At 69.3% G+C, this 922,746-nt stretch carries 800 protein-coding genes, 21 tRNA genes, 3 rRNA genes, 1 other RNA gene, 11 pseudogenes, 10 riboswitches and 2 other annotated features (2 of these 848 running past the window's edge); of the genes and pseudogenes, 412 read left to right on the top strand and 424 right to left on the bottom strand.

From position 1 onward, the window contains the following. The 10 genes from EDC82_RS08915 to EDC82_RS08875 all read left to right on the top strand — a co-directional run. Nucleotides 1-2,712, top strand: partial view of an Rne/Rng family ribonuclease gene (locus tag EDC82_RS08915; protein ID WP_370448851.1) — the 3' portion only. The gene continues 594 nt to the left of window position 1, outside the view; the window shows 2,712 of its 3,306 coding nt (coding positions 595-3,306); the start codon falls outside the window, past its left edge; it ends in the stop codon at nucleotides 2,710-2,712. A gap of 342 nt (nucleotides 2,713-3,054) precedes the next feature. Further along, entirely contained in the window at nucleotides 3,055-3,360 is a 306-nt protein-coding gene (gene rplU / locus EDC82_RS08910) for a 50S ribosomal protein L21 (protein WP_006944318.1), read from the top strand. Nucleotides 3,361-3,409: 49 nt separating this feature from the next. Then, nucleotides 3,410-3,676: a 50S ribosomal protein L27 gene (gene rpmA, locus EDC82_RS08905; RefSeq protein ID WP_006944241.1), complete on the top strand. Its 267-nt coding sequence runs from the start codon at nucleotides 3,410-3,412 to the stop codon at nucleotides 3,674-3,676. Between the two features lie 196 nt (nucleotides 3,677-3,872). Then, the gene (gene obgE, locus EDC82_RS08900; RefSeq protein ID WP_062257584.1) at nucleotides 3,873-5,399 is read left to right on the top strand and encodes a GTPase ObgE; all 1,527 of its coding nucleotides are present in this window, start codon (nucleotides 3,873-3,875) and stop codon (nucleotides 5,397-5,399) included. Nucleotides 5,400-5,435: 36 nt separating this feature from the next. Next, entirely contained in the window at nucleotides 5,436-6,677 is a 1,242-nt protein-coding gene (gene proB, locus EDC82_RS08895; protein WP_171969908.1) for a glutamate 5-kinase, read from the top strand. 88 nt (nucleotides 6,678-6,765) lie between these two features. Further along, the gene (locus EDC82_RS08890; protein ID WP_235006176.1) at nucleotides 6,766-7,002 is read left to right on the top strand and encodes a FeoA family protein; all 237 of its coding nucleotides are present in this window, start codon (nucleotides 6,766-6,768) and stop codon (nucleotides 7,000-7,002) included. Next, nucleotides 6,999-8,366 carry a ferrous iron transporter B gene (locus EDC82_RS08885; protein WP_235006174.1) on the top strand — a complete coding sequence of 456 codons (1,368 nt, stop codon included), beginning with the start codon at nucleotides 6,999-7,001 and terminating at the stop codon, nucleotides 8,364-8,366. The genes EDC82_RS08890 and EDC82_RS08885 overlap by 4 nt, the downstream gene beginning before the upstream one ends. 12 nt (nucleotides 8,367-8,378) lie before the next feature. Next, nucleotides 8,379-8,918 (top strand): nucleoside recognition domain-containing protein, encoded by a 540-nt coding sequence (locus tag EDC82_RS14945; RefSeq protein ID WP_235006172.1) that lies wholly within the window; start codon nucleotides 8,379-8,381, stop codon nucleotides 8,916-8,918. Beyond that, nucleotides 8,915-9,574, top strand: coding sequence for a NifU family protein (locus tag EDC82_RS08880; RefSeq protein ID WP_074045578.1), 660 nt, complete (start codon nucleotides 8,915-8,917; stop codon nucleotides 9,572-9,574). The genes EDC82_RS14945 and EDC82_RS08880 overlap by 4 nt, the downstream gene beginning before the upstream one ends. Next, nucleotides 9,558-10,829 (top strand): glutamate-5-semialdehyde dehydrogenase, encoded by a 1,272-nt coding sequence (locus EDC82_RS08875; RefSeq protein ID WP_040014386.1) that lies wholly within the window; start codon nucleotides 9,558-9,560, stop codon nucleotides 10,827-10,829. The genes EDC82_RS08880 and EDC82_RS08875 overlap by 17 nt, the downstream gene beginning before the upstream one ends. A gap of 107 nt (nucleotides 10,830-10,936) precedes the next feature. On the opposite strand, the gene EDC82_RS08870 is transcribed toward EDC82_RS08875, so the two are convergent. Beyond that, nucleotides 10,937-12,019: a glycosyltransferase family 2 protein gene (locus EDC82_RS08870; RefSeq protein ID WP_074045627.1), complete on the bottom strand. Its 1,083-nt coding sequence runs from the start codon at nucleotides 12,017-12,019 to the stop codon at nucleotides 10,937-10,939. 106 nt (nucleotides 12,020-12,125) lie between these two features. Here EDC82_RS08870 and EDC82_RS08865 point away from each other — a divergent pair, with 106 nt between their 5' ends. The 8 genes from EDC82_RS08865 to EDC82_RS08830 all read left to right on the top strand — a co-directional run bounded on the left by EDC82_RS08865 (nucleotide 12,126) and on the right by EDC82_RS08830 (nucleotide 15,519). Beyond that, on the top strand, nucleotides 12,126-12,353 hold the full coding sequence (locus EDC82_RS08865) for a hypothetical protein (protein ID WP_006944208.1): 228 nt from the start codon (nucleotides 12,126-12,128) through the stop codon (nucleotides 12,351-12,353). Between the two features lie 17 nt (nucleotides 12,354-12,370). Continuing rightward, the gene (nadD, locus tag EDC82_RS08860) at nucleotides 12,371-12,958 is read left to right on the top strand and encodes a nicotinate-nucleotide adenylyltransferase (RefSeq protein ID WP_006944269.1); all 588 of its coding nucleotides are present in this window, start codon (nucleotides 12,371-12,373) and stop codon (nucleotides 12,956-12,958) included. Then, on the top strand, nucleotides 12,959-13,333 hold the full coding sequence (gene rsfS, locus EDC82_RS08855) for a ribosome silencing factor (protein ID WP_006944260.1): 375 nt from the start codon (nucleotides 12,959-12,961) through the stop codon (nucleotides 13,331-13,333). It abuts the gene before it with no gap. Then, on the top strand, nucleotides 13,330-13,986 hold the full coding sequence (locus EDC82_RS08850; RefSeq protein ID WP_006944190.1) for a histidine phosphatase family protein: 657 nt from the start codon (nucleotides 13,330-13,332) through the stop codon (nucleotides 13,984-13,986). Before rsfS ends, EDC82_RS08850 begins: the two co-directional genes overlap by 4 nt. 192 nt (nucleotides 13,987-14,178) lie before the next feature. Then, nucleotides 14,179-14,496: a hypothetical protein gene (locus EDC82_RS08845; RefSeq protein WP_131941200.1), complete on the top strand. Its 318-nt coding sequence runs from the start codon at nucleotides 14,179-14,181 to the stop codon at nucleotides 14,494-14,496. Then, nucleotides 14,493-14,981 carry a DUF4442 domain-containing protein gene (locus tag EDC82_RS08840; protein WP_131941198.1) on the top strand — a complete coding sequence of 163 codons (489 nt, stop codon included), beginning with the start codon at nucleotides 14,493-14,495 and terminating at the stop codon, nucleotides 14,979-14,981. Before EDC82_RS08845 ends, EDC82_RS08840 begins: the two co-directional genes overlap by 4 nt. 96 nt (nucleotides 14,982-15,077) lie before the next feature. Continuing rightward, nucleotides 15,078-15,150, top strand: a tRNA-Ala gene (locus EDC82_RS08835). A 296-nt stretch (nucleotides 15,151-15,446) separates the two neighbouring features. Further along, nucleotides 15,447-15,519 (top strand) — tRNA-Ala (locus EDC82_RS08830). A gap of 217 nt (nucleotides 15,520-15,736) precedes the next feature. Here the strand turns inward: EDC82_RS08830 and EDC82_RS08825 are convergent. Beyond that, entirely contained in the window at nucleotides 15,737-16,258 is a 522-nt protein-coding gene (locus EDC82_RS08825) for a hypothetical protein (RefSeq protein ID WP_131941196.1), read from the bottom strand. Nucleotides 16,259-16,302: 44 nt separating this feature from the next. On the opposite strand from EDC82_RS08825, the gene EDC82_RS08820 reads away from it, so the two are divergent. Together EDC82_RS08820 and EDC82_RS08815 are read left to right on the top strand one after the other, a co-directional pair. Then, the gene (locus EDC82_RS08820; RefSeq protein WP_131941194.1) at nucleotides 16,303-16,482 is read left to right on the top strand and encodes a hypothetical protein; all 180 of its coding nucleotides are present in this window, start codon (nucleotides 16,303-16,305) and stop codon (nucleotides 16,480-16,482) included. A 6-nt stretch (nucleotides 16,483-16,488) separates the two neighbouring features. Continuing rightward, entirely contained in the window at nucleotides 16,489-16,686 is a 198-nt protein-coding gene (locus EDC82_RS08815) for a hypothetical protein (RefSeq protein ID WP_131941192.1), read from the top strand. Between the two features lie 175 nt (nucleotides 16,687-16,861). Here EDC82_RS08815 and EDC82_RS08810 read toward each other — a convergent pair whose 3' ends face one another. After that, complete coding sequence (locus EDC82_RS08810; RefSeq protein WP_131941190.1) at nucleotides 16,862-18,145, bottom strand: acyl-CoA dehydrogenase family protein; 1,284 nt, start codon at nucleotides 18,143-18,145, stop codon at nucleotides 16,862-16,864. A 64-nt stretch (nucleotides 18,146-18,209) separates the two neighbouring features. After that, nucleotides 18,210-19,547, bottom strand: a complete 1,338-nt coding sequence (locus EDC82_RS08805) for an acyl-CoA dehydrogenase family protein (RefSeq protein ID WP_083607193.1) — start codon at nucleotides 19,545-19,547, stop codon at nucleotides 18,210-18,212. Nucleotides 19,548-19,724: 177 nt separating this feature from the next. On the opposite strand from EDC82_RS08805, the gene EDC82_RS08800 reads away from it, so the two are divergent. Beyond that, nucleotides 19,725-20,201 carry a GNAT family N-acetyltransferase gene (locus tag EDC82_RS08800; protein ID WP_006944311.1) on the top strand — a complete coding sequence of 159 codons (477 nt, stop codon included), beginning with the start codon at nucleotides 19,725-19,727 and terminating at the stop codon, nucleotides 20,199-20,201. A 106-nt stretch (nucleotides 20,202-20,307) separates the two neighbouring features. Here the strand turns inward: EDC82_RS08800 and EDC82_RS08795 are convergent, their stop codons facing one another. Further along, nucleotides 20,308-20,937 carry a type II toxin-antitoxin system PemK/MazF family toxin gene (locus EDC82_RS08795; RefSeq protein ID WP_006944316.1) on the bottom strand — a complete coding sequence of 210 codons (630 nt, stop codon included), beginning with the start codon at nucleotides 20,935-20,937 and terminating at the stop codon, nucleotides 20,308-20,310. Nucleotides 20,938-21,107: 170 nt separating this feature from the next. On the opposite strand from EDC82_RS08795, the gene EDC82_RS08790 reads away from it, so the two are divergent. Beyond that, entirely contained in the window at nucleotides 21,108-22,352 is a 1,245-nt protein-coding gene (locus EDC82_RS08790) for an MFS transporter (RefSeq protein ID WP_006944205.1), read from the top strand. An 80-nt stretch (nucleotides 22,353-22,432) separates the two neighbouring features. On the opposite strand, the gene EDC82_RS08785 is transcribed toward EDC82_RS08790, so the two are convergent. Then, complete coding sequence (locus tag EDC82_RS08785; RefSeq protein WP_074045583.1) at nucleotides 22,433-23,026, bottom strand: rhomboid family intramembrane serine protease; 594 nt, start codon at nucleotides 23,024-23,026, stop codon at nucleotides 22,433-22,435. Between the two features lie 338 nt (nucleotides 23,027-23,364). Here EDC82_RS08785 and lepA point away from each other — a divergent pair, with 338 nt between their 5' ends. The 3 genes from lepA to EDC82_RS08770 all read left to right on the top strand — a co-directional run bounded on the left by lepA (nucleotide 23,365) and on the right by EDC82_RS08770 (nucleotide 26,612). Continuing rightward, complete coding sequence (gene lepA, locus EDC82_RS08780) at nucleotides 23,365-25,206, top strand: translation elongation factor 4 (RefSeq protein WP_131941188.1); 1,842 nt, start codon at nucleotides 23,365-23,367, stop codon at nucleotides 25,204-25,206. Beyond that, nucleotides 25,203-26,039, top strand: a complete 837-nt coding sequence (trmB, locus tag EDC82_RS08775; RefSeq protein ID WP_074045584.1) for a tRNA (guanosine(46)-N7)-methyltransferase TrmB — start codon at nucleotides 25,203-25,205, stop codon at nucleotides 26,037-26,039. Before lepA ends, trmB begins: the two co-directional genes overlap by 4 nt. A gap of 93 nt (nucleotides 26,040-26,132) precedes the next feature. Next, nucleotides 26,133-26,612 carry a hotdog fold domain-containing protein gene (locus tag EDC82_RS08770; protein WP_074045585.1) on the top strand — a complete coding sequence of 160 codons (480 nt, stop codon included), beginning with the start codon at nucleotides 26,133-26,135 and terminating at the stop codon, nucleotides 26,610-26,612. A 3-nt stretch (nucleotides 26,613-26,615) separates the two neighbouring features. Here the strand turns inward: EDC82_RS08770 and EDC82_RS08765 are convergent, their stop codons facing one another. After that, nucleotides 26,616-27,551, bottom strand: a complete 936-nt coding sequence (locus EDC82_RS08765) for a LysR family transcriptional regulator (protein ID WP_074045586.1) — start codon at nucleotides 27,549-27,551, stop codon at nucleotides 26,616-26,618. 84 nt (nucleotides 27,552-27,635) lie between these two features. Here EDC82_RS08765 and EDC82_RS08760 point away from each other — a divergent pair, with 84 nt between their 5' ends. The 3 genes from EDC82_RS08760 to EDC82_RS14535 all read left to right on the top strand — a co-directional run bounded on the left by EDC82_RS08760 (nucleotide 27,636) and on the right by EDC82_RS14535 (nucleotide 30,326). Further along, nucleotides 27,636-28,754: a TDT family transporter gene (locus EDC82_RS08760; RefSeq protein ID WP_083607200.1), complete on the top strand. Its 1,119-nt coding sequence runs from the start codon at nucleotides 27,636-27,638 to the stop codon at nucleotides 28,752-28,754. A 72-nt stretch (nucleotides 28,755-28,826) separates the two neighbouring features. Further along, nucleotides 28,827-30,059, top strand: a complete 1,233-nt coding sequence (gene hemW, locus EDC82_RS08755) for a radical SAM family heme chaperone HemW (protein WP_131941184.1) — start codon at nucleotides 28,827-28,829, stop codon at nucleotides 30,057-30,059. A 108-nt stretch (nucleotides 30,060-30,167) separates the two neighbouring features. Then, nucleotides 30,168-30,326, top strand: coding sequence for a hypothetical protein (locus EDC82_RS14535; protein ID WP_160126212.1), 159 nt, complete (start codon nucleotides 30,168-30,170; stop codon nucleotides 30,324-30,326). Here EDC82_RS14535 and EDC82_RS08750 read toward each other — a convergent pair. From EDC82_RS08750 to EDC82_RS08740, 3 genes are all read right to left on the bottom strand, one after another. Next, nucleotides 30,277-30,741 (bottom strand): hypothetical protein, encoded by a 465-nt coding sequence (locus tag EDC82_RS08750; RefSeq protein ID WP_131941182.1) that lies wholly within the window; start codon nucleotides 30,739-30,741, stop codon nucleotides 30,277-30,279. The two genes, EDC82_RS14535 and EDC82_RS08750, sit on opposite strands and share 50 nt — an antisense overlap. Before the next feature lie 244 nt (nucleotides 30,742-30,985). Continuing rightward, nucleotides 30,986-31,456, bottom strand: a complete 471-nt coding sequence (locus EDC82_RS08745; protein ID WP_006944228.1) for a DUF4870 domain-containing protein — start codon at nucleotides 31,454-31,456, stop codon at nucleotides 30,986-30,988. A gap of 151 nt (nucleotides 31,457-31,607) precedes the next feature. Continuing rightward, nucleotides 31,608-32,489, bottom strand: a complete 882-nt coding sequence (locus EDC82_RS08740) for a DUF3097 domain-containing protein (RefSeq protein WP_040014389.1) — start codon at nucleotides 32,487-32,489, stop codon at nucleotides 31,608-31,610. Nucleotides 32,490-32,760: 271 nt separating this feature from the next. On the opposite strand from EDC82_RS08740, the gene hrcA reads away from it, so the two are divergent. The 8 genes from hrcA (at nucleotide 32,761) to EDC82_RS08700 (ending at nucleotide 40,390) form a co-directional block, all read left to right on the top strand. Then, on the top strand, nucleotides 32,761-33,783 hold the full coding sequence (gene hrcA, locus EDC82_RS08735) for a heat-inducible transcriptional repressor HrcA (RefSeq protein WP_062257786.1): 1,023 nt from the start codon (nucleotides 32,761-32,763) through the stop codon (nucleotides 33,781-33,783). 64 nt (nucleotides 33,784-33,847) lie between these two features. Then, nucleotides 33,848-34,960: a molecular chaperone DnaJ gene (gene dnaJ, locus EDC82_RS08730; protein ID WP_062257843.1), complete on the top strand. Its 1,113-nt coding sequence runs from the start codon at nucleotides 33,848-33,850 to the stop codon at nucleotides 34,958-34,960. 3 nt (nucleotides 34,961-34,963) lie between these two features. Then, a complete protein-coding gene (locus EDC82_RS08725; RefSeq protein WP_074045590.1) occupies nucleotides 34,964-35,722 on the top strand; it encodes a 16S rRNA (uracil(1498)-N(3))-methyltransferase in 759 nt (252 codons plus the stop codon). 31 nt (nucleotides 35,723-35,753) lie between these two features. Further along, on the top strand, nucleotides 35,754-36,836 hold the full coding sequence (locus EDC82_RS08720) for a PhoH family protein (protein WP_074039888.1): 1,083 nt from the start codon (nucleotides 35,754-35,756) through the stop codon (nucleotides 36,834-36,836). Next, a complete protein-coding gene (ybeY, locus tag EDC82_RS08715; protein WP_006944324.1) occupies nucleotides 36,833-37,339 on the top strand; it encodes an rRNA maturation RNase YbeY in 507 nt (168 codons plus the stop codon). The genes EDC82_RS08720 and ybeY overlap by 4 nt, the downstream gene beginning before the upstream one ends. Before the next feature lie 28 nt (nucleotides 37,340-37,367). Next, nucleotides 37,368-38,693, top strand: a complete 1,326-nt coding sequence (locus EDC82_RS08710; protein ID WP_062257790.1) for a hemolysin family protein — start codon at nucleotides 37,368-37,370, stop codon at nucleotides 38,691-38,693. Continuing rightward, nucleotides 38,690-39,634: a GTPase Era gene (era, locus tag EDC82_RS08705; protein WP_006944283.1), complete on the top strand. Its 945-nt coding sequence runs from the start codon at nucleotides 38,690-38,692 to the stop codon at nucleotides 39,632-39,634. Before EDC82_RS08710 ends, era begins: the two co-directional genes overlap by 4 nt. Nucleotides 39,635-39,643: 9 nt before the next feature. Beyond that, nucleotides 39,644-40,390, top strand: coding sequence for a trans-aconitate 2-methyltransferase (locus EDC82_RS08700; RefSeq protein ID WP_235006170.1), 747 nt, complete (start codon nucleotides 39,644-39,646; stop codon nucleotides 40,388-40,390). 145 nt (nucleotides 40,391-40,535) lie between these two features. Here EDC82_RS08700 and EDC82_RS08695 read toward each other — a convergent pair whose 3' ends face one another. Next, nucleotides 40,536-40,940, bottom strand: coding sequence for an ABC transporter permease (locus EDC82_RS08695; protein ID WP_160126211.1), 405 nt, complete (start codon nucleotides 40,938-40,940; stop codon nucleotides 40,536-40,538). 45 nt (nucleotides 40,941-40,985) lie between these two features. Then, nucleotides 40,986-41,525: a hypothetical protein gene (locus EDC82_RS08690; protein WP_131941176.1), complete on the bottom strand. Its 540-nt coding sequence runs from the start codon at nucleotides 41,523-41,525 to the stop codon at nucleotides 40,986-40,988. Nucleotides 41,526-41,830: 305 nt separating this feature from the next. Between EDC82_RS08690 and leuA the strand changes: the two genes are divergently transcribed. After that, complete coding sequence (gene leuA / locus EDC82_RS08685; RefSeq protein ID WP_074039893.1) at nucleotides 41,831-43,582, top strand: 2-isopropylmalate synthase; 1,752 nt, start codon at nucleotides 41,831-41,833, stop codon at nucleotides 43,580-43,582. Nucleotides 43,583-43,789: 207 nt separating this feature from the next. Here the strand turns inward: leuA and EDC82_RS08680 are convergent, their stop codons facing one another. Beyond that, on the bottom strand, nucleotides 43,790-44,278 hold the full coding sequence (locus EDC82_RS08680) for a DUF4186 domain-containing protein (RefSeq protein ID WP_074039895.1): 489 nt from the start codon (nucleotides 44,276-44,278) through the stop codon (nucleotides 43,790-43,792). Between the two features lie 103 nt (nucleotides 44,279-44,381). After that, on the bottom strand, nucleotides 44,382-45,023 hold the full coding sequence (locus tag EDC82_RS08675; protein WP_131941174.1) for an alpha-ketoglutarate-dependent dioxygenase AlkB: 642 nt from the start codon (nucleotides 45,021-45,023) through the stop codon (nucleotides 44,382-44,384). Between the two features lie 227 nt (nucleotides 45,024-45,250). Here EDC82_RS08675 and recO point away from each other — a divergent pair, with 227 nt between their 5' ends. After that, the gene (gene recO / locus EDC82_RS08670) at nucleotides 45,251-46,060 is read left to right on the top strand and encodes a DNA repair protein RecO (protein WP_038568662.1); all 810 of its coding nucleotides are present in this window, start codon (nucleotides 45,251-45,253) and stop codon (nucleotides 46,058-46,060) included. A gap of 56 nt (nucleotides 46,061-46,116) precedes the next feature. Beyond that, nucleotides 46,117-47,046 carry an isoprenyl transferase gene (locus tag EDC82_RS08665; RefSeq protein ID WP_370448850.1) on the top strand — a complete coding sequence of 310 codons (930 nt, stop codon included), beginning with the start codon at nucleotides 46,117-46,119 and terminating at the stop codon, nucleotides 47,044-47,046. Nucleotides 47,047-47,332: 286 nt separating this feature from the next. On the opposite strand, the gene EDC82_RS08660 is transcribed toward EDC82_RS08665, so the two are convergent. The 5 genes from EDC82_RS08660 to EDC82_RS08640 form a co-directional block, all read right to left on the bottom strand. Next, nucleotides 47,333-47,764, bottom strand: a complete 432-nt coding sequence (locus tag EDC82_RS08660; protein WP_006944276.1) for a Fur family transcriptional regulator — start codon at nucleotides 47,762-47,764, stop codon at nucleotides 47,333-47,335. A gap of 45 nt (nucleotides 47,765-47,809) precedes the next feature. Beyond that, complete coding sequence (locus EDC82_RS08655; RefSeq protein ID WP_006944160.1) at nucleotides 47,810-48,811, bottom strand: metal ABC transporter permease; 1,002 nt, start codon at nucleotides 48,809-48,811, stop codon at nucleotides 47,810-47,812. 74 nt (nucleotides 48,812-48,885) lie between these two features. Next, nucleotides 48,886-49,734 carry a metal ABC transporter ATP-binding protein gene (locus tag EDC82_RS08650; RefSeq protein WP_006944281.1) on the bottom strand — a complete coding sequence of 283 codons (849 nt, stop codon included), beginning with the start codon at nucleotides 49,732-49,734 and terminating at the stop codon, nucleotides 48,886-48,888. Next, nucleotides 49,731-50,672: a metal ABC transporter substrate-binding protein gene (locus tag EDC82_RS08645; RefSeq protein WP_040014392.1), complete on the bottom strand. Its 942-nt coding sequence runs from the start codon at nucleotides 50,670-50,672 to the stop codon at nucleotides 49,731-49,733. The genes EDC82_RS08650 and EDC82_RS08645 overlap by 4 nt, the downstream gene beginning before the upstream one ends. Before the next feature lie 46 nt (nucleotides 50,673-50,718). Further along, nucleotides 50,719-51,036, bottom strand: a complete 318-nt coding sequence (locus EDC82_RS08640) for a DUF6703 family protein (RefSeq protein ID WP_131941172.1) — start codon at nucleotides 51,034-51,036, stop codon at nucleotides 50,719-50,721. Between the two features lie 84 nt (nucleotides 51,037-51,120). Here EDC82_RS08640 and dusB point away from each other — a divergent pair, with 84 nt between their 5' ends. Both dusB and mqo read left to right on the top strand, forming a co-directional pair. Next, nucleotides 51,121-52,353 (top strand): tRNA dihydrouridine synthase DusB, encoded by a 1,233-nt coding sequence (gene dusB, locus EDC82_RS08635; protein ID WP_006944180.1) that lies wholly within the window; start codon nucleotides 51,121-51,123, stop codon nucleotides 52,351-52,353. A gap of 154 nt (nucleotides 52,354-52,507) precedes the next feature. Beyond that, nucleotides 52,508-54,004 (top strand): malate dehydrogenase (quinone), encoded by a 1,497-nt coding sequence (gene mqo / locus EDC82_RS08630; RefSeq protein WP_131942039.1) that lies wholly within the window; start codon nucleotides 52,508-52,510, stop codon nucleotides 54,002-54,004. Between the two features lie 115 nt (nucleotides 54,005-54,119). On the opposite strand, the gene EDC82_RS08625 is transcribed toward mqo, so the two are convergent. Beyond that, the gene (locus EDC82_RS08625) at nucleotides 54,120-54,974 is read right to left on the bottom strand and encodes a sulfurtransferase (RefSeq protein ID WP_006944323.1); all 855 of its coding nucleotides are present in this window, start codon (nucleotides 54,972-54,974) and stop codon (nucleotides 54,120-54,122) included. 80 nt (nucleotides 54,975-55,054) lie between these two features. On the opposite strand from EDC82_RS08625, the gene EDC82_RS08620 reads away from it, so the two are divergent. The 5 genes from EDC82_RS08620 (at nucleotide 55,055) to EDC82_RS08600 (ending at nucleotide 59,229) form a co-directional block, all read left to right on the top strand. Beyond that, nucleotides 55,055-55,333: a DUF2277 domain-containing protein gene (locus EDC82_RS08620; RefSeq protein ID WP_040014394.1), complete on the top strand. Its 279-nt coding sequence runs from the start codon at nucleotides 55,055-55,057 to the stop codon at nucleotides 55,331-55,333. Continuing rightward, entirely contained in the window at nucleotides 55,333-55,746 is a 414-nt protein-coding gene (locus EDC82_RS14940) for a DUF3806 domain-containing protein (protein WP_006944331.1), read from the top strand. The genes EDC82_RS08620 and EDC82_RS14940 overlap by 1 nt, the downstream gene beginning before the upstream one ends. Continuing rightward, on the top strand, nucleotides 55,704-56,969 hold the full coding sequence (locus EDC82_RS08610; RefSeq protein ID WP_369815077.1) for a deoxyguanosinetriphosphate triphosphohydrolase: 1,266 nt from the start codon (nucleotides 55,704-55,706) through the stop codon (nucleotides 56,967-56,969). The genes EDC82_RS14940 and EDC82_RS08610 overlap by 43 nt, the downstream gene beginning before the upstream one ends. 93 nt (nucleotides 56,970-57,062) lie before the next feature. Next, nucleotides 57,063-59,048, top strand: coding sequence for a DNA primase (dnaG, locus tag EDC82_RS08605; RefSeq protein ID WP_131941170.1), 1,986 nt, complete (start codon nucleotides 57,063-57,065; stop codon nucleotides 59,046-59,048). Between the two features lie 108 nt (nucleotides 59,049-59,156). Further along, a tRNA-Asn gene (locus EDC82_RS08600) sits at nucleotides 59,157-59,229 on the top strand. A 149-nt stretch (nucleotides 59,230-59,378) separates the two neighbouring features. On the opposite strand, the gene EDC82_RS08595 is transcribed toward EDC82_RS08600, so the two are convergent. The 5 genes from EDC82_RS08595 to EDC82_RS08575 all read right to left on the bottom strand — a co-directional run bounded on the left by EDC82_RS08595 (nucleotide 59,379) and on the right by EDC82_RS08575 (nucleotide 63,538). Further along, nucleotides 59,379-60,293 carry an amino acid ABC transporter permease gene (locus EDC82_RS08595; RefSeq protein ID WP_038568648.1) on the bottom strand — a complete coding sequence of 305 codons (915 nt, stop codon included), beginning with the start codon at nucleotides 60,291-60,293 and terminating at the stop codon, nucleotides 59,379-59,381. Further along, a complete protein-coding gene (locus tag EDC82_RS08590) occupies nucleotides 60,290-60,970 on the bottom strand; it encodes an amino acid ABC transporter permease (RefSeq protein ID WP_038568646.1) in 681 nt (226 codons plus the stop codon). Before EDC82_RS08590 ends, EDC82_RS08595 begins: the two co-directional genes overlap by 4 nt. A 65-nt stretch (nucleotides 60,971-61,035) precedes the next feature. Beyond that, entirely contained in the window at nucleotides 61,036-61,857 is an 822-nt protein-coding gene (locus EDC82_RS08585) for a glutamate ABC transporter substrate-binding protein (RefSeq protein ID WP_006944204.1), read from the bottom strand. Between the two features lie 34 nt (nucleotides 61,858-61,891). Then, nucleotides 61,892-62,680 carry an amino acid ABC transporter ATP-binding protein gene (locus EDC82_RS08580; protein WP_006944163.1) on the bottom strand — a complete coding sequence of 263 codons (789 nt, stop codon included), beginning with the start codon at nucleotides 62,678-62,680 and terminating at the stop codon, nucleotides 61,892-61,894. A gap of 204 nt (nucleotides 62,681-62,884) precedes the next feature. After that, nucleotides 62,885-63,538: a hypothetical protein gene (locus EDC82_RS08575; RefSeq protein WP_131941168.1), complete on the bottom strand. Its 654-nt coding sequence runs from the start codon at nucleotides 63,536-63,538 to the stop codon at nucleotides 62,885-62,887. 142 nt (nucleotides 63,539-63,680) lie between these two features. On the opposite strand from EDC82_RS08575, the gene EDC82_RS08570 reads away from it, so the two are divergent. The 4 genes from EDC82_RS08570 (at nucleotide 63,681) to EDC82_RS08555 (ending at nucleotide 66,404) form a co-directional block, all read left to right on the top strand. Further along, nucleotides 63,681-64,601, top strand: coding sequence for a MerR family transcriptional regulator (locus tag EDC82_RS08570; RefSeq protein WP_115297167.1), 921 nt, complete (start codon nucleotides 63,681-63,683; stop codon nucleotides 64,599-64,601). A 64-nt stretch (nucleotides 64,602-64,665) separates the two neighbouring features. Then, nucleotides 64,666-64,739, top strand: a tRNA-Ile gene (locus tag EDC82_RS08565). 121 nt (nucleotides 64,740-64,860) lie between these two features. Continuing rightward, nucleotides 64,861-65,676 (top strand): potassium channel family protein, encoded by an 816-nt coding sequence (locus EDC82_RS08560; protein ID WP_051805963.1) that lies wholly within the window; start codon nucleotides 64,861-64,863, stop codon nucleotides 65,674-65,676. A 218-nt stretch (nucleotides 65,677-65,894) separates the two neighbouring features. After that, nucleotides 65,895-66,404 (top strand): DUF3145 domain-containing protein, encoded by a 510-nt coding sequence (locus EDC82_RS08555; RefSeq protein ID WP_006944212.1) that lies wholly within the window; start codon nucleotides 65,895-65,897, stop codon nucleotides 66,402-66,404. A gap of 74 nt (nucleotides 66,405-66,478) precedes the next feature. Here the strand turns inward: EDC82_RS08555 and EDC82_RS08550 are convergent, their stop codons facing one another. The 7 genes from EDC82_RS08550 to aceE all read right to left on the bottom strand — a co-directional run bounded on the left by EDC82_RS08550 (nucleotide 66,479) and on the right by aceE (nucleotide 76,213). Then, the gene (locus EDC82_RS08550; protein WP_006944206.1) at nucleotides 66,479-67,897 is read right to left on the bottom strand and encodes an acyl-CoA carboxylase subunit beta; all 1,419 of its coding nucleotides are present in this window, start codon (nucleotides 67,895-67,897) and stop codon (nucleotides 66,479-66,481) included. Continuing rightward, a complete protein-coding gene (gene fabF, locus EDC82_RS08545; protein WP_006944307.1) occupies nucleotides 67,894-69,147 on the bottom strand; it encodes a beta-ketoacyl-ACP synthase II in 1,254 nt (417 codons plus the stop codon). The genes EDC82_RS08550 and fabF overlap by 4 nt, the downstream gene beginning before the upstream one ends. An 89-nt stretch (nucleotides 69,148-69,236) precedes the next feature. Further along, a complete protein-coding gene (locus EDC82_RS08540; RefSeq protein WP_006944284.1) occupies nucleotides 69,237-69,485 on the bottom strand; it encodes an acyl carrier protein in 249 nt (82 codons plus the stop codon). Between the two features lie 116 nt (nucleotides 69,486-69,601). Beyond that, nucleotides 69,602-70,585: a beta-ketoacyl-ACP synthase III gene (locus tag EDC82_RS08535; RefSeq protein WP_006944239.1), complete on the bottom strand. Its 984-nt coding sequence runs from the start codon at nucleotides 70,583-70,585 to the stop codon at nucleotides 69,602-69,604. After that, the gene (locus EDC82_RS08530; protein WP_311200828.1) at nucleotides 70,582-71,748 is read right to left on the bottom strand and encodes an acyltransferase domain-containing protein; all 1,167 of its coding nucleotides are present in this window, start codon (nucleotides 71,746-71,748) and stop codon (nucleotides 70,582-70,584) included. Before EDC82_RS08530 ends, EDC82_RS08535 begins: the two co-directional genes overlap by 4 nt. Before the next feature lie 96 nt (nucleotides 71,749-71,844). Further along, on the bottom strand, nucleotides 71,845-73,143 hold the full coding sequence (locus EDC82_RS08525) for a CdaR family transcriptional regulator (RefSeq protein WP_074040720.1): 1,299 nt from the start codon (nucleotides 73,141-73,143) through the stop codon (nucleotides 71,845-71,847). A gap of 307 nt (nucleotides 73,144-73,450) precedes the next feature. After that, on the bottom strand, nucleotides 73,451-76,213 hold the full coding sequence (aceE, locus tag EDC82_RS08520; RefSeq protein WP_115296095.1) for a pyruvate dehydrogenase (acetyl-transferring), homodimeric type: 2,763 nt from the start codon (nucleotides 76,211-76,213) through the stop codon (nucleotides 73,451-73,453). Nucleotides 76,214-76,512: 299 nt separating this feature from the next. Here aceE and EDC82_RS08515 point away from each other — a divergent pair, with 299 nt between their 5' ends. The 7 genes from EDC82_RS08515 to EDC82_RS08485 all read left to right on the top strand — a co-directional run bounded on the left by EDC82_RS08515 (nucleotide 76,513) and on the right by EDC82_RS08485 (nucleotide 81,859). Continuing rightward, nucleotides 76,513-76,932 (top strand): DUF3052 domain-containing protein, encoded by a 420-nt coding sequence (locus EDC82_RS08515; RefSeq protein ID WP_006944308.1) that lies wholly within the window; start codon nucleotides 76,513-76,515, stop codon nucleotides 76,930-76,932. Nucleotides 76,933-76,966: 34 nt separating this feature from the next. After that, nucleotides 76,967-77,428 carry a peroxiredoxin gene (locus tag EDC82_RS08510; protein WP_038568635.1) on the top strand — a complete coding sequence of 154 codons (462 nt, stop codon included), beginning with the start codon at nucleotides 76,967-76,969 and terminating at the stop codon, nucleotides 77,426-77,428. Between the two features lie 103 nt (nucleotides 77,429-77,531). Then, a tRNA-Val gene (locus EDC82_RS08505) sits at nucleotides 77,532-77,604 on the top strand. A 1-nt stretch (nucleotide 77,605) separates the two neighbouring features. After that, nucleotides 77,606-78,457 carry a Nif3-like dinuclear metal center hexameric protein gene (locus EDC82_RS08500; protein ID WP_115296096.1) on the top strand — a complete coding sequence of 284 codons (852 nt, stop codon included), beginning with the start codon at nucleotides 77,606-77,608 and terminating at the stop codon, nucleotides 78,455-78,457. Continuing rightward, complete coding sequence (locus EDC82_RS08495; RefSeq protein WP_006944179.1) at nucleotides 78,454-79,191, top strand: zinc ribbon domain-containing protein; 738 nt, start codon at nucleotides 78,454-78,456, stop codon at nucleotides 79,189-79,191. The genes EDC82_RS08500 and EDC82_RS08495 overlap by 4 nt, the downstream gene beginning before the upstream one ends. Before the next feature lie 96 nt (nucleotides 79,192-79,287). Continuing rightward, nucleotides 79,288-80,532: a bifunctional RNase H/acid phosphatase gene (locus tag EDC82_RS08490; protein ID WP_131941164.1), complete on the top strand. Its 1,245-nt coding sequence runs from the start codon at nucleotides 79,288-79,290 to the stop codon at nucleotides 80,530-80,532. Between the two features lie 127 nt (nucleotides 80,533-80,659). Beyond that, nucleotides 80,660-81,859 (top strand): O-succinylhomoserine sulfhydrylase, encoded by a 1,200-nt coding sequence (locus tag EDC82_RS08485; RefSeq protein ID WP_115296098.1) that lies wholly within the window; start codon nucleotides 80,660-80,662, stop codon nucleotides 81,857-81,859. Between the two features lie 67 nt (nucleotides 81,860-81,926). On the opposite strand, the gene EDC82_RS08480 is transcribed toward EDC82_RS08485, so the two are convergent. Next, complete coding sequence (locus EDC82_RS08480; RefSeq protein ID WP_131941162.1) at nucleotides 81,927-83,045, bottom strand: SLC13 family permease; 1,119 nt, start codon at nucleotides 83,043-83,045, stop codon at nucleotides 81,927-81,929. Nucleotides 83,046-83,081: 36 nt separating this feature from the next. Further along, complete coding sequence (locus tag EDC82_RS08475; RefSeq protein ID WP_062257848.1) at nucleotides 83,082-83,828, bottom strand: YaaA family protein; 747 nt, start codon at nucleotides 83,826-83,828, stop codon at nucleotides 83,082-83,084. A gap of 137 nt (nucleotides 83,829-83,965) precedes the next feature. Between EDC82_RS08475 and EDC82_RS08470 the strand changes: the two genes are divergently transcribed. Both EDC82_RS08470 and rnpB read left to right on the top strand, forming a co-directional pair. After that, nucleotides 83,966-85,447, top strand: coding sequence for an RNB domain-containing ribonuclease (locus EDC82_RS08470; RefSeq protein ID WP_038568631.1), 1,482 nt, complete (start codon nucleotides 83,966-83,968; stop codon nucleotides 85,445-85,447). Between the two features lie 148 nt (nucleotides 85,448-85,595). Then, an RNA gene (gene rnpB / locus EDC82_RS08465) (RNase P RNA component class A) lies at nucleotides 85,596-85,966 on the top strand. A gap of 92 nt (nucleotides 85,967-86,058) precedes the next feature. Here rnpB and EDC82_RS14725 read toward each other — a convergent pair. Continuing rightward, nucleotides 86,059-86,196 (bottom strand): hypothetical protein, encoded by a 138-nt coding sequence (locus EDC82_RS14725; protein ID WP_006944181.1) that lies wholly within the window; start codon nucleotides 86,194-86,196, stop codon nucleotides 86,059-86,061. Between the two features lie 96 nt (nucleotides 86,197-86,292). Here EDC82_RS14725 and EDC82_RS08460 point away from each other — a divergent pair, with 96 nt between their 5' ends. Next, entirely contained in the window at nucleotides 86,293-87,537 is a 1,245-nt protein-coding gene (locus EDC82_RS08460; protein WP_131941160.1) for an MFS transporter, read from the top strand. 54 nt (nucleotides 87,538-87,591) lie between these two features. Here EDC82_RS08460 and EDC82_RS08455 read toward each other — a convergent pair whose 3' ends face one another. Continuing rightward, nucleotides 87,592-89,052, bottom strand: coding sequence for a GuaB1 family IMP dehydrogenase-related protein (locus EDC82_RS08455; protein ID WP_006944164.1), 1,461 nt, complete (start codon nucleotides 89,050-89,052; stop codon nucleotides 87,592-87,594). 187 nt (nucleotides 89,053-89,239) lie between these two features. Between EDC82_RS08455 and EDC82_RS08450 the strand changes: the two genes are divergently transcribed. Both EDC82_RS08450 and EDC82_RS08445 read left to right on the top strand, forming a co-directional pair. Beyond that, nucleotides 89,240-89,896 (top strand): MBL fold metallo-hydrolase, encoded by a 657-nt coding sequence (locus tag EDC82_RS08450; RefSeq protein ID WP_006944258.1) that lies wholly within the window; start codon nucleotides 89,240-89,242, stop codon nucleotides 89,894-89,896. A gap of 284 nt (nucleotides 89,897-90,180) precedes the next feature. Next, complete coding sequence (locus EDC82_RS08445; protein WP_040014395.1) at nucleotides 90,181-91,374, top strand: peptidoglycan bridge formation glycyltransferase FemA/FemB family protein; 1,194 nt, start codon at nucleotides 90,181-90,183, stop codon at nucleotides 91,372-91,374. Nucleotides 91,375-91,883: 509 nt separating this feature from the next. On the opposite strand, the gene EDC82_RS08440 is transcribed toward EDC82_RS08445, so the two are convergent. The 7 genes from EDC82_RS08440 to map all read right to left on the bottom strand — a co-directional run bounded on the left by EDC82_RS08440 (nucleotide 91,884) and on the right by map (nucleotide 97,747). Beyond that, complete coding sequence (locus EDC82_RS08440) at nucleotides 91,884-92,363, bottom strand: hypothetical protein (RefSeq protein WP_131941158.1); 480 nt, start codon at nucleotides 92,361-92,363, stop codon at nucleotides 91,884-91,886. Nucleotides 92,364-92,370: 7 nt separating this feature from the next. After that, nucleotides 92,371-92,850 carry a hypothetical protein gene (locus EDC82_RS08435; RefSeq protein ID WP_062257828.1) on the bottom strand — a complete coding sequence of 160 codons (480 nt, stop codon included), beginning with the start codon at nucleotides 92,848-92,850 and terminating at the stop codon, nucleotides 92,371-92,373. A 288-nt stretch (nucleotides 92,851-93,138) separates the two neighbouring features. Continuing rightward, nucleotides 93,139-93,933, bottom strand: coding sequence for a class I SAM-dependent methyltransferase (locus EDC82_RS08430; RefSeq protein WP_115296115.1), 795 nt, complete (start codon nucleotides 93,931-93,933; stop codon nucleotides 93,139-93,141). Further along, a complete protein-coding gene (locus tag EDC82_RS08425; RefSeq protein WP_083607195.1) occupies nucleotides 93,930-94,658 on the bottom strand; it encodes a 4a-hydroxytetrahydrobiopterin dehydratase in 729 nt (242 codons plus the stop codon). The genes EDC82_RS08430 and EDC82_RS08425 overlap by 4 nt, the downstream gene beginning before the upstream one ends. A 214-nt stretch (nucleotides 94,659-94,872) precedes the next feature. Next, entirely contained in the window at nucleotides 94,873-95,484 is a 612-nt protein-coding gene (locus tag EDC82_RS08420; protein ID WP_006944270.1) for an Lrp/AsnC family transcriptional regulator, read from the bottom strand. Nucleotides 95,485-95,951: 467 nt separating this feature from the next. Then, nucleotides 95,952-96,716 (bottom strand): polyphosphate--glucose phosphotransferase, encoded by a 765-nt coding sequence (gene ppgK, locus EDC82_RS08415; protein ID WP_006944296.1) that lies wholly within the window; start codon nucleotides 96,714-96,716, stop codon nucleotides 95,952-95,954. A gap of 143 nt (nucleotides 96,717-96,859) precedes the next feature. Continuing rightward, entirely contained in the window at nucleotides 96,860-97,747 is an 888-nt protein-coding gene (map, locus tag EDC82_RS08410; RefSeq protein WP_006944215.1) for a type I methionyl aminopeptidase, read from the bottom strand. An 81-nt stretch (nucleotides 97,748-97,828) separates the two neighbouring features. Between map and EDC82_RS08405 the strand changes: the two genes are divergently transcribed. Next, a complete protein-coding gene (locus tag EDC82_RS08405; protein ID WP_006944217.1) occupies nucleotides 97,829-98,008 on the top strand; it encodes a hypothetical protein in 180 nt (59 codons plus the stop codon). A gap of 193 nt (nucleotides 98,009-98,201) precedes the next feature. Then, nucleotides 98,202-99,464: an MFS transporter gene (locus EDC82_RS08400; RefSeq protein ID WP_006944312.1), complete on the top strand. Its 1,263-nt coding sequence runs from the start codon at nucleotides 98,202-98,204 to the stop codon at nucleotides 99,462-99,464. 45 nt (nucleotides 99,465-99,509) lie between these two features. Here EDC82_RS08400 and panB read toward each other — a convergent pair whose 3' ends face one another. After that, nucleotides 99,510-100,346 (bottom strand): 3-methyl-2-oxobutanoate hydroxymethyltransferase, encoded by an 837-nt coding sequence (gene panB, locus EDC82_RS08395; RefSeq protein WP_050786456.1) that lies wholly within the window; start codon nucleotides 100,344-100,346, stop codon nucleotides 99,510-99,512. Between the two features lie 179 nt (nucleotides 100,347-100,525). Between panB and EDC82_RS08390 the strand changes: the two genes are divergently transcribed. The 10 genes from EDC82_RS08390 (at nucleotide 100,526) to EDC82_RS08345 (ending at nucleotide 113,236) form a co-directional block, all read left to right on the top strand. Beyond that, nucleotides 100,526-102,847, top strand: coding sequence for an immune inhibitor A domain-containing protein (locus EDC82_RS08390; RefSeq protein ID WP_006944302.1), 2,322 nt, complete (start codon nucleotides 100,526-100,528; stop codon nucleotides 102,845-102,847). Nucleotides 102,848-102,946: 99 nt separating this feature from the next. After that, on the top strand, nucleotides 102,947-104,281 hold the full coding sequence (gene glnA / locus EDC82_RS08385) for a type I glutamate--ammonia ligase (RefSeq protein WP_006944201.1): 1,335 nt from the start codon (nucleotides 102,947-102,949) through the stop codon (nucleotides 104,279-104,281). Continuing rightward, complete coding sequence (locus EDC82_RS08380) at nucleotides 104,278-107,268, top strand: bifunctional [glutamine synthetase] adenylyltransferase/[glutamine synthetase]-adenylyl-L-tyrosine phosphorylase (protein WP_062257836.1); 2,991 nt, start codon at nucleotides 104,278-104,280, stop codon at nucleotides 107,266-107,268. The genes glnA (EDC82_RS08385) and EDC82_RS08380 overlap by 4 nt, the downstream gene beginning before the upstream one ends. A 43-nt stretch (nucleotides 107,269-107,311) precedes the next feature. Further along, nucleotides 107,312-108,691, top strand: a complete 1,380-nt coding sequence (gene hisD / locus EDC82_RS08375; RefSeq protein ID WP_074040715.1) for a histidinol dehydrogenase — start codon at nucleotides 107,312-107,314, stop codon at nucleotides 108,689-108,691. Beyond that, a complete protein-coding gene (locus EDC82_RS08370; protein WP_062256417.1) occupies nucleotides 108,688-109,818 on the top strand; it encodes a histidinol-phosphate transaminase in 1,131 nt (376 codons plus the stop codon). Before hisD ends, EDC82_RS08370 begins: the two co-directional genes overlap by 4 nt. Beyond that, a complete protein-coding gene (gene hisB, locus EDC82_RS08365) occupies nucleotides 109,815-110,456 on the top strand; it encodes an imidazoleglycerol-phosphate dehydratase HisB (RefSeq protein WP_006944159.1) in 642 nt (213 codons plus the stop codon). The genes EDC82_RS08370 and hisB overlap by 4 nt, the downstream gene beginning before the upstream one ends. A 3-nt stretch (nucleotides 110,457-110,459) precedes the next feature. After that, nucleotides 110,460-111,113 carry a hypothetical protein gene (locus EDC82_RS08360; protein WP_131941156.1) on the top strand — a complete coding sequence of 218 codons (654 nt, stop codon included), beginning with the start codon at nucleotides 110,460-110,462 and terminating at the stop codon, nucleotides 111,111-111,113. Beyond that, nucleotides 111,110-111,730 (top strand): imidazole glycerol phosphate synthase subunit HisH, encoded by a 621-nt coding sequence (hisH, locus tag EDC82_RS08355; RefSeq protein WP_006944195.1) that lies wholly within the window; start codon nucleotides 111,110-111,112, stop codon nucleotides 111,728-111,730. Before EDC82_RS08360 ends, hisH begins: the two co-directional genes overlap by 4 nt. A gap of 43 nt (nucleotides 111,731-111,773) precedes the next feature. Continuing rightward, a complete protein-coding gene (gene priA, locus EDC82_RS08350; protein WP_006944303.1) occupies nucleotides 111,774-112,514 on the top strand; it encodes a bifunctional 1-(5-phosphoribosyl)-5-((5-phosphoribosylamino)methylideneamino)imidazole-4-carboxamide isomerase/phosphoribosylanthranilate isomerase PriA in 741 nt (246 codons plus the stop codon). Continuing rightward, the gene (locus tag EDC82_RS08345; protein WP_131941154.1) at nucleotides 112,511-113,236 is read left to right on the top strand and encodes an SseB family protein; all 726 of its coding nucleotides are present in this window, start codon (nucleotides 112,511-112,513) and stop codon (nucleotides 113,234-113,236) included. The genes priA and EDC82_RS08345 overlap by 4 nt, the downstream gene beginning before the upstream one ends. Nucleotides 113,237-113,370: 134 nt before the next feature. Here EDC82_RS08345 and EDC82_RS08340 read toward each other — a convergent pair whose 3' ends face one another. The 5 genes from EDC82_RS08340 to EDC82_RS08320 all read right to left on the bottom strand — a co-directional run bounded on the left by EDC82_RS08340 (nucleotide 113,371) and on the right by EDC82_RS08320 (nucleotide 118,007). Then, the gene (locus tag EDC82_RS08340) at nucleotides 113,371-113,664 is read right to left on the bottom strand and encodes a DUF3349 domain-containing protein (protein ID WP_062256422.1); all 294 of its coding nucleotides are present in this window, start codon (nucleotides 113,662-113,664) and stop codon (nucleotides 113,371-113,373) included. 4 nt (nucleotides 113,665-113,668) lie between these two features. Further along, nucleotides 113,669-113,962 carry a hypothetical protein gene (locus EDC82_RS08335; RefSeq protein WP_062256424.1) on the bottom strand — a complete coding sequence of 98 codons (294 nt, stop codon included), beginning with the start codon at nucleotides 113,960-113,962 and terminating at the stop codon, nucleotides 113,669-113,671. After that, complete coding sequence (locus EDC82_RS08330; RefSeq protein ID WP_131941152.1) at nucleotides 113,959-115,227, bottom strand: inorganic phosphate transporter; 1,269 nt, start codon at nucleotides 115,225-115,227, stop codon at nucleotides 113,959-113,961. The genes EDC82_RS08335 and EDC82_RS08330 overlap by 4 nt, the downstream gene beginning before the upstream one ends. Nucleotides 115,228-115,525: 298 nt before the next feature. Then, nucleotides 115,526-116,926 carry a dihydrolipoyl dehydrogenase gene (lpdA, locus tag EDC82_RS08325; RefSeq protein ID WP_062256428.1) on the bottom strand — a complete coding sequence of 467 codons (1,401 nt, stop codon included), beginning with the start codon at nucleotides 116,924-116,926 and terminating at the stop codon, nucleotides 115,526-115,528. 115 nt (nucleotides 116,927-117,041) lie between these two features. After that, a complete protein-coding gene (locus EDC82_RS08320) occupies nucleotides 117,042-118,007 on the bottom strand; it encodes a sugar-binding transcriptional regulator (RefSeq protein WP_062256429.1) in 966 nt (321 codons plus the stop codon). Between the two features lie 132 nt (nucleotides 118,008-118,139). On the opposite strand from EDC82_RS08320, the gene EDC82_RS08315 reads away from it, so the two are divergent. From EDC82_RS08315 to EDC82_RS08150, 34 genes are all read left to right on the top strand, one after another. Beyond that, nucleotides 118,140-119,513 carry a sugar ABC transporter substrate-binding protein gene (locus tag EDC82_RS08315; RefSeq protein ID WP_062256431.1) on the top strand — a complete coding sequence of 458 codons (1,374 nt, stop codon included), beginning with the start codon at nucleotides 118,140-118,142 and terminating at the stop codon, nucleotides 119,511-119,513. A 104-nt stretch (nucleotides 119,514-119,617) separates the two neighbouring features. Continuing rightward, nucleotides 119,618-120,496, top strand: coding sequence for a carbohydrate ABC transporter permease (locus tag EDC82_RS08310; protein WP_231729381.1), 879 nt, complete (start codon nucleotides 119,618-119,620; stop codon nucleotides 120,494-120,496). After that, entirely contained in the window at nucleotides 120,496-121,383 is an 888-nt protein-coding gene (locus EDC82_RS08305) for a carbohydrate ABC transporter permease (protein WP_062256434.1), read from the top strand. The genes EDC82_RS08310 and EDC82_RS08305 overlap by 1 nt, the downstream gene beginning before the upstream one ends. Next, nucleotides 121,383-122,879, top strand: coding sequence for a mannitol dehydrogenase family protein (locus tag EDC82_RS08300; RefSeq protein ID WP_062256437.1), 1,497 nt, complete (start codon nucleotides 121,383-121,385; stop codon nucleotides 122,877-122,879). The genes EDC82_RS08305 and EDC82_RS08300 overlap by 1 nt, the downstream gene beginning before the upstream one ends. Before the next feature lie 126 nt (nucleotides 122,880-123,005). After that, nucleotides 123,006-124,046 (top strand): NAD(P)-dependent alcohol dehydrogenase, encoded by a 1,041-nt coding sequence (locus EDC82_RS08295; protein ID WP_006944326.1) that lies wholly within the window; start codon nucleotides 123,006-123,008, stop codon nucleotides 124,044-124,046. A 66-nt stretch (nucleotides 124,047-124,112) separates the two neighbouring features. Beyond that, a complete protein-coding gene (locus EDC82_RS08290) occupies nucleotides 124,113-125,525 on the top strand; it encodes a xylulokinase (protein ID WP_115296128.1) in 1,413 nt (470 codons plus the stop codon). A 72-nt stretch (nucleotides 125,526-125,597) separates the two neighbouring features. Beyond that, nucleotides 125,598-126,842: an MFS transporter gene (locus EDC82_RS08285; protein ID WP_131941148.1), complete on the top strand. Its 1,245-nt coding sequence runs from the start codon at nucleotides 125,598-125,600 to the stop codon at nucleotides 126,840-126,842. Nucleotides 126,843-127,123: 281 nt separating this feature from the next. Then, a complete protein-coding gene (gene infC, locus EDC82_RS08280; RefSeq protein ID WP_337905398.1) occupies nucleotides 127,124-127,807 on the top strand; it encodes a translation initiation factor IF-3 in 684 nt (227 codons plus the stop codon). A gap of 106 nt (nucleotides 127,808-127,913) precedes the next feature. Then, nucleotides 127,914-128,108: a 50S ribosomal protein L35 gene (rpmI, locus tag EDC82_RS08275; protein WP_006944255.1), complete on the top strand. Its 195-nt coding sequence runs from the start codon at nucleotides 127,914-127,916 to the stop codon at nucleotides 128,106-128,108. A gap of 70 nt (nucleotides 128,109-128,178) precedes the next feature. Beyond that, on the top strand, nucleotides 128,179-128,553 hold the full coding sequence (gene rplT / locus EDC82_RS08270; protein WP_006944285.1) for a 50S ribosomal protein L20: 375 nt from the start codon (nucleotides 128,179-128,181) through the stop codon (nucleotides 128,551-128,553). Nucleotides 128,554-128,608: 55 nt separating this feature from the next. Then, complete coding sequence (locus EDC82_RS08265) at nucleotides 128,609-129,421, top strand: RNA methyltransferase (protein ID WP_006944167.1); 813 nt, start codon at nucleotides 128,609-128,611, stop codon at nucleotides 129,419-129,421. 62 nt (nucleotides 129,422-129,483) lie between these two features. Next, entirely contained in the window at nucleotides 129,484-130,581 is a 1,098-nt protein-coding gene (pheS, locus tag EDC82_RS08260; protein WP_131941146.1) for a phenylalanine--tRNA ligase subunit alpha, read from the top strand. Nucleotides 130,582-130,585: 4 nt separating this feature from the next. After that, a complete protein-coding gene (gene pheT / locus EDC82_RS08255; protein ID WP_131941144.1) occupies nucleotides 130,586-133,117 on the top strand; it encodes a phenylalanine--tRNA ligase subunit beta in 2,532 nt (843 codons plus the stop codon). Between the two features lie 107 nt (nucleotides 133,118-133,224). Continuing rightward, on the top strand, nucleotides 133,225-134,271 hold the full coding sequence (gene argC / locus EDC82_RS08250) for an N-acetyl-gamma-glutamyl-phosphate reductase (RefSeq protein WP_006944230.1): 1,047 nt from the start codon (nucleotides 133,225-133,227) through the stop codon (nucleotides 134,269-134,271). After that, the gene (locus EDC82_RS08245; protein ID WP_006944305.1) at nucleotides 134,271-134,681 is read left to right on the top strand and encodes an ACT domain-containing protein; all 411 of its coding nucleotides are present in this window, start codon (nucleotides 134,271-134,273) and stop codon (nucleotides 134,679-134,681) included. Before argC ends, EDC82_RS08245 begins: the two co-directional genes overlap by 1 nt. Beyond that, nucleotides 134,678-135,829, top strand: a complete 1,152-nt coding sequence (gene argJ, locus EDC82_RS08240) for a bifunctional glutamate N-acetyltransferase/amino-acid acetyltransferase ArgJ (RefSeq protein ID WP_115296130.1) — start codon at nucleotides 134,678-134,680, stop codon at nucleotides 135,827-135,829. The genes EDC82_RS08245 and argJ overlap by 4 nt, the downstream gene beginning before the upstream one ends. Continuing rightward, a complete protein-coding gene (argB, locus tag EDC82_RS08235; protein WP_131941142.1) occupies nucleotides 135,826-136,758 on the top strand; it encodes an acetylglutamate kinase in 933 nt (310 codons plus the stop codon). Before argJ ends, argB begins: the two co-directional genes overlap by 4 nt. Further along, complete coding sequence (locus EDC82_RS08230) at nucleotides 136,755-137,996, top strand: acetylornithine transaminase (protein ID WP_131941140.1); 1,242 nt, start codon at nucleotides 136,755-136,757, stop codon at nucleotides 137,994-137,996. The genes argB and EDC82_RS08230 overlap by 4 nt, the downstream gene beginning before the upstream one ends. Beyond that, nucleotides 137,993-138,925 carry an ornithine carbamoyltransferase gene (gene argF / locus EDC82_RS08225; protein ID WP_006944188.1) on the top strand — a complete coding sequence of 311 codons (933 nt, stop codon included), beginning with the start codon at nucleotides 137,993-137,995 and terminating at the stop codon, nucleotides 138,923-138,925. The genes EDC82_RS08230 and argF overlap by 4 nt, the downstream gene beginning before the upstream one ends. Next, nucleotides 138,922-139,503: an arginine repressor gene (locus EDC82_RS08220; RefSeq protein ID WP_006944242.1), complete on the top strand. Its 582-nt coding sequence runs from the start codon at nucleotides 138,922-138,924 to the stop codon at nucleotides 139,501-139,503. The genes argF and EDC82_RS08220 overlap by 4 nt, the downstream gene beginning before the upstream one ends. An 80-nt stretch (nucleotides 139,504-139,583) precedes the next feature. Next, nucleotides 139,584-141,017 carry an argininosuccinate lyase gene (argH, locus tag EDC82_RS08215; RefSeq protein WP_062256455.1) on the top strand — a complete coding sequence of 478 codons (1,434 nt, stop codon included), beginning with the start codon at nucleotides 139,584-139,586 and terminating at the stop codon, nucleotides 141,015-141,017. Nucleotides 141,018-141,157: 140 nt separating this feature from the next. Continuing rightward, nucleotides 141,158-141,796 carry a DNA-3-methyladenine glycosylase gene (locus EDC82_RS08210; RefSeq protein ID WP_062256457.1) on the top strand — a complete coding sequence of 213 codons (639 nt, stop codon included), beginning with the start codon at nucleotides 141,158-141,160 and terminating at the stop codon, nucleotides 141,794-141,796. Nucleotides 141,797-141,913: 117 nt separating this feature from the next. Further along, nucleotides 141,914-143,176 carry a tyrosine--tRNA ligase gene (gene tyrS, locus EDC82_RS08205; protein ID WP_062256459.1) on the top strand — a complete coding sequence of 421 codons (1,263 nt, stop codon included), beginning with the start codon at nucleotides 141,914-141,916 and terminating at the stop codon, nucleotides 143,174-143,176. A 487-nt stretch (nucleotides 143,177-143,663) separates the two neighbouring features. Further along, a 16S ribosomal RNA gene (locus EDC82_RS08200) occupies nucleotides 143,664-145,185 on the top strand. 373 nt (nucleotides 145,186-145,558) lie between these two features. Then, a 23S ribosomal RNA gene (locus tag EDC82_RS08195) occupies nucleotides 145,559-148,659 on the top strand. 89 nt (nucleotides 148,660-148,748) lie between these two features. Beyond that, nucleotides 148,749-148,866, top strand: a 5S ribosomal RNA gene (gene rrf, locus EDC82_RS08190). Together the 16S, 23S and 5S rRNA genes form the textbook arrangement of a ribosomal RNA operon. Nucleotides 148,867-149,727: 861 nt before the next feature. Then, a complete protein-coding gene (locus EDC82_RS08185) occupies nucleotides 149,728-150,552 on the top strand; it encodes a lipopolysaccharide assembly protein LapB (RefSeq protein WP_131941138.1) in 825 nt (274 codons plus the stop codon). Beyond that, nucleotides 150,545-151,510, top strand: a complete 966-nt coding sequence (locus tag EDC82_RS08180; RefSeq protein WP_062258109.1) for an HAD-IIA family hydrolase — start codon at nucleotides 150,545-150,547, stop codon at nucleotides 151,508-151,510. Before EDC82_RS08185 ends, EDC82_RS08180 begins: the two co-directional genes overlap by 8 nt. Further along, nucleotides 151,507-151,803 carry a hypothetical protein gene (locus tag EDC82_RS08175; RefSeq protein WP_062258110.1) on the top strand — a complete coding sequence of 99 codons (297 nt, stop codon included), beginning with the start codon at nucleotides 151,507-151,509 and terminating at the stop codon, nucleotides 151,801-151,803. The genes EDC82_RS08180 and EDC82_RS08175 overlap by 4 nt, the downstream gene beginning before the upstream one ends. Next, the gene (locus EDC82_RS08170; RefSeq protein WP_062258112.1) at nucleotides 151,800-152,618 is read left to right on the top strand and encodes a TlyA family RNA methyltransferase; all 819 of its coding nucleotides are present in this window, start codon (nucleotides 151,800-151,802) and stop codon (nucleotides 152,616-152,618) included. Before EDC82_RS08175 ends, EDC82_RS08170 begins: the two co-directional genes overlap by 4 nt. Further along, nucleotides 152,618-153,526, top strand: coding sequence for an NAD kinase (locus EDC82_RS08165; RefSeq protein WP_062258114.1), 909 nt, complete (start codon nucleotides 152,618-152,620; stop codon nucleotides 153,524-153,526). Before EDC82_RS08170 ends, EDC82_RS08165 begins: the two co-directional genes overlap by 1 nt. Before the next feature lie 58 nt (nucleotides 153,527-153,584). Next, nucleotides 153,585-155,336 carry a DNA repair protein RecN gene (gene recN, locus EDC82_RS08160; RefSeq protein ID WP_131941136.1) on the top strand — a complete coding sequence of 584 codons (1,752 nt, stop codon included), beginning with the start codon at nucleotides 153,585-153,587 and terminating at the stop codon, nucleotides 155,334-155,336. Between the two features lie 79 nt (nucleotides 155,337-155,415). Next, entirely contained in the window at nucleotides 155,416-157,053 is a 1,638-nt protein-coding gene (locus tag EDC82_RS08155; RefSeq protein ID WP_131942035.1) for a CTP synthase, read from the top strand. A 153-nt stretch (nucleotides 157,054-157,206) separates the two neighbouring features. After that, nucleotides 157,207-157,881 (top strand): NUDIX hydrolase, encoded by a 675-nt coding sequence (locus EDC82_RS08150; RefSeq protein WP_115296136.1) that lies wholly within the window; start codon nucleotides 157,207-157,209, stop codon nucleotides 157,879-157,881. 4 nt (nucleotides 157,882-157,885) lie between these two features. Here the strand turns inward: EDC82_RS08150 and EDC82_RS08145 are convergent, their stop codons facing one another. Further along, nucleotides 157,886-158,866, bottom strand: a complete 981-nt coding sequence (locus EDC82_RS08145) for an asparaginase (RefSeq protein ID WP_131941133.1) — start codon at nucleotides 158,864-158,866, stop codon at nucleotides 157,886-157,888. A gap of 74 nt (nucleotides 158,867-158,940) precedes the next feature. On the opposite strand from EDC82_RS08145, the gene EDC82_RS08140 reads away from it, so the two are divergent. The 3 genes from EDC82_RS08140 (at nucleotide 158,941) to EDC82_RS08130 (ending at nucleotide 162,232) form a co-directional block, all read left to right on the top strand. Further along, nucleotides 158,941-159,375: a YchJ family protein gene (locus EDC82_RS08140; protein WP_006943881.1), complete on the top strand. Its 435-nt coding sequence runs from the start codon at nucleotides 158,941-158,943 to the stop codon at nucleotides 159,373-159,375. Nucleotides 159,376-159,659: 284 nt separating this feature from the next. Beyond that, nucleotides 159,660-161,495, top strand: coding sequence for an aspartate--tRNA ligase (aspS, locus tag EDC82_RS08135; RefSeq protein WP_131941131.1), 1,836 nt, complete (start codon nucleotides 159,660-159,662; stop codon nucleotides 161,493-161,495). Between the two features lie 143 nt (nucleotides 161,496-161,638). Beyond that, nucleotides 161,639-162,232, top strand: coding sequence for an HAD family hydrolase (locus tag EDC82_RS08130; RefSeq protein WP_006943900.1), 594 nt, complete (start codon nucleotides 161,639-161,641; stop codon nucleotides 162,230-162,232). A 56-nt stretch (nucleotides 162,233-162,288) separates the two neighbouring features. Here EDC82_RS08130 and EDC82_RS08125 read toward each other — a convergent pair whose 3' ends face one another. Both EDC82_RS08125 and EDC82_RS08120 read right to left on the bottom strand, forming a co-directional pair. Beyond that, nucleotides 162,289-164,421, bottom strand: coding sequence for an MMPL family transporter (locus tag EDC82_RS08125; RefSeq protein WP_050786440.1), 2,133 nt, complete (start codon nucleotides 164,419-164,421; stop codon nucleotides 162,289-162,291). Nucleotides 164,422-164,570: 149 nt separating this feature from the next. Further along, nucleotides 164,571-165,155: a hypothetical protein gene (locus tag EDC82_RS08120; protein WP_006943866.1), complete on the bottom strand. Its 585-nt coding sequence runs from the start codon at nucleotides 165,153-165,155 to the stop codon at nucleotides 164,571-164,573. Nucleotides 165,156-165,237: 82 nt separating this feature from the next. Here EDC82_RS08120 and EDC82_RS08115 point away from each other — a divergent pair, with 82 nt between their 5' ends. The 19 genes from EDC82_RS08115 (at nucleotide 165,238) to aroB (ending at nucleotide 190,281) form a co-directional block, all read left to right on the top strand. Beyond that, entirely contained in the window at nucleotides 165,238-166,611 is a 1,374-nt protein-coding gene (locus tag EDC82_RS08115) for a replication-associated recombination protein A (protein WP_131941129.1), read from the top strand. Nucleotides 166,612-166,845: 234 nt separating this feature from the next. Beyond that, the gene (locus EDC82_RS08110; protein WP_006943869.1) at nucleotides 166,846-167,853 is read left to right on the top strand and encodes an ABC transporter permease; all 1,008 of its coding nucleotides are present in this window, start codon (nucleotides 166,846-166,848) and stop codon (nucleotides 167,851-167,853) included. 112 nt (nucleotides 167,854-167,965) lie between these two features. Next, nucleotides 167,966-169,684: an ABC transporter substrate-binding protein gene (locus EDC82_RS08105; RefSeq protein WP_231729546.1), complete on the top strand. Its 1,719-nt coding sequence runs from the start codon at nucleotides 167,966-167,968 to the stop codon at nucleotides 169,682-169,684. A 127-nt stretch (nucleotides 169,685-169,811) separates the two neighbouring features. Further along, nucleotides 169,812-170,828, top strand: a complete 1,017-nt coding sequence (locus EDC82_RS08100) for an ABC transporter permease (protein ID WP_006943892.1) — start codon at nucleotides 169,812-169,814, stop codon at nucleotides 170,826-170,828. An 11-nt stretch (nucleotides 170,829-170,839) separates the two neighbouring features. Further along, nucleotides 170,840-172,147, top strand: coding sequence for an ABC transporter ATP-binding protein (locus EDC82_RS08095; RefSeq protein WP_006943876.1), 1,308 nt, complete (start codon nucleotides 170,840-170,842; stop codon nucleotides 172,145-172,147). A gap of 2 nt (nucleotides 172,148-172,149) precedes the next feature. Continuing rightward, on the top strand, nucleotides 172,150-173,223 hold the full coding sequence (locus tag EDC82_RS08090) for an ABC transporter ATP-binding protein (RefSeq protein ID WP_006943884.1): 1,074 nt from the start codon (nucleotides 172,150-172,152) through the stop codon (nucleotides 173,221-173,223). Between the two features lie 112 nt (nucleotides 173,224-173,335). Then, on the top strand, nucleotides 173,336-173,710 hold the full coding sequence (locus EDC82_RS08085) for a DUF948 domain-containing protein (RefSeq protein WP_006943870.1): 375 nt from the start codon (nucleotides 173,336-173,338) through the stop codon (nucleotides 173,708-173,710). A gap of 24 nt (nucleotides 173,711-173,734) precedes the next feature. Next, the gene (locus EDC82_RS08080) at nucleotides 173,735-175,813 is read left to right on the top strand and encodes a M3 family metallopeptidase (protein WP_006943871.1); all 2,079 of its coding nucleotides are present in this window, start codon (nucleotides 173,735-173,737) and stop codon (nucleotides 175,811-175,813) included. A gap of 160 nt (nucleotides 175,814-175,973) precedes the next feature. After that, the gene (locus EDC82_RS08075; protein ID WP_006943893.1) at nucleotides 175,974-176,957 is read left to right on the top strand and encodes an ABC transporter permease; all 984 of its coding nucleotides are present in this window, start codon (nucleotides 175,974-175,976) and stop codon (nucleotides 176,955-176,957) included. 3 nt (nucleotides 176,958-176,960) lie between these two features. Next, nucleotides 176,961-177,962, top strand: coding sequence for an ABC transporter permease (locus EDC82_RS08070; RefSeq protein ID WP_006943903.1), 1,002 nt, complete (start codon nucleotides 176,961-176,963; stop codon nucleotides 177,960-177,962). Then, a complete protein-coding gene (locus EDC82_RS08065; RefSeq protein WP_006943905.1) occupies nucleotides 177,959-180,085 on the top strand; it encodes a dipeptide ABC transporter ATP-binding protein in 2,127 nt (708 codons plus the stop codon). Before EDC82_RS08070 ends, EDC82_RS08065 begins: the two co-directional genes overlap by 4 nt. Continuing rightward, on the top strand, nucleotides 180,085-181,761 hold the full coding sequence (locus tag EDC82_RS08060; RefSeq protein ID WP_074045232.1) for an ABC transporter family substrate-binding protein: 1,677 nt from the start codon (nucleotides 180,085-180,087) through the stop codon (nucleotides 181,759-181,761). Before EDC82_RS08065 ends, EDC82_RS08060 begins: the two co-directional genes overlap by 1 nt. 201 nt (nucleotides 181,762-181,962) lie before the next feature. Continuing rightward, the gene (alaS, locus tag EDC82_RS08055; RefSeq protein ID WP_131941127.1) at nucleotides 181,963-184,677 is read left to right on the top strand and encodes an alanine--tRNA ligase; all 2,715 of its coding nucleotides are present in this window, start codon (nucleotides 181,963-181,965) and stop codon (nucleotides 184,675-184,677) included. An 18-nt stretch (nucleotides 184,678-184,695) separates the two neighbouring features. After that, nucleotides 184,696-185,208, top strand: a complete 513-nt coding sequence (ruvX, locus tag EDC82_RS08050; protein ID WP_006943878.1) for a Holliday junction resolvase RuvX — start codon at nucleotides 184,696-184,698, stop codon at nucleotides 185,206-185,208. Further along, entirely contained in the window at nucleotides 185,201-186,466 is a 1,266-nt protein-coding gene (gene mltG / locus EDC82_RS08045) for an endolytic transglycosylase MltG (protein ID WP_006943867.1), read from the top strand. The genes ruvX and mltG overlap by 8 nt, the downstream gene beginning before the upstream one ends. Next, nucleotides 186,466-187,305 (top strand): shikimate dehydrogenase, encoded by an 840-nt coding sequence (locus EDC82_RS08040; protein WP_131941125.1) that lies wholly within the window; start codon nucleotides 186,466-186,468, stop codon nucleotides 187,303-187,305. Before mltG ends, EDC82_RS08040 begins: the two co-directional genes overlap by 1 nt. Before the next feature lie 8 nt (nucleotides 187,306-187,313). Further along, a complete protein-coding gene (aroC, locus tag EDC82_RS08035) occupies nucleotides 187,314-188,540 on the top strand; it encodes a chorismate synthase (RefSeq protein WP_006943800.1) in 1,227 nt (408 codons plus the stop codon). Then, nucleotides 188,537-189,220, top strand: coding sequence for a shikimate kinase (locus tag EDC82_RS08030; protein WP_131941123.1), 684 nt, complete (start codon nucleotides 188,537-188,539; stop codon nucleotides 189,218-189,220). Before aroC ends, EDC82_RS08030 begins: the two co-directional genes overlap by 4 nt. Further along, nucleotides 189,217-190,281, top strand: coding sequence for a 3-dehydroquinate synthase (gene aroB, locus EDC82_RS08025; protein WP_006943801.1), 1,065 nt, complete (start codon nucleotides 189,217-189,219; stop codon nucleotides 190,279-190,281). The genes EDC82_RS08030 and aroB overlap by 4 nt, the downstream gene beginning before the upstream one ends. Nucleotides 190,282-190,291: 10 nt before the next feature. Here the strand turns inward: aroB and EDC82_RS08020 are convergent, their stop codons facing one another. Beyond that, nucleotides 190,292-191,884 (bottom strand): FMN-binding glutamate synthase family protein, encoded by a 1,593-nt coding sequence (locus EDC82_RS08020; protein ID WP_006943752.1) that lies wholly within the window; start codon nucleotides 191,882-191,884, stop codon nucleotides 190,292-190,294. Between the two features lie 224 nt (nucleotides 191,885-192,108). On the opposite strand from EDC82_RS08020, the gene efp reads away from it, so the two are divergent. The 29 genes from efp (at nucleotide 192,109) to EDC82_RS07880 (ending at nucleotide 221,148) form a co-directional block, all read left to right on the top strand. Then, on the top strand, nucleotides 192,109-192,669 hold the full coding sequence (efp, locus tag EDC82_RS08015) for an elongation factor P (protein WP_131941121.1): 561 nt from the start codon (nucleotides 192,109-192,111) through the stop codon (nucleotides 192,667-192,669). Nucleotides 192,670-192,672: 3 nt separating this feature from the next. Continuing rightward, nucleotides 192,673-193,089, top strand: a complete 417-nt coding sequence (gene nusB / locus EDC82_RS08010; protein WP_006943739.1) for a transcription antitermination factor NusB — start codon at nucleotides 192,673-192,675, stop codon at nucleotides 193,087-193,089. A gap of 100 nt (nucleotides 193,090-193,189) precedes the next feature. Then, complete coding sequence (locus tag EDC82_RS08005; RefSeq protein ID WP_006943811.1) at nucleotides 193,190-193,846, top strand: hypothetical protein; 657 nt, start codon at nucleotides 193,190-193,192, stop codon at nucleotides 193,844-193,846. A gap of 173 nt (nucleotides 193,847-194,019) precedes the next feature. Then, the gene (gene pyrR, locus EDC82_RS08000; RefSeq protein WP_074039463.1) at nucleotides 194,020-194,646 is read left to right on the top strand and encodes a bifunctional pyr operon transcriptional regulator/uracil phosphoribosyltransferase PyrR; all 627 of its coding nucleotides are present in this window, start codon (nucleotides 194,020-194,022) and stop codon (nucleotides 194,644-194,646) included. Further along, nucleotides 194,643-195,584, top strand: coding sequence for an aspartate carbamoyltransferase catalytic subunit (locus tag EDC82_RS07995; RefSeq protein ID WP_074039461.1), 942 nt, complete (start codon nucleotides 194,643-194,645; stop codon nucleotides 195,582-195,584). The genes pyrR and EDC82_RS07995 overlap by 4 nt, the downstream gene beginning before the upstream one ends. Next, a complete protein-coding gene (locus EDC82_RS07990; RefSeq protein WP_074045234.1) occupies nucleotides 195,581-196,885 on the top strand; it encodes a dihydroorotase in 1,305 nt (434 codons plus the stop codon). Before EDC82_RS07995 ends, EDC82_RS07990 begins: the two co-directional genes overlap by 4 nt. Next, complete coding sequence (gene carA, locus EDC82_RS07985) at nucleotides 196,882-198,081, top strand: glutamine-hydrolyzing carbamoyl-phosphate synthase small subunit (protein WP_074039459.1); 1,200 nt, start codon at nucleotides 196,882-196,884, stop codon at nucleotides 198,079-198,081. The genes EDC82_RS07990 and carA overlap by 4 nt, the downstream gene beginning before the upstream one ends. Continuing rightward, nucleotides 198,081-201,389, top strand: a complete 3,309-nt coding sequence (carB, locus tag EDC82_RS07980; RefSeq protein WP_006943748.1) for a carbamoyl-phosphate synthase large subunit — start codon at nucleotides 198,081-198,083, stop codon at nucleotides 201,387-201,389. The genes carA and carB overlap by 1 nt, the downstream gene beginning before the upstream one ends. A gap of 65 nt (nucleotides 201,390-201,454) precedes the next feature. Next, a complete protein-coding gene (locus EDC82_RS07975) occupies nucleotides 201,455-202,312 on the top strand; it encodes a hypothetical protein (protein ID WP_131941119.1) in 858 nt (285 codons plus the stop codon). Then, nucleotides 202,309-203,247 (top strand): dihydroorotate dehydrogenase, encoded by a 939-nt coding sequence (locus EDC82_RS07970; protein WP_074039455.1) that lies wholly within the window; start codon nucleotides 202,309-202,311, stop codon nucleotides 203,245-203,247. The genes EDC82_RS07975 and EDC82_RS07970 overlap by 4 nt, the downstream gene beginning before the upstream one ends. Before the next feature lie 226 nt (nucleotides 203,248-203,473). Further along, a complete protein-coding gene (gene pyrF / locus EDC82_RS07965) occupies nucleotides 203,474-204,358 on the top strand; it encodes an orotidine-5'-phosphate decarboxylase (protein ID WP_074039454.1) in 885 nt (294 codons plus the stop codon). A gap of 182 nt (nucleotides 204,359-204,540) precedes the next feature. Beyond that, entirely contained in the window at nucleotides 204,541-205,107 is a 567-nt protein-coding gene (gene gmk, locus EDC82_RS07960) for a guanylate kinase (RefSeq protein WP_074039452.1), read from the top strand. Nucleotides 205,108-205,183: 76 nt separating this feature from the next. Then, the gene (gene rpoZ, locus EDC82_RS07955) at nucleotides 205,184-205,447 is read left to right on the top strand and encodes a DNA-directed RNA polymerase subunit omega (protein WP_006943764.1); all 264 of its coding nucleotides are present in this window, start codon (nucleotides 205,184-205,186) and stop codon (nucleotides 205,445-205,447) included. 13 nt (nucleotides 205,448-205,460) lie between these two features. Continuing rightward, the gene (locus tag EDC82_RS07950; protein WP_006943768.1) at nucleotides 205,461-206,774 is read left to right on the top strand and encodes a phosphopantothenate--cysteine ligase family flavoprotein; all 1,314 of its coding nucleotides are present in this window, start codon (nucleotides 205,461-205,463) and stop codon (nucleotides 206,772-206,774) included. A 58-nt stretch (nucleotides 206,775-206,832) separates the two neighbouring features. Then, entirely contained in the window at nucleotides 206,833-208,050 is a 1,218-nt protein-coding gene (gene metK, locus EDC82_RS07945) for a methionine adenosyltransferase (RefSeq protein ID WP_006943816.1), read from the top strand. Nucleotides 208,051-208,162: 112 nt separating this feature from the next. Then, nucleotides 208,163-210,595: a hypothetical protein gene (locus EDC82_RS07940; protein ID WP_040014292.1), complete on the top strand. Its 2,433-nt coding sequence runs from the start codon at nucleotides 208,163-208,165 to the stop codon at nucleotides 210,593-210,595. 35 nt (nucleotides 210,596-210,630) lie between these two features. Further along, nucleotides 210,631-211,476 carry an HAD family phosphatase gene (locus EDC82_RS07935; protein ID WP_235006162.1) on the top strand — a complete coding sequence of 282 codons (846 nt, stop codon included), beginning with the start codon at nucleotides 210,631-210,633 and terminating at the stop codon, nucleotides 211,474-211,476. Between the two features lie 75 nt (nucleotides 211,477-211,551). Beyond that, entirely contained in the window at nucleotides 211,552-212,487 is a 936-nt protein-coding gene (fmt, locus tag EDC82_RS07930; RefSeq protein WP_074039446.1) for a methionyl-tRNA formyltransferase, read from the top strand. A gap of 181 nt (nucleotides 212,488-212,668) precedes the next feature. Next, nucleotides 212,669-214,138 carry an RsmB/NOP family class I SAM-dependent RNA methyltransferase gene (locus EDC82_RS07925; protein WP_006943819.1) on the top strand — a complete coding sequence of 490 codons (1,470 nt, stop codon included), beginning with the start codon at nucleotides 212,669-212,671 and terminating at the stop codon, nucleotides 214,136-214,138. Nucleotides 214,139-214,143: 5 nt separating this feature from the next. Next, nucleotides 214,144-214,818: a ribulose-phosphate 3-epimerase gene (rpe, locus tag EDC82_RS07920; RefSeq protein ID WP_074039444.1), complete on the top strand. Its 675-nt coding sequence runs from the start codon at nucleotides 214,144-214,146 to the stop codon at nucleotides 214,816-214,818. A 92-nt stretch (nucleotides 214,819-214,910) separates the two neighbouring features. Further along, a riboswitch (FMN riboswitch) is annotated at nucleotides 214,911-215,041 on the top strand. 43 nt (nucleotides 215,042-215,084) lie between these two features. Next, entirely contained in the window at nucleotides 215,085-215,210 is a 126-nt protein-coding gene (locus EDC82_RS15130; protein WP_255569619.1) for a hypothetical protein, read from the top strand. 20 nt (nucleotides 215,211-215,230) lie between these two features. After that, nucleotides 215,231-216,253, top strand: a complete 1,023-nt coding sequence (gene ribD / locus EDC82_RS07915) for a bifunctional diaminohydroxyphosphoribosylaminopyrimidine deaminase/5-amino-6-(5-phosphoribosylamino)uracil reductase RibD (protein WP_074039442.1) — start codon at nucleotides 215,231-215,233, stop codon at nucleotides 216,251-216,253. Beyond that, complete coding sequence (locus EDC82_RS07910; protein WP_131941115.1) at nucleotides 216,253-216,909, top strand: riboflavin synthase; 657 nt, start codon at nucleotides 216,253-216,255, stop codon at nucleotides 216,907-216,909. Before ribD ends, EDC82_RS07910 begins: the two co-directional genes overlap by 1 nt. Further along, on the top strand, nucleotides 216,906-217,598 hold the full coding sequence (locus EDC82_RS07905; protein ID WP_074039436.1) for a nicotinamide mononucleotide transporter family protein: 693 nt from the start codon (nucleotides 216,906-216,908) through the stop codon (nucleotides 217,596-217,598). Before EDC82_RS07910 ends, EDC82_RS07905 begins: the two co-directional genes overlap by 4 nt. A gap of 60 nt (nucleotides 217,599-217,658) precedes the next feature. Further along, nucleotides 217,659-218,894, top strand: a complete 1,236-nt coding sequence (gene ribA / locus EDC82_RS07900; RefSeq protein WP_131941112.1) for a GTP cyclohydrolase II — start codon at nucleotides 217,659-217,661, stop codon at nucleotides 218,892-218,894. Between the two features lie 84 nt (nucleotides 218,895-218,978). After that, on the top strand, nucleotides 218,979-219,470 hold the full coding sequence (ribH, locus tag EDC82_RS07895; RefSeq protein ID WP_006943795.1) for a 6,7-dimethyl-8-ribityllumazine synthase: 492 nt from the start codon (nucleotides 218,979-218,981) through the stop codon (nucleotides 219,468-219,470). Between the two features lie 59 nt (nucleotides 219,471-219,529). Next, nucleotides 219,530-219,793, top strand: a complete 264-nt coding sequence (locus EDC82_RS07890; protein WP_006943831.1) for a phosphoribosyl-ATP diphosphatase — start codon at nucleotides 219,530-219,532, stop codon at nucleotides 219,791-219,793. 14 nt (nucleotides 219,794-219,807) lie between these two features. After that, on the top strand, nucleotides 219,808-220,653 hold the full coding sequence (gene hisG, locus EDC82_RS07885) for an ATP phosphoribosyltransferase (RefSeq protein WP_006943808.1): 846 nt from the start codon (nucleotides 219,808-219,810) through the stop codon (nucleotides 220,651-220,653). 21 nt (nucleotides 220,654-220,674) lie between these two features. Beyond that, the gene (locus tag EDC82_RS07880) at nucleotides 220,675-221,148 is read left to right on the top strand and encodes a PH domain-containing protein (protein ID WP_006943810.1); all 474 of its coding nucleotides are present in this window, start codon (nucleotides 220,675-220,677) and stop codon (nucleotides 221,146-221,148) included. Nucleotides 221,149-221,155: 7 nt separating this feature from the next. Here the strand turns inward: EDC82_RS07880 and EDC82_RS07875 are convergent, their stop codons facing one another. Further along, a complete protein-coding gene (locus tag EDC82_RS07875) occupies nucleotides 221,156-221,770 on the bottom strand; it encodes an AAA family ATPase (protein ID WP_083607117.1) in 615 nt (204 codons plus the stop codon). 49 nt (nucleotides 221,771-221,819) lie between these two features. Between EDC82_RS07875 and hisF the strand changes: the two genes are divergently transcribed. Next, the gene (gene hisF / locus EDC82_RS07870; protein WP_006943747.1) at nucleotides 221,820-222,572 is read left to right on the top strand and encodes an imidazole glycerol phosphate synthase subunit HisF; all 753 of its coding nucleotides are present in this window, start codon (nucleotides 221,820-221,822) and stop codon (nucleotides 222,570-222,572) included. Between the two features lie 21 nt (nucleotides 222,573-222,593). On the opposite strand, the gene EDC82_RS07865 is transcribed toward hisF, so the two are convergent. Further along, on the bottom strand, nucleotides 222,594-223,238 hold the full coding sequence (locus EDC82_RS07865) for a TIGR03085 family metal-binding protein (RefSeq protein ID WP_006943812.1): 645 nt from the start codon (nucleotides 223,236-223,238) through the stop codon (nucleotides 222,594-222,596). 77 nt (nucleotides 223,239-223,315) lie between these two features. Then, entirely contained in the window at nucleotides 223,316-223,477 is a 162-nt protein-coding gene (locus EDC82_RS14530; RefSeq protein WP_160126210.1) for a hypothetical protein, read from the bottom strand. A gap of 151 nt (nucleotides 223,478-223,628) precedes the next feature. On the opposite strand from EDC82_RS14530, the gene EDC82_RS07860 reads away from it, so the two are divergent. After that, on the top strand, nucleotides 223,629-225,365 hold the full coding sequence (locus EDC82_RS07860; RefSeq protein ID WP_370448849.1) for an ABC transporter ATP-binding protein: 1,737 nt from the start codon (nucleotides 223,629-223,631) through the stop codon (nucleotides 225,363-225,365). Beyond that, nucleotides 225,362-227,182 carry an ABC transporter ATP-binding protein gene (locus EDC82_RS07855; RefSeq protein WP_131941108.1) on the top strand — a complete coding sequence of 607 codons (1,821 nt, stop codon included), beginning with the start codon at nucleotides 225,362-225,364 and terminating at the stop codon, nucleotides 227,180-227,182. Before EDC82_RS07860 ends, EDC82_RS07855 begins: the two co-directional genes overlap by 4 nt. A gap of 99 nt (nucleotides 227,183-227,281) precedes the next feature. On the opposite strand, the gene EDC82_RS14930 is transcribed toward EDC82_RS07855, so the two are convergent. After that, a complete protein-coding gene (locus tag EDC82_RS14930) occupies nucleotides 227,282-227,569 on the bottom strand; it encodes a WYL domain-containing protein (RefSeq protein ID WP_050786432.1) in 288 nt (95 codons plus the stop codon). Between the two features lie 634 nt (nucleotides 227,570-228,203). On the opposite strand from EDC82_RS14930, the gene EDC82_RS07845 reads away from it, so the two are divergent. The 18 genes and pseudogenes from EDC82_RS07845 to EDC82_RS07760 all read left to right on the top strand — a co-directional run bounded on the left by EDC82_RS07845 (nucleotide 228,204) and on the right by EDC82_RS07760 (nucleotide 249,051). After that, nucleotides 228,204-228,902 carry an SDR family oxidoreductase gene (locus tag EDC82_RS07845; protein WP_006943784.1) on the top strand — a complete coding sequence of 233 codons (699 nt, stop codon included), beginning with the start codon at nucleotides 228,204-228,206 and terminating at the stop codon, nucleotides 228,900-228,902. A 320-nt stretch (nucleotides 228,903-229,222) separates the two neighbouring features. After that, nucleotides 229,223-230,803 (top strand): HNH endonuclease signature motif containing protein, encoded by a 1,581-nt coding sequence (locus EDC82_RS07840; protein ID WP_131941106.1) that lies wholly within the window; start codon nucleotides 229,223-229,225, stop codon nucleotides 230,801-230,803. 574 nt (nucleotides 230,804-231,377) lie between these two features. Then, nucleotides 231,378-231,740, top strand: a pseudogene (gene hisI / locus EDC82_RS07835) (phosphoribosyl-AMP cyclohydrolase); the annotation flags it as partial. 161 nt (nucleotides 231,741-231,901) lie between these two features. Then, on the top strand, nucleotides 231,902-233,461 hold the full coding sequence (locus EDC82_RS07830) for an anthranilate synthase component I (protein WP_131941104.1): 1,560 nt from the start codon (nucleotides 231,902-231,904) through the stop codon (nucleotides 233,459-233,461). Continuing rightward, complete coding sequence (locus tag EDC82_RS07825; protein WP_131941102.1) at nucleotides 233,458-234,138, top strand: Trp biosynthesis-associated membrane protein; 681 nt, start codon at nucleotides 233,458-233,460, stop codon at nucleotides 234,136-234,138. The genes EDC82_RS07830 and EDC82_RS07825 overlap by 4 nt, the downstream gene beginning before the upstream one ends. Before the next feature lie 2 nt (nucleotides 234,139-234,140). Then, complete coding sequence (locus tag EDC82_RS07820) at nucleotides 234,141-234,383, top strand: HGxxPAAW family protein (protein WP_074039567.1); 243 nt, start codon at nucleotides 234,141-234,143, stop codon at nucleotides 234,381-234,383. Nucleotides 234,384-234,474: 91 nt separating this feature from the next. Further along, on the top strand, nucleotides 234,475-235,311 hold the full coding sequence (gene trpC / locus EDC82_RS07815; RefSeq protein WP_074039565.1) for an indole-3-glycerol phosphate synthase TrpC: 837 nt from the start codon (nucleotides 234,475-234,477) through the stop codon (nucleotides 235,309-235,311). Continuing rightward, nucleotides 235,308-236,585, top strand: a complete 1,278-nt coding sequence (gene trpB / locus EDC82_RS07810; RefSeq protein ID WP_074039431.1) for a tryptophan synthase subunit beta — start codon at nucleotides 235,308-235,310, stop codon at nucleotides 236,583-236,585. The genes trpC and trpB overlap by 4 nt, the downstream gene beginning before the upstream one ends. Further along, the gene (trpA, locus tag EDC82_RS07805) at nucleotides 236,582-237,382 is read left to right on the top strand and encodes a tryptophan synthase subunit alpha (protein ID WP_006943817.1); all 801 of its coding nucleotides are present in this window, start codon (nucleotides 236,582-236,584) and stop codon (nucleotides 237,380-237,382) included. Before trpB ends, trpA begins: the two co-directional genes overlap by 4 nt. Next, nucleotides 237,379-237,882, top strand: a complete 504-nt coding sequence (locus EDC82_RS07800; RefSeq protein WP_231729550.1) for a MauE/DoxX family redox-associated membrane protein — start codon at nucleotides 237,379-237,381, stop codon at nucleotides 237,880-237,882. Before trpA ends, EDC82_RS07800 begins: the two co-directional genes overlap by 4 nt. A gap of 48 nt (nucleotides 237,883-237,930) precedes the next feature. Then, on the top strand, nucleotides 237,931-238,683 hold the full coding sequence (locus tag EDC82_RS07795) for a thioredoxin domain-containing protein (protein ID WP_006943804.1): 753 nt from the start codon (nucleotides 237,931-237,933) through the stop codon (nucleotides 238,681-238,683). After that, nucleotides 238,683-239,582: a prolipoprotein diacylglyceryl transferase gene (lgt, locus tag EDC82_RS07790; protein WP_006943814.1), complete on the top strand. Its 900-nt coding sequence runs from the start codon at nucleotides 238,683-238,685 to the stop codon at nucleotides 239,580-239,582. The genes EDC82_RS07795 and lgt overlap by 1 nt, the downstream gene beginning before the upstream one ends. A 168-nt stretch (nucleotides 239,583-239,750) precedes the next feature. Beyond that, on the top strand, nucleotides 239,751-244,286 hold the full coding sequence (gene gltB, locus EDC82_RS07785) for a glutamate synthase large subunit (RefSeq protein ID WP_006943749.1): 4,536 nt from the start codon (nucleotides 239,751-239,753) through the stop codon (nucleotides 244,284-244,286). Between the two features lies 1 nt (nucleotide 244,287). Next, entirely contained in the window at nucleotides 244,288-245,745 is a 1,458-nt protein-coding gene (locus tag EDC82_RS07780; protein WP_006943774.1) for a glutamate synthase subunit beta, read from the top strand. Between the two features lie 170 nt (nucleotides 245,746-245,915). Continuing rightward, nucleotides 245,916-247,391 carry a pyruvate kinase gene (gene pyk, locus EDC82_RS07775; protein WP_062258185.1) on the top strand — a complete coding sequence of 492 codons (1,476 nt, stop codon included), beginning with the start codon at nucleotides 245,916-245,918 and terminating at the stop codon, nucleotides 247,389-247,391. Between the two features lie 86 nt (nucleotides 247,392-247,477). Further along, nucleotides 247,478-247,558 (top strand) — tRNA-Leu (locus tag EDC82_RS07770). A gap of 70 nt (nucleotides 247,559-247,628) precedes the next feature. Then, nucleotides 247,629-248,441 (top strand): shikimate 5-dehydrogenase, encoded by an 813-nt coding sequence (locus EDC82_RS07765; RefSeq protein WP_006943807.1) that lies wholly within the window; start codon nucleotides 247,629-247,631, stop codon nucleotides 248,439-248,441. Nucleotides 248,442-248,451: 10 nt separating this feature from the next. Beyond that, nucleotides 248,452-249,051 (top strand): ANTAR domain-containing response regulator, encoded by a 600-nt coding sequence (locus EDC82_RS07760; protein WP_006943731.1) that lies wholly within the window; start codon nucleotides 248,452-248,454, stop codon nucleotides 249,049-249,051. Between the two features lie 75 nt (nucleotides 249,052-249,126). Here the strand turns inward: EDC82_RS07760 and EDC82_RS07755 are convergent, their stop codons facing one another. Next, the gene (locus tag EDC82_RS07755) at nucleotides 249,127-249,588 is read right to left on the bottom strand and encodes a PaaI family thioesterase (protein WP_006943746.1); all 462 of its coding nucleotides are present in this window, start codon (nucleotides 249,586-249,588) and stop codon (nucleotides 249,127-249,129) included. 46 nt (nucleotides 249,589-249,634) lie between these two features. Here EDC82_RS07755 and polA point away from each other — a divergent pair, with 46 nt between their 5' ends. Next, nucleotides 249,635-252,304, top strand: a complete 2,670-nt coding sequence (gene polA / locus EDC82_RS07750; protein WP_200829291.1) for a DNA polymerase I — start codon at nucleotides 249,635-249,637, stop codon at nucleotides 252,302-252,304. Between the two features lie 210 nt (nucleotides 252,305-252,514). Here the strand turns inward: polA and EDC82_RS07745 are convergent, their stop codons facing one another. Further along, nucleotides 252,515-253,516, bottom strand: coding sequence for a sugar phosphate nucleotidyltransferase (locus EDC82_RS07745; protein WP_131941098.1), 1,002 nt, complete (start codon nucleotides 253,514-253,516; stop codon nucleotides 252,515-252,517). Next, on the bottom strand, nucleotides 253,513-255,498 hold the full coding sequence (locus EDC82_RS07740; protein WP_160126209.1) for an acyltransferase: 1,986 nt from the start codon (nucleotides 255,496-255,498) through the stop codon (nucleotides 253,513-253,515). The genes EDC82_RS07745 and EDC82_RS07740 overlap by 4 nt, the downstream gene beginning before the upstream one ends. 94 nt (nucleotides 255,499-255,592) lie before the next feature. Here EDC82_RS07740 and EDC82_RS07735 point away from each other — a divergent pair, with 94 nt between their 5' ends. The 4 genes from EDC82_RS07735 to EDC82_RS07720 all read left to right on the top strand — a co-directional run bounded on the left by EDC82_RS07735 (nucleotide 255,593) and on the right by EDC82_RS07720 (nucleotide 261,237). After that, nucleotides 255,593-256,183, top strand: coding sequence for a hypothetical protein (locus EDC82_RS07735; RefSeq protein ID WP_131941094.1), 591 nt, complete (start codon nucleotides 255,593-255,595; stop codon nucleotides 256,181-256,183). A 45-nt stretch (nucleotides 256,184-256,228) separates the two neighbouring features. Beyond that, nucleotides 256,229-258,223: an acyltransferase gene (locus EDC82_RS07730; RefSeq protein ID WP_131941092.1), complete on the top strand. Its 1,995-nt coding sequence runs from the start codon at nucleotides 256,229-256,231 to the stop codon at nucleotides 258,221-258,223. A gap of 33 nt (nucleotides 258,224-258,256) precedes the next feature. Then, nucleotides 258,257-260,215: an acyltransferase family protein gene (locus tag EDC82_RS07725; RefSeq protein WP_131941090.1), complete on the top strand. Its 1,959-nt coding sequence runs from the start codon at nucleotides 258,257-258,259 to the stop codon at nucleotides 260,213-260,215. A gap of 134 nt (nucleotides 260,216-260,349) precedes the next feature. Then, on the top strand, nucleotides 260,350-261,237 hold the full coding sequence (locus EDC82_RS07720) for a class I SAM-dependent methyltransferase (RefSeq protein WP_074039414.1): 888 nt from the start codon (nucleotides 260,350-260,352) through the stop codon (nucleotides 261,235-261,237). Between the two features lie 127 nt (nucleotides 261,238-261,364). Here EDC82_RS07720 and EDC82_RS07715 read toward each other — a convergent pair whose 3' ends face one another. Next, the gene (locus EDC82_RS07715; RefSeq protein WP_131941088.1) at nucleotides 261,365-262,726 is read right to left on the bottom strand and encodes a lipopolysaccharide biosynthesis protein; all 1,362 of its coding nucleotides are present in this window, start codon (nucleotides 262,724-262,726) and stop codon (nucleotides 261,365-261,367) included. Between the two features lie 114 nt (nucleotides 262,727-262,840). Here EDC82_RS07715 and EDC82_RS07710 point away from each other — a divergent pair, with 114 nt between their 5' ends. From EDC82_RS07710 to EDC82_RS14525, 5 genes are all read left to right on the top strand, one after another. Beyond that, on the top strand, nucleotides 262,841-267,091 hold the full coding sequence (locus tag EDC82_RS07710; RefSeq protein ID WP_131941085.1) for an alpha-(1->3)-arabinofuranosyltransferase family protein: 4,251 nt from the start codon (nucleotides 262,841-262,843) through the stop codon (nucleotides 267,089-267,091). Nucleotides 267,092-267,093: 2 nt separating this feature from the next. After that, nucleotides 267,094-267,936 carry a glycosyltransferase family 2 protein gene (locus EDC82_RS07705; protein ID WP_062258203.1) on the top strand — a complete coding sequence of 281 codons (843 nt, stop codon included), beginning with the start codon at nucleotides 267,094-267,096 and terminating at the stop codon, nucleotides 267,934-267,936. Then, complete coding sequence (locus EDC82_RS07700; RefSeq protein WP_062258205.1) at nucleotides 267,933-269,006, top strand: glycosyltransferase family 4 protein; 1,074 nt, start codon at nucleotides 267,933-267,935, stop codon at nucleotides 269,004-269,006. The genes EDC82_RS07705 and EDC82_RS07700 overlap by 4 nt, the downstream gene beginning before the upstream one ends. Further along, nucleotides 268,990-270,945, top strand: coding sequence for a hypothetical protein (locus EDC82_RS07695; RefSeq protein WP_115296175.1), 1,956 nt, complete (start codon nucleotides 268,990-268,992; stop codon nucleotides 270,943-270,945). Before EDC82_RS07700 ends, EDC82_RS07695 begins: the two co-directional genes overlap by 17 nt. Before the next feature lie 87 nt (nucleotides 270,946-271,032). Then, a complete protein-coding gene (locus tag EDC82_RS14525) occupies nucleotides 271,033-271,182 on the top strand; it encodes a hypothetical protein (RefSeq protein ID WP_156444985.1) in 150 nt (49 codons plus the stop codon). A gap of 113 nt (nucleotides 271,183-271,295) precedes the next feature. Here the strand turns inward: EDC82_RS14525 and EDC82_RS07690 are convergent, their stop codons facing one another. Further along, nucleotides 271,296-272,531, bottom strand: a complete 1,236-nt coding sequence (locus tag EDC82_RS07690) for a glycosyltransferase family 4 protein (protein WP_131941083.1) — start codon at nucleotides 272,529-272,531, stop codon at nucleotides 271,296-271,298. Between the two features lie 86 nt (nucleotides 272,532-272,617). Here EDC82_RS07690 and EDC82_RS07685 point away from each other — a divergent pair, with 86 nt between their 5' ends. The 3 genes from EDC82_RS07685 to EDC82_RS07675 are packed head-to-tail and all read left to right on the top strand — an operon-like array spanning nucleotide 272,618 to nucleotide 277,736. Beyond that, on the top strand, nucleotides 272,618-273,460 hold the full coding sequence (locus EDC82_RS07685; protein WP_074039408.1) for a class I SAM-dependent methyltransferase: 843 nt from the start codon (nucleotides 272,618-272,620) through the stop codon (nucleotides 273,458-273,460). After that, complete coding sequence (locus tag EDC82_RS07680) at nucleotides 273,457-274,194, top strand: bifunctional 2-polyprenyl-6-hydroxyphenol methylase/3-demethylubiquinol 3-O-methyltransferase UbiG (RefSeq protein WP_006943303.1); 738 nt, start codon at nucleotides 273,457-273,459, stop codon at nucleotides 274,192-274,194. Before EDC82_RS07685 ends, EDC82_RS07680 begins: the two co-directional genes overlap by 4 nt. Continuing rightward, nucleotides 274,191-277,736 carry an alpha-(1->3)-arabinofuranosyltransferase family protein gene (locus EDC82_RS07675; RefSeq protein WP_131941081.1) on the top strand — a complete coding sequence of 1,182 codons (3,546 nt, stop codon included), beginning with the start codon at nucleotides 274,191-274,193 and terminating at the stop codon, nucleotides 277,734-277,736. The genes EDC82_RS07680 and EDC82_RS07675 overlap by 4 nt, the downstream gene beginning before the upstream one ends. Here EDC82_RS07675 and EDC82_RS07670 read toward each other — a convergent pair. Beyond that, nucleotides 277,675-278,790: an acyltransferase gene (locus tag EDC82_RS07670; RefSeq protein WP_062258378.1), complete on the bottom strand. Its 1,116-nt coding sequence runs from the start codon at nucleotides 278,788-278,790 to the stop codon at nucleotides 277,675-277,677. The genes EDC82_RS07675 and EDC82_RS07670 overlap by 62 nt on opposite strands. Before the next feature lie 71 nt (nucleotides 278,791-278,861). Here EDC82_RS07670 and EDC82_RS07665 point away from each other — a divergent pair, with 71 nt between their 5' ends. From EDC82_RS07665 to EDC82_RS07645, 5 genes are all read left to right on the top strand, one after another. Further along, on the top strand, nucleotides 278,862-279,971 hold the full coding sequence (locus tag EDC82_RS07665; RefSeq protein ID WP_006943302.1) for a GHMP kinase: 1,110 nt from the start codon (nucleotides 278,862-278,864) through the stop codon (nucleotides 279,969-279,971). Next, nucleotides 279,971-280,597, top strand: a complete 627-nt coding sequence (locus EDC82_RS07660) for an SIS domain-containing protein (protein WP_115296177.1) — start codon at nucleotides 279,971-279,973, stop codon at nucleotides 280,595-280,597. The genes EDC82_RS07665 and EDC82_RS07660 overlap by 1 nt, the downstream gene beginning before the upstream one ends. Next, the gene (locus EDC82_RS07655; RefSeq protein ID WP_006943304.1) at nucleotides 280,594-281,163 is read left to right on the top strand and encodes an HAD-IIIA family hydrolase; all 570 of its coding nucleotides are present in this window, start codon (nucleotides 280,594-280,596) and stop codon (nucleotides 281,161-281,163) included. Before EDC82_RS07660 ends, EDC82_RS07655 begins: the two co-directional genes overlap by 4 nt. A 72-nt stretch (nucleotides 281,164-281,235) precedes the next feature. Next, entirely contained in the window at nucleotides 281,236-282,309 is a 1,074-nt protein-coding gene (locus tag EDC82_RS07650; protein ID WP_074039404.1) for a DUF3068 domain-containing protein, read from the top strand. Between the two features lie 2 nt (nucleotides 282,310-282,311). Then, nucleotides 282,312-283,295: a UDP-glucuronic acid decarboxylase family protein gene (locus EDC82_RS07645; protein WP_131941079.1), complete on the top strand. Its 984-nt coding sequence runs from the start codon at nucleotides 282,312-282,314 to the stop codon at nucleotides 283,293-283,295. Between the two features lie 52 nt (nucleotides 283,296-283,347). Here EDC82_RS07645 and EDC82_RS07640 read toward each other — a convergent pair whose 3' ends face one another. Then, nucleotides 283,348-284,157, bottom strand: a complete 810-nt coding sequence (locus EDC82_RS07640) for a class I SAM-dependent methyltransferase (protein ID WP_131941077.1) — start codon at nucleotides 284,155-284,157, stop codon at nucleotides 283,348-283,350. 220 nt (nucleotides 284,158-284,377) lie between these two features. Here EDC82_RS07640 and rpsA point away from each other — a divergent pair, with 220 nt between their 5' ends. Both rpsA and EDC82_RS07630 read left to right on the top strand, forming a co-directional pair. Then, entirely contained in the window at nucleotides 284,378-285,877 is a 1,500-nt protein-coding gene (rpsA, locus tag EDC82_RS07635; protein ID WP_006943310.1) for a 30S ribosomal protein S1, read from the top strand. A 111-nt stretch (nucleotides 285,878-285,988) separates the two neighbouring features. Continuing rightward, a complete protein-coding gene (locus EDC82_RS07630; protein WP_115296181.1) occupies nucleotides 285,989-286,732 on the top strand; it encodes a cobalt-precorrin-6A reductase in 744 nt (247 codons plus the stop codon). A 65-nt stretch (nucleotides 286,733-286,797) separates the two neighbouring features. On the opposite strand, the gene EDC82_RS07625 is transcribed toward EDC82_RS07630, so the two are convergent. From EDC82_RS07625 to EDC82_RS07595, 7 genes are read right to left on the bottom strand one after another with little or no spacing between them, the layout of a single operon-like run. Then, nucleotides 286,798-287,847 (bottom strand): CobD/CbiB family cobalamin biosynthesis protein, encoded by a 1,050-nt coding sequence (locus EDC82_RS07625; protein ID WP_131941075.1) that lies wholly within the window; start codon nucleotides 287,845-287,847, stop codon nucleotides 286,798-286,800. Between the two features lie 20 nt (nucleotides 287,848-287,867). Further along, nucleotides 287,868-288,491, bottom strand: a complete 624-nt coding sequence (locus tag EDC82_RS07620) for a bifunctional adenosylcobinamide kinase/adenosylcobinamide-phosphate guanylyltransferase (RefSeq protein ID WP_074045279.1) — start codon at nucleotides 288,489-288,491, stop codon at nucleotides 287,868-287,870. Continuing rightward, the gene (locus EDC82_RS07615; protein ID WP_074045280.1) at nucleotides 288,488-289,309 is read right to left on the bottom strand and encodes an adenosylcobinamide-GDP ribazoletransferase; all 822 of its coding nucleotides are present in this window, start codon (nucleotides 289,307-289,309) and stop codon (nucleotides 288,488-288,490) included. Before EDC82_RS07615 ends, EDC82_RS07620 begins: the two co-directional genes overlap by 4 nt. Next, nucleotides 289,309-290,394, bottom strand: a complete 1,086-nt coding sequence (gene cobA, locus EDC82_RS07610) for a uroporphyrinogen-III C-methyltransferase (protein WP_131941073.1) — start codon at nucleotides 290,392-290,394, stop codon at nucleotides 289,309-289,311. Before cobA ends, EDC82_RS07615 begins: the two co-directional genes overlap by 1 nt. Continuing rightward, the gene (locus EDC82_RS07605) at nucleotides 290,391-292,910 is read right to left on the bottom strand and encodes a cobyrinate a,c-diamide synthase (protein WP_171969902.1); all 2,520 of its coding nucleotides are present in this window, start codon (nucleotides 292,908-292,910) and stop codon (nucleotides 290,391-290,393) included. Before EDC82_RS07605 ends, cobA begins: the two co-directional genes overlap by 4 nt. Next, the gene (cobO, locus tag EDC82_RS07600) at nucleotides 292,904-293,518 is read right to left on the bottom strand and encodes a cob(I)yrinic acid a,c-diamide adenosyltransferase (protein ID WP_006945423.1); all 615 of its coding nucleotides are present in this window, start codon (nucleotides 293,516-293,518) and stop codon (nucleotides 292,904-292,906) included. The genes EDC82_RS07605 and cobO overlap by 7 nt, the downstream gene beginning before the upstream one ends. Next, nucleotides 293,518-295,641: a VWA domain-containing protein gene (locus tag EDC82_RS07595; RefSeq protein ID WP_131941071.1), complete on the bottom strand. Its 2,124-nt coding sequence runs from the start codon at nucleotides 295,639-295,641 to the stop codon at nucleotides 293,518-293,520. The genes cobO and EDC82_RS07595 overlap by 1 nt, the downstream gene beginning before the upstream one ends. A 78-nt stretch (nucleotides 295,642-295,719) precedes the next feature. Further along, nucleotides 295,720-295,783, bottom strand: a riboswitch (cobalamin riboswitch). A gap of 72 nt (nucleotides 295,784-295,855) precedes the next feature. On the opposite strand from EDC82_RS07595, the gene EDC82_RS07590 reads away from it, so the two are divergent. Beyond that, nucleotides 295,856-297,217: a bifunctional cobalt-precorrin-7 (C(5))-methyltransferase/cobalt-precorrin-6B (C(15))-methyltransferase gene (locus tag EDC82_RS07590; protein ID WP_074039390.1), complete on the top strand. Its 1,362-nt coding sequence runs from the start codon at nucleotides 295,856-295,858 to the stop codon at nucleotides 297,215-297,217. Further along, a complete protein-coding gene (cobM, locus tag EDC82_RS07585) occupies nucleotides 297,214-297,957 on the top strand; it encodes a precorrin-4 C(11)-methyltransferase (protein ID WP_074039389.1) in 744 nt (247 codons plus the stop codon). Before EDC82_RS07590 ends, cobM begins: the two co-directional genes overlap by 4 nt. A gap of 73 nt (nucleotides 297,958-298,030) precedes the next feature. On the opposite strand, the gene EDC82_RS07580 is transcribed toward cobM, so the two are convergent. From EDC82_RS07580 to EDC82_RS07560, 5 genes are all read right to left on the bottom strand, one after another. Continuing rightward, the gene (locus tag EDC82_RS07580; RefSeq protein WP_131941069.1) at nucleotides 298,031-298,555 is read right to left on the bottom strand and encodes a hypothetical protein; all 525 of its coding nucleotides are present in this window, start codon (nucleotides 298,553-298,555) and stop codon (nucleotides 298,031-298,033) included. Nucleotides 298,556-298,678: 123 nt separating this feature from the next. Beyond that, nucleotides 298,679-298,969: a hypothetical protein gene (locus EDC82_RS07575; RefSeq protein ID WP_074039385.1), complete on the bottom strand. Its 291-nt coding sequence runs from the start codon at nucleotides 298,967-298,969 to the stop codon at nucleotides 298,679-298,681. 73 nt (nucleotides 298,970-299,042) lie between these two features. Further along, entirely contained in the window at nucleotides 299,043-300,620 is a 1,578-nt protein-coding gene (locus EDC82_RS07570; protein ID WP_074039384.1) for a precorrin-2 C(20)-methyltransferase, read from the bottom strand. Beyond that, nucleotides 300,620-301,291, bottom strand: coding sequence for a precorrin-8X methylmutase (locus tag EDC82_RS07565; RefSeq protein WP_074039381.1), 672 nt, complete (start codon nucleotides 301,289-301,291; stop codon nucleotides 300,620-300,622). Before EDC82_RS07565 ends, EDC82_RS07570 begins: the two co-directional genes overlap by 1 nt. After that, nucleotides 301,288-302,586 (bottom strand): hypothetical protein, encoded by a 1,299-nt coding sequence (locus tag EDC82_RS07560; RefSeq protein ID WP_074039379.1) that lies wholly within the window; start codon nucleotides 302,584-302,586, stop codon nucleotides 301,288-301,290. The genes EDC82_RS07565 and EDC82_RS07560 overlap by 4 nt, the downstream gene beginning before the upstream one ends. Before the next feature lie 10 nt (nucleotides 302,587-302,596). After that, a riboswitch (cobalamin riboswitch) is annotated at nucleotides 302,597-302,718 on the top strand. Between the two features lie 58 nt (nucleotides 302,719-302,776). Here EDC82_RS07560 and cobN point away from each other — a divergent pair. The 3 genes from cobN to EDC82_RS07545 are packed head-to-tail and all read left to right on the top strand — an operon-like array spanning nucleotide 302,777 to nucleotide 308,873. Next, a complete protein-coding gene (gene cobN, locus EDC82_RS07555) occupies nucleotides 302,777-306,457 on the top strand; it encodes a cobaltochelatase subunit CobN (protein WP_074039377.1) in 3,681 nt (1,226 codons plus the stop codon). Next, on the top strand, nucleotides 306,454-308,514 hold the full coding sequence (gene bluB / locus EDC82_RS07550; protein WP_200829290.1) for a 5,6-dimethylbenzimidazole synthase: 2,061 nt from the start codon (nucleotides 306,454-306,456) through the stop codon (nucleotides 308,512-308,514). The genes cobN and bluB overlap by 4 nt, the downstream gene beginning before the upstream one ends. Beyond that, nucleotides 308,514-308,873, top strand: a complete 360-nt coding sequence (locus tag EDC82_RS07545) for a VOC family protein (protein WP_074039374.1) — start codon at nucleotides 308,514-308,516, stop codon at nucleotides 308,871-308,873. The genes bluB and EDC82_RS07545 overlap by 1 nt, the downstream gene beginning before the upstream one ends. A gap of 97 nt (nucleotides 308,874-308,970) precedes the next feature. On the opposite strand, the gene cobF is transcribed toward EDC82_RS07545, so the two are convergent. Continuing rightward, the gene (gene cobF / locus EDC82_RS07540; protein ID WP_074039370.1) at nucleotides 308,971-309,759 is read right to left on the bottom strand and encodes a precorrin-6A synthase (deacetylating); all 789 of its coding nucleotides are present in this window, start codon (nucleotides 309,757-309,759) and stop codon (nucleotides 308,971-308,973) included. Nucleotides 309,760-309,762: 3 nt separating this feature from the next. Continuing rightward, nucleotides 309,763-311,214 (bottom strand): cobyric acid synthase, encoded by a 1,452-nt coding sequence (locus EDC82_RS07535; protein ID WP_074039368.1) that lies wholly within the window; start codon nucleotides 311,212-311,214, stop codon nucleotides 309,763-309,765. Between the two features lie 98 nt (nucleotides 311,215-311,312). Between EDC82_RS07535 and EDC82_RS07530 the strand changes: the two genes are divergently transcribed. The 4 genes from EDC82_RS07530 (at nucleotide 311,313) to uvrB (ending at nucleotide 317,715) form a co-directional block, all read left to right on the top strand. Then, entirely contained in the window at nucleotides 311,313-312,473 is a 1,161-nt protein-coding gene (locus EDC82_RS07530) for an aminotransferase class I/II-fold pyridoxal phosphate-dependent enzyme (protein ID WP_083603767.1), read from the top strand. Between the two features lie 126 nt (nucleotides 312,474-312,599). Then, nucleotides 312,600-314,963 (top strand): dephospho-CoA kinase, encoded by a 2,364-nt coding sequence (gene coaE / locus EDC82_RS07525; protein ID WP_074039366.1) that lies wholly within the window; start codon nucleotides 312,600-312,602, stop codon nucleotides 314,961-314,963. Nucleotides 314,964-314,973: 10 nt separating this feature from the next. Further along, complete coding sequence (coaE, locus tag EDC82_RS07520) at nucleotides 314,974-315,561, top strand: dephospho-CoA kinase (RefSeq protein ID WP_074039559.1); 588 nt, start codon at nucleotides 314,974-314,976, stop codon at nucleotides 315,559-315,561. Between the two features lie 48 nt (nucleotides 315,562-315,609). Next, entirely contained in the window at nucleotides 315,610-317,715 is a 2,106-nt protein-coding gene (gene uvrB, locus EDC82_RS07515; RefSeq protein WP_074039365.1) for an excinuclease ABC subunit UvrB, read from the top strand. Between the two features lie 48 nt (nucleotides 317,716-317,763). On the opposite strand, the gene EDC82_RS07510 is transcribed toward uvrB, so the two are convergent. Next, on the bottom strand, nucleotides 317,764-317,985 hold the full coding sequence (locus tag EDC82_RS07510; RefSeq protein ID WP_038570941.1) for a hypothetical protein: 222 nt from the start codon (nucleotides 317,983-317,985) through the stop codon (nucleotides 317,764-317,766). 69 nt (nucleotides 317,986-318,054) lie between these two features. Next, nucleotides 318,055-318,465, bottom strand: a complete 411-nt coding sequence (locus EDC82_RS07505) for an NUDIX hydrolase (protein WP_074039363.1) — start codon at nucleotides 318,463-318,465, stop codon at nucleotides 318,055-318,057. 215 nt (nucleotides 318,466-318,680) lie between these two features. Between EDC82_RS07505 and EDC82_RS07500 the strand changes: the two genes are divergently transcribed. Both EDC82_RS07500 and EDC82_RS07495 read left to right on the top strand, forming a co-directional pair. Beyond that, complete coding sequence (locus EDC82_RS07500) at nucleotides 318,681-320,285, top strand: HNH endonuclease signature motif containing protein (protein WP_131941067.1); 1,605 nt, start codon at nucleotides 318,681-318,683, stop codon at nucleotides 320,283-320,285. Nucleotides 320,286-320,343: 58 nt separating this feature from the next. Next, nucleotides 320,344-320,661 (top strand): DUF3817 domain-containing protein, encoded by a 318-nt coding sequence (locus EDC82_RS07495; protein WP_006945470.1) that lies wholly within the window; start codon nucleotides 320,344-320,346, stop codon nucleotides 320,659-320,661. Nucleotides 320,662-321,124: 463 nt separating this feature from the next. On the opposite strand, the gene EDC82_RS07490 is transcribed toward EDC82_RS07495, so the two are convergent. Together EDC82_RS07490 and EDC82_RS07485 are read right to left on the bottom strand one after the other, a co-directional pair. Further along, on the bottom strand, nucleotides 321,125-321,808 hold the full coding sequence (locus EDC82_RS07490; protein ID WP_074039360.1) for an MBL fold metallo-hydrolase: 684 nt from the start codon (nucleotides 321,806-321,808) through the stop codon (nucleotides 321,125-321,127). A gap of 176 nt (nucleotides 321,809-321,984) precedes the next feature. After that, the gene (locus EDC82_RS07485; protein ID WP_074039359.1) at nucleotides 321,985-323,817 is read right to left on the bottom strand and encodes a glycoside hydrolase family 15 protein; all 1,833 of its coding nucleotides are present in this window, start codon (nucleotides 323,815-323,817) and stop codon (nucleotides 321,985-321,987) included. A 119-nt stretch (nucleotides 323,818-323,936) separates the two neighbouring features. Between EDC82_RS07485 and uvrA the strand changes: the two genes are divergently transcribed. The 10 genes from uvrA (at nucleotide 323,937) to secG (ending at nucleotide 335,956) form a co-directional block, all read left to right on the top strand. Then, on the top strand, nucleotides 323,937-327,035 hold the full coding sequence (gene uvrA / locus EDC82_RS07480; protein ID WP_040014659.1) for an excinuclease ABC subunit UvrA: 3,099 nt from the start codon (nucleotides 323,937-323,939) through the stop codon (nucleotides 327,033-327,035). Continuing rightward, complete coding sequence (locus EDC82_RS07475; protein ID WP_040014672.1) at nucleotides 327,035-327,445, top strand: Rieske (2Fe-2S) protein; 411 nt, start codon at nucleotides 327,035-327,037, stop codon at nucleotides 327,443-327,445. Before uvrA ends, EDC82_RS07475 begins: the two co-directional genes overlap by 1 nt. Beyond that, nucleotides 327,445-329,448, top strand: coding sequence for an excinuclease ABC subunit UvrC (gene uvrC / locus EDC82_RS07470; RefSeq protein WP_006945374.1), 2,004 nt, complete (start codon nucleotides 327,445-327,447; stop codon nucleotides 329,446-329,448). Before EDC82_RS07475 ends, uvrC begins: the two co-directional genes overlap by 1 nt. A 17-nt stretch (nucleotides 329,449-329,465) precedes the next feature. Then, on the top strand, nucleotides 329,466-330,338 hold the full coding sequence (gene rapZ / locus EDC82_RS07465; RefSeq protein WP_040014671.1) for an RNase adapter RapZ: 873 nt from the start codon (nucleotides 329,466-329,468) through the stop codon (nucleotides 330,336-330,338). Further along, complete coding sequence (yvcK, locus tag EDC82_RS07460) at nucleotides 330,335-331,318, top strand: uridine diphosphate-N-acetylglucosamine-binding protein YvcK (protein ID WP_006945440.1); 984 nt, start codon at nucleotides 330,335-330,337, stop codon at nucleotides 331,316-331,318. The genes rapZ and yvcK overlap by 4 nt, the downstream gene beginning before the upstream one ends. A gap of 85 nt (nucleotides 331,319-331,403) precedes the next feature. After that, nucleotides 331,404-332,381 carry a DNA-binding protein WhiA gene (whiA, locus tag EDC82_RS07455; protein WP_038570925.1) on the top strand — a complete coding sequence of 326 codons (978 nt, stop codon included), beginning with the start codon at nucleotides 331,404-331,406 and terminating at the stop codon, nucleotides 332,379-332,381. Nucleotides 332,382-332,536: 155 nt separating this feature from the next. Continuing rightward, nucleotides 332,537-333,544, top strand: a complete 1,008-nt coding sequence (gene gap / locus EDC82_RS07450) for a type I glyceraldehyde-3-phosphate dehydrogenase (protein WP_040014658.1) — start codon at nucleotides 332,537-332,539, stop codon at nucleotides 333,542-333,544. 12 nt (nucleotides 333,545-333,556) lie between these two features. Beyond that, the gene (pgk, locus tag EDC82_RS07445; protein ID WP_006945461.1) at nucleotides 333,557-334,753 is read left to right on the top strand and encodes a phosphoglycerate kinase; all 1,197 of its coding nucleotides are present in this window, start codon (nucleotides 333,557-333,559) and stop codon (nucleotides 334,751-334,753) included. An 89-nt stretch (nucleotides 334,754-334,842) separates the two neighbouring features. Beyond that, nucleotides 334,843-335,637 (top strand): triose-phosphate isomerase, encoded by a 795-nt coding sequence (gene tpiA, locus EDC82_RS07440; protein WP_006945363.1) that lies wholly within the window; start codon nucleotides 334,843-334,845, stop codon nucleotides 335,635-335,637. A gap of 76 nt (nucleotides 335,638-335,713) precedes the next feature. Beyond that, on the top strand, nucleotides 335,714-335,956 hold the full coding sequence (gene secG, locus EDC82_RS07435; RefSeq protein ID WP_006945467.1) for a preprotein translocase subunit SecG: 243 nt from the start codon (nucleotides 335,714-335,716) through the stop codon (nucleotides 335,954-335,956). A gap of 90 nt (nucleotides 335,957-336,046) precedes the next feature. On the opposite strand, the gene pgl is transcribed toward secG, so the two are convergent. Genes pgl through tkt form a run of 6 tightly spaced genes read right to left on the bottom strand, consistent with a single transcriptional unit; the run spans nucleotide 336,047 to nucleotide 344,152 of the window. After that, a complete protein-coding gene (pgl, locus tag EDC82_RS07430) occupies nucleotides 336,047-336,775 on the bottom strand; it encodes a 6-phosphogluconolactonase (protein ID WP_006945379.1) in 729 nt (242 codons plus the stop codon). Beyond that, the gene (locus EDC82_RS07425; RefSeq protein WP_006945474.1) at nucleotides 336,772-337,698 is read right to left on the bottom strand and encodes a glucose-6-phosphate dehydrogenase assembly protein OpcA; all 927 of its coding nucleotides are present in this window, start codon (nucleotides 337,696-337,698) and stop codon (nucleotides 336,772-336,774) included. Before EDC82_RS07425 ends, pgl begins: the two co-directional genes overlap by 4 nt. After that, on the bottom strand, nucleotides 337,695-339,251 hold the full coding sequence (gene zwf, locus EDC82_RS07420; RefSeq protein ID WP_200829289.1) for a glucose-6-phosphate dehydrogenase: 1,557 nt from the start codon (nucleotides 339,249-339,251) through the stop codon (nucleotides 337,695-337,697). The genes EDC82_RS07425 and zwf overlap by 4 nt, the downstream gene beginning before the upstream one ends. Then, complete coding sequence (locus tag EDC82_RS07415; protein ID WP_131941065.1) at nucleotides 339,248-340,879, bottom strand: glucose-6-phosphate isomerase; 1,632 nt, start codon at nucleotides 340,877-340,879, stop codon at nucleotides 339,248-339,250. Before EDC82_RS07415 ends, zwf begins: the two co-directional genes overlap by 4 nt. Beyond that, entirely contained in the window at nucleotides 340,876-341,997 is a 1,122-nt protein-coding gene (gene tal, locus EDC82_RS07410) for a transaldolase (protein WP_074039352.1), read from the bottom strand. Before tal ends, EDC82_RS07415 begins: the two co-directional genes overlap by 4 nt. A gap of 7 nt (nucleotides 341,998-342,004) precedes the next feature. Next, nucleotides 342,005-344,152 (bottom strand): transketolase, encoded by a 2,148-nt coding sequence (gene tkt, locus EDC82_RS07405; RefSeq protein ID WP_074045297.1) that lies wholly within the window; start codon nucleotides 344,150-344,152, stop codon nucleotides 342,005-342,007. A 121-nt stretch (nucleotides 344,153-344,273) separates the two neighbouring features. Between tkt and EDC82_RS07400 the strand changes: the two genes are divergently transcribed. Next, entirely contained in the window at nucleotides 344,274-345,251 is a 978-nt protein-coding gene (locus EDC82_RS07400) for a heme o synthase (protein WP_074045298.1), read from the top strand. 212 nt (nucleotides 345,252-345,463) lie between these two features. Here EDC82_RS07400 and EDC82_RS07395 read toward each other — a convergent pair whose 3' ends face one another. The 3 genes from EDC82_RS07395 to EDC82_RS07385 all read right to left on the bottom strand — a co-directional run bounded on the left by EDC82_RS07395 (nucleotide 345,464) and on the right by EDC82_RS07385 (nucleotide 348,125). Next, nucleotides 345,464-346,411 carry a heme A synthase gene (locus EDC82_RS07395; protein ID WP_235006156.1) on the bottom strand — a complete coding sequence of 316 codons (948 nt, stop codon included), beginning with the start codon at nucleotides 346,409-346,411 and terminating at the stop codon, nucleotides 345,464-345,466. A gap of 134 nt (nucleotides 346,412-346,545) precedes the next feature. Beyond that, a complete protein-coding gene (locus EDC82_RS07390; protein WP_083607145.1) occupies nucleotides 346,546-347,385 on the bottom strand; it encodes an ABC transporter permease in 840 nt (279 codons plus the stop codon). Beyond that, nucleotides 347,382-348,125, bottom strand: a complete 744-nt coding sequence (locus tag EDC82_RS07385; protein WP_115296206.1) for an ABC transporter ATP-binding protein — start codon at nucleotides 348,123-348,125, stop codon at nucleotides 347,382-347,384. Before EDC82_RS07385 ends, EDC82_RS07390 begins: the two co-directional genes overlap by 4 nt. Before the next feature lie 151 nt (nucleotides 348,126-348,276). On the opposite strand from EDC82_RS07385, the gene EDC82_RS07380 reads away from it, so the two are divergent. Genes EDC82_RS07380 through EDC82_RS07345 form a run of 8 tightly spaced genes read left to right on the top strand, consistent with a single transcriptional unit; the run spans nucleotide 348,277 to nucleotide 355,008 of the window. Beyond that, the gene (locus EDC82_RS07380) at nucleotides 348,277-349,092 is read left to right on the top strand and encodes a metalloregulator ArsR/SmtB family transcription factor (RefSeq protein ID WP_074045300.1); all 816 of its coding nucleotides are present in this window, start codon (nucleotides 348,277-348,279) and stop codon (nucleotides 349,090-349,092) included. After that, nucleotides 349,089-350,507: a Fe-S cluster assembly protein SufB gene (gene sufB, locus EDC82_RS07375; protein WP_006945377.1), complete on the top strand. Its 1,419-nt coding sequence runs from the start codon at nucleotides 349,089-349,091 to the stop codon at nucleotides 350,505-350,507. Before EDC82_RS07380 ends, sufB begins: the two co-directional genes overlap by 4 nt. Then, complete coding sequence (sufD, locus tag EDC82_RS07370; protein WP_131941061.1) at nucleotides 350,507-351,718, top strand: Fe-S cluster assembly protein SufD; 1,212 nt, start codon at nucleotides 350,507-350,509, stop codon at nucleotides 351,716-351,718. Before sufB ends, sufD begins: the two co-directional genes overlap by 1 nt. Beyond that, on the top strand, nucleotides 351,715-352,041 hold the full coding sequence (locus tag EDC82_RS07365; protein ID WP_006945472.1) for a non-heme iron oxygenase ferredoxin subunit: 327 nt from the start codon (nucleotides 351,715-351,717) through the stop codon (nucleotides 352,039-352,041). Before sufD ends, EDC82_RS07365 begins: the two co-directional genes overlap by 4 nt. Nucleotides 352,042-352,090: 49 nt before the next feature. Continuing rightward, nucleotides 352,091-352,867 carry a Fe-S cluster assembly ATPase SufC gene (sufC, locus tag EDC82_RS07360; protein ID WP_038568278.1) on the top strand — a complete coding sequence of 259 codons (777 nt, stop codon included), beginning with the start codon at nucleotides 352,091-352,093 and terminating at the stop codon, nucleotides 352,865-352,867. 2 nt (nucleotides 352,868-352,869) lie between these two features. Beyond that, nucleotides 352,870-354,165: an aminotransferase class V-fold PLP-dependent enzyme gene (locus EDC82_RS07355; RefSeq protein ID WP_115296208.1), complete on the top strand. Its 1,296-nt coding sequence runs from the start codon at nucleotides 352,870-352,872 to the stop codon at nucleotides 354,163-354,165. Nucleotide 354,166: 1 nt separating this feature from the next. Next, on the top strand, nucleotides 354,167-354,676 hold the full coding sequence (gene sufU, locus EDC82_RS07350) for a Fe-S cluster assembly sulfur transfer protein SufU (RefSeq protein WP_074045302.1): 510 nt from the start codon (nucleotides 354,167-354,169) through the stop codon (nucleotides 354,674-354,676). Continuing rightward, entirely contained in the window at nucleotides 354,673-355,008 is a 336-nt protein-coding gene (locus tag EDC82_RS07345) for a metal-sulfur cluster assembly factor (RefSeq protein WP_006945372.1), read from the top strand. The genes sufU and EDC82_RS07345 overlap by 4 nt, the downstream gene beginning before the upstream one ends. Nucleotides 355,009-355,096: 88 nt before the next feature. On the opposite strand, the gene EDC82_RS07340 is transcribed toward EDC82_RS07345, so the two are convergent. Continuing rightward, nucleotides 355,097-355,573 (bottom strand): C40 family peptidase, encoded by a 477-nt coding sequence (locus EDC82_RS07340; RefSeq protein ID WP_083603764.1) that lies wholly within the window; start codon nucleotides 355,571-355,573, stop codon nucleotides 355,097-355,099. Between the two features lie 3 nt (nucleotides 355,574-355,576). Then, a riboswitch (cyclic di-AMP (ydaO/yuaA leader) is annotated at nucleotides 355,577-355,762 on the bottom strand. Between the two features lie 115 nt (nucleotides 355,763-355,877). Continuing rightward, nucleotides 355,878-356,867 (bottom strand): neutral zinc metallopeptidase, encoded by a 990-nt coding sequence (locus tag EDC82_RS07335; RefSeq protein WP_131941059.1) that lies wholly within the window; start codon nucleotides 356,865-356,867, stop codon nucleotides 355,878-355,880. 173 nt (nucleotides 356,868-357,040) lie between these two features. On the opposite strand from EDC82_RS07335, the gene EDC82_RS07330 reads away from it, so the two are divergent. Beyond that, on the top strand, nucleotides 357,041-358,639 hold the full coding sequence (locus EDC82_RS07330) for an ABC-F family ATP-binding cassette domain-containing protein (protein ID WP_006945441.1): 1,599 nt from the start codon (nucleotides 357,041-357,043) through the stop codon (nucleotides 358,637-358,639). Nucleotides 358,640-358,648: 9 nt separating this feature from the next. Continuing rightward, the gene (locus tag EDC82_RS07325) at nucleotides 358,649-360,511 is read left to right on the top strand and encodes an ABC transporter ATP-binding protein (protein ID WP_200829288.1); all 1,863 of its coding nucleotides are present in this window, start codon (nucleotides 358,649-358,651) and stop codon (nucleotides 360,509-360,511) included. 7 nt (nucleotides 360,512-360,518) lie between these two features. On the opposite strand, the gene EDC82_RS07320 is transcribed toward EDC82_RS07325, so the two are convergent. From EDC82_RS07320 to EDC82_RS07305, 4 genes are all read right to left on the bottom strand, one after another. Then, nucleotides 360,519-361,289: an SDR family oxidoreductase gene (locus tag EDC82_RS07320; protein ID WP_131941057.1), complete on the bottom strand. Its 771-nt coding sequence runs from the start codon at nucleotides 361,287-361,289 to the stop codon at nucleotides 360,519-360,521. Nucleotides 361,290-361,356: 67 nt separating this feature from the next. Further along, nucleotides 361,357-362,259: an SURF1 family protein gene (locus EDC82_RS07315; RefSeq protein ID WP_131941054.1), complete on the bottom strand. Its 903-nt coding sequence runs from the start codon at nucleotides 362,257-362,259 to the stop codon at nucleotides 361,357-361,359. Nucleotides 362,260-362,305: 46 nt separating this feature from the next. Next, nucleotides 362,306-362,572 carry a hypothetical protein gene (locus EDC82_RS07310; RefSeq protein WP_006945337.1) on the bottom strand — a complete coding sequence of 89 codons (267 nt, stop codon included), beginning with the start codon at nucleotides 362,570-362,572 and terminating at the stop codon, nucleotides 362,306-362,308. Further along, nucleotides 362,547-362,861, bottom strand: a complete 315-nt coding sequence (locus EDC82_RS07305) for a DUF3099 domain-containing protein (protein WP_006945365.1) — start codon at nucleotides 362,859-362,861, stop codon at nucleotides 362,547-362,549. The genes EDC82_RS07310 and EDC82_RS07305 overlap by 26 nt, the downstream gene beginning before the upstream one ends. Before the next feature lie 113 nt (nucleotides 362,862-362,974). On the opposite strand from EDC82_RS07305, the gene fabG reads away from it, so the two are divergent. The 3 genes from fabG (at nucleotide 362,975) to EDC82_RS07290 (ending at nucleotide 366,499) form a co-directional block, all read left to right on the top strand. Next, on the top strand, nucleotides 362,975-363,718 hold the full coding sequence (gene fabG, locus EDC82_RS07300) for a 3-oxoacyl-ACP reductase FabG (protein ID WP_131941052.1): 744 nt from the start codon (nucleotides 362,975-362,977) through the stop codon (nucleotides 363,716-363,718). 69 nt (nucleotides 363,719-363,787) lie between these two features. Continuing rightward, nucleotides 363,788-364,549: an enoyl-ACP reductase FabI gene (fabI, locus tag EDC82_RS07295; RefSeq protein WP_131941050.1), complete on the top strand. Its 762-nt coding sequence runs from the start codon at nucleotides 363,788-363,790 to the stop codon at nucleotides 364,547-364,549. Between the two features lie 72 nt (nucleotides 364,550-364,621). Beyond that, on the top strand, nucleotides 364,622-366,499 hold the full coding sequence (locus tag EDC82_RS07290) for a Mur ligase family protein (protein WP_235006154.1): 1,878 nt from the start codon (nucleotides 364,622-364,624) through the stop codon (nucleotides 366,497-366,499). A gap of 105 nt (nucleotides 366,500-366,604) precedes the next feature. Here EDC82_RS07290 and cphA read toward each other — a convergent pair whose 3' ends face one another. The 4 genes from cphA to glgC all read right to left on the bottom strand — a co-directional run bounded on the left by cphA (nucleotide 366,605) and on the right by glgC (nucleotide 373,007). After that, nucleotides 366,605-369,439 carry a cyanophycin synthetase gene (cphA, locus tag EDC82_RS07285; RefSeq protein WP_115296214.1) on the bottom strand — a complete coding sequence of 945 codons (2,835 nt, stop codon included), beginning with the start codon at nucleotides 369,437-369,439 and terminating at the stop codon, nucleotides 366,605-366,607. Between the two features lie 35 nt (nucleotides 369,440-369,474). Continuing rightward, nucleotides 369,475-370,365 (bottom strand): cyanophycinase, encoded by an 891-nt coding sequence (locus EDC82_RS07280; protein ID WP_074039330.1) that lies wholly within the window; start codon nucleotides 370,363-370,365, stop codon nucleotides 369,475-369,477. A gap of 10 nt (nucleotides 370,366-370,375) precedes the next feature. Further along, on the bottom strand, nucleotides 370,376-371,647 hold the full coding sequence (gene serB, locus EDC82_RS07275; RefSeq protein ID WP_115296216.1) for a phosphoserine phosphatase SerB: 1,272 nt from the start codon (nucleotides 371,645-371,647) through the stop codon (nucleotides 370,376-370,378). A gap of 106 nt (nucleotides 371,648-371,753) precedes the next feature. Then, complete coding sequence (gene glgC, locus EDC82_RS07270; RefSeq protein ID WP_131941048.1) at nucleotides 371,754-373,007, bottom strand: glucose-1-phosphate adenylyltransferase; 1,254 nt, start codon at nucleotides 373,005-373,007, stop codon at nucleotides 371,754-371,756. 62 nt (nucleotides 373,008-373,069) lie between these two features. On the opposite strand from glgC, the gene glgA reads away from it, so the two are divergent. Continuing rightward, nucleotides 373,070-374,281, top strand: a complete 1,212-nt coding sequence (gene glgA / locus EDC82_RS07265; RefSeq protein ID WP_074039327.1) for a glycogen synthase — start codon at nucleotides 373,070-373,072, stop codon at nucleotides 374,279-374,281. 64 nt (nucleotides 374,282-374,345) lie between these two features. On the opposite strand, the gene EDC82_RS07260 is transcribed toward glgA, so the two are convergent. From EDC82_RS07260 to EDC82_RS07250, 3 genes are read right to left on the bottom strand one after another with little or no spacing between them, the layout of a single operon-like run. Then, nucleotides 374,346-375,107, bottom strand: a complete 762-nt coding sequence (locus EDC82_RS07260; RefSeq protein WP_074039325.1) for a hypothetical protein — start codon at nucleotides 375,105-375,107, stop codon at nucleotides 374,346-374,348. 25 nt (nucleotides 375,108-375,132) lie between these two features. Continuing rightward, the gene (locus tag EDC82_RS07255) at nucleotides 375,133-376,419 is read right to left on the bottom strand and encodes an MFS transporter (protein WP_115296219.1); all 1,287 of its coding nucleotides are present in this window, start codon (nucleotides 376,417-376,419) and stop codon (nucleotides 375,133-375,135) included. Nucleotides 376,420-376,475: 56 nt separating this feature from the next. Further along, complete coding sequence (locus EDC82_RS07250; RefSeq protein WP_006945364.1) at nucleotides 376,476-377,117, bottom strand: GntR family transcriptional regulator; 642 nt, start codon at nucleotides 377,115-377,117, stop codon at nucleotides 376,476-376,478. A gap of 172 nt (nucleotides 377,118-377,289) precedes the next feature. On the opposite strand from EDC82_RS07250, the gene EDC82_RS07245 reads away from it, so the two are divergent. Continuing rightward, complete coding sequence (locus tag EDC82_RS07245) at nucleotides 377,290-378,078, top strand: ABC transporter ATP-binding protein (protein WP_115296220.1); 789 nt, start codon at nucleotides 377,290-377,292, stop codon at nucleotides 378,076-378,078. Nucleotides 378,079-378,084: 6 nt separating this feature from the next. Beyond that, nucleotides 378,085-378,891, top strand: a complete 807-nt coding sequence (locus EDC82_RS07240) for an RNA methyltransferase (RefSeq protein ID WP_006945348.1) — start codon at nucleotides 378,085-378,087, stop codon at nucleotides 378,889-378,891. Nucleotides 378,892-378,992: 101 nt separating this feature from the next. Here the strand turns inward: EDC82_RS07240 and EDC82_RS07235 are convergent, their stop codons facing one another. Genes EDC82_RS07235 through EDC82_RS07225 form a run of 3 tightly spaced genes read right to left on the bottom strand, consistent with a single transcriptional unit; the run spans nucleotide 378,993 to nucleotide 380,753 of the window. Next, nucleotides 378,993-379,535: a YbhB/YbcL family Raf kinase inhibitor-like protein gene (locus tag EDC82_RS07235; protein ID WP_006945378.1), complete on the bottom strand. Its 543-nt coding sequence runs from the start codon at nucleotides 379,533-379,535 to the stop codon at nucleotides 378,993-378,995. Between the two features lie 55 nt (nucleotides 379,536-379,590). Beyond that, on the bottom strand, nucleotides 379,591-379,968 hold the full coding sequence (locus tag EDC82_RS07230) for a DUF3037 domain-containing protein (protein WP_131941046.1): 378 nt from the start codon (nucleotides 379,966-379,968) through the stop codon (nucleotides 379,591-379,593). Next, on the bottom strand, nucleotides 379,965-380,753 hold the full coding sequence (locus EDC82_RS07225; RefSeq protein ID WP_006945433.1) for a HipA family kinase: 789 nt from the start codon (nucleotides 380,751-380,753) through the stop codon (nucleotides 379,965-379,967). Before EDC82_RS07225 ends, EDC82_RS07230 begins: the two co-directional genes overlap by 4 nt. Before the next feature lie 32 nt (nucleotides 380,754-380,785). On the opposite strand from EDC82_RS07225, the gene EDC82_RS07220 reads away from it, so the two are divergent. The 8 genes from EDC82_RS07220 to EDC82_RS07185 all read left to right on the top strand — a co-directional run bounded on the left by EDC82_RS07220 (nucleotide 380,786) and on the right by EDC82_RS07185 (nucleotide 389,663). After that, complete coding sequence (locus tag EDC82_RS07220; RefSeq protein ID WP_131941044.1) at nucleotides 380,786-381,568, top strand: 1-acyl-sn-glycerol-3-phosphate acyltransferase; 783 nt, start codon at nucleotides 380,786-380,788, stop codon at nucleotides 381,566-381,568. A 48-nt stretch (nucleotides 381,569-381,616) separates the two neighbouring features. Next, nucleotides 381,617-383,728, top strand: a complete 2,112-nt coding sequence (locus EDC82_RS07215; RefSeq protein WP_131941042.1) for an ATP-dependent DNA helicase RecQ — start codon at nucleotides 381,617-381,619, stop codon at nucleotides 383,726-383,728. 29 nt (nucleotides 383,729-383,757) lie between these two features. Then, nucleotides 383,758-384,804: a glucose 1-dehydrogenase gene (locus EDC82_RS07210; protein ID WP_131941040.1), complete on the top strand. Its 1,047-nt coding sequence runs from the start codon at nucleotides 383,758-383,760 to the stop codon at nucleotides 384,802-384,804. Further along, nucleotides 384,801-386,231, top strand: coding sequence for a DNA polymerase IV (locus EDC82_RS07205; RefSeq protein ID WP_006945471.1), 1,431 nt, complete (start codon nucleotides 384,801-384,803; stop codon nucleotides 386,229-386,231). Before EDC82_RS07210 ends, EDC82_RS07205 begins: the two co-directional genes overlap by 4 nt. An 89-nt stretch (nucleotides 386,232-386,320) precedes the next feature. Continuing rightward, nucleotides 386,321-386,770, top strand: coding sequence for an NfeD family protein (locus EDC82_RS07200; RefSeq protein WP_006945462.1), 450 nt, complete (start codon nucleotides 386,321-386,323; stop codon nucleotides 386,768-386,770). 61 nt (nucleotides 386,771-386,831) lie between these two features. Continuing rightward, on the top strand, nucleotides 386,832-388,088 hold the full coding sequence (locus EDC82_RS07195) for an SPFH domain-containing protein (RefSeq protein ID WP_006945464.1): 1,257 nt from the start codon (nucleotides 386,832-386,834) through the stop codon (nucleotides 388,086-388,088). Nucleotides 388,089-388,173: 85 nt separating this feature from the next. Beyond that, a tRNA-Leu gene (locus EDC82_RS07190) sits at nucleotides 388,174-388,258 on the top strand. A gap of 79 nt (nucleotides 388,259-388,337) precedes the next feature. Next, on the top strand, nucleotides 388,338-389,663 hold the full coding sequence (locus EDC82_RS07185) for a M20/M25/M40 family metallo-hydrolase (RefSeq protein WP_006945438.1): 1,326 nt from the start codon (nucleotides 388,338-388,340) through the stop codon (nucleotides 389,661-389,663). On the opposite strand, the gene EDC82_RS07180 is transcribed toward EDC82_RS07185, so the two are convergent. After that, nucleotides 389,664-389,864 carry a DUF5703 family protein gene (locus tag EDC82_RS07180; RefSeq protein WP_038568187.1) on the bottom strand — a complete coding sequence of 67 codons (201 nt, stop codon included), beginning with the start codon at nucleotides 389,862-389,864 and terminating at the stop codon, nucleotides 389,664-389,666. 37 nt (nucleotides 389,865-389,901) lie between these two features. Here EDC82_RS07180 and EDC82_RS14520 point away from each other — a divergent pair, with 37 nt between their 5' ends. Continuing rightward, nucleotides 389,902-390,240, top strand: a complete 339-nt coding sequence (locus EDC82_RS14520) for a primosomal protein (RefSeq protein ID WP_160126208.1) — start codon at nucleotides 389,902-389,904, stop codon at nucleotides 390,238-390,240. Between the two features lie 71 nt (nucleotides 390,241-390,311). Here EDC82_RS14520 and EDC82_RS07170 read toward each other — a convergent pair whose 3' ends face one another. Together EDC82_RS07170 and EDC82_RS07165 are read right to left on the bottom strand one after the other, a co-directional pair. Next, a complete protein-coding gene (locus EDC82_RS07170) occupies nucleotides 390,312-391,286 on the bottom strand; it encodes an aldo/keto reductase (RefSeq protein WP_131941036.1) in 975 nt (324 codons plus the stop codon). After that, a complete protein-coding gene (locus EDC82_RS07165; RefSeq protein WP_131941034.1) occupies nucleotides 391,277-392,281 on the bottom strand; it encodes a magnesium and cobalt transport protein CorA in 1,005 nt (334 codons plus the stop codon). Before EDC82_RS07165 ends, EDC82_RS07170 begins: the two co-directional genes overlap by 10 nt. Nucleotides 392,282-392,360: 79 nt before the next feature. Here EDC82_RS07165 and EDC82_RS07160 point away from each other — a divergent pair, with 79 nt between their 5' ends. From EDC82_RS07160 to EDC82_RS07140, 5 genes are all read left to right on the top strand, one after another. Continuing rightward, nucleotides 392,361-393,080 carry an MSMEG_4193 family putative phosphomutase gene (locus EDC82_RS07160; RefSeq protein ID WP_131941032.1) on the top strand — a complete coding sequence of 240 codons (720 nt, stop codon included), beginning with the start codon at nucleotides 392,361-392,363 and terminating at the stop codon, nucleotides 393,078-393,080. Between the two features lie 10 nt (nucleotides 393,081-393,090). Next, nucleotides 393,091-393,618, top strand: a complete 528-nt coding sequence (locus tag EDC82_RS07155; protein WP_131941030.1) for a DUF3090 family protein — start codon at nucleotides 393,091-393,093, stop codon at nucleotides 393,616-393,618. After that, nucleotides 393,615-394,436, top strand: coding sequence for an SCO1664 family protein (locus EDC82_RS07150; protein WP_160126207.1), 822 nt, complete (start codon nucleotides 393,615-393,617; stop codon nucleotides 394,434-394,436). The genes EDC82_RS07155 and EDC82_RS07150 overlap by 4 nt, the downstream gene beginning before the upstream one ends. A gap of 71 nt (nucleotides 394,437-394,507) precedes the next feature. Then, a complete protein-coding gene (mshC, locus tag EDC82_RS07145) occupies nucleotides 394,508-395,770 on the top strand; it encodes a cysteine--1-D-myo-inosityl 2-amino-2-deoxy-alpha-D-glucopyranoside ligase (protein ID WP_131941026.1) in 1,263 nt (420 codons plus the stop codon). Beyond that, on the top strand, nucleotides 395,767-396,348 hold the full coding sequence (locus tag EDC82_RS07140) for a hypothetical protein (RefSeq protein ID WP_131941024.1): 582 nt from the start codon (nucleotides 395,767-395,769) through the stop codon (nucleotides 396,346-396,348). The genes mshC and EDC82_RS07140 overlap by 4 nt, the downstream gene beginning before the upstream one ends. On the opposite strand, the gene EDC82_RS07135 is transcribed toward EDC82_RS07140, so the two are convergent. Together EDC82_RS07135 and EDC82_RS07130 are read right to left on the bottom strand one after the other, a co-directional pair. Further along, complete coding sequence (locus EDC82_RS07135) at nucleotides 396,335-396,541, bottom strand: hypothetical protein (protein WP_160126206.1); 207 nt, start codon at nucleotides 396,539-396,541, stop codon at nucleotides 396,335-396,337. The genes EDC82_RS07140 and EDC82_RS07135 overlap by 14 nt on opposite strands. Then, on the bottom strand, nucleotides 396,541-396,765 hold the full coding sequence (locus EDC82_RS07130; protein WP_131941019.1) for a hypothetical protein: 225 nt from the start codon (nucleotides 396,763-396,765) through the stop codon (nucleotides 396,541-396,543). The genes EDC82_RS07135 and EDC82_RS07130 overlap by 1 nt, the downstream gene beginning before the upstream one ends. A gap of 295 nt (nucleotides 396,766-397,060) precedes the next feature. On the opposite strand from EDC82_RS07130, the pseudogene EDC82_RS07125 reads away from it, so the two are divergent. After that, nucleotides 397,061-397,729 (top strand): annotated as a pseudogene (locus tag EDC82_RS07125) (PLP-dependent aspartate aminotransferase family protein); the annotation flags it as partial. A 28-nt stretch (nucleotides 397,730-397,757) separates the two neighbouring features. On the opposite strand, the gene EDC82_RS14515 reads toward EDC82_RS07125, so the two are convergent. The 3 genes from EDC82_RS14515 to EDC82_RS07115 all read right to left on the bottom strand — a co-directional run bounded on the left by EDC82_RS14515 (nucleotide 397,758) and on the right by EDC82_RS07115 (nucleotide 399,187). Then, nucleotides 397,758-397,907: a hypothetical protein gene (locus tag EDC82_RS14515; RefSeq protein ID WP_160126205.1), complete on the bottom strand. Its 150-nt coding sequence runs from the start codon at nucleotides 397,905-397,907 to the stop codon at nucleotides 397,758-397,760. Continuing rightward, entirely contained in the window at nucleotides 397,904-398,113 is a 210-nt protein-coding gene (locus EDC82_RS07120; protein WP_235006152.1) for a helix-turn-helix domain-containing protein, read from the bottom strand. The genes EDC82_RS14515 and EDC82_RS07120 overlap by 4 nt, the downstream gene beginning before the upstream one ends. A 195-nt stretch (nucleotides 398,114-398,308) precedes the next feature. Continuing rightward, on the bottom strand, nucleotides 398,309-399,187 hold the full coding sequence (locus tag EDC82_RS07115) for a proteasome assembly chaperone family protein (protein WP_006947266.1): 879 nt from the start codon (nucleotides 399,185-399,187) through the stop codon (nucleotides 398,309-398,311). Nucleotides 399,188-399,447: 260 nt separating this feature from the next. On the opposite strand from EDC82_RS07115, the gene metH reads away from it, so the two are divergent. Beyond that, a complete protein-coding gene (gene metH / locus EDC82_RS07110; protein ID WP_050786620.1) occupies nucleotides 399,448-403,140 on the top strand; it encodes a methionine synthase in 3,693 nt (1,230 codons plus the stop codon). A gap of 3 nt (nucleotides 403,141-403,143) precedes the next feature. After that, a complete protein-coding gene (locus tag EDC82_RS07105) occupies nucleotides 403,144-403,896 on the top strand; it encodes an HAD family phosphatase (protein WP_006947276.1) in 753 nt (250 codons plus the stop codon). A 171-nt stretch (nucleotides 403,897-404,067) separates the two neighbouring features. Here the strand turns inward: EDC82_RS07105 and thiC are convergent, their stop codons facing one another. The 4 genes from thiC to EDC82_RS07085 form a co-directional block, all read right to left on the bottom strand. Beyond that, the gene (thiC, locus tag EDC82_RS07100; protein ID WP_006947230.1) at nucleotides 404,068-405,933 is read right to left on the bottom strand and encodes a phosphomethylpyrimidine synthase ThiC; all 1,866 of its coding nucleotides are present in this window, start codon (nucleotides 405,931-405,933) and stop codon (nucleotides 404,068-404,070) included. A gap of 89 nt (nucleotides 405,934-406,022) precedes the next feature. Further along, a riboswitch (TPP riboswitch) is annotated at nucleotides 406,023-406,137 on the bottom strand. A gap of 93 nt (nucleotides 406,138-406,230) precedes the next feature. Then, nucleotides 406,231-406,941 (bottom strand): CE1759 family FMN reductase, encoded by a 711-nt coding sequence (locus tag EDC82_RS07095; RefSeq protein ID WP_006947233.1) that lies wholly within the window; start codon nucleotides 406,939-406,941, stop codon nucleotides 406,231-406,233. 103 nt (nucleotides 406,942-407,044) lie between these two features. Then, nucleotides 407,045-408,235, bottom strand: coding sequence for a CE1758 family FMN-dependent luciferase-like monooxygenase (locus EDC82_RS07090; RefSeq protein WP_006947212.1), 1,191 nt, complete (start codon nucleotides 408,233-408,235; stop codon nucleotides 407,045-407,047). Nucleotides 408,236-408,527: 292 nt separating this feature from the next. Continuing rightward, nucleotides 408,528-409,373 (bottom strand): PD-(D/E)XK nuclease family protein, encoded by an 846-nt coding sequence (locus tag EDC82_RS07085; protein WP_006947250.1) that lies wholly within the window; start codon nucleotides 409,371-409,373, stop codon nucleotides 408,528-408,530. Between the two features lie 49 nt (nucleotides 409,374-409,422). Here EDC82_RS07085 and EDC82_RS07080 point away from each other — a divergent pair, with 49 nt between their 5' ends. The 3 genes from EDC82_RS07080 to arc all read left to right on the top strand — a co-directional run bounded on the left by EDC82_RS07080 (nucleotide 409,423) and on the right by arc (nucleotide 413,660). After that, nucleotides 409,423-410,598 carry a site-2 protease family protein gene (locus tag EDC82_RS07080; RefSeq protein WP_006947279.1) on the top strand — a complete coding sequence of 392 codons (1,176 nt, stop codon included), beginning with the start codon at nucleotides 409,423-409,425 and terminating at the stop codon, nucleotides 410,596-410,598. Nucleotides 410,599-410,609: 11 nt separating this feature from the next. Then, nucleotides 410,610-411,818: a tRNA (adenine-N1)-methyltransferase gene (locus tag EDC82_RS07075; RefSeq protein ID WP_006947211.1), complete on the top strand. Its 1,209-nt coding sequence runs from the start codon at nucleotides 410,610-410,612 to the stop codon at nucleotides 411,816-411,818. Nucleotides 411,819-412,028: 210 nt separating this feature from the next. Beyond that, the gene (gene arc, locus EDC82_RS07070) at nucleotides 412,029-413,660 is read left to right on the top strand and encodes a proteasome ATPase (protein ID WP_006947264.1); all 1,632 of its coding nucleotides are present in this window, start codon (nucleotides 412,029-412,031) and stop codon (nucleotides 413,658-413,660) included. A 148-nt stretch (nucleotides 413,661-413,808) separates the two neighbouring features. On the opposite strand, the gene EDC82_RS07065 is transcribed toward arc, so the two are convergent. After that, a complete protein-coding gene (locus EDC82_RS07065; protein WP_006947215.1) occupies nucleotides 413,809-414,165 on the bottom strand; it encodes a DUF3054 domain-containing protein in 357 nt (118 codons plus the stop codon). Between the two features lie 113 nt (nucleotides 414,166-414,278). Between EDC82_RS07065 and EDC82_RS07060 the strand changes: the two genes are divergently transcribed. From EDC82_RS07060 to EDC82_RS07005, 12 genes are all read left to right on the top strand, one after another. After that, nucleotides 414,279-416,291: an MFS transporter gene (locus EDC82_RS07060; RefSeq protein ID WP_074045328.1), complete on the top strand. Its 2,013-nt coding sequence runs from the start codon at nucleotides 414,279-414,281 to the stop codon at nucleotides 416,289-416,291. Nucleotides 416,292-416,361: 70 nt separating this feature from the next. After that, the gene (dop, locus tag EDC82_RS07055) at nucleotides 416,362-417,879 is read left to right on the top strand and encodes a depupylase/deamidase Dop (protein ID WP_074045329.1); all 1,518 of its coding nucleotides are present in this window, start codon (nucleotides 416,362-416,364) and stop codon (nucleotides 417,877-417,879) included. A 180-nt stretch (nucleotides 417,880-418,059) separates the two neighbouring features. Further along, a complete protein-coding gene (locus tag EDC82_RS07050; RefSeq protein ID WP_074045330.1) occupies nucleotides 418,060-418,251 on the top strand; it encodes a ubiquitin-like protein Pup in 192 nt (63 codons plus the stop codon). 125 nt (nucleotides 418,252-418,376) lie between these two features. Then, nucleotides 418,377-419,750: a Pup--protein ligase gene (gene pafA, locus EDC82_RS07045; protein WP_006947220.1), complete on the top strand. Its 1,374-nt coding sequence runs from the start codon at nucleotides 418,377-418,379 to the stop codon at nucleotides 419,748-419,750. 104 nt (nucleotides 419,751-419,854) lie between these two features. Continuing rightward, nucleotides 419,855-420,904 (top strand): FKBP-type peptidyl-prolyl cis-trans isomerase, encoded by a 1,050-nt coding sequence (locus EDC82_RS07040; RefSeq protein WP_074039273.1) that lies wholly within the window; start codon nucleotides 419,855-419,857, stop codon nucleotides 420,902-420,904. Between the two features lie 41 nt (nucleotides 420,905-420,945). After that, nucleotides 420,946-421,365 carry an FKBP-type peptidyl-prolyl cis-trans isomerase gene (locus EDC82_RS07035; RefSeq protein WP_006947303.1) on the top strand — a complete coding sequence of 140 codons (420 nt, stop codon included), beginning with the start codon at nucleotides 420,946-420,948 and terminating at the stop codon, nucleotides 421,363-421,365. Between the two features lie 206 nt (nucleotides 421,366-421,571). Further along, the gene (locus EDC82_RS07030) at nucleotides 421,572-422,564 is read left to right on the top strand and encodes a YafY family protein (RefSeq protein ID WP_006947232.1); all 993 of its coding nucleotides are present in this window, start codon (nucleotides 421,572-421,574) and stop codon (nucleotides 422,562-422,564) included. Beyond that, nucleotides 422,561-423,637 (top strand): YafY family protein, encoded by a 1,077-nt coding sequence (locus tag EDC82_RS07025; RefSeq protein WP_006947310.1) that lies wholly within the window; start codon nucleotides 422,561-422,563, stop codon nucleotides 423,635-423,637. Before EDC82_RS07030 ends, EDC82_RS07025 begins: the two co-directional genes overlap by 4 nt. After that, nucleotides 423,634-423,975, top strand: a complete 342-nt coding sequence (locus EDC82_RS07020) for a hypothetical protein (RefSeq protein WP_006947226.1) — start codon at nucleotides 423,634-423,636, stop codon at nucleotides 423,973-423,975. Before EDC82_RS07025 ends, EDC82_RS07020 begins: the two co-directional genes overlap by 4 nt. Nucleotides 423,976-424,031: 56 nt before the next feature. Beyond that, nucleotides 424,032-424,316 carry a Sec-independent protein translocase subunit TatA gene (gene tatA / locus EDC82_RS07015; RefSeq protein ID WP_006947258.1) on the top strand — a complete coding sequence of 95 codons (285 nt, stop codon included), beginning with the start codon at nucleotides 424,032-424,034 and terminating at the stop codon, nucleotides 424,314-424,316. Nucleotides 424,317-424,333: 17 nt separating this feature from the next. After that, entirely contained in the window at nucleotides 424,334-425,158 is an 825-nt protein-coding gene (gene tatC, locus EDC82_RS07010) for a twin-arginine translocase subunit TatC (RefSeq protein ID WP_038568108.1), read from the top strand. 82 nt (nucleotides 425,159-425,240) lie between these two features. Then, on the top strand, nucleotides 425,241-428,030 hold the full coding sequence (locus EDC82_RS07005) for an RNA helicase (protein ID WP_131941017.1): 2,790 nt from the start codon (nucleotides 425,241-425,243) through the stop codon (nucleotides 428,028-428,030). Nucleotides 428,031-428,033: 3 nt separating this feature from the next. Here the strand turns inward: EDC82_RS07005 and EDC82_RS07000 are convergent, their stop codons facing one another. Together EDC82_RS07000 and ybaK are read right to left on the bottom strand one after the other, a co-directional pair. Then, complete coding sequence (locus EDC82_RS07000) at nucleotides 428,034-428,960, bottom strand: 5'-3' exonuclease (protein WP_074039545.1); 927 nt, start codon at nucleotides 428,958-428,960, stop codon at nucleotides 428,034-428,036. Between the two features lie 33 nt (nucleotides 428,961-428,993). Continuing rightward, complete coding sequence (gene ybaK / locus EDC82_RS06995; protein WP_200829287.1) at nucleotides 428,994-429,509, bottom strand: Cys-tRNA(Pro) deacylase; 516 nt, start codon at nucleotides 429,507-429,509, stop codon at nucleotides 428,994-428,996. A 283-nt stretch (nucleotides 429,510-429,792) separates the two neighbouring features. Between ybaK and lnt the strand changes: the two genes are divergently transcribed. Together lnt and EDC82_RS06985 are read left to right on the top strand one after the other, a co-directional pair. Then, nucleotides 429,793-431,490: an apolipoprotein N-acyltransferase gene (lnt, locus tag EDC82_RS06990; protein WP_074039265.1), complete on the top strand. Its 1,698-nt coding sequence runs from the start codon at nucleotides 429,793-429,795 to the stop codon at nucleotides 431,488-431,490. Nucleotides 431,491-431,593: 103 nt separating this feature from the next. Then, nucleotides 431,594-432,226 carry an FxsA family protein gene (locus tag EDC82_RS06985; RefSeq protein WP_235006151.1) on the top strand — a complete coding sequence of 211 codons (633 nt, stop codon included), beginning with the start codon at nucleotides 431,594-431,596 and terminating at the stop codon, nucleotides 432,224-432,226. A 132-nt stretch (nucleotides 432,227-432,358) separates the two neighbouring features. Here EDC82_RS06985 and EDC82_RS06980 read toward each other — a convergent pair whose 3' ends face one another. From EDC82_RS06980 to EDC82_RS06945, 8 genes are all read right to left on the bottom strand, one after another. Then, on the bottom strand, nucleotides 432,359-432,727 hold the full coding sequence (locus EDC82_RS06980; RefSeq protein WP_006947299.1) for an RNA polymerase-binding protein RbpA: 369 nt from the start codon (nucleotides 432,725-432,727) through the stop codon (nucleotides 432,359-432,361). Nucleotides 432,728-432,945: 218 nt separating this feature from the next. Further along, nucleotides 432,946-434,313 (bottom strand): MFS transporter, encoded by a 1,368-nt coding sequence (locus EDC82_RS06975; RefSeq protein WP_074039264.1) that lies wholly within the window; start codon nucleotides 434,311-434,313, stop codon nucleotides 432,946-432,948. A 56-nt stretch (nucleotides 434,314-434,369) separates the two neighbouring features. Further along, nucleotides 434,370-434,573: an antitoxin gene (locus EDC82_RS06970; protein WP_131941015.1), complete on the bottom strand. Its 204-nt coding sequence runs from the start codon at nucleotides 434,571-434,573 to the stop codon at nucleotides 434,370-434,372. Between the two features lie 11 nt (nucleotides 434,574-434,584). Next, nucleotides 434,585-435,322, bottom strand: a complete 738-nt coding sequence (locus EDC82_RS06965; RefSeq protein WP_051805878.1) for an HAD hydrolase-like protein — start codon at nucleotides 435,320-435,322, stop codon at nucleotides 434,585-434,587. Further along, nucleotides 435,319-436,131 (bottom strand): gamma-glutamyl-gamma-aminobutyrate hydrolase family protein, encoded by an 813-nt coding sequence (locus EDC82_RS06960; protein ID WP_074039262.1) that lies wholly within the window; start codon nucleotides 436,129-436,131, stop codon nucleotides 435,319-435,321. Before EDC82_RS06960 ends, EDC82_RS06965 begins: the two co-directional genes overlap by 4 nt. A gap of 126 nt (nucleotides 436,132-436,257) precedes the next feature. Continuing rightward, a complete protein-coding gene (locus tag EDC82_RS06955) occupies nucleotides 436,258-437,592 on the bottom strand; it encodes an APC family permease (protein ID WP_235006291.1) in 1,335 nt (444 codons plus the stop codon). 371 nt (nucleotides 437,593-437,963) lie between these two features. Next, on the bottom strand, nucleotides 437,964-438,824 hold the full coding sequence (locus EDC82_RS06950) for a pseudouridine synthase (protein ID WP_006947219.1): 861 nt from the start codon (nucleotides 438,822-438,824) through the stop codon (nucleotides 437,964-437,966). Nucleotides 438,825-438,927: 103 nt separating this feature from the next. Then, nucleotides 438,928-439,404: an SRPBCC family protein gene (locus tag EDC82_RS06945; protein ID WP_160126204.1), complete on the bottom strand. Its 477-nt coding sequence runs from the start codon at nucleotides 439,402-439,404 to the stop codon at nucleotides 438,928-438,930. A 201-nt stretch (nucleotides 439,405-439,605) separates the two neighbouring features. On the opposite strand from EDC82_RS06945, the gene EDC82_RS06940 reads away from it, so the two are divergent. The 6 genes from EDC82_RS06940 (at nucleotide 439,606) to EDC82_RS06915 (ending at nucleotide 445,765) form a co-directional block, all read left to right on the top strand. Next, nucleotides 439,606-440,034: a PH domain-containing protein gene (locus EDC82_RS06940; RefSeq protein WP_006947257.1), complete on the top strand. Its 429-nt coding sequence runs from the start codon at nucleotides 439,606-439,608 to the stop codon at nucleotides 440,032-440,034. Nucleotides 440,035-440,146: 112 nt separating this feature from the next. Further along, entirely contained in the window at nucleotides 440,147-441,091 is a 945-nt protein-coding gene (locus tag EDC82_RS06935) for an aminoglycoside phosphotransferase family protein (protein ID WP_131941013.1), read from the top strand. 262 nt (nucleotides 441,092-441,353) lie between these two features. Next, nucleotides 441,354-442,274 carry a formate transporter FocA gene (locus EDC82_RS06930; protein ID WP_115296240.1) on the top strand — a complete coding sequence of 307 codons (921 nt, stop codon included), beginning with the start codon at nucleotides 441,354-441,356 and terminating at the stop codon, nucleotides 442,272-442,274. A gap of 66 nt (nucleotides 442,275-442,340) precedes the next feature. Continuing rightward, complete coding sequence (locus EDC82_RS06925; protein ID WP_131941011.1) at nucleotides 442,341-442,790, top strand: hypothetical protein; 450 nt, start codon at nucleotides 442,341-442,343, stop codon at nucleotides 442,788-442,790. Nucleotides 442,791-443,351: 561 nt separating this feature from the next. Continuing rightward, nucleotides 443,352-444,740 carry a hemolysin family protein gene (locus EDC82_RS06920; protein WP_115296241.1) on the top strand — a complete coding sequence of 463 codons (1,389 nt, stop codon included), beginning with the start codon at nucleotides 443,352-443,354 and terminating at the stop codon, nucleotides 444,738-444,740. Next, nucleotides 444,737-445,765, top strand: coding sequence for a CNNM domain-containing protein (locus EDC82_RS06915; RefSeq protein ID WP_115296242.1), 1,029 nt, complete (start codon nucleotides 444,737-444,739; stop codon nucleotides 445,763-445,765). Before EDC82_RS06920 ends, EDC82_RS06915 begins: the two co-directional genes overlap by 4 nt. A 210-nt stretch (nucleotides 445,766-445,975) precedes the next feature. Here EDC82_RS06915 and EDC82_RS06910 read toward each other — a convergent pair. Then, a protein-coding gene (locus EDC82_RS06910; RefSeq protein WP_131940674.1) for an IS3 family transposase occupies nucleotides 445,976-447,162 on the bottom strand; the annotation gives its coding sequence in 2 pieces (ribosomal slippage) (nucleotides 445,976-446,875 and nucleotides 446,878-447,162; 1,185 coding nt in all). On the opposite strand from EDC82_RS06910, the gene EDC82_RS06905 reads away from it, so the two are divergent. Together EDC82_RS06905 and EDC82_RS06900 are read left to right on the top strand one after the other, a co-directional pair. Continuing rightward, nucleotides 447,161-447,580, top strand: coding sequence for a DJ-1/PfpI family protein (locus EDC82_RS06905; RefSeq protein ID WP_131941009.1), 420 nt, complete (start codon nucleotides 447,161-447,163; stop codon nucleotides 447,578-447,580). The two genes, EDC82_RS06910 and EDC82_RS06905, sit on opposite strands and share 2 nt — an antisense overlap. 117 nt (nucleotides 447,581-447,697) lie before the next feature. Then, nucleotides 447,698-448,141 carry a nuclear transport factor 2 family protein gene (locus EDC82_RS06900; protein WP_074045341.1) on the top strand — a complete coding sequence of 148 codons (444 nt, stop codon included), beginning with the start codon at nucleotides 447,698-447,700 and terminating at the stop codon, nucleotides 448,139-448,141. Between the two features lie 104 nt (nucleotides 448,142-448,245). Here the strand turns inward: EDC82_RS06900 and EDC82_RS06895 are convergent, their stop codons facing one another. After that, on the bottom strand, nucleotides 448,246-448,566 hold the full coding sequence (locus tag EDC82_RS06895) for a helix-turn-helix transcriptional regulator (RefSeq protein ID WP_074045342.1): 321 nt from the start codon (nucleotides 448,564-448,566) through the stop codon (nucleotides 448,246-448,248). A gap of 140 nt (nucleotides 448,567-448,706) precedes the next feature. Between EDC82_RS06895 and arsB the strand changes: the two genes are divergently transcribed. Both arsB and EDC82_RS06885 read left to right on the top strand, forming a co-directional pair. Beyond that, nucleotides 448,707-449,789: an ACR3 family arsenite efflux transporter gene (arsB, locus tag EDC82_RS06890; protein WP_074045343.1), complete on the top strand. Its 1,083-nt coding sequence runs from the start codon at nucleotides 448,707-448,709 to the stop codon at nucleotides 449,787-449,789. Next, nucleotides 449,776-450,252: a low molecular weight phosphatase family protein gene (locus EDC82_RS06885; protein ID WP_131941007.1), complete on the top strand. Its 477-nt coding sequence runs from the start codon at nucleotides 449,776-449,778 to the stop codon at nucleotides 450,250-450,252. Before arsB ends, EDC82_RS06885 begins: the two co-directional genes overlap by 14 nt. Before the next feature lie 196 nt (nucleotides 450,253-450,448). On the opposite strand, the gene EDC82_RS06880 is transcribed toward EDC82_RS06885, so the two are convergent. Next, a complete protein-coding gene (locus EDC82_RS06880) occupies nucleotides 450,449-451,513 on the bottom strand; it encodes an alcohol dehydrogenase catalytic domain-containing protein (protein WP_131942020.1) in 1,065 nt (354 codons plus the stop codon). 70 nt (nucleotides 451,514-451,583) lie between these two features. Further along, nucleotides 451,584-452,153 (bottom strand): YetF domain-containing protein, encoded by a 570-nt coding sequence (locus EDC82_RS06875; RefSeq protein ID WP_160126203.1) that lies wholly within the window; start codon nucleotides 452,151-452,153, stop codon nucleotides 451,584-451,586. Nucleotides 452,154-452,527: 374 nt separating this feature from the next. Between EDC82_RS06875 and EDC82_RS06870 the strand changes: the two genes are divergently transcribed. Together EDC82_RS06870 and EDC82_RS14510 are read left to right on the top strand one after the other, a co-directional pair. Beyond that, nucleotides 452,528-453,316, top strand: a complete 789-nt coding sequence (locus tag EDC82_RS06870; protein ID WP_131941003.1) for a S1C family serine protease — start codon at nucleotides 452,528-452,530, stop codon at nucleotides 453,314-453,316. 171 nt (nucleotides 453,317-453,487) lie between these two features. Beyond that, nucleotides 453,488-453,760, top strand: coding sequence for a PDZ domain-containing protein (locus tag EDC82_RS14510; RefSeq protein WP_160126202.1), 273 nt, complete (start codon nucleotides 453,488-453,490; stop codon nucleotides 453,758-453,760). A 128-nt stretch (nucleotides 453,761-453,888) separates the two neighbouring features. Here EDC82_RS14510 and EDC82_RS06860 read toward each other — a convergent pair whose 3' ends face one another. Together EDC82_RS06860 and EDC82_RS06855 are read right to left on the bottom strand one after the other, a co-directional pair. Beyond that, entirely contained in the window at nucleotides 453,889-455,253 is a 1,365-nt protein-coding gene (locus EDC82_RS06860; RefSeq protein ID WP_115296247.1) for an FAD-dependent oxidoreductase, read from the bottom strand. A 243-nt stretch (nucleotides 455,254-455,496) separates the two neighbouring features. Next, complete coding sequence (locus EDC82_RS06855; RefSeq protein ID WP_131940998.1) at nucleotides 455,497-457,035, bottom strand: sugar porter family MFS transporter; 1,539 nt, start codon at nucleotides 457,033-457,035, stop codon at nucleotides 455,497-455,499. 178 nt (nucleotides 457,036-457,213) lie between these two features. Between EDC82_RS06855 and EDC82_RS06850 the strand changes: the two genes are divergently transcribed. The 14 genes and pseudogenes from EDC82_RS06850 to EDC82_RS06785 all read left to right on the top strand — a co-directional run. Then, the gene (locus EDC82_RS06850) at nucleotides 457,214-457,501 is read left to right on the top strand and encodes an acylphosphatase (RefSeq protein ID WP_131940996.1); all 288 of its coding nucleotides are present in this window, start codon (nucleotides 457,214-457,216) and stop codon (nucleotides 457,499-457,501) included. 4 nt (nucleotides 457,502-457,505) lie between these two features. Beyond that, nucleotides 457,506-458,639, top strand: coding sequence for a methyltransferase domain-containing protein (locus EDC82_RS06845; protein WP_006944341.1), 1,134 nt, complete (start codon nucleotides 457,506-457,508; stop codon nucleotides 458,637-458,639). Nucleotides 458,640-458,811: 172 nt separating this feature from the next. Further along, nucleotides 458,812-459,861: pseudogene (locus EDC82_RS14925) on the top strand (cation:dicarboxylate symporter family transporter); the annotation flags it as partial. Nucleotides 459,862-459,878: 17 nt separating this feature from the next. After that, nucleotides 459,879-461,432 (top strand): recombinase family protein, encoded by a 1,554-nt coding sequence (locus tag EDC82_RS06835; protein WP_131940992.1) that lies wholly within the window; start codon nucleotides 459,879-459,881, stop codon nucleotides 461,430-461,432. Between the two features lie 873 nt (nucleotides 461,433-462,305). Beyond that, a complete protein-coding gene (locus tag EDC82_RS06830) occupies nucleotides 462,306-463,613 on the top strand; it encodes an ISL3 family transposase (protein WP_083604063.1) in 1,308 nt (435 codons plus the stop codon). A 1,031-nt stretch (nucleotides 463,614-464,644) separates the two neighbouring features. Continuing rightward, nucleotides 464,645-465,106: a hypothetical protein gene (locus EDC82_RS06825; protein ID WP_160126201.1), complete on the top strand. Its 462-nt coding sequence runs from the start codon at nucleotides 464,645-464,647 to the stop codon at nucleotides 465,104-465,106. A gap of 716 nt (nucleotides 465,107-465,822) precedes the next feature. Beyond that, complete coding sequence (locus EDC82_RS06820) at nucleotides 465,823-466,200, top strand: hypothetical protein (RefSeq protein WP_131940988.1); 378 nt, start codon at nucleotides 465,823-465,825, stop codon at nucleotides 466,198-466,200. A gap of 168 nt (nucleotides 466,201-466,368) precedes the next feature. Next, nucleotides 466,369-467,853, top strand: a complete 1,485-nt coding sequence (locus EDC82_RS06815) for a terminase TerL endonuclease subunit (RefSeq protein WP_131940986.1) — start codon at nucleotides 466,369-466,371, stop codon at nucleotides 467,851-467,853. Further along, complete coding sequence (locus EDC82_RS06810) at nucleotides 467,850-469,175, top strand: phage portal protein (protein ID WP_131940984.1); 1,326 nt, start codon at nucleotides 467,850-467,852, stop codon at nucleotides 469,173-469,175. The genes EDC82_RS06815 and EDC82_RS06810 overlap by 4 nt, the downstream gene beginning before the upstream one ends. Then, nucleotides 469,172-469,660 (top strand): hypothetical protein, encoded by a 489-nt coding sequence (locus tag EDC82_RS06805; protein WP_131940982.1) that lies wholly within the window; start codon nucleotides 469,172-469,174, stop codon nucleotides 469,658-469,660. Before EDC82_RS06810 ends, EDC82_RS06805 begins: the two co-directional genes overlap by 4 nt. After that, a complete protein-coding gene (locus EDC82_RS06800) occupies nucleotides 469,657-470,052 on the top strand; it encodes a hypothetical protein (RefSeq protein WP_131940980.1) in 396 nt (131 codons plus the stop codon). Before EDC82_RS06805 ends, EDC82_RS06800 begins: the two co-directional genes overlap by 4 nt. A 9-nt stretch (nucleotides 470,053-470,061) precedes the next feature. Next, nucleotides 470,062-470,706: a hypothetical protein gene (locus tag EDC82_RS06795; RefSeq protein WP_131940978.1), complete on the top strand. Its 645-nt coding sequence runs from the start codon at nucleotides 470,062-470,064 to the stop codon at nucleotides 470,704-470,706. A gap of 72 nt (nucleotides 470,707-470,778) precedes the next feature. Continuing rightward, nucleotides 470,779-471,690, top strand: a complete 912-nt coding sequence (locus tag EDC82_RS06790) for a phage major capsid protein (protein ID WP_235006150.1) — start codon at nucleotides 470,779-470,781, stop codon at nucleotides 471,688-471,690. A 554-nt stretch (nucleotides 471,691-472,244) separates the two neighbouring features. Beyond that, a pseudogene (locus tag EDC82_RS06785) lies at nucleotides 472,245-472,640 on the top strand (cation:dicarboxylate symporter family transporter); the annotation flags it as partial. Between the two features lie 153 nt (nucleotides 472,641-472,793). Here the strand turns inward: EDC82_RS06785 and EDC82_RS06780 are convergent. Then, entirely contained in the window at nucleotides 472,794-473,213 is a 420-nt protein-coding gene (locus EDC82_RS06780; RefSeq protein ID WP_040014430.1) for an organic hydroperoxide resistance protein, read from the bottom strand. 211 nt (nucleotides 473,214-473,424) lie between these two features. On the opposite strand from EDC82_RS06780, the gene EDC82_RS06775 reads away from it, so the two are divergent. The 3 genes from EDC82_RS06775 to EDC82_RS06765 all read left to right on the top strand — a co-directional run bounded on the left by EDC82_RS06775 (nucleotide 473,425) and on the right by EDC82_RS06765 (nucleotide 476,650). After that, nucleotides 473,425-474,888, top strand: a complete 1,464-nt coding sequence (locus tag EDC82_RS06775; protein WP_131940976.1) for an amino acid permease — start codon at nucleotides 473,425-473,427, stop codon at nucleotides 474,886-474,888. Nucleotides 474,889-475,056: 168 nt separating this feature from the next. Further along, nucleotides 475,057-475,464, top strand: coding sequence for a hypothetical protein (locus EDC82_RS06770; RefSeq protein ID WP_038568045.1), 408 nt, complete (start codon nucleotides 475,057-475,059; stop codon nucleotides 475,462-475,464). Nucleotides 475,465-475,540: 76 nt separating this feature from the next. Beyond that, nucleotides 475,541-476,650, top strand: a complete 1,110-nt coding sequence (locus tag EDC82_RS06765; RefSeq protein WP_131940974.1) for a malate/lactate/ureidoglycolate dehydrogenase — start codon at nucleotides 475,541-475,543, stop codon at nucleotides 476,648-476,650. A gap of 23 nt (nucleotides 476,651-476,673) precedes the next feature. On the opposite strand, the gene EDC82_RS06760 is transcribed toward EDC82_RS06765, so the two are convergent. Next, nucleotides 476,674-477,993, bottom strand: coding sequence for a serine protease (locus tag EDC82_RS06760; RefSeq protein WP_131940972.1), 1,320 nt, complete (start codon nucleotides 477,991-477,993; stop codon nucleotides 476,674-476,676). Between the two features lie 155 nt (nucleotides 477,994-478,148). Between EDC82_RS06760 and EDC82_RS06755 the strand changes: the two genes are divergently transcribed. From EDC82_RS06755 to EDC82_RS15265, 3 genes are all read left to right on the top strand, one after another. Further along, the gene (locus EDC82_RS06755; protein WP_074039241.1) at nucleotides 478,149-479,540 is read left to right on the top strand and encodes a cystathionine beta-synthase; all 1,392 of its coding nucleotides are present in this window, start codon (nucleotides 478,149-478,151) and stop codon (nucleotides 479,538-479,540) included. A gap of 135 nt (nucleotides 479,541-479,675) precedes the next feature. Further along, nucleotides 479,676-479,804: a hypothetical protein gene (locus tag EDC82_RS15125; RefSeq protein WP_006944370.1), complete on the top strand. Its 129-nt coding sequence runs from the start codon at nucleotides 479,676-479,678 to the stop codon at nucleotides 479,802-479,804. Nucleotides 479,805-480,243: 439 nt separating this feature from the next. Next, entirely contained in the window at nucleotides 480,244-480,453 is a 210-nt protein-coding gene (locus EDC82_RS15265; protein WP_370448847.1) for an EamA family transporter, read from the top strand. 41 nt (nucleotides 480,454-480,494) lie between these two features. Here EDC82_RS15265 and fdhD read toward each other — a convergent pair whose 3' ends face one another. Next, complete coding sequence (gene fdhD, locus EDC82_RS06745) at nucleotides 480,495-481,268, bottom strand: formate dehydrogenase accessory sulfurtransferase FdhD (RefSeq protein WP_131942016.1); 774 nt, start codon at nucleotides 481,266-481,268, stop codon at nucleotides 480,495-480,497. 31 nt (nucleotides 481,269-481,299) lie between these two features. Here fdhD and EDC82_RS06740 point away from each other — a divergent pair, with 31 nt between their 5' ends. Then, a complete protein-coding gene (locus EDC82_RS06740; protein ID WP_131940970.1) occupies nucleotides 481,300-482,112 on the top strand; it encodes a fructosamine kinase family protein in 813 nt (270 codons plus the stop codon). A gap of 179 nt (nucleotides 482,113-482,291) precedes the next feature. Here the strand turns inward: EDC82_RS06740 and EDC82_RS06735 are convergent, their stop codons facing one another. From EDC82_RS06735 to EDC82_RS06715, 5 genes are all read right to left on the bottom strand, one after another. Continuing rightward, complete coding sequence (locus EDC82_RS06735) at nucleotides 482,292-482,855, bottom strand: nucleosidase (protein WP_131940968.1); 564 nt, start codon at nucleotides 482,853-482,855, stop codon at nucleotides 482,292-482,294. After that, nucleotides 482,852-483,322 (bottom strand): YbjQ family protein, encoded by a 471-nt coding sequence (locus EDC82_RS06730; RefSeq protein ID WP_006944389.1) that lies wholly within the window; start codon nucleotides 483,320-483,322, stop codon nucleotides 482,852-482,854. The genes EDC82_RS06735 and EDC82_RS06730 overlap by 4 nt, the downstream gene beginning before the upstream one ends. A gap of 95 nt (nucleotides 483,323-483,417) precedes the next feature. Next, nucleotides 483,418-484,041: an L-threonylcarbamoyladenylate synthase gene (locus EDC82_RS06725; RefSeq protein WP_074039237.1), complete on the bottom strand. Its 624-nt coding sequence runs from the start codon at nucleotides 484,039-484,041 to the stop codon at nucleotides 483,418-483,420. A 3-nt stretch (nucleotides 484,042-484,044) separates the two neighbouring features. Continuing rightward, on the bottom strand, nucleotides 484,045-484,512 hold the full coding sequence (locus EDC82_RS06720) for an SRPBCC domain-containing protein (RefSeq protein ID WP_160126199.1): 468 nt from the start codon (nucleotides 484,510-484,512) through the stop codon (nucleotides 484,045-484,047). A 178-nt stretch (nucleotides 484,513-484,690) separates the two neighbouring features. Beyond that, the gene (locus EDC82_RS06715; RefSeq protein WP_131940964.1) at nucleotides 484,691-485,119 is read right to left on the bottom strand and encodes an OsmC family protein; all 429 of its coding nucleotides are present in this window, start codon (nucleotides 485,117-485,119) and stop codon (nucleotides 484,691-484,693) included. Nucleotides 485,120-485,148: 29 nt separating this feature from the next. Between EDC82_RS06715 and EDC82_RS06710 the strand changes: the two genes are divergently transcribed. The 4 genes from EDC82_RS06710 (at nucleotide 485,149) to EDC82_RS06695 (ending at nucleotide 491,961) form a co-directional block, all read left to right on the top strand. Beyond that, nucleotides 485,149-485,784 carry a histidine phosphatase family protein gene (locus EDC82_RS06710; RefSeq protein ID WP_115296254.1) on the top strand — a complete coding sequence of 212 codons (636 nt, stop codon included), beginning with the start codon at nucleotides 485,149-485,151 and terminating at the stop codon, nucleotides 485,782-485,784. A 110-nt stretch (nucleotides 485,785-485,894) separates the two neighbouring features. Next, entirely contained in the window at nucleotides 485,895-487,088 is a 1,194-nt protein-coding gene (locus EDC82_RS06705) for an exonuclease SbcCD subunit D (RefSeq protein ID WP_131940962.1), read from the top strand. Then, entirely contained in the window at nucleotides 487,085-490,681 is a 3,597-nt protein-coding gene (locus tag EDC82_RS06700; protein WP_131940960.1) for an AAA family ATPase, read from the top strand. The genes EDC82_RS06705 and EDC82_RS06700 overlap by 4 nt, the downstream gene beginning before the upstream one ends. Nucleotides 490,682-490,707: 26 nt before the next feature. Beyond that, nucleotides 490,708-491,961, top strand: a complete 1,254-nt coding sequence (locus tag EDC82_RS06695; RefSeq protein WP_074039533.1) for a pyridoxal phosphate-dependent aminotransferase — start codon at nucleotides 490,708-490,710, stop codon at nucleotides 491,959-491,961. A gap of 86 nt (nucleotides 491,962-492,047) precedes the next feature. Here EDC82_RS06695 and gcvP read toward each other — a convergent pair whose 3' ends face one another. The 10 genes from gcvP to EDC82_RS06645 all read right to left on the bottom strand — a co-directional run bounded on the left by gcvP (nucleotide 492,048) and on the right by EDC82_RS06645 (nucleotide 500,906). After that, nucleotides 492,048-494,915, bottom strand: coding sequence for an aminomethyl-transferring glycine dehydrogenase (gene gcvP, locus EDC82_RS06690; protein ID WP_131940958.1), 2,868 nt, complete (start codon nucleotides 494,913-494,915; stop codon nucleotides 492,048-492,050). Nucleotides 494,916-495,001: 86 nt separating this feature from the next. Then, nucleotides 495,002-495,098: riboswitch (glycine riboswitch) on the bottom strand. Nucleotides 495,099-495,166: 68 nt separating this feature from the next. Further along, nucleotides 495,167-495,748: a MerR family transcriptional regulator gene (locus EDC82_RS06685; protein ID WP_006943345.1), complete on the bottom strand. Its 582-nt coding sequence runs from the start codon at nucleotides 495,746-495,748 to the stop codon at nucleotides 495,167-495,169. Nucleotides 495,749-495,971: 223 nt separating this feature from the next. Then, nucleotides 495,972-496,475, bottom strand: coding sequence for a bifunctional nuclease family protein (locus EDC82_RS06680; protein ID WP_050786398.1), 504 nt, complete (start codon nucleotides 496,473-496,475; stop codon nucleotides 495,972-495,974). A 43-nt stretch (nucleotides 496,476-496,518) separates the two neighbouring features. Continuing rightward, nucleotides 496,519-497,196, bottom strand: a complete 678-nt coding sequence (locus EDC82_RS06675) for a MerR family transcriptional regulator (protein WP_131940956.1) — start codon at nucleotides 497,194-497,196, stop codon at nucleotides 496,519-496,521. A gap of 11 nt (nucleotides 497,197-497,207) precedes the next feature. Continuing rightward, on the bottom strand, nucleotides 497,208-497,654 hold the full coding sequence (locus EDC82_RS06670) for an FHA domain-containing protein (RefSeq protein ID WP_040014173.1): 447 nt from the start codon (nucleotides 497,652-497,654) through the stop codon (nucleotides 497,208-497,210). A gap of 142 nt (nucleotides 497,655-497,796) precedes the next feature. Then, nucleotides 497,797-498,186, bottom strand: a complete 390-nt coding sequence (gcvH, locus tag EDC82_RS06665; RefSeq protein WP_006943367.1) for a glycine cleavage system protein GcvH — start codon at nucleotides 498,184-498,186, stop codon at nucleotides 497,797-497,799. 46 nt (nucleotides 498,187-498,232) lie between these two features. Next, the gene (locus EDC82_RS06660) at nucleotides 498,233-499,069 is read right to left on the bottom strand and encodes a DUF881 domain-containing protein (RefSeq protein WP_131940954.1); all 837 of its coding nucleotides are present in this window, start codon (nucleotides 499,067-499,069) and stop codon (nucleotides 498,233-498,235) included. Continuing rightward, nucleotides 499,066-499,398, bottom strand: coding sequence for a small basic family protein (locus tag EDC82_RS06655; RefSeq protein ID WP_006943348.1), 333 nt, complete (start codon nucleotides 499,396-499,398; stop codon nucleotides 499,066-499,068). Before EDC82_RS06655 ends, EDC82_RS06660 begins: the two co-directional genes overlap by 4 nt. 24 nt (nucleotides 499,399-499,422) lie before the next feature. Beyond that, a complete protein-coding gene (locus EDC82_RS06650) occupies nucleotides 499,423-500,316 on the bottom strand; it encodes a DUF881 domain-containing protein (RefSeq protein WP_131940952.1) in 894 nt (297 codons plus the stop codon). Next, nucleotides 500,313-500,906 (bottom strand): CDP-alcohol phosphatidyltransferase family protein, encoded by a 594-nt coding sequence (locus EDC82_RS06645; RefSeq protein ID WP_038568009.1) that lies wholly within the window; start codon nucleotides 500,904-500,906, stop codon nucleotides 500,313-500,315. Before EDC82_RS06645 ends, EDC82_RS06650 begins: the two co-directional genes overlap by 4 nt. Nucleotides 500,907-501,074: 168 nt before the next feature. Between EDC82_RS06645 and EDC82_RS06640 the strand changes: the two genes are divergently transcribed. After that, complete coding sequence (locus EDC82_RS06640) at nucleotides 501,075-502,109, top strand: G1 family glutamic endopeptidase (RefSeq protein WP_131940950.1); 1,035 nt, start codon at nucleotides 501,075-501,077, stop codon at nucleotides 502,107-502,109. Nucleotides 502,110-502,135: 26 nt separating this feature from the next. On the opposite strand, the gene EDC82_RS14715 is transcribed toward EDC82_RS06640, so the two are convergent. Both EDC82_RS14715 and EDC82_RS06635 read right to left on the bottom strand, forming a co-directional pair. After that, on the bottom strand, nucleotides 502,136-502,510 hold the full coding sequence (locus EDC82_RS14715; protein WP_200829284.1) for a hypothetical protein: 375 nt from the start codon (nucleotides 502,508-502,510) through the stop codon (nucleotides 502,136-502,138). Between the two features lie 12 nt (nucleotides 502,511-502,522). Continuing rightward, the gene (locus tag EDC82_RS06635; protein ID WP_200829283.1) at nucleotides 502,523-503,632 is read right to left on the bottom strand and encodes an MFS transporter; all 1,110 of its coding nucleotides are present in this window, start codon (nucleotides 503,630-503,632) and stop codon (nucleotides 502,523-502,525) included. Nucleotides 503,633-503,681: 49 nt separating this feature from the next. Between EDC82_RS06635 and EDC82_RS06630 the strand changes: the two genes are divergently transcribed. Next, nucleotides 503,682-504,194: a DinB family protein gene (locus EDC82_RS06630; RefSeq protein WP_131940948.1), complete on the top strand. Its 513-nt coding sequence runs from the start codon at nucleotides 503,682-503,684 to the stop codon at nucleotides 504,192-504,194. Between the two features lie 106 nt (nucleotides 504,195-504,300). Here the strand turns inward: EDC82_RS06630 and EDC82_RS06625 are convergent. The 13 genes from EDC82_RS06625 to EDC82_RS06565 form a co-directional block, all read right to left on the bottom strand. Further along, a tRNA-Pro gene (locus EDC82_RS06625) sits at nucleotides 504,301-504,374 on the bottom strand. A gap of 142 nt (nucleotides 504,375-504,516) precedes the next feature. Next, nucleotides 504,517-505,500, bottom strand: a complete 984-nt coding sequence (locus EDC82_RS06620; protein WP_006943346.1) for a DUF2207 domain-containing protein — start codon at nucleotides 505,498-505,500, stop codon at nucleotides 504,517-504,519. Between the two features lie 180 nt (nucleotides 505,501-505,680). Further along, entirely contained in the window at nucleotides 505,681-507,141 is a 1,461-nt protein-coding gene (gene der / locus EDC82_RS06615; RefSeq protein WP_038570816.1) for a ribosome biogenesis GTPase Der, read from the bottom strand. 291 nt (nucleotides 507,142-507,432) lie between these two features. Beyond that, on the bottom strand, nucleotides 507,433-508,110 hold the full coding sequence (locus EDC82_RS06610) for a 1-acyl-sn-glycerol-3-phosphate acyltransferase (protein ID WP_131940946.1): 678 nt from the start codon (nucleotides 508,108-508,110) through the stop codon (nucleotides 507,433-507,435). After that, nucleotides 508,110-508,805, bottom strand: a complete 696-nt coding sequence (gene cmk, locus EDC82_RS06605) for a (d)CMP kinase (RefSeq protein ID WP_115296258.1) — start codon at nucleotides 508,803-508,805, stop codon at nucleotides 508,110-508,112. Before cmk ends, EDC82_RS06610 begins: the two co-directional genes overlap by 1 nt. Before the next feature lie 11 nt (nucleotides 508,806-508,816). Next, a complete protein-coding gene (locus tag EDC82_RS06600) occupies nucleotides 508,817-510,049 on the bottom strand; it encodes a prephenate dehydrogenase (RefSeq protein WP_115296259.1) in 1,233 nt (410 codons plus the stop codon). Next, entirely contained in the window at nucleotides 510,046-510,957 is a 912-nt protein-coding gene (locus EDC82_RS06595) for a pseudouridine synthase (protein ID WP_074039227.1), read from the bottom strand. Before EDC82_RS06595 ends, EDC82_RS06600 begins: the two co-directional genes overlap by 4 nt. Continuing rightward, nucleotides 510,954-511,577: an SMC-Scp complex subunit ScpB gene (gene scpB, locus EDC82_RS06590; protein ID WP_038567975.1), complete on the bottom strand. Its 624-nt coding sequence runs from the start codon at nucleotides 511,575-511,577 to the stop codon at nucleotides 510,954-510,956. The genes EDC82_RS06595 and scpB overlap by 4 nt, the downstream gene beginning before the upstream one ends. A gap of 111 nt (nucleotides 511,578-511,688) precedes the next feature. After that, nucleotides 511,689-512,645, bottom strand: coding sequence for a ScpA family protein (locus EDC82_RS06585; RefSeq protein WP_131940944.1), 957 nt, complete (start codon nucleotides 512,643-512,645; stop codon nucleotides 511,689-511,691). Between the two features lie 11 nt (nucleotides 512,646-512,656). Then, the gene (locus EDC82_RS06580; protein ID WP_207623213.1) at nucleotides 512,657-513,520 is read right to left on the bottom strand and encodes a ParA family protein; all 864 of its coding nucleotides are present in this window, start codon (nucleotides 513,518-513,520) and stop codon (nucleotides 512,657-512,659) included. A gap of 154 nt (nucleotides 513,521-513,674) precedes the next feature. Further along, on the bottom strand, nucleotides 513,675-514,610 hold the full coding sequence (locus EDC82_RS06575) for a tyrosine recombinase (RefSeq protein ID WP_131940942.1): 936 nt from the start codon (nucleotides 514,608-514,610) through the stop codon (nucleotides 513,675-513,677). Further along, entirely contained in the window at nucleotides 514,607-515,953 is a 1,347-nt protein-coding gene (gene hisS, locus EDC82_RS06570) for a histidine--tRNA ligase (protein ID WP_131940940.1), read from the bottom strand. The genes EDC82_RS06575 and hisS overlap by 4 nt, the downstream gene beginning before the upstream one ends. Next, nucleotides 515,950-516,666, bottom strand: a complete 717-nt coding sequence (locus EDC82_RS06565) for an MBL fold metallo-hydrolase (protein ID WP_038567970.1) — start codon at nucleotides 516,664-516,666, stop codon at nucleotides 515,950-515,952. The genes hisS and EDC82_RS06565 overlap by 4 nt, the downstream gene beginning before the upstream one ends. A gap of 157 nt (nucleotides 516,667-516,823) precedes the next feature. On the opposite strand from EDC82_RS06565, the gene EDC82_RS06560 reads away from it, so the two are divergent. Together EDC82_RS06560 and EDC82_RS06555 are read left to right on the top strand one after the other, a co-directional pair. Further along, complete coding sequence (locus EDC82_RS06560) at nucleotides 516,824-518,290, top strand: DUF349 domain-containing protein (RefSeq protein ID WP_370448815.1); 1,467 nt, start codon at nucleotides 516,824-516,826, stop codon at nucleotides 518,288-518,290. A gap of 8 nt (nucleotides 518,291-518,298) precedes the next feature. After that, on the top strand, nucleotides 518,299-519,678 hold the full coding sequence (locus EDC82_RS06555) for a M18 family aminopeptidase (RefSeq protein ID WP_074039223.1): 1,380 nt from the start codon (nucleotides 518,299-518,301) through the stop codon (nucleotides 519,676-519,678). Between the two features lie 136 nt (nucleotides 519,679-519,814). Here the strand turns inward: EDC82_RS06555 and malQ are convergent, their stop codons facing one another. The 11 genes from malQ to pdxT all read right to left on the bottom strand — a co-directional run bounded on the left by malQ (nucleotide 519,815) and on the right by pdxT (nucleotide 532,432). Further along, nucleotides 519,815-522,058, bottom strand: coding sequence for a 4-alpha-glucanotransferase (malQ, locus tag EDC82_RS06550; RefSeq protein ID WP_131940938.1), 2,244 nt, complete (start codon nucleotides 522,056-522,058; stop codon nucleotides 519,815-519,817). An 86-nt stretch (nucleotides 522,059-522,144) separates the two neighbouring features. After that, nucleotides 522,145-524,499 carry a bifunctional (p)ppGpp synthetase/guanosine-3',5'-bis(diphosphate) 3'-pyrophosphohydrolase gene (locus EDC82_RS06545; protein WP_006944833.1) on the bottom strand — a complete coding sequence of 785 codons (2,355 nt, stop codon included), beginning with the start codon at nucleotides 524,497-524,499 and terminating at the stop codon, nucleotides 522,145-522,147. Between the two features lie 24 nt (nucleotides 524,500-524,523). Continuing rightward, complete coding sequence (locus tag EDC82_RS06540; RefSeq protein ID WP_038567957.1) at nucleotides 524,524-525,054, bottom strand: adenine phosphoribosyltransferase; 531 nt, start codon at nucleotides 525,052-525,054, stop codon at nucleotides 524,524-524,526. A gap of 10 nt (nucleotides 525,055-525,064) precedes the next feature. Then, on the bottom strand, nucleotides 525,065-526,192 hold the full coding sequence (secF, locus tag EDC82_RS06535) for a protein translocase subunit SecF (RefSeq protein WP_006944836.1): 1,128 nt from the start codon (nucleotides 526,190-526,192) through the stop codon (nucleotides 525,065-525,067). Next, on the bottom strand, nucleotides 526,192-528,033 hold the full coding sequence (gene secD / locus EDC82_RS06530) for a protein translocase subunit SecD (RefSeq protein ID WP_131940936.1): 1,842 nt from the start codon (nucleotides 528,031-528,033) through the stop codon (nucleotides 526,192-526,194). The genes secF and secD overlap by 1 nt, the downstream gene beginning before the upstream one ends. After that, nucleotides 528,030-528,335, bottom strand: coding sequence for a preprotein translocase subunit YajC (gene yajC / locus EDC82_RS06525; RefSeq protein WP_006944834.1), 306 nt, complete (start codon nucleotides 528,333-528,335; stop codon nucleotides 528,030-528,032). Before yajC ends, secD begins: the two co-directional genes overlap by 4 nt. Before the next feature lie 84 nt (nucleotides 528,336-528,419). Beyond that, nucleotides 528,420-529,514, bottom strand: coding sequence for a Holliday junction branch migration DNA helicase RuvB (gene ruvB / locus EDC82_RS06520; protein WP_131940934.1), 1,095 nt, complete (start codon nucleotides 529,512-529,514; stop codon nucleotides 528,420-528,422). Continuing rightward, nucleotides 529,511-530,116 (bottom strand): Holliday junction branch migration protein RuvA, encoded by a 606-nt coding sequence (gene ruvA, locus EDC82_RS06515; protein WP_131940932.1) that lies wholly within the window; start codon nucleotides 530,114-530,116, stop codon nucleotides 529,511-529,513. Before ruvA ends, ruvB begins: the two co-directional genes overlap by 4 nt. Then, nucleotides 530,113-530,772, bottom strand: coding sequence for a crossover junction endodeoxyribonuclease RuvC (gene ruvC / locus EDC82_RS06510; protein ID WP_051805844.1), 660 nt, complete (start codon nucleotides 530,770-530,772; stop codon nucleotides 530,113-530,115). Before ruvC ends, ruvA begins: the two co-directional genes overlap by 4 nt. A gap of 132 nt (nucleotides 530,773-530,904) precedes the next feature. Beyond that, a complete protein-coding gene (locus EDC82_RS06505) occupies nucleotides 530,905-531,678 on the bottom strand; it encodes a YebC/PmpR family DNA-binding transcriptional regulator (protein WP_038570805.1) in 774 nt (257 codons plus the stop codon). Between the two features lie 136 nt (nucleotides 531,679-531,814). Next, the gene (gene pdxT / locus EDC82_RS06500; protein WP_074045388.1) at nucleotides 531,815-532,432 is read right to left on the bottom strand and encodes a pyridoxal 5'-phosphate synthase glutaminase subunit PdxT; all 618 of its coding nucleotides are present in this window, start codon (nucleotides 532,430-532,432) and stop codon (nucleotides 531,815-531,817) included. A gap of 76 nt (nucleotides 532,433-532,508) precedes the next feature. Between pdxT and EDC82_RS06495 the strand changes: the two genes are divergently transcribed. Next, on the top strand, nucleotides 532,509-534,449 hold the full coding sequence (locus EDC82_RS06495; RefSeq protein WP_235006148.1) for a potassium transporter Kup: 1,941 nt from the start codon (nucleotides 532,509-532,511) through the stop codon (nucleotides 534,447-534,449). A 126-nt stretch (nucleotides 534,450-534,575) separates the two neighbouring features. Here EDC82_RS06495 and pdxS read toward each other — a convergent pair whose 3' ends face one another. The 8 genes from pdxS to EDC82_RS06455 form a co-directional block, all read right to left on the bottom strand. Continuing rightward, nucleotides 534,576-535,484: a pyridoxal 5'-phosphate synthase lyase subunit PdxS gene (pdxS, locus tag EDC82_RS06490; RefSeq protein ID WP_006946845.1), complete on the bottom strand. Its 909-nt coding sequence runs from the start codon at nucleotides 535,482-535,484 to the stop codon at nucleotides 534,576-534,578. A gap of 161 nt (nucleotides 535,485-535,645) precedes the next feature. Then, entirely contained in the window at nucleotides 535,646-536,305 is a 660-nt protein-coding gene (locus tag EDC82_RS06485) for a hypothetical protein (protein ID WP_062257619.1), read from the bottom strand. Further along, entirely contained in the window at nucleotides 536,302-537,447 is a 1,146-nt protein-coding gene (locus EDC82_RS06480) for a glycosyltransferase family 4 protein (RefSeq protein WP_062257618.1), read from the bottom strand. Before EDC82_RS06480 ends, EDC82_RS06485 begins: the two co-directional genes overlap by 4 nt. Before the next feature lie 3 nt (nucleotides 537,448-537,450). Further along, the gene (locus tag EDC82_RS06475; protein WP_062257616.1) at nucleotides 537,451-538,395 is read right to left on the bottom strand and encodes a phosphatidylinositol mannoside acyltransferase; all 945 of its coding nucleotides are present in this window, start codon (nucleotides 538,393-538,395) and stop codon (nucleotides 537,451-537,453) included. Between the two features lie 4 nt (nucleotides 538,396-538,399). Next, nucleotides 538,400-539,020 (bottom strand): phosphatidylinositol phosphate synthase, encoded by a 621-nt coding sequence (pgsA, locus tag EDC82_RS06470; RefSeq protein WP_062257612.1) that lies wholly within the window; start codon nucleotides 539,018-539,020, stop codon nucleotides 538,400-538,402. A 65-nt stretch (nucleotides 539,021-539,085) separates the two neighbouring features. After that, entirely contained in the window at nucleotides 539,086-539,661 is a 576-nt protein-coding gene (locus EDC82_RS06465) for an HIT domain-containing protein (RefSeq protein WP_051805843.1), read from the bottom strand. Nucleotides 539,662-539,743: 82 nt separating this feature from the next. Then, nucleotides 539,744-540,133, bottom strand: a complete 390-nt coding sequence (locus tag EDC82_RS06460; RefSeq protein WP_038567939.1) for a hypothetical protein — start codon at nucleotides 540,131-540,133, stop codon at nucleotides 539,744-539,746. After that, nucleotides 540,130-540,624 carry a GNAT family N-acetyltransferase gene (locus EDC82_RS06455; RefSeq protein WP_160126198.1) on the bottom strand — a complete coding sequence of 165 codons (495 nt, stop codon included), beginning with the start codon at nucleotides 540,622-540,624 and terminating at the stop codon, nucleotides 540,130-540,132. Before EDC82_RS06455 ends, EDC82_RS06460 begins: the two co-directional genes overlap by 4 nt. Before the next feature lie 123 nt (nucleotides 540,625-540,747). Then, nucleotides 540,748-540,863, top strand: a riboswitch (SAM riboswitch). A gap of 72 nt (nucleotides 540,864-540,935) precedes the next feature. On the opposite strand from EDC82_RS06455, the gene EDC82_RS06450 reads away from it, so the two are divergent. Next, on the top strand, nucleotides 540,936-542,249 hold the full coding sequence (locus EDC82_RS06450) for a bifunctional o-acetylhomoserine/o-acetylserine sulfhydrylase (protein WP_006944529.1): 1,314 nt from the start codon (nucleotides 540,936-540,938) through the stop codon (nucleotides 542,247-542,249). Nucleotides 542,250-542,415: 166 nt separating this feature from the next. Here the strand turns inward: EDC82_RS06450 and thrS are convergent, their stop codons facing one another. The 11 genes from thrS to EDC82_RS06395 all read right to left on the bottom strand — a co-directional run bounded on the left by thrS (nucleotide 542,416) and on the right by EDC82_RS06395 (nucleotide 552,333). Continuing rightward, complete coding sequence (thrS, locus tag EDC82_RS06445; protein ID WP_006944552.1) at nucleotides 542,416-544,413, bottom strand: threonine--tRNA ligase; 1,998 nt, start codon at nucleotides 544,411-544,413, stop codon at nucleotides 542,416-542,418. Between the two features lie 493 nt (nucleotides 544,414-544,906). Next, complete coding sequence (argG, locus tag EDC82_RS06440) at nucleotides 544,907-546,325, bottom strand: argininosuccinate synthase (RefSeq protein WP_131940928.1); 1,419 nt, start codon at nucleotides 546,323-546,325, stop codon at nucleotides 544,907-544,909. A 162-nt stretch (nucleotides 546,326-546,487) separates the two neighbouring features. Further along, a complete protein-coding gene (moaA, locus tag EDC82_RS06435; protein ID WP_235006147.1) occupies nucleotides 546,488-547,558 on the bottom strand; it encodes a GTP 3',8-cyclase MoaA in 1,071 nt (356 codons plus the stop codon). Further along, the gene (locus EDC82_RS06430; RefSeq protein WP_131940926.1) at nucleotides 547,555-547,992 is read right to left on the bottom strand and encodes a molybdenum cofactor biosynthesis protein MoaE; all 438 of its coding nucleotides are present in this window, start codon (nucleotides 547,990-547,992) and stop codon (nucleotides 547,555-547,557) included. Before EDC82_RS06430 ends, moaA begins: the two co-directional genes overlap by 4 nt. A gap of 77 nt (nucleotides 547,993-548,069) precedes the next feature. Next, nucleotides 548,070-548,146: transfer RNA gene (locus EDC82_RS06425), tRNA-Val, on the bottom strand. A 60-nt stretch (nucleotides 548,147-548,206) separates the two neighbouring features. Further along, nucleotides 548,207-548,674, bottom strand: coding sequence for a TIGR02611 family protein (locus EDC82_RS06420; protein WP_131940924.1), 468 nt, complete (start codon nucleotides 548,672-548,674; stop codon nucleotides 548,207-548,209). A 178-nt stretch (nucleotides 548,675-548,852) separates the two neighbouring features. Continuing rightward, the gene (locus EDC82_RS06415; RefSeq protein ID WP_200829282.1) at nucleotides 548,853-549,695 is read right to left on the bottom strand and encodes an aminotransferase class IV; all 843 of its coding nucleotides are present in this window, start codon (nucleotides 549,693-549,695) and stop codon (nucleotides 548,853-548,855) included. After that, nucleotides 549,692-550,786 carry a chorismate-binding protein gene (locus EDC82_RS06410; RefSeq protein WP_131940922.1) on the bottom strand — a complete coding sequence of 365 codons (1,095 nt, stop codon included), beginning with the start codon at nucleotides 550,784-550,786 and terminating at the stop codon, nucleotides 549,692-549,694. Before EDC82_RS06410 ends, EDC82_RS06415 begins: the two co-directional genes overlap by 4 nt. A 118-nt stretch (nucleotides 550,787-550,904) precedes the next feature. Beyond that, nucleotides 550,905-552,023 (bottom strand): calcium:proton antiporter, encoded by a 1,119-nt coding sequence (locus EDC82_RS06405; protein WP_131940920.1) that lies wholly within the window; start codon nucleotides 552,021-552,023, stop codon nucleotides 550,905-550,907. Between the two features lie 147 nt (nucleotides 552,024-552,170). Then, nucleotides 552,171-552,245: transfer RNA gene (locus tag EDC82_RS06400), tRNA-Val, on the bottom strand. Nucleotides 552,246-552,257: 12 nt separating this feature from the next. After that, nucleotides 552,258-552,333, bottom strand: a tRNA-Gly gene (locus EDC82_RS06395). Nucleotides 552,334-552,659: 326 nt separating this feature from the next. On the opposite strand from EDC82_RS06395, the gene EDC82_RS06390 reads away from it, so the two are divergent. Then, nucleotides 552,660-552,884 (top strand): hypothetical protein, encoded by a 225-nt coding sequence (locus EDC82_RS06390; protein ID WP_131940918.1) that lies wholly within the window; start codon nucleotides 552,660-552,662, stop codon nucleotides 552,882-552,884. A 299-nt stretch (nucleotides 552,885-553,183) separates the two neighbouring features. Beyond that, a pseudogene (locus EDC82_RS06385) lies at nucleotides 553,184-553,876 on the top strand (alpha/beta fold hydrolase); the annotation flags it as partial. Between the two features lie 50 nt (nucleotides 553,877-553,926). On the opposite strand, the gene EDC82_RS06380 reads toward EDC82_RS06385, so the two are convergent. The 5 genes from EDC82_RS06380 to EDC82_RS06360 form a co-directional block, all read right to left on the bottom strand. Further along, nucleotides 553,927-554,379: a DUF5709 domain-containing protein gene (locus EDC82_RS06380; RefSeq protein ID WP_115296279.1), complete on the bottom strand. Its 453-nt coding sequence runs from the start codon at nucleotides 554,377-554,379 to the stop codon at nucleotides 553,927-553,929. A gap of 274 nt (nucleotides 554,380-554,653) precedes the next feature. After that, nucleotides 554,654-554,728 (bottom strand) — tRNA-Val (locus EDC82_RS06375). Nucleotide 554,729: 1 nt separating this feature from the next. Further along, nucleotides 554,730-554,800 (bottom strand) — tRNA-Cys (locus EDC82_RS06370). 38 nt (nucleotides 554,801-554,838) lie between these two features. Continuing rightward, nucleotides 554,839-554,911: transfer RNA gene (locus EDC82_RS06365), tRNA-Gly, on the bottom strand. Between the two features lie 86 nt (nucleotides 554,912-554,997). Next, nucleotides 554,998-556,167, bottom strand: coding sequence for a YihY/virulence factor BrkB family protein (locus EDC82_RS06360; protein WP_131940914.1), 1,170 nt, complete (start codon nucleotides 556,165-556,167; stop codon nucleotides 554,998-555,000). A 112-nt stretch (nucleotides 556,168-556,279) separates the two neighbouring features. Between EDC82_RS06360 and glgX the strand changes: the two genes are divergently transcribed. Further along, entirely contained in the window at nucleotides 556,280-558,400 is a 2,121-nt protein-coding gene (gene glgX, locus EDC82_RS06355; RefSeq protein ID WP_131940912.1) for a glycogen debranching protein GlgX, read from the top strand. A 119-nt stretch (nucleotides 558,401-558,519) separates the two neighbouring features. Here glgX and EDC82_RS15260 read toward each other — a convergent pair whose 3' ends face one another. Continuing rightward, entirely contained in the window at nucleotides 558,520-559,914 is a 1,395-nt protein-coding gene (locus EDC82_RS15260; RefSeq protein ID WP_131940910.1) for a PPK2 family polyphosphate kinase, read from the bottom strand. Between the two features lie 186 nt (nucleotides 559,915-560,100). After that, entirely contained in the window at nucleotides 560,101-561,279 is a 1,179-nt protein-coding gene (locus tag EDC82_RS06345) for an alpha/beta hydrolase (protein WP_115296283.1), read from the bottom strand. A 277-nt stretch (nucleotides 561,280-561,556) separates the two neighbouring features. Here EDC82_RS06345 and EDC82_RS06340 point away from each other — a divergent pair, with 277 nt between their 5' ends. Then, nucleotides 561,557-562,609, top strand: coding sequence for an ATP-dependent DNA ligase (locus tag EDC82_RS06340; protein ID WP_200829281.1), 1,053 nt, complete (start codon nucleotides 561,557-561,559; stop codon nucleotides 562,607-562,609). A 258-nt stretch (nucleotides 562,610-562,867) separates the two neighbouring features. Here EDC82_RS06340 and EDC82_RS06335 read toward each other — a convergent pair whose 3' ends face one another. The 3 genes and pseudogenes from EDC82_RS06335 to ligD all read right to left on the bottom strand — a co-directional run bounded on the left by EDC82_RS06335 (nucleotide 562,868) and on the right by ligD (nucleotide 564,911). Further along, a complete protein-coding gene (locus EDC82_RS06335; RefSeq protein WP_038567925.1) occupies nucleotides 562,868-563,188 on the bottom strand; it encodes a hypothetical protein in 321 nt (106 codons plus the stop codon). A gap of 236 nt (nucleotides 563,189-563,424) precedes the next feature. Further along, nucleotides 563,425-563,841 (bottom strand): annotated as a pseudogene (locus tag EDC82_RS15255) (GNAT family N-acetyltransferase). A 26-nt stretch (nucleotides 563,842-563,867) separates the two neighbouring features. After that, nucleotides 563,868-564,911, bottom strand: a complete 1,044-nt coding sequence (ligD, locus tag EDC82_RS06320) for a non-homologous end-joining DNA ligase (protein WP_074045403.1) — start codon at nucleotides 564,909-564,911, stop codon at nucleotides 563,868-563,870. Nucleotides 564,912-564,980: 69 nt separating this feature from the next. On the opposite strand from ligD, the gene EDC82_RS06315 reads away from it, so the two are divergent. Together EDC82_RS06315 and msrB are read left to right on the top strand one after the other, a co-directional pair. Continuing rightward, complete coding sequence (locus EDC82_RS06315) at nucleotides 564,981-565,787, top strand: (2Fe-2S)-binding protein (protein ID WP_006945304.1); 807 nt, start codon at nucleotides 564,981-564,983, stop codon at nucleotides 565,785-565,787. Between the two features lie 153 nt (nucleotides 565,788-565,940). Next, entirely contained in the window at nucleotides 565,941-566,351 is a 411-nt protein-coding gene (msrB, locus tag EDC82_RS06310) for a peptide-methionine (R)-S-oxide reductase MsrB (RefSeq protein ID WP_006945288.1), read from the top strand. A gap of 180 nt (nucleotides 566,352-566,531) precedes the next feature. On the opposite strand, the gene EDC82_RS06305 is transcribed toward msrB, so the two are convergent. Beyond that, on the bottom strand, nucleotides 566,532-567,119 hold the full coding sequence (locus EDC82_RS06305) for a TetR/AcrR family transcriptional regulator (RefSeq protein WP_006945215.1): 588 nt from the start codon (nucleotides 567,117-567,119) through the stop codon (nucleotides 566,532-566,534). A gap of 178 nt (nucleotides 567,120-567,297) precedes the next feature. Between EDC82_RS06305 and EDC82_RS06300 the strand changes: the two genes are divergently transcribed. The 3 genes from EDC82_RS06300 to betT are packed head-to-tail and all read left to right on the top strand — an operon-like array spanning nucleotide 567,298 to nucleotide 572,619. Continuing rightward, nucleotides 567,298-568,794, top strand: coding sequence for an aldehyde dehydrogenase family protein (locus tag EDC82_RS06300; protein ID WP_131940906.1), 1,497 nt, complete (start codon nucleotides 567,298-567,300; stop codon nucleotides 568,792-568,794). A gap of 46 nt (nucleotides 568,795-568,840) precedes the next feature. Next, a complete protein-coding gene (gene betA, locus EDC82_RS06295; protein WP_038567914.1) occupies nucleotides 568,841-570,583 on the top strand; it encodes a choline dehydrogenase in 1,743 nt (580 codons plus the stop codon). Beyond that, nucleotides 570,580-572,619 carry a choline BCCT transporter BetT gene (gene betT, locus EDC82_RS06290; protein WP_131940904.1) on the top strand — a complete coding sequence of 680 codons (2,040 nt, stop codon included), beginning with the start codon at nucleotides 570,580-570,582 and terminating at the stop codon, nucleotides 572,617-572,619. Before betA ends, betT begins: the two co-directional genes overlap by 4 nt. A gap of 157 nt (nucleotides 572,620-572,776) precedes the next feature. Here betT and hemQ read toward each other — a convergent pair whose 3' ends face one another. Then, a complete protein-coding gene (hemQ, locus tag EDC82_RS06285; RefSeq protein ID WP_200829320.1) occupies nucleotides 572,777-573,454 on the bottom strand; it encodes a hydrogen peroxide-dependent heme synthase in 678 nt (225 codons plus the stop codon). Between the two features lie 106 nt (nucleotides 573,455-573,560). Then, on the bottom strand, nucleotides 573,561-574,970 hold the full coding sequence (gene hemG, locus EDC82_RS06280) for a protoporphyrinogen oxidase (protein ID WP_235006145.1): 1,410 nt from the start codon (nucleotides 574,968-574,970) through the stop codon (nucleotides 573,561-573,563). A 206-nt stretch (nucleotides 574,971-575,176) separates the two neighbouring features. Between hemG and EDC82_RS06275 the strand changes: the two genes are divergently transcribed. Next, complete coding sequence (locus EDC82_RS06275) at nucleotides 575,177-575,905, top strand: YitT family protein (protein WP_115297062.1); 729 nt, start codon at nucleotides 575,177-575,179, stop codon at nucleotides 575,903-575,905. 136 nt (nucleotides 575,906-576,041) lie between these two features. Here EDC82_RS06275 and mptB read toward each other — a convergent pair whose 3' ends face one another. Beyond that, nucleotides 576,042-577,535: a polyprenol phosphomannose-dependent alpha 1,6 mannosyltransferase MptB gene (gene mptB / locus EDC82_RS06270; RefSeq protein ID WP_115296288.1), complete on the bottom strand. Its 1,494-nt coding sequence runs from the start codon at nucleotides 577,533-577,535 to the stop codon at nucleotides 576,042-576,044. Then, the gene (hemE, locus tag EDC82_RS06265; RefSeq protein ID WP_115296289.1) at nucleotides 577,510-578,607 is read right to left on the bottom strand and encodes a uroporphyrinogen decarboxylase; all 1,098 of its coding nucleotides are present in this window, start codon (nucleotides 578,605-578,607) and stop codon (nucleotides 577,510-577,512) included. Before hemE ends, mptB begins: the two co-directional genes overlap by 26 nt. A 111-nt stretch (nucleotides 578,608-578,718) precedes the next feature. On the opposite strand from hemE, the gene EDC82_RS06260 reads away from it, so the two are divergent. After that, nucleotides 578,719-579,033 carry a GNAT family N-acetyltransferase gene (locus tag EDC82_RS06260; protein WP_074039207.1) on the top strand — a complete coding sequence of 105 codons (315 nt, stop codon included), beginning with the start codon at nucleotides 578,719-578,721 and terminating at the stop codon, nucleotides 579,031-579,033. Nucleotides 579,034-579,084: 51 nt separating this feature from the next. Here the strand turns inward: EDC82_RS06260 and EDC82_RS06255 are convergent, their stop codons facing one another. Then, the gene (locus EDC82_RS06255; protein ID WP_160126197.1) at nucleotides 579,085-579,936 is read right to left on the bottom strand and encodes a DMT family transporter; all 852 of its coding nucleotides are present in this window, start codon (nucleotides 579,934-579,936) and stop codon (nucleotides 579,085-579,087) included. Nucleotides 579,937-580,143: 207 nt separating this feature from the next. Between EDC82_RS06255 and EDC82_RS06250 the strand changes: the two genes are divergently transcribed. The 5 genes and pseudogenes from EDC82_RS06250 to EDC82_RS06230 form a co-directional block, all read left to right on the top strand. After that, on the top strand, nucleotides 580,144-580,725 hold the full coding sequence (locus tag EDC82_RS06250; protein ID WP_006945278.1) for a DUF3000 domain-containing protein: 582 nt from the start codon (nucleotides 580,144-580,146) through the stop codon (nucleotides 580,723-580,725). 3 nt (nucleotides 580,726-580,728) lie between these two features. Then, nucleotides 580,729-582,108: an HRDC domain-containing protein gene (locus tag EDC82_RS06245; RefSeq protein WP_006945306.1), complete on the top strand. Its 1,380-nt coding sequence runs from the start codon at nucleotides 580,729-580,731 to the stop codon at nucleotides 582,106-582,108. Nucleotides 582,109-582,335: 227 nt separating this feature from the next. Beyond that, nucleotides 582,336-583,553, top strand: coding sequence for a thiolase family protein (locus EDC82_RS06240; protein ID WP_006945282.1), 1,218 nt, complete (start codon nucleotides 582,336-582,338; stop codon nucleotides 583,551-583,553). Then, nucleotides 583,553-585,682: a 3-hydroxyacyl-CoA dehydrogenase NAD-binding domain-containing protein gene (locus EDC82_RS06235; RefSeq protein WP_074039205.1), complete on the top strand. Its 2,130-nt coding sequence runs from the start codon at nucleotides 583,553-583,555 to the stop codon at nucleotides 585,680-585,682. The genes EDC82_RS06240 and EDC82_RS06235 overlap by 1 nt, the downstream gene beginning before the upstream one ends. 306 nt (nucleotides 585,683-585,988) lie before the next feature. After that, nucleotides 585,989-587,335, top strand: a pseudogene (locus EDC82_RS06230) (UDP-N-acetylglucosamine 1-carboxyvinyltransferase); the annotation flags it as partial. Between the two features lie 89 nt (nucleotides 587,336-587,424). Here the strand turns inward: EDC82_RS06230 and hutI are convergent. The 5 genes from hutI to hutH all read right to left on the bottom strand — a co-directional run bounded on the left by hutI (nucleotide 587,425) and on the right by hutH (nucleotide 594,671). After that, on the bottom strand, nucleotides 587,425-588,600 hold the full coding sequence (gene hutI, locus EDC82_RS06225) for an imidazolonepropionase (RefSeq protein ID WP_074039203.1): 1,176 nt from the start codon (nucleotides 588,598-588,600) through the stop codon (nucleotides 587,425-587,427). Then, on the bottom strand, nucleotides 588,597-590,012 hold the full coding sequence (locus tag EDC82_RS06220; RefSeq protein WP_131940896.1) for a formimidoylglutamate deiminase: 1,416 nt from the start codon (nucleotides 590,010-590,012) through the stop codon (nucleotides 588,597-588,599). Before EDC82_RS06220 ends, hutI begins: the two co-directional genes overlap by 4 nt. Beyond that, nucleotides 590,009-591,250 carry an allantoate amidohydrolase gene (locus EDC82_RS06215; RefSeq protein ID WP_038567882.1) on the bottom strand — a complete coding sequence of 414 codons (1,242 nt, stop codon included), beginning with the start codon at nucleotides 591,248-591,250 and terminating at the stop codon, nucleotides 590,009-590,011. The genes EDC82_RS06220 and EDC82_RS06215 overlap by 4 nt, the downstream gene beginning before the upstream one ends. Before the next feature lie 100 nt (nucleotides 591,251-591,350). After that, the gene (gene hutU, locus EDC82_RS06210; RefSeq protein ID WP_074039200.1) at nucleotides 591,351-593,006 is read right to left on the bottom strand and encodes a urocanate hydratase; all 1,656 of its coding nucleotides are present in this window, start codon (nucleotides 593,004-593,006) and stop codon (nucleotides 591,351-591,353) included. A 102-nt stretch (nucleotides 593,007-593,108) separates the two neighbouring features. Then, nucleotides 593,109-594,671 (bottom strand): histidine ammonia-lyase, encoded by a 1,563-nt coding sequence (gene hutH, locus EDC82_RS06205; RefSeq protein ID WP_074039514.1) that lies wholly within the window; start codon nucleotides 594,669-594,671, stop codon nucleotides 593,109-593,111. A gap of 153 nt (nucleotides 594,672-594,824) precedes the next feature. Here hutH and EDC82_RS06200 point away from each other — a divergent pair, with 153 nt between their 5' ends. Further along, nucleotides 594,825-595,607 carry an IclR family transcriptional regulator gene (locus EDC82_RS06200; protein WP_074039199.1) on the top strand — a complete coding sequence of 261 codons (783 nt, stop codon included), beginning with the start codon at nucleotides 594,825-594,827 and terminating at the stop codon, nucleotides 595,605-595,607. 76 nt (nucleotides 595,608-595,683) lie between these two features. On the opposite strand, the gene EDC82_RS06195 is transcribed toward EDC82_RS06200, so the two are convergent. Further along, on the bottom strand, nucleotides 595,684-597,612 hold the full coding sequence (locus tag EDC82_RS06195) for a BCCT family transporter (protein ID WP_074039198.1): 1,929 nt from the start codon (nucleotides 597,610-597,612) through the stop codon (nucleotides 595,684-595,686). 276 nt (nucleotides 597,613-597,888) lie between these two features. On the opposite strand from EDC82_RS06195, the gene EDC82_RS06190 reads away from it, so the two are divergent. Next, entirely contained in the window at nucleotides 597,889-598,674 is a 786-nt protein-coding gene (locus EDC82_RS06190; RefSeq protein WP_074039197.1) for a glycerophosphodiester phosphodiesterase, read from the top strand. A gap of 231 nt (nucleotides 598,675-598,905) precedes the next feature. After that, nucleotides 598,906-599,298 (top strand): VOC family protein, encoded by a 393-nt coding sequence (locus tag EDC82_RS06185; protein ID WP_074039196.1) that lies wholly within the window; start codon nucleotides 598,906-598,908, stop codon nucleotides 599,296-599,298. Nucleotides 599,299-599,318: 20 nt separating this feature from the next. Here EDC82_RS06185 and EDC82_RS06180 read toward each other — a convergent pair whose 3' ends face one another. The 3 genes from EDC82_RS06180 to EDC82_RS06170 all read right to left on the bottom strand — a co-directional run bounded on the left by EDC82_RS06180 (nucleotide 599,319) and on the right by EDC82_RS06170 (nucleotide 602,941). Then, the gene (locus EDC82_RS06180; protein WP_235006143.1) at nucleotides 599,319-600,338 is read right to left on the bottom strand and encodes an aminoglycoside phosphotransferase family protein; all 1,020 of its coding nucleotides are present in this window, start codon (nucleotides 600,336-600,338) and stop codon (nucleotides 599,319-599,321) included. 16 nt (nucleotides 600,339-600,354) lie between these two features. Next, complete coding sequence (gene dxs / locus EDC82_RS06175) at nucleotides 600,355-602,391, bottom strand: 1-deoxy-D-xylulose-5-phosphate synthase (RefSeq protein ID WP_074039194.1); 2,037 nt, start codon at nucleotides 602,389-602,391, stop codon at nucleotides 600,355-600,357. A 172-nt stretch (nucleotides 602,392-602,563) separates the two neighbouring features. Continuing rightward, nucleotides 602,564-602,941, bottom strand: a complete 378-nt coding sequence (locus EDC82_RS06170) for a hypothetical protein (protein ID WP_074039193.1) — start codon at nucleotides 602,939-602,941, stop codon at nucleotides 602,564-602,566. A 111-nt stretch (nucleotides 602,942-603,052) separates the two neighbouring features. After that, nucleotides 603,053-603,158: riboswitch (TPP riboswitch) on the top strand. Here EDC82_RS06170 and EDC82_RS06165 point away from each other — a divergent pair. After that, complete coding sequence (locus EDC82_RS06165; protein ID WP_131940892.1) at nucleotides 603,152-604,480, top strand: MFS transporter; 1,329 nt, start codon at nucleotides 603,152-603,154, stop codon at nucleotides 604,478-604,480. It overlaps the preceding riboswitch by 7 nt. A gap of 83 nt (nucleotides 604,481-604,563) precedes the next feature. Beyond that, nucleotides 604,564-605,202 carry a hypothetical protein gene (locus EDC82_RS06160; RefSeq protein WP_038567868.1) on the top strand — a complete coding sequence of 213 codons (639 nt, stop codon included), beginning with the start codon at nucleotides 604,564-604,566 and terminating at the stop codon, nucleotides 605,200-605,202. A 222-nt stretch (nucleotides 605,203-605,424) separates the two neighbouring features. On the opposite strand, the gene EDC82_RS06155 is transcribed toward EDC82_RS06160, so the two are convergent. Further along, complete coding sequence (locus EDC82_RS06155) at nucleotides 605,425-606,078, bottom strand: D-alanyl-D-alanine carboxypeptidase family protein (RefSeq protein WP_160126196.1); 654 nt, start codon at nucleotides 606,076-606,078, stop codon at nucleotides 605,425-605,427. Nucleotides 606,079-606,431: 353 nt separating this feature from the next. On the opposite strand from EDC82_RS06155, the gene EDC82_RS06150 reads away from it, so the two are divergent. The 3 genes from EDC82_RS06150 to EDC82_RS06140 all read left to right on the top strand — a co-directional run bounded on the left by EDC82_RS06150 (nucleotide 606,432) and on the right by EDC82_RS06140 (nucleotide 609,774). Then, entirely contained in the window at nucleotides 606,432-607,139 is a 708-nt protein-coding gene (locus EDC82_RS06150; RefSeq protein ID WP_131940888.1) for a B3/4 domain-containing protein, read from the top strand. Between the two features lie 179 nt (nucleotides 607,140-607,318). Then, nucleotides 607,319-608,818: an AMP-binding protein gene (locus EDC82_RS06145; protein WP_131940886.1), complete on the top strand. Its 1,500-nt coding sequence runs from the start codon at nucleotides 607,319-607,321 to the stop codon at nucleotides 608,816-608,818. Then, nucleotides 608,815-609,774: a phosphotriesterase gene (locus EDC82_RS06140; RefSeq protein ID WP_131940884.1), complete on the top strand. Its 960-nt coding sequence runs from the start codon at nucleotides 608,815-608,817 to the stop codon at nucleotides 609,772-609,774. Before EDC82_RS06145 ends, EDC82_RS06140 begins: the two co-directional genes overlap by 4 nt. Nucleotides 609,775-609,954: 180 nt before the next feature. On the opposite strand, the gene EDC82_RS06135 is transcribed toward EDC82_RS06140, so the two are convergent. The 4 genes from EDC82_RS06135 to EDC82_RS06120 all read right to left on the bottom strand — a co-directional run bounded on the left by EDC82_RS06135 (nucleotide 609,955) and on the right by EDC82_RS06120 (nucleotide 615,021). Beyond that, on the bottom strand, nucleotides 609,955-610,284 hold the full coding sequence (locus tag EDC82_RS06135; RefSeq protein WP_131940882.1) for a VOC family protein: 330 nt from the start codon (nucleotides 610,282-610,284) through the stop codon (nucleotides 609,955-609,957). Between the two features lie 100 nt (nucleotides 610,285-610,384). After that, nucleotides 610,385-610,537, bottom strand: a complete 153-nt coding sequence (locus EDC82_RS06130; protein WP_131940880.1) for a CopG family transcriptional regulator — start codon at nucleotides 610,535-610,537, stop codon at nucleotides 610,385-610,387. A gap of 142 nt (nucleotides 610,538-610,679) precedes the next feature. Next, on the bottom strand, nucleotides 610,680-613,532 hold the full coding sequence (gene acnA / locus EDC82_RS06125; RefSeq protein ID WP_186316809.1) for an aconitate hydratase AcnA: 2,853 nt from the start codon (nucleotides 613,530-613,532) through the stop codon (nucleotides 610,680-610,682). A gap of 205 nt (nucleotides 613,533-613,737) precedes the next feature. Then, nucleotides 613,738-615,021, bottom strand: a complete 1,284-nt coding sequence (locus EDC82_RS06120; RefSeq protein ID WP_131940876.1) for a class I SAM-dependent RNA methyltransferase — start codon at nucleotides 615,019-615,021, stop codon at nucleotides 613,738-613,740. Between the two features lie 84 nt (nucleotides 615,022-615,105). Between EDC82_RS06120 and EDC82_RS06115 the strand changes: the two genes are divergently transcribed. Further along, a complete protein-coding gene (locus EDC82_RS06115; protein ID WP_006945206.1) occupies nucleotides 615,106-615,846 on the top strand; it encodes a TrkA family potassium uptake protein in 741 nt (246 codons plus the stop codon). A 41-nt stretch (nucleotides 615,847-615,887) separates the two neighbouring features. Then, on the top strand, nucleotides 615,888-616,589 hold the full coding sequence (locus tag EDC82_RS06110) for a TrkA family potassium uptake protein (RefSeq protein WP_062255865.1): 702 nt from the start codon (nucleotides 615,888-615,890) through the stop codon (nucleotides 616,587-616,589). Between the two features lie 31 nt (nucleotides 616,590-616,620). Here EDC82_RS06110 and EDC82_RS06105 read toward each other — a convergent pair whose 3' ends face one another. From EDC82_RS06105 to EDC82_RS06070, 8 genes are all read right to left on the bottom strand, one after another. Continuing rightward, entirely contained in the window at nucleotides 616,621-617,394 is a 774-nt protein-coding gene (locus EDC82_RS06105; RefSeq protein ID WP_062255867.1) for a DUF3159 domain-containing protein, read from the bottom strand. Beyond that, the gene (locus EDC82_RS06100) at nucleotides 617,391-617,789 is read right to left on the bottom strand and encodes an OB-fold nucleic acid binding domain-containing protein (protein WP_051805820.1); all 399 of its coding nucleotides are present in this window, start codon (nucleotides 617,787-617,789) and stop codon (nucleotides 617,391-617,393) included. The genes EDC82_RS06105 and EDC82_RS06100 overlap by 4 nt, the downstream gene beginning before the upstream one ends. Then, nucleotides 617,789-618,655 carry a DUF3710 domain-containing protein gene (locus EDC82_RS06095; RefSeq protein ID WP_131940874.1) on the bottom strand — a complete coding sequence of 289 codons (867 nt, stop codon included), beginning with the start codon at nucleotides 618,653-618,655 and terminating at the stop codon, nucleotides 617,789-617,791. Before EDC82_RS06095 ends, EDC82_RS06100 begins: the two co-directional genes overlap by 1 nt. A 2-nt stretch (nucleotides 618,656-618,657) precedes the next feature. Continuing rightward, a complete protein-coding gene (dut, locus tag EDC82_RS06090; RefSeq protein ID WP_038567848.1) occupies nucleotides 618,658-619,143 on the bottom strand; it encodes a dUTP diphosphatase in 486 nt (161 codons plus the stop codon). Between the two features lie 2 nt (nucleotides 619,144-619,145). Further along, on the bottom strand, nucleotides 619,146-619,442 hold the full coding sequence (locus tag EDC82_RS06085) for a DUF4193 domain-containing protein (RefSeq protein ID WP_006945221.1): 297 nt from the start codon (nucleotides 619,440-619,442) through the stop codon (nucleotides 619,146-619,148). A gap of 99 nt (nucleotides 619,443-619,541) precedes the next feature. Beyond that, nucleotides 619,542-620,420: an inositol monophosphatase family protein gene (locus tag EDC82_RS06080; protein WP_115296314.1), complete on the bottom strand. Its 879-nt coding sequence runs from the start codon at nucleotides 620,418-620,420 to the stop codon at nucleotides 619,542-619,544. Between the two features lie 4 nt (nucleotides 620,421-620,424). Beyond that, on the bottom strand, nucleotides 620,425-621,543 hold the full coding sequence (locus tag EDC82_RS06075) for a ferrochelatase (RefSeq protein WP_074039178.1): 1,119 nt from the start codon (nucleotides 621,541-621,543) through the stop codon (nucleotides 620,425-620,427). Next, nucleotides 621,540-622,178: a trimeric intracellular cation channel family protein gene (locus tag EDC82_RS06070; RefSeq protein WP_006945303.1), complete on the bottom strand. Its 639-nt coding sequence runs from the start codon at nucleotides 622,176-622,178 to the stop codon at nucleotides 621,540-621,542. The genes EDC82_RS06075 and EDC82_RS06070 overlap by 4 nt, the downstream gene beginning before the upstream one ends. A gap of 87 nt (nucleotides 622,179-622,265) precedes the next feature. Between EDC82_RS06070 and sepH the strand changes: the two genes are divergently transcribed. Beyond that, nucleotides 622,266-623,981, top strand: a complete 1,716-nt coding sequence (gene sepH / locus EDC82_RS06065; protein WP_131940872.1) for a septation protein SepH — start codon at nucleotides 622,266-622,268, stop codon at nucleotides 623,979-623,981. Here the strand turns inward: sepH and EDC82_RS06060 are convergent. The 10 genes from EDC82_RS06060 to EDC82_RS06015 form a co-directional block, all read right to left on the bottom strand. After that, entirely contained in the window at nucleotides 623,950-625,569 is a 1,620-nt protein-coding gene (locus EDC82_RS06060) for an MFS transporter (protein ID WP_006946905.1), read from the bottom strand. The two genes, sepH and EDC82_RS06060, sit on opposite strands and share 32 nt — an antisense overlap. Nucleotides 625,570-625,575: 6 nt before the next feature. Further along, on the bottom strand, nucleotides 625,576-626,301 hold the full coding sequence (locus EDC82_RS06055) for a thymidine kinase (protein ID WP_006946889.1): 726 nt from the start codon (nucleotides 626,299-626,301) through the stop codon (nucleotides 625,576-625,578). Between the two features lie 11 nt (nucleotides 626,302-626,312). Further along, nucleotides 626,313-627,431 carry an alkaline phosphatase family protein gene (locus EDC82_RS06050; RefSeq protein ID WP_131940870.1) on the bottom strand — a complete coding sequence of 373 codons (1,119 nt, stop codon included), beginning with the start codon at nucleotides 627,429-627,431 and terminating at the stop codon, nucleotides 626,313-626,315. A gap of 8 nt (nucleotides 627,432-627,439) precedes the next feature. Then, entirely contained in the window at nucleotides 627,440-628,042 is a 603-nt protein-coding gene (locus EDC82_RS06045; protein WP_006946865.1) for a DUF5998 family protein, read from the bottom strand. Nucleotides 628,043-628,083: 41 nt separating this feature from the next. Then, nucleotides 628,084-630,756, bottom strand: coding sequence for a bifunctional GNAT family N-acetyltransferase/acetate--CoA ligase family protein (locus tag EDC82_RS06040; protein ID WP_200829279.1), 2,673 nt, complete (start codon nucleotides 630,754-630,756; stop codon nucleotides 628,084-628,086). A gap of 12 nt (nucleotides 630,757-630,768) precedes the next feature. Then, entirely contained in the window at nucleotides 630,769-632,118 is a 1,350-nt protein-coding gene (locus EDC82_RS06035) for a sialidase family protein (RefSeq protein WP_160126195.1), read from the bottom strand. Next, nucleotides 632,115-635,123: a type I restriction endonuclease subunit R gene (locus EDC82_RS06030; RefSeq protein WP_131940864.1), complete on the bottom strand. Its 3,009-nt coding sequence runs from the start codon at nucleotides 635,121-635,123 to the stop codon at nucleotides 632,115-632,117. Before EDC82_RS06030 ends, EDC82_RS06035 begins: the two co-directional genes overlap by 4 nt. After that, nucleotides 635,120-636,085 (bottom strand): restriction endonuclease subunit S, encoded by a 966-nt coding sequence (locus EDC82_RS06025; protein WP_255569628.1) that lies wholly within the window; start codon nucleotides 636,083-636,085, stop codon nucleotides 635,120-635,122. The genes EDC82_RS06030 and EDC82_RS06025 overlap by 4 nt, the downstream gene beginning before the upstream one ends. A gap of 268 nt (nucleotides 636,086-636,353) precedes the next feature. Next, the gene (locus tag EDC82_RS06020) at nucleotides 636,354-638,306 is read right to left on the bottom strand and encodes a class I SAM-dependent DNA methyltransferase (protein WP_131940860.1); all 1,953 of its coding nucleotides are present in this window, start codon (nucleotides 638,304-638,306) and stop codon (nucleotides 636,354-636,356) included. Nucleotides 638,307-638,543: 237 nt separating this feature from the next. Beyond that, nucleotides 638,544-639,698 carry a Fic family protein gene (locus EDC82_RS06015; protein WP_074039171.1) on the bottom strand — a complete coding sequence of 385 codons (1,155 nt, stop codon included), beginning with the start codon at nucleotides 639,696-639,698 and terminating at the stop codon, nucleotides 638,544-638,546. A gap of 231 nt (nucleotides 639,699-639,929) precedes the next feature. On the opposite strand from EDC82_RS06015, the gene EDC82_RS06010 reads away from it, so the two are divergent. Then, nucleotides 639,930-642,530, top strand: coding sequence for a DNA topoisomerase (ATP-hydrolyzing) subunit A (locus tag EDC82_RS06010; RefSeq protein ID WP_074039170.1), 2,601 nt, complete (start codon nucleotides 639,930-639,932; stop codon nucleotides 642,528-642,530). 250 nt (nucleotides 642,531-642,780) lie between these two features. Beyond that, on the top strand, nucleotides 642,781-643,662 hold the full coding sequence (locus EDC82_RS06005) for a sucrase ferredoxin (RefSeq protein WP_074039169.1): 882 nt from the start codon (nucleotides 642,781-642,783) through the stop codon (nucleotides 643,660-643,662). Nucleotides 643,663-643,689: 27 nt separating this feature from the next. Here the strand turns inward: EDC82_RS06005 and EDC82_RS06000 are convergent, their stop codons facing one another. Beyond that, nucleotides 643,690-644,961, bottom strand: a complete 1,272-nt coding sequence (locus EDC82_RS06000; RefSeq protein WP_074039168.1) for an AI-2E family transporter — start codon at nucleotides 644,959-644,961, stop codon at nucleotides 643,690-643,692. Nucleotides 644,962-645,059: 98 nt separating this feature from the next. Here EDC82_RS06000 and EDC82_RS14910 point away from each other — a divergent pair, with 98 nt between their 5' ends. After that, nucleotides 645,060-645,251, top strand: a complete 192-nt coding sequence (locus tag EDC82_RS14910) for a hypothetical protein (RefSeq protein ID WP_235006139.1) — start codon at nucleotides 645,060-645,062, stop codon at nucleotides 645,249-645,251. Between the two features lie 52 nt (nucleotides 645,252-645,303). Next, nucleotides 645,304-645,462, top strand: coding sequence for a hypothetical protein (locus EDC82_RS14905; RefSeq protein WP_235006138.1), 159 nt, complete (start codon nucleotides 645,304-645,306; stop codon nucleotides 645,460-645,462). Between the two features lie 60 nt (nucleotides 645,463-645,522). Here EDC82_RS14905 and EDC82_RS05990 read toward each other — a convergent pair whose 3' ends face one another. The 4 genes from EDC82_RS05990 to EDC82_RS05975 form a co-directional block, all read right to left on the bottom strand. After that, nucleotides 645,523-645,921: a hypothetical protein gene (locus EDC82_RS05990; RefSeq protein WP_235006136.1), complete on the bottom strand. Its 399-nt coding sequence runs from the start codon at nucleotides 645,919-645,921 to the stop codon at nucleotides 645,523-645,525. Nucleotides 645,922-646,064: 143 nt separating this feature from the next. Continuing rightward, the gene (locus EDC82_RS05985; protein ID WP_040015027.1) at nucleotides 646,065-646,724 is read right to left on the bottom strand and encodes a hypothetical protein; all 660 of its coding nucleotides are present in this window, start codon (nucleotides 646,722-646,724) and stop codon (nucleotides 646,065-646,067) included. Between the two features lie 213 nt (nucleotides 646,725-646,937). Then, on the bottom strand, nucleotides 646,938-648,218 hold the full coding sequence (locus EDC82_RS05980; RefSeq protein WP_131940858.1) for an MFS transporter: 1,281 nt from the start codon (nucleotides 648,216-648,218) through the stop codon (nucleotides 646,938-646,940). Beyond that, nucleotides 648,215-650,386 carry a type IIA DNA topoisomerase subunit B gene (locus EDC82_RS05975; protein WP_006946863.1) on the bottom strand — a complete coding sequence of 724 codons (2,172 nt, stop codon included), beginning with the start codon at nucleotides 650,384-650,386 and terminating at the stop codon, nucleotides 648,215-648,217. Before EDC82_RS05975 ends, EDC82_RS05980 begins: the two co-directional genes overlap by 4 nt. Before the next feature lie 282 nt (nucleotides 650,387-650,668). Here EDC82_RS05975 and EDC82_RS05970 point away from each other — a divergent pair, with 282 nt between their 5' ends. Together EDC82_RS05970 and EDC82_RS05965 are read left to right on the top strand one after the other, a co-directional pair. Continuing rightward, the gene (locus EDC82_RS05970) at nucleotides 650,669-650,866 is read left to right on the top strand and encodes a hypothetical protein (protein ID WP_006946873.1); all 198 of its coding nucleotides are present in this window, start codon (nucleotides 650,669-650,671) and stop codon (nucleotides 650,864-650,866) included. A 212-nt stretch (nucleotides 650,867-651,078) separates the two neighbouring features. After that, a complete protein-coding gene (locus EDC82_RS05965; RefSeq protein WP_131940856.1) occupies nucleotides 651,079-651,579 on the top strand; it encodes a DUF456 domain-containing protein in 501 nt (166 codons plus the stop codon). Nucleotides 651,580-651,648: 69 nt separating this feature from the next. On the opposite strand, the gene EDC82_RS05960 is transcribed toward EDC82_RS05965, so the two are convergent. From EDC82_RS05960 to EDC82_RS05940, 5 genes are all read right to left on the bottom strand, one after another. Beyond that, entirely contained in the window at nucleotides 651,649-652,116 is a 468-nt protein-coding gene (locus EDC82_RS05960) for a DUF3040 domain-containing protein (RefSeq protein WP_006946879.1), read from the bottom strand. Nucleotides 652,117-652,278: 162 nt separating this feature from the next. After that, nucleotides 652,279-653,427: a DNA polymerase IV gene (gene dinB / locus EDC82_RS05955; protein ID WP_131940854.1), complete on the bottom strand. Its 1,149-nt coding sequence runs from the start codon at nucleotides 653,425-653,427 to the stop codon at nucleotides 652,279-652,281. Then, a complete protein-coding gene (locus tag EDC82_RS05950; protein ID WP_131940852.1) occupies nucleotides 653,424-657,170 on the bottom strand; it encodes a DNA polymerase III subunit alpha in 3,747 nt (1,248 codons plus the stop codon). The genes dinB and EDC82_RS05950 overlap by 4 nt, the downstream gene beginning before the upstream one ends. Nucleotides 657,171-657,173: 3 nt before the next feature. After that, nucleotides 657,174-657,650, bottom strand: coding sequence for an SAV_6107 family HEPN domain-containing protein (locus tag EDC82_RS05945; RefSeq protein WP_006946864.1), 477 nt, complete (start codon nucleotides 657,648-657,650; stop codon nucleotides 657,174-657,176). 51 nt (nucleotides 657,651-657,701) lie between these two features. Further along, on the bottom strand, nucleotides 657,702-658,007 hold the full coding sequence (locus EDC82_RS05940) for a DUF6504 family protein (protein WP_131940850.1): 306 nt from the start codon (nucleotides 658,005-658,007) through the stop codon (nucleotides 657,702-657,704). Between the two features lie 165 nt (nucleotides 658,008-658,172). Here EDC82_RS05940 and EDC82_RS05935 point away from each other — a divergent pair, with 165 nt between their 5' ends. Beyond that, the gene (locus EDC82_RS05935; RefSeq protein ID WP_006946859.1) at nucleotides 658,173-659,267 is read left to right on the top strand and encodes a polyprenyl synthetase family protein; all 1,095 of its coding nucleotides are present in this window, start codon (nucleotides 658,173-658,175) and stop codon (nucleotides 659,265-659,267) included. A gap of 15 nt (nucleotides 659,268-659,282) precedes the next feature. On the opposite strand, the gene EDC82_RS05930 is transcribed toward EDC82_RS05935, so the two are convergent. Beyond that, nucleotides 659,283-659,657 (bottom strand): Rv2175c family DNA-binding protein, encoded by a 375-nt coding sequence (locus EDC82_RS05930; RefSeq protein WP_006946890.1) that lies wholly within the window; start codon nucleotides 659,655-659,657, stop codon nucleotides 659,283-659,285. Nucleotides 659,658-659,743: 86 nt separating this feature from the next. On the opposite strand from EDC82_RS05930, the gene EDC82_RS05925 reads away from it, so the two are divergent. Both EDC82_RS05925 and pknB read left to right on the top strand, forming a co-directional pair. After that, a complete protein-coding gene (locus EDC82_RS05925; protein WP_006946870.1) occupies nucleotides 659,744-660,637 on the top strand; it encodes a transglycosylase SLT domain-containing protein in 894 nt (297 codons plus the stop codon). A gap of 49 nt (nucleotides 660,638-660,686) precedes the next feature. After that, nucleotides 660,687-662,708, top strand: a complete 2,022-nt coding sequence (gene pknB, locus EDC82_RS05920; protein WP_131940848.1) for a Stk1 family PASTA domain-containing Ser/Thr kinase — start codon at nucleotides 660,687-660,689, stop codon at nucleotides 662,706-662,708. Between the two features lie 77 nt (nucleotides 662,709-662,785). Here the strand turns inward: pknB and EDC82_RS05915 are convergent, their stop codons facing one another. Continuing rightward, complete coding sequence (locus EDC82_RS05915) at nucleotides 662,786-664,126, bottom strand: class II 3-deoxy-7-phosphoheptulonate synthase (protein ID WP_131942003.1); 1,341 nt, start codon at nucleotides 664,124-664,126, stop codon at nucleotides 662,786-662,788. Between the two features lie 191 nt (nucleotides 664,127-664,317). Then, the gene (locus EDC82_RS05910; RefSeq protein ID WP_006946530.1) at nucleotides 664,318-665,334 is read right to left on the bottom strand and encodes a 1-acyl-sn-glycerol-3-phosphate acyltransferase; all 1,017 of its coding nucleotides are present in this window, start codon (nucleotides 665,332-665,334) and stop codon (nucleotides 664,318-664,320) included. A 175-nt stretch (nucleotides 665,335-665,509) separates the two neighbouring features. Here EDC82_RS05910 and EDC82_RS05905 point away from each other — a divergent pair, with 175 nt between their 5' ends. Continuing rightward, nucleotides 665,510-666,070 (top strand): hypothetical protein, encoded by a 561-nt coding sequence (locus EDC82_RS05905; protein WP_006946580.1) that lies wholly within the window; start codon nucleotides 665,510-665,512, stop codon nucleotides 666,068-666,070. 71 nt (nucleotides 666,071-666,141) lie between these two features. Here the strand turns inward: EDC82_RS05905 and EDC82_RS05900 are convergent, their stop codons facing one another. From EDC82_RS05900 to EDC82_RS05885, 4 genes are all read right to left on the bottom strand, one after another. After that, on the bottom strand, nucleotides 666,142-666,822 hold the full coding sequence (locus EDC82_RS05900; protein WP_074039157.1) for an endonuclease/exonuclease/phosphatase family protein: 681 nt from the start codon (nucleotides 666,820-666,822) through the stop codon (nucleotides 666,142-666,144). Then, complete coding sequence (locus EDC82_RS05895; RefSeq protein WP_074039156.1) at nucleotides 666,819-667,805, bottom strand: ROK family glucokinase; 987 nt, start codon at nucleotides 667,803-667,805, stop codon at nucleotides 666,819-666,821. The genes EDC82_RS05900 and EDC82_RS05895 overlap by 4 nt, the downstream gene beginning before the upstream one ends. Continuing rightward, nucleotides 667,802-668,767: an ROK family glucokinase gene (locus tag EDC82_RS05890; protein ID WP_074039155.1), complete on the bottom strand. Its 966-nt coding sequence runs from the start codon at nucleotides 668,765-668,767 to the stop codon at nucleotides 667,802-667,804. Before EDC82_RS05890 ends, EDC82_RS05895 begins: the two co-directional genes overlap by 4 nt. Nucleotides 668,768-668,888: 121 nt before the next feature. After that, on the bottom strand, nucleotides 668,889-669,377 hold the full coding sequence (locus EDC82_RS05885; RefSeq protein WP_006946556.1) for an SRPBCC family protein: 489 nt from the start codon (nucleotides 669,375-669,377) through the stop codon (nucleotides 668,889-668,891). A gap of 107 nt (nucleotides 669,378-669,484) precedes the next feature. On the opposite strand from EDC82_RS05885, the gene EDC82_RS05880 reads away from it, so the two are divergent. Further along, on the top strand, nucleotides 669,485-671,290 hold the full coding sequence (locus tag EDC82_RS05880) for a long-chain fatty acid--CoA ligase (protein WP_074039154.1): 1,806 nt from the start codon (nucleotides 669,485-669,487) through the stop codon (nucleotides 671,288-671,290). Between the two features lie 35 nt (nucleotides 671,291-671,325). Here EDC82_RS05880 and EDC82_RS05875 read toward each other — a convergent pair whose 3' ends face one another. Together EDC82_RS05875 and EDC82_RS05870 are read right to left on the bottom strand one after the other, a co-directional pair. Further along, nucleotides 671,326-672,180, bottom strand: coding sequence for a hypothetical protein (locus tag EDC82_RS05875; protein WP_006946609.1), 855 nt, complete (start codon nucleotides 672,178-672,180; stop codon nucleotides 671,326-671,328). Between the two features lie 20 nt (nucleotides 672,181-672,200). Then, a complete protein-coding gene (locus EDC82_RS05870; protein WP_006946593.1) occupies nucleotides 672,201-672,368 on the bottom strand; it encodes a hypothetical protein in 168 nt (55 codons plus the stop codon). A gap of 332 nt (nucleotides 672,369-672,700) precedes the next feature. Here EDC82_RS05870 and EDC82_RS05865 point away from each other — a divergent pair, with 332 nt between their 5' ends. Beyond that, on the top strand, nucleotides 672,701-674,527 hold the full coding sequence (locus tag EDC82_RS05865; protein WP_062258765.1) for a DEDD exonuclease domain-containing protein: 1,827 nt from the start codon (nucleotides 672,701-672,703) through the stop codon (nucleotides 674,525-674,527). Here EDC82_RS05865 and EDC82_RS05860 read toward each other — a convergent pair. Together EDC82_RS05860 and trpD are read right to left on the bottom strand one after the other, a co-directional pair. After that, complete coding sequence (locus EDC82_RS05860; RefSeq protein ID WP_074039153.1) at nucleotides 674,476-674,757, bottom strand: Lrp/AsnC family transcriptional regulator; 282 nt, start codon at nucleotides 674,755-674,757, stop codon at nucleotides 674,476-674,478. The two genes, EDC82_RS05865 and EDC82_RS05860, sit on opposite strands and share 52 nt — an antisense overlap. After that, entirely contained in the window at nucleotides 674,754-675,839 is a 1,086-nt protein-coding gene (gene trpD, locus EDC82_RS05855) for an anthranilate phosphoribosyltransferase (RefSeq protein WP_006946543.1), read from the bottom strand. Before trpD ends, EDC82_RS05860 begins: the two co-directional genes overlap by 4 nt. 246 nt (nucleotides 675,840-676,085) lie before the next feature. Here trpD and EDC82_RS05850 point away from each other — a divergent pair, with 246 nt between their 5' ends. The 5 genes and pseudogenes from EDC82_RS05850 to EDC82_RS15120 all read left to right on the top strand — a co-directional run bounded on the left by EDC82_RS05850 (nucleotide 676,086) and on the right by EDC82_RS15120 (nucleotide 682,358). Continuing rightward, nucleotides 676,086-676,739, top strand: coding sequence for a heme-copper oxidase subunit III (locus EDC82_RS05850; RefSeq protein ID WP_006946553.1), 654 nt, complete (start codon nucleotides 676,086-676,088; stop codon nucleotides 676,737-676,739). Between the two features lie 61 nt (nucleotides 676,740-676,800). Beyond that, the gene (locus EDC82_RS05845; protein WP_006946652.1) at nucleotides 676,801-677,580 is read left to right on the top strand and encodes a c-type cytochrome; all 780 of its coding nucleotides are present in this window, start codon (nucleotides 676,801-676,803) and stop codon (nucleotides 677,578-677,580) included. Between the two features lie 50 nt (nucleotides 677,581-677,630). Next, nucleotides 677,631-678,740, top strand: coding sequence for a ubiquinol-cytochrome c reductase iron-sulfur subunit (locus tag EDC82_RS05840; RefSeq protein ID WP_006946571.1), 1,110 nt, complete (start codon nucleotides 677,631-677,633; stop codon nucleotides 678,738-678,740). Next, a complete protein-coding gene (locus tag EDC82_RS05835) occupies nucleotides 678,737-680,398 on the top strand; it encodes a ubiquinol-cytochrome c reductase cytochrome b subunit (RefSeq protein ID WP_006946606.1) in 1,662 nt (553 codons plus the stop codon). Before EDC82_RS05840 ends, EDC82_RS05835 begins: the two co-directional genes overlap by 4 nt. 940 nt (nucleotides 680,399-681,338) lie before the next feature. Continuing rightward, nucleotides 681,339-682,358 (top strand): annotated as a pseudogene (locus EDC82_RS15120) (transposase). Nucleotides 682,359-682,763: 405 nt separating this feature from the next. On the opposite strand, the gene EDC82_RS05825 reads toward EDC82_RS15120, so the two are convergent. The 11 genes from EDC82_RS05825 to EDC82_RS05775 form a co-directional block, all read right to left on the bottom strand. Continuing rightward, nucleotides 682,764-683,962, bottom strand: a protein-coding gene (locus EDC82_RS05825; protein ID WP_235006284.1) for an IS3 family transposase whose coding sequence is annotated in 2 segments (ribosomal slippage) — nucleotides 682,764-683,734 and nucleotides 683,734-683,962 — 1,200 coding nt in all. Because the reading frame shifts where the segments join, the coding sequence is not laid out codon by codon here. Continuing rightward, nucleotides 683,604-683,738, bottom strand: a sequence feature (AL1L pseudoknot). (Overlaps the previous gene by 135 nt.) Continuing rightward, the gene (locus EDC82_RS14890; protein WP_160126194.1) at nucleotides 683,880-684,875 is read right to left on the bottom strand and encodes a DDE-type integrase/transposase/recombinase; all 996 of its coding nucleotides are present in this window, start codon (nucleotides 684,873-684,875) and stop codon (nucleotides 683,880-683,882) included. Before EDC82_RS14890 ends, EDC82_RS05825 begins: the two co-directional genes overlap by 83 nt. Nucleotides 684,876-684,970: 95 nt before the next feature. Continuing rightward, complete coding sequence (locus EDC82_RS05815) at nucleotides 684,971-685,348, bottom strand: hypothetical protein (RefSeq protein WP_006947059.1); 378 nt, start codon at nucleotides 685,346-685,348, stop codon at nucleotides 684,971-684,973. Nucleotides 685,349-685,578: 230 nt separating this feature from the next. Continuing rightward, entirely contained in the window at nucleotides 685,579-685,980 is a 402-nt protein-coding gene (locus tag EDC82_RS05810; RefSeq protein WP_062258761.1) for a cytochrome c oxidase subunit 4, read from the bottom strand. Continuing rightward, the gene (gene ctaD / locus EDC82_RS05805) at nucleotides 685,977-687,701 is read right to left on the bottom strand and encodes a cytochrome c oxidase subunit I (protein WP_062258759.1); all 1,725 of its coding nucleotides are present in this window, start codon (nucleotides 687,699-687,701) and stop codon (nucleotides 685,977-685,979) included. Before ctaD ends, EDC82_RS05810 begins: the two co-directional genes overlap by 4 nt. Then, on the bottom strand, nucleotides 687,701-688,630 hold the full coding sequence (gene coxB, locus EDC82_RS05800; RefSeq protein WP_006946600.1) for a cytochrome c oxidase subunit II: 930 nt from the start codon (nucleotides 688,628-688,630) through the stop codon (nucleotides 687,701-687,703). The genes ctaD and coxB overlap by 1 nt, the downstream gene beginning before the upstream one ends. A 66-nt stretch (nucleotides 688,631-688,696) precedes the next feature. Continuing rightward, on the bottom strand, nucleotides 688,697-689,398 hold the full coding sequence (gene aat / locus EDC82_RS05795; protein ID WP_006946588.1) for a leucyl/phenylalanyl-tRNA--protein transferase: 702 nt from the start codon (nucleotides 689,396-689,398) through the stop codon (nucleotides 688,697-688,699). Then, nucleotides 689,395-690,381 carry a carbohydrate kinase family protein gene (locus EDC82_RS05790; RefSeq protein ID WP_074041243.1) on the bottom strand — a complete coding sequence of 329 codons (987 nt, stop codon included), beginning with the start codon at nucleotides 690,379-690,381 and terminating at the stop codon, nucleotides 689,395-689,397. The genes aat and EDC82_RS05790 overlap by 4 nt, the downstream gene beginning before the upstream one ends. A gap of 78 nt (nucleotides 690,382-690,459) precedes the next feature. After that, nucleotides 690,460-690,822, bottom strand: coding sequence for an iron-sulfur cluster assembly accessory protein (locus tag EDC82_RS05785; protein ID WP_006946562.1), 363 nt, complete (start codon nucleotides 690,820-690,822; stop codon nucleotides 690,460-690,462). Nucleotides 690,823-690,916: 94 nt separating this feature from the next. Beyond that, nucleotides 690,917-691,600, bottom strand: coding sequence for a M50 family metallopeptidase (locus EDC82_RS05780; RefSeq protein WP_006946591.1), 684 nt, complete (start codon nucleotides 691,598-691,600; stop codon nucleotides 690,917-690,919). Between the two features lie 125 nt (nucleotides 691,601-691,725). Further along, a complete protein-coding gene (locus EDC82_RS05775) occupies nucleotides 691,726-693,093 on the bottom strand; it encodes a dipeptidase (RefSeq protein ID WP_006946573.1) in 1,368 nt (455 codons plus the stop codon). A gap of 72 nt (nucleotides 693,094-693,165) precedes the next feature. Here EDC82_RS05775 and EDC82_RS05770 point away from each other — a divergent pair, with 72 nt between their 5' ends. Further along, nucleotides 693,166-693,795: a DUF3043 domain-containing protein gene (locus tag EDC82_RS05770; RefSeq protein ID WP_006946565.1), complete on the top strand. Its 630-nt coding sequence runs from the start codon at nucleotides 693,166-693,168 to the stop codon at nucleotides 693,793-693,795. Between the two features lie 121 nt (nucleotides 693,796-693,916). On the opposite strand, the gene gcvT is transcribed toward EDC82_RS05770, so the two are convergent. Continuing rightward, nucleotides 693,917-695,020, bottom strand: coding sequence for a glycine cleavage system aminomethyltransferase GcvT (gene gcvT, locus EDC82_RS05765; protein ID WP_062258756.1), 1,104 nt, complete (start codon nucleotides 695,018-695,020; stop codon nucleotides 693,917-693,919). Nucleotides 695,021-695,122: 102 nt separating this feature from the next. Between gcvT and EDC82_RS05760 the strand changes: the two genes are divergently transcribed. From EDC82_RS05760 to EDC82_RS05750, 3 genes are all read left to right on the top strand, one after another. After that, nucleotides 695,123-696,607, top strand: a complete 1,485-nt coding sequence (locus EDC82_RS05760) for a leucyl aminopeptidase (RefSeq protein WP_074041242.1) — start codon at nucleotides 695,123-695,125, stop codon at nucleotides 696,605-696,607. Between the two features lie 188 nt (nucleotides 696,608-696,795). After that, entirely contained in the window at nucleotides 696,796-698,646 is a 1,851-nt protein-coding gene (gene sucB, locus EDC82_RS05755; RefSeq protein WP_131940844.1) for a 2-oxoglutarate dehydrogenase, E2 component, dihydrolipoamide succinyltransferase, read from the top strand. Between the two features lie 23 nt (nucleotides 698,647-698,669). Next, the gene (locus EDC82_RS05750) at nucleotides 698,670-699,578 is read left to right on the top strand and encodes a TIGR01777 family oxidoreductase (RefSeq protein ID WP_006946521.1); all 909 of its coding nucleotides are present in this window, start codon (nucleotides 698,670-698,672) and stop codon (nucleotides 699,576-699,578) included. Between the two features lie 68 nt (nucleotides 699,579-699,646). Here the strand turns inward: EDC82_RS05750 and EDC82_RS05745 are convergent, their stop codons facing one another. Beyond that, nucleotides 699,647-701,332 (bottom strand): serine/threonine-protein kinase, encoded by a 1,686-nt coding sequence (locus EDC82_RS05745; protein ID WP_074045454.1) that lies wholly within the window; start codon nucleotides 701,330-701,332, stop codon nucleotides 699,647-699,649. 143 nt (nucleotides 701,333-701,475) lie between these two features. Here EDC82_RS05745 and lipB point away from each other — a divergent pair, with 143 nt between their 5' ends. The 3 genes from lipB (at nucleotide 701,476) to EDC82_RS05730 (ending at nucleotide 704,072) form a co-directional block, all read left to right on the top strand. After that, nucleotides 701,476-702,117, top strand: coding sequence for a lipoyl(octanoyl) transferase LipB (lipB, locus tag EDC82_RS05740; RefSeq protein ID WP_006946636.1), 642 nt, complete (start codon nucleotides 701,476-701,478; stop codon nucleotides 702,115-702,117). Nucleotides 702,118-702,232: 115 nt separating this feature from the next. Beyond that, complete coding sequence (gene lipA / locus EDC82_RS05735; RefSeq protein WP_074045455.1) at nucleotides 702,233-703,258, top strand: lipoyl synthase; 1,026 nt, start codon at nucleotides 702,233-702,235, stop codon at nucleotides 703,256-703,258. 4 nt (nucleotides 703,259-703,262) lie between these two features. Further along, complete coding sequence (locus EDC82_RS05730) at nucleotides 703,263-704,072, top strand: DUF4191 domain-containing protein (RefSeq protein ID WP_006946616.1); 810 nt, start codon at nucleotides 703,263-703,265, stop codon at nucleotides 704,070-704,072. A 220-nt stretch (nucleotides 704,073-704,292) separates the two neighbouring features. On the opposite strand, the gene EDC82_RS05725 is transcribed toward EDC82_RS05730, so the two are convergent. Continuing rightward, the gene (locus tag EDC82_RS05725) at nucleotides 704,293-704,718 is read right to left on the bottom strand and encodes an RDD family protein (RefSeq protein WP_006946587.1); all 426 of its coding nucleotides are present in this window, start codon (nucleotides 704,716-704,718) and stop codon (nucleotides 704,293-704,295) included. 246 nt (nucleotides 704,719-704,964) lie between these two features. Between EDC82_RS05725 and glnA (EDC82_RS05720) the strand changes: the two genes are divergently transcribed. Both glnA (EDC82_RS05720) and EDC82_RS05715 read left to right on the top strand, forming a co-directional pair. After that, nucleotides 704,965-706,389: a type I glutamate--ammonia ligase gene (gene glnA / locus EDC82_RS05720; RefSeq protein WP_006946569.1), complete on the top strand. Its 1,425-nt coding sequence runs from the start codon at nucleotides 704,965-704,967 to the stop codon at nucleotides 706,387-706,389. 250 nt (nucleotides 706,390-706,639) lie between these two features. Then, nucleotides 706,640-707,107: an SRPBCC family protein gene (locus EDC82_RS05715; protein ID WP_062258770.1), complete on the top strand. Its 468-nt coding sequence runs from the start codon at nucleotides 706,640-706,642 to the stop codon at nucleotides 707,105-707,107. 165 nt (nucleotides 707,108-707,272) lie between these two features. Here the strand turns inward: EDC82_RS05715 and EDC82_RS05710 are convergent, their stop codons facing one another. The 21 genes from EDC82_RS05710 to mraZ all read right to left on the bottom strand — a co-directional run bounded on the left by EDC82_RS05710 (nucleotide 707,273) and on the right by mraZ (nucleotide 732,527). Continuing rightward, the gene (locus EDC82_RS05710) at nucleotides 707,273-709,420 is read right to left on the bottom strand and encodes a S9 family peptidase (protein WP_131940842.1); all 2,148 of its coding nucleotides are present in this window, start codon (nucleotides 709,418-709,420) and stop codon (nucleotides 707,273-707,275) included. Nucleotides 709,421-709,449: 29 nt separating this feature from the next. Continuing rightward, nucleotides 709,450-712,998 (bottom strand): DNA polymerase III subunit alpha, encoded by a 3,549-nt coding sequence (gene dnaE, locus EDC82_RS05705; protein ID WP_131940840.1) that lies wholly within the window; start codon nucleotides 712,996-712,998, stop codon nucleotides 709,450-709,452. Between the two features lie 102 nt (nucleotides 712,999-713,100). Further along, nucleotides 713,101-714,030, bottom strand: a complete 930-nt coding sequence (locus tag EDC82_RS05700; RefSeq protein ID WP_006946614.1) for an RluA family pseudouridine synthase — start codon at nucleotides 714,028-714,030, stop codon at nucleotides 713,101-713,103. After that, nucleotides 714,027-714,629: a signal peptidase II gene (gene lspA / locus EDC82_RS05695; RefSeq protein ID WP_082740965.1), complete on the bottom strand. Its 603-nt coding sequence runs from the start codon at nucleotides 714,627-714,629 to the stop codon at nucleotides 714,027-714,029. The genes EDC82_RS05700 and lspA overlap by 4 nt, the downstream gene beginning before the upstream one ends. After that, a complete protein-coding gene (locus tag EDC82_RS05690; RefSeq protein WP_040014933.1) occupies nucleotides 714,602-715,018 on the bottom strand; it encodes a TraR/DksA C4-type zinc finger protein in 417 nt (138 codons plus the stop codon). The genes lspA and EDC82_RS05690 overlap by 28 nt, the downstream gene beginning before the upstream one ends. Before the next feature lie 213 nt (nucleotides 715,019-715,231). After that, on the bottom strand, nucleotides 715,232-716,359 hold the full coding sequence (locus tag EDC82_RS05685; protein WP_131940835.1) for a DivIVA domain-containing protein: 1,128 nt from the start codon (nucleotides 716,357-716,359) through the stop codon (nucleotides 715,232-715,234). Nucleotides 716,360-716,452: 93 nt separating this feature from the next. Beyond that, a complete protein-coding gene (locus tag EDC82_RS05680; RefSeq protein WP_006946604.1) occupies nucleotides 716,453-716,731 on the bottom strand; it encodes a YggT family protein in 279 nt (92 codons plus the stop codon). A gap of 101 nt (nucleotides 716,732-716,832) precedes the next feature. After that, nucleotides 716,833-717,333, bottom strand: coding sequence for a cell division protein SepF (locus tag EDC82_RS05675; RefSeq protein WP_006946575.1), 501 nt, complete (start codon nucleotides 717,331-717,333; stop codon nucleotides 716,833-716,835). A 73-nt stretch (nucleotides 717,334-717,406) separates the two neighbouring features. Then, nucleotides 717,407-718,186 (bottom strand): YggS family pyridoxal phosphate-dependent enzyme, encoded by a 780-nt coding sequence (locus EDC82_RS05670; protein ID WP_200829278.1) that lies wholly within the window; start codon nucleotides 718,184-718,186, stop codon nucleotides 717,407-717,409. Next, on the bottom strand, nucleotides 718,183-718,926 hold the full coding sequence (gene pgeF / locus EDC82_RS05665) for a peptidoglycan editing factor PgeF (RefSeq protein WP_006946611.1): 744 nt from the start codon (nucleotides 718,924-718,926) through the stop codon (nucleotides 718,183-718,185). The genes EDC82_RS05670 and pgeF overlap by 4 nt, the downstream gene beginning before the upstream one ends. A gap of 15 nt (nucleotides 718,927-718,941) precedes the next feature. Continuing rightward, nucleotides 718,942-720,264, bottom strand: a complete 1,323-nt coding sequence (gene ftsZ, locus EDC82_RS05660) for a cell division protein FtsZ (RefSeq protein ID WP_006946559.1) — start codon at nucleotides 720,262-720,264, stop codon at nucleotides 718,942-718,944. Between the two features lie 223 nt (nucleotides 720,265-720,487). Next, nucleotides 720,488-721,939 (bottom strand): UDP-N-acetylmuramate--L-alanine ligase, encoded by a 1,452-nt coding sequence (murC, locus tag EDC82_RS05655; RefSeq protein ID WP_040014934.1) that lies wholly within the window; start codon nucleotides 721,937-721,939, stop codon nucleotides 720,488-720,490. Beyond that, nucleotides 721,936-723,036 (bottom strand): undecaprenyldiphospho-muramoylpentapeptide beta-N-acetylglucosaminyltransferase, encoded by a 1,101-nt coding sequence (gene murG, locus EDC82_RS05650; protein WP_006946518.1) that lies wholly within the window; start codon nucleotides 723,034-723,036, stop codon nucleotides 721,936-721,938. Before murG ends, murC begins: the two co-directional genes overlap by 4 nt. Before the next feature lie 5 nt (nucleotides 723,037-723,041). Beyond that, nucleotides 723,042-724,295: a putative lipid II flippase FtsW gene (gene ftsW / locus EDC82_RS05645; RefSeq protein WP_006946534.1), complete on the bottom strand. Its 1,254-nt coding sequence runs from the start codon at nucleotides 724,293-724,295 to the stop codon at nucleotides 723,042-723,044. Next, nucleotides 724,292-725,812: a UDP-N-acetylmuramoyl-L-alanine--D-glutamate ligase gene (murD, locus tag EDC82_RS05640; RefSeq protein ID WP_170957185.1), complete on the bottom strand. Its 1,521-nt coding sequence runs from the start codon at nucleotides 725,810-725,812 to the stop codon at nucleotides 724,292-724,294. Before murD ends, ftsW begins: the two co-directional genes overlap by 4 nt. Further along, a complete protein-coding gene (gene mraY / locus EDC82_RS05635; protein WP_006946613.1) occupies nucleotides 725,794-726,885 on the bottom strand; it encodes a phospho-N-acetylmuramoyl-pentapeptide-transferase in 1,092 nt (363 codons plus the stop codon). Before mraY ends, murD begins: the two co-directional genes overlap by 19 nt. Continuing rightward, entirely contained in the window at nucleotides 726,882-728,294 is a 1,413-nt protein-coding gene (murF, locus tag EDC82_RS05630; RefSeq protein WP_062258725.1) for a UDP-N-acetylmuramoyl-tripeptide--D-alanyl-D-alanine ligase, read from the bottom strand. The genes mraY and murF overlap by 4 nt, the downstream gene beginning before the upstream one ends. Then, on the bottom strand, nucleotides 728,291-730,030 hold the full coding sequence (locus EDC82_RS05625; RefSeq protein WP_235006129.1) for a penicillin-binding protein 2: 1,740 nt from the start codon (nucleotides 730,028-730,030) through the stop codon (nucleotides 728,291-728,293). Before EDC82_RS05625 ends, murF begins: the two co-directional genes overlap by 4 nt. A 326-nt stretch (nucleotides 730,031-730,356) precedes the next feature. Continuing rightward, on the bottom strand, nucleotides 730,357-730,989 hold the full coding sequence (locus EDC82_RS05620; protein ID WP_131940831.1) for a hypothetical protein: 633 nt from the start codon (nucleotides 730,987-730,989) through the stop codon (nucleotides 730,357-730,359). After that, complete coding sequence (gene rsmH, locus EDC82_RS05615; protein WP_131940829.1) at nucleotides 730,986-731,957, bottom strand: 16S rRNA (cytosine(1402)-N(4))-methyltransferase RsmH; 972 nt, start codon at nucleotides 731,955-731,957, stop codon at nucleotides 730,986-730,988. The genes EDC82_RS05620 and rsmH overlap by 4 nt, the downstream gene beginning before the upstream one ends. Before the next feature lie 138 nt (nucleotides 731,958-732,095). Further along, the gene (gene mraZ / locus EDC82_RS05610) at nucleotides 732,096-732,527 is read right to left on the bottom strand and encodes a division/cell wall cluster transcriptional repressor MraZ (RefSeq protein ID WP_006946550.1); all 432 of its coding nucleotides are present in this window, start codon (nucleotides 732,525-732,527) and stop codon (nucleotides 732,096-732,098) included. Nucleotides 732,528-732,922: 395 nt separating this feature from the next. On the opposite strand from mraZ, the gene EDC82_RS05605 reads away from it, so the two are divergent. The 5 genes from EDC82_RS05605 (at nucleotide 732,923) to EDC82_RS05585 (ending at nucleotide 738,427) form a co-directional block, all read left to right on the top strand. Further along, nucleotides 732,923-733,894 carry a MoxR family ATPase gene (locus EDC82_RS05605; RefSeq protein ID WP_074045462.1) on the top strand — a complete coding sequence of 324 codons (972 nt, stop codon included), beginning with the start codon at nucleotides 732,923-732,925 and terminating at the stop codon, nucleotides 733,892-733,894. Next, nucleotides 733,891-734,991 (top strand): DUF58 domain-containing protein, encoded by a 1,101-nt coding sequence (locus EDC82_RS05600; RefSeq protein ID WP_131940827.1) that lies wholly within the window; start codon nucleotides 733,891-733,893, stop codon nucleotides 734,989-734,991. Before EDC82_RS05605 ends, EDC82_RS05600 begins: the two co-directional genes overlap by 4 nt. Then, nucleotides 734,988-737,183, top strand: a complete 2,196-nt coding sequence (locus EDC82_RS05595; RefSeq protein WP_131940824.1) for a DUF3488 and transglutaminase-like domain-containing protein — start codon at nucleotides 734,988-734,990, stop codon at nucleotides 737,181-737,183. The genes EDC82_RS05600 and EDC82_RS05595 overlap by 4 nt, the downstream gene beginning before the upstream one ends. 692 nt (nucleotides 737,184-737,875) lie before the next feature. Beyond that, a complete protein-coding gene (locus EDC82_RS05590) occupies nucleotides 737,876-738,151 on the top strand; it encodes a hypothetical protein (protein ID WP_062256358.1) in 276 nt (91 codons plus the stop codon). Nucleotides 738,152-738,208: 57 nt separating this feature from the next. Further along, nucleotides 738,209-738,427 carry a hypothetical protein gene (locus EDC82_RS05585; protein WP_062256361.1) on the top strand — a complete coding sequence of 73 codons (219 nt, stop codon included), beginning with the start codon at nucleotides 738,209-738,211 and terminating at the stop codon, nucleotides 738,425-738,427. Here the strand turns inward: EDC82_RS05585 and EDC82_RS05580 are convergent. The 3 genes and pseudogenes from EDC82_RS05580 to EDC82_RS05570 all read right to left on the bottom strand — a co-directional run. Next, a pseudogene (locus tag EDC82_RS05580) lies at nucleotides 738,417-738,716 on the bottom strand (integrase core domain-containing protein); the annotation flags it as partial. The gene EDC82_RS05585 and the pseudogene EDC82_RS05580 overlap by 11 nt on opposite strands. A gap of 7 nt (nucleotides 738,717-738,723) precedes the next feature. Further along, nucleotides 738,724-740,124, bottom strand: a complete 1,401-nt coding sequence (locus EDC82_RS05575) for an IS30 family transposase (protein ID WP_131942001.1) — start codon at nucleotides 740,122-740,124, stop codon at nucleotides 738,724-738,726. Nucleotides 740,125-740,201: 77 nt separating this feature from the next. Continuing rightward, a pseudogene (locus EDC82_RS05570) lies at nucleotides 740,202-740,807 on the bottom strand (IS3 family transposase); the annotation flags it as partial. A 53-nt stretch (nucleotides 740,808-740,860) separates the two neighbouring features. Here EDC82_RS05570 and EDC82_RS05565 point away from each other — a divergent pair. Further along, nucleotides 740,861-742,110 (top strand): IS3 family transposase gene (locus EDC82_RS05565; RefSeq protein WP_235006127.1). Its coding sequence is split into 2 segments (ribosomal slippage): nucleotides 740,861-741,140 and nucleotides 741,140-742,110, totalling 1,251 coding nucleotides; the frame shifts between segments, so codons are not numbered across the junction. Beyond that, nucleotides 741,139-741,267, top strand: a sequence feature (AL1L pseudoknot). Its footprint overlaps the gene before it by 129 nt. Nucleotides 742,111-742,162: 52 nt before the next feature. On the opposite strand, the gene EDC82_RS05560 is transcribed toward EDC82_RS05565, so the two are convergent. The 19 genes from EDC82_RS05560 to EDC82_RS05470 form a co-directional block, all read right to left on the bottom strand. Further along, entirely contained in the window at nucleotides 742,163-742,486 is a 324-nt protein-coding gene (locus tag EDC82_RS05560) for a transposase (RefSeq protein WP_062257854.1), read from the bottom strand. 106 nt (nucleotides 742,487-742,592) lie between these two features. Then, the gene (locus EDC82_RS05555; protein WP_131940820.1) at nucleotides 742,593-743,183 is read right to left on the bottom strand and encodes a hypothetical protein; all 591 of its coding nucleotides are present in this window, start codon (nucleotides 743,181-743,183) and stop codon (nucleotides 742,593-742,595) included. Nucleotides 743,184-743,919: 736 nt separating this feature from the next. Then, nucleotides 743,920-744,483 carry a hypothetical protein gene (locus EDC82_RS05550; protein WP_131940818.1) on the bottom strand — a complete coding sequence of 188 codons (564 nt, stop codon included), beginning with the start codon at nucleotides 744,481-744,483 and terminating at the stop codon, nucleotides 743,920-743,922. Nucleotides 744,484-744,488: 5 nt separating this feature from the next. Beyond that, nucleotides 744,489-745,412, bottom strand: coding sequence for a tyrosine-type recombinase/integrase (locus EDC82_RS05545; RefSeq protein WP_082740962.1), 924 nt, complete (start codon nucleotides 745,410-745,412; stop codon nucleotides 744,489-744,491). Between the two features lie 113 nt (nucleotides 745,413-745,525). Continuing rightward, a complete protein-coding gene (locus EDC82_RS05540) occupies nucleotides 745,526-747,187 on the bottom strand; it encodes an RNA polymerase sigma factor (RefSeq protein WP_369815087.1) in 1,662 nt (553 codons plus the stop codon). A 294-nt stretch (nucleotides 747,188-747,481) separates the two neighbouring features. After that, nucleotides 747,482-747,844 (bottom strand): universal stress protein, encoded by a 363-nt coding sequence (locus tag EDC82_RS05535; protein WP_006946612.1) that lies wholly within the window; start codon nucleotides 747,842-747,844, stop codon nucleotides 747,482-747,484. Nucleotides 747,845-747,913: 69 nt separating this feature from the next. Continuing rightward, nucleotides 747,914-749,086 (bottom strand): homoserine O-acetyltransferase, encoded by a 1,173-nt coding sequence (locus tag EDC82_RS05530; RefSeq protein WP_082740961.1) that lies wholly within the window; start codon nucleotides 749,084-749,086, stop codon nucleotides 747,914-747,916. 34 nt (nucleotides 749,087-749,120) lie between these two features. Continuing rightward, nucleotides 749,121-749,229, bottom strand: a riboswitch (SAM riboswitch). 89 nt (nucleotides 749,230-749,318) lie between these two features. Next, entirely contained in the window at nucleotides 749,319-750,257 is a 939-nt protein-coding gene (locus tag EDC82_RS05525; RefSeq protein ID WP_131940816.1) for a hypothetical protein, read from the bottom strand. Nucleotides 750,258-750,528: 271 nt separating this feature from the next. Next, nucleotides 750,529-751,215 (bottom strand): EcsC family protein, encoded by a 687-nt coding sequence (locus tag EDC82_RS05520; RefSeq protein WP_062258704.1) that lies wholly within the window; start codon nucleotides 751,213-751,215, stop codon nucleotides 750,529-750,531. A gap of 127 nt (nucleotides 751,216-751,342) precedes the next feature. Next, nucleotides 751,343-752,272, bottom strand: a complete 930-nt coding sequence (locus tag EDC82_RS05515) for a PAC2 family protein (RefSeq protein ID WP_062258718.1) — start codon at nucleotides 752,270-752,272, stop codon at nucleotides 751,343-751,345. Nucleotides 752,273-752,345: 73 nt separating this feature from the next. Further along, nucleotides 752,346-752,789: an HIT family protein gene (locus tag EDC82_RS05510; protein ID WP_006946632.1), complete on the bottom strand. Its 444-nt coding sequence runs from the start codon at nucleotides 752,787-752,789 to the stop codon at nucleotides 752,346-752,348. A 20-nt stretch (nucleotides 752,790-752,809) separates the two neighbouring features. Then, nucleotides 752,810-756,724: an ATP-dependent RNA helicase HrpA gene (hrpA, locus tag EDC82_RS05505; RefSeq protein WP_231729605.1), complete on the bottom strand. Its 3,915-nt coding sequence runs from the start codon at nucleotides 756,722-756,724 to the stop codon at nucleotides 752,810-752,812. A gap of 119 nt (nucleotides 756,725-756,843) precedes the next feature. Continuing rightward, nucleotides 756,844-758,097 (bottom strand): DUF445 domain-containing protein, encoded by a 1,254-nt coding sequence (locus tag EDC82_RS05500; protein WP_082740963.1) that lies wholly within the window; start codon nucleotides 758,095-758,097, stop codon nucleotides 756,844-756,846. Between the two features lie 167 nt (nucleotides 758,098-758,264). Further along, a complete protein-coding gene (locus EDC82_RS05495) occupies nucleotides 758,265-759,575 on the bottom strand; it encodes an McrC family protein (protein WP_062258701.1) in 1,311 nt (436 codons plus the stop codon). Further along, nucleotides 759,572-762,412 (bottom strand): AAA family ATPase, encoded by a 2,841-nt coding sequence (locus EDC82_RS05490; RefSeq protein WP_062258699.1) that lies wholly within the window; start codon nucleotides 762,410-762,412, stop codon nucleotides 759,572-759,574. Before EDC82_RS05490 ends, EDC82_RS05495 begins: the two co-directional genes overlap by 4 nt. Nucleotides 762,413-762,710: 298 nt before the next feature. Further along, nucleotides 762,711-763,907: a phosphoglycerate dehydrogenase gene (gene serA, locus EDC82_RS05485; RefSeq protein ID WP_040014956.1), complete on the bottom strand. Its 1,197-nt coding sequence runs from the start codon at nucleotides 763,905-763,907 to the stop codon at nucleotides 762,711-762,713. Between the two features lie 163 nt (nucleotides 763,908-764,070). Further along, the gene (locus EDC82_RS05480; RefSeq protein WP_131940812.1) at nucleotides 764,071-766,998 is read right to left on the bottom strand and encodes a vitamin B12-dependent ribonucleotide reductase; all 2,928 of its coding nucleotides are present in this window, start codon (nucleotides 766,996-766,998) and stop codon (nucleotides 764,071-764,073) included. Between the two features lie 80 nt (nucleotides 766,999-767,078). After that, nucleotides 767,079-767,537, bottom strand: coding sequence for a transcriptional regulator NrdR (gene nrdR / locus EDC82_RS05475; RefSeq protein ID WP_062258695.1), 459 nt, complete (start codon nucleotides 767,535-767,537; stop codon nucleotides 767,079-767,081). Between the two features lie 313 nt (nucleotides 767,538-767,850). Further along, on the bottom strand, nucleotides 767,851-768,279 hold the full coding sequence (locus EDC82_RS05470) for a LysM peptidoglycan-binding domain-containing protein (RefSeq protein WP_131940810.1): 429 nt from the start codon (nucleotides 768,277-768,279) through the stop codon (nucleotides 767,851-767,853). A gap of 337 nt (nucleotides 768,280-768,616) precedes the next feature. On the opposite strand from EDC82_RS05470, the gene lexA reads away from it, so the two are divergent. Beyond that, nucleotides 768,617-769,333: a transcriptional repressor LexA gene (gene lexA / locus EDC82_RS05465; protein ID WP_006946650.1), complete on the top strand. Its 717-nt coding sequence runs from the start codon at nucleotides 768,617-768,619 to the stop codon at nucleotides 769,331-769,333. Nucleotides 769,334-769,423: 90 nt separating this feature from the next. Here lexA and EDC82_RS05460 read toward each other — a convergent pair whose 3' ends face one another. Further along, nucleotides 769,424-770,257 carry a Sir2 family NAD-dependent protein deacetylase gene (locus EDC82_RS05460; protein ID WP_197418913.1) on the bottom strand — a complete coding sequence of 278 codons (834 nt, stop codon included), beginning with the start codon at nucleotides 770,255-770,257 and terminating at the stop codon, nucleotides 769,424-769,426. Between the two features lie 70 nt (nucleotides 770,258-770,327). Between EDC82_RS05460 and EDC82_RS05455 the strand changes: the two genes are divergently transcribed. After that, nucleotides 770,328-771,260, top strand: coding sequence for a LysR family transcriptional regulator (locus EDC82_RS05455; protein WP_062258691.1), 933 nt, complete (start codon nucleotides 770,328-770,330; stop codon nucleotides 771,258-771,260). On the opposite strand, the gene EDC82_RS05450 is transcribed toward EDC82_RS05455, so the two are convergent. The 9 genes from EDC82_RS05450 to hflX all read right to left on the bottom strand — a co-directional run bounded on the left by EDC82_RS05450 (nucleotide 771,251) and on the right by hflX (nucleotide 787,423). Beyond that, the gene (locus EDC82_RS05450) at nucleotides 771,251-773,737 is read right to left on the bottom strand and encodes a ComEC/Rec2 family competence protein (RefSeq protein WP_115296362.1); all 2,487 of its coding nucleotides are present in this window, start codon (nucleotides 773,735-773,737) and stop codon (nucleotides 771,251-771,253) included. The two genes, EDC82_RS05455 and EDC82_RS05450, sit on opposite strands and share 10 nt — an antisense overlap. Continuing rightward, entirely contained in the window at nucleotides 773,734-774,624 is an 891-nt protein-coding gene (locus tag EDC82_RS05445; RefSeq protein ID WP_082740959.1) for a ComEA family DNA-binding protein, read from the bottom strand. The genes EDC82_RS05450 and EDC82_RS05445 overlap by 4 nt, the downstream gene beginning before the upstream one ends. Nucleotides 774,625-774,768: 144 nt before the next feature. Beyond that, a complete protein-coding gene (locus tag EDC82_RS05440; protein ID WP_062258686.1) occupies nucleotides 774,769-775,953 on the bottom strand; it encodes a DegV family protein in 1,185 nt (394 codons plus the stop codon). Next, complete coding sequence (gene leuS / locus EDC82_RS05435) at nucleotides 775,953-778,823, bottom strand: leucine--tRNA ligase (protein WP_062258681.1); 2,871 nt, start codon at nucleotides 778,821-778,823, stop codon at nucleotides 775,953-775,955. The genes EDC82_RS05440 and leuS overlap by 1 nt, the downstream gene beginning before the upstream one ends. Before the next feature lie 225 nt (nucleotides 778,824-779,048). Then, nucleotides 779,049-779,309: a 30S ribosomal protein S20 gene (gene rpsT / locus EDC82_RS05430; RefSeq protein ID WP_006944584.1), complete on the bottom strand. Its 261-nt coding sequence runs from the start codon at nucleotides 779,307-779,309 to the stop codon at nucleotides 779,049-779,051. 201 nt (nucleotides 779,310-779,510) lie between these two features. Beyond that, nucleotides 779,511-780,482: a DNA polymerase III subunit delta gene (gene holA, locus EDC82_RS05425; protein ID WP_062258679.1), complete on the bottom strand. Its 972-nt coding sequence runs from the start codon at nucleotides 780,480-780,482 to the stop codon at nucleotides 779,511-779,513. Between the two features lie 63 nt (nucleotides 780,483-780,545). Then, nucleotides 780,546-782,894, bottom strand: coding sequence for an ATP-dependent DNA helicase (locus EDC82_RS05420; protein WP_062258678.1), 2,349 nt, complete (start codon nucleotides 782,892-782,894; stop codon nucleotides 780,546-780,548). Between the two features lie 117 nt (nucleotides 782,895-783,011). Then, a complete protein-coding gene (locus EDC82_RS05415) occupies nucleotides 783,012-785,744 on the bottom strand; it encodes a glucosidase (RefSeq protein WP_006944583.1) in 2,733 nt (910 codons plus the stop codon). A gap of 152 nt (nucleotides 785,745-785,896) precedes the next feature. Next, complete coding sequence (gene hflX, locus EDC82_RS05410; protein ID WP_006944588.1) at nucleotides 785,897-787,423, bottom strand: GTPase HflX; 1,527 nt, start codon at nucleotides 787,421-787,423, stop codon at nucleotides 785,897-785,899. 173 nt (nucleotides 787,424-787,596) lie between these two features. Between hflX and EDC82_RS05405 the strand changes: the two genes are divergently transcribed. Further along, nucleotides 787,597-788,262 (top strand): class I SAM-dependent methyltransferase, encoded by a 666-nt coding sequence (locus EDC82_RS05405; RefSeq protein WP_006944580.1) that lies wholly within the window; start codon nucleotides 787,597-787,599, stop codon nucleotides 788,260-788,262. 23 nt (nucleotides 788,263-788,285) lie between these two features. Here the strand turns inward: EDC82_RS05405 and dapF are convergent, their stop codons facing one another. The 7 genes from dapF to EDC82_RS05370 form a co-directional block, all read right to left on the bottom strand. Next, the gene (gene dapF / locus EDC82_RS05400) at nucleotides 788,286-789,158 is read right to left on the bottom strand and encodes a diaminopimelate epimerase (RefSeq protein WP_062258675.1); all 873 of its coding nucleotides are present in this window, start codon (nucleotides 789,156-789,158) and stop codon (nucleotides 788,286-788,288) included. Between the two features lie 12 nt (nucleotides 789,159-789,170). Then, a complete protein-coding gene (gene miaA, locus EDC82_RS05395) occupies nucleotides 789,171-790,148 on the bottom strand; it encodes a tRNA (adenosine(37)-N6)-dimethylallyltransferase MiaA (RefSeq protein ID WP_062258673.1) in 978 nt (325 codons plus the stop codon). Between the two features lie 17 nt (nucleotides 790,149-790,165). Beyond that, nucleotides 790,166-791,464, bottom strand: a complete 1,299-nt coding sequence (locus EDC82_RS05390) for an MFS transporter (protein WP_200829277.1) — start codon at nucleotides 791,462-791,464, stop codon at nucleotides 790,166-790,168. Between the two features lie 46 nt (nucleotides 791,465-791,510). Continuing rightward, a complete protein-coding gene (miaB, locus tag EDC82_RS05385; RefSeq protein ID WP_131940805.1) occupies nucleotides 791,511-793,049 on the bottom strand; it encodes a tRNA (N6-isopentenyl adenosine(37)-C2)-methylthiotransferase MiaB in 1,539 nt (512 codons plus the stop codon). Nucleotides 793,050-793,112: 63 nt separating this feature from the next. Then, on the bottom strand, nucleotides 793,113-794,045 hold the full coding sequence (locus EDC82_RS14885; protein ID WP_235006124.1) for a RecX family transcriptional regulator: 933 nt from the start codon (nucleotides 794,043-794,045) through the stop codon (nucleotides 793,113-793,115). An 82-nt stretch (nucleotides 794,046-794,127) separates the two neighbouring features. Beyond that, nucleotides 794,128-795,153, bottom strand: a complete 1,026-nt coding sequence (recA, locus tag EDC82_RS05375) for a recombinase RecA (protein WP_369815079.1) — start codon at nucleotides 795,151-795,153, stop codon at nucleotides 794,128-794,130. A 407-nt stretch (nucleotides 795,154-795,560) separates the two neighbouring features. Further along, a complete protein-coding gene (locus EDC82_RS05370; protein WP_038567672.1) occupies nucleotides 795,561-795,794 on the bottom strand; it encodes a DUF3046 domain-containing protein in 234 nt (77 codons plus the stop codon). A 98-nt stretch (nucleotides 795,795-795,892) separates the two neighbouring features. Here EDC82_RS05370 and EDC82_RS05365 point away from each other — a divergent pair, with 98 nt between their 5' ends. Next, nucleotides 795,893-801,286 carry a DEAD/DEAH box helicase gene (locus tag EDC82_RS05365; RefSeq protein ID WP_131940803.1) on the top strand — a complete coding sequence of 1,798 codons (5,394 nt, stop codon included), beginning with the start codon at nucleotides 795,893-795,895 and terminating at the stop codon, nucleotides 801,284-801,286. Between the two features lie 49 nt (nucleotides 801,287-801,335). Here the strand turns inward: EDC82_RS05365 and EDC82_RS05360 are convergent, their stop codons facing one another. From EDC82_RS05360 to rimO, 4 genes are all read right to left on the bottom strand, one after another. Continuing rightward, complete coding sequence (locus tag EDC82_RS05360; protein WP_006944575.1) at nucleotides 801,336-801,629, bottom strand: helix-turn-helix domain-containing protein; 294 nt, start codon at nucleotides 801,627-801,629, stop codon at nucleotides 801,336-801,338. 150 nt (nucleotides 801,630-801,779) lie between these two features. Next, a complete protein-coding gene (locus EDC82_RS05355; RefSeq protein ID WP_131940801.1) occupies nucleotides 801,780-802,280 on the bottom strand; it encodes a CinA family protein in 501 nt (166 codons plus the stop codon). Beyond that, nucleotides 802,277-802,969: a CDP-diacylglycerol--glycerol-3-phosphate 3-phosphatidyltransferase gene (pgsA, locus tag EDC82_RS05350; RefSeq protein WP_131940799.1), complete on the bottom strand. Its 693-nt coding sequence runs from the start codon at nucleotides 802,967-802,969 to the stop codon at nucleotides 802,277-802,279. The genes EDC82_RS05355 and pgsA (EDC82_RS05350) overlap by 4 nt, the downstream gene beginning before the upstream one ends. Before the next feature lies 1 nt (nucleotide 802,970). Then, nucleotides 802,971-804,452, bottom strand: coding sequence for a 30S ribosomal protein S12 methylthiotransferase RimO (rimO, locus tag EDC82_RS05345; protein ID WP_131940796.1), 1,482 nt, complete (start codon nucleotides 804,450-804,452; stop codon nucleotides 802,971-802,973). Between the two features lie 68 nt (nucleotides 804,453-804,520). On the opposite strand from rimO, the gene EDC82_RS05340 reads away from it, so the two are divergent. After that, nucleotides 804,521-806,278, top strand: a complete 1,758-nt coding sequence (locus EDC82_RS05340; RefSeq protein ID WP_131940794.1) for a MauE/DoxX family redox-associated membrane protein — start codon at nucleotides 804,521-804,523, stop codon at nucleotides 806,276-806,278. Nucleotides 806,279-806,544: 266 nt separating this feature from the next. Here the strand turns inward: EDC82_RS05340 and EDC82_RS05335 are convergent, their stop codons facing one another. Then, nucleotides 806,545-809,505 (bottom strand): DNA translocase FtsK, encoded by a 2,961-nt coding sequence (locus EDC82_RS05335; RefSeq protein WP_131940792.1) that lies wholly within the window; start codon nucleotides 809,503-809,505, stop codon nucleotides 806,545-806,547. A gap of 578 nt (nucleotides 809,506-810,083) precedes the next feature. Beyond that, a riboswitch (SAM riboswitch) is annotated at nucleotides 810,084-810,198 on the top strand. A gap of 43 nt (nucleotides 810,199-810,241) precedes the next feature. Here EDC82_RS05335 and EDC82_RS05325 point away from each other — a divergent pair. Next, entirely contained in the window at nucleotides 810,242-811,807 is a 1,566-nt protein-coding gene (locus EDC82_RS05325) for an aminotransferase class V-fold PLP-dependent enzyme (protein WP_131940790.1), read from the top strand. A gap of 283 nt (nucleotides 811,808-812,090) precedes the next feature. Here the strand turns inward: EDC82_RS05325 and EDC82_RS05320 are convergent, their stop codons facing one another. Together EDC82_RS05320 and dapA are read right to left on the bottom strand one after the other, a co-directional pair. Beyond that, nucleotides 812,091-813,770 carry a ribonuclease J gene (locus tag EDC82_RS05320; RefSeq protein WP_062258077.1) on the bottom strand — a complete coding sequence of 560 codons (1,680 nt, stop codon included), beginning with the start codon at nucleotides 813,768-813,770 and terminating at the stop codon, nucleotides 812,091-812,093. Then, on the bottom strand, nucleotides 813,770-814,660 hold the full coding sequence (gene dapA, locus EDC82_RS05315) for a 4-hydroxy-tetrahydrodipicolinate synthase (RefSeq protein WP_062258078.1): 891 nt from the start codon (nucleotides 814,658-814,660) through the stop codon (nucleotides 813,770-813,772). Before dapA ends, EDC82_RS05320 begins: the two co-directional genes overlap by 1 nt. Before the next feature lie 130 nt (nucleotides 814,661-814,790). Between dapA and EDC82_RS05310 the strand changes: the two genes are divergently transcribed. The 4 genes from EDC82_RS05310 to EDC82_RS05295 are packed head-to-tail and all read left to right on the top strand — an operon-like array spanning nucleotide 814,791 to nucleotide 817,286. Then, entirely contained in the window at nucleotides 814,791-815,585 is a 795-nt protein-coding gene (locus EDC82_RS05310) for a thymidylate synthase (RefSeq protein WP_062258080.1), read from the top strand. Beyond that, nucleotides 815,582-816,079, top strand: a complete 498-nt coding sequence (locus EDC82_RS05305) for a dihydrofolate reductase (protein WP_062258083.1) — start codon at nucleotides 815,582-815,584, stop codon at nucleotides 816,077-816,079. Before EDC82_RS05310 ends, EDC82_RS05305 begins: the two co-directional genes overlap by 4 nt. Further along, entirely contained in the window at nucleotides 816,076-816,984 is a 909-nt protein-coding gene (locus tag EDC82_RS05300; RefSeq protein ID WP_062258085.1) for an AzlC family ABC transporter permease, read from the top strand. Before EDC82_RS05305 ends, EDC82_RS05300 begins: the two co-directional genes overlap by 4 nt. Further along, nucleotides 816,981-817,286 carry an AzlD domain-containing protein gene (locus EDC82_RS05295; RefSeq protein WP_038567630.1) on the top strand — a complete coding sequence of 102 codons (306 nt, stop codon included), beginning with the start codon at nucleotides 816,981-816,983 and terminating at the stop codon, nucleotides 817,284-817,286. Before EDC82_RS05300 ends, EDC82_RS05295 begins: the two co-directional genes overlap by 4 nt. Nucleotides 817,287-817,334: 48 nt before the next feature. Here EDC82_RS05295 and EDC82_RS15115 read toward each other — a convergent pair whose 3' ends face one another. The 3 genes from EDC82_RS15115 to EDC82_RS05285 all read right to left on the bottom strand — a co-directional run bounded on the left by EDC82_RS15115 (nucleotide 817,335) and on the right by EDC82_RS05285 (nucleotide 820,162). Continuing rightward, entirely contained in the window at nucleotides 817,335-817,466 is a 132-nt protein-coding gene (locus EDC82_RS15115) for a type II toxin-antitoxin system VapC family toxin (protein WP_144693322.1), read from the bottom strand. Nucleotides 817,467-817,735: 269 nt separating this feature from the next. Further along, complete coding sequence (locus EDC82_RS05290) at nucleotides 817,736-818,899, bottom strand: acyl-CoA desaturase (protein WP_038570627.1); 1,164 nt, start codon at nucleotides 818,897-818,899, stop codon at nucleotides 817,736-817,738. Nucleotides 818,900-819,013: 114 nt separating this feature from the next. Next, nucleotides 819,014-820,162 carry a ferredoxin reductase gene (locus EDC82_RS05285; RefSeq protein WP_074040533.1) on the bottom strand — a complete coding sequence of 383 codons (1,149 nt, stop codon included), beginning with the start codon at nucleotides 820,160-820,162 and terminating at the stop codon, nucleotides 819,014-819,016. Nucleotides 820,163-820,247: 85 nt separating this feature from the next. Between EDC82_RS05285 and EDC82_RS05280 the strand changes: the two genes are divergently transcribed. After that, on the top strand, nucleotides 820,248-821,396 hold the full coding sequence (locus EDC82_RS05280) for a helix-turn-helix domain-containing protein (protein WP_062257527.1): 1,149 nt from the start codon (nucleotides 820,248-820,250) through the stop codon (nucleotides 821,394-821,396). Then, nucleotides 821,393-822,217, top strand: coding sequence for a hemolysin III family protein (locus EDC82_RS05275; protein WP_062257525.1), 825 nt, complete (start codon nucleotides 821,393-821,395; stop codon nucleotides 822,215-822,217). Before EDC82_RS05280 ends, EDC82_RS05275 begins: the two co-directional genes overlap by 4 nt. A 110-nt stretch (nucleotides 822,218-822,327) precedes the next feature. On the opposite strand, the gene EDC82_RS05270 is transcribed toward EDC82_RS05275, so the two are convergent. Next, on the bottom strand, nucleotides 822,328-823,224 hold the full coding sequence (locus tag EDC82_RS05270) for a FadR/GntR family transcriptional regulator (RefSeq protein WP_082740689.1): 897 nt from the start codon (nucleotides 823,222-823,224) through the stop codon (nucleotides 822,328-822,330). 60 nt (nucleotides 823,225-823,284) lie between these two features. Between EDC82_RS05270 and EDC82_RS05265 the strand changes: the two genes are divergently transcribed. From EDC82_RS05265 to EDC82_RS05255, 3 genes are read left to right on the top strand one after another with little or no spacing between them, the layout of a single operon-like run. Further along, entirely contained in the window at nucleotides 823,285-824,082 is a 798-nt protein-coding gene (locus EDC82_RS05265) for a (Fe-S)-binding protein (protein ID WP_062257523.1), read from the top strand. Next, the gene (locus tag EDC82_RS05260; RefSeq protein ID WP_006946361.1) at nucleotides 824,079-825,719 is read left to right on the top strand and encodes a LutB/LldF family L-lactate oxidation iron-sulfur protein; all 1,641 of its coding nucleotides are present in this window, start codon (nucleotides 824,079-824,081) and stop codon (nucleotides 825,717-825,719) included. The genes EDC82_RS05265 and EDC82_RS05260 overlap by 4 nt, the downstream gene beginning before the upstream one ends. Then, nucleotides 825,716-826,435, top strand: a complete 720-nt coding sequence (locus EDC82_RS05255) for an LUD domain-containing protein (RefSeq protein ID WP_006946357.1) — start codon at nucleotides 825,716-825,718, stop codon at nucleotides 826,433-826,435. The genes EDC82_RS05260 and EDC82_RS05255 overlap by 4 nt, the downstream gene beginning before the upstream one ends. Here EDC82_RS05255 and EDC82_RS05250 read toward each other — a convergent pair. The 11 genes from EDC82_RS05250 to EDC82_RS05200 form a co-directional block, all read right to left on the bottom strand. Further along, nucleotides 826,422-827,099, bottom strand: a complete 678-nt coding sequence (locus tag EDC82_RS05250) for a DedA family protein (protein ID WP_006946364.1) — start codon at nucleotides 827,097-827,099, stop codon at nucleotides 826,422-826,424. The two genes, EDC82_RS05255 and EDC82_RS05250, sit on opposite strands and share 14 nt — an antisense overlap. A 155-nt stretch (nucleotides 827,100-827,254) precedes the next feature. After that, nucleotides 827,255-828,001 (bottom strand): 4-hydroxy-tetrahydrodipicolinate reductase, encoded by a 747-nt coding sequence (gene dapB / locus EDC82_RS05245; protein WP_006946352.1) that lies wholly within the window; start codon nucleotides 827,999-828,001, stop codon nucleotides 827,255-827,257. A 10-nt stretch (nucleotides 828,002-828,011) separates the two neighbouring features. Beyond that, nucleotides 828,012-829,796, bottom strand: coding sequence for an alkaline phosphatase D family protein (locus tag EDC82_RS05240; RefSeq protein ID WP_235006122.1), 1,785 nt, complete (start codon nucleotides 829,794-829,796; stop codon nucleotides 828,012-828,014). Beyond that, nucleotides 829,796-830,902, bottom strand: a complete 1,107-nt coding sequence (locus EDC82_RS05235; protein ID WP_062257533.1) for a YihY/virulence factor BrkB family protein — start codon at nucleotides 830,900-830,902, stop codon at nucleotides 829,796-829,798. The genes EDC82_RS05240 and EDC82_RS05235 overlap by 1 nt, the downstream gene beginning before the upstream one ends. Nucleotides 830,903-831,037: 135 nt before the next feature. Beyond that, a complete protein-coding gene (locus EDC82_RS05230; RefSeq protein WP_062257521.1) occupies nucleotides 831,038-833,518 on the bottom strand; it encodes a polyribonucleotide nucleotidyltransferase in 2,481 nt (826 codons plus the stop codon). Between the two features lie 170 nt (nucleotides 833,519-833,688). Then, on the bottom strand, nucleotides 833,689-833,958 hold the full coding sequence (gene rpsO / locus EDC82_RS05225; RefSeq protein ID WP_006946370.1) for a 30S ribosomal protein S15: 270 nt from the start codon (nucleotides 833,956-833,958) through the stop codon (nucleotides 833,689-833,691). 181 nt (nucleotides 833,959-834,139) lie between these two features. After that, the gene (locus EDC82_RS05220) at nucleotides 834,140-834,571 is read right to left on the bottom strand and encodes a hypothetical protein (RefSeq protein ID WP_062257519.1); all 432 of its coding nucleotides are present in this window, start codon (nucleotides 834,569-834,571) and stop codon (nucleotides 834,140-834,142) included. Next, the gene (locus tag EDC82_RS05215) at nucleotides 834,546-836,714 is read right to left on the bottom strand and encodes a penicillin-binding transpeptidase domain-containing protein (RefSeq protein WP_062257517.1); all 2,169 of its coding nucleotides are present in this window, start codon (nucleotides 836,712-836,714) and stop codon (nucleotides 834,546-834,548) included. The genes EDC82_RS05220 and EDC82_RS05215 overlap by 26 nt, the downstream gene beginning before the upstream one ends. Next, nucleotides 836,711-837,274 carry a hypothetical protein gene (locus tag EDC82_RS05210; RefSeq protein WP_062257515.1) on the bottom strand — a complete coding sequence of 188 codons (564 nt, stop codon included), beginning with the start codon at nucleotides 837,272-837,274 and terminating at the stop codon, nucleotides 836,711-836,713. The genes EDC82_RS05215 and EDC82_RS05210 overlap by 4 nt, the downstream gene beginning before the upstream one ends. Continuing rightward, the gene (gene mreC, locus EDC82_RS05205; protein ID WP_062257513.1) at nucleotides 837,271-838,029 is read right to left on the bottom strand and encodes a rod shape-determining protein MreC; all 759 of its coding nucleotides are present in this window, start codon (nucleotides 838,027-838,029) and stop codon (nucleotides 837,271-837,273) included. The genes EDC82_RS05210 and mreC overlap by 4 nt, the downstream gene beginning before the upstream one ends. Before the next feature lie 146 nt (nucleotides 838,030-838,175). Continuing rightward, nucleotides 838,176-839,201, bottom strand: coding sequence for a rod shape-determining protein (locus EDC82_RS05200; protein ID WP_074040534.1), 1,026 nt, complete (start codon nucleotides 839,199-839,201; stop codon nucleotides 838,176-838,178). Between the two features lie 549 nt (nucleotides 839,202-839,750). Between EDC82_RS05200 and EDC82_RS15250 the strand changes: the two are divergent. Together EDC82_RS15250 and EDC82_RS05190 are read left to right on the top strand one after the other, a co-directional pair. Next, nucleotides 839,751-840,227, top strand: a pseudogene (locus EDC82_RS15250) (DUF2087 domain-containing protein); the annotation flags it as partial. Then, nucleotides 840,151-840,498 (top strand): TraR/DksA family transcriptional regulator, encoded by a 348-nt coding sequence (locus EDC82_RS05190; protein ID WP_062257508.1) that lies wholly within the window; start codon nucleotides 840,151-840,153, stop codon nucleotides 840,496-840,498. The pseudogene EDC82_RS15250 and the gene EDC82_RS05190, both read left to right, overlap by 77 nt. Before the next feature lie 298 nt (nucleotides 840,499-840,796). Here EDC82_RS05190 and ndk read toward each other — a convergent pair whose 3' ends face one another. The 5 genes from ndk to ileS form a co-directional block, all read right to left on the bottom strand. Then, nucleotides 840,797-841,216: a nucleoside-diphosphate kinase gene (ndk, locus tag EDC82_RS05185; RefSeq protein ID WP_062257506.1), complete on the bottom strand. Its 420-nt coding sequence runs from the start codon at nucleotides 841,214-841,216 to the stop codon at nucleotides 840,797-840,799. 97 nt (nucleotides 841,217-841,313) lie between these two features. Then, nucleotides 841,314-842,177, bottom strand: a complete 864-nt coding sequence (locus tag EDC82_RS05180; protein ID WP_006944409.1) for an undecaprenyl-diphosphate phosphatase — start codon at nucleotides 842,175-842,177, stop codon at nucleotides 841,314-841,316. Continuing rightward, nucleotides 842,174-842,584 carry a DUF4233 domain-containing protein gene (locus EDC82_RS05175; protein ID WP_006944394.1) on the bottom strand — a complete coding sequence of 137 codons (411 nt, stop codon included), beginning with the start codon at nucleotides 842,582-842,584 and terminating at the stop codon, nucleotides 842,174-842,176. The genes EDC82_RS05180 and EDC82_RS05175 overlap by 4 nt, the downstream gene beginning before the upstream one ends. Next, entirely contained in the window at nucleotides 842,581-844,272 is a 1,692-nt protein-coding gene (locus EDC82_RS05170; RefSeq protein ID WP_082740687.1) for a folylpolyglutamate synthase/dihydrofolate synthase family protein, read from the bottom strand. The genes EDC82_RS05175 and EDC82_RS05170 overlap by 4 nt, the downstream gene beginning before the upstream one ends. Next, on the bottom strand, nucleotides 844,269-847,685 hold the full coding sequence (ileS, locus tag EDC82_RS05165; RefSeq protein WP_082740685.1) for an isoleucine--tRNA ligase: 3,417 nt from the start codon (nucleotides 847,683-847,685) through the stop codon (nucleotides 844,269-844,271). The genes EDC82_RS05170 and ileS overlap by 4 nt, the downstream gene beginning before the upstream one ends. A gap of 631 nt (nucleotides 847,686-848,316) precedes the next feature. Between ileS and EDC82_RS05160 the strand changes: the two genes are divergently transcribed. Further along, on the top strand, nucleotides 848,317-849,012 hold the full coding sequence (locus EDC82_RS05160; RefSeq protein WP_006944403.1) for an SDR family oxidoreductase: 696 nt from the start codon (nucleotides 848,317-848,319) through the stop codon (nucleotides 849,010-849,012). A gap of 37 nt (nucleotides 849,013-849,049) precedes the next feature. Here the strand turns inward: EDC82_RS05160 and EDC82_RS05155 are convergent, their stop codons facing one another. Beyond that, complete coding sequence (locus EDC82_RS05155; RefSeq protein ID WP_040014439.1) at nucleotides 849,050-849,544, bottom strand: DUF6584 family protein; 495 nt, start codon at nucleotides 849,542-849,544, stop codon at nucleotides 849,050-849,052. A 264-nt stretch (nucleotides 849,545-849,808) separates the two neighbouring features. Then, nucleotides 849,809-850,396 carry a GAD-like domain-containing protein gene (locus EDC82_RS05150; protein WP_006944396.1) on the bottom strand — a complete coding sequence of 196 codons (588 nt, stop codon included), beginning with the start codon at nucleotides 850,394-850,396 and terminating at the stop codon, nucleotides 849,809-849,811. A gap of 176 nt (nucleotides 850,397-850,572) precedes the next feature. Between EDC82_RS05150 and valS the strand changes: the two genes are divergently transcribed. Beyond that, nucleotides 850,573-853,287 carry a valine--tRNA ligase gene (gene valS, locus EDC82_RS05145; RefSeq protein ID WP_062257505.1) on the top strand — a complete coding sequence of 905 codons (2,715 nt, stop codon included), beginning with the start codon at nucleotides 850,573-850,575 and terminating at the stop codon, nucleotides 853,285-853,287. Between the two features lie 66 nt (nucleotides 853,288-853,353). Here valS and clpX read toward each other — a convergent pair whose 3' ends face one another. After that, nucleotides 853,354-854,595: an ATP-dependent Clp protease ATP-binding subunit ClpX gene (gene clpX, locus EDC82_RS05140; protein ID WP_038567554.1), complete on the bottom strand. Its 1,242-nt coding sequence runs from the start codon at nucleotides 854,593-854,595 to the stop codon at nucleotides 853,354-853,356. Between the two features lie 243 nt (nucleotides 854,596-854,838). Between clpX and EDC82_RS05135 the strand changes: the two genes are divergently transcribed. Genes EDC82_RS05135 through EDC82_RS05120 form a run of 4 tightly spaced genes read left to right on the top strand, consistent with a single transcriptional unit; the run spans nucleotide 854,839 to nucleotide 859,161 of the window. Next, entirely contained in the window at nucleotides 854,839-855,789 is a 951-nt protein-coding gene (locus EDC82_RS05135) for a carbohydrate ABC transporter permease (protein WP_170957207.1), read from the top strand. Further along, nucleotides 855,786-856,724 (top strand): carbohydrate ABC transporter permease, encoded by a 939-nt coding sequence (locus tag EDC82_RS05130; protein ID WP_006944415.1) that lies wholly within the window; start codon nucleotides 855,786-855,788, stop codon nucleotides 856,722-856,724. The genes EDC82_RS05135 and EDC82_RS05130 overlap by 4 nt, the downstream gene beginning before the upstream one ends. 40 nt (nucleotides 856,725-856,764) lie before the next feature. Next, on the top strand, nucleotides 856,765-858,081 hold the full coding sequence (locus EDC82_RS05125; RefSeq protein ID WP_062258279.1) for an ABC transporter substrate-binding protein: 1,317 nt from the start codon (nucleotides 856,765-856,767) through the stop codon (nucleotides 858,079-858,081). 3 nt (nucleotides 858,082-858,084) lie between these two features. After that, the gene (locus tag EDC82_RS05120) at nucleotides 858,085-859,161 is read left to right on the top strand and encodes an ABC transporter ATP-binding protein (RefSeq protein ID WP_038567545.1); all 1,077 of its coding nucleotides are present in this window, start codon (nucleotides 858,085-858,087) and stop codon (nucleotides 859,159-859,161) included. A 118-nt stretch (nucleotides 859,162-859,279) separates the two neighbouring features. On the opposite strand, the gene EDC82_RS05115 is transcribed toward EDC82_RS05120, so the two are convergent. The 5 genes from EDC82_RS05115 to EDC82_RS05095 form a co-directional block, all read right to left on the bottom strand. Then, on the bottom strand, nucleotides 859,280-859,945 hold the full coding sequence (locus EDC82_RS05115) for an ATP-dependent Clp protease proteolytic subunit (RefSeq protein WP_006944395.1): 666 nt from the start codon (nucleotides 859,943-859,945) through the stop codon (nucleotides 859,280-859,282). Nucleotides 859,946-859,968: 23 nt separating this feature from the next. Next, a complete protein-coding gene (locus EDC82_RS05110) occupies nucleotides 859,969-860,592 on the bottom strand; it encodes an ATP-dependent Clp protease proteolytic subunit (RefSeq protein WP_038567538.1) in 624 nt (207 codons plus the stop codon). Between the two features lie 238 nt (nucleotides 860,593-860,830). Beyond that, entirely contained in the window at nucleotides 860,831-862,435 is a 1,605-nt protein-coding gene (gene tig, locus EDC82_RS05105) for a trigger factor (protein ID WP_074041098.1), read from the bottom strand. A 113-nt stretch (nucleotides 862,436-862,548) separates the two neighbouring features. Then, nucleotides 862,549-862,622, bottom strand: a tRNA-Pro gene (locus tag EDC82_RS05100). Between the two features lie 120 nt (nucleotides 862,623-862,742). After that, a tRNA-Gly gene (locus EDC82_RS05095) sits at nucleotides 862,743-862,816 on the bottom strand. A gap of 231 nt (nucleotides 862,817-863,047) precedes the next feature. Here EDC82_RS05095 and EDC82_RS05090 point away from each other — a divergent pair. Then, the gene (locus EDC82_RS05090; protein ID WP_006945905.1) at nucleotides 863,048-863,239 is read left to right on the top strand and encodes an antitoxin; all 192 of its coding nucleotides are present in this window, start codon (nucleotides 863,048-863,050) and stop codon (nucleotides 863,237-863,239) included. Nucleotides 863,240-863,353: 114 nt separating this feature from the next. Here EDC82_RS05090 and EDC82_RS05085 read toward each other — a convergent pair whose 3' ends face one another. The 3 genes from EDC82_RS05085 to EDC82_RS05075 form a co-directional block, all read right to left on the bottom strand. Beyond that, nucleotides 863,354-864,502, bottom strand: coding sequence for a PP2C family protein-serine/threonine phosphatase (locus EDC82_RS05085; RefSeq protein ID WP_062258277.1), 1,149 nt, complete (start codon nucleotides 864,500-864,502; stop codon nucleotides 863,354-863,356). A 140-nt stretch (nucleotides 864,503-864,642) separates the two neighbouring features. Next, on the bottom strand, nucleotides 864,643-865,110 hold the full coding sequence (locus EDC82_RS05080; RefSeq protein WP_038567531.1) for a ribose-5-phosphate isomerase: 468 nt from the start codon (nucleotides 865,108-865,110) through the stop codon (nucleotides 864,643-864,645). A 56-nt stretch (nucleotides 865,111-865,166) separates the two neighbouring features. Next, a complete protein-coding gene (locus EDC82_RS05075; protein ID WP_082740853.1) occupies nucleotides 865,167-865,817 on the bottom strand; it encodes a DsbA family protein in 651 nt (216 codons plus the stop codon). 119 nt (nucleotides 865,818-865,936) lie between these two features. On the opposite strand from EDC82_RS05075, the gene pepN reads away from it, so the two are divergent. From pepN to EDC82_RS05055, 4 genes are all read left to right on the top strand, one after another. Further along, nucleotides 865,937-868,522, top strand: coding sequence for an aminopeptidase N (gene pepN, locus EDC82_RS05070; RefSeq protein ID WP_062258273.1), 2,586 nt, complete (start codon nucleotides 865,937-865,939; stop codon nucleotides 868,520-868,522). Nucleotides 868,523-868,786: 264 nt separating this feature from the next. Beyond that, nucleotides 868,787-869,893, top strand: a complete 1,107-nt coding sequence (locus tag EDC82_RS14880) for a mechanosensitive ion channel family protein (protein ID WP_062258271.1) — start codon at nucleotides 868,787-868,789, stop codon at nucleotides 869,891-869,893. 73 nt (nucleotides 869,894-869,966) lie between these two features. After that, complete coding sequence (locus EDC82_RS05060; protein WP_006945874.1) at nucleotides 869,967-870,371, top strand: globin; 405 nt, start codon at nucleotides 869,967-869,969, stop codon at nucleotides 870,369-870,371. Nucleotides 870,372-870,487: 116 nt separating this feature from the next. Beyond that, nucleotides 870,488-872,224 carry a glycoside hydrolase family 13 protein gene (locus EDC82_RS05055; RefSeq protein WP_082740849.1) on the top strand — a complete coding sequence of 579 codons (1,737 nt, stop codon included), beginning with the start codon at nucleotides 870,488-870,490 and terminating at the stop codon, nucleotides 872,222-872,224. Between the two features lie 158 nt (nucleotides 872,225-872,382). Here EDC82_RS05055 and EDC82_RS05050 read toward each other — a convergent pair whose 3' ends face one another. From EDC82_RS05050 to EDC82_RS05040, 3 genes are all read right to left on the bottom strand, one after another. Further along, on the bottom strand, nucleotides 872,383-873,420 hold the full coding sequence (locus EDC82_RS05050; RefSeq protein ID WP_062258281.1) for a Gfo/Idh/MocA family protein: 1,038 nt from the start codon (nucleotides 873,418-873,420) through the stop codon (nucleotides 872,383-872,385). A 273-nt stretch (nucleotides 873,421-873,693) separates the two neighbouring features. Then, a complete protein-coding gene (locus EDC82_RS05045; protein ID WP_062258270.1) occupies nucleotides 873,694-874,407 on the bottom strand; it encodes a hypothetical protein in 714 nt (237 codons plus the stop codon). After that, complete coding sequence (locus tag EDC82_RS05040; RefSeq protein ID WP_038567517.1) at nucleotides 874,404-874,883, bottom strand: thioesterase family protein; 480 nt, start codon at nucleotides 874,881-874,883, stop codon at nucleotides 874,404-874,406. Before EDC82_RS05040 ends, EDC82_RS05045 begins: the two co-directional genes overlap by 4 nt. Before the next feature lie 102 nt (nucleotides 874,884-874,985). Between EDC82_RS05040 and EDC82_RS05035 the strand changes: the two genes are divergently transcribed. Both EDC82_RS05035 and EDC82_RS05030 read left to right on the top strand, forming a co-directional pair. Continuing rightward, nucleotides 874,986-875,957, top strand: coding sequence for an acyl-CoA thioesterase II (locus EDC82_RS05035; RefSeq protein WP_006945875.1), 972 nt, complete (start codon nucleotides 874,986-874,988; stop codon nucleotides 875,955-875,957). 122 nt (nucleotides 875,958-876,079) lie between these two features. Continuing rightward, nucleotides 876,080-876,676: a GNAT family N-acetyltransferase gene (locus tag EDC82_RS05030; protein WP_115296393.1), complete on the top strand. Its 597-nt coding sequence runs from the start codon at nucleotides 876,080-876,082 to the stop codon at nucleotides 876,674-876,676. A 614-nt stretch (nucleotides 876,677-877,290) separates the two neighbouring features. On the opposite strand, the gene ettA is transcribed toward EDC82_RS05030, so the two are convergent. The 10 genes from ettA to orn form a co-directional block, all read right to left on the bottom strand. Continuing rightward, nucleotides 877,291-878,973 carry an energy-dependent translational throttle protein EttA gene (gene ettA, locus EDC82_RS05025; RefSeq protein ID WP_006945958.1) on the bottom strand — a complete coding sequence of 561 codons (1,683 nt, stop codon included), beginning with the start codon at nucleotides 878,971-878,973 and terminating at the stop codon, nucleotides 877,291-877,293. A gap of 115 nt (nucleotides 878,974-879,088) precedes the next feature. Continuing rightward, nucleotides 879,089-879,595, bottom strand: coding sequence for a single-stranded DNA-binding protein (locus EDC82_RS05020; RefSeq protein ID WP_006945968.1), 507 nt, complete (start codon nucleotides 879,593-879,595; stop codon nucleotides 879,089-879,091). A gap of 306 nt (nucleotides 879,596-879,901) precedes the next feature. After that, nucleotides 879,902-881,575, bottom strand: a complete 1,674-nt coding sequence (locus EDC82_RS05015; protein WP_006945916.1) for a GTPase family protein — start codon at nucleotides 881,573-881,575, stop codon at nucleotides 879,902-879,904. Next, nucleotides 881,572-883,287: a dynamin family protein gene (locus EDC82_RS05010; RefSeq protein ID WP_006945985.1), complete on the bottom strand. Its 1,716-nt coding sequence runs from the start codon at nucleotides 883,285-883,287 to the stop codon at nucleotides 881,572-881,574. The genes EDC82_RS05015 and EDC82_RS05010 overlap by 4 nt, the downstream gene beginning before the upstream one ends. Nucleotides 883,288-883,475: 188 nt before the next feature. After that, on the bottom strand, nucleotides 883,476-884,747 hold the full coding sequence (gene efeB, locus EDC82_RS05005; protein WP_186318467.1) for an iron uptake transporter deferrochelatase/peroxidase subunit: 1,272 nt from the start codon (nucleotides 884,745-884,747) through the stop codon (nucleotides 883,476-883,478). Between the two features lie 109 nt (nucleotides 884,748-884,856). Further along, entirely contained in the window at nucleotides 884,857-886,035 is a 1,179-nt protein-coding gene (gene efeO / locus EDC82_RS05000) for an iron uptake system protein EfeO (RefSeq protein ID WP_131940777.1), read from the bottom strand. Further along, nucleotides 886,032-886,901, bottom strand: coding sequence for an iron uptake transporter permease EfeU (gene efeU / locus EDC82_RS04995; RefSeq protein WP_131940775.1), 870 nt, complete (start codon nucleotides 886,899-886,901; stop codon nucleotides 886,032-886,034). Before efeU ends, efeO begins: the two co-directional genes overlap by 4 nt. A 276-nt stretch (nucleotides 886,902-887,177) precedes the next feature. Further along, a tRNA-Arg gene (locus tag EDC82_RS04990) sits at nucleotides 887,178-887,251 on the bottom strand. Between the two features lie 59 nt (nucleotides 887,252-887,310). Beyond that, nucleotides 887,311-887,386: transfer RNA gene (locus EDC82_RS04985), tRNA-His, on the bottom strand. 88 nt (nucleotides 887,387-887,474) lie between these two features. Beyond that, a complete protein-coding gene (gene orn, locus EDC82_RS04980; protein ID WP_074041093.1) occupies nucleotides 887,475-888,104 on the bottom strand; it encodes an oligoribonuclease in 630 nt (209 codons plus the stop codon). Nucleotides 888,105-888,232: 128 nt separating this feature from the next. On the opposite strand from orn, the gene EDC82_RS04975 reads away from it, so the two are divergent. After that, nucleotides 888,233-889,243: an IS481 family transposase gene (locus EDC82_RS04975; RefSeq protein WP_131940773.1), complete on the top strand. Its 1,011-nt coding sequence runs from the start codon at nucleotides 888,233-888,235 to the stop codon at nucleotides 889,241-889,243. A 93-nt stretch (nucleotides 889,244-889,336) separates the two neighbouring features. On the opposite strand, the gene EDC82_RS04970 is transcribed toward EDC82_RS04975, so the two are convergent. Continuing rightward, nucleotides 889,337-890,929, bottom strand: coding sequence for a YihY/virulence factor BrkB family protein (locus EDC82_RS04970; RefSeq protein WP_083603953.1), 1,593 nt, complete (start codon nucleotides 890,927-890,929; stop codon nucleotides 889,337-889,339). Between the two features lie 174 nt (nucleotides 890,930-891,103). On the opposite strand from EDC82_RS04970, the gene EDC82_RS04965 reads away from it, so the two are divergent. Then, nucleotides 891,104-891,179: transfer RNA gene (locus EDC82_RS04965), tRNA-Lys, on the top strand. Nucleotides 891,180-891,329: 150 nt separating this feature from the next. Here the strand turns inward: EDC82_RS04965 and EDC82_RS14505 are convergent. The 3 genes from EDC82_RS14505 to EDC82_RS04955 all read right to left on the bottom strand — a co-directional run bounded on the left by EDC82_RS14505 (nucleotide 891,330) and on the right by EDC82_RS04955 (nucleotide 892,143). Continuing rightward, nucleotides 891,330-891,479 (bottom strand): hypothetical protein, encoded by a 150-nt coding sequence (locus tag EDC82_RS14505; protein ID WP_156444976.1) that lies wholly within the window; start codon nucleotides 891,477-891,479, stop codon nucleotides 891,330-891,332. 174 nt (nucleotides 891,480-891,653) lie between these two features. Further along, nucleotides 891,654-891,729, bottom strand: a tRNA-Lys gene (locus tag EDC82_RS04960). 153 nt (nucleotides 891,730-891,882) lie between these two features. Next, the gene (locus EDC82_RS04955) at nucleotides 891,883-892,143 is read right to left on the bottom strand and encodes a DUF3618 domain-containing protein (RefSeq protein WP_006946019.1); all 261 of its coding nucleotides are present in this window, start codon (nucleotides 892,141-892,143) and stop codon (nucleotides 891,883-891,885) included. An 87-nt stretch (nucleotides 892,144-892,230) separates the two neighbouring features. Between EDC82_RS04955 and bcp the strand changes: the two genes are divergently transcribed. Further along, a complete protein-coding gene (gene bcp / locus EDC82_RS04950; protein WP_006945970.1) occupies nucleotides 892,231-892,701 on the top strand; it encodes a thioredoxin-dependent thiol peroxidase in 471 nt (156 codons plus the stop codon). 174 nt (nucleotides 892,702-892,875) lie between these two features. Then, nucleotides 892,876-892,956, top strand: a tRNA-Leu gene (locus EDC82_RS04945). Nucleotides 892,957-893,188: 232 nt separating this feature from the next. Here EDC82_RS04945 and EDC82_RS04940 read toward each other — a convergent pair. Beyond that, on the bottom strand, nucleotides 893,189-893,512 hold the full coding sequence (locus tag EDC82_RS04940; RefSeq protein ID WP_006945929.1) for a hypothetical protein: 324 nt from the start codon (nucleotides 893,510-893,512) through the stop codon (nucleotides 893,189-893,191). Nucleotides 893,513-893,579: 67 nt separating this feature from the next. Here EDC82_RS04940 and EDC82_RS04935 point away from each other — a divergent pair, with 67 nt between their 5' ends. Then, nucleotides 893,580-893,861, top strand: coding sequence for a hypothetical protein (locus EDC82_RS04935; RefSeq protein WP_006945861.1), 282 nt, complete (start codon nucleotides 893,580-893,582; stop codon nucleotides 893,859-893,861). Further along, on the top strand, nucleotides 893,858-894,841 hold the full coding sequence (locus EDC82_RS04930; RefSeq protein WP_006945933.1) for a hypothetical protein: 984 nt from the start codon (nucleotides 893,858-893,860) through the stop codon (nucleotides 894,839-894,841). The genes EDC82_RS04935 and EDC82_RS04930 overlap by 4 nt, the downstream gene beginning before the upstream one ends. 12 nt (nucleotides 894,842-894,853) lie before the next feature. Here EDC82_RS04930 and rdgB read toward each other — a convergent pair whose 3' ends face one another. From rdgB to EDC82_RS04900, 6 genes are all read right to left on the bottom strand, one after another. Further along, entirely contained in the window at nucleotides 894,854-895,477 is a 624-nt protein-coding gene (gene rdgB / locus EDC82_RS04925; protein WP_006946027.1) for an RdgB/HAM1 family non-canonical purine NTP pyrophosphatase, read from the bottom strand. Beyond that, entirely contained in the window at nucleotides 895,474-896,241 is a 768-nt protein-coding gene (gene rph, locus EDC82_RS04920) for a ribonuclease PH (RefSeq protein WP_006945987.1), read from the bottom strand. The genes rdgB and rph overlap by 4 nt, the downstream gene beginning before the upstream one ends. A 227-nt stretch (nucleotides 896,242-896,468) precedes the next feature. Next, the gene (locus EDC82_RS04915; RefSeq protein ID WP_040014800.1) at nucleotides 896,469-897,500 is read right to left on the bottom strand and encodes a S66 peptidase family protein; all 1,032 of its coding nucleotides are present in this window, start codon (nucleotides 897,498-897,500) and stop codon (nucleotides 896,469-896,471) included. A gap of 216 nt (nucleotides 897,501-897,716) precedes the next feature. Continuing rightward, entirely contained in the window at nucleotides 897,717-898,484 is a 768-nt protein-coding gene (locus EDC82_RS04910; RefSeq protein WP_006945863.1) for an MBL fold metallo-hydrolase, read from the bottom strand. Continuing rightward, the gene (murI, locus tag EDC82_RS04905; protein WP_006945967.1) at nucleotides 898,481-899,281 is read right to left on the bottom strand and encodes a glutamate racemase; all 801 of its coding nucleotides are present in this window, start codon (nucleotides 899,279-899,281) and stop codon (nucleotides 898,481-898,483) included. The genes EDC82_RS04910 and murI overlap by 4 nt, the downstream gene beginning before the upstream one ends. 106 nt (nucleotides 899,282-899,387) lie before the next feature. Beyond that, on the bottom strand, nucleotides 899,388-900,170 hold the full coding sequence (locus tag EDC82_RS04900; protein ID WP_006945908.1) for a fumarylacetoacetate hydrolase family protein: 783 nt from the start codon (nucleotides 900,168-900,170) through the stop codon (nucleotides 899,388-899,390). Between the two features lie 105 nt (nucleotides 900,171-900,275). Here EDC82_RS04900 and EDC82_RS04895 point away from each other — a divergent pair, with 105 nt between their 5' ends. Continuing rightward, entirely contained in the window at nucleotides 900,276-901,172 is an 897-nt protein-coding gene (locus EDC82_RS04895) for a hypothetical protein (protein WP_006946017.1), read from the top strand. Nucleotides 901,173-901,295: 123 nt separating this feature from the next. Here EDC82_RS04895 and EDC82_RS04890 read toward each other — a convergent pair whose 3' ends face one another. From EDC82_RS04890 to EDC82_RS14500, 10 genes are all read right to left on the bottom strand, one after another. Then, nucleotides 901,296-902,204 (bottom strand): HAD family hydrolase, encoded by a 909-nt coding sequence (locus EDC82_RS04890; protein WP_235006119.1) that lies wholly within the window; start codon nucleotides 902,202-902,204, stop codon nucleotides 901,296-901,298. 16 nt (nucleotides 902,205-902,220) lie between these two features. Continuing rightward, the gene (locus tag EDC82_RS04885) at nucleotides 902,221-903,315 is read right to left on the bottom strand and encodes a branched-chain amino acid aminotransferase (RefSeq protein ID WP_006945941.1); all 1,095 of its coding nucleotides are present in this window, start codon (nucleotides 903,313-903,315) and stop codon (nucleotides 902,221-902,223) included. A 170-nt stretch (nucleotides 903,316-903,485) separates the two neighbouring features. Next, nucleotides 903,486-904,520, bottom strand: coding sequence for a 3-isopropylmalate dehydrogenase (locus EDC82_RS04880; RefSeq protein ID WP_006945931.1), 1,035 nt, complete (start codon nucleotides 904,518-904,520; stop codon nucleotides 903,486-903,488). Nucleotides 904,521-904,597: 77 nt separating this feature from the next. Beyond that, on the bottom strand, nucleotides 904,598-905,458 hold the full coding sequence (locus EDC82_RS04875) for an EamA family transporter (RefSeq protein ID WP_131940771.1): 861 nt from the start codon (nucleotides 905,456-905,458) through the stop codon (nucleotides 904,598-904,600). 117 nt (nucleotides 905,459-905,575) lie between these two features. Next, the gene (gene ilvD / locus EDC82_RS04870; RefSeq protein ID WP_074040772.1) at nucleotides 905,576-907,417 is read right to left on the bottom strand and encodes a dihydroxy-acid dehydratase; all 1,842 of its coding nucleotides are present in this window, start codon (nucleotides 907,415-907,417) and stop codon (nucleotides 905,576-905,578) included. A gap of 204 nt (nucleotides 907,418-907,621) precedes the next feature. Then, nucleotides 907,622-908,656 carry a ketol-acid reductoisomerase gene (ilvC, locus tag EDC82_RS04865; RefSeq protein ID WP_006945953.1) on the bottom strand — a complete coding sequence of 345 codons (1,035 nt, stop codon included), beginning with the start codon at nucleotides 908,654-908,656 and terminating at the stop codon, nucleotides 907,622-907,624. Nucleotides 908,657-908,745: 89 nt separating this feature from the next. Then, nucleotides 908,746-909,264, bottom strand: a complete 519-nt coding sequence (gene ilvN, locus EDC82_RS04860; protein ID WP_006946034.1) for an acetolactate synthase small subunit — start codon at nucleotides 909,262-909,264, stop codon at nucleotides 908,746-908,748. Beyond that, a complete protein-coding gene (locus EDC82_RS04855) occupies nucleotides 909,261-911,177 on the bottom strand; it encodes an acetolactate synthase large subunit (RefSeq protein WP_131940769.1) in 1,917 nt (638 codons plus the stop codon). Before EDC82_RS04855 ends, ilvN begins: the two co-directional genes overlap by 4 nt. 243 nt (nucleotides 911,178-911,420) lie before the next feature. Next, nucleotides 911,421-911,945: a histidine phosphatase family protein gene (locus tag EDC82_RS04850; RefSeq protein ID WP_062257701.1), complete on the bottom strand. Its 525-nt coding sequence runs from the start codon at nucleotides 911,943-911,945 to the stop codon at nucleotides 911,421-911,423. 161 nt (nucleotides 911,946-912,106) lie between these two features. Beyond that, nucleotides 912,107-912,523 carry a class F sortase gene (locus tag EDC82_RS14500; protein WP_255569627.1) on the bottom strand — a complete coding sequence of 139 codons (417 nt, stop codon included), beginning with the start codon at nucleotides 912,521-912,523 and terminating at the stop codon, nucleotides 912,107-912,109. Between the two features lie 178 nt (nucleotides 912,524-912,701). Between EDC82_RS14500 and EDC82_RS14495 the strand changes: the two genes are divergently transcribed. Further along, nucleotides 912,702-912,902, top strand: coding sequence for a hypothetical protein (locus tag EDC82_RS14495; protein ID WP_050786539.1), 201 nt, complete (start codon nucleotides 912,702-912,704; stop codon nucleotides 912,900-912,902). A gap of 70 nt (nucleotides 912,903-912,972) precedes the next feature. On the opposite strand, the gene EDC82_RS14710 is transcribed toward EDC82_RS14495, so the two are convergent. The 10 genes from EDC82_RS14710 to EDC82_RS04795 form a co-directional block, all read right to left on the bottom strand. Then, the gene (locus tag EDC82_RS14710) at nucleotides 912,973-913,656 is read right to left on the bottom strand and encodes a hypothetical protein (RefSeq protein ID WP_200829276.1); all 684 of its coding nucleotides are present in this window, start codon (nucleotides 913,654-913,656) and stop codon (nucleotides 912,973-912,975) included. Between the two features lie 158 nt (nucleotides 913,657-913,814). Next, complete coding sequence (locus tag EDC82_RS04835) at nucleotides 913,815-914,408, bottom strand: class F sortase (protein ID WP_062257705.1); 594 nt, start codon at nucleotides 914,406-914,408, stop codon at nucleotides 913,815-913,817. Between the two features lie 35 nt (nucleotides 914,409-914,443). Continuing rightward, on the bottom strand, nucleotides 914,444-915,955 hold the full coding sequence (gatB, locus tag EDC82_RS04830; RefSeq protein WP_131940766.1) for an Asp-tRNA(Asn)/Glu-tRNA(Gln) amidotransferase subunit GatB: 1,512 nt from the start codon (nucleotides 915,953-915,955) through the stop codon (nucleotides 914,444-914,446). Beyond that, nucleotides 915,955-917,508: an Asp-tRNA(Asn)/Glu-tRNA(Gln) amidotransferase subunit GatA gene (gene gatA / locus EDC82_RS04825; RefSeq protein WP_131940764.1), complete on the bottom strand. Its 1,554-nt coding sequence runs from the start codon at nucleotides 917,506-917,508 to the stop codon at nucleotides 915,955-915,957. The genes gatB and gatA overlap by 1 nt, the downstream gene beginning before the upstream one ends. 3 nt (nucleotides 917,509-917,511) lie before the next feature. Next, entirely contained in the window at nucleotides 917,512-917,808 is a 297-nt protein-coding gene (gene gatC, locus EDC82_RS04820; RefSeq protein WP_006946031.1) for an Asp-tRNA(Asn)/Glu-tRNA(Gln) amidotransferase subunit GatC, read from the bottom strand. A gap of 47 nt (nucleotides 917,809-917,855) precedes the next feature. After that, nucleotides 917,856-918,092 carry a glutaredoxin domain-containing protein gene (locus EDC82_RS04815; RefSeq protein ID WP_006945997.1) on the bottom strand — a complete coding sequence of 79 codons (237 nt, stop codon included), beginning with the start codon at nucleotides 918,090-918,092 and terminating at the stop codon, nucleotides 917,856-917,858. Next, nucleotides 918,085-920,406, bottom strand: coding sequence for an NAD-dependent DNA ligase LigA (gene ligA, locus EDC82_RS04810; protein ID WP_235006117.1), 2,322 nt, complete (start codon nucleotides 920,404-920,406; stop codon nucleotides 918,085-918,087). Before ligA ends, EDC82_RS04815 begins: the two co-directional genes overlap by 8 nt. Nucleotides 920,407-920,533: 127 nt before the next feature. Beyond that, on the bottom strand, nucleotides 920,534-921,562 hold the full coding sequence (locus EDC82_RS04805; protein WP_131940757.1) for a methionine synthase: 1,029 nt from the start codon (nucleotides 921,560-921,562) through the stop codon (nucleotides 920,534-920,536). 3 nt (nucleotides 921,563-921,565) lie between these two features. Continuing rightward, on the bottom strand, nucleotides 921,566-922,723 hold the full coding sequence (gene mnmA / locus EDC82_RS04800; protein WP_131941997.1) for a tRNA 2-thiouridine(34) synthase MnmA: 1,158 nt from the start codon (nucleotides 922,721-922,723) through the stop codon (nucleotides 921,566-921,568). After that, nucleotides 922,723-922,746, bottom strand: partial view of a cysteine desulfurase family protein gene (locus EDC82_RS04795; RefSeq protein WP_235006282.1) — the 3' portion only. Its footprint extends 1,119 nt past the window's final position; only the last 24 of its 1,143 coding nucleotides appear in the window; its start codon lies off the right edge, out of view — the gene reads right to left on this strand; the stop codon is at nucleotides 922,723-922,725. Before EDC82_RS04795 ends, mnmA begins: the two co-directional genes overlap by 1 nt.

The following is a 922,746-nucleotide window of genomic DNA, read 5'->3' as shown; positions in this document are numbered from 1 at the left end:
GACGACGCCCAGGACGACGCGGGGTCGCGCAAGCGCACGCGCCGTCGCCGTCGCAGCGGCTCGGGTCAGGGCTCGGACGGCGACGACGCGAACACCGTGACGAAGGTGCGCGAGCCGCGTCGCGCGAAGGACGAGATCACGTCCATCAAGGGCTCGGTGCGCCTCGAGGCGAAGAAGCAGCGCCGCCGCGAGGGCCGTGAGGCGGGACGCCGCCGCACCGTCATCACCGAGGCCGAGTTCCTCGCACGCCGCGAGAGCGTCGAGCGCGTCATGGTCGTGCGCGAGCAGGAGGGGCGCACTCAGATCGGCGTCCTCGAGGACGGGGTGCTCGCCGAGCACTATGTCTCGCGTCAGGAGCAGGCGAGCTCGATGGCGGGCAACGTCTACCTCGGCCGGGTGCAGAACGTGCTGCCGTCGATGGAGGCGGCGTTCGTCGACATCGGCCGCGGGCGCAACGCCGTCCTGTACGCCGGCGAGGTCAACTGGGACGCCGCCGGTCTCGACAACCAGCCCAAGCGCATCGAGCACGCCCTCAAGGCGGGCGAGAGCGTCCTCGTCCAGGTGACGAAGGACCCGATCGGCCACAAGGGCGCCCGCCTGACGTCGCAGATCTCGCTACCGGGACGCTTCGTCGTCTTCGTGCCGGGCAACTCGATGACGGGCATCAGCCGCAAGCTGCCCGACACCGAGCGCGCGCGCCTCAAGCGCATCCTCAAGGAGGTCGTGCCGGCCGACGCGGGCGTCATCGTCCGCACCGCCGCCGAGGGTGCTTCCGAGGAGGAGTTGCGCGCCGACGTCGAGCGCCTCATGAAGATGTGGGAGCGCATCCAGGCGAAGGCCGAGACGGCCAACGCGCCGTCGCTGCTGCACGGCGAACCGGATCTGACGGTCCGCGTCATCCGCGACGTGTTCAACGAGGACTTCGCGAAGATGGTCGTCTCCGGCGAGCGTGCCTGGAACGAGGTGCACACCTACATCTCCGAGGTCGCGCCCGACCTCGTCGAGCGCCTCGAGAAGTGGGAGGGCGACGAAGACGTCTTCGCCGAGCACCGCATCGACGAGCAGCTAGCCAAGGCCATGGACCGCAAGGTGTGGTTGCCGTCGGGCGGTTCGCTCGTCATCGACCGCACCGAGGCGATGACGGTCGTCGACGTCAACACCGGCAAGTTCGTCGGCTCCGGGGGCAACCTCGAGGAGACCGTGACGAAGAACAACATCGAGGCGGCCGAGGAAATCGTGCGTCAGCTGCGCCTGCGCGACATCGGCGGCATCATCGTCGTCGACTTCATCGACATGGTGCTCGAGGCGAACCGCGAGCTCGTCGTGCGTCGCCTGCTCGAGTGCCTGGGCCGCGACCGCACGAAGCACCAGGTCGCCGAGGTCACCTCGCTCGGCCTCGTGCAGATGACGCGCAAGCGCGTCGGCGCGGGCCTCGTCGAGGTCTTCTCCGAGACGTGCGAGTCGTGCCAGGGGCGCGGCATCGTCATCCACGACCACCCGGTCGAGAACCGCGACATCAACGGCAACGACACGAACCGCAAGGGTCGTGGCGGGCGCGGTGGTCGTGGTGGCCGTGACACCCCGGGCAACGGTTCGCACGGTTCGACCGGCGGCTCGAACGGCGGTCAGCACCAGGGTCGTCAGGACGAGGCCGGCGAGTCGAAGGCGGAGCGCGACAACGGTTTCGCGCAGATCGCCGCGGCCGCGCACGCCGCAGCGATCTCCGCGGGCGACAAGTCGGCGACGTCGAAGCCCGTCTCCACCGCGTCTGACGACGACGCCGTCATGACGGTGTCGCCGCAGGACGGCGCTGGCTCGGCTGAGGCTGCTCCCGAGACAAGTGCGCCCAAGAAGTCGGGCACGCGCCGCTCCGGTCGCGTCAAGCCGCGCTCGGAGCGCGTCGCCCAGGCTGCTGCCGACGCCTCGACGGACGCGGGCGACGTGACGAGCGCGCCTGCGGCGAACGAGGGTGCCGCTGCCGACATCGCGACGAACGGCACGACGGTGAGCGGTTCGGCTCCTGCCGACGCGGGCAGCGCTGCCACTGCGACGGCGTCGACGGCGCAGGCCCCGACGGCGCGTCGTCGCGGTTCGCGTCGCGCGGCGGCGTCGACGGGTGCGCCCGCACGAGCCGGTGAGGCGAGCGTCATGACGGTGCCGGCGGCATCGGCGTCGGCATCGACCGCACCGTCCGAGGCATTTGAGTCGGGCACGTCGACCTCGGCTACGCCGTCGACTTCGGCGGCACTGGCGAGCTCCGGCACGGACACGGCATCGACCGACGGCCCGACGCTGGGTGCCGCATCGACGTCGGATGCTCCGGCGAACGCCACGTCATCGGCAGTCGTCACCTCGTCGGCCGGCACGACGCCGGCGCCGATGAAGCGTCCGCGTCGCCGCGCCGGTTCGAGCGCGGGTGCGCCCGTCACTCTGCAGCCGGTCGACCTCAGCGCGCCGGCGTCGTCGTCGGCCCCGTTGACGAAGGTCGCAGGGGAGGACGGCTCGGCGTCGAACTCGACGGGTTCGACCACGACGAGCGACGCGACCACCGCGAACGACACGGCCACGGCCCACAACACGGCTACGGCGAGCAACACGTCTGACGCGGCGTCGGCTGCCGTTGGCGAGCAGAAGGCTCCGGCACGCAAGAAGCGTGCTCGCGTCAGCTCGCCCGCCGGGGCACCCGCGCCGAAGGCAGCGAGCGACGACTGATCGATCGCGCGGGGCGCGCACCACGTCGTCCCGACGATCTTGGGGGCCGAAACTCCGCATGGCGGATTTTCGGCCCCCAACCGTCGTCGTGAAGACTTCAATCCGGCACCGCGGAGTTTCAGACCTCAAGCGTCCTGGCGAGGCGAGGCACCGACAGCCGGCGGGCCATCAGGACGATTTGGGCCCCGCACCCGCCGCCAGGTATTCTTTACGTTTGGTGCGCCCACCGCGCCCGATGTCCCGTCACCGCCAGCCTGCGCCTCGTGCGTGTGCGCGGCGAAACCGGGGTAGCTATCGGCCGGTCAGACAGAGCGAGCGTGCCATGACGAAAGAGAGTCCAACGTGTACGCGATTGTTCGCGCGGGTGGTCGCCAGGAGAAGGTCTCCGTCGGCGATGTCCTCCTCATCGACAAGGTCTCGGCGCAGCCGGGCGAGAGCATCGAGCTGAAGCCGCTCATGCTCGTCGACGGTGCCGACATCACGGTCGAGGCCGACAAGCTGGCCGGTGTCAAGGTGGCCGCCGAGGTCGTCAAGGCCGCCAAGGGCCCGAAGATCACCATCATGAAGTACAAGAACAAGACGGGTTACCGCAAGCGCCAGGGCCACCGTCAGCCGCTGACGCAGATCAAGGTCACCAAGATCGGCTGAGCCTCGCGCTCACCCCTGATCTTCCACAGATTTCGAAAGAGGCTCTGACATGGCACACAAGAAGGGTGCATCCTCGACCCGCAACGGTCGTGACTCCAATGCACAGCGACTCGGCGTGAAGCGCTTCGGCGGCCAGGTCGTCGGCACGGGCGAGATCATCGTCCGCCAGCGCGGCACGCACTTCCACCCCGGCGAGAACGTCGGCCGTGGCGGCGACGACACGCTTTTCGCCCTCGCCCCGGGCGCCGTCAAGTTCGGCGAGCGCAAGGGCCGCAAGGTCGTCGACATCGTCGTCGAGCCGGAGATCACGGCCTGATCGCTCACGCGATCATCTGATCACCCCGCGTGAGGGGGTGAGCCCGCGCGTCGCGGCTCACCCCCTCACGTGCGTCTCGGAACGCTCATAGAATCAACGTGGTGACGCATCGACGCGGCACCGCATCACGGCGGCACCACGGGCCTCACGGGCCCGGCCGCGCCACGCGCCTCGCGCGCGCCGAAAGGAATCACCCATGGCAACCAACTTCGTCGACCGCGTCGTCCTCAACGTGACGGCCGGCAACGGTGGGCACGGCGTCGCCTCCGTGCATCGTGAGAAGTTCAAGCCGCTCGGTGGCCCGGACGGCGGCAACGGCGGGCACGGCGGTGACGTCGTCCTCGAGGTCGACCCGCAGGTGACGACGCTGCTCGAGTACCACAAGAGCCCGCACCGCAGCGCGCAGAACGGCAAGCCGGGTGCCGGTGACGAACGCAACGGCGCCGACGGCGACGACCTCGTCCTGCCCGTGCCGGAGGGCACCGTCGTCAAGGATCGCGACGGCACGATCCTCGCCGACCTCGTCGGTTTCGGCAGCCGTTACGTCGCGGCCGCCGGTGGCCGCGGCGGCCTCGGCAACAAGGCCCTCGCGAGCCAGCGGCGCAAGGCGCCCGGTTTCGCGCTGCTCGGCGAGCCGGGGGAGAGCAACGACATCGTGCTCGAGCTGAAGACGCTCGCCGACGTCGCCCTCATCGGTTTCCCGAGCGCCGGCAAGAGCTCGCTCGTTTCCGTCGTCAGCGCCGCGAAGCCGAAGATCGCCGACTACCCGTTCACGACGCTCGTGCCCAATCTCGGTGTCGTGACGGCTGGTTCGCAGCGTTTCACGATCGCCGACGTGCCCGGTCTCATCCCCGGCGCGAGCCAGGGCAAGGGCCTCGGCCTGGAGTTCCTGCGTCACGTCGAGCGCTGCTCGGTCCTCGTCCACGTCATCGACTGCGCGACGCTCGAGCCGGGCCGTGACCCGATGAGCGACCTCGACACGATCGAGCACGAACTGAGCGAGTACGTCGCCGACGAATCCCTCGGCGGCAAGCCCCTTTCCGAGCGCACCCGCATCGTCGTGCTCAACAAGGCCGACGTGCCGGACGCCCGCGAACTCGCCGAGATGGTCAAGCCCGACCTCGAAGCACGCGGCCTCGAGGTGTTCATCGTCTCCGCCGTTGCGCACCAGGGCCTCAAGGAGCTGACGTTCGCGCTCGCCAAGCACGTCGAGCAGGCGCGTCAGGAGGTCGAGTCGGCCGTGCCGGCGCGCGTCATCGTGCGTCCGAAGGCCATGGACGACGCCGGGTTCCGCATCGTGAAGGAGGGTGGCACGCACGGCACGCTGTTCCGTATCGTCGGGGATCGCCCGACGCGCTGGGTGCGCCAGACCGACTTCAGCAACGACGAGGCCGTCGGCTACCTCGCCGATCGTCTCAACCGACTCGGTATCGAGGAGGAGTTGTTCAAGGCGGGCGCGGTGCCCGGCTCGACCGTCCTCATCGGTCCCGGCGACAACGCTGTCGTCTTCGACTGGGAGCCCACCCTGCAGGCCGGCGCCGAACTGCTCGGCGCCCGCGGCACCGACCTACGCCTCGAGGAGGCGTCGCGTCCGTCGCGCGCCGAGAAGCGCGACGAGTTCCACAACCGCAAGGACGGTCAGCGTCTGGCGCGCGAAGAGCTCGCGGCCGAACGTCAGGCCGGAGTCTGGACCGAGCACGAGAGCTACCGCACCGAGGAGTGACGCGCCCCGCGCGTCGGTGCAGCAAGGAGTCGCCCGATGAACGCAGACGCCACGACGACCATGCCCGACGAGCACGCCACGCGTGCGGCTGACGTGCGCGACGAGCACGATCATGCCGAGCACGCCCCGCAGACGCCCCCGACGACCCCTGCCGTCGACGGCGACGCGGTGCGCGCGCAGGTCCGCGAAGCCAAGCGCGTCGTCGTCAAGGTGGGGTCGAGTTCGATCACCCACACGAGCGGCGGCATCAACCACGAGGCGCTGACGGAGCTCGTCGGGGTGCTGGCCGAGCGTCGGCACGCGGGCAAGGAGGTGCTGCTCGTCTCCTCCGGAGCCATCTCTGCGGGGATGGGCCAGCTCGGCATGCCGACGCGCCCGACGGAGCTGCCGCAGGCGCAGGCCGCAGCTGCCGTCGGGCAGGGACAGCTCATGTCCGCGTACTCGCTGCTGTTCCAGGGTCTCGGGCTGACGATGGGGCAGGTGCTGCTGACGACGGAGGACGTCACCCGCCGCGCCACGTACCTCAACGGCCGCTCGACGCTGCAGACGCTGCTCGAGTTCGGCGCGGTGCCCGTCATCAACGAGAACGACACGGTCGCGACGCAGGAGATCCGCTTCGGTGACAACGACCGGCTCGCGGCGCTCGTCGCACACCTCGTCGACGCCGACGCGCTCATCCTGCTCTCGGACGTCGACGCCCTCTATGACGGTCCGCCGAGCCGCGAGGGCACCTCGCGGATCCCGTTCGTCGCGGACGTCGCCGCGATGGATGACGTCGAGATCGGCGGCACCGGATCCGGTGTCGGCACCGGGGGCATGCGGACGAAGGTCGACGCGGCGCGCATCGCGACCGCAGCCGACATCCCGACGATGCTGACGTCGATGCCGAACGCGCGCCACGCGCTGCTCGGCGAGCAGGTGGGCACGGCATTTGCGCCGACAGGTCGTCGTCGCAGCGCGCGACGCCTGTGGCTCGCGCACGCGACGCACCCGGCCGGGCGCCTCGTGCTCGACGATGGCGCAGTCGAGGCCGTGCGGACGAAGGGGCGCTCGCTGCTTCACGCGGGTGTCATCGAGGCGCAGGGGCGATTCCTCGCAGGCGACGCCGTCGACCTCGCCGACCGTCACGGCCACGTGTTCGCGCGCGGGCTCGTCAACTACGACGTCGCCGACGTGCACCGTGCCATGGGGCGCACGACTCGCGATCTGAGCGACGCCATCGGCCCGGCTTTCGAGCGCAGCCTCGTCCACCGCGATCATCTGGTGCTGCTGCCCTGAGCCACTTGTTCGGCCCGGGGGAGTAAAGTGAGCCTTGCCTATGATCGCCGCGTCCCGCGACGATGCGAGTGCTCCGAAGGTGAGGCCCATGACGACTCTCGACCTGCTGCGGCCCGGCTCCCACGCCACCGTCGTCGGATTCGATGCGTCCCGGTGCGCCGACGCCGTCCTGTGTCGCCTGCGCGAGCTCGGCTTCCGCGAGGGTGAACAGATCGAGGTCGTGCGCCGTGCGCCGATGGGCGATCCGATGGTCTTCCGTGTCTGCGAATACGAACTCTGCCTGCGTCGGCGTGACGCGGGTGCCATCCGCGTCGACGTCCTGTGAGCTGCCACGCCCCCGATGACGTCGCGACAGCGGACGCCGCGACGAGCACCCGCGTCGCGCTGCTGGGCGCGCCGAACGCCGGCAAGTCAAGCCTCTTCAACCGACTCACCGGTCTGCGCGCGAAGACGGGCAACTACCCGGGCGTGACGGTGTCGCGTTCGTTCGGAGACGTGCGCGCAGGCGAGACGAACCTCGTCCTCGAGGATCTGCCGGGCACCTACAGCCTCGAGGCCGTGAGCCCCGACGAGCAGGTCGTCGTCGATGCCCTCGCCGGCCGACTCGACGGCGTGCCGGCACCCGACGCGCTCATCGTCGTCGCCGACGCCACGACGTTGCGACGCTCGCTGCCCTTCCTCGCGCGCGCGATCGCGTTGGGCAAGCCGACGATGCTGGCCCTCACGATGATCGACGAACTGCACGCGCGCGGCGGCCGCCTCGACGTCGCAGCCCTCGAGCGGGCCCTCGGCGTGCCGGTGCGGGCCGTCATGGCGGCGACGGGCGCGGGGGTCGACGACATCCGCGCCCTGCTCGCCGACGTCCCCGCCTGGACGCGGCCCGTCGTCAGCCCGCCGACGCAGGATGCGCAGCTCGCGCCATGGTCGCGTTCGGTGCTCGCGGCCGCCGAGTACACGCCCGCCGGGCAGGACACGCGCTCGCGGCGCATCGACGCGGTGCTGCTGCACCCGGTCGCCGGTCTCGCCGTGTTCTTCGCGACGATGTTCCTGTTCTTCCAGGCCATCTTCACCGTCGCCGCGCCGCTGCAGGATCTCGTCGAGCAGGGGTTCGCGTGGCTCGGCGCCCAGGCGCAACACATCCCGAACGACACGCTCGCCTCACTCGTCGGCAACGGCATCATCGGTGGTGTCGGCGCGACGCTCGTCTTCGTGCCGCAGATCATGCTGCTGTTCCTCGTCCTGTCACTGCTCGAGAACGTCGGGTACTTGTCGCGCGCGGCGTTCCTCATGGACCGGATCATGGCCGCCACGGGGCTGGAGGGCCGCGCGTTCGTCGCGATGCTCAGCTCGTTCGCATGCGCGGTGCCAGGCATCATGGCGACGCGCACCATCCCTTCGTCACGCAACCGCATCGCGACGATCATCACTGCGCCGCTCATGACGTGCTCGGCGCGCCTGCCTGTCTACGTGTTGCTGACGTCGCTGCTCGTCGAACCGGGGCAGCGGTACGGGCCGTTCAACGCGCAGGGCCTCGTGCTCTTCGGGTTGTACGTGCTCGGCGGGCTGTCGGCCCTCGTCGCGGTCGCCGTGTTCAAGGCGACGGCGCTGCGCGATGCGTCGCTGCCGTTCTACATGGAGATGCCGCCGTACCGCTTCCCGTCGATCCGCAACGTCGTGACGACGATGTAACACTCGGTGCGTATGTTCCTGCGCAAGGCCGGCGGCATCATCCTGACGACGACGGTCGCGCTGTGGGTGCTGCTCAACTTCCCGGCCCGCGGCGCCGAGACCGCCGGGATGGGCGACACCGAGAAGGCCGCGTACGTCATCGACCACTCGTATGCCGCCTCGATCGGGCGGTTCATCGAGCCGATCTTCGCGCCGCTCGGGTTCGACTGGCACATCTGCGTCGGGCTGCTCGGCGCGACGAGTGCGCGCGAGGTCTTCGTCGCGACGCTCGGGCAGGTGGCGAGCGCGACCGACCCCGAGGACCCGCGCGCGGCGCTCATGAAGATGACGTTCAGCGACGGCCCGCACGCCGGGCAGCTCGTCTTCACGACGGCGACGGTCGTCGCGCTGCTCGTGTTCTTCGTCTACGCCCTGCAGTGCGTCTCGACCATCGCGATCATGCGTCGCGAGACGAACACGTGGCGCTGGCCGGCGATCGCGTGGGCGTACATGTTCGTCCTCGCATGGGGCATGGCGTTCCTCGCTCGCCACATCGTGCTCGCGCTCACATGAGCGACCTCGCCCTGCACCCGGAGGCAACACCCGATCCAGACGTCGTGCGGTGGCGCTTCTCCGGAGCGCGGTGCGACGTCCCGCTCGGAGCGCTCGCGGCGTGGCCCGAGGCGCTGACGCGCGCGGGCGCCGGCGACATGGTCAGCGAACCGGGCGCGCTCGTCGTCAGGCTGCGCGCGCCGCACACGTGGGCGAGTGACGGAGCAGCCGTGCGCGACGCGCTGAGCGACGTGCTTGCTGACACGTCGAGCCGATTCGTTGCGCGTGAGCCCGGCGGCGTCGAGCCGAGCGATGCCTCGAGCAACGCCGACGGGGACGCCGTGGGCGAATTCGACGAGGGCGCTGCCGACGACACCGAGATCGCCGAGCAGGCCCGAGTGGTCGTCGCGGACGTCGCCGAGCAAGTGGCGCACTCGCACGGCGGCGACATCACGCTGATCGGCGTCGAGCGCGGCGTCGTCACCGTCAGCCTCACGGGCGCGTGCGACGGCTGCCCCGCGGCGGCGATGACGCTGCACCGGCGCATCGAGGACGAGCTGCGCGCGCGGGTCGGCGTGGTGCGCGAGGTGCGTGCCCACACCGTGAAGAAGCGCTCGGGCGGACTGGAGCGAGGCGGGCGTGCGCTCCTACAGTGGGCGCATGAGCGACGTCGCTGAAGAAACCCGTCACCGCATCGAGACCGCCGGTCGCGCGGCGCGCGCCGCGTCGAAACGCCTCGCGCTGCTCTCGCGCGCCGAGAAGGATACCGCGCTGCTGACGCTCGCCGACGCCGTCGAGGCCGCGTCCGCGACGATCGTCGCGGCGAACGAGGAGGACCTGGCGCGGGGCGCTGCGGGCGGCATGAGCGAGAGCCTGCAGGATCGGCTGCGGATGACGCCCGAACGCGTCACCCAGGTCGCGCAGGCGCTGCGCGACGTCGCGGCGCTGCCCGACCCCGTCGGCGAGGTGACGCGCGGCAACACTCTCGCCAACGGCTTGCAGATCAAGCAGGTGCGCGTGCCGATGGGGGTCGTCGGCATGATCTACGAGGCGCGCCCCAACGTCACCGTCGACGCAGCGGGGCTCGGATTGAAGAGCGGCAACGCGATGATCCTGCGCGGCGGCTCGGCCGCGGCGGCGACGAACGCCGCGATCGTCGAGGCACTGCGCGCCTCGTACGAACAGCAGGGACTCCCCGCCGATGCGGTGCAGTTGCTCGACGGCGGCCACGACGACGTGACGGCGCTCATCACCGCGCGCGGTCTCGTCGATCTCGTCATCCCGCGCGGTGGGGCCGCGCTCATCGAGGCGGTCGTCACCGGTTCGAGCGTGCCGGTCATCGAGACGGGCACGGGCAACGTCCATGTCTACGTCGATCGCGCGGCGGATCTCGACATGGCGCTCGACATCACCGTGAACTCCAAGACGCACCGGCCGAGCGTGTGCAACGCGGCCGAGAGTCTGCTCGTGCACGCCGACGTCGCCGAGACGTTTCTGCCCCGCGTGCTCACCGAGCTCGCCCAGCGCGGTGTCGTCCTGCACGCCGACGAACGCGCCGCTGCCCTCGCCGGTGGCGTCGCGACCCAGCCCGTCACGGATGAGGCGTGGGGCACCGAGTTCCACGGCCTCGAGATGTCGGTCGGTGTCGTGGACAGCCTCGAGGGGGCGATCGCCCACATCGATGGCTACTCGACGCATCACACCGACTGCATCGTCACCGAGGACCGCGCGGCAGCGCGCACGTTCGCCGCGCAGGTCGACTCGGCCGTCGTCATGATCAACGCCTCGACGCGTTTCACCGACGGCGGCGAGTTCGGCTTCGGCGCCGAGATCGGCATCTCGACGCAGAAGCTGCACGCACGCGGCCCGATGGCGCTCGCGGAGCTGACGACGACGAAGTGGATCGTCGACGGCGACGGCCAGATCCGCTGACGTCACTCGCGCCGCATCCTGACGACGGTCCCGACGTTTCGGGGTGACGCTCGGCGCCTGAAGCGCGTTCGTCGCGGCCCGGCGCCCACCGCCCGGCGCCCGGAGCGTCATGACGCCTGGGCGAGCACCTCGAACCCGGGTTCGGCGACGGGGTGTGTTCCGTCTGCGCGGGAACCACTCTGTGTCTCGACGCCGGAGCGAGCATCATCGCCCGTGCCCTGGCCCCCGGCCTCGAACGAGTCGTAGGCGACGTAGTGGGTCGGGCGTGCCTGGGCCGTTTGGAACAGGCGGCCCACGTACTCGCCGAGCACGCCGAGGCACAGCAGCTGCAGCGCGCCGAAGCCGCTGACGACGACGATCGTGGACGCCCATCCGGTGATCGAGTGACCCGTCAGCTTCGAGACGACGGCGAATGCGGCCACCGCGAAGGCGAGGACGAAGCCGGCGAGACCGAACCACGTCGCGAGGCGCAGCGGAGCGCTGGAGACGCCCGTGACGGAGTCGAGCGTCAGCCTGATCATCTTGCTCAACGGGTACTTCGACTCGCCGGCGGCCCGCTCGTCGCGGCGGTAGCCGACGTCGGCCGACGGAAAGCCCAGGGCCGGCACGACGAGGCGCAGCACCCGGTTGGTCTCCGGCAGCGCGAGGACGGCGTCGACGGTCGTGCGCGACATGAGTCGGAAGTCGCCGGCGTTCATTGCCCCACGCGCGCCGAGGCGATGCATGAGTGCGTAGAACGCCTCGGCGGTGACGCGCTTGAAGGCGGTGTCGGTGCTGCGGTCGGTGCGCACGCCGTAGACGACGTCGACGTGTTCTCGCTCGGCCACCTCGAGCATCTGGGCGATCACCTCGGGTGGATCCTGCAGATCGGCGTCGATCGTCACCATCCAGCGTCCCCGGGCTCGGGCGAGGCCCGCGCTGATCGCCGCCTGGTGCCCGGAGTTCGCGCGCAGCTGGATGAGACGCACCTGCGGCCACGTCCGACGCATCGCGTGCAGGAGCGACGCGGTCGCGTCGCGGGATCCGTCGTCGACGCACACGACCTCGTACGGCACCTCGAGCCCGTCGAGGACGGGGCGCAGGCGTTCGGCGAACAGGGGCAGGACCTCTTGCTCGTCGTACATCGGGACGACGACGGACAGGTGGGGTGCGCCGTTGGGGAGGGTGTCGAGGCTGGGGTGGGAGGTCATGGCTACCTTCTCGGCGGATCGGCTCGTGCGCGGTGGCACCGTGTCGATCGAGACGTTAGGAAGGGTCGCTGTCATCGGGCTGTGCTGAGGCAGTATCCTTGCTTTCATGACGTCGTTCGTTTCGCTTGTCGCCGCTGTGGATGTTCCGGAGCTCGAGGAGAACCACATCGCCATGCCGCCGTGGGCCTTCGGTCTGATGGCCCTGTGCATCTTCGGCCTGTTGTTCGCGCTGCTGTGGGCCTTCCGCAACACCGCGGCCCGCTACGGTGCCCCCAAGGGCCACGGCCCCGCCGGTGTGCGAGGTGGGGGTCAGAACCAGGGTGTGAACCACTGACATCACGAATCGGGGTCATGGGCGGCACGTTCGACCCCATTCACCACGGTCACCTCGTCGCGGCGAGTGAGGTTCAAAGCCTCCTCGACCTCGACGAGGTGATCTTCGTGCCCACGGGTCAGCCGTGGCAGAAGGCCGGACGAGATGTCGCGCCGGCCGAGCACCGTTATCTCATGACGGTCATCGCGACGGCGTCTAACCCGCGCTTCAGCGTGAGCCGCGTCGACGTCGACCGTCAGGGCCCGACGTATACGCGCGACACGTTGACGGACCTCAAGCGGCTGCGTCCCGATTCGGAGTTGTTCTTCATCACAGGGGCCGACGCGCTCGCGCAGATCCTGTCGTGGAAGGGCGTCGACGAGCTGTGGGAGCTGGCGCACTTCATCGGCGTCACGCGCCCCGGGCACGAGCTCAGTGACGCGGGGCTGCCGCACGATCGCGTCACCCTGCTCGAGATCCCGGCCATGGCGATCAGCTCGACCGACTGCCGTGACCGGGTGCGTGCGAGCAAACCCGTGTGGTACCTCGTGCCCGACGGCGTCGTGCAGTACATCCACAAGTACCAGCTTTACGGGCCCCGAGCGGGCTCCCTCCAGGAGGACTGAGTGTCCGCAACAGACCGTTCCCTCGAGCTGACGCGAGCTGCCGCCCAGGCCGCCGCGGACAAGCTCGCCACGTCGATCACCGCGATCGACGTGAGTGATCAGCTCGCCATCACCGACACGTTCGTGATCGCCTCCGCGGAGAGCGAGCGTCAGGTCAACGCCATCGTCGACGCCGTCGAGGAGGCGCTGCTGCCGCTCGGCGCGAAGCCTCAGCGACGTGAGGGCCGCGCCTCCGGGCGTTGGGTGCTCATCGACTTCGGTGACATCGTCCTGCAGGCCTTCCACGAGGAGGACCGCGAGTTCTACGACCTCGAGCGCCTGTGGCAGGACTGCCCCGTCATCGAACTCGAGCTCGACGAGCCCGCCGACGCGTGACGCCGACGTCCCCCGAGAATGACCCGCTGCGGCGGGTCATTCTCTTGCGTCATGGGCGCACGGCGTGGAACGAGCAGGGGCGCTGGCAGGGCCGCCTGGACGTGCCGATCGACGACGTGGGGCTCCGCCAGGCCGAGCGTGCCGCGGCGCTGCTCGTGCGCGACGGTTCGATCACGCGCCTCGTGACGTCGCCGGCGCGGCGCGCGGCGCAGACCACGTCCGTGCTCAAGGGTGCATTCGACCTGGCCGGTCGGCCGCTCGTGCGCACCGAGGACGCTCGGCTCGTCGAGATCGACATGGGTGCGTGGGCCGGTCTGACGCACGCCGAGGTCGCTGCGAGCTGGCCCGACGCGTCGGCCGCGATCGCGCGTGGCGACGACGTCCGGCGCGGTGACGGCGGCGAGACGCTCGCCGAGGCGACGGCACGCGTCGAGGCGGGCGTGCGTGATGCCGTGTCGTCGGCAACCCCGGGGGAGAGTGTGCTCGTCGTGACGCACGGCGCCGTCATCCGCGGGGTGGCGGGTGCGTTGGCGGGGCTGACGCCGCAGACCGTGCGCACGTCGTTCCGGAGCATCGACAACTGCCACTGGGTGACGCTCGTCGAGCGTCGCGATGGTGGTTGGGCCATCGAACGCTGGAACGCGGGGGAGTGAGCCTGCGGGCTCGTGGGCTCTGTGGTGCGGCCGCGTCTTGCCGTGTCGGCGGATCGGCATTCATGTCTCGGTTTCCGGGCTTGGTGCTCGCGGCGGAGTGGGGGTGGGGCAACCTCGTGAAGGGGCCGTCGGCGCCGCGTCAGGCGTGGCATGATCAGGGCGGATCGCACGCGGACGAGGAGAGAGGCTCAAGTGAGCGAGCACGGCAGCAGCACGTCGATGGAGCGATGGTTGGGGATCGAGGGTGGTTCTCGACCGATGGGGCGCCCGGAGTGGCTTCGCGTTCTCGCGGCTCTCGCGCTCGGGTTGGTGGCCTTCGTCGCCGTCATTCTCGTGGCGCGGTCCCTCCTTCCTGACAGCGTCCTCGACGACGCGTTCGGGGCGTGGTTGCCGCCGATCCTCGGTGGTGTCGGGATGGGCTTGGCCTCACCGGCGATCAACCGTCTCGTGGGTGTGCCCGTCGCGGGCCGTGCGGACGAGGCCCGTCGCGGGGACGAGGTGCGGCGATGAGTCGGCACGCGGGGCGCGAGCGCAAGCGGATGTCGCCGCGCACGTTCGGGCGGCTCATGAACTTCTACCCGCCGCTGGTGGGCATGGGATTGCGGGTGAAGTCGTTCTCGGACGACTGGAGCGAAGCGCGCGTCGAACTCAAGCTCAATCGGCTGAATCGCAACCAGAACGGCACGGCGTTCGGTGGGTCGATCAACGCGATGACGGATGCCTTCTTCCCGTTGCTGCTCATGCATCAGTTGGGTCCGGAGTATCTCGTGTGGGATCAGGCGTGTGAGATCGAGTTCCGTTCGCCGGGCACATCGACGGTGTACGGCGTGTACGAGATGCCCAAGGACGTCGTCGAGGAGATCCGTGCGCAGGCCGCTGACGGGTCGAAGGTATTGCGCTGGTTCGTGTGTGATCTGACGTTGGTTGACGGCACGGTCGTCGCGCATGCGAGGCGTCTCGTGTACGTGCGCAAGAAGCGTCCGAAGGCGGCGTGACCGTTCGTGGGTCGAGGTTCGCGGCGTGCGTGCGGGTGATTTGCTTCGTGGGTGACCGGCCGGTTAAGGTACACGGGTTGCTCACGAGCTGAGTGCGGGGCTATGGCGCAGTTGGTAGCGCGCTTCCATGGCATGGAAGAGGTCTGGGGTTCGAATCCCCATAGCTCCACAAGACAGAGACAGAGGACCACCCAGACACGCTTTTCGTCTGGGTGGTCCTCTGTTTCTGTCTTTGATCGAACTCTGTGATTCGAGGAGCAGGGCGAGCGTCAGCGAGCCCGACAGAGTCCCCATAGGTCCGACGCGCGAAGCCCGTGTGCCTGCGCGACGCTGGGACGCGCGACGCCCCAGCGGTGCACGCACGCAGCGCGTGACCCTGAGGAGTCGTCGCATCGGGGTGAACTCGAGTTGGACTTGCTGCGTCGAGGAGGTAACGTTCTGCGAGTTCCCACGCGAGTGGGTCTCGGGGCTATGGCGCAGTTGGTAGCGCGCTTCCATGGCATGGAAGAGGTCTGGGGTTCGAATCCCCATAGCTCCACCGAGACAGATAAAGACCCTCACCGTACACGGTTTTCGTTCGGTGAGGGTCTTTCTCTATCTCTGTTGAACTCTGTGACTCGAGGAGGAGGGCGAGCGCTAGCGAGCCCGACGGAGTCCCCATAGCTCCACGACGCGCGAAGCGCTTGGACCTCGCGCCGCCACGCCACGACGCGCGAAGCGCGTGAACCTCGCCGCCACGCCGCGTGAGCCCATCGTCACGCCATCGCCACGGCTTTGTCATCGGCAGGCATCGTCCCGCGCAGCGCCGGCATGAGTATCAGCGACGTGATGATGGCGAGCACAGGGGCGATCGTCATGGCGGCAGCGGCTCCGACAACACCGGCGATGCCTCCGATGAGCAGCGCGCCGGCGGCTTGGTCGACCATGGTGCCTGTGCTGAGCAGGCCGAAGGCTTGGCCCTTGGTGGCGAGGTCGATGGATACGACGAGGCGTTCTTGCAGGGGCAGGGCGGCCGCGTAGCCGATGGCGGCGAGGCCGCCCAAAAGCGCGGCGAGCACGATCGGCGGGTGGAGGGCGAACACGAGGAACGGTGCGGCGAGCAGCAGGCGCAGCGGCAGCAGGAGTCGTTGGCCGGTAGTCCTGCAGGCCGATGCGGGTGCCGATGACGGCGACGACGGCCGCCCCGGCGGAGATGAGGAACAGGTTCGTGGGGGCCAACCACTCAGCAGGATGGCGCCGAGGGCGTTGCCGACGACCTGGACGGTGCTCACCGTCATGTTGAGCGTTTGCGCGCCCGAGGACGAACGCTTCCTTGGGCACGATGTCCGACAGCAGCGCGATGGTCGCGGCGAGGGCGGAGTGCATGACGGCGACGAGCACGAAGCGCATCCACCACGGCAGTGACGGGATGACCTGGATGCTGTCGACGCAGGCGGCGACGACGCCCGTCATCATCATGGCGGTGCGCGGGCGCAGGAGGTCGCTCGAGGCGAGCAGGTAGCGCGACGTGACGAGCTGGACCAGTGGCCGGCCGAACATGACCAGCGCGGTCAACAAGGGGGAGCGGGTCTGGTCGAACATCACGACGCCCAGCGCGAACGTCCCCCATGACGGCACTGACCATGAGCAGCATCCGAGAGATGAACAGCGCGCGGCACTTGGCGTTCGCGAAGAGGCTGCATCAGGTGGTCACACCACAATCTGACCCATGTCTCGTATGGCTGTGACACCGGGGGTCACTTCACGATTCAACTTCACGAGCGATGCTTCTGGTGAGAAGGCCGCCGCCCCGCGCGCAGTGCGCCCCGCCGAACGATCATCGCCCGCAAACGCGTCAGGGACGAGGCGTTTCCGGGCGATGATCGACAAGGGGAGCGAGATTACTTCAGCTGCCCACTTGTCAGACCCAGCAGGCGACGAGCGACGACGAGCAACTGGATCTGCTGCGTGCCTTCGAAGATGTCGAGGATCTTCGCGTCACGCGCCCACTTCTCGAGCAGCTCGCTCTCGGCGTAGCCGTCGACTCCGACGAGTTCGACGCACTGCAGCGCGACGTTGACGCACGTGCGGCCCGCCTTCGCCTTCGCCATCGACGCCTCCATCGAGTTGGGCTTGCCGTTGTCGGCCATCCACGCGGCACGCAACGTCAGCAGTAGCGCCGACTCGTAGTCGGCCTCCATCTGCACGAGGCGCGCCGAGGCGTACGTCTGGGCGGCGACGGGTGCGTCCCAGTCCTGGCCGTGGCCGGCCTTCTCGAGGGCGGTGCGGGTGAAGTCGAGGCAGGCGCGCGTCAGACCGACGGCCATCGCCGCGACGAGGGGGCGCGTGTTGTCGAACGTCTGCATCGCGCCACCGAAGCCGCCCTCGGTGCGGATCTCGGGGTCACCGAGCAGATCGTTCGCGGGCACACGGCAGTCCTCGAGGACGAACGCCGCCGTGTCGGAGGCGCGGATGCCGAGCTTGTGCTCGAGACGCACGAGTTTGAGGCCAGGGTTGGAGCGCTCGACGACGAACGACTTGATCGCCTTCTTGCCGAGCGAACGCTCGAGCGTCGCCCATACGACGACGAGTTCGGCGCGCTCACCGGAGGTGACGAAGATCTTCTCGCCGTTGAGGACGTACTCGTCGCCGTCCTTCGTCGCGGTCGTACGGATGTTGCCCGAATCCGAGCCGGTGTCGGGCTCGGTGATCGCCATGGCAGCCCAGCGGTTGCCGTAGCGCTCCTTCTGCTCGTCGTTCGCGACGGCGGCGATGGCGGCGTTGCCGAGGCCCTGACGCGGGATCGACAGCGTCAGCCCGACGTCACCACGGCACGTCTGCATGATCGACAGCGCCGAGCTCATGTTGGCGCCGTTCTTGTTGACCTTGCCGGCCTTCGTGCCGGACGCGGGCTTCGTCACGCCCGTCGCCTCGTCGGCGTCAGTGCTGGCCGGGGCCTGGTCGGTGCCGTCCTTGGCGCGCGTGGAACCGGCGGCGCCCGCGCCGTTGTTCGCACCCGAGTCGGTCATGCCGTCGATGAGGGCGGAGACGAGGTCGAGCTCGGCGGGGTAGGTGTGCTCGGCGAGGTCGTACTTGCGGCTGACGGGGCGGAAGACCTCGTCGGCCATCGAGCCGGCCTGCTTGACAAGGGGGACGAACTTCTTCGGGATCTCGAGGTCGATCATCACTGGGTCCTTTGCTGAAAAGACGCGGAAAGAGGAGGGCTGGTGGCGCAGCGGAGCGGCGAGCTCAGACGCTGACGCCACCTTCGAGGACGCCGGCGCCGCGCAGGTCGCGGTACCAACGCTCGTTGTCGAACTCCTTGACGAAGCCGTGTCCGCCGAGCAGTTGCACGGCGTCGGAGCCGATCTGCGTGGCGTGCATCCCGACGAGCGCACGGGCGTGAGCGATGGTCTCGGCGGCACCGGCGTCGTCTCCGGCGTCGAGACGCGCCGCGGCGCGCAGGGTGACGAGGCGCAGCCCATCGAGTTCGATCGCGATGTTCGACACGGTGAACGCGACGGCCTGACGGTGACCGATCGGCTCACCGAACGCCTTGCGCTCGACGACGTACTGCCTGACCTGATCGAGCACGGCGCGGCCGGTGCCGCACGCGAGGGCGGCCCACGCGAGGCGCGAGCGGCGGATGGCATCGAGGGTGTCGTCAGCCTTGCCGAGCAGGTTCTCGGCGGGCACGCGCACCCCGGCGAGGTGCAGGCGCCCGGTGTGCGCAGCGCGCACGCCCATCGCCGGCTCGTCGCTCGTCGTCAGGCCCTCGGTGCCGGCTTCGACGATGACGAGGCGCGCGGCGCCGTCGAGCATGACGCTGATGACGAACAGTTCGGCGGCATCGGCGCACGGCACGAGCGCCTTCTCGCCGGTGATGACGAGGTCGGCGCCGTCCCGGGTGGCCGTCGTCGCGGGGGTGCGCGGGTCGGCGAGCGGGCCCGCTTCGGCGAGCGCGAGCGCGGCGACGGCGGGCTTCTTCTCGTCGGTGAAGGCGGGCAGGTAGGTCTCCTGCTGCGCGGACGTGCCGTAGCCCGCGATGGCGGTCGCGACGGCGGCCGGTGCCATGATCGCAACGGCGAGGCCCATGTCGCCGCGGGCGAGCTGCTCGAGAACGAGGGCCGTCATCACGGCGCTGCGCTCCTCGGCGATGCCGCCGAGCTCGGCCGGGACGCCGACGAGCGTCAGGCCCATCTCGGTGGCCTGCGCACGGATCTCGTCGGGCAGGGCGCGCTCCGCGTCGGCCTTCGCCGCGGCGGGACGCAGCAGTTCGTCGGCCAGTTCGGCGGCGACGGCGGCGATCGTCTCCTGATCCTCGGTGGGCGTCAGGTCGAACTCGCGGCGCGGCTTCGTCGGGGCGGTGCGTGCCGCGTCGCCCGAGCCGGCCTTCTTGGTGAAGGCGCGCCCGGCCACCGTCTGAGCCTTGAAACCGGACTTGCTGCCCTGGTAGAGGGCACGCTCGACCTTGGAGCGGATCGCCGGGTTCTTGAGCAGATCGTGCCCGCCGGCCTTGGCGAGAAGGCGCAGTGCGATGGCCTGGCCCTTGTCGGCGAGGGAGGCCTGGTTGGTGGTCGAAGTCATCTCGGCCCTTTCCGTGAGTGGCGGTGCGTCGGGGTGTGCGAGCGCCGTTCGAGGCGGCGTGACACGCGGCTGAAGCCGAGGTTACCTGAACGTAGGTACGCGCGGTATCGGTAACCGGGGACTGGCGTGCGGGCGAGGACGACCCGCTCCGGGGCGTGCCGCGCTAGGGTGCGGATCGTGAACATTCGCCGCGCCACCCAGGATGACGTCCCCGAGATCGTGCGCCTCAAGGCGCTGCTCATGATCGACGGGTGGCCCTTCGACATCGAACTCGACGACGCGTGGCGCGAACGGTGCGCCCGCGTCGCGCGCCAGCTGCTCGCCTCCGACGGGTACGCGTGCTTCGTCATCGACCGCGTCGAGGGCGCGGGCCCCGGCTCGCCGCTCGCGTCGTGCGTGACGGCGACCGTCGAACAGCACCTGCCCGGCCCCGACGGCTCGGGTCGCTCGGCGTACGTCGGCGACATGTGCACCGACGCCGAGTTCCGCGGCCGCGGCTGCGGCACGGCACTGCTCGACGCCGCACTGCAGTGGTGTCGCGAGCAGGAGGCCGGCTGGGTCTCGCTGTTCTCCACCGAGAGCGGCGACGCGCTCTACCGCAAGGCCGGTTTCAGCGACGAAGGGCCGTTCCAGCACCTGTCGATGGCGTTGTGACTCTCGGCCGCCCGCTGCGTCGATGACGTCGCGCGAATGTGACCGAGCTTCGCAGAGGTGGACGACAATCGCCGATGTGGACGGGATTCGCCGTTGGGGCGGGTGCTCAGCGGCCCAGGGAGCGGGTGCGGGCGGCGGCGACGACGGCGTCGAACGTCTGCTCGTCGATGTGTGAACCCTCGCGTCGCACCCTGGTGACGTCGAGTTGCAGGACTCGGTCGAGGCGCACCTCGCTGCGTCGTCCGCGGTTGTCCCAGGCGCCGGAGCCGACGTCCATCCAGTGACGCCCCGCCTGAGCTTCCTGCGCGGCGTCACGGTCGTGATCCTTGCTCGTCAGTGGAAGCGCGAGGACGACGTCTTCCAGCTCCGGGTGCCGGGCGATGACGAGAACCGGACGATCCTTGCCCTGCGAGTGGTCCTCCTCGTACGGCACCCACGCCCACACGACCTCACCCGGATCGGGATGCCCGTCGTCATGCGGCGCATAGGCCGTCGCGGGTAGCGGGGCCGTCCAGTCGCCACCATACGGGTGCGCAGAGCCGGCCGGACGAGCGTTGGGCGCGTCGTCGTGACGGTGCGACGTCGGTGCACCCGCGCGGCGTCCGTCGGGCCCGACCGTGGCGTCGGCGCGGCGCCGCGTGGACGACGTTCCACGGCGTTCGGGGTCGAGGAGCGCATTCATGCCCCCACGTGCGAGGGCGCGGGAGAGGCGGACGGCGACGGTGCGCAGGTTCATGGTCCGAACGTAGCCCGTCCGGGCGAGCGCCGGGTGCGGGGCACGCGCCGGCCGCCCGGTTGCGCTCTCACACGAACGACGGACGCAGGTGACGACGGGTGATGAAACGCACGCCGTGCGCACCCCCTCAGCGGCTCGGGGTAGGGGTACGGGTGCGGAAGAATGGATCGGTGACCGAAGCAACCGCGCTGCATGACATCTGCGACGACGAGGCCGTCGACGCCGAACGCTCGAACCGCCACGGCAGCTACCCGCGAGCCGGTCTGGCGATCCTGGCGCTGGCGCTCGGCGGTTTCGCCATCGGCACGACGGAGTTCGTCACGATGGGTCTGCTGCCGCAGATCGCGCGGGGTCTCGGCATCTCGATTCCGAGCGCCGGTCACGCGGTGTCGGCGTACGCGCTCGGCGTGGTCGTCGGTGCGCCTCTCGTCACGATGCTGTTCGCGAAGGTGCCGCGCAAGAACGTCCTGCTCGGACTCATGGTCGCGTTCTTCGTCGGCAACATCGGCTCGGCGCTCGCCTCGAGCTACCCGATGCTGCTGCTCGCGCGCTTCGTCGCGGGCATGCCGCACGGCGCGTTCTTCGGCATCGGCGCCGTCGTCGCGGCCACCCTCGTCGAGAAGCACCGGCGCACCTGGGCCGTGTCGATGATGCTCGCTGGCCTGACGGTGGCGAACATCGTCGGCGTGCCCGTCTCGACGTGGCTCGGGCAGCATCTGGGCTGGCAGTGGCCGTACGCCCTCGTCGCCGTCATCGCGTTGCTCACCGTCGTTGCGGTGTGGTTGTGGATCCCGCACCAGGGCTCCCTGGGCGTCACGTCCGTCACCGGTGAACTGAAGGCGTTGACGCGCCCGCAGGTGTGGTTCGCGCTCGCGATCGGTGTCGTCGGCTTCGGCGGCATGTTCTCGACGTTCAGCTACATCGCGCCGACGATGACGGAGCTCACCGGCTTCTCGGACGCCGTCGTGCCGGTCATCCTGGTCATCTACGGCATCGGCATGACGGCGGGTGCGTTCCTGTCCGAACGCGTCGCCATGCGCGGGCTCATGCGCGGCATCTTCGGCTGCCTCGTGACGATCGCGATCATCCTGTCGCTCTTCGGCTTCGCCGCGCACAACAAGGTCAGCGCGGTCGTGTTCGTGTTCCTGCTCGGCTGCGTGCCGACGATCATGGTGCCGATGATCCAGACGCGGCTCATGGACGTCGCCCACGAGGGCCAGTCGCTCGCGGCCGCTCTCAACCACGCGACGCTCAACGCCGCCAACGCCCTCGGCGCCTGGCTCGGCGGCGTCGTCCTCGACGCGGGGCTCGGGTACGAGTGGTGCTCGCGCGTCGGTGCCGTGCTCGCGGCGGCGGGCGCCGTCATCACGCTGGTCTCGGCATGGACGTCGCGCCGCGCCGCCGTCGCAGGCTGAGCGCGCCCCTGGTGGCGCGAGGTGGCCGCGCTGATTCGCCCAGCTCTGCCGTCATCGTGGGCACGCTCGGGCCGTGCGGATCAGCCTGAGGACGCCGTCCGATCGCTGACGAGCTTCGCGGCGAGAACACCGCCGATCGCGCCACCGAGGTGACCCTGCCACGAAACGTGGGTGCTCTGCGGAAGCACACCCCACAGCACGCTGCCGTAGACGACGGCGAGGACGAGCCCCACGACGACCTCGGGCCAGCGGCGCGTCCAGAATCCTCGGACCATGAGGTACGTCAGCCACCCGAAGACGACGCCCGAGGCACCAGCGACGGCCGTGTACGGCGGGCTGAGCAGCCACGCGGCGAGCCCCGACGTGCACGTGACGATGAACGTCACACGCGCGAGGACGGCCAGGCCGCTGAGGGCGAGGACGAACCCGAGCGGCAGCAGCAACGCACTGTTCGCCTCGAGATGAGCCCACCCGTAGTGTGCGAACGGCATGGTGAAGATCGACCACAGGTCGCTCACCTCCCAGGCCTTCAGGGAGGCGGCGGCGTCGATGGCGTGGTGCGTCAGCACGTCGAGGGCCTCGATGATCCACAGCGCGGCGACGATCAGTGCGGAGACGACGGCGGATTGCTTGACGCGCTCTGCCGCGGGGCGAAGGGTGTGGTCGAGATCCATGGGCTGGCCTCCTGTGGGGAGTGGCTCGTCGGGTCCACCGGTATGGCGTGGGTGATGCGTCGTCGGTTCGACAACGCGTGCTCGACGACACCCGATCGACGCGTATCTGTCTCGCATCGTAGTGGGGCTCTCTTCGCGTGCGCTGGATGCACGTGTCGCGTCGGCCGTCGTACGTGACGCGTGCGGCAGGGGTGTCGGGGCGTGAAAGAATGAAGGGTCGCCGGTGTGCTCCTCGCGGGGCGCGACGGGCGGCCGCAGATCGATGCGTCATCGCCGCCTCCAGGGCGCGCGGCGGCGAACACCGACCCGACGAACTTCGAGGTATCACGTTGTCACCCATGGCCCGCAAGGCACTCGAGCCCGCCGCGACGCCGCCGGAGCAGATCCGCAACTTCTGCATCATCGCGCACATCGACCACGGCAAGTCGACGCTCGCCGACCGGATGCTGAGCAAGACGGGCGTCGTCGAGGATCGGGCCATGCGTGCGCAGTACCTCGACCGCATGGACATCGAGCGCGAGCGCGGCATCACGATCAAGAGCCAGGCTGTGCGCATGCCGTGGGAGCTCGACGGTACGACCTACTGCCTCAACATGATCGACACGCCGGGGCACGTCGACTTCACCTACGAGGTGTCGCGTTCGCTCGCCGCGTGCGAGGGCGCCGTCCTGCTCGTCGACGCCGCGCAGGGCATCGAGGCGCAGACGCTCGCCAACCTGTACCTGGCGATGGAGAACGACCTCACGATCATCCCGGTACTCAACAAGATCGACCTGCCGGCCGCGCAGCCCGAGAAGTACGCCGCGGAGATCGCCGGCCTCATCGGCTGCGAACCGGAGGACGTACTCAAGGTCTCCGGCAAGACGGGCGTCGGTGTCGAGGAACTGCTCGACGTCATCGTCGAGAAGCTGCCTGCCCCCGTCGGTGACGCCGACGCGCCGGCCCGCGCCATGATCTTCGACTCCGTCTACGACACCTACCGCGGCGTCGTTACCTACGTCCGCGTCGTCGACGGACGGCTCAGCCCGCGCGAGAAGATCGAGATGATGTCGACGCGCGCGACGCACGAGCTGCTCGAGATCGGCGTCAACTCGCCCGAGCCGATCCCGACGAAGGGCCTGTCCGTCGGCGAAGTCGGCTACCTCATCACCGGCGTGAAGGACGTGCGCCAGTCGAAGGTCGGTGACACGGTCACGAACGCCGCGAAGCCCGCGTCCGAGGCGATCGGCGGCTACTCCGACCCGAAGCCGATGGTGTTCTCGGGTCTGTATCCGATCGACGGTTCCGACTACCCGATCCTGCGTGACGCCCTCGACAAGCTGAAGCTCAACGACGCGGCGCTCGTCTACGAACCGGAGACGTCGGCAGCGCTCGGGTTCGGTTTCCGCGTCGGCTTCCTCGGCATGCTGCACCTGGAGATCACGCGTGAACGCCTCGAGCGAGAGTTCAACCTCGACCTCATCTCGACCCTGCCGAACGTCGTCTACCGGGTGACGACGGACGACGGCGTCGTCAGCGAGGTGACGAACCCGAGCGAGTTCCCCGAGGGCAAGATCGCCGACATCACCGAACCCGTCGTGCGTTCGACGATCCTCGTGCCGAGCGAGTACATCGGCGCCGTCATGGAGCTGTGCCAGGCCCGTCGCGGCAACCTGCTCGGCATGGACTACCTGTCCGAGGAGCGCGTCGAGATGCGCTACACGCTGCCGCTCGCGGAGATCGTGTTCGACTTCTTCGACGCCCTCAAGTCGAAGACGCGCGGATATGCCTCGCTCGACTACGAACCCGCGGGGGAGCAGAGCGCCAACCTCGTCAAGGTCGACATCCTGCTGCAGGGCGACACCGTCGACGCGTTCAGCGCCATCGTGCACCGCGACGAGGCGTACGCCTACGGCACGATGATGGCGACGAAGCTCAAGGAGCTCATCCCGCGTCAGCAGTTCGAGGTGCCGATCCAGGCGGCCATCGGCACGCGCGTCATCGCCCGTGAGAACATCCGCGCCATCCGCAAGGACGTGCTCGCCAAGTGCTACGGCGGCGACATCAGCCGCAAGCGCAAGCTGCTCGAGAAGCAGAAGGAGGGCAAGAAGCGCATGAAGATGGTCGGTTCCGTCGAGGTGCCGCAGGAGGCCTTCATCGCCGCGCTCAGCCAGGGCGAGTCGGCGGAGAAGAAGAAGTGAGCAAGCCCGGTTACGTTCCGGGTGCGACGTCCGGCCAGCCGTCGGAGGGCGCGGGGGAGCACCCGCAGGTCGGGCCGCGCCCGCTCGCACGCACGCGCTCGTTCACGCGCCGCGGCGGCCGGATGCCGGAGCGTCACCATCGTGCGCTGAGTGACAACGGTGAGCAGTACGTCCTCGACGTTCCCCGCAAGCCGGGGACGACCGAGCCCGTCGATGGTTTCCGGCTCGACATCGCCGAGGTGTTCGGACGCCGGGCGAAGCTCGTCGTCGAGATCGGTTCGGGCGCGGGGGATCAGATCGTCCATGCAGCGCTCGAGCACCCCGAGACGGATTTCATCGCTCTGGAGGTGTGGCGTCCCGGCATCGCGCAGACGATCTCGAAGGCCGTCCACGCGGGCGTGACGAACGTGCGTCTCATCGAGATCGACGCCTCCGAAGCGCTCGATCGGCTCTTCGCGCCGGGCAGCGTCGACGAGGTGTGGACGTTCTTCCCCGACCCGTGGCCGAAGACGAAGCACCACAAGCGTCGTCTCGTGCAGCTCGGCTTCGCCGACGTCGTCGCCGACGTCCTCGTGCCCGGCGGCACCTGGCGCCTCGCGACCGACTGGGCCGACTATGCCTGGCACATGCGTGACGTCGCCGAGGCGTCGCCGCGCTTCACCAACCCGTGGACCGGGCGCCTCGCGGACGCCGGGGACGCCCACGTCGATCCCGAGGGCGCGCGCGGAGGGTTCGCGCCGCGCTTCGAGGGCCGCACGACGACCCGCTTCGAGACGAAGGGTCTCAAGGTCGAGCGCATCGTGCGCGACCTCGAGGTGAAGCGAGCCAACTGAGCGGTGCCGCGCGGCCCCCACGGCGTTCGGGCTCGGTGTCCCCGGCGCGGCTGATCGGGCGCGAACGCGATACTCGCGGGTAACCTTGGGGCCATGAATCAGGTCTACGGCATGTACAAGAAGCTCACAGCGAAGAACGACAAGGCGGGGCGCGCAGCGTTCTCGGCCGCGTTCGCGCTCAAGGCGCCCTACTTCCGCACGGTCGCCCCGATGATCCAGACGATGGAGCCGCACCGCGGCGTCGTGAAGATCAAGAAGTGGTGGGGTGTGCAGAACCACATCGGCACCGTGCACGCCATCGCCATCGCCAACGGCATGGAGTGCGCCATGGGGCTGCTCGCGGAGGCGACGACGCCCGACGACATGCGCTGGATCCCCAAGGGCATCACGCTCGACTACGTCGCGAAGACGCCCGGCGACATCGAGTGCATCGCCGAGACGACGCCGGAGGACTGGGACAAGGAGCCGCCGTTCCAGGTCGACGTCAAGGTGACGGGGCGCCTCGTCGAGGACGGCACGGTCGCCGTCGAGGGCATCATCCCGATCTACGTCTCGGCCAAGAAGAAGAAGTGACGTTCACCCCGCCGCCGTGGCCAGAAGCGCCGCGGCGGCGGGGTTCGTCAACCGCCGTGGGCCGGCCCAGACGGCCCTCAGGTTGCGGGTGAGGTCGACGCCGTCGACGCCGACCTCCACGAGGGTGCCCGCACGCAGCGCGTCGTCGACAGCGAGCCGGCTGAGGACGGCGGGAGCCGTCCCGGCCGCGGCGGAAACCCGCACGGCGGCGTTGCTCGCCAGCTCGAGCGCCGGGGGAGCGACATCGAGCGGCGCGAGGGCGCGGCGCAAGGCCACCCGCGTGCCCGAGCCCGACTCGCGCGCGACGAGCGGTGTGGCCGCCAGTTCCTCGGCGCGGACACGTGAGCGCGCGGCCCACGGATGCTGCGGCGCGACGACGAGGACGAGGTCGTCATGCGCGACGACGACGGAGTTCAACCCTGGCGGAGCGCCGGGGCCCTCGATGAACCCCAGATCCACCTCACCGCCGCGTGCCGCGGCGAGCACCTCCGTCGTGTTGCCGACGGCTACCGAGATGCCGCGCGTCTCGCCAAGCGATGGGTCGTGAGGGGAAGCGCCACCGGCGCCCGCGCCACCCGCGGCGTGCTGCCACCCCGCGATCCATCCCGGTAACAGGTGTTCGGCGACCGTCTGGCTCGCCATGACGACGAGGGGCGCCTGCGTACGAGCGCGCAGTGCCGCGACTCCCGTCTCGAGGGCGCGCGCCGCCTCGAGCGTCGCGCGCGCCCATTCGACGACGAGCAGGCCGTCGGTCGTGACGCGGGCACCGGTCGTCGCGCGATGGATGAGCGACAGGCCGAGCCCGCGCTCCAGCCGGGCGATGCTGCGACTCGCGTTGGGTTGCGCCACCCCGCAGCGTCGGGCGGCCGCACTGAGCGAGCCCTCATCGGCGAGTGCCACGAGCAGTTCGAGCGTCGCGAGGTCGGGCCAGGTCGTCACCACTCCAGCCTATATGCGAAACGCATACCCCCATGCCGGATATAGGGCTACCGGGCGAGCCGACACGGCGGGAGCATGGAACCCATGAGCACAGCCACCGCCACCGACGTCATGCCTCACCGCACCACCGGCTCGTTCTTCGCGAACACGACGGTGCCCGCGGCGTCGCCGGCTTGGTACGGCAGTGTCATGGGCAGCGCCATCCTGGCGACGCTGAGCGAACTGCGCACCGACGTCATCCCGTTCGGTCACCTGCTCGCCGTGGTGTTCTGGCTCATCGCCTGTACGTTGCTCGTCGCCCTCACCGCCGCGTTCGTCGTCCGTATCGCTCGTGACCGCGACGCGTTGCGTGCGAGCATCGCGAACCCCGTCGCGATGGCGCAGTGGGGCATGGTCTCGATGGGCGTCCTCGCCGTCGGTTCGGCGACATCGGCGGTGCTCCCGACAATCTCCGCGGGCCTGAGGGACGCAGCCTGGCGGGCCGACCTCGTCCTGTGGGTCATCGGCACCGTCATCGGCCTCGCCACCGCCGTCGCCGTGCCGGCCCGTCTGCTCGTCGCCGACCCGAGCACACCGACGACCGCGTGGGGTCTGGCGGTCGTGCCGCCGATGGTCTCGGCGACCGCCGGCGCCGGCATCGTCGGTTGGCTGAGCGACCCGCAGGCGCGCGTATGGGTGCTGCTCGCGAGCGCGGCCTGCTTCTTCGTCGCGCTCGTGCTCGGGGTCATCATCTTCGCGATCGCCTACCGCCACCACTGGCTCGTCGAGCCGCTGCCGCTCGCGGCGTCGATCACCGCGTGGCTGCCGCTCGGCGTCGTCGGTCAGTCGACGGCGGCTGCGCAGGCCATCGCGAGGCAATCGGCGTCGATGCTGCAGGGCCCGATCGCGACGACGGTGACCCAGGCCGGGCACGTCTACGGCTACGTCATGCTGACGATCGGGGTGCCGCTCGTCGCGTGGGCGCTCGCCATGACGGTGCGTGGCTTCACGAAGCGCATGCCGTTCAGCCCAGGCTGGTGGGGCATGACGTTCCCCGTCGGCACGCTCGTGCTTGGCTCGTCGATGCTGGGGCTCAGCTCGCACCACGCGATCTTCACCTGGGCCGGTGCGGCGCTGTATCTCTTCCTGCTCGGCACCTGGAGCGTCTGCGCGATCAGCTCGCTGCTCGCGGTGTGTCACCAGCGCGCTCTGCGTCACGCCTGAACGCGGCGATGAGCTGGGCGCGGCAGGGATGGACGGCAACGGTGCGACGCCGAGCGGTGCGACAATGACCAGATGCCGCAGATGCCCGACGGAATCCCCGCCCCTGACGACGGTGCCCTCCCGTCCGCTGCGCTCGCGACGCTGGCGGGCGGTGCGTTCGGGCTGTACGTCCACGTGCCGTTCTGCGTGACGCGCTGCGGTTACTGCGACTTCAACACCTACACGCTCACCGAGCTCGGTGAGCCGGGCGCGAGTGTCAGCACATACGCGGACGCCGCGCTGCGCGAGCTGGATCTCGCGGCACGTGAGCTGGGCGAGGCGCCCAGCGGCGTCCCCGTCATCGAGACCGTCTTCATCGGCGGCGGCACCCCGACGATGCTGCCCGCCGACGACCTCGTCCGCATCCTCGCGAAGGCGCGCGAGCTGTTCGGTCTCGCCGAGGGGTGCGAGGTCACGACGGAGGCCAACCCCGATTCGGTCGACGAGACCTACCTGCGCACCCTCGCCGACGGTGGTTTCACGCGCGTCAGCATCGGCATGCAGTCGGCCGTCCCGCACGTGCTCGCGACGCTCGAGCGCACGCACGACCCGGCCAACGTCGAACGCGCCGTGCGCGCCGCGAAGGACGTCGGGCTGCAGGTCAGCATCGATCTCATCTACGGCGCGCCGGGTGAGAGTCTCGACGACTGGCGCACCTCGCTCGACGCGGCGATCGCGCTGGAGCCCGACCACATCAGCGCCTACGCCCTCGTCGTCGAGGAGGGCACGAAGATGGGGGCGCAGGTGCGTCGCGGCGAGCTGCCCCTGCCCGATGACGACGACGAGGCCGACAAGTACGAGCTCGCCGACGCCTTGCTCGCGGATGCCGGGTACGACTGGTACGAGGTGTCGAACTGGGCGCGCTCGCCGCAGACGCAGTGCCGCCACAACCTCGCGTACTGGCGCGACGAGCCGTGGTGGGGTGTCGGCCCCGGCGCGCACAGCCACGTCGGCGGCGTGCGCTGGTGGAACGTCAAGCATCCGCGCGCCTACGCCCAACGCGTCAACGCGGGGCTCTCGCCGGCGCTGGCACGCGAACTGCTCGACGAGCGCCAGCGCTATGAGGAACGCGTCCTACTCCAGGTGCGCCTCGCCGAGGGACTTCCTCTCGACATTCTCGACGAGGACGGGCGACGCGCCGTCGCCGGCCTCGTCGCCTCGGGGCTGATCGACGGCCCGTCAGCGGTGCGCGACAAACGAGTTCGTCTGACGCTGCGCGGTCGCCTGCTCACCGACACCGTCGTGCGGGCGCTGCTCGCGATCTGAGCCGCGCGCACCGAGACGCCCGCCTCCCGGGGCTGGCCTGCCTCAGGGGCGATCCCCGGGCCCCTGCGTGCCCGCCTGCGCCGACCCCGACGACCGAAGGGGGCGCCGATGAACGGCTCCGACTACTCGACGACGACGCTGCCGCTCCTGTTCGTCTTCATCTCCTTCGTCGTCACCTTCCTCGTGACGCGCCTCATCCGCGCCGGCAAGGGTCCGTTCAAGGACAACGTCTCCCAGGACGGCGTCCACGTTCACCCCGCCGTCTAAGGCATCTTCGCGCTGCTTGGCCGGCGCGGTCATGAACACGGCGGCCGAGAGTTCGGTCTTCCGCGTCCTGGGGGCGATCCTCATCGGCGCGGGCGCCTCGCTCATCCTGGGCGAGTTCGCGTTTTCCGGAGGCGGTGATCTTGGGCGAGAAGTCGACGCCCCCGAGCAGGTGGTTGGCGCCCCAGACGATGGTGATGGCGGCGATGCCGCCCCGTGCGCCGACGAGCCAGGAACCCAGCGCGCCCTCCTTGACGAAGCCGAGGTCGCGTGAGGTGATGTGCCAGGCCCGGCGGAAGACGAAGGCCGCGATCGCGAGCTGCAGCGCCATCGTCACGACGCCGATCGGCGTCACGAGGCCGTTCTCGCTGTCGCCGAACAGATCACCGACGGCGGCGACGAGACTGCCAGCGAACATGGCGAGCAGCAGGAGGCCGAGGGCACCGAGGACGTTCTTGAGCGCCGAACGCTTGTCGACGGCGGCGACGCCCTCGCGCTAACGGGGGGCCGGGGTCAGGGCAGGGATGATGATTCTTTTCTTAAATCGGGTAGCACGAAGCGCCGCGGCACGGGGTGCCGAGGGAACGTTGTCAGGGGTGGGGGCGAGCCCAGCGCTCACACGAGGTGCGCTGTTGGGGCGGGGCGTCGCGACGTGGGCCGCATCAGTTGAGGATGCGGATCTGGAACGGGTAGTCGTAGCTCTCGCCACGCGCCGAGCGCAGCGCTCCCTTGACGTGGCACCACGCGGCGACGAGGAAGATGACGGCCCAGAGCACGAGCGCGACGGGAATGCCGACGAGGGTTAAGACCAGAACCCAACCGACGATGTAGAGAATCGAGAACGCAACGTTGAAGTTGAACGCCCCGGCCGCTGCGCGGCGCACCGCGGCGGAGCGGTTTCTGTAGATGAACCACACGATGAGCGGGCCGAGGAAGCTCACCCATCCCGCAGACAGGATCGCGGCGGCCGGCGCCGACAGGTGCGCGACGATCGAGGCGGCGCGCTCGTCATCGCTGAGGTGACCCTGGCCGGTGACGGGCGGCTCGGCGCCGTACGGAGCGCCGGCCAGCCGTCCGGCTCCCTGGCCCTGCGTGCGCTCGTCGGGGTAGGGGTACGGCTGGGAGTTGCTCACGACGTCTCCTGGTGTCGAAGGGTGAATCTCTCGTTCACTGACCATGATTCCGTGTCTGCGTCCCGAGCGCATCCCCCGCGGGATCGATATTCGCGGGCCCCGGCGTCCATCCCGGGGATGATGTCGGCGCACGCCGCGCCATCCCGGCGTCTCACTGCTGCGCGGGGTCGGTGACGAAGTCGATGAGCTCCTCGACGCGTCCGAGCAGTTCGGGTTGCAGGTCGGCGTACGTGCGCACGGTGCCGAGGATCTGCTTCCATCCGCGCGCGACGTCCGCCTGCGTCGCGTGCGGCCAGCCGAGCTCGGCGAGGATGCCGTGCTTCCACGACTGCCCCTTGGGGATGACGGGCCACTTCGACCAGCCGAGCCGCTCGGGTCGTACGGACTGCCACACGTCGACGTAGGGGTGGCCGACGATGAGCACGTGGTCGCGTGCCTGCGGCAGGGCGCGTGCCTTCTCGACGATTCGTGCCTCCTTCGTGCCGGGCACGAGGTGGTCGACGAGGATGCCGAGGCGGCGTCCCTTCTCGGGTCGGAAGTCGCGGATGACGGCCGCGAGATCGTCGACGCCCTCGAGGTATTCGACGACGACGCCCTCGATGCGCAGGTCGTCACCCCACACCTTCTCGACGAGTTCGGCGTCGTGCCGTCCCTCGACGAAAATTCGCGAACCCAGCGCGACGCGCGCCTTCGCCCCGGGGACGGCGAGCGAACCGGACGCCGTCCGCCCGGCCTGCGTCTGCTGCTCGGCGAGGCGCGCGGCGGTGGCGGGTCGGGGCGCAACGAGTGTCACGGGTTCGCCGTCGACGAGGAAGCCGGCGCCGAGCGGAAATCCGCGGGCCTTGCCGAAGCGGTCCTCGAGGAAGACGACGTGCTGCCCGCCCGACTTCTCGACGCGCACGACGGCGCCGACGTAACCGCTCTGGGCGTCCTCGACGACGACGTCGAGCTCAGCGGGCACCTCGCGCGAACGCCCACGTCGAGGCGCGCGCCAATCGCCGGAGAGGACGTCGGAGCCGTAACGGTCGGTCATGGCGATCAGGGTAGAACCGCCCACCGACAACCGCCGTCGCGGCGCGCCGAGAACGATGGCCGCGGGCGCAGCCAGGCGCCCGTCGCGGCGTCGCCGAGGGCCGGGGAGCGCGCGCCTGCCGACCGACGGACGATGGACGACGGCGCGAGGGAATCGCCCGCGACGCTGTGGGCGAACACACCCCGCATGATTTGGCACTCGCTCGGCGTGAGTGCCAATCTTGGACGGACTGCAGATCGAAGGACGGTATCGAGGCGCGGGAGGTGAGCGCATGAGCGACGAACGGCGGCTCGAGGTGCTGCGCGCCATCGTGCAGGACTATGTCGCGACGTCCGAACCGGTGGGTTCGAAGGCGTTGCTCGAACGTCATCAGCTCGGCGTCTCCGCCGCGACGATCCGCAATGACATGGCCGCCCTCGAGGACGCCGGTCTCATCTCCGCGCCGCACACCTCGGCCGGTCGCGTGCCCACCGATGCCGGCTACCGAATCTTCGTCGACCGCCTCAGCCAGGTGCGGCCGCTGAGCGCGACACAGCGTCGAGCGATCGAGACGTTCTTGCGTCAGAGCGTCGACCTCGACGACATCGTCGAGCGCACCGCCCGGCTGCTCGCCACGCTGACGAACCAGGCGGCCGTCATGCAGTACCCGTCGCTGCGGCGCTCACGGGTGCGGCACATCGAGCTCGTGCCGGCCGCCGAGGGGCGCCTGTCGCTCGTCGTCATCCTCGACTCAGGTCGCATCGAGCAGCGTCTCGTCTCCGTCGCCTCCGCCGACGACGAGCGCCTCGTCCAGACGCTGCGAGCGCGCGTCAACGAGGTCTCCGGCGCGCGGTTGCTCACCGAGGCCGCCGCGGCCATGACCGAGCTGGGCGCGGAGTTCGAGCCGGGGCAGCGTGCGGACGTCGACACGATCGTCGCGACGATCGCCGCGGTGTTCGCCGAGGACCGGGAGGAGCGCGTCGTGCTCGCGGGGACGGCGAACCTCGCGCGTGCCGGGCTGCGCGACGACGCGGGCCTCAGCGTCAGCCGTGTTCTCGAGGCGCTGGAGGAGCACGTCGTCCTCATGCGCCTCATCAGCACACGCGACGACGATCCGACGCACGAGGTGACCGTCCGCATCGGCGCCGAGAACGACTTCGCAGGCCTCGAGTCGACCTCGCTCGTGACGACGGCCTACGGCAGCGACGCCGTCGCGACGCTCGGCGTGCTCGGCCCGACCCGCATGGACTACCCGCAGACGATGGCGAACGTGCGCGCGGTCGCCCGCTACGTCTCCGAACTTCTCGAGCAGTGATGGCTCGGGCGCACCACGACCACATGAGTGATGAAATCTTCACCCGTCGAAAGCAAGGATGCTCGTGAACGACTACTACGCCGAACTCGGTGTCACGCGTGAGGCCTCCGTCGAGGAGATCAAGCGCGCCTACCGCAAGAAGGCCCGCAAGCTGCACCCCGACGTCAACCCCTCCCCGGAGGCGGCCGAGGAGTTCAAGCGCGTCGGGCAGGCCTACGACGTGCTCGGCGATCCGCAGAAGAAGGCGGCCTACGACCAGGGCGTCGACCCCTACGCGCCCGGCGGTGGCGCCGGGTTCAGCTTCAGCGACATCATGGACGCGTTCTTCACGGGGGGTGCCGCAGGGGGAGGCGGCGGCCCGCGCAGCCGCGTCCAGCACGGCCAGGACGCGTTGCTGCCGCTCGACATCCAACTCGCCACGGCCGTCTTCGGCGGCGAGCAGGAGCTGACGTTCGACACGGCCGTCGTCTGCTCGACCTGTCATGGCGACGGTTCGCGTCCCGGCACGGGCAAGCACACGTGTGACGTGTGCGGCGGTGCGGGGCAGACGCAGCAGGTGCAGCGCAGCTTCCTCGGCCAGGTGTTGACGTCGCGTCCGTGCACCGCGTGCCAGGGGTACGGCGACATCATCGACAGCCCGTGTTTCGAGTGCGACGGCAACGGCCGCAAGCGCGACACGCGCACCATCACGATCAAGGTACCCGCCGGCGTCGACACCGGCACGCGCATCCAGCTGCGTGGTGAAGGCGAGGTCGGCCCCGGCGGCGGCCCCGCCGGTGACCTGTACGTCGAGGTACGCGTCGAGAAGCACCCGATGTTCCAGCGTCAGGGCGACGATCTGCACTGCTCGCTCGAGCTGCCGATGTCGGCCGCGGCGCTCGGCGCCACGGTGCCGTTCGAGACGCTCGACGGCTCGCGCGACATCGACATCAAGGCCGGCACGCAGCCCGGCGACGTCATCACCCTCAAGGGCCTCGGCGTCACGCGGCTGCGCACCGACAACCGCGGCGACCTGCTCGTGCACGCCAACGTGCGCACCCCGAGCAAGCTGACGGCCGAGCAGGCCGACCTGCTGCGTCAGTTCGCCGAGTCGCGCGGAGAGGACTCGCCGGCGCCGAAGTTCCAGCCCGTCAACCAGGGCCTGCTCGGCAAGCTGCGTCAGGCCTGGAAGGGCTGAGGCGTGACCGCGCACCTCTACTTCGTCGCACCCGGCGCTCTGTCCGACGACATGGCGCCGGGTGCACCCGTCGTGCTCGCGGGTGACGAGGGACGCCACGCCGTCACCGTCAAGCGGATGGGTGTCGGTGAGCAGATCCTGCTCGCCGACGGCGAGGGCCTCGTCGCGCACGCCGTGGTCGCAGAGACCACGAAGGGCGAGCTGACGGCGCACGTGAGCGAGGTGACGCGCGAGACGCCGCCGGCGGTGACGTTCACGCTCGTCCAGGCGCTCGCTAAGGGTGATCGCGACCTGCAGGCGGTGGAGGCGGCGACGGAGCTCGGCGTCGACGCCGTCGTGCCGTGGCAGGCGGAGCGTTCCATCGTGCAGTGGAGGGGTGAGCGCGCCGAGAAGGCCCGCCGTAAATGGGTGGCGCAGGCCGAGGCGGCCACGAAACAATCACGACGGGCGACGCCCCCGCGCATCAGTGACCTCGTGACGAAGAACGCTGCGGCGCAGGCGATCTCGGCCACCGTCGCGGAGGGCGGCCTCGCGCTCGTCCTGCACGAGGACGCCGAGGCGAGTCTCGCGCAGGTCGAGCTGCCGTCGGCCGGTGACGTGATGCTCGTCGTCGGCCCCGAGGGCGGCATCACGCCCGCCGAGCTCGACGCGTTCGTCGCGGCCGGTGCCACGCCGGTGCGGATGGGCGCCACCGTGCTGCGTTCGTCGTCGGCCGGCCCGGCGGCGCTCGCCGCCCTGCTCGCGCGCTCGCGCTGGGTCTGAGCGCCCGAGCGACCACTAGACTGGAGACACGATGACTGACGCTTCCGCGCCCTCCGAGCGCACCCCTCACGACCCTGACGGCCAGGCTGCCTCGCAGCAGACGCGCATCGTCATCCCGCCCGACGTCGCGATGGTGCAGTTGCTCGGGCCGCAGGATCAGCTGATGCGCACGATCGAGCGCGCCTTCCCGCGCCTGTTCGTCTTTGCGCGCGGCAATGAGCTGACGATCGACGGCCCGCGCGAGGACGCGGCGATCGTCGAGACCCTCGTCGGTGAGCTGCTCACGATGATCGATGCGGGCCACCAGATCAACCGTGACGCCGTCGAGCGCTCTATCGGCATGCTGCGCGGCAAGAACGCGCAGCGCCCCGCCGACGTGCTGACGACGAACATCATCTCCAGCCGCGGGCGCACGATCCGCCCGAAGACACTGGGGCAGAAGGAGTACGTCGACGCGATCGACCGCAACACGATCGTCTTCGGCATCGGCCCGGCCGGTACGGGCAAGACGTATCTGGCGATGGCGAAGGCCGTCGCGGCGCTGCAGGCCAAACAGGTCAACCGCATCATCCTGACGCGCCCTGCCGTCGAGGCCGGTGAGCGCCTCGGCTTCCTGCCCGGCACGCTCAACGACAAGATCGACCCGTATCTGCGTCCGCTCTACGACGCGCTGCACGACATGATCGACCCCGACTCGATCCCGAAGCTCATGGCCGCAGGCACGATCGAGGTCGCGCCGCTCGCGTACATGCGCGGGCGCACGCTCAACGACTCGTTCATCATCCTCGACGAGGCGCAGAACACGAGCAGCGAGCAGATGCGCATGTTCCTCACGCGCCTCGGCTTCGGTTCGAAGATCGTCGTGACGGGTGACGTCACGCAGGTCGACCTGCCGGGTGGCACGACGTCGGGCCTGCGGGTCATCGAGGACGTGCTCACCGGAATCGACGACGTCCACTTCGCCCACCTCGACTCGAGCGACGTCGTGCGTCACCGCCTCGTCTCCGACATCGTCGACGCCTACGGCCGCTACGACGCGGCAGCCGAACGTCGCCGCGCCGAGGCGAAGAAGCGCCGCGAGGCGCGCGCCGGCGGCGAGGGGCAGCCGGCATGACGATCGACATCGCCAACGAGACCGACGTCGACGTCGAGCTGGACGAGATCCACGACTGCGCGCGCTACGCGATGGACGCGATGTTCGTCCACCCCAACGTCGAGCTGAGCATCCGCATCATCGACGAGGCAGCGATGGAGACGCTGCACGTGCAGTGGATGGATCTGCCGGGCCCGACGGACGTCATGAGCTTCCCGATGGACGAGCTGACGCCCGGCAGCGAGCGCGAGCCGTCCCAGGAGGGCATGCTCGGCGACATCGTCCTGTGCCCGAGCGTCGCCGCCGCGCAGGCGGCCGCAGCCGGGCACGACACGATGGAGGAGCTGCTGCTGCTCACCGTCCACGGTGTGCTGCACCTGCTCGGCTACGACCACGCCGAACCGGACGAGCGCGTCGAGATGTTCGAACTGCAGCGCACGATCCTGCTCACCTACCTCGCGAGCCGCGGGCGCAGCACGGAGGCGGGCACCATCCGCATCGCGCCGCCGTCCGGGCGCGAGTGACCCCGCAGACCTTGGGAGTGAACCGCACGTGACCATCGTGCTGATCGCCGCGCTCGTCAGCGTGGTCATGGGCTTCGTCTTCGCCCTCGTCGAGTCGGCGCTCGGGCGCGTGACGCGTCACCGCGTCGTCGCGCTCGCCGAGGAGGGCCACGCCGGCGCCTCGGCGCTCGGACGCATCGTCGACAACCACGCGACGGCGCTCATGGTGCTGACATTCCTGCGCGTCGGCGCCGAGATGACGGCCGCCGTCCTCGTCACCGTCGCCGCGACACGCGCGTTCGACGGCGCGTTCTGGCCGAGCCTCGCGACGGCCGTCGCCGTCATGGCGATCGCCTCGTTCGTGCTCGTCGGCGTCTCGCCGCGCACGCTGGGCCACCAGCACGCCGACAAGGTGGCGCTCGCGACGGCGCGGCCCGTCCTCGTCGCGCTCACGGTGCTCTCACCGCTCGCGCGGCTGCTCGTGACGCTGGGCAACGCGGTCACCCCGGGTGAGGGCTACAAGGACGGCCCATTCGACTCCGAGGCGGAGTTGCGCGAGTTCGTCGACCTCGCTGAGGATTCCGACCTCATCGAGGCCGACGAGCGGCGCATGATCCACAGCGTGTTCGAGCTCGGCGACACGATCGTGCGCGAGGTCATGGTGCCGCGCACCGACATGATCACGATCGACGGCTACAAGAGCCTGCACCAGGCGATGAACCTGTTCGTGCGCTCCGGCTACTCGCGCGTGCCCGTCATCGGCGAGAACTCCGACGACCTCGTCGGCCTGCTGTACTTCAAAGACGTCGTGCGGCGCACGCTCACCGGCGACGCGGACGCCATCGCCATCTCCGAGGTGATGCGCGATCTCGCGTTCGTGCCCGAGTCGAAGCCCGTCGACGCGTTGCTCAAGGAGATGCAGCGCGACCGCGTCCACTTCGCCGTCGTCATCGACGAGTACGGCGGCACCGCCGGCATCGTGACGATGGAGGACATCGTCGAGGAGATCGTCGGCGAGATCGACGACGAGTACGACCGCGTGACGCCCGGCGTCGAGGAACTGGGGGACGGCCGCACGCGCGTTCCGGCTCGCATGTCGATCGACGACCTGAGCGAGATGTACGGCGTCAGCATCGACGAGGACGACATCGACACCGTCGGTGGTCTGCTCGCCAAGCTCGTCGGGCGCGTGCCGCTCGTCGGCGCGAGCGGCGAGATCGACGGGCTGCGCCTCACGGCTGAGAAGATGGCAGGACGACGCCACCAGCTCGCGACGTTGATCGTCGAGCGTGTGGAACCCGAAGATCCCACCGACCCGGACGGGCGTGGGGACGAGCGCAGCGCCGAGACGCGCGGCGAGGAGACGGATCGATGACCGAGCACGACACGACCCACGACGGCGAGATCTACCGCGCCGGTTTCGCCTGCCTCGTCGGGCGGCCCAACGCGGGCAAGTCGACGCTGACGAACGCGCTCGTCGGCGACAAGGTGGCGATCACCTCGAGCAAGCCGCAGACGACGCGTCACACGATCCGTGGGATCGTGACGCGCCCCGACGGCCAGATCGTCCTCGTCGACACCCCCGGCCTGCACAAGCCGCGCACGCTGCTCGGTGAGCGCCTCAACGACGTCGTGCGCGAGACGCTGCTCGACGTCGACGTCATCGGGTTCTGCCTGCCCGCCGACCAGAAGATCGGCCCGGGCGATCAGTTCATCGCGAAGGACCTCGCCGAGCTGCAGCGCGTGCGCAAGCGCCCCGTCGTCGCGCTCGTGACGAAGACCGACACCGTCGATCGGGAGCGACTCGCCGAGCACCTCATCGAGGTCGACCGTCTCGGGGAGTGGGCCGCGATCGTTCCGTGTTCGGCAGTTTCGGGCAAGCAGGTCGATGATGTGGCGAACGTGCTGCTGGGTTACCTGCCCGAGTCGCCTCAGCTGTACCCCGACGACGTGCTGACCGACGAGTCGGACACCGTCATGATCGCCGAGCTCATCCGCGAGGCCGCGCTCGAGGGCGTGCGTGACGAGTTGCCGCACTCGTTGGCCGTCGTCGTCGAGGAGATGGTGCCGCGTGAGGATCGCCCGGCCGACAAGCCGCTCATGGACGTGCGCGTCAACATCTTCGTCGAGCGTCCCAGCCAGAAGGCCATCATCATCGGCCGCGGCGGTTCGCGGCTGCGCGAGGTCGGCACCACGGCGCGCGAGGGCATCGAGAAGCTGCTCGGGCAGCGGGTCTACCTCGACCTGCACGTCAAGGTGGCGAAGGACTGGCAGCGCGACCCGAAGCAGCTGGGCAAGCTGGGATTCAACTTCTGAGGTTTTCGTATGAGTGAGCACATGAAGGACCACGAGGCGTGGGCCGAGTTCGGTGACGTGCTGCGGTTGCCGATCAACCCCGAGACCGACTATGTCGGCGGGATTCCCTGGGAGGGAGCCGGGTTCAAGCCTGAGTTGCCGCTCGTCGACATCGGCCCCGGCTCGGGCCTGACGACGGTCGCGCTCGCCGAGCAGTTCCCCGACGCCGAGATCATCGCCGTCGAACCCGACCCGTGGATGCGCTCGATGCTCATGATGCGCATCGCCGAGCGCGACTCGCTGCGTGCACGCGCCACCGTCGTGCCGAACTCGATCCTCGACGCGTGGATGCCCGAGCAGATCGGTGGCGCGCTGCTGTTCAACGTCATCTACTTCCTCGGCGGACGCGCGCGCCTCGCGTTCTGGGATCGCATGGCGCAGGTGCTGCCCGAGGGCGCACCGATCCTCATGAGCCGCGCGTACGGCGTCGTCGACACGGGTGAGGAGCTCGTGCGCACGGCGAGTTCGACGATGGGGCGCAACACCTACGAGCGGTGGCGTCAGACGGTTCCGGTCAAGGACGGGCGCGTCGAGATCACCAACACGTACAAGACGATCCGCGGCGGCGAGGTCGTGCGTGAGGTGACGACGAAGATCGCGCCGTTCTCGCTCGACGAGGAACTCGTCGTCTCCGAGATCCCGATCGGCAAGTTCGCCATCGAGGAACTGAGCGAGAAGTACCTCGTCATCCGCCGCGCGCCCGACATCCGACGCTGAGCGCTCGTCGCCGACCGCTTGCCTGAGGTCTGAAAGTCCGCAATTCGTGATTGCAGTCCTCACGAGATGAGTTGAGGTCCGAAACCCTGCAGTGCAGAGTGTCGGACCTCAACTCGTCTGGGCCGGGTTCGCACAGCGTGGGAGGTCACACGACGCGCAGGGCCTCTCCGGGCGTCACCGTCGTGGCGCGACGCGCGGGCGGCAGGGCCGCGACGAGGACCAGCGCGAGAGCTGCGACGACGATGACGGCGAGCACCTCGAACGGTAGACCCCAGACGAAGCCGTCGTTGCCGGCCCCGATGAGCGACTGCGCGCCGAGCGAACCGAGCAGCACGCCGAGGGCGATGCCGACGAGCACGGCCGTCAACCCGAGCGCGAGCGACTCGCGCGTCACCATGCCGCGGATCTGACGCGCCGTGAAGCCCATGGCGCGCAGCATGCCGATCTCGCGGCGGCGCTGGATGACGACGAGCGACATCGTGCTGACGAAGCCGACGCCCGCGATGATCGAGGCGATGACGACGAGCGACATCATGAGGATCGAGACCATGTGCATGACGTCGAGCGCTTGTGCCCTCTCAGCGGCGCTCAGATCTCACGTCGTGATCGACTCCGACAGCGCGGCGCTGCCGGAGGCGAACGTCGTGACGAGGCCGACGCCGATGACGAGGCCGAGCGTGGCGCGCGTCGTGCGCATCGGGTCAGCGACGGCGTTGCGGCGTGCGATGCGCGCGTCGGGGCCGGCTCCGAGCAGGCGTCCGAAGATGGCGACCAGGCGCGGCAGGACGAAGGGCGCGCCCGTGATGAGGCCGAGACGGCGCACGCGCGCGTCGCGGTGCACGCCGAGCTCGGCGCAGATCGGGGCGTAGAGAAAGTCACCGAAGATGATGAAGGCGTGCGGGTCGACGAGCTGCATGGCGCCGCCTGCTGCCGCCAGGTCGAACATCAGGCGCAGGGTGTGACGGCGGACAAGGAACGCAATGAAGATCGCGACGCTCGCCGCCACGCCCCACCCGGAGCCGTTGCGGCCCGACATGACGCTGAGCGACAGCCCTGTCAGGGCAAGTGCAAAGAGCCCCTCGGCCGCCATGATCCAGCGTCGCGCACGTGGCCCGCGGCTCCAGATGTCGTTCACCCGCCCAGCTATTCACGCCGCGCGCCGGGCCGTCGTCATCCTGTGGTGGGATGAGCGCGCGGTAACGACGCACCGCCGGCGAGGAAGCTTGCGGCAGCCCGCCGCCGTCCGCCTGCTGGACGACGGCGACGTGCGGGTGGTGGTGTGGGGCGCGTCACCCCTAGGTTGGTGGCATGCGCACGGTTCGGGGAGTGAGTCTCCTTCTTCGTTGCCGCGGTGGGGCCAACTAGTCGGCCATCCTCACCGCGGGGTTGAATGGTGCTCGGCCGGCACCCGCAACGAACGCAGTGAGGCGAACACCACCCATGCACGGATCTCAGCAGCCGACGACGATGCCGATCGGCAAGTACGTCCCCTTCCACGAGCAGATCAAGGTCGACCTGCCCGACCGCACGTGGCCCGACAAGATCATCGAGAAGGCGCCGCGTTGGTGCGCCGTCGATCTGCGTGACGGCAACCAGGCGCTCATCGACCCGATGGATTCCGAGCGCAAGATGCGCATGTTCAAGCTGCTCGTGCAGATGGGCTACAAGGACATCGAGGTCGGTTTCCCGTCGGCGTCCGACACGGACTTCAACTTCGTCCGCGAACTGATCGACGGCGGCCACATCCCCGACGACGTGACGATCCAGGTGCTGACGCAGTGCCGCGACCACCTCATCGAGAAGACGTTCGACGCCATCAAGGGTGCGCCGAGCGCGATCGTCCACTTCTACAACTCGACGTCGGTGCTGCAGCGTCGCGTGGTGTTCAACCTCGACGAGGACGGCATCGTCGACATCGCCCTGCAGGGGGCGCGGTTGTGCAAGAAGCTCGCCGAGACGATCCCCGAGACGAAGGTGTACTTCGAGTACTCGCCCGAGTCGTACACGGGAACCGAGCTCGAATTCGCGGCGCGCATCTGCAACGAGGTCATCGGCGTCATCGAGCCGACGCCCGATCACAAGATGATCATCAACCTGCCGGCGACCGTCGAGATGGCGACGCCGAACGTGTACGCCGACTCGGTCGAGTGGATGTCGCGTCACCTCGACAGTCGCGAGTCCGTCGTGCTGTCGCTGCACCCGCACAACGACCGCGGCGAGGGTGTCGCGGCTGCGGAGCTGGGCTACATGGCGGGCGCCGACCGCATCGAGGGCTGCCTGTTCGGCAACGGTGAGCGCACCGGCAACGTCTGCCTCGTCACCCTGGGCATGAACCTGTTCGGTCAGGGCATCGACCCGATGATCGACTTCTCCGACATCCAGACGATCCGTTCGACGGTCGAGTACTGCAACCAGCTGCCCGTCGGCGAACGTCACCCGTACGGCGGCGACCTCGTCTTCACGGCGTTCTCCGGTTCGCACCAGGACGCCATCAAGAAGGGCTTCGACGACATGGAGCGTCAGTCGAAGGAGACGGGCAAGTCGATCGACGAGCTCGTCTGGGGTGTGCCGTATCTGCCCGTCGACCCGCACGACGTCGGGCGCTCGTACGAGGCCGTCGTGCGCGTCAACAGCCAGAGCGGCAAGGGTGGCGTGTCGTACCTGCTGAAGAGCGAGTACAACCTCGACCTGCCGCGCCGCCTGCAGATCGAGTTCGCTGGCGTCGTGCAGCAGTGGACGGACACAGCCGGCGGCGAGGTGACGCCGCAGTGGCTGTGGTCGACCTTCTCCGACGAGTACCTGCCCGGCACCGGTGAGGGCGAGCGCGCCTGGGGTCGTTTCAAGCCGGTCGGCAGCCAGCTCGACTCGACGGACGACGGCCGCGACAAGATCACCGTCCGTCTGCTCGATCGCGGCGAGCCCGTGACGATCTCGGGTGAGGGTAACGGACCCATCGACGCCTTCTTCGACGCGCTGAGCACCATTGACGTCGACGTGCGCCTCCTCGACTACACGGAGCACACGCTCTCGTCCGGCGAGGATTCGAAGGCTGCGGCGTACGTCGAGTGCGCCATCGGCGACCGCGTGCTGTGGGGCGTCGGCATCCACGAATCGACGGTGCGTGCGTCGCTCATGGCGATCCTGTCGGCCGTCAACCGTGCCGAGCGTGACGCGGAGGCGGCTGCGGCCTGACGGCTGGGCCAAGGGTTGTGGAGGTTCGCGCTCTGGGTAGCGCGAACTTCCACAACTATTTCGGTGTTCCGCGACGCATGAGGCACTCGGTGCAACACGGCATAATGGGACGAGCGGGTGGAACCCAGCGACCGGGGAAGGTGCTGGGCTCCACCCGCTTCGTCGTGTCAGGGTGACGGGCGTTGTGCGACATACCGCGGGGAGCGCTCAGAAGAGCGCCGCATCCGATGACATGCCCGGTCGCCGATGCTTGGACGGGGGCAGCGGAGCGCGACAGGAATCGTGGGGGAGGCGTCGCAACTCTCGCTCGATCCAGCGCATGATGACGGCGACGACGTAGACCTGATGCTCGTCTGTCAGCGGGTGGTGCTTGACGATGCCGTGGTGCTTCGCGAGGCATCCGCGGCAACAGGTCGCCGTCGCGTGTTGAGCCAGGAAGACCGGATGGCCGCGCATCGGGGTCTGCCGGCCGTCGTTGTCGGGATTGGCAGCGGCGAGGCGCTCGCCGATGAAGCGCGCGGCATGGGTTTCGATCTCGCGACGCCCCCGATCGCGCGCGTACCGCGCATCGGCCGGGCTGAGATGGAACTTCGCCCTGAACGATGATCGCCCGATCCGGTCGAGCACGCCGTCAAGGGTTTCGACACTGCGGGTCGCAAGAGTGGGCGTCGAAGAACGGGGCCGTGGGTCGGGCATGGCTACTGCTCCCCAGGTCGTCGAGGCGCGGGCGCCGTGGGCGCGTCCTGTGGTCCCACGCCCCTCGGCTGCAGGCTGACGGCATGCGTCACGGGGTTGAATCTCATCTCACGTCGTAGGGCCGGAACTGGATGCTGATGCGAGGCCCGACGGACTTCGTCGTCTTCGGAACGGCATGCTCCCAGGTCCGTTGACAAGAGCCACCCATGACGAGCAGGTCGCCGTGGCCGATCTGGAAGCGCAGGCTCTGCCCGCCACCGACGGGGCGAAGCGCCAGTGTGCGCGGCGAGCCGATCGAGACGATGGCGATCATCGTGTCCTTCGTGCTCGAGCGGCCCTCCTTGTCGCCGTGCCACGCGACGGAATCACGGCCGTCACGGTAGAGGCACATGCCGGCGGTGGTGAATGGCTCGCCGAGTTCGGGGGCGTAATGGTCGCTCAGCGCGCGTTGGGCGTCGCGCATCACGGGGTCGGGCCAGCGTTCGTCGCCGCGGTAGAAGCGCAGCAAGCGGGGCGTGGTGACCTCCTTGTCCCACATGACGCGACGCTCGCCCCGCCAGTCGACGCCCGCGCTGCCACCGAGCATGAGGCGGCCGAACAACTCGTCAGCGCCGGTGATGAAGCCGGGGCGCAGGTCGACCCAGGCCCCGCGCGTCAGCTGGGTGCGACGGACGGCGCCTACGAGCGGACGCACGCCGACCTCCTCGACCTGGTCGAGCAGCGACCCCTGCAACCCTGCGAACATGTGTTCGATTATGCGCCTCTTGTCCTGACTCGTCCAGCCCCGCCCTTTACGCCCAGATGCACCCGGGTGCAGTTGGACGCAGGGGGAAACGGCGGGGGTGGGGGAGCAGAACGCATGTCGGCGGCTGAGGCATGCCTGGGGACGCATCCGCCCGACGAGTTGCGCCGTCAGCGGACGAGACGCGGGCCCGCTATCGCTGACGCAGGCAACCGCGAGACAATGGAGACATGCCTCCCCTCTACCGTGACGCCGCCATCGTGCTGCGCACCCACAAGCTGGGGGAGGCCGATCGCATCATCACGATGCTGACGCGCAATCACGGCAAGAAGCGCGCCGTCGCGAAGGGCGTGCGCAAGACGAAGTCGAAGTTCGGGGCGCGTCTCGAGCCGGGCATGGTCGTCGACATCCAGCTGCACGAGGGGCGCAACCTCGACGTCGTCACTCAGGTCGACCTCCTCGCCTCCTACGGCGACGCCATCGCGCAGGACTATCCCTCCTACACCGCGTGTGCCGCGATGCTCGAGACGGCAGACCGGCTCTGCGAGGATTCCGACCGCGTCGTGGCCCACTTCAACCTTCTCGCCGGGGCGCTCGCAGCGCTCGCGCAGCGTCAGATCCCCGCGCATCTCGTACTCGACGCCTACCTCGTGCGTTCCGTCGCGACGGCCGGGTGGACGCCGAGCTTCATCGACTGCGCCGGCTGCGGCGACCCCGGCCCGCAGCGTGCGTTCAACCTCGCCGTCGGTGGCGCCGTCTGCCCGCAGTGCCGCCCGCCCGGATCGACCGCGCCGATGCCCGAGACGTTCGTCCTCATGGACGCCCTGCTGCGCGGCCACTGGAACGCCGTCGCCGCGACGAGCGACGACGCGCGTCGACAGTCGAGCAACCTCATCGCCGCATACGTCCAATGGCACCTCGAACACGGCGTGCGCTCGCTCAGGCACGTCGATCGCGGCGACTACACCGTCGTCGCTCGCTCGACCCCACCCGCGACACCCGCCGAGCCTGCGACGCACGACGCGCACCCGGCGTCCTGAGAGACTGTCCTCACCGAGACGTCGGGACACCTACGTCACGCAGCACGACGACAAGAATCACGACCCGAAGGACGACGCCCGTGCCGATCTCACCCGACCCGCACCCCAGCGGCGCCACGCCGCCCGCGATTCCTGCTGAGCTGGTGCCGCAGCACATCGCGATGGTCATGGACGGCAACGGGCGTTGGGCCAACGAGCGCGGTCTGCCGCGCACGAAGGGCCACGAGGCGGGTGAGGCGATGCTGATCGACGTCGTCGCCGGCTGCATCCAACTCGGCGTCAAGAACATCAGCGCCTACGCGTTCTCGACGGAGAACTGGCGCCGTTCGCCGGAGGAGGTGCGCTTCCTCATGGGCTTCAACCGCGACACGATCCGTCGTCGCGTCGACCTGCTCGACTCGTGGGGCGTGCGCGTCATCTGGTCGGGGCGCAAGCCGCGGCTGTGGCGTTCTGTCGTGCGCGAGCTCGAAGTCGCCCAGGAGCGCACGAAGAACAACACCGTCTGCACCCTGCAGATGTGCGTCAACTACGGCGGGCGCGCAGAGCTCGTCGATGCCACACGCTCGCTCGCTGACGACGTCGCGGCCGGCCGGTTGAACCCGAAGAAGATCACCGAGAAGACGATCCAGAGCTACCTCTACGCGCCGGGCCTGCCGGACGTCGACCTGTTCGTGCGCAGCTCCGGCGAGCAGCGGACGAGCAACTTCCAGCTATGGCAGAGCGCCTACGCCGAGATGGTCTTCCTCGACACGCTGTGGCCCGACTTCGACCGTCGCAAGCTGTGGGAGGCCGTCGACATCTACGCCCGGCGCGACCGTCGCTATGGCGGAGCCGTCGACGCCGTCGCCGCTCAGCAGGCTGCGGACGACGCTGCGGCGGCAGCTCGTGCGCCGTCGAAGCCCAAGCCGTCCTACGACCCGGTGCTCATGGGGGACCCCGACGCTGACGGCGGCGGCATCTACGAGGACGACGGCCTCATCGACTGACCCGGCCCCCCTGCGATTTACGAAGGTCGACGAAAAGCGCACAGAGGGACGCAGTTCGCAGTGGTGTCAGATGCCGGCCGCGTCGCCTGATTCACCCCTCGAGACCGGAGTCCGGGGCAGTGCCGTCATGGTATTCAGTGCCGCCGTGACGCGTCAGCGCCGCCGTGACACGGTGGAGACGGCGCCTTCGTGAGGTGTTTGCGCCGTCGCCATGCGGCAGGGTCAGTGCCGTCGAGACATTCGGTGCGGTCCTGACGGGAGAACCCGCCGCAACGCTTCGGGCGACTCAAGGCCCCGCGTCAGAGGGGGCGGAAGCAGAGGCAGCGGCGGCGTCCTGACTGCACGCGCGACACAGCCCGAAGATCTCGAGCTGGTGGCTGACGGCGGTGAAGCCGTGCTCGGCGGCGATGCCGGAGGCCCAGCGTTCGACCGTCGGGCCCTCGACCTCGACGGTGCGTCCGCACCGTCGGCACACGAGGTGGTGGTGGTGCGTGGGGGAGCAGCTGCGGTAGACGGCTTCACCGTCGTCGGTGCGCAGCACGTCGACGGTGCCGTCCCCGGCGAGCGCCTGCAGGGTGCGGTACACCGTTGCGAGGCCGATCGTCTCACCGTCGGCGCGCAGCTTCGCGTGCAGATCCTGCGCGGAGCAGAACTCGCCGCAGCCGTCGAGCCTCTCGGCGACGGCGCGCTGCTGGCGTGTCGGTTTGCGCGCACTCATCGGACATCCGTCCAGACTCGTCGAAGCTCGAAGCGTCCTGCGCTGTCACACCGCATCATGCGTGCCTTTCGAGGTCTCGACGGCGGGTCGGTGGGCGTCCCAGTGGTCGCCGTGCGGCGCGTGGAACTCACCGTCGTGAAGGTAGTCGACGTGGTCGCCGTGAGGGACGGACGGGTGCCCGCAGCCCTGCCGGTGCTCGTGCGCGTGGTGCGCCACCCGTCGCGCCTGACGAGCGCGCACGGCGTGCACGGTCATCGCCACGAACGACGCGAGCAGGAACAGCGCGATCGCCGCGAGCACGACGGTACCGCCGGGCGGGGTGTCGAGGTAGTACGCGCTGGTGACGCCCAGCGCACCGCTGAGGCAGCCCACGACGACGGCTGCGGCCGTCGTCTGACGGAAGCTACGACCGATCAGCTGGCCCGTCGCGTTGGGCAGGATCATGAGCGCCGAGATGAGCAACAGGCCGATGACGCGCATCGACAACACGACCGTCACCGACGTCAGAATCGACAGCAGCAGATTGAGCGGCACGACGGGCAGCCCCACGGCCCGCGCGTACTCCTCGTCGTTGGCGACGGCGAACAGGCGCTTGCGCAGCACCGTCGTCGCGCCGACGGCGACGAGGGCGAGCGCGCCGAACTGCCACAGCTGGTCGCTCGTCGTCGTGAGGATCGAGCCGAACAGGTACTGACTGATCGACGTCTGCCCCGCGTTGTCGGCGCGTGAGAGCAGTACGACGCCCGCCGCGATACCGCCGTAGAACATGACGGCGAGGGCGACGTCGGCGTTCGTCGTCCCGCGCAGGCGGATGAACTCGATGATGCACGCCGCGACGACGGCCGCGATGAGCGCCGTCAGGATCGGCGAGGCGTGCAGGAGCACCCCGATCGCGACGCCGGCGAGCGCGACGTGGCCGATGCCGTCACCGATGAGCGACAGCCGTCGTTGCACGAGGAACACCCCGACGGACGGCGCGGCCGCCCCGACGAGCAGCGCGGCGACGAACGCGTATCGCATCGCCTCGAGGACGAACAGGTCACCCACGGTGGCCTCCGATCAGAGCGTGGAAGGGAGCGACGGGACGCACGGGCGCCCCATCAGAACACGTAGCGAGCGACTCAGCCACGACGATCCCCCTCCCTGAATCGCCCGTGATCGGGCGCGAACCTGGCGTCGTCGAAGGGTCCGCGCGCGTAGCCCGGCGCGTGGTGCGGCAGGTCCTCGGCGTGGTGGTCGTGGCCGCCGAGCGACGCCCCACCGAGCGACGCGCTGACGCGCTCGCCGTAGCGCGCGGGCGGTCCGTCGAACGTCACGGCGCCGTGCGCGACCTCGACGATGCGCGTGACGATGCCGTGCAGCGCCTCGATCTCGTGCGTGACGATGATCATCGTCACGCCACTCGCGGCGAGGCGCTCGAGCACCTCGGCGAGTACCTCCTGACTGGCGGTGTCGACGCCGGCCGTCGGCTCGTCCATGACGAGGATGTCGGGCTGCGCGGCCAGCGCGCGGGCGATGAGGACGCGTCGGTGCTGACCCCCGGAGAGGGTGGCGACGTCGTCGCGGGAGCGATCGGCGAGCCCGACCTCGGCGAGGGCCGCGGTGACGAGCCGGCGATCCACGGCGTCCGCGCGTCGGTACCAGGGCCGGTGCGGCAGGCGACCCACCTCGACGACCTCTTCCACCGTCGCGCGCACCGACGCCGACAGCGTGTGCCGCTGCGGCACGTAGCCGATGCGCGTGCGCGCCTTGAACGAAGATGCGGGCGTGCCGAACAGCTCGACCTGCCCGCTGACGTGGTCGTTGAGGCCGAGGATGCCGCGCATCAGCGTCGACTTGCCGGAGCCGTTCGGCCCGAGAACCGCGATGATCTCGCCGGGGTTCACCTCGAGCGAGACACCGCTGACGACCGCGCGGCCGTCGTAGCCGAACGCGGCGTCGCGCAGTCGCAGGATGGGGGAGACGCTCACGAGCAGCCCTGGCCCTTCTTCAATGTGGCGAGGTTGGATCTCATCACGGCGAGGTAGTCGCTGCCCTTGCTCGCGTCCGTCAACCCTTCGATCGGGTCGAGGACGTCGACGCGGGCGCCGGTCTGGGAGGCGATGGTCTGAGCCACCTTCGGCGAGACGAGGGTCTCAGCGTAGATCGTCGTCACCTTGTTCTTCTTCACGTAATCGCTGATCGACGACAGCTGCGCCGGCGTCGGCTCGGCCTCGGGGGAGACACCCGACGCGCCGCGCTGCGTCAGCCCATATCGTGCCGCGAGGTAGGCGAACGCCTCGTGGCCGGTCACGATCGTCCGGTTCGTGCAGTGAGCGAGGCCGCCACGGTACTCGGCATCGAGGGCATCGAGATCCTTGACGAGTGACGCGGTGCGCGTGTGGTATCCGTCGGCGTGCTCGGGGTCGTCCTTGGCGAGCCGGTCACCGATCGCCTGGACGACGGCCTTGTAGCGCACCGGGTCGAGCCAGAAGTGCGGGTCGGAACCGCCGGCATGGGAAGCGTGCTCGTGCTCGCTCTCGTCATGGTGGCCCTCCTCTTCGGCTGTGAGGTCGAGGTCGGCCTGCGGCGAGACGTCGAGTGCGCGCCCGGCCTTGGCGCTCGAGGCGACGGCGTCGTCGACGCTGGCCTGGAAGCCCTTCGCGTAGACGATGAGGCCGGCGTCCGCGACGGAGGCGACCTGGCGGGGCGTGAGCTCGACGTCGTGCGGCTCCTGGCCGGCCTTCGTCAGGTTCTTGACGGTGACGTCTGGTCCGCCGATGCGTTCGAGCGCGTACTGCATCGGATAGAAGCTCGCCAGTGTCTGGACGCGGCCGTCGTCGGTGCGCCCGTTCTCGGAGCCGCAGGCGGTGACGCCGAGCCCCAGGGCGGCGGTGAGAGCAACGGTGAACGAGCGACGCATGAACATGACAATGATTCTCACTCAAAGTGAGAATCATTGTCAAAACATGGGGTTACCTCGGGAACGCCAGCACGATCGTCACGCCCAGCGTCAGCACGATGACGGCGGCGCGCGCGAGGCGGTCGAGCGGGCGCAGCTGCTGCCACGACAGGTACAGCAGCCAGGTGAGGAAGGCGGTGACGAGGCCGAACGCGACGGCTCCGACGACGCCGCGCACCGCGATGCCGACGATCATGAGGACGGCGAGGACAGCGAGGATGACCCACTGCGGCAGGCGCGCCAGCGCCCCGATCGCCGGGTCGGAGGCGTGCATGGCCTTCGCGCGGCTCGTGCTGACGGAGACTTCGGGTCGTGGTTCGTTGCGTGACACGGCACCAGGGTAGTGGGCGCGGGCCGGGTGCTGCTCCAGTCGTCATGTCGCCCGCCTTGCGCGCGAGTGGGACACTGGAAGGCGATGACTGTTCTCGAAGCCCCTCCCGCACCCGGTGCGCTCGTGCGCGACCCGTCGGCGCTGCCGCCGCTGCAGATCGGACGGCACACCATCACCTCGCCCGTCGTACTCGCGCCGATGGCGGGCATCACCAACCGTGCGTTCCGGCGCCTGTGTCGTCAGTACGGCGATGACGGCTCCGTCGCCGCGGGTGCGAGCGGCGCGACGTCGCTCTACGTCAGCGAGATGATCACCTCGCGCGCTCTCGTCGAGCGCGTTCCGCTCACGATGAAGCTCATCGAGACCGACCCCGACGAGAACCCGCGCTCCATCCAGCTCTACTGCACCGACCCGCTCAACGCCGGCAAGGCGGCGCGCATCCTCGCCTCGGAGGGCCGTGCGGACCACATCGACCTCAACTTCGGCTGCCCGGTGCCCAAGGTGACGCGCAAGGGCGGCGGTTCCGCGCTGCCATGGAAGACCGAGCTGTTCCGCGGCATCGTCAGCGCCGTCGTGCGCGAGGCGAGCCCGTACGACATCCCCGTCACCGTCAAGATGCGCAAGGGCATCGACACCGATCACCTCACCTACCTCGAGGCGGCGCGCATCGCCGAGGGTGAGGGCGTCGCGGCCGTCGCGCTGCACGCCCGCACGGCCGCACAGGCGTACTCGGGCCACGCGGACTGGTCGGCGATCCGCACCCTCAAGGAGACCGTGACGAGCATCCCGGTGCTCGGAAACGGTGACATCTGGTCGGCCGAGGACGCCATGCGCATGGTCGCCGAGACAGGCTGCGACGGCGTCGTCGTCGGGCGCGGCTGCCTCGGACGGCCCTGGCTGTTCACCGACCTCGCCGCGGCCTTCGCCGGTTCCGACGCCCGCGTCGACCCGACGCTCGGTGAGGTCTGCGCGACGTTGCGCCGCCACGCGGAGTACCTCGTCGAGTTCTACGACGACGAGCTCAAGGGCTGCCGCGACATCCGCAAGCACATCGCCTGGTACTTCAAGGGCTTTCCGGTCGGCTCGCAGCTGCGTCATCAGCTCGCGCTCGTCGACTCCCTCGCCGCGCTCGACGACCTCGTCGCCGGGCTCGACCTCGACGCCCCGTGGCCCGGCGCTGCGGCGGACGGGCCGCGCGGTCGCGCGGGCAGCGAGCGACGCGTCGTCCTGCCCGACGGGTGGCTCGACACGCAGGAGCTCACCGCCGAACAGGCCGCCTGGGTGGCCGAGGCGGAGGCGGAGAACTCCGGGGGCTGACACGCCAGGCGTGTCACGGATCACATCACCCCGGTAGTTCATCGCCCCGTTGCACGCTCGGCATCCAGGAGGACTACCGTGGAGAACAAAGCGTCGCGATGCGGCGCGCCAGCAACACGACACATCAGCGCGTAAGGGGCATGTGGTGAACAACGTGGAGGGCGCGAAGAGCGCATCCGATTCCGTCGACGTCCTGCTCGTCGGCGGCGGCATCGTCAGCGCGACGCTCGGTGCCATGATCCAGCGGGTGCACCCCGAGTGGTCGCTCACCGTCTTCGAACGTCTCGACGAGGTCGCCCTCGAGAGCTCGAACGGCTGGAACAACGCGGGCACCGGCCACGCCGCGCTGTGCGAGCTCAACTACACGCCCGAGGCGGCCGACGGCAGCGTCAACATCTCGAAGGCCATTGCGATCAACGGCCAGTTCCTCACGACGAAGACGTTCTGGGGTTCCCTCGTCACCGAGGGCGCGATGCGTGAGCCGTCGACGTTCATCAACAACACGCCGCACATGGCGTTCGTGCGCGGCGATGCGAACCAGAAGTTCCTGCGCGAGCGCTTCCGCCTCATGAGCGAGCACCCGTTCTTCCACGACATGGAGCACTCGGAGGACTACGGCCAGATCGAGCAGTGGTCGCCGCTGCTCATCGAGGGCCGCCCGGCCGGTGAGAAGATCGCCGCGACCTACGCCCCGAGCGGCACCGACGTCGACTTCGGCGCCGTCACCCGTCAGCTGTTCGAGGACTTCGTCGCCCGCGGCGGCGCACTCGAGCTCAAGCACGAGGTCACCGACATCGAGCGCAATGCCGACGGCTCGTGGAACGTCACCGTCAAGAACCTGCGGGACGGCGCGACGCGCGTCGTGCGCACGAAGGTGCTCATGCTCGGCGCGGGCGGTTACACGCTCAAGCTGCTGCGCAAGGCCGGGGTGCCCGAGGTGAAGGGCTACGGTTTGTTCCCCGTCTCCGGCACGTTCCTGTCGACCGAGAACCCGGCCGTCACCGCCAAGCACCAGACGAAGGTGTACGGCAAGGCCGCCGAGGGCGCGCCGCCCATGTCGATGCCGCACCTCGATGCACGCATCATCGACGGCCAGCGCACCGCGCTGTTCGGCCCGTTCGCCGGTCTCGTGCCGAAGTTCCTCAAGGAGGGCTCGGTTCTCGACCTCTTCCAGTCGCTGCGCACCGACAACGTGCTGCCGATCGCGACCGCCGGCCTTGAGAACCTCGGCCTGACGAAAGTGCTCGCGCAGGATCTGCTCGCGAACCAGGCCAAGCGCATCGAGGCGCTGCACGACTTCGCGCCGACGGCCGTCTCGGACGACTGGAAGCTGTTCACCGCCGGCCAGCGCGCGCAGATCATCAAGCCCATCTCGGGCACGAAGGGCACGCTGCAGTTCGGCACCGAGGTGATCACCTCCGCGAACGGCACGATCGCGGGTGTGCTAGGCGCGTCGCCGGGTGCGTCGACCGCCGTCCCGATCGCGCTCGACATCCTGCGTTCGTCGTTCAAGGACGAATGGGAGCGTTGGGAGAACGAGCTGCGCAGCGTCATCCCGATGCTCGGCACCGACGTTGCGAGCGACCCCCACCGCGCGCTCGAACTCGAGGCCGAGGCTGACACGAAGCTGGGTCTGCCCAAGCGCGGCTGACCCACGCTGACACGACGAACGGCCGGCCCCTGCACGAGCGGGGGCCGGCCGTTCGCGTCTGTCACGGGTGGGGCAGCGAAGGGTGCGAGATCGCCGAGGGGCGCGACGGCTCGGTTCAGTCGCGTTCGACGGGTCGTTCGGGGTCGCTGATCCAGTCCGACCACGACCCGATGTAGACCGCCGGGTCGTCGAACACGCCGCTCACCTCGAGCGCGAGCGCGAGATGCGCGGCCTGCACGCCGGAGCCGCAGTAGACCCCGACGCGTTCATGACGTGGGATGCCACGCGCGGTGAAGCGCGTGGCGAGGTCGTCGCTCGTGAGAAAGCAGCCGTCGGCGCCGATGTTGCTCAGCGCCGGGATGTTGACGGCGCCGGGGATGTGCCCGGCGACCGGGTCGATCGTCTCGTTCTGGCCGGCGAAGCGGTCGGCGGGGCGGGCGTCGACGAGCAGGTGACGCGCGGCGAGCTCCTCCGCGCCGTCGGCATCGACGAGAGTGAGGTGGCGGGGCGTCGCGATGAAGTCACCGCGTTGCGTTGGCGTCGGATCGCCCCCCTCGAGCGCCCCGCCGGCCTGCTTCCACGCGGCGAGACCGCCGTCGAGCACCTGCACGTCGAGCTTGCCGAAATAGCGCAGCAACCACCAGCAGCGGGCCGCGGCGAGGCCGTTCGCGGCGTCGTAGACAACGACGGGCACATCGTTGCGGACGCCGGCGGCGCGCATCGCGTCCTGGAACCGATCGAGCGACGGCATCGGATGACGCCCGCCCGCGCCGTCGTCGCTGACCGCGTCGCTGAGGGCGTCCTCGAACTCAACCCAGCAGGCGCCGGGCAGGTGTGCGTGCAGGTACGCCTCGTGCATCGAGGGCTGCCCGAGCGCCCACCGCACGTCGAGCAGGTGGAAGCGTTCGCCGGCTTCTAGGCGTGCGGCGAGTCGGTGAGCTGACACGAGCGGGTGCGGCAGGTGCGTCATGCTGTCAGCGTAGCGAGCCGGGGCCCGGCGTGGCGCCCGATGCGACGGCTGTTGTCGGCGTCGTGTGGCACGCTTTAGGCATGTGCCGCAACATCCGCCCGCTCAACAACTTCGCGCCCCCCGCGACTGACGAGGAGGTGCGTGCCGCAGCCCTGCAGTACGTGCGCAAGATCGGCGGCTCGGCCAAGCCGTCGAGCGCCAACGAAGCCGCCTACGAGCGCGCCGTCGACGTCATCGCGCAGGCCTCGCGCGAGCTGATCGACTCTCTCGTGACGAGCGCGCCGCCCAAGGACCGCGAGGTCGAGGCGAGCAAGGCGCGCGCCCGCGCGGCGCAGCGCTACGCGGCGGTGGCGAGCTGATGGCCGACATCATCGTCGAACCCGTCGGCGAGGCCGAGCAGACCGTTCTCGACGGCTGGCTCGATGACGCGGCGCGCTGGAACATAGACGTCACCGACGTCGCGACGATCGACGCGGCGTACGAGAGTTACGTCGACCGGGTCATCGCGCAGGACGAGACCGAGCGCGAGGATCCGACGCCGTTCGTCGCGATGATCGGCTTCGCGCTGGGGCAGTGGTTGACCCTGGAGACGGTGCTCGAGTGGCGGGTCATCACGGACGCCGAGGGCCGCGACATCGGGCTGTCGCTGCCGGACGAGTCGAGCATCATGTTCCCGAGCGACTTCGTCGCCGATGCCTGGAACGAGATGCAGCGCGACTGGCTCGCCGACTGGGCACGCGACCTACGCACGCAGCTCGAGGTGCTTCGCTGAGCACGTACGCGGCGCGCGATCGGGAGCGCTTCGTCGCGGAGGATCGCACCCGCAAGCGCAGTGATCGTGACGACTTCGCGCGCGATCGAGCGCGCATCGTGCACAGCGCCTCGCTGCGGAGGCTGTCGACGAAGACGCAGGTGTGGCAGGCCGGGACGGACGACTTCGTGCGCAACCGGTTGACGCACTCGCTCGAGGTCGCGCAGATCGGGCGCGAACTCGCGGACGCGCTCGGTTGCAACTCGGACGTCGTCGACGCCGCATGTCTCGCGCACGACATCGGCCACCCGCCGTTCGGGCACTTCGGCGAGAGCGTGCTCGACGCGCTCGCGGCCGACATCGGCGGGTTCGAGGGCAACGCGCAGACCTTCCGGCTGCTGACGCGCCTCGAGGCGAAGCGGCACACCTCGGGAGGGCGCTCCGTCGGGCTCAATCTCACGCGCGCGACGCTGGATGCGGCGACGAAGTACCCGTGGCGCCGTGGCGAGGGCCCGGCGGGCACCACGAAGTTCGGTGTCTACGAAGACGACGCGGACGTCTTCGCGTTCGTGCGCACCGAGGCGCCGGCACGCACGTGCCTCGAGGCGCAGGTCATGGACTGGGCCGACGACGTCGCCTACAGCGTCCATGACATCGAGGACGCCGTCGCGGCCGGTGCGCTGGAGTTGCGGGCGTTGCGCTCGCCGGCTGAGCGTGCCGGCGTCATCGCCGCGGCGCGCGCCCGGTACGCGCCCGATCTGAGTGATGACGCGCTCGCGGAGGCCTTCGACGCCCTGCTGCACGACGACCTGCCGGCATCGTTCGTCGGTTCGCGCCGCGATCTGGCGGCGTTGAAGGACATGACGAGCAAGCTCATCGGCCGTTTCGCAGCGGCACCCGAGGACGCCACGCGCGCCGCGTACGGCCACCAGCCGCTCGCGCGGTACGACGCTGTGCTCGTCGTGCCCGACGACGTGCGTGCACAGGTCGCGGTCCTCAAGGGAATGTCGGCGCACTTCGTCATGTTCACGCAGGCACGCGAGGCGCAGCACCGGGTGCAGCGCGAGGTCGTCGAGTCACTCGTCGCCCGTCTCGTCGCTGATCCCGAGCGCATGGACGTACCTTTTCTCGACGACGCGCGCGCCGCGGCCGACGATGCCGGCGTGCTCCGCGTCGTCATCGACCAGGTCGCGTCGTTGACGGACGGGCGAGCGCTCGCGGAGGCGGCGCACGCCCCGTCGTGACGATCGGATGGGGTTGTCGGTGGCCGCGCCTACACTTACGGTGCGTGCCGAGCCGGCCGTGGCCGGGCATCGCGTGAGGTGGGAAGGAGTGACGTGGCGGGGCTGATCAAGGCAGAGGACATCGCTGCCGTGAAGGATCGCGTCAACATCGAGGACGTCGTCTCCGAGCACGTGACGCTGCGGCGCGCGGGCGCCGGTTCGCTCAAGGGGTTGTGCCCGTTCCACGACGAGAAGACGCCGAGCTTCACCGTGCGTCCCGCCGTCGGTGTCTATCACTGTTTCGGGTGCGGTCAGTCGGGTGACGTCATCTCGTTCGTCATGGAGACCGAGCACCTGTCGTTCACCGAGTCCGTCGAGCGCCTCGCCGCGAAGGCCGGGATGGTGCTGCGTTACGAGGAGGGCGAGCGGCCCGACCGTGAGCCGCCGGGGCGGCGCATGCGGCTCGTCGAGGCGCACCGCGTGGCGGAGGAGTTCTACACCGAGGCGCTGCTTCGCGACCCGTCTGCCCGCGCCGGGCGGGATTTCCTGCGCGCCAAGGGTTTCGACGGCAAGGCCGCGCAGCACTTCGGCGTCGGCTTCGCGCCACGCACCGGCGACGCGCTGACGGCGCACCTGCGCGCCAAGGGTTTCAGCCCCGAGGAGATGACGACTGCCGGGCTCGTCGGTCAGTCGTCGCGGGGCCTCTACGACCGGTTCCGTGGCCGCGTCGTCTGGCCGATCCGCGACATCACGGGCGACACCGTCGGCTTCGGCGCGCGCCGCATCTTCGAAGACGACCGCATCGAGGCGAAGTACCTCAACACGAGCGAGACGCCGGTCTACAAGAAGACCCACGTCCTGTACGGGTTGGACCTCGCGAAGAAGACGATCGCGCGCGAGCGACGCGCTGTCGTCGTCGAGGGCTACACCGACGTCATGGCCGCGCACCTCGCGGGCGTCGACAATGCCGTCGCGACGTGTGGCACGGCGTTCGGCGTGGATCACATCAAGTCGTTGCGTCGCATCATGCGTGACGAGGCCGGGGGCACCCCCGCGCGCGTCATCTTCACGTTCGACGGTGACGCCGCCGGCCAGAAGGCGGCGATGAAGGCGTTCGACGAGGATCAGCGCTGGGCGAGCCAGTCGTTCGTCGCCGTCGCGAAGGACGGGATGGACCCGTGCGACCTGCGCCTGCGCCAGGGCGATGAGGCGGTGCGCGGTCTCATCGAAGACGCGGTGCCGATGTTCGAGTTCGCCGTGCGCACGACGATCGCGGGGTTCGACCTCGACCACGCGGAGGGGCGCGTCGCCGCCATGCGCGCGGTGGCCCCCATCATCGCCGGCATCCGTGACCAGACGCTGCGGCCCGAGTACGTGCGCACGGTCGCCGGGTGGATCGGAGTCGAGATCGAGCAGCTCAGCGCAGCCGTGCGCACCGCGCCGCGCGGCAAGCTGAGCGAGCGACGCCCGCCGCGGCGGGAGGAGTCGCCGGCCGCATCGCGGCAGGGTTCTCAGCAGCCATCGTCGGGCCCCGGCGGTGGGCAGCGCGAGGGCCAGAGCGTGTCGGAGGCCGCTGAGCCGCAGCGTCCGAGCATCCCGAAGCCGAACCCGCGTGATCCGTCGATCGCGGGGGAGCGGCAGCTGTTGCAGGTGATGCTGCAGTACCCGGAGTCGTTGAAGGGCACCGTGTTCGATCAGCTCGTACCGGGGGACTTCAGCGCGCCGGCGCACCAGCTCATCCTGGCGGCGGCGATCGTGGCCGGCGGACCGGGTTCCGTGGCGTCGATCGGGGCGTGGAACGAGGCCGTGCGGCGCGGCACCGACCCGCAGCTGCATGACGTGCTCAACGAGCTCGTCGTCCGTGACCTGCCGACGAAACTCGACGAGGCGACGGGCCGCCCGGATGAGCGTTATGTCGCGGCGCTCATCCAGAACGTGCAGGAGGGCGCGCTCAGCTCGGCGATCGCCGATGCCATGGGGCAGCTTCGCCGGCTCGACCCGAACGCGCCGGGTTACGCAGACGCCTCCCGTGCAGCGAGTGCGCACCTGTTCCAGTTGCAGACGCAGCTCAACGCGCTGCGCGAGGCCGGTCTGAGATAGGTGCCCCGGGCGAGCGCAAGGCTGCGATTGTGAACGCGCGTCTAACCTTTGCTATAGTTACGGCGCGCCAAACGTTCGGGTGAGAGCCTGAACCGCTGGGTCGAGCATTCCCCTATAGCTCAATTGGCAGAGCATTCGACTGTTAATCGGAGGGTTCTTGGTTCGAGTCCAAGTGGGGGAGCATCACCGAGAACCGCCTCGTATCACCATGATACGGGGCGGTTCTCGCATGCTGTGGCGGCTCGTGCGCCGCTGAGCGCGTCCTGACGCAACACGACGCGGGGGCCTCGACCGATCATGGTCGAGGCCCCCGCGTCGTGTGCGCGAACGTCAGGTCGTGTGTTGCTCGCCGAAGTTGACGCCCGGGGCGCCGGTGACGGCGACCCCGGCGGTCACGCCCGCGCCCGGCCCGTCGCCGTGTTCGCCCGCGCCGGCTGCCTGCCCGCGGTTCTGCAGGCGCTTCTCGACGAGGACGGCGATCTTCGAGATCGTGTAGTTGAGCGCGATGTAGATGAGCGCCACGACGAAGATCATCGGCACGATGTTCGCCGACGAGACCGCGGCGTTCTTGGCCTTGTAGAGCATCTCGCCGTAGAGCACGTTGTACCCCAGCGCGGTGTCCTTGAGCACGACGACGAGCTGGCTGATGAGCGTCGGCATCATCGCGGTGATCGCCTGCGGCAGCAGGATCGAGCGCAGGGTCTGCGTCTGTGTCAGACCGACGGACAGACCCCCCTCACGCTGCCCGTTCGGCAGCTGGTCGACGCCGGAGCGGATGACCTCGGCGACGACCGCACCGTTGTAGATGACGAGGGCGACGACCGTCGCGATGAACGGGTTGTTGTCGTTGTCACCGCGGGTCGAGAGCCAGCCGTAGACGAACAGCATCATGAGCAACACGGGCACGGCGCGGCCCAGCTCGACGATGACGCCGGCGACCCACCGCAGGGGCCGCACATGCGACATGCGGGCCATCGCGAAGACGATGCCGAAGACGGCGGCGCCGATCATGGCGGTGCCGGCGGCCTTCAACGTGCCGAGCAGGCCCGGCAGGATGTAGTCCTGCCACGTCGAGGCCTCGAGGAACGGCTTCCACATGGCCGAGGTGAGCTGGCCCTTGTCGTCGAGACGGCGGTAGACGAGCCACAGCAGGCCGAGAAGGACGAGGGCGCCGAGCACCGTCAGGACGGCGTGTCGCCGGCGGGCCTTCGGGCCCGGGGCGTCGAAGAGAACTCCGCTACTCATCGCTTCACCGCCAGTTTCTTGCCGAGGTAGCCGACGAGCAGACCCGTCGGCAGGGTCAGTGCCACGAAGGCGAGGGCCGAGGCGGAGAACGCCTGGTTGAGCAGGCCCGGGTCGTCCTCGGTCACCTTCGCCAGCATCGCGGCCATCTCCATGACGCCGATGACGACGGCGACCGTGGTGTTCTTCGTCAGCGCGATGAGCGCGTTGCCGAGGGGGACGATCGCGCCGCGGAACGCCTGCGGCAGGATGACCTCACGCAGTGACTGGCTGAACGTGAGCCCGATCGAACGCGCGGCCTCGGCCTGCCCGAGCGGGATCGTGTTGACGCCGGAACGCAGCGCCTCGCAGACGTAGGCGGCGTGGTACACCGTCAGGCCGAGCACCGCCAGGCGGAAGTTGTTCGTCGTGAAGAAGTCGGGGCTCTTGCTGTCCGCGAGCTCGACGCCGAGCTTGGCCCACAGCACGAGGTTGCACGACAGGATGATGAGCGTCAGGGGAGTGTTGCGGAAGATGTTGATGTAGGACGTGCCGAGGAAGCGCAGCATCGGCACCGGCGACATGCGCAGGACGGCGACGAGCGTGCCGAGGACGAGGGAGCCCACGGCAGCCACGAGGGTCAGCTTGATCGTCATCCACAACGCGTCGAGCAGATGATAATCGCTGAAAAGCGTTGACATGCAAGGCCTTTCAATGGGTGACGGTGACGGGCGCGGCGGGTGCCGCGCCCGACACCGCGCGTGGATCAGGAGCAGGCTGCCGGCTTCGGCGGGTTGAGCTTCGTGTCGTAGCGGAAGTCGGCGCCGAGGTTCGACTCGACGGCCTTCTTCCACTCACCGGAGTCGACCATCTTCGTGATGGCCTTGTTGACCTTCTCGCAGGTGTCCTTGTCGCCCTTCTTGAGGCCGACGCCGTACTTCTCCTCGGTGAAGGCATCGCCGACGAGCTTGAACTTGCCCTTGTAGGCATCCTGGTTGGCGTAGCCGGCGAGGATCGTGTTGTCCGTCGTCATCGCGTCGATGGCGCCGGAGGCGAGCGCGTCCGCGCACTCGGAGTACTTGTCGTACTGCTGGGGGACGAGGTTCGGCTGCTGCTTCTTCAGGTTGTCGACCGACGTCGAGCCGGTGACGGAGCAGACCTTCTTGCCCGCGAGGTCCTTGACGCTCTTGATGTCGCTGTCCGCCTTCGTCAGGACCGACTGGCCGGCGACGAAGTAGGGGCCGCCGAAGGAGACCTGCTGCTTGCGCTTGTCGGTGATCGAGTACGTGGCGAAGATCATCTTGACGGTGCCCGCCTCGAGCATCTTCTCGCGCTGCTTGGAGGGCGACTCGACGAAGTCGATCTTGTCCTCGCCGTAGCCCATCTCCTTCGCGACGTACTTGGCGACGTCGACGTCGAGGCCCTTGTAGTCCGAGCCGGCCTTGAGTCCGAGGCCGGGCTGGTCGTACTTGATGCCGATCTTGATCTTGTCGCCCGAGCCGGACGAGCTCTTGTCGTCGCTGCCGCCACAGGCCGTCAGGCCGAGGGCGAGGGCGGCGACACCTGCGGTGGCGATGGCACGCTTCATGTCTGTTTCCTCCTGGGTTTGCTGACGGCCTGCGTCAGTGGGTGAGAATCTTGCCGAGGAAGTCCCGGGCACGATCGGTCGTCGGGTTGCTGAAGAACTGTTCGGGGGCCGCCTGCTCGAGGATGGCGCCGTCCGCCATGAAGATCACGCGGTCGGCGGCGCGGCGGGCGAAGCCCATCTCGTGGGTGACGCAGATCATCGTCATGCCGTCGGCGGCGAGCTGCGCCATGACGTCGAGGACCTCGTTGATCATCTCGGGGTCGAGCGCTGACGTCGGCTCGTCGAAGAGCATCACCTTCGGTTCCATCGCGAGGGAGCGGGCGATGGCGACGCGTTGCTGCTGGCCGCCGGAGAGCTGGGCCGGGAACTTCTTCGCCTGGTGGGCGACACCGACGCGTTCGAGCAGCTCCATCGCCTTCGCCTCCGCGTCGGCCTTGCTCTGCTTGCGGACCTTGATGGGGCCGAGGGTGACATTGTCGAGAATCGTCTTGTGGGCGAACAGGTTGAACGACTGGAACACCATGCCGACGTCGGCGCGCAGCTTCGCCAGCGCCGCGCCCTCCTCGGGCAGCGCCTTGCCGTCGATCGTGATCGTTCCGGACTCGATCGTCTCGAGCCGGTTGATCGTGCGGCACAGCGTCGACTTGCCGGATCCCGAGGGGCCGAGCACGACGACGACCTCACCGCGATTGACGCTCAGGTCGATGTCCTTGAGGACGTGCAGGTCGCCGAAGTGCTTGTTCACTCCGTCGAGCACGACGAGGGGTTCGCCTCGCTGGGCGGTGATGTCACTGTGCGCTGGGGCAGTGGTGGCTCCGGTCATGGCAGTGATCGTAGTCACGCCCACAGGCCGCTACGGCGCCGCCGCGCTCATTCGTGACCTAATTGCTACACATGAGCGTGGATAGGTTGTCGATATCTACTGACCCGTCAGATCCCGCAGCACCCGCGCTCGTCTCACGCTGTTGACGACTCACGACCCCGGCTCCACCTGGTGGCCGGGGTCGCGAGCGAATCTGTGAGTGTCTCAGGCGGCGAGGACGCGTTGTGACGCTGCCGCGCGCTGCGCCGACTGGATCAGGGCGCGCGACGAACCCGACGTGAGCGTGCCGGTGAGCGACATCGTCAGCACCGGGGAACCGTCGACGCTCGTGAGCTGGAGGCCGACGCGCACACCGTCAACGTCGAGGTGGGCGCGCAGCTGCCCGACCGTCTCGGTCGGGATGCCGTCGATGACGAGCCGCCCCTGGACGTGCCTGCCCTCGGCGCCGGTGACGAACATGCCGAGGCGCTCGCCGTCATGGACGATCTCGGCGATGTGCGCGACGGGGGTGTCGTCCTCCTCGAGGACCCAGTAGATACGGGGCGCGACGGCGTCGCGGGCCGGCTGCGCGAGCATGAGGACGCGGCCGTCCGTGCGGCCACAGGCGGCGAGAACGTCACGCTTACGCGCGGCGAACTCATCCGCGGTGAACGCGCCGAGGTCGTACGAGCGGAAGCCATGCGCCCACCGGGAGAGGCGTACGGGCAGGGCGAGGTCGGCGAGCCACAGTTCAGCTGCCTGGGTAGAGCTGACGGGCAGCGGCGCCGTCCAGGTCTGGTGCAGCCGCAGGCGGGCCAGTGCGGGCAGGCTCAGACCAAGGTCACTGAAAGATGTGTCGGTCTCGAGTGCCGTGCTCATGGTCGCCCCCTTCTGGTCGGCAGCTGCGGCGGGCGCCGACGAATGGGAACTCGCTGTGTGCGGCGTTCCTTTGAACGTAAGGCGGGGTGACAGGCGCCGACAAACCTTTGTCTAACGTTCTCAAGGTCGCTAATCTCTGCGTATGTCAACGCATGTCGAGGGGCTGCAGATCGGCGAACTCGCCGAACGCGTCGGGGTGTCGACTCACACCCTTCGCGCCTGGGAGCGCCGTTACGGCATCCTCAAACCGTCGCGCACGACGGGCGGCTACCGCGTCTACAGCGAACTCGACGTCCGTCGCGTCTCTGCGGTGCTGGGCCTACGCGAGCAAGGTGTGTCCATCGCGGAGGCCGCGCGCCGCGTCAACGCGAACGTCGTCGCCCAGATCCCGGCCGGCCGACGTATCGATGCCGCAGCCATCGTCTACGAGATGCACCGCGCTGTCGACCGGTTCGACGAGTTCGCCCTGAGTGCCGCGCTGGATCGGCTGCTGTCGTCGCATCGGCTCGAGGAAGCCTTGCGTGACGGCCTCATGCCGTTCCTCGTGCAGTTGGGCGGGCGTTGGGAGCGGGGTGAGGTGTCCGTCGCGCACGAGCACTTCGCGACGCAACTCATCCGCCGTCGCCTCGACAGCTACAGCCTCATGTGGGCCGATGGTGACGGGCCCCTCGTCGTCCTCGCCTGCCCGCCGGGGGAGCAGCACGACTTTCCACTGCTCGTGCTCGGGGTGCTTCTCGCGCGCTCGGGGTGGCGTATTCGCTACATCGGCCAGGAGACGCCTGTCGCTGATCTTGCGCAGGCGTGCTCGATCCTGCAGCCCGATCTCGTCGTCATGGCTGCGACGCGTGACACGACGTTCCGTCGCTCGCTCGACGAGCTGCGTGACCTCGCGCGCTCCTACCGCCTCCTCATCGGCGGGCGCGGCGCCACCGAAACCATCTGCGCCGACCTCGGCGTCGAGGCGATGTCGCAGGACGTCGTCGCCGCAGCTTCTGCACTCATCGACGAATCGGGGCGCACCGGACGATCCGACTCCGACGCCGCCGCACAGTTGGTCGGCTGACGCCACGTGGGTAACCCCACGTCACGGGGGTTAAACTCTCTTGCGGCCCGCGACGAGCGGGCGAGGGGCGGTAGCTCAGCTGGTCAGAGCAGGGGACTCATAATCCCTGGGTCGCGGGTTCAAGCCCCGCCCGCCCTACTCGGACGTCGTCACGCCGTCACGCCGAGGACGTCGTCATCTCGAGGCGAGCCGCCTTCTCGCAGGGCGTATGTCGGCGGCCGTCGGTGCGCGAGGGCGCGCCTCCCCCTACGATGGGCGCATGAGCAACGCGCCGTGGGTGAGCACCGGCCCGGCATCATCCGGTGAAGGCGCGCGGGAGAAGTGGCAGGAGACGACGCGCGTCCCTCTCGGCATCCTGGCGCTCGTCTTCATCGCCTCGTATGCCGCACCCATTCTCCGGCCGAGCCTGCCGACCGATGTCATCCTGACGTTCCATGCACTCAACGTCATCACCTACCTCGCGTTCGTCGGTGACTACTTCGCGCGCCTCCACCTCTCCCGCGACCGTCGCGGCTTCCTGCGCCACTCCGGGCTTGACGTGCTCGTCCTCGTCCTGCCCGCGCTGCAACCGCTGCGCACGATGCAGCTCATCGCCCTGCTGCGGCTGCTCGACAAGCGCCTCGGACGCACCCTGCGCGGCCGCATCGTCGCCTACCTCGGGTTCGCGACGCTGACGGTGCTGTTGCTCGGCGCACTCGCCGTCCTCGACGCCGAACGCAAGGCGCCGGGCGCCAACATCCACACCTTCGGCGACGCCCTGTGGTGGGCGACGACGACGATCACGACGGTCGGCTACGGCGAGCACCACCCCGTGACACCGAGCGGACGTGTCGTCGCCGCCTGCCTCATGTTCAGCGGCATCGCGCTGTTCAGTGTCGTCACGGGTTCGGTGGCGTCATGGATCCTCGATCGCGTCCGCGAGGAGGACGGCGAGGTCGCCGCCGACGACCGCATGCGCGACGAGGTCGAAGCACTCACCCATGAGATCCGAGCCCTGCGCGCCGACGTCGCGGAACTACGGGGCCGGACGGCGTCGCACCGGGCCGCAGCGCCCGAGAGCGACGACATCCTCTGAGCGGGCACTGCGAGACAGCTCGCCAGGACACGCGGGCGTGTCGCTCCCACGGGGTGAGCACCGCATGCGCCAGAGTGACAGGTTGATTCTTAGCCACGCCGCACGGGTGCTGGCCTGCAGCGTCGCCATCGTGCAGAATGGCGGCACACATCATCGGATTCCTGGGTGTGGCTGAGGTCGTTGGGGAAGACGTCCCTCGCGAACACCAGGAGGTTCGGATGTCGATGACTCGCGTCATGACGCGCGGGGTGGTTTTCGTGCACTCCACCCCCGCTGCGCTGTGCCCTCACATCGAGTGGGCGCTCGAGAGCGTCCTCGGCGCCGACGTCAACCTCGAGTGGACGCAGCAGCCCGTCGCGCCGGGCCTCGTGCGCAGCGAGTTCAGCTGGAGCGGCGAACCAGGCAGCGGCGCAAAGCTCGCGAGCGCGCTGCGCGGCTGGGATCACGTGCGCTACGAAGTCACCGAAGAACCCTCACCCGGCAACGACGGCTCACGCTGGTCGCACACCCCGAACCTCGGCATCCACCACACGTGGACGTCGGCGAGCGGCGACGCCGTCGTCAGCGAGGACCGCCTGCGCAGCGCCCTCGTCGCGAGCCAGGGCGACCCTGAGGAGTTCCGGGCCGAGATGGCCGAGCTGCTCGGCACCGCCTGGGACCAGGAGCTCGAGCCCTTCCGCTACGCCGGCGACGGCGCTCCCGTGCGCTGGCTGCACCGCGTCGGCTGACGCACCACACACGTCGAAGGCCGCTTGCTCTCTGGGGGAGCAAGCGGCCTTCGTCATGCCGGGTGGGCGTCAGATCACAGTGGGATGTTGCCGTGCTGCCCGCGACGCGCGGGTGCGGCGGCCAGTGCCGAAGCGAGCGCTCCGCGCGTCTCGGCCGGCTCGACGACCTCGTCGACGACACCGATCTCCTGGGCGCGTTCCAGTCCACCCGCGAGCACGGCATGCTCGGCGGCTAGTTCCTCCTCGACCCGGGGACGCGCGGCCTCGTCGACCTCCGCGAGCCGGCGACGGTGCAGGATGCGCACGGCAGCGACGTGACCCATGACGGCGACCTCCGCGCTCGGCCACGCGAACACGCGCGTCGCGCCGAGGGAGCGGCTGTTCATCGCGATGTACGCGCCGCCGTACGTCTTGCGCGTCACGAGCGTCACGCGCGGCACGACCGCCTCGGCGAACGCGTGCAGCAGCTTCGCGCCGCGGCGCACCACGCCGTCCCACTCCTGACCGACGCCAGGCAGGTAGCCGGGGACGTCGACGAGCACGACGAGGGGGATGCCGAACGCGTCGCACATGCGCACGAAACGGGACGTCTTCTCCGCGGCGGGGGAGTCGAGGCACCCGCCGAGACGCATCGGGTTGTTCGCGATGACGCCGACGGTGCGCCCGCCGAGGCGCCCGAGCGAGGTGACGATGTTGGGCGCCCACTTCGCGTGCAGCTCGACCTGCTCACCCGCATCGTCGAACAGGTCGTCGACGAGGGGGTGCACGTCGTAGGCGCGCTTCGGGTTCTCGGGGAACGTGGCGCCGAGGTCGCGCTCTTCGAGCGATCCGAGGTCGAACTCGCCCTGATTCGCCATGAGCGAGGCGAGCAGACGGCCTCGCTCGAAGGCCTCATCCTCTGTGGCCGTGACGACGTGGACCACGCCCGAGCGTCGACCGTGCGGTTCGGGCCCGCCGAGGCGTGCGGCGTCGACGTTCTCGCCCGTCACCGAGCGCACGACGTCGGGGCCCGTCACGAAGATGCGGCCCTGATCGGCCATGATGACCACGTCCGTCAGCGCCGGCCCGTAGGCGGCACCACCGGCGGCGGCGCCGATGACCACGGAGATCTGCGGGATCTTGCCCGACGCCCGCGTCATGATGGCGAACACCTCGCCGACGGCATGCAGGCTGACGACGCCCTCGGCCAGTCGCGCACCGCCGGAGTGCCACAGCCCGATGACGGGCAGGTTCTCGGCGAGGGCGATCTCGTAGGCCTCGACGATCGCCTTGCACCCCTCGACACCCATCGCGCCGCCCTGCACCCGCGCGTCGGAGCAGAACACGACGACGGGCGTGCCGTCGGCGGTGCCGCGAGCGGAGACGAAGCCGGAGCGCTCGACCTCGGCGATGACGTCGACGCTGCCGGCGTCGAGGAAGTTCTCGAGGCGGCGATACGGGTCGCGCGGGTCGACGTCGGCCTCGGCCGGCGCGGTGGCGGTGAGGGCGTTCATGAGGCGCTCCGAATCGTGAGGGCGACGTTGTGGCCGCCGAAGCCGAACGAGTTGTTGAGGGCCGCGATGTCGCCCTCGGGCAGCGTGCGGGCCTCGCTGCGCACGACGTCGAGGTCGATGGCGGGGTCGAGGTCGTCGATGTTGATGGCCGCCGGAACGAGGCGGTGGTGCACCGACAGCACCGTGATGACGGCCTCCAGCGCGCCCGCAGCGCCGAGCAGGTGACCCGTCATCGACTTCGTCGCGGCCACCGCCATGTGGTCGGCGTCGGCGCCGAACGCGGCGCGGATCGCGTTCGCCTCGGCGACGTCACCGACGGGCGTCGAGGTTGCGTGGGCGTTGATGTGGCAGATGTCGGCGGGCGTCAGACCGGCGGCATCGACGGCCTGACGCATCGCCCGCTTGGCACCGGCACCCTCGGGTTCGGGCGCGGTGATGTGGTGGGCGTCGGCGGACATGCCGATGCTCGCGAGCTCGGCGTAGATCCGCGTGCCGCGCGCCTTCGCGTGCTCCTCGGACTCGAGCACGACGACCGCAGCACCCTCGCCCATGACGAAGCCGTCACGGCCAGTGTCGTACGGGCGGGAGGCGGCCTGCGGGTCGTCGTTGCGCGTCGAGAGGGCCTTCATCGCCGCGAACCCGGCGAACGGCAGCGGGTGCATCGGCGCCTCGGTGCCGCCGGCGATGACGACGTCGGCGCGGCCCGAGCGGATGATGTCGATCGCGAGACCCATCGCCTCGGCGCCGGAGGCGCACGCGGAGACGGTCGTGTGGGCGCCTGCGCGCGCACCGAACTCGAGCGACAGGTTGCCCGCAGAGGTGTTGGGCATGAGCATCGGCACCGTCAGCGGGTACACGCGACGCGGGCCCTTCTCGCGCATGACATCCCACTGGTCGAGCAGCGTCGTCACCCCGCCGATGCCGGTGCCGAACGCGACTGCGAGTCGCTCCGGCTCCACCTCGGGGCTGCCCGCGTCTGCCCACGCCTCGCGCCCTGCGATGAGCGCGTACTGGGCGCTGCGGTCCATGCGGCGCGTCTCGACCTTCGTCAGCACCTCGGCCGGGTCCTGGGCGATGGACGCGGCGAACGTCACGGGCAGCTCGAACTGCTCCAGCCATTCGGCGGGCAGCGCGCGAGCACCGGAACGACCGGCGAGCAGGGCGTCCCACGTCTCGGGTGCGGTGCCGCCGAGCGGGGTCGTCGCACCGATGCCGGTGACGACGATGCGGGCGTCGCGGTTCGGGGTCATGCTGGCTCCTTGGTGGGGCACGAAAGAATGGGGTGCGACGCGCCGCCCGGGCGGGCGAGGTGCCGGGGCGGCGCGTCGACGGGGGCCGTTCAGGCCTGGGCGTTCTTGATGTAGCTGACGGCGTCGCCGACGGTGACGAGGTTCTTGACCTCTTCGTCGGGGATGCGGACGCCGAACTTCTCCTCGGCGTTGACGACGATCGTCATCATCGACAGCGAGTCGATGTCGAGGTCGTCGGTGAACGACTTGTCGCTCTGCACGGAGGCGGCGTCGATGCCGGTCTCCTCGTTGACGATCTCGGCGAGGCCGGCGAGGATCTCCTGCTCGGAAGCAGCCATGGTGTTTCTCCTTGTCGTGACGTCGACCGTTCGTCGATCGACTCCGTCTGCGGTTCTTTCCTTGCCCCGGATGGCCCGCCGAGGCGCGGGAGCTGAATGCTGAGTCGCGGTGCGGCTCAGGGGATCTCGACGACCTGCGCCGCGTAGGCGAGGCCCGCGCCGAAACCGATCTGCAGCGCGAGATCGCCGCTCTTGGCCTGCCCCTCGCGCACGAGTCGTTCGGCGGCGAGCGGCACCGACGCGGCGGACGTGTTGGCCGTGTCGACGATGTCGCGCGCGATGACGACGCGTTCGGGTAGCTTCATCTGCTTGGCCATGGCGTCGATGATGCGGACGTTCGCCTGATGCGGGATGAACACGTCGATGTCGTCGACGCTCAGGCCCGCGGCGTCGATGGCGCGCAGCGCGACGGGAGCCATGCTCCACACCGCCCAGCGGAAGACGCTCTGACCTTGCATCGTGATCGTCGGGCCGGGCGAGCCGTCCTCGAGCACGTTGGGGCGGATGGCCTCCCACGCCGCTCCGTCACTGCCCCAGATCGTCGGGCCGATGCCGACGTGGTCGCTCGCGCCGACGATCGCCGCGCCCGCGCCGTCACCGAAGATGAAGGCGGTGCCGCGGTCGCTCGGATCGAGCACGGACGTCAGGCGCTCGGCGCCGAGGACGAGGACAGTGCTCGCGCTACCGGCCCGCACGAGGTCGGAGGCGACACCGATGCCGTGGCAGTACCCGGCGCAGGCGGCGGACAGGTCGAACGCGACGGGGGAGTCCAGCCCCAGTCGATCCGCGAGCATCGGCGCAGCGGCGGGCGTGAACATGTCGTGCGTGACCGAGCCGAGGATGACGCCGTCGATCGTCGCCGGGTCGACACCGGAGCGTGCGATCGCGTCGCGCGCCGCCGACTCGGCCATGTCGAGCATCGTCTCGTCGTCGCGCGCGAAATGACGCGTGCGGACACCGGAGCGCTCCTGGATCCACTCGTCGGAGGAGTCGATGGCCTCGACGATCTCGCTGTTCGGCACGAGCCGCTGCGGGCGGTAACCGCCGAAACCGAGGATGCGGGTGTACTGCGCGCCGGTGCGCTGCGCGAGGGCCTTCACTGCGCCTCCTTCGGATGAAGACGCACGAGGGGCTGGCCGGGAGAGACAGGGTCGCCCTCACTGACGAGCCACTCGATGATGCGCCCGCCGTGCGGCGCGACGACGTTGTACGCGTCGCGCGCCGTGACGACCTGTCCGATCGTCTCGCCGGGGGTGATGGTGTCGCCCTCGTCGAGGGGCGCGCGCTCGATCGTCCCCTTGGCCGGCGCGATGACGAGTCGCCACGCGGGTTCGAGATCGGTGTCGACCTGGCCGTGCTCGCGCACCATGCGGTGCGCCGCGTCGAGGTCGTCGGGGGTCTTGAGCGCCAGGGTCTCGACACCAGGCAGGGCACGCTTGGCGAGGCCCGTCAGGGTGCCGGCCGGCGGCACCTCGATGAGGCCCGTCACGCCCATCGCCTTGAACGTCTCCATCGTCAGATCCCAGCGCACCGGGTTGCTCACCTGGCTGACGAGGCGGCGCAGCACCCGCGTGCCGTCGTGGACGACGAGCCCGTCCTTGTTCGACACGAGGGGGATGCGAGGGTCGTGCGTCGAGATGGCCCGCGCGAAGACACTGAGCCGCTCCACGGCCGGCGTCATGTGCTCGGTGTGGAAGGCACCCGCGACCTGGAGCGGGATCACGCGTGCCTTCGCCGGCGGCTCGGCCTTGAGCCGCTCGATCTGCTCGAGGGTGCCGGCCGCGACGATCTGACCGGAACCGTTCATGTTGGCCGGCGTGAGGCCGAGGGCTTCGAGGTGGCTGACGACGTCCTTCGCCTCGCCGCCGACGACGGCGGCCATGCCGGTCGGCGTGACGGCCGAGGCCTGCGCCATGCCCGCACCGCGCTCGCGGACGAAGACCATGGCCTGCTCGGCGCTCAGGACGCCGGCCGAGGCCGCGGCAGTGATCTCACCGACGCTGTGGCCGGCGCCGACACCGACGGAACGGAATCCGTCGACGGGGTGGGCGAACAGCGCGAGCATCGAGACGAGGCCGCTCCCGACGATGAGGGGCTGTGCGACGGCGGTGTCCTTGATGGTCTCCGCGTCACCCTCGGTGCCGAGGTGGACGAGATCCATCCCGGCGCAGGCCGACAGCCACGCCATGCGGGAGTGAAACTCTGGCAGCTCGAGCCAAGGGCGGAGGAAACCGGGGGTCTGAGAGCCCTGTCCGGGGCACACGATCGCTAGCACCCCTCAACCTTGCCCTGGAGGTGGTGGGCGAGGCGACGAGCGGGCCGACGAACTTCGCCGGTGTGATTTGTAGGAAACCTCCAATCACACCTGGCTGGGTTGCTCCCGTGCGGCGCGGGAGGCGTCCGGCCGGGTGCGCGGGCGGGACCGAGCTGCGTCGAGGTCGGCGTACATGAGGCCCAGTCGGATGGCGAAGGCGTCCTCGGGGCAGGTGAGGTCGTAACCGGTGAGGTCGTGGGTGCGCCCCAGGCGGTAGCGCACGGTGTTCGCATGGACGAACAACTCGCGCGCCGTGGCCTCCAGCGAGCCGAGACGGATGTAGGCGCGCGCCGTCTCGCGCATGACCGAATCGGGCTGGAGCGCGGCCGTCACCCGTGCGGCGAGCGCGCGGCGTGCCTTGTCGTCACCGGAGACGGCGCGTGCGGCGAGCAGGTCGTCGCTGTGCACCGGGCGGCGGCAGGAGGTGGCCGCCGGCGCGGCGTCGTAGCCGCGCAGCGCGTCCCGTGCAGAGCGGCCCGCCGCATAGAGGTGCGGCACGCGGGGCCCGCACACGAGGGGGCCGTCGCCGAAGTGGTCGGCGAGCAGTCGCGCCGCGGCGAGCGGGTCGGCGTGCGGGGCGGCCTGAGACGACGTGCTTGCTGCATTGCCTGACGATGTGCCGCTGCGTGGCGTCGCGAGGGTGGCCGCGTCGAGCCCGCCGACGACGGCGATCATCCGCCGTCCTTCGACGGAGACGAGGATCTCGAGCCCGGCATGACGCGCGGCGCGTCGTAGTGGGTCGACGACGCTCGTCTGGCTGCCGAGAGGGCTCGCGCCGACGACGACGGTGACGCCGCGCACCTCGGCCCAGCCGAGGGCATTGACGCGGGAGCCGAGCGTCTCGTCGGGTTCGCCGCGCACGACGGCGTCGACGACGAGCGACTCGAGGCGTGCATCCCACGCGCCGCGCGATTCCGCGGCGCGCGCGTAGACGTGGGCGGCGCCGAACGCGACCTCACGGGAGTAGCGCAGGACAGCTTCGCGCACGGCCGCGCGTTCGTCGGCCCGCGCGAGGGCGGGTGCTTCGTCCTCGACGATCTCGATGACGGTGCGCAGCAGGTCGAGGGTCTGTTCGAGGCTGATACTGCGCGTCAGTTCGCTTGGTGCGTCGGCGAACACGTCGATGGCGCCGGCGCCTTCGACGTGCGGGTTCTCGAGCCACGACAGGAACGACGTGATGCCGCCGTGCGCGATGACGCCGATCCAGCTGCGATCCTCGGCGCTGAGCGCGGCGAACCAGGCGTGGTCGGCTTCGACGCGCGCCGCGGCCGACGTCGCCATCGCCCCGACGCCGCGGCGCATCGCCGTCAGAGATTCACGCGAGGGCACCCTGGGTTCCGCCATGCCCGTCACCGTAACCGAGCCTTGTGGGAACCCACGAGTAGCAACGACACCGGTCGGCCGACCGACCCCGGAAAGCACGAAGCCGTGCGCACTCACGGACGGTGAGTGCGCACGGCCAACGTGCGATGCAGGGGACGTGGACGCGCCCCCGTGGCGGTGTCGCACCTCGGGCCGGGAGAGCTTGCGACTCCGGACCGATGGAAGACGCCGCGAGGGAATCGTCAGGCTTCTCCGCGCACCATTTGGCGCAGAAGCCCGACGGGCAGAACCGTCGCCCAGTTCTGCCCGTCGCTGTTCGCATTGCCCGTCAGGCTTCTCCGCCGGCGTTGCCGGAGGTGCCGGCCTTGACGTTGAGCAGCTCGTACTTCTCGGCTGCCTGACGCGGGATCGACGGGTCGAGTTCGCCGCGGTCGGCGAGCGACTGCAGGGCGCGCACCGCCATCGACGGGCCGTCGATGTGGAGGAAGCGTCGTGCTGCAGCTCGCGTGTCGGAGAAGCCGAATCCGTCGGCGCCCAGCGAGTGGAATTCGCCGGGCACGTACTGGCGGATCTGGTCGTGCACCTGGCGCATCGAGTCGCTCGTCGCGATGACGGGACCGGGTGCGTCCTTGAGGCGCGACGTGATGAACGGCTCGCGGCGCTCGTCCTCGGGGTGGAGGAAGTTGTGCTCGTCGGCCTCGAGGCCGTCACGGCGCAATTCGTTCCACGACGTCACGGACCAGACGTCGGCGACGACGCCCCAGTCCTCCTTGAGTAGTTCCTGTGCCTCGAGGGCCCAGGCGACTCCGACGCCGGAGGCGAGCAGCTGCACGCGGCGCGCGTCGTCGCCGAGGCCGTCGAACGAGCCGTCCTTGAGCTTGTAGATGCCGCGCTTGATACCTTCGACGTCGACGTTCTCGGGCTCGGCCGGCTGCACGATCGGCTCGTTGTAGACGGTCAGGTAGTAGATGACGTTCTCGGCGTTCTCGCCGTACATCTTCTCCAGGCCGTCCTGCACGATGTGCGCGATCTCGTAGCCGTAGGCCGGGTCGTAGGAGCGGATGGCGGGGTTCGTCGCGGCGAGCACGTGGCTGTGACCGTCGGCGTGCTGCAGACCCTCACCCGTCAGCGTCGTACGGCCCGCGGTGGCGCCGATGAGGAAACCCTTGGCCATCTGGTCGGCGGCCGCCCAGATCGAGTCACCAGTGCGCTGGAAGCCGAACATCGAGTAGAAGACGTAGACCGGCACCATCGGGATGTCGTTCGTCTCGTACGCGGCGCCGACGGCGGTGAACGCCGCGACGGAGCCGGCCTCGTTGATGCCGAGGTGCAACAGCTGGCCCTGCGGGCTCTCCTTGTACGCGAGCATGAGCTCGGCATCGACGGAGCGGTAGTGCTGCCCGTGCGGGTTGTAGATCTTCGCCGTCGGGAAGAACGCGTCCATGCCGAACGTGCGCGCCTCGTCGGGGATGATCGGCACGATGTGCTTGCCGAACTCCTTGTCGCGCATCAGCTCCTTGAGGATGCGGACGAACGCCATCGTCGTCGCGACCTCCTGCTTGCCGGAGCCCTTCTTCGCGATCTTGTACGCCTCGTCACCGGGCAACGGCAGCTGCGAGCTGCGGCCCTTGCGCGACGGCAGCCCACCGCCGAGCTTCGCGCGACGCTCGAGCAGGTACTTGATCGCCGGGTCGTCGTTGCCGGGGTGGTAGTACGGCGGACGGTACGGGTCCTTCTCGAGCTGCTCGTCGCTGATCGGGATGTCGAGCGAGTCGCGGAACTGCTTGAGGTCCTCGAGCGTCATCTTCTTCATCTGGTGCGTCGCGTTGCGGCCCGCGAAGTGCGTGCCGAGGCTGTAGCCCTTGATGGTGTGCGCGAGGATGACCGTCGGCTGGCCCGTGTGCTCCATCGCAGCCTTGTAGGCGGCGTACACCTTGCGGTAGTCGTGGCCACCTCGCTTGAGCTTCCACCACAGGTCGTCGTCGGACCAGTTCTCGACCATCTTCGCCGTGCGCGGGTCCTGACCGAAGAAGTACTCGCGGACGTAGGCACCGTCATTGGCGCGGATCGTCTGGTAGTCGCCGTCACGCGTCTTGTTCATGATGTTCACGAGCGCACCGTCACGATCCTGGGCGAGCAGAGGATCCCAGCCGCGGCCCCACAGCACCTTGATGACGTTCCAGCCGGCGCCGCGGAAGAATGCCTCGAGCTCCTGCACGATCTTGCCGTTGCCGCGCACGGGGCCGTCGAGACGCTGCAGGTTGCAGTTGACGACGAACGTGAGGTTGTCGAGGCCCTCGTTGGCGGCCCACTGCAGGGCGCCACGCGACTCGACCTCGTCCATCTCGCCGTCACCGAGGAAGGCCCAGACGTGCTGGTCGGACGTGTCCTTGAGGCCGCGGTCGTTGAGGTAGCGGTTGACCATCGCCTGGTAGATGGCGTTCATCGGGCCGATGCCCATGGAGACGGTCGGGAACTCCCAGAACTCCGGCATGTTGCGCGGGTGCGGGTAGCTCGGCAGGCCGGCGGACTCACCGTCGATGAAGTGGCTCTTCTCCTGACGGAAGCCGTCGAGCTGCTCCTCGGTCAGGCGGCCCTCGAGGTAGGCGCGCGAGTAGATGCCGGGGGAGGCGTGGCCCTGGATGAAGACCTGGTCACCGCCGCCCGGGTGGTCCTTGCCGCGGAAGAAGTGGTTGAAGCCGACCTCGTAGAGCGTCGCGGCGGAGGCGTACGTCGAGATGTGGCCGCCCACGCCGATGTCGGGGCGTTGCGCGCGGTGCACCATGACGGCGGCGTTCCAGCGGATCCAGGCGCGGTACTTGCGCTCCATCTCCTCATCGCCGGGGAACCACGGCTCGGCCTCGGGGCCGATCGTGTTGATGTAGTCGGTCGCAGTCAGCGACGGCACGCCGATCTGCTGCTCGCGGGCGCGCTCCAGCAGCTTGAGCATGACGTAGCGGGCACGGTTGCGTCCGGCTTCGTCGACGAGGCCGTCGAGCGAGTCGAGCCACTCCTGCGTCTCGTCGGGATCGATGTCCGGCAACTGACTGGGAATGCCATTCAGGATCGGGCCGGCTTCCTCAAGCGACACTTAGGTCACGTCCTCTCGTCCACTGCGTCGGCGCTACCTGGCACGCGCCACATGCTCCCATCCTGCCCCCCGTGAGCACCCTGCGCGAAACCGGGACGGGGTTACTCGTGGGTACTCGGTTTGGCGGGCGGGACGAGGGGTTTCGAGGCTCATCAGGCCAGGGCGACCGGGCCCACGAGACGGTCGTCATGAGGGCGCCTTCTTGCAATGCGCGAGACAACCTTGTGGACTACCCTTCGAACAAGGCTGCATCCACCCGGCGTGGTCGCAGCGTCCAGAACAGAAAGTGAGCACAGCACGTGAACCAGACCGCAGGGGCACATCCGGCGGCCAAGATCGGCTTCTCCGCGGACGACATCGTCATGGAGATCGGTTGGGACGACGACGTCGACGAGTCGTGGCGCGAAGCCATTGAGGAGATCGTCGGCTCCGAGATCGAGGACGAGACGTACGACGGCGTCGTCGACTCCGTCCTCGTGTGGTTCCGTGACGGCGACGGCGACCTCACCGACGACGTCGTCGACGCGCTCGCCACGCTGGAGGACAAGGGGTTCGTCCTCCTCATGACGCCGAAGGCCGGCTCGGATCTTGCGATCGACGCCGCGGACGTGCAGGAAGCTGCGACGACCGCCGGTCTCAAGGCCAGCTCGACCTTCAAGGTCGGCGACGACTGGATCGGCACGAAGCTCGTCCAGGGTGGCGCGGCGAAGCAGCGCTGAGCGCGGCCGCCGCACGAGACGAAGAGGGAGTGACATGAGCGGTCTCGAGGTGGGTGCTGCGGCGCCCGATTTCACGCTCAGGAACCAGTTCGGTGAGGACGTGACATTGTCCGGCCTCGTCGCCGAGCGCCCGACGCTGCTCGTCTTCTACCCCTTCGCGTTCTCCGGCATCTGCACGGGGGAGCTGTGCCACATCCGCGACAACCTGCCCCGCTACGACGGTGACGCGATGCAGGTCGTCGGCATCAGCTGCGATGCGATGTTCACGCAGCGCGCGTGGGCGGACGCCGAGGGCTTCGACTTCCCACTGCTCAGCGACTTCTGGCCGCACGGCGCGATCGCGCGCGCCTACGGCGTCTTCGACGACGAGCGCGGGTTCGCCGTGCGCGGCACCTTCCTCATCGACGCGTCGATGACGGTGCTCTGGTCGCTCATCAACGGCCCCGGCGAGGCGCGCGACTTCTCGCCCGCCCTCGAGGTGGCCGAGAACCTGTGACGCGGCGCGGCGTCGTGGCGCCGCCCCTCGATGACGCCGAACTCGACGTGGCCACGCGGCGGGTAGGATTCAGCTGCATCCGCGCCGTCTCGGCGCGCGCTCAGGGCCTCTAGCTCAGCTGGTAGAGCAACGCGTTTACACCGCGTCGGTCGTCGGTTCGATCCCGGCGGGGCCCACATGAACAACTCCACCACGACCCTCGCGGACGTCACGCGAATCCTCGACGGCTTCTACCCGCCGTCGACGGCTCAGTCGTGGGATGCCGTCGGCCTCGTCACCGGCGACCCGGAGCAGCCGATCGAACGTGTCCTGTTCGCCGTCGACCCGGCGATGAGCGTCATCGACGAAGCCGTCACCGGCGGTTACGACCTGCTCGTCACGCATCACCCGCTGCTCATGCGTGGGGTCAAGTCGGTCGCGACGACGTCAGGCAAGGGGCGCGCGGTGACAGCGCTCGTCGTCGGCGACGTCGCCCTGTACGCGGCGCATACGAACGCCGACGTGGCCACACCCGGCGTCAACGACGCGCTCGCGGCCGCATGCGGCCTGCAGGACGTCGAACCCCTGGTCGAGAGCGAGGGGCAGCCGCTGGGCCGCGTCGGTGAGCTGCCTCAGAGCATGACGCTGCGCGCCTTCTGCGAAAGCCTCGCCGCGGCGCTACCACCCGCCCCCGTCGGCCTGCGCGTCAGCGGAGAGGCCGAGGCGAGCGTCCAGCGCGTCGCGGTGCTCGGCGGCGCCGGTGACGGCGAGTTCGGCGCGGCACGACGCGCGGGGGCGGACGTCTACGTCACCGCCGACCTGCGTCATCATCCCGCCATCGAGGCGCGCGAGGAGGACGACCCGGCGGCGCCGATGTTCCTCGTCGACGCCGGACACTGGGCTACCGAATGGTTGTGGCTGCAGCACGCCTGCGAGCGTCTCGTGAAGGCCGTGCGCGAGAGCGGCGGCGACATCGAGGTGCACGTCTCGACGACGTGCACCGACCCCTGGAATTTCCTCGTGCCCACCAATGAAGGAGAGATGCAGTGAAGGCAGAACTTCAGCAGCAGTGGAGGCTGCTCGACCTGCAGAAGCTCGACACCCGCCTCGACCAGATCGATCACCGTCTCGCGAACCTGCCGCAGGCGAAGGAGCTCGCGGAGCTGACGAAGAAGGCGGACACCGCGACGGAGGAGATGATTCTCGCGCAGACGGCCGTCATGGACGTCGAGCGTGAGATCGCGCGCAGCGAGGCCGACGTGCAGCAGGTGCGCGACCGCATGGCCCGCAACGAGAAGCGCCTCGCCTCGGGTGAGGGCAGCGCGAAGGATCTGCAGGCGCTGCAGCACGAGACGGACACGCTCGCTCGCCGTCAGGTCGTCCTCGAGGACGCCGAGCTCGAGATCATGGAGCGCGCCGAGGGCCTGCGCGAGCGGCTGACCGCGTTCACGACGGTCGCTGACGAGGCCGAGGCCAAGGTCAAGCAGCTCAAGGCGGAGATGGGCGAGGCAGCCAAGGAGCTCGAGACCGAGCGCGCCGAGGTGCAGCGCAAGCGCGACGACATGGCCCCGTCGTTCGCCGCCGACCTGCTCGCGGAATACGACGGCATCCGGGCCCGCAGCGGTGTCGCCGCGGCGGCGCTGCACGGTCGTCGCTGCCTCGGTTGCGGCCTCGAACTCAACCACTCGGATCTGCAGCGCATTCGCTCGAGCGCCGCCGACCAGGTCGTCTACTGCGACGAGTGCGGACGCATCCTCGTGCGCACGGCCGAATCCGACCTCTGACCGGGCAGAGAGTACAGCGCTCGGCGCGTCGCCTCGCGGTGACGGCGCCGGGCGCTGTTCGTCGTCCGAAATGCCTGTGGGCGAAGGAGATTCATCATGACGCGACGTCTCATCGTCGAAGCTGACGGCGGTTCGCGCGGCAACCCCGGCGTCGCCGGGTACGGCAGCCTCGTGCGCGACGCGGACACCGGTGCGCTGCTCGCCGAACGCGCCGCGCCGCTCGGCAAGGAGTCGAACAACGTCGCCGAGTACACCGGCCTCATCGAGGGGCTGCGGGCCGTCGTCGATCATGCCCCGGGCGCTGCCGTGACGGTGCGGATGGATTCGAAGCTCGTCGTCGAGCAGATGTCGGGCCGCTGGAAGATCAAGCATGAGGACATGAAACGCCTCGCCGCCGAGGCCCAGGCGCTCGCGGCGGAGATCTCGAGCGCGGGCGGCGCCGTCACGTACGAGTGGATCCCGCGTGCCAAGAACAAGGACGCCGACAAGCTGTCCAACGACGGCATGGACGGCGTCACCGTGCGACGCGACACATGGGGTGACGACGTCGAGCGCGCGTCGCAGGGTGGTGGTGGCGAGCGCACTGACGGTGCTGGTGCTGACGTGGACGGCGCCAGTAGCGCGGGCGCGGGTGCGGGCGACCCGAACGGTGGGGGCGAAGTGGGCGGCGAGGCCGTCGTTGAGCCCGACGAGAAGCCGAGGGGGCCGGCGGATCTCGGACGGCCGACGCGCATCGTCCTCGTGCGCCACGGCGTCACCGACTTCACGACGAGGGGGCTGCTCGACGGTCGCGGTGGCGCGGACCCGTCGCTCAGCACCGAGGGTCGCGATCAGGCACGCGGCGTCGCGGGCGCGCTCGACGGGCTCGTCGGTGACAGCGACGTGCACGTCGTGACGTCGTCGCTCGCCCGTGGGGTCGAGACAGGCACGCTGATCGCCGAACGTCTCGGGGTGACGCCGCGGGTCGACGCCGACTGGGACGAGCAGGCCTTCGGCGAGTGGGACGGGTTGTCGTTCAAGGAGATCCGCGCCAAGGACGCGGCGGGACTGTCGAAGCTGCGTCACGAACCGACTCACCGCGCGCCGGGCGGCGAGACGCGCGACGAGCTCGACGAGCGCGTCGCTGCAGCCCTCGGTCGGGCGGTGGAACGCGGCGGTGTCGTCATCATCGTGACGCACCGCATCGTCATCATGTCGGTGCTCGCCAAGGTGCTCGATCTGAGCATGGACGGCGCGTGGCGCGTTGCGGCGGCCCCGGCGTCGCTGACCGGCATCGAGGTGTGGCGCGACGGCAACGCGCAGGTCGCGTTCACGAACGACACGCATCACCTGCGGGGCTGACAGAGCCTCAGAGCCTCCGATGCAGGCGTCAAGGGGCGTGCGCCGGCGTCCAAGGCGGGTCGTCCGGTGCGCGGACGATCATCCATCCTGTGTGGCGAGCGGCGCCGAAGATCCATAAGTTGCAGTTATGGATATTCAGCGCGGGCAAGAAGACTGGCGACCCGACACCCTCGCGGTGCGCAGCGGCCTCGCGCGCAGCGGTTTCGAGGAGACGGCGGAGGCGCTGTACCTGACGTCGGGGTTCGTCTACGACTCCGCCGAGGCCGCCGAGGCCGCGTTCTCGGGTGAGAGCGACCGGTTCGTCTACAGCCGATACGGCAACCCGACAACGGCGATGCTGCAGGAGCGGCTCGCCGCTCTCGAGGGAGCCGAGGCGTGCACGGCGACGGCGTCCGGCATGTCGGCGGTGTTCACGGCCCTGGCCGCGCTGCTGGGGGCGGGCGACCGCGTCGTCGCCTCACGCGGGTTGTTCGGCTCGTGCTTCGTCATCCTCGACGAGATCCTGCCGCGCTGGGGCGTCGAGACGGTCTTCGTCGACGGGCCTGACCTCGAGCAGTGGCGCCAGGCGCTGTCGCAGCCGACGACGGCGGTGTTCTTCGAGTCGCCGAGCAACCCGATGCAGGAACTCGTCGACATGCGCGCCGTCAGCGACCTCGCCCATGCGGCCGGGGCGCAGGTCGTCGTCGACAACGTCTTCGGCACGCCTGTGTTCAGCCGGCCGCTCGACCACGGCGCCGACGTCGTCGTCTACTCCGCGACCAAGCACATCGACGGGCAGGGACGCGTGCTCGGTGGCGCCATCCTCGGCAGGCGCGAGTTCATCGACGGGCCGGTGCAGAACCTCGTGCGCCACACCGGCCCGACGATGTCGGCGTTCAACGCGTGGGTGCTGCTCAAGGGCCTGGAGACGCTGCGGCTACGCGTCGAGGCGCAGGCGGCGACAGCGCTGAAGCTGGCCGAGGTGCTCGAGGCGCATCCGAAGGTGTCACGTGTCGTGCATCCGTTCCTCGTCTCGCACCCGCAGCACGAGCTCGCGAAACGGCAGATGAGCGGTGGCGGCTCGGTCGTGACGTTCCAGATCGACGGTGACAAGGCGGAGGCATTTGCCCTGATGAACGCGCTGCGCATCGTCGACATCTCCAACAATCTCGGCGATTCGAAGTCGATGATCACCCACCCCGCGACGACGACGCATCGTCGGATGAGTGCCGACGCGCGGGCCGCGATCGGCATCACGGACGGCACTCTGCGCCTGTCGGTCGGGCTCGAGGATGCGGGTGATCTGGTCGACGACGTCCGTCAGGCGCTGCAGGTCGCTCTCGGCTGACGGGGGTCGCCGGCGCCATGCGTCATGCTTTTGGGGCCAGCAGGTCAAGCAGCTACGGACCAGTAGCTCATCGCGTCAGGGCGAGGACGGCAAGAGCCGCGGCGGTCGTGATGAACGTCGTCGATCCGGTGAGCAGCAGGTGACGGCGCCAGGACACGGTGACGCCCTCGCGGCGCAGGCGCTCGCGCCACAGCAGCGTCGCCACCGACCCCCACCACGTCAGCCCACTTGCGACGTTGACGCCGATGAGCAGGGCGAGCACACGCGTCGCGTCGTGGGCGGCGGGTTCGAGGGCGAGGTAGGCGGGCAGGTTGTTCGTCGCGTTGGCGAGGCCCGCGCCACTGAGCGTGAGGGCCCAGGCGGGCGCGTCGTCGAGCGTCCGGACGAGCGGGTCGAGCGCGCCGGACCCATGCAGCACCGCGACGGCGACGAACAGGGCCGTCGTGATGAGCAGGCTGCGCCACGGCAGGGTGATCTCGCGGAGACGCTCAGGGGTGAGCAGTGCGAGAGCGAGGACGCAGCACAGCGCCGCGACGCCGGCCGTCATCCACGGTTCGACGACGAGGATCGCCGCGCACATGAGCAGGGTGATGACGGCGACGCTTCGACGCGCGGATCTTTGCTGCGGCAGTGGTGCTGACGCCGATGTGTCATCGGGCGCCGTGGTGCACGGTGATTGCCGCCCGGGGCGATCGTGCCAGTCGAATGGCCGGAATGCGGGGCGCCAGATGACGGCGGCGCACAGGAGCGGCACGAGCGTCGTCGTCAGTGCGACGGGCCACGCCAGCGCGAGGAAGCCGAGGCTGCTCGTGGTGTCCAGGTGCCCGCGCGCCAGCAGGTTGGTGAGATTGGAGACGGGCAGCCACAGCGAGGCCATGTTCGCGAGCCACAGCGTCGGGAAGGCGAACATCGCGACCGGCGCCCGCAGTCGACGCGCGACGACGACGGCCGCGCTCGTCATGAGCACGGCAGTCGTGTCGAGGCCGAGCAGGGCGGTGACGACGCCGGTGGTGAGCAGGAACAGCAGCCACGTCGCGGGCACGTGACCGCGCCCTACAGTGACGAGACGCCGGGCCAGGTCGTCGAAGACGCCTGCGGCGGAGCAGCATTCGGCGACGATCGTCAGCGCCAGAAGAAACGCGAGAACGCCCGGCACCCGGGCGAGCAAGTCGAGCGCTTCATGCATGAGAACACCGCGTCGTGCACCTGGTGTGGGCAGTCGTCATCGGGCCGTGGCGTCGAGGATCCACGGTTTCGTCGCGCTCTTGGGCGCGGTGAGGGCGACGTCGAACGTCTCGGCGAGCTGCTCGGCGAGGGCTGCCGGCGTGCGCGGGTCACGCGGGTCGGTGACGAGGGCGCGCGTGACGAGGCCACGCGTGTGCTTCGCCATGTGAGTCGCCCCGGGCACCCGGATGTGCACCCAGCGTTTCGCAAGGTCGCCGGATGGCGCCCACGACGCGGCGTACGTCGATGATCGACAGTCGATGACGAGGCCGCGCCCGGCGGCCTCGGTCAAGGGCGCGTCGAGCAGTGGCTTCCAGAAGCTCGCGAGCGGGCCGATGCCCGGCAGGTTGACGGCCATCGACAGCCGGTATGGAGCGACCGCATCGCGCAGACGCACGGCTCCGTAGAGGGCGGAGGAGATGACGACGCGCCGCCCGGCACGTGTCTTGTCCGCCCCGGTGAGCGAGGCGAGATCGAGCGCGTCGTAGAGCACGCCGGTGTAGAGGCCCGACGCGGGCAGGGCGGGTGCCGTCGTCAGGCGCGTGTTGCGGGCGATGTCGTCGGTGAGGTTGGGGGAGACGTTGAGGGCGGACGCAGCGTCGGGGCGAGCGCTCACCGCCGTCAGGGCGTTGATGACATTGCGGCGCGCGTCGTTCAGTTCGGGGTTGCTCAGCGAGTCGAGGTTCATGGCGCGACCGCGGGCACGCGTCGCTTTGGTCTCCGACGGCGGCAGAAGGATGATCACCGGCACAGGGTAGTGGGCGAGGCGCTCGGTCACCCGCCGGCGCTGAGTCGCTCGCCTTCGCGCGCGGTGGGGGCAGCCGCGTCGCGTGCCGGTGTGGAACGGGCCATGCCGAGGCGCTCGCCGCGTAGGCTCGGGCCATGCCGAGCACACGCATCCTGCTGCAGAACACCGACGCCTCCGGCGAGCTCGCGCGCTCGTTCGAGGCCCTGCGCGCCGAGAACGAGCTGGCCACCGACTACCCGGCCGACGCCGTGGCCGACGCTCTCGACGCGCTCGCGCACGTCGAGAAACCGGAGCGCGACGAGACGTCCGTGCCGTTCTTCACGATCGACCCGGCCGGTTCGATGGACCTAGATCAGGCCATGCACCTGGAGCGTGACGGCGAGGGTTTCCACGTGCGCTACGCCATCGCCGATGTGCCGCTGTACGTGCGTCCCGGCGGCGCTCTCGACGCCGAGACGCGCCGTCGCGGGCAGACGATCTACATGCCCGACATGCGGATTCCGTTGCACCCCGAGGAACTCAGTGAAGGTGCGGCGAGCCTGCTCGAGGGGCAGATCTGCTCGGCGTTCGTGTGGGACATGCATCTCGACGCACGCGGCGAGGTGACGTCGGCGAGTTTGTACCGCGCGCAGGTCCGCAGCGTCGAACGGCTCGACTACACGCAGGTGCAGGGGAATGTCGACGGCGGGGGCGCGATGGGCGGCGCCGTCGACGAGCGCTTCGCGCTGCTGCGTCAGATCGGTGAGTTACGCGCGCAGCTGGAGATCGAGCGTGGTGGCGCGTCGCTGCCGATGCCCGAGCAGGAGGTGAGCGAGCCGAGCCCCGGCGACTACGAGGTGCACTTCCGCCCACCCGTACCGAGCGAGGACTGGAACGCGCAGATTTCCCTCATGACGGGCATGGTGGCGGCGCGGATGATGCTCGACGCCGGCATCGGCATCCTGCGCACGATGCCGAAGGCCGACGAGCGCGACGTCGCGCGGTTCCGCCTGCAGGCGAAAGCGCTCGGCGTGGCATGGGCCGAGGACCAGACGTACGGCGCGTTCCTGCGCTCCCTCGATCGTGATGACCCGCACCATCTCGCGCTCGTCCACGAGGCCGTCGGGCTGTTCCGCGGTGCCGCGTACACGCCGTTCGACCGCGACAACCCGGCCATCGCGACGCCCGAGATCACCGAGCAGGCCGCCGTCGCGGCGCCGTACGCGCACGTCACCGCGCCGCTGCGGCGGCTCGTCGACCGCTTCGGGCTCGTCATCTGCGAGGCCGTCTCCAACGGACGCGAGGTACCGGCTTGGGCGCGCGAGGCGCTCGTCGAGCTGCCCGAGATCATGAAGCGCACCGACTCGCTGGCGCGCAAGATCGACCGCGCGTGCGTCGACCGCGTCGAGGCGGCCGCGCTGTCGTCCGACGTCGGGGAGACGTTCGCGGCGTTCGTCGTCGAGGACGGAGACCACGGCCACGGCAAGGGCGAGCCGACGATCCAGCTCGTCGACCACGCCGTTGTCGCGACGGTGAAGGTCGGTGACGCTGCGGCCCCTGCGCTCGGTGAGGCGTGTGAGGTGACGTTGACGGGCGCCGACATCGCGACGGGGAAGCTGACGTTCGCCCTCGCGTGAGGTACTGACGCCTCGCTGCGTCACATCGTGCTGGGTGCGTCAGGCGTGACCGACTCGGGCGGCATCATGTGACGCAGCTGGGTCGTCGCCCGTCATGGGCCGGTCGGATGCGTCGGCACCCGCAGGCAAAGGTAAGCTTGCGCGCGGATGAGTCGGCCGGGCGGTCGCGTCGAGAGTTCGCTCTCGCCGAGGAAAGTCCGGGCTCCACAGGGCAGGGTGATGGCTAACAGCCACCCGGGGCGACCCGCGGGAAAGTGCCACAGAGAACAGACCGCCACGCTCATGAGCGCGGCAAGGGTGAAACGGTGGTGCAAGAGACCACCAGCGCCCCAGGCGACTGGGGCGGCTCGGTAAACCCCACCCGGAGCAAGATCAGACAGCATGCGTCGAAGCGGCCCGCTGAGCATGTGGGTAGATCGCTCGAGCCCTGCAGCAATGCAGGGCCTAGATGGATGATCGCCGAAGCGATGCCAGCAATGGCGCGCGGAACACAACCCGGCTTATAGGCCGACTCATCCCCCGAACATCGCGGGCGCCAGCCCGCAACAGCAGGCGGGAAGGCGCCATCCGGCAGGAGTGGCGCCTTCCTGCCTGTCGCGATCGTGGGGCCGTCAGTGCGTCGCCGCGCTGCTGCACATGTTGAGCAGCAGCGTGAGCACGATCGAGGCGATGACCGAGAACAGGATCATGCCGAGACACCCGGGCAGGCCCCCGACGGGACGGATCTGGACGCGAGGACGTTCGTTCATGGCCTGAAAAGTACACGGTGAGCGCACGGGGCGCTCCCACCCCCAGGGGTGCCCCGTTTGCTTCACCGCCCGTCCCACATCGACGATACTGGCGCGATGACGACACGCATGACGGCCGTGCTCACCGGGCAGGTGCTCAGCTGGCTGGGTGATGCCTTCCAGGTGGTGGCATTGCCCGTGGCGATCGTCGTGGCGGGCGGTAGCGCCGGGCAGATGGCCGCGGCCATCACCGCGACGACGGTGGCACGCCTCGTGTTCACGTTGTTCGGTGGGGTCTGGGCGGATCGGGTGCAGCCACGCATCGTCATGGCCGCCTCGGACGCGGTGCGCGCAGCGTGCGGGCTCGTCCTCGCCTGCTGCTTCTGGGCCGGCGCATGGTCGACGCCGGTCATCGTCGGATGCGCCTTCGTCACCGCGGCTGCCGGTGCGTTCTACGGGCCTGCGTTCATGACGTGGCGGCGCGCCGTGGTGCCGGCGGGGGCGCGTCGGCGCACGAACGGGACCATCACGAGCCTGCGTCAGCTCATGCTCATGTTGGGCCCGGTGCTCGGGGGAGCCGTCGTCGGGTTCGCCGGCGCGGGAGTCGGCTTCGCCGTCAACGCGGCGACGTTCGTCGTCTCCCTGGGGGCGGTGCTCGTCTGGGCGGGTCAGGTCGACACGACGGCGAGCGAGCTCACGGAAGCGGGCGAGGGCACCGAAGTGGATGAGAGCTTCGGCGAGCAACTCGTCGCCGGGTGGCGCGCGGTGCGCTCGCGCTCGTGGCTGCTCTTCGGCTTGCTCGCGGCCGGTTTCTACCACATCGGCAACGGCGCGATCCTCGTGCTGGCACCCTTGCTCGTCGCCAGAGAGGCGGGTGGCGCCCACGCCGTCGGCATCGTCGCCGCCGCCGAGGGGCTCGGTGGGTTTGTCGGCGCAGCTCTCGGGTCGCGCATCCACCTGCGACGTCCGCTCTTCAGCGGGTGGGCGCCGCTGCTGCTCATGCCGTTGTGGGCCTTCAGCTTCGCGGTCTTTCACTCGGTGTGGCCGATCGCGGTGCTCGCCGCCGTCGGATACGCGGGTCTGCTCTTCTACGACGTGCATTGGGAGACGGCCATTCAGCAGGCTGTGCCCGGCGAGCTGCAGGGCCGCGTGCATTCCTGGGACATCCTCATGTCCTTCGTCGCGCTACCGCTCGGTTCGATGCTCGCCGCACCCCTTGCCCAGACGTTCGGCGCCCGCCAGGTCATTGCCGTCGCCGCGTGCTTCCTTCTCATCGCGAGTGTCGTGCCCTTGTTCATCCGCAGCATGCGCGAGTTCACCCTCGAACCGTCGCAGACGGACCAGCCCGCCCCATCCCGGTGACGCATCGTGTGCTCGATGCGGCCCGGGTGAGGCCGGCCTGCGTAGGCTCCGCCGTCACCAACTCGTGTGGCGCGGGCGCCCTTCGTCGTAGCCCGAGGCGCTCTGCACACCCACGCGGGCACGTTCGTGGAACTCGTCGATCGTCTTGGCGCCCGCGTAGGTGAACGAGCTGCGCACGCCGGCGATGATCGAGTCCATGAGGTCTTCGACACCCGGCCGCTGCGGGTCGAGGTACATGCGCGAGGACGAGATGCCCTCCTCGAACAGCGCCGAACGTGCACGCTCGAACGCACCCTGCGATGACGTGCGGCCACGCACGGCACGAGCCGACGCCATGCCGAACGACTCCTTGTAGAGGCGCCCGTCGGCGTCGCGGTTGAGGTCGCCGGGCGACTCCCAGGTGCCAGCGAACCACGACCCGATCATGACGCTCGCGCCCCCGGCCGCGAGGGCGAGCGCGACGTCACGCGGATACTTGACGCCGCCGTCAGCCCAGACGTGAGCGCCGAGTTCGCGCGCGGCGGCTGCGCATTCGAGCACCGCGCTGAACTGCGGGCGCCCGACACCCGTCATCATGCGGGTCGTGCACATCGCTCCCGGCCCGACGCCGACCTTCACGATATCGGCGCCCGCTTCGACGAGGTCACGGGCACCGTCGGCAGTGACGACGTTGCCCGCCGCGATGGGGATGCGGCGCCCCGAGGACGTCTCGTGAGCGTCACGGGCTGCCCGCACGACGCCGAGCGCGTCGATCATCTTCTCCTGATGCCCGTGGGCGGTGTCGACGACGAGGACGTCGGCACCCGATTCGAGCATCGTCGTCGCCTTGCCCTCGACGTCACCGTTGATGCCGATGGCGACGCCGATCGACAGCTTGCCGTCGGGGTCGAGCGCGGGGGAGTAGATCGTGGAGCGCAGGATGCCGCGTTTCGTCAGGACACCGACGAGGGCGCCGCCCGCCTCGACGACGACGGCGATGTCGCGGTGCGTACGCTCGAGCAGGTCGAACGTGTCGTGCAGGTCGGCTCCGGATTCCACGGTCGTGATGTCGCGCGTCATGACGTCGGCGATGACGCTGAAGCGGTCGACCTCGAGGCAGTGCGCCTCGCTCACGAGGCCGAGGGGGCGGCGGTCGTCGTCGATGACGACGGCGACGCGGTGTGCGCGTTTGCCGAGCAGCGCGAGCACGTCGCTGACGGGGGCGTCCGGCGCGATCGTCACCGGCGTCTCGTAGGTCGGGTGGCTCGCCTTCACTTGCCGGATGGTCTCCTGAACGGCTGCGATCGGAATGTCCTGCGGCAGGACGGCGACCGCGCCGCGCCGGGCGACCGTCTCGGCCATGCGGCGACCCGAGATCGCCGTCATGTTTGCGACGACGAGCGGGATCGTCGTGCCGACCCCGTCGTTCGTCGTGAGGTCGACATCGAGACGGCTCGTGACGCGCGAGCGCGACGGCACCATGAAGACGTCGTTGTACGTGAGGTCGTAGGCCGTTTTTCCGGTGATGAGTTCCACGTCACTCACCCTAGGCTGACGCGCCGACAACCGCGGAATTGCGGGGTCTTTCTTGTTCGAGGCGGCCTTCGCCCGAATGCCCGAACGGATGCCTGCCCGGCGTCGTGTGGGGCCGGCAGCTGGCCACACGGCCCGCCGCGACCGTCCCGAGCAGACGCGGGGGCGGCGGCGGGCCTACGGTTGAGGCATGAAGCTCACGCATCACGGTCACTCCTGTATCGAACTCGACGCCGGCGGCGTTCGCGTGCTGTTCGACCCCGGCACGTTCAGCTCGTTCGACGACGTCAAGGGCGTCGACGCGATCGTCGTCACGCACCAGCACGCCGACCATCTCGACCCCGACGCCATCGACAGCCTGCGGGCCGAGAACCCTGATGCGGTGTGGTTCGCCGAGCCGCAGACGGCACAGTTGCTCGCGGACAAGGGCGTCGAGGCCACCGCGACGAAGGCCGGCGAGACGTACGACGTCGCGGGCGTCACGCTCGAGGGCGTCGGTTCGACGCACGCCGAGATCCACCCCTACATCCCGCGCGTCGGCAACGTAGGCATCGTCGTGAGCGCGCCGGGTGAGCCGCGCGTCTTCCATCCCGGTGACTCGCTCGAGGGGCGCCCCGAGAACATCGATCTTCTGTGTGTGCCGCTCGCCGCGCCGTGGTCGGCCGTCAAGGAGACCATTGCCTTCGTCCGCGCGGTCGCGCCGCAGCACGTCGTGCCGATCCACGACCAGATCATCGCCCCCGCCGCGCGCGGCATCTTCCTGAACCACGTCGCCGACTTCGGCCGCGACGGCGGCGTCGACGTCATCGATGTGCCCGTCGGCGACAGCGTCGAATTGTCCGCTTGACCCGCCCGGGATGACGCGGGTGGTGCGATCGGCGGCAGGCCGCTTCAGTGCTGCCAATGACGCCGTGTGCGGACACGTGCTGAATGAATGGGAGCCGCTAGCTGGGCTCCCGGCAGCGCTGGGCGGGGGGATCAGGCTGTCGTCGCACGAGAGTGCAGCCGACGGCGCCCGCTCGGTGGGATAGTCCCCGGCGAGTGCCCGACAGGCGTGGCCGCCGACGCGACGTGTCGCGGCCGGGGCGTCGGGCTTTGTGGGGTGTTGGCGCCTGCCGATAACCTGGGCGCATGACGCTCTCGGTGACTTCGTGCCACGACCGCGACGAGTGGGATGCCCTCGTCAACTCCTCCGGCGGCCACCCGCTGCAGTTGTGGGGTTGGGGCGAGCTGAAGTCGCAGTACGAGTGGTCGGCCGACCGCGTCGTCGTGCGTGACGGTGACGACGTCGTCGGCTCGGCGCAGGTGTTGCTGCGCCGCCTACCGGCCCCGTTCAAGTCGCTCGCCTACGTGCCGCGTGGCCCGCAGGCCGCCGAGGCAGACCGCGCGCGTGTCGTCGCGGCGCTCGCGCAGCACGTCAAGAACACGCACGGCCCGATCGGCCTGACGATCGAGCCCGACTGGGAGGCGCCGTTCGCGCCGCTCGAGAAGGGCGCGTCCGACGACGAGATCGCGTCCCTCGTCGCGCGGCCGACGTCCGGGTGGCTCGCCGACGTCGAGGCTGCGGGGTACGTGCGCAGTGACAACACGGGGCTCATCCCGCACACGCTGATCGTCGACGTCACTCGTGACGAGGACACGATCATGAAGGAGCTGAGCAGCTCCACCCGTCAGAACGTGCGCAAGTCGTTCAAGGCCGAGAACGTCCGGTTCGGTCTCGTCACCGAGCAGGCCGATCTCGATCAGGTGCTCGCGATCAACAAGGAGACGGCGAAGCGCGCGAACTTCGCAGTCCACTCCGACCTCTACCACGAGCAGATCCGCGACTTCATGGGCCCCGCCTCGCAGCTCATCGCGGCGTGGGAGGGCGACGAGGTCGTCGCGTTCGTGTGGCTCGTGGTCTCCGGCAAGACCGCGTTCGAGCTGTACGGCGGCGTCAGCCCGCGTGGCATGAAGCTGCGCCTCAACTATGGCCTCAAGTTCTGGGCGATGACGCACGTCAAGGCGCAGGGCGTCGAACGTTATGACTTCAACGGGCTCCTCAATGACGGCATCAGCGACTTCAAGCGCCAGTTCGCCAAGCACGAGGACATGCTCGTCGGCACGTACGACAAGTCGCTCTCGCCGATGTTCCCCGTTTTCGCGACGGCCCTGCCCGTGGTGCGCTCGACGCTCAAGCGCGGCGTGCCCGCGGCGAAGAAGACGGCTGTGTCGCTCAAGAACGACCCGAAGGGGACGCTCGTCGGCGCCGCAGCGGGCGCCCGCTCCAAGGCATCTGACGTTCGCGCCAAGCGCGCTGACGCAGCGTGGCACCGCCTCGACTGACGCCGACCTGACCCGCGACGACCCGCCTGATGTCCCATCGGGCGGGTCGTCGGTTATTCGACGTGTGGCGAGCCGGAGTTTGCGCGGCGGTCGACTGCCTGTTCTGCGCATGCCTTGTCCTGCGCGGCCGAACGCCGCCGCTCCTTGCCGGTCGTCGGGGCTGGCCGCGGCGGGGGCCAGCTGGCTGACCCTCGCGTCGGACGGCGAGGAGCGCTCGTTCGGCTCAGTTCACTGATTCGGCGCCTGCCGGCGATCGTCATCACGGCAACCGGCATTGGCTGACTGACTTCCTCGGCGCGTACGACGGCGGTTGCCACCGAGCGACTTGTCGACTCGTGTGCCCTGCCACGTCGCTTCCGCTCGACCCACCTCGAGGCCGAACGGCGACGTCGCCATCGGCTGCCCAGAAGCCTCAAGATCGCCTGCCGGGCGTTGCCGCTGATTTCGCGAGGCCGTCCGCCACGATGCGGGAAGCAACGAAGCCTCGCGCGCGTGATTTCCGCGGCCCACTATGCCGCGTGGAAGCGCGGCGCGGCCTTTTCGATGTGACAGCCCGGGTAGGTGAGCCACAGGTGGAGTGTCGTGCTGACGCGGCTGTTCTCCAGTGCGAGGTCGAGAAGCGCCTTGACGCGCAGCGATCCGGCCGGGGGAGCCGCTCCGGGCGGGCTGTTCTCGCGCAACGACTGCGCGTGTTCCTCGATGACGGCGTCGAGCGCCACCGCGTCGCCCGTGTCGAGGGTGACGTGCAGTTGCGTCAACGCGTCGAAATCGAGGTGCGGAGTGAACCAGACGGCGTGTTCACGTGCGGTCTCATCAGGGTCGCGCGGTTTCGCGAGACCCTGCCGGTGGAGCAGGGTGAGCGCCCGCGCACGTGCCGCGTCGGCTCCGAGGCGGTGGGCGCCGGCCTTCGTCAGGTCGGCCTCGATGCCGGACGCGACCTCGGGCTCGAGGTGCTGCAGCTCGTGCAGGATGGCGCGCACCGCAGGCATGCGCGCGTCACCGTGTGCAGCTGCTCGAGCGACCGCGGGTGCGGCTGCGCAGTGCGGCGACGTCATCGGACATCGCCGCGACCGTACCGGGTTGCATCCCGGGCACCGCAGCGAGGTGGGCGGGGGCGAACTCGCCTGGCCCGAGCGGGTACGACTCGTCAGCACGTGCGAAGCGTTCGAACTCAAGATGATCCTGAGCCCGCACCGTGTCGTGATGAGCATGTGCGGTGAGGTCGACGACGGTCTGCGCCATCCGGGTGACCATGCGCGCCGCCTCTGCCGCTCGCTCGAGGTCGCGGCGGGTCGCCGCGAGGGTTGCGCACTGGTCGTCGAGGGTCACGCCGTCGTCCGCATCGGACGTCAGCGCGGAACCGCTCGCGAGCGCCCGGTCTGCCGCCACGCGCGTCAGTGCCTGCCATGTCTCGACGAGTTCGTCGCCGGGCAGGCAGGTGAGCGCCTCGAGGCTCTCCCGCACGATGCTGTCCATGCTGCATTATCGCACATATGTTCGAATGACGGAAGATTGTTGCACGCCGGGTTGACCGGTCGAAGCCGGGCTGGTCCGTACCTTTGCGAGAAACCCCCAGCGGATCGGCTGCCCCTCGCCAGCTATGGTGCCGTGCAGCGACCCCAGCGATGCCGAGCGCAGCGGGCCTGTGACTGAGTCAACGTCCGCTGTCGCGCACCGTCGGTCACGGGATGGCCCGTCCCGCCGCCGACCCCATTGCGCCGAGGAAACGCCACGCGTCATCGCACGGTCAGGCCCACCGGAGGTTCACGAAATGCGCCCGGTCGCCAGCACGGCGCGAGCATCGAAGGTCAGCGTCCCCTCGGCACTCATCGTGCGGGCCGTCTCGAAGAAGAGCTCCCGCATCCGGGCCCTCACCTCGGGTGATTGAGCAAGGTACGTCATGCCCGGCGTCGCCACGCCGGCCGTGATGCCCGCCCACAGGTCCTCGGGCGTCACCGTCCACGTCCAGCTGATGTCGGTGGATCGGACATCGTCGAGCCCCGCCGCGGCGAAGAGGGAACCGAGGCCCCGGCGGGTTCGCTCGAAGTCCTGATCGGCAGGTAGGGACTGGTCAGGCAGCGGCGTCAGATCGGGGCAGGAGAGCACCTCGCGGAGCAAGGGGCCGAACCCTGCGCCACCGGCGGGCCAGATCGTCGCCGCCACGATCCCGTCACGACGGCAGACGCGGGACAGCTCGCGCATCGACGCGCACGGTGCCTCGACGTGATTGATGACGAAATTGGCCGTCACGATGTCGAAGCTGCCGGAGCAGAAAGGGAGTTCAGGCAGCGCTGCTTTCAGAGTGGCCACGTGGGGTGCCGAAGAGCGGGTGAGTTCGCACATCGTCGCGTCCGCGTCGCACGCGACGACCGCACGACCGGTCTCTGACGCGGCAGCGGCCAAGCGACCGTCGCCGCACCCGACGTCGAGATGGCGCACGACGTCGTCGCTGTGGCCGCGCTGGTCATTCGTTGCGGCCAGGAGCGGCCCGGTGGCGCCCGCGCAAGCCCGTGCAAACGATCGGCGGTAGCCCTCCGCGACGTCGGCCCAGTCCCTCATCGCCCGGCGGGCGTGCAGATGCAGTGACGGTTGCCGTCGGCGTCCTCGACGACCCAGAACGACGGGGCGTGGGCGTCGCTGACGAGGCGGCCGCCGGCATCGAGAACGGCTGCCAGCCGCTGCTCGGCGGCCTCCGCCGCCACCCAGACGTCGAAGTGCCAACGCTGCTCGTGATCCGCCGGCGGGAGCTGGGAATCGTCGGCCGCATCGCCATCGGGGGAGTCTGCATCATCCGGGGCCTGCCACCACACCGTCGGCGTCTGGCCGCTCGGGTCGACGGGCTCACCGTCACGCAGCGGCGCAGCGAAGAGCGCCGAGTAGAACGGAGCGACCTCGTCCGCGTGTGCAGTGTCGAGCCCCGGATCGATCTGGGTGAGACCGGCCACGTCCGGTTCGAGGCCCAGGTGCGCCGCGTGCTCGGCGCTCAACCTCGCCATCCGTAGATCGCGGCTCGTGATGCCGCGGACGTCATGGCTGACGAGGCTGACGATGACGTCCCCGTACGTCAGGGTGACGTCGGGATGGTGATCCCACCGTTCCGCCGACTCGCCGATGAGGTTCACGAGCCGCAACCCCGTCGCGAAGTCGCCAGTGCGGTAGCGCGCCCGCAGTGACCCCATGATCTGCGTCCACCCGGCCGGGGCCTGCGCGGCCACCTCCGCCGCCGTCAGGGTGCGCATCGGATCGGGCCGCCCGCCGGGACGCTGCGTCATGTCGTCGCTCATGGCTCCAGTCGACCACACCCGCGCCCGTGCTGGGAGCGTGTCGGTCGCCTCGGTTCCGCCGTGCCCAGCACCGCGGGCGACTGCGTGAGGTGCAGCGTCGGCTCCCACGCTTGACCGCCGGAACTGCTAGCAGCTCCTCGAGCACGTGGCTCGGTTCCACACCGCGATGCGCCTCACGCACCCACGACGTCGTCGCCCGCCCCGTCCCGCCGCCTCACCCCCGCCGGTCGCGCGCAGACGTCGGTTCGTCGATGCCTTCGCGCAACAGCGGGTCGATACGGTAGGGGATGACGCGGCGCAGGTAGACGCTCGTGCGGGTTCGAGTGACGCCGGGGCACAGGCGGATCTCCTCGCTGACGCGATAGAGGTCGTCAGGGTCGCGCGCGACGACGCGCACGAGCAGGTCCGTCTCGCCGGCCGGCGCGAAGCACTCGAGCACCTCGGGGATTTGCGCCAACCCGTCGATCGCGCCCGAGATGTCGTGCTGATCCAGCTCGACCGCCACCATCGCGCTCATGGGCCGTCCGAGCGTCGCCGGGTCGACGCGCGCACTGTTGAGTCGCAGGATGCCGCGCTCGCGAAACCGCTCCAGCCGCGCGTGCACCGTGCCGCGCGCCAGGCCGCAACGCTGCGCGAGCGCCATCGTCGTCATACGCGGGTCCTCGTCGAGAGCGAGCAGGAGCAGCCGATCCGTCTCGTCGAGCTGCGGCGGTGAGGTCGGGCGCGGCGACCCAGATGACGTCGCGGTCGCGGACGTCGTCGCCGTGCGTGGCCCCGTGTCTGTTTGTCGAGCTGCGCCGCGTCGGGCGTGGGAGCGTCGATCCATGATCATCCTCGTTCCAGTCGTGACGCGTGCTCAGCGCACCGCATCCATGGCCTGAAGCACAGTGCAGTGCGCTGCCCCGCGCAGGTCGCACGAGCAGTTCACGCCCACCCGAGCCTGACGCTGGAAGGGCCCGGTGCCTGCCGACCTGGGCGTCGTGGCCAAGCAACGACGCATGACGCCCCGCCACCTTGATCATAATGACCAATCAAGGCGGTGGGTGTTGCGCAGCATGATCGACATTGCAAGAGTTGAGGCATCGCGTTCGACGCGCTCACCACCCCGAGTGCGCGAACCGGCAGGTGACTCGGAGCCCCACCACGGCCCGAACAGCCGCGCACCACCACCCTGGGTGAGCACGCCACGAAGCGACCGAGGCCGGCTCCCGAACACTGCGGGAAGCCGGCCTCGTCGTCATCGGGCGAGTTCTCGGGCGCGCCTGGTCGCAGGTGACGGCCGAGCAGTGGCCGCTACTTCACGTGCCGATCGTGCGCGAGGCGCGCTGCACCGACGATGCCGGCGGCGTTCTCGAGCTTGGCGGGCACGATGGGCGTGCGGATGTCGAGCAGTGGCAGGAACTTCTCGGCCTTCTTCGACACGCCACCGCCGACGACGAACAGGTCGGGCCACAGCAGGTTCTCCAGCGAGGTGTAGTACTTCGTGAGTCGCTTGGCCCACTTGCCGTACGACAGTTCCTCGCGCTCCTTCGCCGAGTGAGCGGCCCGCGTCTCGGCGTCGTGGCCCTCGACCTCGATGTGGCCGAGCTCAGAGTTCGGTACGAGCACACCGTCGTTGATGACGGCGGTGCCGATGCCGGTGCCGAGCGTCGTGACGAGCACGAGCCCGTCCGTGTCCTTCGCCGCGCCGTAGAAGTTCTCTGCAATGCCGGCCGCGTCGGCGTCGTTGACCACGAGCACGTCGCGCCCGATATGCGCCGAGATGAGCTCTTCGGCGTTCGTCCCGATCCACGCCTTGTCGATGTTCGCGGCCGTACGCACGACGCCGTGCTGCACGACGCCGGGAATCGTCACGCCGATCGGTTCGTCGCCGATCATGTCGGCGAAGTGCTCGACGATCTGGGCGATGACGTCCGCGACAGCGTCAGGCGAGGCACCCGCGGGCGTCTCGAAACGGATGCGCTCCGAAGCGAACGCGCCCTTGTCGAGGTCGACGGGGGCACCCTTGATGCCGGTTCCGCCGACGTCGATGCCGAGGGGATAGGACGTGCGGGTCATGCTCGGGCTCCTTGATCAACTGCAGGGGAATCGCACTGCACGGGACGGGGCCACCGACATCTCGCGTGCGGCGACGAACTCGTCGACAGCCTAACCGCGCCGCCCGTCAGCCCTCGTGCGCAGGCGCTGGGCCTGCGGCAACGTCAGTCGACGCTGGTGAGGATCTGCGGGCCCGTCTCGGTGATGACGAGGGTGTTCTCGAACTGCGCCGAACGCGAGCCGTCGGCCGTCACGACCGTCCAGCCGTCGTCCCATGTCGGGGCCGACTCGCCCGAACCCAGGTTGAGCATGGGCTCGACCGTGAAGACCATGCCCACCTCGATGACGTCGTCGTAGTGGGGCGCCGCGTCGTAATGCGGGATGATGAGGCCGTTGTGGAACTCGGTGCCGATGCCGTGGCCCGTGTAGTCACGCACGACGCCGTAGCCGAACCGCTTCGCGTACTGCTCGATGACACGGCCGATGATGTTGACCTGCCGCCCCGGCTTCGCGGCGCGGATGCCGCGCATCATCGCCTCCTTCGTGCGTTCGACGAGCAGGCGCGACTCGTCGTCGACGTCGCCGCACAGGTATGTCGCGCAGTTGTCGCCGTGCACGCCGTCCTTGTAGGCCGTGACGTCGAGCTTCACGATGTCGCCGTCCTCGAGCACCGTCGAGTCGGGGATGCCGTGGCAGATGACCTCGTTGACGCTCGTGCACAGCGACTTCGGGAAGCCGAGGTAGTCGAGCGTCGAGGGGTAGGCGCCGTGGTCGAGCATGTACTCGTGGGCGATGCGGTCGAGCTCGTCGGTCGTGACACCGGGGGCGACGGCCTTGCCCGCCTCCTCCATCGCGCCCGCGGCGATGCGCCCGGCGACGCGCAGGCGTTCGATCGTCTCCGCGTCCTTGACGTACGACTCGAAGCCCTCGCGCGCCTCGTCGCGCCCGACGTACTCGGGGCGGGCGATCTTCTGAGGCACGCTGCGGCGCGGGCTGATCGTGCCCGCGGTGATCGTGCGGCCGGACGTGGTCGTGGAGCGCGTCGTCGTCATAGGGTTGAGTCTAGAGGCCGGGTCCGACAGGGCTCGGCGCCCGCACAAGACGCGCCCGCAGGCGCGAGGAGGTGAGCCGTCATGGCCTACTGGTACAACGTCAACACCGGTGCCGTGGAGCAGGGGGAGGAGACCAACGCCAAGAGCGACATGCTCGGCCCCTACGCCACCGAGGCCGCGGCGCGCGACGCCATCGAATCCGCGCACAAGCGCAGCGAGGAGTGGGACGCTGAAGAGCGTCGTTTCAACGGCGACGACTGACGCACCCATCCACGCGCGACGGGCCGCATCCCACGAGGGATGCGGCCCGTCGTCATGATCTGGCGCGGCGTGATGCGGCTGATCCGACGCGCGCATCTGGCCAGGAATGTCACCGTTGCCTGCCGGGTAGGGCCGCCCATGAGCCCCACGTGAGACGCTGACGCGCCCCACGCCATCGACGCATAGCATCGCAATGCAACGACGGGTGCGAAGAAGGGGAGCACAGGTGAGCGAGCTCGGGTTCGATCTGCGGCGGCTCGCGATCCCCGCCTATGGCCCGACGCTGCTGTTCGGTGCCGCTGAGGGCGCCATCCTGCCCGTCATCCCCTCGACGGCCGTGGCGCGCGGCGCGTCGGTGGCGCTCGCGGCTTTCGTCGCGATGCTCATCGGGCTCGGCTCGCTCGTGTCGAACATCCCCGCCTCACTCATCACGCAGCGCCTCGGCGAACGTCGCGCGCTCGTGCTCGCGGGCGTCGTCACGGCCGCGGGATGCCTGCTGTGCCTCGCGCCGAGCCTCGTCGCGCTCATGCTCGGTGTCGTCATCATCGGCATGGCGTCGTCGGTCTACATGCTCGCGCGCCAGAAGTACCTGACGGAGGCCGTCCCGCCCACGCACCGGGCGCGCGCGTTGTCGCTGCTCGGCGGCGTGGGTCGCATCGGCATGTTCGTCGGCCCCCTCGTCGGCGCCGCCCTCATCGGAGTGTTCGGCGGGCGTTCCGTCTTCGTCCTCGCCATCGTCTTCCTCGCGCTCGCGACGTGGTGCGCGCTGCTCATGGAGGATGTCGAGCGGGCCGGAACCGGGCCCGTCGAACGGGTCTCCACCCGCACCGTCGCACGCTCGTTCGCGCGCGTGCTGCTGACGGCCGGGCTCGGCGTCCTGCTCGTGTCGGCCGTGCGCGCGACACGGCAGGTCGTCATCCCGCTGTGGTGCACGCACATCGGCCTCGACGAGCAGTCGACGAGCGCCATCTACGGGATCGCGGGCGGCATCGACATGCTCGTGTTCTACCCGGCCGGCAAGGTCATGGACGTGCGGGGGCGCGCCGCCGTCGCCGTACCGTCGATGCTCATCATGGCCGCAGCCCTCGTCGCGCTGCCGTTCGCCCACACCTTCGCCGCGGTGCTCGCCGCGAGCTGCGCGCTCGGGTTCGGCAACGGCATCGGCTCTGGCATGGTGATGACGCTCGGCGCCGACTTCTCGCCCGACGTCGGACGCGCGCCGTTCCTCGGCCTGTGGCGCCAGCTCAGTGACACCGGTTCGACGATCGGGCCGCTCGCCCTGTCCGGCATGACGGCGCTGGCCGGCCTGAGCGCCGCCGTCGTCGTGAACGCGATCTTCGGCGTCCTCGCCGCCGCGATGCTCGCCTACTGGCCCGCCAAGCTCATGCGCGCCGGATGGGGTGCCGCCCGGCCCGAACCTGACGCCGCCGACTCAGCACCCTCACACCAGCGCTGACATACCCGATCCTCTCGCGTCCCGCGCGAACGACGAGCGCGGGCGTCAGCTCTCGAAGCTGTGCTCGGGCGCCGGGAACGTGCCGGAGGCGACGTCTTCGCGGTAGGTGCGCGCCGCGTCGAGCAGCACGCTGCGCACGTCGGCGAACTTCTTGGCGAAGCGCGGATAGCGGCCGTCACGCAGGCCGGCGAAGTCGGTCCACACGAGCACCTGACCGTCGCATCCGGCGCCGGCGCCGATGCCGATCGTCGGCACGCGCAGCGCGTCCGTCACCTGCTGCGCGACGGGCGCCGGCACCATCTCCATGAGCACGCAGAAAGCCCCCGCGTCCTGCAGCGCCCGCGCCTCGGCGACCATGCGCTCGGCGTCGTCGCCGCGGCCCTGGACTCGGTACCCGCCGAGCGTGTGCTCGCTCTGCGGCGTGAACCCGATGTGCGCGATGACGGGGATGCCGCCGCGCACGAGATGCTCGACGGTGGGCGCCATGTGCGCCCCGCCCTCGAGCTTGACCGCGTGAGCGCGCCCTTCCTTCATGAGTCGCGCGGCGCTCGCGAACGCCTGCTGCGGCGATTCCTGGTAGCTGCCGAACGGCAGATCCGCGACGACGAGGGCGTGCTGCGCAGCGCCGCTGACGGCACGCACGAGGGGGATGAGTTCGTCGAGGGTGACGGGCAGCGTCGTGTCGTAACCGAGCACGTTGTTGCCCGCCGAGTCGCCGACGAGGAGCGTCTCGATGCCGGCCTCGTCGAAGATCTCGGCCGTGTACATGTCGTAGGAGGTGAGCATCGAGAAACGCTCACCGCGCTCCTTCAACTGCTGCAGCGTGACGGTGCGGATGCGCTTGCGTTCGGCGGTGCGGTACGGGGCGGCCTCTTCACTCATGGCTCCAGCGTAATCAGCAGCCGTTGGAGCCGTTCCCATCCGCTGGCGGGGGCGGATCGTGATAGCACCCTTCGTTACGCAAATGTTGTAAGCGACATCACCGTTCGCTGAGGGGAGGCTGGGTATCTTCACAGTGTTCACGTGCTGGACGTGGGCGCCCTTCTGCTCCTGGAGTACTCATGACACATCGTCGTTCGAACACGCCGCGCATGGCCGCGGCTCTCGTCGGCACGGTGACGGCCTTCGGTCTCATCGCAGCCCCGGTCGCCTCCGCCAACAACGCCCCGCCCGCAGGCGAGGGCCAGACCCGCGTCGGCAAGTCCGACGACCGTCCGAACCCGCTCGCGGAGAAGAAGGCCGACCTGCGTGACGCCGCCGTCAGCGCTCTCGTCACGGGCAAGGCGGCCACGAAGAAGGTCAACGGCAAGCGCGTCATCGAGGTCAAGGGCAAGGACAAGAAGGGCAAGACGAAGCCGCGTTACGTCCAGTACGACGTCAACCAGAAGGCGAACATCCTGAGCTTCCTCGTCGAGTTCGGTGACCAGACGAAGCCCGCCGCCGGTGGCGCGCCCGGCCCGCTGCACAACAAGATCGCCCAGCCCGACCGCAAGATGGACGGCGGCGCGACCGACAACAACAGCACGATCTGGAAGGCCGACTTCAACCGTCAGCACTACTTCGACATGATGTTCGGCAGCTCGGAGTCGTTCAAGGACTTCTACTCCAAGCAGTCGAACGGCCGCTTCGACGTCGAGGGCGACGTGAGCGACTGGGTCAAGGTGCCTTTCAACGAGGCGCGCTACGGCCACAACCCCGTCTCGGGTGATGGCACGAGCGAGGCCGAGGGCTCCTGGTCCTTCATCGCCGACAGCGCCACGGCGTGGGTCAACGCGCAGAAGGCAGCGGGCAAGAGCGACGCCCAGATCAAGGCGTACCTGCAGAGCTTCGACAAGTGGGACCGTTACGACTACGACGGCGACGGCAACTTCGACGAGCCCGACGGCTACATCGACCACTTCCAGGCCATCCACGCCGGCGAGGGCGAAGAGGCCGGCGGTGGCGCCCAGGGTGATGACGCCATCTGGAGCCACCGCTGGTACGCGTACCAGAACCTCGCGGGCAAGGCCGGCCCGTCGCAGAACAAGCTCGGTGGTGTGCCGCTCGGCGACACGGGCCTGTGGATCGGTGACTACACGACCGAGCCGGAGAACGGTGGTCTCGGTGTCTTCACGCACGAGTTCGGTCACGACCTCGGCCTGCCGGACCTGTACGACACGACGAACAAGGCTCAGAACGACGTCTCGTACTGGTCGCTCATGAGCGCCGGTTCGTGGCTCGGCGACGGCAAGACCGACATCGGTTCGCGCCCGGGCTACATGGGTCCGTGGGAGAAGCTGCAGCTCGGCTGGCTCGACGCCACGAAGGTGAGCTACGGCAAGAGCAAGAAGGTCCAGATCGGTCCGAGCGACCGTGACTCGGCGACGCTCGGCCAGGCGGCCCTGATCAACCTGCCAGACAAGACGATCACGACGACGTACAACAAGCCCCAGTCGGGGGCCAACGAGTGGTGGGGCGGCAGCGCCGACAACCTCAACTCGACGTTGACGCGTTCGATCGACCTCACGGGCAAGAAGTCCGCGAGCGTGACGACGGCCGCCTGGTACGACACCGAGGAGGGCTACGACTTCTTCTACGGCGAGGTCAGCACCGACGGTGGCGCCACCTGGGCGCAGGTCGGCAAGGAGGTCTCCGGTGAGAAGAAGAACTGGAGCGACCTCACGTACGACCTGAGCGCTTACGCGGGCAAGAAGGTCGACTTCCGCTTCCGCTACGCGAGTGACGGCGGCGTCCACGGGGCGGGCCCGTTCCTCGACGACATCCGCATCGTCGCCGACGGCGCGACACTGCTGTCGGACGACGTCGAGAAGGGCACGAACGGCTGGGTCGCGAAGGGCTTCACCCTCTCATCGGGCACGACGAGCGAGAAGAAGACGCACTACTACCTCGCAGAGAACCGTCAGTACAACGGCTACGACCGCTACCTCAAGACGGGTCCGTACAACTTCGGTTATCTCAAGCAGCAGGCAGAGCGTGTCGAGCACTTCGCCTTCCAGCCCGGTGTTCTCATGTGGTACGTCGACAACGAGTACGCGAACAACAACGTCTCCGAGCACCCCGGCCACGGCCAGGTGTTGCCCATCGACTCGCACGCGCAGGCGATGAAGTGGAAGGACGGCACGCTCGTGTCGAACAAGCTGCAGCCCTGGGACGCGGTGTTCGGCTCGTCCTCGATGCCGTCGCTGACGCTGCACCGCAACGGTGACGCCACGACGTTCCCGAAGAGCAAGGGCGTGTCGACGTTCGACGACACGAAGGCGACGAACTACTACGACGCCTCCAACCCGACGGGTTCGACGCTGACGGCAGGCAGCGGCGTCCAGGTCACCGTCAGGGGTGTGAGCAAGGACAAGGCGCACCTCGACGTGCTTTTCCGCCGCTGACGCGCTGAGGCGAGCGGCTGAGTCCGACATGTGAGCGGCCCCGGGGATCATCCCCGGGGCCGCTCGTCGTCGGGTGACGCGGTGAGGCAGGATGGCGTCATGAACCGTCAGCAAGAGTTCGTGCTCCGCACGATCGAGGAACGTGACATCCGATTCGTGCGTCTGTGGTTCACGGACGTGCTCGGAACCCTCAAGTCGGTCGCCGTGGCGCCGGCGGAACTCGAGGGGGCGTTCGCCGAGGGCATCGGCTTCGACGGTTCGTCGATCGACGGTCTCGCGCGGGTCTACGAGGCCGACATGCTGCTGCGCCCGGACGCCTCGACGTTCCAGGTGCTGCCGTGGCGCGGCGAGAACCCCGGCACTGCGCGCATGTTCGCCGACATCCTGCTGCCCGACGGCACCCCGAGCCTCGCCGACCCGCGTGACGTGCTGCGCCGCTCGCTGACGAAGGCCGCCGACCTGGGGTTCACCTTCTACACCCATCCCGAGATCGAGTTCTACTTGTTCGAGCAGGACCTTGACCACGGCCGTCCCGTGCCGGTCGACTCGGCCGGGTTCTTCGACCACGTGCCGCACGGCACGGGCCACGACTTCCGGCGCGCCGCCATCACGATGCTCGAGAACATGGGCATCTCCGTGGAGTTCAGTCACCACGAGGGCGGGCCGGGGCAGAACGAGATCGACCTGCGCTACGCCGACGCGTTGTCGATGGCCGACAACATCCAGACGTTCAAGGCCGTCATCAAGGAGGTCGCGCTCGAGCAGGGCATCTTCGCGAGCTTCATGCCGAAGCCGATGGCAGGCCAGCCCGGCAGCGGCATGCACACGCACCTGTCGCTGTTCGAGGGTGACACGAACGCGTTCCACGAGCCGGGTTCGCCGTATCAGCTCTCGCGCACGGGCCGCCAGTTCGTCGCCGGCCTGCTCCACCACGCGCCGGAGTTCACGGCGATCACGAACCAGTTCGTCAACAGCTACAAGCGCATCTGGGGCGGTTCCGAGGCGCCGGCGCACATCTGCTGGGGGCACAACAACCGCAGCGCGATGATCCGCATCCCCATGTACAAGCCCGACAAGGGCCAGAGCACGCGCATCGAGGTGCGCACCCTCGACGCAGCGTGCAACCCCTACCTCGCGTACGCCGTCATGCTGGGCGCAGGCCTCAAGGGCATCGAGCAGGGCATGGAGCTGCCGCCCGAGGCCGAGGACGACGTGTGGACGCTCACCGAGCGCGAGCGTCGCGCCATGGGCATCCGACCGTTGCCGGCCTCGCTCGACGAGGCGATCCGCACGATGGAGGAGAGCGATTTCGTCGCCGAGGTGCTCGGCGAGCACGTCTTCGACTTCGTGCTGCGCAACAAGCACAACGAGTGGGCCGCCTACCGCGACCAGGTGACCGAGTTCGAGATCAAGCAGGATCTGCGCCGGTTGTGAGTCGTACGCAGCAGACCAAGAGTTCCGCGGCCTGGCGCAAGGCGGGCTACACCGACACCGAACGCGCCGGCTCGATGGCCCAGGAGGTCGCCGACCTCGTCCCGACCGACGTCCTGCTCGACGTCACGGGCGCGGTCGCCGACCCCGACCAGGCGCTGCTCGCGTTCGTTCGGTTGCGCGAGGCGCTCGATGCTCCCGGCCGGCGCGCGCTGACGGAGGCGCTGACGCAGCCGCTCGCACGAGCGCGCTTGTTCGGCGTGCTCGGCGCCTCGAGCGCCCTCGGTGATCACCTCGTCGCCAAGCCCGAGCAGTGGCGCGACGTGGTCGCCGCGGAGCGTCGCGACCAGGCGGCGTTCGCTCAGGCGCTCATCGCCGAGATCGACGGGCGGGACGACGACGTCAGCGCCTACGACGCGCTGCGCGTGGCCTACCGTCGTCAGCTCGTGCAGATCGCGGCGCTCGACGTCACCGACGTCCCCGCCAATGTCCTGCCCGCGACGGCAGCGTCACTCGCCGACCTCGCGGGTGCCGCGCTCGAGGCGGGGCTGCACATCGCGACGCAGAGCGTCGAGGGCGCCGAGCAGGCTCGACTCGCCGTCATCGGCATGGGCAAGACGGGCGGGCGCGAGCTCAACTACATCTCCGACGTCGACGTCATCTTCGTCGCGCAGCCCGCGGACGGGGTCGACGAGGACGTCGCCCTGCGCTTCGCTACGGAGCTCGCGACCGAGCTGATGCGCGCTTGCTCGGCGAGCACGGGGGAGGGTTCGCTGTGGCAGGTCGACGCCGCGCTGCGCCCGGAGGGCAAGCAGGGCCCCCTCGTGCGCACCGTCGCGAGCCACCGCAACTACTACGAGCGCTGGGCGAAGGGCTGGGAGTTCCAGGCGCTCCTCAAGGCGCGCCCCATCGCGGGCGACCGTGAGGTCGGCGAGGCCTACATCGCCGCGATGCGGCCGATGGTGTGGCAGGCCAGCAAGCGCGAGAACTTCGTGGAGGACGCGCAGGCGATGCGCCGTCGCGTCGAGTCGCACGTGCCCGTCAGCGAGCAGGCACGCCAGATCAAGCTCGGCCCGGGCGGTCTGCGCGACATCGAGTTCTCCGTGCAACTGCTGCAGCTCGTCCACGGACGCACCGACGAGCGGGTGCGCGCCCGCTCGACGCTCGACGCCCTCGAGGCGCTCAGTTCGTGGGGTTACGTCGGGCGCACGGATGCCTCGGCGCTCGACCGCTCCTACCGTCAGCTGCGCGTGCTCGAGCACCGCATCCAGCTGAGCAAGATGCGTCGCACCCACCTCATGCCGACGTCGAGCGCAGACCTGCGCCGCCTCGGACGCGGCGTCGGGTTGATGCGCGACCCCGACGAGGCCGTCACCGCCCACTGGCAGGAGCTCGCGCGCTCGGTGCGCCGCCTGCACGAGAAGCTGTTCTACCGGCCGCTGCTGTCGGCCGTCGCGCGTCTCGACGACGATGAGGCGAAGTTGTCGGACGAGGGCGCGCGCGATCGTCTCGCCGCGCTCGGTTACGCCGACCCGAGCGGCGCGCTGCGCCACCTGCAGGCGCTGACGTCGGGGCTGTCGCGGCGTGCGCAGATCCAGCGCACGCTCATGCCCGTCATCCTGCAGTGGCTCGCCGACGGCCCGACCCCCGACGCCGGGCTGCTCGCCTACCGCCGCATCAGTGACGAGCTCGGCACCTCGCACTGGTACCTCAACACACTGCGCGAGGGCAGCACCGCGGAACTGTTCGCCGAGGTGCTGTCGAAGTCGCGCTACGTCTCGGAACTGCTCGAACGCGCGCCCGAGAGCGTCAAGCTGTTCGCCGACCCTGCGCTGCGCGTGCCGCGTGACGAGAAGGCGATCAGCGCGACGATGACGTCCGTCGCCGGTCGCCACGACGACGTCGACAAGGCGATGCTCGCGGCGCGCACCGTCCGCCGCACCGAGCTGACGCGCATCGCCATCGCCGACGTGCTCGGCGAACTCGACCTCGAGGGCGTCGAGAAGGCCCTCACCGACGTCATGGCCGCGATGCTGCAGACCGGGCTCGACCTCGCATGGCGCGCCGTCTGCGATGACTCGGACGCACGCCTCACCGACGTCACGATCATCGGTATGGGACGCTTCGGCGGGCGTGAGCTCGGCTACAGCTCCGACGCCGACGTCATGTACGTCCACCGCCCGCGCGACGGCGCCGACGCCGGTGCTGCGCAGGACCAGGCGCTCGCCGTCGTCACCGAGTTGCGACGCCTCGCGGCGCTCGCCGGGCCAGATCCGAAGCTCGAGATCGACGCGGCGCTGCGTCCCGAGGGCAAGCAGGGCCCCCTGGTGCGTTCCCTCGACTCCTACGCCTCGTACTACGAGCGCTGGTCGGAGGGCTGGGAGGCCCAGGCGTTGCTGCGCGCCTACCCGCTCGCCGGTGACGCCGACCTGGGCCGCGCCTTCGTCGACCTCGTCGATCCGCTGCGCTGGCCCGAGGGCGGCATCAGTGACGCCGCGGTGCGTCGCATCCGCACGCTCAAGGCGCGGATGGAGGCCGAGCGCATTCCCCGCGGGGCCGATCCGCGCACCCACTTCAAGCTGGGGCGCGGCGGGTTGTCCGACGTCGAGTGGTGCGTGCAACTGCACCAGTTGCAGCACGCCCACGCCCACCCACAGTTGCGTCGGACCGGCACGATCTCGACGCTGCGGCTGCTCGCCGAGCTCGAGCTCATGGACGCCCACGACGCCGAGGTACTCGCCGACGCGTGGACCTTCGCCTCCCGGGTGCGCAACGCCTCGGTGCTGTGGCGCGGCCGCCCCGTCGAGTCGCTGCCGAGCGACCTGCGCGACGCGGAGGGCATCGCGACGCTGCTCGGACTGCCCGCCGGTGACGGTCGTCAGCTCGGCGAGGAGTACCGCAAGGTCTCGCGGCGCGCCCGGCTCGTCGTCGACCGCGTGTTCTACGGTGAGGATCCTCACAACAGCACCGGACCGAGCTTCCGACGCTGAGACGGGCGGGCAGGCGCTCGGTGCCGCCGCCTAGAATGGAGCGGTGATTTCGCGTCGTGACCTTCGTGGTTCAGCCCTGACCTCCCTCGATGCACGCGGCCTGCGCGATGCGCTGCCGCGCGCACAGTTCGACATTGAGGCGGCCCTCGACGTCGTGCGTCCGCTGTGCGAGCAGGTGCGCCATGACGGGGCCGACGCGCTGCGCGAGCTGGGGGAGCGATTCGACAAGGTGCGTCCGACGCACCTGCGGGTGCCCGCGGAGGTGCTCGCAGCCGCCGAAGCGCAGCTCGACCCCGCGATCAAGGACGCCCTCGTCGAAGCCATCCGCCGCGTGCGGATCGTCCACGCCGCGCAGGCGCGCGAGGACGTCACGACGCAGGTGAGCGACGGCGGCAGCGTCACCGAACGTTGGATCCCCGTCGAGCGCGTCGGGCTCTACGTGCCCGGCGGCCTCGCCGTGTACCCTAGCTCGGTCGTCATGAACGTCGTGCCCGCGCAGGTCGCGGGCGTCGACTCGGTCGCCGTCGCGAGCCCGCCGCAGGCGCAGAACACCGGCGAGTTCGCCGGTTACCCGCACCCGACGATCCTCGCCGCGTGCTCCCTGCTCGGCGTCGACGAGGTGTACGCCGTCGGCGGCGCGCAGGCCGTCGCGATGTTCGCCTACGGCGCACGGGAGAAGGATGGCACGAGCGTGTGCGAGCCCGTCGACCTCGTCACCGGCCCGGGCAACATCTACGTCGCAGCCGCGAAGCGCCTGCTCAAGGGCCTCATCGGCATCGACGCCGAGGCGGGCCCGACGGAGATCGGCATCCTCGCCGACGACACCGCGGACGCCGAGCACGTCGCCGCAGACCTCATCAGCCAGGCCGAGCACGACAACCTCGCGGCCTCCGTCCTCGTCACCGACTCGACGCGCCTCGCCGACGACGTCGAGGCAGCCCTCGAGCGCCGCGCCCGCGCGACGAAGCACAGCGAGCGCGTGCTCACGGCCCTCGGCGGTCCGCAGTCGGCCATCGTCCTCGTCGACGACGTCACGGCCGGGCTGCGCGTCGTCGACGCCTACGGCGCCGAGCACCTCGAGATCCACACCGCCAGCTCGCGCGAGGACGCGCTGCGCGTGCGCAACGCGGGTGCTATCTTCGTCGGCACCTACTCGCCCGTCAGCCTCGGCGACTACGCCGCCGGGTCGAACCACGTCCTGCCGACCGGCGGGTGCGCCTGCCACTCGAGCGGGCTGTCGGTGCAGTCGTTCCTCAAGGGCGTCCACATCGTCGACTATTCGCGCGAGGCCCTCGCGGAGGTCGCGGACGTCGTCGTCACGCTCGCGAACGCGGAGGACCTGCCGGCGCACGGCGAGGCCGTGACGGCGCGCTTCGAGCGTCGGGACGAGGCAGAGGCCGGGACGGAGAACGCGCCCGCATGAGCGAACCCACGATCACGCAGCTGCTGCGCGAAGACCTGCGAAACCAGAGCGCGTACGGCGCGCCGCAGCTCGACGTGCCCATCGCGCTCAACACGAACGAGTCGTCCTACGACGTGCCGGAGACGGTCGTGCGCAGCATCGTCGAGCGAGTCGAGAAGGCCGCGGGCGGGCTGAACCGCTACCCGGATCGCGAGTTCACCGAACTGCGCGCGGCCCTCGCCGACTACCTCGATCGCGTGACGGGCGTCCGGTTGCCCGTCGAGCAGATCTGGGCCGCCAACGGCAGCAACGAGGTGCTCAGCCACATCGTGCAGGCCTTCGGGGGCCCGGGCCGCGTCGCGCTCGGCTTCACGCCGAGCTACTCGATGCACCCGATCATCGCGCGCGGCGCGGGAACGACATGGGTCGACGGCCTGCGCGATCGTCGTGAGGGCGTCTATGACCTCGACGTCGACCTCGCAGTCGAGCAGGTGCGCGAGCACCGTCCGAACGTCGTGTTCGTCTGCACGCCGAACAATCCGACGGGCACCGCGGTGAGCAACGACGTCGTGCGCGCCATCTACGACGCGGCGCCGAACGCCGTCGTCATCGTCGACGAGGCGTACGTCGAGTTCGCGCGCCCGGGCACGCCGAGCGCCCTCGAGCTGCTCGCCGATCACCCGCGCCTGATCGTCAGCCGCACGATGAGCAAGGCGTTCGCGTTCGCCGGCGCGCGCGTCGGTTACATGGCCGCCTCGCGCGAGATCTGCGACGCGATGCGTCTCGTGCGTCTGCCCTACCACCTGTCGTCGGTGACGCAGGCGACCGCGCTGGCGGCCCTCGACCACGCCGAAGAGATGCTCGCCATGGTCGATGCGATCAAGGCCCAGCGCGACCGCATCGTCGAGGCCGCGCGAGTGGCGGGGCTCACGCCGACGCCGAGCGATGCGAACTTCGTTCTCATCGGTGGTCTCACCGACGCGCACGCCACGTGGCAGGCCCTGCTCGATCGCGGCATCCTCGTGCGCGACGTCGGCATCGCGCACCACCTGCGCATCACGGCCGGCACGCCCGCCGAGACGGACGCCGTCATCGCGGCCCTCACCGACCTCGCCCCCACGCACGCCCTCCAGGAGGAGAAAGCATGAGCGACGCGACCGACTTCGTCATCCCCGACGTGCCCGCCGACCACCGGACAGCGCTCATCGAGCGCACGACGAAGGAAGCCTCGATCAGGCTGTGGCTCGACCTCGACGGTACGGGCACGTCCGACATCCGCACCGGGGTGCGCTTCTACGACCACATGCTCGACTCGCTGAGCAAGCACAGCCTCATCGACCTGCGCATCCGCGCCAGCGGCGACCTCGACGTGGACGCCCACCACACGGTCGAGGACACCGCGATCGTGCTCGGCCAGGCCCTGCGCGAAGCGCTCGGCGACAAGTCGGGCATCTCGCGTTTCGGGGACGCGAAGGTGCCGCTCGACGAGGCGCTCGTCGAGGCGGTCGTCGACGTCGCGGGCCGCCCGTACGTCGTCCACACCGGTGAACCGGACGGCCAGATCTACGCGGTCATCGGGGGCAACTACATCGGCTCCCTGACGCAGCACGTCATCGAATCGCTCGGCTACAACGCGGGCATCGCGCTGCACGTCAACGTCATCTCCGGGCGCGACCCGCACCACATCGTCGAGGCCCAGTTCAAGGCGATCGCCCGCGCGCTGCGCGCCGCGGTGGCGAAGGACCCGCGCGTGCAGGGAATCCCGAGCGCGAAGGGTGCTCTCTGAGTCATGCCGAGACTAGGTCGGCAGTCGAACTTCACCGGCGCGCTCGACGCCGTCGTCGTCATACGCGGCGATGCCGAGCGTGTGGCTCGCTGGGTCGAACAGGGCACCGTGCCGGCGTACGTCGTCGACCTCGACGGGCCGTGGTGCGCCGTCGTCGCGGCGGGCCCTGGGCATGCGGCCGCGCCCTTTGACGACGCCGCGACGGTGCTCGTCGCCCGCCCCGTTCCGCAGATGATGCGCCCGGCCGCCGGGTTCTTCGTCCACGGCGACGACGCCGTCGTCCTCGTCCAGCCGCGACGGTGGCGCTCCCTGCCGCGTTGGTTCGTCGTCCGCCGCGGTTTCGGGGTCGTGCGCGCGGTGCTGCCGCAGGCGAGCCTCGCGGATCTGCTCGCGGTGGGGGAGAACTCGCACCCGGAGACCCTCGAACGCGTCCTCGCGCAGCGCGGCGCCGAGCCGATCGAGGTGCTGCGTGGCGTCATGGTCGCCCTCGGCATCCGCGCCGGGCATCTGCTCGCGCTGCATCCGCGCGCGGCGATCGAGGCCGATCTCGTCGAACCTGATGCGAAGGCAGTACGACGCTTCGACAAGCACACCCGCGAGGAACGGGAAGAACGGCGAGAGATCGAAGGGCACGCCCTGATGGAGGAGAAGCGATGAAGAAGGTCGTCGTGCTCGACTACGGCAGCGGCAACATCCACTCCGCCGTGCGCATGCTCGAACGCATCGGCGCCGACGTCGAACTCACCGCCGATCCCACGTCCGTGGCGCGCGCAGACGGGCTGTTCGTGCCCGGCGTCGGCAACTTCCACGCGTGCGCCGCGGGGCTCGTCGCCGCGGGCGGGCGTGAGCTCATCGCAGAGCGACTGACACGTCAGGCCCCCGTGCTCGGTATCTGCGTCGGCATGCAGGTCATGTTCGACGGCTCGAGCGAGCCGTCGCCGTCGCCGGTCGACGGGCTGGGGCTGTGGCATGGTCGAGTCGAGCGTCTCGACGCCCCGGTCGTACCGCACATGGGCTGGTCGCAGCTCGAACCGGCGCCCGGCAGCCGACTGTTCGCCGGTGTCGAGGACGAACGGTTCTACTTCGTCCACTCGTTCGCGGCCCCCGCGACCGTCGCCGACCTCAACTCGGGCGCGCGCGTCACGCTCGCGACGCACGGCACCCCCTTCGCCGCGGCCATGGAGCAGGGTGCGCTGAGCGCCACCCAGTTCCACCCCGAGAAGTCGGGTGACGCCGGCGCCGCGCTGCTGACAAACTGGCTCGACACCCTCTGATGCCATGCCCAGCCACCCCGATCCGACGGCTCGAAGGAGCACCATGACCACCGAACCCCGCCTCGAACTGCTGCCGGCCGTCGACGTCGCCGGCGGTGAGGCCGTCCAACTCGTCCAGGGCATCGCCGGGACGGGCGGCCAGTTCGGCGACCCCGTCGCCGCTGCACTCGCGTGGCAGGAAGCGGGCGCCGAGTGGCTGCACCTCGTTGACCTCGATGCCGCGTTCGGACGCGGCGAGAACCGCGGCCTGCTCGCCAAGATCGTCGGCACGCTCGACATCAAGGTCGAGATGAGCGGCGGCATCCGTGACGCCGAGTCACTCGAGGCTGCGCTCGCCACGGGCTGCCGTCGCGTCAACCTCGGCACCGCAGCCCTGGAGAACCCCGAGTGGACCGCTGCCGCCATCGCCGAGCACGGCGACCGCATCGCCGTCGGCCTCGACGTGCGCGGCACCACCCTCGCCGCCCGCGGCTGGACGAAGGAGGGCGGCGACCTGTGGGAGACCCTCGCCCGCCTCGACCGTGAGGGCTGCGCGCGCTACGTCGTCACCGACGTCGCGAAAGACGGGATGCTCGCCGGCCCCAACACCGCGCTGCTGCAGCAGGTGTGCGAGCGCACCGACCGCCCCGTCGTCGCCTCCGGCGGCGTGACGACGCTCGACGACCTGCGCGCGCTGCGCGAGCTCGTGCCGTACGGGGTCGAAGGCGCCATCATCGGCTCGGCCCTCTACAAGGGCACGATGACGCTCGCCGACGCCCTCGACGTCGCGGGGCGCCCCGAGTGAGCGGCCCGGGGCCGAGCGACACGGCCGGCATCCCGTTCAGCGGCCGCGAGGTGACGAGCACCGGTTTCGACGACGACCGCGGCGAGGCCGATGCGGCTCTCGTGGCGGCGCTGGCGAGTGGTGACGAGGAGGCGTGGGTCGCAGCGTTGGCCGAGAGCAGGTTGCTCGTGCCGATCGTCGCCGCCCCCACCGAGGTCGACACGAGCGGGGAGCACGCCGTCGAGAAGTCGACCGACATGGCTGTCGTGACGCTGACCGCGCCGGACGGTACAAAGGGCCTGCCCGTCTTCACGAGCCTCGAAGCGCTCGCCGCCTGGGATCCGGCGGCCCGCCCGTCACCCGTCAAGGCCGCGTTCGCGGCGCAGGCGGCCATCTCAGAGGAATGCGACGTCCTGCTGCTCGACATGGCCAGCGAGCATCGCGTCGTCGTGCGCGCGAGCATGGTCTGGGCGCTCGCGCAGCAGCAGGCCTGGGTGCCCGCCTACCGTGACACGCACGTGCGCTCCGCCATCGGGCAGGCTGTGCGCGTCGAGGAGGCCGTGCTCGCGCAGGAGTGCGTCGACGGGGGAGAGGGCGTGCTGCGGCTGCGTCTCACCCTCGCCCCGGGTTTGAGCCAGGACGAGGTCCGCGCGCTCGCCACACGCGTCGGCGAGCGGCTGGCCGCCGACGGTGAGACTCGCGCCCGCATCGAAGCTCTCGCCTTCGAGTTCGTCGCGGCGTGAGGCGCGGGCGGCACTGAAAACCCCGGAAGAGCCGGGGGGCACATGACGCAGGGGCCGGACGGTGAGATCTCACCGTCCGGCCCCTGCGTCATGCGTCGGCGCGTCGACACCTGGCGTGCGGTCTGACGTCGTGCTCAGTCGAACTCGTCGTGCAGCGGGAACCCGCACTCGTGCAGGTGGTCGAGCACCCGGTCCATTTCCTGTGGGCTGGGCAGCTCCTGGGTCACCTTCGTGATGCCGACACCCACATCGACCCGGTCAGCGGGCACGAGCCCGTCGGCGACGAGGTGGTTGCCCAGTTCGTGCATCTCCTCAGGAGAGAGCCTGCGCCGCATGAGCGCGAGCAACGGCTGGTAGTCGCGCTCCGGTACCCCCGTGGGGTAGCTGACGCGCAGCCAGTTGACGATGCGCTCGAGGGATGGGTTCATCGCCTCACTTCTTCTCGGCGAAGGTCGGGAACACGTGCTCGAACGACACCTTGTAGCCGAAGCCCGACGCGATGATGATGGCGAGGCCCAGCGCCACCGCGACGGCGACGAGCGCGAAGCAGAGCAGGCCGACGGGCTTGCCCCAGGACTTGGCGCTCTCGCCGGTCGTGAGAGCGCCTTCACCGGCGGCGATGCCACGCACGCCGAAGGCGAACAGGGCAGGCACGCCTGCACCGAGGACGATGGCGACGAGAAGCACCTTCCAGGCGCTCTCGAACGCGAGGGAGAGAGTGTTCATCGGGAACCAACCTTGGTCGCGGGGTGGACGGTGTTGCGGTCGGACTCGGCCACGACGTCGGGGATGTGCGTCGCCGCGAGGTCCTGCGGGTCCCACTCCTCGTTGACGTTGTTGTGGTCGACCGGCGTCTTGCGCGAGTGGTAGAACATGTATGCCGCGAACGCGCACAGGATGGCGAAGACGACGATGCCGCCGGCGCCACCACCGATGACGTCACCGAGGTACCACATGAGCGCACCGACGACCGCGGCGGCGGGCAGGGTGATGAACCAGGCGAGCACCATGCGTCCGGCGACACCCCAGCGGACCTCCGCGCCCTTCTTGCCCAGGCCGGTACCGAGGATCGAACCCGTCGCGACGTGCGTCGTCGACAGCGCGAAGCCGAGGTGGCTCGAGACGAGGATGACGGCGGAGCTGGCCGACTCGGCAGCCATGCCCTGCGGCGACTCGATCTCGACGAGGCCCTTGCCGAGCGTGCGGATGATGCGCCAGCCGCCGAGGTAGGTGCCGGCCGCGATGGCGAGCGCACAGGCGAACTTCACCCACAGCGGAACGCTGTGCGTGTCGGTCCAGGAGCCGTAGCCGATGAGGGCGAGGGTGATGACACCCATCGTCTTCTGCGCGTCGTTGGTGCCGTGAGCGAGCGAGACGAGCGAGGCGCTGCAGATCTGACCCCAGCGGAAACCACGCTCGGACTCGGCGTGACTGACCTTCTTCGTGATGGCGTAGATGAGCTTCGTGCCCAGCGCCGCAACGACCGCCGCGATGAAGGGCGACAAGAACGCGGGGATGATGACCTTGCCGACGACACCGTCGAGCTTCGATCCGTCACCCGTCCACTTGACGCCCGCCATGCCGATCGCGGCGATGGCCGAACCGATGAGACCACCGAACAGTGCGTGGCTCGAACTGCTCGGGATGCCGAGCAGCCACGTGAGCAGGTTCCACACGATGCCACCGACGAGGCCGGCGAGCACGATGAGCAGCAGGGCCTGGCCGTGGTCGGCGACGAATTCCGGTTTCGGAGCGCCGTCCTTGGCCTGGATCTTGATGACTGCGTTGGTGACGGTGAGGGCGACCTCGACCGACAGGAAGGCACCGATCAGGTTGAGGATGCCGGAGAGGGCGACTGCCACCTTGGGCTTGAGGGCACCGGTGGCGATGGACGTCGCCATCGCGTTGCCGGTGTCGTGGAAGCCGTTGGTGAAGTCGAACGCCAGTGCCGTGACGATGACGAGCACGAGAAGAATGAACGAGAAATCCACACGGCAAGTGTGCAACCGCGCAGTGGCCGCCGAGTGCGCTGTACGCAAACGGGTGTTGGCACTGCGGGAAATTCGCGGGAGCGCCCGATATCTGTTCACCGGAAGTTCACCTCCCGTGAGGCGATTCTTTGCCGGACGGGCACGCGCGAGGGCGCCCCGGCGTCTCGCGCGGTTGACGCGGGCGGCCCGCTCGACCACGTGACGCAACGAGACCGCCGGGTCCGGAGCATGAGCTCCGGACCCGGCGGTCTCGAATCGATCGCGCTGAGGTACAGGCGCGATCAGTGGATCTGCGCGATCAGAGGTTGATCATGTGCCCGGCGATGCCGTGCACGGCTTCCTTCACGGCCTCTCCCAGCGTCGGGTGGGCGAAGATGTTGCGCGAGACCTCGTCGGCCGTCAGATCCCACTGCTGCGCGAGCGTCAGCACCGGGAGCATCTCGGTGACGTCGGGGCCGATCATCGCGGCGCCGAGCAGTTCGTCGTGCTTCGCGTCTGCGATGACCTTGACGAAGCCCACGGCCTCGCCGAGGCCCTGCGCCTTGCCGTTCGCGGAGAACGGGAACGTCGCCGTCTTGACGTCGTAGCCCTTCTCCTTGGCCTGAGCCTCGGAGTAACCGAACGAGGCGACCTGCGGCTGGCAGTACGTCGCGCGCGGGATCATGTCGTAGTTGATCTCCATCGTCTCGACGCCCGCGATGGTCTCGGCGGCGACGATGCCCATGGCCTCGGCGGTGTGCGCGAGCATGAGCTTGGCCGTCACGTCACCGATGGCGTAGACCTTGTCGACGTTGGTGCGGCCGCGCCCGTCGATCTCGATGGCGCCGCGCTCGGTGAGCTTGACGCCGAGATCCTCCAGGCCGTAGCCCTCGACGCGCGGCTTGAAGCCGAACGCCGACAGCATCTTGTCGGCCTCGAGCACCTGCGAGTCGCCGCCCTTGGCGGGGGAGACGGTGACCTTGACGCCGGAGCCGGTGTCCTCGGCCTTCTCGACCTTCGTGCCGGTCATGACCTTGATGCCGAGCTTCTTGTACTGCTTGAGCAGCTCCTTGGACACGTCCGCGTCCTCGGTCGGCACCATGCGGTCGGCGAACTCGACGATCGTCACGTCGACGCCGAAGTTCTTCATGACGTAGGCGAACTCGACGCCGATGGCGCCCGAACCGCCGATGATGATGGAGCCCGGCAGCTCCTCCGAGAGGATCTGCTCCTCGTAGGAGACGATGTTCTTGCTGAGGTCGACCCCGGGCATCGTGCGCACGGTGGCGCCCGTCGCGACGATGAGGTTGTCGTAGGTGACGCTCTGGGTGGAGCCGTCCTCACCCTTCACGTCGATGGAGTGGTCGGCCTTGAGCGTGCCGTGACCGTTGATCTCCGTGATCTTGTTCTTCTTCATCAGGTAGTGAACACCCTTGACGATGTTCGACGAGACCTGACGGGAACGCTTGTGCGTGGGCCCGAACGCCATCGTGGCGTCGCCCTCGATGCCGAACTTCTCCTTCTCGTGCGTGAGCACGTGCGCGAGTTCGGCGTTCTTCAGCAGAGCTTTCGAGGGGATGCACCCGACGTTGAGGCAGACACCTCCCCAGTACTTCTGCTCGATAACGGCGGCGCTCAGGCCGAGCTGGGAGGCGCGGATAGCCGCGACGTACCCACCCGGGCCGGCGCCGAGGACGACGACATCAAAATGATTGGCCACGAGGCAGAGCCTAGACCCATCGGGGCGCAGGGTGTGAGTGCAGGTAGTTACTGACGGGTAGAAGTTTGCGGCGCCCGGTCCCGACCGTTCCCGTGCGCCTCGCGGCGCGTGGGGCTCAGTCGTCCGCCGCCTCGGTGTGCTGCGCGAGCAGCTCATGCGCCAAGGGCGTGTCGACGACGATCGAGGTGAGGTAGCCCCCGCGGATGCCGGCCGCGACGGCCGCGGCGCGCGCCCGACCGTGCGACAGGGCCACGACGTGGGTGATGAGCCGCAGATCGTCGGGGCGCATGCTGACCAGACGTGCCGTCAGGCCCGCGTGCACCGGCGCGCCGGTCACGTCGAACAGGGAGCCGGCGATCTCGCCGACGACCTGCAGGCGCGCGAGATCGTCGCGCTCGTCGTCGCTCGCGAGGTCGAACAGGGTGCTCTCGCCGCTGCTCCACCCGCCGACGCCGACGAGTGCGAGGGAGCAGTGCTTGGCGTCGTCGAGGGTGCCTGCGACGCTCGCCTGAGCGCGGATGACGGCGGCCGCAGCGGCGTCGTCGGCAACGAGCGGCGCGTAGAAGACGCGGGGTTCTCCGCCGGTGAGGCGGGCGGCGTCACGCACGACGTCGACGGGGGAGGATTCGTACGCCGGCAGGTCGAGGGCCCCGGAGAGCTGGACGATCGGCACGGGTGGCAGACCGTCGAAGTGGCGCACCGCCTTGGCGACCATCCGGCTCCATGGCAGCCCGATGACGTCGGTCGGCTGCGCGAGGCGCCGCATGAGGTCGGCGCCGCGGCGGGCGAGCTCGTCCTGCGCGGCGTCCGTCTCGAGTTCCTCGACGTCGACGACGACGGCGTGTGCGAGCCCGAACGCGTCGCGCAGGCGGCGTTCGAGGTGCTCGCACCCGGCGCCGGGGTCGACGACGTCGATGCGGACGATTCCCTGGTCGCGGGCCTCCTCGAGCAGGCGCGCCACCTTGAACCGACTGATGTCGAGCTCTTCGGCGATGGCCACCTTGGAGGCGTCGTCGAGGTAGTAGCGACGTGCTGCGTGGACCATGAGGCGCTGATGCTGCGGTGCGCTCGCGTCGACCATGGGAACTCCCGGCGTTCGTAGCGTGAATCGTGGGTTGACATTGTGTGTCGAATCACACTTTACTCATATGTGCCTGCTAGTGCTCAAGTGAGCATGGTGCTCGTTCGAGCATTGCACACCAGGCACGACGACATGGGAGGTTTCGTGGGACGACGACGAAATGGCATCGCCCTCCTCGCCGCGGCAGCACTGGTGGGCGGTTCTACGACCGCGTGCGCGGGCTGGGGTGGCGGGGTCTCATCGGGTGGCAAGGACAGCATCAACGTCCTCATGGTCAACAACCCGCAGATGATGGACCTGCAGAAGCTCGCGCCGGATTTCGAGAAGGAGACGGGCATCCACGTCAACTTCACGGTGCTGCCGGAGGACGACCTGCGCGACAAGACGAGTCAGGAGTTCAGCGCCCAGGCCGGTCAGTACGACGTCGCGACGTTGAGCAACTTCGAGATCCCGATCTACGCGAAGGCCGGCTGGGTCGCGGATCTCACGAGCCACGTCAAGGCCGACACCCAGTTTGACCAGGACGACATCCTCGCTCCCATGACGAAGGCGCTCAGCGTCGACGGGAAGATCTACGGCGAGCCGTTCTACGGCGAGTCGAGCTTTCTCATGTACCGCAAGGACATCCTGGCGTCGAAGGGCATCACGATGCCCGCGAACCCGACGTGGCCGCAGGTCGCCGACATCGCGGCCAAGGTCGACGGCGCCCAGCCGGGCATGCGCGGCATCTGCCTGCGTGGTCAGCCAGGATGGGGTCAGCTGTTCGCGCCGCTGACGACCGTCGTCAACACCTTCGGGGGCACCTGGTTCACGAAGGACTGGCAGGCGCAGGTCGACTCGCCCGAGTTCAAGCAGGCGACGAACTTCTACGTCGACCTCGTCAGGAAGCACGGTGAGGCCGGAGCGCCGCAGGCGGGCTTCACCGAGTGCCTCAACAACACCCAGCAGGGCAAGACGGCGATGTGGTACGACGCGACGTCGGCCGCCGGTTCCCTCGAGGCCAAGGGCTCGCCGGTGGCCGGGAAGATGGGCTACGCGCCGGCTCCCGTCGTCAAGACCAAGAATGCCGGTTGGCTGTACGCCTGGGCGTGGGCGATCGAGCAGAAGTCCGAGAAGAAGGACGCCGCCTGGAAGTTCGTCTCGTGGGCCTCGGGCAAGAAGTACGAGAAGCTCGTCGGCGAGAAGATCGGCTGGTCGTCGGTCCCCTCCGGCAAGCGCGCCTCGACGTACGAGATCCCCGAGTACGTCGCCTCCGCGAAGGCGTTCGCCGAACCGGCGAAGAAGGCCATCGAGTCGGCTCAGCCCGACAACCCGGGCGTCCAGCCCCGACCCGCCGGCGGCATCCAGTTCGTCGACATCCCCGAGTTTCCGGCCCTGGGCACCCAGGTCAGCCAGGAGGTCAGCTCGGCCATCGCCGGCAAGCAGAGCGTCGATGCGGCGCTCGAGACGGGCCAGGAGCTCGCGAGCGACGTGGCCGAGGACTATCGCAAGCGTGAAGGGAAGTGAGTGACGTGAGCACCAACGCGCTCGCACGAGGGGACGAGGACGACTTCGATCACCGCGACCCCGACAACCACGATCTCGAACCGGCTCCGGGCGGCAAGACAGCCCTGGCCCGGACGGGAGCGTGGGCGCGCCGCGCGCCGCTGCTGCCGGCGCTGATCTTCATGATCATCGCGACGCAGCTGCCGTTCGTCGCGACCATCGTCATCTCGATGATGCGCTGGAACGCGTACTACCCCGATGACGTCGGATTCGCCGGCTTCGACAACTTCGTCACGGTGTTCACGAACGTCAACACCCGCAAGGCGATCTGGGTGACAATCCTGCTCACGCTCATGGTCGTCATCATCAGCCTGCTGCTCGGGCTCGGCATCGCGCTGCTGCTCGATCGCAAGTTCAAGGGCCGCGGCATCGTCCGAACCCTCATGATCACGCCGTTCCTCATCGTGCCCGTCGCCGCGGCGCTGCTGTGGAAGCACGCGCTGTTCAACCCCGAGTACGGCCTGTTCAATGGATTCCTCAAGATGGTTCTCGGCGACGACGCTCCGCAGCCGGACTGGATCACGAACAACCCGCTGCTCGCGGTGGCGGTCTCGCTCATCTGGCAGTGGACGCCGTTCATGATGCTCATCTTGCTCGCGGGTCTGCAGTCGCGCCCGATGGACGTCGTCGAGGCCGCGCGCATCGACGGTGCGTCGAACTGGCAGATCTTCAAGCACATGACGCTGCCGCACCTGCGCCCGTACATCGAGCTGAGCACCCTGCTCGGCGCGATCTACATCGTGCAGAACTTCGACGCCGTCTTCACGATCACCTCGGGTGGTCTCGGCACTGCGAACCTGCCGTACCTCATCTACCAGACCTTCTACCAGGCCCACGACTACGGTCAGGCCTCCGCAGCCGGTGTGATCGTCGTCCTCGGCACGATCATCATCGCGACGGCCGCTCTGCGCACCGTCCTCAGCCTCTTCAAGGAGGAGAACTGATGAGCACTCCCGCCTCCGCGGCCGCTGCACCCGCCGCGACGCCGAAGTCCTCCGGGCCCGCGTACACGCCGAACCCGAAGAAGAGGTCGGGCGCCCTGCTCGGCGTCCTCGCCTGGATCATCGGCCTGCTGTTCGTCCTGCCCGTCGTGTGGATGGTGTGGATCTCGTTCCACTCCGAGAACGACGCGGCCACCAACCCGCCCAAGTTCGACGCTCCCTTCTCGACGGAGGGCTACAAGAACTTCTTCGACTCGAACCCGTGGCCGTCCCTGGCGAACTCGCTGACGGCGAGCGTCGTCTCGACCCTCATCGTCCTGCTGCTCGCCCTGCCGGCCGCGTACGCCCTGTCGATCCGTCCGGTGAAGAAGTGGTCGGACGTGTTGTTCTTCTTCCTGTCGACGAAGTTCATGCCCGTGGTCGCAGCGCTGCTGCCGATCTACCTGTTCGCGCAGAAGGTCAACCTGCTCGACAACATCTGGCTTCTCATCCTGCTGTACACGTCGATGAACCTGCCGATCGCGATCTGGATGCTGCGCAGCTTCCTCGCCGAGGTTCCGAGCGAGATGCTCGAGGCCGCCCAGGTCGACGGCGCCGGTCTCGTGCGCACGCTGCGTGAGGTCATCGCGCCGGTCGTCATGCCCGGCATCGCCTCGGCCGCGCTCATCTGCTTCATCTTCAGCTGGAACGAGATGCTGTTCGCCCGCGTGCTCACCGGTACGGTGGCGGAGACCGCGCCCGTGTTCCTCACGGGCTTCGTGACGAGTCAGGGCCTATTCCTCGCCAAGGTGTGCGCCGCGTCGATCGTCGTGTCGCTGCCCGTCCTCGCCGCAGGTTTCGCCGCGCAGGACAAGCTGGTCCAGGGCCTGTCGATGGGAGCTGTTCGCTGATGGCCGTCCGCCTTTTGCAATCCACGTTGGCCGAGCTGCCGGAACAGGTGGCGCGCCCCACCTACGACCGCGCGAAGCTGACGACGGGCATCGTCCACTTCGGCGTCGGCGGCTTCCACCGCGCGCATGAGGCGATGTACCTCGATCGTCTCATGAACGACGGCGAGGCCCTCGACTCGGCCATCACGGGCGTGGGGGTGCTGCCGCACGACAAGCGCATCGTCGACACCCTCAATGCGCAGGACGGGCTCTACACCCTCGTCCTCAAGCACCCGGACGGCACCCGCGAGCCGCGCGTCATCGGCTCGATCCAGAAGATGCTGTTCGCGCCCGACGACCCCGACGCGGTCATCGACCTCATGGTGAGCCCGGAGGTCAAGATCGTCTCGCTGACGATCACCGAGGGCGGCTACCTCGTCAACCAGGTGACGGGGGAGTTCGAGGCATCCAACCCGGGCATCCAGCACGACCTGGCCGACGGGGCGTCACCGCAGACGGCGTTCGGGCTCATCGTCGAGGCGATCCGACGCCGTCGCGACGCGGGGCTCACGCCGTTCACCGTCATGAGCTGCGACAACCTGCCGGGCAACGGCGAGATCGCGCGGCGCATGATGACGGCGTACGCCGAGCTGAAGGACCCGTCGGTCGCGCAGTACATGCGCGATCACGTCGCGTTCCCGAACTCCATGGTCGACCGCATCACGCCCGTCACGGCGCCGGAGGACATCGCCGAGCTTGCCGACACGTTCGGTGTCGAGGACGGCTGGCCGGTCGTGTGCGAACCGTTCGCCCAGTGGGTGCTGCAGGACGAGTTCACCAACGGGCGCCCGCCGTTCGAGGATGCCGGGGTCCAGATCGTCGACGACGTCGAACCGTACGAGCTGATGAAGCTGCGCCTGCTCAACTGCGGCCACCAGACGCTCTGCTACGTCGGCTACCTCGCCGGTTACCGCTACGCGCACGAGGTGTGCAGCGACCCGTTGTTCGTCGACTTTCTGCTCGGTTACATGGAGAAGGAGGGTTCGGCGACGCTGCCGGAGGTGCCCGGGGTCGACCTCGACGCCTACCGTCACGAGCTCATCGCGCGGTTCGCCAACCCCGAGGTGCGCGACACGCTCGCCCGGCTGTGCATGGAGAGCAGCGACCGCATCCCCAAGTGGCTCGTGCCGGTCGTCAAGCACAACCTGGCGCACGGCGGCGAGATCGACCGCTCGGCCCTTGTCATCGCGTCGTGGGCGCGCTACGCCGAGGGCGCCGACGAGCAGGGCGACCCGATCGACGTCAACGATCGCGCCAAGGAGGCCGTCATGGCGGCCGCAGCGGCGCAGCAGGACGACAAGCTCGCGTTCCTGCGCAACCCGGACTTCTTCGGCGACCTCGTCGACGACGAACGATTCACGACGGCCTACGTCGCGGCACTCGACTCGCTGCACGAGGTCGGAGCCCGAGCCACGCTCGAGGCCCGCGCCGCCCAGGACGCCCGCCCCGGCGCGTGAGCCGGCACGGTGACGTCGGGGTGACCTGACGAGGCGTGGTCGGCGCCGCCGGCATCGTGCCTGCGGCGCCGGCCGCGTCGGAGTCCTCGGGGGTGAATGGAACCCCAGGACGACAGAGGAGACCGGATGACGTGTGACGAGAGGAACCCCATGCGCGTGCTCGAACTGAGCGCACCCGAGACGCTCACCCTGACCCAGCGTGACGTGCCGACGCCCGGCCCCGGGCAGGTGCTCGTGCGCATGACGTGCGTCGGCGTGTGCGGCAGTGACACGCACTACCTCACGCATGGGCGCATCGGCAGCTACGCCGTCGACTACCCGATGGTGCTCGGGCATGAGGGTGCCGGTGTCGTCGAAGCGGTCGGTGAGGGCGTCGACGCCTCGCGCATCGGCGAGCGCGTCAGCATCGAACCGGGCGTGCCGTGCCGCACGTGTGCGCAGTGCCTCGCCGGCGCCTACAACCTGTGCCCTGACATGGTGTTCCACGCGACGCCGCCGTACGACGGCTCGCTCGCCGAATGCATCGTCCACGACGCCGCCTTCGCGCATCCGGTGCCCGACGGCGTGAGCGACGAGGCTGCTGCGATGGTCGAACCGCTGTCGGTCGGATTGTGGGCCTGCCGCAAGGCCGATGTGACGCTCGGAGATCGCGTCCTCATCACCGGCTGCGGCCCCATCGGGCTCATGTGCCTGCTGGCCGCCCGGGCGCGCGGCGCGCGTGACATCACCGTCGTCGACCTCAACCCCGAACGCCTCGAGCGTGCCCGGGCGCTCGGTGCGCGGGTCGTCGACTCACGTCACGAGAGGTTCGACGAGCGCGAGTACGACGTTCTGCTCGAGTGCTCCGGGGTCGCCTCAGTCACGCTCGCCGGGATGCGGGCCCTGGCGCGAGGCGCTCGCGCCGTGCTCGTCGGGATGGGCGGCGACACCGTCGAACTGCCCCTGTCTGCGCTGCAGGAGCGTGAGGTCAGCGCCACCGGGGTGTTCCGCTACGCAAACACATGGCCGCAGGCGCTCGCGATGCTCGCGGGCGGCGTCGTCGAGGTCGACGATCTCGTGACGGGGCGTTTCGACCTCGCCGACGGCGAGCAGGCCCTGCGCGCGGGCCTCGACGACCCGGCATCCGTCAAGGCCATGATCTATCCGAACGGACTGCCGACGGTCTGATCTCACCGTACGGTTACCGCCGTCCGAACCGCGCGTCGCCCCCGGCGACGCCTGAGAAGGGAAACCATGTCACCTCGACTCGTCGCCGGAGTGGATTCGTCCACGCAATCGACCAAGATCGTCGTCTGTGATGCCGAGACGGGCGCCGTGGTGCGCACCTCGCGCGCGCCTCACCCCGACGGCACGAGCGTCGACCCCGAGGTGTGGTGGCGCGCTTATGAGGACGCGACGGCGGACGGGATGCTCGACGACGTCGAGGCGATCGCCGTCGGCGGTCAGCAGCACGGCATGGTCGCCCTCGATTCGGACGGCGCCGTCATCCGAGAGGCGTTGCTGTGGAACGACGTTCGCTCGGCGGGCGCGGCGCGTGACCTCGTCGACGAACTCGGGGGAGCGGGCGCCTGGGTGGATCGGCTCGACGTCGTGCCCGTCGCGGCGTTCACCGTCGCGAAGGTGCGGTGGCTGCGTGATTCCGAACCGGACAACGCCGCCCGCCTCGACACCGTCGTCCTGCCCCACGACTGGCTGACGGGGCGCATCCTGCAGGCCGGCGGCGGCTTGCGAGGATGGACGACCGACCGTGGCGACGCGAGCGGCACCGGGTACTGGTCACCCGTCACCGGCGAGTACGACGCCGGCATCCAACGTCTCGCCCTGGGCCGTGAGTTCGGCGTCCCGCGCGTCCTCGGCCCCGCCGAGCCCGCCGGCGTCACCGACGCGGGCCTCGTCGTCGGGGCGGGCACGGGCGACAACATGGGCGCGGCGCTCGGTCTCGGCCTGCAGCCCGGCGACGTCGTCGTCAGCCTCGGCACGTCGGGCACCGTCTTCGCCGTCCAGGACACGCCGACGCGGGACGCGAGCGGGCAGATCGCCGGATTCGCCTCGGCCGACGGGCGGCACCTGCCGCTCATGTGCACCCTCAACGCAGCCCGCGTGCTGACGACAGGTGCCCAGCTGCTCGGCGTCGACCTCGACGAGTTCTCCCGCCTCGCGCTCGCGGCACCCATCGGCGCGCAGGGCCTGACGTTGCTGCCCTACCTCGACGGTGAGCGCACGCCCGACCTGCCCGACGCCACGGGCACGCTCGGCGGCCTCACCCGAGCGAACGCGACGCCGGAGAACCTTGCGCGCGCCTGCGTCGAGGGGATGCTCGCGAACCTCGTCGCGGGCGTCGAGGGGCTGAAGCAGCACGGCCTGAGCGCGCGACGCATCGTCCTCATCGGGGGCGCTGCGGCTTCGGCGGCGGTGCGCGAGATCGCACCGATCCTGTTCGGGTTGCCGGTGCACATCCCGGCGCCGGGGGAGTACGTCGGTATCGGCGCGGCGCGCCAGGCGGCGTGGGCGCTGGCCGGAGGTGACGAGCCTCCGGCCTGGCATGTCGCCTATGACCACGAACTCGAGGCCACGGACGACGACGTCACCGCCGGACGCGCGGTCTACGAGCGCTACCTACGTCTGCAGCGGCAACTGCACGGCTGAACGGGCAACCTCGAGGCGGTGGACGAAAGGGGTTCGCCCACCACCGCACGCCCGTGACACCATGACGCCACCATGCCCGCCACCCGTTACCGCCGCGTTCTTGCCAACCGCCGCACCCGCCAGCTGCTGCTGCTCGGCTTCGCCATCCGCATCCCGACGTTCGGGGTGTCGGTGCTGCTCACGATCCACGTCGTCGAGACGCTGCACCGCACCTGGTCGCAGGCAGGTCTCGTCGCGGCGGCCTCGACCCTCGCCGTCGCGCTGTCGGGGCCGTGGCGCGGGCGCCTGCTCGACACCCTCGGGCTGCGCCGGGTCGTCGCGCCGTCGATCCTGGTCACGGCCGGGTGCTGGGCCGTGGCGCCCTTCGTCGGCTATGTGCCGCTGCTCATGCTCGCGGCACTGGCCGGGCTGTTCGCCGTGCCGACGTTCACCGTCATCCGTCAGGGCATCATCGCCGCGACGAGCGACGAGGATCGCCGCACGGCGCTCGCGACCGACGGCATCATCGTCGAGCTGTCCTTCATGCTCGGGCCCGTCATCGCGATCGCTTTCGGCGGTCACTTCCCGACGTCGTGGGTGATCTTCTGCCTCGAGATGGCCTCCGCGGCGCTCGCGGCGCTGCTGTGGTGGATCGACCCGCCGATCCGGCAGGCGCTCGACGAAGAGGCTGCCGCGGACGTCGACCTGCCACGCGAACGCTGGGTGACGCCGCGTTTCCTGGCGGTGTGCCTCGTCGGGTTCGCGGCCGTCGTCGTCCTCAGCGGCAGTGACGTCTCGTTCGTCGCCGCAGCCCGTCACTTCGACGCATCCGCCCAGCTCGGCCTCGTGCTGGCCGTGTGGGGGCTGGGCTCCGTCCTCGGTGGGCTCGTCTACGGCGCGATGACGTCGCCTCCGCCCATGTTCGCGCTGCTCGTCCTGCTCGCCCTGACGACGGCGCCGATCGGCTTCGCCCACGGCGTGCTCGGGCTGTGCGTGTGGGGTTTCGTCGCGGGCCTGTTCTGCGCGCCGACGATGACTGCGTCCGTCGATGCACTCACGCGCGTCGTCCCCGAACGGGTGCGCGGTGAGGCGATGGGGTGGCACGGTTCGTTCCTCACCCTCGGCGGTGCGCTCGGTGGGCCGCTCGCAGGCGTGTTCATCGACCGTCACGGCTTCGCGGGCGGTTTCGCGTCCGTCGGGCTGACGGGGGCGGCCATCGCCGGCCTCGGCGCCGTCATGGTCGGGGCGCGACGGGGGCTGCGGTCACGACGGGCCGGTCTGCCGGCGTCTTCACAGGCGCAGGGCACCGACGTCGAAACCGCCCGCCGCGCCGATTAGGGCGGAGCCACACCGGCTGCTATCGTAGTGGCAACCAGCCGAACGTTCGCATGGCCTCATCGAGGCAGTGAAAGCGCTCGGTGCGCAAGAGGGGCTTCGGTCTCCACCCTCGGTCTCCTTCGGGAGGCAGGGTCTTGGTCACGATGCACGACGAGGCACCCGCCTCGATGGCGACGGAACAATCATCGCGTCGTGCGTGTTGAACGAAGACTTCTTGCGCTCGCAAGAAGTCTTTTTTGTTGCCCGAACACCGTCGGTGGCCGGGCACACCGCAACAACTCGTGAACATCACACTCGTGAAGGAGCAGGCCATCAGCGCTGAGCCACGCATCAACGACCGAATCCGAGTCCCGGAAGTTCGGTTGGTGGGCCCCAATGGTGAGCAGGTGGGCATCGTCCGAGTCGAGGACGCGCTGCGCCTCGCCGCCGAGGCCGACCTCGACCTCGTCGAGGTGGCCCCCCAGGCCAAGCCGCCCGTCGCCAAGCTCATGGACTTCGGCAAGTTCAAGTACGAAGCGGCCATGAAGGCGCGCGAGTCGCGCAAGAACCAGGTCAACACGGTCATCAAGGAGATCAAGCTCCGACCGAAGATCGACCAGCACGACTACGACACCAAGAAGGGTCACGTCGTCCGGTTCCTGTCGGCCGGTGACAAGGTCAAGGTCACCATCATGTTCCGCGGCCGTGAGCAGTCGCGCCCCGAGCTCGGCTTCCGCCTCCTGCAGAAGCTCGCTGAGGACGTGCAGGAGCTCGCGTTCATCGAGAGCGCGCCGAAGCAGGACGGGCGCAACATGGTGATGGTGCTCGGCCCGACGAAGAAGAAGGCCGAGGCGCGCGCCGAGGACCGTCGTCGTCGTGAGGCCGAGAAGGCAGCCAATGCCGCCCCGGAGCCGCAGGCCGAGACGCCTGTCTCGAGCGAGGCCCCTGAGGCCGAGCAGGTCGCGGCCGGAGAGGCTGCGAAGTAACACCCCCTTCACCCTCGGGTGGAGAACCCTCGTCCCGGGTGATCGGGCGAGGCAGTCAGACAGCCGACGCGCACACGAGCGCGTCGAGGTAGCGAAGGAGTCGGCCATGCCGAAGATGAAGACGCACTCCGGTGCGAAGAAGCGTTTCCGCGTCACCGGTAAGGGCAAGATCATGCGGCAGCGCGCCCGCCACGTGCACAAGTTCGAGGAGCGCGCCAAGCGTCAGTCGCGTCGTCTCGTCAACGACGTCGTTCTCGCGCCGGCCGACGAGAAGAAGATCAAGCGCCTTCTCGGCCTCTGAGCCGTCCACACCCACCAACTAACTTCGCGGCAGGCGTCAGGCGCCGCCGCCCCACTCAAGGAGTGATCACGTGGCACGCGTGAAGCGGGCAGTCAATGCCCACAAGAAGCGTCGTACCGTTCTCGAGCAGGCCAGCGGCTACCGCGGCCAGCGCTCGCGCCTTTACCGCAAGGCCAAGGAGCAGGTGACGCACAGCCTCGGTTACGCCTACCGTGACCGTCGCGCCAAGAAGGGCGACTTCCGTCGCCTCTGGATCCAGCGCATCAACGCTGCGGCTCGCCTCAACGGCATGACGTACAACCGCTTCATCCAGGGCCTGAAGGTCGCCGGCATCGAGGTCGACCGTCGCATGCTCGCCGAGCTGGCCGTCAACGACGCCCCGGCCTTCGCCAAGCTCGTCGAGATCGCCAAGGCGAACGTCCCGGCCCAGACGCCGGCTGCCTGATCCAGGCACCTCTTTCGCACCGAACGCCGCTCCACGCCGAAGGGCTCGCTCGACCATGATCACGAACGTCCGTTCCGATCGGGTCAAGCAGGTCAAGGCGCTGGGGCGGCGTTCTGCACGTGACAAGGCCGGGCTGTTCCTCGTCGAGGGGCGCCAGGCCGTGCGCGAGCTCATCCGGTTCGCGCCGATGTCGATCCGCGACGTCTACCTCGACGCCGACGCCGCCGAGCGTCACCCCGACCTGCGCGAACTCGCCGGGGAATGGGCTGACGGCGCCGCAGCAGGCGAGCGGCGCTTCGTCCACGACTGCTCGCCGCAGGTGCTCGCCGCGATGTGCGACACCGAACAGCCGCAGGGCATCATCGCCGTCGCCAGGCCGATCGATCGCCCGCTGGCCGACGTGCTCGCGGGCTCGCCGAAGTTCGTCGTCATTTGCACGAACGTGCGCGACCCCGGAAACGCGGGCACCGTCATCCGCGGCGCCGATGCGACGGGGGCGGACGCCGTGATCCTCAGCGACGCGAGCGTCGACCTCTACAACCCGAAGCTCGTGCGTTCGAGCGTCGGCTCGCTGTGGCACCTGCCGATCTCGCGCGGGTCGTCGATCGAGGAGATCTTCGCCGCTTGTCGCGCCGCAGGGCTGACACTGCACGCCGCCGACGGCGTTGGCGAGACATTTCTGCCCGACGTCGACCTCGCCACCCCGCACGCGTGGGTCATGGGCAACGAGGCATGGGGCCTCGAGCCCGAGGTGCGCGAGCAGTGCGACGACGTCGTCCGCGTGCCGATCTACGGCCACGCCGAGTCGCTCAACCTCGCGATGGCCGCCACCGTCTGCCTCTACGCCTCGGCTGCCGCCCAGAACTGAGCACCCCTCGCCCGCGCGGACGCGTGGGAATCGGTTTGCGCGCACTCGATAGACTCGGGCGCATGTCTGGCCCCAACACGAACTACGACCCCGTCGAGGTCGCTGCCCTCGACCCCGAGGTGGTCGAGTCCAACGTCACCGCCGCTCTCGCGGCCATCGCCGCCGCGTCCTCGCTCGAGGAGCTCAAGGAGGTGCGCACGGCGCACGCGGGTGACAAGTCCCCGTTGGCGCTGGCCAACCGCGAGATCGGCGCGTTGCCGCCGTCGGCGAAGGCCGAGGCGGGCAAGCGCGTCGGCCAGGCACGTGGCCGTGTGGGCGCCGCGCTGAAGACCCGCCAGGGCGAGCTCGAGGCCGAGCGCGACGAGCGCATCCTCACCGAAGAGGCCGTCGACGTGACGACGGCGACCGCGCTGCGTCGCCCCGTCGGCGGGCGTCACCCCGTCGAACTCATGCAGCAGCTCATGGTCGACATCATGGTCGGCATGGGGTGGGAGGTCGCCGAAGGGCCAGAGGTCGAGGCCGAGTGGTTCGTGTTCGACGCCCTCAACTTCGACGAGGACCACCCCGCGCGCCAGATGCAGGACACGTTCTACCTCGACCCCGCCGACGGCGGCCTCGTCATGCGCACGCACACCTCGCCCGTGCAGGCACGCTCGATGCTCGATCGTGGGGTGCCGCTCTACATCGTCGCGCCCGGCAAGGCGTACCGCACCGACGAACTCGACGCGACGCACCTGCCCGTCTTCCACCAGATGGAGGGCCTCGCGGTCGACAAGGGCATCACGATGGCGCACCTCAAGGGCACGCTCGACCACCTCGCGACGCAGTTGTTCGGTGAGGGCATCACGACGCGCCTGCGCCCCAACTACTTCCCGTTCACCGAGCCGAGCGCCGAGATGGATCTGCGGTGCTTCGTCTGCCGTGGGGAGGACGCGGCCTGCCGCACCTGCGGCGGCACCGGCTGGATCGAGTGGGGCGGCTGCGGCATGGTCAACGAGAACGTGCTGCGCGCCTGCGGCGTCGACCCGGCCGAGTACAGCGGTTTCGCGTTCGGCATGGGCGTCGAACGCGCCCTGATGTTCCGCACGGGCGCATCCGACATGCGCGAGATGATCGAGGGCGACGTCCGCTTCGACGCCCAGTTCGGCTTGGAGGTCTGAGACAATGCGAGTTCCCATCGAATGGCTGCGCGAGTACGTCGACGTGCCCGAAGGGGCAACCGGCCTGCAGGTCGCCGCGGACCTCGTGCGCGTCGGACTCGAGGAGGAGGCCATCCACGGCGGCGGCGTTACCGGCCCCCTCGTCGTCGGCCGCGTGCTGACGAAGACGCCCGAGGAGCAGAAGAACGGCAAGGTCATCAACTGGTGCACCGTCGACGTCGGTGACGCGAACGGCACCGGTGAACCTCAGGGCATCGTGTGCGGCGCGCACAACTTCGAGGTCGGCGACACCGTCGTCGTCGCGCTGCCGGGTGCCGTGCTGCCGGGCGGCTTCGCCATCAGCGCCCGCAAGACGTACGGTCACCTGTCGGCCGGGATGATCTGTGCCGCAGATGAACTGGGCCTGCCCGACGACGGCTCGGGCGGCATCATCCTGCTGCCGCAGCGCCTCGGTGTCGACGCCTCGTCGCTCACGCCGGGCCAGGACGCACTGCCGCTGCTCGGGCTCGACCGCGAGACCGTCGAGGTCAACGTCACCCCCGATCGCGGTTATTGCTTCTCGATGCGCGGCATCGCGCGCGAGTACGGCCACGCCACCGGCGCGAGCTTCACCGACCCGGTCGATGCGCTGACGACGAGGGCGCCGGCAGCGAACGACTTGGGTTACCCGGTGCGCGTCGACGACCCCCAGGGGCTGCGTGGCGCGGTCGGCTGCGACCGGTACGTCGCACGCGTCGTGCGCGGCATCGACCCGAACGCTCCGGTGCCCGCGTGGCTTGCGACGGCCGTCACCGAGGTGGGCATGCGCTCGATCTCGCTGCCGGTCGACGTCACCAACTACGTCATGATGGCGCTCGGCCAGCCCCTGCACGCGTTCGATCTCGGGGCGCTGGGCGAGGAGATCGTCGTGCGACGCGCCCGCGCGGGGGAGAAGCTGACGACGCTCGACGGCGTCGAGCGCACCCTGTTCGCCGAGGATCTGCTCATCACCGACGGCGGTGCACGCCCGCTGGCGCTGGCCGGCGTCATGGGCGGTTCCGACAGCGAGGTGAGCGACTCGACGACCGACGTCCTCATCGAGGCCGCCCACTTCGACCCGGTCTCCGTCGCCCGCACCGCGCGCCGCCACAAGCTCGGCAGCGAGGCGTCCAAGCGCTACGAGCGTGGCGTCGACCCGCAGATCGCGGCAGCCGCGGCGCAGCTCGCCGTCGAACTGCTCGTGCAGTACGGCGGCGGCGTCGTCGACGACGGCGTCACCGACCTCGACACGACGCGCGCGCCGCAGCCGATCGACTTCGACCCGCAGCAGCCGACGCGGCTCGTCGGTGTCGCGTACTCCGACGACGAGGTCGCCGAGAGCCTTGATGCCGTCGGGTGCCGGGTCGAGCGCAACGAACCGTTGTGGAGCGTCACACCGCCCACGTGGCGCCCCGACCTGACGAGCGGGCCCGACCTCGTCGAGGAAGTGGCGCGTCTGCGCGGGTATGACGCCATCCCATCCGTCCTGCCGCGACCCCTCGCCGGGCGTGGGCTGACGGCGTCGCAGCGCTACCGCCGCAACGTGGCGAATGCGCTCGCGATGGCTGGCCTGACGGAGATCATCTCGCTGCCGTTCGTCAGTGATGACGTACACGACAAGCTCGGCTTCGCAGCCGACGACGCGCGGCGCACGAGCGTGCGCCTGACCAACCCGCTGTCGGACGAGCTGCCGCTCATCCGCACGAGTGTTCTCGCCACGATGATGGACTCGCTCAAGCGCAACGTCGCGCGCGGGTTCAAGGACGTGGCGCTGTTCGAGATCGGTCTCGTCGTCGCCGGTGAGGCGGGCCAGGCGCCGACGTCACCGGTCGGCGTGCACCCGGCGCCTGAGGTGCTCGACGCGATCCGCTCGGCCGTGCCGGCGCAGCCGCGCCACGTCGCCTGGGTCGCCGCCGGTGACAGCGAGCGCAAGGGCTGGTGGGGTGCCGGGCGCGGCGCGGACTGGAGCGACGCGATCGCCGTGGCGCTGCAGATCGGGCGCGTGCTCGGCGTCGACCTGACGATCGAGCAGGCGCAGGTGGCGCCGTTCCACCCGGGACGCTGCGCGAGCATCGCGCTGCCGGACGGCACCGTCATCGGCGCAGCGGGCGAGCTGCACCCCAAGGTCGTCGCGGCGTTCTCGCTGCCGGCCCGCACGGTCGGGGGCGAACTCGACCTCGACGCGCTGTCGGCGTACGCCGAGCGCCCCGGTGTCGCTTCGAGCATCGCGACGTTCCCGCAGGCGCATTCCGACGTCGCGCTCGTCGTCGACGCGTCCGTCCCTGCGGCTCGCGTCGAGACGGCGTTGCGCTCGGGGGCCGGTGAACACCTCGAGTCGGTCGCGCTGTTCGACATCTACACGGGCGATCAGGTCGGTGAGGGCAAGAAGTCCCTCGCGTACCGCCTGTTCTTCCGTTCCCCCGAGCGGACGCTGACGACCGACGAGGTGAACGCGGCACGCGACGCGGCAGTGCGCGCCGTCGACGAGAGTGTTGGAGCGAGCCTGCGCGGCGCCTGATTCCGGCATGATCGACAGGGTGGGGGCGGCGTGACGCCGTCTCCACCCTGTGTGCATGAGTATGACCTAAAAATGCATGGGTATGCGATCTGCGCTAGGCTGGGGGCATGGTCACAGCAGCTGTCGCCGGGGCGAGTGGATATGCGGGCGGGGAGATCCTGCGCCTCTTGCTCGCCCATCCCGACGTCGAGATCGGCGCACTGACGGCGGGTTCCTCCGCCGGTTCGCGCCTCGGCGATCATCACCCGTCGTTGTTCTCCCTCGCCGAGCGACCCGTGCTTGCCACGAACGCTGACGCCCTCGCCGGCCACGACGTCGTCTTCCTCGCACTGCCGCACGGGCAGAGCGCTGCGCTCGCCGCGCAGCTCGACGCAGACGTCGTCGTCATCGACTGTGGCGCGGATTTTCGGCTCGAGCGCGAGAGCGACTGGCAGCGTTTTTACGACACGCCCTACGCGGGGTCCTGGGCCTACGGGATGCCCGAACTCGTCTCGAAGGGCGTCAAGCGGCGCGAGCAGCTGCGCGGCGCGCGCCGCGTCGCCGTCCCCGGGTGCTATCCGACGGCCGTCTCGCTCGCTCTCGCGCCGCTCGCGGCGGCGTCCCTCATCGCGCTCGACGACGTGGTCGTCGTCGCGTCCTCGGGTGTCTCGGGGGCCGGCAAGGGCCTCAAGCCACACCTGCTCGGCGCCGAGGTCATGGGGTCGATGAGCCCGTACGGCGTCGGCGGCGGGCACCGTCACACGCCCGAGATCGCGCAGAACCTGCGTCTCGCCGCCGGCGGTGAGCGCGAGGTGACGCTGTCGTTCACGCCGACGCTCGCCCCCATGCCGCGCGGCATCCTCGCGACGTCGACGGCTCGGCTGGCGCCCGGCACGACGGCTGATGACGTCGCGCGCGCCTTCGCCGAGGCCTATGCCGACGAACCCTTCGTCGAGCTCCTGGCTGCCGGGTCGTGGCCCGCGACCGGTTCGGTGCTCGGGTCGAACGTCGTCACCCTGCAGTTCGCGCTCGACGAGGTGGCGGGGCGCGTCGTCGTCACCTCCGCCGTCGACAACCTGACGAAGGGGACGGCCGGTGCAGCCGTGCAGTCGATGAACCTGTCGCTCGGCCTGGGCGAGACCACGGGCCTGCCGCTCGCGGGGGTGAGCCCCTGATGGTCGCGTTCGGAGCTCGGTTCACCCTCATCGCCCACCCCGAGGAGCTGTCGTACGTGCGCCTCGGCGCGCAGGAGGTCGTGCCCGAATGGGCGCTCACGGACGCGCCGCTCGTCTCCGTCAGTGCGACGGCGTCGGAGACGTCGGTGCTGTGCCTCACCTCAGCGATCCCGCGGGACGCGGTCGTGCGTCAGCAGGGCCCGTTCCACGTGTTCGAGGTCGAGGGTCCGCTCGACTTCGCGCTGACGGGTCTGCTCTCGGCCATCGTCGCGCCGCTCGGCGAGGCCGACGTCACCGTCTTCACCGTCTCGACGTTCGACACCGACTGGATCATGGTGCCGACGTACGAATCCGCGCGCGCTCGTGAGCTGTGGGCTCGTGGCGGGCACATCATCAAGGAGAAACCATGAGTGTCACCGCTGCCGCAGGCTTCCGCGCGGCGGGCGTGACGGCGGGGCTGAAGCCCAGCGGGCGCCCCGACGTCGCCCTCGTCGTCAACGACGGGCCCGAGCACGTCGTCGCCGCCGTGTTCACCTCGAACCGCGTCGAGGCGGCGCCGGTGACCTGGTCGCGCCAGGTGGTGACGGACGGGCGCGCCGACGTCGTTCTGCTCAACTCCGGTGGCGCCAACGCCTGCACCGGGGCGCAGGGTTTCCTCGACACGCACCGCAGTGCCGAACTCGCCGCCGAGGCCGTCGGTGTGAGCGCCGGTGACGTCGTCGTCTGCTCGACGGGCCTCATCGGTGAGTTGCTGCCGATGGACAAGATCGAATCCGGTATCACCGCGGCGGCCGGTTCGTTGAGCGCTGACGGCGGGGAGGACGCCGCGACCGCCATCATGACGACGGACACGGTCGCGAAGGAGTGCACCGGGTTCGGTTCCGGCTACACGATCGGCGGCATGGCGAAGGGCGCCGGCATGCTCGCGCCGTCCCTCGCGACGATGCTCGTCGTCATCACGACCGACGCGGTCCTCACCGCCGAGCAGGCCGGCGAGGCGTTGCGCGCGGCGACGGCGATGTCGTTCGATCGCATCGACTCGGACGGTTGCCAGTCGACGAACGACACCGTCGTGCTCATGGCCTCGGGAGCGAGCGGGGTGAGCCCGCAGATGGGGGAGTTCACGGCCATCCTCACGCAAGTCTGCGTCGACCTGGCCGAACAGCTCATCGCCGACGCGGAGGGCGCCGCGCACGACATCACGATCGACGTCCAGGGCGCCGCCAACGTTGACGATGCACTTGAGGTTGCACGTTCGATAGCCCGCAACAACCTCTTCAAGTGCGCCGTGTTCGGCAACGATCCCAACTGGGGGCGGGTTCTCGCGGCCGTCGGGACGACCTCGGCCGCGTTCGAGCCGACGCAGCTCGACGTCGCGATCAACGGCGTCATGGTGTGCCGCAGCGGCGGGGTCGGTGACGACCGCGCTGGCGTCGACATGTCTCAGCGTGAAGTGAAGGTCGAGGTGTTTCTCCACGCCGGTGACGCCGACGCCACCGTCCTGACGAACGACCTCACGCACGACTACGTCCACGAGAACTCGGCGTACAGCACATGAGCGGGACGGAGAACGAGACGACCCAGCCTCGAGACCTCTCGTCGCTTGCGTCGGCGGGTCTCAAGGCGGGCACCCTCGTCGAGGCGCTGCCGTGGCTGCAGAAGTATCAGGACGCTCTCGTCGTCGTGAAGTACGGCGGCAACGCCATGACGGACGACGCCCTCAAGCGCGCCTTCGCCGAGGACATCGCCTTCCTGCGTTACGCCGGGCTACGCCCCGTCGTCGTCCACGGCGGCGGCCCGCAGATCGCCGCGATGCTCAACCGGCTCGGGATGAAGAGCGAGTTCCGCGGCGGCCTGCGCGTCACGACGCCCGAGACGATGGAAGTCGTGCGCATGGTGCTGACGGGCCAGGTCTCGCGCGAACTCGTCGGCCTCATCAACAATCACGGCCCGATGGCGTTCGGCCTCTCCGGCGAGGATGCAGGCCTGTTCGGCGCCCGCCGCCGCCCCGCCATCGTCGACGGTGAGGCCGTCGACGTCGGCCTCGTCGGTGACGTCGAGATGGTCGACCCGCAGATCGTGCGTGACCTCGCGCACTCGGGGCGCATCCCCGTCATCTCGTCCGTGGCGCCCGACCTCGAGCGCGAGGGGCAGGTGCTCAACGTCAACGCCGACACCGCCGCGAGTGCTCTCGCCGTCGCGCTCGGCGCGCACAAGCTCGTCGTGCTCACGGACGTCGAGGGGGTCTACGCGAACTGGCCGGACGAGTCGTCGCTGCTGTCGAAGCTGCCCGTCGACGAGGCCGAACGCATGCTCGCGACGGTCGACTCGGGCATGGTTCCCAAGCTCGAGGCCTGCATCCGCGCCGTGCGCGGGGGCGTGCCGCACACCCACGTCGTCAACGGGCGACGCCCGCACTCCATCCTGCTCGAGATCTTCACGGACGAAGGGATCGGCACGATGATCACCTCAGGAGGACGCCGATGAACCCGGCCGACCATGACGCCCCGGCGTCCACGATGCCGACGCACGGGGATCTGACGCAGCGCTACGGCGCCTCCCTCATGGGGGTCTTCGGGGCGCCCGGGCTCGTCCTCGAGCGCGGCGAGGGCGCCGTTGTTCGCGACGTCGAGGGCCGCGAGTACCTCGATCTGCTCGCCGGTATCGCGGTCAACGTTCTCGGCCATGCCCACCCCGCGCTCGTCGCCGCGGTGAGCGAGCAGGCGGCGAAGCTCATCCACGTGTCCAACTTCTTCACGACGCGCCCGCAGATCGAGCTCGCCGAACGCTTGGTCGCCGCGTCGGGTGGCGACGGCGACACTCGCGTCTTCTTCTGCAACTCCGGCGCCGAGGCCAACGAGGCGGCGTTCAAGCTGGCGCGCCGTACCGCTCGCCCCGGTGTCGTCGTCGCGGACGGCGGCTTCCATGGCCGCACGCTGGGCGCGCTGTCGCTCACCTCCAAGCAGGCCTACCGCGAGCCGTTCGAACCGCTGGTCCCGGGCGTCACGCGCGTGCCCTACGACGACGTCGAGGCGCTGCGGGCAGCCGTCGACGACACGGTGGGCGCGGTGATCCTCGAACCCATCCAGGGTGAGGCGGGCGTCATCGAGGCCTCGCCCGAATACCTGCGCGCGGCCCGCGAGGTGACGCGCGAACGCGGGGCGTTGCTCATCATCGACGAAGTGCAGACGGGCGTTGCACGCACCGGCGAGTGGTTCGGCTTCCAGACGATCGCACCCGAGGTCATGCCGGACGCCATCACGCTCGCCAAGGGCCTCGGCGGCGGTGTGCCGATCGGTGCGCTCGTCACCTTAGGTGCCGCCTCGACGATGTTCGAGGCCGGCCAGCACGGTTCGACGTTCGGTGGCAACCCGCTGGCGTGCGCCGCGGGCGTCGCCGTCATGCGCACGATCGAGGACGAACGCCTGCGAGAGCAGGCGCGGCGGCTGGGGGAGCACCTCGTCGCGGCTGTCGAGAACCTCGACGACGAACGCGTCGTTACCGTCCGCGGCCGCGGTCTGCTGCGCGGCATCGTGCTGCGCGACCCGCTCGCGCAGCGTGTCGTCGTCCGAGCCCGCGAGGCGGGTTTCATCATCAACGCGACGGGCCCGGACGTCATCCGCCTGGCCCCGCCACTCGTCATCACGGCCGAGCAGGTCGACACCTTCGTCGCCGCGCTGCCCGGCCTGCTCGATGCCGCCGAGACCGAGGAGAACGCCTCATGACCCGCCACTTCCTGCGTGACGACGACCTGAGCCCCGCCGAGCAGGCCGAGGTGCTCGCGCTCGCGGCGACGCTCAAACGAGACCGGCACGCCAAGCAGCCGTTCGCGGGTCCCCAGGGCGTCGCCATCATCTTCGACAAGCCGACGCTGCGCACTCAGCTCAGCTTCAGCGTGGGGGTCGCCGAGCTCGGCGGGCACCCGATGATCGTCGACGGCAAGCTCGCGCAGATCGGCACGCGTGAGTCGATCCACGACGTCGCGAAGGTGCTTGGGCGCCAGGTCAGCGCGATCGTGTGGCGCACCTACGGCCAGGACCGCCTCGAAGAGATGGCCGAGCACGCGGGCGTGCCCGTGGTCAACGCCCTGACGGACGCCTTCCACCCCTGCCAGATCCTCGCCGACCTGCTGACGGTCGCCGAACACAAGGGCAGCGCTGCCGGTCGCAAGGTCGCCTACGTCGGTGACGCTGCGAACAACATGGCCCACAGCTACCTGCTCGGTTTCGCGACGGCCGGCGCCGACATCACCGTCGCCGGCCCGCACGGGTACGGCCCGGATCCGGCGATCCTCGAGCGCGCCAAGGAGATCGCCGCGACGACCTGCGGCGGCGCGCATGCGAGCGAGGACGCCATCGAAGCCGTGACGGGCGCGGACGTCGTCATCACCGACACGTGGGTGTCGATGGGCATGGAGGACGAGGCGAGCACGCGCAAGGGCGAGAGCAATCCGTTCAGCGCCTTCAGCGTGACGAGCGAGCTGATGGCGCACGCGGCGCCTGACGCGATCGTCATGCACTGCCTGCCGGCATACCGTGGTTTCGAGATCGCCGCGGACGTCATCGACGGCCCCGCCTCGGTCGTGTGGGACGAGGCGGAGAACCGGCTGCATGCGCAGAAGGCGCTGCTGACGTTCCTCGCGGAGCACGCATGATGGCGCAGACGAAGGGTGCGCGCCATCAGCGCATCCGCGAGATCCTCGGGCGCGAGTCCATCCGGTCGCAGACGGATCTCGCCGAGCGGCTGCTCGCTGACGGCGTCGACGTCACGCAGGCGACGCTGTCACGTGATCTCGTCGAGCTCGGCGCGGTCAAGGTGCGTCAGGGCCGCACGCTCGTCTACGCCGTGCCCGGCGAGGGCGGTGACCGCACGCCTCGGGCGGGCGCCGCGCGCACCGAGGCGGTCCAACGATTGCGCCGGCTGTCGGGCGAGTTGCTCGTGACAGCGGAGTCGTCGGCGAACCTCGTCATCCTGCGCACCCCGCCGGGCGCGGCGAACTTTCTCGCCTCGGCGATCGACCACGCGGAGTTCACCGACGTCCTCGGCACGATCGCCGGCGACGACACGATCATGGTGATCTGCCGCGACCCGCAGGGGGCGGCGCCCGTCGCCAAGCGCTTCCTGGAACTCGCCGGCCGTACGGACGATCTCGCCTCCACCGACCACGATGACGACGCCCAGGAAAGCGGCGATCCCGACGCCGGTTCACGCGGCGACATTCGCGGCGTCTGAGCCCTCGAGCCCTGCTCCAACCGTTCCAATCTCCCCGGCGCCCCGCGCCCGATCCATCCGATGAAGGAGAGGTTCACCCCATGACCCAGCCCGACGCCCGCCTCAGCCTCTGGGGAGGTCGCTTCGCCGGTGGCCCGGCGGATGCGCTCGCCGCGCTGAGCAAGTCGACGCACTTCGACTGGCGCCTCGCGCCCTATGACATCGCCGGTTCGCGGGCGCACGCGCGCGTGCTGCACCGCGCCGGTCTGCTCGACGACGAGGCGCTCGCGGCCATGCTCGCGGCGCTGCAGCAGTTGCTCGACGACGTCGAGTCGGGCGCGTTCACGCCGGCGCAGGAGGACGAGGACGTCCACACGGCCCTCGAGCGCGGCCTCATCGAGCGCGCCGGCGCCGACGTCGGCGGTCGCCTGCGGGCCGGACGTTCGCGCAACGACCAGGTCGCGACGCTGTTCCGCATGTACCTGCGTGATCACGCGCGCTCGGTCGCGGCGCTGCTGCTCGACGTCGTCGACGCGCTCGTCGCGCAGGCGCAGACGCATCTCGGTGTCGCGATGCCGGGGCGCACGCACCTGCAGCACGCGCAGCCCGTGCTGCTGAGCCACCACCTGCTCGCGCACTCGTGGGCGTTGCTGCGCGACGTCGAGCGCTTCGGCGACTGGGATCGACGCACCGACGCCTCGCCGTATGGCTCGGGCGCGCTCGCGGGGTCGTCGCTGGGTCTCGACCCGGCCTCGGTGGCCGACGATCTGGGCTTCTCGCGCCCCGTCGAGAACAGCATCGACGGCACCGCGTCGCGTGACTTCGTCGCCGAGTTCGCGTTCGTCGCCGCAATGTCGGCGGTCGACATCAGCCGCATCGCGGAGGAGGTGGTGCTGTGGGCGACGAAGGAGTTCAGCTTCGTCACCCTCGACGACGCGTTCTCGACCGGCTCGAGCATCATGCCGCAGAAGAAGAACCCCGACGTCGCCGAGCTGGCGCGCGGCAAGGCGGGCCGTCTCGTCGGGGATCTCGCAGGCCTGATGACGACGCTCAAGGCGCTCCCGCTCGCCTACAACCGAGATCTGCAGGAGGACAAAGAGCCGGTCTTCGACGCCGTCGACACCCTCGAGCTGCTGCTGCCGGCCTTCGCGGGCATGACGGCGACGCTCACCTTCCACCCGGAGCGTCTCGAATCCCTCGCGCCGCAGGGCTTCTCGCTCGCCACCGACATCGCCGAGTGGCTCGTGCGTGAGGGCGTGCCGTTCCGTGTCGCGCACGAGGTCGCAGGGGAGTGCGTCCAGGCGTGCGAGCAGCGCGGAATCGAGCTGTGGGATCTGAGCGACGATGACCTCGCCGCCATCAGCGAGCACCTGACGCCGGGTGTGCGCGAGGTGCTGAGCGTGCCCGGTTCACTCGCCTCCCGCAACGCGACGGGCGGGACGGCTCCCGACCGCGTCGCCGAGCAGCTCGAGGCCGCGCACGCGAAGTCGAGCGAACTGCGTACCTGGGCGAGCCGACCCATCGACATCCGCTGACGCTCGACGTCCGCTCACGCTGACGCTCGATGTTGCCCGGGTTTCGGGGGCCGACGCCCCCGAAACCTGGGCAACATCGCGTGCGGGGCCTCACGCCGAGGGAGGTGGCCCGAATCGGGCGTGGGCGGCACAATGTCGGCGTGCCGGATCTCGACTCATCGTTCTTCGCCCATCCGCCCGTCGACGTCGCGCCGAAGCTCTTGGGCCTCACCGTCTCGCACGCGGGGGTGACGCTGCGTATCACCGAGGTGGAGGCCTACCATGGCGCCGTCGACCCGGGTTCGCACGGCTTCAAGCGCCGCACCGACCGCAACTCCGCGCTGTTCGGCCCGCCCGGCACCTGCTACGTCTACATCAACTACGGCATCCACCGGGCCCTGAACCTCGTCTGCGGGGCTGACGGAGAGTCGGCCGGTTGCCTCGTCCGTTCTGGCGAGATCATCGACGGCCTCGACCTCGCGCGGGAGCGGCGCATGGCGAGTGCACGCGAGGGCGCGCCGCTTCCCAAGGACGCCCATCTCGCTCGTGGCCCGGGCAACCTCGCGAAGGCGCTCGCGATCGAGCCGATCCTCGGCGGCACTCCCGTCGTCGGGCCGGATGCCCAGGTCGTCGTCCGTCGACCGGACGGCCACGTCGCGCCCGAGTACCTCACCGGCCCGCGTGTCGGCGTGAGCGGGCCGGGCGGTGAGGGCGAGAGCTTCCCCTGGCGCTTCTGGATCCCGGGCGAGCCGAGCGTATCCGCCTACCGCGCCGCGGTGACGCGGGTGCGCAAGCGCTGACGCAGCCCGTTGCAGCGGCGCCCTCCACGCAGCAGGCGCGCCGGATCGGGCGGTCGTGGGAGACTCTGGGGTGGGTGCGTGATCCGCGCAACCGAAGCATCTGACGAAAGGGACGACGTGAGCAACATCCTCGACGAGCTGCAGTGGCGCGGAGCGGTGGCGCAGACCACCGACGAGACGCAGCTGCGTGACGCGCTCGCGAACGGACCGCTCACGGTGTATTGCGGCTTCGACCCGACGGCGCCGTCCCTGCACTTCGGCAACCTCGTCCAGCTGATCCAGCTGCGACGGCTGCAGCGCGCCGGGCATCGCGTCATCGTCCTCGTCGGAGGTTCGACGGGTCTCATCGGTGATCCGCGCCCCAGCGCGGAGCGCGTGCTCAAGACGAAGGACCAGACGGCGCAGTGGGTCGCGCGCATTCGTGAGCAGGTGCAGCCGTTCCTCGACTTCGACGGCGACAACCCCGCCATCGCGGTCAACAACCTCGACTGGACTCAGGGCATCTCGGCCCTCGACTTCCTGCGTGACTACGGCAAGCACTTCCGCGTCAACGGGATGATCAAGAAGGACGCCGTCGCGGCGCGCCTCAACTCCGAGCAGGGCATCAGCTACACGGAGTTCAGCTACCAGATCCTCCAGGCCCTCGACTACCTGCACCTGTTCCGCGAGTACGGCTGCACCTTGCAGCTCGGCGGCTCCGATCAGTGGGGCAACCTCATCGCCGGCTCTGATCTCATCCGTTCGGTGGAGGGCAAGAGTGTGCACGTGCTCACCTCGCCGCTGCTCACGGACGCGTCCGGGCAGAAGTACGGCAAGTCGGAGGGCAATGCCATCTGGCTCGACGCGCAGATGACGAGCCCGTACGCCTTCTACCAGTACTTCCTCAACGTCGAGGATTCCGAGGTCATCAAGCTCATCAAGTTCATGACCGATCGGACGAAGGACGAGGTCGCGGAGCTCGAACGCGCCGTGGCCGAGGAACCCTTCAAGCGAGTGGCGCAGAAGACGCTGGCGGCCGACGTCACGACGCTCGTGCACGGTGAGGCGGCGACGGCCGGCGCCATCGCGGCGAGTGAGGCGATGTTCGGCAGGGGTGACGTGACGGCCCTCGACGCGGGGACGCTGCGTGACGCCGTCGCGGAGTTGCCTGGGGGAGAGGTTTCGCCGGGTACCACCCTGACGGACGCGCTCATCGCGGTGGGCATCGCGGAGTCTCGCAATGCGGCCCGACGTCTCATCGGGGACGGCGCCATCTCCGTGAACAACGCGAAGCTCGACGACCCGGAGCACGAACTGAGCGCTGACGACTTCCTCCACGGCGTGGCCGCGATCATCAAGCGTGGGCGCAAGCACCAGGCAGCCGCGCGGCTCGCGCACTGACCGAGACGACAACGGGGGCTCACCATGACGGTGGGTCCCCGTTGCGCATCCCGGGGTGGTGGCCGCACCCGGGCGGTCGATTTGGCAGCACCCGCCGCGCTGTGTAATGTTCTCTGAGTCGCCGCGAGCGGGGAGCTGGAAACAGCCACTCACTCGGACGGCTCTTGGTCACCAATTCGACTGGGACGCAACGAATTACAGCAATGTGGTTCCAAGCGCCGAGTTGAAGTCGGGGAGCGAGGGTGGTAAGGTTGACGAGTTGCCCCGAGCGGGGCGGGAAACAAACAGGGTTCCTGCTTCGTGCGGTGTGCGATGGTGTTTTGAGAACTCAACAGCGTGCCGATGTGATCATCGCCAAACATTTTAGTGGCACTTATGGAGTGTCGCGTGTTTTGGCTGAGTGATTAATGATTGTACAGAACAACGATGACCCTTCTGGGGTTGTTGTTTGTCACCGTTTTTTTCTCGGCCAGGGTAACAAATTTTTTCTACGGAGAGTTTGATCCTGGCTCAGGACGAACGCTGGCGGCGTGCTTAACACATGCAAGTCGAACGATGAAGCACCAGCTTGCTGGTGTGGATTAGTGGCGAACGGGTGAGTAACACGTGAGTAACCTGCCCCTCACTCTGGGATAAGCCTGGGAAACTGGGTCTAATACTGGATACGACCGATCTCCGCATGGAGTGTTGGTGGAAAGTTTTTGTGGTGGGGGATGGACTCGCGGCCTATCAGCTTGTTGGTGGGGTAATGGCCTACCAAGGCGACGACGGGTAGCCGGCCTGAGAGGGCGACCGGCCACACTGGGACTGAGACACGGCCCAGACTCCTACGGGAGGCAGCAGTGGGGAATATTGCACAATGGGCGAAAGCCTGATGCAGCGACGCCGCGTGAGGGATGACGGCCTTCGGGTTGTAAACCTCTTTCACCAGGGACGAAGCTAACGTGACGGTACCTGGAGAAGAAGCACCGGCTAACTACGTGCCAGCAGCCGCGGTAATACGTAGGGTGCGAGCGTTGTCCGGAATTATTGGGCGTAAAGAGCTTGTAGGCGGTTTGTCGCGTCTGCTGTGAAAGACCGGGGCTTAACTCCGGTTCTGCAGTGGGTACGGGCAGACTAGAGTGTGGTAGGGGAGACTGGAATTCCTGGTGTAGCGGTGAAATGCGCAGATATCAGGAGGAACACCGATGGCGAAGGCAGGTCTCTGGGCCATTACTGACGCTGAGAAGCGAAAGCATGGGGAGCGAACAGGATTAGATACCCTGGTAGTCCATGCCGTAAACGTTGGGCGCTAGGTGTGGGACTCATTCCACGAGTTCCGTGCCGCAGCTAACGCATTAAGCGCCCCGCCTGGGGAGTACGGCCGCAAGGCTAAAACTCAAAGGAATTGACGGGGGCCCGCACAAGCGGCGGAGCATGCGGATTAATTCGATGCAACGCGAAGAACCTTACCAAGGCTTGACATACACCGGAATCATGCAGAGATGTGTGCGTCTTCGGACTGGTGTACAGGTGGTGCATGGTTGTCGTCAGCTCGTGTCGTGAGATGTTGGGTTAAGTCCCGCAACGAGCGCAACCCTCGTTCCATGTTGCCAGCACTTCGGGTGGGGACTCATGGGAGACTGCCGGGGTCAACTCGGAGGAAGGTGGGGATGACGTCAAATCATCATGCCCCTTATGTCTTGGGCTTCACGCATGCTACAATGGCCGGTACAGAGGGTTGCGAAACCGTGAGGTGGAGCTAATCCCAAAAAACCGGTCTCAGTTCGGATTGGGGTCTGCAACTCGACCCCATGAAGTCGGAGTCGCTAGTAATCGCAGATCAGCAACGCTGCGGTGAATACGTTCCCGGGCCTTGTACACACCGCCCGTCAAGTCACGAAAGTCGGTAACACCCGAAGCCGGTGGCCTAACCCTTGTGGGGGGAGCCGTCGAAGGTGGGACTGGCGATTGGGACTAAGTCGTAACAAGGTAGCCGTACCGGAAGGTGCGGCTGGATCACCTCCTTTCTAAGGAGCATCAAGCCCTTGCCACACCGTACGTGTGTGGGGGGTGCTCATGGGTGGAACGATGATCATGGTGCAGCCTGCATGGTTGCCGGCATCAGCGAGTACGAACCAGTCATACGCATCTTGATCCCTTGATGGGGTGAGGATGTGGGGCTGGTTGGGGAAAGCATGGTGGTGGTGAGTGTGTTGAGGTTGTGTTCGGCGCGTTGTTGGGTTCTCAGGACACGGATCGTGTTCTGGGGTTGTGGTCAACACAAGATCACACACCAAGTGAAGACTCTTCATCTTGTTGGATGGGGTTTGGGTGTGTGGGGTTGTGTGTGGCGTGTTGTTTGAGAATTACACAGTGGACGCGAGCATCTAGTATCTGTGATCTTAAGTTTTTAAGGGCACACGGTGGATGCCTTGGCACCAGGAACCGATGAAGGACGTTGTAATCTGCGATATGCCTCGGGGAGTCGATAAACAGGCTGTGATCCGGGGATTTCCGAATGGGGAAACCCGCCATGAATCATGTCATGGCACCTGCACCTGAACACATAGGGTGTTGGGAGGGAACGTGGGGAAGTGAAACATCTCAGTACCCACAGGAAGAGAAAACAAGAGTGATTCCGTGAGTAGTGGCGAGCGAAAGCGGATGAGGCTAAACCATGATCGTGTGAGACCTGTCAGGGGTTGCGGTTGTGGGGTTGTGGGACAGTGCTGATCCTCACTGACATGAGGGTGCGCAGTAAGAAACCATGTGCGTAGTTGAACAATCTTGAATGGTTGAGCGTAGAGGGTGCGACTCCCGTAGACGAAACGTGTGTGGCTGTGTTGTGCTGTTTCCCAAGTAGCACGGGGCCCGTGAAATCTCGTGTGAATCTGGCAGGACCACCTGCTAAGCCTAAATATTCCCTGGTGACCGATAGCGGACTAGTACCGTGAGGGAAAGGTGAAAAGAACCCCGGGAGGGGAGTGAAATAGATCCTGAAACCGTGTGCTTACAATCCGTCGGAGCCTCTGTGTGGGGTGACGGCGTGCCTTTTGAAGAATGAGCCTGCGAGTTAGTGCTCAGTGGCGAGGTTAACCCGTGTGGGGTAGCCGTAGCGAAAGCGAGTCCGAATAGGGCGTTTGAGTCGCTGGGTCTAGACCCGAAGCGGAGTGATCTACCCATGGCCAGGTTGAAGCGCCGGTAAGACGGCGTGGAGGACCGAACCCACTTAGGTTGAAAACTGAGGGGATGAGCTGTGGGTAGGGGTGAAAGGCCAATCAAACTCCGTGATAGCTGGTTCTCCCCGAAATGCATTTAGGTGCAGCGTCGCGTGTTTCTTGCCGGAGGTAGAGCTACTGGATGGCTGATGGGCCCCACCGGGTTACTGACGTCAACCAAACTCCGAATGCCGGTAAGTGAGAGCGTGGCAGTGAGACTGCGGGGGATAAGCTTCGTAGTCGAGAGGGAAACAGCCCAGATCATCAGCTAAGGTCCCTAAGCGTGTGCTAAGTGGGAAAGGATGTGGAGTTGCTGTGACAACCAGGAGGTTGGCTTAGAAGCAGCCACCCTTTAAAGAGTGCGTAATAGCTCACTGGTCAAGTGATTCCGCGCCGACAATGTAGCGGGGCTCAAGCACATCACCGAAGCTGTGGCAATGACACACTGACCCTTAACGGGGGTGTTGTTGGGTAGGGGAGCGTCGTGTGGCGAGTGAAGCGGCCGAGTGATCGAGTCGTGGATGCTACACGAGTGAGAATGCAGGCATGAGTAGCGAATGACGGGTGAGAAACCCGTCCGCCGAATAACCAAGGGTTCCAGGGTCAAGCTAATCTGCCCTGGGTAAGTCGGGACCTAAGGCGAGGCCGACAGGCGTAGTCGATGGACATCCGGTTGATATTCCGGAACCGGCGAAGAACCGCCCATACTGAACCATGGGATGCTAAACACCCGAACCATGCCAACCGGTCCTTCGGGATCATCTGGTGTGGGGAGCGTGTGACCCGATCGTGTAGTAGGTAAGCGATGGAGTGACGCAGGAAGGTAGCCTCCGCGGGGCGATGGTAGTCCCCGTCCAAGCATGTAGGCCCACTGGTAGGTAAATCCGTCAGTGATGTGGCTGAGATGTGATGGTGACCACGTATGTGGGAAGCAGGGTGATCCTATGCTGTCGAGAAAAACTTCTAGCGAGGTTCGAGCCGCCCGTACCCCAAACCGACTCAGGTGGTTAGGTAGAGAATACTAAGGCGATCGAGTGAATCGTGGTTAAGGAATTCGGCAAAATGCCCCCGTAACTTCGGGAGAAGGGGGGCCCAAGCCTTGAAGCCCGTACGGGCTAGGGGTGAGGGTCGCAGAGACCAGGGAGAAGCGACTGTTTACTAAAAACACAGGTCCGTGCGAAGAAGTAATTCGATGTATACGGACTGACGCCTGCCCGGTGCTGGAAGGTTAAGAGGACTGGTTAATCACTTCGGTGGTGAAGCTGAGAATTTAAGCCCCAGTAAACGGCGGTGGTAACTATAACCATCCTAAGGTAGCGAAATTCCTTGTCGGGTAAGTTCCGACCTGCACGAATGGCGTAACGACTTCTCCACTGTCTCAACCACGAACTCGGCGAAATTGCAGTACGAGTAAAGATGCTCGTTACGCGCAGCAGGACGGAAAGACCCCGGGACCTTTACTACAGTTTGGTATTGGTGTTCGGTACGGCTTGTGTAGGATAGGTGGGAGACTGTGAAGCATGCACGCCAGTGTGTGTGGAGTCATTGTTGAAATACCACTCTGGTCGTATTGGGCTCCTAACTTCGGTCCGTGATCCGGATCAGGGACAGTGCCTGATGGGTAGTTTAACTGGGGCGGTTGCCTCCTAAAGGGTAACGGAGGCGCCCAAAGGTTCCCTCAGCCTGGTTGGCAATCAGGTTTTGAGTGTAAGTGCACAAGGGAGCTTGACTGTGAGACAGACATGTCGAGCAGGCACGAAAGTGGGGACTAGTGACCCGACGGTGGCTTGTGGAAGCGCCGTCGCTCAACGGATAAAAGGTACCCCGGGGATAACAGGCTGATCTTGCCCAAGAGCTCATATCGACGGCATGGTTTGGCACCTCGATGTCGGCTCGTCGCATCCTGGGGCTGGAGTAGGTCCCAAGGGTTGGGCTGTTCGCCCATTAAAGCGGTACGCGAGCTGGGTTTAGAACGTCGTGAGACAGTTCGGTCCCTATCCGCTGTGCGCGTAGGAAACTTGAGAAGACCTGTCCCTAGTACGAGAGGACCGGGATGGACGAACCTCTGGTGTGTCAGTTGTTCCGCCAGGAGCACCGCTGATTGGCTACGTTCGGAAGTGATAACCGCTGAAAGCATCTAAGCGGGAAGCACGCTTCGAGATGAGGTTTCCATACACCTTGTGTGTGAGAGGTTCCCTAGAGACGATGGGGTTGATAGGCCGGATGTGGAAGACCAGTAATGGTTGTAGCTGACCGGTACTAATGAACCGATAACTTATTATCACACTCAGTATTGTTGTGCTAGTGCTCGCGTCCCTGTGTAATTCTGAAACAATACACTCGCCATGATGGGTTGATATGTTTCATAGTGTTACGGTGGTTATAGCGAAGTGGGAAACGCCCGGTCACATTCCGAACCCGGAAGCTAAGCCCTTCAGCGCCGATGGTACTGCACTCGGTAGGGTGTGGGAGAGTAGGACACCGCCGGACTTCTTCAACAGAAGGGTCCTTGATCTGATGAACGTCGTGTTCCTTGAAGCCCCCGACGGGTGGCTCGGAGCTTGAACAGTTCTTGGATCAAGGGCCCTTCTTTCATGTATGCCCTGGCTGCGCAGCCGTGGTCGATGCCCTCGCTCCGTCGTAGCAATGGGTGCCGGCTCGCCCGAGGCGCCGCCCTCGTGCCACGATGTCTATTGCCCGTCCTGAGAAGAGGAAGACATGCCTGACGAGAACACCGAGAACACGCCAGAGCGTCGCGAACGCAGTTCGCGCTGGTCGCAGGGAGGTCGCGAGGCGGCCTCCGGCGAGCGTCGCCCGGCTCGTGACGACAGGGGTTCCCGTGAGCAGCGGGGTCGGTTCGAGCGCGACGATCGTCGCTCGTCAGGTCGCGACGAGCGAAGCAGCTATGGACGGGGCAGCGACCGTCGTGACGACCGTAGAGGTGTCCGCCGCGATGAGCGTGGCTACGGTGGCCCGCGTCGGGACGACGAGCGGGGTCGTGACGATCGCCGTTCCTTCGGTCGTGACGATCGTGGGGGTTTCCGTCGGGACGACCGTGGCGGGGACGAGCGCAGCTATGACAGACCGCGTCGGGATGACGAGCGGGGTCGTGAGGATCGTGGGGGTTTCCGTCGTGATGACCGTGGCCGGGACGACCGCCGCTCGTCTGGGCGTGATGAGCGTGTTGGTTACGGACGCGGTTCGGATCGTCGTGACGAGCGGGGTGGCGGTTTCCGTCGGGATGACCGCAGCGAAAACCGTGGCGGGTTCACCGGCCGGGGGGACCGCGGTGCCGGCTGGTCGGACGAGCAGTCGTCGATTCGTGGCCCGCGCAGCTGGGACGCGAAGGCCGTGGGGGACGAGCGTCCCCGTCGCAAGCCGGAGCCGGTGCTGCCGGAGGACATCACGGGCTATGAGCTCGACAAGGCGGTTCGTCAGCAGCTGCGTACCCTGAGCAAGGAGAACGCCGAGGGCGTCGCCAAGCACCTCGTCGCTGCCGCCGAACTGCTGGACGAGAACCCGGAGAAGGCGCTCGACCACGCGCAGCACGCCGTGAGCCGGGCCGGCCGGGTTCCGGCAGCGCGCGAGGCGCTCGGTCTGGTCCTCTACCGAACGGGCGAGTTCGCCGAGGCACTGCGTGAGTTCCGGACCGCGCGCCGGCTGTCCGGCTCCGACCACCTGCTGCCGTACATGGTCGACTGCGAGCGTGGCCTGGGGCGCTACGAGCGGGCCCTCGAGCTGGCGAACTCTCCGGAAGCGCAACGCCTCTCTGAGGCCGACAACATCGAGTTGGCCATCGTCGTCTCCGGCGTGCGCCGCGACATGGGACAGTCGCGGGCTGCCGTCGTCGGACTGCGCATTCCCGCCCTGCAGAAGGCGACGACGCAGCCCTGGGCCGCTCGTCTGTTCTACGCGTATGCTGACGCGCTGCTCGACCTGGGTGAGCGGGAGGAAGCGCGGGCGTGGTTCGTCAAGGCCGACGCGGCCGACCGTGATGGCGAGACGGACGCCGCCGACCGCATCGACCAGATCGACGGCTTCGAGCTGACCGACCTCGCGCCGGAGGACGAGCAGGACGTCGACCCGCATCTCGCCGAGCTCGACCTGAGCGCGTTCGGCGCCGTACCGCCGAACGAACCGTCAGCGTCGGTCGGGGAACAGGACCCCCGTGACTGAAGGCCTGCTCGACCGGTACGACGGCATCGTCTGCGACCTCGACGGCGTCGTCTACGCAGGGCCCGGCGCCATCCCGCATGCCATCGCGAGCCTCCAGAGCGCGCGCGAACATGGGACGCGCGTCGTCTACGCGACGAACAACGCCTCGCGTCCCCCGTCGGCCGTCGCGGCGCATCTGCGTGAGCTCGGGCTGCGTCTAGACGACGAGGACGTCGTCAACTCGTCGATGGCGGCAGCGCACGTGCTGCGCGAGAGTGGCGCGCAGGTGCGTATCGTCCTGCCGATCGGCGGGGAGGGCGTCGCCCGAGCGCTGAGGGAGGCCGGTTTCGTCTGCGTCGGCGACGACGATGCAGGTGCAGCGACCGGCGACATCGATGCCGTCGTCCAGGGCTACGGGCCGGATGTCCGTGCGACGGACCTCGCGGCCGCAGCGCACGCCGTCAACGGTGGTGCGCGCTGGGTCGCGACGAACACTGACCTGACCTTGCCGACCGAGAAAGGGATCGCACCCGGCAACGGCTCGCTCGTCCAGGCCGTCCGCAATGCGGTGGCGGTCGATCCCGAAGTGGCCGGCAAGCCCATGCCCGTCATGTACGACATGGCGAGTGAGCGCATCGGCGCGGCCGACGCGGCGCGCGTCCTTGCTGTCGGCGACCGGCTCGAGACGGATATCGAAGGCGCGACCCGCGGCGGGTACGACAGCGTGCTCGTGCTCACCGGCGTTCACGGCCTCGCGGACGCAGCCGCGGCACCGAAGGAGCGTCGCCCGACGTACGTGCTCGCGGATCTGCGCGGGTTGACGCAGCCGTACGAGGTCGAGACTGCCGGGAAATGCGACGCGGGGGCGAGCATCGCTCGCGTGCGCGGTCTGCTGACGTCCCTGTGGGAGCGCGTCGATGCGGGAGACCTCTCCGCCGAGGACGCGGCGCGCGAGATGCGTCAGGCGTGCGGGTCATGAGCATCGGGGTGCCCAGCCCGGGTGAGCTCGCCCAGCGGGCCGAGGGCCGTCGTGTGATCGCCGGGGACGGCCCGGTCGGTGACACAGAACTGGACGATGCCGTGAGCCGCCTGCGCGAGAGCGTCGATGCGATGGCCGGCGAGTCGACGGGCGGCAATGGGTCGGTCGGCAGAGCGTCGAATGACAGCGGGTCCGAAAGCTGTGGGCCCGACGTCGATGCCGCCGACGTCATCGCTCGTGCACACGACGTCCATGAGAGCTTGCAGCGACGCCTCGAACAGGCCCAGGCATGAGTGGTGTGCGACTCGACGCCGCCCTCGTGGCGCGCGGCCTCGTGCGTTCTCGCGCCCAGGCGAAGGAGCTGCTCGACGCGGGGAGGGTGCTTGTCGACGGCAAGGTCGAGGCGAAGGCGTCGACCAAGGTGAGCGACGCGCAGAACGTCGAGATCGAGGGCGACCTCGACCACTACGTGGGCCGTGCCGCACACAAGCTCCTCGCCGCGTGCGAGGCCTTTCCGGGTGTCGCGACCCGCGTCGCCGGAGCGCACGCCATCGACGTCGGCGCCTCGACCGGTGGGTTCACGCAGGTGCTGCTCGAACGGGGGGCGGCTCACGTCGTCGCTCTCGACGTCGGGCACGGCCAGCTCGCCGAACCGGTCAAGAGCGACCCGCGCGTCACCGATCTCGAGGGCGTCAACGTCCGCGACGTCGTGAGCGCGACGCAGCTCGACGGCTCACCGTTCGCACTCGTCGTCAGCGATCTGTCGTTCATCTCGCTGACGCTGGCGCTGCCCCACATGTCCTTTCTGCTCGCCGACGACGGTGATCTCATCGCGCTCATCAAGCCGCAGTTCGAGGTCGGACGCGAGAGACTGGGCAGGACGGGCGTCGTGACGTCAGTCGAGCAGCGTCGCGAGAGCATCGAGAAGGTGCTCGCGTGCGCGTCCGAACTCGGCCTCGCCGTGCACGGTCTCGCGTGGAGCCCGATGGTGGGCAGCCACGGCAACCACGAATACCTCGTCTGGTTGCGTCGCGCCGCGGTCGGTGGCGCACTCGACGACGCCTCCGCCAACCAGCGAATCCGCGACCTCACGCGAAGGAGCGAGTGATGAACCGCCGCGTCCTGCTCATCGGCCACCCGCGCCGGCCCGAGGCCTACGAGGTCGCCGAGCGACTCGTCGAAGGGCTGACGGCCGCCGGGATAGAGGTCGCGGGCATCGCCGACGAGCTGGCGGCCTTCGGGATCGCGCAGCGGCCGGGCGTCGTCACCGTCGCGCCGGAGGAAGCCGGGGTGGCGTGCGAGCTCGCCGTCGTCCTGGGCGGTGACGGCACGATCCTGCGCGCCGCCGAACTGTCGCGCGACTGCGGGGTGCCGCTGCTCGGCATCAATCTCGGCCACGTCGGGTTTCTCGCCGAGGCGGAGAAGGAGGACGTCGAGCGGATCGTCGCCTGCGTGCGTGAGCGCTCGTGGATCGTCGAGACCCGCGCGACGCTCGAGGTCGTCGCGACCGACGGGCGCGGTGAGGTGGAACTGCACCGCGGGTGGGCGCTCAACGAGGCGAGCATCGAGAAGGCCGCACGAGAGCGCATGCTCGAACTGACCGTCGAGATCGACGGCCGTCCCCTCGCGTCCTGGGGCGCTGACGGCGTCGTCATCGCGACGCCGACGGGGTCGACGGCCTATGCCTTCAGCGCGGGAGGACCGGTCGTGTGGCCGGACACCGAGGCCATCCTCCTCGTGCCGATCTCGGCGCATGCGCTGTTCGCGCGCCCGCTCGTGCTGGGGCCGCTCGCGCAACTTGCCGTCGAACTCGTGCCCGGTGCGCAGGGGCGCGCCGTGCTGTGGTGTGACGGGCGGCGCCCGTTCGATCTGCCCGACGGCGCCCGTGTCGAGGTGCACGCGAGCGACAAGCCCGTCACGCTGGCGCGCCTGAGCACCGCGCCGTTCACGGATCGTCTCGTGCGCAAGTTCGACCTGTCGGTCGAGGGCTGGCGCGGCACGCGACGCGCGCATTGAAAAGTTCATCTGTTCGTAAGCGTGTTCGAATCACCATTCGTCGCGTCGTGCCCCTAGGGTGGGAAGCGTGCTGAGGGAAATCCGGATTCGCAACATGGGTGTCATCGCCGACGCGACGCTCGAACTCAGCCCGGGGCTCAACGTGGTCACCGGCGAGACGGGCGCGGGTAAGACGATGGTCGTCAGCGGTCTCGGGCTGCTGCTCGGTGAGCGTGCTGACGCCGATCGGGTGCGCACGGGGGAGAAGTCGGCGCTCGTCGAGGGGTTCCTCGACGTGCCGGGCGAGCATGTGAGCGCGGCCGCGCTGGCCGATGAGTTCGACGTGGAGGCGGGCGACGAGGTGATCCTCAGCCGCTCGGTGGCCGCGACGGGGCGTTCGCGTGCGCAGGTGGCCGGGCGCAGTGTCCCCGCAGGCGTGCTGGCGCGCATCGGGCATGAGCTGGTCGCGGTGCACGGGCAGGCCGACCAATGGCGGCTCAAGCAGCCCGAGGAGCACCGTCAGATCCTCGACGCGTTCGCAGGCCCCGAACTCTCGGAGGTGGCGCAGCGCTACCGCGACGGGTATGTGAGGCTGAAGGCGCTGCGGGCCGAGCGGCGCGAGTTGACGCTCAAGGCGCAGGAGCGCGCGCAGCGGCTCACGATGCTCGAGGCTGGAATCGCGCGCATCGACGAGATCGAGCCGATCGAGGGTGAGGACGTCGAACTCGCGGCGGAGAGTGAGCGGCTCACGCATGCCGAGGATCTCCTGGCCGCCTCGCGTGGTGCGGGTGCGGCCCTGGCCGGCGACGAGTTGTCGCCCGACGAGCCGAATGCGCTGGCGCTCATGGCTGCTGCGCGCAGTGGGCTCGAGTCGGGTGTGACGCTGGACGCCGACCTCGCACCGTTCATCGAGCGGTTGCGGGAGGTGCAGACGCTCACGGCCGACCTCGCCGCGGACGTGGCGCAGTACGCGGCCGCCATCGACATGGATCCGCAGCGGTTGCAGGAGGTGCATCAGCGGCGCGCCGCCATCACCCAGCTGCTCAAGGCGTACGGGCCCGAACTCGACGACGTGCTCACGTGGCGTGAACAGGCCGGGCGTGAGGCGCAGGAGCTCGCCGGCTCGGACGATCGCATCGCCGCGATCGACGCCGAGGTCGCGGGGCTCACGCCGAAGGTCGGGGCTGATGCTCTCGCGCTGCACGATCTGCGTCGATCCGCGGCCGAGCGACTGGGTGAGGCTGTCACGCAGGAGCTGCATCACCTCGCGATGGGCTCGGCTCGCCTCGTCGTCGAGGTCTCGATCGCCGAAGCCGACAAGGGCCTCGAACTGCCCGACGGGCGCCTCGTCAAACCCTCGGAGCACGGCATCGACGACGTCACGATCCTGCTGTCGGCCAACCGCGGCATGGATCCGAAGCCGGTGACGAAGGCCGCCTCCGGTGGTGAGCTGTCGCGCGTCATGCTCGCCCTCGAGGTGGTGACGTCGACGGGCAGCGTGCCCACGTTCGTGTTCGACGAGGTGGACGCCGGCGTCGGGGGCGAGGCGGCGCACGACATCGGCGCGCGCCTGGCGCGGCTCGCGCAGAGCGCACAGGTCATCGTCGTGACGCACCTCGCGCAGGTCGCGGCGTACGCCGACAACCACCTCGTCGTCCACAAATCGCATGACGGCGCCGTCACCGAGAGCGGCGTCGCCGCCGTCACGGGTGACGCGCGCGTCACCGAGATCGCGCGCATGCTGGGTGGCGACACGACAAGCGCGGTCGCGCGCGAGCACGCCGAATCGCTGCTGACGGCCGCCGGCGCGTCACAGAAGGCGAGCGCCTGAGCGTTCTCTCGGTTCACATCCATCGTGCGGCAACCCTGTCGCCCGAACACCTCTCGATGAAGTAGGCTGGCATTCCGTGGTGGATCAGACGACGAAGCATATTTTTGTCACCGGAGGCGTGGCCTCCTCCCTCGGAAAGGGCCTTTCGGCATCCAGTCTCGGCCGTTTGCTGCGTTCGCGCGGCCTGCGCGTTACGATGCAGAAGCTCGACCCCTACTTGAACGTCGACCCGGGGACGATGAACCCGTTCCAGCACGGTGAGGTGTTCGTCACCGAAGACGGCGCGGAGACCGACCTTGACATCGGTCACTACGAGCGATTCCTCGACGTCAACCTGCACGGGCGCGCCAACGTCACGACCGGCCAGGTGTACTCCGACGTCATCGCCCGCGAGCGCCGCGGGGAATACCTGGGTGACACGGTGCAGGTCATCCCGCACATCACGAACGAGATCGTCGAGCGCATGCGCGCCGAGGCGAACGGTGACGACGCACCCGACATCATCATCACCGAGATCGGTGGCACCGTCGGCGACATCGAGTCCTTGCCGTTCCTCGAGGCCGCACGCCAGGTGCGCCACAACGTGGGCCGCGACAACGTCTTCTTCCTCCACGTCTCGCTCGTGCCGTACATCGGCCCCAGCGGTGAGCTGAAGACGAAGCCTACGCAGCACTCCGTCGCTGCACTGCGTCAGGTCGGCATCCAGCCCGACGGGCTCATCCTGCGCGCCGATCGCGAGATCCCCGAGCCGATCAAGCGCAAGATCTCGCTCATGTGCGACGTCGACTCCGAGGCCGTCGCGGCCGCCGTCGACGCGCCGAGCATCTACGACATCCCGCGCGTGCTGCACTCTGAGGGGCTCGACGCGTACGTCATCCGCCGCCTTGGCCTGCCGTTCCGTGACGTCGACTGGGCCCAGTGGGACAAGCTCCTCGACCACGTCCACCGTCCGGCGCACGAGGTCGAGATCGCCCTCGTCGGCAAGTACATCGACCTGCCCGACGCCTACCTGTCGATCACCGAGGCGATGCGCGCCGGCGGTTTCCATCACGACACGAAGGTGAAGATCCGCTGGGTCGCCTCCGACACCTGCACGAGCGACGCGGGCGCGAAGAAGGCGCTGTCGGGTGTCGACGCGGTGCTCGTGCCCGGCGGGTTCGGCGTGCGCGGCATCGAGGGCAAGCTCGGCGCGCTGAAGTGGGCCCGTGAGAACAAGGTGCCGACGCTCGGCATCTGCCTCGGCCTGCAGTGCATGGTCATCGAGTACGCGCGCAACGTCGCGGGCATCGCTGACGCGTCGAGCTCCGAGTTCGACCCCGAGACGTCACACCCCGTCATCGCGACGATGGAGGAGCAGAAGTCGTTCGTCGAGGGCGCCGGCGACCTCGGTGGCACGATGCGCCTCGGCGCCTACCCGGCGAAGCTGCTCGACGGCTCGGTCGTGTCGAACGCCTACGGCACGACGGAGGTGAGCGAGCGTCACCGTCACCGCTACGAGGTGAACAATGACTACCTCGAGCAGGTCACCGACGCTGGACTCGTCGTCTCGGGTACGCACCCCGAGCTCGGGCTCGTCGAGTTCGTCGAACTGCCGAAGGACGTCCACCCGTACTACGTCTCGACGCAGGCTCATCCGGAGTTCAAGTCGCGACCGCACCGCGCGCACCCGCTGTTCGCGGGGCTCGTCCAGGCCGCGCTGGAGCGACCGAGCAAGTGACGACGTGCGGCTGCTGTTCGGGCCGCGTGTCATGAATCGAGGAGGGCGATGCCGGAGACGGCGCCGCCCTCCTCGGCGTTTCTTGGGACGTCGGCCTGCGACGTAGCGGCCGGGCGCGACCGGGTGCCAGTCCGGTGTGTCAGGATCGGTGGCATGACTTCCATGCACCCCACGATCACCCCCAGCGAACTCGTCGACGACTACACCCCCGCGCCCGTCGTGCGCAGCGACGTCGTCTACGAGGGATGGGTCTGGGACGTCGTCCAGGAGGAAGCCGATCTCGGCGATGCCGGGCGCGTCACCCGTGACTTCGTCCGCCATCCGGGCGCCGTCGCCGTCCTCGCGATGCGCGGCGAACCCGGCGCCGAGGAGGTGCTCGTCATTCGCCAGTACCGGCACCCCATCGGTGCGCAGGAGTGGGAGATCCCGGCGGGGCTGCTCGACGTCGACGGCGAGCTGCCGCACGAGGCGGCGCTGCGTGAGCTCTACGAAGAGGCCGACCTGCGCGCCGGGCGTCTCGACCTGCTCATCGACTACGCCTCGTCACCGGGCGGGCTCTCGGAGCAGCTTCGCGTCTTCCTCGCCCGCGACCTCACCGACGTGTCGGAAGATGACCGGTTCGAGCGCGAGGAGGAAGAACTCGACATGCCGACCGGCTGGGCTCGCCTCGACGACGTCGTCGACGCAGCGCTCGCCGGGCGCCTCCACAACCCGGCGCTGCTCATGTCATGCCTCGCGGCTCGCGCGGCGCGCGACGCGGGCTGGGCACCGTTGCGCGCCCCCGACACCCCGTGGTCGGTGCACCCCGCCTTTGCTCCGAAGCAGTAGCGGGTCAGCGGTAGCCGCCGCGGCGGCGCACCTCGGCGGCGATGCTCTCGCGTGAGGCCCCGGTGGCCAGCATCGTCATGACGAGCAATCGCACCTGCACGGCGCGCAGGTAGCCACCCATGACGACGCCGCGGCGCTGGAGGTCGACCTCCGCGCCGACCGCACCGTACGTCTCGACGAGCGCCGGGCCCGAGAAGGTCCGGCTCGTCATGATGACGGGAATGCGGGCCGCGATGTGTCCGACGCTCTCGGCCCACCACCCGGGCACGTGCCCGGCTCCGAGGCCGGCGATGACGAGCGCGTCGGCGCCCGCGCTCACGGCGTCGAGCGCCCGCGCGGACTGCCCGAGTGCCACCGTCAGGACGGGCACCTCGGCGTCGACCGCGTCAGGCCGGGGGAGGGCCGGCAGTCGCACGGGGCGGTGGAAGAGGTGGGTATGACCTTCGAGGACGCGCCCGATCGGGCCGCAGTCGGGGGAGACGAACGTCGTGAGCGATGACGTGTCGCCCTTCGTCACCGAGCGCGCCGCGTGGATCTCATCGGCGAACACGGCGACGACGCCCAGCCCACGCGCGGCGTCGCTCGCGGCGACGCGGATCGCGGCGAGCATGTTGGCGGCTCCGTCGGCCCCGGCCATCGTCGGGTTGCGCATCGCGCCCGTGACGGCGAACGCGCGCCCGTCGTCCCAGAGCAGGTCGAGCAGGTAGGCGCTCTCCTCGAGCGTATCGGTGCCCTGGACGAGGACGAACCCGTCGGCGTCGGAGGCACTCGCGCGCTGCAGCACCTCGAGCAAGTGCGCCGGGGTGAGCGAACCGCTCTGTTCGCGCGCGATCGTCTCGCCGGTGAGGTCGACGTCAGCTGCGTCGAGGCCGGGGACAGCGGCGATGAGGTCGTCGGCGCCGAGCGTGGGGCGCACTCCGGCGCCGTCATCGGAGGACATGGAGATGGTTCCGCCGAGGAAGTACATCGCGATCCGCTTCGTCATGGCGCACAGGTTATCGTCGTGCCAACGAACCGCCGCGCGCCGATCGCTGCGCGAGCCCGTCACCGAGGAGACCCATGCCTGCTGCGGCCGACCCAAGCGTGCGACCCGGCCCGGACGCTGAGTGCCCCTGCGCCTGGGTGCCCGGGCGCTCGTTGCGCGAATGCTGCGGCCCGCTCGTCCTCGACGGCGTGCTCGCGCCGACGCCCGAAGCGCTCATGCGCTCGCGCTACACGGCGTTCGTGCTACGCGACGCCGACCACCTTTGGCGCACCTGGCATCCGCGCACGCGCCCGGCTCAGGTCGGCGACCTCGACGGCGTGACGTGGCTGGCCCTGCGGGTGCTCGACACGGGTGACGGCGGCATGAACGAGGCCGATACGCGCGGCACCGTCACCTTCGAGGCGTCCTACCTCGCCGACGACGGCCGTCGCGGGGTGCTGCGAGAGCACTCGCGCTTCGAACGCCGCGCCGGCCGCTGGTTCTACGTCGACGGGGACGAGCTCGACTGAGCCGCGAAAAACACGGGCGCGTCGCACACGCGGCATCACCTAGAATGAGCAGGTACGCCGTGGCGGCCTGACACCCCGCCCGAGCATGGCCCGTGACGGGCGTGTTCTGCGGCGGACCGCGCGTCCGGCGTCACCGACGAGAGGCCGAAGATCTTTCGGCGAAGGTGTGGTGGCACCGCGACCTGGCCCCCGCCCACACCTCCCGGGCTGCTCCCACGTGGGGCGCCCGGTCGAGCATCGTCCGATCGACGCGTCGCCGCATGGAACGAATCGAGAGGAACATCATGCTTCGAACCCATGAAGCCGGAACCCTTCGCGCAGCCGACGTCGGTGACACCGTCACCCTGACGGGTTGGGTGGCCAAGCGTCGCGACCACGGCGGTGTCGCCTTCGTCGACCTGCGTGACGCCTCGGGCGTCGTCCAGGTCGTCGCACGCGACGAGGTGCTGACGGGAGCCGCGCACGGTCTGCGCTCCGAGTACTGCATCAAGGTCACGGGTGAGGTCGCCGCGCGCGAGCCGAAGGACGTCAACCCGAACCTGCCGACGGGTGAGGTCGACGTCGTCGCGAACGAGATCGAGGTGCTCTCCGAGGCGGCGCCGCTGCCGTTCCAGATCGACGAGCGCATCACCGTCGGAGAGGAGGCGCGCCTCAAGTACCGCTACCTCGACCTGCGTCGCAAGGACCAGGGCGACGCGATCCGTCTGCGCTCGAAGGTGAGCCAGGCTGCGCGCGCCGTGCTCAACGAGCGCGACTTCGTCGAGATCGAGACGCCGACGCTGACGCGTTCGACGCCCGAGGGCGCTCGTGACTTCCTCGTCCCCGCTCGTCTCGCGCCGGGCAGCTGGTACGCGCTGCCGCAGAGCCCGCAGCTGTTCAAGCAGCTGCTCATGGTCGCCGGGATGGAACGCTATTACCAGATCGCGCGCTGCTACCGCGACGAGGACTTCCGCGCCGACCGTCAGCCCGAGTTCACGCAGCTCGACATCGAGATGAGCTTCGTCGAGCAGGACGACGTCATCGAGCTCGGTGAGCAGATCGCGAAGGCCGTGTGGGCGACGATCGGCGTCGACCTGCCGACGCCGTTCCCGCGCATGACGTACGCCGACGCGATGGCGAAGTACGGCTCGGACAAGCCCGACCTGCGCTTCGGCAACGAGCTCGTCGAGTGCACGGAGTTCTTCAGGGACACGACGTTCCGCGTGTTCCAGGCCGAATACGTCGGCGCCGTCGTTATGCCGGGTGGTGCGTCGCAGCCCCGTCGTCAGCTCGACGCGTGGCAGGAGTGGGCGAAGCAGCGCGGCGCGAAGGGCCTCGCGTACGTCCTCGTCCAGGAGGACGGCTCGCTCACCGGCCCGGTGGCCAAGAACCTCACCGAGACCGAGGTGGCGGGCCTCGCCGGCCACGTCGGTGCGAAGCCCGGCGACTGCATCTTCTTCGCCGCGGGTGCGACGAAGGCGTCGCGCGCGCTGCTCGGCGCAGCGCGTCTCGAGATCGGCAAGCGCTGCGACCTCATCGACGAGAACGCGTGGAGCTTCCTGTGGGTCGTCGACGCGCCGCTGTTCGAGCCTGCCGCCGACGCTGTCGCCTCGGGGGACGTCGCCGTCGGCTCCGGTATGTGGACGGCCGTGCACCACGCGTTCACGATGCCGAAGGCCGAGTACCTCGACACGTTCGACACCGAACCAGGCGAGGCGCTCGCGTACGCGTACGACATGGTGTGCAACGGCAACGAGATCGGCGGTGGCTCGATTCGTATCCACCGCAAGGACCTGCAGGAGCGCGTCTTCAAGGTCATGGGTCTGAGCGAGGAGGACGCGCAGGAGAAGTTCGGCTTCCTCCTCGAGGCGTTCAGCTTCGGTGCGCCCCCGCACGGCGGCATCGCGTTCGGCTGGGACCGCATCGTCTCGCTGCTCGCGGGCACCGACTCGATCCGCGACGTCATCGCGTTCCCGAAGAGCGGCGGCGGCTATGACCCGCTGACGGCCGCGCCCGCCCCGATCTCCGCTCAGCAGCGCAAGGAGGCGGGTGTGGACGCCAAGCCTCAGGTCAAGAGTGAGGCTTCTGCGGACGCCGCATCGCCCGCCGCTCCGGCCGAGGTGTCGCCCAACAAGTCGTGATCGGCTGATCGGCGACCGATCAACGGGTCGAGCCCCTGACGTCGCATGACGTCAGGGGCTCGACCGATTCTGCGCGACGCGCCGGGGGTGCTGGGCCCGACAACGGTTTCAGGGCTTGCCCCTTTCAGCCGTAGGGTCGCCACATGCGTGATACGGCTACCGTCCTGTTCGATGCCGACGGTGTGCTGCAGCACGCGCGTCACGGCTGGGTGGGTGCGCTCGACGCGATCGGTGGCGAGGGCTTCGCGTCCGTCGTGTTCGCCCGCGAACTGCCCGCCATGCGGGGCGAGGCGAGGATGCGTGACTGCCTCGTCGCCGCGGCCGAGGAGCACGGGGTCGCGCTCGATCCCGATGACGCGCTGCAGCTGTGGTCGCGTTTCGACATCGACGAAGAGGCGATGGCCGTCGTCGCCAAGGTCAGACGTGCCGGGTACGGCGTGCATCTCGCAACCAACCAGCAGGACGTGCGCCGTGACCTCATGCGCCGCCGCTACGCCGGAGTGTTCGACGAGGAGTTCTATTCCTGCGAGCTCGGCGCGTGCAAACCGGCCGAGGCGTTCTTCGCGTCGATCATCGACCGGCTGGACGTCCCGGCGGGTCAGATCGTGTTCGTCGACGATTCGGCCCGCAACGTCGCGGCGGCGACGTCCTGCGGCATCCGGGCACATCTGCATGACCCCAGCAGCGGCGCGGCCGGCATGCGCCGGATGCTCGAGGGCGCCGGTGTTCGAATGTGACCGCAAATCGCCGTTGGGGACGGGATTCGCAAAGGGGGACGCGATTCGCGGGGGAGTCAGTCGCGGAGGCCGAAGCGGGCGTGCCAGCGTTTCATCGGGGCGGGGGCCCACCAGTTCCACCGGCCCATGACGGTCATCGTCGCGGGCACGAGGATCATGCGGACGAGCGTGGCGTCGAGAATGATCGACAGGGCGAGGCCCACGCCGATCTGCTTGATGATGACCATCTTCGCCGCGGCGAACCCGAGCATGACGATGACCATGAGAAGTGCGGCGCTCGTCACGATGCGTCCGCTGCGCTGGATGCCGACGGCGACGGCGCGCGCGTCGTCGTCACCATGTTCGTGGGCCTCGACGATGCGAGAGAGCAGGAATACCTCGTAGTCCATCGCCAGGCCGAAACCGAACGCGATGAGGATGACGGGGACGGTCGACTCGATCGCGTCGTTGCTCGTGTAGCCGAGCAGCGATTCGAAGTGGCCGTTCTGGAAGATCCACGTCATCGCTCCGAGGCTCGCGCCGAGGGAGAGGGCGTTGAACAGGAGGGCCTTGAGCGGCAGGACGAGCGATCCCGTCATGAGGAACAGCAGCACGAGCGTCGCGAACGCAACGACGAGCACGACGTAGGGGGCTCGCGCAGCGATGGCGTGCGTGTAGTCGTCGAGCTTGGCCTGCTGGCCCGTCACCCATGTCGGAAATCCTGGGCGGTGAGCGTGCAGGTCGTGGACGACGTGCTGCGTGCGCCCGTTGGAGGGGGTGGCCCCGTCGACTCGCAATCCGACGGCGACCTTGCCGTCGCCGAGGTCACGCACGGGGTTGACCCCGGTGACGTATTCGCGGTGTGCGACATCGCTCGAGACCCACTTCGTCATCGTCGCCACGTCGGTCTCGCCGACGATGCTCACGGCGGGTTCGCCGAGCGCAGGGAAGTCGTGGGCGAGGTCGTTCATGAGGGTGCGTTGCGGGTCCGACGTCGGCAGCAACGCGCTCGTCGAGCTCACCTGCCGCATGCCGAGCAGCGGCGCGGCCAGCACGAGCAGGACGACGACGACACCGCAGATCGAGATCCACAGATGACGCTGGACGGCGTGGGCGAGGTCGGCGAATCGTCCCTCGTCCGCGTCAGGCTGCACGCGCTTCTTCGCGAGGCGCGCCGCAGCGAGGCGCGCGCAGGCGGGCACGAGCGTCAGCGCCGCGAGGCAGGCGACGGCGACGACGGACAGGCCGGCGAGGCCGATCGCCTTTGTCACCGATGCGGGGAACAGGACGAGCCCTGCGACGGAGATCGCGACCGTAAGCCCGCTGAAGAGAACGGTGCGCCCGGCCGTCGCGATCGTGCGCTGGGTCGCGAGGTCGTGGTCGGCGCTCGTGAGCACCCCGTCGAGGCCGTCGGCCTCGCGCTGCAGCGCGAGGCGCGACAGTTCCTCGCGGAAGCGTCCGACGATGAGCAGGCCGTAGTCGATCGAGAGGCCGAGACCAAGAATCGTGACGATGTTGACGACGGTCGCATCGAGGTCGGTGACGTGGCTGAACCCGAGCAGCGCGAGCAGCCCGCCGGCGATCGCAGCGATCGCGCCGATGAGGGGGAGGCCCGCCGCGATGAATCCTCCGAACACGATGACCATGACGATGAGGGTCAGCGGGAAGGCGATGCCCTCTCCGGTCTTGAGGTCTTCCTGCACCTGATCGGTGATGCGCTTGAGCACTTCCACGGACCCGCCGGTGCGCACGCGCACCCCCGCGGGCGTCACCGCTTCGACGGCCTTCGTGACCTGCGCGCTCACGTCCTCCTGCACGCTCTTGTCGAGCCCAGCATCGAGCGTGGCGACGAAGACCATCGACTCGGGTGCGCTCGAGGAACGGTAGGCGGCAGCGACGCGCGGGTCGCGTTTCGCCGCGGGTGAGTACGCCGACTCGACCGCCGACGTGTGCACGACGTCGTCGATCACCTGCTGCACCTTCGCGCCGACAGCCGCTTGCTGTGAACTCGCCACCCCGTCGAGTCGGACGGCGACGCTGCCGCCGGCCTTGTCGCCGGTCAGCAGCATGTCGTTGCCGGTGTGTGCCTCACCCGGCACGAACGGCTCGGCCTGCCGCAGGTGTGCGAAGAGTCCGCCGCCACCGAAGGCGCCGGCCGTCGTCGCAAAGGCCAGGACGACGGCGACGAGCCACGTCAGGACGATGGCCATGGCGTGACGCGCGACGAAGGCGCCGTAGCCTCGCCCGCTCGGACGCTCGCCGTCGGTCGGCTCGGGCGAATGGCCCGAACCATTTGACGAGGCAGCCGACGAATCGTCGGCCCGAGAGGCCCCGGCGCGCTGTCGCGTGGCGCCCCACCTCATCCGATGACCGCCACGATGACGCTGACGAGCGCGAGTGCCATGAGGGCGCACGGCAGCGGCAGCCAGCGCACGCGACGACCGGAGGGGACGTCGGCCGGGTTGTCCACCGTCTCGGCGTCCAAGGCCTCGCGCAGCGCGCCGGCAGAGCGCGGAGGCTGCGTCAGGGTGCCCGGCATCGGGCGCAGGGACGCGGTCGGCAGGATGCCGAGACGCGCGTCGTCGGCGTTGCGCGCGCCGCGCGCCTTCTGCGAGCCGATCGCCCACACCGTCGTCTTGTGCCCGTCGTTGTCATGGAGGACGAGGCTGCCCTTCGACGTGGCGTGCGAGATGCCCGGCCAGGGCAGCGTCACCTCACGCACGACGTTGGAGACGACGACGTCGTCCGCGCCGAAGCGGATGCTCGGGCGCACCATGACGCAGAACGACGCCGCGGCGAGGGCGAAGCCGACGAACGCCATCGTGTGCGGCGAGCGGGCCATGAGGCCGCTGACGACGAGGACGATCCCGATGGCGACCCCGAACCACCCGATGACGACGTTGAACGTCTGACGGATCGCGGTGGGTTGGGAGGAATTGCTCATGGGGTGTCCTTCGAGGCGGGCGGCGCGGTGGCGCGGCTCACTCTAGTCGTGCCTTGTCGGTGGTGGCTGGTTGACTGCAGCCATGAGTGATGACCTGTTCTCGAGCCGCCTCGACGGTGAACGAACCTCGGGCAGCGCTGGTGCGTCGGCGATGGCGCCGCTCGCGGTGCGCATGCGCCCGCGCACCCTCGAGGAGGTGCGTGGGCAGGGCGAGGTGCTCAAGCCCGGATCGCCGCTGCGGCGTCTCATCGAGGGCCAGGCGGGTGCGGCGGGGCCGATGAGCGCGATCCTGTGGGGGCCGCCCGGAACGGGCAAGACGACGCTCGCGCACCTCGCGGCGAACAGCGCAGAACGCCGGTTCGTCGAGTTGTCGGCGATCACGGCGGGCGTCAAGGACGTGCGTCAGGCGATGGAGGAGGCGGGCCGCCACCTCGCGATGTACGGCCGTTCGACGGTCCTGTTCCTCGATGAGATCCACCGCTTCAGCAAGGCCCAGCAGGACGCGCTGCTGCCCGGCGTCGAGAACCGCACCGTCATCCTCGTCGCCGCGACGACGGAGAACCCGTCGTTCAGCGTCATCGCCCCGCTGCTGTCGCGTTCGGTGCTCGTCACGCTCACCTCGCTCGACGACGCGCAGATCGCGGACGTCATCGGCGCGGCACTCGTCGACGAGCGCGGTCTCGACGAGCGATTCACCCTCGACGACGACGCGCGCGATCACCTCGTCCGCATGGCCGGCGGTGACGCCCGGAGGGCGCTCACGGCTCTCGAGGCGGGCGCCGGGGTGGCGACGGACGCGGGGGAGAAGACCATCACGCTCGCCCACGTCGAGCAGGCGATGGCGGCAGCCGCGGTGCGCTACGACCGCGCCGGTGACCAGCACTACGACGTCGCTTCCGCCCTCATCAAGTCGATGCGCGGCTCCGACGTCGACGCCGCCCTGCACTATCTGGCACGCATGCTCGAGGCGGGCGAGGATCCGCGATTCATCGCGCGGCGCATCGTCATCGCCGCAAGCGAGGACGTGGGGATGGCGGATCCGACGGCGCTGCAGACGGCGGTGGCGGCGATGCACGCCGTCGCGCAGATCGGCATGCCGGAGGCGCGGATCATCCTCGCGCAGGCGGTCGTGCACAACGCGATCGCGCCGAAGTCGAATGCGGCGTACGCGGCGATCAACGCCGCCATCGCCGACGTCCGGGCGGGCCGCGGCGGCGCCGTGCCGCCGCATCTGCGCGGCTCGGGGTACGCCGGGGCGACGCAGTTGGGGCACGGGGCCGGATACACATACACGCACGATGAACCGGACGGCGTCGGCCCGCAGCAGTTCCTGCCCGACGACCTGCTGCCCGACGCGGACTACTACTACCCGACGTCGCGGGGGTGGGAGGAGCGGCTGGGGGAGCGATGGCGACGCCTGCGCGCCGTCATCCGCGGGGGTGAGAGTGCAACGTGATGCAGCTCACTGCGTGATGTTGCAGAATCGCGTGTTTCGTTAACGCGGTGTTACACCTGCGGCCATTCGCGGGTCAAAGGTAACGATCTGGTGACCCTCGTACTTTGAGGCTGGAATCACAATTTCGATGGGGCATGATCTGGGGTGCATGACGAGCTCGGCCAACCGCCGGGCCGCGTGTGACAGGCGGAGCGCGCACCGAGCGCCCAGAGACGGAAGGACGAAGCCTTGGCAATGGTCACCGGCGATCCCGCGCTCGAAGGGATGGGTCCCGATGGGGCCGAACCCCAGACGCCCGAGGAGCCCAAGGCGATCGAAGGTCGTTCGCTTCGTCAGATCGCCGTGTCTCGACTCAAGCGCGACAAGGCCACCCTTGCTGCGATGACCATCGCGGCGCTGTTCGTCCTCGTGGCGATCATCGCTCCCATCCTCGTGGCCACGGGTGTGCTCGACCCCACGACCAACCATCGCGATCTCCTGTCCCAGGACGGCACGCCGATCGGTAGCTTCAGCGGTGCAAGTTCGCATCACCCGCTCGGCGTCGTGCCCTCCTCGGGTACGGACCTGCTGAGCCGCCTCATGTACGGCGTGACGTTCTCCGTGGTCGTCGGCCTCGGTGCGACGGCGGTCGCGATGCTCATCGGCATGACGGTCGGGCTCATCTCGGGCTTCGCCGGGGGCAAGGCCGACTTCCTGCTCAGCCGGCTTGTAGACCTCGTGCTGTGCTGGCCGCAGACACTGCTGCTCTTGGCGCTGTCGGGGACGATCATCGCGCGCATCCAGAGCTTCGGCGTAAAGAACAGCAACATCGCCGCGGGCATCTACATCATCCTCGTGCTCGGCCTGTTCGGCTGGCCGACGTTCGCTCGCATCATTCGCGGCCAGGTCATGACGCTGCGCAACCGTGAGTTCATCGAGGCGGCCCGCTCCCTGGGTGCGACGAACCGCCGTCTGTACGTGACGGAGCTGCTGCCCAACCTCTGGGCGCCGTTCCTCGTGTACGCCACGCTGACGTTCCCCGCCTTCGTCTCGGCGGAGGCCGCCCTGAGCTTCCTCGGTGTCGGCATCCACGCCCCGACCCCCACGCTCGGAAACATCATCACGGACGCCATCGACTTCTCGCAGGCCGATCCGACGTACTTCTTCGTGCCGGTCATCACGATCTCGGTTCTCGTCCTGAGCTTCAACCTTCTGGGCGACGGCCTGCGCGATGCGCTCGACCCCAAGGCCGATCGCCACTGACGCCACCGCGCGTCTCTCACACGAGCCCACGGGCTCCCTCAGTTTTCCTGGCCACGTCCGGTCAGGTCGGTTGGATCGCCTCGGCGGATCCTTCTTCATCAAGGAGATGACGATGAACAAGAAGTCGGCTTCCATCCTCGCCGTGGCGATGGCTGGTTCGATCAGCCTCGCTGCCTGCGGTGGCGGGTCCAGCGACAACGGTGGCTCCGGCGGTTCCGGGGGCAAGGACTCCGGTGGCACGCTGAACTACCTCAACAAGCGCGGCGCCGAGAACCTCGACCCCCAGCGTGTCTACATCGGACGTGACATCTCGAACTGGGGCCGCCTGTGGTCGCGTTCGCTCGTCACGATGCCGGCCACGGACGACATCAAGAAGGGCGACAAGCCGGTTGCCGACCTCGCCACCGACACGGGCAAGATGTCGGACGGCGGCAAGCAGTGGAGCTTCACGCTGAAGGACGGCGTCAAGTGGCAGGACGGCAAGGACATTACATGTGATGACCTCAAGTACGGCATCTCGCGTACTTTTGCCACGGACGTCATCACGGGTGGCCCGTCCTACGCCCTTGCGTACCTCGACATCCCGCAGAAGAACGGGCTGCCGATCTACGACGGCCCGTACAAGAACCACAACAAGGACGCGTTCGACAAGGCTGTCACCTGTGACGGCAAGACGATCACGTACAAGTTCAACAAGGCGTGGCCGGACTTCAACCTCGCCGTCGCCTCCCTGCGCGCGTTCGACCCGTTCCGCAAGGACCAGGACAAGGGCGACAAGAGCAACCTCACCGCCTTCTCTGACGGCCCCTACAAGCTGCAGGGCACGTGGAAGAAGGGTCAGGGTGGCACCTTCGTCCGCAACGACAAGTGGGACGCCAAGACGGACACCGTGCGCAAGGCGCTGCCGGACAAGATCGTCTTCCAGGAGGGCATCGACCCGGTCAAGATCAACCAGCGTCTTATCGCCGACCGCGGTGACGACCAGACGGCTATCACGACGAGCTCGCTCCAGCCGCAGCTGTACGGCCAGATCACGGGTGCCGTGAAGGACCGGTCCGCGAACGTGCAGTCGCCGTACGTCGACTACCTCGTGCCGAACTTCAAGAAGATGACGAACCAGAAGGTCCGTCAGGCTCTGCTCGCCGCGACGAGTCAGGACGCCTGGATCACCGCTGGCGGCGGTGACAAGGCCTACGCCAAGGCCGACTCCATCATCAACCCGGCGCTCACGACGGCCTACGTCAAGAACCCGGCGTTCAAGTACGGCACGGGCGGAAACATCGAGGAGGCCAAGAAGCTCCTCAAGGAGGCCGGTCAGCCCAACCCGTCGATCAAGTTCACGTACCAGGGCGGCACCCCGCTGGCCGACAAGCAGGCAGGCGCCATTGCGGACGGCTGGAAGAAGGCCGGCTTCAACGTCACCCTGAACGGACTGACGGACACCTACTACGATGTCATCCGCGACCCGAACTCCGACGGCGACGTGTACTGGGCCGGCTGGGGTTCGGACTGGCCGTCCGCCAGCACGGTCATCCCGCCGCTGTTCGACAGCCGTGTCAACCTGACGGCGAAGTCGAACGGTTCCGACTACGGCAACTACAAGTCGGACGAGGTCAACAAGATGATCGACGAGGCCTCCAAGGCCACGTCCGTCGACGCCGCAGGTGAGATCTACAAGAAGATCGACGCCAAGCTCGGCGAAGAGGTCGCCTACATTCCGCTCGAGTCGCAGAAGTTCTACTACCTGCGCGGTTCGAAGGTGACGAACTACATCAACGGCGCCGGCACGTCGATGTACCCCGACCTCGCGGTCATCGGCGTCAAGAAGTAATCGGACGTCTTGGCACCTCGACCGGCGGGGCACCCACCGATGCCCCGCCGGTCGCCCGGTCCTCGCGGCCGACACCGAACCCACCCCCGTTCCCGTTCGAGAGGACTGCCCGCAAGGGCGGAAGCTCATGGTTGCCTACGTCATTCGCCGACTCTTCTCGGGTCTGGTCATGCTGCTCGTCGTGACGCTCGCGACGTTCGTGCTCTTTTTCTCCGCCGGCAAGGACCCGGCCGCCCAGACCTGTGGCAAGAACTGCTCCCCAGCGCTCATCGAGCAGAACCGCAAGGCCCTCGGCTACGACAAGCCCGTTCTCGTGCAGTGGGGTAATTTCGTCAAGGGCGTAGCTACGGGACGCGAATTCCCGGAGGACAAGGAACTACGAAAGAGCGCGCCCGACCTTGCCTTTTCATGTGACGCGCCATGCCTGGGGTATTCGCCGCTGCAGTCCGCGAACGTGACGGATGAAATCAAGGCAGCATTCCCGATCAGTTTCTCCATTGCGCTCGTCGCCTTCGCGCTGACGCTCATCCTCGGCGTCGGGTTCGGTATCCTCGCCGCGTTGAATCGAGGCGGGATCGTCGACAAGACATTGGTGGGGACATCGCTGATCTTCTACGCCCTGCCGACCTTCGCGATCGGCTCGCTCCTGTACCAGTTCGTTGCGATCGACTGGGGCTGGCTGCCGGTTCCCAAGTACTCCACGATCGCCGACGGAGGCATCGGTGGCTGGCTGTCGGGCTTGTTGATGCCAGCCCTCACGCTGGCGCTGTTCACCGCCGCCGGGTACGTCCGCATGACTCGCGCCTACGTGCTCGAGACGATGAGCGAGGACTACCTGCGCACCGCCAAGGCCAAGGGCCTGTCGAAGGGCAAGACACTGTGGAAGCACACGATGCGGGCGGCCATCACGCCGATCATGACGATGGCCGGCATCGACTTCGCCGTGCTCGTCGGCGGCGCACCGATCACGGAGTCGGTGTTCAACTACGACGGCCTGGGCAAGTTAGCGGTCACGTCGACCCAGACGCCGGACCTGCCAACGAACGTCGGTATCGTCGTCGTCCTGTCGGCGCTCGTCATCGTGGCCAACATCATCGTCGACTGCCTCTACGCCGTGGTCGACCCACGCGTGAAGCTGGCCTGAGGAGAGAGACCATGTTCGACAAGCTCAAGAAGAAGGTCGACGACTCCGTCGTCGGCGAGAAGGCCGAAGCTCTCGTTGACAAGGCCAGCGACGTCGTCGCCACCGCGGCCGCAAAGGTCCCCGGGCACGGCGCGGGCCATGGCGTGGGCCGCGAGACGTTCACGGACTCGGGCGCCAAGCCCGGCAAGAAGCAGGTCGACAAGAGTGGCACACCGCTGCTGTCGGTGCGCGACCTCAAGGTGCACTGGCCGACCGATGACGGCATCGTCAAGTCGGTCGACGGCGTGAGCTTCGACCTGTACGAGGGTCAGACGCTCGGCATCGTCGGTGAGTCGGGTTCCGGCAAGTCGGTGACGTCGACGACGATCATGGGCCTCAACCGTGGGACGAACGCTCAGATCTCCGGTGCGATCGACTTCGACGGTGACGACCTGCTCACCATCAAGGAAGACCGCATGCGCGAGTTGCGCGGGCGCAAGATGGCAATGATCTTCCAGGACCCGCTGTCGGCGCTTCACCCGTACTACACGGTGGGCGCGCAGATCATCGAGGCCTACAAGGTGCACCACCCCAAGGCGTCGAAGAAGGAGGCGCGTGAGCACACGATCGACATGCTCGCCCGCGTCGGCATCCCGTCGCCGCAGAAGCGAGTCGATCAGTACCCCCACGAGTTCTCGGGCGGTATGCGTCAGCGGGCGATGACGGCGATGGCGCTCGTCAATGACCCGAAGCTGCTGATCGCCGACGAGCCGACCACGGCACTCGACGTGACGGTGCAGGCGCAGATCCTCGACCTCATGCTCGACCTGCAGCAGGAGTTCAAGTCCGCGATCATCATCATCACCCACGACCTCGGCGTGGTCGCCGACGTCGCGGACGACCTGCTCGTCATGTACGCCGGGCGTCCGGTCGAGAAGGGTGACGTCTACGACACGTTCGCGACGCCGCAACACCCGTACACCGTGGGTCTGCTCAACTCGATGCCCCGTCTCGACGAGGCACGTCGCGAGCAGCTCGACCCCATCCCCGGTAACCCGCCGTCGCTCATCAACCTGCCGAGGGGTTGCTCGTTCGCGCCGCGTTGCGCGTTCAAGTACCTCGTGCCGGGCGATCGCTGCGACACCGAGATGCCCGATCTGCGCCACTTCGGCGACCAGGAAGCCCGCTGCTTCCTGACCGCAGAGCGGAAGGCCGAGCACATGAAGCCCGCGCAGACCCGCACGATCGACGGCGACGACGCGGCTTCCACAACCGGCGCGGCCCACGCCGCGACTGCCGGTGCTGCGGACGCCCACGGCGCGACCAAGGTTGGAGACTGAGCATGACCAACGCAGACACGCACGCGACGAGCGTGCCGCCGGGACCCGACGACGCTCTCGCGAGCGCGACCCAGGTCGCCGTCGGAGAAGAGGTGCTGCGCGTCACCGGGCTGCAGAAGCACTTCCCGCAGAAGAAGGCGGGCCTCATCCGGCGCCCCGACAACCCCGTCAAGGCCGTCGACGGCATCGACCTCGTCGTCCACCGCGGTGAGACGGTCGGCCTCGTCGGCGAGTCGGGCTGTGGCAAGTCGACCGCCGGTCGCACGATGCTCAAGCTCCTCGAGCCCACGGGAGGCCGGATCGAGTTCGCCGGTGAGGACATCACCGACTTCAAGGGCGGCGACCTGCGGCGCATTCGTCGTGAACTGCAGATGGTGTTCCAGGACCCGCACGGCTCGCTCAACCCGCGTCACACCGTCGGCAAGATCATCTCGGCGCCGTTCGAGATCCAGGGCGTCAAGCCCGAGGGCGGCGTGAAGAACGCGGTGCAGGAGCTCATGTCGCGGGTGGGGCTCAACCCCGAGCACTACAACCGCTACCCGCACGAGTTCTCCGGTGGTCAGCGTCAGCGCATCGGTGTCGCGCGTGCGATCGCCCTCAAGCCGCAGGTCATCGTCTGCGACGAGCCGGTCTCGGCGCTCGACGTGTCGATCCAGGCGCAGGTCGTCAACCTGCTCGAGGAGATCCAGGACAGCGACAAGATGGCGTACGTGTTCGTCGCGCACGACCTGTCCGTCGTGCGTCACATCTCCGACCGTGTCGTCGTCATGTACCTCGGCAAGGTCATGGAGGACGCCGACCGCGACACGCTGTACGAGCGCCCGCAGCACCCGTACACGCACGCGCTGCTGTCGGCCGTGCCGATCCCGGACCCGACGCTCAAGGGCAAGCGCGAGCGCATCCTGCTCAAGGGCGACCTGCCGAGCCCGCAGAACCCGCCGTCGGGTTGCGTGTTCCGCACGCGCTGCCCGAAGGCACAGGATCTGTGCGCTCAGGTCGTGCCCGAGCCCGTCGAGGTCGCGCCCGGCCACCGCGTCGCGTGCCACTTCCCGGAGGTGCGCGCCGACGTCGTGTGACGTCACCCGCTCGAAGCCGTCTGGCCCGCCCCACATCGGGGCGGGCCTGACGGCCATGTGCACCCCGTAATCTGGTGGCAGCGCGACATGCGCGCTCGAAGAAGGAGATGACGTGGACCTGACGCTCGGACAGATCGCCGGGTTCATCGCGGCCGTCGCGTTCGCCGTGCTCGTGTGGCGCCTCGGCAGTGTCATCGGCAAGGCTGGCGCCGTGCTCGACGAGGCGAGCGCCGCGGTGCGCAAGGTGAGCGACGAGACGTTGCCGCTCATCACGGAGATGACCTCGACCGTCGCAGCCGCGAACACCCAGGTCGAGCGCCTCGACGCAATCACAGCCAACCTCGCGACGATGACGAATAATCTCAACGCCCTGACGTCGCTGACCGTGGCGACGGTCGGGCGTCCCATGCTGAAGGTCGCCTCCGTCGGTTACACCATCAAGACGGCAATGAGCGGAAAGACCCCGGGGACGCCGCGCCGATTCTGAGTGCTGCGCGGCTAGGGTCACCCCATGAACCAGATCACGACCGGCCCCGTCACGGACGACGCTTCCACCAATCCGTTGCTGACGCGCAGCGACCTGCCGTTCGAGTTGCCGCCGTTCGAACGCATCCGCGCCGATCACTTCGTCCCGGCCTTCGAGCATCTCGAGCAGCAGGTGCGGCGCACCCTCGCGGACATCACGCAGCCGCAGACACCGGCGACGTTCGTCGACGTCGTCGAGCCGTTGGAACGCGATCACGCGGCCACCGAACGCGTGTTGGCGCCGCTTTACACCCTGACCGGTTCTGACACGACACCGCCGTTGCAGGCCCTCGAGGACGAGCTCGCGCCGCGCGTCGCCGCCCTGGCGGACCTGGTCGACGTCGATGCTGCCCTGCTCGAGAAGCTGCGCGAGGTTCGAGCCGGCGACGCCACGATGAGCCCCGAGCAGAGCCACGTCGTCGAGCGCCGGATCAAGGCGATGACGCTTGCCGGCGCGGCGCTCACCCCGGAGGCTGCCGAGCAGGTCAAGGCGATCAACGGCGAGCTCGCGACACTCGGCGCCGAGTTCGACCGCCGCCTGCTGGCCGACACCGCGGCCCTGGCCGTCGTCGTCGAGGAGCGTTCGAGCCTCGCAGGCCTGGACGACGCCGAGATCGACGCCCTGGCACGGCCCGAGCAGGACGGCGGCGGCTACGTCATCCCTCTCACGTATCCGACGGGACATCCCTACCTCGCGCGTCTGCGTGATCGTGACCTGCGTCGACGCATCATGACGGCGTCGACGGCGCGGTGCAGTCGCGGCGACGAGAACGACACGCGGGAGCTGGTTCGGGACATCGCCCGCCTGCGTGCCCGTCGAGCCGCGCTGCTTGGCTTCGACAGCCACGCCGCGTGGGCGACGGCGGACAGCACGGCCAGGACGCCTCAGGCGGTGCTCGACATGCTCGCTCCCATCGCGCGTGCCGCCGGCGAGAACGCCCGCGCCGAGATCGAGGTGCTAGCCGCCACGGCGCGCGAGGACGGGGTGGACACGATCGAGTCGTGGGATCACGCGTACTACGCCGAGCAGGTCAGAGCGCGAGATCACGACGTCGACCTGGAGGCCCTGCGTCCCTACTTCGAGCTCGAACGTGTTCTCGAGCGGGGCGTGTTCGCCGCGGCCGAGCAGCTGTACGGCTTCACGTTCACCCCGCGAGCCGATCTGCGGGGCTGGAACGCCGACACGCGCGTGTTCGAGGTGCACGACGAGGACGGGGGCGCCGTCGGCCTGTACCTGCTCGATCCGTACGCCCGCCCGAGCAAGCGCGGCGGCGCGTGGATGCATCCGCTCGTCGAGCAGAACGACCTCCTCGGCCAGGCCCCGGTTGTCTGCAACAACCTCAACGTGACGCGGCCGTCGCAGGGGGAGCCCACCCTCATGACGTTCGACGAGGTGGAGACGTTCTTCCACGAGTTCGGCCATGCCCTGCACGGGCTGCTGTCGCAGGTGCGTCACCCGTCGGTCTCGGGGCCCAACGTCGAACGGGACTTCGTCGAGTTCCCCAGCAAGGTCAACGAGATGTGGATGCTGTGGCCGAGCGTCGTCGAGCGCTACGCGCAGCACGTCGAGACGGCGGAGACGCTGCCGGAGGCGGTGCGTGATCGCCTCGAGGCCTCGGCGACCTGTAACCAGGGCTTCGCCACCAGTGAGCTGGTGGGCGCCGCATTGCTCGACTTCTCCTGGCACCTGCTCACCGAGCAGGACGAGGTGCCGTCCGTCGAGCAGATGGCCGAGACGGTACGGCGCCGGTACGGACTGGACATCGACGCCGTGCCCTCCCGCTATGCCGCGCCGTACTTTCAGCACGTCTTCTCCGGTGGGTACTCGGCGGGGTACTACGGCTACCTGTGGTCGGAGGTGCTCGATGCGGACGCATGCGAGTGGTTCGTCGAGAACGGGGGAGCGACGCGCGAGAACGGACGGCGGTTCGCCGAACGGATCCTCGGCGTGGGCGGTGGCGCAGACCCCATGGGGGCGTACGAGAGCTTCCGCGGCCGGGCGCCGTCGCCGGGGCCGATGTTCCGCCGTCGCGGCCTCGAGGCCAGGAGTTCCGGGTCGCGCTGATGTCGGCCAGATGTCGTCCTTGTTTCGTGAGTAACGATGTCGTCACGGGCCGTCCCCCAGCCGTTCATCTTCGGCGCCCACCACATATTCTTCAATCGCCGCTGAAGGAAAGACCTTCCGACCAGCGTCCATCACCGTCTCGTGAAGGAGACACGCCCGCGTGCTTCGCTACATCCTCCGAAAAGCGCTGGGGTGGGTGGTCATGATCTTCGTGGCCACCAACCTGACGTTCTTCCTGGCTTCCTTCTTCCTGAAGCCCGAGTCGAACTATCTGGCGCGGCGACCCCCGCTCAGCCACGACCAGATCGTTCGCTCCCTGGACCAGTACAACCTGAACCCCGACGAATCGGTCTTCACGAAGTGGTGGACGTGGTTCCAGGGCGTGTTCTTCCACTGGGACTGGGGTCAGTCGCCGACGGGTGTCGACGTCAACTCCGAGGTCGCCTACCGGGCCGCCATCAGCGCCCAGCTCGTGCTCGGTGCGACGATTCTCAGTGCGGTCCTCGGCATCGCGCTGGCCGTCTACAGCGCAGCTCGCCAGTACCGCTTCGGCGACCGCGTGGCCCAGGCGACGTCGATCATCACGCTCAACATCCCCCTGCCGGTGGCGGCGCTGTGCGTCGTGTTCCTCGGCATCTGGGCCAACCAGAAGCTCGGTCACACCGTCTTCTACGTCGCCGGTGCGCAAGATCCGAACGTCAGTGGGTTCTGGGCGACGCTCGTCAGCCGCCTGGCACACCTCGTGCTGCCGTCGATCACCCTCATCCTCGTGGGTTACGCCAGCTATCACCTGACTCAGCGCACGCTCCTGCTCGACACCGTGGACGCGGACTTCGTGCGCACCGCCCGGGCCAAGGGGCTCACGCGCCAGGAGGCCATCCGCCGCCACGGACTGCGCACGTCGCTCATTCCGACGGCCGCCCAGCTCGCGTTCTCCATCCCGGCGATGTTCACCGGCGCGATCATGACAGAGACGATCTTCGCCTGGAAGGGCATGGGGCAGTACTTCACCCAGACCATCGGGCAGAACGACATCCACGGCACCGTCGCCATCGCGGCCTTCGGCGCCCTCATGACGGCCATCGGCGCGATCCTCGCGGACCTCGCGACCGTCGCCCTCGACCCCCGAGTGCGGGTGAGCTGAGCCATGACGAACGACTTCAACCCCATCGAGCCCGAAAGCGTCGAACAGGCCGCCATCTCGCCGGAAACGGTCCGCGAGACGCGCCTACCGGACGGTTCACCCACCCCTGAGCTGACCGAGGGCGACCCCAAGCGCGACGGCGCCGCCGCTCCGCTCACCCGCCGAAAGCTCTACATGCGCCGTTTCATGCGCAACAAGGGCGGCGTCCTGGGTCTCGTCATCCTCCTGGGTCTCGTCGTGTTCTCGATCGTCGGCGGGTTCTTCACGCAGTGGAACTACACCGACCCCGACTTCCTCACGCTGCAGCAGGGTCCGGGCGGGAGCCACTTCTTCGGCACCAACCAGGCCGGCAACGACACCTACGCCCAGGCCGTCCACGGTCTGCAGCGATCCATCATCATCGGTGTGAGCGTGTCGGCGCTGACGACGATCATCTCGGCGGTCGTCGGAGCCTGGGCCGCCTACGTGGGTGGGCGTCTGGAGAAATTGACGCTCGGTCTCATCCACTTCCTCCTCGTGGTGCCGAGCTTCCTCATCCTGGCGCTCATCTCCACCTATTTCCAGGGCGACTGGCGCGTCCTCATCTTCGTGCTGACCCTCTTCGGCTGGGTGTTCTCGGCCCGCATCGTGTGGACGATCTCGACATCCGTGCGTGAACGCGAATACGTCGCGGCCGCCGAGTTCATGGGAGTGCCCACGACGAAGGTGGTGCTTCGCCACGTCATCCCGAACATCGGGTCGCTGCTCATCGTGAACTTCACCCTCGGCGTCGTCTCCACCATCATGAGCGAGACCGGCCTGTCCTTCCTCGGGTTCGGCATCAAGCAGCCCGACGTGTCGCTCGGTTCGATGCTCGCCGACGGTGCGAATTCCGTCTACTCCGCGCCGTGGCTGTTCGCCTTCCCCTCTCTGCTCCTCGTCATGCTCACCGTCTCGATGGCACTCATCGGTGACGGCCTGCGTGACGCGCTCGACCCGAACTCCAAGGCTGGTGGCAACGCATGAGCACCCCGATCTCCGTCTCCGGTGGCGGCATGCTGGACAAGGCGGGCAGCAGCCCGTTGATCTCGGTCAAGGATCTCGCGGTGTCCTTCCCCTCCGAAGCGGGGCGTGTCGACGCGGTGCGCGGCGTCAGCTTCGACATCGCACGCGGTGAGACGCTCGGCATCGTCGGCGAGTCCGGCTCGGGCAAGTCCGTCACGTCCACGGCCATCATGGGTCTGCTGCCGAGCTACGCGAAGGTGGACGGCAGCATCACCCTCGAGGGTGAAGAGCTGCTGGGACGCACCGACAAGGAGATGTCGAAGGTGCGCGGCAAGCGCATCGGCATGGTGTTTCAGGATCCCCTGTCGGCGCTGACGCCGATCTTCACCGTCGGTGACCAGATCGTCGAAGCGATCCTCATCCATCAGGACATCACCAAGGCGAAGGCGTGGGAGCAGGCCGTCGCGCTGCTCGACCTCGTCGGCATCCCCAACCCGAAGACCCGTGCGAAGTCGTTCCCGCACGAGTTCTCCGGCGGTATGCGTCAGCGTGTCGTCATCGCCCTGGCCATCGCGAACAACCCGGACCTCATCATCGCGGACGAGCCGACCACCGCACTCGATGTGACGGTGCAGGCCCAGGTGCTCGAGGTGCTCAAGAAGGCCCAGCGTGAGACGGGCGCCGCCGTGCTCATGATCACGCACGACCTGGGCGTCGTCGCCGGTCAGGCCGACCGTGTCGGCGTCATGTACGCCGGCCGCCTCATCGAGACGGGGACGGCGGACGACGTCTTCGCCGCACCGCGGATGCCGTACACGATCGGCCTGCTCGGGGCCGTGCCCCGCGTCGACGCGACGGGGCGTGAGGCGCTAGCACCGATCAAGGGCACGCCGCCGTTGCTCGTCGACCTCCCGGACGCGTGCCCGCTCATCCCGCGCTGCCCGATCGCGACCGCGGAGTGCGGCAACGGCGAACCGGCCCTGCGTCCCGTCGGCTCCGCGACGCATCGTGCGGCCTGCATCCGCGCCGACGAGATCTCCGGGCGGGGCTTCATCGGCTCCGAACCCATCTTCCCCCGACCCGTCATCGAGGATCCCGCCGCCGGCATCCCCCGCGAGGAGCGCGCGAGCGTCCTGCGCCTGGACGACGTGACGAAGACGTTTCCGCTCATGAAGGGCGCCGTGCTCAAGCGTCGCGTCGGCTCGGTCTACGCCGTCGCCGGCATCGACCTCGACCTGCGCGAGGGGGAGACCCTCGGTCTCGTCGGGGAGTCCGGCTCGGGCAAGACGACCACCCTCATGGAGATCATGCGGATGGGTCAGCCCGAGACGGGCGACATCGAGATCGCCGGGCAGAGCATCAAGAACGCCTCGAGGTCGCAGCGCAAGGATCTGCGTCGCGACATCCAGATGGTCTTCCAGGACCCGATGGGTGCCCTCGACCCGCGCATGACTGTGCACGGCATCATCAGCGAACCGCTCGTCGCGCTCGGTGGGTCGAGCAAGCACGAGATCGACGAGCGGGTCGAGGAGCTCATGGCGCTCGTCGGGCTCAACCCGCAGCACTCCGACCGTTTCCCAGCAGCCTTCTCCGGCGGACAGCGTCAGCGCATCGGCATCGCCCGTGCGCTCGCCACGAACCCGAAGACGGTCGTGCTCGACGAGCCGGTCTCCGCGCTCGACGTGTCGATCCAGGCCGGCGTCATCAACCTGCTCGCCGAGCTGAAGGCCCGTCTCGGCCTCAGCTACCTCATCGTCGCCCATGACCTCGCCGTCGTGCGTCACATCTCGGATCGGGTCGCGGTCATGTACCTCGGCAAGATCGTCGAGGTCGGTGCCGTCGACGACGTGTTCGAGCGCCCGATGCACCCCTACACCAAGGCGCTCCTGTCCGCCATCCCCGTGCCGAACCCGGTGGTCGAACGTAGCCGTGAGCGGATCCTGCTCACGGGCGACCTGCCCAGCCCGACCTCCTCAGAGCCCGGGTGCCGCTTCGTCTCGCGGTGCCCGTTGTATAAGACCCTCGACGACGCGAAGCAGCAGCTGTGCCGGGACACGACGCCCGAGCTCATGTCTGTGACCGGCGCCGATCATGCCCACGCCTGTCACTTCGCAGGCGGGGCCGACACAAAGGAAGTTCACTGATGAAGTCGATGAAGACGGCGTCCGGCGCCTTCGTTCTCGCCAGCGCTCTGCTGCTCACCGGGTGTTCCGGGGGCTCGTCGGACGACAAGGGCGACGACAGCAAGAAGACGACGAACACCTCGTTGCAGAAGAGCTACAACGAGCAGCCGGCGTCGGCCCTCAAGGATGGTGGCACGTACACCACCGCCACGACCGAGGTCTCTCCGCAGTTCAACCCGTTCCAGCAGGACGGCACCCGCTACACCTCGGACGTGTGGCGCTGGTACAACCCCGTCCTCAAGACGTACTCGGCTGACGGCAGCAAGGTCATCTGGAACAAGGCCTACATCGAGCGCGCCAAGAGCGAGGTCAAGGGTGACAAGCTCGTCGTCACCTACACGATGAACCCGAAGGCGAAGTACAACGACGGTTCGCCGATCGACTGGAAGTCCTTCGAGAACACGTGGAAGGCCAACAGCGGCAAGGACAAGGCGTTCCTGCCCAGTTCGACGGATGGCTTCTCGGCCATCGAGTCCGTGGCGAAGGGCAAGGACGACCACGAGGCCGTCATCACGTTCAACCAGCCGGGCGTGTGGTGGGAAGGTCTGTTCGACTTCCTGCTCAACCCGAAGGTGAGCTCCGCGGACCAGTTCAACAAGTTCTACCTGAACAACCCGCACGCCGAGCTCGGCGCGGGCCCGTACAAGATCGAGAAGTACGACTCGAAGGCCGGCACCATCTCGTTCGTCCGCAACGAGAAGTGGTGGGGCGACAAGGGCAAACTCGACAAGCGCACGTTCATCACGATGGAGGCCTCGGCGTCCATCAACGCGTTCAAGAACGGGCAGATCGACGCGACGAGCGCGAGGACCAAGGACCGTCTGCAGCAGGTGAAGGATGTTCCCAACACCGAGCTGCGCCGCGGTTCCTACCCCTCGAACAGCCTGCTCACCCTCAACGGCAAGAGCCCTCTGCTCGCGGACAAGGCCGTTCGCAAGGCCATCATGGAAGGCGTCGACCGCAGCAAGCTCGCCGAGATCGAGTTCAACGGTCTCGACTACAAGGAGGAGCTGCCCGGCTCGTTCCTGCTCTTCAGCTTCCAGAAGGGCTACGAGAACAACGTCTCGACGAAGTTCGACGCCGAGCAGGCGAAGAAGGACCTCGACGCGGCGGGCTGGAAGGCCGGTTCGGACGGCGTCCGTTCCAAGGACGGCAAGAAGCTGACCCTCAGCTATGTCAACCTCGGTGATGACCCGGTCAGCAAGGCCCAGGCCACGGCGATGCAGGCGATGCTCAAGGGCATCGGCGTCGACATGAAGATCGACCAGCGCGCCTCCTCGGAGTTCTCGAACGTCATCACGAAGAAGGACTTCGACCTCTTCCCGATGGGCTTCAGCTCCTCCGACCCCTACGGTGTGGCGTACGCCTGCCAGGTGTGGTGCTCGGACTCTGGCCTGAACCAGTCCGGTGTCGCGGACAAGTCGCTCGACCCGAAGTTCAAGGACCTGACGAAGATCAGCGACAAGGACAAGCAGATCGCCGAGGCCAACAAGCTGGAGAAGCAGGCCATGGACCAGTACGGCATCCTGCCGCTGACGAACGGCCCGGTCATCATGGCGACGAAGAAGGGGCTCGCGAACGTCGGTGCGTCCGTGTTCTACTTCCCGTTCCCGGAGACCATCGGTTGGCAGAAGTGACGTCAGCGCCGATGCGCGCCTGACATGACGGGCGAGGCCCGGTTCCCGCACAGGGGGCCGGGCCTCGTCCGTTCGTTCGCGCGCCGCGGTGCCCCGCACCGCCCGGCCGGTCACGAGGCCGCCACGATGGGGAAATGGCGCGCACTCGTGGGATGATGAGCGACGCACACCCGTACGACTTCTCACGAATGAGGGCGATTGATGGAAACCGCCGAGATCAGGCGCCGCTGGCTGCAGTTCTTCGAAGGCAAGGGCCACACGGTCGTCCCGAGCGCACCACTCATCTACGACGACCCGAACCTGCTCTTCGTCAACGCCGGCATGGTGCCGTTCAAGCCGTACTTCCTCGGTCAGGCCACGCCGACGTTCACGCGCGCGACCAGCGTGCAGAAGTGCGTGCGCACGGGTGACATCGAAGAGGTCGGCAAGACGAGCCGTCACGGCACGTTCTTCCAGATGAACGGCAACTTCAGCTTCGGTGACTACTTCAAGGAAGACGCGATCAAGTTCGCGTGGGAGCTGCTCACGACGCATCAGAGCCAGGGCGGGTACGGTCTCGACGCCGACCGTCTGTGGCCGACGGTGTTCGAGAGCGACGACGAGGCCTACGCGATCTGGAAGGACGTCATCGGCGTCGACGCCGCGCGCATCACGCGCCGCGACGCGAACGACAACTACTGGAGCATGGGCGTGCCCGGCCCCGGTGGGCCGTGCTCGGAGATCTTCTTCGACCGCGGCGCCGAGTACGGCGTCGAGGGTGGCCCGGCGGTCGACGAGGACCGCTACATGGAGATCTGGAACCTGGTCTTCATGCAGTACGAGCTGTCCGCCGTGCGCAGCAAGGCTGACTTCGACGTCGCCGGCGAACTGCCGCGCCGCAACATCGACACCGGCATGGGCCTGGAGCGCATGGCGTCGGTGCTGCAGGGCGTCGACAACCTCTACGAGATCGACGAGGTCTACCCCGTCCTCGACATGGCCGCCGAGATGACGGGCAAGCGCTACGGCGCGAACTCGGGCCAGTCGGCCGCGAGCAGCCACCCTGACGACGTTCACCTGCGCGTCGTCGCCGACCACGTGCGCAGCTCGCTCATGCTCATCGGTGACGGCGTGACGCCGGGCAACGAGGGGCGCGGGTACGTCCTGCGCCGCATGCTGCGCCGCGCGGTGCGCGCGATGCGCCTGCTCGGCTACGCCGACCCGGCGCTGCCGCACCTGGTCCCGATCTCGATGGAGCGGATGTCGCAGTCGTACCCCGAGCTCAAGACCGACTTCGCGCGCATCTCGCAGATCGCGTACGCCGAGGAGGAGGCATTCCGCCGCACCCTCGTCGCTGGTACGACGATCCTCGACACCGCGGTCGCGAAGGCGAAGCAGACGACGGACCAGCAGGCGGGCGGCGACAAGCCCGTCCTCACCGGCGACCAGGCGTTCAGCCTCCACGACACGTACGGCTTCCCGATCGACCTCACCCTCGAGATGGCGGCCGAGCAGGGAGTCAGCGTCGACGAGGCCGGTTTCTGTCGCCTCATGGACGAGCAGCGTCAGCGCGCCAAGGCCGACGCCAAGGCGAAGAAGGCCGGCCACGGTGACGTCGCCGTCTGGACGCAGCTGCGCGAGGCCGGGGCCACCGAGTTCCTCGCCTACGAGACGCTGCAGGCCGAGGCGAGCGTGCGCGGCCTCGTCGCGAACGGCTCGGCCGTCGAACAGCTCGAGCCGGGTCAGAGCGGCCAGGTCGTGCTCGACCGCACGTCGTTCTACGCCGAATCCGGTGGTCAGATCGCCGACGAGGGCATCATCGTCACGCCCGCCGGTCGCCTCAAGGTCGTCGATGTGCAGCGCCCGGTCAAGGGCCTCATCGCGCACACGGTCGAGGTGCTCGACGGGCCCGTCCGCGTCGGCGAGGGCGTGCACACGCAGGTCGACCCCGAATGGCGCATCTCCGCCTGCCAGGCGCACTCGGGCACGCACGTCGTCCACGCCGCGCTGCGCGAGGTGCTCGGCCCGTCGGCGCTGCAGAGCGGCTCGTACAACAAGCCCGGTTACCTGCGTCTCGACTTCGCGTGGAACTCGGCCCTGTCGCCCGAGACGCGCAGCGAGATCGAGGAGGTCTCCAACCTCGCCCTGCGTCGTGACCTACCCGTCGCCGCGCAGTACATGACGCTGCCCGAGGCAAAGGAGTGGGGCGCGATCGCCCTGTTCGGCGAGACCTACGACGAGCAGGTGCGCGTCATCGAGATCGGCGGCCCCTGGTCGCGAGAGCTCTGTGGTGGCACGCACGTCGCGCACAGCTCGCAGATCGGTGCGCTCACGCTCACCGGCGAGTCGTCCGTCGGTTCGGGCGTGCGCCGTCTCGAGGCGTTCGTCGGGATCGACGCGATGCGCTACCTCGCGAAGGAGCGCGCCCTCGTCGCCGACCTCACGTCGATGACGAAGGCGCAGCCGGGTGAGCTCAAGGACAAGATCTCCGAGATGCTGACGCGCATCAAGGACGCCGAGCGCGAGCTCTCGCGCCTCAAGCAGCAGCAGATGGCCGCTGCGGCCGGCTCCCTCGTCGAGCAGGCGAAGGACGTCTTCGGGGTGCGCTTCATCGGTCATCACGACGACGCGATCGACGCCGACGCGGCCCGGGCGATGGCGACGGACCTGCGCGCCAAGCTCGGCGACGCGACGCCGAGCGTCGTCGCAGTCGGCGGCGTGAGCAAGGGCCGCCCCGTCATCGTCATCGCGACGAACGCGCCGGCACGCGAGTGGCGTGTCAAGGCCGGTGACCTCGTCAAGGTCGCGGCCGGCGTGCTCGGTGGTGGTGGCGGCGGCAAGCCGGACCTCGCACAGGGTGGTGGCCAGGACGCCTCGAAGCTCGGCGCCGCGATCGCCGAGGTCGAGCACACCGTCGGCCGCACGGTCACGAACTGAAGGTGCAGCGGGCTCGTCATGCGTGAGGGGATCAGGTTGGGCGTCGACGTCGGCACCGTGCGTGTCGGCGTCGCCGTCAGCGACCCTGACGGCATCATGGCGACGCCCGTCGAGACCCTCGCGCGCGCGAGCGCGAGCGACAAGGATGTGCAGCGCGTAGCCGAGCTCGCGGACGACGCTCGTGCCCTCGAGGTCGTCGTCGGCCTGCCCCTCAACATGAAGGGTGAGGACACCGCGTCGACACAGGCCGCTCGCGCCTGGGCCAACACGCTGAAGCGTCTTCGGCCCGCGCTTCGCGTCATTCTCGTCGATGAGCGTCTAACATCTGTGTCCGCGCACCAATCGCTCCACGCCAGTGGGGTGGCCGGGCGCGAGCACAGGCAGCACGTCGACCAGCAGGCCGCCGTGCTCATCCTGCAGGCCGCACTCGAGACCGAGCGTGGCACCGGAAGGCCGCCCGGCCTCGAGGTGGGGGGCCGCAAGCCCCGTGCGCGACGACGGACAAGCGAAGGTGACACCCACGATGCCTGATTCTCCCCGCGAGCGTCTCTTCGGGAGCGGCAACGACGAGGTCGACCCCAGCCAGAGCGTCCGTCGCGACGGCGAACGCAGCGCACCCACTCGGGCAGAGCTGCCACAGGCACGACGGCTGCAGTCGCGACGCGAACATCGCGCCCGCGCTGATGCGCAACGCGAGGCCCAGGCTCTCCGCCCAGCCGGCGCGAGCGAGGTCGACTACAACCCGAACAAGCGCCGCGGTCTCGTGACCCTGGCGCTCGCGCTCGTCCTCGTCGTCGCCGCCGGATCCTTCGCGTGGCGCACCCTGGGGCTGAGCCTGCCGTCGTTCAGCAGCTCAGGGGGCGACTACTCGGGCACGGGGGAGAACGAGACCGCCGAGGTCAAGATCAACAAGGGTGACGCGGGCAGCACGATCGGTTCAGCCCTCGTCGCGGCCGGGGTGACGAAGTCGACGTCGGCCTTCGTCGAGGCGATGGCGGCGTCACCGAACGTCAACCTGACGCCCGGCGTCTACAAACTCAGGAAGAAGCAGAGCGCCGATTCGGCGCTCTCCGCGCTGCAGGACCCGAAGAACCGCGTCGGCGGCGGCATCGTCATCCAAGAGGGCCTGTGGCAGAGCGAGATCTTCGCGAAGCTGTCGAAGGGCACCGGCCACCCCGTCAGTGAGTACGAGGCCGTGACGCCCGCGCAGCTCGGCCTGCCGAGCACGATGAACGGCAAGCTCGAGGGCTGGCTGTTCCCCTCGACGTACGACTTCGACAAGTCGATGTCGGCGAAGCAGCAGCTGCAGACGATGGTGACGAACACCAAGGAGCAGATCAACTCGCTCAACATCCCGGCCGACCAGATCCAGAAGGTGCTGACGAAGGCCAGCATCGTGCAGGCCGAGTCGCCCAACGCGGCGAACGACGGCAAGGTGGCCCGCGTCATCGACAACCGCCTGTCGAGCGGGATGAAACTGCAGATGGACTCGAGCGTCCACTACGTCATCCACAAGCGCGGCACGGTGACGACGACCGACGCCGACCGCGCCAACCCGAGCCCGTACAACTCGTACGTGCACGCGGGTCTGCCGCCGACGCCGTACAACAGCCCCGGTCTCGACGCGATCAAGGCCGCCGCGAACCCGACGCCGGGCACGTGGAAGTACTTCGTCGCCGTCAACCTCGACACGGGCGAGACGCTGTTCGCGGACACCTACGACCAGCAGCTCGAGAACGAGAAGAAGTTCCGGGCCTGGTGCAAGGCGAACCCCGGACGCGGCTGCTGATGCCCCGCGCACTCGTCGTCGGCTCGCCGATCGACCATTCGCTCTCGCCTACGCTGCACGAGGCGGGGTATCGAGCGGCGGGCCTGGACGACTGGTCGTACGCACGTGCCGAGGTCGTCGCTGATGAGGTGCGCGCATTCGTGGCCAGGCTCGACCACGATGTCGTCGGACTGTCGGTGACGATGCCGTGCAAGGAAGCGGCGTTGGCTGTGGCTGACGAGGCGTCGGCGCTCGCTGGTGACGTCGGCGCGGCCAACACGCTCGTGCGGCGTGAGGGTGGTTGGTTCGCCGACAACACCGACGTCCACGGCGTCGTCGAAGCCCTGCGCGCCGCCGGGTGCGCGGGTGGCCGGGGCGCCGTCGTCATCGGCTCGGGCGCGACGGCGCGTTCCGTCGTCGCCGCTCTGTCGCGTCTCGGCGTGCGCGAGGTGACGTTCGTCGTGCGCGCGCAGGCGCGCCCCGAGACGCTGGCACTGGCGCGCTCGCTCGGCATGAGCGCCCGCGTCGTGCGCGAGGACGACGAGGACGCGGCGTGGGCGGTCGGCATGGCGCTGCTCGTCGTCCAGACGTCCCCGGCCGGGGGCGCGGACGCCCTCGCTGCGCGCGTCGTCGACGCCCCGTCGTTGCGCATCGGCGCGGCCGGCGGGCCGTTCGTCCTCGACGTCGTCTACGCCGACTGGCCGACGGCATTCGCCCGCACGATGAGCGCGCGCGGTGCGACCGTCGTCAGCGGCCTCGACATGCTCGTGCACCAGGCCGCGGCACAGTTCGAGCTGTTCACCGGCCACACTGCCCCCATCGCGGACATGATGGAGGCCGGGCGCGCCGCCGTGAAATGATCGGCCGCATGCTTCGTTGGTTGACCGCAGGTGAATCGCACGGCCCGGCCCTCATGGGCGTCATCGAGGGGCTGCCCGCCGGCGTCGAGGTGACGTCGCAGAACATCTCCGACGCCCTCGCGCGCCGTCGCCTCGGCTACGGGCGCGGCGCCCGCATGAAGTTCGAGCAGGACGTCGTGACGTTCGTCGGCGGCCTGCGTCACGGCGTGACGCTCGGTTCGCCGCTCGCGCTGCAGATCGGCAACAGCGAATGGCCGAAGTGGGAGACCGTCATGTCGCCCGATCCGGTCGAGGCATCCGCGTACGAGGCGTCGAACGACGTCAACGCCGAGAAGGAGATCGCGCGCAACAAGCCGTTGACGCGCCCGCGCCCCGGCCACGCCGACCTCGTCGGCATGCAGAAGTACGGCTTCGCCGACGCCCGCCCCGTCCTCGAACGCGCCTCCGCGCGCGAGACCGCGGCGCGCGTCGCCCTCGGTGAGGTCGCCGCGCGCTTCCTCGAGCAGGCCTACGGCATCCGGCTCGTCTCGCACACCGTCGCCGTCGGGACGGCCGCCGTCGCCGACGACTCACCGCTGCCGCACCCCGACGACGTCGCGGCCCTCGACGCCGACCCCGTGCGCACCCTCGACGCCGACGGCTCGGCGCGCATGGTCGCCGAGATCGACGCGGCGAAGAAGGCGGGCGACACGCTCGGCGGCGTCGTCGAGGTCTGCGCCTACGGTCTGCCCCCGGGCCTCGGCTCGCACGTACACTGGGACCGCCGCCTCGACGCGCGCCTCGCCGCCGCGATGATGGGCATCCAGGCGATCAAGGGTGTCGAGATCGGTGACGGGTTCACGACGGCCGCGCGCCGCGGTTCGGCCGCTCACGACGAGATGGTGCGCGGTGACGACGGCGTCATCCGTCGCCAGTCGAACCGTGCCGGTGGCACCGAGGGCGGCATGTCGACCGGTGACGTGCTGCGGGTGCGCGCCGCGATGAAGCCCATCTCGACGGTGCCGCGGGCGCTCGCGACCGTCGACGTCGCGACGGGTGAGGCCGCGACGGCGATCCACCAGCGTTCCGACGTCTGCGCCGTTCCGGCGGCTGGCGTCGTCGCGGAGGCGATGGTCGCGCTCGTACTCGCCGAGGCGTGCGTCGAGAAGTTCGGTGGAGACTCGGTCGCCGAGACGCGGCGCAACCTCGAGAGCTACCTCGCCAACATCCCCGATCTGCTCACGACGTGGGAGTGAGCGCGCCACCGACGCCTGCGGCTGACGCCGAGCGCCACCACCCGCGTCCCCGCGCCGTGCTCGTCGGGCCGATGGCGTCCGGCAAGTCGTCCGTCGGGCGCTCCCTCGCGGCGCGCTGGGGCGTCGAACTGCGCGACAGCGACGCGCTCATCGTCGAACGCCTCGGCTGCTCGATCAGTGACTACTTCGCGACGCACGGCGAGGCTGCGTTCCGCGAGGTCGAGCGCGACGTCATCACCGAGCAGCTCGGCACGTTCGACGGAGTCCTCGCGCTCGGTGGCGGGGCGGTGCTCGACGACTCGACGCGGGCGGCGCTGCGCGAGCACACCGTCGTCTACCTGACCGTCGACGAACGCAACGCCGGCTACCGCATCCGCGGCGACGTGACGCGCCCGATCCTCGCGAACGGTGGCATCGACACGTGGCGGCGCATCTTCGCCGAACGCCGACGGCTCTACGAGGAGGTCGCGACGGTCACCGTCGACACCTCGCGCGGGACGACGGGTGCCTCGGCCACGCGCATCATCGAGGCGCTCGTCGCGGCCGAGCACGAGACACCCGTCTCGACCGGTGGAAAGCGCCCGTTGCCGTCTTCGGTGGCAGCGACGATCGCGCGACGACGCATCCTCGGGGCCACACGAGGCGGCCGGACGCGCCGCGACGAAGGAGAGACGCCATGAGCATCATCAGTGTGGGAACCGCGTATGCCGTGCACATCGGCGAGGGGGTGCTGCAAGACCTCGCGGGCACCGTCCCGGCCGGGGTGGCGCGGGCACTGATCGTCGAGCAGGCGGCGGTGACGGCGATTGCCGACCGCGTCGAAGAAGCGCTGCGTGGCCGCGGCATCGACGTCGTGCGCGAGGTCGTGCCCGACGGCGAGGCTGCCAAGACGATCGAGGTGAGCGCGCGCCTGTGGGGCGTCATGGCGCGAGCCGGCTTCACGCGCACCGACGTCGTCGTCGGCGTCGGCGGGGGAGCGGTGACCGACCTCGCCGGCTGGGTTGCCGCGTCGTGGCTGCGCGGCGTGGGCGTCATCCAGGTGCCGACGACGGTGCTCGCGATGGTCGACGCGGCGGTCGGCGGCAAGACCGGCATCAACATCGCCGAGGGCAAGAACCTCGTCGGCGCGTTCCACGAGCCGCTCGCCGTGTTCGCCGACCTCGCCACGGTGCGGACGCTACCCGAACGCGACGTCGCGGCCGGGCTCGCAGAGGTCGTCAAGTGCGGTTTCATCCGCGACGAACGGATCCTCGAACTCGTCGAGGCCGACCCGGCTGCGTGCCTCGACGTGACGAGCCCGCAGCTCGTGGAACTCGTCGAGCGGGCCATCAGCGTCAAGGCCTCGGTCGTGGCGGCCGACCTCAAGGAATCGAACCTGCGCGAGATCCTCAACTACGGCCACACATTCGCGCACGCCATCGAGCAGCTCGAGAACTACACCTGGCGACACGGTGACGCCGTCGCCGTCGGCTGCGTGTTCGCCGCCGAACTGGCCTGCGCGGCAGGCGTGCTCGGGCGCAACGATGTGGAGCGGCAGCGCGCCGTCATCACCTCGCTCGGGCTGCCGACGACGTACGCGGGCGGTGACTTCGACGAGATGCTCACCGTCATGGGGCGTGACAAGAAGACGCGCGGCACGACGCTGCGCTTCGTCGTCCTGCACGGCATCGGCGACGTCCACCGCCTCGAAGGCCCGACGCGCGAGCAGCTGCGCGCAGCCTTCGACGCGGTGACTGGCTGAGACGCACCGTTCAGCGCGTCGGCTGCTCCTTCTTCGCCGTCTCGCGGTCACCGGCGGCGGTGCCGGCGTTCTCGAAGTCGCCGGCGACCATGATGTCGGTGATCTCGCGCGCCAGTTCGTCGCCGAGGCGCCCCCAGTCGGGCTGGTAGCCGAAGACGTCGGCGAGGCCGGTGCCCTTGCGCATCCCGTCGAGCAGTTCGACGTCGTCGGGCGTCAGCAGACCGGGGTGCGCGACGCCGACGGCGTCACTGATCTTCAGCAGGTCCTTGCGCAGCGCGACGAGGTAGTTCGCGAGGCGAACCTTCTTGAGCTCGGGGTCAAGGCCGTGCGCGAGCCACGCGTTCTGCGTCGCGACGCCCGTCGGGCAGGTGTCCTCGTGGCACTTCTGCGTCTGCAGGCAGCCGATCGACAGCATCGCCTCGCGCGCGACGTTGATCATGTCGGCCCCCATCGCGAACGCCTGCGCCGCCGTGATCGGCAGGCCGAGCTTGCCGGAGGCGATGAACACGACGTCGTCGGTGAGGCCGGCCTCCGCGAACAGGGCGTAGACGCGCGAGAAGCCGACGGCCCAGGGGAGCGCGACCGAGTCGGAGAACACGACGGGCGCCGCACCCGTGCCACCCTCGCCGCCGTCGATCGTCACGAAGTCGACTCCGCGGCGCGGGCCGTCGACGCTCGACATCGCTGCCGTCAGCTGCTGCCAGAAACCCATCTCGCCGACGGCCGACTTGATGCCCACGGGCAGGCCGGTGCGCTCGGCGATCGTCTCGACGAGGTCGAGCATCGAGTCGATGTCGTGGAACGCGGTGTGCCGTGACGGCGAGACGACGGTCTCGCCCTGCGGGACGCCGCGGATGTCGGCGATCTCCTTCGTCACCTTCGCGCCGGGCAGGACGCCGCCGAGGCCCGGTTTGGCGCCTTGGGAGAGCTTGATCTCGATGGCCCTGACGGGCGCCGACTCGACGACGGTGACGAGCTTGTCGAGGTCGAAGTGGCCGTCTTCGTCGCGGCAGCCGAAGTAGCCGGTGCCGATCTGCAGGATGAGGTCGCCGCCGCTTCGGTGATAGGTGGACAACCCGCCCTCGCCGGTGTTGTGCATCGCCCCGGCGAGTGCGACGCCCTTGTTGAGCGCGGTGATCGCCGCGCCGGAGAGCGAGCCGAAGCTCATCGCGGAGACGTTGACGACCGAGCGCGGACGGAACGCCTTGGCGCGTCCGCGGGCGCCGCCGAGCACCTTCGCACAGGGGATGGCGTGGTCGTCGGTCTCCGCGGCATGCGACTGCGCGAACGTGCGGTGCTTGACGATCGGGTAGCCCTCGTTCCTCTCGAGGTCGTTGTCGGTGCCGAAGCCGACGTAGTTGTTGACGCCCTTGGCCGAGCGGTAGATCCAGGCGCGCTGGTCGCGGCTGAACGGGCGCTCCTCGTCGTTGCCGGCGACGATGTACTGCCGCATCTCGGGGCCGATCAGCTCGATCGCGTAGCGCGCGTGGCCGAGGACGGGGAAGTTGCGCAGCAGCGAGTGGTTCTTCTGCGTGAGGTCGTAGGCGGCGACACCGGCCGTGCCGAGTGCGGGCAGGGCGGCTACGAGGCGAGTCCACTTCATGCGCCCAGTATGGCGAGGCTCGACGTGAAATGCATCACGCGCAGGTGTGGAACGTCGATCGGGGGAGGTGCGCTCACACGATAGACTTGATGCTGATGCCCGTGCGCCTGCGCGGGCGATTGTTGACCGGCCGCGCGGATCACCGTCCGCAGCGGCATCACCCGGGTGGGCGTTCACGGGGCCGACGAGCCCTGGCGCTGCCCGATGAACGAAGGCGGATCTCCATGGCGAGCACGAACGACCTCAAGAACGGCATGGTTCTCAAGATCGACAACGGGCTGTGGTCCGTCGTCGAGTTCCAGCACGTCAAGCCCGGCAAGGGCCCGGCCTTCGTCCGCACGAAGCTCAAGAACGTCATGAGCGGCAAGATCGTCGACAAGACGTTCAACGCCGGCGTCAAGGTCGAGACGGCCAACGTCGACCGCTCCGACATGCAGTACCTCTACAAGGACGGCGACGACTACGTGTTCATGGACATGAAGACGTACGACCAGATCAACATCCCGGCCACCGCCGTCGGCGACGCCGCGAACTTCCTGCTCGAGAACCAAGAGGCGATCGTCGCGCAGAACGACGGCACCGTCCTCTACGTCGAGCTGCCTGCGTCCGTCGTCCTGGAGATCACGCACACCGAGCCGGGCCTGCAGGGCGACCGCTCCACCGGTGGCACGAAGCCCGCGACGCTCGAGACGGGCGCCGAGATCCAGGTGCCGCTGTTCCTCGAGCAGGGCACGAAGGTCAAGGTCGACACGCGCGACGGCTCCTACCTCGGCCGCGTCTCCTGATCGATGGGTGCTCGCACCAAGGCGCGCAAGCGCGCCCTCGACCTGTTGTTCGAAGCCGAGCAGCGTGAGATCAACGCGAAGGACCTGCTCGACGAGCGCGTCCTCGCGCCCGTGACGCCGGCTCCGTTGCCGGAGTACACCGCGGTGCTCGTGCGCGGCGTCGTCGACCACTGGCGCACGATCAACGAAGCGCTCGAGACGTACGCACGCGGTTGGACGCTCGATCGCATGCCCGCCGTCGATCGCGCGCTGCTGCGCGTCGCGGCCTACGAGGTGCTCTACGTCGACGACGTGCCCGACGGCGTCGCCGTCTCCGAGGCCAAGAACCTCGCGACCGAGCTGTCGACCGACAACTCGCCGCAGTTCATCGGTGGTCTGCTGACCAAGCTGTCCGAAGTGAAGTCGAGCATCGTCGACTGACGGCCCCGTCCACCACTCACATGACACGACCCACCCGTTCGCGCGGGTGGGTCGTGTCATGTCGCTCGCGTGGGCCTGAGTGCCCCGATATGCTCGGATCATGCCCGTCGCCTCCCTCTCCGATGTCGAACACGCGCAGCGAGTGCTGTTGTACGGCGTCACGGGATCGGGCAAGTCGACGGCCGCGGCGCGGCTCGGCGCTGCCCTGGGGCTGCCCGTCCACCTCGTCGACGACGAGGTCGGGTGGCTGCCCGGTTGGATCGAGCGTCCGCAGGATGAGCAGCGGGCTCTGGCGCACCAGATGGCGAGCGCACAGGGCTGGGTCGTCGATTCGGCGTACGGCGCCTGGAGGGACGTCATGCTCGAGCGGGCGCAGGTCGTCATCGCGCTCGACTACTCGCGTGCCCTCACCCTCTCCCGCCTCGTGCGCCGCTGCGTCCATCGCCTCACCACTCGCACGCCCGTGTGCAACGGGAACACGGAGAGCGTGCGACAGCTGTTCTCGCGCAACTCCATCGTGCGGTGGCACTTCTCATCGTTCGCGCGCAAACGCGAGCGCATGCGCCGTTGGGAGGCTGCGCCGGAGGGGGTGCCCGTGCTGCGGCTGACGCATCCGCGCGCGTTCGACCGGCTCGTCCAGTCGCTGGAGCTAGACAACATCGGGGCCGCGTCGCGAGAAGCAGCGCTGCGGCACGGCGGCATCGATGACCTGCCCGCCCCGGCCGGTGACGACGCGGCGCGCTTCGTCGAGTTCTGAACGTTCATTCACGGTGTCCGATCTCGGAGACTGCCAAGAGCAGGTCATTAGGCCGAGTGCCGGGGTCCCAACAGGACGACGCCGGTCAGGCGTGGCCAGCGAGGCGCGATAAGGTGGGCAGCGGAATCATCCTTTAACGATCCGTCCTGTGAGGCGGCGAAGGAGGCCTGCGCATGACGCGCGACGCTCTCGGCGTACCCGGTGACGGGGACGTCTCGACATCACGAACCACTCCTGACGACGGCCGCGTGGTCCTGTCGGCCCCCGAGATCGGTCGCGCTCTGCGCCGCATCTCTCACGAGATCCTCGAACGCAACAAGGGCGCGGACGACCTCGTCCTGCTTGGCATCCCGACGCGTGGCGCGCACCTCGCCCGCCGCCTGGCCGACGCGCTCAAGGACGTCGAAGGCATCGACATCCCCGTCGGCACGCTCGACGTCACGATGTACCGCGATGACCTGCGTGCCAACCCCGCCCGCGTGGCGCATCAGAGCGACATCCCCGCAGCCGGCATCGATGGGCGAACCATCGTCCTCGTCGACGACGTGCTCTTCTCCGGACGCACCGTGCGCGCCGCCCTCGATGCGCTCGGCGACCTCGGGCGCCCCAAGGCCGTCCGCCTCGCCGTCCTCGTCGACCGCGGCCACCGCGAACTGCCGATCCGCGCTGACCACGTCGGCAAGAACCTGCCGACGGCGACGAGCGAGCACGTGCGCGTGCGCGTCGCCGAGACCGACGGCAGCGACGAGGTGCGCATCAGCGGCCCCGCCGCGCCGCAGCAGCGAAAGGACGCGTCGTGAAGCACCTGCTGTCGGCCGCCGACCTCACCCACGACGACGCCGAGATGATCCTCGAGACGGCCGCCGCCATGCACGACGTGCAGAACCGCGAGGTCAAGAAACTGCCCGCGCTGCGCGGACGCACCGTCGTCAACCTGTTCTTCGAGGACTCGACGCGCACCCGCAGCTCCTTCGAGATCGCCGGGAAATGGCTGTCTGCGGACGTCATCAACGTCAGTGCGAAGGGCTCGAGCGTCAGCAAGGGCGAGTCGCTACGCGACACCGTGATGACGGTCGCGGCCATGGGCGTCGATGGCCTCGTCATCCGCCACAACCGCAGCGGGGCGCCGCTGCAGGTGAGCCAGTGGGTCGACTGCATGGTGGTCAACGCCGGCGACGGCACCCACGAGCACCCGACGCAGGCGCTGCTCGACGCCTACACGATGCAGGCGCAGCTCGGCACGCTCGAGGGCAAGCACGTCGCGATCGTCGGTGACCTCACGCACAGTCGCGTCGTGCGCTCCAACCTCATCCTGCTCAAGACCCTCGGCGCGCACGTCACGCTCGTCGCGCCGCCGACGCTCATGCCGTCCGGCATCGCCGCCTGGGCTGCGCGCGACGGCTTCGACGTCAGCTACGACCTCGACGCGGTGCTGCCGCACGTCGACGCCGTCATGATGCTGCGCGTGCAGCGCGAACGCATGTCCGGCGGCTACTTCCCGACGCCGCGCGAGTACACCGTCGGGTACGGCCTGACGCGCGACCGCCTCGCGCTGCTGCCGCAGCATGCCGTCATCTGCCACCCGGGCCCGATGAACCGCGGCCTCGAGATCAGCCCCGACGCCGCCGATGAAGCACGCTCGAGGGTGCTCGACCAGGTGAGCGCCGGTGTCGCCGTGCGCATGAGCGTCCTGTACCACCTGCTCGCCTCGAACTCGACGGAAGGAGCTCAGGCATGAGCGACCACGCAGGCCCCGTTCTCATCACCGGCGCCGACGTCGTCGGCACCGGCGCGGCCGACATCCTCGTGCGTGACGGCGCCATCGCCGAGATCGGTACGAACCTCGACGCCGCCGGCGCGACGCGCGTCGACGCAGACGGACTCGTCGCGCTGCCCGGCCTCGTCGACCTCCACACCCACCTGCGCGAACCGGGCCGCGAGGACGCCGAGACGATCGCGACGGGTTCGGCGGCTGCCGCAGCCGGCGGCTTCACGTCCGTCTTCGCGATGGCCAACACGAACCCCGCGACGGACACCGCCGAGGCCGCGGAGCGCATCGCCGAGCTGGGGGAGCGCGTCGGGCTCGTCGACGTCCACCCCATCGGCGCCGTGACGAAGAACCTCGCCGGCGAGGAACTCGCCGAGCTCGGCCTCATGGCCCGCTCGCGCGCCGCCGTCCGGGTCTTCTCCGACGACGGCAAGTGCGTGCACGACAGCCGCCTCATGCGTCGCGCGCTCGAGTACGTCAAGGCGTTCGACGGCGTCGTCAGCCAGCATGCGCAGGACCCGAACCTCGCGGACGGCCAGGCCTGCTGCCACGAGGGTGAGATCTCCGGACGCCTCGGCCTGCCAGGCTGGCCCGGCGTCGCGGAGGAGGTCATCGTCGCGCGTGACGTCATGCTCGCGCGCCACACCGGCAGCCGCGTCCACGTCGCGCACGCGTCGACGGCGGGCACCGTCGAGGTGCTGCGCTGGGCGAAGTCGCTCGGCATCGCCGTGACCGCGGAGGCCACCCCACACCACCTCATGCTGCCGACGGACCTCGTCGAGAGCTACGACCCGGTCTACAAGGTCAACCCGCCGCTACGCCCGAGCGAGGACATCGAGGCCGTGCGCGAGGCGCTCGCCGACGGCACGATCGACATCGTCGCGACCGACCACGCGCCGCACGCGCGCCACGACAAGGAGCACGCGTTCGCGGACGCCGTGTTCGGCATGCTCGGCCTCGAGCAGGCGCTCGCCGTCGTCCACACGACGATGGTCGCCACGGGCCGCATGACGTGGCAACAGGTCGCCGATGCGATGTCGACGAAGCCCGCCGCGATCGCCCGGCTGGGCTCGCACGGCCAGGGCCTCGTCGCCGGCGCACCCGCCAACATCACGCTCTTCGACCCGTCCGTCACCGTCACGGTGAACAAGGACGACTCGAAGTCGCTTTCCCGCAACAACCCCTGGCACGGCCACACGCTCGAGGGCGCTGTGGTCTCGACGTACCTGCGCGGACGTCGCACCTTCCACGACGGAGAGGTTCAGCAGTGAACGACACCACCCCCGCCACGACGAAGCGCGCCAGTGCGTTCGTCTCGCGCGAACCGGCCTGCCTCGTCCTCGAGGACGGACGCATCTTCCGCGGCCGCAGCTACGGCGCGATCGGCACGACGTTCGGTGAGGCCGTGTTCTCGACCGGCATGTCCGGCTACCAGGAGACGCTGACGGACCCGAGCTACCACAAGCAGGTCGTCGTCATGACGGCCCCGCACGTCGGCAACACGGGCATGAACGACGAGGACTACGAGTCGGGCAAGATCTGGGTGGCCGGCTACGTCGTGCGCGACCCCGCCATCCGCCCGTCGAACTGGCGCTCGGTGCGCACCCTCGAGGACGACCTCGCCGAGCAGGGCATCGTCGGTATCTGCGACATCGACACACGCGCCCTGACGCGCCACCTGCGCGAGCGCGGCGCGATGCGCGTCGGTGTGTTCTCGGGTGCGGACGCCGCGAACAGCGACGCCGACCTGCTCGACGCGGTGAAGAACGCCCCGCAGATGGAGGGCTCCGAGCTCGCATCCGAGGTCGCGACGAAGGAGGCATACGTCGTCGAGGCGAAGGGTGAGAAGAAGTTCACCGTCGCGGCCGTCGACCTCGGTATCAAGTCGAACACGCCGCGGATGATGAGCGAGCGTGGCATCGAGGTGCACGTGCTGCCGGCGACGGTGGCGCTCGACGACATCACGGCGATCAACCCCGACGGCGTGTTCTTCTCGAACGGCCCCGGCGACCCGGCGACGGCGCCGCAGGTCGAGCTGCTGCGCGACGTGCTCGCGGCCGGCATCCCGTACTTCGGCATCTGCTTCGGCAACCAGCTGCTCGGGCGCGCGCTCGGGTTCGGCACGTACAAGCTGAAGTACGGCCACCGCGGCATCAACGTGCCGGTGCTCGACAAGGCGAGCGGCACCGTCGAGATCACCGCGCAGAACCACGGCTTCGCCGTCGACGCCCCGATCGAGGGATCGACGCAGGCGCCCAGCGACGCCGAACACGGCACGAGCTTCGGGCGCGTCGAGGTCTCGCACGTGTGCCTCAACGACGACGTCGTCGAAGGCCTGCGTTGCCTCGACATCCCGGCGTTCTCCGTCCAGTACCACCCCGAAGCCGCGGCCGGCCCGCACGACGCGGCGTACCTGTTCGACCGCTTCGTCGAGATGATGAGCGACAACCAGAAGGTGAACGCCTGATGCCCAAGAACACCGACATCAAGAGCGTCCTCGTCATCGGCTCCGGCCCGATCGTCATCGGTCAGGCCGCCGAGTTCGACTACTCGGGGACGCAGGCCTGCCGCGTCCTGCGCGAGGAGGGCCTGCGCGTCATCCTCGTCAACTCGAACCCGGCGACGATCATGACCGACCCGGAGACGGCCGACGTCACGTACGTCGAGCCGATCACGCCGGAGATCGTGGAATCGATCATCGCCAAGGAGCGCCCGGACGCGGTGCTCGCGACCCTCGGTGGTCAGACCGCGCTCAACACCGCGATCGCGCTGCACAAGAACGGCGTCCTCGAGAAGTACGGCTGCCCGCTCATCGGCGCCAACGTCGAGGCGATCGAGCTCGGCGAGGACCGTGAGAAGTTCAAGGGCGTCGTCGAGCGCTGTGGCGCCGAATCGGCCAAGAGCCACATCTGCCACACGATGGACGAGGTGCTCGCCGCCGCCGACGACCTCGGCTACCCCGTCGTCGTGCGCCCGTCGTTCACGATGGGCGGCCTCGGTTCCGGCTTCGCCTACGACGAGACCGATCTGCGCCGCATGGCCGGCGCGGGCCTGCAGGCGAGCCCCGTGACCGAGGTGCTGCTCGAGGAGTCGATCCTCGGGTGGAAGGAGTACGAGCTCGAGGTGATGAGGGACAACGTCGACAATGTCGTTGTTGTCTGCTCGATCGAGAACTTCGACCCGATGGGCGTGCACACCGGTGACTCGATCACCGTGGCTCCCGCTCTGACGCTCACCGACCGCGAGTACCAGCGCATGCGCGACGTCGGCATCGCCGTCATCCGCGAGGTCGGCGTCGACACCGGTGGCTGCAACATCCAGTTCGCCATCAACCCGGCCGACGGGCGCATGATCGTCATCGAGATGAACCCGCGCGTGTCGCGTTCCTCGGCGCTCGCGTCGAAGGCGACCGGCTTCCCGATCGCGAAGATCGCCGCGAAGATGGCCATCGGTTACTCGCTCGACGAGGTGCCGAACGACATCACCGCCGAGACCCCGGCGAGCTTCGAGCCGACGCTCGATTACATCGTCGTCAAGGTGCCGCGCTTCGCGTTCGAGAAGTTCCCCGCCGCCGACCGCACGCTGACGACGACGATGAAGTCCGTCGGCGAGGCGATGGCGCTGGGCCGCAACTTCACCGAGGCGCTGCAGAAGGCGCTGCGCTCGATCGAACGCAGCGACGGCCAGTTCCACTGGGATCCGGCGAGCGAGGTGACGAGCCGCGACGAGGCACTCGAGATCCTCGAGCGCTCCAAGCAGCCGACGGACGGACGCATCGTCCTCGTGCAGCAGGCGCTGCGCGCGGGCCTCAGCGTCGAGGAGGTGCACGAGGCGACGAAGATCGACCCGTGGTTCCTCGACCAGATGCAGCTCATCAACGACGTCGCGTCCGAGATCGCGGCGGCGCCCCAGCTGACGCCCGACCTGCTGCGCCTGGCGAAGAAGCACGGTTTCTCCGACGCCCAGATCGCGCAGCTGACGGGCATGAAGCAGGACGTCGTGCGCGGCGTGCGTCATGCCCTCGGCGTGCGCCCGGTCTACAAGACGGTCGACACGTGCGCCGCCGAGTTCGCCGCCCAGACGCCGTACTACTACTCCTCCTACGACGAGGAGAGCGAGGTGCTGTCGCGCGAGAAGCCGGCCGTCATCATCCTCGGATCGGGCCCGAACCGCATCGGTCAGGGCATCGAGTTCGACTACTCGTGCGTGCACGCCTCGTTCGCGCTGCGTGACGCCGGGTACGACACGATCATGGTCAACTGCAACCCCGAGACCGTCTCGACGGACTACGACACGAGCTCGCGCCTGTACTTCGAGCCGCTGACGCTCGAGGACGTGCTCGAGGTCGTCCACGCCGAGAGCGAGGCCGGCCCGATCGCGGGCGTCATCGTCCAGCTGGGCGGTCAGACGCCGCTCGGGCTCGCGAAGGCGCTCAAGGACGAGGGGGTGCCGATCGTCGGCACCTCGCCGGAGGCCATCGACCTGGCGGAGGACCGCGGCGCGTTCGGGCGCGTGCTCGCCGACGCGAAGCTGCCCGCGCCGCGTCACGGCATCGCCTTCTCGGCCGAGGAGGCCATCGAGGTCGCCCGCGAGATCGGCTACCCCGTGCTCGTGCGCCCGAGCTACGTGCTCGGCGGGCGCGGCATGGAGATCGTCTACGACGACGAGACGCTGCGCGGCTACGTCACGCGCGCGACGACGGCGTCGCCGGAGCACCCCGTGCTCGTGGACCGCTTCCTCGACGAGGCGATCGAGATCGACGTCGACGCGCTCTTCGACGGCGAGGACATGTACCTCGGCGGCATCATGGAGCACGTCGAGGAGGCCGGCATCCACTCCGGTGACTCCGCGTGCGTCCTGCCGCCCGCGACCCTCGGCACCGAAGAGCTCGAGCGCGTGCGCGCCTCGACGCTGGCGCTCGCGCAGGGCATCGGCGTGCGCGGCCTGATGAACGTGCAGTTCGCGCTCGCGCAAGACGTGCTCTACGTCCTCGAGGCCAACCCGCGTGCCTCGCGCACCGTCCCGTTCGTCGCGAAGGCGACGTCTGTGCCGCTCGCGAAGGCCGCGGCGCGCGTCATGCTCGGCGCCTCGATCGCCGACCTGCGCACCGAAGGGCTGCTACCGCCGAGCGGCGACGGCGCGAAGCTGCCGATGGACGCGCCCGTCGCGGTCAAGGAGGCCGTGCTGCCCTTCCAGCGCTTCCGCACCGCCGAGGGGCAGGTCGTCGACTCGCTGCTCGGGCCGGAGATGCGCTCCACGGGTGAGGTCATGGGCATCGACGCCGACTTCGCCACGTCGTTCGCCAAGGCGCAGCTCGGCGCAGGGCAGGGGCTGCCGACGTCAGGCACCGTGTTCGTCTCGTGCGCGAACCGCGACAAGCGCGCGATGCTGTTCCCGATCAAGCGTCTCGTCGACCTCGGCTTCGAGATCCTCGCGACGCCCGGGACGTCGGATGTGCTGCGCCGCAACGGAATCGCCTCGACCGTGGTGCGCAAGCACTCCGAAGGCCCCGGGCCGGACGGGGAGAAGACGATCGTGTCGCAGATCCTCGACGGCGAGGTCGCGATGATCGTCAACACGCCGTCCGGGTCGGATGCACGCGCTGACGGCTACGCGATCCGCGCGGCAGGGACGTCGATGAACGCGCCGATCCTCACGACGGTGCAGGAGCTCGCGGCCGCCGTGCAGGCCATCGAGGCCAGCATGCACGGCTCGTACGCGGTGAAGTCGCTGCAGGAGCACGCACGCGGCCTCGACATGTACGGCACGCGCTGAGGCAGGTCGACATCGCCGGATCGACGCCGGTGACGGCTGCGACGACCTCGGGTGACGAGGGTGCCGTGAGTGGCTCCCGAGAGCCCAAGGACGTCGTCGCCGTCACCGGTGAACTCATCTCGACGCGACGTGTCGGCGCGTTCGTCGCGCACACGTTCGTCGCGGCGGGCATCGCCGAACTCGCGCGACCGGGGCAGCTCGTCTCGCTCGCCGTCGGGGATGACGCCTCCGCCATCGTGACGCGCCGTGCCCTGCCGCTTCGCTCGGTGACGCCGAGCGGCACGTACGGCGGCACCGTCGAGGTCGTCGTCGACCCCGATGCGGACGCCGGTTCGGCGTGGCTGGCTGCGCGGCGCCTGCACGACGAGGTGAGCATCCTCGGCCCGCTCGGACGCGGTTTCCCGATTCCGACGAACCCGGTGCCCGTCGTCGTCGCAGCGGTCGGGGCGGGCGCGGCGTCGACGGGGTGGCTCGTCGAGACGCTGCGCCGCGCGGGCTGCCAGGTACCGCGGGTCGTCATCGGCGGTGAGGACGAGCGTCGGCTCCTCGGCGTCATCGAGGCGCGACGGCTCGTCGGCAGCGTCACGACGGTGGTGCCCGACGCGGGCGCGGGGGAGGACCTCGCGTACCGCATGCAGGTGGCGCTGGATGCGACGCTGCGTCAGCACGAGACGGCCCTCGTGTATGCGAGTGGCGACGTGACGTCCTTGGCCGCGATCACCGCTGCGGCGCAACGGCATTCGGTTCCCGTGCAGGCCGCGTTCGGCGTGCCGATGCCCTGTGGAACCGGGTTGTGCAGGGCGTGCGCGCTGCCCGTCGCGAACGCGGCCGGGGAGGTGACGCCCGTGCGTTGCTGCACCGAAGGGCCCGTCCTGCCCGCCGATCGGATGGCGTGGGCGCAGTTGCTCGAGGTCTCGGCATGAGCGGGGCACTCTCGACGACGCTGGGGTTGAACAAGCTCGACTCACCCTTCATCGCGGCTTCTGGGTGTGCGGGGTACGGGCACGAACTCGTGCGCTGGGGTGGGCTCGGCGCGTTCGGTGCGCTCGTCACGCCGTCGCTGACGGTGGAGGCGCAGGACGCGTCGCGCGAACGCGTCATCGTCGAATCGCCGTCAGGGATCGTGCACCCGCACGACACGCCCAACGTCGGCGCGAACTCGCTCAGCGCGACGCGTCTGCCGTGGGAGGTGACGGCGCCGACACCCGTCATCGTCTCCATCGCGGGTGCGACGAGCGGCGACTTCGCCGACGCGGCCGCGGCCGTACGGCGACGGACGGCGCTGCGTGGGGTCCTCGGCGTCGAGGTCAATCTTTCGGTCGCCAACGAGGCGAACAACGGGCGAGCGTTCGCCGGCGACGAGTACGCAGTGACGAAGGTGATCGCGCGCGTGCGGGAGCACCTGCCGCGCAACGTCATGCTCGCGGCGAAGCTGACGCTCGGTACCGACCTCGTCGAGTTGTCGCGCGCCTGCCTCAAGTCGGGTGCTGACGCACTCGTGCTCGGGCACGCTCCGGTCGCCTCCAGCATCGACGTGACGACGCTGCGCCCGCGCGCGGGCACCCGTGCTGCGATGGCCGGGCCGGCGTTGCTGCCGCTGACGGTCGGTGGCGTGTTCGAGGTGAAGGCCGCCATGGTGGCCGGTCGGTTGCCGACGGCACCCATCATCGCCGGGGGAGGTATCGCGAGCGTCGACGCCGTCGTGCAGGCGCTCGCCGCGGGAGCTTCGGCCGTCCAGGTGGGTTCGGCGCTGTTCCGCGATCCGCGCGCCGGGGTGACGCTGCGGGACGGGCTTGCCGGTTTCCTCGCCGAGCGCGATCTCACCGTCGCCGGGCTCGTCGGGGCGGCGCATGCGTGACGTGACGCGCCGTGTGGTCGTGCACGAGAGCGACCGCCACCCATGGAAGCGCGCGCATTCCGCTTGTGCGATCGACGGCGGTTCGGCTCGTGCGTGACGCCGCCAACCATGTCATCCAGGCGCGCTGGGCCTCATCCTCGAACGGCCCACGGCGGCCGGGCTCGTGCGCGAGGCAGCCAGGGCCGAAGTCCTTTCCTGTTCATGTTTCATCTTCACGGAGGTTCCCATGACCACATCTGCTGAACCCGCTGCACTTGACGGTGCTGGTTTCGGCGCTCGGCTCGCGGCGGCGCAGGCGCGCTTCGGGCCGGCGTGCGTCGGCATCGACCCGCACCGCTCGCTCGTCGAGTCGTGGGGGCTCGATTACTCCTACTCCGGTGTCGAGCGGTTCGCGCTGACGTGCGTCGAGGCGTTCGGTGGGCGGGTCGCATCGGTGAAACCGCAGTCCGCGTTCTTCGAGGTGTTCGGCGCGCGGGGGGTGGCGCTGCTGGAGCGCGCGACCGCAGAGCTGCGCGCGGCGGGAACGCTCGTCATCCTCGACGTGAAGCGCGGCGACATCGGCACGACGATGACGGCGTACGGCGAGGCGTTCCTCGGCAAGGATGCGCCGGAACCCGCGGATGCCATCACCGTGAGCCCGTACCTCGGATACGAGTCGCTGCGGCCGGCGCTCGATCTCGCGCGTGACACCGGGCGCGGCGTGTTCGTGCTCGCGCTGACGTCGAACCCGGAGGGTGCGGGCGTGCAGCACGCCGTCACGCCGGGCGGCACCGTGGCGGGCGACATCGTCGCCGCCGCGACGCGCGACAACGCCGACGCGGCAGCGCGAGGGGAGTGGGGCCACATCGGGTTCGTCATGGGCGCGACGATCGGTTCGGCCCTCGACGACCTCGGTCTGGGTGGCGCTCTCGCTGCCTCGAACGCGCCGATCCTCGCGCCCGGTTTCGGCGCACAGGGCGGCACCGTCGAGTCGATGCGATCGGTGTTCGGCGAGTCCATCTCACGCGTCATCCCGACGACGTCACGCGACGTCCTCAAGGCTGGCCCCTCCGTCGACGGGCTCGTCGCCGCCGTCGAGCGCACGCGTGAGTCGGTGGCCGGCCTCCGCTGAGCGGAGACAGGCATCGCGAGGCGCCCGGGCCGACTTGTGCCGGCGCTCCCCAGACGGTGCAGAACCGCACCGATCGGCAGATCGGCGGCGTCGGTGCGACCTGAGATGACGCTCGTGTGGTGCGCGCACCCATGTGAAAGGATGAGCGAACCGCTGATCGGGGCGGGCGTTGACGAAAGGGCATGGCGGTGAGTACACGACTGGTCGTTCTGGCCGGGCCGACGGCTGTCGGCAAGGGGACGGTGGCCGCGTACATCCGCGAGCACTATCCCGAGGTGTGGCTGTCGGTGTCAGCGACGACGCGCCCGCCACGTCCGGGTGAGGTGGACGGTGTCCACTACTACTTCATGACGGACGACGAGTTCGCCGAGATGGCCGCGAACGGTGGTTTCCTCGAGCACGCCATCGTCCACGGTCGGGCGTCGTACGGCACGCCGAAGGCGCCCGTGGAGCAGGCCATCGCCGACGGCCGCCTCCCGCTGCTCGAGATCGACCTGCAGGGCGCGCGTCAGGTCAAGCAGAACGCCCCCGATGCGTTCTTCGTCTTCCTCGCGCCGCCGAGCTGGGACGAACTCGTTCGCCGACTCGTCGGCCGCGGCACCGAAACCCCCGAAGAGCGTGAGCGCCGCCTCGAGACCGCGAAGGTCGAACTCGCGGCGCAGAGCGAGTTCGACCACGTCATCGTCAACGACGATGTTCGGCGTGCCTCCGAAGAACTCGTATCATTGATGAGAACACCTGAACACTGAGGCACGTTCGCCTGCCCGCGCGCCGCGCATCACGCGCAGCGACGGCGGCCACGCGCCCCGAGGAGAAGAGGGACACATGTCCGGCACGAAGGCCGAGCCCATCGGCATCACCAATCCGCCCATCGACGACCTGCTCGAGATCGCGGACAGCAAGTACGCCCTCGTCACGTACGCGAGCAAGCGCGCCCGTCAGATCAACGGCTACTACAGCCAGCTCGCCGACGGCCTGCTCGACAACGTCGGCCCGCTCGTCGACGCCCAGCCGCAGGACAAGCCGCTCTCCATCGCGCTGCGCGAGATGAACGAGGGCCTGCTCTCCATCGAGAAGCTCGAAGCCTGAGTCGATCTCGCACATGCGCATCGTTCTCGGTGTGACAGGGGGCATCGCTGCCTACAAGGCGGCGTTGCTCCTTCGTCTTTTCACAGAAGCCGGCCACGACGTGACGGTCGTGCCCACCGCGTCAGCGCTCGAGTTCGTCGGCGCCCCGACGTGGGAGGCACTCTCCGGCAAGCCCGTGCAGACAGGCGTGTTCGAGAACGTCGCGCAGGTTCCGCACGTCCGGCTCGGGCAGAACGCCGACCTCGTCGTCGTCGCCCCCGCGACGGCCGACGTCCTCGCCAAGGCCGCGGCCGGCATGGCGAACGACCTGCTCACCAACACCCTGCTGACGGCGCGCTGCCCCGTCGTCATGGCGCCGGCGATGCACACCGAGATGTGGCTGCACCCCGCGACGCAGGCGAACGTCGCGACGCTGCGCTCGCGTGGCGCGACGATCGTCGAGCCCGCGTCCGGGCGGCTGACGGGCGCCGACACCGGCGCCGGGCGCCTGCCCGACCCCGACGTCATCCGTGACGCGGCCCTCGCGGCTGCGGCGAGCGGAGAGCGACGTGGCGGCGCCACCGCGGGTGGCTTGGCCGAGACCACCGGGCGCGAGGAGGACGCCGTCACCCCGTCAGGCGCTCTGGCCGGCCGGACCGTGCTCGTCACCGCCGGCGGCACGCGCGAGGCCATCGACCCGGTGCGTTACCTCGGCAACCGCAGCAGCGGCAAGATGGGTTTCGCCATTGCGGCGGCGGCCGCCGATCGCGGCGCCGACGTCACGTTCGTCACGACGATGCAGCCCCCGGCCGACCTCGCGCAGCGCGTCCGCGTCGTCAGCGTCGAGAGCGCCCTTCAGATGCGTGACGCGGTGCTCGCCGCGACGCCCGACGTCCTCGTCATGGCGGCCGCGGTCGCCGACTTCCGTCCCGACCACGTCGCGGACGCCAAGATCAAGAAGACCCACGGCGACGACTCGGCGCCCGTCATCACCCTCGTACGCAACCCGGACATCCTCGCCGAGGCGGTGCGTCAGCGTGATGCAGAGCTCCAGCCGACAGCCGCGTCGACGAACGTGTCGAGCCGTGTCATCGTCGGCTTCGCGGCCGAGACGGGTGACGCTGACGGCGATGTTCTCCACCACGCCCGCGCGAAACTGGCCCGCAAGGGCTGCGACGTCCTCGTCGCCAACGAGGTGGGCGACGGCGTGACGTTCGCTCAGGATTCGTCGACGGCTCACCTGCTGCGCCGCGGCAGTGATGACGTCGTCACGGTCGGCCCGGCGCCCAAGTCTCACATCGCGGCGGCGCTGCTCGATCTCGTCGCCGACCTCGTCCCCTCTCAGTAACATCAACGATGGGTGCGTCGCACCCAGCCAGCAGCCGCTGCCCTAAGGAGTCATTCCGTTGTCTCGTCTCTTCACGTCCGAATCCGTCACCGAGGGCCACCCCGACAAGATCTGCGACCAGATCAGTGACGCGATTCTCGACGACATGCTGCGTCAGGACCCGCAGGCCCGCGTGGCCGTCGAGACGATGGTGACGACGGGTCTCGTCCACGTCGCCGGCGAGGTGCGCACCGAGGGGTACACGGACGTCGCGAAGCTCGTGCGCAAGGTGATCACGAACGTCGGCTACGACTCGTCCGAAAAGGGTTTCGACGGCCACAGCTGCGGCATCTCCGTCTCGATCGGCGCTCAGTCCGAGGACATCGCGCAGGGCGTGGACAGCGCTCACGAGCACCGCGTCGGCGGCGGCGAGGACCCCCTCGACAGCCAGGGCGCGGGCGACCAGGGCCTCATGTTCGGCTACGCGTGCGACGACACGCCCGAGTTCATGCCGCTGCCGATCCACCTCGCGCACCGCCTCTCCGAGCGCCTGACGAGCGTCCGCAAGAACGGCGACCTCGACTACCTGCGCCCCGACGGCAAGACGCAGGTGACGATCTCCTACGACGGTGACAAGGCCGTCGCGCTCGACACGCTCGTGCTGTCGACGCAGCACGACGCCGGCATCGACCTGGACGGCCAGCTCACGCCCGACATCACGCGTCACGTCATCGAGCCCATCATCGCGGAGCTCGCGGCGAGCGGCGTCACACTCGACACGAACGAGATGCGTCAGCTCATCAACCCGACCGGCAAGTTCGTCATCGGTGGCCCGATGGGCGACGCGGGCCTCACCGGCCGCAAGATCATCGTCGACACCTACGGCGGCATGGCCCGCCATGGCGGCGGCGCCTTCTCCGGGAAGGACCCGTCGAAGGTCGACCGTTCGGCTGCGTACGCGATGCGCTGGGTGGCGAAGAACGTCGTCGCTGCGGGCCTCGCGAAGCGCTGCGAGGTGCAGGTCGCGTACGCCATCGGCAAGGCGCAGCCCGTCGGCCTCTACGTCGAGTGCTTCGGCACGGAGACGAAGCCGCTCGACGTCATCCAGAAGGCCATCGCGGACACGTTCGACCTGCGTCCGGCCGCTATCGTCGACGCGCTCGACCTGCTGCGCCCCATCTACCAGCCGACGGCCGCGTACGGCCACTTCGGTCGCACGAGCGCCGACGGCGTCGAGAACCCCTTCACGTGGGAGCAGACGAACCGCATCGAAGAGCTGCAGCGCGCGGCCGGCTGAGAGGCGTGATCCGTGCCGTGACCCGCTCGATCGGGCCGCGGCACGGTTGCGTTCAGGCCCCGAAACTCCCGGGATGCCGGGGTTGTCGGAGCACTCGTGTAGAGATGAGGTCATGACGAGCGACGACGTGCACGCCGCGAGCAGCGAACAACTCGCGCTGCTGCGCGACGCCGTGCGCGCCAAGGCACGCGGGGACGATGCGGGCAGCGCGAAGGCTGCTACGCGCGACGGTGGGAGCGAACGGGTCGCCGTCGTCTGGCCGATGCTCGAGGTGCCTCACCTCGACCGCGAGTTCGAGTACCGCATCCCCGCCGAACTGGCCGATGACGTGCGCTTCGGCGTCGCCGTCAAGGTGCGTTTCCACGGCAAGCGCATCACCGGGTACGTCGTCGGCGTGCGCGAGACCCCCGAGTTCACCGGCACGCTGAGCCCGCTGCTCGCCGTCGTGTCGCCCGAGGCCGTGCTCACCGAGCACATCTGGCAGGTGGCGCAAGCCGTCGCCGCTCGCATGGGCGGCACCGTCTCCGATGTCCTGCGCCTCGCGATCCCACCGCGGCACGCACGCGCCGAGAAGGCCCTCGACGAGCGGATGGCGAAGGCGTCGGCGGCGGATCGATCGATGCCCGAGGTGGCTGAGGCCGGGAACGCTGGTCCTGACGCCGCTTCGGCTGTGCCGGCTGAGCCTGACGACGAGGCTTCGGCTGTCACGGGCGGCGCTGCTGCCCATGATGGTGCGGCTGTCGCTGATAACGAGGCTGCTCCTGGCGAGGCGCTCGCGTCGTGCGGCGGGCATGCCTCGACGAGCGCGACGTCCAGCGGCGCGGTTGCGGCCGACGGGCCTACACCGGGCGATGATATGGCCTCGACGAGTCATGCGACGAGCGGCGCGGTGGCGGCCAGTGCGCCGGCGCCGCTCAGCGCGTGGCGTCACTACGCCGGGGGATTGAGCCTGCTCACGCATCTTGCCGCGGGGGAGAACCCGCGTGGTTCCTGGGATGTCGCGCCCGGGCTGTTCGGCCCGGATGCCTGGCCTGCCGCCGTCGCAGACGCCGCGGCAGCGGTGCGCGATTCTGGGCGTTGCACCGTCGTCGTCGTGCCCGACGGGCGGGATGTCGATCGCGTCGCCGCGGCGTGTTCGGCCCGGTTGAGCGACGATCAGGTCGTCACCCTCACGGCGGACATGGGTCCGCAGGCCCGCTACACCGCGTTTCTCAAGGCGCTGCGCGGCCTCGCCGATGTCGTCGTCGGAACGCGCGCGGCGATGTTCGCTCCGGTGCCCGACCTCGGCCTCGTCGTGTGGTGGGACGACGCCGACACCCTTCACGTCGACCCGCACGCGCCGTATCCGCACGTCGGAGCCGTGCTCGAGACTCGCGCCGACCTCGCCCCGGCCGCCCTGTTGAGCGCGGGCGCCGTGCCGTCGGTGCGGGTGCAGGCCCAGGTCGAGGCCGGCGTCAGTGTCCCCGTCGACCCGGTCGAACGCACGAGCGCGCGCGTCGTCGTCACGGGCGACGACCGCAGCGTCGAGCGTCACGGCGCCGCAGCCCGCGCGCGCATCCCCGCCGAGGCATGGCAGGGCGCGACCCGCGCGTTGCAGGACGGGCCGGTGCTCGTCCAGGTGCCGCGCCGCGGGTACATCCCGACGATCGCGTGCGCCCGGTGCCGCACGAAGTCGACCTGCGACGTGTGCCACGGGCCGCTCGGGCTCGACGGCGAGCACAGCGCCCCGACCTGCCGGTGGTGCGGCCACGTCGCGCACGTGCTGACCTGCCCCGAGTGCGGCAGCCACGAGATCCGGTCGCTGACGATCGGGGCCGGACGCACCGCCGAAGAACTGGGCCGTGCGTTTCCCGGGGTGCCGGTGCGGCGCTCCGGGGCGCCGGACGTGCTCGCGAGCGTGCCCGACGAGCCCGCGCTCGTCATCTGCACCCCCGGTGCTGAACCCGTCGCCGAGAACGGGTACAGCGCCGCGATCCTGCTCGACGCATGGGCCCTGCTCGACCGGGGCGGGCTCGACGCCGGTCAGCGTGCCCTCACGCATTGGTGCGCCGCGGCGGGCCTCGTGCGCCCGGCGTCGACGGGCGGCGTCGTCTACCTTGCGGGCGTGCCCCGGCACGTGCCGTTTCCCGCCGTCGAGGCGCTCGTGCGTTGGGCGCCGCGGTGGTTCGCGGCGCGTGAACTCGCCGAGCGCGCCGAGGTGATGCTGCCACCCGCCACGCGGATGGCAGCGCTCGAGGGCCCGCGACGCGCGGCCGCTCGGTACGCCGAAGCGCTCGAGAAGGCGGCGCGCGAGCACGACGTCAGCGTCGGCGTCCTCGGCCCGCTGCCGCTGCGGCGCCGGCACGTGTTCGACCGGGCGACGCCCCAGCGTCAGGCCACGTCGTCGGACGACGACGAGTCGCTCGTGCGCTTCCTCGCGCGGTGGAACGACCCGACCGATGCAGACGTCCCGGCGCTGCTGCGCGCCCTCACCGCGTCACGCTCAGCCGCGCGCGAACCCGTCGTCACGGTGCGCCTCGACCCACTCCTGGACGGCCTGGCATGACGAGCCCGAGCCGCTCCGCCCGCTACGGTGGCGCCATGATGTCTGGACCTAACCTCACGAGCGGCCTCACCTCGAGTGCCGGCCGCCGCGCCCGGGCGATCGACCTCGACGACCTCGACGGCCCCGACGCCGGCGACCTCGCGAGCCTCGCCGACCTGGGTGACGCGCCGCAGCCGAGCCCGGTCGACATGGTCGTGTTCGACATCGGCAACGTGCTCGTGCGCTGGGAGCCGCGCGCGGCACTGCTCGACGCCGTCGGCGAGGACGCGGCGACAGCGCTGCTCACCGACCCCGAACTCGACTTCTTCGCACACAACCTCGCCGCTGACGGCGGGCGCGCGTGGCGCGAGATCGTCGCCGAGATCGACGAGCGACACCCGCACCACACGGCCGCGGCGCAGGCCTACATCGACAACTTCCACCTCGCCATCGCCGAGCCGATCGCGGGCAGCGTCGCCATGGTGCGCGAACTCGCTGAGGCGGGTGTGCCACTGTTCGCGCTGACCAACTTCAGCGCCGAGCTGTTCGAGGTCGCCCGTTCGCTGCACGGCGACGTGCTCGACCTGTTCGAGGAGATCATCGTCTCCGGCGAGGAGGGCGTGACGAAGCCCGACCCGGAGATCTGGGAGATCCTCGAAGAGGTGACGCGCCACCGCGGCGGGTTGAGCGACGCCGTCTTCATCGACGACTCAGCCGCCAACGTCATGGGGGCCGAGCAAGCCGGCCTCGACGCGATCCTGTTCACCGACCCCGACACCCTGCGCGACGATCTGCGCCTGCGCGGGCTGCCGTTGGAGCCGTCAGCCGGCCCGCGCCAGACGAGTGCCGGCGTGTCCGAGACGCCCGACGGCACCGCCGGGGCCGGCGCGGCTCAGCACTAGACTGATTCCTCACGACTCACCCCCTGCGGAGCTGCGCGAGCCGCCCGCTCGAACCGACGAAGGGCCCACCAGCCGATGCGCGTAGTTTTCGCCGGAACCCCGGAGGCGGCTCTGCCGTCGTTGCGGGCCCTGCTCGATTCGGCCCACGAGGTCGTCGCCGTCGTGACGCGCCCCGAGGCGCGTCAGGGGCGCGGGCGCAAGACGTCGCCGTCGCCGGTGCACGAGCTCGCGCTCGAGGCAGGCCTCGAGGTGCTGACGCCGACGAAACCGTCCGACGACGACTTCGTCGCGCGGCTGCGCGAACTCGAGCCCGACGCCGCGCCGATCGTCGCGTACGGCGGGCTCATCCCGCCGTCGGTGCTCGCGATTCCGCGGCACGGCTGGATCAACCTGCACTTCTCGCTGCTGCCCGCCTGGCGTGGCGCCGCACCCGTGCAGCACGCCCTCATGGCCGGTGACGACGTGACGGGCGCCTCGACGTTCCTGCTCGAGGAGGGGCTTGACACCGGGCCCGTCTTCGGCACGATGACGGAGGCGATCGGCCCCACCGACACCTCCGGCGACCTGCTGACACGCCTCGCCGAAGGTGGTGCGTCCCTGCTCGTGTCGACGCTCGACGCCCTCGCGAACGGTGACGTGACGCCGATTCCGCAACCTCGCGACGGTGTCTCGCTCGCGCCCAAGATCCAGGTCGACGACGTGCGTCTCGACTTCTCGGTGCCCGCGTTCGCCGTCGACCGCCGTATCCGCGGCGCGTCTCCGGCGCCCGGGGGGTGGGCGATGCTGCGTGGTGAGCGCGTCAAGCTGCTGCGCAGCCGCCTCGCCGACGCCGACGGGTGCCCGCCGCTGACACCCGGCGAGCTGCACGCCACGAAGAAGCAGGTGTTCGCCGGCGCACTCGGCGGCGTCGTCGAACTGCTCGAGGTGCAGCCGCACGGCAAGAAGGTCATGCGTGCCGCCGACTGGGCCCGCGGGCTGCGTTTGAACGAAGGGGAGAGCTTCGGTGAGTGACGAACGACGCGGCGGCAGCGGCTCCAGCCGCCAGAGTGGCGGACAGGGCGGCCGTGACGAACGACGTACGGGCGGCCCCGGGCGCGACGGCCGAGGCGCGCAGCGGAGCGCCGGTCATGGAGAACAACCTCCACGCGACGATCGCCGTGACGCGCGGGGCCGTCAGCGTTCGGATGCGCGCTTGCGCGGCGCGGGCCACCGCAGTGAGCAGGCGCCGTCAGCGCGCCGGCGCACGGGTGATCCCGCCCGCAGTGCGGCGCTCGCCGTCCTGCGCGCCGTCGACGACGGTGCCTACGCCAACCTCGAGATGCCGAAGGTCCTCACGCGCCATGATCTGAGTGGCCGCGACGCGGCGTTCGCCACGGAGCTGGCCCTCGGCACCATCCGTCGACAAGGGTTCTACGACCGCGTCATCGAGACGGGTTCGGGCCGCGCGCCGTCGCAGATCGACCCGGTCGTGCTCGCCGTGCTGCGCCTCGGCGTCCACCAGATCCTGTCGATGCGCGTGCCCGTCCATGCCGCCACGTCGGAGACCGTCGCCCTCGCCCGCGAGCACGCCGGCTCGGGTGCGGCGGGTTTCGTCAACGCCGTCCTGCGACGCGCGGGGGAGCGCGACCATGAGACGTGGATCGCCGACCTCACGCGCGGTGTCGATGACGCCGACGAGGTGCGCGCCGTCGCGACTTCCCACCCGCGCTGGGTCGTCTCGGCGCTGCGCCAGTCGCTGCGCGGCCACAGAGCCGCGGGCGGGGACGGTCAAGCGAGCCTCGACGACGCACTCGACGCGCTGCTCGAGGCCGACAACACGCCTCCGCGCGTCAGCCTCGTCGCCCGCCCGGGCCTTGCCACCGTCGACGAGCTCGTCGCATCCGGAGCCGAGGCGAGCGACCTGTCGCCGGTCGGCGCGGTGCTGCCGTTCGGCGATCCCGCGAACATTCCCGCGATCCGGCAGACGAGGGCTGCGGTGCAGGACGAAGGTTCGCAGCTGCTCGCCCTCGCACTCGCCGACGCTGACGTGCCGCCGCGCACGGCATCGGGCGGTGACGCACGCGAGGATTGGCTCGACCTGTGCGCCGGCCCCGGCGGCAAGGCCGCGCTGCTCGGCGCGGTCGCGCACCTGCGCGGCGACGTCCTCTACTGCAACGAGGCGAGCGAGCACCGCACGGACCTCGTGCGGCGCACCCTGCGCGCGCTGCTCGACGACGGCGCGGAGATCTACATCGGCACCGGTGACGGGCGCGACCTCGGTCGTGAGGAGCCCGGCACCTACGACCGCGTGCTGCTCGACGCGCCCTGCACCGGCCTCGGCGCGCTGCGCCGTCGCCCCGAGTCGCGCTGGCGCCGTCAACCATCGGACGTCGCGCAGCTTTCCGCTCTGCAGGTCGAACTGCTCGACTCCGCGATCGACGCGACGCGTGCGGGCGGCGTCATCGGATACGCGACGTGCTCGCCGCACCCCGCAGAGACCCTCGCCGTCGTCGCGGAGGTGCTCGGACGGCGCGACGACGTCGTCCAGGAGGACGCCTGGCCGCTGTTCCGCGACGCGTTCGACGAGCCCATCGAGCGCGTCGGCGACCTGCCGTCCGTCCAGTTGTGGCCGCATCTGCACGGCACCGACGCCATGTTCTTCGCCCTCCTGAGAAAGAAGTGACCCGCATGACCGACGCCCGTGACGTCCGCATCTCGCCGAGCATCCTCTCCGCCGATTTCGCCAACCTCGAACGCGAGCTCGACGCCATCAACAACGCCGACTGGGCGCACGTGGACGTCATGGACAACCACTTCGTGCCCAACCTGACGCTCGGGCTGCCGGTCGTCGAGTCGCTGCTGAAGGTGAGCCCGATCCCGCTCGATGCGCACCTCATGATCGACGACCCCGACCGCTGGGCGCCCGCCTACGCCGAGGCCGGGTGCAAGAGCGTGACGTTCCACGTCGAGGCCGCGGCCGACCCGAAAAAGCTCGCACGCGACATCCGCGCGGCCGGAGCTCGCGCGTCGATGGCGATCAAGCCGAACACGCCGTGGGAGCCGTACGCGGATCTGCTGCCCGAGCTCGACATGGTGCTCGTCATGACGGTCGAGCCCGGCTTCGGTGGCCAGTCGTTCATGGCGGAGCAGATGCCGAAGGTGCGCGCGGTGCGCGAGAGCATCCGCACGCACGGCGGTGACGTGTGGGTGCAGGTCGACGGCGGCGTCTCGGCCAAGACGATCGAGCAGTGCGCCGAAGCCGGTGCCGACACCTTCGTCGCGGGATCGGCCGTCTACGGTGCCGAGTCCGCTGCCGCCGCGATCGATCAGCTGCGTGCCCTGGCTGCGGGGCACGCGCACTGAACTGACGTGTGTCGCACCGAGCGGGGTGGCTGAGCTTGCGGGGGAAGGGCGCCGGAAGACGCGCAGAAGAGCGCGAAGGAGTAACATGTCTGGCGTGTACCCGGGGTAGGTGAAATTCCTAGCCGGCGGTGAAAGTCCGCGACCCGGCCCGCTTCGACAGGGGTCGGTTGACTCGGTGAGATTCCGAGACCGACGGTTAAAGTCCGGATGGGAGGTTGCACGCGGTTGTTCGCGCTCTGCGCGGGCGGCCGACGAGCCGCTGCGGCGTGACTGAGGGCATCGCGCGTGGCGTCTCGGCCGATGTCGTCGGCGCCTTCGTGGCGTGCGGCGGGCGTCAGCTTTCTCGTGCCCCGGTGATCGGTTGTTCGATCGGACCGGAAGGCATCTCGTGAGACTCGAGCGTCATAGCGCCATGGAGCGCGCCGCGCAGCTGGCTGCGCTGTCGCCGCGTGTCGACCCCAATCCTCGTGTCGGGTGCGTCGTCGTCGACGCTGACGGCGTCATCCTCGCAGAGGGCTACCACCGCGGCGCGGGCACGTGGCACGCCGAGGCCGCGGCCATCAACGAAGCGATCGCGACGGGCGTCGACCTGCGTAGCGCGACGGCGTACGTCACCCTCGAACCCTGCGCGCACACCGGGCGCACCCCGTCGTGTGCGCGCGCTCTGATCCGCGCCGGCGTCGCCCGTGTTGTCTTCGGTCAACCCGACCCGAACGGCGCGGCCGCCGGGGGAGCGCAGATCCTGCGCGAGGCAGGCGTCGCCGTCGAACAGCACGACACCCTCGCCGCTGCGAGCCAAGACCTCAACGCCGACTGGACGTTCTCCGTCACCCACGCGCGCCCGTTCGTGCGCTGGAAGTACGCCTCGACCCTCGATGGGTTCAGCGCGGCGTCGGACGGCACGTCCCAGTGGATCACCGGCCCGGTCGCGCGCGTCGACGTTCACGCGCAGCGTGCCGAGCACGGCGCGATCGTCGTCGGCACCGGCACCGTTCTCGTCGACGACCCGCAGCTCACAGTCCGCGACGCCCAGGGACGAGCGGGGGTGCAGCAACCGTTGCGCGTCGTCGTCGGCGACACCCCGATCCCCGGCACCGCCCGCGTGCTCGACGACGCCGCTTCCACCCTCGTGCTGCCCCGGCAGAGCCCGACCGACGTCCTCGCCGCGCTGCACGCGCGCGGCATTCACGCCGTCTGGCTCGAAGGTGGACCGACGCTGGCCGCGGGGTTCCTGCGTGCCGGGCTCGTCGACGAGATCGTCGCCTATCTCGCCCCCGCCCTGCTCGGCGCGGGCCGCCCCGCGGCCGCCGACCTCGGCATTACGACGATCGCGGAGGCCCGCCGCTTCGACCTCGTCGACGCCACGACGCTGCCCTCGAACGAACCGTCCGCCACCGACCTGCGCCTGCGCCTGCGTCCCACGAAGGAGATCTGATGTTCACCGGAATCATAGAAGCGACCGGCACGCTCGAGCGCATCGAGCACACCGCCGACGCGGCGATCCTCACGATCGCGGGCGCCGCAGTCCTCGACGACGCCCACCACGGCGACAGCATCGCCGTCAACGGCGTGTGCCTGACGGTGACCACGTTCGACGAGCAGCGTTTCAGCGTCGACGTCATGAAGGAGACGCTCGATCGCACGAGCCTGGGCGCGCTCGTGCCGGGCAGCAGGGTCAACCTCGAACGCGCCATGAGCGCGCAGGCACGGTTCGGCGGTCACGTCGTGCAGGGTCACGTGGATGCGACCGTCCGCATCACCGCCATCGAACCGGGGGAGCGCTGGAGCGTCGTGCGTTTCGACCTGCCCGTCGACCTGGCGCCCTACGTCGTGGAGAAGGGTTCGGTGACGCTCGACGGCGTGTCGCTCACGGTCGCCTCGCGCCAGGAGGCGTCGTTCAGCGTCAGCCTCATCCCGACGACGCTCGAGCTGACGACGTTCGGCGCCGCCCGCGTCGGCGATCTCGTCAACGTGGAGGTCGACGTGCTCGCCAAGTACGTCGAGCAGATGCTCGCGCCGCGCCTCGCTGCGCTCGACATCCGTCTCGTGGAACTCGACGCCCGCCTGGCGGCCTCCGAGGGGCGCGCATGAGCATCTGGGAACAGGCCTACTCGGCGCACCTGACGATCGGCGGTGCGCAGATCACGTGGCGCGAGATCATCGGCAACGCGTTCGGGATGGCGTCCGCGATCGGTGGCATGCGCCGCAAGGTGTGGGCGTGGCCGGTCGGCATCATCGGCAACATGCTGCTGTTCACCGTGTTCGCCGGGCTCGTGTTCGGCATGGACGATCGCGCGCCGATGCTCGGTCAGGCCGGGCGGCAGATCTTCTTCATCATCACGAGCCTGTACGGCTGGTGGGTGTGGCGCGCGAGCCGCCGCGACGGCACGAGCGGTGAGGCCGTCACGCCGCACTGGGCGAGCACGAGCCAGCGCATCGGCTACCTGCTCGCCTGGGGCGCGGGCGTCGTCGTCGTGCACTGGATCTTCACGCTGATCGGCGCGGGTTGGCCGGCGCCGTGGTGGTACTTCTGGTGCGACGCCTGGATCTTCGTCGGCTCCCTGCTCGCGACGTTCGCGATGGCGCGCGGCTGGAACGACTTCTGGCTCATGTGGATCGCAGTCGACGCCGTCGGCGTGCCCGAGCTCATCTATTCCAAGTACTACCCGAGCGCCGTGCTGTACGCGCTCTACGCAGCCCTCGTCGTCGTCGGATTCGTGCAGTGGGTGCGCATCTCACGCCCCCACCGCGTCGCCGAACGCGAGATGGAAGCGGCCTGAGCGATGCACAGCCCGTCGAAGCAGACCGAGACGATGAAAACCGAGACGAGAGAGAGCCTGATGAGCGCCGCACCCAGCGCCGCAACGCCCGAGGACACGCCGCTGGCGCTGTCGAGCATCGAGGACGCGCTCGAGCAACTGCGGCTCGGACGGCCGGTGCTCGTCGCCGACGACGAGAACCGCGAGAACGAGGCCGACATCGTCATGTCGGGCGCGACGATGACGCGCGAGTGGATGGCGTGGGCGATCCGGCACAGCTCCGGGGTCATCTGCGCGCCGATGCCGGACGCGATCGCCGACCGCCTCCTGCTGCCCCCGATGGTGTCGCGCAACGAGGATCCGAAGGGCACCGCCTACACGATCTCCGTCGACGCGAAAGGCGGCGTGCACACCGGCATCTCCGCAGCCGACCGCGCGCTGACGCTGCGGTTGCTCGCCGACCCGAGCACCGAGCCGAGCGCGCTGACGCGCCCCGGGCACGTCTTCCCGCTGCGCGCCAAGCCGGGCGGCGTCCTCGAGCGCGACGGGCACACCGAGGCCTCCGTCGACCTGTGCCGCCTCGCCGGGCTCGAACCGGTCGCGATGATCGTCGAACTCGTCCACGACGACGGCGCGATGATGCGGCTGCCCGGCGCGATCGAGCTGGCGCAGCGCGAGGGCCTCGCCGTCATCACGATCGAGCAGCTCATCGGGTGGCGGCGCCGCCACGACCGCGTCGAACACGTCGCGAGCGCCGACCTGCCGACGCAGGTCGGAACGTTCCGCGTCGAGGCCTACGCCGATCGGGAGAACGGCGCCGAGCACCTCGCGCTCGTCGCGCCGACCGACGGTGATGACGTGCCGCTCGTGCGCGTCCACTCCGAATGCCTGACGGGCGACGCGCTCGGCTCGCTGCGCTGCGACTGCGGGCCGCAGCTCGCCGAGGCGCAGCGGCTCGTCGCGCGTGAGGGCGGGGTCGTCGTCTACCTGCGCGGGCAGGAGGGCCGCGGCGTCGGCCTGCTCAACAAGATCCGCGCGTACGCCCAGCAGGACGCCGGCGCCGACACCGTCGACGCGCAGACGAACCTGGGGTTGCCGATCGAGGCGCGCGAATACGGCGCTGCCGCAGCGATTCTGCGCGACCTCGGCATCGAACGGGTGCGGCTGCTGACGAACAACCCGGCCAAGGTACGCGAGCTCGTCGAGCACGGGATCGACGTCGTCGAGACAGTGCCGCTCGTCGCGGGGCGCACCGTCCAGAACGCCTCCTACCTGCGCACCAAGCGCGAGCGCATGGGGCACACGTTCGACGCGTGAACCGCGCGTCGCATCGGAACCACCAGCCCGGCACACCACCCGCACGCACGAACCACCACTGCAGATCGATCGAAGGAGAACATCATGAGCGGCCACGGAGCCCCCACCCTCAGCACTGACGCGGCGGGCCTGCGCGTCGCCGTCGTCGCGGCGAGCTGGCACGAGAAGGTCATGAACGGCCTCATCGACGGCGCCCGTCGCGGCCTCGCCGACGCCGGCGTCCGTGACGACGACGTGACACTCGTGCGCGTGCCCGGCACGTTCGAGCTGACGGCGGCCTGCGCGCGCCTCGCGCCGCACTTCGACGTCCTCGTCGCGCTCGGCGTCGTCATTCGCGGTGGCACTCCGCACTTCGACTACGTCTGCAGCGCCGCGACGGACGGGCTGACGCAGATCGGCGTCACGACCGGCAAGGCGATCGGTTTCGGCGTCCTCACGTGCGACACCGACGCCCAGGCGCTCGATCGTGCGGGCCTCGAGGGTTCGAGCGAGGACAAGGGTCACGAGGCGGCGACGGCGGCCGTCGTCACGGAGATGACGTTGCGCTCGTTGCAGCTTCCGGCCGCGACGCTGTGAGCGGCGCGACGCCGGGCGCGGTCGGCCCGGCGCGAACGCAGCCGGTAGCCTTGGGCACCGTGAAGAGCTTTGAGCAACTGTGGGAAGAACTGAGCGAGAAGGCGGCCACGCGCCCCGAAGGGTCGGGCACCGTCGCCGAGCTCGACGCGGGCGTCCACTTCATCGGCAAGAAGATCGTCGAGGAGGCCGCCGAGGTGTGGATGGCCGCCGAGCACGAGGGCAACGCCGCCGCCGCCGAGGAGATCAGCCAGTTGCTGTACCACCTGCAGGTGCTCATGCTCGAGCGCGGCATCACGCTCGACGACGTCTACTCCCACCTGTGATCGAAGGGTCCTCCATGCTGCGCGTTGCCGTGCCCAACAAGGGCGCCCTGTCCGAATCCGCCGCGTCGATGCTCAAGGAAGCGGGCTACCGCGGGCGTCGCGAGTCGAAGGAACTCGTCGTCGTCGACCGCGACAACGACGTCGAGTTCTTCTTCCTGCGCCCCAAGGACATCGCCGTCTACGTCGGTTCGGGCACCCTCGACCTCGGCATCACCGGGCGTGACCTGCTGCTCGATTCCGGCTCGAGCGCCGTCGAACACCTGCAGCTCGGCTTCGGCGGTTCGACGTTCCGCTACGCCGGCCGCCCGGGTGTCGCGACGTCCGTCAGCGAGCTGGTGGGGCGCCGCATCGCGACGTCGTTCGCCGGCCTCGTGCGGGCCGATCTCGCCAAGAACGGCGTCGAGGCCGAGGTCGTACGTCTCGACGGCGCCGTCGAGACGGCCGTGACGCTCGGCGTCGCCGACGTCATCGCCGACGTCGTCGAGACCGGCACGACGCTGCGCAACGCGGGCCTCGAGGTCTTCGGCGAGCCGATCCTCACGAGTGAGGCCGTCCTCATCCGCCCGGACGCGCGTGAAGTCGGTGACGCCGCACTGACGCTCGTGCGTCGCCTCGAAGGTGTCCTCACGGCCCGCAACTTCGTCATGATGGACTATGACATCGAAGCTTCCCTCGTCGAACGCGCCGCGGCGCTGACGCCGGGGCTCGAGTCGCCGACCGTCTCGCCGCTGCACGACCCGAACAAGGTCGCGGTGCGCGCGATGGTCAACCGCAAGGTCATCAACCACGTGATGGACGAGCTGTACGCGCTCGGCGCGCGTGCCATCCTCGTCACCGACATCGCAGCCTGCCGCCTGTAGTCGAGCCCGCGAGGAGCAATCATGAGTGACGTCGACGCCTACCGTCCCTTCGTCCCGCGACGCGGGCGGGCGATGGCGTTCACCGCGGCGGCGCTGTCCGTCGTCGTGTTCGGCATCGTCGCGTTCGTCCTCGTGCCCGGTGGCGGTGCGACGGGGTGGACGACGATGGACAAGTGGTCGCTGTTCTTCCTCGGGTGTGCCATCGGCTGGATGCTGTCGCGCTGGGGGCTCGTCAAGGCAGTGCCGAACGAGCGCGGCCTCAAGGTGCGCAACCTCATCCTCACGCGTGAGATCGAGTGGGCCGAGATCCTCGGCGTCCAGTTCGGCGGCGGGCGGGCCTGGGCGACGCTCGACCTCGCCGACACCGAGCAGCTCGCCGTCATGGCCATCCAGCGTGCTGACGGCCCGTCGGCCGAGGCGGAGGCCTCGCGCCTCGCGGCCCTCGTCGAGGTCGCTCGTCAGCGTGCCGCGGCCGCGGCGGGCGCGCACGACTGACGCTCGTTCAGCCCCGAATGGGGTCGTCCGGCACGGGAACGAGCGCGTCGGGGCGCGGTGGGTGCGCCGCGAACCAGGCGTCCTCCTGCAACTCCCACGCGAGCCAGTAGGGCACGAACGTCTCGCCGTCGCGCTCCAGTGCGCGCCGTCTGCGCGTCTCGCGCTCGGCCTCCAGCCACAGGGCGGCGTGGGCGAGCGAACGTCCGACCCAGGTCGCGCCGACGCCTTCTACGATGAGCGGACGATCGGGTGTGACGGTGACGCGTCCTCGCGCCGCCGTGCCCGGCCAGTGGGTCGGCAGGTAGGTGCTCGCGTTGTGACGTGACCACTGCTCGGCGATGTGACGGGCCCGCACGAGCCCCGCCGACAGCCCGTCCCAGTCGCGGTACAGATCGTCGAGGTGGACGATCTGGGCGTCCACGTGACGATCGTGCAGAGCGCCGGCGAGCTGCGTCTTGCCCGAGCCGGAGCGGCCGTCGATCGTGACGAGCCAGCGCGGGCGCGTCATCCGCGCCTCGACGTGCGCGAGGGCGTCGTCGTATTCGACGTGCGGCACGCACGCGAGGGCGGCGGCCTCGGGACGCACGGGGGCCGAGAGCGAGCCGGCGCGTGCGTCATCCACGGATCAAACCTATCGGCGCCGCGTCCGCCGTGGCCTCTAATCTGGTGCCATGACTGTTGCCGTGCGTGTCATCCCGTGCCTCGACGTCGACGCCGGCCGCGTCGTCAAGGGCGTCAACTTCGAGAACCTGCGCGACGCGGGCGACCCCGTCGAGCTCGCCGCGAAGTACGGCGCCCAGGGCGCCGACGAGTTGACGTTCCTCGACGTGACGGCGAGCTCCTCGGATCGTTCGACGACGTACGACGTCGTCTCGCGCACCGCGGAGCAGGTCTTCATCCCGCTGACGGTCGGGGGAGGCGTGCGCACGGTCGACGACGTCGACCGGTTGCTGCGCGCCGGCGCCGACAAGGTCGGCATCAACACGGGCGCCATCGCCCGCCCCGCGGTCATCGGGGAGATCGCCGACCGGTTCGGCGCGCAGGTGCTCGTCCTGTCGGCCGACGTGCGCCGCGTCGATGGCCACTACGTCGTGACGACGCACGGTGGGCGTCGCGCGAGCGACCTCGACGCCGTCGAATGGTGTGCTCGCGCGGAGGCGCTGGGCGCCGGGGAGATTCTGCTCAACTCGATGGACGCCGACGGCACGAAGGCCGGCTTCGACCTCGACCTCGTCGACGCCGTGCGCCGCGAGGTCAGCGTCCCGCTCATCGCGAGCGGCGGCGCGGGCGCCGTCGAGCACTTCGAGCCGGCCGTCGCGCACGGCGCTGACGCGGTGCTCGCCGCGTCGGTGTTCCACTACGGCGAGCTGACGATCGGTGACGTCAAGGGTGCCCTTGCGGCGGCGGGGCACCCGGTGCGCTGACGCTCCGTCGTGCGCTGACGCTCAGATGCCGCGCGGTTCAGCGACGAACCGGTTGATGTCGTCGGGCTCGCCCTCGAACTCGACGAAGCTCATCCGCCCGGCCAGGTGCAGCAGCACCTCGCTCGGCTGGCCGGCGACGATGAACTCGCCGATCGGCTCCGACGGCGAGTTGAGCGCCAGCGGCGCGTGCCCCGGGCACAGCGCCGCGACGCGCATCGCCGAGCGGCGCAGCGTCATCCGTGCGGCCGTGGGCAATGCGTCGTAGAGCGCGTTCTGCAGGTCGGCGCCCAGCACGCGGACGCCGTCCTGGTCGGCGGCCGGCAGCTGAGCGCGCAGGATGTCCTCGTGGTGGATGAAGTACTCCTGCAGGTTCGCGTGCGCATCGACGGCGGGGATGCGGAACGGCGAGAACTCGTGCGGACCCTTGCGCACCATGTCGACGAGATCCTCGAACGGGCGCAACGCGTAGCGCTCCCGGGTGCGTTCGGACGCGTCGCGCACCTGGGGCACGAGGATACCGAGGGCCTCCGGGCGGCGCTCACGCATCGCGAGGTGTGCCATGAGATCCCTGACATTCCAGCCGACGCACAGCGTCGGCGCGTCCGGGCCGAGGCGCAGGGCGGTGTCGCACAGGGCATGACGTTCGGCTTGGGCATACTTGCGCATGCCGCAATGTTGTCACCTGCGCGAATGCGCGAGCAAAGGAACCCCACGTGACCTCAGCCGACCTGGCCCCTGACGCCTCACCTGTGCGCGTGGCCGCCGCCGGCGCCCGCGAGCAGTGGCGAGCGTTCGCGCCCGCCGTCATCGGCGCGACGGCATACGGCATCCTCACCGTCCTCACCGCCCGCGTCATCGGCCACCTCGTCGCGGACGTCGTCACGCCGGCGGTGCGCGATCGTCACCTGGACGGTGCGATGGTCTGGCAGATCGTGTGGCAGCTCGGCGGCGTCGTCGCGCTCAACGCGGCCGCCGTCATCCTGCGCCGCATCGCGGCGGGCGTGGCGTACAACAACCTCATCGCCTCGACGCGGCGGCAGGTGACGCGCCTACCAGCTGCTGCCCATGCGCTGGCACCTCGCGCACCCGTCGGGTCAGCTGCTGTCGCACGCGAACTCGGACGTCGAGGCGATCTGGAACATCTTCCAGCCGCTGCCGATGGCGCTCGGCGTCGCCGTCATGCTGGCGTTCGGGTTCGTCTCGATCTTCCTCGTCGACGTGTGGCTCGGCGTCGTCGCGCTCGTCGTGTTCCCGCTGCTCATCGTCATCAACTACTGGTTCCAGGTCGTCATGCGCGCCCGCGTGGAAGCGTCTCAGGCCGCGCGAGCGCGCGTCAGCGCCGTCGCGGACGAGAGCTTCGACGGCGCACTCGTCGTCAAGGCGCTCGGGCGAGCGGACGCGGAGGTGTCCCGGTTCGGTGACGCCGCGGGCGAGCTGCGCGACGCCAACGTCAGGCTCGGACGCACCGAGGGCATCTTCGACCCGATGACGAACGCGCTGCCGACGATCGGTTCGCTGCTCGTGGTCCTCGTCGGCGCCGAGCGGGTCGCGTCAGGCGCGATCACGGCGGCCGACGTCGTCGAGGTGGCGTACCTGTTCAACCTGCTCGCATGGCCGGTGCGTGCGTTCGGCTGGATCCTGTTCAGCCTGCCGCAGGTCGCGATCGGGTGGAAGCGCGTCAAGCCGATCCTCGACGAGGCGGGCTCGACCGTGGTGCCCGCGCGCACGCTGGAGCTACCCGGTGGGCCGATCGGCGTCGAGGTCGAGCACGTGACGTTCCGTCACGACGCGCGGCCGGCGGTGGGGGCTGATGCTGGGAGCGAGTCGGAGGACGGTTCCGACGTGGCCGAGGGCCTTCAGGAGCGGCGCGCAGCGTTGACCGACGTGACGCTGCGCGTGCCCGCGGGCGGATCCCTTGCCGTCGTCGGGGCGACGGGTGCCGGCAAGACGACGCTCGCGCAGGTCATCGCGGGGCTGACGACGACCGATTCGGGCAGCGTGCTCTATGACGGCGTGCCCGCCGCGCATGCCGTGGCACGCGAGGAGCGGGTGGCCCTCGCGACGCAGGAGGCGTTCGTGTTCAACGAGTCGACGCGTGAGAACGTCGCGCTGGGGCGCGCCGGTGTGGATGCGGGGGCTATTGATGCGGCGCTCGGTGTCGCGCACGCCAAGGGGTTCGTTGCGGCGCTGCCGGAGGGGGAGGACACTTCGCTCGGCGAGCGCGGATCGCGGCTCTCTGGCGGTCAGCGTCAGCGCGTGGCGCTCGCGCGCGTGCTCGCGGGACGCCCCGGGCTCGTCGTGCTCGACGATGCGACGAGTGCCATCGACCCCGCGGTCGAAGGGCAGATCCTCACGTCCCTCGAGGAGGCGACGGACGGCTGCACAAGCGTCATCATCGCGCACCGCCGCTCGAGCATCCTGCTCGCCGACGAGGTCGCGTTCCTCGACGCCGGGCGCGTCGTCGCTCAAGGCACGCACGAAGAACTCATGGCGACGCAGCCGGCTTATGCGCTGTTGCTCACGGCGTACGAGACGCAGGACTCTTCAGCGTCCGGGGACGAGTCTGAGGGCGAGGGCCAAGGCGACTCAGACCGCAGCGCATCGGACGGGGCGACATCGGCTCCGCCTCATGCGGGGTCGGACGAGGCGCCCGCGGGGCAGGGGATCGCAGGGCAGACGGGGGTGTTCCACGAATCGGGTGAAGCGGACGAACGCGGCGCGTTGGGAGCCATGACCGCGGCACCCGAAGCGTCGGTCGTCGATGCCGTCCGCGAGGAAGGCGAGGCGCGATGAAGCGGCGCTCGACAACCGCCACGCAGACAGCCGCCACGGCGCAGGCGGCCGGCGCGACTCCCGTCGTCAGTGATCGCGGCACCCTGCGGCGCGGCCTGCAGCTCGCACCCGAGATGACGCGTGGGCTCGGGTGGACGCTGCTGCTCGCTCTCGTCGCGACGACGAGCAACGTCATCGTCCCCATGACGATCCAGCGCGCGATCGATGACGGCATCCTCGCGCCGGGCGGCATCGACCTCGGTGTCGTGCGCTGGACGTGTGCGCTCGCGGTGGTCGGCGTCGTCGTCGCCGGGCTGTGCTCGTACGTGATGAACGTGCGGCTGTTCAAGGCGTCGGAGGCGGGTCTCGCGACGTTGCGCGTCAAGGCGTTCGCGCACGTGCACGCGCTGTCGACGTTGACGCTCAACGCGTCGCGGCGCGGTTCGATGGTCTCGCGCGTGACGAGTGACGTCGACCAGATCTCGATGTTCGTGCAGCGCGGCGGCATGATGCTCATCGTCTCGATCGGGCAGTTGCTCGTCGCGACGGCCCTGATGCTGTGGTACTCGCCGCTGCTGACGGCCGTCGTGTGGGCGACGTTCGTGCCGCTCGTGTTCCTGCTGCGGCACTTCCAGCGCGTCGTCGGGCGCGCGTACGGCGTCGTGCGTGAGCGCGTCGCGGACATGCTCAGTGCGATCTCGGAGTCGGTCGCGGGTGCCGCGACTGTGCGGTTGTTCGGGGTGCAGGAGCGCACGCAGGCGCGCATGGACGAGACGATCGAACGTCAGCGTCGTGCGGCCATCAGCGCGCAGATCCGCGCGGTCGGTGCGTTCGTGTCGGGGCAGGGCATCTCGGGGCTCGCGCTCGTCCTCGTGCTCGCCGTCGGCGCGTGGCAGGGGGCGCACGGGCGGATGAGCGTCGGTGAGATCACGGCGTTCGGGTTCCTGACGAACCTGTTCACGCAGCCGGTGCAGACGGCGACGGAGGTGCTCAACGACCTGCAGAACGCGCTCGCCGGGTGGCGTCGCATCATCGAGGTGCTCGACACGCCACTCGAGGTCGAGCCGCCCACCGAGCCGGTGACGTTGCCGCGAGGGCCCGTCGGGGTCGCATTCAATGACGTGACGTTCGCGTATCGCGCGGGCGACAAGCCCGCTATCGTCGGGCTGACGGCGTCGGTGGCCGCAGGTCGTCGTGTCGCCGTCGTCGGTGAGACCGGTTCGGGCAAGAGCACGCTCGCGAAGTTGCTGACACGACTCGTCGATCCGTCCGACGGTGTCGTGCGTCTCGGAGGCGTCGATCTGCGCGACCTCGACGACGCGTCGCTACGCGCGTCCGTCGCGTACCTGCCGCAGGAAGGGTTCTTGTTCGACGGCACGATCGCCGACAACGTGCGCTTCGCGCGCCCCGACCTGTCGAATGAGGACGTCGCCGCCGCGTTCGACGCCATCGGCTGCGGCGCGTGGTTAGCGGGGCAGCCCGCCGGAGTGCTGACGCAGGTCGGCGCTCGCGGCGGGCGGTTGAGTGCGGGGGAGCGGCAGCTCGTGGCGCTTGCGCGCACGTACGTCGCGGGCCCTGACGTGCTCGTGCTCGACGAGGCGACCTCCAGCGTCGATCCCACGACGGACGTCGCCGTGGGTCGAGCGCTCGATCAGTTGATGACCGGCCGCACGAGCGTCGTCATCGCGCACCGCCTCGCGAGCGCCGAGAGTGCCGACGAGGTGTGGGTCATGGACGCAGGGCGCCTCGTGCAGCGAGGCCCGCACACGGCGCTCGTCGCCGCCGACGGGCCCTATGCGCGCCTGCACGCCGGCTGGGTGGCGTCGCACGCGCATTGACGTCTGGGCCATGGCGATCTGTGCCGAGTGGCCCGAGCGCCGGGCGCCCGATGGCGGGTAACTCACACGGAGGCAGGTTGCTACTCGCCATCGCGTGAGTTACCCGCCATCCTGCTCGGCGCTCGCTGATTCGTCATCGCCTCGGCTCGTCGCCGAGTTGCCTCCCGGAAGATGGTTGGCCGGCAGGGGGCCTCGGTCGAAGTCCGATGTGAGCCACCTCTCGAGTGATTCGTCGGGGAAGGTTGGCGGTGACCGGCCGGTGACGGCGGGGTCTGCCGCGGCGGAGGTGATCCGGTCGAGGCGGAAAACGCGCCAGTCGCGACGGTGCAGGTCATGGCGGAGGAGGTACCAGCGGCCCTCGCGGATGAAGCAGATGAGCGGATGCACCTGTCGATCGCAGACACGGCCGTCGCCGTCGGAATGGCGAAGTGCACGATGCCACGTTGGGCGGCTGTGTCAACGAGCAGACCGTGCAGGCGCGCGTCGACAGGCTCGAGCCCACTCGTCAGCACGTTGGTCGCCGTCGCGGTCGCGACGGCTCGTCGACGCAGCGACCCCGGCAGCAGGCGTTCGAGCTTGGCGCGCACGACTGTGGCGTCCGTCGCCCCGGCGGTGTCTCCTTCGAGACCTGCCCCCTCGAGCACGAGCAGGGCCGTGACGAGGGTGGACACCTCGTCGGCGTCGAGTACGAGGGGCGGGATCGTGACGCCCGAGTCCAGGCGGTAGCCGCCGCCGGGACCGGGCGTGACCGCACGCTGTAACCGAGGCTGCACAAGCTAGCGACACCGCGTCGGAGGGATCGCGGCCCCGTGGCAAGACGCATGGCGAGATCAGCCACGGAGCACCATCGGCCCGTCTGGAGCAGACCCAACGATTCGAGGGTACGCGACGAAGGACTCGTGACGGGCTTGTGGGACATGCGTTCATTGTCGTGCGAGATGAGGACCGGAATCGTCTGCATCTGGTCCTAGCGTCATTCCACGAGGGCGCGGGCACACCGCCGCTCAGGAAAGGGTGATCGATGCGCATCGCCATCACGACACCCAATGGAAACGTGGGTCGCCACCTGATTCGTATGCTCGTCCGAGTCGGGGTACGGCCCGTGCTCTTGGCACGGCATCCCGCGCAGATCGCGCGGGAACTGCGCCCCCTCGTCGACATCGTCGAGGCGGATTCGCTGGACCGCGACGAGGTCGTCGCCGCGACTCGCGGGATTGATGCCGTGTACTGGGTGAATCCGAGCCCGATGACCGCTGATCCGCTCGCTGAGCATGCTCGGGCGAGCGAGGCAATCGTGGGTGCCGTCCGCGCGAACGGCATCAGGCGCGTCGTGTTCCACAGCAGCGTGGGGGCAGAGAAGCGCCACTGTGTGGGAGGGATCGACGGCCTTGCCGCGACGGAGTTGTCGCTCGACGCGCTCGACGTCGACGTCACGCACCTGCGGTGCGGTTATTTCTTCTCCAACCTCACCCGGCACCTGGCGGCGATCCGCCAGGGCGAAATCGACACGGTGCTCCGGGTTGATCACGCATTCAGCTGGGTGGCGCCGCGTGACGTCGCCGAGATGGCGGCACTCTGCCTCCTTGACGAGGGGTGGCAGGCGCGTCATGTCCGAGCGGTTCACGGGTCGCGGGATCTCTCGTGGCGCGACGTCACGCGCATTCTCTTCGACCACGTGGGAAATGCGGTGGCGGCGCGCCAGATCAGCGATGCGGCGTGATGTCCCGCTACCTGGGGCCGGGCTCGCCCGTGGTCTCGCGCAGGCGTTACTGGGGATGAGCACCGGAATCCGCGATGATTTCCGTCCCGAGCAGGGGCGGACCCCCGCCACCACGACGCCGACGCAGCTCGCGGGCTGGGTGTACGACGAGCTGCTGCCGATCATGGGTGCGTGACGATCGGGTTGGGCAGTCGCGTTTGAGGATCAGCGTTGGAAGCGCCGCCGGCGCCCGCGCGGGCGCGGTCAGTGAGAGCCGGCTCAATGGATCTTTCATGTGACGGAGCCTACCCCTATTCGAACATGTGTGCGATAATTGGGTCATGGAAACGCTAGAGATGACGGACGCGGCGAACATCGTCGCGCGTCTCTCTGAGCTGCCCGGTGAGGCTGTCCTGGCCGTTTGGGGCGAGCTGACGACGCGGGTCGCAGAGGAGGTTCTCACCGATCCGGCATCGCTCGTTCCGCTCACCGATGGAGGCGCGAGCCTGGACGGTCGGTTGGACGCCCTGATGAGTCACCGTCGCCACCTTGAACGCGCTGCGGCGCTCACACAACGTGTTGCACGCAGCGCCGAAGCGGTCACGCACATGCTGGCCTCCGAACACCATGACAGTGTGCGTCGCCACGACGTCCTCAGCGGCGAGGCGATGGGTGAGGGCGCGTCCGACGATTCTCGGGCCTACGACGTCGAGGCCGGCGAGTTCGCGGCCTCAGCGCTCGGCGGCGCACTCGGGCTGACGGCGCCCGCCGCCCGGGCGATGGCGGCGGGGGCTTCGACGCTGCGTGCGCGCCATCCCGGCCTGCTGGCGGCCTCGGCACGCGGAGACGGCTCCGTGCGGGTGGCGGCGATGCTGGCGGGGGAGCTCGCGCACCTCGAGGCGGACGCTGCGCGCTCCGTGGCACAGATGCTCATCGACAGCGGAGATCATCGACGCGCTCACCAGGCGGCGCGGCAGGCGTGCCGCAAGACCCTGCGTCGGCTCGGTCTCACTCGCCCTGCCGACGAGGTCGAGGTGGAGTCGACGCGCGGGGTGTGGTTCGAGCCGCACCTCGAGTTCGAGTCGCTGTGCACGATGACAGCCGTTCTCGACGCCTACGACGCCACGGCCATCCAGGCCGTGATGGAGGAACGTGCGCGGCGCCTGCAGGAGAACTCTGCCCCCGGCGCTCGGCTTTTCGTCGGCGCAGCGCGGGCTGACGCGCTCACCGACCTCATCCTCGAGAACTGCACCGTGACGGCCACGCTGAACCTGCAGGTGCCGATCATCGCGCGACCTCCCGACCCGTCGAGATCCGCCGTCGCGGGGCTCCTCGACCCGCCGAGATCCACGGGCGTCCCGGACGCGGAGGACGTGTCCGACCTGCTTGACGCGAGGGTCCCTCGGCCCGCCATTGGAGTGCCGCCGGGTCATTCCCCGGCGTCGCCCGCAACGTCGTCGATGGTCCTGGGTGCCTGTGGCGTGCGCGGCGTCGGTGTTCTTTCTGCTGGCGTCGTCGCCCGCCTCGCCGCTACGGCTGGTGTGGGATTCACGGCGACGCTCGCGTCGCACCACGGGTGTGGTCGCATCACGACGCTGGCCACCACGACGGCTGCTCACCGCCCAAGTGTCGGCATCGCCAAGCTCGTGCGGGAGCGCGACGGCGTGTGCCGCTTCCCGTTCTGCGAAACGGCCGCCTCGCGGTGCGACCTCGACCACGTCATGCCGTTCGACCAGGGCGGGCCGACGAGCGCGACCAACCTGCAGGCGCTGTGTCGTCACCATCACCGCGCCAAGACCCACGGGGGCTTCCGCGTGAGGATGACGCCCGACGGCGTCTGCACGTGGCTGTCGCCCTCCGGTGCCCGCTGGGTCACCGAACCCGGCGGCATCACACACGCCGACGCCGTTCGCGCCGCCTGACGGCCCTCGCGGCCCTGCGGCCCCGGCTGCCTGCCGAACCCTGATCTCACGTGCTCCGCGCTCTCGGTGCGCCGCCGCTCAATCCTGGTCTGGCGAGGTCTGTGCCCGCTACCTACTGCTCGAACCTGGTCTGACGGCGCAGTCATTCCCCGGCCACAACCCGCGGCCCATTTCATGTCCCGGGCGCGTTCACTTTCCCGGGCGCAGCATCATCGACACGGCGGCACCACGCACGCCGGCGCCACACCTGTTCGCGCGGCCTGACGACCCGGTGACGCCCGCCTCCACCTCGCCAGTCGTGTCGGCGACACCGCGTCCGAACCCTCGCTCGGATGCCTGGGTGAGATCACGCTGAGGGAGAACTCCACCCGTTCATGCGACGTCAGCGTGGGATAAGGCCGCGCTGGATCCCCGCCGTCATCCGCCGTGCGCGGGTGCGGGGTCAGGCGCAGCTGCGTCCCCGTCGCGATCCGCGATGCGCGGGAGCGTGAGGTCAGGCGGCGTTGGGGCCCGCAGTGATCCGCGAGGTGCCAGCGCGAGACACCGCGACGGGTTGTCAGGGCCACTTGGCACAATGGCCCCCATGTCTTCGCCCGAGCCTTCATCGCCGCTCAGCCCTGACGTCGCGCAGCGCCTCAAGCGCGACGACGCGGGTCTCGTCGCCGCGATCATCCAGGACGACACGAACGGTGACGTGCTCATGCTCGGCTGGATGGACGACGAGGCGCTGCGCCGCACGCTGAGCGAGGGGCGCGTGACGTTCTGGTCGCGCAGCCGCGGCGAGTACTGGCGCAAGGGCGACACGTCGGGTCACGCGCAGTACGTGCGCAGCGTCGCTCTCGACTGCGACGGCGACGCGTTGCTCGTCCGCGTCGACCAGGTCGGCGCCGCATGCCACACCGGCGAACGCAGCTGCTTCTTCACCGACCTCGACGCCGCCGTCTGCAGTGATGGCGCGATCGCGTCCACCGGAACCGACGCTGACGCAGCTACCACGGCGCCCACCGGAACCGACGCTGCGGACGCAGCCACGACAACGTCAACCCCAACCGTCGCCGCAGACGTACCCGCCACCATGCCCACCCCCAGGAGCAACGCATGACTGCCGCAGCCGAGCCGGAGACGAGCCTCGCCGCCGACCTCACCTGGGGCGCGACGTGGCCGAGCGTCGAGTTGTTCGAGCACCTCGCGGGTGGGCGTCGCGTCATCCCCGTCGTGCGCAAGCTGCTCGCCGACGCGGAGACACCCATCGGCATCTACCGCAAGCTGGCGCGCGACGAGCCGGGCACGTTCCTGCTGGAATCGGCGGAGCACGGCGGCGTGTGGTCGCGCTACTCGTTCATCGGCGCCGCGAGCCGCGCGACGCTCACCGAGCGTGACGGCGACGTCGTCTGGCTCGGCGACGTGCCGACGGGGCTGCCGACGACAGGCCTGGCGGTCGATGCCCTACGCGCGTCCCTGCAGGCACTTCACACCGAACGCATCGCCGGCCTGCCGCCGCTGACGAGCGGTTTCGTCGGCGCGATCGGCTACGACGCGGTGCGTCGCTGGGAGAAGATCGGCAACCACGCCGACGACGTCCTCGCGATCCCCGAAGTCACGATGTTGCTCGCCACGGATCTCGCCGTCATGGACCATCAGGACGGCTCGCTCCTGCTCGTCGCCAATGCCGTCAACTTCGACGGCCTCGAACCCGGCGCGCGCGCCGCGTACGACGACGCCGTCGCCCGCCTCGACGCGATGCAGACCCGCCTCGTCGAACCGGCGGCTTCGACGGTGGCGATCCCGCACGAGCGCGCCCAGGACGTGCGCAGCAGCCACACGCGCGAGCAGTTCCACGACATGGTCGAGTCGTGCAAGGAGGACATCCGCGCGGGCGAGGCTTTCCAGATCGTCGTCAGCCAGCGATTCAGCGTCGACACGCACGCCGACGCGCTCGATGTCTACCGCGCCCTGCGCGCGAGCAACCCCAGCCCCTACATGTATCTGCTCCGCCTGCCGCACCCTGACGGCGGCGCGTACGACGTCGTCGGCAGCTCGCCGGAGGCGCTCGTCAAGGTGACAGGCGAACGCGTTATCACGCACCCGATCGCCGGTTCGCGCCCGCGCGGCAAGACCCCGGAACACGATCAGGAGCTCGCCGACGACCTGCTGGCCGACCCCAAGGAACGCAGCGAGCACCTCATGCTCGTCGACCTGTCGCGCAACGACCTGCAGCGCGTCTGTCGCGCGGGCACCGTCGAGACGGTCGAGTTCATGAACATCCGCAACTACAGCCACGTCATCCACCTCGAGTCGACCGTCATCGGCGCACGCCGTGACGACGTCACCGCCTACGACGTGCTCGAGGCGGCGTTTCCCGCGGGCACCCTCTCGGGCGCGCCGAAACCACGCGCGATGCAGATCATCGAATCGCGCGAGGGCACCCGTCGGGGCATCTACGGCGGCGTCATCGGCTACTTCGACCTCGCGGGCGACGCCGACGCCGCCATCGCCATCCGCACCGCCGTGCTCAAGGACGGTGTCGCGCACGTCCAGGCGGGCGCCGGCGTCGTCGCCGACTCGGTGCCGGAGAGCGAATACCAGGAGACGATCAACAAGGCCGCCGCGGCGTTACGCGCCGTCGCGACGGCCGACGGCATGACGGGAATCGCATGAGCACCTTCACGACGAAACGCAGCGTCATCCTGCTCAGCCTCATCGCGGCCGTCCTCGCCGCGATCGTCTCGGGGCGCACGTGGATCAACGGCTCCCTCAACGATGGCGTCATCGCGAGCAGCAAGGTCGACGTCACGGGCAACCAGGCGGTGCCCGGCTACTTCGGCATCGCCCTCGTCGCCGTCGCAGGCGTCCTTGCCGCCGCGACGGCCGGCCGCATCGCGCGTTGGCCCGCCGCGCTCGTCTCGCTCATCGCCTCGGTCGCGCTGCTCGTCGTCACGCTGCTGACGCTGGGCGACCCGGCCTCGGCGGTCAAGACGCGGATGACGTCCGTCACCGGCCACAACGGTGAGGCCGTCGCGCGCGGCACGTTCACGCCATGGTTCTGGGCCGCGGTGTTCGCCGGCCTGCTCAGCGTCGCCGCGTCCCTGCTGGCGCTGCTCGGCGTGAGCCGCTGGGCGGGGCTGTCGAGCCGCTACGACGCGCCGACGGAGACCAAGGCGCCGACCACGCACGAGAGCGACTGGGATCTCATGAACCGCGGCATCGACCCGACGGACACCGAGACCGCCCCCGGCTCGCACGAGCCGGACGGGCCTGACACAATGACCCAGAACAGTTCATCAACGCGCGTGACGGAGACGTCGGCTGCGCAGCACGGCTCCAAGGAGAAATGACGATGTCCGGAGACAGCCCGTACCTCGACCACGGCCACAGCCCCGCCGCCTGGACGGGCGTCGGCATCTGCATGGTCGGTTCGCTCCTCATCGCGTTCGGCGTGTACTTCGGCAACGAACTGCTCGACATCATCGGCGCGGTCCTCGTCGTCGTCGGCGGCGTCGTCGGGTGGCTCATGGGCAAGGCGAACCGCCGCAGCGCTGCCGCGCACGGCTCGATGGACTCCGAGCGCAAGCCCGCCTGATCCGCGCCGCGGCCTGACGGGCCCGGCGCGCGCCGTGACCACACGCTGGAACCGGCGGCGCCGTGCCCTGTCACGCTGATTGGATTCGACCGTGACCACTGTTCTCGACTCGATCATCGCCGGGGTGCGAGACGACCTCGCCGAGCGCGTGCGCGCTCGCAGCCTCGCCGACGTCACGCGTGACGCCGACGCCGCACCGCCCGCACGCGACGCGCTCGCCGCGTTCCACGCCGCCCGCGAGGCGCGGCGCATCGCCGTCATCTCCGAGGTGAAGCGATCCAGCCCGAGCAAGGGCGCGCTCGCGCAGATCCCCGATCCGGCCGCGCTCGCCGCGCAGTACGCCGACGGGGGAGCGACCGCGATCTCGGTGCTCACCGAGCAGCGCCGGTTCGGCGGGTCGCTCTCCGATCTCGACGCCGTGCGCGCCGCCGTCGACATCCCGGTGCTGCGCAAGGACTTCATGGTCGAGCCGTACCAGTTCTTCGAGGCCCGCGCCCATGGCGCCGACCTCGTCCTCCTCATCGTCGCCGCCCTCGACGACGCACAGCTGCGCGACTTCGCGGCTCTCACGCGCGAACTCGGGATGACGGCGCTCGTCGAGGTCCACGACACCGCCGAAGCGGAACGGGCACTTGCCGTCGACGCGCAGCTGCTCGGCGTCAACGCCCGTAACCTCAAGACGCTCGACGTCCACCCCGAGGTGTTCGGCCCGATCGCCGCGACGCTGTCGGCGCACGTCGTCAAGGTCGCCGAGTCGGGCATCTCCGGGCCCGCCGATGCCGCCCGCTACGCCCGCGAGGGCGCACAGGCGCTGCTCATCGGCGAGGCACTCGTCAAGAACGGCGACCCCCAGCAGGGGCTTGCCGACATCATCACCGCGTGCGCGGACGCCACGAACGCGTCAGCCGTCGAAGGGACGCCCGCATGACCGACCCCACCCCGCTCGGCGAACCGCGCCACGACGGTCTCGCGCCGCACGGCCTCGGGCGCTTCGGCGACTACGGCGGACGCTACGTCCCCGAGGCCCTCGTCGCCGCGCTCGAAGAGCTCGACGAGCAACGCCAGAAGGCGATGGTGGACGATGAGTTTCGCCACGAACTCGCCGAACTGCACCGCACATACACGGGCCGTCCGAGCCCGATCACGGAGGTCAAGCGCTTCGCCGAGCACTGCGGCGGCGCGCGCGTCCTCCTCAAGCGCGAGGATCTCAACCACACCGGCTCGCACAAGATCAACAACGTCCTCGGCCAGGCGCTGCTGGCCAAGCGCATGGGCAAGACGCGCGTCATCGCGGAGACGGGTGCCGGCCAGCACGGCGTTGCCACCGCGACGGCCGCGGCGCTCATGGGCCTCGAGTGCGTCGTCTACATGGGCAAGGTCGACACCGAGCGTCAGGCCCTCAACGTCGCACGCATGCAGCTGCTCGGCGCAAGCGTCGTGCCCGTCGAGCACGGCAGCCAGACGCTCAAGGACGCCGTCAACGAGGCGTTCCGCGACTGGGTCGCCAACGTCGACACGACGCACTACGTGCTCGGCACGGTGACGGGCCCCTACCCGTTCCCCGAGATGGTGCGCGACTTCCACAAGCTCATCGGTGAGGAGGCCCGCGAGCAGATCCTCGCCGAGGCCGGGCGCCTGCCCGACGCAGTCTGCGCCTGCGTCGGCGGCGGCTCGAACGCGATGGGTATCTTTCACCGCTTCATCGGTGACGACGGCGTTCGCCTCGTCGGCCTCGAGGGCGGCGGCGAGGGCATCGCGAGCGGCAAGCATGCGTCGCGCTTCAGCGGCCAGGGCACGCCGGGCGTCCTGCACGGTGCGTACACCTACGTCATCCAGGACGAGGAGGGCCAGACGATCGAGACGCACTCGGTGTCCGCGGGCCTCGACTACCCGAGCGTCGGTCCGGAGCACAGCTACCTCAAGGACATCGGTCGCGCCGAGTACCACCCGATCACCGACGTCGAGGCGATGGAGGCGTTCCGGCTGCTGTCACAGACCGAGGGCATCCTGCCGGCCATCGAGTCGGCGCACGCCCTCGCGGGCGCGATGAAGGTCGGCGCCGAGCTGGGCGAGGACGGGCTGATCCTCGTCAGCCTCTCCGGGCGCGGCGACAAGGACGTGCACACCGCCGCCCGCTGGTTCGGGCTCATCGATGAAGACGAGACCGTCGTCCGCGGCGAGGACGAGGAGACGAAGCTGTGAGCACCCCCATCCCGCTGGACGCCGTCTTCGCCGCCACCCGTGACGAAGGACGCGCCGCCCTCGTCGGCTACCTTCCCGCAGGCTTCCCGAGCGTCGCGGATTCGATCCGCGCCGCGCAGGTCATGGTCGAGAACGGTTGCGACATCGTCGAGGTCGGCCTGCCGTACACCGATCCGCTCATGGACGGCCCCGTCATCCAGAGCGCCGCGACGCAGGCTCTCGCGGGCGGTGTGCACACCGCGGACGTCTTCCGCGTCGTGCGGGCCGTCACCGACGCCGGTGGCGCGGCCGTCGTCATGACGTACTGGAACCCGGTGCTGCGCTACGGCATCCGCCGTTTCGCGGAGGAGTTGAAGGCCGCCGGGGGAGCCGGCCTCATCACCCCCGACCTCGTGCCCGACGAGGCCGACGAGTGGATCGCCGTCGCCGACGAGCTCGGCCTCGCGAAGATCTTCCTCGTCGCGCCCAGTTCGACGCCCGCCCGCGTCGCGGCGACGACGGCGAACTGCTCGGGCTTCGTCTACGCGGCGTCCGTCATGGGCGTCACGGGTGCGCGCACGAGCGTCGGCGACGCCGCGAAGGGTCTCGTCGAGCGGACGAAGGCCGCCACCGACCTGCCCGTCTGCGTCGGCCTCGGCGTCTCGACGGCGGAACAGGCGCGCGAGATCGGCCGATACGCCGACGGTGTCATCGTCGGTTCCGCGCTCGTCAAGACGCTGCTCGACACCGACCCCGAACGCGGCCTGGCGGCCCTCGCCGAGGCCACGAAGGAACTGAGCGACGGAGTACGACGTTGAGCACCAGCATGGACACGAGCACGACCAAGCCCACCGCCGAGCGCTCGAACCGCTGGCCGTGGATCGCCCTCGTGCTGCGCCTCGTGCTCGCCGGCGTCTTCCTCTATGCAGGCCTGCCGAAGCTCACGCACCTCGACGCCTCGCGCCGCTCGGTGCGCGCATACGACCTGTTCTCCTACGACGTCGCGAACGTCATCGGCACGATCCTGCCGCTGGCGGAGGTGGCGCTCGGCGTCATCCTGCTCGTCGGCCTGTTCACCCGCTTCGCGGCGATCATCTCCGCGCTGCTGCTCGTCATCTTCATCGCGGGCATCGCCTCGGCGTGGGCGCGCGGCATCTCGATCGACTGTGGGTGCTTCTCCGAGGGCGGGGCGGTTGCCGCGAGCCAGACGAAGTATCCGCAGGAGATCGGCCGCGACATCGTCTTTCTCATCCTCGCCGGGCTGCTCGCCTGGCGCCCGCGCAGCCGCTTCAGCGCCGACGGGGCGCTGTGGGGCTGAACGATCTTCGTGACTCAACGCCCCCGCCATCTGTGAAAGGCTTCACCCATGCGACCTGATGCTTCCACCAAGCTGCAATCCGTGGCGCCCAAGCAGGGCCCCAGCAAGGGCTTGATCGCCGCGATCGTCGGCCTCGTGGCCGTCCTCGCGATCGCGGCCGTCGCCTTCCTCTCGCTCAACAAGAGCGATGACACCGACACCCCTGTCGCTGCCGGTGACACCCCGACGGGTGCACTCGCCAACGGCCAGGGCATGCCGGTGTTCGCCGACAAGGCCAAGGCCGACGCGAAGAAGGTCGACGTCTACTTCGACTACCAGTGCCCGTACTGCAAGCAGTTCGAGCAGGCCCAGGGAGCCAAGCTCCTGGACATGGCGAAGGCCGGTGACGTCAAGCTGACGTACCACGTCAAGACCTTCCTCGATGAGAACCTGCCCGGCGACAGCTCTGCCCGAGCCGCGAACGCCGCGTTCTGCACCGCCACCGCCGGAAAGTTCTCCGACTTCACGACGAAGGTGTTCGAGAACCAGCCCAAGGAGGGCGTCGGCTACACGAACGAGACGCTCATCAAGCTCGCGAAGGAGGTGGGCGTCAAGGGCTCGTCCTATGAGAAGTGCGTCAACGACAACCGGTACTCGGCGTACGTCAAGAAGACCGAGTCCGAGACCAACAAGGCCGGGGTCAACTCCACGCCGGTCGTCAAGATCAACGGCAAGGACGTCGACAACGCCGACATGGCCGGCATGATGAACATCGAGAACTCGACGCCCACCACGATCGACAAGGTGCTGGCCAAGTTCTGATGCTGACGGAGATTCCTTCACCGACCGAAGGGGTGCTGTGGCTGGGCCCGGTGCCCCTTCGGGCGTATGCGATCTGCATCCTGGCGGGCGTCGTCATCGCGACGATGATCACCGGGCGGCGCCTCGAAGGGCGCGGCTACTCGCGTGACGCGGCCGTCGACGTCGCCCTGTGGATCGTGCCGTTCGGCATCGTCGGGGGGCGGCTGTACCACGTCATCACGACGCCGCAACCGTACTTCGGCGAGGGCGGGCACCCGCTCGACGCGTTCAAGGTGTGGGAGGGCGGCCTCGGCATCTGGGGCGCCGTCGTCCTGGGCGCCGTCGGCGCCTGGTTGGGCGCGCGCAAGGCGGGCGTCCCGTTCCCGGTGCTCGCCGACTGCGTCGCCCCCGCGCTGCCGCTCGCGCAGGCGATCGGCCGGTTCGGCAACTATTTCAACAACGAGTTGTACGGTCGCGCGACGAACGTGCCGTGGGCCCTCGAGATCCACCAGTGGGACATGAACAAGGGGCGTTCGGTCGTCGACTCGACCGGTGCCCCCGTCGTCCTCGGCACGTTCCACCCGACGTTCCTCTACGAGGCGATCTGGTGCATGCTCATCGCCCTCGTCATCTGGCGCCTGTCGGATTCGGGGCGGCTGCGCCAGGGGCAGGCGTTCGCGCTGTACGTCATGCTGTACCCGCTAGGCCGCATCGTCGTCGAGTTGATGCGCAGCGACTTCGCGAACCGCATCCTCGGTGTGCGCGTCAACGTGTGGGTGTGCGGCATCGTCTTCCTGCTCGGCCTCGCGATCTTCATCGCGCGCCGGCGTGCGTCCGCCGACCCACGGGCGGCGCACCAGCTCGAGCCGGATGCCCACGGTGCACACGATGCGGACACCACGGCCGACGAGGCCTCCTGAGCTGTATCGTCAGCTGAGACGCGCTCGTCCACGTGGTGAGCGCGCATGAACATTCGATAGAATGCATAAAACCCGCAGGCCAATGCCGTCCCGCGGTGGTTTCGACCCGACCCGATGCCTCGTGCGCCCTGCGCTCGGGCGTCCCGACGACGAACAGGACGGTGAGTCATGTCTGCTCATGCTTTCTCCGCCCAGCCCGCTGCCCAGGGGTTGTACGACCCCACGTTCGAGCATGACGCCTGTGGTGTCGCGCTCGTCGCGACGATGCGGGGCCACGCCGGCCACGACATCGTCGACGCGGCGCTGCTGGCCCTGACCAACCTCGACCACCGCGGTGCCACGGGCGCCGACCCGCTCGTCGGCGACGGCGCCGGCATCCTCACGCAGATCCCCGACGCGTTCCTGCGCGAGGTCGTCGACTTCGAGCTGCCCGCGAAGGGCTCCTACGCCGTCGGCATCGCGTTCCTGCCGCAGGACGCCGACGGCCAGTGGCACGTCGGCGAGGGCTTCGACCGCATCGCCGACGAGGAAGGCCTCGTCGTCCTCGGCTGGCGTGACGTCCCCGTCAACCCCGACGTCGTCGGTGAGTCGGCGCGCGGCACGATGCCGGTCTTCCGCGAGGTGTTCGTCGCGGCGAAGGACGGCGACGCCTCGGGCCTCGAACTCGACCGTCTCGCGTTCTGTGCGCGCAAGCGCGCCGAGAACGAGCTCGACGTCTACTTCGCGTCGCTGTCGGCGCGCACCATGGTCCACAAGGGCATGCTGACGACGGCGCAGCTCGAGCAGTTCTACCCCGACCTGTCGGACGAGCGGTTCGAGACGGCGCTGGCCCTCGTGCACAGCCGGTTCTCGACGAACACGTTCCCGAGCTGGCCGCTCGCGCACCCGTTCCGCTTCATCGCGCACAACGGTGAGATCAACACGGTGCGCGGCAACCGCAACTGGATGAGCGCACGCGAGTCGCAGTTGCGCAGCGACATCATCCCCGGCGACCTGTCTCGCCTGCTGCCGATCTGCACCCCGAACGCGTCCGACTCGGCGACGTTCGACGAGGCCCTCGAACTGCTGCACCTGTCGGGTCGCAGCCTGCCGCACTCGGTGCTCATGATGATCCCCGAGGCGTGGGAGAACCACGCGACGATGGACCCGGCGCGTCGCGCGTTCTACGAGTACCACGCCGCGTTCATGGAGCCGTGGGACGGCCCCGCGTGCGTGACGTTCACCGACGGTTCGCTCATCGGCGCCGTCCTCGACCGCAACGGCCTGCGTCCCGGGCGTTACTCGGTGACGAAGGACGGCCTCGTCGTCCTCGCCTCCGAGGCGGGTGTGCTCGGCCTCGCGCCGGAGGACGTCGTCGAGCGTGGGCGCCTGCAGCCGGGCAAGATGTTCCTCATCGACACCGAGGCCGGGCGCATCATCCCGGACGAGGAGATCAAGGGCGAACTCGCCACGGCGAAGCCGTATCAGGAGTGGCTCGACTCGGGCATCGTCAAGGTCGGCGACCTGCCGGATCGTGAGCACATCACCCATTCGTTCAGCTCGGTCACGCGCCGTCAGCAGACGTTCGGCTACACGAACGAGGAGCTGAAGATCCTGCTGACGCCGATGGCGTCGACGGGCGCCGAGGCGCTCGGTTCGATGGGCACCGACACGCCCGTCGCCGTCCTCAGCTCGCGCCCACGCCTGCTGTTCGACTACTTCACGCAGCTGTTCGCGCAGGTGACGAACCCGCCGCTCGACGCGATCCGCGAGGAGCTCGTCACGAGCCTCGGCACGACGATGGGTCCGGAGGGCAACCTGCTCACCGACGGCCCCGAGCACGTCAAGCAGGTCGAGTTCGGCTTCCCCGTCATCGACAACGACGAGCTCGCGAAGATCGTCCACATCAACGCCGACGGCGACCGCGCCGGCTTCGCGGCGTACGTCATCCGCGGCACGTACCGCGTCGACGGTGGTGCGAGCGCGCTCAAGGCGCGCCTGCAGGGCATCTTCGCCGAGGTCGACCAGGCGATCGCCGACGGTCACCGCTTCGTCGTCCTGTCCGATCGTGACTCGAACGCCGAGTTCGCGCCGATCCCGTCGCTGCTGCTGACGGCGGCGGTGCACCACCACCTCATCCGTCAGAAGACGCGTCTGCAGGTCGGGCTCGTCGTCGAGGCCGGCGATGTGCGCGAGGTCCACCACGTCGCGCTGCTCGTCGGCTACGGCGCGGCGCTCGTCAACCCGTACCTCGCGATGGAGTCCGTCGAGCAGCTCGCCCATGAGGGTGCGCTCGGTGACACGACGCCCGAGCAGGCCGTCAAGAACCTCATCAAGGCGCTCGGCAAGGGCCTGCTCAAGGTCATGTCGAAGATGGGCATCTCGACCGTCGCCTCCTACCGCGGCGCGCAGGTGTTCGAGGCGCTCGGCCTCAGCCAGGAGGTCGTCGACGAGTACTTCACCGCGACGACGTCGCGTCTCGGCGGCATCGGTCTCGACGTCATCGCGGCCGAGGTCGCGGCGCGTCACGCGAAGGCCTACCCGAGCGACGGCCAGGGCCCCGCGCATCGCGAGCTCGAGGTCGGTGGCGAGTACAAGTGGCGCCGCGAGGGTGCACCGCACCTGTTCAACCCGACGACGGTGTTCCGCCTCCAGCACTCGACGCGCGCGCGTCGTTACGACATCTTCAAGCAGTACACGCAGGCCGTCGACGACCAGTCGGCAGAGCTCATGACGCTGCGCGGGCTCTTCAAGTTCGCCTCCGACCGTCCGTCGATCTCGATCGACGAGGTGGAGCCGGCGAGCGCCATCGTCAAGCGCTTCTCGACGGGCGCGATGTCGTACGGCTCGATCTCGAAGGAGGCACACGAGACGCTCGCGATCGCGATGAACCGCCTGGGCGCGAAGTCGAACACCGGAGAGGGCGGCGAGGACGTCGATCGCCTGCTCGACCCGAAGCGTCGTTCGGCGATCAAGCAGGTCGCCTCGGGTCGCTTCGGCGTGACGTCGCTGTACCTGACGGAGGCCGACGACATCCAGATCAAGATGGCGCAGGGCGCGAAGCCCGGCGAGGGCGGTCAGCTGCCCGGGCCGAAGGTGTACCCGTGGGTGGCGCGCACGCGTCACGCGACGCCCGGCGTGGGTCTCATCTCGCCGCCGCCGCACCACGACATCTACTCGATCGAGGATCTCGCGCAGCTCATCCACGACCTGAAGAACGCGAACCCGAGCGCGCGCATCCACGTCAAGCTCGTCTCCGAGGTCGGCGTCGGCACCGTCGCCGCGGGTGTCTCGAAGGCCCACGCGGACGTCGTGCTCATCTCCGGCCACGACGGCGGCACGGGAGCCTCACCGCTGACCTCGCTCAAGCACGCCGGTGGGCCGTGGGAGCTCGGCCTCGCCGAAGCGCAGCAGACGCTGTTGCTCAACGGCCTGCGCGACCGCATCGTCGTGCAGACCGACGGCCAGCTCAAGACGGGCCGTGACGTCGTCATCGCCGCGCTGCTCGGCGCGGAGGAGTTCGGTTTCGCAACCGCGCCCCTCGTCGTCAGCGGCTGCATCATGATGCGCGTGTGTCACCTCGACACCTGCCCGGTCGGCATCGCGACGCAGAACCCGGAGCTGCGCGAGCGTTTCAGCGGCAAGCCGGAGTTCGTCGAGACGTTCTTCGAGTACATCGCCGAGGAGGTGCGCGAGATCCTCGCCGAGCTCGGTTTCCGTTCGATCGAGGAGGCCGTCGGGCACGTCGAGGCGCTCGACACAGACGAGGCCGTCGAGCACTGGAAGGCCAGTGGTCTCGACCTCGCGCCGATCTTCGCGAAAGCGGAGATGCCGTTCGGCGGTGAGCTGTTCAACACGCAGGGTCAGGATCACCACCTCGACGCTGCGCTCGACAACGAACTCATCGCGAAGGCGAAGGACGCCATCGAGCACAAGACGCCGGTCGCGTTCGAGACGAAGGTGTCGAACGTCAACCGCACCGTCGGCACGATGCTCGGCCACGAGTTGACCAAGCGCTACCTCGATGAATTGCTCCACGACGACTTCGTCGACATCACGCTGCGCGGTGCGGGCGGGCAGAGCTTCGGCGCCTTCATCCCGAAGGGCCTGACGCTGCGGCTCGTCGGCGAGGGCAACGACTACGTCGGCAAGGGCCTGTCGGGTGGGCGCATCATCATCCGTCCCGACACCGAGACGGCCCTCGTCGCCGAGGAGAACGCCATCGCGGGCAACGTCATCGGTTATGGCGCGACCAGCGGTGAGATCTTCCTGCGCGGCAAGGTCGGCGAACGCTTCTGCGTCCGCAACTCGGGAGCGACGGCCGTCGTCGAGGGCGTGGGCGATCACGGCTGCGAGTACATGACCGGTGGTCGCGTGCTCATCCTCGGCGCGACCGGACGCAACTTCGCGGCCGGCATGTCGGGCGGTGAGGCGTACGTCCTCGATCTCGACGCCGACCTTGTCAACCGCGAGCTCGTCGAGGTCACCGGTCTGCGCGCCGAGGACGAGGACGTCGTCAAGGAGCTGCTGACGAAGCACGCCGCCGAGACGGGTTCATCCGTCGCCGAGTCGTTGCTGAACGACTGGCCTTCGAGCCTCGTCCGTTTCTCGCTCGTCACGCCGCGTGAGTACCAGCGCGTGCTGAGCATCCGCAAGGACGCCGAAGGCATGGGCGTCGACCCCGACAGCGCCCAGGTGTGGGACAAGATCATGGAGGTGAGTTGACGTGGCTGACCCCCGCGGATTCCTCAAGACCCGGGAGCGCGAGCTGCCCGAACGTCGCCCCGTTCCCGTTCGCATCCGCGACTGGAAGGAGGTGTACGAGGAGCAGCAGCTCGGCACCGTGCAGCGTCAGGCCGGCCGATGCATGGACTGCGGCATCCCGTTCTGTCACTCGGGCTGCCCCCTCGGCAACCTCATCCCCGAGTGGAACGACCTGTCGTGGAAGGGTGAGTGGGAGGAGGCCATCGAGCGCCTCCACGCCACGAACAACTTCCCCGAGTTCACCGGACGCCTGTGCCCCGCGCCCTGCGAGACGGCGTGCGTGCTCGGCATCAGCCAGCCCGCCGTCACGATCAAGCAGGTCGAGAAGACGGTCGTCGAGGAGGGCTTCGAGCGTGGTTACGTCACGCCGCAGGTGCCGACGCGCCTGACGGGCAAGACGGTCGCCGTCGTCGGTTCGGGGCCCGCGGGCCTCGCCGCCGCGCAGCAGCTGACGCGCGCCGGGCACACCGTCGCCGTGTTCGAGCGCGACGACGCCCCCGGTGGCCTGATGCGCTACGGCATCCCCGAGTTCAAGATGGAGAAGGGCATCCTCGATCGTCGCATCGAGCAGATGAAGGCCGAGGGCACCCGTTTCCGCTGCAACACCGAGATCGGCGTGACGCTGACGGCGGAGCAGCTGCGCTCGCGCTACGACGCCGTCGTCCTCGCGATGGGCGCGACGGTGCGTCGCGACCTGCCGGTGCCGGGGCGCGAGCACACGGGCACGTACCAGGCGATGGAGTACCTGCCCCAGGCCAACCGCGTCGCGCTCGGCGGCGAGGTCGAGGGTCAGATCCTCGCGACCGGCAAGGACGTCGTCGTCATCGGTGGTGGCGACACCGGAGCCGACTGCATCGGTACGGCGCTGCGTCAGGGCGCGAAGTCGGTGACGAGCCTCGAGATCATGCCGCAGCCCGGCGAGGAGCGTCCGGCCAACCAGCCGTGGCCGACGTACCCGATGATCTTCCGCGTCGCCTCGGCGCACGAGGAGGGTGGCGAGCGCGTCTACTCCGCCTCGACGAAGGAGATCCTCGCGGACGACGACGGCAACGTCAGCGGTCTGAAGATCGTCGAGGTGAAGTTCGTCGACGGCAAGTTCGAGGAGGTCGAAGGCTCGGAGCGAGTCATCCCGGCGCAGCTCGTGCTGCTCGCGATGGGCTTCCTCGGCCCGCAGGGCGAGGGTCTGCTCGAGCAGCTCGGCGTCGACACCGACGAGCGCAGCAACGTGCAGCGCGACGCGAACTACATGTCGAGCGTGCCCGGCGTGTTCGTCGCCGGTGACTGTGGGCGCGGCCAGTCGCTCATCGTGTGGGCGATCGCCGAGGGCCGCAGCGCGGCGCGCGGCGTCGACATGTGGCTCATGGGTGACTCGACGTTGCCCGCGCCGATCAAGCCGACGGATCGTCCGCTGACGGTGTGATCGTCCGCATGTGTTGACGCCTGATCGCGCGTCGTGGAAGCCCCTGCCGCCCTCGTGGCGGCGGGGGTTTCCGCGTCGTCGCGGGCCTACCCGCGAGTACGGTGACGGGGGTCTCACCGGGCGAGATGGTCGACTGAGGGAACGCTCGCGCGGGCGATAGGGTTGGAAGCATGCGTCGCGCGAAAATTGTTGCCACCCTTGGCCCTGCTACCGACTCTGCCGAACGGACGCGTGAGCTCGTCGAGGCCGGCCTCGACGTCGCCCGCTTCAACCTCTCCCACGGTTCGTACGAGGAGCACCAGACCCGGTACGACCACGTCCGCGCCGCCGCTGCGGCGACGGGTCGCGCCGTCGGCGTCCTCGCCGACCTGCAGGGCCCGAAGATCCGCACCGCTCGTTTCTCCGCGGGCCCGGTCGACCTCGCGAAGGGCGACCGCTTCACCATCACGACCGAGGACGTCGACGGTGACTCCGAGCGCGTCGGCACGACGTACAAGGGCCTGCCGGGCGACGTCAACGTCGGCGACATGCTGCTCGTCGACGACGGCAAGGTCGCGCTGCGCGCGGTCGAGGTGACGGCCACGGACGTCGTGACCGAGGTGGTCGTGCCGGGCCGCGTGTCGAACAACAAGGGCATCAACCTGCCCGGTGTCGCGGTGAGCGTGCCCGCGCTCAGCGAGAAGGACGAGGCTGACCTGCGCTGGGCGTTGAAGGCCGGCGCCGACCTCATCGCGCTGTCGTTCGTGCGCGACGCCGCCGACATCACGCGCTGCCACGAGATCATGGACGAGGTGGGCATCCGTCGCCCCGTCATCGCGAAGATCGAGAAGCCGCAGGCGGTCGAGAACCTCATCGAGATCATCGAGGCGTTCGACGGCATCATGGTCGCGCGCGGTGACCTCGGCGTGGAACTGCCGCTCGAGGACGTGCCGATCGTGCAGAAGCGTGCCATCGAGCTCGCGCGCCGCGCGGCGAAGCCCGTCATCGTCGCGACGCAGGTGCTCGAGTCGATGATCGAGAATCCGCGCCCGACGCGCGCCGAGGCCTCCGACTGCGCCAACGCGGTGCTCGACGGCGCGGACGCCGTCATGCTGTCGGGGGAGACGTCGGTCGGTGCGTGGCCGATCGAGACGGTCAAGACGATGGCGCGCATCATCTCCTCGACGGAGGAGCACGGCCTCGAGCGCGTGCCCGACCTCGGCATCCAGCCGCACACGAAGGGCGGCGTCGTGACGAAGGCCGCCGTCGAGGTGGGGGAGACGCTCAGGTGCACGCATCTGGTCAACTTCACGACGACGGGCGACTCGGCGCAGCGCATGTCGCGTCTGCGTCCGCGCCTGCCGATCGTCGCGTTCACGCCGTCGGAGACGGTGCGTTCGCAGCTCGCGCTCGTGTGGGGCGTGCAGACGGAGTGCAGCCCGAAGGTCAAGCACACGGACGAGATGTCGATGCAGGTCGACGAGATCTTCCTCGGCGACGGTCGCTGCATCGAGGGTGACCTCGTCGTCATCGCCGCCGGTTCGCCTCCCGGCATCCCCGGTTCGACGAACGCGCTGCGCGTGCACAAGATCGGCGACGCGAAGAACCGCGTCGCGCCGGCCTACGAGGACCACGAGAAGGCCCGTAGCGCCGCCGCGCAGAACTGATACTGCCTCAGTCCTTGATCGGCGCTGCTGCCCCCGCGCCCGGTGCGCGGGGGCAGCGCGCGTTCGGGTAAGGTGAGCGGGCACCAGCCGACGTGGTGGAATGGCAGACACGGAGCACTCAAAATGCTTTGCCGCAAGGCGTGGGGGTTCGAATCCCCCCGTCGGCACGCGCACAGGGCTCGACCGTCGAGGTCGAGCCCTTCGTCGTTCCGCGGCGGCGGCGCTAGGCTGGCGCGCATGCTCTCCAAGGACACGCAGCTGTGCATCTCGATGTCGGGGCGCCCGAGCAACATCGGCACGCGCTTCCACAACCGGCTCTATGACGAGCTGGGGCTCGACTTCGTCTACAAGGCGTTCTCGCCGGTTGATCTCGCGCAGGCCGTCGCCGGCATCAGGGGGCTGCCGATCCGGGGCGCGGCAGTGAGCATGCCGTTCAAGGAACAGGTCATCCCGATGCTCGACGCGCTCGACGAATCGGCGAAGGCCATCAACTCCGTCAACACGATCGTCAACGACGACGGCGTCCTCACCGGCTACAACACCGATTACGTCGCCGTCGCGTCGCTGCTGCAGACCCACGGCGTGCCGACCGACCTGCGCATCGCCGTGCGCGGCTCGGGCGGCATGGGCAAGGCCGTCGTCGCCGCCTGCCGCGACACCGGCTTCACGCACGGAACGGTCGTCGCGCGCAACGTCGAGGCGGGGGAGAAGCTCGCCGCGCAGTACGGCTGGGAGCACTCGCGCGATGTGCCGGAAGGCACCGACGTCCTCGTCAACGTCACGCCCCTCGGCATGGCCGGCGGCGAGGGCGAGGGGCAGTTGAGCTTCACCACCGACGAGATCGACGCGGCGACCTGGATCTTCGACGTCGTCGCGAGCCCGAGCGACACGCCGCTCGTCGTCGCCGCGCGGGAGCGGGGCAAGAACGTCATCACCGGCGCCGAGGTCATCGCGCTGCAGGCCGCCGAGCAGTTCGTCCTCTACACCGGCGTACGCCCCAGCGACGAGCAGATCCGTACCGCGTCCGAGTTCTCGCGCCAGGACGCGTAGGATTTTCGCCGTGAGTGAGACGAGCGACCAAGACCAGCGCCTGCGCGTCGTCGTGGCGGAGGACGAATCTCTCATCCGCCTCGACCTCGTCGAGATGCTCGATGCGGGCGGCTACGACGTCGTCGCCGCCGTCAGCGACGGGGAAGCGGCCGTGGCTGCGATCGCCGAGCACCGACCCGACCTCGCGCTGCTCGACGTCAAGATGCCCCGCAAGGATGGCATCAGCGCCGCCGAGGAGATCGGCGCCGACGGCCTCACCCCCGTCGTCCTCCTGACGGCGTTCAGCGACCGCCACCTCGTCGAACGCGCGAGCGACGCGGGCGTCATGGCCTACGTCGTCAAACCGTTCACCTGGAACGACCTCGGCCCGGCGCTCACCGTCGCGACCCGCCGATGGCGCGAGATGCGCGCCCTGCGTGACGAACTCGCGGCGATCAACGCCAAGCTCGAGACGCGCAAACAACTCGACCGGGCGAAGGGCATCCTCACCACCAAGCTCGGCCTCGACGAACCCGCGGCGTTCCGCTGGATCCAGAAGACCGCGATGGATCGTCGTCTGTCGATGCAGCAGGTCTGCGACGGCGTCATCGCCGAGTTCGGCGACGCCTGACGCGAGAAGGGTTGTGGAGGTTCGCGCGATGGGTATCGCGAGCCTCCACAACCCTTCGTCGCCAGAGGAGGCGTCTCAGCCCTTCGGCAGATCCCGCAGCATGCACGTGATGCGGGCGGTGCAGGTGCGGTTGCCCTCATCGTCGGTGATGACGACGTCGTACGCCGCGAGGGTGCGCCCGATCGACAGCGCCGTCGCGGTCGCCGTCACGATGCCGCTCCTCGCGGAACGGTGATGCGTCGCGTTGATGTCGAGCCCGACGGCGAATCGTCCCGGCCCGGCGGCCATGTTCGCGCCGATGGAGCCGACGCTCTCGGCGACAACGACGTTCGCGCCGCCGTGCAGCAACCCGAACGGCTGCGTGTTGCCCTCGACGGGCATGGTCGCGACGACACGCTCGGGGGAGGCCTCGAGCACGCGGATGCCCATGCGCTCGTCGAGCGTGCCGCGGCTCATCTGCGCGAGTTCGTCGAGCATCTGCTCCTGCGTCATCTCGGGCGCGTGGGTTGCGGTCTCGGGCGTGGGGGAGCTCGTCATGGTCTCGCCTTTCGGGTTGTCGGTGCTGGGACATAGGCTGCCACGTGTGAAGCGCTTGTTGTTGTTGGACGGACATTCCCTCGCCTACCGGGCCTTCTTCGCGCTGCCCGCGGAGAATTTCTCGACCTCGACGGGGCAGCACACGAACGCCGTGTACGGCTTCACGTCGATGCTCATCAACCTGCTGCGCGACGAGGAACCGACGCACCTCGCCGTCGCGTTCGACGTGTCGCGTCAGACGTTCCGCAGCGAGGAGTACGCCGAGTACAAGGCGGGCCGCGCGACGACGCCGAGCGAGTTCAAGGGGCAGGTGAGCCTCGTCAAGGAGGTGCTCGACGCGATGGGCGTCACGCACCTCGAGGTCGACGGGTACGAGGCCGACGACATCCTCGCGACACTCACCACCCAGGCGACGCAGGCCGGTTTCGACGAGGTGCTCCTGTGCTCCGGCGACCGCGATGCGCTGCAGCTCGTGCGCGACAACGTCACCGTGCTGTACCCCGTCAAGGGCGTCTCGGAGCTGACGCGTATGACGCCCGCCGCCGTCGAGGAGAAGTACAGCGTGCCGCCCGAGCGCTACAGCGACCTCGCCGCGCTCGTCGGCGAGAAGAGCGACAACCTGCCCGGCGTGCCCGGTGTCGGCCCCAAGACGGCCGCGAAGTGGATCGGGCAGTACGGCGACCTCGAGGGCCTCGTCGCCAACGTCGACCAGATCAAGGGCAAGGCCGGCGAGAACGTGCGCGCCCACCTCGATGGCGTGCTGCGCAACCGACGCCTCAACCAGCTGCTCGTCGACGTGCCGCTGCCCGTGACGCCGGACGACCTCGCGCGCCACGACTGGAACCGTGACGAGGTGCACCGCGTCTTCGACGGTCTCGAGTTCAAGGTGCTGCGCGACCGCCTGTTCGCGACGCTCGGCACGGCGCAGCCCGAGGCGGAGGGCGACGTCAGCGTCGACGGCGTCGTGCTCGGCGACGGCGAGGTCGAGACGTGGCTCGCCGGTATCACCGGGCGCGCCGGGCTGTTCGTCGACGGCACGTGGGCGAAGGGCGCGGGTGACGCGAGCGGCCTGGCGATCGCCGACGAGAGCGGCCGCGCCGCGTACGTCGACCTGACGACCCTCGCACCCGAGGACGAGCAGGCGCTTGCCAAGTGGCTCGCCGACGTGACGAAGGCGAAGGCCCTGCATGACGCGAAGGGCCCGATGCACGCCCTCGCCGCGCGCGGTCTCACCCTCGCAGGGCTGACGAACGACACCGCCATCGCGGCCTACCTCGTGCGACCCGACCAGCGCTCGTACGGGTTCGAGGATCTGCTGCTGCGCTACTGCCACATCGAACTGCCCGAGACCAGCAAGCAGGCAGCCGGTCAGGGGATGCTCGACCTCGGTGACGTCGGCGCCACGCAGGGCGACGACGCCATGGCGCGCGCCGCGGCCGTCGCGACCCTGGCCGCCGCGCTCGACGAGGCGGTCGCCGACGTCGGTGGCATCGAGCTCATGGCCGAGCTCGAGCTGCCGATCGTCGAGGTGCTCGCGACGATGGAGCAGGCAGGCATCGCCGTCGACCTCGACGCGCTGCACGAACTCGAAGCCGACTACGACGCGCAGGTCGTCGCCGCGCAGCAGGACGCGTGGGACGCGATCGGTGGCGAGCAGGTCAACCTCGGCTCGCCGAAGCAGTTGCAGGTCGTGCTGTTCGAGACCCTGGGCCTGCCGAAGACCAAGAAGACGAAGACGGGGTACACGACGGATGCCGAGGCGATCGCCGACCTGTCGGAGAAGGCACCGCACCCGTTCCTCGACGCGCTGCTGCGTCACCGTGACGCCTCGAAGCTGCGCTCGACGGTGCAGGGCCTCATCAAGTCGATCGGTGACGACGGCCGCATCCACACCACCTACCAGCAGACGATCGCGGCGACCGGGCGCCTCAGCTCGACCGACCCGAACCTGCAGAACATCCCGATCCGCACCGAATCGGGTCGACGCATCCGTCGCGTCTTCGTGGTCGGCGAGGGCTACGACTGCCTCATGTCCGCCGACTACAGCCAGATCGAGATGCGAGTCATGGCGCACCTGTCCGGCGACGAGGGCCTCATCCAGGCCTTCAACGACGGCGAGGACCTGCACCGGTTCGTCGGATCACGCGTGTTCGGCGTCGAGCCGAGCGAGGTGACCTCCGAGATGCGCGCGAAGGTCAAGGCGATGTCGTACGGCCTCGCGTACGGGCTGTCGGCGTTCGGCCTGAGCAAGCAGCTGCGCATCTCCACGGCCGAGGCGCAGCGCCTCATGGACGGCTACTTCGAACGCTTCGGCGGGGTGCGCGACTACCTGCGTCAGATCGTCGACGACGCGCGCGCGACCGGCTACACCGAGACGATGATGGGCCGGCGCCGCTACCTGCCCGACCTGACGAGCGACAACCGTCAGCGCCGCGACATGGCCGAGCGCATGGCGCTCAACGCGCCGATCCAGGGCTCGGCGGCCGACATCATGAAGAAGGCCATGCTCGGCGTCGACGAGGCGTTGCGCGCGGCGAACCTGCGCTCGCGGGTGCTCCTGCAGGTGCACGACGAACTCATCGTCGAGGTCGGCGCGGGCGAACGCGACGAAGCCGAACGCATCGTGCGCGAGCAGATGGGTGCGGCCGCCGACCTCGCGGTGCCGCTCGACGTCAACGTCGGCACCGGACACAGCTGGCAGGACGCCGAGCACTGACGGCTGCCGCCCGTGAGGGTCGACAGCCGAGACGCAGGGTCGGCCGGCGAGAAGAAAACGCTCGTAGCTGCCCCTCAGACGAGCAGCCGACCGACAGGGGAAGATTCCGGCTGAGGATCTTTTCCATTCATCTCGCAGGCGCTCGGCACCGCTTCGTGCCCGGGGGCCCGAGGTTTCGGCCGGGGACCCTTCGAGCCGTTCATGGGGCTCTTAGCCCAGTCGCTCACCGACGTCGAGTGTCACACGGCGGGCGCGCACACCCGGTGCGACGACGGCGTCGTCACCGATGACGCAGTCCTCCAGCACGGCGCCCGCCCCCACGACCGCGCCGGGCCCGATGATGCAGCCGTTCACGATGGCGTCGGCGGCGACGCGTGATCCGCTCAGCAGCAGGCTGCCGCGGATAGCACCCGCGTCAGGGGTGCCAGCAACCGCCCCCACTCGCAGGTCGACGGCGTCGAGGTCACGCTCACGCGCCCAGGCGAGGTTCGCCGCCAGCAGGGCGGCGGGCGTGCCGATGTCGTGGAACGGTGCGTCGTCGCGGTGGACGAACACCCCGCCGCGCTCGCTCGCCTCAGGAAACACCTCGCGCTCGAGGGAGACGACCGCGTCGACGGGCACGAGATCGACCAGGGCGGGGGAGACGACGTACGTGCCCGCGTTGACGACGCCCGCCGGCGCGCCTGGCGGCTTCTCCTCGAACGCCGTGACGCGCCCGGCCTCGTCGAGGTGCAGCAACCCGTACGCCGACGCGTCGGGCACGGCGCGTCCGTGGATCGTGGCGAGCACCGGGGGTGCGTCGCCGGCGTGAACGGCACACTCCCGGTGCGCCCGGTGCGCGGCGACCTGCGCGCCGAGGTCATGCTCGGTGATGAGGTCGCCGTTGAGGACGAGCACGTCGTCGTCGGACGCGAGATCGAGCAACCCGCACGCGTGACGCAGCGCGCCGGCGGTGCCGAGCGGATGCTCCTCACGGCTGTAGCGCAACCGGACGCCGTACGCGTCGCCGTCACCCAGCGCCGGACGAAAGGCGTCCGCGTGGTACGAGGTCGCGAGCACGACGGATTCGACGCCCGCCGCCGCGAGACGATGAAGTTGGTGCGCGATGACGGGTTCGTCACCGATCGGCAACAGGTGCTTCGGCGTGCGGCGCGTGAACGGCAGCAGCCGGGTGCCGTACCCACCGGCCAGGACGACGGCGTGCAGGCTCATCGGCCGCTGGTGCTCGACGCACTCGTCGAGCTGGTGCTGGACGCGCCCGACCCGTCACCGTGCTGCTGGATCTGCGGTGCGAGCCAGTTCCAGAAGATCGGGCCGGACTCGCTGGTGAAGTGCAGCCCGTCGGCGTAGAGGTTCACGCCGTTGATGCGGCCGTGATACTGCCCGCCGGGGCAGAGGAAGCCGAACTGGTCGATGAGGGTGACTCCGTTGGAACGCGCCCAGCCCTTCGCCACGTCGTTGAGATGCTCGACCTTCGCGGCGTCGTTGGTGGCGACGACGGTCGGGTCGGTTCCTATCGTCGGCACGCGGTGGCACGACAGGTCGACGAGGTAGGGGTGGGTGATGTTCTGCTGCTTCGCCTTCTGCGCGACGCCGTCGAGGCTGGAGCGCACGAACGCGTCGTGCTCGGCGCTGCCGGCGCGCAGCATCCGTCCGTCGACCTCGTAGTCGTTGAGCAGGTTCTGCGGCAGGAAATACAGCATCGTGTCGCGCCCGGCGAGGCCGTAGTACCAGTCGTCGTGGAACTGGTCGCACTTCGACAGCGACGGCACCGGCTGGCCGCCACTGCTCTCCTGCCCGGCGAACGTCGTGCATCCAAAGCTCGCTGATTCCGTCAGCTGCAGGTCGGGAAAGCGTGTCTGCGGGAAGTTGGCGAACAGGCTGTGCGGGATCGAGTTGCCGACGAGGATCGCCTTGACGTCCTCACCGGGCGTGTACGTCTTCATCGCGTACGTCAGTTCGCCGCCACCCGAACCGGCTTCCAGATCGGAACCGCCACCCGAGACGTGCGGTAGCGCCAACGCCCCACCGGCGACGACGAGTGCCGCCGCGGCGGCCGCGATCGGGGCGAGCCGACGAGGTGCAGGCGAGCGCGGCCACAGGGCGCGCACCCCGCCACGGCGCACGGGCTGCTCCACGAAGCGGTAGGTCGCCGTCGCGAGCACGAGGGCGGCGACGGCCTGGACGACGCCCGCCCACGCCGCGTCGAGGCCGAGACGCTCGGGCGCGAGGTAGACGTGCAGCGGCCAGTGCCACAGGTACAGCGCGTAGCTGATGAGCCCGAGCCGGCGCAGCCACTCGAACGACAGCACGTGCTGGAAGCTGTTCGGGTGCGGCGAGGCTGCCGCGAGGATCGGCACGAGCGCGACGACGCAGAACGCGACGAGCCCGCCACGGAACAGCCCGGACGACGACTCGTCGAACGTCAGCATCGCGATGACCAGCGCGAAGAGCGCCGGCCACGCGAGACGTTCGAGCCACAGCAGCCACGGCGCGGGGCGCGCATGACCCCACTGCGACGGCCCGATCCAGGCACCCGCGGCGGCGCCGATGAGCAATTCGAACGCGCGGGTGTCGGTGCCGTAGTAGACGCGCGTCGGGTCGACGCCGGGCACGTACAGGTGCGCCATCCACAGCGCCGACGCAGCAGCGAGCGCGAGCAACCAGAACGCGAGGTGACGGCGGCGCGTGACGAACCGCGTGAGCGCGAGCAGCAGGAGCGGGAACAGCAGGTAGTACTGCTCCTCGATGGCGAGCGACCATGCGTGACGCAGGGGAGAGGGCGTGCCGTTCGAGGCGAAGTAGGCCTCGTCACCGGAGATGAAGTGCCAGTTCGCGACGTACGCGAGGGTCGAGAGCACGTCGAGTGAGACGGCAGGACGACGCGACGGCAGCGTCCAGAACGTCGCCATGACGAGCACCGCGAGAAGGACGACGACGAGCGTCGGCATGAGCCGTCGGGCGCGTGCCAGCCAGAACCCGCGCAAGTCGATGCCGCCGCGTTGGACGTACTCGCGCACGAGCAGCGTCGTGATGAGGTAGCCGGACAGGACGAAGAACAGGTCGACGCGGAGCCACCCGCCGCGCGCCGCGTTCGGCCACAGGTGGAACACGAGGACACCGAGCACCGCGAGCGCGCGCAGGCCGTCGAGGGCCGGGCGGTACGTCAGGGGGGTGTGGGGGCGGCGAGCCACGGTCGATCCTCTTCCACGAGTCATTCGTTCGAAGCCCTGAGTGTATTTGTGACATACACCTCATTGCAGGTGAATCCACCGCTAGCATGCGGTCATGCTGAACACGAACGATGAGGCGGGCCCCACGGGTCTCGCGACCGGCACGAAGATCGCTGCCATCATCTCCGCGCTGCTCCTGGCCGTCGCGGTCTACTTCTTCGTCTCCCCGACGAACTTCCGGGGCAAGGACGGCAGCCTGTTCGGCTGCGGTTCGCCGATGTCCCCCAACACCTCCGGCCTGGCGAAGGGGCAGTGCAACATCATCGAGGGGCAATCGCTGCACCGCGCCCTGCTGTTCCTCGCGCTCGCGCTCACCACCGCCGCGCTCGGCTACCTCCTGTTCGGCACGCACGGCTCCGGGCGCGCCGCACGCGGACGCGAGCGCTACGACCGTTATGACGAGCACGACGACGATGACGACGAGCGTCCGGTGCGTCCCGCGCGGCGCGAGCGTCGTGACGCCGAGGAGCGTCCCGCACGTCGTGCACGCCTCGGTGACGAGGACCGCGACGCAGAGCGCCACGAGCGCGGCGTGCGCATCGAGAAGGTCGAGCGGGCCGCAGGCGACGACGGCGAGGACGACGACGTGCACGAGCGCCGCACCGCGCGCGGGCGCAAGCGCCTGTCGGACCAAGAGCGCGACTGACGCTGCCCGTACCGGCCCCGCGAAACGAGGCCAGGAGAAACGACGATGGCCTCAAAACTGTTCGCCTACCGCCCCGGGCTCGACGGCATCCGCGGCTACGGCATGGTCGTGTTCATGCTGTGGCACGTCGGTGTACTGACGTTCCTGCCAGGCGCGTGGATCCTCATGAACGTCTTCTTCGTCCTCTCGGCGTTCCTCATCACGCGCCTGCTGCTCGCCGAGCAGCGTGAGTTCGGGTGGATCAGCGTGCGTGAGTTCTACCGACGGCGCGTGCGTCGCCTCGCGCCGGCGCTGCTCGTCATGGTCGGCGCCGTCACCCTCGACGGGTGGGCGTTCGCGCCAGCCGGGGAGCGCACGTACCTGCGCGGCGACATCCTCGCGACCCTGACATACGTCATGAACTGGCGCCTCGTGCTGCGCGACGATCAGTACTTCGAGGAGTTCACCCACCCGAGCATCACGCGCCATGCGTGGAGCCTGTCGGTGGAGGAGCAGTTCTACCTCGTCGTGCCGTTGCTCATCATCGCGGCGCTGACGTACGCGCACCGCCGCAGCGCGCGCACCGCGGGGTTCGTCGTCCTCGCGCTCGCGTCGGCGGCGTGGGCGTCGACGATCGATCTCGACTCACCGGGCGGGCAGGCACACGCCTATTACGGCACCGACGTGCGCATGCAGGCCCTCGCCCTCGGTGTCGCCGCGGGCGTGTGGACGGGGCATCGTGGACGTGGTGGTGGGCTGCTGCGGGCACGGGACCGTCGCGATCCGCTCGATGCGGGAGACCGCCGGCTCGAGATCCTCGGCTGGGTCGGCCTCGTCGCGACGCTCACAGGCATCGCGCTCATCGAGCCGCTGAGTGACTGGATGTTCACCCGCGGCGGGATGCTCCTCACGAGCCTCGCCGGCCTCGCGTGGATCATCGGGTGTGCCCAACGCGTGCCGACGCCGCTCGTGCGGCTGCACGCCAACCGTCTCGCGGTGCACACCGGCAAGATCTCCTACGGGCTGTACCTCTACCACTGGCCCATCTACCTGTGGCTCGTGCGCGCCTTCGGTCACGGGCACGTCATCCCGCTCGCGGTGGCGACGCTCGTGCTCTCGTACGCCGCCGCCGACGCGAGCTACCGCTGGCTCGAGAAGCCCGTCATCAAGCGCGGGGTGCGGGCCTTCGGTGGGCGGCGCGCGGGCGGCGCGGGCGCCGTCGGTCTCGTCGGAGTCCTCGTCGCGGCGCTGGCCATCCCCGCCGGGGCGAGCACGGCGGCCCACGAGGTGTCTGCGCCGCAGTACCCGCAGTACGTCGCGCACATCCCGACGCTCGTCGAGGGCCAGGCGACGTACACGCCGCCCGCCCGACCACTCGCCGTCACGCTCTACGGCGACTCGGTGCCGTACTTCCTCGCCCAGCGCATGCCGAAGGACAACTTCTCGAACCTCGTCGTGACGAACGCCGGCGCCCCCGGCTGCGACCTGCTCGACGCGCCCGTGCAGTGGACGGCGACGCGTCAGCAACCCAACGACATGCCGTGTCGCGAAGCGAAGGCGGAGTTCGGGCCCACGGTGCGTTCTTCCGACTCCCGGCTGGCCGTGCTCATGCCGACGCTCTACCTCGCACTGCGACACGACGTCGACGGCAAGGTGCTGTGGCTCGACGACGCGGCCTACCGCGACCTCATCACCCGCACGCTGACGAAGACCCTCACCACCGCGCGCACCTCGGGCGCGGCGAAGTTCGCCGTCACGACCGTGCCGTGCCGCACCATCGACGAACTGCAGGTGCCGCCCGAGTACCGCGGCGACTTCGACAAGTTCCCCCAACTCGTCGCCGAGGCTGGGCACCCGAAACGGGTCAACGCGATCATCACGGCGTGGGCGAAGGAACACCACGTGCCCGTCCTCGACCTCGCGGGCGCGGTGTGCGGTTCGTCGTACCAGCCGACTCGCCACGGCATCACGCTCTACGACGACGGCATCCACTTCTCGCCCGAGGCGACCCCGATGATCTGGGGTTGGCTCGCGCCGCAGATCGTGGCGACCGCCCGATGAACGAGGCAGCCCGATGAACATGGTGGCCAGACGATGAGCACATCCGCACGCTCGCGCGGGAGCCGTGTCGAGCGTCCCCGCACCGATCGTTACGCGGCCATGGACGGCTACCGCGGCCTGTTCGTCCTGCTCGTCATCGCGTATCACTTCGGCGCGACGGGCCTCGTCGGCGGCTGGGTGGGCATCAACCACTTCTTCGTGTTCTCCGGCTTCCTCATCGCGCGCATCCTCATCAAGGAACGTCAGCGCACCGGTCGCATCGACGTGCGCCGCTTCTACCTGCGTCGCGCGCGGCGCGTGCTGCCGGCGATGTTCGTCCTCGTCGCCGCAGTTCTGACGCACACCGCCTTCCTCGAGCAACCCGCCCAGCAGAAGCAGTTCGGCGGCGACGCACTCGCCACCCTGGGCTTCTACCTCAACTGGAGGTTGATCGGCCGGAGCGACAGCTACTTCGACCAGATCGGCAACCCGTCGCCGCTGCGTCACGCCTGGACGCTGTCTGTCGAGGAGCAGTTCTACGTCGTCATCCCGTTCCTCATCCTCGCGATCTGCGCACTCACGCGCTCGCGCCGCCTGCGCTTCACCCTCGTCATGGCGCTCGCCTGCCTGAGTGCGTGGTGGACGGCGCACCTCGGGCTCGCCTCGTTCGAGGATCAGGCGCGCCTTTACTACGGCACCGACACCCGCGTGCAGGCGCTGCTCGTCGGTGTCGCGTTCGGGTTCGCCTTCGGCGTCGGCGCCGACGGACGGGGGCCGCGCCTGCCATCGCGCGAGGTGACACAGACCCTCGGCATCCTCGGCACGATCGTGTCGATCAGCGCGGTATTCCTGCTCGACGCGCAGACCGAGTGGGTCTACGCGAAGGGCGGCGTGCTGCTGTTCGCGCTTGGCGCCTCGCTCATGGGCTGGTCGAGCATCGACCCGCGCGGCCTCGCCATCAACCGCGTCTTCGGCTGGCGGCCGCTGGCCTTCGTCGGACAGATCTCCTACGGCCTCTACCTCTACCACTGGCCGGTGCACCTGTGGCTGCGCCCCGACGTGCCGCAGCCCGCGCTCGGGTTCCTCCAGTTCGTCGTGACGTTCGCGCTCGCGGTCGTGAGCTTCCGCTCCCTCGAGGCGCCGATCCTGCAGGACGGGTTGCGTGGCATGTGGCCGCACCTGCGACGCAGCCGTCGCCGGGCCCTCGCCATCGGCGCGTCGGGGGTGCTCGCGGTGGCGAGCGCCGCCCAGGCCCGCACGAGCGCACCCGGCGTGCCGACGGACGTGCCGCCGCTCGTCGCGGGGACGCCCGCGTACCGCACGGGCGCGCACCAGGACGCCGGCATCGTGGGCGACAGCGTGGGTTCCTCACTCGCGCAGGGTTTTTCGCCGTCGGTCTACACCGACCTGTCGATGAGCGACGCGACGATGATCGGCTGCGACCTCGTGCCCGCGCCGATCAGCCACGACGGCCAGGACGTCGCCGAGTCCACGCGCTGCGCGAGCTGGCGCGCGGGCGTCGAGAAGCAGTTGCGCGACGCGCACGCGCGCACCCTCGTCATCGTCGGTGACGCCCACTTCCTCACGACGCACCGCCTTGACGGCGTGCTCGCCGCGCCGCAGACGCCGCAGGGCGCGAAGTCGATCGAGCTGGCCCTCGACTCGTGGGCGCAGCGAGCCCGCGCCGCAGGCGTCGAGCGCACGGTCGTCGTCAATCTCCCGTGCCGACGCATCGACCCGGTTCGACTCGATCCGTCGTTGCGCTTCTTCGCCGAGCAGGGCTCGAACGACGCCGCCGTCGACTGGGCGAACGGCGTCATCGCGGCGTGGGTGAAGCATCACCCCGATGCGGCGCTCGCCGACCTGCACGCCCAGACGTGCAGCGCCGGGTACCGCTCCGTCATCAACGGGGTGAGCCTCTACGAGGACACGCTGCACTTCACCCCGCGCGGCGCCGCGATGATCTGGACGTGGCTCGCGCCGCAGGTGCAACGCGCGGGCGCCGCACGGTGAGGTTCGCCTCGGGCGGGGCGGCGCGGGAGTTGGCGAACACCGCATGCGAAAGTGCGCCCGACGTGTGACCATGGTCACCAGTTACCGCGCGGTACGCGCGCACACCTCTCGACCCTCACGACGGACGGAACGCCATGGACACCTCGACCTTCTTCCGCGACCTGCCGGCCCTGTTCGCCGGTGAGCCCGCGACGTCGGACCCGATCGACCCGCGTTGGTCGGCCCTGTGCGACGAGGTCGCGGGGTACACCGCGCCCAACGAGCTCGCCGTCCTCAACCATGCCGCCGCGACGATGCCCGCCGACGAGGCCTACCTCGAGGTCGGCACGTTCAAGGGCCGCTCGATCTGCGCCGCCGTGCAGGGCAACGGGGACAAGACGTTCGTCGCGATGGAGAACTTCATGGAGTTCGGCATGGCGGGCGAACTCGCGCGACGCGAACTCATGACGAACCTCGAGACCCACGCCGGGGACGCCGACGTCACGCTGCTCGAAGGTGACTGCTTCAAGCTCATGGTGCGCCCCGACGCGCTCGATCGCCCCGTCGGGGTCTACTTCTACGACGGTGAGCACACGCTGCTGTCGCACTACCTCGCGCTCGCCGCCGTCGAGCCGCTGCTCGCCGACGAGGCGCTCGTCCTCATCGACGACGCGTCGTGGCCGGTCGTGCAGAAGGCGCACAGGCTGTTCCTCAAGCAGCACCCGGGCTGGGAGATCGTCGAGCAGTGGGACGCCGCGCACGCCGACGACCCACGCTGGGCGAACGGCCTGCACGCGCTGACCTTCCGTCGCCGCCCCGGCACCGCGAAGCGCCTCAGCCGTCAGGACGAGATGCTGCGCCGCTACCAGACGACGGTGCAGGACCGCCTCAACGCGGCGATGTGGAAGGCCGTCGGCGTCGTGCCCGGGCCGATCACCGCCGTCGCGAAGGTGCTGCTCGGCCGCTCGCGTCAGATCGGCGACGACGGTGCGAAGAACGACGGCGCAAACAGCGACGGCCAGAAGAGCAATGACCAGCACTGAGCCCTGCTGGGCCACGCCGAGCGAAAGCGGCCCCCGCTGAGGCGGTAGGACGGGGCCGACCAGCCTGAGCGGATTGGTCCGGTTCGAGCGGTGCGAGCCGCCCTCGAAGGTCGAACGACGTCGGGGGTCAGCTCGTGTGATCGAGCACGAGCAGGTCCTCGGCGTCCTCGATGTGCGTGACGCGTCTGCTGCGCGAGCGCCACGCGCCGGCCACGACGACGACGCCGGCGCACGCTGCGGCGAGCGTCACGACCTGCCAGACGCTGTCGTGCCACCACAGCCACCCGACGACGAGTTCGACGGCGACCATGACCCACGTCAGCATGCCGAGGCGCGTGTCGTCGCCCGCCATCTGCGAGAAGAGCCACAGCTGCGCGAGCGCCCAGACGGTGCCGAGTGCGAGGCACGCGATGACGAGGGATCCGTTGCCGTCGAACGCGTGGCCACCGACGGAGGCGACCACGGCGTCAGCGTCGAGCAGCGACCCGACGACGCAGCCGACCACGCCGAGCGCGAGGACGAAACCGGCGGCCCGCCACAACGCGCGGGCGCCGTTCGCCGCGCCTGCAGTGTCACCGGACGCGACGCCACCCGAATCAGCGCCACCCGAATCGGCGGGAGATGCGGAGGCGCTCGAGGCGGCGAGGCGCGGCACGATGAGCAGCGCGAGGAACTGCGTGCCCCAGCACATGGCGCGCGCGAACGTCGAGGCGAGGCCGTAGGCGCCGGACGTCTCGGGGGCGAGGAAGTGACGCACGAGGACGACGTCGACGTTCGTCAGCGCCGTGAACGCGGCGAGCGTCGAGTTGGAGCGCCACATCTCGCGCGCCAACCCGTCGCTGCCCGCGCCGACGCCGACGAGCGCATCACGGCTCGCCCACCAACCGAACGCGGCGGCGCACCACGCGGCGAGCGCCATGACGACGAAGACCTCCGTGACGTTCGCGCCCGCCGCCGCGCACCCGAGCGCGCCGGCGACGCGGGTCGCCGCCGTCACGACGTAGAGCGCGGCGAGGCGGGCGATGGCGCCGCTGCCGAGCAGGACGCCCTGGTAGGCGCCCGTCAGCGTCATCGGCAGGAGCATGAACGCCATCGCGATCGTCGGCGCGAGGCCGCCGAGGTGGAACAGCGCGTCGATGCCGGGGGAGGCGAGCATCGTGACGACGCTCAGCGCGACGCCGACCCGCGCGGCGAGCCCCAGCCCGCTCGAGCGCAGCGACGGGTGCGCCCAACGTCGCGCGATGACGACCTGCAGCGCGCCTGCGGGGATGACGAGGACGATGCCGAGGGTGATGAGCGCCGAGTACGCGCCGAATCCGGCCGGCCCGAGCGCGCGCGTGAGGATGAGGACGAAGACGTAGCTGAGCAGGTTGCCGAGACCCATCGCGACGGCCAGCACGACGCCGCCGCGCCCTGACGGTGCCTCCGACGTGGCCTGCGTCGAGTCGGGAGCCGGAGCCGGGCGCGCGTCGGCGGATGTGGCGTTCACCTGCACGACCCTTCTTCCGAACGCCCGTGTGACGTGGGCTACCTGCTGGTTATATTAGGTGCTTCACGGTCGACCGTCCGTGAACCCCCTCGGCCCAGGCCCGGAAGGACGCTCGTGCGACGACCCATCCTGCGCCGCGGACGCCTCGATGCCTACGCCGTGGCCTGTGCCGTCGCCGCCGTGGTGCTCGCGGCCGTCGTCTTCCTCAACGATCTCGGCCACTTCAACACCGACATCAAGCCCGAGGTGTACCTCGCGCCGTGGGAGATGGTCGGCCGGTACCTGTCGTCGTGGACGGCGTCGCCGTACCTGGGGTCGGCGAACTTCAACGTCGGGCTCGTGCCCGTCCTGCTCGTGCTGTCCGCGCTGCGCGGCATCGGGCTGTCGCCGGAGTGGACGTTCAAGGTCTTCCACCTCGCACTGTGGCTCGTCGCGGCCTGGGGTGCCGCGCGCCTGACGCGCACCGTCGCGCCGCGTTCGACACGCTGGCTCGGGCTCGCTGCAGCCGTGTTCTATCTCGCCAATCCGTACGCGATCGCCGCGGGCAACACGCTCGCCATCGCCCTGCCGATGGCGTTCCTGCCATGGCTGCTGCTGTGCTACCTGCGCGCCCTGCAGCGGCCGTCGTCCTGGGCGTGGCCGGCGCTGTTCGGGCTCGCGTTCTTCGCGATGAGCGGCATGAACGTCGCCGTCGTGCCGCTGTTCCAGCTGTTCGGCATCATCCCGATCGCCGCCGTCGCGCGCTGGCACCTGCACCGCACCTGGCGCGAGGTCGCCGCCGTCACCGCGAAGTGCGCGCTGTTCGTCATCGCCGTGTCGCTGTACTGGCTCGTGCCGGCGATGTCGGCCGTCGCCACCGGCAGCCAGATCGTCGGCACGTCAGAAACTCTCGACGGCATCCACAAGGTCTCCTCGTTCACCGAGGTGCTGCGCGGGCTCGGGCTGTGGCCACTGTACGGCCACGGCGACGCCGGACCGTGGGTGCCGCAGAACGCCGCCTACATCACGAGCCCCTGGGTCATCGCCCTGACGGCCCTGTGGCCCGCGCTGGCGCTCGTGTCGCTGCGCTGGGCCCGCACCGGGGTGCGGCGCGCCGCGGCGCTGACGGCGGCGATCGCGGCCGTCGTCATGGTCGGGCTGTTCCCGGGTGAGAACGATGCGGAGAGTCCCGCGGGTTGGCTCATCCAGGCCGTGCTGGCGTTCCCGCCGCTCGCCGCCTTCCGCACGACCAACAAGATCGGTGCGCTGCTCGCGCTGTCGTTCGCCGTCGCCCTCGCGTTCGGCGCCGTCCATCTCACGCGTCTCGTGCGCCGCCGTTCCGGTCTCGCGCCGATCGCCGCGGCGCTCGCGAGCATCGTCGTCGCCGCCTGGATGCTGCCGGCCCTGGCGAACGGGCTCTACATCTCGCGCATGGACATCCCGTCGTACTGGGACGACGCCGCCCGCGCCGCCGATGACGGCGCCCCGCACTCCTCGACGCTCGTCCTGCCGGGCCAGACGCGCCCGACGTACCGCTGGACGGTGCAGCGCCCCGACGACCTGACGAACTCCCTGCTGAAGCGCGACGCCGTCATCCCCGAGACGACACCGAACGCGAGCGCCCCCGGCGGCAACTTCCTCGCGGCCCTCGACGACACCGTCCAGTCCGGTACGGCGTCGGGCGACATGGTGTCGACGTTCGCGCGCTACCTCGGCTCCGACAACGTCCTCGTGCGCCACGACACCGTCTGGGAGAACGACGGGGGAGCGCGCCCGGCCGTCGTCCAAGCCCTCATCGGCACCGACACCGGCCTGTTCGGTTCCGGCAACTTCGGCAAGCCCGGGCAGAACGTCCTGTCGCCGGTCGCCTCGCCCGCCGGGTACGACGAGGCGAGCCTGCGCCCCGTGCAGCTGTACACCGTGCGTGACCCGCGAACGGCCGTGCGGGCGCAGAGCATGGCGAACTCCCTCGTCGTCGCGGGTGACGGCTGGTCGTTCCCCGAGATGGTGAACGCCGGGCTGCTGCGCACGTCACCGAGCGTGCAGTACGCGCAGGATCTCGACGCCGCAGCCCTGACGCGCGCGCTGCAGGCCAAGGGGCGCCTGGTCATCACCGACACGAACGCGCGACGCTCCGCCATCGCGCAGCGCCTCACCGCGGGCAACGGCGCGCTGCTCGCCGCGGGCGACCCTCTCGGCACGACGCGCACGCTCGGCGATTCGCCCGACGATCAGACGGTGCTGCTGCGCTCCGGGACGCTCGTCACCGCGACCACCTCCGGCGGCACGTTCTTCGACCTGCCGTACGCGGTGCCCGAGAACGCGTTCGACGGCAACCCCGACACGAGCTGGCGCTTCGGCGACTTCCGCCGCGCCGTCGGTCAGCGCCTCGACCTCACCCTGCCCGCGAGCCAGACGCTCGGTGACGTCACGATCGCCCAACCCGACCTCGGCCCCGTCAAGATCGACAAGGCGACGATGACGGCGGGTGGCCGCTCCGTCACGGTGCGCGTCCCCGATTCGGGCAAGGCCACCTTCCACATGGGCGGCGTGAGCGCGGACCGCGTCAGCGTCCACATCGACAGCATCCGCGGCGACGGCTTCAACCTCGTCGGCATCTCCGAACTGGGCCTGCCGGGGCCAAAGGCGACGCGTGCCGCGCGCACCCCGACGACGCTGACACGCCTCTACACAGGCCTCGACGACGCGGGCCGCTCGGCGTTCTCGTCCGCGCCCCTCGACGTCCTGCTGCGCCGCGTCGAGAACACGCCCGCGGCCGCCGACGACAGCGAGATCGCGCTGCGCCGCGTCGTCTCCCTGCCGCAGGGCCGCACCTTCAACGGGGATGCCCGCGTGCGGATCGACGGCGACGACCTGGAGAAGATCTACGACGAGGTCGCCGGGTACAGCGACGCGGTGCGTGCGACGTCGTCGGGCGTGTGGTTCGACAAACGCCAGTACCGTGCCTCGGCCGCGGCCGACGGCAAGAGCGACACGGGCTGGGTGCCCGGGGGAGCCTCGCCCAAGGGCGCCTGGTGGCAGCTGACGACGGCGCCGCGCGACATCACCAGCGTCGACCTCACGCAGAAACCGACGCTCGGCGACGCGAAGCGCACGCAGTGGGCGACGAAGGTGTCGGTGCTCGTCGACGGCAAGAAGGTCGCGAGCTCGTCGGTGAACAAGAACGGCGACACGCACATCGCGCTGCCCGACGGCACCCGCGGCTCGCGCGTGCGGGTCGTCATCGACGCCTCCGACGGCCCGGAGCTCGCGACGCCCGCCGAGTTCACCCGCATCGACACGGGCGCGTCGATGAAGACCTCCGACCTCGGCCCGTTCGACTCACCCGGCAAGAACCGCTGCCTCGACGTCGCGACGATCGACGGGCGCGCCGTGCCGATGCGCCTCGACGACGACACGATCACCCGCTCCTCGCAGGAAGGCACGCGCTGGGTCTCGTGCACGCCAGTGACGCTCGACGCCGGCGATCGCCGCATCGAGCAGGCCCCAGGGTTCGTCCTCGACTCCCTCGACCTGCGCGACAACCGCAAGCAGGCGACGAGCGTGCCCGCGGCGCCCGCGTTCCGCGTCACCGACGACACGCCGACGCACAAGACGATCCGCCTCGAATCGAGCGCGACGCCGAGCGCCGTCGTCATCGGCCAGAGCTACGACGCACGCTGGAGCGCGACGCTCAACGGCAAGGCGCTTCCCGCCCCGACGACGATCGACGGCTACAGCACCGGCTGGATCCTGCCCGCCGGCGCGCAGGGCACCGTCGAGATGCGGTTCGCGCCGCAGCGCTGGGCGAACGTGGCGCTGATCGTCACGCTGCTGACGCTCGCGGCGATCGCCGCCATCGTCATCGTCGCCGCCCGACGCGGCGGCCTGCGCGCGCCCGTGCCGCACCGCAGCGAGACGTACACGCGCAGCATGCGCCGCGCCGACGCACTCGCACGGCGCAGCGACGCTCAGTACCTGCGCCTCGACGTGGCATGCGTCGTCGCCGCGACGTTCGGCGTCGGCGCCGCGGGCCTCGTCGCCTCGCTCGTCGCGGTCGCGGCGCTGCGCCTGACGCGGGTGCGCTCGCGTCATCTCGTCGTCGCGGGGGCGCTGCTCGTGCTCGCAGGCGTCGGGGCGTTCCTCCTGCTCGACCCGAGCCTCGGGCAGGTGAGCGCCGACGCCATCGCCGCGAACATGTGGCCGCACCGCATCGCGGGCGCCGGCTTCGTCATCGCGCTCATTGGGTTGTTGCGTCAGCACGACGCGCCACGAACCGCACGCCGCAGCGGCGGCAGCCACCGCGCGGGGCCGCACACCGAGGCGGCCACGGACCCAGCCACGAAGACAGCCACGACCGACCGGGCGATCGCAGAACGAGGATGATGATGGACGAGCGAACCCCTGACGCGATGTTCGAGCGTGGTGTCAGCGTCATCGTGCCCACGCGCAACAACGAGCGCACCCTCGAAGCGACGCTGCGCTCGGTCAAGGAGCAGAGCGAGCCGGGCGTCACGCTCATCGTCGTGGACAACGCCAGCACGGACGCGACGAAGGACATCGCGCGCCGCTGGGCCGATGTGTACCTCGAGGGCGGGCCGGAACGTTCCGCGCAGCGCAACCGCGGCATCGAGGCCGCGCAGACGCCGTGGATCGTATGGCTCGACAGCGACATGATCCTGCCGCCGCGGGCGATCGAGGTCGCCCTCGACACGGCGCAGCGCACCGGCGCCGACGGCGTCGCGCTGCCCGAGCGCACGATCGGCGACGGTTTCTGGACGGCGTGCCGGGCCCTGGAGCGCGAGTGCTACCTCGACCAGCCGTGGTTGCACAACCCGCGGCTGCTGCGGCGTGACTTCATGCGCACCGACGGCGAGTTCCACCTCGCGATGTCGGGGCCGGAGGACGCGGATCTGCGGCTCAAGATGCGCCGCGCGGGTCAGCGGATCGAGCTCGCCCCCATCATCATCGACCACGACGAGGGCCGCCTCACGCTGCGCGACGTCTTCTCCAAGCGCTATTACTACGGGCGCAGCATCCCTGCGTTCGCGGCCGAGCACGACGGTGCCGTCGGGCAGCAGGGCCGGGACGTGCTGACGGCGTACTGGGCGCACCGCGACGACCTCGCGCGTCGCCCGCTGCACGCGGTCGGCATGGTCGGCATGCGCGCGATGGAGGCCGTCGGCTACGCCCTCGGCGCGGCGAGCGCACGGCGCGATCACGCGCGATGACCCGCGAGCTGCTGTGGCTGTCGCTGCCCGATCAGCGGCCGCGCCGTGAGCTGTATTGGATGTCGCGGATGCCGGGCACACACGTCACGGCGATGGCGCGCGAGGAGCCGTTCGGCGACCTCACCTGGATGCCGACGACGTACCGTCGCCCCGTGACGCGCTTCATCGAGGCCGGCGCGTTCGCGTGGGCGCAGGGGCTCGACGAACAGCTCGAGCGGACGCGCCCCGACTGGGTCGCGAGCCTCGAGCTGTGCTCGCTCGTCACCGGCCAGCTCAGCGCGCGGCGCCGACGCCGCCCGGGGCTGCGGCAGGCCGTCATCACGTGGGAGAACCTGCCGCGCCAACCGTTGTACGCGCTGCCGCCGTACCGTCAGGCGTTCGAGAGCACCCGGGACGCCGACCTCATCCTCTGCATGGTCGACGCGGCGCGCGACCACCTCGAACTCAACGGATTCGACCTGTCGCGCGTGCGCGTCGTCAAGCCGGGCGTCGACGTCGAACTGTTCCACCCCGCAGCCGAACTCGCCGACCGACCGCGGGTCGTGTTCACCTCGCCGCTCGCGGCGAACAAGGGCATCGACACCGTCCTCGACGCGATGCGCCTCGTGCGTCGGCGCGTGCCCGACGCGCAACTCGTCGTCGCAGGTAGCGGGCCGCTCGCGGGGCTCGTCGAGGAGGCCGAGCAGGCCGAACCGGGCGCCGTCGTGCGCGCCGGATCACTCGACGCGCACGGCGTCGCCGAGCTGCTGCGCTCCGCGCGCGTCTTCACGACGGCGCCGCGCCCGACGTGGAAGTGGACCGAACAGCTCGGCCTCGCCTACCTCGAGGCGCAGGCGTGCGGGTTGCCCGTCGTCACGACCGCGTGCGGCACCAATGACGAAGCCGTGCGCGCACCCAACCTGCTGACGGAGTCGGGCGCGTACGCGCTCGCCGAGGGTCTCGTGCACTTCCTCACCGACGACTCGGCCGCGCGTGCGGCGTCGGCGGCGAACCGCGCGCGGATGCTCGCCGAGCACGACATCCGCCGTCAGAGCGCGAAGATGGGCGAGGCCTTTGCCGAGTTCGAGTGACGCCGTCACGACGTCCGGCCGGGGAGCGACGCACGGGGCTGCGTGGGGCGCGACGCGCTGGGCGGGCCGTCACGCCGGGCTGCTCGCGAGCGCGGTGTGCGCCGCCGTCATCCTCGGCCCGATGCTGCTGACGCGCGGGTTCTGGCTGCACTACGACATGGTGTTCGTCCCGCATCTGCCGTTGTCGGACACGACGCTCGGTACGGCCGGGCAGGTGCCGCGCGCGGTGCCGAACGACGCGATCGTCGCGCTGCTCGACCTCGTCCTGGCCGGGGACATCACGCAGAAGATCATCCTGCTCGGGGCGTTCCTCGCCCTCGGCGCAGGCGTCGATCGATGGCGCGCGCCGGTGCTCGCGCGCGTGTGCGCGAGCGTCCTGCTCGCCTGGAACCCGTGGGTCGCCGAGCGTCTCGCGATCGGCCACTGGGGGTACCTCTGGGGCTACGCGGCGTGCGTGTGGGCGATCGTCGGGGCGCTCGAGGCGCGCCGCGCTCGCACACGTTCGTCGGACGGCGTCGCGGCCGGCCGCGCGGAGGCCGAGACTGCTCGCCGCGCTGATTCGGCGGGAGAAGTCGACGCCTGGATCGACACGGACCGCGCCAGAGAGAGCGTCGCTCACCGCGACGCCGATGCGACGCACGCCCGCCGCAGCGTCGCCGTCGCGCTCGTCATGTCGGCGGCGTCCGGTTCGACGGGGGCCGTCCTCGTGGCCTTGGCCCTCGCCGCTGTGACGTTCGCACCCGGCGCGGGACGGCTGGCATGGCGCGCCGGGTGGCGCCCGACGTTGCGGACGGTGCTCGCCTGGGTCGGCCTCAACGCCTCGTGGTGGTGGCCGTTCCTCACGGCCGCGCCGAGCGACGCCGCCGACGCGGCCGGCGTCGAGGCGTTCGCGGCCCGCAGCGACGGCGCGGGGCCCGTGTGGACGTCCCTGCTCGGCGGTGGCGGCATCTGGCACGCGCCGTCATGGTTCGCCGAACGCAGCTCAGCGCCCATCGTGCTCGCCTCCGCCCTCGTGTGCGTCGCCGGCGTCATCGCCGCCCGGCGCCTCGGTCGCGGGCCGATCACGGCGCTCGCCGTCACGGGGCTGTTCCTCGCGGGCGCGAGCACCGTGCCGGGGCTGCGTGACGTCATGACGGCGATCGTCCTGCACGTGCCCGGCGGCGGGCTGCTGCGCGACGGGCAGAAGTTCGTCGCCCTCTGGGTCGTCCCGGCGGCCCTCGGCTGGGGGCTGCTCATCGACGCCGAGGTGCGCCGCGCTCGCGGCAGCATCCTCGCGCCCGTCGCCCTCATCGGCGGCATCGTCGCCCCGCTCGTGCTCCTGCCGGGCCTCGCGTGGGCACGCGGCGGACAGTGGCGCGGCGTCGATTATCCGGCGCCGTGGACGCAGGTCGCGCGCGACCTCGACGCCGGGACCAACGGCGCGACGCTCGTCCTGCCCTGGTCGACCTACCGTCGCTACGCCTGGAACGGCGAGCGCACCGTCCTCGACCCCTGGAACCGTTTGCTCACCGGCCGCGTCATCGCCGACGACGCGCTGGCCGTGCGTCAGGGCTCTGGCGTGCGGGTCGTCGCGGGGGAGGACCCGCACGCCGCCGCCGTCGGTCGCGCTCTCGTTCACCGCTCGGCCGACGAATTGCGTGACGCGATGGCTCGGGCCGACGTCAGCCGCGTCATCGTCCAGACCGACCAGCCGGACGCCGCCGCCGTCGCGGATCTCGTCCGCCGCGCGGGGGCGACGCCGCTCGCCGCCGCGCCGCCGGTCTCGCACCTCACGACGTGGTCCGTCCCCGGTGCGACGCCTCGCCCGGCGACGCCGTGGTGGCGCGCGCTCGGCCTCGCGACGAGCATCATCACCGCCGGCGTGGTCATCGCGCGTGCGAGCCGCACCGGGCGGTTGCGCCGAAAGCGATGCACTCGCGCGCCGGAGCAGCTAAGCTGAACCAAACGCGTCGCCCAGGCGATGCTCCGTCGTGCCACCCCGTGGCGCGGCGGCTGACCACGAGCGAAGGTGAAGGCGGTCAACCCCATGGGCGCGTCCACGAACAAGACGATGTACAACATCATCGGAGCCGTTGTCGGCTTCCTGCTCGCCCTGTTCGCGATCTGGGGTCTCGTCCAGTCGCAGAACTCGAGCCAGCCGCAGCAGTACCAGTCGAAGATCAGCTACGACGGCTGAGCCTCCGGCTCCCTCATCTCAGGCGAGAGCGGGGAACGACCTCTACGGTCGTTCCCCGCTCTGGCATGCCCTGACGGGGCTCAGTGGTCGCCCGCGCCGAGTGGCGCATGACGTCAGTTCAGCTCGGCAGCGCCGCGGCGGGCATCGCGTTCGGCGACGAGCTCGCGCAGGCGTCGCACGTGCAGGGGCGTGTCGGGCGGCTGGGGTGCGCGCTCGGCGCGGCCGAGGACGTCGAGCAGCGTGTGGTGCACGTTGCGGCCGGCCGATTCCCAGCTGAACGAGCGCGCGTACGTCACAGCGTTGCGTCCATAGGCCTCACGCACGTCGTTGCGCGACAGCAGCACGCGCACGTCGTCGATCATCTCCGCCGTCGTCGAGGCGAGCGCGCCCGTCGAGCCGTGCTGGATCGACTCGCTCGGCCCTCCGGCTTGCGCGAACGCGACGGCCGGGGTGCCGTGCAGGCCGGCCTCGACGATCGTCAGGCCCCACCCCTCCTTGTAGGAAGGCATCATGACGACCCAGGACGAAGCGAGCAGCGTGTGCTTCGTCGCCTCGTCGACGAACCCGTGGAAGTGGACGGCGTCCTCGACGCCGCGTTCACGGGCATGGCGCTCGATGTTCGGCTGCCAATAACCCGAGCCGACGACATTGAGGTGCAGGCCCGGGAACTCCTCACGCAGTTCGGCGAGGGTGTCGACGGCGATCTCGACCTGCTTGTGCGGCACGAGCCGGCCGAGGACGGTGAGCGATGGCGCGGCGCTGCGGGGCACGTCGGCGTAGGATTCGAGATCGCGCGGGTGGTCGTTGCCGGAGTAGACGAGGTCGATGCGCTCGGCGTCGACGCCGAGGCTCGCGAGTTCGCTGCGGCTCGCCTTCGAGACGGTGATGTAGCGGCAGCGCCGGTACACCCACGGCGCGACGCGTGACTCGAGCAACCAGCCGAACCTTGCGAGGCGCGGGCTGAAGATGCTCGCCCACTGGTCGCGGTGGACGTGGTGGACGACGGCGACGACGGGGATGCGCGCGACGAGCGGCGACCAGAACGGCACGCCGTTCTGCACGTCGATGACGACGTCGTAGTCACGCTGGTGCCGCACGAGGTGCCACAGCCCCGCGGCGTAGCAGGTGAACCGGTTGCCGGCGCGAATCACGGTGACGTCCCCATGCATCGTGCGGCGTGCGGCGCCGGGGAAACGAGCCGTGTGGATCGTGACGTCGGCGCCAAGCTCGCTCATCACCTCGCTCGTGCGTTCGACGAACACCTCCGAGCCGCCCGCCTCGGGGTTCTCGCGGTCGCGCCACGACAGATAGAGGACGCGCAGAAGCTCGGCGTCGCGCTCGTCGTGCATCCTGTGGCTCTCCTCGCCGTTCGGCTGCCTGCTTCCGGGTCGCCCGTTAGAGTATCGGGGTCGAGGAAGGCAGGTGGCCCGTTTCCATGAGCGCGTGCGAAGTGTGCGGTGGTCCGTGCACGGATCTGCCCCTGGGAGGCTCCGTCCTCGACGCCTGCACCCGTTGCGGGCACCTGCGTCGCGACCTCGATCGCGCGCCCGCGCGCCACCGCGATCATGCCTACGGCGGTGACCCGACCCTCGACGCGGCCCGCCTGCGCCTGACCCACCGTGCCCTCGTCGCCGACGGCGCGCCCGCGTCGGTCTTCGAGATCGGGTACGGCGCCGGGGGATTGCTGCGCGCCTTCCATGACGCGGGGGCGCGCGTCGCGGGCGCCGACCCGGATCAGCTCGACCGGGACGTCGACCCCGTCGTCGTCGCGCACGGTCGCCTGCACGCCTGCGGCATCGAGGAGGTGCCGGCGGGGGAGCCGCCCGTCGACCTCGTCTACGGCATCCACGTCCTCGAGCACGTCGTCGACCCGATCGAGACGCTGCGCCGCACGCACACACTGCTGCGCCCCGGCGGTAGCGCCCACTTCTTCACCCCGGCCGGCGACTGGGCCGGCCTGCGCCTCGCGAGCGACGGCTGGTGGATGCTCGAGGACCCGACGCACGTGCGCTTCTTCACCGCCGATTCCCTCATCCGCGCCGCGTGTGAGGCAGGCTTTGACGACGTCGAGATCCGTCGCCCGCCGCTCGATTCGCTCGTCCACGACGCCGCGAGCGCCGTCCGCCGCGTAAGGCCTGCGCCGCGGCCGCAGGGGGTTCTCGCGCAGCGCTCGACGCTCGCTCTCACCGCTGCGACGCTGCCGCTGACTCTCGCTGCACGCGCGCTCGTGCCCCGGCTGCGCCCGACGCTGCACCTCGTCGCGCGGAGGCCGGAGTGACGTCTCGCCCAGGTGCCGCGACGCGACGGGGCCTCGGGCGTAGCGTCCGGTTGTTCCGTGCGTTCCTCGTCGAGCAGAGCGACCCGCACCGCTTCTACTCGGCTCTCGCCGACGACTCGATCGCGATCCTCGCCGAGCACGTCGACCTCGACGGTGCGCGCGTGCTCGACGTCGGCGCGGGCCCGTCCGAGTTCGCGGACGCCTTCCTCGCGGCCGGCGCCCACTATGTGCCGTTGGACGCCGACGCGAGCGTCCCCTCGGTGCGTGACGGCGGCGTCGTCGCGGACGCGGAGCACCTGCCGTTCGCACCACGAACCTTCGACGTCGTGTTCAGCTCGAACCTGTGGGAGCACGTGAGACGCCCCGAAGCGGTCGCCGATTCGTTGCTCGACGCGCTCGCGCCGGGGGGCGTGCTGTTCCTCGCGTACACGAACTGGTTGAGCCCGTGGGGTGGGCACGAGACGTCGCCGTGGCACTGGCTCGGCGGCGAACGGGCGGCGCGACGCTACGAGCGTCGGCACGGCCACCCGCCGAAGAACCTCGTCGACGAGAGCCTTTTCCGGGTGAGCGTCGCGCAGGGGCTCGCCTGGGCGCGCTCGGTCGAGCAGCGCGGCGGTGAGCTGATCGACGCCCGTCCCCGCTACTGGCCGGATGCCGCCCGCGCCGTCCTGCGGGTGCCGGGGCTGCGCGAGATCGTCACGTGGAACCTGCTCGTCCTCGTGCGCCGCGGATGAACGCGACGCGCGCACGGCTGCTCGCGCTGCGCGTCGCATTGGTCCTCGCGTTCGTGCCGTGGCTCGTGCAGCTGGGCGTCATCCAGCCGGACACGAAGGTCGACCTCGTCGTCTCGCCGTGGCGCTACCTCGCGCGCTCGCTCGACGCGTGGTCGACGCACTCGGGTTTCGGCGAACTGCAGAACCAGGCCTACGGCTACCTGTTCCCGATGGGCCCGTTCTTCGGCGTCCTGCATTCGCTCGGCGTGCCCGGCTGGGCGGCGCAGCGCGCGTGGTGGTCGTTCATCCTCGTCGTCGGCTTTCTCGGCGCGGCCCTCGTCGCGCGCCGCATCGCCGGGCTGAGCGCGGGGGCGGCCTGCGTCACCGGTGTCGCGTACGCGCTGAGCGCACGCGTGCTGACGCTGCTGTCGGAACTCAGCGTCGAGACGTGGCCGGGCATGCTGCTGCCGTGGCTCGTCCTCGCCGTGTGGTGGGGATGGCGCAGCAGCCGCCACATCAGGTTGCTCGCGTCCACCGGTGTGCTCGTCGCGTGCCTCGGCGGCGTCAACGCGACGGCGTCGCTCGTCGCCGTCCTCGGCGCCGGATTGTTCGCGCTCGTCGTGACGCGCGAGTGGCGCCTCGTCGACGCGTACGTGATCGGCGCCGCGCTCGGCAGCGCCTGGTGGCTCGGGCCCCTCGTCGTCCTCGGCGGGTACGCCTACCCGTTCCTCGACTTCATCGAGACCGCGCGCATCACGACGGCCGTGACGACGCTGCCCGCCATCCTGCGCGGTGCGTCCGACTGGGTCGCCTACATCGTCGACGCCGACGGTCACCCTGTCTGGCAGTCGGGGTGGGTCGTCGCGCAGGGCACCCTCAGCATCGTCGCGGGTTCGACGCTCGCCGGCATCGCGCTCGCAGGGCTCATGACGACGCGCGGTGGTGCCTCGCGGGGCGCGCAGGATGACGTCATCCGCGCCGCGCGCCGCGTCCGCGTCGCCTGCGTCATCCTGCTCGCGGGCGGCATCGTGGGCATGGCCCTGCCCTACGCCGGCACGCACAGTGGCCCGTTCTCCGGTCTGATGCGCGATCTGCTCGACGGCCCGCTCGCTGCGGCGCGCAACGTCCACAAGCTCGACCCGCTCGTCAGACTGCCCCTGGCCATCGGCGTTGGTGCGGCGTGGGATGCGCTGGCGCGCAGCGCACCTCGTGCCAAGCGTCCTCGTTCCGCGCGGAGCGCGTGGGCGGCGCAGGTCGGCATCGCCGTCGTCCTCGTCGGCACGCTGGCACCGTTGCTCGTCGGGCGTCTCGGTGACGCGAACGGTGTGCGCGCGTGGCCCGCCTCGCTCGTCGCCACCGCCCGAGACGTGGACGACGCGGCAGCCCGCGACGGCGGATCAAGTCTCGTCCTGCCGTCGACGCGCTCGGCCCAGGCGGACTGGGGGAACGCCACCGACGAACCGCTCACCGCGTTCGCCGCGTCGTCCATCGTCGTGCGCGCCTCGGCTCCGCTCTACCACCCGGGTGCGCAGCGGCTCGTCGATGCCGTCGACACGGCCCTCGCGCCGGGTTCGGCGAGTGATCGGGGACGGGCGAGCGAGGCCGTGCAGGCGGCGGCACGGGCGGGGGTGCACCGCATCGTCGTGCGCTGGGGGAGTTCGACGTCGCAGCAGACGTCACCGCCGCAGGCGTACGTCGCAGCCCTGACACACGCCGACGGAGTGAGCGCCCATCGCGTCCACGGCAGCGGCGCCACGCGCTACGACGTCTTCGACCTGGCCCCCACACCGTCGACTACGGGCGCTGCGGTCTCCGTCCTCGGCGGTCCGGAGTCGACGCTGACGCTCGCCGGCGTCGGCGTCAGCGCGAGGCGCCCGTTCGTCACGGGCCGTGCCGACGGGTGGATCACCGACGACGTGCGACGCCGCGCGTACAACAACGGCCAGGTCGTCGGACGGGCCTTCGGGCCTGCCCTCACCGCCGATGACCCCGCGCCCACGCGCGTCGGCGCGCACGACCTCGACTTCCCCGGCCGTGACGCAGGAAGCAGCGTCCGCCGCGTCACCGGCGCCTCGCGCATCGAGGCGACATCGTCGACCGCCGACCCGTTCGCCTCGCTCTACCTCGGCCCGGGCACGTCTGCGGACGCGGCGTTCGACGGCTCCGACGCCACGCGCTGGCTGACGCGCGCCGACCAGCCCGGCACCCTGAGCGTGACGTGGGACGGCGGCGCCCCCGCTCAGACGATGACGCTCGTCCCTGCGGCCACGGGCGACGCGCGGGTGGCAAGCGTCGACGTGCGCATCGACGGGCGATCGGTGAAGCCGCAGCAGGGCGCCGATAGCACCTGGAGAATCGACGTGCCGGCCGGGACGCGCGCGGTCGCGGTCACCCCGCGCGCGGCGCCGGGGACGGGCACGAAGAATGCAGCCGTCGGGCTGGTCGAGGTGCGCTCCACCCGCCCCGTCGTCAGCGTCGTACACCTGCCGGGCACCGTCGATGGCACCCGAAACGGCGTCGTCGTGACGCGCACGCACCCCTGGTTCGACGGTCACGCGCTGGCGTCGGAGGATGACGGTGCGTGGACGCGAGCATTCACGGTCTCGCGTGCTGCGACCATGATCGTCACGCTGACGTTCAAGGCTGGCGTGGCGCCCGGATCGGTGCGAGAGCCCCTCATGATGCGGTCCGGATCCGGCGCCTGGCAGCCTGCCGGAACACCTGGTGGAGGGGCCGATACTGCAGGGAGAACGAGGTTGATGGCCCTGCCTGCCGGCGAGGCCAACCTGAAGGTTTCACCTGAGGTCGAACGTGTGACACTTGTTCCGGCCGCCGCGGCGGCCAGGGACCAGCTCGGACTCAGTGCGGATTCGAGCACGGACACGCCGGCCAACCCGACGCTCGCCTCGACGCAGGGCGCCAACGCCGGTTGGGCTCTCGACCCGGCATCGCCCACCCCCGCATCTGGCATGACCGCCGGTAGCACGCGCCTCGTGACCCTCGACGGATGGCGTCAGGGCGCCGAGCACGCCGCCCACGGACAACACTTTGTCTTCGCACCGCAGCACCTCCACCGCCTCAGCCTCGTCGTCGGTGCGGCCTGCGCACTCGCGTGCCTCGTGCTGCTCATTGCCACGACGTGGTGTGCCGCGGCGTCATCGCGACGCGCTGCGCCGATACGCCGCCAGGCAGCCTCCGACGACTTCGCGCTGCAGACACCGCGGGCACTCGTAGCGCACGCAGAATCTGCCGTGCCGGCCTCGCGCCCCCGCGCCGCCCTCGCGCTTGCCGTCCTCACCGCCATCGCGGCGGCACTCCTGGGATGGGTGGCGATACCCGTCGTCCTCGTCGCTTGCTTCGTGCCGCGGCGTCGACGGCGGGTGCTCGTCATCGCGCTCATGGTCGCGGTCGGCCCGATCATGGCGGCGCTCGGCGTCGTCGATCGCGGATCGCTCGGCGCGGTCTCCGGCCAGGTGCTGACGGCGCTCGCGCTCGTCGTGTTCAGCCTCGAGGTAAGCAGTGTGCCCAGCGGATGGCGGGTGCTTCGACGACGCGCCAACTGAGTCGCGCCAGTGCGAGTGACACGACGAGCGTCACGATGAGTACGAGAGCGAACGGCGCGTGGAACAGCCTCAGGTGCAGGGTCGTGAACAGCACCTGCAGCACGAGAACATGCCACAGGAACAGGCCGTAGCTGACGTCGCCCGCGCCGCTCAGCAGGGCCTGCGCCTCGGCGCGCGTCGGCCACGTCTCGTCTTCCGACGCTCGGACGGCCGCGCCGAGCAGCAACGCCGCGATGAGCGCGTACGCGAGTTCCTTGACGAGCGCCTGCCCGTGCGTCGGTGTCTCGAGGTGGATCGGCCCGCCGAGCGGTGTGGCCACCGCGACGTACGTGACGCCCGCCCATCCCAGCAGTGCTGACGGCGACGCTTCACGCACCGCGAGCCCCATGCGCGCCCGGCGGCCTGACCCGCCGGTCGTCGGGTCGGCCGTGAACACCCACCCCGCCGCCACACCGACGGCGAACCACGCGGCGTGTCCGATGACGCTCGTGCTGACGGCCCCGAGGTTCGCCCGTCCGCTCGAGGCGGCGAGTGTCTGCACGACGAGACCGGCGACGGCGACGAACATCAGGACCGGCAGCGGAGAGCGACCATCACGGCGACAGCCGCGCAACCACCGGCAGATCAGCGGCACGAGGGCGTAGAACGTCACCTCCGTCGTGATGCTCCAGGCCTGCGTGAATCCACGGAACGACTCGCCCGCGTATCCCTGCAGCAGCGTCAGGTGTGACAGCACCGAGCGCACGTCGACCGCACCCGGTTCGACCGCCAGCGTGACGACGACGACCGCCGCGAGCGCGACGAGATAGGCCGGCAGGATGCGTGCGGCGCGCTTGCGCCAGTAGTGCCTCGTCGGGGCCGCCCCCGCGCTCGCACCACGCGTCAGCAGGTAGGCCGATATGGCGAAGAAGACGGCGACGCCGACGTCACCGCGGGCGAGCAGACGCCCGACGCCGTCGATGCTCGAACCGCCGCTCCAGTAGGCGACGTGGGAGACGAGGACGAGCCCGGCAGCGACGCCTCGCAGCGGATCGATCCATGGAATGCGCTGCATGTGCCGTCCCTCACATCTACCATCGGGTAGCGTGCGTCCGGCACGCATCATCGAATGGAGGCTAGCCGCCCATGAACGACGAGGCGCGATCCACCCCCGAATCTTCTCCCGGGCCTTCGCCCGAGGGTCGGGCGTACGTCGACTACCGACGTCCGGTGCTGCGTGCGCGGGCGCCGCTGCGCGTCAGTTTCGCCGGGGGTGGCACGGACGTCGCGCCTTTCCCCGAACGCGAGGGCGGCTGCGTCCTGTCAGGCACCCTCAGCCAGTTCGCGTACTCGACGCTGCGTCCGCGCACAGACGGCCGCATCACAGTGCAGTCGCTCGACTTCGGTTACTCGATCGGTTTCGGCGTCGACGACCCGGTCGAGTACAACGGTGAGCTCGATCTGCCGAAGGCCGCGATAGCTCGCATCCGCGAGGTGCCGGGTGCGCTACCCGTCAGCGGGTTCGACCTGTTCCTCCACACCGCGGCGCCCCCCGGTTCGGGGCTGGGCAGTTCGAGCGCCGTCATGGTCTCCGTCATCGGCCTCGTCGCGCAGCACTGCGGCCTCGACCTCACGCAGTACGAGATCGCCGAACTCGCCTATCGCCTCGAACGCGAGGATCTCGGCATTCCCGGCGGTTCGCAGGATCAGTACGCCGCAGCGTTCGGCGGGTTCAACTTCATCGAGTTCACCGCCGACCAGGTCGTCGTCAACCCGCTGCGCGTGCGCAGCGCCACCGTCCACGAGCTCGAGCACAACATGTTGTTGGCGTTCACCGGACGGACGCGGGTGAGCGACCACATCATCGAGGATCAACGCAGCCGCTACGAGACGGGCAACGCCGAGGCCCTCGAGGGGTTGCGGGCGCAGAAGGAACTCGCCGAGCGGATGAAGATCGCGCTCGTGCGCGGCGAGGTCGACACGATCGGCCGGCTGCTCGGGGAGGCGTGGCGCGAGAAGCAGAAGATGTCGTCGCGCATCACGACGCCGCTCATCGACGAGGCGATGCGCCGCGCCCTCGACCACGGCGCGCTCGGCGGCAAGGTGACGGGTGCCGGCGGCGGCGGCCACATGGTGTTCATCTGCGAGTTCGAGCGCCGTCACATCGTCGCCCAGCAGCTCATCGACCTCGGCCTCACGGTGAGCGAGCCGATCTTCAGCCATGACGGCGTCACGACGTGGAGGGGGCAGAGCTGATGGAGCACCCCATCCACACCCTGGCCGACGGCGCGGCCTCGCCCGCGCTCACCTCACGTCTCGACGCCGGTATCGCCGCGTGGGTGCAGCTCGTCGACGCCGTGCGCGAGGCGGCGCTGCACGCGCAGGTCGTCGCCGCGGGGGAGGCGGTGACGAACGCGCTCACCGGCGGACACAAGATCCTCGTCGCCGGCAACGGCGGCTCCGCGGCGATCGCCTCGCACGTCGCCGCGGAGTTCCTCGGCAAGTGCGTCCACGACCGTGCGCCGCTGCCGGCGATCAACCTCGCCGAGAGCTTGTCGTCGGTCACGGCCATCGGCAACGACTACGGCTACGAGCAGGTGTTCGTCCGCGGCGTGCGCGGCCTCGGGCGCGCGGGCGACGTCTACGTCGCGATGTCGACGAGCGGACGCAGCCCCAACATCGTCGCGTCCCTGGCCGCAGCGCGCGAGCTCGGGATCACGACGATCGCGATGACGGGCGCCGGGGGAGAGCACCTGCGCGACGACGTCGACCACCTCCTCGTCGTGCCCTCGCACGAGACGCCGCGCATCCAGGAGGTCCACATGCTGTGGGCGCACGCGTGGTGCGAGGCCGTCGACGATCTCAGCCAGCCCGGCGCGTGAGCCCCGATCCGAGCGGACGCACCCACACGCGCCTGCCGCGTCCCGGGGCCGGCGCCCCGTACGACGTCGTCCTGCTCGATCGTGACGGCACACTCAACGCCCTCGCCCCCGGGTATCGCACGCCCGACGACTTCGCGCTCCTGCCGGGGGCCGTCGACGCGGTGGCGCGCCTGAGTGCTGCGGGCTGCGCGATCGTCGTCGTCACCAACCAGCAGGGCCTCGCGACGGGACGGCTGACGTGGGCGCAGCTGAGCGCCGTCAACGCCCGGCTGATCGCCGAGGTCGAGGCCGCCGGCGGCCGCATCGACGACGTCCGCCTCTGCCCGCACGCGGCCGACACCTGCGTGTGCCGCAAGCCGGCGCCCGGCCTGCTGTGCGCGCTGTTCGACGAGAATCCGCACGTGTCGCGCGAGCGCAGCGTCATGGTCGGTGACGCCGAGACGGATGCCGCAGCCGCCACAGCCGCGCGGGTGGCGTTCATGCGATGCGAGCCGACGATCGGGCTCGCCGGCGTGGTCGATTCGCTCGTCGATGACGAAACGGGCACAATTCCATCTCGTTGGTGAAACCGGTCACATTGCCCCTGCTGCAGGTGTTACCGTCGCGTAAGTTCCAGTCCCTGCCTAGGAGGCTCTCCCGTGCGCAAAGCCGCAGTCATGATCGGATTCGGTGCGTTCTTCCTGACGTTGGCGCTCCTGATGCGGTTCTACGCGTACCCGAAGCTGGCCGTGATCCCGAGTGATCAGAATACCCAGCAGACGGTCACCGACGATCACGCCAGCTACTTCGACGCCGACACGGTCAAGCCGGGGTCGGGCAAGATCATCACGAAGGCGACCGTCGTCGCCAACAAGGAGATGACGAAGAAGGCCTCCAAGGAGCTCGGCCGCGACGTCATCGTCATCGACCAGTGGCAGACGACGGACAACGTCAACGACAAGGGCCAGACGGCGTCGCCGCCGATGGATGCCTCGACGCAGCAGTACGCCGTCGACAAGTCCTCGGGTGAGGCCGTCAAGTGGAGCGGCAACATGCTCGACGGCAAGCCCACCAACTACGAGGGCCAGACGATCAAGTTCCCGTTCCAGGTCGACAAGAACAAGACCTACCGCTACTGGGACTCGACGCTCGGCAAGGCCTTCCCGATGAAGTACGCGGGTTCTGAGGACATCAAGGGTCTGAAGACGTACAAGTTCACGCAGACGATCCCGAAGACGAAGTTCACGACGATGGACGTCCCGGGTGAGGTCTTCGGTCTGCCCAAGGGTTCGAAGCTCGCCGACCGGTACTACACGAACGACCGCACGGTGTGGGTCGAGCCGGAGACGGGCGTCATGATGAAGCTGCAGGAGAAGCAGCACCAGACGCTCGAGGTGCCGAACGCGAAGCCCGTCGACGCGATGCTCACCACCTCGACGATGACCGACGAGACGATCAAGAAGAACGTCGACGACTACAAGACGAAGTCGAGCCAGCTCAAGATCCTGCGCCTGTGGGCTCCGCTGCTGCTCGGTCTGCTCGGTCTGTTCGCGCTGCTGCTCGGCCTGTTCGTCTCGCTGCGTGCCGGCCGTGAGCGTCGCGCCGCCCGCCATGAGCGCCGTGACGAGCGCGAGGTCGACGAGGTGCGCCACGACGACGACTCCACGCTCGTGTTCGGTGACCACCCGCACTCGCGTGGCGCGCACTCCGCCGATGAGCGGGGTCAGTACTGAGCATGCGGATCGTCATCACGGGAGGTGCGGGCTTCCTCGGCTCTCACCTGTCCGAGACGCTCGTCGCACGCGGTCACGAGGTCGTCGCCGTCGACAACCTCGTGACCGGGCGCCGCGCGAACGTCACGCAGCTGGAGGCTTCAGGTCGTTTCGAGCTGATCGAGCACGACGTGACGGAGCCCTTCGACGTCGGCGGTGACGTCGACGGCATCCTCCACTTCGCGTCGGCGGCTTCACCGGTCGACTACCTGAAGCTGCCGATCGAGACGCTGCGCGCCGGTTCGCAGGGCACGCAGAACGCGCTCGAACTCGCGGCGCGCAAGGGCGCCCGGCTCGTGTTCGCCTCGACGTCCGAGGTGTACGGCGACCCTCAGGTGCACCCGCAGCCCGAGACGTATTGGGGTCATGTCAACCCGGTCGGCCCGCGCGGCGTCTACGACGAGGCCAAGCGATATGCGGAAGCGCTCGTGCTCGCTTACCGCAAGGCGCGCGGGGTCGATGCCGGCATCGTGCGCATCTTCAACACGTTCGGCCCGCGCATGCGGCCCAACGACGGTCGCGCCATCCCGAACTTCGTCCGCCAGGCCCTCGCCGGTGAGCCGGTCACGGTCAGTGGCGACGGTGATCAGACGCGGTCCATCTGCTACGTCGACGACCTCGTCGCGGCCATCCTCGCGATGCTGCTCGAGACGCACGACCCCGGCCCGGTCAACATCGGCAACCCGCACGAGATCTCGATGCGCGACCTCGCGCAGTGGATCATCGAGCTGGCGGGGTCATCCTCGACACTCGAGTTCATCGAGCGCCCCACGGACGATCCGTCGGTCCGTCGCCCCGACACGACGAAGGCGCAGCGCCTGCTCGGCTGGTCACCGCAGGTGCCCGTGGAGACCGGGCTGCAGCGCACCATCGAGTGGTTTCGCACCGAGGCCGCGTCGACTCCGGTCCTGACACCCGGTCAGACCGAGGAGATCCTCAACCGCTGACGCGATCCCGGCCGCGGCCGACCCTGTTGGCGGTATTCGCGCGACGCACCCTTCAGGCAGGTCTGCGGCCGGCGAGGATGAGCGTGCCCGGCACGAGCCGTCCGCGCAGGGGGCTCCAGCCACCCCAGGTCGACTTGTTCGACTCCTTCCACGGCAGTTCGCGTAACTGCTCGAGTACGAGCCCGGCGTCGAGCAGTTCGCGCACGCGCTGCTCGAGAGTGCGGTGGTGCTCGGCGTAGACGACGTCGTCGCCCGCCGCCTCGGCGTAGGGCGTCGTGTCGAAGTACGAGTGCTGGATCGTCAGCCCGGCGGCGTCGGGCACATCGGGCAGGCTCCAGCGGACGGGGTGCGTCGTCGAGAACGCGACAAGCCCGCCTGGGCGCGTGACGCGCGCCAGTTCCCGCATGAGGGCCGAGGTGTCGGCGATGAACGGAACCGCGCCGAAAGCCGAGAAGACGACGTCGAAGGAGGCGTCCGCGAACGGCAGTCGGCTCGCGTCGCACTGCACGAGCGGCAGTGACGTGCCGGTGCGGGCGTCGAGTTGCACGGCCGTGCGCAGCATCCCGCCGGACAGGTCCGTCGCGACGACGCGTGCACCCTGCCTGGCGCACCAGCGTCCGGCCTGCGCGGCGCCGGCACCGAACTCGAGGAGGTCGCGGCCCGCGAGCCCGCTCGGCTCGCCGAGGACGTGGAGATCGTCCTCGCGCCACCCCTCCGGCCCCCAGACGAACTCGGCGTCACCGAGGAAGGCGCCGTGCTCGTCGAGATAGTCGCGCGCCTCGGCGTCCCACCACGAGCGATTTCCGCGGGCGGAGGAGGCTGCGTCGACGTCGAAGCGTCCGGCACGGTCGGGGGTCTGCATGAACCCACGCTACGATGCCCTTCCCATTTGGCCCTGATCGCCCCGCGTGCCTAGGATGAGAGGGCGTGTCGTACGTGCCCACGCTCCCCGTTGCTCGCAGACGGGGCCGGGCGCGCCCGAGACGTTGTTCGATTTGTCCGCAGAGGCGGTCCACCTGCGCGCGTTGTCGTGCCCGATGGTCTCGCCTCCCGAATTGCCCACCGAAAGTTACTTCTTACACATGACTTCCACCACCACGTCCCCGATCGCTGTCAACGACATCGGTTCGGAGGAGGAGCTGCTCGCCGCGATCGACGCGACGATCAAGCACTTCAACGACGGCGACATCGTCGAAGGTGTCATCGTCAAGGTCGACCGTGACGAGGTTCTCCTCGACATCGGTTACAAGACCGAGGGTGTCATCCCCTCGCGCGAGCTCTCGATCAAGCACGACGTCGACCCGGGCGAGGTCGTCAAGGTCGGCGACGACGTCGAGGCTCTCGTCCTCCAGAAGGAGGACAAGGAAGGCCGCCTGATCCTGTCCAAGAAGCGTGCGCAGTACGAGCGCGCCTGGGGCACGATCGAGCAGATCAAGGAAGACGACGGCGTCGTCACCGGTACGGTCATCGAGGTCGTCAAGGGTGGTCTCATCCTCGACATCGGCCTGCGCGGCTTCCTCCCTGCGTCGCTGGTGGAGATGCGTCGTGTCCGCGACCTGCAGCCGTACGTCGGCAAGGAGATCGAGGCCAAGATCATCGAGCTCGACAAGAACCGCAACAACGTGGTCCTGTCGCGTCGTGCGTGGCTCGAGCAGACGCAGTCCGAGGTTCGCACGACGTTCCTCAAGGAGCTGCAGAAGGGCCAGGTCCGCTCCGGCGTCGTGTCCTCGATCGTCAACTTCGGTGCGTTCGTGGACCTCGGTGGCGTCGACGGTCTCGTCCACGTCTCCGAGCTGTCCTGGAAGCACATCGACCACCCGTCCGAGGTCGTCGAGGTCGGTCAGGAAGTCACCGTCGAGGTGCTCGACGTCGACATGGACCGCGAGCGCGTCTCGCTGTCGCTCAAGGCGACGCAGGAAGACCCGTGGCAGCACTTCGCTCGCACGCACGCCATCGGCCAGGTCGTGCCGGGCAAGGTCACGAAGCTCGTCCCGTTCGGTGCGTTCGTGCGCGTCGAGGACGGTATCGAGGGTCTCGTCCACATCTCCGAGCTCGCCGAGCGTCACGTCGAGCTGCCCGAGCAGGTCGTCACCGTCGGTTCCGACATCTTCGTCAAGGTCATCGACATCGACCTCGAGCGTCGTCGCATCTCCCTGTCGCTGAAGCAGGCGAACGAGGACGGCGCTGCCGCCTCCGAGTTCGACCCGACGCTGTACGGCATGGCTGCGGAGTACGACGAGCAGGGCAACTACAAGTACCCCGAGGGCTTCGACCCGGAGACGAACGAGTGGCTCGAGGGCTTCGACGCGCAGCGTGAGAAGTGGGAGAAGCAGTACGCCGAGGCCCACTCGCGCTGGGAGGCCCACCAGGCCCAGATCGAGCAGGCCCGCAAGGACGACGCCGAAGCTGCGGCGTCCGGTGAGACCGCCCCGACGTCGTACTCGTCGTCGAACTCGGGCTCGAGCTCGCAGGGTTCGTCCTCCTCGTCGTCGAGCTCCAGCTCGAGCTCGGCTCCGGCCGAAGGCACCCTCGCCTCCGACGAGGCGCTGGCTGCTCTGCGCGAGAAGCTCACGGGCAACTGATCCACGCGATCAGCTGAGAGCCACGGCTCTCACCCGCTGAACGTCGGCCCCTCTCACTGCGGTGAGGGGGGCCGACGGCGTTGTCGGGGCACGGGTCGGTAGGCTGCGGGCGTGTCATCGACGAAGGTGCTCGTCCTCGGCGGAACGAGTGAAGCCCGCGCTCTCGCAGCACGCCTCGACGAGCTGGGGATCGCGTTCGTCAGTTCCTTGGCCGGGCGCGTGTCGCGGCCAAGGCTGCCGGTCGGCGACGTCAGGATCGGCGGGTTCGGCGGCGTCGCAGGGCTGACGGCGACGCTGCGCGACGACCGCTTCACGCACGTCGTCGACGCGACGCACCCGTTCGCGGTCACGATGCGTTCCCACGCGGTGGCTGCCTGCGCGGCCGCCGACGTCCCGCTCGTGCGCCTCGCGCGCCCCGGTTGGCGTGAGCACCCGGATGCGCCCACCTGGCACTGGGTCAGCACCTACGCCGGCGCGCGGGCGCTCGTCGACGCGCAAGGGTGGCGTCGACCGTTCGTGACCACAGGGCGTCAGACACTCGAGCACTACCGCGGTTGGGACGACAAGGCCGCGCTCGTGCGCATCGTCGAACCGCTCGACATCCCCGCGCCGCCCGCGTGGACGGTGTTGCACACCCGCGGCCCGTTCGACGTCGACACCGAGATCGCGACGATGCGGGAGCACGCCGTCGACGTCGTCCTGACGAAGGACTCCGGCGGCAGCTACACCGCCGCGAAGCTCACCGCAGCACGCGAACTCGGCGTCCCCGTCGTCGTCGTCGCACGGCCCGCGGCACCGGCCGGGCTGCGTGAGGTGAGCACGCTCGACGAGGTCGTGACGTTCCTGCGGAGCTGACGAGCGGGGCTGTTCCTGCGTTCGAATACGCGCGCGGTTCGGCTGTGCCCGCACACGCGAACCGGTCAGTTCATCGTGCGACGCCGCGCGAGGAGACGCGCGCCGAGCGCGAGGACGAGGACCGTGCGTCCGACGCGTCGGGTGAGCCGTACCGCACGCGGGATGTCAGTGACGTCGACCGCGCGTCCGTCGCCGAGTTCACCGCGATGCTCGGTGCGGCCGGCGTACACGTTCGTCCCGCCGAGGCGCACCCCGAGTGCGCCCGCGGCGGCGGCCTCGACGGGCCCGGCGTTGGGGCTCGGATGCGCGGGGGCGTCACGGCGGACGGCGCGCACGACGTCGCGCACGCGCGACGGCTCGCCCGCCACGACACAGCTGATCGCCGTCGCGAGCACGCTCACACGGGCCGGAACGGCGTTGAGGACGTCGTCGAATCGTGCCGCGGCCCAACCGAACTGCTCGAGCCGCTCGGTCCGGTGCCCGATCATCGCGTCAAGCGTGTTGGCGCAGCGGTGCAGCACGACACCAGGCGCCCCGAACCCCGCGCCCCAGACGAGGGTTGCCGCGACGGCATCCGACTGGTTCTCGGCAAGCGACTCGACGACGGCCCGGGCCATCTCGTCGGGGCCTGCCTGCGACGTGTCGCGTCCGACGAGCGAGCGAATGCGGTGACGAGCGCCGTCGAGGTCGTCCGCAGCGAGCAGGTCGTGCACCGCCATCGCCTCGCGCTCCAGCGAACGTCCGCCGAGGGCCGCCCACGTCACCAGCGCCGTGATGAGGGTGCGCGTCAGCGGCCGGCGTCGATCGAGAACGAGCGCACCGGCGACCGGCGGAGCGAGCGTCACGACGAGATACGCGATGCCCCGCGAGCGTCGCGGCGCCCACAGCCGGTGCTCGCAGGTGGCCGCCCAGCCACCGAACCAGGCGACGGGGTGATGCCGGGCCGGGTCACCCCAGCGCCGGTCGGCGAGATACCCGAGCGCCACACCGGCCGCGATCGGATCCCAGCCGGCGCTCGCGCGCGCTGTCCGCGTCACAAGCCCTGTCCGCGTCAAGAACCTTGGCGCGGCGGTGGTCGTCGCGCCGCGCGAGACCGCACCGTCGAGGTGCGCCATTTGCGTGAGTAGAAGGCCGGTCACGATGCCCCCGATGGGTTCTTGGGCTCGCCCTTGATCACGAGGGGGCAACCCGCCACGACGAGGACGACGTCGTCGCACGCTCGCGCGAGGCGCTGGTTGAGGCGCCCCAGCTCGTCGGTGAAGAGGCGCCCCGACTGGTAGGGAGAGACGAGACCGAAGCCCACCTCGTTCGTCACGATGACGAGGTCGTGTTCGAACGCCGTGATCGCCGCGACGAAGGCATCGGCCCGGGCGGCGTACCGCTGGTGCCACGTCGGCATCGACGGGGGCGGGGGCGTCGATGGCTCCTCGTCGCCTCGGCGAGGGCCTTCGCCGGTGTCAGAAACCCAGGCGCCGGATTCCTCGAGGGCGGAGGTCAGCCACGAGCCGACGTCGTCGAGCAGGAACGGACCGTGGATCTCGGTGAGCGCGCAGGGAACATCGACCGACTCGAGGCTCGACCAGTGTGACGGCCGCCGCTGCTGATGGGCTGCGACGCGGGCACGCCACTCGTCGTCGTCGGGACGTGTCGGCCCCGTGGCCAGGTACGTCGCGGGCGCCTCCCACAGCAGGCGTTCGGCGTACGTCGACTTGCCCGAGCGCACGCCGCCGGTGACGAGGACGCGGCGCGGGGCGCTCATCGCCAGACTCCGAGCGTGAGGACGATGAGCATGACGGTGAGGGCCACCTCGATGCCGGCTCCCATGACGTCACCCGTCAGGCCGCCAAAGGTGCGGGTCGCGCGACGAGCGAGCCATTCCAGCGCGGCGCCGGAGGCGACCGAGGCGGCCAGTGGAGCGGTGAGAAGCGTTGCGCCGGTGGAGAACCCATCGTCACCTGAGGCATCAGCCAGGGCAGATCCGCCGACGAGCACCAGCCATCCCACGACGCTTGCGGCGACGAGCTCCGGGGTCCGGACGGCCGACAGCACGACGGCGCCCATCCCGTCAGGCCGTGCAGCGCTCCACCGTCGGTGGGCGAGGGTCGTGCACGCCACCCGCGAGACGATGACGGCGGCGCCGGCCAGCCACGGCGCGTCGAGGAGCGCCGCGAAGCACGCCGTCTGCACGCCGGCCGTCACGACGACGGCGATGACACCCATCGGGCCGACGTCGCCACGCTTCATCACCTCGAGGGCGCGCTCCCGGTTCCACCCCGCGCCGAATCCGTCGACGGTGTCAGCCAATCCGTCGACGTGCATGGCGCGCGTGCCGGCCGCGAGGGCAGCGACCGCGCAGAAACCGGCCACGAGCGGAGGCGCGTCGACCCAGTGCCCGACGAGCAGGACGAGCGACGTCACCACAGCGAGCGGGACGGCGGCCAGGGGCGCGAGGGTCATCGCCCAGCGCGCCACCGGCGTGGTGATCGGCGGGATCGCGCCGACGGGAATGACGCTCAACGTCCCCGTCGCGAGGCGCAGCCCCTCCCATGCCGGTCGGGTGACGACAGCGTCGCTCATCACGCCGCTCCGGTGTCGTCGGACGACGCATGGAGCCGGGTGCCGTCGAGAGCTGCGACGACGTCGCCGATCACGGTGATGGCAGGTGCGCCGAGGCCGGCGTCGGCGACGGCGTCCGGCAACGTCGCAAGGGTCGCCACGACGCGTCGCTCGCTCGGCATGGCGGCGTCGGCGATCGTTGCGGCGGGCGTCGAGGCGGGCAGGCCACCGTCGACGAGTGCCGATGCGATGGCGCGCAGGTGCGCGACGCCCATGAGGACGACGAGGGTGGTGCGGGTGCGGGCCAGTGCCGCCCAGTCGAGATCCGAGCGCGGGTCGCCGGGCGCGACGTGCCCCGAGACGACCGTGAACCCCTGCGATGACGTCCGGTGCGTCACGGGGATGCCGGCGAGCGCCGGCACGGCGATCGCCGATGTCACCCCCGGCACGACGTCGACGCTGAGACCGGCGTCTCGACAGGCGATCACCTCCTCGCCGCCGCGACCGAAGACGAAGTTGTCGCCGCCCTTGAACCGCACGACGTCACGCCCGGAGAGCGCGTGCTCGACGAGCAATCGGTTGATCTCCTCCTGTGGCGTGAACGCGCCGCGCGGAATCTTGCCGACGTGGATGATCGTCGCGTCGGCTCGGGCGTGTGCGAGGGCGTCGAGGGGAGCGAGGCGATCGCAGACGATGACGTCGGCGCGCTCGATCGCGCCCAACCCGGCGACGGTGAGCAGGCCCGGATCACCCGGGCCGCCGCCGACGAGCGTCACCCGCCCAGGACGCTTGGCCTCACCGGCAGGTCCGTGGGGAGCCTCCTCGCCCGGCTGGTTGGCGGTGAGGCGACGCACTTCGTCATAGCGCAGCGGATCGGCGTCCGTGACGAGTCGACACAGCCCGCGTGAGGCAAGGTCGTCGAGGTGGGGTGCATGAGGGTCGGGAGCCTGGAGGTGGGGAGAGCTGCGGTGAGGAGCGCCGGCGCTCGCGTTCTCACCCACATCCAGAAGGACATCGACCTGTGCCCCCGCGCGGGCGAGCTCGGCGATGATCCCGGGCAGGCTGGGGCCGAACACCCCCGGTCCGTGGAGCAACACGCGCGTCACGATGCGGCCTCCCCGCTCTGGCGGAACGCGTCGAACGCGGTGAGGAGGGCATCCGTCGTCAGCGGGTCTCGGACGGCGAGGCGCACCCACGAGCCGTCGAGGCCGGGAAAGGTGTCGGCGCGGCGTGTCGCGAACCCGGCGTCCCGCCACGCGGCGTGCGCGCCCGCTCCGACGCGCGCGAGTACGAACGGGGCGGCCGACGCCAGCACCGGCAGGCCGCGCGAACGCAGGCCGCGGTCGAGATGCTCGCGCCACTGGCTCGTCTCCTCGGTCCACTCGGCGACCTGACGCGCGGCGGGGGCCGTCATCGCGTACCGCGTCGCCTCGAGGGCGAGTGAGTTCACCGACCAATGCGGCTGCTGCGCGCGCAGCGTCGCGATGAGGGCCGCGTCGCCGACGACATGGCCGGCGCGCAACCCGGCGATCGACCACGTCTTCGTCAGCGATCGCACGACGAGCACCCCGGTCATGTCGCCACCGACGAGGCTCTCGCTCTCACCGGGCACGAGATCCATGAACGCCTCGTCGACGACGAGCACGCATCCGGAACCGCGCAGCTTCTCGAGCTGCGCGCGCGGGTGGAGCACGCCCGTCGGGTTCGTCGGGTTGCCGAGGACGACGAGATCGGCGCCGTCGAGCGCCGCGACGTCAGCGTCGCCGAGGTGCGCACCGGAGCGGACATCGAGCACGTGCGCCCGGGCCGGGCACCCGGCGCGGCGTAGCGCGGCGTCGGGCTCGCTGAACTGCGGGTGGACGACGACGGGTGCGCGCGGCGCCAGCGCCCGCGCGATGAGCGTGAACGCCTCGGCTGCTCCGTTCGTGAGGAGCACCTGCTCACGCGCCAGCCGATGGTGCGCGGCGACCGCGTCGGTGGCGGTGCGTGCATCGGGGTAGTGGGCCGCCTCGTCGAGCACGCCGCGCAGGGCGTGCCGCAGGTTCGCCGGGGGCGTGCTCGCGCGGACGTTCACGGCGAAGTCGACGAGCCCGTCACCGACCTCGGCGTCACCGTGATGCTCGTCGCCGGGCGTCGCACCGCCCGGCAGCGCCGCGTCCACTCGCGCGTCGACACGCGGGCGGGGCAGGCTCGGCACCGGTGTCGAGACGAGGCCCAGGCCCGCCGCGCGATGCGTGGCGGCGGCGAAACGGTCGGCCAACTCGGGGTACCCCGCCCAGTGCGTGTGTAGGTACGAGGCGTGGACGGTGGGCTCGCTGCCGGCGCGGTGGGCGGCGGAGAAGCCGTCGGCACCCGCGTCGAGCAGCCAGGCCGCGTGGCCCCCACCTTCGCCGTCACCGGCGGCCGGCGTCGTCAGCGTGCGGTGGAACTCGTGGCCGCGCACCCGCGTGCCCGCGTCGGCGAGAAGCGTGTCGACGGGTGCCTCGGCCTCGCGGTAGCCCAGCGTCAGCCGTGATGACATCGCCGCCGTCGCGGGCAGTACCCCGGAGAAGCGGTGACCGTCGACGGCCTCGAGGAGATAGAGCATCCCGGCGCACTCGGCCACGGTCGGCAGCCCCGACGTCACGGCGTCCCGCAGCTGGGCCAGCAGGCTCGTGTTGGCCGCCAACGAGCGCGCGTGCACTTCGGGGAAGCCGCCGCCGAGGTAGAGCGCGCGGGTGCCGGCGGGCAGTGCGCGATCACGGACGGGGTCGAACACGACGGGTTCGAGACCTCGCGCGCGCATCATCTCGAGCGTCTCGGCGTAACGGAACGTGAAGGCACGACCCCCAGCGACGGCGACGACGGGGGCGTCCCGCCCGGCCGTCGTCGGCGCCGCAGACATGGGTGCGGGCGACCACGGTTCGTCAGCGAGATCGGGTGCGCCCGAGGCGATCTCGAGCAGCGCATCAAGGTCGATGTGAGCGGCGGTGCGTTCGGCCAGTCGGTCGAGTGTCGCGCGTGCGGCGTCCCGTTCGTCGGCCGGGACGAGTCCCAGATGCCGTGACGGGACGCTCACCCCCGCGTCACGCGGCAGCACACCGAGCACCGGCACGCCGATGCGTTCGCACGCGCGCCGCACCTCGCCTGCGTGACGTTCGGAGCCGGCCTTGTTGAGCACGACGCCCGCGACGTCGAGCTGCGGGTCGAACGTGCGCAACCCGTGGATGCTCGCGGCGACCGAACGCGACGACGAGCTGATGTCGACGACGAGGACGACGGGGGAGTGCGTCAGCGTCGCGACGTGCGCGCTCGAGGCGAACCCCTCCGTGCCGAGGCGCCCGTCGAACAGCCCCATGACGCCCTCGATGACGGCGACGTCGGCGGGCGCCGGCGTCATCGCGCCGTGCACGAGCATCGGTGCGACGCGTTCGGGGCCGACGAGCCACGGGTCGAGGTTGCGCCCGACGCGTCCTGTCGCGAGCGCGTGGTAGCCGGGGTCGATGAAGTCGGGGCCGACCTTCGCGGGCGCCACCTGCAGGCCGCGCGCGGCGAGGGCGGCCATGACGCCGACGCTCACCGTCGTCTTGCCCTGCCCGGACGCCGGCGCGGCGAGCACGACGCGCGGCAGTCGCGTCACCATTCGATACCTCGCTGGCCCTTCTGGCCGGTGTCGAAGGGGTGTTTGACCTTCGTCATCTCGGTGGCGATGTCGGCCACCTCGAGCAGCGCCGGGTGCGGGTCGCGCCCGGTGATGATGACGTGCTGATTGCCGGGTCGCTCCGCCAGGGTGCGCGCGACCTCCTCGCCGTCGATCCAGCCCCACTTGATCGGGTAGGTGAACTCGTCGAGCACGTACATCTGGTGCGTCTCCGCCGCGAGGCGACGCTTGATCTCGCGCCAGCCCTCGAGCGCGTCCGCGGCGTGGTCGGCCTCGGTGCCGCCCTTGCGCGACCACGACCAGCCCGAACCCATCTTGTGCCACTCGACGGGCCCGCCCCGGCCGGTGCGCTCATGCACCTCGCCGAGCGCCATGAGCGCCTCCTGCTCGCCGATCTTCCACTTCGCGGACTTGACGAATTGGAACACGCCGATCGACCACCCCTGGTTCCAGCCGCGCAGTGCCAGCCCGAACGCCGCTGTCGACTTGCCCTTGCCCGCGCCGTAGTGGATGGCGACGACGGGTCGGTTGCGGCGCTGACGCGTCGTCAGGCCGTCGTCCGGGGTGACGGTCGTTTCTCCCTGGGGCATCAGGCGGCCTTTCCGTGCGGCGCGCGAGCGGCGGCGACGGCGTCGACGAGGCCCGAGGCGGAGACGTTCTCGAGGGGCACGTGCGTCGCGCCCATGCGGTGGGCGAGGTCGGCGGCTAGGCGCATGCGGAAGCGTCCGCTCTCGCAGTCGACGACGACGGTGTCGACGCCGAGGCCCGGCCACGCCGACGCGGTGCGCTGGGCGCAAGCGAGGGCATCGGGCCCGCTCGTGGCGCGCCCGTCGGTGACGACGACGACGAGCGCGCGACGGCGCGGGTCGCGGCGGCGTTCACGTTCGAGGGTGCTCGCGGCCAGCGTGAGCCCTTCCGCGAGGGGCGTGCGTCCGCCGTGCGGTAGCTGTGTCAGTGCCGCGGCCGCCCGATCGACGGACGACGTCGGGGCGAGCAGGACGTGCGCGTCGGCGCCGTTGAACGCGACCAGCCCGACCTTGTCGCGACGCTCGTACGCATCGAGCAGCAGCGACAGTACAGCCGTCTTCACCTCGTCCATGCGTTTGCGCGCTGCCATCGAACCGGAGGCGTCGACGCAGAACAGCACGAGATTCGACTCGCGCCCCCGCAGCCGGGCGTGACGGACGTCGTGCGCCGCGATGTCGAGGCGGCCCCGCGTCCCCGCGGTGCGACGCGACGCTGCGCTCGTGATGGTGGCCGTGACGTGGACGCGGCCGGTCGTCGTCGGGGAGACACCGATGACGCGTCCGCGCGTCGTCTCGGCCGCGCTGCGCCGACCGGCCTCACCGCGACCGACACCGCGCACCTCGAAACGGCGCGGACGGTACGGCGTGCCCGCCGAAGCCGTGCCGACGGCGGCGGCTGCGCCGGTTCGCTGCTCGGAGGACGGCTGCTCCTGGGAGGACTCCTCCGCATCGGACGGCGAATCGTGCTGCGGATCAACCGAATCCGACGAGGACTCAGTCGCCCGATCGCTCGATGCCGGTGGCTGCTGCGAGCCAGCCGGCGGAGGCCCGGCGTCGTCGTTGTCAGGCGCGTCGTCACCGTCACCCGGTTCGCCGTTCGGGTCGTCGTCCGAACCACCCGACGGGGGCTGCGGATCGTCGGGGCTTTCGGGGTCGGTCGGCGGTTCGGGTTCTTCGTCGAGCAGCCGGTCGAGCAGCTCCTCGTCGAGGCCGGGCGGGTCGAACGGCCCGCGTCGGCGACGGTGCGACAGCGCGAACCGGGCGGCGACGCGGATGTCCTCACGGGTCACTCGGTCGCGCTCGCACCACGCGGCGTGGGCGCGCGCCGCGCGGGCGATGACGATGTCGGCGCGCATGCCGTCGACGTCGAATCCGGCACACACACGGGCAATGGTGCGTAGCGCCCACGTGCTCAGGTCGACGCCGTCGAGGGCCTCCTGCGCCCGGACGATGCGTGCCCCGAGCTCGGCCTCGGCTGCCGCGTAGCGGGCAGAGAACGCGTCCGGGTCGGCATCGAAGGCGAGACGTCGACGCACGACCTCGGCCCGCTCGTCGGGGTCGCGGGAGGCATTGACATCGACCGACAGCCCGAAGCGGTCGAGCAGCTGCGGGCGCAGCTCGCCTTCCTCGGGGTTCATCGTCCCGACGAGCACGAAGCGGGCCGGGTGCGTCACCGACATGCCGTCACGTTCGACGGTGTTGCGACCCATCGCCGAGGCGTCGAGCAGCAGGTCGACGAGGTGGTCGGCGAGCAGATTGACCTCGTCGACGTACAGCAGCCCGCGGTGCGCCTGCGCGAGCAGACCGGGGTGGAACTCGGTGCGGCCGGCGCCGAGGGCCTGCGCGAGGTCCATCGAGCCGGTGACGCGGTCGTCGCTCGCACCGACAGGAAGTTCGACGAGGCGCGTCGGGCGTCGCTCAGCGGTGACGGCCGCGTCAGCGCCGATCGGGTGCGGGCCGTCCGGGCAGTCCGGCGCGGGCTCGGCGGGGTCGCACGAGAAGCGGCACCCGGCGACGACGTCCACCCGCGGCAGGACGCCGACGAGACCACGCACGATCGTGGACTTCGCGGTGCCCTTCTCACCCCGGACGAGAACGCCGCCGATAGCGGGGGAGATGGCCGTCAGGACGAGGGCGGTGGACAGGTCGTCGGCGCCGACGACGGCGGTGAAGGGAAAACGGGGCATCAGTTCGCCTCCTGGCAAGTGACCACGCTTGCCGCTCGGGGGGCACCGACGCCGGACGACGCCAGTGGTCGCGGCGACGTCCTGGCTTACCCCGTCGGGGATCACAGTGGCGGGACCGCTGCCGGATTCGCACCGGCATTCCTCGCGCGCGACGGCCCCATCATGACAGACGCCGACGCCGCCCGAGGCCCCGGCGGGGCATAGGGTGTCGCCCATGATCGAGGTCGTCGGCATCGAGGACGGTGGGTGGGCGCTGCTGCCCGCCCACCTTCGGCAACTCGTCACGGACGCTGACGTCGTCGTCGGCGGGCGACGGCACCTGGAGCTGCTGCCGCAGGTGGAGGGCCAGGAGCGCCGCACGTGGCCGCGCCCGTTGCGCGACGGGCTGCGCGAGCTCCTGTTCCATGCCGATGACCATGCCCATGGGCGCGCCACGTCGTCCGACGCCCACGAGATGGACGATGCCGCGTCCGGGCGCGTGGTCGTGCTCGCCTCCGGCGATCCGCTGCGCTCGGGTGTCGCGACGACGCTCATCGACGAGTTCGGTGCGGGCGCCGTTCGCGTCCATCCCGCACTGTCGAGCGAAACCCTCGCGCGCGCCCGGATGGGGTGGGCGGCCGAGAGCGTCGACGTCGTGACGACGGTGGGCCGCAGCATCGAGCGAGTGCGCCCGTTCGTCACGCCCAGAGCGCGACTCGTCGTGCTGTGCTCCGACGCGCGCGGCCCGGGCGAGCTCGCCGCGCTGCTCGTGCAGTCGGGAGCACCGGAGGCGAGGCTGACGGCGTGGTGGCACCTCGGCGGGCCCGGGGAAGGGTCGCTACAGGCCACCGCCCAGGGGTGGCCCGACGGGGAACGCGACCTCGCCGAGCCGATTCCCGACCTCGTCCTCGTCTGCGTCGAGGTGCCCGACGAACTGGGCGCGGCCGACGTCGTCGGGACGGTTCCGGGCCGCGCCGAGACGTGGTTCGGCAATGACGGGCTCATCACGAAACGCGACGTGCGGGCTGCAGCACTCGCGCGATTGCGCCCCACGCGCGGCGCGCTGCTCTGGGATCTCGGCGCCGGCTCGGGGGCCGTCGGCATCGAATGGGCGCTCGCCGCGCCCGGTGCTCGCACCGTCGCCGTCGAACGCGATGCCGTACGCGCCGAACGCGCCCGCGAGAACGCCCGCGCCCTCGGAGTCCATCATCGCGTCGACGTCGTCGAGGCGAGCGTCCACGATGTAGCCGTCCACGGCGCGCGGCACCCCGATGGCACCGCCTGCGGCCCCTGCCGTGACGGCGCCGCTCGCGCCACGAGCGACGCCCGTCACAGCGCTCCCGATGCGGTCTTCTTCGGTGGCGGGCTGAGCGCTGAGGCTGTGGACGCTGCCCTCGCGGCTCTACGCCCCGGTGGCCGCCTCGTCGCTCACGCCGTCACGCTCGAGAGCGAGAGCATCCTCCTCGACGCCTGGCGCACGCATGGCGGCGACCTCACGCGCCTGGCCGTCGAACACCTCGAACCCCTCGGCCGACTGCACGGCTGGCGCCCCGCGCGCGCCGTCGTCCAGTGGAGCTACGCGAAGGATCTGACATGACCGTTCACTTCATCGGTGCCGGCCCCGGCGCCGCCGACCTGCTGACGCTGCGCGCGGTGCGCCTGATCGAGAGTTCGCAGGTGTGCTTGTACGCCGGCACCTACCTCGACGACGCCGTCCTCGCCCATTGCCCGCCGGGCGCGCGCCGCGTCGACACACAGCACCTCACCCTCGACGAGATCATCGACGAGATCGTCGCCGCGGATGCGCTGGGGCACGACGTCGCGCGTCTGTGCTCGGGCGACCCTTCCGTCTACAGCGCCGTGGCCGAGCAGGGCCGTCGCCTCGACGCAGCCGGTATCGCCTGGGACGTCTGCCCGGGCGTGCCGTCCTACGCGGCCACAGCCGCGCGTGTCGGACGCGAGCTGACGGTGCCCGAGGTGACGCAGTCGATCGTCCTGACGCGTGCACAGCGCGATTCGACGCCGATGCCGGCGGGTGAGGAGCTCGCGAACTTCGCGCGGACGGGGGCGACACTCGTGCTCCACCTCGCGATCCGTCACACGCGGCGGCTCGCACACGAGCTGGCCGAGCACTACGGCACCGACTGTCCCGTCGTCGTGGGCTCGCAGGTCAGTAGCCCCGACGAACTCATCCTGCGCGGCACGCTCGCCGACATCGCCGATCAGGTCGAGGACGCGGGGCTGCGGCAGGCCGCCGTCATCCTCGTCGGGCCTGCGCTCGCGGCCCACGGCTTCGCCGAGTCGCACCTCTACAGCTGCAGCCGCGAACGAACGTGACGCACGAGAGCCACCGCGTCATCGGCGGTGGCTCTCGGGTGGCCTGCTCGGTCGGTGTCCTGACCGGCGTCGCTCAAAACCGGTGTGTCGGGTTCTGCCCGTCGACGTCGTTCGTGCCGTTCGCGCCGGGGTAGGGGCCCTGTTGCGCCTGGTAGGGGCCGTTCTGGGTCTGACGACGCTGCTGTTGCGCGAAGGCTTGCTCGCGCTGCTTGCGACCGCGACGCACCATGAAGAACAGGACGAGCGCGGCGACGACGAGCAGCGGCAACCCGATGAGCATGAACACGAGCCCGCCGAAGAATCGCCCGACCCCGCTGCTGCGACGCTTCTTGCGGGACGGCGTGCGCCGCCGCTCGGGCTGCTGCCCGATGGACTGATGGTTCGTCGACGCGTCGACGAACGCGACGTTCTGGGCACCGTGCGCCGCAACGCCTGCCGTCCCGACGCCCCCGGTCACAGCTGCGGCTCGTGCTGACGACGCAGACGAGACGCTGGTCGACGCGGCAGTCACCGACGTGGGTTCAGCAGCGGACGCCGGGCCCGCGCCTTCGACGAGCAAGCAAACGGCAGCCGCGCCGGCGACAAGAATTCGACGCATCGTTCTCCCCCTTGAACGGTGATGTTCCGGTATCACGTGCATCTAACCGGGGTTCGTGACGGCCCGCAACCGAACCCGCACCCCGCGTCGGCCTGATATCTGTCTCAGGCAGACTCGCGTGGCTCAGGCGGGCTCGTCCAGCGGGAACTGATCGAGCAGCGCGTCGATCTCGGCGGGGTCGTGTCGGCCCGGCTGCTCCGGAGCCCCGGCTTCGGCGGAGGCCTCGACGAGCGCCTCCCCGAGGTGATGGGCCTCGGCGGGCGAGAGGTTGGTGTCGCGGATGAGGTCGTGGACGTCGCCGCGGGCGACGAGATGCACCTGGGCCCCATCCACCTCGACACCGAGCGTCGAGCCGTCGGGGTAGGTGACCGACGGCGACTCGGAGGAGCCGGTGTGGGGGGTGAAGTCGCTCATACCCCTGACGCTACGTGCCCGCGGGGCTCCTGTGTCCATCGCGACCCGACGGTTTTTCGACCGCCCGACGTGATCACCTCGATGGGACGAATCGCGCCGTCCACACGCGCCCGTCCGCCGTGGTGCGGGTGCCCTGGGAGCCGACGATGACGAGGCAACCCATGTCGATCGTCTCGGGGTCGAGCGCGGCCACGCTCGTCACCTCGAGGGCCTCCTGCTCGCGGCCGACATGACGTGCGACGACGACGGGTCGATCGCCTGGTAGTTCCTCACGCAGCACGGAGAGCGCTTGGTCGAACTGATGGGGGCGGCTCGCCGAGCGGGGGTTGTAGAACGCCATCGCGAGGTCGGCGCGGGCACAGGAGCGCAGGCGTGCGTCGATGACGTCCCACGGCTTGAGGCGGTCGGACAGGGAGATGAGCGCGTGGTCACCTCCGAGCACGGCGCCGGCCAGGGCGGCGGCGGCGTGCGCCGCCGTCACGCCGGGAACGACATGCACGGGCATCCCCGCGAGCGCGGCGTTCTCGGGTCGCTCGCGCGCCTCGAAGACGGCCGACGCCATCCCGAACACCCCGGCGTCGCCCCCGGAGACGACGGCGACATCGTGCCCGTCATGCGCCAGTTCGAGGGCCTGGGTGCCGCGATCGACCTCGACCGTGTTGCCGCTCGGGAGCCGGACGAGGCCATCGCGTGTGGGGACCCGGGCCACGTAAGGCGCATAGCCGATGACGTACGAGACGCGCCCCAGGACGTCAGCCGCCTCGGGCGTCAGCCAGGCGTCGGGGCCGGGCCCGAGCCCGACGACGAACACGGTTCCGGGCTCGCCCGACCTCTCGGACGTCGCTGCGGCGGGCAGCACGCCGGGGACTCGCTGCATCGCGGTCCGGCTCGAACTGCTCGCGCTTCCCGACGCGCGGCCGGCGGCGTCGGCGCGTCGATCGAGCCCGGGCACGACGACGAGCGACATGTACGGCACGTGCGACGGGTCGACCTGTGTGACAGGGAGGAGGCGTTCACCGTCACGGCTCGCCCGCTCGACGTACCAGGCGCGCTCGAGCAGGCCCGCCTGGGCGAGTGCTTCGCGCACGTTCGCGAAGGTGCGGCCCAGCTTCATGATGACGGCGGCGTCGGTGTCGGCGAGGCGGCGCGCCATCTCGGTGACGGGGAGGGTGCCGGGCAGCACGGTGAGCACGTCCTCGTGCCGGCACAACCCTGTCGACAGGCCCGCGGACGCCGCGGAGACCGACGTCACCCCGGGCACGACATGGGCGTCGAAACGCTCGGCGAGCAGGTCGTGGACGTACATCGACGAACCGAAGAACAACGGGTCGCCCTCGGCGAGCAGGACGACGCTGCGTCCGGCCTCGAGGTGGGCGCCGAGGCGCTCGGCGCACTCGAGGTAGAACGCCGCCATCGCACCGTGGTAGCCGCCGGGATGGTCGATCTCACCAGTCGTCACGGGGTAGACGAGCTCTTCCTCGACGACGCCGTCCGGGATGAGATCGGCCGCGATGGCGCGTGCGGTGCTCGGACGATGACCGGCGCGGTGGTAGGCGACGACGTCAGCGGTCTCGATGAGCCGAGCGGCCTTGCGGGTGATGAGCTCGGGGTCACCGGGGCCGACGCCGACGCACCACAGGCTGCCCGTCATCACAGGATCTCCTGCTCGGTCGCGAGGGCGTTGACGGCGGCCGCAGCCATGGCTGAGCCTCCCCGGCGCCCATGGACGGTCAGCCAGGGGATCTGTGATCCGTCGTCGAGACGATGCTCGGCGAGAGCGACCTTGGACTCGGCGGAGCCGACGAAACCGACGGGCATCCCAACGATCGCAGCCGGGCGCGGGGCGCCGTCGCGCAGCATCTCGAGCAGGTGGAACAGGGCCGTCGGGGCGTTGCCGATGGCGACGACGGCGCCGTCGAGGTGCGGTGCCCACAACGACGCGGCGGCGGCCGAGCGAGTCGTCGACCAGGCCTGTGCGAGCGCCGGCACCTGCGGTTCGCGCAGCGTACAGATGACGTCGTTGTCGGCGGGCAGTCGGCTGCGCGTCACGCCCGCGGCGAGCATGTGCGAGTCGGTGATGACGGGCGCGCCGGCGCGCAACGCGGCGAGAGCGGCCTCGCCGACGTCCGTGCTGCCGGCGATCTCGTCGATGACGCCGACGTCGCCTGCGGCATGCGCGACCCGCACCGCAGCACGGTGGACGCCCTCGGGCAGGTGGTCGAGCGTCACCTCACGACGGATCGTCGCGAACGACTCGCGATAGATGACACGCCCGTCACGCTCGTAGTCGTAGCGGCGGGTCGGGGGAGCGATGTCGGTCATGAGCGGCCGTTCGGGTCGAGGATGTCGGTCAGGTTGTGAGGGGCGACGACGAGATGATGCTCGCCGGCGGGGCGGCCGCACGCACGCTCGCACCCGACGACGTGGACGCGGGGTGCGGCGGAAACGGTGGCACGTCGATCATCGGCGCTGGCATGCTCGGGCGTGCTCGCAGCGATGACGCTGCCGATGCGGCTGTCATCGAGCGCCGTGTCACACCAGTTGCCGTCGTCGAAGATCCTCGCCGCGGCCCGCGTGAGGTCGAGCGTCGAGACGTCGGTGCGACGGCAGTACGGTGCGCCGACGCAGGCGCTGAATCGCGCTCGGGCCGAACCGGGTTCGGTGACGAATCCGGCGCCGCGCAGATGCCTGGTCGCGCTGGGCAGGTCGGCGCCGTCGCGCAGCGTACGCACGACGATGCTGCGCTCGGGGGTGACGACGACGTCCTGCGTCACCTCGTCCAGGGCGCGAGCGGCCGGCGCGTCGAGCAGGCCGAGCGGGAGATGAACCTCAAGGCGGCTCTTGGACGTGGCCGCCGCGGTGCCGGTCGCGGGCCGGGCCTCGGCGCGGGGCATATCGGCGGCGCTCACCTCGGCGGCGCGCACCCGCTCGTCGAGTCGGGCGAAGAACGGATGATCGTCGGGCAGGTCGGTGACGTTCCAGAACCGCCCGTCATCATGCTGCGTCGTCGCGACGAAGTCCTCCGCGACAGCGACCAGCGTCGCCGCGGCCTGGTGCGCAGCACATGCGAACGACCGGCCACCGACGCGCACTTCGCCGGCACGCATCTGATCGACGCGCATCTCACCCGTCCACGAGCTGTCGTCGTCCGCGCCGAGAGCGAACGCGACATCGGCCGGCACCGCGGGCAGCGTCTCGTCCCCGGCGGCCAGCGCGAAGATCCATCGCCCCGACAGTGACGCCAACGACGGCGTGTCGACGATCGCCGAATCCAGTTGCTGCACCAGGGAATCGAGCGACGCATCCGGCCCCGCGACGATGTTGCGCACCCGCTCGTGGGTTGCTGACGGCAGCATCCCGAGCGCCGCGACGGCGTCGACGAACGCGCCCGGCAGCGGCTCGTCCAAGCCGCGAAGCTGCAGGTTGCCGCGTGACGTCAGCTGGACGAACGGCTGGCCGAATCGTTCGGCAAGATCGCACACCGTCACGAGGTCATGGCTCGACACGCGGCCACCGGGCACGCGCAGGCGGACAATGGCGCCGTCGGCAGCTGCGAACGGGCGCAGCACACCGGGGCAGCGGTCGTCGACATCTCGTACGGGCACAGCGAGCAGCATACGAGCCGTCTCCGTTAGGCTCGGGCACGGTCGTCAGGTGATGGAACCCGGTGCGAATCCGGGACGGTCCCGCCACTGTGTGTCCGACGCGTGCGTCGGCGAGTCAGGAACGCCCTGACGATCGACTCCCGTGCCACGGGAGCCCTCTCATGACGACGCGGGCGTGGACACCCGCGAAGGAGCTGCCCTCATGGCGCGCATCGCCCTCATCTCGACCTCCGACACCGACCTGCTCAGCGCTCGCGCGAGCGGCGCCGACTACGCCGTCTCCAACCCGGGGCGCGTCCCGACGCACGGCGACGCCTCCGAGGGCGCCGACATCGTCGTCGTCCGCCTGCTCGGCGGCCCGCAGGATCTGTGCAGTGGTTTCGCGGCGTACGCCGCCTCCGGCCGTCCCGTCGTCGTGCTCGGCGGTGAGCAGGAGCCCAACGCGGCCCTCATGGAGCGTTCGACGACGCCGCCCGGTGTCGCGGCGCAGGCCCACGAGTACCTCGCGCAGGGCGGTGCGGCGAACCTCAAGGAGCTGCACGCGTTCCTCAGCGACACGCTGCTCATGACCGGCGAAGGCTTCGAACCGCCCGTCGTCACGCCCTCGTGGGGTGTGCTCGAGCGTGCCGAGATCGCCGATGACGCCGAGAGCACCGACGGCGCCACGGCCACGAAGAAGCCCCGCGTCGCGGTGCTCTTCTATCGTGCCCAGTACGTCGCGGGCAACGACGCGTACGCCCATGCCCTCGCCGACGCGATCGACCGCGCCGGCGGCATCGGGGTGGTGATCTACGTCTCCAGCCTGCGCGAGGCCGACGCCGAACTGCTCGACCACCTCGCCGGTTACGACGCGCTCGTGACGACGGTGCTCGCGGCCGGCGGGTCGCGTCCGGCGTCCGCGGGCGCGGGGGAGGACGACGAGAGCTGGGACGTCCAGGCCCTCGCCGCGCTCGACGTCCCCATCGTCCAGGGGCTGTGCCTGACGTGGAGCCGTGAGCAGTGGGCCGCCTCCGATGACGGGATGACGCCGCTCGACGTCGCGACGCAGGTCGCGGTGCCCGAGTTCGACGGGCGCATCATCTCGGTTCCGTTCAGCTTCAAGGAGTTCGACTCGGACGGCCTGCCGTCCTACGTCGCCGACCCGGAGCGCTGCGACCGCGTCGCGGGCATCGTCGTCGGGCACGCGCGGCTGCGTCATCTCGACCCGTCGGAGCGCCGCATCGCCGTCATGCTGTCGGCGTACCCGACGAAGCACTCGCGCATCGGCAACGCCGTTGGCCTCGACACGCCCGTCTCGACGATCCGGCTGCTGCGCGCCATGCGCGAGGCCGGTTACGACCTCGGCGAACGCGGCGCGATCCCCGGTCTCGACGACGTCGAACCGATCGAGGGCGAGGAGCTCGACACGACCGCGGGCAACGCGCTCATCCACGCCCTGATCGCCGCGGGCGGGCAGGACCCGGAGTGGTTGACGGACGCGCAGCTCACCGACGCGCACGTACGTATCCCCGCAGCGCTCTACCGCGAGTGGTTCGCCCGCCTGCCCGAGGATCTGCGCGAGGGGATGAGCGAGCACTGGGGTGAGGCGCCCGGTGAGCTGTTCGTCGACCGCTCCCATGACGAGGCCGGCGAGATCGTCACCGCGGCACTGCAGGCGGGCAACCTCGTCATCCTCGTGCAGCCGCCGCGCGGCTTCGGTGAGAACCCCATCGCGATCTACCACGACCCCGACCTGCCGCCGACGCACCACTACGTCGCGACCTACCGGTGGATCGAGGAGGAGTTCGGCGCCCACGCCGTCGTCCACATGGGCAAGCACGGCAACCTCGAGTGGATGCCGGGCAAGAGCCTCGGCATGTCCGCCTCGTGCGGCACCGATGCCGCGCTCGGCTCGCTGCCGCTCATCTACCCCTTCCTCGTCAATGACCCCGGCGAGGGCACCGAGGCCAAACGACGCGCGCACGCGACGATCGTCGACCACCTCGTGCCGCCGATGGCGCGCGCCGAGAGCTACGGCGACATCGCCCGCCTCGAGCAGCTGCTCGACGAGTACGGCAACGTCAGCGTCATGGACCCGGCGAAGGCGCCGGCGCTGCAGGGCGAGATCTGGACGCTCATCCGCGCGGCCGAGCTGCACCACGACCTCGGCCTCGAGGACATGCCGGACGAGGATTCGTTCGACGAGTTCGTCATGCACGTCGACGGGTGGCTGTGCGAGATCAAGGACGTGCAGATCCGTGACGGTCTGCACGTGCTCGGCGCCGCGCCCGAGGGCGAGGGCCTGACGAACCTCGTCGTCGCGATGCTGCGCTCCAACCAGCTCTTCGGCGGTGCGAAGGACGGGCTGCCGGGCTTGCGCACCGCGCTCGGCCTCGACCCGACGAGTGACGACCGCGACGCCACCGACAACGCCGAGCGGCACGCGCACGCCCTCGTCACCGCATTGGCTGCTGCCGGGTGGGATGCCGCGTCGGTCTCCGATGTCGTCGAGGCGCACCTCGCGGGGTTGGCGGACGACGAGGTCGCCGGCGTCGACCGCGCCGACGTCGAGGCGTCCCTGCGGTTCGCCTGCACCCAGATCGTGCCGCGTCTGCAGCAGACACCGCAGGAGATCACCTCCGTGCTGCACGCGCTCGACGGTGGGTACGTCGCCGCCGGCCCGAGCGGTTCGCCGCTGCGCGGGCTCGTCAACGTCCTACCGACGGGCCGCAACTTCTACTCGGTCGACCCGAAGGCGATCCCGAGCCGCCTCGCGTACGAGACGGGCCGCGCGATGGCGGATTCGCTCATCGCCCGCTACCGCGAGGACGAGGGCGCGCTGCCCGAATCGGTCGGGCTGTCGGCGTGGGGCACCTCCGCGATGCGCACGAGCGGCGACGACATCGGCGAGATCCTTGCACTGCTGGGCATCATGCCCATCTGGGACGAGCAGTCACGCCGCGTCGTCGGGCTTGAACCGATCAGCCTCGAGGAGCTCGGGCGTCCGCGCATCGACGTCACCGTCCGCGTCTCGGGGTTCTTCCGTGACGCCTTCCCGCACGTCGTCGCGATGATCGACGACGCCGTCAAGCTCGTCGTCGACCTCGACGAGCCGCTCGATCAGAACTTCCCGCGCGCGCACGCCCTCGCCGACGTCGAGACGCACGGCGACGAGCGGCGCGCCCGCACCCGCATCTTCGGTTCGAAACCGGGTGCGTACGGCGCGGGCCTGCTGCAGGTCATGGAGTCGGGCAACTGGCGCAGCAACGACGACCTCGCGGAGGTCTACACGGCGTGGGGTGGGTTCGCGTACGGCCGCGACCTCGACGGCGCGCCCGCACGCGACGACATGGAGCGCAACTATCGACGCATCCAGGTGGCGGCGAAGAACGTCGACAACCGCGAATCCGACATCCTCGACTCCGACGACTACTTCCAGTACCACGGCGGCATGGTCGCGACGGTGAAGGCACTGACGGGTGCCGAACCCAAGGCGTACGTGGGAGATTCGACGAGCCCTGACGCCGTGCGCACCCGCACGCTGACGGAGGAGACCGCCCGCATTTTCCGCGCCCGCGTCGTCAACCCGCGCTGGATCTCGGCGATGCAGCGCCACGGCTACAAGGGCGCGTTCGAGCTCGCCGCGACCGTCGACTACCTGTTCGGTTTCGACGCGACGAGCCAGGTCGTGCCCGACTGGATGTACGAGTCGATCGCGTCCGAGTACGTGCTCGACGAGACGAACCAGGCGTTCATGCGCCATGCGAACCCGTGGGCGCTGCGCGGCATCATCGAGAAGCTCGGCGAGGCGGCCGAGCGTGGACTGTGGGCGGAACCGAACCCCGAGACCGTCGCCGCGATGCAGCAGGTCTACCTCGACGTCGAAGGTGAGCTGGAGGAGTGAGCCCCGACGAGTCGCTGCGTGGAGTGCCGGCAGGGCCTGCGCGGGGTGCGCCGTCCCCGGATGTGGAGGGGATTCTGCGTCACGCCGGGGACGCCTCGCTCGCGGAGTCTTCTCGGATCGCCGACTCGAGCGACGGAGGTGGCTTCCGTCGTCCGACGCCTGTCATCGGTGACGCCTCGTCGGCGCGCGAACGCCGCGATGATCCGGCTGGCTGGTCCATGGGCGCGCAGGTGCAGGAAGCCCTCGCCGACGTCATCGGGGCGCGTCGTGACATTCGGCGTTACCGCCCCGACGCGGTGCCGGACGAGCTCGTGCGCGAGGTGCTCGCTGCGGGTCATGCCGGGCCGTCGGTCGGCCATTCACAGCCGTGGCGGTTCATCGTCGTGAGCGATCCGGCAACCCGGGATCGCGCTGCGCACCTCGCGGACACGGCACGCTTGCGGCAGGCGCGTCAGATGCTGCCCGAGCGGGCGGCGCGGTTGCTCGACCTCAAGCTCGAAGGGCTGCGCGAGGCGCCCGTCGGCGTCGTCGTTGCCTGTGACCGGCGCGTGCCCGCAGCGGGCGTGCTCGGGCGGGCGACGTTCACCGACACGGACGTCTGGTCATGCGCGTGCGCCATCGAGAACATGTGGCTGACGGCGCGCGCCCACGGACTCGGCATGGGGTGGGTGACGCTGTTCGAACCCGCCGATCTGGCTGATCTGCTCGGCCTGCCCGACGGCGTCGAGACCCTCGGCTGGATGTGCCTCGGCTGGCCCGACGAGCGTCCGCCCGAACCAGGTCTGCAGCGCGCCGCATGGTCGGCCAAGCTGGCTCTCGACGACGTCGTGCTGGCAGAACGCTGGCCCGAGACGGGTGAGATCGATGCCACGGCACGCGGACCGGAGACCGTGGGTGTCGACGGCGGCCCGGCGGCGTTCGGTTCAGGGGCCCCCGCGTCAGGCTTGCGTCCGACCGGGCCGCCACCGTCCTACCTCGCAGGACCCGAAGGCGCCCGTCTCGTCGTCGCCAGCGACGACGCCGACCGCCTGCTCGCTCCGCCGGAGGCGCTCGGGGTGCTCGACCGCGTCGTCAACCGGGTCGCCGCCATCGCCGGGCCGGACGTCGCCAGCGGCATACTGGTCCTGGCCGGTGCCGACCACCCGGTCACCCGCCACGGCGTGAGCGCCTACGCCTCGTCCGTGACGGCCGACGTCATGCGCGCGGCCAGGGCGGGCACTTCCCTTGGAGCGGCACATGCGCGTTCGGCCGGCCTTGCCTGTCTTGTCGTCGATGCCGGCGTGGACGGGCGGCAGCCGGCGCCTGCATCGGGTGCCGATGAGCTTCCCGCGGGCGTCCCCACCGAGCGCGTGGACGTCGTGGGGCCACGCGGTGACCTGGTTGACGCCGACGCGCTCACCCCGCATGACGTCGAGGCGTGTCTTGCGGCCGGGCGGCGGCTCGGGGCGAGGGCCGGGGCGAGCGGTCTCGTCGTGCTCGGCGAGGTCGGCGTCGGCAACACGACGATCGCCGCTGCTCTCGCGGCGGCGCTGCTCGAGGCTCCGTCCGACGCTGTGCTCGGCCTCGGATCGGGCGCGGATGCCGCGATGATGGCGCGCAAGAAGCGCGTGGTCGAGGCCGCACTGGCGCGCAGCCAAGGCTCACGTGACGTCGCCACGAATCGGGGCGAGCGTGCCCGCCTGGCACTCACGCAGGTCGGTGGGCCGGAGGTCGCGGTGCTCGCGGGTGTCGTGCTCGGCGCCGCTGAGGCGCACGCGCCGATCGTCCTCGACGGACTGGCGACGTCCGTCGCGGCTTTGGCGGCCGCACGGATGGAGCCGTCGGTCCAGGCGTATCTCGTGGCGGGTCAGCGCAGCCGGGAGAGCGCGCACGGTCTCGTGCTCGACGAACTCGGCCTCGAACCACTGCTCGACCTGCGCCTTCGCGCCGGCGAGGGCGTCGGTGCGTGTCTCGCTGCGGGGATGATCCTGCAGGCGCTGGACGCGCGCCGCGCCTCCGCGCGCACGACCGATGCCGGCGGCGTACTCGGCGACGGTGATGCGGCAGGAGACAGCTGATGGGGCTGTATCTGTCCCACACGACCTGGGACGCGCGCGATCCGTTCGCCGTCGCGCAGTTCTGGCGCGCACTCATGGGATGGGAGATCGACGAGCCGGAGTCATACCGTCCCGGCTCGAACGAGTGCTCACTCGAGGCCCCGAACGGCACCATCGTGCTGTTCTACCGGGTGCCCGATGCGAAGCAGGTGAAGAATCGCGCCCACATGGATCTGCGGGCTCAGGCCTCGACGCGTGATGCCGAGATCGAGCGTGCCCTCGCCCTCGGCGCGACGATGGTCGACGATCGCCGCAGCGACCTCGGCTGGGCCGTCCTCGCCGACCCAGAGGGCAACGAGTTCTGCATCCTCGACGGTTGAGAGCTGAAACCCTGTGTGGCGCGATCGCGGCTCTCACGACACCCCGCCTCTCAGGAACGAGACCCAGGAGTGCGGTGGCCGACGGCGGGGCCACTCGTCAGGATGCCGGCAGGCTCATCGCGTAGACGTCCATGACCCAGCCGTGCTCCTGCTTCAGGCGGGCACGAACGTCGACGATCTCGTCGATGACGTCGACGAGGCGGCCCGCGCGCAGCGTCTGCTGGGGCATACCGACATACGCGCCCCAGTGGATGACGAGGGCAGGGTGCGTCTCGACGAGGTGGCGGCAGGCGAGGTGCCCGTCGAGCATGACGACGACCGTTCCGAGGCCGGGGGACCATTCAGTCACGAGCCGTCGACCGGTCGTGACGTGCACCGGTTGGCCGATCTGGTGCAGCACGATGCCGTGCGCCGCGGCGAGGGTCTGGAACGCCGAGATGCCCGGAATGACAACCGAGTTCACCGGCCGATGGCGCGCCAGACGATCGACGACGCGGATCGTCGAGTCGTAGAACGCGGGGTCACCCCAGACGAGAAATCCGACGACGATTCCCGGCTCTAGCGCGTCGATCACCTCGCCCCACGCGTGAGCGCGCGCGTCGTGCCAATCGAGAACACCGTCGGTGTACTGGCGCGCGTCACGCTCGGCGTCGGGGCCGCGCCGCGGATCGGGGAGCGCGACGAACCGGTAGCTGCCCTCGGCCAGATGCGTGCGGCACAGTGCCTCGCGCACCTCGACGAGCTCGCGCTTCTCATCGCCCTTGTCGGCGACGAGGAAGACGTCGACCTCACGCATCGCGTCGATCGCCTCGAGCGTCAGATGACGCGGGGAGCCCGCGCCGATACCGATGACGCGAACCTCGCGAGGGGTCGTGGTGTCCGTCATGATTCAGCCCTTCCTCATCGCCAGGTCTAGCAGCGCGTCGACGTCGAGGTGTTCGTCGCAGGCGTCGGCGAGGGCGTCGATCATGGCTGAACGTCGGGCACGGAACCCCATCGCGCCGCCGCGAGGCACCCACGCAGAGCCCGACGCGCGGGCGACGTCACTCAGCCACGCCCGCCGGAATCCGTCGTTCTCGAGGGTGCCGTGCCAGATCGTGCCCCACACGGCCCCCGCGCACGTACCGCCGGGAAAGTTCGGTTCGGCGGTGACGACACCGTGGTGGATCTCGTAGCCGTCGACGTCCTCGCCCCGCCACGTTCCAGCGGGCCGAGCCAACGTCTTCTCCGCCTCGAACCTCACCGATCCGCGCAGGTGCCCGAGCCCGTCGACCGCCCCGACACCGGATTCCACGGAATCCTCCAGCCGGTCGACGAGCATCTCGTAGCCGCCGCAGATGCCCAGCACCGGCGCCCCACGCCGAACGCGGTCGGCGACGACGTCGGCGAGCCCGCGGGCGCGCAGCCAAGCCAGATCACTGACGGTCGCGCGACTGCCCGGCAGGACGAGCAGGTCGGCCTCACGGCACAGGTCGGCGTCCGTCGTCACCCGCACGTCGACGCCCGGTTCGGCGGCGAGAGCATCGACGTCGGTCGCGTTGCTCGTGCGCGGAAACCGGACGACGGCGACGCTCAGACGCGCCTCGTCTGCATCGCCGCCCGCAAGACTCGGTCGCCACCGACCGATCGACAAGGCATCCTCAGAGTCGAGCCACACATCCTCGAGCCATGGCAGCACGCCGCGGCAGGGCAGGCCGGTACGTCGCGTGATCTCGTCGAGGCCGGGCTCGAGGACGGACGCGTCGCCGCGAAACTTGTTGATGACGTACGCCGCGAGATGGCGACGATCGTCGTCGTCGAGCAACGCCCACGTCCCGTACAGCGCGGCGAGCACACCGCCGCGGTCGATGTCGCCGACGAGGGCGACGGGCAGGTCGAAGCGGCGCGCGAGCCCCATGTTGACGTAGTCGCCGCCGCGCAGGTTGATCTCGGCGGGGGAGCCGGCACCCTCGGCGATGATGACGTCGACGTCGCCCGCCAGCTCCTCGAAGGCCGTGAACGCCGCGTCCGCGAGGTGACGCCGGCCCGTCGCGTACTCACCGGCGCGCAACCGCCCTGCCGGTCGGCCACGCAGGACGACGAACGCATCCCGGTCGCTGCCCGGCTTGAGCAGGACTGGGTTGTGCACGCTCGCGGCCTCGACGCCCGCAGCCTCGCACTGCAGGTACTGCGCGCGCCCGATCTCGCTGCCGTCACGGCACACCATCGAGTTGTTCGACATGTTCTGCGACTTGAACGGGGCCACACGCACCCCGCGTCGCGCCCACGCCCGCGCGAGCCCGGTGACGACGAGCGACTTGCCCGCATCGGAGGAGGTACCGGTCACGAGGAGGCCATTCACGCCCCCACCCTAAACGTTTCACGAGGTCTCGCTCTGCGGCATGATGGCTGCGTCGGGCCCCGCGAGATCCGCGGGGCCACCAGCTCGAAAGGCGCACCGTGCCTCGTTTCATCTCCTCCCGTTACCAGGCGGGTTCCGCGACGCAGATGTCCGTCATCGCCGACCGTGCGCGCGAGTTCGACGACGTCATCAACTTCAGCCTCGGCGACCCCGACCTGACGACCGACGCCGGCATCATCGAGGCTGCCGCGGCCGACGCGAAGGCCGGCCACACGCACTACACCTCGAGCCTGGGTTACCCGGAGCTGCGCCAGGGCATCGTCGACATGTACCGCGACGACTACGGTCTCGAACGCAGCATCGACGACGTCATGGTGACGACGTCGGGCTGCCACGCGATGTGGCTCGTCATGGAGACACTGCTCGACGACGGTGACGAGGTGCTCGTCATCGAGCCGTACTTCACGCCGTACCCGCACCAGGTGCGTCTCGCGCGCGGCGTGCCCGTCTTCGTGCCGACGACGAAGGAGAACGGCTTCCAGGTGACGATCGCCGACCTCGAGGCCGCCATCACGCCGCGCACGCGCGCCGTCATCGTCAACACGCCGTGCAACCCGACGGGTGTGCAGTGGAGCCGCGAAACGCTCGAAGGCGTCGCGCGGGTCGCGACGGAGCACGACCTCGTCGTCGTCGCGGACGACATCTACACGCTGTTCACCTACCGCGAGCCGTTCGTGCCGTTCGCGTCGCTGCCCGGCATGGCGCAGCGTACCGTGACGATCGGGTCGTTCAGCAAGGACTACCTCATGACGGGCTGGCGCATCGGGTGGATCCTCGCCCCGGCCGACTTCGTCTCGACGGCGCGTGACGTCAACGAGAACAACGTCTTCACCGCGCCCTCGATCTCGCAGCGCGCGGCCCTCAACGCTCTCGAACGACGCGCCGAGCTGCGTCCGCCCGTCAAGGAGCTCTACCGCGGCCGCCTGCAGCGCGCTTACGAGCGCGTGCAGCGGCTGCCGCACATGGACGCTTTCGAGCCGCAAGGCACCATCTACCTGTGGGTCGACATCCGCGAGACCGGTCTGACGTCGCTCGAGTGCGCCGCGCGCATCGTCGAGGAAGCCCACATCCTGACGATCCCCGGCACCGCGTTCGGCGCGTCGGGCGAAGGGTTCCTGCGTCTCGCTGTCACCGTCGGCGAGGAGCAGATCGACGAGGCCTTCGACCGCCTGGAGCGCATGAGCATCTTCGGCGGCTGACGGCGGCCTGGGGGTGCTCGGCGCGAGCCGCGGGCACCACGTAGGGTTGGCCCTCGTGCCACGAGGGCACGACCCGGCTCGTGGCGATCGTCCGCGGGCTTGGGCCCCACCGACCCCGAAGCGTTGATGAGCGCCTTAACCACCCGTCTGCACGACCGTCTCGGCCTACGTACGTCACCGCGGATCTTCTTCGGCTCCGCTGCGCTGATCGTCGTGTTCACCGCGTCCATGGCACTCTTCCCCGACCCGGTGCGTTCCGTCTTCGGTGCGGCGGCACACTGGTTACGTTTCGATCTCGGCTGGTTCTACACGGCGGCCGCGACCCTTCTCGTCGTCTTCTCGCTGGGGCTCGCCGCAAGCCGTTACGGGCGCGTCAAGCTCGGCCCTGACGACGCCGAGCCCGCCTACTCTGGGCTGTCGTGGTTCGCGATGATGTTCGCGGCCGGCGTCGGCGCGACGTTGATGTTCTGGGGCATCGCCGAGCCGATGAACCACTACGCGCGCCCGCCGCTCGGCGCGGCGCCCTACTCGGACGAAGCGGCGTGGGACGCGCTGTCGATCGCGAACTTCCACTTCGGCATCCACATGTGGGCCATCCTCGTCGTGCCCGGCCTGTGCTTCGGGTATTTCACGTACAAGCGCAACCTGCCGCCGCGCGTGTCGTCTGCGTTCCATCCGCTGCTCGGCGACCGCATCCACGGCCCCATCGGCCAGGCCATCGACATCATCGCCGTCGTCTCCACCGTCTTCGGTCTCGCCGTCTCGACGGGTCTCGGTGCGCTGCAGATCAACTCGGGCATGAACGATGTCTTCGGCGTGCCGATCGCCGGGTGGGTGCAGGCCGCGATCCTCGCCGTCATCACGGCGGCTGCGCTGACGTCCGTGCTCGCCGGCATGGACAAGGGCGTCAAGAACCTGTCCTACGCCAACATCCTCATGGCGATCGCGCTGCTCCTCTTCGTGGCGATGACGGCGATGTCCGCCTCCGACGTGGCGCGCGGCATCGTCGAGTCGGCCGGTCGCTACCTGTCGCAGCTGCCGATGCTGTCGACGTTCAACGACACGATGCACCACGGCGCGTGGTCAGGTCAGTGGACGGTCTACTACTGGGCGTGGACGGTGACGTGGGCGCCGTTCGTCGGGATGTTCGTCGCCAAGATCTCGCGCGGACGCACCATCCGCGCGTTCGTGACGGCATCGATCGGGCTGCCCAGCGCCTTCGTCGTCGTGTGGATCGGCGTGTACGGCCTCACGTCGATCACGAGCGATCGAGCGAGCGCGAAGGCTGCGGGACAGGGCGGTTCGCTCGCGCACACGATCGTCGACGAGAACAACCCGCAGGCGGCGCTGTTCCAGTTCTTGCGCGACCTGCCCGGCTACCTGCCCGTCGCGACGCTGGCGCTCGCCGTCATCGTCATCTTCTTCATCACCTCGATCGACTCGGGCGCGCTCGTCATGGACGCCATGGTCAACGGCCACGAGGACGCGTCGGTGCGCCGTCAGCGCGTGTTCTGGTCGCTGTCGGTGGGCGCCGTCTGTGCTGCGATCATCCTCACGGCGGGCGAGGACGGGCTGTCGGCGCTGCAGGAGGTCATCATCGTCATCGGGTTCCCCATCACGGTCCTGACGGTCCTGCAGGCCTGGCTGTTGTTCCAGGCGCTGCGTGAGGACGCCGGAGCGGCACGCCCGATGCGGACCCGCCAGTGGAAGCAGGTGCTGCCCGCCGAGGAGTACGAGCGGCGCGCCGCCGAGGGCGTGCTCGACGAGGACGCCTACGTCGTCCTGCCCGAGTTCGAGGAGGGCACCGAGCCGGAGTTCGAGACGCACGTCCCGACGACGGCGCAGACGCAGCAGCAGGCCGCGGAGCGCGCCGCCGTCTCCATCGGGCTGACAGGGCCGGTCGCCGCGGGCAAGTCGGTCGTCGGCGACGCGTTCGAGCGCCGCGGCGCGGTCGTCGTCGAGTTCGACGAGGTGATGCGCGAACTGCTCGTGCCGGGCGAGGAAGCCCTCGACCGGTTGCGGGAGGTGTTCTCCGAGACGATCGCCCACCCCGACGGCACGATCGACTGGCACACGCTCGACGACCTCACAACGCGCAGCCCCGCGGCGCGCGAGCGGATGTATGCCGTCATCGGCCCGTTCGTGCGTGCGGAGGCCGACGCCCGGGCCAAGGCCGTGGGCGATGACTCGGTGCTCGTGCTCGACCTCGCGCTGCTGACGGACGCCGCGACGCCGCGCGACTTCGACCACGTCGTCGTCGTGGAGGCGCCGGCGGAGGTGCGCGTCGAACGGCTCATGGCCGAGCGTGGACTGGATCTTGAGCAGGCCTGGGCGGAGATCGACGCCGACACGCAGGGGCGCGAGCGCAGCGACGCGGCCGACGTCGTCCTCTCGAACGAGGGCAGCATCGACGAGCTCGACGCCGCTGTCGGTGCGTTCTGGGAGGATGAGGTCGCACCGGCGCTGAACAGTGCCGCGACGCGCGTCTGAGGAGGCGACGATGAAGGTCGGGTTGACGGGTGGGATCGGTTCGGGCAAGTCTGCGGTGGCCCGATTGCTCGTCGAGCAAGGGGCGCTGGTCGTCGACGCCGACGCCGTCGCGCGCGAGGTCGTCGCGCCCGGCAGTGCGGGGCTCGCGCAGATCGCCGACCGCTTCGGTGACGGCGTCCTGACGGCGCGGGGCGAGCTGGATCGCCGGGCGCTGGGGGCCATCGTCTTCGCGGACGAGGGCGCGCGGCGCGACCTCGAAGCCATCACGCACCCGCTCATCGCGGCGCGCACGCTCGAGTTGTTCGCCGCGGCGAAACCGGGGCAGGTGCTCGTGCACGACATTCCGTTGCTCGTCGAGCTGGGGCGCGAGGGCGACTACGACGTCGTCATCGTCGTCGATGCGCCCGTCGAGACGCGTCTGCAGCGGCTCGAGGAGCACCGCGGGATGCCGCGTGAGGTCGCCGAGGCACGCATGCGCAGTCAGGCCAGCGACGAGCAGCGCCGCGCGGTCGCCGATGTGTGGATCGACAACGCGGGGGACGAGGACACGTTGCGTCGCCGCGTCGACGACGTGTGGCGCACGCACTTGCAGGGCTGAGGACCGCGGGATTCCGGGGTTGTCAGTGGGCGGGTCTAGGGTTGCGGCATGCGTCCAGTCACCGATCTGCAGCGTTCTGTCGCACCCATCAAGGTCGAATCCGAGTTCGAGCCCGCCGGCGATCAGCCGAAGGCCATCGCCGAGTTGTCGAAGCGCGTCAAGGCGGGGGAGCAGGACATCGTCCTGCTCGGTGCGACGGGTACCGGAAAGTCGGCAACGACGGCGTGGCTGATCGAGCAGGTGCAGCGCCCGACGCTCGTGCTGGCGCCCAACAAGACGCTCGCGGCGCAGCTCGCCAACGAGTTCCGAGAGTTGTTGCCGCACAACGCCGTCGAGTACTTCGTCAGCTACTACGACTACTACCAGCCCGAGGCGTACGTGCCGCAGACGGACACGTACATCGAGAAGGATTCCTCGATCAACGAGGAGGTCGAGCGGCTGCGTCACTCGGCGACCAACTCGCTGCTGACGCGGCGTGACGTCGTCGTCGTCGCGTCCGTGTCGTGCATCTACGGTCTCGGCACGCCGCAGGAGTATGTCGACCGGATGGCCCGTCTCAAGGTCGGCCAGGAGATCAACCGCGACGAGTTGCTGCGCCGGTTCGTCGAGATGCAGTACACGCGCAACGACCTCGCGTTCACGCGCGGCACGTTCCGCGTGCGCGGCGACACGGTCGAGATCATCCCCGTGTACGAGGAGCTCGCGATCCGTATCGAGTTCTTCGGCGACGAGATCGACCGGCTTTACACGTTGCACCCGTTGACGGGGGAGATCGTCAACGAGGAGTCGGAGATGTACGTCTTCCCGGCGACGCACTACGTCGCCGGGCCCGAGCGCATGGAGCGCGCCATCGCCGGCATCGAGGTCGAGCTGGGCGATCAGCTCAAGCGGTTCGAGGCCGAGGGCAAGATGCTCGAGGCGCAGCGCTTGCGGATGCGGACGACGTACGACATCGAGATGATGCGGCAGGTCGGGTCGTGCGCCGGCATCGAGAACTACAGCCGTCACATGGACGGTCGTGGCCCCGGTACCGCGCCGAACACGCTGCTCGACTACTTCCCGGAGGATTTCCTCCTCGTCATCGACGAGTCGCACCAGACGGTCCCGCAGATCGGCGCGATGTACGAGGGTGACATGTCGCGCAAGCGCACCCTCGTCGACCATGGTTTCCGTCTGCCGAGCGCGATGGACAACCGGCCGTTGAAGTGGGAGGAGTTCCTCGAGCGCATCGGGCAGACGGTGTACCTCTCGGCGACGCCGGGCGACTACGAGATGAGCAAGAGCGACGGCTACGTCGAGCAGGTCATCCGCCCGACGGGTCTCGTCGATCCCGAGATCGTGCTCAAGCCGACGAAGGGGCAGATCGACGATCTGCTCGGCGAGATCCGCACACGGACGGACAAGAACGAGCGTGTCCTCGTCACGACCTTGACGAAGAAGATGGCCGAGGATCTCACCGACTATCTGCTCGACAAGGGTGTGCGGGTGCGCTATCTGCACTCGGAGGTCGACACGTTGCGCCGCGTCGAGTTGCTGCGCGAGTTGCGCATGGGTGAGTTCGACGTCCTCGTCGGCATCAACCTGCTCCGTGAGGGTCTCGACCTACCGGAGGTGTCGCTCGTCGCGATCCTCGACGCCGACAAGGAGGGCTTCCTGCGGTCCGCACGAAGCCTGATCCAGACCATCGGTCGCGCTGCGCGAAACGTCTCCGGTCAGGTGCACATGTACGCCGACAAGGTGACGCCGTCGATGCAGGAGGCGATCGACGAGACGTCGCGCCGCCGTGAGCTGCAGATCGCGTACAACACGGAGAAGGGCATCGACCCACAGCCGTTGCGCAAGAAGATCGCGGACATCACCGACATGCTGCAGCGCGAGTCCGCCGACACGGACGCACTGCTCGGTTCCGGCCGTTCGATGTCGCGTGGTAAGGGTCGCGGCGGCAGCGGTGCGGCGAGTGCCGACGCGAACGTCGCCGCGGGCGCGAAGCGCGAGGCGAGCAGCGCCGCCGACCTCGCGGGCCTCATCCAGGAGTTGCAGGCCCAGATGAGTGAGGCGGCCTCCGAGCTGCAGTTCGAACTCGCAGCGCGTCTGCGCGACGAATTACGTGACCTCAAGAAAGAACTGCGCCAGATGACGGAGGCGCAGAAGTAGCGCCCTGATGGCGTCCGCGGCGCCGGGTGGGATCTCGGCGCCGCGTGGTCATCGCCCCTTGTTGCGAGGATGGTTGCGGGCCTGACGCTCATTGCCGCGGCGATAGTTGCCGGTGAGGCGCGCCATGATCTCCTGAGCGTCACCGTCCTCGACGTCTTCCAAGAAGTCCGCAGCACGCGCGCCCCTAAGAGTCGTCGCTGTGCGTCCGTGATGAGTGATGACAACGACGCCATCACGTTCGAGAAAGGCGAAGCCAGCAGGTTGGGGCATGCTCGACACGCTATGGGCGAGGCAGCCGACCGGCAAGCGAAATACGGTCACGCCACGCCGGGGCTGATGTCATTTGATCGCCCGCATGAGCCTGACGAGGTCCTGACACCCCGCAGGATCGGCCATGGCCAACCGGGGCAGTTCGCTCTCGGCGAACCAGCCGATGTCGTCGTGCTCGTCGGGCGCGATGTTGCGGGGGTTCCCTACCCAGCGCGTCGCGAAGAACGCATGCTTCAACAGGGCTGGATCGCTGCAGGCCATCGGAAATCGCTCTGCATCGATCACCGTCACTCCGAGCTCTTCGACGCACTCGCGACGGGCAGCGCACTCGGCGGACTCGCCGGGTTCGACGTGTCCCCCGGGCAGGTCCCACAGGTCCGGATAATTCATCCGGTTCGGGTGGCGGTGAGCGAGTAGCACCCTCGCGTCCCGAACGAGTGCCACGACGGCAATGTGCGTGGGCAGCGTCGCTGAGGCCATGGGATGAGTCAACCACCAGTCGCCTGTACCTCGTCTGCCGTCAGGCGGTAGACCAAGCGGGTGCAAACCAGCGCCGCCTGATCGCAGGGTTGCACGCGGCGGGTGCTCTTGTGATTCGTGATGCAGCCCTGGCGCGGAGGAAGGGCCGGCCAGTGGGTTCACTCACTATCCCTTTGACCCTACCAAGATTCGAACATGTGTACTAAACTAGTGGCATGGATCAAACGCTGGCAGTGACGGCCGAGACGGTCGCCGCCATGCCGTCCACCGAGCTGGTGGGCGCATGGGTTCTGCTGACGCGCGCGATCGCAGAGCAGGCGCTGGCCGACCCGGAGACATTGGCGCCCTGCTCGGGCGACGCGTTGCCGCGAACCTTCGATGAGCGCCACACGCGCACGTTCACGCTCCAAGCACAACTGGAAGACATCGCCGTTGCTGCGCAGGAGGTGACGAGGGCCGCCGACGCGGTGCTTCACGCCGTCGCCGTCGAACACGAAGACACGGTCGCCCAGCGTGCTCACCTCGACGAGGAGAACTATGGGCTCTGCGAACGCCCTCCGACCGCAGGCGAATTCGCGGGGGATGATCTCGGGAACGCCCTCGGGTGTTCGAGCGCCACCGCGTCGCGCCTCGCTGTCGACGGACGCATGCTCCGCGACCGCGCGCCCGCTCTGCACGAACTGACGCTGCGGGGAGCCTGCCGCACCATGGTGGCCGCCACGCTGGCGCGTGAGATGGCGCACCTCGACGACGAGTTGGCTGCAGAGGTGCTCACGGATCTCGTGAGCGGGGGAGCACACCACCTCAGCGTCGACGGTGCCCGCTCCCGGGCGCGCAAACTGCTGCACGACAGGCGGCTGGCGCAGACCGAGGCCGACACCGTCGACCCCCGTCGTGAGCACGGGCTATGGTTCACGCCCCACCTCGATTTCGACACCCTCACCGAGGTGCGTCTGATCATGGCCACCGAGGACGCTGCCCGTCTCCGCGCCGCGATCGAAGCGCACGCTCAGACGCTCAACGACCATGCGCCAGATCCACGTGACGAACTCGCGCGGTGGCGCGCCGCGAGCCACGTCAGTGTGGCAGGGAGTGGCACCGAACCCCTCGGCGCCGTTCGCGTCGGCGCACTGCTCGACCTTGTCTTCGCGAACTCAACGGTCAACACCGTCATGCACCTCAAGGTGCCCGTCCACGCGAGCCCACCAGCGCCTTCCGACCGGCGGTTCGGAACGCTGGAGCCCCCTGCGTCGCTCGCCTCCGTCCCCAACTGCGGTCTCGACGAGGGCGGTCTTGATGAGGACGGTCTTAGTCGGCCCCGTCAGCACGCTGAGGCCGGGCCGATCGGCGTCATCACGCGACCCCCGGACACATTGGGCGCGGCCCACATCCCCGGCCTGGGCCACGTCGACGCGGCAGCCGTTCGCCTCGTCGCGGCGCTCGTCGACACCACGTTCACGATCGACCTCGTTGACGGTGCGTGGACGACGCTCGCGAGTTGCTCGACGACGTATCGTCCCGGCGCGCGAGTGGCGCGGCTTGTCCGTGAGCGTGACGTGCACTGCCGCTTCCCGCACTGCACCCGGGTCTCGACGAACTGCGACCTCGACCACGTCGTCCCGCACGCCGACGGTGGGCCGACGTGCGTCGGCAACCTGCAGGCCCTGTGCCGCCACCATCACCGCGCCAAGACCTTCGGCGGCTATGCCGTGACCATGACGCCAGACGGAGTTTGCACGTGGGAGTCACCGACCGGCCGCCGCTGGACGACTCTCCCGAGCGGGGAGACGGTCGCGACCACGCTCGCTCCCGCGAGCTGAGCTGTTGGCAGGCACGCTCCATCGGCCGGCACTCAGGCCGTCTCAGTAGAATCGCCGCATGTCTCGAATCTTCAAGATCTTCGCGTTCGCCGAAGCTGTTTCCTGGGGTCTGCTTCTCATCGGCATGTTCTTCAAGTGGGTGCTCAAGACCACTGAGGTCGGAGTGCAGATCGCCGGGCCCATCCACGGCGTCATGTTCATCGGGTACGTCCTGTGCGCGCTCAAGCTGTGGCAGGAGAAGAGCTGGCCGAACAAGACGATCGGCATCGGCCTGCTCTGCGCCGTGATCCCGTTCGCGACGATCTGGTTCGAGAAGCGCGCCGAAGCGCGTGGCGAACTCGGCGACGAACCGCGTCAGAAGCCCCTCGCCGGCTGACGATCCCCCTGCACGTGCGACCGGCGGGGCCGCGAGCTGCGAGGGTTCGCAGCCCCGCCGCTCGTTCGTCATGACACGCCAGTCGACGAGACGCACCGACGACGCCGGCCCCTGCCTGCGCGTCACTCAGCCGCGGCTGCGATACGAGACATCGCCGGCGCTCAAGGCACCAGAGGTGTTCGCGCACCTGGTCGAGGCATGACCATCCGGTTGGTCACCGCGGCGCGCCGCAGACCCGCGTCGTCGTCGGCGCTCAAGTCGCCAGGCCTGCCCGCGCCACGCATCCAGGTGCGGTCATTCACGCAAAGACCGCGTCGTGCAGGCAAGGGCGGCGATGATGTCGGGCGCCCAGGTCGCCAGGCCTGCCCACGCCACGCATCCAGGTGCGGTGGTCACGCAACGACCGCATCGTGCAGTCAGGGGACCATGCAGTCAAGGGCGACGATGATGTCGGGCGCTCAGCTCACCAACCGCGTTCGCGCCACTCGTCGAGGTGCGGGCGTTCGACAGACAGACGCGTGTCGTCGCCGTGGCCCGGGTGAACGTCGGCATCGTCGAAACGCCCGAAGATGCGATCGCGAACCATGGTGAACAGCTCGTCGAACGACTGCTCATCGGAATGCGTCGTCGCGCCGACGCCGCCAGGAAACAGCGTGTCGCCCGTCCACAGCTGAGGCAGAGCGTCGCTGCCGGCGGGTGGCGTCCACGACAACACGACGCTGCCGGGGGTGTGGCCTGGCACGTGGTGCGCGACGAGCGTCTGCGCGCCGAACTGAATCGTGTCACCGTCACTCAGCGTCCGCGCGGGCGCGACCGGGAGGTGCGGTCCGTCCTCGAGACCGGCGAGCGTCGCGTCAGCACGCTCGGCGAGCTCGGGCAGGGCGCGGTGATGATCCCAGTGCTTGTGGGTCGTCACGACGGCATCGAGACGATCGACGCACGCCTCGTCGAGCATCGCCGTGATGGCTCCGGCATCTGCCGCAGCGTCGATGAGCACCGCCGCACCACCCGTCTCGGGCGTCGCATCACGCAGCAGATACACGTTGTTGTGCATGTCGGAAACTGACAGCTTCCACATCGTCAGCCCCGGCAGGTCGAGTCGTGACGGCGCGTCGCCCGGTTTCACATCGGAGAGGTAAGCACTCATGCCTCTACCATCTCACCCACCCAGCCACCGGTGCCACAGGTACCGGCGCCGGGTGGCCCGGGCACGCCGCGCGCAGGGGCGGCCCGGGCCCGTGACAGCGCGAGCGTGCAGCCGATGCCGCGTCATCAGTGTCGTCGCTCTGGGCCGCCGGGGCAGGAAACCCCGCTACCACCGCGTCAGACGTTCGCCCCGCGCGCAGCGACCTGCGCCTCATGCAGGTCGTAGCCGGCGCCGATGAGAGTGAGGTGACTGAAGGCCTGCGGGTAGTTGCCGACCTGGGTCATCTCCTCGGGGTCGTACTCCTCGGCGAGCAGTCCGACGTCGTTCGGCAGGTCGCACAACCGGTCGAACAGCTCCTCGGCCTTGTCGAGCTCACCGATCTTCGCGTACGCGGAGACGAGCCAGAACGAGCAGGCGAGGAACGGGTGCTCGTCTCCGGCGAGGCCGTCGACGCCCGATTCGGTGCGGTAGCGCAGGAGGAAACCGCCGCGCATGAGGTCGTTCTCGATGGCCCGCACCGTGCCGATGACGCGAGGATCGTCGGCGGGCAGGAACCCGACGGCCGGGATGAGCAGCAGCGACGCGTCGACCTCGGTCGTGTTGTAGTGCTGCGTGAACGTGTTCTTCTGCACGTTGAAACCCTTCGTGAGGATCTCCTCACGCACGAGCTCGCGCACCTCGCGCCACCGCTCGACGTCGCCCGGGTGGCCGTGCTTCTCGACGGCGGAGATCGCCGCGTTGAACGCAGCCCACACCATGACGCGCGAGTGCGTGAAGTGCTGCAGCGGCCCGCGGATCTCCCATAAACCGTTGTCCGGCTCGTCCCAGTGCTCGGCGAGCTGGTTGACTAGCGCGGCCTGGATCGCCCAGGTCTGCTCGTTCTCGTACCCACCCTTGGCGCGCGCGTGCTCAAAGGCGATCATGACCTCGCCGAGGACGTCCGTCTGCTTCTGGTCGACGGCGCCGTTGCCGACACGCACCGGCCGCGAATCCGCGTACCCGGGCAGATGGTCGAGTTCACGCTCGGGCAGCTCGCGCCCACCGTCGATCGTGTACATGATCTGCATGTCCTCGGGATCACCGGCGAGGGCACGCACGAGCCACTCGCGCCACTTGATCGTCGCGTCGACGTAGCCGGCGCGCAGCAGCGACTCGAGACCTAGCGAGGCGTCGCGCAGCCAGCAGTAGCGGTAATCCCAGTTGCGTTCACCACCGAAGTCCTCCGGCAGCGACGTCGTCGGCGCCGCGACGATGCCGCCGCGGCGGCTGTCCGTCAGCAGGTTGAGCACGAGCAGGCTGCGACGCACGACGTCGGCGTGCGGCCCGTCGTAGGTGCAGTGGCCGATCCAGTCGTTCCAGCGCCCCAGCGTCGACGCGATGCGCTTGTCGGTGTCGAGCGGGATCGGGATCGGCTTGTAGCTCGGCACCCACGTCATGCTGAAGTCGAGCGCCTCACCGGCGGAGACGTCGAACAGGTCACGGTGACGCCCCTCGTTGCCGACGGGCAGCCGGTCGCCGCGGAAGATGAGCATGTCGGGGCCGGCGATCGCGACGAGCACCTCCTCGTCCTGCACGTGCCCCGGGTGGTGGCTCACCCACGGCTTCACCTTGCCGTAGTTGAGGCGGACGACCCACTCCTGCTCCAACGTCACGGTACCCTCGAGGCCCTCGACGCGACGCAGGACGTCTGCGCGGCCGTCGCTGACGGGCATGAGATCGGTGACCTTCACCTTGCCGGTCGCCGTCTCGTGGATCGTCTCGAGGATGAAACTGTCCTCGCGGTACGCCCGCGTCGTCGTGGCCTCCTCGGCGGGCCCGAGCAGCCAGCGTCCGTGATCCGGCGTGCCGAGCAGCGCCGTGAAGCAGCTCGACGAGTCGAAGCGGGGCAGGCACAACCAGTCGATGGACCCCCGGAGGCTGACGAGCGCCGCCGTCTCGGTGTCACCGATGATGGCGTAGTCCTCGATCGGGGTGGTGTTGACCTCGGAAGGGGTGAAATCCACAGACATGCGCCCCAGACTAATCGGACCGGCGCCATGGCCTGATCCGTCGTCGTGGGCGTGTCCCGGGTGCCCACAGGGGTGGGTTTCCCCGCGCCGTTCGGGGGTTGTCGGTGCGCGCACCTAGCATGGGGGACGTGCCGAAGATTCCAAGCAGCAGCAACGCCGTGGCCCCACGTCGCGGCCACGATCACCTTCTCGTGCGCGGCGCACGGGAGCACAACCTCAAGAACGTCTCGATCGAGATCCCGCGTGACGCGCTCGTCGTGTTCACCGGGCTGTCCGGCTCGGGCAAGTCGTCCCTCGCGTTCGACACGATCTTCGCCGAGGGCCAGCGCCGCTACGTCGAATCCCTGTCGGCGTACGCGCGTCAGTTCCTCGGTCAGATGGACAAGCCGGACGTCGACTTCATCGAAGGCCTCAGCCCCGCCGTCTCCATCGATCAGAAGAGCACGAACCGCAATCCGCGCTCGACGGTGGGCACGATCACGGAGGTCTACGACTACTTCCGTCTGCTCTTCGCCCGCGCCGGTCGCCCGCACTGCCCCGTCTGCGGCGCGCCGGTCGGCAGCCAGACGCCGCAGCAGATCGTCGACTCGATCCAGGAGCTACCGTCTGGCACCCGCTTCCAGGTGCTTGCACCCGTCGTGCGCGCCCGCAAGGGCGAGTACGTCGACCTGTTCGCCGAACTGCAGACGAAGGGCTTCTCCCGTGCCCGTGTCGACGGTGAGACGGTGACGCTGAGCGAACCGCCGACGCTGGAGAAGCAGAAGAAGCACACGATCGACGTCGTCGTCGACCGTCTCGTCGCGAAGGGGCCGGACGACCTCAGCGGCCGCCAGCGCCTCACCGACTCGGTCGAGACGGCCCTCGGCCTCGCGGACGGCCTCGTCGTCATCGAACGCGTCGTGCGCGAGGGCGCCGAGGACGCGCACGACGAGCTGCCGCTCGAGCGCCGTTACTCGGAGAAGCTCGCCTGCCCGAACGACCACGCGCTGTCGATGGACGCGATCGAGCCGCGTTCGTTCTCGTTCAACAGCCCGTTCGGTGCCTGCCCGGCCTGCACCGGTCTCGGCACCGAGCTGCGTGTCGACCCCGACCTCATCATCCCCGACGAGGACAAGACGCTGCGCGAGGGCGCGATCCTGCCGTGGGCGCAGGGCAGCGGTGCCGCCGACTATTTCGTCCGCGTCATGGGCGCGCTCGGCAAGGAGAGCGGGTTCGACCTCGACACCCCGTGGCGCGACCTGCCGGCCAAGGCGAAGACGATGCTGCTCGAGGGCAAGAACCACAAGGTTCACGTCACCTACCGCAACCGTTTCGGGCGTGAGCGCTCCTATTCGACGGGCTTCGAGGGCGTCATCCCGTTCGTCAAGCGTCGCCACACGGAGACGGAGTCGGAGTGGAGCCGTGAGCGCTACGAGGGCTACATGCGCGAGGTGCCATGCCCGACGTGCAACGGCGCACGCCTCAAGCCCGAGTCGCTGTCGGTGACGATCGGCGGCAAGTCGATCGCCGAGGTGTGCGCGCTGCCGATCTCGGAGTCCGCGCACTTCCTCGACGACGTCGACTTCACCTCGCGCGAGCGGCAGATCGCCGAGCGCGTCATCAAGGAGATCGCGGCGCGTCTCGGCTTCCTGCTCGACGTTGGCCTCGACTACCTCTCGCTCGACCGGCCCGCCGGCACGCTGTCGGGTGGCGAGGCGCAGCGCATCCGCCTCGCGACGCAGATCGGCTCAGGTCTCGTCGGCGTGCTCTACGTCCTCGACGAGCCGTCGATCGGTCTTCACCAACGTGACAACCACCGCCTCATCGAGACGCTGACGCGCCTGCGCGACCTCGGCAACACGCTCATCGTCGTCGAGCACGACGAGGACACGATCGCGACGGCCGACTGGATCGTCGACATCGGGCCCGGTGCCGGCGAGCACGGGGGAGAGGTCGTCTACTCCGGCCCGGTCAAGGGCTTGCTCGCGGAGAAGAAGTCCGTCACCGGCGGTTACCTCAGCGGCCGATTGTCCATCCCGGTGCCGCAGACGCGTCGCGGTCAGGACGGTCGCCGCCTCGTCGTCGAGGGAGCGCGTGAGCACACGCTCAAGGACATCGACGTCGCGTTCCCGCTGGGCAACCTCGTCGTCGTCTCCGGCGTGTCGGGGTCGGGCAAATCGACGCTCGTCAACGACATCCTCTACACGACGCTCGCGAACGACCTCAACGGCGCCCGCCAGGTCGCCGGGCGCCACAAGCGCGTCACCGGCACCGAACTGCTCGACAAGGTCGTCCACGTCGACCAGAGCCCCATCGGGCGCACGCCGCGGAGCAACCCGGCCACCTACACGGGCGTGTTCGACGCCATCCGCAAGCTCTTCGCAGAGACACAGGAGGCGAAGATCCGCGGCTACCAGCCGGGGCGCTTCTCCTTCAACGTCAAGGGCGGACGCTGCGAGGCATGTTCGGGTGACGGCACGCTGAAGATCGAGATGAACTTCCTGCCCGACGTGTACGTGCCGTGCGAGGTGTGCCACGGGGCGCGCTACAACCGCGAGACGCTCGAGGTGCACTTCAAGGGCAAGTCGATCGCCGAGGTGCTCGACATGCCGATCGAGGAGGCCGCTGAGTTCTTCGAAGCGGTGCCCGCGATCGCGCGTCACATGCGCACGCTCGTCGACGTCGGTCTCGGCTACGTCCGTCTCGGCCAGCCGGCGCCGACGCTGTCGGGTGGTGAGGCGCAGCGCGTCAAGCTAGCCGCGGAGCTGCAGAAGCGCTCGTCCGGCCGCACGATCTACGTCCTCGACGAGCCGACGACCGGTCTGCACTTCGAGGACATCCGCAAGCTGCTCGAGGTCATCCAGGGCCTCGTCGACAAGGGCAACACGGTCGTCGTCATCGAGCACAACCTCGACGTCATCAAGAGCGCCGACTGGGTCATCGACATGGGCCCCGAGGGTGGTTTCCGCGGCGGTGAGGTCGTCGCCGAGGGCACGCCAGAGCAGATCGCGCAGGTCGAGGCGAGCCACACGGGTCGCTTCCTGCGTCCGCTGCTCGAAGCCGCGGGCGTGACGCCGACGATCGTGGCGCAGAAGCCCGTCATCGACCCGCGCGCGGCGATGAAGAAGACCGCCGCGAAGAAGACGGCGAGCAAGCAGACCGCGGCCGGCAAGACGACCGCAAAGAACACGAGCGCCGCGCCGAGTGCGGCGAAGAAGACGACCCGGAAGAAGGCATGATGAGCGACCTCCAGGCACAGTTCACCCGCCGCAGCGCGATGACCGCGACGATCGCCGTGGCCGGCACCGGCATGCTCGCCGCGTGCGGCGGGGGCGACGACGAGGCCTCGACGAAGTCCGTCGACGCCACGATCGACGCGAGCAAGGTGAGCGTCGGCAGCGGCTTCGTCGACCGCGGCAACTCCATCGTCGTCACTCAGCCGACGAAGGGCACCTTCAAGGCGTTCACGTCCGTGTGCCCGCACCAGGGCTGCCAGGTCGGCGAGGTCACCGACAAGGCGATCGTCTGCCCCTGCCACGGCAGCCGCTTCGACCCGATGACGGGCGCCGTGCTCGCCGGCCCCGCGGACAAGCCGCTCGCCGAGAAGAAGGTCGAGGTCAAGGGCAGCCAGCTGCACGTGACCGGCTGATGGCAGACCCCCGCACCTACCGCCCCAAGACGGGCGACATCCCGACCGAACCCGGCGTCTACCGCTTCCGCGACCGCGACGGGCGCGTCATCTATGTCGGCAAGGCGAAGAACCTGCGCTCGCGCCTGAGCAACTACTTCCAGGATCTGCGGCTGCTGCACCCGCGCACGCGGACGATGGTGACGACGGCCGCCTCGGTGGAGTGGACGATCGTGCGCACCGAGGTCGAGGCGTTGCAGCTCGAGTACGCCTGGATCAAGGAGTTCGACCCGCGCTTCAACGTCAAGTACCGCGACGACAAGTCCTACCCCTACCTCGCGGTGACGATGTCCGACGCGGTGCCGCGCGCGCAGGTGATGCGCGGGCGCAAGCGTCCCGGCACTCGCTACTTCGGCCCGTTCACGCACGCGTGGGCGATCCGCGACACGCTCGATCAACTCATGCGCGTGTTCCCGATGCGCACGTGCAGCAACGGGGTCTACCGACGCGCCGAGGCGTCGGGTCGCCCGTGTCTGCTCGGGTACATCGACAAGTGCAGCGCGCCCTGCGTCGGCAAGGTCACCAAGGCCGAGCACCGTGAGATCGCCCAGGATTTCTGCGATTTCATGGCCGGCGATTCCGCGCGCTTCACCCGGGAGATCGAGCGACGCATGAAGGCTGCCGCCGCCGACCTCGACTTCGAACAAGCGGCGCGCTTGCGCGACGACCTCGGTGCCCTGGAGAAAGTGCTGCAGAAGTCGGCCGTCGTGTTCGACGACGCGACGGATGCCGACGTCTTCGGCGTCGCCGAGGACGACCTCGAGGCAGCCGTCCAGGTCTTCCACGTGCGCGGCGGCCGCATCCGGGGTCAGCGCGGCTGGGTCACCGACAAGGGCAGCGACGCCGGCGTCAACACCGCCGACCTCGTCGAGGCCATGCTGCTCGAGGTCTACGGCGACCTTCAGGGGCGCGACGACGTCCCGCGCGAGGTGCTCGTGCCGTCGCTGCCGCCCGATGTCGAGACGGTCAGCTCGTGGCTGCGCGAACGCCGCGGCAGCAACGTCGACGTCCGCGTGCCGCAGCGCGGCGACAAGCGCGAGCTCGCCGCGACGGTCGCGAAGAACGCCGAGCACGCGCTCGCGCGCCACAAGGTGAGCCGCGCGTCCGACCTGACGGCCCGCTCGCAGGCCCTCGAGGAGTTGCAGGAGAACCTCGGGCTGCCCGAGGCGCCGCTGCGCATCGAGTGCTTCGACATCTCGCACGTGCAGGGCACGAACGTCGTCGGTTCGATGGTCGTGTTCGAGGACGGTCTGCCCCGCAAGTCGGAGTACCGCCGCTTCATCGTCAACGGCATCGAGGGCGAGGATGGCACGCTGCGCAACGACGACGTCGCCGCGATGCACGAGGTGCTGACGCGGCGTTTCGCCCGGCTCGCGAAGGAGAGCGCCGACCTCGCGCCCGCGACGACCGGCGAGATCCCGGCGGACGCGGCGACCGCAGGCCCCTCCCTGCGTGACGAGAACGGCCGCATCAAGCGCTTCGCCTACCGTCCGCAGTTGCTCGTCGTCGACGGCGGACGCCCGCAGGTCGACGCCGCCGCGCGGGCCCTCGCCGACGTCGGGTTCGACGACATCCCCGTCGTCGGGCTCGCGAAGCGTCTCGAGGAGGTGTGGCTCGTCGACGACGACTACCCCGTCATCCTGCCGCGCACGAGCGAGGCCTTGTACCTGCTGCAGCGCGTGCGCGACGAGGCGCATCGCTTCGCGATCACCTTCCATCGCGAGCGGCGCTCGAAGTCGATGACGACGTCCGCGCTCGACGGCATCGCCGGGCTCGGCCCTGCCAAGCAGAAGGCGCTGCTCGCGCACTTCGGCTCGCTCAAGCGCATCCGCGCGGCGGACGCCGACGCGCTGTGCGAGGTCAAGGGCATCGGTCCGACGCTCGCCGAGACCATCGTGCGTTCGCTCCGGCAGGAGCAGGGCGAGCCAGCGGTTAACGTGATGACCGGAGAGGTCGTCGAATGAACGAGCGAGAGGCAGCCATGTCACACCCACCGCGCGCGGAGTTGATGATCGTCACCGGCATGAGCGGCGCCGGCCGCTCGACGGCCGCGAACGTGCTCGAGGATCAGGGCTGGTACGTCGTCGACAACCTGCCGCCTCAGCTGCTGCCCGACCTCGCCGGGCTCGTCGACGCGAGCGCGGAGGACGTCCCGCGCCTCGCCGCCGTCGTCGACGTCCGCAGCCGCGCGTTCTTCACCGACTTCCGCGCGGGCCTCGAACGTCTGCGTGACGACGGCTGGCGCCCGTCGGTCGTGTTCATGGACGCGACCGACGAGGCGCTCGTGCGCCGGTTCGAGTCGGTGCGCCGACCGCACCCGTTGCAGGGCGAGGGGCGCATGCTCGACGGCATCATCCGCGAACGTGAGATCTTGCGCGACCTGCGCTCGAACGCCGACATCCTCATCGACACGAGCGGTCTCAACGTCCACCAACTGTCGGCGAAGGTGCACGAGCTCGTCGGCGACACGGGCGGGCCGGCGTTGCGCGTCGCCGTCATGAGCTTCGGGTTCAAGTACGGCATCCCGCTCGACGCCGACCTCGTCTTCGACATGCGTTTCTTGCCGAACCCGTTCTGGAACCCGGAGCTGCGCCCGTTCAGCGGAAAGGACGAGGTCGTGCGTGATTTCGTCCTCGGTCAGCTGGGCGCCCGTGAGTTCCTCGACGGCGTCCTCGCGCTGCTCGAACCGATGACGCAGGGCTACCTGCGCGAGGGGCGCAGCTACGTCACGCTCGCCGTCGGCTGCACCGGCGGCAAGCACCGCAGTGTCGCGATGGCCGAGGAACTGGCGAAGCGCCTCGCCTCCGATCAGCTCGGGACCCTCGTCGTCCACCGTGATCTGGGGCGGGAGTGAAGCGCCCCGCGGTCGCGGCCCTCGGTGGGGGGCATGGCCTGTTCGCCTCGCTGGAGGCCCTGCGTCTCGTGACGGACAAGATCACCGCCATCGTCACCGTCGCCGACGACGGGGGCTCTTCGGGGCGCCTGCGCGAGGAGTACGACATCCTCCCGCCCGGCGACCTGCGCATGGCGCTGGCCGCTTTGTGCGACAACTCGCAGTGGGGCATCGCCTGGCGTGATGCGCTGCAGCATCGCTTCCCGGGCGAGGGCCCGCTCGGCGGGCACGCCCTCGGCAACCTGCTCATCGCGGGGCTGTGGGATTCGCTGGGAGACCCGATCCAGGGTCTCGACATGGTCGGGCGCCTGCTCAGCGCGCGCGGGCGCGTCCTGCCCATGTCGTTGCAGCCGTTGCGCATCGACGCCAAAGTCCGCGGCGCCGACCCCGCAGATCCGGACGGGGTGCGCGAGGTCTCCGGCCAGGTCGCGGTCGCGCAGACGCCGGGCACCGTGCTCAACCTGCGCCTGTTCCCCGACCCGCCGCAGCCGTGCCGCGAGGCGATCGACGCGGTGCTCGACGCCGACTGGGTCATCCTCGGGCCGGGCTCGTGGTTCACCTCCGTCATGCCGCACCTGCTCGTGCCCGACCTGCTCGACGCGCTCGTGCAGACGAAGGCGAAGCGGATGCTGACGCTCAACGTCCAGATGGACACGGGCGAGACCTCCGGTTTCTCGGCCAGCGATCACCTCGAGGTGCTCGCGGCCCATGCTCCGGCCCTTCACCTCGACGCGATCCTCGCCGACCCGGGCGTCGTCGGTGATGACGCCCGTGCCCGCGAGGCGCTCGAGTCGTCGGCGGCCGCGTTGGGCGCGAGCGTCGTCTACAAGCCGGTCGCCGACCAGGAGAGCGCCGGCGTCCACGACACCCTGCGCCTCGCGACGGCGTACCGCGACGTCATGGAATCGGCCGCCCGCGCCCAGGCGCGGCGTCGCGCGTGACCACCCGTTTGGGCCGGGTGCCACGCGTTCGGCACAATAGATCCTTCGTCCCGCAGGGCGATCGACGAGGAAGGTGCACGACGACATGGCGATGACGGCAGCGGTCAAGGACGAGCTGGCCCGGGTGGTGGTGACGCCGCAGCAGACCCGCAAGTCCGAGGTCGCGGCCATGCTGCGCTTCGCCGGCGGGCTGCACCTCGTCGCCGGGCGGGTCGTCGTCGAGGCGGAGCTCGACACCGGCGTCGCCGCGCGTCGTCTGCGTACGAACATCACGCAGCTCTACGGTCACACGAGCGAGCTCGCCGTCATGAGTGCCGGCGGCATCCGTCGTCAGACGACGTATCTCGTGCGCGTCGCCAAGCCCGAGCTCGCCGTGCAGACCGGCCTCGTCGATGCGAAGGGCCGCCCGGTGCGCGGGCTGCCGCCGAAGATCGTCAACGGCACCCTCGACGACGCCGCCGCCGCGTGGCGCGGCGCGTTCATCGCCCACGGTTCGCTCACCGAGCCGGGCCGTTCGTCGTCGCTGGAGATCACCTGTCCCGGTTCCGAAGTCGCCCTCGCCCTCGTCGGCGCGGCGCGCCGGCTGGGTGTGCCCGCAAAGGCGCGTGAGGTGCGCGGCGTCGACCGCGTCGTCATCCGTGACGGCGAGGCGATCGGCGCGATGCTCACCCACATGGGCGCCGAGGACGCGCGCCTCGTGTGGGAGGAACGCCGCATGCGCCGTGAGGTGAGGGCCACCGCGAACCGTCTCGCGAACTTCGACGACGCCAACCTGCGCCGTTCGGCGCGCGCTGCCGTCGCCGCGGGCAGCCGCGTCGCGCGGGCGATGGAGATCCTCGGCGAGGACGTGCCCGATCATCTTCGTCAGGCCGGTGAGTTGCGCATCGAGCACAAGGAGGCGAGCCTCGAGGAGCTCGGCGCCCTGGCCGACCCACCGATGACGAAGGACGCCGTCGCCGGACGCATCCGCCGGCTGCTCGCGATGGCCGACAAGCGCGCCGCCGATCAGGGCATCCCCGGCACCGACGCGAACCTCACGCCCGACATGCTCGAGGACGACTGACCCTGCCGCGCCCCGGTCAGCGGCCTGACTGACCGGTAACCTGCCCCGCGGTGCCCCGCGGCCCGCCTGCGTGTCATAGGGTGGAGGTGTTGAAAGACCTCGCGCCTTTCTGGGCGCGTGAGCACTCGATTCCTAGGGAAGGGCAGGGTCCTCAAGTGACCGTCCGCGTTGGTATCAATGGCTTTGGCCGCATCGGCCGCAACTTCTTTCGGGCCGTGAAGGCCTCGGGCGCAGACGTCGAGATCGTGGCGGTGAACGACCTCACCGACAACAAGACGCTCGCCAACCTCCTCAAGTACGACTCGATCCTCGGCCGTTTCGACGGCGAGGTCTCCTACGACGAGGACTCCCTCACGGTCGACGGCAAGAAGATCGCCGCGTTCGCCGAGAAGGATCCGGCGAAGCTCGACTGGGCCTCGGTCGGCGCCGACGTCGTCATCGAGTCCACCGGTTTCTTCACGGACGCCGAGAAGGCCAAGGCGCACCTCACCGGTGGCGCGAAGAAGGTCATCATCTCCGCCCCGGCGAAGAACGAGGACATCACGATCGTCATGGGCGTCAACGACGACCAGTACGACGCGTCGAAGCACACGATCATCTCGAACGCCTCGTGCACGACGAACTGCCTCGCCCCGATGGCCAAGGCTCTCAACGACGGCCTCGGCATCGAGCGTGGCCTCATGACGACGATCCACGCCTACACGGGTGACCAGCGTCTGCACGACGCGCCGCACAGCGACCCGCGTCGCGCCCGCGCCGCCGCGATCAACATCGTTCCGACCTCGACGGGTGCCGCCAAGGCCGTCGCGCTGGTGCTGCCGGAGCTCAAGGGCAAGCTCGACGGTTACGCGCTGCGTGTGCCGACCCCCACAGGCTCGGCGACCGACCTGACGTTCGAGGCTCCGCGCGAGACGACCGTCGAAGAGGTCAACGAGATCGTCAAGAAGGCCGCGAGCGAGGGCCCGCTCAAGGGTTACCTGCAGTACACCGAGGACCCGCTGGTCTCGACGGACATCGTCACTGACCCGGCCTCCTGCATCTTCGACTCCGGTCTGACGAAGGTCATCGGCAACCAGGTCAAGGTCGTCGGCTGGTACGACAACGAGTGGGGTTACTCCAACCGCCTCGTCGACCTGACCACGCTCGTCGGCTCCTCCCTCTGATCGGGGTCAGGCGTGAAGTCCATCAGCGATCTGGGTGATCTGCGCGGCAAGACAGTGTTGCTGCGCAGCGACCTCAACGTCCCGCTCGACGGTTCGACGATCACCGACGACGGCCGCATCCGCGCATCGGTCCCGACGATCCAGGAGCTGACGAAGGCCGGCGCTCGCGTCGTCGTCGTCGCGCACCTGGGCCGCCCCAAGGGCGAGCCGGAGGCGAAGTACTCGCTGCAGCCCGTCGTCGGGCGCCTGTCGGAACTGCTCGGTCAGGACGTGGCGTTCGCCACCGACACGGTCGGCGACTCGGCGCGTTCCACGGTCGAATCCCTCGGTGACGGCGACGTCGCCCTGCTCGAGAACCTGCGCTTCAACGTTGGCGAGACGAGCAAGGACGAGGCCGAGCGCAAGAAGTTCGCCGAGCAGCTCGCGTCACTGGCGGACGTGTTCGTCTCCGACGGCTTCGGTGTGGTGCACCGCAAGCAGGCGTCCGTCTACGACGTGGCGCAGCTGCTGCCGTCGGCGATGGGTGGGCTCGTCAAGACCGAGGTCGAGGTGCTGAAGCAGCTCACCGAGAACCCGAAGCGTCCGTACGCCGTGGTCCTCGGTGGCGCGAAGGTCGCCGACAAGCTGGCCGTCATCGAGAACCTCATGCAGACCGCGGATCGGCTGCTCATCGGCGGCGGGATGGTGTTCACCTTCCTCGCGGCCGAGGGGCACGAGGTCGGCAAGAGCCTGCTCGACACCGAGCAGATCGAGACGGTCAAGGGCTACATCGCGAAGGCCAAGGAGCTGGGCGTCGAGATCGTGCTGCCGAGCGACGTCGTCGTCGCGCCGGAGTTCGCGGCCGACAAGGGCCACGAGGTCGTCTCGATCGACGCGATCCCGGCCGACCAGATGGGTCTCGACATCGGCCCGGAGTCGGCGAAGCTGTACGCGAGCAAGCTGACGGACTGCAAGACGGTGTTCTGGAACGGCCCGATGGGCGCGTTCGAGATGGAGCCGTTCGCCGCCGGGACGAAGGCTGTCGCGCAGGCGCTCGTCGAGGCCACCGAGAACGGTGCCCTCACCGTCGTCGGTGGTGGCGACTCGGCCGCCGCCGTGCGTCAGCTCGGCTTCTCCGACGATCAGTTCGGGCACATCTCCACCGGTGGTGGGGCGAGCCTCGAATACCTCGAGGGCAAGGAACTGCCGGGGATCTCCGTGCTCGGCTGATCTGACCTCCACAGCTGCGAGCCCCGCCTCCGTCGCTTCGGCGGGGGCGGGGTTCGCGGTATCCGATCAACGTGAAAGGGGAAGCCGGCATGGCTTCGACGAAGAACACGCGCACGCCGCTCATGGCGGGCAACTGGAAGATGAACCTCGACCACCTCGCGGGCACTCACCTCGTGCAGAAGCTCGCGTGGGGCCTGGAGGACAAGCGCCACGACTTCGGGGCCGTCGAGGTCGCCATCCTGCCGCCGTTCACCGATCTGCGTTCGGTGCAGACGCTCGTCGACGGCGACAAGCTCAAGCTCGTCTACGGCGCACAGGATCTGTCGCAGCATGACGAGGGCGCGTACACCGGTGAGATCTCGGGCGCATTCCTCGCGAAGCTCGGCTGCACCTACGCGTGCGTCGGTCACAGCGAGCGCCGTCAGTACCACGGTGAGACGGACGAGATCGTCCGCGCGAAGGTCGAGGCCGCGTACCGTCACGGCCTCACGCCGATCCTGTGCGTCGGTGAGCCGCTCGAGGTCCGTCAGGCGGGCGAGCACGTCGAGCACTGCGTCGCCCAGGTGCGCGCCGCCGTCGCCGGTCTCACGCCCGAGCAGGCGTCGACGCTCGTCGTCGCCTACGAGCCCGTGTGGGCCATCGGCACCGGCGAGGTCGCGACGCCCGCCGACGCTCAGGAGGTGTGCGCCGCCGTCCGCGTCGCCCTCGCCGACGCGTTCGACCAGGAACTCGCGAACAAGGTCCGCGTTCTCTACGGCGGCTCGGTGAAGCCGGGCAACGTCGCGGAGATCATGGCCGGGGACGACGTGGACGGTGCCCTCGTCGGCGGCGCGTCGCTCGTCGCTGACGACTTCATCGGCATCTGCACCTACCAGAACGCCTGAGGCTCGGGCACGCGGTACGCTGGGGGCTGATTTCGCGCGGGCTCACGCCCGCCCCGTCGTGAGGTGAGATTTCTTCGTGGACATTGTCAAGATCCTGCTGCAGGGCCTGCTCGTGCTGAGCAGCCTGTTTCTCGTGCTGTTGATCCTCATGCACAAGGGCAGCGGCGGCGGTCTGTCCGACATGTTCGGCGGTGGCTCCGGCGCCAACCTCGGCGGATCCTCGCGCGCTGAGCGCAACCTCAACCGCATCACCGTCGGCGCTGCGACGATCTGGATCCTCGCCATCATCGGCTTGGGGCTCGTCGAACGCTTCAACTGACGGATTCCATCGGCGCCCATGAGCGCCGACGCGACGAAGCTCGTCATCTCCAGCGGGAGGTGACGAGCTTCGTCGCGTTGGATGGGTGCTTCAGGCGCCGGGCCCGGCTGCCGCCTCGTCGAGCCACCAGATCGTGCGTTCGCGTCCGTGTACGCCGGAGGCCGGGTGAGCGGTTCGATCCGTCGAAGTCGACGCGGCGCGCACCGCGTCTGCCTTGTCGGCCCCTGCGATCATGAGCCACACCTCGCGCGCCGCGTTGAGCGCAGGGAAGGTGAGGCTGATGCGCTGCGGCGGCGGCTTGGGGGAGTCGTTCTCCGCCACGACGCTCGTGTCGTCGACGCGTGTCGTCGCGTGCCCGGGAAACAGGGACGCCACGTGCGTGTCCGGACCCATCCCGAGCATGACGACGTCGAACCGTGGCGCCACCGTGGCCAGCTCGTCGCGGTAACGCGCAACGGCCGCGTCGAGGTCGTCACCGTCCGGGCCGTCCGACGCCGCCATGGCGTGCACGTTCGCCGCGGGCACGCCGACGACGTCGATGAGCACCACCCGAGCCTGCGTCTCGTTGCGCTCGGCGTCCCCCGCGGGCAGGAACCGTTCGTCGCCCCACCACAGGTGCACGTGCGCCCAGTCGATGTCGTCGAGGGAGGCGAGAGCTCGCGCACTCGCCTCACCCATCGACCCGCCCGTCAGGACGACGTGGGCGACGCCCCGGGAGGCCACCGCGTCGGCGATGACCTCCCGCAGGCGTTCGGCGATCGCGTCGGCCAGATCAGCCTTCGTCGCCGCCACGCGTCGTTCGACGTTCGCAGCGCTCACGCGTCGTCCTCGGCGGCGAGCTTCGGCAGGCCGCGCACGAGGGCGTCACGGTAGACCTCGTCCTTGTCGAGGCGCCGCAGCTCCTCGGCGAGGGATGCGACCGCGTCCGGGCGCTGCAGCGCCATCTGACGGTCCGGCTGGCCGGGCTGGCTCAGGATCGCCTGCTCACCGTGACGCGTCAGCAGGATCGGGCCGGAAGCACGCTCCAGCTCGACGCTGATGAGGCCCAGACCGGGTTCACCGAGTCGACGCTCGACCGGGCAGCCGAGTTCGACGCCGAGCCAGCCGCCGAGCAGGTCGGTGGAGGCCGAGTCGCTCGCTCCGGTGACGATGACCTTCGTGACCGGCTCGTACGGCGGCACGTCGAGTGCCCCCGCGAGCAGGCCGCGCCAGCGCGTCGTCCGGGCCCACGCCATGTCCGTGTCGCCGGCGGTGTAGTGCATCGCGCGGCGCAGGATCTCGCTGCGCGGGTCGGCCGACAGCGACGCGTCGGTGATGCGACGCTGCGCCATCCGACCGATCGGGGTCTCACCGATGTTCTCGTCGGCCTCCATCGGCCACCACGCGACGACGGGGGAGTCGGCGAGCAGTAGTGGCGTCAGGGCCGACGCGCCGTGCTGCGCGAGGTCACCGTGCAGACGCAGCACGATGATCTCGGATGCACCGGCGTCGCCGCCGAGACGGATCTCGGCGTCGAGCCACGCGTCGGCGGCATCCGGGTCGGCGACGAGCGCGATGATGCGACTCGGGTGCAGACGCGTGGCCTCCGCCGCGACGTGCAGCGACTCCTCGACGTCCTCACCGCGGCAGACGGCGACGAGCGTCATGACACGCCCGATCGTCATCGAGCCGACCTCGTTGCGCAGTTGGACGAGCTTCTTGGAGATCTCCGTCGTCGACGTCTTGTCCAGGTTGACGATCACGGCATCCTCCAGTGGCGTCCGTCGCGGGCCATCATGTCGTCAGAGCTCTGCGGCCCCCACGTGCCCGACTCGTACTGATCGGGCTGCGCATCCAGCGAGGCCCAGAAGTTCTCGATCGGGTCGAGGATCTTCCACGACAACTCGACCTCTTCGTGCCGCGGGAACAACGGCGGATCGCCGAGCAGCACGTCGAGGATGAGACGTTCGTACGCCTCCGGGCTCGAGTCGGTGAACGCCGAGCCGTAGCCGAAGTCCATCGTCACGTCGCGCACCTCGAAGCCGTTCGAGCCCGGAATCTTGGAACCGAACCGCATCGTGACGCCCTCGTCGGGCTGCACCCGGATGACGATGGCGTTGCGGCCGAGCTCCTCGGTCTGGTTCTCGTCGAACGGGGTCACCGCGTTCTTGAATACGACGGCGATCTCGGTGACGCGCTTGCCGAGTCGCTTGCCGGTGCGCAGGTAGAACGGCACACCCGCCCAACGCCGCGTGTTGATGCCGAGCTTGACGGCGGCGTACGTCTCGGTCTGCGAGTCGGGCTTGATGCCCTCCTCCTGCAAGAAGCCGGGCACCTTCTCCGCGCCCTGCCAGCCCTCGGCGTACTGCCCGCGAGCCGTCGAGGCCGCGAGATCCTGCGGCAGCTTCACCGCGGCGAGCACCTTCTCCTTCTCCGTGCGCAGATCCTTCGCGTCGAAGGTCAGCGGCTGCTCCATCGCCGTGATGGCGAGCAGCTGGAGCAAGTGGTTCTGGATGACGTCGCGCGCCGCCCCGATGCCGTCGTAGTAGCCCGCGCGGCCACCGATGCCGATGTCCTCGGCCATGGTGATCTGCACGTGGTCGACGTGGTTGTTGTTCCAGATCGGCTCGAACATCTGGTTGGCGAAACGGAACGCCAGGATGTTCTGCACCGTCTCCTTGCCGAGGTAGTGATCGATCCGGAAGATCGAGTCGGGCGGGAAGACGCTCTCGACGATCGCGTTGAGCTCGCGCGCGCTCTCGAGGTCGTGCCCGAAGGGCTTCTCGATGACGACGCGGCGCCACGCGTCCGGCTTCGTCTCGCTCGGCTTCGTCAGGCCGGCCGTCTCGAGCTGCTCGCAGACCTGCGCGAACGATCCCGGGGGGATCGACAGGTAGAAGGCCGTGTTGCCCTCGGTGCCGCGGCTGTCCTCGAGTTCCTTGAGCGTCTTCGCCAGGTTCTCGAAGGCGGAGGCGTCGTCGAAGGTGCCCTGGACGAAACGGATGCCGTCGGCGAGGTTGGTCCAGACCTCCTCGTCGTAGCCCGTGCGCGCACGCTCCTTGACCGACTCCTTGACGATCTGCATGAAGTCCTGGTCCTCCCAGTCACGTCGGGCGAAGCCGACGAGGGAGAAACCGGGTGGCAGCAGACCACGGTGGAACAGGTCGTAGATGGCCGGCATGAGCTTCTTGCGGGCGAGGTCACCCGTGACGCCGAAGAGCACGACGCTGCAGGGCCCGGCGATGCGGGGCAGGCGCTTGTCCTCCTTGGAACGCAGGGGGTTGTGGCCCTTGGAGATCTCCGTCGGCGGCGTCACCGAGCCTCGCCTCCGGACATCTTCGTCAGGGCCGCGACGACCTGCTTCAGGCCCGCGTCGTGGTCGGCGAGGTGCAGCCGCAGGACGGGCCGGCCGTGGTCGGCGAGGACGGAGGCGTCACCACCGGCCTGCGCATCGCAGAACTGCCCGAAGGTGAAGTCGCGCCCGGGCACGGCGAGATCCTCGCCGGGGACGGTCGTGATCTGCAGGTACACACCGTTCGCCGGGCCGCCCTTGTGGTACTGGCCGGTCGAGTGCAGGAAGCGCGGGCCCCACCCGAAGGTGACGGGTCGTTCCAGCGCACTCTGCAGCGGCGCGCGCGTCGCGGCCAGCTCGGTGTCGGCGAGACGGTCGAGGTAGGCCATGACGGCGAGGTAACCCGTCGGCGTCAGCTGTGCGACGAGCGCCTGGAGCGCCGCATCGAGCGTGTCGGCGCCCGCGAGGAAGTCGGGGCCCGCCGTGCGAACCTCAACGGCGCCGTCGACGAACGCAGGAGCATCAGCGGCGCCCATGCCCGCGTCGAGCAGTTCGCGCGCCGCGGCCTTCGCCGACTCGACGTCCGGCTGGTCGAACGGGTTGATGCCGATGAGGCGGCCGGCGACGGCCGTCGCGACCTCCCACAGCAGCATCTGCGCGCCCAGCGAACCCGAGACGGTCGTGACGGAGTCGCCCTCAGGGGTGCGCTCGTCGTCCTCGGCCGTGAGCAGGACCAGGTTCTCGTCCGCGGCGAGGCTCGAGGGCTCGTCACGCCCGACGACGACGGGCAGCAGGCCCTTGCCGTCCTTGCCCGTCGACTCGGCGATGAGCTGCTCGATCCAGTCACCGAAGCCCGGGATCTGCGTCCCGGCGTCGGCGAGGATCACCTTGTCGCGCAGGGGAGAGGTGCCCCCGAGCACGGCGCCCAGCTGTAGGCCCGGGTTGGCCCCGTCGTCCTCGGCGAGCAGGTCCGTGACGGACTCGGCCTCGTCGAGCAGGGCCTCGACGTCCGCGCCGGCGAGGCCGGAGGGGACGAGACCGAAGGCGGTGAGAGCCGAGTAGCGCCCGCCGACGTTCGGGTCGGCGTTGACGACGGTGAAGCCGCCGGCACGCGAGCTCTCGTCGAGCGGCGAACCCGGGTCGGTGACGATGACGATGCGCTCGGTCGGGTCGATGCCCGCGTCCTCGAACGCCTGCTCATACACGCGACGCTGGCTGTCGGTCTCGACCGTCGAGCCCGACTTCGACGAGACGACGACGAGGGTGTGCTCGAGGTCCTCGGCGAGGGCGGTGCGCACCATGTCGGGCTGGGAGGAGTCGAGCACGACGAGCGGAACACCCGCGGTCGCGCAGATGACCTCCGGCGCGAGCGACGAACCGCCCATGCCGCACAGGACGACGCGAGTCAGGCCCTGGGAGGTGAACTTCTCGCGCAGCGCGTCGATCTCACCGACGAGAGGACGGGATGAGCGGGCGAGGCCCACCCAGGACAGTCGTTTCGCGGCTTCGGACTCGGCGTCGGAACCCCACAGCGTGGGATCCTGCGCGAAGAGTCGGCTCGCGAACTTCTCGGCGACGAGCGCCGGGACGGCAGCGTCGATCGCTGCCGCCCCGGCACCCACGGTGCCGAGGCTGACACCGGAGGAGGTCACTTGTTCTCGCCTGCCTTCTCGAGTTCGGAACGGACGGAGCCGAGCAGCTCTTCCCAGGACTTCTCGAACTTGTCGAGGCCCTCGGTCTCGAGCTTGTCGACGACGTCGGCGTAGGAGACGCCGGCGTGCTCGAGGGCGTCCATCGTCGCCTTCGCCTCGTCGTAGGTGCCGGAGATGCGGTCGCCCTCGACCGTGCCGTGGTCGGCGAGCGCGGCGAGCGTCTTCGGCGGCATCGTGTTGACCGTGTTCGGCGCGGCGAGCTCGGTCACGTACAGCGTGTCCGGCAGGCTCGGGTCCTTGACGCCCGTCGAGGCCCACAGGGGACGCTGCACGTGCGCGCCGTCGTCGGCGAGGGTCTGCCAGCGCGGCGTCGAGAAGACCTCCTCGAACGCCTGGTAGGCGAGGCGCGCGTTGGCGATGCCGGCCTTCGACTTGAGGGCCTTCGCCTCGTCGGTGCCGACGGCGTCGAGACGCGCGTCGAACTCGGTGTCGACGCGGCTGACGAAGAAGGAGGCGACGGAGCGGATCTTCGACAGGTCCTTGCCGTTCTCACGGGCCTGTTCGAGGCCGGTGAGGAAGGCGTTCATGACGCCGCGGTAGCGGTCGAGGGAGAAGATCAGCGTGACGTTGACGCTGATGCCCTCGGCGAGCACGGCGCTGATCGCGGGCAGACCCTCGACCGTCGCCGGGATCTTGATCATGCAGTTCTCGCGCCCGATCGTCTCCCACAGCTGCTTCGCCATGGTGACGGTGCCCTCGGTGTCGCGCGCCATGCGCGGGTCGACCTCGATGGAGACGCGCCCGTCCTCACCGTTCGTCGCGTCGTAGACGGGGCGCAGGATGTCGCACGCGGCCATGACGTCCTTCGTCGTGATCGCGAAGACGGCCTCGTCGACGCCCTGGCCGGCTGCTGCCAGCTCGGCGACCTGCTCGTTGTAGGCGGAGCCGTCGGACAGGGCCGTCGCGAAGATCGTCGGGTTCGAGGTGACACCGACGACGTTGTTCGTCTCGACGAGCTTCGACAGCTCGTCACCGGTGACCATCGGACGGTTGAGGTCGTCGAGCCAGATGGAGACGCCCGCGTCGGACAGGGCCTGGGTGTTGGCGTTCTGAGTCATGGATGAATCACTTTCCTTCGACAGCTGCGATGGATGCTTCGGCGGCCTCGACGACCTTCGCGGGCGTGAAACCGAACTCGGTGAAAAGCGTCTTGGCGTCGGCCGAGGCGCCGAAGTGGTCGATGCCGACGACACGACCGTCCGTGCCGACGATGTCGTACCAGCTCATCGGGTGGCCTGCTTCCACGGCGACGCGCGCCTTGATGTTCTTCGGCAGCACGCTCTCCTTGTAGGAGTCGTCCTGTGCGTCGAACCACTCGCGGCACGGCATGGAGACCACACGGGTGGCAACACCCTTGGCCTCGAGTTCCTTCCGCGCCTCGACGGCGAGCGACAGCTCCGACCCCGTGGCGACGAGGATGATGTTCGGCTCGCCCTCGCTGTCGGCGAGAACGTAGCCGCCCTTGGTGGTGCCCTCGGCGGATGCGAACTCGGAGCGGTCGAGCGTCGGCAGCTCCTGACGGCTCAAGATGAGGCCGGTCGGGGCATCCGTCGTCTCGAGGATCTTCTTCCACGCCTGAGCCGTCTCGTTCGCGTCACCGGGGCGCACGACGTTGAGGTTCGGGATGGCGCGCAGCGCGCTCAGGTGCTCGATCGGCTGGTGCGTCGGGCCGTCCTCACCGACGCCGATCGAGTCGTGCGTCCACACGAACGTCGACGGGATCTGCTGGATGGCGGCGAGGCGCACCGCGGGGCGCATGTAGTCGGAGAACACGAGGAACGTGCCGCCGTAGGCGCGCGTCAGGCCCTCGAGCTCGATGCCGTTGAGGATCATGCCCATGGCGTTCTCGCGGATGCCGAAGTGCAGCGTACGGCCGTACGGGTTGCCCTTCCACGTGCTCGTCGAACGCTCTTCGGGAATGAACGACGGCTGGTTGTCCATCGTCGTGTTGTTCGATCCGGCGAGGTCGGCGCTACCGCCCCACAGCTCCGGCACGACGTCGGCGAGTGCGTTGAGCACCTTGCCGGACGCGGCGCGCGAGGCGATGCCCTTGGCGTCGGCCTCGAAGACCGGGAGGACCTCGTCGAAGTTCGCCGGCAGCTTCTTGGCCTGGACGCGCTCGAGCAGCTCCGCCGCCTCGGGGTTGGCCGACTTCCACGCGTCGAACTTCTTCGTCCACTCGGCGTGAGCGGCCTGTCCGCGCTGGATCGCCTTGCGGGTGTGCGCGATGACGGCGTCGTCGACCTCGAAGGTCTGCTCCGGGTCGAACCCGAGCAGCTCCTTCGTCGCCTTGATCTCGTCCTCACCGAGCGCGGAACCGTGGGCCTTGCCCGTGTTCTGCTTCGTCGGCGCGGGGTAGGCGATGATCGTGCGCAGGATGACGATGGACGGCTTGTCCGTGACCTTCTTGCCCTCTTCGATCGCCTCGAACAGCGCGTCGACGTCCTCGGTGTACTTGCCGCCGTCCTTCGCGGAGGCGCGCCAGTCGACGACGCGCACGTCCCAGCCGTACGACTCGTAGCGCTTGGCGACGTCCTCGGAGAAGGAGACGTTCGTGTCGTCCTCGATCGAGATGTAGTTCTCGTCATAGACGAGGGTCAGGTTGCCGAGCTGCTGGTGACCGGCCAGGGAGCTGGCCTCGGCCGTCACACCCTCCATGATGTCGCCGTCGGAGGCGATGACGTAGACGTGGTGGTCGAACGGCGACTCGCCGGCCGGCGTCTTCGGGTCGTACAGGCCCTTCTGACGGCGCTGCGCCATCGCCATGCCGACGGCGGAGGCGAGGCCCGATCCGAGCGGGCCCGTCGTGATGTCGACGCCCTTGGTGTGGTGCACCTCGGGGTGGCCGGGGGTCTTCGAACCCCACGTGCGAAGCGCCTTCAGGTCGTCGAGCTCGAGGCCCGAACCGGACAGGTAGAGCTGGACATACTGCGTGAGCGAGGAGTGACCGCAGGACAGGACGAAACGGTCGCGGCCGATCCACTCGGTGTCGGTGGGGTCGTACGTCATGAGGTTCTGGTAGATGAGGTAGGCGACGGGTGCCAGGCTCATCGCGGTGCCAGGGTGGCCGTTGCCGACCTTCTGGACAGCGTCGGCGGCCAGCAGGCGGGCCGTGTCGACGGCCCGGACGTCGATGTCGCTCCAGCCGGCCTTGTCAGCCTTCGGCAGGGCGAGTGCGTCGGAACGCTCGGGGGTGGACTGATCCGTGGTCACGGGTCTGGCTCCTTCGTGTCGGAATCGAACTCGAGGCGAGCCTAGTCCTCGTCGAGGTCGCGAGTCACCCTGAGTAGACTGGCCTGAGACGGACCCTCGTCCGCCTGCCCCGATCGCACCGATGAAGGACACCGTGACAGCGCTCGAACAGGACACGACCGTGCCGAACCGCGAGGCCACAGGCCCCGTCGGTGACCGCTCGCTCAAGGCGAAGATCGGCGACTACATCGCGCTGACGAAGCCGCGCATCATCGAGTTGCTGCTCGTCACGACGTTCCCGGTGATGTTTCTCGCCGAGCGCGGCGTACCGGAGGCATGGCTCATCGTCGCGACGCTGGTCGGCGGCACGCTGTCGGCGTCCTCGGCGAACGTGCTCAACTGCTACCTCGACCGCGACATCGACAAGCTCATGCACCGCACCGAGGGGCGACCGCTCGTCACGGGGGCGATCACGCCGCGGGCCGCGCTGATCTTCGGCCTCGTGCTCGGCGTCGCCGCGACACTGTGGCTGGGGCTGCTCGTCAACTGGCTGAGCGCATGGCTCTCGCTCGGCGCCATCGTGCTGTACGTGGGCTTCTACACGATTCTGCTGAAGCGCCGCACGTCGCAGAACATCGTGTGGGGCGGCGTCGCCGGATGCATGCCGGTGCTCATCGGCTGGTCCGCCGTCACGAACTCGGTGTCGTGGTCGGCGCTCGTGCTGTTCCTCGTCGTCTTCTTCTGGACGCCGCCGCACTATTGGCCGCTGTCGATGCGTTTCAAGGACGACTACGCGAACGCCGGCGTCCCCATGCTGCCCGTCATCGCCGAGGACGTGACCGTCGGGAAGCAGATCGTCGCCTACTCGTGGGTGACGGTGCTGACGTCGCTCGCGCTCATCCCGATCGCGCCCATGGGATGGATCTACGCCGTCATCGCCGTCGTCTCCGGCGCCGTGTTCCTGCTCGAGGCGCACATGCTGCTCAAGCGCGCAAAGGAAGGCGCCCCGTACTCGGTGCTCAAGCCGATGCGCCTGTTCCACTACTCGATCAGCTACCTGACGCTGCTGTTCATCGGCGTCGCCCTCGACCCGATCTGGTACTACGCGGTCATCCGCTGATCACACCGAGTCACCGAAACGCATCGACTCACTGACGAAGCGGGCCCCACCATCTGGTGAGGCCCGCTTCGTCGTCCGGTGGACACACTCGCGATTCATGTCCACCCCTGCGATTTTCGTCCACATTTGCGGCCACCTGGTCAGGTCCGACGATTGCCGCCGCCAGCGATGAGACGGGTCGTGGTGGAGGGGAAGTCGGCGGAGCAGGCGTCTCAGGGGCGCTCGCGCAGGCAGCAGAGGGCCCAGGTCATCCACGTGACGAGCAGGCACGCGCCGAGCATGTGGAACAGCACCGGCACCCACGGCACGCCCGTGAAGTACTGGACGTAGCCGAGCACGCCCTGCAGCAGAGTGATGACGAGCAGGCCGATCCAGGTGCGTCGCGTGGTGGCAGGGCTGCGCAGGACGAACAGCGAGAGCAGGACGGCGACGACGAGCCCGCAGAACAGCATGACGGCGTCGGCGTGCAGCCACGCGACGCTCCGCGCGTCCCACCCGGTGCGGGCGGGCTCGTCGGCATCGCCGCTGTGCGGACCGGAACCGGTCACCATCGTGCCGAGCACGAGAACGACGAACGCGAGAACGGCGGCGATCTTCGCGACGACGGCGATGGGCGTCGGCACGAGCGGTCGCTTCGGCCCGTCGCCCTCGCGCCCACGCCACACGAGCCACGCGGACGCCGTGACGAGCAGCATCGACAGCATGAAGTGCAAGGCCACGATGAACGGGTTGAGATCCATGTGAACCGTGATGCCACCGACGACGGCCTGCAGCACGATGCCGAGGACGACGCACCCGGCGGGCAGGAGCAGGCGACGACGCGTGCGAGCCCAGAAGAAGATGCCCAGGCACAGCGCGATGGCGACGATACCGACGACGCCCGTCAGCGTCCGGTTGCCGAACTCGATGTACTTGTGCCAGGACTGTTCCTGCTCCGGCACCGGCGTGTACGAGCCGGGAACGCACTGCGGCCATGTCGGGCACCCGAGCCCCGAACCGGTGAGACGCACGAGCCCACCCGTCACGACGATGCCGATCTCGACGACCAGGTTGAGCCAGAACAGCCGCTTCAACCACGGGTTGACGGGACGAGATTCAGGAGGCGCGACGGGCGCGGCGCCAACGGCCGCGTCGGACGTCATCGGGGAGGAGTGAGTCACGACATCCAAGCGTAGTGGGCGCCCATCACAGATCGGACGCCCGGGCGCGCCTGGGGCGGGGGACCTTCGTCACCACCTGCCGGAGCCACGTGGGCGCTAGGCACAGGCTCGCTTGCCACGCAGCAGGGAAAATTTCAGTCGGACCAGCGGAACAACCGCGACGCGGCGAACGTCAGCACAGCACCCCAGATGACGAGCACGACGAGGGGGAGCGCCAGCGGTCCCGAGCCGGTGAGCGCCGAGCGCAGACCGTCGCCGAGCGCGCCGGTGGGCAGGAAGCGCGCGATCGGCTCCCACCACGACGGGTACTGCGTGGTCGCGAGCAGCAGGCCACCGCCGACGGCGAGCAGGACCCACAGCAGGTTTGCGACGACGAGGACACCCTCGGCGCGGATCCGGCCCGCGACGACGAGAGCGAGCGCGACGAATACCCAGCACGCGAGCAGCAGGAACACGATGGCGAGCGGCACGCCCACCCAGTGCGGGTGCCAGCCGAGCACGAGCCCGAGCCCGCCGAGGACGAGCGTCTGCACCGCGACGACACCGGCGACCGCCACCGCCTTGGCGACGAGCAAGCCGCGGCTGCCGAGGGGCGTCACACCGAGCAGTCGCAGCACGCCGTAGCGTCGGTCGAAGCCCGTCGCGATGGCCTGGCCGGTGAACGCCGTCGACACCACGGCGAGCGCGAGGATGCCCGGCGTCGCGAGGTCGATCCGGCGCCCCGGGCCGAGATCCGGCGTCGAGGCGAAGTGCAGTCCGAGCAGGGCCATCGCCGGGAGCAGCAAGGAGACGAGCAGCTGCTCGCCGTTCGCGAGCAACGTGCGGCCCTCGAACGCCGCCTGGGCGCGCATCCGTCGGCCGGGCGCAGCCGCCCGGGTCGTCGCGTCAGCAGCCATCGAGCGCTTGGAGGGCACCTCGGCCATCGATGTCGTCGAGGACGCCGACGTCGCCGGGGTCGAATCGGGGCGGGTCATCGCGCGGCCTCCGTCAGGTCGAAGTAGACGTCCTCGAGGTCACGCCCGTGGGTGACCGCATCCAGCGTGCCCTGCGCCACGCACGTTCCCGCGTTCATGATGACGACGTGGTCGGCGAGGCGTTCAGCCTCCTCGAACGAATGCGTCGTGACGACGACGCTCGCGCCGCGGTCGCGTTCGTCGCTGATGATCGCCCACACCTCGCGGCGGGCGTGCGGGTCGAGGCCGGCGGTGGGTTCGTCGAGGAACAGCAGGTCGGGCTGCCCCACCATCGCCGCCGCGAGTGCGACCCGCTGGCGCTGGCCCCCGGACAGGCGTCGCACGCTCGTGCGGTTGTACGACGGGATCTCCAGGCGCGCGGCGAGCTCGTCGACGTCGCGGGGGGCGCGGTAGAACGACGCGAGGTGACGCAGCAGCGCCATCGGCTTGGTTCCCATCGGCAGCCCGCCGTCCTGCAGCATGACACCGACGCGCGCGCGATGATCGGCATCGGCGTTCCACGGTTCGACCCCGAGCACCTGGATGCTGCCCGAATCGGGGCGCCGCAGCCCCTCTGCCATCTCGATGACGCTCGTCTTGCCCGCGCCGTTGCGGCCGAGAACGGCCGTCACTCGACCGGCGGGAGCGCTCCACGACAGCCCGCGCAGGGCGGGGTTGCCGGAGTAGGCGTGCGTGACGTCGCGGATGTCGACGGCAGCCCTCGCGGCGCCGTCGTCGGGGCTTGCGGGCAGTTTCGGCACCCGTGAAGTCTACGCGCGACCCGGCGCCGGGCCCGGGCGCGTCGACTCCCGCGTCGAGGTGAGGTGAACCTCAGTTTCACTCTCCGAGGGAATTACGCAACATTGGTGTTGTTAATTTAGGTGTGAGCCGTTCACGCGAAGGAGGTCGACCATGAACACGCCCACGAACGTGAGCACGCAGCAGGCGGCCTCGAACGCAACGGCACCGGCCACCTCGACCCGCGAACGCGTCCGTACGGCCGTCTCCGAGCACGGCCCCGTGACGGCGGCCGAGCTGGGGCAGCGGATGAACCTCACGCCCGCGGCCATGCGCCGTCACCTCGACGCTCTGCTCGCTGACGGCCTCATCGCCGAACGCGAGGCCCCGACGACAGGTGCACGCCGGCGCGGTCGCCCTGCGCGCGCCTACGTCCTCACCGAAGCCGGCCACGGCGCGATGCCCGACGGCTACGATGCTCTCGCCTCGCAGGTCATCGAGCACCTCATCGAGCTCGGGGGAGAGCAGGCACTCGTCGCCGTCGCGCAGGAACGTGCCCGCGAGCTGGCCCACAGCGTCCGTCCCGCCGTCGAGGCCGCCGGTGACGACCCCGACGCCCGCGCCGACGCCCTCGCACGCGCCCTGTCCCGTCAGGGCTTTGCCGCCTCGACGCGTCCCGTCGCGGAGGGAACCCCGCTCGCCGGCGTACAGCTGTGCCAGGGGCACTGCCCGGTGCAGCACGTCGCGGCGAGCCACCCCGAGTTCTGCGAGGCCGAGCGTGCCGCGTTCTCCGAGGTCCTGGGCGTGCACGTGCAGCGCCTGGCCTCCCTCGCGCACGGTGACCACGTCTGCACGACGTTCATCCCGACGCCCGCCGTGCCACGAGTGCAGGACGCCGGCCCGCCAGGACCGCACGCCGCGCCCGGCGTAAGCCGCCACCTCGACACCCCCGACCAGACCGACGCCCACCAGAAGAAGGAGCAGCGATGAGCACCATCGAAGAGCTCAACCCGGGTCTTGCCGACCTCGGCCGCTACGAGTACGGATGGGCGGACACCGACACCGCCGGCGCATCCGCGAAGCGTGGCCTCAACCCCGACATCGTCGCGGACATCTCGGACCGCAAGAACGAGCCGGAGTGGATGAAGAAGCTGCGCATGAAGTCGCTCGGCCTCTTCGAGAAGAAGCCGATGCCGAACTGGGGCAGCGACCTCACGGGCATCGACTTCCAGAACATCAAGTACTTCGTGAAGTCGACGGAGAAGCAGGCCACGACGTGGGACGAGCTTCCCGAGGACATCAAGAACACGTACGACAAGCTCGGCATCCCGGAGGCTGAGAAGCAGCGCCTCATCGCGGGCGTCGCCGCGCAGTACGAGTCTGAGGTCGTCTACCACCAGATCCGTGAGGACCTGGAGGAGAAGGGCGTCATCTTCGTCGACACCGACACGGGCCTGCGTGAGCACGAGGAACTCTTCCGCGAGTACTTCGGCACCGTCATCCCCGCCGGTGACAACAAGTTCGCCGCGCTCAACACGGCCGTATGGTCGGGTGGCTCGTTCATCTACGTGCCGAAGGGTGTCCACGTCGACATCCCGCTGCAGGCCTACTTCCGCATCAACACGGAGAACATGGGCCAGTTCGAGCGCACGCTCATCATCGCCGACGAGGGCTCGTACGTTCACTACGTCGAGGGCTGCACCGCGCCGATCTACAAGACCGACTCGCTTCACTCGGCCGTCGTCGAGATCGTCGTGAAGAAGAACGCACGCGTGCGCTACACGACGATCCAGAACTGGTCGAACAACGTCTACAACCTCGTCACGAAGCGCGCCACCTGCGAGGAGGGCGCGACGATGGAGTGGATCGACGGCAACATCGGTTCCAAGGTGACGATGAAGTACCCGGCCGTCTTCCTCATGGGCGAGCACGCGCGCGGCGAGACGCTGTCGATCGCGTTCGCCGGCGAGGGCCAGCACCAGGACGCCGGCGCCAAGATGGTGCACGCCGCCCCGAACACGAGCTCGACGATCGTGTCGAAGTCCGTCGCCCGTGGCGGTGGCCGTACGTCGTACCGCGGTCTCGTGCAGGTGCTCGAGGGCGCCGAACACTCGAAGAGCTCCGTCGTCTGCGACGCGCTGCTCGTCGACCAGATCTCCCGCTCCGACACCTACCCCTACGTCGACGTCCGTGAGGACGACGTGCAGATGGGCCACGAGGCGACCGTCTCGAAGGTGTCCGAGGACCAGCTGTTCTACCTGCGCAGCCGCGGCCTGTCCGAGGAAGAAGCGATGGCGATGATCGTCCGCGGCTTCGTTGAGCCGATCGCCCGCGAGCTGCCGATGGAATACGCGCTCGAACTCAACCGTCTCATCGAACTCCAGATGGAAGGAGCCGTCGGCTGATGACCGCCGAGATCTCTGAACTGGGCAAGACCTCCCAGGCCACCCTCGCAGGCCAGCACACCGACGGCGGGTTCGTGCCGGACCAGTCGCGCGCCGAGCGCAAGAAGTCGTTCGACGTCGCCGACTTCGGCGTGCCGAGCGGGCGCGAGGAGGAGTGGCGCTTCACCCCCGTCGACCGCCTCTCGCCGCTGCTGGCCGAGAAGGTCACGGACGACGACGCGCTCAGCGTCACGATCGAGGGTGAGGGTTTCGAGACCGGCACGCTCGCGATCGGCGAGGCCCCGCGCGGCACCGTCCTGACGCCGGGCGACCGCGCGTCGGTGCTCGCGCACGCGCTGACGCAGGACGCGAGCCACCTCGTCATCCCCGCCGAGGCGGAGCTGACGCAGCCGGTGCGCCTGACGATCCACGGTGAGGGCGCCGACAAGCGCGCCAACGGCCTTGTCGTCATCGAGGCCAAGCACCACTCGAAGGCTCTCGTCATCCTCGATCACACCGGCTCCGCGCAGGTGACGGCCAACGTCGAGATCATCACCGAGGACGGCGCCGATCTCACGCTCGTCTCCGTCCAACGCTGGGACGACGACGCGCTGCACCTCGCCGATCACACGGCCCTCGTCGGTCGTGACGCGTCATACCGCCACATCGCGGTGACGCTCGGTGGCGCCATCGTCCGCATGAACTCGAACGTCCGCTACGCGGGCCCCGGCGGCGAGGCGACGCTGCTCGGCGTCTACTTCTCCGACGCCGGTCAGCACCTCGAGCACCGCTCGTTCGTCGACCACAACGCGCCGCGCTGCACCTCCCTCGTCACGTACAAGGGCGCACTGCAGGGCGAGACGGCCCGTACCGTCTGGGTCGGTGACGTGCTGATCCGCGCCGAGGCCGAGGGCATCGAGACGTACGAGCTCAACCGCAACCTCGTCCTGACGGACGGCGCCCGAGCCGACTCCGTGCCGAACCTCGAGATCGAGACCGGCGAGATCGAGGGCGCTGGCCACGCGAGCTCGACGGGCCGTTTCGACGACGAGCAGTTGTTCTACCTGCAAGCACGCGGTATCCCCGAGGCCGAGGCGCGTCGTCTCGTCGTGCGTGGCTTCTTCGCGGACATCATCAACAAGATCGGTGTCCCCGAGGTCGTCGACCCGCTCATGCAGGCCATCGAGGCCGAGCTCGCGGCGACGCAGGAGATCGTCGAGGAGCAGGCATGAGTGAGAACGTCGAGTGGGTCAACCTTGCGAGCGTCGAGGAGATCCCGCAGCCCGGCGCGATCAAGGTCGACGTCGACGACCTCGTCATCTGCCTCGCGAAGGACTCGAACGGCGTCATCCACGCGCTCGATGACACGTGCACGCACGCGGCCGTGTCCCTGTCCGAGGGTGAGGTCGACGACGACGGCATCGAGTGCTGGTTGCACGGCTCGAAGTTCAACTATGAGACGGGCAAGCCGATGAGCCTTCCCGCGATGCAGCCCGTCAACGTCTACCCGACGAAGATCGACGGCTCGGCCGTGTTCGTCGGCATCCCCGCCTGAGCCTGGCGCCAGCGCACCCACCAACTTTTCGAACGAAGGACGAAACACCATGTCTACGCTTGAGATTCGCGACCTCCACGTCACCGTCGAGACGGAGAACGGGACGAAGGAGATCCTCAAGGGCGTCAACCTGACGATCAACTCGGGGGAGACGCACGCCATCATGGGCCCGAACGGCTCCGGCAAGTCGACCCTCGCGTACTCGATCGCGGGTCACCCGAAGTACACGATCACCTCCGGCACCGTGACGCTCGACGGCGAGGACGTTCTCGCGATGGACGTCGACGAGCGCGCCCGCGCCGGCGTCTTCCTCGCGATGCAGTACCCCGTCGAGGTTCCCGGCGTCACCGTCTCCAACTTCCTGCGCACCGCGAAGACAGCCGTCGACGGCGAGGCGCCGAAGCTGCGCACGTGGGTCAAGGACGTCAAGGACGCCATGGGCAACCTCAAGATGGATCCGGCGTTCGCCGACCGCAACGTCAACGAGGGCTTCTCCGGTGGCGAGAAGAAGCGCCACGAGATCCTCCAGATGGAGCTGCTCAAGCCGAAGATGGCGATCCTCGACGAGACCGACTCCGGCCTCGACGTCGACGCGCTGCGCATCGTCTCCGAAGGCGTGAACCGCGCCAAGGCGGAGACGAACTGCGGCGTCCTGCTCATCACGCACTACACGCGCATCCTGCGCTACATCAAGCCCGACCACGTGCACGTGTTCGTGAACGGCCGCGTCGCCGAGGAGGGTGGCCCCGAGCTGGCCGACCGTCTCGAGGCCGAGGGCTACGACCGGTACGTCAACGCGGCGGTCGGCAGCGAGGTCAAGGCCTGATCATGGCTGACGTTTCGTTCGACGCGGCGCGCGTGCGAGAGGATTTTCCCGTGCTCGCGCGCCGCGTCCGCGACGGCAAGCCGCTGGTCTACCTCGACTCCGGCGCGACGTCGCAGAGCCCCGAAGCCGTCATCACGGCCGAGGGTGATTTCTACCGGACGGTGAACGCCGCGGTGCACCGCGGTGCGCACCAGTTGTCGGAGGCGGCGACGGATGCCTACGAGGCGGCTCGTGCCACGATCTCCGGCTTCATCGGTGGTGAGGCCGACGAGATCGTGTTCACGAAGAACGCGACGGAGGCGCTCAACCTCGTCGCGTACGCCTTCAGCAACGCAGGTTTCGACGGCGCGCTCGACGGCGTCGACCCGGAGCTGGCCGAGCGGCTGCGCATCGGCCCGGGTGACGAGATCGTCATCACGCCGATGGAGCATCACGCCAACCTCGTGCCGTGGCAGGAGCTCGCGCGCCGCACGGGCGCCACGCTGCGCTGGTGCGAGATCACCGACGACGGCCGCATCGACCTCGACTCGATGCGGGCGACCGTCGGCGAGAAGACGAAGATCGTCGCGTTCTCGCACGTGTCGAACGTGCTCGGCACGATCAACCCCGTCGACGAGATCAGCGCGATCGCCCGTGAGGTCGGTGCGTGGGTCGTGCTCGACGCGTGCCAGTCGGTGCCGCACATGCCGGTCGACGTGCGCGAGCTCGACGTCGACTTCCTCGCCTTCTCCGGCCACAAGATGCTCGGCCCCACCGGCATCGGCGTGCTGTGGGCGAAGAACACGACGCTCAACGCCATGCCGCCGTTCCTCACCGGCGGTTCGATGATCGAGATCGTCCGGCTCGAAGGCTCGACATACGCGCCCGCGCCGCAGCGCTTCGAGGCGGGCACGCCGAATGCGGCACAGGCCATCGGTCTCGCCGCAGCGTGCGACTACCTCGACGCGCTCGGGATGGCGAACGTCTTCGCGCACGAGCAGGATCTCATCACCTACGCGCTCGAGGGCTTCGCGGCCCGGCCGTGGACCACCGTCCTCGGCCCCCTCGATGCCGCTTCCCGCACGGGCGCCGTCGCGTTCACCGTCGACGAGGTGCACCCGCACGACGTCGGCCAGATCGTCGACGACGCCGGGGTCGCCATCCGCACCGGCCACCACTGCGCGTGGCCGCTGCACCGGCGTCTCAAGGCCGTCGCGAGCAGCCGCATCAGCTTCAACGTGTACTCGACCCGCGAGGACATCGACGCGTTCTTCGCGGCGCTCGATCGCGTGCCGAGCATCTTCGGACTGGAGGTCTGAGATGGATCTGTACCAGGAACTCATCCTCGATCACTCCAAGCACCCGCAGCACGCGGGGCTGCGCGAGCCGTTCGGGGCAGAGAGCCACCACGTCAACACCTCGTGCGGCGACGAGATCACTCTGCGCGTCGACGTCGAGGGCGAGGGTGACGACGCCGTCATCAAGGACGTCAGCTACGACTCGATCGGTTGCTCGATCTCGGTCGCGTCCGCGTCGATGCTCGCCGACAACCTCGTCGGGCACACGCTGCGCGAGGCGCAGGAGGTCTTCGGCGCGACGCGCAGCATGCTGACGAGCAAGGGCAAGGACGCCGGCGACGAAGAGGTCATCGGTGACGCGATCGCGCTCGCCGGGGTCTCGCAGTACCCGGCGCGCGTCAAGTGCGCGCTGCTGTCGTGGTCGGCCCTGCAGGATTCGCTCGGCAAGCTCGGCCTCGACCTCGCCGGGAGCGCCGCGAACAGCACGAACAGCGACACCACCGCCAGCAGCGACAAGGAGATCACGGCATGAGCGAGACAACCACCCCGCCCGTCGAGTCGGACGTCGAGGACGTCAAGGAGGCCCTGCGCGACGTCGTCGACCCCGAGCTCGGCATTAACGTCGTCGACCTCGGCCTCGTCTACGGCATCACCGTCGACGACTCCAAGCACGCCGTCATCGACATGACCCTGACGTCCGCGGCGTGCCCGCTGACCGACGTCATCGAGGAGCAGGTCGCGACGGCGCTCATGGACGTCGTCGCCGGCCACTCCCTCAACTGGGTCTGGATGCCGCCGTGGGGCCCGGACAAGATCACCGACGACGGCCGCGAGCAGCTGCGCGCCCTCGGGTTCAACGTCTGAGCCACCGCTACCGTACGACGAAGCCCGCCACCTCGATGGAGGTGGCGGGCTTCGCCGCGCTGTGCGGCGTGCGTCAGGATCGAACGGATCAGACGCGGCCGAAGCGGTAGGAGGAACCGGCGCGCGCGAGCTGCACACGAGAGCCGGGTCGCGGTGCGTGCCAGACCATGCCGTTGCCGGCGTAGACGGCCGCGTGGTAGGCGTAGCCACCGGAGGTGAGGAACGCAAGGTCACCCGGGCGAGCCGAAGCGCGCGAGACGCGGTACGAGGCTCGGTACTGCTGGTTGGCCGTGCGGGGGATCGAGCGACCGACCTGGCGGTAGCTCCAGCTCGTCAGACCCGAGCAGTCGAAGCGCCACGGGCCGGCCGCACCGTAGACGTAGGGGGCGCCGCGTCGGGACGAGGCGCTGGAGACGACGCGGCGAGCGCTCGCCGAGGTGACGGAGGCGCTGGCGGACGAGGCGGTGCCGACCGAGACCGCGCCCAGCGCGGAGGTGGCGAGGGCGGTGCCGACGGCGACCTTGGACGTGTTTCCCAGGAACGAGCGGCGGGACATGTTCTTCATGTCGGATCTCTCCAGGAGCGCTTACGAGGCATGACCTGTCGGGTTCGAGATCCTAGATTCTCGGCCGGCCTGAGCCGGCTTCACCCCAAGAGCCACCAAGGTGGCTCGGATGCTGGGTGCACCGCTCCCGTCGCTCCGCGCAATGCGGTGATACCTGGCCTTCGTGACGGGACTCAGCGACGAAGCAGGGCCGCACCGACGTCGGTGCGGCCCTTCAAGATTACCATCGGCTCACGGTCGGAACAAATTGAGCGTGCAATCACTTTTGGTCAATTTTCCGACCCGTCCGAGCGTTTTCACGACCTCACTCGACGCTGTCGACGTTGAACGTGTCACACGAGTTGAGGTCGCCCTTCTCGTAGCCGGTCATGAACCACTTCTGCCGAGCCTCCGACGAACCGTGCGTCCAGCTCTCCGGCGTGACGCGACCCTGGGCCTTCTGCTGGATGCGGTCGTCACCGACGGCCGACGCCGCGGACAGCGCTGACTTGATGTCGTCGTCGGTGACCGGCTTGAGCAGCGTGTTGCCGTTCTTGTCCTTCGACTCCGTCGCGTGGGCGACCCAGATGCCGGCGTAGCAGTCGGCCTGCAGTTCGGTACGCACCGAACCCGATTCGGCACCCTTCGGATCCTGCTGTGCGCGGCCGAGGGCACCGAGCAGGTCCTGCACGTGGTGGCCGTACTCGTGGGCCACGACGTACTCCTTCGCCAGGGCGCCGCCATCGGCACCGTACTTGTTCGTCAGTTCTTGGAAGAAGGCGGCGTCGATGTAGACCTTGCGGTCGGTCGGGCAGTAGAACGGGCCCATCTGCGAGCTGGCCGTACCGCAGCCCGAGGACGTCTGCCCGCTGAAGATCACGGTCGGGACGTTCTCGTACTGCGTCCGGCCGTTCGTGAACTTCGGCAGCGCGCTGCCCCAGTAGTCCTGCACCGCGTTGACGGTGCCGACGATGCGGCAGGTGTCGTCACGGTTGGCGTCCGCACCCGTCTTGCACTGCTTGATCGCCTGCGCGACGGAGTCATTCGAACCCGACACGTCCTGCGTGTCCTGGGCATAGCCGTTGAGGCCTGAGCCGTACGAACTGCCCGATGAGCCGGTGCTGCCGCCGCCCGAACTGTCCGGCCCGCCGGTGAGGTTTCCGCCGAAAAGAGCGAAGATGAGCATGAGGATGAGACCGCCGATGCCGCCGACGACCGGGCCCCCGCCCATGCCACCGCCTCCGCCACCGAAGCCACCTGAACCGCCCGAGGTCACCTGCGAGGTGTCGAGCTGCGCGTTGTCGTTGAACGTCAAGAGAGCCTCCGTCTGTCGAGGCGGACGCTGCGTCCGCCTCCCACCATCTCTCGTAGAATACGTGGGTTGGCTTCCCGCCGCAGCGCCCTCGCCGCTGCGCGTCCCGACGCCGCCCCACACCGCCGTCGGCCCACCTCGACGCACCTGCCGCCCCTGAAGGAGCGATTTCACCCGTGATCACCGCCGAAGGCATCGAACTGCGCGCCGGCTCGCGCATCCTGCTCGAGAACGCGACGTTCCGTGTCGCCCCGGGCGACCGCGTCGGCCTCGTCGGGCGCAACGGAGCCGGCAAGACGACGCTGACGAAGGTGCTCGCCGGAGACGGCATCCCCGCAGCGGGCCGCGTCGTCACCTCCGGCGAGGTCGGCTACCTGCCGCAGGATCCACGCACCGGCGACCTCGACGTCCTCGCCCGCGACCGCATCCTGTCCGCGCGCGGCCTTGACGCCATCGCGCGCGACCTGCGCACCGCCGAGACGAACATGGCCTCCGAGGACGACGCCGTGCGCGAGAAGGCGATGAAGCGCTACACGCGCCTCGACGCCGAGTTCACCGCCGCCGGCGGGTACGCCTCGGAGTCGGAGGCCTCGTCGATCGCGAGCAGCCTCGCCCTCGACGAGCGCATCCTCACCCAGCCGCTGCGCACGCTCTCGGGTGGTCAGCGACGCCGCATCGAACTCGCGCGCATCCTGTTCTCCGGCGCGCAGACGCTGCTGCTCGACGAGCCGACCAACCACCTCGACGCCGACTCGATCCATTGGCTGCGCGACTACCTCAAGGCGTACAAGGGCGGGCTCATCGTCATCAGCCACGACGTCGAACTGCTCGACGCCGTCGTCACCAAGGTCTTCCACCTCGACGCCAACCGCGCCGAGCTCGACCAGTACAACGTCGGCTGGAAGGCCTACCTGCAGGCGCGTGAGCAGGACGAGAAGCGTCGCAAGCGCGAGCGTCAGAACGCGGAGAAGAAGGCCGGAGCGCTCATGGCACAGGCCGACAAGATGCGCGCGAAGGCGTCGAAGGCGACCGCGGCGCAGAACATGGCCAAGCGCGCCGAGCGCCTGCTCGGCAGCCTCGAGGGCGAGCGTCAGCAGGACAAGGTCGCGAAGCTGCGCTTCCCGAAGCCGTCGCCGTGCGGCAAGACGCCGCTCATGGCCGAGGGGCTCTCGCGCTCGTACGGATCGCTCGAGATCTTCACCGACGTCGACCTCGCCATCGACCGCGGCTCGAAGGTCGTCGTCCTCGGTCTCAACGGTGCCGGCAAGACGACGCTGCTGCGGATGCTCGCCGGCGTCGACGCACCCGACACGGGCCGGATCATCGCCGGCCACGGGCTGAAGATCGGCTACTACGCGCAGGAGCACGAGAACCTCGACGTCGAGCGCAGCGTCCTCGACAACATGAAGTCCGCCGCGCCCGATCTCGGCGAGACCGAGGTGCGCAAGGTGCTCGGCTCGTTCCTGTTCTCCGGCGACGACGTCGAGAAGCCAGCCGGCGTGCTCTCCGGTGGTGAGAAGACGCGCCTGTCGCTCGCGCTGCTCGTCGTGTCCGCGGCCAACGTCCTGCTGCTCGACGAACCGACGAACAACCTCGACCCGGCCAGCCGCGAGGAGATCCTGGGCGCGCTGCGCGGCTACGAGGGCGCGGTCGTCCTCGTCAGCCACGACGACGGCGCCGTCGAGGCTCTCGAACCCGAACGCATCCTGCTGCTGCCCGATGGCGTCGAGGATCTGTGGGGCCCCGACTACGCCGACCTCATCTCGCTGGCCTGAGGAGCTCACATGTCCATGGGCGCCGGCTGGCAGATGATGCGCTCGATGTCACGCGACTCGAGCGTCAAGGATCAGCGTCTCGCCCCCGGCACGGTGCGCCGCGTGGCGGGCTACGCCCGCGGTTATCGCCGCACGATCGCGGCGTTCCTCGTCCTCGTCGTGCTCGACGCCGTCATGGTCGTCGCGTCACCGCTGCTGCTCAAGCACATCATCGACGACGGTGTCGTGCCGCGACATCGCGACGTCGTCGTGTGGCTCTCACTCGCCGTCGCGCTCGTCGCCGTGCTCAGCGCGGGCGTCACGATCACGCAGCGCTGGCTATCAGCGCGCCTCGGCGAGGGTCTCATCTTCGACCTGCGCGCCGACGTGTTCCGCCACGTGCTCGCCCAACCCATCGCGTTCTTCACGCGGGCGCAGACGGGTGCCCTCGTCACGCGCATCAACTCTGACGTCGTCGGTGCGCAGCAGGCGTTCACGACGACGTTGTCGACGGTCGTCAGCAATGCCGTGAGCCTCGTCGTGCTGCTCGTCGCGATGACGTCCTTGTCATGGCAGCTGACGCTGGCCGCCCTTGTCCTCGTGCCGTTGTTCCTGCTGCCGACGCGCTTCCTCGGCCGCCGTCTGGCCGGTCTGACGCGCGAGCAGATGACGTTGAACGCCGAACTCGGCGCGCGGATGACGGAGCGGTTCAACGTCGCGGGTGCGCTGCTCGTCAAGCTCTTCGGGCGCCCGGACGAGGAATCGGCGCAGTACGACGCCCGCGCCGCACGCGTGCGCGACATCGGTGTCTCGATCGCCGCGCAACGCAGCATGTTCCTCGTCGCGCTCACCCTCATGGCCTCCCTCGCGACCGCGCTCGTCTACGGCCTCGGCGGGGTGCTCGCGGTCGACGGCGCGATGACGGTCGGCACCCTGCTCGCGCTCGCAGCGCTGCTCGGGCGCCTGTACGCACCACTGACGGCGCTGTCGAACGTCCGCGTCGACGTCATGGCCGCGATGGTCTCGTTCGAGCGCGTATTCGAGGTGCTCGATCTCGAACCGCTCGTGCGCGAATCACCCTCCGCCCGGGCGCTTCCTGACGGGCCACTGGGCGTGAGGTTCGACGACGTCACCTTCGCCTACCCGGACGCCGACGTCGTCTCGCTCGAATCCCTCGAGGCGAACGTGACGGGGGACAGACGCGGGGGAGAGGACGTGCTGCGCGGCATCGACCTCGACGTGCCCGCCGGGGCGCTCGTCGCGCTCGTCGGGCCCAGTGGCGCAGGCAAGACGACGCTGACGAACCTCGTGCCGCGTCTGTTCGACCCCACGTCCGGTGCCGTGCGCGTCGGCGGGCTCGACCTGCGCGAGGCGAGCCTCGCCTCCGTCCGCGACCGCATCGGCGTCGTGACGCAGGAGGCGCACATGTTCCACGACACCGTGCGCGCCAACCTCCTCTACGCCCGTCCCGACAGCACCGACGACGACCTGGAAAGCGCCCTCCGTGCCGCGCACGTGTGGAGCCTCGTCGAGCGGCTGCCGCTCGGGCTCGACACCGTCGTCGGCGATCGTGGACACCGCCTCTCCGGCGGGGAGAAGCAGCGCCTCGCCATCGCACGGCTGCTGCTCAAGACGCCCGACGTCGTCATCCTCGACGAGGCGACCGCGCACCTCGACAGCGAGTCAGAAGCCGCGGTGCAGGCGGCACTCGCGAACGCGCTCGTCGGGCGGACGTCGTTCGTCATCGCCCACCGCCTCTCGACGGTGCGCGACGCGGACGTCATCGTGGTCCTCGAGGCCGGCCGCGTCGTGCAGACCGGCACGCACCGGGAGCTGCTCGCCACCGGTGGGCTCTACGCCCAGCTGCACGCGACCCAGTTCAAGGAGGACTGAGCGCGCTTCAGAGCGTGCGCAGCGCCCCGCCGTCGACGGGGATCGCGATGCCCGTGAGGTAGGACGCGGCCGGGCTCGTGACGAACGCGGCGACGCGGCCGAACTCCTCCGGCGTGCCGTAACGCCCCAGTGGGATGCCCGCCTCGGCCTTCGCCTTCGACGCCTCCGCATCTCCCGTACCGGCGTCGAGGCTCTTGACGCGGTCGGTGTCGATGCGCCCCGGCAGCAGGACGTTGACGCGCCCGCCGCGCGGGCCGTACTCGTCGGCGAGGGTCTTGGCCGCCATCGCGAGGCCTGGACGCAGCCCGTTGGAGATGGCGAGGCCCGGGATGGGCGACTTCACTGACGACGACAGCACGAGCGTCACCGCCATGCCCGAGGCGGGGTCGAAGGGCGTGTCGAGCACGGCGCGGGCCATGCGCAGCCCACCGAGGAAGACGCTCTCGAACGCGTCACGCCACTGCTGTTCGCTCGTGTCCTCGAGGCGGCCGGCGGGCGGGCCGCCGACGGAGATGACGGCGCCGTCGAGGCGTCCGTAGGCTTCCTGCGCCGTGGCGACGAGTCGCTGCGCAGCAGACTCGTCCGCGAGGTCGGCGACGACGGCGCGCACCCCCGCGGGCGAGTCGAGCCGCGCGGCGGCGTCGTCGATGCGCTCCTGATCGCGGGAGGCGATGACGAGGTCGGCACCGTCAGCGGCCAGCGCCTGCGCGCTCGCGAAGCCCAGGCCCGACGAGGCACCGGTGACGATGTAGCTACGGCCGTTCAGTCCACAATCCATGTCACCATCGTGGCACGTCCGGCGCGTGTGCGGAACACGCCGCCCGCCCCTCGTGAAGGGGACGCGCTCAGGCGTCCTCCTCGTCCCAGATGCGCTGCTTGCGCGGGCGGGGTTTCTTCGCGGGCTTCTTCGTCGGGCGCACGGGTGTCGTGGATCCGGTCTCTGTGAAACCTGTCGCCGAGGCGCTGTCACCGCCTGCCTCGGTGTCATGCGCCACCGGTGCCTCGTCCGCCAACTCCAGCGAGTCCAGGTACTCACGGCGTGCACGCAGCAGGACGAAGGCATACCCGGCGATGGCACCGAGCCACCACTGCAGCGCGTAGCTGAGGTTGATGCCGGCCGCGGAACCCTGCGACGGCCGGTCGAGCGCGGCGGGCCGCGGCGGTGTCGAGCCGTCGGCCAGCTTCTCCGAACGCATTCGAACGTACCCCTGCGCGAGCGTCGCGCCGGTGGCACGCTCCACGTCTGCGACGGAGATCGATGAGACCTGACCGTTCACCTCGGCGCGGCCCAACGACTTCTCGCTCGGGCGGACCCAGCCCGTCAGCGTCACCTCGCCCTTCGGTGCCTGCGGGATCGACGCGGGGCGCGCCGCGGTCTCGCCGTTCGCGACCCACCCGCGGTCGACGACGACCTTCATCCCGTCGACCTCGAACACGCCGAGCGTCTCGTATCCGAAATCGCCGCCGGGGCCGGGGCGGTTGCGCACCAAGAGTGGTTCGCCGACGTAGTGGCCGCGCCCGGTGACCTGCTTCCACTCGTCCGACTTCGCCGGCGCCCGCGAGGTGCTCAGCTCGCGGCTCATCGGGGTGGGGGTCGCGTCATAGTTGGCGTCGATGCGGTTCTGGACCGTGCTCTTGTCCTCCCAGCGCCCCCACTGCCAGAACCCGGCAATGACGCACAACGTCGCCCACAACGTGGCCACGAGGAGCCAGGTCAGCCAACGTCGGGTCGTGAGAAGTCTCAGCACCGCACCAGCCTATCGACGGGCGCTGAACGTCGCGTGGGCGGCCGCCTCAGCCGTCGGTGGCGCGCAGCTCGGCCGGCCGCACGGTGTCGCGGTGGAAACCGCGCATCGACAGGAACTCGCGCAGTGTCGGCTCGTGCTCGTCGCAGGCGAGCCACACCTTGCGCCGCTCGGGCGTGTGCAGCGTGGGGTTGTTCCAGCGCAGCGCCCAGGTTGCCTCGGCGCGGCAGCCCTTCGCGCTGCAGCGCAGCGCCGGAAATGCGGTGCCGGGTTCGTCACCGGGGGCGGAATCAGCGAGGTTCGCGCGCAGATCCATGGATCTCCTTGTGTGGCACCGGTGGTGGTGTGACGGCGCCCATCGTGTCGATGCGACGCTTGCCCGTCGCGTTCGCGAAGACGACGGCGACGTACGGCAGGATCGCGGCGAGGGCGAAGAACACGAGGCTGAGAGGGCGAAGGGGTGACCAGGTGAGGACGGCGGCGATGAAGCACACCGTCCTGATGCCCATCGAGATGAGATAGCCGCGAATGCGGCGGCGCTGATCGTCCTGCGCCGATTCGGGCAGGCTCGTGGCCGAGAGCCGTCGCTGCCCCTGATCCGCCATGGCCTCACTGTATTCGAGGGCCCCCGGCTGCCCGAAACGCCCCGGATTGGTCTACCCGGGGGTAGTCGATAGCGTGCGACGAAGAACACACCGCCCCATCCCGGAAGGTCCGCATGCCCACCTCGCCCGAGACCACCAGCGCCCCGTCGCGCCGCCGCACCGTCCTCGTCACCGGGGGCAACCGCGGCATCGGGCTCGCCATCGCGCGACGCTTCCAGGCGCAGGGGGACGCCGTCGTCATCATGTCGCGCTCCGGTGAAGACGTCGAGGGCATCCCGGCCGTCACGGGTGACGTGACGAACTCCGAATCGGTCGACGCGGCGTTCGCGAAGGCCGCGCAGATGGTCGGCGGGCCGATCGAGGTCGTCGTCGCCAACGCGGGTATCACCGACGACGGCCTGCTCATGCGCATGAGCGACGACTCCTTCGAGAACGTCGTCGACACCAACCTCGCCGGCGCCTTCCGCTGCGCTCGTGCGGCGTCGACGGGCATGATCCGGCGCAAGGGCGGGCGCATCATCTTCGTCTCCAGCGTCGTCGGCCTGTTCGGCTCCGCGGGCCAGACCAACTACAGCGCGTCGAAGGCCGGGCTCGTCGGCCTCGCCCGCTCCATCGCGCGTGAGCTCGGCGGGCGCGGCATCACCGCGAACGTCGTCGCGCCCGGCTTCATCGAGACCGACATGACGGCCGCACTGCCCGACGAGCGTCAGGCGGCGTACAAGGCGACGATCCCGGCGGGTCGGTTCGCGCAGCCCGACGAGGTCGCCGCGGCCGTCGCGTTCCTCGCCTCCGACGACTCGGCCTACATCAACGGCGCCGTGATCCCCGTCGACGGTGGCCTCGGCATGGGTCACTGACCGGCGGCCACCCGCCAGTCACCCGCGCACGCATGCCCCCAGTTCCCGCACCATCACGAAAGGCCGGCCATGGGTCTGCTCGAAGGCAAGAAGCTCCTCATCACCGGTGTCCTCATGGACTCCTCGATCGCGTTCCACGTCGCGCGCATCGCGCAGGAGGAGGGCGCGCACGTCGTCCTCACGAGCTTCGGGCGCACGATGAAGATCACCCAGACGATCAGTCGGCGCCTGCCGCAACCCGTCGAGGTCGTCGAACTCGACGTGACGAACACCGAGCACCTCGACACGCTCGCCGAGCGTCTGCGCCCCCTCGTCGGCGAACTCGACGGCGTGCTGCACTCGGTCGGCTTCGCGCCCCAGGGCGCGTTCGACTTCATGAGCGCGACGTGGGAGGACGTCTCGACGGCGCTGCACGCGTCCGCGTACTCGCTCAAGGCCCTGGCCGCCGCCTGCGAACCCCTCATGTCGCCGGGGGGCGCGATCGTCGGGCTGACGTTCGACGCGAAGTTCGCCTGGCCCGTCTACGACTGGATGGGCGTCGCCAAGGCGGCGTTCGAGTCGACCAACCGCTACCTCGCGCGCGACCTCGGCCCCAAGGGGCTGCGCAGCAACCTGGTCGCTGCCGGCCCGATCCGTACGACCGCCGCGAAGTCCATCCCGGGCTTCGAGCAGTTCGAGCAGACCTGGGACGAGCGCGCGCCGCTCGGGTGGAACGTCGGCGACCCGGTGCCCGCCGCGCGCGCCTGCGCGGCGCTACTGTCCGACTGGTTCCCGGCGACCACCGGCGAGATCGTCCACGTCGACGGCGGCGTGCACGCGATGGGGCAGTAGGACCAGGGCCGGCCTCGTCCAACCCGTGTCCCGTGGGTGCGCCCCGCTCGCCGGACGCCTACGCTTTCGCCCATGACTCCTGAACCGGCGCACGCGCGAGTCGAGTTGCTCGGCAACCGTGTTCTCGATGGCCCCAACCTCTACTTCACCCGTCAGGCGATCAAGACGACCCTCGACCTGGGGGCGTGGTGCGCGGCCCCCGAGGAGACAGTCTCCGCTGCGTTTCGGGCCCTCGATTCCCGCCGCCCCAAGATCGGCGAACCAGGCGGGCCCGTGCGCGACCGGTGCGTCATGCGCCTCGCGGAGGTCGTGACGCGTCAGATCGCTCAACTGAGCGGCACGGGCCGTCTTGGCGTGCGCGTGCGCCACGGGGAGGAGCCGGGCGAGTACGTCGTCGCCTTCCCGTGGAACCGGCGCGAACGTGGCCGTGCACTGGGGCGCGCCATCGCGCGTGCCCTCGACGATCTGCTCGACACCGAGCGCGCGAACGGCGCCTGTGTGCGCGCCGCCGCCGACGTGAGAGACGCCGAGCAGGGACCGCGCGAGACGCTGCCGCGGCCGCGCGTCCCCGTCATCTCGATCACCGGCACGAACGGCAAGATGACGACGACGCGCCTCGTCGCGCACATCGCGATGACGGCCGGGCGCACGACGGCGTGGAGCTCGACGGACGGCGTCCTCGTCATGGGTGAGCACATCGAGCACGGCGACTACTCCGGCCCGGCCGGCGCACAGGCCGTCCTCGCGACGCCGGGGCTCGAGGTCGCGGTGCTCGAGACCGCGCGCGGCGGGTTGCTCAACCGCGGCATGGGCGTGCCGTACAACGACGTCAGCGTCGTCACGAACGTCACGTCCGACCACCTCGGCAGCGGCGGCATCAACACCGTCGACCAGCTCGCCGAGGTCAAGGCGATCATCACGAAGGTGACGCGACCCTCCGGCTGGTGCGTGCTCAACGGCGACGACCCGCGCGTGTGGGCGATGCGCGTCGGCACCCCCGCCCAGCTCGTCGCGTTCACTCTCGACCCCAACGCCCCCTGCATCCGCGAGGTGCGCGCGGCGCGCGGCAAGGCGTTCACCGTCATCGACGGCTTCATCGCGTGCATCGAGGATGGCGGCATCGACATGCTCGTCAGCCTCGACGACGTACCGATGACGCTCGCCGGGCTGTCGCGCCACAACGTCGCCAACGCGCTCGCGGGAGCAGCGGGGGCGCTCGCGCTTGGCCTGCCGCGCAGCGCCGTCGTCCAGGGCCTCAAGACCTTCGCGCCCGACGCGACGCTCAACCCGGGGCGCATGAACGTCTACAGCCTCCCGCTCGGGGCAGATCAGCAAGCGAGCGTGATCGTCGACATGGCGCACAACGAAGGTGGCCTCGAGGCCCTGCTCGACGTCGGCCGCGGCCTCGTCGCGCCCGGCTCGCGGCTGCTGCTCGGCCTCGGCACCGGCGGCGATCGCAGCGACGAGATCCTCGTCGCCCTCGGCGAACTCGCCGGGCGCGGCGCCGACGTCGTCCACGTCGTGCACAAGGAGCACTACCTGCGCGGTCGCACGATGGAGGACCTCGAGAAGCACCTGCGCGATGGGCTGTCGCATGTGGGCGCGCACGCGGAGGCGAGCCACGAGACCGAACTCGACGGTCTGCGTGGCTTGCTCGACGTTGCCCACGACGGTGACGTCGTCGCCGTCATGACGCACAGCCACCAGGCCGAACTGCACGCGTGGCTGCTCGAGCACGGCGCGACGACGGACGGCCCACGCGAGATCCGCCGCAAGGTGCGGGCCGCCCGCGGCAGCGGCGACGCCCCCATCGATTCGGTGCCCGACGAGGCACGCGACGACGTCCGTATCGCCATCGACGCGCTCGAACGAGCGGCGTCGCACGACACGTCACCGAGTGTCTTCGGCGACATGGCGACGAGCCTCAAGGCACTGCTCGAGTCGCCCTGACGGCACGCTCGCCGAGGCGACCGGAACACGGACGAGCGCCCGCCACACGACAAACCCCGGCTGCGATCACACAGGATCGCGGCCGGGGTTCGTCGTGTGCCGGCGTCAGCTGCTGGGCAGGAGTTCGTCGATCACGTCGTCCTCGGGCGACTCGAACACGGCGTCGCGGCTGAAGTCGGGGTCGCCGGGGTGAGCGGCCTCGTCGGCGTGGGCGCCGGGCGTCGCGAGATGCGTCAGGTCCTCGAGCGCGGCCATGACACGGGCGTGCTTGTCGGCACAGATGACGACGAGGTCGCCGGCGCGCGCTGAGTCGATCGCCACCTGCGTCGCCTCGAGCTCGTCGAGCACGGTCTCGACGCTCGCGGCGCGTGCCTCACCCGAGTCGATCGCCTGCTGGGCACCTTCGGCGACGAGGGCTGCGGTCTCGCCGGGCGCGCGGCGCCGCAGGTTGTCGTCCTCGCGGATGATGACGTGGTCGAACCACTTCGCGGCCAGTTCGCCCATCTCGCGGATGTCCTGGTCCCGTCGATCCCCGGCGGCGCCGACGACGACGGTGCGCTGCACGCGCGTCGACTTGTTCTTGCCGGCGACGTAGCGGTCGACGAACTCGCCGAGCAGCTGCAGACCGGCCGGGTTGTGGCAGTAATCGACGAACACCTCGGCGTGGTCGACCTCGATGCGGTTGAGGCGGCCGGGGGAGAGGTAGTAGCTCGTCGTGAACGTGCGCAGCCCCTGGCGGATGTCGTGCAGCGGGGCACCCGCGGCGAACGCGGCGCCGGCCGCGGCGAGGGCGTTGGCGACGTTCATGCGCGCAGCGCCGTTGAACGTGCTCGGCAGCAGGTGCGTCCACGCGAGCTGCATGGAGCGTCGGCCCTGCTTGAGGACGATCATCTCGCCCTTGTCCGTCGGCTCGAGCACGACGGCGCGGTCACCACGCACGCAGCGCTCGTCGATGAACTGGCGCACGCGACTACCGGGCGCCTCCATGGAGAACCACACGATCGTGCCGCGGCACACGCGTCGCATGCGGCGCACGTACTCGTCGTCGGCGTTGAGGACGGCGAACCCGTCGCGCGGGACGGCCTCGACGATGACCTGCTTGACGTTCGCGAGATCTTCGAGCGAGTTGATGCCGCGCATGCCGAGGTGGTCGCTCTGGATGTTGGTGACGACGGCGATGTCGTTGCGGTCGTAGCCGAGGCCCTCGCGCAGGATGCCGCCGCGTGCCACCTCGAGCACCGCGAAGTCGACGCGCGGGTTCTGCAGCACCATCTTCGCCGACTTGGGGCCGGAGGCATCACGCGTGATGAGCAGGCGTTCGTCGATGACGATGCCGTCGGTCGAGGTCATGCCGACCTTCTTGCCGAGGCCCTTCATGATGTGCGCGAGCATCCGCGACGTCGTCGTCTTGCCGTTCGTGCCGGTGACGGCGACGATCGGCACGCGCGAGGGTGAGCCGGGCGGAAACAACAGGTCGACGACCGGCTTGGCGATGAACTGCGGCTCACCGACCGTCGGGTGGGTGTGCATGCGGAAACCCGGCGCGGCGTTGACCTCGCAGATGGCGCCGCCGGTCTCACGTACAGGGACGGTGATGTCGGGGCAGATGAAGTCGATGCCCGCGACGTCGAGGCCGATGAGGCGCGCGGCCTCCTCGGCGATCTCGACATTGTCGGGATGCGCGTCCATGGTGCGGTCGATCGAGATGCCCCCGGTCGACATGTTGCCCGTCAGCGCGAGCTTCACCGTCTCGCCCTCGGGCACGACGGCGTCCATCGCGTAGCCCTGGTCGGCGACGAGGTCGCGGGCGGCGTCGTCGACCTTGATCTTCGTCAGCACCTTCTCGTGCCCGTAGCCGCGCCGCGGGTCGGCGTTCGTCAGTTCGATGAGCTCGTCGACGGTGTGCTCGCCGTCACCGACGACGTGCGCGGGCACACGTTCGGCGATGGCCGCCATCCTGCCGTCGATGATGAGGCAGCGGTAGTCCTTGCCGGTGACGAACGACTCGACCTGCAGCACGCCGCGCCGGCTCTGCGCCATCGCGATGTCGTAGGCCTCGCTGACGGCCTCGTCGTCGGTGAGGTCCAGGCACACGCCGCGGCCGTGGTTGCCGTCGAGCGGCTTGACGACGACGGGGAAGCCGATCTCGCGAGCCGCCTGGATCGCGCCCTCACGCGTGCGCACGACCTCCGACTTCGGCACCGGCAGCCCGGCCGAGCCGAGCAGGTCGAGCGTCAGGCTCTTGTCGCACGCAATGTCGACGGCGAGGGCCGACGTGCGGCTCGTCATCGTCGCGCGGATGCGTTGGGCGTGCACGCCCTGGCCGAGCTGAACGAGGGAGGCGCCGTTGAGGCGCGTCCACGGGATGTCGCGGCTGACGGCCTCGTCGATGATCGCCTGCGTCGACGGGCCGAACGCGCGGCGCTGCACGAGGGCGTGGAACGTCTCGAGCGCGGCCTCGACGTCGAAGCCGTCCTCGGGGTGCACGACGTGGTTGACGATGCGCACGGCGAGCTGGCCGGCGGCAATGCCGACGCTCTCCTCGAGGTAGGCGTAGACGACGTTGTAGCGCCCCTCCTCGCCCTTGACTCCGCGCGTCTTGCCGCGGCGCACGTCGTGCCCGGCCTCCTGCTGCAGCTGCAGCGCGAGGTGCTCGGCGACGTGGCCGAGCCAGGTGCCCTCGTGGAGGCGCTCGACGAAGCCGCCCTCCTTGCCACGCGAGCACGAGTGGTGCTGCAGGCCGGGGAAGAGTTCGACGAGGCGATCCGCGAAGCCGGGGATCGCGTGCGTCGGGTAGTACTCGAGCACGCCGAGATCGACGACGAGGTGGATCGCGGGGTCGTAGGACCACACGTTCGGGCCGCGGTAGACGCGCGTGCTGACGATGCGCAGCGACGGCTCGATGGGGCCCGGTGCCTGCGGGATGTCGATGACGGTCATGTTCTGTTCTTCCCCTCGAAACGACGTGGACGCGATCAGTGACGCAGCGCGGCGGCAGCGGTCGCGGTGTCGTGCTGGTCCTTCGCCGCGGTGACCGCGACGTCGGCGTGCTGTTCGACGAAGTCGGTCAGCGTGGCCGTCTCCAGGTCGAAGGTCGCCCCGTAGGGCAGCGAGTGCACGACGGCACCGGTGACGAGCAGCGGCGCGTCGCGGCGTGCCTCGTGTGCGTCCGTCTGCGCCATGCGCGCGTCGACGACGAATACGGCGCCGGAGCCGATGATCGTCATCTCCCGTCCGTTCGTGATCTCCGCGGCGGTGTCCTCGTCGATGCCCATGCCGAGCAGGCTCGGTGAGCCGGCGACGAGGGAGAGCAGGCGCCCGTAACGCGAGCGCTGGTCGAAGTGCTGGTCGATGATGACGCCCGGCACGAGGCCGAGGCCCTGCGTCAGCTGGCTCGCGCGCTGACGGGGCGTCACGCCCTCCTCGCCCATCGAGATCATGAACTGGCTCATGATCGACGCGCCGGCGCTCGTGCCGGCGATGACGGCGCCGCGCTCGTGGGCGCGCAGGATGGCCTTGCCGAGGGGCGTGCCGACGATGAGCTGGCTCAGCTTGAGCTGGTTGCCGCCGGAGATGAAGATGCCGCTCGCGGCGTCGATGCGCTCGGCGAGTTCTTCTGAGGATGAGTCGACGCGCGACTGCGGGTCGACGCTGCCCACGCTCGGGCAGCCGAGGCGTGTGAAGACGGTGGAGTACACCTCGATGACCTCGTCCGCCATCGACGATGCCGTCGGGATGACGACGATGTTCGACTTGCGGCCGCCGGCGAGGCGCACGAAGCGGCGCAGGATGGTCACACGGCCGATCTTGTCCTCGGCGCCGCCGATGATGAGCAGGGAGCGTCGGGGGTCGCTACGTTCAGGCATGCGCCATATGTTAGGCGTCACGCTGCGTCGCCGCAGCGGCGTCCACGTCCGTCGCGTCGAGCATGACGGTCGCACCATCGGGCGTCTCGAGCGCGTCGAGGTCGTCGGCTTCCTCGATGTCGTCGCGGCTGATGCCGAGGAAGAACAGGACACTGTCGAGGTATGGGACGTTGACAGAGGCGTCCGCCTGCGCCCGCACGACGGGCTTGGCATTGAAGGCGATGCCGAGGCCCGCGAGGGCGAGCATGTCGAGGTCATTGGCGCCGTCGCCGATCGCGACGGTGCGCTCCAGCGGCAGGTGCTCGGCCTCGGCGAACGCGGCGAGCGCACGTGCCTTGCCCTCGCGGTCGACGACGTCGCCGAGGACTCGCCCGGTCAGGGCGCCGTCGACGATCTCGAGGGTGTTGGCGCGCGCGTGGTCGATGCCGAGGGAGGCGGCGAGGGGCGCGACGACTTCGATGAAGCCGCCGGAGACGACGCCGACGGTGAAGCCGAGCCGCTTGAGGGTGCGCACGAGCGTGCGGGCGCCGGGCGTGAGGCGGATCTCGGCGCGCACCTCGTCGAGCACGCTCGCGGGTAGCCCCGCGAGGGCCTCGACGCGTTCGTGCAGCGATTCGGCGAAGTCGATCTCGCCGCGCATGGCGCGCTCGGTCACCTCCGCCACCTCGGCCTCGCGGCCCGCGCGGGCGGCGAGCAGTTCGATGACCTCGTCCTGGATGAGCGTCGAATCGACGTCGAGGACGACGAGTCGGCGGCCACGGCGCGCGAGCCCGGCCTCGGCGACGCTCGCGTCACACCCCGTCTCGTGCGAGGCCTCGAGCACCCGGCGGCGAAGCTCGATGACCTCGACGCCCGAGACGTCGAGCTCGATCGCGGTGACCGGCGTGCGCGCGAGGCGGCGCACGCGGTCGATGTTGCCGCCGTGGTGGACGACCTCGGCCGAGATCTCCGCGAGGGCCTCGGCGGGCAGCGTCGGTGCGAGCAGCGTGACGACGGCGCGTCCGGGCAGGCGCACGACGTCGTCGCTCATGCCCTCGGCGAGCGTCAGGGCGAGCGAGCGCAGGCGGGCGAGGCGCTTCATCTCGAGGACGAGTTCGTCGGGTTCGGCTGCGCTGACGAGGAACGACAGCGTGATGCCACCGCCGAGGACGGCCTGGCCGACGTCGACGATCTCGACGCCGAACTTCGTCATCGCGTCGGTGAGCTCGTGGAACAGCCCGGGGGAGTCGGTGCCCTGGAACGTCAGGCCCAACAGGTCGGTGCGGCGCGCGTCGTTGTTCACCCCTCATTCATAGCGTGAAGGCGCCGCGTTCGCATCCGGTGTTCACGACGTGAGGCCGACCCGCGCCCGAGCGCGAATCGGCCTCACCCCCAGGGGCGTAGCTCGATCAGGGGGTCACGACGGTGCCCTTGCCGACGACGACGATGCCGGAGTCGGTGACGGTGAAGCCGCGGGCGCGGTCGGCGTCGTGGTCGATGCCGATGTGGGTGCCCTCGGGCAGCGTCACGTCCTTGTCGATGATGGCGCGGCGCACGATGCACGAGCGTCCGACCTTGACGCCGTCGAGCAGGATCGAGGAGTCGATGTCGCTGAACGAGCGCACGACGACGTTGGGCGAGAGCACCGAGTGGCTGACCGTCGCGCCGGAGATGATGCAGCCGGGGGAGACGATCGAGTCGACGGCGGTGCCGGTGCGCCCGTGGCTGCCATGGACGAACTTCGCGGGCGGCAGGCTCATGCCGGACGTCGTGTGGATCGGCCAGCGGTCGTTGTAGAGGTTGAAGATCGGGTGGATCGAGACGAGGTCCATGTGGGCGTCGAAGTAGGAGTCGATCGTGCCGACGTCGCGCCAGTACCCGCGGTCGCGATCCTCCGCGCCGGGGATCTCGTTGTCCTTGAAGTCGTAGACGAACGCCTCACCCCGCTCGACGAAGGCGGGGATGATGTCGCCGCCCATGTCGTGCTTGCTGTCCTCCAGGTCGGCATCACGTGTGACCGCCTCGATGAGCGCGTCGGTGGAGAAGACGTAGTTGCCCATCGAGGCGAGCACCTCGTCGGGGCTGTCCGGCAGCCCCTGCGGGTCGGTGGGCTTTTCGAGGAAGGCGCGGATGCGCGCCGGGTTCTGCGGGTCGACGTCGATGACGCCGAACTGGTCGGCGAGCGAGATCGGCTGACGGATCGCGGCGACGCTCGCCTTCGCACCCGAGGCGATGTGCGCATCAACCATGTCGGCGAAGTCCATGCGGTAGACGTGGTCGGCACCGACGACGACGACGTAGTCGGGCTTCTCGTCGTGGATGAGGTTGAGGCTCTGGTAGATCGCGTCGGCCGAACCGAGGTACCAGTTCTTGCCGACACGCTGCTGCGCGGGCACCGGCGTCACGTAGTTGCCGAGCAGGGAGCTCATGCGCCACGTCGTGGTGACGTGACGATCGAGGCTGTGCGACTTGTACTGCGTCAGCACGACGATGTGCAGGTAGTTCGAGTTGACGAGGTTGCTCAGCGCGAAGTCGATGAGGCGGTAGATGCCACCGAACGGCACGGCGGGCTTGGCCCGGTCCGCCGTCAGCGGCATGAGACGTTTGCCCTCGCCGCCGGCGAGGACGATGGCGAGAATCTTGGGGCCTCCACGGTTTGGCATGTGACGAGAATATGCCCCGACGTGGCTTCCCTCACACCCCTCGGCGCGGATAACGTTCATGGGTGAGAGTCGACATCCTGACCAAGGAATATCCGCCCAACATCTACGGCGGGGCCGGCGTGCACGTGGCCGAGCTCGTCAAGGCGCTGCGCAGCAGCGGAATCGACACCCAGGTCCGCGCGTTCGGCGAACCGATCGACGAGCCGGGCACGCAGGGCTTTCCCGACCTTCCCGAACTCGCCGACGCGAACGGCGCCCTCAAGACCCTCGGCGTCGACCTGACGATGGTGCCCGCCGTCGCCGGCGCTGACGTCGTGCACTCGCACACCTGGTACGCCAACTTCGCCGGCCACCTCTCCTCGATGCTCCACGGCATCCCGCACGTCGTGAGCGCGCACAGCCTCGAGCCGATGCGGCCATGGAAGGCCGAACAGCTCGGCGGCGGCTACGCGATCTCCTCCTTCATCGAACGCACCGCCTACGAGGGCGCGGCCGCCGTCATCGCCGTCTCCGAGGGCATGCGCAAGGACGTCCTCGCGAGCTACCCGCAGCTCGACCCGGCGAAGGTCCATGTCGTCCACAACGGCATCGACGCACAGGCCTGGGCGCCCGACCGCAGCGACGCCGCCTTCGAGATCGCGCGCCGTCATGGGGTCGACCCCGAGCGTCCGAGCATCGTGTTCGTCGGGCGCATCACGCGTCAGAAGGGCGTGCCGTTCCTGCTGCGTGCGATGCGTCAGGTGCCTGCGAACGTGCAGCTCGTGTTCTGCGCGGGCGCGCCCGACACCCCCGAGATCCTCGCCGAGGTCGAGGGCCTCATCGACCAGCTGCGCGCCGAGCGCGACGGCGTCGTGTGGATTCCCGACATGCTGCCGCGCGAGGAGGTCGTCGCGCTGCTGTCGCAGGCCACGACGTTCGTCTGCCCGTCGGTGTACGAACCCCTCGGCATCGTGAACCTCGAGGCGATGGCGTGCGAAGCGGCCGTCGTCGCAACCGCGACCGGCGGCATCCCCGAGGTCGTCGTCGACGGCGAGACGGGCTGGCTCGTGCCGATCGAGCAGGTGAACGACGGAACCGGTACGCCCGTCGACCCCGATACGTTCGTCGCCGATCTGGCGCGCGCCCTCACCGAGGCGACCTCCGACGTCGAAGAGGCCCGCCGACGGGGTCGAGCCGGGCGTCAGCGCGCCGTCGAGCACTTCGGGTGGGACGCGATCGCCGAGCGCACCCAGCAGGTCTACGCGACGGTGCTCGAAGGCTCCCGTACGGCCTGATACGTCATTGCCGGAGACACGCCGCTCTGAGCACACCGCAACGCGCGATCAACGCTGCCCGTCCTCATCGAGGGCGGGCAGCGTCGTGTGCGAGGCCGATGGCAGCCGCCGTCGCGGCCTGTGCGAGAGCGAGTTCGGCCTCGTCGAGCAGGGAGCGCAGCGTGCGCTCGCGCGCTGCGACGCTACCCGCGTCGAGGCCGCCGCTCGTCGTCAGTGCCTCGTCGAGGGCGGCGACGACGAGGCCGGCCGTCGTGATGATGCGCAGCGCCCGCGGGTGCAGGCCCGGTGGCAACGCCCAGCGCGCGCCGTCGAGGCGTTCGTCGACGCGCTCGCGGGCCGAGGAGCCGAGGAACGGTGCGATCTGCAGGGATTCGAGCACCCCGACATGCGCCAGCAACGCCTCGCGGAAGCGCCGGTCGATGTCGGCCAGGGCGAGTGCCTCGAGGCGGTGGATCGGAATCGGGTCGCTGTCGTGCGGTTCGAGCGTGAGCTTGAGGCCCTCGTCACCGGCCGGCCCGTAATACTCCAGCCGCGGCACGAGAACCCCGCCGAGCGACGGCACGAACAGGCATTCTCCGGCTTCTATCGCAGCCTGCGTCGCGGGTCCGCCGGGCGGCAGCAAACCGCCGTGGAGCCCCGGGCGGGGCAGGTCGACGCAGACGATGCGTTCGCCGAGGTCTCGCCACAGTTCGAGGCGCGGCAGGCCACCCTCGACGGCGTCGACGTCGGGCAGCGCGGCGCCGAGCGCCTCGCTGAGCGGGCGATCGGCGGCGATGGCGTGCGTGGCCCACAGGGCGAGGCGCACGGAGGCAGGCAGTTCGTACACGATCGCCCAGCCTAGTGGCGACAGGTCAGTGCGCCAGAGCCGACGGAAGGTGCTTGCGCGAGAACATCAGGACGACGCCGAGGCTCAGCGCGGCGAGCACGACGCCACCGACGAACATCACGGGGTAGCTCAGCCAGTGGCTGACGACGGCGAGCGCGGCGGGCACGAAGAAGCCGAGGTAGGTGATCGAATAGTAGACAGCCGTCAGTCCCGCGAGGTCCTCGGGACCGGCGATGCGCTGCACCTCCTGCAGGCCGGAGACGAGCAGCATGCCGTAGGCGAGACCGAGGACGGCGGCCGCGACGAGCGCGAGCCACGGGCTGACGAGTCGCGCTGCAAGTGCGGCGATGCCGAGGCCGGGCAGCGTCATCGTCAGGGCGATGATGATGGCGCGCGCGGAGCTGACGTCGTCGAAGCGCTTGCCGACCTGCTGGATGAACAGCCCGCAGCCGAGCGCGACGAGGCACAGCAGGCCCGAGAAGGCGATGCCGAACGAGCCGGTGCGATCACCCATGACGGCGGGCAGCACGGCATAGGCGCATCCCGCGCAGCCGAACACCCACGGCGCCATCGGCAGGACGACGAACAGGAAGCGACGGTGGCCCGCAGCGGGCACGCGCAGGTCGTCGAGGAAGCGTCCCGGCATCTCTTGGGCGGCATGCGTCTCGGGGGCGCGCGTCAGGAGCACGAAGCTCGCCGCCGTGATGACGAGGTGGACGAGGTAGCACAGCTCCGCGGGCAGCGGCGCGAACTGGGCAAGCGCCGCGGCGGTAGCGGCGCCGAGCGCGAATCCGGCCGTCAGGCTGATGGAGGCGCGACGCGCGCCCGCGGCGGCGTCGGCCTCGGCGTCGAACGGCGGGCTCGACAGTTCTTTGATCCACGAGCCGCCGACAACCATGGCGAGCCCGAGCGCCAGGCCGGAGAAGATGCGGCCGACGAAGAGCACGGCCGGCGACCCGGAGCCGACGGCGAGCAGCACCGACGCGATGATCGCGAGGATCGGCGCGGGCAGCATGAGCGGGCGACGGCCCCAGCGGTCGGAGGCCGGCCCGCCGAGCAGCAGCGCTGGCATGATGCCGAGCACGTACGCACCGAGCAGCAGGTCGACGGCGCCCGTCGAGAGCGCGTCGATGTCACGGTAGAGCCCGAGCAGCGGCGTGAACTGGTTGCCACCCCACGCGACGGTGAACATCGCCGCCCCGACCGGCAGCCAGGCGGCCCGCGCGCCCCCGGCGCCGGCGCGCTCGGGGGAGTCGACGCTCGTCGTGACGCGTTCGTGGCTGGTGGTGCGGGTCGGGGTGTCGAGTGACACGCGGGGGCCTTTCGTCGGGTGTGGGTGAGTGGGGTGAACTCGGGTGGGCGAGAGGCTCAGGGGAGCAGCCCGTCGTAGGAGTGGTGCAGGTGCGCCGTCAGCTCCTGCTCGAAACCGGTCGCGTCGCCCGCGGCGACGAGGTCGACGAGACGGGCGTGGGCGGTGAGGACGTCGCGGCAGCGGCGATCGTCCTTCCACAGGATGCGCGCGGCCATGCGGCGCTGACGTTCCCCGAGACGCTCGTAGAACTCGGTGAGGATGGCGTTGCCACCGGCCGCGACGAGGTGGGTGTGGAACACGCAGTCGGTCTCGGTGAAGTCGTCGTGGTCGCCGGTTTCGAGGCTCTGGCGCTGCCGGCGCAGGATCTCGCCGAGATCGATGGCGACGTCGCGGTGCTCCTGCGCCTCGACGACGCTGCGCGCCGCACGCGACTCCACCGCGATGCGCGCCTCGACGACGTCACGCACCTCGCGCGGTTCGACGGCGCGCACGAGCGCGCCGCGCTTGGGGTACAGCGTCATCCACCCCTCGGCCTGCAGCCGGACGAACGCCTCGCGCACGGGGGTGCGGGAGACGTCGAGCAGTTCCGAGATCTCACCCTCGCTGATGAGGGCACCACCGGCGATCGAGCCGTCGAGGATGCGGCCCTTCACCTCGCGGTAGACCGCGTCGGCCGCGGAGATCTTCGGCTCGCTCATGCTCGCTCCTCGTTCGGGTGGTCGATCTGCTGCCCACGGTGGTAAGCGTTCGACGCAACATAGATACAAGTTGTAGCTTACACCGTGTCGGTTGGGCGCCAGGCGCGTCCACGACGTCATCCGTGCCGTGTCGCGTGGCATTCGACCCCGTCGAGTCAGTAGGGTCACGGGTATGAGCGATGTGTTGTCCCTCTCCGGGATCGGTGTCACGCGCGGCGCGCAGAAGCTGCTCGACGACGTCTCGTGGGAGGTGGAGGAAGGCGAGCGCTGGGTCGTCGTCGGCCCCAACGGCGCCGGCAAGTCGACACTGCTCAACGTCGCCGCCGGTCGCATGCATCCCTCGACGGGCGTCGCCGGCATCCTCGGCGAAGTGCTCGGCGCCGTCGACGTGTTCGAGCTTCGCCCCCGCATCGGCCTCGCGACGGCGGCCCTCGCCGAGCGCATCCCCGCCGGTGAGAAGGTCTCCGACGTCGTCGTCACCGCGAGCTACGGCATGGTGGGACGCTGGCGTGAGAAGTACGACAGCTTCGACCACGAACGCGCACGCGAACTGCTCGACGAACTCGGCGCCGCGCACCTCGCCGAGCGTCGCTTCGGCACGCTGAGCGAGGGGGAGCGCAAGCGCGTCCTCATCGCCCGCGCCCTCATGACCGACCCCGAGCTCATGCTGCTCGACGAGCCCGCCGCCGGGCTCGACCTCGGTGCCCGCGAAGACCTCGTGCAGCGCCTCACCGCGCTCGCCGAGGACGTCGACGCACCGGCGCTCGTGCTCGTCACCCACCACGTCGAGGAGATCCCGCCGGGCTTCACCGACATCCTCATGCTGCGCGAGGGCCGCGTCGTCGCCGCCGGCCCGATCGAGTCGACACTGACGGCCGAGAACCTCTCGGAGACGTTCGGTCTCGCGCTCGAGCTCGATCGTCACGGTGAGCGCTGGAGCGCCCGCGCCGCGCAGGCCTGATCGCCGGTGCCGATCCGCATCACCTCACCCGACGACGATCGCGTCGCCGACTACTTCCGCCTCACCGACGTCGCGCTGCGCAAGAAGCTCGAAACCGAGCGCGGCCTCTACATCGCCGAGAGCGAGAAGGTCATCCGCCGCGCCCTCGCGCGCGGCGATCGTCCCCGCAGCTTCCTCATGGGCCAGCGCTGGCTCGACGACCTCGCCGACATCGTCGCGGACGCCGAGGCCGCCGACGTCCCCGTGTACGTGGGGGAGGCCGACGTCATCGAGTCGATGACGGGTTTCCATCTGCACCGCGGGGCTCTCGCGTCGATGAACCGCCCCGCGCTGGCCTTGCCCGAAGAACTGCTGCGTGACGCGCGGCGCGTCGTCGTGCTCGAGGACATCGTCGATCACACGAACGTCGGTGCCATCTTCCGATCGGCCGCGGCGCTCGGCGTCGACGCCGTCCTCGTCACCCCGCGCTGCGCAGATCCGCTGTACCGCCGCTCGGTGCGCGTGTCGATGGGCACCGTGTTCCAGGTGCCGTGGACGCGCATCGACCCGTGGCCCGGCTCGGTGACGCGACTTCAGGAGGCCGGATGGACGGTCGCCGCGATGGCGCTGGCTGACGATTCCGTAACGCTCGACGAACTCGCGGCGCGTGAGCCCGAACGCCTCGCGCTCGTCATGGGCACCGAGGGCGACGGCCTCGGAACGCGAACGGTCGCCGCGTGCGACGTCACCGTCCGCATCCCAATGGCAGGTGGCGTCGACTCGCTCAACGTCGCGGCCGCCAGCGCCGTCGCGATGTACACGCTACGCGTGTGACGGGGCGCGCCGAGGCCCCGACGTCGACGAGCATCCACTCGTGGGCATCGGGGCCTCGTGCTGTGTCGGCTGGCAGCCGCTGAGATCAGTGGCCGGGACGATCAGTGACCGTACAGGCCCGTCGTGACGCCGCGTGCGACGGTCTGGAAGACGGCGTTGAAGCTGAGGACGGCGGGCGTGACCGAGTCGTCGATCGCGAGAGGGTCACCCTCGATCGCGTGGACCGCGAACATGTATCGGTGCTTGCCGTCACCTCCGGGCGGGCACGGCCCCATCCAGCCCTTGACGCCGCCATCACCGGCGACGTGGAAGGCGCCCTCGGGCAACGCGGCGTCACCCGATCCGGCGCCCTCGGCGAGTTCGGTGACGTCCGCCGGGATGCCTGCGATCGCCCAGTGCCAGAAGCCCGACGGGGTCGGCGCATCAGGGTCGAAGCAGGTGACGACGTACGACGTCGTCGTCTCCGGCGCACCGCTCCACGACAGCTGCGGCGAGACGTTCTGCCCGTTCACGCCCCAGCCGTCGTAGACATACGCCTCGGTGAGGTCGCCGCCGTCGCTGAAGCTCGTGCTCGTGACGGTGAGGGCCGGGAACACCGGCAGGTGGTCGTAGGGGTTGGGCGCAGTGGCTCGTTCGATGCTCATGGTTCGACCCTACCGACCGCGCACCAGGATTGAGCGGGTATGGGCCTGAGCCAGCTCAGCGCACGAGCCGGTCGACGAGACGTTCGAGGGTGGCGCCCGGGTCGTTGCTGACCCCGCCGTGCATCGGGCCCGGCTGGACGATCGTCGAACGCGGCGCGCTGATCCAGCCGAAGCGTTGCCCCAGCTTCGGCAGGTCAGGGCGCCCGGGGCACGGCTCGCCGCGCACATCGGCGCACAGCGAGGCGAGCGACTGCTCGACGTCTCCGGCGGCGAGCGTCGGAGCGAACGCGGCGAGGCGGGTCGCGTCGAGGTGGAAACGGGCGTCGAGGAAATCGGCCATCTGCGCGTAGAGCGCGACGCCGACGTTGAGGAACTCCTCGCGCTCGATCGACGGCACGAGACGCAGCACGACGTACTGGTAGCCGACGCTCATCGCATCTCACCCGCGAACGCCGGCGACCATGCTTGCGGGGCGGCGAGGCGCGCGAGCAGGTTCTCGACGTAGGCGGCGCGCACGTCGTCGGCGTGCGGCATCGACTCACTCGTCTCGAGCCATTCGTCGGGCACGAGCGTCAGGATCTCGCGCAACAGGCCAGGGGTGACGAGCGCAGCAAGACGCTCGTGTGCGGCCGCTGCGGCCGCGGGCGAGGGGTCGACCACCCCGGCCATGATGTGGGAGCCCAGATCGAAGCGCTGCGCCGCGAAACGCTCCGGGTGGGAGCCCTTCGACGGCCACGAGTAGTGGAAGTACAGCGCCGCACCGTGGTCGATGCACCACGTCTGCCCGTGCCAGCGCACGAGGTTCGGGTTGTGCGGGGTGCGGTCGATGTTCGCGGTGAACGCATCGAGCCACAGGATCGTGGCGGCCTCGTCGGCGGGCGGCGGGATGGAGCCGTCATAGGCGAAGGCGCCCGGCAGCAGGTCGACGCCGAGGTTGAGCCCGACGCTCGCCGTCAGCAGATCTTGCACCTCCTCGTCGGCCTCGTACTTCGCGATGGCCTCCGGCAGCTCGACGAGCTCGAGCTCGGGCACCCGCAGGCCGAGCGCACGGGCGAGTTCGCCGACGACGACCTCGGCGACGAGCACCTTGAGCCCCTGGCCGGCTCCGCGGAACTTGACGACCCACGTGCCGAGGTCGGAACCCTCGACGACGCCGGGCAGCGAGCCGCCCTCACGCAGGGGGACGACGAAGCGCGTCGCCTCGATCTGTTGCAGCACCGCGTCAGCCTAGCGGGATTAGGCTGGTGGACATGGAACTCGTCTACCCTCCCGTTCTCGCCATTGCGCGCAGCCTCTTCGCCGCGCAGGGGCTCAAGTTCACCCTCGTCGGCTCCGAGAACCTGCCGCGCACCGGTGGCGCCGTCGTCATGATGAACCACTTGTCGTACATGGACTTCACGTACGCGGGCTTCCCGGCGATCAAGCAGCGCCGCGTCATCCGATTCATGGCGAAGAAGGAGGTCTTCGACCACAAGATCTCGGGCCCGCTCATGCGCGGCATGAAGCACATCGCCGTCGAGCGCGGCAACGGCGCGCAGAGCTACCGCGACGCCGTCGCTGCCCTGAAGCGCGGCGAGCTCGTCGGCATCTTCCCGGAGGAGACGATCTCCCGCTCATTCGAGCTCAAGTCCTTCAAGACCGGCGGCGTGCGCATGGCGCAGGAGGCCGGGGTGCCGATCGTGCCGATGATCCTGTGGGGTTCGCAGCGTGTGTGGACGAAGGGCAAGCCGAAGCGTCTCGGGCGCACGAACACGCCGATCACCGTCGCCGTCGGTGAGCCGATGACGTACGACGAGACGCTCAGCCCCGAGGAGAACACGCAGCGCGTCAAGGACGCGATGCAGAAGCTGCTCGACGCGGCACGCGCGAATTACCCGACGCTGAGCGGCGCCGACCTCGAGTTCCTGCCCGCCTCCATGGGTGGCACCGCGCCGACGCTCGAGGAGGCCGAGGCCGACGACGCCCGCATCGCCGCCGAGCGGCGTCGCAAGCGTGCCGAGAAGGCTGCGGCGGCGTCCTCGTCTAAGGCCTGAATCCGCGTCGTTCCGGGGTTGTCGGTGTCTCGTGCCACAGTTCGTCCCATGAACGCTGAACAGGACACCGGCTTCGACACCGTCGCCTCCTCCGTGCTGCGCGCCCTGGCCGGGCCGGACGCTCGCCTGCGCGACGATCAACGTGTCGCGGTCGAGGCGCTCGGTCGGCCCGGCGCGCGCGTCGTCGTCGTCCAGGCGACAGGGTGGGGCAAGTCGGCCGTCTACTGGGTGGCAACGGCGATCGCCCGCAGCCGCGGCGCGGGGCCGACGCTGGTCGTCTCACCACTGCTCAGCCTCATGCGCGACCAGGTGGCCGCCGCCGAGCGTGCGGGGCTGCGGGCCGCTGCGATACATTCCGGCAACCTCGACGCCTGGGGCGCCATCGAGCAGGCCGTGACGGCCGGGCAGCTCGACGTGCTGCTCGTCTCGCCAGAGCGCCTCGCGAACCCGACGTTCGGTGAACGCGTCATGCGTTCGCTCGCGGGTGATCTGGGGCTGCTCGTCATCGACGAGGCGCACGCCCTGTCCGACTGGGGGCACGACTTCCGCCCCGACTATCGCCGCGTCGCCGACGTCCTGACGACGCTCAACCCGGCGACACCCGTGCTCGCGACGACGGCGACGGCCAACGAGCGCGTCACCGAGGATCTGGCGCAGCAGCTGGGGGAGGCCTCCCTCGTGCTGCGGGGGCCGCTCGCCCGCTCGTCGCTGCACCTCGCGGTGCTGCCGGAGATGACGGCGTTGCAGCGCTACGCGTGGGTCGTCGACCATCTCGCGTCACTGCCGGGCAGTGGCATCGTCTACACCCTGACGGTCGCGGACGCCGAACGTCTCGCGGCGGCTGTGACGGCCGCGCACGGTGATGAGCTGCCTGTCGCTGCGTACACCGGTCAGCTCGAGGCCGCTCAGCGAGAACAGCTCGAGGACGATCTGCGCCACAACCGTGTCAAGGCGCTCATCGCGACGTCAGCGCTCGGGATGGGCTACGACAAGCCCGACCTCGGTTTCGTCGTCCACCTCGGCGCGCCGGCGTCACCGGTGTCGTACTACCAGCACATCGGGCGTGCGGGCCGTGCCATCGACTCGGCCGTCGTCGCGCTGCTGCCCGCCGCGGGCGACGAGAACATCTGGGAGTACTTCGCGACGGCGACGATCCCGAAGAAGGAGCAGGTCGCGACGCTCCTGACCGCACTGCAGGCCGCGGCCGAGCCGATGAGCGTCGTGGCCCTCGACGCGGAGACGGGCCTGCGACGCAACCGGGTCGAGCTGCTGCTCAAGCAACTCGCCGTCGACGGCGTCGTCGAGCGCACCCCCGACGGCTGGCGCGCCACCGGCGTCGAGTGGAGCTTCGACGAGGAGCACTACGCGGGCGTCATCGCGACGCGGGAGCGCGAGGCCGACATCATGCGCCGCTACATCGCCGGCGCCCAGTGCCTCATGAAGCTTCTGCGCACGGCCCTCGACGACCCCGAGGCCGCCGACTGCGGCCAGTGCTCGGTCTGCCTGGGCCACCTGCCCGAGCCGCTGACGACGGACATCGACCCCGCGACGCTCGAACGCATCGCGGCGGTGCTGCGCGCCGAGACCATCACCCTCGAACCGCGCAAGATGTGGCCCGGTGGCGCGTTCGGCACCCGCGGGCGCATCCCCGCGAACCTCGCCGCCGACCCCGGGCGGGTGCTCATCCACGCCGACGCAGCCGAGTGGGAGGACGAGCGGCGAGAGGATCGGCGCGCCCAGGGCACGCAGGAGGCGTCGCAGGCGCTGCAGGAATCCGCGGTGCGCGTGCTCGCGGCCTGGTCGAAGACGTGGCGCCAGCGCCCCTCATGCATCGTCGCGCTGCCGACGCGGGTCGGCTCGGGCGAGGTCAGCACCGCCCGGGTCGAGTCGCTGGCCGCGCACCTCGGCGCCGCGGGCAAGCTGCCGCACACGACGTGGAACGTCGTGCCGCCCAACGTCGGCGATGCCTCGGGCGCCGAGGTGGCGACCGCGTGGCGCGAAGCCCTCGCCGGGAGCGCTCCGCAGGTCGCGGGAGCGAGCGTCCTGCTCGTCGTCGACACCTCGTCGACGACGTGGGAGCCCACCGTCGCCGCGGCCGCGCTACGCGAGGCGGGCGCCGTCTGCGTCCTGCCGCTGCTGGTCCACCGAAGCGTCGGATGACCTCCTGCCCGGGGCCTAGAGTTGGAGTCATGCGCGCACTCACCGTCCTGCCCCTGAGCAAGGATTCCCTCGCCGTCACCGACATGCCCGACCCGACGCCCGGGCCCGGCGACCTGCTCGTCGAGGGCATCGCCCTCGGCGTGTGCGGCACCGACCACGAGATCGCCGACGGTGCCTACGGCTGGGCGCCCGAGGGCGCCGAGCGCCTCGTCCTCGGCCACGAGTCGCTCGGGCGCGTCCTGCAGGCTCCCGAGGGCTCCGACTTCGCCGAGGGCGACCTCGTCGTCGGCATCGTCCGCATGCCCGACACCGTGCCGTGCGTCGCGTGCGCCGCGGGGGAGTGGGACATGTGCCGCAACGGCGAGTACACCGAGCACGGCATCAAGCAGATCCACGGGTTCGGTTCGCAGCGCTGGAGCATCCCCGCCGACCACGCCGTCAAGCTCGACCCGTCGCTGGAGAAGGTCGGCGTGCTGCTCGAGCCGACGACCGTCGTGACGAAGGCCTGGAAGCAGGTCGAGCGCATCGGCGCCCGCGCGACGTTCGCGCCGAAGAAGGTACTCGTCACCGGTGCCGGGCCGATCGGTCTGCTCGGCGCGCTCATCGGCGCCCAGAAGGGCCTCGACGTCTACGTCCTCGACCGGCCCACCGACGGTCTCAAGCCCGAGCTCGTGCGCGACCTCGGCGCCACCTACGTCACGGGCGACGTCGTGGAACAGATGCAGCAGATCGCCCCCGACGTCGTCATCGAGGCCACCGGCGCGGTGCCCGTCATCTCGGGCGTGCTCGCCAACAACGTGCCCTACGGCATCGTGTGCCTGACGGGCATCTCCGCGCCGAAGGAGCAAGAGGTCGACCTGGGCCACATCAACCGCGACCTCGTGCTCGACAACGGAGTCGTCGTCGGCTCGGTCAACGCGAACCTGCGTCACTACCAGGGCGCGGCCGAGGTGCTCGCGAAGGCCGACAACGCCTGGCTGGAGCGACTCATCACGCGACGCGTGCCGCTCGAGAAGTTCGCCGAGGCCTTCGAGCGCCGCGACGGCGACGTCAAGGTGGTCATCGACCTGGTGTGAGAGACGACGCCAGCATCGTCCACGTCGACCTCGACGCGTTCTTCGCCTCGGTCGAGCAGCGCGACAAGCCGAGCCTACGTGGACGCCCCGTCATCGTCGGTGGTACCGGCCTGCGCGGCGTCGTCTCGACGGCGTCGTACGAGGCGCGAGCGTTCGGCGCCCGCAGTGCGATGAGCACCGCCGAGGCACGGGCCATCTGCCCGGCCGGCACGGCGTTCCTCTCGCCACGGTTCGAGGCGTACCGCGCGTCGTCGCTCGCCGTCATGGCCGTGCTGCGCGAGCTGTCGCCGCTCGTCGAGCAGGTCTCGATCGATGAGGCGTACGTCGACCTGCGCGGCGCCGACCTCGAGGTCTCGAGCACCGCGCACGTGCGCGAGGTGCTCGAGACCCTACGCCGTGACGTCGCCGACGCAACGGGCGGTTTGAGCGTCAGCGCGGGGGCGGCGTCGTCGAAGATGCTCGCGAAGATCGGCTCCGACCTGAACAAGCCGGCGGGCATCACCGTCGTCGAACCGGGCAGCGAGCTCGAGTTCCTCGCGCCGATGTCGGTGCGCGCGATCAGCGGCGTCGGCCCGGCGACTGCGGCGCGGCTGCGCACCTTCGGTGTCGAGACGGTCGAACAGCTGCGCGCGATGACGCACGTCGATCTCGTCAGCATCTTCGGTGAGCGTCACGGGCATTCCCTCCACGAACTGGCGCGCGCCCGCGACGATCGGGACCTCACCCTCACCCGCGAGGCGAAGAGCGTCTCGCACGAGGAGACGTTCGAACGCGACGTCCACGATCGCGCCGTGCTGCGCCGCGAGATCGAGCGCATCGCGCAGGCCGTCTCCGCTCGCTGCGAGAAGGCCGGAGTCTTCGGGCGCACCGTGCACCTCAAGGTGCGCCTTCCTGACTTCAGTTCGTTGACGCGCAGCTCGACATCACCGACCCCGAGCCGTGACGCCGACGTCATCGCCCGCACGGCTCAGCGCCTGCTCGACGGGCTCGACCTCGCGCAGGGTGTGCGTCTCATCGGTGTGGGCGTCAGCGGTTTCGTCACGCACGCGCAGTCGGGGCTGTTCGAACTCGAGGCTCCCGTCGACACGCCGGCCTTTCCCGAGGCTGTCGGTGAGTCGTCGACAGCCGCCACCCCCAGCAGCGACGACGCTGACCCCGACGCCGACGAGGCGCCGTCGACCCTGCCTCAGGAGTTGACGACGCGTTTCAGCCCCGGCACGACGCCGTCGTGGCGCCCCGGCATGGACGTGCATCACGACGAGTTCGGCGCGGGTTGGGTGTGGGGTTCAGGGCGTGGCCGCGTCACCGTCCGGTTCGAGGGCCCGCTCACCCCGAAGGGTCCGGTGCGTACCTTCGCCGTGGACGATCCGGCGCTGACGCCCGGCGAACCGCCGGCCTGGGACGACGCCGCTGCCGCGTCGCCGTGAGGTAATCGTTAGGTTCTCGGGTCGAACCGGACGAGCGTTCCACGTAGATTGCAGGTACGAAGTCGTCGAAGCGGGGAGCTGGACCGAGCATGAACAACAGTGCATGGCTGATGTGGCTGGGCGTCGCCCTCGCGATGGCCGCCGTCGAGGCTGTCACGGTCGACTTCGTGTTCATCATGCTCGCGCTCGGCGCGCTCGCGGGCGCGATCGCGTCGTACTTCGGTGCGGACTTCGTCATCAGTGCGCCGATCGCGGTGGCCGTCGCCGTCGGGTTGTTGTTCACGCTGCGCCCGATGCTGCGTCGCCGTCTGCGCCCGACGCGCGACAACACCGACATCGGGCCGCGTTCGGTCGTCGGTCAGACGGGGTTCGTCGTCGAGCCGGTCTCCGAGTCGCAGGGCCTCGTCAAGGTGCACGGCGACCTGTGGAGCGCGCGCACCGACGTGCGCACGACGCTGCCCCTCGGTTCGCCCGTCCACGTCATCGACCTGCAGGGCGCGACTCTGCTCGTCGACCCCACCACCACCGAGCGGCGCTGAGCGAGCACTCCCGCCAGCGTCCGCGCATCACGCCGGGTTCGCCCGGCCACAGGGAGGGAACATGTCCCCAGGACTCATCGTCGTCATCCTGCTGCTGGTCTTCGCGGTCGTCGTCGTCATGCGCACGATCCGCATCGTGCCGCAGCAGACGGCTCAGATCGTCGAGCGTCTCGGCTCGTACAACCGCACGCTGACGGACGGTCTGCACATCCTCGTGCCGTTCATCGACCGGGTGCGCGCGAACATCGATCTGCGTGAGCAGGTCGTCACGTTCCCGCCGCAGCCCGTCATCACGAGCGACAACCTCGTCGTCAGCATCGACACCGTCATCTACTACTCGGTGACGGATCCGAAGTCGGCCGTCTACGAGATCGAGAACTTCATCCAGGGTATCGAGCAGCTGACGGTGACGACGCTGCGCAACGTCATCGGTTCGCTCGACCTCGAGCAGACGCTCACCTCGCGTGACCAGATCAACGGGCAGCTGCGCGGCGTGCTCGACGAGGCGACGGGCCGCTGGGGCATCCGCGTGAATCGTGTGGAGCTCAAGGCGATCGACCCGCCGGCGTCGGTGCAGGATTCGATGGAGAAGCAGATGCGCGCCGAGCGTGACCGCCGCGCAGCCATCCTGAACGCCGAGGGTTTCAAGCAGAGCCAGATCCTCACGGCCGAGGGTGAGAAGCAGAGCCAGATCCTGCGCGCCGAGGGTGAGGCGCAGGCCGCCGTCCTCAAGGCCCAGGGTGAGGCGCGCGCCATCCAGCAGGTGTTCGACGCCATCCACCGCGGCAAGCCGACGCAGCGTCTGCTCGCCTACCAGTACCTGCAGACGCTGCCGCAGCTAGCGCAGGGCGATTCGAACAAGATGTGGGTCATCCCCTCGGAGGTCACCGACGCGCTGCGCGGCATCTCGAGCGCTCTCGGCGGCGACGCCGGGCGTCCGGGCGACAACGATGACGAGGAATGGGTCGACCCCGGCACGAACGACGACAACGCGTTCGCCGACACGAAGCTCGAGGACCCTCAGGTCGCGCTCGCCAACGCGCGTGGCCAGGTCGACCAGGCAACGAACGAGGCGGAGGATTCGACGTCCCGCCCGCAGCACCCTTCCGGCGCTGACGACGGTGTGCCCGCCCTCGGCGCATCGGCGATGCCGCAGGCGCCGCGCGGCGCGCAGACGAGGCCCGCCAGCGGGTCCGACGCCGGTCTGCAGCCCGAGCCGGTCGACGCTCCGCGCGAGACCCAGCAGCAGCCGCAGCGTCAGATCCGTCTGCCGCACCGCCCCGAGCAGGACGGCGAGCAGCCGACGGGCCACGCCTGAGCCGAGCCGATGTGCACTCCAAGCGAACGCCTGGTAATGTTTTTCCTCGTTGGAAGGGCGCGAAAGCGGCCGGAAAACACCACCTGTCCGGGTGGCGGAATGGCAGACGCGCTAGCTTGAGGTGCTAGTGTCCTTTATCGGACGTGGGGGTTCAAGTCCCCCCTCGGACACACTTCACGAGAACGCCCCGGTGAGATACCACCGGGGCGTTCTTGCGTGCTGCCCACGCAGGAATGAAAAGGTGGAGCCATGGCTTCTCAGACCTCCTCCGAATCCGACGTCCTGCGCATCTGCCGCGATCTGATCCGCATCGACACGAGCAACTACGGCCCGGGCACCGAGGGCCCCGGCGAGCGTGAGGCGGCCGAGTACGTCGTGGGCCAGCTACAGGAGGTCGGCCTCGAACCCGAACTGTTCGAGAGCGAGCCGGGGCGCGCGAACGTCGTCGTCCGCATCCCGGGGGCCGACCGCGAACGCGGCGCGCTCGTCGTCCACGGCCACCTCGACGTCGTGCCAGCCGACGCCGCCGATTGGTCGCACGACCCGTTCGCCGCCGACGTCGAGGACGGCTGCGTCTGGGGCCGCGGCGCCGTCGACATGAAGGACATGGACGCGATGATCCTCGCGACCGTCCGCGACTTCGCCCGCCGCGGCGTCACTCCGCCGCGCGACCTCGTCGTCGCGTTCTTCGCCGATGAGGAGGCCGGCGGCGTCAAGGGTTCGCACTGGGCCGTCGACCACCGTCCCGAACTGTTCGAGGGCGCCACCGAGGCGATCAGCGAGGTCGGCGGCTACTCCGTCACCGTGCCGAAGAAGGGCGGCGGCGACCAGCGCGCCTACCTGCTGCAGACGGGGGAGAAGGGCATCCGTTGGATCCGCCTCACCGCCCACGGCCGCGCCGGCCACGGCAGCGTCCCCAACGACGAGAACGCCATCGCGCGCCTCGCCGCGGCGATCGGCCGCATCGACGCCCACGTCTGGCCGCGCCAGTACGTCGCGAGCGTCCGCCAGCTGCTCGACGGTCTCGCCGACATCACGGGCACGACCTACACCGACGAGGACACCGACGCGCTGCTCGCGCACATCCCCGGCGCGCGCACCTTCGTCGAGGGGGCCCTCGCGAACGTGTCGAACCCGACGATGCTCGACGCCGGCTACAAGCACAACGTCATCCCGCAGACGGCGTCAGTCAACGTCGACTGCCGCTTCCTGCCCGGGCACGAGGACGAGCTGATGGACGTCATCGCCGAACTCGCCGGCGAGCACGTGACGATCGAGACGCTGCATCGCGACATCGCGCTCGACGCGCCGTTCGAAGGCCACCTCGTCGAGCGGATGAAGGACGCGCTGCGCACCGAGGACCCGGGCTGCGAGATCCTGCCCTACTGCCTGTCGGCGGGCACCGACAACAAGGCACTCAAGCAGCTCGGCATCAACGGCTACGGCTTCACACCGTTGCGGCTGCCGTCCGATCTGCTCTTCGCGCCGATGTTCCACGGCATCGACGAACGCGTGCCCGTCGAAAGCCTCGAGTTCGGGCAGCGGGTGCTCGCGCGTCTGCTCACCGACTGCTGATCAGAGCCAGCCGCCGTTGTCCTGCGGGCGCATGCGGATGATGCGGCGCCGCAACCAGATGCGGCGGACCCCACCGAGGTAGATGCGGGTGCGGGCCAGCTCCCAGTGCCCGTACTCGGCCTCGTCGGTGAGGCTCTGGCGGATGTCGCTGCGGCTCGCGTCACGCGCGAACGTGAGCGTGCGGTATTCGTACTCGGCCATCTGCACATTCTTGCGCGATCGGGGTAGCGTTTTCCACATGAACGCCGACCCGCGCGCTGCCCTCGAAGCCCTCACACTCGCTTTCGAACGTCACCTCGAGGCGTGCTCAGCGCGTCGCGGTGACGACGACCCCGCCGTCATCGCGGCATCCGACGCCCTGGCCGACGCGTTCGAGACCTACGACGACGCGTTGCTCAACGCGTTCAACGAGATGACGCCGCTCGTCCTGCTCGACGACGACGATTTCGATGATGATGACTTCGACGACGACGATTTCGATGACGACTTCGACGACGAGGACGACGATGACCTCGACGATGCTGACGACGAGACGAGCGGCGACGAAAAGCACCGCTCTGCGCGCGGCCGCGGCTGAGGCGAACGCCCCATTGGGCCGAACGCTCGGCCACGGGGGCCGAGCGTTCTGACGACCAAGGCCGCCCGCCGTCAGGCGCCGGCGACCTCGTCGAGCGCCACGACGATCTCGCGCGGCACACTCAGTTCGCCGGCGCGCAGCGCGACACGCAGTTGAGCCGCGGTGCGAGACCCCGCGACGACGGCGTCGATGCCGGGCGCGTGCAACGACCAGGCGAGGGCCAGTTCGGCGGGGTGGACGCCGAGGCCGTCGGCCGCCGTCGCGAGTGATTCGACGACGGCGCGCGTCGTCTCACGTGAGGCTCCGCTCGCCACGAGATCGCCGGAGGCGCGACGCGAATCGGCCGGCGTGCCGTGGCGGTACTTGCCCGTCAGCACGCCGCGCGCGAGCCCGGCGCCCGCGATGACGCCGTAGCCGCGCGCCGCGGCGGCTTCGACGACGTCCGTGGCGTCGGCGCGCAGCAGGTGATGTTCCACAGCGTGCGCGACGAGGTGGACGCCGCGCGCCGCGAGCAGGTGACTGACGTCGACCGCGCGCCATGCGGGCACGTCGCTCAGGCCGACGTCGCTCGCCCGGCCCGTCGTGACGGCCCACTCGAGTGCCGAGGCGACCTCGACGCTCGGGGTGACGCCGTCGTCACCCTCGACGAGCCACAGGTCGACGTGCTCGGTGCCGAGACGCTCCAGCGTCGCATCGAGCGCGGCCATGAGGCCGGCGCGGGAGGTGTCCGGGCCCGGGGCGAAGGGGAGCGCTCCGTGACGGCCGTTGCGCGCGACGAGCTGGTACTCCTCGCGCCGGAGGCCTTCGAGGGCCTCACGCAGCCGCACCTCGGCGGCGCCCGCGTCGACGTCATTCGTCTCGAACGTGTGCCCGCCGGCAGCGAGGTAGGTGCTCGCCATCTCCTGCGCGCTCTCCGCCGTCACGCCGCGGGCCCACCCGGAAACGCCGAGCACGAACGCGCTGACACGCGTCCCGCTGCCGTTGAGCACGCGCGTCGGCACCCGCGGCGCCGCGTCACCGATGTGGCGAACCACCATCACAACCATCCAGACTTCTTGAACGCGCGCCACAGCAGCACGCCGATCGTCGCGAGCACGGCGATCATCAGGTAGTACCCGTAGTAGAACTCGTACCCACCGCCGCGGCCGCCGAAGTGCACGGACGCCTCCAGCTCCGGCACCGAGTGGAAGTTCGTGCCGTAGATGCCGGCGAGCATCGTCGGCACCGTCGCGATGGCGACCCACGCCGAAATCTTGCGCATGTCGTTGTTCTGCTGCACGCCGACCTGCGACAGGTACGCCGACAGCACGTCCGACAGCAACCGATCGTAGGTCTCGATGTGCTCGCTGACGAGTTGCAGGTGATCGAGCACGTCACGGAAGAACGGCGCGAACCCCTCGTCGACGAACGACGACGCGACGAGGCGCCGCGTCGGCTCGATGAGCGGCTGCACAGCCCACCGCGCCTCGAGCAGTTCGCGCTTCAGTTCGTAGATGTCGCTGACGTCCGTCGTCACGCTCGGCGTGAACACCTGATGCTCGATCGCGAGGACGTCGTCGCTCAGCTCCTCGTCGATGGCGAGGTACTTGTCGACGACCGCGTCCATGACCGAGTAGATGACCGCGACGGGGCCCTTCTCCAGCAGCCTCGGATCGTGCTCCAACGCGGCGCGCACCGTCTCCAGCGGCGTCGGCTCACCGCGCCTGACGGTGACGACGAAGCGGTCGCCGACGAACACCATGAGTTCGCCGGTCTCGACGTCGGACGTCGCCTCGATGTAGCGCAACGTGCGCATGACGAGGAACGCCATGCCGTCGTAGACCTCGAACTTGGGGCGTTGCCCACCGCCGAGAGCGTCCTCGACCGCGAGGGGGTGCAGGCCGAGCTCCGTGGCGATGAGCGAGAACTCGCCGGCCGTCGGATCCTTCAACCCGACCCACAGGAAGCCGTGGTCGTGCTCGCGCAGATCGGCGAGCCCGGCGTGCAGGTCGCCGCAGTCGATGCGCTTGCCGCCGCGATAGACGGCCTGGTCGATGATCACCGTCGTATTCTGCGCTACCGCGCTGCCCGCGCCGTGGCGCGACACGGGTCATGGACGGCCGGGCCGGTAGCCTGGTCGCGTGGCCACCATCATCCTGCTGCGGCACGGGCGCACGAGCGCCAACGCCTCCGGCGTCCTCGCCGGTTGGAGCCCCGACGTCCATCTCGACGAGCTGGGGCGCACCCAGGCCGACGCCGCCGCCGCGGCGATCAGCGCCTGCTGCACGCCTGAGCGCATCGTCGCCTCGCCGCTCGTGCGCTGCCAGGAGACGGCGGACGCCCTGCGCGCGGCGAGCGGCGTCGCCGTCGAGACCGACGACACCGTCGGCGAGTGCCGCTACGGCGCCTGGACGGGGCGTAAGCTCAGCGACCTCGCCGGCGAGGAGCTGTGGAAGCAGGTGCAGGAACACCCGTCGCAGGTGACGTTCCCGCCGAGCCCGCAGTTCGAGCACGAGTCGATGCTCGCCATGCAGCGACGCGCCGTCGACGCTGTGCGCGCCCTCGCGCGCGAGCTGGACGAACGCAGCAGCGACGAGCAGGGCGGCTCGGGCGTGGGCGTCGTCGTCAGCCACGGGGACGTCATCAAGTCGATGCTGTCGGACGCGCTCGGTCAGCACCTCGACGACTTCCAGCGCATCGTCCTCGCGCCCGCGTCGATGAGCGTCATCCGCTTCGTCGGCAATCGCCCCTTCGTCCTCGCGATGAACGTGACCTCCGGTGGCCTCGGCGAGGCCGTCGGTCTGGCGCGCTCGACGAGCGCCGAATCCACCGTCGGTGGCGCCACCGGCGCGACGCAGTAGGCTCACGGACATGTCTGTAGTCGAGTTCAACCAGCCCGCGCGCTTCGTGGCGGGCACCGTCGGTGAGCCGGGCTCTCGCGAGTTCTACCTGCAGGTGCGTGACGCGCGCCGCGTCGAGGGCGTCGCCATCGAGAAGCAGCAGGTGGCTCTGCTCGCCGAGCGCCTGGAAGAGCTGCTCGACGAGGTCGGCGCCGACCGCGACGAGCCGGCCACCGCACCCGACAACGACCCGCTCGAACTGCCCGTCGACCCGCTGTTCCGCGTCGGCAGCATGAGCGTCAGCTGGAATCCGATGGAGCGCGTCTTCGCGCTCGAGTGCCACGACCTCGACGCCGAGGTGGACGAGGACGATGAGGGCGCCGCGATCACCGCCATCACGGGCCTGCGCGTCGTGCTCGCCCCGCCCGCCGCGCGCGAGTTCACGCGTCGTTCGCTCGCGCTCGTCGCGCAGGGCCGCCGTCCCTGCCCACTGTGCAACGAACCGCTCGACCCGCGCGGCCACGTCTGCCCCCGCGCGAACGGGTACCGACGCCGGTGAGCGAGACGCCCGACGTCACCTCCCGACCGCTCGAGCTCGGCGCGCCCGAACTGAGCGAGCTCGAGTGGCAGATCGAGGGTCGCCTCGTCGACGCCTCCAACGTCGTCGTGCGGTTGATGACGGCGACGGGGGAGCGCGCCGTGTTCAAACCCGTGCGCGGTGAGCAACCGTTGCGCGACTTCCGGTCGGAGACGCTCGCGCACCGCGAGGTCGCGACCTACCTCGTCGCCGCCGCGGCCGGCATGCGCTGCGTTCCGGAGACGACGTGGCACGTCGACCCGCAGCTCGGCGAGGGATCCCTGCAGCGCTGGGTCGGACCGCTCGAACCGGCCGAGCAGCACCAGGTGGCGTTGCTCGACGAGGACGAGCTGACTGACGACGTGCACGCGATCGCCGCGTTCGACACCGACGAGGGCCCCCTCGTGCTCGCTCACCACGACGGTGACCCACTACGCGACGTCGCGCTGCTGGACGTGCTGACGAACAACGCCGACCGCAAGGGTTCTCACCTCATCGAGGACACATCGGGCGGGGGAGACATGCAGCTCTACGCCATCGATCACGGCCTGACGTTCCACATCGACGACAAGCTGCGCACCGTCCTGTGGGGCTTCGCCGGTGAACCGTTGAGTGCGGCGCACGACGCGTCCCTCGCGGCGCTCCTGGCCGCGCGAGACGGGCTCGGCGCGCAGCTCAGCGCACACCTCGACGATGACGAGGTCGAGGCGTTCTTCGAGCGCGTGGCGGCGCTGCGCACCGCCGGCGTGTTTCCAGAGCCGCCGTCCGATCGCTACCCGCTGCCGTGGCCGCCGCTGTGAGAGCCCACGAGGGCCTCGCCGTGACGCGTCCGCCGGGCGGAGGCGTCGGTCGTACCCGTTAGGCTGAGGCGGTGAAATCCTGGTCTCGCCCTGCGCTCAACCCCGTCGCCTCCCCGGCTGGAGCCGACATCGACGTCCGCCTCTTCGACACGGCAGCCGGTGAGATCGTCCCGATCGATCTCGGCGAGCAGGCCGGGCTGTACGTCTGCGGCATCACGCCGTACGACGCGACGCACCTCGGCCACGCGGCCACCTACGTCACCTTCGACATCGCCCAGCGCGTCATGATCGACGCGGGCGCGCAGGTCACCTACGTGCAGAACGTCACCGACGTCGACGACCCACTGCTCGAGCGGGCCGCCCGCGACGACGTCGACTGGCGTGAGCTCGCGACGAGCGAGATCGAGCTGTTCCACGGCGACATGGAGGCCCTCGGTGTCATCCCGCCGCAGCACTACGTCGGCGTCGTCGAGTCGATGACCTTGCATTCGGCCAACGTCGCCCGGCTGCTCGAGCGCGGCCTCGCCTACACCGTCGACGTGCCCGCCGCCGAGAACGCCGCTGCCGGCGCGAAGGACGTCTACCTCGACCTCGCGCAGCAGCCGACGTTCGGTTCGGTCTCGCACTGGGACCGTGAGCAGATGATGGCCGTCTTCGCCGACCGCGGCGGCGACCCAGAGCGTGAGGGCAAGCGGGACGTCTTCGACCCGCTGCTGTGGCGCGCCGAGCGTGAGGGAGAGCCGGCGTGGGACGGCGGCCCCGGCGTCGGACGCGGCCGACCTGGCTGGCACATCGAGTGCACGTCGATCGCGCTCGAGCACCTCGGCAACGGTTTCACGCTGCAGGGCGGCGGCACCGACCTCATCTTCCCGCACCACGAGATGAGCGCCGTGCAGGCCGACGCGCTGACGGGGCAGCCGCCGTTCGCGCACCACTATGCCCACCAGGGCATGGTCGGCTACGACGGCGAGAAGATGAGCAAGAGCAAGGGCAACCTCGTCAAGGTGTCCGTGCTGCGCCGCGAGGGCGTCGACCCGATGGCGATCCGGCTCGTCCTGCTCGACCAGCACTACCGCACCGACTGGGAGTACACCGACGCGCGGCTCGACGCCGCGAAGGAGCGCCTCGCGACGTGGCGACGCGCCATCGAGGCGGATGGCGTCGACGCGACGCCCACGATCGAAGCGGTCCGCCGCGCCCTGCGCAGCGACCTCGACACGCCCGCCGCGCTCGCCGCGATCGACGCCTGGTGTGCAGCCGAGGGCGAAGAAGCCGTCGGCTCCGCACAGCAGATCCACGACGTCGTCGACGCCCTGCTCGGGGTCAAGCTGTGACCACGACGATCAGCCCGGCCAGCGCCGCGACGATGTTCGTCCTGCTCGAAGGCCCGAGCGACGTCGCGGCCGTCGCGGCCCTCATGGAGCGTGACGGGCTCGCGAGCCCGAACGTCGAACTCGTCAACCTGCAGGGCGCGACGAACGTCGGCCGTGTCCTCGGCGAGATCCGGCAGATCCGATCCGACGCCGACGTCGTCGGGCTCTGCGACGCCGCCGACACCCGCGCGGCCGAGAAGGCGCTCGCCGACGACGGGCTGCCCGTGCTCGACGCGAGCGACCTGCCCGTCTATGGCTTCTTCGTCTGCGAACCCGACCTCGAGGGGGAACTGATCCGCGCGCTCGGCGCCGAGCGCGCGAAGGCCGCCATCGAGGGCGCGGGTCTCGGCAGCAAGTTCGATGCGCTGCGCACACAGGCCGCGTGGGCCGACGAACCGCTCGCGGATCAGCTGCGCCGGTTCGCGCGCGCCGCGTCCGGTCGCAAGGAGAACGCGGCCGCTGTGCTCGCCGCGGCGCTCGGCGCCGACGAGGTGCCCGAGCCGCTCGCGATGCTGCTCGACCGGATCAGGTACGCCTGAGCGCAGCTGCCTCCGGGTGCCCTTCGAGCGCGGTCATGACGTCGACGCGTCGAAAGCCCAGCGCGGCTTTGGGCGCGAGGATGGCGGTGTTCGTCTCGGCGCAGTAGGTCTGGACCGATTGCGTCGCGCTCGCCTGCGGAAGTGACTGCAGGTGCTCGAGATTGACGACCTTGAGTGCCCGCGACGCCCGCATCACGGCAGGGAACGGTCGACGAGCGTGTCGTCCTGCAACGCCATCTGCGGGGCGTCGCTCGCCAGCAGGATCTGCGTGTACCCGGCCGGCCGGCCGTCGAGCCAGGCGAGGGTGCGCACGAGGAGATACCCCTCCTCGGCGTGACGCTCGTCCTCGCGGCGGCGGGCGTCGCCGTCACGCTTGCCAGGGCGGGTGAGGCCGCCGAGCGGGACGTCGTCGGCCATCTGAGCGGCCAGCGCGTCCCAGTGCGGCGCGAGGTCGGCGGCGGGGGAGCCCGACGAACGAGGTGAACGTCAGGCGTTCGCTGATGGCGCGTTCGGCGCGCAGCGCGGCGTGTCGACCGGCAGTGCGCGCAGCAGCCGTTCCTCGCGGGTGGCGCGCCTCGAGGCCGTGAGCCTCGGCGAACCGGACGCCGCCGTCGTCGTACATTTCGCACTGCAGCGTGACGTCGGGGCCCAGCACGTCGAGCACCGCCGCGGCGAGGGCCGAACCGAAACCGCGTCGTCGGGTGGCGTGGGCGTCGTGCGCGCCGCGGGCGACGTGCCCGTCATGGTCGACAACACGTTCGCCACGCCCGTGCTGCAGCAGCCGCTCGCGCTCGGTGCGACGTTGAGCGTGCATTCGGCGACGAAGTTCATGGGTGGTCACGGCGACCTCATGGGCGGCGTCGTCGCGTGTGACGAGGCGTGGGCGCCGCGGCTGCGTCAGGTGCGCGCCATCACGGGGGCGCTGTTGTCGCCCTCGAACGCGTACGGGTTGCACCGTGGGCTGCAGACGCTGCCGATTCGGGTCAAGGCGCAGCAGGAAGGCGCGCGCGCCGTCGCCGAGTGGCTGCTGACGCGCGGCGAGGTGGACGCCGTCATGTGGTCGGGGTTGCCGCAGTTCGACGTCGACGGCATCGCGGCCCGTCAGATGGCCGGGCCCGGTTCGGTGCTCGCGTTCGGCATGGCCGACGGTTTCGATGCGGCCGCCGTCGTGACGTCGGCCTGCCGCCTCATCGTGCACGCCGTCTCGCTCGGGGGAGTCGACACGCTCATCCAGCACCCGGCAGCCCTGACGCACCGTCCCGTGGAGGGGGACGCGAAGCCGTCACAGTCGGTGCTGCGCCTGTCCGTGGGCCTCGAAGACCCCGCCGACCTCATCGCCGACCTCAGCCAGGCCTTCGACGCGGTGCATCAGCGCGGTTGAGCGTGTATCGCTGGGCTACCGGTGGCGGTCACCGCGCTGCGGTGGCCGCCATCGTCCGGGCCGGATGACGCGTGACGCGGCTCAGGTCCTGCACACGCCTGGCGTCAAACCCGATCTCGTCGAGGTCTTCAGCGGCACCCAGCGCCGCCGTCTGCGCGCGATCTGCGCGCGGGCTCATGCGCCGACGCCCCCGCGGGGTTCAGCACGCAGCTCCAGACCCAGCGCGTCGAGGACGGCCGTGAGCTTGTCGAGTCGCACCGTGGCCTTGTTCTGCTCGAGCGAGCAGACGAAGCGTTCGGAGACATTAGCCAGTTCGGCAAGCTCCATCTGGCCGAGGCCGAGGCTGCGCCGCCTCGCTCGCACGTCCTGAACAGGCTCATGCACCCTTCATCGGAACGATCGTGCCGTCAGAGCACTCGTCCTAGGCCGATTCGACCCGAAGCGACACGATCGTTCCGCTTTGGGGTTGAACACACTGCTCGCGCCAACACCAGCACGATCCGACGAGGACCCCTGCTGCCGTCGTCGCGAGAAACTCGGCACGATCATGCCGCTCACGCCAGCCGTTCCGACGGCCCGTCAGACCGTGTCGCCCCCAGGGCCCTGCTCCCCGCGGCGGCTGTCGCCGTCCCGCCGGCGCAGGAACTGCTCGAACTGTTCGGCGATCGCATCGCCGGAGGCCTCGGGCAGTTCGGTGACGTCCATCGAGTGCTCGAGCGTGTCGACGTAGGAGGTCATGTCGCCGTCCTGCGCGACGAGTTCGCTGACGCCACGCTCCCAGGCCCGCGCCTGCTCCTCGAGATCGCCCTCGGGCAGCGCGACGTCGAGCAGTCTCGACAACCCCTGCACCATCGTCCACGTCACCTTCGGCTGCGGGCTGCCCAGCGCGTACTGCGGCATGACGACCCACTGCGCGATCGTCGTCACATCCGAGCGCCCGAGCGCATCGATGAGAATGCCGACGATGCCCGCCGGGCCGACGTACGTCGGCGTCTTCGCGTCATACGCCTCACGCGTCGCCGGCTGCGGCGACGTCAGCGTGACAGGCAGCGGCCGCGTGTGCGGCGTGTCCCCACCGAGCGCACCGCACACCACGACGCGCGCCGGCTCGCTCGCATGGATGGCGTCGAGCAGTTCGGCGAGAAACGCCTTCCACCGGAACGACGGCTCGATGCCCTTGACGATGAGCACGTCGCCCACGGCGTCGAGTCGCGTGTGGAAGATCTCCGTCGTGCGCCAGATGACGCGGCGCTCGCCGTCGACGACGTCGATGCGCGGTTGGTTGACCTGGAAGTCGTAGTAGTCCTCCGGGTCGACGTCGGCCCACAGGCGCGCGCCGGTGGCCTTGACGAGGTGATCCATCGCGTCGAACGCGGCGCCGGTGACGTCGTTCCAGCCCTGGAAGGCGACGAGGACGGTCGGTGGGGTCGACGTGGTGAGGTCGAAGTGACGACGCACAGCGTGTCTCCTTCTGCAGGTCGTGAGAGTGGATCGGGCGCGCGGCGACGATGCGGCGAGGGCCTGACATTCCAGTATGCGGCCAACGGCGTGCACGCTCCAAGGCGGGGCGACGCCGCTCGATAGCATGATGCGACATCCACCCGCCCTCGAAGGGACGTCACGTGAGCAGCCGCTCCAAGGCAACCGACCCGACCACGACCGACCACGACGCCCGCCGCGACGCAGGCGGGGATCGCAGCGAGGAGCTGGCCGCGCTCATGCGTGAGCGAATCCTCGTCATGGACGGCGCGATGGGCACGATGATCCAGCGGCACGGGTTGAGTGAGGACGACTACCGCGGTGAGCGATTCGCCGACTGGCCGAGCGACCTCAAGGGCAACAACGACCTGCTGTCACTGACGCAGCCCGACATCATCGAGGGCATCCACCGCGAGTACCTCGAGGCCGGCGCTGACATCGTCGAGACGAACACGTTCAACGCGCAGCGCATCTCATTGGCTGATTACGACATGTCCGAGTTCGCGTACGAATTCAACGTCGAATCCGCGAAACTCGCTCGCACTGCTGCCGATTCGGTGACCACCGGGGCGCGTCCGAGGTTCGTGGCCGGCGCGATCGGCCCGACGAACCGCACGGCGTCGATCTCACCGGACGTCAACGACCCGGGCGCGCGCAACGTCAGCTTCGACGACCTCGTCGGCGCCTACCTCGAGCAGGCCCGCGGCCTGGCCGACGGCGGCGTCGACCTCATGCTCATCGAGACGATCTTTGACACGCTCAACGCGAAGGCCGCGATCTTCGCGCTGGAGCAGCTGTTCGAGGAACGCGGGCGGCGCTGGCCCGTCATCATCTCCGGCACGATCACCGACGCCTCCGGCCGCACCCTGTCGGGGCAGACGGGCGAGGCGTTCTGGAACTCGGTGCGTCACGCGCGCCCGCTCGCCGTCGGACTCAACTGCGCGCTCGGCGCCGACGAGATGCGCCCCTACGTCGCCGACCTCTCGCGCATCGCCGACTGTTTCGTCTCCTGCTACCCGAACGCTGGCCTGCCCAACGCGTTCGGCGAGTACGACGAGACACCCGAGGCGATGACGCAGACCGTCGCCGCATTCGCGGGCGACGGCCTCGTCAACCTCGTCGGCGGATGCTGCGGCACCTCGCCCGATCACATCGGGGCGATCGCCGACGCGGTCGCCGCCACGGCCCCGCGCAGCGTGCCCGACGTCGCGCCCGCCCTGCGCCTGTCCGGGCTCGAGCCGTTCACCGTCGACGAGGATTCGCTGTTCGTCAACGTCGGTGAGCGCACGAACATCACCGGTTCGGCGCGCTTCCGCAAGCTCATCAAGGACGGCGACTACGCGACGGCGCTGTCCGTCGCCCGTCAGCAGGTCGAGAACGGCGCGCAGATCATCGACGTCAACATGGACGAGGGCATGATCGACGGCGTCGCCGCGATGGATCGCTTCTGCAAGCTCATCGCCTCCGAACCCGACATCTGCCGCGTCCCGGTCATGGTCGACTCCTCGAAGTGGGAGGTCATCGAGGCCGGGCTGAAGTGCATCCAGGGCAAGTCGATCGTCAACTCGATCTCGATGAAGGAGGGCGTCGAACCGTTCATCGAGCACGCCCGGCTGTGCAAGCGCTACGGCGCGGCGATCGTCGTCATGGCGTTCGACGAGGACGGCCAGGCCGACACCCTCGAGCGGCGCAAGACGATCACGAAGCGGGCCTACGACATCCTCACCGGCCCCGACGTCGACTTCCCGGCCGAGGACATCATCTTCGACCCGAACATCTTCGCGATCGGCACGGGCATCGAGGAGCACGCCAACTACGGCGTCGACTTCATCGAGGGCACGCGATGGATCAAGGCGAACCTGCCCGGCGCCCTCGTCAGCGGCGGCGTGTCGAACGTGTCGTTCAGCTTCCGCGGCAACAACCCGGTGCGCGAGGCGATCCACGCCGTCTTCCTCTACCACGCGGTCGCCGCGGGGATGGACATGGGCATCGTCAACGCCGGCGCGCTCGTCGTCTACGACGAGATCGACCCCGAACTGCGCGAGCTGATCGAGGACGTCGTCCTCAACCGGCGCGCCGACGCGACCGAGCGGCTGCTCGAGGCCGCCGAACAGTACAACTCGAGCGGTGAGCAGGCGGAAGCGAAGACGGAACAGTGGCGCGAACTGCCGGTGCGCGAACGCATCACGCATGCGCTCGTCAAGGGCATCGACGACCACGTCGAAGCCGACACCGAGCAGATGCGCGCCGAGCTGGAGGCCGAGGGCAAGCGTCCGCTCGAGGTGATCGAGGGCCCGCTCATGGACGGCATGGGCGTCGTCGGTGACCTGTTCGGCGCCGGCAAGATGTTCCTGCCGCAGGTCGTGAAGTCGGCGCGCGTCATGAAGAAGGCCGTCGCCTACCTCATCCCGTTCATCGAGGCGGAGAAGGAAGCGAGCGGCGTCACGAGCAAGCAGACGAACGGCACCGTCGTGCTCGCCACCGTCAAGGGCGACGTGCACGACATCGGCAAGAACATCGTCGGCGTCGTGCTGCAGTGCAACAACTACGAGGTGATCGACCTCGGCGTCATGGTCGCTCCGCAGAAGATCCTCGACGCTGCGCGCGAGCACGACGCCGACATCATCGGGCTGTCGGGCCTCATCACGCCGTCGCTCGACGAGATGGTGCACCTGGCCTCTGAGATGCAGCGTCAGGGCTTCACTCAGCCGCTGCTCATCGGCGGCGCGACGACGTCGCGTGCGCACACGGCCGTCAAGATCGACGGGCGCTACGACGAGCCCGTCGTGTGGGTGAAGGACGCCTCGCGCTCGGTTCCGGTCGTCGCTGCGCTGTTGTCGACGGGGGAGCGACGCGAGGCGTTGCTCGCCGACGTCGTCGCCGACTACGACGCGTTGCGCGCCCGACACGCGGCCAAGCGCGACGAGCGTCCGTTGCTGACGCTCGACGAGGCGCGGGCCAACGTCACCGAGATGGACTGGGCTGCAGGCGTTCCCGACGCTCCGGCCCTTGCCGTCGACGGCGCCCCCGTGACGAGGGTGTTCACCGACTACCCGGTGAGCGAGCTGCGTGAGTACATCGACTGGCAGCCGTTCTTCGCCGCCTGGGAGATGAAGGGGCGCTTCCCCGACATCCTGAGCAACCCCGCGCAGGGCGAGGCGGCGCGCAAGCTGTACGACGACGCGCAGACGATGCTCGACCGCATCAGTGACGAGGGCTGGTTGCACCCGGCGGGTGTCATCGGGTTCTGGCCGGCGCAGGCCGACGGTGACGACACCGTGCTGTTCGGCGACGCGTCGCGTTCGGCCGAGGTGGCGCGCCTGCACCACCTGCGTCAGCAGGGCACGCACCGTGACGGCGTGCCGAACCGCTCGCTCGCCGACTTCGTCGCCCCTACGGGTGCGGCCGACGACTGGGTCGGTGCGTTCGCCGTGACGGCTGGGACGGAGCTGCCGGAGCGGATCCGCGCGTTCAAGGACGACCTCGACGACTACTCGGCGATCCTGCTCGAGGCCCTCGCCGACCGCCTCGCGGAGGCGTTCGCCGAGCGGCTGCACGAGCGTGTGCGTCGCGAGTTCTGGGGTTACGAGGCAGGGGAGAAGCTGTCGAACGACGAACTCATCAGGGAGCGCTACCAGGGCATCCGTCCCGCGCCCGGCTACCCGGCGTGCCCCGAGCACACCGAGAAGGACACGCTGTTCGACCTGCTCGACGTGACCGCGTCGATCGGGGTCGAACTGACCGAGTCGCGCGCGATGTGGCCCGGCGCGTCCGTGAGCGGGTGGTACTTCGCGCATCCGCAGGCGCAGTACTTCGTCGTCGGGCGGATCGGGCGCGATCAGGTCGCCGACTACGCTGAGCGCAAGGGATGGACGATGGCCGAGGCCGAGCGCCACCTGGCCCCCAACCTCGGATACGACCCGGAGGACTGACGCGTGAACCCGACGCCGCACCTGAACCATCTCGACGCCCGCCTCGACGCGCTCGACTCATCGGCGTCCTCGCGCGCGGCGCATGGTTCGCATGCCCCCCGCGCGATCCTGTGGGACATGGATGGCACCGTCATCGACACCGAGCCGTACTGGATGGAGGCCGAGCGCGGCCTGATCGAGTCGTACGGGGCGTCGTGGAGCGAGGAGCAGGCGTTCCAGCTCGTCGGCAACGCGCTGCCCGTCACGGGTCGGATGATCAAGGATCAGACGGGTATTCCGTTGACGCCGGACGAGATCGTCGACATCCTGCTCGAGCAGGTCATCGAGAAGCTGAAGCAGCACGTGCCGTGGCGCCCCGGCGCGCAGGAGCTGCTGCTCGCCGCCCACGAGGCGGGGATGCCGTGCGCGCTCGTCACGATGTCGTACGAGTCGTTCGCGCGGGTGCTCGTCGACGCGCTGCCGGCCGGGACGTTCGAGGTCGTCGTCACCGGTGACATGGTGAGCGCGGGCAAACCGGACCCGGAGGCGTACGTGCGGGCCGCGGCAGAGCTGGGCCTGCGCCCGGATCAGTGCGTCGCGATCGAGGATTCGGCGACGGGCGTGCGCTCGGCCGTCGCGGCCGGCGTCCCCACGCTCGCCGTGCCGCATCTCGTCGAGATTCCGCAGCTCGACGGCCTCGTCGTCGTCCCCGACCTCGCCGCCGTCAGCCTCGACGACCTGCCGCGTCTGGCGGAGCAAGCTCGCGCGACGCGCTGATGCTCGAGCCGGCCCGGCAGGCCGTGGCACAGGCGAATGTGACCGAAAATCGCAGATGGGTACGCCGTTCGCGAATGTGGACGTAGATCGCAGATGGGGCGGGCACGGACGGAGACAAGAGTCGGTGAGGGGCGGAGTCGAGTTGCTCCACCCCTCACCGTTGCGAACCCGTCAGTCCTGGGGCGTGGGGGTTGCCAGGGCGTGGGCGGTGTCGGGGTCGACGTAGACGCTGCGCCCGAGCTCGACGAACGTCTTCGACATCTGCTGCATGCCCTCGCGCGCCTCGCTCTCGCTGACGACGCGCTGCTGGGCGCCGGCGTCGCCGAAGCGGTCGCGCACGTCCTGGCTGATGCGCATCGAGCAGAACTTCGGCCCGCACATCGAGCAGAAGTGTGCTGTCTTCGCCGCCTCGGCGGGCAGCGATTCGTCGTGGAACTCGCGCGCGGTGTCGGGGTCGAGCGACAGGTTGAACTGGTCGTTCCAACGGAACTCGAAGCGCGCCTTGCTCAACGCGTCGTCCCACGCTCGCGCGCCGGGGTGGCGCTTCGCGACGTCCGCGGCGTGCGCCGCGAGCTTGTACGTGATGACGCCGGTCTTGACGTCATCACGGTTCGGCAGGCCGAGGTGCTCCTTCGGCGTGACGTAGCACAGCATCGCGGTGCCACCCATCGCGATCGTCGTCGCGCCGATGGCGGAAGTGATGTGGTCGTAGCCGGGTGCGACGTCGGTGACGAGCGGGCCGAGCGTGTAGAACGGCGCGCCGTCACACCACTCCTGCTGCAGGCGCACGTTCTCCTCGACGAGGTCGAGCGGCACGTGCCCGGGGCCCTCGACCATGACCTGGACGTCGAACTGCCATGCCCGCTTCGTCAGCTCGGCGAGGGTGCGCAGCTCGGAAAGCTGCGCCTCGTCGTTGGCGTCGGCGGTACAGCCAGGGCGCAGGCCGTCACCGAGGGAGAAGGCGACGTCGTAGCGGGCGAAGATCTCGCACAGCTCGTCGAAGTGGGTGTAGAGGAAGTTCTCCTCGTGGTGCGCGAGACACCAGCCGGCCATGATCGAGCCGCCGCGGCTGACGATGCCCGTGATGCGCTCGGCCGTCATCGGCACGTAGCGCAGCAGCACGCCGGCGTGGATCGTCATGTAGTCGACGCCCTGCTCGCACTGCTCGATGACGGTGTCGCGGAAGATCTCCCACGTCAGCTTGTCGGCCTCACCGTTGACCTTCTCGAGGGCCTGGTAGATCGGCACGGTGCCGATCGGGACGGGGGAGTTGCGGAGGATCCACTCGCGCGTTGTGTGGATGTCGTCACCGGTCGACAGGTCCATGACGGTGTCGGCGCCCCACGTCGTCGCCCACGTCAGCTTGTCGACCTCCTCGGCGATCGACGACGTCACGGCCGAGTTTCCGATGTTCGCGTTGACCTTGACGAGGAAGCGACGCCCGATGATCATCGGCTCGCTCTCCGGGTGGTTGACGTTGGCGGGGATGATCGCGCGTCCGGCGGCGACCTCGTCGCGCACGAGTTCGAGGGCGCAGTTCTCGCGGGCGGCGACGAATCGCATCTCGGGGGTGATCAATCCCTTACGGGCGTAGTGCATCTGGGTGACGACGGCGCCGTCCTTCGAGCGCAGCGGTGCGCGACGTTCGCCGCGCCACTCGTGGCTCGCCTCACCGCGTCGGACGGCCGAGCGGCCGTCGTCGAGCAGGGTGCGCTCTCGGCCGGCGTACGTCTCGACGTCGTCGCGCTCGGCGATCCACTCGGCGCGCAACGGCGGCAGCCCGACCTCGGGGTCACTGCCCGGGCCGGAGGTGTCGTACAGCTCGACGGGAGCGTTGGCCGCGCCGGTGCCGGGGGAGTTGTCGAGGATGACCTCGGTGTAGGGCACGCGCAGGCCGTCCGCGTCTCGGTACTGCTTGCGGCGAGCGTCCGATCCGTCAGCGGGGGTGGTTGCGCGCCTCTGAACCGCGGCCGACGCCGGCGACGTGGCTGCTCGGTCGGTGGTGGCCGCGAGGTCGCGGGCGTTGAACGTCGTCATGATGGTGCCTCCTTCGGATCGGACGAAGGCACGGCAAGACCCCACGCAGCAGGCGTCGACGAACGTCGGCACCGAACGGAGGATGAGCGACCATGAGGTCTCCTTGGCTGCCTGCGCCGGCATGATCCGGGTCAGGTCGGGTAGCGGTCGGAGCAGTATCAGCTCCCTCTCAGCCCTGTTCTCAGGACTCCCACGAAGGACGCTTCCGACTATGGCACATCCCGGCAGACGAACGTGACGAAGGGGTCCGTCAGGTTCGTGACGAACCTGACGGACCCCTCCGGTCACGAGTCGTGCTCAGCGGCGCAACATCTCTTCCATCGTCGGCACCGCGACGAACGGATCGCGCGCCCGATTGCGCGTCTCGGCAAGCGTACGAACCGATTTCGACGATGTTCTCGGCGCTTCCCCATCCTTGGACACGCGCGCGCCAGAACCGCCGTTCACCACCACGTCTGCTCCGCCGAGCACGCGCTCTAGCTGCTGCGTCAACTCACCGGCGGCCTCGCTCGCCCGCGCTTCCAGGCCTCGCCCGGCCCAGTCGTCGGGCGCGGCGTAGACCGCCGTCGGCATGACGAGCGCCTTCATGTACGCGAACAGCGGTCGCAAGGCGGTGTCCGTCACCAGTGAGTGTCGGGCGGAACCGCCCGTCGCGCCGACGATGACGGGCACGCCGCTCAGCACGCCGCCCGCAGTCGCATCCCAGAACGACTTGAACAAGCCCGTGAAGCTCGCCTTGTACGTCGGCGTCACCGCGACCACGGCGTCGGCCGCGCCCAGCACCTCGTAGGCGTCCGCGAGCGCCGGGGGAGCGAACCCCGTCAACGACGCCGTCGTGATGTCGTGCGCCAGCGCCCGCAGGTCGATCCGCTCGACGACGACCTCGCTGCCCTGCTCCCGCGCACTCTCGACAACCGCGTCGCTCAGCAGCTGGGCGAGACGATGCGTCGACGATTCCTCACTCAACCCGCCGCTGATCACGGCGAGGCGTGCCGTCCAGTTCATCATCGTGTTCTCCTTCGTCTCGTTGCTCTGAGTTTGGGCGTAACGCCGCCGCCGGCGTCGCCCGCCCGGCCCGGTCAGCCGAGTTGTCGACGAACCGGGCTGATGCTCAACGGTCTTCGGCGCGCGTTCCCGTCACGTCGTCGGTCTTCGGAGCACGCGGCACACCTGTCTCGACGCCGCCCATCTGACCGGCGTCAGCCGAGGGCGTGTCGGTCGCCTGGGCAGCGCGCGCAGCCAGCAGGCTGGCATGCGTCGGGGCATCAGGCACGCCGGCGGCGCGTCGGATGTCCATCTCGGCGCGCAGCTGCGGCACGACCTTCGTGCCGAGCAGCTCGATCTGGTGCATGACCTCGGCGTGCGGCAGCCCGGCGTGGTCGATGAGGAACAGCTGACGCTGGTAGTCACCGACGTAGTCGCGGAAGCCGAGCGTGGCCTCGACGACCTCGTCCGGCGTGCCGACCGTCAGCGGCGTCTGACGCGTGTAGTCCTCCAACGAACCCGCCCCGCCGTAGACCGGCGCGTGATCGAAGTAGGGGCGGAACGTCTCCATCGCCTTCGCCTTCGACTCGGCCATGAACACCTGCCCACCGAGGCCGACGATCGCGTCCTGCGCCCGGCCGTGACCGTAGTGCTCGAAGCGTTCCCGGTAGAACTGCACCATCTGCGCAGCGTGCTGCGGCGGCCAGAAGATGTGGTTGTGGAAGAAACCGTCACCGTAGTAGGCGGCCTGCTCCGCGATCTCGGGGCTGCGGATCGAGCCGTGCCAGACGAACGGCGCGATGTCGTCGAGCGGGCGCGGCGTCGAGGTGAAACCCTGCAGCGGTGTGCGGAACTTGCCCTCCCACGTCACGTTCTCTTCGTTCCACAGGCGGCGCAGCAGCGCGTAGTTCTCGATGGCGAGCGGGATGCCGTCGCGGATGTCCTTGCCGAACCACGGGTAGACCGGGCCGGTGTTGCCACGCCCCAGCATGAGGTCGACGCGGCCGCCGGCGAGATGCTGCGCGTAGGCGTAGTCCTCGGCGATGCGCACCGGGTCCGTCGTCGTGATGAGCGTCGTCGACGTCGACAGGATGATGTTCTTCGTCACCACCGCGAGGTTCGCCATCAGCACGGCCGGGTTGGCCGGTGCGACGAACGGCGGGTTGTGGTGCTGGCCGGTGGCGAAGACGTCGAGGCCCACCTCGTCGGCGAGCTTCGCCATCTCGACGGTGTTCGCGATGCGCTCGTGCTCGCTGACGGTGCGCCCTGTCGTCGGGTTCGTCGTGACGTCACCGACGGTGAAGATGCCGAACTGCATGAGGGCCTCCCTTGGTCCATGCATTCATGTAGTTGAAAATGCAACTACTTGCGGAACGGGACGGCGCGGCCGGTTATTCCAGCTGCGCGCGCGGTGACCCTGGCCCTGCGCGGCCCAACTGCGATCCCCGTACCCATCTGCGATCTTCGTCTTATTCAATGGACGTTGGTGAATGAGCGGTTGTCGTCAGCCTCGCCGCGGAGGCGGGCGCGGTGCAGGAGGCGATAGATGCCCGCAACGCGTCACTCGGACGGTGGCTGCCGCTTCGACGACCGGCCCGAACGGTCATCCTTCAGTCGCCATCGACGTCTCCGAGGTCGCCGGTGGTGCGGGGACCGAGCGCGAGACGCGCCGCGTGCTCGGGCAGCGGCGGGGGAGTGCCGCCCCATTCCGGGCACAGCGCCTTGTGATCGCACCACGAGCACAAGCGCGACTTCTTGGGCCGCCAGTCACCCGTCCGAGCGCAGCGCTCGATCGCGCGCCACAGCGCCTTGAGCTTGCGTTCGAGCGCGAGCAAGTCGGCCTCGTCGGGTTGATAACGCAAGAACTGACTGTTGCCCAGGTAGACGAGTTGCAGCATGAGCGGCATGACGCCCCGCGTGCGCCAGATGACGAGCGCGTAGAACTTCATCTGGAACAACGCCTTGTTCTCGAAGAGCTCCGACGGCGCCCGTCCCGTCTTGTAGTCGACGACGCGGATCTGCCCGCCGGGAGCGACGTCGAGGCGGTCGATGTACCCGCGCAGCGTGAGCCCGTCGAGGTCGGCCTCGACGTAGAGCTCGCGCTCGGCGGGTTCGAGGAACTGCGGGTTCTCCATCGCGAACCACTTCTCGACGAGCTTCTCCGCATCACGCAGCCACGTCGCGAGATCGTGCGGTGTGCTGCCCGCGAGTTCGGCCAGCTCCGGTTCGTCGGTGAGCATGTCCTCCCAGGCATGGGGGACGAGGTCGAGCGCCCGCTCGAGCGTGCGTTTCGGGGCGTCGACGTCGAAGATGCGCTCGAGCACCGAATGGACGAGCGTCCCCCGCGACGCCGCCGCACTCGGCGACTCCGGCAGCTTGTCGATGACGCGGAAGCGATAGAGCAGGGGACACTGCATGAAGTCGGAGGCGCGCGACGGAGACAACGAAGCGGGCATCCGAGAAGTCTAATCATCCCGGCGCACGAGGCCCACATAGTCTTGGGGCATGCCCCAGCCCACACCCGGCCTCAAGATCGCCTCACTGCGCGGCGTCCCCGTCTACATCGGACGCACGTGGCCGATCATCGCCGTCATCATCGTCGCGATCTTCGGCCCGCAGGTCGCCTCGCTTCACCCCGAATGGGGTTTCGGCGCGTACGTCGTCGGCATCGGGTACGCGTTGTTGCTGCTGCTCAGCGTGCTCGTCCACGAGGCGGCGCACGCCCTCGTCGCACAGGCTTGCCACTACCGCGTCACGCATATCGTCGCCGACCTCATGGGCGGCCACACGAGCTACGACACCCCCGACGCGACGCCCGGACGCAGCGCGCTCGTCGCCGCCGTCGGGCCGCTGTCGAACGCGGTGCTCGCGGTGATCGGCTTCCTCGGCCACCGCGCGAGTGACGGCGACGGCGCCGTGCCGCTGCTGCTCGGGGCGTTCGCGTGGAGCAACGCGTTCGTCGCGGCGTTCAACGCGTTGCCCGGTCTGCCGCTCGATGGTGGGTTCCTCGTCGACGCGCTCGTGTGGAAGCTGACGGGCAACCGCGCCACGGGCATGAAGGCCGCCGGCTGGTGCGGACGCATCGTCGCCATCGGCGTGGCCGCGTGGGCCGTGCTCGGGTTCGTACGCGCGCCCGGCTCGCTGTGGAGCCTCGTGTGGCTGCTGTTCATCGCCTCGTTCCTCTGGCGCGGCGCGAGCGTCGCCGTCAACGTCGGCATCAACCGCGAGTTCCTCGGCGGCATCCGAGTCGCCGACGTCATCCGCCCCGCCGTCGCCGTCCCCGCGAGCACGCCCGTCGCGGCACTGCCGGAGACGGGCGACACGATCGTCCTCATCGACGCAGACGGCGCCGCCAGCGCCCTCGTCGCGCCCGGTGCGCACGTGCGGGTGCCCGTGGATCAGCGCCCGCACGTGCCCGCGAGCGCCCTCGGCGAGGCCCTGCTGCCGCATGCGGGCGCCGTCATCTCCTCACCGCAGGACGACGTGATGGCGATCCTGCCCGCGTTCGAGGGCGATCCGACGCCGGGTGTCGTCACCGTCAGCATGCCGGTGGAAGGGCAGCCCGCAGCTGCCGACGACCCGGTCGCGCTGCGACTGGTCGGCATCGCGACGCTCGCCGACCTCGAGCGTGCGATGCAGCGTCACGCGCACGAGAGCGGCACCATGCCGCGGGGCGCCTAGACTTGCTCCCCATGAGCGAGAGCGATCAGACCCCCGCCCCGTCGACCGGCGCCGAGTACCGCCGCGGCCCCTTCCGGGAGGGCGAGCGCATCCAGCTCACCGACCCCAAGGGGCGCATGCACACGATCACGCTGACGCCCGGCAAGCAGTTCCACACCCACCGCGGTCACATCAAGCACGACGACCTCATCGGTTCGCCCGATGCGGTGACGGTGACGAACACGGCGGGCGTCGAGTACCTCGCGGTGCGTCCGCTGCTGAGCGACTACGTCATGTCGATGCCGCGCGGCGCGGCCGTCGTCTATCCGAAGGACGCCGGGCAGATCGTCACGATGGCCGACATCTTCCCCGGCGCACGCGTCGTCGAAGCGGGCGTCGGTTCGGGTGCGTTGTCGATGTCGCTGCTGCGCGCCGTCGGTGAGGACGGGCGCCTGTACTCGTTCGAGCGTCGCGAGGACTTCGCCGCCATCGCCGCGGGCAACGCGCGCGAGTTCTTCGGCGTCGACCACCCGGCGTGGAGCATCACCGTCGGCGACCTGGTCGAGGCGCTGCCGCAGACCGTCGAGTCGGGCACGATCGACCGCGTCGTGCTCGACATGCTCGCGCCCTGGGAGTGCCTCGACGTCGTTCACGAGGCGCTCGCGCCCGGCGGCGTGCTCATCTGTTACGTCGCGACGGCGACGCAGTTGTCGCGCGTCGCCGAGGCCGCGCGCGATCACGGCGGCTTCACCGAGCCGAACGCGTGGGAGAGCCTCGTGCGCGGCTGGCACCTCGAAGGCCTCGCGGTGCGCCCCGAGCACCGCATGCACGCCCACACCGGCTTCCTCATCTCCACGCGCCGCCTCGCCGACGGCGTCGCCGCGCCGCTCGTCAAGCGCCGCCCTGCCAAGGGTGCCTACGGTGACGACGGCGCTCCCGCCAGCGCCCCGGAGCCCACGCCCGACGACGCGTGGACACCCGAAGCCGTCGGCGAACGCCCCGTCTCCGACAAGAAGATGCGCAAGCTCGTGCGCTCGTTCGAGAACACCCCGACGGCACAGGCGCTCGCGGGCGATGACACCGCACGCGCCCCTGAGTCGGCGGCGCCGGCGGGCTCTGACGACGCTTCGGTGGCGCAGGCGAGCGCCGGCTCGGCCGCCGACGCGGAGACGTCCGTCGCTGCTGAACCGGACGCTGCCGCAGAGAACGCCGAGGCGCCCGTCGCAACCGATCAGGACTGACGCGAGGGTCGTCTCAGACGTCGTCATCGAGGCACCAGCCAGCCATCAGCGCCTCGTCGAACGAGCACGATCCACTTGGGTCGTGCTCGTTCGTCGTCGCGGGTGTGCGCAGGTCGATAGGGTGGAACGAGTGGCTGCTCGGGCCGCGCTTCGGTGCGCACGAGGAGCCGGACGGCTCTGACGAGCACCCCGAAGGCGAAGGAAACGGTGATGAGTGGCCCGAAGTTCGACCCGACGGACCGGACGTCGTCCTCGAACGACACGTCATCAGGCGCGACGTCGCCCGCCGACGTCCTGCGGCTGCGTTCGCAGTTGACGACGGTGTCGTCGCAGAACGAGCGTCTCGTGCGCACGCTCAAGGATGCGCGCGACCAGATCGCGTCGATGAAGGGTGAGATCGAACGTCTCGCGCAGCCGCCGAACAACTACGCCACCGTCATCGCGGCGCATGACGACGGCAGCGCCGACATCTTCTACATGGGCCGAAAGATGCTCGTGTCGTTCTCGCCCGCGATCACGATCGAGGAGCTCGTGCCCGGCCAGGAGGTCATGGTCAACGAGGCCATGAACATCGTCAGGGTCGTCGGGTTCGAGCGCGCCGGCGAGACCGTCACGCTCAAGGAGACGCTCGAGGACGGCCGCCTGCTCGTCGCGACGGGCAACGACGAGGAACGTGTCGTCCGCACCGCCGGGCCGCTCGCGGACGTGACGGTGCGTCCCGGCGACACGCTGCTCATGGAGGCCAAGAGCGGTTTCGTGCTCGAACGGCTGACGCGCGCGGAGGTCTCCGACCTCGGGCTCGAGGAGGTGCCCGACATCGACTACTCCGACATCGGGGGTCTCGCCGGGCAGATCGAGACGATCCGCGACTCCGTCGAGTTGCCGTTCCTGCACGCCGATCTGTACGCCGAGCACCACCTGCGTCCACCGAAGGGCGTGCTGCTCTATGGCCCGCCTGGGTGTGGAAAGACGTTGGTGGCCAAGGCGGTTGCCGCGTCGCTCGCGAAGCAGGTCGCGGCGAAGCAGGGCAACTCGGACGCGACGAGCTACTTCCTCAACATCAAGGGCCCGGAGCTGCTCAACAAGTACGTCGGCGAGACGGAGCGTCACATCCGCGTGCTGTTCCAGCGCGCGCGTGAGGTCGCGAGTTCGGGCACGCCGGTCGTCGTGTTCTTCGACGAGATGGAGTCACTGTTCCGCATCCGTGGCGCCGGCGTCAGCTCGGACGTCGAGACGACGATAGTGCCGCAGCTGCTCGCCGAGATCGACGGCGTCGAGAGCCTCGAGAACGTCATCGTCATCGGCGCGAGCAACCGCGAGGACATGATCGACCCGGCCGTCCTGCGCCCGGGGCGCCTCGACGTCAAGATCCGCATCGAACGCCCCGACGAGGTCGCCGGGCGCGACATCTTCGGCAAGTATCTGACGCCGGCCCTGCCGTTCCACGCCGACGAGATCGCCGCGCACGACGGCGATCCGTCGAAGGTTGCGGCGTCGCTCATCGACATCGCTGCGGGGGAGTTGTATGCCCGCGACGACGCGCACGCCTACCTCGAGGCGACGTACGCGGACGGTTCGCGCGAGGTGCTGTACTTCGCCGACTTCGCGAGCGGCGCGATGATCCAGAACATCGTCGACCGCGCGAAGAAGGCCGCGATCAAGGCCCTCATCACTTCCGAGGAGCGCGGTATTCGCGCGGAGCACGTGCGTCAGGCGTGCCGTGACGAGTTCCGCGAGAACGAGGATCTGCCCGGCACGAGTAACCCCGACGACTGGGCCCGCGTGTCCGGCCGCCGCGGTGAGCGCATCGTCAACATCCGCACGCTCGCGGACAAGAACTGACTGACGCGTCGCCACGGGTCAGTCCCGCAGCACCTCGACGAGCCGCGCGACGCCGCGTTCCAGTTCGGCTTCGTCCGGCGTCCGGCGCCATGCGGGCGAGGACGCGAGGTGCCGTATCGCTGCGGCGATTCCCGAACGGGGAGCCGGATCAGGCGCGACGACGTTCCAGCACGCGCGCGACGAGACGCCAGCCGAGCATGCACGCGCCGTTGAACGCCAGCGCGACGATGACGAACGCGACGGCCGTGCCGTGCCCGGAGACCTGACGCAGGATCATTCCGACGATGACCGTCGTCAGCCACACGATCACTCCCGACGTCAGCGAGCGCCCCGGCAATCGCTTCATGACGACAAGGACGATCCACCCGACGATCGCTCCCACGACGAACGGCCACGCCGTCGTCACGATGCCGGTGAGGGCGTCGGCCTCGCCGTGGTTGCGCCGTCCGACGGCGGCGAAGACGAGGACGACGAGCAGGTCGAGAAGCGGCGCGAGAGCAAGCATGACCCCACCGTATCCGCCGATCTTGCCCGGGTTTCGCAGCGCAGACGCCGCGGAACCCGGACAACATCGACTATATTTATTGTCAATTCAATAGTCGTCGCCCGAGGAGCTTCGTGCCCAGCCGTCACTCACCCGCCCACGCCGAGCCCTCGGCCCGCTCCGGTGCGGGCTCGTCGCGTCAGAGCCTGATCGCCGCCGTCTTGTGCATCGCCGGCACCGTCGTCGCGCTGCAGCAGACGCTCGTCATCCCGCTCATCCCCGAGTGGCCGACGCTGCTGCACACGAGCGCCGACAACACCTCATGGCTCGTCACCGCGACGCTGCTCGCGGGTGCCGTCGCGACGCCCATCCTGGCGCGCCTGGCGGACATGGTCGGCAAGAAGAAGATCATGCTCGTGTCGCTGGCTTTCGTCATCGTCGGCTCGGTCATCGGTGGTATCGGCTCGGGGCTCGGCGCGCTCGTCGTCGCGCGCACGTTCCAGGGCGTGGGCGCGTCGATGATCCCGATCGGCATCAGCATCCTGCGCGACGAGCTGCCACGCGAGAAGGTGGGCGGCGCCGTCGCGACGATGAGCGCGACCCTCGGCATCGGCTCCGCGATCGGGTTGCCGCTCGCCGGTTTCCTCGTCGAGCACTTCTCCTGGCACATGGTGTTCTGGGTGTCGGTCGTCTCCGCGAGCCTCATGTTCGCGGCCGTCGCGCTCGTCGTGCCCGAATCGAAGGTCACCTCGCGCGGACGCTTCGACCTCGTCGGCGCCGTGCTGCTGTCGGCGGCGCTGCTGTGCCTGCTCGTGCCCATCACCAAGGGCGGGCAGTGGGGTTGGGGGAGCGAGCGCGTCCTGCTCCTGTTCGCCGCGAGCATCGCGCTGTTCGCCGTCTGGGCGCCGTACGAACTGCGTCACAACTCGCCGATGGTCGATCTGCGCACCTCGGCGCGACGCCCCGTGCTGCTGACGAACGCCGCGAGCCTGCTCGTCGGCTTCGCCATGTACGCCAACATGATGACGACGACCCAGCAGCTGCAGATGCCCGAAATCACCGGGTACGGCTTCGGCATGTCCGTCATCGCCGCGGGCGTCGCGATGCTGCCCGGTGGCCTCGCGATGGTCGTGCTGTCGCCCGCGAGCGCCGCCGTCACGAAGCGCTTCGGCGCCCGCACGACACTGCTCGCCGGCGCGCTCGGCCTTGCCGCGTCGTACACGCTGCGCGTCTTCCTCACCGGCGCGGTGTGGCAGGTCGTGCTCGGCGCCACGCTGTGCAGCGCCGCGACAGCGTTCGCGTACGCCGCGATGCCGACACTCATCATGCGGTCGGTGCCGCTGACGGAGACCGCGTCCGCGAACGGCCTCAACACGCTGCTGCGCTCGATCGGCACGTCGACGTCGTCCGCCGCCGTCGCGGCGATCCTGACGAACATGGCGATGCACGTCGACGGGCACGACCTGCCGAAGCTCGCCGCGTTCAAGGCCGTCTTCGTCATGGCCGCCATCGCGGCGCTCGCCTCCGCCATCGTCGCTGCGTTCGTGCCGACGGCGCAGCCCGCGTCCGCAAGCGCGCCGAGCGCCACCCCCGCGACGCATCCCGCCCCGGCGAGCGCCGACAAGGACGCCGTGCGTGGTGGCGACAGCCGCGAGATCGTCGCGACCGGAACGCTCGTCGGCCTCGACGGCCACCCCGTACGCCGCGGCGTCGTGACGGCGCTCGCCAGCGACGGCGCGCACCTCGACTGGGGGCGCGTCGACGACGACGGGTGCTACCGCCTCGCCTTGCCCGGCGCGGGACGCTACGTACTCGTCGCCTCCGCCGAGGGCTGGGCCACACGCTCGCGGATCGTCGAGGTCACGGGCCCCGGTCTGCCGCAGTTGAGCCTCGTCGACCCGCTGCAGCTCACGGGCGTCGTGCGGCGCAGCAACGGTTCGCCGGCCGCGCAGGTGCCGGTGACGCTCATCAAGCACTCGGGCGAGTACCACGCCGACACGCTCACCGACGGCGAGGGCCGCTACGTCATGCCGCTGCCGCCGGGCGGGCGCTACGTCGTCGCCGCTCTCGATGCCGAGCACGACGCGACAGCCGCCGCGAGCGTCACCGTGTTGACCGAACCGGTGAGCGCCGACATCACCCTCTGACCCGCCGATGTTGCCCGCGATTTCGGGCGCGGGCACTCGGAATCCCGGGCAACATCACTAGGGTGGCGCCATGACGGTTCAGCGCATCATGGGAATCGAGACCGAGTACGGCGTGCTGCGCCCCGGCGATCAGCGGACGACGCCGATGGTGCTGTCGGGCCTCGTCGTGCGCGCCTACGCGAACGACGTCGGCCTCAACGCGGCGCAGAGTCGGTGGGACTACAGCGACGAGTCGCCGTTGCGCGATCAGCGCGGCTACGACATCGCTCGCGAGGTCGCGCACGAGAGCCAGCTGACCGACGAGATCGACCCGAGCTTCGCCAACGTCGTGCTCAAGAACGGCGCGCGCCTGTACGTCGACCACGCCCACCCCGAGTACAGCTCGCCGGAGGTGACGACGCCCCGCGACGCGGTCGCGTACGACCGCGCGGGCGAGGTCATCATGCGGCACACGGCGGCGTTGCTCGCCGACGACGAGGACGGCCCGACGCAGCTGTACAAGAACAACACCGACGGTCAGGGCGCCTCGTACGGCACGCACGAGAACTACCTGCTGCGCCGCGACGTGCCGTGGGCGCGCGTCGTCGCGGGCATGACGCCGTTCTTCGTCGCGCGTCAGGTCGTCACCGGCAGCGGCCGCGTCGGCATCGGCACCGAGAGCGAGCGGGCCGGTTTCCAGCTCACTCAGCGCGCCGACTTCTTCGAGGCCGAGGTCGGTCTCGAGACGACGTTGAAGCGTCCCATCATCAACACGCGCGACGAGCCGCACGCCGACCACCGCAAGTATCGCCGCCTGCACGTCATCGTCGGCGACGCCAACCACGCCGACGTCGCGAACCTGCTCAAGATGGGCATGACGAGCCTCGTGCTCGGCGCCCTCGAGGACGAGGCCCTGCCGCGGATCGTCCTCGCGCGACCGGTCACGTCGATGCGCGCCGTCAGTCACGACCTGACGCTCGCCGAGCCGCTCGACCTCGTCGACGGCCGCGCGATGAGCGCGCTCGACATCCTCGAGGCGTACCGCGATGCCACGCACACGTGGTGGCAGCGGCGCGGCGACGACCCGGTCGAGGAGCAGACGCGCGAGGTCTTCGAGCACTGGGGGCGCGTCCTCGACGGGCTGCGTCGCGACCCCATGAGCCTCGCGGCCGACCTCGACTGGGTGGCGAAGAAGAGCGTCATGGAGGCGTTCATGACACGCCATGATGTCGGGTGGGACGACCCGCGTCTGCGCGCGCTCGACATCCAGTGGTCCGACGTGCGCGCCGACAAGGGCCTGTTCCACACGTTCGAACGCGCCGGTCGCTTCACCCGCGTCGTGAGTGACGAGGACGTCGCGCGCGCCGTCGTCGAGCCCCCGCGCGACACGCGAGCATGGCTGCGCGGCAAGAGCATCGAGGCGTTCGGCAGCGACGTCGCCTCCGCGTCGTGGGACGGGATGGTCTACCGCACCACGCAGCCGTCGAGCTACACGCGCATCCGCCTGCCCGAGCCACTCGCCGGCAGCGCCGAGCAGACCCGCGGTTGGTTCGACGCCGACGTCGCGCACCTCATCGCTCAGGTCGGGCCCGACCTCGTCGTGGAGTGAGCGAATCGGGGCGGGCTGCGCGACGACGTGGCACAGCTGCTCGAAAATTGTGCACTTGCACGGGGTTTGTGCCGCTCATTCCTCCTGCAGATGCGCATTACTCGTGCAACGAGCGCTCCGGCGTTCGGGCGGCGATAGGGTGGCGAACAGCAACCAGCGACGTCATTTCGAGGAGCAACGATGAGCGGTCAGCAATTCAAGAACGCCGGCGGCAAAAGCGACGACGAGTTCGAGGCAGGCGCAGACGCCGGCCAGGTGCAGGCGGCGTCGTCGACGAGCGACATCGACTCGATGCTCGACGAGATCGACGGCGTGCTCGAGACCAATGCGAGCGAGTTCGTCTCCGGGTTCGTGCAGAAGGGCGGCGAGTGACGCCATGGGCTACGCGCCCGACGCAGGGTTGACGCGATAACGCAATAACGCGACACCACCGCGAGCGGCCCTGACACCGCGTCCAGTCACGACCTCAGCAGCCAGTCAGACGATCAGGAGCAGCCATGGAACGCCGCATCTACGGCATCGAGACGGAGTTCGGCGTCACCGCGACGACGAACGGTCAGCGTCGCCTGACGCCTGACGAGGTGAGCCGCGCGTTGTTCCGCAAGGTCGTCGCGTGGGGGCGTTCGAGCAACGTCTTCCTCGACAACGGCTCGCGCCTCTACCTCGACGTCGGCGCGCACCCCGAGTACGCGACGGCCGAGTGCGATTCGCTGCTTGATCTCGTCGCCCAGGATCGCGCCGGCGAGCGCATCCTCGACGACATGACGAGCGACGCCCAGGCGCGCCTGGCGGAGGACGGCGTCGACGGCACGATCTACGTATTCAAGAACAACACCGACTCGGCGGGCAACTCCTACGGCTGCCACGAGAACTTCCTGCTCGATCGCGGCGCCGACATGAACCGCATCGCGGAGATCTTCGTCGCGTTCCTCGTCTCCCGCCAGCTCGTCGCGGGCGCCGGCAAGCTGCTCGTGCGCGACGGGCGCACCGTGTTCAACCTGACGCAGCGCGCCGAGCACATCTGGGACGGCTACTCGAGCGCGACGACGCGCTCACGCCCCATCATCAACAGCCGCGACGAACCGCACGCCGACTCGGCGCGCTACCGTCGCCTGCACGTCATCGTCGGCGACTCGACGATGAGCGAGGCGACGACGCTGCTCAAGGTCGGCTCCGCCCACCTCGTGCTGCGCATGATCGAGGCGGGGGAGAGCTTCCCGCGCCTGCACCTCGCCAACCAGATCCAGGCGATCCGCGACGTCTCCGCCGACCCCACCGGCCAGTGCGTCATCGAGCTGCAGGGCGGCACGAGCATGACGGCCCTCGCGATGCAGCACATGTTCCTCGAGCGCGCGACGGCGTTCGTCGAGCGCGAGGGCGACCCCGACCCGGCGATCGCGGACGTCCTCGACCTGTGGGGGCGCACCCTCGAGGCGGTCGAATCGCAGAACTTCACCGGCATCGAGACCGAGATCGAATGGGTCATCAAGCGCAAGCTGCTCACCGACTACGCGGCGCGTCAGGGCCTCGAGTTGGACGACCCGAAGCTCGCCCAACTCGACCTCACGTTCCACGACATCCGCGCCGGACGCGGCGTGTTCGGCCTGCTCGAGAAGGCTGGACGCGTGCGACGCATCGTCGACGACGCCCGCGTCACCGAGGCCATGACGACGCCGCCACAGACAACACGCGCGAAGCTGCGCGGCGATTTCGTCAGGGCCGCGCGTGAGGCGGGGCGTGACTTCACCGTCGACTGGGTGCACCTCAAGCTCAACGACCAAGCCGGCCGCACGCTCATGTGCAAGGATCCGTTCCTCGCCACCGATGCCCGCGTCGATCGTCTCGTCGAGAGCCTGACGACGCCCGTCTGAGACGCCTGCGGGCTCGGACGCACAGGCCCTTGCCAGGCAAAGCACACCCCACGCGGGTTATCGTGGCGGACGACCTGTCACCCATCGCGCGAGGATCCTCTGCTGTGACTTCCCCCAAGCGTCTGCTTGCCCTGGCCGCTCTGCCCATCGTCTTCCTGGCCGGATGCGGCAACGACGACTCGAAGGCCTCCAAGAGCTCGAGCGGCTCCTCCGGCGCCAGCGCGTCGTCGAACGCATCGTCACCGTCGTCGTCGAGCGGGCTGTCCGCACCCGCGACGAAGGGCAACCTCGACGACGTCAAGGTCGACACGAAGGACGCTGCGAAGCCCACCGTCTCGATCCCGAAGGACAAGCTGCCGTTCGGCACGAGCAGCACGAAGCCGAAGATCCTGACGCAGGGTTCCGGCAAGACGGTCGGCGACAACGACATCGTCAAGGCCAACTTCGTCATGGTGAACGGCACGACCGGCAAGACGATCGGTTCGACGTTCGGTGAGACCGTGCCCAGCTTCAACATGAGCGACAACAACAACCTGCCGGGCATCATCAGCACCCTGAAGGGCCAGAAGGCCGGGACGAAGCTCGTCGTCTCCCTGCCGCCGAAGGACAGCTTCGGTGCCGCGGGCAACGAGAAGATCGGTGTCGGCGCGAACGACAACCTCGTGCTCTACATGGAGATCAAGGCCACCGACACGCCGCTCAAGGAGGCCCAGGGCACGACCAAGGACGCGCCCGCCGACATGCCGAAGGTCAGCGTCCCCGCCGGCCAGGGCAAGCAGGCGAGCATCACCGTCGCCAAGGGCGCGAAGGCCCCGACGAGCCTCAAGACGGCCACCCTCATCGAGGGCAACGGCAAGAAGGTCGCCTCCGGCGACTCGGTCGCCGTCAGCTACACCGGCCAGATCTGGGGCACGTCGACGATCTTCGACGCCACCGCGAAGCACAACGACGGTGGCAAGCCGTCGGTGTTCGTCATCGGCAAGGGCCAGGTCATCACCGGCTGGGACAAGGCGCTCGTCGGCCAGAAGGTCGGCAGCCGCGTGCTCGTCGTGGTGCCGCCGTCCGAGGGCTATGGCAAGGACGGCAACCAGCAGGCGGGCATCAAGGGCACCGACACCCTCGTGTTCGTCGTCGACATCCTCGCCGCCAACTGACACGCTGAGCCTGTCAGCGACACTTTCTCGAAGGAGCAACCATGGGTTTCGACCCCAAGACGACCAAGCCCGAGATCGACTTCCCCGGTGACACCCCGCCGGCGGAACTCGTCGTCGAGGACATCACCGTTGGTGACGGCGCCACCGTCGAGGCCGGCGACATCATCAAGGCGCACTACGTCGGCGTCTCCTGGTCGACCGGCGAGGAGTTCGACGCCTCGTGGAACCGCGGCGAGCCGCTGGAGTTCACCGCCGGCGTCGGCCAGGTCATCCAGGGCTGGGATGAGGGCCTGCTCGGCATGAAGGTCGGCGGCCGCCGCAAGATCATCATCCCGCCGGCGCTCGGCTACGGCGAGCGCGGCGCGGGTGCCTCGATCGGCCCGAACGAGACGCTGATCTTCGTCGTCGACCTCGTTTCGACGAACAAGCCCGGCGCTGGACGCTCCTTCGGCCTGCGCTGAGGTAGCCTTCGCCGCTCTGGTCGTCCCGCGAGTGGGTTCGGCCTGAGCAACAAGACGGGGTGAGTGCCATCGGTACTCACCCCGTTCTGCGTGCCCGTGGCCATCACGCGGGGCCGAGTGCCGCCAATCGCACACCTGTGCGAATGAGAGGGTAGGCTCTGCAGCAGGACCACGGCGTCAGACCCGACAGCGACGAAGGAGCGAGCGTGGCAGCACGACCCACCCCGGAGGCGAAGACCGAGCGCCTGCTCAACCTCGTCATCGCGCTGCTCTACACGCGCAGGCCGCTGACGAAGGACGCCATCCGTCAGGCCGTGCGCCCGTACACCGAGGCACCGAACGACGAAGCCTTCGACCGGATGTTCGAGCGGGACAAGGACGAGTTGCGTGAGCTCGGCATCCCGCTGCGCGCCGAACCCATCGACATCCTGTTCGAGGACGAGATCGGCTACCGCATCGACAAGCGTGAGTACGAGCTGCCCGACCTGCACTTCGACGCCGACGAACTCGCTGTCCTCGGCCTCGCCTCGCGTGCGTGGCAGCAGGCCAGCCTCGCCGGCCCTGCGGCGGCGGCGATGCGCAAGCTCGAGGCGCTCGACATCAGCCCCGACGTCGAATCGGTCGTCGGCCTCGAACCTCGTATCCGCACCAGCGAACCCGCCTTCGACGCCGTCAAGGACGCGGTGATGACGCGGCGCGCCATCACGTTCACCTACCGCGCGGCCGGGCGGGAGAGCGCTGTGCGTCACGTTCAGCCGTGGACGGTGACGAACCGCCGGGGTCATTGGTACGTCGCCGGGTTCGACACCGACCGTGACGCGCCGCGCGTCTTCCGTCTCTCGCGAATCGAGGGCCCGGTGCGACTCGTCGGCAAGCCGGGCGCCTACGAGGTGCCGGACGATCACGACACGAGCGCCCTCATCGAACGTACCGAACGCACCCCCGACTGGGCGCCTGCCGTCCTGCGGGTGCGCGCGGGGCGAGGACACTCGCTCGTGCGGCGCGCCCGCACCGTCGGCGTCATCGACGAGACGTGGCAGCTCATCGACATCGAGTACGCCGACCCCGGCGTGCTCGCCGACGAAGTCGTCTCCTTCGGCGCCGACGTGCTCGTGGAGAAGCCCGACGAGCTGCGCGAACGTGTCATGGCGCGCCTGCGGGGCGCCTATGAAGCCCAGACGGCGGAGACTGCACCATGAACGCCCGCACTGACAAGGCCGCCCGCTCTGGGGCGATCGACTCTGGGTCCGCCGACACGGGGTCCATCAGCTCGGGGTCGATCAACTCGGGGCCGATCAACTCCGAAGCGGCGACGACGCGCCTGTCACGGCTGCTCACGATGGTGCCGTGGCTGATGAACCGTCAGGGCATCGACATCGAGGAGGCGGCCCGCACCCTCGGCGTCAGCCGCGCGCAGATCGAGGCCGACCTCGAGCTGCTCTTCGTCTGCGGCACACCCGGCCACATGCCCGACGACCTCATCGAGGCCGAGTGGGAGCAGGGGCGTGTCTACATCCGCAACGCCGACGCCATCGCCAAACCGCTGCGCTTCACCCGCGACGAGGCGCTCGCCCTCACCGTCGGGCTGCGCACGCTGCTCGACGTGCCCGGGCTGCAGGAGCGCGACGCCGTCGATCGCGCCCTCGCCAAGCTGAGCGAGGCGACGGGGGAGAGCGGCGCCGCACGCGTCCACGTCAGCCTCGAACGCGATGGTGAGCAGGTGCTCAGCACGCTGCAGGACGCGGTGCGCCGCGCACATCGGGTGCACCTGCGCTACCTTGCGCCGGCCCGGGACGAGGTGACGGAGCGTGACGTCGACCCGCTGCGCCTGTTCACCTCCGACGGCCACTGGTACCTCGAAGGGTGGTGCCGTCGCGCCGAGGGCATGCGCACGTTCCGTCTCGACCGCATCGAGAGCGTCGAGCTCCTCGATGTCCGGGCCGAGATCCCGCAGGACGCGCAGCGCACCGACCTCTCGCGCGGCTTCTTCGCCCCCAGCCCCGACGCGCCGCAGGTGCGTCTGCGGGTGCAGCGGGCCGCGTTCTGGATCATCGACTACTACCCGTGCTTCGACGTCGAACGATCCGACGACGGCGAGCACGCAGACGTCTCGCTCGTCCTCGGCGACGGGCGCTGGTTGCGCCGGTTGCTGCTGCAGCTCGGCCGGGACGCCCAGGTGCTCGCGCCTGCCGCGGTGCGGGCGCAGGTCGCCGACGAGGCCCGCCGCGCCCTCGACGCCTACGCCGAGATGCTCGGGGGCACCGTGCCGTGACGTGGTGGATGTGGCTGCTGTTCTGGGCGATCTTCTGGGTCACGGCCGTCGCCTACCTCGCCTGGCGATGCTGGCGCGTGTGGCCGCACGCGCGCGACTTCGCCCGCACGACGTCCGAGGCGTGGTCGCGTCTCGACGAGGCGCGCAACCTCGCCGAGCAGCGATCCGCCGCCGAGAACAGTGCGGCGCTCGTCACGCAGGGCGTCGACGATCTCGCGTGGAACAAGCCGGCCTCGCACTGGCGAGGCGAGCGTCAGCGGGCCCGCGAACGGCAGCGCGACCTGCGCTTGGACTCCCAGGCCGAGGTGTGGTCGTCTTGGCGCGATCCACTAGAGTGAACGATGACCATGCGGCTGCCGCCGCGCCGGAAACTCCCGGGACTCAAGGACTGGCCATGAAAAACCTGCTCGAACACCCCGCGTCACTGCTCATCCTGGTGCTCGTCATCGTCGTGCTCCTGGGCTGGAAGAAGCTGCCCGACATGGCGCGCAGCCTCGGGCGCAGCTCGCGCATCCTCAAGAGCGAGATCGACGAGATGAAGACGGAGAGCAACCGGTCGAAGGCCTCCGGCGCCACCGTCGAGGGTGAGACGGCGAACCCGGTGCACGACGCCAACGGCAACCCGGTCCACTCCGGTGACCCCGTGACGCGCACCGACGCGCACCGCAACGACGTCTGATCGGATCCCGTTCGCTCGTGGCAATCTTCGGACGACGCAAGGACAACCCCGAAGCGCGGATGTCCATCGGCGACCATCTGCGCGAATTCCGCAACCGCGCGATCGTCGCCGGCGTCGCGATCCTGCTGTGCTGCATCATCGGCTGGCACTACTACCAGAACATCTACGACTTCATCGAGCAGCCGTTCCGCGACTACCAGCACGCCCACCCCGAGGCGCACGTCGAGGTCGCGTTCAACGCCGTCACGGCGCCGTTCAACCTCAAGTTGAAGGTCGTGGCGTGGGCCGGCCTCATCCTCGCGGCGCCCGTGTGGCTGTGGCAGATCTGGGCCTTCCTCGTGCCCGGCCTGACGCCGCGGGAAAAGCGCGTCGGCCGCATCTTCGTCGCCTCAGCGATCGTGCTGTTCGCCTGCGGCGTCTACATGGGGTCGCTGACCTTCGGCAACGCCGTCGAGATGTTCATCAGTGCGACGCCGCGCGGCGCGGCCAACTTCGCCGACGGCGGGATGTACTTCTCGTTCGTCACCCGCTTCATCCTGTCGTTCGGGCTGACGTTCATGCTGCCGATCCTGCTGCTGGCACTCAACGCGGTCGGCGTGCTCAAGGGCCGGATCATGCTCAAGGGGTGGCGCTTCGCCGTCATCATCGCAGTGGCCTTCGCGGCCATCATGACGCCGACGCCGGACGTCTACACGATGTTCCTCATGGCAGTGCCGCTCATCGTGCTGTTCTTCGGCAGCGCAGGGCTAGCCCTCGCACTCGACGCGTGGCGTGCACGCAAGGAGAAGCATGAGCGTCCGGCCTGGATGGACGTCAGCGACGACCAGGCCTCGGCCCTGTGAGGCCCAGGCTGCAGGCACGACACACATGACGCCCGACGGCGGGCTCCCGAGCGGGAGCCCGCCGTTGTCATAGCCTGGGGGCATGTCGTCGCCCGCCGAGAAGTTCGCCCAGGCCGCTCGTCGGCGAAAGTTCGACTCGAGTCACCTCGGCCACTTCGTCGAGACGTTGCCGTACCCACTCGACGACTTCCAGTCGGAGGCGGCGCGGACCGTGCAGGACGGACGCAGCGTCCTCGTCGCAGCGCCGACGGGTGCGGGCAAGTCCGTCGTCGGCGAGTTCGCCTGCTATCTCGCGGTACACACCGGGCGTAAGGCGTTCTACACGACGCCGATCAAGGCGCTGTCGAACCAGAAGTACGCCGACCTCGTCGAGATGCTCGGAACGGAGAATGTCGGGCTGCTGACCGGTGACACCTCGCACAACAGTGAGGCGCCGGTCGTGGTCATGACGACCGAGGTGCTGCGCAACATGCTCTACGCGGGCAGTTCGACGCTGGACGGCCTCGGCTTCGTCGTCATGGACGAGGTCCATTACCTGGCCGACCGCTTCCGCGGCGCCGTGTGGGAAGAGGTGATGATCCACCTGCCCGAGTCGGTGCAGGTCATCGCGCTGTCGGCGACGGTGAGCAATGCCGAGGAGTTCGGCGACTGGATGCAGCAGGTGCGCGGCGACACCGACGTCGTCATCACCGAGCACCGCCCGGTGCCGCTGTACCAGCACATGATGGTCGGTGCGCGCCTGTACGACCTGCTGGCTGAGGACGAACGCGGCGATCGCGTCGTCAACCCCGACCTGCTCTCGCGCATCGCGAGCCTGACAGCGCCCGCACGCGGCGGTCACCGCTTCGACGCCGGCGCCCCGTCCGGTCGACGTGGGCGCGGCCGCCGTCCCGCGCCGCGTCAGCCGCAGGGGGAGACGTTCCGCCCGGCGCCGCGCGCCGAGGTCATCGCCGCACTCGATCGCGCGGGGCTGCTGCCGGCCATCACGTTCATCTTCAGCCGTGCCGGGTGCGAGGGCGCCGTCGCGCAGCTGCTCGGGTACGGCATGCAGTTGGTCACCGACGATGAGAGCGCCACGATCCGCGCCTACGTCGCCGAGCGCGTCGCGCACATCCCCGTGGAGGATCTAGCCGTCATCGGCTACCACGACTTCGTCGAAGGCCTCGCGCGCGGGTTCGCCGCGCACCACGCGGGGATGCTGCCGACGTTCCGCGAGATCGTCGAGGAACTGTTCGTCACCGGCCAGATCAAGGCCGTGTTCGCGACGGAGACACTCGCCCTCGGCATCAACATGCCGGCGCGCAGCGTCGTGCTCGAACGGCTCGTCAAGTACAACGGTGAAGCTCACGTCGACGTCACGCCCGCGGAGTTCACGCAGCTGACGGGGCGCGCGGGCCGGCGCGGCATCGACGTCGAGGGCCACGCGATCGTCCTGTACAACCGCGGCGTGGAGCCGGAGGCAGTCGCGGGCCTCGCATCGCGCCGCACCTACCCGCTGCGTTCGAGCTTCCGCCCGACGTTCAACATGGCCGTCAACCTCGTCCACACCGTCGGACGGGAGCGGGCGCGCGAGGTGCTCGAGTCGTCGTTCGCGCAGTTCCAGGCCGACCGCAGCGTCGTCGGGTTGTCGCGTCAGATCGCCAAGAACAATGAGGGCCTCGAGGGCTACGCCGAGGCGATGCAGTGCCACCTCGGCGATTTCGCGGAGTACGCGGGCATCCGCCGTCGCATCAGCGACCTCGAGAAGAACGCGCAGAAGCGACGCGCCGCCGCCCTGCGCGCCGCCGCGGACCGCTCGCTCGCCGACCTCAGCCCCGGCGACGTCGTGCGCGTGCCGTCCGGGCGACGTGAGGTGCTCGCCATCGTGGTGCGCACCAACCGCGGCGGCAAGCGCGAGGGCCCAAGCCCGTCCGTCGTCACCGAGGACGCACAGCTGCGCCAGATCCGTTCCAGCGACATCCACGCGCCGCTCGAGGTGCTGACGCACCTCGCCATCCCGAAGACGTTCACCGCACGCTCGTCGAAGTCGCGCCGCGACCTCGCGGCGACGCTGCGCGCCAAGGTGCCGCACGATCCGCCGAAGCCGTTGCGACGCACCGAGATCGAACCGGACAAGGCCGTCACCGCGGAGATCGAGGAGTTGCGACGCCGGCTCGCCGCCCATCCGTGCCACGCGTGCGAGTACCGCGAGGAGCACGCGCGCTGGGCGCAACGCTGGTGGACGCTGCGCCGCGAGACCGACGCGCTCGTCACGAAGGTCGAGAACCGGACGAACACCGTCGCGAAGCAGTTCGACCGCATCTGCGACCTGCTGCTCGAGTTCGACTACCTCGCGGCCGATCCGTCGGCTGCCGGTGGAGTGAAGCTGACCAACGACGGCGCGATGCTCATGCGCCTGTACTCGGACAAGGATCTGCTCACCGCCGAGTGCCTGCGCTCGGGTGCGTGGAAGGGCCTTGACGCACCGTCGCTCGCGGCGGCCGTCTCGGCGCTCGTCCACGAGTCGCGGCGTGACGTGGTCGGGGAGACCCCACGCATGCCGAACCGCGATGTCGCCGACGCGCTGGAGCGCACGCACGAGCTGTGGTCGGTCATCGACGACGCGCTCGTCATGCACCGACTGCCCGAGATGGCGGCACCCGACGCGGGCCTGGCCTGGGCCGCGCACCGCTGGGCGAGCGGCCAGGGCCTCGAGACGGTGCTACGCGACGAGGACCTCACCGCCGGCGACTTCGTACGACGCTGCCGTCAGCTCGTCGACGTGCTCCACCAGATCGCCGCCGCCACCGATGACGACGGCATCCGCAGGGCAGCGCGCAAGGCGATCAAGGGCGTGCAGCGCGGCGTCGTCGCGGCTGACCGGATCGACTGAACGTCAGCGGGCGAGGGCTGCGGAAAGGCGTTCAGCGGAGCCGCCCATGTCCCAGCGCGCTGCGAAGTCAGCGAATCCGGCGCCGTCGGCGACGCCCTGCGGGCGCGTCGTGACGAGGTCGTGGGGCACACGGACGTCGAGAGCGACGTCGACGACGCGCGGTGCGACGTCGAGGTAATCGGAGGCTGCCTCGAGACGCGTGCGGCGTGCGCCCTTGATCCGCGGGTCGCCGGAGGCGACGGCTTCACGGATGGCCGCGAGGGAGCCGAACTCGGCGATGAGGGCCGCCGCCGTCTTCTCACCGATGCCGGCGACACCGGGCAGCCCGTCACTCGTGTCGCCGCGCATGACGGCCATGTCGGCGTAGGCGCGGCCCGTCGCGACGCCGTACCTCGCCATGAGGAAGCTCTCGTCGATGAGGTCGGGGGCCCGCACGCCACCCTTGGCCGTGTAGATGACGCGCACGCCCATCGCGTCGTCGACGAGTTGGAACAGGTCACGGTCACCGGTGACGACGTCGACGGGGCCGGCGTCGCGGAATCGGTGCGTCAGGGTGCCGATGACGTCGTCGGCCTCGTACCCGTCGACGCCGAGGCGGGTGATGCCGACGAGTTCGAGCAGTTCGCGGATGAGCGGCACCTGCGGGGTGAGGTTCTCGGGGCTCTCCTCGGCGACGTCGGAGCCCTCTTGCACGCGGTGCGCCTTGTAGCTCGGGATCGCTTCGACGCGGAACGCGGGGCGCCAATCGTTGTCCCAGCAGGCGACCATGTCGGTCGGCTCGTACGTCGTGAACAGCGTCGCGATCATGTCGGCGAAGCCGCGCAGCGCGTTGTTGGGCGCGCCGTCGGCGGCGGTACGCTCGGGCACGCCGTAGAAAGCGCGGAAGTAGAGGCTGGCAGAGTCGAGCAACATGAGTCGGCGCGGCGTCATGGGCGCCATCCTGTCACGGTGCGGCGTCGAGCGTCAGTGCTCGTCAGCACGCGCGATGTCGGCCACGCGGGCGCCGCAGGCACGGACGAGGTCGTCGGGGGAGAGCCGCACGTCGAAGCCGCGACGGCCGCCGGAGACGCAGACCCGCGGATGTTCGTGCGCCTGCGCGTCGATGACGACGTCGAGGCGTGAGCGCGTTCCGAGCGGGCTGACGCCGCCGAGGACGTAGCCGGTGAGACGCCGGACGTCGGCCTCCGCGGCCAGCACAGCTTTCTTCGCGCCGCACGCGGCGGCGACCGCCTTGAGGTCCGCCATCGTCGAGACGGGGACGCAGGCCATCGCGAAGCGGCCGGTGTCGAGCTTCACGACGAGCGTCTTGTAGACCGACGCAGGGTCGAGCCCCAGCGCGGATGCCGCCTCGGCGCCGTAGCTCGTGACGTCGGGATCGTGGGCGTAGGGGAGCGCCTCGTAGGCGATACCGAGCCGGTCGAGGGCGCGGGTCGCGGGCGTGGCGGGTGGTGTGTTCATCGTGCGAGACATCGCGTTCATCCTGCTACCTCATGCGCGACGGATTCAAGGTGAGCGACACGCCTACGCACAGAAGGCATGACGCACCTCGGCCACTGTTCGGCCCCCGTCGGCCGGGCGCCAGTGCGCTCGCCTGCGTTGCTCCTGGGCTGTGGGGCGGCTATGTTGGCTCGAACACGCCCGTTGCGCGCGTCATTGCGGACGGGCCTCACGCCTAGTAGAAAACTTCGCGGTTCACCCCGCGATGGCCCCAACGGCGTGAGCCCGTCCGCCGCCTCTCGCCTGAGAGGCGTACGCTTGGCCGGTGCCCTCGAAAGCTCTCCTTCGCGCATTCGGCTCCATTGTCGCCGGGTTGCTCCTGTGGCTCGCGTTTCCCGACCACGGTCTGTGGTGGACGCCGCCGATAGCCGTCGCCCTCATCACGCTGTGCCTCTGGCGCGTGCGGGCGCGCACCGGCGCGCTGCTCGGTTTCGTCTTCGGCATGGCGTTCTTCCTGCCGACGCTGTCGTGGTCGGGCGTCTACGTCGGCGCGTTCCCGTGGACAGCGCTCGCCGTCCTCGAATCGCTCTACATGGCCGCGCTCGGCGCAGCGGTTGCGCTCGTGCAACGCCGCCGCATCGCGCCGTTCGTCGTCGCCTGCCTGTGGGTGATGCAGGAATGGCTGCGCTCGACGACGCCGTTCGGCGGATTTCCCTGGGCACGCCTGTCGTTCTCCCAGGCCGACGCGCCGTGGGCACCGCTCATCGCGTGGGTCAGCGCACCCGGCCTGACGTTCGTGCTCGCGCTCGCCGGCGCGGCGCTCGCATCGTGCGTGGCCCTGGCCGCGCCGCGGCTCTTCACGGCGGAGCGGCGGGGGAGTGCGGGCCGAACGTCTGCTTCGGATTCGGCTTCGGTTTCGGACGACGCCCACACCTCAGCGAACGCCACGGGCTCCGGGGCCACGCCTGTTGGTGACGCACGGCCCGACGGCGCGCGCGGCATCACGGCTCGTCTCCCGATCGCCGTGCCCGCTGCGGCCGCGTCGACGGCCGTCCTCGCACTGATCGTCGGCTCACTCATCACGCCCGGCACGAGCGGGCGGATGCTGCGCGTCGTCGGCGTGCAGGGCAACGTGCCCACCGAGGGGCTCGAGTTCAACGCGCAGCGCCGCGCCGTGCTCGACAACCACGTCCACGCGACGCTCGACCTCGCCAAGCAGATCGATGCCGGAGCGACGCCGCGCCCCGATGTCGTCGTCTGGCCCGAGAACGCCTCCGACATCGACCCCAAGCGCAACCCCGACGCGGGCGCCGAGATCGCCTCAGCCCTCGCCGCCGTCAACACGCCGCTCATCGTCGGTGCGGTGCTGAACGAACCACGCCCCGAGGTGTCCAACGCGTCGATGCTCTACCTGCCCGGCAAGGGCCTGAGCGACACCTACGTCAAGCAGCACCCGGTGCCGTTCGGCGAATACATCCCGTACCGCTCGTTCTTCCGCACGTTTTCCTCGCAGGTCGATCTCGTCAAGGCCGACTTCGCCTCCGGGCGCAAGGTCGGGTTGTTCACGCTGCCGAACGCGAAGGGTGACGTGAAGCTCGCCCCGATCATCTGCTTCGAGGTCGCCTACGACGATCTGCTGCGCAAACCGGCGAACCAGGGCGCACAGATCTTCGCCGTCCAGACGAACAACGCGACGTTCGGCCACACCGCCGAGTCGACGCAGCAACTCGCGATCTCGCGCCTACGCGCGCTCGAATACGGCCGCTCGATCATCCACGTCTCGACGGTCGGCGTCAGCGCCCTCATCACCCCCGACGGGCAGCTGCACGAGCGCAGCGAACTGTTCACGCAGAAGGTGCTGACCGGGCAGCTGCCCCTGCGTTCGGACGCGACGCCCGCCCAGCGGCTCGGACGCTGGCCCGAGATCGCCGCCTCCGTCGTCAGCGTCGTCGCGCTCGCGTTCGCGCTGCGTCATGCCCGCCTGCCGCGCCGTCGCCGCAAGAACGGTCGCGGCGACGCCTGAGCCCGCTTTCGCTGGTGCCCACCGGGGTTCCACGACCGGCGATCGCTTCACGATTCGTCGACGAATCGGAACTCTTCGAGCGTGCCCGCGCGTTGAACCAGATGTGAACACCACGACTCGACCTCGCCGCCGCGGCTTCGCGCGCTGGCTCATGCTGGCGTTGCTCGTCGTCCCCGTCGTCGAGGTCTTCATCATCCTCAAGGTCGGGCAGCAGATCGGTGGCCTCAGCACCTTCCTGCTGCTCCTGTTCTGGTCGGCGCTCGGCGCGTGGATCGTCAAGCGCGAGTTCTCGCGCGCGTTCGGCTCCCTCCGTCAGGCGTTCGGCTCTGGTCGTATGCCTGCGCGCGAGCTTTCCGACGCGGCGCTCGTCCTCATCGGCGGCACGCTGCTGCTCGCCCCGGGCTTCCTCACGGACGCACTCGGCCTGTTCGTCCTGCTGCCCCTCACGCGCCCGCTGACGCGCCGACTGCTCGAAGGTGCCGTCGCACACAAGCTGTTCGGTGCATCTCCCCTTGGTGCGGCCGCCTTTGGTGCCGCGAACGCGGCGCCCGGCCGAGTGCGCTTCACCCGCGTGCGCGCCGCCGATGCGGGCGGCTCTTCGGCGGCCGGTCCGTTACCCGCGCCCGGGCCATACCCCACCGCCGACGCGTTCGCCACGCAGGCCGGGCGAGACGCTGCCTGGAACTCTCCACGACGGGGTGCGTCCGACGTCGTCGAGGGCGAGATCATCGACTGAGTTCGTGAGACGGCTCGGCCGCAGTGCCCTCCGCCGTCACAGGCTGATACCCAAGGCCCTGAACAAGACAGGCGAGCACACACGAAGGCCGCCCCCGAACCGGGGGCGGCCTTGTTCGTCACGACGTGAGCGTCACTTGGACGCGGCAGCACGCTTTCGCTTCGGCTTTTCGCCGCGCGACTCGCGCAGCAGCGTGAGGCGCTCGTCGAGCAGCTCCTCGAGCTCTTCGACGGAACGGCGCTCGAGCAGCATGTCCCAGTGGGTACGCGCCGGCTTCGTGGGCTTGCGGTCGGGCTCGGGGCCGTCGACGAGCAGCGCCTCGAGGCCGCAACGGCACTCCCACAGCGCGGGCACGTCGGCCTCGACGGAGAACGGCAGCTCGATGACGTGGCCCTGAGCGCACTTGTAGCTGACCATCTGTCGCTCGCTGAACGCGATGCCCTCGTCGGTCTCGAGCGAGAGCGTGCTGAGGTTGGTGCCTCGCAGTGAACGTTCTGCCATGGTGTCTCCCTACGTCACACGGGGTTCGTGTTGGTTCGTGATGCGCTGAGCCTGCAGCCCGCGCGATCCTGACGGAACAACGCCGGCCGGGGGCCGTTTGTTCCGCACGCACGCCGACGCGCTGACACACCAGTCTACGGCGCGGACGGGACGCGTCACGAATCGCGTTCGGGGGAGCGGCCGGCGCGCATCCTGCCGCCGGTCTCGAGCCCGGGGCGTCAGCCGGCGGCGCGTGCCCGGGCGCTGCCTCGCTCGACGTCGACGCGGCGCAGCAGCACCGCGCCGAGCGCGAAGAAGACGACGAGCGCGACGATCGACAGGCGGTAGGAGCCAGTCAGCTGGTGCACGAGACCGAACGTGAGGGTGCCGAACCAGCTCGTCCCTCGCTCCATCGCCTGATAGAGGCTGAAGTACTCCGACTCCCGGCCCGTCGGCACGAGCCGCGAGTACAACGACCGGCTGAGTGCCTGCGACCCGCCGAGCACGATGCCGATGCCGACGCCCAACACGAGCCACAACCCGAACTGCCCCGACGGCAGGAAGAACGCTGCGAACACGACGAGCGTCCACAAGCCGAGGGAGAGCAACACGGCCCGTTTGGCGCCCATCGTCCGCGCGAGCCGACCGAACAGCAGCGCGCCGAGGAAGGCGACGAACTGCACGAGCAGGATCGTCACGATGAGCTGGCTGTCGCCGAAGCCCAGCTCCTCCTTGCCGTACAGGCTCGCCGAGACGATGACCGTCTGGATGCCGTCGTTGAAGAACAGGTACGCGAGCAGGAACGTCATCGTGTCGGGGAAATGCCGCAACTCCGCGAACGTCGAGCGAAGCTGACGGACGCTGCCGCTCACCGCCGCCGTCAGCGAGCCGGTCACGGCCGGGCCGACCCGACGCACGTCCCGTAGGCCGACAACCGGGATGATCGTGAACATGCCCCACCACACGCCGGCACTCAGCAGATTGACGCGCACGGCCTCGCCCGTCGACAGCCCCAACGAGTCGTGCATCGTCATGACGACGAGGTTGACGGCCAGCAGCAGCCCGCCGCCCAGATAGCCGAGCGCCCACCCCCGTGAACTGACGCGGTCACGCTCGTCGTCGCTCGAGATCTGAACGAGCAGCCCGTCGTAGACGACGAGGGAGGCACCCAGACACTGGTTCGCCAGGATGAGCACGACAACACCGAGCTGCCAGTTGCTGCCTGCGACGAAGAACATCGAACTCGCCCCGAGGGCACCGACGAACGCGAACGCGCCCAGCAGGTGCGCCGGGCGCGAGATGCGGTCGGCGATCGCGCCGACGAAGATGAGCAGGATCGCGCTGATGATCGTCGAGACCGTCACCGTGTACGGCGCGAGCGAGCCGGGCGAGATCGGTAGACCGAGCACGTGCAGGTCGGTGTGGCACGCCAGGTCCGTATCCTGCCCCGGGCAGGCCGCCGACTTCGCGACCGCAGTGAGATACGGGGAGAACAGCACCGTCGACGTCGTCGTCACGTACGCCGAGTTGGCCCAGTCGTAGAAGTACCAGCTGCGCTGGCGCCTCGTCCGAACGGTGTCGGGGGGCGGGGTGGGGGCTTCGATCACGGTTGAAGCGTGTCACATCGACGACGCGATTTTCGGTGATGCGAGCCTCTGAGAGGTCAGCGCCGCCGATCGAGGCGCTGCTTGTCGAGGTAGCGCCCAGCCGAGGCGCGCGCCTTCGTGATCTGCGCCGAGTACTTGCGGCCCGTGCGCTGGTCGACGAACTCGCCGGCCTTGTCGGTCATGGCGCGCACCTTCTCGGGATTTTGCTGCACGTAGCGGCGACCCTGCGCGACGAGCTGCCTGGCGATGTTGGTCTTCATGGGGCGTGATCCTAGTGGACGTCCGCCGTCTCGTCCTGTGCCCGGGGCAGCAGCAGTGCCGCGAGCTGCTCGGCGGTGTCGACGACGGCCACGGCTCCCGCGCGCGCGAGCTCGTCGTCCGCGGCGTAGCCCCAGCTCACCCCGATCGTCGCGATGCCGTGACGCGCGGCGCCCTCGACGTCGTGGAGGCGGTCGCCGACCATGACGACGTCCGGCCCGGCGTCGCGACCGAGCGCGGCCAGCGCCCGGACGATGACGTCCGCCTTCGCGTCGTCCGGGCGCGTGATGTCGGCCCCGAAGACGCCGTCGAGACCCCCGGTCAGGTATGGCTCGAGGCCGAAGTGGGCGACGATGCGGCGCGCCGTCGGCTGCGGTTTCGACGTCGCGACGGCGACGCTGACGCCGGCAGCGTGCAGCTCGGCGAGCAGGTCGGCCATGCCGGGGTAGAGGTCGTTGTCGAACAGGCGCCCGGCGTTGTAATCCTCGCGGTAGGTGCCGACGATGCCCGGTACCTGCTCGGCCGGGATACCGATGCCTTCGAGGGCGACCTTGAACGGCGGGCCGACGAACGAGTCGAGCACGTGTTGCTCGGGCACCGCGACGTCGTGCACGCCCAGCGCATGCCGCATCGATGCTGTGATGCCGCGCGCCGAGTCGGACAACGTCCCGTCGAGATCGAACAGCACGAGAGTGAGCGGGCCGTGCGGCCAGGTGGTGTCGGCGTCAGCCTGGTGTGAAGCGCCTGTCATGACGCGGCCTGCGCGGTGCCGTGGGTGGGGTTCGCGGTGATGCGCGCGGAGCCGGCCGCGGCGCGGCGCTCAGCGTCGGCGGTGACGGCGTCGACGAACCACGTGAACACCTGCTGCGAACGCACGTCGGCCCCGCTCATCATCTCCGGGTGCCACTGCACGGCCGCGAGGCACCACGCGTCGTCCGCGTGCTGCACCGCCTCGACGAGGCCGTCGTCGGCGCGCGCGACGACCCGCAGCGCGTCGGCGACGGCGTCGAGCGCCTGGTGGTGGAAGGAGTTGACGGCCGCCTTCGTCACACCCCACGCGTCGTGGAGGAACGAGCGCTCCTCGACGCTGATGTGGTGCAGCGGCGAGGCGGGGTTGCCCATCGCCATGTGCTGCTGGTCGGTGCCCGCGTAGCGCAGATCCTGGAACAGGCTCCCGCCGAGGGCCACGTTGATGAGCTGCATGCCGCGGCAGATGCCGAGCACGGGCAGCCGGTTCTCGCGCGCGAGCCGGAGCGCCTCGATCTCGTACGCGTCGCGGATCGGCGACGTCGTCTGGCATTCCTGCTTCGCGGGCTGGCCGTACAGCAGCGGGTCGACGTCGGAACCACCGGCGAGCAGCAAGCCGTCGAGCAGGGCCAGCTGTTGCGGCAGCGTCGAGTGATCCGTCGACGGCGGCAACATGATCGGAATGCCGCCGGCCTGCGTGATCGAGCGCGAATAGTCCTCATTGACGGCGACGCGCCGGTAGCCGGGGAAGAGGTAGTGCGGGTCGTACTCGACGTTGGTGATGATGCCGATGACGGGTTTGCGGGCGCTCATCGTGCGTCCTTCCTGGCCTGGCCCTCGTGGGGCGGTGCGAATATGACCGTGAATCGCGGATGTATCCGCAGATCGCCGATGTGACCGTAGATCACGAATGTGTCCGTGAATCGCCGATGTGTCAGCTCAGCGGTCCTCGGGGAGCTGCTTCGGGGTGTCGTCGTAGACGCCCAGCTTCCACGGCAAGTACAACGCCGCCGGCAACACGACGTAGCCGACGATCATCGCTGCGACCGCCCACAGGTTGAGGCCGCCGCCAGGGTTGCTGAACTGGCCACGCCAGTCGAACTCGACCATGAGGAACACCGACGCGGCGATCGACAGGATCGGGAACACGACGTCGAGGACGACGCTGCGCTTCACATCGTTCGGGCGGTGCCGCGTGCGCCCGAGGAAGCACAGGATGAGCGCGAGCGGCACCATGACGAACTGCACGAACCGCGTCACCGAACTGATGACCATGATGCCGCGCATCGAGTACCCGAACGCCATCGGCACGACGATCGCGAGCACCGCCGTCACGACGAACGCGACGACCGGCACCCCGCGCTGCGACGTCCGACTTGCCGCGGCGGGCAGCATCCGACGGCGGCTCATCGCGTCGAAGATGCGCGGCGTGTTGAAGCTCGCCGCGACGTTGATGCCGAACATGCTGACGAGGGCGCCGAGGACGATGAGGTCGCGCACGATCGAGTTGTCGAAGGCGCTCGCGAGCACGACGGCGTCCTTCGACTCGAGCACGCCGGTCGGGTTGATCATCATCGCCACGGACACGACGGCCACGTACACGACGATGACGACCGCGACACCGATCGGGATGGCGCGCGGCAGGTTACGGGCCGGGTCTTCCATCTCGCTCGCGGCGCTGCCGGCGCCCTCGAACCCGGTGAACGCGTAGAACGCCGCGAGCATCGCGCCGACGAACGCGGTCGTGTCCATGCTCGGCACGAGAGGGCTGCCGTCGGGGCCCTCGAGATGCGTGAGATCGGAGAAGTGGTTGTCGCCGGTCATCGCCAGCACGACGAGGCCGGCGACGATCGTCAGGACGAGCGCGGCGACCTTACCGATCGTCGAGATGTTGTTGACGACCTTCGTGATGCGTGTGCCCGCCAGGTTGATCGCGAGCAGCACCACCATGAGCAGGACGAAGCCGATCGTGATGTTCGTCGTCGTCACCGCCTCGTGGCCGCCGAAGACGGTGAGCACGGTCGTCACGACGGCCGTCGCCATGACACCCCACGCGATCGCGGCGCCGACGAAGCGCGTCAGGCCGACGTAGAACCCGACGTCGTCACCGAACGCGACCCGCGTGTACGCGAACGCCGCGCCGTTCTCGCTCGTCCAACGGGCCGCGGCGGCGAACATCACGGCGAGGACGGCCGCGAAGACACCGGCGATGACGTAGACGAGCGGCGTCCACGTGCCCGCGACCTTCATGACGGCGCCGGGGGAGAGAAAGATGCCCGAGCCGATGATGCCGTTGATCGTCAGCAGGACGATTGACGCGAGCCCGAACTTGGCGCGCGAGGTCTTGCGCCCGCTGGTGTCATCCCGATTCGCCGCGTCCTGCGGCGTCCCGCCGCGAGTGCGCTGATCAGGCGTCGTCGCGGGCGTCGACGACCCGTCGGCGCTCGCAGACGGGGGTCGAACCCGCCGATGATGCGGCCATGACGACTTCCTCTCCTCGGGCTGTGCCCCGGCGAGGGGACGACGGCGTCAGTCGCGGTGAGTCGCCCACAGACGCATCGCCGCGTGATTCGTCCTCATCTGTCTAGTGCTGCGTTGGCCGCCGGCGACGTGACGTCCGAGGGTTGGGCAGGACGTCAGCGTGGTCACGCCGGCGACGGAGCCGCGGTGCCGTCGGGCCAGGTGAGGGTGCGCGCCGATGTGAAGTGGCGGGGGGTGCCGTCGACGGGGTCGACGAACGCGAGCGTCTTCGCGAGCAACTGCAGCGGACGCGTGAAGTCGTCGATGTCGTCGTCGAGACGCACGTGCGGATAGAGCGGATCGCCGACGATCGGGATGCCGAGACCGTTGAGGTGCAGGCGCAGCTGATGGGTGCGGCCCGTGGCGGGGGTGAGTCGGTAGGTGGCGACGTCGCCGCGCACCTGCCCGAGTTCGATGTCGGTGATGGCGTTGACCGGCGCCCCCGGCACCTCGAACGCCTGCGCGAGGCCGTGCTGCTTGCGGATGTGCGACTCGACCCGACGCGGCAGCTCGAGCGACGGGTCGTACGCCGCGACGGCCTCGTACGTCTTGCTCACCTGCCGCGCTTCGAAGATGCCCTGGTATGCGGCGCGCCAGCGTGGCTCGCGCGTCAGCAGGAGCACCCCCGCGGTGAGCCGGTCGAGGCGGTGAACGGGCACGAGCGTCGGTTCGTCGAGCATCGCGCGCGCCTTGACGACGACCGACTGCGTGACGTGCCTGCCGCGCGGGATGGAAGCGAGGAAGTGCGGCTTGTCGACGACGACGATGCGTTCGTCCTCGTGCAGCACCGTGAGTTCGAACGGCACCTCCGGCTCCTCGCGCAGCTCGCGGTGGAAGTGGACGAACGTGTGCGGCCGGTACGGTTCGTCACCGTTCCAGGATCGGCCGTGGTCGTCGACGAAACGGCCGCGTTCGAGCATCCCGTCGACGTCGACGTGGTCGGGCAGCTTGTCGTGCAGGAACGCCCGCATCGTCGGCCAGGGCATGGGGTTCGTGCGGTCACGATCGGGCGTGCGCACCCATGCGGCACTGAGGCCGTGACGGCGGGGAAGGGGATGAAAATCTGGCACGGACGGCGCTCGCGAACCGTCAGGCGCCCGCGGGCGCGCGGCCCGTCGCGGCGGCGTCGAGGGCGGCGAGGCCCTTGTCGACGTCCTTCGCCACTTTCGCGTTCATGCGGATGAGGGTGAACAGGACGCGCTGCGGCGCGCTCTGCGGACCCGTCATCGTCCAGGTGACGTCGGTTCCGCCGTCAGCGGCGGGGGAGAAGGCGAAGTGGGAGGTGTTCTCCGACTCGAACGGCGCCGTGAACGTGAGCGCGACGGTGATCTCGTGCGGCGTCGAGTCGAGGATCTCCATGTGTCCCGACCCGGCCTTCTTGTCGCCGGCCCACTCGTACTGCGCGCCGACGCCACGTGCGGCCCCCGAATAGGTGCGGCGCAGCTGCGGATCGAGCCCCTCCCACGGTGACCAGTGCACCCACTCGTGGAAGTCGTCGACGAACCCGTGCACCTGCTCGAGCGGCGCAGCGATGTGACGGCTGCGACTGACGCGGAACTCACCCATGCCCCAGAGGATATGCGGGAGCCGCCCGAGCTGCCGCATGCACGGTCCGCTGCCCGTCGGCTGCTCAGCCGAGTGGGATGACAGGGCGGGCTGCGGTCGTCCCCCGGTCGCCCGCGTGGCCTACCTCGCAGCAGGAGTCGCGGAGACAAGGAGCAGGGCGCCGGGCGCCCGCAGGTGCCTCCAGCCACGTAGATTCACGGCATGGGAATCTTTCAGGGCCTCGCCGGCAACATGCAGCAGATCGACCCGCAGCAAGCACATGAGCTCTACGGCCCCTGGCTGCTCGAGGGTGAGCAGATCCAGTCGGCGTACAAGATGCTGCGCGACGGCTTCTGCATGACCAACTTCCGCATCATCACGCTCGATCACCAGGGTGCGACGGGGAAGAAGACTCGCGTCAAGTCGATCCAGCTGGCTGCGATCGTGGACGTCACCGCAGAGACCGCAGGCGGAGGAGTCGACGACTCGGAGATCACGATCACGTACGTCGTGACGCCTTACCTCAGGGCCCACACCCTGCAGTACGGCGAGTACACGTTCGAGTTCCCCAAGAACTTCGACATCGCGGCGCTGTATCGGCATCTCATGGGCATCGCCCTCAACAACCGTCAGAACCTGAACCGCGCGTGACAGTGGTGCCTGCCGGCCTGCGTGCGTAGCCGCTCGACGCGGGGCGGCGCGCCGAGCGAGATGTCGCCTGCGCGCCGAGTTGGGGACTCGACGCGCATGACAGGATCGGGCAATGGTCGAGACGGACGCGTTGATCCCCGAGTCGCTGCGAGCGCTGATGGCCGGTCGGGCGGCTGACGGCGCCGGGCTGCCTGACGGTGAGGCGTGGCTGCGCAGCGTCCCGAAGACGCTCGAGACGCTGCTGGGCACCTGGCGTCTGACGCCGGACGGGCCGTCTATGCACGGTCAGTGCGCGCTCGTCGTGCCGGTGCGGCGGGGTTCGGAGCGGCTCGCGCTCAAGCTCGCGTGGCCGCACGCCGAGGCGCGGCACGAGCACCTGGCGCTGCGCGCGTGGCGCGGTGTCGGAGCGGTCAAGCTCGTCGCGGCCGAACCGTCGTCATGGGCGCTGCTGCTCGAACGGTGTCGGCCGGCGACGCAGCTGGTGGAGATGTCGTCGCTCGACGCGGCGGAGACGATCGGCGCGATCCACCGGCGTCTCGCCGTGCCGGCGTTGCCGCAGCTCGACACGGCGTCTGCGTGGTGCGGCCGGATCGCCGAGCGGCTGACGGGGGAGGAGCTGCCGATGCCGAGGCGGTTCGTCACCCAGGGGGTGTCGTTGGCGAGATCGCTCGCGCAAGAGCGTGGTGTCGACGCGACGCTCGTGCACTCGGATCTGCACGACGACAACGTCATGAGCGTGACGCGAGCCGGAGCTATTGGCGGGCTCGTCGCGATCGATCCGAAACCGGTCGCGGGAAACCTCGCGCTCGCGGTTGCACCGTTGTTGTGGAACCGGTGGGACGAGGCCGCTGACGCCTACAACCTGAGGAATCATCTGCGTTTTCGCGTCGATTACGCGTGCGACCCGATGGGCGTCGCGCCCGAAGCGGCCCGGGCATGGACGATCATTCGGGTGCTTGCCAACGCCTGGTGGGCCTGCCACGACGCGCGCGAGCGACGCGCTCCTGCACCGGATCTGACTCGCGAGGTCGCCATCATCAAGGCCATGCAGGGCTGACGTTCACCCCTGCCCGAACGCCTCGGTTCGAAGGCCTCAGAGAGCTTCCGACTACTGCCCAGCGGCCCCGCCCCACGTGCGATGTACGTCCCCATTCGCGATCTGCGTAGCCATCGGCGACTCACGTCCACCTTCGCGATCTGCGTCCCCATCTGCGATTTTCGGAAGCATTCGCCCCGGCCGTCGCACGTGGCAGGTGAGGTGCCCGGGCCGTGCGGAGCGTCGCGCCACCCGGCGGCGGGCCATCTCGTACGCTGTGGCCATGAGCCATCCCACTGATTCGTCGACGCCCGCCGCGCCCGTCAGCTCGGCCCCGGCGCCTGCGGCGCCACCCGCCGCATCGACCGCCATCCTCACCCCTGAAGCGATCGCGACGGCTGCCGAGGCCGCGATGGCCAAGCGGCCTGTGCGCGAACCGTGGCGCATCGCCATGCTCGCCGTGCTGGGCGGCGCATGGATCGCGCTCGGTTTTGTCTTCTACATCACGACGCAAACGGGCGCGTCGACGATGCCGTGGGGCATCTCGCGCACCATTGGCGGCGTCGCGTTCTCCGTCGGCCTGCTGCTCGTCATCGTGACGGGCGCGGAGCTGTTCACGTCCTCGACGATGACGATCATCGCCAAGGTCGTTGGACGCATCACGTGGCCCCAGTTCGCGCTGCACTGGGTGATCGTGTGGGTGTTCAACTTCGTCGGCGCGCTGCTCGTCGCGGCGCTGTGCTACTTCGGTGGGCTGCAGACGAACGGCAAGAACGGGTGGGGCAAGGTCGTCCTCGACGGCGCGGCCGCCAAGCTGCATCACTCGTGGGGTGAGGCGTTCGTCCTCGGCATCTTCGCGAACCTCGCGGTCTGCCTCGCGGTGTGGATGGCGTTCGCCGGCAAGACGCTCGTCGACAAGGCGTTCGCCGTCGTCGGGCCGGTCGCGCTGTTCGTCGCGACGGGTCTGGAGCACTCGATCGCCAACATGTTCTTCCTGCCGCTCGCCATGATCTTCAAGGATCACGGGGGAGCGAAGTTCCTCAAGGGCCTCGACATGTCGGCGTACTCGGATCTCACCTGGACGCATGTCTTCGTCAACAATCTGCTGCCGGTGACGCTCGGCAACATCATCGGTGGCGGGCTCATCGCGGGCCTGTACCAGTGGTACGCGAACCGTCCGAAGGTCGAGGCAGCTGCGGTCTGAGGATCGCGCTTTACATCCATTAGCTATATTTATGGCGCAGGGGAGTTGCGTCAGGAGGAGACCACCGTGAGCGATGTCGACAAGGCGCAGGTCCTGAAGGACCTCGTCGCACACCTGAGTGAGCGCCTCGACCAGGCCGACGAGGCTGTGCGCCTGCGCCAGCAGGTCGGCGAGGTGATCGAGCAGGACGAACACCGCGTCGACGACGTCTCGCATCAGGAGGACGCTGGCGACATGCACGACACGCTCCAAGAGGTCGACAAGACGCAGCAGCGCATCGTCGAGACGGCGAAGGCGTTGACGACGGCGTGTGACGTCGTCAAGCCCGGCGCGGTCATCAGTTTCGGCGGCGAGCACTTCGTCGTCGGCGTGGCGACGGACGAGTTCACCTCGGGCGGCACTACCTACCTGGGCATCTCACCGGACGCACCGATCTACGCAGCCATCGAGGGCAAGCGAGCCGAAGACACATTCGAGTTCAACGGCACGATGTTGACGCTCGACGACGTGTCCTGACGCTTCGGGCGCGCGGACGTAAGCGTCAGCAGTCTGGCGGCGAGAGCCAGCAGTGGGTCACATCGCACACAGCGGTGTGACCCACTGTCATTGGGACCTCTTCTGCGCCACGTTCGTCATCCGATAATCGACATTATGTTAAGTAAGCGGACGAGGGGCCTTCCCCAGCACCCCCACACGGCCTGTCGCTTTGCTTCCAGGGTGAACCAAGAGCAGATAGCCAGGACCACGCCGCCTATTTGTTGCATCCAATTTGAACCGCGCCGCCCGGTTACAGGCCGACCGGGTGGAATGACCGCTTCTTGTCCCCGATGAGGGAAACGGCCGGTGCTTTCCGACCGGACGTGGGTCGTCGAGCGGTAGCGGCACCCGGTGCACCGCCGCCCGTACGCGGACTAAAAGAGATGGGGACACAGTACGGGCTACGCTGGGCCGTCACGCGCAGAGCGCGCGAGACGCGCCCAGTGCGGCTGTCGCGAACCCACGATCGGGAATACGGATGAACCCCCTACCACCGCCGCCCTTTTCCAACATGTTCAGCGGACCCGGGGCGGAGCGGCCATGAACGACGCCTTGTCCCTCTTGACCGGTGTCGTCGTCGTTCTTGCGATCACCGCAGTGACCGCGTACTTCGTGGCGCAAGAGTTCGCCTACATGTCCGTGGACCGCTCCAAGCTGACGGCTCGCGCGCAGGCAGGCGATGACACGGCACGCCGCACCCTCGCTATCACCCGCCGCACCTCGTTCCTCCTGTCCGGCGCGCAGCTCGGTATCACCGTGACAGGCCTGCTTGTCGGCTACGTGGCCGAACCACTCATCGGAATGGCGCTGTCGTCCATGCTGGGCGGAGTCGGCATCCCCACCGGCATCGGCCTGACCGTGGGCGGCATTCTCGCAATCACCTTCTCCACGTTCGTGCAGATGCTGTTCGGTGAGCTTTACCCGAAGAACTACGCTATAGCTCGCCCCGAGCAGGTCAGCGGCGCTCTCGCACGGTCGAGCGCCCTGTACTTGAAGGTGTTCGGCCCGGCCATCTGGGTGTTCGACAAGTCCGCTGAGCTGCTGTTGAAGCGTGTCGGCATCGAACCGGTGCACGACGTCGAGCAGGCCGCCACAGCGGATGACCTGCACCACGTTGTCGAGGCGTCGAAGCAGACGGGCGACCTCGCGCCGGAACTGTCAGACATGCTGGATCGCATCATCGACTTTCCCACCGAGAACGTCGCTCACGCGATGATCCCCCGCGCTCAGGTCGACTCAGTGCGAACTGAAACAAACATCGCTGAGATGCGCGCTCTCATGGCGAGCGGGCACACGCGCTACCCCGTGATCGACGGCACCGACGACGTCGCCGGTGTCGTGCACCTCGTCGATGTGCTCGCCGCGCAGGATGGCGCTCGGCCGGTCTCGTCGGTGATGCGTCCGGCACTGATCGTTCCTGAGCTGATGGGGTTGTCCACCGCGTTGAGCGAACTCGACCGCGCCAAGCAGCAACTCGCATGTGTCATCGACGAGTTCGGCGGGTTCACCGGCATCATCACCGTCGAAGACCTGGCAGAGGAAGTTGTCGGGGAAATCACCGACGAGCACGACCCGGTCCTACCCGAGTATGCGCCGCTGCCCGATGACGGCCAGTGGGTGATGCAAGGGTCCGTGCACATCGACGAGGTCGAACGTGCTCTTGACGTAGACCTGCCCGAGGGTGAATACGAAACGGTGGCGGGCCTCGTGGTGGGTCGCCTCGGTACGCTCCCGCGCGTCGGTGAGCGTGTCGTCATCGACGTACCCCAGGGCCCGCGTGTACTGGCCGTGGATGAGGACGCCCCGCCATCCCGCCTCGACATCGAAGTTCTTGCTGTGGAACGGCACGTGCCGTCCCTGCTCAGGTTGACCCTGCTCGAACCAGAATCAGCCCCGCACGACACCGAGGAAGAAGGGAGCGACCGATGAATCCCTTCGCCACGACTATCGCGACAATCGCCATCATCGCCCTGTCGGCGTTCTTCGTCGCCGCCGAGTTCTCCCTCATCAACGCGCGCACCCACCGCCTTGAAGACAACCCGTCAGCGTCCGCGCGTGCCGCGCTTCGCAGCTCGGGCGAAATCACGATGCTCCTCGCAGCGTCACAGCTTGGGATCACCGTGTGCACCCTCGCATTGGGTGCCATCACCAAACCTGCCGTGCACCACGCCCTGATGAGACCCCTGGAGATGGTCGGCCTGGGTGAGACGGCTGCCGACGTCGCCGCGTTCGTCCTCGCGCTCATCATCGTCACGTTCCTGCACCTCGTCATCGGGGAAATGGCGCCCAAGTCATGGGCGATCGCACACCCCGAAAAGTCCGCGATCATGCTGGCGCTGCCGATGCGCGCTTTCATGCGTGTCACACGTCCGATCCTTGCGGCGTTGAACCGTGCCGCGAACTGGCTCGTGCGCCGCTCCGGTGTCGAACCGGTCGATGAAGTCAGCGAATCGCAAGACTCGACGTCATTGCGCCAGCTCGTCGAGCACTCAGCGAGCGTCGGAGCGCTCGACCTCGCCTACCGCACCTCACTGACAAGCGCAATCGACCTTGAACGCCTGACGATCGCAGACCTGCTTGACGGGCGTGGCGCCCCTACGGCGGCTCCCGCCACGGCAACCGTCGGTGATGTTCAGGCTGCCGTGATGCGCAAGGGGCACACGCGCGTGTTGCTGATGGAGCCCGCCGGCGCTGGTTCCGGCGTACGGGGCGTCGTGCACGTGCGAGACACGCTGATGCTCCCCGAGGCGACACCTGCGGACACCGTGGCCCGTCCCGTCCTCGAACTGCCCCGCGACACGGCCCTGCATGAAGCGCTTCGGCTGATGCGTGAAGGCAGCCACCAGCTCGCCGTCGTCACCGACAACGGCGCTTTCAGTGGCGTCGTCACCCTGGGCGACATCCTGCCCAAACTGCTGCCCCGCGCAGACGCGGTGACAGACGGCGCCGCGTGACGCTCGCCTCCCCGAGCTATTTGCCTGCTTGGTTCGCTTCGGATGCAAACCTGGAGTCGTCATCGACGCTCCGCGAAGGGCCTGATCCTCACACCGCGCGCGGAGAGGTCAACATTCCTCGGGCCGACGTCGTCATCGAGCCCGGTGGCGACGGTTCGCTCGAGCGTCTGCGAGACGAGGGGACTGCTGCACGGATAGGTGACATGTTGGTCATGCGGCCTGGGTGGCCGCTGTGGTCATGATGGTCTCGTACTCGATGGGGGTCAACTTGCCGAGGCGGGCTTGGCGTCGTCGGCGGTGGTAAGTCCGTTCGGTCCAGGTGACGATGGCCAGCCTCAGCTGGTCGCGGGTGTCCCAGGTTCGGCGGTCCAGGACGTTCTTCTGCAGGAGTGCGAACCAGCTCTCCATGGCGGCGTTGTCCGCGCTCGAGCCGACTTGTCCCATGGATCCGAGCAGGTCGTGCCGGGACAGGGCGCGCAGGTACTTGCGGGACCGGAACTGGGACCCGCGGTCGCTGTGGACGATGCAGCCGGCCACGTCGACGCCCGCTCGGGCGCGGGTGTCCACGGCGTGTTCCAACGCCTGCACGGCCAGGCGGGCCTTCATCCGCGAGCTGATGGAGTACCCGAGGAGCCGGTTGGACCACACGTCCTTGACGGCGCACATGAACACCTTGCCCTCACGGGTGCGGTGCTCCGTGATGTCGGTCAGCCACAGCTGGTTCGGGCCGGTCGCGGTGAAGTCACGCTGGACGCGGTCATCGTGCGCCGGCGGGCCGGGCCGGCCCTTCTTCGCGCGCTTCTTCCCGAACACGCTCCACCACGCGTTGCTCGAACAGATCGCCCACGCGGTGCGGTCGCACATCTCCTGCCCGGCGTCGCGGGCCTCGTCAGCTAGGAGGCGGTACCCGAACTCCGGGTCGTCACGGTGTGCATCGAACAACGCGTTCGCGCGGTGCGCTTCCACCCAGTCGGCGTCGGTCACGGGGTTGGCCAGCCACCGGTAGTACGGCGCCCTGGCAAGTTTCAGGACCCGGCACGTCACCGTCACAGGCACCCTGATCGGGGCATCCTGGGCGGCCAGCTCACGGACGAGCGGGTACATCATTTTCCCGGCAGGTTCGCCTGCGAGAGGTACGCCGCAGCGCGGCGTAGCACCTCGTTCTCTTGCTCGAGCAACCGGATCCGACGGCGAGCCTCACGCAACTCACCAGAGTCGCTCACCGCGGCGGCGGGTTTGTTCCCGTCCTGCCGGTCAGCGATGGCGATCCAGTTCGTCAGGCAGGACTCCGAGATCCCGAAGTCCTTCGCGATCTCCTTCAACGTCGTCCCGGCCTCACGAGAGCGAGCGACCTCGATCACGTTCTGGCGGAACTCCTTGGGGTACGGCTTGGGCATGGTGCACATCCTCTCCTGCGGCACCGAACGGCACCACAGAGTCGATGTCACCTATCCGTGCAGCAGTCCCGAGAGCCACCGCGGCTGGCTGCAGGAGGCTGCGCAGCGAGGTGCCATCGTCGCGAGTGTTTGCACGGTCGCTCGCCTCCTTGCCGCCGCGGGGTTGCTGCACCAGCGCCCGTTCACGACCTACCACGACACGTTCGCCAGCGTCGCGGCCCTCGACCCCAAGGCCCAACCATGCCCGGGTCAGCGATGGATCGACGACGGGCAGGTCATCACGGACGCAGGCGTCTTCGCCGGCATCGACATGGCCCTGCATCTCGTCGGACGCCCCGCCACCCCTGAGCGCGCACGCGAGGTCCAAGATGGGATCGAGTACCGCCCGGCGCCCCCGACGTGGGCGTCCCGATCATGACCGCGCTGTGCCCCGCCGACACGGGGACGAGCACGTCGCACACCTCGTTGGCGTGGCGCGGACGTGTGATCGAACGCGTAGCATCCATCTGAACGCCAACCATTCCAGGAGACCGCCATGAACGCACCCCGTCCCCCTGTCCCACCCTTCACAGCCGAGACAGCGGCCGCAAAGGTGCAAGCTGCCGAGGACGCGTGGAACACGCGAGACCCCGAACGCGTCGCCGGCGCCTATACGCCGCACACCGTGTGGCGAAACCGCGGCGAGAGCATCGTCGGGCGTGACGCCGTCATCGAGTTCCTCACTCGCAAGTGGGCGCGCGAACACGAATACCGGTTGCGCAAGAACCTGTGGGCGTTCACCGACGACCGCATCGCCGTGCGTTTCCAGTACGAGTGGCATGACGATGACGGTCAGTGGTGGCGTTCCTACGGCAACGAGCTGTGGCACTTCGATGCCGACGGTTACATGAGCCGTCGCGAGGCGAGCATCAACGATGTTGCCATCACCGAGGCCGAACGACGCGTACGGCCCGGACGAGGCGAACTTCCACCCTCCTGAACCCGCGCGCTGGCAGCGGTGCCGGCGTTCGAGTCACACCCGGCGCTGCAAGCGTCGATCAGAGGGGCGCACGCGCGATGGAGGTGACGCCTCCAGCGTTGTCGCTACGACCTCGCGAGCGTCGTCCGGGCCGCCACTCGGGACGACTCGACCCCCAGAAGCTCCCGAACCGGATCCAGCGACCCGGGCACACTGCGGTAGTAGACCCACGTGCCGCGACGTTCTGAGGTGACGAGCCCAGCGTCGCGCAGCTTGCGCAGGTGATGCGAGATCGTCGCCTGCGACAATTCCAGGTCCGGCAGGTCGCAGACACAGATCTCCCCTGGCGCCGCCGCGACGATCGCGTCGAACAGGCGTAGACGCGCCGAATCGCCGAGCGCCTTGAACACGGCAGCAGCGCGCGCAACATCTTCGTCGTTCGCCACGACTCGAGGCGCACCATCCCGCGACGTCGCCTCACCCCGCCGCTCACACCCGTCGATCGTCACTCAACTATTTTGACACATGTCGAATCACGCCTCAGGATGGCACCGTATTCACCGATGACGAAAAAAGGCGGCCGACCGTGAACTCCCCTGCATCGCCCCGCGCGAGACTGTCGACGCTCGACCGCTTCCTGCCCGTGTGGATCATCGCCGCCATGGTGGCAGGCCTCCTGTTGGGACGCCTCGTGCCCGGCCTCGACGACGCCTTGTCAGCCGTCGAGATCCAGGGGGTCTCGCTGCCCATCGCCATCGGGTTGCTCATCATGATGTACCCGGTGCTCGCCAAGGTGCGTTACGACAAGCTCGACGCCGTCACGTCCGACCGGCGGCTACTCGGCGCCTCGCTCGCACTCAACTGGATGGTCGGGCCGTTGCTCATGTTCGCCCTCGCGTGGATCTTCCTGCCGGATCTGCCGACCTACCGCACCGGCCTCATCATCGTCGGCCTCGCGCGCTGCATCGCCATGGTCATCATCTGGAATGACCTCGCCTGCGGCGACCGCGACGCGGCTGCTGTGCTCGTCGCGCTCAACGCGCTGTTCCAGATCGTCGCGTTCGCCGCGCTCGGCTGGTTCTACCTCAGCGTCCTGCCCGGCTGGCTCGGCCTCGACCAATCACATCTCGACGTCTCCCCCTGGCACATCGCCGCGTCGGTTCTCGTCTTCCTCGGCCTCCCGCTGCTCGCGGGTTACCTCAGTCGGCGCATCGGCGAGAGGCGTTGGGGCCGTAAGGCGTACGAGTCGCGTTTTCTGCCCCGCATCGGGCCGTGGGCGCTCTACGGCCTGCTGTTCACCATCGTCGTCCTGTTTGCGTTGCAGGGCGCACAGATCACGTCGCACCCCCTCGACGTCGCCCGCATCGCGCTGCCCCTGCTCGCCTACTTCGCGCTCATGTGGGGCGGCGGCTACCTGCTCGGCCGGGCCCTGGGCATGGGCTACGAACGGACGACGACTCTCGCCTTCACCGCTGCCGGCAACAACTTCGAGCTCGCCATCGCCGTCGCCATCGCGACGTTCGGCGTCACCTCCGGCCAGGCACTCGCCGGGGTCGTCGGCCCGCTCATCGAGGTCCCCGTTCTCGTCGCTCTGGTCTACGTCAGCCTGGCCCTGCGCGATCGCTTCCCCCAACCCATGCTCGAGGCCGACCACGATGCCCCGCGCTGACCGTCCCACCTCCTCGCCCGATGGCGCAGCTGACGCGGATCGTCGACCGCGCGTCCTCTTCGTCTGCGTCAAGAACGCTGGCAAGTCGCAGATGGCGGCCGCGCTCACGCGCCATTTCGCTCGCGAGCGCCTCGATGTCCACTCCGCCGGCACTCAGCCCGGCAGGGCCGTGAACGCGGAGTCGGCGACCGCCGTCGCCACCCTCGGCGCAACCTTCGACGGCGAACATCCCAAGGCCATCGACCCCGCCGTGCTGCGCACTGCCGACCGCGTCATCATCGTCGGCTCTGCTGCACGGCTCGAACCGATCGACGGCATGCTCGCAACGATCGAGACGTGGCACACCGATGAGCCGTCGACGCGCGGCATCGAGGGCACCGAGCGCATGCAGCTCATCCGCGACGACATCGCCGAGCGCTGTCGCACGCTCGTCGGCGAGATGCTCCACCGAACTCAGGGGTGAACAGAACTACCTCCCCCAGGCGCAAGATGGCCTTTGTCGACGCCCCGCCCGTTGATGCGTCGCACCTCGCGCCCTCGGGCCCGCCATGACGCTGGGCGACGACGCACAGGACGGACGCTTCTTTGTCAGTGTTGTCGTCGTCTGGAGTGGTTACTGCCGACAGCACGCCTACCGCGCTCGCCACGAGCTGGGTGCGTCAGCGACGCGGGTCGATCATCGTCACGCCGGAGAGCGGCGAGGCGTCGAACGTCGGCAGCATCGCCGCGCCGTCGTCGAGGCTGACGGTGCGGGCGATGAGTCGCCCGGGATCTAGTCGGCCGTCGGCGACGAGCGCCAGCATCGCCGGATAGTCGGCGGCGGCCATGCCATGGCTGCCGAACACGTCGAGCTCCCAACCGATGACGCGCGCCATCGGCACGCGCGGATGCCCGTCCACCGGCGGCAACAACCCCACCTGCACGTGCCGCCCACGACGCCGCAGCGCATGAATCGCGTCAGAACACGTCGATTCGCTGCCCACCGCGTCGACGGCGACGTGCGCTCCGCCACCCGTGATCTCGTGGACGCGGGCCGCCACGTCGACAGGCTCGTTGGTCTCAGCGACCCCGGCGCCCCTGGCCAGGACGACGGCGTCCGCGCCCTCGCACGTCGCGAGCGCCAGCGCGTCGACGTTGCGGTCCACGGCGACGACACGCGCCCCGAGCGACTTCGCGATCATGACGGCGCTGAGTCCGACTCCCCCGGCGCCGACGACGCACACCCATTCACCCGGCTGCACATCAGCACGAGCCGTCAGAGCTCGAAAGGCCGTCGCGAACCGGCACCCGAGGCTCGCGGCGGCCGCGAAGCTCACAGCGTCGGGGATTGCGACGAGGTTCGTGTCCGCGCGTCGCGCGACGACGTACTGCGCGAACGATCCCCAGTGCGTGAACCCCGGCTGATCCTGGGTCGGACAGACCTGCGCGTCACCGGTGCGACACCACTCGCAGGCGCCGCAGCCCTCGACGAACGGCATCGTCACCCGCTGCCCGACCCGCCAGTTCACGACGTCCGAACCGACCTCAGTGATCACCCCGGCGAACTCGTGACCGGGCACGTGCGGCAGCTCGACGTCATCATGACCGGCCCACGTGTGCCAGTCGCTGCGGCACAACCCCGTCGCGCGCACCTCGACGAGGACGGCGTCGTCAGGCAGGGCGGGCACCTCGACCTCCTCGACGCCGACGGCCCCCGCGATCTCTTGCATTACCACTGCGCGCATCGTCATCCCGCCACTGTGGCAGATCGCGAGAACACGTGCTCTACGGAAGCCACCCGATCTCGAGGGGTGTTCAGCGGCCGCCGGTCGTATCGACGTCACCGAATCCCGGCGGCAACCCGGCGATCCCGACCAGCAACTGCGGGTCGATGCTCTCGCCGCGCCGGACGACCGTCAGCGTGCCGCGCGGTTCTAGGACGGCGAGGGCGACGTCGTCGAGGTGCCGCACTCCCCCGGCTCGCAACCGTTCGTGCAACCGCTCGGCGGTGAGGCCGATGTGGCGCAGGGCGTCCGGGCGTGCCCGCCCGTCGATCATGACGGCCCACGCCCGGGCGCGGCCCGCGGCGCGGTGGCTGCGCATCGACATCACCGCGTGCAGCCGTCCGAAACCGAACTCCAGGACGAACAGGGTGGCCATCGCGACGAGCGCACCGCACAACGTCGGCGAGTTGCCCAGCATCGCGCGGGCGCACAGCGCCCCGAGGACGGTGAACACGGCGACGGACATCGTCGAACCGGCCGCCAGATACCGTACGCCCCAGAAATGCAGGATCGCGACGAAGACGGCGTACAGCACCACTGTCGCGACGACGACGCCGACGACGCCACTGGCGCCGATGCCGATGTGCGGCCAGATGTTCACACCGCCCCCTTTCGCACCTGTCCCCCGGCGACCAGTGTCTCCTACCCCCTCATACCGTTCCGAGCCGGCCCCGGCGCGCAGCTGCACGAGTTCTGCGCATCTGCACGAGGAATATCGCGCACATTCCTCGTGCAGATGCTCAAAAGTCATGCAACGTCGCGGCCGTGCGCTGCGCGCCCTCCACCACCTGCCGCACGGGCGTCAGCCGACACAGCGACGCCACAGGTCGGCGACAGCGGACCCCACGGTGCGTCACCTTCACTTGGTCTCAACACGTCGACGCACCGCCGTCGCCGTCGCCCTCGCGCCAACACATCGCGACGCCAGGGACGCACACCATCGCAAGCCCGAGCACTCGCCCCAAGGAGCATCCCATGCGCAGCCCCGCCCTCGTCGCCCTCACCGCAGCATGCTCGGCCGCCATCGCCGCCCCCTTGGCAATCGGCGTGCACGACGGTTCCCTCAGCGCGTTCGACGCCGGCTCCGTCACCCGTCAGCTGCGCAGTCAGCTCGACGCCGCCAGCGCTCGCAGCACCACCGATTCGGGCAGCTCATCCACTGACACGGATCAGGGCGGCGCCTCGACGCCGCAAACCGCACCCGACGGCTCGAGCACATCGCCGTCGAACGGCGGCGCGCAAGCCAGTGGCGCGTCATCCAGCGGAACGACGACGCGCGCCACCGCCGCTCAGAGCAAGGGCGTCGTCATGATCGACGTGGCCACCTCGAGCGGTGAGGCTGCGGGCTCCGGCATGGTGCTCACGGCCGATGGCACCGTCCTGACGAACTACCACGTCGTCTCCGGCTCGACGCAGATCCGCGTCACCGTCCCGAACGGCGGGTCATACACGGCGAGCGTCGTCGGGCACGACGAATCCCACGACGTCGCCGTGCTCAAGCTCAGCGGTGCGAAGAACCTCGATACCGTCACTCTGGACACCGACGGAGTCAGGACGGCCGAAGAGGTTCTCGCCGTCGGCCAAGGCGGCGGCGAGGGCGTGCTCTACGCCGCCTCCGGCATCGTGACGGCGACGGGGCGCTCGATCACCGCCTCCGAACAGGGGTCATTGTCGTCCGGTGAGAACCTGACGAACCTCGTGCAGACGAACGCGCCCATCGTCGGCGGCTACTCCGGCGGGCCTCTGTTCGACGCCGCGGGCTAGGTCGTCGGAATCGACACCGCCGCATCCGCGACGAACTCGCTCACCGGCTATCAGCGCAGCAACGCCGAGGGGTACGCCATCCCGATCACGCAGGCCAAGTCGATCGCCGACGACATCCTCGCCGGCCGCAAGACGACGACGAATCACATCGGCGCGAAGGCCGCCCTCGGCGTGGCCGTCGTCCCGAGCTCGTCGTTGCGGGGCGCCAGCGACACCGGCGTCGTCGTGCAGCAGGTGCTGAACGGCTCGGCTGTCGCAAGCACGGGGATGACGGCGGGTGACACGATCACCGCCCTCGACGGCAAGGCCGTCACCTCGACCGACTCCCTCAGCTCGCTCATGGGCACCCGCTACCCCGGCTCGACGATGAAGGTGACGTGGAGCGACACCTCCGGCGCGTCGCACACGGCGTCCGTCACGCTGCAGAAGTCGACCGCGAACTGACGCGTCGCGGGTCTCGAGGTGGCCTTGCGCCATCTCGAGACCCGCGTGCCCGGCATCGGGACGCACGAGAGCAACTCGCCCCCTTGCATCCCGATCCAGCCGGGCCGGGCGCCACCGTCAGCAGCTCGTCAGGACGCAAGATCCTCGGCGTATGCCTGACCGGCGGCGATCATGTCCTCACGGGACACGACCTTGACGCGCTCGCGGCCGGCGCTCTCGCCGAGGGCGATCTCGTGGGCGTCGAGACGCTCCCAGTGATCCCAGAGCGTGATCTCGACACCCGAATCAAGCAGGTGACGTAGCAGCGCGTCCGGGTCGCCGCCACTGGGCGTGGGCAGCGAGTCGAGGTCCTCGAGCAGGCACGCAATGGTCTCCGATGCATCCGACTTCGTGTGCCCGATGAGCCCGACGGGGCCGCGCTTGATCCACCCCGTCACGTACGTCGCCGGCATCACCTCGCCGCTGACGTCCGTCACGCGGCCCGCCTCGTTGGGCACGACGCCCGCGGCGTCGTCGAAGGGCAGGTCGCGCAGCGGCGAACTGTAGTACCCGACGGCGCGGTAGACGGCCTGTACGTCCCAGTCGCGGAACTCGCCCGTGCCGTGCGTCGTCGCGTCGCCGTTGAACTCCTGGTGCTCGGTGCGCAGGCCGACGACGCGGCCGTCCTCGCCGAGGATCTCGACGGGCGCCTCGCACAGGTGCAGGTGGATCTGGTGCGGCGCGCCGCTCGGCTCGTTCTCGAGGTACTTGAGCAGCGTGTTGACGACGAGCTTCGTCGACTTGCTCGCGTTGATCGCGGCCTGGCCGGCCTCGTCGATCTCGAAGCCCTCCTCGTGCACGATGACGTCGATGCTCGGGCTGTGCGACAGCTCGCGGAACTCCATCGGTGAGAACTTCAACTGCGCCGGGCCGCGGCGCGCGAAGACGTGCACCTCCGTCGCCTGGTTCGCCTTCAACCCGTCGTAGACGTTCTGCGGGATCTCGGTCGTCAGCTGCTCGTCGGCGGGCTTGGCGAGCATGCGCGCGACGTCGAGGGCGACGTTGCCGGCGCCGAGGACGGCGACCTTGCGCGCCGTCAGCGGCCATTCGCGCGGCACGTCGGGGTGGCCGTCGTACCAAGAGACGAAGTCTGCGGCGCCGAAGCTACCGTCGAGGTCGATGCCGGGGATGTCCAGCGGTCGGTCGCTCGAGGCGCCCGTGGAGAAGATGACGGCGTCGTAGTGCTCCTGCAGCTGTTCGAGGTCGAGGTCGGTGCCGTAGTCGACGTTGCCGATGAAGCGGATGCGATCTCCCGACAGCACGCGACGCAGCGCCTTGATGATCTCCTTGATGCGCGGGTGGTCGGGCGCCACGCCATAGCGCACGAGGCCGTACGGTGCGGGCAGCCGGTCGAACAGGTCGACGCGCGCGCCCTCGTGCTGCTTCGTCAGGATGTCCGAGGCGTAGATGCCGGCCGGGCCGGCTCCGATTACGGCGACGCGAAGGTCTCGCATGCAATCCCCTTCTGCAGGTGGCACGGCGTCGGCCGTGCGGTGGTGGCGTCGTCGGGCAGGGTGATGTCCGGCAGGCGTCATGAACGAGTTGTTAGCGTAAACATAACCAGACATTACTTGTCGAACGGTTCGTCGACGCTTCTCATGCCATGTTAGGTCTGCCTAACGTCCAGCACCAATCCCCCACGACGCGAACGGCGCTCGCCTCTCGCGAGACGAACGCCGGTCTGCGGCGGGATGCCGTCAGGCGTCGGCGGGCGAGCGCTTGCGCCCACGATGTGGCAGGAACGTGCCGTCCTGCAGGCTCGACTCGATCTCTTCGAGGCTGCGACCCTTCGTCTCAGGAACGAAGAAGTACACCGTCACCCAGGCGATGACGTTGATGACGGCGTAGAAGATCATCGCGCCCGGCAGCGACAGCCAGTCGATGAGCGTGAGGGCGGTCAGCGTGATGAGCAGGTTCGAACCCCACAGCGCGGCCGCGTGCAGCGCCGTCGCCGCCGAACGCACCTTGAGCGGGTACAGCTCCGAACCCATGAGCCACCCGACGACCTGGATGCCGCCGGCCTGGAAGAACATGAAGGACAGGATGAGCGCGAGCGCGACGCCCGCAGGCGGGTCGTCGTTCGTCACCCAGAACGCGATGCCGAACGCGGCGATAGACACTGCGGCTCCGGGCAGCATGACGAGCATGAGACGGCGACGCCCGATGCGGTCGACGACGAACTTACCGAGCGTCGTCATGACGAGATAGACGACGCCGACGCCGACGTTGCCCGCCTGCGCCATGTCGTCGGAGAAGCCGACGTTGTTCTTCAGGATCGTCGGCGTGTAGTAGATCATCATCTCCAAGCCGGTGATCTGCGTGAAGATCGCGACCATGATGCCGGCGAACAGTGCCGGGCGAATCCACTTCTCGCTGAACAGGGTTCGCCACTCCCCCTCACCGGAGGCCTGCTGCTCCTCGCGGTAGGTGCGCTTGATCTCGGCGATCTCCGCGTCGACCGCGCGCGTGCTCGGACGCACCCAGCGCAGCACCCGACGAGCAGGGTTGACGAACCCCTGCTGCACCAGCCAGCGTGGACTCTCCGGCAACGGCTTCATCCCGATGAGCAGCACGAGCGCCGGCACGACAGCGGCGGCGATGCGGACGCGCCAGCTGATCGCGGAGTCGCCGAAGTAGTTGACGAGGCTCGCGGTGAGGATGCCGACGCCGATCGCGACGTTGAAGAACGTCACATAGCTGCCGCGCTTCGCGGGCGGTGCGAGCTCCGAGATGTACGTCGGGATCGCCATCGTCGAGCCACCCACGGCGAGGCCGAGGAAGACGCGCGCGAGCGACAGCGTCCACCAGTCGTTCGCGGCGCCGCTGAGCAGGACGCCGATCGCGAACACGGCCGCGATGCCGATGATCGCCTTGCGCCGCCCGCCCCTCTTGACGATGACGCTCGTGCCCAGCGCACCGAGCACCGCGCCGAGCAGGATCGATGAGGTGATGATCTCCGTGATGTTGTGCGCCGCCGAGCCGAAGCGCTCCTCGTTGATGTGGAACTCTTCGGTGACGTGCAGCATCGCACCCGAGATCACGCCGGTGTCGTAGCCGTATAGCAGCCCGCCGAACGCGGCGATGAACGACACGTGCAGCACATGTCGACGCGCCAGACGCTCCGCTTCAACGGGGCTGACGTCGTCGTCGCGGGCTGCGTCGGGGATGCCGCCGAGGCGACGCTCGGCGTCGGTCAACTCGTTCGGGGCGCTCTCGGCACCCGGTGCGTCGGACATGCGCCATCCATTCTCGAGGCCTGCCCAGCGACGCGACAGGAGGAACCAGGGTCGAGAGTGAACCTATCCAACGCGCGTTCGGGCTGCGAAACCGGCCGGCGCGGCACCCGAGACCCGGCCACGGCCCCCACTTGCGGCGCTGATGCAGGCCAGCGGGCCGCTGACGTACCGTAGGCGCATGCCAGTCTCGAACCAATCCCGCGCGGTCGATCTGCGCGTCACCGGCACTGTTCAGGGCGTCAGCTACCGCGCCGCGTGCGCCGAGCAGGCGCGTACGCTGGGACTCGTCGGATACGTCGAGAACCTCGATGACGGCGCGGTGCACGTCGTCGCCGAGGGTACGCCGGACGCCGTCGAATCGCTCGTGGACTGGTGCCACGACGGCCCCGCTGCGGCGTCCGTCGACGACGTCGAGGTGCGAGACGTCGCCCCCGAGGGTTACGACGACTTCACCGTCCGCCGCTGAGCGCGTGCACTGCCACTATTTCGACGTCGGTGCGTGCCGCTCGTGCACGAACCTGGCCGTGCCGTACGACGAGCAACTCATGCGCAAGCAGACGTCCGTCGAGCACACCCTCGCCGCACGAGTGGCGCCCGAGGCGTGGCTCTCCCCCGCCGCATCGCGCCCGGCCGCGTTTCGCAACAAGGTGAAGCTCGCCGTCGGCGGCCACGTCGACGCTCCGACGCTCGGGCTCGCACTGCCCGGGCGCCCTGCCGTCGACCTGCGCGAGTGCCCCATCCAGGAACGGCCGATCTGGGACGTCGTGCCCGACCTCGCCGGGTTCATCACCTACGCACGTCTCATGCCCTATGACGTCGACGCGCGCACGGGCGAGCTCAAGTTCGTCATCGTCACCACCAACACTGACGGCGAGTTGCTCGTCCGCTTCGTCGTGCGCACCAATGACGGAGTTGACCGACTCAGCGCCGCCCTGCCCGCCCTGACGGACCGCCTGCCGCAGATCGTCGCCGTCTCTGCGAACATCCATCCGGAGCACAAGGCCGTCGTCGAGGGGGATGTCGAGATCGCCCTGACGCCCACGCAGACGCTGCGTGCGGCCGTCGGCGACGTGACGCTGTACCTGCAGCACCGCAGCTTCTTCCAGACGAACACCGATGTCGCCGCGGCGTTGTACCGCCAGGCGCGCGCGTGGGCCGACGACGTCGACGCTCGTCAGGTGCTCGACCTGTACTGCGGCGTCGGCGGCTTCGCCCTCCATCTTGCGGACGGCACCCGCCGCGTCCACGGCGTCGAGATCGAACCGAGCGCCATCGACAGCGCCCGTCGCAGCGCCACCGAAGCCGGGTCGGACGCGACGGTGACGTTCGACGTCGGCGACGCGAGCACCCTCGTCATGCCCGAGCACGACGTTCCGGATCTCGTCGTCGTCAACCCGCCGCGACGCGGCATCGAAGCGCTCGCCGACGCGCTCGAGCGCAGCTGCGTCGCGCACGTCATCTACTCGAGCTGCAACCCGACGAGCCTCGCCGCCGATCTCGCCGCGATGCCGAGCTTCGACGTGCGGGCCGCGCGACTGTTCGACATGTTTCCGCACACCAACCACGCCGAGGTCGCGGCGCTCCTGTCACGCCGGCCCGCGTGAGTTGAGTCACGGCCCGAACTCGTAGTCGACCGGAGCCCGAGAGCGCCCCCGCCCGCAGACGGCATCGATTTCGTCACAAAATCCGGTGTGGGGCACCCCACCTCATAGGTTGTCTGATCTTCACCCTAGGGTGAACGGCGTCACAGTTCAGCCGCAAGATCGGAAGCCATCCGTGTCGGATCAGTACGACCACGACGTATCGTCGTCGCCCACGCCACCACCGCGCAGTTCCGCCGAGGGCGCGCCGCCGGAGGTCTCCACGGCCGCGACATCCCCCAAGAAGGATCGCAGCCACTACCTCTACATCGGCGTCATCGTCGCCGTCATCGCCGGCATCGTCTTCGGTCTCGTCGCGCCGGACGCGGCGAAGGCCTGGAAGCCGCTCGGTGAGATGTTCGTCAGCCTCATCAAGATGATGATCACGCCGGTCATCTTCTGCACGATCGTGCTGGGCATCGGCTCCGTCCGCAAGGCCGCGACGGTCGGGCGCGCAGGAGGCATGGCGCTCGCCTACTTCCTCACCATGTCGACGTTCGCGCTTGCGATCGGTCTCGTCGTCGGCAACATCATCCAGCCGGGCCACGGGCTGACGGTCAAGCACGGATCGGCCGACAAGTACGTCAAGACGGCCGAGAAGTCGGGCGGGTTCATCGACTTCCTCAAGAGCATCATCCCCGACACGTTCTTCTCCGCGTTCACCTCCGGCAGCGTCCTGCAGGTGCTGTTCATCGCACTGCTCGTCGGCTTCGCCATCCAGCGCATCGGCGACTCCGCCGAACCCGCGCTGCGTGCGATCGCCACGATGCAGAAGATCGTGTTCCGCGTGCTGTCGATGGTGCTGTGGCTCGCCCCGATCGGCGCGTTCGGTGCGATGGCGGCCGTCGTCGGTGAATCCGGCGCCAAGGCCGTCGGTGAGATGGCGAAACTGATGGCGGGCTTCTACGTCACGTGCGCGCTGTTCATCTTCGTCATTCTCGGCGCGCTGCTGTGGGTCGTCGCGCGCGTCAACATCTGGAAGCTGTTCAAGTACCTCGGCCGCGAGTTCCTCCTCATCCTCGCGACATCGTCGTCGGAGTCGGCGCTGCCGAACCTCATGGCAAAGATGGAGCACGCCGGCATCAACCGCTCCACCGTCGGCATCGTCGTGCCGACGGGGTACTCGTTCAACCTCGACGGCACCGCGATCTACCTGACGATGAGTTCGCTCTTCATCGCCGATGCGAAGTGTAAGTTAGGTGCATGGTCACGACTACAGCAATCTACGCCCGCCTATCGACGGCTGACGCTGGCGACTCCATCGCGTCACAGGTGGACACGTGCCGCAGGTGGCTTGAACTACAGGGGGCAGACTCTAGCGATGTGCTGATCTACAGTGAGGACGCACAAAGCGCGTTCTCCAAGTCGATGACGGCACGGCCACAGTGGGCACGCCTAGAGGCAGACATACGGCGCGGGAAGATAACCCGCGTCGTTTCGCGTCACATGGACAGGATCACGCGCTCTGTGGCAGACCTGCTGCACCTGACTGAACTGGTCAAGGCTACTGGGGTACGGCTGGACACGGTTTGGAGCGGTGACCTCGATCTGAACAGCGCCACCGGGCAGCAGATCGCCACGATTACAGCCGCGATCAGTCAAGGTGAGTCTGCTACCAAGTCTGAGCGTGTCAGGGCGTCCAAAGCTCGTGCTCGCGCCCAAGGCCGTGCCTCAGGTGGACGAACCCCGTTCGGCTGGCAGTCGGTGAACGGCGACCTACAAGACGACGAGGCCGACCTGATTCGTAGCGCGATCCACTACGTGATCGACGGTGGCACGCTCCTTGGTGCTGCGCGCATGTTCACGGGCAGCGGGCTACTCCCCCACAACGGTAAAGAGTGGCGACCTACGAGCGTGCGCTACGTCCTGTGCAGGTGGCGCAACGCTGGGCACCTATCCCACCAAGGCGAGGACGCTGGCCCAGCGACCTTCCCCGCCATTGTGAGCCTTGACGAACTCCACGCCGTGCGCGGCATCCTCATGAACAGTTCGCGTCGTCGTAATCGCAACCCTGCGCGCGTCATGGCTGGCCCGTACCCTACGACGCTGCTGAGCGGCCTAGCGACCTGTGGCAAGTGCGGTTCGACCTTCAAGGGTGGCGGTCACGCTAATAACAGTGGGCTAGCCGTGTATCGGTGTCGCTCGTGCAACTCGGCGGTATCGCGCGACCTGCTCGATGGTATGGCGGCAATGGCAATGGTGAGGTTCTGGTCTCGCGTCGATGTGGCCGACGTAGCACCAACCGATGACCTGAGGGCTGAGATTCAAGCCCTGCGCGCACGCATGGCACAGCTTGAGCAAGAGCGCAGCGAGACGATGCAACTTCGCAAGGACGGTCTTGTGTCGGTGTCTGAGTTGCGCGACCTCATGCAGACCATCGCTGAGCGTCAGGAAGCCCTGGACAACGAGATGCGCGACATGCAAGAGCGGTTCGCGCTGGCATCGACGCTGCACCTTGGTAGCGACGTGCTGAGTGACAGCGCAGCCCTGCTACGTCGGTGGAACAGCACTCCCCTAGACCTACAGCGATCCCAACTAGCAGAGGTTTGGGAGATTACGGTCAGACCTGTCGATGCGGTCAAGGCTCAAACTGTCGTCGTGGACGGGCGCGAGTACCGCGAGCATGTCACCAAGGCGCGATCTGTCCAACGTCGAGCCTTGTTCACCTGTCGCCTAGCCCCTGCACTGTCGTTCGATCCTGTCACCGAGGACGTGACTTCCTTCATGGAGACTATAGCCGAAGGTCTTGACAACTAGCCTCATGTTGTGCTAGACGTCCTGGCATTTAAAATAAACTGCTCAGAAAATACCCGAGCGAGAGAAACTGAGTTAGTGCGACCATAATAGGAAACCTCGGATATATTAGAGTTGTATCCCTAAAATAAACCTGCTAACGTCACCCGTGAGCGCAAGGCTCAGCGATCTTGTTAACTCAACAGTGTCCGTGATCCTGAAACTTTTTCCTGAGGACTCGGAATAACTCAGACCGACTAGGCGATATTATATATGTCCCCGGATTGGTTCCGGCATCGGTAACGATCAAGGCTCGACTCAGAGCCGACCATGTTCCCTATATGCCGTGATCCTGTCCCAATGTGTCCCTAGGACATGCCTAGTATAAGTATTAGTAAGAGATTAGTCTTTAGGTCGTTCATGATCTAAGAGAAGAATGATAAAAGGAAAAGAGAATCCTATGTTTGAGTTTAAAGAGTTTCAGCCAGGATCACTAGATCACTCTCGCCAGAGATCAAAGGGCTACTAGTGGAGGGTGGAGTAAGACAGTCCCAGGGCTGCCAGCACTACCAGGATAAGAGTGCTCATTTCAGCCGGGACTACACCCTCTCCTGCCAATGTACCGCAACAAAGATTATAGGTCGCATGTACTGGGCCGGACTCACATACGACGAGGCTCGTCGTCAGTGCTTGGACGCACGACACCGAGGGATGGATGCGATCACTCGCAAGGACGTCGATCCACGGACAGAGTTCAATGCCGTCTGGGATTACGGGCTCTTCACAGATGAGGGTGTAGCGCGTAGTCAAGGATCGAACGGCGTGGCGCTGCCCGGGTAGGCGTCGAGGCCTTCCGATGATGGAAGTTCTCACACTGCCCATCTGGAAGACCTCGACGTGCCTGACGCTACCTTCACCGACCCTGACCTGACCATGTTCTGCCGCTTGAATGAGCTCGGCCTTGAGGCCACCGGTCAGCGCCTCGAGCCCGCCGGTGCGGTCCTGGCCTGTCGAGTCGTCGAACCCGACCGCTGGTGCCGACGCTGTGGCTGTGAAGGAACCGCGCGCGGCACGGTTGTCCGCCGGCTGGCCCACGAGCCGTTGGGGTGGCGTCCGACGACGTTGGAGGTCACGGTCCGCCGCTACCGGTGCACCGGCTGCGGCCACGTGTGGCGCCAAGACACGTCTTTGGCGGCCGAGCCACGCGCGAAGCTCTCCCGGCGAGGGCTGGCGTGGGCGCTGGAGGGCATCGTCATCGCACACCTGACGGTCGCGCGGGTCGCTGAGGGGCTCGGGGTTGCGTGGAACACCGCCAACGATGCCGTCCTGGCCCAGGGCACACGCGTCCTGATCGAGGACCCGAACCGCTTCGACGGCGTCCGCGTGCTCGGCGTCGACGAGCACGTCTGGCGGCACACACGCAAAGGCGACAAATACGTGACCGTGATCATCGACCTGACCCCGATCCGCGACCGCAGCGGCCCAGCACGACTGCTGGACATGGTCGAGGGCCGCTCCAAGCGAGTCTTCAAGGAGTGGCTCGCCGCTCGCCCTCAGGCATGGCGTGAGGCCATCGAAGTCGTCGCGATGGATGGCTTCACCGGGTTCAAGAGCGCCACCGCCGAGGAACTGCCCGACGCGGCTGCGGTGATGGATCCCTTCCACGTCGTGCGCCTTGCCGGTGATGCCCTCGACCAGTGCCGACGCCGAGTCCAGCAGGAACTGCACGGGCACCGCGGCCGCAAAGACGACCCGCTCTACCGTGCGCGTAGAACGTTGCACACCGGCGCGGGCCTGCTCACCGACAAGCAGCAGACCCGCCTGCAGGAGCTGTTCGTGCTCGAGGAGCACGTGCCCGTCGAGGCGACCTGGGGGATCTACCAGCGGATGATCGCGGCCTACCGCGAGAAGGACCGATCCCTCGGCCGCGCGGCGATGGAGGCGCTCATCGACGCCGTCAGCCAAGACGTCCCCGCCGGGCTGGACGAGTTGCGCAAGCTCGGTCGGACCCTGAAGGCTCGCGCCACCGACGTGCTGGCCTACTTCGAGCGGCCTGGCACCAGCAATGGCCCCACAGAGGCGATCAACGGACGCCTGGAGCACCTGCGCGGCTCGGCCCTGGGCTTCCGCAACCTGACCAACTACATCGCCAGATCCCTGCTCGAGTCCGGCGGATTCAGACCTCAACTACACCCTCATCTGTGAAGAGCCGGATTACGTGCGAGAAACTACCACGGATGCCATGCCACCCATAACACGCCCAGAACGTACCCTAGAAGACCGTCAGACGCTCTTTATAGGGCTAGTGGGAGAGATGCCAGGGATCACCAGTTCCGACCTTAGAAAGGCTCTCCCGCTGCGTCATAATGTTGTGGCAGACCTACGCTCTTGGGCACTCGATAACGGATACGTTCGCACTGAGACAGCCGGTCGTAAGGTACTGCACTACAGGACGAACAAGGTTTACGAGCCTCTCGACCGATACGTGACACTAGAGGATTTCCGCCTCTGGGCACCAAGGATGGAGAAGTGCGACAAGCTACCAGACTTCCTAGATTCGGATAACGAACAGGCACGTTCCATCCTTACGGCATTTGTTCAGAAACGTCGGGATTACTCGGTCGAACGTGGTGAGCACATGAGGTTGTCAGACTTCGTGCAGTGTTATGGACTTACGTCGCAAGATCAATGGGATAAACTAGCAGCACTTTCACAAAAGTAACCTCTAGGTAAACAATGATACCCACCTTCATTAGAGGGTGGGTATCGTCATTTCTCGGACGATAATATAAGTATCATCACCAGTGATATCGACGCAAATCCCCGGTAGTGCTCCCTTTTACGTCAGGCAAAGCACTACCGGGGATTTATGTTTACTATGAACTTAGAAGTGAGAATCCAATGATTTCTTTAATGCTCCCCAATACGATGACTGTTCGGCGTAGTGTTGCCGACTACTCGGACGGCTCCCCCTCCTACATCTGGGAGACAGTGGCCGAGAACGTGCCCTGTCTGGTCTCTCGCCGCGATTGGGCCGAGACATACGCCGATGCCTCACCGACCAAGGCCCGAGCCGTAGGGACGCTGTACACCGAGCCAGACGCCGACGTGCAAAGCGGAGACTCATGCATCGTGGCTGGATTGGGAACGTTCACAGTCGGCGTGGATGGCGGTCTAATGACTGACTACTTGCAAAATCCACACCATAAAGAGTTCGCCGTTAGCCAGGTGCGATGATGCCTAGCGCCAAGTACCTCGCCAACTTCGCAGACCGTCCAGACGTGGGAGACCTTGGGTTTCGTCGTCTTAAACCTGCCCTAGATGCCGCTGACGTGGCGCTGTTCAAAGACCTGCCACCCCATGAGGTGCCCGGTACTGGCTCGGTGTTCGTCACAGTCGGCCAGGGGGCGTCGTGGGGCAGGGATGCATACCACCGTGGCGCGCATCATCCGCTCATGGTCGTCAACATCTACGCAGATCACAGCCGAGACGAGCAGGGCGAAGTCACCAAGCACGACGCCCGCAACAAGGCGCTAGCCGTCTACGACTATATAGACGCCCTCCTCGACGGCACGACCCAAGCCACGTGGCCGGAGGTCATCACCTGCCGTCGAGATTCAGAACCAACGTTCATCACGATCCCCGATGGACTCGGCGCAGAACTCTTGCACATTCGATATGAGGTGTCCCACTTATGATGACTGACAGAGATCACCTAGACCAGATTCACTGTGAGGTCTGGGCCTGCGTAGACGCAGCGATCAGCGAGCCTGAGCGCGTCACGGAACTTATCGGACTACTTGACGCCGACGACCTACAGACCTACGCCCAAGTAGCGATAGGCGCACTGGCAGGCACGCTCCTACGTGTCACGCCTACCGCGCAGGACGCACAACAGTACGCGCGCGACATGGCCGGCTACCGCCATGAGTGAGGTATTACGCCCGTGCCTGGACTGCGGCGAACTGTCACCGAACAGCCGATGTGAGCAGCACGCACGGGAGCACCGAGCAGGACGAGAGCGCGAGCAGTACAGCCGCAAGGGTAGACGCACACGCGCCAGCGGCCATGATGACGCAGCGTTCCGACGACTCGGCAGAGCAGCCAAGCGACAGCAACCGTTCTGCCTGGACTGTGGACGCACTGCCGAGCAGGTGCGCGAGTCAGGCGACAGATTGGAGGCAGATCACCTCCCGAGCGCCTGGCACAAGCGAGAACACAAAAAGACGATATTACTCACGGACATAGAAGTTGTTTGCGGCCCGTGCAATATCGCCCGTGGTAGTTCACGAGTAGGAACGCCGCGATACAACCAATGGTTAAATGAGAAAAGAGAATCCAATGACCCAGGAACTATTAGCACTTAAGAATGATCTTATTGCATTAACTCAGTTACTAGGAATGGAGCCACCAAATGAAATTCACGATTAAAGGCGACTTCCCAGACCTAGAACGAGAGTTCGACCAATGGTTCGATGAGAAAAAGTCTGAGGCCACATTTAACGCGGAGGCCACGCTTCCAGCCCTCAAAGAGCATATTCACAAAGAAACAGGCGCTCTAGCCGACACAGCCCGCCTCAATATTGGTACGACACCAAACGTGTGGCGTGCCGAGTTTACCGTAGGACGATCACCCGAAGTCGATTACGCCCTCTACGAAAATGCACGCCAGGGACACGCCATCTGGGGTGAACTAGACGAGGCTGTTGAACGTGACATGTCCGCCATCTGGGGTGGCCCACCATCGTCGGAACATGGCTCGGTCGATCACTCAAAGCGTGAAGTACTGTAATGCATGAATGAATATATGAATGATTCATGCATAAACATACAAGGCCCTGGGGGGTGGAGGGTTCACCCTTTTCTATACGTCCCCCCGTCTTTTGGGCGGGAGGCAGTTAGTTAGAGCGTCGCAGAGGCGCAGTCAATGAATATACATGCATAGTGAGCAGGTGAGGACATGGCAAGTGGTCGTAGTGGTGGCCCACGCAAGGCAGTCAGTAACGCACCTCTGTCTACTCGCGGCCTGCCTGCCTGCGAGCCTGACAGAGCGTGTGCATGGATCGAAAAATATTGTATCGTACCCAAGGGTAGTGGTGCGGGTAAGCCTCTGAGGCTACGTCAGTGGCAACGCGACATTGTTGGAACAGTGTTTGCCGAGCAGATGCCACGCCTCGCCGGTATCAGCCTTCCAAGAGGTAGCGGCAAGAGCACATTATTAGCGGCTATCGCGTTGTACAGCTTCATTGGCCGGGGTGAGATGGGTGCTAGCGTCGTCTGTGCCGCTGTGGATCAAAGACAGGCCGAAATCGTCTTTAAAACTTGCGTAAGATTCGTGGAACTAAACCCACAACTCGAAAAGCGCATCAAAGTTTATCAGGATAAACTTATTCATCCTGCATCCGGCTCAGAACTACGGGTCTACCCTGCCGACCCGAAGAGTCTTGAAGGTCTGGATTTTAGTTTTTGTGTGCTAGATGAGTTCGGCGTAGCCAGCCGTGACACGTTCGAGGTGCTGAGCCACTCCCAAGGGAAACGAGAGCAGTCAACCCTTGCCTGTATCGGCACACCATCACCGATGGGGACAGATAGCGTGATGTGGTCGCTACGTGAGGCGTACCTAGCCAACCCTGACGACACCTCTACCCGATGGATCGAGTACGCAGCGCCGGACGGGTGCGACGTGGACGACGAAGCCGCTTGGGCCATCGCCTCACCTGCCTTGGGTGACTTCCTGCACATTGACGCCTTACGAGCACTACTACCGCCCAAGACCTCTGAAAACGTGTTCCGTCGTGCCCGTCTCGGGCAGTGGGTGCTAGAAAGTGATGCTCAGTGGACGACACGCGCTGTGTGGGACGCGACTTGTGACCCAGACCGCACCGTGCCCGATGGAACGCCCATCGTCATTGGGTTCGACGGCAGTTGGAAAGGTGACTGCACCTGTCTCGTGGGAGCCACCATCGAGCGCACGCCGCACCTGTTCACCATCGACCTGTGGAAGCCACCCGCCAATAACCCTGACTGGCGCGTACCCGTCGAACGTGTCGAGGCAGCCATCGAGGCAGCCTGCCGACGGTGGGCCGTGCAAGAGGTGGCGTGTGACCCGTCACGTTGGCAACGCAGTATTTCAGTGCTGGCCGGGCGCGGTCTGCCAATGGTGGAGTTTGCACAGTCACCTAACCGGATGATCGCGGCGACAAAATCGTTATATGACGCTCTTGTCGATGGCGATATTACCCATGATGATAACCCTGATTTTGCTGAGCACGTCACCAATGCGCGAGCCAAAGACGATGGGTTCGGTACACAAGTCAAAAAGGTCACGAAACACAGCGAAAAGAAGATTGATCTACTCGTAGCCGGAATCATGGCGCACTCGCGCGCGACCTGGCTAGCCAGTAAGAAACCAAAGCGCGCGAAAGTCTATAGGAGTGTTGGATGACACAGCAAGAGGATTTACAAAGACTAAACACACTACTTGACACCCGAGAGGGTGACGTGAGGACGTGGGAGGCTCGCTACTCGGGTAACGTGCCGCTCGCCTTCATCCCCCCTGCCACGCGCAAGAAACTAGGCGACCGACTGCAAAGTCTGTCAATCAACTTCGCGGGCTTGGCCGTCGATGCTCTCTCCGAGCGGCTACGCCTGCAAGGCTTCACCGTCGATGGCAAGGCCGACCTAGACCTGTGGGAGACGTTCCAACGCACGATGGACGCGGGAGCCGGGCAGGTTCACCTAGACGCCCTCGCGCTCGGTTCGTCCTACGTCTCTGTATGGGCAGATAACGGTTTGCCGGTAGCACTGCCTGAGCATCCCGCCCAAGTCGTCGTGACCACCAATCCGGTTACGCGCCAGGTAGATTCAGCCCTCAAGCGTTGGGCAGCTGACGGTAAGGCGTATGCCGTCCTGTACAAGCGCGACAAGATCACAGCGTTCGTCTCAGACTCATATGTGCCGCAGGACACCACTACCCCGCACGCATGGAGTATCGGGGCGATCCCATCGACGGGTTGGACGAGTACGGGTAGTGTGCCCAACCCTCTCGGTCAGGTGCCCATCGTGCCCTTCGTCAACTCAGGTCGCCTCACACAGCCCTACGGCGTCTCTGAGATGGCTGGCATCGCAGACCTGAACGATGCACTGACCAAAATCCTCGTAGACATGTTGGTGACGAGTGAGAGCAGCGCACAGCCGCGCCGATGGGCTACCGGCATCGAAGTTGAGGTGGACGACGACGGCAACGCCTATGACCCGTGGGAGGGACGCACGACCACAGCCCAGAGTGAGAGTCCCGAGGCTAAGTTTGGGCAGTTCGCACCAAGCGACCTGAGCGCCTACCGCAACGCCGCCGAACTACTCGTGCGCCAGATTGGAGCACTGAGCGGTCTACCGCCCCAGATGCTCGGGCTACATGCGGACGCGGCCATGTCTGCCGATGCGATCCGAGCCGCTGAGGCATCACTAACAGCCAAGGCTGAGCAGCGACAACGACTGTTTGGCCGCTCATGGTCAGAGGTAGCACGCCTCATGGTCGCCATCCGCGACGGCAAAGACCCGAAAACGATTGCAGTGCAACCCATTTGGGGTGACCCTGCCTCACGTTCCGTCGCCCAAGTTGCAGATAGCGCCGTAAAATTGTTTGCGTCGAATCTGTTGAGCCGTCGAGCAGCCCTAGCCGATCTGGGCAAGAGTCCTGACGAAATCGCAGCCATCGAACGTGACGCAGCCCGTGAGGCGGCACTAGCGCAGATGGTGGCCGAATGACGCCCTTAGCACGCAAGACACAAGCACTGGCCCTAGCCGTCACGATGGGCGTCATCGACCAAGCGGCGTTCCTCGCCATCACCACAGCCCTACTAGCCGCGATGCGAACACGGGCAGCGACGCGAGCAGAGGCCGACCTATGCCGACAACTCGATGCACCACCGTTCGGGCTGTGGTTACCTGACGCCTCACCTCTATATGAGGCATCACTGACAACCGTTCTCGACTCGCTCGCCAGTGTCACACCCGGCGAACCGGACGCCCTCAGTAATCTAGTCGAGGTCATCGAGGACGATAGCCGCCATGAGGCAACCACCAAGGCGATGACGATTCATCATGTCGAGCGGTACAGGTTTGTTGCTAGTGCCGACGCCTGCGATAAGTGCCGCGACGATGACGGCAAGACCTATCCAGTAAGCAAAAGCCCTTCACATCACAACCATTGTAAATGTGAGGCACAACCCATAAAGGAGAATCCAAAATGAGTGAAGAAATCGAAGCAGTAGAAAACGAAACTACCGAGCCAGATACGTTCGACCGTGATTACGTTGAGAAACTACGGGCAGAGGCAGCAGAACACCGAGTCAAGGCCAAAGAGGCACAGGACGCCCTAGACGCCTCTGTGAGCGCCTACCGCGCGCTAGCCGTCCAGCACGCCGCTAGTGGCATTCTGAGCCGACCAGACGCCCTAGGATGGCGCGATGACTGGCTAGGCGAGGATGGCGCGGCCAACCTCGACGCCATCCGTGAAGCGGCAACCCAGTACGCCCATGACTACCCACACACGGCAGTCGTGGCCGGGAACATAGGACAGGGCTACCAGGGTGAGGAAGGGGGGAATGTTGATCTGGCAGACATGCTGCGCGCGGGTGCGTAGTATGACGCTATGGGATTAGCAGAAGCTAGCAATCAGGACGAATTGAGCAAGGTTCTTGCTCACCTCTTCGACCTTGAGACACAATGCCAATTTGCGGCTTATCATTATGCCAATTTGGAAAACTGTTCTCCTGCGTATATAGATTCCTCTGACTATTTATATTTCGTTACGCTGCCCGAAAACGGGCTGGTGACTGAACTGAACGCCGCTCGTCTAGCTTATACGCGAAATAAGGTCGCAACATGGGCCAGCATCCACGGTTTTCTCTCGTCTTGTGCCAACATATCCCGCACCTTGTGGGAGGGGCGTGATCGCCGAGTGCGGAAGCTGGTCCGTTCCGAACTAGGAATTTCAGGCAGCTGGGCACTCAAATCTCGCAAGCTTCGCGATAATTTCGAGCATTTCGATGAGCGGCTCGACGAGCAAAGCTGGGAATTTGTTCAGGCCTGGAAAGATCTCTCGTTGGAGCAAGATGATCCTCTCAACAGGGGCCTTGAATCCCTAGAGCTAAGACGCCTCGATCCGAATACCATGAATGTGTATCTTCTCGATCAGCGCGTTAGCCTGCCGGAAATGAACCGCGAAATCCACGATATTCACGCGCGGCTTAGTAATCATATAGCCACGCTTCCGCTTACCGATAGAAGTGTATAGCAATTTCCTGCCGATAATATTTACTGAGCCGGGTGCTCAACTAATCTTTTATCGGTGCGTTAGATACCTCCGATGTTATTTCACTTAATCTCATCGGAGGTATTTATTATGTCTGTTAAGACTAACACTGTTCCCGAACTTACACAGGAACAGGTGCAAAAGATTCTACTTCAGCCACTCATGGAAAAATCACAGTTTCTCTCGTGTGGCCCAACCGTCATTAACACGGCTGGCCCTGTGCGTCTGCCCAAGGCGACCAAGTACGACGGTAGCGACCTCGGATGGACGGGCGAGTCTGAGTTGATCCCAGAGGTAAACGCCGAGTTCGATGAAATTCACCTCATGCCATCGACCATGAAGTCTGTCAAGGTCATCACGCGCTATTCTAACGAGTTGGCCCGTCAGTCTGTCATTAGCCTAGATGCAGCGATCAAGGCGCGCATGGTGGGCGACGTTGCAGCGAAACTCGATACTCAGTTCTTTTCGGCAGGGGGCGATGGTGTCACGACGCCGCGCGGTCTGTTCAACCTCCCAGGCACTCAGTCTGTCTCTGTCGGCGGGGCACTATCCTATGACGTGCTACTCGACGCCTGGGGCAAGGCGCTAGGTGCCAACGTTAATATGTCCTCGCTCAAGTGGGTTATGACACCAAGCGATTTCGTCGGCCTACGCAAGATCAAGGATGCTGGCGGCAACTACGTTATGACGCCCGACGTAACGCAGGATGGTGTGTTCCGTCTCTTCGGCTCACCCGTTGTCGTCACGAGCCGCGTGCCCGACACGGGCGGCGACAAGCCAACTGGCCGCGCTGCACTCGTGGACTTCTCACAGGTCGTCGTTGCTCAGGACTTGGCTCCAAGCGTCACGATTCTTAAAGAGCGTTACGCCGACTACGACGAGCAGGCCATCCGTGTTGTCTCGCGCTATGACGTTGCTGCGCTCAATCCTGAAGCCGTCGTCGTGCTCGACAAGATCACGCGCTGAGGCAGCCATGAAGTACACGAGTGAACTACCCACATCGGCTGACGTGCTGGCCCACCTCGGTTGGTCTAACTCTGCCCGTAACGTCGCACTCGTGACGGCTCACCTAGAACACGTCACCGAACTAGCCCGCGCCTACACCCGTGGACGAGGGTTCGATGAGTTCGGCGCGCTAGCCCTGTGTGACCCAAGCGTGCGAGCCGTCATCATCGGCGCGTGTGCTCGCTCGGTCGCCAACCCTGCCCACGCCTACCGCATCGAGGCCGGTTCAGTCGTCGCTACGCCTGCCCGGTTCGAAGGGTTCACACTGGCAGAACAGACAGCCCTCAACCGATTCCGGGTAAGGGTTGCCTAACTAAATCTTGGCTCGGAACGCTCCCAAGGCATGTCCACCGAGTCAACAACGCGAACGCCGCCGTAGTCCTCACGGATTCTCAGCTACGGCGGCGTTCGTCGTCTTATTACACTTTTGATTTATCAAAAATCTGGTTAGCAAGCCCACACTACCACAGGTGAGGGACAGAGCACAAACCGAGGTGTGAGTACACGATGCACCTAACTTGACCCTGGCAGACGCGATGAACATGCCCATGTCGATCGGGGAACAGATCGGCCTGCTCGTCTTCATGATCGTCGCCTCCAAGGGTGCGGCCGGCGTCACCGGCGCCGGTCTCGCCACCCTCGCCGGCGGCCTCAGCAGCCACAAGCCCGAGCTCGTCGACGGCGTCGGCCTCATCGTCGGCATCGACCGCTTCATGTCAGAGGCCCGCGCACTGACGAACTTCGCGGGCAACTCGGTCGCGACCGTCCTGATCGGCACGTGGACGAAGACCATCGACCGCGAGCGCCTCGGTGACGTGCTCGGCGGGCGCGACCCGTTCGACTACTCCTCGATGGAGGACGATCCGCACTCCTCCGGCGTGCGCGGCGCGTCGCCCGTCGCGCAGCACTGACGGTTTCGAGCGTCACGACGCATGACGAGCGGGTCCCCACCTCGAGGTGGGGACCCGCTCGTCATGTCAGTCACGCTGCCGCGGCGACGCGCCGTCGCGCAGCCGGTTTCAGTCAGCGCGGCACCCGCGCGAACCGCTCTCGGTCGCGACGCCTCAGTCCTCGCTGACGGTGACGGTGACGTCGATGTTGCCGCGCGTCGCGTTGGAGTAGGGGCACACCTGGTGCGCCTTGTCGGCGAGCGCCTGCGCCTCGTCATGCGGCAGGTCGGGGATGACGACCTCGAGTTCGACGGCGAGGCCGAAGCCCTCACCGGCCTTGCCGATGGAGACGCGCGCGCCGACGCTCGACTCCCCCAGGTCGGCGCCCGCGCCGCGGGCCACCATCTGCAGTGCCGAGTGGAAGCACGCGGCGTATCCGGCGGCGAAGAGCTGCTCGGGGTTCGCGCCGTCACCCGAACCGCCCATGGCCTGCGGGACGGCGAGGTCGAGGTCGACGCGACCGTCGCTGGAGTGGACGTGGCCGTTGCGGCCGGCGCCGGTGGCGAGTGCTTCTGCGGTGTAGATAGGTTCCATGCTCGGTGCAACCACGCGGGCCCGCCGGCCATTCCATGACGGCGCCGCCGTCGGTGCTGCCATGAGCGCTACCGTCACGGATCGACGACGGCATCCACCCCAACGCAGCGTTATGCAACCTTGATGCGAAAGGCGTGTGTCACGTCACACCGATGAAACATCTTGCTCATAAGCTCCCCTGGACGCGTGACCACGATCAGGAAGGCAGCGCATGTCGACACCCGCAGCGCCGGTTCATGAGGAACCGGCCGGCGAGCACCTCTCCCGGGGGCTCTCCAACCGCCACCTCCAGCTCATCGCCATCGGCGGAACGATCGGCACGGGCCTGTTCATGGGCTCGGGCAAGACGATCAGCGTCGCCGGCCCGTCCGTCATCCTCGTGTACGCGATCATCGGGTTCTTCCTGTACTTCGTGCTGCGCGCCATGGGTGAGTTGCTGCTGAGCAACCTCAACTACAAGTCGTTCGCCGACTTCGCGGGCGACATCCTCGGCCCGTGGGCCTCCTACTTCGTCGGCTGGACGTACTGGTTCTGCTGGATCGCGACGGCGATCGCCGACACGACCGCCATCGCCAAGTACATCCAGTACTGGTGGCCCGACACCTCGTCGTGGATCCCCGCCGTCGGGCTCGTCGCGCTGCTGTTCCTGCTCAACCTGCCGAGCGTCAAGGCGTTCGGCGAGCTCGAGTTCTGGTTCGCGCTCATCAAGGTCCTCGCGATCATCACGCTCATCGTCGTCGGCCTCTACATGATCTTCACAGGCAGCTCGCACGGCGGGCAGAAGTCGTCGTTCTCGAACCTGTGGTCGCACGGCGGCATCTTCCCCATGGGGTTCATGGGCTTCGCCGCGGGCTTCCAGATCGCCGTGTTCGCGTTCGTCGGCGTCGAGCTCGTCGGCACCGCCGCTGCTGAGACGAAGGACCCGGAGAAGAACCTGCCGCGCGCCGTCAACTCGGTGCCGATCCGCATGCTGTTGTTCTACGTCGGCGCGCTCGTCATCCTCATGTCGGTGCGTCCGTGGACGGAGTTCAAGGCCGGCGAGTCGCCGTTCGTCAAGATGTTCGCCCTCGCCGGGCTCGCCGCGGCAGCCGGTGTCGTCAACTTCGTCGTCATGACGTCGGCCGCCTCGTCCGCGAACTCGGGCATCTACTCGACCTCACGCATGGTCTACGGCCTCGCCGAGGAGAACGACGCGCCGCGTGTGTTCTCGCGCCTGTCACGCAACCGCGTGCCGGTGGCTTCCCTCGCCTTGTCGTGCGGGTTGCTGCTGCTCATCGGCCTGCCGCTGCTCGGCGCGAGCGGCAGCGTCGCCGACGCGTTCGACAAGATCACGACGGTCTCCGCGATCTGCTTCATGTTCGTGTGGACGATCATCCTCATCAGCTACGTCGTCTACCGCCGTCGCCGCCCGCACCTGCACGAGGCGAGCACCTTCAAGATGCCCGGTGGCGTCGTCATGTGCTACGCGACGATGGCGTTCTTCGTCTTCGTGCTGTGGACGCTGTGGATCAAGGACGACACCCGTCAGGCGTTGCTGTGGACGCCGCTGTGGTTCGTCATCCTGCTCGCCGCGTACTTCCTCATCGTGCGTCGTCGCCCGGCGCACGAGCAGCTGCGTGCCGAGCACGCCGCGAAGGTGGAGCGGGAGAACGCCGAGGTCACGCGTCGTAGCTGACCCGGCTCGCCCACGACGACGGGGTGTCGTCCGCTCAGGCGGACGTCACCCCGTCGTCATGTCGACACGCGGCTGTGAGTCTCGTGCAGTCGCAGTCGGCTCATCCCCAGGTGTGACGGCTGTGGATGACGAACGCGGCGCCGCGAAGCCAGGCGTCAGGGTGGAGCCATGACTGCTGCGCACGAACCCATCACCGACCTCACCGAGCTCGTCGCGACGTGGACGACGCTGCTCGAGACCGCCCCGCTGCGCGGGCGCAACCTGTGGCTGATGTTCCTCGACCCGAGCGCCCGCCCGCTGCCGGCCCTCACGCAGATCGAGGGCCTCAGCCTCACCCCGGATGCCCGCTCGATCGACAGCCTCGGCGAGCTCGTGCGTCACCTCGTCGACGATGATCGCGTCCCCAGCGGCGCGGCACTGTGCCTCGAACGATCGGGCACGACCGGCGCGTCACCGTTCGAGGAGGGCTGGGCCGACGCCCTGACCCGTGAGCTCGGCGAGCACCTCGCGTGGCCCGTGCTCGTGCGCACACCCGGCGGCATCACACCCGTGCGGTTGTGGTCGAGCGCGGCCTGAGACGTGCGTCGTTCGTCGGCACCGGATCGGCGCGGGCGCCGCCCGGGCCCGATTCGCGGACGCCTACGCTGGAGACATGACGTCCAATCCTGCCGCCGTGACCACACGCATCGTCCCGCCCGCCGTGGCGCACGACCTCGTCCGCACCGTCTGTGACGCGCTCGGCAGCAACGAACGCGAAGCGCGCCTCGTCGCCGACCACCTCGTCGCCGCCAACCTCGCGGGGCACGACTCGCACGGTGTCGGCATGATCCCGACGTACGTCGGCTCGGCCGCCGCGGGTGGGCTCGTCGTCAACGCCGAACTGGAGACGGTGACGGACGCGGGCGCCGTCCTCGTCGTCGACGGCGTGCACGGCTTCGGTCAGGCGATGGCGTTCGACGCGATGGCGGTCGGCATCGAACGGGCCCGCGAGTACGGTCTCGCGCTCGTGGGCCTGCGCAACTCCCACCACGTCGGCCGCATCGGTCACTGGGCCGAGCAGTGCGCGGCGGCGGGGCTCATCAGCATCCACCTCGTCAACGTCGGCGGCAGCCTCATGGTCGCGCCGTTCGGTGGCAGCGACGCCCGTTTCAGCACGAACCCGTTCTGCGTCGCCTTCCCGCGTGTCGGTGAACCGACCATCCTGCTCGACTTCGCGACGAGCGCCATCGCGTACGGCAAGGCGCGTGTCGCGCACAACAAGGGCGTCGAGGCACCCGAGGGCAGCCTCATCGACCACGAGGGGCGCCCGACGAACGACCCGTCGGTGCTGTTCGACGAACCGCACGGCGCGCTGCGTGCCATGGGTCTGCACAAGGGCGGGGGCCTGGCCATCATGTGCGAACTGCTCGGCGGCGCCCTCACAGGCGGGCTGACGACGCGTGAGGAGACGGCGCACGATGCGACCTCGATCTACAACTCGATGACGAGCATCCTCATCGACCCGAACGCACTCGGCTCACTCGACTCCGGCGCGGCCGATGCTTTCCTCGAATGGGTCAAGGCCTCCCCCGCGCCCGCCGGCGCCGAGCATGGGCCGCTGCTGCCCGGCGAGGTCGAACGCGCCACGCGCGCCACCCGCACCCGCGACGGTCTGCCTGTCGACGAGACGACGTGGCGCGGCATCGCCGACGCGGCGCGCGCCGCAGGCGTCCCCGACGACGACACCACCCTCGCCGCCTGGAACGCCTGCGCCGCCGCCTGAATGCGTCAGAGCTCCTGAGCGCGTCAGCCCGCCGTCACGCTGACGTCGTCGACGAGGAAGCTCGTCGCGAGGTCGGCGTCCTCGCTCTCACTGAAACGCAGCGTGACGCTGCGGCCCTTGTACGCCGACAGATCGACGGTGTGACGCACGTAGTCGCTGCTCGCATCGAGGTTCGAGGCTGACGCCACACGCTTCGTCGAGGTGCCGTCGACGACGTCAAGACTGAACGTGTCGTAGGCGCGCGAGCCGGTCTCGGCCGTCACGACACGGCTCCAGTACGTCAGCGTCGGGGTCTTCGCGTTCGCGGGGATCGTGACGCTCTGGCTGAGCGATTCGCTGACGCGTCGGCCGTTGCCGCCCAGCCACGCCTTCGCCGCGCCGCCGTGCGCGGCGTACGTCACATCGGTCGTGATGGCGCCCGTCGTGCCGCCCCAGCCGCGGGTGCCGGATTCGAAGTCACCGTTGACGAGAAGATTCGTGTCCGGTGTAGGAGTCGGCGTCGGGTCGGTCGGCGGCTGCGCGGGCGTCGCGCCGAACAGGGTGCAGCCCTTGAGCCCGAGGTCGATGCGCCCGGCGGTGAAGCACGCGGTGAGCGGGTACGTCTGCTGACCGTAGCTCTGGCCCTGGTGGACGCTGACGTTGCCCGCCGCGTCGACCTCGCACGGATTGTCGAGTGTGCAGCGCTTGCCGTCGTCGTTGCCGGTGTTGTTGATGCCGATGACGGTGCCGCTCGTCGCATCGACGATCGGCGAGCCGGAGCTGCCGTGCGGCGTCTGGCACGTCGAGTAGCGGATCGAGTCGTTCATCGTGTAGCCGCCCTCCTTCAACCGGTACACGAAACCGTTGATCGCGCAGCCGTAGTGCTGCTTCCAGTAGCCCGACGGAATGTCGATGCTCGCCTCGTCGCTCGGGTGCGTGGCCGCGAGCGGGCGAGCGGTGACGTTCTTCGCCGCGAGCTGCGCGTACGTCGACGTGCTGCGGTACACGGCGACATCGGTGCCCGTCATCGTCGCGTACTGGAGGCGATCGAGTGTCAGCTTCGTCACGGTGTGCGCGTCGCTGCCGCCGAGCACGGTCGCCGAACGTGTCTCGGCCTTGTCGTAGACGAACGTCGACGGCTCCGGCATCGTGCCGATGCAGTGCCCGTTCGTCAGGACGAGGGCCTTGTCGGTGTCGGCAGCGCCGGGGAAGCGCACGAGCGAACCCGAGCAGTTGTCGAGCGCGACGATCGCGTCGTACGTGGCGAACCGCGTCGCGGCGCTCGATGCGGGAGCCGAGGCGAGGGTGGCTGCGCCGACGACGGCGCTGAGCGCGACCAACGGGATGCGGGTGCGAACGGCCATGGGGATCTCCTGGTGATGAGGCGGGCGCACCCGCGTCGACACGGCGTTGTCACACCGCAAGTCACACAGTAGAACGACAGGTCATGTCCAGGTGGCGTTGAGCTTCGGAGAATTCTCGCCACGCCCCTACCGGCACGGCATGAAATGATCCAGCCATGAACTATGCGGAGAGCGTCGTCGATCTGGTCGGAAACACCCCTCTGGTCAAGCTGGGCACCGTCGCGCGTGAGGCGGGCGTGCGCGCGACCGTCCTCGCGAAGGTCGAGTACTTCAACCCCGGCGGCTCGGTCAAGGACCGCATCGCCCTCAAGATGATCGAGGCGGCCGAGGCCTCCGGCGAGCTGAAGCCCGGCGGCACCATCGTCGAGCCGACCTCGGGCAACACCGGCGTCGGTCTCGCGCTCGTCGCGCAGCGCAAGGGTTACCGCTGCATCTTCGTCTGCCCCGACAAGGTCGCCAAGGACAAGATGGACGTGCTGCGCGCCTACGGCGCCCAGGTCGTCGTCACGCCGACGTCCGTCGCGCCCGACCACCCCGACTCGTACTACTCGGTCTCCGACCGCATCACGCAGGAGACACCCGGGGCGTGGAAGCCGAACCAGTTCTTCAACCAGCACGGCCCGCAGTCGCACTACGAGACGACCGGCCCGGAGATCTGGCGCGACACCGACGGGCGCGTCACGCACTTCGTCGCGGGCGCCGGCACGGGCGGCACCATCTCGGGCACCGGCCGCTACCTCAAGGAGGTCAGCGCCGAGCGCCCCGAGGCCGACGGTGGGCCCGTGCGCATCATCGGCGCCGACCCGGAGGGCTCGATCTACTCGGGCGGCACCGGGCGTCCCTACCTCGTCGAGGGCGTCGGTGAGGACATGTGGCCCGGCGCCTACGACCCGTCGGTGCCGGACGACGTCATCGCCGTCAACGACGCCGAGGCGTTCGCCATGACGCGTCAGCTCGCCGAGAAGGAGGGCCTGCTCGTCGGCGGTTCGAGCGGCATGGCCGTCGTCGCCGCGCTACGCGTGGCGAAGGACCTGCCCGAGGACGCCGTCGTCGTCGTTCTGCTGCCCGACTCCGGGCGCGGCTACATGTCGAAGATCTTCGACGACGCGTGGATGAACTCCTACGGCTTCATCACCGGCGAGGGCGAGCGCACCGTCGGCGACGTGCTGCAGGCCAAGTCCGGCGACCTGCCCGACCTCGTCCACACCCACCCGCAGGAGACGATCCGCGACGCGATCGACATCATGCGCGAGTACGGCGTCAGCCAGCTCCCCGTCGTCGCCGCCGAGCCGCCCGTCATGCTCGGCGAGGTGCGCGGCGCCGTCAGCGAGCGCACGCTCATGGACCTGTTGTTCGCCGGGGACGCGCAGCTCAGCGACGCCATCGCCGACCACCTCGGCGAGGGCCTGCCGCTCATCGGCCGCGGCGAACCGGTGTCGGCGGCGCGCGAGGCGCTGCATGACGAGGGCGCCGTCCTCGTCGTCGACGGCGGCCGCCCCATCGGCGTCCTCACCCGCTTCGACCTGCTCGAGGCGCTCGCGAACTGACGCCGGACCCTGGCGTCAGGACGCAGGAGTCCCGCCGTGAATCGCATGCCGGTCGGGGCGCAGTTCGTGTTGCTGGCGCTCATGTGGGTTCGAGCTTCCTGGTCACGAAGGTCGGCCTCGAGGTGGCTGTCCGTTGTGCAGGTGCTCGCCCGCATGGCGAGCGGCGCGCTCGCGCTGCTCGCGATCTGTGCGGTGCGGCGCCAACCGCTCCCGCGGGATCGTGCGGTGCGAGGCCACCTGCTCGTCGTCACGATGCTGTTGTGAGTCGTGCCGTTTCTACTCTTCGCGTGGGCCGAGCAGCACGCCTCCTCCATCCTGGCGAGCATCTAAGACGTGACGGCGCCGCTCATGACGATGATCGTCGCCGTCGCGGCGCTGCCGGAGGAACGGCTGACGCGTGATCGCGCCATCGGCCTCGTCCTCGGCTTCGTCGGCGTGCTCACCATCCTGTCGCCGTGGCACTCACTCGGCGGTTCGAGCGCGACGGGTCAGCTCGCATGCCTCGCCGCGACCGCGTGCTACGGCCTCGGCTTCACCTACCTGCGCAAGCAGATCGCTCCGCGTGGGCTGCCGGCGCTCGCCGTCGCGTGCTTCCAGGTCTCGCTCAGCGCGCTCGTGCTCACGCCGTTCGTGGGCCGCGGCGAGGTGCACCTCAGCTGGCGCGTCGTGCTGAGCATGCTCGTTGGGCGCACCTGGCACGGGCATGGCGTTCGTGTGGAACACGAATGTCGTGAGTGCCTGGGGCGCGACGAACGCGTCGAGCGTCACCTACCTCACGCCCGTCGTCGGCGTCGTCTTCGGTGTCATCTTCCTCGGGGAGCACATGACGTGGAGCGAACCGATCGGCGCCGTGCTCGTCGTACTTGGCATCGTCGTGAGCCAAAGACGATTGAAGCGGCTGACGTCCCGCTGAGCTGATCGCGAGAGGACGCGGCGCCGTCGAGGGCTCGTCCGTCAGGCGCTGACGCGGTCGGCGCCGGCGTAGATGTTGAAGTGGTCGCGGCGCATCATGCCGACGAGCACGAGTCCGTATTCCTCGCACAGATCGACGGCCATCGAGCTCGGCGCCGATACCGCGACGATGCCGCTGACGCCCGCCGCGACGGCCTTCTGGACGATCTCGAAAGACACCCGGCCGGACACGACTAGCAGCCGATCCGTCGCGGGCAGCTCACCCTCCATGAGGGCGCGACCGAGCACCTTGTCGACGGCGTTGTGACGCCCGACATCCTCACGCACCGGCCCCAGCACCCCGTCGTACGTCGCGAGGGCTGCCGCGTGCAGCCCCCCGGTGCGTTCGAAGGCACGCTGGCCGCGGCGCAGAGCGTCGGGCAGTTCGCGAGCGACGTCGGCGCTCAACACCTTTTCGCACGTGGCGATGGCGGGTCCGAGCGTCAGCTGGTCGGCGCTGCACACGCCGCATGCCGCGCCGGTGACGAACGAGCGCGGACGCGGTGGTTCGACGCCGGCGGCGAGGGTGATCTCGATGGCGTCGGTCTCGTTCTTCCAGCATCCGCGCAGCTGACGGATGTGCTCCGGCGCGCTCGTTCCCGACTCGACGAGCAGCCACCCGGCGGCGAGTTCGGTGTCGTGCCCGGGCGTGCGCATGAGGACAGCCAGGGTCGTGTCGTCGAGGTGCAGTTCGAGGGGCGCCTCGACGACGAGGTCGTCGGGGCGACGGCTCATGCCCCCGGCGTTGATGCGGTGGACGGGGCGGCGCGTGGTCATCTGCGGCACCTCGCGAGCGTACTCTCATCGCATGAACGGACGCGAGAACACGTACGTGAAGCAGCGAGCCGGCGCGCCGTCCGGCTTCTTCGCCACGGAGGCTGCGGGGTTGCGGTGGCTCGCCGCAGCGAGCGCCGATGGGGGCGTCGACGTCGTCGAGGTGCTCGACCAGGACGCCACGTCGGTGACGTTGGAGCGCCTAGACGAGGCTCGCCCGAGCGACGGCGTCGACGCGGCCGCGGCCCGGTTCGGTGCTGCTCTGGCGGCGACGCATGCGGCGGGTGCCCCCACGTTCGGTGCGCTGCCGCCCGGCGCGTCGACGTACTTCTTCGGTCCGCTCGATCAGCCGCTCACGCTCCCCCATGTCGAATCGGCGACGTTCGGGGCGTTCTACACGCAGGCCCGGCTGCGACCGGTGCTGGAACGCACGCGGCTGGCGGGACGCGACGCTGACCTCGCGCAGCGCGTCTGCGGCGCCGTCGAATCGGGGGCCGTCGACACCTGGGGCGCCTCGGGTGAGTTCGTGCGGCCCGCCCGCGTACACGGCGACCTGTGGAGCGGCAACGTCCTGTGGACGCGCGGCGGCGCCGTCGTCATCGACCCCGCGGCGTGCGGGCACCACCCGCTCGCGGACCTCGCGATGCTGACGATGTTCGGCGCCCCCGGGCTCGAGGCGATTCTCGATTCCTACGCCGAGGCCGCCCACCTGCCCGACGACTGGCGCGAGCAGCTGCCGTTGCATCAGCTGTTCGGCTGGCTCGTCCACCTGCATCTGTTCGGCGCGGGCTACGCCGAGCCCGTCTCGCGGGCCCTCGGCGCGTCGGCCCGGCTGTTGGGCGTGTGAAGCCTTGGAGGCGTGCGCTCAGTCGCGGATCTCACGGTCCATGGCACAGCGTCTGACCGTGGCGTTGCCCCGCTCCTGACGGCTTGCGACGCGACGGCCGACCGTATGCTGATGCCGCTCGCGAGCCGCGGAGCCAGCGCTGCCACATCCCGCGGCGCGTGCGTTCGCCCAGCGGCGCGTCAGGTGGACGAGACGTTGGCGGTGAACCAGGCCGCGAGGTCGCGCGCCGAGGTGTCGACGAGCATCGCCCAGTCGAACGCGGAGGCGTCGGCGTCGTCCGAGACGTGCTTGACGACGCGCACGGGCACGTCGAACGCCTGGCAGGCCGCGACGACGGCGTAGCCCTCCATGTCGACGAGCGACGCGCGCTCGGCAAGAGCATCCCGCACCTGTGCGTCGCTGACGAACAGGTCACCCGTGGCCAGGACGAGCTCTGGGTCGCCTGCCCCGACGCCGAGGCGCTCGCGCACGTCGTGGCCGAGGGCGCGGATCGCGTCGGCACTGATGTCGTGGTTGAGCACGACGCCCGGCTCGAAGACGCCGCGCATGCCGGGGCGCAGGGCTCCACATGAGCCGAGGTTGACGACCTGCAGCCCCGCCCGTTCCTGCGGCGTACGCTCCGCGAGTGCCCGCGTCGTTGCGATTGCCGCCGCGGTCTTGCCCAGGCCGGTCAGGACCATGTCAACGTCAGCGGGAAGATAGCGCGTCTCGCTGGCCGCCGCGGCGACGACGAGCGTCGTCACCGCTGTGCGTCAGCGTTGCCCTGCCACTGCTGCGAGGGCTCGCCCGAGCCGCCCGCGAACTGCTGGCCCATGCTCTGCGACGCCGGCGCATTCCACTGCTGCGCCCCGCCCTGCTGACCCTGGTGCGCCTGCTGCCCGCCCTGCTGGCCGTCAGGTGCGATATAGACGGCCGTGCCGTAGGCGCACACCTCGATGCCGGTCTGTGCGAACTCGTTCGTCTCGAAGCGGAATGCCACGACGGCGTTCGCGCCGCGCGCCTGCGCCTCGGCGGCCAGGCGGGACAACGCTTCACGGCGGCACTCGACGAGCAGTTCGGTGATGCCCTTGAGCTCACCACCGGCCATGGCCTTGAGCCCGGCGCCGATGTTGGAGCCGATGTGGCGCGAGCGCACCGTCAGGCCGAAGCACTCACCCATCGTCGCCTCGATGCGGTGACCGGTCACGTCGTTCGTCGTCACGATGATCATGACGTCGAGTCTAGGCGGCAGGCACCGTCCGCGGGGGTGCATCGCCGCGCCTTCTCCGACCCTTGTTCCAGGCGCCTTCGCGCGGCTACGCGGCGTCAGCCCTCGAAGCGCGCGACGTCGCCGGCACCGACGCGCACCACGGTCGGCGCCGCGTCCGTGTAGTCGATGACGCTCGTCGGGCGCGGCTCGACCTCATCGGCATCGATGACGATGTCGACCTCGTGGTCGAGTGCGTCCTTGACGGCCCAGCCGTAGGTGAACGGCTCGTCCTGGTCGGGCAGAATGAGCGACGTCGACAGCAGCGGCTCGCCCAACTCCGCGACGATGGCACGCGCGATCGGATGGTCGTCGAGGCGCACCCCGACCGTCTTCTTCTTCGGGTGCACGAGCTTGCGCGGCACCTCCGCCGTCGCCGGCAGGATGAACGTGTACGGCCCCGGCGTCGAGGCCTTGATCGCCCGAAACGCGGCGTTGTTGAGCTGTACGAGCTGACCGAGTTGTGCGAAGTCCTCGCACACGAGCGTGAAGTCGTGCTTGGCGTCGAGGTGCCGGATGCGCACCATGCGCTCCTTGCCCTCGGCGTTGCCGAGCGCGCAACCGAGAGCGAAACCTGACGACGTCGGGTAGGCGATGAGCGCGCCGTCACGCAGAGCGTCGACGACCTGACGAACGGTGCGCGGCTGCGGGTTCTGGGGGTGGATGTCGAGGAAGAGCGCCATGCCTCAGGCTACGCCGCGCGGATCACGCGCCGCCACCCTGATCCCCCGCGCGTGACGGCGGGTGTGGGCGACGAACTCGGCGAGGATGAGCGGCCAGTCGCCGTACCGGGCGCGCGCGCCTGCGTTGTCGTCGTCCCAACCGTCGTGCTCGAAGGTGACGCGGGTGCCCCATTCGCTGTCGCTGAACCGGACGCTGACGCGGCTCGGATGACGATGCTCGCCGCGGCGCCAGCAGTCGAAGACGATCGACGAGCGCAGGTCGACGCTGACGACCTCGCCCCACGCGCGATCCTCGCCGCCGATTCGGAAGCTGACGGTCCCGCCCGGACGGGCCTCGATGACGACGCCCGCATGACGCGCGGGGTCAGGCGTCTGCAGCGGCGGCCACCACTGGCCGATCTCGCCGACGAACAGGTAGAACGCGGCCGCCGGCGGCACCGGGACGTCATGGGTGAGCGTGATCTTGTCCACCGACGCATCTCCCTGGCTCTCGACAGCAGCCCGCACACTATGGCACGGGCGACGAGGTCGGATGGGGATTCGCACCCACCCGATACGCAGGGTCCGATTCGTGGGACGACGCGCGGCAAGAACGCGTCCGGGCAGCGGGTCCGGGGACAGCGTCAGGGCGCCGCCGCCACCGCGGCCGTCAGTCGGCGACGTGCATCCTCACCTCGGTGGGCAGCACGACCGTGCGGCTGACGGTGCACAGCTTCTCGTGGGACAACTCGACCGTCTCCGGGTAGACCTTGCGCGCGGCGTCGCCGGCGTCGCCCTCGGGAAAACGGACGGTGAACGTCACGTCGATCGGGCCCATGTGGTTGCCCTGCTCGTCGCGCACCTTGTCGCCCTCGGCGACGACGTCGAACTGCGTCGGCTCGCTGCGGCGCGTGGTGAAGATGTCGACGTCGATGGCGCTGCACCCGGCGATCGCGGTGAGCAACAGCTCGACGGGTGTGAAGTCGGTGTCGTCACCCGAGCCGAACTCGAGGGTGCCGCCGCGCGCGTTCGTCGCGACGAAGCGTCCAGCGCTCGTGCGGGAGATGCTGACGCTGCGGTGGGGGTCGTTGGCGCTCATACGCCCATCGTGCCACTAGGCTGCCAGGCGTGCCCGACGCAGCCAGCCCCAACGCCCCCCGCCCCGACTCCGGACGCCTCGTGCTCGTGCGCCACGGCGAGACGCAGTGGTCACGTGACGGGCGCCACACCGGCACCACGGATCTGCCGTTGCTGCCCGCCGGGGAGGCCGTCGCGCGGGCGGCCGGGCAGGCGCTCGCCGGACACCACTTCGTCGCGGAGTTCGTCTCCCCGCTGCTGCGCGCGCGGCGCACGGCCGAACTCATCGGGCTGCAGAACCTCGAGATCGACGACGACCTGCGCGAGTGGGACTACGGCGGCTACGAGGGCAAGTCGACGCCGCAGATCCGTGAGGAGGTCGGGTACGACTGGGAGATCTTCGCCGACGGCGTCATCCCTGGCGAGACCCCGGGTGAGACGGTCGAGGACGTCGCCGCGCGCGCCTCGCACGTGCTCGCACGGGTGCATCCGCTGCTGGAGCAGGGCGACGTCATCCTCGTCGCCCACGGGCACCTGCTGCGCATCCTCGCCGCCGCGTACCTGCGTCAGCAGCCGCGCTTCGCGGCGTCGCTGCAGCTCGACGCCGGCGCCGTGTGCGCCCTCGACACGCACCACGGAATCCCGACCATCGCCTCGTGGAACACGACGCACCTGCCGTCGGTCTGAGGTCGTACCTGCGTTCTGTGCCCTGGTCGCACGAGCTGTGTGACGTCGATTCAGGCTGCTTCTTCCGCGGGATTCCGCGATTGTCGGCGCTCACCTCTAGCGTGTGAGGCATGCGCATCCTGCACACGTCCGACTGGCACCTGGGCCGCTCGTTCCACGGCGAGGGCCTCGGTGAGGCTCACTCCGCCTACTTCGACCATCTCGTCGACCTCGCGCGCGACGAGCAGGTCGACGCCGTCCTCGTCGCCGGAGACGTGTACGACCGGGCGCTGCCCAACCCGCGCACCGTCGAACTGCTCGACGACGCCCTGTGGCGGTTGCTCGACACCGGCGCTCGCGTCGTCGTCACCTCCGGCAACCACGACTCGGCGTCCCGGCTCAACTTCGGCTCGCGCATCATGGAGCATGCGGGTCTGCACATCCGCGCCGCCTATGAGGGCATCACCCGGCCGGTGGCGGTGCCGCGGCGCGGCAGCGACGAGATCGCCGGTCACGTCGTCGCGCTGCCCTACCTCGAACCGTCGGTAGCTGCGGGCGTGTTCGGCCTCGATGAGGGAACGCATCGGGCGGTGCTGAGCGAGGCGGTCGCGCGCTCGCGAGCCCAGGTGCCTGACAACGGCGCGCCCGTCGTCGCGATGGCGCACGCGTACTTCGCCGGGGCGACGACGAGCGACTCAGAGCGCGACATCAGCGTCGGTGGCCTCGGCCAGGTACCCACGTCCGTCGTGTCAGGCTTCGACTACGCCGCGCTCGGGCACCTGCACGGCCCGCAGACGCTCGAAGAGCACGTGCGCTACAGCGGCAGCCCCGTCGCGATGTCGTTCAGCGAGGCAGGCCACACGAAGGGCACGTGGCTCATCGACGTCACACGTGGTGCCGCGCGTGGGGAATTCATCCAGGCGCCCGTGCACCGCCCGCTCGCGACGCTCGTCGGCGAACTCGACGACCTGCTCGCCGAGCCCGCACTCGCCCATGCCGAGGCGGCTTGGTGCCAGGTGACGCTGACCGATGAGATTCGGCCGGCCGCGGCGATGGATCGGCTGCGAGCCCGCTTCCCGCACACCCTGCGGCTCTCCTTCGAATCGGCCCGCAAGGATGATGCGCCGCTCACGTACGCCGAGCGCCTCGCCGGGCGCGACGACGTCGAGCTGTGCTGCGACTTCCTCGCCCACGTGCGCGGGGGACGCGGTCCCAACGCGACTGAACGCACCGCCATCGGCCACGCCGTCGCCGCGGCGAACCGCCACGACGCCGAGACCATGCGCGACGACGGCTCGATGTTCGACCTGGAGGCCCTGCGATGAGATTGCACTCGCTCACCCTCGAGGCGTTCGGGCCCTTCCCCGGGCGCGAGCACATCGACTTCGACGCCCTCGATCAGGGCATCCTGCTCATCAACGGTCCCACCGGCTCCGGCAAGAGCTCGCTGCTCGACGCCATCGCGTTCGCGCTGTTCGGCGACGTGCCCGGCGCCCGCAAGTCGCTGCGTCAGAGCCTGCGCAGCCACCACGCCGAACCGTTCGCCGAGCCGCGCGTCGAGCTCGAGTTCAGCGTCGGACGCACCCGCTGGCGGGTGCAGCGCACCCCCCAGTGGGAGGCGCCCAAACGCCGCGGCACGGGCACGACGACGCGTCAGGCGTCGGTGCTTCTCAGCCAGTGGCGCGACAACGCATGGCATCTCGTCTCGCAGCGCATCGACGAGGCCGCGGACATGATGAGCGACACCCTGGGCATGCGACTCGAGCAGTTCGCGCAGGTGGTGCTGCTGCCACAGGGCGAGTTCGCTCAATTCCTGCGCGCCAAGCCGGAAGATCGTCGCATCCTGCTCGAACGCCTCTTCGACGTCAGCCGGTTCGACGCCGTCGAGACGTGGTTCACGGAGGCGAAGAATCAGCGTGCCCGCGGGCGCGACGCGTCACTCGAACGCATCCGCAGCCACCTGACGATCATCGACGACGCGCTCGCCCGCCTCGACGAGCCCCTCGAGGCGCCGTTCGACGTCAGCGTCGATGCGCCGAGCGCCGACGCCGTCAGCGCGGACGTACCGGAGCTACCCGAGCGTCTGCGCGCCGTCGTCCGTGAGGTCACCGAACGCCGCGACGCTCTCGAGCACGCGGCGCGCACCAGTGAGGTGCGCGCGCGACGTGCGAGCCGTGCCGCCGACGACGAAGCCGCCCGCACCCTGCTGCGCGCACGCGCCCAGGAGGCGGCGGATGTCATCGCCGAATGGCCCGCCGACCGGCTGGCTTCGGTGCGCCGCACCCTCGACGACGCGGCGTCTGTGGCCGGGGCGCTGAGGCTGCACGCGCGCGCCGGCGCCGCGGCTGCGGATGCCGAACGCGCGGTGGAGGCCGTCACGCGGGCCGAGACGGCGCTGCGCGAACGGGGCGTGCACGTGCCCGAGAGTGGCTGGCCCTCCCCCGAGCTCACCGACGGCTGGTTCGAGGCGGTGAGTGACGCGCTGCGTCACGCCGAGTCGAGCGCACGCGATGTGGCATCGGCGCAGACGCGCGAGGTTCGTGCAGTGGCGCAGCTGCAGGACGCCGAGGCGCGGCTCGCCGAGGCCCAGGCGGCGACCACGCGGGCCGAAGGGGCCGTGACGCGCGCCGGCGAGCAGCATGACCAGGTCGCGACGCTCGTGGCGACGCTGCCTGACCCGTCAGATGCGCGGGCTGCCCTGGCGCGACTGAGCCGTGAGGCGGCGCGTCGCCCTGAGCTGGCCCACGCCCTCGCGAAGGCTGAGGCACGCGAGACCGAAGCCGTACGCGCCCACGCGGCGGCGGAGCGCGAAGTGCTGCGGCTGCGCGAGGCGCGCCTGGCCGGCATCGCGGGGGAACTGGGTGCAGCTCTCGCACCTGACGAACCGTGCCCCGTGTGCGGTTCAGCCACGCATCCGAGCCCGGCGAGCCCCGCCGATGACGCTCCCGGCGCGGAGCAGATCGAGCAGGCCGAGCAGCGGGCCGGCGAGGCCGACGCGGCCCGGCTGCGCGCCGGCGCCTCCGCGAGCGCGGCCCGTGAACGCCTGAGGCACCTCGACGAGGCCGTGACCGCGCATCACGACGAACTGCGCGTCGCGGTCGAGGCGCTCGCCGACGATCTGTCGACGGCACGCGCGCACGATGACCCGGCGCAGCTGCGTCACCTCGACCACGTCGAGACCACCGCGCGCCGTCTGGGCCATGCCGACGCGCTGAGGACGTGGCTCAGCACCGATGATGATGACGACGCACGAAAGGACGTCGTCCTGGCGGCCGACGTTCCGGGCGACAACGGCACGCCGGCCGGCGACGTACAGAACCACGATGCTTCGCTTGACGGTGGCGCCCAAGCCGACGATGAGCGGAACGACGATGCACCGGCCGAAGACGCGCGGGCCGGCGAGGCTTTGGCCGACGCCGTCACGCGCGCGCTCACCGACCTCACGACGACGGCCGCTGCACTGTCTGCCGAAGCAACCCAAGCACGCGCGGCGCTCTCGAGCGCAGAAGCCGCCCACACGAAGGCACTTTCCGCGCTGAGCGCGGCCGAGGAGCGTTGCGTGGGAGCGCAGAGCGCCGTTGGTGAGGCTCGAACTGCCACGGAGCACGCGCTCGGCGTCCTCACCACTGCGCTGCAGGCGGTCCCGTCGGCCACCCTGGCCGCTCTCGGCGTCGATTGGCCGCCGCGCAGCGCGGCCTCCGGGACGGGTTCGTACCAGTCGCAGCAGCCGTCGAGCCCGGCGGCGGGCTCGACGCCGCCGGGGTCGCTGATGCCGGCGCAACGCATGGAGGCAGTCGCCGACGGGCTCGGCGCGCGCGCCGAGGTGGCGAAAGACCAGCCCGGCTCCCCCGCACCGCTCGAGCCGTCGCTCGTCGCGGCGGCGCTGGCGGCCGTCACCGAGCGTCGACGCCTCATCGATGACGTCGAGCGCGCCCAGCGCGACGCTCAGCACGCGGAGCAGGCCGCCAGCAGTGCCGCCCAGGCCGTGGCGGACGAACTCGCCGTCGCCGGACACGACACGATCGAACAGGCGCGCGCACTGGCCCTGCCCGAGGACGAGCGCGCCCGCCTCGACGCCACCTGGAACGACGCCGTCCGCCGGGTCGCCGCGGCACAGACGAGCCTCGAGGACGAGCAGGTGCGCATCGCAGCCTTCACCCCGGCCGCCGATCCGGCGCGGCTCACCCAGCGTGCCGAGGTGCTGACCCGCCGGGCCCAAGAGGCCACGACGGTCGCCGTCAAGTGGCAGCAGACTCAGGCCGTGCTCGACTCGGTGCGCCACCAGGTGGCCGACGCCGTCCGCACCTATCTGCCGATGGCCGAGCGCGCCGCGGAGACGGCCGAACTCGCTGCGAGCTTCACCGGCACCGGCGAGAACACCCGCCGCATGCGGCTGACGAGCTACGTGCTCGCGGCGCACCTCGAGACGGTCACGCAGATGGCCAACGAACGTCTGGCGACGATGACGGACGGGCGCTACCAGCTGCGCTACACCGACGAACGAGCCAAGGGCAACCAGCGCAGCGGCCTCGGGCTGCTCGTCGTCGACGCGTGGACGGGGCGCTCACGCGACACCGCCACGCTCTCAGGCGGCGAGGCGTTCATGGCCTCCCTCGCCCTCGCACTCGGCCTCGGCGATGCCGTGCGCGCCGACTCAGGCGGCCTGGAACTGCACACGCTGTTCGTCGACGAGGGGTTCGGCAGCCTCGATCAGGACACGCTCGAGCAGGTCATGGAAGTGCTTGACTCGCTGCGAGAGGGCGGACGGCTCGTCGGCGTCGTCAGCCACGTCACCGAACTGCGCGCCCGCATCCCCACGCACGTCGAGGTCGTCAAGACCTCCGAGGGCTCGAGCGTGCGGACGACGTCCGCGCCGGGGCACGCCGCCGTCCCGAATGCCGTGTCTACCACGCCCTGAGCGACGCGGTGTGAAAACCTGTGCTCATGCGTGCGATCCGACAGTCGAACAAGCTCCAGAACGTCCGCTACGACGTGCGTGGCCCGATCCTGGAGGAGGCGCAGCGGCTCGAGGCCGAGGGTCACAAGATCCTGAAGCTCAACATCGGCAACACGGCGCCGTTCGGATTCGAGGCGCCGGAGGCGATCCTCGCGGACATGAAGCACCACCTGCACCACGCGCAGGGCTACAGCGACAGCCGCGGCATCTATTCGGCGCGCACGGCCGTCGCGCAGTACTACCAGAGCCGCGGCCTCAAGGACACGCAGGTCGAGGACGTCTACATCGGCAACGGCGTCTCCGAGCTCATCACGATGGTGCTGCAGGCGTTCGTCGACGACGGCAACGAGATCCTCGTGCCCGCCCCCGACTATCCGCTGTGGACCGGTGCGGTCTCCCTCACCGGCGGTACGCCCGTGCACTACCTGTGCGACGAGGAGAACGGCTGGAACCCGGATCTGGCGGACATCGAGTCGAAGATCACCGAGAACACCCACGCCATCGTCATCATCAATCCGAACAACCCCACGGGCGCCGTCTACTCCGAGGATGTCGTGCGCGGCCTCGTCGACATCGCGCGCCGCCACGACCTCGTCGTCATGGCCGACGAGATCTACGAGAAGATCCTGTTCGAGGACGCTGTGCACCACCACGCCGCGACGTTCGCGGGCGACGACGTCCTGTGCCTCACCTTCAGCGGCCTGTCCAAGGCCTACCGCGTGTGCGGTTACCGCGCCGGCTGGGTCATGATCTCCGGGCCGAAGCACCTCGCCGAGGACTTCCTCGAGGGTCTGACGCTGCTCGCCAACATGCGCATGTGCGCCAACGTGCCCGCGCAGCACGCCATCCAGACCGCGCTCGGCGGCTACCAGTCGATCAACGAGCTCATCGGGCCCGACGGCCGCTTCTACGAACAATCGATGCTGGCCTGGCGAATGCTCAACGAGATCCCCGGCGTCAGCTGCGTCAAGCCGATGGGCTCGCTCTACACCTTCCCGCGCCTCGACCCCGAGATCTACCCGATCGACAACGACCAGGACTTCGTCATCGACCTCCTGCGGGCCAAGAAGATCCTCGTCACGCACGGCACGGGCTTCAACTGGGTCGCCCCCGACCACTTCCGACTCGTCACGCTGCCCGACGTCGACGTGCTCGAAGAGGCCATCGGACGCATCGCCGACTTCCTCGAGGACTACCGCCACCGCGCCGGCACCGGCGACCTCGTGCCCGAACGCGCCTGACGGCAGCAGACGACGAACGGCCGCTCACCCCGAGGGTGAGCGGCCGTTCGTCGCGGCGCTGTCAGCAGCGGCGCATCAGCTCCTCATCAGCCTTCGTAAGCCTCGGGCGCCGGGCAGGAGCAGATGAGGTTGCGGTCGCCGTACGCACCGTCGATGCGGCGAACGGGCGCCCAGTACTTGCTGCGCGGGTCGGTCGAGCCCGGGTAGACGGCGTCGCGACGCTCGTACGGGTGCTCCCAGTCGCTCGTCAACGACTCCGCGGTGTGCGGCGCGTGACGCAGGGCCGACTCGTCGGCGGCGACCTTGCCGTCGATGACGTCCTGGATCTCGGCGCGGATGGCGAGCATCGCGTCGACGAAGCGGTCGAGCTCCTCGAGCGACTCGGACTCCGTCGGCTCGACCATGAGCGTGCCCGCGACGGGGAAGCTCATCGTCGGGGCGTGGAAGCCGTAGTCGATGAGGCGCTTGGCGACGTCGTCGACGGTGATGCCCGACTCCTTCGTCAGCGGACGCAGGTCGAGGATGCACTCGTGCGCGACGAGACCGTCGGAACCCGCGTAGAGCACCGGGTAGGCCTCGCGCAGACGCTTCGCGACGTAGTTGGCGTTGACGACGGCCATCTGCGTCGCCTTCGTCAGCCCCTCGCCGCCCATGAGACGCACGTACGCCCACGAGATCGGCAGGATGCTCGCCGAGCCGAACGGCGCCGCCGAGATCGGGCCGACGCCCGTGGCGGGACCGGCCTCCGCGAACAGCGGGTGGTTCGGCAGGTGCGGCGCGAGGTGCTCACGCACCGCGACCGGGCCGACGCCGGGGCCACCGCCGCCGTGCGGGATGCAGAACGTCTTGTGCAGGTTGAGGTGCGACACGTCGCCGCCGAACTTGCCCGGCTGAGCGAGCCCCACCATCGCGTTGAGGTTGGCGCCGTCGACGTACACCTGGCCACCGGCCTCGTGGACGAGGCTGCAGATCTCGGTGATCGTGTCCTCGAACACACCGTGTGTCGAGGGGTAGGTGATCATGATGGCCGCGAGGTTCTCGCCGTGCTCCTTGAGCTTGGCCTTGAAGTCGTCGAGGTCGACCTCACCCGAGGCGGCCGTCTTGACGACGACGACCTTGAGGCCCGCCATGACGGCCGACGCCGCGTTCGTGCCGTGCGCCGAGGCGGGGATGAGGCAGATGTTGCGATGCCCCTCACCGTTCGCCTCGTGGTAGGCGTGGATCGCGAGCAAGCCGGCGAACTCACCCTGCGAGCCGGCGTTCGGCTGCAACGAGATGTCGTCGTAGCCGGTGATCTCGCACAGCCAGCCCTCGAGGTCGGCGATGAGCTCGCGGATGCCCTCGTTCTGGTTGGCGGGCGCGAACGGGTGCAAGTGAGCGAACTCGGGCCACGTCACCGCTTCCATCTCGGTCGTGGCGTTGAGCTTCATCGTGCACGAACCGAGTGGGATCATGCCGCGATCGAGCGCGTAGTCGCGGTCGGCGAGGCGACGCAGGTAGCGCAGCATCGCGGTCTCGCTGTGGTGGCTGTTGAACACCGGGTGCGTGAGGTATTCCTCCGTGCGCTCGATCTCCTTCGGCCACGCTGTGTTCTCCGCCGCCTCACGGGCGCGGAAGCCCCATGCGGCGCCGAGCGCGTCGAGCTCGTCCTCGCTCGTCGTCTCGTCGACGCTGACGTAGACGGTGTCGTCATCGGCCTTCCACACGTTGACGCCGTGCTCGAGGGCCGAGTCGACGAGCGACTGGGCGCGACCCTCGGCGCGCACCGCGAGGGTGTCGAAGAACGTGTCGTGCTCGACCTCGAGGCCGGCCTTCGGCAGCGCCGTCGCGAGGCGGCGAGCGGTCTCGTGGACACGCTCGGCGATCGCCTTCAGCCCCTGAGGGCCGTGGTAGACGGCGTACATCGACGCCATGACGGCGAGCAACACCTGGGCGGTGCAGATGTTCGACGTCGCCTTTTCGCGGCGGATGTGCTGCTCACGCGTCTGCAGCGCGAGGCGGTACGCCTGGTTGCCGTCCGCGTCCACCGAGACGCCGACGAGGCGACCTGGCATGTTGCGCTCCAGCCCGGAGCGGACGGCCATGAATCCGGCGTGCGGGCCACCGAAACCCATCGGGACTCCGAAGCGCTGCGAGCTGCCGACGGCGACGTCGGCTCCCCACGAACCGGGCGAGGCGAGCAGCGTCAGCGCGAGCAGGTCCGTCGCGGCGGTGATGAGGGCGCCGTGCTCGTGCGCGGCGTCGGCGAGCTTCTTCCACGCGACGATCTGACCGTCCGCCGCCGGGTACTGGACGACGACGCCGAACACGCTGCGACCACCGGCCGCCTCGACGAGGGCCTCGGGCGAGTCGACACCGCGCAGGTCGGCGACGATGACGTCGAGCCCGAGCGGCGTCGCGCGGGTCTGCGTCACGGCGATGCTCTGCGGCATGACCTTCGCGTCGACCAGGAGCACCGCATCCTTGGGCGCCTTGCTGACGCGGCGCATCAGCGTCATCGCCTCGGCGACGGCGGTCGCCTCGTCGAGCAGCGACGAACCGGCCGTCGCGAGCCCTGTGAGGTCGATGACGACGGTCTGGAAGTTGAGCAGCGCCTCGAGGCGGCCCTGGCTGATCTCCGGCTGGTACGGCGTGTAGGCGGTGTACCAGGCCGGGTTCTCGAGGATGTTGCGCTTGATGACGCCCGGGGTGTGCGTGCCGTAGTAGCCGAGGCCGATCATCGAGGTGAGCACTGCGTTGCGCGACGCCTTCTCCCGCAACTCGGCGAGGACGGCGGCCTCCGACGGCGCGGCGTCGAGGGCGAGGGGGCGCTGCTGCGCGATCGTCTGCGGCACCGCACGCGCGATGAGATCGTCGAGCGAGCTCGCACCGATCGTTTCGAGCATGTGGTCGAGATCGTCGTCGCCGGGGCCGATGTGGCGGGCGACGAAGGGGGCGAGCGATTCGCTGGTCATGGAGGACTCCCGTGACACGTCGTGGGTGACGGCCAGCCGTTTGGCTGGCTACTCCCCCTCTGTCACACGCACGCGCTCCAGAGTTGCTTCACCTGGACGGTCCACTTCGCCTGAGAGGTTGCGGGGAGGCTTGCCCCTTCGGCGCCCGTGCTCGCGGCAACAGGTCTCTCCCGCCAGGTTCGACAGCGAACACCACAGTACCCGACACCCCTCGCGGGTATCGGGTACTCGAACGGACGAAAAGAGGCGGGTCAGCCGGCCTTCTTCGCGACGCGACGGCGGCGCAACTCGTCGCCGGGGTGCTCGGCCATCTCGGTGGCGTCGGGGCGCTCGCTCGGCAGTTCGGCGAGGGTGCCCTCGACCTCGCGCCAGACCGAACCGAGCGCGATGCCGAACACACCCTGGCCGCCGCGCAGCAAGTCGATGACCTGGTCGTCGCTCGTGCACTCGTACACGGACGCGCCATCGGACATCAGCGTGATGCCCGCCAGCTCGCGCACGCCGTGGTCGCGTAGCGCCGCGACGGCGACCCGGATCTGCTGCAAGGAGACACCCGCGTCGAGCAGGCGCTTGATGACCTTGAGGACGAGGACGTCGCGGAACGAGTACAGACGCTGGTGGCCGGAGCCGCTGACGTTGCGCACCGACGGCTCGAGCAGACCCGTGCGGGCCCAGTAGTCGAGCTGACGGTAGGTGACGCCCGCCGCGCGGCAGGCGGCGGGGCCGCGGTAGCCGAGCGTAGCGTCGTCGAGCGCTGCGGTACGGCTGACATCCGCATCGAGCGGCGCATGAACCTGCTTCTGCGATTCGTGCGCCTTGCCGGTGCTGACCACGGCGACCTCCTGGAAGAACAAAGACGTGAGCACGTGCAGCACGCCCTCTTGACTCCCTCAACGGTACGGGCGCGGGTCGCGCCGGGCAACGATTCGACACGCGACACGCCGGAAAGATTTCCCGTCATGACGCGCCATCACGGTCTGATCACGAACATTCACGTTCGAGTCGACGGTGAGTTCCACCCCTGCGCTACAGCTCAACGTTAAGTTGAGGGTTAACTCATTCGCCCGGTTCCTCGAAGTCGTCGGCGCTCACCTGGTCGAGGAATTCGCGGAATTTCTCGACCTCTTCCTCCTGCTCGTCGGCCACCTCGAGCCCAGCGGCGGTGACGACGGCGTCATCGACGAGGATCGGCGTCTGGGCGCGCACGGCGAGGGCCACGGCATCACTCGCGCGCGCATCGACGCGGCCGCCGTCGTCGAAGACGAGGCTCGCCTCGAAGACGTCGTCGACGAGACGCGAGATCTCGACGTGGTCGAGGGCGCGACCGGAGGCGGCGGCGACGTCGAGGAGCAGATCGTGCGTCAGCGGGCGGGGCGCTTCGACGCCCTCGGCGTACAGGGCGATGATGGAGGCCTCGGACGAACCGATCCACAATGGGACGTGGATGGGGCCCGATTCGATCCGCAGCAGCAGCACGGGGCTTGCGGTGGGGACGTCCATGCGGATTCCGGCGATCTCAGCGCGTTTCACGACGACCACGCTACTCCGTCGACGCCGCATCGGCGCGTGCCGGTCGCTCGCGCTCGGGGCGTGGCGAGCACCGTCAGTGACGCAGGCCGGCCTTGACGAGCGCGACGTGCAGCGCGAGAGCGCGCTGAGCGATCGTCACGCGTTGCGTCGTGTCACGCAGCGGCACCTGCTCCACGAGACCGACCTCACGGTCGGCGGCGAGGCGGAACGGACGCAGGTGACGGGCCTGCACACCGAACTCAGCGAGCCCGGCAGCAGCTGTCGCGACGGCGAGTGCGTCGGCGTCGAAGTGACCACCGGAATCAGCGCGGATGAGGCCGAAGGTCACGAGGTCGTCGATGAGCGAGGTGCTCGCCTGAGCCCCACGGGCCAGTTCGTCGCGCGTCAGCGACAGGTTCTCGCGGGGCGCGGCCGTGAGCTGTTCCTCGCTCGGGACGTCTTCGTCGACGTGTTGAGCGGGGACGGCGGGCACGGCAGTCGCCATGACGTCCTCGTCCGGGGTGAGACCGCGATCGTAGGCGTCGAGGGCGTCACGGATGACCTTGAGCGGCCAGAAGCGGTCACGCTGCGCGCGCAGCACGAAGCGGAGGCGGTCGATGTCCTCGTGTGAGTAGCGGCGGTAGCCCGAATCGGAGCGCTTCGGCGAAACGAGCCCCTGCGCGTCGAGGAAACGGACCTTGGAGACGGTGAGGTCGGGAAACTCCTCGCGCAGTTCCTCGAGAACACCGCTGATCGTGAGACCGTGCGCCATGCGTGAAACCCTCAGGCCTTCGTCGGGGCCGCGTAGTAGGTGAGACGGTACTTGCCGATCATGACCTCGTCACCGGTGCGCAGCTTCGCCTGGTCGACGAGCTGACGCGCGACGTACGTGCCGTTGAGCGAGCCGATGTCCTGCACGCTGTAGCCATCCTCGTCACGCACGAAGATCGCGTGACGTCGCGAGACGGTGATGTCGTCGAGGAAGATGTCGCTCTTCGGGTGACGCCCGGCGCTGACCTCGGCGGCGTCGAGCAGGAAGCGCGCCCCGGCGTTGGGGCCGCTGAGGGCGATGAGCAGGGCGGTGTTCGGGCGCAACGCCTCGACCATGGCCTGGTCGGCGGGCGACAGGCTGCGCGGCGCCTCCGTCGACAAGGTCGCAGCGGCCTCGTGCGAGCCGGGGACGCCGATCGTCGTGGCGTCACCGACGTAGGTGTTCTGCTCGTCAACCATGGTGTGCACCCCCGCGCCGCGACGACGCCGTTCGTGGATCTCGCCTCAGCCGCGAAGGGCTGGAGGGCTCGGAATTGTTGGTCAGAATACCGTCACCCGGCGATCGTCGTGCAATCGCCGGGTGATCTGGTCCTCGAGGAGCTCAGTCGAGCGAGGCGCGGTAGGCCTCGACGTCCATGAGGGCCTCGACGGCGGAGGCGTCGGAGACGCGGATCTCGAACATCCAACCCGACTCGTACGGGTCGGTGTTGACCGTGCCCGGCTCGGCGTCGAGGGTGTCGTTGACGGCGACGATCTCGCCGTCGAGCGGGGAGTACAGGTCGCTGACCGACTTCGTCGACTCGACCTCGCCGCACGACTCACCGGCGGTGACGGTGTCGCCGACGGCCGGCAGGCTGACGTAGACGACGTCACCGAGAGCGTCCTGGGCGTACGACGTGATGCCGACGCGCACTGTGCCCTCGCCCTTGTCGGCCACCCACTCGTGGTCCTCGGTGTAGCGCAGGTCGGCGGGGTACTGAAGATCGCTCATGACTCTCCTTGGTTGGTCGTCGTGGTGTCGGCGAACACGGTGGGGTTCACTTCGCCCCGGCGATCGAGGTGATCTTGTTCGTGGCGCCCTCGGTGACCTTAACCCGGGCGCCTGCTTGTGTCAGCGTATCCGTCACACCACCCGGAATGGCCATTGCGGTGCTCATCGTGTGCGGATCGCCGATGGCCGTGATCGTGAACGTCGAGGGCAGCTTGTCGCCCTGCACGCCGGCCGATCCGTCGACGTCCGAGAACCACGTCGAGGCGATGACGCGGTGACCGCCGACGTCGATCGACTCGGCGCCCGCGTCCCGCAGTTCCTGCACGGCGTCGAGCACGTTCGCGGACGTCACCTTCTCACCGCCGTCGACGCTGATCGTGATGCCGGGGCCGCTGACGGCGACGCTGCCGTTGAGGATGCGCATCTGGTCGAGTCGCTTCTGTGCGTCCTCGACGGCGGCGCGGTCACCGCCGGAGGCGAGCTTCGACTTGCTCTCACGCAGGCCGCCCAGCTCCGTCTCGAGGCGCGCCGACTGATCCTGCACGGTCGACAGCAGCGCCACGAGGTCGGACTGCGACAGGTTGTCCAGGCCGGACTTCTCGTGCTGACGCACCTGCGTCATGACGGCGAAGCCCAGCCCGAGCGCGAGCACGGACGCCGCGAGCGTCCCGACGCCGGTGCCGGGGCCGCCGAACGCGAACCGCTTCCACGGACGGTGGTGCGCCTGGGGAGGCGAGCCCGCGTCTGAGGAGTTCTCGCCCGAGGGGTTCTCGGGCCGAGGCTCGGACCCGTGCGGGGCCTGAGCGTCGAGCTGCCCCTCGGGCGTCGTCTCACGCGGGGTCGCGGGCTCGTCAGCAGGTGTGCGCATGCCGGAGGCGCTCATGCCTTGAAGATGTGACGACGGATTGAGGCGACGTTCGTGAAGATGCGCAAGCCGAGAACGACGACGACACCCGTCGACAGCTGACTGCCGACGCCGAGCTGGTCGCCGAGGAAGACGATGAACGCTGCGACGACGACGTTCGACAGGAACGACACGACGAAGACCTTGTCGTCGAAGATGCCGTCGAGCGCCGCGCGCAGACCACCGAACAGCGCATCGAGCGCGGCGATGACGGCGATCGGCAGGTACGGCTGCATCCACACGGGGACGTCGGGGTGCAGCCACAGCCCGAGGGCGAGGCCGACTGCGAGTCCGATGGCAGGTAACAACGTGTTCTCCTCGGGGGTGGTGCGTCAGGGAACGATGCGGGCGTGCGTGACGTGCACGCTGTCGAGGGCGGGCAGGTCGACGTCGTTCGAGGCGTTGCTCGTCACGCCGAAACCGGACTTGCGCAGACTCGCGGCGTACTGGTCGGCGAACGAGCCGGTGAAGGTCTTCTGCATGTCGTCTGGTCCCATGACGCTGATCTCGTACGGCGGCGCGAGCGGACGGAAGTTGACGAGGACGGCCGAGCCCGCGAACCGGATCGCCGTCATCGACGTGACGCGCTGGCCGTTGATGGCGATACCGGTGGCGCCGGCCTGCCACCACCCGTTGACGAGCTGCTGCAGGTCGGTCGAGGTGACCGCGTCCGCGGCGTTCCCGGTGCGTGGATCGCTGTCAGCCGAGTCGGCGCCCTTGGTGTCGGGGTTCGACACCGTCATGACGACGCCCGGGCCGCGAACCTCGGCGAGGCCCGCCGTCCGCGTCGCGTCGTCGAGCGTCTTCTTCAGCCCCGCCTGCGACTGACGATCGAGAGCGCCCTTCTGCGCCGACGCGACGTCGTCGCGTCGGCGCGTGAGCTCGGCGGAGGCGTCGTCGTTGTCGCTCTGCTTCGTCTCGATCTGGTCGACGAGCTGTGCGTGCCGATCCTGCGCGACGGCGCGGGGCACGCGCAGCGCGTGCGCGGCGGCGCCGACCATGAGGCCGATGAGCAGCAGGGAGATGATGAGCAGCGGTGAGCGTCGCCAGCTGCGCGCAGGCGCGCCCTGAGCCTCGCGGCGCGCCGCCGAGTCGGCGTACGAGGGGTCGATGGGGTGACGCATCGCATCGAAGATGAGCGCCATGCTCGCCGCGGGGTCACGCACCTCGACCTCGCGCGGCGCGGCGCCCGGACGTTCGTGGCGGCGCCAGTGCAGGCGCGTCACCGTGCGGCCTGCGGGGCTCGAACGGCGTTGACCATCTCCCTCACCTGCACGGCGTAGAGCAGCCCGGCGAGCCAGTACAGCGTCACGCCCCAGATGACGAACGCCCAAGCGATGGGAGCGGCGACATCCCCGACGGTGCCGTCGAACTGTGCGACGACGAGTAGCGGGAAGGCGTAGAGGAGGTTGAACGTCGCGGCCTTGCCGATGAAGTGCACGGGCGGCAACGGCAGCCGGTGACGGCGCACCGTCGGCGCGAGAGCGAGGATGAACAGCTCGCGCGCCACGAGGGCGAGCACGACCCACAGCGGCAGGATGCCGCGGATCGCGAGGCAGACGATCGTCGCGGCGATGTAGAGCCGGTCGGCCGCAGGGTCGAGCAGCGCGCCGAGACGCGATTCCATGTGGAACCTGCGGGCGATCTTGCCGTCGGCGTAGTCGGTGAACCCGGCGATCATGAGGACGACGAGACCCACACCGTCGTGATGGGCGAGCAGCAGCCACACGAACAGGGGCACCCCGAGCAGCCGCAGCATCGACAGCGCGTTCGGCACCGTCCACACGCGACTCGTCGGATCCCGGGTCTCGCTCACGGTGCCACCCTAGGTCCGATGACGCCCGGAGGCGAACACGACGCGCCACCCGTGAACACGGGGCCGTCGCCATCCGCGCCTCGGGCCTCGGCGCGCCGCCGGTGGCGCCCGGTGCCTGCGTGGATAGGTTGGAGGGGACCAGCCGTCCATCCGAAGGAGTGACAGGTCTTGTCCATTCGCCACCGCACGCTCGCCTCCGCGAGCGTCGTCGCAGCCATCGCCGCGCTGAGCGCGCCGTCCGCCATGGCGGGTGCTTCGCACCCCGCCCAGCCCGCCGCGAGTGCCACGTCGAAGAACGCTGCGCCGAAGAAGGCGACGCCGAAGAGCACCGGCGCGAAGAACATGACCGCGACGCCCTCGTCAGCGCGCCACGTCTCCACCGCGACGAAGGGTTCGACGAAGCCGGCGACGGTGCGTGGGGCCAAGAGCACGCCCACGACGACGGCGCGAGCTGCGCACGCCGCGCCCAAGCAGGCGACGCCCGACAGCAGCGTCATGGTCCGCCCGAAGGCGACGGTACGCCCGGCGCCCGTCAAGCCCGCCGCGTACGCGAACTGGGCGGGATACCAGGCGAGTATCGCCGGCCCTGAGAGCATCCACGGCACCTGGATCGTGCCCAAGGCATCGTGGCCGGGGCGCGACGGGTACTCGGCCATGTGGGTCGGGCTCGGCGGAGGCACCGCGAAGCAGGGCGAGCTCGTGCAGGCAGGAACGGAGTTCGATGTCGTCTGCACCGCCGTCACGCGCGGGCACTGCACGAAGTGGAAGACGAGCTATTACCCGTGGATCGAGACCTACCCGAGCCGCGCGCAGGAACGCATCACGAACCTGGCGGTCGCGCCCGGCGATGCGGTCGAGGTGACGGTGCGCTACGCGGCGAAGGAAGGCCGTTCGTACTTCACGCTGTGCAACTGGCGCACGAACGACTGCGTCGGCACGGACCGCACGAGTGCGGCACCGCGCGGCGTGGCCGAAGCGGTGCTCGAACGCACGAGCGGCGCGGACGGCCGGGCCCGCGCGCTCGCGAACGTCGGTTCCCCCACCTTCTCCAGCGTCTACGCCAAGGGCAAGGACGGCACGCGCAACCTCGCCGGTTGGCCGTCGACACGCATCACGATGAGCACCGGCGCCGCACTCGCCGTCCCCAGCGGGATCAGCCGCACGGGTGACACGTTCTCCGTGAGCTACCGCCGCCCGGCTTGAGGCGGGTCTCCGAGGCGCGTGATGCCTCAGACCGCCTGTGACGTCGCGCGAGTGACGATGTCGCTGCCGTCCTCGGGGCGCACGGCGCTCGGGCGGATGAGTCGCTGCAGGCGCAGCGGGAACTTGAGCGCGACGAGCAGTATGACGACGCCGGTGAACGTCGCCGACAGCGTCATGAGCGCCGATCCGAGTGGCATGCGTCCGGCGAGCTGCGCTCCGACGACGGGTGAGATGGCGCCGCCGAGTGCGCCGACGTTGTAGGTGAAGCCGAGCCCGGCCGCGCGCTTGTCGAGCGTGAACCAGCTGACCATCCACTTCGGCACGAGCCCGCCGACGCCCGAACCGAAGCACTGCTGGACGAAGAGCATGACGCCGATGAGGACGACGTGCGAGCCGCTCATCGTGAAGATGGGCTACAGCAGCGGGATCGACAGGGCGAGGCTGCCCCAGTAGGCGCGCGTCGTGCCGAAGCGGTCGCCGGTGAACCCGGCCAGGACGGCGCCGGCGGCCGTACCGAAACCAGACCAGAAAAGCACGTCACCGACGGTCGCGGCGCTGAGGTGCAGCTCCGTCTTGAGGTACGTCGGAAGCAGCGCGGTGATGGGCCACGCGAAGAAGAACACGGTGAACACGACGAGCGTGACGCCGAGCGCCGTCGGCCAGCGCTCGGGTTCGAACTGGACGAGGAACCACACGAATGTCGCGGCCGTCATGAGCGCGAGCACCGTCGTCATGAGCGCGCCGCTCGAGTGGCCCGTGAAGATGACGAGCAGCGCGGCGAACACCACCAGAGTCAGGACGACGTTGAGCGCCGCGCGACGGCCGCGGTAGAGCGTCGTGAACATGTCGGGGGCTGCGTCGAGGTCGCCGCTGCGCTTGGCGTGTTCGAAGTCCGCGGGTTCGGGCAGCGCGCGCCGCAGCCACAGCGCGAGGACGATCGGCACGAGCCCGAGCGCGAACAGCGCCCGCCATCCCCACGCCGGGACGACGAAGCGGTACAGCTGCGCGACGAGCACCCCGCCGATCGAGAAGCCGCTGATGAGGAACGCGGACGCCTTGTTGCGCAGGTGCTGCGGCCACGACTCGATGACGTACGTCGCGCTCGCCGAGTACTCCCCCGCCATGCCGAACCCGATGAGCAGACGCGCGACGAACATCATGAGGTAGCCGGTCGAGACGGCGCACAGCGCGGAGCCGACGGAGAACGTCACGATCGCTGCGACCATCGCCTGCCGGCGCCCCATCGTGTCGGCGACGGCGCCGAGGACGAGCCCGCCGAACCAGCGGGAGACGAACGCCGCGCTGATGAGCGTCGTCGCCTGCACCGTCGACAGGTGGAACTCGTCGGCGACCTCCGTCAGCACGAGCGTGATGATGACGAAGTCGAATCCGTCGAGCAGGTAGCCGAGCCAGGCGGCCCAGAACGCCTTCCACTGCGGCCCGCTCACCTCGCGGTACCAGGGCAGGTCGGACGCGGGCGCGTCGTCGTGCGGCGGGCGCTCGGAGGCGGATGGCGTCGTCATGGCGTCAGCATAGGCAAGTCGTTGCAGCGGGGGGCGTAGCGTTGGTGCCATGGATGCCATCACGCTCATGCTGGACCTCGCACAGCGCCCCCTCGACGCGGCCGGGTCCCTGCGCCCGCAGCTGACCCACGAGAAACTCAACGCCCACCCCGGCGGGCACGACAACTCGATCGCATGGTTGCTGTGGCACATCGCGCGCGAGATCGACGCACAGGTCGCGCAGTTGTCCGGCGACGAACCGATCTGGACGGCACAGGGTTTCGATGCGCGCTTCGGGCTCGATGTCGACGATGACGAGATCGGCTTCGGCCACAGCCCTGAGCAGGCGCGGGCAGTCGTTGTCACGGATGTCGCGTTGCTGTTCGAGCACCTCGAGGCGGTCGTGGCGGCGCAGAAGGCGTACATCAGCTCGCTGTCCGCCGCAGACCTCGACGACGTCGTCGATGAGTCGTGGGATCCGCCCGTGACGCGCGGGGCGCGTCTCGTCAGCTGCACGGAGGACGCGCTGCTGCACCTCGGCCAGGCGCTCTACGTCGCCGGCATGACGTCGCTCGGGGAATGACGCCCCGTGGGCTGCATCAGGCCGTGGTTCACCATGTACCAGGCTCGAGGGTGAACACAGAAACGTTCGGGCCTCACGCCATCGCGTGAGGCCCGAACGTCCTCGGTCGGGCTGACAGGATTTGAACCTGCGACCCCTTGACCCCCAGTCAAGTGCGCTACCAAACTGCGCTACAGCCCGTTGCACCTGACGGCGCAAGCCCCGAAGGGCGTGATGAACCATACCCCACGCGGGGCCCGGGCGACCAATCGGCCGGGCCCCGCGACGTCTGGCGGTCGCCCGGAGATCGGGGCAGGCTCCGCCCCTGGATGACTGACCGGCGTCAGAAGTCGAAGATGTCGCCGACGGCGTCACCGATCGAGCCGAAGACGTCGCCGAGACCGTCCGTCAGGCCGCCGAGGTCGAACAGCCCGTCGGCGCCCGAGAGTAGGTCGGCCATTCCGCCGATCGCCTCCGCGCCGAGGAAGACGAGGTCGTCGCCGTAGAACATCCAGAAGAACGGGTCAGAGGCGATGTCGCCCATGATGTTGCCGAAGCCCTCGAGCTGCGCCATCTTCGCGACCTCACCGATGACGCCCGCCCACCGGTCGGCAAGACCGAAGACCATGGCGTACGGCAGGTAACGGTTGAACAGGTCAGCCGCTTCCTCGAACTTGATCTGCTTGGCCTCGGCCGTCGCGATGTATTTCTTGAACCCGAGCGTCTGGATGCGCACCGCAGTGCCGTCGGCGGTGCGCGGCGAGCGCCCCATCCCCAGGAAACCCTTGCGGCGCGGGTCTCGCTCGTACCAGCCCCGATGAATCGTCTCGCGGTACATACCGTCGGCGATGTCGCGCAACGGCCCCCGCAACTGCGCCTTCATCTGCGGCAGCGTCACGTAACGGACGCCGGGCGGGAACAGGGCGTTGAGGAAGTCGGCCTCGACCTGCGTGATGACGTCGCCGCCAGGAAACTCGTTCTGGATGAACACCCAGTCACCCTGCGGCGCCTTGGCACCCCGCCTCGACGTCGGCGCAGGCGGCGCTGCGGGCGCCGAACCGTCAGCGGGCTGCAGCTTCTCGATGCGGAACCAGCCGCGCAGCGACAGGTCGATCATCATCGCGCCGATGTCCTGCGAGTCGACCGACCCGTCGACGACGGTGCCCGCCAGCGCCGCGCTCACGCCCTGCGGCGGATGGAACTGCACGGCCGGCTCACCCGACCACTCCTTCGCACCCTTGACGCGGCGCACCTCGCCCACGCCGTCCGCCGGGCGCATGCCGGGGGTGACGCCGACGTACTCGTAGTCGTGGTTCCAACCGAACACTGCTTCGTCTGCCTCTCACCGTGAATGGGATTCTCACCCGACGTGCGACGCCGGACGCCGATCATGGCAGGTAACGCACGAGTTACCAGCGCACTACGCGCCGACGCGTGAGTCACTCGCCATCCTGGGGCAGGCGTCGCGCGCGACAGCGCACGCCCGCCCCTCGAAGGTAGGCCCCGCTCAGCGCTGCTTGCGCTTCTCGCGCACGCGCACGCTGATCTCGATCGGCGTCCCGTCGAAGCCGAACTCCTCGCGCAGGCGACGCTCGATGAAGCGGCGGTACCCGGCCTCGATGAAGCCGCTGGCGAAGATGACGAAGCGCGGCGGGCGCGTCGAGGCCTGCGTCGCGAACAGGATTCGCGGCTGCTTTCCGCCGCGTACCGGGTGCGGATGCGCCGCGACGACCTCGCCGAGGAAGGCGTTGAGCCGGCCCGTCGGGATGCGCTGGTCCCACGAGTCGAGGGCGACCTCGATGGCGGGAACGAGACGGTCGGTGTGACGTCCCGTCTTCGCCGACAGGTTGACGCGCGGCGCCCACGGCACCTGGACGAGCTCGCGCTCGATCTCCTTCTCCAGGTAGTAGCGGCGCTCCTCGTCGAGTGTGTCCCACTTGTTGTACGCGATGACGAGCGCGCGGCCGGCGTCGATGACCTGCTGCACGACGCGCACGTCCTGTTCGGCGATGCTCTGCTCTGCGTCGATGAGAACGACGGCGACCTCCGCCTTCTCCAACGCCGTCTGCGTGCGCAGGGAGGCGTAGAAGTCGGCGCCGCGCGTCTGGTGCACGCGGCGTCGGATGCCGGCGGTGTCGACGAAACGCCAGGTCTTGCCGCCGAGTTCGATGTACTCATCGACCGGGTCACGCGTCGTGCCGGCGACGTTGTCGACGACGACGCGCTCCTCCCCCGCGAGCTTGTTGAGCAGCGACGACTTGCCGACGTTCGGACGCCCGAGCAGCGCCACGCGACGCGGGCCGCCACGCGGGTACGCGCCGGCGACGGCGGTCTTGTCGGGCAGCAGGTCGATGACGGCGTCGAGCGCGTCACCGGTGCCACGCCCGTGCAGCGACGAGACGGGGTACGGCTCACCGAGGCCGAGCGACCACAGCATGGCCGCGTCGGCCTCCGAACGGTTGTCGTCCACCTTGTTCGCGATGAGGACGACGGGTTTCTTCGAGCGGCGCAGCAGCTTGACGACGGCCTCGTCGGTGTCGGTGGCGCCGACCGTGGCGTCGACCACGAACATCACGGCGTCGGCGAGTTCGATCGCGACCTCGGCCTGTTCGGCGACGCGCAGGTGGATGCCGCTCGCGTCGACCTCCCACCCGCCGGTGTCGACGAGGGTGAACCGGCGTCCGACCCACTCGGCGTCGTAGGCGACGCGGTCACGCGTCACACCCGGCACATCCTCGACGACGGCCTCACGGCGCCCCAGGATGCGGTTGACGAGCGTCGACTTGCCGACGTTGGGACGACCGACGACGGCGACGACGGGCCGCAGGTCTGCCTCGCCGTAGCCGCTGTCCTCGTCGACCTCACCGGACAGCAGCGCACGGTCCTCGTCGCTCAGGTCGAAGTCCTCGAGCCCGACGCGCAGCGCCTGCTCGACCGACTCGTCCGGGGCGGGCGCATCGTGGCGCAGGTCGTCGTGCTCGGCTCGCTCGTCGTGCTCGTCGTGGGGGAAGTACTGGTCGTCGCTCACGCGGATTACCTCAGATCGTGGAGTATCCCGCCGGATCCGGCGGGCTCGGAGGCTCTCCCCCGCCACGTGACGACGCGGCGGCTCGCGCCGTGACGTCGGGTGGGGAGGTCTCGTGTGACGCGCCCGAATGCGCGTCACAAGACCATTCTCGCGCATGGGCACGATTTTTCAGAGTCGAGCGCTCGCGGCCAGCCACGCCCTAGCGACGAGCGCCCGGGGAGACGATCCGGCTCAACCCGCCACGTGGTCGGCGAGGCGGGCACGCAGTTCCTCCGTCGCGGCCGCCAGCCGAGCGCGACCTGTCGCGCCCGCCACCGCCTCGGCGTCACCGAGGCGGAACGCCGGCCCGAACGTCACCTGCAGACGACTGCGCAGCCGCGGCCAGCGTCCCCGCGTGCGCCCGGCCGTGCCGACGAGACGCACCGGCACGATCTGAGCATCCGCACCGAGCGCGAGGAACGCAGCGCCCTGGTGCACCGCCTGCACCGACCCGTCACCGCGCGTGCCCTCGGGGAACACGCCGACGACACCACCCGCCGCCAGGACGCCGCGCGCCGCCGTCATCGCCTCCCGGTCGGCGCTGCGCTGCGTGACGGGGATCTGCCCGAGCCGCGTCAGCAGCGTCCCGAGCGGGCCGACGAAGTACGCACGCTTGACGAGGAAGTGCGCCGGGCGCGGCACGAGCGACGCGGCCAGCGGGCCGTCGATGACGCCGATATGATTCGCGACCACGACGACGGGGCCGTCAGTCGGCACGTTCTCGCGCCCGGTCACCTCGAGGCGGTACAGCGCACCGAACAGGCCCTCGACGGCGGGACGCAATCGGCGCATGAGCCTCTCACACGCGGACGGATCGCGCGGCGTCGAATCACGCGACGCGGCATCCTCGACGTCACGACGCGGGAACATCAGCCGCGCGCCCGTTCGACGAGCGTCAGCACCGCCTCGACGGACTGCTGGAACGTCAGGTCGCTGGTGTCGAGCGTGACGACCCCGTCCGCAGCGCTCATGAACGACGAGACGGTCGAGTCGGCCTTGTCGCGGTCGACGATCTGCGTCCGCGTCGCCGCGATGGCGGCATCGTCCGCGCCGCCGTGCAGCTCCTTCGAGCGGCGCGCGAGCCGTGCGGCCTCGCTCGCGACCATGAGGATGCGCACGTCCGCGTCGGGCGCGACGACCGTCGTGATGTCGCGCCCCTCGGCGACGACGCCACCCTGGTCCGCGGCGATCTGCGCCATCAGCTCACGCTGACGCTGCTGCAGCTTCGGGCGCACCTGCAGGTTGGTCGCGACCTTCGAGACGACCTCGGCGATGCGCGTCGTGCGGATGTCCGTGTCGATGCGCGTACCCCCCATGCTGATCGACGGCGCGCTCGGGTCGGTGCCCATCTCGAGCGGCATCGCGGTGACGGCTTCCGCGACGGCGCCCAGGTCGTCGAGGTCGATGCCCCGATCGAGGCAGTACCAGGTGAGCGCGCGATACATCGCGCCCGTGTCGAGGTAGCCGATGCCGAGGTGCGCCGCCACCTTCTTGCTCACACTCGACTTGCCCGAACCTGAGGGCCCGTCGATCGCTACCCGGATGCCGTTCGCCACGCTCGTCATGAACGCAGATTCTAGGCGGTCTCGACGAGGTGGGCGGCCCACCCCCGCGCGCTGAGCGCGCTGACGAGGGTCTGAGCGCGCAGCGGCACGACGCTGAGCTCGAGCAGACCGGCGGCGACGGCGTCGTCGTGCTCGAGGCGCATGTCCTCGACGCTGATGCCGGTCTCCCCCACGTCCGTGAACACGCGACCGAGCGCACCCGGCTCGTCGGGGATGACGACGGCGACGCTCGCGTACGCCTGCGCCGGCGCGCCGTGCTTGCCCGGGATGCGCGCACGACCCTCCTGGCCACCAGCGATCGTCTGCGCGAGCACGGCCCGGGGGCCGGGGGTGGCGGGAGCGGCAACCGCATCGCGGATACCGACGGCATCCTGTGTCACGGGGGTGGCCGGTGGAGTGACGGCAACCGACGTGCTGCCTACGACCGCCGCATCGGCCAGGCCACGCGTACCGCCCGATGCATCGCCCCCGGACGTGATGACCGACAGGGCGTGAATGACATCGTCGAGCGAGGCGCGCACCCCTTCGAGCAACGGCAGCACTGCAGCCGCGTTGCCGGCGAGGATCTGCGTCCACAGCATCGGGTCGCTCGCCGCGATGCGCGTGACGTCGCGCACGCCCTGCCCGCTGAGAGCGACGGCGTCGTCGGGCAGCTCACGCAGCTGCGCGGCGACGAGGCTCGCGGCGACCTGCGGCACGTGCGAGACGGCGGCGACGGCCTCGTCGTGCGCGGCAGGGCTCATCGTGACGACGTGTGCCCCGCAGACCTGCGCGACGGCTGTCACGTCGGCGACGCGGGCGTCGTCCGCGCCGTCAGGGCAGATGACCCAGGTGCGCCCCTCGAACAGGTCGGAGCGCGCCGCGACCGCGCCGCTGCGCTCACGACCGGCCATCGGATGCCCCGGCACGAAGCGGCGCCGCTCGGCGCCGCAGCGTCGTGCCACCCCTTCGACGACGACGTTCTTCACGCTCGTCACATCCGTCACGGTGGCGTCCGGCCACGCCGTGAGCTCCGCGGCGACGACGTCGACGACCACGTCAGGCGGCGCGGCGACGACGACGAGGTCGGGCGCCTCGTCCTGGGCGTGCGCGACGCGGCCGGCGCCCATGTCGGAGGCGAGCGCCGCCGCCGTCGGCGAGGTGTCGGCGAGGGTGACGTCGACGCCTCGCGCCTGCAGCGCGAGCGCCAGCGACGTGCCGAGCAGGCCGGTGCCGACGACGCGCACGCGCTGCGGCAGTGTCACAGACCGGCAGCCTTGTACAGGCCGGCGACCTCGCGCTTGTTGAGCGGCCGCATCTTGCCGGGGCGCAGATCACCGACCTTCACGGGCCCGACCTGCGGGCGCGCGAGCGCGATGACGGGGTGACCGACCTCGTCGAACATGCGACGCACGATGCGGTTGCGGCCCTCGTGCAGCACGATCTCGACCAGGGCCATGCCCGGCTGAGAGTCGACGACCTTGAACGAGTCGACGGCGGCCGGGCCGTCCTCGAGCTCGATGCCCTCGCGCATCCGCTTGCCGAGGTCGCGCGGCACCGGGCCGGGGATCGTCGCGAGGTAGACCTTCTCGACGCCGTAGCGCGGGTGCTGCAGGCGGTTGGCGAGGTTGCCGTCATTCGTCAGCAGCAGCAGACCCTCGGTGTCGTAGTCGAGTCGGCCGACGTGGAACAGGCGCTCGGTGCGCCCCTCGAGGTACTCACCGACGCACGGGCGACCCTCTTCGTCCTGCATCGTCGACACGACACCCGTGGGCTTGTTGAAGGCGAGGTAGACGAGCGTGTCGTCGAGCTGGATGCGGTCGCCGTCGACGTGGATGACGGCGCTCTCGGGGTCGATGCGCGTGCCCAGTTCGGTGACGACCTGGCCGTCGACCTCGACTCGACCCTCGGCGATGAGGTTCTCGCAGTGGCGTCGCGAACCGACGCCGGCCTGCGCGAGCACCTTCTGCAGACGCGTGCCCTCCTCGACGTGCACGTCGCGCGTCGCGGCCTTCGGTGCACGCTCTCGCGGCGGGGCGACCGGCTGCCCGCTCTTCGTCGTGCCGATGCCGAGGACGTCGGCCTCGTAACGGCTGACGCCGCCGCCGGAGCCGCGGTTGACGCGGCTGCTTCGGTTGTCGCGCTGACCCTGACGGGGTTTCCTGGAGTTCATCCGTGTCCTTGTTCCACTAGTTCGTCGATGATGGCGGCGTCCGGCAGGTAGGGCGCCAGCGGGGGAAGCTCGTCCAGCGAGCCGAGCCCGAGCCGCTCGAGAAAGGTTGGGGTAGTGCCGTAGAGCGTCGCGCCCGTCTCGGGGTCGTCACCAACCTCCGTGACGAGCCCACGCGTGAGCAGGGTGCGGGTCACGCCGTCGACGTTGACGCCGCGGATGGCGCCGACGCGCGAACGCGAGATCGGCTGCCGGTAGGCGATGACGGCGAGCGTCTCGAGTGCCGCCTGCGTCAGCTTGGCCTGCTGCCCGCCCCGCAGGAACGTCTCGACGGCATCCGCGTAGGCCGGCCGCGAGTACATGCGCCACGTGCCGTCGACCTCGCGCAGGGTGAACCCCCGCTGCTGGGCGCGGTATTCCACCTCGAGGCCCTCGAGGTTGGCGCGCACCTCGCTCTCGCCGACGCCGAAGGCCGCGGCGAGATCGGCCACCGAGACGGGCTCGTCGACGACCATCAGCACCGCTTCGAGCGTCGATCGCAAGCCGCCGGGCAGGTGGTGCACGACGACCGGCTCGCGGGCGCCCCGCGCCGGTGGTTGCGCCGTCGTATCGTGCGTCGTCATGCGTTCACCTCCTCCTGCTCCGGGCCGTCGTCGGCGCGGGTCGTTCGTCTCGTGTCCCCACCCATGAGTCGTCGCAGCGCGGCGAAGTGTGAGGTCGCTCGTGTCATTGTCTCAGGACGCAGCGTCATCGCTCGCGCCCACGCCGCCCGAGCCCGGCTCGGCGTCGTACTCGTCGGAGACGAGGATGCGCGCATCGGGCGCCGCGACCCAGCGCACGGTGAGCGGCCGCAGGTGCTCGGCCTGCTCGAACGCGATCGCGGCCTCCTTGAACAGTTCGAGGATGGCGAGGAAACGCCCGACGACGACGAGGTTGTGCTCCGCGTCCGCGACGAGCTGCGCGAACGTCAGCTCACCACCGCGTCGCAGCTTGCTCGTCACGATGCGCGCCTGCTCACGCACGCTGACTTGCACGGCGTGCAGGTGGTCGACGTCGACGCCCGGCGGCGCCTTGGGCGTCAGCGCCCGCGCGGCGACGGCCGCGAGCTGCTCGGGCGTCACCGTCATGACGAGCTCAGGCAGTAGCCCCGAGAAGCGTTCCTCCAACCCGGCCTGACGTGCGACGAGACGCCCGTCGCTCTCCATCCGATCGGCCAGGAACTGCGCCATGTCCTTGAACGCCCGGTACTGCAGCAGCCGGGCGAACAGCAGGTCGCGCGCTTCGATGAGCTCGAAGTCCTCCTCGTCGGAGCCGCCGAGGTTCGGCAACAGCCGCGCTGCCTTGATGTCGAGCAGCGTCGCGGCGATGAGGAGGAACTCGGTCGCCTGCGACAGATCCCACTCGTCACTCGCCTCGCGGGCCGCCCTGATGTGCGCGATGAACTCGTCCGTCACCTGCGACAACGAGATCTGCGTGACGTCGAGACGATGCTTCGCGATGAGGCCCAGCAGCAGGTCGAACGGTCCGTCGAACACCTCGCCCAGGTGGACGTGGAACGGCGTCGCCGCCGCACGCCGCGTCAGGACGCCGCCGGGTGCGCTCGCCGTCGACGCTGCCGTCGGCCCAGAGGTCGTGACCGCCACTGCCGATGCGGGCGCGTCGCCGACGGGCTCGGCCTCGGTCGCCGTCATCGGCGTGCGGCTCAGGGAGCCCCGCCGCGCGAGATGAGCTCGCGCGCGAGCTGGCGGTACGACTCCGCGGCACCGTGCCCGGAGGCGTACTGCGTGATCGGCTCGGCCGCAAGCGTCGCGTCGGGGAACTTGACGGTCCGCGAGATGACGGTGTGGAACACCTTGTCGCCGAAGTGGTCGACGACGGAGCGGACGACGTCGCGGCTGTGCAGGGTGCGCCCGTCGTACATCGTCGCGAGGATGCCGTCGATCTCCAGGCGCGGGTTGAGCCGATCCTGCACCTTCTCGATCGTCTCGACGAGCAGCGCTACGCCGCGCATCGCGAAGAATTCGGCCTCGAGCGGGATGACGACGCCGTGCGACGCCGTCAGCGCGTTGACGGTCAGCAGACCGAGCGACGGCTGGCAGTCGATGAGGATGACGTCGTACTCGTCCGCGACGCTGCGCAGGACGCGCGCGAGCACCATCTCGCGGGCGACCTCACCGACGAGCTGCACCTCCGCGGCCGACAGGTCGATGTTGGCGGGCAGCACATCGAGGTTGTGCACCCGCGTCGTCTGGATGACGTCGTGCGCGTCGTGGCCGCGCTCGACGAGCAGGTTGTAGATCGTCACGTCGAGATCCTGCGAGCGCACGCCGAGGCCGACGGACAAGGCTCCCTGCGGGTCGAAGTCGACGAGCAGGACGCGGCGGCCGTATTCGGCCAGGGCGGCGCCCAGGTTGATCGTCGACGTCGTCTTGCCGACGCCGCCCTTCTGGTTGCACATCGAGATGATGCGCGCGGGGCCGTGCGACTCGAGAGGTCGAGGCGTCGGGAAGCCGGGCAGGGGTCGACCGGTTGGACCCCACTGGCCCGTCGCGTCGATTCCCGGCAAACGGTCAAGTCGAACGTTAGAGTTCGTCGACTTCTGTGAACTCTCGGAAGTCACTCGAAAGCCTCCACTGATAGTTGAGCGTTTGGCATCACGCCAATCAGCACCAGATTAGCGCCCCGGGTGCGGCAACGCCCAAACCGTCGCCCGTCGACCGTCAGTGGGCGCGCGGATGCGCCGCCGCGAACGTCTCGCGCAACTGCTGCACCGACACCATCGTGTAGATCTGCGTCGTCGTCACCGAGGCATGGCCGAGAAGCTCTTGCACGACGCGCACGTCGGCGCCGCCTTCGAGCAGGTGCGTCGCATAGGAATGCCGCAGCGTGTGCGGCGAGATCTCGCCGTCGAGCCCGGCCACCTCGGCCGCGCGACGCACGAGCCCGAACACGCTCTGCCGGCTCAACCTGCCGCCGCGCTGATTGAGGAACACGGCAGCCCCGGCCTTGCCCTTCGCCGCAAGAGCAGGCCGCTCACGCGTCAAGTAGGAGCCGAGCGCGTCGGCGGCGTAGCGCCCGAGCGGGACGATGCGCTCCTTGCTGCCCTTGCCGAACAGTCGCAGCGAACGCGACATCAGGTCGACGTCGTCGACGTCGAGCCCGACGACCTCACTCACGCGCGCACCGACCCCGTAGAGCACCTCGAGCAGCGCACGATCCCGGAGTGAACCGGCGTCCTCGCCATCGCCGGCAGCCGCGAGCAAACGTTCGACGTCAGCTAGAGGGATAGCCTTCGGGAGTTTGCGGGGCAACCTCGGCGGCGCGACGTCCGTCGCCGCGTCGGGCGCGTCCGTCTCGAGCGAAACGAACGCATGGAGGCGGCGGACGGCGACGAGCGCGCGTGCCGCGGAACTGGCCGCCAGCGGCGGATGGCCCTGGCCGCCCCCACGCAGCGATCGCAGGAACGCCTCGACGCGCGCCTCCTCGACCCCGTCGAGCGAGGTGACGCCGGAGGCGGCGAGGTAGCCGAGGTAACGCGTGACGTCACGTCGATATGCCGCGAGCGTGTGCGGCGAGAGGCCCCGCTCGACGCGCAGGTGATGCAGCCACTGCGTCATCACCTGCGTCAGTTCGAGCGAGGGCTCCAGGGCGCTCACGACGCCGGTGACGCCTCGGCGACCTCGAGTCGCACCTGCTCGTCGGCCGCGGGGAGCACCCAGCTCGTCGCGTCCGCATCGAACTGCTCACCGCTGCGGATGTCCTTGATCTGGTCGCCGGTCTCCCCCGCGCCCGGGAACCAGACGTACGGGATGCCGCGACGGTCGGCGAACTGGATCTGCTTGCCGAACTTGGCGGCCTTCGGCGACACGAGCGTCGGGATGCCGCGCTCACGCAGTGCCGCCGCGATCCGCATCGACTCGGCGCGTGAGGTCTCGTCGTTGACGGCGACGAGCACGGCCGTCGGCGTCGGACGGCTCGTGCGCAGGCCGCCGTCACCGATGAGCTTCGCGAGCAGGCGCGAGACACCGATCGACAGGCCGACGCCAGGGTAGGTCCTCTTGCCGTCACTCGCGAGCGAGTCGTAGCGCCCGCCGGAGCAGATCGAGCCGTAGCCCTCCTCGCCGACGAGCTGCGTCTCGTAGACCGTGCCGGTGTAGTAGTCGAGGCCGCGTGCGATCTTCAGCTCCGCGACGAGCAGGCCGGGTGCGTGCTCGGCGGCCGTCTCGACGACGACGCGTAGCTGCTCGAGGCCCTCCTCCAGCGTCGGGTGTTCGACGCCCAGTGCGCGCACCTGCTCGACGAAGGACGTATCGGGCGTCGAGATCGCCGCGAGGGCGAGGATCTTGTCGGCGGCGTCTTCGACGCCTTCGGCGACGAGCAGCTCCCTGACCTTGGCCGGGCCGATCTTGTCGAGCTTGTCGACGATGCGCAGCGTGCCGACGATGTCGTCGATGCCGAGCCCGCGGTAGAAGCCCTCGGGGATCTTGCGGTTGTTGACCTGGATGCGGAACTCACCGATCGGCAGCCGCTTGAACACGTCCGCGATGACGAGCGGCAGCTCGACCTCGTAGTGGAACGGCAGCTCCCCCACGTCGACGATGTCGATGTCGGCCTGGACGAACTCGCGGTAACGCCCCGCCTGCGGGCGCTCGCCGCGCCAGACCGGCTGGATCTGGTATCGGCGGAACGGGAACGTCAGCTTGCCCGCGTTCTCGATGACGTAGCGGCTGAACGGCACGGTGAGGTCGAAGTGCAGGCCGAGGCCCGGCTCGGCCTTGTCGGCCTCGTCCGCAGCGAGGCGGCTGACGGCGTAGATCTCCTTGTCCGCGTCACCGCCCTTGCCCGTGAGGCGCTCGACGGGCTCGACCGCGCGCGTGTTGATCGGCTCGAAACCGTGCAACTCGAACACCTCACGGATGATGTCGAGCACCAGCTGCTCGGTGTAACGCTGCGCCGGCAGCCATTCGAGGAAGCCGGAGATGGGGGTCGGTTTGCTCATGCGCCAGATCCTTGGAGTGCTTGCAGGTACGGGTTGCTCACGCGCTCGCGCGCCATCGTGCTGGCCGGGCCGTGCCCGGGAAGGATGAGGGACGAATCAGGCAGCGGTAGCACCTTCGTGCGCAGGCTCTGCTGCATCGCCGCGTCGCTGCCGCCCTCGAGGTCGGTGCGTCCGATCGAGCCGGCGAACAGGACGTCCCCGGTGATGACGCTCTGGTTCACCGTCGCGGCGACGGCGTCGTCGAGCCCGTCGGGCACCTCGTCGACGGTGAACATGACGGAGCCCTCGGTGTGCCCCGGCGCGTGGGTGACGCCGAACGTCAGCCCCGCGAGTTCGAGGGGTTCGCCCTCGTGGATGGAGACGACCTTCTCGGGCTCGCGCCACGTCGCGCTCTTGCCGAACGACTGCTCGAGCATGCCGCGCAGCTGCGGGCCGAGCTGGTCATAGGGGTTGACGAGGCGGTAGCGATCGTCGGCGTGGATGTGCGCGGCGATCCGCCCACCGCACACCGGCGTCACGGAGAAGGTGTGGTCGAGATGGCCGTGCGTCAGCAGCACCGCCGTGGGCTTGAGATCGAGTTCGCCGAGGACCTCGAACAGCTGGTCGGTGACGCCGATGCCCGGGTCGACGACGACGCACTCGCTGCCGCGTTCACGGGCGAAGACGTAGCAGTTCGTACCCATCGCGGCTGCGGGGAAAGAGACGGTCAACACGTGCCCCAGCCTATCGGGCGCGCGCACGGGCCGTCCGACCCGAGGAACGCCGGGCCGCTGCGGGCACGCGGACAACCTCCTCCCCCTAGACTGATGACGTTGCTGTCCGGTCCGCGCGTACCCGCGGGTCGGCTACGTCGAGAAAAAGGTCATGACCGTGTCCGAGGACTCCACCATCCCCACACCCGCGTCCGTGAAGCCGAGCGTCGTGCCGAAGCCCCCGAGCGCGGCATCCAAGGCGCCGACCCCGGCCGCACCGACGTCGCCGTCGGTTCCTGCGGACACCCCGGCAGCCGCCGCGACCGAGGCGAGCGCACCGGCCACGCAGGCGGCGCCCGCGCCGTCGGCCGCGGTGGAGACGCCGTCGAATTCGAACGCCGCCTCGTTCGGGCGCGTCGACGAGGACGGCACGGTGTACGTACGCACGCCCGACGGTGAGAAGGCCGTCGGCTCCTACCCCGGCAAGAGCGCCGATGAGGCCCTCGCCTACTTCGCGCGCAAGTACGACGAACTGCGCGCCGCGGCCGCCTTGCTGCTGCAGCGCGTGACGCAGACCGACATCAGCGCCCACGACGCCGGCGAGTCGCTCAAGACGCTGCGCAAGCAGGTCGCCGAGACGAACGCCGTCGGCGACCTGCCCGCGCTCGACAGCATCATCGAAGACATCGCGACGGCGCTGCGCGTCAAGCAGCAGGTGGAGGGTGAGGCCCGCGCCGAGGCGAAGAAGGAGGCCCTCGTCCACCGCGAGCAGCTCGTCGCCGAGGCCGAGCAGATCGCCGCACAGGATCCCGAGAAGGTGCAGTGGAAGAAGAGCACGACGCGCATGCGCGAACTGCTCGACGAGTGGAAGAACCACCAGAAGAACGGTGCACGTCTCGACCGTGACGTCGAGTCGGCGCTGTGGCAGCGTTTCTCCGCTGCTCGCAACGGGTTCGACAAGACGCGTCGCACGCACTTCAGCCAGCTCGACGAGCAACACGGCGCGGCGAAGAAGGAGAAGGAGCGTCTCGTCGCCGAGGCCGAGAAGCTCGCCACCTCGAACGACTGGGGGCCCACGGCGTCGGCGTTCAAGCGCCTCATGAGCGAGTGGCGTCAGGCCGGGCGCGCGTCGCGTTCCGACGACGACGCGCTGTGGCAGCGCTTCAAGAAGGCGCAGGATGCGTTCTTCGCGGCGAAGGATGAGGTCGTCGCCGAGGAGAACAAGGTTTTCGAGGCCAACGCCAAGGTCAAGGAGGAGCTGCTGGCCGAGGGCCAGAAGATCCTGCCGGTCAAGGACCTGGGTGCCGCGAAGGCCCAGCTGCGCGCGCTGCAGGAGAAGTGGGACGCCGCGGGCAAGGTTCCGCGCAAGGACATGGACCGCATCGAAAAGGGTATGCGCCGCATCGAGAACGCCGTCCGTGACGCCGAGCAGGCGCAGTGGAAGAAGTCCGACCCCGAGGTGAGCGCGCGCGCCAACTCGATGGTCACCCAGCTCGAGAACGCCGTCGCGTCGCTGCGCAGTGACGTCGAGGCCGCCGAGGCCGCGGGCAACTCGAACAAGGCCGCGAAGCTGCGTCAGGAGCTCGAGGCGAAGCAGTCGTGGCTCGAGCAGGTGCGCTCGACCGCCAACGAGCTGGAGGGCTGAGAGGCATCATGAGTTTCGGATCCGGACGTTTCACGACGGATTCGGCCGCCGAAGGGTTGGTCGCGTACCTGCGCACCAGCCCTTCGCCGTTCCACGCGGTCGCATCCTCTCTGTCGATGCTCGTCGAGGCGGGCTTCACGCCCCTCGACGAGCGTGACGCCTGGGCGAGCGAGCCGGGACGTTACGTCACGACGCGCGGCGGGTCGCTCGTCGCGTGGTCGACGGAGCGCGTGCTCACTCGGCCGTTCGACGGCTCTGGTGGTGGCGCTGATGACGGTGACGCCGGTGGCGAGCGCGGCGCGGTCGCGTTCCGAGTCGTCGGTGCACACACCGACTCCCCCAACCTGCGCATCAAACCGCGCCCCGACCACGAGCGCGTCGGCTGGCAGCTGCTCGGCGTCGAACCGTACGGCGGCCTGCTGCTCAACTCGTGGCTCGATCGCGACCTCGGGCTGTCAGGGCGCGTCGCGGTACGCGAGGCCGACGGCAGCGTCGGTGAACGGCTGTTCGCCGTCGACGAGCCGCTGCTGCGCGTCTCGCAGCTCGCGATCCACCTCGACCGCTCGACCAACGACGCTCTGACGCTCAACAAGCAGCTGCACATGGAACCGTCGTGGGCGCTGTCGCAGGCACCACTGTTCGTCGAGTGGCTCGCCGAGCAGGTTCGCGTCGAACCGGTCGACGTGCTGAGCTGGGACGCGATGACGCACGACGTGCAGCCGGCCGCGCGCACCGGGTTGCACCGCGAGTTCGTCGCGGGCGCCCGGATGGACAACCTCGCGACGAGCTACGCCGCGACGCAGGCACTCATCGACGCCGTCGAGCGCCCGGCACCCGAGGGTGAGGTGCCGCTCGTGCCGCTCATCGCGCTGTTCGACCACGAGGAGATCGGCTCGATGTCGGAGCGCGGCGCGTTCTCGAACCTGCTGCCGACGATCTTCGAACGCATCATCTCGACGCTCGGCGGCGGGCGTGACGACGTGCACCGCGCGATGGCGCGCACCGTCATCGCCTCGGGCGACATGGCGCACGCGACGCACCCGAACTACGCCGATCGTCACGAACCTGCGCACCACATCGCGATGAACGGCGGGCCGGTGCTGAAGATCAACACGAACCTGCGCTACGCGACGGATTCGGTCGGCGCCGCCCACTTCGCCGCCGCGTGTCGGGAGGCGGGCGTGCCGGTGCAGGAGTTCGTCGTGCGCTCTGACCTGCCGTGCGGCTCGACCGTCGGGCCGATGACGGCGGCGCTCACCGGCGCGACGACCGTCGACTTCGGCGCCCCGACTCTGTCGATGCACTCGGCGCGCGAACTCGTCGGCGCCGCCGACCAGGCGATGTACGGCGCGGCCCTCGCAGCGTTCCTCGCTCCGGGGCGTGACTGACGGGTCGGCGCCTGGCGCGCACGGCCGCTGAGGTTGCGCAAAGGTCCCCAGCTCGAGCCACATCGCCCGAGAACGCGTCAGCCGTGACTCGTTCTCGGGCGATGTTCGTGCGGTGACGCCGTACACCGCCGTGAGGTCAACCCTGGGCGGCGTGCTCGTTCAGCCCGGCGAAGATGCCGCACAAGCGCGCGGCGCGCTCGCTCGTGAAGACGTCCTCGAGCCGGATCGGCTCACCGTCGGGGCCGGACAGCGGCACACGCCAGTTCGGGTACTCGTCGGCCGTGCCGGGCTGGTTCTGCACGCGCACGTCGCCGACGGCGTCGACGAGCGCGACGTTGAGCATCCGTGACGGCGTCGTGACGAGGAACGCGTGCAGTGCCTCGACGACCTGTTCGTTCGGCGCGTCGGCGTCATCGAGCAGGCCCTGAGCGACGAGAAACTCGCGCCACCGCCGGCGGTCCGCCTCGTCTCGCGCCAACTCGTCCTCGAGCGAGCCGTCGAGCAGCCCCAGCTCGTGACGCAGCCGCACGTGCGCGGCGTCGAGATAGCCGGCCGTCGGCGGCAGGTCATGCGTCGTCACCGACGCGAGGCACTTCTCGCGCCAATCCTCGGGTGGCAGCGGACGCTGCGCATCCCAGTCCTGTTCGAACCACAGGATCGACGTGCCGTACACGCCGCGCTCGGCGAGGAACGTCTGCACCCACGCCTCGAGCGTGCCGAGATCCTCCCCGACGACGAGCGCACCCGCGCGCTGCGCCTCGAGGACGAGGATGCCGATCATCGCCTCGTGGTCGTACGTCACGTACGTGCCGTCCTTCGGCGTCATGCTCTCCGGCACCCACCACAGGCGGAACAGCCCGAGAATGTGGTCGATGCGCACCCCACCGGCGTGGCGCAGGACGATGCCGACGATCTCGCGGAACGGCGCGTAAGCCGTCTCGGCGAGACGATCCGGGCGCAGTGGTGGCTGCCCCCAGTCCTGCCCGAGCTGGGTGAACTGATCAGGCGGAGCGCCGACGTGGATGCCCGCCGCGAACGCGTCCTGCAGGGCCCAGGCGTCCGCGCCCGCGGGGTTGACGCCGACGGCGAGGTCGTGGACGACGCCGAGCGCCATGCCCGCGGCGACGGCGTCCGACTGCACGCCGCGCAGCTGCTCGTCGAGGCACCACTGCAACCAGCGGTGGAAGTCGACCTCGTCGGCGTGCTCGGCGCCGAACCGCGCGACAGCGGGCGCCGTCGCGTCCTGATAATCGTGCGGCCAGGTTCGCCAGTCGGGCCCGAAGGTGCGGAACAGCACGCACCATGTCGCGAAACGGGTGAGCTGCTCGCCGCCGGCGCGGCAGTAGGCGTCGAACGCGGCCTGACGCCCCGGCGTGCGCCCGATCTGCCACAGGACTCGCAACGCCTGCTCCTTCGCCCCCCACGCAGCGTCGCGGTCGATGCGGTCGACGTCGTCGAGGCGCGCGTGGACATCGCGCGCCAGGTCGTCGATGACCCCGCGGACGTCGGCGGACGCGCTCGCGTACTCCTCGACGTGCTCGACCCGCAGGTAGAGCGGGTTGACGAACCGGCGCGACGTCGGCAGGTACGGCGACGGCTCCATCGGCGCGCTCGGTTGTGCCGCGTGCAGCGGATTGACGAGGACGTAGTCGGCGCCGTGCTCGGCCGCCGACCACACGGCGAGGTCGCGCAGATCAACGAGGTCGCCCACACCCCATGACCCCTGTGAACGCACCGAATACAGTTGCGTCGCCAGGCCCCACACGCGCTTGTCGCGCATCGTCGCCGGCACCTCGAGCACCCGCGGGGTGACGATGAGGCTTGCGCGCGCACCCGCGGCCCTCGTGTCGTGCCCGTCGCCGGCCTCGGTGGACGGGCGATCCTCGCCGTCGACGCGCGTGTCGTCACTGTCGCCGTCGCCCGCAGCAAGGCCAACAGGCGACACGATGACGGTGTGGTACCCCAGCGGCAGGTCGCCGTCCACGCGCGCGACATGCCGTTCGACGACGCGTCCGTCGACCTCGCGGGTCTCCTGCGCGCGCGACGACACCGTCACCGAGACATGCGTCCCGACCTCGGTGACGACGTGCACGGCCACCTGGTCGCACTCAGCGACGTGCACCGGGAACTCGACATCGTCGCCCTCGCGCACGACGACGCACGGCGGGACGATCCGGCGCCATGGCGCGTCACGACGGGCCTGCAACGCCGAGCACACGGCGTCGGGCGTCGAAGCGTCGACGTCGAGCGCCGCCAGGACGGCGACGAGCGTGTCAGCCGCGACGCTGACGCGGGCCTTCTTCCAGTCCTCGTACTCGGTCGTGATGCCGTACGCCTCGGCGAGTTCGACGAGGTCAGGCGTGGCTGCGGAGTCGGTCACGGCGGGCGTCCGTTCGTGCGGGGGCAGGTCGCCGTCAGCCTATCGCTGGGCGCCGACACACCGTCGGCACCGTCAGCGGCTGCGGTTCACTCGTCCTCGTCGGCCGCCGGCGACGCGGCGGGCTTCACCTGCTCCGGCGTCGTGCGATGGTCGGCGCGCGCGCCGGTGCCGGTGATGCGGTAGACGTCGAACACGCCACTGACCTTGCGCACCGCGCGCATGACGTGGTCGAGGTGGCTCGCATCGCCCATCTCGAACGTGAACTTGCTGATGGCGACGCGGTTGGCTTGCGTCGACAGGTTTGCCGACAGGATGTTGACGTGCTGGTCGCTCAGCGCGCGCGTGATGTCGGAGAGCAACCCGCTGCGATCGAGCGCCTCGACCTGCAGCTGCACGAGGAACACGCTCGCCTGTCCGGGCGCCCACGCGACGTCGATGAGCCGCTCGGGCTGGCGACGCAGGTTCTCGATGTTCGTGCAGTCCTCGCGATGCACGGACACGCCCGAGCCCGTCGTGACGAACCCGACGATGTCGTCGCCCGGCACCGGTGTGCAGCAGCGCGCGAGCTTGACCCACACGTCGTCGGTGCCGACGACGGTGACGCCCGGATCGCCCGCACGTGAGCGCGGCGCGGTGCGCGGCGTCGTCGCCTCCGCCATGTCCTCCGTGGCTGCTTCCTCACCGCCGTGCGCCTTGACGAGGGCACGCATGACGGCTTCGGTCGAGACGTGCCCGTCACCGATCGCGGCGTACAGGGCGTCGATGTCGGCGTGGTTCATCCGCGTCGCGACCTCGGTCAACGACTCGTGCGACATGAGGCGCTGCAGGGGCAGACCCTGCTTGCGCAGTGTCTTCGCGAGGGAATCCTTGCCCTTCTCGATGGCCTCCTCGCGGCGTTCCTTCGTGAACCATTGCTTGATCTTGCTCTTGGCACGCGGCGACTTGACGAACGTCAGCCAGTCGCGACTCGGCCCGGCGCCGTCCGCCTTCGAGGTGAGCACCTCGACCGAGTCGCCCGTGACGAGCGTCGTCTCGAGTGGCGCGAGACGCCCGTTGACGCGCGCGCCGATGCAGTGGTGGCCGACCTCGGTGTGCACGGCGTACGCGAAGTCGACGGGCGTCGACCCGGACGGCAACCCGATGACGCCGCCCTTCGGCGTGAAGACGTAGATCTCGCGGCTGCCGACCTCGAAGCGCAACGACTCGAGGAACTCGCCCGGATCCTCCGTCTCGCGCTGCCACTCGAGCAGCTGACGCAGCCACGCCATGTCGTTCGTGCCCGTCGCCGGCGAGGCGCTGACCGTGCCGTCGGCGCTCGTCGCACCCTTCTTCGCGTCGTCCTTGTACTTCCAGTGCGCGGCGACGCCGTACTCGGCGCGACGGTGCATGTCGTAGGTGCGGATCTGGATCTCGACGGGTTTGCCGCCGGGGCCGATGACCGTCGTGTGCAACGACTGGTACATGTTGAACTTCGGCATCGCGATGTAGTCCTTGAACCGCCCCTGGACGGGCGTCCACCGCGTGTGCAGCGTGCCGAGCACGGCGTAGCAGTCGCGCACCGACTCGACGAGGACGCGCACGGCGACGAGGTCGTAGATGTCCTCGAAGTCGCGGCCGCGGACGATCATCTTCTGGTACACGGAGTAGTAGTGCTTGGGCCGGCCCGTCACCTCACCGGCGATGCGCGCGGCCCTTAGATCGGCCGACACCTGCTCCTTGACGGTGCGCAGGTACGACTCGCGCGCCGGTGAGCGGTCGGCGACGAGGCGGACGATCTCGTCGTAGACCTTGGGATAGAGCGTCGCGAACGACAGATCCTCCAGCTCCCACTTGATCGTGTTCATGCCGAGCCGGTGCGCGAGCGGCGCGTAGATCTCGAGCGTCTCCGTCGCCTTGCGCTGGGCGGACTCGGCGGAGACGTACCGCCACGTGCGCGCGTTGTGCAGGCGGTCGGCGAGCTTGATGACGAGCACGCGGATGTCCTGTGCCATCGCGACGACCATCTTGCGCACCGTCTCAGCCTGCGCGGCGTCGCCGTACGTCACCTTGTCGAGCTTCGTCACACCGTCGACGAGACGCGCGATCTCGGGCCCGAAGTCGTCGGTGAGCTGCTCCAGCGAGTAGTCGGTGTCCTCGACCGTGTCGTGCAGGAGGGCCGCGGCGAGCGTCGGCGGGGTCATGCCGAGCTCGGCGAGGATGGTCGCGACGGCGAGCGGGTGGGTGATGTACGGGTCGCCGCTCTTGCGCACCTGATGACGGTGGCAGCGCTCCGCCACCTCGTAGGCGCGCTCGATCAGCGCGGTGTCGGCCTTCGGGTGCGTCTCACGCACCGTGCGCAGCAGCGGGTCGAGCACGCGGTTCAAGCCCGGACGCGGGCCCCCGAAGCGGACGAGACGGGCGCGCACGCGCGAGGTCGCGTTGGAACCGGACTGCTCAGCCATGCGCCGATCGTAGTGCCCCTGGCGTCAGTTGACGACGAGGCCCGTGTGGAGCTCCCACCGATCAAGCCGTTCGCGGCCGGGCAGGAAGGCCAGTTCGACGAGCACGTCGAGGCACGCCACACGCCCGCCGACCTTCTCGATCAGCTCGCAGGCAGCCACGGCCGTGCCCCCGGTCGCGAGCACGTCGTCGACGACGAGGACGTTCGCACCCGGCGTCACCGCGTCCGTCTGCACCTCGATCGTCGCCGAGCCGTACTCGAGGTCATAGGAGGCGGAGACGACGTCACCGGGCAGCTTGCCCTTCTTGCGGATCGGCACGAAACCGACGCCCATGCGCTGCGCCAGCGGCGCGCCGATGATGAACCCGCGCGCCTCGACGCCCGCGACGACGTCGACGCCGTCATGACGCTCGGCCAGCAGGTCGAGCACCTGCCCGAACGCCGCCGGGTCGGCGAACAGGGGCGTCAGATCCTTGAAGACGACACCGGGGCTCGGGAAGTCGGCGATATCACGCGTGTGGCGGGCGACGACGTCGGCGATGCGCTGCTCGATCATCGCGGCGGCCTCAGTCGTCACGCTTGGCAGCGGGGTGGATGCCGCGCGTGCGCGCCGTCTGCGACGCGCCACCGCCCTGGGAAGGGGCCGGCGCCGTCACGACGCCCGAGGCGGACGCCGCGGTGGCGTGCTCGTCGTCGGTCGTGGCACGCGACTGGTAGCTCCCGGCTCGACGCGCGAGCTCCTGGACGCCCTTCTCGCGGCGGCGCAGGTCCGTCAGGGCCGGCGTCGCGATGAAGATCGACGAGAAGGTGCCCACGGCGATACCGATGAACAGGGCGACGGCGATGTCGAGCAGCGTGCTCGGGCCGATGAACAGCGCGCCGACGACGAGGATGGCCGAGATCGGCAGCAACGCCACGACGGAGGTGTTGATCGAGCGCACGAGCGTCTGGTTGACCGCGTAGTTCGCGGCCTGGTCGAAGCTGCGGCGGCCGGTCGCGAACGCCTCGCTCGTGTTCTCGCGCACCTTGTCGAACACGACGACGGTGTCGTAGATCGAGTAGCCGAGGATCGTGAGGAAGCCGATCATCGTCGCCGGCGTCACCTCGAGCCCGGTGAGGGCATAGATGCCGACCGTGAAGAACAGGTCGTGCAGCAGGGCGATGAGCGCGGCGGCGGCCATCGTCCAGGTGCGGAAGTACAACGCGAGCAGGACGGAGACGAACGCGAGGAAGACGAACAGCGCGACGATCGCCTTGTGCGTCACCGTCTCACCCCACGAGGGGCCGATGAACGAGGACGTGACGTTGCTCGGCGACACGCCGAACTCCTTCGCGAGGGACGTCTTGACGGCGTCCGTCGCGTCGGCGGTGCCGTTGCCGAGCTTCTCGCTCTGCACGCGGATCGTGTCGGAGCCGAGCTTCGTCACGACGATGTCGGCGTTCGAGCCGGTCGCCGACTGGACGGCCTTCTCGGCGCGCGTGTCGTAGTCGTGCGTGCTCGAGACGCCGGGCACGCGCAGTTCCGAGCCACCGGTGAACTCGAGGCCGAAGTTGAGCCCCCGCCCGAACAGACCGACGGCGGCGAGCGCGAGCAGCAGCGCCGTCAGGGCGTACCAGCGCTTGCGCTTGCCGATGAAGTCGATCTGGCGGCGACCGGTGAACAGGTCGTTGCCGAATGTTGCGAGGCTGGCCATCAGGCTGTCTCCTCCTGTGCGGCGGCGCGGCGGCGGTCGGCGATCGTCACGCGACCGCGGCCCGCGTATGCGGCCTGACGGGCGCCCAGACGCGCGGGGTCGAGACCGGAGGCGGGGTGGCCGCCACCGAAGAACTTCGTGCGGGCGAGCAGGGCCAGCACCGGGTGGGTGAAGAACATGACGACGACGATGTCGATGATCGTCGTGAGACCGAGGGTGAACGCGAACGCCTTGACGGTGCTCTCTGACAGCACGTAGAGCACGGCGGCGGCGAGGAAGTTCACCGCGTCCGAGATGATGATGGTGCGCTTCGCGCGCGTCCATCCCGTCTCGACGGCGGCCCGCAATGGCCGTCCGGCGCGCACTTCGTCTCTGACGCGTTCGAAGTACACGATGAACGAGTCGGCCGTGATGCCGATGGCGACGATGAGGCCGGTGACACCCGCCATCGACAGGCGGAAGTTGTTGAGCGAGCCGAGCAGCGTGACGGCGAGGTAGGTCATCGCCGCGGCGACGAGCAGGCTCGCGACGGTGACGAGGCCGAGCGCGCGGTACTGGATGAGCGAGTACAGCACGACGAGGCCAAAGCCGATGGCTCCCGCGATGAGACCCTTCGTCAGCTGGTCGGAGCCGAGCTGGGGGCTGACCTGGTCGGAGGTGAGTTCCTTGAAGGACATCGGCAGCGCACCGAACTTCAGCGAGTCTGCGAGCAGCTTGCCGCTCGACTCGGTGAAGCCACCGGTGATCTTCGCCTGACCGTCCGTCAGCGGGGCCTGCACGGTCGGCGCCGAGATCGACTGACCGTCGACGACGATGGCGAAGCGGTTGCGGGGCTGCTCGAGCGGGGCGACGCGACGCGTCACGTTCGCCAGGGCCGTCTTGCCCGAGCCGTTGAGCGACAGGTTGACCGCGACCTCGCCGGTCTGGTTGCCCTGCTGGTTCGTGTCGAGGCCGCTGCTCGCGTCCGTCAGCTGCGAACCCTTGATCTCGACCGGGCCGAGGAGCAGCTTCTCGTTGCCCTCCTTCGCGCACATGACGGTCGGCTTGTTGTCAGGGGCGGCCGCGGCCACCTCCTGGTAGGCCGGGGTGCAGGCGTAGAGCTGCAGCAGCTGGTTGTACGTCGTCGACGGGGTCGCGATACCGGCCTTGACCCAGACCGAGTCGACCTTCTCGTTTCCCCACGCCGGGTCGCTCGCGTTGGCCGGGCCGGCGGTCTTGAATGCGGCCGGCAGTCGGTCCTTCGAACTGGACGACGGTGACGACGAGGCCGAGCTCGACGCAGAACCCGAAGCGGAGGCCGAGGAAGACGGTGACACGGACGCCGAGCCGGAGGCGCCGTTCGAGGGGTTGACGACCTCGGGCAGGCGATACGGCGAGGTACCCGTGGTGCTGCCCTGTGCGGCGGCGATGACTGCGCGGAAGTTGAGCTGCGAGCTGCGCGAGAGCGAGTCGAGCACCTGCTGGCTGGGGTTTCCGGGGATGGAGACGACGATGTCCTTCTCCCCCAGCGTCGTCACCTCCGCCTCGGACGTGCCGGTGGCGTCGACGCGGTTGCGGATGATGTCGACGGCCTGCTTGACCTGGCTCGAGTTGACGCTCTTGCCGCCTGTGACGACCGGTTCGAGGACGACGGTGCGCCCACCTTCGAGGTCGAGCCCCAGCTTCGGTGTCCAATGTCCCGTCGCAGCGATGCCACCGACGAGGACGAGGAACAGGGCGAGAAGCACGGCCAAGCCACGCTTGGGGTTGGTGTGCTTCGGCTTCTTGCGCGCCGCGGGGCGGTTCGAATCGACCGCATAACGGTTCTCGTCGGCGCGCTCGGCGCCTGCGGGCGTGCTCATCGACCCTTCTCCATCTCGTCGGGGGCTGCGGGCAGCAGGGCCCGACGATCGAACCTCACCACGGTGCCGGGGGCGATCTCGAGGTGTCCACTGACGTCGTCGAGTTCGCGCAGCGTGCCGAACAGCCCACTCGTTGTGCGCACCTCGTCACCGACGCGAAGCGCGGCCTGCGCGCGCATCGTCGCCTGGGAGCGCCGACGCTGCGTGAAGAACATCAGCGCGAGCAGGAGGAAGGGCAGCAGCACGAGCAGGATCGGGAAGCCCGAGCTTCCCGCCTGCGACTCGGCGACCAGGTACGGCATGTGGGTCCTCACGTCAGATCTCGAAGCGCCTCGCGCGCTCTCACCGGTGCGCGGTGCGCGGACTCGAGCGGTGGCCGCACCACCCTACCCGGTGAAACGTCCGCCCCCGTCGTCGGTGTCGCGCTGAAATGTCTCGGTGAAGTGCCCGTCCGGCGGGCGCAGCCCGAGGTGCGTCCACGCCCGCGGTGACGCGGCACGCCCACGCGGCGTGCGGATCATGTAGCCCTCGCGCACGAGATACGGCTCGGCCACCGTCTCGACCGTGTCGGGTTCTTCACCGACGGCGACGGCCAACGTCGACAGCCCGACCGGCCCACCCCCGAAGCGTCGGCACAGGGCTTCGAGCACCGCGCGGTCGAGGCGATCGAGGCCGTCGTCGTCGACGTCGAACAGCTCGAGCGCGGCACGCGCGGACGTCAGGTCGACGACGTGGCGCCCGTGCACCTGCGCGTAGTCACGCACCCGGCGCAGCAGCCGGTTGGCGATGCGCGGCGTGCCGCGGGAGCGGCCGGCGATCTCGGTGATGCCCTCACGCGTCGCGGGTACGCCGAGCAGGTCGGCGTTGCGGGCGAGGATGTCGGCGAGGTCGGCCGCGTCGTAGTAGTCGAGATGGCCGGTGAAGCCGAAGCGGTCGCGCAGTGGCGCCGGCAGCAGACCGGCGCGCGTCGTCGCACCGACGACGGTGAAGCGCGGCAGTTCGAGGGGGATCGCGGTGGCCCCTGGGCCCTTGCCGACGATGACGTCGACCCGGAAGTCCTCCATCGCGAGGTAGAGCATCTCCTCCGCGGGGCGGGCCATGCGGTGGATCTCGTCGAGGAAGAGCACCTCCCCCTCGTTGAGCGAGCTCAGGATGGCGGCCAGGTCACCGGCGTGCTGGATGGCAGGGCCGCTCGTGATGCGGATGGGCGCCTCGAGCTCACTCGCGACGATCATCGCGAGCGACGTCTTGCCCAGGCCGGGCGGGCCGGAGAACAGGATGTGGTCGGGCGGCGTCGCTCGGCGCCGGGCCGCCTCGAGGACGAGGCTCAACTGCTCGCGCACGCGTGGCTGCCCGGGGAAATCCGCCAGCTTCTTCGGTCGCAGGGCCGCTTCGAGCTGCTGCTCGTCCTCGGTGCCGTTGGGGTCGACGAGGCGCGGCGAGACGTCGGCGCTGTGGTCCTCGAAGTGCGACGGGCTCATCGGCCCAGCTCGCGCAGCGCCAGCCGGAGCAGGGTGGGCGTGTTCGCGCCCTCGGCCTCAGGACGGGCTGCCACCTTGGCGACGGCGTCCTCCGCCTGTTTCGCGCTCCAGCCGAGCCCGATGAGCGCCTCGGCGACCTGGTCGTCACCGGCAGCGGCCGGGACGACGGCCTGGGCCGCCGCCTGCCCGCCGTCACCACCGGCGGAGACGACCTTGTCCCGCAGTTCGAGGACGATGCGCTCGGCGCCCTTCTTGCCGATGCCGGGCACCTTCGTCAGCGCCCGGACGTCGCCGCCCGCGATCGCGGTGGCGAGTTGCTGCGGCGGGTGCACGGCGAGCATCGCGAGGGCGAGACGCGGCCCCACGCCGCTGACCGTCTGGACCTGTTCGAACAGGGCCCGTTCGTCGTCGTCGGCGAAGCCGAAGAGTGTCAGCGAATCCTCACGCACGACCAGGGACGTCGCGAGGCGCATCGACTCCCCCGGGCGTGCCGCGGCGGCGGTTGCCGGCGTCGTGTGGACGAGCAGACCCACGCCACCGACCTCGACGACGACGCTGTCGAGACGGGCGGTGAGCACCTCACCGGTGAGGCTGGCGATCATGGGCGAACTCCCCTGTTGGCGGGTCGAGTGGCAGGCGCGCTCTGGGACGCGGCGCCGAGGGCGTCACGGTATGTCTTGCTCGCCGAGCGGGAACGTCGCGCCGCGGCAGCCGCAGCCTGCCGGTACGCGACGGCGGCCGGCGCCGTCGATGCTCCGTCAGCGCTCGCACCCCGGCGTGCCAGCCCGCCACCGCGCCAGTGATGACAGATGGCGAGGGCGAGCGCGTCGGCGGCGTCGGCCGGCCTGGGAGCGACCTCGAGGCCGAGGATGCGCGTCACCATCGTCGTCACCTGCGCCTTGTCGGCGCGCCCGTTACCCGTCACCGCCGCCTTGACCTCCGAGGGCGTGTGCAGCCCGAGCGGCAGGCCGCGTTCAGCCGCGGCGAGCATCGGGACGGCCGACGCCTGCGCAGTGCCCATGATCGTCGAGACGTCGTGGCGCGCGAACATCCGCTCGACGGCGACCGCATCGGGTTGGGTGCGCTCGAACACGGCGTCCAGTTCGACGCGCAACTCATAGAGGCGTTCGTGCAACGGCAGGTCTGCCGAGGTACGGATGACCCCCACCGTCACGATCTGCAACGTCGAGCCCTGGCCCGTCGCGACGACGCCCACGCCGCAGCGCGTCAGACCGGGGTCGACAGCGAGCACCCGCACGTCACACCTCCGGCCTCGACGGGTGCGAACGACGCACCCGATAGAACACTTGTTCGCATCCACCGTACCCGATGCACGCGACGGCCGTGCCCCGCGGGGCACGACCGTCGATCACTCACGGAACGACCGGGATCAGTCCTCGGCGTCCAGTTCGGCGAGAACCTCATCGGAGACCTGGCCGTTGGCGAAGACGTTCTGCACGTCGTCCGAGTCCTCGAGGGCCTCGATGACGCGGAACATCTTCTTCGCGCCGTCCTTGTCGAGCGGCACCTCCATCGACGGCACGAACGACGCCTCGGCCGAGTCGTAGTCGATGCCGGCGGCCTGCAGTGCCTCACGCACGCCGACGAAGTCACCCGCCTCGGACACGATCTCGAAGGATTCGCCGAGGTCGTTGACGTCCTCCGCGCCCGCTTCGAGCACGATCTCGAGCAGCGCGTCCTCCGTCGTGTCGGGCTTGTCTCCCTGCGCCTTCGGGACGATGACGATGCCTTTGCGGTTGAACAGGTACGCGACCGAACCGGAGTCCGCCATCGAGCCACCGTTCTTCTGCAACGCGGTGCGCACCTCGGCGACGGCGCGGTTCTTGTTGTCCGTCAGGCACTCGATGAGCAGCGCGACACCACCGGGCGCGTAGCCCTCGTACGTGAGGGCCTGGTACTCAGCGCCACCGGCCTCGGCGCCGGAGCCGCGCTTGACGGCGCGGTCGATGTTGTCGTTGGGCACCGACGACTTCTTCGCCTTCTGGATGGCGTCGTACAGCGTCGGGTTGCCCGTCGGGTCACCGCCGCCGGAGCGGGCCGCGACCTCGATGTTCTTGATCAGCTTCGCGAACAGCTTGCCGCGCTTGGCGTCGATCGCAGCCTTCTTGTGCTTCGTCGTCGCCCACTTGGAGTGACCGCTCATGTCTGCCTCTCGGATGCTCGTGCTGCCGTGCTCGAACACGCCCGATGCGGGGCGCGGGGCGAACGCGACGGCAGATGGGCGCGCTCGCTCGGATCGCGGGCCAGTCTAGCGTCGTCGCGAGCCGCGGCCCCAGTCGTCATCCGCGAGCGTGCTCGACCATGCGCACGAACAGGGCGTGGACGCGCGCGTCGTCCGTCACCTCCGGGTGGAACGACGTGGCGAGCAGATTGCCCTGACGCACGGCGACGACGGCCTCACCGCCCGTCGGCAGAGCGACGCTGGAGAGCACCTCGACGCCGGCGCCGACCTCCTCGACCCAGGGCGCGCGGATGAACACCGCGCGCACCGGGCCGCCGTCCACGCCGTCGACGGTGACGTCCGCCTCGAACGAGGCGACCTGACGACCGAACGCGTTGCGCCGCGCCGTGACGTCGAGCCCGCCGAGCGTCTGCTGACCCGCCGCCCCGTCGAGGATCCGATCGGCGAGCAGGATCATGCCGGCGCACGAGCCGTAGGCCGGCATCCCCGCGGCGATGCGTTCGCGCAGCGGTTCGAGGAGGTCCCCCTGAGCGATGAGGCGCATCATGACCGTCGACTCCCCGCCGGGGATGACGAGTGCGTCGACGTTCGCAAGATCCGCGGCACGACGAACGCGCTCGGTATGCGCGCCGGCGTCCTCCAACATGCGGGCGTGCTCGACGACGTCGCCCTGCACCGCGAGCACCCCGATGACGGTCCGTGGCGTTGATTCCATGCCCGCGACCCTATGACACAGGCGTATCTGCTACTCCGTGTGGCGCGCGCAGGGGCGGTGGCCCCATACTTTCCGGGTGAGTACTGAAGCGAGCGTGACGAGCGAGGGCGCATCCACCCCCGAGTCGACCCCCGGCGGCCATGCGAAGAAGGGCATGGCCGCGCTCATGCTCGGCGCCCTGGGCGTCGTCTTCGGTGATATCGGCACCAGCCCGCTGTACTCGGTGCAGAGCGTCTTCAACGTCGACCACAACGCCGTCGTCGCCAACGAGAGCGACATCTACGGCGTCATCTCCTGGATGTTCTGGGCACTCACCATCATCGTGACGATCAAGTACGTCCTGTTCGTCCTGCGCGCCGACAACGACGGCGAGGGCGGCATCATGGCGCTCGCCGCGCTCGTGCGACAGGGCGTGCCCAAGGGCGGCAAACGCTGGGGCATCGTCATGATCCTCGGTGTCATCGGCGCGTCCCTGTTCTTCGGCGACAGCGTCATCACGCCGGCGATCTCCGTCATGTCGGCCATCGAGGGTCTCGAGACGGTGCATGAAGGGCTCACCGAGTACGTCGTCCCCATCGGCGCGATCGTCATCACAGCGCTGTTCTTCATCCAGCAGAAGGGCACGGACGCCGTCGGCAAGTTCTTCGGCCCCGTCATGATCGTCTGGTTCGTCACCCTCGCCGCGCTCGGCGTCAACCAGATCGTCCGCGACCCGGAGATCTTCCGAGCACTGCTGCCGACGTACGCGGGCAGCTTCGTCATCGGCCACCCCTTCATCGCGTTCGTCGCGGCCGGCTCGATCGTCCTGTGCGTGACGGGCGCCGAGGCACTGTACGCCGACATGGGCCACTTCGGTCGCGCGCCGATCACGCGCGCCTGGTTCGTGCTCGTCTTCCCCGCCCTCATCCTCAACTACATGGGGCAGGGCTCGCTCATCCTCAGCGACCCGAAGAACATCTCCAACCCGTTCTTCCTGCTCGCCCCCGAATGGGCCAAGCTCCCCCTCGTCATCCTCGCGACCGCGGCCACCGTCATCGCCTCGCAGGCCGTCATCTCCGGCGCGTTCTCCGTCGCCCGCCAAGCGGAGCGCTCCGGCTACCTGCCGCGCATGACGGTGCGTCACACCGGCGAGGAGGAAGAGGGCCAGATCTACATCCCCGGCGTCAACTGGGTGCTGTTCATCGGCGTCATAACGCTGCTGCTCGCGTTCCGCAGCTCCGAGAAACTCGCCGTCGCCTACGGCCTCGCCGTGACGGGCACGTTCCTCATGACGACGACACTGTTCCTCGTCTACGCGCAGAGCACGCTCAAGTGGCCCAAGTGGCGCCTCGTCATCCTTGGCTTCTTCCTCTACCTGTTCGAGGGGATCTTCTTCACCGCCAACGTCGCGAAACTGTTCCACGGCGGCTGGCTGCCCGTCGTCATCGCCTGCGGCATCGGCCTGTCGATGCTGACGTGGCAGAAGGGCCGCGACATCGTCGCGCGCCGCCGCCACGACATCGAAGGCCCCCTCGACGACTTCGTGCGCTCCGCCCGCTGCGGTGACCTGCGCGAGGTCCCCGGCACCGCAGTGTTCCTCCACCCCGACCGGACGACGACGCCGCTCGCCATGCGTGAGAACGCCAACTTCAACCACGTCATCCACGAGAACGTCTTCATCGTGACGACGAAGAGCGCCAACGTGCCGCACATCGCACCCGAGGAGACCGTCGTGCTCGACCACCTCGGCAACGACTACGACCGCATCACCCACCTGACGCTGCGCTACGGCTTCCAGGACGACCAGGACGTGCCCGCCGCCCTGCGCATCGCCGCCGACCAAGGCGTCGACATCGACCCCGACACCGCCTACTACTTCGTCTCCGAGATCGGCCTCATCGACGCAGGCCGCCCCGGCATGTCGAAGCTCCGCAAACTGCTGTTCATGGCGATGAGCCACAACGCCGCCGTCCCCGCCGACTACTTCCGCCTCCCCAAGGAACGGACGGTGATGATGGGGGCTCAGATCCTTCTCTGATCCGCGAGCGGATCAGAGAAGGATCTGAGCCGTTCTCCCCGCGTGCTGTCGCACCGAATGAGCACGTGTCCAGGGCAAGCCTGCGCGCCCCGGACACGGCGAACCGGAAGACGAGCCGAGGAACTATCACCAGCCCCGTTCGGACAGGCGGTGGGGTTCGGGGATCTCGTCGACGTTGAGGCCGACCATGGCTTCGCCGAGGCCGCGGGAGACCTTGGCGAGGGTGTCGGGGTCGTCGTAGAAGGTGGTGGCCTTGACGATCGCTTCGGCGCGTTGGGCGGGGTTGCCGCTCTTGAAGATGCCGGAGCCGACGAAGACGCCTTCGGCGCCGAGCTGCATCATCATGGCTGCGTCGGCGGGCGTCGCGATGCCGCCTGCGGTGAACAGGACGACGGGCAGCTTGCCCTTCTCGGCGACCTCACGCACGAGGGCGTAGGGAGCCTGCATCTCCTTGGCCGCGACGTAGAGTTCGTCCTCGGCCATCGACGTCAAGCGGCGGATCTCGCCGCGGATCTTGCGCATGTGCGTCGTCGCGTTCGACACGTCGCCGGTGCCCGCTTCACCCTTGGAGCGGATCATCGCGGCGCCCTCGTTGATGCGTCGCAGCGCCTCACCGAGGTTGGTCGCGCCGCACACGAACGGCACGTCGAAGGCCCACTTGTCGATGTGGTTGGCGTAGTCGGCGGGCGAGAGCACCTCCGATTCGTCGATGTAGTCGACGCCGAGCGCCTGCAGCACCTGCGCTTCGACGAAGTGCCCGATGCGCGCCTTCGCCATGACGGGGATCGACACGGCCTCGATGATGCCGTCGATCATGTCGGGATCACTCATGCGCGAGACACCGCCCTGCGCGCGGATGTCCGCGGGCACACGTTCGAGGGCCATGACGGCGACGGCTCCTGCGTCCTCGGCGATCTTCGCCTGCTCGGGGGTGACGACGTCCATGATGACGCCGCCCTTGAGCATGTCGGCCATGCCGCGCTTGACGCGGTCGGTCGCCACGGCGGTGTTCTGTTCGGAGCCTGCAGAGCTCATGTGTTCGTCCCTCTTTCTGATGGGCGCCGCGGATGCGACGCGAGAGCCCACGCTAGCCCCGAGACGGGCATGAAGGAGACAGATGATCGTCGATGGCAGCTACCGGCCACGGCATGATGGGGCCGACGACGCCAGCCCGAACACGGCTGCTCCGGCAGAAATCAGCGCCACGCGTCGGTGCGACCGAGGCCGTGGACGCGGGTGGCAAACGTGACTTCTTCCGGCAGCTGCGTGCGTCCAGCCAGGTGCAACGCCCGGACGATCGCCTTGGCGCGTACGCGACGTACGTCGCGTACGGCCTCGTTGTGGAATCGGTAGGCGAGTTCGACGCGATCGCATGCGTCCGCGAGACGCTGACGGGCCCCGTCGTCACCCTCCGCGGGCGCGCTGCCTGGGACGTCAGGCACGGTGCTGATCGGGCGGCGCCCAGCTGCTTCCGCCCGCGACGCGGCGCCGTCCGTCGCCGACGCGTCACCCACGACGAGCGCAAGCGTCTGCGTCAGCGCCGTCTCGGCCTGCGCACGCTCGACGGGTACGCCGACCTGTTGCACGTCGTCCGTGATGAGGGCGCCGTCGGCGGCCTGCAGCGAATCGGCCGCCGACGAGGCGAGCAGCAGCGCGCTCGCCGGGTCGAGAGCGGTGGCCTGCGCGTACTCGGCCGCGGCCTCGGCGCGGCGCACGAGCTGCGCGTCGAGCGAGGCCAGCGACCCCTCGACGCGAGCGTGCAGCCGGTCGAGGCGCGCTGCGGTGTAGCTGAGATACCAGGCGAGCGCGAGCAACAGCGCGACGACGACGGCGACGTCGGCCCACACGCCGCTCATGATCGGCGTCCCGCCACCGCGGCGGCCGCGGCATGCGAACTGCGGACCGTCTCGTACGCGGAGATGACCTGCTGCCCGACGGCCGACCAATCGTAGAGCCGCGCGCGCTCTCTCCCGGCCCGGGACAGGGCGTCACGCGCACCGCGGTCAGCGAGCACCCCCGTCACCGCATGCGCCAGCGCCGCCGCGTCGCCGGTGTCGAAGAGGACGCCGCAGCGGCCGTCGTCGAGCACGCGCGCGAAGGCCTCCAGATCGCTGGCGACGACGGGGGCGCCGGCGCTCATCGCCTCGATGAGGATGATCCCGAAGCTCTCGCCACCGATGTTGGGCGCGACATACGCGTCGCACGACGCCAGCAACGACGCCTTCTCGGCGTCGCTGAGCAGCCCGAGGAACTCGACGTGACCCTCAGCCGAGGCGGGCACCTCCCGCCGCGCCGCGTCGACGTCACCCGGCCCCGCGACGAGGACGCGCACCCCGGGGTGCGCCCGGGCGATGAGCGGGACGGCGTCGAGCAGAACGCGCAGGCCCTTGCGCGGCTCCCCCATGCGTCCGAGAAAGGCGATCGTCGGGCGCTCGCCCCCATCCTGCCAGCGCGCCTCGGGGCGAGCCGTCGCGAACCGGTCGACGTAGACGCCGTTCGGCACGAGCGCGGCGTCACCGCCGAGATGGCGCGCGACGGTGTCCCGCGCGGCGCGCGAGACGGCGATGCGCCCGGTGATCTTCTCCAGCGCCGGGCGCAGGAACGGTTGGGCGAGCTGCAGCGCGCGCGAACGCTCGATCGAGGTGTGGAACGTCGCGACGACCGGCCCGTCGTACGTGCGCAGCGCGAGCAGCGACACGCTCGGCGTCATCGGTTCGTGGACGTGCAGGACGTCGAAGTCGCCGCGCTCCACCCAGCGCGCCGTCCGGCTCGCCGCGACCGGACCGAACGCCAGGCGCGCGACGGAACCGTTGTAGCGGATGGGCATCGCTCCCCCGGCACTCGTCACGTACGGCGCACCCGCGTCGTCACCGTCGCTCGGCGCGAGGACGCTGACCTCGTGCCCTTCTGCGAGCAGGTACGTCGCGAGGTCGCGCACGTGCAGCTGCACACCGCCGGGCACGTCGAACGAGTACGGGCTGACGAGGCCGATCCGCACCGCTCAGCCCCGGCGCGCGTCGAGGTCGCGGACGAACACGCGCTGCATCATGTGCCAGTCCTGCGTGTGCTCGCGGATGGCGCCACCGAGCGCGTCGGCGCACGCCTGGACGGCGGTCTGCACGTCGGCGCGGGCATCATCGGTGTGGGCGATGTCGACCGCCGGGTGGAAGCGGATGTCGATGCCCCAGCCGCTGCCGCCGTCGCGCCGGCGGTAGGTGATCGTGATCGGCACGAGTGCCGCACCGGTGCGTCGGGCGATGACGGCGGGGCCGGCAGCGAGGCGGGCCGGCTCGCCGCACAGGTCGACCGTGACGCCGCGGCTCGTGAGGTCGCGATCCGACAGCAGCGGCGCGAACGCACCCGGTTCGCGCACGAGCGTCTCGACCTGGCCGAGGACGTTCTCGCCCTTGGTCAGCGGGATGATCGTCATGCCCAGCTCTTCGCGGAAGTGCAGGAACGCGCGGAAGAGAGCGTCGGGCTCGAGTCGCTCGGCGACCGTCGTCACGTGCGCGAGCTGTGTCGCCGACCAGGCGCCCGCGAGATCCCAGTTGCCGAGGTGGCCGAGGTAGGCGACGACGCTGCGTCCATCGGCGAGCATGCTGCGGGTCGCCTCGAGTTCACCCGAGGTGGTCACCCTCTCGGCGATCTGCTCGCGTGTCAGCGACGGCAGTCGGAACGCCTCGCACCAGTAGCGCAGGTACGAGCGCACGCCGGCGGCGACGAGCGCGTCGAGGGCTGCGTCGTCGAGTTCGGGGCGCGCGATCGCGTAGTTGGAGCGCATCCGCGCGACGCTCGGGCCGCCGCGGCGCGTCGTGACGTCCGCGATGACGTCGAAGAGGCGGTGGGCGGCGCGCTCGGGCAGCGCCCGCACGCCCCACCAGGCGCCCTTGAACGCTGCGACGGTGACGGCGTCGCGGGCGCGCGTCGTCAACCCCTCGGCGGCCACGCGCTCAGCCCTCGAACGGCTTGGCGAGGGCCTGCTTCCGCACCATGAGCATGCGCTGCACGACCGTGATGAACGATGCGACGGCGAGCAGCGTGAGCACGACGGTCAGCACGATCTCGGGCAGGAACCAGCCGACGAGGCCGGTCGTGACGAGCACGGCGACGAGACGGTCGGCGCGCTCGGCGATGCCGACGTTCGCCTGCATGCCGAGACCCTCGGCCCGGGCCTTGGCGTAGGAGACGACCGAGCCGAGCACGAGGCACGCGAGCGCGAGGCACGCCATGAGGAAGTTGTCGCCCTTGCCCGCGTAGTACAGGACGAGGCCGCCGAAGATCGCGGCGTCACCGACGCGGTCGAGCGTCGAGTCGAGGTAGGCACCCCACGTCGACGAGCGGCCCGACAGGCGCGCCATGTTGCCGTCGAGCATGTCCGAGAAGACGAAGACGGTGATGAACAACGTGCCGACGAGGAAGTCGCCGCGCGGATAGAACCACAGTGCACCGAACGCGACACCGACGGTGCCCACGATCGTCACGACGTCGGGGCTGATGCCGAGACGCAGCAGGAGCTGGGCGATGGGCCGGAAGATGGCGGAGAAAAACGCGCGCGCGTACTTGTTGAGCATGGTGGTTCAACTGTAGCGGTTCGATATACCCGTTCGAGGCAGCGCACTGCCCGTGGTGCCCGGTGTCAGTCGTTCGGCCAGTTCGCGACGATGCGCTGACGGCTGTCCTCGAGCAGCACCGGCAGCGCCTTGGTGCGCCCGATGATCGGCATGAAGTTCATGTCGCCACCCCAGCGCGGCACGATGTGCTGATGCAGGTGCGCGGCGACGCCGGCACCTGCGACGTCACCCTGGTTCATCCCGAGGTTGAACCCGCCCGGGTTCGACGCGGCCTTGAGGGCACGCACCCCGGCCTTCGTCAGCTTCGTGAACTCCTCGGTCTCGTCGTCGGTGAGGTCGATGTACGAGGCGACGTGACGGTACGGGCACACGAGCAGGTGGCCCGGGTTGTACGGGAACAGGTTCATCACGACGAAACAGTGCTCACCACGGTGGACGATGAGGCCGTCGGCGTCGGTCTTCGTAGGCGACGCGCAGAACGGGCAGCCGTGGCCGGCGTCCTTTGTCGGACGCTCGCCCTCGATGTACGCCATGCGGTGCGGCGTCCACAGCCGCCCGAACCCGTCGGCCTCGCCCGCGAAGGCGCCGGCTTGCTCGATGAGGATGTCGTCCTGCGAATCAGTGTTGAACTCGTCGACCATGGCCCGATCCTAGAGCCCCGCCTGCCTCGACGCAGCGGCCGCGGGTGGGCTCGCGCGCACCATGCACCCCGGGTGAGCGGTCTCAGACCGCCGCGATCTCGCGCAGACGCGCCGGGACAATGGTTCGGTCGGCTTCCCCCGCGTGCGCGACGTCGCCGACACGGCCCGCCAACGTCCGCGCGACCTCGGCCGCGTCGCCGTCACCGACGACGGCGACGATGCTCGCCAGCCCGGCGAGGCCCGTGACGGCGTCCTCGAGGTCGAGCCAGTCGTCGTCATCGAGGCCGGCCGCCGCCCCCGGCCATGCGACCGAGGCGGCCATGACGCCGTCACGAGCCCACTGCTCGACAGCGTCGCGCGCGAGGGCGCCGTCAGCACCGAGGTGCAGGACGACGGCGTTCGCGACCGGTTTGGACGGGCAGGCGATGCAGCGCTCGCGCTGATCGAGCGCCCAGATGACGTCGTCGCTCATGACGCACGCTCCGCATCGCGGCGGGCGTCGAGGCCGAACGGCGCCACACGCTGCATGTGACGTTCGTCCGGCGGGCCGAAGCCGGCCCGTTCGTACAGCCTGCGGGCACGCGGACGGGCGTTGAGCATCATTCGCGCGACGTCGTGCGCGTCGGCCCAGGCGTCGACGATCCGCAGCATCCGCTCGGCCAGGCCCTGGCCGCGCGCCGACGGCGTGACGAAGACGACCGCGATGTTGAGCGACGGCTGCGCCGGCCGAGCCAGCGCCGGGGGCCGGTGCACGAGCGACGTCTGCACCATGCCGAGAGCCGTCCCGTCAGCACTCGAGGCGAGCCACGTCGGCAGATCGTCGTAGTGCGCGAGCCAGTGATCGGCATACTCGGTGATGAAGCCGGAGCGGTTGCTCTCCCCCGCCTCGAGGTCCATCTGCAGACGCAGCGCCGCGCAGGCGAACGCGTCTTCGCGGCGCGCGCGGACGATCGTCGGTGTCATGGCAACAGTCAAGCACGGCATGAGGGTCGTCGCCCGTAGGCGCGTCGCGTCAGCACGGGGCCGCGACCGGAATGTGAGACAGCATTCCCGCCTGATGACACCACCCGGCCTAGAGTGGCCGCAGGTCACGAGCGCCAGCGTCAAACCCCGGTTTGCTGGCCGGCAACCCTCCCACCGCGGCGGGGTGCTCCGGGTGACGACCTGGCCCGGCGCCGAGCGCGTCCGGGCAAGCGCGGAGGGATTCCCCTTCGGGCACCACACGTACGGTGCGCCGCCCGTGCGTCCACGTACTCCTCGAGAGGGACATCATCATGAGCTCCGAGAACTGGGCCTTCGAGACCAAGCAGATCCACGTCGGCCAGAACGTCGACGGCGACACCGGCGCCCGGGCGCTGCCGATCTACCAGACGACGTCGTTCGTCTTCGACTCCGCCGAGACCGCGGCCAACCGCTTCGGCCTGTCGGATCTCGGCCCCATCTACACGCGCATCGGCAACCCGACGGCGCAGGCGGTCGAAGACCGCATCGCCGCGCTGGAGGGCGGCGTCGGCGCGTTGCTGCTCGCGTCGGGTCAGGCGGCGACGACGTTCGCCATCCTCAACGTCGCTCAGGCCGGCGACCACATCGTCGCCTCGTCCGCGCTGTACGGCGGCACGTACAACCTGCTGAAGTACACGCTCAAGCGACTCGGCGTCGAGACGACGTTCATCGACAACATCAACGATCTCGACGAGTGGCGCGGCGCCATCCGCGACAACACGAAGCTGCTGTTCGGCGAGACGCTGAGCAACCCCGACCAGAAGGTGCTCGACGTGCGCGGCCTCGCCGACATCGCGCATGACGCCGGGGTGCCGCTGTTCGTCGACAACACCGTCGCGACGCCGTACCTGCTGCGCCCGATCGAGCATGGCGCGGACGTCGTCATTCACTCCGCGACGAAGTACCTCGGGGGGCACGGGACGTCGATCGCCGGCGTGCTCGTCGACGCCGGGACGTTCGACTACGCCGCCGACCCGGCGAAGTTCCCGCAGTTCAACGAGCCGTCGGAGAGCTACCACGGTCTCGTGTTCGCCCGCGACCTCGGCGTCGGATCGCCGCTCGGCGCGAACCTCGCCTTCATCCTCAAGGCGCGCGTCGAACTGCTGCGCGACCTCGGCGCGGCCGTCTCCCCGTTCAACGCGTTCCTCATCGCGCAAGGCCTCGAGACGTTGTCGCTGCGTGTGGAGCGACACGTGGAGAACGCGAAGAAGGTCGTCGAGTTCCTGAAGTCGCAGCCGCAGGTCGAGAAGTTGTTCTACGCCTCCGACCCGTCGAGCCCCTACAAGGAACTCGCCGACCGCTACCTGCCCGCCGGCTCCGGCGCCGTGCTGTCGTTCGAGATCGCCGGCGGCGTCGAGGCGGGCAAGAAGTTCGTCGACGCTCTCGAACTGCACTCGCACGTCGCGAACATCGGTGACGTCCGTTCCCTCGCCATCCATCCTGCGTCGACGACGCACTCCCAGGGCAGCGACGAGGACCGCCGCGGCGCCGGCGTGACGCCCGGACTCGTGCGGTTGAGCGTCGGCATCGAGAACTCCGCCGACATCATCGCCGACCTCGAGAAGGGCTTCGCTGCAGCGAAGTGACCGTGCGCTGAGGTGGGTCCCCGCGACGGGTGACGCAACCGGGTTCCCTACCCCGAGCGTGGTCACCCGGCCGTGTCGAACGCCGGCCCTCGGGTGCACATGCCAACACACGAGCGCGCCCCCGAACCGCGAGGTTCGGGGGCGCGCGTCGTCGTCGAGGCAGACGTCAGCCGGCCGTCGGGTCGGTGTTCTGACGTTCGGTGATGACGCGGGTGATCTCGGCGATCGCGTCGGCCACCGGCACGCCGTTCTTCTGCGACCCGTCGCGGAAACGGAACGAGACGGCGCCGTTGTCGCGGTCCTCTTCACCGGCGATCAGGATGAACGGCGCCTTCGACTTGGACGCGTTGCGGATCTTCTTCGGGAAGCGGTCGTCGCTCATGTCGACCTCGACACGCACGCCGGCTTCGCGCAGCTTCATCGCGACGTCCTGCAGGTAGTCGTAGTACTCCTCCGCGACGGGCACGGCGAGCACCTGAACCGGCGCGAGCCACGCCGGGAACGCGCCCGCGTAGTGCTCGACGAGCACGCCGAGGAAGCGTTCGATCGAGCCGAACTTCGCCGAGTGGACCATGACGGGCTGCTGACGCGAACCGTCCGCCGCCTGGTACTCGAGGCCGAAACGAGCGGGCTGGTTGAAGTCGTACTGGATCGTCGACATCTGCCAGGTACGGCCGATGGCGTCGCGCGCCTGCACGGAGATCTTTGGGCCGTAGAACGCGGCACCGCCCGGGTCCGGCACGAGCTCGAGGCCGGACTCGAGCGCGACGTCCGACAGCACCTTCGTCGCGATGTCCCACTGTTCGTCGGTGCCGATGAACTTGTCCTTCTTGTCGCCGTCGACGTCGCGCGTCGAGAGCTCGAGGTAGAAGTCGTTCATGCCGAAGTCGCGCAGTAGGCCGAGGATGAAGTCGAGCAGGTGCTTGATCTCCCCCGGCGCCTGTTCGGGCGTGACGTAGCTGTGCGAGTCGTCCTGGGTGATCATGCGCACGCGCGTCAGACCGGAGAGCACGCCCGACTTCTCGTCGCGGTACACCGTGCCGAACTCGAAGAAGCGCAGCGGCAGCTCGCGGTAGGAGCGCCCACGCGAACGGAAGATCTCGTTGTGCATCGGGCAGTTCATCGCCTTGAGGCGGTAGTTCTGCCCGTCGACGTCGAGGGGCGGGAACATCCCGTCCGCGTAGTACGGCAGGTGACCCGAGGTGTAGAAGAGGTCTTCCTTCGCGATGTGCGGCGTGCCGACGTAGGAGAAGCCCTCCTCGATGTGACGGCGGCGGACGTAGTCCTCCATCTCACGCTTGATGATGCCGCCCTTGGGGTGGAACACGGGCAGGCCGGGGCCGATGTTCTCGGGGAAGCTGAACAGGTCGAGCTCGGCGCCGAGCTTGCGGTGGTCGCGCTTCTCGGCCTCGGCGAGGCGCTCGAGGTAGGCCTTCAGCTCGTCCTTCGTCGGCCACGCAGTGCCGTAGATGCGCTGCAGCTGCGGGTTCTTCTCGCTGCCGCGCCAGTACGCGGCGGCCGAACGCATGAGCTTGAACGCGTTGCCGAGCACCTTCGTCGACGGCACGTGCGGGCCGCGGCACAGGTCGCCCCAGGCGACGGTGCCGTCGCGGCGGACGTTGTCGTAGATCGTCAGCTCACCGCCACCGACCTCGGCCTCCGCGCCCTCGGCCGCATTCGCAGCGTTGCCCTTGAGGCCGATGAGCTCGCACTTGTAGGGCTCGTGCGCCAGTTCTTCGAGGCCCTCGGCGTCGGTGATGACGCGGCGGTTGAACGTCTGGCCCTCGTTGACGATCCTCTGCATCGCCTTCTCGAGCTTCTTGAGGTCGTCGGGCGTGAACGCCTCGGCGACGTCGAAGTCGTAGTAGAAACCGTCGGTGACGGGCGGTCCGATGCCGAGCTTCGCGCTCGGGTTGATCTGCTGCACCGCCTGCGCGAGCACGTGGGCCGCGGAGTGACGCAGGACGGCGAGGCCCTCGGGGTCCTGCGCGGTGACGGGCTCGACGGACGCGCCGTCCGGGATCTCGCGGAACAGGTCGCGCAGTTCACCGTCGATGCGCATGACGAGGACGGCCTTGTCGCCGCCGAACAGGTCCGTGCCCGTCGTGCCCTGCTCGACCTCGCGTGGTTCGCCGTTGACGGTCAGGGTGATGTTCTCGGACACGGCTGTGCTCCTTGTTCGTGACGTGCAGACTCGGCCGCACACGTACGAATGGCACGGCCCGTGCCGCCAAGGCTACCGGGTGCCCCCGACCACCCCACGCCGAGCCGCCGGCACCACCCAGGCGTGACGTTGGTCGCCCGCGGTGATGCGAGGCGGCTGTTGCTGAGGATCTCCTACGAATGTGGACGTAGATCGCCGATGTGGACGAAAATCGCAGGTGGGTCAGGGGCCCGTACTCATCTGCGATTTGCGTCCACATTCGCGATTCCTCTACACCTCGGCGAGCGGCGTCCACAGTCGCGAGGTTCGGCCGCCATTACCAACCTGGGTGACGGTCGTTGACGGCGCCGTGTCCAGCTGGCGACCACACTGCTGTCCGGACGCGACGAAGCCGCCCACCATCCAGTGGGCGGCCTCCTCGCTCGCTGCGAGCGTGCCGACATCGTCGACCGATACCGAGGTCTCGGTCGATCGGCGCCGACGACTCGGCAGGTCAGTCGGTGCCGAACTCCATCGCCGCTTCGTCGAGTGCGAGAGCGTCGGCGTCGACGTTCGGGTTCGACGCGATCTGCTGCGCGCCACCGGGCTCGAGCTGGCCGACGAGGTCGGTCTGCGCCTTGCCCAGCCCGCCGCGTGCGGCGTAGAACTCGAGCTTGCCACGCGTGTCGGCGATGTCGAGGTTGCGCATCGTCAGCTGCCCGATGCGGTCGACGGGGCCGAATGCGGCGTTCTCGGTGCGCTCCATCGACAGCTTGTCGGGGTGGTAGGAGAAGTTGTCGCCCTGGGTGTCGACGATCGAGTAGTCCTCGCCGCGACGAAGGCGCAGCGTCACCTCACCCGTGACGGCGGACGCCACCCAGCGCAGCAGACCCTCGCGGATCATGAGCGACTGCGGGTCGAACCAGCGTCCTTCGTACAGCAGCCGCCCGAGGCGCCGTCCGTCGTCGTGGTACGCGGCGATGGTGTCCTCGTTGTGGACGGCGTTGAGCAGCCGTTCGTACGCGATGAACAACAGCGCCATGCCGGGCGCCTCGTAGATGCCGCGCGACTTGGCCTCGATGATGCGGTTCTCGATCTGGTCGCTCATGCCGAGCCCGTGGCGTCCGCCGACGGCGTTGGCCTCCTGGAACAGGGCGACGACGTCGCCGCCGAAGTCGTCACCGTTGATCGCGACGGGAAGCCCCGATTCGAAGCGGACGACGACGTCCTCGGTGTCGATCTTCACCGCGTCGTCCCAGTAGGCGACGCCCATGATCGGCTTGACGATCTCCATCGACTCGTCGAGGTGCTCGAGCGTCTTCGCCTCGTGCGTCGCGCCGAGGATGTTGGCATCCGTCGAGTAGGCCTTCTCCGCCGAGTCGCGGTAGGGCAGATCGTGCGCCGTCAGCCATTCGGACATCTCCTGGCGCCCACCCAGTTCGCTGACGAAGTCGGCGTCGAGCCACGGCTTGTAGATGCGCAGGCCCGGGTTGGCGAGCAGACCGTAGCGGTAGAAACGCTCGATGTCGTTGCCCTTGAACGTCGAGCCGTCGCCCCAGATCGACACACCGTCGGCCTGCATGGCGCGCACGAGCAGCGTGCCGGTGACGGCGCGGCCCAGCGGCGTCGTGTTGAAGTACGTGCGCCCGCCGGAGCGGATGTGGAACGCGCCGCACGCGATGGCGGCGAGACCCTCCTCGACGAGCGCCTTCTTGCAGTCGACGAGACGCGACAGTTCGGCGCCGTACTGGCCGGCACGGCCCGGGATGCCTTCGATGTCGTCCTCGTCGTACTGGCCGAGGTCGGCGGTGTAGGTGCAGGGGACGGCGCCCTTGTCGCGCATCCAGGCGACGGCCACGGAGGTGTCGAGGCCACCGGAGAAGGCGATGCCGACGCGTTCGCCGACGGGCAGGGAAGTCAAGACCTTGGACATGCCTTCAGAATACCCCGACTGAGTAGTTATGCCAAAACAATGCATAACTACTCAGTCGGAAGGCCTGGGGAGGCGGGACGACGCGCCGGCGCCCCGCAGCGCGAGCCTGGCACCCACGTGTGCACCGACCCGACTGCCCGACCTAGGCGCGCCATCGATCGCTCAGCCGCCGATGGCGCTCATCGGCCGCGGCGGCTGGAGGAATCCGGGTTCGTCGATGCCGTGGCCGGGTTGCTTGCCGGCGAGGCAGGCTCGGATGCGGGCGCGGACCTCGGCGTCCGCGCCACCGCTGCGCAGCACCGAGCGCACGTCGGTCTCGCCGCGCGCGAACAGGCACGAGCGCAGCTGGCCGTCGGAGGTGAGCCGCAGCCGGTCGCACGCGCCGCAGAACGGCATCGTCACGCTCGCGATGATGCCGACGCGGCCCGGGCCTCCGTCGACCTCGTACAGCTCGGCCGGGGCGGCGCCGCGTCCGGGCAGCGCGTCCAGCGAGTGCGTGCGACGCAGCAGGTCGAGCGTCTCGGCAGCCGTCACCATCTCGGCGCGGTTCCACACGTGCCCGCCGTCGAGCGGCATCTGTTCGATGAAACGCAGTTCGTGCCCCTCAGTGAGGGCCCAGTCGAGCAGTGCGGGCGCCTCGTCGTCGTTGACGCCGCGCAGCAGCACCGTGTTGATCTTGATCGGCGCGAAACCGGCGGCGCGCGCCGCGTCGAGGCCGGCCATGACGTCGTCGAGTCGATCCCGACGGGTCATGGTCGCGAAACGCGAGGGCGAGAGCGTGTCGAGGCTGACGTTGAGTCGCGCCAGGCCCGCGTCACGCAACGGTTTCGCCAACTGCGCGAGCCGAACAGCGTTCGTCGTCATCGACAGCTCGGGGCGCCCGCCCGGCCCGTCGAGGGCCGCCAGGCGTTCGACGAGGTCGACGATGTCGGGACGCAGCAGCGGTTCGCCGCCCGTGAGGCGGATCTCGGTGATGCCCGCCTCGACGGCGATGCGAGCCACCGTGACGATCTCGTCGCTCGCCAACAACGTGTCGCGCGGCGCGAGCGGCACACCCTCGGCGGGCATGCAGTAGGTGCAGCGCAGATTGCACTTGTCGGTCAGCGAGATGCGCAGGTCCCGATGCACCCGCCCGAACGAGTCGACGAGCGGACCGTCATCCGAAACGCCTGCAGCGGTGGAGAGTTCGCCGCGCAGGGCACGGCGCACGCGGGGTGTCGGCAGGTCGATCATGACGACAGCCCGGACCACACCGCGCTGCCGTCGCGCAGGTGTTGCTGCTTCCACAGCGGGACGTCGTGCTTGATGCGGTCGACCAGTTCGCCGCACACCGTGAACGCCAGCGCGCGATGCGGCGAGCTGACGGCGGCGACGATGGCGCTCTCCCCCACCGCGACGCGTCCGATGCGGTGGCTGACCGCCACGCGTGTCTCACCGTCCGGATCCAGCTGCGTGACGACGGCCTCCGCCACCTCCCGCAACGTCGCCGCGGCGCTCGGGTGCGCGGTGTAATCGAGCGCGACGACCTCGCCGTCAGCTTCCGGGTCGTGGTTGCGCACCGTCCCGACGAACGTCACGCACGCGCCCTGACGTGCGTCGTCGACGGCGCGCCCGTGGGCGTCGACGTCGAGGGGCGAGTCGGTGACGGCGGCGAGCAGGACGGGCATGGGCGCTCCTTCCATCGGTGGCCCAGCGGTGTCCGCAGGACGCAAAAAACGCGGAATCCGATGATTCCGCGTCCTGATGGTGGATGTAAAGGGACTCGAACCCCTGACCTCTCGCGTGTGAAGCGAACGCTCTAACCAACTGAGCTATACATCCGTGTGGTGCGCGGGAAACACTAGCCCACGGCGTCGATGAACACCAAACGAGCCGGGTGCGTCAGCCGCCGAGCCCCGGCACGTCGTCGAGCCAGTTCTCGGCGAAGTCCGGCAACAATCCCGGCACTCCGGAGACCGCGAACATCGCCCAGAAGATCGCGACGACGAGCACGAACGTCGCGAGACCGGCCAGCGCCTGCGCCCACCAGCCCTTGCGTTCGAGCCAGTCCCACCACGCTTGCACCTTCGCGCGCACCCAGCCGAGCAGCCGCTGCGCGCGCTCGAACTCGCTCGCCCAGATGCCGAGGCCGAGGAAGATGACGAGCCAGCCCGGCCCCGGAAAAGGCAGCAGCACGATGCCCACGATGACGACGAGTGCGCCGAGCACACCGACGCCGATGCGGTACAGTCGCGCGCTCTTCGGGTTGGCGCGGATGCGTCGACGCCACTCCCAGTCGTGCTCCTCGCCCTGCCCGGGCTCTCGAGAATCGCGGGAATCAGCGTCGCGGGCGGTGGTCGTCGAACTCATGGCAGCCAAGCCTAACGGGGGGCGCCTGAGCCGACGATTCCGACGCCGCGCGCGGGAGACTTCACGGCCGGGCGTGAACCGACGTCAACCGACCTCAACCCACATCAACCGCCACGACATCGCGCAGTCGCGTGTCGAGGGAACCCCGCGCCGAGGCAAACCCGGCGGGAACCCGCCGTCAGCCGAGCAGCTCGCCCTGACGCTCGGCGAAGATCGCCGCGATGCGCGACGTCATGGGGCCGGGGGTGCCTTCGTCGCACAGCACCCGGTCGTTGATGGCGTGCACGCCCTGCACGTCGCGCGTCGAGGAGGTGACGAACGCCTCGTCGCATTCGTCGAGCACATCGAAGCTCAGGTGTTCCTCGGCGATCTCGACGCCGAACTCGCGCGCCCACTCGATCGTCAGCGCGCGCGTGATGCCGGCGAGCGGGCCGTCCTCGAGCGGCGGCGTGACGACGCGCTCACCGAGCACGACGAAGATGTTCGACCCGGTTCCCTCGCACAGGTTGCCGAGCGTGTTCGAGAAGATCGCCTCGCTCGCGCCGGCCTCCTTCGCCGCGGCGAGCGCGACGACGTTCTCCGCGTACGACGTCGTCTTCAACCCGGCGACGGCCGAGTTCTCGTTGCGCGTCCAGCGCACCGTCGCGACCTTCGTCGTCGGCGCGGGTCGCGGCACGGCGCCCGCCGTCACGATGTACGTCTGCGGGGCGTCGCCGCGATCCGAACCGAGTGGGCCGACGCCGCCGGTCACGGTGTAGCGCAGGCGCCCGAAGTCGATGTGCTCCCCCTCGAGCACGGCCTTGACGCCCTCGTCGATGCGGTCGCGATCGAGCTTCGGCAGGCCGAGGCCGGCGAGGCTGCGATCCATCCGATCATGATGACGCGACAACGCGAACACGCGGCCGCCGTCGATCTTGGCGGTCTCGAACACACCGTCGCCGACGGTGATGCCGTGGTCGATCGGTGAGATGGCCGCGCCCTCGTCGACGCGGCGACCGTCGACCCAGATCCGGATGCTCATGGTGTCTCCTCCAGTGCCGCGCCCCGCGCGATGGCGAGCAGGCGATGTGCCTTCAGTTCGGTCTCATCCCATTCTGCCGTAGGCACCGAATCCCACGTGATCCCGGCGCCCACCCCGAAGTGGGTCGACGGAGACGATATCCCGTGCCCGTTCGCGGCCGCAGCCCCACCCCCGGCGAGTTTCTGCCAGAACGTACGGATGCCGACGGCCAGCTCCGCGGCGCCCCGATCGGCGTCGATCCACCCGATGGCGCCGCAGTACGGTCCGCGCGCCCCCACCTCGAGTGATTCGATGACGTCGAGAGCCCGCAGTTTCGGGGTGCCCGACACCGAGCCGGGCGGCCCCGTCGCGCTCAGCAGCCGCGCCCACGTCACGTCGTCACAGACCTCGCCCCACACCGTCGAGACGAGGTGGACGAGGCCGGGGTGCTGTTGCATCTCGAGCAGCGGGTCGACGCGCACCGAACCGGGCACGCAGACACGTTGCAGGTCGTTGCGCACGAGGTCGGTGATCATGACGTTCTCCGTCGCGTCCTTCGCGAGCATCGTCTCCGGACACGTCGACGTGCCCTTGATCGGCGCGGAACTGATGACGGCGCCCTCGCGCGCGAGGTACATCTCCGGCGAGGCGCTGACGATCTGCGGCAGGCCCGCGATGTCGATACGCGCGGCGTGACGCGCCGGGTTGTGGGCGAGCACGCCGCGGAACAGGACGTCGAGGTCGAGCGCGGCGTCCGTCGTCAGCGTCCGACAGAGGTTCACCTGGTACACGTCGCCGGCCGCGATGTGCTCGCGGATCCGTCCGACGCCGTCGCAGTAGGCGTCGCGCGACAGCGACGATCGCCATTCGACGTCGCATTCCGCGGGCCTTGACGGCGGCTCGGCCAGGGCCGCACTCCCCCGCCACGGCTGCGTCGGGTGCCGCACCACCGATCGCATGCGCGCGGCCAGCAGCTCGCCCTCGAACGTCTGCACGACGACGTGGAAACCGTGCTCGAGATCGTCGGGATCCGACGTCACCGCCTCGACGTCCCACGCCGTGACGTCGCGAAAGAGCGCACGATCCGTGCTGGCGGCGAGAGCGTCGATCACGAGAGGCCACAGTAGTCCGGCCGCGTCACGCGCGGGCGGATGCGCCGGAGCGGATGAGAGCCCGGCCACGTGGCGACCTACCGAGGACGCACGCCCTCGCGCGCTGCCCCGACGCGGGTCACGGATTCGCGGCGAGGAAGACGTACGCGAACAGCAGCACGAGCAGGATCCACCCGGAGAACCGCGTCGCGCGGCCCTGGACGATCGTCAGGATGCCGACGACGAGGCTGAGCACGAGCAGCACGATGTGCATGCTGCCGAGGCCCAGTTCGAGCGGTGACGACAGGAACGGCGACAGCGCCGCGAGCGTCGGGATCGTCAGGCCGATGCTCGCCATCGCCGAGCCGTACGCGAGATTGAGGCTGTTCTGAACGCGTCCAGCGCGCGCGTAGTTCGCGGCGGCGAGCGTCTCCGGCAGCAGCACGACGAGGGCGATGACGACGCCGACGAAGCTCTGCGGGAAGCCCGCGGCGTCGACGGCCTGTTCGATCGACGGCGACAGCACCTTCGCCAGACCGACGACGGCGACGAGCGCCACGACGAGCAGGCCCAGGCTGACGAGCGCGGCGCGCGTCGACGGGGCCGGGCCGTGGGCGTCCTCGTCTCCCTCGTCGTCGAGCGGCTTGCCGGCGCGGTCGACGGGCACGAAGAAGTCGCGGTGACGCACCGTCTGGGTGAGGACGAACATCGCGTACACACCGATCGAGCTGATCGCGGCGAACGCGAGCTGCGACGGCGAGAACTCCGGCCCGCTGCGGGCCGAGGTGAACGTCGGCAGCACGAGGCACAGCCCCGCGACGGTGACGACGCCCGCCAGCGCGGCCGCCGACCCTTCCGGGTTGAAGCGTGCCAACCCGCGGCGCCCCGCGCCGAGGAAGATGCACAGACCGGCGATGCCGTTGATCGTGATCATGAGCGCCGCGAACACCGTGTCGCGCGCGAGCGTCTCGACGCCGTCCTTGCCGGAGGCCATGAGGGTGACGATGAGCCCCACCTCGATGACGGTGACGGCGACCGCGAGGACGATCGAACCGAGCGGCTCGCCCACCTTCGCGGCGATGACCTCGGCGTGGTGGACGGCGGCGAGAACGGCGCCGAACAACGCCGCGGTGACGAGGACGGCGACGACGCCCGGCAGGCTGCGTCCCCATGTGGCGGCGAGGACGACGGCTCCGAGGACCGGAGCCCACGTCGTCCACTGGGCGATTCCTGGTCGGTGCGTGGCTTCGGCGCTCATGCGCTCCCCTTGGATCGTGCGGCGGTCACGGACGCTGCGTGTTCGGCCCCTGCCTGAGGGAGACGGTTCCTGCGAAAGCGAGTCTCGATCAGTCTTGGCCGGATGTGCATCAAGGCCTCCGGCGACACGCCGAAGGCCTTGATGTGATGGTGGGCGATACTGGGTTTGAACCAGTGACCTCTTCCGTGTCAAGGAAGCGCGCTACCGCTGCGCCAATCGCCCCAGATATGGGAATGGAGCGGACAACCGGGCTCGAACCGGCGACCTCAACCTTGGCAAGGTTGCGCTCTACCAACTGAGCTATGTCCGCCTGTTTCCTCGGGCTTTCCGCCCTCGGCAACGACGAGAACGTTACCCGGATCATCGCGCGTTCACCAAATCGGCATCGCCGAGTCGACGGGGATCGGGGCCCACGCACGCCGCTCGACGAGTGCGCGATCGCGACGACGAAGGCGGGACGGAGGACGCTGGCTTCACGCCGACCGTGCCTCATCACCGCCGTGCTGTCCTCGACCTGGCTCATCGCGCCGCTGCTCGATCCGCAGCTGCATCCGTGGACCGTCGTACGCCTCGGCGTACTTCGTCTCCGGACGCCCAGCCGCGACGCTCCTGCGCACCACCGACGGCCTCTCGGGAGTGCTGCTCGTCGTCATCTCCGCGCTGTCCTACGCCCGCCTGCGCATCGTGTGGCGGGAGCTGCGCCTCGACCACGACGCCGCAGCGGCCGTCGGTCACGTCTCGACCCGCCGTCGCGAACGCGTCGCCGTGCGGACGTGGTGCGCCGCCACGATGCGGCCCGCATCGATTCGCCGGGCCGGGCCACCGCCGGGCGTCCGATTCGTCCTCGGCCTCCCCTGCTGAGCCGTTTCCCGGCGCGCTTCCCAGATGATCAGCGTGACGGGCCGCGCGACGCGCGTTCTCGACGCAGGCGACGGGCCCGCGCTCGCCTGCTCCCCCGGCATCGCGTCGTTCGTGTGGGACTGGGCGCCTGTCGCGCCATGCTTGTCGGCCACCCATCGCGTCATCGCCGTCGAAGGTCCCGCCGACGAGCGACTTGGCACCGGGCACCTTGACGCCCAACGCCTTGATGTCGAGCACCCTGGAGCCGCCGCACGTCCTGATGCCGCACGTCCCGATGTCGAACGCGCGGACGCCGACCGTCCCCAAGAACAGAAACGGCCGGCGCGCCGGCCATGCTCGAGGACGACGCAGCGCACCTGCTGAACGCGCTCGACGCGCTGGGCGTGCCGGGCCCTGTCACATTCGTCGGTCATTCCTTCGGGGCTGTCGTGGCGGAAGCCGCGGCGCGCATGACCCCGGAGCGGGCCGCGGCCCTCGTCCTGCTCGACGGGTCACTCGCCGAGGACGGCTCCGCCGAGCCCGAGACGCCTCGATCGGGCCGACGCGCACGACTCCTGGTGGCGGCCCTGCGAAGCCGCCCGGCCGTCGCTGCCTGGCGGGTCTGCGGCCCCACGATTCTCACGCTGACGGTGCCCGCGCGTCGTTCACTCGCGCGATCGGTCCCCGGCCTGCGCGACGAGATGGCGTCGATCAGCGTGCTCGAGACCTGTCTTCACGAATTGTCGGCATATTCATCCTGCATTCGTGAGCTGCATGCGCTGCGCACGACGTCACCGCTGACGCCGCAGTTGCCGACGCTCGTCGTCGCCGCCACCGGGCGCCTGCCGCGACGCACGCCAACCCGTTGGGTGCGCGCCGTGCTGCGCGAGGCACGCGAAATCGCCGCCGATGCAGACGTGCGGAAGGCCGTTGTCGAGCGATCCGGCCATTTCGTCATGTTCGACCGCCCTCAGCGCATGGCCGACCTCATCCTCATGCTCGGATCCCGCTGACGGCGGCGCACCGCGACGCTCCGGCGGCCTCGCACTCTGCGTCCGCTCGATCAGGCGCCGGGCTCGTCGACGATGCCGTCGTCGAAACCCGCCGCGTCGCGACCGTCCGTGAAGTGCAGCGCAGCCTCTTCGGCGCTCGAGGCGCCACCCGCGAAACCGTCGTCCTCGGCGACGAGTTCGGATTCGCGATCCTCCGCCAGGCCCTCGTCGGGGGCGACGACGCGGCCGACGCGCGTGTCGTCGAACTCGTCGTCAGGTGACGGAACGCCGTCGGGGTTGCCGTACGCCGAGTCGGGGTCGACGTCGGGCACCTCCTCCTCGAGGCGCTCGCCGAGGGTCTCGTGCTCGTTCTCCCAGCGCTCGACGTTCGGCTCGCGCTCCGGTGTCGTGAACCCCTGGTCGAGCATGTTCTCGTACGCCTCGCCCGTGACGTCGTCGGCGGCCTGGGCCTGATCCGCGTAGCCGTCCATGGGGCCGAGGTCGAAGTTCGATTCATTCGTCATGACGCCATCATGCGCACATGAGCCCCACCAAGGAAAGCCGGCCGGCCCGCTGCACGTCGGTCGACGGCCCCGCCCGCATGCGCCGCTCGACTTTGCCCCACAACGCGTCATCCATGACGCGTTTCCGGGCGATGGCCGCCGGGCCCCGTGCCCACGGCGTCCCCCACACACCGGCCCGGGATCTCTCGCCCAGCCGGCAGCTGGCAGCCGGCAGCGGAACAGCACGATGCTCCCGACGGCCGGGCCGTGGGAGCATCGTGGCTGTGTTCTGTTCTGGTGGGCGATACTGGGTTTGAACCAGTGACCTCTTCCGTGTCAAGGAAGCGCGCTACCGCTGCGCCAATCGCCCGAGGTGGAGACGGGATTTGAACCCGTGTAGACGGCTTTGCAGGCCGTTGCCTCGCCTCTCGGCCACTCCACCGAACACGGTTCGCACCGTGCGTGTCCAAGAAGACACAGAGCGGACAACCGGGCTCGAACCGGCGACCTCAACCTTGGCAAGGTTGCGCTCTACCAACTGAGCTATGTCCGCCTGCTACTGCGCTGTCGCGCTGCAACGAGAGGAAACACTAACCGATGCTCACGTTCACGCGCAACGTGGGCGGCGCGGATGCCGCGTCACGCGCTGCGACGCTGCGCCATGTCGTCGGGGCGAGCAGTCTCGGCGGCGGCTTCGCCCTGCGTCGCCACGCCACCGTCGGGCCGCGCCCCACGATCCACCACGGCAGCTCGCTCGCCGTACGGGCGCCCATGCCTTGCGCCGGCCGACGTCTCGTTCTCCTGGTCGTACGGGGCGTCGTCGCCCGCCCGTGAACGCACCTTGGCCACCTGTTCCTCGATGAGCCCACGCGTCCGCGCACGCACTCCGATGGGCGCGGCGGCGACGGGCCACAGCCGCGCGACGGCACTGTTGAGCGCGGCACCGATGAGCACGGCAATCGACAACGAGTACAGCCATATCAGCGCGATGATCGCTGCTGCGAGCGGGCCGTAGATCGAGATGCCGCCGACGGACGCCGACAACCAGCTCCGCAGGAACAGCGAGATGATGACCCAGGCGATGAGGGTGAATCCGGCGCCGGGCAGGTCGCGCACCCATGGCGTGCGCACAGGTGTCGCGATGTAGTAGAGCGTCGCGAACCCGACGATCGTGATGGCGCCGACGACGGGCCAGTACAGCGTCAGCAGGAACAGCAGACCGGGCGGCAGCATGCGTCCGAGCAGATCCGGGCCGATGACGATGAGTGGCAGCACGGCGCCGATGAACAGCAGCGAGACGAAGTACAACGTCACCGACAGCGCACGGGCGCGCACGATGCCGCGCACGCCGCCCTGGCCGTACATGATCGAGATGGTGTCGACGATGACGTTGATCATCCGCGAACCGGACCACAGCGACAGCAGGAAGCCGATGGAGACGACGTCGGGGCGTCCACCCTCGAGCGCGTCGTGCAGCGTCGGCATGACGACGTTCTGCAGCGCCTCCCCCGGCAGGATCCCCTCGAGGTAGCGCTCGATCGTGCGGACGATGTCGTCCACGGTACGTCCGCCGAGGGCGCCGCCGACGTAGCCCATGACGCCGAGCAGGCCGTAGACGAGCGGCGGGAAGGACAGCAACGCGAAGAAACCCGCCTCGGAGGCGAGGCCGGTGACGCGGTAGCGCATGCACTGGCGCAGCGTCTCGAGCACGAGGCGGCACACGGCGTAGAGGCCGGGCACGCGGCGCGCCACGCGGCGGGCGCGGGTACGCAGCATCGACGGTTGATCCTGCTCCGCCTGCTCGCTCACCCGAGCACGTTAGCGGCGTTCGTCGCGGAAGGCGGGGAGGCTCGCCGCAGCCGTGTCCACGCCCGAACCGGCGTGCGACGAGCGCGTCCTACTTCATGGTTAGGTAGACGCCATGGATATCTGGCCGGGCAAGCCCTACCCCCTCGGTGCCACGTTCGACGGCACCGGCGTCAACTTCGCAATCTTCTCGGAAGCGGCCGAGAAGGTCTTCCTCTGCTTGGTCGACGACGACATGGTCGAGACGCGCATCGAGCTGACGGAGGTCGACGGCCACGTCTGGCATGGTTACGTGCCGAGCGTGCAGCCCGGTCAGCGGTACGGCTACCGCGTCGAGGGCCCGTACGACCCCGAGAACGGGCAGCGTTGCAACGTCAACAAGCTGTTGCTCGACCCGTACGCGAAGGCGATCGAGGGTCAGATCGACGGCGACGAGTCTTTGTTCAGCTACTACTTCCTCGAGCAGGACAAGCGCAACGACGACGACTCGCTCGCTCACACGATGCTGAGCGTCGTCATCAACCCCTACTTCGACTGGGGTCACGACCACCCGCCGCAGCACGAGTACCACCAGAGCGTCATCTACGAGGCGCACGTCAAGGGTCTGACGATGACGCACCCGGACGTGCCGGAGGAGATCCGTGGCACGTACGCCGCGATCGGTCACCCCGCGATCGTGCAGCACCTCGTCGACCTCGGCGTGACGGCGATCGAGCTCATGCCGGTGCACCAGTTCGTGCAGGACACGACGCTCGTCGAGAAGGGCCTGACGAACTACTGGGGTTACAACACGATCGGCTTCCTCGCGCCGCACAACGCGTACTCGGCGAGTGGCGAACGCGGTCAGCAGGTCACCGAGTTCAAGGCGATGGTCAAGGCACTGCACGAGGCGGGCATCGAGGTCATCCTCGACGTCGTCTACAACCACACCGCCGAGGGCAACGAGAACGGCCCGACGCTGAGCTTCCGCGGCCTCGACAACGAGAACTACTACCGCCTCGTCGACGACAACAAGGCGCACTACTTCGACACGACGGGCACGGGCAACTCGCTGCTCATGCGCAGCCCGCACGTGCTGCAGCTCATCATGGATTCGCTGCGGTACTGGGTCAACGAGATGCACGTCGACGGTTTCCGCTTCGACCTCGCTGCGACGCTCGCGCGTCAGTTCCACGAGGTCGACCGGTTGAGCGCCTTCTTCGACATCATCCAGCAGGATCCCGTGATCAGCCAGGTCAAGCTCATCGCCGAGCCCTGGGACGTCGGTGACGGCGGCTACCAGGTCGGCAACTTCCCGCCGCTGTGGACGGAGTGGAACGGCAAGTACCGCGACACCGTGCGCGACTACTGGCGTGGTGAGCCGGGTTCGCTCGGCGAGTTCGCCTCCCGTCTCACTGGTTCGAGCGACCTGTACGCGCACTCGGGGCGTCGACCGATCGCGTCGATCAACTTCGTCACCGCGCACGACGGCTTCACGATGCGCGACCTCGTCAGCTACAACGAGAAGCACAACGACGCCAACGGCGAGGGCAACAACGACGGCGAATCGCACAACCGCAGCTGGAACTGCGGCGTCGAGGGCGAGACCGATGACGCGAGCGTGCTCGCGCTGCGGGATCGTCAGATTCGCAACCACCTCGCGACGCTCATGCTGAGCCAAGGCGTGCCGATGCTGCTGCACGGTGACGAGCTGGGACGCACGCAGGGCGGCAACAACAACACGTACTGCCAGGACAACGAGATCTCCTGGATCGACTGGGATCTCGACGACCGTCGCCGTTCGTTGCTGGAGTTCACGCAGCAGCTCATCGCGTTGCGTCGCACGCACCCGGCGTTCCAGCGTCGACGCTTCTTCGCCGGCGACGCCGAGCACGGTGGGCGCAGCGACTGGGGCGACATCGTCTGGTTCGGCGCGAACGGTGAGGAGATGCAGGACGGCGACTGGGCCTCCGGAGCCGGCACGATCATGGTCTACCTCAACGGTGACGCGATCCACGCGCAGGATGCGAAGGGCCAGTCGGTCGTCGACGACCACTTCCTGCTGCTGTTCAACCCCGGCCACGAGGAGACGCACTTCGTCATCCCCGAGGTCGTCAAGAAGGGTTCGGAGTGGAGTTTCGCCATCTCCAGCCTGCCCGAGGACGCCGAGGAAGGCGTCGAACTGAGCGGCGGCGACACCGTCAACCTGCCCCCGCGCACCCTCGCGGTGCTGCAGGCGCCGCGCACAGAGAGCTGACGAACGCATGACGAGGGGCTGACCGGTTCGATCGAACCGGCCAGCCCCTCGTCATGTTCGTCTTCTCGTGCCTCGCGCCGCCGGCCGTGCTCGTACGGACCCGGCCCGCGGCGTGGACGTCAGAGCTTCTCGAGGCGAGCGCGCTGCTCGGGGACATCGAACGTCGCCTCCGGCCACTCGAGGGCGAGGGCGCGCAAGTGCTCGAGGACGAGCTGCTGCACGGCAAGACGCGCATACCACTTGTTGTCGGCCGGGACGACGAACCACGGCGCGACGTCCGTCGACGTCTTCTCCAGCAGCGCCTGGTAGGCCTCGTGGTACTCACTCCAGTAGGAGCGTTCGACGAGGTCGCCCGGGTTGAACTTGTAGAACTTCTCCGGGTCCTCGAGACGCTCGGCAAGGCGCGCCTTCTGCTCGTCGGCGGAGATGTGGAGCATCACCTTGATGATCGTCGTGCCATTCGCGACGGCCGACTCCTCGAACGCGTTGATCTGGCCGTAGCGACGCATCCACACCGGTCGCGAGACGAGGTCGTGGACACGCACGACGAGGACGTCCTCGTACTGGCTACGGTCGAACACCCCGACATAACCGGGCTTGGGCAGCGCATTGCGGATGCGCCACAGAAACGGATGCGCTTGCTCTTCCTTCGTCGGCGTTTTGAAGGCCGTCAGCTCGACGCCCTGTGGGTCCATCGTGCCGACGACGTGACGCATGATGCCGCCCTTGCCGGAGGTGTCCATGCCCTGCACGAGCAGCAGGACGCTGCGCCCGCCGGGGTGACGCTCGCTCGCGTAGAGCCGCTCCTGCAGGTCAGCGAGCTCGTCGCCCGTCTTGCGCATGACCTTCTCGGCCTTCTTGGGCCCGCCGTCGAACGCGGGCGTCGACGACGCGTCCAGGTCGGCGAGGACGAACCCCTCACCGACGCGCAGCGCCGAGGCGAAGTCGCTCTTGACGGCCTTGAACTTCTTCGTCTCCTTGCGCGTCGCCTTGTCACGGCCGACGTTCGCGATGACCTCCTCGGCCTGCTTGAGACGAGCCACCTTGGCGGGCGCAAGGCGAGCCGTGCTCGTCGACGTGTCGACGTTCTTCGCCTCGGACGTGGCGTCGGACGCCGACTTCTTCGCCTTCTTCTCGCCCTTCGCCGTCGGTGCCTCCGCCTCGGCGGTCTTCGACGTGGCCGCCGTCTTGGCCGCGCTCGCCTCGGACTTCTTCGTCGCCTCGGACTTCTTCTTCGCGTCGGACTTCGCCGTCGTGTCAGCCGACTTCTTGCTCGAGGACGACTTCTTCGACGCCTTGCCAGCCGACTTCTTCTTCGGCTGCGAGTCAGACGTCGTGGTCTTCGTGGACGCTCCCCCGGCGGCCGTGGTCTTGGCGGACGTCTTCGACGACGTTCCCGCCTTCTTCGCCGACTTGGTCGTGTCGCTCTTGGTGGCGACCTTCGACGACGAGGAGGCGCTCTTCGCTGCCTTCTCGGGCGCCTCGGGCGACTCGCTCTTGGCCTTCTTGGACATACCAGTCATCGTGGCAGACCCGACCGGCGTTGTCATGCACTTCGCCTCCGCACGGACAAGCGATTCGGCGAGATCACGGTGATCCGTTGGGGCGCAACGCTTTCGAAGGACGCCGATTCAACGCTCGTCGGCGACAGAGCGACCACCACCCGCTCGTTCCGCAGCGATCAGGCGTACGAACGGCCCTCAGCGAGCGAGGAACTCGCGGACGTATCGCTCCCAACGGGCCGGGTCGGTGTTCCACTCGCGCACATGTCGGGCCTGCTCCCAGCGCTGCCAGGTGACGATGTCAGGGCGCAGTCGTGCGAGCTCCGCGCTCGGTCCGTAGGGCACGAACTCGTCGTTGACGGAGTGGATGACGAGCATCGGCTTCGTCAGCTCGTCGGCGCGCGCGACCCAGTTCGTCAGCGTGACGTCGATCGCCTGCGCGAGCCCCGTCATCCGCCGGCTCGATCGGTTGCCGCCCAACAGACGTGCCGCGAGGTCGGCGAGGCGCGGGTGCAGCCGATTGGCCCGCGCATGGTGAGCCATGACGTCGGCCCAGTCGAGCACCGGCCCGTCGAGGACGACGCGACGCACCGCCCCCGCGTGGCCGCTGCGCGCGAGTACCTGCATGACGATCGCGCCGCCCATCGACCAGCCGAGCAGGTCGATGCTGCGCGCGCCCTCCCGCAGCGCGAACTCGAGGGCGAGATCGACGTCTTCCCACTCGGTGAGTCCGAGGGCGTACTTGCCGTCGCTGCTGGCGGGCCCGTCGGAGTCGTTGCGGTAGCTCGGGATGATGCACGAGATGCCGAGGTCGGTGAGCACCGGGACGGCGCGCAACGTCTCCCCGCGACGGGCGCCGCGGCCGTGGACGAGAACCGCCCAGCGGGTGCCGTCGCCGGCGCGCGTCACCCATGCCGGCGCGCGGCCGTTGACGGTGGGAAGCGCGAGTTCTTCGGTTCGGATGCCGTACGCGTCCTGGGGCGAACCGTCGACGTACCAGCCGCTCCAGCGGGCGGGGCCCGGGAGGAGCTCGCCGCGCGTGACGGCGTCGACGGCCCGGATGACGCCGCCCGCGTCGGTGTGACCGAGGATCTCGCCGATGCGAGCGTGGCCGCGTTCGTCGTCCCAGTACAGCCCGTAGCGGCCGGGCGCGAGGGATTCGACGCTCGACGCGAAGACTGCGCTCGTGGCCACCCCGTCGAGGCCGTGACGGACGGTCAGGACGTCCGCGTCGTTCGGTTTTTCCTTCTCAGGTGTGACGAGCTTGCGCGCGAAGACCGCCGCGATGGTGACGGACGCCGCGCTCGTCGTCGCGGCGAGCGCCGCGCCCGTTCCGAGACCGAGCACGACGGACTGGCGGCTACTGAGACGCTTCACTCTTCAATTGTTTCATCGCGGCGGCCTCACGCCGTCGGGCGCCTTCAGCTGCCTCGAGCGCCCCGTTCGTTCATCGGTGATCGAGGGTGTTCGTCGCGCCGACCTCCCCGCTGTCGGGACGCTTCTGGTTTCGGCGACCGCTCGTTCGTTCACTCGTGGCCGGGGTGTGCCGCTGCGCGCGTTCCGGTCGTGATGGTCATGAGTGACGCCTCATCTCGGATCGGAGCAGCGCCGAAGCACGGGCCGCGGCGACACGGATGGGGCGACAATGGGTGGCATGAGCTTGCCCATCACACTGCCCGTCCAACCGATGCTCGCGAAGGCCGTCACGAGCGTGCCGGAGGGTGACGAGTTCACCTACGAACCGAAGTGGGACGGTTTCCGCTGCATCGTCGCGCGGGACGGCGACGACGTCGAGTTGCACTCGCGCGGCTCGAAGTTGCTGACGCGCTACTTCCCGGAACTCGTCGAGGCGCTGAAGTTGGCGCTGCCCGAGCGTGTCGTCCTCGACGGTGAGATCGTGCTGCGTCAGGGCTCGCCCGGGCATGAGCGGCTCAGTTGGGACGCGCTCAGCGCACGCATCCACCCCGCCGCGTCGCGCATCGAGAAGTTGGCCGCAGAGACGCCGGCGCAGTTCGTCGCGTTCGATCTGCTCGCCGAGGGCGACGACGACGTCATGGGCGAGCCGTTCGAGAAACGTCGCGCACGTCTGGAGGCGCTGTTCGCGCAGTGGCCGACGAGCGATTCGGTCTACCTGACGCGCACGACGCGCGACGCCGACGAGGCACGTCGCTGGTTCGAGCAGTTCGAGGGCGCGGGGCTCGACGGCGTCGTCGCGAAGCGTCGCTCCGACGTCTACGAGCCGGGCAAGCGCACGATGCTCAAAATCAAGCACAAGCGCACGGCCGAAGCCGTCGTCGTCGGTTATCGCGTGCACAAGAGCGGCGATGGCGTCGGATCGCTGCTGCTCGCGCTCGCCGACGCGGACGGCGAGTTGCACAACGTCGAGGGCGTCAGCGCGTTCACGGCGGCGCGACGGCGCGAACTCGTCGACGAACTCGACCCGCTCGTCGTGCGCGACGCCGACGGCAACGCCGCGCACGGTGAGACGGATCGCTCACGCTTCAGCAGCTCGAAGGACGTCTCGTTCGTGCCCCTTCGCCCCGAACGCGTCGTCGAGGTCGCGTTCGATCAGTTGGAGGGCAACCGCTTCCGTCATGCCGTGACGTTCCTGCGCTGGCGCCCCGACCGCGAGCCGACTTCCTGCACTCTCGAGCAGGTTGAACGCGCCCCCGACTATGACCTCGGAGAGGTGCTGCGACGCGGCTGACCCGCCGCGCCTGGTTCGCCGTCACGCCCGTTCGTCGTCACGCCCAGCGCCCCGGCATCCCCGTCGTCATCGCTCCCCCGTCGTCCCTACTCCCCTGACGACGACCGTTCTGCGATTCCCGTCCCCTTCGCGAATCCCGTTTCCTTTCTCGATTTGCGTCCACATCTGCGATCTTCGTCCACATTCGCAAGCCAGCAGGTCCCAACGGACGCCGGCGTGAATATGGACGAAGATCGCAGATGTGTACAGGCGAGCGCGTCAGCCCGCCAGCGCGATGTTCTCGTCGACGACGGGCTTGTCGGCCTTCTTGCCGAAGCGCTGCTGCGCCGCCTGCTTGCTGATGCCGAGGCTCTCGCCGATCTGGGCCCACGAGTCGCCCTTGGCGCGACGCTCGGCGACGACCCACTTGATCGTGTCGGACATGAGGTTGTTGAGCATGGCGAGCCCCTCGAGCTCGTCCTTGGTGAACAGGTGCGTCTGCACCCGGAAGCCCTCCATGATGCGCGCGGCCGCCTCTTCGACGGACTTCTCGGAGATTCCGCGCAGTTCCTGGGGCAGGGGCTTACTGATCTTGGGCATGCCCTGAGGCTAGGTCGCGCAGCAGGGCGTGTCAATTAGAGTTGACTGGGTCACAGAGCCGCACCCCATCGAATACTCCACGCACCCCTACGGCTGTCGCCCATCACATCGCGCGACCGCGAGCAACCTCGCCGCTGGGCTCGACGTGGCAACGCACGCGTCGCACGACTACGTCGCTCGCGGCGCCTCCCAGATGACGTGTTCGACGGGTCGCGATCGTGCTGGCGGTCGCTGAGCTACAGCCCCACGCGCTCCGCCACCCGCGCTGACGCCGGGTTGTTCGTCGCCATGACGGCGACGAGCGGCGCGTCAGGCCCCTGGCGCAGCGCCCATTCGACGACGGCGCTGGCGGCCTGGGCCGCGTAACCCGGGCCCCAGTGGTCGGAGTCGAAGCGGTAGTAGAGGTTGAGCACGGGCTCGCCACCGAGGTCACGCAGCTCTACGCCTCAGAAACCGACGACCTCGCCCGTGTCGTCGACGACGGCTGCGTACCCAAACCCGTGCTGACGCCAGTGCGCGCGCCACGACGCGATGAGGTCGACGGCCTCGGAGGCCGCCTTCATGCGCCCCGACGGCAGATGGGCATACGTCCGCGGATCCCCGTGGATGCGCCAGCACGCGTCGACGTCGGCGTCCGAGGGCTCGCGCAGCACGAGCCGCTCGGTCTCGAGCCACGGCGTCACGGCGCGTCTTTCTTGGCGCGGCTCGGCTGCACGCGCGGCGGCTCACCGGGCATTTTCGGGTAATCGGGCGGAAACGGCAACTCGGGCAGGCCGCGTTCGACGTCGGCGTCCCACAGCGCGATGGCCGCGTCGACGTCACCGACATGGTCGTTCATCGACTCCCCCGGCGCCCGCGCCCATGCGTCACCGTCCGCAGCGACGATGCCGGGCACGGTGCGCACCGTGAAGTCGGACGGCGTGACGTCACGCAGCTGCGACCACGCCACCGGCATCGAGACCGGCGCACCCGGCAGCGGCCGCGGCGAATACGCCGCGGCGATCGTCCGGTCGCGGTTCGCCTGGTTGAAGTCGACGAACACCTTCTCGCCGCGCAGCTCCTTCCACCACTCCGTCGTCACCAGATCGGGCAGCCGACGCTCCAACTCGCGCGCAAGGCCGATGACACCGTGACGCACGTCGAGGAACTCCCGCGTCGGCGCGATGCGTGCATACACATGGACGCCACGGTTGCCGGACGTCTTGACGAACGGTGTGAACCCCAGCGACTCCATGAGCTCCTTGAGCGCGAACGCCGCCTCGACGGCATCAGCGAAATCGCGCCCCGGCTGCGGGTCGAGGTCGATGCGCAGCTCGTCAGGATTGTCGTTGTTCTCGGCGCGCACGGGCCACGGATGAAACGTCACCGTGTTCATCTGCACGCACCAGGCGAGCATCGCGGGCTCGTCGAGGACGAGCTGCTCGTGCGCCCGGGCGCTCGGGTACGTGCACATCACACTGCGCGCGTAACTCGGCGCACCCTTGGGCGGGTTCTTGCTGAAGAACGGCTTGTCCGCCAGCCCCTTCGGGTAACGCTCCAACGCGACAGGCCGATCGCCGCTCCAGCGCAGAAACGGCTCGGCCACGGCGAGCACATACTCGACGAGGTCGAGCTTCGTCACCCCGTCGTCGGGATAGACGACGCGATCGGGACTCGACACCCTGACGGTGCGCTCCTCGCCGTCGGGGCCGGGAATCTCGAGGGTCACTGCGGTGGACGCCATGCTCGAAGCGTAGGCGACGGATGCCCGCCCCGCGTTGCCTCGCCCCACTCGCCTTGGCAGGGTTGAGGCATGCCGTCCCCCTCCGCCTCCCGCGTGAGCGAGCCCGACCTGGGCCCGTTCTTCCGCGTGGATGCCATGACGCCGGGGGCGGATTGGCGGCCCCTCGGCGCCGACCTCGCGTCCCGTGGCGCCCTGGGCGCGTGGATCGACCGAGCTCGCGAGCGGACGGCCGCTGCCGGTTCTCTTCACTCCGATGATGTCGACGTCCGTGCGCTCGGCGCCGTCTTGCATCTCGGGGTGTGCGCGCGGGTGCTGTCACCGTGGATCGGGTCGGCGCTGCGGAATACACCCTCCGGGGGCTCGAGAGGTGCCTGCGTCCCCACGCTCGACCAACTGTTCTGGCAGGACGACGGCACGACCACGTTTCCGCTGGCGCTCTCCCCCGAATGGAGTGCCCGGCCGGCGCTCGCCACCCCCGTCGCACACGCCGCCAGCGACGCGAGCGTCGCCGTCAACACGAGCGTCGATCACTTCGCCCGCGCCCTCGTCGATCGACTGGCAATTCCCCTGACGTCGACCGCGCTGACGCCGTCAGCTTCGATTGCCTGGGGCAACGTGGCGTCGGCGCTCCATGGCGCGGCGCGCACCGTCGTCAGGGTCGATCCCGGCCAGTCGACGGCGGTGAGACAGATCGCCGATGCCTGCCTCACGGCACTGACCGCAGCCCGTGGCCGACCACTGACCGACGGCCGCATCGGGACAGTGAGCTTTCGCCGTCACAGCTGCTGTCAGCTCTATCGGCTGCCGGGCAACTCACGCGACACGGTCTGCGGCGACTGCGTCCTGCGGGAACGAACCGGCGCCCCGCGTGGTTGACGATGACGTGAGCCCGAACCGTTTGTCAGGCCGCCCCTGCTCGGGGGACGCTGCCAGCACCAGCGAGAGGGCTCACCGCTCGAGCGACGATGACTCGACACCCCACGGCCCGCCACTCGGCGGCGCCGACGCCCTCGTCCAGGAGGTTCTTCGATGAGCGACCCGACCACCCCGACGTCCGAGCAGGACTGGCGAGCCACGCTCTCCCCCGCCGAGTACGCCGTCCTGCGCGAGGGCGGCACCGAGCCGGCCTTCCGTGGCGAGTACACCGACACCGAGACCGAGGGCGTCTACGCGTGCCGCGCCTGCGGCGCCGAACTGTTCACGAGCCGCGAGAAGTTTCACAGCGGATGCGGCTGGCCCGCGTTCTTCGCGCCCGCCGATGCTGACGACGTCCGTCTCATCGAGGATCGCAGCCACGGCATGATACGCACCGAGGTGCGCTGCGCGAAGTGCGACAGCCACCTCGGCCACGTCTTCCGCGGTGAAGGTTTTTCGACGCCGACGGACGAGCGCTACTGCATCAACTCGATCAGCATGACGTTGCGGCCCGCCACGAACTGACGGTCGCCACGCCCGATCCTGACGTAGCCCCAACCCTGCCGCGGAGGATCTGCTCGAAAATTACGCATCTGCACGAGGAATGTGCCGCACACTCCTCGTGCAGATGCGCATTTCTCGTGCAGTCTGCGTCACCGCGCCCTGTCCGCCGGCCCACGCGCGAGCACGAGCGGCGCTCCAATCTCAGACCGCCCGCTCCCGCGCGACGCGATACGAGCGCACGAGCATCTCGGCGGCACGTCGCCCCTCCTCGAGGGCGTCCTCGTACGGTTCGCGAAGCATGAGCGCGAGCGTCCCGGCGTAGATCGTCATGAGCGCTGACGCCAGGTGCGGCGCCGCCGCCCCTGCAACGGGTTCGCTGTACGCCAGCAGCCTGTCGCGCAGTAGCGCCGTTTCCTCCTCGAGCACGGCGCGCAGATCCGGGCCAGGGTTGACGATGGCGGCGCTCGTCCCGCTGAACGCGCACCACCGCTCGGGCAGGCGCTCCGCCTGGTAGGTCGCGAGCGCCGGCCACAGCGCGAGCAGGCGTTCCTCATCATCGGCGGCGGCGGCGATCGCGTCGTCCCACACCTGGGTCCAGATGTTCAGGCGACGTCGCAGCGCCGCGGCGATCAGCCCCTCCTTGTTGCCGAAGTGGGCGTAGAGGCTGGGCGGCGAGGCGCCCGCGCGCTTGAGGATCGTGTCGACGGGCGTCGCGAAGGCACCTTCGATGAAGAGGAGCGAGTCGGCCGCGTCCAGCAGCCGTTCACGCACGGGTGTTCGGGTGTTCACATCACCAGAATATAACGTGCGTTATCCTGGTGTCGATAACGCACGTTATATCCCCTCTGGCCACCCGCCCGTCGCGTCGCACGGGCAGGCCAGACCCGCGTCGCGCACGTCACGAGACGCCCGCACCCAGGGCGGCCGGCTCGTCGCCTGCGTCACGCACCGAGCACGAGGAGGCCGAATGAACACCCTGTACATCGACGGCGAATGGGTCGCCGCAGCGTCCGGCGAGAAGCGCACCATCACCTGCCCGGCCGACGGCAGCGAGGTCATCGTCGTCGACGAGGCCGGGGCCGAGGACGCGGCGAAGGCCATCGCCGCCGCACGTCGCGCGTTCGACTCGGGTGAGTGGCCGAACACGCCCGCCCCCGAGCGCGCCGCCCTGCTCGCGAAACTCGCCGACCTGCTGGAGCGGGACAAGGAGAAGGTCGCGCGCATGGAGTCGCAGGACACGGGCAAGCGCTACGCCGAGTCGCTCATCGACATGGACGACATCATCGGTGTCTTCCGCCACTTCTCGGCGCTGACGACGCAGCACGCCGGCCGTGTCGTCGAGACGGGCATGCTGGACGTGTCGAGCCGCGTCGTCACCGAGCCCGTGGGTGTGTGCTCGCTCATCACGCCCTGGAACTACCCGCTGCTGCAGACGGCGTGGAAGGTCGCACCGGCGCTCGCGGCGGGCAACACGTTCGTCCTCAAGCCCGCCGAACTGACGCCGCAGAGCGCGATGTGGCTCATGGACGCCCTCGCCGAGGCCGGCCTGCCCGCGGGCGTCGCGAACCTCGTCCTCGGCCCGGGCTCGAGCGTCGGCGTCGAGATGACGGAGAACGTGGAGGTCGACCTCGTCTCCTTCACCGGTGGCGTCGTCACCGGCCGCGCGATCATGGCCGCGGCCGCCCCGACGGTCAAGCGGGTCGCCCTCGAACTCGGCGGCAAGAACCCCAACGTCGTCTTCGCCGACGCCGACCTGCCCGCCGCCATCGACAACGCCCTGACCGCGATCATGCTCGACTCGGGCCAGGTGTGCTCCGCCGGTGCGCGTCTGATCGTCGAGGAGTCGATCCACGACGAGGTCGTCGACGAACTCGTGCGTCGCTGCGAGCTGATCCGCCTCGGCGGCCCGTTCGACGACGACGCCGAGACGGGCCCGCTCATCAGCGAGGCGCACCTCGAGAAGGTCGACGCCTACGTGCAGCGGGCCGTCGCCGACGGCGCCGTGCTGCGCACCGGAGGCAAGCGCGGCGAGGGTGAACTCGCGAAGGGCTCCTACTACCTCCCGACGATCCTCGACGCGTGCCACGCCTCGATGGCGTGCGTCCACGACGAGTCGTTCGGCCCCGTCCTCACGGTCGAGACGTTCTCCGGCGCCACGCGCGAGGAGGCTGAGGACGCCGCCGTCGCCATCGCGAACGACACGATCTACGGCCTCGCCGGCGCGGTGTGGACGGAGAACGCCGGCCGCGCGGAGCGCGTCGCGAAGCGTCTGCGTCACGGAACGATCTGGATCAACGACTACCACCCCTACGTCCCGCAGGCCGAGTGGGGCGGCATGAAGCAGAGCGGCATCGGCCGCGAACTCGGTGAGGCCGGCCTCGGCGAGTACGTCGAGACCAAGCACATCTGGCACAACACGCGCCCCGCGCCCGCCGACTGGTTCTCCGGTCGCGAGCAGGCCTGAGCGCACCCACGACACCGAGACCGATCGAACGACCAGGAGAGACACCATGAAGAAGCGTTACGACTACGTCATCGTCGGCGGTGGATCCGCCGGTTCCGCCCTCGCCAACCGCCTCTCGGCGGACGCCGGCACGAGCGTCCTCGTCCTCGAGGCGGGGCGCGCCGACTTCAAGTTCGACCCGCTCATCCACATGCCCGCCGCGCTCATGTTCCCCTCGGGCAACCCGCTGTACGACTACAAGTACGAGACCGACCCGGAGCCCTACATGGGCGGCCGCCGCGTCGCGCACACGCGCGGCAAGGTGCTCGGTGGTTCGAGCTCGATCAACGGCATGATCTTCCAGCGCGGCAACCCCGGCGACTACGAGAAGTGGGCGTCCTTCGAGGGCATGCAGGACTGGGACTACAAGCACTGCCTGCCGTACTTCAAGCGCATGGAGACGACGCTCGCCGGCGCTGACGCCTGGCGCGGCGGCTCCGGCCCCCTCGTGCTCGAGCGCGGCCCCGCGTCGTCGCCGCTGTTCCAGGCCTTCTTCGAGGCGACGCAGCAGGCCGGCTACGCGCTGACCGACGACGTCAACGGCTACCGCCAGGAGGGCTTCGCGCCCTTCGACCACAACACGTTCAACGGCTCGCGCATGAGCGCGTCGCGCTCGTACCTGTGGCCGATCAAGAACCGCAAGAACCTCGACATCGCGACGCTGTCGTTCGTCACGAAGCTGCGCTGGGACGGCAACCGCGTCACGGGTGTCGACTTCGTGCGCGGCGGCCGTCGTCATCACAGCGTCGACGCCGGCGAGGTCATCCTGTGCGGTGGAGCGTTCAACACCCCGCAGCTGCTGCAGCTTTCGGGCGTCGGCAACCCCGAGTACCTGCGCGAGGCCGGCGTCACGCCGCGCGTCGAGCTGCCCGGAGTCGGTGAGAACCTCCAGGACCACCTCGAGGTGTACCTGCAGCACGAGTCGAAGCAGCCCGTCTCCATCCAGCCGTGGCTGAAGAAGTGGAAGGCCCCGTACATCGGTGCGCAGTGGCTGTTCCTCAACTCCGGTGTCGGCGCCTCCAACCACTTCGAGGCCGGCGGCTTCCTCCGCACGAACGAGGACGTCCAGTACCCCAACCTGATGTTCCACTTCCTGCCCGTCGCCGTCCGTTACGACGGCACCGGCGGTGACCACGAGCACGGCTACCAGGTGCACATCGGCCCGATGAACTCTGACGTGCGCGGTCACGTGCGCATCAAGAACGCCGACCCGAAGCAGCACCCGAGCATCCTGTTCAACTACCTGTCGACGGAGAACGACCGTCGCGAGTGGGTCGAGGTCGTGCGCACCGCGCGTCACATCCTGTCGCAGCCCGCGTTCGCCTCGTTCGACGGCGGCGAGATCAGCCCCGGGCCCGACTGCGCCACCGACCAGGAGATCATCGACTGGATCGCGAAGGACGCGGAGACGGCCCTGCACCCGAGCTGCTCGGTCAAGATGGGCACCGACGAGATGTCGTGCGTCGACCCGAACTCGATGAAGGTGCACGGCACCGAAGGCCTGCGCGTCGCCGACGCCTCGGTCTTCCCGAGCATCACGAACGGCAACATCTACGCGCCCGTCATGATGGTCGCCGAGCGCGCCGCCGACCTCATCGCCGGCAACACGATGCTCGAGCCGCAGGACCCGCCGGTCTACCGTGCGAAGGCCGGGATGCCGCTGTGGCCCCAGGGTGACCCCCGCAACGACGCCTGGGACGCCAAGGACGAGATCCCGAGCGCCGCGAAGGTGATGGCGGAGCAGCCGTGAGCAGCCCCGCCACCGTCACCGCCGAGGACGAACAGGTCGTCGACCCCAAGGTCAAGCCTGTCGTCCTCGGCGGCACGGCCGTCTTCATCGTCCTCGTCGCCGGATGGTGCCTCGTCGCCCCCAAGACCGCCGAGAAGCAGCTCGGTGATCTGACGGCATGGATGGGCGACTGGTTCGGCTGGTTCTACATCCTCCTCGCGACGGCGACGCTCGTCTTCGTCGCGTACATCGCGCTGCGTCACTCGAAGGTGCGCATGGGCGCCGACTCGGACCGGCCCGAGTACTCGACGTTCTCGTGGGCGTGCATGCTGTTCGCCGCCGGCATCGGCACCGACCTCATGTTCTTCGCGGTGGCCGAACCGGCGACGCAGTACCTCAACCCGCCGGCCGGCAAGGGCGGCACCGTCGAATCGGCACGTGAGGCGACGGTCTGGACGCTCTTCCACTACGGCATCACCGGGTGGGGCATGTACACGCTGATGGGCCTCGCCCTCGGCTACTTCGCCCACCGCAAGGGGCTGCCGCTCGCCGTCCGTTCAGCGCTGTACCCGCTGTTCGGCAAGCGCATCAAGGGTGGCATCGGCAACGCAGTCGACATCGCCACCGTCCTCGGCACGATCTTCGGTGTCGCGACGAGCCTGGGTATCGGTGTCGTCATGCTCAACGTCGGCCTCGACGTGCTGTTCGGCGCGCCGCAGGGCCTGCCGGTGCAGATCGGCCTCGTCGTCCTCGCCGTCGTCATGGCGACGATCTCGGCGACGTCCGGCGTCGACAAGGGCATCCGCATCCTCAGCCAGCTCAACGTCATCCTGGCGCTGCTGCTCGCGGGTTGGGTGCTCGTGTTCGGCGACACGTCGTTCCTGCTGCGCGCCGCCGTCATGAACGTCGGCGACTTCGTCTCGATGTTCCCCGGCATGACGATGGACACGATGGCCTACGACTACCCCGCCGACTGGATGAACGGCTGGACGCTGTTCTTCTGGGCCTGGTGGATCGCCTGGGCGAGCTTCGTCGGCATGTTCCTCGCGCGCATCTCGAAGGGGCGCACGATCGGGCAGTTCGTCACCGGCACGCTGACGATCCCGTTCCTCTACATCGTCATGTGGGTGACGATGTTCGGCAACAGCGCGATCGAGCGCATCCGGGGCGGGGACGCGGCGTTCGGCGAATCGGCCGTCAACGCACCGGAGACGGGGTTCTTCGACCTGCTCCAGCAGTACCCGGCCGCGACGTTCATCATCGGGCTCGCGACGTTCGTCGGCCTGCTGTTCTATGTGACCTCGGCCGACTCCGGCGCGCTCGTCATGGCGAACCTTTCGTCGACGCTGCCCGACCCGGAGACGGACGCGAAGCCGTGGGTTCGCATCCTGTGGGCCGCCGCGACCGGTCTGCTGACGGTGGCGATGCTCGTCGTCGGCGGCATCAAGGCGCTGCAGTCGGCGACCGTCGTCATGGGGTTGCCGTTCGCGGTCGTCATGGTGCTCGTCATGATCGGGTTGCATCGCGCGCTCGAGGGCGAGCGGCGTCAGAGCGACGCGCTGCGCGCTTCGCTGCGCTCGTCGATCGTGTCGGCGCCACCCGCGCCGACGCAGGGTTCGTGGCGCAACCGGCTGGCACGCCAGTTCGGCACCGTCTCGCTGCGCACGCTCGAGACGCGCATGACGAGTGTCGTCGAACCGGCCCTCGAGGAGGTCGCGGCCGAACTGCGCAACAGCGGCGTCGACGCCGTCGTCGAGACGAACGCGGATCCGAGCCGTCACGTCGCGCGGACGGTGACGCTCACCGTCCACGCGCAGGGGCCCGGTTTCGACGACTTCCACTACCTCACGCACATCCGACGGGTGAAGGTCGCCTCGTACGGATCGCGCATGGTGGAGGCCGACGACACCTCGTGCCAGCTCGAGGTCGTCGTGCCCGGCGGCGGCACGTACGAGATCGACACGTACACGAAGGAACAGATCGCGCACGACGTGCTCGATCACTACCAGTGGTGGGTCGGCTCCGTCGACGCCGTCGCGACGGAGGCCGCCCGCTGACGCAGCCTCCCCCGCGTCGTTGACGTGCTGACGTGACGGGACGCGGGAGGCCGCGGTGAGGCCGCATGACGAAGGCCCGGTTCGAGTGAGAACTCGAACCGGGCCTTCGTCATGACCGGGCGACGATTGCCTCGCCCCGCGCGGCCTCGCGAGAGCGTCAGCGCAGACGCGAGACGAACTTGTCCATCGTCGTCATCGGGCCGGTGAAGAACGGGATCTCGTGACGCACGTGACGGCGCGCCTCGGTGTAGCGCATCTCGCGCATGAGGTCGAGGATGCGGTGCAGGTCGTCGGCCTCGAACGCGAGGATCCACTCGTAGTCGCCGAGACCGAACGAGGCGATCGTGTTGGCGCGCACGTCGGGGTACTCGCGCGCGGCCATGCCGTGGTCGTGGAGCATCTTCTTGCGCTCCTCGTCGGGCAGCAGGTACCAGTCGTAGCTGCGCACGAACGGGTAGACGCAGATGTACTCCCGGGCACGCTCGTCGGCCATGAACGCGGGGATGTGGCCGCGGTTGAACTCGGCGACACGGTGCATCGCCATGTTCGACCAGAACGGCGTGAGGTGACGCCCGAGCTGCGTCGCGAGGAATCCGCGGTAGGCGCTCTGCAGTTCGTCGACGGATTCGCTGTGCATCCACAGCATGAGGTCGGCCTCGGCGCGCAGGCCGGCGAGGTCGTAGGCGCCGCGGACGGTGACGCCCTTGACGGCGAGCGAATCCAGGAAAGCCTGCGCCTCGGCGGCGATGGCGTCGCGGTCGCCGTCGATCTCCTTGGAGACGGAGAAGACCGACCACATCGCGTACACGAGCGAACCGTTGATGCGATCGACCATGACGTGCTTCGGTTCGGCCTTGCTCGCGGTGTCTGCGGGGGTGTTCGTCTCGGACGTCATCGTCCGCCTCCTTGTCGTCGCACTTCTTCGGATTCTGGTGGAAAGTCTAGGCGCGCGGCGCGCTCGAGGTGACGGCGCGATCGGCGGCCGCGCGAGCCGTCGCGACGCACGCGGGGATGCCGACACCGTGCATCGCAGCCCCTGCGACAGCGAGTCCGGGCAGGTCGGCGAGCGCGTCCTCAGCCCGTTCGATGCGCGCCAGGTGGCCCAGGGCGTACTGAGGCAGCCCGTCCCGCCAGCGCTGCACGTGCTGATCGCGCGGCGTCGGCAGCGGGTGGCCGAGGGCGTGCTCGAGGTCGGCCAGGCCCGCTGCGGCGAGGGCGTCGTCGCTCTCGTCGAGGATCGCGTCGTCGCGGTGACGCCCGAGCGAGACCCGCACGTACGTGACGTCGGGGGCAGCCTCAGCGAGCCACGGCCACTTGATCGACGAGAACGTCGACGCCTTGATCGTGCGGCCGTCGACGGGCGGGACGAGGAAGCCCGTACCCTGCGGAAGCTGCTGTGCGACAGCCGAATCGAACGCGTAGGTGACGATGGCCATCGAGGCGTACTCGATCTCGGCGAGCGCGTCGGCCGCCTCGGGCGCGAGGTCGGCGAGCAATCGGGCTGTGACGGGCGCCGGCGTCGCGAGGACGACGGCGTCGAACGTATGCGGCTCGGGCAGGCCCTCGACGTCGACCTCGACGTGCCAGCCGGCGCGGTGCGCGAGGGCGCGACGCAGGTCTGTGACGGTGGCCCCGGTGCGGATCGCCACTCCCCTGGCGTCGAAGGCTTCGCGAAGTTTCTCGGGCAACGACCCCATGCCCCCGGCGGGTGCGCCGAACACCTGGCGGGCGTCGTTCGACGAAACGGCCGACGACGCCGCCGCAGCAGCCTGCGTCAGCAGGGTGCCGGCGCGTAGCGCGGCGTAAAGGGCGGGGACGCAGGCGCGCGTCGACAGCTCGCGCGCGTGGCCGGCGTACACGCCACCGAGCAGCGGTTCGACCATGCGGTCGACGACGGCCGAGCCAAGTGCCTGCTCGACGGCGTCACCGACGCTGATGTCGGCGTCAGCATCGTCGAGGGTGAGGCTGACGGCCCGTTCGTCGGCGGCGCGCGCGACCTCGGCGTCGTCGAGGAGACCGGCGGCGGCGTGTGGGTCGGACGGGATGCCCATGAGCGTGCCCGCGGGCAGCGCCTCGAGCGAGCCTCGCGACCACAGCATCGCTGGAAAGCGTTGCGGGTGAACGGAATCGACGCCGAGCTCGGCGAGCAGCGCGACGACTTCGGGCCGACGCCAGAGCGCCGACTCGGCGCCGACGTCGACGGCGTGCCCGGCGATCACCTCTTGGCGCAGCTTGCCCCCGACGCGTTCGTTCGCGTCGAACACCGTCACCTGCGTGTCCGGGTGCGTCGTGCTGACGTGCCACGCTGCGACGAGCCCTGAGATGCCACCACCGATGATGCCGACCTTCATGTGATCCAGCATTTCACCTCGCACCCCCAGCCACGTCGTCGAGGGGCGCCTGCGGCCCAGATGGTGACGAAGGTCCTACGTGCGTACCCGCCGTCATCATTGCGCCGCCTCTGCGCCCCTGGACACGACGCGCACGAGACTCGACTCGCCCCTAGGGTGACGCCATGCGCACGCCCCACCCGACCGCCGCCGTTCCAGAGCAGGGCATGCCCACACCGCCACCTGCCGATGCGGCCTCGACCGGCGGCGTGCGGCGCCGTCACCGAACCTTGTCGAACCTGACGCCCGCCGAGCAACTGCGCGCCGGGCGTCTCGGGCTGCGTCTGCCCCAGTTGTTCGTCGGCCTGACGCTGTACGGCGCCGCGATGGGTCTGTTCGTGCGCAGCCATGTCGGCCTCGACCCGTGGGACGTGTTCCACATGGGCGTCAGCGAACACACGGGGCTCGACATGGGCACCGTCACGATCATCACGTCGTTCGCCGTGCTGCTGTTGTGGGTGCCGCTGCGCCAGTGGCCGGGGCTCGGGACGATCGCGAACTCTGTCTGGATCGGGCTCGCCCTCAACGCGACGCTGGCCGTCACGCCCGACGTGCACGGCGTCGCCTGGCAGGTGGCGGTCTTCTCGCTCGGGCTGGTCCTCAACGGCATCGGCGGTGCGATGTACATCGGCAGCCAGCTCGGCCCCGGCCCGCGCGACGGGTTGATGACAGGCCTGCACCACCGCACCGGTGCGAGCCTGCGCCTCATCCGCACCGGCATCGAGGTGAGCGTCCTCGTCATCGGGTGGCTGCTCGGCGGCGTCGTCGGGCTCGGCACCGTGGCCTACGCCCTGCTCATCGGCCCGCTCGTGCAGTTCTTCCTGCCGTGGTTCATCGTCGACCTGCACCGTGGAGCTGCTACGCCCCATGAAGACGTCGGCCCCGAAGCGCACTGATCCACTGCCGCCGCCCTCCACCTTCACCGCGCTGCCCGCCTCCCGAGCGCAGCTGAGTCACTTCGTGCGACCCGCGTCAGTCAGGACTGACTCACGTGGCACGAAGTGACTCAACCGCAAGAACGAGCGCCGAACCTCAGGCACTCAGCCAGCGACGCACCCGTGGTGGTAGGTCGTCGCGACGGCGCGTCAGCGCGAACTGGTGCGACGCGACGACGACGGCCGCAACGAGCAGACTCGCGCCGGCGAGCGTCGTGTCCCACATGACGGTGAGCGCGGACGCCACCCCGAGCGTCATGACGAGGTGGATGCGGCGGGTGCGCATCGCGAGCAGCACACCGCACGGCAGCACGGTGAACGCGTACCAGGAGTGCACGACGGGCGCGAGCAGGACGACTGCGGCGAACACTCCCGCGTTCGTCACCATCGCCGACGGCAGTTTGCCCGTCGGCCGGCGCAGCGCCGCCCAGATGACAAGGATGACGGCGAGACCCATGCCGGCGCCGCGGATGAGCGACATCGCGAGGTCGCCGGCCTCGTCGCTGATGAAGCCGAAGAAGTAGCGGGGCAGGTAACCGAGAGCCGTGGGGATCGAGGCGGGCGTGACGACGACGCCCGGCACGCTGAGCGCGCGGATCCAGCCGACGCCGAGGCCATACGGGATGCCGCACAGCGCCGTCACGAGAGCCCCCAGCAGCCCCGCCTGTGCGAGGCGGGCGAAGCGTCGACGCAGGTCGACGCCCACCGGCAATGACAACAACACGACGGGGACGACGGCCACGATGGCGGTGAACTTGACCCCTGCGGCGATACCGACGAAGACGGTGGCCCACACCCAGCGCCCCGCCGCTGCCCACACGAGCGCGGCCGTGACGAGGCCCATGAGGAGCACGTCGTTGTGCTCGCCACCGAAACCGTGGGCGAGCATGAGCGGGGAGGCCAGCGTCAGGGCGCTCGCGAGCGCGGGGCTGACGTCGAGGCGACGCGCGAGACGCGGCATGGCCCAGGCGGTGAGGACGAGCCCGATGATGATCGGGACGCGCTGCAGCCACACGAGAACCGTCGGTTCCTTCACGACCTCGGTGCACAGGGCGCCCCACGTCAGGGGCAGCGGACCGTATGGCGTCGGGGTGTAGCGCCAGATCGGGTCGACCATCGAGGTGAGCAGTTCGGGCATCTCCCCCGGGGAGACGACGTACGGGTCGCGGCCCGACTGCGTCAGTGCCCCCTGCGCGAGGTAGCTCCAGCCGTCGTGGGAGAACATCGGCGGCGCGATGAGCCACGGCAGGGCCCACAGTGCCGTCAGGCGCCGGACGACGGCCGTCGCCGCGCGTTGCGCGACGCCGTCGCGGGGCGTGTGCCGGGTGGCGCGCACAAGGTCGACCCAGGCCCACGCGAGCAACAGCATGCCGGCAGCGACGATGATCCAGCCCGCGACGCGCCCCAGCTGCTGCTGGTAGAGCCAGTGCAGCGGCGCGAGCACGTCGCGCACCGGGCCCGGCGGCAGGTCGTTCGTCATGAACCCGCCGAGCATGGCGAGCGCGGAGCCGACGACGCCGCGCGCCGTCAGCCCCTTGCTCGTCGTGAGCGCCTGGGCGGGGCGCTCAGCGCGCGGAAACGCTGTGGACACGCTCTACGACCCGGGTGACGACGTCGGGGTCGGTGCTCGGCAGGACGCCGTGACCGAGGTTGAAGATGTGGCCCTTCGCGCGCCGCCCGGCTGCGACGATCTCGTCGACACGCGCCGCGAGCGGCTCCCACGGCGCGAACAGCAGCGCCGGGTCGAGGTTGCCCTGCAGCGCGTACTGGTTGCCGGTGCGCTCGCGGGCCGCGTCGAGGCTGACGCGGAAGTCGACGCCCACGACGTCGGCGCCCGCCTCACCCATCGCACCGAGCAGCTCGCCGGTGCCGACGCCGAAGTGGATCTTCGGCACGTCGATGCCGGGAAGATCGTCGACGGCGGCGAGGGCCGTGCGGGAATGGGGCTGGACGAAGCGCAGATAGTCGTCGAGCGGCAGGTTGCCGACCCACGAGTCGAACAGCTGGATGGCGCTCGCGCCCGCTGCTGCCTGAACGCGCAGGAAGGCGCCCGAGATCTGCGCGAGGCGCGCGCACAGGTCCTTCCACAGCTGCGGATCGCCGTACATGAGCGCCTTGGTGTTCTCGTGGTTCTTCGACGGCCCACCCTCGATGAGGTACGACGCGAGCGTGAACGGCGCGCCGGCGAACCCGATGAGCGGCGTGCCACCGAGCTCGGCGGTGATGAGCTGCACCGACTCGGTGATGTCGGTGACCATGTCGGGCGTCAGCTCGGGCAGACGCGCGAGGTCGGCGCGCGTGCGGAACGGTTGGGCGACGACGGGGCCGACGCCCGCGACGATGTCGAGGTCGACACCGGCCGCAGCCAGCGGCACGACGATGTCGGAGAAGAAGATGGCCGCATCCACGTCGTGGCGGCGCACGGGCTGCAGCGTGATCTCGGTGACGAGGTCGGGGCGGCGGCACGACTCGAGCATCCCGACGCCTTCACGCACCTTGCGGTACTCGGGCAGCGAACGCCCCGCCTGCCGCATGAACCACACCGGCGTGTACGGCACCTCCTCGCCGCGGGCAGCCTTGATGAGGACGGAGTTGCGCGGGTCTGCGTTCACTTCGGTCACGTCGTGGATTCTCTCACGCGCCCCTTGCCGCGACGCGGTCATCCGCGCGTCGAGGGTGTGACGTCTCGTCCGACATGGAGTTGGGCCCTGTCGAAGTCGCTCCCAGTCCGTCCCGCTCCTGCGGCGCGTCAGCCGCCCGCCCACGCTGGCCCCATGACGACCGACACGACGACGACGCCGCACGCCGACGACGCCCGACGTCCCACTGACGAACTGCGCACCCCGCGCCTGACGCTGCGTCGATGGACGAATGACGACGTCGACGCCGCTCACACCGGCCGCGGCTACGTGACGGAGGCTGCGCGCGCCATCCTCGACGAAGCGCTCGCCGGCGGCCTGCGCCGCGGCGTCGCCGTCACCGATCTCGACAACCACGCCTCGCAGCGGGTGGCCCGCAGGATCGGCATGCACCACGTCGGCCGCGCACGCGTCGACGACGACCAGGAACTGGAGTTCTTCGTCAGCTGACGACGGACGCGCGCAGCCCCGAGACGCGCTCGGCGCCGAGCCGACGTCCCGTCACAGCGTCACGAGGACCACGCCGACGACCGTCAGCGCTACCCCGACGAGTTGCACCATTCGCAGCCGCTCGGCGAGCACGACGCGGGCGAGAAGGAGCGTCGCGACGGGGTACAGCGAGCCGAGCACGGCGACGATCGACACCTGCCCCTGCGCGGACGCCGCCGCGAACAGCAGGTTCGCCGTCAGGTCGCCCATGCCCAGCAGCGGCAGCACGAGCACGTCGCGGCGCGTCAGCGGTTCACGGGCGAGCCCCTTCGAGCGCAGGGCGAACAGCGTCGGCAGCAGCAGCGTCAGCGACCCGCAACGCATCGCCAGCATGGCTCCCGACAGGTCGTGCCGCGCACCACCGTCCATGCAGTACAGCGACACCCCGAACCCGAGCGCGGAGATGCACGCGAGGACGACGGGGCGTCGCCCGACGTCGCCGCTCAGTTCCGGTCCGCTCGCGAGCACCGCACCGGCGAGCGCCACGAGCAACCCGATGCCGATCGAGGGCGTCCACGCGTCCCCGCGCACGAGGCCGAGGACGACGGGGACGATCGCGCCCAGCGCCGTGATCGGCGAGACGACACCCATCGTCCCGCTGGACAGCGCCGCATACAGACACATCAGCCCGACGGCGCCGCTCAGCCCCGCGCCGACGCCCCACGTCGCCCACGACGTCCAGTCGGACGAGCCGTGCGTGCCGGAGAGGGAGACGACGCCGAAGAAGATCAGTGCCGCGACGAGTCCCCCGAGCTGCGACAGGGCCACCACCTTGACGGGGTGGAAGCGTTTCGCCCACAGCCCGCCCACGAAGTCGGCCGTGCCCCACACGGCGGAGGAGAGCAGCGCCACGAACGTCACCATTCGCGCCACTCTAGGGCCATACGCCCGGCGAGACCCCAGCGCACCGCCTGTCCCCATCTGCGATTTTCGTCCACATTCACTCCTGGTGAATGTGGACGAAAATCGCAGATGGGGACAGGAATCGCCGATGGGTCCGGGCGGGGCCCTTGACGACCCGCGCGGCGTGGCTCCCAGGTTTCGCGTGATAACGCCCCTAGGGTTACCGCCATGGGCATGCACACGTTGAGGCACGATGACGCGACGTATTTCGCCGACGTCGTCGAAACGGTCAAGGCCGCCGCCGTGCGCCCGCAGGTGCACCTCACCGAGGTGCCCGCGCCGCGTCGCATCGCCCCGCACGCCGTCGCGTTCTCGGCGGAGGTCGTCGACCCCAAGAACGCTGACGACGTCCTCGGCACCGGCCGTTTCGTCCTGCTGCACGACCCCGCCTCCCCCGAGGCGTGGCACGGTACCTGGCGCATCGTGACGTTCGCGCGCGCCGAACTCGAATCCGAGATGGCGACCGACCCTGCGCTCGGCGCCGTCGGTTGGGACTGGCTCCTCGAATCGCTCAAGGACGCAGACGCGACCTACTCCGCGGAGGCCGGCACTGTCACCCGTGTCGTCAACGAGAGCTTCGGCGGTCTCGGCGAGCGCCCCTCCAGCGTCGAACTCGAGGTCCGTGCGTCATGGACGCCCGACGAGTCGAACATCGCCGCGCACCTGCTCGGCTGGTCGAACCTCATGTGCACCGTCGCCGGTCTGCCCCCCGTTCCGGAAGGTGTGACGGCGCTTCCCGGGCGCTTCTGATCCATGAACGACTCCCCCACCTCACGACCCGCGGCGCACCGCGACGAAGCCCCGCCAGCGCGGCGAGCGAGCGCCGAGCCTGTATCGGCCCGCTCTTCCTCGAGTGAATCCCCGGAACCGCAGGAAACGCCTGCGTACCCCCTCCTCGAAGCACCGGCGGACGGCGTCCCGGACGTCATCACGACCGCTGCTCAACTCAAGGAATGCTGCGCCGCCATTCGTGCTGGCCACGGCCCGGTCGCCATCGACGCCGAGCGCGCCTCGGGTTTCCGCTACGGCAACGACGCCTATCTCGTGCAGTTGCGCCGCGAGGGCGCGGGTACGTGGCTCATCGACCCCGTCCCGCTCAACGATCTGAGCAGCCTCAACACCGCGATCGGCAGTGCCGAGTGGGTGCTGCACGCCGCGACGCAGGATCTGCCGTGCCTCAAGGCCCTCGGTCTGCGCCCGCGCAAGCTGTTCGACACCGAACTCGGCTCACGTCTCGCGGGTCTGCCGCGCGTCGGCCTCGCCGCCGTCACCGAGCACTTCGTCGGTGTGACGCTCGCGAAGGAGCACTCGGCGGTCGACTGGTCGACGCGCCCCCTGCCGCACGATTGGCTCGTCTATGCGGCGCTCGACGTGGAGCGGCTCGTCGAGGTGCGTGACGCGCTCGCCGCTGACCTCGAGGCGCAGGGCAAGGCCGAGTGGGCGCGTCAGGAGTTCGAGGCACTGCTCGACTTCGAGGGCCCGACGCCGAAGAAGGAGCCGTGGCGACGCACGTCCGGCCTGCACGCCCTGCGTGATCTGCGTCAGCTCGCCCGCGTTCGCGCCCTGTGGCAGACGCGCGAGGACATCGCGCAACGCCGCGACACGACGCCCGGGCGCGTTTTGCCCGACGCCCTCATCATCGACCTCGCACGACGCAACCCGCACGACACCTCCGGCCTCGTCGGCCCGCCCGCCATCCGCCCGCGCGTCGGTGACGGTTCCGCGCGACGCCGCCGTCCGCGTCCTGCGCACCGGGGTCTCGCGCGCTACGGCGAGCGTTGGCTCGCGGCGCTGAAGGCCGCCGACGCCTTGCCGAACCGCGAGCTGCCGACGGCGACGCAGCGAACCTCGGCTCCCCCGCCGATCCGCGCGTGGCATGACAAGAACCCGGCAGCGGCCGGGCGTCTTGACGACGTCCGTTACGGCTTGCAGCGCTTCAGCGAGGAGCGTCGCGTACCCGTCGAGAATCTCGTGACGCCCGATCTGCTGCGCCGCGTCATCTGGTCACCGCCCGCCGACACGAGCGAGGACGGCTGGCACGCGGCGCTGAGCGCCGGCGGAGCTCGCCCGTGGCAGTGCGACATCGTCGCTCCGCTGCTCGCCGAGGCGGCTCTCGACCACCCGTCGCGCTGACGCCCTGCACGCCCGGCCCACGGGTCCCCGCCGTGCCTGCACGCCCACCGAACGCCCGCTGCAGCTGCGTCACGTGCCGCTGCGTGCGGTCAGTCAGGACTGACGCACGCAGCGCCGGGTGACTCACCCAGCCCCCTCCCGTGCACGAATCCACCCCCTTTCGTACTCAGCGGTAACAAAGCGCGTTAGCCTGGGCACGTCAGCTTCGTCTAGCTTCGGGAGGCATCGTGCCCCGCACGCTCCATGAGGTCGTCTTCGTCGACGGTGTTCGCACGCCGTTCGGCAAGGCCGGTGAGAAGGGCATGTACGCCCAGACCCGCGCCGACGACCTGGTCATCAAGTGCATTCGTGAACTCATGCGCCGTCAGCCGAACCTGCCGCCGGAGCGCGTCGACGAGGTCGCCATCGCGGCCACGACGCAGATCGGCGACCAGGGTCTGACGATCGGGCGCATGGCTGCTCTGTTGTCGGGCCTGCCCAAGTCGGTGCCCGGTTACGCCATCGACCGCATGTGCGCGGGCGCGATGACGGCCGTGACGACGTCCGCGTCCGGCATCGCGTTCGGCGCGTACGACGTCGTCATCGCCGGTGGTGTCGAGCACATGGGCCGTCACCCCATGGGTGAGGGCACCGACCCGAACCCGCGCATCGTCGCCGAGAAGCTCGTCGACCCGAGCGCCCTGGTCATGGGCAAGACGGCCGAGAACCTGCACGACCGTTACCCGGCGATCACGAAGGAGCGCTGCGACGCGTTCGCCGTCGCCAGCCAGAACAAGCTCGCGAAGGCGTACGCGGAGGGCAAGATCCAGCAGGATCTCGTTCCCGTCGCGACGCGCAACGTCGAGAAGGGCTGGGGCCTGGCCACGGCCGACGAGCCGCCGCGCCCCGGCACGACCGTCGAGGAACTGGCCAAGCTGAAGACGCCGTTCCGTGCGCACGGCAACGTGACGGCCGGTAACGCGGCTGGTCTCAACGACGGTGCGACGGCGTGCATCCTCGCCTCCGAGGAGAGCGCGCAGGAGCTCGGCCTGCCCGTCGGCATGCGCCTGGTCGACTTCGCGTTCGTCGGCGTCGACCCCGAGGTCATGGGCATCGGCCCCGTCCCGGCCACCGAGAAGGCTCTCGCCAAGGCGGGCCTGACGATCGACGACATCGACCTGTTCGAACTCAACGAGGCCTTCGCCGTGCAGGTGCTGGCCTTCCTCGACCACTTCGGCATCGACGCCGACGACGAGCGCGTCAACGCCTACGGCGGCGCCATCGCGACGGGTCACCCGCTCGCGAGCTCCGGCGTGCGTCTCATGACGCAGCTGTCGCGCCAGTTCGCCGAGCACCCCGAGGCGCGCTACGGCGTCACCGCGATGTGCATCGGCATCGGCATGGGTGGCTGTGTCATCTGGGAGAACCCCAACCACCCTGACTACGGCAAGGAGAAGACGGCCTGATGAGCGACAACCAGACTCAGTCGAGCGCCGAGAACGCGCGCGCCGAGGTCGTCACGCACGCCCTCAGCCAGGACATCACGCTGCCGTCGACCGACGGCAAGGGCGCCGGGACGTTCGTGCTCGTCACCCTCGACAACGGCTTCGACCACACGAAGCCGAACAGCTTTGGCCCACAGGGCCTCGCGGAGCTGGAGAAGGCCGTCGACGCCGCCGCCGAGCGCGCCGCGAAGGGCGAGATCGTCGGTTTCGGTGTGACGGGCAAGCCGTTCATCATGGCCGTCGGCGCCGACCTCATGGCGTTGCCGTCGATCACCGACCGTGAGCAGGCCGTCGACATCGCCGAGCAGGGTCACCGCGTCTTCTCGAAGATCGCCGACCTCGACGTGCCGACGTTCGCGTTCGTCAACGGCGCATCGATGGGTGGTGGCGTCGAGATCGGTCTCTACTGCGACTACCGCACGATGAGCGCCGACGTGCCCGCCTACTCGCTGCCCGAGTGCTTCCTCGGCCTCGTGCCCGGCTGGGGCGGCACGTACCTGCTGCCGAACCTCATCGGCGTGGAGAACGCGCTGCAGCTCATCATCACGAACCCGCTGAGCAACAACAAGATGGCGACGGGTGCCCAGGCGTTCAAGCTGGGTGTCGCCGACGAGCTGCTCGCCCCCGTCACGTTCCTCGAGGACTCCCTCGCCTTCGCGGCCGCCGTCATCAGCGGCGAGAAGAAGGTCGAGCGCCCGGAGGTCAACAAGGACGAGGCCGCGTGGAAGGCCGCGTGCGACAAGGCCCGCGCCTTCACGATGCAGAAGACCGGTGGCGCCGCCCCCGCTCCGCTGCGCGCCATCGACCTCGTCGAGGCCGCCCGCACGAACACGCGGGCGCAGGGCTTCGCCGGTGAGGACCAGGCGCTCGGCGACCTCATCATGAGCGACGAACTGCGCGCCGGTCTGTACGCGTTCAACCTCGTCCAGAAGCGTGCGAAGCGACCCGCTGGTGCGCCGGACAAGGCGCTCGCGCGCAAGGTGACGAAGGTCGGCGTCGTCGGCGCCGGTCTCATGGCCAGCCAGATGGCGCTGCTGTTCATCCGCCGCCTCGACGTGCCCGTCATCATGACGGACCTCGACCAGGCACGCGTCGACAAGGGTGTCGGCTACGTCCACGACGAGATCGACAAGCTGCTCGCCAAGGGCCGCATCTCGCAGGACAAGGCGAACCGTCTCAAGGGCCTCATCACGGGTTCGACGAGCAAGGACGGCTTCGCGGACGCCGACTTCGTCATCGAGGCCGTCTTCGAAGAGATGGGTGTCAAGAAGAGCGTCTGGGCCGAGGTCGAGCAGATCGTCACGCCCGAGTGCGTCCTCGCGACGAACACCTCCTCGCTGTCGATCACCGAGATGGCAGCGGACCTGAAGCACCCCGAGCGGGTCGTCGGGTTCCACTTCTTCAACCCCGTCGCCGTCATGCCGCTGCTGGAGATCATCCGCGGCGAGAAGACGGACGACGCGACGCTCGCCACGGCGTTCGCCACCGGCAAGTCGCTGAAGAAGACGTGCATCCTCGTGAAGAACTCCCCCTCGTTCGTCGTGAACCGCCTCCTCGGCCGGTTCATGGGCGAGGCGGGCAAGATCGTCGATGAGGGCACGCCCGTCGAGGTCGTCGAGAAGGCGTTCGCCGGTGTCACCCCGATGCCGCCGTTCATGCTCATCTCGCTCGTCGGCCCCGCCATCGCGCTGCACAACTCGGAGACGCTGCACGGCGCCTTCCCGGAGCGCTTCTACGTCTCGCCGAACCTCGCGAAGGTCGTCGAGGAGAAGATCCCGAGCTTCTACGGCGCCGACGGCAAGCTCGACGACTCGATCTTCGAGAAGTTCAGCAAGCCGGCGGACGCGAAGGTGCTCACCGAGGAGCAGGTGCGCGAGCAGGCCCTGTCGGCACTGGCCGACGAGACCCGTCGCATGCTCGACGAGGAGGTCGTCGCGGCCCCGATGGACATCGACCTCGCGATGATCACCGGCGCCGGCTTCCCGTTCTGGAACGGTGGCGTGACGCCGCTGCTCGACCGCACCGGCATCGCCGAGAAGGTCACCGGTCAGCGCTTCCTGCCGAAGGGCGCCGCGAGCGTCGCCCGCTGATCGCGGTCCTGACGGCGGCGTGAGCCGCCCACGCGGGGCGTACCTCTTGACGGGGTGCGCCCCGCGCCCGCGTCTCGACACGCCGACCGCGATGATTCGGGGCGCTCGCGGCGGTGGCATACCATCGTTGAATCGCTGCGCATCGGCGAACCGCGACCGGCCACAGGGCCCGGTCGGCCGGCTCGCACCGGTGCGCGTGGGAATGACGGGGTGAACCGCAGTGTTCTTCCCGCCGACGCGTGACGTGCCCCCGGGTCGCGTCGCCGCTCGTCACACCTCGGCGTGATGGGTTCATCTGCACCAACTGATTCGGAGATTGTCACTGTGTCCAGCAACGCGCCCCTGAACCTTCGGATCATCGGCGGCAAGCAGCTGTCCGGGTCTATCGACGTGCGCACGAGCAAGAACGCCGCCGTCGCCTGCCTGTGCGCCGCGATGCTGAACAAGGGGCGCACGACGCTGCGCAACCTCGCGCGCATCGAAGAGGTCAACCGCATCACCGAGGTGCTCGACTCCATCGGCGTGCAGACGCGCTGGCTGCCGGGCACGAGCGACCTCGAGATCACGCCGCCCGCCAAGATCGACCTGTCGACGATCGACGAGGTCGCGGCGCGCCGCACCCGCACGATCCTCATGTTCCTCGGCCCGCTCATGCACGAGTTCGACTCGTTCGAGCTGCCCAACGCCGGCGGGTGCGACCTCGGTGCGCGCACCGTCGAGCCGCACCTGCACGCGCTGCGCGCGTTCGGCATGGAGGTCGTCGCGAAGGACGGGTACTACAACGTCGAGGTCAACAACTCGATCCGCCCGACGAAGCCGATCGTCCTCATCGAGCGCGGCGACACCGTCACCGAGAACGCCCTGTTCGCCGCAGCCCGCTACGAGGGCACGACGATCATCCGCAACGCCTCGAGCAACTACATGGTCCAGGATCTGTGCTTCTTCCTCGAGAAGCTCGGCGTGACGATCGAGGGCATCGGCACGACGACGCTCAAGATCACCGGCGTCGCCGAGATCAACGAGGACGTCGAGTACTTCCCGAGCGAGGACCCGATCGAGGCGATGAGCCTCATCGCAGCCGCCATCGTCACGAAGTCCGAGATCACGATCAAGCGCGTGCCGATCGAGTTCATGGAGATCGAACTGGCCATCCTCGAGGAGATGGGCTTCCAGTACGAGATGAGCGACGAGTACACCTCGGACAACGGCTTCACGCGCCTCGTCGACATCACGACGAAGCCGGGCCCGCTCAAGGCGCCGACGGACAAGATCCACCCGCTGCCCTTCCCCGGCCTCAACATCGACAACCTGCCGTTCTTCGCCGTCATCGCTGCGTGCGCCGAGGGCAAGACGCTCATCCACGACTGGGTGTACGAGAACCGCGCGATCTACCTCAACGAGCTGACGAAGATCGGTGCGACGGTGCACCTCATGGACCCGCACCGGGTCATGATCGAAGGCCCCGCCAAGTGGCGCGCCGCCGAGGTCATGTGCCCGCCCGCGCTGCGCCCCGGCGTCGTCATCCTGCTCGGCATGCTCGCCTGCCCCGGCACCTCGACGCTGCGCAACATCTATGTCATCAACCGTGGCTACGAGGAGCTCGACGAGCGTCTCAACGCCCTCGGCGCCGACATCACGAGCTTCCAGGACTAATGCTCGACGGCTGCCTGCGCGGTATGCCATGACGAAGCCCGCCCGGTCGCGTACCGGGCGGGCTTCGTCATGTCTGGGGCCGGCGTTCCTCAGACCTCCAGCGTCCGCGCGATCGGCACGCCCGGTCGGTAGCAGAGGTGACGGTGGCTGGGCGCGTCGAGAACGGCGAGGTCGGCGCGCGCACCGGGGCGGATGACGCCCACGTCGTCGCGCCACAGCGCCTGCGCGCCGCCGGCCGTCGCAGCCCACACGGCTTCGGCGGCGCTCATGCCCATCTCGCGCACGGCGAGGGCGATCATGAACGGCATCGAGTCGGAGTAGCACGTGCCCGGGTTGCAGTCGGTCGCGATGGCGACGCTGACGCCCGCGTCGATGAGGCGCCGCGCATCCGGGTAGGGCGAACGGGTCGAGAACTCGACGCCCGGCAGAAGTGTCGCGACGGTCGACGAATCGGCCAGTGCCGCAACGTCACTCGCCGACAGATAGGTGCAGTGGTCGACGCTCGCCGCACCGAGCTCGACGGCGAGTTGGACGCCCGGTCCCTCGCCGAGCTGGCCGCCGTGGACACGCAGTTCGAGCCCCGCGTCTCGACAGGCCCGCAGGATCGTCGCGCTCTCGTCGCCGTCGAAGGCGTGAGCACTGCCCGGCTCGCAGAACACGTCGGCCCAGCGAGCGTACGGGCGGCACGCCTCGAGCATCTCGCCGCAGACGAGGTCGACGTAGGCGGCACGATCGCTGCCGCTCGGCACGACGTGGGCACCGAGATAGGTCGTCTCCGGCGTGAACTCGCGGGCGATGCGCAGCGCTCGTGCCTCGTCCTCGACCGTCAGCCCGTAGCCCGACTTCACCTCGACGCACGTCGTGCCCTGCGCGCGCATCTCGGCGATGCGCCGCGCGACCAGCGCGGTGAGGCGGTCGTCGTCAGCGTCGCGGGTGGCGGCCACCGTGGTGGCGATCCCGCCCCCGTCGTAGCGCTCGCCCACCATGCGGGCGGCGAACTCGGCCGAGCGGTCGCCGTCGAAGACGAGGTGTGCGTGGCTGTCGACGAAGCCGGGCATCAGTGCGGCGCCGTCGACGTCGACGCGGCGGTCGGCGTCCGGCGCTCGGCGCGACTCGCCGACCCAGGCGATGCGGTCGTCTTCGACGACGATCGCCGCGTCGGTGAGGAGACCGAGCAGGCGCTCGTCCTCGCTCGCGCCAGCGCGGGCCTGCTGCGGGTCGTTCGTCACGAGTTCGGCGATGCCGGTGACGAGCGTCGTCGTCATGTCTGCCTCCAGAAGGGGTCGATGGCGTCGTGCAGGAGCCGCCCGATGCCGCCGGGCGCGAGCGTCTCTTCGAGGCGGTGGCACCCGCCGCGCACGACGACGCGTCCGTCGACGATGACGTCCGTGACGTCCTGCGCAATCGCGGCGAGCAGGATCTGGTCAGGCGAACAGCCTGCGGTGCGCGGGGATTCGGCATTGACGGCGACGAGGTCGGCGCGTGCGCCGATGACGATCTCGCCGGCGTCCGCCCAGCCGATGCTCGCCTGCCGCGTCGCCGCCGAGAGCAGGTCGCGCGGGCTCAGGCGGCCGCGCTCGTTGCTCGTCAGCCGCTCGTGCATCTCGAGGCCGCGGGCTTCTTCGAACATGTCGATGACGGCGTGCTGGTCGCTGCCGAGGCTGAGCCGCGCGCCCGCGTCGTACAGTGCAACGGCCGGCCCGATGCCGTCGGCAAGGTCGCGTTCGGTCGTCGGGCAGAAGCAGGCCGTCGCGCCCGCGCGGGCGAGCGTCGAGACGTCGTCGTCGCTCAGATGCGTCGCATGGACGGCGGAGAAGCGCTCGCTCAGTGCGCCGGCCTCGTGGAGCAGACCCACGGGCGTGCGCTGGTAGTGGGCCAGTGCCGCGGCGTTCTCCGCAGGCTGTTCGGAGACATGGGCGTGGAGGATCTCCCCCGGCGTCGCGGCGACGACGTCCGCCAGTTCGTCGCGAGCGACAGCGCGCACCGAGTGAACGGCCGCGCCGACCACGGTGTTCTCGTCACTGAGTGCGTCCTCCCGCAACTGCGCGTGACGCCGCGCCCAGGCGTCGACGGAGCCGTCGCTGAAGCGCTGCTGCTCAGCGCTCACCGCGGCGTGGCCATCGGTGTCGAGGCCTCCGTGGAGGTAACACGTGTCGAGCAGCGTGAGCCGGATGCCGGCCTCGCGGGCCGCTTGACGCAGCGCAGAACCCATGGCGTTCGGGTCGTCGTAGGGCGTGCCGTCGGGGCGGTGGTGGACGTAGTGAAACTCCCCCACCGCCGTGACGCCGGCCAGCGCCATCTCGGCGTACACGGCGCGCGCCAGTGCGAGGTATGTCGACGGATCGAGCTGCGCCGCAACGCGGTACATACGTTCACGCCACGTCCAGAACGTGCCACCGTCGTCATGCGTGCGCCCGCGCAATGCGCGGTGGAACGCATGGCTGTGGCAGTTCGCGAAACCGGGCAGTGCGACCCCGTCGAGCCTGATCACGTCGTCCGAGGATGCGTCGTCAGAGGAAACGCCACTCGGCGCCCCACCCGTCGATCCACCCGACAGCCCATCTCTCGGTGACGCATTCGCCGTCACCTCGACCCATCGCCCGTCCTCCTCGACGAGTCGGACGTCGCGCGCGAGGCCGTCGGGCAGGTGCGCGAACGGCACGTGGTAGATGGTCATGACGCGAGATCCTCGAGCACGCGGACGAGTGCGTCGACGCCGCGCAGGCAGTCATCGGTCTGCGCGAACTCCTCGGGCGAGTGCGACGTGCCCGTCGGGTTGCGCACGAACAACATGACGCTGGGGATGCCGTGGTTGGCGAGGATGCCGGCGTCGTGGCCGGCACCGGTGCCGAGCATCGGCACACCCTCACCGAGCGTGCGGTGCACGCGCGCGACGAGGTCGGCGTCGAACGGGGTCGTCGGCGTCCATGACTCCTCCCGCCATTCGCCACCGAGTTCCGCTGCGCGACCTGCGATCTCGTCGATCGCTGCGCGCACGTCGTCCTCGCAGACGCCGCGTGCGTCGACCCACGCCGTCACGTGGGAGGCGATGGCGTTGATGCCGCCGGGCGTGACGTCGAGCTTTCCGACGGTCGCGACGACGCGGCGCGCGGCACCGTCGTCACGCGAGGTGGCCGCCGCCCGCACCAGCTCGATGAACCGGGCGGCCTTGACCAGCGCGTCGTCGCGGTCGCCGAGCGCCGTCGTCCCGGCGTGGTCGGCGCGCCCGGGCAGGTCGGCGCGAAACCGTCCGTGCGGCCAGATGTCGGTGCCGACCGCGACGGCGGCGCCGAACGGATCGCCCGCCGCGTCACGGGGCAGGTCGACGAGGGCCCGCCCCTGTTCGACGTGCACCTCGACGAAGCACGCGAGGCGCGTGAGGGCCGCGTCGTCCCGCCCGAGATCCGACGGCTCACGCCCAGCGCGCTCCCACGCCTGTGCCATCGTGACACCGTCGGTGTCGCGCAGGCCGAGGGCGCGCTCGGCCGTCAGCGCTCCGGTGATGAGGCGCGAGCCCGCGCAGGCGACGCCGAAGCGCGCGCCCTCCTCGTCGACGAAGTTGACGACACCGATCGGGCGCGCGGGCGCGAACCCCGACTCCTTGAGTCGGCGCACCGCGAGCAACGACGAGACGACGCCCAGGGGTCCGTCGAACGCCCCGCCGTCGGGCACCGAGTCAAGGTGCGATCCGGTGGCGATGCCAGGCGTCCGATCCGGCTCGCCCCACCACGCCCACTGGTTGCCTGCGCGATCCTCGACGACGTCGAGACCGAGCGCTTCACACTCGCCGTCGAACCATTCGCGGAGCGTGGAATCCTCACGGCTCCAGGCGAATCGGCGGTATCCGCCACTGTGCTTGTCGCGCCCCACCGGGGCGAGGTCGGCCCACAGGCCCTCGAACGTGCGCTCGGTCATCGAAACCCTCCGGGTCCTCGTCGTCATCGGACATGTCCGGCTCGGAAGCGGGGAGGGGCATGCCGAGCACGCCACGCCCCCGCGTCCGACGTCGTGCCGCTCAGCCCTCGCTCATCGGGATGCGTACACCGCGCTCGGCGGCGATGTTCTCGGCGATGTCGTAGCCGGCGTCGACGTGGCGGATGACACCCATGCCGGGGTCGTTCGTCAGCACGCGCGCGAGCTTCTGCGCGGCCAGCGGCGTGCCGTCCGCGACGGAGACCTGCCCCGCGTGCATCGAGCGTCCGATGCCGACACCGCCGCCGTGGTGCAGCGAGACCCAGCTCGCGCCGCTCGCCGTGTTGACGAGGGCGTTGAGCAGCGGCCAGTCGGCGATGGCGTCGGAGCCATCCTGCATGGCCTCCGTCTCGCGGTAGGGCGAGGCGACAGAGCCGCAGTCGAGGTGGTCGCGCCCGATGACGATGGGGGCGCTCACCTCGCCGTTCGCGACCATGTCGTTGAAGCGCAGGCCGGCCTTGTCGCGTTCGCCGTAGCCGAGCCAGCAGATGCGCGCCGGCAGGCCCTCGAAGTGCACCTTCTCGCGGGCGCCCTTGATCCAGCGGTGCAGGCGCTCGTTGTCCGGGAACAGGTCGAGCACCGCCTCGTCCGTCGCGTAGATGTCCTTCGGGTCGCCCGAGAGCGCCACCCAGCGGAACGGGCCCTTGCCCTCGCAGAACAGCGGGCGGATGTACTTCGGCACGAAGCCCTCGAACTCGAACGCGCGGCCGTAACCGCCCTGGCGCGCCTCGTCGCGGATCGAGTTGCCGTAGTCGAACACCTCGACGCCCTTGTCCTGGAAACCGACCATCGCCTCGACGTGACGCGCCATCGACTCCTGCGCTCGCTCGGTGAACTCCTCGGGCTTCTTCGCGGCGTACTCGAACCAGTCGGCGACGTCGATGCCGATCGGCAGGTAGCTCAGCGGGTCGTGCGCGCTCGTCTGGTCGGTGACGATGTCGATGGGCACGTCGCGGCGCAGCAGCTCCGGGAAGACCTCGGCGGCGTTGCCGACGACGCCGATTGACACGGCCTTCTTCGCGTTCTTAGCGGCGACGGCGCGGTCGATGGCGTCGTCCAGATCGTCGGCGATCTCGTCGAGATAGCGGTGCTCGACGCGGCGGTGAAGACGCGCCGGGTCGACGTCGACGATGAGGCACGTGCCACCGTTCAGCGTGACGGCGAGGGGCTGGGCGCCGCCCATGCCGCCGCAGCCGCCGGTGAGCGTCAGCGTGCCCGCGAGGGTGCCGCCGAACGTGCGCTCGGCGATCGCCGCGAAGCACTCGTACGTGCCCTGCAGGATGCCCTGGGTGCCGATGTAGATCCACGACCCGGCCGTCATCTGGCCGTACATCGTGAGACCCATCTGCTCGAGGCGGCGGAACTCGGGCCACGTAGCCCAGTCGCCGACGAGGTTCGAGTTCGCGATGAGCACGCGCGGCGCCCACTCGTGCGTCCGCATGACGCCGACGGGCCGGCCCGATTGCACGAGCATCGTCTCGTCGGCCTTCAACGTCTCGAGTGTGCGCACCATCGCGTCGAAGCTGCGCCAGTCACGTGCGGCGCGGCCGGTGCCGCCGTAGACGACGAGGTCGTCGGGGCGCTCGGCGACCTCCGGGTCGAGGTTGTTCATGAGCATGCGCAAGGGGGCCTCGGTGGCCCAGCTGCGAGCGTTCAACTGGGTGCCGCGGGGTGCGCGGACGGGACGGGCGCCTTCCATGGGGTGCTCCTCGGTCTGATTCGGCGGAACTGCGGGTGGGTCGATGCGGAGGGCGGAGGGACGATCGCCCGCTGGTGTGCGTGAGCAACCGTCCAGGACGCGTCAGTCGAGCGAGCCCGCGGCTCGGGCGGCGGCGTCACGGACGGCGCCACTCTTGACGAGCGCGACGGCGCGTTCGATCTCCGGCGAGAGGTAGCGATCCCGCCCCGGCATGCCGGCGGGCTGGCCACCCTCGTCCGTCAGCGCGTCGATGACGGCGGCCGCGACCGGCCCGGGCGTCAACGGTGCGCGCAGCTGGATGCCGCGCGTCGCCGTCAGCGTCTCGATGGCGAGGACGCGGGCGAGACCGTCGACGGCCCGACGCAGCTTGCGGGCGCCGGCCCAGCCCATCGAGACGTGATCCTCCTGCATCGCGCTGCTCGGGATCGAGTCGACGCTCGCGGGGCTCGCGAGCCGCTTGAGTTCGCTGACGATGCCCGCGGCCGTGTACTGCGCGATCATGAGGCCCGAGTCGGTGCCCGGGTCGTCGGCGAGGAACGGCGGCAGGCCGTGGTTGCGGGCGACGTCGAGGAAGCGGTCGGTGCGGCGCTCACTCATCGACGCGACGTCGGCGATGACGATGGCGAGGAAGTCGAGGACGTACGCGACGGGTGCTCCGTGAAAGTTGCCGTTCGACTCGACGCGGCCGTCGAGCGTCACGACGGGGTTGTCGACGGCGGCCGCGAGCTCGCGGTTCGCGACGGTCGTCGCGTGCTCGAGGGTGTCGCGGGCCGCGCCGATGACCTGTGGCGAGCAGCGCAGCGAATAGGCGTCCTGCACGCGGGTGCAGGCGCCCGGTTCACGGTGGGATTCGCGGATGCCGCTGCCCGCGAGCACCTTGCGCAGGTTCGCTGCCGAGCGCGCCTGGCCGGGGTGCGGGCGCAGCTGCTGCAGGTCGTCGGCGAAGACGGCGTCCGAGCCGAGCAGGCCCTCGACGCTGAGGCCGGCGGCGACGTCGGCGCTCGTCAAGAGCATGCGCAGATCGGCGATGGCGAGGCACAGCATGCCGAGCATGCCGTCGGTGCCGTTGATGAGCGCCAGGCCCTCCTTCTCCTGCAGCTGGACGGGCTCGACGCCGGCGGCGCGCAGCGCGTTCTCGGCGTTCGTCAGGTGGCCGGCGGCGTCGACGACCTCGCCCTCGCCCATGAGCGCGAGCGCACAGTGCGCGAGCGGCGCGAGGTCGCCGGAACAACCGAGCGAGCCGTACTCGCGCACGACCGGGGTGATGCCGGCGTTGAGCATCGCGACATACGCGTCGAGCGTCTCGGGACGGATGCCGGTGCGCCCGGTCGCGAGCGTCGAGATGCGCAGGAGCATGAGCGCGCGCACGACCTCGCACTCGACCGGTTCACCGCTGCCCGCGGCGTGCGAGGCGACGAGGCTGCGCTGCAGCTGCTGACGCTTCTCGAGCGGGATGTGCTGCGTCGCGAGCGCACCGAAACCGGTCGAGATGCCGTAGTGCGGCACCGGGTCGTTGGCGAGGGCGTCGATGATCGCGCGGCTCTTCGCGACCTCCGCGCGACTCGCCTCGCTGAGCACGATGCGCGCGTCATGGCGGGCGACGGCGACGACGTCGTCGATGCTGAGGGCGCCGATGCCGACCTCGACCTCGCAGGCAGCGCTCATGTCAGGGGGCGTGACGCCGGCGCCGGGCGTCGCGGCGGGGTCGTGGTGGTGCTGAGGCATCGAGGCGTTCGTCATGACACCACCTTCGCCCGTGACCACACTCGTGCGTGACCCAGGACGCGCTTTTTGTCTCGGATACGAGACACTGGGCGCATGTCGTCGTACGTCCCCGCCGCCGAGCACGTCCTCGCGCTCTTGCAGCGCATCGCCGCGCGCCCCTCGCCCGCACCGGCGGCGGCTCTCGCCCGTGAGCTCGACCTGCCCCGCTCGTCCGTCTACAAGTTGCTCGGCGTGCTGCGCGCCGCAGGGTTCGTCACGCACGACGAGGGGACACGACGCTGGGGGTTGGGGCCAGCCGCGCACGAGCTTGGCTCGGCCTACCGGCGTCAGGCGCCGCTGCAGCGCGCGGCGCAGAGCATCGTCACCGACCTCGCGGAGCGGACGGGGGCCTGCGCGCACCTCGCCGTCCTGCACGGGCGCGACGTCGTGTACGTGCTCGAGGAGCGACCGCTCGGGGTGCCGCCACTCGTCACCGACGTCGGCGTGCGGCTGCCCGCGACCGTGACGGCGAGTGGCCTTGCGATTCTCGCGGCCCTGCCCGCTGCGCAGGTGCGTGCGCTGTTTCCGCGCAGCGACGACCTCGTCCGACGCCGTGAGAACGGCAATGCGCCGGGGACGCTCAAGGAGCTGCGCTCACAACTCACGCAGGTGCGCCAACGCGGCCATGCCTGGGAGAACGGCTCGGTGACGGAGGGCTTTGCGTCCGTGGGGTGCGCGGTGCTAGACCACAACGAGCTACCGGCCGCGAGCCTCGCGGTGACGTGGGACGAGGGGCGTCTCGCGCGCCACGGCGAGGATCCGGCCGAGCGACACGATCGGTTCGTCGCGGCGTGTCGAGTGAGCGCGCAGGCCCTCACTCGCCGATTGAACGGGTGAATGATTGCGGGGCTGAACGCCGCGAGGCCCCCGTGGAGGTGAACTCCACGGGGGCCTCGGGCGAACGGCGCGCTGCTCAGGAGCGCCCGTCGTCCTTGGCGTGCTTGCCGCCGCGCCACGGGCCCGTCGTTCGACTGATGCGGTAGTCGATGCGGTTGTCGACGCGGTGGTCGACCTGGCGGCCGAAGTGCTCGTCGAAGTTCGACTGCAACTCCTGACGCACGTACTCGACGCGACCGAGGAACTCCTTCTCCTCACGACGGCGGTAGTCATAGCGCACCGCCTTGAACGTCGCGACGCACATAAGCACGAGCACGACGCTGAACGGCAATGCCGTCGCGAGAGACGCCGCCTGCAGCGCCTTGAGCCCGCCGGCGAGGAGCAGGCCGATGGCGATGGCACCTTCCATGAGGGCCCACAGCACACGCGACCACGTCGGCGGGTTGGGGTGACCACCGGAGGCGAGCATGTCAACGACGAGTGAACCCGAGTCGGAGGAGGTGATGAAGAAGACGGCGACGAGCAGGATCGCGATGACGGACAGCACTTGCCCGAGCGGCAGGTCCTGCAGCACCGTGAACAGCACCTTCTCCGCGACGACACCGTCGGTCTTGTCGACGAGACCGCCGTCACCGAAGAGCTGACGGTGGATGCCGGCGCCGCCCATGACGGCGAACCAGACGAACCCGACGAGCGTGGGCACGAGAAGCGTGCCGGCGATGAACTCGCGGATCGTGCGCCCGCGGGAGATGCGGGCGATGAAGACGCCGACGAACGGCGCCCAGCTGATCCACCAGCCCCAGTAGAAGATCGTCCACGCAGAGTTCCAGTCAGCGCCCTTCTCCCCCGTGTAGGCACCGACGTCGAAGGTCATGCCGAGCACGTTGGCGAGGTAGACGCCGAGCGCCTCGGTGAGGTTCTGGAACAGGAACAGCGTCGGGCCGAGCAGCAGCACCGAGATGAGCAGCAGACCGGCGAGGCTGAGGTTGATGTTCGACAGCCACTTGATCCCCTTGCCGAGGCCGGAGACACACGACAGCGTCGACAGGAACGTGATGCACACGATGAGGATGACGAGGATCGTGTTGTCCGTGCTGTCGAGGATGCCGATGGACTTCAGACCGGAGGCGATCTGTTGCACGCCGAGACCCAGCGACGTCGCGACACCGAACACGGTGCCGAAGATGGCCAGGATGTCGACGAGGTCGCCCATCCAACCCTTGACGCGCTCGCCCAGGATCGGCTCGAGAGCCCACCGGATCGAGATGGGGCGGCCGCGACGGTGGATCGCGTACGCGAGGGCCAGCCCGATGACGGCGTAGATCGCCCACGGGTGCAGACCCCAGTGGACGAAGGTCTGCGCCATCGCGAGCTGTGAACGCTCGGCCTCGCCTTCGGGCCAGCCGGGCTTCGGCATCGTCGTCGCGTAGGTGAGTGGCTCACCGACGCCGTAGAAGACCAGGCCGATGCCCATGCCCGCGGCGAACAGCATCGCGAACCAGGAGAAGACCCCGAACTCGGGCTTCTCGTCGTCGTTGCCGAGCTTGATCGAGCCGTAGCGGCTGAGACCCATGAAGGCGGCGAAGGCGATGAACCCGCCGATGACGAGCATGTAGTACCAGCCGAAGTTCGTGACGATCCACGACTGCATGTTCGTCAGCACCTCACCGGTGCCGTCGGGGAAGGCGACGCCGAGCACGGCCACCGCCAGGATGACGATGAGTGCCGGCCAGAAGACGCGTGGCGCGACTCCGCCCTTGCCGAGGCGCACGCCCTGGCGTCGCAACTTCTCTGCGATGACCTCATCGTCGTCGTCCTCGGCGATCTGCGCGGCGTCAGACAGATCGGAGGGCAGCGGGTCCGACGACTCGCCCTCGTGGCGCGCCGCTTCCTCGGGTGTCTGCGGGGTTGCGGCCTCCGTCTCCGGCGCAGCGCTGTCGTCGGTGATCGCCGTTGCCGGGGTGGCGCCCGGCGGGCCGTCGGCCTTCGGTTCTTCGTCTTGCATGCGATGTCCTCCCTGGTGTCCATCGTGCGGTCGGAAGTCACGACTCTTCCGGATCGCAGGCCACATCTCAAGTTGTTACTGGCCGGTACCCGGTCGGATCTGCTCGCGATCGAGTTCGGTCCGCGGTGGTCTGCCGCGACCGTGCGTGCTGGACGATGCCGCCTGTCGACCGAACACTGCTGATGCCCGCGATGCCGAATGAGCGCCCCGGACGCCTGACTGTGGCACGATGCGGGAACCCGTTTCGTCTCCCGTCGCACGTGAGGACCGCTGCTCATGACCAAGGCAACCTCGCATCTCGCGTCGGGGCCCGTCGCCCTGGCCCACCGCGGTTTCTCCGGTGGCACCTCGCATGCGCTGGAGAACTCGATGGCGGCGTTCCGCGCTGCCGCCGAGCTCGGCTACCGGTGGGTTGAGACCGACGTGCACGCGACCGTCGAAGGGGTGCTCGTCGCCTTCCACGACACGACCCTCGACCGCACGAGCGACGGGGCCGGCGCGATCGCGCACCTGCCATGGGAGGTGGTCGCACGGGCGCGCATCGCCGGGCACGAGCCGATCCCGCGACTCGAGGAATTGCTGACGCAACTGCCGCAGGTGTGCGTCAACATCGACGTGAAATCGGCCGGCGCGGTCACACCGCTCATCGAGTGCATCGAACGGTGCGGCGCGCACGATCGCGTCCGCATCGCCTCCTTCTCCGACGCGCGGCGCCGAGCCGTCCTCGCCGGCCTGACGCGACCGGTCCGTTCATCGCCAGGGCAGTCGCGCACCACCGCGCTGTGGCTCGCGGCGCACCTGCCGGTGCTCGGTTCGCCCCTCGTCGCGCGCCTTGCGCACGGCATCGACGCCGTGCAGATCCCCGAACGTCAGGGCCGCCTGCGCGTGCTGACGCCGAGACTCCTGCGCGTCCTGCACGGCGCCGGGCTCGACGTCCACGTGTGGACGGTCAACGAGCGCGCCGACATGGAGCGTCTGCTCGACCTCGGCGTCGACGGCCTCATCACCGACCGCGCCGACGTGCTCAAGGACGTCCTCGTCGAACGGGGTGGATGGGGCTGAGCAGAGCGGCTCGACGGGCGATCGCCTGGTTTCGTCAGCCTGCAGCGCGGACCTCGTCTTTGATGGCGTGGCCGTGCAGAGGCCAGGTGCGGTGTGCTGGACGCACGTGGTTGGGAGTGCGCCGAAGTGGCGAGGCGCGATCGCTGAGTCGCGACCGTCGAGAATCGTTGACACGGCGGGTATCCGGCGAAAGTATCTTTACGTCAAGATACTTTCACCGGAAGGCGCCTCATGCTCACGTTGCATCATGTCCAGGTCTCGATGCCCGAGGGTCGCGAGGACGACGCCCGACGTTTCTACCGCGATGCCCTCGGCCTCGACGAGGTCGCCAAACCCGGCGTGCTCGCACAGCGCGGCGGCGCGTGGTTCCGCGCGTTCGCTGCCGACGGCGCCGTCGCCGCCGAGATCCACCTCGGGATCGACGAACCGTTCGTCCCCGCCAAGAAGGCCCACCCCGCCCTCGTCGTCGAATCGACAGCTGCCCTGGAGGCCCTTGCCGCGCGCATCGAGGACGCCGGTTTCGACGTGAACTGGGCCGAGCGCCACACCCTCGACGGCTACGAACGCTTCCACTGCCGCGACGCGTTCGGCAACCGCGTCGAGGTGCTGACGCCCGAGCCCTGACGGCTCGCGAGCGCGATGCGTCAGTCGTGCGACGGCTCGGGCGCATGCCCGAGGGAACGGTTGATCTCGGCGATCAACCGGCGTCCGTGCACACCCCACGCGTGCCGCTCGTCGGCGCTCGCGCGCGTCAGGGCGCGCTGCCACGTGAAGACGCGCCCGACCCGGGCGATGAGCAGGGCGTCGTCGACGGCTGCGCTCAGCGCAGTGCTCGAGACGACGTCGCTCCACACGCTGAGGTAGGCGCGCATGATGCGCTCACGGGCTGCGCGGGCGGCGTCGTCGTCGAGGCCCTCGCAGATGCGCTCGAGCGGGACGAGCAGCGAGCACAGCGGGTTGCCGACGCTCGCGTCACCCCAGTCGAAGATGCGCGCGTCGTGAGCGCCCGCCGAGGTGCCGTCGGCAAAGACGTTGCCGGCGTGCAGGTCGTCGTGCTGAATGGTGAGCGGCAACCCGACGGCGTCGAGCCGCTGAGCGGCGCGGCGCACCTCACGTGTCGTGTCGGGTTTGAGCCCAAGGCGTTGCCACCGGCGAGCCGATTCGCGCGGCGACATGTCGGGCACGCCCGCGTCGCGCAGTTGATCGAGGACCCGCGTCGACGAGCGTTGCAGTCGCGCGTAGCGTCGCACCACGGACGACATGAGGCTGACGGCGTCGTCGTCACGCTGGACGTCACGCAGCACCGGGCCCTGATCGGGCATGAGCAGCCAGCCGCGCTCGGGGTCGTCGGCCCACACGACCGGAACCGCGTCGGGCGCGACGGAACGCAACGCGCGCAGGATGGCGGCCTCGGGGCTCATCTCCGGGCTCGTCGCCTTGAACCACACGCGCCCTTGATCGGCCGTCTCGGCGACGAGCAACGTCGACCAGGGACGCACCCGCGGCTGCAACGGCGTCGTCGGCACACGTTCGAGACCGCGCCGCGCGAGGGCCGCGTCCATCCAGCGCACGGCCTCCCAGCGCCACGTCTCACTGCTCCAGATCGCGCTCGCGGGCGCGACCTGATCAGAGCCGGGGAGAACAGGAAGCTCGGGTGACTTCACCACGTCGTTCGGCCGCTCAGTCGATGTCGGCGTGAGCGGCGACCGGCATGGCGTCCCCGAGATCACCCGTCGCACCGGCATCACGTCCCGCGGCCGGCGTGCCTGCGTCACCGTCGCGGGTGCTTGCACCGCCGTCAGGCGCGTGTGCACCACCGTCGTACGCATCGGCGCGCGTGAGTCCTGCGTCGTCGCGCCCGAGAGCGTCGACGATGTCGGCGGCCGTCAGCCCCACGGTCGCGAGCACCTCGCCGCGCGAGGCGTGGACGAGGAACTCCTTGGGAATGCCGAACGTGTCGAGCGGCGTGCGCACACCGGCTTCACGCAGGCGTCGCGCGACGGCGCTGCCGACGCCCGCCTCGACGAGGTTGTCCTCGATGACGACGACCCGGCCCGCGGCGCGGGCGAGGTCGACGAGTTCGTCGGCCACCGGGTAGGTCCAGCGCGGGTCGATGACCTGGACGCGACGGCCCCGATCGGTGAGCAGATCGGCGACGCCGAGTGCCGTCGAGACCATCGACCCGACACCGACGACCAGCACGTCCACGCCGTCGCCGCCGTCGGGTTCACGCATGACGTCGAGGCGACCGAGACGTCTCTCGGCGACGAGCGGGTCGGCGACGTCGCCCTTGGGGAAGCGGATGACGCTCGGCGCGTCGTCGATGTCGACGGCCTCGCGCAGCAGTTCGCGCACCTGTGCGCCGTCGCGCGGGGCGGCGAGGTGCAGGCCGGGCACGATCGAGCAGATCGACATGTCCCACATGCCGTTGTGCGAGGCGCCGTCGGAGCCGGTGACGCCGGCACGGTCGAGCACGAACGTCACGCCCTGACGGTGCAGTGCGGTGTCCATGAGCAGCTGGTCGAACGCGCGGTTGAGGAAAGTCGCGTAGACGGCGACGACGGGGTGCAGGCCGCCGTACGACAACCCGGACGCCATCGTGACGGCGTGCTGCTCGGCGATGCCGACGTCGAACACGCGCTCGGGGTACTTCTTCGCGAACCCGTCGAGCCCGACGGGGATGAGCATGGCAGCCGTGATGGCGACGATGTCGTCGCGCTCGGCGCCGAGGGCGACCATCTCGTCGCTGAACTCGTCGGTCCAGATGCGGCCACTCACCTCGAACGGCAGGCCCGTCTCGGGGTTGAACTTGCCGATGCCGTGCCACTGGTCGGCCTCGTCGGAGAACGCGGGCTCGTAGCCGCGGCCCTTCTGCGTGATGACGTGCACGAGGGTCGGCCGGCCGTAGTCGCGAGCGCGGCGCAGCGCGGCCTCGACAGCCGCCTCGTCATGCCCGTCGATCGGGCCGAGGTACTTGATGCCGAGGCTCTCGAAGACGCCCGTGTCGGGGTAGACGATGTCCTTGAGACCACGCTTCACGCCGTGCAGCGCCTCGTACATCTTCGTCCCGACCTTCGGCGTCGCCTGCAGGCGGTTCTTGCCCCAGTCGAGCACCTGGTCGTAGGTGTGCATCGTGCGCATCGTCGCGAGGTGGTGCGCCATCCCGCCGATCGTCGGGGCATAGGAGCGCTCGTTGTCGTTGAGGACGATGACGAGCGGCAGGTCGGCGTCGGCGGAGATGTTGTTGAGTGCCTCCCACGCCATGCCGCCGGTCAGGGCGCCGTCACCGATGACGGCGACGGTGTGACGGTCGCTCTCACCCTTGAGGCGGCGCGCCTTGGCGATGCCCTCGGCCCAGCTCAGCGACGTCGAGGCGTGCGAGTTCTCGACGACGTCGTGCTCGGACTCCTCGCGGCTCGGGTAACCCGACAGGCCGCCGGATTTCTTGAGCTTGCTGAAGTCATGGCGGCCGGTGAGCAGTTTGTGGACGTAGCTCTGGTGGCCGGTGTCGAAGACGAACGTGTCCTTCGGCGAGTCGAAGACACGGTGCATCGCGATGCTCAATTCGACGACACCCAGGTTGGGGCCCAGATGCCCACCCGTCTTGGAGACGGATTCGACGAGGAACTGACGGATCTCGGCGGCGAGCGCGTCGAGCTCCTCGGCGGGGATTCGCTTGAGATCGTCCGGACCCGAGATGGTTTCCAGCAGCGTCACGTCTCACTCAGCCTTTCGAAAGTGCAGTCTCCTGAGTCTAGGTCGTCGACCGCGCAGCCGCCATGCGGGCGGGGGCGCCCTCCCGTCGCGCCACCGTCGGAGCCGGTAGCGCCGTCGGAGATCAAAGGCCGGGACTCTGCCCGCCCACGCACCCGCCCCGAACGCCGGCGCATCACAGCCGAGGGACGAACGTCTTGCCGCGCATCGCCTCGTGCACGAGACGGACGGCGCGCGCCGTGGCACGCAACCGCAGCCCCTCCGCGGACAGGTGCTCCATCACCTGCGGCACCGCGCGCGGTGGCAGCTCGTCGGCGAGGTCGACGCGGATGCGGCGATATGACTCGCGCATCGCGCCGAGTTGAGCGTCGACATGCCACGTCGCCACCCAAGCGAGCGCCACCGGGTGACGGCGCCATGCGTCGTAGGCCCGAAAATCCGAGGGGCACTGATCGAGCAGCCACTGCGTCGCCGCCTCCTGCCACCCCGGTGCACCCGGCGGCGGCACACCTCTCGGCCAGCCCGGAGGGCCGGTGTTCACCTCGTCCGACATGACCCCAGCGTACCCCATTGTTCGAACACGTGTTCTATTTGATGACCGCCCCACGAGACCGCAGACCGGCGCGAGACACGCCCCCGAAGCCAGGTGCTCTGTGGCATGCTGAGCCCGTCACACGGGAGCCCGAGGCGCGGGCTGAGAGGGCATCGCCATGCCGACCGTCCAACCTGATGCGGTTCATGCCGCCGTAGGGAGTGTTCGATCGTGGCTACCCTGACGCCTGCCCCTTCCCCTGCCCACGACGATGCGCCACGCCTGGCGCCGGCCGCCGCCACCCCAGAACGGCGCGAGGCCCGCCGCAGCGCCCTCGTCGGAAACTTCGTCGACCAGTTCGACATCTTCCTGCCCGTCATTGCGCTGGGTGGGGTGCTGTCGACGCGTTCGACGATTCCCGACGGCCTCGTCTTCGCCGCGACACTCCTGGGCCGCCCCCTCGGGGCGTTCATCCTCGGCACCCTGGCCGATCGTCGCGGACGAGCCCGCGTGTCACGCGGCGCACTGCTCGGCCTGAGCGTGTGCACCGGCCTCATGGTGACGCTCCCCCTGCACACCTCGACGTGGGCCGTGGCCGCTCTCCTGGCGTTGCGCTTCGCCGCCGGATTCTTCCTCGGCGGGCAGTACTCCGCGGCCATCCCCCGCGCCCTCGCGCTCACAGAGCCGCAACGACGCGGCCACCTGAGCGGCCTCGTCATGGCGATGTCACCCCTCGCGAACGCCACCATCGCTGCCGCCACGATGATGCTGACGGCCTCACTCGGCGGCGCGTACACCACGTGGGGGTGGCGCCTGCTGTTCGTCGTCGGCGCACTCCTGCCGTTGATCCTGGCCCTCACCGCGAGGTCAGCGCACGCCGGGCCGGCAGGTCACAGCCACTCTCCCCACGAATCCGACAATCGCGATCCCGCCGCGCACGACGCGACCGACGACGAGGAAGAGCGCGTGACGGGCCGTGTCGTGGCCGCATTGTTCACCCTCATGACGGGGCTGTGGTTGTTCACGATGATGGGGGTCTCGGTGCTGACGAGTTCGCTGCGCCCGCACTTCTCCCCCCATGACGTCGGGCTCGTCATGCTCGTCGCGACGGCCGTCAGTGCGCCGACGATGGCCGCGGCGGGTGCCGTCTCGACGCGTGTGGGCCGTTCACGCTTCTTCATGGCGTTCGGAGCACTGGCCTGCATCGCCGCCCCCGCCGCCTATCTCGTGGCAATGCATGCCGCGTCATCGGGCAGCATCGTCGCCACGACGATCGCCGTCGCGGCCGTCCAGATCGTCACCGTCTCCGCCTACGGCCCGGTCGGCGCCTACCTCGCCGAACACTTCCCCGAGTCGCGACGTTCGCGTGGTTACGGCAGCGTCTATTCGGCGTCGATCGTGCTGCCCGGCCTGTACCCGTTCTGGCTGCCCACCGTGACACAGTGGCTCGGCCGTTCGGCCGCCGTCCCGCTCGTGTTTTGCGTCGCGGGCCTCCTCGTCACTCTTGCCCCCGCGTGGATACGCGGAAGTAACGTTGGTGGTTACGAAAAAGTAAGTTGAGTGGGTGAAATCAGCTCGAACCGGTGGCGACGCCGTGATGATCTTGTTAACGTCGTGACTCGGTTCACATCGACTATCGAAGGATGAGCATGTTCACCACACGCCGTACCGCCAAGATCGCCCTCGTCGCCACCGCCGTGGCCGGCACCGTCACGATGGCTGCGCCCGGCGCCCAGGCCGCGACGAGCGACACGACGAAGGACACCATCTGGAACCTCGGCTACGACACGTCGGCGACGACGACGATCAAGAAGTCCGGGCAGTCCTCGACGACGACCGGCTTCACCTTCTCCACCCTCCACGTCGAGAAGGGCGACCTGAGCTCCGACATCATGCTCAAGGACTTCAAGATGCCGGTGAAGCTCGGCAAGCTGCAGATCGCCATCGCGACGATCTCGCAGGAACCCGTCGGCAAGGCCGTCGGAACGATCGACCCGAACACGCACAAGATCGTGCAGACCCAGAAGGTCAACCTCCACATCAAGGATGTCTCGGCCACGGGTAAGGGCCTCATCAACCTCGTCGGCAAGAACTGCCGCACGAGCAGCCCCATCACGCTGACCGTGACGGGCAAGCAGGGTGGCTTGTTCGACCCGATCAACCTCTCGGGCACGTTCACCATCCCGAACTTCGCCAACTGCGGCCTGTCCACGAGCCTCGTCAACAGCCAGGTGGCCGGCCCCGGCAACACGATCAACATGACGCTGACGCCGCACGGCTGATCGCGACCAGCCTCACACGCATCATCTCGGCCGCCGGTACCCCACGGGTGCTGGCGGCCGACGCGTGTCGACTGACGGCAACCGCCACCCGCCCCGATAGCCGCTCGAGCATCACGCACCTGCACGACGAATGTGCGGCACATGCTTCGTGCAGACGCGTAATCGTCGAGCAGCTAATGGCCGGCGCGGTTCACCCAGCGGTTGCAACCTCCGTCACCGTCGTCACCCGACGAAGTTGTAGTGCCACCACTCGGGGTTGGACCCGCGCCGATCCATGTAGTCGGGGCGGTCGAATCCCCAGCGCTTGGAGTTGGCCGTCAGCCACACGTCGTAAGAACGCCCGAAGTACAGAGGCGAGTTGATCGCGTTCGTGCGGGCGATGCCGAAGTCGATCGCGTTGCCCAACCCGTGGTTCGAGGTGCCGGGGACGGCCGCGCGGGGGTAGCCGAGAGTGCGGTACAGCAGCTGCTGGCGGCTCAGGGTGCGGTAGGCCTCGGTGATCGTCAGCGCCACACCGAAACGAGCCTTGAAAGCCGCGGCCAGTCCGAGATATCCGACGGCCGCCGCGCGCGAGAGATACCGCGGCTCGTGCGGCAGGTTGCTGACGTTGACGCTCCAGCTCGGCAGTCGCGTGACGGCCGACATCGGCAGACGGCCGTTCACCGCGCGCGCCGTCGTCGCGACGAGGACTGCGGACGTCACCCACCACCCCTTGAACGCACCCTCGGCGATGCGGAACCACAGGCCGCTCGCGTCGTAGGAGCCTGTCAGCGTCGTGGTGTTCGCCAGCGTCCCGACGATCCGGGCGCGCGGTTCCAGCGTGGGCTGATCGCGCACGTTGACGCGGTAGGAAAGCGTCGCGGTCGTCCGTCGCACGAGGACCGACGTTGCCCCCGCACGGGCCACCTGCCTCGACGCAGGAACCGCTGCGAAAGCCTGCGGCGCCCCGTCGATCACGAGGGCCGTCGTCGCCGCAGCGAGGCCGGCGTGTCGAATCGCGCCACGTCGCGTCAGTGTCTCCATCGCAGAATTCCCCCGTCACTCGTCGGCGCGCTGCCCGCCCCGCCATCAGCCTCTTGAGTGTGACACACATCACCGCGGCGCGGGGGATCGTGCGTCACGCCCGTGAACAGGGGCGCGCTGCGGCAGCCCCGGTGCGGCCACCGCCTCGGGACACAGCCCCACCCGGGGGCACCCACGCCTCGTGCCGTCCGCGCGAGAATGGGCTCATGACTTCTTTCGACGCCTGGCTCGAAGCCGCTTCCATCGATGACTCCGTGCGCGAACTGCGCCCCGATTACCGTGCCGTTCTCGTCGTCGCGCAGGGCCTGCGTGGCGGAGAGTCGAACGAGGAGAGCGAGACGCTGCTGTTCGCCGCAGAGGAGCACGTACGCGGCATGCTCGAGCACACCCCTCCCGAGGAACTGCCGCACATCGCGCCCTGGCGCGACGCGTACCGTGCGTTCGGCGCGAAACCGCTGCGCACACGCAACTCGGCCGAGGCTCTGCTGCGCCGCGCCGACGCGCTCCCCCGCGTCAACGCGCTGACGGATGCCTACAACGCGGTGTCCGTGCGTCACCAGACGCCCCTCGGCGGTGAGGATCTCGACGCCTACGACGGTCCGCTGCGCCTCACGCGCGCCACCGGCGACGAGGAGTTCTCGACGATGTCCACGGGCGCCGAGACGACCGAGCACCCCGATGCCGGCGAAGTCGTATGGCGTGACGACGCCGGCGTCACCTGCCGCCGTTGGAACTGGCGTCAGTGCTATCGCACGCGCCTGACGGACGAGACGACGAACGCGATCTTCATCTGCGATGTCCTCGACGTCGAGCCCGGCGACGGCGAGCAGCGCGCCACCGAGGTGCGCGACGCCCTGTGCGAGGCGCTCGAGGCCGTCAGCCCCGGAGTGACGCTGACGAGCCGCATCCTCTGATCCATCGGCGGCGCCGACGTTGCCCGGGTTTCGCGACATCGGCGCCCCGTTTCCCGGGCAACATCCGGGCGGGCGACGTCACGTCGCGCGTCTGCCGACTCACTAGAACTGCCGAATAACGCCCAAGAGTCGCCTCTCACCTCTACCGTGATTCACATCACGATGACATGAGGTGACGCATGCCGAACATGGCCGACCCGATCTGGACGCACGCGACGAGCGCACCCGAGCGCCCCGCGCTTCGCAGCCCGAGCACGACCTGGAACTACGCCACGCTGCGGGACAAGGTGGCCGCGTTCGCGGGGCATCTACGTGACCGCGGCATCAGCCAGGGCGACCGAGTCCTGCTCATCGCCCCCTCCGTTCCGGAGTTCGCCGTCGCCTACTACGCCGCGCAGGCCGTCGGGGCGATTGCGGTGACTCTCAACACGATGTCCACTCCCGCAGAGATCGAATACGTGGCGACGGACTCGGGCGCTCGGCACATCGTCGCGTGGCACGCGAGCGCCGCGGCTGGCGAACGCGTCGCGAGCAAGCTGACGATGGACCTCGTCATCCTCGATGCCGGCGCCGACGCCGCCACGCGGGCCCCGCTCGACGAGCCGGTCGAGCGCGCTGACGACGACACGGCCATCCAGCTGTACACCTCCGGCACGACCGGCCGCCCCAAGGGGGTGCAGCTGACGGTGGCGAACCTCTTCGCTGTGGCGCGCGCGTTCATCACGCAGCTGAACTTCGCGTCGACGGAGAAGTTCGGTACCGCGCTCCCCCTGTTCCACGTCTTCGGTCAGTGCGTGTGCATGAACACCGTCATGCTGGCCGGCGGGTCGTTCTCGGTGCTCTCTCCCTTCGAACCGCGCGCGATGTTGGCGATGATCCGCGACCACGAGATCAACGTCGTCGCGGGTGTGCCGACGATGTGGAACTACCTCGTCCACGTCGAGGGCGACTTCGGGCCGAAGGACTGCCCCGACCTGCGCCTCGCGGCCTCCGGCGGTGCGAGCCTGCCCGTCGAGGTCATCACCGCCTTCGAGCGTCGCTTCGCCTGCACCATCCTCGAAGGGTACGGCCTGACGGAGACGACGGGCGCCGCGAGCTACCACCGCGACGGCATCGAGCAGCGCGCCGGTACCGTCGGCGTCGCGCTGCCCGACACCGAGATCGTCATCGAGAGCCTCGACGGGGGCCGCGCGCCCGTCGGTGAGGTCGGACAGGTGCTCGTCAAGGGCCCGACGGTCATGAAGGGGTACTGGAACAACGAGGCGGCCACCGCCGCAGACCTGAGCGACGGTTGGCTGCGCACCGGCGACCTGGGCCGTCTGGATGGGGACGGCTACCTGGCGATCGTCGACCGGGCGAAGGACCTCATCATCCGCGGTGGGTACAACGTCTACCCCCGCGAGGTCGAGGAGGTGCTCTACAGCCACCCCGACGTCGTCGAGGCAGCCGTCATCGGCGTGCCGGACGAGCGTTACGGCGAGGAGGTCGCGGCCGTCGTCGTCCTGGCGCCGGGGCGCGAACTGAGCGCCGACGAGCTGCGCGCGTGGCTCAAGGAGCAGCTGTCCGCGTACAAGGTGCCGCACCTCATCCGCTTCGACGACGCGCTGCCCAAGGGCGCCACCGGAAAGATTCTCAAGCGCGCCATCGAATGGACCACCGACGAAGGAGCAACACCATGACGCAGGTCCAGACCGTCACCGGCCCCATCGACGTCGAGCAGATGGGTGCGACTCTCGTCCACGAGCACATCTTCGTGATGAACGAGGAATACCGCCTCAACTACGCCGAGTGGGACGAGCAGGCCCAGATCGCCGACGCCGTCGAGCAGCTGACGCAGCTCGAGGGGCTCGGCATCGACACGATCATGGATCCCACCGTGCTGGGGCTCGGACGCTACATCCCCCGGGTGCAGCGCATCGCGCAGCAGGTGAAGCTGAACATCATCGTCGCGACGGGCGTCTACACCTACAACGAGGTGCCGTTCCAGTTCCACCACAGCGGGCCGGGGCTGCTGTTCGACCAGCCCGAGCCGATGGTGCAGCTCTTCCTGAAGGACCTCAACGACGGCATCGCGGACACCGGAGTGCGTGCCGCATTCCTCAAGTGCGCCATCGAGGAGCAGGGCCTGACGCCCGGCGTCGAACGCGTCATGCGTGCCGTCGGCGCGACGAGCGCGCAGAGCGGCGCGCCGATCACGGTGCACACGCACGCCGCGAGCGAATCGGGGCTCGTCGCGCAACGTGTGCTGGCGGAGGAAGGCGCCGACCTGAGCCGGGTCATCATGGGTCACAGCGGCGACTCGACGGACCTCGACTACCTGTGCCGCCTCGCCGACGCAGGCAGCTACCTCGGCATGGACCGCTTCGGCCTCGACGTGCTGCTGCCCTTCGAAGAGCGCGTCGAAACCGTCGCGGAATTGTGTCGACGTGGGTACACCGAGCGCGTCGTCCTCGCGCATGACGCGTCGTGTTCCATCGACTGGTTTCCCGCCGAGGCACGCAAGGCGGCCGTGCCGAACTGGAACTACCGCCACATCAGCGAGGACGTCCTGCCGGCCCTGCGTGAGCGCGGCGTCGACGATGCTCAGATCACGACGATGCTCGTCGACAACCCGCGCCGCCACTTCGGCGGCTGACCCTGGTGCCGAGCACTCCGGCACCTGCGTCCGCACGAAACCCGCCCGAAGGTTGAGGTGATTCGCGCCTCATGGAGCGCGAATCACCTCAACCTCTCGCGCCGCCGAGGGGCCCGCGGCCTCAGACGGACGCAGCGTCGGCGAGTCGTTCGTAGCCGTAGAAGTCGCGCGGACGTTCGTTCACCCAGACGCGAGGCCCGTCGGGGGCGCTGATGAGCGCGGTGCGCCCATAGGTCTCGCCGACGATCTCACTTCCACCCCGGCCTCGCGGCCCGGGCGCTCGAGGTCGTCGAGCGCGTCGATCTGGAACGACAGCGTGGCACCGCCCGCCCCCGCGTGGACGAGCACCTCGACGCCGCCCACCGCGGCCAGAACGTCATGCGCGGCATCGAGATCGGGGACGACGACCTGCAACGCGCAGGAGCCGACCGGCGCCTCGTCGGAGGCGGCATGCACGCCCAGCAACCCACCGCCCGGCATCTCGAACTCGGCGTACTCGGGCGAGGTCACGACCGGGTCGCCTCCCAAGGCCCGCGCCAGGTCACTCCGTCGCTGGACATCGCCGGTGAACACGAGCTGCCTCACCGCCACGCGCTGCATGCCCTGCTTTTCATCGCTTCTCCTCGAGGTAGTCGCTCACGACGCGCCCGACGAAGGCGGACAGGCTCAGCCCCTCGTCGATGCTGCGGTGCTTGATCTCTCGAACCAGTTCGGCAGGTTGGTAGACGTTGAACTGTGTCTTCTTCAGACGACCCTTGACCATCACCCCTCCTCGTTAGCTTGCTAGCAATGCAGCATGGACGACGACGTTACCGAGTCAGAAGCAGGAAGTTGCTTGACACGACGCGGCCCGGCTCCCCGAAGGGGAACCGGGCCGCGTCGCTCGTGCTGGTGGGTGAGATCGCTCAGGCGGCGTTCTTCACCAGGTTGCGCAGCACGTACTGCAGGATGCCGTCGTTGCGGTAGTAGTCGGCCTCACCGGGGGTGTCGATGCGAACGACCGCGTCGAACTCGATCGGCTCGTCGCCGTCCTTCGACGCGACGACCTTGACCGTCTTCGGCGTCGTGCCCTCGTTGAGCGCCTCGATGCCGGTGATCTCGAACGTCTCGGTGCCGTCGAGGCCCAGGTCGTCCGCGGTCTTGCCGGCAGGGAACTGCAGCGGCAGCACACCCATGCCGATGAGGTTCGAGCGGTGGATGCGCTCGAACGACTCGGCGATGACGGCCTTGACGCCGAGCAGACGCGTGCCCTTGGCAGCCCAGTCGCGCGAGCTACCCGAGCCGTACTCCTTGCCACCGAGGACGACGAGCGGAACGCCGGCCTCCTGGTAGGCCTCGGACGCCTCAAAGATCGTCGTCTGCTCACCACCGTTGAGGAAGTTGCGCGTGAAGCCGCCCTCGACGCCGTCGAGGAGCTGGTTCTTCAGACGGATGTTCGCGAACGTACCGCGCACCATGACCTCGTGGTTGCCGCGACGCGAGCCGTAGGAGTTGAAGTCCTTGCGCTCGACACCACGCTCGGCGAGGTACTTGCCCGCCGGGCTGTCGGCCTTGATGTTGCCGGCGGGGCTGATGTGGTCGGTCGTGACGGAGTCGCCGAGCTTCGCGAGCACGCGAGCGCCCTTGATGTCGGTGACCGGCGTCGTCTCCATCTTCATGCCGTCGAAGTAGTTCGGCTTGCGCACGTACGTCGACTTCTCGTCCCAGGCGAAGGTCTTGCCCTCGGGCGTCTGCAGGCTCTGCCAACGCTCGTCACCGGCGAAGACGTCGGCGTACTCCTTCGTGAACAGGTCCTTCTTGATCGCGCCCTTGATCGCAGCGTCGACCTCCTCGGCGGACGGCCAGATGTCCTTGAGGAACACATCGTTGCCGTCGTTGTCCTTGCCGATGGCGTCGTTCTCGAAGTCGAAGTCCATCGTGCCTGCCAGCGCGTAGGCGATGACGAGCGGCGGGGAGGCGAGGTAGTTCATCTTGACGTCGGGGCTGATGCGGCCCTCAAAGTTGCGGTTACCCGACAGGACGGCCGTCGCGGTGATGTCGTTCGCGTTGATCGCGTCCGAGATCTCCTGCTCGAGCGGACCCGAGTTACCGATGCAGGTCGCGCAGCCGTAACCGACGAGGTAGAAGCCGACCTTCTCGAGGCTCTCCCACAGACCGGCGGCGTCGTAGTACGCGGTGACGACCTTCGAGCCGGGCGCCATCGACGTCTTGACCCACGGCTTGCGCGTCAGACCCTTGTCGGCGGCCTTCTTCGCGAGCAGACCGGCGGCCATCATGACCGACGGGTTCGACGTGTTCGTGCACGACGTGATCGAGGCGATCGCCACGTGACCGTGGTCGAGCGTGAACGAGCGACCGTCGTTCATCTTCACCTCGACCGGCTTCGAGACACGGCCCTCGGCCGACGGCACCGCGGCCTCGACGGGCGTGACGGGCGTGGAGTTGTCGGCCTGCTCGTCGCTGCCCGGCTGCATCGGGTCGGAGGCCGGGAACGTCGTGCCCTCGACGCCGTTGCCCTCGACACCCGAGGTGTAGCTCGGCAGCTGCTCACGGAACGTCTTCTTCGACTCGGACAGGATGATTCGGTCCTGCGGGCGCTTCGGGCCGGCGATCGACGGGACGACATCGCCGAGGTCGAGCTCGAGGTATTCGGAGAAGCGGGGCTCGTTGCTCGGGTCGTGCCACAGGCCCTGCTCCTTGGCGTAGGCCTCGACGAGAGCGACCTGCTCGTCGTCACGGCCCGTCAGGCGCAGGTAGTCGAGCGTGACGTCGTCGATCGGGAAGATCGCACACGTCGAACCGAACTCGGGGCTCATGTTGCCGATCGTCGCGCGGTTGGCGAGCGGAACCTCGGCGACACCGTCGCCGTAGAACTCGACGAACTTGCCGACGACGCCGTGCTTGCGCAGCATCTCGGTGATCGTGAGGACGACGTCCGTGGCTGTGACGCCCGGCTTCGTCGAGCCCATCAGCTTGAAGCCGACGACGCGCGGGATGAGCATGGAGACGGGCTGGCCGAGCATGGCCGCCTCGGCCTCGATGCCGCCGACGCCCCAGCCGAGCACGCCGAGGCCGTTGACCATCGTCGTGTGCGAGTCGGTGCCGACGCAGCTGTCGGGGTAGGCCTTGCCCTCGCGCACCATGACGGTGCGGGCGAGGCGCTCGATGTTGACCTGGTGGACGATGCCCGTGTCCGGCGGGACGACCGCGAACTCGTTGAACGCCGTCTGGCCCCATCGCAGGAACTGGTATCGCTCCTCGTTGCGCTGGTACTCGATCTCGATGTTCTTCTCAAACGCCTGCGGGTTGCCGAAGTCCTCGATGATGACGGAGTGGTCGATGACCATCTCGGCCGGGGCGAGGGGGTTGATCTTCGCCGGGTCGCCGCCGAGGTCGCCGACGGCCTCACGCATCGTGGCGAGGTCGACGACACAGGGAACACCGGTGAAGTCCTGCATGATCACGCGCGCCGGCGTGAACTGGATCTCGGTGTCGGGGTCGGCGTTCTCGTCCCAGTTGCCCAGAGCAGCGATCTGCTCCTTCGTGACGTTCGCGCCGTCCTCGGTGCGCAGCAGGTTCTCGAGGAGAACCTTGAGGCTGTACGGGAGGTTCTTGCTGCCCTCGACCGTGTTGATGCGGTAGATCTCGTAGCTGTTCGAGCCAACCTCAAGGCTGCCCTTTGCTCCGAAGCTGTCCGTGCTCTGACTCACGCCGACTCCTTCGTCTGTTGCCTGGGCACGCACCCCTCGGGCACGCATCCCGCGTCATTTATCTTGACGTCAAGATAATCAAATCACACGCCGGGAACTGGCCTCAGCAAAGGCATGCCTAACTTAGACAGCCCCGTCGTGACGCCGCTCTCACGATCGATCGTAGGCCGATCCGACGCGCCTGTCTGCCCGTGCGCACACTTGGTCGCGCCTGTTCCTGCTCACTGCGTGCGCGCCGAAGAACGGCTGACGATCAACCCCGCGGACGCAGCGTCGCGATGCACTCGACGTGCTGCGTCATCGGGAACGCGTCGAAGCCGCGCAGGTTCGTCAGCTCGTACCCGTGCGACACGAAGTAGCCGAGGTCGCGCGCGAGCGCCGCCGGGTCGCACGCCACGTACGTGACGACGCGCGGTGTAAGGCCGACGATCGTCGCGACGACATCGCGTCCGGCACCGGCGCGCGGCGGGTCGAGGACGACGACGTCGGCGCGCTCCAGCGGCAGGCGCGCCTTCTCCACGGGTGAGGTGACGAGGTCGACGTGGCGCGCACCGCCCATGTTGGTGCGCGCGTGGTCGACTGCGTCCGCGTCGGCTTCGACACCGACGACGCGCCCGTCAGGCCCGACGAGGTCGGCGAGCGCCCGCGTGAACAGGCCGACACCGCAGTACAGATCGAGGGCGCTCTCCCCCGGCTGCGGGTCGGTCTCGTCGATGACGGCGTCGAGGAACGTCGCCGCGGCGCCCGGGTGCACCTGCCAGAAACCGCGGGCACTGACGTCGAACTCCGCACTGCCGTGCGCCGATTCGACGACCTCGCGGACGGTCGGCGTCATCTCACCCTTCGGCTGAGGCAGTTCGATGCCGATGATGTCGTCGCCGACACTCGGGCGCACCAGGTCGAACCCGGTGACGCCGGCGTCGAAGCGTTCGTGCAGGGCGGGCGTGAACCCGGCATCAGCGATGAGGCAGTCGTCGATCTCGACGAGGCGGTGCGAGCGGTGCTCACGCAGTCCGGCCACGCCACCGTCGACGGCGAGTTCCAGGCGGGTGCGCCAGCGCAGACCTTCGGCTATCGGGCCGTCACCGTGCAGGGCCTCGACGGTGAAGTCGGGGAAGCGTGCGTCGACATCGAGCTTCGCGATGCGGGCGAGCTGTTCGCGCACGACGTCGGCCTTGAGGCGGCGCTGCGCGTCGAGACTCGCGTGCTGCCAGTCGCAGCCCCCACACAGGCCCGGCCCGGAGAACGAGCACGGCGGCGTCACCCGATCCGGTGAGGCGCCGAGGATCTCGATGGCGTCGGCGCGCAGGAACTTGGACTCGCTCGTGCCGTCCGTGATGCGCGCGACGACGCGCTCCCCCGGCAGCGCGTGACGCACGAACACGACGCGCCCGTCGTGACGCGCGACGCAGTGACCACCGTGCGCGACGTTCTCGACGTCGAGCTCGAGGCGCTGCCCCTCCATCGCAGTGCCCTTGCGGGTGCGTCGACGGTTCTGCGCGCTGCGGCGCCCGGGTGCGGTGCGAGAGGTTGCCATACGCCCCAGGGTTCCTGTCGTCGCCGCGAAACGCAACGAAGGTGGGCTTGGCTCGGATGGACACGGCTTCGATAAGGTCGAAGCGTGCACTACGTCATCATGGGTTGCGGTCGCGTCGGCTCCTACCTCGCGCGCAACCTCCAGGACGCCGGCCACTCCGTCGCCGTCGTCGACCGCGACGAGGCGGCGTTCCGTCGCCTGCCGAGCTCGTTCGAGGGCAGGCGTGTCGTCGGCATCGGTTTCGACCGCGACACCCTCGTCGCCGCGGGCATCGAGCAGGCGTATGCGTTCGCCGCCGTGTCCAGCGGCGACAACTCGAACATCCTCGCCGCACGCGTCGCGCGCGAGACGTACGGCGTCGACCACGTCGTCGCCCGTATCTACGACCCGGGCCGCGCCGAGATCTACGAGCGCCTCGGCATCCCGACCGTCGCGACGGTGCGCTGGGCCGCCGACCAGGTGATGCGGCGGCTCGTACCGCAGCAGGCCGTCACGGTCCACCAGGACCGTACGGGCAGCGTCAGCATCGTCGACATGCCCGTGGACGCCGCGTGGATCGGCACCCGCTACCGCGACCTCGAAGCCGCGACGGGCACGCGCGTCGCGTACGTCGCGCGCACCGGCACGGCGCTGCTTCCGCGCGAGGATCTCGTGCATCAGGACGGCGACACCGTGCATCTCGTCCTCGCCACCCGCGACGTCGAGCGTGTCGAGGCCGTGCTCGCGGCACCGCCGTCGAGCATCACGGGTGTGCGCCCTGCGTCGTCAGGAACCGCGTCCTCCGGACATGCAGAAGCGTCCAACCCGACGACCCGCCGGCCCTGAGTCGACCCGCCGCCCGTCCGATCCGAACCGAAAGGCCCAGCATGCGCGTCGTCCTCGTCGGAGCAGGCAGCGTCGGACGTTCCATCGCCCGCGAACTACTGCTCAACGACCACCAGGTGCTACTCATCGACAAGTACGCTCGCGAGTCCCGCGTGCAGTCGATTCCGGAGGCCACCTGGCTGCTCGCCGACGCGTGCGAGGTCACGACGCTGCACGAGGCCCAGCTCGAGGCAGCCGACGTCGTGGTCTGCGCGACCGGTGACGACAAGGTCAATCTCGTCGTCTCTCTGCTCGCCAAGACCGAGTTCGGCGTGCCGCGCACCGTCGCACGCGTCAACAACCCGAAGAACGAGTGGATGTTCGACGACGGCTGGGGCGTCGACGTCGCCGTCTCGACGCCGCGGCTCATGACGGCGCTCGTCGAGGAGGCCGTCAGCGTCGGTGACCTCGTGCGCCTGTTCGAGTTCCAGCAGGGCAAAGCGACGATGGTCGAGCTGACGCTGCCCGCTCACGCGCCGTTCGTCGGCAGCCGCGTCGACGAGGTGCACCTGCCCGCCGACTGCGTGCTCGTCGGCATCATCCGCGACCAGCTGCCCATCGCACCGAGCCCCCACGACACCCTGCATGCCCTCGACGAACTGCTGTTCCTCGCGACCCCGTCGGCCGAGCGCGAGCTCGCGGCGACGCTGACGGGCCGGCGCCCCGAGGAGATCTCGACGGTGCACTCCGGCCCGCAGGCCTGAGGCCGCTCCGGGCTCGCGGCAGCGACGTTCGTCAGCGACCCTCGTCGACCTCGGCGGGCCGGATGTTCCTCCCGCGCCCGAGGTTCTCCTCACGGGCGATGTCTTCGACGTGCTCGGCGTGTTCAAGGCGCTCGTGGCCCTCGGGGTCGTCGTGCAGCAGCGGGTCGTGCGACTCGAGCGGCGTCTCACCCTTGACGAGCAACAACACCATGAGCCCGAGCGCCGCGAGGTACAGCGGCCAACCGAGCACGATCTTGCAGACGCCGAGCGCGGTGACGTCGTCGGCGAGGTACAGCGGCACCATGACGGCGAGACGGATGGCGAACAGCGCTGCGAACACCCACGTCAGGCGCGTGCAGACGCGCACCATCGAGTGGCTGCGCTGCCATGCCGTCGGGTCGTCCTTGAGGTTCGGGTCGCCGCCCGCGACGATGAAGCCCACGAGCGGCCAGCGCACGGCGATCGACAGCACGCTGATCGCGAGCATGACGCCGCCCTGGATGAGCCCAGGCAGGAACACGTCGGAGGCGTGCCCGGAGCGCTTCGCGAGGAACGCCGCGAGGGCCGTCGCGAACGCCGCCATGAGCACGAACCTCAGCGTCTGACGCTGCACGAGACGCAGTAGCGCGGCGAGGACGAGAACGGCGCCGGCGGCCAGCAACGCGGCGTTGAGGTTCTTCGTCGCCGTCCACACGATGACGAAGGCGACGGTCGGCAGCGCGGCCTCACAGGAACCGCGCCAGCCGCCCATCGCGGTCGACAACCGCTCGCGGATGACGGCCTCGACGGTGTTCGGTGCGTTCACGGCTGCTCCTCGGTGCGTGGGCTCGGCACCAGTTCGTACGCGGGGTTGAAGATGGCAGGCCGGGTGCGGTGCGTCGCGGCGAGACCGCGCGCCCGCACGACGACACCGGGCTCGATGCCGCCGATGTGGCGTCGCCCCAACCACACGAGCGCGACCTCGTCGCCGTCCGCCTCGCGGACCTGGGCGACGACGGCGGGCACGTGACCGTCCGCGGCTCGCTCGTCGACGGAGGCGATGACGCCCTCGACGACGCGCGGTGTGCGCACCGGCGCGAGGCCCGGCATCGACGCCGGTTCGCGTTCCGGTGGCGAGTCGAGGCGGTGCGAGCCTCGCCGGCGCTCGACGCGGCGTCGCAACCCGGTGGGCGCGACGCGGCGCGCGAGCCACGGACGCATCAGCGGGTCTCCGTGATCTCCGGGCCGCGCTCGAGGGGGCCGACGGTGGAGGCGTCGGTGTGCTGTTCGTGCTCCTGCGCGCTCGCCTGAGCCTGCGCCATGAGCTCGGGCGGCAACGTCAGTTCGAGCAGTTCGCGCGGGGCGCGCGGGTCGGAACCACGGTGCACGACGACGGTGCGGACGAACTCCATCGCGCGGGCTGCGGCCTCGTCGTCAGTGGCTGCGTCACCGGAGAAGACGGCGCGCAGGAACCAGCGCGGGCCGTCGACGCCGACGAAACGAGCCGGCGAGAACGTCGTGCGTCCGTCGGGTCCCTGGCTGGGCATCCGCACGTGCAGTTCCGTGCCGAGCGGTCCGTCGACCTCCTCGGCCGTGCCTCCGCCGGCGACGATCGCCTCGGCGATCTCGCGCCGGATGCCGTACCAGACGCCCGTCGTCTTGGGCGCGGCGAACACCTGCAGCTGCACCGCAGACGTGCCGGCCTCGCCGAAGACGGCCGTCATGCCCGTGAGGGTCTGGGACGTCTCGTCGACGTCGAGGCGCAACTCGATGTCCGCGGTCGGCACGAGGCGCAGCGAACCGAAGTCCATCTCATCGCGCGTCGGGGCCGAGGCGGAGTCGAAGGGGCCGTCGCTCAGGTCGACCTCCTCCCGCGGACGCAGCTTCGAACGGCGTCGGCGCGCAGCCTCGTCGTCCTCGGCGCTCGGCTCGTCGAGGTCGACAGCCTCGGCATCGAGGTCGCCGGCGTCGAGGTCATCAACGTCCGTGGAAGCGTCGTCAGCGGGCGTGGTCGGTTCGACCTCTTCGCTCGTCGCAGCGTCCTGCGCCGCGTCGGCGCCCTTCTTGCGTCGTCCGAAAACGGCCATGTTCACTTTCCCTCTCGCTGGGGCGCGCGCCCCGTGTCGAAACCACCGCTGGAGCCGTGGCCGGATTCACCGCGTTGCGTGCTCGTCAGCGATTCGACGTGCTCGAACACCACGGGCTCGACGCGCTGGATGACGAGCTGGGCGATGCGATCGCCGCGTGAGATCGTGAAGGACTCGCGCGCGTCGGTGTTGATGAGGTTGACCTGGATCTCGCCGCGATACCCCGAGTCGACGACGCCCGGTGCGTTGAGCACCGTGATGCCGTGGCGCGCCGCGAGCCCCGAGCGGGGGTGCACGAAACCGGCCCAGCCAGGCGGCAGTGCGAGCGCGACGCCCGTCGGGACGAGCGCACGGTGGCCGGGCGCGAGCGTCAGGCCGATGCGGGCACGCAGGTCGGCGCCCGCATCGCCGTCGTAGGCGTAGGCGAGCGGCTCGAGACCGGCGTCGAGCTGGAGCACCTCGACGTGCAGGGCTTCGGCGGCACGCATCCTCAGGCGCAGTCGCTGCAGACCGGCAGGCCGCCGTCTTCCTCGGCGAGCTGGCTGCGGTGGTGGACGAGGAAGCACTTGCTGCAGGTGAACTCGTCGGCCTGACGCGGCAGGACTCGGACGGACAGCTCTTCGCCGGACAGGTCGGCTCCCGGCAGCTCGAAGCCTTCGGCGTGCTCGGTCTCGTCGACGTCGACGCTGCCGGACGACTTGTCGGTGCGCCGGGACTTCAGCTCCTCGATCGAATCCTCGTTGACGTCGTCGTCGTTCTTGCGGGGGGCATCGTAATCAGTTGCCATCAGTGTTCTTTCTTCGCTACGTGCGTGAGGGTGGGCGAAGCGCCCCCATCACTTGATTCCCCGCTGTAACGCGCGGCTGAGCCATTTTGTGCCCGCATACTAACGCGCCGCGGGGAAAAGGCAACCGCGAAGCGCCTCGTGAATCTTCGGGGTCGACGCGACGGCCATGGTCTTACCCGCGGGTAGCCCGGGCATGCCGCTCATGAGAGCGCCCGCCTCGGTTGCGATGACCTGGCCTGCGGCCTGATCCCAGGCGTTGATCCCCGACTCGTAGTACGCGTCGAGAATGCCCTCGGCGACGAAGCACAGGTCGATGGCGGCCGCGCCGGCGCGACGCACGTCACGCACCCGCGGCAGCAGCGATGCGAGCATCTGCCCCTGCTCGCGGCGTTTGTCGGCCTCGTAGCCGAACCCGGTGCCGACGAGGGCAAGCTCGAGCCGCTTGCACCCGCTGACGGCGAGCGGGCGTCGCCGTCCCGCCCGGTCGACGACCTCGGCGCCCTGGCCGTGGCCCGCGACGTACGTGCGATCCAGCTCCGGAGCCGCGACGGCGCCCGCGACCGGCAGCCACGCGCCCTCGCGGGCGGTGTCGCCGACGCACACGGCGACGGAGACGGCGTAGAACGGGTGGCCGTAGAGGTAGTTGACGGTGCCGTCGATCGGGTCGATGACCCACGTCAGCCCGGACGTGCCGGCGCTCGCTCCGTCCTCCTCACCGAGGATGGCGTCGTCGGGGCGCGCCGCGGCGATGCGCGCGCGCAGCAGTTCTTCGCTGCGACGGTCCATGACGGTGACGACGTCGACCTCGCTCGACTTCGTGTCGGCGACGCCGAGCGCGTCGGGGCGTTCGTCGACGATGAGCTCGCCCGCCTCGCGCGCGAGGTCGAACGCGAGATCGCGCAACACGCGCACCGTCGCGTCATCCGGCACGAGGTGCGTCAGCGCGCCGAGGCCGTGCCCGCCGGCCTGTTCGCTCACCGCGTCAGTCCCGGCCGCACAGCGCCGGCTTCGCGGCGCGCAGGTTGGGGCAGCAGCCGGGTTCGCAGACGCTGGGTCGCGCCTCGCCGGGCCACGCGGGGTGCTCGGGCGATTCGCCGCGTGTCTCCGCGGCGCGTTCCTCGAGCAGGTCGACGAGGCCATGGACGAACTCGGGGTCGACGCCGACCGTCGGCACGCGACGCATCGTCAGCCCCAGGCGCTCGGCGGTCTCGGCGGCCTCGGTGTCGAGGTCGAACGCGACCTCCATGTGGTCGGAGACGAACCCGATCGGCGCGACCACGACGTGCGTCACACCGCGCTCGGCGAGGTTCTCGAGGTGGTCGTTGATGTCCGGTTCGAGCCACGGCTGCGACGGCGGGCCCGAACGCGAGCAGTACACGAGCGCACCTTCGAGCTCGCGTGACAGCGTCGCGTTGGCCTCCGAGAGGATCGCCGCGCCCAGCTCGTCATGCTGCTGCCAGTACAGGTTGCCGTCGCCGTCACCGGGGCCGGAGGTGTCGTCCATCGCGAGCGGGATCGAGTGGGTGACGAACACGACCTGCACCTGCTCGTCGGGCACGCCCGCGAACTCACGCAGGGCGTCCGTCACGAGGCGCGTGTTGGTGCGCGCGAAGCTCGGGTGCGTCGCGAACTGACGCACCTTGTCGATGCTCAAGGCGCCCTCGGGGACGCTGCCGTCCTCGGACAGCTCGTGCGAGGCCGCCGCGAGATCCTCACGGTACTGACGGCACGAACTGTAGGAGGAGTAAGCGCTCGTCGTCAGCGTGACGACGCGGCGCGCGCCGTCGGCGTACGCCTCGCGCAGCGTGTCGGCGAGGAACGGTTCGGAGTTGCGGTTGCCCCACACGATCGGCGTCGTGATGCCGCGACGCTCGAACTCGGCGCGCAGCGCCGCGATGAGGGCACGGTTCTGATCGTTGATGGGGCTGCGCCCACCCATGATCTCGTAGTGGTGCGCGACGTCGGCGAGCCGCTCGTCGGGGATGCCGCGCCCGGCCGTCACGCGGCGCAGGAACGGCATGATCTCGTCGGCCTTCTCAGGGCCGCCGAACGACGCGAGCAGCACCGCGTCGTAGGGCTCGAGGGCGTTCGCTTCGGTCATGGGCGATCTCCTGTTCGAAGGGGCTGCGGCGCGTTGAGGTCGAGGATGACGGCCACGATGCGCAGCACGAAGACGATGACGACGCAGCACCACAGTACGGGCACGCTGTAGTGGTGGCTCTCGTGGGCCACGACGACGAGGGACGAACCGAGCAGCGCCGGCACCGCGTACAACTCGCGGCGCAGCACCTCGGGGACCTGGCCCACGATGACGTCACGCATGAGCCCGCCGCCGACGGCCGTCAGCACGCCGACGAAGATCGACGTCGTCGCACCCATCCCGTACGACAGCGCCTTGATCGATCCGGCGACGCAGAACAGGGCGAGGCCCGCGGCGTCGAGGATGCGCACGAGGCGCGCGATGCGGCTCACCTCGGGGTGCAGGACGAACGCACAGATGCCGGCGAGCACGCAGACGCCCATGAGGCGCCAGTCGCTGACGCCGACGGGCGGCGTCTGGCCGATGAGCAGGTCGCGCAGCACCCCGCCGCCGAGGCCTGACATGCCGGCGAGGACGATGACGCCGAGTACGTCGAGGCGTTTGCGCACCCCGACGAGCCCGCCCGACAGGGCGAAGACGAAGACGCCGACGAGGTCGAGGACGAGCTGCAACGAGTGGCTTTGCGTGAGCACCATGGCAGGCGACACGCTATCGCGGGCGGGGCGGCCTCCCGGAATCGTTCGTGGGAGCATGGCAGGGTAACGCCCAAGGTCTGGTTACGGATGGAGTTCGTCGTGCAGGAATTGCGTTTGGTGGGGGTCGCGGAAGACGGGGCGAACCTCCTGCTCGCCGACAGTGACGGCGGGCGCTTCACCCTCGCCATCACCGACGAGTTGCGCACGACGATCCGGCGCGATCGTCGTGAGCCGGCCAGCGCCGACGGCCAGGCCAAGCAGGAGAACCCGCTGCGTCCGCGCGACGTGCAGGGCCTCATCCGCGGCGGCGTGCCGCTCGAGGAGATCGCCGAGCGCGCCGGCTGGTCGCTCGAGAAGGTGCAGCGCTACGAGGGCCCGATCCGCGCCGAGCGCGACTACGTCTCCGAACTTGCCCAGAGGGTGCAACTGTTCGGTCGCGGTGAGACGACGACGCTTCGCGAGCGCGCCGACCGCCGTCTCGCCGAACGCGGCGTCGAGGCCGAGCGCGTCGTGTGGGACAGCTGGAAGAACGACGACACGCACTGGACCGTCATCGTGCGTTTCCCCGCAGGCGGCCGTCAGCGCGAGGCGACGTGGCTGTTCGACCCGGTCAACCGCGCGCTGCGCACCGTCGACGACGAGGCCCGCTGGCTCGGCGGCGACGAGATCGCCGCGGCCGACGAGGACTCGCCGGAGCGTCAGAAGGCCGCCGCCCGCAAGGGCGGCGCCCGCACGCACCGTGACGCGCCCGTCTACGACGTCGAGGCCGAAGGTGGCCTCGCCGACGCCCAGGACCCGCACCTCGGTGCGCGCCTGTCACCCTCCGACCCGCGCGCCGGCGCCGGTGACCTCACCGCGTCGATGCGCGCACGTCAGGCCAGCCGCGGCCGTGGCCGCTCGTCGTCGCAGCGTTCGAGCGGCGGCGCGGGCACGACGTCGGCGACGTCACGGGCCACCCAGTTGCCGGCGTCGATGGCACCGACCGAACGCACCGAGCGCATCGACGTGGGCACGACTCCCCCGCCGCTGCCCTCTCACCCGCGTCCCGAAGAACTCAGCGAATCCGGCGACGAGTCGCGTGAGGCGCCCGTGAATACCGCTGGGGGCGAACGTGATTCGTCGGGTCGTGACGGCGGCGCCGTCACGAGCGATGCGGTGACGACGAGTGCCGCGGGTTCTGGTGCCGACGCTCGGGGCGTGACCGGCGCGAGCGACGACGACTCGCACGCCGGCGCGCAGAGTGACGACACGAACAGCGAGACGCCGCGCCATGAAGACGTCGACGAGGCGTCCGGCAAGGCCGCGCGCGGCTCCCGTCGTCGCAAGTCGCGCCGCCCGCGCGCCCGCGTCGAACAGGCATCTGTGCGTGGCGCACTGCGCGATGACGACGACGAGCACGACGAGTCGCTCTTCGGCGAACTGCCCGGCCACCACGACGGTGGCGACGTCTACGAGGACGATGCCATCGACGCGGAGCACGACGGCGAACACGAGTTCGATGACGTCGCGACCGACTCGTCCGCGGAATTCGACGACGAGGTAGCGGCACAGGCCGAGAACGAGTCTTCCGACGATGCCGAGATGAGCGCGTCGGCGGCCCACGAGGAAACCTCCGGCACCGACACCCGCGAAGCTGCGCCGACGAAGAACGACACCACATCGAGGGACGCGTCGTCGAAGGACACCTCGAAGGGCGCCTCGCCCGCGGTGCCGCCGCGCGCGAGTCAGAGCCGCAAGAGCTCGCGTCCGAGCGTGCCGAGCTGGGACGACATCATGTTCGGGGGCCGCGGCCCCAAGAAGTGAGGCGCGGACCGCGCCCTGCGTTCCATGCGACGACGAGTGCGGTCCACGTCAGCAGCACGACCGCGGCGGCGTACATGCCGATCGTCGCGTCGGTCGGGATGATGCAGGCGAAGATGCCGCCGAGCACCCACGCGAGCTGCAGCACCGTCTCCGATCGCGCGAAGGCGCTGGTGCGCACGGCCTCGGCGAGATGGTCCTGGATCAGCGTGTCGAGCGCCAGTTTGCCGAGCGCCTGCCCGAGGCCGGCGACGAGCCCGACGATGACGGCCGTCATGAGATCGAAGTGCACCGCGGCGACGACGACGGCCGCGGTGTCCGCGAGCAGGCACGCGAGGATGACGACGCGCGGCGCGAGCGCGCGCACGACAGCTCCGGCAACGGAACCGAGCGCGTTGCCGATGGCGGCGGCGCCGACGACGATGGCGAGCAGCGTCGTCACCTTGTCCTCCCACCCGGGCAGCGGATGGGTCTTCATGAGGAACGCCATGAACATCGTGAGGAAGCCGCTGACCCAGCGCAGCCCGGTGTTCGTGCGCAGCGCAGCGACGACGGCGGGCGGCATCGTCAGCTTCGGGGCGCGCAGTGAACCGTCGTGGCGGTCGGAGTCGATGTTCGCCGGCAGCAGGATGGCGAGGATGGTGCCGAACACGAACAGCAGGAACGCGGCGCGGAACGCCCACGTCGCCCCGAACAGCGCGGCCGCGCCACCGGCGAGCGGGCCACCGATCGTCGCGCCCGTGACGCCCGCGAGGCTCATGCGGCTGTTGGCGCGCACGAGGGTCATTCCGTCGGGCAGCAACCGCGGCGTCGCCGATGATCGGGTGACGATGTAGGCCTTGCTCGCGACGAGGATGGCGAGCGCCGCGGGGAACTGCCAGACGGAGTCGCGTTCGATCGCGTCGGCGAGCACCCAGCACAGGAAGCCGCGCAGCGCGAACGTCGCACCCATCGCCCACCGACGACCGTGACGATAGCGGTCGAGCAGCGGTCCGACGAGGGGCGCGACGATGGCGAACGGCAGCATCGTGAGCACGAGGAAGAGCACGACGTGGCTCTTCGCCTCCCCCGGCTGGGCGGAGATGAACAGCGTCCCGGCGAGTCCGACGGTGACGGCGGCGTCCCCGGCGTTCGACAGCGCGTGCACCTCCATGAGGCGCCCCAGGCCGCTCTCGCCGGCGCCCTGGGCGTTGCTCGCGCGCCGGGCGGCGCGCAGGGACGCCTTCGTCGCCCCCGCGCTCAGGCGAGCAGCACCACGCACGCCCTGGCCGGCGAGGCGCCCCGCGGCGAGTGCACCACCGGCCATGCGTCGGGCGTTGTCGGATGCGGACGTTCCGGCCGTGCCCTGGGTGGCGTCAGGCGCCGGGCCGTCTGTCTCGTCGCCTCGATTCGATGCAGCCGCGCGTGCGAGCTCGCGCGTCTCGTCCAGCTCGCGGGCGTCACCGCGCGCGGTCGTCTCGTCCCACCCGCGGGTGTCATCGTCCGCGGCGGGTCGTCCGGCGCGCCAATTCGGAGCGTACGAACCGCGCGCCCAGTACGGCGTCGTGTCGTCGGCGTCGTCGTCTCGAGGGCCGGAGCCTGGCGTGGACATGGCGACTCAGGGGCCTTCGTGTGCCGTCGACGATTCGCCCGCAGGCTCGGACGCGACGAACGTCGAGGCGGGCACCGGGCAGACGTCGAGGTCGAACGGCATCTGCTGCGCCCCGATCGTGCGCGCGGCATGTGACGTCATCCGACGCATGAAGTGGCGCCGGCACAGCACCTCGTACTCGACGAGCGGCGTCTCGCCCTGGTCGCCGGTGTCGCCGACGACGACCTGCTCGCCCTCGACGACCATCGTGCCGTCGACGACGCGGGCGTTGTGCGTCGCGCGCTTGCCGCACCAGCACAACGCCTCGACCTGCAGCAGCTGCGTGCGGTCGGCGAGTTCGAACAGGCGACGCGAGCCGGGGAACAGTTGGGTCTTGAAGTCGGCGGTGATGCCGAATGCGAAGACGTCGACGTCGAGTTCGTCGACGACGCGCGCGAGCTGATCGATCTGCTCGGGCTCGTAGAACTGCACCTCGTCGGCGATGACGTAGTCGAGCTCGCCGAGGGTGACGCGCGCGGAGACGGCGAGATCCCACAGGTCGAGGCCGGCGTTCACCTCGAGGGCCTCGCGGCGCAGGCCGAGGCGGGAGGAGATGACGGCCTCACCGGCGCGGTCGTGCTGGGTGAGGACGACGCCGCGACGGCCGCGCGCGGCATGGTTGTGATCCATCTGCAGCGCCAGCGTCGACTTGCCGCAATCCATCGTTCCGGTGAAAAACACGAGCTCAGCCACGGTCAGTCACCCTAGCGCGCGCCGAGGTGGAGGAACGGCACGTCGAGTTCGTCGGGCGTCATCGCACCGTGCTGGCCGAGCAGCGTGAGCACGCGGTCGCTCATGACACGCGAGTCGACGTACCCGCGCGCGCTCGTGACGGAGACGACGACGTCGCCGAAGCGTCCGGCGGTGGCGGGATCGAGCGCGCCGACCCAGCCTGCGTCGGCGAGCTGTTCGCGGATGAAGACGTGTCCTTGCGCGCCGATCTCGGCGCGCCAGCGCGATTCGACGTCCGCGAGCGCCCCTGGCTCGACGTACAGGTGCAGCGCGCGCATCTCTCCCCCGACGCGTCGGACGCCGTCGCGCAGGTGCGGCGTCGTCGCGATGTCGACGCGCGCGTCGAGGGGGACGTCGACCATGCCGTGGTCGGCGGTCAGCGTGAGCGATGTGCCTGCGGGGCGCCCGAAGTCGAGGCGCGCCATCGCGTCGTCGAACACGGCGAGCTCGTGCGCCCACTGCGGCGAGCCGACGCCGTGGACGTGGCCGGCCTTGTCGATCTCGCCCCAGTAGAGGTAGACGAGTCGGTGACCGCGCCGGGTGGCGGCCAGCGCCGCGTCGACGCGGTCGTCGAGCCCCTCGGCCGGGTAGAACGTCGCGCCGCGCAGGGCGGCGTTCGTCAGGCCCGAGCCGTCGAAGTAGCCGGGTCCGATCATGGCGGGACGCAGCCCGGCGGCGTCGGCGCGTTCGAACACCGTCGGGTTCGGTTGCCACGCCTGCGGATTCGGCCCGTCCTTCCACGTCAGCTCGTTGAACACGCGCCCCGTCGCGGGGTCGACGACGAGGTAGCCGGCCAGGCCGTGCGCACCGGGGGGCAGGCCGGTGCCGAACGTGCCCATCGACGTCGCCGTCGTCGTCGGGAAGCCCGCGGCGAGGGTCTGCATCCGCTCGAGGTGCTCGCGCAGGAACGGTGCGTGCGCGCTCTGACGGCGCAGCAGCCGCGCGCCCAGCCCGTCGGCGAGGACGACGATCGCCGCGCGCGCCTGCGGCAGCTTGCGCCCGGCCCCCGCGAACGCGACGGGGTCGAGGCTGCGTGCCACGGACGGCAGCACACCGGCGAGCCCGTCGGCGTCGTAGCGGGGAGCCTTCATCGCGGGCGTCAGCGGGCCGCGGAGCCGACGACGGCCGACAGGGCGTGAGCGAACGTCATCGCCTGCTGCAGGTGACCCTCTCCCTCGGCGTCGGCGGAGATGCGTAGGCTGATGTCGTCGCCGGTGATCGTGCCGTCGTAGCCGTGGTCGGCGTCGCAGTTCGGGTCGCCGCACGTCGCGGGCAGCAGGTCGATGCGGCTGATCGTGCCCCAGCCGATCGTCAGCGTCACCTCGCGCCCGAGGCTGCCGGAGCGGTAGCGCTCCGGGGAGGTGACGACGTGCGTCAGCGTCACGCCGCGCACGAACGACAGCGCGACCGTCTCCGACGTCGCCGTCACGGCCTGACGCGTCGAGCGCACACCCCCGGCGGCTGAGTCGTCGTGGTCGTCGGCGTGAACGATGACGAGCTTCGTCGGCGTCAGCACGAGCACCGTGATGTGACGCAGCAGTTCGTCCTGCTCGAAGGTCGTCTCCACGTGCACGAGGTGCTGGCGCACCTCGTCACCGGCGAGCGCGGTGGCCACGACGTCGCGCACGAGCGCGGGAAAATAGCCGGCCTCGTCGATGGCACGAGCGAGGTCGGCGGGAAGGTTCTGAGCCATGCCTGCCATCATCCCATCCTGCGGCCCGCGCTCGCCTCTGGAGGGCGACCTCACGTCATGGCCCGTCGGCCCGAGTCCTGACGCAGCGACGCGGGCGCCAGCGTGATGCGCGCGCCGAGGACGTCGAGGCCGCCGGGGTGCGTGCTCACCGGGTTGAGTTCGAGGTGGGCGATCTCGGGGTTCTCGTCGGCGAGCACCGACACCCGCGCCACGAGATCCTCGATGGCGGCGCGGTCGATGCCGCGCCCGCGACTGCCGTCGAGCAGCGGCCACGCCTTGATCGAGCTGACGAGTTCGCTCACGTCACCGGTCGTCAGCGGCGGGTTGCGGTAACCGACGTCGTCGAGCAGGTCGGTCGGCGGGCCGGAGACGGAGAACGAGACGACGGGACCGAACAGCGGATCCTCGACGCTCGTGACGGAGCAGCCGATGCCGGGGGTCGCCATCTTCTGCACGACGAACTGATCGGGGCCGTACTCCTCGAGACGCTCCGCGAGCGCCTCGTAGGCCTCGACGACGGCGAGCGGCGAGCGCAGGTCGGCGCGCAGCGCGCTCGCGACCTGGTGACGCACCTGCGGCGCGATCGACTTGACGACGACGGGGAAGCCCAGCTCCTCGGCCGCGTCGACCGCCTCCTTGGGCGAGCGCGCCGGAACGGAGGGCCACACCGAGATCTTGGCGAGCGCGAGCAGCTGCGCGGTCTCGTCGGCGGTGAGCTCCCGCCCGTCGGGCGATTCGGCCATGATCGAACGCACCATCTCGTGCACGCCCTTGCGGTCGATGCCGAGCGGCGCGACGGGTTCACCGCGATCGCGCCCGCGCCACTCGGCGTAGTTCGTCGCGGCGGCGAGCGCTCGCACGCCGTCCTCGGGCATCGGGTAGGAAGGCACGATGCGCGTCGAGCCGTCGGGCGGGGACGCCGACAGGTCGTCGCTCACACCGTCGATGCCGAGGAACGTCGTGACGCAGGGCTTGTCGTACTGCGCGCTGACGGCGGCGACGGTGCGCGCGACGTCACGCCCGCCCGTGATGAGCGGCGGGATGAAGCTCGCGACGACCGAGTCGACGTTCTCGTCCTCGAACGCGGCGACGAGCGCGTCACGGAACGCGTCCTCACTCGCGTCCGCGGCGACGGCGACGGGGCCGCGGGTGACGTCGAGCTTCCAGCTCAGCGCCGCGTCACCGCACAGCGAGCCGAGCGCGTCGGAGTTGGCGACGACGGCGACGCGCCGCCCCTTCGGCAGCGGCTGGTTGACGACGAGCTGCGCTACGTCGAAGAGTTGGTGGACGTTGCCGACGCGGATGACGCCGCTCTGGCGCAGCATCTCGCGGAAGGCACGCGGAGGCGTTCGTGTCTCCCGGACGCGGTGCCCGGGCGGGCGTCCGAACGCGGAGACCTCGGACTTCACGACGACGACGGGTTTGCGCAGCGCGAGCTGCCGCGCGATACGCGTGAACTTGCGCGGGTTGCCGACCGATTCGAGGTAGAGGCCGACGGCGTGGGTGTCGTCGTCGTCGATCCAGTACTGCATGAGGTCGTTGCCGGAGACGTCGATGCGGTTGCCGGCGGAAGCGAAATCGGACAGGCCGAGGCCGCGCCGTCCGGCGCTCGCGAGCACGGCGATGCCGAGCGCGCCGCTCTGCGCGAACAGCCCGAGGTGGCCGGCGGGCGGCATCTCGTAGGCGATGGAGGCGTTGAGGCGCGTGTCCTCGCGCGTGTTGATGAGCCCGAAACTGTTCGGCCCGACGACGCGCATGCCGTGTCGGCGGGCCAGCGCGAGCAGCTGGGCCTGACGCTCGGCGCCCTCGGGGCCCGACTCGGCGAACCCTGCGGAGACGACGAGCAGCGCTCGCACGCCCGCGCCGCCGCACTCGGCGACGACGTCGAGCACCTTCGGAGCCGGCACGGCGATGACGACGAGATCGATCGGTTCCCCGATCGCGCTGATCGAGGGCACTGTCGGCAGGCCCTCGATCGTCTCTGCCTCGGGGTGCACGACGTGGAGCGTGCCGCGGTAGCCGCCCTCGACGAGGTTGGCGAGCACACGACCGCCGACGGAGCGTCCGTCGCGCGAGACGCCGACGACGGCGATCGACGACGGGTTGAGCAGCGCACGCACCGACTGCGACTCGGCGCGCTGCTCGCGCGCGAGGCGCACGGCCTGCGACTTCTCGTTGGGCTCGATCTCGAAGCGCACGGAGATGACGCCGTCGTCGAAGTTGCGGCTGACGTCGTAGCCGGCCTCGGTGAAGACCTGGATCATCTTGCGGTTCTGCGGCAGCACGTCGGCGACGAACTCGGCGACGCCGTTCTCGGCGCCGATCGCCGCGAGATGCTCGAGCATGACGGAGCCGACGCCGCGGCCCTGGAAACTGTCGGCGACGTTGAACGCGACCTCGGCGCTCGTCGCGTCGCGCCCTCCGAGGCGGTCGTAGCGGCCGATGCCGATGATGTCGTCGGCAACGGTCGCGACGAGGGCGACTCGTTCGACGTAGTCGACGTGCGTGAAACGGCGCACGTCACGATCGCTCAGGCGCTTGATCGGGGCGAAGAAGCGCAGGTAGATCGATTCCTCGCTCTGCGCGGCGTGGAAGCGGTGGATGCGTTCGGCGTCGTCGGGGCGGATGGGGCGCACGTGGGCCACCGAACCGTCGCGCAGGACGACGTCGGCCTCCCACTCGCGGGGGTAGTCGGCCGGGATGCTGGGCTCCACATCGCTCATGTCGTCATTCAATCACCGTGCGCCGACAGCGTGGCGTGACCAGTGCACGCCGTCGTCGGCGGAGGTCCAGATGTCGCCGTCATGGCGCGTGACGGCGGCGACGCCGGGCTGGCTCGCCTGCAGGGAGTCGAACCCTCCCGGGCTGGGGCGCGACGTCGGGGAACCCTCCGTCCACGACGCGCCGCCGTCCTTGCTCGCGGCGACGGCGATGTCGCTGAGCGATCGCGTCGTGCCGTCGAGGGCTTCGCGTGGGCCGCCGCTGACGGCGACGACGTGTGTCGGATCCTTCGCGGCGATCGTCACGTGCCCCTGCGTGGGCAGTGTGAGGTTGCCGGCGCCGACGAGCTGCCACGTCGCGTCGCCGTCGACGCTCGTGACGGTGGAGTAGCTCGTCGAGCGGGACGTGACGACGGCGTCGCAGACGGCGACCATCCGTGACGTCGCGCCGAGGCCGGTCGCCGCTTCGATCGTCTTGCCGTTGCACGCGGGCGGGGTCGACAGCGGCGTGAGGGCGTCGCCCGTGAGTCGCCACGCGCCGGAGGCTTCGCCGCCGCTGCGTTCGGCGTGCGCGAGGACGAGCAGGTTCTCGCCGGCCGTCACGATGCCGGCGTCGCTCACCTCGCCGGGCGGCGTGACGCCCGCGACGGCGTCGGTGACAGCGGGCGTGCGGCCGGTGCCGATGCGGGCGACCTCGAGGCGTCCGGTGCAGCCACCTTGGATGCAGCTCGCGGCGGTGAGGGCGTGGGCCTGGCCGTCGTGAACGGCGACGTCGAGAACGCTGACGCCGGGGTGCTGCACCTGCGTGAAGCTGCGACCACCGTCGTGGGTGACCCACAGGTCGGAGCCGAACAGGTACCCGGTGCGCGCGTCGAGGAAGCGCAAGTCGCTGATCGCGCCGGCGGGTTGGATGAGGGGTTGCGCGTCGCCCTGCGCGGACGACACGTCGGCCTGCGTGAAGGAGTGCACCTGCTGCCAGGTGCGGCCGCCGTCCTGGGTGCGCAGCAGGGCCGGGCAGGGTGTGCCCGCGCACGTCGTCTGCGCGAGCGCGAACTGGGTTTGGCCGAAGCGCGCTGACAGCGCCCACACGATCGACGACGTCGACGCCGGCGTCGCGGCCTGCGCGATCTCGACGTTCGGCGACGAGCCGGACGACGGCTCGGCCGCCACGCCCCCGCCGACCGGCTCGCCGGCGCGAACGGTGCCCGGGCGCAGCGGGTCGCGGACGATGGCGCGCGCGCCGTAGATGACCGCAACGACGCCCAGGGCCGCAAGCACGAGCGCGAGCGCCGCCCGCATGCTTGGCGAGCGGCGCAGTCGATGCCACCGGTCGGCCGTGGACGGGCGCCGGCCTTGCCCGCTCACCCCACCATCTCCCGTCGGAACTCGTCGTACGTGCCGGCGAGATGGCCGATCAGCGCCCGCTTGAGGCCCGGCTTCTCGAAGTAGGAGTTGACGAACTGCTCGTTCGCGTCGTGCCGTTCGAGCATGACGTCGGCGAGCAGTTGTTCGAGCACCAGCTCGAAGGCGGAGCGGTCGTTGTACTGCGCGACGACGCGCAGGCGGTCGTTGTCCTTGACGGCGGCCCATTGCTGGTCGATCCAGATGCGGTCGCCCTCGCCCAGGTCGGCGCCGAACTTATCGTTCATCGCCTCGATGAGCGCCGAGAGCTTGTCCTTCTCCGGCTCGTTCTGCGAGCCCTTGCCCTCACCGGGCAGTGCGACGCCCGCCTCGTCGCTCGCCTCGAGCCCGATGTCACCCTCGTGCGAGACCGACAGCCGCAGGTGCGTGAGCTGCACGGCCTTCGACAGCTGCGGCATCGGGTCGCTCTCGCGCTGCGGCAGGTCGGCGAGCAGCAGCTTGCCGTAGAGGAACAGCCGCTCCAGCGACGCATCGACCCACGGCATGACCTGCGCGAGAAACGCGTACGCGCGCACGAACTGTTCGAGCGTGCTGCGGAACTCCTCGGCCGTGTCGTCGTCGAGCGAGATGAATCGCCCGACGGCCGCGCCCACGTTCGCGTAGATGGCGGGCTGCTTCGCGTCCGCCCCGTCGAGCAGGGCGACGACGGCCGCCTCCATCTCGGGGAGCGACAGCACGCCCGCCGATTCGAGGTCGTGCTGCAGCGTGTAGAGGATGTTCGGGTCGGTCGGTGCCGCGAACGACTGCTCGTAGAACGGCGCGAACGCGTCGCGGATCTCGTCGACGGTGTTCGCGAAGTCGAGCACGAACGTGTCCTGCTTGCCCGGCCGCGTTCGGTTGAGCCGCGACAGCGTCTGCACCGCCTTCACCCCGGCGAGCTTCTTGTCGACGTACATGGTGTGCAGCAGCGGCTCGTCGAACCCGGTCTGGTACTTCTCGGCGACGACGAGGAACTTCGCCGCGTCGTCCTCCTTGAACCGCTTGGGTAGCTGCGATTCGGCGAAGCCGTTGATCGACGCCTCGGTCAGCACGACGTCGGGCGCCGCGTCCTCGGTGACGGTGCCGGAGAACGCGACGAGCGCGCGCAGCGGCCGAGCGCCCGTGTCGTAGCCCATGCGTGCGATGTAGCGCGCGATGGCCTCCTGCGTGCGCACCGCGTGCAGGCGCGAGCGCGTCACGACCATCGCCTTGGCCCGGCCGTCGATCTTGCTCATCGTCTTGGCGCGGAAGTGCTCGACGATGATCTCGGCCTTCGCGTCGAGCTCGTACGGGTGCAGCGACGCGAACCGGGCGAGCGCGGCGCGGCCCTTGCGGGTGTCGAGGTCGATGTCGTCGCGCGGCTCGGTGTTCGCCAGACGGTAGTAGACGTCGTACGTCGTGTAGGAGGCGAGCACGTCGAGGATGAAGCCCTCGTCGATGGCCTGGCGCATCGAGTACGTGTGGAACGGGCGGTAGTCGCCGTCGGCGTCCTTCTCCCCGAACTGTTCGAGCGTCTTCGGTTTCGGCGTGGCCGTGAACGCGAAGAACGACAGGTTCGTGCTCTTGCCGCGTTGCTTCGCGGAGGCGAGCAACGCATCGTTCGCCTCCTCGGCTTCCTCCGCTTCGGCCTGCGCAGCTTCCTCGGCCTCGAGCCGGTCGTCGCCGCGTAGGACGCCCTTGAGCTTCTTCAAGCCGTCGCCGCCAGTGGAGCTGTGCGCCTCGTCGACGATGACGGCGAACCGCTTGCCGGCCACCTCGCTCGTCTCCCCCTTGGCGGCGGCCTTCTTCGCGAGTTCGACGACTACGGGAAACTTCTGCAGCGTCGTGATGATGACGCGCGCGGCGTTGCCTTCGAGCGCGCCCTTGAGCTGCGCGGAGTTCTTGTCGATGCGCACGATCGTGCCGGGCGTGTGTTCGAGGCCGGCGACGGTCTCCTGCAGCTGACGGTCGAGCACCGTGCGGTCGGTGATGACGACGACCTTGTCGAAGATCGGCGTGTCGTCCTCGCCGTGCAGCCGCGAGAGCGAGTGTGCCGTCCACGCGATGGTGTTCGACTTGCCCGACCCCGCCGAGTGCTGGATGAGCCGGTCGACGCCCGCGCCGTCGCGGCGGGTGGCGTCGAGGATCGAGCGCACCGCGTGCCACTGGTGGAAGCGTGGGAACAGCACCGTGCCGTCGCTGACGTGCAGGAACGTGCCGAGCAGGTCGAGCCACGCGTCGCGCTGCCATACCTGCTCCCACAGGTAGGCGCTCTGGTAGCCGCCGCTCGCGGGGTCGACGGGCGGGTTGCCGGCGCTTCCCGGGTGGCCAGGGCCCGCGGAGCCCTGGTTGAAGGGCAGGAAGCGCGTCGCCGCGCCAGCGAGCCGCGTCGTCATGGCGACGGCGTGCGGGTCGACGGCGAAGTGGACGAGCATGCGGCTCGCGAAGATGAGGTCGGCCGGGTTGCGGTCGCTGCGGTACTGCGCCATCGCGTGCTCGATGCCCTGCCCGCTCAGCGGGTTCTTCAGTTCGGCGGACGCGACGGGCAGGCCGTTGACGACGAGGGCGAGGTCGAGCGAATCGCGCGGGTTCGACTCGGAGTGGTGCAACTGACGCACGACGCCGAGCCGGTTCGCGTCGTACCTGCGCTGCATCTCGTCGTTGAGCCCCGAGGCGGGCTTGAAGTAGCAGAGCTTCACCGGCACGCCGGAATCCTTGACGCCGTAGCGCAGCACGTCGAGCGTGCCCCGGTGGTCGACCTGCTGCTGCACGACGGTGACGAACTTCTCCCGCGCCGCAGACTCACCGCCGTGACGCGTGACGAGCTGCGCCCACGCCTTCGGCTGCGACGCCTCGACGAACGCGATCACCTCGTCAGGAAACAGGCCGCGCTTGCGGTCGTACGTCGTCGGATCGACGCTCACCCACCCCGCACCGAGCAGGTGCGCCTCGATGTTCGCCTCGAACACCTTCTCCTGCGTGACGGTCATGCCTGCTCCCCAGGGATTCGTGTCGAAGCCGTCGTCACGTCGAACTCACCCGTGACGGCGGCCGTGATGAGGGATTGCTTGTATTCGGTCAGGCGCGCGATCGACATCTCACTGGTGTCGCGAGCAGCCGACACCGCGCGGCGCGACACCGACAGGCCGTGCATCAGGCGAAGCTGCTCCGCGCGCTCGGGGAACGGGAAACGCGTCGCCCGGAGCTGCTCGTTGGTGAGATGGCCTATCGTCGACTGCCCGTTCTCGACGGCGAAAACGTTGAGGTCGACGCACACGCGCAGGCATTCCAGGAGCCATTCCGGTGCACTGCGCCCACGCGTACGCGCTCGATGAAGCGCCTTTTGGAAACCCATCTCCTCGATGCGGCCGTCCCACAAGGCGGCGCGTCCCGGCTGCCCCCCTTCGCAGATCAGGAGGTCGCCGGCCTTCACGGAGTAGCGATCGAACTCGTGTGGGGCGATGTCCATCGACTTCAGATCATCGACCTCGATGACATCCCATTGCACGTTGGTGTTTCGCAGATAGCGCACCGGGTGGTCCCCCGTCTGGCGGGACTCATCAAGCATCTTCCCGAGCTCGACCTCGAATTGACTTCCAACCGTCAGGACTGGCCAATCCACCGGCACGGTAGGTGTCCACGTCAATGCGCTCGGCCGGCGATCGACCTCATGCGCGCCAACCACCGCTTCGTAGGACAGACGCGCCGCCAGAGCGTCGAGCTTTCGAATCTGCTGTTGGCGCGCAGTGATGATCTGGTCGATGCGGGCGACGCGATCATCAAGGAAGTCCGCGATTCGCTGCTGCTCGTCGAGCGAACGATTCGGTACTCGAAAATCCAGGAGATCGTCCACAGTCACAGCCTGGAAGGTGGATCCCGTGCCGCGAGACTGCAAGTCAACCCGGAGCGCCTCCATGCACCGGTATATGAACCGCGAATCGGCACCGCTTATGACGCGGATGGCAGCAACGCCACGGCCGATTCCAATTCCCGATCACACCAGTTGAGCGCTCCAACTGGGGCGCGCACCGACACGAGAATGTCGCCGGAAACGGCACTCTTTGGAGGGGAGTCGCACTGTAAGCGTGGCGCGGGGTGGTGTGCTCCAAATTCGGCATTGCCTTGAATAAACGCAAGCCCGTTCTCGAGGTCGTGGACCTCCGACCCTGCTGGCGACTGGCCCGCGATGACTAGGGCTACGTAGCGGAGCGGAATCTCCTTCACAGGCCCAGGTCCTTCATCCAGCCCTGAATCTGCGTTTCGAGGTCACGGATCTCGGCGGCGATCTCCTCCACCGGGCGGGGCGGTTCGTGCACGTAGAACTGGCGCGTGAAGGGAATCTCGACGCCGATCTTCGTCTTCGTGTGGTCGATCCACGCTTCGGGCACGTAGGGCCGGATCTCGGATTCGAGGTGCGCCTCAGCAGTCTCGCGCAGCACCGCCGAGCGCTCGTCAGGGTCGAGCGAGAACCAGCCGTCGGGCAGGGGGACGTTCTCGGCATCGCGCAGATCGGGGTCGGGTTCGGGCTGCCCGTTCTTCGTGACGATCGGCGCGTCAGGGTCGGCCACCGCACACGCGGCAGCGAACTTCTTGCGCTGCGCCGCCGTCAGCTTCGCGATCGCGTCGGCCTCGGCGAGCAGTGCCTTCTCCGTCTCGAACCGCTGACCGACCAGCGGCGCGAACACGTCGAACGGCGCGTCGGCGACGGCCTCCGTCGTCACCTCCCAGCGGCGGCGCATCGGGCGCTCCACCGTGATGCGCTGGAACCCGAACGCCTCGCGCGGCAGCACCTTGACGCGCGCATCGCCGTCCGCCTCGTCGAGGGCGCCGCCGTAGAGGCGCCCGATCTCGGCGATGGCGTCGGCCGTCAACTCCTTGCGCTTGTCGCCGAGCGATTTGCGCATCTTCGTGCCCATGGCGCGGGCGTCGACGAGCTTGACGAGGCCGCGGTCGGCGTCGGCCTTGTCGTTCGTCAGGATCCACACGTACGTCGAGATGCTGGTGTTGTAGAACATCTGATCCGGCAGCGCGACGATGCCTTCGAGCCAGTCGTTCTCGAGGATCCACTGGCGGATGCGCGACTCCCCCGAGTCGGCCGCGCCGGAGAACAATGGCGAGCCCGACAGCACGATGCTGACGCGCGAGCCCGTCGGCTTCATCTTCGAGAGCATGTGCTGCAGGAACAGCAGTGAGCCGTCGGACGAGCGCGGCAGCCCCGCGCCGAAGCGTCCGTTCATGCCCTGCTTGGCGTGCTCCTCCTTGATGGGGGCGGCGTACCCGGCCCAGTTCACGCCGTAGGGCGGGTTGGCGAGGATGAAGTCGAAGTGCTCACCGCTGAACGCGTCCTGCGTCAACGAGTTGCCGTTGCGCATCTGCTTGGGGTCGATGTCCTGCATCATGAGGTCCGATTGCGCGATGGCCCACGTCTCGTCGTTGAGCTCCTGGCCGTAGACCTTCACCTCGGTTTCGGGGTTGAGCGCCCTCATGTGCTCCATCGCCGTCATGAGCATGCCGCCGGTGCCCGCCGCGGGATCGTAGACGGTGCGCACCGGCAGGGGGTTCTCGACGAGCTCGCGGTGCGCCTCGCCGCCGACGAGCAACTCGACCATGAGACGGATCACCTCGCGCGGTGTGTAGTGCTCACCGGCCGTCTCGTTGCTCATCTCCGAGAAGCGCCGCAACAGGTCTTCGAAGATGTACCCCATCGCCTCGTTGCTCACGACGCTCGGCCGCAGATCGAGGTCGGCGAAGTCGGCGAGTACGCGGTAGAGGATGCCCGCGCGATCCATGCGCGCGATCTTGTCGTCGAGGTTGTATGCCTCCATGACGACGTAGGCGTCGCTGCTCAGACCGCGGATGTAATTCGACAGGTTCTCCGCGAGCGCCTTGTCGTCGCTCAGCAGACTCGTGAACGTGAAGCGCGAGATGTTGTAGAACCGCTGCCCCGCCACCTTCTTCAGCATCATCGCCTGCGGGGCGGCGATCGTCTCGAACGTCTTCGCCTTCGCGAGCACGGCGGGCTTGGTGTCGACGAGCACGGCGTCCATGCGGCGCAGCACGAGCAGCGGCAGCATCACCTGGCCGTACTCGTGCTGACGGAACGTGCCGCGCAGCGTGTCGGCGACCTTCCAGACGAAGGCGACCTTGTCCTCGAAACCCTGCGGTGATGCCATGCGGGCCATTCAATCAGCACGCCCAGCGCGATCGGGCGTCAACGTGCGCGCACGACCTCCACGTCTCGGTGAAGCCGCAAGGCGGCGTCCGGCCACCATGGGCCCGATCGGGGTCTGCATGGCGCGCGGAGCGGGCGGGGGGGCGAAGCCCGAACGCGTCAGCTGGACCTGCTGCTGATGCCGTGGATCTCACTCGTCACGTGAGTCATCGTGTCAGGTGCTGAACGCGCCTCGACGCTACGGCAGGTTCATGCGGATCTGCCGCATGAGGTCGGGGTACGGGTCGACGAGGGTGCGCTCACCACGCGCCTCGCGGACGACGTTCTGCAAGAGCTCGCCCGGGAGGTAGTAGCGGCCGCGGCCGCGCGTCGGCCCCTCCGGGCTGAGCAGCCCCGCCGTGGCCAGCGCCGCCAGATCACGTGTCGCTGTGCGTTCTTCCACGCCGGTGCGGTTGACGTAGGTGCTGCGCCGGATGCGGATGCCCAGGGCAGCGTCGAAGAGTGCGTCGACCGAACGCTCGGGCACCCCTGTCGTCGCCACGAGATCGTCGAGCGCGCTCCAGACGTTCTCCGCGTCGCGGAAACGGCGCCGGAGCGTCTGGGCCTGCTGGTGGTGGGCTCTGAGAGAGAACTTCACCCACGCCGTCGCGTCGCGCTGGGGGTTCCAGGCACCCTGCCCCGTCGCGGCCAGGACGTCGTAGTAGGCCCGCGTGTTGGCGCCCAACCACTCCTCGATGCTGGAGAACTCCGGCTCGAGAATGTCGTCGGTGGCGAGCACCAGCGTCTGCAGGACGCGGGCCATACGTCCGTTGCCATCACGGAAAGGGTGGATCATGACGAAGTTCAAGTGAGCCATGGCACCACGAACCATGCTGTGCTCCCCCGACGACGCACTCATGGCGTCGACCAGTGCGTCGATGAGGGCCGGCACGTCGTCCGGATCGGGCCCCTCGTAGACGTTCGCTCCGGTCGATTCGTCTTGAACGTAGATGGCTGCCCGCCGGAACTCGCCGGGGCTCTTCGACAGGTCATGTTCGAGGAGCATGAAGTGCATCGTCCGGAGCGTGTGAGCATCAAGAGCGAACCCCGGCAACGTCGCCATGCGCAGCACGTACGTGAGCACGCGCCGATAGCCCTCGATCTCCTTCCACGTGCGCTCATCCGCCGTCAGCGGCTCATCGCCCTCGACTGCAGCCGCCGCATCCTCGGGGGTCACGTCGTACCCCTCGATGCTGTTCGACCCCCTGATGGCACGCGCTTGGGTCGTCCGGCGCAGGCCCCCGGACCATCGTTTCGGGGCGCGCAGTACAGCGGCCATCTCGCGACGGATGGCATCGATCTCGTGGAGAACAGCGACGTCGACCTCGTCGAGGTCCGGTGTCTCGTACAACATGGCCGCCCCTCCGTCGCGTCCCGATGTCTCAATGTCCTTTTCATTAGGACATAGAGACAGTAACCCGCCGCGTCGCTATGTCCTAATGCAAAAGACATAGAGACATGGCTGCCACGGGAGCGCTCAGACCCCCGCCGCGTGTCGCGAACCCCCGTCAGCGCGCGGATGCGGGAGGATGAGCGATGCACCCTGCCCGGGCACCGGGCGTCAGCGAGCTAGTGAGGAAGCGCAGTGGCACGCACGAAGAAGCCCGAGATGCCGGACGAGGACATCGTCGAGAACATCATCGACATCGATGTCGAGGACGAGATGCGGGCGGCGTTCCTCGAGTACAGCTACTCCGTCATCTACTCGCGCGCGCTGCCCGACGCGCGTGACGGGCTCAAGCCGGTGCAGCGGCGCATCCTGTTCTCGATGGACGAGCTCGGCCTGACGCCGAACAAGAACCACGTCAAGTCCTCCCGCGTCGTCGGCGAAGTCATGGGTAAGTACCACCCGCACGGCGACTCGGCGATCTACGACACTCTCGTGCGCATGGCCCAGGACTTCACGATGCGTCTGCCGCTCATCGACGGCCACGGCAACTTCGGCTCGCTCGACCAGGGCCCCGCGGCGTCGCGTTACACCGAGGCGCGCCTCGCGCCCGCATCCCTGACGCTGGTCGCCGGCCTCGACGAGAACACCGTCGACTTCGTCCCCAACTACGACGACTCGCTGCAGCAACCGTCCGTCCTGCCCGCCGCGTTCCCGAACCTGCTCGTCAACGGCGCGAGCGGCATCGCCGTCGGCATGGCGACGAACATGGCGCCGCACAACCTCGGTGAGGTCGTGCAGGCCGCCGTCCACCTCATCAAGAACCCCGACTGCAGCCTCGACGACCTCATGCGCTTCGTGCCGGGCCCCGACCTGCCGATGGGCGGGCGCATCATCGGCCTCGACGGCATCCGCGACGCCTACCTCACCGGCCGCGGCACGTTCCGCACGCGCGCGACGGCGACGATCGAGAACGTCACGCCACGCCGCAAGGGCATCGTCGTCACCGAACTGCCGTACCTCGTCGGGCCCGAGAAGGTCATCGACAAGATGAAGGACCTCGTCGGGCAGAAGAAGCTGCAGGGCGTCTCCGACGTGAAGGACCTGTCCGACCGCCACCACGGCCTGCGCCTCGTCATCGAACTGAAGAACGGCTTCAACCCCGAGGCCGTGCTCGAACAGCTCTACAAGCTGACGCCGATGGAGGAGAGCTTCGGCATCAACAACGTCGCCCTCGTCGACGGTCAGCCGCGCACCCTCGGGCTCAAGGAGCTGCTGCGCGTCTACACCGACTTCCGCATCGACGTCGTGCGCCGCCGCACCGCGCACCGCCTCGGCAAGAAGGAGGACCGCCTCCACCTCGTCGACGGTCTGCTCATCGCGATCCTCGACATCGACGAGGTCATCCAGATCATCCGCTCCTCCGACGATTCTGCGACGGCGCGGGCGCGCCTCATGCAGGTGTTCGACCTGTCCGAGGCGCAGGCGACGTACATCCTCGACCTGCAGCTGCGCCGCCTGACGAAGTTCAGCCGCCTCGAGCTCGAGAAGGAAGCCGACGAGCTGCGCGCCGAGATCGAGAAACTGCGCGCGATCCTCGCCGACGTCAAGCTGCTGCACAAGGTCGTCTGCGACGAACTGCTCGCCGTCGCAAAGGAATTCGGGACGCCGCGACGCACCGTCCTGCTCGAGGGCAACGGCGCCCAGGCGGTGGCGAGGTCGGCATCCAAGTCGTCGATGCCGCTCGAGATCCCCGACGACCCGTGCTGGGTGCTGCTGTCGTCAACCGGCCTCATCGCGCGCACCACCTCGGCCGATCCGCTGTCGACCGACGGTGGCCGCCGCAAGCACGACGTCGTCCTCGCCGCCGCGCGCACCAGCGCGCGCGGTGAGTTCGGCATCGTCACGTCCGCAGGTCGGCTGTTCCGTGTCAGCGCGCTCGAACTGCCGCACCTCGTCGACACGCACGCAGCGCCCGTCCTCGACGGCGGCGCGCCCGTCGCCGCGTTCGTCGACCTCGCACCCGGCGAGAAGGTGCTGACGGTGACGTCGCTGCGCGCCGACTCCCCCGGCCTCGCACTCGGTACCGCAGCGGGCGTCGTCAAGCGCGTGACGACGGAGTACGCGAACAAGCCGATCATGGAGGTCATCACGCTCAAGGGCGACGACGTCGTCGTCGGTGCCGTCGAACTGCAGACCGGCACCGAGGAGCTGACGTTCGTCACGAACGAGGCGCAACTGCTGCACTTCAACGCTGCGAACGTGCGCCCGCAGGGCCGCACCGGCGGCGGTGTCGCCGGCATCAAGCTCGGTGCCGGCGCACGAGCGATCTTCTTCGGCTCCGTCTCGCGCGACGGCATCGTCGTCACCGGCGCGGGGCACCCGGGCTCGCCGAACGGTGAGATCACCTCGCTCAAGGTCGCACCGTTCACCGAGTTCCCCGCCAAGGGACGCGCGACAGCCGGCGTCCGCGCCCACCGCTTCCTGCGCGGCGAGAACCACCTGACGTTCGCGTGGGTCGGTTCCGCGCCGGCGCGCGCGGCGGATGCTTCGGGCAAGGCGATCGGCAAGCTGCTCACCCTCGACGACGCAGACGGCAAGCGCGACGGTTCCGGCGACACCGCCCCCGGCCAGATCGCCGCGATCGGCACGACGGCGCCCTACGCGTCGGTGGCCGCCGATGCGTCGTCCGCCGAAGTGGCCGAGCAGACGCCGGTGACGGCGGGCGAAGAGACTGACGACGGTGCGATCGGCGACGACGGAAGCCGCCTCAGTCTGTTCGACGGTGACGACGCCTGACGTTTGACGGGGTGGGTGCTGGCGCGGGGCGTTGCGGGCCTCTATGGCGGCCCCTGGTGCAGTTCGCATCGACAGTTGAGTCAGTTGTTCGCCCGTGCGGCAGTCAGGACTGACACAACCATCACCACGTGACGCAGCTGCGGCGGGCGCGCGGGGCGACGGCCAGGGTTCTGCTGAGCGCGTGTCATCTGAGGCGCTCGCATCAGAGCGCGAGACCCATCGTGCCTTGGCGCGCCTCTAGGCTGGGGGCATGATGACGTCACCCAGTTCGTGCTCGCTCGATTGGGAAGCGGCCGGCATGCCTGCGTGGGGGACGGCGAAGGTGGCACGCGTCATCGTCGCCGTCGAGGTGCCCGGCGCGTGGGGACGCGATGCCGTCGGCGATTCCGGGCTGCCGCAACCTGCGGACGCAACGCTGTACCTCATCCGTCGTGTCGGGCGACATGCCGTGGCGGGTGAGACGGCCCGGGTGTTCGTCAGCGGTGGTTTCGGTGACGAACCGTGGCTCGTCGAAGCTACCCTGCGACGCGAAGACGTGCCAGGTCTGCTCGCCGGCGATGTGGCAGATCGCGCGAGGTTGGCGTGTTTCGGTTTCGCCGCACGCCCCGAGCCTGTGCTGCTCGTGTGCACGAACGGCCGCCGCGATGCCTGCTGTGCCGTCCGTGCCCGGCCCGTCGCGGAAGCTGCGCATGCCGCCGCACCCGACAACGTGTGGGAGGTCTCGCACATCGGCGGACATCGGTTCGCGCCGACGGCAATCCATCTGCCGAGCGGCCAGACGTTTGGCCGGCTCACTGGTCAGGCGGCCGCTCACCTCGCAACGACGACGATGACTTCGACGCTCGATCCTGCTGTGCAGCAGTCGTTCTCATCGACCACACACCGCGGGCGAATCGACCTGCCGCCTGTCGCTCAGGTGGCAGAGACGTGGTGGCGCGAGCGCCATCCGGGCCTGACGATGGCCCCCGTCAACGACATCGGGGTACCCGTAGCCGACCGCCAGGAGGGGTGGCTCGTCTCCCTGCCCGACGGAACGACCCTGGCCGTCACGTCGGTCGTCGGTGAGCCGCTTCGCGACTCGTGCCTCAAGGACGCGAAACCGTCCGCGTCCTATGGCGCGCGGGTGAGCTGAGTTCTCCTCGATCACATGCTCAGGGCGTCATGCCTTCGTCGACCCGCCTGCCCCAGTGTTGACGGCACGGTCAGGCGCAGCATCGGCTGCTGAGTCGGCCTCCGCGAGTTCGACGGGGTCGCGCTGGCCCGGTGGGTCGTCATTCGTCGGAGGGTCGTCGTCGAGATCCTTCTTCGCGTCGCGTTGCGCGGCGTCGAGCGTCGAGCTCTTCACCTCGTAGCGCGTCTTGTAGAGGTCGAGGATGGCCATGGCCGTCGCGGCGGCGGGCACACCGAGCAAACCGCCGGCGAGGCCGAACATGTTCGCGCCTGCGAGGGCGGATGCGAACGAGACGGCCGGGTGGACGTCGACGGCGCGTGCGCTGATGTTCGGCTCGATCGTGACGTTCTCGATCTGCTGGTAGACGATCGCGAAGATGAGGACGAACAGGCCGTTGATCGGTTTGTCGCTCGTCGCGCCGACGAGGACGGGCAGGACGATCGAGATGTACGTGCCGATGTTGGGCACGAACTGCGCGATGATGCCCGTCCACAACCCGAGCGCCAGCCAGTACGGCATGCCGATCAGCATCATGAACGTGCAGTGGATCGTCGCCGAGATCGTCGCGAGGATGAAGCGCGCCGCGACGTACCCGCCGACCTTTGCGACGAACACCTCCCACACCGTCAGCACGACACGTTGCTGACGCGGCGGGAACAGCCCTGCCACCCAGGTGCGCAGACGCGGTAGGCCGGCCGAGATGTAACAGGTGAAGAAGATGAGGACGAACAGGTTGAACGCCGTCGACACGACGCTCGTTACGAGCCCGAGGACACCGCCGGCCAGCTGCGAACCGTAGTTCGCGACGTTGTCGGGCGTCAGGTTGACGCTCGAGAGCAGCTTGTTGATGTCGTAGTCGGTGTCGAACTTGCGGTTGACCCAGTCGACGCAATCCGTGACGAGGCCGGGCGCCGCACTGATGAGCGCCTGCACCTCGTCGACGAGGAGGCCCCCGAACGCGGCGAAGAACCCGACGACGGCGCACGCCAGCAGCAGGACGACGAGACCCGTCGCGAGCGCACGCGGCATGTGCATCGCGAAGCGCGACACGGCCGGTTCGATGGCTGCGGCGAGGAAGAACGCCATGACGACGTTGAAGACGACCGAACCCGCCGACCCCGTCAGATAACCGAGGGCGGTGAGCAGGGCGAGGGCGCCGATGACGATCCAGGTGGCATGCCACACCGACTTGAGGTCCAGAGAGACCTTGAGGTGCTGCGGTTCGTCGTCACCGACATCGGCGCGCCTGAACAGTGTCATGTCGTCGTCGTTTCGCTCGCTGAGTGATCTGGCGTGATCCTCTCACGAGGTGGTGACATCGACATGTTCCTTGGGCCGCGCCGCCCTACGATGCCTGCATGCCCCGATTGCACATCGCCCAGAACGACCGTGCCGACGCCGTCATCTCGGAGCGTCTGTTCGGGCTGCTCGTCGGAATGCTGCTCGACCAGCAGATCGCGATGGAGGTGGCGTTTCTCCGGCCCCGCCAAGATCTACGACCGGTTCGGCACGCTCGATCCGACGAAGATCGCCGCGATCGAACCGGGTGAGTTCGTCGAGAAGTGCACGACGCCTCCCGCCCTTCACCGTCACGGCCGCTCGATGGCAGAGCGCGTGCAGAAGCTCGCCGCCGTGCGCGACGACTACGACGGCGGCACCCACCCCATATGGGCGACGGACGACGCCGCCGACTCGCTGCAGAAGGTTCGCGAGACGAAACGTGAGATGAAGGCGGCGAAGAAGGCCGCAGCCCGATCGTGACGGCGGCGTCAGCGGCACCTCGCCGACGTTGGGCGAGGGACGCCGCGCTGCCAGGGGGGCTCAGGTGCGCAACCACGCCACGAGACCCGCGCAGCCGCACGCCCACAGGACGCTGACGAACGTGCCGATGATGAACCGCTCGGCGACGGCCGACTTCTCGACGCTGCGCAGCTCCGGATAACGCCCGAGCCCCTTGACGGCGAGAACGATCGCGATCGCCTCCGGCCACGACGCGACGAGCCCCGCGAAGATCGCCAACCGCTCAAGCGCGCCGATCCACGCGCCGCCGCGCAGGATCGTGGCGGCCTGTGCGACCCCGTCCGAGGACTCCGGCAGGCTCTCCCCCACCTCGGACGCCCGACGATCGACGCTGCGGAACACGAGCGTCGTCACGACACCACCACCCGCGAGCGCCAGTGACCCGAACAGCGCGACGACGAGAACATCCCTGACATCCATGACCCGACGGTAGACGCCGCCACCGACAGTGGTGAGGACACAGGCCGGGACGATCCGTTCCGTCGGGCGCAACGCCGAGCCGGGTGAGGGCCGGGCTGGTGATCCGAGCGCGCCCACAGCCGTCATGCCGCGGGCGCACACGATCAGAGCATGTCGGCTCTCGAGCGGCGCCGCCCCTCAGCAGAGCGAGCGCGCGCAGCGTCCATGAGGCGCGCGGCGAGGCGCATGCCGGCGTCGCTCTCCTCGACGGCTGCGGCCCGCGCGCGTTGGCTGACGGCCGAGGGGGTGATGTCGAGTTCGGCGGCGACCTCGCGCCCCGTCAGCCCCTGCCCCAACAACTCGGCAACAGCCCACCCCGCAGGTGTGCGGCGATGCCAAAGCAGGTGCAGCAGCGCCAGCGCCGCGTCGAGGTCGGCCCCCGCCTCGGGCGCCGAAGGAGCCCGAACGGCCACGCGCGCCGGCACGAGCCGGGATGCCTCGACCGCCTCACGCGCCGCGATGAACGCCTCACCCGAGGCGGCACGCACATCGTCGGGTACGGGCGTCACGACCGCGCCGATGCCGACCCCCACCCGCCAGCACCCGAGGCGCGCCAGCCGTTCGAGCGCCTCGACCGTATCGCTCGAACGCGTGAACAGGGCCTGGATCTCATCCCCCGCCGTCCGCGCGAAGCCGCGCGCAGACCCCCCGCTCGACGGGAGAGCGCGCAGCGCTCGCAGGGCGGAGGGCACGGCGTCGCCGCCAGAGCGGCTGTCGACCTGATCCGCCGTCAGCACCACGAGAGAGGATCGGAGTGAAGGCATGGACCTAAACTAGCAGAAGTTAAGGGGAAAAGCTTCATTCGTAGAACCGTCCAGATCGACCATCCGCCGACGCTCAGCCTGACCACACACGGCGCCAAACGACGGGGACGGCCCCACTCGCCCGGCCAGCCGTCATCGCGGACACCCCTGCCCGAGACCGACGAAGCCACATCACGGTTGCCGCACCCGGTTCGGCCCGGCGCGCCCCACGACTCAGGCAGCGAGTCGATACCGCCGGAAGGACGGGACGAGCAGGCCCACGAGCACGACACCGATGACGACGCACACGCCGCCGAGCCACGCCGTCGTCGCCGCTCCGATCGCGGTCGCGCCGGCGCCGTGGATGACGTCCGCGATGCGTGGGCCGCCGGCGACGACGACGAGGAACACGCCCTGCAGCCGCCCGCGCACCTCGTCGCTCGCCGCCGTCTGAAGCATCGACGTGCGGAAGGCCGCGGAAACCATGTCGGCCGCACCTCCGATGACGAGGGCGATGAACGCGAGCCAGAACACGACGTCGACGCGCCCGTTCGCGAGCGCTACCGCCGCACCGAACCCGATGATGGCGAGGCCCCATACGAGCACCGCGGCCAGCACGGCGACGCCGTGTCGTCGCACGCGCGACACCCACCCGGAGAACACGCCGCCGAGCACGGCGCCGACGGGGATCGCCGCGAACAGCCACGCGAACGCGAAACCACCCCCGAGCGGACCGCCGAACGACTCGTGCGCGATCTGGGGAAACTCCGAGCGCGGCATGCCGAACACCATCGCGATGAGGTCGACGACGAAGCTCGCGAGCAGGACGGGGTGACGCGTCAGGTAGCGCAACCCGTCGAGAACCGACGAAAAACCGGCCTTGACGACCTCACCGATCGGCGGCAGCGCGGGCATGCGGAACACGGCCCACAGCGTCGAGAGCAGGCAGATCGTGTCGGTCGCGTACATCCACGAGAACCCGAGTACGGGGATGAGCGCGCCGGCGAGCAGCGGGCCGGCAATGCCACCGGCCATCGCGACCGTCATGAGCAGCGAGTTCGCGGCGGGCAGCAACTCGGGTTCGAGCAGGCGCGGCAGCGACGATTGCAACGCCGGTTGATGCAGCGCGAACAACGCCTGCTGTGCTGCGAACAGACACAGCAGCACCCAGACGTTGACGCCGCCTGCTGCCGCCTGCGCCCAGAACAGCGCGCTCGCGACGACCAAGCCGCCCGAGGTGAACAGCAGGATCCGTCGACGATCGTGCGCGTCGGCGAGCGATCCGCCGTACAGGCCGAACACGATGAGCGGCACGAGGCCGAACAACCCCGTCAGCCCGACGTAACTCGAATCGCGCGTCTGCGCGTAGATCTGCGCGGGCACGGACACGATCGTCAGCTGCGCGCCGACGACGGTGACGATGTCGGCGATCCACAACCGCCGGAAGGCGGGGTTGCGCAACGGCCGCGTGTCGGCGAGAACCGAGCGAAACCGTTGCAGCCGAGTCGAACTCATGCGTCGATGCGCTCGGTGTCGAGATCGTTGGCGCTGGAGATGATGAAATCCTTGCGCGGCGCGACCTCGCTGCCCATGAGCAGGTCGAACACCTGCTCGGCCATCTCGGCGTCCTTGAGCGTGACACGACGCAATGTGCGGTGGCGCGGGTCCATCGTCGTCTCCGCGAGCTGGTCGGCGTCCATCTCACCGAGGCCCTTGTAGCGCTGCGGCTGCTTGAACGTGCGGCCCTTCTTCTCCCACGCCGCGACGGTGGCTCGCATCTCGTCCTCGGAATAGGTGTAGATGACCTCACCCTTCGCGCGGCCCTGCGCGCTCACCTCGAGACGGTGCAGCGGCGGCATCGCGGCGTACACGCGCCCCGCCGCGACGAGCGGACGCATGTAGCGGAAGAACAACGTCAGCAGCAGCGTGCGGATGTGGGCGCCGTCGACGTCGGCGTCCGTCATGAGGATGATCTTGCCGTAGCGCACCATGTCGAGGTCGAAACTGCGCCCCGAACCCCCGCCGACGACCTGGATGATCGAGGCGCACTCCGCGTTCTTCAGCATGTCGCCGACGGACGCCTTCTGCACGTTGAGGATCTTGCCGCGGATCGGCAGCAGCGCCTGGTACTCCGAGTTGCGCGCCGCCATGCCCGTACCGAGCGCCGAGTCGCCCTCGACGATGAACAGCTCGCTGCGCTCACCGTCGGTCGAGCGGCAGTCCTTCAGCTTGCCCGGCAGGCTCGAGGATTCGAGCGCCGTCTTGCGACGCTGCGTCTCCTTGTGGGCGCGCGCGCTGATGCGCGACTTCATCTCGGCGACGACCTTCTCCAGCAGTAGCGCGGCCTGCGCCTTGTCGTCACGCTTCGTCGACGTCAGGTGCGCGCTCAGCTCCTTCTCGACGACCTTGCTGACGATGGCGCGCACGGCCGCGGTGCCGAGCACCTCCTTCGTCTGGCCCTCGAACTGCGGCTCCGCGAGGCGGACGGTGACGACGGCCGTCAGACCGGCGAGGACGTCGTCCTTCTCGACTTTGTCATTGCCGACCTTGAGCTTGCGCGCGTTGACCTCGAGCTGCTTCTTGAACACCTTCATGAGCGCCTGCTCGAAACCGGTGTTGTGCGTGCCACCCTTCGGCGTCGCGATGATGTTGACGAAGCTGCGCACCTTCGTCTCGTACCCGGTGCCCCAGCGCAGCGCGATGTCGACGCCGCACTCGCGCGTCACGTCCTGGCTCGTCATGTGGCCGCTCGATTCGTCGAGCACCGGCACCGTCTCGGTGAACGACCCGCTGCCCTGCAGGCGCCAGATGCCGGTGACGGCGGCGTCGGGCGCGAGGTACTCGCAGAACTCGCTGATGCCGCCGTCGTGGAGGAAGGTCTCCTCGTGGGGGCCGTTCTCCCCCGGCGTACCGGCGAGGCCCCGCTCGTCACGAATGATGATGGTGAGGCCCGGCACGAGGAAACTCGTCTGACGAGCGCGCGCGATGAGCTGGTCGTAGTCGAACTGCGCGGTCTTGAGGAAGATCGTCGTGTCGGCCCAGTAGCGCACGCGCGAACCGGTGACGCCGCGCCTGGCCTTGCCGACAACCTCGAGCTGGCTGCCGGACTCGAACGGCGTGAACGGGTTCGTCGGGCTCTTCGCGAGCGGATCGGAGGAGTCGCCGTCAGCGAACGTGCCGGGCTCGCCGCGGCGGAAACTCATGCCGTACGTCTTGCTCGCACGGTCGACCTCGACGTCGAGACGCGAACTGAGCGCGTTGACGACGGACGCACCGACGCCGTGCAGACCACCGGAGGCCGTGTACGACCCGCCACCGAACTTGCCGCCCGCGTGCAGTTTCGTGAAGACGACCTCGACGCCCGACAGACCCGTGCGCGGCTCGACGTCGACGGGAATACCGCGGCCGTTGTCGCGCACCTCGACGGAGCCGTCGGGCAGGAGGATGACCTCGATGCGGTCGCAGTACCCGCCGAGCGCCTCGTCGACGGCGTTGTCGATGATCTCCCAGAGGCAGTGCATGAGGCCGCGACCGTCGGTCGAGCCGATGTACATGCCGGGACGCTTGCGGACGGCCTCGAGCCCCTCGAGCACCTGGAGGTGGCGGGCGGTGTAGTTCTCTTGGTTCTCGCTGGGCGACACCTGGGGAATCTCCTTGACCTTCGTCACGCGCACACTCGACATGTGCCTCGACACGCTATCGGACGAACCCCGTCGTTCCGCGTCGCCACGCGCAAGCCACCCCTCGTGGGCGCTCCGTCATGTGGTGTGCATGGTGGTGTGCGGCCGCGGGTGCACGCGGGTCGAGGCAATCGCTCGGGCGCGCGAGGAGGCCCGCAGATCGAAACCGGCTTCGCGGGAATGCCTCCACGTGGAAGACTGTTGTTCATTGTCGAGAACCACATTCGTGTGGGTTCACGAATACGCGTGCGACGGCCCTCGCGCCGTCCGACGAGGAGGATGGATATGACCGCAACGATGGAACAAACGATGACCGCCGCCGACCGCTGCGACCGCTGTGGCGCCCAGGCGTTCATCAAGGCCGTCATGTCCGAAGGTCTCGAACTGCGCTTCTGCGGCCACCACGGCCGTGAGCACCTCGACAAGCTGCGGGAGGTCGCCGTCGAGGTCATCGACGAGACCCCCCGTCTCAGCGAGGTCTGAGCATCTCGCGCCTTTCGGCACAGCAAACCGTTCGGCCCCGCGCCCTCGATCATCGAGGCGCGGGGCCGAACGCATGCCGGGGGCACTGTCGGACGCACCCGGGCATGAGGCCTCGCGCGATGGGTGTCGTGCGATCGGTGCCGTGCGACTGACGCCGCGCGACGGCGGTGATCTCGGGCGCAGCGATGCGCTGATGGGCCATGATGAACACCATGGTGGTCTCCACAGAAACCTTGACGACGCTCGGTGCGGCCCTGCTCGTCGCGGTCGGCATCGCCGGCCTCATCGTGCCCGTCCTACCGGGCCTCGCGTGCGTCGTGCTCGGCGTGCTCGTCTGGGCCATCGGCCAGTCGAGCACGGCGGCATGGGTGGTGTTCGCTGTCGCGTGCGTCCTCGCTGTCGCAGGCTATGTCGTGCAGGTTCTCGTGCCGGGGCGTCAGCTCTCGCGGGGTGGGGTCGCGCGGCGCAGCAACATCGTCGGGCTCGTGTGCGCGGTGGTCGGCTTCTTCGCCGTCCCCGTGATCGGGCTGCTGCTGGGCTTCGTCATCGGCGTGTTCTTGGCGGAGAGCGCACGACTGCGTGATCGCGCGCAGGCGTGGACAGCGACCCGCGTCGCCATCCGGGCAGCGCTGACGTCGGTGGGCATCGAACTGGCCGCAGCCGTGACGATCGCCGTCGGCTGGGCCATCGCTGCGTTCGCGCTGGCACGGTGAGCGGGGCGCGCCGAGCGTCATCGCTGCAGACGAGCAGCGAACACTCACGTCAGCGACTCCGCTGCCGATTCACCATCCCTGGTTCTCGTAGCGGCGACGCTCCCAGCGCTGCTCCATCCGCTGCATGAAGTCACCCTGCGGACGAGGAGCCGAGGAGCGCGGCCGAGCGGTGCGCGCCGGACGCGCCATGCGCGGCATCCGTGACGCGGGGTGCGCGCCGGTCTGGGCCGTGATGCCCTCGAACGAGTTCGGGTCGACGACGTGCAGGGCGGGCCGTGACGGCGTCTGCACGGACAGCAGGGCACCCGCGGCGATGACCAGCATGCCGACGAGACCCAACCACATGTGCGAGGAGTACGTGCCGACGGCAGTGAGGCCGAGGCCTGCGAGGCAGACCGCGCCGGCGAGGAGGGCGCGACGACGCCGTCGACGGCGCTCCGGGTCGGCCTGCATCGCCGAGGCGAACTTGGGATCCTCGGCGGAAAGCTGCGCCTCGAGCTGCTCCAACGTGCGCAACTCATGCTCGGACAACGGCATGGTGGCCCTCCATCCCTTCGTCACCCCACATGGTGCACAGCTCGTGCGGCGGGTGACACATAACGTCAGTTGTAGCACTGCGGCGTGGTGCACGACGGGGAAAGTGCATCACACCCTGACCTTTCACGCCAGAGCCTGCCGCCGTGGGCCGTCCGTGCCCGCTCATCCGACGAGGCTCGCCGGGCGCACGATGCCTGCCCCGAACCGCGCGCTCGCCCGATCGATCGCCCGATCCGCCTCCCGCCATCCGTTCTCACGCTCCCCGAGCCGGATCTGCCGCGACGTCTGGCGTACGTCCTTCAACCCCTGCACCCGCACCCCGACGAGCCGCACCCGCGCGCGTTGCAGGGCGAGCGCGTCGAACAATTGCGCTGCGACGTCGTAGATCTCGCGGCTGACGTCGGTGTGCTCGGGCAGCGTGCGCGAGCGCGTGATCGTCGTGAAGTCCGAGAACCTCACCTTGAGCACGACCGTCCGACCTGCGACCTGCGCCGCCCGCATCCGCGCCGCCACCCGATCACTCAGCTTGAGCAGCTCGCGCTTGATCTCGACGGCGTCGTCGAGGTCGGCGGGAAACGTCTCGTCCGAACCGATGCTGCGCTCGGGTTCGTGCGGGACGACGCGGCGCTCGTCATGCCCCCAGGCGAGGCGGTGCAGGGTGACGCCCGCGCTCTGCCCGAGGGCGCGCACGAGCGTGCGTTCGGGCAGGTGTGCGACATCGCCGACGGTGCGCAGCCCGAGGCGATGCAGTTTCTCCTTCGTCGTCTCACCCACGCCCCACAGCGCCTCGACGGGCAGCGGGTGGAGGAAGTCGAGGGTCTCGTGGCGCTCGACGAGGAGCAGCCCGTCAGGTTTCGCGCGCGTCGAGGCCAGCTTGGCGACGAACTTGACCGGCGCGATGCCGACCGAGCACGTGATCATCTGCTCGTCCGCGACGGCGTCACGCAGCTGGTGCCCGAGCGCAACCGCCTGACCCGGCGTCGGTGCCACCCCGCTCACGTCGAGGAACGCCTCGTCGAGCGAGATGGGTTCGACGAGCGGCGTCACCTGAGCGAACAGGTGCATGACGGCTCCCGAGATGCGCGAGTACAGCTCGGCGTCGGGTGGCAGCACCACCGCCTGCGGGCACAGCCTGCGCGCGCGCCCCATGGGCATGCCGGAGCTCACCCCGAACCGTCGCGCCTCGTACGTGGCGGACAGCACCACCCCGCGACCCGCACCCCCGACGATGACGGGGGTGCCCACGAGTTCGGGGCGCTCGATGAGCGACGCCGAGGCGTAGAAGGCGTCCATGTCGACGTGCAGGATCATCGTTTCCATCCTCCTGAGCTTCCCGGGCTCGCGTGCCACAGGTGTGACGGAGCCTCACCCTCGCCGGGCAGTTCGGCGCGCGAGGCACGAAGCGCCTCCCCCGCCGGTTTGATGTCGGTGTACGGCGACTGCGCGAACCCCGACGCGTGCACGAGCTGACGCCGCCCGCGCGCGGCCCCGACCGAGCGCTCCGCCCCGCGCCGCTCGCTCTCCTCGACGAGACGGTGGACCCCGGCCTCGCCGTCGTGCTCCCACGCCTTCCACGCCTGCGCCAGATCCCACGCTCCCGTCGCGCGGATCGAGACCCCACGCGGGCCGGTGCGGCGCACGACGCCCCGCACGAGGAGCATCCACGCGTGGAAGACCGTGTCGGCGTAGGGGCCCTGGACGTCCTCGAAGAACGTCGCGTCGGCCGGGCCCGTACCGTCGTCGACGGTGAGGAAGATGACGCGTCGCCCCGAACGCACCGGCGGTGTCTGCGTGGCGACCTTGATGCCGGCGCACCACACCGTCTCGCCGCCGTGCAGCGACGCGAGGTCACAGGCCCGGCTGACGCCCAACGCCCGCACGAGAGGCGCGTAGAACTGCATGACGTGCCCGCTGACGTCCAACCCGAGGATGTCGAGCTCGGCCCGCACCTTCTCGGCCGGGGTGAACTCGGGCAGGCCACTGCTCACCGCCTCACCGTCGTCGAGCATGTCGAAGGCCAGCTGCGAGCCCTGCGTCTCGTACCGCTCGTGCGGCCGTCGCCCCTGCGCCTGACGACGTGCCGCCTCGACGCTGTCGAAAGCCATCACCGTTCCTGCGGCCCCGTCCGCGTTCACAGACGCGCCCACGCCCGGGGCCGAACTGATCATGCGACGGCGAGCGCCACGCGTCAGACGCGCCGAGGCGTGCCGATCCAACCGTTCGAGGTCGTCGAGCTCGAGCAGCAGATCTCGCCGCGTCGGTGCGCCGCATACGCCAGGTCGTCCGGTGCCGTGCAGTGCGTCGAAGGCGCCGACGAGCAGCAACCGCTCGACGACGGGCCGGCTCAGACCCGCCCGGCGCCACACGTCCGTCAGGCTCGTGTAGGGCTGGCCCTCCACGAGTGACGTCATCTCGCGCTCGCTCATACCCTTGACGTCGAGGAAACCGATGCGCAACCCGAGATGGTCGTCATCGCTGCCCTCGCCCGGCACGCGCTCGACGCGGTACTCGCGGCGCGAGGCGTTGATGTCGACGCCCAGCACGGGCACGCCGAACGTCCGCACGTCGGCGAGGATGAGTCGCTTGGGGTACATCCCCGGGTCGTGGGTGAGAACGCCTGCGACGAACGCGGCGAGGTGATGGGTCTTCAACCACGCCGACTGGTAGGTGGGGACGGCGAACGCGGCGGCGTGCGCCTTGCAGAAACCGAACGAGGCGAACGCGGCGAGCACCTCCCAGATGCGGTCGCGTTCCGCACTCGTGTAGCCGCGGTGCTGCGCGGCCTCGCGCCACCACAGTTCGATCTTCTCCTGCCCGGTGCTCGAGCCCATCGCCCGTCGCACCTCGTCGGCCTGCGCCAGCGTGATGCCGGTCGTCTGCGCGAAGATGCGCAGCACCTGTTCGTGGAAGACGACGACACCCATCGTCTCCTCCAGCGCCGGGCGCAGACTCTCGTGCAGGTACTCGGGCGGCGCCCACCCCTGCCGCGCGCGCAGGAACGGGGTGATCATGTCGCTCTTGACCGGCCCGGGGCGGAACAGCGAGATGTCGATGATGAGGTCTTCGAAACGCTGCGGCCCGAACTTGCCGATGAGTTCCCGCTGCCCGGGCGACTCGATCTGGAAGCACCCCAGGGTGCGCGTCGTGCGGATGAGCTCGAAGGTGGCCTCGTCGTCGAACGGCACGCACTCGGGGTCGTCGAGGTCGACGACGGCACCCTCGACGCGTTCGATCTCGGCGACGGCGTGGGCCATGGCCGACTGCATGCGGATGCCGAGCACGTCGAGCTTGAGCAGCCCCAGCGTCTCGACGTCGTCCTTGTCGAACTGACTCATCGGGAAACCGAGCCAGCTCGCCTCCATCGGCGTGCGCTGCGCCAGCCCGGCGTTCGACAGGATCACCCCGCACGGATGCAGCGCGATGTGCCGCGGCAGCCCGTCGAGGCGCTCGACGAGGTCGAACAGCCGGTCGAGCTCCGGTTCGGCGAGCCCGCGCGCCCGCAGCTCGGGCAGCTCCTCGATCGCATGCCGCACGTCACGGGCCGCGACGTGCGGGAAGGCCTTCGCGATGACGTCGACGTCGGCCGGCACCATCCCGAGCGCGGCACCGGCGTCACGGATGGCGTGGCGCACCCGGTAGGTCTCCATCATCGACACGCACGTCACCCGCTCCCCGCCGAAGCGCTCCATGATGCGTTCGTAGATCTCGGTGCGGCGCGCCGACTCGACGTCGATGTCGATGTCGGGCAGTGACGCGCGGGCCCTCGTGCAGAACCGCTCCATGAGCAGTCGGTGCTCGATGGGGTCGACCCCGCTGATGCCGAGCAGGTAGGTGATGAGGCTGCCCGCGCCCGACCCGCGGGCCGCGACGCGCCCGCCCATGTCGCGGATGAGGTCGCAGACCTGCGCGACGGTGAGGAAATACGTCGGGTACCCGAGGTGACGCACCACGTCGAGCTCCTCCTCGAGCCGCTCCAGCACCTCGCGCCGTTTTGCCTCCGACGCGTGCGGGTAGCGTCCGTTCACCGCGGCGTGACAGCGCTCGGTGAGCACCCGCTGCGGGTCGGTGCCCGTCAGGCCCAGCACCTCGACCTCGGGCAGGTGCACCGCCCCGATGCCGATGTCTCGGAACGGGTGCTGGACGCACGCCTGCGCCAGCCGGTCGCTCGCCCCGACGAGCTCGAGCGCGGCGCCGAGATCACCCAGCCCTTCGGCGAGCGCCTCGGCCTGCGTCAGCATCTGCGCCTCAGGGCGCAGATGGCCCTGAACGCTCGTGCGATCCAGGTGACGCAGGTCGAGCGCCACCCCACGGCGTGCCGCGTCGAGGACGTCGGCAGTGATCGCCTCGTCGACCTCACCATGACGCACCCAGCCGCTCAGCACGGCGGGCACGCCGCACCGACGGGCGAGGCGCCACAGGTTCGTCGCGTGACGCCGACTGGCCATCGCCTCGGGCGGGCCGTCGTGGCAGGCCACCTCGAGGGCGAGCGCGCCGTGCGGGAGAGCGGTTCGCCAGCGACGCACCAGGGCCTCGGCCTCGGCGTGACGACCGCGCAGGAGTGCCTGCCCGACGTCCGAATCCGGGCCGAGGAGCACCGTGAGTGCCGGCTGGTTCGGTTCGCTCTCGTGCGTGACGTGCGCGGCCACCCGGTCGAGACTCGTGGCGGGCGCGCCGCGCTCACCGCTCAGATGAGCGTCGGTGACGAGACGGCACAGCTGGGCCCACCCCAGCCCCGGCGCGAGCCCCGACGCCGCACCGCGGGCGAGGACGGTGACGCGCGGGCTCCGCTCGTCCCGCGCCGGGCCACCCTTGGCGGGGGTACGCGCCCGCAGCACGCGCTCGGGCGCCAGCGCGAGGTCGACGCCGAGGATCGGCTCGAGGCCTGCGACGCTGCACGCCTCGACGAACTTGACGCTGCCGTACAGACCGTCGCGGTCGGTGAGCGCGAGGCGTCCGTACCCGAGCTCGGCGGCGCGGGCGACGAGTGTCGCGGGTGGGGTCGTGCCGTACTGCAGCGAGTACGACGAGGCGACCCGAAGGTGCGTGAACTGCATGGTTCACCTCACCTGGACCGGGGTCATGCGCGAACCGACCGGCGCGAGCGGCGGGAGACCGGCGTGCTCGAGGACGATCTGCAGGAACGTCTCGGCCTGCCGCACGAGATCGTCGGCCTCTCGTGCGGCGGGCACGAGGATGCCTGCGCTCACGGCGCGGCTGCGGCGCCCGCTCTCGGTGAAGAACGCCGCCCATTCACCCAGCTCGGGCGCGTGCTGGGCGAGCGTCACCCACGCACTGCGCGGCTTGGAGCTGAGGCTGCGCGGCGCCTTCCACGCGAGCAACCCAGCAGCGGCGCGCAGCGCCGCGAGATGCGCCGCGACGTAGCGCTGCGAACTCGTCGAGACGGTGCAGGCCTCGACGAGGGTGTCGTGGGAACGCGCGACGAGGTCGAGCAGATCGGTGGAGCAGACGGCAGGGGCGGCGTTCGTCGAGGTGACCGACGTCGACGTGGTCGGGGCTGTGGTCAGGGTCGTCATGGGGCACTTCCTTCGTCGATGGGGCGGGAACGGGCGGTTCAGTCGATGAGCTCAGTCGGTGAGGGCGCGCAGCGACCAGCGCTCACCGTGGTGCACGAGGTGGAAGACCCCGCTCGAGGCGCGGCGCCCGGCCGTCGCCTCGACACGCCAGGTGCGTTGCTCGAGCCGGCGCTGGACGTCAGGGGCGCTCTGCTCGTCAGGTGTCGTGGGACGGGCCGGATCACGCCACCACGGCACCCGTTCACGCCAGGTGTCGAGCACCTGCGTCACCCGGTAGCGACGCCCGCGCCACTCGAAGACCACGGGCTTGCCGCACGCGTCGACCCCCATGGCGACGACGTCGTCGTACTCGCGCATCACACGACCTCCTCCTCGGTGGAGGGCAGAGCCCTCCCCACGAAAATCGAACTTCTGTTCGATGAGAAGAATGTACGACCGACGTCTGACAACCCCGTCAGGTCGCGGTTCTCACGCCGCTACGCGTAGGCTCACTGGTAGCCGATCTGGAAAAGGAAACGCACCGTGCCCGACTCTCTCGATGCGCCGCGCCTGCTCGAACGACTGCAGGAGACCCTCGATGCCGAGGTGAGCCATCAGCGCGACGTCCTCGCCCCCCTCGGCGGCCAGACCGACCTCATGCTCGACGCCGTCGCCACCCTCCTGCGCGGAGGCAAGCGTGTGCGTGCGTCGTTCCTGTACTGGGGTTACCGCGCCGCCGGTGGAGCCGACAGCGACGCCCTCGTGCGCTGCGCCGCGTCGATGGAGCTGTTCCAGGCCGCCGCGTTGCTGCACGACGACGTCATGGACGCGAGCGACACCCGACGCGGCATGCCCGCCGCGCACCGGGCGATGGCCGCCGCGCACCGCAGCCGCGGTCTCGACGGTGACGCCGACCGCTTCGGCGAGGCCGGCGCCATCCTGGCCGGCGACCTGTGCCTGACGTGGGCCGACGAGATGTACGCGACGAGCGGCCTGCCCGCCGACGAGGTCGCGCGCGGTCGCGCCGTCTTCGACCTCATGCGCACGCAGCTCATGGGCGGTCAGTTCCTCGACGTCCTCGAGGCCTCGACGCCCTGGGCGACGATGGGCACGCCCGAGCGCATCGAGCGTGCGCTGCGCGTCATCCGTTTCAAGAGCGCCAAGTACACGATGGAGCACCCCCTGCTCATCGGTGCGGCGAGCGCGGGCGCCTCCCCCCACGTCACGCAGGCCCTGTCGCAGTATGGTCTCGCGCTCGGTGAGGCCTACCAGCTGCGTGACGACCTGCTCGGCGTCTTCGGCGACCCGGCCCAGACGGGCAAGCCCGCCGGCGACGACCTACGCGAGGGCAAGCGCACCGTCCTCGTCGCGCACCTGCTCGACGCCGCCGGTGACGAGCCGGAGGTCGGCACGTTCTTCGCCGAGCGTTTCGGCCACGACGACCTGCGCGAGGACGAGGTCGAACGCATCCGTGTGCTCGCTCGCGAATCAGGGGCCGTCGACGCCGTCGAAGCGCGCATCGCCGAGGGCGCTCAGCGGGCCCGCGCGGCGTTGGACGGTGTGCGCAGCCAGGTGCCGGCCGACGCCTACGCCGCGCTGGAGGCGTTCATCGAGTCGACGACGGCCCGCACGTTCTGACGCGGCAGCTCGCGATCAGAACGCGTCCTCCATGGCGCGCTTGCGCACCTCGGCCTTGCGGCCCGCGCGCAGCATGTCGATCGGTGCCCCGTCGATCGGGAGGGTCTCGTCCGGCGTGCACAGCCAGCGGATGGCCTCGTCGTCGTCGAACCCGCCGTCGTTGAGCACCGTGACGGTGCCCATGAGCGAGGCGAGCACGCCGCCGCCCTGGATGAAGGCGGCCGGCACCGCGACGACGTTGCGCTCCCCGACGCGGCTCGCGATGATCTCGCGGTCGGCGATCATCTGACGCACCTGGCGCAGCGACATGCCGAGCGCCTCGGCGAGGTCGGGTACGGTCAGCCAGTCGCCGACGAGGGTCTCGAGGTCAGGTGCGGTTGCGTCATTCACCCTCACAGGGTGCCAGAGACTCTCTCATCGGCGCACGTCGAGCGCGCCTCCACCAAAACGTCACAGCCGCGACCTAGCGTGGACACATGCCCGCCCTTCTCGCCCTGCCCGTCGCCGTCCACAGCGCCGCCCAGCCCGTGCACCACCAGCTGCGCGGCCCGCAGTCGCACGCCGAGACGCCGACGTCACACCGCGCGAACGCCGCGAAGAAGCCGGTGCGCAGGATGGCGACGACGCGCGTGCGCGTCGGCGACACCGTCTACGGCATCGCGCGACGCATGCACTCCAGCGTCGCCGCCATCGTCAAGGCGAATCCCGGCATCGAGGTGCGCCGCCTGCTCCCCGGCACGACGCTGCGCGTCCCCGTCGCTACCTCCGCCGCGCACACGCCGTCACCCCACCCGGCGACGAAGCCCACCCGTGCGGCGACGAAACCCGCAGCCACGCCGCACCCGGGCCCTTCGACGCACGCCCCGAAGCCGAAGCGCGTCGTCCGCTACGCCGGGACGGCGGCGGCGCGCGGCTATCCGGCGTCCCTCGTCGCCTCCGGTGACCGCCACCGCCGTCAGCTCGCCGCGGCCGACCTGCCCGGGCAGGCGCAGATCCGCGCGATGATCACCTCGACCGCGAAGCGCTACGGCGTCAGCCCGAAGCTCGCCCTCGCGATCGGCTGGCAGGAATCGGGTCACCGGCAGAGCGCCGTCTCGGTCTGCGACGCCCTCGGCACGATGCAGGTCACGCCCACGACCGGGCAGTGGGCCGGCTCCATCGTGCATCGTCACCTCGACCTGCTCGACACGCAGGACAACATCACCGCCGGCGTCGTAACGCTGCGTTTCCTCACCGAGCACGCGCACGATCAGAACGAGGCCATCGCCGCCTACTACCAAGGTCTTGGAGCAGTGCGCGCGCACGGCATGTACCCCGACACCCGCCGGTACGTCGCGAGCGTCAATACCCACATGAAGCGTTTCTCCTGACGCGGGCGTGCACAGCCGACGCACACGCGGAGCCGCCTAGACTGCGCTCGTGGAGCCGATCCAAGCCGACCCCCTCATCGGGCAGCTGATCGAACGCCGCTATCAGGTGAGAAGCCACCTGGCCGACGGCGGGATGGGGCGCGTCTACGTCGCGCACGACACACGCCTCGAGCGCGACGTCGCGTTCAAGGTGCTGCGCGCCGACCTCGCACGCGACCCCGCCTTCGTCACCCGCTTCCAGCGCGAGGCGCGCGCCGCCGCACGGCTCAGCCACCCGCACGTCGTCGCCGTCCACGACCAGGGGCGCGACGGTGACGTCGTGTTCCTCGCGATGGAACTCGTCGACGGCGTCACGATGCGCGACGTCATCAACCGTGGCGGACGCCCCACCGGCGAGCTGCTCGCACTGTTCGAGCAGGTGCTCGACGGGCTCGGCGCCGCCCATCACGCGGGCCTCGTCCACCGCGACATCAAGCCCGAGAACATCCTCATCAGCTCGCGCGGGGTCGTGAAGATCGCCGATTTCGGTCTGGCGCGCGCCGTCTCGTCGGCGCGCTCGTCCGTGAGCGCCGACAACGAGATGCTCATCGGCACCGCCTCCTACCTCGCGCCCGAGCAGGTGGAACCCGCCCGATTCGGCCACTCCGGTCCGCGCGGCGACGTCTACGCCTCCGCCCTCGTCCTCGCCGAGATGTTGACGGGGCGTCGCTCGTTCGACGGCGACTCCCCGGTCCAGGTCGCCTACCGCCACGTCCACGAAGCGCCGCATCCACCCTCGAGCGCTGACGCGTCCCTGGCCCCCCTCGACGCCTGGTTCACCCGCGCGACGAGCAAGATGCCCGCCGATCGTCCGGCCGACGCCACCGCCTCCGCCCACGAACTGCACGCCGCGCGCGCCCGGCTGACGCCCGAGGCCCTGGGTCACCCCGCCCCGCCGGCCGCCCACGTCACCGCGCCAACCGCCCAGCTTGACGTGCCGGCCGCCTCGCCGGACGCCTATGGCGTCGAGGGCACGATCGCTCCTGGTGCCATCCCATCCACCGGCCAGGACGGCGGCAGGCCGACCGGTGCCCCGACCGGCCCACAGGGTGCTGACGAAGGCCGGAGCGCGGCGCTGCGCCCTGCCCACACGCACGTCATCCCGGCGACGACCACCCAGACGCTCGGCGCGACACCCGCGGGCGGCCCGCGCCGTCGTCGTCGCTGGCCGTGGGTCGCCGCAGCCGCGACGGCGATCGCCGCCGGCGGCCTCGCGCTCGCCCTGACGGTGGGGCCGCTGACGTCGACCGACATCCCCGAGGTAAACGCTCGACCTCAGGGTGAGGCCATTTCGACCCTCCGTTCCGCCGGATTCGACACGCGCGTCACGCTGGCTGATTCCGACTCTGTCCCGGCCGGCCGCGTCATCTCGACCTCACCCGAGCAGGGCTCGAGCCATCGTCGCGGCACCGACGTCACCCTCGTCGTGAGCAACGGACCGAAGATGGTCGACGTCCCCGCCGTGGCCGGCCTGCAGCGCGACAAGGCTGAAGCCAAACTCAAGAGTGAGGGTTTTGGCCACGTGACGCACACCGAACGGCACGACGTCCGTGAGGCGGGAACGGTACTGTCGGTCTCTCCCGGGGCGGGCGCTCACATCCGTCACGACACCACCGTCACCCTCGTCGTCAGCTCGGGGCCGGAGGAGTTCCACCTGCCCGACGTGGCGAAGCAGACGCAGGAGAACGCGACGACGACGCTGCAGGAGCGCGGCCTGACGGTCACGACGCGCGAGGAGTTCTCCCCCGACGTCCCTTCCGGCTCGGTCATCGGCACCGACCCGACGAGTGGAACCCAGGTGAAGACGGGTGACACGATCACGCTGCGCGTCTCGAAGGGCGTCGAGATGGCCGACGTGCCCGACGTCACCGGAATGAAGGCCGCCGAGGCCCGTTCTCGCCTCGAGGACGCGGGCTTCCACGTCGACGGGGCGTCCTGGCTCGACGAGCTGCTCAGCTCCACCGTCAGCTCGCAGACGCCGTCGGGCGGCTCGCGCACCCCCAAGGGGAGCAGCGTCACCCTGAGCTTCTGACGGCGCACCGTCGGAACATACGACGATGCCCGCCCACCATGAGGCGTGCGGGCATCGTCGTCAGTTCGACACGGACGTCACTGCGCGCGAGCGCTCAGCATCTCCGCGACGAGGTAGGCCAGTTCGAGGCTCTGCTGGTGGTTGAGACGCGGGTCGCAGGCCGACTCGTACCGGCTCTCCAGATCCTCGTCACGCACCTCGACGCTGCCGCCGAGGCACTCGGTCACGTCGTTGCCCGTCAGCTCGACGTGCAGGCCACCCGGGACGGTGCCCGCCGCCTCGTGAACCTCGAAGAAGCCGCGCACCTCGTCGACGATGTCGTCGAGACGACGCGTCTTGAAACCGCTCACGGATTCGAACGTGTTGCCGTGCATCGGGTCGGTGATCCACACCGGCGCCGCGCCCTCGGCCTTGAGTCGCTCGACGATGGGCGGCAGCGCCTCACGGATCGTGCCCGCGCCCATGCGCGTGATGAACGTCAGACGGCCGGGCTCACGCTCGGGGTCGATCTTGTCGATGATGCGCAGCAGGTCGTCCGGGTCGGCCTTCGGCCCGACCTTCATGCCCACCGGGTTCGACACGCGGGAGACGAAGTCGATGTGCGCACCGTCGATCTCGCGCGTGCGCTCACCGACCCACAGCATGTGCCCGGACGTCGCGTACGGGCGGCCCGAACGCGAGTCGACGCGCGTCAGCGGACGCTCGTAGTCGAGCAGCAGCGCCTCGTGGCTCGAGAAGAAGTCGACGGCGCGCAGGGCGTCGAAGTCGACCCCGCAGGCGGCCATGAACCGCATCGCGCGGTCGATGTCCTTCGCCGTCTTCTCGTAGCGCGCGTTGGCGGCGTTGGCGATGAAGCCCTTGTTCCAGTCGTGGACGTTGCGTAGGTCGGCGAAACCGCCCTGGGTGAACGCGCGCACGAGGTTGAGCGTCGCCGCACTCGTGTTGTAGGCCTGCAGCAGTCGCTCGGGGTCGGGGCGACGCGCCTCGGGCGTGAACGCGAAGTCGTTGACCATGTCACCGCGGTAGGCCGGCAGGGTGACGTCGCCGCGCGTCTCGGTGTCCTTCGAGCGCGGCTTGGCGAACTGCCCGGCGATGCGGCCGAGCTTCACGACGGGCGTGCTCGCGCCGTACGTCAGCACCGCAGCCATCTGCAGGATCGTCTTGACGCGGTCACGGATGTTGTCGGCCGTCGCCGAGGCGAACATCTCGGCGCAGTCACCGCCCTGCAGGACGAACGCCTCACCGCGCGACGCTGCAGCGAGGCGGGTGCGCAGATCGTCGCACTCGCCCGCGAAGACGAGCGGCGGATAGGTGGCCAACGTCTCGCGCACGCGCTCCAACGAACCGTCATCCGGCCACGACGGCTGCTGCTTGGCAGGCAACTGCGGCCACTCGAGACCCACGGGACGCGTGGGCACGGACGGGGTGTTCTGCGTTTCGGGCGTGGTACTCACCCGAGCGAGCCTAGGCGTCGAAGCACGATGGCGCACATCGGCCCTGACTGTGAGACATCACGGGCGACGTGCGAGCCGGACTCGCGGGCGGCGATGCCAGGTCGACGCCCCGGCCCGAGAGCCCGGGGCGACGCCCGGTACAGCGTCGGCGATCGTCAGCCGGCGTCGCGAGCGCCGTGCGCGTCGCCGTCGGTGCCGTCGGTCGTGATGGATTCGACGCGCTCGACAGATTCGACACGCTCGACGGACACGGACGTCTCGCCGTCATCGATCGTGACGGCGTCATGAGCGGCGTCGTGGACCGCGATGTCCTCGACGTCGGCCGTGACGTCGGCTGCCTCGCCGGCGGGCGCGTCGTTGTTCTTGATGTCCTTGCCGTCCTTGTCCGAGCCCTTGCGCGGCAGGCGGGCGGCAGCGTCTTCGAGGGCCGCGGTGGCGCTGCCCTGGATCTCCTTGGCCACCTGCACGGCGCCCTCACCGAGGGAGCGGGCACGCTCGCCGACCGACTTCTTGCGCGACGCGGCGTACTCATCAACGTACTCCTGGCCGGACAGCAGCATCAGTTCATACATGATCTCGTCGGTGATGGAGCGCAGCACGAAACGGTCGGAGCCCATGCCGTCGAAGCGCGAGAAGTCGAGCGGCGCGCCGAAGCGCACGTGCGGCTGCGCGTAACGGCCGAACTTCTCGCCGGGAGGTGCCACGGTGTCGGTGTCCATGACGGCGACCGGGATGACGGGCACGCCACTCTCGAGCGCGAGACGCGCGATACCGGTCTTGCCCTTGTAGAGACGGCCGTCGGGCGAGCGCGTGCCCTCGGGGAAGATGCCGAACAGCTCACCGGCGGCGAGGATCCGCTTGCCGGTCGCGAGCGCACCGGCCGCGGCGGAACCGCTCGTGCGATCGATCGGCACCTGACCCGTGCCGGAGAAGAAGCCCTTCTGCAGACGCCCCTTGACGCCGGGCGTCGTGAAGTACTCCGACTTCGCGACGAACGTGACGCGGCGTTCGACGACGAGGGGGACGAACAGCCAGTCCGAATAGGAGAGGTGGTTGATCGCCAGGATCGCCGGGCCGGCGTCGGGAATGTGCTCGAGGCCCTCGACCGTCGGGCGGAAGACCGTTCGAAGCGCAGGCCCGACGAGAACCCTCTTGAGAAGCCAGTAGAGCACGGGAAGTCTTCCTCTCGGGGTGCAGGACGGCTTCACTCTACTGGGTCACACCGGCCTGCACATGCCGCCACGGCGACGCAGCGTGCCAGGATGAGCACATGCGAACCCGGCCCCGCACCCGCCCACCGACGTCCGCGCCCGGGCGGGCCACCTCGCGCATCGGCGAGGCGCTGCGATGAGCACCGAGCCCCGCGACCGCGACTGGGACGCCGAGTTCGCCCAGATCACCCGGCATCTCGACCTCGACGCAGCGTCGGAATCCGCGACGCGCCGCGGCGCCCACCGGGATCTCTTCGAGCCCACATCCGACGAGACCACGCCCATGACGCCCGCCTCGCCGGCCCCGGCCGACGACGGTCCTGTACCCGGCTTCCGGCCGCAGTGGCGCATGCCGGACGAGCAGCCATGGGTGATGACGCCGCCGCCTCACGGGCAGGCTGAGAGCGCTGCAGGTCAACACGACCACGACGATCTCGATGACCTGGACGAGGAACCCTTCGTCCCGCCTGAGCCCGCACCGTTCGAGACCGGTGACCCGGCGAGCGTCATCATGCTCGCCTGCTTCGTCCTCGGGCCGGTGTGGCTGCTGTACCTCACCCTGTTCGATCGTGAGGCGGCCACGCTGTGGTGGCTCGTCGCGGCGGGGCTGCTCGTCGGCGGCTTCGCCCTCGCCGTCGCGAGGCAGCCGAAGAACCGCGACGAGCACGACGATGACGACGACGGCGCCCGCGTCTGAGCCTCTACGACTGCCGGCCCGAGCGGCCTCGTCCGATCCCCCGGGCCCTCCCAGCGGACGTCAGTCGGTCGTCAGTTCGACGTCACCGTGACGTCGACGACGAGCGGGCGGTGATCGGTCGCGACCGTCATGTCGTGTTCCACGGCGCTCATGTCGACCGTCTCCAGCGTCAGCGACGGCGAGGCGTAGACAAAGTCGATGCGCTTGTGCGGTTCGGCGGCGTTGAACGTGTTGATGCGCGGCCCCGCGTCGACGAGCCCGTGTGCCTTGAACTCCCGCCCCGCGGGCCCGTTCTCGAGCTCGTTGAAGTCGCCGGCGATCGCCCACGGCACGTCGCCCGGCAGGTTCGGGTCGGCGATGAGCTCACGCGCGTGCCCGGCGCGCATCGAGCTGTAGAGCGACAGATGCGTGCTGATCGCGAGCCACTTCGCCTCGCCGGGCAGGCACACCTCGGCCCATGCGTAACCGCGCGGCTCCTGCGGACGCGGCACGGTGTAGAGGCCGTGGCCGCTCGCGGCGACGTCGAGGCGCGGCGCCGTCACGATCGCGGTGCTCATGCGGTGACGGTTGCCGCCGCCCCACACGAGCCCGACGGATTCGGCGAACTCGGCGATGCGATGGTCGGAGAACGGATGGCGCGGCATCTCCTGCAGGCACAGCACGTCGGGCGCGGCGTGCCGGATGACGCGCAGCAGGGCCGCACGGTCGTCCTTGAGGCCGCGCACGTTGTACGACATGAGACGGGTGGTCATGCGATGTCCTCCTCGACGGCGCTGCGCGCCAGGTCGGCCGCGCCGATGAGCCCGGCCTCGTTGCCGAGCTGCGCCTGCACGATTCGTGCCTCCGGGCGGTACCCGCGCCCCGGCAGCTGCTTGCGGAAGGCCTCGCGCGCCGGCTTCAACAGCATCTCGCCGGCTGCCGACACGCCGCCGCCGATGACGAACGCGCCCGGGTCGAACGCACTCGCGAGGTTCGCGAGGCCGGTGCCGAGCCACGAACCGATCTCGGCGAGCAGTTCGGCCGCCGTCGCGTCCCCTGCAGCCGCGGCCTGGGTGATCATGGGCCCGGTCAGCTTCGTCAGGTCGCCGCCGATCTCGGCCTCGATGTCGTGCGCCATCGGCGACTGCGCCGCGAGCAGCGAGCGCGCCTCGCGCACGAGCGCGTTACCGCTGGCGTACTGCTCCCAGCAGCCGCGGTTGCCGCACTCACAACGGATGCCGCCGGGCACGACCTGCATGTGGCCGAACTCGCCCGCGATGCCGTACCGGCCGCGCTGCATCACCCCGTCGACGAGGATCGCGCCGCCGATGCCGGTGCCGAGGTTGACCATGATGACGTGGCTCTCCCCCGCCACCGCGCCGAAACGCCACTCCGCCCAGCACGCGGTGTTGGCGTCGTTGTCGACGAAGACGGGGAACGCGCAACGGGCGCGCAGGTTCTCGCGCAACGGCTCGTTGCGCCACGACAGATGCGGCGCGAAGACGACGGTCGAGCGGTCGGCGCCGACGAATCCCGCCGCGCCGATGCCGATGGCGCTGACCTCGCCGAGGTCGTCGCGTTCGGCGGCATCCTGCAGTTCATCGACGACGCTGACGAGTAGGTCCTCGACGACGGCGGCCTTCGTCGAGCGGTGCGGCGTGTCGCGGCGAGCGCGCGCGATGACGGTGCCGCGCTCGTCGACGAGGCCGCCCGCGACCTTCGTGCCGCCGATGTCGATTCCGATGGCGAGACTCATGCACGCCCCCTCTCTGCGAGCGCTGCGGCGCCGATGACGCCGGCGTCGTTGCCCAGTTGTGCGACGACGAAACGCGGCGACGGACGGTGCCCGCCGCCCGTCAGCTCGTCGGCGAAGTGGATGCGAGCCGATTCCAGGACGAGGTCGCCCGCCTCCGCGAGCCCCCCGCCGATGACGAAAACGGCCGGGTCGAGCACGGCCGCGAGTGACGCGCAGCCCTCGCCGACCCAACGGCCGATCTTGCTCAGCAGCGCCAGGGCTGCCGCGTCGCCCTCTTGTGCCGCTGCCGTGACGTGCGCGCCGCGCAACGCCTCCGGATCGCCCGCGCAGGCTTCGCGAAGCCGCGCGGCCTCGGTCGCGCCCGAAGCAACGAGATCGCGCGCCTCACGCACGAGCGCGGACCCGGAGGCGTACACCTCGAAACAACCGCGATTGCCGCAACCGCACAGGTGACCGCCCGGCACGACACGCATGTGCCCGATCTCGGCGGCGATGCCGTGGCTGCCGCGCATGAGTTCGCCGTCGAGGACGATGCCGCCGCCGACACCGGTGCCCAGCGTCACCATGACCATGTCGTCGACGTCCGCGCCGCCACCGTGGAGGAACTCGCCGTAGGCGGCCGCGTTCGCGTCGTTCTCGATGACGACGGCGTGCCCCGTCGCTTCTTCGAGGCGTGCGCGCAGCGGCTCGTGCCGCCAGGCGATGTTGGGGGCGAACAGGACGTTCGCGCCCTGCTTGTCGATGTATCCGGCGCACGCGACCCCCACCTTGGGCGCCTCGACGCCCTCGGCACGCGCCGCGGCGCCCAGCTCGTCGATGAGTTCGACGGTGGCGGCCACGATGGCGTCGGGCTCCTGCGCGGGCGTGTCGCGGCGCGCGCGGCGCACGATGGTGCCGCCGGAGTCGACGAGGCCCCCGGCGATCTTCGTTCCACCGATGTCGATGCCGATGCTGAGTGTCACGCTCGTTCCTCACTGCTCGCGGACGGCGACGGCGCATGGGCCGTCACGATCATCCTGACGGGGCGGGGCGCCGAGCCCAAATCGGGTGGCGCCCCGGTGGCGGGGCCGTACATGCGGCGCCTCAGGCGGTGGCGTTCGCCCCACCGTGATCGAGATCCGGCGCCTCGGCGTGCGCCTTCAACGCATCGAGGGCCGCGGTGATGATCTGCGTCTCGACCTTCCGGCGCAACGCCGTGTGCAGCGGAAAGCCGGGCCGTGCGTGCAGGGCATACGCGACGTCGGTGGCGTCGCCGTCAGCACGCAGGTCGTAGTGGCCTTGCATCGCCTCGATGTGCTGCGCCTCGACGAGTTGCCACGCCACCCGTGCGCGGTCGGCGCGACGAGCCACCGTGTACGCGAGCGTCACGACGTCCTTGAACGGGCCGGAGGCGAACGTCAGCTGTGCCTGGTCGACGTCGCCGGAGGGCGTTCGACTCAGCACGACGGCTCGCGCGACGTCCTTCGACCACTGCGGGTAGGCCGGCAGGTCGAGCACCACGTCGAGCACCCGAGCGCAGCTCGCCTCGATCCGGATGCGGCCCTCGCTGAGGGCGTCGCTGTTCGTCGTCATGACACCGAGGGTATGCGCCGAGCGGCGGCAGGGTCGTAAGGTACGCATGACGACGGGCCTCACCGACCGCCGCCACCGACCCAGTACCGACCCAGCGAGGATCCGCAATGCGTGAAGTGAGCACGAAGCTGCTCGTGCCGTTCGACGAGGAGCTCGCGCTTCCGCACATCGTGGTGCGCAACGCGTCCGAGGATCCGCGAGGCATCGGTTACGCCCGGCGTGAGGGCGCGACGTGGGCCGGGGTGACACACGAGGAATTCCTCGCGCAGGTCGAGACGCTCGCCAAGGGGTTCATGGCGGCGGGCGTCGAAGCGGGTGACCGCGTCGCGCTCATGAGCACGACCCGCTACGAGTGGACGCTCACCGACCTCGCGCTGCTGACGTGCGGCGCTGTCGTCGTGCCGATCTACGAGACGTCCTCGAGCGACCAGGTCGCCTGGATCCTCGCCGATTCCGAGGCCGTCGCCGTCGTCGTCGAGAACCAGGAGATGGCGCTCACCGTCTCGCAGGTACGCGAGCGCTGCCCCCATCTGCGCGACGTCTGGCAGATCGACGCCGGCCACCTCGACGAACTGCTCGAGGGTGCCCCGGAGGTCAGTGACGCGCAGATGCGTGCGCGCCGCGACGCCGTCGACGCCGACCACGTCGCAACGATCATCTACACCTCGGGCACGACCGGCCTGCCGAAGGGATGCGTGCTGACGCACGGCAACTTCGTGTCGTTGTCGCAGAACTGCCTCGCGCTGATGGACGACCTCGTCAACGGCGGTGAGGAGAACAACGGCACCCTGCTGTTCCTGCCGCTCGCCCACGTCTTCGCCCGCCTCATCCAGTTCGTCGCGATCGCCTCACGCACACGCCTCGCCCACACGACGATCGGGACGCTCGTCGACGACCTCGGCACGTACGCGCCGTCGTACCTGCTCGGCGTGCCGCGCGTGTTCGAGAAGGTCTACAACTCCGCCGAGCAGCGCGCGCAGGGCGACGGCCGCGGCAAGATCTTCGCCGCCGCCGCCGACACCGCGATCGCCTACAGCGAGGCGACGAACGCCGGACGCCGCGCGCCGCTCACCCTGCGCGTCAAGCACACCGTGTTCGATCGACTGGTCTACGCGAAGCTGCGCTCGGCGTTCGGCGGTCATCTGCGCTACTCCATCTCCGGGGGCGCTCCCCTGTCGGCCCGGTTGGCGCACTTCTACAACGGCATCGGCCTGCCCGTTCTCGAGGGATACGGACTCACCGAGACGACGGCTCCCGCCTGCGTCAACCCGCCGAAGGCGCTGCGCATCGGCACCGTCGGCCCCGCCTGCCCCGGCGTCGGCCTGCGGATCGACGACGACGGCGAGATCCTCGTCAAGGGCATCAACGTCTTCCGCGAGTACTTGCACAACCCCGAGGCCACCGACGAGGCGAAGATCGACGGCTGGTTCCGCACCGGCGACCTCGGTGAACTGGACGCCGACGGCTACCTGACGATCACGGGGCGCAAGAAGGACATCCTCGTGACGGCGGGCGGCAAGAACGTCAGCCCCGCCAAGCTGGAGGATTCCCTGCGCTCGCACCCCCTCATCGCAGAAGCCGTCGTCGTGGGCGACGCCAAACCGTTCATCGCGGCGCTGCTGTGCCTCGACGAGGAGATGCTGCCCGGCTGGGCGAGCGCGCACGGCATCACCGACCTGGACCCCGCAGACGCAGCACAGGATCAGCGGGTACTCGACGAACTGCAGAAGGCCGTCGACCAGGCCAACACCCTCGTCTCCCGCGCCGAGTCGATCCGCGCCTTCCGGGTGCTGACCACGCCTCTGACTCAGGAATCCGGGCACCTGACGCCGTCGCTCAAGGTCAAGCGCAACGTCGTGCTCGACGACTACGCCGACGTCATCGACTCGATCTACTCCTCTCCCCGCACCTGAGACAGCTCACGCCGCCTCGTCGCCGTCGTCACCCCTCACCGGAGCCGACCTGACAGCCAGGTGGTGAAGCTCTCTCGACCCGCGACGAGTGGCGCCGCGCCTGCGGTCGCGTCACGCGGTCGGGCGCGCACTAGGGCGACGACCCGTGCGGTGCCTGCACCATCGGCGAGATACGTGACGTAGGCGTGCGCCCATTCGTATCCGAGCTCGGTGCCCACCTGCTCCTGCGGGGGCGGTGAATCCCCGATCTTCTTCTGCGGCGCCGCTTGGGCGAGCGTCGGCCAGCGGCTGCGTTCAGGCACCGACACGAGAGGTGCGGCCGTCCACTCGGCGGCTCCCTCCTTCAGCCACCACTGCGTCGCGTCCGCGCCGAACTGCCCGAGCCACAGATGCGTCAGCTCGTGCGCGAGAACGACCCGGCGGCCGCCCTCCGTCAGCGACGAGGCGACAGAGGGCGCGAGGAACACACCCTGCCTCGTGGTGACGCCCGCGGTGTCGGCGTCCAACCCGTCGGCACTCGCCGCGAACTCCGCGTCGTCCCGGCAGAGCGTCACCCGCAGATCACCTTCGAGACCCGCCGGCCGCGTGGTGCCCCACACCTCAGCGATCCGGTGCGCGGCCGCCTCGACGCGCGCGCGCCACTGCGCCGAGGCATCGTCCCCGGCCCCTGATGGCGAGGACGCGCCTTCGTCGAGCGCGTTCGGCAACCGCAGCACCACGCGCCCGAGGACGGTGTCGATCGTGAGGCTGGAGACCCCGCCATCGGTTCCGCCACTTGCCTCGGCTGACGACGACGTGCCCCCGGGTCGGCGCTCGCACCCTGCGAGCCCCAGGATCGCCCCCGCGGGCGCGATGACGCCTCCCAGGACGAAGTGGCGTCTCGACAGCATGGCGCAAGCGTAGGAGGTTCTCACACGGCGGCGCGCAGACCGGCGAACGGAGCGCTCTCCAGCAGCGCTGACGCCGCGTCCTCATCACCGACGAGACCGGCGCTGCAGAGCATGTCGAGAACACGGTGGTCCTCCTCCTCCCAGACGGGGCCGCTGGTGACGGCGGGCATGTCCAGGAACGTCTTCATGACGCACGTGTCGCACGCACGACCTCGTGCCGGGCACGAATCACAGGTGATGAGCATGACGCCTCCTCGAAGCGCTGATCGGTCGATTCCCCAACGGGTCTCGATGTGTTTCGCACGCTAGGTTCGAGCACCGACAACCCCGCCGTCCCGGGCGATTCGGGGGTCATCGACACGTTCGTCGCGGTCGAAGATCGCCCGCGTCCGACCTCCGCGACCGCCCGTCGCGGCGCGCCTCGTCCCCGCCGCGCCGCCTGCCCGTCCCCACCCCCTTGAAAGGCACCGGCCACCGCCTCATCCGGGGGTTGTCACCACCGCCGTCTAGCGTTCGCGACATGGTGACGAACACGCAGACGAATCCGACCGCGGTGCAGGGCTGCCTCGACGATCTCGGCACCCCGTTGCACGACGTCACCTTCGTCATCGTCGACCTCGAGACCGCCGGGGGTCGCCCGGGCGCGCAGGGCATCACGGAGATCGGCGCCGTCAAGGTCCGTGGCGGCGAGGTGCTCGGCGAGTTCGCCACCCTCGTCGACCCCGGCTGCGCGATCCCACCGCAGATCCAGCGGCTCACCGGCATCACGACGGCGATGGTGCACGACGCGCCGAAGCTGGCATCGGTGCTGCCCGCATTCTTCGAGTTCCTCGGGCCCGACGCCGTCCTCGTCGCCCACAACGCACCCTTCGACGTCGGCTTCCTCACGGCGGCCGCACGGGATCTCGAGGTCCCGTGGCCCGCTCCTGCGGTCGTCGACACGGTCAAGCTCGCCCGCGCCCTCGTGCCGCGCGACGAGGTCCGCAATCACCGCCTCGGCACGCTCGCGGCCCACTTCGGCGCAAGTGTCAACCCGAATCACCGCGCCCTCGCTGACGCCCAGGCCACCGTCGACGTCCTGCACGCCCTGCTCTCGCGAGCCGGCAGTCTCGGCGTCACCTCGCGTGAGGAACTGCTCTCCTTCAGCGCGAAGGTGCCGGCGGCGCGGCGCCGCAAGGCCACCCTGGCCGACGGCCTGCCCGCCGAGCCCGGCGTCTACGTCTTCGAGAACGAGGACGGAAAGCCGCTGTACGTCGGCACGTCCGGCAACCTCCGCACCCGCGTGCGTTCGTACTTCACCGCGTCGGAGAAGCGTCGCGAGATGGGGCTCATGGTCGATCTCGCCGCCCGCGTGACGCCCATCCCCTGCGCGACGGCGCTCGAGGCACACGTGCGTGAGATCCGGCTCATCGCCGAGCATCGGCCACGGTTCAACCGACGCTCGAGCCGGCCGGAGAAGATCGCATGGCTCAAGATCACCGACGAGAAGTTCCCGCGCCTGTCCGTCGTGCGCGAGCAGCGAGCCGACGAGGCGACGTACCTCGGCCCGTTCCGCACGATGGTCGCCGCGCGGCTCGCCCGCGATGCGGTGCACGACGTCCGCCGCATTCGCCAGTGCACCACGCCCATCCGCGCCAAGGGCGGCACGGCGTGCGTCCTGGCGGAGATGGATCGGTGCGATGCGCCCTGTATCGGAGGCATCACCCAGCGCGATTACCTCGACCTCGTGTCGAGGTTGAGGCAGGAACTGCTCAACGAGCCCGGGTCCATCGTCAATGACGTCGAGGCGCGCCTGGCCCGCCTCGCGGGGCAGGAACGCTTCGAGGAGGCCCGCGCTGGGCGCGACGCCCTCATCGAGCTCCTGCGTGGGCTCGACCGTCACCAGCGCCGGGCACCCATCGTCAACAATCCGCATCTCATGGCGGCACGGCCACGTCGGGGCGGCGGCTGGGAGTTCGCCGTCATCCGACACGGTCGGCTCGCGGCGAGCGGTGCCTCACGACCCGGTCAGGATCCACGGCTGACGATCGAGGCCTTGCGGGCGACGGCCGAGGCCGTCGCGACCCCGCCTGCACACCGTTCCGCAGCGCTTGAGGAGGAGACGGAGGTGCTCCTGCGCTGGATCGCGCGCGCAGGCACCCGCATCGTCGAGACGGACGCGCCGTGGGTCAGCCCGCGGGATGCCGCGACACGCTACCTCGACGATCTCGATCCCGTCGTCCGCCGCGCGCACGAAGCGGCAGCCGTCGAATCCGGCGTGCTCGCGCATCCCGGACAGGGGCGGGCGACGACCCGTCAGTCGTCGAGCCCCAGATCGAACCCCGCGTCGAGATCGCGTTGGGAGTAGGTGCGAAAGGCCAGGTGCGTGTCGGTCTCGAGCACGCCGTCGACCTTGTTGATGCTTCCGGAGATCACCTCGGCGAGTTGCTCGTACGCCGTGACGCGCACCATCGCGATGAGGTCGACGCCTCCGGTCACCGAGTAGACCTCCATCACCCCGGGCACGTCGGCGACGTGCTGGGCCACCTCGGGGATGCGTGCGACGTCCGCCTTGATGAGGACGATGGCGGTGATCATCGGGTCTCCTTCATGAGGGGCTCGGAATCGGCGTCTACGGCACTCGAACCGTGGATCCAGACGTCGAGGGTGCGTTGCGCGGCGCTGGAATCGACGGCCTCGGCAGCGCGCGTCATGCCCGCACGGATGCCGGACGCGAGGTCGTCCGCGCCACCGAAGAGGCTGCCGCGCTCGTACTGGGCGACGAGTGCGAGAGCCGCGCCGGCGTTGAGCAGGACGGCGTCGCGCACGGGCCCGCGCTTCCCGGCGAGGACGTCACGGACGACCTGAGCGTTGAACGACGCGTCTCCGCCGCGCAGCGCCTCGATCGGGGCTGGCGACAGCCCGACCTGCTCGGGCGAGATGCTCTCTTCGATGACCTCGCCGTCGTGCACCCACCACAGGCTCGACGTCGTCGCCAGGGTGAGCTCGTCGAGGCCGTCGTCACCCCGGAAGACCGCCGCATCGGCGCCGCGTTGCGCGAAGACGCCAGCCATGACCGGTGCCATCCTACGGTTCGCGCAACCCACAGCAGCGATGGCTGGGCGCGCCGGATTGGTCAGGGGGCCGAGGAAGTTGAACGCGGTCGGGACGGCGAGCTCCCGCCGCGTCGCGGCGGCGTGCCGCATGGCGGGGTGGAAGCTCTGGGCGAACAGGAACGTCATCGGGGCATGCGTCACGTCTTGCTGCAGCTCGTCGACGTCCGCGCTCAGGTCGACCCCGAGCGCTTCGAGAACGTCAGCCGTCCCGGTCGAGCTCGAGCTGGCTCGGTTGCCGTGCTTGGCCACCTTGACCCCGGCACCGGCGCACACGAGCGCGGCCATCGTCGAGATGTTGACGGTGTGTGCCATGTCGCCGCCCGTGCCGACGATGTCGAGGGCCGGCACGTCGAGCCTGAACGGCCGGGCGTGCTCGACCATGACGTCGGCGAGCCCCCGCAGCTCCTCCACCGTCTCGCCCTTGCTGTGCAGTGCGACGAGGAACGCCGCGAGCGGAACGGGGGCGACCTCCCCGTTCATCACGGCCGTCATCGCGGCGTGGGTCTGCTCTGGCGTCAGGTCCTCCCCACGCATGAGCTGGGCCACGAGGCTCGGCCACTTCATGACGGATCTCCTTGCACGTCGTTCGTCGTACCACCACCCTAAGCGGCGCCGTGACCGTGCGACAGGCGCGTCCACCGACGTCCCGCGTCACCGTGCTAGGCGCTGACGTGCGGGGTTGCAACCGCGTCAACACACACAGGAAGAACACCCTTCAACACCCAGCGAGCACACAGAGCAGATAACGAATATGTGTCCAATTGGGGGGCCGCTGTCATGATCGCTGCCAGGGCAGGACATAATGTCCGGGTGGCGACCGCAACTACAGCTCAGACGAGCGAACACGGCATCCCCGCCGGGCACGCACCGGCGACCCGACCCAACCTGACTGCCGTAGGCACGATGGTGTGGCTCGGGAGCGAACTCATGTTCTTTGCCGGATTGTTCGCGATGTATTTCACGATCCGCTCCGTGGCAGGCGACCTGTGGCACGAACGCACGTCGCACCTGAACGTGACGCTGGCGGCCATCAACACGACGATCCTCGTGATCTCGTCCGTGTGGTGCCAGCTCGGCGTGTTCAAGGCGGAGCACGGCATCCCCCACCGCACGGGCAAGCTGCTCGAGGTCGGCAAGTGGGGAATGCGTGAGTGGTACTCCCTCACCTACCTGTTCGGCGCGATCTTCGTCTCCGGCCAGATCATGGAGTACGCCACGCTGCACGAGGAGGGCATCTCCCTCGACAGCGACGCCTACGGCTCGATGTTCTACATCACGACCGGCTTCCATGGCATCCACGTGACCTGTGGCCTTCTCGCGTTCCTGCTCATCATCGGACGCACGTTCACCTCGCGCACCTACAGCCACCACCAGGCCACGGGCGCGATCGTGACGTCCTACTACTGGCACTTCGTGGACGTCGTGTGGATCGCGTTGTTCGCTGCCATCTACCTCCTCAAGTGATGCGCGACACCACTAGCAGAACCCGAACCCTGACTCCCCCGACCGCCGACAGGATGTCCTTGTGAGCACTCTCGCCGCCCGCCGCCGACACCCGGCCTCCCTGTTCGTCGTCCTGCTGCTGGCCCTGGTCGTCACCGGTGGCCTGTACGCAGCCTTCGCGCCGAAGAGCGCCAAGGCCGAGACGACGTCCGCCAGTGACGTCAACGCTGGCAAGCAGCTGTTCCTCGCGAACTGCTCGACCTGCCACGGCACGAACGCCACCGGCACGTCCGCCGGCCCCTCCCTCGTGGGCGTCGGCGCTGCCGCCGTCGACTTCCAGGTGGGCACCGGCCGCATGCCGCTCGCCGCGCCAAACACGCAGGCGCAGCGCAACACGAAGCAGTTCAGCGACAAGGAGATCGCCCAGATGGCCGCCTACGTGGCCTCGCTCGGCACCGGTCCCAACGTCCCCGAGAAGCAGTACACGACCCCGGGTGGCAACTCGGCCAAGGGTGGCGAACTGTTCCGCGTCAACTGCGCCATGTGCCACAACTTCGCCGGCTCGGGTGGCGCGCTGACGCGAGGCAAGTACGCGCCGCCGCTGACGTCCGTCTCGGGCAAGCACATCTACGAGGCCATGCAGACGGGCCCGCAGTCCATGCCGGTGTTCAACGACACGAACCTGTCGCCGCAGGACAAGAAGGACATCATCACCTACCTCAAGGACATCGAGAAGCAGCCTGCGCAGGGTGGTCACACCCTGGGCAACCTCGGCCCGGTCTCCGAGGGTCTGTTCGTGTGGACGTTCGGCATCGGCCTGTGCATAGCGGTGGCTGTCTGGCTCGGACGTAAGGCAGCGTGATGAAATTCCCCCGCTTCGGCTCTGACTCGTCAGACAGGAAACGCAACGAAATGAATGAAACCGGCGCGCATGCGCTCCCCGGTGACGGCCACCCGGACAACGCTCCGGTGAGCCCGAACGACGGGCACGTCGAGCGTTCGGGCGCACTACCCGAGCACTTCTCCGACCCGGGCCTGCCCCCGCACGTCCACCGTCTCGGTGACGAGGATCCGGCTGCGGCCAAGCGCTCCGAGCGCCAGGTCGCCATGCTGTTCCTGCTCTCGATGATCGCGACGATCGCGTTCGTCGTCTGCTACTTCGCGGTCGGCCGCGAGTCGATCATCTCGGTTCCTTTCATCGGCCCGATGAAGGCGCTGCACTTCGCTCTCGGCCTCACGATGGCGATCTCCATGCTGGGCATCGGCCTGGGTGCCATCCACTGGGCTAAGACGATCATGCCCGACGAAGAGGTCGTCGAGGAGCGGCACGAGCTCAAGTCCGACGACGAGGCCTGGGAAGCCGCCGCCAAGATCATGACGGGTGGCGCGGAGGCCGCGCAGCTGAAGCGTCGCCCGCTGCTCAAGTGGACGCTCGGTGGCGCTCTCGGTCTGTTCGCCGTCCCGGTGGCTCTTCCGCTGCTCGGTGGTCTCGGCCCCATGCCGAAGAACGACCTCGCGACGACGCTCTGGGACGAGAAGATCAACGGCCGCGGCCGCCGCCTCATGCGCGACCCCGAGGGCACCGCGATCCGCGCCTCGGACGTCACGCTGGGTTCGGTCTTCCACGTCCTGCCGGAGGGCATCAACACGACGGAGCACCCCCTCAACGAGAAGGCGAAGGCCTCCGTGCTGCTCGTGCGGCTCGACGAGGAGAAGATCAAGTCGGAGCGTCAGCGCAAGTGGGGTGTTGACGGCATCGTCGCCTACTCCAAGATCTGCACACACGTCGGCTGCCCCGTCGGCCTGTACGAACAGCAGACGCACCACCTGCTGTGCCCGTGCCACCAGTCCACGTTCGACATGACGGATGACTGCAAGGTCATCTTCGGCCCCGCCAAGCGTCCGCTGCCGCAGCTGAAGATCTCGGTCGACGACGAGGGCTACCTCGTTGCTGACCAGGGCTTCAAGCGCCCGGTCGGCCCGAGCTTCTGGGAAGACAACGGGAAGGAACTCAAGTCATGAGCACCGCTGCCTCTTCCGCGAGCGCAACGCACCCCACAACACAGCGTCAGGACCCGCAGGGCGGCCTGGCTGGCATGTCCAACTGGTTGGACGAGCGCACGGGCGGCGCCAAGGGCGTTCGCTTCCTCATGAAGAAGGTGTTCCCCGACCACTGGAGCTTCATGCTCGGTGAGGTCGCGCTGTACTCCTTCGTCATCCTCATGATCACCGGTACGTTCCTCACGTTCTGGTTCGTGCCGTCGCAGGGCGAGACGATCTACAACGGTCAGTACGTCCCGATGCAGGGCATCCAGATGTCGGAGGCCTACGCCTCCGCGATCGACATCTCGTTCGACATCCGTGGTGGGTTGCTGATCCGTCAGCTCCACCACTGGGCGGCGCTGCTGTTCATCGTGTCGATCATGATGCACATGTTCCGCGTGTTCTTCACGGGCGCGTTCCGCAAGCCCCGCGAGATCAACTGGGTCATCGGCACCCTGCTGTTCATGCTCGCGATCATCGAGGGCTTCATGGGCTACTCGCTCCCGGACGATCTGCTCTCGGGTACGGGTATCCGCGCCATGGAGGGCTTCATCCTTTCGGTCCCGATCGTCGGCACGTACATCTCGTACGCGCTGTTCGGTGGCGGCTTCCCCGGCGAGATGATCATCCCCCGCTTCTTCACGCTCCACATCCTCATCATCCCGGCGATTCTCGTCGCGTTGCTCGCCGCACACCTCATCCTGCTCGTCGTGCACAAGCACACCCAGTACCCCGGCCCGGGCCGCTCCGACAAGAACGTGGTCGGCTTCCCCCTCATGCCGGTGTACATGGCGAAGGCCGGTGGCTTCTTCTTCGTCGTGTTCGGTATCACGGCGCTGATCTCGGGTCTCATCACGATCAACCCGATCTGGATGTACGGACCGTACGAGCCGACGCAGGTGACGGCCGGTTCGCAGCCTGACTGGTACATGGGCTTCGCCGACGGTGCTCTCCGTCTGCTGCCCGGCGTGTTCGAGTTCCAGCTGTTCGGCCACACGTGGAGCATGAACATCTTCCCGGGTTCGATCGCCTTGCTGCCGTTGTTCTTCGGCGCCATCGCGGTCTACCCCTTCATCGAGGCCTGGGTCACGGGCGACAAGCGTGAGCACCATGTGCTCGACCGTCCGCGCAACGCTCCGACGCGCACGGCGATCGGCGTGGCGTTCGCGACGTTCTATGCGGTCCTCATGTTCGCGGCCGGCAACGACCTGATGGCGATCAAGCTGCACATGTCGATCAACGACATCACGTACTTCTTCCGCGTCATGGTCTTCCTCGGCCCGATCCTCGCCTACCTCGTGACGAAGCGCATCTGCCTCAGCCTGCAGCGTCGCGACCGCGACCTGGTGCTGCACGGGCGCGAGTCCGGACGCGTCATCCGCACGCCGGAGGGTCGATTCTTCGAGGCGCACGAGCCGCTCGACGAGTACACGCGTTGGCAGCTCGTGAGCTACGAGGCCGGTACTCCGAGCCAGATCGAGCTCGATGGTCTTTCGGGCAAGGAGCGGAGGAAGGCGAAGCGTCGCAACCGCTGGACCAACTTCTACTACAAGGACAGCATCGCCCCCGTCACTCCGGCCGAGCTCGAGGCAGCTCACCACCACGGTGACGACCACGCTCTCGAGGGCGCTCACTGAGTCGCCCGCGAGGATAACGCCGAAGGCCCCCGACATCACTGATGTCGGGGGCCTTCGGCGTATCTCGGCCGGGAGGCGTCAGGACGACGCTCCATGGCCACCTCAGGTGGGCCGGCCAGGGAGGAAGGGCAGCTTCCCGGGTGCAGGCGTCTGCGGGTGCCAGGTCGCCACGCGCTTCGGGTGACGGCGCTCCGCGATGCTCCCGGCCTCGCCCGGGGATGGTGCGCTGGACGCACCGCATCGCCTCGATCCCCCTCGCCCGCGTTTGTCTCGCATTCGTCACCGGTCGTGAGGGTGTCGCCCACGCATCAGCTCATGCGTCCACGTGGTCCGGAGGGATTCTCCCCCGTCTCATCGTGCCGTACAGCGGTGCCTCGCTCGGCGGCCGGAGCCGTTCGCTCATCGTGCCCGGAGCCGCCTCGTGCTCACGTCAGGGCAATGTCGCCATCGTGCCCGGAGCCGCCTCATACTCACGTCAGAACAATGTCGCCATCGTGCCCGGGGCCGTTTCGTCCTCTCATCCCGGCCCCGGTCGTCGCTCAACGGCTGGAGGCCGTGGGGAGGCGGCCGACGCCCTACCAGCCTTCCCTGCCCCCCCGCCTGCGACCGGGCACCCCTGCAAGCGGGCATGAGGGCGCCGCCTCGGGAAGCAAGGAGCGCGCACCACGCTGTGAGAGGCGGCGGGCGCCCAGCAGCGTCTCTGCATGGTCCTGCGCCTGAGCTGACGGCGGCGCGCCCAGCAAGTCGCCCGTCGGTGCCCTGCGATGACGGCGGCGATTGGCCCTGGCCTGCTGTGCCGGCAGCGTAGCCGCGGCGCAGATGAGTCCCTGATTGTGGTGAAACACCGGTCGTCGCGCCCCCGGCCTCTTGGACGTGGGCGCAGCCACCGCGTGATCATTCGAGTCAACCTCCTACAGAATCCTCGAACAAAGTCATCCCGATATCCGCACCTCACATTGTCGACCTGCCAGCGTTCTGGGCGAAGCCCTGGACGAAGCCAGCCGGACATGATGCGCGCCACTTGCCGCAAACCATTGCTCAACGCTCTGCCGTCCGCCGACGCTGACGCCGTGATCGGCGCCGAGTGGGGCCTACCCAGCCCGACACGCACGACCCACCGCAATGGCTACCGCCACCGCGACCTCGACACCCGCCTCGGCACCCTCGACATGGCTGTGCCGAAGCTGCGCTCAGGCGCCTACTTGCCGGACTGGCTCATGGAACGACGCAAACGAGCCGAGTCCGCACTCATCACGGTCGCCGCTGACTGCTACCTCGCCGGCGTGTCCACGCACCGCAGGGCTCCCCCGCTGCGCGCGACGCGGGGTTCGTAGCGGGTGATACCCCCAAGCTGGCGAAAAACCCTCGGCACCAACGCGCCGTCGAGTCCCAGGTCAGCCGTATGGGCGCCGACCTCGACCCGCTCCACGACGACTTCCGCCACCGCCCCCTCGACGATGCAGGCCCGTTCACGTTCGTCACCGCCGACGCCCTCACGATGAACGCGCGTGAAGGACGCCGCGTGATCAACACCGTCGTCTCGCTCGCCACCGGCGTCAACAATGACGGCCACCGTGAAGTGCTCGGCCTGCGCGTGGCCACGAGCGAAACCGGGTCAGCGAGGAACGAGTTCTTCGCCGACCTCGTCGCCCGCGGCCCGAGCAGTGTCCTGCTCATCACCAGCGAGGCCCACCGGTCTGTGCGAAGCGATCAGCGCGAACCTGCCCGCCGCGAGCTGGCAACGATGCCGCACTCACGACGCCGCGAACTCGTCGGAATCTTCCCCAACCGCGACGCGATCGTGCATCTCGTCGGCGCCATCCTGGCCGAACAAACCGATGAACGGGCCGAAGGACGACGCTACCTCGGCCTCGACGTCCTCGCCCGCTCACACGCGGCCATCCTCACCGACCCGCCCACCGAGCCAGGACACGAACCCATGCCCGCACTCACCGCCTGAACCCACCCCGCGAAGGAACACACCGTTACACCACCGCCAGAGACTTGACCGCCGGCGCGCCCAGGAGCGACGCGCGCGAGCGCGAGCGAGCCGCCGCGATCCCCGCACTCTCGCAAGATCCGCTGCGTGAGTTGATCGTGCTTCGCAGTAGTTTGATCGTGCTTCGCAGTTGCCGACGCGATTCGCAGATGGGCACGTCATTGGCGAAAGGGGGACGGAAATCGCAAACGTGCGGAAGCTGTCAACCTGATTGGAGTCACGTGGGGTTGAGTTGGGTGATTTCGGGTGTTGTGGCGGCGATGGGGCGCCGGCCTCGGTAGCGTTCGGGGTTCGCGGCGTACTGCGCATCCAGGACGGCTTGGCGTTCGGTGTGGACATTGAAGCGTCCCGGGTTTCGTGCCGCTCCTATGCGGGTGCCAACTCTCGGTTGAGGTTGGCGTAGTAGGCGGTCTCGTACTCGGCCGGGGTGGTCATGGCCAGAGACGAGTGGAGCCTTCGGTTGTTGTACCACTCGACCCATCCGGCGGTGGCGTACTCGACGTCGGCGATGGTCTTGTACGGGCTGTCGTGGAAGATCGTGGTGGTGATGCACTCGGTCTTGTACAGGCCGATGACGCACTCCATGAGTGCGTTGTCGTACGCGTCCGCGACGGTGCCGATCGATGCGGCGATGCCCTCGGCGGCCAGGTGCTCGGCGAAGCGCAGGCTGGTGTACTGCGACCCGGCATCGCTATGTGCGATCAGCTCGCCGGGTTGGACGGGGTGCCCGGCTCGGTCGCGTTCCCACAGCGCGATCCGCAGCGGTGTCAGGACCAGCGGTGTCGTCTTGCTCGTCGCGGCGTGCCAGGCCACGACCTTCTGGGAGTAGCAGTCCAGGACGAACGCGACGTACACGAAACCCGCCCACGTGCGTACGTAGGTGAAGTCCGCGACCCACTTCGTGTTCGGCGCTGCCGCGGTGAAGTCCCGGTTGAGCAGGTCACCAGCCCGATGCCCGTCCTTGGCCGGGATCGTGGTGCGTACCGGACGGCCGCGGCGTACCCCGTTCATCCCCGCGACGCGCATGAGCCGATCCACGCGACCGGCGCCGACCTGGTGACCTTGCCTACGTAGCCAGGCGGTCATCTTGCGACGCCCGTACAGCCCTTCCGGGGTACCGACGAGGTCGTGCAGGACGTTGAGCAGGACCGCGTCGGACGTGTCACGGGCCGATGCGCTGCGGTGGCGCCAGGCCCGGTAGGTGCGTGCGGCGATCTGGCAGCCCTCCTGGCGGAGCACCCTGCAGACCGACTCGACCGCGTGCCCCTCGGCGCGCATCTGATCGATGAAACCCATGATCATCGGTTGCGGGGGTCGAGCTCCCCCGCGAAGAAAATCGAGGCCTTGCGTAGGAGCTCGTTGTCCTCGCGCAACCGCTTGACCTCGCTGCGCAGACGACGCAGCTCGGCCAGGTCGTCGCTGGTCGGCCCGTCCTTCAGGCCGGCGTCGACGCGGTGTTGCGAGACCCAGCGGCGCAAGGTTTCACGGCCCACGTCGACCTTCGGTGACACCAACGCGACGGCCTTGGTGACGGACCCGGCTTCCTCGACGCGGTCCAGGACCATCCGCACCGCGCGGTCCTTCACCTCGGGATCGAACTTCTTCGGCATGAACAACATCCTCTCGAACTCGAAAGGAAGCGGCATCACACCCGGGACGCTTCACATCGACCCAGGTGCCGGTGTGGACCTGTTCGGGCGTGAACCCGGCCAGTGAGCTGTGGTGATGACGCGTGTTGTAATCGTGCACGACGTGCTCGGCCCACTCGCGCGCGTGTTCAACACTGGTGAACTGGCTCGGGTAGTCGGGACGGTACTTCTCGGTCTTGAAGTAGGACTCGATGTGCGGGTTGTCGTTCGACACGCGCGGACGATTCCGGCTCGCGCTGATCCCAGCATGACGGTAGAAGTCGGCCAGCAGTACCGACTTCATCGCCGGCCCACCATCGGAATGCACGATCCGCGGGTGAACACCCTCACGTTCTGTCGCGGCCTGGAACAACGCGACCGCGAGTTCGTCGGACTCATCTGTCTCGACGCTGCTGGCGATGATCGTGCGGCTGAACGCGTCGATGATCGTGTACTGCTGATACCAGACCCCCGTGTATGGCCCGGGAAGTTTCGTGATGTCCCAGCACCACACCTCGTTCGGTGCGGACGCCTCCCACTGCGGCATCGCGACCGTGCGCCGCGTACGGCGTCGACGCACCGGCCGTGGCCCGTGCAAGCCACGCGCGCACCGCATCCACGTCGACAAAGACGCCACCGGCCGCCCCGCATCGAACGCGTCGTAGAACGACTGCTCCACGCTGCGCTGCTCGTGCCAACCGTCACGGATCGCGGACACGATCTGGGCGCGCTCCTCAGAGCTGAGCGCGCACGGCTGATACCGCTCGGTGTGCGCGATCGGGTCCGCGACGCGAGCGCGTGGATGGTGACGGTAGTGCCACGTCGAGGTCGCCACACCGATGATCTTCAACGCTTCACGCTGGGAATAGCCGGCCGCGACATGCTCGGCGACCAGGGTGTTCTCCGCTTCGAGGAACGCCGCATGGCGGGCGGCATCGGCCTCGTTCAGGACTCGGGCGTGGGCTCCTGCGGCGCGTTCAACTCGTGCAAGAGCCCGATAGCTTTTCCCAGCGCCTCGTTCGATGCCTCCAGCCGCGCAACCTGCTCAGCATGCGTCTGCGCCTCCCGCGCGCGGGCTGCGCGTTCGGCGGCGAGTTCTTGTTCCACGCGCGCCAAACGCGCGCCGTCAGCAACTGTCATGTGTGAAGTATCGCGGGGCACGAGGTCTCGTTCGAGGTCTCCGAAGTAGAACGCTTTGCGCCACGTCATGATCTGATGACGCGACACACCCTGCTCGAGCAACCACGCCGCTTTCGTGCCATGCGGCAACGCCACATACTGCTGCACCAACGCGGTCTTCTCTTCCGCAGTCCATCTGCGCATACCCACCTCCTGAGTGACTCACACCCAGGCTGACAGTCAGGGGTGGACGAAAATCGCAGGTACGCACGGGCCGCTGTGGGGCGCCCGGGCGGCTTTGCCGGCCCCGCCACCGTCATCACCGCATGCTCGCGTGACGTCGCACAGCCGAACTAGCGAGTCCGCTTCATCCCAGACATGCAGATCGCCCCGCCCTTCCAGAGGAAGGGCGGGGCGATCTTTGGTGCGAGTGATCAGATGGCGTGCTCGCCACTGAAGTATTCGAACGTCCACAGCACGACTGCAACGCAGACAAGCGGAGCGGCGATGAACACGATCCACCAGCCGACAGCCATCCCGAACGCGAGCAGCGCAATCGCAGCGGCGAGCCACAGCGGCGTCCACGAGTAGGGCGAGAAGAAGCCCTGCTCGCCGGACACTTCGCTGATCTCGCCCTCGGGGCGGTCGCTCGGGCCCGCACCCAGCTTGCGGTCGGTGACCGCGAAGTAACCGGCGATCATGAGGCCGAAGCCGGTGCTGAGCGCGAGGCCGACGACACCCACTGGCTCGTCCCAGTGGCTGAAGTGACCGTAGATGAAGATCAGCGGCAAGTAGAAGAGGCCGAGCACGAGGAAGAGCTTGTATGACGTCTTCATGCGGTGTGAGCCTTTCCACCCAGCTGGTCAACCGTGTCCTGCGCCGGCAGGACGGAGAAGACCCCGACCTCCGGGTGGTGCAGGTCGAACGCGGGGCGCTCGGAACGGATGCGCGGGATGCTGTTGAAGTTGTGACGCGGCGGCGGGCAGGACGTCGCCCACTCGAGCGAGGCCCCGAAGCCCCACGGGTCGTCCTCCGTGACGAGCGGCGCCTTCTTCCACGTGATGTACACGTTGTAGAGGAACGGCAGCATCGAGGCACCCAGCAGGAACGAGCCAACGGTCGAGACCTGGTTCAAGGACTGGAACCCGTCCTCCGGGAGGTAGTCGGCGTAACGACGGGGCATGCCCTCGACACCCAGCACGTGCTGAACGAGGAACGTCAGGTGGAAGCCGACGAACAGCAGCCAGAAATGGATCTTGCCGATCGTCTCGTTCAGCATGCGGCCGGTGAACTTCGGCCACCAGAAGTAATACCCCGCGAACATCGCGAACACGACGGTGCCGAAGACGACGTAGTGGAAGTGCGCCACGACGAAGTAAGAGTCGGACAGGTGCAGGTCGAGCGCCGGGCTGGCGAGGATGACACCCGTCAGACCACCGAAGAGGAAGGTCGCGAGGAAGCCGAGCGCCCACAGCATCGGAGTCTCGAAGGTGAGCGAGCCACCCCACATGGTGCCGATCCAGTTGAAGAACTTCACGCCGGTCGGGACGGCGATGAGCATCGTCATGACGGCGAAGAAGGGCAGGAGCACCTGGCCGGTCGCGTACATGTGGTGAGCCCACACCGAGACCGACAGCGCGCCGATGGCGATCGTCGCGAAGACCAGTGTCTTGTAACCGAAGATCGGCTTGCGCGAGAAGACCGGCAGGACCTCGGAGATGATGCCGAAGAACGGCAGCGCGATGATGTACACCTCGGGGTGCCCGAAGAACCAGAACATGTGCTGCCAGAGCATGGCTCCGGCCGTTTCCGAGTCGAACACGTGCGCATTCATCGTGCGGTCGAGGCCGAGGCCGAACAGCGCAGCGGCGAGGACCGGGAAGACGAGCAGCACGAGGATCGAGGTGATGAGCACTGTCCACGTGAAGATCGACGTGCGGAACATTGTCATGCCGGGAGCGCGCATGCAGACGATCGTCGTGACGAAGTTGACCGCACCCATGATCGAGGCGAAACCGGTCAGCGCGAGGCCGTAGACCCACAGGTTGCCGCCGAGACCGGGGCTGTAGGTGGTGCTCGACAGCGGCGCGTACGCGAACCAACCGAACGAGGCCGCACCCTGCGGCGTCAGGAAGCCGGCCACTGCGATGAGGCTGCCGAAGAGGTAGAGCCAGTAGGCGAACATGTTGAGTCGCGGGAAGGCGACGTCGGGCGCGCCGATCTGCAGCGGCATGAGCGCGTTCGCGAAGCCCGAGAACAGCGGCGTCGCGAACATCAGGAGCATCACCGTGCCGTGCATGGTGAACAGCTGGTTGAACTGCTCCGGGTTGTCGACGATTTGCAGGCCGGGCGACCACAGCTCGGCACGGATGACCAGAGCCATCGCACCACCGAGCAGGAAGAAGATGAACGACGTGATGAAGTACAGGTTGCCGATGACCTTGTGGTCGGTCGTCGTCAACCACTTGACGATGGTTCGGCCCGCGTTGAAGTCCTCAGGACGCCGTGCCTCGGGGCGCTGCTGAAGGCCTGCGGCGGGAGTCGTAGCCGTAGCCATTACTTACCCTCCTTGACGATGTCCGGCGCGCCGACACCCTCGGGCAGGTACTGCTGGTCCTGCGGGGCGACGCTGGAACGGTTGAGGGAGTTCGACAGGAAGCCGGACTTGCCCTGCTTGCGCAGGTCGTCCATGTGCTTGTCGTACTCCGCCTGCGAGACGACCTTCACGTTGAAGAGCATCTGAGAGTGGTACGCACCGCACAGCTCGGCGCACTTGCCCTTGAAGGTGCCCTCTTGCGTCGTGTCGACGGCGAACTTGTTCACCTTGCTCGGGATCATGTCGAGCTTCTGCAGGAACTGCGGCACCCAGAACGTGTGGATGACGTCGCGCGTCGTCAGCACGAACTCGACGCGCTTGTTCACGGGCAGGTACAGCGTCGGCAGTCCGGCCTCGGCGCCCGGCTTGCCGGCCTTCATGTCACCCATGACGCCGGTGTCGTAGGTCTTGGCGTCGACGTAGTTGAAGTCCCAACTCCACTGCTTGCCGACGACGTTGATCGTCACGTCGGGCTTCGGCTTGGTGTCGAGCAGCTTGTTCTCCAGCCCGACCGTCTTGCCGAACAGCACGGCGACCATGAAGATCGGCACGACCGTGTAGAGGATCTCCATCGGCACGTTGTACTGCATCTGCGCCGGGAAGCCCGTGTCGCTCTTGCGACGGCGGTAGCGCAGGATGCACCAGAGCATGAGGCCCCAGACGAGCACGCCGACGGCGAGCGCCCAGTACCAGGTGTCCACCCAGAAATCGATCACATGGTGGGAGTTCTCGGTGACGCCCTCGGGCAGCCAGCCGCGGCTGACCTCTCCGGAGCACGCGGTCAGCGGCAGTACCGCTCCACCGACACCGACAGCAGCAATTCGACGACGCCACGAGGGGCTCGTCTTCCGTAAGGGCCGACGCACAGCGTCCACCTTCCTCAGATCCATACCAGGCACATTCAAACCTTATCCCAGGCTCAGACTTCGCCAAGGGTCGGGGGGTATCTCCTGGCTCTAACGATTGCCTAACGGCACCCGCGCGCCCGGCACCAGACCGGTGATCGGCGGCGAGGTGACGAGGTGCGCGACGGCGTCGCGGTACGCCGGACGCTCCATGGTGGTGATGCCCAGGCTCGCGAGGTGGTCCGTGCGCCACTGCACGTCGATCAGACGCGGCCCGGGCTCGGCGAACACGACCTCGCTCAGCGCCCACAGCGCCACCTTCGATGCGTCAGTCGCGACGTGGAACTTCGACTCGCCGGCGAACAACCCACCGAGCGCGAGCCCATAGAGGCCGCCGACGAGTTCGCCGTCCTGTCTCACCTCGATCGAGTGCGCCACCCCGAGGCGGTGGAGTGCGCCGTAGGCCGAGGCGACGGCGGGGGTGATCCACGCGCCGTCACGGCTCGGGTCGGCGCAGGCGGCGACAACGTCGTCGAACGCGGTGTCGATGCTCACCTCCATCGTCCGGCCCGAGCGACGCAGGCTGCGGGAGACGTGGAAGTCACCGCGACGCAGGACGCCGCGCTCCAGCGGCGACCACCAGCCGAGCGGTTCGCCGCCGCCCTCCCCCAGACCCATCGGGAAGACGCCCTGGGAGTACGCCCCGACGATCGTCGCCGGTTCGAGGTCGGCGCCGAGGGCGACGAGGTCGTCATCGGCGTCGAAGTCGGCGTCGGCGAAGTTCCACCGGCACTCGAGCTCGAGCGGGTTCACGACCGCCGATCACGCAGGCGCGCCGCCACCTCGCCTGCCGCGGCGTCACCGTAAGCCGCGCGGAAGCGGTCGAGGAAGGCGGGCGCCTTCAGCACGTACTCCTGGGTGCCGACGGTCTCGATGACGTGAGCGGCGAGCACCGAACCCAGCTGGGCGCAGCGCTCCAGCTCGAGCTGCCACGACAACCCGGCCAGGAATCCAGCGCGGAAGGCGTCGCCGACGCCCGTCGGGTCGACCGCCTGCGCGATCTGGGCGACGGGCACGTCGATCGTCGGCTCACCGCGGCGGTGGATGCTCGCGCCGTCCTTGCCGCGGGTGATGACACGTACCCCGACGCGGTCGAGGATCTCGTCGGCGCTCCAGCCCGTCTTCTGCTCCGTGAGGTGCGATTCGTACTCGTTGGTGAACAGGTACTGCGCGCCGTCGATGATGTCGCGGATGAACGCGCCGTCGCCGAAGGCCAGCTGCTGGGAGGGGTCCGCGACGAACGGGATGCCCCGACGCCGGCACTCCTGCGTGTTGCGACGCATGCCCTCCGGGTCGTGCGCGCCGATGAGGACGAGGTCAAAACCCCCGTGGCGCTCGGCGATCGGGCCGAGTTCGACCTCGCGCCCCTCCGACATCGCACCCGGGTAGAACGACGCCATCTGCGCCATGTCGTTGTCGGTCGTGCAGACGAAACGCGCGGTGTGCTGCGTCTGCGAGATGCGCACCTCAGAGGTGTCGACGCCATGACGCTCCAACCAGGAGCCGTAGTCGGCGAAATCGGCGCCCACGCACCCGATGAGGATCGGGCGCAGGCCGAGGTCGCCGAGGCCGAACGCGATGTTGCCCGCCACGCCTCCGCGGCGGATCTGCAGGTCGTTCACGAGGAACGAGACCGAGATCTTGTCGAGCTGCTCGACGACGAGCGAATCGGCGAAACGCCCGTCGAACGTCATGAGATGGTCGGTTGCGATGGAACCCGTCACTGCGATCTTCACCGCATCAACCTACCGTGAAACGCGTTCGGCGCCCACGCTGCCATCGCAGCAGTGGGCGCCGAGGCGGAGCCGATCGGATCAGCTGAAGCTGTCACCGCACGCGCAGGAGCTGCCCGCGTTCGGGTTATCGATCGTGAAGCCCTGCTTCTCGATCGTGTCGGCGAAGTCGATGGAGGCGCCGTCGAGGTACGGCGCGCTCATGCGGTCGACCACGACCTCGACGCCACCGAAGTCGCGCACGAGGTCACCGTCGAGGGTGCGCTCGTCGAAGTAGAGCTGGTAGATGAGGCCCGAGCAGCCGCCCGGCTGCACGCCGACGCGCAGGCGAAGGTCGTCACGGCCCTCCTGCTCGAGCAGGCTCTTCACCTTGGCTGCGGCGACGTCCGTCAGAATGACGCCGTGGGTGGCCGTCTCGGCCTGGGTGTTCGTCTCCACCGTCATCGTGGATCGATCCTCTCTCACGTCTTCGGTCCTGGTGGTCTCCAGGCCGTTCTTCGTGCAACACCGCGGCGGCCCGCCGTGTTCCCGCCCCACCTTACGCGCCGCCGAGGCGCGCCAGTGACGAGCGGACCGGCTCGAGCACTCCGACGACGGCGGCAGCCGCCGTCAGGCACGCGATGGCGGCGAGCAAGAACACGAACCGCCAGACGAACGCAGGGACGTGACCGACGCGCGCGAGCTCCATCGCGTCGTCACGCCCGACGTGGGGGCGGAACAGCTCGAGCGCGGAGCGCAGCCCGCCGACGAGCAGGAACCACGACGCGCTCGCCACGACGACGTTCGTGACGGGATCGGAGGCCCAACGTAGCGTCGCGACGAGCAACGCCCCGACGCACGCGATGACGACGACGCCGAACGCGTTGCGCAGGAGCAGTGCCATGAGTGCGACGACAACGGCGCCGGCGACGAGCCAGATCCGCGCCTGGTCTGCGCGCAGGGCGACCAGACCCCCGAGCCCGACGATCCCGGGCGCCGGGTACCCGGCCAGGAGGGTCAGCACGACGCCGAGCCCACCCTGTCGGCCGACGCTTACCGCCTCACCTGACGAATCACGGTTGAGCCGCACCGAGCGGACGCTGCGCCCCGCGAGAAGAGCGACGAGGGTGTGCCCCGCCTCGTGGACCGCGGTCACGGCATGACGCAACGGGCCGAACAACCAGCCTGCCAGCGCGCACACGGCACCGACGACGGCGCTCAGCAGCATGAGGTCGTCATTCATGTCCCGACATCGCCCCCTCGGGATGGATGAGGCTCTTGACCCCGGCCTTCACCACAGGCACCCGACAGCGGGTGAGGCCACGCGCCATCACGCAGGCCTCACCCGTCGTCGTCGAGCGCCCGGTGTCACGCGCCGTCCGAGGCCTTCGCGACGCGCTGCAGGAGAACCGCCTCGGCGAGGCAGACCTTCGCGAACTCGCCGAGGTGCAGCGATTCGTTCGCGCCGTGCGCGCGGGTGTCGGGGTCTTCGACACCGGTGACGAGCAGCGCAGCGTTGGGCATCATCTCCGCGAACAAGGAGACGAACGGGATCGAGCCGCCGATGCCGACGTCGACGGGGTCGCTGCCCCAGGCGTCACGGAAGGCGGCGCGGGCCTCGTCGTAGAGCGGGCCGGTGGCGTCGGCGTCGAAACCGGAACCGATCTCCTCGAGCTCCACCTCCACCTGCGCACCCCACGGTGCGTGGGAGCGCAGGTGCTCGGCGAGCGCCTCGTAGGCGGCCTGCGGGTCCTGCCCGGGGGCGACGCGCAGCGACAGCTTGGCTCGCGAACTCGCCGCGAGCGTGTTGCTCGCGACGTCGACGCCCGTCGCGTCGAGCCCGATGACGGTGATGCTCGGCCCACGCCACAACCGCGCGGTCAGCGGGCCCGTGCCGATGAGCTGCGTGCCCTCGAGCATGCCGGCGTCGCGGCGCAGCTCCTCGGGCGTGTAGTCGATGTCGACATTCTCGTCGGAGTCCAGCCCGGCGACGGCGACGCTGCCCGCGTCGTCATGAAGCGTTGCGAGCAGGCGGCACAGCGTCGTCAGCGAGTCGGGGACGGCGCCCCCGAACATGCCCGAGTGCACCGAGTGCGCCAGGGTGCGGACGGTGACGACGGCGCGGACGGTGCCGCGCAGGGTCGTCGTCAGCGCCGGCGTGCCGACGGCCCAGTTCGCTGAGTCGGCGAGCACGAGGACGTCGGACGTCAGCTCGTCCGCGTACGTGCGCAGCAGTGCGGGCAGGGAGTCGGAGGCGATCTCCTCCTCCCCCTCGATGAAGAGGGTGACGGTGCAGGGCAGGTCGTCGCCCCAGGCGCGGATCGCGGCGATGTGCGCCATGACACCGGCCTTGTCGTCGGCCGCGCCGCGGCCGTAGAGGCGACCGTCGCGCTCGGTCGGTTCGAACGGCGGGCTCTGCCAGTCGGCGTCGTCACCGGGGGGCTGGACGTCGTGGTGGGCGTACATGAGGACACGCGGCGACCCTGCGGGTCCTTCCTTGTGCGCGATGACGGCCGGGCGGCCGCCCTCGGAGACGACCTTGACGTCCATCCCCTCGGCCTCGAGCAGCTTCGCGACGGCGCGCGCGGAGTCGTCGACGTGCTGTTGGTCGAACGATCCGAGGGAGACGCTGGGGATGCGCGTGAGGGCCTTGAGGTCCTCGACGACGCCGGGCATGAGGGTGGCGATGCGCTGGCGGAGATCCTCCGGGGCGCCCGCGTTCACGGTGGCAGTCACAGCCGCCACGGTATCCCCCGCGCGCCCGTGTCGGGGATGGGAGGCGCGCGGGCGTGACGTAAAGTGGCGCGGGTGCGAGCAGTGAAGAAGAAGACGAGCAGCGGCGCCACCGCCGTCGGAGCCACCGCGGTCGAGAAGGATGCGACGCGCGAGCCGGCCGCCCCGACGAATGATGCGGCGCACACTCCGCGCCCCGGTGCGAAGAACCGCCCGACGCCTAAGCGCAGGGACCAGGAGGCCGCTCGTCGGCGCCCCCTCGTCGAGACCGACCGCAAGGCAGCCAAGGCGGCAGAGAAGGAGCGCGCACGCGAGGCGCGCGCCCAGCAGCGCGCAGCCGCCGATCGTGGCGAGGAATCCGCGCTGCCGCTGCGCGACCGCGGCCCCGAGAAGCGCTACATCCGTGACCGCGTCGACGCCCGCCTCAGCCTGGGCGAGGTCGCGATGCCGCTCATGTTCATCCTGATCTTCTCGTGGTTCCTGCTGCCCAAGCTGGCCGCCATCACCCTGGCGCTCGTGTGGGTCATCGTGCTCGCGGGCCTCATCGACTCTGCCCTGCTGTGGCGCCGCATCAAGAAGGACCTCATCGCCAAGTTCGGTGCCGTGCCGCGCGGCGGCGCCCTCTATGCGGTGACGCGCTCGATGCAGATGCGCCGCCTGCGCTTCCCCCGTCCGACGGTGAAGCGGGGCGACACGGTCGCCTGACGCGCCTCACCTCGGCACGTCCAGAACGAACGCATGACGAAGGGGGTCGCACCATCCGGTGCGAGCCCCCTTCGTCATGTCGTCAGAGGAGACGCCGCCGAGGCGGGAGGCGCTCATCGCGTCAGCTGCTGCGCGTCTGCACCTCGACGAACGGCGGCTTCGTGACGACGGCCTCGAGCATGCGACCACGCACGTCGACGACGACCTGGTCGCCCTCGGCGAGCATCGGCGAGACGAGCGCGAGCGCGACGCCCATGCCGAGAGTCGGCGAGAACGTCCCGGACGTCACCTCGCCGAGTTCAGCGCCCTCGGCGTCACGCACGATGCAGTGCGCGCGCGGGATGCCGCGGCCGGTGAGCTTGAGGCCACGCGAGATGCGGCGCGGGCCCTCGGCCTTCTCCTTGGTCAGGGCGTCCTTTCCCCAGAACGCGTCCTTCTTCCAGCCGACGGCCCAGCCGGAGCGCGCCTGCACGGGCGTGATGTCGAGCGAGAGATCCTGCCCGTGCAGGGGGTATCCCATCTCGGTGCGCAGGGTGTCGCGCGCCCCGAGGCCACAGGGCAGACCCTCGTAGGGGGCCGCGGCCTCGACGAGGGCGTCCCACAGCGCGAGGGCATCGTCCCAGCGGCAGACGAGTTCGTAGCCGCGCTCACCGGTGTAGCCGGTGCGGCACACGGTGACGGGGCGGCCCTGCCAGTCGGCCTCGTCGAAGCTCATGTAGTCGTGGTCGACGGGCAGAGCGAGTGCGGAGACGACCTCGTCGGACTTGGGACCCTGGACGGCGAGCACGGCGTATTCCTCGTGCGCGTCGGCGACCTCGATACCCTCCGGCGCGGCCTCCTCGAGGCGGCGCACGACCTCGGCCGTGTTCGCGGCGTTGGGGATGAGGAACAGATCGTCCTCGGCCTTGACGTAGACGATCAGGTCGTCGACGACCCCGCCGCTCTCGTCGCAGCACATCGTGTACTGGGCCTGGCCGGGCCCGATCTTGCGCAGGTCGTTCGTCAGGCACGAGTTGACGAAGTCGAGCGCGCCTGCACCCTTCACCGTCGCCTTGCCCAGGTGGCTCACGTCGAAGATGCCGACGCGCTCACGCACCGCGGTGTGCTCGCGCACGACACCTCCGCCCGGATACTCGATGGGCATGTCCCATCCTCCGAAGTCGGCCATCTTCGCCCCGAGGGCGCGGTGACGCTCGTCGAGGGGCGAGAGCTTGTTCTCAGTCATGCCTCGAACCTACCGCGCCCACCGCGTCCTACGGGCCGTTAAGCTCGGCCCAGCAGCATGCACGCCGATGACCTCGGCATCACCCACGAAAGGGGCCCCCACATGGTCGACATCACCCTCAGCGACAAGAGCGCGGACGCCATCGCAGCCGACGCCACCGTCGTCCTCACCGCACCGATGAAGGACGGCGCCCGCGTCATCGACCCCGTCGGAGTCTCCCCCGCCGCAGTCAAGGCGCTCAACGAGGCTCTCGCGACGCTCGAGGCGAAGGGTCGCGCCGACGAGGTGCTGCGCCTGTCGGGTGCCGGCGACCTGAGCGGCCTCGTCATCGCCGTCGGCTCGGGCGTCGACGCCGAGCAGGCGCCGACGAAGGCCTCCGCGCTGCGTGACGCCGCCGGTGCCGCCGCGCGTTCGCTCACGGGCACCTCGAGCGCCGTCTTCGCCTTCCCCGCGGTCGCCGACGACCTCGTCCAGGCCATCTGCGAGGGCATCGCCCTCGGCGCGTACGCCTACACCGCGTACAAGAGCAAGCCGAAGGAAGCCCTCGCCAAGGCAACGCTGCTCGTCACCGACGCGAAGTCGCCCGGCGCCCTCGCGGGCGTCGAGACCGCGGCGGCCGTCGTGACCGCGCAGAACTGGGCGCGCGACCTCGTCAACATGCCGCCGCTCGACCTCAACCCCGCCTCGTTCGCCGACATCGTCCGCAAGCGCATGTCGGGCACCAAGGTCAAGGTCGACATCATGGACGAGAAGGCCCTCGCGAAGGCCGAGTGCGGCGGCCTCATCGGCGTCGGCCGCGGCTCGGCGCGTCCGCCGCGCCTCGTGACGCTGACGTACAAGCCCGCGAAGGCGACGAAGCACATCTCGATCGTCGGCAAGGGCATCACGTTCGACTCCGGCGGCCTGTGCATCAAGCCCGCCAACGGCATGGCGACGATGAAGTGCGACATGGCCGGCGCTGCCGCCGTCGCGGCCTTCCTCGAGGCCGTCGCCGCGCTCGAGCTGCCGGTCGCCGTCACGGGCTACCTGTGCCTCGCCGAGAACATGACGGGCGCCGACGCGCAGCGTCCCGGCGACGTCATCCGCATGCACGACGGCACGACCGTCGAGATCGACAACACCGACGCCGAGGGGCGCCTCGTCATGGCTGACGGCCTGTGCTACGCCACCGAGGAGGAGCCCGATCTCATCATCGACATCGCGACGCTCACCGGCGCGGCCGTGCTCGCGCTCGGCAACCGCACGGCGGCGATCGTCGGCAACAACGACGAGGTGCGCGACGAACTGATCGCGGCCTCCGAGCGCGTCGACGAGCACATGTGGCCGATGCCGCTGCTCGAGCACCTGCGCCCGAGCATCGACTCCGAGGTGGCCGATCTCAAGCACACCGGCGAGCGCATGGGTGGGCTCATCACCGCGGCGATGTTCCTCAAGGAGTTCGTCGGCGAGAAGAACGGCGAGCAGATCGACTGGATCCACATGGACATCGCGGCGCCCGCGTTCAACGAGGGCAGCCCCTACGGCGTCAACCCCAAGGGCGGCACCGGTTTCGCCGTCCGCACCCTCGTCGAGCTGGCTCGCGCCTGATCGAGCAGGCCCGCGGGTGGGAACGGCCGTTTTCCTACCCGCGGGTATTCGGGGCGGGTTTCCGCAACCCCGTCCGCGAGTGACAAGATGGCCTTGATCGGGGAGATCCGCTCGCTGCGAAGTGCCCCGGAGTTCACAACTTCATCCGCGAAACCAAAGTGAATTTTGGATTGAGGAGACCTCCACCCATGTCTGACCGCGTGACCATGCCGGCCCTCGGCGAGTCGGTGACCGAAGGCACCGTGACCCGCTGGCTGAAGAACGTCGGCGACACCGTCGCCGTTGACGAGCCGCTGCTGGAGGTCTCCACGGACAAGGTCGACACGGAGATTCCGTCGCCGATCGCCGGAACGCTGCAGGAGATCCTCGTCGAAGAGGATGAAACGGTGCCGGTCGGCGCCGACCTCGCCGTCATCGGCGACGGCGACGCTCCCGCGTCGTCCGACTCCGGTTCCGACTCCTCCTCCGACGACTCGCAGGAGGCCGAGCCGCAGGCCGAGGCCGACGAGAAGAAGGACGAGGCCGCCGAGAGCGCGCCGCAGGCGTCCGAGAGCTCGAACTCCTCGAACGACTCCGCCGCTGAGGTCTCCGGCGGCGAGAAGGTGACGATGCCCGCGCTCGGCGAGTCCGTCACCGAGGGCACGATCACGCGCTGGCTCAAGTCCGAGGGTGACGATGTCGCCGTTGACGAGCCCCTGCTCGAGGTCTCCACGGACAAGGTCGACACCGAGGTTCCCTCCCCCGTCGCGGGCAAGCTGACGAAGATCCTCGTCGCCGAGGACGAGACGGTGCCCGTCGGCGCCGACCTCGCCGTCATCGGCGGCTCGGCCGGCTCGAGTTCCTCCGACGACTCGGCCGAGGCCGAGAAGGCGCAGAAGAACCAGGACGAGGTCGACTCGAAGAAGCAGGACGAGGCCGTCGAGGCCGCGGAGTCGAAGAACGAGACGCCGGCCCCGGTCAAGGACGACGAGGCCGCCGAGAAGGAAGCCCCGAAGGCCGAGTCGTCGGCGAGCGAGGCGCCGAAGGACGAGGCCCCCAAGGCCGGCGCTGGCTCCGACAAGCAGCAGGAGACGTCGACGAAGGTCGACAACTCCGGCACCTACGTCACGCCTCTGGTGCGCAAGATCGCGGCCGAGAACAACATCGACCTGTCGACGATCACGGGCACCGGCGTCGGTGGCCGCATCCGTAAGCAGGATGTCCTCGACGCCGCGAAGAAGGCCCAGGAGCCGAAGCAGGAGGCCGCCCCGGCTGCGTCCGCCGCGGCTCCGGCAGCATCCTCCACCCCGGCCGCGTCGACGACGACGCCGCAGCCGTCCGCCGAGGCTCAGGCCAAGCGCGGCACGACGGAGAAGATGTCGCGTCTGCGCAAGGTCATCGCGCAGCGCATGGTCGAGTCGCTCGCCGTGTCCGCGCAGCTGACGGCCGTCGTCGAGGTCGACCTCACGAAGGTCGCGAGCATCCGTGCGCGCAACAAGGAGAGCTTCAAGTCTCGCGAGGGCGTCAACCTCTCCTACCTGCCGTTCATCACGACGGCTGTCGTCGAGGCGCTCAAGGCGTTCCCGCAGGTCAACTCCTCGGTCGACGGTGACAACATCATCTACCACAACGCCGAGCACATCGGCATCGCGGTCGACACGCCGCGCGGCCTGCTCGTGCCCGTCATCAAGGACGCGGGTGACCTGTCGATCGCCGGCATCGCGAAGAAGATCGCCGACCTCGCCGCTCGCACGCGTGACAACAAGGTGACGCCGGACGAGCTGGGTGGCGGCACGTTCACGATCTCGAACATCGGCTCGAACGGTTCGCTCATCGACACCCCGATCATCAACCAGCCGCAGGTCGCCATCCTCGGCACCGGCGCGATGGTCAAGCGTCCCGTCGTCGTCACCGATGAGTTCGGCAACGACTCGATCGCGATCCGTCAGATAATGAACCTCGTCCTCACCTACGACCACCGCGTGGTCGACGGCGCCGACGCCGGTCGCTTCCTCTCGGCCATCAAGGCTCGCCTGGAAGAGGGCGCCTTCGAGGTGTGATCGTCGCGGGCTAGTCTGACCGCATGACTGGACAGCGCATCGCCATCACCGGTTCCTCCGGAGTGATCGGCGGTGCGCTGTCATCATGTCTGCGTCGCCGCGGCGACACCGTCATCCGGATCGTCCGACGACCGGCGGTCACACCCGGCGAGGTGACGCTGCCCGAGGCCCGCAGCTCGAACAGCCGATTGGTCGAGACGCTCGCCACCGTCGATGCGGTCGTCAACCTGGCCGGGGCGGGCGTCGGGGATCATCGGTGGAGCCGTGCGTACAAGGACGCGATTCGCGAGTCGCGGATCGAGACGACGTCGAGGCTCGCCGACGCACTGGCGGAGGTGCCACAACGGATTCGTCTCGTCTCGGCTTCGGCGATCGGCTTCTACGGCGATCGCGGTGACGAGGTGCTCGACGAGACGAGCGCACCCGGGGAAGACTTCCTCGCTCGCGTCTGCATCGAGTGGGAAGCTGCGGCGATGAGGGCTGCGAAGCGCCACGACGTCGCCCTCGCGCGCACCGGTCTCGTCATGACGGGCGAGGCCGGAGCGTTCGCTCCCCTCCTGACGACGACGCGGCTGGGCGCAGGGGGCCCATTGGGTTCGGGGCGGCAGTGGTGGAGCTGGATCACGCTGCGTGACGAGGTGCGCGCGCTGGTGTTTCTTCTCGACCACCCCGACGTCGTCGGGCCCGTCAACCTCGTCGCACCGCGCGCGAGTCGGCAGGCCGATCTCGCACAGGCACTCGCGCGCTCGCTGCGGCGCCCCGCTGCCCTGCGCGTACCGAAGGGGGCATTGCGCTTCGTCCTCGGTGAGATGGCCGACCAGGTGACCGCGTCGACGCGGGTACGCCCCCACGTGCTCGAAGCTGCCGGGTTCGACTGGCAGGACGAGAACCAGGACCAGGCGCTCGACCGGCTCGTCGCGTCGGCGCTCTGACCGGCGCGCGTCGGGAGGCTGATCGGGCGCGTGGCGCGCTCTCGTCCGGTTCATGGCGGAGATGCGCCTCAGCTCGCTGACCAGGACGAGATGCGCCAGCCCGTGCCGTCGTGGCTGAGGACGAGCCGGACGTCATCGTGACGCGCAGCAACACGCTCGCTCGCGGTCTTGGTGCGGACGTCGTACCCCGACGTCGTGATTCGGCTCGTCAGGCACACCTGGCCACCGCTGCATGACGTCGGCGTCAGCGCGCCGATCGCGTAGCCGAGGCCGTCGTACGACGCGCCCTGCGCGCTCGCCCGCGTGAAGGCCTGCAGGTCGTGCGTGTGAGCAGCCGAGCCCGGCACGAGGCACCGGCCCAGGCCTTCTCGATCCAACGTCGACCAGGCCTTGGCCCGGCAGTCGAGCAGCGCCACGACCTCCTGACGCGTCGGAGCCGTCATCGTGGGCGTCTTCGCACCGGACGCGGGCACCGCCGTCCCCGCCTCCGGGTTGGTCGAGGGCGACACCGCGTTCGGCATCGTCTTCGACGGCGGTGCGGGCGTCACCGCCGTCGAGGACGTCGTCGAGTTCGCCGGTGTCACACCAGGGTTGGCGCGCGCGTAGGCCGCGCTCGTCGAAGATCCGGCGTCATTCGCCGAGTCTCCGCCTGCGTGAACGGGCCACATCGCTGCTGCTGTGACGACGCACGCCCCCAGCAGCGCCGCGGGCACCCAGCGACCAGCTCTCCAGCACGCGCCCGCCGCGTCAGCACGTCGCCCAGCGTCGACGGCCCCTGGACGCCACGTCCGTCTTCCCCCGACCTCGCCGCGGGTTTCAGCGCCACGACGCCCACGTCGCCCACGACGTCCGCCCCTGAGTGACGACCCATGGCGCTCCGCGTCGGCCGGCTCGAGGAACTGCCGCCGCTGCGCCTCGTCCCGCAGTCGTCGCGTGATCGACTCACCAACGGCAGGGGTGTCACTCCCCTCGCCAATCGGCACGGCGGTCGGCACGGGCACCGGGCGTGCGGTGGCGACACCGCGCAGCCGGGTCGCCAGCTCCGCGGCGTGCGGGCGCGACGACGGCGTCTGTGCGAGGCACGCCGTGATGAGGTCGACGAGCGCGTCCGGCGCGTCGGGCAGGACGTCGACGAGGTGCGGCCGCAGCGCTGCGACGGGCGGCGGCGTCCCCAGGAGACAGAACCAGGCGAGCGCCCCGAAGGAGTACACGTCGGCCGCAGCGCTGGGCGGTTCGCCGTCGACGATCTCGGGAGCGACGAACCCGTAGGTGGCCCAGTCGGCCCCGTCGGCGCGTGCCGCGACACGCGTGGCCCCCAGGTCTGCGATCGCAGGGCGTCCCTGGTGGTCGAAGAGAATGTTGGACGGGGTGAGGTCGGCGTGCACGCATCCTCGGTCGTGGAAACCCGCCATGGTCGCCGCGACCGGAGCGAGCGCCGTCACGCACTCGCCGACGGTGAGTCCGCCGCGTCCTCGCACGACGTCGTCGAGGCTGCCGCCGGCCATGTACTCGAGCACGAGCGCGCTGTGGCCCTCGGCGCTCGTCGTGAGATCGAGGGCCTCGACGACGTGGGGCCCCGCGTGGCGCCGCAGCATCCGCCATTCCGAACGCGCGGTGATCGCGGGTTCCGTGCCGACCTTGATCGCGACGGTGCCCTGCGGCCCGGTGGCGCGCCACACCGACGAGCTGCCGCCCTGCCCGATGCGCGCTTCGATGGTGTATCCGGCGATCGTGGGTGCGGTGGCGTCGGGCATGGTGACTCCTGGGTTCGGCGTGCGAGGGGCGCCGCGGTCGGCGTCACTGGTTCCACTGTCGCCCAGGAGGGCCGAAGCGTGCGTCGAGTTATCCACAGGCAGGCCGGCGGCCGTCGCGGCGTGTCGGAGAGTAGGCTCGGGGGATGCGTATCCAGCACCTCGGCTTCGCCCCTGACTTCGTCGACTACGAGCAGGCGTGGGAGGTGCAGCGTCAGGTCCACGCCGACGTCGTCGCGGGCGGCGAGGACACGGTTCTGCTGCTCGAGCACTCCCCCGTCTACACGGCGGGCAAGCGCACCGAGGCGCACGAGCGTCCCTTCGACGGCACGCCCGTCGTCGACGTCGACCGCGGCGGCAAGATCACGTGGCACGGTCCGGGTCAGCTCGTGGGCTACCCGATCATGGCGTTGCCCATCCCCATCGACGTCGTCGCGCACGTGCGTCGCCTCGAGCAGCTCATGATCGACGTGTGCGCCGAGTTCGGCGTCGACGCCGACCGCGTGGAGGGACGTTCCGGCACCTGGGTGCTCGCCGACGACAAGGGCCCCGACCGCAAGATCGGCGCCATCGGCGTGCGCGTCTCGAAGCGCGCGACGATGCACGGTTTCTCGCTCAACTGCGACTGCGACCTGTCGTGGACGCAGACGATCGTGCCCTGCGGCATCGCCGATGCCGGGGTGACGACACTGAGCCGCGAGGTCGGTCGTGACGTCACCGTCGCCGAGGTGCTCCCGGTCGTGGAGCGTCACCTGTCGGCGATCGTCGCCCCGTCGAAGGCGGCATGAGCGCCGTCCGCGTACTCGTGGGGAAGTTTTCACCCGCGTACGCTGTTGTTCTGAGCGCTGGCGCGCATCTTCGCGCCGTGTCGCCCTCAATCGCCAAGCCGAGGAGTGCTTTTCTGTGACCGTCGCGCCCGAAGGCCGTCGACTGCTGCGCGTGGAAGCGCGCAACGCCGAAACGCCCATCGAACGAAAGCCGAGCTGGATCCGCACCACGGCGAAGATGGGCCCGGAGTACAACTCGCTGCAGAATCTCGTCAAGGGTGGCGGCCTGCACACCGTGTGCCAGGAGGCCGGCTGTCCCAACATCTTCGAGTGCTGGGAGGACCGTGAGGCCACGTTCCTCATCGGCGGCGACACCTGCACGCGACGCTGCGACTTCTGCGACATCGCGAGCGGCAAGCCGTCCGCCCTCGACCTCGACGAGCCGCGCCGCGTCGCCGAGTCCGTCCGTGAGATGGGCCTGCGCTACGCCACCGTCACCGGCGTCGCGCGCGACGACCTGCCCGACGGTGCCGCGCAGCTGTACGCCGACACCGTGCGCCTCATCCACGAACTCAACCCGAACACGGGTGTCGAGATCCTGCCGCCCGACTTCGGCGCCGTCCCCGAGCTCGTCGGCAAGGTCTTTGACGCCCGCCCCGAGGTGTTCGCCCACAACCTGGAGACGGTACCGCGCATCTTCCGTCGCATCCGCCCGGCGTTCACGTACGAGAAGTCGCTCAAGGTGCTGACGATGGCGCGCGAGCAGGAGCTCGTGACGAAGTCGAACCTCATCCTCGGCATGGGTGAGGAGGAGCACGAGATCGACCAGGCGCTCGTCGACCTGCACCAGGCGGGCTGCGACATCATCACGATCACGCAGTACCTGCGCCCCTCGAAGCTGCACCACCCGATCGACCGGTGGGTCAAGCCGGAGGAGTTCGTGCACTGGTCCGAGCGTGCCGAGGAGATCGGTTTCTCCGGCGTCATGGCGGGTCCGCTCGTGCGTTCCTCCTACCGAGCCGGCCGTCTGTACGCCCAGGTCATGGCCAAGCGCGGCCAGGAGCTGCCCGAAAACCTGCTGCACCTCGCGGAGGCGGCGTCGTCGCCGGCGCGTCAGGAAGCTGCGTCTTTGGTGGCCCGCGCCGAGACCCGCGTATCCTGACCCCATGGCATCAACCTCCCCCACCAACGAGCCCAAGAAGTCGCGGTTCCGCCGCGGTTCGAGCGGCGGCGCCACGAAGGCCGACGGTGCGTCGAGCACGAGAGGCGAGGCCAAGGAGCCGGGCCGCTCCGCTCAGTTCCGTCAGGTGTTCGAGACGGCGCGCGCCAACGACCCCGCGCTGCTGGCGTGGATGATCGGTGCGTTCGCGCTCGTGTTCGTGCTGCTGCTCATCATCGGCTTCAGTATCGGCCACCCGATCTACCTCGGCATCATCGGCGTGCTGCTGGGTGTGCTCGCCGCACTGCTCGTGCTCGCCCGCCGCGCGAACACCGCGATCTACAAGTCGATCTCGGGTCAGCCGGGCGCGAGCGTCGCCGTCATGTCGTCGCTGCGCAAGGGCTGGTTCGTCGAGCAGGAGCCCGTCGGCGTCGACATGGGCCGCAACCGCCAGGTGCGCGACCTCTCGGGTGCCGCGATGGTGTACCGCGCCGTCGGCAAGCCGGGCGTCGTGCTCGTCGCGGAAGGCCCCAAGGGCATGGCCGAGCGTTTGCTCTCCAGTGAGAACAAGCGCACGACGCGGGTGCTCGGCCCCGAGGTTCCGGTGCACACGCTGCGCGTCGGCACCGACGAGGGCTCCGTCCCCGTCGAGCGTCTGCAGAAGGACATGCAGAAGATGCCCAAGGTGCTCACCGACGACGAGGCCGCTCGCATCACCAAGCGCTTGCGCGCCCTTGGGTCGGGCCGCCCCGCAGCTCCGGCCGGTATCGACCCCACGAAGGCACGCGTCAACCGCGCCGCGATGCGTGGCCGCTGAGCCTCCCACGCACGAACACGAGAGCCCGCCACCTCGAGGTGGCGGGCTCTCGTGTGTTCTGGGGCTTGTCGCGTGGCCCGCGCCCACGTGGTGCGACGCGGCGATGCATGTCGTCCCATCCGGGTGACGGGGCGTGCGGCGGGGCAACCCGCATGGGTCGTGCCGTGAAGGTCATGCTGCCTGGGGCGTGCGCGCGGCGAGCGTCAATGTCGCATCGAGTTCAACGCGAACGGACGATGACGGTGCCGGCGAGCTTGTCGTGCAGCCCGCGTCCGCTCGAGTCGGTGACGACGGCGGGGATCGCGAGGCAGAGCAGCACGGTGCGGACGGCGCCGGCGAGCAGACCGGGGGCGGCGCCGTCGCTGACGCGCTGCACCTGCATCCCCATGGCGCGGTGCCCGAGCGTCATCCCGAGGGTGCTGACGAGCAGGAGGTTCTCGACGGCGAAGACGGCGAGCGGTTTGAAGCCCTCGGCGCCGCTCCCGCCCCAGCGGTAGCCCAGCAACCCCATGGCGATGACGGAGCAGAGCGCCCAGTCGATGAGCAGCGCGACGGCGCGCGGGGCCAGCCGCGCGATGGAGCCGGGGCCCTCGACGGGGCGGTTCTCGGCGGGGTCGGCATCGGCGAGGGGGGCAGCTGGGGGCACGTTCGTTTCCGTTCGGTGGTGTCTCGCACTGTGAGTAGTAGCGCGCCCTCCAAGACTAGAGGTGAGGTGCCTGGATAGGTTGGAGGGGTGGTCGCGCGCCGTGCGCCGACCGGCGTGAACTGTTCACGTGTTTCGTAACACCGACGAAACATGAGGGCCATGCCCGGGTAATCGGGGGGTCCTAGCATCATGGGCAACACGTGGTGTGGTGTCGACCGGCATCGCACACCCCAGTCAGGAGGATCCATGTTCAAGACCGCTGAAGAGGTCGTGAAGTTCATCGAGGATGAGGACGTCAAATTCGTCGACATCCGCTTCTGCGACCTGCCGGGCGTCATGCAGCACTTCAACATCCCGGCCGAGAGCTTCGACGCTGAGGCGATCGAGACCGGCCAGATGTTCGACGGCTCGTCCATTCGCGGTTTCCAGGCCATCCACGAGTCCGACATGAAGCTCATCCCGGACCTGCAGACGGCCTACCTGGACCCGTTCCGTGAGTACAAGACGCTCATCATCAACTTCTCGATCGTCGACCCGTTCACGGGCGAGCAGTACTCGCGCGACCCGCGCAATATCGCGGCGAAGGCCGAGGCGTACCTGAAGTCGACGGGGATCGCCGACACGGCGTTCTTCGGCGCCGAGGCCGAGTTCTACGTCTTCGACGACGTGCGTTTCGAGACGAAGCAGAACGCCGGCTACTACTACATCGACTCGATCGAGGCGGCCTGGAACACGGGCCGCGTCGAAGAGGGCGGCAACCTGGGGTACAAGACCCGGTACAAGGGAGGCTACTTCCCCGTCCCGCCCGTCGACCACTTCGCCGACCTGCGCGACGAGATGGTGCTGAAGCTGCACGAGGTCGGCCTCGAGGTCGAGCGCAGCCACCACGAGGTCGGCACGGCCGGTCAGATGGAGATCAACTACAAGTTCAACACCCTGCTGCAGTCGGGTGATGACGTCATGAAGTTCAAGTACGTCATCAAGAACGTCGCGTTCCAGAACGGACGCTCGGCGACGTTCATGCCGAAGCCGCTGTTCGGCGACAACGGTTCGGGTATGCACACGCACCAGTCGTTGTGGAAGGACGGCGAGCCGCTGTTCTACGACGAGCGTGGTTACGGTGGCCTGTCGGACATCGCTCGCTGGTACATCGGTGGTCTGCTCAAGCACGCGCCGTCGCTGCTCGCGTTCACGAACCCGACGGTCAACTCCTACCACCGTCTCGTACCGGGTTACGAGGCGCCGGTGAACCTCGTGTACTCCGCGCGCAACCGTTCCGCGTGCGTGCGTATCCCGATCACGGGCACGTCGCCGAAGGCGAAGCGTGTCGAGTTCCGTGTCCCGGACCCGTCGGCGAACCCGTACCTGTGCTTCGCGGCGCAGCTGATGGCGGGCCTCGACGGCATCAAGAACCGCATCGAGCCGCCGGAGCCGGTCGACAAGGACCTGTACGAGCTGCCGCCCGAGGAGCACGAGGCCATTCAGCAGGTTCCGGGTTCGCTCGGAGACGTGCTCGACGCGCTCGAGGCCGACCACGAGTATCTGCTCGAGGGTGACGTGTTCACGGAGGACCTCATCGAGACGTGGATCGAGTACAAGCGTCTGAACGAGATCGACCCGATTCGTTTCCGTCCGCACCCGCACGAGTTCGAGATGTACTACGACATCTGAGCCTGGGAGGCAAAGGCCGAGCGGGTTCAGATGTCGGAGAAAAAATGGTCATCTGAACCACCTCTGCATCTGGAGGCGAGGGTTGAGGGCCCGAGGCGGGCAGCGAGCGTGAGCGAGCTGCCCCCCCGGGCCCTCTGTCGTGGCCGAGCGGGTTCAGATGCCGGAGAAAAAATGGTCATCTGAACCGATCTTCAACGCCAGCCCCGCCGTAGCCGAGGAGGATGACCAGCGGCCAGCTACGGTGGGCGTCATGGCTGACAACCTCGAATCTGAGATCTTCATCGCTGCTCCCCCGGAGCAGGTGTGGCCGCTCGTCAGTGACCTGCGGCGGATGCCGCAGTGGTCACCGCAGTGTCGCAAGGTGATTGCGCGGGGCCCGATCCGCCGTGGCACGTTCATGCTCAACGTCAATCGTGACGGCAATCTGTGGTGGCCGACGCGTGCCAAGGTGACTGATTTTCACGACCTGCAGCGCGTCGCTTTCCGGGTGCTCGACAACGGCACGACGTGGAGCTTCACGCTCACGCCGCAGGACGGCGGCACCGTGCTGACGCAGCGACGTGACGTGCCGCCGAGCGGTACGTCGAAGGTGTCGGCGCTGCTCGTCGACAAGGTGCTCGGCGGTGAGGACCACTTCGAGGCCAACCTCGTCGCTGGCATGAACACGACGCTGCAGCGCATCCGCGCAGCCGTCGAGGCGCGCTCAGCTCAGGAGTGATAGCCGACGGCTTGGCGCAGCGGGCCCGTCCTCGACCTGAGCCGGCGCCACTCGCGTCGTGCCCAAGAGATGCAGCCCCCGTTCTTGCGCCCAAGTGCACCCGGGTGCACTTGGGCGCAAGAACGGGGTTCACTTCCCCAGGGTGCCGGTTTCTCAGGGCGTGAGTCAGACGTTGGCGGACGCCGGGTGCACGATCTCGGACGCGTCGAGACGGTCGAGAATCCACGCGGTCTCGAACGCCGCTTCCTTCCACGCCTCGTACCGCCCGCTGACGCCGCCGTGGCCCGCGACCATCTCGGTCTTGAGCAGAATCGGTCGCTCGTTCTGGTCACTCGTGACGGTGCGGCGCAGCATCTGCACCCACTTCGCGGGTTCGACGTAGAACACGCGCGTGTCGTTGAGGCTCGTCGTCGCGAGCACCGACGGGTAGTCGACGTCGCGGACGTTCTCGTACGGCGTGTAACTCTTCATGTACGCGTACACGTCCGGGTCGGCGAGCGGGTTGCCCCATTCCTCCCACTCCCCCTGCGTCAGCGGCAGGGACGGGTCGAGCGTCGTCGTCAGAGCGTCGACGAACGGCACCTGCGCGTGCACGGCGCAGAACAGCTCAGGCGCCTCGTTGAGCGCCGCGCCGATGAGGAGGCCGCCGGCCGAACCACCCTCGGCCGCAAGGCGATCGGGGGCCGCCCACCCCGTCTCGACGAGGTGACGCCCCGCCGCGACGAAGTCGGTGAATGTGTTCTTCTTGTGCTCGAGCCGCCCGTCGAGATACCAGGATCGGCCCATCTCACCGCCACCGCGCACGTGCGCGATGGCGAACACGACGCCGCGCTGCAGCAGGCTGAGCCGCAGGACGGAGAAATACGGGTCGATCGACGACTCGTACGAGCCGTACCCGTACAGCAGCACGGGGTTCGTCCCGTCGGGCGTGACGTCGCGGTGCGCCACGAGCGAGACCGGCACCTGGGCGCCGTCGGGAGCCGTCACCCACAGACGGTGCTGCTGGTAGTCGGCCGGGTCGTGGCCGCCCAGCACCTCGCGACGCTTGAGCAGCGTCACCTCGTCCGTCGTCGTGTCCCAGTCGTAGATGGCGCGCGGCTCGATGAACGACTCTGTTGCGACCATGAGCGTCGTCGCCTCGTACGTCGGGTTCGCCCCGACACCGACGACGGTGAGCTCCCCCGCGAACGGCAGCTCGCGCGCCGCCCCGAAACCGTCGCCCTCCTTGGGCAGGAGCCGCACGGTCGGCAGGCCGCCGGCGCGCAGCCCGACGAGCATGAAGTCGCGGTAGGCGGAGACCCCGAGGATGCGCTCGCCCTCGGCGCCCACGAGCAACGGCTGCCAGTTGTCGACGCCGGGGTCGGCGAGCGGCGCCACGGCCACGTCGAAGTCGACGCGGTCACGGTTGTGCACGATGTAGAGCCGGTCCCCGTCGATCTCGATGTCGTAGTCGAGCCCCTCGGTGCGCGGCTGCACGACGCGCCAGCCGGCGGCCTCGTCGTGCAGATCCATGAGGTGGAACTCGGAGGTGTTCTTCGACCCCATCGACAGGATGAGCCACCGATCGTCATGCGTGCCGCCGATGCCGAGCCAGAAGGCCGCGTCGTCCTCCTGGTAGAGCAGCACGTCCTCGCTCGGGTCGGTGCCGACGACGTGACGCCACACCTGGTGCGGGCGCCACGACTCGTCGACGCGCGTGTAGAAGTACGCATCCCCCGCAGCCGACCACACGAGGCCGTACCCGACGTCGGTGACGCTCTCCTCGATCGTCTCGCCCGTGGCGATGTCGCGCACCGTGACGGCGTAGCGCTCGTCACCCGCGAAGTCCATGAGCGCGGCGAGCCGGTTCTGGTCGGGCGTCAGCGCGAGTGCGCCGACCGAGTAGAACTCCTTGCCCTCGGCCTCGACGTTGCCGTCGAGCAGCACCTGCTCCCCCGCGAGCGCCTCCCCCGGCCGCGGCGTCGGACGGGCCTCACCGTCACGGTACGGTGCGCGGCAGCTGATGCCGTACTGCTTTCCCTCGAGGGTGCGCGTGTAGTACCACCAGTCCTTGTCGCGCACCGGGATCGACAGATCGGTCTCCTTCGTGCGCGACTTGATCTCGTCGAAGAGACGCTCGCGCAGCGGCTCCTGCGCCGCGAGCACGGCGTCGGTGTAGGCGTTCTCCGCGTTCAGATGCGCGATGACGTCGGGGTTGCTCTTGTCGCGCAGCCACTCGTAGTCGTCGACGAAGACGTCCCCGTGGTGGGTGCGCTGCGTCGGCACGCGACGAGCGATCGGCGGCATCGGCTGAGTCGCCGTGGTGTCGGTCATGGGTGTTCCTTCCGAACGGTCGTCGTGCGTCAGCCGAGGCACGAGGGGCCCAGGAGGGCCTTGAGGTCACCGAACAGCGCGGGCGTCGCGTTGACGCGCAGGCTGTCGTCGAGCTTGACGGTGAGGGTGCGCCCCGGCCGCGAGAGCTTGAGGTGCACCTCGGTGATGCCGGGGTGCTCCCCCAGTACCTCCTTGAGCCGCTCGGCCAACCCCTGCGTCGCCCGCGCGTACGGCAGGTGCAGCAGTACCGGGCCGCGTGGGCCGTCCGTCAGCTCGGGCAGCGTCAGCTCCATCGCGTTGAGCGCGACAGACTCGTCACGACGGTTGACGCGCCCCTTGACAGCGCACACGACGTCCTGGCTCAGCATCGTCGAAACCGTCGCGTACGTCGAGGGGAAGAACAGGCACTCGATCGCGCCGTCCATGTCCTCGACGGTCGCGATGGCCCACAGATCGCCCTTCTTCGTGCGCTTGATCTGCAGGCCCGTGATGAGCCCGGCGATCGTCACCGTCGCGCCGTCTGGCAGCGCGTCCTCAGCGAGCAGGCGCGCGACCGATGTGTCGGAGAACTGCGCGAGCGCCGCCTCGATGCCGAACAGCGGGTGGTCGGAGACGTACAGGCCGAGCATCTCGCGCTCGAACGCGAGCTTCGTCTGCTTGTCCCACTCGATCGGCGGAATCTGCGGTAGCGCGGCGAACTCGATGCCCGGCGCGTCGTCACCGAAACCGGCGAACAGCGAATCCTGCCCGTGCTCCTCCTTGCGCTTCTCGTCGATGAGCGCATCGACGTACGACTCATGGATCTGCACGAGCCCCTGACGCTGGTGGCCGAGGTCGTCGAACGCGCCCGCCTTGACGAGTGACTCGACCGTGCGCTTGTTGAGCACCGTCGCGGGGCACTTGCGCAGGAAGTCCTCGAACGAGGTGAAGCGGCCCTTCTCCTCACGCGCCGCGATGATCGCCGCGACGACGTTGGAACCGACGTTGCGGATCGCCTCGAGCCCGAAACGGATGTCCTCGCCGACGGCCGCGAAGTTGCCGATCGACTCGTTGACGTCGGGCGGCAGCACCTTGATGCCCATGTGACGGCACTCGTTGAGGTACAGCGCCGACTTGTCCTTGTCGTCTCGCACCGACGTGAGCAGCGCCGCCATGTACTCGGCCGGGTAGTTCGCCTTGAGATAGCCCGTCCAGTACGACACGAGCCCGTACGCCGCGGTGTGCGCCTTGTTGAACGCGTAGTCGGAGAACGGCAACAGGATGCTCCACAGCGTCTGCACCGACTCCTTCGAGAAGCCGTTGTCGAGCATGCCCTTCTCGAAGTTGACGTACTCGGCGTCGAGCACCTCCTTCTTCTTCTTGCCCATCGCGCGCCGCAGCAGGTCGGCGTTGCCGAGGGTGTACCCGGCGAGCTTCTGCGCGATCTCCATGACCTGCTCCTGATAGATGATCAGGCCGTACGTCATGTTGAGGATCGGCTCGAGCGCCTCGGTCAGCTCGGGGTGGATGTAGTCGATCTGCTGCTTGCCGTTCTTGCGCAGCGCGAAGTTGGTGTGCGCGTTGGCGCCCATCGGGCCGGGACGGTACAGCGCGAGAGCGGCGGAGATGTCCTCGAAGTTGTCGGGCTGCATGAGACGCAGTAGCTGGCGCATGCCGCCGCCGTCGAGCTGGAACACGCCGAGCGTGTCACCTCGCGCGAGCAGGTCGTACGTCTTCGCGTCCGTCATGTCCTTGCTCAGCGCGTCGAGGTCGATGTCCTCGTCACGGTTGGCCTTGATGTTCTTGAGCGCGTCGTCGAGGATCGTCAGGTTGCGCAGGCCGAGGAAGTCCATCTTGACGAGGCCGAGCGTCTCGCAGCTCGGGTAGTCGAACTGCGTGATGACGGCGCCGTCCTGCAGGCGACGCATGATCGGGATGACGTCGATGAGCGGTTCGCTCGACATGATGACGCCCGCCGCGTGGACGCCCCACTGACGTTTCAGCCCCTCGAGGCCGACGCCCGCGTCGAAGATGTTCTTGAACGTCGGGTCGGAGGCGATGAGCTCACGGAACTCGCCGCCCTCGGCGTAGCGCGGGTGGCTCTCGTCGTACATCTTCGCCAGCGGAACGCCCTTGCCCATGACGTCGGCCGGCATCGCCTTCGTCATCTGCTCGCCGATGGCGAACGGGAAGTCCATGACGCGCGAGGCGTCCTTGACGGCCTGCTTCGCCTTGATCGTGCCGTACGTGACGATGTACGACACGCGATCCTCGCCGTACTTGTCGACGACGTACCGGATGACCTCCGAGCGCCGACGCTCGTCGAAGTCGACGTCGAAGTCGGGCATCGACTGACGTTCGGGGTTGAGGAAGCGCTCGAAGATCAGACCATGCGGGACGGGGTCGAGGTCGGTGATGCCCATCGCGTACGCGCACATCGAACCGGCACCCGAACCACGCCCCGGCCCGACGCGGATGCCGTTGCGCTTCGCCCAGTTGATGAAGTCGGCGACGACGAGGAAGTAGCCCGGGTAGCCCTTGCCGATGATGACGTCCTGCTCGTACTTCGCCTGCTTCACGGCGTAGTCCGGCACACCCTCGGGGAAGCGACGGCGCAGCCCCGTCTCGACCTCCTTGATGAACCAGGACGTCTCGTCCTCACCCTCGGGGCAGGGGAAGCGCGGCATGTAGCGCCCTTCGCCCTCGGTGAAGGACACGTCGCACTGCTCGGCGATGAGCAGGGTGTTGTCGCACGCGTCCGGGTGGTCTCGGAAGAGGTGACGCATCTCGTCGGCCGACTTGAGGTAGAACTCGTGGCTGCCGAACTTGAAGCGGTTGGGGTCGGTCAGGCGCGAACCCGAGTTGATGCACAGCAGCGCATCGTGGTGGACCGCGTCCTCCTTGTTCGTGTAATGCAGGTCGTTCGTCGCGAGAAGCGGCAGGTTGAGGTCCTTCGCCAGCTTGAGCAGGTCACTGCGCACGCGCCGCTCGATGTCGACGTCGAGGTCGTGCTCCATCAGCTCGCAGTAGAAGTTGCCGTCACCGAAGATGTCGCGGAACTCCGCCGCGGCCTCGCGCGCCTTGTCGTACTGCCCCAGACGAAGGCGCGTCTGGATCTCCCCCGATGGGCACCCCGTCGTGCCGATGATGCCCGTGCCGTACGTGTTGAGCAGCTCTCGGTCAAGTCGCGGATACTTCGAGTACACCTGGTCGAGCGAGGCCTGCGAGCCCATGCGGAAGAGGTTGTGCATGCCCTCGTTGTTCTTCGCGAGCAGCGTCATGTGCGTGTAGAGACCCCGGTTGGAGACGTCGTCGGCCTCCTGGCCGCGCTCGCCCCACGTCGTGCGCGTCTTGTCGGTGCGGTGCGTGCCCGGCGTCATGTACGCCTCGAGGCCGATGATCGGCTTCACGTCATACTTGCGCGACTTCGACCAGAACTCGTAGGCACCGAACAGGTACCCGTGGTCGGTGGTCGCGATCGCGGGCATGCCGAACTCCTGCGCACGCGCGAACATGTCATCGATACGGGCTGCACCGTCGAGCATCGAGTACTCGGTGTGGTTGTGCAGATGGACGAAGCTCTTCGACTGACTGGACATCGCCCTGAAGTCTACGACCGGCCACCGACAACCCCGCCGGATGCGCGACGCCCGGCTCCCGGGGCGAGCCGGGAGCCGGGCGGAACGTCGCGGAATTCCGCGTCAGGCGCTGATGCGATCGAGCGCGCGCTGCAGGTCGGCCGGGTACGGCGAGGTGAACGTCACACGTTCGCCGCTACCGGGGTGGTCGAATCCGAGCTCGACGGCGTGCAGCCACTGACGCTCCAGCCCGAGCTTCTTCGCGAGCGTCGGGTCGGAGCCGTACAGCGGGTCGCCGACGCACGGATGATGCATCGCTGAGACGTGGACACGGATCTGGTGGGTGCGCCCCGTCTCGAGATGGATCTCGAGCAGCGACGCCGACCGGAACGCCTCGAGCAGTTCGTAGTGCGTCACCGACGCGCGGCCGGAATCCATGACGGCGAACTTGTAGTCGTGGTTGGGATGGCGCCCGATCGGCGCGTCGATCGTGCCCTCGATCGGGTCCGGCAGGCCCTGCACGAGCGCGTGGTACGTCTTGTCGACCGTGCGGTCACGGAATGCCTGCTTGAGCAGGGTGTACGCACGCTCGCTCTTGGCGACGACCATGAGACCGCTCGTGCCGACGTCGAGGCGCTGCACGATGCCCTGACGCTCCGGTGCGCCCGAGGTGGAGATGCGGTACCCCGCAGCGGCGAGGCCACCGACGACATCCGGGCCGTCCCAGCCGACGCTCGGGTGCGCGGCGACGCCGGCCGGCTTGTCGACGACGACGATCTCGGTGTCGTCGTGCACGATGTTCATGCCGGGCACGGGTTCGACGCGGGGCGTCGCCTCACGCGGCCCGGTACGTTCCGGCATCGCGACCTCGAGCCACGCGCCGGCGCTCACGCGCTCGGACTTCGCGACCCGCTTGCCGTCGACGCTGACGGCGCCCTCGGCCGCGAGTTCGGCGGCGCGGGTGCGGGAGAAACCCAGCAGGCGGGCGATGGCCGCGTCGACGCGCTCCCCCTCGAGCCCTTCGGGGACGAACAACGACTTGACCTCGCTCATCGCTGAGCCTCCTCGGTGGTGGGCGACGCGCCATCATCTGCGCCGTCGTGGGCGCCCTCGCGCGTTCCGTCGAGACCGATGCCGCGGAAGGTCAGCAACACGACGAGGGCCGCGGCGACGCAGATCGCCGAATCGGCCAGGTTGAAGATCGGCCAGTGCGGCAGCTCGAAAAAGTCCACGACGTGGCCACGCCCCCCACCCGGCTCACGAAAGAACCTGTCGATCAGATTGCCAACGGCTCCTCCGATGATCAGCCCGAAGGCGAGGGCCCACGGGAGGCTACGCAGCTTGCGCGCGGTCACGGCGAGCACGACGACCACGACCACCGCGATCGCGGTGATGAAGAGCGTCGAATTCGTGCCGAGGCTGAACGCGGCGCCGGGGTTGTACGTCAACCGCAGCCGCAGGAACGAGCCGAGCAGATCACGCGGGCGGCCGTCACTCAGGGCGTCCTGCGCCCATTGCTTGCTGGCCTGGTCGGCCGCGATGACGCCGAGCGCCGCCACGGCGACGAGCGCGAGAGGGCGCCCCGAGACGCGGGACGGGGGGACGGTGGGTGTGGCGCCCGAGTTCAGCGGCGCTCCTGCTTCTTCTTGCATGTCATGCATAGGGTCGCACGAGGGAAGGCCTGGAGTCGAAGTTTGCCGATCGGGCCGCCGCACGATTCGCATACGCCGTACGTGCCGTCGTCCATCCGCCCGAGGGCGCGTTCGCTCTGACGCAGCACCTCCGCGGACTTGCGGGCCAACGAGATCTCGTGCTCGCGCTCGAAGTTCGCGTTGCCGACGTCGGCCTGGTCGTCGCCCGCCCCGTCGCCCGGGTTGCGCAGCAGCCCCTCGAAGTCCGTGGCGAGTTCGTCGAGCTCGGCGCGCACGCGGGCCACGTCGGCCTCGAGCTCGGCCCGCACCTCGGCGAGTTCGGCGTCGCCCCACGGCTCCTCGGCGCCGCCGACGGCCAGGTCGCTCGCGGCGGTCTTCTGTGTCGCCATGGTGGTCACTCCAGTCTCCCAGCGGCGCCCGCTCGGCGCGCACGATGATGCGGATATTACGCAGAGGATAGGCCACATCAGGCGGGTCGAGGCGAACAACAGATGAAGTTTTACGTACCCGCTAGTAGGACCAGCAAAGGGACGCACGAAGCGGGCTCGTGGACGACAGATCGTGCACGAGCCCGCTTGGTGACGGCCATGAGGCCGCGGTCATCATGCTTTGGTGTCGGGCGTCTGCTGCTTCTCGTCGAGCTTGCGCAGCTGCTCGCTCAGGTAACCCTTGAGGTTCGAGCGGTAGTCGGTCTCGAAGCCCCTGAGCCGCTCGATCTCGGCTTGCAGCGCCGTGCGTCGCGTCTCGAGGTCGGACAGGATGCTCGTGCGACGCTGCTCGGCCTCGGTCACGAGCGCGGCCGACTTCTCGGTACCCGTGCGCACGAGCTTGTCGTGCTGGCTCTGCCCGCTCGAGACGAGTTCGTCGTGCTTGGCCTGAGCCTTCTTGACGAGGTCGTCGTGCTCGCTCTGGCCGCGCTTGACGAGGTCGTCGTAGGTCGACTGGCCTGTCGTCAGCAGTTCGTCGTGGCGCTGCTTGGCGCTCGACAGCAACTTCTCGCTCTTCGCGTTCGCCTCCGTGACCACCTTGTCGCGGTGCGCGGTGGCTTCGCCGACGAGACGATCACGCTCGGTCTCGCCGTCACGCACGTGCTGGTCGTGCAGACGCTGTGCGAGGGCGATGACGCCCGCCGCGTCGGTGCCGGCGTTGGTCTCGTTCGCGGCCGGCTGCGTCGACGTCGCCGAGGCGGCCTCACGGGCCTGCTTCAGCTCGTTCTCCAGCTGCGTGATGCGCGCGTCGGCCTCGGCCAGCTTCGCCTGCGCGTTCTTGGCCTCCTCGCGGGCGCTCTGGAGGTCGCGACGGGCGCTCGTGGGGTCGGCGCTCGCCGCGTCCTGACCTGCGTCGGCAGCCTCGTTCGCCTTGGGGGCACGCGCCTTGTCGAGTTCGGTGCGCGACGTTTCCAGTTCCTTCTTGAGGCGCGCGATCTCCGCCTTGTCCTCGTCGCTCGAGCCACCCGCGGCTGGAGCCGCAGCGTTGTTCACCGGCGTGAGGGCCGGGACGGCCGTCGTCTTCGACTGGCCCGCCATCGTCGCGTCGCCGTCTCCGCCGTGGCTGCGGCGGCAGTCGTCGAGCTTGTCGCTCAGCGAGTCGTTCTCGGCGTTCAGCCGACGCAGCTCGACGACGATCTCGTCGAGGAAGTCGTCGACCTGGATCTCGTCATACCCGTTGCGCCCGAACCCCTTCGGCTTCGAGAACTCCTTCTTGACGACGTCTTCCGGCGTCAGCGCCATGTATTCACCTCAGTAACGCTCGAAGCCGAGGCGGGGCCTCGGCAAATCCGTTTCGTGCACGCCGATGCGGGCACGCTCAAAAATTTCCCGACTTCACCTTAGGAGATTAGCCGCGACTTGCACAGCCAGCGCCACGATCAGGAACGCCAGGTCGATGCCGACGCCGCCGAGGCGCAGGGGCGGAACGACGCGGCGCACCGCCTTGATCGGCGGGTCGGTGACGGTGTAGACCGCCTCCGCGACGACGAGCACGACGCCACGCGGCGTCCACTGCCGCGCGAACACCTGGATCCAGTCGAAGACGAGGCGCGCGATGAGCACGACGAAGAACACGTCGAGCACGGTCGCGAGCGCCGTTCTGACGCCGTTCATCGAGTCTCCTTCATCACCATGACGCCATCCTCCCACGCATGGGCGCGGCCGCCGTCATCCAGGGGACAACGGCGGCCGCGGCCCGAGCGCGAGGCGACGATTCAGCTCTGGTTGAACAGCCCGCGCGTCGCCTTGGCGACCTCGGGCCCGCTCGTGGAGACCTCGACGTTCTCGGGCGAGAGGAGGAAGACCTTGCTCGTCACGCGCTCGATAGAGCCGTGCAGACCGAAGACGAGACCGGCGGCGAAGTCGACGAGACGCTTGGCGTCCGTGTCGTCCATGTCGGACAGGTTCATGATGACGGGGACGTTGTCGCGAAAGGCCTCACCGATCTCCTTGGCCTCGTTGTACGTCCGAGGGTGGATGGTCGTGATGCGACTCATGGTCGAGGCCTCCGTGTCGGAAAAGTCGTGGTGGGTCACCTCGGGGCGCAGCGGCGTGACCTCGGCAGGGGCGCGACGTTCGTACGCGTCATAGTCGTCGTGACGCTCGTCGTCGTAGGCGACCTCGTACTCCTCGACGTACTGCTCGCTCGCGCGCGGCGCGTGCGTGTCCACGTCGGACAGTCCGAGGTATTCCATCGTCTTGCGCAGTGCGCTCATTCTTCCTGCTCCTGTGTCCGCCTGGCCCCTCGCGGAAAGGGCACCACATAGCTCGTCGGTGTCAGGCTCGAAGTTACCCGGCGAGCGGACGCGAACCGAGTATTGCGCTTCCGACACGCAGGTGTGTCGCGCCGATCTTCACCGCGTCCTCGAGATCGCCCGACATCCCCGCCGACAACGACGTGGCCTGCGGGAAGTTTGCGAGGAAATCTTGACGGACGTGCGCGAGACGCGAGAACGCGGCGGCCGGCTCCTCTCCGAGTGGCGCGACCGCCATGAGCCCGCACAACCGTAGGTGCGGCGCCTGCTCGACCGCCGCGGCCACCTCGTGCAGCTCGGTCTCCTGCGCGCCACCGCGCCCCGAACCGTCACGCTCGAGAGCGACCTGCACGAAGATGTCGAGGGGGTTCTCGCGATCCGCGGCGCCGGCGTCGAGCAGCGGCACGAGCTTGAGCCGGTCGAGCGACTGCACGACGTCCGCGTGCCGCGCGATGCGGCGCGTCTTCTTGCTCTGGATCTGGCCGATGAAGTGCCGACGCGGTGAGGCGATGAGATCCGGACGCTCGGCGCGCAGCGCATCGACCTTCTCGACGAGCTCCTGCTCGCGGTTCTCCCCCACGTCGCCCACCCCGAGGTCGGCGAGCGCGACGAGGTCGGTGACGGGGAAGAACTTCGTGACGACGACGAGCGTCGGGGCGTCGTCACGCCCGGCCGCGCTCGTGGCGGCGGCGATGCGGACGCGCACGCGCTCCAGGTTGGCCTGCAACTCGGCGCGACGCGCGGGCGAGGCGTCGAGACCACGGCGACTGGGGTCGGAATCGGCGGTGCGTGACGGCGTCGGAGGCTGCATCACGACACGGCCGCCTTGCGGACGATGAGCCCGGCGAAGCGACCCGTCGCGCCGTCGCGACGATACGAGTACAGGCGAGGCTCCTCACGCGTGCATCCCGGCACCCATTCGAGCGGGACACCGGCGTCCGCGAGCTGCGACGCGACGCCCGCCGCGACGTCGATCGCCGGCGTGCCCGTCCACGTGATGGCGGCGCTGGCCGGGTGGGCCTGACGCGCGGCGTCATGCATCTCGCGCGGCACCTCGTAGCAGCGCCCGCAGATCGACGGGCCCAGCACTGCGCTGATGTCGCGCGCTCCGAGGTGGCGCATCGCCTCGAGCGCCGCCGGCACGACGCCGGCGAGCATGCCGGGACGCCCGGCGTGCGCGACGCCGATGACGCCGGCCGCGTCATCACTCAGGAGAACCGGCGTGCAGTCGGCCACCATGACGCCGAGCGCGAGGCCGCTGTCACGGCTGACCATCGCGTCAGCGCTCGGTCCGGCCTGACCGGAGGCGACGTCGGCGAGGGTGACCTCCGCGACGCTCGCGCCGTGGACCTGATCCATCCAGGCGATGGGGACGCCACCCAGCTGCGCGGAGACCCGCTCCCTGTTCACGCGCACCGCACGCTCGTCGTCACCGACGTGCAGCCCGAGGTTCAACGCCGAGAACGGCGCCTCACTGACCCCGTCGAGGGAATCGGTGAAGCACCGTTCGAGCGAGCCGCTCGGCGACTCACGCCGGTCGTGCCAGAAGAACATCGACCGGGCTCCGGATCACTTGAGGAAGTCGGGGACGTCCAGGTCGTCACGATCCTCGAACGTGACCTCCTTGGGCGGACGCACGACCTCGGGGGCCTGCTGACCGCCCTGCTGCGACTGCCCTTGCTGCGCCTGGCCCTGCTGAGCGTCCTGGGCGTGCTGCTGCTCACCCTGACCCGGCTGGACGCGGGCCGGCGGCGCGGAGACGCGCGTCGGGCCGGCGGTCGTCCCGGGAACGGTGACGGGCTTGATCGTCGCCGGGGCGGCAGCCTGCGGCTGGTAGGACTGCTGCGCCTGCTGGGACGGCATCTGCGCGGACGTCTGCTGCTTCGCGGGACGCTGCTGAGCGCCACCCTGCTGAGCAGGACGCTCATCGTTGCGCTTCTGCGGCGCACCACCGTCGAAACCGGCGGCGATGACGGTGACGCGCACCTCGTCGCCCAGGGCGTCGTCGATGACGGCGCCGAAAATGATGTTGGCCTCGGGGTGCGCCGCCTCCTGCACGAGGCGAGCGGCCTCGTTGATCTCGAACAGACCGAGGTCGGAACCGCCCTGGACCGACAGCAGGACGCCGTGGGCGCCGTCGATGCTCGCCTCGAGCAGCGGGCTCGAGATAGCGAGTTCGGCGGCCTGCACCGCGCGGTCCTCGCCACGGGCCGAACCGATGCCCATGAGCGCCGAGCCGGCACCCTGCATGACGGACTTGACGTCGGCGAAGTCGAGGTTGATCAGACCTGGGGTCGTGATGAGGTCGGTGATGCCCTGGACACCGGACAGGAGCACCTGGTCGGCCGAGCGGAAGGCGTCAAGCATCGAGACGGCGCGGTCGCTGATCGACAGCAGCCGGTCGTTCGGGATGACGATGAGCGTGTCGACCTCTTCGCGCAGCGCGGAGATGCCGAGCTCGGCCTGGTTCGCGCGACGACGGCCCTCGAAGGTGAACGGGCGGGTCACGACACCGATCGTCAAAGCACCGAGGCCGCGGGCGATCTTCGCGACGACGGGCGCACCACCGGTGCCCGTGCCACCACCCTCACCGGCGGTGACGAACACCATGTCGGCGCCCTTGAGGACCTCTTCGATCTCCTCAGCGTGATCCTCCGCCGCCTGACGACCGACCTCGGGGTCGGCGCCGGCACCGAGACCGCGCGTCAGCTCACGGCCCACGTCGAGCTTGACGTCGGCGTCACTCATGAGCAGGGCCTGGGCGTCGGTGTTGATCGCGATGAACTCCACACCCTTGAGGCCGACCTCGATCATCCGGTTGATGGCATTGACGCCACCGCCGCCGATACCGACGACCTTGATGACGGCCAGGTAGTTCTGGGGAGTTGCCACGAGAAGAGGCCTTTCGAAAGCGGGTGCGAGTATGCAGAGCCGATGCTACGCGACCGGATGCCCCGACGCGAACATCTCGACGTCAACTCGAACGTGACCCCGTCAGGCACGTGGCCCGCCCACCCGAGCACGAACGTACCCCCTCGGCGACCCGGGACCCCTGAGGCAACGGAAGACCCCCGGCATTCCGCAGAATCCCGGGGGGTCTTGGCCGCCGAAAAGATTAACCTTCGACTTCACCTTCACGCGTCTTGAGGCCAGTGAGGATGCGCGGGCCGAGGTGCGTGACATCGCCCGCGCCGACGGTCACGACGAGGTCGCCCGGGCGAGCCACGTCGAGCACGCGAGCGAGCGCGTCGTCGGCCGTGGGAGTGAACTCGCCGCGTCCGGACGTCATGCGATCGGTGATCAGCGCGCCGCTCACCCCGGCGACGGGCTGCTCGCGCGCGCCGTACACGTCGAGGACGAAGGCGTGGTCGGCGCCATCGAGCGCCGCGGCGAGACCGGTCGCCGCGTGCTGCGTACGCGAGTACAGGTGGGGCTGGAAGATGACGATGAGTTCGCCGTCGTCCTTGAGCCCGGCCGCCGTACGCACGAGGGCGTCGAGCTTGCCGGGGTTGTGGGCGTAGTCGTCGACGACGCGGACGCCGCCCGCCTCACCACGCGGCTCGAACCGACGCGAGGTGCCGCGGAAGGCCCCGAGCCCGCGCGCGACATCGGCCGGCGCGAGACCGAAACCGTGGACGAGGGCGGTGTAGACGCCCGCCGCGTTGAGCAGGTTGTGGGCACCCGGCACATGCAGCGCGACGTCGTGGACGGCGTCCCCGTCGCGGAGGCTCATGCGCCAGTCGAAGCCCTCCCCGCTCTCCGCGACGATACGCACGTCTGCGTCGGTGTCGCGCCCGTACGTCAAGACGCGCGCGCCCGCGGCGCGACGGCGCTGGGCCAGGGCCAGCGAGCCCTCGTCGTCAGCGCAGGCGACGAGCAGACCCTGCGGCGCGATCGTCGCCGCGAAGGTCTCGTAGGCACGAGCAAGGTTGGCCGACGTGCCGTAGAAGTCGAGGTGATCGTCCTTGATGTTCGTGACGATCGCGACCTGCGGGTGGTAGACGACGAACGAGCCGTCGCTCTCGTCGGCCTCGACGACGAAGATCTCGCCCTCGCCCGGTGCCGCGTTGACACCGAGCCCCGCGACGTTGGCGCCGATCGCGAACGACGGCTTCTCCCCCGCCGCGACGAGGGCGGCCGTCGCCATTCCGCTCGTCGTCGTCTTGCCGTTGGCGCCCGCGACGGCGAGCCCGCGACCCGCGCGCATGAGCATCGCGAGGCCCTGGCTGCGGTGCAGCACCGGCAGACCGCGCCGTCTGACTTCGACGAGTTCGGGGTTGGCCTCGTTGATGGCGCTTGAGATGAGGACGACGGCGCCGTCCGGCACGTCGGCAACGTTCGCGGCGTCGTACCCGAGCTCGATGCGTGCTCCCTGGGCACGAAGGTCGTCGAGTACCGGCAGGTCGACGTTGTCGGAGCCGCTCAGGGTGACGCCCGCGGCGAGGAACAACCGCGCGACGCCCGACATGCCTGAGCCGCCGACCGCGATCATGTGCACGTGTGGCACGTCCGCGAGAGCGGGCAGCGGCGCGGCGAAGTCGAACCGCTCGTTCACACCGTTGCTCATGCCCGGCCCCCGGTCGCTGCAGCGTCCTCGATGAGGTCGACGAGGCGTGCGGCGCCATCCGCGTGCCCGCGGCTGCCGGCTGCCGCACGCATGCGGGCCAGCTCGTCGGCGTCCGTCACGAGCGGGATGACGACGCGCTCTACCCACGTCGCGTCGACGTCGCCGTTGTCGACGAGCAATGCTCCCCCGGCCTCGACGACGTCCTTCGCGTTGAGTCGCTGCTCGCCGTTGCCGATGGGCAGCGGCACGTAGATCGCGGGGATCGCGAGCGTGGACAGTTCGCTCACCATGCCGGCGCCGCTTCGCGTGACGACGAGGTCGGCCACCGCGTAGGCGAGGTCCATGCGGTCGCAGTACTCCTCGACGACGTAGCGCGGCCCCGAGGCGGTGGCCGGGGCCTCGAACCCCTTGCCCCGCCCGGTGATGTGCAGGACCTGCACCCCGGCCTCACGCAGCGCCGGCGCGGCCGCGGCGAAGGCCTCGTTGAGACTCGCTGCACCGAGCGAGCCACCGGTGATGACGAGCGTCGGGCGTCCGGGTTCGAGACCGAAGTACGTCATCGCCTCGGCGCGCAGCATCGCGGGGCGAAGCTCTCGGATCTCGCGTCGCAGCGGCATCCCGACGACCTCGGCGCCCGCCAGCGGGGTGCCGGGGAACGTCGTCGCCGTGTGCGCGGCCCATCGCACGCCGAGCTTGTTCGCCAGCCCCGGCCGGGCGTTCTGCTCGTGGATGACGATGGGGATCCCAGCCTTGCGCGCCGCGAGGTAGACGGGCGTCGAGACATACCCGCCGAAGCCGACGACGACCTGCGGGCGGCGTTCGGCAACGAGTGCCTCCGCCTGGCGCAGCGCCCCCCGGAACGCGGCGGGAAACCTCAGCGCGGCGACGTTCGGCCGACGCGGGAAGGCGACCTTCGGCACGTAAGACAGCGTGAAACCGTGCTCGGGCACCAGTCGCTCCTCGATGCCGTCAGGGGAACCGACGACCGTGATGACGGCTTCGGTGTGGCGGTCGGTGATCTCCTGCACCGTCGCGAGCAACGGCAGGACGTGACCGGCCGTTCCTCCTCCGGCGAGCAGAACGCGTTCGAGCGTCATGTCAGTCAGCCTTTCCGTCGAGGGAGCACGGCGAGTGTGCGCGCCACGCGGCGCGGTTTGAGGGTGAGAGCTTCGGCGGCACCTGGTTCCTGCCTGGCGAAGGCCAACAGGATGCCGATGCCGAACAGTGTCATGACGAGCGCCGACCCGCCATAGGAGACCAGCGGGAGCGGCACACCGACGATCGGGAAGATGCCCAGGACCGAGCCGATGTTGACCACTGCCTGGAAACAGATCCACACCATGATGCCGGCACTCGCGACGCGGACGAACATGTCACGCGTCTGCGCGATGAGCCGGTAGCACGCGTAGGCGAGCACGACGTACAACGCGAGCACCGTGAGGGCACCCGGCAGACCGAGCTCTTCGCCGATGATGGCAAAGATGAAGTCGTTGTGAGCCTCCGGCAACCACTGCCACTTCTCACGCGAGGCGCCCGGCCCGAGGCCCCACACTCCGCCCCCGGCGAGAGCGTACATGCCGTGCACCTTCTGGTAGCACCCGTCGAGATCGACGTTGTCGCACCCACCGAGCCAGGCCTGGATGCGCGAGGTCCGGTTACCACTCGTCCAGATCGCGATGGGCAACGTGACGAGGGCGAGGGCCGCCAGCCAACCGAACAACGCCTTGCGCGCGCCGGCACACCACAACATGCCGAGGTAGATGACCGAGACGACCATCGTCGTCCCGAGATCCTTGCCGAGCATGATCAGCCCGATGAGCAGGACGACATAGGGCACGGTAGGCAGGATCGAGCGACGGGGGTCGTGCAGGTGGGCCTGTCGGTTGGACAGGACGAGCGCCACCATGAGGATCAGCGCCACCTTGCCGATCTCGGACGGCTGGATCTGCAGCCCGCCCACTCGGATCCAGTTGCGGTTGCCGAGTACCTCCACACCGATCCCGGGCACCATGACGAGCACCTGCAGGAAGAGTGCGGCGAGCATGAGAGGAAAGGCCATCACCTTGAACACCCGGATCGGCAGACGACTCGTCACGGTAGCCACGATGACACCGACCACGGCGAATACCGCCTGCTTCGTGAAGTCCGAATACGGCGACTGCGTATCCATGTACGACGTCACGCTCGAGGCGGACAACACCATGACGAGTCCGAGTCCGACGAGCATGCCCGCCGAGCCGAGGATCAGGTAATACGTGGCCAGCGGCGACTCGAGCCACTTCAGGCGTCCTCTGAGCTGACGCGAGGCCCCCTGCACCGCAGGCGAATCCCGCCATGACAGGCGCGTCGCCGTCATGCCCCGGATCCGCTGAGTGCCGCGACCGCGTCGGCGAACGCGTCACCGCGCGCGCCGTAGGAGGCGTACATGTCGAGACTCGCCGCTGCCGGTGCGAGCAGCACGGTGTCGCCGCGCTGGGCGGCTGCATTCGCCGCCGCGACGGCCTCACGCATCGCCTCGTCGGCATCGCTCGTCTCGATGACGGTGACGGGCACCTGCGGCGCGTGGGCCGCGAGAGCGTCGGCGATGATGCCCCGGTCACGACCGAGCAGCACCACGGCGCGCAGCCGCGAGGCGTTCGCGCGCACGAGATCATCGACCTCGGCGCCCTTGAGCAATCCGCCGGCGATCCAGACGACGGGGTCGAACGCCTGCAGCGACGCCTGGGCCGCGGGCGGGTTCGTCGCCTTCGAGTCGTCGACCCAGCGCACGCCGCCGACCTCGGCGACGCTCGCCATCCGGTGCGGCTGGGGCGTGTAGTCGACCAGGCCCTGACGGACCGCGGCGAGCGTCACGCCGTAGCTGCGGGCGAGCGCGGCCGCGGCGAGCGCGTCGGCGACGTAGTGCGGTGCGGAAGCGTTCGGGCCGAGGTCACTCAGGATGGCGAGTTCGGCTGCGCTGGTGCGTCGTTCGGCGATGAAGGCACGGTCGGCGAGGACGTCGTCGACGATGCCGACCATCGACGGCCCCGGCGTGCCGAGCGTGAACCCGATCGCGCGACAGCCGTCGACGACCTCGGCGTCCTCGACCATCGCCTCGGTCGCGGGATCGTCGACGTTGTAGACGCACGCGACCTGGGTGCGCTCGTACACCCGCCCCTTCTGACGCTTGTACTCCTCGTAGGAGCCATGCCAGTCGATGTGGTCGGGGGCGACGTTGAGGCAGCAGGACGCGTACGGCGACACCGTGCGCGACCAGTGCAGCTGGAACGACGACAGCTCGACCGCGATGACGTCGTACGGCTGCGGGTGCAGTACTGCCTCGAGCAGCGGCATGCCAACATTGCCGGCGGCCACCGCGCGCAGCCCCTGCGCCTTGAGCATCGACTCGAGCATCGTGACGGCCGTCGTCTTGCCGTTGGTCCCGGTGATCGTCAGCCACGGCGCACCGCCCTCGCGCGGGCGCATGCGCCACGCGAGCTCGACCTCACCCCAGACGGGGATGCCGCGCGACATGGCGTCCTGCATGATCGGCGCGCTCGGCGCCACGCCCGGCGAGGTGACGATGAGATGCGTACCCTCCGGCGCCGCGTCCATGTGCTCGGCGCCGAACGCGACGTCGGCGCCGAGGACGTCGAGGATCTGCGCGCGTTCGGCCATGACGTCGCTGTGGTCGCGCGAGACGACGCGCACGCGGGCGCCGCGCTCGAGGAGCGCGTCGGCGGCCGCGAACCCGGACACGCCGAGCCCGATGACGAGCACCGACAACCCGGACCAGTCGGCGTCGCGGTGCGTGAGGTCACGCTCCCCCGCGAACGGTTCGTACGAAGGGTCGAGGGCCCACAGGTCGTGCTGGCTCACTGGCTGACGTTCCATTCCGCGTAGAAGATGCCCAGACCGAACGCGACGCACAGCCCCGCGATGATCCAGAACCTGATGACGACGGTGATCTCGTTCCAACCCACCATCTCGAAGTGGTGGTGCAGCGGCGCCATCCGGAAGATGCGCTTGCGTCGGGCCTTGAACGAGCCGACCTGGAGGATGACCGAGAGCGTCTCGATGACGAACAGCCCGGCGAGGATGACGACGAGGAACTCGGTGCGCGTCGTGATGGCGAGGCCCGCGAGCGCGCCGCCGAGGGCGAGCGAACCGGTGTCACCCATGAAGATCTTGGCCGGCGTCGCGTTCCACCACAGGAAGCCGAAGCAGGCACCCATGAGCGCCGCGGCGACGACGGCGAGGTCGTGAGGGTCGCGTACGTCATAGCACTTGGCGGCGTGCGTCATCATCTCCGAGTACTGGCAGTTCTGGTTGAACTGCCAGATCGAGATGAGCACGTACGCGCCGAACACCATGACGCACGCGCCGGTGGCGAGCCCGTCGAGACCGTCGGTGAGGTTGACGCCGTTCGAGGTACCCGCGATGAGCAGGTTCGCCCAGATGACGAACAGCAGCAGGCTGACGACGGTGCCGCCGACCGCGAGCGACAGGCTCGAGTCGCGCACGAACGAGATGGCGTAGCTCGCGGGTGTGAGGCCGTTGGAGTTCTCGAACTGCAGTGCGAGCACTGCGAAGATGACGGCGACGAGCGTCTGCCCCCCGAGCTTCTGCAGTGACGTCAGCCCGAGCGATCGCTGCTTCGTGATCTTGATGGCGTCGTCGGCGAACCCGACGAGCCCCAGCCCCGCCATGAGGAACATGACGAGTAGGCCGCTCGCGCTCATCGGCGTCATCGTGAACAGGTGGGCGCAGCCGTACGCGAGCAGGCTCGCCGCGATGATGACGGCGCCACCCATCGTCGGCGTGCCGCGCTTGGTGTGGTGCGTCGTGGGGCCGTCGTCGCGGATGAACTGCCCGTATCCCTTGCGCACCAGGAACTTGATGAACATGGGGGTGCCGAACAGAGCGGCGATCAGCGACACGATGGCCGCGATGAGCACGCCCTTCATGAGGTCACCTCCGTGACAGGAAATGCGGGTGTACCGGATTCTTCGACCAACCTATCCCCCAGCATGCGAAGACCCGAGTCACGACTCGACTTGAACAGCACGACATCCCCCGGTGCGATCTGCTCGACGAGCACGTCGTGTGCCGCGTCGATGTCGTCGACGGTGGTGACGGCGTCCGCCGTCATGCCCGCCGTGCGCGCCCCCTGCGCGATGGCCTGCGCGCCCGCGCCGACGACGACGAGGCGGTCGATGCCCAGTTCGGCGGCGAGCTGCCCGACGGCGGTGTGCTCGTCATGCGAGGCCTCGCCCAGTTCGCGCATCTCACCGAGCGCGGCGATGCTGCGGCGTGAGGTACCCATGTGGGCGAGGGCTCGCAGCGCGGCACGCATCGAGTCGGGGTTGGCGTTGTACGCGTCGTTGACGAGCGTCACGCCGCCGCCGACCTCGCTGACCTCCATGCGCCAGCGCGACGCGGCCCCGGCTCCGGCGACGGCCTCGACGACGTCGCCGAGCGCGAGTCCGAGGCTGGTCGCGGCGGCGATGACGCTGAGCGAGTTGCCGACCTGGTGCTCGCCGACGAGGGCGAGACGCACGTCTGCCTCCCCGAGGGGGCAGGTGAGGTGATAGCTCGGGCGACCGGCCTCGTCGATGCTCACGTCGGTGGCACGGTAGTCGGCGTCCTCGCCGAGCCCCACGAGGATGACCTTTGCCTGCGTGCGGCTCGCCATCGCGCGCACCCGCGAGTCGTCGACGTTGAGGATCGCGACGCCGTCCTGCGGCAGCGCCTCCACGAGCTCACCCTTCGTCCGGGCGATTGCCTCGACGGAGCCGAACTCGCCCATGTGCGCCTGTCCGACGTTGAGTACGATGCCGATGCTCGGCGGCGCGATCTTCGTCAGGTACGCGATGTGCCCCACCCCCGAGGCGCCCATCTCGGCGACGAGGTAGCGCGTCGCCTCGTCGATGCGGCAGACCGTCAGCGGGACCCCGACCTCGCTGTTGAGCGAGCCGTAGGGGGCGATCGTCGGCGCGAACCGCGCGAGCACCGCACCGAGCAGATCCTTCGTCGACGTCTTGCCCGACGAGCCGGTGATGCCCACGATCTGCAGGTTGGGTGCACGGTCGACGACGGCGCGCGCCACCTCGGCGAAGGCCAGTTCGACGTCGTCGACGACGACGCACGAAGCACCGTCGACCGCTCGCTCGCCGAGAACTCCGGCAGCGCCGACCGCCAGCGCGGCCGGGACGAAGTCGTGCCCGTCCGCGTGCTCACCGACGCGCGCGACGTAGAGCGAGCCGGCGGCGCACTCGCGCGAGTCGGTGACGACGGGACCGGTGATGCGAGCGTCGGGGCCGACCAGGCGTCCCCCGGTGACGGTCGCGATCTCCTCGAGTGATAGTTCGATCACTGGGACGACGACTCCTTCGAACGGTATTCGATCGGATAGGGCAACTTGTCGCTCTTGTTCGGGGGAATCTTACGGTTATGCAGGGCGTACCCCATGACCTTGGAGAACACGGGCGCGGCGAGGTCGCCACCGAAGGTGCCCGCCTGCGGCTTCTGCAGCGTCACCGACACGATGAGCTGCGGATCCTTCGCGGGCGCCATGCCGATGAAACCCGCCGTCACGCCGTCGTACGTCTTCTTCTGCGCGTCGTAGCGCTGGGCCGTCGAGGTCTTGCCGGCGACGTCGTACCCGTCGACGGCCGCGAGCGGCGCCGAGCCCTCCTTCGACACGACGCCCTGCATCATGCCGATGAGCTCGCGCGAGGTCTTCTCACTGAACACGCGCGTCGGCGTGCGATCGTCCTGCGGCGCCTTCATCGTCCCGTCGGCGTCCTGCACCTTCGACACGAGGCTGAGCGGCGAGCGCACCCCACCGTTGGCGATGGTCTGGAACAGCGCCGTCTGCTGCACCGCAGAACTCGCGAGGCCCTGACCGAACATCACGGTGTACCACGTGTCCCCCACCCAGTTCTTGACGGGCGGGACGATGCCCGCGGACTCGCCGGGAAAGCCGATTCCGGTCGTCTTGCCGAGCCCGAACTTCATCATGTACGAGTACAACGTCTCCTTGGGCATCTTCTCGCCCGCGAGGATCGTGCCCATGTTCGACGATTGTGCGATGACACCGGCGAGGGTCAGGTACTCGACGCCGTGGAGGTGCGAATCCTGGAACGGGCGCCCGGCGCGCTCCAACTTGGCGGGCACCTCGACGTGCATCGTGGGCCTCGCGAGGCCCTCCTCGAGGAGCGCGCCCGCCGTCACCATCTTCTGTGTCGAACCGGGTTCGAAGGTGTCGGTGAACGCACGGTTCTGCAAGGCGTCGGACGCGGCCGAACTCATGTCGTTGTTGTCGAAGCTCGGGTAGCTCGCGGTCGCGAGAAGGTGCCCCGCCTTGTCGGCGACGACGATCTCGCCCGACTGCGACTTCGTCTTCTTGACGGCCGCGACGAGTTCGTTCTGCGCGTACCACTGGATGTCGTTGTCGACGGTGAGCTGCACGGCCCGGCCGCTGACGGGCTGCTGGTCGAGGTTGTCCCCCGTCGCGATCGGCTCGCCGTTGCGAGCGCGCTCGATCTGGTGGATGCCGTCCTTGCCGCGCAGCTGCGCGTCGAGCATCTGCTCCACCCCGCCGCCAGGCACGCCGGCCGAGTTCACCCAGCCGACGAGCGGGGCGACGGAGGTGCGCTGCGGGTATTCACGCTTCTGACGCAGTTCCGAGGAGATGCCGGGCAGCTCCAGCGCCTTGAGCTGGCTCCACTGCGCCGGCGTGATGTCCTTCGCGAGGTACACGAAGCGGCTCTTTCGCTTGCTCGCCTCGTCGAGCTTGCTCGCGTAGTCGCTCGCGTCGCCGCCGAGCACCTGGGCGAGTTGTGCGCCCACGCCGTCGATGCCCTTGGGCGACCTCTTCGAGTTCTTGCGGTACTGCGAGGCCGCAACAGGGTCTCCCGCGATGTCGCGGCGTTCGACGCTGCGGGCGAGGACCGCACCGTTCTCGTCGGTGATGGTGCCGCGCGCGGCCGGCACGTTGGTGCGCGTGAGCCGCTGCGTCAGCGCCTGCTGGGACAGCTCGTCCGCGTTCCACCACTGCACGCTGAACAGTTCGTAGGCGAAGATCGCGAACACGAGCGTGAATGCCATGAGCATGAGTCGCGAACGTCGGCGCGGGTGCCCGACGGCCGCGAGACGTGCCCGGGCGGGTTCGTTCCAGCGCACCGGGCGGCCCTGGCCGTCGCTGTTCTGACGAACGCCTCGCGCACCACCACCCGCAGCCGGCCGTTCGCGAGGCCGATCCTGACCCTGGGGTCGTCCCTGTCGCCGGTTCTGCGCCGGAACCCGACCGCGAGATCCAGGACGCTGGGAGCCGTCGGGACGGGGGCGGCGAGGCTGGCCGGGCTGAGAGCGCCGGGGTCGATCCACGTCAGCTCTCCTCGTCCCGCTCGTCCACGTCGTGCTCGCTCTACGTCTTACTTGCTCGTCTTCTTCGCCGCCTCGGCCTTCTTGGCCGCCTCGGCCTTGGCCGCAGCAGCGTCGGCCGCTGCCTTCTCCTTGGCTCGAGCCTGCGCCTGCGCCACCGGGTCGGTGATGTGCAGACCGACGGTGCCGCTGGCGATCACCTCGCCGGCCGCCTTGCTGGCGGGGGTGCTCGGGAGCGTGTTCACACTAAGCGCCGTGCCCGCCTGGCTCGGGTGTGCCACGCCGAGCTTCTTGCCCGTGTCCCGACTCACATAGGTGATCGACGCCGGCTTGACCATGCCGTAGCTCTCGGCCTTCAGCGTGAGCTCCTCGGGCGCGGACACGGCCGAGATCTCGCTGTCGAGCGCCTGCTCTCGCTCGTTGAGCGTGGAGACGTCACTGCGCAGCGTCGAGAGGGTGAACGACTGCTCGGCGCGCATCGTGTTGAGGAACAACAGCGCAAGCGCCGAGGCCATCGCGACGAGGACGGCGAGCGCCATGAAGCGAGTGTGCCCGGCGCGCTCGGCGGTGGCGACCTGAGTCGCTGGCCGAGCCGGACGCGCACCGGAACGGGCCGAGGTGACGCGGGGGCGACTCGTCGTCACTCGACGAGGGGCGCGGGTGGGGGCGGCCAGCTGGGTCATGACTGGCTTCCTTTCGCTCGGGTGCGTTCGATGACTCGTAATCTGACGGAGGCACTGCGGGGGTTGCGCTCGAGTTCGTCCTCGCTCGGGACGGCGGCGCCCCGGGTGACGAGCGCGAACTCGGGACGGTGCTGGGGTAGTTCCACCGGTAGACCGGGCGGCGCGGTCGAGGCGGACGCGGTTGCGAAAGCGCGCTTCGTGATGCGGTCCTCCAGCGAGTGGAACGACAGCACGGCGAGGCGTCCGCCGACGGCCAGCGAGTCGAGCGCCGACGTCACAGCCTGCTCCCAGCCGCGCAGTTCGTCGTTGACCTCGATGCGCAGGGCCTGGAAGGTGCGCTTGGCCGGGTGGCCGCTCTGACGCTGCGAAGCGAGCGGGATGACCGAGCGCAACATCTCGACGAGCCGACCCGACGTCGTCCACGGCTGCTTCTCTCGCTCCTTGACGACGGCGTGCGCGATCTTGCGGGCGAAGCGCTCCTCGCCGTACGTCTTGAGGATGCGCTCCAACTCGTCCTGGCTGGCGGTGTTGAGGACGTCGGCGGCCGTGGGCCCGTCGCTCGTCTGGTCCATCCGCATGTCGAGTGGCGCGTCGGCGCGGTAACTGAAGCCGCGGTCGAGCTCATCGAGCTGCAGGCTGGAGACGCCGAGGTCGAACAGCATCGCGTCCGCGGGGCGGGGCAGGACGTCGGCGACCTCGGTGTTGACGGCGTGCACGCCTTCGAAGCGGTCACCGAAGCGGGCGAGGCGTTCACCGGCCAGACGCACGGCCTCGGTGTCACGGTCGATCCCGATGGCGCGGGCCTTGCCGAAGCGCTCGAGCACGGCCTCGGTGTGGCCACCCATGCCGAGGGTGGCGTCGACGTAGAGAGCGCCGGAGCGCGCGAGCGAGGGGGCGAGAGCGTCGAGGATCTCGGTGAGCATGACGGGCACGTGACGATCGGCTGCGAGGCCGCGTGACATCTCCATCGGTGCTCCGTCGCTCGAATCGGGGTGGGCGGCATTCGGCCGGCGGCGCTGCTGTCGCCAGGGCCCCCGCCGCTGGGCTTCCGGCACCGGGGAAGGTGTGTCGGACTCTCAGCGGCCGGAGACCTCGCGACAGCAGGGCTACAGCAAACCGGGAACGACTTCTTCGGCCTGCTCGGAGAACGGCTGTTCCGCGCCGGCGAGGTAGTCGTTCCACGCCTGCGTGTCCCAGATCTCGACGCGGTTACCCGCACCGATCACCGTGCATTCCTTCGAAAGACCCGCGTACTCGCGCAGCAGCGGCGGGATCGTCACACGGCCCTGCTTGTCGGGGATCTCGTCGGAGGCCCCCGAGAGCAGGACGCGCTGATAATCACGCACCGCACGCGAGGTGACGGGTGTCGTGTTCATCGCGGCAGCGATGCGCTCGAACTCGTTCATCGGAAAGACGTACAGGCAGCGTTCCTGCCCACGCGTCATGACGAGGCCCGCAGCGAACTTCTCGCGAAACTTCGCGGGAAGGATCATGCGGCCCTTGTCGTCGAGACGCGGCGTGTGGGTACCCAGAAACACGGCTGGGCACCTCCCGTCACCAATCTCGCTCCGATGACCCCCACTCTACTCCACTTCACCCCACCATGTCGCCCCACCATGTCTGATCTCGTGATCTGGGCAGAGCGATTTCCGCGTCATTGCAGGGCTGACGGCGGGTGGGGCGCGGTGGAGGGAAAAAACCGCCGTTCCCCGAGCGTGGGGGCGCGGGTCCGGCTCGGTCGACGGCTTCACGGCCACGGCACCTCGTCGAGAGCGCAGGTGGAGCGATGTGGAGGAACCCGGTGGAGCGCAGTGGAGGGCGTGCGTGGAGCGCGGTGGAGGGCGATGCGCTCGTCGGCCAGGCGGGTGACGACGCATCCAAGCCCGCGGGGCGAACTGTGGCCGGGGAGGGAAGTTTGGCAAGATCGTGAGTCATGGAACGCCGCAGCCCCGAGCCTTACCCCGCGACCACCGACGTCCTCGGCCTCGCCGACGCCGTGCGCCGCAACGTCGCCCTCGTCGTCGAGGGCAAGGACGACGTCGTGCTCACGGCCGTCACCGTGCTGTTCGCGGGCGGTCACCTGCTCGTCGAGGACGTGCCGGGCGTCGGCAAGACCGTGCTCGCCAAGGCCCTGGCCCGTTCGGTCGACGCGACGATGCGACGCATCCAATTCACGCCCGACCTGCTCCCGAGCGACATCACCGGTGTCAACGTCTACGACCAGGGCAAGGGTGACTTCACGTTCCGTCCGGGCGCGGTGTTCGCGAACATCGTCATCGGTGACGAGATCAACCGCGCCTCTCCGAAGACGCAGTCGGCGCTGCTCGAAGCGATGGAGGAGCACCAGGTGAGCATGGACGGGCGCACCATGCCGCTGCCGCGCCCCTTCATGGTCGTCGCGACACAGAACCCCGTCGAGATGGACGGCACCTTCCCCCTGCCCGAGGCGCAGCGCGACCGTTTCATGGCGCAGATCAGCATGGGTTACCCCTCTGCGCGCGCCGAGCTCGACATGCTTCTGCACCACGGTGAGAAGGACCCGCTCGACACGCTGCGTCCCGTCGCCAGCGCCGACGACGTCGAGCACGCGATCGATGCCATCGCGTCGCTGCACACGAGTGACGCGCTGCGTCAGTACGTCGTCGACCTCGTCGCCGCGACGCGCAGCCACCCCAACCTGCGTCTCGGCGCGAGCCCGCGCTCCTCGCTGCAGCTGCTGCGCGCGGCGCGCGCCCACGCCGCCATCGCGGGGCGCGACCACGCGCTGCCGGAGGACGTCGCCGCCATGGCGCCCGCCGTCCTGTCGCACCGTGTCCTCATGAACCGCGCCCAGCGCGACGAGACGCCCGGTGACGTCGTGCGCCACCTCGTCGAGACCGTGGCTGTGCCGTCGGCGTCGCGATGAGCGCGCTGCCGCGCCTCACCCGTCGTGGCCTGCTGCTCGCGGGAGCGGGCGTCTCCCTCGTGCTCATCGGCGCGTTCTCGGGTTTCACCGACCTCGTGCGAGCCGGAATCTTCGCGTTGCTGCTCCTCGTCCTCAGCGTGCTGACGCTGTTCGTCGCGACACGCGCGTCGGCGCAGGTGCGTCACGTCGGCCCGCGGTTGCCGCTCGAACCCGGTGACCGCGAGCGTGTCGCCGTCCACGCCGAGCTGTCGCTGTCGGCGCGCTTCTCGGGTGCCACCCTCCAGGAACCGCACACGTTCGGCGGCCCGACGCCGTCGTGGCCGGTCGAGGGGCGCCACTTCGACGGCGAATACGCGGTGAGCGCACCTCACCGCGGCCGCTTCGTCACCGGTCCGACGCGCCTGGTCGTGCGTGACCCGTTCGGCCTCGCGCACCTGACGCGGGACGTCGCCGCGCGCCGTGAGATCCGCGTGTGGCCCCGCCAAGACGTCGCGCTCACGCCGCAGCGCGAGCGCAGCCTCGTCGGCGACTCGAGCATCGAATCGCACCTCGCCTTCGGCGGCGAGGTCGGGGCGAGCGTGCGCCAGTACGTGCGCGGTGACGACATGCGCCTCGTGCACTGGCCCGCCACCGCTCGCCGCGGTGAACTCATCGTCCGCCAGCTCGACCCACCGACCGACGAGACCGCCCGTGCCCGGCTCGTCGGGCACGTCGAGACCCCGGGTGTCGACGCCGGATGGGAAGGCCTCGTCGAAGCCTGCGCCTCGTGGCTGAGTGCACGCGCCCGCGCGCACCAGCCGTTCGCGCTGCGGGTCGGCGCCGAGACCTACCGCGATCTCCACGACGCGATGGACGCCCTCGCCGTCGCGGGTGATTGCCCCCTCGTCGACGACGCCGCGTCCGCGCACGTCGTCTTCGTCCACGCCGACACCGCGGGCTCACTGGGGCCGGCGCCGTCCGGGGGTGAGGCGTTCGTCGCCGGATCACCCGATGCCGTGACGTCGATGCGCGCCCGCCTCGACGCCGACGGGTGGAGCACACACACGGTTCCCGAGGCGCGCCCCGTCACCACCGCCCCCGCCGAAGGAGCTCGATGACCACCCGCCGCATCCTCGCCGAGGTCGCCCTGGGGCTGCTGTGCCTGAGCGCCTGCTGGCCGCTCGTCGAGTTGTCGAAGGCCGGCAGCGTCGGCGTGCCAATCGTCGTGGCCGCGCTCGTCGTGTGGGCGATCGGCGCCGGGCTGCGACGCGTGGGTGCACGTTCCTGGCTCATCGTGCTCGCGCAGGCGGCGGCCGTCATGGTCTCGCCACTCGCGGCGCTCGCCGCGCACGGGGTCTCCCCGACCCCGTCCGCTCTGCGGGACGCCGGCCACGAGGCGCAGAAGGTCGCGAACTCCTCCGTCGCTCCCCTGCCGGCCGTCGCCGGCGTCATCGCCGCGCTGACGCTCGGCGCCGCGCTCGTCGCCCTCGTCGTCGACTACGTCGGGGGCACCTCGAAGCTGCCGGCCGCCACCGTGCTGCCCGTCGCGGCGCCGTTCGTGCTCGCGACGACCGCGCTCGGTCAGACGTTGCCGCTGCCCTACTTCGCTGCTGCCGCAGCCGCGTGGGCGCTCCTGATGTGGTTGAGCACGAGTCGTTCCCGCACGTTGACGGGTGCGCCCGTCTTCGCCGCCGTGACGGTGCTGGCCGTGGCCGGCGCCGCCGCCCTGTCGGGGCACGTGCCGACCCGCGCGACTCCGGCTCTCGCCGAGGGTGGGGCCCGGGGCGTCGACACGAGCGTGGACTTCTCGACATCGCTCGAACTGACCAAGGATCTGTCCTCGCGCAACGCGGCGCCCGTCCTCACCTACACGACCGAGGACTCACAGCCCGGCCCGCTCCGGGTGACGACGAGCTCGACGTACGCGGACGGCCAGTGGCGCGCCCGCACGAACGAGCCGACGACGAAGGTGAAGGCCAACAGCGAGTTCCCGGCGCTCGGCTACGACCCGGCCGTGCCGACGACGAGCTCGCAGGCCACCGTCACGCTCAACGCGATGAAGCCGCCGTTCATCGCCGCGCCGACGACGCTGCGCGCCGCCGCTTTCGGCCAGGGCCACGACACCTTCGACGTCGGAACGACGACCGGCGTGCCGCACCTCGCCGCTCAAGTGCCCGCGTACGCCGTCATCTTCCGGACGTTCACGGCGGCAGCGCGCCCCGTCGACGACTCGGCCGTCAGCGCCGGAACCGGTGGGGTGACGCAGGACGACCTCGACGTCGCCTCGCTGCCGCCGGCGGCCCGCACGCGGATCGACGCGCTGCTCACCGCCTCCGGCGCCGGGGATGCGACCTCGCGTTTCGACAAGGCCGTCGCCATCCAGAACCACCTGCGCACCGACCCGTCCTACACGTACTCGCTGACGCTCGCCCCGACCCGCACCGTCGACGGCGCGCAGCTCGACCCCCTGTCCAACTTCCTCGAGACGAAGCAGGGTTACTGCACCCAGTACGCCACCGCGATGGTGATGAGCGCGCGCTCGCTCGGCATCCCGGCGCGCGTCGCGATCGGATTCCTTCCCGGCACGAAGCGGGGCAACGAGTACGAGGTCCGCGCCGCGGACGCGCACGCCTGGCCGGAGCTGTACTTCCCCGGCATGGGGTGGACGCGGTTCGAGCCGACGCCCGGTTCGCGCTCGGGCGCGGCCCCGGCCTACGCACGGACGAGCCCGTCGGCGACGAAGTCGTCGTCGAGCGCCCCGACGACGAGCTCGAGCGCGCCCGTGCCGTCCACTCGTTCGGTTGCCCCGTCGACGACGCAGACGTCGAGGTCGACCTCGCACGGCGCGCCGGTGACGCCCCACGACGACGGCGTTCTTGGTCGCGTCCTGCTGACGCTGCTCGGCGCACTGGCCGTCATCGCCCTGCTCGGCGCATTGCCGCTGCTCGGTTGGTGGCGACGCAACCGCCCGGTGCGTCAGGCACGTGAGCCCCGCGAGCGTGACGAGGCGCTGTGGCACCGCATGGTGTGGAACCTGCGCGACCTCGGGTACGTCATCACGACCGAGCGATCCCCACAGGAAGCGGCCGGCCGGTTCGCCGACGACAACCCGCGCGCGTCGACGCACCTCGTCCAAGCCGTCGAACGCGCGGCACACTCGATCGAGAACTCGCGCTACGCTCCGACGCCTGCGCGGGGCATGGCTGCCACGACCGAACGCGTGACGCGCGCAGCACGCTCCGACGCCTCCGTCGGCGCTCGCCTGCGGGCGTGGCTGCTGCCCCGCTCAGCGTTCGGGGCACGGAGCTGACGTCGCCGCGGGGCCCTTCGAGCGTGGGTCCCGCGGTGCGTCAGACGTTCTGGCTCGTCCGGTGTGCCGGATGGTCGGGCGTTCGACCCGTTAAGGTCGCGGATATCTGCGTTTTCCCTACGCCCAGACTTCTTGAACGAGGGCCCTCTAACACGGCATACACGCCACTGGCCCACATCCACTCGAGTGGATGTGGGCCAGTGGCGTCGTGCGCGAGGCTGCGAACGCCTCGCGCCTCGTCCACGACTCTCAGTCGAGGATTCTCAGTCGAGGTAGTTGCGCACTAAGAACGCGTTAGCGCTGTGCGGATTTCAGGTGGTGGCGCGGTGATTGAGCGTCAGGCAAAGCGCTGTGCCGCGTAATACCCCCGACTAAGTGGAGACCCCGCGAGGTTGCAGCCTCCGGGGTCGTGACGAACAGCATGGGAGTGCTGAACGTGAACCCGATTCTAGATGTGTGGTGCGCCCTATGCGACCACCTCGCACCCTTCGCGGCTATGGCCGTGGTGCCGCTGCTGCTGTGGGTGCACCACTTCGAGACGATGCCGCCGGCGGCTATTCACGAATCCGGTAGTACGGAACCCGTAACAGCGGCGTGCTCGTCGGTGACGTAGCCACTGGTGAGGTCATCGACCTTCCCTCTGACAGCGGAAAGGTCGTCGCCACTACCGACGCCCCTGAGGGGTGGGCCGCATGAGCGCCGCGCAGGACGCCGCGCGCCTCGTGAGCCTCGCCGTGGCGCACAACGACGCCACCGAGACGCTGCTCGAGCGCACCATCGCAGGCACCGCGAGCCCGTGGGACGCCCGCGCCGTCACTGCCGCGTTCGATGCGATGGACGCCACCCGCCACGCGCTCAAGATCGCGCACTTCCCCGACGCTCGCGCCGTGTTCGTCGACCTCGGCCGCGTCATCGTCGAACACCGCGACGGACGCTTCGAGCGCGTCGCCACCGACGAAGAAGCCTGAACGCGCAGGTGTAACAAACGTGACACCTGAGCCCACCCCCCACCGAAAGGCACGACCATGACGACCACCACCACGACCACCACGACGTTCGAGGACGTGCGCGCCTGCCGAGTGCCCTGGTGCCAGGAACACACCGCGCCGCTCGAGGCCGCCCACGACCTCGGCGACGGATGGATACGCGACCCCAATGAGCCCGGCCTTGTACGCATGCACGTGCGCCCCGGCCGCTTCTTCGACCTGAAGCGCCCTGGGTTTCGTTCCGCGCTTATGTGGTGACGAGAGCTCTCGTCTGGGACTGATCGTAAGCCGCTTCGACCTCGACCGGCGTTCGGTAGCCCAGTGCCTCGTGTAGGCGCTGATGGTTCCACCAGCTCACCCACTCCAGCGTCGCCAGTTCGACCGCTGATGTCGATGGCCACGTGGGGCGTGAGTAGATCAGCTCGGCCTTGTACAAGCCGTTGACCGTCTCAGCGAGGGCGTTGTCGTACGAGTCGCCCACTGTCCCAACGGAAGGCGCGACGCCGTGCTCGGCCAGCGTGTCGGTGTAGGCCAGGCTGACGTACTGACCGGATTCAACTGGTCGTTGCAACACCGGCTTCTTGGAGAGACTTTAGCTGCTCGTTCAGTGCCTCGGCAGGTGTCTTCCACCCTAGGCTCTTGCGTGGACGAGTGTTCAGCGTGTGCGCCACGGCGTTGATCTCGTGTGCCGACCAGCGTGACAGGTCAGTGCCCTTGGGGAAGTACTGACGAAGCAGGCCGTTCGTGTTCTCGTTGGTGCCGCGCTGCCACGGTGAGTGCGGATCGGCGAAGAACACCGGGATGCCTGTCTCGACACGAAACGCTGTGTGCGCGGACATTTCCTTGCCGCGGTCCCACGTCAGTGAACGCCTCAACTCCACCGGCAGACGTGTCATCGTCGTCGACAACGCGTTCTTCATCGTGATCGCGCCGTACCCGGCCAGGGCCGGCCCATTTTTCACTGATTCCTTGTGCCGATAGCCTTCCTCGCGGGGCAGGTGAACGAGCATCGTGTAGCGGGTGGTGCGCTCCACGAGCGTGCCGATCGCGGAGCGTTCCAGCCCGATGATCAAGTCGCCCTCCCAATGGCCCGGCACTGCACGGTCGTCGGCTTCAGCAGGCCGTTCACTGATGAGCGCTTCGGGCGTGACGTGCGCCCACGTCGTGCGCTGCGCGCGCGCCCGCGGGGCGCGCAGCGCACGCCCGGTGCGCAGGCACAAGATGAGTTCACGTCTCAACGCTCCTCGGCCTTGGATGTAGAGGGATTGATAGATCGCCTCGTGGCTGATGCGCATGGACTCATCATCGGGCAAATCGAGAGGCAGGCGCCTACTGATCTGCTCCGGGCTCCACGCGCGCACCCACGCCCGGTCCTTGCGGCGTGGCTTGTTACGGCCCGTCCATTTCTCTACCGGCGGCCCGGCCACGACGTTTCCGTTCTCGTCGACGATGTGGCCGCTGAGTCGTTGCTCAACGTACTCGCGCAACCGCGGGTTCGCCACGAGCTTGGCTTCCTTCGGCCGCCGCGCTGCCATGTCGGCCTTCCACTGCGCGACCGACGCGCGATAGTCACGCGTGCGGCCCCGTGTCGCGGCGTTTCGGCGTAGCTCGCGCGAGATCGTTCCTGGGTCGCGGCCGATCGTGCGAGCGATGTGGCGCACCCCATGGCCTTTCGCGACAAGAATCGCGATCTCTTCACGCTCGGTGAAGCTGAGGTAACGCCCTGACGGCGTCGGCGGCATGAACGGGCGCATCCCACCATGCTGGCGGTACCAGCGCGTCGCGACCGCAGGGGCCACGCCGATGACACGAGCCGCTTCCTCTGCCAGCAATCCCAGCGCTATCTGATCCCAGAACGCTGACTCGACATCCCGGCGGTACTTCGGATGCCCCGGCGACCGCAGCTTCGGTCTGATCGCCCGATCCGCTTGCCACTGTCGACGCGCACCCGCCAGCGCCGCTGATTCCTCTGGATCTCGTCCCACCACACACCCTCACGATCAGGGTGTTGCGACAACCAGTTGAATCCGCCCTGGACTCCGCGGTCGCTGTGGTGCACGAGCCGCCCGCCCTGACGCGCCGCCGGGGTCGTGGTGATCGCCTGCTGCAACGCGATCAGCGGCAATGCCTGCGTCGTCAGCGATGACGCGACCGACCAGCCCACGATCTTCCTTGTGCACGCATCGGTGATGAACGCCGTGTACGCGAACCCACCGACGGTGCGCACGTACGTGATGTCCGCAACCCACAGCTCGTTCGGCGCCATCGCGTGGAAGTCACGCTCGACCAGGTCCGGGCGGTGATCGGGCAGCTTCGATCCAACGGTCGTGAACGGGCGACGCCCGCGCCGAACACCGTGCAGCCCAGCGACTTTCATGAGCCGGGCGGTCTGATCACGCCCGATCATCCAGCCCCGGCGGCGCATCGCGTGCCACATCTTGCGGTGGCCGTACACGCCGTAATTCTGGGCGTGAAGGCGTTTCACTTCCTCCACGAGGACATCGTCGCGGATCGCTCGCGCGCAGCGCGGGCGCGTCTTCGCGGCCCGGTAGCCGCGGGAGGTGGGGGCACCTCCCGCTTGCGGGGGAATGAACCCACAGTCCGTCGCGCGCAGAACGCGACAGATGGACTCGACCCCGTGAATCGCCCCGGGTTCGGTGGAGGCTGTCATTCAACGCGAGGATGGACAGCATGGCAGCACCACGGAAGTACCCGGCAGAGCTTCAAGAGCGCGCGACACGTCTCGCGATCAAAGCTCGCCAAGATCCGGAACGGCGACGAGGAGCAGTACGCAGGGTGGCCGAGCAGCTCGGTGTGAATCCCGAGACCCTGCGCAACTGGGTGAGTCAGGCAGAAGTCGATGCCGGCACCCGCCCCGGTGTGACGACGAGCGAGCACGAACGCCTGCTCGAACTCGAGCGGGAGAACCGCGAGCTACGGCGCGCGAACGCCATCCTGCGATCGGCGTCGGCTTTCTTCGCGGCGGAGCTCGACCGCCCACATCACTGATCGTGGAGTTCATCGACGATCGCAAGCATGAGTTCGGTGTCGAGCCGATCTGTCGCACCCTCACCGAGGCTGGGGTCAAGATCGCACCGAGCACGTACTACGCCGCGAAGACGCGCCCGCCGTCGCCGCGAGCGGTTCGCGACGTAGAAATGGCGGCGCAGATTCGCCGGGTTCACAAGGACAACTACGGCGTGTACGGCGCCCGCAAGGTCCATGCTGAACTCGTGCGTGAAGGCATCACCGTGGCGCGTTGCACCGTGGAACGTCTCATGCGTGCTGCGGGCCTGCGCGGCGTCAGTCGCGCGAAGGGACCCCGCACCACGATTCCTGGGCGTGGCCCGGATGATCGTCCGGACTTGGTCGAGCGGGACTTCACCGCGTCGGCGCCGAACGAGTTGTGGGTCGCGGACATCACGTACTGCCGAACATTCACTGGATGGGCTTACGCCGCGTTCGTCATCGACGTCTACTCGCGCCGTGTCGTGGGCTGGCAGGTGTCGAAATCGCTGCGCACCGACCTGGCGTTGGACGCCCTGGACATGGGGTTGTGGATCCGTCAACGTGACGGGCAGGACGTGACGGGGCTGAGGCACCACAGCGACAGGGGCGTTCAGTATGTCGCGGTTCGCTACACGCAGCGTCTTGGTGAGGCCGGTGCGGTCGCGTCCGTCGGATCGACGGGCGATTCGTATGACAACGCCCTGGCGGAGGCGTTCAACTCGTTGTTCAAGGCTGAACTCGTGCGTAACCGTGGCCCGTGGAAGAACATCGACGAGTTGGAGATCGCGATCGCGGAGTACGTCGACTGGTTCAACCACAAGCGCTTGCACGGCGAGATCGGGCTCGTCCCGCCGGTCGAGTTCGAGCAGGCTTACTACGATCAGCAGCACACCGTTGCGGCGCCCGCCGAAACGGCATTACTCAGCCTCTAACAAACCCGGGGCGATTCACCGAACTGACCCTTGTGTTCGTCGATGAACCGGATCATCTCGTCGTGGGGCGGTCGAGTTCCGCTGCGAAAAAAGCCGATGCTTTCTTCAAGATCTCGTTCGCGCGCCGTGTCTCTGCAAGTTCGCGGCGAAGGCGCCGGTTCTCTTCCTCGAGCGACTCACGCGGCGCTGCCGCGCCCGCCATGGCTAGTTGTTCGCCGACACGGGGCATCCAGTTACGGATGGTCGCCGGCGCGATGCCGAGCGAGGCTCCGACAGCGTCCATCGCGACCCGCTGTGAGCATGCTTCGGCGGCGCGCTTGTCGAGCACCATCCTGACGGCGTGCTCACGCAAGTCCTGGTCGTACTTCTTGGGCATGGTCCGATTCTCCTTCAGGTGGGTCGGAACCAAACCCAGGGCGCTTCAGGGGTTTCTGGGCAGGGTTCCAGCAAAGGCAACTTCCCTGCCCGTAGGGCTCCGAGCCTTAACGCCCCTCGCCGCTCACCTTCACCCGCCCTTGATACCGGGCCAGCACCTCTCCCAGCGGCAACCCAAGCTGCTCGGCCGCCGAACTCCACGTGCCACCCTCGACGAGGTGATCCTCGAGCAGTGCCAGCGTGCGGGCGTCCACCTGAGCGGCGAGCCATGCCGCGCGAGCGAGCGGCCGCGGGGTCATGGTGGACGAGGTGACGGTCTCCACCCAATCGAGAATGCTCTCGGTCTGTTCCTGGCGGCACCGCTCAAGCGACTTGCCGGGCACCTTCGCGGGCTCGAACTCCACGGCCACGGGCGCGACGGCCTGCACTTCCGGGGCCGCGCTACGACGGCGGTGCGCCCTCTGCCGGCACGCGGGCGAGCAGTAGCGGCGATCCGAGCGGCCCGCGACAACTGCTCCGCAACCGTCACACTCGCGCGTTACGGCTTCCGAACTGGTCTCCCGGTACGAGGCCGTTCGGCATGCGCTCGAGCACGCGACGACCTTGCGGCGACCGTCGGGGCGCACGATGGTCGGGCGGCCACAGCCGGCGCACGGCGCGGGCGTTTCTTCTCGCCACCATGATTCGACGTGCGCCATGCCCGTGACGTAGGCGAGGGCGGTGCGATCCGCAGGTTTCGCCACGCACTCGAGGCATACAGCTTCCCGCGCCGTCCACCCCCGTTCGTGGCGGTTGCGACGGTGGTGGACGTCGACGGCGACCACGGGGCCGTCGATGGGCTGCTCGCACACTGCACACGGCGTATAAGTGTTCACAGTCGTTACTCTATTCGTAACGGATAGCGTGCACTGCTTGAAACGACGAAACGCCCGCCACCTCGAGGTGAGGTGGCGGGCGTTCATCGAGCCCAGTGAACTGCTAGCCCGTCTTAGATGCTTGGAACCCATCGCTGAACACCCCGCGACTGAACCCATGCCCCGCCGGTTAAAGCAGCCCCAGGGGAAGCACTCATTCGATTCGTGTCTATACACGTGCTGCAGAAACCGCGAACCGATCGCTTCGAAGCTACTCGCGTGCAGGAACCACGGACACACGACATACGAACAGGGGTAACAGCCTTATTGCCCGCCATCGGGCACGACCTCTCATAGAAGAAGGCTCCATCTTCCCACGCCGGAACCCGCCATCACGACACGCCCGCCACCTCGAAAGGTGACGGGCGTTCATCGTGGGGCTATGCACCCCTCGGGCTCTTGGATCGTTCGACCCGCAGGGGAAAGACAGATTCCCGTGTACGGGTTCCGGTGTTCTCAGGCGTGCGACGGGTGCGGACAGCCGCGCCGGCCATTCGTCGCGTAGTCACATGGCGGACACTCAGGCCCATGCACCACCGTGCGGTCGACGTCGCAATGCCCCAGCGTCCACGATGACGCGAGAGGTCGCCCGCAGCGCCAGCACGCGAACTGCCCCCCGCCTGCACCGGACCCATGGCGTAATCACGGGATCCTCTCCTACCCGCACGATGGTCCGCAGGTCGAACGGCGTCTGCCCACGCAGCCACCGCCCTCCGGTGCTCGGTAGACCGCGGGACCATTCATCGAGGCGCCGCGCCCAGTCGACGAGAGCGGCGTCGTCGAGTGGGTCGTCACCCAGTCCCACTCCGAGGTAGGCCTCGTGTTGCCAGGGCGTCAGCTTCAGTTGATCGCGGGGCGCCCACTTGATCGTGCTGTGCACGACGAAGCGCGAGGTGTCCAGCCGCACTGCGGTGCCCAGCTTGGGCAGGCCACCCTTGTGCCGTTCGTCGCAGCGGATCACGATTTCGTTGAGGTAGCCCTGCCGCTTCCCCTGCGCTCGGATCACTGCCAAAGCGGCATCGATCTCAGGCATGAGGCGCTTACGACGCCCCACCAGTTCGCGAATGGATTCCGCGTCGAGCATTTCCGTCACAGTTCCCCCAGGTTCAATCGTTTGGCTTCTTCGGGAGCGCGGGCCGCAGCTTGGGCGCGCGTGTAGCGCATGAGCATGTCGGGCCGCGTCCATCCAGCGACGGCCATGAGCCCGCCCTCACTGCCGCCGGCTGCGAGCCAGCGGTGCGCGGCGGTGTGGCGAAGGCGGTGAGGGTGGAACCCCTCGATGCCGGCCGCGTCCGCACGAAGACGCAACGTCTTGTGCAGCGCATCGTACGAGAACCCCTTGCTTCGATCCCCGAGCCACAACTCGGGCCGTGAAGCGAGAGCGTGCCCCCGGCGAAGGCGCATGTAACGGTCGATTGCCTGCCCTGTCTGCGGGCCGAACGGGACGACGCGCCCCTTGCCGCCCTTGCCGCGGCGAATGACGAGCGTCTGCTCCCTCAGATCGACGTCATCGACATGGATCGCGACCACCTCGCCCGCGCGCGCGCCGGTTTCGATCATCAAGCGCAGGATTGCCTCGTCCCGGCGGGCTCGCAGCTTTCGGGCGGCGGTTGCTTCGCCCGGAACACGACAGGCGCGAAGCAGCGCCTTGAGTTGGTCGGCGGTGAGCGGCTCGATGACTTTCTGGTCGAGCTTCGGCGCCTTGACGCCGATGAATGGATCTGCGCTGAGCTCGTCCTCCTCGGCGAGCCATGAGGTGAACCTGCGCACCCCGAGTTGGCGAGCACGGACGGTCGCAGCCTCGCGCCCCGTCTCGCCCAGGTGCACGCAGAAGGCGCGCAAGGTCGCCCGGCTCAGCGGGTCGGCCTTGCGCGCCTCAGCGAACGCGACGTACTGCTTGACGCCCTCGGTGTAGGACTTGATCGTCTGCGCCGAGCGTCTGTCGGCCTTGAGCGCAAGCTCCCAAGAGATCAGCAACTCACGCAGTTCGGGCACGCTAAACTCTCCGGGCATGCCTCCAGTCTGAGCGATACCCCGACTAGGAACGCTGTGCACCCTTAGAGTTCACGACGTAAGGCGAAAAAGCGCCGGAACGACGCGGATTTCTGCCTCGCTACCCGTCTGGCTCAGTCCAGGTAGTCGCGCAACACCTGCGAGCGCGACGGGTGACGCAACTTGCTCATCGTCTTGCTCTCGATCTGACGGATGCGCTCACGCGTCACGCCGTAGACCTTGCCGATCTCGTCGAGCGTCTTCGGCTGGCCGTCGGTGAGGCCGAAGCGCATCGAGACGACGCCCGCCTCGCGCTCGGACAGCGTGTCGAGCACCGAGTGCAGCTGCTCCTGCAGCAGCGTGAAGCTGACGGCGTCCGCCGGGACGACGGCCTCGGAATCCTCGATGAGGTCACCGAACTCGCTGTCGCCGTCCTCACCGAGGGGCGTGTGCAGCGAGATGGGCTCACGGCCGTACTTCTGGACCTCGATGACCTTCTCGGGGGTCATGTCGAGCTCCTTGGCCAGCTCCTCCGGCGTGGGCTCGCGGCCCAGGTCCTGAAGCATCTGACGCTGCACGCGAGCCAGCTTGTTGATGACCTCGACCATGTGCACCGGGATGCGGATGGTGCGCGCCTGGTCGGCCATGGCACGCGTGATGGCCTGACGGATCCACCACGTCGCGTACGTCGAGAACTTGTAGCCCTTGGTGTAGTCGAACTTCTCGACCGCGCGGATGAGGCCGAGGTTGCCCTCCTGGATGAGGTCGAGGAAGAGCATGCCGCGACCCGTGTAACGCTTGGCCAGCGACACGACGAGACGCAGGTTGGCCTCGAGGAGGTGGTTCTTCGCGTTCTTGCCGTCCGAGGCGATCCACCACAGCTCGCGCTTGAGCTTCATGTCCATCTTGACGCCCGACTCGAGCTTCTGCTCGGCGAACAGGCCGGCCTCGATGCGCTTCGCGAGCTCGACCTCCTGCTCGGCGTTGAGCAGGGCGACCTTGCCGATCTGCTTGAGGTAGTCCTTGACCGGGTCGGCCGTCGCACCCGCCGTCACGACCTGCTGGGCCGGCGCGTCATCCTCGTCACCCGGACGCAGGACGAAGCCGCCCTTCTCGTCTTCGGCCTCGCCGGCGGGCTTCTTCGCCTCGTCGACCTCCTCGGCGCCTGCCTCGACGTCCGTCACGACGACGTCGTCGATCTCGACGTCCTCGGCGACGACCTCGTCCGGCTCGTCAGCGGCCGACTTCTTGGCGGTGGTCTTCTTCGCGGTCGTCGACTTGGCCGCGGTGGCCTTCTTCGCCGTCGCCTTCTTGGCGGTGGTCTTCTTGGCGGCCGCCTTCTTCGCGGGGGCCTCACTCGCCTCGTCGGCGGTGACGATCTCGTCGAGCTCGACGTCGGTCTCCGCCTCTACGGCCTTCTTCGCCGCCGTCTTCTTGACGGCAGCCTTCTTCGCGGTCGTCGTCTTGGCCGCGGTGGTCTTCTTCGCGGCAGCGGTCTTCGTCGCGGTCTTCTTGGCAGTCGACTTCTTCGCCGCGCTCTTGCGCCCGGTCGTCGTGGCGACGGCCTGGGCCGCGTGAACCTCGTCGAGCACGATCTCGATGCCCTCGGCCCCCAGCGCCTTCAGCACCGCCTTCTGCTTGGCCATGGAGATCTTCGCTTCTTCGAGGGCGGTCTTCAGCACCACGCTGTCGACCGTGCCGCTCGCGCGCCCCTGCTCGAACAGAGCAATGACCGCGGGATGGTCGATGTCCGCGGGAAGCGCGGGGGTCTGAGCCGTTTCGGACACTGAGGTCACCAACTACCTTCCGAGAGTGCACAACGCATCGGGCAGGCGCAATCGCGCGCCGAGCGCTTCGTACGAGGGAAGAGACGAACCACGGGGGCGGGATCCGACGAGAGCCGGTTGCTCGAGACTCACCTGAGCTCGCCTGGCACCGTGGTGCCTGATTCGATCCCCCGCGTCGCTTCTTTCACCATTATAGAACTCTGGGTCGAGAACCGCAGAATCACGGGGTTCAACGCCCCTGCGTGCGCGGGTGTTCCCGACCTGACGCAAGCGCGTCAGGCCGGGGTTGGGAGCAGCGCGAGATCAGTGCGCTGTGGGCTTGACCGCGAGGACGGGGCACGGCGCGTCGAGCAGCAGTCGCTGAGCGCTCGAACCGAGGATCAGCTTGCCGACGGGCGTGCGGCGACGCAGCCCGATGACGAGCAGCGCCGGGTCGAGTTCGGCCACCTCGTCGAGGATCACCTCGACCGCGTCCTGGCCCTCCTCCACCTGCACGACGCGGCCGCCGACCGCGTCCGCACTCTCCTGCGCGGCAGCGCGCGCGTCGTCGCTCGGGACGGTCGAGACGAGTACGAGCGGGCGCCCCAGCACACTCGACTGACGCACGGCCTCGGCCACCGCGGCCTCACCCTCCGGGCCCGGAGCGAAACTGACGACGACGGACATGCGCAACCCCTGTTCTGCGACTGTGGCGATCGGCTCACACGCTACCCGAGGTGCCGCGAGCGCCCGCCGTCACGCCACGGGATGGACGCGGCCCGCCTCGGCCGTGAGCGGCCGAGCGATGACCTCGCGCACGAGCGCCGCGATCTGGTCGGCCTCGATGAGGAAACCGTCGTGACCGTGCGGCGAGTGGATGAGACGCAGCCGTCCGCGCCCGTGAGCCCGGACGATGTCGGCGGAGGCACTGACCGGGAACAGCCGATCGGAGTCGACCGCGGCGACGACGAGCTCACCCCCGAACACCCGAAGCGCAGGCTCGATGCCGCCGCGGCCGCGGCCGACGTCGTGCGTCGCCATCGCCTGCGTGAGCCGCACATAACTCATGGCGTCGAACCGCGCAACGAGTTTCGCGGCGTGGTGCTCGAGATAGCTCTCGACGGCGAACAGGCCGCCGTCGAGCGTGCGGTCCGCTCCCTGCGACTCGCGCCCGAACCGCTCCTGCAACTCGTGCGCGCTGCGGTAGGAGGTGTGCGCGATCTGGCGGGCGAGCCCGAGCCCCGACGTCGGGAAGACGCCCTGCTCGAGGTAGCCGCCACCCCGGAAATCCGGGTCAGCTTCGATTGCCCGCACCTGCGTGTGCCCCCACGCGATCTGGTCGGCGCCCGCCGCCGCGCAGCTCGCGACGACGAGGGCGCGCTGCACCCGATGCGGGAAGGTCGCCACCCACTCCGCGGCGCGCATCCCGCCGAAGGAGCCGCCGATGACAGTGTGGAAGCGCGCGATGCCGAGAGCGTCGGCGACCCGCGCCTCGGCGCGCGCCTGATCCCTGACGCTGACGTGTGGGAAGCGCCCGCCCCACACCCGGCCGTCTGGTGCGAGCGACATGGGGCCCGTGCTGCCGCGACAGCCGCCGAGCACGTTGATCGCCACGACGAACAGCTCGTCGGTGTCGAGGGGCGCGCCGGGGCCGATGAGACCAGGCCACCACCCCGCCGTCGGCTGCCCGGGGCCGACCGGCCCGACGACGTGCGAGTCTCCGGTCAGGGCGTGCTCGACGAGGACGGCGTTGCTCGCGTCGTCGTTCAGCTCGCCCCAGCACTCGTACGTCATGACGACGTCGGGCAGGGCGGCGCCGTTCTCCAGCGTCAGGGTGCCGATGTGGACGGCACGTGCGTGCGGGTTGAACCCGTCGTCGGTGAGGGGCGCCGCGGAGTCGGCCACGGCGAGGCGACGGTGCGAAACCATGACGTCCTCGATTCCGAGGTGGGTCGCAACCCACCTCTCGCGCTTGCCGCCCACGGGCGGCCCTGTCGTCACCCGGGGCACCCCGCCGCGAGGGAGGGTTGCCGCTCAGCAAGCCGGGGCTTGTGTCGCTGAAACTCTTGACCTGCGACACAGTAGGCGGCCCTGCCCGCGGCTTCCATCGCCCGCGCGGCGACGTCCACGATGTGGCGCGCTCCCACAACCGGCACGCTCGTCAGGCGACGGAACTCTGCCGAGCCTTCGTGTGGAGCGCACCGACGGCCTGCTCGTACGACAACCCCGTGCCTGTGATGTCGCGCAGCAGTTGCCCCAATGACGTCCGTCCGATGCGCAGCGACGCCGCGGCGCACGCACCGGCTCCTCGCAGGTCGCCTTCGCGCCAGGTCGCGGCGGCCTCGAGGGCCTTCCACGCGGCGCGGCCGTGGCGCGGCACGAGCGGCAGCCAAGTTCGCAGGCACGCGCTCGTCATCAGCGGGCCAGGCTCGCCGAGCGGCGTGCCCGGGCTCAGCAGACGGAACAGTTCGGGTGCGACGCACAGGAGGATCTCATCGCGCGTCGGGCCGTCGACGACAGCGTCGGCGAGCACCTGCAGGTCGGCGCTGCGGGAGCGTCGCCGGGTGCCCGACGCGGTGTCGGGGACGTCGCACAACCGTGCCCAGGCGGCTCGGACGTCGACGACGCTGGGAACGGGGCGCGCGGTGGCGGCCATGGCCTCGCCGCCGCGGCGGACGTCGCGAAGCTGCTCGCGGGTCTGCTCTGACAGGGACGGGATCTCGTGGATCGCGCCGTCACAGCAGCCGAGCTCGCATTCGATGGCCCACCAGTGCTCGTCGCTGGCACCGAGGACGTGGTGCAGCGGCACGCGGCGCTCGATGCGTTTCGCGAGGGCCGCGATGTCGACGCGGCCCGGCTCGCAGCGATAGGCGATGGCGATGGCGGCCTGCGCACCCATCGTCGCGCGCCGCTCAGCGACGACGTCGAGCATGTGCGCCGTCTCCCCGTCGCACGCATCGTCCGCCCAGCCGAGCACCCCCGCGAGCGCACCGTCACGTTCGAACAGGACGATGACGGCGCCCGCCCCCTCGGAGCCGACGAGATCGGGAAGGGCTGCCACCAGGGCGCTGAGGCCCTTGAGTCGTGTTGTTGTCTTCATGCCCCCAGCGAAACCCATGACGCCACCCGCGCGCTGACCACGAGCCACAAACCTGTGGACGAGGCATCCTGCGGGCCGCGAAACGGGCCGTAGCCGTCACACCTGTGGGTGAGTGGGCCGTTCGAGCAAGGCCAGGCGGGGGTTCGCGGCCCTCAGATCGTCGCCCGGAAGCCCGTTGATGCGCACGGACGACACATCGCCGAACCGGCCCGGACACGCCGAACGCCACCCGCCGAAGACGAGTGGCGTTCGGGGTGGAATCAGGGCGACGTCAGGCTGACGGCGGGATCTGCGCGACGAAGTCGCGACGCGCCGACTGGGCGATCTTGCGGATGAGGACGACATCGAGGCCGCCACCGATGAAGCCGCCCGCCACGGGGATGAGGCGCGGAATGCGCGTGAGGAAGCGACGCCCCACCTGCGAGCCGAGACGGAACGCAACGGACTTGTTCACGACGGCGAGCGCCGCCGGCGGCAGCTTGCGCGTGGCGACGTTCGTCGCGACGCCACCCGTCATCGGGCCGAGGCCCTTGAGGACCTGCGTCGCGTCCGCACCGATGAGGTCGAGCAGGATCGCCGAGCGCACGGCTGGGTCGTCGACGTCGTGACCGTTGATGGCGGCGATTGCCGCGACCATGCGCGTCGCGACGGTGTAGAAACCGATGACGTTCGCGGGCAGTGCCACGGGGAGCGTGACGAAACCGCCGAGGTTGGTGAGGAAGCCGTTCGCGCCCGCGAGCTTCGTGTGTGATGCGACGACGTCGTCCATCGCCGCTTCCTTGGAGCCCGCCTTCTTCATCGCCTCGTCGGCGACGGCGCGGGCCGACTTGAACGTCGCCACGCCCCCGATGCCCACCGAGATGAGGTGCTGCGCCAGGGTGTTGGCCGTCGAGTCGAGCATGCCCGACGGTTTCTCGGGGGCTGCAGGAGCCTTCTTGTCTTGACCGAATCCGAACATGAGGTGATCCTCCCAAGTTGGCGGGGGCCCGGCAAGCCACCGCAGGGGTGGCCGCAGCCAGGCGAGCGTTGCGAAGCCCGCGTGGCCGTCGGCTCAGACCGACGGCCGGCGAGAAGCGCTCGCGGGCTCACAACGAGCCCTTGGTGCCCGGATCCTCTCCCTCGGCGCGCAGGAACTGCTCCAGCTCGGCGCCGATCTCGTCTGCGCTCGGCAGGTCGTTCATCTCGGCGGCGAGGAGCGAGCGTCGACGACGACCCTCGGTGAAGGCGTCGTACTGCCGCTCGAGGCCCTCGACGACCTCGGTGACCTCGTCGTTCTCGCTGATCTGCTTGGCGATGTCGACGCGATGCAGCCCGGCGATCGCGGCGAGCTCCTGAGCGGGGATCGCCAGCCCCGTCAGCCCGCAGACGGCCTCGAGCGCGGCGAGCGCGGCGTCCGCGAACTCGACCTGCGTGAGGTAGTGCGGCACGTGGATCGCGAAACCTGCGGTGTCCATGCCCGCCTCGGCGAGCCGGATGTGCATGAGCCCTTCGGCACTCGAGGGAACCTGGACGTTGCCGAAGAGCGGCTCGTTCTCCGTCAGCAGACGCTGATCGGAGGCGAAACGCGTGAAACCGACCGGGCGCGTGTGCGGCACGGCCATCGGGATTCCGTGCGCGCTCACCATGAGCGAGACGCCGAGGTTCGCCGCGAGGATGCGGACGGCCTCGCTGACGCGCTCCCACTGGTAGTCGGGCTCGGGGCCGGCGAGCAGCAGGAACGGCGTGCCTTCGGCGTCGACGAGGCGGTACAGCACGAGAGCCGGGTCGTCGTACTCGCTGTAGCGGTCGCGATCGAACGTCATCATCGGGCGGCGACCGCGGTAGTCGAGCAACTGGTCAACGTCGAACGACGCGACGACCGTGTGCTCGAGCGTGCCCAGCATGTGCGCCGTCATCAACTTCTGCGTGTTGCCCGCGTCGATGAAACCGCCCAGCGAGACCACGAGGGTCGAGGCGCTCTGCTCGGCGAGCGGGGTGTCGGTCTCGATGCGGAACAGTTGCGTGGGATCAAGCACGTCGTACTCCTTCGTCAGGTGCTCACCGTTCAACGCCCCGCGCGCGGGGATGATTCCCCCACGCCGCGGCCACTCAGGTCTGCGGCGACGCGGCGTCCGGAACGGTCTCGGCATGACCGTCGGTGCGCAACTGCGCCCGCAGCGCCTCGGCATTCTCGGCGAGGATCTGCTGGTCCTGGCCGCGCGTGACGGCGTGCGGGTCGAACTCGGCCGGGCTCTGCGTCGGCCACACGTGCAGGTGCAGGTGCGGCACCTCGTACCCCTCGACGAGCAGGCCGACGCGCTGCGCCTGCCACGCGCGCTGCTGCGCCTGACCGATGATCTGCGCGACACCCGTGAGATGCGCGAAGATGCTCGGCGGCGCCTGCGTCCATTCGACGATCTCCCCGCGCGGCACGACGACCGTGTGCCCGTCGGTGATGGGGTCGATGACGAGGAACGCCACGCACACCTCGTCCTGCCAGACGAAGTGCGCCGGGATGTCGCCGTCGATGATCTTGCTGAAGATGCTCGCCATGGCCTCCAACCTACGCCCGATCAGCGGGCCTCCGCAGCGTCCATCGCCTTGTAGATCCGCTTCTCGGACACCGGGTGAGCGGTGCCCAGACGCTGCGCGAACTGGCTGACGGCAAGCTCCTCGATCATCCAGCGGATGTCGAGCACGTCGGCGTCCCCACGGCGCTCGGGGCGCAGCCCGGCGACCATGTCGTCGTACTCACGTCGGACGGTCGCGACGAGGTCGGCGCGGTCGGCGTCACGCACGAGATCGGTGACGCCCTTGTCGAGCCGCTCGAGCATTCCCCGCACGTAGCGATCGAGGTGACCGAGGCGCGCCAACCCGGTCTCGGCGACGAAACCGGGATGGATGAGCGCGACGAGGTGAGCGGCGACGTCGTCGTGCAACGCCTTCGCCGCGGGCGCCGTCAATCGTGACAGCCCGAGCTGCACCTCGGCGGCGTGCTCGAGCACGGGCGCGAGCTTCTCGGCCGCCTCGAGCACGAGCGGTGCCACCTGCTGACGGATCGCCGTGAGGGCCGCGTCGAACTGCTCTGCGTCGCGCACTTCGCGCCCGGGCATGCCTTCGATGACGGAGTCGACGGCGGCCGCGAGGACGTCGTCCATGAGGGCGTCCATCGAACCGTGCGGGTTGTTGCCGAGCGCGAGCTTCTGCCGGTTGCTCATGAGGCCGAGGATTCGCTTCCACGGCACCTGCGTGTTGAGCAGCAGCAGACGGCGGGTGCCGAGCCGAGTGGCCTGGCGCGCCTCGGACTCGGTGCCGAGCACCTCGACAGCGACGTCACGGCCGTGGTCGACGACAGCCGGGAAGCCCGTCATCCGCTGGCGGCCGGCCGACTTCGTGAACTGGCGGGGCAGCTCACCGAACGTCCACTGCGTCAGCCCCTGCTGCTCGAGGTCTCCGGCCGCCTTCGCGATCGACTGACGCAGACGCCCGGCGAGTTCGTCCTGCAGCGCCGCGAGATCCTTGCTCTCACGGATCTTGCGGCCCCGCTCATCCTCGACCCTGAACGTGACCTTCAGGTGGTCGGGCAGCTTCCCCGGGTCCCAACTCCCCGCGGGCACACGTACCGAGGTGAGACGAAACAGCGCCTCGCCCAGCTCGTCGGCGAACGGGACCTCACCCGGGCGACCCTGGGCATCCATGAGCGCCAGCGCCCGCCGCGCATGGTCGGGAGCCGGGACGAAGCTGCGTCGGATGTTCTTCGGCAGCGACTTCACGAGGGCCGTCGCGAGTTCCTCACGCATACCGGGCACGAGCCAGTCGAACCCGTGATCCTCGACCTGGTTGAGCACCGGCAGCGGCACGTGCACGGTGATGCCGTCGGCGTCTGCACCCGGCTCGAACTGATACGTCAACTTGAGCCTGAGACTGCCTTGCCGCCACGACTTCGGGTAGGCCGACTCGTCGACGGCGTCCGCGTCGTCGGCGACGAGCAAATCCTCGGTGAAGGTGAGCAGGCTCGGGTTCGTGCGACGCTCGTTCTTCCACCACCGGTCGAAGTGCGCCCCGGAGACGATGTCCGCCGGGATGCGCTCGTCGTAGAAGTCGAACAGGACGTCGTCGTCGACGACGAGGTCACGCCGTCGGGCGCGCGCCTCGAGGTCGGCGAAGCGCGCGCGCAGCGCCGCGTTGTCCTTGAGGAACTGGTGCTGCGCATCCCAGTCACCCTCGACGAGAGCGTGACGGATGAACAGGTCGCGAGAGACCTCCGGATCGATCGCGCCGTAGGCCGCCTTGCGGCCCGCGACGATCGGGATGCCGTACAGCGTGACCCGCTCGGACGCGACGGCCCCCGCGCGCGAGCGCTCCCAGTGCGGTTCGGCATACGAGCGCTTGACGAGGTGGGCGCCCGCCCGTTCGATCCAGGCGGGGTCGACGACCGCGTTGGTGCGCGCCCACATGCGGGTCGTCTCGACCAGCTCGCCCGCCATGACCCAGTCGGGTTGGCGTCGGAACAGCGTCGAGCCGGGCTGGATCGCGAAACGCGCCTGACGGGCGCCGAGGTACTCACGCTTCTCACGATCCCGCAGCCCGACGTGGCTGAGCAGACCCGTGAGCAGCGCCTGGTGGACGGCATCCTCGCTCGCGGCGTTGTCGCTCATGAACAGCTTGGCCTGCTTGCACGCCGCCTTGAGCTGACCGTGCAGATCCTGCCATTCGCGCAGCCGCAGGTAGTGGAGGTACTCGCGCTTGCACAGGCGCCGGAAGGCACTGCTGGACAGTTCGCGCTGCTGCTCGCGCACGTAGTTCCACAGGTTGAGGTAGCTGAGGAAGTCGCTCTTCTCGTGCTTGAACCGGGCGTGCTGTTGATCCGCCTGGGCCTGCGCGTCCGCGGGGCGCTCACGCGGATCCTGGATCGACATCGCCGCGACGATGACGAGTACCTCCCGCAGCGAGCCGTTCTCGGCGGCGGCGACGAGCATGCGTCCGAGCCGCGGGTCGACGGGCAGGCGCGCGAGAGTGCGGCCGGTCGGCGTCAGCTTCTTGCGCGGCCCCTGAGCGGTGGTGTCGAGGGCGTGCAACTCCTCGAGCAGCGCCAGGCCGTCCTTGATCTGGCGGGCGTCGGGCGCGTCGACGAACGGGAAGCGCGCGATGTCGCCGAGGCCCAGGGACGTCATCTGCAGGATGACGCTCGCGAGGTTCGTTCGCAGGATCTCGGGGTCGGTGAACTCCGGGCGGGACGCGAGATCCTCCTCCGAGTACAACCGGATGCAGATGCCGTCGGCGACGCGGCCGCACCGGCCGGCGCGCTGACGGGCGGAGGCCTGCGAGATCGGCTCGATCGGCAGGCGCTGCACCTTCGTGCGCTGGCTGTAGCGCGAGATGCGCGCGGTGCCGGTGTCGATGACGTAGCGGATGCCCGGCACCGTCAGCGACGTCTCCGCGACGTTCGTCGCCAGGACGATGCGTCGCCCGTGGTGCGGCGCGAAGACGCGATGCTGCTCGGCGGCGGACAGGCGCGCATAGAGCGGCACGATCTCGACGTCGTGACGCACGCGCCCCCAGTCAGCGCCCTTGAGCGCGTCCGCGGCGTCGCGGATCTCGCGCTCACCGGAGCAGAAGACGAGGATGTCCTGCGCCGAACCGTCACCGCTGCCTGAGCGCCACAGCTCCTGTGCGGCCTCGACGATGCCCGTCACCTGATCGACGTCCTCGAGCTTGGGGTCCTCCCCCGGCTTGCTCGGCGCGAGCTCGCGCACGAGGGGGCGATACCGCGTCTCGACGGGGTAGGTGCGCCCCGAGACCTCGATGATCGGCGCGGGCCCGTCCGGGCCGGCGAAGTGCTCGGCGAAGCGCTCCGGGTCGATCGTCGCGGACGTGATGATCACCTTGAGATCGGGGCGCCGCGGCAGCAACTGCTTGAGGTAGCCGAGGATGAAGTCGATGTTGAGGCTGCGTTCGTGCGCCTCGTCGATGATGAGCGTGTCGTACTGACGCAGATCCCGATCGCGTTGCATCTGCGACAACAGGATGCCGTCGGTCATGACGCGCACGCGGGTCTTCTTCGACGACTCGTCGACGAAGCGCACCTGATAGCCGACCGTCTCACCGAGCGGCGACTCGAGTTCTTCGGCGAGCCGCTCGGCGACCGAACGCGCCGCGATGCGTCGCGGCTGGGTGTGGCCGATGGCGCCGGCGCGCCCGCGCCCCAGTTCGAGGCAGAACTTCGGCAGCTGCGTCGTCTTGCCCGAACCCGTTTCGCCCGCGACGATGACGACCTGGTGGTCGCGGATCACCTCGAGGATCTCGTCTTTCGCCTCGACGACAGGCAGGTGGCCCGGGTAGCGCAGGACGTACGACGCTGCTTCCGATGTGGGGTCGGGGATGGCCTCGGCGGCCAGGGCCGGTTCGTCCCCTCGGGGTGACGCGTTCGCTCTGCTCCGGCTCGGCCTGCGCCGGCGGGACGATGAGGCGAGCGGCGGCCCGGGCATCGCCGGATCGCCGTTCGAGGAAGGTTGCGAAGGTCTTGGAGTACTCACGATTCGCTCATTTTCTCACGCGCGCCGGTGATGGCCGCGCGCGTTCGGGCAGGGCCCAGCGCCCCCCGCCGTCAGGGCAGGAGCTGGCTGAGCGTGTAGATGAGGAGGCCGATGAGGCCGCCGACGACGGTGCCGTTGATGCGGATGAACTGCAGGTCGCGCCCAACGAACGACTCGATGCGTTCGGAGGCGTCCTGCGCGTCCCAGCGCTCGACCGTCGAGGAGATGAGGGCCGTGATCTCGTGGCCGTATCCCTCGACGCCGGCGGCTGCGACGTCCTCGAGGCGACGTTCGAGGCTCGCGTGGAGCGCGTCATCGGTGCGGATGCGCTGCGCGAGCGCCCGCAGGTGGTGGACCATCCGCGCCCGCAGCTCGCCGTCGGGATCCATGAGAGCGTCACCGAGCATCCGACGCACCGACGACCACACGTTCAGGGCCGCGTCGGCGACGCTGGGGTGGGTGAGGAAGCGCTGCTTGAGGTTCTCCGCCTGCTGCTGGGTCTTCTCGTCGTGCTGCAGGTCGTGCGCGGCGCGAGCGAGGAACGCGTCGATCGCGCGACGCATCGCGTGATCAGGTGTGTCGCGCACCTCCGCGAGCCACTTGACGATCTCGAGGTGGATGCGGTCGACGACGGCGTCGTCGAGCCACTGCGGCGACCACCACGGCGCCTTCGCCCCGACGATGCGCGTCACCGCATCCTTGTTCTCGCTCACCCAGACGTGCATCTCGGTGATGCAGACGTCGACGAACCCGTGGTGCGTGCCGTCCGCGACGACCCCTTCGAGCAGGTGCCCGGCGAGTTCGCCGATGGGCTCGCGCTGCAGACGCGGGATGAGGACGGCGTCGAGGAAGTGGCGCACCTCGTCCTCGTCGAGGCTCTCGAGCGCCTTGTTGAGCTGCGGGGTGATCTGGGCGACGAGCCGCTCGGCCTGACCGGGGCGCTCGACCCAGGCCGCGACGCGTCGCGGGACGTCGACGCCGCGGATGCGCTCACGCACGAGATCGGGGGTGAGGAAGTTGGAGGCGACGAACTCCTCGAGGCTCTTGCCCAGCTGATCCTTGCGCGTCGGGATGATGGCCGTGTGCGGCACCTTGAGACCGAGGGGGTGACGGAACAGCGCGGTCACCGCGAACCAGTCGGCGACGGCACCGACCATCGCAGCCTCGGCCGCCGCGTTGACGTACCCCCACGCCCCGCCATGGCCGTGCGTGAGGATGTAGATGACGGCCGCGAGGACGAGCAGCCCCGTCGCCACGAGGCGCATGCGACGCAGCGCAGCACGGCGCTCGAGATCGGCGGGGGCCAGGTTCATCGTCGTGGACACGCCGCCACGATAGTCGGGCTCTCGCTCGCGCACCGCCTCGACGGCACCGGGTTTCGCTCAGGGCGCACTGCGGACGCCGGTGCGTGGCGGCCGCGGGGTGACGTGCGCGGCGTCTCGGGTGACAGGAGACGCAGGGGGCGTGCGCAGCCGCAGGAGCTCGGCGCCCGTCACCCGCACAGACGCCGCACGTGCGCCGCGAGATCGTCGAGGCCATCGCTCAGCTCACGCCACGACGCGTCGAGGTCGACGTGCCACGAGTGGACGCTCGCCCGCGTCGCCGGCATCCGGATGCGGCTCGCCGGGCGGCGCCGCGCGTGGGCATAGACGACGAGTGCTGCGTCGAGGTCGAGCGAGGCGGCCTGCACCATGACCGGGAAGAACGCGGCCGCGTCGTTCGCGACGGCGGCGGCCGGGTCGCGAGGAGTCCGCGCGGTGTCGCGACCTCCGCCCGTCATGAGGTGCAGCGGGTCACCCGTGCGGCGGGGCACGTCGTCGTCGCCGAGGTGGTAGCGGGTGCCGATGACGAGGCGGGGGCCGCTCGCGTCACGCACGAGGATGTCGGCGGTAGCGCGCAGCGACGCGGCGTCGTCGAGCGCGAGCTCCTCGGCCTGCTCGACGCGATGCGCGGGCCACAACCGGGCCCGCAGCTCGGTGGCGACGAAGCGCAGGAAGACGAGGTCGACGTCGACGAGGAACGCGTTCGCACCGCGCTCGCCCTCGTCGTGACGGATCGAGAAACCGTCGATCGCGAGACGCGCCAGACCCATCGCGTGCTCGTAGTGCGCATTGAGCCGCGTCAACGGGATCTCGAGCGCCAGCTCCCGCGGATCGGCGTCGGCGACCCCGTCGAACCGCGCGAGCAGCTCGACGGCGAGACGCCGCGTCTGCGGGCTGAGGCCGGGGGCGCCGAGCACGCGGACGACGGCCGCGCGCAGCAGGTGGTTCTCGACGACGTCTGACGTGAACTCCTCGAACCGGCACACCGGGGCGCCGACCGTCCACGGTCTGCGGGCGAGCTGGTCGACGAGCAAGCGGCCCCGCAGCGTCGAACTCTCCTCCTCGCGCGTGCGATACCCGTGCAGCAGCCCGCGGCGGGTCGCCGCCTCGACAGCGCGCAGGACGACAAGCGCCGATCCGTCGAGCAGTTCGCCGTCACCCGCGAAATCGCTCGTCTCACTCCCCCACGCGATCGACGCGTCCTGCCCGCCGAGCATGGCGAAGATCGATGCCATCGGCACGCGCGGCACGATCCGCACCTCGAAACCGGGAACGCTGACCGTGCCGACCCACGACGTCGTCTCGACGACGACGGCCTCCGGATCGGCAGTGGCGAGCAACCTCACCCGATCCGAGCCGACCGAGAACAGGGCGCGACGCGCACTGCTCGGCACGCGGACCGGCTCCGAACGCGAGTGCTCCGCCAGGGTGAGGCGAACGCGCTCGTCCGGCGCGAGGGCGCCGACCGCGAGCGCCGTCATGACCCCTCGGGCGCCGCGTCGTTCGTGGCGCGCGCCGCGTCGTCGTCAGCATGCGCAGCCTGGGCGTGCCGTTCGAGCACGGCCTCCCAGGTGAACGTCGCGAGCACGTCCTCGCGCCCGTAGAGCTGATCCTCGATGAACGGGTAGACGCCGTACTTCCAGATGCGGGCGAGCGCGGCGTCGTCGAGGTCGCGCACCATGAAGTGGCTGTGGCCGATCTGCAGGTGCGGGCCGCGCAGGATCTGACGCAGCTCCTCGTTGACCCGATCGACGACGCCCGCCACCCACACGGGGCCGTTCTCGCGCTCCAGCCAGCGCGCCAGCAGCCCCTCCATCGGGCCTTCGTGCGGCATGAACGGCAGGAAGTGGAAGCGGCGTCGCAGCGCAGCGTCGACGAGGGCGATCGATCGGTCGGCCGTGTTCATCGTGCCGATGAAGTACAGGTTCGAGGGCAGCTGGAAGCCCTCGTCGGGCCGGTAGCTCGTCATGACCGACTGCGAGCGATACTCGAGCAGGAACAGCAGCTCACCGAAGACGCGCGGCAGGTTCGCGCGGTTGATCTCGTCGATGACCATGATGTGCGGCGTCGTCGGGTCGGCCTCGGCGGCCTCGGCCATGAGCGCCAACGGCCCCTTGCGCAGTTCGTAGACCATTGCGCCAGCGGCGTCGAGACGCGGGCGGAAGCCCTCGAAGAAGTCCTCGTACGACGTGGACGGGTGGAACTGCACGACGGCGCGCTTCGTCGGGTCGGGCTGCAGGGCCGCCGCGAATCGCTGCGCCATGAACGTCTTGCCCGTCCCGGGCGGACCGTAGAAGATGAGCTGCTTCTTGTCCTGCAGCAACTCGTCGATCTCGCGCAGGAACTCCTCGTCCACGAGCAGATCCGCCGCCGCCTCGGCGACCAGATCTCGTTCGGGGTCGACGCTCGTCTCGCCCTTGCGCAGCAGCCACAGCGCGAACTGCACCTGCCCCCACGGGTCGTTCGGCAGCAACGGTTCGAGCTTGCCGCGCAACCGGTCCGCGGCGATGACCTGCAGCCGACCACGCGACAACTCGCGCCGACGCGGCAGGACGACACCGAGCGCCTGCGCGAGAGCGACCTTGCCGTCACGCCCCGTCATCGCGTACACGGGCAGGTAGCGGTGCGGGTGCGCGATCGCCAGGAGCTTCATCGCGACGGCCTCGTCGAGCGCGACCTCATCGGCGCCCTCGGGGTCGATGACCGCGTCGATGCGGTCGGCGTCATCGCCCTCACCCCACAGCAGGTGCGTGACGGAGCGCGCGAGGTTCTCGAGGCCACGCGCATCGAGCGCGGCGAGGCGCGCGTCGAGGACACTGTGCGTGCCCGTCGACCCGTAGGCGCCACCGGCGATGATGCGCTTGAACGTCGCGAGGTCGAACGCGGCGAGCGCCTCCGCTTCGAGCGAGGCCGCGAAGGTGCGGCGCTGCTCGACGTGCCACTGATCGCGCTCCGCCGGGTACGGACGGTCGGCCAGGAAGGCGCGCAGCGCGATGGCGAGCTCCTCGTCGATGCCCTCGACGGGCGCATCGGAGCCGCGCATCGTGTCGACCAGCGGCAGCACGCGGCGCACGGTGTCCTCGACGTCCGCGGCGAAGCTGCGCCGCCCCACCCCGTCGGGGTGCGGGAACCAGCGGCCGACGAACACCTCGCCACCCTCGTACGACGCCCCCGTCGGCGTCAGGCGGTCCGGCGCGCCGGCCGGGCCGAGATGGATGAACTCCAGACCGGCAGGCAGGTTCTGCTCGAGCCGCGAGCCGAGCTCCTCGTGACGTTCGGCGCCCGCCGCGGAATCCCAGCCCGACATCAGCCCGACGGCGATGCCGGAGCTCGTCATCCACACGCGCAGGGCGGGCGCTCCCCCGCTGCTCGAGGGCAGCAGCCACGTCGAGTGCGAATCGCTGCGGTAGGCCGCGCGCGAGGACGCCTCCGTCCGGGTCTGCAGGCTCGTCTCGGCGAGCTTGACGCCGGTGGCGCGCTCGAGCTGCTCGTGCAGGCTGCGCGCGACCAGCGCGGCATGACCGCGCAACTGCAGCGCCAGGGACGCGGCGCGTGCCTCCGACTCGCCGTCCGGATAGCCGACGCCCTGCTCGAAAGTACGGTGCAGTTGCGTCGACTCGGTCGCCAGCGCAGGCAGCGCCGCGCCGAAGCCGACGAACGACGGCTTCTCGCCCAGCGCCGTGACGACGCGCTGCGCCCGGTAGGCGCCGGCGGGGCTGAACGCACGGCACAGCGTCACGAAGTCGACGTAGCGCTCGGCGTGCGTGAGGTGGCGCCCCATCCACCCCAGGGTCGCGAACGCGTCCGCCCCACCCGGCCACAGCACCGGCCAGTCCCCCTGGCCGGAGGTGGCCCACACGAGCGACAGGAACGTCGGCACGCGCGCGAGATCAGGCCCGCCGGATCCGATGACGTCCTCGAGACGCGCGATCGACGTGCCCGCCTCGTCGAGCGAGGTCGGGGTGACGAGCACCTTCGCCAGCACGTCCTCGAGCTCGCCGAGGCGGTCCTCGCAGTGCGCTACGACGCGCGGCAGCCAGTGCCGCGCGAGCGCGCCGGCCCCGACATATGGGCCCGGCCGCGCGCCCCACTGCGCGAGGGCCTCGGCGAAGCGTTTGATGTCGGGGCGGCGGATCATCGCCTCGACGTCAGCCCTCAGTTCGATGTCGCGGGCGTGCGCGAGCGCGTCGAGCTGCTGCCACGACGCGACGAACGCGGGGTCGGCCTCGACGTGCTCGGCCATGAGGTCGTACGTGCTCCGCCACCGACCCAGATCGGTCTCGCGCTGGCCATCCGCAGCCTCGTCGGACCACGTCATGGGGGCTTGCATCACACCGTCACTCCCGGCACGGCGAACCCTCAGCGAGGGCCGCCGTCACCTGCGTCGAAGGGGGCATTCGGCGACGCGGAGCCTGCGGCTGCGTCGTCGGTTCTGCCGGTCAGTCTAGCCTGCGACTCACCCTTCGGACGGTGTGCGTCCGGTGGCTCGAGAGGACGTCCGAAGGCGCCGGCGCCCACGCGATGGCGCGGGTACGCGCTTCGCGTGGGCGGTTCGTGGGCCGCTGACGCTGCACTCGTACACCGTCGCGGGACGGGTCGCGGCAGGTCGGTGCGGCTCAGCGCACGACGCGCAGCCTGATCGTCTCCGGCATCGCGCGCAGCTGGTCGAGGACGGCGTCGGGCAGCTGGGAGACGACGTCGGTGACGACGTAGCCGGTGTCCGCGGCGGTGTCGAGCATCTGACCCTCGATGTTGACGCCGTGCTCGGCGAGGATGCCGTTCATGCGCGCCAGCGCACCCGGCACGTTCTTGTGGAAATGCACGATGCGGTGCTGACCCGGGCGCTCGGGCAGGTTGAGCGACGGGAGGTTGACGTTGAGCGTCGTCGAACCACGCTGGACGTAGTCGCGCAGCTTCGCGGCGACGAACCGTCCGATGTCCTCCTGCGCCTCCTCCGTCGAGCCGCCGATGTGCGGCGTCAGCACGACGTTGGGGATGCCCTGCAACGGTGAGTCGAACGGATCGCCCTTCTTCTTGGGCTCGGTCGGGAACACGTCGACCGCCGCACCGGCGATGTGACCGGATTCGAGATGCGTCTTGAGCGCGTCGTAGTCGACGACGAAGCCGCGCGAGAGGTTGAGGAACAACGAGCGCGGGCGCATCGCGGCGAACTGCTCGGCGCCGAAGAAACCGGCGTTGCCGGAGCGCCCGTCGACGTGCAGCGTGATGACCTCGGCGATCGACAGCAGCTCCTCGAGCGACGAGCAGCGTGTCGCGTTGCCGAGGGCGAGCTTGTCGTCGGTGTCGTAGAAGTAGACCTGCAGGCCGAGCATCTCCCCGACGACGGACAGCTGCGAGCCGATGTTGCCGTACCCGACGATGCCGAGCTTGCGGCCGCGGATCTCGTGGCTGCCCTTCGCGTCCTTGTGCCACACCCCGTCGTGCAGCGCGCGGTCCTTCTCGCTGAGGCGGCGCGCCATCATGATGATCTCGGCGATGGCAAGTTCGACGACCGAGCGCGTGTTGGAGAACGGTGCGTTGAACACGACGATGCCCCGCCCCGCGGCGTGCGCGAGGTCGATCTGGTTCGTGCCGATGCAGAAGGCCCCGATCGCCTGCAGGTCGGGCGCATTGTCGAGCACGCGCGCGCTCACCTCGGTCTTGGAGCGGATGCCGAGCAGGTCGACGCCCTGCAGCGCCTCGATCAGCTCGTCCTCGTCCATCGCGCCGATGCGCATGTCGACCTCGAAGCCGGCCTCGCGCAGCAGCGCCTCCCCCAGGGGGTGCACGTTCTCGAGCAGCAGTGCCTTCACGGCCGGTTCCTTTCGCTGGCGGTGACGACGACCTGACGCGTCGCTCACATCATGAGACTTCATCGAGGCGATCGCAGGACGATCCATCTCAGCGGGCAAGACGGCAGGCGCCGTCGATGACTCTCGTCACCGGCGACGCCTGCCTTCATGCCTCAGCGAAGCATCAGCTGCAGCCGGAGGTGCTTCCGCAGCCCTCGCACACGTAGCAGCTACCGGCCGGACGCATCTTCGTCCCGCACGTCATGCACATCGGCGCATCCGCGGCGTGACCCTGGAACTTTTCGAGCAGCTCGGTGGAGCTGTGGATCTCGTTGCTCACCTCACGGGCCGAGGCTGCACCCGAGCCCGAGATGACCTCGTCGGCACGCTCCTCCTCCGACGTCGTCGGAGCTGCCGGCGCAGTGGTACCCGCGCGCTCCTGACGGGCCGGGGCGGCCGTCTGCGAGTTCGACTCCGCGTCGAAGCTCTCGTCGTCGCCCTCGCTCGGAGCGTAGGAACCCGTCTCGAGCTGACGCGCACGCTCGGCCGCGGTGTGGATGCCCATGAACGAGCGCGTGTCGAAGTCGAGGTAGTCGAGCGCCAGGCGGCGGAAGACGTAGTCCATGATCGACTGCGCCATGCGCACGTCGGCGTCGTCCGTCATACCGGCCGGCTCGAAGCGCAGGTTCGTGAACTTCTCGACGAACGTCTCGAGTGGCACGCCGTACTGCAGGCCGATGGAGACCGCGATCGAGAACGCGTCCATGACACCGGCGAGCGTCGAACCCTGCTTGCCGAACTTGAGGAACAGCTCGCCGAGGTCACCGTTCTCGTACGTGCCGGCGGTGAGGTAGCCCTCCGCGCCGCCAACGGCGAACGACGTCGTCTGCGACGAGCGACGCTTCGGCAGACGCTTGCGGACCGGACGGTACTCGATGACCTTCTCCGCAGCCGGGGTCTCGGTGCTGGTCGCGGCGGGCTCGGACTTCTTCTCCGCCTTGCCGTCGGACAGCGGCTGGCCGACCTTGCAGTTGTCGCGGTAGACCGCGATGGCCTTGAGGCCGAGCTTCCAGCCCTCGAGGTGCACCTCGGCGATGTCGTCGACGCTCGCGGTCTCGGGCAGGTTGACCGTCTTCGAGATGGCGCCCGACAGGAACGGCTGGCAGGCGGCCATCATGCGCACGTGGCCCATCGGCGAGATGGCGCGCGCACCCATGGCGCAGTCGAAGATCTCGTAGTGCTCGGGCTTGAGACCGGGCGCGTCGATGACGTGGCCCTTCTCGGCGATGTGCTCGACGATCGCCTCGATCTGCTCGTCCTGGTAGCCCAGCTTCCTCAGCGCACGCGGGATCGTCTGGTTGACGATCTGCATCGAACCGCCACCGACGAGCTTCTTGAACTTGACGAGCGAGAAGTCAGGCTCGATACCCGTCGTGTCGCAGTCCATCATGAAGCCGATCGTGCCGGTCGGGGCGAGGACGGAGGCCTGCGCGTTACGGAAGCCGTTCTTCTCGCCGAGCGTGACGACGTCGGCCCAGGCCTTCGTGGCGAGGGAGTGGATGTCGCTCGCCATCGCACCCATGTCCTTGTGCGACGACAGCTCGTCGTTGGCCGCGCGGTGCTTGCGCATGACGCGGTTGTGCGCCTGGCTGTTCTGGGCGTAGCCGGCGTAGGGGCCGACGACGGCCGCCATCTCCGCGGAGCGCTTGTAGGCGGCACCCGTGAGCAGCGAGGTGATCGAGGCCGCCAGGGCGCGGCCACCGTCGGAGTCGTAACCGTGGCCCGTCGCCATGAGCAGTGCACCGAGGTTGGCGTACCCGATGCCGAGCTGGCGGTAGTCGACGGTCGTCTTGCCGATCGACTCGGTCGGGAAGTCGGCGAAGCAGATCGAGATGTCCATCGCCGTGATGACGAGTTCGACGACCTTGGCGAATGTCGCCGCGTCGAACGTGTCGTCTTCCTTGAGGAACTTCAGCAGGTTGAGCGAGGCGAGGTTGCAGCTCGAGTTGTCGAGCGACATGTACTCCGAGCACGGGTTCGACGCCGTGATACGGCCCGTCTCGGGGTTGGTGTGCCACGCGTTGATCGTGTCGTCGTACTGCACGCCCGGGTCGGCGCACTCCCACGCGGCCTTGTTGATCTTGTCGAACAGCTCACGCGCATCGACGGTCTCGATGACCTCACCGGTGTCGCGGGCGCGCAGACCGAAGCTGCCGCCGTCGACGACCGCCTGCATGAACTCGTCGTTCACACGAACCGAGTTGTTGGCGTTCTGGTACTGCACGGAGACGATGTCGCGGCCACCGAGGTCCATGTCGAACCCGGCGTCACGCAGCGCGCGGATCTTGTCCTCCTCGCGCGCCTTCGTCTCGATGAACTCCTCGATGTCGGGGTGGTCGACGTCGAGGACGACCATCTTGGCCGCGCGACGCGTCGCGCCACCGGACTTGATCGTGCCGGCCGAGGCGTCGGCGCCGCGCATGAAGGAGACCGGGCCGGATGCGGTGCCGCCCGAGGAGAGCAGCTCCTTGGAGGAGCGGATGCGGGAGAGGTTGAGACCGGCGCCCGAGCCACCCTTGAAGATGAAGCCCTCCTCCTTGTACCAGTTGAGGATCGAATCCATCGAGTCCTCGACCGACAGGATGAAGCACGCGCTGACCTGCTGCGGGCTCGCGGTACCGACGTTGAACCAGACGGGCGAGTTGAACGAGAACACCTGGTGCAGCAGGGCGTGGGTGAGCTCGTGCTCGAAGATCTCCGCGTCCTCGTCGGTAGCGAAGTAGCCGTTGTCGCGCCCGGCCTTGGAATAGGTCAGCACGACGCGGTCGATGAGCTGCTTGAGGCAGCTTTCACGCGCGTCCGTGCCGACGGCGCCACGGAAGTACTTGGTCGTGACGATGGTGGAGGCGTTGAGCGACCAGAAGTCGGGGAACTCGACACCCGACTGCTCGAAGATCGTCTCGCCCGTCTTCCAGTTCTGCTGGAGGACGTCCCGCTTCTCCCAGGTGACCTCGTCGTACGGGTGCACGCCGGGCGTGGTGAAAATGCGTTCGATCGTGACGCCGCCGGTGCGGCGTCCCGTCTTGGCGCGGGCCTTCGTCGTCTCGGTCATGACCGTGAGCCTCCTGGCAGGTGGGGTGAGCTGGTACGTGAGGGTGATCTGGGGGGCGCGCCCTCGGCAGGCGCGCGGGGTCAGGACGCCGAGGCGGCGTACTGACGCAACTCGCTGACCGCCGTCTCGAAGTCCTCGAGCGATTCGAAGGCCTGGTAGACGGAGGCGAAGCGCAGATAGGCGACGTGGTCGAGTTCGCGCAGGGGCCCGAGGATCTCGATGCCCACGTCATGGGCGTCGATCTCGGCGGAGCCCTTCGAGCGGATGGACTCCTCCACCTGCTGGGCGAGAACGGCCAACTGGTCGTCGGTGACCGGGCGGCCCTGGCACGCCTTGCGAACCCCGGACATCACCTTGTCGCGCGAGAACGGCTCGCTGACCCCGGAACGCTTGACGACCGTGAGACTTGCGGTCTCCATCGTCGAGAACCGCTTGCCGCAGTTCGGGCACTGACGGCGCCGCTTGATGCAGGTGCCGTCCTCGCTCGAGCGCGAATCGACGACGCGGGAGTCGGTGTTGCGGCAGAACGGACAGTGCACGTCAAACCTTCCGACGGGGCTGGGAACACTCGGGACGACGGCGCTCCACCCCGGGATTCCGGCCTCAGAGCGCAGATGCACATCAGCGGAGGAGAATCAACATCTAGGGGGAAGCGGGGGCCAAAGCCCCACATGTAGAGATATTAGGCCCCTGAGACCCGACGCGCAACAGCACCGAGGCCGCGTCTACTCGCCCTGCGCAACCTCGCGACGACCCCCGCCACTCGTGCGCCGCGGAATCCTGCGCCAGCCGGGGGGGAGGCGACTCACGCCCCCTCGAACCCTCGAACCCGACGATGGCGATCGTCACACTTCACGGTGCGGGGATGATCACCTTCTGGCCGGCCTGCACCTGCGACGAGCCGAGGTTGCTCTCGTGCTCGATCGCGACGACCGCCTGGTCGTTGCGCACGCCCGGCATCTCACGCGCCGCGATCTGCGAAAGCGTCTCCCCCGCGCGAACGGTGACCTCGTGCCGCTGCGTACCGTCGACACCGCTCGCCATCGCCCGGCCCGCGAGGATGGCCCCCGCCACGACGACGAGAGCCACGCACACGGCCGTGAAGCGACGACGGGCGAAACGAACGCTCTGAGAGTTCGTGACGACCTGCACCGCGCCACCCGTGGGCACGAGGTGGAGGTGCGAGCGGGATGCCGCAGCGTCGACCCGCGCCACGCGGCGCACGTCGACACCCGAACCCAGCACGGGCTCACGTCGAACTGCAGTACTCGAAGCAACCATCGAAACCACTCCTTCTCTCGGGATACCCCCGAGGCGCCGCCACACCGTCACCGGTGCGGCTTCCTCACGCGACCCGGTCAGCCCGGAGGGACCGATCGAACACGCGTGCGATAGAACAATTGTACGACACCCGAACGTGCTTTCGAACGGCGCGCACGGATTTCTTCGTACACATTTTTGAAAAGTGTGTGCGACACCGCGTACTGTGGGTGATGTCAGATACACAAGCACCGCGCACCGACAACCCCGTCATGGCGGGCATTTCCGCCCCGCCGGAGGGTGCACGTGTCGCCAACGCGACCACCGACGTGCGACGAGGACCAGGAGGGGTCACACCATGGGTGACGTTCATTCGATGCAGGAGCGCACGCCGGGCAAGCTGACGCCACGCCAGCACAAGGTGCTCACCGTGATCCGACGTTCCGTCGACGAGCGCGGCTACCCCCCGAGCCTGCGTGAGATCGGCGAGGCCGTCGGTCTGACGAGCCCGAGTTCGGTGGCCCATCAGCTCGCCGCACTCGAGCGCAAGGGATACCTGCGCCGCGACCCGAACCGCCCGCGCGCCATGGAGGTCGTCTCCCCCGACTCGGGTGCGGCGACCCGCGGCTACCGCGGCAACGCCGTGTCTGCGCTATCCGAGTCGCAGCACGACGAGACGGGCTCGGGCGACGAGCGACCCACGCCGTCATACGTGCCGGTCGTCGGCCGCATCGCGGCCGGTGGCCCGATCCTCGCCGAGCAGGCCGTCGAGGACGTCTTCCCGCTACCGCGTCAGATCGTCGGTGACGGCGAGCTGTTCCTGCTGCGCGTCGTCGGCGACTCGATGATCGATGCGGCCATCTGCGAGGGCGACTGGGTCGTCGTGCGACGCCAGGCCGACGCCGCCAACGGGGAGATCGTCGCGGCACTGCTCGACTCGGAGGCCACGGTCAAGACGCTGCGCCGCAGCGAGGGCAAGACGTGGCTCATGCCCGCGAACGAGGCCTACTCCCCGATCGACGGCGACCACGCGAGCATCATGGGCAAGGTCACGGCCGTCCTGCGCAGCATCTGAGGCGCTGGCCGCGCCGCGCGGATCGGTCCAGCGTGTGGTTGCAACTCGACTCTCAGCCCCTTCTGCGCCCCGACGTTCGACGCCGAGACGTCAGGACGTCGCGAGGTCGAGCCCCAGCGCGTCGCACACGGCGGTGAGGGTCGGGCCGAGGGGTTCGCGCACGACGAGGTCGACCCGCTCCTCGCCACGCATCGCGCCGAGCCCGACGAGGGCGACCGGCTTCTGCTGCTTGAGGGCGGCGAGCACGAACCGGTAACCCGACATCACCTTGAGCGAACTGCCGAGCACGAGCACGCCCCGGCAGCGTTCCACTGCCCGCATCTGCGCCTCCACGACCTCAGGAGCGACGGACTCACCGAACATGACGACGTCCGGCTTCACCGTCGTGGCCGTGCAGCGCAGGCACGCCGGCACGATGACACCGCGCTCCAGCTCGACCGCGACGTCCGCGTCGCCGTCGGCGAGCAGGCGCGCCTGCGTCGGCAGCTGGGGGTTGAGTTCGCGCAGGCGTACCTGGAAGCCACGGCGCCCTTCCCGCGTCCCGCACGCGACGCAGACGACGTGCTCGAGCGACCCATGCAGCTCGGTGACGTCGCGGGCACCGGCACGCGCATGAAGGCCGTCGACGTTCTGCGTCACGAGGTGATCGACGAGGCCGCCACCCTGCAGTCGCGCCAGCGCGACGTGCCCGACGTTCGGTTCCGCCGCGTCGAAGATCTCCCAGCCGACGGCACTGCGCGCCCAGTACCGTTGACGCGCCTCGTGGGTGGCGAGGAACTGTTGGTATGTCATGGGAACCGTGCGGCGCGTGCCGTCGGGGCGCCGGTAGTCGGGGATGCCGGATTCGGTCGAGATGCCGGCGCCGGTGAGGACGAAGAGCCCTCCCGCGCGCACGAAATCGGTCAGTTCCGCGACGCCGCTCATCATCCTGCCCCTCCCATAGGTCTGCGTTCGATTGTCTCAACAATGGATAAGAGCACGTTATTCTTGGTGCATGATCGATGCAGCCGGGCTCCGCGTCATGAAGGCGATCAGCGACGAGGGCAGCTTCACCGCCGCCGCTGCCGCTCTCGGCTATTCTCAGCCGGCCGTGTCGCAGATGGTGCGCCGTCTCGAGGAGAAGACCGGGACGGCTCTAGTGGAGCGCCTCGGCCGCTCGGTGCGGCTGACGGAGGCCGGGCAGGTGCTGGCGCGCACGGCGACGCCCGTCCTCAGTGCCCTCGAGGCCGCCGAGAGTGAGGTCGCCGCCATCGCTGGGTTGCGCGCCGGGCGGGTGCGCCTCATGGCGTTCCCGTCGGCATCGTCAACGCTCGTCCCGCGCGCCCTCGCACTCGTCAAGGAGCGGTTCCCAGACGTCAAGGTCAGCTTCGCCGAGGCCGAACCCCCGGAATCCCTGGCGAGCCTGCGTGCCGGCGATTGCGACGTCGCCGTGGCGTTCACGTACGACGACGCGGACCCGCTCCCCGCAGGCGAGGACCTGGACCCGTTCCTCACCCGCGGGCTCCTGCACGACGACGTGCGTCTCGCCGTCCCGCGCGATCACCCCCTCGCCGCAGCCGAGAGCGTCCGCATGGAGGAGCTCAGCGACGCCTCGTGGATCGCGGGGTGCCCCCGATGCCGTGGCCACCTCGTCAGCCTCGCCCAGGGCGCCGGTTACGCGCCCGACGTCGCGTTCGAGACGGAGGACTATGTCACCGTTCTCGGCCTCGTCGCGGAGGGCCTCGGCGTCGCGCTCATTCCCGAGCTGATCCTGCGCTCCACGTCGCATCCGGACGTCGTGACGTTGCCGCTGCTGCCGTCGAGCCGGCGCTGCGTGTTCGCCGTGACGACACCCGACCTGCAGCGGGTCCCCGCCGTCACCGCCACCCTCGAAGCCCTCGCCGACGCGGCAGCACGGGTGCCGAGCGCGCAGCACGCTCATCGCTGAGCCTGCAGGCTGATCGAGCCACCCGTCGCGAGGGCGTCCACGTCACCCTGCGTGTCGGTACGCCACACCCGCGCGTCGTGCCGGGCCAGCAGTTCGAGCGTCTTCTTCGTCGGGTGACCGTAGTCGTTGCCGGCGCCCACCCCGATCACGGCCTGACGCGCGGCCGCCGCCTCGTAGAGGCGCTCGTTCTGGTTGGAGCTACCGTGGTGCGCCACCTTGACGAGGTCGAACGCGCGTCGCCGGGCGCTCTGACGCACCTGTTCGATCACCGCGGCCTGCGCCTCACGTTCGCAATCGCCCAGCATGAGCGCGTGATACGCGGGCGCCGATACGTCGAGCACGAGTGAGGCGTTGTTCTGCACCGACCCCTCCGTCATGACGCGGCGCGGCCACAGCACCTCGATCGTCACCTCGCCGATGACGAGGCGTTGTCCCGGTGCGAGCGCCCCGAGCGAAGCCCGAGGCTGTTCGAGCGCTGCTTGCACCGAACCCAACGCGCCCTGCTCGCCGCGCGATCGTGACGACGCCGCTGTACCGCGGCCTTTGAGTCCCTCGCTCTCCTGAGCGCCCTCCATGACCCACGTTCCGAGGACCGCCACCGGAGCGTCGGAAGCACGCAAGACCTCAGCCAGTCCGCCCACGTGGTCGGCGTGGAAGTGGGTGAGGATGACGGCGTCGAGCGTCGTGATGCCGTGGCGCTCGAGGCATTGCGCGGGATGGCCGTCGGCAGGCCCCACGTCGATCATGACGGCGCGCGTCGCCCCGGTGCGCACGAGCGCGGCATCCCCCTGACCCACCGCGCACTGCGCATAGACCCACGCGGGCGGTGCGGCCGACTCCCCCGGCAACGGCGCGAGCACAGCCGCCAGGAGCGCCCCCGCGACCCCGAGCGCGACGAGACCGAAGCGACCGGTGAAGACGATGGCCCGCCACGCGCACAGGAGCACGGCCACGACGACAATGGCGAGCACGACTCCGGCCAGCCCCGGGAGCCAGGGCACCGAGCCGCCGGGGACGGCGTCAGCGAGGCGGGCCACTGCGCAGATCACCCAGGTGGGCAGCCCCGGCAACCACACGAGCCACCCTGCGAGCGTCGGAGCGATGACGGCGACGGTCGACACGATCATGCCACCGAGCGTCGCCGGCGCGACGAATGGCTCGGCCGCGACGTTCGCGGGGATCGAGACCCACGACACCGACGAATTGAGGGCGACGAGCACCGGCAGGCACAGCGCCTGCGCGGCGAGCGGGACGCAGGTGATCTCGACCATCCCGTCGACGAACCGGCCGCGCCGCGAACCGAGCTTCGTGAGCAGGGCCTGCGACCAGCGTCGCGCGAACAGAACGAGCCCGAGCGTCGCCAGCGCCGACAAGGCGAAGCCGACGCTGACGGCAAGCCACGGATCCCACACCAACAATCCGACGATGGCTGCCGCGAGCGCCGGGCAGGCGGCGCGTTCGCGTCCCCACGACGTGCCGAGCACTCCCACGGCACCCATCGCGGCCGCGCGCACCACGCTCGGTTCGGGTCGGCACAGGACGACGTACGCGGCGAGCGCGACGAGAGCCAGGGCCACCCGCACCCGACGTGACGTGCGCGACCACCCCAACAACCACATCGTCGCGACGAGGACGACCGTCACGTTCGAACCGCTCACGGCGTTGAGGTGCGACATGCCGGTGGCGTTCATCGCGTCCGTCAGGTCGTCCGGTAGATGGGCCGTGTCGCCCACGACGAGCGCGGGCAACAGGCCGGCGGGGTCGTCCGGCAACTGCGACGAGGCGCCGACGAGCCCGGCCCGAACAGGTTCGAGTGTCGTCACCACCCAGGGCGGAGCGCCGACGACGTCCGGGGCACCGTTGACCTGCACGACGGCGCGCGCCGCCCCGAGACGCTGCGATGGGGCCAGACGCCCGCGCGCCCGCAGGTGGGACTGCCAGGTGAGGTTCGTCCACCGACGATCGCCGACGAGGATGACGGGCGTCGCGACCTCCTGCGTGCGTCCGCGCGCCGTGATGCGGTCGATCTGGGCCGGGACGACGAAGCGCTCGTCGCCTCCGGCGCCGACGACCCGGTGCGGCTGGCCCGTCACTCTCGCCTCGAGTGTCGCGACGGCGCGGTCACGGGCCAGCGTCGTCACCGGCCCGGCTTCCTCGTGCGCCAACGTCACCTGCGCCGCAGCGAGGACGATCGTCGTCAGCGCGATGACCAGCAGCGCCCAGAGCGCCCACCCCGACCCGTGGGATGACGCCGGATTCTCGTCATCCTCGCCCTCGTGCCGGGCTCGGGCTGACTGGTCCGCCCGTAGACCAGGCAAGCGCGTCCCGAACGCGAGGGCCCCGGCGACGATCGTCACGAGGGCGAGGACGACGACCACGATCGCGGGGTCGGGGCGAGCCGAGAGCAGGGTGGCGAGGGCCGCCCAGGCGACGCACGCGGCCGACAACAACCGCATGTCGTGGCCGCCGAGACTCACACGGTGACCTTGCTGCGCAGGCGATCGAGCATCTTGTCGCCGATACCGGAGACCTCACCGAGTTCGTCGACGCTCGAGAACCGACCGTTCTTCTCACGCCACTCGACGATGCGCTGCGCGAGAACCGGCCCGACCCCGGGCAACGCGTCGAGCGATGTCGCGTCCGCGGTGTTGACGTTGACGACGCCCCCGGCCGCGGCCCCGCCACCGGGCGCTCCCGGAGCAGTCGGGCCCGCCACGGCCGCCGGAGCGCCCGGTGCGGTGGCCCCTGCAGCCGGCGCCACGGGCACCGGCGGGGGGACGCTCTCGCCCGGGCGGGGGACGTGGACCTGCTCCCCATCGGCGAGCGGCCGAGCCAGGTTGATCGCCGTCGCGTCGGCACCCGACATCCCGCCGGCCGCCGTCACGGCATCCGCGACGCGGCTTCCGGCCGGCACCTGGACGACGCCCGGGCGCCGCACCGCCCCGACGACGTGAATGCTGAGAGGCGCGCCGCTCGTCGCGCCGGCGACCGAAGCCATGGCAGTGCTGTGAGACGGCGTCGACGCAGCACCCCTACTCCCCGTCGTCGCCACGCTGGCGCTCCCGGCGATACGCGGCGATGACGACGCGATGAGCGCCTTCGGTGCCGCACCGTCATCTCCGGAACTGAGCAGCAGACGCAGCCCCAGCACGGCGACGGCGAGCACCGCGCACACGCCGATGAGCAGGGCAGCCGGACGCGAGGGACGCCATCGGGCGTCCTCGAGGCCGTCCGGTGCTCGGACGAGTCGGCGGGCGGTGCGTTCCGGTTCGGGCACCCACGTCGGTTCGTGGCGGGCGCGTTCGATCTCGGCGAGCACCTCGTCGAGCCGGTCGTCGGTCTCGGGCAGCGTTCTGCGGGTCATGCCTCGACGGTAAGAAGCCCCATCCCTCCACGCTCGCTGACGCGAGCCGAAGGTGTGGAAACGCGTGCAGGCGCGTGCCGGATGGGCCCGTGGCCGTCACAGCTGTGGAAGAGGCGCGGCCGATGCGGCTCGCAGCAGCCGTCGTCAGCCCGGCGGTTCCGGCATCACCGCGACGACGGCGCCGAGTGCTCCGGCTCCCACGTGCGCGGTGACGACGGCTCCTAGGCGCGCCTGCACCGGCGCCATCGCCCACCGCACGGCTGACGACGACGCGGCGTCGGCCTCCGCTCCAGCGCCGGCACCGTCGCCCCGTGTTCCGTCCGGCGAGGGCGCTCCGAGCGCAGCCACGTCGCCAACCTGGTCGGCCGCATCGGGGCCCGCCGCGCCTGCGGCACCGCCCGCTCGCGGACCCTCAGCCCGGCCGCCCGGCCCGGCCGGCCCGGCCGGCCCCGTCGCATCGTCACCGGAACCCCCAGACGAACCGGTCGAGCTCGCTTCAGCGGAACGCGCTTCACCGTCCCGCCCCGCCCCAGGGGACGCGCCACCGCCCAACCGGTCGACGAGCACCTGCGCCAACTCGGAGTGCTGCAGCGAGTGCACGGCGCAGACGCGTTTGCCCTCGCCGAGGTTCTCGGCCTGAGCCAGAGCCCACGTCCCGAGCCGCTCGACGGCCTTGCCCCGCGATCGCACGCGCGTGAGCGGCGCGATGACGCCGTCGTCGACCTGCAGCAGCGGTTTGATCGACAACGCCGAGCCGAACAGAGCCCCGGCTCGCCCGATCCGCCCGCCGCGGCGCAGCGGTTCCAACGAGTCGACGTAGAACGCCGTGCGCGACGACGCGCACGTGGCGCGCGCCGCCTCGGCCACGGCGTCGACGTCATACCCGGCCTGCGACCAGCGCAGCGCCGCGAGCACGCCGAAACCGAGCGCCATGCCCAGCGTGCGCGAGTCGACAACCTCGACGTCCAACCCCGCCTCGAGCGACGCCAGCCGCGCCGAGCTCACCGTCGACGACAACGCCTGCGATGCGTGCAGCGACACGATGCTCGTGCATCCGGCGTCCGCGAGCGCCCGGTAGGCCTCGACGAACGCCGCCGGTGACGGGCGCGACGTCGTCACCGCTATCCCCTCGGCCTGTGCGGAGGCGACCGCGTCAGCCCCCAACTCGTCCTCGGGGCGCGTGACGTCGCCGATCGTGACGTTGAGCGGCGCGACCCTCAGCAGGCTCGCCGCGTCAGGCGCGCAGCCTGCGACCAACTCGGCGGGGAGGCAGGCGGTCGAGTCGGTGACGACACCGACCCGACCGGCCCTGCCACCGGCTCGAGCCATCAGCCCGCGACGATGTTGACGAGCTTCGGCGCGCGCACGATGACCTTGCGCACCTGCTTGCCCTCGAGGAAGTTCTGCACCTTCTCGCTGGCGAGCGCCGCGGCCTCGAGGTCGGCCTCGCTGATGTCGGCGGCGACGTCGAGACGGTCACGCACCTTGCCCGCGACCTGGACGACGGCGACGACGGTGCCCTGCACGAGGTGCGCCGGGTCGGCTGTCGGGAACGGCTCGAACGCGAGGCTCTGCTCGTGTCCGAGGCGGCGCCACAGCTCCTCGCCGAGGTGCGGGGCGAGCGGCGCCGTCATGAGGACGATGGCCTCCGCGGCCTCGCGCGGCACGGCGTCGAGCTTCGTCAGCGCGTTGTTGAGTTCGATCAGCTTCGCGACGGCCGTGTTGAAGCGCAGGTTCTCGTAGTCGCCGGTGACGCCGTCGATCGTGCGGTGCACGAGGCGTGTCGTGGCCTCGTCCATCCCCTCCTCGTCGACCCGCAGCTCACCGGTGTTCTCGTCGACGACGTTGCGCCACAGGCGCTGCAGGAAGCGCTGTGATCCGACGACGGCGCGCGTCTCCCACGGTCGCGAGGCGTCGAGCGGACCCATCGACATCTCGTAGACGCGGAACGTGTCGGCACCGTAGGTGTCGCACATCTCATCGGGCGTCACGACGTTCTTGAGCGACTTGCCCATCTTCCCGTACTCGCGGGTGACTCGCTGGCCCTGCCACTCGTAGATCGTCTCGTCGCCCTCGACGCGCTCGCGCACCTCCGCGGCCGGCACGGGTTGGCCGCGCCCGTCGCGGAAGGCGTACGCCTGGACCATGCCCTGGTTGAACAGCTTGCGGAACGGCTCCTCACTCGAGATGAGGCCGAGGTCGAACAGCACCTTGTGCCAGAAGCGCGCGTACAGCAGGTGCAGGACGGCGTGCTCCGCGCCACCGACGTACAGGTCGACGCCGCCCGGGTCGTTCGCGACACCCTTGCCGAAGCCGCGGCCCTTGCCGAGCCAGTACTCCTCGCACCCCGCGTCGACGAAGCGCTCGGTGTTCGCGGGGTCGGCATAGCGCAGCTCGTACCAGCACGAACCGGCCCAGTTGGGCATCGTGTTCGTCTCACGCGTGTACCTCTTGACACCGTCGCCGAGGTCGAGTTCGACGCTGACCCACTCGTCGGCGCGCGACAGCGGCGACTCGGGCATCGACTCGGCGTCCTCCGGGTCGTACGTCTTCGGCGAGTAGTCGGCTACCTCGGGCAGTTCGACGGGCAGCATCGACTCCGGCAGCGCGTGCGCCGTCCCGTCCTCGTCGTAGACGATCGGGAACGGCTCGCCCCAGTAGCGCTGACGCGAGAACAGCCAGTCGCGCAGGCGGTACGTGGTCGTGCCCGTGCCACGCTCGTTGGCCTCGAGCCACTCGATGACCTTCCTCTTCGCCGTCTCGATGTCGAGCCCGTCGAGCGACAGCCCGGCCGTCGACGAGTTGATCGCGGCGCCCTGGCCCGTGTACGGCTGATCCTCCGGGTGGCCCTCGCTCGGCTGGACGGTGCGCACGATGTCGAGGCCGTAGGCCTGCGCGAACTCCCAGTCACGCTCGTCCTGCGCGGGCACGGCCATGATCGCGCCCGTGCCGTAGCCCATGAGGACGTAGTCGGCGACGAACACGGGCACCGCCCGACCCGTCACGGGATTCGTCGCGAAGGCACCGGTGAACACACCCGACTTGCCCTTCTCCCCCGCCTGACGCTCGACGTCGCTCTTGCGCGAGGCCTCACGGCGGTAGGCGGCGACGGCGTCGCGCGGCGTCCCGGCACCCGCCGTCCACGACTCATTCGTCCCGGCTGGCCAGGCTTCCGGGACGATCGTCTCGAGCAGCGGGTGCTCCGGCGCGAGCACCATGAACGTCGCGCCGAAGATCGTGTCGGGACGCGTCGTGAAGACCTCGATCTGTTCGCCCGAACCGGCCTGGGTCGCGACGTCGAAACGCACCGACGCGCCGTTGCTGCGCCCGATCCAGTTGCGCTGCTGCAGCTTGATCGACTCGGGCCAGTCGAGGCGCTCGAGATCGTCGACGAGACGGTCGGCGTAGTCGGTGATGCGCATCATCCACTGCGGCAGGTTGCGCTTGAACACCGGGAAGTTGCCGCGCTCGGTGCGGCCGTCCGCCGTCACCTCCTCGTTCGCGACGACGGTGCCGAGGCCCGGCGACCAGTTGACGGGGGCGTCCGACTTGTACGCCAGGCGGCGCGCGTTGATCGCCTCAGCGCGCCCAGCGGCGTCGAGGTCGCCCCACGCCTCGCCCGACGGCGTCGCGACGCGGCCGCTCTCGTACGCCTCGACGAGGGTGTCGATCGGGCGGGCCTTGCTCTCGTCCGGGTCGTACCAGGCGTCGAAGATCTGCAGGAAGATCCACTGCGTCCACTTGTAGTACGACGGGTCGATCGTCGCGAACGTGCGGCGCGCGTCGTGCGACAGCCCGAGCTGGCGCAGCTGACGACGCATGTTGACCATGTTGTCCTCGGTCGTCTTGCGCGGGTGCTGGCCCGTCTGAACGGCGTACTGCTCGGCAGGCAGCCCGAACGCGTCGTAGCCGAGGGTGTAGAGGACGTTCTTGCCCTGGGTGCGCTGATAGCGCGCGTAGACGTCCGTCGCGATGTAGCCGAGCGGGTGACCGACGTGCAGCCCCGCACCCGAGGGGTAGGGGAACATGTCCTGGATCATGACCTTGTCACGCCCGGCGACGCCCTGCTCGTCCGCCCACGGTCCGCTCGGGTTGGGGGCCTCGAAGGTGCCTGCCTCCTCCCACGCGTCCTGCCAGCGGCGCTCGATCTGCCCCGCCAGTTCCGCGGTGTAGCGCTGGCTGTGTTCGGTCTCGCTCAAGGGATCGTCCTCACATCGCGTCGGTGCGGGCAGGCCCCGCGAAAGTTCCGGCTCATTATGTCAGGGCGGCCGGGGGCACGTCGTCGGCGTTTTCCCGCGCTGGCCGGTTCGGGCAGCGCGTCGCCTCGTCCTCGGCCCGCCCGGGCCCTGGCATGACGAAGGCCGCCACCTCGGGAGGTGACGGCCCACGTCATGCGAAGCGCTTCTCGCGAAGCACCACGGCGATCAGATCTGGTTGAGCTGCTTCGCCATGGCCGACTTCTTGTTGGCGGCCTGGTTCTTGTGGATGACTCCCTTGGAGACAGCCTTGTCCAGCTTGCGCGAGGCAGCAGCGAGGGCCGTCGACGCGGCGTCCTTGTTGCCGGCCTCGACCTCGGCGCGGAACTTGCGGATCCACGTGCGCAGTTCGGACTTGTAGGCCTTGTTGCGCTCGGTACGAATCTCGTTCGTCTTGATCCGCTTCATCTGCGACTTGATGTTTGCCACGAAAATCTCACTTCTTCGGTCGAATGTGTTCTGTCGTGAGGGCGACAGACGGCCTCTCGGATATGGCGTGGGGACACCTGGCGATGAGAGACCGCTGGTTACTGCTGTTGCGTGTGCGCACGACCTGAGCCCACACGCACTCGCTCAAATCTACCAGCCAAGCGACCGCGCGGCGCAATCGGGGCGGCGGGCCCGAGGCCGTCAGTGACGCTCGCTCGGCGCGTGGCGCTGACGACAGATCTCGAGGACCACGTGCTCGACGGCGTACTGCGGATCGCGTCCACCACCCTTGACGGCGAAGTCGGCCGCGGCGACGGCCTGGATCGCGCGTCCGAGACGGACGCCGTCCCATCCGCGCGACGCCGTCCGCGCCTTGTCGACCTGCCAGGGTGGCATCCCCAGCTGCTTCGCGAGATCCGCACTGCGTCCACTGCCGGCCGAGGCGACCTTGGCGACCTGGCGCAGCTGCGAGGCGAGGACGGCGACGATCGGCACGGGATCGATCCCAGAGGCGAACGCGTGGCGCAGCAGCCGCAGGGCCTCGGGCGCGTTGCCGGCGACGGTCGCGTCGGCCACGCGGAAGCCCGTCGCCTCCACCTTGCCGCCGTGGTAGGTGCCGACGGTGTTCTCGTCGACGATGCCGCTCGTGTCGTCGACGAGCTGACGGCACGCCGCGGCGAGCTCCGAGGTGTCCTTGCCGGCCGCCTCGAGCAGCGCCCGCACGCCCTCGGGTGTGATGCGGCGGCGTGCGCGACGAAACTCGTTCATGACGAACGCCGACTTGTCGCGATCCGACTTGATCGCCGGCGCCTCGATGACGCGCGCCTTCGCCTTCTTGAGCGCATCCAGCACGCGCTTGGCGCGGTTGCCGCCCTTGTGCAGCACGATGAGGTTGACGTCGTCGAGACCGACCTTCAGCGCGTCCTCGAGCTCGTCGACAAGGGCGTCCGGCGCCTCGTCGAAATCACGCACGACGATGACGCGGCGCCCACCGAACAGGCTCGGCGACAACTCCGTCGTGAGACGCCCGGGCTGGTACTCGGCGACGTCGATGCGCACGACCTCGGCCTCCGGGTGCGCGGCCGTGATGGCCTCGAGGCTCTCCTCGACGGCGCGCTGGGCGAGGATGCGCTCAGGCCCGGTGACGAGGATGATCTGCGGGACGTCGCTCATGCCGTCACCCTCTCACTCGCCACCGACAACGCACCCGCGCCACACGATGCGCCATCCGCCACGTCAGGATCCCTGCGGGCGCAGGCCGAGCTGTTCGCAGCGCGCGACGACGGCGTCCTCGCTCATCTCGAGGTGATCGGCGAGTTCGTCGAGCGTCAGGCCCATGCCGATGCCCTCGCGCAGTTCCTCGTCGGCCTCGGCCGTCCAGGCGTGCCCGTCGGTGACGGCGGTGCGGGCGCTCTCCTCGACCGGGGCAGGCTTCGGCGGGGGTGCCTGCAGCGCGCTGGCGGTGCCCATGCCGCTGACGCCGGCCGCCTGCGCCGCGGCCAGGGCCCGGGAGCGCGCCTCCTCGCGCCTCGCCTCCGACGCGGCGTCGGCACCGGCCTGCCCGGCCTGCTGTGACGTCGCGGGTTTCTTCGTCGGCGCCTTCGTCGAGCGGGTGCCGGCCTCCGCGACGGCGCGGATCGGGGGCGCGTTCTCGTCGAGGCGCGCGAGGGCCTTGAGGATGAGCGCGCGATCCGTCGTCGGCCAGAACGGTGGGAGCGACCGCTGCAGGAACCCGGCGTAGCGCGCCGTCATCATGCGCGAGTCGAGAAAGGCGACGACGCCGCGATCGTCGGCATGACGGATGAGGCGACCGGCACCCTGCGCGAGCCGCAACGCCGCGTGCGTGCCGGAGACTGCCATGAACCCGTTGCCACCCATCTTGGCGATGGCCTGCGAGCGCGCCGAGGCGAGCGGGTCGTCGGGGCGAGGGAACGGGATGCGGTCGATGATGACGAGCTGCAGGCTCGAACCGGGCACGTCGACGCCCTGCCACAGCGTCATCGTGCCGAACAGGCAGGTGTTCGCGTCGGAGGCGAAACGGCGCACCAGCGTGCCCATCTGGTCCTCGCCCTGGCACAGGACGGGGAAGTCGTCGCCGAGGCGTTCACGCATCGCCTCGGCGGCGCTCTGCGCGGCGCGCATCGAGGAGAACAGCCCGAGCGTGCGCCCGCCCGCGGCGCGGATCAACGTCTCGATCTCGTCGAACGCCTGCTCGGACATGCCGTCGCGCCCCGGCGCGGGCAGGTGCTGCGCGACGTAGGCGATGCCCTGCTTGGGGTAGTCGAACGGTGAGCCGACGTCCAGGCCGTTCCACGCCGGGCCACCCGCGCCGCGCAGGCCGAGCGTGCCGGCGACAGCGTCGAAACTGCCGCCCAGTTCGAGGGTCGCCGACGTCATGACGACGGTCCGCTCGCCGAAGATCTTGTCGCGCATGAGCATCGCGACGCTCATCGGCGCGACCCTAAGCGCCGTGATGTTCGCGCGCGCATTGTGCGAGATCCACAGCACGTCGAGTTCGCGTTCTTCGAGGATGCGCTCGCAGGTGGAAAAGATGTCGTCGATCGCCGCGCGCGCCATCTGACGCACGCCGTCGTTGTCCTGCGGGTTCTTGGGCTTGAGCTCGCTCGCGATCGAGCGTGCCGCGTCGAGGATGGCGCGGATCGCCATCTCGAGCGGGTCGGACAGCCCGAGCAGCCGCCCTTCCTGGTGTTGCTCGAGGGCGTCCTTGAGCAGGTCGGCCGAGCGCTTGAGGTCGTCGGTGTCGGCGAGGCGCCCGCACCGTTTCGCGGCGGCGCTGATCGTGCCCGTCGTCAGCTCGTCGGTGATCGTCGCCGTCACCCGATCGACGAGTTCGTGCGCCTCGTCGACGACGACGACGTCGTGCTCGGGCAGCATCTGGCGGCCCTCGAAAGCATCGATCGCCATGAACGAATGGTTCGTGACGACGACGTCGACCTCCTTCGCGTCGGCACGCGCCAGCTCGACGAAGCACTCCTCGACGACGGGGCACTTGCTGCCGAGGCATTCGTGGCTGGAGACCGACACCTGCCGCCATGCCTTCTCCGAGACGCCGGGCACGAGCTCGTCACGATCCCCCGAGTCGGTCTCGTTCGCCCACTCGCGCAGCCGGACGACCTCGCGGCCCGTGCGACCCGCGTCGGCGTCGACCTGGCCGACACCGAGCAGCGTGTCGGCGTCGTCGTCGGGGTAGCCGCCCGCCAGCTTGTGCTGGCACAGGTAGTTGCGCCTGCCCTTGACGAGCGCGTACGTCGGACGCCGCCCGAGCAGCGGCTCGAGGGCATCGGCGAGGCGTGGCATGTCGCGGTCGACGATCTGCGCCTGCAGCGCGAGCGTCGCTGTCGCGACGACGGCCGGCTTGTTGACGTCGAACGCGTGCCGGATCGCGGGAACGAGGTAGGCAAGCGACTTTCCGGTGCCGGTGCCCGCCTGGACGAGCAGGTGCTCGCCCGTCTCGATGGCGTGCTCGACGGCCTGCGCCATCTTCGCCTGGCCGGGGCGCGGCACCCCACCCACCCCACTGACGGCGGCAGACATGAGCTCATCGAGGGAGGGCAGTTCGGGCATGCCCCAACCCTAGGCCAGCGCGTACCGCGGCACCGACTCGAGCGCGCCGGGGCTGTGGATCAGCCTGCGCCGCCACCCTGACGGCGCCCCCAGCCGTCACGACTGGGGACGACGACGTCACTCCCCCGGCAGCAAACCGGGCAGCGCCGGCGCGTGGTCGGAGCAGATGTAGTGCGCGACGAGCGCGGTCCAGCCCGTCTGGTGCGCGGCGCCGAGGCCGACGCCGGTGTCACCGTGGAAGTACTCGCTGAACGTCACGTGCTCGTCCCACAGCGGGCCCTCGGGGTACTCGCGCTGATCGCCCGGGCGTCCGTTCGGCCCGAGACGGAACAGGTTCGTCAGGCGATCCTCGAGGTCGAGGACGATGTCGGACAGCTTCATGAACCGACCCGAGTTCGTCGGGTATTCGTACTCGGTGTCGCCAGGCGTCGAGGCCGCGTAGAGGCGCAGCGCGTCGACGACGAGGAAGTTGACGGGAAACCACACAGGCCCACGCCAGTTCGAGTTACCGCCGAACAGGTCGATGTCGGACTCGCCCGGCGTGTAGTGGATCGACATCTCCCGCCCGCCGATCTGGGCGGTGTACTCCTCGCGGTAGGCGGCCGACAGCGAACGGATGCCGTATTCGGAGAGGAACTCCTCCTCGTCGAACAATCGCTTGAGCAGCAGATCCCGTCGGCGCTTGGAGATGAGCGACAGCGTCAGCTTCTCACCGCCCGAGTCGTGCTCGGCCTGCGCGATCGCCTTCATCATCGCGGGCTCGCGCTCCATCATCCACTCGACCTCACGGACGAAGTCGGGCAGTTCGTGCTGCACCCAGCTCGGCGCGATGAGCACGGCCATGAGCGGCAACAACCCCACCATCGAACGCACGCGAAGCTGCGTGATGTGGCCTGCCGGGTCGGACAGGGCGTCGTAGAAGAAGCCGTCCTCCTCGTTCCACAGGCTGGAGACGACGTCGGGGCTCGTGCGGTCCATCGCCCGGGCGAGGTTGATGAAGTACTGCAGGAACGTCGTCGCGGCGTTGTCGTAGCCGCGCTCGCGCCGCGCGAGCTCGAGCGCCATCCGCAGCATCGACTGGGAGAAGAACGCCATCCAGCTCGTCGCGTCCGACTGTTCGAGCTTGTAGCCGGGCGGCACGTCGGTGGAGCGGTCGAAGAGTGTGATGTTGTCCATGCCGAGGAAGCCGCCCTCGAACAGGTACGTCCCGTCGGCGTCCTTGCGGTTGACCCACCACGAGAAGTTGAGCAGCAGCTTGTTGAACACCTGGATGAGGAAGGACTGATCCTGGCCGCCGTCGATGGCGTACACCTGCCAGCACGCCCAGGCGTGGACGGGCGGGTTGACGTCCTCGAACGCCCACTCGTACGCGGGCAGTTGGCCGTTCGGGTGCTGCGCCCACTCGCGGCACATGAGGACGAGTTGATGCTTGGCGAACTCGGGGTCGATGTGCGCGAGCGGCACCGTGTGGAACGCCAGATCCCACGCGGCGAACCACGGGTACTCCCACTCGTCCGGCATCGAGATGACATCCGCGAGCGCCAGGTGCCGCCATCCGACGTTGCGCCCCGGGCGCCCGTCGAGGCCGGTGACGCGCGACAGCGGCGGCGCCTCGCCGGCCGGGTCGCCGGCGAGCCACTCGTCGACGTAGTAGCGGTAGAGCTGCTTGCCCCACAGCAGACCCGCGAAGGCACGACGCGCGATGTGCCGGTCGTCGGGCGAGGCGGAGGTGGGGATGACGGCGTCGTAGAACTCGTCGGCCTCGTCGCGGCGCGTGCGCATGACGATGTCGAAACCCTCACCGAATGCGGGATCGCCGGGCGGCGGCTCCTGGTGGGCGGTGCCCTTCGGTTGGTGCGCGGTGGAACGGCCCACCCCGCGCATCCGCAGCCTGACGGTGACGCTCTCGCCCGGGCCGATGTCGTCGAAGTGGTACCAGAACCCCACCTTTGTGCCGTAGTCGAGGCGGATCGCCTCGCTGTCACCGTGCACGATGCGAGCGTCGAAGCCGTCCTTGGTCAGCTCGCGACGGTTGAACTCGTGGCCGAAGACGGCACCTTCGTTCGTCTCGTTGTCGCAGAAGATGATGCGCGGGCTGCCGTCGGCATGCAGCTCGTAGTCGCCGAGCCAGCCGTGCTCGGCGCGCACGGTGTTCGCGTCGACGAGTGAGATCGACGGCTCCCGGTCGTCGCGCCCCCACGACCAGGTGTTGCGGTACCAGGCCTGCGGGACCAGGTCGAGCGGTGCAGCATCGGGCCCGTGGTTGGTGACGGTGTACTCGAGGCACAGGTCGGTCGGGTTCGCCTTCGCGTGCTTGACCTCGACGTCGAAGAAGCGATTCTCGGCGAAGACACCCGTGTCGATCAGCTCGTACTCGTCGTCGGTTCGCGAACGCTGTGCCGCCTCGGCCCGCAGATGGTTGTAGGGGAATTTGGCCTGTGGGTAGCGGTAGAGCCAGCTCGCCCACGAGTGCGTCGGCGTCGCGTCCATCGGCCACCAGACCTCCTTGACGTCCTCGCCGTGGTTGCCCTCGTTGTTCGTCAACCCGAACAGGCGTTCCTTGAGTCGGTCGTCCTTGCCGTTCCACATGGCGAGGGAGACGTTGAAGAAACCGAACCGGTCGCACAATCCTGCGAGGCCGTCCTCGCCCCAGCGGTAGGCGCGCTGGTGCGCCTGGTCGAACGGCAGATACGCCCACGCGTTGCCGTCGGCAGAGTAGTCCTCGCGCACCGTCCCCCACTGCCGCGACGCCATGTACGGCCCCCACAGCCGCCAGGGGTCGCTGTCCTTCGGCGCCTGGGCGAGACGGCGGTGCTCCGCGGTGGCGGTAGGGCGGGAAGTCGGTGACACCCCCGCATTTTAGGTGAAGTGTGGGACACACCACCGCGCCGTCTGACAGGTGAGCCACCTCACCGCGTAGGCGCCGACGAGCCACCACCCTCACGGGAGCGTGACAGTGGTGGCTCGTCGTCGGCCGCCGCTGAACTCGCGACGGCGTGGCTTCAGGCGTTCGTCAGGTACGCCTGGAGTTCACCCTCGAGCTCCGGCATCACCTTGGCGTGGACGTAGGTGCCCTCGCCGCGGTGCTCGATCGAGAGGACCTCCGCGTCCGCGTGGAGGCGGCTGAGCAGGTCGCCGCGCTCGTACGGCAGCAGGACGTCGACGCGGCGCTCCGGCTTCGGCAGCTCGTCGGCGATGAGCTGGAGCAGCTCGGGCAGGCCCGCGCCGGTGCGCGCCGACACCGCGATCGCGTACTTCTCGTGGCGCATGAGCCGATCGATGACGTCGGGGTCGGCGACATCGGCCTTGTTGATGACGATGATCTCCTTGACGTCGCTCGCATCGACATCGGCGAGCACCTCGCGCACCGCGGAGATCTGAGATTCGGGGTCGGGGTGCGAACCGTCGACCACGTGCAGGAGCAGGTCGGCGTCCGCGACCTCCTCGAGCGTCGAACGGAACGCCTCGACGAGCTGGTGCGGCAGGTCGCGCACGAACCCGACGGTGTCGGCGAGGGTGTAGGCCCGCCCGTCAGCCGTCTCGGCGCGACGCACCGTCGGATCGAGCGTCGCGAACAGCTGGTTCTGCACGAGCACGCCCGCGTTGGTGAGGCGGTTGAGGATCGAGCTCTTGCCGGCGTTCGTGTACCCCGCGATGGCGACGCTCGGCACGTTGTTGTTACGTCGGCCGCTGCGCTTGGTGTCGCGCGTCGTCTTCATCTCGGCGATCTCGCGGCGCAGCTTCGCCATGCGCGTGTTGATGCGACGACGGTCGAGTTCGATCTTCGTCTCACCCGGACCGCGCGAACCCATGCCCTGACCGCCCGCGGCCTGACCGCCGGCCTGACGCGACATCGACTCACCCCAACCGCGAAGACGCGGCAGCAGGTACTGCATCTGGGCGAGCTCGACCTGGGCCTTGCCCTCCTTGCTCTTCGCGTGCTGGGCGAAGATGTCGAGGATGAGCGCGGTGCGGTCGATGACCTTGACCTTGACGACGTCCTCGAGCGCGCGTCGCTGGCTGGGCGCCAGCTCGCCGTCGGCGATGACGGTGTCGGCACCCTCAGCGATGACGATCTCCTTCAGTTCCTCGGCCTTGCCCTTGCCGAGCCAGGTGCCGGGGTCGGGTCGCAGCCGGCGCTGCACGACGCCGGCGAGCACCTCGGAACCGGCCGTCTCGGCCAGCGCGGCGAGCTCGCGCAGCGAGTTCTCCGCGTCCTCGGCGTTGCCCTCGCTCCAGACGCCGGCGAGGACGACCTTCTCCAGGCGCAGCTGGCGATACTCGACCTCGGAGACGTCCTCCAGCTCGGTCGACAGACCGTGGACACGTCGAAGCGCCGCGCGTTCTTCGCGCTCGAACTGGTCGCCGTCATAGGCGTCGACGACGAAGCCGCGCTCGTCGTAGGTGGGGGTCGCGTCGTCACTGTCGGCGAGAGCCTGGGCTCGGCGGGACAGGAAGTCGGCGGGGTTGCGCTCGTTCAGGGCTGGATCCTCACGTCGAAGGTCGTCGTTCGTTGCGGTGCGGTTCATTGTCTCGCAAGCGAGAGCCGCACCAGCATCGTCGCAGGAGAGAACGTCCGGGGCCACCGATTTAGTCCCGTCGTGCATGGAGGCAGCGGCCGGTCGTCGGGGCTGATCGCCTCGGGTGGCTGCCTGGTTGCGGCTTCCGGATGCCCCACGGACACGCCGTAGGCTGGGCCCTGATGAACGACCACTACTTCAGCGCCGAGCCCGCCTCCGCCGACGAGCGTCGCACCCTCACGCTCCGCCTCGCCGACCGCGCGGTCTCGATGACGACAGCACCCGGCGTCTTCTGCCCCGATCGCCTCGACGCCGGTACCGCCGTCCTGCTCAACCACGCTCCGACGCCGCCGCCGAGCGGGACGTTCCTCGACGTCGGTTGCGGGTGGGGCCCGATCACGACGACGCTCGCGCTGCGCTCCCCGTCAGCGCAGGTCTGGGGCGTCGACGTCAACCGTCGTGCGCTCGACCTGTGTGCCGACAACGTTGCGGCGCAGGGGTGTTCGAACGTCGCCGTCGCGCAGCCGTCGCAGGTGCCGGACCACGTCCGGTTCGACCTCATCTGGTCGAACCCGCCGATCCGGGTCGGCAAGAAGGTGCTGCACGAGCTGTTGCTGACATGGCTGCCGCGCCTCGTCGTAGGCGGGCACGCCTATCTCGTCGTGCAGCGCAACCTCGGCTCGGACTCGCTGCAGAAGTGGCTCGCCGAGCAGCTCGGCTCGTCGTATGCGATCGAGCGGCTGACGAGCGTCAAGGGATTCCGCATCCTCGCGATCGAACGCCTCGACGACGGCGGGCCGCTGCCGCTGCCGGCGTCCGACGACGTCAGCCGCAGCAGCGACGCCTGACGCGAGCGGTCACAGAGGCAGCCTCACAGCTGCGACAGGTCGATCTCGCCGTCGGCGACGAGCACGGCGGGGCCGGACAGCGCGACCTCGGTGCCCTTGATGTGCACGCCGAGCGTGCCCCCGAGCACGTCGACGCGCCAGTCGACCTGATCGGCCGGCTGGCCGCCCCACCACCACGTCGCGAGCGCCGCGGCAGCCGCGCCGGTGCCGCATGAGCGGGTCTCCCCCGAGCCGCGCTCGTGGACGCGCATGCCGATGTGCGCGTGCTCGATGGCGTGGACGAACTCGACGTTCGAGCCCTGCTCGGGGTGCGGGTCGATGTGCGGAGCGTCGCTCAGGTCCAGGGCCGACAGGTGCACCGACGGCGGCAGCGCGACGACGGTGTGCGGGTTGCCGAGGTCGAGGCTCAGGGCGGGCAGCGGGTCCGGTGACCCGTGAACCTGGACGACCGAGTCCATCCCCCGCCGCTCGGCCTCCTCTGCGCGGGCGAGGCGCCACTGGCCGAGGTCGACGGCCCAGCCGTGCGGCACGGCCACCATCTCCTTGAGCCCGGCACGCGTCGCGATCACGAACGGCGCCCCCTCGTCACCGCTCACGAGACCGCGGGAACGCAGGTACTCGGCGAAGACGCGCGTGCCGTTGCCGCACATCTCGGCCAGCGAGCCGTCAGCGTTGCGGTAGTCCATGAACCACGTCGCCTGCGGCGCGAGATGGGCGACCTCGGGCACGTTCGCCGTGCGCACGACACGGATGACGCCGTCGGCGCCGATGCCGGCGTGGCGGTGGCACAGGTAGGCGACCTGCTCGGGCGTCAGGTCGAGCTCGCCGGATTCGTCGGGAACGAGGACGAAGTCGTTCTGCGTGCCGTGGCCCTTGGTGAAGTGGATGCGCGTCACGCGCTCATCGTGTCACACCGCGTCGGCGTCAGGTTTCGCCACCGCGCCGTGCCGCTCCGGCGCGTAGGCGACGATCTCCGCGAGCGCACGATCGAGCAGATCGGGAGCGTCGAACGGCAGCCACACCGGCCGCGGATCGGGCCGGAACCAGGCGCGCTGACGGCGCGCGAACTGGCGCGTCGCGATGGCCGTCTCGGCCTTCGCTGCGGCCTCGTCGAGGTCGCCGTCGAGCTGGCGCAGCGCCTGGCTGTAACCGATCGCGCGGCTCGCCGTGCGGCCCTGACGCAGGCCGCGGGCGTCGAGGGCGCGCACCTCGTCGAGCATTCCGGCGGCCCACATGAGGTCGACGCGGCGTTCGATGCGGGCAACGAGGACGTCTGGGTCGGCTTGCAGGCCGAGGACGATCGTCGGGCGCAGGAAGGTCTTGGTCGGCGCGCTCGCGCTGAACGGGCGCCCGGTGATCTCGATGACCTCGAGGGCCCGCACGACCCGCCGCACGTTGCTTGCGAGGATGTCGCGTGCTGCCTGCGGATCCTTCGCGGCCAGCTCGCGATGCAGGGCGCCGGAACCCTCGGCCACCGCGCGTTGTTCGAAGTGGGCGCGCACCAGCGGATCCGTCGGCGGGATGTCGAGGACGTCGAGCGCGGCGCGCACGTACAGGCCCGAACCGCCGACGACGATGGGGCGCCGGCCGCGCGCGAGGATGGCGGCGATGTCGGCGCGCGCCCCCTCCTGGAAGCGAGCGATCGTCGCCTCGTCGAGGATGTCGAGCGTGTCGATCTGGTGATGCGGGATGCCCCGACGCTCGTGCGGCGCGAGCTTGGCCGTCCCGACGTCCATGCCGCGGTAGAACTGGGAGGCGTCGGCGTTGACGATCTCGCCGCCGAGACGCTCGGCGAGGTCGAGCGACAGGTCGCTCTTGCCCGTCGCCGTCGGGCCGACGAGCGCGATGACCTCGAGGGGCGCGGGAGGGCCGTTCACGGCATCCATTGTGGCGGATGCGCCGGTCATGAGGCGCCCGGCGTGGCCGCGGCCTGCGTCCGTCGCGTGACGGCGACCAGCCAAGCCGCGATGAGCGCCGCCAGAACGACGAGCGCGCCGACGAAGAGGCTCGCACCCGCCCAGCCGGAGCGGGAGAACGGCAGCCCGACGAGCGCCCCGACGACGGACGAGCCCGTGTAGTAACCGAACAGGTAGAGGGAACTGGCCTCCGCGCGGTGCTCGTCGGCCATGGCGCTCACCCAACCGCTAGCGCTCGAATGAGCGGCGAAGAACGCGCCCGTGAACACGAGCATGCCGACGAGCACGCCGGGCAACCAGTCGACCCACGCGAGGGCGAGACCGACGAGCATGAACGCGATCGACGCGAGCAGCACCCGGCCGCGGCCGAACCGGTCGGCGAGGCGCCCCGCCCACGCCGACGTCACCGTCCCCGACAGGTACATGACGAACACGAGGCTGACGAGCGCCTGCGGCAGCGCGAACGGCTCATCGAGCAGACGGAAGCCGAGGATGTTGTAGAGCGACACGAACCCGCCCATGAGCAGGAACGCAATCGCCACGAGCGCCATGACGCGTGCGTTGCGCAGATGCGTCGCGACGTTGTGCATCGATGCTCGAACACCGATCGGTTTGGCCGCGAAGAACCGGCTCGGCGGCGCGAGGCGCACGAAAACGGCCGTGAAGACGAGGGCCACGACGGCTGCCGCCTCCATCGCCCACCGCCAACTGACGACGTCGAGGGCCAGCCCCGCGACGAGGCGCCCCGACAGCCCACCGATCGTCGTGCCCGCGATATAACGGCCCATCGCGGCGCCCAGATCGCGCCCGTCGACCTCCTCCGCGAGGTACGCCATGGCGACGGCCGGCACGCCCGCGAGCGTCAGGCCCTGCAGCGCGCGACCGGCGAGCACGACACCGAGATCGTGCGCGAGCGGGATGAGCAGGCCGATGAGCGCGGAGACCAGAGCCGACGCCGCCATGACACGGATGCGCCCGAACCGCTCCGACAGGATGCTCGCCGGCACGATCGCGAAGGCCAGCACGCCCGTCGTCGCGCTGACGGCGAGCGCCGACGTCGCCGGGGAGACATCGAACTCGCGAGCGAGCTGCGGCAGGACGGCCTGCGCCGAGTACATCGAGATGAACGTCGCCATCCCCGCCGCGAACAGCGCGGTCGTGATCCGGGTGTAGCCGTTGGTGCCGCGCCGATAACCGCGCGGCGCCTGCGGCGTCAGCTGCGCACTCGTGGGAATCCTGCTCCTGTCATGACGAAATCGCCGGACGAGCCGACGTGGGTGTCTCACGTGCGGCGGCGCGATGGTCAGCGCCGCCGTCGCTGCCGCGCGAGGTTCAGTTCGCGGCGCAGGCTGGCGCCGTCGCGACGGGCATCTGCGGCTGCCCGATCGACGGCATGCCGAGGCTGACGGCGGGCTTCGCGGCGCCGGTCGGCGTACCGTCGGCCGCCGCGTCCTGCAACGCCTGCCAGGCATCACCACCGCGGGTGCGGCGCACGCTGTACGTGCCGCCGTCGAGACCGGAGTCGGCGACGAGGTGGTGCGGCGCGCCGTACGTGACGTCGACCGTCACCATGTCACCGGGGCGCGGGCGCTTGGCACCCTCCGGCACGGCGAAGTGGACGAGACGGTTGTCCCGCGCCCGGCCCGACATGCGGTGCGTCTCGGCGTCCTTGCGGCCCTCGCTCGGCGCGACGAGCACCTCGACGGTGCGCCCCTCCTGCTCGCGGTTGCCCGCCCAGGAGACGCGTTCCTGCAGCTCGATGAGGCGCTCGAAACGCTCCTGGACGACCTCCTTGGGGATCTGGTCGTCCATCGTCGCGGCCGGCGTGCCAGGGCGGACCGAGTACTGGAACGTGAACGCCGAGCTGAAGCGGGAGGCCTCGACGACGTCGAGGGTGCCCTGGAAGTCCTCCTCCGTCTCGCCGGGGAAACCGACGATGATGTCGGTCGTGATCGCCGCGTCCGGCATCTTCTCGCGGACCTTCTCGATGATGCCGAGGAACTTCTTGCTGCGGTAGCTGCGGCGCATGTCCTTGAGCACCTTGTCGCTGCCCGACTGCAGCGGCATGTGCAGGCTCGGCATGACGTTCGGCGTCTCCGCCATCGCGTCGATGACGTCGTCGGTGAACGCCGCGGGGTGCGGGCTCGTGAAACGCACCCGCTCGAGGCCCTCGATCTCGCCGCACGCGCGCAGCAGCTTGCTGAACGCGTGACGGTCGCCGAACTCGACGCCGTAGGTGTTGACGTTCTGCCCGAGCAGCGTGATCTCGACGACGCCCTGCGCGACGAGGGCCTTCACCTCGGCGAGGATCTCACCGGGGCGGCGGTCCTTCTCCTTGCCGCGCAGCGCCGGCACGATGCAGAACGTGCACGTGTTGTTGCAGCCGACGGAGATCGACACCCAGCCGGAATAGGCCGAGTCGCGACGCGTCGGGAGCGTCGAGGGGAAGACCTCGAGGCTCTCGAGGATCTCCACCTGGGCCTCGGCGTTGTGACGGGCACGATCGAGCAGGGCGGGCAGCGAGCCGACGTTGTGCGTACCGAAGACGACGTCGACCCACGGCGCGCGCTCGACGATCGTCGCGCGGTCCTTCTGCGCGAGGCAGCCGCCGACGGCGATCTGCATGCCCGGCGTCGCGTCCTTCGTCGGACGCAGGTGCCCGAGGTTGCCGTAGAGCTTGTTCGCTGCGTTCTCGCGGACGGCGCACGTATTGAACACGACGAGATCGGGGTTCTCGGAGCGCTCCGTCTCCGGAAGCGCCGCGAAGTCGGTGTAACCGGCCTGTTCGAGCAGCCCCGAGATGCGCTCGGAGTCGTGGACATTCATCTGGCACCCGTGGGTGCGCACCTCATACGTCTTAGCCATGGCCATCCAAGTCTACGCCGGTCGGCGTGGTCGAGTTCCGGGGCGCTACGGGGCCTGATTCGTGCTCGCTCATGACGCTTCCTCCTGCACCTGCCGGATGACGGACCACACGAGCTCGCCCGAGTAGCCCTTGCGAGCGAGCAGCCCGGCGAGGCGGCGCGTCTGCGTCGGCTCGTCAAGCCGGCTCATCGTCACCATCTTCTTGCGCGCCAGGACGAGAGCTTGCTCGCGTTCGACATCGTCGTCGACCTGTTCGAGCGCGACGGTCGCGACGTCGTCGTCGATGCCCTTGCGCTTGAGCTCCTGACGCAGCGCGCGACGGGCGAGCCCCCGGGAGGCGAGCTTCGAACGCACGAGCATGGCGGCATAGGCCTCGTCGTCGACGAGCCCGATGTCCTCCATGCGGTCGAGGACGACGTCGATGACGTCCTCGCTCACCTCCTTCTCACGCAGCTTGTCGGCGAGCTGCGAGCGGCTGCGCGGCATCGCCGTGAGCTGCGTGAGGACGATCTCGCGCGCGTACCCGATCGGGTCCTTCTCGCGCTCAGCTGCCTCGGCTTCCCGTCGCGCCGCTGCCCGCTTCTCGCGCCGCTCGGCTTTCTCGGCCCACGTCAGCTGCTTCTTGGCCTTGCGCTTGGCGCCTGAGCGCGCGCCTACGCCCCAGGACGAGGCGCCGAAGGACGACGTACCGAACGATGATTGGCCGTACCCGGACGCCGAACCGCCCCGGCCCTGGCGCTGGCGCCCGGCGCGGCCGGGCCGGGCGCTGGCGTTGTCGCCGTTACCACTGTCGTCACCGGCGAAGCGGCTTTCGTGGCCCGCCGAGCCGAAGGGACGAGCGACTCCGGCGGCAGGGTCGCCGGTCGACAAGCCGCGCGGCGTGGCCGGTCGCTCGTCGCCCCACGTCTGTGACGCGGCGAGGCTCGCCTCGCCGACGTCGACGGGGTCGACGAAGTCGGGCAGCCCCAGAGACTGCCTGACGTCGTCAGGTCGTGAAGGCATGTGTCGCGCTCACCGTCTCCCACACGCGGCGACGTCGATCCCCGGTCGGAGCGGGGGCGTCACCGCCGCGTCGTGGCGTCGATCAGAAGTCGACCATGACCTCGGCGTCGATGGGCGCGTCCGGGTCGAGGCCCTCGAGCACCGCGTCGTCGTCCGGGATGATGCCGAGCTTCTTCTTGATCTTGAGCTCGAGTTCATCGGTGAGCTGCGGGTTGTCCTTGAGGAAGGTGCGGGCGTTCTCCTTGCCTTGCCCCAACTGGTCGCCCTCGTACGTGTACCAGGCACCCGACTTGCGGACGAAGCCCTGCTCGACACCCATGTCGATGAGGCCACCCTCGCGCGAGATGCCCTGGCCGTAGAGGATGTCGAACTCCGCCTGCTTGAACGGCGGCGCCACCTTGTTCTTGACGATCTTGGCGCGAGTGCGGTTGCCGACCGGCTCCGAACCGTCCTTGAGCGTCTCGATGCGGCGCACGTCGATGCGGACGGACGCGTAGAACTTGAGGGCCTTACCACCGGTCGTCGTCTCCGGGGAGCCGAACATGACACCGATCTTCTCGCGCAGCTGGTTGATGAAGATCGCCGTCGTACCGGTCGAGTTGAGCGCACCGGTGATCTTGCGCAGTGCCTGCGACATGAGGCGCGCCTGCAGACCGACGTGGCTGTCACCCATCTCGCCCTCGATCTCGGCGCGGGGCACGAGCGCAGCGACCGAGTCGATGACGATGATGTCGAGCGAACCGGAACGGATCAGCATGTCCGCGATCTCGAGCGCCTGCTCACCCGTGTCGGGCTGGCTGACGAGCAGCGAGTCGGTGTCGACACCGAGCTTGCGGGCGTACTCCGGGTCGAGCGCGTGCTCGGCGTCGATGAAGGCCGCGATGCCGCCGGCCTTCTGCGCATTGGCGACGGCGTGGAGCGCGACCGTCGTCTTACCCGACGATTCCGGGCCGTAGATCTCGACGACACGGCCACGGGGCAGGCCACCGATGCCGAGCGCGACGTCGAGCGCGATCGAGCTGGTGGGGATGACCTCGATCGGAGGACGCACGTCCTCGCCGAGGCGCATGATCGAGCCCTTGCCGTGGGCCTTCTCGATCTGAGCCATCACGGTGTCGAGCGACTTGATCTTGTCGCCCGATGCTGACGGGTTGGGGGTGGTGGGTGCCTTGGCCATGGCCGTTCTCCTTCGAAATCGTGGGTGGTCGCGCCTACCGGCGATCGACGAGGAGGCCGACGTGCTGGGTGACCTCGTGTCGAATCAGACGCTAGATGCGACCACCGACAACACCGGAATCACGGGCCACGCACGATGTGGAGAAGGGTTCCCCGGCGTCGCATCTGTGGACCACATTACACGAAATAGAACACGCGTTCGAACAGCGTCGCGTGGCGTGTCCGCGTGCGGTCGACGAGCCACCTCAGACCCGCGACGGCGGCACCCGCCATTCTCGTTCCGCTCACCCCTACCCACTGCCGGGACGACCCGCCCGGCTCATCGGAACCGAGACGGCCTCACTCGAACGGGTGGTCGATGACGGGCCGGTCGCGGCCCAGGCGGCGCTCCTCGGGGATGTCGAAGGCGTCGCACACGGCCAGCCAGACCCGTCGGGCGGGGACGCCTGCCGCGAGCGCCTCGTTCGCGGTGCGCCCGTCGAGCGCGCCGAAGACGTGGCTGCTCGCCACCATCGAGCCGTAGGCGTCGCCGAACTCGTCTGCCATGAGGCGGTTGAACTCACTCTCTCGCACCCCGCCACCCTCGCCCACGGGCCACTGCGGGGGCAACCTGACGGGGCGAAAACCGCGAAACGACGGGGTTGTCGGCGCCGCGTGGCACGCTTGGGCGCATGAACAGCCCTGTCGTCGAACGTTTCTGGCCGGCCACCCGTGAGTGGTTCACGGGCACGTTCGGCGCACCCACCCCCGCTCAGGAGGGCGCGTGGGAAGCGATCAGTGAGGGGCAGCACACGCTCGTCGTCGCCCCGACCGGTTCGGGCAAGACCCTGAGCGCCTTCCTGTGGGGGCTCGACCAGGTCATGCACGCAGGCGACGACGCGCAGCCCGACGCCGACCACCGCTGCCGGGTCCTGTACGTCTCGCCGATGAAGGCCCTCGCCGTCGACGTCGAACGCAACCTGCGCTCCCCCCTCGTCGGCATCCGTCACGCGGCGACGCGCCTCGGCCTGAGCGAGCCCGAGGTCTCGGTGGCGGTGCGTTCCGGCGACACGACTCCGAAGCAGCGGCGCGACTTCGCGAGCAAGGGCGCCGATGTCCTCATCACGACCCCGGAGTCGCTGTTCCTGCTTCTGACGAGCAACGCGCGCGAGCGGCTGAAGGGCGTGCAGTACGTCATCATCGACGAGATCCACGCCGTCGCGGGCACCAAGCGTGGCGCGCACCTCGCCGTCACGCTCGAACGCCTCGACGAGTTGCTCGACTCCCCCGCGCAGCGCATCGGCCTTTCGGCCACCGTCCGCCCGATCAGCGAGGTCGAGCGCTATCTCGCCGGCGGGCGCCCCGTCACGACGGTCGCGCCGCCGATCACGAAGACGTGGGAGCTCGACGTCGTCGTCCCCGTCGAGGACATGGCAGACCTCGCCTCCAGCCCGCGGGACGACGACGCCTCGTTCGACGATCACGCCCCGGAGCGGACGGCGTCGATCTGGCCCCACGTCGAGGAACGCATCGTCGACCTCATCGCCGCGCACACCTCGACGCTCGTGTTCGCCAACTCGCGGCGACTCGCCGAGCGTCTGACGGCACGCCTCAACGAGATCTGGGCCGAGCGCCTCGACGCCGCGGCGCAGGCGGAAGCGCTCGGCAGCTCAGCCGGGGCAGACGACATCGACCTCGACGCGGCCGATCTGAACGACGACGACGCGACCGCCGCAGACGCGGACAAGCCAGCGCACGCATCGTCGAGCTCCCTCGTCGACCCGTGGGCCACAGGCCCCGTCGGCGACGCCATGACCGGCGCTGCCCGGGCTGACGAGGCTCGCGCCGGAGATGGCCGGGCGACCCGCGACGAGGTCATGCCTGGGTACGACGCGCGCGCCTCGACCCCACCTGCGGCGCTCGTCGGCGGTGCCGGGACGTCGGCGGGCACGCCGGCCGTCATCGCGCGCGCTCACCACGGGTCGGTGAGCAAGGACGTGCGGGCGGAGATCGAGGGCCAGCTCAAGGCGGGGCGCCTGCCCGCCGTCGTCGCGACGAGTTCGTTGGAACTCGGCATCGACATGGGCGCGATCGATCTCGTCGTACAGGTCGAATCGCCACCGAGCGTGGCGAGCGGGCTGCAGCGCATCGGCCGTGCGGGTCACCAGGTCGGGGCGACGAGCCACGGTGTGCTCTTCCCCAAGTACCGCGGCGATCTGCTGAGCGCCGCGGTCGTCGTCGACCGCATGCGGCGCGGCCTCATCGAGTCGATCGCGGTTCCGGCCAACCCCCTCGACGTTCTCGCGCAACAGGTTGTCGCGATGGTTGCGATGGACGAGTGGCGTCGCGATGACCTCGAACGGGTGCTGCGTCGCGCGGCGTCGTTCGCGGGTCTGACGGGCAGCGTCCTCGACTCCGTCCTCGACATGCTGTCGGGGCTGTACCCGAGCGACACCTTCCGTGAGCTGCGCGCCCGCATCGTCTGGGATCGCAGCGACGACGTGCTGCGCTCGCGCCCCGGCGCGCAACGACTGGCCGTCACCTCCGGCGGCACCATCCCCGACCGCGGCCTGTACGGCGTCTTCCTCGCGGGCGGCGACGGGCCGGGGCGCCGCGTCGGCGAACTCGACGAGGAGATGGTCTACGAGAGCCGCGTCGGAGATGTGTTCACCCTCGGCACGAGCACGTGGCGCATCGAGGACATCACGCGCGATCAGGTGCTCGTCACCCCCGCGCCGGGGCAGGTGGCGCGGTTGCCGTTCTGGAAGGGTGACGCACTGTCGCGACCCCTCGAACTCGGTGAGGCGATCGGTGCGTTCACCCGGGAGATGGCCGAGACGAGCGACGACGACGCCCTCACGCGCGCCCGCGAACTCGGGCTCGACGAACTCGCCGCCCGCAACCTGCTCACCTACCTGCGTGAGCAACAGGAAGCCGTCGGGCACATGCCGACCGACCGCACCGTCGTCATCGAACGCTTCCGCGACGAGATGGGCGACTGGCGCATCGTCGTGCACTCCCCCTTCGGCGCGTCCGTGCACGCACCGTGGGCGCTCGCCGTCAGCGCCCGGATGGCGGAGCGGTTCGGCGTCGAGGTGCAGGCCATGCACACCGATGACGGGCTGGTCTTCCGCCTGCTCGAGACCGAGGGCGATGACGACACCCTGACGAACGCCCTCATCGAGGCGATCGTGCTCGACCCGGACGATGTGGCCGACATCGTCACCCATCAGGTCGGCGGCACGCCCCTGTTCGCGGCGCGATTCCGCGAGTGCGCCGCGCGTGCGCTGCTGCTGCCGCGCGGTAACCCGGGCAAGCGTCAGGCGCTGTGGCAGCAACGTCAGCGGGCCGCGCAGCTGCTCGAGGTCGCGAGCGCCTACCCCAGCTTCCCGATCGTCCTCGAGGCGGTGCGTGAGGTGCTGCAGGACGTCTACGACGTGCCCGGCCTCGTGAATCTCATGCGTTCCATCGCCAAGCGCGAGGTGCGTGTCGTGCACACGCAGACGACGTCGCCGAGCCCGTACGCCAAGGCGATGCTGTTCAGCTACGTCGCGCAGTTCCTCTACGAGGGCGATTCGCCGCTCGCGGAGCGGCGCGCCGCCGCGTTGTCGCTCGACCCGGAGTTGCTCGCCGACCTGCTCGGGTCCGCCGGCGGACTGTCCGTCGCCGACCTGCTCGACCCCGACGTCGTGCGGCTGTTCGAGTCGCGCACCCAACGGCTCGCGCCCGACCGGCGTCTGCGCCATGCCGAGGATCTCGCCGATGCCCTGCGCGCCCTTGGCCCGCTGACGCTCGAGGAGATCGCCGCAAGAGCTGTGCCGGCCCCGACGTCGTCGGCCGACCCGGTGGTATTGCAGGCGGAGTCATCCGGTCCGGCGCCGACGGCGGCAGGTGAGCTGGCAGAGACCGGCGACGACGCGGTGGAGGCGACCTCGACGGACGTGACGGCTGACGACGTGGGGTCGGACGCCGCCGACCACGAGTCGGAGCTCGACCCACCTCCCGGTGCCGAGGCCCGCGACGTCGAGCCGTGGTGGCGCGAACTCGTCGCGGCCCGGCGCGCCATCGAGGTGCGTTGGGGCGGTGATGTGCGCCTCGCCGCGATCGAGGACGCATCGCGTCTGCGGGATGCGCTCGGTGTCGCACTGCCGCCCGGCGTTGCACAGGCGTATCTCGAACCCGTGACGGCGCCGCTCGACGATCTACTGCTGCGATACGCGGCGAGCCACGCCCCGTTCACCGCGGCCCGCGCGGCGCGACACTACGGCCTCGGCGTCGCCGTCGTCACGAGTGCGCTGACGCGGCTCGCGCACGACTCGCGCCTCGTCCACGGAGCTCTGCTGCCCGACTCGCTCGGCGGCGGCGATCGTGACGGGGAGTTCTGCGACCCGGGCGTCTTGCGCACGCTGCGACGCATGTCGCTGGCGTCATTGCGCGCGGAGATCGAACCGGTCGCCGCGGAGCAGTACGCCCGTTTCCTGCCGCGCTGGCAGCAGGTGGGTGGGGGGCTGCGCGGACCCGACGGTGTGCTCGCCGCCCTCGAACCGCTCGTCGGGGTGCCGCTGCCCGCGTCCGCGATCGAGAGCCTCATCCTGCCGGCCCGCGTGACGAACTACCGCCCCTCCGACCTCGACGAGCTGCTCGCCGCCGGTGAACTGCTGTGGCAGGGGCACGGCAGCATCTCCGCCGACGACGGTTGGATCAGTTTCCACTTCCCCGACACCGCTCCCCTGACGCTGGCCGCGCACGCCCTTCCGAGTGAGCTCGACGCCCCCGGCCGTGAGGCGCCCGCAGAAGAGCGGTCGACGGCCGCTGCCGCATCGTCCGAGATTGCGAGATCTGGTGCCGCCCGATCTGACGCCGAGCCAGATGCGCAGACATCCGACGCGGCGGCCTCTGGCGTTGTCGATAACACCGACGATGCCGACGTCAACGGCTCGGGTGTGAGCGAACCACCCGCCGACCAACTCGCCGAGGTGGCGGGTGCCGCCGCCCCGATGACGGCTGACTCAGGTGCGCACGGCGCGACCGCTGAGTCCCGCGACGACAGGACGGCAGCGCCCACTCAGACCGGGACGCAGAAGGGGCGTTCGCCCCTCACCGGCGCCGCAGTGGCGCGAGCCCTCGGGGCTGGTGGTAGCCACCTGTTCGCCGATCTGCGCACTCGCCTGGCAACCGCGGACGACTCGGCTCTCACGAGCGCGCTGTGGGACGCGGTGTGGAACGGTCACGTCAGCGGCGATACGTTCGCGCCCGTGCGCGCTCTGCTCACCGGCGGCGCGAGTGCGCACAAGCCGCGGGTGTCGACGGCGCGCGGCTCGCGGTATGCCCGCCTGCGGGGTCCGTCGTTGTCGTCGCGCGCCGGCCGCCCCAGCGCAGCGGCCGCCGGCAGGACCCCTCCGACCGCCGTCGGACGATGGCGCCTCCTGCCCGCAGCCGAGGATGATCTCACCGAACGCACGTTCACGCGGGCCGAGGGGCTGCTCGCCCGCCACGGCATCGTGACGCGCGGCGCCGTCGTCGACGAGGACGTCGTCGGCGGGTTCGCCGCCGTCTACAAGGTGCTCGCCGGCGCCGAGGAGCGCGGGCTCGTGCGGCGCGGCTACTTCGTCGAAGGTCTCGGTGCCTCGCAGTTCGGGGCGTCGGTCGCCGTCGATGCGCTGCGTGCGACGCGCGCGCCGGAGCCCGATCCGTGGGGTTCGCGGCCCGTCGAGTGTCTCGTGCTCGCGGCCTGCGACCCGGCCAACCCGTTCGGTGCGGCGCTGCCGTGGCCTCCGGCACGTGACGAGCACGCCGGTCACCGTCCCGGGCGCAAGGCGGGCGCGCTCGTCGTCATCGCCGACGGCGCTCTCGTCGCCTACGTGGAACGCGGCGGCCGCACGGCCCTCACCTGGACGGCCGAGGACGCCGTCTGGCCGGAGGTGGGCGCACGATTGGCGGGGCTCGTCAGCGGCGGCCAGGTCGACTCGCTCAGCATCAAGACGGTGAACGGGATCAGCGCCCTCACCTCGGAGGAGCCGATCGTGAAGGCGCTGATGGACGCGGGGTTCGTCGCCGGGCCGCACGGCATCCGCAAGCGACGCTGAGCATCACCACGGCGGGCTCCCCGCGACGGCGCCGCTCAGCCGAGGGCCGTCACGCAGCCTTGGCGACCGCCGCACGGTTGGGGTGCAGGACGAGGGGTGCGTGCGCAGCCTCGGCGCGCGCGACGTTCTGGGCGACGAGGTGCAGTGTCTGCGACATCGGCAGCTCGAGCGCCTCGCAGACGGCGGCGAGCAGCTCGGACGAGGCTTCCTTCTCGCCGCGCTCGATCTCGCTCAGGTAACCGAGCGAGACGCGCGCCGCCTTCGAGACCTCGCGCAGGGTGCGCCCCTGCGCCTGACGCTGGGAGCGCAGCACGTCACCGAGCTCTTCGCGAAGCAAGATCATGCGTATCTCCTGGTGACGATGGCACGTGCGTGCCAGTTTTGGTTGCTCTCACTGTAGCGGCGACGGGTGACAAACCTCCGAGGGCCGCCGTGGACGAGCCGCCGACGACGGTTTCGTCGGCGGCGTGTTCCATACGGATCGTGTGAGCCCTCACGCCTGGTCGAGGCTCATCCGCCATGCTGCTTCGCTCGCAGCCCGACGGATCGCCGCACGATCACCGCTGAAGGTGAACTCTTGAACGTGACAACGCACACCGTCGGGCTCGGATTCCCGGTCCACGACCGCGATCGCCACGTAGCAGCGTCCGACAGGTTGACCGTCCTGTTCGCTCGGCCCGGCAACGCCCGTCGTCGCGGCGGCCACGTCGGCTTCGAAGAGACGTAGCGCACCGCGCGCCATCTGGGTGGCGACCTCGGCATCGACGGCTCCGCGTTCGGCGAGCAGAGCGTCGTCCACCCCGAGGACGGCGGCTTTCGCCTCCGTCGCATAGGTGACGGCCGCGCCGCGCAGCACACGGCTGGCGCCGGGGACGTCGGCGATCCCCGCGCTGACGAGCCCCGCCGTCAGCGATTCTGCGCAGGCGAACCTCAGCCCGCGACGGGTGAAATCCTCGACGAGCCGCTGAGCCGTCTCGGACGCTCCCACGCTCATGCCGACCCTTCCGTCCCGCGCCCCCCATGACGGCGGTTGAGCCGCGTCGCCTGGACGAAGTAGTCGACGCCGGTGACGACGGTGACGACGATCGCGCCCGCGAGAATCGCCCACGCCAGCGCGTGCCCGACCCACGGCAGCGGCAGCACGAACAGCCCGGCTGCGAGTGCCTGCAGCGCCGTCTTGATCTTGCCGCCGCGGCTGGCCGGCATGACGCCGTGGCTGCGGCGGATGACGACGAATCGCAGTGCGGTGACGGCGATCTCGCGCGCGAGGATGAGCACGGTCGCCCACCACGGCACGACGTCGATGAGTGACAGGCCGACGAACGCCATGCCGGTGAGGGCCTTGTCGGCGATCGGGTCCATCAGCTTGCCGAAGTCGGTGACGAGGCCACGCTTGCGGGCGATGTCGCCGTCGATGCGGTCGGTGATCGCCGCGACGGCGAACAGCACGAACGCGATGATGCGGAACGTGTCGTCGTGCCCGGCGCGCGCGACGAGGAACCAGCCGAAGAACGGCACGAGCGCGATGCGACCCATCGTCAAGGCGTTCGCAATGTTCCAGTCGCTGACGGTCTCGCGGCCCGCAGGCGCGTCGACGGGGGCCGCAGGCTCGCAGGCTGCGTCGTCCGTCACGCCACCCTCGGTCGCCTCGGGCGTGTGGCCCTGAGTCGCACGATGCGCCACGTCAGCGCAGCTCCCCGACGAGGTCGATTCCTTCGGTGGCGACGACCTCGACCTCGACGATGTCGCCGACGCGCAGTTCGCGCCCGTCGGGGGCCTCGACGTAGGTCATGCCGTCGACGTCCGGGCCCTGCTGCCCGGCGCGGCCGACATGGCGAACGGCGGCCTCGGGGTCGTCCTCGTCGTCCGACTCGGTGGCCTCGATGAGCACCTCGAGACGCTCCCCAATGCGCTCCTCGGCGCGCTGCAGGTTGAGCTCCTCGGTCAGGGTGCGGAAGTGCTCGAGGCGCGCGTCGATCTCGTCCTGCGGCAGCTTGTCGGCATAGGTCTCGGCCTCGGTGCCGTCCTCGTCGGAGTAGCCGAAGACACCGACGACGTCGAGGCGCGCCCCGACGAGGAACTGTTCGAGTTCGTCGAGGTCCTTCTCACTCTCGCCCGGGAACCCGACGATGACGTTCGAACGGATGCCCGCGTTCGGCACGCGGCGCCGCACGTCGTCGAGCAGGCTGAGGAAGGACTCGCGATCGCCGAAGCGCCGCATCGTGCGCAGCAACGGGCCGGAGGCGTGCTGGAACGAGATGTCGAAGTACGGCGCGATACCAGGCGTGTTCGCCATGACATCGAGCAGGTCGGGCCGGATCTCCGCGGGCTGCAGGTACGACACGCGCACACGTTCGATGCCGTCCACGGCGACGAGCTCGGGCAGCATCGTGTCGAGCAGGCGCAGGTCACCGAGGTCCTTGCCGTAGGAGGTCGAGTTCTCCGAGACGAGGAAGACCTCCTTGACGTCGTGCTCACCGAGCCAGCGCGCCTCCGCGAGGACGTCGGCGGGGCGACGCGAGATGAACGCGCCGCGGAACGCGGGAATCGCGCAGAAAGCGCAACGTCGGTCGCAGCCGCTCGCGATCTTGAGCGGCGCCCACGGACGGCCGTCGAGGCGGGCACGGATGACGCGCGGCGTCGCGACGGGCGAGGCCACCTCGACGTCCGACGGCTCGCTGACCGGCGCACCGTGGCCGGGCAGCGCGAGACCGTCGGCGCCCTCCTGCCGCTTCGCGGGCGAGATCGGCAGTAGCTTGCGGCGGTCGCCTGGCATGTGCGCCTCGGGCTTGTGGCCGTTGAGCACCGACGTCAGGTGCGTCGACATGTCGGTGTAGGAATCGAAACCGAGCACCGCGTCGGCCTCGGGCAGCTGATCGGCGAGCTGCTTGCCGTAGCGCTCGGCGAGGCAGCCGACGGCGACGACGGCCTGCGTCCGCCCGGATTCCTTGAGTTCGTTCGCCTCGAGCAGCGCGTCGATCGAGTCCTTCTTCGCCTGCTCGACGAACCCGCACGTGTTGACGACGGCGACGTCCGCCTCTGCGGCATCGTCGACGAGCGTCCAGCCCTCCGCGGACAGACGCCCCGCGAGCGCTTCGGAGTCGACCTCGTTGCGCGCGCATCCGAGGGTGACGACGGCGACGCTGCGGGTGGGGGCGGAAGTCATGCTCGAAAGTCTAGTGGCGCCGCCCTCGCCCAAGGTTCGGCCCACGCCGAGCGACCTATCATTAGCGCGTGTATGACGCCCCTCTGATCGTCCCGGCCGTCCTCCTCGCGTTCGTGCTCCTCGTCTCCGGCGTCGCGAAGCTCGCGGATCTCGAGACCGCCGCCCAGGCCTTCACGAGCCTGCGCCTGCCGCGATTCCTCATGCGGTGGAAGGTGCCGACGCTGCTGCCGGTCGCCGAGATCGTGCTCGCGATCGCGCTCATCGTGACGTCGGGGTGGCTCGCGGCCGTGGTCAACGTAGCGGCCGTGCTGCTGTTCGTCGCCTACCTCGTCGTCATCGTGCGCGCGCTGGGCTTCGGCGAGCCCGTCACGTGCTCGTGCTTCGGCAAACTCGGCCTCGGCTTCGTCGACCGATTCACTGCGGTACGCAACGTCGTCCTCGTCGCGCTCGCGGCGCTGTCGCTGTTCGACGCGGCGCGTGGTGACGGCGTCCTGGCGCGCCTGCGTGATTTCGACGGCGGCGACTGGGCCTGGCTCGCGGGCGTGTTGGGCGCGGTGGTGCTGACGTGGCTCATCGCTGGCCACCGCGGCGACGACTCGGCGGCTTCTGCGGTCTCGGGCCCGGTGGCCACCGCGGGCGGCGGCGACGAGGACGACTACCTGCGCGTCCCCGTCCCCTTCGCCGTCGTCACGACGCCGGGCGGGCAGAGCGTGACCCTGCGCGATCTCGCGGCGCGTGAAGCCGTTCTGCTGCTCTTGGTGTCACCGACGTGCGGCTCGTGCATCGACGTCATCGAGCACGCGCGCACCTGGCAGCGCACCATGCCGGCGCTGCGCACGAGCCTCGTGCTGCCGATGGCGCCGCGCGAGGTCGTGCCGGGCCTCGACGACGCCGACGACTTCGACCTGCTCTTCGACGAGACGTACGCCGTCGCGCGGCTGTTCGGCGTCGGCACTCCCTCGGCCGTGCTGCTCGGCGCCGACGGCAAGCTCGTCGGCGGGCCGGTGGGCGGCACGAAGGACGTCATCGCTCTCATGGGTGACATCGCCGACCAGCTCGGTGCCGCGCCGAACGAGAACCCCGCCGACACCTCAACCGTGGGGGTTTCGGACGCCGCGCCATTGGACCCCGCAGTTGCCCCGGCCACCGGCGCCGCGGCCCCGAACCCTCCGAAGCCTCACGCGAGTGGCGCCCCGGCCGCCGACGCCGCCGCGTCGAGCGCCGTCGAGTCTCACGGGGTTGACGCCCTCACCGCTGAGACGCCCGTCGCCCCTGATGGCACTCGCGCCGGTGATGCCCCTGAATCTCCGGCCGCCTCCGTCAACCAAGCGCCTCAAGCCGCGGGCGTTCACAACGTCTCTGACCCCTCAGAGGCGAGCGACGATGATCTGCTCGACTACGTGCCGACGCCGACGCCGTTCATGATGTTCGAGGACGCGACGGGCGCGACGACGTCACTGCGACAGATTGGCGCGATGGGCCCAGCGATCTTTCTCTACGTCTCACCTTCGTGTGGGTCGTGTCTGCACGTCATGGACGCAGCGCCGGCGTGGCAGGAACAGCTCGGTGCCCTGCCGATCCACTACGTCGTCACGACGCAGCCGCAGGCGGACGTCATCGTCGAGCGCGGCACCGACCCGGCCCGTGTCATGATCGACGAGCCGCTCGCCATCTCACAGATGATGCGGGTCGGCACGCCGACGCTGTTCGCCGTCGGCCCGACGCAGGAACTCATCGCCGGCCCCGTCTCGGGATTCGATGCCATCGAGGCGACGATGCAGGACATCCTCACCGAGGTCGCCGCTGCCCGCCCGGCTCACTCCTGACGCACCCGTCCTGTCCCCTCGCAGCCGTCCCCATCGGCGATTTACGTCCACGTTCGCGATTCCCGTCCTCTTCTGCGAACGGCGTCCACCTTCGCGATTCCTGTCCACAACGGCGATTCTTGGCCACCTTCATGGAAGTGACCAAGAATCGCGAATGTGGACGGGAATCGCACATGTGGATGTGATTCGCCGATGGGGACGGGAATCGCAGATGAGGACGCGCCCGAGCCGCCGGCGGGCGGGTCAGCGGCGGGCGGACGAGCGGGTCAGCGGGCGTTGCTCGTGAGGTTCCAGGCGTCCTCAGAACCGTCGTCATCGGACGAGTCGTGCCCGTCGTAGTACTGCTCGCCCGGCTCGGCGAGGTCGGCCTGCGACTGCGCGACGAGGTCGATCGGCCCCGCTCCCATCGAACCGCCCGCACCCATCGAGCCGGGTGCACCCGTGGAACCCCCGGAGCCGCCCGAACCCCTACCGCCGAGGGCGTCGTCCTCGTCAGCATCCGCGAAACCGTCGCCACCCGACGCATCGGGCACGTCCTCGCCCTTGAGCAACGCGAGCGTCTGCGGCAAGTCGTCGGGCTTGACGAGCACGTCGCGCGCCTTCGACCCCTCGGACGGGCCGACGATGGCGCGCGATTCGAGCAGGTCCATGAGGCGCCCGGCCTTCGCGAATCCGACGCGCAGCTTGCGCTGCAGCATCGAGGTCGATCCGAACTGTGTCGTGACAACGAGTTCGGCGGCCTGCAGCAGCACGTCGAGGTCGTCGCCGATGTCGTCGTCGATCTCCTTCTTCGGCGCGACCTGCGCGACGTCCTCGCGGTAGTTCGGCGCGAGCTGGCTCTTGACGTGCGCGACGACGGCGTGGATCTCGGATTCGTTGACCCATGCGCCCTGCACGCGCATCGGCTTGCTCGCACCCATCGGCAGGAACAGCGCGTCACCCTGACCGAGCAGCTTCTCGGCACCGGGCTGGTCGAGCACGACGCGGCTGTCGGCGAGCGACGACGTCGCGAACGCTAGGCGCGACGGCACGTTGGCCTTGATGATGCCGGTGACGACGTCGACGGACGGGCGCTGCGTCGCGAGGATGAGGTGAATGCCCGCGGCACGCGCGAGCTGCGTGATGCGCTGGATCGACGCCTCGACGTCGCGCGGCGCGACGAGCATGAGGTCGGCGAGCTCGTCGACGACGACGAGCAGGTAGGGGTACGGCGCGAGCTTGCGCTTGCTGTCGGGCGGCAGCTGCACCTTGCCCGCGCGCACCGCCTTGTTGAACTCGTCGATGTGCTTGTAGCCGAACGCGGCCAGGTCGTCATAGCGTGCGTCCATCTCGCGCACGACCCACTCGAGTGCCTCGGCGGCCTTCTTCGGGTTCGTGATGATCGGCGTGATGAGGTGCGGGATGCCCTCGTACGCCGTCAGTTCGACGCGCTTGGGGTCGACGAGCACCATGCGCACCTCTTCGGGCGTGGCCCGCATGAGCAACGACGTGATCATCGAGTTGACGAAGCTCGACTTACCGGCGCCCGTCGCACCCGCGACGAGCATGTGCGGCATCTTCGCGAGGTTCGCGACGACGTAGCCGCCCTCGACGTCCTTGCCGACACCCATGACCATCGGGTGCGTGTTGTTGCGCGCCGCCTGGCTGCGCAGCACGTCGCCGAGGCTGACGAGTTCCTTGTCGGCGTTCGGGATCTCGATACCGATGGCCTTCTTGCCGGGGATCGGCGACAGGATGCGCACGTCGGCGCTCGCGACGGCGTACGAGATGTTCTTGCTCAACCCCGTCACACGGTCGACCTTGACGCCGGGGCCGAGTTCGACCTCGTAGCGCGTCACCGTCGGGCCGCGCGTGAACCCGCTGACGACGGCGTCGATACCGAACTGCTCGAGTACCTCGGTCAGCGCGTCGACGACGCGGTCGTTCGCGGCGGAACGCTCCTTGGGCGGGGTCCCCTGTTCGAGGACGTTCGAATCGGGCAGCGTGTACGTGACGTCGCCGCCCATTGCGAGCTGCTCGACACGAGGTGGAAGCTGTTCGGTGGGCTGAGCTTCCACCTGACGTTGAGGGACGGCTGCGGCCGGCGCAGCCTGCTCGACGCGCGTGGCACCGGCATCCTGACGGGCCGCCGCGGCCTTCGGCGACTCCCCCGGCCGCTGTGCCGACGCCGGGCGCGACGCCTGCGCCGCACGTGCGGAGGCCTGGTCGACAACGGCATCGTCGACGGAATCCATGGGTGCGGAGCGGCGCGCTGCCCCACCTGCCGCCTCCCCTGCCGGCGACGCTCCGGAGCGCGATGCTCGGGCTCGCGCGAGCGCAGCGGCGCTCGCGTCACCGGCGCGCTCGTCGTCAGAGCCGCCGGCGGGCATCTCTCGCGTCTGATCGACGCCCGCCGGGGCGCCGTCGATCGTGTCGATGTCGTAGATCTGCTGCTCACCGCGACGGCGGTTGAGCGGGTTGCGTGATATGCCACGGCCCGCGCCGCGCGGCCCCTTGCCGACGACCTCGGCGGCCTGCTCGTAGGGCTCATCGCCGCGCCGGGCGTCGTCACCCGCGCCGCGACGCGAGCCGCCCCGCGCGCGGTTACCGATGTCGGCGCCGTGCAGGTCGTCGGCGACGGCGTCACGCTGAAGCAGCTCGCCCTCGTCGTCGCGTTCATCGAGGGGGTGGCCGAAGATCTGCGCCTCGACCTCGCGGATGCGCTGCGGGATGCGATTGACGGGCGTGCGCGTCAGCACGAGGAAACCGAAGAACGACACGAGCGCGAGGATGATGCCCGCGCCCCACACCGTGAGCGCGGCAGACAGCGGCCCTCCCGTGATGACGCCGAGGATGCCGCCTGCGCCGCGCACCGCGGTCGAAACCCCTGTCGACGGACGCCCGCCGACGAGGTGGGCGATCCCCGTCGAGCCGAGCGCGAGGATCGTCAGTCCGATCGTCATGCGGTTGGTCGGCTGGTGCCCCCGCGGGTGGCGGAACATGTGGATGGCCATGCCGATGAGGACGACGGGCAGAACGTAGGCGATGACGCCGAACGTGCCGGCCGCGACGGCGTGGACGACGTCCCCGAACATGCCGGGCAGCCCCCACCACTCCCGCGCAGCGACGACGATGCCGAGGGCGAGGAGGGCGAAACCGAGCCCGTCGCGACGGTGTTCGGGTTCGAGGTCAGAAGCGGCGGCGCCGACGCGGCGGACGGTGCCGCCGGCGACGTGCGAAACACCCATCCACGCGCCACGAGCAGCGCGACCGGACGCGGAGGGACGCGCTTCAGCAGCCCCTCGCGACGAGCCGGTCTTGCGCGCGGGTGCATTCTTCGTCGTGCCGCCCGAACGTGGTGCGCTCGACTTCGGCGGGGTCGTGCGGGCGCGCGTCGTCGAGGCCGCAGATGCGCCGGCCGGGCGCGAGCTCTTGGCGCGCGGCTGCGAAGAGGCCTTCTTCGCGACGAGGACGCTGTCGTTCGCTGGTCTGTTTCGGGTCGCCACCCCGCAAGGCTAGTGGGGGTTCCGGCCGTTTTCGCGGACCCACGCCGTGACACGGGTCCAATGGTGACGGCGGGTCGGCTCGACACCTTCGAATCCGCGTCCCGATGCGCTGGCGCGTTGACGCGCTCGCATCCGACAGCGCCCTGACCCTTGTCGGAGGCGCCGCCAGCTGCCCGGGGGACCACGGGCATCCCCACCGCGAGACGCCGACTCTTGCGCGCGGCGCTCGCCATCCGCGATCCCACAGGTGATCTCACGATGCGAACCTCTGGCCGCACGTCGGTGGACGCGGCGGAGGGCCGGGTGCGAGCGTTCACGTAGGTCATGAGTTCCAGCGCACAGCCCCGGCTTGCTGGACGGCAACCCTCCACCGCGGTGGGGTGCTCCGGGTGACGACCTGGCCGCCACCAGCACCGGTGTCGGCAAGCGCGGGCCGAGCCATCTGGCGACGGCGAGGCCCCTGATTCGAGGAGCCTCGATGCCCCGTTCTGCCATTCTCTCGATCCTTGACTCCGACGCGCGCCGCCACGCTGCGAGCCACACGACCCGCCCCGCTCACGCCGTAACCCCCGGGACTCCCGTCGCGGACCCCGAGCGTCACCACACCCAGCCCGCGCACCCCGGCGGGTCCCGTCGCGAGACGCCCACGGCTACCCATCATCGCGCGGACGCGCCGCAGCAGGCCAATGCCGCCCTGGCCACGATCGGCGCCGATCTCGGCGTCGCGACGCTCGACGGGCGCGTCGTCGAGCACGCGAACTTCGACCACGGCGCGACGGCTCCCGCGCTGCAGGCCGCCGCGCGGGCCGTCGACACGACCCTGCGCACGTACGGTTCGGTGCATCGCGGTGCGGGACGGGCGTCGCAGCTGACGACCCGGTGGTACGAGGAGGCTCGGCAGGAGGTCGCCGCGTTCGTCGGCGCGCGCGAGGACGACGTCACCGTCTTCACGCGCAACACCTCGGACGCGCTCAACCTGTTGGCTCACTGTCTGCCGCAACAGACGCAGGTCTTCGTGTTCCGCTCGATGCACCACGCGGCGCTGCTGCCGTGGGCGGACGAGCGGACGACGCGGCTGCCGATCCCTCACTCTCACGCCGAGGCTGAGGGCTACCTCGACGTCGCTCTGGCGGAATTCCGCGCCCACAACGATGCTCCCGTGTTGGTCCTCATCACCGGCGCCTGCAACGTGACGGGCGAGGTGTGGCCCATCGAGCGCCTCGCCGCCGTCGCCCGCCGGCATGAGGCGCGGACGGCTCTCGACGCCGCGCAGCTCGCCCCGCACCGCCGCGTCGACATCGACGCCTGGGGCATCGACTACGTCGCTCTGTCCGGCCACAAGGCCTACGCGCCGTACGGTTCAGGAGCCCTCGTCGGGCGCCGCGACTGGCTCGACACCGCCCCTCCGTACTTCCGCGCCGGCGGCGCGAGCCACCGCGTCAGCGAAGATGCGTCAGGCGCCGGCGACGTCGCCTGGGCGCCCGCGCCCGCACGCCACGAGGGCGGCACCCCGAACGCGGTCGGGGCCATCGCGCTCGCGGCCGCAGCCTCGACGCTGTCCGCGCAGCGCGGCGAAGCCGAGGCGCGCGAGGAGAAGATCCACGCCATCGTCCGCGACGGTCTCAACTCGATCGACGGCGTGAGGATCGTCGAACTCTTCGACGAGCAGAATGCCGCGGACGCTCACCTCGACGATGGCGCGCCAAGGCGGAATGCGAGCGACAACGTCGGCGTCACGACGTTCACCGTCGCCGGATACGACCCGACGCTCGTCGCTCAGGTGCTCGCAGACGAGCACGGCATCGCTGTGCGCGACGGGCGATTCTGCGCTCACCTGCTCTGCGACGCGCGCCTCGGCGAGGGCGCGACGGCAGTGCGCGCCTCGATCGGTCTCGCCACGACGACAGAGCACGCACGACGCCTCGTCGACGCCGTGCGTGCTCTCGTCACCCATGGGCCCACCTTCGACTACACCCACACCCCGGGCCTCGGGTGGAGCCCCGTCACCGACCGACGAGACCTCTCAGAGCCCCGCCCCTGGTGAGGAGAACGAGCGGCGGTGGGCCCCAGCGAGGGGCTCACCGCCGCATTTCGTCAGATACGGGATGCCGACGCGGTGGCTCCTGTCGAAGGGCCCGCTCGCGCGCTCATGCGAGTTTTTTTGACCACGCTCAATAACAAACCTCGACGTCCATTTCGAATCCAGTTGCACCCCAACGGACGAAGGGTGCGACGCGTCACACGCGTCGCACCCTTCATTCATCCGAGATGGCAGCCAGAGGCGATCTCAGCCGCCTCACACGACCCCCTGACATACCCCCGAAGCGTCAGGCGTCGATGACCACCGGGATGATCATCGGTCGGCGGCGCAGCTTGCCGCCGACGAAACCGCCCACGGCGCGCCGGATGACCTGCTGCAGTTGGTGGCTGTCCTTGACACCCTTGTTGCGTGCCTCGAGCAGCGCCTGCTCGATCTTCGGCCGGACGCGGTCGAACACCTCGTCGCCCTCGGCGAAGCCGCGCGTGCGGATGTCCGGGCCGGCGAGGATCGCGCCCGTCTTCGCGTCGCGCACGACGATGACGGTGACGAAGCCCTCGTCACGCAGGATGCGGCGGTCCTTGAGCATGTCCTCGTCGGTCGTACCGACGAGCGAACCGTCGACGTAGACGTACCCGACCGGCACCGCGCCCGTGATGGCAGCCTTGCCGTTGACGAGGTCGACGACGACGCCGTTCTCGGCGAGCAGCACCTGGTCGCTCGGCACACCCGTCGCGGCGGCGAGCTTGCCGTTGGCGACGAGGTGACGCCACTCGCCGTGGATCGGCATGACGTTCTTCGGCTTGACGACGTTGTAGCAGTACAGCAGCTCGCCGGCGGAGGCGTGGCCCGAGACGTGCACCATCGCGTTGCCCTTGTGCACGACATTGGCGCCGAGACGCATGAGGCCGTTGATGAGGCCGTAGACGGCGTTCTCGTTGCCCGGGATGAGCGAGCTCGCCATGAGGATGGTGTCGCCCTCCCCCACGTCGATACGGTGGTCGCGGTTCGCCATGCGCGCCAGCGCCGCCATCGGCTCACCCTGCGAGCCGGTGCAGATAAGCACCTGCTTGTCCTCGGGCATCTGCTCGAGCTTCTTGATGTCGACGAGCACGTTGTCGGGCACCTTGAGGTAGCCGAGGTCGGCGGCGATCGTCATGTTGCGCACCATCGAGCGCCCGACCATCGCGACCTTGCGCCCGTGGGCCTCGGCGGCGTCGAGCACCTGCTGCACGCGGTGCACGTGCGAGGAGAAGCAGGCGACGATGATGCGTCGCTCCGCCTTCTCGAAGACGCGCTCGATCGCGGGCGTGATGTCCTTCTCCGGCGTCGTGAAGCCGGGCACCTCGGCGTTCGTCGAGTCGGTGAGGAACAGGTCGACGCCCTCCTCACCGAGCCGCGCGAACGCGCGCAGGTCGGTGATGCGGCCGTCGAGCGGAAGCTGGTCCATCTTGAAGTCGCCGGTGCACAGCAGGTTGCCTGCGGGGGTTCGGACGAAGACGGCGAGCGCGTCGGGGATCGAGTGGTTGACGGCGACGAACTCGCAGTCGAACGGGCCGATCTTCTCGCGCTGGCCCTCCTTCACCGCCATCGTGTACGGGCGGATGCGGTGCTCCTTGAGCTTCGCCTCGATGAGCGCGAGCGTCAGCGTCGAGCCGATGAGCGGGATGTCGTTCTTCATGCGCAACAGGTACGGCACCGCGCCGATGTGGTCCTCGTGACCGTGCGTCAAAACGATGGCCTCGATGTCGTCGAGGCGATCCTTGAGGTAGTCGAAGTCGGGCAGGATGAGATCGACGCCCGGGTGATCCTCGGGGAAGAGGACACCACAGTCGATGATGAGCAGGCGTCCGCCGTACTCGACGACCGTCATGTTGCGGCCGACCTCGCCGAGACCGCCGAGCGCGATGATGCGCGCACCGTTCTTCGCCAGCGCGGGCGGCGGGCCGAGTTCGAGCGGACTCTTCATCACAGCAGCCCCGCCTTCGTCAGGCCGTCACGCAGGACGGCGTACATCGCCTCGTCCGCGGGCAGCAGCGGCAGGCGGATGGCGTCGGAGTTGATGACGCCCTGCTCCTTGAGGGCGGCCTTCACCATGATGGCGCCCTGGGAGGTGTTCATCAGCGCGTCGATCGCGGGGATGAGCTTGGTGTGGATGGCGCGCGCCGTCGCGAGGTCGCCCGCGTCGACAGCGTCGATCATCGCGCGGAACTCGTTGCCTGCCACGTGGCCGACGACGGAGACGACGCCGACTGCGCCGAGCGCGAGCCACGCGAGGTTGACGACGTCGTCGCCCGAGTACCACAGCAGATCGGTCTCGTCCATGAGCTTCGTCGCCTCGAAGAAGTCGCCCTTGGCATCCTTGACCGCGCGCACCTGGTCGATCGTCGCGAGCTGACGGATCGTGTCGCTCGCGAGCGCCGTCCCCGAGCGCCCGGGGATGTCGTAGGCCATGGCCGGCAGGTCGGTGGCGCCGACGACGGCCTTGAAGTGCTCGACGATGCCCGCCTGCGTCGGCTTGTTGTAGTACGGCGTGACGACGAGGACGGCGTCCGCCCCAGCGTCCGCGAGTGCCTTGGCGGCGCGTACCGAGTGCGCGGTGTCGTTCGTACCGACCCCGGCGGTGATCGCTGTGCGGCCCTTGACGGCGTCGGCGACGGCGCGCACCGTCTCGATGTTCTCCTCGTCGGTCGTCGTCGCCGACTCCCCCGTCGTGCCGTTGACGACGAGGCCGTCGTGCCCGTTCGCGACGAGGTGCTCGGCGAGCTTCTTCACTCCGTCGTAGTCGATCGAGCCGTCCGGTTTCATGGGCGTCACCATGGCCGTGACCATGCGCCCGAAAGGTGTCGTCGTCGTCATGCGCCCAGGTTAGTGCACGAGCGTCCACGTGTGCGGACGCCCGCCGCGCGCGACGTCGCCACCACCAACTCGCCACCACGAAGCGGACGCCGCAGGCGCCTTGTCACCGGCGCGTCCTACAGTGAGGCGCGTGGAGCAATATCACGCACTGCTGAGGCGCATTCTCGACGAGGGCACCCGCAAGGACGACCGCACGGGCACGGGGACGCTCAGCGTCTTCGGTCATCAGATGCGCTTCGACCTGTCCCAGGGGTTTCCCGTTCTCACGACGAAGAAGCTGCACCTGCGCTCGATCTTCGGCGAACTGCTGTGGTTCCTCCGCGGCGACACGAACGTCGCATGGCTGCACGAGCGCAAGATCTCGATCTGGGACGAATGGGCCGACGCCGACGGTGACCTCGGGCCGATCTACGGCCACCAGTGGCGCTCGTGGCCGACGCCGAACGGCGAGACGATCGACCAGATCGCGCGCGTCGTCGAGTCGATTCGCACGAACCCCGACAGCCGTCGTCACATCGTCTCGGCGTGGAACGTCGCCGACGTCGACGACATGGCGCTGCCGCCGTGCCACACGATGTTCCAGTTCTACGTCGCCGACGGAAAGCTGTCGTGCCAGCTCTACCAGCGCAGTGGTGACGTCTTCCTCGGCGTCCCGTTCAACATCGCCTCGTATGCCCTCCTGACCCACATGGTCGCGCAGGTCACGGGCCTCGCGGTGGGCGATTTCGTCCACACGCTCGGCGACGCGCACCTCTACGTCAATCACCTCGACCAGGCGCGCCTCCAGCTGACACGTACGCCGAAGACGCTGCCGACGCTCGTGCTCAACCCCGACGTGACGGCGCTCGACGCGTTCGAGCTCGATGACATCCGCCTCGACGGTTACGAGGCCGACCCCGCGATCAAGGCCCAGGTGGCGGTATGAGCGATGCGCCCCAGCTGACGAGCATCGCCGCCGTCGCCGAGAACGGCGTCATCGGCACGGGCGGCGACATGGCGTGGAACATCCCCGCCGACTTCGCGCACTTCAAGGCGACGACGATGGCTCACCCCATGATCATGGGGCGCACGACGTTCGCGACGATGGGCACCCTGCCCGGGCGCCGCTCGATCGTCGTGACGCACGATCCCGAGTTCGCCCCCGCACAGCCGGCGCGTGACGACACGTCCGTCACCGTCGTTCACTCTGTCGACGAAGCCCTCGAACAGGTCGCCGGCCAGGACGCGTTCGTCGTCGGCGGCGCGCAGATCTACGCCGCGACGATGGACCACGTCACCCGTCTGCTCATCAGCGAGATCCCCCTCGCGCCTGAGGGCGACGCCCACTTTCCCACGATCGACCCGGCCGTGTGGGTCGAGACGCAGCGCGCACCGCGCGACGGGTTCACGCTCGTCATGTACGAACGCCGCACCTCGTGAGCGACGCCCGGCACGAGACGTCGGGAGGTGACGCGCCCGTCGACGTCCGTCATCACCGGACGGCGCACACCCCTGGCGACCACTCCGACCACGACCATCCCGACGCCCTCCACGAGGACGCCGCGGCCGTCAAGAAGGACTCGGTCTCCCTCGCGATCGCGACGGGCGTGTCCGGCGTCAGCTTCGGCGCGCTCGCCATCGCTGCGGGCCTCACGACCTGGCAGACGATGGCGCTGTCGCTGCTGTTGTTCTCCGGCGGTTCGCAGTTCGCCGTCGTCGGGGTGCTCGGTGGCGGTGGGTCGGGAGCGTCGGCCGTCGCGACGTCGTCACTGCTCGGCGTGCGCAACGGCATCTATGGTCTGCAGATCAACCAGTTCCTACGCCCGCGCGGGCTGCGGCGCCTCCTCGCCGCGCAGGTGACGATCGACGAGTCGGCCGCCATGTCGGTCGGGCGCCCCACCGAACAGTTGTCACGCACCGGATTCTGGTGGACGGGCCTGGGCGTCTACGTCATGTGGAACACGATGACGTTCGTCGGCACAGTCGCCGGCAACGCGATGGGCGACCCGAAGAAGTACGGCCTCGACGCCGCCGCCGTCGGCGCCTTCATGGCGCTGCTGTGGCCGCGCCTCGGCACGCTGCAGGGCAAGGTGACGGCGGCGCTCGCCGCGTGCATCGCGCTCGGGTTGTCGCCGCTCACGCAGGCCGGCGTGCCCGTTCTCGCGACGGTCGTCGCGGCCGTCGTCGTCGGCTGGTGGTACTCCACACGGCACGATTCCCCCTCAGCCGACGGCGAGTCGAGCGCCGACGTTCCCGGCGTCGAGACGTCTCGCGCCGATGCGCCCGGTGACGGCGCGACGCCCGGTGGCCCGTCCGACGCCGGCCGGATCGGATCGACGACATGAGCACATGGACGACGGTTCTGCTCGCGAGCGCGTTGTCGTTCGTGCTCAAGTTCATCGGCTATCTCGTGCCGCCGCGCTACCTCGAGGGCAAGCGGACGTCGAACATCGTCGCGCTGCTACCGGTGGCGTTGCTCACCGGCCTCGTGTGTGTCCAGGCGTTCGTCGGCGACGGCGGCCGGGTCGTCATCGACGCGCGCGCAGCGGCGGCCGTCGCAGCGATCATCGCCCTGGTTCTGCGCGCGCCGTTCATCGTCGTCGTCATCGTCGCGGCCGCGACGGCCGCGATCATCCGGTTGTTCTGAGCCGACGCTCCTGGATTCAGATCTCGCTCCCTATGGTGGAGTGAGACCTCAGGACGAGCTTTCGAGGGGATCGATGAGGCGCAGCCCGCCGACCCCGGCGAAATCCTGCGCGTTGCGCGTGGCGAGTGCAGAGCCGGCGGCCAGAGCGATACCGGCGATCTGGGCATCCGCCGTTCCCATGACTCGCCCGACCGACGTAGCACTCGCGAGAACGTGGGCGGTCGCGTGCGCTCACGCAGCGTCTGCAAGAAATTCTTCTCCGGCACGTGGGTCGCTGCCGCGAGAATCGCCCGCACCTCGGCCTCGACGGAACGTCCAGGCTCCGCAGCCTGACGGCGCAGGCGCTCGTGGACGACCTCATCGACATCTGGCATCCTCAGAGTGGCCAAGACGAGCACCTCCTCGGCAGCAAAGCGAGCAAGGAGGTGCTCGTGAGCCCATGGCGAGACTCAGGCGGCTTGGGGCTGCACCTGCCGCTGCACGAGCTGCGTGACGTTCTGGGGCTTCCGCTCGAGCTTCGCGGCGTACTCGTTCGGCAGCGACAGGCGGATGATCGCCCACCAGGCCGACGCGATCTGCTTCGGCAGCGGCCCCGTCACGTAGGACAACCCGTAGCGGCGAGCGATGTCCTGCACCTGCTCGCTGATCTCCGCGTACCGGTTGCTCGGCAGGTCGGGGAACATGTGGTGCTCGATCTGGTAGCTCAGGTTGCCCGTCGCGATGTGCATGGCCCGCGAACCGCTGATGTTCGCCGAACCGAGCATCTGGCGCAGGTACCAGTCGCCGCGCGTCTCCCCGACGATCGACTTCTTCGTGAACGTCTCGACACCACTCGGGAAGTGTCCGCACATGATGACCGAGTGTGTCCAGAGGTTGCGCGTGAGGTTCGCGATGAAGTTCGCCTTGATCGTCTGCTTGCCCGACCCCGTCAGCGCCGAGAGCAGCGGGTGCGCAATGTAGTCCTTCGTCACCTGCTCACGGATCTTGTGCAGCACCTTGCGACCGTCGCGGGCGAATACGTCCTTGTCCTTGCGCCCCTTGAGGTACTTGCCGATCTCCAGGTCGTACGCGGCGATGCCGTACTCGAAGAAGCACGCGTTGATGAAGTTCCACATCGGCTGTGCGAGGTAGAACGGCACCCACTTCTGATCCTCGTCGACGCGCATGATGCCGAACCCGAGGTCGTTGTCGCGCCCGATGACGTTCGTGTACGTGTGGTGCAGCTCGTTGTGGCTGTGCTTCCACAGGTCGGCGGGCGAGGCGTTGTCCCACTCCCACGTACTCGAGTGGATCTTCGGGTCGCGCATCCAATCCCACTGGCCGTGCATGACGTTGTGGCCGATCTCCATGTTCTCGAGGATCTTCGCCACGGCGAGCCCCGCCGTCCCGATGACGAACGCCGGCTTCTTCTTCGAGAACAACAACAGTGCCCGCGACCCCATCTCGAGGCCACGCTGCACCTGGATGACACGACGGATGTACGCCGCGTCCTTCTCGCCCCGGCTCTCGACGACCCGTGCACGCACCGCGTCGAGCTCCTCACCGAGACGCTCGATGTCGGCGCGGCTCAGGTGAGCGATCGGGTTGTGGTCCTTCTTCTGCAGTGCGGTCATGCGACAGCCATCCTTCTTCGTCGTTCTCGTCGTGCGGTTCGTCATGGTCGTGGTTCGTCGTGAGGCGCCCGAGCCGATCTCGCGCCCGGCCGGCGCCCTGCACAGGCGTCGAATTCAGCGTCCGATCGTGCAGTCCCCGGCGGCGGAGGAGATGCAGGTCTGCACCATGACGCCGTCGCCGTCAGTGCCGCTCGTCACCTCGCCGGTGCGCATGTCGCGCACCGCGCCGGAACGCAGCGGCAGCACGCAGCCGTAACAGATGCCCATGCGGCATCCGCTCGGCACGAGGATGTCGGCGGCCTCGGCCGCGTCGAGGATCGACGTCTCGCCGCTGACGGCGACCTCCCGCGTCGTCGTGCCCATGACGATGGTCGCGGTGCCGCCCTCCCCCGGTTCGGCGAGCTCGACGACGAAGTTCTCGGTGTGCAGCTTGTCCTCGACGCCATTGAGTTCGGCGAACTCGCGCAGCATCCGCAGCATCCCGGCGGGGCCGCACGCGTACACCTCACGATCGCGCCAGTCGGGTACGAGATGGTCGAGCTCGGCCGGTTCGAGCCGGCCCTCGAGGCGTGTGTGGCGCTCGACGAGGGTGATGGCGCCACGCTCGTGCAGCCCGCGCAGCTCGTCGGCGAAGATGACGTCCTCGGGGTGGCCGGCCGAGTGCACGACGACGATGTCGTGCGTGCGTTCGCCGTCGGAACGCTCGCCCTCGGCGGCGAGACGGTGGCGCAGCATGCCCATGACGGGGGTGATGCCGGAGCCGCCAGTGACGTACAGCGTCGGCTCGACACCTCCCGTCCAGACGAACTCGCCGCTCGCCTGTTCGAGGTGCACGATCTGGCCGGAGCGCAACGACTCGTGCAGGTGGGAGCTGACGAGCCCGCCGGAGAGTGACTTGACGGTGATCGTGATGCGCCCGTCGTCGCGCGGCCCCGACGTCACCGAGTACGCACGCCACAGGCGCACCCCGTCGACGTCGACGCCGACGCGGATGAACTGCCCCGGCACGTGCCCTGCCCAACCGAGGCCCGGCTGCAGCGTGACGGTCGCGGCGTCCGCCGTCTCGGGGTGCACGTCGACGACGCGGGCGCGCAGGTAGCGGGGGCTGCGCAGCGGGTCGACGAGGTCGAGGTAGTCGTCGGGCAGCAGCGGCGTCGTCAGGGTGCGCACGGCGTTCCAGGCGAGATGCTTCAGGCGGGCGGAGGCCCGCCGTTCGTCCGACGAGCGGGCCATCGTGGTTGATGAGGAGACGGCGTGCGGCATGCGACCAGCGTATTTGGCGCGCAGCTGATAATTCTTGACCGCGACCTCACATGATCTTTTCGGTATTTGTTCGTAGAGTGTGAACATGTCGACTCTGCGGCAAGACACCATTGCCACCCTGCGAGAGCACCTGCCGAACACGGCCAGCGGGTGCGTCGAGGCCATCATCCGAGAGGTGCCCGGCTACGACCGCGAGTTCGGCGACACACTGCGCGCGAACATCGAGGCGGCCGTCGCGATGGCCCTCGCGGCCTTCCTCGACACCCTCGGTGACGACGGCGACACGACGTCCGCCACGGCCATGCGCACCGGCGCCTACCGCCTCGGCCAGGGCGAGGCGGAAACGGGGCGCTCGAGCGACGCGCTGCTCACGGCCTACCGCGTCGGCGCCCGCGAGGCGTGGACGCACTTCGCCGAACGCGCCGTCGCGCAGGGCGAGTCGGCCGCGAGCATCGCGAGCCTCGCTGCGGGCACGTTCGCGTTCATCGACGAGTTGTCCGTCGAGAGCCTCGCCGGCCACACCGCGGCCATGACGGCCCGCACCCGTGAGCTCGCGCGCCGACGCGACCAGCTGGCGGCGGCATTCGTCGCGGGCGACCAGCCCGACACGCTCGAGCATCTCGCCGAACGGGCTCACTGGAACCCGCCGCGCACCCTCACGGCGCTGGCACTGACGGGCGACGCCCCGGCGGCCGTCGCGAGCGCCGTCGGTGAGAAGGCCCTGTGGTCGCGCACCCCGGACGGCTCGCCGCTCGTGCTCGTGCCCGACCTCCCACCCGGCAACCGCGCGCGCGTCCTCGCTGCCTGCGCTACGACCACAGCAGCCCTCGGGCCGGCGCTCGCCTGGAGCCGCGCCGCCGAATCGGTGACGCGCGCCCGACGCGCGCTGCGATTCGCCCGGGTGAGTGAACCGGCGGACGCCGACACGCTGCTGCCCGAACTGATCCTCGACGCCGACCCGCTCGTCGCGCAGATGCTGCGCGAGCGCGCCCTGGCGCCGCTCGCCGACGTCTCGGAGGCCAAGCGGGCCGTGCTCGCCGAGACGCTGCTCGCCTGGCTGCTGCACCACGGACGCCGCGAGGAGGTCGCCGAGGCCCTCCACGTCCACCCCCAGACGGTGCGCTACCGCCTGGGCACCCTGCGCGAACACTACGGTGACACGCTCACCGACGCCCGCACCGGCCTGGAGCTGACGCTCGGGCTGATCGCCGACCGATCGAGGAGCCCGCAGTGAACACCCCCGCAACCGACCGTCCGCAACCCGCAGCAGCCCAACCGACGAACGCCGACGACACGAACCCCGACGCCATGACCCTCGACCCGATGATCCATGAACCCACACGGTCGGCTCTGCCTGACGGGCACGGCGAGTCCACTGGGCACGGCGAACATGGTGAGCACCCCGCGGGCGAGGCCCTGGCGGTGGCGATGAAACCCCTGCTGCGCGGGTGGCTGCACCTCGTCCTCGCGCCCCTGTGCCTCATCGGTTGTCTCGTGCTCGCCCTGCTCGCCGACACGACCCCGGCGCGCGTCGGGGCGCTCGTCCTCGGTGCTACGGCGACGATGCTGTTCGGCACGTCGGCGCTGTATCACCGCCGATACTGGAGCCCGCGCGCCGACACGATCCTGCGCCGCCTCGACCACTCGAACATCTACCTCATCATCGCCGGCACGTACACGCCGTTCGCGCTGACACTGCTCGCGGGCCGGCAACGGGTGAGTCTGCTCGTCATCGTGTGGGTCGGCGCGCTGCTCGGCGTCGCTTTCCGCACGTCCTGGGTGCATGCGCCGCGTTGGCTCTACACGCCGATCTACGTCGCGCTCGGCTGGGTCGCGATCTTCTACGCCGGGCCGTTGCACGCCGCGGGCGGCACCCTCGTCATGACGCTCATCGCCGCGGGCGGCATCCTCTACACCCTCGGGGCCGTCGTCTACGGCTTCAAACGCCCTGATCCGTGGCCGCGAGTGTTCGGCTTCCACGAGATCTTCCACGCCTGCACCGTCGCCGCGTTCATCGCCCACTTCATCGCGGCGGCCATCGTCCTCACGCGCTGACGGCGGCCTCCCCGCGTGCCTTGCCCGCCCGGCCGTCGGCGCGGGCCACAGGATCGCCACCGTGGGCCTCGCCTCCGCCACGCGAGCACCGACCAGCGCAAGTCGTCCCGTCAGGCGGTGTCGCCGGCTGCCTGCGCGCCGTCCCCGAGGAGTTGCTCGCTCGCGCGTCGGATGTGCGCGTCGAGCAGATCGGCGGCGCGTGAGCCGTCGCCGTCCGCGAGCGCCGCGGCGATGGCCTCGTGCTCCTCGCGCAACCGCGCGCGCACAGCCGGCCAGTCGTCGACGTGGTTCATGCCGTGACGGATGGGGCTGCGCATGGATTCGCGGATGGCGACGGTGAGGTCGGTGGCGAGCGCGTTGCCCGCGGCCCGCGCGATGGCGACGTGGAAATGGGTGTCGCACGCGTTGAAGACATCGGGCGGCAGGTCGTCGTCACGCATCGCGGTGATCAGGTCGGCGAGGCGCGCATGGTCGGCGTCGGTCGCGTTGCGCGCGGCCAGCCGCGCCGACAGGCCCTCGAGGCTGCAGCGCACGTCGACGACGTCGAGGAGGCTGAACTGCGCGAGCGCCACGTGCATGCGCAAGAACCGGTTGAGCGCCTCCGTCGGCACGGCCGTGATGACGGTGCCGCCGGCCGCACCGGCTCCGACGCGCGAGTCGACGACCCCGATGGCGTGCAAGGCGCGCACGCCCTCACGCACCACGGCACGGCTGACGGCGAGTTGCGCGGCGAGGTCACGCTCGGCGGGCAGCACGTCGCCGACACGCAGACGGCCCGAGACGATGCCGTCCTCGACCCACTGCACGACACCCTCGTAGGCACGCCCCGATCGTGACGCGACCGGGTTGGCACCCTGCGCGCCAGCCGGAGTCTCGACCTGGACGGGCGTCGCGTCCGGCGCGGGGGCCGGTTCCGACGCCGGCTGCCCCGGGTTCGACAGACCGGATTCCTCGGCTGCGGGCGGCGGGCCCGGTTCGGGCGAGGCGGGCGCGCAGGGGTGGGTCATGGGCGGCATGCTACGCGGCCTCGACTTCTTGACCGTCGGGGGTCATGCTTCTAGAGTGAGATGCAGCACATTGGTCAGACCATTAAGGATGCCGTCGTGACGATCGCCCCCACCCGCCCACGCGTCGCGATCTTCGCGACCTGCTTCAACGACACGATGTTTCCCAAGGCGCCGATCGCGACGGTGAAGCTCCTACGCCGCCTCGGGGTCGACGTCGAGTTCCCCACCGAGCAGACCTGCTGCGGCCAGATGTTCACCAACACCGGGTACGCGAACGACGCTAAGGGCCTCGTGCGCGGGTTCGTCGACACGTTCGACGCGTTCGACTACGTCGTCGCCCCCTCCGGCTCCTGCACCGGATCCGTCCGCGAGCAGCACGAGATGATCGCCGAGCGGGTCGGCGACCAGGGCCTCGCCCGCGAGGTCGACGCGCTCGCCCCGCGGGTGCTCGAACTGTCCGAATTCCTCGTCGACGTGCTCGGCGTCACCGACGTCGGCGCCTACTTCCCGCACCGCATCACCTACCACCCCACCTGCCACAGCTTGCGCATGCTCGGCGTCGGCGACCGTCCGCTGCAGCTGCTGCGCGCGGTCGCCGGTGCCGACCTGCGCGAGTTGCCCGCCGCCGAGCAGTGCTGCGGTTTCGGGGGCACGTTCAGCGTCAAGAACCCCGACGTCTCCGTCGCCATGGGAAACGACAAGGCGCGCCACGTCGTCGAGACGGGCGCGGAGTACGTCGTCGCCGGCGACAACTCGTGCCTCGCCCACATCGGCGGTCTGCTGCACCGCGGACGCACCGGCGTCAAGACCATCCACCTCGCCGAAGTGCTCGCCTCGACCGAACAGGACCCCGCATGAGCTGCCAGCCCCGCACCGCCGCCGACGCGGGTCTGCCCGTCGGCACGACGACCGCGACGTTCGTCGGGATGCCGGCCTTCCCGCACGAGGCGAAGCACGCCCTCGACGACGCCCAACTGCGCGCCAACCTGCGTCACGCGACCGGCACGATCCGCGCCAAGCGCGCCGAGGTCGTCGGCGAGGTCGACGACTGGCAGCAACTGCGCACGCGCGGCGCCGCCGTCAAGGACGACGTGCTCGCCGACCTCGACACGCTGCTCGTCACGCTCGAGGAGTCGCTGACGCGCGCCGGCGCGACGGTCCACTGGGCGCGTGACGCCGAGGAGGCCAACCGCATCGTCGTCGACCTCGTCAAGGCGACAGGCACGCAGGAAGTCGTCAAGGTCAAGTCGATGGCGACGCAGGAGATCGAGCTCAACGAGGCCCTCGAAGCCGCGGGCATCGACGCGTGGGAGACCGACCTCGCCGAGCTCATCGTCCAGCTCGGCCACGACCGCCCGTCGCACATCCTCGTGCCCGCGATCCACAAGAACCGCAGCGAGATCCGCGACATCTTCCGCACCGAGATGGGCGAGGTCGGCCGCCCGGCCCCCGAGAACCTGAGCGACGATCCCGCCGCGCTCGCCGACGCTGCCCGTCGTCACCTGCGCGAGAAGTTCCTGCGCGCCAAGGTCGGGATCTCGGGCGCCAACTTCGCCGTCGCGGAGACGGGCACGCTCGCCGTCGTCGAGTCCGAGGGCAACGGACGCATGTGCCTGACGCTGCCGGAGACGCTCATCTCCGTCGTCGGCATCGAGAAGGTGCTGCCGACGTGGGACGACCTCGCCGTCATGCTCGAACTGCTGCCACGTTCGTCGACCGGTGAGCGCATGAATCCCTACACGTCGATGTGGACGGGGTCGAGCGAGGCCGACGGCCCGCAGGACGTCCACGTCGTGCTCGTCGACAACGGCCGCACGCGCGTGTTGTCGGACACCGTCGGGCGCGAGGCGCTGCGCTGCATCCGCTGCTCGGCGTGCCTCAACGTCTGCCCCGTCTACGAACGCGTGGGCGGGCACGCCTACACGAGCGTCTACCCCGGACCGATCGGCGCCATCCTCACCCCGCAGATGCGCGGCCTCGACTCCGATCGCGACAAGGCGCTGCCCTTCGCGTCGTCACTGTGCGGCGCGTGCAGCGAGGTGTGCCCCGTCAAGATCGACTTTCCGAAGATCCTCGTCGAACTGCGCACGCAGGTCGTCGAGAAGAAGCGCGCCGCCTCGCGCGTCCCGAGCTTCGAGCGCACCGCCATCGCGGGCGCCGAATGGGCGCTCGCCTCCGGCAAGCGCATGGGGCGTCTGCAGACGCTCGCGACGGTGGCCGGCAAGGTCTTCAAGCGTGAGGACGTCTCCTACCTCGGCGCGATTCCCGGGCCCCTCGCGCCGTGGAGCGCAGCGCGTGACATCCCCGCTCCCCCGACCGAGACGTTCCGCGAGTGGTTCGCGCGCACCGACGGCGGCCGGCTCGACGAGAGCGGCCAGGCCGCAGCGGGGTCGCGTCCGAACCGCGCCGGAGTCGACGTCGAGGGCCACTACGGCACGAGCGCCCGCGACGCCGGGCTCCCCCACCCCACCAGCGACAGCGAGGACGAGGCATGAGCAGCGCACGCGAGGAGATCCTGCAGCGCATCCGGACGGCCAACGCGAACGCCGGGGTGACGAGCACGTCGTCGCAGCGGGCCGATTCGGCGACGACGCAGCGGGATTCGTCGTCGGGCAGCGCCGGCGCCCAGGCGACGTCACTTGATGCGGACGGTTCGCGCGCTGCGGCCGACGCCACCCCCGCGGCGGGGTCGCCCGACCTCGTCGACCTGTTCGTCGAGCGCACCGAGGACTACAAGGCGGTCGTCGAACGTGCCTCGGCAGCTGACGCCGGCGCGCGTGTCGCCGCGGCGCTCGAGGGCGCGAACGGCGTCCTGCTGCCGGCCGGGCTGCCCGAGGCAGTCGTCGGCGCGGTCGATGCGTCGATGGCGCGCGAAGACCCGGGCACGCCCGACGGTCTCGACGCCATCGAGGCGGTCGTCACGACGTGTGCCGCGGCCATCGCCGAGACGGGCACGATCGTCCTCGATCACACTGCGGGGCAGGGGCGTCGTGCGCTGACGCTCGTGCCCGATCTGCACGTCTGTCTCGTGCGGGCCGACCAGATCCACGCGGACGTGCCGGCCGCCGTCGGCGCCCTGCGCGCGAGCGTCGAGGCGGGGCATCCGCTGACGTGGATCTCCGGTCCGAGCGCGACGAGCGACATCGAGCTCGATCGCGTCGAAGGGGTGCACGGCCCGCGGCGCCTGCACGTCATCGTCACGACTGACTGACCTCGACGGACGACGCCGCGTCTCGGGTGGAATCACCACTCGCGGCGTGGCTTTCGCGCGTCATGCGGCGTTTCGTTCGGACGTGGCGCACGCCTTCGAGCAGCGACGCGACCGCCATCGCGAGCCCCATGCCGGTGAGGATGCCCGCGAGGTGGTTGTCGCCGAACGCACGGCCGCCGATGTAGCCGATGAGGCAACCGTGCAGGGCCCACAGCAGCGTCGCGAGCAGGTCGTACGGCGTGAACTGCCGCAGGAGCGGGTAGCGTGCAGCGCCGAGCGACATCGTGCCGACGCTGCGTCCGCCCGGGATGAAGCGCACGACGAGCAACGCCCACGACCCTCGTTCGTGCAGCACGCGCGAGACCTTCTCGAACGTGCGAGCACGCCGCGAACCGTGCGCCCCGAGCGAGCGCGCACCGACGACCCGGCCGATGCCGTAGGAGAGGTGATCGCCCAGTGCCGCCCCCAGCGTGGCCACGAGCACGACGAGCACGAGCTGCGGCCCGTTCGGATCGGACGCGGCGTACACCCCGGCGAGGATGAGCGGGGCTTCGCTGGGAAAAACAGGCACGAACGCATCGAGCGTGCACAGGCCGAAGAGCGCCGGGTAGATCCACCACGACGTCATGAGGTGTTCGAGCGGCGCGAGCACGGCATCGAGCATTCCAGAACGCTAGCCGCGCGACGTGGCCCCGACCTGACGCCCAGGTGTCCGGCAGGCGACGCCAGCGCGACCGTCCGGGCCTTCGACGTTCACGCGGACGGACGCTGTCGGCGCACCGCCCGGGCGGACCTCAGGCCCAGACGGAGCATCCGAGCTCAGAGCCCGAGGAAGTTTTCCAGGCCCACCGTGAGCCCCGGGGTCGTGACGACGCCGCGCACGCCCGTCAGCACGCCCGGCATGAAGCTCACGCGCTCGAAGCTGTCGTGACGGATCGTCAGGGCCTCACCCTCGGCGCCGAACTGCACCTCCTGGTGCGCGACGCGCCCGCGCATGCGGATCGCGTGCACCGGGATGCCGTCGACGCGGGCGCCGCGCGCGCCGTCGGGGTCGGATTCCGTCGCGTCTGGCACCGGCCCCAGCCCCGCCTGCTCACGTGCCTCGGCGATGGCGCGCGCCGTGTGCGCGGCCGTGCCGGACGGCGCGTCGACCTTGTTCGGGTGGTGGATCTCGACGACCTCGACGCTCTCGTAGAACTTCGCCGCCTCGCGGGCGAACTTCATCATGAGCAGCGCACCGATCGAGAAGTTCGGCGCGATGAGCACACCGACGCCGGGCGCCGCGTCGAGCTGCGCCCGCAGCGTCGCGAGCTTCGCGTCGTCCCACCCCGTCGTGCCGACGACGACGCTGACGCCGCGCTCGATGCACTGCGCGACGTTCGTCGGGGACGAGGCGGGCACCGTCAGCTCGATCGCGACGTCGGCACCCCCGAGGTCGCCCAGGTCGTCCCCGGCGTCGAAGCCACCGACGAACGTCATGTCGTCCGCGGCCTCGACGGCCTTGACCGCCTCGCTGCCCATGCGCCCGGCGGCACCGATGACTGCAACCTTGATCGTCTCGCTCATGGACGCGACCCTATCGACGAAGGTGCGCCACGCGCGTCAGGATCCGAATGCCGAGTGGCTGCCACGTGTCGAGACGCTTCGACTCACCGTCACCCTCGATGCGGATGTCGCTGACGACCCGCGTGTGCGGGTGCTCGAGGTCGCCGTCGCGGATCTCGCCGGTCAGCCAGCGGAAGTCGAGACCGTCGCCCGTCACCTCGACGACTGCGAGGTTGTTGTCGAACCACGGCCCGTGCGTCGTGCGCCAGCGGAACGACGGCGTGCGCACGCTCGTGCGCTCGACGACGGCGCGCAGCGGGAACGCGAGGCCCTTGCCGATCATCGCCTGCAGCGCGCGCACGTGGCGCGGCAGCGGGTTACGGATCGGCGAGCAGACGGCCTGGAAGATGCGCGACGTCAGCTCCTCGCCGCCGTTGACCTCCGACAGGAACGAGTTGTGGATGTCGCCCGACAGGAACGTGATCGTCCTCGGCGCTCGGCCACGCTCACCACGCGCGACCTCGAACAGCATGTCGCTGACCTTGAAGAACGTGTCGCTGAACGCCGCCCAGTGCTCGAGGTCGACGACCTGACGCAGCTTCTCCCCCAAGAACGCCGCCGGACGGCCCCACGTCCCCTCGGCCGCGGCCTCGTCGAGCGCCTCGAGCATGTGCAGGCCCTCGGGCATGAAGAACGGCAGCGAGGTGCCGATGAACAGGTGCTCGACGTCGCCGCGCAACTCGTCATCGAGCCAGCGCAGTTCGTCCGCGTCGAGCATCGCGCGGTGATCGGGACGTAGGTCGCGCGCCGCCCGCGAGTCGACGACGATGAGCTTCGACTCGCCCAGATCACGGGTGTAGGAGAAGCGGTACGTCGTCGGGTCCTCGTCAACCCGCTCGGCAAACGCGTCGACGGCGGCGGTGATGTCGAGCTCGTCGTCCCCGGTGTGCGACGTGATGAGCTGCCACAGCTCGTCATCGGCGAGCGCCTCGGGCGAGAGGTTGCCACAGTGCTGATAGACCCAGTACGACCCGAGTGCGCCGACGATGCGCTCGTGCCACCAGGGCGTCGCGTTCATCTTCTCGTGCCACGTCTGCGACGTGTTCCAGTCGTCACGCACGTCGTGGTCGTCGAAGATCATCGCGCTCGGCAGCGTCGACAGCAGCCACCTCACCGCCGGTTCGCTGTAGGCGAGGCGGTACAGGTGCGCGTACTCGACGTAGTCCTTGAGCTCCTCGCCGGGCGGCGCGTCGAGCCCGCGGCGCGCCTCGATGTACTCCTGCATCGCCTCCGACGTCTCGTCGGCGTAGACCTGGTCGCCGAGCAGCACGACGAGGTCGGGCCACCGCTCGTCGTGAGGGTCGCGGGCGATCTCGTGCGCGACGGCGCGCAGCGAGTCGATGCCGTTCTTGCGGTTGCTCTTCGCATCGTGCGGTTCGCTCGTGCGGCAGCTGCCGAACGCCATCTTCGTGGGGCGTGAGTGCAGCAGCGTCTTGAAGAACGGGTCGGGGAACGGCGAGTCCGCCAGGGGCCACGCCTGTTCGCCGTTCACCTCGACGCGGTAGCCGTACGTCTGCCCCGGCTCGAGACCGTCCAGGATCACGAGGGCGTAGTGATGCCCGTGTGCGCCGAACGTGCGCGCGCTCCAGCGCCCACCGTCGGTGATGACGGCGACCTCCCCGGCGTCGCGGGTCTCGACCCACATCGACGCTTCGCATTCGCTGGTGTAGCGCACCATCGGCCCCAGGACGATCGGCTCGTCGCTGGTCTGCATCACCGTGTCATTCTTGTTCGTCACCATGGTCTGCTCCCCCATCATTCGCTCCCGTCCGCGCTGCTGCGATCCTCGTTCTCGGCGTTCAGGCCCCACATGCCGCTCGGGCGCATCGGGTGGCGAGTCTGCAACCAGTCGTCGTGAGCCCGCACCGCATCCTTCCACCGCACGTCGAGATCCGAGGGCTGATCGGCGAGACCGTCGCCGTCCTTGTCGAAGACGACGTCGATGGATTCGTAGTTCTTGAACCGTTGCATCTGCGCCTGCCCCGCGTACGCCTGCTGGTCGGCGAGCGTCAGGTCGACGTCGTCGGTGAACTGTGTCATGAGGGAACGCGGGTACAGATGCTTGTGCAGCACGACGTTGATCTCGGTGCCGATGACGAACGACAACGACATGAGGTAACTGGCGAGAAGCAGCGTCAGGATGCCGCCATAGGTGCCGTAGGTGCCTGTCGAACGGGCCCCGAAGATGTTCGTGAAGGTCGTGCTGTTCGCGACGAAGAACTGCCAGGCGAAACTGATGAAGAACGCGCCCGGCGCGAGACGCCCCCAGCCCTCGCCGCGCGCGTTCGTCATCTTCATGAGCAGCAGGAAGATGCCCGTGCCGAACACGACGTTGAGCAACCACGCCCAGCTCTGCAACGGCTTCCACAGCGTCGGCAGGATGCCGATGGCGATGAGCGCCGCCCCGAGGAACATGATGATGGCGCCACTGCGCACGCGCATGAGGATCGGGTTCGGGCGGCTGTTGCGCGGCACCGCCCAGCAGTGGTTGCTCGTGTGCTGGATCGCCTGCGCCACGCCGAGGCCACCGTAGAGCGCCACGATCGCGCCGATGACGATGGCCGACACGCTGCCCGTCAGCGACTCGATCGACGCGGAGTGCAGCGACGGCCCGAGCACCGGGATCTGCGCGAGCACCGAGTCGAGGATCTGCTGACGCAACCGGTCGTCACCGTCGATGACGAAGCCGAGAACCGACTGCAGCAACAGCAGGAGCGGAAAGATCGACAGGAACCCGTAGTACGTGATCAGCGCCGCGAGGTAGGCGCCCTGGTCGTCGACGAACTTGTAGATGACACCGATCGGGTAGCCCAGCGCCGGATGTCGACGCTGGAACCCGTCGGCACGCTCCACTGAGTTCACCTGCGCATCATCCCATGCGCCCCACACGGGTGAGATGACGAACCCGCCCCCGAGCCGCGGGTCGCGGATCGGGGGCGGGTTCGTCGGACGGAGCAGCTCACCTCAACGGTGGGCGCGCTCCCTCACGTGAGCGGCTCAGGCGTCCTCGGACGTCGCGGATGCCGCCTGGTCGTCGTCACCGGCGTCGACGAGCTGGTCGGACGCGGCGTCACCGCGGCCCTCGGCAGCGTCGTTGCCGCGGCCACGGCCACGGCCGCCACGACGACGCTGACGCGGCTTGCGCTCGCCGTCCTCATCGCTCGCGTGACCGGAGTCCATGTGGCCCGCAGCGTCGGCGATCTTCGCGGCGGCGTCAGCGCTGTCGGCGTCGACGTCGGCCGGAGCGGCCGGCGTCGTCTCGTTCGGCGCCTCGGGCGCGTCGTCGGCCTTGGCCTCCTCGACGACACCGAGCGACAGCTTGCCGCGCGGGTCGATCTCCTTGAGCTCGACCTGGACCTTCCGGCCGATCTTGAGGACGTCCTCGACGGCGTCGATGCGCTTGCCGCCGATGAGCTTGCGCACCTCGGAGATGTGCAGCAGGCCGTCCTTGCCCGGCAGGAGCGAGACGAACGCGCCGAACGTCGTCGTCTTGACGACGGTGCCGAGGAAGCGCTCGCCGACCTCCGGCATCTGCGGGTTCGCGATGGCGTTGACGGCGTTGCGCGCAGCCTCGGCGCTCGGGCCGTCCGTCGCACCGATGTAGACCGTGCCGTCGTCCTCGATCGACAGGTCGGCGCCGGTGTCCTCCTGGATCTGGTTGATCATCTTGCCCTTCGGGCCGATGACCTCACCGATCTTGTCGACGGGGATCTTGACGGCGAGCACGCGCGGAGCGAACGGCGACATCTCGTCGGGAGCGTCGATTGCCTCGTTCATGACGTCGAGGATGTGCAGACGCGCGTCGCGGGCCTGCGTCAGCGCGCCGGCGAGCACCTGCGCGGGGATGCCGTCGAGCTTCGTGTCGAGCTGGATGGCCGTGACGAACTCGCGCGTACCGGCGACCTTGAAGTCCATGTCGCCGAACGCGTCCTCGGCGCCGAGGATGTCGGTGAGCGCGGCGTACTGCGTCTCACCGTCGATCTCGGCGGAGACGAGACCCATCGCGATACCGGCGACGGGCGCGCGCAGCGGCACACCGGCGTTGAGCAGCGACAGCGTCGAGGCGCAGACCGAACCCATCGACGTCGAACCGTTCGAGCCGAGTGCCTCGGAGACCTGACGGATGGCGTACGGGAACTCCTCACGCGTCGGCAGCACCGGCATGAGCGCACGCTCGGCGAGCGCGCCGTGGCCGATCTCGCGACGCTTCGGCGAACCGACGCGACCCGTCTCACCCGTCGAGAACGGCGGGAAGTTGTAGTGGTGCATGTAACGCTTGCGCGTTCTCGGCGACAGCGAGTCGATCTGCTGCTCCATGCGCAGCATGTTGAGCGTCGTGACGCCCATGATCTGCGTCTCGCCGCGCTCGAAGATCGCGGAACCGTGCACGCGCGGCAGCACCTCGACCTCGGCCGAGAGCGCGCGGATGTCGGCGAGGCCACGGCCGTCGATGCGGACCTTGTCGCGCAGGATGCGCTCGCGCACGAGCTGCTTCTGCAGCGAGCGGAACGCGGCGGAGACCTCGGACTCGCGGCCCTCGAACGGCTTGCCCTCGCCGGCCAGCTCGGCCTTGAGCGCGTCCTTGATCTCGTCGAGCTTGCTCTCGCGCTCGGCCTTGCCCGCGATCGTCATCGCGGCGGCCGTCTGGTCGGTGCCGTCCTTCGCGACGGCCTCGTACACGTCGTCCTGGTAGTCGAGGAAGACCGGGAAGTCCTGGACCTCCTTGGCCGCCTGCTTCGCGAGCTCCATCTGGGCCTCGCACAGGACGCGGATGAACTTCTTCGCGGCCTCGAGGCCCTCGGCGACGACCTCTTCGGTCGGGGCCTGTGTGCCGTTCTTCACGAGGTTCCACGTCGACTCCGTCGACTCCGCCTCGACCATCATGATGGCGACATCATCACCCACGATGCGGCCGGCGACGACCATGTCGAACGCCGAGCGCTCGATGTCGGAGAAGTTCGGGAAGGCGACCCACTGGCCGTCGATGAGGGAGACGCGGACGCCACCGATCGGGCCCGTGAACGGCAGACCGGAGATCTGCGTCGACGCGGACGCACCGTTGATCGCGAGGACGTCGTACTGCACGTCCGGGTTCTGCGCGAGCACGGTGATGACGACCTGGACCTCGTTGCGCAGACCCTTCTTGAAGGCCGGGCGCAGCGGGCGGTCGATGAGACGGCAGGTGAGGATGGCGTCCGTCGAGGGGCGACCCTCGCGGCGGAAGAACGAGCCGGGGATCTTGCCGGCGGCGTAGCTGCGCTCCTCGACATCGACCGTCAGCGGGAAGAAGTCGAAGTGCTCCTTCGGCTGCTTGCTGGCCGTCGTCGTCGACAGCAGGCACGTGTCGTCGTCGAGGTACGCCATGACGGCGCCATTGGCCTGCTTGGCCAGGCGGCCCGTCTCGAAGCGGACGGTGCGGGTGCCGAACGAGCCGTTGTCGATGACGGCTTCGGCGAACTGGATCTCGGGACCCTCCATGTGGGGCCTCCTTCTTGTTTCATCTTCGTCTCGGGACGCGCATCGTCGTTGTGCGCGGCCCGTTTCTTGCTGCTTCGAGGCGACGCGGCGCGTGCCTCGAAAACACCGAGAGGCGGCCACCCTTTCAGGGATGACCGCCACTCGGCGTCAGATCATGGTGATCAATGCGATCAACGGCGCAGGCCGAGACGCTTGATCAGCGAGCGGTAACGCTCGATGTCGACCGACTCGAGGTAACGCAGCATGCGCTTGCGCTGACCGACGAGCAGGAGCAGACCACGACGGCTGTGGTGGTCGTGCTTGTGCGTGCGCGAGTGCTCCGTCAGGTCCTTGATGCGCTGCGTCAGCAGGGCGATCTGAACCTCGGGCGAGCCGGTGTCGCCTTCGGACGTGCCGTACTCGGCGATGATCTTCTTCTTCGTTTCAACGTCCAGGGGCATACCTGACTCCTTTGAACTCTCGCTGCGCGGTGCTCCCAGGCCTGTTCACTGGGGCGCTCTCGATCCGCGGCCGGTCTACGGCTTCGTTCAGGCTATCAGCGGCAGGAGGTGGCGGCCTAATCGACGAACTCGCCCCGGGCCTCGAACGCGGCCCGGCGCGACGCGCGTCGCAGCGCCGTCATCACGGGCCGGCCGACGGCCAGGACGAGGGCGACGTTCGTGATGACGCGCCCCAGATCCCAGCCCAGCGACGTGGCGAGGCTGAACGCGACGAAGTGCGCGAGGTTTGTCGCAAGCTGCGCCCCGGGACGGGGCTGATGCCGGGGTCGCCGGTCGTCGAGAACGGCCAGAACGACATGTTGAGGACGAAGCCGTACGCGAGTGACGCGAACGCCGTGTAGCCGCACAGCAGCGCGAGCTCGGCGGGCCAGCGCAGCCCGCGCCGCCACGGCAACAGGCCGGCACCGAGCGCGACCCAGCTCGCACCGAGCATCTGGTAAGGCAGCCACGGGCCGATGCCGGCCGTCAGGATCGCCGAGGCGAACATGCTCGTCGCGCCGAGCGCGAAACCGAACCCCGCGCCCGCCTCAGGCGCCCCGACGTGCGATGGCATCCCACACAGCGCGCCCGATGGGTGCCGCCACGCGTCCGCCCTCGCCGCCCTGGTCGACGCGCACGACGACGACGTAGCGGTGCCCCGCGACTGGCTCGGGCATGTAAGAGGCGAACCACGCGGTCGCCTGCTTGCCGTACACCTCGGCGGTGCCGGTCTTGCCGCTGATCGGGAAGCGGGCGAGGTCGAACCCGGCGAAGGCGTCCGACGCCGTCCCCGAGCGCAGGACGCGGGCGAGACCGTCGCGCTCGACGGCCAGCATCGCGGGGTCGAGGTGCAGGCTCGTGGTCTCCGTCTGCGCGGACGTCGCGTTGGGCACGAGCGTCGGCGTCACGCGTGTGCCGCCCGTCGCCACCGCGGCGTACGTCGCCGCCATCTGCAGTGGCGTTGCGCTGACGTCGCCTTGACCGATCGCGAGGTTGACCGCGTCACCGGCGTGCAGCACGTACCCGCTCGTGCAGTTCTCCTGCGCCACCTGCTTCAGGTAAGCCGCCCGCGCCTTGTCCGTGACCTCGGGGTAGCCGCGCTTCGCGCGCTCGCAGCTCCGGGCGCGCGTCGCCTCCCAGTCGCGTCGCTTCTGCGCCCGGTCGGTGACGGCGCCGCTCGCCTCGCCGGGCAGGTCGACGCCGGTGCGGGCACCGAAGCCGAACGTGCGGGCGGCTGCGGCGAACGCGTCGGGTGCGTCGACGGAGGCTTTCGCCCCGCCTGCGTCGAGCCAGCTGCGGTAGGCCCAGCGGTAGAAGACGGTGTCGCAGGAAACCTCGAGGGCCGTCGGGATGTCGATGCGACCGTGCGCCTCCGACTCGAAGTTGGTGAACGTGCGGTTGCCGATGCGCAGCGAACTCGGGCAGTCGTACGTCCCCTTCGGGTCGACACCAGCCGCGGCCGCCCCGAACAGCGACACCGCCTTGAACGTCGACGCCGGCGGCCCTGCCACCGTCACCGCACGGTTCGAGAGCGGGTCGGAGCCGCCGCGCGTCAACGTGTCCCACTCGGCCTGGGTGATGCCGCCGTTCCAGACGCTCGGGTCGTAGGTGGGCTGGTTCGTCAGCGCCGCCACCTGACCCGAATCGGCATCCATGACGACGACGGAACCCGAATCGGCCTTCGACCCGCCCTTACGGGCCGCGGCGATCCCCTTCGTGAGCGCGTCGGCCGCGGACTTCTGCAGCCCGGGGTCGAGGCTCGTGCGCACATCGGCGCCGTTCGTCGGCGCCTCGTCCGCCACGACGCGCTCGGCCTCCCCCGTCGGCGTGATGCTCACGACGCGGCGTCCGTCGCGGCCGCGCAGTTGCGTGTCGTACTGCTGCTCCAGGCCCGCGCGCCCGAGCAGCGCCGTCGTCGCGGGAGCTTCGCGGCCGGCCTCGCGCGCGGCGGTGACGTCGTCCGCCGTCGTCGTCGTGAGATAGCCGAGCACCTGCGCGAGCGAGCTGCCGCTCGGGCCGTACGTGCGTGTGGGGCGGGTCGTCGCCGCGACGCCCGGGTAGCGCTCCGGCTGTTCGAGGATGCCGCTGACGGCCTCCGTCGGGACGTCCGAGGCGATCGGCACGGGCTCGAACGGCTGACCGGAGAAACACACCGGTGCCGGCGCGGCGCCTTTCGTGCCGCAGGTCGCGGTGCGCCGTTCGAGGTCGGCGACGGGGCGGTCGATGGCGTGCGCGACGCGGCTCAGGATGCGATGCGCGTTCTCCGGACGGCGCAGTTGGTCGGGCGTGATCGTCAGCGTCGTCGTGGAGCCGTTGCCGACGAGCACACTGCCGTCCGCGGCAAGGATGCGTCCGCGCACGGCGGGGACGACGACGGCCCGCGTCGTCATCGCATCGGCGGCCGCGCGGCTCGCCCGAGCGTCGACGAGCTGCAGTTGGGCCAGGCGTCCGACGAGCACGATCGCGGCGACGAACGTCAGGACGAGGTAGATCGCGAGGCGCCGTTGGGCCGCCGAGGTGCCACCCGTACCTCGCCGAGAACCGATGCGTTCCGGCAGGAGAAACGGCCCCAGCGTGGCGCGTCGGCCACCCGCGGCACGCGAACCGGTTCGTGGCCGGCTGGCCTGACGGCGGCGCCCGGGCTCGGCATGGCCACGAGAGGCACGTCGCTCCGGCCTCGAGCCGACGCGACGACGGAGCCGCGCGAGCCGCCTCATGCCCGGCCTCGCGCTCGTTCACGCGCAGCCCAGCGGTTCCAGCGCCCGACGACGGCGAGGCCGATGACGCCGCCGACTACCACACGCACGAGCAGCGGCAGGACGGCGACGCCGACGCGTCCGCTCTGGGCCGCGGCGAGCGCGACGAGCGTCAGGTCGTGCACGAGGACGGCGACAGCGGCTAGCGCCGCAGCCGACCAGGCACTCACCGTCGCGGCCACCCGCAGGCGTCGCAGGACGAGCACGGTCGCGATGATCGCCGCCGCATGCGCGACGATGTCGACGCCGCCGGGCGGCAGCACGACGGAGAGCACGAGCCCGGCGAGCAGCCAGCCGAGCGCGGCGAGCGCCCCCGCGTCGAGCACGACACTCACCGCGAGCGGCGCGCCCAGCCACGCCACCCATTGGCCCAGGTGCGGGGGCAGCAGGACGGCGACGACGCCCGCGCCGAGCGTCCACAGAGCCCGCGTCGCGGCGAGCGCGGACGGGCGCGCGAGGATCGTCGCGGGCTCGCGCAGCGGTTCGGGCGCGAAGAGGACGCGCTGTTCGGCGCTCGTCATCGCGACGCCCGCGGGCGCAGCACGCCGACGACGTCGAGGCTGCTGAGGTCGACGGCGGGGCGGACGGTGGCGCTGCGCTCCAGGCGGCCACGGTCGGGGTCGATCGAGGTGACCGTCCCGATGCGCAACCCCGCCGGGTACGGCCGGCCCTGGGGGCTGCCGGCGGTGACGACGCGGGCTCCCTTCGTCGCCGAACCGCCCGCCGCGAGAACGAGACTGACGGATCCCTCGGCGCGCGCGGCCACCCCGTCGGGCGCCGCTCCGCTGACGCGGGCCAGCGTGCCGCCCGGTTCGAGGCGCGCTCCGACGACGCTCGCCGGGTCAGTGATGAGCGTGACCGTCGCGGCGTGCTCGTCGACCGCCGTGACCCGTCCGACGAGCCCGCCGGCCGCGACGACGGCCTGCGCCGTCTCGAGCCCGGCGTCCCGGCCCGCGTCGATCTGGACGCGCCGGGCGTCACCGGCCGCCGTCGCGGGCGTGAACGCGACGACGCGCGCTGTCACGACGTCGCGTCCTGACGCGGCGAACGAGCGCGACAGCTTCGAAGCCTCGTCGACGACGTGGTCGGCGTCGCTGACGGCGGCGGCCCGCGCCTCGGCGCGGATGCGCGCTTCCTTCGCCTCGCGCAACGCGTCGTCGCGGGGGGTCACCCAGCCGGCGATCGCACCGAGCGCACCCGAGGTCAAGTGCTGACCCCGTGCGCGCAGCGCGGGTGAGGCGGTGAGCGCGAGCAGCAGGACGGCGAGCACGGCCACCGCGACGAGTCGGCCGCGGCGGTGCGGGTCGCGTCGCGGCGGGGCAGCACCGAATTCACCCGACGACCGCCGAACCGATCGCCCCCCGCGCCCGGATCTCGCCGTCGGTGACGACGTCGACCTTGTTCGCGCCCGGCGCGGGTTCTTCACCGCGTCACGGGCATGAGCAGCCCACGCATGAGGTCGTAGTTCTCGACGCACGCACCGGCGCCGAGGACGACGGCGTTCGCCGGGTCGGCGGCGACGCGGACGGGAACGGCGAGTTCGTGGTGCAGGCGCACGTCGAGCCCGCGCAGCTGCGCTCCCCCGCCGGTCAGGACGATGCCGGTGTCGAGGATGTCGCCGGCCAGCTCCGGCGGGCATGCGTCGAGGGTGGCGCGGACGGTGTCGCAGATCGCGAGCAGGGTCGGTTCCAGCGCGCGCCGGATCTCGACGCTCGTCACGGTGACGCTGCGCGGCAGCCCACCGATGAGGTCGCGTCCGCGCACCTCGCACGTCAGTTCCTCGGTGAGCGGGAAGGCGCTGCCGACGTCGAGCTTGATGCGTTCGGCGGTGCGTTCGCCGAGCAGCAGCGCGTATTCGTTCTTCAGGTGGGCTGCGATCGCGTCGTCGAGTTCGTGGCCGCCGAGGCGGACGGAGCGTGAGCGCACGACCCCGCCGAGGCTCGTGACGGCGACGTCGCTCGTGCCGCCGCCGATGTCGACGACCATCGACGCCTGCGTGGCCTGCACGTTGAGCCCGGCGCCGACTGCGGCGGCGACGGCTTCTTCGATGACGTCGACGTGGCGCGCGCCGGCGCGCATCGCGGCGTCCTCGAGGGCGCGGCGTTCGACGCCGGTCACCTCCGAGGGGACGCAGACGACGACGCGTGGGCGGATGAGGCGGGAGGGTCGCGAGCGGGCGATGAAGTAGCGCAGCATGCGCTCGGCGGCGTCGGCGTCGCTGATGACGCCGCCGACGAGGGGGCGGACGACGGAGACGCGCCCGGGGGCTCGTCCGAGCATCTCCTTGGCGTCGTGGCCGGCGGCGAGCAGGTCGCCGGTCGCCGCGTCGAGTGCGACGACGCTGGGTTCGTCGACGACGATGCCCTGCCCGCTCTCGTAGACGAGCGTGTGCGCGGTCCCGAGGTCGATCGCGAGATCACGCGAGGGGGTCTTCAGTCGTCCGAGCACCGGGTGAGTATTTCAAAGTTGTCTGGGTGCCGCCGTTCGCCGAGCAAGGGGCGGACGCAAATTCGCTGGCCGGGCGCCGCGCCGCGCCGGCACGGCACGATGACCGTGGCGCCGCCTGCGCCCAGCTCACGCCCGGCCTCAGCCCGGATGCGTCGGAGCGAAGGGAAGCGGATTCTCAGGCGGATCATCTCCCGCAGCATGCGCCTGACGCGTCGTGCGGCTGGGGCGTTCTCGACGCGCGAAAGCGATTGACATGACCCGAGATGCCGATTTCAAGAAGTTCGTGCGCGCCCGGATGGCCGCGTCTGACGCGACCTACCTGCAGGCACGCACCGAACTGACGCGGACGCAGCCTGCGATCGAACAGCCTCCGACCGACCGGGCGGCGTCCCCCATCCCGAACGGCGCGCCAAGCCCTCTCGCCCAGGACCCCATCATCCCGACGGCTCTGGGGAAGTCGGCTCGTCAGTTCTTCGACGACAGCCGCCTGCGCACCATCCCCACGAAGCGAACGAAGCGCATGGCCGTGCTCCTCGTCTCGTCACGCGTTTCGAACCGCGTCGAGCGTACCCGGAGGCCGAGGTGTCGCGGATGCTGGCTGAGGTCCACGAGGACCCTGCGTATCCGCGCTGCGAGCTCGTCAACGTCGGTTGTCTCCGGCGCGAAGCGGGTGAGTACACGTTGGCACCTGCGCCACCGGCCCGCGACACGCGGTGGGCCAGGAGTTTCCCCGCGAGGAGGCCGACGTGTTCGCGGCGCTGTGGCAGCGCACGCCGCAGCGGTGACGCCCGGCGTGGCGCTTCGTCGTGGCACTTCGACGGGGCGCGTGACGCGGCGGTCGTCTTGAGGCGTCCCCGTCCCGACGCGACGCACTGCGGTGCAGCTCGGCCCACTGTCGCTCGTCCCGGTGCCGTGGCGGGTTGGCCGACGGTGACCGTACGATGGGGGCATGACCCCGGACGCTGCTCGCGCGCTGCTGGTCGAGAAACGTCGGGAGACGGTGGCTCGCCTGCGGGGGTTGGATGAGAGTTGGGCCGACATCGTCGAGTCGGCGCGCGATGCGAACATCGACGACGAGCACGACCCGGAGGGTTCGACGGTCGCCGTCGCCCGGGCCCAGGTCTCGTCGCTGGCTGACGAGGGACGTGGCCGACTCGCTGCGATCGACGCTGCGCTCGCACGCGTCGACGTGGGAACGTTCGGTGTGTGCGAACGCTGCGGCGCGACGATTCCGGACGCTCGTCTCGAGGCTCGCCCGACAGCCACCCGCTGCGTTACGTGCGCGGCAGCGCGCTGAGCCCCACCCCCTGCCGTCCGGGTGAGCCCGATGTGCAGTCAACGCCTCACCGCACACCGATCCTCGCTCGGTGGCATGCGCATCCGATCAGCGCCTCACCGGAACCGACCCTCGATCCACGCGAACGCGGGCCCGGGATGACGGACGCCGCCCCGGCCGGACACCGAGCGTGCGAGGTGAGCGGTCGAGGCGGCGTCCGTCATCCCGCCCGAAGCTGTGTCGCACCGAGCGAGCGACAGGTGTGGGCGAGCCTGCGAGCCCACACCTGTCGCTCACCGGAAGACACAGCGAGGGAAGGTCAGAACCAGATCGCGATCTCGCGTTCGGCGGATTCGGTGGAGTCGGAACCGTGGACGATGTTCTGCTGCACCTTGAGGCCCCAGTCGCGGCCGAGGTCGCCGCGGATGGATCCGGGGGCCGCTTCGGTGGGGTTGGTGGCGCCGGCGAGGGAGCGGAAGCCCTTGATGCAGTCGTTGCCTTCGATGACCGCGACGACGATGGGGCCGGAGCTCATGAATTCGACGAGCGGTTCGTAGAAGGGCTTGCCTTCGTGTTCGGCGTAGTGCGCAGCGAGCTGGTCGCGCGTCGCCTCCGTCACCTGCAGCTTGGCGATCGTGTAGCCCTTCGCTTCGATGCGGCGCAGCACCTCGCCGGTGAGGCCGCGGCGGTAGCCGTCGGGCTTGATGATGACGAGGGAGCGTTCGAGCTGTGCGGTCATGGTGTCCTCCAGGCAGAGAGTGCGGATCTGCCCCCAACCTATCGAAGGTCGGGGGCAGATCATGAATGCCGTTCGTCGCGGCGGGCGCGTGGATCGCTCAGTTGACGGCGGCGTCGATCGTGCCGGTCGCGAGCAGCCCGAAGACGACGAGTGCGAGCGCGATGCGGTAGATGACGAACGGGCGGAAGTTGTGCGTCGAGATGTATCGCATGAACCAGGAGATGACGGCGTAGCCGACACCGAACGCGAGCAGTGTCGCGATGGCGATCATGCCCCAACTGCCGGAGTCGTGATCCTTGCCCTTGCTGATGACGTCCATGAGTTCGAGCAGGCCGGACGACAGCACCGCCGGGATGGCGAGCAGGAACGAGTAGCGAGCCGCGGCGGGTCGGGAGTAGCCCATGAACAGACCACCGGCGACGGTGCCGCCCGAGCGCGAGACGCCGGGGATGAGGGCGAGTGCCTGGAAGAAGCCGTACTTGACGCCGTCGGCCCACGTCAGCTCGTCCAGGCCCTTCTCGTGATGGCCTTCCTCGACGCGCTTGTCGGAGACGACATCGGCCAGCATGATGACGAGCGCGAAGACGAGCAGCATCGTCGCGGTGATCCACAGGTTGCGCAGCGTGCCCTCGATCGCGCTCTTGAACAGGATGCCGAGGATGCCGATCGGCAGGGTGCCGATGATGACGAGCCAGCCCATCCGCGCGTCGGGGTCGTCCTTCGCGACGTGGCCGCGCAGCGAGCCGAACCACGCCTTGATGATGCGGACGATGTCCTTCCAGAAGTACACGAGGACGGCCGTCTCCGTGCCGAGCTGGTTGATGGCGGTGAACGCGGCGCCGCCGCCGTCGTTGTCGAAGAACACGCGACCGACGAGCAGTTGGTGCGCCGACGACGAGATCGGCAGGAACTCGGTGAGCCCTTGCACGATGCCGAGGACGACGGCCTCGAGCCAGTTCATGAATACTCCCTCATGAAGTTACGGGTGAGCTCGTCCATCTTGTCGCCCTGTACGAGCGCGGTGATCCACAGCGAGAGGAAGATGAGGCCGACGACGAGCATGGACGGGACGATGAACGCGGTGAGCAGCGTCGCTGCCTGCAGCACCCATCCCAACGGAATGCCGAGCGGTTTGCGCATCGACGCGCTGGAATACAGGCAGAGCACAGCCAGCGCAATGCCGACCCAGAGCAACGTCGTCGCGTTGCCGCCACCGTCGGGGTGCCGGGAGTGGTCGAGGCCCCACGCGACGAGCGCGAAGAAGAACAGGACGAACGCCTGGCAGCCGATGACGGCGCCCGCGAGCTGTCGCGTCTTTTTCTCGCCGACGCCGGTGAAGCGGAGGCGACGGATCCATTCGGCGATCATGACGACGTCACCCCCAGCAGCATGCGCACGTCCGCGGCCGTGACGACGGAGCCCGTCGCGAGGACGCCACCTCCGACGCCTTCGTCGTCGGCGAGGGCCGCCGCGCGGTCGAGGGCGTCCGGCAGGCTGTCGACGACGGTGACGCGATCGTCGCCGTACAGTTCGGCGGCGAGCTGGCCGAGTTCGCGCGGATCCATCGAGCGCGGCGACGTGTTGCGCGTGACGACGACGTGGTCGAGCGTCGGTTCGAGCGCGAGCAGCAGCTCTTCGGCGTCCTTGTCGGCGAGCACGGCGACGAGCCCGACGAGGCGGTTGAACTGGAAGGAATCCGCGAGCGCCTCACGCAGTGCCTGCGCGCCGGCCGGGTTGTGCGCGGCGTCGACGAGGACTGTCGGCGAGCGCCGCACGACCTCGAGTCGCCCGGGCGAGGTGACGGCGTCGAGCGCGGCGCGCAGCACGCCGTCGTCGATCTTAGTCTCTCCTCCCCCGAGGAACGCCTCGACGGCGGCGATCGCCGTCGCGGCGTTGTGTGCCTGGTGCGCGCCGAACAGGGGCAGGAAGAGGTCGTCGTACTCGCCGGCGAGGCCCTTGACGGAGATCATCTGCCCGCCGACGGCCGCCTCGCGCGCGGTGACGGCGTACGCGTCGCCCTCGCGCAGCATCGTCGCGTCGACCTCGAGGCACTGTTCGCGCAGGATCTCGTCGACCTCCGGCACCTGCGCGGCGACGACGGCGAACGCGCCGGGCTTGATGATGCCCTTCTTCTCGTGCGCGATGTCCTCGACCGTGTCACCGAGCAGCCGCTGGTGATCGAGCGCCACGGGCGTGACGACGCTGACGACGCCGTCGGCGACGTTCGTCGCGTCCCACGCGCCGCCGAGGCCGACCTCGACGATTGCGACGTCGACGGGCGCGTCCGCGAACACGGCGTAGGCGAGGACGACGATGACCTCGAAGTACGTCATCCGCACGCCGCCGTTGCTCGTGCTCTCGTGGTCGACGATCGCGATGAACGGTTCGATGTCGTCCCACACGCGCACGAGTCGTTCGACGTCGACGGGTTCGCCGTCGAGGCTGATGCGCTCACGGAAGTCGTGCAGGTGCGGTGAGGTGAACCGCCCTGTCTTCAAACCGTGTTCGCGCACGAGCCGCTCGAGGATGCGGGTCGTCGACGTCTTGCCGTTCGTGCCCGTGAGGTGGATCATCGGGAAGCTCGTCTGCGGGTCGCCGAGCAGTTCCATCGCGCGACGCACACGTTCGAGGGACGGTTCGGGGTTGTTCTCCGGGGTGCGCGCGAGGATCTCGTCCTCGATCTCGCGCGCCCGCAGCCGCAGCGCTGCAGCTTCCTCGGCCTCGCGAGCGGCGGCCCGGGGGTCGCCGCTGCGCTGGGCCTTCTTGCTCACGAGGTTGTCGCCGACGATGCCCGTCGTCAGGGCGCGCTCCGTGGGGTCGGCGGCGTCGCCCGTCTCAGCGCCCGGGCCGGCCGAGCCGTCACCGATGACGTGCTCGGCGACGTACTCGTCGAGATCCATCTCCTCGTTCGCGTGTCCGAACGATTCGCCCTGGATGCCGAATGTCGCGTACCCGTCGCGGGGGCTCTCACCCTCGACGAGGTGTTCGTTGACGTCGGCGCCGTCCAATCCGTCGCCGTCGTAGTCGTTCTCGTCGCGCGGACGCTGGTCGCTCATTTGTTCTCCACCTTCTTCACGACGATACGCACCTGCTGCTTGTCGCCGACCTCGACGCTCGTGCCGACGCCGTCGGGCAGCTGGTGCGCCGCGCCCGCCGAACCGAACTGCACCGCGAGCGTCTCACGCATGATGAGGTCCTGGTGCGCGACGGTCGCCGCCCACACCTCGTCGTCACCGGTGATGGTGAGCGAGATACGGTCGGAGATGTCGAGACCGGCGTCGCGCCGGGCCTGCTGAACGGCGCGCACGATGTCGCGCGCGAGGCCCTCGGCGGCGAGCTCCGGCGTCACCTGCGTGTTGAGGACGACGAAGCCACCACCGGGCAGCATCCCGGCGGCTGTGTCGGCGCCGGCCTTCTCGGTGTCGACGACCATGTCGAGCGTGTACTCGCCTTCCTCGAGCGCGAGCCCACCGGCGGTGACGACGCCGTCGGCGCCCAGCGACCAGTCACCGGACTTGCTGCCCTTGATGGCTTGCTGCACGTTCTTGCCGAGCCGAGGGCCGGCCGCGCGAGCGTTGACGGTGAGGCGCCGGCTGACGCCGAGCGCATCCGCGTCGACGTTCGCCGAGTCGGCGAGCACGACGTTCTTGACGTTGACCTCGTCGGAGATCAGATCGGCGAACTGCTCCAACGGGTGCGGGTTCTCACCGACGAACGTCACCGACTCCAGCGGCAGGCGCACGCGCAGCTTCTCGGCCTTTCGGATGGCGAGCGTCGCGGAGCACACCTCACGGGCGCGGTCCATCGCCGTGACGAGGTCGGCGTCCGCGGGCAGGTCGCCGGCGACGGGGAAGTCGGTGAGGTGCACCGAGCGTCCGCCCGTCAGGCCGCGCCAGATCTGCTCGGTCTCGAACGGCAGCAGCGGCGCGGCGGCGCGCGTCACGACCTCGAGCGCGGTGTAGAGCGTGTCGAACGCCTCGTTGCTCGACGCCTCGTGCTCGGTGCCCGTGCTCGCGGACGATCCGGTGCCCCAGAACCGCTCGCGGCTGCGGCGGATGTACCAGTTCGTCAGCACGTCGAGGAAGCTGCGGACGCTGTCGCACGCCCCCGCGATGTCGTACGCGTCCATCTGCGTCTGCACCTGCGCGACGAAGTCGTGCAGCTTGGCGAGCAGGTAACGGTCTAGCACGTCGTTCGACGCCGTCGACCACTGCGCGTCGTAACCCTCACCACCGTTTGCGGCGTTCGCGTAGAGCGCGAAGAACGAGTACGCGTTCCACAGCGGCATCATGACCTGACGCACGCCGTCACGGATGCCCTGCTCGGTGACGGACAGGTTGCCGCCGCGCAGGATCGGGCTCGACATGAGGAACCAGCGCATCGCGTCGGCGCCGTCACGGTCGAACACCTCGGACACGTCCGGGTAGTTGCGCAGCGACTTGCTCATCTTCTGCCCGTCGCTGCCGAGCACGATGCCGTGGCAGATGACGGAGGAGAACGCGGGCTTGTCGAACAGCGCCGTCGCGAGGATGTGCAGCGTGTAGAACCAGCCGCGCGTCTGACCGATGTACTCGACGATGAAGTCGGCCGGGAAGTGGTTCTCGAACCACGCCTCGTTCTCCATCGGGTAGTGCACCTGCGCGTAGCTCATCGAGCCCGAGTCGAACCAGACGTCGAGGACGTCGTCGACCCGACGCATCGTCGACTTCCCCGACGGGTCGTCGGGGTTCGGGCGCGTCAACTCGTCGACGAACGGACGGTGCAGGTCGACCTCGCCGTCAGCATTGCGGGGCAAGGCGCCGAAGTCACGTTCGATCTCCTCGAACGAACCGTAGACGTCGAGGCGCGGGCACTCGGGACTGTCCGACTTCCAGACGGGAACGGGGCTGCCCCAGAAGCGGTTTCGGGTGATCGACCAGTCGCGCGCGTTCTCGAGCCATTTGCCGAACTGGCCGTGCTTGACGTTGCCCGGCACCCAGTCGATCTCCTCGTTGAGCGCGAGCATGCGCTCCTTGATCGCCGTCACCTCGACGAACCAGGAGCTCACCGCCATGTAGATGAGCGGCTGACGGCAGCGCCAGCAGTGCGGGTAGGAGTGGTCGTAGCTCTCGCGGCGCACGAGGACGGTGCCGTCGCTGGCGTGCCCGGCGTTCGCAATGTCGCCCTTGGTCGCCGCTTTGAGGTGGTCGATGACGTGCGGGTTCGCGTCGAACACCTGCATGCCCTCGTAGTCGCTCACCGGGTAGGTGAACCGGCCGTCGGGGCCGACGGGCACGACGACGGGGATGCCGGCCGCGTCGGTCGCGGCCTTGTCCTCCTCACCGAACGCGGGAGCCATGTGGACGAGGCCCGTACCGTCGTCGGTCGTGACGTAGTCGGCCGACAGGATGCGCCACGCCTTGCCCACGACGCGCTCGTCGTCGAGGAAGTACGTGAACGGCGCGGTGTAGGTGAGGCCGACGAGCTCGGAGCCCTTCATGCGACGCACGACCTTCGCGGCAAGCGCGTCGGCGTCGAGCTTCTCGCCGAACAGGTCCTTGCTGTAGGCCGCGAGGCGCGCCTCGGCGATGACGTACTTCTCGTCGCTGCCGGTCGGGCCGGAGGCCTCGACGACGACGTAGTCGATGTCCGGGCCGACGGAGACGGCGAGGTTGCTCGGAAGCGTCCACGGCGTCGTCGTCCAGATGAGGGCCTTCTCCCCCGTCTCGAGCGTGAAACCGACCGTCACCGCCGGGTCCTGACGGTTCTTGTAGACGTCCTCGTCCATGCGCAGCTCGTGGTTGGACAGCGGCGTCTCGTCGTTCCAGCAGTACGGCAGCACGCGCAGGCCCTCGTAGATGAGGCCCTTGTCGTAGAGCGACTTGAACGCCCAGATGACCGACTCCATGTAGCCCGAGTTGTACGTGCGGTAGCCGCGCTCGAAGTCGACCCAGCGGCCCATGCGGGTGACGTAGTCCTCCCAGTCGGAGGCGTATTTCATGACGCTCTTCTTCGCGGCGTCGTTGAACTTCTCGATCCCCATGTCGAGGATGTCGTCCTTGGTCTTGAGGCCGAGCTGGCGCATCGCCTCGAGCTCCGCGGGCAGGCCGTGCGTGTCCCAGCCGAAGACGCGGTCGACGCGCTTGCCGCGCATCGTCATGTAGCGCGGCACGAGGTCCTTGACGTAACCCGTCAGCAGGTGGCCGTAGTGCGGCAGGCCGTTCGCGAAGGGCGGGCCGTCGTAGAAGACGAACTCGTTGTCGCCGTTCTCGCCGGCGTCGCGCTGCTCGATCGAGGCCTGGAACGTGTCGTCGCGCCGCCAGTAGTCGAGGACGGCCTTCTCGATGGACGGGAAGTTCGGGCTGCTCGGCACGCCCTTGGGGATGCCGAACGCCTCGCCGGTGCCGGGGGTCGTGGCGGCCGCTCCCGCTGCGTCATCGGGGGTCGCTGCCGCGTGCTCTCGCGTGAGGTCGACCTTGGGGTAGGTCATGGTGGCATCCTTTGCGCGTCAGATCGTCGAGCAAGGACGACGTCGCCGGCGTGTGCCGGGTGGCCGCGGTACCACCTTGCTTGCCATCTCGAACCCGCGCTCTCGCCCGGTGGCGGGCGCACGAGGAGCGACATGACCGCTTCATGCCGGCTGTGACGGGCCACTCCCGCCCGGTTCTACTGGGGTGCGCTCGCGGTGTGCGCAACCTGTTCTTCCGGGGACTCGCCGCTGATGACGGCTCGAACGTCGTTGCCACCATGCTACCCGCCGTGGCGGAGTGCTCGATCGCACGGGCAAGCCGGTGCCCCCGGCCTGTTGCCACCTGCCCCGGAGCGACTCGACGAGCCCGGACCAGCTGCACCAGTGGTGAGTCGACCAGCCCGGGCCGACTGCATGAGTAATGTGCATCTGCACGACTTTCATGACGCACATTCCTCGTGCAGATGCACGATTCTCGGGCAGCTGAGAAACCGGCCGCTGCGGGCAGGATCTGTGGGGCCGGGAAGCGCAGCAACGGGCCCACCGAGCAGACGGAGCCGGGCCCGCCGCCAGGTCTTCGTTACCGTGAGTCCAGCCCCGCCGCCCTGCCGACCATGCCTGTCGACGGGCCCACCCTTTTGAGGAGAACATCATGACGTCTCGCCCCACCGTCCTCGTCACCGGCGGTACGCGCGGCATCGGCCGCGCCATCTGTGACGCCCTGGCCGCCGATCACGACCTCATCATCGGCGGCACGTCCGCCGACGCCGTGGCCGAGGCGTGTGCGCGATACGAGAACGCCCGGCCGTTCGTCGCGGATCTGGCGGACGAGGCCTCGACGACTCGCGCCGTCGAAGCTCTCGGATTGACGCGTCTCGACGGCGTCGTCCACTCCGCCGGTGTGCTCGGCAGCGGCGCGCTGACGGATCTGCGTCGTGACGACTGGCGCCGCACGTTCGAGATCAACGTCGTCGCCGTCGCCGATCTGACGCGGCTGCTCCTGCCCGCCCTGGAGGCGGCTCGCGGCACCGTCGTCGTCATCAACTCCGGTTCGGGGCTGACGGCGGGTGGCCCCGGCGGCGTCTACTCGGCGTCGAAGTTCGCAGCCCGCGCCCTCACGGACGCGATGCGAGAGGAGCTGCGCCCGAGGGGGATCCGCGTCTCGTCCGTGCACCCGGGGCGGGTGGCGACCGACATGCAGGTCGAGCTCAATTCCTTCGAGGGCCGCGAGTACGACGAGGCGAACTACCTGCGGCCCGAGTCGGTCGCGAGCGCCGCCCGCCTCGCCCTCACGGCGACGCCGGACGCGAACGTCGACATGATCTCCGTCCGCCCCGGCCCGCGATGAATCACCTGAGCGACACCATGGGCACGCGTGTCCCTGGTCAGTGCAGCACCCACTGAGAGAAACTCCACGCGCCCCACAGCATGAGGAAGAGGCTCCACGAAGTGACCAGCACGATCGTCAATCCGCACCCGATGTCTCCGGCGCGTTCACGCCAGCCGGCTGTGTAGCCCTCCTGCGGGGCCCGATCCCCGTGCCATCGCCGCGGCTCGCCCGCCTCGACACGCAACTGCGCAACCTGCGGCGCCGTGGACACCATGCGAACCCGTCTGGGGATGCTGCGCCACTGCGCCGCAGGCCCTCCGCGGAAGGTCCGCCACGCGGCAATTGCTTCTCGCGCCACTTCGTCGTCGCGCCCCAGGACGAAGAGCAGCGCGCCCGCCGCGGGCAGATCCCCCATCTCGAGGTGCACCTGCGCGAGCAGCGCGATGACCTCGTCGTCGGGCGACTCCACGAGATAACTCGTCAAGCGCTGACGAGCCATCCAGAGGCGGCCTTGCGCAATGTCGCCGCGGGCTCTGTCGAGGGCGGTCATGGCCCTGATGATGCCCTACCGGCGGGCCGACGCACGACCCCATTCTCAGCGCGTCATTCCACCGTCACCGACTTGGCGAGGTTGCGGGGCTTGTCGACGTGGTGCCCGAGCACCTGCACGTCACTCGCTCAGCGCTGGCGCGCCATTCGCCCGGTATGACAAAACACGCCCCACTTCCATTGAAGTGGGGCGTGCTTTGTCGATCCTCACCGAGGTGGGTGTTCGGGGCTCCCGCAGGTCAGCGCATGACCACAGGCTGGCGGATCAGCGCTGACGCTGCTCGCGCACCATGCGGTGCGTCAGGAGGGCGTGCTGGACGCCGTCACCCTTCGTCAGTGCGTCGGGGCTGACGGTGCCGCCGAGCGGCAGCATCGGCGTGAACGAGTAGAGCTCGCCCTCACCGAGCAGCCCCAGCTTGGTGCGCGCACCCTGGTGCGGTCCGCGCAGGTCCGCGAGGTGCGACGACGGCCCGACGAGGTGCTCGGCGAAGAACTCGTCGGCCGACTCTGCAACGACGAGGTTGGTCAGGAAGTGCGGGTCGAGGCACTGCACGCGGCCGTCCTCGTCGAGGTGATACACGTGCCCGAAGCTCGTGACGGCGAACGGGATGCTCGCGACGCCGACACCGAACCACTCCTGCAGCACGGGCGTCCACACGGCGGGGTCGACGAGCTGCAGCTCCTGCTTGCCGTACCAGCCGATGCCGTGATCGCGGTACAGCGCGAGCAGCGACTGCGGCAGCCGGTCGGCCGCGTACTCGACGAACGCGGGCCCCACGGGGGTGACGTCGCTCGGCGCGAAACGCGCGACGAAGGGCTCGATCGCGGCGGCGCCGCGCGGCGTGGCGTTCATGTTCGTGTGCTCCCTCGTCCGAGCGACGTCTCGCCCTGATTCTCCTACGCGCCCGGCATGTGGGCGCGTCGCCGACCATCTGCTCATAGCCTAGGCCCCCGCCCCGGCGTTGTCGCACCGAGCCCGCCTCGTCGCCGCCGGTCGCACCAGGACGTCAGGCATGGAAAAATGACCCCATGACTTCCGACACCACCCCAGCCCAGCGGACGCCCCCCGGCGCCCGCACGATGCCCGACAAGCCCACCGTCGACGGCCTCGAGGACGTCTGGGGCCAGGTATGGAAGGAACGCGGCACGTACACGTTCGACCGTGAGCGCGCCCTACAGCTGCCGCGCGAGCAGGTCTTCGGCATCGACACTCCCCCGCCGACCGCATCGGGCAGCCTGCACGTCGGGCACGTGTTCAGCTACACCCACACCGACTGCATGGCGCGCTACCAGCGCATGCAGGGACGCGAGGTCTTCTACCCGATCGGTTGGGACGACAACGGCCTGCCGACGGAGCGTCGCGTCCAGAACTACTACGGCGTGCGCGGCGACGCGACGAAGCCCTACATCGAGAACTACACCCCGCCACTCGAGGGCGCCGAGGGCAAGAGCGTCAAGGCCGCCGACCAGCAGCCGATCGGGCGCAAGAACTTCATCGAGCTGTGCGACGTGCTCACCGTCAAGGACGAGGAGACCTTCGAGGCACTCTTCCGCCGCCTCGGTATCAGCGTCGACTGGAACGTGCAGTACCGCACGATCGACGAGCGCTCACGCGCCGTCGCGCAGCAGGCGTTCCTGCGCAACCTGAAGCGCGGCGAGGCCTACCAGCAGGAGGCCCCGGGCCTGTGGGACGTCACGTTCCAGACGGCCGTCGCCCAGGCCGAGCTCGAGGCACGCGACTACCCGGGCGCCTACCACCGCGTCGCCTTCCACACGAGCGACGGCGAGAACGTCTACATCGAGACGACGCGCCCCGAACTGCTGCCCGCCTGCGTCGCCCTCATCGCCCACCCCGACGACGAGCGCTACCAGCCGCTGTTCGGCACGAAGGTGAAGAGCCCGCTGTTCGACGTCGAGATCCCCGTCCTCGCGCACCCGAGCGCCGAGATGGACAAGGGCGCCGGCATCGCCATGTGCTGCACCTTCGGTGACCTCACCGACGTCCAGTGGTGGCGCGAGCTGCAGCTGCCGACGCGCTCGATCATCACGCGCAACGGCCGCATCACGGGCGAGCTGCCCGAGTGGATCGCGGGCGGCCCGGGTGAGCAGCTGTTCGCCGACGAGCTCGCGACGAAGACGACGTTCACCGCACGCGAGAACGTCGTCAAGGCGCTCATCGCCTCCGGTGACCTCGACGGCGAGCCGAAGAAGACGCAGCGCAAGGCCAACTTCTTCGAGAAGGGCGACAAGCCCCTCGAGATCGTGACGAGCCGCCAGTGGTACATCCGCAACGGTGGCCGTGACAAGGATCTGCAGTCGGCGCTCGTCGCTCGTGGCAACGAGATCGACTGGCACCCCACGTTCATGCAGAGCCGCTACACGAACTGGATCGAGGGCCTCAACGGCGACTGGCTCATCAGCCGTCAGCGTTTCTTCGGCGTCCCGTTCCCGATCTGGTACCCGCTGGACGCGAACGGCGAGGCCGACTACGACAACCCGATCGTGCCCGACGAGTCCGAGCTGCCGATCGACCCGCAGGGCCAGGCGCCGAAGGGCTACGACGAGAGCCAGCGCGGCCGGGCCGGCGGGTTCATCGCCGACCCCGACGTCATGGACACGTGGGCGACGTCGTCGCTCTCCCCGCAGATCGCGACGGGCTGGCCGATCGCCGACGGCAAGGCGCACAAGAGCGACCCCGAGCTGTTCGACAAGATCTTCCCGATGGACATGCGCCCCCAGGGCCACGACATCATCCGCACCTGGCTGTTCGCGACGGTCGTGCGCGCCCATCACGAGAACGGCACCGTGCCGTGGAAGAACACCGCCATCTCCGGCTGGATCCTCGACCCCGACCGCAAGAAGATGTCGAAGTCGAAGGGCAATGCGCAGACACCGGAGGACGTCGTCAGGGAGTTCGGCGCCGATGCCGTGCGCTACTGGGCCGCCTCGGGCCGCCTCGGGACGGACGCCGCCTACGACACGGGCCAGATGAAGGTCGGCCGTCGCCTCGCGATGAAGGTGCTGAACGCCTCCAAGTTCGCGCTCATGACGCCTCCGGTGACGCCCGATGCCGACGCTGCACCGACGGTCGAGGCGCTGCTGCCGCACGTCACGCAGCCTCTCGACGTCTCGCTGCTGACGGCCCTGCGCGACGTCGTCGAGAACGCGACGAAGAGCTTCCAGACGTGGGACTACACGCGTTCGCTCGAGTTGACGGAGACGTTCTTCTGGGCGTTCTGCGACGACTACATCGAGCTCGTCAAGGAGCGCGCCAACAACCGTGACGGTGAATTCGCCGAGGCCGAGTCGGCGTCGGCGCGTGCCGCCGTCCGCATCGCGCTCGACGTCCTGCTGCGCCTGTTCGCGCCGTTCCTGCCATACGCCACCGAAGAGGTGTGGTCGTGGCAGCACGCCGAGTCGGTGCACCGCGCCACCTGGCCGACGCGCGACGAGCTCGCGTCCCTGCCCGACGGTGACCCGCTCGTCCTCACCGCCGTGTCTCAGGCTCTCGCCGGTGTGCGCCGCGCGAAGTCAGAGGCCAAGCTCGGCATGCGCGCCGAGGTGACGGCGATGACGCTCGCCGGCCCGGCGGCGGCCCTCGCCGCCGCAACCAAGGGTGAAGCCGACCTGCGCGCAGCCGGTCGCATCAGCGCCATGACGAGCGTCGAGGAGGAGACGGAGAACGGCGTCCTGCTCGTGCGCGACACCGAGCTGCTCGCTCCCCCGCCGAAGGTCAAGAACTGACGAACGACTGAGAGCCGCGACCCTGCCAGGCAGGATCGCGGCTCTCAGTACGTCAGGACGCGCGCGTCAGGCAGCGCGACGTCGCACGATCGTCGGGGTGATGCGGTCGAGCACGACCTCGCGCGTGATGACGACCTTGTCGATGTCGTCCTCGCTCGGCACGTCGAACATGACGGGCAGCAGGACCTCTTCGAGGATGGCGCGCAACCCGCGCGCGCCGGTGCCGCGACTCATCGCCTGCTCGGCGACGGCGTCGAGGGCGTCTGGTGTGAACTCGAGCTGCACACCGTCGATCTCGAACATGCGCTTGTACTGCTTGACGAGTGCGTTCTTCGGCTCGGTGAGGATGCTCACCATGCCCTCGCGATCGAGCGGCTCGACGGTCGTGATGACGGGCAGGCGGCCGATGAACTCGGGGATGAGACCGAACTTCATGAGGTCCTCGGGCTGCACGTCGGTCATCGACGCATCCCCACCGGCGGGCAGGTGCAGCTGCGAGCCGAAGCCGAGCCCCTTCTTGCCCTTGCGGTCCTCGATGATCTTCTCCAGGCCCGCGAACGCGCCACCGACGATGAACAGCACGTTCGTCGTGTCGATCTGGATGAACTCCTGATGCGGGTGCTTGCGCCCGCCCTGCGGCGGCACCGACGCGGCCGTCCCCTCGAGGATCTTGAGCAGCGCCTGCTGCACGCCCTCACCGGAGACGTCACGCGTGATCGACGGGTTCTCGCTCTTGCGCGCCACCTTGTCGATCTCGTCGATGTAGATGATGCCGGTCTCGGCGCGCTTGGTGTCGAAATCACTCGCCTGCAGCAGCTTGAGCAGGATGTTCTCGACGTCCTCACCGACGTAGCCGGCCTCCGTCAGCGCCGTCGCGTCGGCGATGGCGAACGGGACGTTGAGCATGCGCGCCATCGTTTGCGCGAGGTAGGTCTTGCCGCAGCCCGTGGGGCCGATGAGCAGGATGTTCGACTTCGCGATCTCGACCGGATCCTTCGACCCCGACGCCTCGGCGGCCTGGACGCGCTTGTAGTGGTTGTAGACGGCGACGGCGAGCGAGCGCTTCGCCGCGTCCTGTCCGATGACGTACTCACGCAGGAAGTCGAAGATCTCGCGCGGCTTCGGCAGCTTCTCGAGGCCGATGTCGACCGAGTCGGTCAGCTCTTCCTCGATGATTTCGTTGCACAGGTCGATGCACTCGTCGCAGATGTAGACGCCCGGGCCGGCGATGAGCTTCTTGACCGACTTCTGGCTCTTGCCACAGAACGAGCACTTGAGCAGGTCGCCGCTCTCTCCCACGCGTGCCATCCGTCATCCCTTCGTCGAGCGACCCGCCGCGAGACGGGTGTGCGTACCCGACGACGGTAGTCGACGGGGCCCTCGCTGCCCCTCATTGAATCCCGCGTGGCGGGCGCCGGCCAAGGCTGTTCGCGCTGGGCGCAACGGACGCGGAGTCCCCGCACGCCTCGCGTCGCGAATCACTCTCAAATGGACACACGACCAACACCTGTTGTTCATTTCCAGGACACCTTGCCAGGACAACCTTTGCGCGTGCTCGAAGACCCCCCCACGCTCTCGCCGCAGGCGCACCCGCCCGCGCCCCTCGGCCCCCCGCCGCCACGCCGCGGCCGGCCCGTCGGTGAATGGTTGACGGCGGCAGCGCTGCTGCTGCCCAACCTCGCGCTGTTGGCCGTGTTCACCTACCGACCACTGATCGACAACATCCGGTTGTCGTTCACCGACTGGACGCTGTCGGCGCCGACGCTCAACTACATCGGTCTGCAGAACTACTCGACGTGGCTGCACGACGCCAACGCGCACCAGGTGCTGCGCAACACCGCCATCTTCACCGTCGCGACGGTCGGGTTGTCGATGATGATCGGTCTCGGGCTCGCGCTGCTGCTCGATCGTCAGCTGCGCGGTCGCAACCTCGTGCGCTCGGCGATCTTCGCGCCGTTCGTCCTGTCCGGCACCGCTGTCGGCCTCGCGTTCCAGTTCGTCTTCGACCCGCACTTCGGTCTGCTCTCCGACCTCGCGCACCGCGTCGGGCTCAGCGTCCCGGACTTCTACCAGGATCCGAACTGGGCCCTCGTCATGGTGACGCTCACGTATGTGTGGAAGAACATCGGCTACACGTTCGTCATCTACCTCGCCGCGCTGCAGGGTCGCCGCACCGACCTCGACGAGGCCGCGGAGATCGACGGCGCGTCGTCATGGCGTCGCTTCACCAAGGTGCTGCTACCGCAGCTGCGCCCGACGACGTTCTTCCTGTCGATCACGGTGCTGCTCAACTCGGTCCAGGTCTTCGACATCATCCAGATCATGACGCGCGGTGGCCCCCAGGGCTACGGCACGTCGACGCTCGTCTACCAGGTGTACCAGGAGACGTTCGTCAACCAGCGCGCCGGCTACGGCGCCACGATCGCGACCATCATGTTCCTCATCCTGCTCGTCGTGACGGTCGTGCAGGTGCGGGTCATGGACAAGGAGCAGAAGGCATGAGCACCGCAGCCCCGCAGGAGAACGCCGCTGCGGCCACGCCGAAGCGGTCGGGTTCCTCCCCGTTCCGACGACGCCCCCGCGAGGAGGCGCACAGCAACGAGGTCCTCGACCACGGCGGGTTGCCGATGACGATCGCCGGTTACGCCGCGATGATGATCGCGTTCGCGATCGTCGCGATCCCGCTGTACTGGATCTTCATGACGTCGATCAAGCACCGCAGCGACATCTACACGACGCCCGCCGTCTGGTTCCCGCACTCGGTCACGGGTGAGGGTTACAAGACCGCGACGCAGTCGATCCCCTTCTGGGACTTCTTCCGCAACTCGGTCATCGTCACCGTCATCCTGTCGCTCGCCAAGATCGTCCTCGGTGTCATGAGCGCCTACGCCCTGAGCCTCATCCGCTTCCCCGGGCGCAACCTCGTGTTCATCGTCGTCATCGCGGCGCTCATGGTGCCGAACCAGATCACCGTGATCTCGAACTACGCCCTCGTCAGCCAGCTCGGCTGGCGCAACACCTACCAGGGCATCATCCTGCCGTTGGCGGGCGTCGCGTTCGGCACGTTCCTCATGCGCAACCAGTTCCTGTCGATCCCCAGCGAGATCATCGAGGCCGCGCGCATGGACGGGGCCGGGCCGATGAAGCTGCTGCGCAAGGTTGTCATGCCGATGTCGTGGCCGACCCTCATCGCGTTCTCCATCATCACCGTCGTCAACGAGTGGAACGAGTACCTGTGGCCGTTCCTCATGTCCGACGACCAGCGCACCGGCACCCTGCCGGTCGGCCTCACCCAGTTGCAGAACAACGAGGGCATCACGGACTGGGGCCCTGTCATGGCCGCCACGATGCTCGCCATGCTCCCCGTTCTCGCCCTGTTCCTCGTCCTGCAGCGCCACATGATCAAGGGCCTCACGGCCGGCGCCGTCAAGGGCTGACCCTCTCCCCCACGCTTCACCCAGACGAAGGAAGAAACTCATGTCCACACTCTCGCGCCGCAACCTCTTCGGCCTGACGGCTGGTGCCGTCGTCACCGCAGGCCTCAGCGCCTGCGCCGGCTCCGGCGGCTCCTCCAGCGGTGGTAACAACGGTGGCGGCGACTCGAACACGATCGAGTTCTGGAGCAACCACCCCGGCAAGTCGAAGGCGACCGAGCAGAAGCTCATCGCCGAGTTCGAGAAGGCCAACCCGAACCTCAAGGTCAAGCTCGTCGACGCCGGCAAGAGCTACCCCGACGTCGCGCAGAAGTTCAACGCGGCCCTGTCCGGCGGCAGCCTGCCCGACGTCGTCATCGTCTCCGACACGACGTGGTTCAACTTCGCCCTCAACGACCGTCTGGCCGACATGTCGGCCCTGACGTCCGAGAACAAGCTCTCGACGGACGACTACGTCAAGGGCCTGTACGACGACTACAAGTACGAGGACAAGCACTACGCCCTGCCGTACTCGCGCTCGACGGTCATCTTCTACTACAACAAGGACGCCTGGAAGAAGGCCGGTCTGCCGGACCGTGCGCCGACCTCGTGGGACGAGTTCGAGCAGTGGGCGCCCAAGCTGCAGTCGGCCATGGGCTCGGGCAAGAAGGCCATCGTCCTGGACGACGGCTCCGACTACCTCGACTGGACGTTCCAGTCCATCGCGTGGAGCTACGGCGGCGGCTACTCGAAGGACTGGACGCCCACCATGGCGTCCGAGGGCACCGTCAAGGCCGCCACGAAGATCCAGGAGTGGGCCAAGAAGGGCTGGATGCAGACGTCGAAGGACAGCCAGGCTGACTTCGCCTCGGGCATCGGCGCCTGCGCCATCGAGTCGACCGGTGGCCTCGCCGGCGTCATCAAGGACGCAAGCTTCAAGGTCGGCATCGGCTTCCTGCCCGCGCCGGGCGGCATCAAGACCGTGCCGACGGGTGGCGCCGGCCTCGCGGTGCCGAAGGGCATCTCCGCCGAGCGTCAGAAGAACGCCGTGAAGTTCATCGAGTTCATGACGAACAAGGACAACACGATCACCTTCTCCCAGGCGACCGGGTACATGCCGGTGCGCACCTCCGCCATGGACGACGCGAAGGAGAAGGCGTACCTCGAGAAGAACCCCGAATACGCCGTCGCCGTCAAGCAGCTGCCGAAGGCCCGCCCGCAGGACAACGTCCGCGTGTTCCTGCCCGGCGGTGGCATCGACATCGGTACCTCGCTCGACAAGATCATCGCCGGCTCGGACGTCAAGTCGACGCTCGAGGCGCTCGACAAGGCGCTGCAGGCGAAGTACGACTCCCAGATCAAGCCCAAGCTGAAGAAGTAATTCATGGCATCCGTCACCTTCGACGAGGCCACCCGCCTGCACAAGGGTGCGCCCCGTCCCTCCGTCAACAAGGTCACGCTCGACATCGCCGACGGGGAGTTCCTCGTCCTCGTCGGCCCGTCGGGCTGCGGCAAGTCGACGACGCTCCGCATGCTCGCCGGCCTCGAACCGGTCGACGAGGGCCGCATCCTCATCGACGGCCACGACCAGGCCGGCGTGCGTCCCCGTGATCGCGACGTCGCGATGGTCTTTCAGAGCTACGCGCTCTACCCGACCATGACGGCACGTCAGAACATGGCGTTCGCGCTCGAGAACGCAGGCACCTCGAAGGCGGACATCAACGCCCGCGTCGAGGAGGCGGCGAAGATCCTCGAGCTCGAGCCCCTGCTCGAGCGCAAGCCGGGCGCGATGTCGGGTGGCCAGCGTCAGCGTGTCGCCATGGGTCGCGCGATCGTGCGCCAGCCCAAGGTGTTCTGCATGGACGAGCCGCTGTCGAACCTCGACGCCAAGCTGCGCGTCTCGACGCGTGCGCAGATCGCGGCGCTGCAGCGACGCCTCGGCGTCACGACCGTCTACGTCACGCACGACCAGGTCGAGGCGATGACGATGGGTCACCGTGTCGCGGTGCTCAAGGACGGCATCTTGCAGCAGTGCGACACCCCGGAGGAGCTGTACGAACGGCCGCGCAACACGTTCGTCGCGGGCTTCATCGGTTCGCCGTCGATCAGCCTCATGGACGCCGCGCTCACCGGCGGTGACGCGACGTTCCACGGCATGCGGGTGCCGCTGTCGCGCGACATCAAGGCGACGTCGGATCGCGTGACGATCGGGGTGCGCCCCGAGGCGTTCGTCGTCGCGCAGCCCGGTGAGGCGGGTGCGCTCGAGCTCGAGGTCGAACTCGTCGAGACGCTCGGCTCGGAGGCGTTCGTCTACGGTCGCCCCGCGGGCGAGCCTGACGGCCCCCGCATCGGCACGCGCGTCGACAAGCGCGTGCGCCCGACGCAGGGTGACCGGTTTGCGGTGAAGCCCATGACCGACCACGTCCACGTCTTCGACACGGAGACCGGCGAGCGGCTGTGACACCCGGGCCGCTCCCCCGCCGTGGGTGATGCCGACATGACGAATGTGCCCGCCCCTTCCACACGGAAGGAGCGGGCACGTTCGTCGTGGCGGGTCAGGCCCGGTGGGCCCGGAGCCGTCAGCTCTCCAGCGACGCCTTGCGGCTCGTCAGCACCTCGTCGATGAGGCCGTACTCCTTGGCCATCTCGGCGGTGAGGATCTTGTCGCGGTCGATGTCGGCACGCACCTGCTCGATCGAGCGGCCGGAGTGCTTCGCGAGCGTCTCCTCGAGCCACTCACGCATGCGCATGATCTCGTTGGCCTGGATCTCGACGTCGGAGGCCTGGCCGCCCGAGCCCTCCATCGCCGGCTGGTGGATGAGCACGCGCGCGTTCGGCAGCGCGTACCGCTTGCCGGGCGCGCCGGCGCCCAGCAGGACGGCGGCGGCCGAGGCAGCCTGTCCCAGGACGAACGTGTGCACGTCCGGGCGGATGTACTGCATCGTGTCGTAGATCGCCGTCAGCGCGGTGAACGAGCCACCGGGGCTGTTGATGTACATGACGATGTCGCGGTCCGGATCCTGCGACTCGAGCACGATGAGCTGCGCGATGATGTCGTCGGCCGACGCGTCGTCGACCTGGACGCCGAGGAAGATGATGCGGTCCTCGAACAGCTTCGTGTACGGGTCGAGGCGCTTCGTGCCGTACGAGGTGCGCTCTTCGAACTGGGGCAGGATGTAGCGGCTCGTCGGCATCGGCGCGGTGACGCCGCCCATCGGGTGGCCCATGGAGCTGTGGGTGTTCATGAAGGTCTCCTTCGTGGGCGAGATCAGTGGTCGGACGACTCGGAGAATGCCGCAGCGTCCCCGGTCGCGTCCTTGGTAGCGTCCTGCGAACGCTCGAAGACGTGGTCGACGAAGCCGTACTCCTTGGCCTCGGCCGCGGTGAACCAGCGGTCGCGGTCGGAGTCGGCCGAGATCTTCTCGACCGGCTGGCCCGTGTGCTCGGCGATGAGCTCGGCCATCTGCTTCTTGATGTGCAGCAGCTGCTCGGCCTGCGTCTTCACGTCGGAGGCCGTGCCCTGGATGCCGCCGAGCGGCTGGTGCATCATGATGCGCGCGTGCGGCGTCGCGTAGCGCTTGCCCTTGGCGCCGGCGGACAGCAGGAACTGACCCATCGACGCGGCCAGACCCATCGCGACGGTGCACACGTCGTTCGGCACCCACTGCATCGTGTCGAAGATGGCCATGCCGGCCGTCACCGAACCACCGGGCGAGTTGATGTAGAGCCAGATGTCCTTCTCCGGGTCCTCTGCGGCGAGCAGCAGCAGCTGCGCGCAGATGGCGTTCGCATTGTCGTCGCGAACATCCGAACCGAGGAAGATGATGCGCTCCTTGAGGAGCCGGTTGTAGATCTGGTCGTCGAGGCCGGCGGCCATCTGCGGGCCTGCCATGACCACGTCCGAGGACTGGGCATTCGTCAAGGGATCACTCCGTTCCGAATCTGCCACCCCGAGCGGGTGACATCACGCTTGAACTCTTCACTGACCCTAACGCGCGGGCCCGAGCGTTTCGTCCCCGTCTCGGGGCTTGTTCGCCGTCAGCGCAAGGCTCGACGTTCGCCTGGGCCCGGACGCGACGAAGGGCCGCCCGATTGCTCGCGCGGCCCTCGTCTCAGACGTCAGTGACGACTCACTCGCCGTCGACAGCCTTCTTGGCCGTCTTCTTCGCAGCGGTCTTCTTGGCGGCGGTCTTCGTCGCCGTCTTCTTCGCAGCCGTCTTCTTGGCGGCTGCCTTCTTGGCCGGCTTCTCCGCGGCCTCAGCGGAGTCGGCGTCAGTGGCCTCGGCAGGGGCGGCGACCTTCTTCGTTGCCGTCTTCTTCGACGCGGCCTTCTTGGTCGTCGTCTTCTTCGCGGCAGCCTTCTTGGCGGGCTTGTCCGCAGCGTCGGCGTCGGCGTCCTCGGAGGCGACCGGAGTGGCGTTCTCACCGTCGGCGGCGTCGGCGGCCTGCGCCTCGTCCTCGTCATCGCCGGTGTCGACGGCGGCGTTCAGGTCGACGACGTTGCCCGCCGTGTCCTTGACCGTGGCGGACTCGAGAACGGTGGCGAGCGCCTTGCGGCGAGCGACCTCACCCATGATGGCGGGCACCTGGCCCTGCGCGTCGAGCGCCTGCGCGAACGTGTTCGGGTCCATGCCGTACTGCTGCGCCGACATGATGAGGTACTCGATCAGCTCGTCCTGGCCGACCTGGATCTCGTGCTTCTCGACGATCTCGTCGAGCAGGAGCTGCGTCGCGACCTGCTGACGCGTCGATTCGGTGACCTCGGCGCGGTGCTCGTCATCGTCGAGACGGTTCTCGCCCTCGAGGTGGTTCGTCACCTCTTCGGTGACGATGGACTCGGGCACCGGGATGTCGAGCTGCTCGAGGAGGACCTCGAGGACCTTGTCGCGGGCCTGGACGCCCTGCTCGAAGCGCTTGGTGCGCTCGACCTCGGCGCGCAGGTCGGCCTTGAGCTCGTCGATCGTGTCGAACGACGACGCCAGCTGGGCGAACTCGTCGTCGAGCTCGGGCAGCTCACGGACCTTGACCGACTCGACCTTGACGGTGCACTCGGCGTTCTCGCCCTCGTGCTCACCGCCGGCGAGCGGCGAGGTGAACGTCGCCTCCTCGCCGGCCTTGAGGCCCGTCAGCGCCTCGTCGAGACCGTCGAGCATCGTGCCCGAGCCGATCTCGTAGGAGACACCGGAGACCGCGTCGATCTCGTTGCCGTCGATCGTGGCCGACAGGTCGATCGTGACGAAGTCGCCCTTCTTGGCCTTGCGCTCGACCGACTCGAGCGTGCCGAAACGCTCGCGCAGCTCGGCGATGCGCTCGTCGATGTCGGCGTCGGAGACCTCGATCGGCTCGACCTCGACCTCGAGCGTGTCGAACGCCGGGAGCGTGATCTCGGGGCGGATGTCGACCTCGGCGGTGAAGCTCAGGCCCGCGCCGTCCTCGAGCGGGAACTCGGTGATGTCGACCTCGGGCTGGCCGAGGACCTTGACGTCGTTCTCGACAATCGCGTTCGTGTACAGCTCCGGAAGCGCCTCGTTGACGGCTTCCTGGATGACGGCCGCGCGGCCGAAACGCTGCTCGATGAGCTTCGCGGGAACCTTGCCCTTGCGGAAACCGGGGATCTGAACCTGCGAGCCGATGGTCGTGTAGGCCTTCTCGATGCTCGGCTTCAGTTCGTCGGCCGTGACGTCAACGGTGAGCTTGACCCGGGTCGGGGTTAGGTTTTCGACAGCGCTCTTCATCAGCGGTGCACTCCAGTCGATCGGTGATGGTGGGCGCGCCCGCACTGGCCGGCCGATCATCGGCCCTGCCTGCGGCGCGGCGCACTCCTCTTACTCGTCGTTCATGCTAACGGTCGGGGTGACAGGATTCGAACCTGCGGCCTTCCGCTCCCAAAGCGGACGCGCTACCAAGCTGCGCCACACCCCGTCAGCCCCGCTCACCAGAGGCGAGGCGGGCCGCTCCGCGCGCGCCGTCCTGCTGCGATCGCGCCGGGGCGCGCTCTCGCAAGACGAACGGCGGCCCCCGCGGGAGCCGCCGTCGCGGTGCTGGAGCGGGCGACGAGAATCGAACTCGCGTGATCAGTTTGGAAGACTGAGGCTCTACCATTGAGCTACGCCCGCACGTTTCTCGGACACATTACCCGAACACGCCGTGACGCCCCAATCCGCGGGGGCTGACCTAGCCCGCCGCCGTCGCCCCCGTGCTCGCGCGAAGCGCCGCCGACGGTCGTCTTGGCCACCGAGACGTTCGCCAACGAACGATGCCGGCGGTCTCGACGCCGCCCCCGCGCATGTGCTTCGGTGAAGATGAGTCCGGTTCGCCGGAGCACTTCCATTCGCAGGAGGCACATCATGGGCATTTTCGACAGCGCCAAGGACAAGGCCAGCGAGTTCGCCCAGGACAACCCCGACAAGCTCGACCAGGGCGTCGAGAAGGCCGGCGACTTCGCCGACGACAAGACGGGCGGCCAGCACGCCGACCAGATCGACAAGGGCCAGGACTTCGCGAACGAGAAACTCGACGGCGCCTTCGGCGGCGAGTGAGCTGCCTCCGTTGAACGCTGACGGCGCCGCTCCCCGGTGGGGGGCGGCGCCGTTCGTCGTTCAAGCAGGATAGGTCGATCGGGCAGATGCACTCGCTCAGAAGGGCGCGCTCACTCAGACGGACGCGGTTCCGCGCGCGTGGCGCGATTCGGACGACTCAGGCACGGGCCGCCAGATGACGACAACGGAGCGATCGTCCTGCCCCCCGGTGCGCGCCGAGGCCTCGCAGATGCGCTGGGCCGCCCCCTCCGGGCCGGCGCTGATGGCCCGTTGCGCGAGGCCGAGCATCTGCTGCGTCCCGGCCGCGAGGTCGCCGTCAGGGCCCTCGACGACGCCGTCGGTGTAGAGGAGCAGGACATCGCCGGGCTCGAGCACCCCGCCGGCGCGCGCGTAGTCCTGCGGCCCCTGGTCGAACAACCCGAGCAGCAGACCGGCCGCGCCGGTGATCATCTCCCAGCGGCGCGTGCCCGCGTGATAATGCGCGGCGCTCGGGTGACCGGCCGTACCGACGCAGTACTGGCCGTCCTCGACGTTGATCGAGACGTGGATGGCGGAGGCGAACCCGTCGCGCCAGCCCTGGCGGATGAGGTAGCGGTTCGCGCCGGGAAGAAAATCCTCCGGGCGCGTCTCCCCCAGCAACCCTGCGAGGGCGCCGGAGAGCAGCAGCGCACGCATCCCGGCAGACGGGCCGTGCCCGGAGACGTCGGTGAGGGCGAGGTGCAGGTGGTCGTCGCGTCGGGCGGCGACGACGAAGTCACCGCTGAATGCATCCCCGCGTGAGGGCATGACACAGTGCTCGACGCGCATCCCGTCCGGCATCTCGGGTGGCAGGGCCTGGGTGTCGAGCCGCTGCCGCAGATCCTTGAGCATGCTCGAGCCGACCGAGAGCGGCACACCCATCGTGAAGCGCTGACGGTTCGCGAACGCGACGATGCCGACGATGAGGGCGAGAGCCACCGCGACGGACCACTGCGTCGGCGCGTCGGACCAGGTGATCGCGGCCGTCGTCACATAGCCCGTCAGGACGATGGCGATGGCGAGCGCCAGGCGACGCCCCGACAACAGGAACGCTGCGGCGACGATGAGCGGGATGAAGACCGCATGCGACATCGTCGGCGTGAGCGCGATGGCGGCGGCACAGACGATCGCGGTGAGCAGCGCGAACGCGACGACGACGCTGTGCGGCTTGGAGATCGGAGTGGCCACGGCACGCTGCACCGACTGACGCAGGCGCGTCTGTTCGCGTTGAGCCTCCAGAACCACGCGCGCCAGCCTATAGGGGTTGCCTCACGCGCACCAGGGGTGGTGGAGCATGCACCTGCGTGGGTGACAGGCTCCACCGACCCGGGCCGACGGCCCGTCACGCGGCGAGAAGATCGCGCCGCGCGGGCCGTTCGAAGGCCTCAGCCCTCGGAGGGCAGCGTGCCGTCCCGTTCGTACTTCTCGACCATCGCGAGGCGGCGCGCGTGACGCTCGACGCCCGCGTACGGCGTCTCGATGAAGGTGCGGGCGATCTGCTTGGCCTCGTCGATCGAGACGAAGCGACCACCGATCGACAGGATCTGCGCACCGTTGTGCTCGCGTGCGAGAGAGGCGAACTCGGGCGTCAGGCACAGCGCGGCACGGATGCCCTTGACCTTGTTCGCCGCCATCTGCTCGCCGTTGCCGGACCCGCCGAGAACGATGCCGAGCGAGCCCTCGTCGTCACGCACGCCCTCGGCGGCACGCAGGACGTAGACCGGGTAGTCGTCCTCGGCGTCGTACTCGCTCGGGCCGTGGTTGATGACCTCGTGACCCTGCTCGGTCAGGTAGGTCAGCAGGGCCTGCTGGGTCTCGAAAGCTGCGTGGTCGCCACCGATGTGAATGCGCATGTGTGCTCGTCCTTGTCGCGAAGATATGGCCTGAGGGGCAGTGGTGGTGCGGAGGGTCAGCTGAAGTCGGGGCCGACGTCGCGGCTGCGCTTGAGTTCGTAGAAACCGGGCGTGCCCGCGACGAGGAGGCAGCCGTCCCACAGGCGCCCGGCGTCCTCACCCTTGGGCGCCGGCGTCACGACCGGGCCGAAGAACGCGGTGCCGCCGAACGCGACGACGGGGGTGCCGACGTCCGTGCCGACGAGGTCGGTCGCGCGCTTGTGCGCGGCCCGCAGGGCGACGTCGACATCGTCGCCGGGCACGTTGGTCGCCGCGTCGACGAGCTCCGGCTCGAGACCGCACTCGGCGAGCGACTCCACGAGCACGCGCCGCACGCTCTCGGCGTCACGCGGGTCGGCGCCGCCGGGGTGGAAGCGGGTGCCGATCGCGTCGTAGAGCGGCTTGACGACGTCGTCGCCGTGCGCCTGTTGCGCCGCGATGACCAGGCGTGCGGGCGCCCACGCCTGTTCGAGGAAGGCCCGGTAATCATCGGGCAGGTCGCGGCCCTCGTTGAGGACGGCGAGGCTCATGACGCGCCAGGTGACGCGCACGTCACGCACCTTCTCGACCTCCATGAGCCAGCGGGACGTCATCCACGCCCACGGGCACATCGGGTCGAAGAACATCTCGACGGTAGGGGCTGCGGACTCGGGCTGATTTTCGCTCACCGTCCCATCCTGCCACCTCGAGCGCTCGTGCAAGGATGGGCAGCACCGCCCGAACGGCTGTGGCGCACACCACTTCGCGCACCGCCGTTCCTCAACCCTGCTGGAAGGACACCACTGACGTGAACGGGGCCAACCTCACCCGCGACGACGCGCAGACCCGCGGCGAGAACATCACCGTCGACTCCTACGCCGTCACCCTCGACCTCACCACCGGCCCGACGACGTTCGCGACGTCGAGCGTCGTGCGCTTCAGCGCGCAGCCCGGCAGCGAGACATGGCTCGATTTCCTGGGCGAGTCCGTCAGCCGCGTCGTCGTCAACGGCGAGGAGCGTGACGTCGACTGGAACGGGGCGCGCATCCGCCTCACCGATCTCGCCGCCGAGAACGAGGTGCGCGTCGACGCCGTCGGCGTCTACATGAACACCGGTGAGGGCCTGCACCGCTTCGTCGACCCCGCCGACGACGAGGTCTACCTCTACTCGCAGTTCGAGGTGCCGGACGCGCGACGCATGTACCCCGTCTTCGAACAGCCCGACCTCAAGGCGACGTTCCAGTTCACCGTCACGGCGCCCGCGCGCTGGCAGGTGCTGTCGAACGAGACGACGCCGGAGCCGAAGCCCGCGACGCAGACCTACACGGGTCCGAACGGGGTGAGCGAGCCGGCCGCGACGTGGGAGTTCGCCCCCACCGCCCGCATCTCCTGCTACGTCACCGCGCTCGTCGCGGGCCCCTACGAGGCGTACCGCGACAGCGTCGAGACGCGCGCCGGCACCATCCCTCTCGGCGTGTTCTGCCGCAAGTCGCTCGCTCCGCACATGGACGCCGACGAGATCTTCGACATCACCAAGCGTGGCTTCGCGTTCTTCGAGAACGAGTTCGACCAGCCCTACCCGTTCACCAAGTACGACCAGATCTTCACGCCGGAATACAACGCGGGCGCGATGGAGAACGTCGGCTGCGTGACGTTCTCCGAGATCTACGTCTTCCGCGCCAAGGTCTCGGAGGCCGTCGTCGAGCGCCGTGCGCTGACGGTGCTGCACGAGCTCGCGCACATGTGGTTCGGCGACCTCGTCACGATGAAGTGGTGGAACGACCTGTGGCTCAACGAGTCGTTCGCCGAGTGGGCCTCGACGACGGCGCAGGCCGAGGCGACTCGTTGGGAATCGGCGTGGACGACGTTCGGCACGTCCGAGAAGGCGTGGGCCTACCGTCAGGACCAGCTGAGCTCGACGCACCCCATCGTCGCCCCGATCCGCGACCTCGCCGACGTGGAGGTCAACTTCGACGGCATCACGTACGCCAAGGGCGCTTCGGTGCTCAAGCAGCTCGTCGCCTACGTCGGGCGTGAGCCGTTCACCGCCGGTCTGCGCGCTTACTTCGCGCGCTATGCGTGGCAGAACACGACGCTGCCGCAGCTGCTCGCCGAGCTCGAGACGACGAGCGGACGCGACCTCACGCAGTGGTCGAAGCTGTGGCTCGAGACCGCCGGCGTCAACACGCTGCGCCCGATCGTCGAGACCGACGACGACGGCCGCATGACGAGCGTCGTCATCGAGCAGAGCGCCGCCGACGACTACCCCACGCTGCGTCCGCACCGCCTCGCCGTCGGCTGCTACATGCTGCGTGACGGCGCCCTGACGCGCACCGCGCGCGTCGAGCTCGACGTCGACGGTGAGCGCACCGAGGTGAGCGAGCTCGTCGGCACGCCGCAACCCGACCTGCTGCTCGTCAACGACGACGACCTCGCCTACGCGAAGATCCGTCTCGATGCGCGCAGCCTCGCCACGGCCATCGCCCACCCGCGCGCGTTCACGGATTCGCTGCCGCGCGCCCTCGTGCTCGGCGCCGCCTGGGACATGACGCGCGATGCGGAGATGTCGGCGCGCGACTTCATCGACATGGCCCTCGCGACGCTGCCGGGCGAGAGTGACTCGACGCTGCTGCGCACCCTGCTCGGGCAGCTGACGACCGCCGCGCGCACGTACACGGCACCGGAGCACCGCGACGACGTCGTCGCCCTCGTGGCCCGCACTCTGCGCGGTCTGCTGCTGTCGGCCGAGCCCGGCTCCGATGCGCAGCTCCAGCTCGCGCAGGCGTTCACGTCGTTCGCCGCGAGCGCCGACGACCTCGCGTTCGTCCGCGGCCTGTTCGAGGGCTCGTCCGTGCTCGACGGTCTCGCCCTCGACACCGAGATGCGCTGGACGCTGCTCACGAGCCTTGTCGCCGGTGGCGTGCTCGGCGAGCCCGAGATCGCGGCCGAACTCGAGCGGGACAACACCGCGACCGGCGCTGAGCGCGCCGCGCGTGCCCGGGCGGCGATCCCGACGGCCGAGGCGAAGGCCGCGGCGTGGGCGTCCGTCGTCGACTCCGACGCGCTCGCGAACCAGACGATCGCCGAGACCGCCGCGGGCTTCGGGCACGTGCACGACGAGGCACTGCTCGAGCCGTACATCGAGCGCTACTTCGAGATGGCCGAGGGCTACTGGGCCTCGCGCACGCACCACATCGCGGAGCTGACGATCGGGTCGTTCTTCCCGTTCACGCTCGCCGGGCCGCAGCTGCTCGCGCAGGCCAACACCTGGCTCGACGCCCACCGTGACGCCCCGGCCGGTCTCGTGCGCACCGTTGCCGAGAACCGCGACACCGTGGCGCGCGCCGTCGAGGCTCAGCGCTTCGACGCACAGGCGGCGCGACAGCACGGCTGAGCCCGCCGCGACGGGCGGTGATGCGCGCGAGCCGTGAGTGCTCGTGCTTCCCGCGTCGTGATGCACGTGATGCGGCCCGGGACGGTTTCGATCGTCCCGGGCCGCATCGTGTGTGCCGTCGCGACGCAGCTGCGCCGGCGGCAGTGATCGCGCAGAGCCCGGGGAGCCTGGGCTCTGCGAGACTCTCGCTTCACGTGGGGCGGCAGCGAATCGGCCCACGTCGGTCGTTCGAGACGAGCTGGGCGCGGGTGATTGGATGACGGCATGTCATCGATTCCCCTGAGCCTCGTCCCACTGCGCACGTCGACGATGGGCGATCTGTGGCACCACGTCGGTGGCACTCCGGTGCAGGTGGTCATCATCGTCGTCGCGGCCGTCGCGGTGCGTTGGCTCGCCCACCGCGCGATCTCGCGGGCCGTCGAGGCGATGATCGCCCGCCCCCGCTCGACGCGTTCTGGGCAGGACGAGACACGTGGGGCCACTGACGAGGCCGGTCAGCAGACGGGCGCCGCCACCCCTTCCGCCCAGGCGCCAGAAGGCGCGGGCGACGCTGCGGGAGAGCCGGAAGGCGCTGCGGGAGGGGCGGAAGGCGCTGCGGGGAGCACCGCCGTCAGCGCCGGCGACCTGCTCGCTCCGACCCGCGCCCGGTTGCGTGCCGCCGCAGGTCTCGACGACGAGCGTCGCCGTCAGCGCGCCGCGACGATGGGGTCATTGCTGCGCTCGATCACGACGGTGGCGGTCGTCGTCGTCGCGACGCTGACGATCGCCGCGCAGTGCGGCATCCAGCTCGGCCCGATCATGGCGAGCGCCGGAGTCGCGGGCGTCGCGCTCGGCTTCGGCGCGCAGTCGCTCGTCAAGGACTACCTGTCGGGCATCTTCATGATCTTCGAGGATCAGTACGGCGTCGGTGACGTCATCGACACCGGCGAGGCGATCGGAACCGTCGAGGAGGTGACGCTGCGCATCACGCGGCTGCGCGACGCGAACGGTGTCGTCTGGTACGTCCGAAACGGTGAGATCGTGCGCGTCGCCAACCGTTCGCAGGGGTGGTCGACGTCGCTCGTCGACATCCCGGTCGCCTACGACTCGGACATCCACACCGTCACCCATGTGCTCGAGGGCGTCGTCGACGCGCTCGAGGCCGACCCCGAGTGGAGCGAGAAGCTGATCGAGCGCCCGAACGTCGCGGGTGTCGAATCGGTGGCGGGCGGCACGATGACGTTCCGCATCATCGCGAAGACGGCGCCGAACGAGAACTTCGGCGTGAGCCGCGAACTGCGCCGACGCAGCGTCATCGCGCTCGAGGACGCAGGCGTCAAGGGCCCGCCGGCCCAGCCGTTCGCCGCCGTCAACACCGCCCTGCCGAGGTGAGGCCGACCGCGGCACCAATGAAGGGACCTCCGGCCACGCGACGGCCGTGGCGCGCGGGTGAAAGACTGGACGCATGAGTGAGCCGACGCTGTACGACCGCATGGGCGGCCACGCCACGTTTCACCGTCTCGTCGAGGTGTTCTACGACGGCGTGGCGCAGGACGCGACGCTGCGAGCGATGTACCCCGAGGCCGATCTCGAGCCCGCGAAGCGCCGTTTCGAGATGTTCCTCGAACAGTACTGGGGCGGCCCGACGACGTACTCGGCCGAGCGCGGCCACCCGCGCCTTCGGATGCGACACATGCCGTTCGCCGTCACCCCCGAGCAGCGCGACCGCTGGCTGACGCACATCATGGCGGCGTGCGACGACGTCGCCCTGGAACCGGAGCTCGACCGCCTGCTGCGCGACTACCTCGTGCGCGCGGCCTACAGCCTCGTCAACACCCCCGGGCCGGAGCCGGAGCACCCGGTTCGCTGACGCGCCGCCGTCACCGAGTCGAACGGCTCGGGCAGCGATGGGCCTGTCGAGCCCCTCTCGGCCGCGGGTGATGCGGACGGTTTCGTCCCAGCGCCCGTGGTTGGCAGACTGGGGCGGTGAGTGAACAGACTTCGTGGATCAAGCAGACCTCAGCGACGCACGTCGGCCTCGGCGGCCAGGAATGGTGGCGTACGTCCGCCGTCTACCAGGTGTATCCGCGCTCGTGGGCCGATTCGAACGGTGACGGTGTCGGCGACCTGCCCGGCATCACCGCCAAGCTGCCCTACCTGCGCGACCTCGGCGTCGACGCGCTGTGGATCTCGCCGTTCTACACCTCCCCGATGGCCGACGCGGGCTACGACGTCGCCGACTACCGCGACATCGACCCGCTGTTCGGCACCCTCGCCGACGCCGACAAGCTGATCGCCCGCGCGCACGAGCTCGACCTGCGCGTCATCGTCGACCTCGTGCCGAACCACTCCTCCGACGAGCACGAGTGGTTCAAGGCGGCCCTCGCGGCCGGCCCTGGTTCGCCGGAGCGCGAGCGCTACCTGTTCCGCGACGGCAAGGGCGAGAACGGTGAACTGCCGCCGAACGACTGGCAGGCGATCTTCGGCGGCAACGCGTGGACGCGCGTCAGCGACGCCGACGGCAACCCCGAGCAGTGGTACCTGCACCTGTTCGACCCCAAGCAGCCGGACTTCAACTGGAACAACCCCGAGGTCCGCGACGAGTTCGTCTCGATCCTGACGTTCTGGCTCGACCGCGGTGTCGACGGCTTCCGCGTCGACGTCGCGCACAGCCTGATCAAGGCCGACGGGCTGCCCGATCACGCGGCGCACGCGCAGATGGCCGGCACCGGCGATGCGAGCCACGACAACGGCGGCCCGATGTGGGATCAGGAGGGCGTGCACGAGATCTACCGCGCGTGGCGCGAGTTGCTCGACTCCTACAACCCGCGCGACACCGAGGGTTACGACTCCGCCGCCGACCGCGCGATGTGCGCCGAGGCGTGGGTCAGCCCGCCCGAGCGCCTCGCCCGCTACGTGCGCCCGGACGAGTTCCACCAGGCGTTCAACTTCGCCTTCCTCGAGACACCGTGGCGTGCCGCCGACCTGCACGAGAGCATCACGTCGTCGTACCGCTCGAACGACTCCGTCGGCGCACCGACGACGTGGGTCCTGAGCAACCACGACGTCGTGCGTCACGCCACTCGTCTTGCGCTGCCCGTCGGGCAGCCGCGCCCCAACGGCATCCGCGCCGAGGACCCGCAGCCCGACGCGGCACTCGGCCTGCGTCGCGCCCTCGCGGCGACGGCACTCGAGCTGGCACTGCCCGGCGGCGCCTACCTGTACCAGGGTGAGGAACTCGGCCTGCCCGACCACACGACGATGCCCGACGAGGCGCGTCAGGACCCGACGTGGGAGCGCTCCGAGCACACCGAGGCCGGCCGTGACGGCTGCCGCGTGCCGATGCCGTGGGTCAAGGACGCGCCGTCGTTCGGGTTCGGCCCGTCGGAGGCGACGTGGCTGCCGCAGCCCGAGGTCTACGGTGACCTCGCCGTCGACCAGCAGGACGGCGTGGCCGGTTCGACGCTCGAGTTCTACCGCCGCATGCTGCGCGAGCGTCACGCCCGCGAACTGGGCTCCGGCTCTCTCACGTGGGTCGAGGGTGCCGGCGACGACGTCCTGGCGTTCGTCAACAGCCGTGACGGCCACGAGGACCTGTGGGTCGTCACGAACTTCGGTGAGCCGGTCGCCCTGCCCGACGACGCGTTCGTCGTCCTGAGCAGCGGTGAGGCCGACAGCCTCACCGTCGAACGCGACGTGACGGTCTGGTTCACGCGAGCCTGATCGAGGCCCACCCGGTCGCAGCGCGACGCGATGATGGCGGGTAACTCACGCGTAGGCGCGTCACGAGGCGCCTACCTGTGAGTTACCCGCCATCGTGCGTCGACGGTAGCCGGAGCTGTCGTGGGTGCGTCCTGGCATGACGCGTGCTTGGCGCACGGTCACTCCCCCGGGTAGACCACCCCGAGCTGACGGCGGATCTCGTCCATGAGACCCATGACGCGCAACGTCTCGGCGTGTGGCATGAGGGGCGACTCGCGGCGGCCGTCGCTGATGCAGCGGGCCACCTCGACGGCCTCGAAGTGCAGCGCGTGCAGGTCGTCGGCACCGTCGAAGGTGTCGAGCACCTCGCCGTCGTTGCTGACGAGTCGCACCTGCGTCGGGAAGTAGAACCACCCGTCGAGTTCGAGGCGCCCTTCGGTGCCGGCGACTACGGCGGTGTTGGGCGTCTGCGTCGCCATCGTCGTGCCGAGACCGGCGATGGAACCACCGCCGCGCAGGGTGATCGTCTCGCATTCGTCGACGCCCTGCGGCGTGAGGATGCCGGTGGCGACGACGTCGTCGACCTGCGGCATGAGCATCGCCGCGAAGCTGAGCGGGTAGATACCGAGGTCGAGGAGCGCACCGCCGGCGAGGGCGGGATCGGACAGGCGCTGGGGCCCCTCCGGGTAGAGCGCCTGACCGTGGTCAGCGGCGATCCAGCGCACGTCACCGATGAGGCCGGCGTCAATGGCCTGACGGATCACGTCGTAGTGCGGCAGGAAGCGCGACCACATGGCTTCCATGACGAACACGCCGGCGCGCTCCGCCGCCTCGAGCACCTCCCGAGCCTCGGCGGCGTTGCGCGTGAATGCCTTCTCGACGAGGACGTGCTTGCCCGCCTCGATGGCGAGCAGTGCGTGGTCGCGGTGCGCGCTGTGTGGCGAGGCGACGTACACGACGTCGACGTCGACGTCGTCGTCAGCAACGAGTTCGCCGTAGGATCCGTAGGCCGTTGCTCCGGAGGCGAATTCGTCGACGAACTCTTGCGCCCGCTGAACATTTCGAGAACCGACGGCTACGATGCGTTGCGACGTCCGCGCCGTGAGCGCTTGCGCGAACGTGCGGGCGATGCCGCCGGGCGCGATGATGCCCCAGCGCAGGCTCGGTGCGTCCATGGGGTCGAGGGTGCGTGGCTGCGGTAGTGAACGGTGCGTCATGGTCACGACGATAACCGCGCAGGCACCCTTCGTTCGGCTCGGCGGGCTCGCGTGCACGGCGTCGGATGCCCGACCGCTCAGGTGCGGAGGATTTCGACGGTGACGCATCGCACCCGAACGCGCGCCGCCAGGTGCGCACCCCGCGTCAGCAACGTCGCGCACCCCAGCCGATCGGCACGCTCGCGGTCCGAGCGACGAGCGACATCCCCCGCCCGCGCGGCCCACCCTTGAGGTGCGCAAACCCGCGTCAACGACGCCGCGCGCCCCGAGCCATCAGCGCACGAGAACGTGCCCGACGTCTGTCGAGACGCGATGCCAGCGGGCCGTGCCGTACACCGTCGCGACATCGCCGACGGCGAATCCGAGCGCGTACAGCCCGAGCGCGGCCCCGGTGGGCAACCCGTCGGCGCCGCCGAGATCACCCTCGATCGGGCGGTTCCAGACGCGTTCACGGAGCTGTTCGACGGCTGCGGCACCGGCGCCCTCGGGGGTTCCGGTGGCGACCTCCTCGATGCCGACGCGCGCGACGTGCACGAGACCGTCGACGGGCAGGCGCGCCAGCGGCGACCATCCGCTGCGCGGGGGCGTGACAGCAGCCCAGGACGTGCGCACCGTCATCGGCGGGATCTCGAGCGTGAAGGCGCCATCGGATTCGTCGACGACCTGGGGGCTTGCACCGGGCGCGGCGTTCGCGACCGCACCACGCGGCGAACCGCTGCGAGCCAGACGATCGGCGACCGCCGCCAATGGGACGACGACGTCGACCGGCTCGTCGACGGCGCGCGCGAGCGGCAGCACCCGCAACCCTATGACGGTGCCCTCCCCCATGAGTCCGCGGCCCTTGCGCACGCCGACCCACGCGGCGAGCGTCGCTCCACTCGCCTGGAGGCGGATCGCGCCGTCGGCGTCGAGCGTGCGCGCGCGGGCGACGTACGTCGTCAGGTCTGCGGCGACCTGGACGTCCGCGAGCTCCAACCCGTCGCTCACGCCGAGGCCTCGCGGCGCTTCTCGGCAGCGCGGTGGCGGAACGGCACGGGCGGGCCGACGAAGCGTCGCAGCTGTGTCTTGTCGTGCTCCTCGAGCCGGCGCGGCCGCTCGGTCTGGAAGTCGTAACCGACGAGCGTCGTCTCCGCGAGCGCGTACGTCGTCGAACCGTGCCCCCCGTCGCGCACCTCGTACCCGACGTCGTACGCCGCGCCGCCGAGGTGCGTGATCCACATGGCGACCTCGATCGGCTCGATGCGGAACAGCAACGGCGCCCGGTACTCGATCTCGTGACGCGCGACGATGATGCCTTCGCCGACGACGGAACGCTCACGACCGAACCACTGCGCGAACGCGAGGATGCGGGCGTCCTCGAGCAGACGCAGGAACTGGACGTTGTTGACGTGGCCGTAGGCGTCCATGTCCGACCACCGCAGCGGAACGGGCACGACGGAGGCATAGTCGGGCGCGTAGGTCATGGCGGTCATTATCCCCCGCGCCCAGGCCCGATCACCAACCGACGGCGGTGTCATGTCACGCGGTTGCGCGCGGGAGGCGCCGTTCATGGGTAGCCTCGCCTCGTGACTTCCCTCGTTTCGATCGAACCGTCCGACGACCCGGTCGGCGACCTGCTGAACATCCTCGACGTCCGCCCGGTGGGCAGTGCAACGATCTCCGCGTCCTTCGACGAGGACGGTGAGCGCCGCGTCGACCTCGGTCAGAGCGCCGCGGACCTGTTCGTCGGCGAATCGCAGCCGCAGCCGCACGGGCGCATCTTCGGCGGGCAGGTTCTCGCGCAGTGCATCGTCGCGGCCGGCCGCACCGTCGGTGAGATCAAGCCCGGGGCGCCGCGCCACATCCACTCCCTGCACGGGTACTTCCTGCGCCCGGGGGACGCTGCGCAGCCGGTGCGTTTCGCCGTCGAGCGACTACGTGACGGTGGGTCGTTCTCCGCGCGGCGCGTGCACGCGATCCAGAACGGCGCGCCGATCCTCAGCGTCATCATGAGCTTCCAGGAGGACGCCGGCGGCATCGACCACCAGGTGACGATGCCGGACGTGCCGGCCCCCGAGTCGCTGCCCACGACCGCGGACATCGTCGGCGACATCGATCACCCGATGGCGCAGCACTGGGCGCGCGGACGCGCTGTCGACGTTCGACACGTCGAGGGCGGGCTCTATCTCGCGCCGGCGGACGAACGTCAGCCGTTCCAGAACCTGTGGATGCGCACACTGCGTGAGGTGCCGAACGACCCGCTGCTCAGCGCTGCGATCCTAGCGTACGCCTCCGACTACTCGATGCTCGAGGCGGCGATGCGCGCCAACGGCATCGCCTGGTCGTCACCCGGCTACCGCGCTGCGAGCCTCGATCACGCGATGTGGTTCCACCGACCCGTGGATCTGACGCAGTGGATCCTGTTCGCGCAGGAATCACCCTCGACGTCGGGTGGGCGCGGCCTCGGCGTGGGGCGCATGTTCACCGAGGACGGCACCCTCGTCGCCACCGTCGCGCAGGAGGGCATGATGCGCCTCAAGGACGCCCCCCGCCCCTGACCTCGCGTACCGCCATCCCCTGCACGACTGCGATTCCCGTCCCCATCTGCGATGTTCGTGCCTATCCGCGATTCTTGGTCACATCCGTCGGGCTGCGACGCATGGGCGCTACGTTGAGGGGCATGACTGATTTCGACGCTGACATCACGCTGACCGGGTCCTTGGTGCGGTTGGAGCCCTTGACGCTCGAGCATCATGACGGCCTCGTGGACGCCGTCAACGACGGCGAGATGTGGACGCGCTGGTACACGAGCGTTCCGCGCGCTGACGGTGTTCGCGCGATGATCGAGCAGCGCCTCGCATGGCGCGAGTCGGGGTTCATGGTGCCGTTCGTCGCGGTGCGGCTGGCGGACGAGCAGGTGTTGGGGTGCACGACGTTCTACGACATCGTCGACGCGGTGCCGCGCGTGTCGATCGGCTACACGTGGAATCGCGCGTCCACGCACGGCACGGGCACGAACGCGGAGAGCAAGTTGTTGCTCATGACGTACGCCTTCGAGACGATCGGGGTCGAGTGTGTGCGGTACGAGACGAGCTGGATGAACCAGCAGTCACAGGCCGCGATCGAGCGTCTCGGCGCCAGGCGCGACGGCGTGTTGCGCGCCGATCGTCGCGAGGGCAACGGCGCATTGGGCGACAAGGTTGTCTATTCGATCCTTGCGCACGAGTGGCCGGCCTCGAAGGCTTCTCTCGAGGCGCGCCTCGCGAAACGGCGCTGACCCGTCAGCCCGACGGTCCGGATCCCCAGACCGCGGCACTGACTGCGCCGGCGATGCCGGCCGGCTCTGACGTCGCGGCGGCACCACGAGCACGCGTCATGACGCAGCCCTTCCCCGAGCCCAATCCGTCCCCCACCTCACGACGCAGGGACAGCGGACAGTGACCCGGCGCACCATGGACTCTGGATGACAGCAACGCCCCTCACGAACACCGAGCGTGCGAGGTGTGAGTGAGAGGCGTTGCTGTCATCCAGCCCGAAGGCCTGTCGCACCGAGGTGGCGCGGCGCTCCTGGGCGAGCCCGCGAGCTCAGGATCCGCGCCGCCCGGAAGACGGGTCGAGGGAGTATCAGTCGCGTGTCCTTACCGCGACTTCGTCAGCGCTTGCTGCGGCAGGATCCTCACTTCGCTGCGGTCCTACCTTCGCGCGCTTGATCCTCAGTCGCGTGTCCTTTCCGCGACTTCGTCAGCGCTTGCTGCGGCAGGATCCTCGCTTCGCTGCGGTCCTACCTTCGCGCGCTTGATCCTCAGTCGCGTGTCCTTTCCGCGACTTCGTCAGCGCTTGCTGCGGCAGGATCCTCGCTTCGCTGCGGTCCTACCTTCGCGCGCTTGATCCTCAGTCGCGGGTGAGCCGGCGGTGTGTGACGCGGTGGGGGCGTGCTGCTTCGGCGCCGAGGCGTTCGATCTTGTTCTTCTCGTAGGCGTCGAAGTTTCCTTCGAACCAGTACCACGCGGCGGGGTTCTCGTCGGTGCCTTCGTAGGCGAGGATGTGCGTCGCGACGCGGTCGAGGAACCAGCGGTCGTGGCTGATGACGACAGCGCAGCCGGGGAAGCTGAGCAGCGCGTTCTCGAGGGATCCGAGGGTTTCGACGTCGAGGTCGTTGGTCGGTTCGTCGAGCAGCAGCAGGTTGCCGCCCTGCTTCAGGGTGAGGGCGAGGTTGAGGCGGTTGCGTTCACCGCCGGACAGGACGCCGGCCTTCTTCTGCTGGTCGGGGCCCTTGAACCCGAACTGCGAGACGTAGGCGCGTGCGGGGATCTCGACCTGGCCGACCTGGATGTGGTCGTTTCCTTCGGAGACGACCTCGAACAGAGTCGATTCGGGGTCGATGCCGGCGCGGTTCTGGTCGACGTAGCTGATGTTGACCGTCTCACCGATCTTCACGGTGCCGGCGTCTGGCTCTTCGAAGCCGACGATCGTCTTGAACAGGGTCGTCTTGCCGACGCCGTTGGGGCCGATGACGCCGACGATGCCGTTGCGCGGCAGCGTGAACGACAGCCCGTCGATGAGGACGCGGTCGCCGAAGCCCTTCTTCAGGTCGTTGACCTCGATGACCTGCGCGCCGAGGCGCGGGCCCGGCGGGATCTGGATCTCCTCGAAGTCGAGCTTGCGGGTGCGCTCGGCTTCGGCGGCCATCTCCTCGTAGCGCGCGAGGCGTGCCTTCGACTTCGTCTGGCGGGCCTTGGCGTTGGAGCGGACCCACTCGAGTTCTTCCTTGAGGCGCTTGGCAAGCTTCGCGTCCTTCTTGCCCTGGACGGTGAGGCGCTCCTGCTTCTTCTCGAGGTACGTCGAGTAGTTGCCTTCGTACGGGTAGAGACGACCGCGGTCGACCTCGCAGATCCAGCCGGCGATGTTGTCGAGGAAGTACCTGTCGTGGGTGACGGCGAGGACAGCGCCCGGGTAGCTCGCAAGGTGCTGTTCGAGCCAGAGGACGGATTCGGCGTCGAGGTGGTTGGTGGGCTCGTCGAGCAGGAGCAGGTCGGGCTTCTGCAGCAGCAGCTTGCACAACGCGACGCGGCGCTTCTCACCACCGGAGAGGACGGAGACATCGGCGTCACCGGGCGGGCAGCGCAGGGCGTCCATGGCCTGCTCGAGCTGGGAGTCGATGTCCCACGCATCGGCCGCGTCGATCTTCTCCTGGAGCTTGCCCATCTCCTCCATGAGGGCGTCGAAGTCGGCGTCGGGTTCGCCCATCTCGGCGGAGATCTCGTTGAACCGGTCGAGGTCGACCTTGATCTGGCCGAGGCCTTCCTCGACGTTGCCGCGCACGTCCTTCTCCTCGTTGAGCGGTGGCTCCTGCAGCAGGATGCCGACGCTGTAGCCCGGGGACAGGCGTGCCTCGCCGTTGCTGGGCTGGTCGAGCCCCGCCATGATCTTGAGGATGGTGGACTTGCCGGCGCCGTTGGGTCCGACGACGCCGATCTTGGCGCCGGGGTAGAACGACATCGACACGTCGTCGAGGATCACCTTGTCGCCAACGGCCTTGCGCGCCTTGGTCATGGTGTAGATGAACTCAGCCATGCGCCCGAGGCTATCGGTTGCAAGCCGTTCGACGCGACTTTCCGCGGCGCGTGCGGGGCCCGACGTCCGCCCGGCCGGGCGGTGACGTGCTCACCGCCCGGCCGGCCTCGCCGTCTCAGGCGTCGACGAGCGCGCGGCGCCCCTCGGTGGCTTCCTCGTCGGACGCGGGTTCGCTGCGGCCGAACTGCTCGTTCTCCACCGTGCGCGTCACCTCCGTGACGATGTCGTCGGCGAGGCGGTCGGAGCTCGGGATGACGGGGTCGGAGCACTTCGTGAACGACGTCTGCCCGAACTTGTGGGAGGCGCCGATGTCGTGCGCGTCGATCTGCACGCTCATGCGCTGCGAGCCGTCCTGCGCGACGTACTGACTGAGCCGCAGCCGACCCGAGACCATGACGTGCTGACCCTTCGCGAGCGAGTGATAAGCGTTGCCCGCGAGCGTGCGGAACGCCGTCACGCTGAAGAACTGCGACGCACCGTCGCTCCACGTGTTCTCCTGCGCGTTCCAGCGGCGTTCGTTGACCGCCATCCGGAACGTGAGGAACGCATCCCCTGTCTTCGTCTGGCGCAGCACCGGGTCGGTGACGACGGTGCCGCTGATGTCGATCGCTACCTCGTTCATGGTGGTTCCTCCACTGCGGCCGCGGCCGCGTCAGGCATCGCGCCGGCCACCTCGGCCGGTCGTGATCCCGACGCTAGGCAGGTTCGTCCGCCCCGCGCGTCCCACCGTCACCGATGCTGTGGATAGGCCCTCCCGTGCGCTGCCTGGGAGGGCAGATTCACAGCTGGCACGGCTCGCCTGGGGACGGCCGCGACGCAGCGTCACCATCCCCAGCCCGGAGCCGAACCACGTCACCCCCGCGCCTGACCCACGGCCGTACCGTCCGCAGAGCCCCCACCCACCAGCACCGCAACCATCGCCCGCGGCTCAGGCAGACGCCTCCGCGAGCGCCCGTGCCGTGTCGTCGTGGCGCCTCACGACCGCCTCGACGGGCGCGATGATGCGCTCCGACGCCACCTGCGCGATGGCCTCGTCGAGGCGCTCCTGCGCATCCTGACGTGCGCGTCGGGCTCCCGTCCGAGCGAGGGTCCGCGTGAGGACCGTGAGCAACAACCCCGCGAGCAACCCGCCGGCGAGCATGACGAGCGGGATGGGCAGCCAATCACCCGCCATCGTCGGGACGCCCACGTGGATCTGCATCGTGCCGAGCAACGCGAGCACGATCAACCACGCGGCCCCGGCCAGCGCGACACCGGCGAAGGCCCACTGCAGCGCCGACGCCGCGGCCCACCAACCCGGGAAGCGTCCGCGCAACGGCGTGCGCAGCACGGCCTGGTCGAGCGCGTCGGCCATGGCGCCGTCACGCCCCGTCGCGGCGCTGCGCACCTCGTCTGCCCAGGGGTCCGGCAGGCCGTCCGCAGCCTTCTCCCCGAGACGCCTCGTCGCGAGGTCGACCGCAGCGCGCGCGGCCGGCGTCGCGGGAGGCAGCGACGACTTGCCGAGCACGACGCGCCGATCACCGCGGCTCATACCGTCGGACACCTGCTTGTCGAGCCCGAGCCGCGCGAGCGGCCGCGCCTTGAGCTTCTGCGACCATCGCGTGAACGGCCATCCGGTGCGCCGTGCCGCCTCTGTGCGGTAGTCGCGCTCGACGGCGTCGAGCACCACCCCCACACCGGCCGACTGCGCGAGGGCGGAGACGAGCTCGGCGTTCGTCCCACTCGTGCGATGCTCGCGCACCGCTCCGACGTGCGAGCTGAGCCGCTGGGCCTGATGCCGCAGATCGCCCGCGAGGCGCCGATCGGCGGCATTCTTGGCCTGCACGACGTCCGCGAGAGCGTCCACGAGGGTCGTCACACCGCCGTCGACGACCGTCGAGGTGGGCAGCACGAGCGCGTCCGTCAGCCCGTCCTCGACGAGGAGGCGACTCAGGTCGGCGAGGCAGCTGTCGGCCCCCTCCGGCGTCAACCGATCGGCCTGGTTGAGCACGACGATCGACGTCGCCTTCGCGACCGCGAGCTGGCGGACGTACTGCTCGTGAAGCACCGCGTCGGCGTACTTCTGCGGGTCGGTGACCCACACGAACAGATCGCACAGCTCGAGCACGCGATCGGCCTCCGCACGGTGCTCACGCACACGGGAGTCGAAGTCGGGAAGGTCGAGCAGGACGAGGCCGTCGAGCTCGGCATGACGTGGCATCGCGGCCTGCACCTGATGGCGTGAAGGCACGTCGAGCCAGTCGAGCAACTCGCTCGGAACGCTCTTACCCCAGACCGCCGCGGCGGCCCGTGACGTCGTCGGGCGGCGCGCGCCCACCCGCGAGACGGGCTCACCGACGAGCGCGTTGAACAGGCTCGACTTGCCGGAGCCGGTCGCCCCGGCGAGCGCGACGACGGTGTGGTCACCGCCGATCCGTGAGCGCTCGGCGACACGCGCCAGCAGCTTGCGGGCGACGGCGACATCGTCCGCGGGCAAGGCGGGCCCACCGAGCGTCAGCGCGCGTTGCAGCGCAGCGGCGCGGCCGTCGACCTCCTCGCGCGTGATGGGGGCGACGACCTCGGCGCGTTCGCGCCGCTCGCGTCCGAACGGCTTCCAGCTCATCGCGCCTCCTCGACGTGGGTGAGCGCCGTCTCGATGCGAGCCGCCGCCTGCTTCGGCAAAGCCACCTCACCGAGCGCAGCGTGGTAGCGACGTTCCTCGGCGGCGAAGAGCGCCTCGACGCGCTCGATGAGCAGACCGCGGGCCGCCTTGGCGAGCGAGCGGACGGCCTGGTCGCCGAAGATCGCCTCGAGCAGGCGCTGCGCGAGCACGGACGAGCCGGCGGAGATGCCGACCTCAGCGCCCGTCAGGCCGCCGGTCGAGGCGAACGTCACGATCATGAGCAGCACGGCGATGCCGTTGACGCCGAACGCGAGAAAACGCGCCGTCGAGCGCTTCTCACCGGCTTCGGAGCGGACGAGCTCGAGCACGTCGCCCTGCCAGTCGCGCACGAGCCGCTCGATGTGGTCGGCCACCTGCGGACTGGCTGAGGTCAGCTCGGGGTGACGCGCCACGAGCGGTTTGCCCGCGTCGTCGAGGCGCCAACCGCGGCCGGCGTCGAGAGCTGCCGATTCAGCGTGTGAGGTGACCAGCTGCGCCACCCCGGACTGCAGCGCCTCCCCCAGATCCCTCGCGGGTGCGGCCTTCTCCGTCCGCGCGGTGAACAGAGCGGAGACGCGGTCGCGCAGGCGGCTGACGCCGGCCTCGAACTGCTTGAACAGCTCACCCGTGCCGACGAACTCCTGCCACCGCGCGAGCACCTCGCCGCGCAGCAGCGTGCCGTCCTCAAGACCTTCGGCCACCTCCTGCAGGTGCTCGCGATAGGCCTCGTGGGCCACGTCACTCAGCCGGGCGTGGGCGTCCTCCTGGGCCCGCGCCGCCGCGACGCTCGCCCGTGCGCGCGGCGCCAGCGAGTCGAGGGCGCCGTCGAGGGTGCGGCGGATGACGGCCTGCCGCGACATCGCGTCACTCGCGAGCGAGTTGAGCCACTCGGTGATGCGCGCGACTTCGGCCTGCGGCAGCATGCCGAAGTCGTCGAGCGGCGATTCGGCGACCGCGAACACCGGCGCACGGCCCAGCCCCTGCGCGGCGAGCATGCGCGCGAGGTCGGCCTGCACCTCGTCGATCGCCTCGCGCGGCACCCGGTCGAGGACGACGGCGACGGACGTCCCGCGCTCCGTGGCCTGCTCGAGCATCTCCCACGGCACCGCGTCGGCGTAGCGCACCGCGGTCGTGACGAACAGCCACAGGTCGGCGGCCGACAGCAGCTGTCGGGCCAGGTCGCGGTTCGCGGAGACGACGGAGTCGATGTCGGGAGCGTCGAGCAGCGCCAGCCCGCGCGGCACGGACGCCGACGCGACGAGCCGCAGCGACGACGGGTCGTCACCCTGCGTCGCACTGCCGGTCAGGCGTGACAGGCCGGGCAGCACCCGCTCGTCGATGAACCAGTGCGTGTCGCTCGGGTGGTGGATGAGAACCGACGCGCGCGTCGTCGGGCGCAGGACACCCGAGCGCGTCACCTGCTCGCGCACGATCGAGTTGACGAGCGTCGACTTGCCCGCACCCGTCGATCCACCGATGACGGCGAGCAGCGGCGCGTCGAGCGATTCGAGGCGGGGCATGACGTAGTCGTCGAGTTGCGCGACGAGCTCGTGCTGCGAGCGCCGAGCGACCGCCGCGTCAGCCGTCTCGAACGGGAGGACGTTGGCCGCGACGGCGGCGCGCAGCTCACCGACTGCTGCGTGCAGCCGGGCGGCGTTGAAGGGTTCGTTCACCCTGTCAGTCTTGCCGGTGCGCGCGTGCGGCTCAACTCGCTCGGCGCATCGACCGTTCCCGGATGCCATGACGGCGCTGTGGCATCGACGCCTGATGCCCTGCCGACCACGTCGCCATCCCGCGCGCTCCTACACCTCCGAGCGTCGTCGCCTTTGAGCGTCGTAGCGCTTCGAGCGTCGCCGCGCCGTCAGCCCTCGAGCAGCGTCTGCCCGACGTAGGAACCGTCGCGCGCGCCCGGCGGAATGGCGAACAGCCCGGATCCGGTGTGCTGCAGGTATTCCATGAGGGCATCCTCGCGGGACATGCGCATCTGCATCGGGATGTACTGCGTCGACGGGCGGCGCACGTACGCGAGGAAGAACAGACCCGCGTCGAGGCGACCGAGCGCATCGTTGCCGTCGGTGAAGTTGTAGCCGCGCCGCAGCATCTGGACGCCCTTGTTGTTCTTCGGGTGGGCGAGGAAGACGTGCGAGTTCTTGGCGATGAGGGGCTTGTTCTCGCGGCCGGTGACGTCGAAGCGCGGTTCGTCGAACTCCTTGCCGCCCGACAACGGCGCTCCTTCGACGCGGTCGCGGCCGATGAGGGTCTCCTGCTCGCGCAGGCTGGTGCGATCCCACGTCTCGAGGTGCATCGTGATGCGGCGCGCCACGAGATACGAGCCGCCGGCCATCCAGTCGGCTGCGGCGTCGTCGCCCTTCGAGACCCACACGTGCTCGTCGACGACGTCCTGCGACTCGGCCTTGATGTTGGCCGTGCCGTCCTTGAACCCGAACAGGTTGCGCGGCGTCGCCTGCGCCGTCGACGTCGAGCTGGTGCGCCCGAAGCCGAGCTGCGCCCAGCGCAGCGCGGCGAGGCCGAAGGCGATGCGGGTGAGGTTGCGGATGGCGTGGACGGCGATCTGCGGGTCGTCGGCGCAGGCCTGGACGCAGAGGTCACCGCCGCTTCGATGCGGGTCGAGCTTGTCGGCCGGGAAGTGCGGCAGCTCGCGCAGTTCCTTCGGCTGCTTCTTCGCCAGGCCGAAACGATCCTTGCCGTCGCTCGTGCGGAACAAGGTGGGGCCGAAACCGAACGTGATCGTCAGGCCGGCCGCGCCGAGCCCGTCGGCCTCACCCGTGTCGGCCGGGGGGGCGTCGTAGGACGTCACCTCGTCCGACGCCGGCAGCCCGCGCATCATGCGTTCGGCGGCGGAACTCCAGGCGCGTAGGAGCGTCTCGAGGTCGTCTCGGGTGCTCGCGGTGACGTCGAACGCGGCGAAGTAGAGCCGGTCCTGTGCCGGGGTGACGATGCCGCTCTGGTGGGCGCCGAAGAACGGGTAGGTGCGCGCCGAGGCGTCGGGAGCCGGGTTCGCGGAAGCCTGAGAGGCACCCCACCCCCCGGCGAATCCGGCCAGCCCTGCGGCTGCGCCGCCTCCTGCGACACCGAACATCCCGCGGCGCGACAGCTGCGTCACTTCACCCATCCTTCTGCACGTCGTGTCGATCCGCCCTGACGCGGATCCGGTCGCTGCGATCGTCGTGACAACCACCGTCGAAGCGCCCCACCCAGGGTAGGGCGCCTCGACGCCGGTGTCAGGACGTGACGGTCGCCGTCAGCTTCGACAGCGGTTCGCTGAGCGCGTTGACCGCGTCGGAGAGTTCCTTGACCTCGGCCTTCGACAGCTTGTCGTAGCTCTCGAAGACGGCGTCGTCCCCGGAACCGGAGACGCGGTGCTTGTCGAGCAGCTTCTGCAGCGCCGCGAACTTCGTCGCGATCGACGTGTCGAGCTTCGCGTCCTTCTTCTTGAGCAGCGGACGCAGGTTCTCCCACGCGATGCGTGCGCCGTCGACGTTTCCCTGGAAGTCGTAGAGGTCGGTGTGCGACCAGATCTCCTCCTCGCCGGTGACCTTGCCCGTGGCGACCTCGTCCATGAGGGACTTCGCGCCGTTGGCGATCTTGTCGGCGGTGAACGTCGTCGTCTTGGTGCGCGTCTCGAACGTCTTGGTATCGCTGAGGAGCTGGTCGGCGATCTTGTTGCGCTCGGTCTTGCTCATCGCGGTGTAGCCCGACTTCGGCGGCCACAGATCCTTCTCGATCCGGTGCCAGCCGGTCCACTCCTGGCCCTTCTCGAGGTCGGCCTCGCGCAGGTCCATCTTGGGGTCGAGGTCACCGAACGACTCGGCGACGGGCTCGACGCGCTCCCAGTGCAGGCGCGCCTTCGCGTACAGGGCGCGCGCCTCGGCGTCCTTGCCGCTCTTGTAGAGGTTGACGAACGTCGTCGTCTGCGCGCTCAGCTGCGTCGCCTGATCCTTGACGTAGGCCTGGTACTGCTTGTCGGCCTCGTCGACGAGCGCCTTGTCGGCCCCCGTCGGTGTGAGGTCGGCGCCCGAGTCGGTGACGGTGAACTTCGACTGGATGCCCTTGCCGACCATGCCCGGCTTGCAGGCCGTGTAGTACGTGCCCGGCGCGGCCTTGACGACGAGTTCACGCGTCAGGCCCGGTGCGATGTTCTCGACCTCGCCGACGATGCGGAGGCGGTCCGAACCGAGCAGGTAGAACTCGGTGACCTTGTCGCCGTCGTTCTTGACGCTGAACGACAGGGTGCCCGAGGGCGCCTCCGAGGCCGAGACCTTGCACTCGCTCGCCGTGGAGGAGACCGTCAGCTTGCCGTCGCCCTTGGAATCCTTCGAGTTGCTCGTGCACCCGGTGAGCGCCAAGCCGGCGATGCTGGTGAACGCGAATGCCCGTGCGGTGCGGGTGGGGAGAATCATGCTGTTGCCTTCTGCTTCGTGGCCACGGCGGAGCCCGAGGCCTTCGGGGGGTGGGGTGCGCGCACGCGCACGATGAACATCGGCAGGACGATCGCGATGTAGGCAACCCAGACGGCGAGCTCGAACCACGTCGTCGCCGGTGAGAAGTTGAACGTCCCCTTGAGCAGCGTGCCGATCCACGACGACGGCGGGATCTGTGCGCTGACGTCGAACGCGAGGGAGTTGAGGCCCGGCAGCACACCGCTCTCCTGCAGGTCGTGCACGCCGTACGCGAGGACGCCGGCCGCGACGAAGATGAGGAAGCCGCCGGTCCAGGTGAAGAACTTCGACAGGTTGAGCGACAGCGCACCGCGGTAGAGGAGGCAGGCGATGACGACGGCCGTCAACAGGCCGAGCCCGGCGCCGATGAGCGGCGCGCTCGACGAGCCCTCCCCCGAGCTCGCAGCCTGCGTGGCTGCCCACAGGAACAGGGCGGTCTCGAGGCCCTCACGGCCGACGGCGAGCATCGCCACGACGACGAGGGAGGCGCGCGAGGCGTCCGCGGCGCGGTCGACGTGGCTCTTCAGATCGCCCGACAGGCTGCGGGCGGAGCGTGCCATCCAGAAGATCATCCAGGTGACGAAGCCGACGGCGACGATGGACAGCGTGCCACCGATCGCCTCCTGGGCCTCGAACGTCAGGCCGCGGGGGCCGTACGTGAGGGCGGCGCCGAAGGCGAGGGAGATCGCGATGGCGGCGGCGACGCCGAGCCAGATGCGCCCGAGCAGGTGGCGCCGACCCGACTTCACCAGGTAGGCCACGAGGATGACGACGACGAGCGACGCCTCCAGCCCCTCTCGAAGCCCGACCAGATAGTTGCCGAACACCACGCACTCCTCACAGCCAAACGTTTAGGTAAGGCAAACCTAAAGCATGGAGGAGCCTGAGAGTGCATTGGGGTGGTATGAGGGCATGGTGATGTGACGTGATTCGCGTCGCGAGGAGGTGATGCGGGGCCCACGACCCCGATGTGGCGGAGGCGGGCGGCTCAGCACGCGGAGCAGGGGCGTCATGAGCGAGTCATGGGCCTGGCATCCGCGCGCGGCGATGCAGCGTCACCTGAGCACAGCAGCGCAACGCACGCCGCGGTCGAGCCGCTTCGGTGCCCCCGGCGAGATTCGAACTCGCGACCTAGAGATTAGAAGGCTCTTGCTCTATCCAGCTGAGCTACAGGGACTCACCCGCCGAGAGCGGGTAAACAAGAAAACCCCCAGATCGCTCTGGGGGCCACTTGCTTGGGGTGAGTAACGGGACTTGAACCCGCGACATCCTGGACCACAACCAGGTGCTCTACCTGCTGAGCTATACCCACCATGCGCCGTCCACGTCACCGTGTCAGGCAGCGCGGACGAATATACCCGAAATAGGGCCGCCGCGCCCAATCAGGGGCGCGTCCGGCGTCAGGGGCCAACCTCGTAGCGCTTGGCGATGACCTGCGCCTCGTTCGACGTCGGGCCGGGAGCGGGCACGAAGACGGCCTCGCGGTAGTAACGCAGCTCCGCGATCGACTCGCGGATGTCGGCGAGGGCGCGGTGGCCGCCGTGCTTGGCGGGCGCGTTGAAGTAGGCGCGGGGGTACCAACGCCGCGAAAGTTCCTTGATCGACGACACGTCGATCGTGCGGTAGTGCAGGTGCCCCGCGAGCTGCGGCATGTCGCGCTCGAGGAAGCCGCGGTCGGTCGAGACCGTGTTGCCACCGAGCGGCGCCTTCCCGGCCTCGGGCGCATGCTGCATGACGTACTCGAGCACGAGCGCCTGCGCTTCCTCCATGCTGACCCCTTCATCAAGCTCGCGGAGCAGCCCGGACCTGGTGTGCATGTCGCGCACGAAGTCACCCATCTGCTCGAGGGCTGCCGGCTCGGGCTTGATGACGACGTCGACGCCGTCGCCCAGCTGGTTCAGCTCGAAGTCGGTGACGAGCGCGGCTACTTCGATGAGGGCGTCGTTCTCCAGTTCGAGGCCCGTCATCTCGCAGTCGATCCAGACGATGCGGTCGGTGTGGGCGCGGTCGTTGTCAGTCACGGCGAACATCCTAGCTGTGATGACCAGGCACGTTGGTCGAGTCATTGCGACTCGTTGATCTGAACGGGTGACAAGCGAAGACCTCTCGCTGTGCAGTGGAGCTGTCTAGGTCCCACACCACGCACCGGGAGGTCTTCATGGCCCACGCTACCCACTCGAACGCCGCGCTCACAGTCCGCGCCCGCCTACGCCTGGCCCGCCTCATCATCGACGACGAATGGCCCATCGCCCGCGCAGCAGAACGCTACGACGTGTCCTGGAAGACCGCCGCGAAATGGGCCCGCCGCTACGAAGCTGAAGGCGCCGACGGTCTCCTGGATCGTTCCAGCCGCCCCCACCACCAACCGAACAAGACGCCACCACACGTGGTCCGCAAGATCGTCAAGACCCGGCTGCGTCAACGCCTCGGACCCATCGAAATCGGCGCGAAACTGGGCCTGCCCGCCTCAACCGTGCACGCCGTCCTGACACGCTGCCACCTCAATAGGCTCACCCACATCGACCGCGCCACCGGCGAACGAGTACGCCGCTACGAACACGGGCGCCCCGGCGATCTCATCCACGTCGACGTGAAGAAACTCGGGCGCGTGCCCGACGGCGGCGGCCACCGCTACGTCGGACGCGCCCAAGGCGAGCAGAACCGCATCGCCACAGTCAAAGCCGGCCACGCCACCCGTAACAGCACCCACGCACCCCGCCTGGGAACGTGCTACCTGCACACCGTCATCGACGACCACTCCCGCGTCGCGTACGTCGAAGCCCACGACGATGAGAAGAAAGAAACCGCAGCGGCCGTGCTGCGCAACGCTGTCGCATGGTTCGCTGCGCGCGGCGTCAGCGTCCAACGCGTGCTGAGTGACAACGGCTCAGCGTACAAGAGCCACCACTGGCGTGACACCTGCGCCGAACTTGGCATCGTGCACAAGCGCACCCGCCCGTACCGTCCACAGACGAACGGCAAGATCGAACGCTTCCACCGCACCCTGGCCGACGGGTGGGCCTTCGCGAAGTTCTACGACAGCGAAGACGCCCGGCTCGCGGCGCTGGCACCATGGATCCACCAGTACAACCACCACCGGCCCCACTCAGCCATCGGCAGAGTCGCGCCCATCACCCGGTTGGACAACCTGGCTGGTCATCACACCTAGCGAGCCTCGCGCCCGCCATGACGATGCCGCCCCACCCCGCGTTCGGCGGAGTGGGGCGGCAACGTCATGCGGCGAATCGCGCTGAGCAGGTGCTCAGTTCGCCGTCGTGTTCGAGAACCAACGGCGACGGCGCTCCTCGCGCTCCGCCGTCACGGCGCGGTACTCGCGCGTGTTCGGGTGCTCGTAGCGGTTGCGGGCATTCTCGACCTCGGCCCACTTCTCCTCGAGCGGACGCTCGGCCTCGGCCTTCTTGTGCTGCTTCGCGCGCTCGGCCTCCGCCTTCTTCTGCTCGGCCTCGACCTTGTGACGCTGCGCGTCACGACGCTCCCGCTCCTCACGCTTGTGGCGGCTCTCGGCGAGCGCACGACGGCGACGCACCTCGCGCGCCTCGGCGATCTCCGCCGCCTCGCGCTCCGCGGCGTCGTCCGTGGCGCGACGACGCGTCACGCCGTCCGCGCGTGAGGCGCCGGAGCCGTCCGCGAGGTCGGGGGCCTCGTCCTTCGTGGCCGCGGCGAGCGCCGGAGCCGCTTCCTGCGTCTTCGACTGCGGACGCGTCGGACGCTTCTCGCTCGAGCCGGCCTGAGCGGCCATCGTGCGCTCGTCGGAACGCTCCTTGGGAGCCTCGGGCAGCATCGTGCGGACGGCCTCGTCCGGCACGCCGGACGACAGGCGCAGGGCGTGGACCTGCTCGACGAGCGCGTCGTACTTCTCTGCCTTCTTGTCGATGCCCTTCTCGTCACGCACGGGCAGGAGGATGAGCTCTTCGGCCGGGTAGCCGGTCTTCAACTGGCGCGTGCGCAACGTCTCGGAGTCGAACTCCGCACCGAAGAGCATGGCGAGGTTCGTGATCCACAGCCACAGCAGCAGGATGATCGGCGTCGCCATCGGGCCGTACGTCTTGCCGTAGTTGCCCATGTTGGACACGTACCAGGCGAAGGCGATCGTCCCGATCGCCCAGATCACGAACGCGAGGACGGCGCCCGGGTTGAACATCGCCTGCTTGAAGGGACGCTTCACGTTCGGCGTACCCCAGAACAGCAGCGAGATGATGAAGATGACGACGACGATGACGAACGGCACCTTCGCCCAGTCCCACACCGTCGCAGCCTGCGTGCCGAGACCGACGGAGTCGAAGATCTGCTCCGCGATGCCACCCGAGACGACGAGCGAGAACGCGGCGAGGATCGCTAGGACGAACGCCACGATCGTGACGAAGTAGAGCCACAGCCGCAGCTTGAAGACGGGGCGGCCCTCGGCAACGTCGTAGATACGGTTGCTCATGCGTGAGAAGGCGTTGACGTAGCCCGACGCCGACCACAGCGACACCAGGATGCCGAGGATGAAGGCGAGGCCGGCGCCGCCGCCCTGCAAGTTGTTGATGAAGGTCGTGAACCCCTCGGGGATGTCGTCCTTGTTCTTGCCGACGATCTCCGCGATGGCTTCGATGACGCTGTCCGTCGTCTTCTGCCCGTTGCCGAACAGCCCGATCGTCGAGACCGCCGCAATGATGGCGGGGAACATCGCCTGCACCGAGTAGTAGGTGAGCGACGCTGCCAAGTCGGTGCACTGGTCCTGCGAGAACTTGGCCGCAGCGCGCTTGAACGCGACCTTGTAGTCGGGTTTGGCGTCGAGCTTCGGCGGATCGCCGTACGGGCGCTCCACTCCGGCTTCAGGAAGGCTCGTCATGAGTCGTCTCCGGTGTGTTGTGGTCAGAACTGTTCTGTCTCGAATCTATCGCCCCGATCGCGCCGCGTCCCATCCCCCGCTGGGCGCGTCGGAGGCGTATCGTGTTGCGCCGCACGCGAGGCGCGGCTCGAAGTTGGCCCGAAGTGCCGCTGTCGTCTATAGTTTTTTCTCGTTGCGCCAATAGCTCAATTGGCAGAGCAGCTGACTCTTAATCAGCGGGTTCGGGGTTCGAGTCCCTGTTGGCGCACCAGAAAAGCCGTTGCAGCAGAACGTCGTTATACGTCGTCGCCGCGGTGTCGAAGGGCCGGTGAACACGTGTGCACCGGCCCTTCGTCGTGCGCCTTGACCGCGTCACGACGTCGCGCCAGGTCGGTTCGACGATCATCGGCGACGGGAACGCTCAGTCGGCGTCGTCGGTGGAGATGACGTCCGCCTGCGAGTTCAGCTCGTGGGCCGGCACCCCCATCTCCTTCTCGGCGTCGCTCTGCTCGTCTCGCGTCGTGTTCTCCTCGTTCGCGGACGTGGCGTTCTTGTCGTTCTCACCGGGCATGGTTGCCTCCCTGCGTTGACGGCGTTCACTGTCGCCTCAACCCTTTCACGGGGCGCCCCGGGCCGCCATCACCTTGCGGGTGATGCCCGACCCGGCACAGGCGCCTCACGAGCCGGGGCACTCGAACCCGAGCATGCGAGAAGGCCCACCGTGAACGGTGGACCTTCTCCGGAGTGGTGCGCCAACAGGGACTCGAACCCCGAACCCGCTGATTAAGAGTCAGCTGCTCTGCCAATTGAGCTATTGGCGCAACGAGGAGAAACACTACATGAACCGCAGGTGCGAGGCCAAATTCGTGTCAGCGCCTGCGCCTCCCCCGACGCGACGGCTCGGAGAAACACGCGTGGCCCGCTCGTCGCGGGACGAACGGGCCACGTCGGGAGGCGCCGTGGAGCGCCCAGTGTCAGGAGCGAAGGCGCTTCGCGAGGCCGACGAGCACGAGCAGCCCACCGAGGCCGCCGAGACCCATCGCGACACGGTCGGAGCGCAGGTCGCCGTCAGCAGTGCGGGTCGCGTCGGTCAGCGCGAGGCGAGCGCTCTCGGTCTGACGCTTGGCGATCTCCTTCGGCTGCGCGCGGAACGCGAGCTCGTCGATCGTGCCGGCGAGGCGCGAACGCGACGCGGCGAGCTCAGCTTCGATCTGCTTGGCCGTCTTGGGTGCCATGGTGGGTCTCCTTGCCACATGCGGAAAACTAGGATCTTGACTCAAAGGTTAACGCACCAGACGGATTCGCTCAGGAGGACTTCACCCATGGCACGCCTCGAAGCTGGTACACGCGCCCCCGACTTCACGCTGACGAGTGACGCCGGCACCCAGATCTGCCTTGGCGACTACGCCGGCCGCAAACTCATCATCTTCTTCTACCCCGCCGCGATGACGCCAGGATGCACCACGGAGGCCTGCGACTTCCGCGACTCGCTCGCACCGCTGCAGGCCGCGGGCTACGAGGTCATCGGCATCAGCCCCGACGCGCCCGCCAAGCTCGCGACGTTCGTCGAGAAGGAGCAGCTGACGTACCCGCTGCTGTCGGACGAGTCGAAGACGACGCTCGAGGCGTACGGCGCCTACGGCGAGAAGAAGCTGTACGGAAAGCCCGTCGTCGGCGTCATCCGTTCGACGTTCGTCATCGACGAGAACGGCGTCATCGAGCTCGCGCGCTACAACGTCAAGGCCACCGGACACGTCGCGTCACTGAAGAAGGCCCTGAAGTTCGAAGCCTGAGCGCGCCCTGACGCAGGGTGGGCGCGGCCCCGCCGCGGTTCTGCCCCACGCAGGATGGCGGACAACTCACGTGTAAGCCCGTCACGACTCGCCTCCTCGTGAGTTACCTGCCATCCTGTGCAAGCGTCGGCGTCGGCATGGGCTCGGACGACGTGACGTAGGATCGTCGGCGCTGCGCCTGTGGCGGAATTGGCAGACGCGCCAGATTTAGGTTCTGGTGTCTTAGACGTGGGAGTTCAAGTCTCCCCAGGCGCACCGAGGACGAGGGCGGCACTCGCAGACGCGGGGCCGTCCTCGTCGCATGTCGAGTGCGGTGCTCGGGTGGGCTCGAGTTGACGGGCCCCACTCGGCAGGCGAGCGGCCATCGCCCGGATCCAAGACCCGCCCAGGTTGGCCCGCTCCCTCACCTCGCGGGCAACCGAGACCGATTCGCAACCGAAAACGCCCTCCCCTGACGTCGCGGCGGCTCTACTGTGAGCCCAGCACGTCACGACGCCCCAGCCGAGCACGAACGCCCCAGCTCGTCCCGGCCGGCGCACCCGTCGTCGGAGGAAGCCATGCGACACACCATCACGGCTGCAGTCTCACTCTGCGCCCTCACCACCCTCGTCGGGTGCTCGGGCGGATCGTCGACGAGCGGTGACGCCTCGTCATCAGCGTCGACGTCGGCCTCAGTGTCGGCCGCGTCCACGCCCCCATCGTCCACCGCCTCGGCTCCTGCGAGCGGGTCGTCGTCGGCAGCGCCGTCATCGAGTGCCAGCGGCACGAACGGCGCATCCTCGAGCGCAACGAGCGCCGGCGCCTCGAGCACGACGGTCCCCTACCCGACCAGCCCGGCGCCGTCGTCGTCCGGCGCGTTCAGAGTCGAGATCACCTCCGTGACGTACGCCAACGGTGCGTACGACGCGGTCGTCACGACGCGCCCCGGCGCCACGTTCTTTCTGGCCCCGACCTCCCCGGGCGCCAACGGCATGTCACCGTCAGCATCGGCGGGGGGCGTCTGCACTGCGGGAACCAAGGGCGTCCAGGGCATGCTGACGACGTACTCGCTGCACTGCCCGGGCGAGCAGAATGCTGCGACGCTCCTCATCGTGCGCGTCGCGGGCGGCGGCTCGGGAGCCAGCGTCGCCACCCCCCTGGCTGTCGGCACGACGCCGTGAAGCGCGCCCGTCGCGCGATCGCGGTCGCGACGCTCCTCGCGCTCACCGGCTGCTCCGCGCAGGCCATCACCCCGGCGTCCCCGTCGTCGAGTCGCATGACGCGGCCCTCCGTCGTCCCCACCATCGATCTGCCCGAGGGCACGGGCCCGACGGATCCGGATGTCCCCGCCGAAGGTTCGACCGATGCGCCCGAATTCGTCCCGACACAGATCTGGGTTCGTTCGGCGACCTACACCCGGGGCTCGTACGCCCTGACGCTCGCGACTGCGCCCGAGGCCGACTTCGTTCTTCAGGACACGCGAGCCGCGGGCGGTGGGCAGCTCATCCAAGGAGGTGACGCTGATCCCCAGTGCAGCAAGACCTCGGAGAAACCCCTGTCTGCACCGATCAAGGGTGCCCTGAAGAACGTCACCCACCTCGTGACCCTGACGTGCCACGTCACCGGCGCGCTGAAGCGTCCTGCCATCTCCGGCCTCTGGGGCGACGCCACGCACACGGGCGCGACCTCGGCGATCTTCGCGCTCGGCGATGCCAAGGCCCAGGGCAGTCCGCAGACAGATCCGGACGCGCCGATCCAGGCCGACCAGCCCGTCGACACGCAGGTCGTGTCCGCCCACTACCAGGGCGAGAACGTGACGGTGACGGCGTGGGCCACCGAATATGCCGCACTCACGCTCGCCGTCGCTGAGGCCCAGGACACGAATGAGTTCCCTGAGTGCACGACGGCCTTGTCGCCCGAACATCGCCCGGGTGTGAAGACGCCGACACAGCAACGGCTGTTCACGATCATCTGCTCGAACGTCAAGCGCCCGACGACGTGGGGGCTCGACGTCGCTCAGGCCACGGGAGAACTGGGTCAGGATGCGGTCTTCACGAGCACGACCGTACAGCTGCCGTGGAAGGCAGCGCCATCTGGTGCGCGGTCAGGATCCGCGTCGGTTTCATCGACGTCGGCGACGGCATCGACCTCGGCGAAATAGCTTCGCCGAGCCTCAGACGAGCGCCGCCACCTGCGGCAGGATCGCGCGGAAAGCTCGCCCGCGATGGCTGATGGCAGCCTTCTCGTCCGCGGTGAGTTCGGCCATGGTCCGGCCGTCGGGCAGTTCGAAGATCGGGTCGTAGCCGAACCCGTTCGTACCGCGCTGATGGCGCGTCAGGCGCCCTTCGACATGGCCGAACTCCACCTGCGTCGACTCGTCGGGAACTGCGAGCGCCACGCAGCACATGAAGCGCGCGGTGAGCTTGTCGGCGGGCACGTCGCCGGTCTGGGCGAGCAGCAGGTCGATGTTCGCCTGATCCGCGCCATGCGTGCCCGACCAGCGTGCCGAGAACACGCCCGGACAGCCACCGAGGACGTCGACGGCAAGCCCCGAGTCGTCGGCGAGCGCCGGCAGACCTGTCGCGCGCGCAACGTCATCGGCCTTGAGGCGCGCGTTCTCCTCGAACGTCACACCCGTCTCGACGGTGTCGGCCAGGTCGGCGAACTCGCCGACGCTCACGACGTCGATGGGCAGCTGCGCTGCGTCGAGCAGGTGCTGGAAATCCGCGATCTTGCCGGCGTTGCGGGTGGCGAGCACGACGCGGGTACGTGCCTCGGCGGGGCGAGCGTCGCTCACTGCAGGCGCTCGCGAGCGTCGGCGGCGAGAGCGTCGCGCTGCTTCGTCGTCAGGTCGGCGATGCCGTCGGCGGCGAGGTCGAGCAGGGCGTTGAGCTCGTCACGGCTGAACGGCGCACCCTCGGCGGTGCCCTGCACCTCGACGATGCCGCCCGAACCCGTCATGACGACGTTCATGTCGGTCTCCGCCGTCGAGTCCTCGGGGTAGTCGAGGTCGAGCACCGGCTGACCGGCGACGATGCCGACGCTGATCGCGGCGACCGAATCCGTCAGAGGCTTCGCCTTCTTGGCGATGAGACCGCGCGCCTGAGCGTCGGCGATGGCATCCGCGAGCGCTACGTAGGCGCCGGTGATCGACGCGGTGCGCGTGCCGCCGTCGGCCTGCAGGACGTCGCAGTCGATGACGATCGTGTTCTCCCCCAGCGCCTTCGTGTCGATGACGGCGCGCAGGCTACGCCCGATGAGGCGGCTGATCTCGTGGGTACGGCCACCGACCTTGCCCTTGCGCGCCTCGCGGTCGCTGCGGGTGTTCGTCGAGCGCGGCAGCATCTCGTACTCGCTCGTCACCCAGCCGGTGCCCTGGCCCTTGAGCCAGCGCGGCACGCCCTCGGTGAACGACGCAGCGCACAGCACGCGCGTGCGACCGAACTCGACGAGGCAGCTGCCCTCGGCGTGATCGAGCCAGTTGCGGGTGATGCGCACCTCGCGCAACTGATCGGGGGTGCGGCCGTCGTGGCGGGGGGTGGGCGTGGCTGCGTCAGTCATGGCGTCAGCCTATCGAGCGCGGCGAGGGTTGCTGAGCGGCACCGCAGCCTGGAGATGCCGCTCGCGGTCGCCTGACGGCCGTGGACCCGACGATGGCGGGTAACTCACGCGTCGGCGAGATGTTTTCCGCCGAGGCGTGAGTTACCCGCCATCCTGTTGGGGGCTGACACGTTAGGAGCGCCAGGTGAACGTCGGCTAGTGAGTGCCGGCACCGGGCTCGCCGGGCATCACACGAAGGTCTGACGAATCTCGTGGCGTTCCCCGTCGACGACGACGTGCGCGAGGGATCCGTTGACGAGGACGTTGCCGGGTGGCACGTGACCGAAGTCGACGTCGGCGACGATCGGCACGTCGAGGCTCCCCAGCGCATCGAGAATCGCGTCGTCCTGCGTCAGACCTGCTCGTTCGGGCGCACCGGTCCGGCCGATGAGCACCGCTGATGCCCCCTCGAACCACCCGGCGAGGCGCAGCCCGTGGAGCATGCGCGCAGCATCGAGCGAGGGTGCCTCGCAGTTCTCGAGGTAGACGATGACGCCGTCATCCTCGTGGTCGCGAGCGAAGTGGCGCACGTCGCCGTACGGGGTGCCCGCGAGATGGCACACGACGTCGAGGCGCCCGCCGATGAGCCGTCCGGAGACGTCGACGCGCGGCTCCCCCGCGAGCACACGCCACGTCGTCGGCTCGCTCAGATCCATGCGGTCGGCGCAGGGGTGACGCTCCCAGTCGTCGAACCCACCGCGCCGACGCACGCGCGGGTCCTCCTGGACGAAGGACGCCCTGGCCGGCATCGTGGCGGCGTCGAGCCAGTGCGTGGTGCCATGCGGCAGCCCGTACGGCGCGTCCATGAGGTTCTGGCCATGCATCGTCGCGACGCCGGAGCGCAGCGTCAGCGGGAGCAGCAGCGTCGAGATGTCGCTCCACCCGACGACCCAGGTAGGGTCCGCGCGCAGCGCGTCGTGGTCGAGCAGGTCGACGAGGTCGATGGCCAGCTCCCCGCCCCACGGCGGGACGACGGCGCGCACCGCCTGGTCGCGGACGAACGCGTTGAACTCATCGGCCCGTGCACGCGCGGGGCCGCTCGTGATGCCGTCACCGATCAGGCACTCGCCGAGGACCACCTCGAAACCGCGGCCACGCAGCCAGTCAGTGACGAAAGTCAGCCGTGCCTCGTGTTCGGGTCGAACCGGCGCCGACGGGGCGGTCACGGCAACCGTGTCACCGGGACGCAGCGGGCGGGGGTAGCGAATCTCGGTCGACATGCCGTCATCCTGGCATTCGACCGTGAGCAGGCGCGGGCGCATTTGCTCCGCCCCCGGTGCGCGCCCCCGTCAGCCGATGTCGTTCTGCCGGCGCGACACTGCGCCACCCGAGGATGGCGCGTAACCCACAGGTAGGCATGCAGCAAACCCCCACCTGTGAGTCATCCGCCATCCTGGTGCGACGGCACGCCGCCCGTCGACGGCGCGCGGCGCGCGTCAGAGCTCGTAGGCCTCCCCGGCGACGGCGACCTCGACGTCGCCCTCCCACACGGTGCGAGCATCCCGCAGGCAGTCCTCGACGGGCGTCCACGTCGGGATGTGGGTGAGCATGAGCCGCTTCGCCCCCGCGTCCTTGGCCGTCTGCGCGGCGCGCGAGCCGCTGAGGTGGACGCCGCACATCTCGTCGTCGCGACCGTCGACGAAGGCCGAGTCGGTGAGGACGAGGTCGGCGTCCCGCTCGAGCTCGACGAGTGCCGGGCAGGCGTCCGTGTCACCCGTGTACGCGAGCACGGCGCCGTCGGCCTCGACGCGGAGCCCGTACGCCTCGACGGGGTGGTTGACGAGGTGCGGCGTGATGCGCAGCGGGCCGATCTCGAACGTCTGACGGTCGACGAGGTCGACGAAGTCAAAGGCTGTGCCCAGGTCTTCGGGCTTGTCGACGGCGTAGGCGCGCGTCAGGCGCTCGCGTGCGCCCGCGGGTGCGTGCACCGGCAACTTGGCGTCGAAACGACCGAGCGGGTCGTAGTTGCGCACGACGTAATAGCTGCACAGATCGAGGCAGTGGTCCGGATGCAGGTGGCTGATGACGACGGCGTCGATCTCGTCGACCTCGCGGTAGCGCTGCAGCGCGCCGAGCGAGCCGTTGCCGAAGTCGAGCAGCACCGAGGTGCGCCTGCCGTCGGCCTCCGCCTCGACGAGGTAGCAGGAGGCGGGCGATTCAGGGCCCGGGTAGGAGCCTGAGCAACCGATGATGGTCAGTTTCACAGCGCCGCCTCACGCGTCACCGCGGTCACCTCGGGGCCGAGGAAGCGCCGCGCGAGGGTCTCGAACGCGGCCGGGTCGCCCGTCGTCATCCACTGGTGCTGCGTCGGGCCGAGCTCGGGATCGCGCAGCTGACCGATGTCGGCGAGCACGCGGTAGACGTCCTTCGCCGTCTCCTCCGCCGACGACACGAGTGTCACCGTCGAGCCCACGACGTAGCTGATGACACCGGTCAGCAGCGGGTAGTGCGTGCAGCCGAGGATGAGCGTGTCGACGCCTTCGTCGACGAGGCCGTCGAGGTACTTGTGCGCGACCGTCAGCAGCTCCGGGCCGGAGGTGATGCCGGCCTCGACGAACTCCACGAACCGCGGGCACGGGACGCTCGAGATCTTGACCTGCGGCGCGGCGGCGAAGCTGTCGGTGTAGGCACCACTCTGGTGCGTCGCCTCCGTCGAGATGACGCCGACGCGGTTGTTGCGCGTCGCCGCGGCGGCACGGCGCGTCGCCGGGCGGATGACCTCGACGACGGGCACGTCGTAGCGCTCGCGCGCGTCGTGCAGGACTGCTGCGGACGCCGAGTTGCACGCGATGACGAGGGCCTTGACGCCCTGTTCGACGAGTGAATCCAGGCATTCGATGGCGTACTGCCGCACCTCGGCGATGGGTCGCGGGCCGTAGGGCGCGCGGGCGGTGTCGCCGAGGTAGATGATCTTCTCGTGCGGCAGCTGGTCGAGCACGGCGCGCGCCACGGTCAAACCGCCGTAGCCGGAGTCGAAGATGCCGATCGGTGCGTCAGTCACGCTTTTCAGGGTAAGTCGTGACGTGTGGTGCTACTCACCGGTTGCGACCTGAGGAGGTGTGAGGCTGCCCATATCGCATCGCTTCGGCCGCCCGGAATGGGCGCCGTCAGGCGTCGTCCTCGTCAGCGACGTAGGTGTTGGCGAGTACGCCGATCTCGGGGATCTCGACCTCGACGCGCTGCCCCGCCCGCACCTGGCCGACGCCCTCGGGGGTGCCGGTGAGGAGGACGTCACCCGGCAGCAGCGTGAACGCCTGCGACGCGTGCGAGATGAGCTGCGCGACGTCGTGGATCATGTCGGACGTCGGCCCGTCCTGCATCACCTCGCCGTCGACGCGCGTCGTCACGCGCGTGGCGGACGGGTCGAGCTCGGTCTCGATCCACGGCCCGAGCGGGCAGAACGTGTCGAAGCCCTTGGCGCGCGACCACTGGCCGTCACTCTTCTGAAGGTCGCGGGCGGTGACATCGTTCGCGATCGTGTAACCGAAGACGACCTTCTTCGCCTCCTCGACGCTCACCTTCTTGCACATGCGCCCGATGACGACGGCGAGTTCGCCCTCGAAGTCGACGCGCTCGCTGATCGACGGCATGACGACGGGGTCGTTCGGGCCGACGACGGCGGTGTTCGGGATGAGGAACATGAGCGGTTCCTTCGGCGCCTCGCCGCCCATCTCACGCGCGTGCTCGGCGTAGTTCTTGCCGATGGCGACGATCTTGGAGCGCGGGATGACGGGCGCGAGCAGACGCACGTCGTCGACCTGGTGGACGGCACCCGTCAGCTCGATCTTCGTGTAGAGCGGGTCGCCCGTGATCTCGGCGATCTTCTCGCCCGCCCCGTCGACCAGACCGAACATCGGGTCATCACCCGTCGTGAACCTCGCGATACGCATGTGTCCATCCTATTTCGTCGTCGCCGGTCCGCTGACGGGGCGGTGCGGTGCGGCAGCAGGCTGTGGATCGCAGCGCCGTGGGTCGAGTTCTAGGATCGACGGGTGATGGAGCAGGTCGAGGTGATGACGCCGGCGCAGTGGCGCGAGGCGGTCGCCGCCCACGAGGCACGCGTGGCCCCGCACGTCGAACCGCATCTCGGACGTCGTAAGGAGCACCGCAAGCATCCCGTCGAGGATTTCCTCTTCGTCTACTACTCCTACTCCCCCGGCAAGCTGCGGCGCTGGCACCCGGGCGCAGGCGTCGCGTTGCTCGTCGACGAGCGCGGTCGCACGCCCATCACCGACGACCGGTCCACCCGCCGCATCACGACGGCCGTGGGAGATGCCGACGTCCTCGACCTCGAGGCGTTCGTCGAGGCACGCGACCGTACGATCGCGTTCGTCAGGTCGCTGCTCACCGCGACGCTCGCGCGCGCACCGCACCTGGGGTGCTTCGGGATGCACGAGTGGGCGATGGTCTACAAGCTCGCGCCGGGCGAGCAGCGCCACGAGCAGTTGCCGCTGCGCCTGAGCCAGGCCGCGACGGACGACGTCGTCGAGGCCGCCGACATCCGCTGCACGCATTTCGACGCGTACCGCTTCTTCACGCCCGACGCCGTCGAACTGAATCGCGAGCGCCCGACGCGCGAGCGTCAGGTCGAGTTCGAACAGCCTGCGTGCCTGCACGCAGGGATGGATGTCTACAAGTGGGCGCACAAACTCGCGCCTCTCGTCCCGAGTGACCTCGTGCTCAACGCGTTCGAACTCGCCAAGGAGATCCGCACGCTCGACATGGAGGCCAGCCCCTACGACGTGCGCGGCCTCGGCTACGGCATCGTCCCCGTCGAGACGCCGCGCGGCCGCGCCGAGTACGTTCGTCGTCAGCGCGAGTTCGCCGGGAGTTCGCAGGAGTTGCGACGACGCCTGCTCGACGTGCTGGACCGTGCCGCCCCCGCGCCCTGACACATCTGCGACTTACGTCCACTTCTGGAACCGTTCTCAGCCTGGTCGATGAATCGCGAATGTGAACGTAAGTCGCAGAGGGGGACGAGATTCGCCGACGTGAACAGGATTAGCCGCTGAGGATCAGGGGTGGGAATCGAGGGTGAGGCGGCGTTCGAGGTAGCGGGCGACGCCGTCGGCATCGTGGGGGCCACAGGTGTCGTCGGCGATCGCGAGCACCTCGTCGTGAGCGTTCTCGACAGCGACGCCGCGCCCGGCCCATGTCAGCATCGGGATGTCGTTGGGCATGTCGCCGAAGGCCCACGCGTCGTTCGCGTCGATGCCCCGCTCCCCGCACCAGGCCTCGAGGCGGGCCGCTTTCGTCACGCCCGGGGCGCTGATCTCGGCAAGCCCTGCCGCTCCTGAGTATGCCAGCACTCCACGCCCACCGAGGCACTCCGTCAACGCCTCGACGAACGCATCGCCGCGCCACGCCTCGTCGCGCAGCAGAATCTTGCCGACGACGACGTCGGGCGGCAGCGCGGTCAGCTCACAGTCGCGGACGCCGGCGTCGTGCGCCGGCATGCCGGCGTGGGCGTCCGGGTAGGCGGCGCTTCGGAACATGCCACGATCGGTCTCGACGGCAGCTCCCGCATCCGGGAAGCGTCGCCGCAGATGCTCGACGACGGCGAGTGCCTCATCCGCGGTGAATCCGTCGGCCTCGATGACGCGCCGTGTCGCGAGGTCGTAGACGAACGCCCCGTTCGCGCAGATCGCCAGGGTGTGGGCGCCGACATCGTCGGCTGTCGACTCCGGCGATCCGGCAGCACCCACGAGTTCCGCGAGGTGATCGAGCCAGCGCGGTGGCCGCGCGGTGACGACGATCGTCTCGATGCCGCGCGCACCGAGCCCCGACCACACCGCGCGGGTGCGCTCGCTGACGCGTCCGTCGGCGTCGAGCAGCGTGCCGTCGAGGTCACTCGCGACGAGACGCGGCATCGGCCCGGCACCCGTCGCGCGGGATGCCGGGCCGTCGAGGCCAGCAGATGTCATGGGACGTGGCCCGCGGTCAGACGAGGCGCGTCATCCAGCCGCGCGTGTCCTCCGCGGTGCCCTTCTGGATCGCGAGGAGTGCCTCGCGGATCTTCGTCGCGTACGGGCCGGCCTCGCCCTCGGGTCCGGACGTCACCTCACCGTCCGTCCACACGAGACGCCCCACGGGCGTGACGACGGCGGCCGTGCCACACGCGAAGATCTCGCTGATCGTGCCGTCGTTGCAGCCCTCGATCCACTCCTCGATCGTCACGCGACGTTCGACGGGCGTGAGGCCCAGGTCCTTCGCGAGTTCGAGGATCGAGTCGCGCGTGACGCCCTCGAGGATCGTGCCGGTGAGCTGCGGCGTGACGAGCTCACCGTCCTTGGTCACGAAGAAGACGTTCATGCCGCCGAGCTCCTCGACGTACTTGCCCTCGACCGAGTCGAGGAAGACGCTCTGGTCGCAGCCGCGCTCGTTCGCCTCGATCTGTGCGGCGAGCGAGCTCGCGTAGTTGCCGCCGCACTTGGCGGCGCCCGTGCCACCGACGCCGGCACGCGAGTAGTCGCGCGACAGCCACAGCGACACCGGCTTCACGCCGCCCTTGAAGTACGCACCCGCGGGCGAGGCGATGACGCAGTAGGTCACCTCGCGGCTCGGACGCACCCCGAGGAACGCCTCGGACGCGAACATGAACGGGCGCAGGTAGAGGCTCGCCTCGCCGGCATCGAACGCGGGCACCCACGACTCGTCAGCCTTGACGAGCGCCTTCAGCGACTCGACGAAGTCGTTCTCGTCGATCTCCGGCAGCGCGAGACGGTTCGCCGAACGGTTGAAGCGCGCCGCGTTCTTCTCGGGGCGGAACGTCCAGACCGAGCCGTCCTCGTGACGGTAGGCCTTCATGCCCTCGAAGATCTCCTGCGCGTAGTGCAGGACGGCCGCCGCCGGGTCGAGCTGGAACGGGCCGTACGCCTTGACCTCGCCGTCACCCCACCCGGAGCCCTCGCGCCAGATCGAGACGACCATGTGGTCGCTGAACTTCTGCCCGAAACCGGGGTTGCTCAGGATCTCGGCGCGCTCCGCGTCAGCGCGCGGGGCGGGGTTCGGCGTCATCGGGAACGTCAGGGCCATGGTCTTCTCCAAGTTGGCACAAAAGTGGGATGCGTCACTGTGTGGCCCCAGGTTAACGCCGAAGCAGCACGGCGGGCGTCATCGGGTCCGGGGCGAGCGCGGAGCGTCGACGATGTTGCCCGGGTTTCGCGGCACCCTCGCCGCGAAACCCGGGCAGCATCGGGAAGATGTCAGAGGCGGGCGCCGATCGCGTCACCGATCTGCGACGTCGAGCGGGTGGCGTCACCGCGTGACGCGAGATCCTCGGCGACGGCCTGTTCGACGCGGCGTGCCTCGTCGCCGCGCCCGAGGTGTTCGAGCAGCAGCGCGGTCGACAGGATCGTCGCGGTCGGGTCGGCCTTGCCCTGGCCGGCGATGTCGGGGGCCGAGCCGTGCACGGGCTCGAACATGCTCGGCGCATTTCCTTCGGGGTTGATGTTGCCCGATGCGGCGAGCCCGATGCCGCCGGTCACGGCCGCGGCAAGGTCGGTGACGACGTCGCCGAACAGGTTGTCGGTGACGATGACGTCGAAGCGCGAGGGATCGGTGACGAGGTAGATCATCGCCGCGTCGATGTGCGCGTAGTCGTGCGTGACGTCGGGGTATTCGGCACCGACCTCCTCGACGGTGCGGCGCCACAGGTGGCCCGCGTACGAGAGCACGTTGTGCTTGTGCAGCAGCGTCAGCTTCTTGCGCTCACGCTTGTTCGCGCGCTCGAACGCGTCGCGGACGGTGCGCTCGATGCCGAAGCGGCTGTTGACGCTCACCTCGGTTGCCATCTCGTGCGGCGTGCCGACGCGCAGCGCACCACCGTTGCCGGTGTACGGGCCCTCGGTGCCTTCACGGACGACGACGAAGTCGATGCCACCGCGCGCAATGTCCTCACGAAGCGGCGTCGAGACACCCGGCATCAGCTTGCTGGGGCGCAGGTTGATGTAGTGGTCGAGCTCGAACCGGATGCGCAGCAGCAGCTCGCGCTCCAGCAGGCCGCTCGGCGCGCTGGGGTCACCGATCGCCCCGAGCAGGATCGCCTCGTGGCCGCGGATCTCCTCGAGCACCGAGTCGGGCAGCGTCTCCCCCGTCGCGTGCCAACGCTTGGCACCGAGGTCGTACTGCGTCGTGCTCACCCCGCCGTCGGTCACGGCGTCGAGAACCTTGAGGCCTTCGGTGACGACCTCGGGGCCGATTCCGTCGCCTGCGATGACTGCGAGATCGATGTTGCTCATGCCCCGCAGATTAGCTGCTCGTCTTGCCATGCGAAACGCTGGTCTCGCGATACGAACCGCGCGGCAGGGCGCAACCGTCAGGCGCTCGCCACCAACGCAATCCCTGCGAGTACGACGAGCGCGCCGACGAGCTTGCGCGCCACCCCGCTCTCCTTGAACATCCACGCCCCGAGCAGCGCACCGACGACGATGCCGCTCTCCCGGGCCGGTGCGACGAGGGCCACGGGCGTCGACTGCATCGCGACGAGGACGAGGACGTACGCGAGCGGCGACAGCACGGCGATGACGGCGGCCTCCCGCCACCAGCGCCGACAGATGGGGGCGACCTCGGCGCCCGCGCGGCGCGAGCGTTCGAGCCCGGGCGTCAGCAGGACCGTCTGCCACGCGGTGCCGAGGGCGAAGTAGACGACCGGGTCGAGGCTCAGGTGCGTGACGCTCACGTCGTCCCACAGCGTGTACCCCGCGATCGCCGCGCCCGTCAGCGCGCCCCACTTCAACCCGTCCGCGACGCTGTGATGCCGCTCGCCACCCCGCGCGCTCGCGACGACGACGGTGCCCGCGATGATGACGAGCCCGCCGAGCAGCGCGGCCGGCCCGGGCCGTTCGCCCCCGAACACGACGGCGACGAGCATCGTCAGCAACGGTCCGACGCCGCGCGCGAGGGGGTAGACGACGCCGAGGTCGGCCCGGTCGTAGCCGGTCTGCAACCACAGCTGGTAGGCGATGTGGATGACGCCGGAGACGATCGGCGCCCACAGCAGCGACCACCCCTGGGAGGCGAGGACGGCCAACGCGATCGGCAGCCACACGATCGCCGACAGCACGTCGTAGAACCAGACGAAGACGTATCCATCCCCCACGACGCGTTTCGCGGCGATGTTCCACACGGCGTGCAGGAATGCTGCGGTCAGCACGAGAGCGAGGCTCGTGGCGCTCATGAAGTCCTTCCATCACGCAGGTCCGCGCCGGATCGAACATGCGAGGAGACGACGAAGACGCCCGCCGGGGCGAACCGTTCGGTCCGGCGCGACGGGCGTCGTCGGGGAGGGAAGTGGTCAGTCCACCTTGCGCGCGGCGCCCTTGTCGGCGCTCTGCGCGAAGCGCGCGAAGATCTTGAGCGCCGCTGAGACGGGGCGGTGACGGTCGACGGGCTCCCAGCCGCGCTCGTCCTGTTCGGCGCGACGGCGCACGAGTTCGGCGTCGTCGACGAGCAGGTTGACGCGACGGTTGGGGATGTCGAACTCGATGACGTCACCGTTCTTCACGAGACCGATGGCGCCACCGGCCGCAGCCTCCGGCGACACGTGCCCGACGGACAGACCCGAGGAGCCCCCGGAGAAACGACCGTCGGTGATGAGGGCACACTTCGGGCCGAGCCCGACGCCCTTGAGGTAGCTCGTCGGGTACAGCATCTCCTGCATGCCGGGGCCGCCCTTGGGGCCCTCGTAACGCACGACGACGACGTCGCCGGCGTCGATCTCGCCCTTGAGAATCATCTCGACGGCCTGCTCCTGGCTCTCGGCCACCTTGGCCGGGCCGGAGAAGTTCCACTGGTGCTCGGGCACGCCGGCCGTCTTGACGATGCACCCGTCGGGGGCGAGGTTGCCGCTGAGCACCGCGAGCCCACCCTCGCTCGTGTAGGCGTGCTCGACGGAGTGGATGCAGCCGTTCTCCGGGTCGATGTCGAGGCTCTTCCAGCGGTTCGTCGAGCTGAACGCCTCCGTCGTGCGCACCCCGCCCGGCGCGGCGTGGAACAGTTCGGTGGCCTTCTCGGTGGCGGAACCCGAGCGGATGTCCCAGTCCGCGAGCCACTGCTCGAGCGATGGGCTGTGCACCGAACGGACGTCACGGTGGAGCATGCCACCGCGATCCAGCTCACCGAGGATGGCGGGGATGCCACCGGCGCGATGCACGTCCTCCATGTAGAACTGGTTGCTGTTCGGCGCGACCTTGACGAGGCACGGCGTGACGCGCGAGAGCTCGTCGATGTCCTCCTGGTCGAAGTCGACACCCGCCTCCTGCGCCGCGGCCAGCAGGTGCAGGATCGTGTTCGTCGAGCCACCCATCGCGATGTCGAGACGCATCGCGTTCTCGAACGCCGGCTTCGCGGCGATCGCGCGCGGCAGCACCGAGTCGTCGTCGCCGTCGTAGTAGGTGCGGCACAGGTCGACGACGAGTCGGCCCGCGTCGAGGAAGAGTTCCTTGCGCGCGGCGGCCGTCGCCAGCGTCGAACCGTTGCCCGGCAGCGACAGACCGAGCGCCTCCGTCAGGCAGTTCATCGAGTTCGCCGTGAACATGCCCGAGCACGAGCCGCACGTCGGGCACGCGCTCTGCTCGATCTTCGTGATCTCCTCGTCGGAGACCGTGTCGTCGACCGACTTGATCATCGCGTCGATGAGGTCGAGACGCGTCTCAGCCGTGCCGTCCTCCCCGATGACGGCCTTGCCCGCCTCCATCGGCCCGCCGGAGACGAACACCGTCGGGATGTTGAGACGCAGCGCGGCGAGCAGCATGCCCGGCGTGATCTTGTCGCAGTTGCTGATGCAGACGAGCGCGTCGGCCTGATGCGCGTTGACCATGTACTCGACGGAGTCGGCGATCACCTCGCGGCTCGGCAGCGAGTACAGCATGCCCGAGTGACCCATCGCGATGCCGTCGTCGACGGCGATCGTGTTGAACTCACGCCCGACGCCGCCGGCCTCCTCGATGGCGCCCGCGACGAGCTGACCCATGTCCTTGAGGTGGACGTGACCCGGCACGAACTGCGTGAAGCTGTTCGCGATCGCGACGATCGGTTTACCGAAGTCGCCCTCCCCCATGCCGGTCGCGCGCCACAGGGCACGCGCGCCCGCCATGTTGCGTCCGTGAGTCGTCGTGCGTGAGCGAAGTTCAGGCATGCGTTCAGTCTCCCAATTTCGAGCAAGCGGTGCGAGAGGCGTTCAGAGAATGACCGAACCCGGCCACCTCGAAGGGTGTCCGGGCCCGGCTCAGCAGCGGCTAAGGCTTCAGGATCAACGGCCATCTTCTTTCGGCCGCTTCGTCAACGCTCGCTCCGGCAGGATCCTCACTACGTTCCGGTCCTACCGCCGCTCGCTCGATCCTCAGCGGCCAGCCGAACCTTCGACATAGTCCGAATCCGTGTCCGAGTCCTTCAGCCACGACATGAGGCCACGCAGTTCCTTGCCCGTCTTCTCGATCGGGTGCGAGGCGCCCTTCTCGCGCAGCTTCTTGAACTCCGGCGCGCCAGCGTCCTGGTCGTCGATGAAGCGCTTGGCGAAGTTGCCGTTCTGGATGTCGGTGAGAACGGCCTTCATGTTCTCCTTGACGCGCTCGTCGATGACCCGCGGGCCCGAGACGTAGTCGCCGAACTCGGCCGTGTCGGAGATCGACCAACGCTGCTTCGCGAGGCCACCTTCGACCATGAGGTCGACGATGAGCTTCAGTTCGTGCAGGCACTCGAAGTACGCGACCTCCGGCTGGTAGCCGGCCTCCGTCAGCGTCTCGAAGCCGTACATGACGAGCTGGCTCGCGCCACCGCACAGGACGGCCTGCTCACCGAACAGGTCCGTCTCGGTCTCCTCGGTGAACGTCGTCTTGATGCCGCCGGCACGCAGGCCGCCGATGGCCTTCGCGTACGCCTTCGCGAGATCCCAGGCCGAACCCGAGGCGTCCTGCTCGACGGCGACGATGACGGGCACGCCGCGACCGTCGACGTACTCACGACGCACGAGATGGCCGGGGCCCTTCGGCGCGACCATGACGACGTCGGCGTCCGACTCGGGCGTGATGTAGCCGAAGCGGATGTTGAAGCCGTGGCCGAACAGCAGCGTCGTGCCGGGCTTGAGGTTGGGCTTGATGTCGTTCGCGTAGACCGTGCGCTGCACCTGGTCGGGCGTGAGGATGACGACCACGTCGGCTTCCTTCACCGCGTCGGCGACCGAGAGAACCGTGAGGCCCTCGTTCTCGGCCTTCTGCTTCGACTTGCTGCCCTCGGCGAGGCCGATGCGCACGTCGACGCCCGAGTCGCGCAGGTTGAGCGCGTGGGCGTGGCCCTGCGAGCCATAGCCGATGACGGCAACCTTCTTGCCCTGGATGATCGACAGGTCGGCGTCGTCGTCGTAGAACATGTCAGCCACGGGAGAAACTCCTCTTCATCACGTCCGCCGCATCGAAGCGGCGGCCTGTTCGGTTCGATTCTGCCCGAGCACTCACTCGGGCGGAAAGTTCAGTTCTTCTTCTTGTCGCGCGCCGAGATGGCCTTGGAGCCGCGACCCAGACCGACGACGCCGGACTGCACGAGCTCGCGGATCCCGAACGGCTCGAGCGTCGTGAGCAGCGCCTCGAGCTTCGTGAGCGTGCCCGTCGCCTCGATGACGACCGACTCGTTGGTCACGTCGATGATGTTGGCGCGGAACATCGTCACGAGATCGATGATCTGCGAGCGCGTCGCGGCGTCAGCCTTCACCTTGAACAGCACGAGCTGACGTTCGATGGCGCTCGCGTGGTCGAGTTCGACGACCTTGAGCACCTCGACGAGCTTGTTGAGCTGCTTGACGACCTGCTCGAGCGCGACGTCGTCGGCGTCGACCGTGACCGTCATGCGCGAGACGTGCGGATCCTCCGTCTCCCCCACGGCGAGGGAGTGGATGTTGAACCCGCGTCGCGAGATCAGCCCGGAGATGCGCGCGAGCACACCCGACTTGTTCTCGACGAGCACGGACAGGATGTGGCGGTTCGTCGTCATCGCTGCTGCTCCTTCGTCTGCGCGGCGTCGGCTGTGGCAGCGCCATCCTCGCGGGCCGCTTCGACCGCCTCGTCCTCGTCCGGGATGTTGACGTCGTCGGCGTCGTCCTCGTCGCGATCCCAGACGGGCGTGATGTCGCGCGCCATCGTGATGAGGTCGTTGCTCACGCCGGCGGGCACCATCGGCCACACCATCGCGTCGCGCTCCACGACGAAGTCGATGACGACGGGACGGTCGTTGATCTCGAGCGCCTGCTTGATCGTCGCGTCGACGTCCTCGGGCCGCTCGCAGCGCAGGCCCACGCAGCCGTAGGCGTCGGCGAGCTTGACGAAGTCGGGGATGCGGCTGCCGCCGTGCGAGGTGTGCAGGTCGGTGTTCGAGTAGCGCTCGTTGTAGAACAGCGTCTGCCACTGGCGCACCATGCCGAGGCTCGAGTTGTTGATGACGGCGACCTTGATCGGGATGTCGTTGATGACGCAGGTCGCGAGTTCCTGGTTCGTCATCTGGAAGCAGCCGTCGCCGTCGATCGCCCAGACGGTGCGCTCCGGCTCGGCGGCCTTCGCACCCATCGCGGCGGGCACCGAGTAGCCCATCGTGCCGAGGCCGCCGGAGTTGATCCACGCGTTCGGACGGTCGTACGTCACGAACTGGGCCGCCCACATCTGGTGCTGGCCGACGCCGGCGACGTACGTGCCCTCGGCCCCGGTGAGCGCCGAGATGCGTTCGATGACGTACTGCGGCGCGAGCTTGTCGTCCTCCGGCGTCGCGTAGCCGAGCGGGAACTGCTCCTTCCACGACGCCGTCGTCTCACGCCACGTCGCGTAGCGCGAGGTGTCGACGTCGTCGAGCGCACGCGCCAGCTCGAGCAGCACCTCGCGCGCGTCGCCCACGATCGGGACGTCGGCGTATCGGTTCTTGCTGATCTCGGCCGGGTCGATGTCGGCGTGGATGACCTTGGCCTCGGGCGCGAAGCTGTCGAGCGCACCGGTGACGCGGTCGTCGAAGCGGGCGCCGATCGTGATGAGCAGGTCGGCGCGCTGCAGCGCCGTCACGGCGGGGACGCTGCCGTGCATGCCCGGCATGCCGAGATGCAGCTCGTGGCTGTCGGGGAAGGCGCCGCGCGCCATGAGCGTCGTCACGACGGGGATCTGCGTCTGCTCGGCGAGCGCCTTCAGCTCCTTGCTCGCCTCGGCGCGGATGACGCCGCCGCCGATGTAGAGCACCGGGCGCTCCGCTGCGCGGATCATCTCGGCGGCCGCCTTGATCTGCTTGGCGTGCGGCGTCGTGACGGGGCGGTAACCGGGCAGTTCGAAGCGCGGCGGCCACGAGAATGTCGTCTTCGACACGAGCGCGTCCTTCGTGATGTCGACGAGGACCGGGCCCGGGCGGCCGCTGCGCGCCACGTGGAACGCCTCGGCGATGGCGCGCGGGATGTCGGCCGGGTCCGTCACGAGGTAGTTGTGCTTCGTGATCGGCATCGTGATGCCGCGGATGTCCGCTTCCTGGAACGCGTCCGTACCGATGGTCTTGGAGCTGACCTGGCCGGTGATGGCGACGATCGGCACGGAGTCCATGTACGCGTCGGCCAGGGGCGTGACGAGGTTCGTCGCGCCGGGGCCGGAGGTCGCCATGCAGACGCCGACCTTGCCGGTGGCGGCGGCATAACCCTGCGCCGCGTGACCGGCGCCCTGCTCGTGGCGGACGAGGATGTGGCGGACGGAGACCGAGTCGAGCAGCGGGTCGTAGGCCGGCAGGATCGCACCGCCGGGCAGGCCGAAGACGGTCTCGACGCCCTGCGCCTCGAGCGCGAGGACGAGGCTCTGCGCGCCGGTGACGCTCACCTGCTCGCCTGCGCGCTTCGCCGCGACGTCACCCGGGGTGGGTGCGCGATCGGTCGTCGCCGTATCGCTCATCAGTACTCACCACTTTCACCTGGAGGTCGTGCACGAGGGTCTGGCATCAAAAAATCCCCCAGCCTGTGCGGCGATGAGGGATCAGCGTGCGTCGTGTCGGTCGAACCGATCAGAACGCACGCTGCGTGAGTACGAGAACCTGTGCCATGTCACATAGTTTTGTCGCGGGGTTACTCATGGGTCAACATCGTGAGACGCGCATCTCACGATGCGGTCAGCGAAGGGCGGCGTTCGGTGTCCGCGTCAGCCCGCCGTCCCGGGGCGAGCGGTGGTGAGGCTCGCGCCGCCGGGCAGGAACGAGGTCCACGCTCCGGTGGTCTCGAGCACGGCAGCCGAGGCCGGCACGAATCCGCGCGTGACGACATCGATGTCCGCGCCCTCGCCGGCACACAGGTCATGGGCAAGCTGCGGCAAACCCGGCGCGTGGCCGACGACGATCGCGCTCGTCGCCTCGGGCGCCGTCGCGTCGAGTTCGTGGACGACGGCCAGCAGCGTCTGCGTGTCGGCTTCGCAGACGGCGGGCTCCATCGTGATGATGACGCCATGGCCCGTCTCGTCCTGGATGGCGGCCCACGTCTCGCGGGTGCGCAGCGCCGGCGAGCACACGACGACATCGCCGAGCAGCCCCTCGTTCTTGAGCCACCGGCCGACGGCGCGGGCCTCGCTCACGCCACCGTCACTGAGGTGGCGCGCTTCGTCACCGTCAGGGCCGGCCGGTTCGGCGGTGGCGTGACGAAGGAGTACGAGACGTCGGGTGGTTTCACTCACCTGCTCATCTTCGTCGCCGCGTACGCCTCACGCCAAACGCGGCCACGCGGCCCGCATGAGGCCGCGACGCTCTGGCCGCCATCGTCGCTCGGCGTGGCCATCGACGATCGCATCGGCGTCGGCCGTTCGGCCTTCAGTCGGAGGTCCGTGCCGGACCGATCTCAGGCGGGGCTCGCCCAGACGACGAAGTTGTTGGTGTGGTGCTGCGCGTTGGCCCAGCCGCTCGAGGAGTCGCAAGTGACGAGTGCGAGGACCGGGGCGGCGCTCGCGCCCCACACGCGCGAGTCGTTCTGCAGCGCGTTCTTGTCGACGCTGGCCTTCGAGGTGATGACGAAGTCCTTGTGCGTGCCGTCGGCGTAGGAGATCGTGACCCGGCCACCGACCGGGGCGCTCGACAGCTTGTAGAACACGTCGGGCCCGTTGTAGGTGACGTGGCCCGCGAGCACACTGATGCCCGGCTTGCCCGGGGTCACACGCCCGTATCCGGTGAACTGCTGGATGACGCCGCTCGGCGGGTTCAGCACGCCCCCGTTGAGCCCGCCGGGCACGATGCTGTGATCGAGCCCGATGCTCGGGATCGAGATGTTGACCGCGGCGGACCTCGGAACCGCGACGCTCGCGCCACCGCTTCCTCCGCCGGGTTTGGAGACGCCGCTCGATGCGCTCGCACGCGGCGTGGCCGAGCCGCTGGGACGACCGGCTGACGATGGGCCGCTGGTCTGAGGGGCCGGGGCAGCCGACGACGACGCGGCCGACGTGCTCGACGCTGCCGTGCCCGACGGCGAGGGCGCGGAGCTGGACGACGTGACCGAGACGGACGACGGCGATGTCGACGATGCTGAGACGGAGACGGACTTGTCCGAGCTTCCCCCACCGCTACCACACGCACTCAGACAGAGCGCGACCGAGACCGCGCCGACACACTTCCCCAAGGTGTTCTTCATGGCGTCAGTCTAGGTCGCCCTGGACGCGGTGACGCCGGGATCCGTCGAGGACCCCGGCGTCACCGTGCATCGCGAGACGCTCGTCAGCGGCGCGCGCGACGCGCCACGACGAGCCCGCCACCCGCGAGGGCGAGGGCGCCCAGGCCGGCCGCGGCAGCGGTGGTGTCGTTCTGGTTCGTGACGACGCGGTCCGTCTCGACCTTCGGGCCCTGACCCGTGGTGGTCGGGGCCGACGTGGTGGGAGCCGGCTTCGTCGGCGCGGGCTTGGTCGGAGCCGGCTTGGTCGGCGCGGGCTTGGTCGGGGCCGGCTTCGTCCGGGCCGGCTTCGTCGGCACCGGCTGCGCGGTGGGCTTGCCTGCGGCGGACCAGTCCGTGAACGGAAGGACAGTGGGCAGGCCGGCACAGCTCGACGGAACGCGACCCGAGACGCTGAAGGAGGAACCGGTCGAGGCAGCGTGTGCCGTCACCGTGATCGGCTTGCCTGCGTAACCCCCGACGGCGTAGACGGTACGGCTCGCCGTGTAGGGCGAGACGTTCTTCGTCACGAGCGGCTTGAAGCCCGAAGCCGTGAACGTGACCTGCGACTCCGTCTTGTTCAGCGTGCGGTAGCCGAATGCGAAGTTCGGCTTGCCCTTGTCGCACCAGTAGGTCATCGACGTGTACTGCAGGTTACCGCTGATGTGCGTCTCAGCCGCCTGCGATGCGCCTGCACCTGTGAAGGCGAGCGCGCCGACGCCGACCGCTGCGAGACCAGCAAACTTCTTCATGATGGCACCTTTCGAGATTTCCTTTGGACTCGGCGGTGCGTCATGCTCTGCGCGGCCCCCGCAGGGATCGCGGTGAACGCTGACCCCTCCCCGCCTGTGATTCAGCTAAGCACAGGCTGGGAGGATTGTCAGTGGTACTGCGCAGTAATGCAGGTGAATCATCCGGAAACGGGTTTCGTCCACACGACGAAGTTGTTGAGGTGGTGCTGGCCGACGAGCTTGGATTCGGCGTCGCACGTGATGAGCACGAGGCTGGGTGTGCTCGAGGAGCCCCACACGCTCCGGTCGGTGCGTAGGGCCTGCTTGTCGACCGACTTCTCCCGCACCACGACGAACTTCTTCGACGAACCATCGGCGAACCCGACGCTGAGCTGATCGCCGACCTTGACCTTCTCGAGGTTGGCGAACACGTCGGGGCCGTCATAGGTGACGTGCCCGGCGATGACCGAGATGCCGTTCTGGCCCGGGCTGACGGTGGCGTTGTACCACTGCGTCACGCCGGGGGGCGGCGAGATCTCGCCGTCGTCCGTGAGACCCATGCCCGTGAGCTTGCGGTCGAAATCAATCGACGGGATCGTCAGCTTCACCGGCACGCTGCCGCCGCCCTTCGACGCCTTCGCGGTCGGCGCCACGGACGTCGTGGGCACTGAAGCGGTGTGGTCCGACGACGAGCCGCCCGAGCCACCCGATGAGCACGCCGTGGCGCCGAACAGCGCGGCGCCGGCTACCGTCAGAAATCCTCGACGATCCATGGGCGTCCCTTCGTCCGTCACATGCCCGCTCGCGCTCAGGCCTGTCCGAGCTGGGTCAGGATGATCGTACGGGCCTTGGCCGCGTCGGCCTGGCCCTTCATCTCTTTCATCACCTGGCCGATGAGCGCGCCGGCGGCCTGCACCTTGCCGTCACGCACCTTCTGCGCGACGTCTGGGTTGGCGTCGATGACCTTGGCGACCGCGGCCTCGAGCGCGCCGTCGTCCTGCACGAGTTCGAGGCCGCGGGCATCGGCCACCTGGGTCGGCTGGCCCTCGCCGGCGAGCACGCCTTCGAGCGTCTGACGGGCCATCGAGTCGTTGAGGCGCCCCGACGTCACGAGTCCGTCGAGCTCGGCGATCGTCGCCGGCGTCACGTTGCGCTCAGCGGCGAACTCGACGAACGGCTGGCCGGCCTTGTTGGCCAGGCGGGCGATCTCGCCCGTCCACCACTTGCGGGCACCGGCCGGCGTCGCGCCGGCAGCGATCGTCTCCTCGATCGTCTCGACGGCGCCGGCGTTGTAGACGTCGCGCATCTCGAGGTCGGAGAGACCCCACTCGCCCTGCAGACGCTTGCGGCGCTCCGCGGGCGGTTCGGGCAGCGTCGCGCGCAGCTCCTCGACCCATTCGCGGCTCGGCGCGACGGGGACGAGGTCGGGCTCGGGGAAGTAGCGGTAGTCGTCGGCGTCCGACTTCGGGCGCCCGGAGGTCGTGACGCCCGTGTCCTCGTGCCAGTGGCGCGTCTCCTGCAGGATGGAGCCACCGTCGTCGAGGATGGCGGCCTGGCGGGTGATCTCGTAGCGCACCGCGCGCTCGACGGAACGCAGCGAGTTGACGTTCTTCGTCTCCGTGCGGGTGCCGAACTCGTCGGCGCCCTTGCGCATGAGCGAGACGTTGGCGTCGCACCGCATCGATCCCTGCTCCATGCGGGCGTCCGAGACGTCGAGGGCGCGCATCAGCTCACGGATCGCGGCGACGTACGCCTTTGCGATCTCGGGCGCGCGCTCCCCCGCTCCGACGAGCGGCTTCGTCACGATCTCGATGAGCGGGATGCCCGCGCGGTTGTAGTCGAGCAGCGAGTGGTCGGCGCCCTGGATGCGACCGGTCGCACCACCGACGTGCAGCGACTTGCCCGTGTCCTCCTCCATGTGCGCGCGCTCGATCTCGACGCGCCACGGGGTGCCGTCCTCGAGCTCCACGTCGAGGTAGCCGTCGAACGCGATCGGCTCGTCGTACTGCGACGTCTGGAAGTTCTTCGGCATGTCCGGGTAGAAGTAGTTCTTCCGGGCGAAGCGGCACCACTCGGCGATCTCGCAGTTGAGCGCGAGACCGATGCGGATGGCCGACTCGACGCCCTTGGCGTTCACGACAGGCAGCGCGCCCGGCAGACCGAGGCAGACGGGGCACGTCTGCGTGTTGGGCTCGGCGCCGAACTCGGTGGCGCAGCCGCAGAACATCTTCGTGTTCGTGTTCAGCTCGACGTGCACCTCGAACCCCATGACGGGGTCGTACGTCGCGAGGGCCTCGTCGTAGTCGAGGACGGCGTCCATCAGTTGTTCTCCTTCAGTGCCGGAGCCTTCGCGAGCAGCGGCCCGCCCCAGGTCTTCTCGAGTGCCTTCTCCAGCGCGGCCCCGACCTCGTACATGCGCTCGTCCTTCGTCGCGGGTGCGAGGATCTGGAAGCCGACGGGAAGCCCGTCGTCCGACAGACCGGCGGGCAGCGACATGCCGGGCAGACCGGCGAGGTTGGCGGGGATCGTCGCGACGTCGTTGAGGTACATCGCCATCGGGTCCTCGAGCTTCTCGCCGAGCTTGAACGCCGTCGTCGGGCACGTCGGACTGACGAGGACGTCGGCCGTCTCGAACGCCTTGGCGAAGTCGCGTGCGATGAGCGTGCGCACCTTCTGCGCCTGGCCGTAGTAGGCGTCGTAGTAACCGCTCGAGAGGGCATAGGTACCGAGGATGATGCGTCGCTTCACCTCGCTGCCGAAGCCCGCGTCACGGCTGGCGGCCATGACCTGCTCGGCCGACGGAGCCTCGACGCCCTCGGGCGAGACGCGCAGGCCGTAGCGCATGGCGTCGAACTTCGCGAGGTTGGAGCTGACCTCCGACGGCATGACGAGGTAGTAGGCGGCGAGCGCCTGTTCGAAGCTCGGGCACGAGACGGTCACGACCTCAGCGCCGGCGTCGACGAGGGCCGCAACTGCCTCGTCGAAGCGCGCTTTGACGCCGCTCTGGTAACCCTCACCGTCGAGCTGCTCGATGATGCCGATCTTCATGCCGGAGACGTCGCCGCGCTTCGCCGCCTCGACGACGGGCGGGACGGGGGCGTCGATCGACGTCGAGTCCATCCCGTCGTGCCCGCCCATGACGTCGTGCAGCAGCGCGGCGTCGAGGACGGAACGGGTGCACGGGCCCGCCTGGTCGAGCGAGCTCGCCATGGCGATGAGGCCGTAACGGCTGATGCCGCCGTACGTCGGCTTCGTGCCGACGGTGCCGGTGACGGACGCGGGCTGACGGATCGAGCCGCCCGTGTCGGTGCCGACCGCAAGGGGCGCCTCGAAAGCCGCGACGGCGGCGGCCGAACCGCCACCGGAGCCGCCCGGGATGCGCTCGAGATCCCACGGGTTGTGCGTCGGACCGTAGGCGCTGTGCTCGGTCGAGGAACCCATCGCGAACTCGTCCATGTTCGTCTTGCCGAGGATCGGCATGCCGGCAGCGCGCAGCTTCGTGACGATCGTCGCGTCGTACGGCGGGATCCAGCCCTCGAGCATCTTCGAACCGGCCGTCGTCGGCTGGCCCTTCGTCGTCACGACGTCCTTGACGGCGACGGGGACGCCGGCGAGGGGGTGCAGCGTCTTGCCGGCGGCGCGGTCGGCGTCGACCTGCGCGGCCGTGGCGAGCGCCTCCTCGGCGTTGACGTGGAGGAAGGCGTGGACGTCACCGTCGACCGCCGCGATGCGGTCGAGGTGGGCCTGCGTCAGCTCGACGGAGGTGAGGCTGCCGTCGCCGAGCTTGCTCGCCATCTCGGCGGCGCTGAGGCGGATGATGTCGTCGGTCACGGTCGAACCCTTGCTCGTCTCGTCGGTCGTGTCAGCACTCATGGATCAGTCCTCGCTGAGGATGCGCGGCACCGCGAAGCGCTGCTGCTCGCTCGCCGGGGCCATCGCGAGCGCCTCCTCGGCGCTCAACGACGCTCGCACCTCGTCAGCACGCGTCACGTTCGTCAGGGGCAGCGGGTGCGACATCGGCGGGATGTCATCGGCCGCGACCTCGCTGACGCTGGCCACGAAACCGACGATCGAGTCGAGCTGGCCGGCGAACGTCTCCAGTTCGTCGTCCGAGAGCTGGATGCGGGCCAGGCCGGCGACGTGCGCCACCTCATCGCGGGAGAGAGAAGACATGGGCGTCATCCTATGTGGTGTGTGGATCGGCGTGCTCGGGTGGGCACTCAGCCCACGAGCGCCTTCTTGACCAGGGCCGGGTCGGGGTTGGTGTGGGGACGGCCGTCGATGACGACGGTGGGCACGACCTCGTTGCCGTCATTGACCATCGCGACGAACTCGCGAGCCTCCTCGTCCTCCCAGATGTTGCGCCACGTCGCGCGCGTGCCGTCGGCGCCCAGCGCGCGCTCGAGGCGGGTGCAGAACGGGCAACCCGGCCGCCAGTAGATCGTCACGTCACTCATCGTCAGGTTCCTTCGTCGTGGTGTCGGCCGGTGCGGTTTCACCGTCCGTGGTTTCATCGTCCGTGGCGGCGGGCTCCGGATCGACCGGAGCGTGAGCTTCTTCGAGCGCGTCGTCGACGGCAAGCTCGGACACTTCGTCACCCGCTGCGCCTTCGTCGTCGCCCACTCCGTCACCGAGAGCGGCCGCGCCGCCCTCGAGCAGGCGCGTGAACTGGGCCTCGTCGAGGATGCGCAGACCCAGCTCCTCGGCCTTCGTCGCCTTCGACCCCGCGTTCTCGCCGAGCACGACGTAGTCGGTCTTCTTGCTCACGCTGCCGGATGCCTTGCCGCCGCGCGCGATGATCGCCTCCTTGACGCCGTCACGCGTGAAGTTCTCAAGCGAACCGGTCGCGACGATCGTCAGACCGGCGAGGGTCTGCTCGATCGACTCGTCGCGTTCGTCCTCCATGCGCACGCCGCTCGCGGCCCACCCGGCGACGATGTTCTCGTGCCAGTCGACGGCGAACCACTCCTTGATCGAGTGGGCGATGACGGCGCCGACGCCGTCGGTCGCGGCGAGCGTCGCCTCGTCGGCGTCACGGATTGCGTCGATCGAACCGAACTGGGTCGCGAGCGCGCGCGCCGCCGTCGGGCCGACGTGTCGGATCGACAGGGCGACGATGACGCGCCACAACGGTTGCGTCTTGGCGACTTCGAGGTTGGCGAGCAGTTTCTCCCCCGTCGCCGAGACGATGCGTCCGTCGCGCACCTTGGCCTCCGGGTCGCTCTTCTTCGCGACGCGCGTGTAGAGGGGCACCCGGGCGAGGTCGTCGTAGGTGAGGTCGAACAGGGTGGATTCGTCCGTCAGCACCCCCGATTCGAGCAGCGAGATGGCGCCCTCCCAGCCGAGGGCCTCGATGTCGAAGGCGCCACGGCTCGCGAGCGAGAACAGGCGTTCACGCAACTGGGAGGGACAGGTGCGGCCGTTCGGGCAGCGGATGTCCTTGTTGCCCTCACGTTCGTAGGCGAGCTCAGTGCCGCAGGCCGGGCAGTGCGTCGGCATGACGAACTCCCGCTCGTCGCCCGTGCGCGCCTCGACGACGGGCCCGACGATCTCTGGGATGACGTCGCCCGCCTTGCGCAGCACCACGGTGTCGCCGATCAGCACGCCCTTGCGCTTGACCTCGAACGCGTTGTGCAGCGTCGCCATCGACACCGTCGAGCCGGCGACCCTGACGGGCTGCATCATGCCGAACGGGGTGACGCGGCCGGTGCGTCCGACGTTGACCTCGATGTCGAGCAGCTTCGTGTTGACCTCTTCGGGCGGGTACTTGTAGGCGATGGCCCAGCGCGGCGCGCGTGACGTCGCGCCGAGGGCGCGCTGCACCGCGATCTCGTCGACCTTGACGACGACGCCGTCGATCTCGTGCGTGACGGAGTGCCGGTGCTCCCCGTAGTGGGCGACGAACTTCTGCACCTCGTCCATCGTGTCGAGGACCTTGGCGTAGGGCGACGTCGGCAGCCCCCAGTCGGCGAGCAGTTCATAGGCCTCGCTCTGGCGGATGATGTCGAACCCGGTGCGCGCACCGATGCCGTGGACCAACATCCGCAGCGGCCGCTTGGCCGTCTTCGCCGGGTCCTTCTGTCGCAGCGAGCCCGCCGCCGCGTTGCGCGGGTTGGCGAACGGCGACTTGCCTTCTTCGACGAGCGAAGCGTTGAGCGCCTCGAACTCCTTGACCGGGAAGAACACCTCACCGCGGATCTCGACGAGCTGAGGTAGGTCGTCGCCGTGCAGTTCGAGCGGGATGCCCTGGATCGTGCGGACGTTGAGCGTGACGTCCTCGCCCGTGCGCCCGTCGCCGCGCGTCACGCCGCGCACGAGCTTGCCGTTCTCGTAGAGCAGGTTGATGGCGAGCCCGTCGATCTTCAGCTCGCACAGGTAGTGGAAGCTCGTGTTTGCCTCGCGCACGACGCGGTCGCCCCATTCCGCGAGTTCCTCCGGGCTGAACGCGTTGTCGAGGCTCAGCATGCGCTCGACGTGGTCGACGGCCGTGAACTCCGTCGAGTACGTGCCCCCGACTCGCTGCGTCGGCGACTCCGGCGAACGCAGCTCGGGGTAGCTCTCCTCGATGCCCTGCAGTTCGCGCAACAACTCGTCGTACTCGCCATCGCTGATCGTCGGCGCATCCTTCACGTAGTACGCGAACTGGTGGCCGTCGATCTGCTCGGTCAGTTCCGCCGCGCGGTGGCGCACCGCGTCGGGTACGTCGGTGCGCAGCGTGTCCGCCTTCGCCTGGCGGCCCTTCCTGGGCGTCGTCTCGCTCACGTGCTCCATCCTGCACCACCGGCACGACAACCCCGGAATTCCGCGGCTGAGGCCACGCGAGGCGGGTGTGCTGCTTGCGTCAGGTTCGACGCTCTCGTCGCCAGGACGAGCTATGGCACCAGATGCGTCGACGACGTCAGCCGACGCTTTCTCGCAGCATCGTGGCCGCTTCGATCGCGAGGCGCTGAATGCGAAGGGCATCCTTGGGCGGCAGCGTCGCCAGACCACACGCGGGGGTGACGACGAGGCGGTCGAACTCCGCAGCCCCGAATCCGATGCGGTTCCACATCGCGAGGAACCGTTCGACGTGGACGCGCGGGTGACGCTCGGTCGACGTGGTTGGCACGAGCCCGGCCCACAGCGTCATCCCGCCGTCGATCGCGTCACCCAGGGCGTCGAACTGGGGCTCGGCGACGAGCGACGTGTCGAGCGCGACACCGTCGAGGCCCGCGCGACGCAGGAGCGCGATCGGCGCGTCGGGCGCGCAGCAGTGCGCCGTCACGCTCGCCCCGCTCGCCCTGACCGCGTCGACGACGTCGCGCAGAACCTCACCGGCCCGCCCCTCGTCGACGGGATGCAGCCGGCGCATGCCGGACAGCGAGCGAATCGAGCCGGCGAGCACGGCGGGCAGGCTCGGTTCGTCGAGCTGGACGACGACGTCGGCGCCGGGCACGAGACGTCGCAGGTGCTCGACGTGGCCGACGGCGCCCGCGGCCAGCGACTGTGCCAGATCTCGCGACGCCCCGGCGTCGCTGACGACGCGTTCCCCGCGGGGCAACCACAGCGACGCGGCCAGCGTCCACGGACCGCACACCTGCGTCTTGAGCGGTCCGATATAGCCGTCGTAGGCCTCGGCGACCTCGTCGAGATCCTGTTGCAAGAACCCTTGAGCGCGGCGCAGGTCGCGCCCGCGAGCCGAGCCCGGGGGCGTGAGGCGCCAGCCACTAGGCTGCAGGTCGACCGGCATCTCGACGAGCAGGTCGGCAGCTCGGCCGATCATGTCGGCGCCCGGCCCACGCGCCGGTTGCTCGGGAACGTACGGGATGCCGAAGCCGTCGGGAACATCCCCGACGAGCAGGTCGCGCACCTGCCGCACGGCGTCGCGCGACCCGACGTCGGGCAGCGAACCGACGCCGCTCGTGCGAGGCCCGAGAAGATCTGCCACGGCCTACTCACTCGCCCCGACGCTCGGGGAACCGTCAGAGCTTGTCGTCGAATCTCCCACCGTAACAACAGAACTCGACTGACGCGGCGCACGTGACGTAGCGGTGATCGTCGCCGACCCGACGACGCGCGTGCCCTCGTACAGCACGACCGACTGCCCCGGCGCCACGCCGCGTGTGCGCGCGTCGAGCCGCACGACGACGCGGTCATCGTCAGCGGTCACGGTCGCAGGAAACTCCTCGCCGTGCGCCCGAAGCTGCGCGCCGAGCCGCACCTCACCGACGGGCGGCGGGCCGGGCCAGCGGGCGTGCGAGCCTTCGATGACGTCGACGCCGAGCAGATCGGCCGTTCCGACGACGACGGTGTTCGTCTTCGGCTGGACGTCGACGACGTACCGCTTCGCGTGGTCGTCGCGCGGCACCTTGAGTCCGAGCCCGCGACGCTGACCGACGGTGTACGCGTACGCGCCCTCGTGCCGGCCGACGACCTCACCGTCGGTGTCGACGATGTCGCCGGGCTTCTCACCGAGCCGCTTCGTCAGCCACGCCTTGGTGTCGCCGTCGGCGATGAAGCAGATGTCGTGGCTGTCGGGCTTGTTCGCCACGTAGAAGCCCTTGGCCGCGGCCTCCTCACGAATCTGCGGCTTCGTCGTGTCGCCGAGCGGGAAGAACGAGTGCGCGAGCTGCTCGGCGTCGAGCACCCCGAGGACGTACGACTGGTCCTTCGCCATGTCGACGGCCCGATGCAGCTCCTTGCCGTTCGGGCCCTCGACGATCTGCGCATAGTGACCGGTCGCGACGGCGTCGAAACCGAGCGCGAGCGCCTTGTCGAGCAGCGCCGCGAACTTGATCTTCTCGTTGCAGCGCAGACACGGGTTGGGGGTACGTCCGGCTTCGTACTCGGCGACGAAATCCTCGACGACATCGGCCTTGAACCGCTCGGCCATGTCCCACACGTAGAACGGGATGCCGAGGCGATCAGCGACGCGGCGCGCGTCACCGGCGTCCTCGATCGTGCAGCAGCCGCGAGCGCTCTCGCGCAGCGTGGCAGCGGACTGGGACAACGCGAGGTGGACCCCGACGACGTCGTGGCCCGCCTCGAGCATGCGCGAGGCGGCCACGGCGGAATCGACTCCACCGCTCATCGCGGCGACGACGCGCATCACGACACCTTCCTGGTAGCTTC

The organism is Dermacoccus sp. SAI-028 (genome assembly GCF_004346775.1).
Taxonomy (GTDB): Bacteria; Actinomycetota; Actinomycetes; order Actinomycetales; family Dermatophilaceae; genus Dermacoccus; species Dermacoccus nishinomiyaensis.
The sequence above is the reverse complement of the archived record's forward strand: the minus strand, read 5'-3'. Positions and strand labels throughout refer to the sequence as shown.

Bases quoted from the DNA above. Each gene is read 5' to 3' on its own strand.
- EDC82_RS07245 (WP_115296220.1), top strand. From the start codon at position 377,290: ATGAGCGATGTGTTGTCCCTCTCCGGGATCGGTGTCACGCGCGGCGCG.
- secD (WP_131940936.1), bottom strand. From the start codon at position 528,033: ATGAGCACGCCCGCAGGCGCCGAGCGCGCCGACGAGAACCGTTATGCG.
- EDC82_RS07560 (WP_074039379.1), bottom strand. From the start codon at position 302,586: ATGCTGCTCGCTGTGCCCGTACGAGATGTCGACGACCGCTGCCCCGGT.
- EDC82_RS08870 (WP_074045627.1), bottom strand. From the start codon at position 12,019: ATGACCTCCCACCCCAGCCTCGACACCCTCCCCAACGGCGCACCCCAC.
- EDC82_RS05750 (WP_006946521.1), top strand. From the start codon at position 698,670: ATGACTGGACAGCGCATCGCCATCACCGGTTCCTCCGGAGTGATCGGC.
- EDC82_RS04970 (WP_083603953.1), bottom strand. From the start codon at position 890,929: ATGACGAGCCTTCCTGAAGCCGGAGTGGAGCGCCCGTACGGCGATCCG.
- EDC82_RS14505 (WP_156444976.1), bottom strand. From the start codon at position 891,479: ATGCCCGGTGAGAACGACAAGAACGCCACGTCCGCGAACGAGGAGAAC.
- holA (WP_062258679.1), bottom strand. From the start codon at position 780,482: ATGAGCGACGTCCCGCAGATCATCCTCGTCACCGGGCCTGAGCGCATC.
- EDC82_RS06005 (WP_074039169.1), top strand. From the start codon at position 642,781: ATGATGACGTCACCCAGTTCGTGCTCGCTCGATTGGGAAGCGGCCGGC.
- EDC82_RS06260 (WP_074039207.1), top strand. From the start codon at position 578,719: ATGACGACCGACACGACGACGACGCCGCACGCCGACGACGCCCGACGT.
- hemQ (WP_200829320.1), bottom strand. From the start codon at position 573,454: ATGGTCGATCGCATCAACGGTTCGCTCGTGTACGCGATGTGGTCGGTC.
- EDC82_RS07005 (WP_131941017.1), top strand. From the start codon at position 425,241: ATGTCGTCGCCCGCCGAGAAGTTCGCCCAGGCCGCTCGTCGGCGAAAG.
- EDC82_RS07365 (WP_006945472.1), top strand. From the start codon at position 351,715: ATGAGTGAGAACGTCGAGTGGGTCAACCTTGCGAGCGTCGAGGAGATC.
- EDC82_RS06120 (WP_131940876.1), bottom strand. From the start codon at position 615,021: ATGGCAACCTCTCGCACCGCACCCGGGCGCCGCAGCGCGCAGAACCGT.
- argC (WP_006944230.1), top strand. From the start codon at position 133,225: ATGGTCACAGCAGCTGTCGCCGGGGCGAGTGGATATGCGGGCGGGGAG.
- EDC82_RS07280 (WP_074039330.1), bottom strand. From the start codon at position 370,365: ATGCCTGAACGTAGCGACCCCCGACGCTCCCTGCTCATCATCGGCGGC.
- EDC82_RS08510 (WP_038568635.1), top strand. From the start codon at position 76,967: ATGAGCGGTCTCGAGGTGGGTGCTGCGGCGCCCGATTTCACGCTCAGG.
- EDC82_RS05710 (WP_131940842.1), bottom strand. From the start codon at position 709,420: ATGACCGACACCACGGCGACTCAGCCGATGCCGCCGATCGCTCGTCGC.
- lgt (WP_006943814.1), top strand. From the start codon at position 238,683: ATGCTGACGGAGATTCCTTCACCGACCGAAGGGGTGCTGTGGCTGGGC.
- uvrB (WP_074039365.1), top strand. From the start codon at position 315,610: ATGCGTCCAGTCACCGATCTGCAGCGTTCTGTCGCACCCATCAAGGTC.
- EDC82_RS08265 (WP_006944167.1), top strand. From the start codon at position 128,609: ATGATCACGAACGTCCGTTCCGATCGGGTCAAGCAGGTCAAGGCGCTG.
- EDC82_RS05155 (WP_040014439.1), bottom strand. From the start codon at position 849,544: ATGACCGCCCTCGACAGAGCCCGCGGCGACATTGCGCAAGGCCGCCTC.
- EDC82_RS07755 (WP_006943746.1), bottom strand. From the start codon at position 249,588: ATGACGAGCTCCCCCACGCCCGAGACCGCAACCCACGCGCCCGAGATG.
- EDC82_RS05405 (WP_006944580.1), top strand. From the start codon at position 787,597: ATGAACGACCACTACTTCAGCGCCGAGCCCGCCTCCGCCGACGAGCGT.
- EDC82_RS05585 (WP_062256361.1), top strand. From the start codon at position 738,209: ATGACGACCACCACCACGACCACCACGACGTTCGAGGACGTGCGCGCC.
- ndk (WP_062257506.1), bottom strand. From the start codon at position 841,216: ATGACCGCACAGCTCGAACGCTCCCTCGTCATCATCAAGCCCGACGGC.
- EDC82_RS08290 (WP_115296128.1), top strand. From the start codon at position 124,113: ATGTCACCTCGACTCGTCGCCGGAGTGGATTCGTCCACGCAATCGACC.
- EDC82_RS08865 (WP_006944208.1), top strand. From the start codon at position 12,126: ATGACGTCGTTCGTTTCGCTTGTCGCCGCTGTGGATGTTCCGGAGCTC.
- ligD (WP_074045403.1), bottom strand. From the start codon at position 564,911: ATGGCGTCCACCGCAGTGACCCTCGAGATTCCCGGCCCCGACGGCGAG.
- EDC82_RS05690 (WP_040014933.1), bottom strand. From the start codon at position 715,018: ATGGCGACACAGAAGACCGCCGCGAGCGACCTGGCCGTCGGCGGCGCC.
- EDC82_RS05050 (WP_062258281.1), bottom strand. From the start codon at position 873,420: ATGACGCACCGTTCACTACCGCAGCCACGCACCCTCGACCCCATGGAC.
- EDC82_RS05545 (WP_082740962.1), bottom strand. From the start codon at position 745,412: ATGCCCGGAGAGTTTAGCGTGCCCGAACTGCGTGAGTTGCTGATCTCT.
- EDC82_RS08440 (WP_131941158.1), bottom strand. From the start codon at position 92,363: ATGCCTGCGGTGCGCGCCATCCTGCACGAGCTGCAGCACCTCGAGCCC.
- EDC82_RS07065 (WP_006947215.1), bottom strand. From the start codon at position 414,165: ATGCTTGCTCTCGCGCCGCTTCTCGACCTGCTCGTCGTCCTCGTCTTC.
- EDC82_RS07640 (WP_131941077.1), bottom strand. From the start codon at position 284,157: ATGCAGACCCCCGACCGTGCCGGACGCTTCGACGTCGACGCAGCCTCC.
- EDC82_RS08080 (WP_006943871.1), top strand. From the start codon at position 173,735: ATGAACCAGATCACGACCGGCCCCGTCACGGACGACGCTTCCACCAAT.
- ctaD (WP_062258759.1), bottom strand. From the start codon at position 687,701: ATGGCTACGGCTACGACTCCCGCCGCAGGCCTTCAGCAGCGCCCCGAG.
- hemG (WP_235006145.1), bottom strand. From the start codon at position 574,970: ATGAAGGTCGGCATCATCGGTGGTGGCATCTCAGGGCTCGTCGCAGCG.
- ilvN (WP_006946034.1), bottom strand. From the start codon at position 909,264: ATGACGACGAACCGCCACATCCTGTCCGTGCTCGTCGAGAACAAGTCG.
- EDC82_RS07025 (WP_006947310.1), top strand. From the start codon at position 422,561: ATGAACGCCCGCACTGACAAGGCCGCCCGCTCTGGGGCGATCGACTCT.
- EDC82_RS07215 (WP_131941042.1), top strand. From the start codon at position 381,617: ATGAACGCTGAACAGGACACCGGCTTCGACACCGTCGCCTCCTCCGTG.
- EDC82_RS06815 (WP_131940986.1), top strand. From the start codon at position 466,369: ATGGCAAGTGGTCGTAGTGGTGGCCCACGCAAGGCAGTCAGTAACGCA.
- EDC82_RS05510 (WP_006946632.1), bottom strand. From the start codon at position 752,789: ATGGCGAGCATCTTCAGCAAGATCATCGACGGCGACATCCCGGCGCAC.
- EDC82_RS05030 (WP_115296393.1), top strand. From the start codon at position 876,080: ATGACTGATTTCGACGCTGACATCACGCTGACCGGGTCCTTGGTGCGG.
- EDC82_RS08125 (WP_050786440.1), bottom strand. From the start codon at position 164,421: ATGGCCATCGTCCTGACGTGGCTCGTCGCCGTCGTCCTGGCCTTTGCG.
- EDC82_RS08880 (WP_074045578.1), top strand. From the start codon at position 8,915: ATGAGCGACCTCGCCCTGCACCCGGAGGCAACACCCGATCCAGACGTC.
- EDC82_RS08795 (WP_006944316.1), bottom strand. From the start codon at position 20,937: ATGAACCTGCGCACCGTCGCCGTCCGCCTCTCCCGCGCCCTCGCACGT.
- pyrR (WP_074039463.1), top strand. From the start codon at position 194,020: ATGACGCGCGACGCTCTCGGCGTACCCGGTGACGGGGACGTCTCGACA.
- EDC82_RS06680 (WP_050786398.1), bottom strand. From the start codon at position 496,475: ATGCGGCGTCGACGGAGTAGCGTGGTCGTCGTGAAACGCGCTGAGATC.
- EDC82_RS07685 (WP_074039408.1), top strand. From the start codon at position 272,618: ATGAGCGCGTGCGAAGTGTGCGGTGGTCCGTGCACGGATCTGCCCCTG.
- hisG (WP_006943808.1), top strand. From the start codon at position 219,808: ATGCTGCGCGTTGCCGTGCCCAACAAGGGCGCCCTGTCCGAATCCGCC.
- EDC82_RS07210 (WP_131941040.1), top strand. From the start codon at position 383,758: ATGCGCGCACTCACCGTCCTGCCCCTGAGCAAGGATTCCCTCGCCGTC.
- sucB (WP_131940844.1), top strand. From the start codon at position 696,796: ATGTCTGACCGCGTGACCATGCCGGCCCTCGGCGAGTCGGTGACCGAA.
- EDC82_RS05295 (WP_038567630.1), top strand. From the start codon at position 816,981: ATGAGCACATGGACGACGGTTCTGCTCGCGAGCGCGTTGTCGTTCGTG.
- EDC82_RS06965 (WP_051805878.1), bottom strand. From the start codon at position 435,322: ATGACAGGCGCTTCACACCAGGCTGACGCCGACACCACCTGGCCGCAC.
- EDC82_RS06825 (WP_160126201.1), top strand. From the start codon at position 464,645: ATGCCTAGCGCCAAGTACCTCGCCAACTTCGCAGACCGTCCAGACGTG.
- ruvB (WP_131940934.1), bottom strand. From the start codon at position 529,514: ATGAGCCCGTCGCACTTCGAGGACCACAGCGCCGACGTCTCGCCGCGC.
- EDC82_RS07400 (WP_074045298.1), top strand. From the start codon at position 344,274: ATGAAGGACACCGTGACAGCGCTCGAACAGGACACGACCGTGCCGAAC.
- EDC82_RS05530 (WP_082740961.1), bottom strand. From the start codon at position 749,086: ATGGTTTCGCACCGTCGCCTCGCCGTGGCCGACTCCGCGGCGCCCCTC.
- EDC82_RS07795 (WP_006943804.1), top strand. From the start codon at position 237,931: ATGCGACCTGATGCTTCCACCAAGCTGCAATCCGTGGCGCCCAAGCAG.
- EDC82_RS08095 (WP_006943876.1), top strand. From the start codon at position 170,840: ATGTTCGACAAGCTCAAGAAGAAGGTCGACGACTCCGTCGTCGGCGAG.
- betA (WP_038567914.1), top strand. From the start codon at position 568,841: ATGAAGAAGCGTTACGACTACGTCATCGTCGGCGGTGGATCCGCCGGT.
- rpsA (WP_006943310.1), top strand. From the start codon at position 284,378: ATGACTTCCACCACCACGTCCCCGATCGCTGTCAACGACATCGGTTCG.
- EDC82_RS08560 (WP_051805963.1), top strand. From the start codon at position 64,861: ATGAGCAACGCGCCGTGGGTGAGCACCGGCCCGGCATCATCCGGTGAA.
- EDC82_RS06160 (WP_038567868.1), top strand. From the start codon at position 604,564: ATGAGCATGTTCACCACACGCCGTACCGCCAAGATCGCCCTCGTCGCC.
- EDC82_RS07670 (WP_062258378.1), bottom strand. From the start codon at position 278,790: ATGCAGCGCATTCCATGGATCGATCCGCTGCGAGGCGTCGCTGCCGGG.
- EDC82_RS05535 (WP_006946612.1), bottom strand. From the start codon at position 747,844: ATGTCCGTCGTCGTCAGTTTCGCTCCGGGCCCGGAGGGTGAGGCCGCG.
- scpB (WP_038567975.1), bottom strand. From the start codon at position 511,577: ATGACGACGCACGATACGACGGCGCAACCACCGGCGCGGGGCGCCCGC.
- EDC82_RS06465 (WP_051805843.1), bottom strand. From the start codon at position 539,661: ATGGTCGACGAGTTCAACACTGATTCGCAGGACGACATCCTCATCGAG.
- EDC82_RS08400 (WP_006944312.1), top strand. From the start codon at position 98,202: ATGCAACGACGGGTGCGAAGAAGGGGAGCACAGGTGAGCGAGCTCGGG.
- EDC82_RS05970 (WP_006946873.1), top strand. From the start codon at position 650,669: ATGACCGCAACGATGGAACAAACGATGACCGCCGCCGACCGCTGCGAC.
- EDC82_RS05925 (WP_006946870.1), top strand. From the start codon at position 659,744: ATGCCCGCCCTTCTCGCCCTGCCCGTCGCCGTCCACAGCGCCGCCCAG.
- fabF (WP_006944307.1), bottom strand. From the start codon at position 69,147: ATGACCCCGAACCGCGACGCCCGCATCGTCGTCACCGGCATCGGTGCG.
- EDC82_RS04955 (WP_006946019.1), bottom strand. From the start codon at position 892,143: ATGGCACCCAAGACGGCCAAGCAGATCGAAGCTGAGCTCGCCGCGTCG.
- EDC82_RS06200 (WP_074039199.1), top strand. From the start codon at position 594,825: ATGTCGTCGTACGTCCCCGCCGCCGAGCACGTCCTCGCGCTCTTGCAG.
- EDC82_RS07620 (WP_074045279.1), bottom strand. From the start codon at position 288,491: ATGAGCGCCCCGCGCCGCGTCCTCGTCACCGGCGGCGTGCGCTCGGGC.
- EDC82_RS05905 (WP_006946580.1), top strand. From the start codon at position 665,510: ATGAGCACCGAGCCCCGCGACCGCGACTGGGACGCCGAGTTCGCCCAG.
- ettA (WP_006945958.1), bottom strand. From the start codon at position 878,973: ATGGCTGAGTTCATCTACACCATGACCAAGGCGCGCAAGGCCGTTGGC.
- EDC82_RS06040 (WP_200829279.1), bottom strand. From the start codon at position 630,756: ATGAGCGATGTGGAGCCCAGCATCCCGGCCGACTACCCCCGCGAGTGG.
- EDC82_RS07595 (WP_131941071.1), bottom strand. From the start codon at position 295,641: ATGCCCCGTTTTCCCTTCACCGCCGTCGTCGGCGCCGACGACCTGTCC.
- EDC82_RS07730 (WP_131941092.1), top strand. From the start codon at position 256,229: ATGGCCTCAAAACTGTTCGCCTACCGCCCCGGGCTCGACGGCATCCGC.
- EDC82_RS08150 (WP_115296136.1), top strand. From the start codon at position 157,207: ATGACTTCCATGCACCCCACGATCACCCCCAGCGAACTCGTCGACGAC.
- EDC82_RS06940 (WP_006947257.1), top strand. From the start codon at position 439,606: ATGGGAATCTTTCAGGGCCTCGCCGGCAACATGCAGCAGATCGACCCG.
- EDC82_RS05860 (WP_074039153.1), bottom strand. From the start codon at position 674,757: ATGATCACCGCCATCGTCCTCATCAAGGCGGACGTCGCACGCATCCCC.
- EDC82_RS05325 (WP_131940790.1), top strand. From the start codon at position 810,242: ATGCCCCGTTCTGCCATTCTCTCGATCCTTGACTCCGACGCGCGCCGC.
- EDC82_RS05980 (WP_131940858.1), bottom strand. From the start codon at position 648,218: ATGAGTTCGACTCGGCTGCAACGGTTTCGCTCGGTTCTCGCCGACACG.
- dapA (WP_062258078.1), bottom strand. From the start codon at position 814,660: ATGACGACGACGACACCTTTCGGGCGCATGGTCACGGCCATGGTGACG.
- EDC82_RS05265 (WP_062257523.1), top strand. From the start codon at position 823,285: ATGCAGCACATTGGTCAGACCATTAAGGATGCCGTCGTGACGATCGCC.
- EDC82_RS07305 (WP_006945365.1), bottom strand. From the start codon at position 362,861: ATGGCGGATCAGGGGCAGCGACGGCTCTCGGCCACGAGCCTGCCCGAA.
- EDC82_RS08295 (WP_006944326.1), top strand. From the start codon at position 123,006: ATGACGTGTGACGAGAGGAACCCCATGCGCGTGCTCGAACTGAGCGCA.
- EDC82_RS07095 (WP_006947233.1), bottom strand. From the start codon at position 406,941: ATGATGAACTGGACGGCACGCCTCGCCGTGATCAGCGGCGGGTTGAGT.
- EDC82_RS06700 (WP_131940960.1), top strand. From the start codon at position 487,085: ATGAGATTGCACTCGCTCACCCTCGAGGCGTTCGGGCCCTTCCCCGGG.
- EDC82_RS08760 (WP_083607200.1), top strand. From the start codon at position 27,636: ATGAGCACAGCCACCGCCACCGACGTCATGCCTCACCGCACCACCGGC.
- EDC82_RS08645 (WP_040014392.1), bottom strand. From the start codon at position 50,672: ATGTTCATGCGTCGCTCGTTCACCGTTGCTCTCACCGCCGCCCTGGGG.
- EDC82_RS05730 (WP_006946616.1), top strand. From the start codon at position 703,263: ATGGCATCAACCTCCCCCACCAACGAGCCCAAGAAGTCGCGGTTCCGC.
- EDC82_RS06585 (WP_131940944.1), bottom strand. From the start codon at position 512,645: ATGACGGCGACCGAGGCCGAGCCCGTCGGCGACGCGCCCGCATCGGCA.
- EDC82_RS05455 (WP_062258691.1), top strand. From the start codon at position 770,328: ATGATCGATGCAGCCGGGCTCCGCGTCATGAAGGCGATCAGCGACGAG.
- lspA (WP_082740965.1), bottom strand. From the start codon at position 714,629: ATGCAAGAAGAAGCAGGAGCGCCGCTGAACTCGGGCGCCACACCCACC.
- EDC82_RS06085 (WP_006945221.1), bottom strand. From the start codon at position 619,442: ATGGCAACTGATTACGATGCCCCCCGCAAGAACGACGACGACGTCAAC.
- EDC82_RS07490 (WP_074039360.1), bottom strand. From the start codon at position 321,808: ATGAGTGCTTACCTCTCCGATGTGAAACCGGGCGACGCGCCGTCACGA.
- EDC82_RS05125 (WP_062258279.1), top strand. From the start codon at position 856,765: ATGTCCACACTCTCGCGCCGCAACCTCTTCGGCCTGACGGCTGGTGCC.
- EDC82_RS05090 (WP_006945905.1), top strand. From the start codon at position 863,048: ATGGGCATTTTCGACAGCGCCAAGGACAAGGCCAGCGAGTTCGCCCAG.
- EDC82_RS06555 (WP_074039223.1), top strand. From the start codon at position 518,299: ATGAGTTTCGGATCCGGACGTTTCACGACGGATTCGGCCGCCGAAGGG.
- murG (WP_006946518.1), bottom strand. From the start codon at position 723,036: ATGACGCTCGAACGCGTTCTGCTCGCCGGAGGAGGAACGGCCGGTCAC.
- EDC82_RS06100 (WP_051805820.1), bottom strand. From the start codon at position 617,789: ATGCGTCCGTGGCTCGCGCGCCGCGTCGCGCCCACCGGGTTGCGACGC.
- rpmI (WP_006944255.1), top strand. From the start codon at position 127,914: ATGCCGAAGATGAAGACGCACTCCGGTGCGAAGAAGCGTTTCCGCGTC.
- EDC82_RS08320 (WP_062256429.1), bottom strand. From the start codon at position 118,007: ATGGTCGACGCGAGCGCACCGCAGCATCAGCGCCTCATGGTCCACGCA.
- EDC82_RS05255 (WP_006946357.1), top strand. From the start codon at position 825,716: ATGAGCAGCGCACGCGAGGAGATCCTGCAGCGCATCCGGACGGCCAAC.
- EDC82_RS05815 (WP_006947059.1), bottom strand. From the start codon at position 685,348: ATGCGCAGATGGACTGCGGAAGAGAAGACCGCGTTGGTGCAGCAGTAT.
- EDC82_RS06540 (WP_038567957.1), bottom strand. From the start codon at position 525,054: ATGATCGAGCAGCGCATCGCCGACGTCGTCGCCCGCCACACGCGTGAT.
- EDC82_RS06340 (WP_200829281.1), top strand. From the start codon at position 561,557: ATGAGCTTGCCCATCACACTGCCCGTCCAACCGATGCTCGCGAAGGCC.
- EDC82_RS08525 (WP_074040720.1), bottom strand. From the start codon at position 73,143: ATGGCGGAACCCAGGGTGCCCTCGCGTGAATCTCTGACGGCGATGCGC.
- EDC82_RS08675 (WP_131941174.1), bottom strand. From the start codon at position 45,023: ATGTTCGCAGGGTTGCAGGGGTCGCTGCTCGACCAGGTCGAGGAGGTC.
- EDC82_RS05015 (WP_006945916.1), bottom strand. From the start codon at position 881,575: ATGAGCTGGAAGCCGTTCGGACGCGAGCGGCGCGAACGCGCCGAGGTC.
- EDC82_RS06935 (WP_131941013.1), top strand. From the start codon at position 440,147: ATGGTCGAGACGGACGCGTTGATCCCCGAGTCGCTGCGAGCGCTGATG.
- EDC82_RS05080 (WP_038567531.1), bottom strand. From the start codon at position 865,110: ATGCGCATTCACATCGGTGGCGACCACGCAGCTTTCGAGACCCAGCAG.
- EDC82_RS14885 (WP_235006124.1), bottom strand. From the start codon at position 794,045: ATGCCTTCACGACCTGACGACGTCAGGCAGTCTCTGGGGCTGCCCGAC.
- EDC82_RS05715 (WP_062258770.1), top strand. From the start codon at position 706,640: ATGGCTGACAACCTCGAATCTGAGATCTTCATCGCTGCTCCCCCGGAG.
- EDC82_RS05625 (WP_235006129.1), bottom strand. From the start codon at position 730,030: ATGGCATTCACGCTCGTGTTCGCGATCTTCGCCTACGAACTGTTCAGC.
- EDC82_RS06150 (WP_131940888.1), top strand. From the start codon at position 606,432: ATGACTTCTTTCGACGCCTGGCTCGAAGCCGCTTCCATCGATGACTCC.
- rpe (WP_074039444.1), top strand. From the start codon at position 214,144: ATGACCGACGCCCGTGACGTCCGCATCTCGCCGAGCATCCTCTCCGCC.
- leuA (WP_074039893.1), top strand. From the start codon at position 41,831: ATGCACGGATCTCAGCAGCCGACGACGATGCCGATCGGCAAGTACGTC.
- EDC82_RS08460 (WP_131941160.1), top strand. From the start codon at position 86,293: ATGACGACACGCATGACGGCCGTGCTCACCGGGCAGGTGCTCAGCTGG.
- trpB (WP_074039431.1), top strand. From the start codon at position 235,308: ATGACCGACCCCACCCCGCTCGGCGAACCGCGCCACGACGGTCTCGCG.
- glgC (WP_131941048.1), bottom strand. From the start codon at position 373,007: ATGCCAAACCGTGGAGGCCCCAAGATTCTCGCCATCGTCCTCGCCGGC.
- EDC82_RS06610 (WP_131940946.1), bottom strand. From the start codon at position 508,110: ATGTTCCCGCGTCGTGACGTCGAGGATGCCGCGTCGCGTGATTCGACG.
- EDC82_RS07510 (WP_038570941.1), bottom strand. From the start codon at position 317,985: ATGCCCCAACCTGCTGGCTTCGCCTTTCTCGAACGTGATGGCGTCGTT.
- EDC82_RS08390 (WP_006944302.1), top strand. From the start codon at position 100,526: ATGACACATCGTCGTTCGAACACGCCGCGCATGGCCGCGGCTCTCGTC.
- EDC82_RS06315 (WP_006945304.1), top strand. From the start codon at position 564,981: ATGCCGTCCCCCTCCGCCTCCCGCGTGAGCGAGCCCGACCTGGGCCCG.
- tal (WP_074039352.1), bottom strand. From the start codon at position 341,997: ATGACTCAGAACGCCAACACCCAGGCCCTGTCCGACGCGGGCGTCTCC.
- dop (WP_074045329.1), top strand. From the start codon at position 416,362: ATGACGGTTCAGCGCATCATGGGAATCGAGACCGAGTACGGCGTGCTG.
- EDC82_RS06660 (WP_131940954.1), bottom strand. From the start codon at position 499,069: ATGAGCGCCTCCGGCATGCGCACACCTGCTGACGAGCCCGCGACCCCG.
- alaS (WP_131941127.1), top strand. From the start codon at position 181,963: ATGGAAACCGCCGAGATCAGGCGCCGCTGGCTGCAGTTCTTCGAAGGC.
- EDC82_RS06675 (WP_131940956.1), bottom strand. From the start codon at position 497,196: ATGGCGCACGGTCTCACGATCAGCGGTGTTCTCGAGGAACTGCGCGAG.
- EDC82_RS07320 (WP_131941057.1), bottom strand. From the start codon at position 361,289: ATGGATTGTGGACTGAACGGCCGTAGCTACATCGTCACCGGTGCCTCG.
- EDC82_RS04890 (WP_235006119.1), bottom strand. From the start codon at position 902,204: ATGACATCTGCTGGCCTCGACGGCCCGGCATCCCGCGCGACGGGTGCC.
- EDC82_RS08580 (WP_006944163.1), bottom strand. From the start codon at position 62,680: ATGACCGGAGCCACCACTGCCCCAGCGCACAGTGACATCACCGCCCAG.
- EDC82_RS06970 (WP_131941015.1), bottom strand. From the start codon at position 434,573: ATGAAGACCAACATCGCCAGGCAGCTCGTCGCGCAGGGTCGCCGCTAC.
- EDC82_RS06945 (WP_160126204.1), bottom strand. From the start codon at position 439,404: ATGGGTGAGTTCCGCGTCAGTCGCAGCCGTCACATCGCTGCGCCGCTC.
- EDC82_RS05240 (WP_235006122.1), bottom strand. From the start codon at position 829,796: ATGGGGGAGCAGACCATGGTGACGAACAAGAATGACACGGTGATGCAG.
- EDC82_RS04900 (WP_006945908.1), bottom strand. From the start codon at position 900,170: ATGCGTATCGCGAGGTTCACGACGGGTGATGACCCGATGTTCGGTCTG.
- gltB (WP_006943749.1), top strand. From the start codon at position 239,751: ATGTCTGCTCATGCTTTCTCCGCCCAGCCCGCTGCCCAGGGGTTGTAC.
- cphA (WP_115296214.1), bottom strand. From the start codon at position 369,439: ATGACCGTCATCGACATCCCGCAGGCACCGGGCCCCATCGAGCCGTCG.
- EDC82_RS07910 (WP_131941115.1), top strand. From the start codon at position 216,253: ATGTTCACCGGAATCATAGAAGCGACCGGCACGCTCGAGCGCATCGAG.
- ruvA (WP_131940932.1), bottom strand. From the start codon at position 530,116: ATGATCGCCAGCCTCACCGGTGAGGTGCTCACCGCCCGTCTCGACAGC.
- EDC82_RS06545 (WP_006944833.1), bottom strand. From the start codon at position 524,499: ATGGCTGAGCAGTCCGGTTCCAACGCGACCTCGCGCGTGCGCGCCCGT.
- EDC82_RS05605 (WP_074045462.1), top strand. From the start codon at position 732,923: ATGGAACGCCGCAGCCCCGAGCCTTACCCCGCGACCACCGACGTCCTC.
- argJ (WP_115296130.1), top strand. From the start codon at position 134,678: ATGAGTGTCACCGCTGCCGCAGGCTTCCGCGCGGCGGGCGTGACGGCG.
- EDC82_RS08770 (WP_074045585.1), top strand. From the start codon at position 26,133: ATGAATCAGGTCTACGGCATGTACAAGAAGCTCACAGCGAAGAACGAC.
- EDC82_RS06255 (WP_160126197.1), bottom strand. From the start codon at position 579,936: ATGGTGACGTTCGTGGCGCTGCTCTCCTCCGCCGTGTGGGGCACGGCC.
- EDC82_RS08065 (WP_006943905.1), top strand. From the start codon at position 177,959: ATGAGCACCCCGATCTCCGTCTCCGGTGGCGGCATGCTGGACAAGGCG.
- EDC82_RS08740 (WP_040014389.1), bottom strand. From the start codon at position 32,489: ATGACCGACCGTTACGGCTCCGACGTCCTCTCCGGCGATTGGCGCGCG.
- EDC82_RS07735 (WP_131941094.1), top strand. From the start codon at position 255,593: ATGCTGAACACGAACGATGAGGCGGGCCCCACGGGTCTCGCGACCGGC.
- EDC82_RS08750 (WP_131941182.1), bottom strand. From the start codon at position 30,741: ATGTTCGCTGGCAGTCTCGTCGCCGCCGTCGGTGATCTGTTCGGCGAC.
- efeO (WP_131940777.1), bottom strand. From the start codon at position 886,035: ATGATTCTCCCCACCCGCACCGCACGGGCATTCGCGTTCACCAGCATC.
- EDC82_RS08575 (WP_131941168.1), bottom strand. From the start codon at position 63,538: ATGAGCACGGCACTCGAGACCGACACATCTTTCAGTGACCTTGGTCTG.
- pdxS (WP_006946845.1), bottom strand. From the start codon at position 535,484: ATGAGCTCTGCAGGCTCCGAACAGAACACCGCCGTGGCGACCGACCGC.
- EDC82_RS07170 (WP_131941036.1), bottom strand. From the start codon at position 391,286: ATGGTTGTGATGGTGGTTCGCCACATCGGTGACGCGGCGCCGCGGGTG.
- EDC82_RS05595 (WP_131940824.1), top strand. From the start codon at position 734,988: ATGACCACCCGCCGCATCCTCGCCGAGGTCGCCCTGGGGCTGCTGTGC.
- EDC82_RS07505 (WP_074039363.1), bottom strand. From the start codon at position 318,465: ATGGCCTCAGCGACGCTGCCCACGCACATTGCCGTCGTGGCACTCGTT.
- EDC82_RS07325 (WP_200829288.1), top strand. From the start codon at position 358,649: ATGTCCATGGGCGCCGGCTGGCAGATGATGCGCTCGATGTCACGCGAC.
- fabG (WP_131941052.1), top strand. From the start codon at position 362,975: ATGCCCACCTCGCCCGAGACCACCAGCGCCCCGTCGCGCCGCCGCACC.
- EDC82_RS07345 (WP_006945372.1), top strand. From the start codon at position 354,673: ATGAGCGAGACAACCACCCCGCCCGTCGAGTCGGACGTCGAGGACGTC.
- EDC82_RS05170 (WP_082740687.1), bottom strand. From the start codon at position 844,272: ATGAGCGACCAGCGTCCGCGCGACGAGAACGACTACGACGGCGACGGA.
- glnA (WP_006946569.1), top strand. From the start codon at position 704,965: ATGTTCAAGACCGCTGAAGAGGTCGTGAAGTTCATCGAGGATGAGGAC.
- rpsO (WP_006946370.1), bottom strand. From the start codon at position 833,958: ATGCCCCTGGACGTTGAAACGAAGAAGAAGATCATCGCCGAGTACGGC.
- EDC82_RS05550 (WP_131940818.1), bottom strand. From the start codon at position 744,483: ATGCTCGACGCGGAATCCATTCGCGAACTGGTGGGGCGTCGTAAGCGC.
- EDC82_RS05285 (WP_074040533.1), bottom strand. From the start codon at position 820,162: ATGCCGCACGCCGTCTCCTCATCAACCACGATGGCCCGCTCGTCGGAC.
- EDC82_RS06730 (WP_006944389.1), bottom strand. From the start codon at position 483,322: ATGATCATCGTGACGACGAACGACGTGACCGGTCACCGCATCGAGGCG.
- lipB (WP_006946636.1), top strand. From the start codon at position 701,476: ATGCGTATCCAGCACCTCGGCTTCGCCCCTGACTTCGTCGACTACGAG.
- recA (WP_369815079.1), bottom strand. From the start codon at position 795,153: ATGGCTCAGATCGAGAAGGCCCACGGCAAGGGCTCGATCATGCGCCTC.
- EDC82_RS07725 (WP_131941090.1), top strand. From the start codon at position 258,257: ATGAGCACATCCGCACGCTCGCGCGGGAGCCGTGTCGAGCGTCCCCGC.
- rph (WP_006945987.1), bottom strand. From the start codon at position 896,241: ATGACTGACGCAGCCACGCCCACCCCCCGCCACGACGGCCGCACCCCC.
- EDC82_RS04880 (WP_006945931.1), bottom strand. From the start codon at position 904,520: ATGAGCAACATCGATCTCGCAGTCATCGCAGGCGACGGAATCGGCCCC.
- EDC82_RS07700 (WP_062258205.1), top strand. From the start codon at position 267,933: ATGACCCGCGAGCTGCTGTGGCTGTCGCTGCCCGATCAGCGGCCGCGC.
- EDC82_RS08810 (WP_131941190.1), bottom strand. From the start codon at position 18,145: ATGATCGACCTCGAGATCCCGAAGAAGTTCGTCCCCCTTGTCAAGCAG.
- EDC82_RS05780 (WP_006946591.1), bottom strand. From the start codon at position 691,600: ATGAATGACGACCTCATGCTGCTGAGCGCCGTCGTCGGTGCCGTGTGC.
- EDC82_RS06245 (WP_006945306.1), top strand. From the start codon at position 580,729: ATGAACGACTCCCCCACCTCACGACCCGCGGCGCACCGCGACGAAGCC.
- EDC82_RS06760 (WP_131940972.1), bottom strand. From the start codon at position 477,993: ATGGCCGTTCGCACCCGCATCCCGTTGGTCGCGCTCAGCGCCGTCGTC.
- EDC82_RS06415 (WP_200829282.1), bottom strand. From the start codon at position 549,695: ATGAGCATCCGGATCTGGGTCGACGGTCGCCGCGTCGACGAGGGCGCG.
- EDC82_RS08060 (WP_074045232.1), top strand. From the start codon at position 180,085: ATGAAGTCGATGAAGACGGCGTCCGGCGCCTTCGTTCTCGCCAGCGCT.
- ruvX (WP_006943878.1), top strand. From the start codon at position 184,696: ATGCGTGAGGGGATCAGGTTGGGCGTCGACGTCGGCACCGTGCGTGTC.
- EDC82_RS05250 (WP_006946364.1), bottom strand. From the start codon at position 827,099: ATGCTCGATGCCGTGCTCGCGCCGCTCGAACACCTCATGACGTCGTGG.
- panB (WP_050786456.1), bottom strand. From the start codon at position 100,346: ATGAGTGAAGAGGCCGCCCCGTACCGCACCGCCGAACGCAAGCGCATC.
- miaB (WP_131940805.1), bottom strand. From the start codon at position 793,049: ATGGCCATGGCTAAGACGTATGAGGTGCGCACCCACGGGTGCCAGATG.
- uvrA (WP_040014659.1), top strand. From the start codon at position 323,937: ATGGGGGACGTGCCGAAGATTCCAAGCAGCAGCAACGCCGTGGCCCCA.
- ligA (WP_235006117.1), bottom strand. From the start codon at position 920,406: ATGGAGCACGTGAGCGAGACGACGCCCAGGAAGGGCCGCCAGGCGAAG.
- murD (WP_170957185.1), bottom strand. From the start codon at position 725,812: ATGGAACGTCAGCCAGTGAGCCAGCACGACCTGTGGGCCCTCGACCCT.
- dapB (WP_006946352.1), bottom strand. From the start codon at position 828,001: ATGAGCGAGACGATCAAGGTTGCAGTCATCGGTGCCGCCGGGCGCATG.
- ileS (WP_082740685.1), bottom strand. From the start codon at position 847,685: ATGACCTACCCCAAGGTCGACCTCACGCGAGAGCACGCGGCAGCGACC.
- EDC82_RS08595 (WP_038568648.1), bottom strand. From the start codon at position 60,293: ATGAGTAGCGGAGTTCTCTTCGACGCCCCGGGCCCGAAGGCCCGCCGG.
- EDC82_RS08115 (WP_131941129.1), top strand. From the start codon at position 165,238: ATGAGTGATGACCTGTTCTCGAGCCGCCTCGACGGTGAACGAACCTCG.
- EDC82_RS14910 (WP_235006139.1), top strand. From the start codon at position 645,060: ATGCCCCGATTGCACATCGCCCAGAACGACCGTGCCGACGCCGTCATC.
- EDC82_RS06000 (WP_074039168.1), bottom strand. From the start codon at position 644,961: ATGACACTGTTCAGGCGCGCCGATGTCGGTGACGACGAACCGCAGCAC.
- rimO (WP_131940796.1), bottom strand. From the start codon at position 804,452: ATGACTTCCGCCCCCACCCGCAGCGTCGCCGTCGTCACCCTCGGATGC.
- pgeF (WP_006946611.1), bottom strand. From the start codon at position 718,926: ATGTTCTTCTGGCACGACCGGCGTGAGTCGCCGAGCGGCTCGCTCGAA.
- ribA (WP_131941112.1), top strand. From the start codon at position 217,659: ATGAGCGCCGCACCCAGCGCCGCAACGCCCGAGGACACGCCGCTGGCG.
- EDC82_RS07180 (WP_038568187.1), bottom strand. From the start codon at position 389,864: ATGGCCGAGTACGAATACCGCACGCTCACGTTCGCGCGTGACGCGAGC.
- EDC82_RS05675 (WP_006946575.1), bottom strand. From the start codon at position 717,333: ATGAGCGCACTGCGCAAGACGATGGAATACCTCGGACTGTCCGACGTG.
- EDC82_RS05620 (WP_131940831.1), bottom strand. From the start codon at position 730,989: ATGACCCAGCTGGCCGCCCCCACCCGCGCCCCTCGTCGAGTGACGACG.
- EDC82_RS08175 (WP_062258110.1), top strand. From the start codon at position 151,507: ATGAGCATCGGGGTGCCCAGCCCGGGTGAGCTCGCCCAGCGGGCCGAG.
- trpD (WP_006946543.1), bottom strand. From the start codon at position 675,839: ATGAAGTGGCCGAGCCTCGTGGCCCAGCTCATGCGTGGGGAGGACCTG.
- EDC82_RS04855 (WP_131940769.1), bottom strand. From the start codon at position 911,177: ATGAGCGATACGGCGACGACCGATCGCGCACCCACCCCGGGTGACGTC.
- miaA (WP_062258673.1), bottom strand. From the start codon at position 790,148: ATGGATGCCGTGAACGGCCCTCCCGCGCCCCTCGAGGTCATCGCGCTC.
- EDC82_RS14520 (WP_160126208.1), top strand. From the start codon at position 389,902: ATGAACGCCGACCCGCGCGCTGCCCTCGAAGCCCTCACACTCGCTTTC.
- EDC82_RS05875 (WP_006946609.1), bottom strand. From the start codon at position 672,180: ATGCTGTCGAGACGCCACTTCGTCCTGGGAGGCGTCATCGCGCCCGCG.
- sufC (WP_038568278.1), top strand. From the start codon at position 352,091: ATGTCTACGCTTGAGATTCGCGACCTCCACGTCACCGTCGAGACGGAG.
- EDC82_RS07580 (WP_131941069.1), bottom strand. From the start codon at position 298,555: ATGCGTCGAATTCTTGTCGCCGGCGCGGCTGCCGTTTGCTTGCTCGTC.
- EDC82_RS08590 (WP_038568646.1), bottom strand. From the start codon at position 60,970: ATGTCAACGCTTTTCAGCGATTATCATCTGCTCGACGCGTTGTGGATG.
- EDC82_RS06670 (WP_040014173.1), bottom strand. From the start codon at position 497,654: ATGGTTGACGAGCAGAACACCTACGTCGGTGACGCCACGACGATCGGC.
- EDC82_RS05365 (WP_131940803.1), top strand. From the start codon at position 795,893: ATGAACAGCCCTGTCGTCGAACGTTTCTGGCCGGCCACCCGTGAGTGG.
- EDC82_RS07970 (WP_074039455.1), top strand. From the start codon at position 202,309: ATGAGCGGGGCACTCTCGACGACGCTGGGGTTGAACAAGCTCGACTCA.
- gcvP (WP_131940958.1), bottom strand. From the start codon at position 494,915: ATGACCAGCGAATCGCTCGCCCCCTTCGTCGCCCGCCACATCGGCCCC.
- gatC (WP_006946031.1), bottom strand. From the start codon at position 917,808: ATGTCTTCTCTCTCCCGCGATGAGGTGGCGCACGTCGCCGGCCTGGCC.
- EDC82_RS07880 (WP_006943810.1), top strand. From the start codon at position 220,675: ATGAGTGACGTCGACGCCTACCGTCCCTTCGTCCCGCGACGCGGGCGG.
- sepH (WP_131940872.1), top strand. From the start codon at position 622,266: ATGGAGTTCGTCGTGCAGGAATTGCGTTTGGTGGGGGTCGCGGAAGAC.
- EDC82_RS05950 (WP_131940852.1), bottom strand. From the start codon at position 657,170: ATGCAGTTCACGCACCTTCGGGTCGCCTCGTCGTACTCGCTGCAGTAC.
- EDC82_RS05060 (WP_006945874.1), top strand. From the start codon at position 869,967: ATGAGTGAGCCGACGCTGTACGACCGCATGGGCGGCCACGCCACGTTT.
- EDC82_RS08720 (WP_074039888.1), top strand. From the start codon at position 35,754: ATGACTGACGCTTCCGCGCCCTCCGAGCGCACCCCTCACGACCCTGAC.
- EDC82_RS14940 (WP_006944331.1), top strand. From the start codon at position 55,333: ATGGCCGACATCATCGTCGAACCCGTCGGCGAGGCCGAGCAGACCGTT.
- EDC82_RS07615 (WP_074045280.1), bottom strand. From the start codon at position 289,309: ATGAGCGACGCTGTCGTCACCCGACCGGCATGGGAGGGGCTGCGCCTC.
- EDC82_RS14945 (WP_235006172.1), top strand. From the start codon at position 8,379: ATGTTCCTGCGCAAGGCCGGCGGCATCATCCTGACGACGACGGTCGCG.
- EDC82_RS05210 (WP_062257515.1), bottom strand. From the start codon at position 837,274: ATGACGAGCGCCGAACAGCGCGTCCTCTTCGCGCCCGAACCGCTGCGC.
- EDC82_RS07645 (WP_131941079.1), top strand. From the start codon at position 282,312: ATGCGGATCGTCATCACGGGAGGTGCGGGCTTCCTCGGCTCTCACCTG.
- EDC82_RS05880 (WP_074039154.1), top strand. From the start codon at position 669,485: ATGCGTGAAGTGAGCACGAAGCTGCTCGTGCCGTTCGACGAGGAGCTC.
- EDC82_RS05560 (WP_062257854.1), bottom strand. From the start codon at position 742,486: ATGCCCAAGAAGTACGACCAGGACTTGCGTGAGCACGCCGTCAGGATG.
- EDC82_RS06835 (WP_131940992.1), top strand. From the start codon at position 459,879: ATGGTCACGACTACAGCAATCTACGCCCGCCTATCGACGGCTGACGCT.
- EDC82_RS05680 (WP_006946604.1), bottom strand. From the start codon at position 716,731: ATGAACGGCGTCAGAACGGCGCTCGCGACCGTGCTCGACGTGTTCTTC.
- EDC82_RS05230 (WP_062257521.1), bottom strand. From the start codon at position 833,518: ATGGAGGGTCCCGAGATCCAGTTCGCCGAAGCCGTCATCGACAACGGC.
- EDC82_RS08470 (WP_038568631.1), top strand. From the start codon at position 83,966: ATGCCGAGCACACGCATCCTGCTGCAGAACACCGACGCCTCCGGCGAG.
- sufD (WP_131941061.1), top strand. From the start codon at position 350,507: ATGACCGCCGAGATCTCTGAACTGGGCAAGACCTCCCAGGCCACCCTC.
- secF (WP_006944836.1), bottom strand. From the start codon at position 526,192: ATGGCCAGCCTCGCAACATTCGGCAACGACCTGTTCACCGGTCGCCGC.
- EDC82_RS06860 (WP_115296247.1), bottom strand. From the start codon at position 455,253: ATGCGAGACCTTCGCGTCGCCGTAATCGGAGCCGGCCCGGCCGGCATC.
- EDC82_RS06810 (WP_131940984.1), top strand. From the start codon at position 467,850: ATGACACAGCAAGAGGATTTACAAAGACTAAACACACTACTTGACACC.
- EDC82_RS08550 (WP_006944206.1), bottom strand. From the start codon at position 67,897: ATGAACGCCCTCACCGCCACCGCGCCGGCCGAGGCCGACGTCGACCCG.
- EDC82_RS04815 (WP_006945997.1), bottom strand. From the start codon at position 918,092: ATGAGTGACGTGACGATCTACTGGCGGCCGGGTTGCCCGTTCTGCACC.
- EDC82_RS08480 (WP_131941162.1), bottom strand. From the start codon at position 83,045: ATGCATGAAGCGCTCGACTTGCTCGCCCGGGTGCCGGGCGTTCTCGCG.
- EDC82_RS06215 (WP_038567882.1), bottom strand. From the start codon at position 591,250: ATGACCGAGCGCACGTTCGAGGGCCTGTGGGCCGACCTCGCCCCGGTG.
- EDC82_RS08120 (WP_006943866.1), bottom strand. From the start codon at position 165,155: ATGAGCAATTCCTCCCAACCCACCGCGATCCGTCAGACGTTCAACGTC.
- hisS (WP_131940940.1), bottom strand. From the start codon at position 515,953: ATGAGCAAACCGACCCCCATCTCCGGCTTCCTCGAATGGCTGCCGGCG.
- recO (WP_038568662.1), top strand. From the start codon at position 45,251: ATGCCTCCCCTCTACCGTGACGCCGCCATCGTGCTGCGCACCCACAAG.
- pyk (WP_062258185.1), top strand. From the start codon at position 245,916: ATGCGTCGCGCGAAAATTGTTGCCACCCTTGGCCCTGCTACCGACTCT.
- argG (WP_131940928.1), bottom strand. From the start codon at position 546,325: ATGTCCAAGGTCTTGACTTCCCTGCCCGTCGGCGAACGCGTCGGCATC.
- gatA (WP_131940764.1), bottom strand. From the start codon at position 917,508: ATGAGTGCTGACACGACCGACGAGACGAGCAAGGGTTCGACCGTGACC.
- EDC82_RS08450 (WP_006944258.1), top strand. From the start codon at position 89,240: ATGAAGCTCACGCATCACGGTCACTCCTGTATCGAACTCGACGCCGGC.
- EDC82_RS06405 (WP_131940920.1), bottom strand. From the start codon at position 552,023: ATGAGCGCCGAAGCCACGCACCGACCAGGAATCGCCCAGTGGACGACG.
- pgsA (WP_062257612.1), bottom strand. From the start codon at position 539,020: ATGCTCAACAAGTACGCGCGCGCGTTTTTCTCCGCCATCTTCCGGCCC.
- gcvH (WP_006943367.1), bottom strand. From the start codon at position 498,186: ATGAGCGATCTTCAGTACCCCGCCGACCTGCGCTACACCGAGGACCAC.
- EDC82_RS07380 (WP_074045300.1), top strand. From the start codon at position 348,277: ATGAACACGCCCACGAACGTGAGCACGCAGCAGGCGGCCTCGAACGCA.
- EDC82_RS07720 (WP_074039414.1), top strand. From the start codon at position 260,350: ATGGACACCTCGACCTTCTTCCGCGACCTGCCGGCCCTGTTCGCCGGT.
- EDC82_RS07865 (WP_006943812.1), bottom strand. From the start codon at position 223,238: ATGCGCAAGTATGCCCAAGCCGAACGTCATGCCCTGTGCGACACCGCC.
- EDC82_RS06300 (WP_131940906.1), top strand. From the start codon at position 567,298: ATGAACACCCTGTACATCGACGGCGAATGGGTCGCCGCAGCGTCCGGC.
- EDC82_RS07230 (WP_131941046.1), bottom strand. From the start codon at position 379,968: ATGAGCGTCGGCTACCAGTACGTCGTGCTGCGTCTCGTGCCGTCGATC.
- EDC82_RS06095 (WP_131940874.1), bottom strand. From the start codon at position 618,655: ATGGCCGTTTTCGGACGACGCAAGAAGGGCGCCGACGCGGCGCAGGAC.
- EDC82_RS08445 (WP_040014395.1), top strand. From the start codon at position 90,181: ATGACGCTCTCGGTGACTTCGTGCCACGACCGCGACGAGTGGGATGCC.
- EDC82_RS07050 (WP_074045330.1), top strand. From the start codon at position 418,060: ATGAGCGGTCAGCAATTCAAGAACGCCGGCGGCAAAAGCGACGACGAG.
- EDC82_RS05360 (WP_006944575.1), bottom strand. From the start codon at position 801,629: ATGATCTTGCTTCGCGAAGAGCTCGGTGACGTGCTGCGCTCCCAGCGT.
- argB (WP_131941142.1), top strand. From the start codon at position 135,826: ATGAGCGGGACGGAGAACGAGACGACCCAGCCTCGAGACCTCTCGTCG.
- EDC82_RS05745 (WP_074045454.1), bottom strand. From the start codon at position 701,332: ATGCCCGACGCCACCGCACCCACGATCGCCGGATACACCATCGAAGCG.
- EDC82_RS08435 (WP_062257828.1), bottom strand. From the start codon at position 92,850: ATGGACAGCATCGTGCGGGAGAGCCTCGAGGCGCTCACCTGCCTGCCC.
- whiA (WP_038570925.1), top strand. From the start codon at position 331,404: ATGGCGATGACGGCAGCGGTCAAGGACGAGCTGGCCCGGGTGGTGGTG.
- EDC82_RS04875 (WP_131940771.1), bottom strand. From the start codon at position 905,458: ATGAGCGCCACGAGCCTCGCTCTCGTGCTGACCGCAGCATTCCTGCAC.
- EDC82_RS07820 (WP_074039567.1), top strand. From the start codon at position 234,141: ATGTCCGGAGACAGCCCGTACCTCGACCACGGCCACAGCCCCGCCGCC.
- EDC82_RS08680 (WP_074039895.1), bottom strand. From the start codon at position 44,278: ATGCCCGACCCACGGCCCCGTTCTTCGACGCCCACTCTTGCGACCCGC.
- EDC82_RS05700 (WP_006946614.1), bottom strand. From the start codon at position 714,030: ATGAGCGAGGTCAAGTCGTTGTTCGTCCCCGAAGGGCTCGAGGGGGAG.
- EDC82_RS04915 (WP_040014800.1), bottom strand. From the start codon at position 897,500: ATGTCGACCGAGATTCGCTACCCCCGCCCGCTGCGTCCCGGTGACACG.
- fdhD (WP_131942016.1), bottom strand. From the start codon at position 481,268: ATGACCACGCGCCGCCCCGTCCACCGCATCAACGCCGGGGGCATGAGC.
- cobN (WP_074039377.1), top strand. From the start codon at position 302,777: ATGGCGCGCATCGCCCTCATCTCGACCTCCGACACCGACCTGCTCAGC.
- EDC82_RS07500 (WP_131941067.1), top strand. From the start codon at position 318,681: ATGGATCAAACGCTGGCAGTGACGGCCGAGACGGTCGCCGCCATGCCG.
- EDC82_RS07080 (WP_006947279.1), top strand. From the start codon at position 409,423: ATGCCCCAGCCCACACCCGGCCTCAAGATCGCCTCACTGCGCGGCGTC.
- EDC82_RS07185 (WP_006945438.1), top strand. From the start codon at position 388,338: ATGGCTTCTCAGACCTCCTCCGAATCCGACGTCCTGCGCATCTGCCGC.
- gmk (WP_074039452.1), top strand. From the start codon at position 204,541: ATGGCGGTGAGTACACGACTGGTCGTTCTGGCCGGGCCGACGGCTGTC.
- mltG (WP_006943867.1), top strand. From the start codon at position 185,201: ATGCCTGATTCTCCCCGCGAGCGTCTCTTCGGGAGCGGCAACGACGAG.
- EDC82_RS07590 (WP_074039390.1), top strand. From the start codon at position 295,856: ATGATCGAGGTCGTCGGCATCGAGGACGGTGGGTGGGCGCTGCTGCCC.
- EDC82_RS05785 (WP_006946562.1), bottom strand. From the start codon at position 690,822: ATGACGGTGGAGACGAACACCCAGGCCGAGACGGCCACCCACGGCGTC.
- EDC82_RS06015 (WP_074039171.1), bottom strand. From the start codon at position 639,698: ATGTTGTACGAGACACCGGACCTCGACGAGGTCGACGTCGCTGTTCTC.
- EDC82_RS07675 (WP_131941081.1), top strand. From the start codon at position 274,191: ATGAACGCGACGCGCGCACGGCTGCTCGCGCTGCGCGTCGCATTGGTC.
- EDC82_RS06820 (WP_131940988.1), top strand. From the start codon at position 465,823: ATGAAATTCACGATTAAAGGCGACTTCCCAGACCTAGAACGAGAGTTC.
- obgE (WP_062257584.1), top strand. From the start codon at position 3,873: ATGGCAACCAACTTCGTCGACCGCGTCGTCCTCAACGTGACGGCCGGC.
- EDC82_RS07155 (WP_131941030.1), top strand. From the start codon at position 393,091: ATGTCTGTAGTCGAGTTCAACCAGCCCGCGCGCTTCGTGGCGGGCACC.
- EDC82_RS06140 (WP_131940884.1), top strand. From the start codon at position 608,815: ATGACGCAGGTCCAGACCGTCACCGGCCCCATCGACGTCGAGCAGATG.
- rpoZ (WP_006943764.1), top strand. From the start codon at position 205,184: ATGTCCGGCACGAAGGCCGAGCCCATCGGCATCACCAATCCGCCCATC.
- EDC82_RS06695 (WP_074039533.1), top strand. From the start codon at position 490,708: ATGCGTGCGATCCGACAGTCGAACAAGCTCCAGAACGTCCGCTACGAC.
- EDC82_RS07200 (WP_006945462.1), top strand. From the start codon at position 386,321: ATGAACAACAGTGCATGGCTGATGTGGCTGGGCGTCGCCCTCGCGATG.
- EDC82_RS06770 (WP_038568045.1), top strand. From the start codon at position 475,057: ATGACTGCTGCGCACGAACCCATCACCGACCTCACCGAGCTCGTCGCG.
- gcvT (WP_062258756.1), bottom strand. From the start codon at position 695,020: ATGACTGAGAACAAGCTCTCGCCCCTCGACGAGCGTCACCGCGCCCTC.
- EDC82_RS06110 (WP_062255865.1), top strand. From the start codon at position 615,888: ATGCGCGTCGTCCTCGTCGGAGCAGGCAGCGTCGGACGTTCCATCGCC.
- EDC82_RS06020 (WP_131940860.1), bottom strand. From the start codon at position 638,306: ATGGCATCACCGCAGGGTTTCGAGGACAAGGTCGCCTTCGTCTGGAAG.
- dusB (WP_006944180.1), top strand. From the start codon at position 51,121: ATGACTGTTCTCGAAGCCCCTCCCGCACCCGGTGCGCTCGTGCGCGAC.
- EDC82_RS05555 (WP_131940820.1), bottom strand. From the start codon at position 743,183: ATGGCGCACGTCGAATCATGGTGGCGAGAAGAAACGCCCGCGCCGTGC.
- EDC82_RS08540 (WP_006944284.1), bottom strand. From the start codon at position 69,485: ATGGCTGCTTCCGAGCAGGAGATCCTCGCCGGCCTCGCCGAGATCGTC.
- argF (WP_006944188.1), top strand. From the start codon at position 137,993: ATGACCCGCCACTTCCTGCGTGACGACGACCTGAGCCCCGCCGAGCAG.
- hrcA (WP_062257786.1), top strand. From the start codon at position 32,761: ATGAGCGACGAACGGCGGCTCGAGGTGCTGCGCGCCATCGTGCAGGAC.
- EDC82_RS07690 (WP_131941083.1), bottom strand. From the start codon at position 272,531: ATGCACGACGAGCGCGACGCCGAGCTTCTGCGCGTCCTCTATCTGTCG.
- EDC82_RS05975 (WP_006946863.1), bottom strand. From the start codon at position 650,386: ATGTCGAGTGTGCGCGTGACGAAGGTCAAGGAGATTCCCCAGGTGTCG.
- EDC82_RS14515 (WP_160126205.1), bottom strand. From the start codon at position 397,907: ATGAGCCCGCGCGCAGATCGCGCGCAGACGGCGGCGCTGGGTGCCGCT.
- EDC82_RS06930 (WP_115296240.1), top strand. From the start codon at position 441,354: ATGAGCCATCCCACTGATTCGTCGACGCCCGCCGCGCCCGTCAGCTCG.
- EDC82_RS08500 (WP_115296096.1), top strand. From the start codon at position 77,606: ATGAACAACTCCACCACGACCCTCGCGGACGTCACGCGAATCCTCGAC.
- EDC82_RS06915 (WP_115296242.1), top strand. From the start codon at position 444,737: ATGAATCCCTTCGCCACGACTATCGCGACAATCGCCATCATCGCCCTG.
- EDC82_RS05355 (WP_131940801.1), bottom strand. From the start codon at position 802,280: ATGAGCGTGGGAGCGTCCGAGACGGCTCAGCGGCTCGTCGAGGATTTC.
- EDC82_RS06980 (WP_006947299.1), bottom strand. From the start codon at position 432,727: ATGGCAGAACGTTCACTGCGAGGCACCAACCTCAGCACGCTCTCGCTC.
- ybeY (WP_006944324.1), top strand. From the start codon at position 36,833: ATGACGATCGACATCGCCAACGAGACCGACGTCGACGTCGAGCTGGAC.
- EDC82_RS08875 (WP_040014386.1), top strand. From the start codon at position 9,558: ATGAGCGACGTCGCTGAAGAAACCCGTCACCGCATCGAGACCGCCGGT.
- EDC82_RS06190 (WP_074039197.1), top strand. From the start codon at position 597,889: ATGACCAAGGCAACCTCGCATCTCGCGTCGGGGCCCGTCGCCCTGGCC.
- EDC82_RS07905 (WP_074039436.1), top strand. From the start codon at position 216,906: ATGAGCATCTGGGAACAGGCCTACTCGGCGCACCTGACGATCGGCGGT.
- EDC82_RS08430 (WP_115296115.1), bottom strand. From the start codon at position 93,933: ATGAGGGACTGGGCCGACGTCGCGGAGGGCTACCGCCGATCGTTTGCA.
- EDC82_RS05445 (WP_082740959.1), bottom strand. From the start codon at position 774,624: ATGACCCGCAGAACGCTGCCCGAGACCGACGACCGGCTCGACGAGGTG.
- EDC82_RS06715 (WP_131940964.1), bottom strand. From the start codon at position 485,119: ATGAGCGCCAACGACCCCCACCGCAGCGTCAGCATCTCCCGCACGAGC.
- EDC82_RS06455 (WP_160126198.1), bottom strand. From the start codon at position 540,624: ATGACACCGACGATCGTCCGCGCGCGCCGCGAAGACGCGTTCGCCTGC.
- EDC82_RS05120 (WP_038567545.1), top strand. From the start codon at position 858,085: ATGGCATCCGTCACCTTCGACGAGGCCACCCGCCTGCACAAGGGTGCG.
- EDC82_RS07000 (WP_074039545.1), bottom strand. From the start codon at position 428,960: ATGACGCCGCGCCGACTCATGTTGCTCGACTCTGCCAGCCTCTACTTC.
- EDC82_RS06185 (WP_074039196.1), top strand. From the start codon at position 598,906: ATGCTCACGTTGCATCATGTCCAGGTCTCGATGCCCGAGGGTCGCGAG.
- EDC82_RS05525 (WP_131940816.1), bottom strand. From the start codon at position 750,257: ATGAAGACAACAACACGACTCAAGGGCCTCAGCGCCCTGGTGGCAGCC.
- ribD (WP_074039442.1), top strand. From the start codon at position 215,231: ATGGAGCGCGCCGCGCAGCTGGCTGCGCTGTCGCCGCGTGTCGACCCC.
- EDC82_RS07745 (WP_131941098.1), bottom strand. From the start codon at position 253,516: ATGAGCCTGCACGCCGTCGTCCTGGCCGGTGGGTACGGCACCCGGCTG.
- EDC82_RS05115 (WP_006944395.1), bottom strand. From the start codon at position 859,945: ATGAACACCCACAGCTCCATGGGCCACCCGATGGGCGGCGTCACCGCG.
- EDC82_RS15115 (WP_144693322.1), bottom strand. From the start codon at position 817,466: ATGGGAACGGCGGATGCCCAGATCGCCGGTATCGCTCTGGCCGCCGGC.
- EDC82_RS06195 (WP_074039198.1), bottom strand. From the start codon at position 597,612: ATGCAAGACGAAGAACCGAAGGCCGACGGCCCGCCGGGCGCCACCCCG.
- EDC82_RS08100 (WP_006943892.1), top strand. From the start codon at position 169,812: ATGGTTGCCTACGTCATTCGCCGACTCTTCTCGGGTCTGGTCATGCTG.
- EDC82_RS07845 (WP_006943784.1), top strand. From the start codon at position 228,204: ATGCGCATCGCCATCACGACACCCAATGGAAACGTGGGTCGCCACCTG.
- EDC82_RS05965 (WP_131940856.1), top strand. From the start codon at position 651,079: ATGGTGGTCTCCACAGAAACCTTGACGACGCTCGGTGCGGCCCTGCTC.
- EDC82_RS14525 (WP_156444985.1), top strand. From the start codon at position 271,033: ATGGGCGCGTCCACGAACAAGACGATGTACAACATCATCGGAGCCGTT.
- EDC82_RS08070 (WP_006943903.1), top strand. From the start codon at position 176,961: ATGACGAACGACTTCAACCCCATCGAGCCCGAAAGCGTCGAACAGGCC.
- EDC82_RS05335 (WP_131940792.1), bottom strand. From the start codon at position 809,505: ATGGGTGTTTCGCACGTCGCCGGCGGCACCGTCCGCCGCGTCGGCGCC.
- EDC82_RS14535 (WP_160126212.1), top strand. From the start codon at position 30,168: ATGAACGGCTCCGACTACTCGACGACGACGCTGCCGCTCCTGTTCGTC.
- EDC82_RS08555 (WP_006944212.1), top strand. From the start codon at position 65,895: ATGTCGATGACTCGCGTCATGACGCGCGGGGTGGTTTTCGTGCACTCC.
- EDC82_RS08660 (WP_006944276.1), bottom strand. From the start codon at position 47,764: ATGAGTGCGCGCAAACCGACACGCCAGCAGCGCGCCGTCGCCGAGAGG.
- ybaK (WP_200829287.1), bottom strand. From the start codon at position 429,509: ATGAACGCGATGTCTCGCACGATGAACACACCACCCGCCACGCCCGCG.
- coaE (WP_074039366.1), top strand. From the start codon at position 312,600: ATGAGCGCCTTAACCACCCGTCTGCACGACCGTCTCGGCCTACGTACG.
- metH (WP_050786620.1), top strand. From the start codon at position 399,448: ATGCGTGAGCGAATCCTCGTCATGGACGGCGCGATGGGCACGATGATC.
- era (WP_006944283.1), top strand. From the start codon at position 38,690: ATGACCGAGCACGACACGACCCACGACGGCGAGATCTACCGCGCCGGT.
- EDC82_RS06960 (WP_074039262.1), bottom strand. From the start codon at position 436,131: ATGAGCGCCCGCAAACCCGTCATCGGCATCATCACCAACGTCGAGTAC.
- EDC82_RS07135 (WP_160126206.1), bottom strand. From the start codon at position 396,541: ATGCGGGCGTCGCGGGCACTCAAGGTCGTCAATCTCGAGCACCTGCAG.
- tpiA (WP_006945363.1), top strand. From the start codon at position 334,843: ATGGCTTCGACGAAGAACACGCGCACGCCGCTCATGGCGGGCAACTGG.
- EDC82_RS06075 (WP_074039178.1), bottom strand. From the start codon at position 621,543: ATGACCGAAGCGAACGCCCTCGAGCCCTACGACGCGGTGCTGCTCGCG.
- msrB (WP_006945288.1), top strand. From the start codon at position 565,941: ATGAGCGACCCGACCACCCCGACGTCCGAGCAGGACTGGCGAGCCACG.
- cmk (WP_115296258.1), bottom strand. From the start codon at position 508,805: ATGACGAGCGTGGCGAACGGCATCCGGGTAGCGATCGACGGGCCCTCA.
- pheS (WP_131941146.1), top strand. From the start codon at position 129,484: ATGTCTGGCCCCAACACGAACTACGACCCCGTCGAGGTCGCTGCCCTC.
- EDC82_RS06795 (WP_131940978.1), top strand. From the start codon at position 470,062: ATGGGATTAGCAGAAGCTAGCAATCAGGACGAATTGAGCAAGGTTCTT.
- EDC82_RS07340 (WP_083603764.1), bottom strand. From the start codon at position 355,573: ATGAAGAACATGTCCCGCCGCTCGTTCCTGGGAAACACGTCCAAGGTC.
- EDC82_RS05420 (WP_062258678.1), bottom strand. From the start codon at position 782,894: ATGCCCGAACTGCCCTCCCTCGATGAGCTCATGTCTGCCGCCGTCAGT.
- EDC82_RS06335 (WP_038567925.1), bottom strand. From the start codon at position 563,188: ATGCCCAAGATCAGTAAGCCCCTGCCCCAGGAACTGCGCGGAATCTCC.
- EDC82_RS08825 (WP_131941196.1), bottom strand. From the start codon at position 16,258: ATGACGGTGAGCACCGTCCAGGTCGTCGGCAACGCCCTCGGCGCCATC.
- EDC82_RS04895 (WP_006946017.1), top strand. From the start codon at position 900,276: ATGGAGCAGGTCGAGGTGATGACGCCGGCGCAGTGGCGCGAGGCGGTC.
- EDC82_RS08285 (WP_131941148.1), top strand. From the start codon at position 125,598: ATGCCCGCCACCCGTTACCGCCGCGTTCTTGCCAACCGCCGCACCCGC.
- EDC82_RS05885 (WP_006946556.1), bottom strand. From the start codon at position 669,377: ATGACGACGAACAGCGACGCCCTCAGCGAGGGCCGCATCCGGATCGAG.
- EDC82_RS05215 (WP_062257517.1), bottom strand. From the start codon at position 836,714: ATGAGGCGGCTCGCGCGGCTCCGTCGTCGCGTCGGCTCGAGGCCGGAG.
- sufU (WP_074045302.1), top strand. From the start codon at position 354,167: ATGGATCTGTACCAGGAACTCATCCTCGATCACTCCAAGCACCCGCAG.
- EDC82_RS07830 (WP_131941104.1), top strand. From the start codon at position 231,902: ATGACTGCCGCAGCCGAGCCGGAGACGAGCCTCGCCGCCGACCTCACC.
- lepA (WP_131941188.1), top strand. From the start codon at position 23,365: ATGGCCCGCAAGGCACTCGAGCCCGCCGCGACGCCGCCGGAGCAGATC.
- EDC82_RS05440 (WP_062258686.1), bottom strand. From the start codon at position 775,953: ATGGCTCGAGCCGGTGGCAGGGCCGGTCGGGTCGGTGTCGTCACCGAC.
- thiC (WP_006947230.1), bottom strand. From the start codon at position 405,933: ATGACGACGTTCAACGCCCGCGACCTCGCGGCCACCACCGACCGAGCA.
- EDC82_RS05685 (WP_131940835.1), bottom strand. From the start codon at position 716,359: ATGGCGCTGACGCCGGAAGACGTCGTCAAGAAGGAGTTCTCGAAGCCG.
- uvrC (WP_006945374.1), top strand. From the start codon at position 327,445: ATGGCAGACCCCCGCACCTACCGCCCCAAGACGGGCGACATCCCGACC.
- EDC82_RS07290 (WP_235006154.1), top strand. From the start codon at position 364,622: ATGACTCCTGAACCGGCGCACGCGCGAGTCGAGTTGCTCGGCAACCGT.
- EDC82_RS07545 (WP_074039374.1), top strand. From the start codon at position 308,514: ATGGGGCTGTATCTGTCCCACACGACCTGGGACGCGCGCGATCCGTTC.
- EDC82_RS08005 (WP_006943811.1), top strand. From the start codon at position 193,190: ATGCCCGTCGCCTCCCTCTCCGATGTCGAACACGCGCAGCGAGTGCTG.
- EDC82_RS07705 (WP_062258203.1), top strand. From the start codon at position 267,094: ATGGACGAGCGAACCCCTGACGCGATGTTCGAGCGTGGTGTCAGCGTC.
- EDC82_RS05320 (WP_062258077.1), bottom strand. From the start codon at position 813,770: ATGAAGAGTCCGCTCGAACTCGGCCCGCCGCCCGCGCTGGCGAAGAAC.
- EDC82_RS08305 (WP_062256434.1), top strand. From the start codon at position 120,496: ATGAGCACTCCCGCCTCCGCGGCCGCTGCACCCGCCGCGACGCCGAAG.
- priA (WP_006944303.1), top strand. From the start codon at position 111,774: ATGACCACCGAACCCCGCCTCGAACTGCTGCCGGCCGTCGACGTCGCC.
- EDC82_RS05460 (WP_197418913.1), bottom strand. From the start codon at position 770,257: ATGAGCGGCGTCGCGGAACTGACCGATTTCGTGCGCGCGGGAGGGCTC.
- EDC82_RS07855 (WP_131941108.1), top strand. From the start codon at position 225,362: ATGAAGCGGCGCTCGACAACCGCCACGCAGACAGCCGCCACGGCGCAG.
- EDC82_RS06030 (WP_131940864.1), bottom strand. From the start codon at position 635,123: ATGACCGTCACGCAGGAGAAGGTGTTCGAGGCGAACATCGAGGCGCAC.
- EDC82_RS05260 (WP_006946361.1), top strand. From the start codon at position 824,079: ATGAGCTGCCAGCCCCGCACCGCCGCCGACGCGGGTCTGCCCGTCGGC.
- aroB (WP_006943801.1), top strand. From the start codon at position 189,217: ATGAGCATCATCAGTGTGGGAACCGCGTATGCCGTGCACATCGGCGAG.
- EDC82_RS06460 (WP_038567939.1), bottom strand. From the start codon at position 540,133: ATGAGCGACGACGTCATCTGGGCGCTCGATCAGCGCGAGCGCTGCATC.
- EDC82_RS07475 (WP_040014672.1), top strand. From the start codon at position 327,035: ATGAGCGACCTCCAGGCACAGTTCACCCGCCGCAGCGCGATGACCGCG.
- EDC82_RS06045 (WP_006946865.1), bottom strand. From the start codon at position 628,042: ATGGCAGGCATGGCTCAGAACCTTCCCGCCGACCTCGCTCGTGCCATC.
- EDC82_RS08700 (WP_235006170.1), top strand. From the start codon at position 39,644: ATGAGTGAGCACATGAAGGACCACGAGGCGTGGGCCGAGTTCGGTGAC.
- EDC82_RS05180 (WP_006944409.1), bottom strand. From the start codon at position 842,177: ATGAACTGGCTCGAGGCCGTCGTCCTCGGCATCGTGCAAGGGCTCACC.
- arc (WP_006947264.1), top strand. From the start codon at position 412,029: ATGAGTGGCCCGAAGTTCGACCCGACGGACCGGACGTCGTCCTCGAAC.
- EDC82_RS06430 (WP_131940926.1), bottom strand. From the start codon at position 547,992: ATGCCCGTCCTGCTCGCCGCCGTCACCGACTCGCCCCTCGACGTCGAC.
- EDC82_RS08020 (WP_006943752.1), bottom strand. From the start codon at position 191,884: ATGAAGTGGACTCGCCTCGTAGCCGCCCTGCCCGCACTCGGCACGGCC.
- EDC82_RS06145 (WP_131940886.1), top strand. From the start codon at position 607,319: ATGCCGAACATGGCCGACCCGATCTGGACGCACGCGACGAGCGCACCC.
- EDC82_RS15265 (WP_370448847.1), top strand. From the start codon at position 480,244: ATGGCGTTCGTGTGGAACACGAATGTCGTGAGTGCCTGGGGCGCGACG.
- EDC82_RS05590 (WP_062256358.1), top strand. From the start codon at position 737,876: ATGAGCGCCGCGCAGGACGCCGCGCGCCTCGTGAGCCTCGCCGTGGCG.
- EDC82_RS08165 (WP_062258114.1), top strand. From the start codon at position 152,618: ATGAACCGCCGCGTCCTGCTCATCGGCCACCCGCGCCGGCCCGAGGCC.
- pyrF (WP_074039454.1), top strand. From the start codon at position 203,474: ATGACCACATCTGCTGAACCCGCTGCACTTGACGGTGCTGGTTTCGGC.
- aspS (WP_131941131.1), top strand. From the start codon at position 159,660: ATGCTTCGAACCCATGAAGCCGGAACCCTTCGCGCAGCCGACGTCGGT.
- EDC82_RS07570 (WP_074039384.1), bottom strand. From the start codon at position 300,620: ATGACGGGCAGCCTGTGGTGCGTCGGCGTCGGCCCCGGTGACCCCGAG.
- hrpA (WP_231729605.1), bottom strand. From the start codon at position 756,724: ATGCCCGGGCCGCCGCTCGCCTCATCGTCCCGCCGGCGCAGGCCGAGC.
- ftsW (WP_006946534.1), bottom strand. From the start codon at position 724,295: ATGACGGCGACGCGCCTGTCATGGCGGGATTCGCCTGCGGTGCAGGGG.
- EDC82_RS06050 (WP_131940870.1), bottom strand. From the start codon at position 627,431: ATGAAGGCTCCCCGCTACGACGCCGACGGGCTCGCCGGTGTGCTGCCG.
- EDC82_RS08110 (WP_006943869.1), top strand. From the start codon at position 166,846: ATGGTCACCGGCGATCCCGCGCTCGAAGGGATGGGTCCCGATGGGGCC.
- EDC82_RS07935 (WP_235006162.1), top strand. From the start codon at position 210,631: ATGATGTCTGGACCTAACCTCACGAGCGGCCTCACCTCGAGTGCCGGC.
- nadD (WP_006944269.1), top strand. From the start codon at position 12,371: ATGGGCGGCACGTTCGACCCCATTCACCACGGTCACCTCGTCGCGGCG.
- EDC82_RS08230 (WP_131941140.1), top strand. From the start codon at position 136,755: ATGAACCCGGCCGACCATGACGCCCCGGCGTCCACGATGCCGACGCAC.
- EDC82_RS14905 (WP_235006138.1), top strand. From the start codon at position 645,304: ATGGCAGAGCGCGTGCAGAAGCTCGCCGCCGTGCGCGACGACTACGAC.
- coxB (WP_006946600.1), bottom strand. From the start codon at position 688,630: ATGGATCTGAGGAAGGTGGACGCTGTGCGTCGGCCCTTACGGAAGACG.
- efp (WP_131941121.1), top strand. From the start codon at position 192,109: ATGGCGAGCACGAACGACCTCAAGAACGGCATGGTTCTCAAGATCGAC.
- EDC82_RS08425 (WP_083607195.1), bottom strand. From the start codon at position 94,658: ATGAGCGACGACATGACGCAGCGTCCCGGCGGGCGGCCCGATCCGATG.
- EDC82_RS08820 (WP_131941194.1), top strand. From the start codon at position 16,303: ATGTCCGACAGCAGCGCGATGGTCGCGGCGAGGGCGGAGTGCATGACG.
- fmt (WP_074039446.1), top strand. From the start codon at position 211,552: ATGCGCGTAGTTTTCGCCGGAACCCCGGAGGCGGCTCTGCCGTCGTTG.
- EDC82_RS08170 (WP_062258112.1), top strand. From the start codon at position 151,800: ATGAGTGGTGTGCGACTCGACGCCGCCCTCGTGGCGCGCGGCCTCGTG.
- EDC82_RS07195 (WP_006945464.1), top strand. From the start codon at position 386,832: ATGTCCCCAGGACTCATCGTCGTCATCCTGCTGCTGGTCTTCGCGGTC.
- EDC82_RS05110 (WP_038567538.1), bottom strand. From the start codon at position 860,592: ATGGCAGGCCCGCAGATGGCCGCCGGCCTCGACGACCAGATCTACAAC.
- EDC82_RS08140 (WP_006943881.1), top strand. From the start codon at position 158,941: ATGCCTGCTGCGGCCGACCCAAGCGTGCGACCCGGCCCGGACGCTGAG.
- EDC82_RS05480 (WP_131940812.1), bottom strand. From the start codon at position 766,998: ATGACCGAGACGACGAAGGCCCGCGCCAAGACGGGACGCCGCACCGGC.
- dut (WP_038567848.1), bottom strand. From the start codon at position 619,143: ATGCGTGCCGCCGAAGCCCTGCACGTCGAGGTGCTCCAGCTCGACGCC.
- hemW (WP_131941184.1), top strand. From the start codon at position 28,827: ATGCCGCAGATGCCCGACGGAATCCCCGCCCCTGACGACGGTGCCCTC.
- valS (WP_062257505.1), top strand. From the start codon at position 850,573: ATGACTTCCGACACCACCCCAGCCCAGCGGACGCCCCCCGGCGCCCGC.
- EDC82_RS08405 (WP_006944217.1), top strand. From the start codon at position 97,829: ATGGCCTACTGGTACAACGTCAACACCGGTGCCGTGGAGCAGGGGGAG.
- hutU (WP_074039200.1), bottom strand. From the start codon at position 593,006: ATGGAAGGCGCCCGTCCCGTCCGCGCACCCCGCGGCACCCAGTTGAAC.
- EDC82_RS07085 (WP_006947250.1), bottom strand. From the start codon at position 409,373: ATGCCCGCTTCGTTGTCTCCGTCGCGCGCCTCCGACTTCATGCAGTGT.
- EDC82_RS05870 (WP_006946593.1), bottom strand. From the start codon at position 672,368: ATGAAGACGTTCCTGGACATGCCCGCCGTCACCAGCGGCCCCGTCTGG.
- EDC82_RS08090 (WP_006943884.1), top strand. From the start codon at position 172,150: ATGACCAACGCAGACACGCACGCGACGAGCGTGCCGCCGGGACCCGAC.
- EDC82_RS07950 (WP_006943768.1), top strand. From the start codon at position 205,461: ATGCGCATCGTTCTCGGTGTGACAGGGGGCATCGCTGCCTACAAGGCG.
- EDC82_RS06870 (WP_131941003.1), top strand. From the start codon at position 452,528: ATGCGCAGCCCCGCCCTCGTCGCCCTCACCGCAGCATGCTCGGCCGCC.
- EDC82_RS05940 (WP_131940850.1), bottom strand. From the start codon at position 658,007: ATGCGCGAGTACGACGACGTCGTCGCCATGGGGGTCGACGCGTGCGGC.
- EDC82_RS08490 (WP_131941164.1), top strand. From the start codon at position 79,288: ATGACGCGACGTCTCATCGTCGAAGCTGACGGCGGTTCGCGCGGCAAC.
- hisF (WP_006943747.1), top strand. From the start codon at position 221,820: ATGACTGTTGCCGTGCGTGTCATCCCGTGCCTCGACGTCGACGCCGGC.
- EDC82_RS08040 (WP_131941125.1), top strand. From the start codon at position 186,466: ATGCCCCGCGCACTCGTCGTCGGCTCGCCGATCGACCATTCGCTCTCG.
- EDC82_RS04835 (WP_062257705.1), bottom strand. From the start codon at position 914,408: ATGGATCGTCGAGGATTTCTGACGGTAGCCGGCGCCGCGCTGTTCGGC.
- EDC82_RS06950 (WP_006947219.1), bottom strand. From the start codon at position 438,824: ATGCCCTGGCCGACGATGCGGGCGTTCCTGCACGACAAGCTGCCCGAC.
- EDC82_RS08130 (WP_006943900.1), top strand. From the start codon at position 161,639: ATGCGTGATACGGCTACCGTCCTGTTCGATGCCGACGGTGTGCTGCAG.
- EDC82_RS07940 (WP_040014292.1), top strand. From the start codon at position 208,163: ATGACGAGCGACGACGTGCACGCCGCGAGCAGCGAACAACTCGCGCTG.
- EDC82_RS06880 (WP_131942020.1), bottom strand. From the start codon at position 451,513: ATGCGCGCAGTGGTAATGCAAGAGATCGCGGGGGCCGTCGGCGTCGAG.
- EDC82_RS14725 (WP_006944181.1), bottom strand. From the start codon at position 86,196: ATGAACGAACGTCCTCGCGTCCAGATCCGTCCCGTCGGGGGCCTGCCC.
- EDC82_RS06485 (WP_062257619.1), bottom strand. From the start codon at position 536,305: ATGAGCGGCGTGTGGGCCGACGTCGCCGTCGTCGTCGCGCTGTTGCTC.
- EDC82_RS05945 (WP_006946864.1), bottom strand. From the start codon at position 657,650: ATGACGACCCTGACCACAGCCCCGACCACGTCGACGTCGGTCACCTCG.
- cobM (WP_074039389.1), top strand. From the start codon at position 297,214: ATGACCGTTCACTTCATCGGTGCCGGCCCCGGCGCCGCCGACCTGCTG.
- EDC82_RS06450 (WP_006944529.1), top strand. From the start codon at position 540,936: ATGAGCTCCGAGAACTGGGCCTTCGAGACCAAGCAGATCCACGTCGGC.
- EDC82_RS05280 (WP_062257527.1), top strand. From the start codon at position 820,248: ATGTCGACTCTGCGGCAAGACACCATTGCCACCCTGCGAGAGCACCTG.
- acnA (WP_186316809.1), bottom strand. From the start codon at position 613,532: ATGCGTGCCCGAGGGGTGCGTGCCCAGGCAACAGACGAAGGAGTCGGC.
- EDC82_RS08220 (WP_006944242.1), top strand. From the start codon at position 138,922: ATGATGGCGCAGACGAAGGGTGCGCGCCATCAGCGCATCCGCGAGATC.
- EDC82_RS08105 (WP_231729546.1), top strand. From the start codon at position 167,966: ATGAACAAGAAGTCGGCTTCCATCCTCGCCGTGGCGATGGCTGGTTCG.
- EDC82_RS06765 (WP_131940974.1), top strand. From the start codon at position 475,541: ATGACGTCCAATCCTGCCGCCGTGACCACACGCATCGTCCCGCCCGCC.
- EDC82_RS05600 (WP_131940827.1), top strand. From the start codon at position 733,891: ATGAGCGCGCTGCCGCGCCTCACCCGTCGTGGCCTGCTGCTCGCGGGA.
- EDC82_RS07485 (WP_074039359.1), bottom strand. From the start codon at position 323,817: ATGTCTGTGGATTTCACCCCTTCCGAGGTCAACACCACCCCGATCGAG.
- EDC82_RS06855 (WP_131940998.1), bottom strand. From the start codon at position 457,035: ATGTCCGACGCACCGGGTGCCGAGAGCGCCCCGAACGAGTTGACCGAC.
- sufB (WP_006945377.1), top strand. From the start codon at position 349,089: ATGAGCACCATCGAAGAGCTCAACCCGGGTCTTGCCGACCTCGGCCGC.
- EDC82_RS06885 (WP_131941007.1), top strand. From the start codon at position 449,776: ATGCCCCGCGCTGACCGTCCCACCTCCTCGCCCGATGGCGCAGCTGAC.
- EDC82_RS06705 (WP_131940962.1), top strand. From the start codon at position 485,895: ATGCGCATCCTGCACACGTCCGACTGGCACCTGGGCCGCTCGTTCCAC.
- EDC82_RS07310 (WP_006945337.1), bottom strand. From the start codon at position 362,572: ATGGATCTGCGCGCGAACCTCGCTGATTCCGCCCCCGGTGACGAACCC.
- EDC82_RS14880 (WP_062258271.1), top strand. From the start codon at position 868,787: ATGTCATCGATTCCCCTGAGCCTCGTCCCACTGCGCACGTCGACGATG.
- EDC82_RS05160 (WP_006944403.1), top strand. From the start codon at position 848,317: ATGACGTCTCGCCCCACCGTCCTCGTCACCGGCGGTACGCGCGGCATC.
- EDC82_RS06630 (WP_131940948.1), top strand. From the start codon at position 503,682: ATGGATGCCATCACGCTCATGCTGGACCTCGCACAGCGCCCCCTCGAC.
- EDC82_RS07250 (WP_006945364.1), bottom strand. From the start codon at position 377,117: ATGAGCGAGCCGAAGATCTCCGCGGCCGACGCGGTCTACCGCGAGGTG.
- cobO (WP_006945423.1), bottom strand. From the start codon at position 293,518: ATGCCCCAGGGAGAAACGACCGTCACCCCGGACGACGGCCTGACGACG.
- EDC82_RS06595 (WP_074039227.1), bottom strand. From the start codon at position 510,957: ATGAACTCCAGGAAACCCCGTCAGGGTCAGCGCGACAACCGAAGCAGC.
- EDC82_RS06905 (WP_131941009.1), top strand. From the start codon at position 447,161: ATGGTGCACATCCTCTCCTGCGGCACCGAACGGCACCACAGAGTCGAT.
- EDC82_RS06275 (WP_115297062.1), top strand. From the start codon at position 575,177: ATGCCCACACCGCCACCTGCCGATGCGGCCTCGACCGGCGGCGTGCGG.
- hutH (WP_074039514.1), bottom strand. From the start codon at position 594,671: ATGAGCGCTGCCTGCGAGGTCGAGGTCGGCATCGGCGCCCTCAGCATC.
- rapZ (WP_040014671.1), top strand. From the start codon at position 329,466: ATGTCACACCCACCGCGCGCGGAGTTGATGATCGTCACCGGCATGAGC.
- EDC82_RS08245 (WP_006944305.1), top strand. From the start codon at position 134,271: ATGGTCGCGTTCGGAGCTCGGTTCACCCTCATCGCCCACCCCGAGGAG.
- proB (WP_171969908.1), top strand. From the start codon at position 5,436: ATGAACGCAGACGCCACGACGACCATGCCCGACGAGCACGCCACGCGT.
- EDC82_RS04885 (WP_006945941.1), bottom strand. From the start codon at position 903,315: ATGGCCCTGACGTTCCCGATGACGCCGAACCCCGCCCCGCGCGCTGAC.
- EDC82_RS08340 (WP_062256422.1), bottom strand. From the start codon at position 113,664: ATGAACCCATCCCTCGAGCGCATCGTCAACTGGCTGCGCGTCAGCTAC.
- EDC82_RS08785 (WP_074045583.1), bottom strand. From the start codon at position 23,026: ATGGATCTCGACCACACCCTTCGCCCCGCGGCAGAGCGCGTCAAGCAA.
- cobF (WP_074039370.1), bottom strand. From the start codon at position 309,759: ATGACGGACACCACGACCCCTCGCGAGGTTCGCGTCATCGGTATCGGC.
- EDC82_RS05760 (WP_074041242.1), top strand. From the start codon at position 695,123: ATGGTCGACATCACCCTCAGCGACAAGAGCGCGGACGCCATCGCAGCC.
- mnmA (WP_131941997.1), bottom strand. From the start codon at position 922,723: ATGCGCGTCGTCGCCGCGATGAGCGGTGGAGTCGATTCCGCCGTGGCC.
- EDC82_RS07765 (WP_006943807.1), top strand. From the start codon at position 247,629: ATGCTCTCCAAGGACACGCAGCTGTGCATCTCGATGTCGGGGCGCCCG.
- EDC82_RS07660 (WP_115296177.1), top strand. From the start codon at position 279,971: ATGGAGCACCCCATCCACACCCTGGCCGACGGCGCGGCCTCGCCCGCG.
- EDC82_RS07825 (WP_131941102.1), top strand. From the start codon at position 233,458: ATGAGCACCTTCACGACGAAACGCAGCGTCATCCTGCTCAGCCTCATC.
- EDC82_RS06805 (WP_131940982.1), top strand. From the start codon at position 469,172: ATGACGCCCTTAGCACGCAAGACACAAGCACTGGCCCTAGCCGTCACG.
- EDC82_RS08335 (WP_062256424.1), bottom strand. From the start codon at position 113,962: ATGAACACTCTCTCCCTCGCGTTCGAGAGCGCCTGGAAGGTGCTTCTC.
- EDC82_RS08420 (WP_006944270.1), bottom strand. From the start codon at position 95,484: ATGGATCGACGCTCCCACGCCCGACGCGGCGCAGCTCGACAAACAGAC.
- dinB (WP_131940854.1), bottom strand. From the start codon at position 653,427: ATGATCCTGCACGTCGACATGGACGCCTTCTACGCCTCGGCGTCGCTC.
- EDC82_RS07220 (WP_131941044.1), top strand. From the start codon at position 380,786: ATGGAACTCGTCTACCCTCCCGTTCTCGCCATTGCGCGCAGCCTCTTC.
- ppgK (WP_006944296.1), bottom strand. From the start codon at position 96,716: ATGACCCGCACGTCCTATCCCCTCGGCATCGACGTCGGCGGAACCGGC.
- EDC82_RS05495 (WP_062258701.1), bottom strand. From the start codon at position 759,575: ATGACGGCGCTCGCGGTCGGCGCCCTCGCGCCGGACGAGCGCGTTCGC.
- pdxT (WP_074045388.1), bottom strand. From the start codon at position 532,432: ATGGAATCAACGCCACGGACCGTCATCGGGGTGCTCGCGGTGCAGGGC.
- EDC82_RS06070 (WP_006945303.1), bottom strand. From the start codon at position 622,178: ATGGTGCTCACGCAAAGCCACTCGTTGCAGCTCGTCCTCGACCTCGTC.
- EDC82_RS06060 (WP_006946905.1), bottom strand. From the start codon at position 625,569: ATGTCCACGCCAGGCTCCGGCCCTCGAGACGACGACGCCGACGACACG.
- ilvD (WP_074040772.1), bottom strand. From the start codon at position 907,417: ATGCCTGAACTTCGCTCACGCACGACGACTCACGGACGCAACATGGCG.
- EDC82_RS08315 (WP_062256431.1), top strand. From the start codon at position 118,140: ATGGGAGGTTTCGTGGGACGACGACGAAATGGCATCGCCCTCCTCGCC.
- tatA (WP_006947258.1), top strand. From the start codon at position 424,032: ATGAAAAACCTGCTCGAACACCCCGCGTCACTGCTCATCCTGGTGCTC.
- map (WP_006944215.1), bottom strand. From the start codon at position 97,747: ATGACGACGACGCGCTCCACGACCACGTCCGGCCGCACGATCACCGCG.
- EDC82_RS05895 (WP_074039156.1), bottom strand. From the start codon at position 667,805: ATGAGTCTCGCCATCGGAATCGACATCGGCGGCACGAAGGTCGCGGGC.
- EDC82_RS07390 (WP_083607145.1), bottom strand. From the start codon at position 347,385: ATGACCCGCCCCGATTCGACCCCGGCGACGTCGGCGTCCTCGACGACA.
- EDC82_RS06850 (WP_131940996.1), top strand. From the start codon at position 457,214: ATGCCAGTCTCGAACCAATCCCGCGCGGTCGATCTGCGCGTCACCGGC.
- EDC82_RS07565 (WP_074039381.1), bottom strand. From the start codon at position 301,291: ATGACCGACATCGCTCCCCCGACCCGCCGCTACGACTACGAGCGTGAC.
- hflX (WP_006944588.1), bottom strand. From the start codon at position 787,423: ATGAACCGCACCGCAACGAACGACGACCTTCGACGTGAGGATCCAGCC.
- dnaE (WP_131940840.1), bottom strand. From the start codon at position 712,998: ATGTCCAGTCAGTCGAAGAGCTTCGTCCATCTGCACAACCACACCGAG.
- bcp (WP_006945970.1), top strand. From the start codon at position 892,231: ATGGCACGCCTCGAAGCTGGTACACGCGCCCCCGACTTCACGCTGACG.
- EDC82_RS06420 (WP_131940924.1), bottom strand. From the start codon at position 548,674: ATGAGTTCGACGACCACCGCCCGCGACGCTGATTCCCGCGATTCTCGA.
- EDC82_RS08370 (WP_062256417.1), top strand. From the start codon at position 108,688: ATGAGCGAACCCACGATCACGCAGCTGCTGCGCGAAGACCTGCGAAAC.
- EDC82_RS07625 (WP_131941075.1), bottom strand. From the start codon at position 287,847: ATGGCGCACCTCGACGGTGCGGTCTCGCGCGGCGCGACGACCACCGCC.
- EDC82_RS06130 (WP_131940880.1), bottom strand. From the start codon at position 610,537: ATGGTCAAGGGTCGTCTGAAGAAGACACAGTTCAACGTCTACCAACCT.
- EDC82_RS08620 (WP_040014394.1), top strand. From the start codon at position 55,055: ATGTGCCGCAACATCCGCCCGCTCAACAACTTCGCGCCCCCCGCGACT.
- orn (WP_074041093.1), bottom strand. From the start codon at position 888,104: ATGTTCGCCGTGACTGACAACGACCGCGCCCACACCGACCGCATCGTC.
- EDC82_RS07075 (WP_006947211.1), top strand. From the start codon at position 410,610: ATGAGCGAGAGCGATCAGACCCCCGCCCCGTCGACCGGCGCCGAGTAC.
- EDC82_RS07665 (WP_006943302.1), top strand. From the start codon at position 278,862: ATGAACGACGAGGCGCGATCCACCCCCGAATCTTCTCCCGGGCCTTCG.
- nusB (WP_006943739.1), top strand. From the start codon at position 192,673: ATGGGTGCTCGCACCAAGGCGCGCAAGCGCGCCCTCGACCTGTTGTTC.
- EDC82_RS05270 (WP_082740689.1), bottom strand. From the start codon at position 823,224: ATGACCCACCCCTGCGCGCCCGCCTCGCCCGAACCGGGCCCGCCGCCC.
- EDC82_RS07990 (WP_074045234.1), top strand. From the start codon at position 195,581: ATGAGCGACCACGCAGGCCCCGTTCTCATCACCGGCGCCGACGTCGTC.
- EDC82_RS08805 (WP_083607193.1), bottom strand. From the start codon at position 19,547: ATGACTTCGACCACCAACCAGGCCTCCCTCGCCGACAAGGGCCAGGCC.
- EDC82_RS05520 (WP_062258704.1), bottom strand. From the start codon at position 751,215: ATGTTCGGATTCGGTCAAGACAAGAAGGCTCCTGCAGCCCCCGAGAAA.
- yajC (WP_006944834.1), bottom strand. From the start codon at position 528,335: ATGCCGTACCTGGTCGCCGAGTCGCAGGCGGGAAGCTCGGGCTTCCCG.
- EDC82_RS07355 (WP_115296208.1), top strand. From the start codon at position 352,870: ATGGCTGACGTTTCGTTCGACGCGGCGCGCGTGCGAGAGGATTTTCCC.
- EDC82_RS07495 (WP_006945470.1), top strand. From the start codon at position 320,344: ATGTCTCGAATCTTCAAGATCTTCGCGTTCGCCGAAGCTGTTTCCTGG.
- EDC82_RS05990 (WP_235006136.1), bottom strand. From the start codon at position 645,921: ATGGATGTCAGGGATGTTCTCGTCGTCGCGCTGTTCGGGTCACTGGCG.
- EDC82_RS05190 (WP_062257508.1), top strand. From the start codon at position 840,151: ATGACCCCGGACGCTGCTCGCGCGCTGCTGGTCGAGAAACGTCGGGAG.
- EDC82_RS05175 (WP_006944394.1), bottom strand. From the start codon at position 842,584: ATGATCGCCGAATGGATCCGTCGCCTCCGCTTCACCGGCGTCGGCGAG.
- EDC82_RS07840 (WP_131941106.1), top strand. From the start codon at position 229,223: ATGGAAACGCTAGAGATGACGGACGCGGCGAACATCGTCGCGCGTCTC.
- EDC82_RS06755 (WP_074039241.1), top strand. From the start codon at position 478,149: ATGAACTATGCGGAGAGCGTCGTCGATCTGGTCGGAAACACCCCTCTG.
- pheT (WP_131941144.1), top strand. From the start codon at position 130,586: ATGCGAGTTCCCATCGAATGGCTGCGCGAGTACGTCGACGTGCCCGAA.
- EDC82_RS07090 (WP_006947212.1), bottom strand. From the start codon at position 408,235: ATGCAGTTCGGCATCTTCACCGTCGGTGACGTCACGACGAACCCGACG.
- coaE (WP_074039559.1), top strand. From the start codon at position 314,974: ATGAAGGTCGGGTTGACGGGTGGGATCGGTTCGGGCAAGTCTGCGGTG.
- rpmA (WP_006944241.1), top strand. From the start codon at position 3,410: ATGGCACACAAGAAGGGTGCATCCTCGACCCGCAACGGTCGTGACTCC.
- aroC (WP_006943800.1), top strand. From the start codon at position 187,314: ATGCTTCGTTGGTTGACCGCAGGTGAATCGCACGGCCCGGCCCTCATG.
- EDC82_RS06250 (WP_006945278.1), top strand. From the start codon at position 580,144: ATGGGCATGCACACGTTGAGGCACGATGACGCGACGTATTTCGCCGAC.
- ribH (WP_006943795.1), top strand. From the start codon at position 218,979: ATGAGCGGCCACGGAGCCCCCACCCTCAGCACTGACGCGGCGGGCCTG.
- EDC82_RS06740 (WP_131940970.1), top strand. From the start codon at position 481,300: ATGAACGGACGCGAGAACACGTACGTGAAGCAGCGAGCCGGCGCGCCG.
- EDC82_RS05020 (WP_006945968.1), bottom strand. From the start codon at position 879,595: ATGAACGAGGTAGCGATCGACATCAGCGGCACCGTCGTCACCGACCCG.
- EDC82_RS06780 (WP_040014430.1), bottom strand. From the start codon at position 473,213: ATGGAACCTATCTACACCGCAGAAGCACTCGCCACCGGCGCCGGCCGC.
- EDC82_RS14715 (WP_200829284.1), bottom strand. From the start codon at position 502,510: ATGAGCGGCTCGCACGTCGTCCTCATCGGCGTCATGCTCTTCGTCCAG.
- fabI (WP_131941050.1), top strand. From the start codon at position 363,788: ATGGGTCTGCTCGAAGGCAAGAAGCTCCTCATCACCGGTGTCCTCATG.
- EDC82_RS08145 (WP_131941133.1), bottom strand. From the start codon at position 158,866: ATGACGAAGCGGATCGCGATGTACTTCCTCGGCGGAACCATCTCCATG.
- EDC82_RS06920 (WP_115296241.1), top strand. From the start codon at position 443,352: ATGAACGACGCCTTGTCCCTCTTGACCGGTGTCGTCGTCGTTCTTGCG.
- gatB (WP_131940766.1), bottom strand. From the start codon at position 915,955: ATGGACGCCGTCCTCGACTACGACGAGGCCCTCGCGACGTACGACCCC.
- mraY (WP_006946613.1), bottom strand. From the start codon at position 726,885: ATGAAGGGCGTGCTCATCGCGGCCATCGTGTCGCTGATCGCCGCTCTG.
- EDC82_RS08300 (WP_062256437.1), top strand. From the start codon at position 121,383: ATGGCCGTCCGCCTTTTGCAATCCACGTTGGCCGAGCTGCCGGAACAG.
- EDC82_RS15260 (WP_131940910.1), bottom strand. From the start codon at position 559,914: ATGTCCAAGAAGGCCAAGAGCGAGTCGCCCGAGGCGCCCGAGAAGGCA.
- EDC82_RS05865 (WP_062258765.1), top strand. From the start codon at position 672,701: ATGGTGACGAACACGCAGACGAATCCGACCGCGGTGCAGGGCTGCCTC.
- rsmH (WP_131940829.1), bottom strand. From the start codon at position 731,957: ATGGAGATGTCACGCGGCCTCGCAGCCGATCGTCACGTGCCCGTCATG.
- EDC82_RS05305 (WP_062258083.1), top strand. From the start codon at position 815,582: ATGAGCGATGCGCCCCAGCTGACGAGCATCGCCGCCGTCGCCGAGAAC.
- EDC82_RS06235 (WP_074039205.1), top strand. From the start codon at position 583,553: ATGAGCGACAACCAGACTCAGTCGAGCGCCGAGAACGCGCGCGCCGAG.
- hisH (WP_006944195.1), top strand. From the start codon at position 111,110: ATGAAGAAGGTCGTCGTGCTCGACTACGGCAGCGGCAACATCCACTCC.
- clpX (WP_038567554.1), bottom strand. From the start codon at position 854,595: ATGGCACGCGTGGGAGAGAGCGGCGACCTGCTCAAGTGCTCGTTCTGT.
- EDC82_RS08360 (WP_131941156.1), top strand. From the start codon at position 110,460: ATGCCGAGACTAGGTCGGCAGTCGAACTTCACCGGCGCGCTCGACGCC.
- EDC82_RS07235 (WP_006945378.1), bottom strand. From the start codon at position 379,535: ATGAGCATCGAACGAGCCACTGCGCCCAACCCCTACGACCACCTGCCG.
- EDC82_RS07575 (WP_074039385.1), bottom strand. From the start codon at position 298,969: ATGAGCGACTTCACCCCCCACACCGGCTCCTCCGAGTCGCCGTCGGTC.
- hutI (WP_074039203.1), bottom strand. From the start codon at position 588,600: ATGACGACGACGCTCGTCACCGGCATCGCCGAACTCGTGACGAACGAC.
- EDC82_RS04975 (WP_131940773.1), top strand. From the start codon at position 888,233: ATGGCCCACGCTACCCACTCGAACGCCGCGCTCACAGTCCGCGCCCGC.
- lexA (WP_006946650.1), top strand. From the start codon at position 768,617: ATGGGTGACGTTCATTCGATGCAGGAGCGCACGCCGGGCAAGCTGACG.
- EDC82_RS06220 (WP_131940896.1), bottom strand. From the start codon at position 590,012: ATGACCATCTACCACGTGCCGTTCGCGCACCTGCCCGACGGCCTCGCG.
- EDC82_RS05810 (WP_062258761.1), bottom strand. From the start codon at position 685,980: ATGAAGACGTCATACAAGCTCTTCCTCGTGCTCGGCCTCTTCTACTTG.
- EDC82_RS08570 (WP_115297167.1), top strand. From the start codon at position 63,681: ATGTCAACGCATGTCGAGGGGCTGCAGATCGGCGAACTCGCCGAACGC.
- EDC82_RS14710 (WP_200829276.1), bottom strand. From the start codon at position 913,656: ATGAAGAAGTTTGCTGGTCTCGCAGCGGTCGGCGTCGGCGCGCTCGCC.
- EDC82_RS05470 (WP_131940810.1), bottom strand. From the start codon at position 768,279: ATGGTTGCTTCGAGTACTGCAGTTCGACGTGAGCCCGTGCTGGGTTCG.
- EDC82_RS05130 (WP_006944415.1), top strand. From the start codon at position 855,786: ATGAGCACCGCAGCCCCGCAGGAGAACGCCGCTGCGGCCACGCCGAAG.
- EDC82_RS05840 (WP_006946571.1), top strand. From the start codon at position 677,631: ATGAATGAAACCGGCGCGCATGCGCTCCCCGGTGACGGCCACCCGGAC.
- EDC82_RS08585 (WP_006944204.1), bottom strand. From the start codon at position 61,857: ATGAAGCGTGCCATCGCCACCGCAGGTGTCGCCGCCCTCGCCCTCGGC.
- hemE (WP_115296289.1), bottom strand. From the start codon at position 578,607: ATGACCGCGTCGCGGCAAGGGGCGCGTGAGAGAATCCACGACGTGACC.
- EDC82_RS06790 (WP_235006150.1), top strand. From the start codon at position 470,779: ATGTTATTTCACTTAATCTCATCGGAGGTATTTATTATGTCTGTTAAG.
- EDC82_RS05290 (WP_038570627.1), bottom strand. From the start codon at position 818,899: ATGACCGCACTGCAGAAGAAGGACCACAACCCGATCGCTCACCTGAGC.
- glnA (WP_006944201.1), top strand. From the start codon at position 102,947: ATGAACCGTCAGCAAGAGTTCGTGCTCCGCACGATCGAGGAACGTGAC.
- carB (WP_006943748.1), top strand. From the start codon at position 198,081: ATGCCCAAGAACACCGACATCAAGAGCGTCCTCGTCATCGGCTCCGGC.
- argH (WP_062256455.1), top strand. From the start codon at position 139,584: ATGACCCAGCCCGACGCCCGCCTCAGCCTCTGGGGAGGTCGCTTCGCC.
- EDC82_RS05900 (WP_074039157.1), bottom strand. From the start codon at position 666,822: ATGACCACCCGTCTCATGTCGTACAACGTGCGCGGCCTCAAGGACGAC.
- EDC82_RS08695 (WP_160126211.1), bottom strand. From the start codon at position 40,940: ATGGTCTCGATCCTCATGATGTCGCTCGTCGTCATCGCCTCGATCATC.
- tig (WP_074041098.1), bottom strand. From the start codon at position 862,435: ATGAAGAGCGCTGTCGAAAACCTAACCCCGACCCGGGTCAAGCTCACC.
- EDC82_RS05150 (WP_006944396.1), bottom strand. From the start codon at position 850,396: ATGAACGCCACGCCGCGCGGCGCCGCCGCGATCGAGCCCTTCGTCGCG.
- moaA (WP_235006147.1), bottom strand. From the start codon at position 547,558: ATGATCGACCTGCCGACACCCCGCGTGCGCCGTGCCCTGCGCGGCGAA.
- EDC82_RS06635 (WP_200829283.1), bottom strand. From the start codon at position 503,632: ATGACGACGCCATCCGCCTCCGAGCGCCCGCCGCACGACGACGCGCCC.
- EDC82_RS06170 (WP_074039193.1), bottom strand. From the start codon at position 602,941: ATGTCGGACGAGGTGAACACCGGCCCTCCGGGCTGGCCGAGAGGTGTG.
- EDC82_RS06505 (WP_038570805.1), bottom strand. From the start codon at position 531,678: ATGAGCGGTCACTCCAAGTGGGCGACGACGAAGCACAAGAAGGCTGCG.
- EDC82_RS08840 (WP_131941198.1), top strand. From the start codon at position 14,493: ATGAGTCGGCACGCGGGGCGCGAGCGCAAGCGGATGTCGCCGCGCACG.
- EDC82_RS05220 (WP_062257519.1), bottom strand. From the start codon at position 834,571: ATGCCATCGCACGTCGGGGCGCCTGAGGCGGGCGCGGGGTTCGGTTTC.
- EDC82_RS05985 (WP_040015027.1), bottom strand. From the start codon at position 646,724: ATGCCTTCACTCCGATCCTCTCTCGTGGTGCTGACGGCGGATCAGGTC.
- EDC82_RS06725 (WP_074039237.1), bottom strand. From the start codon at position 484,041: ATGGCGCTCTTCCTCGACATCCACCCCCAGAACCCGCAGCCGCGCACC.
- EDC82_RS06900 (WP_074045341.1), top strand. From the start codon at position 447,698: ATGAACGCACCCCGTCCCCCTGTCCCACCCTTCACAGCCGAGACAGCG.
- efeB (WP_186318467.1), bottom strand. From the start codon at position 884,747: ATGGGTGAAGTGACGCAGCTGTCGCGCCGCGGGATGTTCGGTGTCGCA.
- EDC82_RS07035 (WP_006947303.1), top strand. From the start codon at position 420,946: ATGGGTTTCGACCCCAAGACGACCAAGCCCGAGATCGACTTCCCCGGT.
- murC (WP_040014934.1), bottom strand. From the start codon at position 721,939: ATGAGCAACGGTGTGAACGAGCGGTTCGACTTCGCCGCGCCGCTGCCC.
- hisB (WP_006944159.1), top strand. From the start codon at position 109,815: ATGAGCGACGCGACCGACTTCGTCATCCCCGACGTGCCCGCCGACCAC.
- EDC82_RS05040 (WP_038567517.1), bottom strand. From the start codon at position 874,883: ATGACCTACGCGCCCGACTATGCCTCCGTCGTGCCCGTTCCGCTGCGG.
- EDC82_RS06775 (WP_131940976.1), top strand. From the start codon at position 473,425: ATGTCGACACCCGCAGCGCCGGTTCATGAGGAACCGGCCGGCGAGCAC.
- glgX (WP_131940912.1), top strand. From the start codon at position 556,280: ATGGATATCTGGCCGGGCAAGCCCTACCCCCTCGGTGCCACGTTCGAC.
- EDC82_RS08890 (WP_235006176.1), top strand. From the start codon at position 6,766: ATGACGACTCTCGACCTGCTGCGGCCCGGCTCCCACGCCACCGTCGTC.
- EDC82_RS05835 (WP_006946606.1), top strand. From the start codon at position 678,737: ATGAGCACCGCTGCCTCTTCCGCGAGCGCAACGCACCCCACAACACAG.
- EDC82_RS07605 (WP_171969902.1), bottom strand. From the start codon at position 292,910: ATGGTGACGCGACTGCCGCGCGTCGTGCTCGCCGCGCCGGCGTCCGGG.
- pafA (WP_006947220.1), top strand. From the start codon at position 418,377: ATGGAACGCCGCATCTACGGCATCGAGACGGAGTTCGGCGTCACCGCG.
- EDC82_RS06380 (WP_115296279.1), bottom strand. From the start codon at position 554,379: ATGACGAATGAATCGAACTTCGACCTCGGCCCCATGGACGGCTACGCG.
- EDC82_RS08485 (WP_115296098.1), top strand. From the start codon at position 80,660: ATGGATATTCAGCGCGGGCAAGAAGACTGGCGACCCGACACCCTCGCG.
- EDC82_RS06800 (WP_131940980.1), top strand. From the start codon at position 469,657: ATGAGTGAAGAAATCGAAGCAGTAGAAAACGAAACTACCGAGCCAGAT.
- EDC82_RS08625 (WP_006944323.1), bottom strand. From the start codon at position 54,974: ATGACGCACCTGCCGCACCCGCTCGTGTCAGCTCACCGACTCGCCGCA.
- EDC82_RS05490 (WP_062258699.1), bottom strand. From the start codon at position 762,412: ATGACGTGGTCCGACGAGGCTGCGGATGGCCAGCGCGAGACCGATCTG.
- EDC82_RS07130 (WP_131941019.1), bottom strand. From the start codon at position 396,765: ATGGCCGACGACGTCCCGCTCGGCGGCCTCACCCGCCCTGGCAAGCGT.
- EDC82_RS05960 (WP_006946879.1), bottom strand. From the start codon at position 652,116: ATGCCGTTGTCCGAGCATGAGTTGCGCACGTTGGAGCAGCTCGAGGCG.